At 67.8% G+C, this 882374-nt stretch carries 870 protein-coding genes, 7 tRNA genes, 2 other RNA genes, 11 pseudogenes and 1 riboswitch (2 of these 891 running past the window's edge); of the genes and pseudogenes, 480 read left to right on the top strand and 410 right to left on the bottom strand.

From position 1 onward, the window contains the following. A protein-coding gene (locus tag GXN78_RS05940) for a hypothetical protein (RefSeq protein ID WP_239142620.1) crosses the window boundary here: on the top strand, window positions 1-71 show its end. The gene continues 160 nt to the left of window position 1, outside the view; the window shows 71 of its 231 coding nt (coding positions 161-231); its start codon lies beyond the left edge, outside the window; the stop codon is at window positions 69-71. A gap of 33 nt (window positions 72-104) precedes the next feature. Here the strand turns inward: GXN78_RS05940 and GXN78_RS05935 are convergent, their stop codons facing one another. The 9 genes from GXN78_RS05935 to GXN78_RS05895 all read right to left on the bottom strand — a co-directional run bounded on the left by GXN78_RS05935 (window position 105) and on the right by GXN78_RS05895 (window position 7137). After that, entirely contained in the window at window positions 105-314 is a 210-nt protein-coding gene (locus tag GXN78_RS05935; protein ID WP_106555230.1) for a dodecin, read from the bottom strand. Window positions 315-383: 69 nt separating this feature from the next. Next, window positions 384-866 (bottom strand): hemerythrin domain-containing protein, encoded by a 483-nt coding sequence (locus GXN78_RS05930; RefSeq protein WP_106555231.1) that lies wholly within the window; start codon window positions 864-866, stop codon window positions 384-386. Window positions 867-1017: 151 nt separating this feature from the next. Continuing rightward, a complete protein-coding gene (locus GXN78_RS05925) occupies window positions 1018-1617 on the bottom strand; it encodes a DUF3299 domain-containing protein (RefSeq protein WP_106555232.1) in 600 nt (199 codons plus the stop codon). A gap of 2 nt (window positions 1618-1619) precedes the next feature. Beyond that, on the bottom strand, window positions 1620-2882 hold the full coding sequence (locus GXN78_RS05920) for an FtsX-like permease family protein (protein ID WP_106555233.1): 1263 nt from the start codon (window positions 2880-2882) through the stop codon (window positions 1620-1622). Further along, window positions 2879-3583, bottom strand: coding sequence for an ABC transporter ATP-binding protein (locus GXN78_RS05915; RefSeq protein ID WP_106555313.1), 705 nt, complete (start codon window positions 3581-3583; stop codon window positions 2879-2881). Before GXN78_RS05915 ends, GXN78_RS05920 begins: the two co-directional genes overlap by 4 nt. 7 nt (window positions 3584-3590) lie before the next feature. Beyond that, window positions 3591-4136, bottom strand: coding sequence for a DUF2796 domain-containing protein (locus GXN78_RS05910; protein ID WP_106555234.1), 546 nt, complete (start codon window positions 4134-4136; stop codon window positions 3591-3593). Beyond that, a complete protein-coding gene (locus GXN78_RS05905; RefSeq protein ID WP_106555235.1) occupies window positions 4133-5044 on the bottom strand; it encodes a sulfurtransferase in 912 nt (303 codons plus the stop codon). Before GXN78_RS05905 ends, GXN78_RS05910 begins: the two co-directional genes overlap by 4 nt. A 16-nt stretch (window positions 5045-5060) precedes the next feature. Then, window positions 5061-5993: a DMT family transporter gene (locus tag GXN78_RS05900; RefSeq protein ID WP_181360495.1), complete on the bottom strand. Its 933-nt coding sequence runs from the start codon at window positions 5991-5993 to the stop codon at window positions 5061-5063. Between the two features lie 4 nt (window positions 5994-5997). After that, window positions 5998-7137 (bottom strand): aromatic ring-hydroxylating dioxygenase subunit alpha, encoded by a 1140-nt coding sequence (locus GXN78_RS05895; RefSeq protein WP_106555236.1) that lies wholly within the window; start codon window positions 7135-7137, stop codon window positions 5998-6000. 244 nt (window positions 7138-7381) lie between these two features. On the opposite strand from GXN78_RS05895, the gene xseB reads away from it, so the two are divergent. The 10 genes and pseudogenes from xseB to GXN78_RS05840 all read left to right on the top strand — a co-directional run bounded on the left by xseB (window position 7382) and on the right by GXN78_RS05840 (window position 17000). After that, a complete protein-coding gene (gene xseB / locus GXN78_RS05890; RefSeq protein WP_106555237.1) occupies window positions 7382-7648 on the top strand; it encodes an exodeoxyribonuclease VII small subunit in 267 nt (88 codons plus the stop codon). Beyond that, on the top strand, window positions 7645-8559 hold the full coding sequence (locus GXN78_RS05885; protein ID WP_106555238.1) for a polyprenyl synthetase family protein: 915 nt from the start codon (window positions 7645-7647) through the stop codon (window positions 8557-8559). Before xseB ends, GXN78_RS05885 begins: the two co-directional genes overlap by 4 nt. Window positions 8560-8574: 15 nt before the next feature. After that, on the top strand, window positions 8575-10458 hold the full coding sequence (gene dxs / locus GXN78_RS05880) for a 1-deoxy-D-xylulose-5-phosphate synthase (RefSeq protein WP_106555239.1): 1884 nt from the start codon (window positions 8575-8577) through the stop codon (window positions 10456-10458). Between the two features lie 94 nt (window positions 10459-10552). Continuing rightward, window positions 10553-11632, top strand: coding sequence for a TRAP transporter substrate-binding protein DctP (gene dctP / locus GXN78_RS05875; protein ID WP_106555240.1), 1080 nt, complete (start codon window positions 10553-10555; stop codon window positions 11630-11632). A 117-nt stretch (window positions 11633-11749) separates the two neighbouring features. Then, window positions 11750-12462, top strand: a pseudogene (locus GXN78_RS41060) (IS3 family transposase); the annotation flags it as partial. A gap of 7 nt (window positions 12463-12469) precedes the next feature. Then, window positions 12470-13957 (top strand): RHS repeat-associated core domain-containing protein, encoded by a 1488-nt coding sequence (locus GXN78_RS05865; RefSeq protein WP_239142619.1) that lies wholly within the window; start codon window positions 12470-12472, stop codon window positions 13955-13957. Window position 13958: 1 nt separating this feature from the next. Next, the gene (locus GXN78_RS05860) at window positions 13959-14501 is read left to right on the top strand and encodes a hypothetical protein (protein WP_146162983.1); all 543 of its coding nucleotides are present in this window, start codon (window positions 13959-13961) and stop codon (window positions 14499-14501) included. Window positions 14502-14870: 369 nt separating this feature from the next. After that, on the top strand, window positions 14871-15809 hold the full coding sequence (locus GXN78_RS05850) for a hypothetical protein (protein ID WP_146162984.1): 939 nt from the start codon (window positions 14871-14873) through the stop codon (window positions 15807-15809). A gap of 3 nt (window positions 15810-15812) precedes the next feature. After that, on the top strand, window positions 15813-16271 hold the full coding sequence (locus GXN78_RS05845; protein ID WP_106555245.1) for a type II secretion system protein: 459 nt from the start codon (window positions 15813-15815) through the stop codon (window positions 16269-16271). Window positions 16272-16343: 72 nt separating this feature from the next. Then, window positions 16344-17000 carry a TetR/AcrR family transcriptional regulator gene (locus GXN78_RS05840; RefSeq protein ID WP_106555246.1) on the top strand — a complete coding sequence of 219 codons (657 nt, stop codon included), beginning with the start codon at window positions 16344-16346 and terminating at the stop codon, window positions 16998-17000. Between the two features lie 4 nt (window positions 17001-17004). Here GXN78_RS05840 and GXN78_RS05835 read toward each other — a convergent pair whose 3' ends face one another. Next, on the bottom strand, window positions 17005-17607 hold the full coding sequence (locus tag GXN78_RS05835) for a phenylacetic acid degradation protein PaaY (protein ID WP_106555247.1): 603 nt from the start codon (window positions 17605-17607) through the stop codon (window positions 17005-17007). 178 nt (window positions 17608-17785) lie between these two features. Here GXN78_RS05835 and GXN78_RS05830 point away from each other — a divergent pair, with 178 nt between their 5' ends. From GXN78_RS05830 to GXN78_RS05760, 15 genes are all read left to right on the top strand, one after another. Next, complete coding sequence (locus tag GXN78_RS05830; RefSeq protein ID WP_106555248.1) at window positions 17786-18589, top strand: enoyl-CoA hydratase-related protein; 804 nt, start codon at window positions 17786-17788, stop codon at window positions 18587-18589. A 17-nt stretch (window positions 18590-18606) separates the two neighbouring features. Beyond that, window positions 18607-19044: a hydroxyphenylacetyl-CoA thioesterase PaaI gene (gene paaI, locus GXN78_RS05825; RefSeq protein WP_106555249.1), complete on the top strand. Its 438-nt coding sequence runs from the start codon at window positions 18607-18609 to the stop codon at window positions 19042-19044. 35 nt (window positions 19045-19079) lie between these two features. Continuing rightward, window positions 19080-20399 (top strand): phenylacetate--CoA ligase PaaK, encoded by a 1320-nt coding sequence (gene paaK / locus GXN78_RS05820; protein WP_106555250.1) that lies wholly within the window; start codon window positions 19080-19082, stop codon window positions 20397-20399. Between the two features lie 11 nt (window positions 20400-20410). Then, complete coding sequence (paaA, locus tag GXN78_RS05815; protein WP_106555251.1) at window positions 20411-21421, top strand: 1,2-phenylacetyl-CoA epoxidase subunit PaaA; 1011 nt, start codon at window positions 20411-20413, stop codon at window positions 21419-21421. Between the two features lie 100 nt (window positions 21422-21521). Continuing rightward, window positions 21522-21788 (top strand): 1,2-phenylacetyl-CoA epoxidase subunit PaaB, encoded by a 267-nt coding sequence (gene paaB, locus GXN78_RS05810; protein WP_239142798.1) that lies wholly within the window; start codon window positions 21522-21524, stop codon window positions 21786-21788. A 13-nt stretch (window positions 21789-21801) separates the two neighbouring features. Next, a complete protein-coding gene (paaC, locus tag GXN78_RS05805; RefSeq protein WP_106555253.1) occupies window positions 21802-22575 on the top strand; it encodes a 1,2-phenylacetyl-CoA epoxidase subunit PaaC in 774 nt (257 codons plus the stop codon). After that, complete coding sequence (gene paaD / locus GXN78_RS05800; RefSeq protein WP_106555254.1) at window positions 22575-23108, top strand: 1,2-phenylacetyl-CoA epoxidase subunit PaaD; 534 nt, start codon at window positions 22575-22577, stop codon at window positions 23106-23108. Before paaC ends, paaD begins: the two co-directional genes overlap by 1 nt. 6 nt (window positions 23109-23114) lie before the next feature. Continuing rightward, window positions 23115-24200 carry a 1,2-phenylacetyl-CoA epoxidase subunit PaaE gene (gene paaE, locus GXN78_RS05795; protein ID WP_106555255.1) on the top strand — a complete coding sequence of 362 codons (1086 nt, stop codon included), beginning with the start codon at window positions 23115-23117 and terminating at the stop codon, window positions 24198-24200. Window positions 24201-24234: 34 nt separating this feature from the next. Beyond that, window positions 24235-25386: an ABC transporter substrate-binding protein gene (locus GXN78_RS05790; RefSeq protein ID WP_106555256.1), complete on the top strand. Its 1152-nt coding sequence runs from the start codon at window positions 24235-24237 to the stop codon at window positions 25384-25386. Window positions 25387-25478: 92 nt separating this feature from the next. Next, complete coding sequence (locus tag GXN78_RS05785) at window positions 25479-26507, top strand: branched-chain amino acid ABC transporter permease (RefSeq protein ID WP_106555257.1); 1029 nt, start codon at window positions 25479-25481, stop codon at window positions 26505-26507. Beyond that, complete coding sequence (locus tag GXN78_RS05780; RefSeq protein ID WP_106555258.1) at window positions 26504-28345, top strand: branched-chain amino acid ABC transporter ATP-binding protein/permease; 1842 nt, start codon at window positions 26504-26506, stop codon at window positions 28343-28345. The genes GXN78_RS05785 and GXN78_RS05780 overlap by 4 nt, the downstream gene beginning before the upstream one ends. Beyond that, window positions 28342-29088 carry an ABC transporter ATP-binding protein gene (locus tag GXN78_RS05775; RefSeq protein WP_106555259.1) on the top strand — a complete coding sequence of 249 codons (747 nt, stop codon included), beginning with the start codon at window positions 28342-28344 and terminating at the stop codon, window positions 29086-29088. Before GXN78_RS05780 ends, GXN78_RS05775 begins: the two co-directional genes overlap by 4 nt. A 121-nt stretch (window positions 29089-29209) precedes the next feature. Then, window positions 29210-30127 carry a DUF72 domain-containing protein gene (locus GXN78_RS05770; RefSeq protein WP_106555260.1) on the top strand — a complete coding sequence of 306 codons (918 nt, stop codon included), beginning with the start codon at window positions 29210-29212 and terminating at the stop codon, window positions 30125-30127. Beyond that, complete coding sequence (locus GXN78_RS05765) at window positions 30124-30582, top strand: DUF4259 domain-containing protein (RefSeq protein WP_106555261.1); 459 nt, start codon at window positions 30124-30126, stop codon at window positions 30580-30582. Before GXN78_RS05770 ends, GXN78_RS05765 begins: the two co-directional genes overlap by 4 nt. A gap of 253 nt (window positions 30583-30835) precedes the next feature. Further along, window positions 30836-31339 (top strand): hypothetical protein, encoded by a 504-nt coding sequence (locus GXN78_RS05760; protein WP_106555262.1) that lies wholly within the window; start codon window positions 30836-30838, stop codon window positions 31337-31339. Here GXN78_RS05760 and GXN78_RS05755 read toward each other — a convergent pair. Next, the gene (locus GXN78_RS05755; RefSeq protein WP_106555263.1) at window positions 31336-32433 is read right to left on the bottom strand and encodes a substrate-binding domain-containing protein; all 1098 of its coding nucleotides are present in this window, start codon (window positions 32431-32433) and stop codon (window positions 31336-31338) included. The two genes, GXN78_RS05760 and GXN78_RS05755, sit on opposite strands and share 4 nt — an antisense overlap. Window positions 32434-32567: 134 nt before the next feature. On the opposite strand from GXN78_RS05755, the gene GXN78_RS05750 reads away from it, so the two are divergent. From GXN78_RS05750 to GXN78_RS05735, 4 genes are all read left to right on the top strand, one after another. Further along, window positions 32568-33317, top strand: a complete 750-nt coding sequence (locus tag GXN78_RS05750) for an ABC transporter permease (RefSeq protein ID WP_106555264.1) — start codon at window positions 32568-32570, stop codon at window positions 33315-33317. An 83-nt stretch (window positions 33318-33400) separates the two neighbouring features. Beyond that, window positions 33401-34096, top strand: coding sequence for a phosphate ABC transporter ATP-binding protein (locus GXN78_RS05745; RefSeq protein WP_106555315.1), 696 nt, complete (start codon window positions 33401-33403; stop codon window positions 34094-34096). Next, complete coding sequence (locus tag GXN78_RS05740) at window positions 34093-34923, top strand: extracellular solute-binding protein (protein ID WP_106555265.1); 831 nt, start codon at window positions 34093-34095, stop codon at window positions 34921-34923. The genes GXN78_RS05745 and GXN78_RS05740 overlap by 4 nt, the downstream gene beginning before the upstream one ends. A 13-nt stretch (window positions 34924-34936) precedes the next feature. Further along, window positions 34937-35734: an extracellular solute-binding protein gene (locus tag GXN78_RS05735; protein WP_106555266.1), complete on the top strand. Its 798-nt coding sequence runs from the start codon at window positions 34937-34939 to the stop codon at window positions 35732-35734. A 75-nt stretch (window positions 35735-35809) separates the two neighbouring features. Here GXN78_RS05735 and GXN78_RS05730 read toward each other — a convergent pair whose 3' ends face one another. Continuing rightward, window positions 35810-35962 (bottom strand): hypothetical protein, encoded by a 153-nt coding sequence (locus GXN78_RS05730; protein ID WP_164255376.1) that lies wholly within the window; start codon window positions 35960-35962, stop codon window positions 35810-35812. Between the two features lie 164 nt (window positions 35963-36126). Then, complete coding sequence (locus GXN78_RS05725; RefSeq protein ID WP_106555267.1) at window positions 36127-36594, bottom strand: winged helix-turn-helix transcriptional regulator; 468 nt, start codon at window positions 36592-36594, stop codon at window positions 36127-36129. Window positions 36595-36725: 131 nt separating this feature from the next. On the opposite strand from GXN78_RS05725, the gene GXN78_RS05720 reads away from it, so the two are divergent. Continuing rightward, window positions 36726-38036: a D-amino acid dehydrogenase gene (locus GXN78_RS05720; RefSeq protein WP_106555268.1), complete on the top strand. Its 1311-nt coding sequence runs from the start codon at window positions 36726-36728 to the stop codon at window positions 38034-38036. Here GXN78_RS05720 and GXN78_RS05715 read toward each other — a convergent pair whose 3' ends face one another. Beyond that, window positions 38037-38942, bottom strand: coding sequence for a 2-dehydropantoate 2-reductase (locus GXN78_RS05715; RefSeq protein ID WP_106555269.1), 906 nt, complete (start codon window positions 38940-38942; stop codon window positions 38037-38039). It abuts the gene before it with no gap. Window positions 38943-39100: 158 nt separating this feature from the next. On the opposite strand from GXN78_RS05715, the gene GXN78_RS05710 reads away from it, so the two are divergent. Both GXN78_RS05710 and GXN78_RS05705 read left to right on the top strand, forming a co-directional pair. Then, a complete protein-coding gene (locus GXN78_RS05710) occupies window positions 39101-39991 on the top strand; it encodes a DMT family transporter (protein ID WP_106555270.1) in 891 nt (296 codons plus the stop codon). Window positions 39992-40113: 122 nt separating this feature from the next. Continuing rightward, the gene (locus GXN78_RS05705) at window positions 40114-40491 is read left to right on the top strand and encodes a nuclear transport factor 2 family protein (RefSeq protein WP_106555271.1); all 378 of its coding nucleotides are present in this window, start codon (window positions 40114-40116) and stop codon (window positions 40489-40491) included. A gap of 3 nt (window positions 40492-40494) precedes the next feature. On the opposite strand, the gene modC is transcribed toward GXN78_RS05705, so the two are convergent. Genes modC through modA form a run of 3 tightly spaced genes read right to left on the bottom strand, consistent with a single transcriptional unit; the run spans window position 40495 to window position 43025 of the window. Continuing rightward, window positions 40495-41586, bottom strand: a complete 1092-nt coding sequence (modC, locus tag GXN78_RS05700; protein WP_106555272.1) for a molybdenum ABC transporter ATP-binding protein — start codon at window positions 41584-41586, stop codon at window positions 40495-40497. Then, entirely contained in the window at window positions 41583-42257 is a 675-nt protein-coding gene (gene modB / locus GXN78_RS05695; RefSeq protein ID WP_106555273.1) for a molybdate ABC transporter permease subunit, read from the bottom strand. The genes modC and modB overlap by 4 nt, the downstream gene beginning before the upstream one ends. A 6-nt stretch (window positions 42258-42263) precedes the next feature. Then, window positions 42264-43025: a molybdate ABC transporter substrate-binding protein gene (gene modA, locus GXN78_RS05690; RefSeq protein WP_106555274.1), complete on the bottom strand. Its 762-nt coding sequence runs from the start codon at window positions 43023-43025 to the stop codon at window positions 42264-42266. Window positions 43026-43082: 57 nt separating this feature from the next. On the opposite strand from modA, the gene GXN78_RS05685 reads away from it, so the two are divergent. After that, window positions 43083-43844 (top strand): TOBE-like domain-containing protein, encoded by a 762-nt coding sequence (locus GXN78_RS05685; protein WP_106555316.1) that lies wholly within the window; start codon window positions 43083-43085, stop codon window positions 43842-43844. Between the two features lie 70 nt (window positions 43845-43914). Here GXN78_RS05685 and GXN78_RS05680 read toward each other — a convergent pair. After that, window positions 43915-44442, bottom strand: a pseudogene (locus tag GXN78_RS05680) (nuclear transport factor 2 family protein). Between the two features lie 39 nt (window positions 44443-44481). Here GXN78_RS05680 and GXN78_RS05675 point away from each other — a divergent pair. Next, a complete protein-coding gene (locus GXN78_RS05675) occupies window positions 44482-45063 on the top strand; it encodes a TetR/AcrR family transcriptional regulator (protein ID WP_106555276.1) in 582 nt (193 codons plus the stop codon). A 3-nt stretch (window positions 45064-45066) separates the two neighbouring features. Here the strand turns inward: GXN78_RS05675 and GXN78_RS05670 are convergent, their stop codons facing one another. Together GXN78_RS05670 and GXN78_RS05665 are read right to left on the bottom strand one after the other, a co-directional pair. After that, complete coding sequence (locus GXN78_RS05670) at window positions 45067-46281, bottom strand: DUF418 domain-containing protein (protein WP_106555317.1); 1215 nt, start codon at window positions 46279-46281, stop codon at window positions 45067-45069. Window positions 46282-46343: 62 nt separating this feature from the next. Further along, window positions 46344-46796, bottom strand: coding sequence for a carboxymuconolactone decarboxylase family protein (locus GXN78_RS05665; RefSeq protein ID WP_106555277.1), 453 nt, complete (start codon window positions 46794-46796; stop codon window positions 46344-46346). Between the two features lie 261 nt (window positions 46797-47057). On the opposite strand from GXN78_RS05665, the gene GXN78_RS05660 reads away from it, so the two are divergent. The 8 genes from GXN78_RS05660 to GXN78_RS05625 are packed head-to-tail and all read left to right on the top strand — an operon-like array spanning window position 47058 to window position 55220. Next, window positions 47058-48317: an MFS transporter gene (locus GXN78_RS05660; RefSeq protein WP_239142618.1), complete on the top strand. Its 1260-nt coding sequence runs from the start codon at window positions 47058-47060 to the stop codon at window positions 48315-48317. A 4-nt stretch (window positions 48318-48321) separates the two neighbouring features. Continuing rightward, the gene (locus GXN78_RS05655) at window positions 48322-49170 is read left to right on the top strand and encodes a dihydroorotate dehydrogenase electron transfer subunit (protein ID WP_106555279.1); all 849 of its coding nucleotides are present in this window, start codon (window positions 48322-48324) and stop codon (window positions 49168-49170) included. Continuing rightward, window positions 49163-50113 carry a dihydroorotate dehydrogenase gene (locus GXN78_RS05650; protein ID WP_106555280.1) on the top strand — a complete coding sequence of 317 codons (951 nt, stop codon included), beginning with the start codon at window positions 49163-49165 and terminating at the stop codon, window positions 50111-50113. Before GXN78_RS05655 ends, GXN78_RS05650 begins: the two co-directional genes overlap by 8 nt. A gap of 10 nt (window positions 50114-50123) precedes the next feature. Further along, window positions 50124-51392, top strand: coding sequence for a Zn-dependent hydrolase (locus GXN78_RS05645; protein WP_106555281.1), 1269 nt, complete (start codon window positions 50124-50126; stop codon window positions 51390-51392). Next, entirely contained in the window at window positions 51389-52432 is a 1044-nt protein-coding gene (gene pyrC, locus GXN78_RS05640) for a dihydroorotase (protein ID WP_106555282.1), read from the top strand. The genes GXN78_RS05645 and pyrC overlap by 4 nt, the downstream gene beginning before the upstream one ends. 28 nt (window positions 52433-52460) lie before the next feature. Then, window positions 52461-53882, top strand: coding sequence for an aspartate ammonia-lyase (gene aspA, locus GXN78_RS05635; protein ID WP_106555283.1), 1422 nt, complete (start codon window positions 52461-52463; stop codon window positions 53880-53882). A gap of 44 nt (window positions 53883-53926) precedes the next feature. Next, the gene (locus GXN78_RS05630; protein ID WP_239142617.1) at window positions 53927-54853 is read left to right on the top strand and encodes a helix-turn-helix transcriptional regulator; all 927 of its coding nucleotides are present in this window, start codon (window positions 53927-53929) and stop codon (window positions 54851-54853) included. A gap of 40 nt (window positions 54854-54893) precedes the next feature. Next, the gene (locus GXN78_RS05625) at window positions 54894-55220 is read left to right on the top strand and encodes a hypothetical protein (RefSeq protein WP_106555284.1); all 327 of its coding nucleotides are present in this window, start codon (window positions 54894-54896) and stop codon (window positions 55218-55220) included. A 7-nt stretch (window positions 55221-55227) separates the two neighbouring features. Here GXN78_RS05625 and GXN78_RS05620 read toward each other — a convergent pair whose 3' ends face one another. Both GXN78_RS05620 and GXN78_RS05615 read right to left on the bottom strand, forming a co-directional pair. Continuing rightward, window positions 55228-55554, bottom strand: a complete 327-nt coding sequence (locus GXN78_RS05620; protein WP_106555285.1) for a thioredoxin family protein — start codon at window positions 55552-55554, stop codon at window positions 55228-55230. A 91-nt stretch (window positions 55555-55645) separates the two neighbouring features. Continuing rightward, window positions 55646-56770 carry a helix-turn-helix domain-containing protein gene (locus GXN78_RS05615; protein WP_239142616.1) on the bottom strand — a complete coding sequence of 375 codons (1125 nt, stop codon included), beginning with the start codon at window positions 56768-56770 and terminating at the stop codon, window positions 55646-55648. A 176-nt stretch (window positions 56771-56946) separates the two neighbouring features. On the opposite strand from GXN78_RS05615, the gene GXN78_RS05610 reads away from it, so the two are divergent. From GXN78_RS05610 to GXN78_RS05580, 7 genes are all read left to right on the top strand, one after another. Continuing rightward, entirely contained in the window at window positions 56947-57438 is a 492-nt protein-coding gene (locus GXN78_RS05610; protein WP_106555287.1) for a (2Fe-2S)-binding protein, read from the top strand. Window positions 57439-57449: 11 nt separating this feature from the next. Beyond that, a complete protein-coding gene (locus GXN78_RS05605; protein ID WP_106555288.1) occupies window positions 57450-59894 on the top strand; it encodes a xanthine dehydrogenase family protein molybdopterin-binding subunit in 2445 nt (814 codons plus the stop codon). A gap of 18 nt (window positions 59895-59912) precedes the next feature. Continuing rightward, the gene (locus tag GXN78_RS05600; protein ID WP_106555289.1) at window positions 59913-60704 is read left to right on the top strand and encodes a xanthine dehydrogenase family protein subunit M; all 792 of its coding nucleotides are present in this window, start codon (window positions 59913-59915) and stop codon (window positions 60702-60704) included. 123 nt (window positions 60705-60827) lie between these two features. Next, on the top strand, window positions 60828-61727 hold the full coding sequence (locus tag GXN78_RS05595; RefSeq protein ID WP_106555290.1) for a MoxR family ATPase: 900 nt from the start codon (window positions 60828-60830) through the stop codon (window positions 61725-61727). Between the two features lie 27 nt (window positions 61728-61754). Continuing rightward, window positions 61755-62948, top strand: a complete 1194-nt coding sequence (locus GXN78_RS05590; protein ID WP_106555291.1) for a VWA domain-containing protein — start codon at window positions 61755-61757, stop codon at window positions 62946-62948. Window positions 62949-62964: 16 nt separating this feature from the next. Then, window positions 62965-63570 carry a carbon monoxide dehydrogenase subunit G gene (locus GXN78_RS05585; RefSeq protein ID WP_106555292.1) on the top strand — a complete coding sequence of 202 codons (606 nt, stop codon included), beginning with the start codon at window positions 62965-62967 and terminating at the stop codon, window positions 63568-63570. 21 nt (window positions 63571-63591) lie between these two features. After that, window positions 63592-64599, top strand: a complete 1008-nt coding sequence (locus tag GXN78_RS05580) for an XdhC family protein (protein ID WP_106555293.1) — start codon at window positions 63592-63594, stop codon at window positions 64597-64599. A gap of 22 nt (window positions 64600-64621) precedes the next feature. Here GXN78_RS05580 and GXN78_RS05575 read toward each other — a convergent pair whose 3' ends face one another. From GXN78_RS05575 to GXN78_RS05560, 4 genes are all read right to left on the bottom strand, one after another. Beyond that, a complete protein-coding gene (locus tag GXN78_RS05575; RefSeq protein WP_106555294.1) occupies window positions 64622-64840 on the bottom strand; it encodes a hypothetical protein in 219 nt (72 codons plus the stop codon). A 71-nt stretch (window positions 64841-64911) separates the two neighbouring features. Then, entirely contained in the window at window positions 64912-66570 is a 1659-nt protein-coding gene (locus tag GXN78_RS05570; RefSeq protein WP_106555295.1) for a hypothetical protein, read from the bottom strand. After that, entirely contained in the window at window positions 66570-67160 is a 591-nt protein-coding gene (locus GXN78_RS05565; protein ID WP_106555296.1) for a YceI family protein, read from the bottom strand. The genes GXN78_RS05570 and GXN78_RS05565 overlap by 1 nt, the downstream gene beginning before the upstream one ends. Further along, window positions 67157-67930: a CDP-alcohol phosphatidyltransferase family protein gene (locus GXN78_RS05560; protein ID WP_146162985.1), complete on the bottom strand. Its 774-nt coding sequence runs from the start codon at window positions 67928-67930 to the stop codon at window positions 67157-67159. Before GXN78_RS05560 ends, GXN78_RS05565 begins: the two co-directional genes overlap by 4 nt. A 45-nt stretch (window positions 67931-67975) precedes the next feature. On the opposite strand from GXN78_RS05560, the gene GXN78_RS05555 reads away from it, so the two are divergent. From GXN78_RS05555 to GXN78_RS05530, 6 genes are all read left to right on the top strand, one after another. Beyond that, a complete protein-coding gene (locus tag GXN78_RS05555; protein ID WP_106555298.1) occupies window positions 67976-68974 on the top strand; it encodes a zinc-binding alcohol dehydrogenase in 999 nt (332 codons plus the stop codon). A gap of 31 nt (window positions 68975-69005) precedes the next feature. Next, window positions 69006-69404 (top strand): 6-carboxytetrahydropterin synthase, encoded by a 399-nt coding sequence (locus GXN78_RS05550; protein ID WP_106555299.1) that lies wholly within the window; start codon window positions 69006-69008, stop codon window positions 69402-69404. After that, window positions 69401-70474, top strand: coding sequence for a glycosyltransferase family 4 protein (locus GXN78_RS05545; protein WP_106555300.1), 1074 nt, complete (start codon window positions 69401-69403; stop codon window positions 70472-70474). Before GXN78_RS05550 ends, GXN78_RS05545 begins: the two co-directional genes overlap by 4 nt. Beyond that, window positions 70471-71337 carry a class I SAM-dependent methyltransferase gene (locus GXN78_RS05540; RefSeq protein WP_106555301.1) on the top strand — a complete coding sequence of 289 codons (867 nt, stop codon included), beginning with the start codon at window positions 70471-70473 and terminating at the stop codon, window positions 71335-71337. The genes GXN78_RS05545 and GXN78_RS05540 overlap by 4 nt, the downstream gene beginning before the upstream one ends. A gap of 370 nt (window positions 71338-71707) precedes the next feature. Continuing rightward, a complete protein-coding gene (locus GXN78_RS05535; RefSeq protein ID WP_164255375.1) occupies window positions 71708-73579 on the top strand; it encodes a hypothetical protein in 1872 nt (623 codons plus the stop codon). 169 nt (window positions 73580-73748) lie between these two features. Continuing rightward, on the top strand, window positions 73749-75455 hold the full coding sequence (locus GXN78_RS05530; protein WP_106561501.1) for an IS1634 family transposase: 1707 nt from the start codon (window positions 73749-73751) through the stop codon (window positions 75453-75455). 101 nt (window positions 75456-75556) lie between these two features. Here the strand turns inward: GXN78_RS05530 and GXN78_RS05525 are convergent, their stop codons facing one another. The 6 genes from GXN78_RS05525 to GXN78_RS05500 all read right to left on the bottom strand — a co-directional run bounded on the left by GXN78_RS05525 (window position 75557) and on the right by GXN78_RS05500 (window position 82062). Beyond that, entirely contained in the window at window positions 75557-76450 is an 894-nt protein-coding gene (locus tag GXN78_RS05525) for a RibD family protein (RefSeq protein ID WP_146163018.1), read from the bottom strand. 23 nt (window positions 76451-76473) lie between these two features. Continuing rightward, window positions 76474-77355, bottom strand: a complete 882-nt coding sequence (locus tag GXN78_RS05520) for a hypothetical protein (RefSeq protein WP_106555928.1) — start codon at window positions 77353-77355, stop codon at window positions 76474-76476. A gap of 27 nt (window positions 77356-77382) precedes the next feature. Continuing rightward, a complete protein-coding gene (locus tag GXN78_RS05515) occupies window positions 77383-78054 on the bottom strand; it encodes a glutathione S-transferase (RefSeq protein ID WP_106556046.1) in 672 nt (223 codons plus the stop codon). 28 nt (window positions 78055-78082) lie between these two features. Next, entirely contained in the window at window positions 78083-79069 is a 987-nt protein-coding gene (locus GXN78_RS05510; protein ID WP_106555929.1) for a tripartite tricarboxylate transporter substrate binding protein, read from the bottom strand. Window positions 79070-79095: 26 nt separating this feature from the next. Further along, window positions 79096-81093 (bottom strand): aconitase family protein, encoded by a 1998-nt coding sequence (locus GXN78_RS05505; RefSeq protein WP_106555930.1) that lies wholly within the window; start codon window positions 81091-81093, stop codon window positions 79096-79098. A gap of 81 nt (window positions 81094-81174) precedes the next feature. Beyond that, window positions 81175-82062, bottom strand: coding sequence for a LysR substrate-binding domain-containing protein (locus GXN78_RS05500; protein WP_106555931.1), 888 nt, complete (start codon window positions 82060-82062; stop codon window positions 81175-81177). A 111-nt stretch (window positions 82063-82173) separates the two neighbouring features. Between GXN78_RS05500 and GXN78_RS05495 the strand changes: the two genes are divergently transcribed. Further along, entirely contained in the window at window positions 82174-83403 is a 1230-nt protein-coding gene (locus GXN78_RS05495) for an FAD-dependent oxidoreductase (protein WP_106555932.1), read from the top strand. Here GXN78_RS05495 and GXN78_RS05490 read toward each other — a convergent pair. The 3 genes from GXN78_RS05490 to GXN78_RS05480 all read right to left on the bottom strand — a co-directional run bounded on the left by GXN78_RS05490 (window position 83400) and on the right by GXN78_RS05480 (window position 85701). After that, on the bottom strand, window positions 83400-83639 hold the full coding sequence (locus GXN78_RS05490; protein ID WP_106555933.1) for a hypothetical protein: 240 nt from the start codon (window positions 83637-83639) through the stop codon (window positions 83400-83402). The two genes, GXN78_RS05495 and GXN78_RS05490, sit on opposite strands and share 4 nt — an antisense overlap. Window positions 83640-83708: 69 nt before the next feature. Then, a complete protein-coding gene (locus GXN78_RS05485; protein WP_106555934.1) occupies window positions 83709-85184 on the bottom strand; it encodes a DHA2 family efflux MFS transporter permease subunit in 1476 nt (491 codons plus the stop codon). 199 nt (window positions 85185-85383) lie between these two features. Further along, entirely contained in the window at window positions 85384-85701 is a 318-nt protein-coding gene (locus GXN78_RS05480) for a hypothetical protein (RefSeq protein WP_106555935.1), read from the bottom strand. Between the two features lie 165 nt (window positions 85702-85866). Between GXN78_RS05480 and GXN78_RS05475 the strand changes: the two genes are divergently transcribed. Next, window positions 85867-86055, top strand: a complete 189-nt coding sequence (locus GXN78_RS05475) for a hypothetical protein (protein WP_106555936.1) — start codon at window positions 85867-85869, stop codon at window positions 86053-86055. Between the two features lie 198 nt (window positions 86056-86253). Here GXN78_RS05475 and GXN78_RS41055 read toward each other — a convergent pair whose 3' ends face one another. Further along, entirely contained in the window at window positions 86254-86406 is a 153-nt protein-coding gene (locus tag GXN78_RS41055) for a hypothetical protein (RefSeq protein WP_239142615.1), read from the bottom strand. Window positions 86407-86540: 134 nt separating this feature from the next. Then, window positions 86541-86957, bottom strand: coding sequence for a hypothetical protein (locus GXN78_RS41050; RefSeq protein ID WP_239142835.1), 417 nt, complete (start codon window positions 86955-86957; stop codon window positions 86541-86543). Between GXN78_RS41050 and GXN78_RS41045 the strand changes: the two genes are divergently transcribed. Next, window positions 86927-87964, top strand: a complete 1038-nt coding sequence (locus GXN78_RS41045) for an autotransporter outer membrane beta-barrel domain-containing protein (RefSeq protein ID WP_106556047.1) — start codon at window positions 86927-86929, stop codon at window positions 87962-87964. The two genes, GXN78_RS41050 and GXN78_RS41045, sit on opposite strands and share 31 nt — an antisense overlap. Window positions 87965-88001: 37 nt before the next feature. Here GXN78_RS41045 and mnhG read toward each other — a convergent pair whose 3' ends face one another. From mnhG to gyrA, 21 genes are all read right to left on the bottom strand, one after another. After that, window positions 88002-88352: a monovalent cation/H(+) antiporter subunit G gene (gene mnhG, locus GXN78_RS05465; RefSeq protein WP_106555937.1), complete on the bottom strand. Its 351-nt coding sequence runs from the start codon at window positions 88350-88352 to the stop codon at window positions 88002-88004. Continuing rightward, window positions 88349-88627: a K+/H+ antiporter subunit F gene (locus GXN78_RS05460; protein WP_106555938.1), complete on the bottom strand. Its 279-nt coding sequence runs from the start codon at window positions 88625-88627 to the stop codon at window positions 88349-88351. The genes mnhG and GXN78_RS05460 overlap by 4 nt, the downstream gene beginning before the upstream one ends. Then, the gene (locus tag GXN78_RS05455) at window positions 88624-89115 is read right to left on the bottom strand and encodes a Na+/H+ antiporter subunit E (protein WP_106556048.1); all 492 of its coding nucleotides are present in this window, start codon (window positions 89113-89115) and stop codon (window positions 88624-88626) included. The genes GXN78_RS05460 and GXN78_RS05455 overlap by 4 nt, the downstream gene beginning before the upstream one ends. Further along, the gene (locus GXN78_RS05450; protein WP_106555939.1) at window positions 89115-90821 is read right to left on the bottom strand and encodes a monovalent cation/H+ antiporter subunit D; all 1707 of its coding nucleotides are present in this window, start codon (window positions 90819-90821) and stop codon (window positions 89115-89117) included. Before GXN78_RS05450 ends, GXN78_RS05455 begins: the two co-directional genes overlap by 1 nt. Next, window positions 90818-91171, bottom strand: a complete 354-nt coding sequence (locus GXN78_RS05445) for a Na+/H+ antiporter subunit C (protein ID WP_106555940.1) — start codon at window positions 91169-91171, stop codon at window positions 90818-90820. The genes GXN78_RS05450 and GXN78_RS05445 overlap by 4 nt, the downstream gene beginning before the upstream one ends. Then, complete coding sequence (locus tag GXN78_RS05440; protein ID WP_106555941.1) at window positions 91171-94110, bottom strand: monovalent cation/H+ antiporter subunit A; 2940 nt, start codon at window positions 94108-94110, stop codon at window positions 91171-91173. Before GXN78_RS05440 ends, GXN78_RS05445 begins: the two co-directional genes overlap by 1 nt. A 43-nt stretch (window positions 94111-94153) precedes the next feature. After that, window positions 94154-94528 (bottom strand): fluoride efflux transporter CrcB, encoded by a 375-nt coding sequence (gene crcB / locus GXN78_RS05435; RefSeq protein ID WP_181360517.1) that lies wholly within the window; start codon window positions 94526-94528, stop codon window positions 94154-94156. Between the two features lie 19 nt (window positions 94529-94547). Further along, window positions 94548-95849 carry a TRAP transporter large permease subunit gene (locus GXN78_RS05430; protein ID WP_106555942.1) on the bottom strand — a complete coding sequence of 434 codons (1302 nt, stop codon included), beginning with the start codon at window positions 95847-95849 and terminating at the stop codon, window positions 94548-94550. Next, entirely contained in the window at window positions 95842-96351 is a 510-nt protein-coding gene (locus GXN78_RS05425; RefSeq protein WP_106555943.1) for a TRAP transporter small permease, read from the bottom strand. Before GXN78_RS05425 ends, GXN78_RS05430 begins: the two co-directional genes overlap by 8 nt. 15 nt (window positions 96352-96366) lie before the next feature. After that, window positions 96367-97335, bottom strand: coding sequence for a TRAP transporter substrate-binding protein (locus GXN78_RS05420; RefSeq protein ID WP_106555944.1), 969 nt, complete (start codon window positions 97333-97335; stop codon window positions 96367-96369). Between the two features lie 174 nt (window positions 97336-97509). Then, complete coding sequence (locus tag GXN78_RS05415; protein WP_106555945.1) at window positions 97510-97866, bottom strand: helix-hairpin-helix domain-containing protein; 357 nt, start codon at window positions 97864-97866, stop codon at window positions 97510-97512. Window positions 97867-97996: 130 nt separating this feature from the next. Next, window positions 97997-99181 (bottom strand): lipopolysaccharide assembly protein LapB, encoded by a 1185-nt coding sequence (gene lapB, locus GXN78_RS05410; RefSeq protein WP_106555946.1) that lies wholly within the window; start codon window positions 99179-99181, stop codon window positions 97997-97999. Beyond that, window positions 99171-99485: a LapA family protein gene (locus GXN78_RS05405; RefSeq protein ID WP_106555947.1), complete on the bottom strand. Its 315-nt coding sequence runs from the start codon at window positions 99483-99485 to the stop codon at window positions 99171-99173. Before GXN78_RS05405 ends, lapB begins: the two co-directional genes overlap by 11 nt. Before the next feature lie 32 nt (window positions 99486-99517). Then, window positions 99518-99838 (bottom strand): integration host factor subunit beta, encoded by a 321-nt coding sequence (locus tag GXN78_RS05400; RefSeq protein WP_106555948.1) that lies wholly within the window; start codon window positions 99836-99838, stop codon window positions 99518-99520. Window positions 99839-99887: 49 nt separating this feature from the next. Continuing rightward, on the bottom strand, window positions 99888-101576 hold the full coding sequence (gene rpsA / locus GXN78_RS05395; RefSeq protein ID WP_068685144.1) for a 30S ribosomal protein S1: 1689 nt from the start codon (window positions 101574-101576) through the stop codon (window positions 99888-99890). A gap of 159 nt (window positions 101577-101735) precedes the next feature. Continuing rightward, the gene (locus GXN78_RS05390; protein WP_106555949.1) at window positions 101736-103733 is read right to left on the bottom strand and encodes a bifunctional 3-phosphoshikimate 1-carboxyvinyltransferase/cytidylate kinase; all 1998 of its coding nucleotides are present in this window, start codon (window positions 103731-103733) and stop codon (window positions 101736-101738) included. Window positions 103734-103736: 3 nt separating this feature from the next. Then, window positions 103737-104615, bottom strand: a complete 879-nt coding sequence (locus GXN78_RS05385) for a prephenate dehydrogenase/arogenate dehydrogenase family protein (RefSeq protein ID WP_106555950.1) — start codon at window positions 104613-104615, stop codon at window positions 103737-103739. A gap of 8 nt (window positions 104616-104623) precedes the next feature. Next, window positions 104624-105742, bottom strand: a complete 1119-nt coding sequence (gene pheA, locus GXN78_RS05380; RefSeq protein ID WP_106555951.1) for a prephenate dehydratase — start codon at window positions 105740-105742, stop codon at window positions 104624-104626. 20 nt (window positions 105743-105762) lie between these two features. Continuing rightward, window positions 105763-106830, bottom strand: coding sequence for a 3-phosphoserine/phosphohydroxythreonine transaminase (gene serC, locus GXN78_RS05375; RefSeq protein ID WP_106556050.1), 1068 nt, complete (start codon window positions 106828-106830; stop codon window positions 105763-105765). 50 nt (window positions 106831-106880) lie between these two features. Beyond that, the gene (locus tag GXN78_RS05370) at window positions 106881-107456 is read right to left on the bottom strand and encodes a DUF2059 domain-containing protein (RefSeq protein ID WP_106555952.1); all 576 of its coding nucleotides are present in this window, start codon (window positions 107454-107456) and stop codon (window positions 106881-106883) included. Further along, complete coding sequence (gyrA, locus tag GXN78_RS05365) at window positions 107453-110101, bottom strand: DNA gyrase subunit A (RefSeq protein WP_106555953.1); 2649 nt, start codon at window positions 110099-110101, stop codon at window positions 107453-107455. Before gyrA ends, GXN78_RS05370 begins: the two co-directional genes overlap by 4 nt. A 397-nt stretch (window positions 110102-110498) precedes the next feature. Between gyrA and ompA the strand changes: the two genes are divergently transcribed. The 17 genes from ompA to ntrC all read left to right on the top strand — a co-directional run bounded on the left by ompA (window position 110499) and on the right by ntrC (window position 127624). Next, window positions 110499-110981, top strand: a complete 483-nt coding sequence (gene ompA, locus GXN78_RS05360) for an outer membrane protein OmpA (protein ID WP_343231011.1) — start codon at window positions 110499-110501, stop codon at window positions 110979-110981. Between the two features lie 115 nt (window positions 110982-111096). Beyond that, window positions 111097-111819 carry a bifunctional 2-polyprenyl-6-hydroxyphenol methylase/3-demethylubiquinol 3-O-methyltransferase UbiG gene (gene ubiG / locus GXN78_RS05355; RefSeq protein ID WP_106555955.1) on the top strand — a complete coding sequence of 241 codons (723 nt, stop codon included), beginning with the start codon at window positions 111097-111099 and terminating at the stop codon, window positions 111817-111819. Further along, window positions 111816-112484, top strand: a complete 669-nt coding sequence (locus GXN78_RS05350; RefSeq protein WP_106555956.1) for an HAD-IA family hydrolase — start codon at window positions 111816-111818, stop codon at window positions 112482-112484. Before ubiG ends, GXN78_RS05350 begins: the two co-directional genes overlap by 4 nt. 13 nt (window positions 112485-112497) lie before the next feature. Beyond that, window positions 112498-112883, top strand: a transfer-messenger RNA (tmRNA) gene (ssrA, locus tag GXN78_RS05345). Between the two features lie 168 nt (window positions 112884-113051). Next, the gene (locus tag GXN78_RS05340; protein WP_106555957.1) at window positions 113052-113981 is read left to right on the top strand and encodes a phytanoyl-CoA dioxygenase family protein; all 930 of its coding nucleotides are present in this window, start codon (window positions 113052-113054) and stop codon (window positions 113979-113981) included. Window positions 113982-114141: 160 nt separating this feature from the next. Beyond that, window positions 114142-115737 carry a class I SAM-dependent methyltransferase gene (locus GXN78_RS05335; RefSeq protein ID WP_106555958.1) on the top strand — a complete coding sequence of 532 codons (1596 nt, stop codon included), beginning with the start codon at window positions 114142-114144 and terminating at the stop codon, window positions 115735-115737. A 73-nt stretch (window positions 115738-115810) separates the two neighbouring features. Next, complete coding sequence (gene ggt, locus GXN78_RS05330) at window positions 115811-117502, top strand: gamma-glutamyltransferase (protein ID WP_239142797.1); 1692 nt, start codon at window positions 115811-115813, stop codon at window positions 117500-117502. After that, window positions 117502-118260, top strand: a complete 759-nt coding sequence (locus GXN78_RS05325; protein ID WP_106555960.1) for a 16S rRNA pseudouridine(516) synthase — start codon at window positions 117502-117504, stop codon at window positions 118258-118260. Before ggt ends, GXN78_RS05325 begins: the two co-directional genes overlap by 1 nt. A gap of 72 nt (window positions 118261-118332) precedes the next feature. Next, a complete protein-coding gene (locus GXN78_RS05320; RefSeq protein WP_239142796.1) occupies window positions 118333-119277 on the top strand; it encodes a YncE family protein in 945 nt (314 codons plus the stop codon). Then, window positions 119264-120064: a polysaccharide deacetylase family protein gene (locus GXN78_RS05315; RefSeq protein ID WP_106555961.1), complete on the top strand. Its 801-nt coding sequence runs from the start codon at window positions 119264-119266 to the stop codon at window positions 120062-120064. Before GXN78_RS05320 ends, GXN78_RS05315 begins: the two co-directional genes overlap by 14 nt. Window positions 120065-120083: 19 nt before the next feature. Next, the gene (locus GXN78_RS05310; RefSeq protein WP_106555962.1) at window positions 120084-121055 is read left to right on the top strand and encodes a sterol desaturase family protein; all 972 of its coding nucleotides are present in this window, start codon (window positions 120084-120086) and stop codon (window positions 121053-121055) included. Window positions 121056-121121: 66 nt separating this feature from the next. After that, a complete protein-coding gene (locus GXN78_RS05305; protein ID WP_106555963.1) occupies window positions 121122-121994 on the top strand; it encodes an EI24 domain-containing protein in 873 nt (290 codons plus the stop codon). After that, window positions 121991-122791, top strand: coding sequence for a molybdopterin-binding protein (locus tag GXN78_RS05300; RefSeq protein ID WP_181360518.1), 801 nt, complete (start codon window positions 121991-121993; stop codon window positions 122789-122791). The genes GXN78_RS05305 and GXN78_RS05300 overlap by 4 nt, the downstream gene beginning before the upstream one ends. Window positions 122792-122940: 149 nt before the next feature. Continuing rightward, window positions 122941-124356 carry a type I glutamate--ammonia ligase gene (gene glnA, locus GXN78_RS05295; RefSeq protein WP_106555965.1) on the top strand — a complete coding sequence of 472 codons (1416 nt, stop codon included), beginning with the start codon at window positions 122941-122943 and terminating at the stop codon, window positions 124354-124356. Window positions 124357-124497: 141 nt separating this feature from the next. Next, entirely contained in the window at window positions 124498-125004 is a 507-nt protein-coding gene (locus GXN78_RS05290) for a hypothetical protein (RefSeq protein ID WP_106555966.1), read from the top strand. Continuing rightward, window positions 125004-126080, top strand: a complete 1077-nt coding sequence (gene glnL / locus GXN78_RS05285; protein WP_106555967.1) for a nitrogen regulation protein NR(II) — start codon at window positions 125004-125006, stop codon at window positions 126078-126080. Before GXN78_RS05290 ends, glnL begins: the two co-directional genes overlap by 1 nt. A 20-nt stretch (window positions 126081-126100) precedes the next feature. Further along, the gene (ntrC, locus tag GXN78_RS05280) at window positions 126101-127624 is read left to right on the top strand and encodes a nitrogen regulation protein NR(I) (protein ID WP_106555968.1); all 1524 of its coding nucleotides are present in this window, start codon (window positions 126101-126103) and stop codon (window positions 127622-127624) included. Between the two features lie 37 nt (window positions 127625-127661). On the opposite strand, the gene GXN78_RS05275 is transcribed toward ntrC, so the two are convergent. Together GXN78_RS05275 and xth are read right to left on the bottom strand one after the other, a co-directional pair. Then, on the bottom strand, window positions 127662-128177 hold the full coding sequence (locus GXN78_RS05275) for a hypothetical protein (RefSeq protein WP_106555969.1): 516 nt from the start codon (window positions 128175-128177) through the stop codon (window positions 127662-127664). Beyond that, a complete protein-coding gene (gene xth / locus GXN78_RS05270) occupies window positions 128174-128953 on the bottom strand; it encodes an exodeoxyribonuclease III (protein ID WP_106555970.1) in 780 nt (259 codons plus the stop codon). Before xth ends, GXN78_RS05275 begins: the two co-directional genes overlap by 4 nt. 123 nt (window positions 128954-129076) lie before the next feature. Between xth and GXN78_RS41885 the strand changes: the two genes are divergently transcribed. Further along, window positions 129077-129208 carry a hypothetical protein gene (locus tag GXN78_RS41885; protein ID WP_258186969.1) on the top strand — a complete coding sequence of 44 codons (132 nt, stop codon included), beginning with the start codon at window positions 129077-129079 and terminating at the stop codon, window positions 129206-129208. Window positions 129209-129218: 10 nt separating this feature from the next. Here the strand turns inward: GXN78_RS41885 and GXN78_RS42150 are convergent, their stop codons facing one another. Together GXN78_RS42150 and GXN78_RS42145 are read right to left on the bottom strand one after the other, a co-directional pair. Next, window positions 129219-131801 (bottom strand): ATP-binding protein, encoded by a 2583-nt coding sequence (locus GXN78_RS42150; protein ID WP_308812399.1) that lies wholly within the window; start codon window positions 131799-131801, stop codon window positions 129219-129221. A gap of 121 nt (window positions 131802-131922) precedes the next feature. After that, window positions 131923-133095 (bottom strand): annotated as a pseudogene (locus GXN78_RS42145) (chemotaxis protein CheB); the annotation flags it as partial. Between the two features lie 323 nt (window positions 133096-133418). Between GXN78_RS42145 and GXN78_RS05255 the strand changes: the two are divergent. The 5 genes from GXN78_RS05255 to GXN78_RS05235 all read left to right on the top strand — a co-directional run bounded on the left by GXN78_RS05255 (window position 133419) and on the right by GXN78_RS05235 (window position 137579). Continuing rightward, window positions 133419-133979: an RNA polymerase sigma factor gene (locus GXN78_RS05255; RefSeq protein ID WP_106555971.1), complete on the top strand. Its 561-nt coding sequence runs from the start codon at window positions 133419-133421 to the stop codon at window positions 133977-133979. Beyond that, window positions 133976-134416: a hypothetical protein gene (locus GXN78_RS05250; RefSeq protein ID WP_106555972.1), complete on the top strand. Its 441-nt coding sequence runs from the start codon at window positions 133976-133978 to the stop codon at window positions 134414-134416. Before GXN78_RS05255 ends, GXN78_RS05250 begins: the two co-directional genes overlap by 4 nt. After that, the gene (locus GXN78_RS05245) at window positions 134413-134928 is read left to right on the top strand and encodes a periplasmic heavy metal sensor (protein WP_181360519.1); all 516 of its coding nucleotides are present in this window, start codon (window positions 134413-134415) and stop codon (window positions 134926-134928) included. The genes GXN78_RS05250 and GXN78_RS05245 overlap by 4 nt, the downstream gene beginning before the upstream one ends. A gap of 83 nt (window positions 134929-135011) precedes the next feature. Further along, window positions 135012-136403 carry a DUF1800 domain-containing protein gene (locus tag GXN78_RS05240; RefSeq protein WP_106555974.1) on the top strand — a complete coding sequence of 464 codons (1392 nt, stop codon included), beginning with the start codon at window positions 135012-135014 and terminating at the stop codon, window positions 136401-136403. A gap of 3 nt (window positions 136404-136406) precedes the next feature. Beyond that, entirely contained in the window at window positions 136407-137579 is a 1173-nt protein-coding gene (locus tag GXN78_RS05235) for a DUF1501 domain-containing protein (RefSeq protein WP_106555975.1), read from the top strand. A gap of 4 nt (window positions 137580-137583) precedes the next feature. Here the strand turns inward: GXN78_RS05235 and GXN78_RS05230 are convergent, their stop codons facing one another. The 8 genes and pseudogenes from GXN78_RS05230 to GXN78_RS05195 all read right to left on the bottom strand — a co-directional run bounded on the left by GXN78_RS05230 (window position 137584) and on the right by GXN78_RS05195 (window position 142786). Further along, window positions 137584-138084, bottom strand: a complete 501-nt coding sequence (locus GXN78_RS05230; RefSeq protein WP_106555976.1) for a dihydrofolate reductase — start codon at window positions 138082-138084, stop codon at window positions 137584-137586. A gap of 9 nt (window positions 138085-138093) precedes the next feature. Next, window positions 138094-138927, bottom strand: a complete 834-nt coding sequence (locus GXN78_RS05225; RefSeq protein WP_106556052.1) for a thymidylate synthase — start codon at window positions 138925-138927, stop codon at window positions 138094-138096. 74 nt (window positions 138928-139001) lie between these two features. Continuing rightward, complete coding sequence (locus GXN78_RS05220; RefSeq protein WP_106555977.1) at window positions 139002-139940, bottom strand: ImmA/IrrE family metallo-endopeptidase; 939 nt, start codon at window positions 139938-139940, stop codon at window positions 139002-139004. A gap of 219 nt (window positions 139941-140159) precedes the next feature. Beyond that, window positions 140160-140279 (bottom strand): annotated as a pseudogene (locus tag GXN78_RS05215) (thymidylate synthase); the annotation flags it as partial. Then, window positions 140239-140607 (bottom strand): CcdB family protein, encoded by a 369-nt coding sequence (locus tag GXN78_RS05210; protein WP_164255372.1) that lies wholly within the window; start codon window positions 140605-140607, stop codon window positions 140239-140241. The pseudogene GXN78_RS05215 and the gene GXN78_RS05210, both read right to left, overlap by 41 nt. 4 nt (window positions 140608-140611) lie before the next feature. After that, a complete protein-coding gene (locus tag GXN78_RS05205; RefSeq protein ID WP_239142612.1) occupies window positions 140612-140941 on the bottom strand; it encodes a type II toxin-antitoxin system CcdA family antitoxin in 330 nt (109 codons plus the stop codon). A 16-nt stretch (window positions 140942-140957) separates the two neighbouring features. Further along, entirely contained in the window at window positions 140958-142382 is a 1425-nt protein-coding gene (locus GXN78_RS05200; RefSeq protein WP_106555979.1) for an FAD-binding oxidoreductase, read from the bottom strand. Further along, complete coding sequence (locus GXN78_RS05195; protein ID WP_106556054.1) at window positions 142379-142786, bottom strand: DUF2069 domain-containing protein; 408 nt, start codon at window positions 142784-142786, stop codon at window positions 142379-142381. Before GXN78_RS05195 ends, GXN78_RS05200 begins: the two co-directional genes overlap by 4 nt. A 39-nt stretch (window positions 142787-142825) precedes the next feature. On the opposite strand from GXN78_RS05195, the gene GXN78_RS05190 reads away from it, so the two are divergent. The 3 genes from GXN78_RS05190 to GXN78_RS05180 are packed head-to-tail and all read left to right on the top strand — an operon-like array spanning window position 142826 to window position 145142. Next, on the top strand, window positions 142826-144043 hold the full coding sequence (locus GXN78_RS05190; RefSeq protein WP_106555980.1) for a YihY family inner membrane protein: 1218 nt from the start codon (window positions 142826-142828) through the stop codon (window positions 144041-144043). Between the two features lie 35 nt (window positions 144044-144078). Then, window positions 144079-144462, top strand: a complete 384-nt coding sequence (locus GXN78_RS05185) for a thioredoxin family protein (protein WP_239142611.1) — start codon at window positions 144079-144081, stop codon at window positions 144460-144462. Between the two features lie 17 nt (window positions 144463-144479). Then, window positions 144480-145142 (top strand): NAD-dependent epimerase/dehydratase family protein, encoded by a 663-nt coding sequence (locus GXN78_RS05180; protein ID WP_106555982.1) that lies wholly within the window; start codon window positions 144480-144482, stop codon window positions 145140-145142. Between the two features lie 15 nt (window positions 145143-145157). On the opposite strand, the gene GXN78_RS05175 is transcribed toward GXN78_RS05180, so the two are convergent. Together GXN78_RS05175 and GXN78_RS05170 are read right to left on the bottom strand one after the other, a co-directional pair. Then, window positions 145158-145964 carry an alpha/beta hydrolase gene (locus GXN78_RS05175; RefSeq protein WP_106555983.1) on the bottom strand — a complete coding sequence of 269 codons (807 nt, stop codon included), beginning with the start codon at window positions 145962-145964 and terminating at the stop codon, window positions 145158-145160. Further along, window positions 145964-147274 (bottom strand): O-acetylhomoserine aminocarboxypropyltransferase, encoded by a 1311-nt coding sequence (locus GXN78_RS05170; RefSeq protein WP_106555984.1) that lies wholly within the window; start codon window positions 147272-147274, stop codon window positions 145964-145966. The genes GXN78_RS05175 and GXN78_RS05170 overlap by 1 nt, the downstream gene beginning before the upstream one ends. A gap of 141 nt (window positions 147275-147415) precedes the next feature. Here GXN78_RS05170 and GXN78_RS05165 point away from each other — a divergent pair, with 141 nt between their 5' ends. Beyond that, window positions 147416-147865, top strand: coding sequence for a CBS domain-containing protein (locus tag GXN78_RS05165; protein ID WP_106555985.1), 450 nt, complete (start codon window positions 147416-147418; stop codon window positions 147863-147865). A 51-nt stretch (window positions 147866-147916) separates the two neighbouring features. Here GXN78_RS05165 and GXN78_RS05160 read toward each other — a convergent pair whose 3' ends face one another. Further along, a complete protein-coding gene (locus GXN78_RS05160; RefSeq protein WP_106555986.1) occupies window positions 147917-148897 on the bottom strand; it encodes a tripartite tricarboxylate transporter substrate binding protein in 981 nt (326 codons plus the stop codon). Window positions 148898-148899: 2 nt separating this feature from the next. Further along, window positions 148900-149979 carry an adenosine deaminase gene (add, locus tag GXN78_RS05155; protein WP_239142610.1) on the bottom strand — a complete coding sequence of 360 codons (1080 nt, stop codon included), beginning with the start codon at window positions 149977-149979 and terminating at the stop codon, window positions 148900-148902. An 81-nt stretch (window positions 149980-150060) separates the two neighbouring features. Between add and GXN78_RS05150 the strand changes: the two genes are divergently transcribed. Continuing rightward, window positions 150061-151023 carry a LysR family transcriptional regulator gene (locus tag GXN78_RS05150; protein WP_106555987.1) on the top strand — a complete coding sequence of 321 codons (963 nt, stop codon included), beginning with the start codon at window positions 150061-150063 and terminating at the stop codon, window positions 151021-151023. Here the strand turns inward: GXN78_RS05150 and phaZ (GXN78_RS05145) are convergent. Beyond that, on the bottom strand, window positions 151020-152237 hold the full coding sequence (gene phaZ, locus GXN78_RS05145; protein ID WP_106555988.1) for a polyhydroxyalkanoate depolymerase: 1218 nt from the start codon (window positions 152235-152237) through the stop codon (window positions 151020-151022). The genes GXN78_RS05150 and phaZ (GXN78_RS05145) overlap by 4 nt on opposite strands. A 113-nt stretch (window positions 152238-152350) precedes the next feature. Here phaZ (GXN78_RS05145) and GXN78_RS05140 point away from each other — a divergent pair, with 113 nt between their 5' ends. After that, window positions 152351-153013, top strand: coding sequence for a glutathione S-transferase (locus GXN78_RS05140; protein WP_106555989.1), 663 nt, complete (start codon window positions 152351-152353; stop codon window positions 153011-153013). A gap of 6 nt (window positions 153014-153019) precedes the next feature. Here the strand turns inward: GXN78_RS05140 and GXN78_RS05135 are convergent, their stop codons facing one another. Genes GXN78_RS05135 through GXN78_RS05120 form a run of 4 tightly spaced genes read right to left on the bottom strand, consistent with a single transcriptional unit; the run spans window position 153020 to window position 156549 of the window. Further along, complete coding sequence (locus tag GXN78_RS05135) at window positions 153020-154039, bottom strand: polyketide cyclase (RefSeq protein WP_106555990.1); 1020 nt, start codon at window positions 154037-154039, stop codon at window positions 153020-153022. Further along, window positions 154036-154977 (bottom strand): methyltransferase domain-containing protein, encoded by a 942-nt coding sequence (locus GXN78_RS05130; RefSeq protein ID WP_106555991.1) that lies wholly within the window; start codon window positions 154975-154977, stop codon window positions 154036-154038. Before GXN78_RS05130 ends, GXN78_RS05135 begins: the two co-directional genes overlap by 4 nt. Window positions 154978-155004: 27 nt before the next feature. After that, complete coding sequence (locus GXN78_RS05125) at window positions 155005-155916, bottom strand: NAD-dependent epimerase/dehydratase family protein (protein WP_106555992.1); 912 nt, start codon at window positions 155914-155916, stop codon at window positions 155005-155007. A gap of 51 nt (window positions 155917-155967) precedes the next feature. Then, window positions 155968-156549, bottom strand: coding sequence for a MarR family transcriptional regulator (locus tag GXN78_RS05120; protein ID WP_106555993.1), 582 nt, complete (start codon window positions 156547-156549; stop codon window positions 155968-155970). A gap of 126 nt (window positions 156550-156675) precedes the next feature. Here GXN78_RS05120 and GXN78_RS05115 point away from each other — a divergent pair, with 126 nt between their 5' ends. Next, window positions 156676-157764, top strand: coding sequence for a PA0069 family radical SAM protein (locus GXN78_RS05115; RefSeq protein ID WP_106555994.1), 1089 nt, complete (start codon window positions 156676-156678; stop codon window positions 157762-157764). Here GXN78_RS05115 and GXN78_RS05110 read toward each other — a convergent pair. The 3 genes from GXN78_RS05110 to GXN78_RS05100 are packed head-to-tail and all read right to left on the bottom strand — an operon-like array spanning window position 157715 to window position 163639. Next, on the bottom strand, window positions 157715-159217 hold the full coding sequence (locus GXN78_RS05110) for an efflux transporter outer membrane subunit (RefSeq protein WP_106555995.1): 1503 nt from the start codon (window positions 159215-159217) through the stop codon (window positions 157715-157717). The genes GXN78_RS05115 and GXN78_RS05110 overlap by 50 nt on opposite strands. Further along, window positions 159214-160422, bottom strand: coding sequence for an efflux RND transporter periplasmic adaptor subunit (locus GXN78_RS05105; protein WP_106555996.1), 1209 nt, complete (start codon window positions 160420-160422; stop codon window positions 159214-159216). Before GXN78_RS05105 ends, GXN78_RS05110 begins: the two co-directional genes overlap by 4 nt. A gap of 4 nt (window positions 160423-160426) precedes the next feature. Beyond that, complete coding sequence (locus tag GXN78_RS05100) at window positions 160427-163639, bottom strand: efflux RND transporter permease subunit (RefSeq protein WP_106555997.1); 3213 nt, start codon at window positions 163637-163639, stop codon at window positions 160427-160429. Window positions 163640-163700: 61 nt separating this feature from the next. On the opposite strand from GXN78_RS05100, the gene GXN78_RS05095 reads away from it, so the two are divergent. The 4 genes from GXN78_RS05095 (at window position 163701) to GXN78_RS05080 (ending at window position 169078) form a co-directional block, all read left to right on the top strand. Further along, entirely contained in the window at window positions 163701-164249 is a 549-nt protein-coding gene (locus GXN78_RS05095) for a gluconokinase (protein WP_239142609.1), read from the top strand. A gap of 70 nt (window positions 164250-164319) precedes the next feature. Next, on the top strand, window positions 164320-165489 hold the full coding sequence (locus GXN78_RS05090) for an acyl-CoA dehydrogenase family protein (RefSeq protein WP_106555998.1): 1170 nt from the start codon (window positions 164320-164322) through the stop codon (window positions 165487-165489). 2 nt (window positions 165490-165491) lie between these two features. Next, window positions 165492-167108, top strand: a complete 1617-nt coding sequence (locus GXN78_RS05085; RefSeq protein ID WP_106555999.1) for an acyl-CoA carboxylase subunit beta — start codon at window positions 165492-165494, stop codon at window positions 167106-167108. Continuing rightward, entirely contained in the window at window positions 167105-169078 is a 1974-nt protein-coding gene (locus tag GXN78_RS05080; RefSeq protein ID WP_106556000.1) for an acetyl-CoA carboxylase biotin carboxylase subunit, read from the top strand. Before GXN78_RS05085 ends, GXN78_RS05080 begins: the two co-directional genes overlap by 4 nt. 65 nt (window positions 169079-169143) lie before the next feature. On the opposite strand, the gene GXN78_RS05075 is transcribed toward GXN78_RS05080, so the two are convergent. Genes GXN78_RS05075 through GXN78_RS05050 form a run of 6 tightly spaced genes read right to left on the bottom strand, consistent with a single transcriptional unit; the run spans window position 169144 to window position 174309 of the window. Further along, a complete protein-coding gene (locus GXN78_RS05075) occupies window positions 169144-169521 on the bottom strand; it encodes a TfoX/Sxy family protein (protein WP_106556001.1) in 378 nt (125 codons plus the stop codon). 25 nt (window positions 169522-169546) lie between these two features. Continuing rightward, complete coding sequence (gene fghA, locus GXN78_RS05070) at window positions 169547-170407, bottom strand: S-formylglutathione hydrolase (protein WP_106556002.1); 861 nt, start codon at window positions 170405-170407, stop codon at window positions 169547-169549. Further along, entirely contained in the window at window positions 170404-171306 is a 903-nt protein-coding gene (locus GXN78_RS05065; RefSeq protein ID WP_106556057.1) for an alpha/beta hydrolase, read from the bottom strand. Before GXN78_RS05065 ends, fghA begins: the two co-directional genes overlap by 4 nt. A gap of 22 nt (window positions 171307-171328) precedes the next feature. Next, window positions 171329-172435 (bottom strand): S-(hydroxymethyl)glutathione dehydrogenase/class III alcohol dehydrogenase, encoded by a 1107-nt coding sequence (locus GXN78_RS05060; protein WP_106556003.1) that lies wholly within the window; start codon window positions 172433-172435, stop codon window positions 171329-171331. A gap of 36 nt (window positions 172436-172471) precedes the next feature. Next, window positions 172472-173308 (bottom strand): amidohydrolase family protein, encoded by an 837-nt coding sequence (locus GXN78_RS05055; RefSeq protein ID WP_106556058.1) that lies wholly within the window; start codon window positions 173306-173308, stop codon window positions 172472-172474. A 14-nt stretch (window positions 173309-173322) separates the two neighbouring features. Further along, window positions 173323-174309, bottom strand: a complete 987-nt coding sequence (locus tag GXN78_RS05050) for an aldo/keto reductase (protein WP_106556004.1) — start codon at window positions 174307-174309, stop codon at window positions 173323-173325. A gap of 95 nt (window positions 174310-174404) precedes the next feature. On the opposite strand from GXN78_RS05050, the gene aroQ reads away from it, so the two are divergent. Both aroQ and GXN78_RS05040 read left to right on the top strand, forming a co-directional pair. Further along, window positions 174405-174860: a type II 3-dehydroquinate dehydratase gene (gene aroQ, locus GXN78_RS05045; protein WP_106556005.1), complete on the top strand. Its 456-nt coding sequence runs from the start codon at window positions 174405-174407 to the stop codon at window positions 174858-174860. Continuing rightward, on the top strand, window positions 174857-175495 hold the full coding sequence (locus GXN78_RS05040; RefSeq protein ID WP_275407559.1) for a DNA-3-methyladenine glycosylase I: 639 nt from the start codon (window positions 174857-174859) through the stop codon (window positions 175493-175495). Before aroQ ends, GXN78_RS05040 begins: the two co-directional genes overlap by 4 nt. A 4-nt stretch (window positions 175496-175499) precedes the next feature. Here the strand turns inward: GXN78_RS05040 and GXN78_RS05035 are convergent, their stop codons facing one another. The 17 genes from GXN78_RS05035 to GXN78_RS04955 all read right to left on the bottom strand — a co-directional run bounded on the left by GXN78_RS05035 (window position 175500) and on the right by GXN78_RS04955 (window position 195052). Then, entirely contained in the window at window positions 175500-177017 is a 1518-nt protein-coding gene (locus tag GXN78_RS05035) for a SpoVR family protein (RefSeq protein ID WP_106556006.1), read from the bottom strand. Further along, window positions 177014-178306, bottom strand: coding sequence for a YeaH/YhbH family protein (locus GXN78_RS05030; RefSeq protein WP_106556007.1), 1293 nt, complete (start codon window positions 178304-178306; stop codon window positions 177014-177016). The genes GXN78_RS05035 and GXN78_RS05030 overlap by 4 nt, the downstream gene beginning before the upstream one ends. 23 nt (window positions 178307-178329) lie before the next feature. Then, window positions 178330-180252: a PrkA family serine protein kinase gene (locus GXN78_RS05025; RefSeq protein ID WP_106556008.1), complete on the bottom strand. Its 1923-nt coding sequence runs from the start codon at window positions 180250-180252 to the stop codon at window positions 178330-178332. Window positions 180253-180956: 704 nt separating this feature from the next. Beyond that, window positions 180957-182090: a molecular chaperone DnaJ gene (dnaJ, locus tag GXN78_RS05020; protein ID WP_106556009.1), complete on the bottom strand. Its 1134-nt coding sequence runs from the start codon at window positions 182088-182090 to the stop codon at window positions 180957-180959. An 80-nt stretch (window positions 182091-182170) separates the two neighbouring features. After that, entirely contained in the window at window positions 182171-184120 is a 1950-nt protein-coding gene (gene dnaK / locus GXN78_RS05015) for a molecular chaperone DnaK (protein WP_106556010.1), read from the bottom strand. 106 nt (window positions 184121-184226) lie between these two features. Next, entirely contained in the window at window positions 184227-184793 is a 567-nt protein-coding gene (gene grpE, locus GXN78_RS05010) for a nucleotide exchange factor GrpE (protein WP_106556011.1), read from the bottom strand. A gap of 146 nt (window positions 184794-184939) precedes the next feature. After that, window positions 184940-185290, bottom strand: a complete 351-nt coding sequence (locus GXN78_RS05005; RefSeq protein WP_106556012.1) for an FKBP-type peptidyl-prolyl cis-trans isomerase — start codon at window positions 185288-185290, stop codon at window positions 184940-184942. A gap of 37 nt (window positions 185291-185327) precedes the next feature. Next, the gene (locus tag GXN78_RS05000) at window positions 185328-185696 is read right to left on the bottom strand and encodes a helix-turn-helix domain-containing protein (RefSeq protein WP_106556013.1); all 369 of its coding nucleotides are present in this window, start codon (window positions 185694-185696) and stop codon (window positions 185328-185330) included. A gap of 168 nt (window positions 185697-185864) precedes the next feature. Beyond that, a complete protein-coding gene (asd, locus tag GXN78_RS04995) occupies window positions 185865-186716 on the bottom strand; it encodes an archaetidylserine decarboxylase (protein WP_106556014.1) in 852 nt (283 codons plus the stop codon). 67 nt (window positions 186717-186783) lie between these two features. After that, on the bottom strand, window positions 186784-187776 hold the full coding sequence (locus tag GXN78_RS04990) for a tripartite tricarboxylate transporter substrate binding protein (RefSeq protein WP_106556015.1): 993 nt from the start codon (window positions 187774-187776) through the stop codon (window positions 186784-186786). Window positions 187777-187837: 61 nt separating this feature from the next. Next, window positions 187838-188938, bottom strand: a complete 1101-nt coding sequence (locus tag GXN78_RS04985; RefSeq protein ID WP_106556016.1) for a beta-propeller fold lactonase family protein — start codon at window positions 188936-188938, stop codon at window positions 187838-187840. Window positions 188939-188965: 27 nt separating this feature from the next. Further along, window positions 188966-189730, bottom strand: a complete 765-nt coding sequence (locus GXN78_RS04980; RefSeq protein ID WP_106556017.1) for a glucose 1-dehydrogenase — start codon at window positions 189728-189730, stop codon at window positions 188966-188968. 12 nt (window positions 189731-189742) lie between these two features. Beyond that, on the bottom strand, window positions 189743-191317 hold the full coding sequence (gene garD / locus GXN78_RS04975) for a galactarate dehydratase (RefSeq protein WP_106556018.1): 1575 nt from the start codon (window positions 191315-191317) through the stop codon (window positions 189743-189745). Next, on the bottom strand, window positions 191314-192612 hold the full coding sequence (locus GXN78_RS04970; RefSeq protein ID WP_106556019.1) for a TRAP transporter large permease: 1299 nt from the start codon (window positions 192610-192612) through the stop codon (window positions 191314-191316). The genes garD and GXN78_RS04970 overlap by 4 nt, the downstream gene beginning before the upstream one ends. Then, the gene (locus GXN78_RS04965) at window positions 192603-193091 is read right to left on the bottom strand and encodes a TRAP transporter small permease (RefSeq protein ID WP_204162245.1); all 489 of its coding nucleotides are present in this window, start codon (window positions 193089-193091) and stop codon (window positions 192603-192605) included. Before GXN78_RS04965 ends, GXN78_RS04970 begins: the two co-directional genes overlap by 10 nt. A gap of 47 nt (window positions 193092-193138) precedes the next feature. Beyond that, entirely contained in the window at window positions 193139-194107 is a 969-nt protein-coding gene (locus GXN78_RS04960; RefSeq protein WP_106556020.1) for a TRAP transporter substrate-binding protein, read from the bottom strand. Between the two features lie 120 nt (window positions 194108-194227). Next, a complete protein-coding gene (locus tag GXN78_RS04955) occupies window positions 194228-195052 on the bottom strand; it encodes an NAD(P)-dependent oxidoreductase (protein WP_106556021.1) in 825 nt (274 codons plus the stop codon). Window positions 195053-195121: 69 nt separating this feature from the next. Here GXN78_RS04955 and GXN78_RS04950 point away from each other — a divergent pair, with 69 nt between their 5' ends. From GXN78_RS04950 to GXN78_RS04935, 4 genes are all read left to right on the top strand, one after another. Further along, window positions 195122-195931 carry a FadR/GntR family transcriptional regulator gene (locus tag GXN78_RS04950; protein ID WP_106556022.1) on the top strand — a complete coding sequence of 270 codons (810 nt, stop codon included), beginning with the start codon at window positions 195122-195124 and terminating at the stop codon, window positions 195929-195931. Between the two features lie 130 nt (window positions 195932-196061). Next, a complete protein-coding gene (locus tag GXN78_RS04945; protein WP_106556023.1) occupies window positions 196062-197033 on the top strand; it encodes a tripartite tricarboxylate transporter substrate binding protein in 972 nt (323 codons plus the stop codon). Window positions 197034-197089: 56 nt separating this feature from the next. Further along, window positions 197090-198001 carry a 5-dehydro-4-deoxyglucarate dehydratase gene (gene kdgD, locus GXN78_RS04940; RefSeq protein ID WP_106556024.1) on the top strand — a complete coding sequence of 304 codons (912 nt, stop codon included), beginning with the start codon at window positions 197090-197092 and terminating at the stop codon, window positions 197999-198001. Between the two features lie 24 nt (window positions 198002-198025). Beyond that, window positions 198026-199462 carry an aldehyde dehydrogenase family protein gene (locus GXN78_RS04935; RefSeq protein WP_106556025.1) on the top strand — a complete coding sequence of 479 codons (1437 nt, stop codon included), beginning with the start codon at window positions 198026-198028 and terminating at the stop codon, window positions 199460-199462. 10 nt (window positions 199463-199472) lie between these two features. On the opposite strand, the gene GXN78_RS04930 is transcribed toward GXN78_RS04935, so the two are convergent. Further along, entirely contained in the window at window positions 199473-201005 is a 1533-nt protein-coding gene (locus GXN78_RS04930) for a glycine betaine ABC transporter substrate-binding protein (RefSeq protein WP_164255371.1), read from the bottom strand. A 110-nt stretch (window positions 201006-201115) separates the two neighbouring features. Here GXN78_RS04930 and GXN78_RS04925 point away from each other — a divergent pair, with 110 nt between their 5' ends. Then, complete coding sequence (locus GXN78_RS04925) at window positions 201116-201901, top strand: alpha/beta fold hydrolase (protein WP_106556027.1); 786 nt, start codon at window positions 201116-201118, stop codon at window positions 201899-201901. A gap of 31 nt (window positions 201902-201932) precedes the next feature. Then, window positions 201933-203066 (top strand): ROK family protein, encoded by a 1134-nt coding sequence (locus GXN78_RS04920; protein WP_106556028.1) that lies wholly within the window; start codon window positions 201933-201935, stop codon window positions 203064-203066. Window positions 203067-203074: 8 nt separating this feature from the next. On the opposite strand, the gene GXN78_RS04915 is transcribed toward GXN78_RS04920, so the two are convergent. The 3 genes from GXN78_RS04915 to GXN78_RS04905 are packed head-to-tail and all read right to left on the bottom strand — an operon-like array spanning window position 203075 to window position 206276. Beyond that, window positions 203075-204451 carry a phospholipase D-like domain-containing protein gene (locus GXN78_RS04915; RefSeq protein WP_239142608.1) on the bottom strand — a complete coding sequence of 459 codons (1377 nt, stop codon included), beginning with the start codon at window positions 204449-204451 and terminating at the stop codon, window positions 203075-203077. Then, window positions 204448-205116 (bottom strand): glutathione S-transferase family protein, encoded by a 669-nt coding sequence (locus GXN78_RS04910; RefSeq protein ID WP_106556029.1) that lies wholly within the window; start codon window positions 205114-205116, stop codon window positions 204448-204450. Before GXN78_RS04910 ends, GXN78_RS04915 begins: the two co-directional genes overlap by 4 nt. Window positions 205117-205154: 38 nt before the next feature. Then, complete coding sequence (locus GXN78_RS04905; RefSeq protein WP_106556030.1) at window positions 205155-206276, bottom strand: 5-methyltetrahydropteroyltriglutamate--homocysteine S-methyltransferase; 1122 nt, start codon at window positions 206274-206276, stop codon at window positions 205155-205157. Between the two features lie 146 nt (window positions 206277-206422). Between GXN78_RS04905 and GXN78_RS04900 the strand changes: the two genes are divergently transcribed. The 9 genes from GXN78_RS04900 (at window position 206423) to GXN78_RS04860 (ending at window position 214587) form a co-directional block, all read left to right on the top strand. Next, a complete protein-coding gene (locus GXN78_RS04900) occupies window positions 206423-207535 on the top strand; it encodes an aromatic ring-hydroxylating dioxygenase subunit alpha (protein WP_106556031.1) in 1113 nt (370 codons plus the stop codon). 79 nt (window positions 207536-207614) lie between these two features. After that, on the top strand, window positions 207615-208370 hold the full coding sequence (locus GXN78_RS04895; protein ID WP_106556032.1) for a GntR family transcriptional regulator: 756 nt from the start codon (window positions 207615-207617) through the stop codon (window positions 208368-208370). 38 nt (window positions 208371-208408) lie between these two features. Then, on the top strand, window positions 208409-209398 hold the full coding sequence (locus tag GXN78_RS04890) for a PDR/VanB family oxidoreductase (RefSeq protein WP_239142607.1): 990 nt from the start codon (window positions 208409-208411) through the stop codon (window positions 209396-209398). Window positions 209399-209566: 168 nt separating this feature from the next. Then, on the top strand, window positions 209567-210742 hold the full coding sequence (locus GXN78_RS04885) for an ABC transporter substrate-binding protein (RefSeq protein ID WP_106556034.1): 1176 nt from the start codon (window positions 209567-209569) through the stop codon (window positions 210740-210742). Between the two features lie 16 nt (window positions 210743-210758). Next, window positions 210759-211631 (top strand): branched-chain amino acid ABC transporter permease, encoded by an 873-nt coding sequence (locus tag GXN78_RS04880; protein WP_106556035.1) that lies wholly within the window; start codon window positions 210759-210761, stop codon window positions 211629-211631. A 3-nt stretch (window positions 211632-211634) separates the two neighbouring features. Continuing rightward, window positions 211635-212606 carry a branched-chain amino acid ABC transporter permease gene (locus tag GXN78_RS04875; protein ID WP_106556036.1) on the top strand — a complete coding sequence of 324 codons (972 nt, stop codon included), beginning with the start codon at window positions 211635-211637 and terminating at the stop codon, window positions 212604-212606. Between the two features lie 56 nt (window positions 212607-212662). After that, a complete protein-coding gene (locus GXN78_RS04870; RefSeq protein WP_106556037.1) occupies window positions 212663-213421 on the top strand; it encodes an ABC transporter ATP-binding protein in 759 nt (252 codons plus the stop codon). Further along, window positions 213414-214118 (top strand): ABC transporter ATP-binding protein, encoded by a 705-nt coding sequence (locus GXN78_RS04865; protein WP_106556038.1) that lies wholly within the window; start codon window positions 213414-213416, stop codon window positions 214116-214118. The genes GXN78_RS04870 and GXN78_RS04865 overlap by 8 nt, the downstream gene beginning before the upstream one ends. Before the next feature lie 61 nt (window positions 214119-214179). Further along, a complete protein-coding gene (locus GXN78_RS04860; protein WP_106556039.1) occupies window positions 214180-214587 on the top strand; it encodes an SRPBCC family protein in 408 nt (135 codons plus the stop codon). Window positions 214588-214606: 19 nt separating this feature from the next. On the opposite strand, the gene GXN78_RS04855 is transcribed toward GXN78_RS04860, so the two are convergent. The 3 genes from GXN78_RS04855 to GXN78_RS04845 form a co-directional block, all read right to left on the bottom strand. Continuing rightward, complete coding sequence (locus tag GXN78_RS04855; protein WP_106556040.1) at window positions 214607-215743, bottom strand: branched-chain amino acid ABC transporter substrate-binding protein; 1137 nt, start codon at window positions 215741-215743, stop codon at window positions 214607-214609. A gap of 126 nt (window positions 215744-215869) precedes the next feature. Continuing rightward, a complete protein-coding gene (locus GXN78_RS04850) occupies window positions 215870-216487 on the bottom strand; it encodes an NAD(P)-dependent oxidoreductase (protein ID WP_106556041.1) in 618 nt (205 codons plus the stop codon). Window positions 216488-216529: 42 nt separating this feature from the next. Continuing rightward, on the bottom strand, window positions 216530-217183 hold the full coding sequence (locus tag GXN78_RS04845) for a DsbA family protein (RefSeq protein WP_106556042.1): 654 nt from the start codon (window positions 217181-217183) through the stop codon (window positions 216530-216532). 105 nt (window positions 217184-217288) lie between these two features. Here GXN78_RS04845 and GXN78_RS04840 point away from each other — a divergent pair, with 105 nt between their 5' ends. After that, window positions 217289-218209: a LysR family transcriptional regulator gene (locus GXN78_RS04840; protein ID WP_106556043.1), complete on the top strand. Its 921-nt coding sequence runs from the start codon at window positions 217289-217291 to the stop codon at window positions 218207-218209. A 40-nt stretch (window positions 218210-218249) separates the two neighbouring features. On the opposite strand, the gene GXN78_RS04835 is transcribed toward GXN78_RS04840, so the two are convergent. Next, on the bottom strand, window positions 218250-219401 hold the full coding sequence (locus GXN78_RS04835; RefSeq protein ID WP_106556044.1) for an HPP family protein: 1152 nt from the start codon (window positions 219399-219401) through the stop codon (window positions 218250-218252). A 4-nt stretch (window positions 219402-219405) separates the two neighbouring features. Continuing rightward, on the bottom strand, window positions 219406-220644 hold the full coding sequence (locus tag GXN78_RS04830) for a multidrug effflux MFS transporter (protein WP_106556045.1): 1239 nt from the start codon (window positions 220642-220644) through the stop codon (window positions 219406-219408). A 405-nt stretch (window positions 220645-221049) separates the two neighbouring features. On the opposite strand from GXN78_RS04830, the gene ltrA reads away from it, so the two are divergent. Beyond that, window positions 221050-222558 carry a group II intron reverse transcriptase/maturase gene (ltrA, locus tag GXN78_RS04825; protein ID WP_164255370.1) on the top strand — a complete coding sequence of 503 codons (1509 nt, stop codon included), beginning with the start codon at window positions 221050-221052 and terminating at the stop codon, window positions 222556-222558. A 143-nt stretch (window positions 222559-222701) separates the two neighbouring features. Here ltrA and rpoD read toward each other — a convergent pair whose 3' ends face one another. After that, window positions 222702-225044 (bottom strand): RNA polymerase sigma factor RpoD, encoded by a 2343-nt coding sequence (gene rpoD / locus GXN78_RS04820; protein WP_106560117.1) that lies wholly within the window; start codon window positions 225042-225044, stop codon window positions 222702-222704. Window positions 225045-225423: 379 nt separating this feature from the next. Next, window positions 225424-227257, bottom strand: a pseudogene (gene dnaG, locus GXN78_RS04815) (DNA primase); the annotation flags it as partial. A gap of 89 nt (window positions 227258-227346) precedes the next feature. On the opposite strand from dnaG, the gene GXN78_RS04810 reads away from it, so the two are divergent. Next, complete coding sequence (locus GXN78_RS04810; RefSeq protein WP_106560120.1) at window positions 227347-228300, top strand: YihY/virulence factor BrkB family protein; 954 nt, start codon at window positions 227347-227349, stop codon at window positions 228298-228300. Here the strand turns inward: GXN78_RS04810 and GXN78_RS04805 are convergent. Further along, on the bottom strand, window positions 228248-229006 hold the full coding sequence (locus GXN78_RS04805) for a 3-hydroxyacyl-CoA dehydrogenase (RefSeq protein ID WP_106560115.1): 759 nt from the start codon (window positions 229004-229006) through the stop codon (window positions 228248-228250). The genes GXN78_RS04810 and GXN78_RS04805 overlap by 53 nt on opposite strands. Window positions 229007-229152: 146 nt before the next feature. Continuing rightward, window positions 229153-229713, bottom strand: coding sequence for a phasin family protein (locus GXN78_RS04800; RefSeq protein WP_106560114.1), 561 nt, complete (start codon window positions 229711-229713; stop codon window positions 229153-229155). Window positions 229714-229888: 175 nt separating this feature from the next. Between GXN78_RS04800 and GXN78_RS04795 the strand changes: the two genes are divergently transcribed. Beyond that, window positions 229889-230827: a histone deacetylase gene (locus GXN78_RS04795; protein ID WP_239142606.1), complete on the top strand. Its 939-nt coding sequence runs from the start codon at window positions 229889-229891 to the stop codon at window positions 230825-230827. A 4-nt stretch (window positions 230828-230831) separates the two neighbouring features. Then, window positions 230832-231269 carry a thioesterase family protein gene (locus tag GXN78_RS04790; protein ID WP_106560112.1) on the top strand — a complete coding sequence of 146 codons (438 nt, stop codon included), beginning with the start codon at window positions 230832-230834 and terminating at the stop codon, window positions 231267-231269. A gap of 66 nt (window positions 231270-231335) precedes the next feature. Here GXN78_RS04790 and GXN78_RS04785 read toward each other — a convergent pair whose 3' ends face one another. Beyond that, entirely contained in the window at window positions 231336-231755 is a 420-nt protein-coding gene (locus tag GXN78_RS04785; RefSeq protein ID WP_106560111.1) for a hypothetical protein, read from the bottom strand. 29 nt (window positions 231756-231784) lie between these two features. Next, window positions 231785-232018, bottom strand: coding sequence for a CsbD family protein (locus GXN78_RS04780; protein ID WP_106560110.1), 234 nt, complete (start codon window positions 232016-232018; stop codon window positions 231785-231787). Window positions 232019-232205: 187 nt separating this feature from the next. Between GXN78_RS04780 and pncB the strand changes: the two genes are divergently transcribed. The 5 genes from pncB to GXN78_RS04755 all read left to right on the top strand — a co-directional run bounded on the left by pncB (window position 232206) and on the right by GXN78_RS04755 (window position 238445). Then, entirely contained in the window at window positions 232206-233420 is a 1215-nt protein-coding gene (pncB, locus tag GXN78_RS04775) for a nicotinate phosphoribosyltransferase (RefSeq protein ID WP_106560109.1), read from the top strand. Continuing rightward, complete coding sequence (locus tag GXN78_RS04770) at window positions 233417-234847, top strand: sodium:proton antiporter (RefSeq protein WP_106560108.1); 1431 nt, start codon at window positions 233417-233419, stop codon at window positions 234845-234847. Before pncB ends, GXN78_RS04770 begins: the two co-directional genes overlap by 4 nt. A 2-nt stretch (window positions 234848-234849) precedes the next feature. Next, complete coding sequence (locus tag GXN78_RS04765) at window positions 234850-235836, top strand: D-glycerate dehydrogenase (protein WP_106560107.1); 987 nt, start codon at window positions 234850-234852, stop codon at window positions 235834-235836. Window positions 235837-235849: 13 nt separating this feature from the next. Beyond that, on the top strand, window positions 235850-237193 hold the full coding sequence (gene rmuC, locus GXN78_RS04760) for a DNA recombination protein RmuC (RefSeq protein ID WP_106560119.1): 1344 nt from the start codon (window positions 235850-235852) through the stop codon (window positions 237191-237193). Window positions 237194-237284: 91 nt separating this feature from the next. After that, window positions 237285-238445, top strand: a complete 1161-nt coding sequence (locus tag GXN78_RS04755; protein ID WP_106560106.1) for an MFS transporter — start codon at window positions 237285-237287, stop codon at window positions 238443-238445. A gap of 29 nt (window positions 238446-238474) precedes the next feature. Here the strand turns inward: GXN78_RS04755 and GXN78_RS04750 are convergent, their stop codons facing one another. The 4 genes from GXN78_RS04750 to earP form a co-directional block, all read right to left on the bottom strand. Beyond that, on the bottom strand, window positions 238475-239341 hold the full coding sequence (locus GXN78_RS04750; protein ID WP_106560105.1) for a TIGR00730 family Rossman fold protein: 867 nt from the start codon (window positions 239339-239341) through the stop codon (window positions 238475-238477). 68 nt (window positions 239342-239409) lie between these two features. After that, the gene (locus GXN78_RS04745) at window positions 239410-240186 is read right to left on the bottom strand and encodes a crotonase/enoyl-CoA hydratase family protein (RefSeq protein WP_106560104.1); all 777 of its coding nucleotides are present in this window, start codon (window positions 240184-240186) and stop codon (window positions 239410-239412) included. 61 nt (window positions 240187-240247) lie between these two features. After that, window positions 240248-240802: an elongation factor P gene (gene efp / locus GXN78_RS04740; RefSeq protein ID WP_106560103.1), complete on the bottom strand. Its 555-nt coding sequence runs from the start codon at window positions 240800-240802 to the stop codon at window positions 240248-240250. 138 nt (window positions 240803-240940) lie between these two features. Next, window positions 240941-242011 (bottom strand): elongation factor P maturation arginine rhamnosyltransferase EarP, encoded by a 1071-nt coding sequence (gene earP / locus GXN78_RS04735; RefSeq protein ID WP_106560102.1) that lies wholly within the window; start codon window positions 242009-242011, stop codon window positions 240941-240943. 66 nt (window positions 242012-242077) lie between these two features. Between earP and uvrC the strand changes: the two genes are divergently transcribed. Genes uvrC through GXN78_RS04720 form a run of 3 tightly spaced genes read left to right on the top strand, consistent with a single transcriptional unit; the run spans window position 242078 to window position 245538 of the window. Further along, window positions 242078-244042, top strand: coding sequence for an excinuclease ABC subunit UvrC (gene uvrC, locus GXN78_RS04730; protein ID WP_106560101.1), 1965 nt, complete (start codon window positions 242078-242080; stop codon window positions 244040-244042). A 45-nt stretch (window positions 244043-244087) separates the two neighbouring features. Next, a complete protein-coding gene (gene pgsA / locus GXN78_RS04725; RefSeq protein ID WP_106560100.1) occupies window positions 244088-244654 on the top strand; it encodes a CDP-diacylglycerol--glycerol-3-phosphate 3-phosphatidyltransferase in 567 nt (188 codons plus the stop codon). After that, on the top strand, window positions 244651-245538 hold the full coding sequence (locus GXN78_RS04720) for a DMT family transporter (RefSeq protein ID WP_106560099.1): 888 nt from the start codon (window positions 244651-244653) through the stop codon (window positions 245536-245538). Before pgsA ends, GXN78_RS04720 begins: the two co-directional genes overlap by 4 nt. Before the next feature lie 42 nt (window positions 245539-245580). On the opposite strand, the gene GXN78_RS04715 is transcribed toward GXN78_RS04720, so the two are convergent. From GXN78_RS04715 to GXN78_RS04685, 7 genes are all read right to left on the bottom strand, one after another. Further along, window positions 245581-246096, bottom strand: a complete 516-nt coding sequence (locus tag GXN78_RS04715; protein WP_239142605.1) for a GspH/FimT family pseudopilin — start codon at window positions 246094-246096, stop codon at window positions 245581-245583. 29 nt (window positions 246097-246125) lie between these two features. Further along, on the bottom strand, window positions 246126-249212 hold the full coding sequence (locus GXN78_RS04710) for a PilC/PilY family type IV pilus protein (protein WP_106560098.1): 3087 nt from the start codon (window positions 249210-249212) through the stop codon (window positions 246126-246128). A gap of 40 nt (window positions 249213-249252) precedes the next feature. Beyond that, complete coding sequence (locus GXN78_RS04705; protein WP_106560097.1) at window positions 249253-249798, bottom strand: PilX N-terminal domain-containing pilus assembly protein; 546 nt, start codon at window positions 249796-249798, stop codon at window positions 249253-249255. Window positions 249799-249800: 2 nt separating this feature from the next. Beyond that, window positions 249801-250970, bottom strand: coding sequence for a PilW family protein (locus GXN78_RS04700; protein WP_106560096.1), 1170 nt, complete (start codon window positions 250968-250970; stop codon window positions 249801-249803). Then, complete coding sequence (locus GXN78_RS04695) at window positions 250967-251518, bottom strand: prepilin-type N-terminal cleavage/methylation domain-containing protein (RefSeq protein WP_106560095.1); 552 nt, start codon at window positions 251516-251518, stop codon at window positions 250967-250969. Before GXN78_RS04695 ends, GXN78_RS04700 begins: the two co-directional genes overlap by 4 nt. After that, a complete protein-coding gene (locus GXN78_RS04690; protein ID WP_106560094.1) occupies window positions 251512-251898 on the bottom strand; it encodes a type IV pilin protein in 387 nt (128 codons plus the stop codon). Before GXN78_RS04690 ends, GXN78_RS04695 begins: the two co-directional genes overlap by 7 nt. Window positions 251899-252106: 208 nt before the next feature. Further along, window positions 252107-253054, bottom strand: a complete 948-nt coding sequence (locus tag GXN78_RS04685) for a LysR substrate-binding domain-containing protein (RefSeq protein WP_106560093.1) — start codon at window positions 253052-253054, stop codon at window positions 252107-252109. A gap of 74 nt (window positions 253055-253128) precedes the next feature. On the opposite strand from GXN78_RS04685, the gene GXN78_RS04680 reads away from it, so the two are divergent. The 7 genes from GXN78_RS04680 to GXN78_RS04650 all read left to right on the top strand — a co-directional run bounded on the left by GXN78_RS04680 (window position 253129) and on the right by GXN78_RS04650 (window position 258279). Beyond that, a complete protein-coding gene (locus GXN78_RS04680) occupies window positions 253129-254031 on the top strand; it encodes an alpha/beta hydrolase (protein WP_106560092.1) in 903 nt (300 codons plus the stop codon). Beyond that, window positions 254028-255113 (top strand): tartrate dehydrogenase, encoded by a 1086-nt coding sequence (locus GXN78_RS04675; RefSeq protein ID WP_106560091.1) that lies wholly within the window; start codon window positions 254028-254030, stop codon window positions 255111-255113. Before GXN78_RS04680 ends, GXN78_RS04675 begins: the two co-directional genes overlap by 4 nt. A 243-nt stretch (window positions 255114-255356) precedes the next feature. Further along, on the top strand, window positions 255357-255629 hold the full coding sequence (locus GXN78_RS04670) for an HU family DNA-binding protein (RefSeq protein WP_007830705.1): 273 nt from the start codon (window positions 255357-255359) through the stop codon (window positions 255627-255629). Between the two features lie 16 nt (window positions 255630-255645). Beyond that, window positions 255646-255721: transfer RNA gene (locus GXN78_RS04665), tRNA-Val, on the top strand. A 62-nt stretch (window positions 255722-255783) separates the two neighbouring features. Further along, complete coding sequence (locus GXN78_RS04660; protein WP_106560090.1) at window positions 255784-257712, top strand: peptidylprolyl isomerase; 1929 nt, start codon at window positions 255784-255786, stop codon at window positions 257710-257712. A gap of 31 nt (window positions 257713-257743) precedes the next feature. Further along, window positions 257744-257819 (top strand) — tRNA-His (locus GXN78_RS04655). 10 nt (window positions 257820-257829) lie between these two features. Beyond that, on the top strand, window positions 257830-258279 hold the full coding sequence (locus GXN78_RS04650; protein WP_106560089.1) for an H-NS histone family protein: 450 nt from the start codon (window positions 257830-257832) through the stop codon (window positions 258277-258279). A 64-nt stretch (window positions 258280-258343) separates the two neighbouring features. Here GXN78_RS04650 and GXN78_RS04645 read toward each other — a convergent pair whose 3' ends face one another. Then, the gene (locus tag GXN78_RS04645) at window positions 258344-259330 is read right to left on the bottom strand and encodes an NADPH:quinone oxidoreductase family protein (RefSeq protein ID WP_106560088.1); all 987 of its coding nucleotides are present in this window, start codon (window positions 259328-259330) and stop codon (window positions 258344-258346) included. Between the two features lie 124 nt (window positions 259331-259454). Between GXN78_RS04645 and surE the strand changes: the two genes are divergently transcribed. The 5 genes from surE to rlmD are packed head-to-tail and all read left to right on the top strand — an operon-like array spanning window position 259455 to window position 264463. Next, window positions 259455-260219 carry a 5'/3'-nucleotidase SurE gene (gene surE, locus GXN78_RS04640; RefSeq protein ID WP_106560087.1) on the top strand — a complete coding sequence of 255 codons (765 nt, stop codon included), beginning with the start codon at window positions 259455-259457 and terminating at the stop codon, window positions 260217-260219. A gap of 2 nt (window positions 260220-260221) precedes the next feature. Then, entirely contained in the window at window positions 260222-260995 is a 774-nt protein-coding gene (locus GXN78_RS04635) for a protein-L-isoaspartate(D-aspartate) O-methyltransferase (RefSeq protein WP_106560086.1), read from the top strand. A gap of 11 nt (window positions 260996-261006) precedes the next feature. Then, window positions 261007-261942, top strand: a complete 936-nt coding sequence (locus tag GXN78_RS04630; protein WP_106560085.1) for a peptidoglycan DD-metalloendopeptidase family protein — start codon at window positions 261007-261009, stop codon at window positions 261940-261942. Window positions 261943-261950: 8 nt separating this feature from the next. Next, window positions 261951-262982 (top strand): sigma-70 family RNA polymerase sigma factor, encoded by a 1032-nt coding sequence (locus tag GXN78_RS04625; protein WP_106560084.1) that lies wholly within the window; start codon window positions 261951-261953, stop codon window positions 262980-262982. A gap of 44 nt (window positions 262983-263026) precedes the next feature. Next, a complete protein-coding gene (gene rlmD / locus GXN78_RS04620) occupies window positions 263027-264463 on the top strand; it encodes a 23S rRNA (uracil(1939)-C(5))-methyltransferase RlmD (protein ID WP_106560083.1) in 1437 nt (478 codons plus the stop codon). Window positions 264464-264512: 49 nt separating this feature from the next. Here rlmD and GXN78_RS04615 read toward each other — a convergent pair whose 3' ends face one another. Next, complete coding sequence (locus GXN78_RS04615; protein WP_106560082.1) at window positions 264513-265214, bottom strand: Bax inhibitor-1/YccA family protein; 702 nt, start codon at window positions 265212-265214, stop codon at window positions 264513-264515. 176 nt (window positions 265215-265390) lie between these two features. Here GXN78_RS04615 and GXN78_RS04610 point away from each other — a divergent pair, with 176 nt between their 5' ends. Then, window positions 265391-265798, top strand: coding sequence for a heme-binding protein (locus GXN78_RS04610; protein WP_106560081.1), 408 nt, complete (start codon window positions 265391-265393; stop codon window positions 265796-265798). A gap of 179 nt (window positions 265799-265977) precedes the next feature. Here the strand turns inward: GXN78_RS04610 and GXN78_RS04605 are convergent, their stop codons facing one another. From GXN78_RS04605 to bfr, 13 genes and pseudogenes are all read right to left on the bottom strand, one after another. Beyond that, on the bottom strand, window positions 265978-266190 hold the full coding sequence (locus tag GXN78_RS04605) for a hemin uptake protein HemP (protein ID WP_106560080.1): 213 nt from the start codon (window positions 266188-266190) through the stop codon (window positions 265978-265980). 94 nt (window positions 266191-266284) lie between these two features. Then, window positions 266285-266698, bottom strand: a complete 414-nt coding sequence (locus GXN78_RS04600) for a biopolymer transporter ExbD (RefSeq protein ID WP_106560079.1) — start codon at window positions 266696-266698, stop codon at window positions 266285-266287. A gap of 8 nt (window positions 266699-266706) precedes the next feature. Further along, window positions 266707-267420 (bottom strand): MotA/TolQ/ExbB proton channel family protein, encoded by a 714-nt coding sequence (locus tag GXN78_RS04595; protein WP_164255369.1) that lies wholly within the window; start codon window positions 267418-267420, stop codon window positions 266707-266709. Window positions 267421-267438: 18 nt separating this feature from the next. After that, a pseudogene (locus tag GXN78_RS04590) lies at window positions 267439-268135 on the bottom strand (energy transducer TonB). Window positions 268136-268240: 105 nt separating this feature from the next. Further along, complete coding sequence (locus GXN78_RS04585) at window positions 268241-268513, bottom strand: (2Fe-2S)-binding protein (protein ID WP_106556729.1); 273 nt, start codon at window positions 268511-268513, stop codon at window positions 268241-268243. 115 nt (window positions 268514-268628) lie between these two features. Next, window positions 268629-269309, bottom strand: a complete 681-nt coding sequence (locus GXN78_RS04580; RefSeq protein ID WP_106556730.1) for a Fe2+-dependent dioxygenase — start codon at window positions 269307-269309, stop codon at window positions 268629-268631. 87 nt (window positions 269310-269396) lie between these two features. Next, window positions 269397-271754, bottom strand: coding sequence for a catecholate siderophore receptor Fiu (locus GXN78_RS04575; RefSeq protein WP_106556731.1), 2358 nt, complete (start codon window positions 271752-271754; stop codon window positions 269397-269399). Window positions 271755-271983: 229 nt separating this feature from the next. Further along, window positions 271984-273348 carry a sulfite reductase subunit alpha gene (locus GXN78_RS04570; RefSeq protein WP_106556732.1) on the bottom strand — a complete coding sequence of 455 codons (1365 nt, stop codon included), beginning with the start codon at window positions 273346-273348 and terminating at the stop codon, window positions 271984-271986. Next, the gene (locus GXN78_RS04565) at window positions 273345-274262 is read right to left on the bottom strand and encodes an FAD:protein FMN transferase (protein WP_275407578.1); all 918 of its coding nucleotides are present in this window, start codon (window positions 274260-274262) and stop codon (window positions 273345-273347) included. The genes GXN78_RS04570 and GXN78_RS04565 overlap by 4 nt, the downstream gene beginning before the upstream one ends. Before the next feature lie 110 nt (window positions 274263-274372). Further along, the gene (locus GXN78_RS04560; protein WP_106556733.1) at window positions 274373-275173 is read right to left on the bottom strand and encodes a DUF4198 domain-containing protein; all 801 of its coding nucleotides are present in this window, start codon (window positions 275171-275173) and stop codon (window positions 274373-274375) included. 30 nt (window positions 275174-275203) lie between these two features. After that, the gene (locus GXN78_RS04555; RefSeq protein ID WP_106556734.1) at window positions 275204-275725 is read right to left on the bottom strand and encodes a DUF2271 domain-containing protein; all 522 of its coding nucleotides are present in this window, start codon (window positions 275723-275725) and stop codon (window positions 275204-275206) included. Between the two features lie 18 nt (window positions 275726-275743). Beyond that, on the bottom strand, window positions 275744-276385 hold the full coding sequence (locus GXN78_RS04550; RefSeq protein WP_106556735.1) for a PepSY-associated TM helix domain-containing protein: 642 nt from the start codon (window positions 276383-276385) through the stop codon (window positions 275744-275746). A 109-nt stretch (window positions 276386-276494) separates the two neighbouring features. After that, window positions 276495-276971: a bacterioferritin gene (gene bfr / locus GXN78_RS04545; protein WP_106556736.1), complete on the bottom strand. Its 477-nt coding sequence runs from the start codon at window positions 276969-276971 to the stop codon at window positions 276495-276497. A gap of 243 nt (window positions 276972-277214) precedes the next feature. Here bfr and ahpC point away from each other — a divergent pair, with 243 nt between their 5' ends. Next, window positions 277215-277787, top strand: coding sequence for an alkyl hydroperoxide reductase subunit C (gene ahpC / locus GXN78_RS04540; RefSeq protein WP_106556737.1), 573 nt, complete (start codon window positions 277215-277217; stop codon window positions 277785-277787). An 85-nt stretch (window positions 277788-277872) separates the two neighbouring features. Next, the gene (gene ahpF / locus GXN78_RS04535) at window positions 277873-279462 is read left to right on the top strand and encodes an alkyl hydroperoxide reductase subunit F (protein ID WP_106556738.1); all 1590 of its coding nucleotides are present in this window, start codon (window positions 277873-277875) and stop codon (window positions 279460-279462) included. Between the two features lie 33 nt (window positions 279463-279495). On the opposite strand, the gene GXN78_RS04530 is transcribed toward ahpF, so the two are convergent. Then, window positions 279496-280317, bottom strand: a complete 822-nt coding sequence (locus GXN78_RS04530) for a pyruvate, water dikinase regulatory protein (RefSeq protein WP_086924076.1) — start codon at window positions 280315-280317, stop codon at window positions 279496-279498. Between the two features lie 196 nt (window positions 280318-280513). Between GXN78_RS04530 and ppsA the strand changes: the two genes are divergently transcribed. From ppsA to dnaB, 7 genes are all read left to right on the top strand, one after another. After that, the gene (ppsA, locus tag GXN78_RS04525; protein WP_106556739.1) at window positions 280514-282907 is read left to right on the top strand and encodes a phosphoenolpyruvate synthase; all 2394 of its coding nucleotides are present in this window, start codon (window positions 280514-280516) and stop codon (window positions 282905-282907) included. A gap of 217 nt (window positions 282908-283124) precedes the next feature. Beyond that, on the top strand, window positions 283125-283655 hold the full coding sequence (locus GXN78_RS04520) for a hypothetical protein (protein ID WP_106556740.1): 531 nt from the start codon (window positions 283125-283127) through the stop codon (window positions 283653-283655). 129 nt (window positions 283656-283784) lie between these two features. Beyond that, a complete protein-coding gene (rpsF, locus tag GXN78_RS04515; RefSeq protein WP_068683060.1) occupies window positions 283785-284159 on the top strand; it encodes a 30S ribosomal protein S6 in 375 nt (124 codons plus the stop codon). A 7-nt stretch (window positions 284160-284166) separates the two neighbouring features. After that, the gene (priB, locus tag GXN78_RS04510) at window positions 284167-284469 is read left to right on the top strand and encodes a primosomal replication protein N (protein WP_239142602.1); all 303 of its coding nucleotides are present in this window, start codon (window positions 284167-284169) and stop codon (window positions 284467-284469) included. 18 nt (window positions 284470-284487) lie between these two features. Beyond that, entirely contained in the window at window positions 284488-284769 is a 282-nt protein-coding gene (gene rpsR, locus GXN78_RS04505; RefSeq protein WP_007830781.1) for a 30S ribosomal protein S18, read from the top strand. A gap of 13 nt (window positions 284770-284782) precedes the next feature. Next, entirely contained in the window at window positions 284783-285235 is a 453-nt protein-coding gene (rplI, locus tag GXN78_RS04500) for a 50S ribosomal protein L9 (protein ID WP_106556741.1), read from the top strand. A gap of 190 nt (window positions 285236-285425) precedes the next feature. Continuing rightward, a complete protein-coding gene (gene dnaB, locus GXN78_RS04495) occupies window positions 285426-286829 on the top strand; it encodes a replicative DNA helicase (RefSeq protein WP_106556742.1) in 1404 nt (467 codons plus the stop codon). Window positions 286830-286832: 3 nt separating this feature from the next. Here dnaB and GXN78_RS04490 read toward each other — a convergent pair whose 3' ends face one another. The 6 genes from GXN78_RS04490 to GXN78_RS04465 all read right to left on the bottom strand — a co-directional run bounded on the left by GXN78_RS04490 (window position 286833) and on the right by GXN78_RS04465 (window position 291636). Continuing rightward, complete coding sequence (locus tag GXN78_RS04490) at window positions 286833-287543, bottom strand: YafY family protein (protein WP_106556743.1); 711 nt, start codon at window positions 287541-287543, stop codon at window positions 286833-286835. Between the two features lie 12 nt (window positions 287544-287555). Continuing rightward, window positions 287556-288035 (bottom strand): MGMT family protein, encoded by a 480-nt coding sequence (locus GXN78_RS04485; protein WP_106556744.1) that lies wholly within the window; start codon window positions 288033-288035, stop codon window positions 287556-287558. A gap of 5 nt (window positions 288036-288040) precedes the next feature. Continuing rightward, on the bottom strand, window positions 288041-288496 hold the full coding sequence (locus tag GXN78_RS04480; protein ID WP_106556745.1) for a GyrI-like domain-containing protein: 456 nt from the start codon (window positions 288494-288496) through the stop codon (window positions 288041-288043). A 183-nt stretch (window positions 288497-288679) separates the two neighbouring features. Continuing rightward, window positions 288680-290131: a PhoH family protein gene (locus tag GXN78_RS04475; RefSeq protein ID WP_239142601.1), complete on the bottom strand. Its 1452-nt coding sequence runs from the start codon at window positions 290129-290131 to the stop codon at window positions 288680-288682. Between the two features lie 481 nt (window positions 290132-290612). Continuing rightward, on the bottom strand, window positions 290613-291083 hold the full coding sequence (locus GXN78_RS04470; RefSeq protein ID WP_106556747.1) for a peroxiredoxin: 471 nt from the start codon (window positions 291081-291083) through the stop codon (window positions 290613-290615). A gap of 166 nt (window positions 291084-291249) precedes the next feature. Then, window positions 291250-291636 (bottom strand): Mth938-like domain-containing protein, encoded by a 387-nt coding sequence (locus GXN78_RS04465; protein WP_106556748.1) that lies wholly within the window; start codon window positions 291634-291636, stop codon window positions 291250-291252. Between the two features lie 68 nt (window positions 291637-291704). Between GXN78_RS04465 and GXN78_RS04460 the strand changes: the two genes are divergently transcribed. From GXN78_RS04460 to GXN78_RS04435, 6 genes are read left to right on the top strand one after another with little or no spacing between them, the layout of a single operon-like run. Next, the gene (locus GXN78_RS04460) at window positions 291705-292928 is read left to right on the top strand and encodes a pyridoxal phosphate-dependent aminotransferase (protein WP_106556749.1); all 1224 of its coding nucleotides are present in this window, start codon (window positions 291705-291707) and stop codon (window positions 292926-292928) included. Between the two features lie 43 nt (window positions 292929-292971). Then, window positions 292972-294294 (top strand): homoserine dehydrogenase, encoded by a 1323-nt coding sequence (locus GXN78_RS04455; RefSeq protein WP_106556750.1) that lies wholly within the window; start codon window positions 292972-292974, stop codon window positions 294292-294294. Further along, on the top strand, window positions 294294-295709 hold the full coding sequence (gene thrC, locus GXN78_RS04450; RefSeq protein WP_106556751.1) for a threonine synthase: 1416 nt from the start codon (window positions 294294-294296) through the stop codon (window positions 295707-295709). Before GXN78_RS04455 ends, thrC begins: the two co-directional genes overlap by 1 nt. A gap of 15 nt (window positions 295710-295724) precedes the next feature. Then, window positions 295725-296270, top strand: a complete 546-nt coding sequence (gene mobB, locus GXN78_RS04445) for a molybdopterin-guanine dinucleotide biosynthesis protein B (protein WP_106556752.1) — start codon at window positions 295725-295727, stop codon at window positions 296268-296270. After that, the gene (gene glp, locus GXN78_RS04440) at window positions 296263-297510 is read left to right on the top strand and encodes a gephyrin-like molybdotransferase Glp (protein WP_239142600.1); all 1248 of its coding nucleotides are present in this window, start codon (window positions 296263-296265) and stop codon (window positions 297508-297510) included. Before mobB ends, glp (GXN78_RS04440) begins: the two co-directional genes overlap by 8 nt. Window positions 297511-297512: 2 nt before the next feature. After that, on the top strand, window positions 297513-297764 hold the full coding sequence (locus GXN78_RS04435; RefSeq protein ID WP_106556754.1) for a MoaD/ThiS family protein: 252 nt from the start codon (window positions 297513-297515) through the stop codon (window positions 297762-297764). Here GXN78_RS04435 and dapA read toward each other — a convergent pair. Then, window positions 297751-298641 carry a 4-hydroxy-tetrahydrodipicolinate synthase gene (dapA, locus tag GXN78_RS04430; protein WP_239142599.1) on the bottom strand — a complete coding sequence of 297 codons (891 nt, stop codon included), beginning with the start codon at window positions 298639-298641 and terminating at the stop codon, window positions 297751-297753. The genes GXN78_RS04435 and dapA overlap by 14 nt on opposite strands. A 250-nt stretch (window positions 298642-298891) precedes the next feature. On the opposite strand from dapA, the gene GXN78_RS04425 reads away from it, so the two are divergent. Beyond that, complete coding sequence (locus GXN78_RS04425) at window positions 298892-299368, top strand: molybdenum cofactor biosynthesis protein MoaE (RefSeq protein ID WP_106556756.1); 477 nt, start codon at window positions 298892-298894, stop codon at window positions 299366-299368. A 6-nt stretch (window positions 299369-299374) separates the two neighbouring features. On the opposite strand, the gene GXN78_RS04420 is transcribed toward GXN78_RS04425, so the two are convergent. Next, complete coding sequence (locus GXN78_RS04420) at window positions 299375-300316, bottom strand: Bug family tripartite tricarboxylate transporter substrate binding protein (RefSeq protein ID WP_239142795.1); 942 nt, start codon at window positions 300314-300316, stop codon at window positions 299375-299377. A 241-nt stretch (window positions 300317-300557) separates the two neighbouring features. Between GXN78_RS04420 and clpB the strand changes: the two genes are divergently transcribed. From clpB to GXN78_RS04405, 3 genes are all read left to right on the top strand, one after another. Next, window positions 300558-303179 carry an ATP-dependent chaperone ClpB gene (clpB, locus tag GXN78_RS04415; RefSeq protein WP_106556758.1) on the top strand — a complete coding sequence of 874 codons (2622 nt, stop codon included), beginning with the start codon at window positions 300558-300560 and terminating at the stop codon, window positions 303177-303179. A 5-nt stretch (window positions 303180-303184) separates the two neighbouring features. Further along, window positions 303185-303523 carry a hypothetical protein gene (locus GXN78_RS04410; RefSeq protein WP_308812408.1) on the top strand — a complete coding sequence of 113 codons (339 nt, stop codon included), beginning with the start codon at window positions 303185-303187 and terminating at the stop codon, window positions 303521-303523. A gap of 299 nt (window positions 303524-303822) precedes the next feature. Continuing rightward, window positions 303823-305484, top strand: coding sequence for an alkaline phosphatase D family protein (locus GXN78_RS04405; RefSeq protein WP_239142598.1), 1662 nt, complete (start codon window positions 303823-303825; stop codon window positions 305482-305484). A gap of 3 nt (window positions 305485-305487) precedes the next feature. On the opposite strand, the gene amrS is transcribed toward GXN78_RS04405, so the two are convergent. Beyond that, window positions 305488-306561, bottom strand: coding sequence for an AmmeMemoRadiSam system radical SAM enzyme (amrS, locus tag GXN78_RS04400; protein WP_106556760.1), 1074 nt, complete (start codon window positions 306559-306561; stop codon window positions 305488-305490). Next, the gene (gene amrB, locus GXN78_RS04395; protein WP_106556761.1) at window positions 306558-307364 is read right to left on the bottom strand and encodes an AmmeMemoRadiSam system protein B; all 807 of its coding nucleotides are present in this window, start codon (window positions 307362-307364) and stop codon (window positions 306558-306560) included. The genes amrS and amrB overlap by 4 nt, the downstream gene beginning before the upstream one ends. Window positions 307365-307454: 90 nt before the next feature. Between amrB and arfB the strand changes: the two genes are divergently transcribed. Then, a complete protein-coding gene (gene arfB / locus GXN78_RS04390; RefSeq protein ID WP_106556762.1) occupies window positions 307455-307868 on the top strand; it encodes an alternative ribosome rescue aminoacyl-tRNA hydrolase ArfB in 414 nt (137 codons plus the stop codon). Here the strand turns inward: arfB and GXN78_RS04385 are convergent. The 4 genes from GXN78_RS04385 to GXN78_RS04370 are packed head-to-tail and all read right to left on the bottom strand — an operon-like array spanning window position 307837 to window position 311311. Beyond that, window positions 307837-309564 carry a SulP family inorganic anion transporter gene (locus tag GXN78_RS04385; RefSeq protein ID WP_106556763.1) on the bottom strand — a complete coding sequence of 576 codons (1728 nt, stop codon included), beginning with the start codon at window positions 309562-309564 and terminating at the stop codon, window positions 307837-307839. The genes arfB and GXN78_RS04385 overlap by 32 nt on opposite strands. A gap of 60 nt (window positions 309565-309624) precedes the next feature. Further along, complete coding sequence (locus GXN78_RS04380; RefSeq protein ID WP_106556764.1) at window positions 309625-310140, bottom strand: putative toxin-antitoxin system toxin component, PIN family; 516 nt, start codon at window positions 310138-310140, stop codon at window positions 309625-309627. Then, window positions 310133-310384 carry a type II toxin-antitoxin system Phd/YefM family antitoxin gene (locus tag GXN78_RS04375; protein ID WP_106556765.1) on the bottom strand — a complete coding sequence of 84 codons (252 nt, stop codon included), beginning with the start codon at window positions 310382-310384 and terminating at the stop codon, window positions 310133-310135. The genes GXN78_RS04380 and GXN78_RS04375 overlap by 8 nt, the downstream gene beginning before the upstream one ends. 57 nt (window positions 310385-310441) lie before the next feature. Further along, window positions 310442-311311, bottom strand: coding sequence for a helix-turn-helix transcriptional regulator (locus tag GXN78_RS04370; RefSeq protein WP_106556766.1), 870 nt, complete (start codon window positions 311309-311311; stop codon window positions 310442-310444). Window positions 311312-311400: 89 nt separating this feature from the next. Here GXN78_RS04370 and GXN78_RS04365 point away from each other — a divergent pair, with 89 nt between their 5' ends. Both GXN78_RS04365 and GXN78_RS04360 read left to right on the top strand, forming a co-directional pair. Continuing rightward, entirely contained in the window at window positions 311401-312642 is a 1242-nt protein-coding gene (locus GXN78_RS04365) for an MFS transporter (RefSeq protein ID WP_106556767.1), read from the top strand. A 28-nt stretch (window positions 312643-312670) separates the two neighbouring features. Continuing rightward, window positions 312671-313429, top strand: a complete 759-nt coding sequence (locus GXN78_RS04360) for a sulfite exporter TauE/SafE family protein (protein ID WP_106556768.1) — start codon at window positions 312671-312673, stop codon at window positions 313427-313429. 8 nt (window positions 313430-313437) lie between these two features. On the opposite strand, the gene GXN78_RS04355 is transcribed toward GXN78_RS04360, so the two are convergent. The 3 genes from GXN78_RS04355 to GXN78_RS04345 all read right to left on the bottom strand — a co-directional run bounded on the left by GXN78_RS04355 (window position 313438) and on the right by GXN78_RS04345 (window position 315253). After that, window positions 313438-313896 (bottom strand): hypothetical protein, encoded by a 459-nt coding sequence (locus tag GXN78_RS04355; protein ID WP_146163036.1) that lies wholly within the window; start codon window positions 313894-313896, stop codon window positions 313438-313440. 111 nt (window positions 313897-314007) lie between these two features. Beyond that, entirely contained in the window at window positions 314008-314685 is a 678-nt protein-coding gene (locus GXN78_RS04350) for a glutathione S-transferase family protein (RefSeq protein WP_106556770.1), read from the bottom strand. A 55-nt stretch (window positions 314686-314740) separates the two neighbouring features. Then, window positions 314741-315253 carry a 6,7-dimethyl-8-ribityllumazine synthase gene (locus GXN78_RS04345; protein ID WP_106556771.1) on the bottom strand — a complete coding sequence of 171 codons (513 nt, stop codon included), beginning with the start codon at window positions 315251-315253 and terminating at the stop codon, window positions 314741-314743. A gap of 91 nt (window positions 315254-315344) precedes the next feature. Further along, a riboswitch (FMN riboswitch) is annotated at window positions 315345-315522 on the bottom strand. 175 nt (window positions 315523-315697) lie between these two features. Between GXN78_RS04345 and GXN78_RS04340 the strand changes: the two genes are divergently transcribed. Together GXN78_RS04340 and GXN78_RS04335 are read left to right on the top strand one after the other, a co-directional pair. Beyond that, window positions 315698-316159 carry an SRPBCC family protein gene (locus GXN78_RS04340; RefSeq protein WP_106556772.1) on the top strand — a complete coding sequence of 154 codons (462 nt, stop codon included), beginning with the start codon at window positions 315698-315700 and terminating at the stop codon, window positions 316157-316159. Beyond that, window positions 316143-316493, top strand: coding sequence for a metalloregulator ArsR/SmtB family transcription factor (locus GXN78_RS04335; protein WP_106556773.1), 351 nt, complete (start codon window positions 316143-316145; stop codon window positions 316491-316493). The genes GXN78_RS04340 and GXN78_RS04335 overlap by 17 nt, the downstream gene beginning before the upstream one ends. Before the next feature lie 9 nt (window positions 316494-316502). Here GXN78_RS04335 and GXN78_RS04330 read toward each other — a convergent pair whose 3' ends face one another. From GXN78_RS04330 to GXN78_RS04270, 13 genes are all read right to left on the bottom strand, one after another. Then, entirely contained in the window at window positions 316503-317603 is a 1101-nt protein-coding gene (locus GXN78_RS04330; protein ID WP_106556774.1) for a crosslink repair DNA glycosylase YcaQ family protein, read from the bottom strand. A 46-nt stretch (window positions 317604-317649) separates the two neighbouring features. Then, window positions 317650-318528 (bottom strand): sugar phosphate isomerase/epimerase family protein, encoded by an 879-nt coding sequence (locus tag GXN78_RS04325; RefSeq protein ID WP_106556775.1) that lies wholly within the window; start codon window positions 318526-318528, stop codon window positions 317650-317652. 33 nt (window positions 318529-318561) lie between these two features. Next, window positions 318562-319986: an enolase C-terminal domain-like protein gene (locus tag GXN78_RS04320; RefSeq protein WP_106556776.1), complete on the bottom strand. Its 1425-nt coding sequence runs from the start codon at window positions 319984-319986 to the stop codon at window positions 318562-318564. Next, complete coding sequence (locus GXN78_RS04315; RefSeq protein WP_106556777.1) at window positions 319979-320827, bottom strand: sugar phosphate isomerase/epimerase family protein; 849 nt, start codon at window positions 320825-320827, stop codon at window positions 319979-319981. Before GXN78_RS04315 ends, GXN78_RS04320 begins: the two co-directional genes overlap by 8 nt. A 12-nt stretch (window positions 320828-320839) precedes the next feature. After that, window positions 320840-322366 (bottom strand): tripartite tricarboxylate transporter permease, encoded by a 1527-nt coding sequence (locus GXN78_RS04310; RefSeq protein WP_106556778.1) that lies wholly within the window; start codon window positions 322364-322366, stop codon window positions 320840-320842. A 12-nt stretch (window positions 322367-322378) separates the two neighbouring features. Then, window positions 322379-322945 carry a tripartite tricarboxylate transporter TctB family protein gene (locus tag GXN78_RS04305; RefSeq protein ID WP_106556779.1) on the bottom strand — a complete coding sequence of 189 codons (567 nt, stop codon included), beginning with the start codon at window positions 322943-322945 and terminating at the stop codon, window positions 322379-322381. Beyond that, window positions 322942-323961 (bottom strand): tripartite tricarboxylate transporter substrate binding protein, encoded by a 1020-nt coding sequence (locus GXN78_RS04300; protein ID WP_106556780.1) that lies wholly within the window; start codon window positions 323959-323961, stop codon window positions 322942-322944. The genes GXN78_RS04305 and GXN78_RS04300 overlap by 4 nt, the downstream gene beginning before the upstream one ends. 53 nt (window positions 323962-324014) lie before the next feature. Further along, window positions 324015-325082, bottom strand: coding sequence for a dihydrodipicolinate synthase family protein (locus GXN78_RS04295; RefSeq protein ID WP_106556781.1), 1068 nt, complete (start codon window positions 325080-325082; stop codon window positions 324015-324017). Between the two features lie 3 nt (window positions 325083-325085). Next, window positions 325086-326108: an NAD(P)-dependent oxidoreductase gene (locus GXN78_RS04290; RefSeq protein ID WP_106556782.1), complete on the bottom strand. Its 1023-nt coding sequence runs from the start codon at window positions 326106-326108 to the stop codon at window positions 325086-325088. Window positions 326109-326133: 25 nt separating this feature from the next. Then, window positions 326134-327321 (bottom strand): dihydrodipicolinate synthase family protein, encoded by a 1188-nt coding sequence (locus GXN78_RS04285; RefSeq protein ID WP_106556783.1) that lies wholly within the window; start codon window positions 327319-327321, stop codon window positions 326134-326136. 7 nt (window positions 327322-327328) lie between these two features. Then, on the bottom strand, window positions 327329-328492 hold the full coding sequence (locus GXN78_RS04280; protein WP_106556784.1) for a Gfo/Idh/MocA family oxidoreductase: 1164 nt from the start codon (window positions 328490-328492) through the stop codon (window positions 327329-327331). A gap of 50 nt (window positions 328493-328542) precedes the next feature. Beyond that, entirely contained in the window at window positions 328543-329487 is a 945-nt protein-coding gene (locus GXN78_RS04275) for a tripartite tricarboxylate transporter substrate binding protein (RefSeq protein ID WP_106556858.1), read from the bottom strand. Between the two features lie 149 nt (window positions 329488-329636). Beyond that, window positions 329637-330284, bottom strand: coding sequence for a TetR/AcrR family transcriptional regulator (locus GXN78_RS04270; protein ID WP_106556785.1), 648 nt, complete (start codon window positions 330282-330284; stop codon window positions 329637-329639). A 95-nt stretch (window positions 330285-330379) separates the two neighbouring features. Here GXN78_RS04270 and GXN78_RS04265 point away from each other — a divergent pair, with 95 nt between their 5' ends. Further along, window positions 330380-332104, top strand: a complete 1725-nt coding sequence (locus tag GXN78_RS04265) for a thiamine pyrophosphate-binding protein (protein WP_106556786.1) — start codon at window positions 330380-330382, stop codon at window positions 332102-332104. A 72-nt stretch (window positions 332105-332176) separates the two neighbouring features. Here GXN78_RS04265 and GXN78_RS04260 read toward each other — a convergent pair whose 3' ends face one another. Further along, window positions 332177-332602, bottom strand: a complete 426-nt coding sequence (locus GXN78_RS04260) for an SWIB/MDM2 domain-containing protein (protein ID WP_106556787.1) — start codon at window positions 332600-332602, stop codon at window positions 332177-332179. Between the two features lie 194 nt (window positions 332603-332796). Then, window positions 332797-333663, bottom strand: a complete 867-nt coding sequence (locus GXN78_RS04255; RefSeq protein WP_164255368.1) for a DMT family transporter — start codon at window positions 333661-333663, stop codon at window positions 332797-332799. A 92-nt stretch (window positions 333664-333755) separates the two neighbouring features. Between GXN78_RS04255 and GXN78_RS04250 the strand changes: the two genes are divergently transcribed. Together GXN78_RS04250 and aceA are read left to right on the top strand one after the other, a co-directional pair. Further along, the gene (locus tag GXN78_RS04250; RefSeq protein WP_239142597.1) at window positions 333756-334169 is read left to right on the top strand and encodes a gamma-glutamylcyclotransferase family protein; all 414 of its coding nucleotides are present in this window, start codon (window positions 333756-333758) and stop codon (window positions 334167-334169) included. A gap of 222 nt (window positions 334170-334391) precedes the next feature. Continuing rightward, window positions 334392-335711, top strand: a complete 1320-nt coding sequence (aceA, locus tag GXN78_RS04245) for an isocitrate lyase (RefSeq protein WP_106556789.1) — start codon at window positions 334392-334394, stop codon at window positions 335709-335711. Between the two features lie 59 nt (window positions 335712-335770). Here aceA and GXN78_RS04240 read toward each other — a convergent pair whose 3' ends face one another. Beyond that, window positions 335771-336733, bottom strand: coding sequence for a helix-turn-helix domain-containing protein (locus GXN78_RS04240; RefSeq protein WP_106556790.1), 963 nt, complete (start codon window positions 336731-336733; stop codon window positions 335771-335773). Window positions 336734-336847: 114 nt separating this feature from the next. On the opposite strand from GXN78_RS04240, the gene GXN78_RS04235 reads away from it, so the two are divergent. The 10 genes from GXN78_RS04235 to GXN78_RS04190 all read left to right on the top strand — a co-directional run bounded on the left by GXN78_RS04235 (window position 336848) and on the right by GXN78_RS04190 (window position 345421). Then, a complete protein-coding gene (locus tag GXN78_RS04235; protein ID WP_106556791.1) occupies window positions 336848-337159 on the top strand; it encodes an antibiotic biosynthesis monooxygenase in 312 nt (103 codons plus the stop codon). A 223-nt stretch (window positions 337160-337382) separates the two neighbouring features. Further along, a complete protein-coding gene (gene thrS / locus GXN78_RS04230; RefSeq protein WP_106556792.1) occupies window positions 337383-339290 on the top strand; it encodes a threonine--tRNA ligase in 1908 nt (635 codons plus the stop codon). A gap of 99 nt (window positions 339291-339389) precedes the next feature. Beyond that, window positions 339390-340004: a translation initiation factor IF-3 gene (infC, locus tag GXN78_RS04225; protein ID WP_106556793.1), complete on the top strand. Its 615-nt coding sequence runs from the start codon at window positions 339390-339392 to the stop codon at window positions 340002-340004. A gap of 152 nt (window positions 340005-340156) precedes the next feature. Beyond that, window positions 340157-340360, top strand: a complete 204-nt coding sequence (gene rpmI, locus GXN78_RS04220; RefSeq protein WP_028253491.1) for a 50S ribosomal protein L35 — start codon at window positions 340157-340159, stop codon at window positions 340358-340360. Between the two features lie 24 nt (window positions 340361-340384). Beyond that, window positions 340385-340744 (top strand): 50S ribosomal protein L20, encoded by a 360-nt coding sequence (gene rplT, locus GXN78_RS04215; RefSeq protein ID WP_028253492.1) that lies wholly within the window; start codon window positions 340385-340387, stop codon window positions 340742-340744. 130 nt (window positions 340745-340874) lie between these two features. After that, window positions 340875-341951 (top strand): phenylalanine--tRNA ligase subunit alpha, encoded by a 1077-nt coding sequence (gene pheS / locus GXN78_RS04210; protein ID WP_106556794.1) that lies wholly within the window; start codon window positions 340875-340877, stop codon window positions 341949-341951. A 25-nt stretch (window positions 341952-341976) separates the two neighbouring features. Then, on the top strand, window positions 341977-344418 hold the full coding sequence (gene pheT / locus GXN78_RS04205) for a phenylalanine--tRNA ligase subunit beta (RefSeq protein WP_106556795.1): 2442 nt from the start codon (window positions 341977-341979) through the stop codon (window positions 344416-344418). Beyond that, complete coding sequence (locus GXN78_RS04200; RefSeq protein ID WP_106556796.1) at window positions 344415-344786, top strand: integration host factor subunit alpha; 372 nt, start codon at window positions 344415-344417, stop codon at window positions 344784-344786. The genes pheT and GXN78_RS04200 overlap by 4 nt, the downstream gene beginning before the upstream one ends. A 64-nt stretch (window positions 344787-344850) precedes the next feature. Next, entirely contained in the window at window positions 344851-345318 is a 468-nt protein-coding gene (locus GXN78_RS04195; RefSeq protein WP_106556797.1) for a MerR family transcriptional regulator, read from the top strand. Window positions 345319-345344: 26 nt separating this feature from the next. Further along, window positions 345345-345421, top strand: a tRNA-Pro gene (locus tag GXN78_RS04190). 98 nt (window positions 345422-345519) lie between these two features. Here the strand turns inward: GXN78_RS04190 and GXN78_RS04185 are convergent. The 10 genes from GXN78_RS04185 to GXN78_RS04135 form a co-directional block, all read right to left on the bottom strand. Next, the gene (locus GXN78_RS04185) at window positions 345520-346656 is read right to left on the bottom strand and encodes a tyrosine-type recombinase/integrase (RefSeq protein WP_106556798.1); all 1137 of its coding nucleotides are present in this window, start codon (window positions 346654-346656) and stop codon (window positions 345520-345522) included. Further along, window positions 346634-346822 carry a hypothetical protein gene (locus GXN78_RS04180; protein WP_164255367.1) on the bottom strand — a complete coding sequence of 63 codons (189 nt, stop codon included), beginning with the start codon at window positions 346820-346822 and terminating at the stop codon, window positions 346634-346636. Before GXN78_RS04180 ends, GXN78_RS04185 begins: the two co-directional genes overlap by 23 nt. Window positions 346823-346854: 32 nt before the next feature. After that, window positions 346855-347061, bottom strand: coding sequence for a hypothetical protein (locus GXN78_RS04175; protein WP_106556800.1), 207 nt, complete (start codon window positions 347059-347061; stop codon window positions 346855-346857). Next, window positions 347058-347738 carry a hypothetical protein gene (locus GXN78_RS04170; protein ID WP_106556801.1) on the bottom strand — a complete coding sequence of 227 codons (681 nt, stop codon included), beginning with the start codon at window positions 347736-347738 and terminating at the stop codon, window positions 347058-347060. The genes GXN78_RS04175 and GXN78_RS04170 overlap by 4 nt, the downstream gene beginning before the upstream one ends. Beyond that, window positions 347735-348544 carry a hypothetical protein gene (locus GXN78_RS04165; protein WP_106556802.1) on the bottom strand — a complete coding sequence of 270 codons (810 nt, stop codon included), beginning with the start codon at window positions 348542-348544 and terminating at the stop codon, window positions 347735-347737. The genes GXN78_RS04170 and GXN78_RS04165 overlap by 4 nt, the downstream gene beginning before the upstream one ends. Beyond that, window positions 348541-348858, bottom strand: a complete 318-nt coding sequence (locus tag GXN78_RS04160; RefSeq protein WP_106556803.1) for a hypothetical protein — start codon at window positions 348856-348858, stop codon at window positions 348541-348543. Before GXN78_RS04160 ends, GXN78_RS04165 begins: the two co-directional genes overlap by 4 nt. Next, window positions 348855-349379: a hypothetical protein gene (locus GXN78_RS04155; protein WP_106556804.1), complete on the bottom strand. Its 525-nt coding sequence runs from the start codon at window positions 349377-349379 to the stop codon at window positions 348855-348857. Before GXN78_RS04155 ends, GXN78_RS04160 begins: the two co-directional genes overlap by 4 nt. Beyond that, window positions 349376-349585, bottom strand: coding sequence for a hypothetical protein (locus GXN78_RS04150; protein ID WP_106556805.1), 210 nt, complete (start codon window positions 349583-349585; stop codon window positions 349376-349378). The genes GXN78_RS04155 and GXN78_RS04150 overlap by 4 nt, the downstream gene beginning before the upstream one ends. Before the next feature lie 80 nt (window positions 349586-349665). Next, window positions 349666-350349, bottom strand: a complete 684-nt coding sequence (locus tag GXN78_RS04145; protein WP_106556806.1) for a helix-turn-helix domain-containing protein — start codon at window positions 350347-350349, stop codon at window positions 349666-349668. Between the two features lie 345 nt (window positions 350350-350694). Beyond that, window positions 350695-351102 (bottom strand): hypothetical protein, encoded by a 408-nt coding sequence (locus tag GXN78_RS04135; RefSeq protein WP_106556808.1) that lies wholly within the window; start codon window positions 351100-351102, stop codon window positions 350695-350697. A 339-nt stretch (window positions 351103-351441) separates the two neighbouring features. On the opposite strand from GXN78_RS04135, the gene GXN78_RS04130 reads away from it, so the two are divergent. From GXN78_RS04130 to GXN78_RS04100, 7 genes are all read left to right on the top strand, one after another. After that, complete coding sequence (locus GXN78_RS04130; protein WP_146163037.1) at window positions 351442-351675, top strand: hypothetical protein; 234 nt, start codon at window positions 351442-351444, stop codon at window positions 351673-351675. 121 nt (window positions 351676-351796) lie between these two features. Then, on the top strand, window positions 351797-352240 hold the full coding sequence (locus GXN78_RS04125) for a hypothetical protein (protein ID WP_146163038.1): 444 nt from the start codon (window positions 351797-351799) through the stop codon (window positions 352238-352240). A gap of 15 nt (window positions 352241-352255) precedes the next feature. Continuing rightward, window positions 352256-353158: a hypothetical protein gene (locus GXN78_RS04120; RefSeq protein WP_106556811.1), complete on the top strand. Its 903-nt coding sequence runs from the start codon at window positions 352256-352258 to the stop codon at window positions 353156-353158. A 20-nt stretch (window positions 353159-353178) separates the two neighbouring features. After that, a complete protein-coding gene (locus tag GXN78_RS04115; RefSeq protein ID WP_239142596.1) occupies window positions 353179-354702 on the top strand; it encodes a DEAD/DEAH box helicase family protein in 1524 nt (507 codons plus the stop codon). Further along, window positions 354699-354896 (top strand): hypothetical protein, encoded by a 198-nt coding sequence (locus tag GXN78_RS04110; protein ID WP_146163039.1) that lies wholly within the window; start codon window positions 354699-354701, stop codon window positions 354894-354896. Before GXN78_RS04115 ends, GXN78_RS04110 begins: the two co-directional genes overlap by 4 nt. Continuing rightward, window positions 354893-355783: a toprim domain-containing protein gene (locus tag GXN78_RS04105; RefSeq protein WP_164255366.1), complete on the top strand. Its 891-nt coding sequence runs from the start codon at window positions 354893-354895 to the stop codon at window positions 355781-355783. Before GXN78_RS04110 ends, GXN78_RS04105 begins: the two co-directional genes overlap by 4 nt. Before the next feature lie 337 nt (window positions 355784-356120). After that, window positions 356121-356873 carry a hypothetical protein gene (locus tag GXN78_RS04100; protein ID WP_106556814.1) on the top strand — a complete coding sequence of 251 codons (753 nt, stop codon included), beginning with the start codon at window positions 356121-356123 and terminating at the stop codon, window positions 356871-356873. Between the two features lie 178 nt (window positions 356874-357051). Here the strand turns inward: GXN78_RS04100 and GXN78_RS04095 are convergent, their stop codons facing one another. Next, entirely contained in the window at window positions 357052-357969 is a 918-nt protein-coding gene (locus tag GXN78_RS04095; RefSeq protein WP_164255365.1) for a putative phage abortive infection protein, read from the bottom strand. A gap of 354 nt (window positions 357970-358323) precedes the next feature. On the opposite strand from GXN78_RS04095, the gene GXN78_RS04090 reads away from it, so the two are divergent. Continuing rightward, a complete protein-coding gene (locus tag GXN78_RS04090; RefSeq protein ID WP_106556815.1) occupies window positions 358324-359370 on the top strand; it encodes a RelA/SpoT domain-containing protein in 1047 nt (348 codons plus the stop codon). Window positions 359371-359456: 86 nt separating this feature from the next. Here the strand turns inward: GXN78_RS04090 and GXN78_RS04085 are convergent, their stop codons facing one another. Then, window positions 359457-359660 (bottom strand): hypothetical protein, encoded by a 204-nt coding sequence (locus GXN78_RS04085; protein ID WP_146163040.1) that lies wholly within the window; start codon window positions 359658-359660, stop codon window positions 359457-359459. Window positions 359661-359788: 128 nt separating this feature from the next. Between GXN78_RS04085 and GXN78_RS04080 the strand changes: the two genes are divergently transcribed. Then, window positions 359789-359974, top strand: coding sequence for a hypothetical protein (locus GXN78_RS04080; RefSeq protein ID WP_106556816.1), 186 nt, complete (start codon window positions 359789-359791; stop codon window positions 359972-359974). On the opposite strand, the gene GXN78_RS04075 is transcribed toward GXN78_RS04080, so the two are convergent. Next, entirely contained in the window at window positions 359958-360746 is a 789-nt protein-coding gene (locus GXN78_RS04075; RefSeq protein ID WP_106556817.1) for a hypothetical protein, read from the bottom strand. The two genes, GXN78_RS04080 and GXN78_RS04075, sit on opposite strands and share 17 nt — an antisense overlap. A gap of 107 nt (window positions 360747-360853) precedes the next feature. Here GXN78_RS04075 and GXN78_RS04070 point away from each other — a divergent pair. The 29 genes from GXN78_RS04070 (at window position 360854) to GXN78_RS03930 (ending at window position 389346) form a co-directional block, all read left to right on the top strand. After that, a tRNA-OTHER gene (locus GXN78_RS04070) sits at window positions 360854-360932 on the top strand. A 281-nt stretch (window positions 360933-361213) separates the two neighbouring features. After that, entirely contained in the window at window positions 361214-361402 is a 189-nt protein-coding gene (locus tag GXN78_RS04065) for a hypothetical protein (protein ID WP_106556818.1), read from the top strand. Beyond that, a complete protein-coding gene (locus GXN78_RS04060) occupies window positions 361399-361755 on the top strand; it encodes an HNH endonuclease signature motif containing protein (RefSeq protein WP_106556819.1) in 357 nt (118 codons plus the stop codon). Before GXN78_RS04065 ends, GXN78_RS04060 begins: the two co-directional genes overlap by 4 nt. A gap of 239 nt (window positions 361756-361994) precedes the next feature. After that, the gene (locus tag GXN78_RS41040; protein ID WP_239142595.1) at window positions 361995-362312 is read left to right on the top strand and encodes a terminase small subunit; all 318 of its coding nucleotides are present in this window, start codon (window positions 361995-361997) and stop codon (window positions 362310-362312) included. Between the two features lie 2 nt (window positions 362313-362314). Next, on the top strand, window positions 362315-364051 hold the full coding sequence (locus tag GXN78_RS04050) for a terminase large subunit (protein WP_106556820.1): 1737 nt from the start codon (window positions 362315-362317) through the stop codon (window positions 364049-364051). Beyond that, a complete protein-coding gene (locus GXN78_RS04045) occupies window positions 364051-365268 on the top strand; it encodes a phage portal protein (RefSeq protein WP_106556821.1) in 1218 nt (405 codons plus the stop codon). The genes GXN78_RS04050 and GXN78_RS04045 overlap by 1 nt, the downstream gene beginning before the upstream one ends. A gap of 11 nt (window positions 365269-365279) precedes the next feature. Next, a complete protein-coding gene (locus tag GXN78_RS04040) occupies window positions 365280-365930 on the top strand; it encodes an HK97 family phage prohead protease (RefSeq protein ID WP_106556822.1) in 651 nt (216 codons plus the stop codon). 16 nt (window positions 365931-365946) lie between these two features. Then, window positions 365947-367425: a phage major capsid protein gene (locus GXN78_RS04035; protein WP_181360548.1), complete on the top strand. Its 1479-nt coding sequence runs from the start codon at window positions 365947-365949 to the stop codon at window positions 367423-367425. A gap of 52 nt (window positions 367426-367477) precedes the next feature. Beyond that, entirely contained in the window at window positions 367478-367915 is a 438-nt protein-coding gene (locus GXN78_RS04030; protein ID WP_106556824.1) for a hypothetical protein, read from the top strand. 79 nt (window positions 367916-367994) lie between these two features. Further along, the gene (locus GXN78_RS04025; RefSeq protein ID WP_146163042.1) at window positions 367995-368591 is read left to right on the top strand and encodes an NUMOD3 domain-containing DNA-binding protein; all 597 of its coding nucleotides are present in this window, start codon (window positions 367995-367997) and stop codon (window positions 368589-368591) included. Next, the gene (locus GXN78_RS04020) at window positions 368588-369313 is read left to right on the top strand and encodes a hypothetical protein (RefSeq protein WP_106556826.1); all 726 of its coding nucleotides are present in this window, start codon (window positions 368588-368590) and stop codon (window positions 369311-369313) included. The genes GXN78_RS04025 and GXN78_RS04020 overlap by 4 nt, the downstream gene beginning before the upstream one ends. A gap of 2 nt (window positions 369314-369315) precedes the next feature. After that, on the top strand, window positions 369316-369891 hold the full coding sequence (locus GXN78_RS04015) for a head-tail connector protein (RefSeq protein ID WP_106556827.1): 576 nt from the start codon (window positions 369316-369318) through the stop codon (window positions 369889-369891). Window position 369892: 1 nt separating this feature from the next. Then, the gene (locus GXN78_RS04010) at window positions 369893-370219 is read left to right on the top strand and encodes a phage head closure protein (RefSeq protein ID WP_106556828.1); all 327 of its coding nucleotides are present in this window, start codon (window positions 369893-369895) and stop codon (window positions 370217-370219) included. Between the two features lie 2 nt (window positions 370220-370221). Continuing rightward, complete coding sequence (locus GXN78_RS04005; RefSeq protein WP_106556829.1) at window positions 370222-370677, top strand: HK97-gp10 family putative phage morphogenesis protein; 456 nt, start codon at window positions 370222-370224, stop codon at window positions 370675-370677. Continuing rightward, window positions 370674-371030 (top strand): DUF3168 domain-containing protein, encoded by a 357-nt coding sequence (locus GXN78_RS04000; protein ID WP_106556830.1) that lies wholly within the window; start codon window positions 370674-370676, stop codon window positions 371028-371030. The genes GXN78_RS04005 and GXN78_RS04000 overlap by 4 nt, the downstream gene beginning before the upstream one ends. Before the next feature lie 85 nt (window positions 371031-371115). Further along, window positions 371116-371766, top strand: coding sequence for a phage tail protein (locus tag GXN78_RS03995; RefSeq protein WP_106556831.1), 651 nt, complete (start codon window positions 371116-371118; stop codon window positions 371764-371766). Further along, window positions 371766-372077: a phage tail assembly chaperone gene (locus tag GXN78_RS03990; protein ID WP_106556832.1), complete on the top strand. Its 312-nt coding sequence runs from the start codon at window positions 371766-371768 to the stop codon at window positions 372075-372077. The genes GXN78_RS03995 and GXN78_RS03990 overlap by 1 nt, the downstream gene beginning before the upstream one ends. 77 nt (window positions 372078-372154) lie before the next feature. Next, window positions 372155-372415, top strand: coding sequence for a DUF1799 domain-containing protein (locus GXN78_RS03985; RefSeq protein WP_258186989.1), 261 nt, complete (start codon window positions 372155-372157; stop codon window positions 372413-372415). Then, window positions 372408-375266 (top strand): phage tail tape measure C-terminal domain-containing protein, encoded by a 2859-nt coding sequence (locus GXN78_RS03980; protein ID WP_106556833.1) that lies wholly within the window; start codon window positions 372408-372410, stop codon window positions 375264-375266. The genes GXN78_RS03985 and GXN78_RS03980 overlap by 8 nt, the downstream gene beginning before the upstream one ends. Next, window positions 375263-376198 (top strand): hypothetical protein, encoded by a 936-nt coding sequence (locus tag GXN78_RS03975; RefSeq protein ID WP_106556834.1) that lies wholly within the window; start codon window positions 375263-375265, stop codon window positions 376196-376198. The genes GXN78_RS03980 and GXN78_RS03975 overlap by 4 nt, the downstream gene beginning before the upstream one ends. Window positions 376199-376201: 3 nt before the next feature. Next, the gene (locus GXN78_RS03970; protein ID WP_106556835.1) at window positions 376202-377080 is read left to right on the top strand and encodes a DUF2163 domain-containing protein; all 879 of its coding nucleotides are present in this window, start codon (window positions 376202-376204) and stop codon (window positions 377078-377080) included. Continuing rightward, window positions 377077-377559, top strand: a complete 483-nt coding sequence (locus GXN78_RS03965; RefSeq protein WP_106556836.1) for an NlpC/P60 family protein — start codon at window positions 377077-377079, stop codon at window positions 377557-377559. Before GXN78_RS03970 ends, GXN78_RS03965 begins: the two co-directional genes overlap by 4 nt. A 71-nt stretch (window positions 377560-377630) precedes the next feature. Further along, window positions 377631-380765: a phage tail protein gene (locus GXN78_RS03960; protein ID WP_164255364.1), complete on the top strand. Its 3135-nt coding sequence runs from the start codon at window positions 377631-377633 to the stop codon at window positions 380763-380765. Between the two features lie 62 nt (window positions 380766-380827). After that, complete coding sequence (locus tag GXN78_RS03955) at window positions 380828-383011, top strand: hypothetical protein (RefSeq protein WP_106556838.1); 2184 nt, start codon at window positions 380828-380830, stop codon at window positions 383009-383011. Between the two features lie 72 nt (window positions 383012-383083). Then, window positions 383084-383308, top strand: coding sequence for a hypothetical protein (locus tag GXN78_RS03950; protein ID WP_106556839.1), 225 nt, complete (start codon window positions 383084-383086; stop codon window positions 383306-383308). After that, entirely contained in the window at window positions 383308-383811 is a 504-nt protein-coding gene (locus GXN78_RS03945) for a hypothetical protein (protein WP_106556840.1), read from the top strand. The genes GXN78_RS03950 and GXN78_RS03945 overlap by 1 nt, the downstream gene beginning before the upstream one ends. Then, complete coding sequence (locus GXN78_RS03940; RefSeq protein ID WP_146163043.1) at window positions 383804-384367, top strand: hypothetical protein; 564 nt, start codon at window positions 383804-383806, stop codon at window positions 384365-384367. Before GXN78_RS03945 ends, GXN78_RS03940 begins: the two co-directional genes overlap by 8 nt. 606 nt (window positions 384368-384973) lie before the next feature. Beyond that, entirely contained in the window at window positions 384974-389014 is a 4041-nt protein-coding gene (locus GXN78_RS03935; RefSeq protein ID WP_164255363.1) for an RHS repeat-associated core domain-containing protein, read from the top strand. Continuing rightward, complete coding sequence (locus GXN78_RS03930; RefSeq protein WP_106556843.1) at window positions 389014-389346, top strand: ankyrin repeat domain-containing protein; 333 nt, start codon at window positions 389014-389016, stop codon at window positions 389344-389346. The genes GXN78_RS03935 and GXN78_RS03930 overlap by 1 nt, the downstream gene beginning before the upstream one ends. A gap of 156 nt (window positions 389347-389502) precedes the next feature. Here the strand turns inward: GXN78_RS03930 and GXN78_RS03925 are convergent, their stop codons facing one another. Continuing rightward, the gene (locus GXN78_RS03925) at window positions 389503-389721 is read right to left on the bottom strand and encodes a hypothetical protein (protein ID WP_146163044.1); all 219 of its coding nucleotides are present in this window, start codon (window positions 389719-389721) and stop codon (window positions 389503-389505) included. Window positions 389722-390025: 304 nt separating this feature from the next. On the opposite strand from GXN78_RS03925, the gene GXN78_RS03920 reads away from it, so the two are divergent. The 3 genes from GXN78_RS03920 (at window position 390026) to GXN78_RS03910 (ending at window position 391443) form a co-directional block, all read left to right on the top strand. Further along, complete coding sequence (locus GXN78_RS03920) at window positions 390026-390514, top strand: HNH endonuclease signature motif containing protein (RefSeq protein WP_106556844.1); 489 nt, start codon at window positions 390026-390028, stop codon at window positions 390512-390514. Window positions 390515-390646: 132 nt separating this feature from the next. Continuing rightward, window positions 390647-391255 (top strand): hypothetical protein, encoded by a 609-nt coding sequence (locus tag GXN78_RS03915; RefSeq protein WP_106556845.1) that lies wholly within the window; start codon window positions 390647-390649, stop codon window positions 391253-391255. Next, entirely contained in the window at window positions 391255-391443 is a 189-nt protein-coding gene (locus GXN78_RS03910) for a hypothetical protein (RefSeq protein WP_106556846.1), read from the top strand. The genes GXN78_RS03915 and GXN78_RS03910 overlap by 1 nt, the downstream gene beginning before the upstream one ends. A gap of 179 nt (window positions 391444-391622) precedes the next feature. On the opposite strand, the gene GXN78_RS03905 is transcribed toward GXN78_RS03910, so the two are convergent. Further along, the gene (locus GXN78_RS03905) at window positions 391623-391880 is read right to left on the bottom strand and encodes a hypothetical protein (protein ID WP_106556847.1); all 258 of its coding nucleotides are present in this window, start codon (window positions 391878-391880) and stop codon (window positions 391623-391625) included. Window positions 391881-391928: 48 nt separating this feature from the next. Then, window positions 391929-392411, bottom strand: a complete 483-nt coding sequence (locus GXN78_RS03900) for a hypothetical protein (protein ID WP_106556848.1) — start codon at window positions 392409-392411, stop codon at window positions 391929-391931. Window positions 392412-392627: 216 nt separating this feature from the next. Here GXN78_RS03900 and GXN78_RS03895 point away from each other — a divergent pair, with 216 nt between their 5' ends. Then, window positions 392628-393302: a hypothetical protein gene (locus GXN78_RS03895; RefSeq protein ID WP_106556849.1), complete on the top strand. Its 675-nt coding sequence runs from the start codon at window positions 392628-392630 to the stop codon at window positions 393300-393302. A gap of 296 nt (window positions 393303-393598) precedes the next feature. On the opposite strand, the gene GXN78_RS03890 is transcribed toward GXN78_RS03895, so the two are convergent. Next, window positions 393599-394573 carry a tripartite tricarboxylate transporter substrate-binding protein gene (locus GXN78_RS03890; RefSeq protein WP_106556850.1) on the bottom strand — a complete coding sequence of 325 codons (975 nt, stop codon included), beginning with the start codon at window positions 394571-394573 and terminating at the stop codon, window positions 393599-393601. 18 nt (window positions 394574-394591) lie between these two features. Then, window positions 394592-395764: a pyridoxal-phosphate dependent enzyme gene (locus tag GXN78_RS03885; protein ID WP_106556851.1), complete on the bottom strand. Its 1173-nt coding sequence runs from the start codon at window positions 395762-395764 to the stop codon at window positions 394592-394594. A gap of 105 nt (window positions 395765-395869) precedes the next feature. Here GXN78_RS03885 and GXN78_RS03880 point away from each other — a divergent pair, with 105 nt between their 5' ends. From GXN78_RS03880 to GXN78_RS03870, 3 genes are all read left to right on the top strand, one after another. Continuing rightward, window positions 395870-396790, top strand: coding sequence for a LysR substrate-binding domain-containing protein (locus GXN78_RS03880; protein ID WP_106556852.1), 921 nt, complete (start codon window positions 395870-395872; stop codon window positions 396788-396790). An 82-nt stretch (window positions 396791-396872) separates the two neighbouring features. Next, window positions 396873-397694, top strand: coding sequence for an alpha/beta hydrolase (locus tag GXN78_RS03875; RefSeq protein ID WP_106556853.1), 822 nt, complete (start codon window positions 396873-396875; stop codon window positions 397692-397694). Window positions 397695-397779: 85 nt separating this feature from the next. After that, window positions 397780-398751 carry a LysR family transcriptional regulator gene (locus GXN78_RS03870; protein ID WP_106556854.1) on the top strand — a complete coding sequence of 324 codons (972 nt, stop codon included), beginning with the start codon at window positions 397780-397782 and terminating at the stop codon, window positions 398749-398751. Here the strand turns inward: GXN78_RS03870 and GXN78_RS03865 are convergent. After that, on the bottom strand, window positions 398727-399803 hold the full coding sequence (locus GXN78_RS03865; protein WP_164255362.1) for a maleylacetate reductase: 1077 nt from the start codon (window positions 399801-399803) through the stop codon (window positions 398727-398729). The genes GXN78_RS03870 and GXN78_RS03865 overlap by 25 nt on opposite strands. A 142-nt stretch (window positions 399804-399945) precedes the next feature. Here GXN78_RS03865 and GXN78_RS03860 point away from each other — a divergent pair, with 142 nt between their 5' ends. Further along, window positions 399946-400809 (top strand): intradiol ring-cleavage dioxygenase, encoded by an 864-nt coding sequence (locus GXN78_RS03860; protein WP_106561456.1) that lies wholly within the window; start codon window positions 399946-399948, stop codon window positions 400807-400809. Between the two features lie 16 nt (window positions 400810-400825). Here the strand turns inward: GXN78_RS03860 and GXN78_RS03855 are convergent, their stop codons facing one another. Further along, window positions 400826-401101 (bottom strand): hypothetical protein, encoded by a 276-nt coding sequence (locus GXN78_RS03855; RefSeq protein ID WP_106561455.1) that lies wholly within the window; start codon window positions 401099-401101, stop codon window positions 400826-400828. 122 nt (window positions 401102-401223) lie between these two features. On the opposite strand from GXN78_RS03855, the gene GXN78_RS03850 reads away from it, so the two are divergent. Together GXN78_RS03850 and GXN78_RS03845 are read left to right on the top strand one after the other, a co-directional pair. Continuing rightward, window positions 401224-401661 (top strand): DUF1810 domain-containing protein, encoded by a 438-nt coding sequence (locus GXN78_RS03850; RefSeq protein WP_106561454.1) that lies wholly within the window; start codon window positions 401224-401226, stop codon window positions 401659-401661. Between the two features lie 7 nt (window positions 401662-401668). Next, window positions 401669-403267 carry a phospholipase D family protein gene (locus GXN78_RS03845; RefSeq protein WP_239142793.1) on the top strand — a complete coding sequence of 533 codons (1599 nt, stop codon included), beginning with the start codon at window positions 401669-401671 and terminating at the stop codon, window positions 403265-403267. 9 nt (window positions 403268-403276) lie between these two features. Here the strand turns inward: GXN78_RS03845 and GXN78_RS41035 are convergent, their stop codons facing one another. The 4 genes from GXN78_RS41035 to GXN78_RS03825 form a co-directional block, all read right to left on the bottom strand. Beyond that, window positions 403277-403579, bottom strand: coding sequence for a peptidoglycan DD-metalloendopeptidase family protein (locus GXN78_RS41035; protein ID WP_343231010.1), 303 nt, complete (start codon window positions 403577-403579; stop codon window positions 403277-403279). Window positions 403580-403918: 339 nt separating this feature from the next. Continuing rightward, window positions 403919-404392, bottom strand: a complete 474-nt coding sequence (locus GXN78_RS03835; protein ID WP_106557834.1) for a CreA family protein — start codon at window positions 404390-404392, stop codon at window positions 403919-403921. Then, window positions 404389-404940, bottom strand: coding sequence for an NUDIX hydrolase (locus tag GXN78_RS03830; protein ID WP_106557833.1), 552 nt, complete (start codon window positions 404938-404940; stop codon window positions 404389-404391). The genes GXN78_RS03835 and GXN78_RS03830 overlap by 4 nt, the downstream gene beginning before the upstream one ends. Before the next feature lie 24 nt (window positions 404941-404964). Next, a complete protein-coding gene (locus tag GXN78_RS03825; RefSeq protein ID WP_106557832.1) occupies window positions 404965-405666 on the bottom strand; it encodes a fumarylacetoacetate hydrolase family protein in 702 nt (233 codons plus the stop codon). A 106-nt stretch (window positions 405667-405772) separates the two neighbouring features. Between GXN78_RS03825 and maiA the strand changes: the two genes are divergently transcribed. Beyond that, complete coding sequence (gene maiA / locus GXN78_RS03820) at window positions 405773-406411, top strand: maleylacetoacetate isomerase (protein ID WP_106557839.1); 639 nt, start codon at window positions 405773-405775, stop codon at window positions 406409-406411. Window positions 406412-406533: 122 nt separating this feature from the next. Then, window positions 406534-407289 (top strand): peptidoglycan editing factor PgeF, encoded by a 756-nt coding sequence (pgeF, locus tag GXN78_RS03815; RefSeq protein WP_106557831.1) that lies wholly within the window; start codon window positions 406534-406536, stop codon window positions 407287-407289. Here the strand turns inward: pgeF and GXN78_RS03810 are convergent. Continuing rightward, window positions 407221-407517 (bottom strand): hypothetical protein, encoded by a 297-nt coding sequence (locus tag GXN78_RS03810; RefSeq protein WP_106557830.1) that lies wholly within the window; start codon window positions 407515-407517, stop codon window positions 407221-407223. The genes pgeF and GXN78_RS03810 overlap by 69 nt on opposite strands. Window positions 407518-407621: 104 nt before the next feature. Here GXN78_RS03810 and phaC point away from each other — a divergent pair, with 104 nt between their 5' ends. Together phaC and GXN78_RS03800 are read left to right on the top strand one after the other, a co-directional pair. Next, on the top strand, window positions 407622-409346 hold the full coding sequence (gene phaC, locus GXN78_RS03805) for a class I poly(R)-hydroxyalkanoic acid synthase (RefSeq protein WP_106557829.1): 1725 nt from the start codon (window positions 407622-407624) through the stop codon (window positions 409344-409346). A gap of 44 nt (window positions 409347-409390) precedes the next feature. Then, window positions 409391-410569 carry an acetyl-CoA C-acetyltransferase gene (locus tag GXN78_RS03800; RefSeq protein ID WP_106557828.1) on the top strand — a complete coding sequence of 393 codons (1179 nt, stop codon included), beginning with the start codon at window positions 409391-409393 and terminating at the stop codon, window positions 410567-410569. Between the two features lie 61 nt (window positions 410570-410630). Here the strand turns inward: GXN78_RS03800 and GXN78_RS03795 are convergent, their stop codons facing one another. Then, window positions 410631-411542, bottom strand: coding sequence for a LysR substrate-binding domain-containing protein (locus GXN78_RS03795; RefSeq protein WP_106557827.1), 912 nt, complete (start codon window positions 411540-411542; stop codon window positions 410631-410633). 139 nt (window positions 411543-411681) lie between these two features. Between GXN78_RS03795 and GXN78_RS03790 the strand changes: the two genes are divergently transcribed. The 3 genes from GXN78_RS03790 (at window position 411682) to GXN78_RS03780 (ending at window position 415075) form a co-directional block, all read left to right on the top strand. Further along, complete coding sequence (locus tag GXN78_RS03790) at window positions 411682-412572, top strand: MaoC family dehydratase N-terminal domain-containing protein (RefSeq protein WP_106557826.1); 891 nt, start codon at window positions 411682-411684, stop codon at window positions 412570-412572. A 110-nt stretch (window positions 412573-412682) separates the two neighbouring features. Then, on the top strand, window positions 412683-414056 hold the full coding sequence (locus GXN78_RS03785) for an MmgE/PrpD family protein (protein WP_106557825.1): 1374 nt from the start codon (window positions 412683-412685) through the stop codon (window positions 414054-414056). Window positions 414057-414118: 62 nt separating this feature from the next. Further along, entirely contained in the window at window positions 414119-415075 is a 957-nt protein-coding gene (locus GXN78_RS03780; RefSeq protein WP_239142792.1) for a tripartite tricarboxylate transporter substrate-binding protein, read from the top strand. A 21-nt stretch (window positions 415076-415096) separates the two neighbouring features. Here GXN78_RS03780 and GXN78_RS03775 read toward each other — a convergent pair whose 3' ends face one another. Further along, window positions 415097-415972 (bottom strand): endonuclease/exonuclease/phosphatase family protein, encoded by an 876-nt coding sequence (locus GXN78_RS03775; RefSeq protein WP_106557823.1) that lies wholly within the window; start codon window positions 415970-415972, stop codon window positions 415097-415099. Between the two features lie 159 nt (window positions 415973-416131). On the opposite strand from GXN78_RS03775, the gene phbB reads away from it, so the two are divergent. Together phbB and ybaL are read left to right on the top strand one after the other, a co-directional pair. Then, on the top strand, window positions 416132-416869 hold the full coding sequence (phbB, locus tag GXN78_RS03770; protein WP_106557822.1) for an acetoacetyl-CoA reductase: 738 nt from the start codon (window positions 416132-416134) through the stop codon (window positions 416867-416869). A gap of 125 nt (window positions 416870-416994) precedes the next feature. Continuing rightward, window positions 416995-418689, top strand: a complete 1695-nt coding sequence (gene ybaL / locus GXN78_RS03765) for a YbaL family putative K(+) efflux transporter (protein WP_106557821.1) — start codon at window positions 416995-416997, stop codon at window positions 418687-418689. A gap of 9 nt (window positions 418690-418698) precedes the next feature. On the opposite strand, the gene GXN78_RS03760 is transcribed toward ybaL, so the two are convergent. Next, on the bottom strand, window positions 418699-419106 hold the full coding sequence (locus GXN78_RS03760) for a hypothetical protein (RefSeq protein ID WP_106557820.1): 408 nt from the start codon (window positions 419104-419106) through the stop codon (window positions 418699-418701). Between the two features lie 216 nt (window positions 419107-419322). Between GXN78_RS03760 and GXN78_RS03755 the strand changes: the two genes are divergently transcribed. Further along, window positions 419323-419565, top strand: a complete 243-nt coding sequence (locus GXN78_RS03755) for a hypothetical protein (RefSeq protein ID WP_239142594.1) — start codon at window positions 419323-419325, stop codon at window positions 419563-419565. A gap of 33 nt (window positions 419566-419598) precedes the next feature. Here GXN78_RS03755 and GXN78_RS03750 read toward each other — a convergent pair whose 3' ends face one another. The 3 genes from GXN78_RS03750 to GXN78_RS03740 all read right to left on the bottom strand — a co-directional run bounded on the left by GXN78_RS03750 (window position 419599) and on the right by GXN78_RS03740 (window position 421006). Continuing rightward, a complete protein-coding gene (locus GXN78_RS03750; protein ID WP_106557819.1) occupies window positions 419599-419901 on the bottom strand; it encodes a hypothetical protein in 303 nt (100 codons plus the stop codon). A gap of 99 nt (window positions 419902-420000) precedes the next feature. After that, window positions 420001-420378: a helicase SNF2 gene (locus GXN78_RS03745; protein ID WP_106557818.1), complete on the bottom strand. Its 378-nt coding sequence runs from the start codon at window positions 420376-420378 to the stop codon at window positions 420001-420003. A gap of 295 nt (window positions 420379-420673) precedes the next feature. Further along, window positions 420674-421006, bottom strand: a complete 333-nt coding sequence (locus tag GXN78_RS03740; protein ID WP_164255360.1) for a hypothetical protein — start codon at window positions 421004-421006, stop codon at window positions 420674-420676. Between the two features lie 256 nt (window positions 421007-421262). On the opposite strand from GXN78_RS03740, the gene GXN78_RS03735 reads away from it, so the two are divergent. Together GXN78_RS03735 and GXN78_RS03730 are read left to right on the top strand one after the other, a co-directional pair. After that, complete coding sequence (locus GXN78_RS03735; RefSeq protein WP_146163080.1) at window positions 421263-421442, top strand: hypothetical protein; 180 nt, start codon at window positions 421263-421265, stop codon at window positions 421440-421442. Continuing rightward, window positions 421439-421804 (top strand): hypothetical protein, encoded by a 366-nt coding sequence (locus GXN78_RS03730; protein WP_106557815.1) that lies wholly within the window; start codon window positions 421439-421441, stop codon window positions 421802-421804. Before GXN78_RS03735 ends, GXN78_RS03730 begins: the two co-directional genes overlap by 4 nt. On the opposite strand, the gene GXN78_RS03725 is transcribed toward GXN78_RS03730, so the two are convergent. Further along, window positions 421780-422244 carry a response regulator gene (locus GXN78_RS03725; protein ID WP_106557814.1) on the bottom strand — a complete coding sequence of 155 codons (465 nt, stop codon included), beginning with the start codon at window positions 422242-422244 and terminating at the stop codon, window positions 421780-421782. The two genes, GXN78_RS03730 and GXN78_RS03725, sit on opposite strands and share 25 nt — an antisense overlap. A gap of 132 nt (window positions 422245-422376) precedes the next feature. Further along, entirely contained in the window at window positions 422377-426786 is a 4410-nt protein-coding gene (locus GXN78_RS03720) for a DEAD/DEAH box helicase (RefSeq protein WP_106557813.1), read from the bottom strand. Between the two features lie 553 nt (window positions 426787-427339). On the opposite strand from GXN78_RS03720, the gene GXN78_RS03715 reads away from it, so the two are divergent. The 4 genes from GXN78_RS03715 to dusA all read left to right on the top strand — a co-directional run bounded on the left by GXN78_RS03715 (window position 427340) and on the right by dusA (window position 437622). Beyond that, the gene (locus tag GXN78_RS03715) at window positions 427340-433405 is read left to right on the top strand and encodes a VCBS domain-containing protein (protein ID WP_106557812.1); all 6066 of its coding nucleotides are present in this window, start codon (window positions 427340-427342) and stop codon (window positions 433403-433405) included. A gap of 52 nt (window positions 433406-433457) precedes the next feature. Beyond that, the gene (locus tag GXN78_RS03710) at window positions 433458-435167 is read left to right on the top strand and encodes a type I secretion system permease/ATPase (protein ID WP_106557811.1); all 1710 of its coding nucleotides are present in this window, start codon (window positions 433458-433460) and stop codon (window positions 435165-435167) included. Continuing rightward, window positions 435164-436501, top strand: a complete 1338-nt coding sequence (locus GXN78_RS03705) for an HlyD family type I secretion periplasmic adaptor subunit (RefSeq protein WP_106557810.1) — start codon at window positions 435164-435166, stop codon at window positions 436499-436501. Before GXN78_RS03710 ends, GXN78_RS03705 begins: the two co-directional genes overlap by 4 nt. Before the next feature lie 131 nt (window positions 436502-436632). After that, on the top strand, window positions 436633-437622 hold the full coding sequence (gene dusA / locus GXN78_RS03700; protein WP_106557809.1) for a tRNA dihydrouridine(20/20a) synthase DusA: 990 nt from the start codon (window positions 436633-436635) through the stop codon (window positions 437620-437622). Window positions 437623-437628: 6 nt separating this feature from the next. On the opposite strand, the gene GXN78_RS03695 is transcribed toward dusA, so the two are convergent. Beyond that, window positions 437629-438507, bottom strand: a complete 879-nt coding sequence (locus tag GXN78_RS03695; RefSeq protein ID WP_106557808.1) for a TauD/TfdA family dioxygenase — start codon at window positions 438505-438507, stop codon at window positions 437629-437631. 18 nt (window positions 438508-438525) lie between these two features. Continuing rightward, a complete protein-coding gene (locus GXN78_RS03690) occupies window positions 438526-439515 on the bottom strand; it encodes a tripartite tricarboxylate transporter substrate binding protein (RefSeq protein WP_239142593.1) in 990 nt (329 codons plus the stop codon). Window positions 439516-439615: 100 nt separating this feature from the next. Between GXN78_RS03690 and GXN78_RS03685 the strand changes: the two genes are divergently transcribed. After that, the gene (locus GXN78_RS03685; protein ID WP_106557807.1) at window positions 439616-440401 is read left to right on the top strand and encodes an IclR family transcriptional regulator; all 786 of its coding nucleotides are present in this window, start codon (window positions 439616-439618) and stop codon (window positions 440399-440401) included. Window positions 440402-440407: 6 nt separating this feature from the next. Here the strand turns inward: GXN78_RS03685 and GXN78_RS03680 are convergent, their stop codons facing one another. Next, window positions 440408-441055, bottom strand: a complete 648-nt coding sequence (locus GXN78_RS03680) for a GntR family transcriptional regulator (RefSeq protein WP_106557806.1) — start codon at window positions 441053-441055, stop codon at window positions 440408-440410. A 116-nt stretch (window positions 441056-441171) separates the two neighbouring features. Here GXN78_RS03680 and scpA point away from each other — a divergent pair, with 116 nt between their 5' ends. The 5 genes from scpA to GXN78_RS03655 are packed head-to-tail and all read left to right on the top strand — an operon-like array spanning window position 441172 to window position 448523. After that, entirely contained in the window at window positions 441172-443334 is a 2163-nt protein-coding gene (gene scpA / locus GXN78_RS03675) for a methylmalonyl-CoA mutase (RefSeq protein ID WP_106557805.1), read from the top strand. A 2-nt stretch (window positions 443335-443336) separates the two neighbouring features. Further along, complete coding sequence (gene meaB / locus GXN78_RS03670) at window positions 443337-444380, top strand: methylmalonyl Co-A mutase-associated GTPase MeaB (protein WP_106557804.1); 1044 nt, start codon at window positions 443337-443339, stop codon at window positions 444378-444380. 42 nt (window positions 444381-444422) lie between these two features. Continuing rightward, window positions 444423-445955 carry an acyl-CoA carboxylase subunit beta gene (locus GXN78_RS03665; protein WP_106557803.1) on the top strand — a complete coding sequence of 511 codons (1533 nt, stop codon included), beginning with the start codon at window positions 444423-444425 and terminating at the stop codon, window positions 445953-445955. Between the two features lie 17 nt (window positions 445956-445972). Continuing rightward, the gene (locus GXN78_RS03660) at window positions 445973-448021 is read left to right on the top strand and encodes an acetyl/propionyl/methylcrotonyl-CoA carboxylase subunit alpha (protein WP_106557802.1); all 2049 of its coding nucleotides are present in this window, start codon (window positions 445973-445975) and stop codon (window positions 448019-448021) included. A 13-nt stretch (window positions 448022-448034) separates the two neighbouring features. Beyond that, entirely contained in the window at window positions 448035-448523 is a 489-nt protein-coding gene (locus tag GXN78_RS03655; protein WP_106557801.1) for a VOC family protein, read from the top strand. A 6-nt stretch (window positions 448524-448529) separates the two neighbouring features. Here GXN78_RS03655 and GXN78_RS03650 read toward each other — a convergent pair whose 3' ends face one another. The 4 genes from GXN78_RS03650 to GXN78_RS03635 all read right to left on the bottom strand — a co-directional run bounded on the left by GXN78_RS03650 (window position 448530) and on the right by GXN78_RS03635 (window position 452492). Next, on the bottom strand, window positions 448530-449165 hold the full coding sequence (locus GXN78_RS03650) for a LysE family transporter (RefSeq protein ID WP_106557800.1): 636 nt from the start codon (window positions 449163-449165) through the stop codon (window positions 448530-448532). Beyond that, window positions 449162-449785 (bottom strand): RnfABCDGE type electron transport complex subunit B, encoded by a 624-nt coding sequence (locus GXN78_RS03645; RefSeq protein WP_106557799.1) that lies wholly within the window; start codon window positions 449783-449785, stop codon window positions 449162-449164. The genes GXN78_RS03650 and GXN78_RS03645 overlap by 4 nt, the downstream gene beginning before the upstream one ends. 15 nt (window positions 449786-449800) lie before the next feature. Next, window positions 449801-451189, bottom strand: coding sequence for a polyhydroxyalkanoate depolymerase (phaZ, locus tag GXN78_RS03640; RefSeq protein ID WP_106557798.1), 1389 nt, complete (start codon window positions 451187-451189; stop codon window positions 449801-449803). Between the two features lie 106 nt (window positions 451190-451295). Next, on the bottom strand, window positions 451296-452492 hold the full coding sequence (locus GXN78_RS03635; protein ID WP_106557797.1) for an amino acid aminotransferase: 1197 nt from the start codon (window positions 452490-452492) through the stop codon (window positions 451296-451298). A 129-nt stretch (window positions 452493-452621) separates the two neighbouring features. On the opposite strand from GXN78_RS03635, the gene uvrB reads away from it, so the two are divergent. The 14 genes from uvrB to GXN78_RS03565 all read left to right on the top strand — a co-directional run bounded on the left by uvrB (window position 452622) and on the right by GXN78_RS03565 (window position 463743). Then, window positions 452622-454733: an excinuclease ABC subunit UvrB gene (gene uvrB / locus GXN78_RS03630; protein WP_181360580.1), complete on the top strand. Its 2112-nt coding sequence runs from the start codon at window positions 452622-452624 to the stop codon at window positions 454731-454733. Between the two features lie 241 nt (window positions 454734-454974). Continuing rightward, on the top strand, window positions 454975-455511 hold the full coding sequence (gene iscR / locus GXN78_RS03625) for a Fe-S cluster assembly transcriptional regulator IscR (protein WP_086923478.1): 537 nt from the start codon (window positions 454975-454977) through the stop codon (window positions 455509-455511). A gap of 72 nt (window positions 455512-455583) precedes the next feature. Beyond that, window positions 455584-456804, top strand: a complete 1221-nt coding sequence (locus GXN78_RS03620) for an IscS subfamily cysteine desulfurase (RefSeq protein WP_106557795.1) — start codon at window positions 455584-455586, stop codon at window positions 456802-456804. A 21-nt stretch (window positions 456805-456825) separates the two neighbouring features. Then, on the top strand, window positions 456826-457239 hold the full coding sequence (gene iscU / locus GXN78_RS03615) for a Fe-S cluster assembly scaffold IscU (RefSeq protein WP_106557794.1): 414 nt from the start codon (window positions 456826-456828) through the stop codon (window positions 457237-457239). A gap of 1 nt (window position 457240) precedes the next feature. Further along, complete coding sequence (iscA, locus tag GXN78_RS03610; protein WP_106557793.1) at window positions 457241-457564, top strand: iron-sulfur cluster assembly protein IscA; 324 nt, start codon at window positions 457241-457243, stop codon at window positions 457562-457564. Window positions 457565-457628: 64 nt separating this feature from the next. Then, window positions 457629-458147 carry a Fe-S protein assembly co-chaperone HscB gene (gene hscB, locus GXN78_RS03605; RefSeq protein ID WP_106557792.1) on the top strand — a complete coding sequence of 173 codons (519 nt, stop codon included), beginning with the start codon at window positions 457629-457631 and terminating at the stop codon, window positions 458145-458147. 4 nt (window positions 458148-458151) lie between these two features. Further along, on the top strand, window positions 458152-460008 hold the full coding sequence (gene hscA, locus GXN78_RS03600) for a Fe-S protein assembly chaperone HscA (protein WP_106557791.1): 1857 nt from the start codon (window positions 458152-458154) through the stop codon (window positions 460006-460008). A gap of 8 nt (window positions 460009-460016) precedes the next feature. Next, window positions 460017-460355 carry an ISC system 2Fe-2S type ferredoxin gene (gene fdx, locus GXN78_RS03595; protein ID WP_106557790.1) on the top strand — a complete coding sequence of 113 codons (339 nt, stop codon included), beginning with the start codon at window positions 460017-460019 and terminating at the stop codon, window positions 460353-460355. Then, a complete protein-coding gene (gene dnaQ, locus GXN78_RS03590) occupies window positions 460355-461077 on the top strand; it encodes a DNA polymerase III subunit epsilon (RefSeq protein WP_106557789.1) in 723 nt (240 codons plus the stop codon). Before fdx ends, dnaQ begins: the two co-directional genes overlap by 1 nt. 76 nt (window positions 461078-461153) lie before the next feature. Beyond that, window positions 461154-461228: transfer RNA gene (locus tag GXN78_RS03585), tRNA-Val, on the top strand. A gap of 116 nt (window positions 461229-461344) precedes the next feature. Beyond that, entirely contained in the window at window positions 461345-461488 is a 144-nt protein-coding gene (locus GXN78_RS03580) for a stereocilin (protein ID WP_106557788.1), read from the top strand. A 26-nt stretch (window positions 461489-461514) separates the two neighbouring features. Further along, entirely contained in the window at window positions 461515-462612 is a 1098-nt protein-coding gene (locus GXN78_RS03575; protein WP_106557787.1) for an NAD(P)/FAD-dependent oxidoreductase, read from the top strand. A 93-nt stretch (window positions 462613-462705) separates the two neighbouring features. Beyond that, complete coding sequence (locus GXN78_RS03570; protein ID WP_106557786.1) at window positions 462706-463014, top strand: DUF883 family protein; 309 nt, start codon at window positions 462706-462708, stop codon at window positions 463012-463014. Between the two features lie 36 nt (window positions 463015-463050). After that, the gene (locus GXN78_RS03565; RefSeq protein WP_106557785.1) at window positions 463051-463743 is read left to right on the top strand and encodes a phage holin family protein; all 693 of its coding nucleotides are present in this window, start codon (window positions 463051-463053) and stop codon (window positions 463741-463743) included. A gap of 16 nt (window positions 463744-463759) precedes the next feature. Here GXN78_RS03565 and GXN78_RS03560 read toward each other — a convergent pair whose 3' ends face one another. Beyond that, window positions 463760-464827 (bottom strand): quinone-dependent dihydroorotate dehydrogenase, encoded by a 1068-nt coding sequence (locus GXN78_RS03560; protein WP_106557784.1) that lies wholly within the window; start codon window positions 464825-464827, stop codon window positions 463760-463762. Window positions 464828-464864: 37 nt separating this feature from the next. On the opposite strand from GXN78_RS03560, the gene rpiA reads away from it, so the two are divergent. Continuing rightward, window positions 464865-465566: a ribose-5-phosphate isomerase RpiA gene (rpiA, locus tag GXN78_RS03555; RefSeq protein WP_106557783.1), complete on the top strand. Its 702-nt coding sequence runs from the start codon at window positions 464865-464867 to the stop codon at window positions 465564-465566. A gap of 34 nt (window positions 465567-465600) precedes the next feature. Here the strand turns inward: rpiA and GXN78_RS03550 are convergent, their stop codons facing one another. The 5 genes from GXN78_RS03550 to GXN78_RS03530 form a co-directional block, all read right to left on the bottom strand. After that, window positions 465601-466230: a glutaredoxin family protein gene (locus GXN78_RS03550; RefSeq protein WP_106557782.1), complete on the bottom strand. Its 630-nt coding sequence runs from the start codon at window positions 466228-466230 to the stop codon at window positions 465601-465603. Between the two features lie 116 nt (window positions 466231-466346). Next, window positions 466347-468407, bottom strand: coding sequence for a M3 family metallopeptidase (locus tag GXN78_RS03545; protein ID WP_106557781.1), 2061 nt, complete (start codon window positions 468405-468407; stop codon window positions 466347-466349). 34 nt (window positions 468408-468441) lie between these two features. Then, window positions 468442-469287, bottom strand: coding sequence for a bifunctional methylenetetrahydrofolate dehydrogenase/methenyltetrahydrofolate cyclohydrolase FolD (folD, locus tag GXN78_RS03540; RefSeq protein WP_106557836.1), 846 nt, complete (start codon window positions 469285-469287; stop codon window positions 468442-468444). Window positions 469288-469363: 76 nt separating this feature from the next. Then, window positions 469364-469993 (bottom strand): response regulator transcription factor, encoded by a 630-nt coding sequence (locus tag GXN78_RS03535; protein ID WP_028253580.1) that lies wholly within the window; start codon window positions 469991-469993, stop codon window positions 469364-469366. Further along, complete coding sequence (locus tag GXN78_RS03530) at window positions 469990-472533, bottom strand: PAS domain-containing sensor histidine kinase (protein WP_106557780.1); 2544 nt, start codon at window positions 472531-472533, stop codon at window positions 469990-469992. The genes GXN78_RS03535 and GXN78_RS03530 overlap by 4 nt, the downstream gene beginning before the upstream one ends. A 228-nt stretch (window positions 472534-472761) precedes the next feature. Here GXN78_RS03530 and aceE point away from each other — a divergent pair, with 228 nt between their 5' ends. From aceE to lpdA (GXN78_RS03515), 3 genes are read left to right on the top strand one after another with little or no spacing between them, the layout of a single operon-like run. After that, entirely contained in the window at window positions 472762-475488 is a 2727-nt protein-coding gene (aceE, locus tag GXN78_RS03525) for a pyruvate dehydrogenase (acetyl-transferring), homodimeric type (protein ID WP_106557779.1), read from the top strand. Window positions 475489-475533: 45 nt separating this feature from the next. After that, complete coding sequence (gene aceF / locus GXN78_RS03520; RefSeq protein ID WP_106557778.1) at window positions 475534-477192, top strand: dihydrolipoyllysine-residue acetyltransferase; 1659 nt, start codon at window positions 475534-475536, stop codon at window positions 477190-477192. 10 nt (window positions 477193-477202) lie between these two features. Next, window positions 477203-479029 carry a dihydrolipoyl dehydrogenase gene (gene lpdA / locus GXN78_RS03515; RefSeq protein ID WP_106557777.1) on the top strand — a complete coding sequence of 609 codons (1827 nt, stop codon included), beginning with the start codon at window positions 477203-477205 and terminating at the stop codon, window positions 479027-479029. A 65-nt stretch (window positions 479030-479094) separates the two neighbouring features. On the opposite strand, the gene GXN78_RS03510 is transcribed toward lpdA (GXN78_RS03515), so the two are convergent. Continuing rightward, window positions 479095-479652 (bottom strand): C40 family peptidase, encoded by a 558-nt coding sequence (locus tag GXN78_RS03510; protein WP_106557776.1) that lies wholly within the window; start codon window positions 479650-479652, stop codon window positions 479095-479097. A gap of 225 nt (window positions 479653-479877) precedes the next feature. Between GXN78_RS03510 and GXN78_RS03505 the strand changes: the two genes are divergently transcribed. Further along, complete coding sequence (locus GXN78_RS03505; protein WP_106557775.1) at window positions 479878-480993, top strand: PQQ-dependent sugar dehydrogenase; 1116 nt, start codon at window positions 479878-479880, stop codon at window positions 480991-480993. A gap of 105 nt (window positions 480994-481098) precedes the next feature. Beyond that, complete coding sequence (locus GXN78_RS03500; protein WP_106557774.1) at window positions 481099-481701, top strand: isochorismatase family protein; 603 nt, start codon at window positions 481099-481101, stop codon at window positions 481699-481701. 19 nt (window positions 481702-481720) lie between these two features. Here the strand turns inward: GXN78_RS03500 and GXN78_RS03495 are convergent, their stop codons facing one another. Next, window positions 481721-482836 (bottom strand): 3-deoxy-7-phosphoheptulonate synthase, encoded by a 1116-nt coding sequence (locus GXN78_RS03495; protein WP_106557773.1) that lies wholly within the window; start codon window positions 482834-482836, stop codon window positions 481721-481723. A 107-nt stretch (window positions 482837-482943) separates the two neighbouring features. On the opposite strand from GXN78_RS03495, the gene GXN78_RS03490 reads away from it, so the two are divergent. Next, window positions 482944-483975 carry an isocitrate/isopropylmalate family dehydrogenase gene (locus GXN78_RS03490; protein ID WP_106557772.1) on the top strand — a complete coding sequence of 344 codons (1032 nt, stop codon included), beginning with the start codon at window positions 482944-482946 and terminating at the stop codon, window positions 483973-483975. A gap of 21 nt (window positions 483976-483996) precedes the next feature. Here the strand turns inward: GXN78_RS03490 and GXN78_RS03485 are convergent, their stop codons facing one another. The 5 genes from GXN78_RS03485 to GXN78_RS03465 form a co-directional block, all read right to left on the bottom strand. Next, complete coding sequence (locus GXN78_RS03485; protein WP_106557771.1) at window positions 483997-484608, bottom strand: aspartyl protease family protein; 612 nt, start codon at window positions 484606-484608, stop codon at window positions 483997-483999. A gap of 124 nt (window positions 484609-484732) precedes the next feature. Further along, window positions 484733-485899, bottom strand: a complete 1167-nt coding sequence (locus GXN78_RS03480) for a mandelate racemase/muconate lactonizing enzyme family protein (RefSeq protein ID WP_106557770.1) — start codon at window positions 485897-485899, stop codon at window positions 484733-484735. Between the two features lie 16 nt (window positions 485900-485915). After that, window positions 485916-486611, bottom strand: coding sequence for an SDR family oxidoreductase (locus GXN78_RS03475; RefSeq protein WP_106557769.1), 696 nt, complete (start codon window positions 486609-486611; stop codon window positions 485916-485918). Next, window positions 486601-487569, bottom strand: coding sequence for a tripartite tricarboxylate transporter substrate binding protein (locus GXN78_RS03470; RefSeq protein WP_106557768.1), 969 nt, complete (start codon window positions 487567-487569; stop codon window positions 486601-486603). Before GXN78_RS03470 ends, GXN78_RS03475 begins: the two co-directional genes overlap by 11 nt. 11 nt (window positions 487570-487580) lie before the next feature. Beyond that, window positions 487581-488513 carry a dihydrodipicolinate synthase family protein gene (locus GXN78_RS03465; protein WP_106557767.1) on the bottom strand — a complete coding sequence of 311 codons (933 nt, stop codon included), beginning with the start codon at window positions 488511-488513 and terminating at the stop codon, window positions 487581-487583. Window positions 488514-488642: 129 nt separating this feature from the next. Here GXN78_RS03465 and GXN78_RS03460 point away from each other — a divergent pair, with 129 nt between their 5' ends. The 5 genes from GXN78_RS03460 to GXN78_RS03440 are packed head-to-tail and all read left to right on the top strand — an operon-like array spanning window position 488643 to window position 493717. Next, window positions 488643-489572: a LysR family transcriptional regulator gene (locus GXN78_RS03460; protein ID WP_106557835.1), complete on the top strand. Its 930-nt coding sequence runs from the start codon at window positions 488643-488645 to the stop codon at window positions 489570-489572. Between the two features lie 24 nt (window positions 489573-489596). Beyond that, window positions 489597-490295 carry a DUF3348 domain-containing protein gene (locus GXN78_RS03455; protein ID WP_106557766.1) on the top strand — a complete coding sequence of 233 codons (699 nt, stop codon included), beginning with the start codon at window positions 489597-489599 and terminating at the stop codon, window positions 490293-490295. Next, window positions 490292-492382 (top strand): DUF802 domain-containing protein, encoded by a 2091-nt coding sequence (locus GXN78_RS03450; protein ID WP_106557765.1) that lies wholly within the window; start codon window positions 490292-490294, stop codon window positions 492380-492382. Before GXN78_RS03455 ends, GXN78_RS03450 begins: the two co-directional genes overlap by 4 nt. Next, window positions 492382-493032, top strand: a complete 651-nt coding sequence (locus GXN78_RS03445) for an OmpA family protein (RefSeq protein ID WP_106557764.1) — start codon at window positions 492382-492384, stop codon at window positions 493030-493032. Before GXN78_RS03450 ends, GXN78_RS03445 begins: the two co-directional genes overlap by 1 nt. 43 nt (window positions 493033-493075) lie before the next feature. After that, the gene (locus tag GXN78_RS03440; RefSeq protein WP_106557763.1) at window positions 493076-493717 is read left to right on the top strand and encodes a DUF2894 domain-containing protein; all 642 of its coding nucleotides are present in this window, start codon (window positions 493076-493078) and stop codon (window positions 493715-493717) included. 17 nt (window positions 493718-493734) lie between these two features. On the opposite strand, the gene GXN78_RS03435 is transcribed toward GXN78_RS03440, so the two are convergent. From GXN78_RS03435 to GXN78_RS03400, 8 genes are all read right to left on the bottom strand, one after another. Continuing rightward, window positions 493735-494217 (bottom strand): hypothetical protein, encoded by a 483-nt coding sequence (locus GXN78_RS03435; protein WP_106557762.1) that lies wholly within the window; start codon window positions 494215-494217, stop codon window positions 493735-493737. A gap of 122 nt (window positions 494218-494339) precedes the next feature. Further along, window positions 494340-495254 (bottom strand): amidohydrolase family protein, encoded by a 915-nt coding sequence (locus tag GXN78_RS03430; protein ID WP_106557761.1) that lies wholly within the window; start codon window positions 495252-495254, stop codon window positions 494340-494342. Window positions 495255-495312: 58 nt separating this feature from the next. Then, window positions 495313-496008: a substrate-binding domain-containing protein gene (locus tag GXN78_RS03425; RefSeq protein WP_106557760.1), complete on the bottom strand. Its 696-nt coding sequence runs from the start codon at window positions 496006-496008 to the stop codon at window positions 495313-495315. A 19-nt stretch (window positions 496009-496027) separates the two neighbouring features. After that, window positions 496028-497008 (bottom strand): tripartite tricarboxylate transporter substrate binding protein, encoded by a 981-nt coding sequence (locus GXN78_RS03420; protein ID WP_106557759.1) that lies wholly within the window; start codon window positions 497006-497008, stop codon window positions 496028-496030. Window position 497009: 1 nt separating this feature from the next. Next, window positions 497010-497993: a tripartite tricarboxylate transporter substrate binding protein gene (locus GXN78_RS03415; protein ID WP_106557758.1), complete on the bottom strand. Its 984-nt coding sequence runs from the start codon at window positions 497991-497993 to the stop codon at window positions 497010-497012. After that, a complete protein-coding gene (locus GXN78_RS03410) occupies window positions 497990-499276 on the bottom strand; it encodes a gallate dioxygenase (RefSeq protein ID WP_106557757.1) in 1287 nt (428 codons plus the stop codon). Before GXN78_RS03410 ends, GXN78_RS03415 begins: the two co-directional genes overlap by 4 nt. Window positions 499277-499301: 25 nt before the next feature. Continuing rightward, window positions 499302-499985, bottom strand: a complete 684-nt coding sequence (gene ligK, locus GXN78_RS03405; protein WP_106557756.1) for a 4-carboxy-4-hydroxy-2-oxoadipate aldolase/oxaloacetate decarboxylase — start codon at window positions 499983-499985, stop codon at window positions 499302-499304. Window positions 499986-500010: 25 nt separating this feature from the next. Next, complete coding sequence (locus GXN78_RS03400) at window positions 500011-501039, bottom strand: amidohydrolase family protein (protein ID WP_106557755.1); 1029 nt, start codon at window positions 501037-501039, stop codon at window positions 500011-500013. A 178-nt stretch (window positions 501040-501217) separates the two neighbouring features. Between GXN78_RS03400 and GXN78_RS03395 the strand changes: the two genes are divergently transcribed. From GXN78_RS03395 to GXN78_RS03365, 7 genes are all read left to right on the top strand, one after another. Beyond that, window positions 501218-502498, top strand: a complete 1281-nt coding sequence (locus GXN78_RS03395; RefSeq protein ID WP_106557754.1) for a LysR family transcriptional regulator — start codon at window positions 501218-501220, stop codon at window positions 502496-502498. A gap of 42 nt (window positions 502499-502540) precedes the next feature. Continuing rightward, window positions 502541-503488: a LysR substrate-binding domain-containing protein gene (locus tag GXN78_RS03390; protein ID WP_164255359.1), complete on the top strand. Its 948-nt coding sequence runs from the start codon at window positions 502541-502543 to the stop codon at window positions 503486-503488. Window positions 503489-503601: 113 nt separating this feature from the next. Continuing rightward, window positions 503602-505038, top strand: a complete 1437-nt coding sequence (gene tcuA / locus GXN78_RS03385; RefSeq protein ID WP_106561460.1) for an FAD-dependent tricarballylate dehydrogenase TcuA — start codon at window positions 503602-503604, stop codon at window positions 505036-505038. After that, entirely contained in the window at window positions 505022-506230 is a 1209-nt protein-coding gene (gene tcuB, locus GXN78_RS03380) for a tricarballylate utilization 4Fe-4S protein TcuB (protein WP_164255358.1), read from the top strand. Before tcuA ends, tcuB begins: the two co-directional genes overlap by 17 nt. Window positions 506231-506278: 48 nt before the next feature. Then, complete coding sequence (locus GXN78_RS03375) at window positions 506279-507067, top strand: class II aldolase/adducin family protein (RefSeq protein WP_106559815.1); 789 nt, start codon at window positions 506279-506281, stop codon at window positions 507065-507067. A 33-nt stretch (window positions 507068-507100) separates the two neighbouring features. After that, entirely contained in the window at window positions 507101-508111 is a 1011-nt protein-coding gene (locus GXN78_RS03370) for a tripartite tricarboxylate transporter substrate binding protein (protein ID WP_106559814.1), read from the top strand. Further along, window positions 508069-509106 carry a D-2-hydroxyacid dehydrogenase gene (locus tag GXN78_RS03365; protein ID WP_239142592.1) on the top strand — a complete coding sequence of 346 codons (1038 nt, stop codon included), beginning with the start codon at window positions 508069-508071 and terminating at the stop codon, window positions 509104-509106. The genes GXN78_RS03370 and GXN78_RS03365 overlap by 43 nt, the downstream gene beginning before the upstream one ends. A gap of 37 nt (window positions 509107-509143) precedes the next feature. On the opposite strand, the gene GXN78_RS03360 is transcribed toward GXN78_RS03365, so the two are convergent. The 5 genes from GXN78_RS03360 to GXN78_RS03340 are packed head-to-tail and all read right to left on the bottom strand — an operon-like array spanning window position 509144 to window position 512832. Next, on the bottom strand, window positions 509144-509668 hold the full coding sequence (locus GXN78_RS03360; RefSeq protein WP_106559812.1) for a DUF4286 family protein: 525 nt from the start codon (window positions 509666-509668) through the stop codon (window positions 509144-509146). Between the two features lie 12 nt (window positions 509669-509680). Then, complete coding sequence (locus GXN78_RS03355; RefSeq protein WP_106559811.1) at window positions 509681-510208, bottom strand: carboxymuconolactone decarboxylase family protein; 528 nt, start codon at window positions 510206-510208, stop codon at window positions 509681-509683. Continuing rightward, window positions 510208-511164 carry a tripartite tricarboxylate transporter substrate binding protein gene (locus GXN78_RS03350; protein ID WP_106559810.1) on the bottom strand — a complete coding sequence of 319 codons (957 nt, stop codon included), beginning with the start codon at window positions 511162-511164 and terminating at the stop codon, window positions 510208-510210. Before GXN78_RS03350 ends, GXN78_RS03355 begins: the two co-directional genes overlap by 1 nt. A 31-nt stretch (window positions 511165-511195) precedes the next feature. Beyond that, window positions 511196-511996 carry an SDR family NAD(P)-dependent oxidoreductase gene (locus GXN78_RS03345; RefSeq protein WP_106559809.1) on the bottom strand — a complete coding sequence of 267 codons (801 nt, stop codon included), beginning with the start codon at window positions 511994-511996 and terminating at the stop codon, window positions 511196-511198. After that, window positions 511993-512832: an amidohydrolase family protein gene (locus GXN78_RS03340; RefSeq protein ID WP_106559808.1), complete on the bottom strand. Its 840-nt coding sequence runs from the start codon at window positions 512830-512832 to the stop codon at window positions 511993-511995. Before GXN78_RS03340 ends, GXN78_RS03345 begins: the two co-directional genes overlap by 4 nt. A 70-nt stretch (window positions 512833-512902) precedes the next feature. Here GXN78_RS03340 and GXN78_RS03335 point away from each other — a divergent pair, with 70 nt between their 5' ends. Both GXN78_RS03335 and GXN78_RS03330 read left to right on the top strand, forming a co-directional pair. Next, on the top strand, window positions 512903-513787 hold the full coding sequence (locus GXN78_RS03335) for a LysR substrate-binding domain-containing protein (protein ID WP_106559807.1): 885 nt from the start codon (window positions 512903-512905) through the stop codon (window positions 513785-513787). Between the two features lie 98 nt (window positions 513788-513885). Next, window positions 513886-514071: a DUF3606 domain-containing protein gene (locus GXN78_RS03330; RefSeq protein ID WP_106559806.1), complete on the top strand. Its 186-nt coding sequence runs from the start codon at window positions 513886-513888 to the stop codon at window positions 514069-514071. A 7-nt stretch (window positions 514072-514078) separates the two neighbouring features. Here the strand turns inward: GXN78_RS03330 and GXN78_RS03325 are convergent, their stop codons facing one another. From GXN78_RS03325 to GXN78_RS03310, 4 genes are all read right to left on the bottom strand, one after another. Beyond that, the gene (locus GXN78_RS03325; RefSeq protein WP_106559805.1) at window positions 514079-514846 is read right to left on the bottom strand and encodes an alpha/beta hydrolase; all 768 of its coding nucleotides are present in this window, start codon (window positions 514844-514846) and stop codon (window positions 514079-514081) included. Window positions 514847-514886: 40 nt separating this feature from the next. Then, a complete protein-coding gene (locus GXN78_RS03320) occupies window positions 514887-515642 on the bottom strand; it encodes an SDR family oxidoreductase (RefSeq protein WP_106559804.1) in 756 nt (251 codons plus the stop codon). A 233-nt stretch (window positions 515643-515875) separates the two neighbouring features. Then, window positions 515876-516868, bottom strand: coding sequence for a tripartite tricarboxylate transporter substrate binding protein (locus GXN78_RS03315; protein WP_106559803.1), 993 nt, complete (start codon window positions 516866-516868; stop codon window positions 515876-515878). 38 nt (window positions 516869-516906) lie between these two features. Then, entirely contained in the window at window positions 516907-518124 is a 1218-nt protein-coding gene (locus tag GXN78_RS03310; RefSeq protein WP_106559802.1) for a M20 aminoacylase family protein, read from the bottom strand. A gap of 106 nt (window positions 518125-518230) precedes the next feature. Here GXN78_RS03310 and GXN78_RS03305 point away from each other — a divergent pair, with 106 nt between their 5' ends. Further along, complete coding sequence (locus GXN78_RS03305; RefSeq protein WP_106559801.1) at window positions 518231-519217, top strand: LysR substrate-binding domain-containing protein; 987 nt, start codon at window positions 518231-518233, stop codon at window positions 519215-519217. Here the strand turns inward: GXN78_RS03305 and GXN78_RS03300 are convergent. Beyond that, window positions 519204-520163 (bottom strand): tripartite tricarboxylate transporter substrate binding protein, encoded by a 960-nt coding sequence (locus tag GXN78_RS03300; RefSeq protein ID WP_106559819.1) that lies wholly within the window; start codon window positions 520161-520163, stop codon window positions 519204-519206. The two genes, GXN78_RS03305 and GXN78_RS03300, sit on opposite strands and share 14 nt — an antisense overlap. A 56-nt stretch (window positions 520164-520219) precedes the next feature. Then, window positions 520220-521581 (bottom strand): FAD-dependent oxidoreductase, encoded by a 1362-nt coding sequence (locus GXN78_RS03295; RefSeq protein WP_106559800.1) that lies wholly within the window; start codon window positions 521579-521581, stop codon window positions 520220-520222. 100 nt (window positions 521582-521681) lie between these two features. Here GXN78_RS03295 and GXN78_RS03290 point away from each other — a divergent pair. Continuing rightward, window positions 521682-522566 (top strand): annotated as a pseudogene (locus GXN78_RS03290) (LysR family transcriptional regulator). 51 nt (window positions 522567-522617) lie between these two features. Here GXN78_RS03290 and GXN78_RS03285 read toward each other — a convergent pair. The 9 genes from GXN78_RS03285 to GXN78_RS03250 all read right to left on the bottom strand — a co-directional run bounded on the left by GXN78_RS03285 (window position 522618) and on the right by GXN78_RS03250 (window position 530424). Next, on the bottom strand, window positions 522618-523586 hold the full coding sequence (locus GXN78_RS03285; RefSeq protein ID WP_106559799.1) for a tripartite tricarboxylate transporter substrate binding protein: 969 nt from the start codon (window positions 523584-523586) through the stop codon (window positions 522618-522620). Continuing rightward, a complete protein-coding gene (locus GXN78_RS41030; RefSeq protein WP_239142591.1) occupies window positions 523583-523891 on the bottom strand; it encodes a chorismate mutase in 309 nt (102 codons plus the stop codon). Before GXN78_RS41030 ends, GXN78_RS03285 begins: the two co-directional genes overlap by 4 nt. A gap of 94 nt (window positions 523892-523985) precedes the next feature. Continuing rightward, entirely contained in the window at window positions 523986-525689 is a 1704-nt protein-coding gene (locus tag GXN78_RS03275; protein WP_106559797.1) for an FAD-dependent oxidoreductase, read from the bottom strand. 4 nt (window positions 525690-525693) lie between these two features. After that, window positions 525694-526434: a class II aldolase/adducin family protein gene (locus tag GXN78_RS03270; RefSeq protein ID WP_106559796.1), complete on the bottom strand. Its 741-nt coding sequence runs from the start codon at window positions 526432-526434 to the stop codon at window positions 525694-525696. After that, the gene (locus GXN78_RS40770; RefSeq protein ID WP_181360658.1) at window positions 526431-526607 is read right to left on the bottom strand and encodes a hypothetical protein; all 177 of its coding nucleotides are present in this window, start codon (window positions 526605-526607) and stop codon (window positions 526431-526433) included. The genes GXN78_RS03270 and GXN78_RS40770 overlap by 4 nt, the downstream gene beginning before the upstream one ends. 13 nt (window positions 526608-526620) lie before the next feature. Continuing rightward, window positions 526621-527202: a 3-phenylpropionate/cinnamic acid dioxygenase subunit beta gene (locus tag GXN78_RS03265; RefSeq protein WP_106559795.1), complete on the bottom strand. Its 582-nt coding sequence runs from the start codon at window positions 527200-527202 to the stop codon at window positions 526621-526623. Window positions 527203-527226: 24 nt separating this feature from the next. Continuing rightward, window positions 527227-528024: an SDR family oxidoreductase gene (locus GXN78_RS03260; protein WP_106559794.1), complete on the bottom strand. Its 798-nt coding sequence runs from the start codon at window positions 528022-528024 to the stop codon at window positions 527227-527229. A 7-nt stretch (window positions 528025-528031) separates the two neighbouring features. After that, window positions 528032-529399, bottom strand: coding sequence for an aromatic ring-hydroxylating dioxygenase subunit alpha (locus tag GXN78_RS03255; RefSeq protein ID WP_106559793.1), 1368 nt, complete (start codon window positions 529397-529399; stop codon window positions 528032-528034). 23 nt (window positions 529400-529422) lie between these two features. After that, on the bottom strand, window positions 529423-530424 hold the full coding sequence (locus tag GXN78_RS03250; protein WP_239142590.1) for a 2Fe-2S iron-sulfur cluster binding domain-containing protein: 1002 nt from the start codon (window positions 530422-530424) through the stop codon (window positions 529423-529425). A 153-nt stretch (window positions 530425-530577) separates the two neighbouring features. Here GXN78_RS03250 and GXN78_RS03245 point away from each other — a divergent pair, with 153 nt between their 5' ends. From GXN78_RS03245 to GXN78_RS03230, 4 genes are all read left to right on the top strand, one after another. Continuing rightward, window positions 530578-531342, top strand: coding sequence for an IclR family transcriptional regulator (locus GXN78_RS03245; protein ID WP_106559791.1), 765 nt, complete (start codon window positions 530578-530580; stop codon window positions 531340-531342). Window positions 531343-531655: 313 nt separating this feature from the next. Beyond that, entirely contained in the window at window positions 531656-532651 is a 996-nt protein-coding gene (locus tag GXN78_RS03240; protein WP_106559790.1) for a tripartite tricarboxylate transporter substrate binding protein, read from the top strand. A 19-nt stretch (window positions 532652-532670) separates the two neighbouring features. Further along, entirely contained in the window at window positions 532671-533639 is a 969-nt protein-coding gene (locus GXN78_RS03235; RefSeq protein ID WP_164255357.1) for a tripartite tricarboxylate transporter substrate binding protein, read from the top strand. Further along, window positions 533636-534613, top strand: a complete 978-nt coding sequence (locus GXN78_RS03230; RefSeq protein ID WP_106559788.1) for a tripartite tricarboxylate transporter substrate binding protein — start codon at window positions 533636-533638, stop codon at window positions 534611-534613. The genes GXN78_RS03235 and GXN78_RS03230 overlap by 4 nt, the downstream gene beginning before the upstream one ends. Before the next feature lie 60 nt (window positions 534614-534673). Here the strand turns inward: GXN78_RS03230 and hisC are convergent, their stop codons facing one another. After that, the gene (hisC, locus tag GXN78_RS03225; protein WP_106559787.1) at window positions 534674-535792 is read right to left on the bottom strand and encodes a histidinol-phosphate transaminase; all 1119 of its coding nucleotides are present in this window, start codon (window positions 535790-535792) and stop codon (window positions 534674-534676) included. A gap of 5 nt (window positions 535793-535797) precedes the next feature. Then, entirely contained in the window at window positions 535798-536769 is a 972-nt protein-coding gene (locus tag GXN78_RS03220) for a tripartite tricarboxylate transporter substrate-binding protein (protein ID WP_106559786.1), read from the bottom strand. Window positions 536770-536804: 35 nt separating this feature from the next. Between GXN78_RS03220 and GXN78_RS03215 the strand changes: the two genes are divergently transcribed. After that, complete coding sequence (locus GXN78_RS03215; RefSeq protein ID WP_239142589.1) at window positions 536805-537824, top strand: LysR substrate-binding domain-containing protein; 1020 nt, start codon at window positions 536805-536807, stop codon at window positions 537822-537824. 11 nt (window positions 537825-537835) lie between these two features. Here GXN78_RS03215 and GXN78_RS03210 read toward each other — a convergent pair whose 3' ends face one another. Continuing rightward, on the bottom strand, window positions 537836-538816 hold the full coding sequence (locus GXN78_RS03210) for a tripartite tricarboxylate transporter substrate binding protein (protein WP_106559784.1): 981 nt from the start codon (window positions 538814-538816) through the stop codon (window positions 537836-537838). A gap of 148 nt (window positions 538817-538964) precedes the next feature. Here GXN78_RS03210 and GXN78_RS03205 point away from each other — a divergent pair, with 148 nt between their 5' ends. The 4 genes from GXN78_RS03205 (at window position 538965) to GXN78_RS03190 (ending at window position 542713) form a co-directional block, all read left to right on the top strand. Next, on the top strand, window positions 538965-539525 hold the full coding sequence (locus tag GXN78_RS03205) for a VOC family protein (protein ID WP_106559783.1): 561 nt from the start codon (window positions 538965-538967) through the stop codon (window positions 539523-539525). Next, window positions 539518-541017, top strand: coding sequence for a bifunctional 3-(3-hydroxy-phenyl)propionate/3-hydroxycinnamic acid hydroxylase (locus GXN78_RS03200; RefSeq protein ID WP_204162198.1), 1500 nt, complete (start codon window positions 539518-539520; stop codon window positions 541015-541017). Before GXN78_RS03205 ends, GXN78_RS03200 begins: the two co-directional genes overlap by 8 nt. An 18-nt stretch (window positions 541018-541035) precedes the next feature. Beyond that, window positions 541036-541788, top strand: a complete 753-nt coding sequence (locus GXN78_RS03195; protein ID WP_239142588.1) for an IclR family transcriptional regulator — start codon at window positions 541036-541038, stop codon at window positions 541786-541788. Window positions 541789-541861: 73 nt separating this feature from the next. Further along, window positions 541862-542713, top strand: a complete 852-nt coding sequence (locus tag GXN78_RS03190) for a fumarylacetoacetate hydrolase family protein (RefSeq protein ID WP_106559782.1) — start codon at window positions 541862-541864, stop codon at window positions 542711-542713. A 38-nt stretch (window positions 542714-542751) separates the two neighbouring features. On the opposite strand, the gene GXN78_RS03185 is transcribed toward GXN78_RS03190, so the two are convergent. Continuing rightward, the gene (locus GXN78_RS03185) at window positions 542752-543654 is read right to left on the bottom strand and encodes a LysR family transcriptional regulator (protein ID WP_106559781.1); all 903 of its coding nucleotides are present in this window, start codon (window positions 543652-543654) and stop codon (window positions 542752-542754) included. A 141-nt stretch (window positions 543655-543795) separates the two neighbouring features. Between GXN78_RS03185 and GXN78_RS03180 the strand changes: the two genes are divergently transcribed. From GXN78_RS03180 to GXN78_RS03155, 6 genes are read left to right on the top strand one after another with little or no spacing between them, the layout of a single operon-like run. After that, the gene (locus GXN78_RS03180) at window positions 543796-544932 is read left to right on the top strand and encodes a C45 family peptidase (RefSeq protein ID WP_106559816.1); all 1137 of its coding nucleotides are present in this window, start codon (window positions 543796-543798) and stop codon (window positions 544930-544932) included. A 39-nt stretch (window positions 544933-544971) separates the two neighbouring features. Then, a complete protein-coding gene (locus GXN78_RS03175) occupies window positions 544972-545862 on the top strand; it encodes a hydrolase (RefSeq protein ID WP_106559780.1) in 891 nt (296 codons plus the stop codon). Between the two features lie 34 nt (window positions 545863-545896). Beyond that, window positions 545897-546841: an ABC transporter permease gene (locus tag GXN78_RS03170; RefSeq protein ID WP_106559779.1), complete on the top strand. Its 945-nt coding sequence runs from the start codon at window positions 545897-545899 to the stop codon at window positions 546839-546841. A 5-nt stretch (window positions 546842-546846) separates the two neighbouring features. Beyond that, the gene (locus tag GXN78_RS03165) at window positions 546847-547674 is read left to right on the top strand and encodes an ABC transporter permease (RefSeq protein ID WP_106559778.1); all 828 of its coding nucleotides are present in this window, start codon (window positions 546847-546849) and stop codon (window positions 547672-547674) included. Continuing rightward, window positions 547671-549335, top strand: coding sequence for an ABC transporter ATP-binding protein (locus tag GXN78_RS03160; protein ID WP_106559777.1), 1665 nt, complete (start codon window positions 547671-547673; stop codon window positions 549333-549335). The genes GXN78_RS03165 and GXN78_RS03160 overlap by 4 nt, the downstream gene beginning before the upstream one ends. 43 nt (window positions 549336-549378) lie before the next feature. Then, a complete protein-coding gene (locus GXN78_RS03155) occupies window positions 549379-550959 on the top strand; it encodes an ABC transporter substrate-binding protein (protein ID WP_106559776.1) in 1581 nt (526 codons plus the stop codon). On the opposite strand, the gene GXN78_RS03150 is transcribed toward GXN78_RS03155, so the two are convergent. The 7 genes from GXN78_RS03150 to GXN78_RS03120 form a co-directional block, all read right to left on the bottom strand. Beyond that, entirely contained in the window at window positions 550850-551824 is a 975-nt protein-coding gene (locus GXN78_RS03150) for a DMT family transporter (RefSeq protein ID WP_106559775.1), read from the bottom strand. The genes GXN78_RS03155 and GXN78_RS03150 overlap by 110 nt on opposite strands. Window positions 551825-551827: 3 nt before the next feature. Beyond that, on the bottom strand, window positions 551828-553294 hold the full coding sequence (locus GXN78_RS03145; RefSeq protein ID WP_106559774.1) for an NAD-dependent succinate-semialdehyde dehydrogenase: 1467 nt from the start codon (window positions 553292-553294) through the stop codon (window positions 551828-551830). 13 nt (window positions 553295-553307) lie between these two features. Further along, entirely contained in the window at window positions 553308-554033 is a 726-nt protein-coding gene (locus GXN78_RS03140) for a haloacid dehalogenase type II (RefSeq protein WP_106559773.1), read from the bottom strand. 20 nt (window positions 554034-554053) lie between these two features. Next, on the bottom strand, window positions 554054-555418 hold the full coding sequence (locus GXN78_RS03135; protein ID WP_106559772.1) for an aminotransferase class III-fold pyridoxal phosphate-dependent enzyme: 1365 nt from the start codon (window positions 555416-555418) through the stop codon (window positions 554054-554056). Between the two features lie 99 nt (window positions 555419-555517). Continuing rightward, window positions 555518-556957, bottom strand: coding sequence for an FAD-binding oxidoreductase (locus tag GXN78_RS03130; RefSeq protein ID WP_106559771.1), 1440 nt, complete (start codon window positions 556955-556957; stop codon window positions 555518-555520). Window positions 556958-557413: 456 nt separating this feature from the next. Next, complete coding sequence (locus GXN78_RS03125) at window positions 557414-558739, bottom strand: IS1182 family transposase (RefSeq protein ID WP_164255356.1); 1326 nt, start codon at window positions 558737-558739, stop codon at window positions 557414-557416. A gap of 55 nt (window positions 558740-558794) precedes the next feature. Next, complete coding sequence (locus tag GXN78_RS03120) at window positions 558795-559376, bottom strand: LuxR C-terminal-related transcriptional regulator (protein ID WP_106561405.1); 582 nt, start codon at window positions 559374-559376, stop codon at window positions 558795-558797. 99 nt (window positions 559377-559475) lie between these two features. On the opposite strand from GXN78_RS03120, the gene GXN78_RS03115 reads away from it, so the two are divergent. From GXN78_RS03115 to GXN78_RS03080, 8 genes and pseudogenes are all read left to right on the top strand, one after another. After that, window positions 559476-560741, top strand: a complete 1266-nt coding sequence (locus GXN78_RS03115) for an amidohydrolase family protein (RefSeq protein ID WP_106561406.1) — start codon at window positions 559476-559478, stop codon at window positions 560739-560741. Window position 560742: 1 nt separating this feature from the next. Continuing rightward, window positions 560743-561510, top strand: coding sequence for an ABC transporter ATP-binding protein (locus GXN78_RS03110; protein WP_106561407.1), 768 nt, complete (start codon window positions 560743-560745; stop codon window positions 561508-561510). Continuing rightward, window positions 561507-562226: an ABC transporter ATP-binding protein gene (locus tag GXN78_RS03105; RefSeq protein ID WP_106561408.1), complete on the top strand. Its 720-nt coding sequence runs from the start codon at window positions 561507-561509 to the stop codon at window positions 562224-562226. The genes GXN78_RS03110 and GXN78_RS03105 overlap by 4 nt, the downstream gene beginning before the upstream one ends. A gap of 17 nt (window positions 562227-562243) precedes the next feature. After that, a complete protein-coding gene (locus GXN78_RS03100; protein WP_106561409.1) occupies window positions 562244-563449 on the top strand; it encodes an ABC transporter substrate-binding protein in 1206 nt (401 codons plus the stop codon). 19 nt (window positions 563450-563468) lie between these two features. Continuing rightward, on the top strand, window positions 563469-564356 hold the full coding sequence (locus tag GXN78_RS03095; protein ID WP_106561410.1) for a branched-chain amino acid ABC transporter permease: 888 nt from the start codon (window positions 563469-563471) through the stop codon (window positions 564354-564356). Between the two features lie 17 nt (window positions 564357-564373). Further along, window positions 564374-565324 (top strand): branched-chain amino acid ABC transporter permease, encoded by a 951-nt coding sequence (locus tag GXN78_RS03090; RefSeq protein WP_239142790.1) that lies wholly within the window; start codon window positions 564374-564376, stop codon window positions 565322-565324. Beyond that, window positions 565321-565728 carry a hypothetical protein gene (locus GXN78_RS03085; RefSeq protein WP_106561412.1) on the top strand — a complete coding sequence of 136 codons (408 nt, stop codon included), beginning with the start codon at window positions 565321-565323 and terminating at the stop codon, window positions 565726-565728. Before GXN78_RS03090 ends, GXN78_RS03085 begins: the two co-directional genes overlap by 4 nt. 164 nt (window positions 565729-565892) lie before the next feature. Then, window positions 565893-566045: pseudogene (locus tag GXN78_RS03080) on the top strand (aldo/keto reductase); the annotation flags it as partial. Between the two features lie 14 nt (window positions 566046-566059). On the opposite strand, the pseudogene GXN78_RS03075 reads toward GXN78_RS03080, so the two are convergent. Continuing rightward, window positions 566060-567299 (bottom strand): annotated as a pseudogene (locus GXN78_RS03075) (ISL3 family transposase). A gap of 49 nt (window positions 567300-567348) precedes the next feature. Between GXN78_RS03075 and GXN78_RS03070 the strand changes: the two are divergent. Then, window positions 567349-568206, top strand: a complete 858-nt coding sequence (locus GXN78_RS03070) for an aldo/keto reductase (protein ID WP_239142789.1) — start codon at window positions 567349-567351, stop codon at window positions 568204-568206. 27 nt (window positions 568207-568233) lie between these two features. Here the strand turns inward: GXN78_RS03070 and GXN78_RS03065 are convergent, their stop codons facing one another. From GXN78_RS03065 to GXN78_RS03040, 7 genes are all read right to left on the bottom strand, one after another. Next, window positions 568234-568617 carry a carboxymuconolactone decarboxylase family protein gene (locus GXN78_RS03065; RefSeq protein WP_106561280.1) on the bottom strand — a complete coding sequence of 128 codons (384 nt, stop codon included), beginning with the start codon at window positions 568615-568617 and terminating at the stop codon, window positions 568234-568236. Between the two features lie 42 nt (window positions 568618-568659). After that, on the bottom strand, window positions 568660-569703 hold the full coding sequence (locus GXN78_RS03060; protein ID WP_106561279.1) for a porin: 1044 nt from the start codon (window positions 569701-569703) through the stop codon (window positions 568660-568662). Window positions 569704-570014: 311 nt separating this feature from the next. Continuing rightward, window positions 570015-571088, bottom strand: a complete 1074-nt coding sequence (locus tag GXN78_RS03055) for an SMP-30/gluconolactonase/LRE family protein (protein ID WP_106561278.1) — start codon at window positions 571086-571088, stop codon at window positions 570015-570017. Between the two features lie 112 nt (window positions 571089-571200). After that, window positions 571201-571956 (bottom strand): enoyl-CoA hydratase-related protein, encoded by a 756-nt coding sequence (locus GXN78_RS03050; protein WP_164255354.1) that lies wholly within the window; start codon window positions 571954-571956, stop codon window positions 571201-571203. Between the two features lie 29 nt (window positions 571957-571985). After that, window positions 571986-573251, bottom strand: a complete 1266-nt coding sequence (locus GXN78_RS03045; protein ID WP_106561276.1) for an acetyl-CoA hydrolase/transferase C-terminal domain-containing protein — start codon at window positions 573249-573251, stop codon at window positions 571986-571988. An 83-nt stretch (window positions 573252-573334) separates the two neighbouring features. Next, window positions 573335-573688, bottom strand: a complete 354-nt coding sequence (locus GXN78_RS41880) for a substrate-binding domain-containing protein (RefSeq protein ID WP_258187303.1) — start codon at window positions 573686-573688, stop codon at window positions 573335-573337. Beyond that, on the bottom strand, window positions 573595-574242 hold the full coding sequence (locus GXN78_RS03040; RefSeq protein ID WP_258187302.1) for a LysR family transcriptional regulator: 648 nt from the start codon (window positions 574240-574242) through the stop codon (window positions 573595-573597). The genes GXN78_RS41880 and GXN78_RS03040 overlap by 94 nt, the downstream gene beginning before the upstream one ends. Before the next feature lie 159 nt (window positions 574243-574401). Here GXN78_RS03040 and GXN78_RS03035 point away from each other — a divergent pair, with 159 nt between their 5' ends. The 4 genes from GXN78_RS03035 to GXN78_RS03020 all read left to right on the top strand — a co-directional run bounded on the left by GXN78_RS03035 (window position 574402) and on the right by GXN78_RS03020 (window position 578861). Then, window positions 574402-575562, top strand: a complete 1161-nt coding sequence (locus tag GXN78_RS03035; RefSeq protein WP_106561275.1) for an acyl-CoA dehydrogenase family protein — start codon at window positions 574402-574404, stop codon at window positions 575560-575562. Between the two features lie 83 nt (window positions 575563-575645). Further along, window positions 575646-576767, top strand: coding sequence for an iron-containing alcohol dehydrogenase family protein (locus tag GXN78_RS03030; protein WP_239142586.1), 1122 nt, complete (start codon window positions 575646-575648; stop codon window positions 576765-576767). 23 nt (window positions 576768-576790) lie between these two features. Continuing rightward, complete coding sequence (locus tag GXN78_RS03025; protein ID WP_106561282.1) at window positions 576791-577633, top strand: CoA ester lyase; 843 nt, start codon at window positions 576791-576793, stop codon at window positions 577631-577633. 19 nt (window positions 577634-577652) lie between these two features. Beyond that, window positions 577653-578861 (top strand): CoA transferase, encoded by a 1209-nt coding sequence (locus GXN78_RS03020; RefSeq protein ID WP_106561273.1) that lies wholly within the window; start codon window positions 577653-577655, stop codon window positions 578859-578861. Between the two features lie 48 nt (window positions 578862-578909). Here the strand turns inward: GXN78_RS03020 and GXN78_RS03015 are convergent, their stop codons facing one another. Further along, window positions 578910-579830: an amidohydrolase family protein gene (locus GXN78_RS03015; RefSeq protein WP_164255353.1), complete on the bottom strand. Its 921-nt coding sequence runs from the start codon at window positions 579828-579830 to the stop codon at window positions 578910-578912. A gap of 1025 nt (window positions 579831-580855) precedes the next feature. Here GXN78_RS03015 and GXN78_RS41025 point away from each other — a divergent pair. Further along, the gene (locus tag GXN78_RS41025; RefSeq protein ID WP_239142585.1) at window positions 580856-580996 is read left to right on the top strand and encodes a hypothetical protein; all 141 of its coding nucleotides are present in this window, start codon (window positions 580856-580858) and stop codon (window positions 580994-580996) included. Between the two features lie 112 nt (window positions 580997-581108). Here the strand turns inward: GXN78_RS41025 and GXN78_RS03005 are convergent, their stop codons facing one another. After that, a complete protein-coding gene (locus GXN78_RS03005) occupies window positions 581109-582530 on the bottom strand; it encodes an MmgE/PrpD family protein (protein WP_164255352.1) in 1422 nt (473 codons plus the stop codon). A gap of 239 nt (window positions 582531-582769) precedes the next feature. Between GXN78_RS03005 and GXN78_RS03000 the strand changes: the two genes are divergently transcribed. The 13 genes from GXN78_RS03000 to GXN78_RS02940 all read left to right on the top strand — a co-directional run bounded on the left by GXN78_RS03000 (window position 582770) and on the right by GXN78_RS02940 (window position 596155). Further along, window positions 582770-583939: a MaoC family dehydratase N-terminal domain-containing protein gene (locus GXN78_RS03000; protein ID WP_106558174.1), complete on the top strand. Its 1170-nt coding sequence runs from the start codon at window positions 582770-582772 to the stop codon at window positions 583937-583939. 63 nt (window positions 583940-584002) lie between these two features. Then, window positions 584003-585193, top strand: coding sequence for a CoA transferase (locus GXN78_RS02995; RefSeq protein ID WP_164255351.1), 1191 nt, complete (start codon window positions 584003-584005; stop codon window positions 585191-585193). 20 nt (window positions 585194-585213) lie between these two features. Beyond that, window positions 585214-586800 carry a class I adenylate-forming enzyme family protein gene (locus GXN78_RS02990; RefSeq protein WP_106558176.1) on the top strand — a complete coding sequence of 529 codons (1587 nt, stop codon included), beginning with the start codon at window positions 585214-585216 and terminating at the stop codon, window positions 586798-586800. A 5-nt stretch (window positions 586801-586805) separates the two neighbouring features. Continuing rightward, the gene (locus tag GXN78_RS02985; protein WP_106558177.1) at window positions 586806-587972 is read left to right on the top strand and encodes an iron-containing alcohol dehydrogenase family protein; all 1167 of its coding nucleotides are present in this window, start codon (window positions 586806-586808) and stop codon (window positions 587970-587972) included. A gap of 4 nt (window positions 587973-587976) precedes the next feature. Then, window positions 587977-589392, top strand: a complete 1416-nt coding sequence (locus tag GXN78_RS02980) for an aldehyde dehydrogenase family protein (protein WP_106558178.1) — start codon at window positions 587977-587979, stop codon at window positions 589390-589392. A 29-nt stretch (window positions 589393-589421) separates the two neighbouring features. Further along, a complete protein-coding gene (locus GXN78_RS02975) occupies window positions 589422-590390 on the top strand; it encodes a tripartite tricarboxylate transporter substrate binding protein (protein ID WP_106558179.1) in 969 nt (322 codons plus the stop codon). Next, a complete protein-coding gene (locus GXN78_RS02970) occupies window positions 590390-591430 on the top strand; it encodes an NAD(P)-dependent alcohol dehydrogenase (protein WP_106558180.1) in 1041 nt (346 codons plus the stop codon). The genes GXN78_RS02975 and GXN78_RS02970 overlap by 1 nt, the downstream gene beginning before the upstream one ends. A gap of 10 nt (window positions 591431-591440) precedes the next feature. Further along, window positions 591441-592232 carry a crotonase/enoyl-CoA hydratase family protein gene (locus GXN78_RS02965; RefSeq protein WP_106558181.1) on the top strand — a complete coding sequence of 264 codons (792 nt, stop codon included), beginning with the start codon at window positions 591441-591443 and terminating at the stop codon, window positions 592230-592232. A gap of 4 nt (window positions 592233-592236) precedes the next feature. Beyond that, window positions 592237-592803, top strand: coding sequence for a DUF2889 domain-containing protein (locus tag GXN78_RS02960; RefSeq protein WP_106558182.1), 567 nt, complete (start codon window positions 592237-592239; stop codon window positions 592801-592803). Next, on the top strand, window positions 592803-593777 hold the full coding sequence (locus GXN78_RS02955) for a tripartite tricarboxylate transporter substrate binding protein (RefSeq protein WP_106558183.1): 975 nt from the start codon (window positions 592803-592805) through the stop codon (window positions 593775-593777). Before GXN78_RS02960 ends, GXN78_RS02955 begins: the two co-directional genes overlap by 1 nt. Before the next feature lie 11 nt (window positions 593778-593788). Further along, window positions 593789-594517 (top strand): SDR family NAD(P)-dependent oxidoreductase, encoded by a 729-nt coding sequence (locus GXN78_RS02950; protein WP_239142584.1) that lies wholly within the window; start codon window positions 593789-593791, stop codon window positions 594515-594517. Window positions 594518-594526: 9 nt separating this feature from the next. Next, window positions 594527-595147, top strand: a complete 621-nt coding sequence (locus GXN78_RS02945) for a glutathione S-transferase N-terminal domain-containing protein (protein WP_106558185.1) — start codon at window positions 594527-594529, stop codon at window positions 595145-595147. A gap of 90 nt (window positions 595148-595237) precedes the next feature. Then, complete coding sequence (locus tag GXN78_RS02940; RefSeq protein ID WP_093111425.1) at window positions 595238-596155, top strand: LysR family transcriptional regulator; 918 nt, start codon at window positions 595238-595240, stop codon at window positions 596153-596155. Between the two features lie 14 nt (window positions 596156-596169). On the opposite strand, the gene GXN78_RS02935 is transcribed toward GXN78_RS02940, so the two are convergent. The 4 genes from GXN78_RS02935 to GXN78_RS02920 form a co-directional block, all read right to left on the bottom strand. Continuing rightward, window positions 596170-596598, bottom strand: coding sequence for a VOC family protein (locus GXN78_RS02935; RefSeq protein ID WP_106558186.1), 429 nt, complete (start codon window positions 596596-596598; stop codon window positions 596170-596172). Window positions 596599-596600: 2 nt separating this feature from the next. After that, a complete protein-coding gene (locus GXN78_RS02930) occupies window positions 596601-598382 on the bottom strand; it encodes an acyl-CoA dehydrogenase (protein ID WP_106558187.1) in 1782 nt (593 codons plus the stop codon). Between the two features lie 37 nt (window positions 598383-598419). Beyond that, window positions 598420-599379 (bottom strand): tripartite tricarboxylate transporter substrate binding protein, encoded by a 960-nt coding sequence (locus tag GXN78_RS02925; RefSeq protein WP_106558188.1) that lies wholly within the window; start codon window positions 599377-599379, stop codon window positions 598420-598422. A gap of 88 nt (window positions 599380-599467) precedes the next feature. Then, complete coding sequence (locus GXN78_RS02920) at window positions 599468-600898, bottom strand: MmgE/PrpD family protein (RefSeq protein WP_164255350.1); 1431 nt, start codon at window positions 600896-600898, stop codon at window positions 599468-599470. A 220-nt stretch (window positions 600899-601118) separates the two neighbouring features. On the opposite strand from GXN78_RS02920, the gene GXN78_RS02915 reads away from it, so the two are divergent. The 11 genes from GXN78_RS02915 (at window position 601119) to GXN78_RS02865 (ending at window position 616463) form a co-directional block, all read left to right on the top strand. Then, window positions 601119-602561, top strand: a complete 1443-nt coding sequence (locus GXN78_RS02915; RefSeq protein WP_204162194.1) for an aldehyde dehydrogenase family protein — start codon at window positions 601119-601121, stop codon at window positions 602559-602561. Window positions 602562-602583: 22 nt separating this feature from the next. After that, window positions 602584-603708: a zinc-binding dehydrogenase gene (locus GXN78_RS02910; protein ID WP_239142583.1), complete on the top strand. Its 1125-nt coding sequence runs from the start codon at window positions 602584-602586 to the stop codon at window positions 603706-603708. A 35-nt stretch (window positions 603709-603743) separates the two neighbouring features. Next, entirely contained in the window at window positions 603744-604874 is a 1131-nt protein-coding gene (locus GXN78_RS02905) for a zinc-binding dehydrogenase (RefSeq protein WP_239142582.1), read from the top strand. Then, window positions 604864-605844 carry an SMP-30/gluconolactonase/LRE family protein gene (locus GXN78_RS02900; protein WP_106558192.1) on the top strand — a complete coding sequence of 327 codons (981 nt, stop codon included), beginning with the start codon at window positions 604864-604866 and terminating at the stop codon, window positions 605842-605844. Before GXN78_RS02905 ends, GXN78_RS02900 begins: the two co-directional genes overlap by 11 nt. 23 nt (window positions 605845-605867) lie before the next feature. After that, entirely contained in the window at window positions 605868-606833 is a 966-nt protein-coding gene (locus GXN78_RS02895) for a tripartite tricarboxylate transporter substrate binding protein (RefSeq protein ID WP_164255349.1), read from the top strand. A 110-nt stretch (window positions 606834-606943) separates the two neighbouring features. Beyond that, on the top strand, window positions 606944-608905 hold the full coding sequence (locus tag GXN78_RS02890) for a propionate--CoA ligase (RefSeq protein WP_258187022.1): 1962 nt from the start codon (window positions 606944-606946) through the stop codon (window positions 608903-608905). A 184-nt stretch (window positions 608906-609089) separates the two neighbouring features. After that, the gene (locus GXN78_RS02885) at window positions 609090-611969 is read left to right on the top strand and encodes a 2-oxoglutarate dehydrogenase E1 component (protein ID WP_106558195.1); all 2880 of its coding nucleotides are present in this window, start codon (window positions 609090-609092) and stop codon (window positions 611967-611969) included. A gap of 36 nt (window positions 611970-612005) precedes the next feature. Beyond that, a complete protein-coding gene (gene odhB / locus GXN78_RS02880; protein ID WP_106558196.1) occupies window positions 612006-613280 on the top strand; it encodes a 2-oxoglutarate dehydrogenase complex dihydrolipoyllysine-residue succinyltransferase in 1275 nt (424 codons plus the stop codon). Between the two features lie 9 nt (window positions 613281-613289). Beyond that, on the top strand, window positions 613290-614720 hold the full coding sequence (gene lpdA, locus GXN78_RS02875) for a dihydrolipoyl dehydrogenase (RefSeq protein ID WP_106558197.1): 1431 nt from the start codon (window positions 613290-613292) through the stop codon (window positions 614718-614720). Between the two features lie 4 nt (window positions 614721-614724). Then, window positions 614725-615822 carry a cell division protein ZapE gene (gene zapE, locus GXN78_RS02870; RefSeq protein ID WP_106558198.1) on the top strand — a complete coding sequence of 366 codons (1098 nt, stop codon included), beginning with the start codon at window positions 614725-614727 and terminating at the stop codon, window positions 615820-615822. Then, window positions 615819-616463 (top strand): hypothetical protein, encoded by a 645-nt coding sequence (locus GXN78_RS02865; RefSeq protein ID WP_106558199.1) that lies wholly within the window; start codon window positions 615819-615821, stop codon window positions 616461-616463. The genes zapE and GXN78_RS02865 overlap by 4 nt, the downstream gene beginning before the upstream one ends. 11 nt (window positions 616464-616474) lie before the next feature. Here GXN78_RS02865 and GXN78_RS02860 read toward each other — a convergent pair whose 3' ends face one another. Continuing rightward, on the bottom strand, window positions 616475-617299 hold the full coding sequence (locus GXN78_RS02860) for a protein phosphatase 2C domain-containing protein (RefSeq protein WP_106558200.1): 825 nt from the start codon (window positions 617297-617299) through the stop codon (window positions 616475-616477). 88 nt (window positions 617300-617387) lie between these two features. Between GXN78_RS02860 and GXN78_RS02855 the strand changes: the two genes are divergently transcribed. After that, a complete protein-coding gene (locus tag GXN78_RS02855; RefSeq protein WP_106558201.1) occupies window positions 617388-617594 on the top strand; it encodes a DUF465 domain-containing protein in 207 nt (68 codons plus the stop codon). Continuing rightward, complete coding sequence (locus GXN78_RS02850; protein WP_106558202.1) at window positions 617594-619672, top strand: ATP-dependent DNA helicase; 2079 nt, start codon at window positions 617594-617596, stop codon at window positions 619670-619672. The genes GXN78_RS02855 and GXN78_RS02850 overlap by 1 nt, the downstream gene beginning before the upstream one ends. Window positions 619673-619711: 39 nt before the next feature. On the opposite strand, the gene GXN78_RS02845 is transcribed toward GXN78_RS02850, so the two are convergent. Next, the gene (locus GXN78_RS02845; protein WP_106558203.1) at window positions 619712-620521 is read right to left on the bottom strand and encodes an outer membrane protein assembly factor BamD; all 810 of its coding nucleotides are present in this window, start codon (window positions 620519-620521) and stop codon (window positions 619712-619714) included. A gap of 23 nt (window positions 620522-620544) precedes the next feature. On the opposite strand from GXN78_RS02845, the gene GXN78_RS02840 reads away from it, so the two are divergent. The 20 genes from GXN78_RS02840 to GXN78_RS02745 all read left to right on the top strand — a co-directional run bounded on the left by GXN78_RS02840 (window position 620545) and on the right by GXN78_RS02745 (window position 640973). Beyond that, window positions 620545-621561: an RluA family pseudouridine synthase gene (locus GXN78_RS02840; protein WP_239142788.1), complete on the top strand. Its 1017-nt coding sequence runs from the start codon at window positions 620545-620547 to the stop codon at window positions 621559-621561. A gap of 129 nt (window positions 621562-621690) precedes the next feature. Further along, a complete protein-coding gene (gene scpB, locus GXN78_RS02835) occupies window positions 621691-622590 on the top strand; it encodes an SMC-Scp complex subunit ScpB (RefSeq protein WP_106558204.1) in 900 nt (299 codons plus the stop codon). Then, complete coding sequence (locus GXN78_RS02830; RefSeq protein ID WP_164255348.1) at window positions 622587-624467, top strand: pseudouridine synthase; 1881 nt, start codon at window positions 622587-622589, stop codon at window positions 624465-624467. The genes scpB and GXN78_RS02830 overlap by 4 nt, the downstream gene beginning before the upstream one ends. Window positions 624468-624507: 40 nt before the next feature. Beyond that, window positions 624508-624927, top strand: coding sequence for a nucleoside-diphosphate kinase (gene ndk, locus GXN78_RS02825; protein WP_106558206.1), 420 nt, complete (start codon window positions 624508-624510; stop codon window positions 624925-624927). Window positions 624928-624948: 21 nt separating this feature from the next. Next, entirely contained in the window at window positions 624949-626097 is a 1149-nt protein-coding gene (rlmN, locus tag GXN78_RS02820; RefSeq protein ID WP_106558207.1) for a 23S rRNA (adenine(2503)-C(2))-methyltransferase RlmN, read from the top strand. A gap of 4 nt (window positions 626098-626101) precedes the next feature. Next, a complete protein-coding gene (gene pilW / locus GXN78_RS02815) occupies window positions 626102-626932 on the top strand; it encodes a type IV pilus biogenesis/stability protein PilW (RefSeq protein ID WP_106558208.1) in 831 nt (276 codons plus the stop codon). Continuing rightward, window positions 626925-627848, top strand: coding sequence for a helix-turn-helix domain-containing protein (locus GXN78_RS02810; protein WP_106558209.1), 924 nt, complete (start codon window positions 626925-626927; stop codon window positions 627846-627848). The genes pilW and GXN78_RS02810 overlap by 8 nt, the downstream gene beginning before the upstream one ends. Continuing rightward, on the top strand, window positions 627845-629140 hold the full coding sequence (gene ispG / locus GXN78_RS02805) for a flavodoxin-dependent (E)-4-hydroxy-3-methylbut-2-enyl-diphosphate synthase (RefSeq protein WP_239142581.1): 1296 nt from the start codon (window positions 627845-627847) through the stop codon (window positions 629138-629140). The genes GXN78_RS02810 and ispG overlap by 4 nt, the downstream gene beginning before the upstream one ends. Before the next feature lie 12 nt (window positions 629141-629152). After that, on the top strand, window positions 629153-630463 hold the full coding sequence (gene hisS, locus GXN78_RS02800; protein WP_106558210.1) for a histidine--tRNA ligase: 1311 nt from the start codon (window positions 629153-629155) through the stop codon (window positions 630461-630463). Between the two features lie 6 nt (window positions 630464-630469). After that, window positions 630470-631159 (top strand): tetratricopeptide repeat protein, encoded by a 690-nt coding sequence (locus tag GXN78_RS02795; protein WP_106558211.1) that lies wholly within the window; start codon window positions 630470-630472, stop codon window positions 631157-631159. Next, window positions 631156-632301, top strand: coding sequence for an outer membrane protein assembly factor BamB (gene bamB / locus GXN78_RS02790; protein ID WP_106558212.1), 1146 nt, complete (start codon window positions 631156-631158; stop codon window positions 632299-632301). Before GXN78_RS02795 ends, bamB begins: the two co-directional genes overlap by 4 nt. 18 nt (window positions 632302-632319) lie before the next feature. Further along, window positions 632320-633663: a ribosome biogenesis GTPase Der gene (gene der / locus GXN78_RS02785; RefSeq protein WP_106558213.1), complete on the top strand. Its 1344-nt coding sequence runs from the start codon at window positions 632320-632322 to the stop codon at window positions 633661-633663. A gap of 172 nt (window positions 633664-633835) precedes the next feature. Beyond that, on the top strand, window positions 633836-634099 hold the full coding sequence (hfq, locus tag GXN78_RS02780; RefSeq protein WP_181360597.1) for an RNA chaperone Hfq: 264 nt from the start codon (window positions 633836-633838) through the stop codon (window positions 634097-634099). Window positions 634100-634151: 52 nt separating this feature from the next. Then, a complete protein-coding gene (gene hflX / locus GXN78_RS02775) occupies window positions 634152-635342 on the top strand; it encodes a GTPase HflX (RefSeq protein ID WP_106558214.1) in 1191 nt (396 codons plus the stop codon). Between the two features lie 52 nt (window positions 635343-635394). Next, a complete protein-coding gene (gene hflK, locus GXN78_RS02770; protein ID WP_106558215.1) occupies window positions 635395-636717 on the top strand; it encodes an FtsH protease activity modulator HflK in 1323 nt (440 codons plus the stop codon). 14 nt (window positions 636718-636731) lie between these two features. After that, on the top strand, window positions 636732-637631 hold the full coding sequence (hflC, locus tag GXN78_RS02765) for a protease modulator HflC (protein WP_106558216.1): 900 nt from the start codon (window positions 636732-636734) through the stop codon (window positions 637629-637631). A 15-nt stretch (window positions 637632-637646) separates the two neighbouring features. Continuing rightward, entirely contained in the window at window positions 637647-637835 is a 189-nt protein-coding gene (locus GXN78_RS02760) for a DUF2065 domain-containing protein (RefSeq protein ID WP_106558217.1), read from the top strand. Window positions 637836-637908: 73 nt separating this feature from the next. Then, window positions 637909-639060, top strand: a complete 1152-nt coding sequence (locus GXN78_RS02755) for an ATP phosphoribosyltransferase regulatory subunit (RefSeq protein WP_106558218.1) — start codon at window positions 637909-637911, stop codon at window positions 639058-639060. A 20-nt stretch (window positions 639061-639080) separates the two neighbouring features. Next, window positions 639081-640412 (top strand): adenylosuccinate synthase, encoded by a 1332-nt coding sequence (locus tag GXN78_RS02750; RefSeq protein WP_106558219.1) that lies wholly within the window; start codon window positions 639081-639083, stop codon window positions 640410-640412. Between the two features lie 36 nt (window positions 640413-640448). Next, window positions 640449-640973, top strand: coding sequence for a phosphoribosyltransferase (locus tag GXN78_RS02745; protein ID WP_106558220.1), 525 nt, complete (start codon window positions 640449-640451; stop codon window positions 640971-640973). A gap of 21 nt (window positions 640974-640994) precedes the next feature. On the opposite strand, the gene GXN78_RS02740 is transcribed toward GXN78_RS02745, so the two are convergent. Further along, on the bottom strand, window positions 640995-641438 hold the full coding sequence (locus GXN78_RS02740) for a VOC family protein (protein WP_106558221.1): 444 nt from the start codon (window positions 641436-641438) through the stop codon (window positions 640995-640997). Beyond that, a complete protein-coding gene (locus GXN78_RS02735; RefSeq protein ID WP_106558222.1) occupies window positions 641425-642339 on the bottom strand; it encodes an AraC family transcriptional regulator in 915 nt (304 codons plus the stop codon). Before GXN78_RS02735 ends, GXN78_RS02740 begins: the two co-directional genes overlap by 14 nt. Before the next feature lie 47 nt (window positions 642340-642386). On the opposite strand from GXN78_RS02735, the gene GXN78_RS02730 reads away from it, so the two are divergent. Then, window positions 642387-643580 (top strand): cystathionine beta-lyase, encoded by a 1194-nt coding sequence (locus GXN78_RS02730; RefSeq protein ID WP_106558223.1) that lies wholly within the window; start codon window positions 642387-642389, stop codon window positions 643578-643580. A gap of 69 nt (window positions 643581-643649) precedes the next feature. After that, a complete protein-coding gene (locus tag GXN78_RS02725; RefSeq protein ID WP_106558249.1) occupies window positions 643650-643853 on the top strand; it encodes a hypothetical protein in 204 nt (67 codons plus the stop codon). 138 nt (window positions 643854-643991) lie between these two features. Here GXN78_RS02725 and GXN78_RS02720 read toward each other — a convergent pair whose 3' ends face one another. Continuing rightward, complete coding sequence (locus GXN78_RS02720; RefSeq protein WP_239142580.1) at window positions 643992-644621, bottom strand: arylesterase; 630 nt, start codon at window positions 644619-644621, stop codon at window positions 643992-643994. A gap of 41 nt (window positions 644622-644662) precedes the next feature. Between GXN78_RS02720 and GXN78_RS02715 the strand changes: the two genes are divergently transcribed. Beyond that, window positions 644663-645361: an ATP-binding cassette domain-containing protein gene (locus tag GXN78_RS02715; RefSeq protein ID WP_106558224.1), complete on the top strand. Its 699-nt coding sequence runs from the start codon at window positions 644663-644665 to the stop codon at window positions 645359-645361. 36 nt (window positions 645362-645397) lie between these two features. Continuing rightward, window positions 645398-646150 (top strand): 23S rRNA (guanosine(2251)-2'-O)-methyltransferase RlmB, encoded by a 753-nt coding sequence (gene rlmB, locus GXN78_RS02710; RefSeq protein WP_106558225.1) that lies wholly within the window; start codon window positions 645398-645400, stop codon window positions 646148-646150. Here rlmB and GXN78_RS02705 read toward each other — a convergent pair. From GXN78_RS02705 to GXN78_RS02695, 3 genes are all read right to left on the bottom strand, one after another. Further along, a complete protein-coding gene (locus GXN78_RS02705) occupies window positions 646147-646413 on the bottom strand; it encodes a hypothetical protein (protein ID WP_106558226.1) in 267 nt (88 codons plus the stop codon). The two genes, rlmB and GXN78_RS02705, sit on opposite strands and share 4 nt — an antisense overlap. A gap of 115 nt (window positions 646414-646528) precedes the next feature. Further along, a complete protein-coding gene (locus GXN78_RS02700) occupies window positions 646529-646933 on the bottom strand; it encodes an Hsp20/alpha crystallin family protein (RefSeq protein ID WP_106558227.1) in 405 nt (134 codons plus the stop codon). A gap of 14 nt (window positions 646934-646947) precedes the next feature. Then, entirely contained in the window at window positions 646948-647388 is a 441-nt protein-coding gene (locus GXN78_RS02695) for an Hsp20/alpha crystallin family protein (RefSeq protein WP_106558251.1), read from the bottom strand. Between the two features lie 103 nt (window positions 647389-647491). On the opposite strand from GXN78_RS02695, the gene GXN78_RS02690 reads away from it, so the two are divergent. Continuing rightward, window positions 647492-647689 carry a hypothetical protein gene (locus GXN78_RS02690; protein WP_146163095.1) on the top strand — a complete coding sequence of 66 codons (198 nt, stop codon included), beginning with the start codon at window positions 647492-647494 and terminating at the stop codon, window positions 647687-647689. Between the two features lie 77 nt (window positions 647690-647766). Here GXN78_RS02690 and GXN78_RS02685 read toward each other — a convergent pair whose 3' ends face one another. From GXN78_RS02685 to GXN78_RS02660, 6 genes are all read right to left on the bottom strand, one after another. Further along, the gene (locus GXN78_RS02685) at window positions 647767-649338 is read right to left on the bottom strand and encodes an alginate export family protein (RefSeq protein ID WP_106558228.1); all 1572 of its coding nucleotides are present in this window, start codon (window positions 649336-649338) and stop codon (window positions 647767-647769) included. Window positions 649339-649427: 89 nt separating this feature from the next. Beyond that, a complete protein-coding gene (locus GXN78_RS02680) occupies window positions 649428-650132 on the bottom strand; it encodes a hypothetical protein (protein WP_239142579.1) in 705 nt (234 codons plus the stop codon). 25 nt (window positions 650133-650157) lie between these two features. Then, window positions 650158-653292, bottom strand: coding sequence for an efflux RND transporter permease subunit (locus GXN78_RS02675; protein WP_106558230.1), 3135 nt, complete (start codon window positions 653290-653292; stop codon window positions 650158-650160). Between the two features lie 36 nt (window positions 653293-653328). Continuing rightward, window positions 653329-654282: a hypothetical protein gene (locus GXN78_RS02670; protein WP_106558231.1), complete on the bottom strand. Its 954-nt coding sequence runs from the start codon at window positions 654280-654282 to the stop codon at window positions 653329-653331. A 30-nt stretch (window positions 654283-654312) separates the two neighbouring features. After that, window positions 654313-655068, bottom strand: coding sequence for a hypothetical protein (locus tag GXN78_RS02665; protein WP_106558232.1), 756 nt, complete (start codon window positions 655066-655068; stop codon window positions 654313-654315). 56 nt (window positions 655069-655124) lie between these two features. Next, window positions 655125-658268, bottom strand: coding sequence for an efflux RND transporter permease subunit (locus GXN78_RS02660; protein ID WP_106558233.1), 3144 nt, complete (start codon window positions 658266-658268; stop codon window positions 655125-655127). A 295-nt stretch (window positions 658269-658563) separates the two neighbouring features. On the opposite strand from GXN78_RS02660, the gene GXN78_RS02655 reads away from it, so the two are divergent. Then, window positions 658564-658956: a hypothetical protein gene (locus tag GXN78_RS02655; protein WP_106558234.1), complete on the top strand. Its 393-nt coding sequence runs from the start codon at window positions 658564-658566 to the stop codon at window positions 658954-658956. 295 nt (window positions 658957-659251) lie between these two features. Beyond that, window positions 659252-659644 (top strand): response regulator, encoded by a 393-nt coding sequence (locus tag GXN78_RS02650; protein WP_106558252.1) that lies wholly within the window; start codon window positions 659252-659254, stop codon window positions 659642-659644. A 20-nt stretch (window positions 659645-659664) separates the two neighbouring features. Here the strand turns inward: GXN78_RS02650 and GXN78_RS40760 are convergent, their stop codons facing one another. The 4 genes from GXN78_RS40760 to GXN78_RS02635 form a co-directional block, all read right to left on the bottom strand. Then, window positions 659665-659835, bottom strand: coding sequence for a hypothetical protein (locus tag GXN78_RS40760; RefSeq protein ID WP_181360598.1), 171 nt, complete (start codon window positions 659833-659835; stop codon window positions 659665-659667). Window positions 659836-659928: 93 nt separating this feature from the next. Further along, on the bottom strand, window positions 659929-660897 hold the full coding sequence (locus GXN78_RS02645) for an aldo/keto reductase (protein ID WP_106558235.1): 969 nt from the start codon (window positions 660895-660897) through the stop codon (window positions 659929-659931). 20 nt (window positions 660898-660917) lie between these two features. Beyond that, complete coding sequence (locus GXN78_RS02640; protein ID WP_106558236.1) at window positions 660918-661517, bottom strand: chromate transporter; 600 nt, start codon at window positions 661515-661517, stop codon at window positions 660918-660920. A 79-nt stretch (window positions 661518-661596) separates the two neighbouring features. Further along, on the bottom strand, window positions 661597-662184 hold the full coding sequence (locus GXN78_RS02635) for a chromate transporter (RefSeq protein ID WP_106558237.1): 588 nt from the start codon (window positions 662182-662184) through the stop codon (window positions 661597-661599). Between the two features lie 89 nt (window positions 662185-662273). Here GXN78_RS02635 and GXN78_RS02630 point away from each other — a divergent pair, with 89 nt between their 5' ends. Then, window positions 662274-663161 carry a YihY/virulence factor BrkB family protein gene (locus GXN78_RS02630; protein WP_106558253.1) on the top strand — a complete coding sequence of 296 codons (888 nt, stop codon included), beginning with the start codon at window positions 662274-662276 and terminating at the stop codon, window positions 663159-663161. Between the two features lie 31 nt (window positions 663162-663192). Here GXN78_RS02630 and GXN78_RS02625 read toward each other — a convergent pair whose 3' ends face one another. Next, a complete protein-coding gene (locus GXN78_RS02625) occupies window positions 663193-663744 on the bottom strand; it encodes a DUF924 family protein (protein WP_106558238.1) in 552 nt (183 codons plus the stop codon). Between the two features lie 110 nt (window positions 663745-663854). On the opposite strand from GXN78_RS02625, the gene GXN78_RS02620 reads away from it, so the two are divergent. From GXN78_RS02620 to GXN78_RS02610, 3 genes are all read left to right on the top strand, one after another. Beyond that, complete coding sequence (locus tag GXN78_RS02620) at window positions 663855-664304, top strand: CHRD domain-containing protein (protein ID WP_106558239.1); 450 nt, start codon at window positions 663855-663857, stop codon at window positions 664302-664304. Window positions 664305-664352: 48 nt separating this feature from the next. After that, window positions 664353-665573: a patatin-like phospholipase family protein gene (locus GXN78_RS02615; protein WP_106558240.1), complete on the top strand. Its 1221-nt coding sequence runs from the start codon at window positions 664353-664355 to the stop codon at window positions 665571-665573. 116 nt (window positions 665574-665689) lie between these two features. Further along, complete coding sequence (locus tag GXN78_RS02610) at window positions 665690-666472, top strand: 3-hydroxybutyrate dehydrogenase (protein WP_106558241.1); 783 nt, start codon at window positions 665690-665692, stop codon at window positions 666470-666472. A 9-nt stretch (window positions 666473-666481) separates the two neighbouring features. On the opposite strand, the gene GXN78_RS02605 is transcribed toward GXN78_RS02610, so the two are convergent. Continuing rightward, entirely contained in the window at window positions 666482-667429 is a 948-nt protein-coding gene (locus GXN78_RS02605; protein WP_239142577.1) for a bifunctional helix-turn-helix transcriptional regulator/GNAT family N-acetyltransferase, read from the bottom strand. A gap of 159 nt (window positions 667430-667588) precedes the next feature. Between GXN78_RS02605 and GXN78_RS02600 the strand changes: the two are divergent. Then, window positions 667589-669971: pseudogene (locus GXN78_RS02600) on the top strand (YgiQ family radical SAM protein). A gap of 152 nt (window positions 669972-670123) precedes the next feature. Then, window positions 670124-671035 (top strand): hypothetical protein, encoded by a 912-nt coding sequence (locus GXN78_RS02595; RefSeq protein WP_164255347.1) that lies wholly within the window; start codon window positions 670124-670126, stop codon window positions 671033-671035. Between the two features lie 15 nt (window positions 671036-671050). Here the strand turns inward: GXN78_RS02595 and GXN78_RS02590 are convergent, their stop codons facing one another. Both GXN78_RS02590 and GXN78_RS02585 read right to left on the bottom strand, forming a co-directional pair. Further along, complete coding sequence (locus GXN78_RS02590) at window positions 671051-671497, bottom strand: universal stress protein (RefSeq protein WP_106558245.1); 447 nt, start codon at window positions 671495-671497, stop codon at window positions 671051-671053. A 163-nt stretch (window positions 671498-671660) separates the two neighbouring features. Next, a complete protein-coding gene (locus tag GXN78_RS02585) occupies window positions 671661-673019 on the bottom strand; it encodes an IS701 family transposase (RefSeq protein ID WP_164255346.1) in 1359 nt (452 codons plus the stop codon). A 130-nt stretch (window positions 673020-673149) separates the two neighbouring features. Between GXN78_RS02585 and GXN78_RS02580 the strand changes: the two genes are divergently transcribed. After that, window positions 673150-674475 carry an IS1182 family transposase gene (locus GXN78_RS02580; protein WP_164255345.1) on the top strand — a complete coding sequence of 442 codons (1326 nt, stop codon included), beginning with the start codon at window positions 673150-673152 and terminating at the stop codon, window positions 674473-674475. 165 nt (window positions 674476-674640) lie between these two features. On the opposite strand, the gene GXN78_RS02575 is transcribed toward GXN78_RS02580, so the two are convergent. The 4 genes from GXN78_RS02575 to GXN78_RS02560 are packed head-to-tail and all read right to left on the bottom strand — an operon-like array spanning window position 674641 to window position 677356. After that, window positions 674641-675114 (bottom strand): nucleoside deaminase, encoded by a 474-nt coding sequence (locus GXN78_RS02575; protein WP_106553867.1) that lies wholly within the window; start codon window positions 675112-675114, stop codon window positions 674641-674643. 30 nt (window positions 675115-675144) lie between these two features. After that, complete coding sequence (gene uraH, locus GXN78_RS02570; protein WP_106553868.1) at window positions 675145-675480, bottom strand: hydroxyisourate hydrolase; 336 nt, start codon at window positions 675478-675480, stop codon at window positions 675145-675147. A 34-nt stretch (window positions 675481-675514) separates the two neighbouring features. Further along, window positions 675515-676018, bottom strand: coding sequence for a hydroxyisourate hydrolase (locus tag GXN78_RS02565; protein ID WP_106553869.1), 504 nt, complete (start codon window positions 676016-676018; stop codon window positions 675515-675517). Beyond that, window positions 676019-677356: an MFS transporter gene (locus GXN78_RS02560; protein WP_106553870.1), complete on the bottom strand. Its 1338-nt coding sequence runs from the start codon at window positions 677354-677356 to the stop codon at window positions 676019-676021. 130 nt (window positions 677357-677486) lie between these two features. On the opposite strand from GXN78_RS02560, the gene GXN78_RS02555 reads away from it, so the two are divergent. The 5 genes from GXN78_RS02555 to GXN78_RS02540 all read left to right on the top strand — a co-directional run bounded on the left by GXN78_RS02555 (window position 677487) and on the right by GXN78_RS02540 (window position 682331). After that, window positions 677487-678425, top strand: coding sequence for a LysR family transcriptional regulator (locus tag GXN78_RS02555; protein ID WP_106553871.1), 939 nt, complete (start codon window positions 677487-677489; stop codon window positions 678423-678425). A 79-nt stretch (window positions 678426-678504) separates the two neighbouring features. Then, window positions 678505-679035 (top strand): 2-oxo-4-hydroxy-4-carboxy-5-ureidoimidazoline decarboxylase, encoded by a 531-nt coding sequence (gene uraD, locus GXN78_RS02550; protein WP_106553872.1) that lies wholly within the window; start codon window positions 678505-678507, stop codon window positions 679033-679035. Window positions 679036-679151: 116 nt separating this feature from the next. Then, a complete protein-coding gene (locus GXN78_RS41020) occupies window positions 679152-679502 on the top strand; it encodes a hypothetical protein (protein ID WP_239142576.1) in 351 nt (116 codons plus the stop codon). Then, complete coding sequence (locus GXN78_RS02545; RefSeq protein WP_239142575.1) at window positions 679499-681184, top strand: esterase-like activity of phytase family protein; 1686 nt, start codon at window positions 679499-679501, stop codon at window positions 681182-681184. Before GXN78_RS41020 ends, GXN78_RS02545 begins: the two co-directional genes overlap by 4 nt. Before the next feature lie 169 nt (window positions 681185-681353). Continuing rightward, window positions 681354-682331, top strand: a complete 978-nt coding sequence (locus GXN78_RS02540; RefSeq protein WP_106553874.1) for a tripartite tricarboxylate transporter substrate binding protein — start codon at window positions 681354-681356, stop codon at window positions 682329-682331. 6 nt (window positions 682332-682337) lie between these two features. Here the strand turns inward: GXN78_RS02540 and GXN78_RS02535 are convergent, their stop codons facing one another. Then, a complete protein-coding gene (locus tag GXN78_RS02535) occupies window positions 682338-683213 on the bottom strand; it encodes a CoA transferase (RefSeq protein WP_106553875.1) in 876 nt (291 codons plus the stop codon). Between the two features lie 125 nt (window positions 683214-683338). On the opposite strand from GXN78_RS02535, the gene GXN78_RS02530 reads away from it, so the two are divergent. Beyond that, on the top strand, window positions 683339-684241 hold the full coding sequence (locus GXN78_RS02530) for an SDR family oxidoreductase (RefSeq protein ID WP_106553876.1): 903 nt from the start codon (window positions 683339-683341) through the stop codon (window positions 684239-684241). Between the two features lie 36 nt (window positions 684242-684277). On the opposite strand, the gene GXN78_RS02525 is transcribed toward GXN78_RS02530, so the two are convergent. Then, a complete protein-coding gene (locus GXN78_RS02525) occupies window positions 684278-684667 on the bottom strand; it encodes a DUF488 family protein (RefSeq protein WP_106553877.1) in 390 nt (129 codons plus the stop codon). Between the two features lie 113 nt (window positions 684668-684780). On the opposite strand from GXN78_RS02525, the gene GXN78_RS02520 reads away from it, so the two are divergent. Together GXN78_RS02520 and GXN78_RS02515 are read left to right on the top strand one after the other, a co-directional pair. Continuing rightward, window positions 684781-685605: a crotonase/enoyl-CoA hydratase family protein gene (locus GXN78_RS02520; RefSeq protein ID WP_106553878.1), complete on the top strand. Its 825-nt coding sequence runs from the start codon at window positions 684781-684783 to the stop codon at window positions 685603-685605. 49 nt (window positions 685606-685654) lie between these two features. After that, entirely contained in the window at window positions 685655-685903 is a 249-nt protein-coding gene (locus GXN78_RS02515) for a hypothetical protein (RefSeq protein WP_146162940.1), read from the top strand. On the opposite strand, the gene GXN78_RS02510 is transcribed toward GXN78_RS02515, so the two are convergent. The 4 genes from GXN78_RS02510 to GXN78_RS02495 form a co-directional block, all read right to left on the bottom strand. Next, window positions 685898-687175, bottom strand: a complete 1278-nt coding sequence (locus tag GXN78_RS02510; RefSeq protein ID WP_106553880.1) for an MgtC/SapB family protein — start codon at window positions 687173-687175, stop codon at window positions 685898-685900. The two genes, GXN78_RS02515 and GXN78_RS02510, sit on opposite strands and share 6 nt — an antisense overlap. Further along, a complete protein-coding gene (locus tag GXN78_RS02505; protein ID WP_106553881.1) occupies window positions 687176-687721 on the bottom strand; it encodes a YetF domain-containing protein in 546 nt (181 codons plus the stop codon). 81 nt (window positions 687722-687802) lie between these two features. Beyond that, entirely contained in the window at window positions 687803-688348 is a 546-nt protein-coding gene (locus GXN78_RS02500) for a flavin reductase family protein (protein WP_106553882.1), read from the bottom strand. A gap of 14 nt (window positions 688349-688362) precedes the next feature. Continuing rightward, a complete protein-coding gene (locus GXN78_RS02495) occupies window positions 688363-689628 on the bottom strand; it encodes an acyl-CoA dehydrogenase family protein (protein ID WP_106553883.1) in 1266 nt (421 codons plus the stop codon). Window positions 689629-689752: 124 nt separating this feature from the next. Here GXN78_RS02495 and GXN78_RS02490 point away from each other — a divergent pair, with 124 nt between their 5' ends. Next, on the top strand, window positions 689753-690289 hold the full coding sequence (locus GXN78_RS02490; protein ID WP_106553884.1) for a MarR family transcriptional regulator: 537 nt from the start codon (window positions 689753-689755) through the stop codon (window positions 690287-690289). Window positions 690290-690346: 57 nt separating this feature from the next. Beyond that, on the top strand, window positions 690347-691333 hold the full coding sequence (locus GXN78_RS02485; RefSeq protein WP_106553885.1) for a LysR family transcriptional regulator: 987 nt from the start codon (window positions 690347-690349) through the stop codon (window positions 691331-691333). Here GXN78_RS02485 and GXN78_RS02480 read toward each other — a convergent pair. Then, window positions 691314-692297: an amidohydrolase family protein gene (locus tag GXN78_RS02480; RefSeq protein ID WP_106554137.1), complete on the bottom strand. Its 984-nt coding sequence runs from the start codon at window positions 692295-692297 to the stop codon at window positions 691314-691316. The genes GXN78_RS02485 and GXN78_RS02480 overlap by 20 nt on opposite strands. Before the next feature lie 274 nt (window positions 692298-692571). On the opposite strand from GXN78_RS02480, the gene GXN78_RS02475 reads away from it, so the two are divergent. Beyond that, window positions 692572-693948, top strand: a complete 1377-nt coding sequence (locus tag GXN78_RS02475; protein WP_106553886.1) for an MFS transporter — start codon at window positions 692572-692574, stop codon at window positions 693946-693948. An 85-nt stretch (window positions 693949-694033) separates the two neighbouring features. Beyond that, window positions 694034-694771 (top strand): response regulator, encoded by a 738-nt coding sequence (locus tag GXN78_RS02470; protein ID WP_106553887.1) that lies wholly within the window; start codon window positions 694034-694036, stop codon window positions 694769-694771. A 10-nt stretch (window positions 694772-694781) separates the two neighbouring features. On the opposite strand, the gene GXN78_RS02465 is transcribed toward GXN78_RS02470, so the two are convergent. After that, the gene (locus tag GXN78_RS02465; protein ID WP_164255344.1) at window positions 694782-695111 is read right to left on the bottom strand and encodes a response regulator; all 330 of its coding nucleotides are present in this window, start codon (window positions 695109-695111) and stop codon (window positions 694782-694784) included. A 296-nt stretch (window positions 695112-695407) separates the two neighbouring features. Between GXN78_RS02465 and GXN78_RS02460 the strand changes: the two genes are divergently transcribed. Next, window positions 695408-695617 (top strand): hypothetical protein, encoded by a 210-nt coding sequence (locus GXN78_RS02460; protein ID WP_106553889.1) that lies wholly within the window; start codon window positions 695408-695410, stop codon window positions 695615-695617. 94 nt (window positions 695618-695711) lie between these two features. Then, window positions 695712-696725, top strand: coding sequence for a LysR family transcriptional regulator (locus GXN78_RS02455; RefSeq protein WP_106553890.1), 1014 nt, complete (start codon window positions 695712-695714; stop codon window positions 696723-696725). A 30-nt stretch (window positions 696726-696755) separates the two neighbouring features. Here the strand turns inward: GXN78_RS02455 and GXN78_RS02450 are convergent, their stop codons facing one another. The 9 genes from GXN78_RS02450 to GXN78_RS02410 form a co-directional block, all read right to left on the bottom strand. After that, a complete protein-coding gene (locus GXN78_RS02450; RefSeq protein WP_106553891.1) occupies window positions 696756-697235 on the bottom strand; it encodes a carboxymuconolactone decarboxylase family protein in 480 nt (159 codons plus the stop codon). Between the two features lie 159 nt (window positions 697236-697394). Beyond that, window positions 697395-698285, bottom strand: a complete 891-nt coding sequence (locus GXN78_RS02445; protein ID WP_106553892.1) for a tryptophan 2,3-dioxygenase family protein — start codon at window positions 698283-698285, stop codon at window positions 697395-697397. Window positions 698286-698314: 29 nt separating this feature from the next. Next, complete coding sequence (locus GXN78_RS02440; protein WP_106553893.1) at window positions 698315-699364, bottom strand: glutathione S-transferase family protein; 1050 nt, start codon at window positions 699362-699364, stop codon at window positions 698315-698317. Between the two features lie 234 nt (window positions 699365-699598). Then, on the bottom strand, window positions 699599-700462 hold the full coding sequence (locus GXN78_RS02435; RefSeq protein WP_106553894.1) for a hypothetical protein: 864 nt from the start codon (window positions 700460-700462) through the stop codon (window positions 699599-699601). A gap of 28 nt (window positions 700463-700490) precedes the next feature. Further along, complete coding sequence (locus GXN78_RS02430; protein ID WP_106553895.1) at window positions 700491-701096, bottom strand: peroxiredoxin-like family protein; 606 nt, start codon at window positions 701094-701096, stop codon at window positions 700491-700493. Window positions 701097-701109: 13 nt separating this feature from the next. After that, on the bottom strand, window positions 701110-701544 hold the full coding sequence (locus GXN78_RS02425) for a cupin domain-containing protein (RefSeq protein ID WP_106553896.1): 435 nt from the start codon (window positions 701542-701544) through the stop codon (window positions 701110-701112). A gap of 209 nt (window positions 701545-701753) precedes the next feature. Then, complete coding sequence (locus GXN78_RS02420; RefSeq protein WP_106553897.1) at window positions 701754-703127, bottom strand: amidase; 1374 nt, start codon at window positions 703125-703127, stop codon at window positions 701754-701756. Beyond that, window positions 703121-704233: an iron-containing alcohol dehydrogenase gene (locus GXN78_RS02415; RefSeq protein ID WP_106553898.1), complete on the bottom strand. Its 1113-nt coding sequence runs from the start codon at window positions 704231-704233 to the stop codon at window positions 703121-703123. Before GXN78_RS02415 ends, GXN78_RS02420 begins: the two co-directional genes overlap by 7 nt. Window positions 704234-704344: 111 nt before the next feature. Next, a complete protein-coding gene (locus GXN78_RS02410) occupies window positions 704345-705256 on the bottom strand; it encodes a LysR substrate-binding domain-containing protein (protein WP_106553899.1) in 912 nt (303 codons plus the stop codon). A gap of 192 nt (window positions 705257-705448) precedes the next feature. Between GXN78_RS02410 and GXN78_RS02405 the strand changes: the two genes are divergently transcribed. Further along, entirely contained in the window at window positions 705449-706126 is a 678-nt protein-coding gene (locus GXN78_RS02405; protein ID WP_106553900.1) for a nitroreductase, read from the top strand. Window positions 706127-706171: 45 nt separating this feature from the next. Then, window positions 706172-707122 (top strand): ring-cleaving dioxygenase, encoded by a 951-nt coding sequence (locus GXN78_RS02400; RefSeq protein WP_106553901.1) that lies wholly within the window; start codon window positions 706172-706174, stop codon window positions 707120-707122. 57 nt (window positions 707123-707179) lie between these two features. Here GXN78_RS02400 and GXN78_RS02395 read toward each other — a convergent pair whose 3' ends face one another. From GXN78_RS02395 to GXN78_RS02370, 6 genes are all read right to left on the bottom strand, one after another. Beyond that, window positions 707180-707785 (bottom strand): glutathione S-transferase family protein, encoded by a 606-nt coding sequence (locus tag GXN78_RS02395; RefSeq protein ID WP_106553902.1) that lies wholly within the window; start codon window positions 707783-707785, stop codon window positions 707180-707182. Window positions 707786-707851: 66 nt separating this feature from the next. Further along, entirely contained in the window at window positions 707852-708352 is a 501-nt protein-coding gene (locus GXN78_RS02390) for an Ohr family peroxiredoxin (RefSeq protein WP_106553903.1), read from the bottom strand. A gap of 223 nt (window positions 708353-708575) precedes the next feature. After that, complete coding sequence (locus tag GXN78_RS02385) at window positions 708576-709940, bottom strand: 3-deoxy-7-phosphoheptulonate synthase class II (protein WP_106553904.1); 1365 nt, start codon at window positions 709938-709940, stop codon at window positions 708576-708578. Window positions 709941-710646: 706 nt separating this feature from the next. Beyond that, complete coding sequence (locus GXN78_RS02380) at window positions 710647-711123, bottom strand: RES family NAD+ phosphorylase (protein ID WP_106553905.1); 477 nt, start codon at window positions 711121-711123, stop codon at window positions 710647-710649. Further along, window positions 711120-711641 carry an antitoxin Xre/MbcA/ParS toxin-binding domain-containing protein gene (locus GXN78_RS02375; RefSeq protein WP_106553906.1) on the bottom strand — a complete coding sequence of 174 codons (522 nt, stop codon included), beginning with the start codon at window positions 711639-711641 and terminating at the stop codon, window positions 711120-711122. Before GXN78_RS02375 ends, GXN78_RS02380 begins: the two co-directional genes overlap by 4 nt. A 152-nt stretch (window positions 711642-711793) precedes the next feature. Beyond that, window positions 711794-711870, bottom strand: a tRNA-Arg gene (locus GXN78_RS02370). A gap of 131 nt (window positions 711871-712001) precedes the next feature. On the opposite strand from GXN78_RS02370, the gene GXN78_RS02365 reads away from it, so the two are divergent. Then, a complete protein-coding gene (locus tag GXN78_RS02365; protein WP_146162941.1) occupies window positions 712002-712190 on the top strand; it encodes a hypothetical protein in 189 nt (62 codons plus the stop codon). A 315-nt stretch (window positions 712191-712505) separates the two neighbouring features. Here GXN78_RS02365 and GXN78_RS02360 read toward each other — a convergent pair. The 3 genes from GXN78_RS02360 to GXN78_RS02350 all read right to left on the bottom strand — a co-directional run bounded on the left by GXN78_RS02360 (window position 712506) and on the right by GXN78_RS02350 (window position 715120). After that, window positions 712506-712582, bottom strand: a tRNA-Pro gene (locus GXN78_RS02360). A 39-nt stretch (window positions 712583-712621) separates the two neighbouring features. Further along, the gene (locus tag GXN78_RS02355) at window positions 712622-713326 is read right to left on the bottom strand and encodes a glutathione binding-like protein (protein ID WP_106553909.1); all 705 of its coding nucleotides are present in this window, start codon (window positions 713324-713326) and stop codon (window positions 712622-712624) included. A 99-nt stretch (window positions 713327-713425) separates the two neighbouring features. After that, window positions 713426-715120, bottom strand: a complete 1695-nt coding sequence (locus tag GXN78_RS02350) for an FAD-dependent oxidoreductase (RefSeq protein ID WP_106553910.1) — start codon at window positions 715118-715120, stop codon at window positions 713426-713428. A 150-nt stretch (window positions 715121-715270) separates the two neighbouring features. Between GXN78_RS02350 and GXN78_RS02345 the strand changes: the two genes are divergently transcribed. The 3 genes from GXN78_RS02345 (at window position 715271) to GXN78_RS02335 (ending at window position 718860) form a co-directional block, all read left to right on the top strand. Continuing rightward, a complete protein-coding gene (locus GXN78_RS02345; RefSeq protein ID WP_106553911.1) occupies window positions 715271-716140 on the top strand; it encodes a GNAT family N-acyltransferase in 870 nt (289 codons plus the stop codon). A gap of 61 nt (window positions 716141-716201) precedes the next feature. Then, window positions 716202-718391 carry a polyphosphate kinase 1 gene (gene ppk1, locus GXN78_RS02340; protein WP_106553912.1) on the top strand — a complete coding sequence of 730 codons (2190 nt, stop codon included), beginning with the start codon at window positions 716202-716204 and terminating at the stop codon, window positions 718389-718391. Between the two features lie 7 nt (window positions 718392-718398). After that, window positions 718399-718860, top strand: a complete 462-nt coding sequence (locus tag GXN78_RS02335) for a histidine phosphatase family protein (RefSeq protein WP_106553913.1) — start codon at window positions 718399-718401, stop codon at window positions 718858-718860. Window positions 718861-718894: 34 nt separating this feature from the next. On the opposite strand, the gene GXN78_RS02330 is transcribed toward GXN78_RS02335, so the two are convergent. Further along, window positions 718895-720412 carry a Ppx/GppA phosphatase family protein gene (locus tag GXN78_RS02330; RefSeq protein ID WP_106553914.1) on the bottom strand — a complete coding sequence of 506 codons (1518 nt, stop codon included), beginning with the start codon at window positions 720410-720412 and terminating at the stop codon, window positions 718895-718897. A 249-nt stretch (window positions 720413-720661) separates the two neighbouring features. Here GXN78_RS02330 and pstS point away from each other — a divergent pair, with 249 nt between their 5' ends. Genes pstS through phoR form a run of 7 tightly spaced genes read left to right on the top strand, consistent with a single transcriptional unit; the run spans window position 720662 to window position 727319 of the window. Continuing rightward, window positions 720662-721699: a phosphate ABC transporter substrate-binding protein PstS gene (pstS, locus tag GXN78_RS02325; protein ID WP_106553915.1), complete on the top strand. Its 1038-nt coding sequence runs from the start codon at window positions 720662-720664 to the stop codon at window positions 721697-721699. 16 nt (window positions 721700-721715) lie between these two features. Then, window positions 721716-722789: a phosphate ABC transporter permease subunit PstC gene (pstC, locus tag GXN78_RS02320; protein WP_106553916.1), complete on the top strand. Its 1074-nt coding sequence runs from the start codon at window positions 721716-721718 to the stop codon at window positions 722787-722789. Window positions 722790-722844: 55 nt separating this feature from the next. Then, on the top strand, window positions 722845-723729 hold the full coding sequence (pstA, locus tag GXN78_RS02315) for a phosphate ABC transporter permease PstA (protein ID WP_106553917.1): 885 nt from the start codon (window positions 722845-722847) through the stop codon (window positions 723727-723729). Between the two features lie 5 nt (window positions 723730-723734). Then, entirely contained in the window at window positions 723735-724517 is a 783-nt protein-coding gene (pstB, locus tag GXN78_RS02310; RefSeq protein WP_106553918.1) for a phosphate ABC transporter ATP-binding protein PstB, read from the top strand. 10 nt (window positions 724518-724527) lie between these two features. Beyond that, a complete protein-coding gene (phoU, locus tag GXN78_RS02305) occupies window positions 724528-725229 on the top strand; it encodes a phosphate signaling complex protein PhoU (protein WP_106553919.1) in 702 nt (233 codons plus the stop codon). A 16-nt stretch (window positions 725230-725245) separates the two neighbouring features. Beyond that, entirely contained in the window at window positions 725246-725938 is a 693-nt protein-coding gene (gene phoB / locus GXN78_RS02300) for a phosphate regulon transcriptional regulator PhoB (RefSeq protein ID WP_106553920.1), read from the top strand. A gap of 40 nt (window positions 725939-725978) precedes the next feature. After that, window positions 725979-727319 carry a phosphate regulon sensor histidine kinase PhoR gene (phoR, locus tag GXN78_RS02295; protein WP_106553921.1) on the top strand — a complete coding sequence of 447 codons (1341 nt, stop codon included), beginning with the start codon at window positions 725979-725981 and terminating at the stop codon, window positions 727317-727319. 144 nt (window positions 727320-727463) lie between these two features. Here the strand turns inward: phoR and GXN78_RS02290 are convergent, their stop codons facing one another. The 3 genes from GXN78_RS02290 to GXN78_RS02280 all read right to left on the bottom strand — a co-directional run bounded on the left by GXN78_RS02290 (window position 727464) and on the right by GXN78_RS02280 (window position 730883). After that, entirely contained in the window at window positions 727464-728804 is a 1341-nt protein-coding gene (locus GXN78_RS02290) for an MATE family efflux transporter (protein WP_106553922.1), read from the bottom strand. After that, complete coding sequence (locus GXN78_RS02285) at window positions 728801-730531, bottom strand: hypothetical protein (protein WP_106553923.1); 1731 nt, start codon at window positions 730529-730531, stop codon at window positions 728801-728803. The genes GXN78_RS02290 and GXN78_RS02285 overlap by 4 nt, the downstream gene beginning before the upstream one ends. Before the next feature lie 85 nt (window positions 730532-730616). Beyond that, window positions 730617-730883 carry a type B 50S ribosomal protein L31 gene (locus tag GXN78_RS02280; protein WP_106553924.1) on the bottom strand — a complete coding sequence of 89 codons (267 nt, stop codon included), beginning with the start codon at window positions 730881-730883 and terminating at the stop codon, window positions 730617-730619. A gap of 159 nt (window positions 730884-731042) precedes the next feature. Here GXN78_RS02280 and GXN78_RS02275 point away from each other — a divergent pair, with 159 nt between their 5' ends. Next, complete coding sequence (locus GXN78_RS02275; protein WP_106553925.1) at window positions 731043-732122, top strand: oxidoreductase; 1080 nt, start codon at window positions 731043-731045, stop codon at window positions 732120-732122. Here GXN78_RS02275 and rho read toward each other — a convergent pair. Beyond that, complete coding sequence (gene rho / locus GXN78_RS02270; RefSeq protein WP_106553926.1) at window positions 732119-733387, bottom strand: transcription termination factor Rho; 1269 nt, start codon at window positions 733385-733387, stop codon at window positions 732119-732121. The genes GXN78_RS02275 and rho overlap by 4 nt on opposite strands. 194 nt (window positions 733388-733581) lie before the next feature. Next, window positions 733582-733914, bottom strand: coding sequence for a thioredoxin TrxA (trxA, locus tag GXN78_RS02265; protein ID WP_068686060.1), 333 nt, complete (start codon window positions 733912-733914; stop codon window positions 733582-733584). Between the two features lie 91 nt (window positions 733915-734005). Between trxA and GXN78_RS42140 the strand changes: the two are divergent. The 4 genes and pseudogenes from GXN78_RS42140 to GXN78_RS02245 all read left to right on the top strand — a co-directional run. Further along, a pseudogene (locus GXN78_RS42140) lies at window positions 734006-736552 on the top strand (PD-(D/E)XK nuclease family protein); the annotation flags it as partial. Between the two features lie 96 nt (window positions 736553-736648). Continuing rightward, window positions 736649-739915 carry a UvrD-helicase domain-containing protein gene (locus tag GXN78_RS02255; protein ID WP_106554138.1) on the top strand — a complete coding sequence of 1089 codons (3267 nt, stop codon included), beginning with the start codon at window positions 736649-736651 and terminating at the stop codon, window positions 739913-739915. Between the two features lie 11 nt (window positions 739916-739926). Beyond that, complete coding sequence (locus GXN78_RS02250) at window positions 739927-741162, top strand: TIGR03862 family flavoprotein (protein ID WP_106554139.1); 1236 nt, start codon at window positions 739927-739929, stop codon at window positions 741160-741162. A gap of 77 nt (window positions 741163-741239) precedes the next feature. After that, window positions 741240-741521, top strand: coding sequence for a hypothetical protein (locus GXN78_RS02245; RefSeq protein ID WP_106553927.1), 282 nt, complete (start codon window positions 741240-741242; stop codon window positions 741519-741521). A 64-nt stretch (window positions 741522-741585) separates the two neighbouring features. On the opposite strand, the gene ffs is transcribed toward GXN78_RS02245, so the two are convergent. Continuing rightward, window positions 741586-741682, bottom strand: an RNA gene (gene ffs / locus GXN78_RS02240) — signal recognition particle sRNA small type. A 37-nt stretch (window positions 741683-741719) separates the two neighbouring features. Further along, a complete protein-coding gene (locus tag GXN78_RS02235) occupies window positions 741720-742841 on the bottom strand; it encodes a M12 family metallopeptidase (protein ID WP_164255343.1) in 1122 nt (373 codons plus the stop codon). A 115-nt stretch (window positions 742842-742956) separates the two neighbouring features. Between GXN78_RS02235 and dnaX the strand changes: the two genes are divergently transcribed. From dnaX to GXN78_RS02200, 7 genes are all read left to right on the top strand, one after another. Further along, entirely contained in the window at window positions 742957-744774 is a 1818-nt protein-coding gene (gene dnaX, locus GXN78_RS02230) for a DNA polymerase III subunit gamma/tau (RefSeq protein ID WP_106553929.1), read from the top strand. A 46-nt stretch (window positions 744775-744820) separates the two neighbouring features. After that, on the top strand, window positions 744821-745153 hold the full coding sequence (locus tag GXN78_RS02225; protein WP_012747441.1) for a YbaB/EbfC family nucleoid-associated protein: 333 nt from the start codon (window positions 744821-744823) through the stop codon (window positions 745151-745153). Between the two features lie 8 nt (window positions 745154-745161). Next, window positions 745162-745752 carry a recombination mediator RecR gene (recR, locus tag GXN78_RS02220; RefSeq protein WP_106553930.1) on the top strand — a complete coding sequence of 197 codons (591 nt, stop codon included), beginning with the start codon at window positions 745162-745164 and terminating at the stop codon, window positions 745750-745752. A 2-nt stretch (window positions 745753-745754) separates the two neighbouring features. Further along, the gene (locus tag GXN78_RS02215; RefSeq protein WP_106553931.1) at window positions 745755-746147 is read left to right on the top strand and encodes an MAPEG family protein; all 393 of its coding nucleotides are present in this window, start codon (window positions 745755-745757) and stop codon (window positions 746145-746147) included. A 114-nt stretch (window positions 746148-746261) separates the two neighbouring features. Next, a complete protein-coding gene (locus tag GXN78_RS02210; RefSeq protein ID WP_106553932.1) occupies window positions 746262-747302 on the top strand; it encodes an ABC transporter substrate-binding protein in 1041 nt (346 codons plus the stop codon). 50 nt (window positions 747303-747352) lie between these two features. Further along, window positions 747353-748177, top strand: a complete 825-nt coding sequence (locus tag GXN78_RS02205; protein WP_106553933.1) for an ABC transporter ATP-binding protein — start codon at window positions 747353-747355, stop codon at window positions 748175-748177. Further along, window positions 748177-749010 carry an ABC transporter permease gene (locus tag GXN78_RS02200; RefSeq protein WP_106553934.1) on the top strand — a complete coding sequence of 278 codons (834 nt, stop codon included), beginning with the start codon at window positions 748177-748179 and terminating at the stop codon, window positions 749008-749010. The genes GXN78_RS02205 and GXN78_RS02200 overlap by 1 nt, the downstream gene beginning before the upstream one ends. A gap of 34 nt (window positions 749011-749044) precedes the next feature. Here GXN78_RS02200 and GXN78_RS02195 read toward each other — a convergent pair whose 3' ends face one another. Both GXN78_RS02195 and GXN78_RS02190 read right to left on the bottom strand, forming a co-directional pair. Next, window positions 749045-750643, bottom strand: coding sequence for a transglycosylase SLT domain-containing protein (locus GXN78_RS02195; RefSeq protein ID WP_106553935.1), 1599 nt, complete (start codon window positions 750641-750643; stop codon window positions 749045-749047). Continuing rightward, window positions 750640-750849: an MBL fold metallo-hydrolase gene (locus tag GXN78_RS02190; protein WP_343231009.1), complete on the bottom strand. Its 210-nt coding sequence runs from the start codon at window positions 750847-750849 to the stop codon at window positions 750640-750642. Before GXN78_RS02190 ends, GXN78_RS02195 begins: the two co-directional genes overlap by 4 nt. On the opposite strand from GXN78_RS02190, the gene GXN78_RS02185 reads away from it, so the two are divergent. Further along, window positions 750848-751645: a methyltransferase domain-containing protein gene (locus GXN78_RS02185; RefSeq protein ID WP_239142574.1), complete on the top strand. Its 798-nt coding sequence runs from the start codon at window positions 750848-750850 to the stop codon at window positions 751643-751645. The genes GXN78_RS02190 and GXN78_RS02185 overlap by 2 nt on opposite strands. Beyond that, entirely contained in the window at window positions 751642-752091 is a 450-nt protein-coding gene (gene rnhA, locus GXN78_RS02180; protein ID WP_106553937.1) for a ribonuclease HI, read from the top strand. Before GXN78_RS02185 ends, rnhA begins: the two co-directional genes overlap by 4 nt. Before the next feature lie 3 nt (window positions 752092-752094). Here rnhA and GXN78_RS02175 read toward each other — a convergent pair whose 3' ends face one another. From GXN78_RS02175 to GXN78_RS02155, 5 genes are all read right to left on the bottom strand, one after another. Further along, a complete protein-coding gene (locus GXN78_RS02175; RefSeq protein WP_106553938.1) occupies window positions 752095-752598 on the bottom strand; it encodes a cyclic nucleotide-binding domain-containing protein in 504 nt (167 codons plus the stop codon). Window positions 752599-752631: 33 nt separating this feature from the next. Continuing rightward, on the bottom strand, window positions 752632-753945 hold the full coding sequence (glp, locus tag GXN78_RS02170) for a gephyrin-like molybdotransferase Glp (protein ID WP_106553939.1): 1314 nt from the start codon (window positions 753943-753945) through the stop codon (window positions 752632-752634). 13 nt (window positions 753946-753958) lie between these two features. After that, window positions 753959-754609, bottom strand: a complete 651-nt coding sequence (gene mobA / locus GXN78_RS02165; protein WP_106553940.1) for a molybdenum cofactor guanylyltransferase MobA — start codon at window positions 754607-754609, stop codon at window positions 753959-753961. After that, window positions 754606-755730 (bottom strand): GTP 3',8-cyclase MoaA, encoded by a 1125-nt coding sequence (gene moaA, locus GXN78_RS02160; protein ID WP_106553941.1) that lies wholly within the window; start codon window positions 755728-755730, stop codon window positions 754606-754608. Before moaA ends, mobA begins: the two co-directional genes overlap by 4 nt. Before the next feature lie 115 nt (window positions 755731-755845). Next, window positions 755846-756607, bottom strand: a complete 762-nt coding sequence (locus GXN78_RS02155) for an SDR family oxidoreductase (protein WP_106553942.1) — start codon at window positions 756605-756607, stop codon at window positions 755846-755848. 130 nt (window positions 756608-756737) lie between these two features. On the opposite strand from GXN78_RS02155, the gene GXN78_RS02150 reads away from it, so the two are divergent. Further along, window positions 756738-757643, top strand: a complete 906-nt coding sequence (locus GXN78_RS02150; RefSeq protein WP_106553943.1) for a ZIP family metal transporter — start codon at window positions 756738-756740, stop codon at window positions 757641-757643. Between the two features lie 3 nt (window positions 757644-757646). Here GXN78_RS02150 and GXN78_RS02145 read toward each other — a convergent pair whose 3' ends face one another. Continuing rightward, complete coding sequence (locus GXN78_RS02145; RefSeq protein WP_106553944.1) at window positions 757647-759080, bottom strand: aldehyde dehydrogenase family protein; 1434 nt, start codon at window positions 759078-759080, stop codon at window positions 757647-757649. A gap of 33 nt (window positions 759081-759113) precedes the next feature. Beyond that, the gene (locus GXN78_RS02140) at window positions 759114-759668 is read right to left on the bottom strand and encodes a peroxiredoxin (protein WP_106553945.1); all 555 of its coding nucleotides are present in this window, start codon (window positions 759666-759668) and stop codon (window positions 759114-759116) included. Between the two features lie 119 nt (window positions 759669-759787). On the opposite strand from GXN78_RS02140, the gene GXN78_RS02135 reads away from it, so the two are divergent. From GXN78_RS02135 to GXN78_RS02105, 7 genes are all read left to right on the top strand, one after another. Then, window positions 759788-761362 (top strand): phospholipase D family protein, encoded by a 1575-nt coding sequence (locus GXN78_RS02135; protein ID WP_106553946.1) that lies wholly within the window; start codon window positions 759788-759790, stop codon window positions 761360-761362. A 10-nt stretch (window positions 761363-761372) separates the two neighbouring features. Continuing rightward, window positions 761373-762152 (top strand): sterol desaturase family protein, encoded by a 780-nt coding sequence (locus tag GXN78_RS02130; RefSeq protein WP_106553947.1) that lies wholly within the window; start codon window positions 761373-761375, stop codon window positions 762150-762152. Next, a complete protein-coding gene (locus GXN78_RS02125; RefSeq protein ID WP_106553948.1) occupies window positions 762136-763053 on the top strand; it encodes a fatty acid desaturase in 918 nt (305 codons plus the stop codon). Before GXN78_RS02130 ends, GXN78_RS02125 begins: the two co-directional genes overlap by 17 nt. A 4-nt stretch (window positions 763054-763057) precedes the next feature. Beyond that, complete coding sequence (locus GXN78_RS02120; protein ID WP_106553949.1) at window positions 763058-764986, top strand: StlD/DarB family beta-ketosynthase; 1929 nt, start codon at window positions 763058-763060, stop codon at window positions 764984-764986. Then, window positions 764983-765876: a hypothetical protein gene (locus GXN78_RS02115; RefSeq protein ID WP_106553950.1), complete on the top strand. Its 894-nt coding sequence runs from the start codon at window positions 764983-764985 to the stop codon at window positions 765874-765876. The genes GXN78_RS02120 and GXN78_RS02115 overlap by 4 nt, the downstream gene beginning before the upstream one ends. Before the next feature lie 98 nt (window positions 765877-765974). Then, window positions 765975-766223 carry a hypothetical protein gene (locus tag GXN78_RS02110; RefSeq protein WP_106553951.1) on the top strand — a complete coding sequence of 83 codons (249 nt, stop codon included), beginning with the start codon at window positions 765975-765977 and terminating at the stop codon, window positions 766221-766223. Between the two features lie 253 nt (window positions 766224-766476). After that, complete coding sequence (locus GXN78_RS02105; protein ID WP_106553952.1) at window positions 766477-767046, top strand: hypothetical protein; 570 nt, start codon at window positions 766477-766479, stop codon at window positions 767044-767046. A 34-nt stretch (window positions 767047-767080) separates the two neighbouring features. Here the strand turns inward: GXN78_RS02105 and GXN78_RS02100 are convergent, their stop codons facing one another. Beyond that, complete coding sequence (locus tag GXN78_RS02100; protein WP_106553953.1) at window positions 767081-769582, bottom strand: sodium-translocating pyrophosphatase; 2502 nt, start codon at window positions 769580-769582, stop codon at window positions 767081-767083. Between the two features lie 251 nt (window positions 769583-769833). Here GXN78_RS02100 and ppa point away from each other — a divergent pair, with 251 nt between their 5' ends. Further along, entirely contained in the window at window positions 769834-770364 is a 531-nt protein-coding gene (gene ppa, locus GXN78_RS02095) for an inorganic diphosphatase (protein WP_106553954.1), read from the top strand. A gap of 87 nt (window positions 770365-770451) precedes the next feature. Here ppa and GXN78_RS02090 read toward each other — a convergent pair whose 3' ends face one another. The 4 genes from GXN78_RS02090 to GXN78_RS02075 all read right to left on the bottom strand — a co-directional run bounded on the left by GXN78_RS02090 (window position 770452) and on the right by GXN78_RS02075 (window position 774280). After that, window positions 770452-771486: an L-idonate 5-dehydrogenase gene (locus GXN78_RS02090; RefSeq protein ID WP_181360450.1), complete on the bottom strand. Its 1035-nt coding sequence runs from the start codon at window positions 771484-771486 to the stop codon at window positions 770452-770454. Between the two features lie 23 nt (window positions 771487-771509). Continuing rightward, a complete protein-coding gene (locus GXN78_RS02085; protein WP_106553955.1) occupies window positions 771510-772283 on the bottom strand; it encodes a glucose 1-dehydrogenase in 774 nt (257 codons plus the stop codon). A 76-nt stretch (window positions 772284-772359) separates the two neighbouring features. Then, the gene (locus tag GXN78_RS02080) at window positions 772360-773031 is read right to left on the bottom strand and encodes an RraA family protein (protein ID WP_106553956.1); all 672 of its coding nucleotides are present in this window, start codon (window positions 773029-773031) and stop codon (window positions 772360-772362) included. Between the two features lie 40 nt (window positions 773032-773071). Next, window positions 773072-774280: an aspartate transaminase gene (locus GXN78_RS02075; RefSeq protein ID WP_106553957.1), complete on the bottom strand. Its 1209-nt coding sequence runs from the start codon at window positions 774278-774280 to the stop codon at window positions 773072-773074. A 166-nt stretch (window positions 774281-774446) separates the two neighbouring features. Between GXN78_RS02075 and nac the strand changes: the two genes are divergently transcribed. From nac to GXN78_RS02015, 12 genes are all read left to right on the top strand, one after another. After that, a complete protein-coding gene (nac, locus tag GXN78_RS02070) occupies window positions 774447-775385 on the top strand; it encodes a nitrogen assimilation transcriptional regulator NAC (RefSeq protein WP_106553958.1) in 939 nt (312 codons plus the stop codon). 71 nt (window positions 775386-775456) lie between these two features. Beyond that, on the top strand, window positions 775457-775912 hold the full coding sequence (locus GXN78_RS02065; RefSeq protein WP_106553959.1) for a biotin/lipoyl-containing protein: 456 nt from the start codon (window positions 775457-775459) through the stop codon (window positions 775910-775912). A gap of 9 nt (window positions 775913-775921) precedes the next feature. Beyond that, the gene (gene accC, locus GXN78_RS02060; RefSeq protein WP_106553960.1) at window positions 775922-777274 is read left to right on the top strand and encodes an acetyl-CoA carboxylase biotin carboxylase subunit; all 1353 of its coding nucleotides are present in this window, start codon (window positions 775922-775924) and stop codon (window positions 777272-777274) included. A gap of 59 nt (window positions 777275-777333) precedes the next feature. Further along, the gene (gene pxpB, locus GXN78_RS02055; protein WP_106553961.1) at window positions 777334-778002 is read left to right on the top strand and encodes a 5-oxoprolinase subunit PxpB; all 669 of its coding nucleotides are present in this window, start codon (window positions 777334-777336) and stop codon (window positions 778000-778002) included. Next, a complete protein-coding gene (locus tag GXN78_RS02050) occupies window positions 777999-778985 on the top strand; it encodes a biotin-dependent carboxyltransferase family protein (protein WP_106553962.1) in 987 nt (328 codons plus the stop codon). Before pxpB ends, GXN78_RS02050 begins: the two co-directional genes overlap by 4 nt. 1 nt (window position 778986) lies before the next feature. Continuing rightward, window positions 778987-779397, top strand: coding sequence for a biotin/lipoyl-containing protein (locus GXN78_RS02045; RefSeq protein WP_106553963.1), 411 nt, complete (start codon window positions 778987-778989; stop codon window positions 779395-779397). 13 nt (window positions 779398-779410) lie between these two features. Next, complete coding sequence (locus GXN78_RS02040) at window positions 779411-780178, top strand: 5-oxoprolinase subunit PxpA (protein WP_106553964.1); 768 nt, start codon at window positions 779411-779413, stop codon at window positions 780176-780178. Window positions 780179-780290: 112 nt separating this feature from the next. Further along, window positions 780291-781043: an SDR family oxidoreductase gene (locus tag GXN78_RS02035; protein WP_106553965.1), complete on the top strand. Its 753-nt coding sequence runs from the start codon at window positions 780291-780293 to the stop codon at window positions 781041-781043. A gap of 35 nt (window positions 781044-781078) precedes the next feature. Beyond that, complete coding sequence (locus GXN78_RS02030) at window positions 781079-781780, top strand: amino acid ABC transporter permease (RefSeq protein ID WP_106553966.1); 702 nt, start codon at window positions 781079-781081, stop codon at window positions 781778-781780. A gap of 3 nt (window positions 781781-781783) precedes the next feature. Further along, window positions 781784-782542 carry an amino acid ABC transporter permease gene (locus GXN78_RS02025; RefSeq protein ID WP_106553967.1) on the top strand — a complete coding sequence of 253 codons (759 nt, stop codon included), beginning with the start codon at window positions 781784-781786 and terminating at the stop codon, window positions 782540-782542. An 81-nt stretch (window positions 782543-782623) separates the two neighbouring features. Then, window positions 782624-783358 (top strand): amino acid ABC transporter ATP-binding protein, encoded by a 735-nt coding sequence (locus GXN78_RS02020; protein WP_106554141.1) that lies wholly within the window; start codon window positions 782624-782626, stop codon window positions 783356-783358. A gap of 44 nt (window positions 783359-783402) precedes the next feature. Next, entirely contained in the window at window positions 783403-784245 is an 843-nt protein-coding gene (locus GXN78_RS02015) for an ABC transporter substrate-binding protein (protein ID WP_106553968.1), read from the top strand. A gap of 25 nt (window positions 784246-784270) precedes the next feature. On the opposite strand, the gene GXN78_RS02010 is transcribed toward GXN78_RS02015, so the two are convergent. Both GXN78_RS02010 and GXN78_RS02005 read right to left on the bottom strand, forming a co-directional pair. Beyond that, window positions 784271-785242 (bottom strand): tripartite tricarboxylate transporter substrate binding protein, encoded by a 972-nt coding sequence (locus GXN78_RS02010; protein ID WP_106553969.1) that lies wholly within the window; start codon window positions 785240-785242, stop codon window positions 784271-784273. A 14-nt stretch (window positions 785243-785256) separates the two neighbouring features. Then, the gene (locus GXN78_RS02005) at window positions 785257-786687 is read right to left on the bottom strand and encodes a M20 family metallopeptidase (protein ID WP_106553970.1); all 1431 of its coding nucleotides are present in this window, start codon (window positions 786685-786687) and stop codon (window positions 785257-785259) included. A gap of 116 nt (window positions 786688-786803) precedes the next feature. On the opposite strand from GXN78_RS02005, the gene GXN78_RS02000 reads away from it, so the two are divergent. Then, window positions 786804-787754, top strand: a complete 951-nt coding sequence (locus GXN78_RS02000; protein ID WP_106553971.1) for a LysR family transcriptional regulator — start codon at window positions 786804-786806, stop codon at window positions 787752-787754. Window positions 787755-787769: 15 nt separating this feature from the next. On the opposite strand, the gene GXN78_RS01995 is transcribed toward GXN78_RS02000, so the two are convergent. From GXN78_RS01995 to GXN78_RS01975, 5 genes are all read right to left on the bottom strand, one after another. Next, entirely contained in the window at window positions 787770-790946 is a 3177-nt protein-coding gene (locus GXN78_RS01995; RefSeq protein ID WP_106553972.1) for a CusA/CzcA family heavy metal efflux RND transporter, read from the bottom strand. Between the two features lie 12 nt (window positions 790947-790958). Further along, window positions 790959-792236, bottom strand: coding sequence for an efflux RND transporter periplasmic adaptor subunit (locus GXN78_RS01990; protein WP_106553973.1), 1278 nt, complete (start codon window positions 792234-792236; stop codon window positions 790959-790961). Further along, window positions 792233-793513, bottom strand: coding sequence for a TolC family protein (locus GXN78_RS01985; RefSeq protein WP_106553974.1), 1281 nt, complete (start codon window positions 793511-793513; stop codon window positions 792233-792235). The genes GXN78_RS01990 and GXN78_RS01985 overlap by 4 nt, the downstream gene beginning before the upstream one ends. A 448-nt stretch (window positions 793514-793961) precedes the next feature. Further along, the gene (locus GXN78_RS01980; protein WP_106553976.1) at window positions 793962-795272 is read right to left on the bottom strand and encodes a GNAT family N-acetyltransferase; all 1311 of its coding nucleotides are present in this window, start codon (window positions 795270-795272) and stop codon (window positions 793962-793964) included. Between the two features lie 14 nt (window positions 795273-795286). Next, on the bottom strand, window positions 795287-796225 hold the full coding sequence (locus GXN78_RS01975) for a DMT family transporter (RefSeq protein WP_106553977.1): 939 nt from the start codon (window positions 796223-796225) through the stop codon (window positions 795287-795289). A 221-nt stretch (window positions 796226-796446) separates the two neighbouring features. Here GXN78_RS01975 and GXN78_RS01970 point away from each other — a divergent pair, with 221 nt between their 5' ends. Further along, window positions 796447-796785, top strand: a complete 339-nt coding sequence (locus tag GXN78_RS01970; protein ID WP_106554142.1) for a P-II family nitrogen regulator — start codon at window positions 796447-796449, stop codon at window positions 796783-796785. A 4-nt stretch (window positions 796786-796789) separates the two neighbouring features. Here the strand turns inward: GXN78_RS01970 and GXN78_RS01965 are convergent, their stop codons facing one another. The 6 genes from GXN78_RS01965 to GXN78_RS01940 form a co-directional block, all read right to left on the bottom strand. Further along, window positions 796790-797380 (bottom strand): TIGR00730 family Rossman fold protein, encoded by a 591-nt coding sequence (locus GXN78_RS01965; protein ID WP_106553978.1) that lies wholly within the window; start codon window positions 797378-797380, stop codon window positions 796790-796792. Between the two features lie 64 nt (window positions 797381-797444). Beyond that, window positions 797445-797840 carry a diacylglycerol kinase gene (locus GXN78_RS01960; RefSeq protein WP_106553979.1) on the bottom strand — a complete coding sequence of 132 codons (396 nt, stop codon included), beginning with the start codon at window positions 797838-797840 and terminating at the stop codon, window positions 797445-797447. Beyond that, the gene (locus GXN78_RS01955) at window positions 797837-798325 is read right to left on the bottom strand and encodes an RDD family protein (protein WP_204162242.1); all 489 of its coding nucleotides are present in this window, start codon (window positions 798323-798325) and stop codon (window positions 797837-797839) included. The genes GXN78_RS01960 and GXN78_RS01955 overlap by 4 nt, the downstream gene beginning before the upstream one ends. Window positions 798326-798418: 93 nt before the next feature. Further along, the gene (locus tag GXN78_RS01950) at window positions 798419-799246 is read right to left on the bottom strand and encodes a DUF3106 domain-containing protein (RefSeq protein ID WP_106553981.1); all 828 of its coding nucleotides are present in this window, start codon (window positions 799244-799246) and stop codon (window positions 798419-798421) included. 24 nt (window positions 799247-799270) lie between these two features. Next, entirely contained in the window at window positions 799271-799696 is a 426-nt protein-coding gene (locus GXN78_RS01945) for a DUF3619 family protein (RefSeq protein WP_106553982.1), read from the bottom strand. After that, complete coding sequence (locus GXN78_RS01940) at window positions 799693-800259, bottom strand: RNA polymerase sigma factor (RefSeq protein ID WP_106553983.1); 567 nt, start codon at window positions 800257-800259, stop codon at window positions 799693-799695. The genes GXN78_RS01945 and GXN78_RS01940 overlap by 4 nt, the downstream gene beginning before the upstream one ends. Before the next feature lie 284 nt (window positions 800260-800543). On the opposite strand from GXN78_RS01940, the gene GXN78_RS01935 reads away from it, so the two are divergent. The 7 genes from GXN78_RS01935 (at window position 800544) to GXN78_RS01905 (ending at window position 809645) form a co-directional block, all read left to right on the top strand. Beyond that, a complete protein-coding gene (locus tag GXN78_RS01935) occupies window positions 800544-802319 on the top strand; it encodes an acetolactate synthase 3 catalytic subunit (RefSeq protein WP_106553984.1) in 1776 nt (591 codons plus the stop codon). A gap of 132 nt (window positions 802320-802451) precedes the next feature. Next, on the top strand, window positions 802452-802943 hold the full coding sequence (ilvN, locus tag GXN78_RS01930) for an acetolactate synthase small subunit (RefSeq protein ID WP_068683703.1): 492 nt from the start codon (window positions 802452-802454) through the stop codon (window positions 802941-802943). Continuing rightward, a complete protein-coding gene (ilvC, locus tag GXN78_RS01925; protein WP_258186931.1) occupies window positions 802940-804004 on the top strand; it encodes a ketol-acid reductoisomerase in 1065 nt (354 codons plus the stop codon). The genes ilvN and ilvC overlap by 4 nt, the downstream gene beginning before the upstream one ends. Window positions 804005-804092: 88 nt before the next feature. Continuing rightward, the gene (gene pssA / locus GXN78_RS01920) at window positions 804093-804917 is read left to right on the top strand and encodes a CDP-diacylglycerol--serine O-phosphatidyltransferase (protein WP_106553986.1); all 825 of its coding nucleotides are present in this window, start codon (window positions 804093-804095) and stop codon (window positions 804915-804917) included. A 181-nt stretch (window positions 804918-805098) separates the two neighbouring features. Further along, window positions 805099-806802 carry a 2-isopropylmalate synthase gene (gene leuA, locus GXN78_RS01915; RefSeq protein WP_106553987.1) on the top strand — a complete coding sequence of 568 codons (1704 nt, stop codon included), beginning with the start codon at window positions 805099-805101 and terminating at the stop codon, window positions 806800-806802. Between the two features lie 23 nt (window positions 806803-806825). Then, on the top strand, window positions 806826-808364 hold the full coding sequence (locus GXN78_RS01910) for a 2-isopropylmalate synthase (RefSeq protein ID WP_106553988.1): 1539 nt from the start codon (window positions 806826-806828) through the stop codon (window positions 808362-808364). Window positions 808365-808478: 114 nt separating this feature from the next. Continuing rightward, window positions 808479-809645 carry a serine hydrolase gene (locus tag GXN78_RS01905; RefSeq protein ID WP_106553989.1) on the top strand — a complete coding sequence of 389 codons (1167 nt, stop codon included), beginning with the start codon at window positions 808479-808481 and terminating at the stop codon, window positions 809643-809645. 46 nt (window positions 809646-809691) lie between these two features. Here the strand turns inward: GXN78_RS01905 and GXN78_RS01900 are convergent, their stop codons facing one another. Genes GXN78_RS01900 through aat form a run of 3 tightly spaced genes read right to left on the bottom strand, consistent with a single transcriptional unit; the run spans window position 809692 to window position 812022 of the window. Then, the gene (locus GXN78_RS01900) at window positions 809692-810489 is read right to left on the bottom strand and encodes an IclR family transcriptional regulator (protein WP_106553990.1); all 798 of its coding nucleotides are present in this window, start codon (window positions 810487-810489) and stop codon (window positions 809692-809694) included. Between the two features lie 34 nt (window positions 810490-810523). After that, complete coding sequence (locus GXN78_RS01895; protein ID WP_106553991.1) at window positions 810524-811273, bottom strand: arginyltransferase; 750 nt, start codon at window positions 811271-811273, stop codon at window positions 810524-810526. Then, the gene (gene aat, locus GXN78_RS01890) at window positions 811270-812022 is read right to left on the bottom strand and encodes a leucyl/phenylalanyl-tRNA--protein transferase (RefSeq protein ID WP_106553992.1); all 753 of its coding nucleotides are present in this window, start codon (window positions 812020-812022) and stop codon (window positions 811270-811272) included. Before aat ends, GXN78_RS01895 begins: the two co-directional genes overlap by 4 nt. A gap of 122 nt (window positions 812023-812144) precedes the next feature. On the opposite strand from aat, the gene GXN78_RS01885 reads away from it, so the two are divergent. Beyond that, window positions 812145-814481 carry a xanthine dehydrogenase family protein molybdopterin-binding subunit gene (locus tag GXN78_RS01885; RefSeq protein WP_239142573.1) on the top strand — a complete coding sequence of 779 codons (2337 nt, stop codon included), beginning with the start codon at window positions 812145-812147 and terminating at the stop codon, window positions 814479-814481. 3 nt (window positions 814482-814484) lie between these two features. Here the strand turns inward: GXN78_RS01885 and pobA are convergent, their stop codons facing one another. After that, complete coding sequence (pobA, locus tag GXN78_RS01880; protein WP_106553993.1) at window positions 814485-815666, bottom strand: 4-hydroxybenzoate 3-monooxygenase; 1182 nt, start codon at window positions 815664-815666, stop codon at window positions 814485-814487. Window positions 815667-815797: 131 nt separating this feature from the next. On the opposite strand from pobA, the gene GXN78_RS01875 reads away from it, so the two are divergent. From GXN78_RS01875 to GXN78_RS01855, 5 genes are all read left to right on the top strand, one after another. Beyond that, complete coding sequence (locus GXN78_RS01875; protein ID WP_106553994.1) at window positions 815798-816568, top strand: IclR family transcriptional regulator C-terminal domain-containing protein; 771 nt, start codon at window positions 815798-815800, stop codon at window positions 816566-816568. A gap of 50 nt (window positions 816569-816618) precedes the next feature. Beyond that, window positions 816619-817278, top strand: coding sequence for a response regulator transcription factor (locus tag GXN78_RS01870; protein WP_106554144.1), 660 nt, complete (start codon window positions 816619-816621; stop codon window positions 817276-817278). Then, entirely contained in the window at window positions 817275-818588 is a 1314-nt protein-coding gene (locus tag GXN78_RS01865) for an ATP-binding protein (RefSeq protein WP_106553995.1), read from the top strand. Before GXN78_RS01870 ends, GXN78_RS01865 begins: the two co-directional genes overlap by 4 nt. A gap of 71 nt (window positions 818589-818659) precedes the next feature. After that, window positions 818660-820117: a DegQ family serine endoprotease gene (locus tag GXN78_RS01860; protein ID WP_106553996.1), complete on the top strand. Its 1458-nt coding sequence runs from the start codon at window positions 818660-818662 to the stop codon at window positions 820115-820117. A 141-nt stretch (window positions 820118-820258) separates the two neighbouring features. Then, a complete protein-coding gene (locus tag GXN78_RS01855; RefSeq protein WP_146162942.1) occupies window positions 820259-820603 on the top strand; it encodes a hypothetical protein in 345 nt (114 codons plus the stop codon). Window positions 820604-820625: 22 nt separating this feature from the next. Here GXN78_RS01855 and GXN78_RS01850 read toward each other — a convergent pair whose 3' ends face one another. From GXN78_RS01850 to GXN78_RS01795, 12 genes are all read right to left on the bottom strand, one after another. Next, window positions 820626-821558, bottom strand: coding sequence for a carbohydrate kinase (locus GXN78_RS01850; RefSeq protein WP_106553998.1), 933 nt, complete (start codon window positions 821556-821558; stop codon window positions 820626-820628). Window positions 821559-821563: 5 nt separating this feature from the next. Further along, on the bottom strand, window positions 821564-823027 hold the full coding sequence (xylB, locus tag GXN78_RS01845) for a xylulokinase (protein ID WP_106553999.1): 1464 nt from the start codon (window positions 823025-823027) through the stop codon (window positions 821564-821566). 16 nt (window positions 823028-823043) lie between these two features. Then, window positions 823044-823979 carry an AraC family transcriptional regulator gene (locus GXN78_RS01840; protein ID WP_106554000.1) on the bottom strand — a complete coding sequence of 312 codons (936 nt, stop codon included), beginning with the start codon at window positions 823977-823979 and terminating at the stop codon, window positions 823044-823046. A gap of 23 nt (window positions 823980-824002) precedes the next feature. Further along, window positions 824003-824791 carry an L-iditol 2-dehydrogenase gene (locus tag GXN78_RS01835; RefSeq protein WP_106554001.1) on the bottom strand — a complete coding sequence of 263 codons (789 nt, stop codon included), beginning with the start codon at window positions 824789-824791 and terminating at the stop codon, window positions 824003-824005. Then, window positions 824788-826209 carry a D-arabinitol 4-dehydrogenase gene (gene dalD, locus GXN78_RS01830; protein ID WP_181360451.1) on the bottom strand — a complete coding sequence of 474 codons (1422 nt, stop codon included), beginning with the start codon at window positions 826207-826209 and terminating at the stop codon, window positions 824788-824790. The genes GXN78_RS01835 and dalD overlap by 4 nt, the downstream gene beginning before the upstream one ends. Window positions 826210-826225: 16 nt before the next feature. Next, the gene (ugpC, locus tag GXN78_RS01825) at window positions 826226-827257 is read right to left on the bottom strand and encodes a sn-glycerol-3-phosphate ABC transporter ATP-binding protein UgpC (protein WP_106554002.1); all 1032 of its coding nucleotides are present in this window, start codon (window positions 827255-827257) and stop codon (window positions 826226-826228) included. 11 nt (window positions 827258-827268) lie between these two features. After that, window positions 827269-828093, bottom strand: coding sequence for a carbohydrate ABC transporter permease (locus tag GXN78_RS01820; RefSeq protein ID WP_106554003.1), 825 nt, complete (start codon window positions 828091-828093; stop codon window positions 827269-827271). Window positions 828094-828103: 10 nt separating this feature from the next. Continuing rightward, complete coding sequence (locus tag GXN78_RS01815) at window positions 828104-828934, bottom strand: sugar ABC transporter permease (protein WP_106554146.1); 831 nt, start codon at window positions 828932-828934, stop codon at window positions 828104-828106. A gap of 134 nt (window positions 828935-829068) precedes the next feature. Beyond that, a complete protein-coding gene (locus tag GXN78_RS01810; protein WP_106554004.1) occupies window positions 829069-830379 on the bottom strand; it encodes a sugar ABC transporter substrate-binding protein in 1311 nt (436 codons plus the stop codon). A gap of 127 nt (window positions 830380-830506) precedes the next feature. Continuing rightward, window positions 830507-830785, bottom strand: coding sequence for a hypothetical protein (locus tag GXN78_RS01805; protein WP_106554005.1), 279 nt, complete (start codon window positions 830783-830785; stop codon window positions 830507-830509). 121 nt (window positions 830786-830906) lie between these two features. Beyond that, a complete protein-coding gene (locus tag GXN78_RS01800) occupies window positions 830907-831143 on the bottom strand; it encodes a hypothetical protein (protein WP_106554006.1) in 237 nt (78 codons plus the stop codon). Between the two features lie 32 nt (window positions 831144-831175). After that, window positions 831176-831352 carry a DUF3606 domain-containing protein gene (locus GXN78_RS01795; protein ID WP_106554007.1) on the bottom strand — a complete coding sequence of 59 codons (177 nt, stop codon included), beginning with the start codon at window positions 831350-831352 and terminating at the stop codon, window positions 831176-831178. A 242-nt stretch (window positions 831353-831594) separates the two neighbouring features. Between GXN78_RS01795 and GXN78_RS01790 the strand changes: the two genes are divergently transcribed. Continuing rightward, complete coding sequence (locus GXN78_RS01790; protein ID WP_106554008.1) at window positions 831595-831906, top strand: DUF4148 domain-containing protein; 312 nt, start codon at window positions 831595-831597, stop codon at window positions 831904-831906. A 10-nt stretch (window positions 831907-831916) separates the two neighbouring features. On the opposite strand, the gene GXN78_RS01785 is transcribed toward GXN78_RS01790, so the two are convergent. Then, a complete protein-coding gene (locus tag GXN78_RS01785) occupies window positions 831917-832267 on the bottom strand; it encodes a PRC-barrel domain-containing protein (protein WP_106554009.1) in 351 nt (116 codons plus the stop codon). 281 nt (window positions 832268-832548) lie between these two features. Here GXN78_RS01785 and GXN78_RS01780 point away from each other — a divergent pair, with 281 nt between their 5' ends. From GXN78_RS01780 to fae, 9 genes are all read left to right on the top strand, one after another. After that, the gene (locus GXN78_RS01780) at window positions 832549-832755 is read left to right on the top strand and encodes a hypothetical protein (RefSeq protein ID WP_106554010.1); all 207 of its coding nucleotides are present in this window, start codon (window positions 832549-832551) and stop codon (window positions 832753-832755) included. 49 nt (window positions 832756-832804) lie between these two features. Continuing rightward, window positions 832805-833443: a hypothetical protein gene (locus tag GXN78_RS01775; protein ID WP_164255341.1), complete on the top strand. Its 639-nt coding sequence runs from the start codon at window positions 832805-832807 to the stop codon at window positions 833441-833443. Between the two features lie 165 nt (window positions 833444-833608). Beyond that, window positions 833609-834661 (top strand): beta-ribofuranosylaminobenzene 5'-phosphate synthase family protein, encoded by a 1053-nt coding sequence (locus tag GXN78_RS01770; RefSeq protein ID WP_239142572.1) that lies wholly within the window; start codon window positions 833609-833611, stop codon window positions 834659-834661. A 54-nt stretch (window positions 834662-834715) separates the two neighbouring features. Then, window positions 834716-835633 (top strand): NAD(P)-dependent methylenetetrahydromethanopterin dehydrogenase, encoded by a 918-nt coding sequence (locus GXN78_RS01765; protein WP_106554012.1) that lies wholly within the window; start codon window positions 834716-834718, stop codon window positions 835631-835633. A gap of 14 nt (window positions 835634-835647) precedes the next feature. Continuing rightward, on the top strand, window positions 835648-836796 hold the full coding sequence (locus tag GXN78_RS01760) for an ATP-grasp domain-containing protein (RefSeq protein ID WP_106554013.1): 1149 nt from the start codon (window positions 835648-835650) through the stop codon (window positions 836794-836796). Beyond that, window positions 836793-837833, top strand: a complete 1041-nt coding sequence (mch, locus tag GXN78_RS01755) for a methenyltetrahydromethanopterin cyclohydrolase (RefSeq protein ID WP_106554014.1) — start codon at window positions 836793-836795, stop codon at window positions 837831-837833. The genes GXN78_RS01760 and mch overlap by 4 nt, the downstream gene beginning before the upstream one ends. Next, window positions 837830-838786, top strand: coding sequence for a RimK family alpha-L-glutamate ligase (locus GXN78_RS01750; RefSeq protein WP_106554015.1), 957 nt, complete (start codon window positions 837830-837832; stop codon window positions 838784-838786). Before mch ends, GXN78_RS01750 begins: the two co-directional genes overlap by 4 nt. Further along, window positions 838786-839727, top strand: coding sequence for a triphosphoribosyl-dephospho-CoA synthase (locus GXN78_RS01745; RefSeq protein WP_106554016.1), 942 nt, complete (start codon window positions 838786-838788; stop codon window positions 839725-839727). The genes GXN78_RS01750 and GXN78_RS01745 overlap by 1 nt, the downstream gene beginning before the upstream one ends. A gap of 75 nt (window positions 839728-839802) precedes the next feature. Further along, window positions 839803-840315: a formaldehyde-activating enzyme gene (fae, locus tag GXN78_RS01740; RefSeq protein ID WP_106554017.1), complete on the top strand. Its 513-nt coding sequence runs from the start codon at window positions 839803-839805 to the stop codon at window positions 840313-840315. Window positions 840316-840371: 56 nt separating this feature from the next. On the opposite strand, the gene GXN78_RS01735 is transcribed toward fae, so the two are convergent. Beyond that, the gene (locus GXN78_RS01735; RefSeq protein WP_239142571.1) at window positions 840372-840890 is read right to left on the bottom strand and encodes a dihydroneopterin aldolase; all 519 of its coding nucleotides are present in this window, start codon (window positions 840888-840890) and stop codon (window positions 840372-840374) included. 210 nt (window positions 840891-841100) lie between these two features. Here GXN78_RS01735 and GXN78_RS01730 point away from each other — a divergent pair, with 210 nt between their 5' ends. From GXN78_RS01730 to GXN78_RS01710, 5 genes are read left to right on the top strand one after another with little or no spacing between them, the layout of a single operon-like run. Then, window positions 841101-843131: a sigma-54-dependent Fis family transcriptional regulator gene (locus GXN78_RS01730; RefSeq protein ID WP_106554018.1), complete on the top strand. Its 2031-nt coding sequence runs from the start codon at window positions 841101-841103 to the stop codon at window positions 843129-843131. A 7-nt stretch (window positions 843132-843138) separates the two neighbouring features. Continuing rightward, window positions 843139-843804 (top strand): flavoprotein, encoded by a 666-nt coding sequence (locus GXN78_RS01725; RefSeq protein ID WP_239142570.1) that lies wholly within the window; start codon window positions 843139-843141, stop codon window positions 843802-843804. Continuing rightward, a complete protein-coding gene (locus tag GXN78_RS01720; protein ID WP_106554019.1) occupies window positions 843783-845216 on the top strand; it encodes a DUF6513 domain-containing protein in 1434 nt (477 codons plus the stop codon). The genes GXN78_RS01725 and GXN78_RS01720 overlap by 22 nt, the downstream gene beginning before the upstream one ends. Then, complete coding sequence (locus GXN78_RS01715; protein ID WP_106554020.1) at window positions 845213-845797, top strand: DUF447 domain-containing protein; 585 nt, start codon at window positions 845213-845215, stop codon at window positions 845795-845797. The genes GXN78_RS01720 and GXN78_RS01715 overlap by 4 nt, the downstream gene beginning before the upstream one ends. Then, window positions 845797-846495 carry a (5-formylfuran-3-yl)methyl phosphate synthase gene (locus GXN78_RS01710; RefSeq protein ID WP_239142787.1) on the top strand — a complete coding sequence of 233 codons (699 nt, stop codon included), beginning with the start codon at window positions 845797-845799 and terminating at the stop codon, window positions 846493-846495. The genes GXN78_RS01715 and GXN78_RS01710 overlap by 1 nt, the downstream gene beginning before the upstream one ends. Before the next feature lie 10 nt (window positions 846496-846505). Here GXN78_RS01710 and GXN78_RS01705 read toward each other — a convergent pair whose 3' ends face one another. From GXN78_RS01705 to GXN78_RS01695, 3 genes are read right to left on the bottom strand one after another with little or no spacing between them, the layout of a single operon-like run. Further along, entirely contained in the window at window positions 846506-847105 is a 600-nt protein-coding gene (locus GXN78_RS01705) for an aspartate kinase (RefSeq protein ID WP_106554021.1), read from the bottom strand. Continuing rightward, entirely contained in the window at window positions 847105-848199 is a 1095-nt protein-coding gene (locus tag GXN78_RS01700; RefSeq protein WP_106554022.1) for a hydantoinase/oxoprolinase family protein, read from the bottom strand. The genes GXN78_RS01705 and GXN78_RS01700 overlap by 1 nt, the downstream gene beginning before the upstream one ends. Further along, window positions 848171-849163 (bottom strand): ATP-grasp domain-containing protein, encoded by a 993-nt coding sequence (locus GXN78_RS01695; protein WP_239142569.1) that lies wholly within the window; start codon window positions 849161-849163, stop codon window positions 848171-848173. The genes GXN78_RS01700 and GXN78_RS01695 overlap by 29 nt, the downstream gene beginning before the upstream one ends. A gap of 21 nt (window positions 849164-849184) precedes the next feature. Here GXN78_RS01695 and GXN78_RS01690 point away from each other — a divergent pair, with 21 nt between their 5' ends. From GXN78_RS01690 to GXN78_RS01660, 7 genes are all read left to right on the top strand, one after another. After that, window positions 849185-849931, top strand: coding sequence for a HisA/HisF-related TIM barrel protein (locus tag GXN78_RS01690; protein WP_106554023.1), 747 nt, complete (start codon window positions 849185-849187; stop codon window positions 849929-849931). 229 nt (window positions 849932-850160) lie between these two features. Next, window positions 850161-851396 carry a formylmethanofuran dehydrogenase gene (locus tag GXN78_RS01685; RefSeq protein WP_106554024.1) on the top strand — a complete coding sequence of 412 codons (1236 nt, stop codon included), beginning with the start codon at window positions 850161-850163 and terminating at the stop codon, window positions 851394-851396. Further along, window positions 851393-853072, top strand: a complete 1680-nt coding sequence (locus GXN78_RS01680; RefSeq protein WP_106554025.1) for a formylmethanofuran dehydrogenase subunit A — start codon at window positions 851393-851395, stop codon at window positions 853070-853072. Before GXN78_RS01685 ends, GXN78_RS01680 begins: the two co-directional genes overlap by 4 nt. Further along, complete coding sequence (gene fhcD, locus GXN78_RS01675; RefSeq protein WP_181360452.1) at window positions 853069-854016, top strand: formylmethanofuran--tetrahydromethanopterin N-formyltransferase; 948 nt, start codon at window positions 853069-853071, stop codon at window positions 854014-854016. The genes GXN78_RS01680 and fhcD overlap by 4 nt, the downstream gene beginning before the upstream one ends. Next, window positions 854013-854843, top strand: a complete 831-nt coding sequence (locus tag GXN78_RS01670; protein WP_106554026.1) for a formylmethanofuran dehydrogenase subunit C — start codon at window positions 854013-854015, stop codon at window positions 854841-854843. Before fhcD ends, GXN78_RS01670 begins: the two co-directional genes overlap by 4 nt. Window positions 854844-854948: 105 nt before the next feature. Then, window positions 854949-856841 carry a chorismate-binding protein gene (locus tag GXN78_RS01665; RefSeq protein ID WP_106554027.1) on the top strand — a complete coding sequence of 631 codons (1893 nt, stop codon included), beginning with the start codon at window positions 854949-854951 and terminating at the stop codon, window positions 856839-856841. Window positions 856842-856865: 24 nt separating this feature from the next. Beyond that, window positions 856866-857522 carry an HAD family phosphatase gene (locus tag GXN78_RS01660; protein WP_106554028.1) on the top strand — a complete coding sequence of 219 codons (657 nt, stop codon included), beginning with the start codon at window positions 856866-856868 and terminating at the stop codon, window positions 857520-857522. A 9-nt stretch (window positions 857523-857531) separates the two neighbouring features. On the opposite strand, the gene GXN78_RS01655 is transcribed toward GXN78_RS01660, so the two are convergent. Genes GXN78_RS01655 through GXN78_RS01645 form a run of 3 tightly spaced genes read right to left on the bottom strand, consistent with a single transcriptional unit; the run spans window position 857532 to window position 860582 of the window. Continuing rightward, a complete protein-coding gene (locus GXN78_RS01655; protein WP_106554029.1) occupies window positions 857532-858215 on the bottom strand; it encodes a response regulator transcription factor in 684 nt (227 codons plus the stop codon). After that, window positions 858212-859591: a histidine kinase gene (locus tag GXN78_RS01650; protein ID WP_106554030.1), complete on the bottom strand. Its 1380-nt coding sequence runs from the start codon at window positions 859589-859591 to the stop codon at window positions 858212-858214. The genes GXN78_RS01655 and GXN78_RS01650 overlap by 4 nt, the downstream gene beginning before the upstream one ends. 4 nt (window positions 859592-859595) lie before the next feature. Next, a complete protein-coding gene (locus GXN78_RS01645; protein WP_106554153.1) occupies window positions 859596-860582 on the bottom strand; it encodes an alpha/beta fold hydrolase in 987 nt (328 codons plus the stop codon). 173 nt (window positions 860583-860755) lie between these two features. Here GXN78_RS01645 and pqqA point away from each other — a divergent pair, with 173 nt between their 5' ends. From pqqA to GXN78_RS01615, 6 genes are all read left to right on the top strand, one after another. Next, complete coding sequence (gene pqqA, locus GXN78_RS01640) at window positions 860756-860830, top strand: pyrroloquinoline quinone precursor peptide PqqA (RefSeq protein ID WP_010100094.1); 75 nt, start codon at window positions 860756-860758, stop codon at window positions 860828-860830. A 77-nt stretch (window positions 860831-860907) separates the two neighbouring features. Continuing rightward, window positions 860908-861828, top strand: coding sequence for a pyrroloquinoline quinone biosynthesis protein PqqB (gene pqqB, locus GXN78_RS01635; RefSeq protein WP_106554154.1), 921 nt, complete (start codon window positions 860908-860910; stop codon window positions 861826-861828). 13 nt (window positions 861829-861841) lie between these two features. After that, a complete protein-coding gene (gene pqqC, locus GXN78_RS01630) occupies window positions 861842-862603 on the top strand; it encodes a pyrroloquinoline-quinone synthase PqqC (RefSeq protein WP_106554031.1) in 762 nt (253 codons plus the stop codon). Then, complete coding sequence (gene pqqD / locus GXN78_RS01625; protein ID WP_106554032.1) at window positions 862603-862893, top strand: pyrroloquinoline quinone biosynthesis peptide chaperone PqqD; 291 nt, start codon at window positions 862603-862605, stop codon at window positions 862891-862893. The genes pqqC and pqqD overlap by 1 nt, the downstream gene beginning before the upstream one ends. Further along, window positions 862890-864017 (top strand): pyrroloquinoline quinone biosynthesis protein PqqE, encoded by a 1128-nt coding sequence (gene pqqE / locus GXN78_RS01620; RefSeq protein WP_106554033.1) that lies wholly within the window; start codon window positions 862890-862892, stop codon window positions 864015-864017. Before pqqD ends, pqqE begins: the two co-directional genes overlap by 4 nt. A 57-nt stretch (window positions 864018-864074) precedes the next feature. After that, the gene (locus GXN78_RS01615; protein ID WP_106554034.1) at window positions 864075-865574 is read left to right on the top strand and encodes an alkaline phosphatase PhoX; all 1500 of its coding nucleotides are present in this window, start codon (window positions 864075-864077) and stop codon (window positions 865572-865574) included. Here the strand turns inward: GXN78_RS01615 and GXN78_RS01610 are convergent. The 13 genes from GXN78_RS01610 to GXN78_RS01550 form a co-directional block, all read right to left on the bottom strand. Continuing rightward, window positions 865531-866472, bottom strand: coding sequence for a VWA domain-containing protein (locus GXN78_RS01610; protein ID WP_106554035.1), 942 nt, complete (start codon window positions 866470-866472; stop codon window positions 865531-865533). The genes GXN78_RS01615 and GXN78_RS01610 overlap by 44 nt on opposite strands. Beyond that, a complete protein-coding gene (locus tag GXN78_RS01605; protein ID WP_106554036.1) occupies window positions 866469-867020 on the bottom strand; it encodes an MxaK protein in 552 nt (183 codons plus the stop codon). The genes GXN78_RS01610 and GXN78_RS01605 overlap by 4 nt, the downstream gene beginning before the upstream one ends. Then, window positions 867017-868018, bottom strand: a complete 1002-nt coding sequence (locus GXN78_RS01600; RefSeq protein ID WP_106554037.1) for a vWA domain-containing protein — start codon at window positions 868016-868018, stop codon at window positions 867017-867019. The genes GXN78_RS01605 and GXN78_RS01600 overlap by 4 nt, the downstream gene beginning before the upstream one ends. A gap of 8 nt (window positions 868019-868026) precedes the next feature. Beyond that, window positions 868027-868932: a calcium incorporation protein MxaA gene (locus tag GXN78_RS01595; RefSeq protein WP_106554038.1), complete on the bottom strand. Its 906-nt coding sequence runs from the start codon at window positions 868930-868932 to the stop codon at window positions 868027-868029. Next, on the bottom strand, window positions 868929-869801 hold the full coding sequence (locus tag GXN78_RS01590; protein ID WP_106554039.1) for a DUF58 domain-containing protein: 873 nt from the start codon (window positions 869799-869801) through the stop codon (window positions 868929-868931). Before GXN78_RS01590 ends, GXN78_RS01595 begins: the two co-directional genes overlap by 4 nt. 15 nt (window positions 869802-869816) lie before the next feature. Beyond that, on the bottom strand, window positions 869817-870836 hold the full coding sequence (locus GXN78_RS01585) for a MoxR family ATPase (RefSeq protein ID WP_106554040.1): 1020 nt from the start codon (window positions 870834-870836) through the stop codon (window positions 869817-869819). A gap of 21 nt (window positions 870837-870857) precedes the next feature. Beyond that, entirely contained in the window at window positions 870858-871403 is a 546-nt protein-coding gene (locus GXN78_RS01580; protein ID WP_106554041.1) for an SRPBCC family protein, read from the bottom strand. Window positions 871404-871449: 46 nt separating this feature from the next. Then, window positions 871450-872463 carry a YncE family protein gene (locus GXN78_RS01575; RefSeq protein WP_106554042.1) on the bottom strand — a complete coding sequence of 338 codons (1014 nt, stop codon included), beginning with the start codon at window positions 872461-872463 and terminating at the stop codon, window positions 871450-871452. 22 nt (window positions 872464-872485) lie between these two features. After that, on the bottom strand, window positions 872486-872854 hold the full coding sequence (locus GXN78_RS01570; protein WP_239142568.1) for a hypothetical protein: 369 nt from the start codon (window positions 872852-872854) through the stop codon (window positions 872486-872488). Between the two features lie 10 nt (window positions 872855-872864). Then, on the bottom strand, window positions 872865-873548 hold the full coding sequence (locus tag GXN78_RS01565) for a hypothetical protein (RefSeq protein WP_106554043.1): 684 nt from the start codon (window positions 873546-873548) through the stop codon (window positions 872865-872867). A gap of 10 nt (window positions 873549-873558) precedes the next feature. Beyond that, entirely contained in the window at window positions 873559-874449 is an 891-nt protein-coding gene (locus tag GXN78_RS01560; RefSeq protein WP_106554044.1) for a substrate-binding domain-containing protein, read from the bottom strand. Beyond that, a complete protein-coding gene (locus GXN78_RS01555) occupies window positions 874446-874850 on the bottom strand; it encodes a cytochrome c (RefSeq protein WP_106554045.1) in 405 nt (134 codons plus the stop codon). The genes GXN78_RS01560 and GXN78_RS01555 overlap by 4 nt, the downstream gene beginning before the upstream one ends. Before the next feature lie 87 nt (window positions 874851-874937). Next, window positions 874938-876767 carry a methanol/ethanol family PQQ-dependent dehydrogenase gene (locus GXN78_RS01550; RefSeq protein ID WP_106554046.1) on the bottom strand — a complete coding sequence of 610 codons (1830 nt, stop codon included), beginning with the start codon at window positions 876765-876767 and terminating at the stop codon, window positions 874938-874940. A 506-nt stretch (window positions 876768-877273) separates the two neighbouring features. Between GXN78_RS01550 and GXN78_RS01545 the strand changes: the two genes are divergently transcribed. The 6 genes in view from GXN78_RS01545 to GXN78_RS01520 are tightly spaced (at most 53 nt apart) and all read left to right on the top strand, a layout consistent with a single transcriptional unit that may run on beyond the window. Beyond that, window positions 877274-877987, top strand: coding sequence for an ABC transporter ATP-binding protein (locus GXN78_RS01545; RefSeq protein WP_106554047.1), 714 nt, complete (start codon window positions 877274-877276; stop codon window positions 877985-877987). Window positions 877988-878025: 38 nt separating this feature from the next. Then, on the top strand, window positions 878026-878988 hold the full coding sequence (locus tag GXN78_RS01540) for a PQQ-dependent catabolism-associated beta-propeller protein (RefSeq protein WP_181360453.1): 963 nt from the start codon (window positions 878026-878028) through the stop codon (window positions 878986-878988). Beyond that, a complete protein-coding gene (locus tag GXN78_RS01535; protein WP_239142567.1) occupies window positions 878985-880163 on the top strand; it encodes a branched-chain amino acid ABC transporter substrate-binding protein in 1179 nt (392 codons plus the stop codon). Before GXN78_RS01540 ends, GXN78_RS01535 begins: the two co-directional genes overlap by 4 nt. Window positions 880164-880216: 53 nt before the next feature. After that, window positions 880217-881047, top strand: coding sequence for an ABC transporter permease (locus tag GXN78_RS01530; RefSeq protein WP_106554157.1), 831 nt, complete (start codon window positions 880217-880219; stop codon window positions 881045-881047). Continuing rightward, window positions 881044-882039 carry a tripartite tricarboxylate transporter substrate binding protein gene (locus GXN78_RS01525; protein ID WP_106554049.1) on the top strand — a complete coding sequence of 332 codons (996 nt, stop codon included), beginning with the start codon at window positions 881044-881046 and terminating at the stop codon, window positions 882037-882039. The genes GXN78_RS01530 and GXN78_RS01525 overlap by 4 nt, the downstream gene beginning before the upstream one ends. Window positions 882040-882054: 15 nt before the next feature. Next, window positions 882055-882374 carry the 5' end (the start) of a TonB-dependent receptor gene (locus GXN78_RS01520; protein WP_239142566.1) on the top strand. It continues 1972 nt past the right edge of the window, so only the first 320 of its 2292 coding nucleotides appear in the window; its start codon is at window positions 882055-882057; the stop codon falls past the right edge of the window.

Here is an 882374-nt window from a genome sequence, read left to right as displayed (position 1 = left end):
CCAGCGAACTCGACGCCGACAACGTGCCGGCCGACGAGGAGTTCGACCGCGTCATGCAGGCGCCGGACTGATCGGGCGCGCCGGCTTGCGCCGGACCCTGGGCTTCAGTCCTCGAGCGTGAAGCCCGCCTTGATCGTCACCTGCCAATGGGCGATCTTGCCGTCCTTCACATGGCCGCGGGTCTCGGTCACCTCGAACCACTGGATGTTGCGCACCGACTCATTGGCCTTGGCAATCGCACGCTGCACGGCATCGTCGCTGCTCGTGGGCGAGGAGCCGGTGAGTTCGAGGAGTTTGTAGACGTGATTGGACATGGAGCGCTCCTTGTGGGTGGATGCGGGCACGCTGCCGCGAACGGGGCAGCGGCCCGTGCATCATAGGCCTCAGGCCGCGGTTTCCATCTGCGCCATCAGCTCTTCCTTGCGGGCGGTGAGCTGTTCCTTCAGCGCGGCGAGGTCCACCTTCGACTTGCGCGCCTTCTCGAAGAGCTGCTCGCGCTCTTCCTTCACGTGATGGTCGATGTACTCGCCGAGCACGATCACCTTGGCGTCGAAGCAGGCCTCGTCGGCCCGCATCGATTCGATCTGCGCGATCAGGTCCTTGGCGGTCGCATGCTCCACGGTCGCCTCGTCGAGCAGCAGGTCCTCGTGGACCGCGGCGCGCATCGCCGGGTAGAAGATTTCTTCCTCGATCTGTGCGTGCACGCTCAGCTCACGGCAGATCCGGTCGGCCAGGGCCTGGCGGTCCGGGACTGCGGCCTTGGCTTCGGCCAGCTTGTTGAACTCCTGGAACAGCTTCTTGACGGCGATGTGATCAGCGTCGAGCAGATCGACGGCGTCGTTTTTCTTGGGCGGTGCTTTGCTCATGGTGGGGTCCTTTCGTCCTGTGTCGTGGGGTCGGGATGCTGCCGCCGCAGGCCGGGCGAGGGCTTGCGGCGGGGACCACGGTAGGAATCGCAGGGCCCCAAGAATGTGAGGCCGCGCATCGGCTGCGCGTAGGACGGAAGCAACAGGCGCGCTACTTGGCGCCGCCCGTGTACTTGGTGACGCTCTCCGCCGTCATGTGATACCCGCTCACCCCCATCATCGAGTCGTTGCGCAGGGTCTGCAGCTTGCCGGTGATCCACACCGTGTCCATGGCGCGGAACTTCGCGCCCTGACGCGGGCGCACGTGCACGATCTGGTTGGCCGGCGGCGGCGGCGTGTGGATGCAGGCGCCGAAGTAGGGCACCAGCAGGAACTCCGTGACCTCGCCCTTGTTCTCTTCCAGCGGCACGATGAAGCCCGGCAGCTTGATCTCCACGCCGTTCATTTCCGGATTGGTGGGCGCGTTGTTCGAGACTTCCTGCATCTTCATCAGCAGGTCGTTGGCGCGCGGGTCGCCGTCCTCGAGCTTGCTCAGGTCCATCCCCTTGAATTCCTTCATCGGGTCCCAGTCCTTGGGAACCAGCTCTTCCCAGGCGATCAGCCGCGCCTGGCCCGGCGCGGGCTTGGCGGCGGCGCTCTTGCCGCCCAGCGGGTGGGTGGCGGTGGTCGCCTGCGGCGCCGGATCGGCAGCGTAGGCCGTCACGGCCGCGGCGCACAGCGCGAGGAGCAGGGGGCGCAATGTCTTGATCATCGTCAAATCCTTGGGGAGAGGCCATCGGCCAGCGAGAGGCGATAGGCGCGCACACCGGGCAGCAGGCTGGCCAGCCAGCCCGCCACCAGCAGGCCGGCGAGCAGGGCCCATTCGTTGAGTGTAGGTTCGGACAGCGAGAGCGTCAGCCCGAACTGGGCCTGCAGCCATGGCGAGAGCAGGGCAATGCCCAGCGCCGCGGCGATCAGGCCGAGCGCCACTCCCAGCAGCGTGACGATCGCGCCTTCGAGCGCCAGCAGCGCCAGCACATGCCGCAGGCTGGCGCCCACCGCGCGCAGCACCGCGAGCTCGCGGCGCCGCTCGTTCAGGCCGGCCATCACCACCGAGACCAGTCCCGCGAGGCTGACCAGCGCGACCAGCGCCGACATCAGCAGCAGCGCGTTCTCGCCGACGCCGATCACGCTCCACAGCTCGTCCAGCGCCACGCCGGGCAGGATGGCCATCAGCGCCTCGGGCTGGTAGATCGAGACCCAGCGCTGCACCGCGAACACTGCAGCCCGGTTCTTGAGGCCGACCAGCGCGGCGGTCACGGTCTTGGGCTTCAGATCGAACTTGCGCACCTGCTCGGCCGGGATGTGCACGCCCGGCAGCGGCGCGCCGCCGCGCCATTCCAGGTGAATGGCCTCCATCGCCTCCAGCCCGATGTGCACCGTGCGATCGACCGGCGTGCCCGTGCGCGCGAGCACGCCCACCACGGTGAAGGGCTTGTCGGCGTGCTCGGCCACGTTGAGCTCGCCGCTGCCGTGCGCCAGCGTGATGCGCTGGCCCACGTGGTAGCCCAGCCGGTCCGCCACCTCGGCGCCGACCACCGCATCGAAGAGCTCGGCAAAAGGCTTGCCTTCGCGCAGCCGCAGCGGCTGGCGGTTGCCGTAGCGGAAATGCTGGAAGTAGTCCGGCGAGGTCGCGAGCACCGCGAAGCCGCGGTGCGAATCACCGAGCGACAGCGGCACCACCCAGTCCACTCCGGGGTGGGCGGCCAGCGCCTGCACGCTCTGCCACTGCATGTTGTTGGTGGCGGCACCGATGCGAAACACCGAGTACAGCAGCAGTTGCGAGGAGCCGGTGCGCGCGCCCACGATCAGGTCGGTGCCCGAGACGGATGCGGAGAAGTTGTCGCGCAGCTCGGTGCGGATGCGCTCCACGCCCAGCAGCAGGAAGGTGGACAGCGCGATCGACAGCACCGTGAGCGCCAGCGTGAAGCGCCGGTTCCAGGCGCTCTTCCAGGCGATCGCGAACAGGGCCTTCATGCGGGCTCGCCCATGGCCGCGCGGTTGATCTCGGGCAGGAGCAGGTGCCGGCCGAAGCGCGCCGCGATGCGCTGGTCGTGGCTCACGAACACCAGTGCGCTGCGGTTCGCGCGGCAGGCCTCGACCAGCACGTCGAGAAAGGCCTCGCGCCGGTCTTCGTCGAGGGCCGAGGTGGGTTCGTCGGCGATCACGACCTCGGGGTGCCCGATCAGCGCGCGCGCCGCGGCCACGCGCTGCTGCTGGCCGACCGAGAGCTGCATTGCCTGGCGTTTCCACAAGGCTTGCGGCAAGCCCATCGCTTCGAGCAATTGCGCGGCCTGGGCGCGGGCGCCGCCTTCGCGCCCGGCCTGCTCGCGCCGCCGCGCCGAGAAGCGGCAGGGCAGCAGCACGTTGTCGAGCACGCTCAGGTAGGGCAGCAGGTTGAACTGCTGGAAGATGTAGCCCACATGCGCGACGCGCTGGCGGTCGCGCGCGGCGCCGGAGCGCGCGGCCCAGTCCTGGCCCAGCAGGGTGACGCGGCCCGCATCGGCCACCAGCACGCCGGCCAGCAGCGACAGCAGCGTGCTCTTGCCGCAGCCGCTGGGCCCGTGCAGGAACACCGCCTCGCCGGCCTCGATCTCGAACTGCTCGATGTCGATGCAGGGTGCGGCGGCGCCGGGCCAGGCGAAGCGCAGCGCCTCGGCGCGAAGAACGGCGCTCACCACCGAATTACTTGCTGCCCCACGTCAGCCGCGCGGCGGGCCGCTTGAGCGTGCGCTTGAACTGGCCGTCCGGCGAGGCGATCTGCGCATCGACCTGCCGCAGGCCCTTGAAGGCGCCGAACAGGCCGAGCTCGATGAACTTGGCCTCAGGGGCCTTGGTGCAGTTGAAGGCAAAGGTGCCGTCGAGGTCGGCATGGCCTTCGCCCGCGCTGGGTTCAGCTTTGCCCAGGCCCAGCGCCGCGGAGCGCAGCGTGACCGGGCCGAGCTTGCAATTGGCGGCCGGGTCGATCTTGAACAGCTGGTCGGCCGCGCGCAGCTGCGCAACGACGTCGTCCGCCATCTTCTTCTCGGCCTCGGTCTTGGGCGCATGCTCGTAGCCGACGAAGTTGTCGAGCGGCGATTCCATCTCGATGACGACGGTCGGGCCGTCGATCGCAATGTCGAGCTTGAGCTGGCCATGCACATGCGCGCGCGCCTGCGCCATGGCGGCCAGCGGCGCGGCGGCCATCAGGCCTGCCAGCGTGAGCGCGGGAAGAACGCGTTGAAAATTCATGCATTCGCACCTTGCCGGGTCGGCAGTCCCGGCGTGTTGCTCCATTCGCTCCAGCTGCCGGCATAGAGCGCGGTCGGCCCGAGCCCGGCGATCTGCATCGCGAGCACGTTCGGCACGGCGCTCACGCCGCTGCCGCAGTGGTGGACGACCGTTGCGGGGTCCCGGCCCGCCAGCAGTGCTTCGAACTCGGCGCGCAACTGCGCGGCCGGCTTGAACTTGCCCTCGGGGCCGAGGTTCTCGGTGAAGGGCCGGTTCAGGGCCCCGGGGATGTGACCGGCGATCGGGTCCAGAGGTTCCACCTCGCCGCGATAACGTGCGGCGGCGCGCGCGTCGATCAGCGTCTGGGCAGCTTTCCCGAGCCGGGCGGCGACGGTGCGCGTGTCGACCAGGGCCACCAGCGGTTGGCGGGTCACGAAGTTCGACTGGAAGCGTGCCGGCTCGTCGCCACCGCTCGTCGTGCCGCCCGCGGCCTGCCAGGCCTGCAGGCCGCCATCGAGCACGGCCACGGCGTCGTGGCCCATCCACTTGAGCATCCACCAGAGCCGGCCGCAGTAGTTGGCGCCGTTGCGGTCGTAGACCACGGCCTGCATGTCGTTGGCAAAGCCGATGCTGGACAACCAGGCTGCGAAACGCTCGCGGCTGGGAAGCGGATGCCGGCCACCGGAGGCGGGCGGGCCCTCGTCGGCCTGCGCCACCACCACCTCGCCGCGAGCGCCCGGCACGCCGTGCTTAGCGCTCAAGTCGCTGTCGAGATCGGCGTAGATCGCGCCCGGGATATGGGCTGCGCGGTACTGCTCGATGCCGGCCTCGGGCTTCATCAGGTCGAAGCTGCAGTCGAACACCATCTGCGGTGCGTTGCCGCGCTGCAGGGTCATGAGTTCTTCGACGGAGATCAGGGTCTGGTACATGGCAATCCTTCCTTGCTCAATGCTCTTCCGCGGGCGCCTTGGGCAGCGAGCGCTGGCGCAGCACCGTGGCCGCGATGCCGCTGCCGACGATCAGCGCCATGCCGGCCCAGCCGCTCGCGTCGATGCGGTCGCCGAACAGCACCACACTGTAGATGGCTGCAAAGACAATGCCGGAATATTGCAGGTTGGCCACGACGAGCGTGCCGCCTTGGGTCTTGGCGCTGGCATAGGCGCGCGTCATGCAAAGCTGGCCCAGGGCCGCGAGCACGCCGACCGGCAGCAGCCACATTGCGTGCGCCCAGGTCCATTGCGCCCAGGGCGTTGAACTGCCCAGCACCGTGACGAGGCCGCCCGCCACCGCCGAGCCGAGCGCGAAATAGAAGACCGTGCGCGACTCGGGCTCGCCCACGCGAGAGAGGGCGACCACCTGCATGTAGGCGAAGGCGGCGGTCAGCCCGGACATCAGGCCCACCAGCCCCGCGAAGCCCTGGCTTTCGCCGACGCTGGGCTTGAGCATCAGCACCACGCCGCCGAAGCCCGCCAGCACGGTGAGCACCAGCGCACCCTGCAGCGGCGGTCGCGCCACGCGCCCGTCGCGGCCGGGCACCGGCACCCAGGCCAGCAAGGCGCCGCCGACCAGGAAGGCCGCGATCCAGACGCTGCTCATGTAGTTGAGCGTCATGGCGGTCGCCAGCGGCAGGTGCGCGATCGCGTAGAACCAGGCGCCCATCGAGAACACGCCGATCAGGCTGCGCCAGGCATGCATGCCGGGGTAGGGCGTGGCCAGCGTGATGCCGCGCTGGCGCGCCAGCGCCCACAGGAACAGCATGCCGATCAGGCCGCGGTAGAGCACCAGCTCGGCGCTCGTGAACCAGGCCGAGGCGATCTTCACGCACACGCCCATGGTGGCGAAGATCAGTGCGGCCAGCACCATCCAGAGGGCTTGCATCCCCCTAGGACTTCATCTCGCGGCGGTACCACTCGTGGAACTGCTGCATCCCGTCTTCCATCGGGCTCTGGTACGGGCCGCTCTCGTCCACGCCGCGCAGCATCAGCGCGCGGCGGCCGGCGTCCATGCGCTCGGCGATCTCGTCGTCTTCCACGCAGGTCTCCATGTATGCGGCCTGCTGCGCATCGACGAACTCGCGCTCGAAGGCGACGATCTCCTCGGGGTAGAAGAACTCCACCATGTTGAGCGTCTTCTGCGGGCCCATGGGGTGCAGCGTGGAGACGGTGAGCACGTGCGGGTACCACTCGATCATCACGTGGGGGTAGTAGGTGAGCCAGATCGCGCCGTACTTGGGCGGCTTGCCCTCGCGGTACTTCAGCAGCGCCTCCTGCCACTTCTGGTAGACCGGGCTGCCGGCGCGGCCCAGGCGGTTGGCCACGCCCACCGTCTGCACCGAGTGGTGGTGGCCGAACTCCCAGCGCAGGTCGTCGCAGGTGACGAAGCTGCCGAGGCCGGGGTGGAAGGGGCCGACGTGGTAGTCCTCGAGATAGACCTCGATGAAGGTCTTCCAGTTGTAGTTGCACTCGTGCAGCTCGACGCGGTCCAGTGCATAGCCCTCGAAGTCGAGGTCCATACGCGGCCCGAGCCGGGCCAGGTCGGCCGCGACGTCGCGCCCGAGGCCTTGCGGGTTCTGCTCGAACAGCAGGCCGTTCCATTCGGTCAGCGGGTAGTTGTGCAGGTCCAGGCAGGGGTCCTGCGCGAAATGCGGGGCGCCGATCAGCTTGCCGGTAGTGCGCGCGTCGGCGGCCGCGTAGGTCCAGCGGTGCAGCGGGCACACGATGTTGCCGCCGCCGGCCTGCGGATCGAGCTGGCCGCGGCCCTGCAGGATCAGCGCCTGGCGATGCCGGCACACGTTGGAGATCAGCTCCACGCCCTTGGGCGTATGCACCAGCGCACGGCCCTGCTGCTCCTGCGGCAATGAGTGGTAGTTGCCCGGCTCGGGCACGGCCAGCCGGTGGCCGACGTAGCGCGGACCGCCGGCGAAAAGGGTTTGCAGCTCGCGGGCGTAGAGCGCCTCGTCGAAGTACGCGGAAACTGGAAGTTGGCTCGAAGCCTGCTGCAGTTGAAGACTTAAATCAGACATGGGTGACCTGACCAAGCTCCCCACAGGGAGAAAGAACGGAAAGAGGTGCCGCTGAAGAGGGGGCGGCCCGAAGAAAATCGCCGGCAGGCGCCGGCGCGAGAGCGGGCGATTGTACCCCGGGAAAAATAGGCGTGCCGCTGCTTTACCCGCAGGCAATGGGTCCCGCCAGGCCGGGCCGGCACCGCCTCGGGGCGGGCCGCGGTGCCCCCGCCCTAAAATGCCCTGTTTCATCCCCCATCGCCGAATGCCCAAGGTGCCTCCTTCCTCCCCACCAGCGTCCTCGCCCGCCCTCGACATCGGCGCGCTGCCCGCGAGCTACGAAGCCGGGCTCCAGGAACTCGAACAGCTGGTGGCCGAGCTCGAATCGGGGCAACTGCCGCTCGACCAGCTGCTCGGCAGCTACCAGCGGGGCGCGGCACTGCTGGCCTTCTGCCGCGACAAGCTGCAGGCGGTCGAAGATCAGATCAAGGTGCTCGACGCGAACGGCCTCAAGGCCTGGGCAGGCGAATGAGGGCCGGGGACGCCCTGCACTGGGACGCGCAGCGCCTCGCGGCCTGGAGCGAACCGCTGCTCGCCCGCGTCGAGGCCGCTCTCTCGCAATGGGTCGGCGTCGATGCGCCGGTGCTGCTGGGCGACGCGATGCGCTATGCGGTGCTCGACGGCGGCAAGCGGCTGCGGCCCCTGCTGGTCTTCGCCGCCAGCGAGTCGGCAGGCGGCCACGCCGAGGCTGCGCTGCGTGCCGCCTGCGCGGCCGAGCTGATCCATGCCTATTCGCTGGTGCACGACGACCTGCCGTGCATGGACAACGACGTGCTGCGCCGCGGCAAGCCCACCGTGCATGTGAAGTTCGGCGAGGCCGATGCGCTGCTGGCCGGCGATGCCCTGCAGGCCCTGGCCTTCGAGTTGCTCACGCCCGAGCGCGAAGGCATCGCGCCCGCGGTGCAGGCGCGGCTCTGCCGCCTGCTGGCGCGCGCGGCCGGCAGCCAGGGCATGGCCGGCGGCCAGGCGATCGACCTGGCCAGCGTCGGCCTCGCGCTCGACGAGGCCCAGCTGCGCGAGATGCATCGCCTGAAGACCGGCGCCCTGCTGCAGGGCAGCGTCGAGATGGGCGCGGCCTGCGGCACCCTCGATGCCGAAGCGCTCGATGCGCTGCGCGCCTACGGCGCCGCCATCGGCCTGGCCTTCCAGGTGGTGGACGACATCCTCGACGTCACGGCCGATTCGCAGACCCTCGGCAAGACCGCCGGCAAGGACGCCGCGAGCGACAAGCCCACCTACGTCTCCCTGCTCGGACTCGACGGCGCGCGTGCGCAGGCGCGTGAGCTGCTCGCCCAGGCGCTGGAAGCGCTCGACCGTAGCGCGCTGCCCGAGACCGGCGCCCTGCGCGCGCTGGCCTACATGGTCGTGGACCGCGATCGATAGACAACTACAAAGCCCATGGCCCCGCTGCTCCCCACCCTCCACGATCCGTCCGCCCTGCGCCATTTCGACCGCGCCCAGCTCAAGCAGCTGGCCGACGAGGTGCGCAGCTGCGTGCTCGACAACGTCTCCCGCACCGGCGGGCACCTGAGCTCCAACCTGGGGACCGTCGAGCTCACGGTCGCGCTGCACCACGTTTTCAACACGCCGCACGACCGGCTGGTGTGGGACGTGGGCCACCAGACCTATCCGCACAAGATCCTCACCGGCCGCCGCGAGCGCATGCCCAGCCTGCGCCAGATCGGCGGCATCTCCGGCTTCCCGCAGCGCAGCGAGAGCGAGTACGACACCTTCGGCACCGCGCATTCCTCCACCAGCATCTCGGCCGCGCTCGGCATGGCGCTGGCGGCCAAGCAGAAGGGTGAGGACCGGCACGCGGTCGCGATCATCGGCGACGGCGCGATGACCGCCGGCATGGCCTTCGAGGCGCTCAACAACGCGGGCGTGTACGACTGCAAGCTGCTTGTCATCCTCAACGACAACGACATGTCGATCAGCCCCCCGGTGGGCGCGCTCAACCGCTATCTCGCGCAGCTGATGAGCGGCAACTTCTACGCCGCCGCCAAGAACGTGGGCAAGAGCGTGCTGCGCGCCGCGCCGCCGCTGTTCGAGCTGGCCAAGCGCCTGGAGCAGCATGCCAAGGGCATGGTGGTGCCGGCAACGCTGTTCGAGCAGTTCGGCTTCAACTACGTCGGCCCCATCGACGGCCACGATCTCGACTCGCTCGTGCCCACGCTGGAGAACCTCAAGCACCTGCACGGCCCGCAGTTCCTGCACGTCGTCACCAAGAAAGGGCAGGGCTACAAGCTGGCCGAGGCCGATCCGGTGGCCTACCACGGGCCCACCAAGTTCGATCCGGCCATCGGCCTGGTCAAGCCCGCGACCGCGCCCAAGCAGACCTTCACGCAGGTCTTCGGCCATTGGCTGTGCGACATGGCCGCGCAGGACAGCCGGCTGGTCGGCATCACGCCGGCGATGCGCGAGGGATCGGGGCTGGTGGAGTTCGAGCAGCGCTTTCCCGAGCGCTACTACGACGTCGGCATCGCCGAGCAGCACGCCGTCACCTTCGCCGCCGGCCTGGCCTGCGAGGGCCTCAAGCCGGTGGTCGCGATCTACTCGACTTTCCTGCAACGCGGCTACGACCAGATGATCCACGACGTGGCGATCCAGAAGCTGCCTGTCGTGTTCGCGCTCGACCGCGCAGGCCTGGTGGGCGCCGACGGCGCCACCCATGCCGGCGCCTACGACATCGCCTTCATCCGCTGCATCCCCAACATGAGCCTGGCCTGCCCGGCCGACGAGGCCGAGTGCCGCCAGCTGCTCTCCAGCGCCTTCGCGCAGGACCATCCGGTGGCGGTGCGCTATCCGCGCGGCGCGGGCGCCGGCGTCGCGACGCCGCCCGGACTCGAGCCGCTGCCCTTCGGCAAGGGCGAGCTGCGCCGTTCGGGGCAGCGCATCGCGATCGTGGTCTTCGGCACCTTGCTGCATCCGGCGCTCAAGGCCGCCGAGGCGCTCGATGCCACGGTACTCAACATGCGCTGGGTCAAGCCGCTCGATGTCGAGCTGCTGCTGAAGACCGTGGCCACGCACGAATGCATCGTGACCCTCGAAGAGGGCGCCGTGATGGGCGGCGCAGGCAGCGCCGTCATCGAGGCGCTGCAGGCGGCCGATGTGCAACTGCCGGTGCTGCAGCTCGGCCTGCCCGACCGCTTCATCGAGCATGGCGATCCGGGCAAGCTGCTGGCGAGCATCGGACTCGACGCGGCGGGCATCGAGCAATCGATCCTCGAGCGCTTCGGCGCGGGCGAGCCCGCAGGGAAAACCCGCCCCGGTGTCCTGTAAGCACTTTTTACAATCTCGCTGCCTCGACAGCGATGTCGGCAACGCGGCCACGAGCCGCGTTCTTGTTTTTTCCAAGCACTCGGAGTCAACCTCAATGGATCGTCGTTCCCTCATCAAAAACGCAGGCATCGCCGGCGTCCTCGCTGCCGGCATCGCGCCCGCAGTCCACGCGCAGGCGGCAGTGCGCTGGCGCCTGGCCTCGAGCTTTCCCAAGTCGCTGGACACAATCTATGGAACGGCCGAGGTGTTCGCCAAGCAGGTGAGCGATGCGACGGGCGGCAAGTTCCAGATCTCGGTGCATGCAGGCGGTGAGCTGATGCCGGCCTTCGGCGTGGTGGATGGCGTGCAGAACGCCTCGGTCGAGATGGCGCACACCGCGCCCTACTACTTCTACGGCAAGGACCCGACCTTCTGCCTCGGCTGCGCGGTGCCCTTCGGCATGAACACCCGCCAGATGAACGCCTGGATGTACGAAGGCAACGGCCTGAAGCTGATGCGCGCCTTCTACGCCAAGTACAACATCTTCAACCTGCCGGGCGGCAACACGGGCGCGCAGATGGGCGGCTGGTTCCGCAAGGAGATCAAGTCGGTCGCCGACCTGAAGGGCCTGAAGTTCCGCACCAACCCCTTCGCCGGCAAGGTGCTCGAGCCCTTCGGCGTGATCCCGCAGTCCATCCCCGGCGCCGACCTGTACCCCGCGCTCGAGAAGGGCACGCTGGATGCGCTGGAGTGGGTGGGCCCCTACGACGACCAGAAGCTGGGCTTCAACAAGGTCGCCAAGTTCTACTACTACCCCGGCTGGTGGGAAGGCGGCCCGCAGCTGGACTTCTACATCAACACCAAGGCCTGGGAAGGCCTGCCGGCCGAGTACAAGGCCGTCGTCGAAGCGGCCGCCGCGCACGCCAACATCACGATGACCGCGAAGTACGACGCGCGCAACCCCGTCGCGCTGAAGCAGCTGGTCGGCTCGGGCACCACGCTCAAGCCCTTCACGCAGGACGTGATGAACGCGGCCTTCAAGTCGGCCCAGCAGATCTACGCGGAGCTGAACAACACCAACCCCGAGTGGAAGAAGATCTACGGCGACTGGGCCAAATTCCTGGCCGACCAGAACGCGTGGTTCCGCTTCACCGAAGGCACCTTCGACCGCTTCATGCAGCAGCAGAAGCTGTAAGCGCTGCGCCTCGCTTCCTGATGCAAAAAGCCCCGCCGGTCACGGCGGGGCTTTTTTCTTTGGTGTGACCCGTCCTGACCTGGGTTGACACCTTTTCCTCCAAGAAAAGGCAAGTCAATGGAATCAGGCGTCAAACGCACACAGCGGGACTACACGCTGGCTTTTAAGCTCTCGGTCGTCGAGCAGGTAGAAAAAGGCGAGCTCACCTACAAGCAGGCGCAGCATCGCTATGGCATCCAGGGCCGCTCGACGGTGCTGGTGTGGTTGCGCAAACACGGCCGGCAAAGCTGGGGGCATGCGGCATCATCGCGACTGCCCATGCCAGCTCCGATCAAAAAATCCTCCTTTGCGGCGGCGCCACTGACCCCCGAGCAGAAGATCAAGGCCCTGGAAGTGCAGCTTCAACAGGCCAATGAGAAGGCCCGGCTGTTCGAGGCCGTGCTCGATGTCCTGAAGAAGGGCTACGGGGTGCGTGTCGTAAAAAAGCCTTCGGGCAAGTCCTCTCGCAAAAGCTCGTCCCGGGGCTGAGTGTGTCGAGGGCTTGCCGCCATTGGGGCGTCAGCCGCCAGGCCTACTACCAACAACTGCAGCATCAGCAGCAACGCCGTGCACGTGCCGACACGGTGATTGAACTCGTGCGCGGCGTGCGCTTGCGTCAACCCCGCCTGGGCGCGCGCAAGCTGCACCACCTGCTTGAGCAGCCGCTGCGGCAGGCCAACGCGAGCCTCGGGCGTGATGCACTGCTGGACGTGCTGCGCGAGGCGCATATGCTGGTGGCGCCCAAGCGGGCGTACCACAAGACCACCGACAGCCACCACCGTTTCCGGCGCCAACTACGTGCGCGGCATCGCCAAGCTCAGCGCTGCGCAGCTCGGTGAGTGGTGGGGCGTGAGCACCGCCAATGCCTGCGGCGTCCTGTCCCTGCTCGGCCAGGCCCAGATCCCCGTCTACGAGATCAACGCCACCAGCGCCGGCAGCTGCCCCGGCACCGTGGCCGCCTTGACCGATGTGTCCTTCGAGCACGTCTGGGTCAAGGTCAAGATCAACGGCAGCTGGTATGCCTTCGACCCCAGCTACAAGCCCCACACCTTCAAGAGCGGCATCGACCTCGCCAGCGCCGCCACCACCGGCTACGACGCGGCAAGCTACCTGTCGTCCGCCCAGAGCGGCGCCACCGTCACGGCCGACTACGTCCAGAACATCCACCGGGCCAACATCCGCAGCAAGCTCGCCGGCTACGCCACCACCCTCGCGGGCTACCTGCGTGCCAACAAGCCCGCCGCCACCCTGGACGATGTCCTCGCCTACGACGCAGAAGGGCGCCTGCGACAGACGCTGATCGCGGCCAGCACCACGAACCTGCTGTACGACGCCACGGACCTGATCGCCGAGTACGACGCGGCAGGAACAACGCTGCAAAGACGCTATGTGCACGGCCCCGGGACCGATGAGCCGATCGTCTGGTACGAAGGAGCGGGCACCACCGCGAAGAACTGGCTCTATGCCGATCACCTCGGCAGCATCGTGGCCACGGCCAACGCGACGGGCGCGAGCACGGGCATCTACAGCTACGGGCCCTACGGCGAGCCGAACACCACGACGGGCCCGAGGTTCAGGTACACCGGCCAGCAGCTCATCGGCGAGCTCGGGCTGTACTACTACAAGGCGCGCTTCTACTCGCCGAGCCTGGGCCGGTTCCTGCAGACCGATCCGATCGGCTACAGGGATGACGTCAACCTGTATGCCTATGTGGGCAACAACCCCGGCAACCGGATCGATCCCACCGGCTTGGCTTCGCTTGGGGCGTGGGCGTACCCTACTGCAAGCGGGGTGTCCACCTATCCTGTTGCCCCGCAGTCCAATCTCCAGGGCACCTCTCTTGGAAACTTGATCGACAACTCTCCGATCAACGATCCGCCGCTTGAGCGGTTCTATCCCGAGCAATTCCTGATTGGTGGCGGAGGACTGGGAATACTGAGAGGTGCGGCGCAGGCGGTTGCGAAGGGAACTGGTGCCGCGGCGGCGAGGGAGACGGCAGCCTTCACGGAGATTTCGATTGGTGCAAAGGCAACGAGAAATAGTGCCAATCAATTAAATGTGGGATTGATGCAGTCGCAGACGATCGAGAATCTGGCTGCAAGCGGTTACGCGAAGACAATGTCCAAAGATGGGGCCGTCACCGTCATGACCCAGGGAGACAAGGTCTACAGGTTTTATCCTCAATCGACAGGTGGCGGCGTGTTGGGTGCACCGGCCGGGGTGCCTTCTGCGTCCGTTTCCATACTCGACAAGATCGTAACCAAACTCCGCTTTCTAGGAGAGTAATGTGGTAGCAGAAAATACCAAGCCTGTCTTGTCCGATGTAATAGTCGTCGGCGCAGAGCTTCCGACGAAAGTGCTGGCTCGGCCGTTCGAGAAGTACCTTTTCTTCGATGCAGACATTAGTTCGTCGGGGCCAATGATCTCGGCAGTTCGGGACGTGGTCGTTGCCTGCTTCGGTCTTGATGTTGAAGTAGAGATATTCGCTAGCTCAAATCGAATTTCCCTTGCCCGTCTCGAGAAAGGAATGGATTGGCCAGTGGAGATATTCCGTCTTGGTAGGGCAATTCGTGAATCGGGAGACACCGGAGGATTGACTCTTGTGGATACCAAGAGAAGGTGGGTTGCCTATCAGAGTCGCCCGGTGGACACCGGCATTTTTGCGATTGATTGCCACGCAGAATTGGATGGTATTCAAGCCATGAAGGACAGTTTTTTTGACTGCGCCAACATCTCCATTTGGCTTTCACGACGAACTCTGCGTGATGCCGATTTGGTGCAGAGCTTCGGCACAGAATTCCTTGCCATGTTGATAAGGAACTACTCTTGAGCAGAGCTTCAGGTACACCATGGTGGTGGCGGGGGCGGCAATTGGTCAGGTGGATCGGGAATTGCCGGCGGAGCCCGCCCGCCAAGTTATACGCCACAGGGAGCTGGGCAGTGTGCCCTGAATGAGGCGAAACGTCTAAATGAAATACCGATTAGTCAACAACCAGCCTCGGTAACTTCCAATGTCGATCGTCGAGGTAACCCACAACCGGGGCGGCAATATCACTACGCTATGCCAAAGCCAAACGGCATCGAGCGGCGTGTAACTATCAGGGATGATGCTGGAGGACACAATTTTGGATCAAATGACCCTCAAAATCGAGGTCCACACTTCAATCATCCAAGCAACCGGCATTTTGAATATTGAATCATGATGATGCGTTCCTTTACTGATGCCAAATGGAATCTAAGCATCGTCACCACGCTTCAGGCGTCCGGATGCGAAGGTCTTGAGATTGTTGGGCCTGCTTTGAATTCTGCTTCTGCCATTGCCATAGCTTTATCAGAGATCTCTGTTCAGATAAATAAGCTATTCCCTCAAGCAGAATACTGGTTGATTGCCGGTCATGAAATACCTCAGCCAAAAACCAAGATTGCAAATCATAAAAAATTCTGGAAATCAGTGGGCATAAACCTCGCCGCCACTTCGACGGAGACGGCTGAATGGTGCGTTCCATCCGTCGAGGGCCCCAGATATTTTGGTCTTGCAAAAAAATCTCTCATTAAAGATGATGATGTGATCTTGTTGCTGGATAAATTTGAAACTACCTGGATTGTTGTGCTTGATGGCGCGCGTGCTGCGCAAGAGCTGGTCTCAAGCATTAATTCCGGCTGGGATGGTTTTTGCTGTTCAAAAAACCTGTTGGAGTTCGCGATCAGAAACGAGGCGGTATTGATTCGAAACTTCGGGATCGGTGATGCACAGGAAGGTGGCGTCATCGCAATAGCGAGCAAGTTGATGTGTCGACAATTTCTCGAGTCTGCAGCGCCAAAGCATCCAAAGTCTTCTACCACTGCGGGGCCTGCTTCGGGTCGTCGGATCATGACGTCTACCTCAAAAAGAACGCTTGCTCCGGCCATCGCGGTGAGCGCGCTTTGTCGGAGGGCGTTGATCAACATGGGCGTGTCCTTGATCCGCACGAATGATCTGGCGGGAGCCTCCGAAATCTTCGAGCGGCTGAATACCGAGCAAGCGGACGAGCCTCTTGTCCTCGCCAACTTGGCCGTTGCCCGCATTCGATCGGGTCGACGCGAAGAGGCAGAAAAGTTGCACCAGCGTTTGGCCGCCATCGCCTTCGCGTCCTGGTAGCGCATGCAGCGCGAGCGTCAACGCGGGGTCGGCTATCTGTTCATGCTGCTTGCCGTGGCGGTGCTGTCGCTCGGCACCGGCAAGGCGGTGGAGGTCTACACGACCTCGGCCCAGCGCGAACGGGAAGCGGAACTCGTGCATGTGGGCGCCCTGTACCGCCAGGCGATCAAGGACTACTACCTGAGCACACCCGGCGGACAGCGCCGATACCCGGCGCGGCTCGAAGACCTGTTGAAGGATTCCCGGCATCTGGTGACGCGGCGCTATCTGCGCCAGCTCTACGCCGACCCCATGACCGCGAAGGCGTTCACGCCGCTTCTGGCGCCGCAAGGGGGCATCTGGGGCGTGGCCAGCAGTTCGTCGAAATCGCCGATACGCGCGAAGAGCCCGAACGAAGCGACCGTGCGGCCGGGCTCGGCGCTTGGCTACCAGGATTGGCGGTTCATCTACGACGGCGCTTGATCTGGTGCGCATGTCATCATCTGCATCTTCTGTCGACGCAGATCTCACATCAATCGGAAAGGGCGCTGCCGGATGGCTCGCGTGCGTGACCCGGCTGGCTACGACGGCCAGCGAGAAATGATTCTTTCCAACGCGGCGCAACTGTTCGCGCAGCGCGGCTATGCGGGCACCTCGATGAACGAGGTGGCCGCGGCCTGCGGCGTGTCCAAGGCCACGCTCTACCACTACGTGCGCGACAAGCACGACCTCGCCGTGCGCATCGCCGAGGAGCATGTGCAGCGCCTCGAAGCGGTGGTGGAAGAGGTCATGCGCGAGCACTCCACGCCCGAGGCCCGGCTCGCCGCGCTGATCCGCAGCTTCGTGGCCGAGTACGCCATGGCCCAGAACGCCCAGCGCGTGCTGACCGAGGACGTGCGTTTCCTGCGCGAGGAGGACCAGGCCCGCATCATCGGCGTCGAGCGGCGCGTGGTCGCGGCCTTCGCGCGAACCATCGCCGAGGTGCGCGGCGAGGATGCGCAGAGCAAGCTCGGCAAGCCAATGGCCATGCTGCTCTTCGGCATGATCAACTGGATGTTCACCTGGATGAAGCCCGGGCGCGAGCTCGACCACGAGGCGATCGGCGAGATCGTCGCCGACCTGTTCTTCGGCGGCGTGCGGGCAGTGGCGCTGCCGCCCGCGCTGGCGGCGAAGGCCGATCGCGCGACCGCCGGCGCGCGCAAGCTGCGCTGAGGTCTCAGCCGCGCCGCGTTGCGATCAGCGGGCGCACGTCCGGCGACTGCAGGCGCGGCCGGTTCTCTTCCGCCGCCGCCAGCGGTTGCACCTCGACCAGGCTGGCGAGGCAGCGGCGGGTGAGGTCCTGGTAGGTCTGCGTGCCCTCCTGCTTCCAGGCGATTTCTTCGTCGCCGAGCTGGCGCCGCACCCGGGCCGGCACGCCGGTCACCAGGCTGCGCGCCGGCACCTTCATGCCGGCCGGCACGAAGGCGCAGGCCGCGACGATGGCCGATTCGCCGACCTCGGCCTCGTCCATCACCACCGCGTTCATGCCCACCAGCGCGTCGCGCCGCACCACGCAGCTGTGCAGCACCGCGCCATGGCCGATGTGGCCGTTTTCTTCCACCACCGTGTCCTGGTCCGGGAAGCCGTGGATCACGCAGTTGTCCTGCACGTTGGAGCCGCGCTCCAGGACGATGCGGCCGAAGTCGCCGCGCAGGCTGGCGCCGGGGCCGACGTAGCAGACGGGCCCGACGATGACGTCGCCGATCAGAACGGCGGTGGGGTGGACATAGGCGCCAGGGTCGACCACCGGCACCACGCCTTCGAGCGCATAGCAGGGCATGAGATCCGCTTTCGTAACGATTGGAAAAATGGGCGGCCCGCGCTAGCCTTCAGGGTTAGCACCGAGGACTAAAGCTTGCGAGGGCAAGACCGCGAATCCTATAATCAACCGAACGGTCGGTCAATTATTCGAGACGCCTTCCTTGGGCCGATCGTCAACCCCACATCCCAGCACCACGATGAACGAACCCCTGGTACGTATCACCCATTCGGGCGCCGTGCGCACGCTCCAGCTCAACCGGCCGGAGGCGCTCAACAGTTTCACCTCGCAGCTGCATGCCGAGCTCATGGCCGCGCTGGACGAGGCCGCGGCCGACAGCGCCGTGCGCTGTGTCGTGCTGGGCGGCTCGGGGCGCGCCTTCTGCGCCGGGCAAGACCTGTCCGACCCGATGGTTGCGCCCGACTTCACGCCGGGCGCCGCGCCCAAGGACCTGGGCCAGGTAATCGAATCTCTCTACGCGCCTCTCGTGCTGCGCATCCGCTCGATGCCCGTGCCGGTGATCGCGGAGGTCCACGGCGTCGCGGCCGGCGCGGGCGCCAACCTGGCGCTCGCCTGCGACCTGGTGGTGGCCGGCCGCTCGGCCAGCTTCATCCAGGCCTTTACCAAGATCGGCCTGGTGCCCGACACCGGCGGCACGTGGCTGCTGCCGCGGCTGGTGGGCCAGGCGCGCGCGCTGGGCCTGGCCCTGCTGGGCGACAAGCTGCCGGCGGCCGAGGCGGCGCAGATGGGCCTCATCTGGAAGTGCGTGGAGGACGACGAGCTCAACCTCACCGTCGAAGGCCTGGCGCATCGCCTGGCCGCGATGCCCTTGCGCGCGCTGGTGGCGACGCGGCAGGCGCTGGCCGATGCCCAGTCGCTGGACCTGCCCGCCGCGCTTGCGCGCGAAGCCGCGCTGCAGCGCGAACTCGGCGCCGCTGCCGACTACCGCGAAGGCGTGGAGGCCTTCCGCGCCAAGCGCCTGCCGCAGTTCAACGACCGTTGAGAACGAAAGCCCCATCGATGAGCGACACCAACGCCCAGCAAACCGCCGAACGCGTGCGCGATGCCATGTTCGCCAACGACCGCGCCGTGCGCGGCCTCGGCATGGAGATCGAGGCCATCGCGCCCGGCCGCGCCGACGTCACCATGACCGTGCGCGAGGACATGCTCAACGGCCACGACATCTGCCACGGCGGGTTCATCTCGGCGCTGGCCGATTCGGCCTTTGCCTATGCCTGCAACTCCTACAACGAGGTGACGGTGGCTTCCGGCTTCGGCATCGATTTCGTCGCGCCTGCGCGCCAGGGCGACCGCCTGGTCGCGCGCTGCGTCGAGGTCTCGAAGGCCGGCCGCACGGGCGTCTACGACACGGAGGTGATGAACCAGCGCGGCGAGCGGGTCGCGGTGTTCCGCGGGCGTTCCTACACACTCAAGGGCAAGCCGGTCGCACCGGCCTGAACGTAGCAGCCGCCAAGTCTCAAGGAGAACTTCCCATGCCCGTGAAACGCCCCGCGCCCGGCGAGCTCGAGCCCATCGAAGCTGCCAGCCGCGACGAGATCGCCGCACTCCAGCTGCAGCGCCTGAAGGCCACCCTGCAGCGTGCCTACGACCAGGTGCCGCACTACCGCCAGGCCTTCGAGGCGCGCGGCGTGCATCCCGACGACCTGAAGCAACTGAGCGACATCGCGAAGTTCCCCTTTACCGTCAAGAAGGACCTGCGCGACAACTATCCCTTCGGCATGTTCGCGGTGCCGCGCGAGCAGGTGGCGCGCATCCACGCATCCTCGGGCACCACCGGCAAGCCGACCGTGGTGGGCTACACCCTGCAGGACATCGAGCATTGGGCGAATCTCGTGGCGCGCTCGATCCGCGCCGCGGGCGGGCGGCCCGGCGACATCGTGCACGTGGCCTACGGCTACGGCCTCTTCACCGGCGGCCTGGGCGCGCACTACGGCGCCGAGCGCGCCGGCTGCACCGTGATCCCGATGTCGGGCGGCCAGACCGAGAAGCAGGTGCAGCTGATCCGCGACTTCCGGCCCGACATCATCATGGTCACGCCCAGCTACATGCAGGTGATCATCGAGGAGTTCCAGCGCCAGGGGCTGGATGCGCGCGAGAACTCGCTCAAGGTCGGCATCTTCGGCGCCGAACCCTGGACCGAGGCCATGCGCCGCGAGATCGAGCACAAGGGCGGGATGGACGCGGTCGACATCTACGGCCTGTCGGAAGTGATGGGCCCGGGCGTGGCCAGCGAGTGCATCGAGAGCAAGGACGGTCCGGTGGTCTGGGAAGACCATTTCTATCCCGAGATCATCCACCCCGAGACCGGCGAGGTGTTGCCCGACGGCGAGGAGGGCGAACTGGTCTTCACCTCGCTCACCAAGGAGGCGCTGCCGATCATTCGCTACCGCACGCGCGATCTCACGCGCCTCTTGCCGCCCACCTCGCGCAGCTTCCGCCGCATGGGCAAGATCGTCGGTCGCAGCGACGACATGCTGATCATCCGCGGCGTCAACGTCTTCCCGACGCAGATCGAGGAGATCGTGCTGGCGCACGAGAAGCTCTCGGGCCAGTATCTGATCAAGGTCGGCCGCGAAGGCCACCTGGACCACGTGGAGGTGCGCTGCGAGCTGCAGCAGGGGGCCGCAGGCATTCCCGATGCCGAATGCGACCAGATCGCCCAGTGGGTGCAGCAGCGTGTGAAGACCCTGGTCGGCATCTCGACCACGGTGCTGGTGCAGCCCCCCGCCACGCTTGAGCGCACGCTGACCGGCAAGGCCCGGCGCGTCGTCGACGAGCGTCCCAAGAACTGAAAGGACACGCCATGTACACCCAAGCCATGGACACCATGGGCAAGGACAAGGACGGCCCCAAGGCCGTGCGCTCGGCCGAAGAGTTGCGGCTGGAAGAGCGCTTCGACGAGCGCATCGATGCCGGCGGCTTCATCGAAGCCAAGGACTGGATGCCCGAGCACTACCGCAAGACGCTGGTGCGCCAGATCAGCCAGCATGCGCATTCCGAGATCGTCGGCATGCTGCCCGAGGGCAACTGGATCAGCCGCGCACCCACGTTGAAGCGCAAGGCCATCCTGCTGGCCAAGGTGCAGGACGAGGGCGGCCATGGCCTTTATCTTTACGCCGCCGCCGAGACCCTGGGCACCAGCCGCGACCAGATGCTGAACGCCCTGCACACCGGCAAGGCCAAGTACAGCTCGATCTTCAACTACCCGACGCTGACCTGGGCCGACATGGGCACCATCGGCTGGCTGGTGGACGGTGCGGCGATCATGAACCAGGTGCCGATCTGCCGCTGCTCCTACGCGCCCTATGCGCGCGCCATGATCCGCATCTGCCGCGAAGAGAGCTTCCACCAGCGCCAGGGCTACGAGGCGCTGCTCACCATCATGCAGCACGGCACCGAGGCGCAGAAGGCCATGGTGCAGGACGCGGTGAACCGCTGGTGGTGGCCCTCCATCATGATGTTCGGCCCGCCCGACGACCAGTCGCCCAACAGCGCGCAGTCCATGCGCTGGGGCATCAAGCGCTTTACCAACGACGAGCTGCGGCAGAAGTTCATCGATGCCGCGGTCGAACAGGCCAAGGTGCTGGGCGTGACCCTGCCCGATCCGGAACTCAAGTGGAACGAGGAGCGCCAGGCGCATGACCATGGCGCTATCGATTGGGCCGAGTTCTGGCGCGTGATCGCGGGCGACGGGCCTTGCAACCGCGAGCGGCTCGGCGCGCGCGTCAAGGCCTGGGACGAGGGCGCCTGGGTGCGCGAAGCCGCGCTGGCCCATGCGGCAAAGCACGAACGAGCAGAAAGGTTGGCAGCATGAGCACCGTTCAACGGCGCGCGCCCTTCCCTGAATGGGGGGAGGTCGTGGGTGGAGTTCGAGCAACAAACGCCGCTGCCGGCTGCGAGAAGGACGGAGTGGGCTGTGGGAAGTGTTCGTCCGCAGCAAGGCCGGGCTGGACCACAAGCACTGCGGCAGCCTGCATGCGCCCGATCCGAAGATGGCGCTGCAGATGGCGCGCGACGTCTACACGCGGCGCCAGGAAGGCGTGAGCGTGTGGGTGGTGCGCTCCGACCAGATCGTCGCCAGCGACCCGGGCGACAAGGACATGTTCTTCGACCCGGCGGAAGACAAGGTCTACCGCCACCCGACCTTCTACGCGTTGCCGAAGTCGGTCGACCACATGTGAGGTGAAGCGCCCCATGCAAGCCTCCATCGAACTCGACCGCAGCGCTTCCGTGCAGTACCTGCTGCGCATCGCCGACACCTGCCTCATCCTCTCGCAGCGCTTGGGCGAATGGTGCGGCCATGCGCCGGCGCTCGAAGAAGACATCGCCATGACCAACATGGCGCTGGACCTGGTGGGCCAGGCGCGCGCGCTCCTCACCCGCGCCGGTCAGCTCGAGGGCCGCGCGCACGACGAGGACCAGCTGGCCTTCCTGCGCGACGAGCGCGACTACTTCAACGCCACGCTGGTCGAGCTGCCGCGCGGCGACTTCGCCTTCAGCGTGCTGCGCAACGCGATGGCCGCAACTTTGCTCAAGCTGCTCTGGGAAAAGCTCGAAGCCTCGAGCGATGCCGAGGTGGCCGCCATCGCCGCCAAGGCCATCAAGGAAGCGCGCTACCACCAGCAGCATGCGGCCGACTGGGTGGTGCGCCTGGGCGACGGCACCGAAGAATCGCGCTCGCGCATGGAGGCCGCGCTGGCCCAGCTGTGGCGCTACGTGCCCGAGCTCTTCGCGGCCGATGCCGTCGACGAAGCGGCGCGCGCCGGTGGCCTGGGCCCGGCCTGGTCCGAGCTGCGCGAGGCCTGGTTCGCCGAGATGGCTTCGGTGCTCGAAGAGGCCACGCTGGCCATGCCGGCGGAGTCGGCCTTCATGAGCACCGGAAAGCGCGGCGTGCACAGCGAGCACATGGGCTACATCCTGGCCGAGATGCAGCACCTGCAGCGCGCCTATCCGGGCGGAGTGTGGTGATGAATGCATTGCGCTCTCCTGCCGCCGACGAGGCCCGCGTCGCGCACGCCTGGGACGTGCTGGGCACGGTGCTCGATCCCGAGGTGCCGGCGCTGTCGGTCTGCGACCTGGGCATCGTGCGCGAGGTGCTGCCGCAAGAGGAGGGCCTGGAGATCGTGCTCACGCCGACCTATTCCGGCTGCCCGGCCACCGAGGTGATCGAGCGCAGCGTGCTCGAAGCCCTGGACGCTGCGGGACTCGGCCCGGCCTGCGTGACGCTGCGCCGCGCGCCGGCCTGGACCACCGACTGGATCAGCGCCGAAGGCAAGCGCAAGCTGCGCGAGTACGGCATCGCACCGCCGGGCGCGGCGGCCTTGCCCGGCGGCGCGGTCCCGATCCGCCTGGTGCGGCGCCAGGCCGCCGCGCCGGTGGCTTGCCCGCATTGCGGCAGCGCCCACACCGAGCGTCTTTCGGCCTTCGGCTCCACGGCCTGCAAGTCGCTGTACCGCTGCCTGGATTGCCGCGAGCCCTTCGAGCACTTCAAACCCCTCTGAGGCCCCATGAGCGTCATCTTCCATCCGCTGCGCGTGCGCAGCATCGAGCCGGACACCGCCGAGGCGGTGGTCGTGTCCTTCGACGTGCCCGAGGACTTGCGCGGTGTCTTCGGCTTCACCCAGGGCCAGTACCTCACCCTGCGCAAGGAGATCGACGGCCAGGACCTGCGCCGCTCCTATTCCATCTGCGCCGGCGTCGACGACGGCGAGCTGCGCGTGGGCGTGCGCAAGGTGCAGCAGGGCCTGTTCTCCAACTGGATCAACAGCTCGCTCCAGCCCGGCGACACGCTGCATGTGATGGCGCCGCAAGGCCGCTTCTTCGTGCCCATCGAGCCCAAGGCGCGCCGGCACCACGTGGGCATCGCGGGCGGCAGCGGCATCACGCCCATCCTCTCGATCATGAAGACCGTGCTGGCGCGCGAGCCGCAGTCGCGCTTCACGCTCATCTACGGCAACCGGCAGCTCCGGTCCACGATGTTCAAGGAGGAGATCGAGGACCTGAAGAACCGCTACATGACGCGCCTGTCGCTGCAGCTCGTGTTCTCCGACGAGCACACCGACGTGCCGATCAACGCGGGCCTGATGAACCGCGAAAAGATCGCCGAGTTCCTGCAGGGCCTGGTGCCGCCCGGCAGCATCGACCACGTCTACATCTGCGGCCCCTTCCAGATGAACGACGAGGCCGAGGCGGCGCTGCTGGAAGCCGGCGTGCCCGAGGAGCGCATCCACATCGAGCGCTTCGGCCTGGCCCAGTCGCCCACCGGCACCGTGGGCGCGGTGGTGCACGAGCCGCAGCCGGGCGATGCCGAGACGGCGCGCATCACCATCGTGCGCGACGGGCTGGCCCGCGAGATCCCCTTCACCAAGGGGCAGCCCAGCATTCTCGACGCCGCGTCCTCTGCCGGCCTGGAGGTGCCGTACTCCTGCACCTCGGGCGTGTGCGGCACCTGCCGTGCCAGGCTCCTGGAAGGGGAAGTGCGGATGGAGCGCAACTTCGCGCTCGACAAGAATGAGGTCGCAGGCGGCTTTATCCTCACCTGCCAGGCACATCCCCTGACCGAGCGCGTGCGGCTGTCCTTCGACGAACGCTGAGCGCGGGCGATTTATCAACTACCGGAGACTGTTCATGAATTCTTTCACCCGCCTCGGCGTGGCACTGCTGTGCGCCATGGCCTTCGCCGCGCAGGCCGACGTCAACGTCGGCGTGACGCTGTCGGCGACCGGGCCGGCCGCCTCCCTCGGCATCCCCGAGAAGAACACCATCGGGCTGATGCCCAAGACCATCGGCGGGCAGAAGATCAACTACATCGTGCTCGACGACGCCTCCGACACCACCGCCGCGGTGTCGAACACGCGCAAGCTGATCAGCGAGAACAAGGTCGACATCGTGCTCGGCTCGACCGTCACGCCGAACTCGCTGGCCATGATCGACGTGGTGGCCGAAGAGAAGGTGCCGATGATCTCGATGGCGGCCTCGTCGCGCATCGTCGAGCCCATGGATGCCAAGCGCAAGTGGGTCTTCAAGACGCCGCAGAACGACATCATGATGTCGCTCGCCATCGCCGAACACATGGCCGCCAACGGCGTGAAGACGGTGGGCTTCATCGGCTTCTCCGACGCCTATGGCGAAGGCTGGTTCCAGGAATTCACCAAGGCGGCCGAGCTCAAGAAGCTCAAGGTCGTGGCCAGCGAGCGCTATGCGCGCAGCGACACCTCGGTCACCGGCCAGTCGCTCAAGCTGATCTCCGCCAAGCCCGATGCCGTGCTGATCGCCGGTTCGGGCACGCCGGCCGCGCTGCCGCAGAAAACGCTCAAGGAGCGCGGCTACGCCGGCAAGGTCTACCAGACCCACGGCGTCGCCAACGCCGATTTCCTGCGCGTCGGCGGCAAGGACGTCGAGGGCACGCTGCTGCCTTCCGGCCCGATGCTGGTGGCGTCGCAGCTGCCGGATTCGCATCCGCTCAAGAAGTCCGCGCTGGCCTACGTCAACGCCTACGAGGCGGCCAACGGCAAGGGCAGCGTGTCCACCTTCGGCGGCCATGCCTGGGATGCCGGCCTGATCATGAGCGCCGCGATTCCCGTCGCGCTCAAGAAGGCGCAGCCCGGCACGCCGGCCTTTCGCGCCGCGCTGCGCGATGCACTGGAAGAGGTGAAGAACCTCCCCGGCGCGCATGGCATCTTCACCATGTCGCCCACCGACCACCTGGGCCTCGACCAGCGCGCGCGCGTGATGGTCAAGATCGAGAACGGCGCCTGGAAATACCAACCACAAGACTGAGCCGAGTAGACCTTTAACCGGAGCATGCGTGCGACTGCGCGCGCAGGCCTGGCATCGTGCCGGCCCTGTGCGCGCCGCGCCGGAGTAGCTGCATGGACATGCAAATCGCCTTGATCCTGGGGCAGGACGGTATCGTCAACGGGGCGATCTACGGGCTCATGGCGCTGGCCCTGGTGCTGGTGTTCTCCGTGACCCGCGTCATCTTCATCCCGCAAGGGGAATTCGTGGCCTTCAGCGCGCTGTCGGTGGTGGCGCTGCAGGCCGGCCACGTGCCGGCCACGCTGTGGCTGCTGCTGGTGCTGGCGGCCGCGGCGCTCGTCGTGGAGCTGTGGCGCTGGAAGCGCGGCGCGGCCGTCGACTGGGCCTCGACCCTCGCCTGGTGCGTGGTGCTGCCGCTGGTGGCCTGCGCGCTGGTGCTGCTGCTGCGGCCCGAGTCGCAGTTCACGCAGACGGTCGCCGCGCTCGCCGTGATCGTGCCGCTGGGCCCGCTGCTCTACCGGCTGGCCTACCGGCCGCTCGCCGATGCGACCGTGCTGACGCTGCTGATCGTCTCGGTGGCGCTGCATGGCGTGCTGGTGGGGCTGGGGCTGCTCTTCTTCGGCGCCGAGGGCTCGCGCACGCCGGCCTTCTCGGAGATGCGGCTGGACCTGGGCGGCGTCGCGATCACCGGCCAGGCGCTGGTGGTGGTGGCCGTCACGGCCGCGCTGGTGGTGCTGATGTTCCTGTTCTTCGAACGCTCGATCGTGGGCAAGGCACTGCGCGCCACCGCGATCAACCGCGTGGGCGCGCGGCTGATGGGCATCCCCACCGGGCTCTCGGGCGACCTGAGCTTCGCGCTGGCCGCGGCGATCGGCGCGGTCTCGGGCCTGCTGATCGCGCCCATCACGACCATCTACTACGACACCGGCTTCCTGATCGGCCTGAAGGGCTTCGTGGCCGCCATCGTCGGCGGGCTGGCCAGCTACCCGCTGGCCCTGGTCGGCGCGCTGATCGTGGGCCAGCTCGAGGCCTTCTCTTCGTTCTGGGCCAGCGCCTTCAAGGAGGTGTTCGTCTTCACGCTGATCATTCCCGTGCTGTGGTGGCGCTCGCTCAGCAGCCGGCATGTGGAGGATGAAGAATGACGCGGCGGCATTTGACGCTGGCCTTCATCCTCGCGCTTGCGGCGGTGTGGGGCTTCCTGCCGGACTTCTCGGTCACGGTGCTCAGCTACATCGGCCTCTACGCCCTGGTCGCGGCCGGCCTCGTCATGCTCACCGGCGTGGGCGGCATGACTTCCTTCGGCCAGGCCGCCTTCGTCGGCACCGGCGCCTATGCCACGGCGTGGATCTGCACTTCGCCGATGGTCGCCTCGGCGCTGGGCGGCATCAGCCCGGCGCTGCTGCCGTGGATCGGCCTGCTGTTCGGCATCGCCGTGACCTTCCTCATCGCCTGGGGCCTGGGTGCGATCACGCTGCGGCTGTCGGGCCACTACCTGCCGCTGTGCACCATCGCGTGGGGGCTGAGCTTCTACTTCCTGTTCGGCAACCTCGAGTTCCTCGGCGGCCACACCGGCGTGGCGGGCGTGCCGGCGATCGTGGTCGCCGGCGTTTCTTTCGCCTCGCCACGCTCGCTGGGCCTGGTCATCTGGGGCGTGCTGCTGCTCGCGCTGTGGGCGCTGCACAACCTGCTCGACTCGCGCGAGGGCCGCGCCATCCGCGCACTCAAGGGAGGCCGGGTGATGGCCGAGTCGATGGGCGTGGACACCGGCCGCTACCGCATCAAGGTCTTCGTGCTGGCGGCGCTGCTGGCGGCCCTGTCGGGCTGGCTCTACGCGCATCTGCAGCGCTTCATCAACCCCACGCCCTTCAACCTCAACATCGGCATCGAGTACCTGTTCATGGCCGTGGTCGGCGGCGCGGGCCATCTGTGGGGCGCGGTGCTGGGCGCGGCGCTGATCACCCTGCTGAAGGAGCAGCTGCAGGACATCCTGCCCAGCCTGCTCGGATCGAGCGGCAACTTCGAGGTCATCGTGTTCGGCCTGCTGATGCTGGTGGTGCTGCAGCGCTTCGCCGACGGGCTGTGGCCGACGCTCGCGCGGCTTTGCAACCGCTTCCTGAAGCCCGCGGCAGTGCGTGCGCCGCGCCACGTGCTGGCGCTGCCCGAAACCGCCTTGCCGCCGCGCGGGCAGGTCGTGCTGGAGGCCAAGGCCGTGACCAAGCGCTTCGGCGGCCTGGTGGCCAACGATGCCGTCGGCCTCGACGTCAAGGCCGGCGAGATCCATGCGCTGATCGGGCCCAACGGGGCGGGCAAGAGCACCTTCTTCAACATGATCTCGGGGGTCGACGATCCGACCGAAGGCGAGGTGCGGCTGATGGACCGGCCGATGACCGGCAAGCCTTCGCGGGCCTTCGCGGCGCTGGGCCTGGGCCGCACCTTCCAGCATGTGCGCCTGCTGGGCCAGCGCCGCGTGATCGAGAACGTTGCGCTGGGTGCGCACCGGCGCGGACAGCGCGGCTGGATCGCCTCGATGCTGCGGCTCGACCGTGCCGAGGAGGCCGCGCTGCTCGCGCAGGCGCGCCAGCAGATCGAACGCTGCGGACTCGGCGAATTCGCGGAAGTCCCGGCAGGCTCGCTGGCGCTGGGCCAGCAGCGCGTGGTCGAGATCGCGCGCGCCCTGGCGGGCCAGCCCGCGGTGCTGCTGCTGGACGAGCCCGCGGCCGGCCTGCGCCACCTGGAAAAACGCGCCCTCGCCACCTTGCTCGACCAGCTGCGTGCCGAGGGCCTGGGCATCCTGGTGGTGGAACATGACATGGAGTTCGTGATGAACCTGGCCGACCGCGTCACCGTGCTGGAGTTCGGCGCCGTCATCGCGCGCGGCACGCCGGCCGAGGTGCAGCGCGATCCCAAGGTGCTGGATGCCTATCTGGGCGGGGTGGACGAGCCCGCAAATGAAGGCCGCCTGGTGGAGCAGACGGCATGAGTGCATCGGCTCTGCTCCAACTGGAAGACTTCTGCGTCTCCTACGGCCCGGTCGAGGCGGTGCACCACGTCGACCTGCGTGTCGACACCGGCGAGATCGTCACCGTGATCGGCCCCAACGGCGCAGGCAAGACCACGCTGCTGTGCGCGGCCATGGGCCTGCTGCCCTCGCGCGGCCGGGTGCTGCTGGGCGGCGAGTCCATGACGCGCATCAGCGTGGAAGCGATGGTGGCGCGCGGCGTCGGCCTGGTGCCCGAGAAGCGCGAGCTCTTCGGCGAGATGCCGGTCGAGGACAACCTGCTCCTGGGCGGCTTCTCGCGCTGGTGGCGCGGCGAGCGCGACCAGCGCCAGCGCATGGACGAGGTCTTCGCCATCTTCCCGCGCCTGGCCGAGCGCCGCGCGCAGCTGGCCTCCACGCTCTCGGGCGGCGAGCGGCAGATGCTGGCCATCGGCCGTGCGCTGATGGCGCGCCCGCGCCTGCTGATGCTGGACGAGCCCTCGCTGGGCCTGGCGCCGCTCATCGTGCGCGAGGTGCTGCAGGTGGTGTCTTCGCTGCGCAAGCACGGCGTGTCGGTGCTGCTGGTGGAGCAGAACGCGCGTGCCGCCTTGCAGGTGGCCGACCGCGCCTATGTGCTGGAGATGGGCGCGGTCGCGCTGCAGGGTGCGGCTTCGGAGTTGCTGCACGACCGCCGCATCATCGACACCTACCTGGGGCTGGGGGCGCGCACCGACAAAGTCGAATAGCGAGCGCGGCAGGCGCGGCCTTGTCCTTCACTGCGTGGCCGTGCCGCGGCACAGAATCGCGCGCCGAGGCCCGGCATCCCGCGCGGGCCCGCAGAGGCCTCTTTCCGGAGGCCAGGAAAACATGGCTGGAAGATCCGGCGAGACCTGCGTCGGCATCTCAGGCTGGCGTTATGCGCCCTGGCGCGGCAAGTTCTATCCCAAAGGGCTGCCACAGCGCCAGGAGCTTGCCTTCGCCTCGCGCATGCTGCCCACCATCGAGCTCAACGGCTCCTTCTATTCGCTGCAGCGGCCCGAGTCGTACCTGGCTTGGCACGACGAGACGCCGGAAGGCTTCGTGTTCGCGGTCAAGGGCTCGCGCTACATCACCCACATGCTGCGGCTCAAGGACGTGCGCACTGCATTGGCGAACTTCCTGGCCTCGGGCGTGCTGGCGCTGCGGGCCAAGCTGGGGCCGATCCTGTGGCAGCTGCCGCCTTCGATGGCCTACGAGCCGGATCGTCTCGACGACTTCTTCTCGCTGCTGCCGCGCGACACGAGTGCGGCGCTGGCCCTCGCGCGCACGCACGACGATCGCCTCGAGGGCCGCACCTGGCTCAAGCGCTCCGCGAAACGGCCGCTGCGGCACGCGGTGGAAGTGCGCCATCCGAGCTTCGTCGACGCGGACTTCATTGCCCAGCTGCGCCGCCACCACATCGCTTTGGTGGTCGCCGACACAGCCGGACGCTGGCCGCTGCTCGAGGATCTGACGGCCGACTTCGTCTACCTCCGGCTGCATGGGGACAAGGAGCTGTATGCGAGCGGCTACGACGACGACGCCCTCGACCGCTGGGCCGCGCGCATCGATGCCTGGCGCCATGGCCGCCAGGTGAAGGATGCACGCAAGGCCTCGACCCGCCCCGCGCCGCGACGAGCCCGGCGCGACGTGTACTGCTACTTCGACAATGACATCAAGGTGCATGCGCCCTACGACGCCGCGAACCTGGCGCTGCGGCTGGGCGTGCCGACGGGACTGGGGCCTGGTGGAGAATTCGCTGCATGATTTTCTTCAAGCACGCCTGCATCGCCGCCCTCGCGTCGCTGCTGACTCTGTCGGCCCACGCGGGCGCCTGGGGCGAGGGCGCCTTCGACAACGATGCGGCGCAGGACTTCCTGGCGGAATGCACGCGCTCGGCGGAAGCGGAGCTGGTCTCGCAGGCCATCGAGCTGGCGCTGGTTGCGAGCTTCGTCGATGCCGATGACGGCGCTGCTGCCGTTGCCGCCGGCGAGGCGATTGCCGGCGCCCTCGGCAGCAGTGCAGCGCCGAGAACGAAGGTGGTGCCATGCCTCGCCGCGATGCCGCGCGAGCAGCTGCGTGCGCTGGCGCCGGGTGCGGTACGCGCCGTGGAGCGAGTGGCGGACCCTGCCGTTTCCGAGCTCGCGCAGCAGTGGGCGGACGAGAAACCGAACCGCTGGTCGATCGGCATGCGGCAGCTGGCGGCGCGTCTTCGGCGCTAGTCCCCTGAATCATTGAAATCGGTCGGTGCTGTCCACCCGAGACGGGCGCGCTGCGGCGTTGCAAATGCTCGCGATACCTACGGGTATCGCTGCGCTTTGCGCCTTGCATCGCATCCCGTCTCGGGCGCCCCTCACCGCCCATTTCAATGATTCAGCGGACTGGGCGCTCCCGCCAAACGGGGGGCGCCGGCTGACATCCGCGCATCGCAAACGACGCCACACTGCGCCATTCAAGAAAAATGGAAGTCCCGCGATGAAATGGCTACTGCGCGTGTTCTCCGGCATTCATGCCTTCATGGCGCTTCTCTTTGCCTGCGCTGCGCTGATGCTGATCGCGGTGTCGGCGCGCATCGGCTGGTCGGCGTTCGCGCAGGGCCTCGATCGCGCAGCGGCAGAAGTGATCATCGAGGCGGTCGGCCTGCTGGCAGCCGCGGTGGTCGCACTGCAGGTGGCGCAGACCATCACGGAAGAAGAAGTGGTGCGCGACGCCCACATCGGCGCGCCGACCCGCGTTCGGCGTTTCCTGTCGCGCTTCATGGTCGTCATCGTGGTCGCGCTGGCGGTGGAAGGGCTGGTCGCGACCTTCAGAGCGCATGACGATCCCGCGCAGCTGCTCTATGCGGGCGGCATGGTGTGTTCGGTCGGGCTGCTGCTGGCGGGATGGGGCCTGTTCGTCCACCTCAATCGATCGGCGGAAGAGCTGGAGCCCGAGCAGATGGCGGAGGCCAAGCGCGAGGACCGGAAGCTGGAGCCCTAGCGCTTCGGCCCCTTGAAGCTCCACCACGGCAGCAGCGCACTCAGCGATTGCACCTCGCCGCTGCCGGCGCTCTCGTAGCCCGCGAGCGTGCCGAGCTGATGCTGCCAGGCGGCGCTGCGCAGCAGCACCAGCAGCGCCTGGACGGCCGGTTGGTCCAGCGCCGACTTGAGGCAAGCCAGGTGGTAGCGCTCGTTCACCAGCGGCACGAAGCCCAGACCCGCGCCGCGCGCCGCCGATTCGATGCCCAGGCCCGCATCCGCCCGGCCCGAGGCCACTGCGTGCGCGATGGCCGCGTGTGAGGGCTCGTCGCGTTCGTAGCCGTCGAGCGCATCCGCGTCCAGCCCTTCCTGGGCCAGCAGTTCGTCGAGCAGCACGCGCGTGCCTGTGCCGAGCGCGCGGTTCACGTAGCGCGCGCGCAGCTGCGCGACGTCGGCGAGGCCGCGCAGGCCCAGCGGGTTGCCGGGCGCGACGATCAGGCCCTGGGTGCGGCGCGCGAAGCCGATGATCTTGTGCAGCCCGGGCTTGAGCAGCCGCTTGTAGGTGCGCTGCGCGAGCGAGCCGGCCGGCGGCCGCTCCAGCGTGTGGAAGCCCGCCATCACGCAGCGTCCCTGGTTGAGCGCGCTGATCGCGTCCACGCTGCCGGTGAAGCGGATGTCGAGCTGCAGCCGCGCGCGCTCGGCCGCGTGGGCGCGCAGCAGCACCAGCGCATCGTCGTGGCTCGCGTGCAGGCTGAGCACATGCAGGCTGTCGTCAAAGGCCATCGCGAAGGCGCGCTCCAGGTCGGCATGCAGGGCCTCGATCTGCGGCGCGAGCCGGGCCTGCGCCTGGCGCTCGGCCCACAGCAGCTTGTCGCCGAACTCGGACAACTGCGCCGAGCGGCCCTGCTCGCCGCTCACCAGCGGATGGCCGAGGTTCTGCTCCCAGCGCCTGAGCTCGCCCCAGACATGGCGGTACGACAGGCCCAGCGCCCGCGCCGCGGACGAGATGGAGCCGTGCTCGCGCACCGCATGCAGGAGCTCCATCAGCGGGTTGCGAATCAGCGTACGGCCGCTGCGGCGCGGGGCGATGGCGTAGGACAGTTCGATCTGTTGCACGTTGGGGAAACGAAGGCGGCAATGGCGGGGAACAGCGGAAGGATTATGCAAAGGTCGCCCGTCACCTATGCAAGTGTTTGCATAAGTTGAGCGCCTCAGCTTGCCGATACTGGTGACTTGACTGTCACGCCCTCATGAACACCTTCACAGACAGCGCCATCGCCGCGTGGCACTTGCTGATTTCCGGCGATCCCGTTCTGCTCGGCATCGTCGGCCGTTCGCTGGCCGTCAGCGCCACGGCCTGCGCGCTGGCCTGCGGGCTCGGCCTGCTGCTCGGCGCCTGGCTCGCGGTGGCGCGCTTCGCCGGCCGCGGCCTGCTGCTCACGCTGCTCAACACGCTGCTCGCGCTTCCCTCGGTGGTGGTGGGGCTGGTGATCTACCTGCTGCTGTCGCGCTCGGGGCCGCTCGGCTTCCTGGGCTGGCTGTTCTCCTTCAAGGCGATGGTGCTGGCGCAGGCGCTGCTGGTGCTGCCGGTGGTCACGGCGCTCACGCGCCAGGCCATCGAGGACGCGGACCGCGCCCACGGCGAGCAGTTGCGCTCGCTCGGCGCGCGCTCACTGGCGCGGGCGCTGCTGCTGGTGTGGGACGAGCGCTATGCGCTGATCACCGTGTTGATCGCCGCCTTCGGCCGCGCCGTGTCGGAGGTCGGCGCGGTGATGGTGGTGGGCGGCAACATCGACGGCTTCACGCGCGTCATGACCACCGCCATCGCGCTCGAGACCAGCAAGGGCGACCTGCCGCTGGCGCTGGCATTGGGCCTGGTGCTGCTGGGGGTGGTGCTGCTGCTCAACCTTGCCATCAGCGCACTGCGCGGCTGGCGCGAGCGGGTCGATGGCGGCGCGGCCGATGCGGCGGGGCTGCGGCGGATGGAGGCGGCCGCATGAGCAACATCCGGCCGCACGGCGATGCGCGCGCCCGACTTCGCGTGGTGGCCGCGCGAGGCGGCGACGCGCCCGAAGCTGCGGCGATGGCCGGCTCGGCGCTCTTCGCCCTGCGCGACATCGACGTGCGCTACGGTCGCGTGCCGGCGCTCGCCGGCGTCACGCTGTCCATCCATGCCGGCGAACGCGTCGCCCTGATCGGCGCCAACGGCAGCGGCAAGAGCACGCTGCTGCGCGTGCTGCACGGCCTGTTGCCGCATGCGGGCGGCGCTTTTGTCAACGCGGTGCCGCCGCAGGCGCAGGCGATGCTGTTCCAGCGTCCGCACATGCTGCGTATGAGCGTGCGCAACAACGTCGCGCTGGCGCTCTGGCTGCACGGCGCGCGGTGGCGCGACGCGCAGCGCGAAGCGGTGGCGGCGCTGGGGCGGGTTGGCCTGGACAGCGTGGCCGGGCGCAATGCGCGCACCCTCTCGGGCGGGCAGCAGCAGCGCATGGCGCTGGCGCGTGCCTGGGCGCTCAAGCCGGCGGTGCTGCTGCTCGACGAGCCGACCGCCAGCCTGGACCCGACGGCCAAGCGCGAGGTCGAGGCCCTGATCGCCGACGCGGCGCATGGCCGCACGCTGGTGTTCGCGAGCCACAACCTGGGCCAGGTGAAGCGGCTCGCGAGCCGCGTGGTCTACCTCGAGCATGGCCGGGTGCTGGCGGACCTGCCGGTGCACGATTTCTTCAACGGGCCTCTCCCCGAGGAAGCCCGCCAATTTGTCAAAGGAGAGCAGGTATGAAGGCATTCAAGTTCCTGGCGGCGGCACTCGCCCTGGCGGCGGGCAGCGTCGTGGCGCAGGCCGAGACGATCACCATGGCGTCGACCACCTCGACCGAGCAGTCGGGCCTGTTCGCGCACCTGCTGCCGGCCTTCAAGCAGGCCAGCAGCATCGACGTCAAGGTGGTGGCGGTCGGCACCGGGCAGGCCATCGACATGGCCAAGCGCGGTGACGCCGACGTGCTATTCGTGCACGACACGGCGGCGGAGGAGAAGTTCGTCGCCGAAGGTTTCGCCGCCAAGCGCTTCGCGGTTATGTACAACGATTTCGTGCTGATCGGGCCGAAGAACGATCCGGCGGCGGCAAAGGGCAAGGACAGCGCCGCGGCGCTGAAGAAAGTGGCTGCGGCCAACGCCGCCTTCGTCTCGCGCGGCGACAAGAGCGGCACCGACGCCGCCGAGCGCCGGCTCTGGGCGCAGGCCAGCCTGGCCGAAGCAGGCCAGCCGGTGCCCAACGACAAGAAGGGCACGGGCTACAAGGAGTGCGGCTGCGGCATGGGTCCGGCGCTCAACATCGCGGCCTCCAGCGGCGCCTACGTGCTGGCCGACCGAGGCACCTGGCTCAGCTTCAAGAACCGCGCCGACCTGGCGGTGCTGGTGGAGGGCGACAAGCGGCTCTTCAACCAGTACGGCGTGATGGTGGTGAGCCCCTCGAAGTTTCCGCAGCTCAACAGCGCCGGCGCGCAGAAGTTCGTCGACTGGGTGATCTCGCCGGCGGGGCAGTCGAGCATTGCGAGCTACAAGATCGGCGGCGAGCAGCTGTTCTTCCCCAATGCGAGCAGCCAGTAGGGCGTTGCGCGCCATGGCCGTCGCCTCGGGCGTGATCGCCGGCGCGACCGGCGCGGGCGGCGCACTGGCGCAGACCATCGCGGTCCATGCGGCGGGCAGCCTGCGCGCGCCGCTCACCCAGGCCGCGCAAGCCTTCGAGCAGGCGCATCCGGGCACGCGCATCGCGCTGAGCTTCGGCGCCTCGGGCCTGCTGCGGGACCGCATTGCCGGCGGCGAGCCCGCCGACGTGTTCGCCTCGGCCAACATGGCGCATCCGCAGTCGCTCTCCGCGGGCGGCGCATGGGGCCCGACCCGCGCCTTCGCGCGCAACGCGTTGTGCGCGCTCGTGCGGCCCGGCCTCGGGGTGACGCGCGACACGCTGGTGAAGGCGATGCTCGACCCGGAGATCCGGGTCGGCACCTCGACCCCCAAGGCCGACCCCTCGGGCGACTACGCCTTCGAGCTGTTCGATCGCGTCGAGCGCAGCGGCGCGGCGCCGGCCGGCTCGGCAAGCGCGCTGGCAGCGAAGTCGCTGCAGCTCACCGGCGGGCCGAACTCGCCGGCCCCGCCGGCGGGGCGCAACGTCTACGGCATGCTGGTCGCGAACGGGCAGGCCGACGTGTTCCTGACCTACTGCACCAACGCCGTGATCGCCGTCGCCGAGGAGCCGGGCTTGCAGCGGGTAGACGTGCCGCCGTCCATCAACGTGAGCGCCGAATATGGGGTGGTCGTGCGCAAGGGCGCGCCGGCGGCGGCGCAGGCTTTTGCGGACGAGCTGGTCGGCGGCGCGGGACAGCGTGCTTTGCGGCAGGCTGGGTTTCTGGCGCCCTGACAGGCCGGGCCGGTACTGCGGCGTACCCGTCGACTGCGGACAAAGGCTGTCAGCTTGGCCGGCGTCTTCGCCGACTCAGTCCAGCTGCCGCAGCTCGATGCGCACCAGGTTTCGCACGTGCCGCGGCCCCAGCTGCCGGTCGGCGGCCGAGAGCAGGGCGATGCGGCCCTCGCGCTCGTCCAGCGCCCGGCCGTCGCGCTCGAAGAGCACCAGCACGCCTTCGCCCACCGCGGTGTTGGCGATTCGTCGAGCTTCAGGCTCTGTCGCACCGCGCCCACCAGCTCGATCTGCTGGCTGGGCTGTGCCACTGCGATGCCCCAAAGGGTGCCCAGCAGCAGTAGCGAAGTAAGGAGGCGAAGAGGGCGCATCGGCAGTCTCCTTCAGACGGCAATTCAGCGGTCCAGCGGCAGGTAGAGGCTTTCCTTGACCTCTTCCATCACCACATAGCTGTTCGACTCGGCCGTGACGGGCAGCTTCTTCAGCAAGTCGCCCAGCAGGCGCCGATAGTCGCTCATCGCGCGCAGCCGCGCCTTCACCAGGTAGTCGAAGCCGCCCGACACCAGGTGGCATTCCATCACCTCGGGCACATGCAGGAGCTCGGTGCGCACCTTGTCGAAGACATCGGCCGACTTCGAGGACAGCGTGATCTCGACGAACACCAGCAAGGTCTTGCCGATGGCCTGGGGGTCGATGCGGGCGTGGTAGCCGGTGATCACGCCCTCGCGCTCCATGCGTCGGACGCGTTCGGTGCAGGGCGAGGTCGACAGGCCAATCTGCTGCGCCAGCTCGGTCATGGGGATCCGGCCCTGGCGCTGGAGGATGTCGAGGATCTTGCGGTCGGTACGGTCGAGCTCGGTCATTTCACTCCTGGAAGCGCCTTGAGAGCCGCGACGACAGCAAGAAGCACTGGCAAGGCGCCATATTTGAGTGAAGTTTATGGCAAGAAGATGAATAACCTTGGCTTCTCTCTTTGAGTCGACGGGGTCTTGCAATGAAAGTGATTGTTCTGGGCGGCGGCGTCATCGGTGTCACGACGGCCTATTACCTGGCGCGCGCCGGCGCCGAGGTGACGTTGGTCGATCGCCAGGGCGGCCCGGCTGCGGAGACCAGCTTCGCCAATGCCGGCCAGGTCTCGCCCGGCTATTCCACGCCCTGGGCCGCGCCAGGCATCCCCCTCAAGGCGCTCAAGTGGATGTTCCAGAAGCATGCGCCGCTGGCGATCCGACCCGACGGCAGCCTGTTCCAGCTGCGCTGGATGGCCGCGATGCTGAAGAACTGCTCGCCCGAGCGCTACGCGATCAACAAGGAACGCATGATGCGCGTGGCCGAGTACAGCCGGGACTGCCTGCGCGAGTTGCGCGTGCAGACCGGCGTGCGCTACGAGCACCGCACGCAAGGCACCCTGCAGCTGTTCCGTACGCAGGCGCAGCTCGATGCGGTGCAGCGCGACGTCGCGGTGCTGCAGGAATGCGGCGTGCCCTTCGAGCTGCTCGACCGCCACCAGCTCGCCGCGGTCGAGCCCGCACTGGCACGCAGCGCAGGGCAACTGGCCGGCGGGCTGCGCCTGCCGAACGACGAGACCGGCGACTGCCATCTGTTCACCCGCGGCCTGGCCGATGTGGCGCGCGGGCTGGGCGTGAGCTTCCGCTTCGAAGAGTCCGTCGAGAGCCTGCTGACCGAAGGCGGGCGCATTGCCGGCGTGCGGCTGGCCGGGCCGAAGGCGGAGGTGCTCAAGGCCGACCGCTACGTGCTTGCCTTCGGCAGCTATTCGCGCGAGCTGATCGCGCCGCTGGGGCTGCACATCCCGGTCTACCCGGTCAAGGGCTATTCGCTGACCGTGCCGCTGCTCGACCCCGCGCTGGCGCCGCAATCCACCGTGCTCGACGAGACCTTCAAGATCGCCATCACGCGCTTCGACGACCGCATTCGCGTGGGCGGCATGGCCGAGCTGGCCGGCTTCGACCTGCGCCTGAATCCGCAGCGGCGCGCAACGCTGGAGCGCGTGGTCGGCGAGCTGTTCCCCGGCGGCGACCTGCCGCGCGCCAGCTTCTGGACCGGCCTGCGCCCGATGACGCCCGACAGCACGCCCATCGTCGGTCCCACGCCCTTCTCGAACCTGTACCTCAACACCGGCCACGGCACGCTGGGCTGGACCATGGCCTGCGGCTCCGGCAAGCTGGTGGCCGACCAGGTGATGGGACGGCGGCCCGACATCCGCACCGACGGGCTGGCGATGGACCGCTATGCCGCACCGGAGCGCGGGCGCCTCGTCGGAACCGCGCCGGGCACGGCCTCGGCCTGATCAGGCCGGCTGCTGCGCGGCGCGGTCCTCGAGCAGCTTCACCAGCGTGTGCAGCACGCGGTTGACCGGCGTCGCGATGCCCAGCGCCTCGCCCTGGCGCAGCACGTAGCCGTTGAGGTGATCGATCTCGCTGCGCTTGCCGCGCGCCAGGTCCTGCGCGGTGGAGGAGAACTGCGAGGGCATGCTCTCGGCGATGCGCTGCACGGCGGCCCAGGTGTCGCCCGGCACCGTCACGCCGCCGGCCTCGGCCACGGCCAGGCATTCGCGCACCACGTCGCCCATGACGGCCTGCACGCCTTCGCGCTGCGAGATGCGGCCATAAGGCAGCTGCGTGATCGCCGACAGGGCGTTGTAGGCGCAGTTGAGGATCAGCTTGGCCCACAGTGCGCCGGTCACGTTGTCGGAAATCTGCGTGGGCACGCCGGCGGCGATCAGCAGCTCGGCGACGTCGGCGCTCTGCGTCGAGGGCGCGACGACCAGCTCGCCGCGCCCGTGGTGCTTGACGTGGCCCGGCCCGGCCATCTCGGTGGCCACGTAGACCACCGTCGCCGCGACCTCCTGCGCCAGCGCCGCCTGCAGGCGCGTCGCGTTGTCGACGCCGTTCTGCAGCGTGAGCACCAGCGCATCGGGCGCCAGGTGCGGGCGCATCGCCGCGGCAGCGCTCTCGGTGTCGGTGGACTTCACGCAGAAGAGCACCAGTCGGGCGTCCCGCACGGCATCGACCTCGGTGCTGGCCTCCATCGGCACGCGGGCCTGGAAGGACTGCGTGTCCAGCAGCAAGCCGTCGCGGCGGATCGCCTCCACATGCTGCGGCCGCCCGACCAGCACGACCGAATGCCCTGCGCGCGCCAGCATGCCGCCGTAATAGCAACCCACCGCACCCGCACCCATCACTGCAATTCTCATGACCTGCTCCGTCGACGAACTGCGTGCATGGTAGTGCGCTCTCCGCGGCCTTGCGCGGCGTGGGCAAGGAACGCCCAGGTGGCAGGATGTCTGCCTCGCGATGGGAACTTTCGTGGCACATGGTCAGGGCCGCCATCCCGTGGCACGCTAGACGGTTCATGAAAAGCAATACACGCGGCTCGCTCGAGATGAGCGCGGCCATGGTGATCTCGGGCACGATCGGCTGGGCCGTCGTGCGCTCGGGCCAGCCGATCGTCGATCTCCTCTTCTGGCGCTGCGTCTTCGGTGCGGCCACGCTGCTAGTCGTCTGCGGGGCGATGGGCATGCTGCGTGGCACGCTCAGCCTGCGCCTGATCGGCCTCGCGGCGCTGGGGGGAGTCGCCCTGGTCCTCAATTGGGTGCTGATCTTCGCCGCCTTCTCCCGCGCGTCGATCTCCATCGCCACGGCGGTCTACAACACTCAGCCCTTCATGCTCGTGGCGCTCGGCGCGCTGTTCTTCTCCGAACGGCTGACCGCGACCAAGCTGGTGTGGCTGGGCGTCGCCTTCGCCGGCGTGCTGCTGATCGCGCAGGCCAGGCCCGATGCGGGCTACGGCGGCACGGACTATGCGGCCGGCGTGCTGATGGCGCTCGGCGCCGCCTTCCTCTATGCGCTCGCCGCGATCGTCACCAAGAAGCTCAGCGGCGCGCCGCCGCACCTGATCGCGCTGATCCAGCTGTGCGTCGGGATCTTGGTGTTCGCGCCTTTTGCGAAGCTGTCGGAGCTGCCCTCCGATGCGGGCGCCTGGACCGCTTTGGTCGCGATGGGCGTGGTCTACACCGGCCTGGTGTACGTGCTTCTCTACGGCGCGATCCAGAAGCTGCCGACGCACCTGACGGCGGCGTTGTCCTTCATCTTTCCGATCGTGGCGATCGGCGTCGATTTCCTGATCTTCGGCCATCGGCTGCATCCGATGCAATTCGTCGGCGCGGCCGCCATCCTCATCGCCGCGGCCGGGATGAATCTCGGCTGGTCGCTGCCGCGATCGAAGGCGCCGGTCCCGCAATAGAGACCGGCGAGGGCGGCGCCACCCGCCATGACCTCCCACGTCATCGACCCGCGGCGCGCCTGCGGCGACCATTCGTTCACCCCGCGCCGTTGCGGGCCCTCAAGACGAAAGGAATCGCCACCATGAACACCGCAGCACCCGATGCCGCGCGCATCGCCGAACAGTACATCGCCGTCTGGAACGAGACCGATGCCGAGCGCCGCCTGAAGTTGCTCGAAACCCACTGGAGCGCCGACGCGCGCTACGTCGACCCCGTGATGCAGGGCAGCGGCCACGCGCAGATCAGCGCGCTCGTCGGCGGCGTGCATCAGCGCTATCCGGGCTTCCGCTTCAAGCTCAAGGGCCAGGCCGATGCGCACGGCGAGCACCTGCGCTTCTCGTGGACCCTGGGCCCGAGCGGGGCCGAGGACCTGGTCGAAGGCACGGACTTCGTGCAGCTCGAATCCGGCAAGCTGCGCGCGGTGACCGGCTTCCTGGACAAGGTGCCGGTCGGCGCGTGATCCTCACTCCACGATCGCGACGCCCTTGACCTGCGCATGCACGGCCGCGCCCGCGCGAAGGCGCAGCAGCGCGGCCGACTTGCGCGTGATGCGCGCCAGCAGGCGCGCGCCGCCGACTTCCAGCCCCACCATGACCTGCGCGGGGCCGTCCTCCGCGAGATCGGTCACGGTTGCCGGCAGGATGTTGAGCACGCTGGTGTCCGCCTGGGGCGTGAGCGTGAGGCTCACGTCGCGCGCCTGGATGCGCACGCGCACCGCCTGGCCGATGCGCGTGCCGCCGTGCGGCAGCCACAGCGTGCCGCCTACGAAGGCGAGCTGCGTCAGGCCGAAGGCGGCGTCGAAGCCCGCGACGGTCGCGTCGACGATGGCGCCGGCCGCGTCGCCGTGCGCCAGCGGCAGGTCGAGCCGCGTCATCAGCGCATTCGCGGGGCCGCTGGCCAGCACGCGCCCGGCCTCCATCAGCACCAGGTGATCGGCCAGGCGCGCCACCTCGTCGGCCGCGTGGCTCACGTAGATGACGGGGATGTCGAGCTCGGCGTGGAGCCGCTCGAGGTAGGGCAGGATCTCGCGCTTGCGCGGCAGGTCGAGCGAGGCCAGGGGCTCGTCCATCAGCAGCAGCCGCGGGCTGGTGGCCAGTGCGCGTGCGATGCCCACGCGCTGGCGCTCGCCGCCCGAGAGCGTGTCGGGCCGGCGGGCCAGCAGATGGCCGATGCCCAGCAGTTCCACCGCCTGTTCGAGCGGCACCCGCCGCTGCGCGGCGGCGACCCGCTTCATGCCGTATTCGAGATTGCGGCGCACGTCGAGGTGCGCGAAGAGGCGCGTCTCCTGGAACACGTAGCCCAGCGCGCGCCGGTGCGTCGGCACGAAAGCCGCGTCGTCCTGCCAGCGCTCGCCGTTCACGGCCACGAAGGCGCCCGGTGCGTGCTGCAGCCCCGCGATGGCGCGCAGGCAGGTGGTCTTGCCGCAGCCCGAGGGGCCGAAGAGCGCACTCACGCCGCGGCCCGGCAGGTCCAGCGCGACCTCCAGCGAGAAGCCGGGGTGCTCGACCTTCAGGCGCGCCTGAACGCCCGTGTCTGCCGCTGCATCACCCGTCATCGCCGCCGCCCCGTGGGATTGAGCGCGTAGAGCGCCAGCAGCACCAGGAAGGAGAAGACCACCATGCCGCCGGCCAGCCAGTGCGCCTGCGTGTACTCCAGCGCCTCCACGTGGTCGTAGATCTGCACCGACACCACGCGCGTCTTCTCGGGAATGTTGCCGCCGATCATCAGCACGACGCCGAACTCGCCCACCGTGTGGGCGAAGCCCATCACCACGGCCGTGAGGTAGCCGGGCCGCGCCAGCGGCAGCGCCACGCTGAAGAAGCGGTCGAGCGGCGAGGCCCGCAGCGTCGCCGCCGCTTCGAGCGGCTCGCTGCCGATGGCCTCGAAGGCGTTCTGGATCGGCTGCACCACGAAGGGCATCGAATACACCACCGAGCCGATCACCAAGCCCGCAAAACTGAAGGGCAGCAGGCCGATTCCCAGCCATTGGGTGAACGCGCCGATCGGCCCGTTCGGCCCCATCGTCACCAGGAAATAGAAGCCCAGCACCGTGGGCGGCAGCACCAGCGGCAGGGCCACCAGCGCGCCGACAGGCCCCTTCCACGCCGAGCGGGTGCGTGCCAGCCACCAGGCCAAAGGCGTGCCCAGCAGCAGCAGGATCAGCGTGGTGAGCGCCGCCAGCTTGAGCGTGAGGACGATGGCGCCGAGGTCGGCCGCGGTGGGCATGCGCGGCTAGAGGTCGTAGCCGAAAGAACGGATCACCGCCTTGGCGGCGTCGGACTTGAGAAAGGCGATGAGCGCCACGGCGGCCGCATTGTCCTTGCCGCGGGCCAGCAGCACCGCGTCCTGCCGAATGGGGCTGTGCAGCTCGGCCGGCACGATCCAGGCCGAGCCGCTCTTGAGCTTGCCGTTCTCCCACACCTGCGACAGCGCGACGAAGCCGAGCTCCGCGTTGCCGCTGGAGACGAAGCCGAAGGTCTGGCCGATGCTCTCGCCCTGCACGAACTTCGGCTCCAGCCTGGCGAGCACGCCCAGGCGCGTCATCGTCTCGAGCGCGGCCGCGCCGTAAGGCGCGAGCTTGGGCGCGGCCAGCGCGATGTGCGCGAACTGCCCGCTCGTGAGCACCTCGCCCTTGGCGTCCACCAAGTCGGGCTTGGCCGACCACAAGACCAGCTTGCCGGTCGCATAGGTGAAGCGGGTGCCCGGCACGGTCGCGCCTTCCTTGTCGAGCTTGGCCGGCGTCTCGTTGTCGGCCGCGAGGAAGACGTCGAAGGGGGCGCCGCTCTGGATCTGTGCGTAGAACTTGCCCGTCGCGCCGGAGGCCAGCACGGCCTTGTGGCCCGTTGCCTTCTCGAAGTCGGCAGCCAGCGCCTTCATCGGCCCGGCGAAGTTGGCCGCGACGGCGACCTGGACCTCGGCTGCATGGACGGCGAGCGTCGCGCCGAGCGCGAGGAGAGCGGCGAGCGAACGGGAGAGCAAGAGGCTGGACTTCATTGCGCTATTCATCGATGGAATAGCGCGAGTGTAAGGCCCGGCGGCACAATGCGGCGCATGGCATCTCCCCGCTTCGGCGACGCGCTCGGCCACGGCATGAGCGACAAGCGCATCGACATCCTGCGCGGCATCGGCCGCACGGGCAGCATCTCGCAAGCCGCACGCGAGGCGTCGGTGAGCTACAAGGCGGCGTGGCAGGCGGTGGCCACGCTCACCAATCTGGCCGGCGTGCCGCTGGTGGAGCGGGCGGTCGGCGGCGCGGGCGGCGGGGGAGCCTCGCTCACGGCGCACGGCAGGCAACTGCTCGAGCTCGCGGACGCGCTCGCGCTCGCGCGTCGCGACGTGCAGTCGCGTGGCGGCGCGGCCGGCGCGGCCGGTGCGGGGACGGCGGTCGCACGGCTCGCCATCCGCACCAGCATGCGCAACCAGCTGCCGGCGACGGTGCAGGCGATCGAATCCACCGGGCGCATCGTCCGCGTGCAGCTGTCGCTGGGCGATGCGCAGCCCATCGCCGCGCGGATCACGCAGGAGAGCGCCGAGCTGCTCGGGCTGGCCGAGGGCATGGCCGCGATCGCGCTGTGCAAGGCGACCGCGGTGCGCATCGAGCGTGCCTCCGCACCGCGCCGCGGCCGGGGTAACCAGCTGGCCGGCGTGGTGCAGGGCGTGGCGCGCGGGGAGGACGGCGACGAGATCGCGATGGCGCTGGAAGGCGGCCTGCAGCTCGTCGGCTTCGCGCCCGGCGGCTCGGGCTTGCGTGCGCGGCAGCGTGTGCTGGCCACCGTCGACGAGGCGGCGGTGGTGGTGGCGTTGCCGGGGTAGTACGCGCGGGCGGTGTAACTCCCTCCCCCTCTGGGGTGGGGCAACGGACCTTCGAGGCCCCGTCAGGCCTTCAAAGTCCCAGGTCGCTCAGCCCCGGGTGCTCGTCCGGCCGGCGGCCCAGCGGCCAGAAGAACTTGCGCTCGTTCTCCTTGATCGGCAGATCGTTGATGCTCGCATGGCGGTGCGTCATCAGGCCGGCCTCGTTGAACTCCCAGTTCTCGTTGCCGTAGCTGCGGAACCAGTTGCGGGCATCGTCGTGCCATTCGTAGGCGAAGCGCACGGCGATGCGGGCGCCGGCGAAGGCCCACAGCTCCTTGATCAGGCGGTAGTCCAGCTCGCGCGCCCATTTGCGCTCGAGGAAGGCCTGTGCTGCCGCACGTGACGTAGCAACTCGGCACGGTTGCGCCAGCGCCTGTCTTCGCGTGGTGATCAGGCCAGTGCGACGCGGTGAGGGTCGCGCAGTTTCCACCCGTCTTCGGCGAGGCGGATATTCTGGGTCGCGGTTTCGAGGGGTGAAGGGCGGAAGGGGCGGGCGGGTTTCATATCGGCGATTATTTGGTGAAGGGTGGGGGTGGGAACAGGTCTGTCTACGTGCCAGTAAAACGAAGGTCAGACAGAGCTGTCTACAACGCCTCGCATGCCCACCGCCCATCTCTCGCAGCGCCCGGAGCTCCCTGCCCGCGACCGCATCCTGCTGACCGCGCACGACCTGTTCTACCGCGAGGGTATCCGCGCCACGGGCATCGACCGCGTGATTGCCGAGTCGGGCGTGGCCAAGCTCACCTTCTACCGGCACTTCCCGAGCAAGAACGAGCTGATCCGCGCCTTCCTGGCCTATCGCCACGAACGCTGGATGGCGTGGTTCACCGATGCGCTGCAGCGCCATGGCGCGGGCCGCGGCAAGGGCATCGACGCCCTGGTGCCGGCGCTGCGCGAATGGTTCGCGGACCCGGGCTTTCGCGGCTGCGCCTTCCTCAACAGCGTGGGCGAGCTGGGCGGCGCGCTGCCGGAGGTGCTGGAGATCGCGCGCAGCCACAAGGAAGCCATGACGAAGGAGATCGAGCAACTGCTGCCCCCGTCGCGCCAGCGCGCGAAGGACGCGCAGACGATCGCGCTGGCCGTCGATGGCGCCATCGCGCACGCGCAGTTCGACCCGACGCCGGAGACGGCGCTCAAGACCCTGGAGCGGCTGGTGAAGGTCGTGCGCGGCGAGGCCTGAGCCTCAGCGCATCGGCCACTGCGCCGTCCTGCGCATCGCCGGCCAGCCGCCGACGGTCAGCGCGCGCAGGACCCATTCCACCGGGCCGTAGCTGAAGCGCCGCAGCCACCAGGCGCTGCCCGCCATCTGGCCGGCGAAGAGGCCCAGGGCGATCAGCACGCCGAGCCCCGGCGAGACCCGGCCCATGAGTCCGAGCCCGTAGCCGGTGAAGATCAGCGCGCAGGCCAGCGACTGCAGCAGGTAGTTGGTCAGCGCCATGCGCCCCGCAGGCGCCAGCGCGCGTGCGATGCACGCACCGGCATCGCGCTGGAACAGCATCAGCGCGAGGCCCATGTAGGCGGCACTGAGGAAGGGTGCGGTCAGGAGGCTCACGCCCAGGCCCAGGATCTCCCGGCCCGAACCCAGGCCCCCTGCCGTCGCGTTCGCGTAGAACACGGCGCCGGGCAGGCCCACGGCCAGGCCCCAGGTGACGAAGCGGCGCCGGAGGCCGCGCCACGCGTCGAGGTGCGCGAAGACGCGGCGCTGGCCTGCGGCGAAGCCGACCATGAACATCGCCAGCGCGCACGGGCCCTGGATCAGCACCACGACCCACCAGCTGTTGACCAGCTCGCGCAGGCGCTGCGCAATGACGCTGGCGGGCGGGCCCAGCCAGGCCTGCTGAGCGGCTTCCGCGCGCGCCAGGGCGCCGGCGAAGTCCGTCATCTCGCCCGGGCGCATCTGCGGTGAGCCCAGGATGATCAGGACCACGGCCGGCAGCAGCGTGAGGAGAAAGGCGCGCCGCAGCGCCTGGCGCTCGTGCTGGCGCCGTGCCGCAAGGAGCACGAGGCCCAGCACCGCATAGACGCAGAGGATGTCGCCGTGATAGAGCCAGATCGCATGCGCCGCGCCGAGGAGTCCGAGCCCGAGCAGCCGGCGCAGCATGCGCGGCACGAAGGCCGCGCCGCTGTGCCGGGCCGAGCTCATCTGCAGGGTGAAGCTGTAGCCGAAGAGGAAGGAGAAGAGCAGGTAGAACTTGGTCTCGAACAGGAAGGCCACCAGCCAGCGCACGGCGTGGTCTGCAGGCCTGTCGAAGAGCGGATCGGGGGCACCCGCGACGTAGTAGGCGGAGGAGAAGGAGGCGATGTTGACGACCAGGATGCCCGCCAGCGCGAAGCCACGCAGCGCGTCGAGCTGGAGCAGCCGCGCCGGCTGGTGGGCGTCGGGGGAGAGGGTGGCCATGGGCGGATCGTAGAGCCCATGGCCACTGTGCCGCGCGCAGCGGCGCGGGCGCACTCGGGCCGTCAGGCCTTTTCCGGCACCGGATTGCGGAAGCTCACATTGAGCAGGTTCCACGCATTGATCACCGCGATGGTGAAGCCGAGCTCGGCGATCTCCTCGTCGGAGAACTGCACCTTGAGCTTGGCGAACTCCTCGTCGCTCGGGTCCCGGTTCGGGATGGCCGTGACGATCTCGGCCCAGGCGAGCGCGGCGCGCTCGCGCTCGGTGAAGAAGGGCGCCTCGCGCCAGCCGGCCACCGCGTTGAGGTGGCGCGCGTCGATGTCCTGCTTGATCAGGTCTTGCCAGTGCATGTCCATGCAGAAGGCGCAGCCGTTGATCTGCGACACGCGCAGCAGCACGAGGTCGTACAGGCGATGGCCCAGCAGGTCCTTGCGGACGGCGCCGGAGAGGGTGATCAGGGACTGGAAGGCCTTGGGCGCGAGCTGGTGGAAGGGAATGCGTGCGGTGTGCGTCATGAGGTGAATGTCCTTGGGAAGTTGCTGCGGAGAGCCGCCCCATGCGGCCCTCCATGCACTTAAGACGCACCGCGGTGTGCGTTTGTGACAGGCCCTGGAAGCCGCTCGCGTGCCGACGCTTGATCTCAGGGTTTGTCCCGGTCGCTCATGGACTTGGATAATCTCAAAAAAGATACTAATATCAAAAACACGTACCAACGCGAACGCGTTCGGAAAGCCCATCCCCGGCGCGCACCGCGCCGATCCCAAGGAGACATCAGCGTGGAAACAGGATTGATATCGCCGCCGGCAGGCGCCGCATCCGCGTCGGCCGACGAGCAGAAGATCACGGGTTACGGCTGGAAGGCCCTGGCCGGCTCGGCCATCGGCTATGCCATGGACGGCTTCGACCTGCTGATCCTCGGCTTCATGCTCTCGGCCATCTCGGCCGACCTGCATCTCACGCCGGGACAGGCCGGCTCGCTGGTCACCTGGACGCTGGTGGGCGCCGTCGCCGGCGGCATCATCTTCGGCTCGCTCAGCGACCACTACGGCCGCATCCGCGTGCTGACCTGGACCATCGTGCTGTTCGCGGTCTTCACCGGCCTGTGCGCCTTTGCACAGGGCTACTGGGACCTGCTGGTCTACCGCACCATCGCCGGCATCGGGCTGGGCGGCGAGTTCGGCATCGGCATGGCGCTGGCGGCCGAGGCCTGGCCGGCGAAGCACCGCGCGCGCGTCTCGTCCTATGTGGCGCTGGGCTGGCAGGCCGGCGTGCTGGGGGCGGCACTGCTGACGCCGCTGCTGCTGCCTTCGATCGGCTGGCGCGGCATGTTCCTGGTCGGCGTGATTCCCGCCGTGGTCGCCTGGGTGATCCGCAACAGGCTGCACGAGCCCGAGGTCTTCGTGCGCAGCGCCGCGCGAAGGAAGGTGCCGAAGGGCCGCCCCTTCCGGCTGCTGGTGAAGGACGCGCGCACCACGCGCACCAGCCTGGGCATCGTGGTGCTGTGCGCGGTCCAGAACTTCGGCTACTACGGGATCATGATCTGGATGCCCAGCTTCCTCGCCAACAAGCTGGGCTTCAACCTCACCAAGTCGGCGCTGTGGACCTCGGTCACCATCCTCGGGATGATGGCCGGCATCTTCGTCTTCGGCCAGCTGGCCGACCGCATCGGCCGCAAGCCCAGCTTCCTGCTGTTCCAGGCCGGCGCGGTGGCAATGGTGCTCGCCTATGCGCAGCTCGACGACCCGATCGCGATGCTGTGGGCCGGCGCGCTGATGGGCATGTTCGTCAACGGCATGCTCGGCGGCTACGGCGCGCTGATGTCCGAGGCTTATCCCACGGAGGCGCGCGCCACTGCGCAGAACGTGCTCTTCAACATCGGGCGCGCGGTGGGCGGCTTCGGGCCGGTGGTGGTGGGGGCGCTCGCCACGCAGTACTCCTTCCAGGTTGCGATTGCATTGCTGGCGGCGATCTATGTGTTGGACATGGTGGCCACGCTGTTCCTGATTCCGGAGCTCAAGGGCGCCGAGCTGGAGTGATGTCATGAGCAACAACGACTGCTTCCAGCGCAATGCGCAGAGCGTGGCTTCGCACCGCTGCGAAGTCGCCGAGCACCGCTGGGTCAACGCGCGCTACAAGTACCTGCGCCTCGCCGCCGCGGCCGACCTGGTCGGCGTGACCCGCCCCGGCCAGTTCTACCAGCTCCGGTGCCCGGGCACCGATGCGCTGCAACCCTTCCTGCTGCGGCCGATGAGCGTCTACGGCACCGGCCCCGAGGCTGGCAGCATCGAGTTCCTCTACAACGTGACCGGCGTCGGCACGCGCGCACTGGCGGCGTTGGAGCAGGGCGGACACATGGAGATCGTGGGGCCGCTGGGCAACACCTTCGGCTTCGAGCCCGGCTTCCGCCACGTGATGGTGGTGGCGCGCGGCGTGGGCCTGGCGACCATGGCGCCGCTGGTGCGCCAGGCCGCGGCGGCCGGCGTGCGGATCACGGCGATCCTGTCGGCGCGCCGCCCCGAGGACCTGATGAGCGAGCAATTCCTGCGCGGTGCCGAGGCCGGGCTGCACTGCGTGTACGACAGCGACGGCAGCGCCTCGGTCGAATCGGTCGAGGCGCTGCTGCGCCGCCTGCTCGATGCGGATGCGCCGGACGCGCTCTACACCTGCGGCTCGCACCGCCTGCTGATGCTGCTGCAGCGCCTGCTCGCGGACTACCCGCAGGTGCGTGGCGAGGTCGCGATGGAGCAGCGCATGGCCTGCGGCATGGGGGTGTGCCTGTCCTGCGTGCGGCTCTTCGATCGCGAGGGCGACAAGCAATTCCTCCGCGTGTGCCGCGAGGGCCCGGTGTTCCCGATCCGCGAGGTCGTGGGGGAGGTGGAGTTTGGCTGATCTGTCCGTCCATGTCGGCGCGCTCGCGCTGCGCAATCCGGTGATGCCGGCCTCCGGCTGCTTCGCCATCGAGTACAGCGAGGCGCTGGACTTCGGCCGCCTCGGCGCGCTGGTGATCAAGAGCGTCTCGCCCGCCTGCCGCGCCGGCAATCCGACGCCGCGCGTCGCCGAGACACGGGGAGGCATGCTCAATTCCATCGGCATCCCCAGCAAGGGGCTCGCGCACTACCGCCGCGACGTGCTGCCGGCCTACACGGGCCACGGAACGCCGGTGGTGGTCTCCATCTCCGCAGACACGGTGGACGAGTTCGCGCAGGCCGTCGCGGAGATGTCGCTGCCCGAGGTCGCGGTCATCGAGGCCAACATCTCCTGCCCCAACCTGGAGGCCGACGGCATGGCCTTCGCGATGACGCCCGAGACCACCTACCAGGTGGTGAGCGCCATCCGGCGCCGCACCCGCCACCCCTTCTGGGCCAAGCTCACGCCCAATGCCTCGCAGATCGCGGCGGTGGCCAAGGCGGCCGAGGAGGCCGGCGCCGACGCGCTGGTGATGGGCAACACGGTGCTGGGCATGGCCATCGACGTGCGCACGCGCAAGCCCCGGCTGGGCAACGTGATGGGCGGCCTCTCTGGCCCGGCGATCAAGCCGATCGCGCTGCGCATGGTGCACCAGTGCCATCGCGCCGTTCGCATCCCGATCGTCGGCTGCGGCGGCATCGCGAGCGCCGAGGACGCGATCGAGTTCATGCTGGCCGGCGCGAGCGCGGTGCAGGTGGGCACGGCCTCCTTCCTGGACCCGGGCGCGATGCAGAAGATCATCGACGGGCTGGCCGACTACTGCGCGGACACGTGCGTCGAGCGGCTGCGCGAGCTCACCGGCGCGGTGGAACTGGACCGCCATCTGTCCGACCGCTGGCTGCGCTTCGCACAGCAGTCGGGCTGAGGAACGCGCGATGCAGGCATCTTCACTGCGCCCGCTGGCCGAGCGGCTCTTCGCCGAGCTGCGCGCGCTCGGCTTCGACGGCATCGGCGTCACGCGCGACAGCTATGGCGCGGGCGAATCGGCCGCGCTCGATCGCCTGCGTGCCTTCGCCGAGGGCGAGGGCCTCGCGGTGGAAGCCGATCGCGCTGCCAACCTCGTCTTCCGCCTGCCCGGCACGGCGCCCGATGCGCCCGCGGTCTGGGCCGGCTCGCACATCGACTCGGTGCCGCAGGGCGGCAACTTCGACGGCCTCGCGGGCATCGTCACCGGGCTGCTGTGCCTGGTCGAGCGCCGGCGCGCCGGCCGCACGGACGGGCTGCCGCTGCAGGTGCTCGCCTTCCGCGGCGAGGAGAGCGCCTGGTTCGGCAAGGCCTACATGGGCTCGGGCGCGCTGTTCGGCAAGCTCGGCCCGCAGGAGCTCGAACTGCCGCAGCGCTGCAGCGGCGAGACGCTGGGCGCCTGCATGCGCCGGGCGGGCGCAGACGTCGAGGCGATCCGCGCCGGGCAGCCGCTGGTCGACCCCGCGCGCGTGCGAGCCTACCTGGAGCTGCACATCGAGCAGGGCCCGGTGATGGTCGCGCGCGATCTGCCGCTGGCGGTGGTCTCGGGCATCCGCGGCAACGTGCGGCACAACCGCATCCGCTGCATCGGCGATGCCCAGCACTCCGGCGTGGTGCCGCGCTGGTTGCGCCACGATGCGATGTTCTCGGTGGCCGACCTGATCATGCGGCTCGACGCGCACTGGCGCCTGTTGCTGGAGCAGGGCAGCGACCTGGTCGTGACCACCGGCGTGGTGGGCACCGACCCGGCAGAGCATTCCATCTCGCGCGTGCCGGGCCACGCGATGCTCAGCTTCGAGGCGCGCAGCCAGAGCCGCGAGACGCTGGAGCGCTTCTACGACCTGATGCGCGCCGAATGCGCGGCCGTCGAGCGCGAGCGCGGCGTGCGCTTCGAATTCGACCGCCGGCTCGACAGCCCCCCGGCGCTGATGGACGAGGGCCTGTGCGGCCTGCTGCGCGAAGCCTGTGCGGCGCAGGGTACGCCCTTCGACGTGATCCCCAGCGGCGCGGGCCACGATGCCGCGCTCTTCGCCAACGCCGGCATCCCGAGCGGCATGCTGTTCGTGCGCAACCAGAACGGCTCGCACAACCCGCACGAGGCGATGGACATCGACGACTTCATGCGCGGCGTGCAGGCCATGGGCCATGTCTTCGACCGCCTCTGCAACCGGACCCCATGACCGACACCGTCACCCTGCGCTACCCCGACGACTTCCATCTGCATCTGCGCGACGGCGAGATGCTGAAGGCGGTGCTGGGCCACAGCGCACGCCAGTTCGCGCGCGCCATCGTCATGCCCAACCTCAGGCCGCCTGTCACGCGCGTGGCCGAGGCCAGGGCCTACCGCGAACGCATCCTGGCCGCACTGGCACGGGGGCAGCAGTTCGAGCCGCTGATGACCGCCTATCTCTGCGACGACACGCCGCCCGATGAACTGCGCCGCGGCTTCGAGGAAGGTGTGTTCGCCGCGGCCAAGCTCTATCCGGCCGGAGCCACCACCCATTCCGAGTTCGGCGTGACCTCGATCCCCCGCGTGGGCCGCGTGCTCGAGGCGATGCAGGCGCTGGGCATGCCGCTGCTGCTGCACGGCGAGAGCACCGACCCGGCGGTCGACGTGTTCGACCGCGAGGCGGTGTTCATCGACACCACGCTGCGGCCCCTGCTGCAGGACTTCCCCGCGCTCAAGGTGGTGATGGAGCACATCACCACCGAGGAGGCGGTGGACTTTCTCTCGGCCGACGGCAGCGGCCGGCTCGCCGCCACCGTGACGCCGCAGCACCTGCTGTTCAACCGCAACGCGATCTTCATCGGCGGCATCCGCCCGCATCACTACTGCCTGCCGGTGCTGAAGCGCGAGCGGCACCGGCTGGCCTTGCGCCGCTTCGCGACCTCGGGCTCGCCGAAGATCTTCCTGGGCACCGACTCCGCGCCGCACCTGCGCACGCTGAAGGAGGCGAGCTGCGGCTGCGCCGGGATCTTCAATGCGCCGGTGGCCTTGCAGAGCTATCTCACGGTGTTCGACGAGGAGGGCGCGCTGGAGCGCTTCGAGGCCTTCGCCAGCGTCCACGGCGCCCGCTTCTATGGCCTGCCCCTGAATGGGAGCACACTCACGCTGCGCAGGGCGCGGTGCGATGTGCCGCAGGACATCGCGCTGCCCCGCGGTGGCAGCCTTCATCCCTTCCTGGGCGGCAGCACGCTGCCCTGGGTGCTGGAGGACTGAGTCCGAAACAACACCGAGGAGAGCAACCATGAGCAAGATGCGAATCGAACACGACCTGCTGGGTGATCGCGAAGTGCCGGACGAGGCCTACTACGGCGTCCACACCCTGCGGGCCAAGGAAAACTTCCAGATCTCGGGCACCACCATCTCGGCCTTCCCCGAGCTGGTGATCGCGCTGGCCTCCGTCAAGGAAGCGGCGGCGCAGGCCAATGCCGAGCTGGGCCTGCTGCCCGCCGAGCTGCGCGACGCCATCGTGGCCGCCTGCGAGGAGATCCGCCACGGCGCGCTGCACGAGCAGTTCGTGGTCGACGTGATCCAGGGCGGCGCCGGCACCTCCACCAACATGAACGCCAACGAGGTGGTGTGCAACCGGGCGCTGGAGATCCTCGGCCATAAGCGCGGGGAGTACCAGCACCTGCACCCCAACGAGCACGTCAACATGGCGCAGAGCACCAACGACGTGTACCCGACGGCGATCCGAATCGCCACCTGCTTCGCGATCGAGCGGCTGCTCGCATCCATGGAGCACCTGCGCTCGGCCTTTGCCGAGAAAGCCACCGAGTTCGCGCACCTGCTCAAGATCGGCCGCACCCAGCTGCAGGATGCGGTGCCCATGACGCTGGGCCAGGAGTTCTCGACCTACGCGGTGATGATCGAAGAAGACATCGCGCGCCTGACCGAGGCCTCGGCCCTGATCCGAGAGATCAACCTCGGCGCCACTGCCATCGGCACCGGCATCACCGCGCACCCCGAGTACGCGGGCAAGGCGCTGGCGGCGCTGCGCAAGATCACCGGGCTGGATCTTTCCACTGCGCCCAATCTGATCGAAGCCACGCAGGACTGCGGCGCCTTCGTGCAGCTGTCGGGCGTGTTGAAGCGCATCTCGGTCAAGCTGTCGAAGACCTGCAACGACCTGCGGCTGCTCTCCAGCGGCCCGCGCTCGGGCTTCGGCGAGATCAACCTGCCGCCGATGCAGGCCGGCTCGTCCATCATGCCGGGCAAGGTCAACCCGGTGATTCCGGAAGTGATGAACCAGGTCTGCTTCGAGGTCTTCGGCAACGACCTGACCGTGACCTTCGCGGCCGAGGCCGGGCAGCTGCAGCTCAACGCCTTCGAGCCGATCATTGCGAGCGCCCTGTTCCGCAGCTTCAAGCACCTGACCAACGGATCGAGGACGCTGGCCGACTTGTGCGTCAAGGGCATCACGGCGAATCCCGACAAGCTGCGCGAGAGCATCGAGCGCTCGATCGCGCTGGTCACCGCGCTCAATCCGATCATCGGCTACAAGCAGGCCACCGAGGTCGCGACCGAGGCCTTTGCCAACGGCACCAACGTGCGCGAGGTGGTGCTCAGGCGCAAGCTGATGACCGAGGCCGAGCTGGACGACGCGCTGCGCCACGAGGTGCTGACGCAGCCGCGGGCGTACGAGAAGGCGCAGAAGCCCGCCTGACGCCCGCCGACCCGGCGACCCGGCGATATAGTCGCGCTCTTTCCATGTCCATCCTCCTCCAGCCGATGCCCGACGCCGACACGAGCTTTTCCTCGTCCATCGACTACCAGGCCCTGGGCGACCGGCTGCGGGCCTACCGCATCGGCGCCTCGCTGCTGGCGGAGGACGTGGCCGAGCAGCTGGGCGTGTCGCGCGCGGTGGTCTACCGCATGGAGAAGGGCGAGATCGTCAAGATCGAAACGCTGGAACGCCTGGCCCGGCTGCTGGGCACCTCGATGGCCTCGCTGCTGGGCGTGGAGGTGGAGTACTACGGCACCGTGCTCGGGCTGATGGAGCGCATGCGCCAGCTGGAGCAGAGCTCGGAGCGCATCATTTCGCACTTCGAGCCGATCTCGCTGCTGCTCACCTCCGACAACTACCTGCGCCACCTGCGCGAGATGCTGCTCGAGGCCGCGCCGCGCGGCGGCGCCAAGGGGCCGCGGCCGGCCGACATCGAGCAGATGCTGCGCATCCTGGCCGAGCGCAAGGCCTTCTTCGAATCGCGGCGCCCGCACATCGTGAGCCTGGTCGGCCTGCGCGAGATCGAGCGCTTCGTCCACACCGGCCTGGTGGGCCGGCTGGACCTGCCCGAGGCGGTGCATGCCGAGCGCATCCAGGCCGCGCGCCGCGAGGTGCTGCGCATGGCCGAGCTGATGGAGAGCGAGCCGCTGCACGTGCGCATCGGCGTGGTGGACGACGCGATGCCGGCGGCCACCTTCCAGGTCTTCTCCGGCCCGCGCCATGCGGTGGTGGCGGTGAGCCCCTTCCGCTTCGGCGAGCTGCCCAACGTGCGCAACGGCATCGGCACCGTCACGGCCTCGCCGGAGGCGGTCGCCATGTATGAAGAGATGATCGACCGCCTGTGGAAGGCGGCCTACAAGGGCAGGAGCGGCGCGCAGCAGCTGCGCCGGCTGCTGGAGCGCATGCCATGAGGCTCGCGCGGCCCACCCGATTCAGTTTGACGAGGAACCGATGAATTTCCAAGACACCGCGACACGCTTCGAGCGCGCCGAATCCGGCACCGATTCGTTCAAGATCCTGGCGAAGGACGCCTACCAGGCGATGAAGGACGACCCGGGCAATGCGGGGCTGTACTTTGTGATCGGCGTCGCAGCGCAGTCTTATGTGCGCCGCTACGAGGACCAGGGGGTGGCGCCGGAGTTTGCGGACAAGGCCAAGGCGATTCTGGTGAGCTACAACGCGAAGATCGTTGAGGCGCTTGCGGCTGATGCGGGCACGCGGCTGCGGCTGCTGGGCGAGGTGGCGCTCGACTACGAGTGGCAGGTGCAGGACTTCTGAGGGGCCGCTAGGCAGGCTGGGCGAGCCGCGTGAGCTCGTCCGAAATCTCATCCACACTGGTGGGCCGCACCAGCCGCCCGACCTCCTGCCCGTCGCGCAGGAAGATCAGCGTCGGCCATAGCTTGATGCCGAACGATCGGCCCAGCGGCCGGCCACTGCCGTCTTCGATCTTCAGGTGGCGCAGCGGCTGCGTCCCGGCCAGGGCCTTCGCGATGAGCGGCTGCGCCGCCTTGCAGATGCCGCACCAGGGGGCGCCGAACTCGACCACGGTGGGACCGGACAGACCGTCGACCTCCGCACGGGAGGGCTCGACGCTTGCGTAGTTGGTGTTCATGCCGCGATTCTGGGTGGGCCGGCGAGGCTGCGCTTGCGCGGGGATTTCGGCGGCTCGCGTCGGTCTGCGCCGACGAGCCCGCGCGGCGGGCTCACGCCGCCTTGCCCCGGCTCCCGCCCAGCTTGCGATAGACGGTCGCGCGGCTGATGCCCAGCGCACGCGCCGCCTCGGCCACGTTGCCGCGCGCATCGTCGACCGCGCGGCGGATCAACGCCGCCTCGACGTCGCGCAGGCGCGGGCGCTCGGGGCCGGCCGCGTGCGGCAGCGGCGCGCGATCGGCGAGCTGCGGCCTGGCCTGGACGCGCAGGCCGGACCACAGCGGCACCTCCAACACCGCGTCGCCGCGGCGCGCCGCGTCGAAGAGCATCTGCGTCGACAGCGCGAACAGGTCGTTGCAGTGCGGCGGCGCCTCCGCGCCCGGCGGCTGGTGCAGCATCTGGCGCGCCACCGTGTTGCTGGCCGTGATGCGGCCGTCGGCATCGATGCAGAGAAGGCCTTCGCTGCCCGGCCCGGCGCCGTAGCCTGGCCAGTCCAGGCGCAGCCGCAGCGCGCAGGGATGGCTGTGCACCATCGCGTTCTCGATGCTGCGCGCCGACTGCGCCGCCAGGTGCCGTAGCCCGGGGCGCTCGGCCACTTGCACGCCGGTCAGGTCCAGCATGCCGATGCATTCCCCTTGCAGGCCGAACAGCGGGGCGCCCGCGCAGCTGTAGATGCCGGTGGCATCGAAGAAGTGCTCGCCGCGGTGCAGCCATACGGATTCGTGTTCGGCCAGCGCAGCGCCGATGGCGGTGGTGCCGACCGCGCGCTCCGACAGGTCGACGCCGACCCGCGCGATGTCGCGCGCATGGCGGTCCGCGGGGTCGCTGCCGCCGGGCAGGGCGCCGACCTCGATCACGATGCCCTCGGCGTCGGTCAAGATCGCGAAGTAGCGGGTGTCGGCAATGGCGCGCGAGAGCCGCGCCAACACCGGCCGCGCGGCGGCGACCAGGGCCCGGTTGCGCTCGGCCACCCGGTGGATCGCTGGGCGCGTGACCGGGTCGAAGCTCACCTGATGCTGCGGCCGGTGGCCGGCCTGGAGGCAGCGCTGCCAGGAGCGCAACAGCCAGGGTTCGATGCGGGCGCCGCGTGTGCCGGCGGACTCGCCCTCGATCCATTCGCGCCGCGCCTGGGCGATGGTCAGGGAGCGCTCAGGCAGGGGCGTTGAAGGTGTGCTCATCGTGATGGAGGGCGTCGCCATCGACGCATGCTGGGGGCTGCCCGCGCGGCAGGATGTTTCATTTTGAGAATTTCAAGGACAACCCGCAAGCGCCTAGGGTTTTGCCTAGGGTTGTGGGTTTCGGCGACGTCCAACATTCTGAGTTGCTTAGCCATCACCAAAACGGAGACAGCCACATGCAGGTTTCATTCACGGTCAACGGCCGCGCGGTCACGGTCGATGCGCCCCCAAACACCTTCCTCGTGCAAGCGATCCGCGAGCACCTCCAGCTCACGGGCACGCACGTGGGCTGCGACACCGCGCAGTGCGGCGCCTGCACGATCCACGTCGACGGCCGCGCGGTCAAATCCTGCAACGTGCTGGTCGCCCAGGTGGCCGGGGCGGACATCACCACCATCGAGGGCATCGCGCAGCCCGACGGCACGCTGCATCCGATGCAGGCGGCCTTCAAGGAGTGCCACGGCCTGCAGTGCGGCTTCTGCACCCCGGGCATGGTGATGAGCGCCATCGACCTGTGCAAGCACCACCCCAAGGCCAGCGAGACCGAGATCCGCGAGCTGCTGGACGGCAACCTGTGCCGCTGCACGGGCTACCAGAACATCGTCAAGGCCGTGCAGATGGGCGGCGAGGCCATGGCGGCCGCGCCGGCCACCGCGGCCACGGCATAAGGAGCACCATCATGGGCGCACCCGACTTCGCGAAGCTGCCGCACATCGGCGAGGCACTCAAGCGCAAGGAAGACTACCGCTTCCTGACCGGTGCCGGGCAGTACACCGACGACGTGAACCTGGCCAACCAGAGCCACGCCGTGTTCCTGCGCTCGCCGCATGCGCATGCGGCGATCAAGTCCATCGACACCGCGGCGGCCTCGAAGATGCCCGGCGTGGTGGGCATCTTCACCGGCAAGGACATCGACGGCAAGATGGGCGGGCTGCCTTGCGGCTGGCTCATCAACAACCCCGACGGCACGCCGATGAAGGAGCCGCCGCACCCCATCCTCGCCATCGGCAAGGTGCGCTACGTCGGCGACCACGTGGCGATCGTGGTGGCCGATACGGTGGAGAACGCCAAGAACGCCGCCGAGGCGATCAAGGTCGACTACGACGTGCTGCCCGCGCTGGTGAGCGTTGCGGACGCGGCGAAGAAGGCCGGCGGCGTTGCCCTTCATGACGCGGCCCCCGACAACCAGTGCTACAGGTGGGCGCTGGGCGACAAGGCACAGGTCGATGCGGCCTTCGCCAAGGCGGCGCACGTCACCAAGCTGGACCTGGTCAACAACCGCCTGATACCCAACGCGATGGAGCCCCGGGTCGCCATCGGCAGCTACAACCGCGCCAACGACGAGTACACGCTCTACGTCGCCAACCAGAACCCGCACGTCGAGCGGCTGCTGATGACGGCCTTCGTGCTGGGCCTGCCCGAGCACAAGGTGCGCGTGATCGCGCCCGACGTGGGCGGCGGCTTCGGCTCCAAGATCTTCCTCTACGCCGAGGACGTGGCGCTGACCTGGGCCGCCAAGCAGCTCAACCGTAGCATCAAATGGACCGGCGAGCGCTCCGAGGCCTTCCTGTCCGACGCCCACGGCCGCGACCACGTGAGCCATGCCGAGATGGCGATGGACAAGGACGGCAAGTTCCTCGCGCTGCGCGTGCACACCGACGCCAACCTGGGCGCCTACCTGTCGACCTTCTCGACCGCGGTGCCGACCATCCTCTACGCCACGCTGCTGGCGGGCCAGTACACCACGCCGCAGATCTACGTGGAGGTGGATGCCTGGTTCACCAACACCGCGCCGGTCGATGCGTACCGCGGCGCGGGCCGGCCGGAAGCGACCTACCTGCTGGAGCGCCTGGTCTCGCGCTGCGCCTGGGAAATGAACCTGGGGCAGGACGAGATCCGCAAGCGCAACTTCATCACGACCTTCCCCTACCAGACGCCGGTGGCCTTGCAGTACGACACGGGTGACTTCCACGCCTCCATGGACAAGGCGAAGGACCTGGCCGAGGTGGCGGGCTTCGCCGAGCGCAAGAAGGCGTCCGAGGCCAAGGGCAAGTTGCGCGGCATCGGCTACTCCAGCTACATCGAGGCCTGCGGCATCGCGCCTTCCAATATCGCGGGTGCCCTGGGCGCACGCGCGGGCCTGTTCGAATGCGGCGAGATTCGCGTGCACCCGACCGGCAGCGTGACGGTCTTCACCGGCTCGCACAGCCATGGGCAGGGCCATGAAACCACCTTCGCGCAGGTGGTGGCGGCGCGCCTGGGCATTCCGGTCGAGAACGTCGACGTGGTGCACGGCGATACCGGCCGCGTGCCCTTCGGCATGGGCACCTACGGCTCGCGTTCGATCTCGGTCGGCGGCGCGGCGATCATGAAGGCGCTCGACAAGATCGAGACCAAGGCCAAGAAGATCGCCGCCCACCTGATGGAGGCCAGCGATGCCGACGTGGAGTTCGCCAACGGCGAGTTCACCGTCAAGGGCACCGACAAGAAGATCCCCTTCGGCCAGGTGGCGCTGACGGCCTACGTGCCGCACAACTACCCGCTGGACAAGCTGGAGCCCGGGCTCGACGAGATGGCGTTCTACGACCCGACCAACTTCACCTTCCCGGGCGGCACCTACATTTGCGAGGTGGAGGTGGACAAGGAGACGGGCGAGGTAAAAATCGACCGCTTCACCGCGGTGGACGACTTCGGCACCATCATCAACCCGATGATCGTCGAGGGCCAGGTGCATGGCGGCATCGTGCAGGGCCTGGGCCAGGCGCTGATGGAGAACTGCGTCTACGACAACGAGAGCGGCCAGCTGCTCACCGGCAGCTTCATGGACTACGCGATGCCACGCGCCGACGACTTCCCGATGTTCAAGCTGGACACCACCTGCACGCCCTGCACCCACAACCCGCTGGGCACCAAGGGCTGCGGCGAGGCCGGCGCCATCGGCTCGCCGCCGGCGCTGATCAACGCGGTGCTCGATGCGCTGGCGCCGCTGGGCGTCAAGGACTTCGACATGCCGGCCTCGCCCCACCGCGTGTGGGAAGCCATCCAGAAGGGCAGCGTGAGCCCGACGCAAGAACCGCAACAAGCCGCCTTGACTGCCAGCACCCAAGGGCGCCCGGCGCCCTGACCCCGGAGGAAATCGAACATGTACGCCTTCACCCTCGAACGTCCCGCCAGCGTGGCGGATGCGGCCAAGCTGGCCGCGGCCGGCGGCAAGCTGCTGGCCGGCGGCCAGACCCTGCTGGCCTCGATGAAGCTGCGCCTCGCGGCGCCCGAGCAACTGGTCGACCTCGGCGGCATCAAGGAGCTCGCCGGCATCAAGAAGGAGGGCAACGCCTTCGTGATCGGCGCCATGACGCGCCATCTCGACGTCGGTGCCAATGCCGAGATCAAGGGCGCCTTCCCGGCGCTGGCCTGGCTGGCCGACCACATCGGCGACCGCCAGGTGCGGGCCATGGGCACCATCGGCGGCTCGCTGGCCAACAACGATCCCTCGGCCTGCTACCCCAGCGCGGTGCTGGGCTCGGGCGCGACCGTGATCACCAGCAAGCGCGAGATCGCGGCCGACGACTTCTTCCAGGGGCTGTTCGCCACCGCGCTGGAAGAGGGCGAACTGATCACCGCGGTCCGCTTCCCGATCCCGAAGCGCGCGGTCTACGAGAAGCTGCGGCAGAAGGCCTCCAACTTCCCGCTGGTCGGCATCTTCGTGACCCAGGGCGACGGCGGCGTGCGCGTGGCCGTGACCGGCGCGGGCAACGGCGTGTTCCGCCACCAGGGGCTGGAAGAGGCGCTGGCCAAGAGCTTCACGCCCGAGTCCGCGGCCGGCGTGAAGATCGATGCGAGCGATCTCAACAGCGACCTGCATGCGACGGCCGCTTACCGCGCCAACCTGATCAGCGTTCTGACGCAGCGGGCGGTGCGCAAGGCGCTGGGCTGAGGATGCAGGAACCGAACGCAGAGGGCGCAGAGCTTTCGCAGAAGGCGCAGAAAAAACACTGAAAAGCTTCGGCGGGTATCGTCTGCGACTTCTGCGGAACTTCTGCGTCCTCTGCGTTCAAGAATGATTTTTCCCAGCATCGACTCTGTCATCGCGGGCCTCGAGCAGGCCGGCTACTACGCCGACCGGCGGCTGGCGACGGCGGTTTTTCTCGCGCTCAAGCTGCAGCGTCCGCTGCTGCTGGAGGGCGAGCCCGGCGTGGGCAAGACCGAACTGGCCAAGGCGCTGTCGAGCGCGTTGCAGCGCGAGCTGCTGCGGCTGCAGTGCTACGACGGCCTGGAGCAGCGCGAGGCGCTCTACGAATGGAACTACGCGGCGCAGCTGCTGCACATGCGCGCGGCCGAGGCGCATGGCGCCGCGCGCGACGTGGAGGCCGAGGTGTACCAGCCGCACTACCTGATCCGCCGGCCGCTCCTGCAGGCCCTGCAGGCGCCGGCGCCCGGCGCCGTGCTGCTGATCGACGAGGTCGACCGCGCCGACGAGCCCTTCGAGGCCTTCCTGCTCGAATACCTGGGCGAGTACCAGGTCAGTATTCCCGAGCTGGGCACGGTGCGCGCGCTGGTGCCGCCGGTCACGCTGCTCACCAGCAACCGCACGCGCGAGCTCAACGACGCGGTCAAGCGCCGCTGCCTCTACCACTGGCTGGACTATCCGGAGCGCGAGCGCGAGCTCGCCATCGTGCGCGCGCAGGCGCCGGGGGCCAGCGAGCGGCTGTCGGAGCAGGTGGCGGATTTCGTCGCACGGCTGCGCAGCGCGCCCTTCGCGAACGCCTTCCAGCGCGCGCCCGGCATCGCCGAGAGCGTGGAATGGGCCCGGGCGCTGATCGCGCTCGACACGCTCGCGCTCGACCCCGAGGTCGTGGTCGACACCGCGGGCATCCTCTTCAAGCAGCGCGACGACGTGGCGGCGCTGACGCTGGAGCTGGCCGCGGATCTGTTGAAGCCCGAGGAAGCGGGGACATGAAGACCGCCGGTCTTCACGGGTGGCGACATGCAGCAGCTCGGTGACGCGCGCCGCGGCAAGCTGGCCGACAACATGGCCGGCTTCGGCCGCGCCTTGCGCCGCGCGGGCGTGCGCACCGACTCCGCGCGCATCGCGCTCGCGGCCGAGGCCGCGATGCTGGTGGGCGTGGACAGCCGGCCCGACCTCGCGGCCGCGATGGAGGCGGTGATGATCAGCCGCGAGCAGGACCGCGGGGTCTTCCGCGAGCTCTTCGATGCCTGGTTCCGTGACCCGGAGCTCGCCAACAAGCTGCTCTCGCAGATGCTGCCCAGCGCCGAAGGCAAGGCCGAGCCTTCGAAGCGCCGGCCGCGCGTGCGCGAGGCGCTGGCGGCGCCGCGCGATCCGGTGCAGGCCGCGCAGACCGAGCGCGAGGTGGACTTCGATGCGGCCATGACCGCCAGCGACCGCCAGCGCATGCACCATGCCGACTTCAACGCGCTGGGCGCCGCCGAGTACCGGCTGGTCGAGCGGCTGGCGCGCGATGTCGCATTGCCGGTGCCCTCCGTGGCGGCGCGCCGCCTGCATGCGGCCGGCAACGCGCGTGCGCATTCGCGCATGAACTGGCCCGGCGTCTGGCACGAGGCCGGCCGCACCGGCGGCGAGATGCTGCGCCTGCCGCGGCTCTCCCGGCGTACGCTGCCGCTGCCGCTGCTGGTGCTGATCGATGTCTCGGGTTCGATGGAGCGCTATGCGCGCCTGCTGCTGGCTTTCCTGCATGCGGCGACGCGGCGTGCGGGGCGGCGCGACGTGTTCGCCTTCGGCACGCAGCTGACGGACCTGACGCCGGCCTTCCGCATCGCCGACACCGACGCGATGCTGGGCGCCGCCGGCCAGGCCATCGCCGATTTCGCCGGCGGCACGCGGCTGGGCGCCTCGCTGGCGGAACTGCGCCGGAACCACGCGCGCCGCCTGACCGGCCGCCGCACCCTGGTGCTGGTGATCAGCGACGGCCTGGACACCGGCGAGCCCGAGGTGCTGGAGCACGAGCTGCAGTGGCTCAAGCGCCATTCGCGGCGCGTGCTGTGGCTCAACCCGCTCTTGCGCTACGAGGGCTATGCCCCGCTCGCGCGCGGGGCCGCGGTGCTGCACCGCCATGCGGACGCGATGCTCGCGGTCCACAATCTCAACGCACTGGAACAACTGGCCTCGAGCCTCGCGGCGCTGATGCGCTGCGGCCGCTAACCAAAAGGACACCACCATGGAAATGCTCGGCAACCGCTCGCTCCCGATCACGCAGCAGCAGGCCTGGGAGGCGCTCAACGACCCGGCAACGCTGCAGAAGTGCATCCCCGGCTGCGACAAGTTCGAGCCCTCCGGCGACAACGAATACACCGTGGCGCTGGCGGTCAAGATCGGCCCGGTCTCGGCCAAGTTCAACGGCAAGGTCAGGCTGGCCGACATCACGCCGCCCGACAGCTACAAGCTCTCCTTCGAGGGGCAGGGCGGCGTGGCGGGCTTCGCCAAGGGATCTTCCAGCGTCTCGCTCAAGCCGGTGGCCGATGCGCAGGCGCCGGCCTGCGAGCTCGACTACACGGTGCAGGCGCAGGTGGGCGGCAAGATCGCGCAACTGGGGCAGCGGCTGATCGACGGCGCCGCCAAGTCCACGGCCGACGATTTCTTCAAGCGCTTCGAGGCCGAGATGCAGGCGCGCTACGGCCCGCCGCCCGCGGCCGAGAGCGCGGAAGCGCCGGTCGCCGAACCGGCAGAGAAGACCGGCACGATGGCCGGCCTCATGCGCAAGATGGGCTTCGGCAAGAAGGACGAGGCGCCCGAGGGCGGCACCGGCGAGAAGCCGGGCGAATAGCGCAACGGAGACGAGACGGGAATGGAAAACCTCGACGTGATGGTCCTGCGCACGCTGCGCGACTGGCGGCTCGCGGGCCGCCGCGCGCTGCTCACGACGGTGGTGCGCACCTGGGGCTCCTCGCCGCGGCCGGTCGGCTCGATCATGGCGCTGGCGGAAGACGGCGCGGTGGTCGGCTCGGTCTCAGGCGGCTGCATCGAGGACGACCTGATCGCCCGCTACAGCCGCGCCCATGGCGCGCCTGGCGAGATGCCCTCCGGCCCGCCGGCACTGGTCAAGTACGGCATCACCGCCGACGAGGCGCACCGCTTCGGCCTGCCCTGCGGCGGGACGCTGGAGCTGCTGCTCGAATACGACCCCGACGCCGACTCGCTGGCCACGCTCGTCGAGGCGCTCGAACAGGGGCGGCTGATGCAGCGCACGGTCTTGCTGGCCGACGGCGCCGTGCGGCTGGCCGAGGCGAGCGCGCCGGCCGAGCTCATGGTCAACGACAGGGAGCTGGTCAACACCTTCGGCCCCGAGTACCGCATGCTGCTGATCGGCGCCGGCCAGCTGGCCGAATACCTGTCGACCATGGCCAAGTTCAGCGGCTTCGCGGTCACGCTGTGCGATCCGCGCGCCGAATACCGCACGGCCTGGTCGACGCCCGGCGTCGCCATCAGCACCGAGATGCCCGACGACGCGGTGCTTGCCTTCAAGCCCGACCGCCGCAGCTGCGTGGTCGCGCTCACGCACGACCCGAAGCTCGACGACCTGGCGTTGCTGGAGGCGCTGCAGAGCGAGGCCTTCTATGTCGGCGCGATCGGGTCGCGCCGCAATGCGCAAGCGCGGCGCGAACGGATGATCGAGCACTTCGACCAGACCGAGGCCTCGCTCGCGCGCCTGCGTGGGCCCATCGGCATCTACATCGGCAGCAAGACGCCGCCGGAGATTGCGGTGAGCGTGATGGCGGAGATCCTGGCGGTGAAGAACGGGGTGACGCTGCCGCGCGAGACCGAGGTCGCGGTGGCCAAGTCAGCTTTCGGCTGAGCGCGTTGGCCGAGGGCCCCGTTCAACGCTTGCGCAGGCCGGCGAGGAAGGTGGTGCTGCGGCCGAAGGCGCGCTGCATCTCCTTCGACTCGCGGGCCTCCTTGCCGGCCCGGGAGAAGGCGAAGACCGCGGCGGCGAGCGCGAAGCAGGCGCCGATCGCGATCAGCAGACCGGTGAAGGAACCCAGCCACCATGCAGTGGCGAGGACGGCGATGCTGGCGAGAAGAAGTAGGGCACGCATGGGGTGAAAAGTACCAGAGCACGCGCCGCGCGGCTGTGAACTATTGCTCGGAAGAAGCGGGCAGGCCGGTCTTATTCGGCCGTGCCCGGCACGCGCGTCGGGCTGCCATCGAAAGCGGCGAGCAGCAGCGGCGTGAGTGCCTCCATGCGCGTCTGCGCGGGCCCCTCCTGCGGCAGCAGCCCCGGCCTGAAGCCCGCTGCTTCGAAGCGCCGCAGCAGCGCGGCATCGGCACTGATGATGTGGACCGGCACGTCCCACGAGGCGCCCGCGCCGCTCACGCTGGCCAGCGGCTGGTGGTCGCCGATCACGATGGTGAGCAGCTGCCGCGGCGCGCGGTGCTCGAGGTAGTCGCCCAGCCACTGGAAGGTGTAGCCCAGGGATTCGAGGTAGGCCGGCACCGGCGCCTGCCAGGAGACCGGCGCGGCCAGCGATCGCGCCAGCTCGGCCGGGGTGTAGGCCTCGCTGCCCGCGAGCTTGTCCCAGTCGGTCACGTAGGGCGGCAGCGGCCGGAAGGGCGCATGGCTGGCGAGCGTTGCGAAGACCATGAAGCGCGGTGCGCGCTGGCCGGGCGGGGCCGCCAGTTCCTGCGCGTGCAGCAGCGCCATCGAGGCCTGGTCGGGAATGCGCCAGTAGCCGAAGGCCGGCCCGCGGTAGCCGATGCGTTCGGCGTCGCCATAGCGGTTGTAGCCATAGAAGCTGCCCTCGGGCCAGGGCCGCTGCAGGCCGGGCATCCAGTTGACGGTGCGCCAGCCATGGGCCTGGAAGTGGCGCACCAGCGTCGGCCGCTGCGTGGCCAGCAGCAACTCGTAGGCGCCGGGGTCCTGCATGTCCACGCCGCTCAGCAATTCGGCATGGGCCAGCCACGACGCGCCGCCGTAGGTGGGCGAGCGCACGCGCGCCGACACCACCTGCAGGCCGCCGGCCGCGAGCGCCTGCGCGAAGGCCGCGCGCCGCGGCGCGAGGGCGGCGGCCTGTTGCGGATTGTCCAGCGTGGTGGCGCCGTAGGACTCGGCGAAGAGCAGCAGCACGTCCGCACCGCGCAGCCCGGAGAGGTTGCCGTGCGCGAAGTCCGGGCTGGGCGAGAGCCGTGCGCTCGCCTGTCCGGGCAGCAATTGGCCGGCCAGCACGCCGGCCTGGTGGGCGAGGATCGGCGCCACCGGCATGGAGAAGAACCAGCGCGTGTCGCGCCCGCCGATGCCGTGCGCCGCAAAGCAGGCGCCGAGCAGCAGGCCGGCCAGCCCGATCGCGGGCCGCGGCCGCGGCCAGGCCAGGGCCTGTGCGACCACGCGCCAGCAGCGCAGCGCCAGGCCGTACAGCAGCAGCGGCACGGCCAGCACGGCCAGCACGCCCAGGCCGATCTGCCAGGCCGAGAACTCGCCCATGCGCAGCACCTCCAGCGCGTGGCGGCTGTCCCAGTAGAGGTTGAGCTGCCGGCCGAACACGGCCGACACCGTGACATCGAGGTAGCGCGCGACGATCCAGCAGGCGCTCGCGGCCGACAGCAGGCGCAGCGCGCGCGTTCCGGGTTGACCGCGCCACCCCATCCAGGCCGAGAGCGCCACCAGCGCCACGACCAGCTCGAAGGACAGCCGCAGCGCCGGGCGCGGCCACAGCCCGGGCCCGTGGTTCTCCAGCGTCAGCAGCGCATTGAGCAGCAGCAGCGGCAAAGCGATGCGCGCCAGCCAGCGGCCCCAGCCCGCCGGCGGCATCGAGGACCGCTGTGCGCTCATCACTTGCGCCTGGCTTCGAACTCGATGATCAGCGCCACCTTGTCGCCGACCCAGCCGTTGTCGACGCCGTAGCGCATGCCATAGGCGCTGCGCTTGAAGCTGCCGCGCGCCGAGACGCCCATGATGTAGTTCTTGTCGATGGGCGAGGTGCCGCTCTTGTTCCAGGTCGCACTGAGCGTGAGTGGCTGCGAGCGGCCCAGCAGCTCGAGATGGCCCGCGATCTCGAAAGTGCGCTCGCCGGTGCGCTTGGCGTCGGCCGCGGTGAACACCATGCGCGGGAATTCGGCGCTGTTGAGGAAGTCCGCGCTCTTCAGGTGCTGGTCGCGCTTGGCGTAGTTGCTGAACACGCTCTGCGTGTCGATCTCGATGCGCACCTGGCTGAGTGCGGCGGTGGCTTCGTCGAAGCTGTAGCTGCCGCGCGCGGCGCGGAACATGCCCAGCACCTTGGCGTAGCCGATGTGGTCGACCAGGAAGGCCGCGGTGAGATGCTCGGGGTCGAGCTCGTAGCGGGCCGGCTCGGCGCGCGCGGAGACCGTGGCGAGGGCGAGCAGGAAGGTTGCGCACAGCGTGCGCACGGCGGGAGCTTTCATGTCGCGGTTTCCAGTGAGAGTTGTCGATGGCGCACCAGCCACGCGATGTCGATCGCGAAGGACGCCGCCAGCAGGGCCAGGCTCGCGGCCGCGAGGGCACGGCTCCAGGGTAGCGCGATGAGCGGGCACAGGCACACGATCAGGCTGGCGATCTGCACCACGCACACCGTCTTGCGGCGCTGGCTGGGCGGCAGTGCGCGCGCCAGCCACGGCCAGGGCCGCGCGGCCAGCACGAAGAGATAGCGCATCAGGCCCGCGGCCAGGATCCATGCGCCGGCCCTGCCGAAATGAAGCGCCAGCAGCGACAGCACCAGCACCAGCAGCGCGTCGGTCTCCATGTCGAAGCGCGCGCCGAAATCGCTGGCGAGGCCGCCGCGGCGCGCGAGCGGGCCGTCGAGCGCATCGAGCAGCGCGGCGGCGGTGGCGACCGTGATGCAGCCCCAGGCGTCGGCATCGGCGACGACCTCGCCGACCAGGGCGGCCAGCAGCGCGATCAGCGCCAGGCGCCCCAGCGTCACGCGATTGGCGGCGCCGAAGCGTGCGTTCGGTGCATGCGCGGCGAGGCCTGCGAGCACCAGCGCGAAGGCCGCGGCGAACACGGCCAGCGCCTTGAGCTGGAACCACGGCCCGAACTCGCCGAGGCGCCCCACCAGGGCAGCCAGCGCGGCCAGCAGCAGGAAGCAGGGCAGGGCCTCGCGCCAGGCATCGCGCCGCAGCGCGGCCAGCCGTTCGGCGCCGGCCGTGGGCATATCGGAGGATCGCGTGAGCATGGTCTTAAGATCGGTTGCCGAACACGAATCGACGACCCAAGGAGCATGCCAGCAATTCCACCTCGCGTCGCCCCGGGCGAGCCCCGGGCCTGCTGGGTCGAGGGGCCCGGGCGCGCCGGCCTGCGGCCGTCGCCGCTGGCCGCGCCCGGCTCGGGCGAGGTACGGGTGCGCACGCTGCACAGCGGCATCAGCCGCGGCACCGAGCTGCTGGTCTTTCGCGGCGAGGTGCCCGAGAGCGAGTACGAGCGCATGCGGGCGCCGTTCCAGGAGGGTGATTTTCCGGCGCCGCTCAAGTATGGATATTCGAGCGTGGGCGTGGTCGAGCAGGGGCCGCCGGCACTGCTGGGGCGCACGGTCTTCTGCCTCTATCCGCATCAGACCCACTACGTCGTGCCGGCCGAGGCGGTGCATCCGCTGCCCGAGGGACTGCCACCGGCGCGCGCCGTGCTCGCGGCGAACATGGAGACGGCCGTCAACGCGCTGTGGGATGCGGCGCCGCACATCGGCGATCGCATCGCGGTGGTGGGCGCGGGCGTGGTGGGGCTGCTGGCGGCCTGGCTGGCCGGACGCATGCCGGGCTGCGAGGTCGAGGTCGTCGACACCAATCCCGGGCGTCGGGCGGTGGCCGAGCAGCTGGGGCTGAGCTTCGCGAGCCCGCAGGCCGCGCGCCCCGATGCAGACCTCGTCATCCACGCCAGCGGCAAGGCCGAGGGTCTGGCCACGGCGCTGCGCCTCGCCGCTTTCGAGGTCACGGTGCTCGAGATGAGCTGGTACGGCCGCCAGGCCGTCGCGCTGCCGCTGGGCGAGGCCTTTCATTCACGGCGGCTCACGCTCAGGAGCTCGCAGGTCGGGCATGTCGCGCAGTCGCAGCGCGCGCGCTGGAGCCACGGCCGCCGGCTGGCCTTGGCGCTGGCACTGCTGCGCGATCCGGCGCTCGATGCGCTGCTGACCGACGCGGCGCCCTTCGACGAGCTGCCGGCCGTGCTGGCGCGCCTGGCCGCGGGCGCGCCAGAGACCTTGTGCCATCGCATCGACTACCCCTGAACCCTTCACCGACTCACTCGCAAGGAAGCCCATGTACAGCGTCAATGTCCGCGACCACTTCATGATTGCCCACAGCTTCCGCGGCACGGCCTTCGGTCCGGCGCAGCGCCTGCACGGCGCTACTTATGTGGTCGACCTGGAGCTGCGCCGCGCCGAGCTCGATGCCGACGGCATGGTGGTCGACATCGCGCGCGCCACGGAGGTCCTGCGAAGCGTGCTGGCCGAGTTCAACCTGCGCAACCTCGACGAGGACCCGGCCTTCGAGGGCCGCAACACCACCACTGAGTTCATGGCACGCGTGATCTTCGACCGCGTCGCCGCGCGCATCGCGGCCGGCGAGCTCGGCCCGCATGCCGGCGGGCTCGCGGCCATGCGCGTGCGGCTCAACGAATCGCATGTCGCCTGGGCGGCCTACGAGGCGGCGCTTTGACGGGCGAAGCCCGCTGCAGCTTTCTGGTGCCGGGCGACCTGGACACGCGCACCGGCGGCTACACCTATGACCGGCACATCATCGAGGGCCTGCGTGCGCGGCAGTGGGCGGTCGAGGTGGTGTCGCTGGGTGAAGGCTATCCGGCACCGGATGCGGACGCACTGGCGCGCGCTGCGCGCGTCGTCGAAAGGCTGCCCGATGGGGCGCTCGCCGTCGTCGATGGCCTGGCCTTCGGCGTGCTGCCCGAACTGATGTGGCGGCATGCGCAGCGGCTGAACTGGGTCGCGCTGGTCCACCATCCGCTGGCGCTGGAAACGGGGCTGGATGCGGCCCGGCAGCAGGCGCTCGCCGACAGCGAGCGGCGCGCGCTCGCCCACGCGCGGGGCGTGATCGTCACCAGCCACGCCACGGCACGCGCGCTGGCGGACTTCGATGTCGATGCCTCGCGCATCGTCGTGGTCGAGCCGGGCACCGAGCCGGCGCCGCTGGCCGCGGGTTCCGGCAGCGATGCCTTGTCGCTTCTGTGCGTCGCCACGGTGACGCCGCGCAAGGGCCATGCCTTGCTGGTCGAGGCGCTCGCCGGGTTGAAGGACCGGCGCTGGGTGCTGCATTGCGCCGGCAGCCTGGTGATGGATGCCGCCTGCGCGTCCGCGCTCGTGCAGGCCATCGATGCTCACGGCCTGCGCGAACGCGTGCTGCTGCACGGCGAGCAGGACGAGGCGGGCCTGCGCGCGCTCTATGCCAAGGCCGATGCCTTCGTGCTGCCCTCCTTCCACGAGGGCTACGGCATGGCGCTGGCCGAGGCGCTGGCGCATGGGCTGCCCGTGATCAGCACGCGCGCGGGGGCCATCCCCGACACGGTGCCGGATACAGCGGGCATGCTGGTGACGCCCGGCGATGTCGTCGAACTGCGCGCCGCATTGCAGCGCCTGATGGACGATGCGGCCTGGCGTGCGCAGCTTGGCGCCGGCGCGCGCGCCGCGCGGAGCCGCCTGCCGAGCTGGGCGCAAAGCAGCGCGCGCTTCGCATCTGCGCTCGCGGGCTTCGAGCGCTCGGCGGCCTCGCGATGACTGGATTCAGCGCCGATTGGCTTGCGTTGCGCGAGCCTCACGATCTTGCGGCGCGTGCCGAATCTGCCGCGACGCTGAATTTGCGCGGCATGGCGACCCGGATGCGCCGCGATGGCCAAGCGCTCGACGTGCTGGACCTGGCTTGCGGCACCGGCGCCAATCTGCGCGCGCTCGCGCCGAGGCTGGGCGGCGCGCAGCGCTGGCTGCTGGTCGACCATGATCCGCGGCTGCTGGCTGCGCTGCCTGGGATCTTCGCGGCGTGGTCGAGCGCGCAAGGCCTGGTCTTGCGCGCCGAGGCCGAGTCCCTTCGCGTCGAGGGACCGGATTGGAATGCAGATGTTCGATGGCGCTGTGCTGACCTTGCGAGCGCACTGGAGGCCGTGCCCTTCGCGGACGCGCAGCTCGTCACCGCCGCGGCACTGCTGGACTTGGTGTCCGCGTCTTGGCTCGATGCGCTGTTCGAGCGATTGCAAAAGGCGAAGGCGGCGGCGTTCTTCGCCCTCAGCGTCGATGGACGCGTGAGCTGGGATCCGGTGGTCGAAGAGGACGAAGCCGTACACCGGCTGTTCGCGGCGCACCAGCGGCGCGACAAGGGTTTCGGGCCGGCGCTCGGCGGCGAAGCCCCGGCGATGGCGGCCGCTCGCCTGGCCGCCATGGGCTACGGCGTGAGTCAGTCACGCAGCGACTGGCACATCGAGGACATGGCCATGCTGCAGGCCATGATCGACGGCATGGGCAGCGCTGCGCTGGAACAGGAGCCGAACGCACACGCGCTCATTCAAGCGTGGCGCACGCGGCGGTCGGCGTCGCTGCCGTACGGTCGCTTGCAGGTGGGGCACGTGGATCTCCTGGCACTTCGCTAGGTAGCAAGCGCCGCTGCGTGCCCGGCTCGACGCGACACCTCCATTCTTGACATGCGCTGGTACAGACGCGTCATCTACCGCCGATGAACCGTCCGCAGCGACGGCCAAGGCTTACCCTGAGATTCTCGCTTTTTCTGGCAAGACGAAAACAAGTCGTTCGTTGATCTTGAGAATCGCCGCTGCTCAGCCCTGATCTCAGTGCGAGAGCGCCTGGGGTGGCGCGCAGCAGCAGGCCGAGCGGCCGCAGCCCCCTTTTTCTCAAGATTCAGTCATGCGAACCACGTACTCCTCCATTCCCGCTTTGATGCTCTTCTTGCTGCTGAGCGCCTGTGGCGGCGGCGGTGGGAGCGATGGAAGCGGGTTGGCCACCATGGCCGCCCTCGCCACTGCAGGCACCAGCACCGCCGGCAGCGGCGGCACGGGGACGAGCACCAGCGCCGGCGTCAAGACATTGGTGTCGGTGAACGCGGAGGCGCTTGGCGCGAACTGTGCTAACGGCGGCGTGCGCATCGAAGCCGGTCCGGACAGCGACGGCGACGGTGTGCTTGCGGTCAGCGAGGTTGGCAGCACCCAGTACCTGTGCCATGGTGTTGGAGGTGCACCCGGCACCCTGGGCGCTGACGGCCCTTCCGGAATGGCGGGCAGCAATGGCCTGAACGCGTTGGTGTCTATGCGCTACGAGCCGAGCGGCGCGAACTGTGCGGTTGGAGGCAAGGCGATCGACGCGGGCGTGGACGGCAACACCAATGGACTGCTCGACGCAGCCGAGGTTGGGAGTACCGGTTATGTGTGCAACGGTACCCCCGGCATGAACGGAAGCGATGGCGCCAACGGTGTTGACGGCACGAACGGTTCCGACGGCACGAATGGCACCGACGGATCAAACGGCGTCGACGGCGCGGCTGGATTGAACACGCTGGTGCGTATGCTCAGCGAATCCGCGGGCGTGAACTGCGTTTCTGGGGGAAGCAAGGTTGAAGCGGGGCTGGACAGCAACCGCAACGGTGTGCTCGATGCGAGCGAAGTCGGCGCCACGAACTACATCTGCAACAGTACGCCCGGCGCCGCGTTCGCCTGGGTCGATGTCACCGGCACGTCCGTGCAGGCAGAGTCGAATACCGGCTACATCGCGCGCAACGAAGCGGCGCAGGTGGTCGTGACCTTGCCGTCCAATCCAGCCATCGGCGACGTGGTGCGCGTCAGCGGTGCCGGTCTGGGCGGCTGGCGGATTGCGCAGAACGCCGGGCAGTCGGTGTACACGAAGAACCTGGGCGGCATGGCGGGCGCGACTTGGACGGCGCACGAGTCCAACAGATACTGGCGTGCCGTGGCCTCGTCGGCCGACGGCAGCAAGCTGGTGGCGGTGGCTTACTCCGGACAGATCTACACCTCGGCCGACAGCGGCGTGAACTGGACACCGCGCGAGTCCAATCGAGAATGGGGCTCGGTTGCTTCCTCGGCTGACGGCACCCGATTGGCGGCGGCGGTGTACACCGGCCAGATCTACACGTCGAGCGACAGCGGCGCGACTTGGACGGCGCGCGAGTCCAATCGATCCTGGCGTGCAATAGCCTCGTCGGCCGACGGCAGCAAGCTGGTGGCGGTGGTGGACAGCGGCCAGATCTACACGTCGAGCGACAGCGGCGCGACTTGGACGGCGCGCGAATCCAATCGATCCTGGCGTGCAATAGCCTCGTCGGCCGACGGCAGCAAGCTGGTGGCGGTGGCTTACTCCGGACAGATCTACACCTCGACCGACAGCGGCGTGAGCTGGACACCGCGCGAGTCCAATCGATCCTGGATGTCGGTGGCCTCCTCGGCCGATGGCGGCAAACTGGTGGCGGCGGACACCTTCGGACAGATCTACACCTCCGGCGACGGTGGTGCGAGGTGGACGGCGCACGAATCCGATCGGGAATGGTGGTCGGTGGCCTCCTCGGCCGACGGCGTCAAGCTGGTGGCGCTGGTTTTCCCCGGTCAGATCTACACCTCGGACGACAGCGGTGCGAGCTGGACGGCGCACGAGTCCCCCAGGGATTGGCTTGCCGTGGCCTCCTCGGCCGATGGCAGCAAGCTGGCGGCGTTGGTGACAGAAGGTCAGATCTACACCTCCATCGCCTCGACCATCTTGGGCACCGGCGGTTCGATCAGCGGCGCGTCGTCCGATGCCATCGAACTGCAATACGTCGGCAACGGCATGTTCACCGCGCTCAGCCATCAGGGCCGCCTGACCATTCAATAGCCGTCGGACTCCGGCCTGCGCGCCGGCTGGACCGAAGTTCCTCGGTCACCCTGCGGCCTTTTGGCCGGTAACCCCTTTGAAATCAACGAGTTGAGCGGCCTCATGTGTTCCAAAATGTAGGCATGTTATTTACTTGATATTAGCTTGTATTTGACCTATTAATGTAGGCATGCACATCCATGTCGTGCCGAATCGTGGCTCACCGCCCACCGTGCTGCTGCGCGAGTCCTACCGCGAGGGCTCCAAGGTCGGCAAGCGCACGCTGGCCAATCTGTCGAGCCTGTCGGCCGCGCAGATCGAAGCCATTCGAGCAGCCCTGCGCGGCGAGGCCTTGCAGCCGCTCACGCAGTGCTTGGAGATCACCGCGTCGCGTTCGCATGGCCATATGCAAGCCGTTGGCGAGGCTATGCAGCGGCTGGGCTTCGCCTCGGTGCTTGCCTCCAAGCCCTGCCGCGAGCGCGACCTGGTACTGGCCATGGTGGCCTCGCGCATCGCAGCGCCGCATACCAAGTTGGCCACCACGCGCTGGTGGCACACCACGACGCTGGCCGAGGACTTCGGTGTCGCCGACGCCGACGAGGACGACCTGTACGCGGCGATGGACTGGCTGCTCGCGCGCCAGGCCACGATCCAGAAGAAGCTCACCGCGCGTCACTTGAGGGCCGGCGCCCTGGTGCTGTACGACCTATCGTCGAGCTACTTCGAGGGCAGCAGTTGCCCTCTGGCCAGGCTCGGCTATAGCCGCGACGGCAAGAAGGGCCTGCTGCAGGTCAACTACGGCCTGCTCACCGATGCGCGGGGCTGCCCGCTGGCCGTGTCGGTGTACGAGGGCAATGTGGCCGACAGCCTGACCTTGCTGCCCGAGGTCAAGCGGCTGCGCGAGGAGTTCGGCGTCGAGCAACTGGTGATGGTGGGTGACCGCGGCATGATCTCCAACAAGGCGATCCAGGAGATGCGCGAGTCCGAGGGCGTGGGCTGGATCAGTGCGCTGAAGAGCGTCTCGATTCGCGCGCTGGTCGAGCAGGGCCACCTGCAGCTTGGTTTGTTCGACGAGCGCAACCTGCTTGAACTGAGCTCGCCGGACTACCCGGGCGAGCGCCTGGTGGCGTGCCGCAATCCGGAACTCGCCAAGCTGCGCACGCACAAGCGCGAGGACCTGCTCGCCGCCACCGAGGCCAATCTGCAGAAGATCAAGGCCCGGGTGGATGCACTCAAGCTGGCTGGGCGCGACGAGATCGGCTTGCGCGTGGGCAAGGTCGTCAACCAGTACAAGGTCGCCAAGCACTTCGAGCTGGTGATTGGCGACAACGCCTTCACCTTCGCACGCAAGACAGACGCCATCGCTGCCGAGGCGGCACTGGACGGCATTTACATCATCCGCACCTCGGTGCCAACGACGCAGATGGACGCGTCCCAGTGCGTGCGCAACTACAAGGCGCTCGCCAACGTCGAGCGCGCGTTCCGCTCGCTCAAGACGATCGATCTGAAGGTGCGCCCGATCCACCACCGCACCGCTGATCGGGTGCGCGCGCACATCTTCCTGTGCATGCTGGCCTACTACGTCGAGTGGCACATGCGCGAGGCTTGGGCGCCGCTGATGTTCGCCGACACGGATCAACAGGCCAAGGCCGCGCGTGACCCGGTGGCGCCGGCTACGCGATCCAAGGCGGCGCTGGCCAAGGTGGCCCGCCACATGCTGGATGACGGCACGCCGGTGCATAGCTTCTCGACCCTCATGGCCGAACTCGCCACCATCGTGCGCAACACCTGTCGCACGCCCAACGCCGGGGCCGACGCGCCGACCTTCGAGGTGCTCACTACACCCAACGTGCAGCAGCAGCGAGCGCTCAACCTCATCCAGCAGATCCGGTTGTAGACAGAAGCCGGACTCCCGAACTCACGCCAAGTGCTTGTCGTGCAAAGGCAAACTCGCTCGACGGCTTCAGGAACTTCGGGCTGGAGGGCACAACTCCGCGCTCAAGACGGCGAACTCGCCGCCCGCAAATCCAGATCCCACAGCACATCCGCCCCCATGCGGAACACGCGTGAAACGGGCCGCGGGCAATCGCGCATCGCCGCGCCGCCCGGCAGCGACAGCCCCGGCCGCCCGTTGCCGATCAGCACCGGCGCGACGCTGAGGTGCAGCCGGTCCATGCACCCTTGCGCGATGAAGCGCGAGACTGTGATCCCGCCGCCTTCGACAAAGAGCACCCGCAGGCCACGCTGCTGCAGGGCAGACAGCAGCGCGCGCAGATCGGGCGTGCCATCGGCATTCGACATCAAGCCCGGCACGCCCAGCACCTGCTCGGCGCCCACGCGCCGCGCCGACTCGTCCTCGCGCGCCGCGTCGCAGACCAGCAGCGTCGGGGCCTGCCGGTCCGACAGCACCCGCAGCGTCGGCGCCAACCGCAGCGAAGGGTCGATCAGCACCCGCACCGGATGCTCGCCCGACACCTGCCGCGTGGTGAGCTGCGGGTTGTCGATGGCGGCGGTGCCGGCGCCCACGATCACGGCGTCGCACAGCGCGCGCAGCCGGTGCAGGTGCAGCAGCACCTGCGGCCCGTTCACGAAGTTCGAATCGCCGCCGCGCGTGGCGATGCAGCCGTCGAGGCTCTGGCCCAGCTGGCCGATCACCCAGGCGGGGCTTTCGGGCGGGCGGTCGAGCACGGGCTTGAGCAGTGCGAAGAGCTCGAGGGCTTCTTCGTCCCATGCGTCCTCGTCGAGCATGAGGCCATGCGTCGGGTGACGGGTGAAGGGCTGCAGCGCATCGGCCGCCGGTGGCGGGCCCACGCCCCGGCGATGGCGCACGATGGCGAGGCAAAGGGGCCATAGCGCTTCCACGCCGGGCCGCGCGCGTGGGGTCGGGCTCATGAGGGGGTGCAGGTCGCGGGCATTCACCACCTTGGCTTGTAGTAGGGGTCGTCCGTCGCAGCACCCGGCGCGCCGGTGCCGCCCCACTGCGCGAACGCCAATGCAGCCACCACCCAGGCGGCGGCGACCGCGGCCACGATCAGCGGCTCGACCCAGGTGCGGGCGCTTGCGCTCGGGGGCGGCGCGGCGCGTTGCAGGCGGCGGCGTCCCCAGTGCACGAGCGGGCCCGCGGTGAAGGCGCCGGCGAGCAGCAGCAGCGTCGGGGGCCGGACTTCCGTCAGCAGCGCCGTAGCGAGCGCCAGCGCCAGCCAGGCCAGTGTCGAAATGAGGGCGCCGCTCGCGCCGAAGGCGATGCGCACAAAGGGCCAAAGCCACAGCGCACACCCCGCCACCGCAGCGGCCAGCGCCAGGCTCAGCTCGAAGAGCAGCGCCGAGCCGGATGTCATCGCGACGGCAGCCAGGCCCAGGCTGGCCACGACGAGGATCGCGGCCGCGTTGGCACGGGCCGCGTGCTCCCGCAGCACGGCGCGGATCACGGCCGTGCCCAGCACCCAGAGGCCGATCATGAGCGGCAGGGCTTGCGCGGCCAGGCTCGTCAACGCAAGCGCCCACAGGATGCTGGCCGTCAGCCACTCCGTTCGGCGCCCGGCATGCACGGCCTCCAGGCCCAGGCCGGCCAGCGCCACGATCGCGTAGATCCACGGCAGCCTTTCGGTGAGCGATCCGGGCGGCAGGCGCCAGCCCAGGATCCACGCGGCGGAGCCGACGATGGCCAGCGCGACGCCCGCTGCCGCCCAGCGCCTGCCCTGCACCGGGCCCAGCGCGCCGCGCAGCATGCCGGTCACCATGAACGCGACGACGAGCGGCAGCGCGAGGGCCTGGAACAGCGGGTGGTGGAGATCCATCGTCCGGTTATGAGCTGCCGGACCGTATCAGTCAATGGCGGCGGCCTGGGGCGAGATGCCCTGGGCCAGCGCCGCGTCGTGCTGGGCAGCGAGTGCGCGGCCGAAGCCTTCGCGCTCCTGCAGCCGGCCCCAGTAGGCGTTGACCGCAGCCGGCATCTGCGCCTGCAGCCCCAGCTGCCCGGCGAGCATCAGCGCATAGGCGACCGAGATGTCGGCGGCGGTGAAGCGGCCCGCGCAGAGGAACTCGTTGTCTTGCAGCACGGCGTCGATCCAGCGCAGCCGCGACAGGAACCACTTCGTGTAGTCCGCGGCCGCCTGCGGCAGCTTGCGCTCGTCGGGCTCGAAGTGGCCGTAGCGCAGCACGACGGTCTGCGGAAAGGTCAGCGTGGCCTCGCCCTGGTGCAGGCCGTTGAGCCAGGCGCCGAAGCCGGGCTCGTTCGGGCGCACGGCCAGGCCTTTGACGTTCTGCGGATCGAGGCGCTCGGCCAGGTACTGGCAGATCGCGGCCGACTCGGTCATGCGCGTGTCGCCGTCGATCAGCAGGGGGATGGTGCCCAGCGGATTGACCTCGAGGTAGCTGCGCTGGTGCAGGCGAGGCGGGAAGGGCAGCATGCGCAGCTCGTAGGGCGCACCCAGCTCCTCGAGCATCCAGAGGGGGCGAAAGGAGCGGGCGCTGACGCAGTGGTAGAGGACGACCATGCGCCACTCTACCTGCGCGCCCGGCATCTCAATCGAGGGTCGCGCCCGATTGCTTGACCAGCTTCTGGTGCTTCGCGAGCTCGGACTGGAAGAAGGCCGGTGCGGCATCGGGCCCGGTGTCCAGCACCATCAGGCCCTGCCCGGCGATGGCGTTCTGCGCCTCGGGCGAGGCCAGCGCCGTCTTCATGGCGCCGCTGTAGGCTTCGATGACGTTTTTCGGCAGGCCCGCGGGGCCGATGAGGGCGATCCACGCATCGAAGCTGTATCGGGGCACGCCGGCCTCGGCCAGCGTCGGAACGTCCGGCAAAGCGGCGGAGCGCGTGGGCGTCGACACCGCCAGCGCGCGCAAGGCGCCTGCCTTGACCTGCGCCGCGACCTGCGACACCGACACGAAGCCCAGCTGCACCTGGCCGCCGATCAGGTCGGTGACGAGCGGGCCGGTGCCGCGGTAGGGCACGTGCTTCATCTCGATGCCGGCCTCGCTCACCAGCAGCTCGCCCGCCAGATGCAGCGTGCTGCCATTGCCGGCCGAGCCGTAGTTGAGCGTGCCGGGCTTGGCCTTGGCTAGCGCGATCAGCTCCTTCACGTTCTTTGCGGGCACCGAGGGATGCGCCACGAGCACCAGCGGCACGGTGGCGATCACCGCAATGGGCGTGATGTCCTTGAGCGAGTCGTAGGGCACGGTCTTGTAGATGCCCGGATTGATCACGTGATTGGACGAGATCATGCCCACGGTGAGCCCGTCCTTCGGCGACTTCACGATCTGCGTGGTGCCCGGGATGCCGCCGGCGCCGACGATGTTCTCGACCACGACCGGATGGCCGGTGGCCTTGCCGAAGGACGGTCCGATGGCCCGCGCCACCGCATCGACGGTGGAGCCGGCAGCGAGCGGAACGACCATGCGGATCGGCTTGTCGCCGGCGGCGGGCTGGGCACCGGCGATCCACGGCGCGAGCGCCAGGCTCGCGCCGGCCAGCAGCGCCGCGAGGCAACGACGGAAGGGGGATTTCTTCATGGGCTTGTCTCCTTGGATGTTGTGGGTCATGCGTAGCGCCGCTGCAGTGCCTCGAAGGACAGCAGCTCGCCGGCGATGGCACTGGCGGCGACCGTGGGCGGGCTCGCGAGCCAGACCTGGCCCGGCCCGCCGCGGCCGGGAAAGTTGCGGTTGATCGCGCTCACCGTCACCTGCTCGGCGCGCTCCGAGGTGCCCGGGCCGCAGTTGCCGCAGGCGCCGCAAGAGGGCTGCAGGATGCGCGCGCCGACCCGCTCGAAGGCGTCGAGGTAGCCGCGCGCCACGCAGTGGTCGCGCACCGCCGTTGTGCCGAACTGCAGGAAGAGCGACACGTGCGCCGGAACGCGCAGGCCGCGGTCCGCGGCCCAGCGCAGCACCGCGTGGTAGTGGTCGAAGTCCTCGCGCTTGCCGGCCGTGCAGGAGCCGCCGTAGGCGATGTCGATGCGCACCGGTTCCTTCACCTCGGCCAGCGGCATGCCGTTGCCGGGATCGCCGGGGCGGGCGACCATCGGCGGCACGGCGCTGCAATCGATGCGCAGCGTCTCGGCGTAGTGCGCGCCGGCGTCGCTCTGCATCCAGTCCTCGAGCGCGAACGCGATGCCGCGCCGCTCGCGCAGGAAGCAAACCGTTTCCGCATCGGGTGCGACGATGCCGGTGAAGCCGCCCATCTCGGCCGTCATGTTGGTGAGCGTGGCGCGCTCGTCGGTCGACAGCTGCGCGACGGCCTCGCCGCAGAACTCGAAGACCTTGCCCAGGCCGCTGCCGGCGCGCAGGCTCGGCTCCGCCAGCAGATGCAGCACGATGTCCTTGGCGGTAACGCCGGGGCGCAGCGCGCCCTCGAGCACGATCCGGACCGACTCCGGCACGGTGAGCCGCACCGCGCCGGTCATGAAAGCATTGGCCATGTCGGTGGTGCCGACGCCGAAGGCCACGCAGCCCAGCGCGCCGCTGTGGGGCGTGTGCGAGTCGGTGCCCACCACCAGCTGGCCCGGCAGCGCGTAGTGTTCGGCCATCATCGCGTGCGAAATGCCGGCGGCGTTGCTGCCGTCGTCGGCGCGGGCCGCGTCCTCGGTCAGCGTGCGGTGCGAGCGCAGGCCGTGCTCGGCGGCGAAGTCGCGCTGCGCCTCCACCATGCGATGCACGTTGGGCACCAGGCCCCCGCGCACATGGGCGGGGCTTTCCTCGACGTAGGAAGTGTGGTCTTCGAAGACGACGATCGACGCCGGCTCGTGGAGCTCCAGCGCCCGGCCGAAGTTGGCGTGCAGCATGTGGGCGGCCATGCCGGTGTAGTACTCGTGGATGAAGCGCCAGTCGGCGCGCACGAAGGCACCATCGCCGCGGGCCGGATGCGCGGCGGTGAGTTCGGTGGCGAGGGCGTGGCGTGCGACGATTTTCTCGAACAGGGTGCGGGGCCCTTCGGCGCCGGCGTCCGGGGCGCTTCGCACATCGCGCATGAAGCGCTGGCCGAAGCGAAGCAGGCCGCCGCTCTCCAGGATGGCCGCCGCCAGCGCATCGCGGCCGGCGAGCAATTCGTGCAGCGGGATCGACTCGCCGGCGCGGATGCGCGGGACCAGACCGAAATCGGTGGACGTGAAGAGGCCGATGTTGTCGGCGTTCTGGCGGTAGATGCGCTCGAAGCTCTCGGCGATCACCAGCCGCACGCCGGCCAGTTTCTCCGCCGCCGGGCTGTGCTCGCGGGACGACCCCTTGCCGTAGCGCTTGCCTGCGACCACGACCTCGATGCCGCTCGTGCGGGTCGCATCGGCGCCGATCGGCAGCCTGTCGCCCGCCTTGAATCCGGTGTAGGGATAGCGCCCGAGCTTGTCGTCGTAGTGCGTGAGGATGGGCAGCGGCGTGATCTCGTCGGTGGAGACGTCGTCGCGCAGCGGCAGGGCCTCGGCGAGCGCCGGCGTGTCGCCCGCCAGGCAGCGTTCGGCCACCTGGGGCGCCACGCCGAGGAACAGGATCTGGGGTGCGAAGCGAAGCGCGGAAGGGGCTTCGGCGGCGGCTGGCTGAACGGCTGGCATGCGGCATCTTCGCGGCCAGCCGGTGCGGCGGGAAGCGCCAAGACGGCAGACCGGGTCTCGCGAAATGCGAGAGCCGGTCCCTCAGTCCCGCAGCGCGTCGATCAGCGCGGCCACCGGCCGCGGCCGCGGCGTCTTGCGCAGTGCGTAGAGATGCAGTTCGCGTTGCGCCCAGGCCTCTGCCAGCGGCCGGCGCACGAAGCGCGGGCTCCCTGCGTAGGCCGCGCCAGCGCTCTGCGGAACCACCGCGATGCCCAGGCCCGCTTCGACCATGCGGCACACCGCGTCGAAGCTGCTGACCCACACGGCCGGGGTGAAACTTTGCTGCAGCGCCTGTGCCCGCTCGTGCAGCGCGCGATCGAGGGCGCCGCCGCGATGGATGCCGATCAGCGGATGCGCCAGCAGCTCGGCGAAGGCCAGCGTCTTGCGTCGCGCGAGTGCGTGGCCGACCGGCAGCACCACCTGGAGCGGATCGAGCGCGAAGCGCCAGGCGTCGAGGCCGGCGGGCACCGGCGTCTCGACGCCCACGCCCACGTCGGCGCGGTCGTCGAGGCAGGCGCGGATCACGTCGCGCGTGTCTTCCTCGTGCAGCGACACTTCCACGCGCGGATGCGCTGCCATGAAGGCGCGCAGTCGCTCGGGCAGGAATCCGATCACGGCCGACATGTTGGCGTAGAGCCGGACCGTGCCGCGCATCTCGCCGCCTTCGAGCTGCACCTCGCGCACCAGCGACTGCAGGTCCTCGTCGATGCGCTCGCCGCGCGCCAGCACCAGCCGGCCGGCATCGGTCAGGGCGATGCCGCGTGGCGAGCGCACGAAGAGGGCGGTGCCGAAGGCGTGCTCCAGGTCGGCGATGCGCCGGCTCAGGGCCGAGGGCGCGATGTGCTCGAGTTCGGCGCCGCGCACGATGGAGCCGGCCCGCGCGGTCGAGACGAAGAGGCGCAGGCTGTAGGCATCGATGCGGCGGGTCATGGGGCGCATCCTACGGGCGGACCCTCTGCAGGCTCCGGGCCGCGGTGCAGGGGAAAACACGTAGGCGCCGAAGGGGACAAGAAGGGCGAAACGCTGAAGGACAATCCATCCATGAGTTCAAGCCAAGACATCGTGATCATCGGCGGGGGCCACGCCGCCGCGCAGCTGTGCGCCGGCCTGGCCGAGGCGGGGCAGGGCGCCCGCGTGCACCTGGTCTGCGAGGAGGACAGCATCCCCTACCACCGCCCGCCGCTCTCCAAGACTTTTCTCAAGAGCCCCGAGGAGGCGCCGCAATTGCATCGTGCCGAGACCTGGTATACGGAAGCCGGTATCACGCTGCACCTGGGCGATCCGGCGCTGGCGATCGATCGCGTGGCCCGCACCGTCACCTTGCGCTCCGGTGCGGTGCTGGGTTGGGAGCGGCTGGTGCTGGCCACCGGCACGCGCGCGCGCCGGCTGCCTGCGCTGGTCGGGCTGTCGAACGTGGCGCTGCTGCGAGCGGCCGACGAGGCGGCGCAACTGCGCTCCATGCTTTCCGCGGCGCAGCAGGTCACGGTGCTGGGCGGCGGCTTCATCGGGCTGGAGGTGGCGGCCACGGCACTTGGGTTGGGCAAGCGCGTCACGGTGCTGGAAAGCGCGCCGCGGCTGCTGAGCCGGGCCGTGTCGCCGGCCTTGTCCGAGCATGTGCTCGCCACCCATCGCGCCGGGGGCATGGACATCCGCGTCGGTGCCAAGACCGGCGCCTGGCAGACCGAGGGCCAGCGCCTCGTGGCGATCGAGGTCGACGGCGAGGCGCTGCCCGTCGATCTGCTGATGGTCGGCATCGGCGCCGTGCCCGAGACCGCGCTCGCGCAGGCCGCCGGCCTCGAGTGCGCCGACGGCATCGTGGTCGATGCCTACATGCAGACCAGCGACGAGGCCGTGCTGGCGGTGGGCGATTGCACCCGCTTCCCGGATCGGCGCGCCGGCCAGGCGCTGCGGCTGGAATCGGTGCAGAACGCCAACGACCAGGCGCGCACCGCGGTGGCGACGCTGACCGGTACGGCGCGGCCGCACGATGCGGTGCCGTGGTTCTGGTCAGACCAGGGCAGCCTGCGCCTGCAGATGGCGGGACTGGTGCCGGCCGAGGGCACGCCCGGCGCGAGCATGGTGCGCCGCCCGGGCGCGAATGCAGCGGCCTTCTCGCTGCTGCACTACGTCGACGGCGTGCTGCGCTGCGTCGAATCGGTCAATGCGCCGGTCGACCACATGATGAGCCGCAAGCTGCTGGAAGCGGGCCGCAGCCCGGACCCGGCGGTGGCTGCGGACCCCGCCGTGCCGCTGAAGACACACCTGGCCTAGGTGCTGGCCGCTGCGGTGCGTTTGCTGCTGCGATGTTCGGCCGCGGCGCTCTTGCGCAGCTCGGCGTCCATGGCGCGCGTTCCGGCCGCGAGTGCGGCCTCGTAGGTGTCGGCTTCGTACTCGGCGGCCTTCAGCACCTTCTGCGGTGCGCCGCTGTCGTCGGTTTGCAGCAGCGTCCAGATGAAGGACCCGGGCGCCGCCTCGTCGATGGTGAGCTTGATCGGAGGATGTTTCATGGCCCACTCATGGTGGACGGCGCAGCCCCCGATTTCTGTAGGCGAAGTTCCCTCGTCGCGGCGGTTACATCATGAGTTCATTGCTCGGCCCGCGCGCTCCGCCTCGGCGGGCCGATCGCCGGCATCCACCGGCACCTGCGACCCGCCGCGCAGCAGCAGCGCACCCAGCAAGGCAGCCGCGCCCGCGAAGATGGCACCCACGACGAAGGCCAGCTGATAGCCGCCCACCAGCGCGAGCAGCGGCCCGGCGCCAGCGGCCTGCATGCCCTCGGTGCGCGCAGAGGCCAGGCTCGCCAGCACCGCGAGGCCCAGCGCCCCGCCCATCATGAAGGCGGTGTTGACGATGCCCGAGGCCAGGCCCGATTCGCTGGGCGCCACGTCGCTCATCGCGACCAGCAGCATCGGGTTCAGCGCGATGCCGGCGCCCAGGCCGAGCAACGTCATGCCGGGCATCACGTGCAGCAAGAAGCTGCCTTCCACCGGCGCACCGGCAAAGAGCAGCAGCCCCGCCGCCGCCAGCAGCAGCCCGAAGGCCAGCGGCCCGCGGTTGCCGAAGCGCATCACCAGCTTGGCCGACAGCCCCAGCGAGAAGGCGGCCATGATCAGGTTGGCCGGCAGGAAGGCCAGCCCCACCTGCATCGGCGTGTAGCCGAGCACCAGCTGAAGGTAGAGCGCGGAGATGAAGAACCAGGCGAACATCGCGGCGGCCCAGAGCACGCCCATCACGTTGGCGACGGCGACGTTGCGCAGGCCGAAGAGGCGCAGCGGCATCAGCGGATGGCGCACCCGCGCCTCGATGGCGATGAAGACGGCCAGCAGCAGCGCCGCGACGCCGAGCAGGCCCAGCGTCCGTGCGGAGGTCCAGCCGGCCTCGTTGCCGTTGACGATGGCGTAGACCGCCAGCATCAGCGACAGCGTGACCGTGAGCGCACCACCAGCGTCCAGGCGCTCGCCGGCGGCATGGCCGGGCAGGTGCGGCAGCAGCGCCAGGCACAGCGCATAGACCGCCACGCCGATCGGCAGGTTGACCAGGAAGATCCAGTGCCAGCTCAGCGCATGCGTCAGCAGGCCGCCGAGCAGCACGCCGATGCTGCCGCCGCCGGCGCAGACGAAGCCATAGACGCCCATCGCCTTGGCGCGCTCGGCCGGTTCGGTGAACAGATTCATGATCAGCGACAGCGACACCGCCGAGACCACCGCGCCGCCCAGGCCCTGCACCGCGCGCGCCGCGATCAGCAGCGCCTGCGAGTTCGACAGGCCGCAGGCCAGCGAAGCCAGGGTGAACAGCGTGATGCCGGCGAGGAACAGCCGGCGGTGCCCGAACAAGTCGCCCAGCCGGCCGCCCAGCAGCAGGAAGCCGCCGAAGGTGAGCATGTAGGCGTTGATGACCCAGACCAGCGAGGTCTCGCTGAAGCCGAGGTCGGTGCGGATCGAGGGGAGGGCGACGTTCACGATCGTGGTGTCGAGCACGATCATCAGCACGCCGAGGCACAGGACCATCAGCGCCAGCCAGCGTCGGCGCCCTTCGATGTGTTTCTGGTTCATATTCTCTTTTGCGTCCGCCGGCGCGCGCTCGGCGAATTGGTTTGTGGATGGTGTACACAAACCATAGCAAAGATGCTGGACGCCGTCCACATACCCTACGGGGATTCGTAGCCGCAGCGCGCGGCGAGCCTCTGCGCGTCGAGGCTACCCCTGGTGTTGCACGGCCAGGGCCTGCCTGCGCAGGCCTGCGGTGCCGGGCTCAGTAGCGGTAGGGATTGTTCGGACGGCGGTCGTAGTAGTTGGGCACGCCGTCGCCGTCGCGATCGCGGTCGTAGCGGTTCGGCACGCCGTCGCGGTCGCGGTCGCCCCAGCCGCGTTCGCGGTGGTAGTAACGGCGATCGTCGTGGCCGTAATAGCGCGGCTGCGGAGCGTAGTAGGCGCGCGGCGGCGGGGGCGGCGCCGGAACGACGATCACCCGGTTGTCGTAGCGGCCGTCATGCGCCTGGGCCGGTGCGGTGGCGAGGGCGCCGAGGGAGAGCAGCGCGGCGGCGCCAAGGGCGAAAGCAGTCTTTTTCATGCGAGCTCCTCAGGTGGAACGAAGTGACTCCATCGTGCGCCGCCTCTGTGAAGCAGCGGTAAGCCGGAAGCGAAATCTTGTATAGCCGTGTGACGCTTCGGGGCCTACTGCAAAAGTAAACGCCGCCGTTGCAGTATTTGTTTACATGTAGATAAAATGTATTACATGAATACGGATCGTGACAATTTCCACGACTGGGCGCGGGACAAACCCGACACCAGTTTCGACTCCATCAGCCGGCCCGCGCCCTTCGAGGATTCAGAACACGGGGCGGTCAGCTGGGCACGCCTGGCCATCTTCGCGCTGCTCGGCGTGGTCTTGGTCGCCGGCTTTAAGTGGTTCGCTGGCCTTTGAGGACCGCCCCGGCTACCCGACGGCGTGCGCATCGTCGACTTGGCGCGTTCGCGTGAAAGATCTCCCGCAAGACCTGTAAGACCGGGCCTGTGTGCTATCTGAACCATAGCGTTCAGAACACCAAAGTACACATTCGTAACCAGTTGTGTGATTTCCTTCCTTAGGCGATGAATACCTAAGACCTAAAGTCAAAAGTATTCAATTTCCGCTTTGGCGGCTCGCTTGTAAATCGGAAGGTAACAAAATGAACTGCGTCTTCAGGATCGTCTGGAATTCGGCGAAGGGCTGCTGGGCCGTGGCTTCGGAGCTGGCGACCGGCGTCAGCAAGGCATCGGCGAGCGGCAGTTCCAAGTCCGGTTCCCAGCTCGAAATGCCCAGGTTTCTGCGGGCCAAGGGACTGCAGGCGTGCGTGGCCTTGGCGCTTCTCGCGCTTGCGGGAGTGGCCTCGGCGGCGAACTGCGGGAACGACAAGGACGTCGGCAAAGCTACGTGTACGAGGCCGGACAATGGCCCGGCATCCGCGCCGGCACCGGCACCGGCACCAGCACCAGCACCAGCACCGGCACCAGCACCAGCACCAGCACCAGCACCAGCACCAGCACCAGCACCAGCACCAGCACCAGCACCAGCACCAGCACCAGCACCAGCACCAGCACCAGCACCAGCACCAGCACCAGCACCAGCACCAGCACCAGCACCAGCACCAGCACCAGCACCAGCACCGGCGCCAGCACCAGCACCAGCACCAGCACCAGCACCAGCACCAGCTCCAGCTCCGGCTCCAGCTCCAGCTCCAGCTCCAGCTCCAGCTCCGGCTCCCGCACCCGCACCTGCAGCGGCACCCGCAGCGGCGCCTGCGGCCGAGCCCGCAATCGCTTCGACGACCACCGAGGACACCGCATCCAAGTCTCCGGAAGCCGAGACGACCGCCGAGGCCCCAGCACCCGCAATCGCGCCGCCCCCCGCCCGGCCGGTCTATCGGACCGAAGTCCCGCTCTTCGCGGCGCTCCCAGCCCAGCTTCGGCAAGCCGATCTCGCGATGCTCGGCAACATGCACGGCCGCGCCGGCGACGCCGGTCCGGACCGCAGCGCCTGGGCGCGCGCGATCTACACCGACCTCGACGTGCGCCAGGCCGGCGGCGCTGGCCCGCAAAGCCGGGGCCACGTCGGCGGCGTGCAGGTGGGCGCCGACCTCCTGGCCGGCGGCAATTGGCGCTTCGGCGTCTACGTCGGGAGCCTGGACGGAAGCGTCGACGTGAGCGGCAACGCGAACGGCACCTTCGGCAGGGTCGGCACCACCGATCTGCAGTCGCGCTATCTCGCCGGCTATGCGAACTGGCGCGACGCTGCCAGCGGCTGGTACGTCGAGGCCGTGCTGCAAGCCGGCCACCACCGCTACAACGCGCGGCCGGACGGCAGCCTGCCGGTGTCGGGCAAGGCGCGCAGCGTATCGGCCTCGATCGAGGCCGGCAAGTCCTTCGCGCTGAGCGAAAGCTGGAGCATCGAGCCACAGGTCCAGCTGATCCGCCAAAGAACGCGCGTGGACGACGTGTCGATCAACGGCGCATTGGTCCAGCAGCATGCCGATGGCGGCTGGATCGGCCGCCTGGGGCTGCGGATCAAGGGCGACATGCCCACCGGCGCGGGCCGGCTGCAACCCTACGCGCGGTTCAATGTCTACCGCGCCAGCTCGGGCGCCGATGTGGTGGATTTCGTTGCCCCGGCAGCAGCCACCCGCGTTGCCAGCGGCAGCGGCTACACCGCGACCGAAGTGGCGGGTGGACTCTCGCTGGCGCTGACGCCGGCGACCACGGTTTACGGCGAGGTCGGCCGCACCTTCAGCGCGGGCGGCGACGCCCGGGTGAAGTCATCGGTGCAGGGCACGATCGGCCTGCGCGTGACCTGGTAGGCGTGCAGACTCGAGGCGCGTGGGGTCGGGCGGTGGCTCAGCCGCGCTCGGGCGGCACGTCGCGGCCTTTCTGGCGCTCCCGGAACAGCGCGGCGCGCATCAGGAAGATGGTCGTCACCGGCGCGCTGAGGGCGACGAAGAACGCAATGAGCACCGCATGCAGGAAGAGGTGCGCGCCCTGGACCGAGAAGTAGACGGTGGTGGCCAGCGTGATGCACCAGGCGCCCAGCGTGGAGCCCAGCGTGGGTGCATGGATGCGCATGAAGAAGCTGGGCAGCCGCACCAGCCCGAAGGAGCCGATGGCGGCGAAGGCGGCGCCGGCGACGGCGAAGACCGCGGTCAGGATCTCGGCCCACAGCGGCAGCGGGCCGGCGATGAAGTCGGTCATTCGATCACCTCGCCGCGCAGCAGGAACTTGGCGAGCGCCGTGGAGCCGACGAAGCCGAACAGCGCGATCAGCATCGCGGCCTCGAAGTACACGCTGCTCGCGTAGACGATGCCGAGCACAAGCATCATCAGCATGCCGTTGATGTAGAGGCAGTCCAGCGCCATCACGCGGTCCTGCGCGGTGGGGCCGATGAGCAGGCGCGCCAGCGCGCAGAGCATGGCCACGGCGAGCAGCAGCAGCGCCAGCTTGAGAGCCCAGAGAAGTACCGGCGTCATGATTCGAAGATCTCCATCAGCGCGCGCTCGTAGCGCGTCTTGATCATGTCGATGAAGGCTGCCTCGTCGTCCTCGTGGAAGACGTGGATCAGCAGGGTCGAGCGGTCCAGCGCGATCTCGCCCCAGGCAGTGCCGGGGGTCAGGCAGAGGATCATGGCCAGCGTGGCGAGCGCGTTGGGGTCGCGGATGGCGAGCGGCACGCGCACGAAGTGCGGCGCCAGGCCGCGGCTGCGCCGGGTGAGCAGCAGGCGGGCCACGGTGAACGCCGAAACGACGAGGTCGTAGGCCACCAGGCCGCACAGCCTGAGGGCCAGCAGCGGCTTGCGCATCTTCGCGCGGGCCGGCCGCAGGCTCTGCGTCAGGAGCGGGACCGCGATCGCGAGCAAGGCCGCCAGCAGCAGCGTGGCCGGCTCCAGCGACTGGTTCAGGAGCAGCCAGACGACGAACAGCGCCAGCGAGAGCAGCGGCGACGGCAGCCAGCGTTTGATCATCGCGCCTGCTCTCCGGCGGGGGTGGTGGGACCGGGCCGCTGGCGCGCGCCGAACACGGCCTCGCGGTAGGCGCTGGGGGAGCGCAGCCCCTGCGCGGTGGCGCTGGCATGCTGCATCACGGGCTCGGCCATCAGCGTGAGGGCGAGGCAGGCGGCCAGCAGCGCCGCCACCGGCAGCACCTCGAGCGCGCGCAGCGCAGGCAGCGTCTGGTGTGGCTGGGTCCAGAAATGGCGGATGCCGGTGCGGCTCAGCGCGATCAGCGTGAGAAAGCCGGAGACCAGCAGCAGCGCCGTGAAGGCCCAGTCGGCCGGCGTGAGGCCGCGCGCGCCGCCGAGCAGGCCCGAGAGCATCGCGAACTTGCCGACGAAGCCCGACAGGGGCGGCAGGCCCGCCAGCAGCAACGTGCAGCCCAGGAAGCTGAGGCCGAGGAAGGCAATACCGGCCGGGATGGCGCGGCCGTACAGCGCCTGGGCGTCGTCGTCGAGGTTCACGTCGTCGAGGTGGCGCAGGTCTTCCGCGAGAAAGGGCGCGTCGCCGGCCGCCTCGTGCGGCGCGATGCTCAGGCCGGCGTTGCGCCAGCGCTCGATCATGTCGATCAGCAGGAAGAAGGCGCTCACCGCCAGCGTGGAGCTCAACAGGTAGTAGAGCGCGCCGGCCCACACGGCCGGCTGCCCCAGCCCGATGGCCGCCAGCAGCGTGCCGGCCGACACCAGCACGCTGAAGCCCGCGAGGTTGGACAGCCGCTGCGTGCCGACGATGCCGAGCGCGCCGCAGAACAGCGTGGCCAGCCCGACCGCGACCAGCACGCCCTGGCCGAAGAGGGCCGAGCTGCCAGCGTCGGGTGCGAACAGCAGGCTCCACAGCCGCAGCACCGTGTAGACGCCCAGCTTGGTTAGCAGCGCGAAGACCGCGCCCACCGGCGACACCGCGGCGCTGTACGCTGGCACCAGCCAGAAGTTGAGCGGCCAGGCGCCGGCCTTGGCGAAGAAGGCGGTGGCGAGGATGGCCGCGGCGGCATGCACCAGGCCGCGATCGGCCTCCGGCAGCTGGGCGATGCGCAGGCCCAGATCGGCCATGTTGAGGGTGCCGGTCATGCCGTAGAGCAGGGCCGCGCCGACCAGGAACAGCGAGGAGGCCGCGAGGTTGATCGCCACATAGTGCAGCCCGGCCTGCACCCGCAGCCGGCCGGAGCCGTGCAGCAGCAGGCCGTAGGAGGCAGCCAGCATCACCTCGAAGAAGACGAAGAGGTTGAACAGGTCGCCGGTCAGGAAGGCGCCGTTCAGGCCCATCAGCTGCAGCTGCAGCAGCGGATGGAAGTGCACGCCCGCGCGGTCCCAGCGCGACGTGGAATAGATGGAGGCGCAGAAGGCGACGACGCCGGTGAGCGCGACCATCAGGGTCGAAAGCCGGTCGGCCACCAGCACGATGCCGAAGGGCGCGCGCCAGTTGCCGGGCAGGTAGACGCCGATCGAGCCCGGCCCGCCGCCGGTGCCGGCGGCATTGACCCAGCGCAGCAGCGCGAGCGCGGCGATGAGGCCCAGCAGGCCGGAGACCACGCTCAGGAAGGACTTGGCGCGGCGGCGCTGCTCGCCCATCAGCAGCATCAGCGCGGCCGTCAGCAGCGGCAGCAGGATCGGCACCGCGACCAGGTGCGGCATACCGAAATCGAGCAGGCGGTCGAGGAAGGAGAACAGCCGCATCATTCCGCGAGCTCCTTCTTCTCTTCACCATCCACATGGTCGGTGCCGCTGAGCCCGCGGGAGGTCAGCAGCACGACCAGGAACAGCGCCGTCATCGCGAAGCCGATCACGATGGCCGTGAGCACCAGCGCCTGCGGCATCGGGTCGGCGGTGTTGGCCAAGGTGGCGGCGACGCCGGGGACCAGCACCGGCTCGCTGTCGATCTTGACGCGGCCCATGCTGAAGATGAAGAGGTTGACTGCGTAGGAGATCAGCGTGAGGCCCATGATCACCTGGAAGGTGCGCGGGCGCAGGAGCAGGTAGACGCCCGAGCCGGTGAGGATGCCGATGGCGATGGCGAGCACGGCTTCCATCAGGCGGTGCCCTTCGCTTCGAGCGCGGCGCGCTCGGCTTCCTTCTCTGCCTGTTCGTCGGCCCAGCGATGGCTGCGGATGGACTGGTGCGCCAGCGCCGTGAGGATCAGCATCGTCGCCCCCAGCACCAGCGCGAACACGCCGATGTCGAAGAACAGCGCGCTCGGCACATGCACCTCGCCCAGCACGGGCAGGTGCAGGTGCGCGGTGTGCGTGGTGAGGAAGGGGTAGCCGAAAACCAGCGCACCGGAGCCGGTCGCCAGTGCCAGCAGCAGGCCGGTGGCGATCCAGCGGCGCGGGTAGATGCGCAGATGCTCCTCCACCCATTCGGCGCCCGAGACGATGAACTGCAGCAGAAGCGCCACCGACATCACCAGCCCGGCGACGAAGCCGCCGCCCGGCTGGTTGTGGCCGCGCATGAAGAAGTAGACCGACACCAGCACCGCGAGCGGCAGCAGGAAGCGCACCAGCACGGCCGGCACCATCAGGTAGCCGACGGCCGTGTCCGGGGCGCGGCGCGGGTTCAGCAGGTCGCTGCTGCCGTCGTCGGGCTGCGCCCGCTGCTGTGCGGGCAAGGCCATGGATTCGGGTGCGGGGCGGAAGCGCCGCAGCAGCGCATAGACCGTCAGCGCGACGATGCCGAGCACGGTGATCTCGCCGAAGGTGTCGAAGCCGCGGAAGTCGACCAGCATCACGTTGACCACGTTGGTGCCCCCGCCTTGGGGCAGGGCGTGCTCGAGGAAGAAGGGCGAGATGCTCTGCGGGAAAGGCCGCGTCATCATGGTCCAGGCAAGCGCCGCCATGCCGCCGCCGGCCGCGGCGGCCACCAACAGGTCGCGCCCGCGCCTGCCCCAGGGCTTGAGGCGCGCGCGCATCGGCTGCGGCTTGGCAGTGCGCATCGGAAGCCAGCGCAGGCCGAGCAGGATCAGCACCGTGGTCACGGTCTCGACCACCAGCTGCGTCAGCGCGAGGTCGGGCGCCGAGAACCAGATGTAGGTGGTGCAGCACACCAGGCCCGCGCCCGAAGCCAGCATCAGCGAGGCCAGGCGGTGGAACTTGGCCTGCCAGGCGGCCGCCACCGCGCAGGTGCAGCCGATGACCCACGTCATGGCGAACATCGGCGAGAAGGGCAGCAGCTCCCGTGTGCCGCGCGCCGCCGGCGCCGGCCACAGCGAGGCGCCGGCCCCGGCCAGCGCCACGACGACCAGCAGCAACAACTGGATCTGCATGCGTCGCGTGCCGAGCACCCGCCGGCTGCGCCGGCCGGCCTCGCTCAGTTGGGCCAGCAGGTGCTCGAACAGGCGTTGGCCGTCGAAACGATGCAGGAGCGGCGTGTATTCGAGAGCACCGCTCGCGCGGCGGCGCCGCTGCAGCAGATAGAGCGCGGCGCCGCCGACCAGCGCGATGAAGCTCATGGCCAACGGCAGGTTGAAGCCATGCCACACCGCCAGGCTGTACTCGGGCAGCACGCCGCCGACCACTGGCATTGCTGCGGTGGCGAGGAAGGCGCCCACCGACCAGGCCGGCGCGACGCCGACCACCAGGCAGATCAGCACCAACAGTTCGGCCGGCACGCGCATCCAGCGCGGCGGCTCGTGCGGCTGCTTGGGCACCTCGGGACCGGGGGGCGGGCCGAAGAAGACGTCGAACACGAAGCGGGCCGAGTAGGCGACGCTGAAAATGCCGGCCAGCGTCGCGATCACAGGCAGGCTGCGGTTGACCCACGGCGTCGCCTGGATGAAGACCGTCTCTGCGAAGAACATCTCCTTCGAGAGGAAGCCGTTGAGCAGCGGCACGCCCGCCATCGAGGCGCTGGCGATGATGGCCAGCGTGCCCGTGATGGGCATGAGCTTGAGCAGCCCGCTGAGCTTGCGGATGTCGCGCGTGCCGCTCTCGTGGTCGATGATGCCGGCCGCCATGAACAGCGAGGCCTTGAAGGTCGCATGGTTCATCACGTGGAAGACGGCCGCGACCGCGGCGAGCGGGCTGTTGAGCCCAAGCAGCAGCGTGATGAGCCCGAGGTGCGAGATGGTCGAATAGGCCAAGAGCGCCTTGAGGTCGCGCTGGAACATGGCGACGTAGCCGCCGAGCAGCAGCGTGGCGGCGCCGGCGCCGCCCACCAGCCAGAACCAGGGCTCGGTGCCGGAGAGCACCGGCCACAGCCGCGCCATCAGGAAGACGCCGAGCTTCACCATGGTGGCCGAGTGCAGGTAGGCCGAGACCGGCGTGGGCGCCGCCATCGCGCGCGGCAGCCAGAAGTGGAAAGGGAACTGCGCGCTCTTGGTGAAGGCGCCGAGCAGGACCAGCACCAGCACCAGCGGGTAGAGCCGGTTGGCGCGGATCTGATCGCCAGAGGCCAGCACCGCGTCGAGCTCGTAGCTGCCCACGATGCGGCCCAGCACCAGCACGCCGGCCAGCAGGCACAGCCCGCCCGCGCCGGTGACCGTGAGCGCCATGCGCGCGCCGCGCCGTGCGTCGCGCCGGTGGTGCCAGTAGCCGATCAGCAGGAAGGAGAACAGGCTGGTGAGCTCCCAGAACAGCACCATCTGGATCAGGTTGCCCGAGAGCACCACGCCCACCATCGACCCCATGAAGGCGAGGAAGAAGGAGAAGAAGCGCGGCACCGGGTCGGAGGACGACATGTAGTAGCGCGCATAGAGCACCACCAGCGCGCCGATGCCGAGCACCAGCATGCAGAACAGCCAGGCGAAGCCGTCCATGCGGAACACGAGCTCGAGGCCCAGCGAGGGGATCCAGCGAATCTCTTCGCGGATCACGTCGCCCGCGGCGAGCCGGGGAAAGAACCATGCTGCCTGCACCGCGCAGCCCAGCGCGACCAGGCCTGCCAGCGTCGATTCCCGGTTGCGCGCATTCGACGGCAGCAGGGCCGCGATCACACTGGCAACGAAGGGAAGTGCGACGAGGAGGGCAAGGGGCATCGCGGTCGATTCTATCGACCGCCCCTCCTGCAAGGCCCTTCGCTCAGGCGGTGAACTGATGCACCGTGCGGATGCCGAGCCAGGTGAGCATCAGCGATCCGGCGACGTGCAATGCGGCGGTGCCGAGGGCCAGGCCCAGGCGCTCGTTCATCAGCATCGAGACGACCTCGGCCGAGAAGCTGGAGAAGGTGGTGAGGCCACCGAGGAAGCCGGTGATGAGCAGCAGGCGCCAGACCGGATCGAGTTGCGGCAGCGCCTGGAACGTGGCCACGGCGATGCCGATCAGGTAGCCGCCGATGAGGTTGGACGCGAGCGTGCCGTAGGGGAAGGCGGTGGTCGTGAGCCAGAGGCCCAGGCCCCAGCGGGCCAGCGCGCCGATCGAGGCGCCTGCGCAGATGGCGAGGACGTGCAGCAGCATGCGAGAAGTATCGCCGCCCTCAGGGTGCCATTTGCCGTGGCAGCCAGGTCACCAGGTCGGGGACGAAGTAGACGATCAGCACGGCCGCCACCATCAAAGCGAACATCGGCAGGGTCACGCGCGCGATGTAGAGCAGGTCCTTGCCGGTCATGCCCTGCAGCACGAAGAGGTTGAAGCCCACCGGCGGCGTGATCTGCGCCATCTCGACCACCAGCACGACGAAGATGCCGAACCACAGCGGATCGATGCCCGCGGCCAGAACCGTTGGCATGACCACGCCCATGGTCAGCACGACCATCGAGATGCCATCGAGGAAGCAGCCGAGCACGATGTAGAACACGGCCAGCATCACCACGAGCTGGAACTTCGACAGGCCGAGCGAGCCGATCCATTCGGCCAAATGGCGCGGCAGGCCGATGTAGCCCATGGCGAGCGTGAGGAAGGCGGCGCCGGCGAGGATCAGCGCCATCATGCAGTACAGGCGCGTGGCGCCCAGCAGCGAATCCCTGAAGGTCTGCCAGTTGAGCGAGCCCTGCGCCGCGGAGATCACCAGCGCCCCCACCACGCCGACGGCGGCCGCTTCGGTGGCGGTGGCGATGCCGGCGTAAATCGAGCCCAGCACGGAGAGGATCAGCACCGCGACCGGGATCAGGCTCAGCGATGCGCGCAGCTTCTGCGCAAAACTCATCGGCGGATCGGGCGGCGGCACGCGCTGCGGATTCAGCAGTGCCCACACAGCGATATAGCCCGAGAACAGCACGGCCAGCAGGATGCCCGGCACCACGCCGGCGATGAAGAGCTTGGCGATCGACACATCGGCGCTCACGCCGTACACGATCATGATGATCGAGGGCGGGATCAGCAGGCCCAGCGTGCCGGCGCCGGCGAGCGTGCCGATCACCATGTCGTCCGGATAGCCGCGCCGCTTGAGCTCGGGCAGCGTCATCTTGCCGATGGTCGCGCAGGTCGCGGCGCTCGAGCCGGAGACGGCGGCGAACACGGCGCAGCCCGCCACGTTGGTGTGCAGCAGGCGGCCCGGAAGATGCTGCATCCAGGGGGCGAGGCCCTTGAACATGTCCTGGGACAACCGGGTGCGGAAGAGCACCTCGCCCATCCAGAGGAACAGCGGCAGGGCGGTGAGCGTCCAGCCTGAGGCCGAGCCCCAGATGGTCACGGCCATCGCATCGCCCGCGGGGCGGGCCGAGAACAGCTGCATGCCGATCCAGGCGACGCCCGAGAGCGTGAGTCCGATCCACACGCCGCTGCCGAGGATGAGAAACAGGGTGGCGATCAGCAGCCCGGCGACGGCGATGTCATTCATGGCGAAGGGCCTCGGCGGTTTCGGGTTTTATCGGCCTGCCGCGCCATTCGATCAGGAACTCGTCGAGGGCGGCGATCGCGAAGATGAGCGCGCCGACGGCCATGCTGAGCTGCGGCAGCCACAGCGGCGTCGCGTCGTTGCCGGTCGAGATGTCGTTGTAGGCGTGCGATTGCCACGCGAGGCGCACGCTGTAGACCGCGAAGAGCACGGCCAGCAGGGCGGCCGCGCCCGTCGCCCAGCGCTCGAGCCAGCGGCGCGGGCCGTGGTGCAGCCTCCCGAGCAGGAGCGTCACACGGATGTGCTCGCCACGCTTGAGGGTGTGGGCCAGCGCCAGGAAGCCGGCGCCTGCCATCAGGTAGCCGGCGTAGGCGTCGAGCCCCGGAATGTTGAAGTGCAGCTGCCGGCCGACGATGGACAGCAGCACAGCCACCAGCAGACCGACCATGAAAAGCGCCGCCAGGGCGGCGGCGCTGTCGTAGAGGAAATCGAGCGTCTTGCGCATCCGGGTCACGCGCGCCTACATCTTCTTGTAGGCGTCGACGATGGCCTGGCCTTCGGGGCCGGCCTTGTCCAGCCATTCCTTGATCATGGTGTCGCCGACCTTCTTCATGTCGGTCTTGAGCTGGGCCGAAGGCGGGTGGATCGTCATGCCGTTCTTCTTGAGCAGTTCCAGGTATTCGACGTTCTTCTTCTTCGACACCTCCCACCCGCGCTTCTCGGCCTCGGCGCCGGCTTTCAGCAGACCGTCCTGCGTGGCCTTGTCGAGTGCGTCGAAGGCCTTCTTGTTCACCAGCACCGCGTTCTTGGGCAGCCAGGCCTGCGTGTCGTAGAAGTTCTTGATGTACTCGTAGGTCTTGGTGTCGTAGCCGGTCGAGCCGGAGGACATGTAGGACTCGATCACGCCGGTGGCCATGGCCTGGGACAGCTCGGCCTGCTGCACGGTGACAGGTTGGGCGCCGACCAGCTCGCCGATGCGGGCCGTCGCGGGGCTGTAGGCACGCCACTTCACGCCCTTGAGATCGGCCGCGGAGGCGATCTCTTTCTTGACGAAGATGCCCTGCGGCGGCCAGGCGACCGCGTAGAGCAGCGTCATCCCCTGCTCGGCCAGCTTTTTCTCGAGCACCGGCTTCTGGGCCTGGTAGAGCTTCCAGGCGGCGTCGTAGCTGTCGGCCAGGAAGGGAATGCCGTCGGTGCCGAAAATCTGCCACTCGTTTTGATAGTTCACGAGCAGGATCTCGCCCATCTGCGCCTGCCCGCTCTGGACGGCACGCTTGATCTCCGGCGCCTTGAAGAGAGCGGCATTCGCATGGACGGTGATCTTGAGCTTGCCGCCGGTCGCCTTGTCGACGTCGCTCGCGAACTGGGTGATGTTTTCGGTGTGGAAGTTGGTGGCTGGGTAGGCCGTGGGCAAATCCCACTTGGCTTGCGCGAAGGCCGTTGCGCCGAGGGTGAGGCCGGCGAGGGCGATGCCGAACTTGCGATTCATGGGCTCTCCAAACGTACGGATGTGAAAAGGCGTCGGGGAGCATACGTGCAAATATCGGGCCACCGCGTGAGGCTTTCCCCTGACGGCGTTGCCCGGCGCGTGCTGCAGCCGCTCGCAAAAAAGCCGCCCGGGGGCGGCTTTCGGTTGGCGGTGCGGCGTGGCCGCACGCAGTGCTCAGGGCTTCGCGTCAGCCTTCTTTGCCGAGCCTTCGGCCTTTTCCTTCTTCGACTCGGCCTTGGCGACCTTGGCCGCCGGCGCCGTGCCGCCGAAGCTCTGGCCGTTGACCGTCAGGCCCTCGGTCGACAGCTTGGCGGCCGCCTTTTCCTTCACGCCCTTGACCCGGTTCATGAGGTCGGGCCAGTCCTTGAAGTCTCCACCTTTCTTCCGCTCATCGATGATGCGCTTGGAGAGCGAGGGGCCCACGCCCCGGATCGCATCGAGCTCGGCATCGCTCGCCTTGTTGGCATCGACGGCCGCCCACGAAGCAGCGGCAAACAGCATGGCCATGACGGCCAGAATCTTCTTCAACATTCTTGAAATTTCCCTGTCAACGTTGTGAAAGGGACGCTCCTCGCGTCCCGTCGCATGCGGATTGCATGCGGCGATGGATTTGAACGAGAAGATCGCGAACGGTGTTGCCGTTGCGACAATTTGAGGGATTTCAGAGCTCTTCCACGCGGCGCGGCGGATAGCTGTCCCAGGCCTGGCAGCCCGGGCAATGCCAGAAGTGCTGGTGGGCTTCGAAGCCGCAGGCGGCGCACCGGTAACGCATCAGCGGCCGCGTGGCCTGGTCCAGGGTGCGCTGCACGGGCTGGCGGTACTGCTCGTGCGCGAAGCGCTCGCCGGCCAGCCAGCGTGAGGCGGCCACCAGCGAGGGCTGATGGCTCAGGTGGGCGATGTAGCCGTCGCGCGGCTCGGGCGGGCTCGAGGCTTCGGCCGCGATATCGTCGGGGAGCATCGGGGTGCCGCCGAGCGCCATGATGGCTTCGAGCACGTCGATGGAGGGCGACTCGGCATAGCGTCGCTGCAATGTGAGCAGCGCTTCGCCGCCGCGCTGCGAGGCGACCGCGGCCTGTTGCAGCATGGCGGCATAGAGCGGCAGTGCCAGCGGGGCGGTCTCGCACAGGGCTGCGAGCGTGTCGTAGGCGCTGGCGGAGTCGCCGTTGCGCAACTGCAGTGCGGCGGTGTCGATGGCCGGCCGCGGCGCCTGCGGGGCCAGGATGACGGCTTGCTCCAGCAGCTGGGCCGCGCTCTGGACATCGCCGGCGGCCACTTGTTCCGCGGCCCGCTCGCAGAGATGGTGGGCGCGGCGCACGCTGTAGCTCGCCTGCTCGGCCTCGTCGAGCTTCTGTGCCACCGCCGCGGCTTGGGTCCACTCGCGCGAGCGCTCGTAGATGGCCAGCAGCGCCAGCCGTGACTCGTTCTCGTAGCGGGTGCCTTCGAGCTTCTGCAGCGCGGCCTCGGCGCGGTCGAGCAGGCCTGCACGCAGGAAGTCCTGCGCCAGCGCATGCTGTGCCCGGTCGCGGTCGGCACGGCTGAGGTCGCCGCGGCCCAGCAGGTGCTCGTGCACGCGCACGGCGCGCTGGTATTCGCCGCGGCGGCGGAACAGGTTGCCGAGCGCGAAGTGCAGCTCCTGGGTGTCGGGGTCGTTCTGCACGGCTTCGATGAAGGCATCGATGGCCTGGTCCTGCTGCTCGTTGAGCAGGAAGTTGAGGCCGCGGAAGTAGGCCTTGGGTGCCTGCCGGTTCTCGATGCGCAGCTGCCGAAGGTCGAAGCGCGAGGCCAGCCAGCCCAGGATGAATGCGAGGGGCAGGCCGAGCAGCAGCCAGCTGAAATCAAAGTCCATGTTGGCGCACGGCGGGAAGGTCGGTGGCGGCTGCCGGTGGCGTGGCCGCGGCGCTTGCTGCAGGCGGGACGGGCGAGGCGGGCAGCTGGGCCGCGGCGCTGCGGTGCTTCCACCAGCCCGGCAGCATGCCGAGCGCGCCCACCACCAGTCCACCGGCAAAGGCGGCGAGCACGACAAGCACCAGCGGGGCGCGCCAGGAGGTGCCGAAGAAGAAGTAGACGGTGGCGTCGTGCTGGTTGTTCAGCGCGAAAGCGAAGAGGGTAAAAAAAATGGCTGCCTTGAGCAGCCACAGGAGATATTTCATGCGCGTCCCCGTTGGCGGGGGAATTCTATGCTTCAGCCTTCGCGCTGACGCTGCTCGGCATCCAGCTCCGCGGTGCGCGCATCGACCGCTTCGCGCAGGGCCTTGCCCGGCTTGAAGTGCGGCACGCGCTTCTCGGGGATCTGCACGCTTTCGCCCGAACGCGGATTGCGTCCGATGCGCGGTGGGCGCCGGTTCACCGTGAAGCTGCCGAAGCCGCGGATCTCGATGCGGTGCCCGCGCACCAGCGCGTCGCCCATGGCGTCAAGAATGGTCTTGACGGCATATTCGGCGTCGCGGTGCGTGAGTTGCGCGAAGCGGGCTGCAAGCTCTTCTACAAGGTCTGAACGAGTCATAAACCACAGAAGGACACGGTGAACCAGAGCTCACCGTGTTTTCGTCTGTTTATTTTTCGTTGTTGGAGTCGAGCTTGGCGCGCAGCAGTGCGCCCAGGCTGGTCGTGCCCGCGTTCTCGCGTGCCGACTGCTGGCTCAGGTTGGCCATCGCGCCTTGCTCGTCGGCCAGGTCCTTCTGCTTGATCGACAGCTGGATGTTGCGGGTCTTGCGATCCACGTTGACCACCACGGCCGTGACTTCGTCGCCTTCCTTGAGCACGTTGCGGGCATCTTCCACGCGGTCGCGGGAGATCTCGCTGGCGCGCAGATAGCCGATGATGTCGTCGCCCAGGTCGATCTCGGCGCCGCGCGGGTCGACGGTCTTGACCTTGCCGGTCACGATCTGGCCCTTGTCATTCACCGTGGTGAAGGTGGTGAAGGGGTCGCTGTCGAGCTGCTTGATGCCCAGGCTGATGCGCTCGCGGTCGACGTCGACGGCCAGCACGATCGCCTCGACCTCCTGGCCCTTCTTGTAGTTGCGCACGGCGGTTTCGCCGGGCTCGTTCCACGAAAGGTCGGACAGGTGCACCAGGCCGTCGATGCCGGCAGCCAGGCCCACGAACACGCCGAAATCGGTGATCGACTTGATCGGGCCCTTGACGCGGTCGCCGCGCTTGGTGTTCTGCGCGAATTCCTGCCACGGGTTGGCCTTGCACTGCTTCATGCCCAGGCTGATGCGGCGCTTGTCCTCGTCGATCTCGAGGACCATGACTTCGACTTCGTCGCCCAGCGAGACGATCTTGTTGGGGGCGATGTTCTTGTTGGTCCAGTCCATCTCGGACACGTGCACCAAGCCTTCGATGCCGGGCTCGAGTTCGACGAACGCGCCGTAGTCGGCGATGTTCGTGACCTTGCCGAACAGGCGCGTGCCTTGCGGGTAGCGGCGCGAGACACCCATCCACGGGTCGTCCCCCATCTGCTTGAGGCCCAGCGAGACGCGGTTCTTCTCGGTGTCGAACTTGAGGATCTTGGCCGTGATTTCCTGGCCGGCCTGCACCACCTCGCTCGGGTGGCGGACACGGCGCCAGGCCATGTCGGTGATGTGCAGCAGGCCGTCGATGCCGCCGAGGTCGACGAACGCACCGTACTCGGTGATGTTCTTGACCACGCCGCGCACGACTGCGCCTTCCTTCAGAGTTTCCATCAGCTTGGCGCGCTCTTCGCCCATGCTGGCCTCGACCACGGCGCGGCGCGAGAGCACCACGTTGTTGCGCTTGCGATCGAGCTTGATGACCTTGAATTCGAGGGTCTTGTTCTCGTAGGGGGTCAGGTCCTTGATCGGACGGGTGTCGATCAGCGAGCCCGGCAGGAAGGCGCGGATGCCGTTGACCAGCACGGTGAGACCGCCCTTGACCTTGCCGCTCGTGGTGCCGGTGACGAAGTCGCCGGATTCGAGGGCCTTCTCGAGTGCGAGCCACGAAGCCAGACGCTTGGCGGTGTCGCGCGAGAGGATCGTGTCGCCGTAGCCGTTCTCGACGCTGCCGATGGCCACGGAGACGAAATCGCCGGCCTGGACTTCGAGTTCGCCCTTGTCGTTCTTGAACTCCTCGATCGGCACGTAGGCTTCGGACTTGAGGCCTGCGTTGACCACGACGTGGTTGTGTTCGACGCGCACGACTTCGGCGGTGATGACCTCGCCGCTGCGCATTTCGGAACGCTTCAGGGATTCTTCGAACAGGTCGGCAAAAGATTCAGACATGTGTCATTTCCTTCCGTCACGCAGGGTTTGCAGTCGCACCATTGCGCCTGGCTGGGTCTGGAGACGGCGGTTGGTGGGCTCGGGGCCCGGGTTGAGTTGAACAACCAGCAAGCCGGTGCGCTGTCGCGCGGCGGGGACCTGCTGGACCGAAAACACCCTTCAGGCGGACCCGAAGGGCTGTACTTCCTGCCACCAGGCAATCACTTGCTCGACCGATTGCTCGACCGAGAGAGTGGAGTTGTCCAGGAGGCGGGCATCAGGCGCCGGCTTCAAAGGGGCGACGCTGCGGGAGGAGTCCCGGAGGTCGCGCGCTTCCAGATCGGCGCGAAGACTGTCGAGTGTAGTCGAAATACCCTTTGAAATCAATTGCTTATGCCGCCTTTCGGCGCGCTGGGCGGCGCTGGCGGTCAGGTAGACCTTGAGGTCGGCATCGGGGAAGACCACCGTACCCATGTCGCGACCGTCGGCCACCAGGCCGGGCAGGCGGCGGAAGCTCTTCTGCAGCGCCAGCAGCGCCTCGCGAACGGCAGGCAGCGCGGAGACGCGGGAGGCGTCCATTCCGGCCGCCTCGGTGCGGATGGCGTCGCTGACGTCCTCGCCGGCCAGCAGCACCTTGCCGTCGGCGAAGCGCAGTGGCAGCGTGCGTGCGAGCTCGGCGATCCGGGCCTCGTGGACGGCGTCCGCCTCGAGGCCGTTGCGGCGCATCGTCAGCCCGGCGACGCGGTAGAGCGTGCCCGAGTCGAGATAGTGGTAGCCCAGTTGGTACGCCACGGCCACGGCCAGCGTGCCCTTGCCCGAGGCGGTGGGGCCGTCGATGCAGAGCACCGGCACCTCGGCCGCCTCGGCCACCGAGAACAGGGTCTCGAAGTAGTCGGGGAAGGTCTTGGCCACGCAGTCCGGCTCGAGGATGCGCACGGGCAGCCCGGCCGGGTTGAAGGCGGCCAGCGAGAAGCACATTGCCACCCGGTGATCGTCGTAGGTGCGGATGCTCGCGGCACGCCAGTCGGCCGGCCGTAGCGGATGCACGCGGATGAAGTCGGGGCCGTCCTCGACGCTGGCGCCGAGCTTGCGCAGCTCCTTCGCCATCGCGTCGATGCGATCGGTCTCCTTGACGCGCCAGCTCGCGATGTTGCGCAGGAGGCAGGGGCCGTCGGCGTAGAGCGCCATCACCGCCAACGTCATGGCGGCATCGGGAATATGGTTGGCGTCGAGGTCGATCGCCTTGAGCGGCCAGGCGCCGCGCGAGATCGCCAGCCAGTTGGGGCCGCTGTCGACGTGCGCGCCCATCTGCCGCGCCGCGTCGACGAAGCGGATGTCGCCCTGGATCGAATCGGCGCCGACGCCCTCGATGCGGATGCCATCGCCCTCGGCGATCGCACCCAGCGCGATGAAATAGCTGGCCGAGGAGGCATCGGCCTCGACGTGGATGTCGCCCGGCGAGCGGTAGCGGCTGCCGGCCGGGATGACGAAGCGTTCCCAGCCCTCGCGCCGGACTTCGATGCCGAAGCGCGACAGCAGGTTGAGCGTGATCTCGATGTAGGGCTTGGAAATCAGCTCACCGATCACCTCGATGGTGATGTCGCGCTGCCTTGCCGCCAGTGGCAAGGCGAGCAGCAGGGCGGTCAGGAACTGGCTCGAGACATCGCCGCGCACGCGGATTGGCGCGGCCAGCTGGAGCGTGTCGAGCGGCACCGGGTGAATGGCCAGCGGCGGATAACCGGGATTGCCGAGGTAGTCGATGCGGCAGCCCAGCTGCACCAGCGCATCGACCAAATCGCCGATCGGCCGCTCGTGCATGCGCGGTACGCCGGAGAGCTCGAACTCGCCGCCGAGCAGCGCCAGCGCTGCAGTCAGCGGCCGCATCGCGGTGCCTGCGTTGCCCAGGAAGAGCTTGGCGGCGGAAGTGCGCAGCCGGCCATCCAGACCCTCGATGCGCAGCGTGGCGCCTGCGCGCTCGATGCGGCAGCCGAGCGCTGCCAAGGCGTCGAGCATCACCCGCGTGTCGTCCGAGTCCAGGAGGTCGTGCACGGTGGTCGTGCCGCCAGCAAGCGCCGCCAGCAGCAGCACGCGGTTGGAGATGCTCTTGGAGCCCGGCAGGCGCACGGTGCCGGAGGCGCCCGCGAGCGGCGGAAGGTCAAGAAAAGGCGTGGAGAACATGGCTCAGTCGGGCGATACGCCGGCGCCTGGCTGCCATTGGGCGCGCGCGCGGCTCGCTGCGGCGATCGCGTCCTCGAGGGCCTGCGAATCGCCCGTGCCCATCAGGGCTTCGAACTGCGACAGGGCCGCGCGAAAAGCCCGCGATTGCTGCAGCACCTGCTCGCGGTTGGCCAGCAGCACGTCGCGCCACATGGCGGGGTCGGCGGCCGCGATGCGCGTGAAATCGCGGAAGCCGGGGCCGGCCAGTTCCAGGAAGCGCGATCCCTCGGGCTGGGACGTCAACGCGTTGGTGAAAGCGAAGGCGAGCAGGTGAGGCAGGTGGCTCACGGCCGCGAAGGCCTTGTCGTGGGCCTCCGGCGTCATGGTCACCACCTTGGCGCCGATCGCGGACCAGACCTGCGTCGCGCGCTGCACGTTGGAGCGCAGTGTGGCCTTGACGGGCGTCAGCACGACCTGGCGTCCGGCGTAGAGGCCGGCATCGGCATGCTCGACGCCGGCGACTTCCTTGCCGGCGATCGGATGTGCGGGAACGAAGTTGGCGAAGTGGTCGTGCAAGCCGCGCCGCGCGGCCTCCATCACGTCGCCCTTGGTCGAGCCCACGTCCATCACCAGCATCTGCTCGGTGATGCCATGGCGAATCGCCTTGAAGGTGGCCTCGGAGGCGCCCACCGGCACCGCGATCAGCACTAGGTCGGCGCCCGAGACGGCGAGCAAGGCGGAGGGCGCCGTGACGTCGATCACGCCAAGCTGCCGCGCGCGCTCGGTGGTGGAGGGCGACTTGCTGTAGCCGACCACACGCTTGACCAGCTTGGCGCGCTTGAGAGCCAGTGCGAAGGAGCCGCCCATCAGGCCGCAGCCGATCAAGCCGAGCTGTTCGAACATGCGCTGCCTCAGGCGGTGACGGGGTAGGCGCCGATGACCTTGTAGAACGCGCAGAGCTTGCGCAGTTCGGCGAGGGCGGCGGCCACGTTGGGCTGTGAGGGGTGGCCGTCGAGGTCGATGTAGAAGTAGTACTCCCACTGGCCGGTGCGCGCGGGGCGCGACTCGAAGCGCGTCATCGAGACGTCGTTGATCTTCAGCGGCACCAGCAGGTCGTGCACGGCGCCGGGCCGGTTGGGCACGGAGACCACGAGGCTGGTGCAGTCCTTGCCCGAGGCCGGCGGCATGGCCAGGGTCTGGGGCAGGCAGATGACGGCGAAGCGGGTGCGGTTGTACGAATCGTCCTGGATCGCATGCGAGACGATATGCAGCCCGAAACGCGTGGCGGCGCGCTCGCTGGCCAGGGCGGCCCAGGCCGGGTTGCCGGCGGCGAGCCGGGCGCCTTCGGCGTTGCTGGAGACGGCGCGCCGCTCGGCGTGCGGCAGGTGCTTGGACAGCCAGGTCTGGCACTGCGCGAGGGCCTGAGGGTGGGCCAGCACGGCCTCGATGCCCTCGAGCGAATTGACCGTGCGCAGCAGGTGATGGCGCACCAGCAGGCTGACCTCGCCAACCACGTGGGTCGGGGAGTGCAGGAACAGGTCGAGCGAGCGCGTGACCACCCCTTCGGTGGTGTTCTCGACGCCGACCACGCCGTACTGGGCGCTACCGGCTGCCGTGGCATGGAAGACCTCGTCGAAGCTGGCGCAGTAGATCAGGTCGGCGGCACCGCCGAAGTACTCGACGGCGGCCTGCTCGCAGAAGGTGCCCTCGGGGCCGAGCACGGCAACGCGCTGCGGTGACTCGAGCGCCAGGCAGGCGGACATGATCTCGCGCCAGATGGCGGCCACGTGCAGCGACTTGAGCGGGCCGTTGTTGCTCTGCTGCATCTTCTCGATCACCTGGGCGACGCGATCGGGACGGAAGTAGGGCGTGCCCTCGCGCTTCTTGACTTCGCCCACCAGCTCGGCCACGTGGGCACGGCGGTTGAGGAGGTCGAGCAGCTGCTGGTCGAGCGAATCGATCTGCACGCGCAGGTCGGCGAGGCTGGCGGAAGGGTCGGAGGCGGGGGGCTGAGGGGTTGAAGCGGTCATCGGTCGGATCGAACGCAACTCTACGCGTGCGACCGCTCGAATTCTCGCATGTAGCCCACCAGCGCCTGCACACCCTCGAGCGGCATCGCGTTGTAGATGCTGGCCCGCATGCCGCCGACGGACTTGTGGCCCTTGAGCTGCAGCAGGCCGGCCTCGCGGGCGCCTGCGAGGAAGGCCTCGTTGCGGCTCTCGTCCTTGAGGAAGAAGGGGATGTTCATGCGCGAGCGGCAATCGGGCGCGACCCGGTTCTCGTAGAAAGGCGAAGCGTCGATGAAGTCGTACAGCAGCCGCGCCTTGGCGACGTTGCGCTGTTCCATGGCCGCAACGCCGGTCAGCGCGCCCTCGGCCTGTTGCCGCAGCCACTGGAAGGTGAGTCCGGCGATGTAGATGCCCCAGGTCGGCGGCGTGTTGTACATGGACTTGTTGTCCGCCACGATCCGGTAGTTGAAAGCACTGGGGCAGATCTCGAGCGCATGACCCAGCAAATCGTCGCGCACGATCACAAGCGTGAGGCCGGCTGGGCCGAGGTTCTTCTGGGCGCCGCCGAAGGCGAGGCCGACGCGGGTCCAGTCGACCGGGCGCGAGGCCACGTGCGAAGAGAAGTCGATGACGAGCGGGGCCTTGCTGCCCAGCGCGGCCAGATCGGGCAGCTCCTGGAACTCGACACCGTGGATGGTCTCGTTGGAGCACAGGTGCACGTACGAGGCGTCGTCCGAGAGCTGCCAGGTCGAGGGCGCGGGCATCTGCGTGTGCTGGCTGTCGGCGTTGGAGGCTGCGATATGCGACTTGCAGTAGCGCAGCGCCTCTTTCTGGGACTTGGCGCTCCAGCTGCCCGTGATCACGAAGTCGACCTTGCTGCCGCGCGACAGGTTCATCGGGACGATCGCGTTCTCGCCCAGGCCGCCGCCCTGCATGAAGAGGATGTGGAAGTGCTCGGGCACCGCCAGCAGCGCGCGAAAGTCCGCTTCGGCCTGCGCGCAGATCGCGCCGAACTCCTTGCCGCGATGGCTCATCTCCATCACGCTCATGCCGCTGCCTTGCCAGTCCAGCATCTCGGCGGCGGCGCGCTGCAGCACCGCCTCCGGCATCGCAGCCGGACCGGCGGAGAAGTTGTACGGGCGTGGACCCGCGCCCGTCGTCACTTCTTGGCGGGCGCCTTGGGCGCGGACTTGGCCGGCGCTGCGCCTTCGGTCGGGGCACCCAGGGCCTTGGCGACGTTGGCGTCGAGCGTGCGCATCTTGGGCTCGATGCTGGAGCGGGTCTCGGCCACCAGCTTTTCCGTCAGTGCGGTCTGCATCTTCGGGTTGAGCTCCTGGTACTTCTTGCTCAGGGGCGAGTTGATCCAGGCCAGCAGCTGGCGCAGCTCTTCTTCGCTGAAGTTGTCGCGCAGGATCGGGCCCAGGGCGTCCGGTGCCAGCGCCACGGCCTTGTCGCGCACGAGGGGATAGGCGTCGTCGAAGTACTTCTTGAGCTCGGCATCGGCGGCCTTGGCGGCGGCCTCGCGCTTCTCGGCCGGGACCTGCGTCTGCAGGTACTGCGAGCCGGCCTGCGCGATGGGCGCGCTCGACTGCTCGACCAGTCCGCGCGCCAGCGCCTCGATGCCGGGGCGCTGCAGGTCGAGGAACTGCTTGACCATCGCCGCCTTGTCCTGGGCCATGGCCATCGAGCTGCCGGCGAGCGCGACCGCGACGAGCGCGAACTTGAATTTTTTCACTGAGGGTTCTCCGTTGAAGATGATGAGGAAGTGTCGTCGGCGCCGTTGTCGCTCTCTGCATTCGCATCGTTCTCGACGATGCGCTGCAGACCACTGAGCTTGGCTCCTTCGTCGAGTCCGATCAGCGTGACGCCTTGCGTCGCGCGGCCGAGTTCGCGGATTTCGGAGACGCGGGTGCGCACCAGCACGCCTTTGTCGGTGATGAGCATGATCTCGTCGTCGGCGTGCACCAGGGTGGCAGCCACGACCTTGCCGTTGCGCTCACTCTGTTGAATGGCAATCATGCCTTTGGTTCCGCGCCCGTGACGGGTGTACTCGGTAATGCTTGTGCGTTTTCCGTAACCATTTTCGGTGGCGGTGAGCACGCTCTGCTCTTCGTCCTCGGCGACCAGCATGGCGATCACGCCCTGGCCGTCTTCCAGTGTCATACCGCGCACGCCGCGCGCGTTGCGGCCCATGGGGCGCACGTCGTTCTCGTCGAAGCGCACGGCCTTGCCGCCGTCGGAGAACAGCATGACGTCGTGCGCGCCGTCGGTCAGCGCGGCACCGATGAGGTAGTCGCCCGGATCCAGGTCGACCGCGATGATGCCGGCCTTGCGCGGGTTGCTGAACTCGTCGAGCGCGGTCTTCTTGACCGTGCCCATCGAGGTCGCCATGAAGACGTACTGGTTGGCCGGGAAGGTGCGCTTCTCGCCCGTAAGCGGCAGCACGACATTGATCTTCTCGCCCTCTTGCAGCGGGAACATGTTGACGATCGGCCGCCCGCGGGAGCCGCGCGAGCCGGCAGGCACCTCCCACACCTTGAGCCAGTACAGCCGCCCGCGGTTGGAGAAGCACAGGATGTAGTCGTGCGTGTTGGCGATGAAGAGCTGATCGATCCAGTCGTCTTCCTTGGTCGCCGTTGCCTGCTTGCCGCGCCCGCCGCGCTTCTGTGCACGATATTCGCCCAGCGGCTGGCTCTTGATGTAGCCGCTGTGCGAGAGCGTTACCACCATGTCGGTGGGCGTGATCAGGTCTTCCGTCGACAGGTCGAAGGCGCTGTGCTCGACTTGGCTGCGGCGCGCGCCGAGCTTGCTCTGGCCGAACTCCTGCTTGAGGGTGGCGAGCTCGTCGCTGATGATGGTCGATACGCGCTCGGGCTTGGCCAGGATGTCCAGCAGGTCATCGATCTCTGCCATCACTTCCTTGTACTCGGCGACGATCTTGTCTTGCTCGAGGCCGGTCAGGCGCTGCAGGCGCATCTGCAGGATTTCCTGGGCCTGCGTTTCCGAGAGGCGGTAGAGGCCGTCGGCGCCCATGCCGTAGTCGCGCTCGAGCCCGTCGGGACGGTAATCGTCGGCGTTGATGACGCCGCCATCGGCGCGCGTGCGGGTCAGCATCTCGCGTACCAGCTTGCTGTCCCAGCGGCGGGCCATCAGCTCGGCCTTGGCCACCGGGGGCGTGGGCGCATTGCGGATGATGGCGATGAAGTCGTCGATGTTGGCCAGCGCAACGGCCAGGCCCTCGAGCACATGGCCGCGTTCGCGCGCCTTGCGCAGATTGAACACCGTGCGGCGCGTCACCACTTCGCGGCGGTGCTGCAGGAAGACCTCGATCAGGTCCTTGAGGCTGCACAGCTTCGGCTGGCCATCCACCAGCGCCACCATGTTGATGCCGAAGGTGTCCTGCAGTTGGGTCTGCTTGTAGAGGTTGTTGAGCACCACCTCCGGCACTTCGCCGCGCTTGAGCTCGATCACCAGCCGCATGCCCGACTTGTCGGACTCGTCCTGGATGTGGCTGATGCCTTCGATCTTCTTCTCGTGTACCAACTCGGCCATGCGCTCCTGCAGCGTCTTCTTGTTGACCTGGTAGGGCAGCTCGTCGACGATGATCGCCTGGCGTTGGCCGCGGTCGATGTCCTCGAAGTGGCACTTGGCGCGCATCACCACCTTGCCGCGGCCGGTACGGTAGCCGTCCTTGATGCCGTTGATGCCGTAGATGATCCCGGCCGTGGGGAAATCGGGCGCCGGGATGATTTCCATCAGGTCGTCGATGCTGGCGTCCGGGTGGCGCAGCAGGTGCAGGCAGCCGTCGACGACTTCGTTCAGGTTGTGCGGCGGGATGTTGGTCGCCATGCCGACCGCGATGCCACCCGAGCCGTTGACCAGCAAATTCGGTAGCTTGCTGGGCAATACCAGCGGTTCTTTTTCACTGCCGTCGTAATTGGGACCGAAATCGACGGTCTCCTTGTCGATGTCGGCCAGCATTTCATGCGCAATCTTTGCGAGCCGAATTTCCGTGTAGCGCATCGCGGCTGCGTTGTCACCATCGACCGATCCGAAATTGCCCTGGCCGTCCACCAGCATGTGGCGCATCGAGAAGTCCTGCGCCAGTCGCACGATGGTGTCGTAGACCGACTGGTCCCCGTGCGGGTGGTACTTGCCGATGACGTCGCCGACGATACGGGCCGACTTCTTGTACGGCCGGTTCCAGTCGTTGTTGAGCTCGTGCATCGCATACAACACTCGCCGGTGGACCGGCTTGAGGCCGTCCCGAGCGTCGGGGAGGGCGCGTCCCACGATCACGCTCATGGCGTAATCGAGATAGCTGCGGCGCATTTCCTCTTCGAGGCTGATGGGCAGAGTTTCTTTGGCGAACGAGGTCATGGGCAGCGTGCTGACGGCGGAGAACCCGAAATTTTACGCCGCGGAGGGTGTCGCACCGCCGCAACACAAGGCCGGGATTCCGCCTCCGTCCTACGTTTCCGGGGCGCCTCCCGGGCAGTTTGCCAAAGATCCCATGGCACAATCGCCTCAACGTTTTGGGTGGTGGTCACTTAAAGCGTCCTTGATTCGCAGCGCGGCTGCGGCTTTTTCCCCAAGAGGAGAACCATGAAGAAACTGAATAAAGTGGCGATGATGTTTGCAGTCGCTGCGCTCGCCACTGCCGCCGGCGCGCAGACCCGTGTCACCGCCGCGAACGGTGGGCCCGTGATCGACAACTGGCAAAACGGTACCAGCGAATTGGTGTGGAAGAACGGCACGAACGAACTGTGCTGGCGCGATGCGAACTGGACGCCCGCCACCGCTGCCGCCGGTTGCGATGGCGCCCTGGTTCCGCCGCCTCCCCGCCGCTGTGACCCCGCCTGCTCCCGCGCCCGCTGCTCCGCCCCCGCCGGCCGTTGCAGCCTCGAAGGTCACCTTCGCTGCCGACGCCTTCTTCGACTTCGACAAGTCCGTGCTCAAGCCCGAAGGCCGCGCCAAGCTGGACGACCTGGTCTCGAAGATCCGCGACGTGAACCTCGAAGTGATCATCGCCGTCGGTCACACCGACTCGATCGGCACTGACGGTTACAACCAACGCCTGTCGGTCCGCCGCGCCGAAGCCGTCAAGGCCTATCTGGTCTCGAAGGGCATCGAACGCAACCGCGTCTACACCGAGGGCAAGGGCGAGAAGCAGCCCGTCGCTGACAACCGCACCAAGGAAGGCCGCGCCAAGAACCGCCGCGTGGAAATCGAAGTGGTCGGTACCCGCGCCAACCGTTGATTCGCAAGAATCTTCAAAACAAACCCCGCCTCGGCGGGGTTTTTTAATGGGCGAACGCATTGCGGATTCGGGGCAGGCGGCTTGAAGGCAATTCGCGTCGTTTCATAATCCGCATATGACCGAAACCGTGAATGCTGATCCGGCGGAACTCGCCAAATTCTCCGAGCTGGCCCATCGCTGGTGGGATCTGGAAAGCGAATTCCGACCGCTCCACGAAATTAATCCGCTACGGCTGGAGTGGATCGAAAGTATTGCGCCCATCGCGGGGCGCAAGGTGCTGGATGTGGGTTGCGGCGGGGGGATCCTTGCCGATGCGATGGCGCGACGCGGCGGCGACGTGCTCGGCATCGACCTGGCCGACAAGGCGCTCAAGGTCGCCCAACTCCACGCGCTGGAGGCCGCGACGCGCGGCGTAAAGTACCGGGGGATCAGCGCCGAGGCGCTAGCCGCCGAGCAGCCCGAGAGCTTCGACATCGTCACCTGCATGGAGATGCTCGAGCATGTCCCGCAGCCGGCCTCGGTTGTGCAGGCTTGCGCCCGACTGGCCAAGCCGGGTGGCTGGGTTTTCTTTTCTACCATTCACCGCAATCTGAAGTCCTTCCTGCTCGCGATCGTCGGTGCCGAGTACGTGCTGGGCATGTTGCCGCGCGGCACGCACGAGTACCGGAAACTGATCCGGCCGAGCGAACTGGCAGCCCACTGCCGCGCTGCCGGGCTCGATCTGCGCCAGACCCGTGGCCTGCAGCACAACCCCGTCACGCGGCGCTACTGGCTCAGCGACGACACCAGCGTCAACTACATGTTCGCCACGCGCAAACCGGCGCCAGCCCAGTCATGATCCTTGCCGATTCGACCCGAGCCGTCCTGTTCGACCTGGACGGCACGCTGATCGACAGTGCGCCCGATTTGGGCGCCGCAGCCGATCAGATGCGTATTGACCGTGGCCTGGTGTCGCTGCCGATGGAGCGCTACCGCCCCATGGCCGGCTCCGGCGCGCGCGGGATGCTTGGCGTGGCCTTCGGCATCACGCCCGACGCACCGGAATTTGCGCCGCTGCGCGAGGAGTTCTTCCTCAACTACGAGGCGCGGATGATGCGCACACGGGTGTTCGAGGGCGTGGCCGAGCTCGTGGCCGCGCTCTGTGCGCGTGGCTTGCAGTGGGGCGTGGTCACCAACAAGTCGGCCCGCTTCACTGCACCGCTCACGCGGGCAATGCCGCTGTTCGGCACGGCGCGCGCGATCGTCAGCGGCGACACCACCCCTTACGCCAAGCCGCATCCGGAACCGCTGTTCGAGGCAGCGAGGCAACTGGGCGTGCCGCCCGAGCGCTGCATCTACGTGGGCGACGACGAGCGCGACATGGCGGCCGGCCGGGCCGCCGGCATGCGGACCGTCGCTGCGGCCTATGGCTACATGGGCGCCGAGGCCAATGTGACGCTCTGGGAGGCCGACGCCGCAATCTCATCACCCATGGAGCTCTTGCAACTACTGGAAGCGGCCTAAAATAGCTGTTCCTGGGGCTGCACTGGTTTCGACGTGGGTTCGGAATCGCAGCGGGGCATGTCGAGCTGAATGCGCTCGTAAAACAGATTCAAACAAACTAACTGCAAACGACGAACGTTTCGCACTCGCCGCTTAATTGCCGGTGAGCTTTGCAACAGCAGGCCGATGGGCTGGGCAAGGGGGCATGGAGCAATCCGCGCCTCCCGGCTGCAAAGATAATCTACATCGGCTGGCCTCGATCCGGGTACCTTGGGTCGAGGCGAGAACCAAGGGTACTGGCGGCCGGTGTAGCGTGCGACTGCGCGACACCGGTGGCGAGACTCAAAACAGATCGCTAAACATGTAGATCTGCGCGAAGAAGGCTTGCGGACGGGGGTTCAAATCCCCCCAGCTCCACCATTCAACCTGCAAAGGCTTTGTCTTTGCGTTCACGATGTCGCGGTTTGCTCGCAAGCGAGCCGGCATCGCCCGTTGTCTCCGCCCTCCCTTCAAGTACGATGCCGCGCCGGAGCACGGGGCCATCTGAATCGGCCTGTCGACTCAGCGCGCAATTCTGGGAGCCGCACAATGACAATCACCACGCCTTCGACGCTACCGGTCACCTGGGCTGACCTGTGCAGCGCCGCCTTCTGGCGCTCGCTCGCGCCGCAGCTTTGCATCGGCGGTATGCAGTCGGATGCCGAGGCCGCGCCGCGGCAGAGCTATGAACGGCTCACGCAACGGATGTCGAAGGACGGCTATTTCGGCGACAGCGACGAGGAGATCGGGCAACTGGCGCCGCTTGTCGGCGAGGCCGTGAAGCGCTGCGTCGCTGTCGGGCTGCCTGCCGTGTTCGCGTGGATCTACGACGAGCCTTGGGCTTGCTACGCGCGCCTCCGACCCGTGTTCGCGCATTTCCTGGGTGCCGGGTTCAAGCCCTTGCCGGCGTTCTGGGCATGGCATGTCGATCCGAAGAAGGGCGAGACCGGCTGGAAGCCCCACCGGGACAATCGCTACAACTCGCTTGCCGCGGATGGGTCGCCGCTTTCGCTCACATGCTGGATCCCGCTGTCCGACGCGAACCCGCTCAACAGCTGCATGTACATCGTGCCGAAGCACATGGATCCCGGCTACAGCACGCCCGCTGGCACGCCTGAACCGCCGACGCCCGTGTTCGCCGCGCGTGCCCTGCCGGCGAAGCCTGGCGACTACCTGCTCTGGGACCAATGCGTCATGCATTGGGGCGGCCCGACCAGCGAATTCGCCGGGCATCCGCGCATGAGCATGGCACTCGAGTTTCAGCGCGGCGATGTTCGCCCCATCATGCAGCCATTCCAGCGCGGGGAGCATCTCCCGGCCATGCCAGCAGTGCTGGAGCAGAGGCCCTACCCCAGCTTCGACGTCCGCCTGCAACTCGTCGCGCGGCAGATTCTTCAGTACCAGCACATGTATGGCTTGTCGCAGAACCTCGCCGATCTCGCGGCGTATTTGCTGACGGCGCCCACGCGCGACGCCTAGCAGCGCGGCGTCCAAGCCGCCAATTCTGATTCTTTCTTTCGCATTCCTCGCGCGTTGTCGCACGCGGGCTATAGTCCGCTCGCTCGCGCCTGCAGCCGGACGGGATCGGCCTTCCGGCAGGCAACGGAGACACCCGTGGCCGGCGCGCTGGAGGACACCCATGGAATCATCGACGACGCCCGCGACTTCGAATTACTACGATGTCGTTCCGTACGAATCTCATCCCTTTCCACAATCGACGGCTGAGCATCTCGAGGCCCTGGCCTTCCTCTTCGGCCTCGCCGCGCCGCCGCTCAAGCAGGCGCGTGTGCTCGAACTGGGCTGCGCGGCGGGCGGTAACCTGATCCCCATCGCCGCCCGTCATCCGGACGCATCGATGGTGGGCGTGGACCTGTCCTCGGTCCAGATCCGCCAGGGCCAGGCGGCCATCGACAAGGCTCAACTCAAGAACATCGACCTGCGGGCCCTGGACATCACGGGCGTCGACGCTTCTTTCGGCCAGTTCGACTACATCATCTGCCACGGCGTCTACAGCTGGGTGCCGGCGCCGGTGCAAGACGCCATCTTGCGCATCTGCTCACAGAACCTGGCGCCGGAGGGCGTAGCCTACGTGAGCTACAACGTGTACCCGGGCTGGAAGGCCCGCGAGATCGTGCGCGACGCCATGATTCTGCGCGGCGCCCCGCGCGACGAGCCCGGCGAAAAGCTTTCCTACGCCCGCGGCATGCTCGAGTTCCTGGAGCAGTCGGCGCGGCCGGACAGCGTGCTCAAGAAGACGCTGGAAGAGAACATGCCGATCGTGCGCAACTCCGGGGCGTACTACCTCCTGCACGAATTTCTGGAGCCGCACAACGCCCCTTGCTACTTCAAGGAATTTGCTGCGCGCGCCGGCGCCCACGGCCTCACGTACCTGGCGGACGCCGAGCCCTCGACCATGTTCGTGCAGAACTACGGCGAGAAGGTGCGCGATCCGCTGCTGCGCGAATGCGGAGGCAGCCAGATCATGATGGAGCAGTACCTGGACTTCCTGGTGAACAGGACCTTCCGCCAGACGCTGCTGGTCAAGCAGGAGCGGGCTTCGGGCATCCGTTACCGCCTCGACATGGCGCGCATCCGTGCGCTCGAATACGCAGGCGTGTTCTCGGCCGAGGATGGCGAGGTGCTCACGCTCGATGCGCGCGAGCAGGTCTGCCGTGCGATACGCAACCTCAAGGTCACGTTGCGCCTGCCGGTCCACAAAGCGGTCGCCCAGGTGCTCGACGAGCGCTATCCGGCGAGCATGCCGAGCGATGCGCTGATTGCCGCAGTCTCGGCGCGCACCGGCGAGCCGCGCGCCGCGGTCGAGCCGGCGGTGATGGCGATGCTGGAAGAACTGCTGATCCTCGGCGCGGTGCGCATCCGGCGCACGCCGCCGCAGGCCAGCGTCTCGGTGTCGGCCTTCCCGCGGGCGCCGGCCGTGACGCGCAATGCCCCAGGCCTTGCACTGAGCGCGGGACCGACGGCCGTCGCTTGCAACCAGTGGCACGAACTGGTGGGCCTTTCGCTGCTCGAACGCTGCCTGCTGCCCCTTCTCGACGGCAAGCATTCGCACGAGGCCCTGGCCCAGCACCTCGCCGCCGAGGCTCGCGCCGGACGCCTGCGCTTCATCAAGGACGAGAAGCCGCTGACCGACGAAGCGGCGTTGCGCGAATTCACGCAGCAGCAGGTGGCGCTGGCCCTGCGAGACCTTCGTCGAAAGGCGCTGATAGAGGCATGATGCACTCCTTTGCAAAAAGGAGATCGCAGTGAAACAACTCATGTGGACCACGGCGGCGCGCAGCGCGGTCGTGATGGCGCTTGCGCTGGCCGGCGCAGCTCAATTGCATGCGGCCTCACTGGCGCCCGCGGCGGCAGAAAACGGCATGGTGGTGAGCGCCCAGCACCTGGCGACCAAGATCGGCGTGGATGTGCTCAAGCGCGGCGGCAACGCCATCGACTCGGCGGTGGCGGTGGGCTACGCCCTTGCGGTGGTCTATCCGGCGGCCGGCAATTTGGGGGGCGGCGGCTTCATGACCGTGCAGCTGGCCGACGGCCGCAAGACTTTCCTCGATTTCCGCGAGAAGGCCCCGCTGGCCGCAACCGCCAACATGTACCTCGACAAGGAAGGCAATGTCATCAAGGGCCTGAGCACCCACGGCCACTTGGCCGTCGGCGTGCCGGGCACCGTGTCCGGCCTCGAAATGGCGCGCCAGAAATACGGCACCATGCAGCGCGCTGCACTGATCGCGCCGGCGATCACGCTGGCCGAACGCGGCTTCGCGCTGGAGCAGGGCGATGTCGACATGCTCACCACCGCCACCGCCGACTTCAAGAAGGACCCGGCCAGCGGCGCCATCTTCCTCAACAAGGGCGAGCCGTTCGCGGTCGGCCAGAAGTTGGTGCAAAAGGACCTGGCGAAGACGCTCAAGGCCGTCAGCCAGAAGGGCCCCGATGGCTTCTACAAGGGCCCGGTCGGCACCGCCATCGTGAAGTCGAGCCAGGAGGGCAAGGGCATCATCACCCAGGCCGATCTCGACCAGTACACGACACGCGAGCTGGCGCCGGTCGAATGCGACTACCGCGGCTACCACGTGATCTCGGCGCCGCCGCCGAGCTCGGGCGGGGTGGTGGTCTGCGAGATGCTGAACATCCTCGAGGGCTATCCGCTCAAGGACCTGGGCTTCCGCTCGGCCCAGGCGGTGCACTACCAGATCGAGGCCATGCGGCACGCCTACATGGACCGCAACAGCTACCTGGGCGATCCCGACTTCGTGAAGAACCCGCTGGAGCGCCTGCTCGACAAGGGCTATGCAGAGAAGATCCGCGCCGTGATCGATCCGAAGAAGGCCGGCGTCTCCAAGGACATCAAGCCCGGCGTCCCGCCGCACGAGGGCAGCAACACCACGCACTACTCGATCGTCGACCAGTGGGGCAACGCGGTCTCGGTGACCTACACGCTCAACGACTGGTTCGGTGCCAAGGTCACGGCCGCCGGCACCGGCGTGCTGCTCAACAACGAGATGGACGACTTCACCTCGAAGGTGGGCGTGCCCAACCTCTACGGCCTGGTGCAGGGCGAGGCTAACTCCATCGCCCCCGGCAAGCGGCCGCTGTCCTCGATGAGCCCGACCATCCTGACCAAGGACGGCAAGCCCGTGTTCGTGGTCGGCACGCCGGGCGGCAGCCGCATCATCACGGTCGTGCTGCACAGCATCCTCAACGTGGTGGACTACGGCATGAACGTGCAAGAGGCGGTCGATGCGCCGCGCTTCCACCAGCAGTGGCTGCCCGACGTGACCAATGTCGAGACCTTCGCGCTCAGCCCCGACACGCGCAAGATCCTGACCGACATGGGCCACAACCTCGGCGTGCCCCAGCCGGCCAACCACGTCGCGGCGATCATCGTCGGCGCGCCTTCGCTGGGCGGCAAGCCGGTGGGCAAGAACCGCTTCTACGGCGCCAACGACCCGCGGCGCAATACCGGCCTGGCGCTCGGCTATTGATGCGGATCGAGGAGGTCCTCTACACCCAGGGCTTCGGCACCCGGCGCGTCTGCGCCGGGCTGGTGCAGCAGGGCTTCGTTCGGGTGGGCGAGGCCACCGTCGGCGATCCCGGCGAGGAGTTCGAGGTGCAGGGCCTGCGTTTCACGGTCCAGGGCACCGAGTGGGCCTACCACGAGAAGGCCTACCTGATGCTGCACAAGCCGGCCGGCACGGAGTGCTCGCAGAAGCCCTCGACCTATCCGAGCATCTACACGCTGCTGCCCGCGCCTCTGCGCCAGCGGCCCAACAAGGGCGCCGTGCAGGGCGTGCAGGCGATCGGCCGGCTCGACCAGGACACCACGGGCCTGCTCCTGCTGACCGACGACGGCCAGTTCATCCACCGCATGGGCTCGCCGAAGCACCATGTGCCCAAGGTCTACGAGGTGGGCACGAAGCACCCGGTCGACCGGAGCCAGGTCGACCGGCTCCTGGCCGGCGTGGTGCTCGACGACGACCCCAAGCCCGTGCGGGCGGCGGCCTGCGAGGTGGTCGCTGATCTGCACCTGCGGCTGACGCTGACCGAAGGCAAATACCACCAGGTCAAGCGCATGCTCGCTGCCGTGGGCAACCGGGTCGAGACCTTGCATCGCTCCCGCATCGGCCCTTTGGCGCTGCCGGAGGACCTGGCGCCCGGCCAGTGGCGGTGGCTGGAGGCGGAGCAGGTCGAGGCCCTGCGAAACGCGCGCGCCGGTCAGCCAGCGAACAGGGTGGATCGTTAGAATTCGAAGCCTTCTTCCGGAACGTCCCCCTTGCGCTTCAAGCTCTCCATCCCAGGCCGCCTCGCGGCCTTTTTGTTTGCCTGCGTGGCACTGCCTGCGCTGGCCGCCGAGCCGCCCCCGGTCTTCGTGCTCAATTCGCTCGACGCCACGGTGAGCGTGGTCGATCCGGCCGACTGGAGCGAGAAGCAGCGCATTCCGACCGGCAAGGAACCGCACCACCTCTACCTCTCGCCCGACGAGAGCTCGCTGATCGTCGCCAACTCGGCCGGCGACTCGCTGACCTTCCTGAATCCGCGCACGGCCGAGGTCCAGCGCGTGGTCTACGGCATCATCGATCCGTACCACCTGCGCTTCTCGCCCGACATGAAGTGGTTCGTCACGGCCGGCAACCGGCTCAACCACGTCGACATCTACCGCTGGGACGGCAAGGAGCCCAAGCTGGTCAAGCGCATCCCCTCGGGCAAGACGCCGAGCCACATCTGGATCGACGGCAAGAGCACCACAGCCTACGTGACGATGCAGGACAGCGACGAACTGGTTGCCGTCGACCTGGCCACCCAGACCATCCGCTGGCGCACCCCCACGGGGCCGATGCCGGCCGACATCTTCGGCATCCACGACGGCAAGACCTTGCTGGTCGGCCTGACGGGCAGCGACGGCGTGCAGGTCTTCGATGTTGCGGCCGCACAGCCCAAGCCGGTCGGCAAGATCCTGACTGGCAAGGGCGCCCATGCTTTCCGCTCGGCCGGCGACGGCCGCAGCGTCTTCGTCAGCAACCGCGTGGCCAACAGCATCAGCCGCATCGACCTGCAGACCCTGCAGGTCGTCGACACCTACCCGGTGCCCGGCGGGCCCGACTGCATGGACGTCTCGGCCGACGGCAAGACGCTCTACGTGACCTCGCGCTGGGCCAAGAAGCTCAGCGTGGTCGACCTGGTGGCCCACAAGGTGGTGAGGCAGGTGCCCGTCGGCCGTTCGCCGCACGGTGTCTGGACGCTGGACCATGCCCGGCGCTAAGGCTGCGGCCGCTTCCGTCCTGCTCGTCGCTGCGGGCGCCCTGTCCACGGGCGCGATCGCGCAGGGCAGCTGCGCCAAGCCGCTGTACCTGAGCTTCGACACCGGCCACATGGGCGTGGCCCCGCTGGTGGCGGAGGTGCTCAAGCGCCAGGACGTGCGTGTCACCTTCTTCGCCGCGGCCGAGCGCACCCAGACCGGCGGCGACAGCCTGGACAGCCAGTGGGCGCCCTGGTGGAAGGCGAGGGCGGCCGAAGGCCACGAGTTCGCCTCCCACACCTACGACCACGCCTACTGGCGCGGCGACCTCAAGGGCATCGCGCCGCGCTTCCGCATCCAGCCCTCGGCCGGGGCCTTCGCCGGGCGGCAGTTCACGTGGGACGCCGAGCAGTACTGCGCCGACATCGCCAAGGCCTCGGAGCGCCTGCAGCACATCACCGGCAAGAAGCCGCTGCCGCTGTTCCGGGCCCCCGGTGGCAAGACCTCGCCCAAGCTGCTGGCCGCGGCCAAGGCCTGCGGCTATGAGCACGTGGGCTGGTCGCCGGCCGGCTTCCTCGGCGACGAACTGCCGAGCGAGCAGTTCAGCAACGAGAAGCTGCTGCAGCAAGCCCTCGATCGCATCCAGCCGGGCGACATCCTGGTCGCGCACCTGGGCATCTGGTCGCGCAAGGATCCGTGGGCGCCGGCAGTGCTGGAGCCCTTGATCGTCGGGCTCAAGGCCAAGGGCTTCTGCTTCGAGACACTGCGCCAGCATCCGGCGTATCGTGCCTGGATCGCATCGCATTCCTGAATCGCGTGGTGGTGTGCCGATGGACTGGCTGACCGACATCTTTGCCAACGTGCAGCAGTGGCTGTTCGAAGCCGCGGTGCAGCCGCTGGTCTACGCCGTCGGCCTCGGCGGCTGGGTTGAAGACGCCTTCGACGCCACCGGCTGGCTGCTGGTCGGGCTGGTCCAGATCGCGATCCTGGTCGCCCTCATCGGCCCGCTGCAGCGCTGGCGGCCGGTCGAGCCGGTGGTCGACCGGCCGGCCATCCGCATCGACATCCTCTACACCCTGATCCATCGGCTGGGCCTGTTCCGTCTGGCCATGTTCTTCGCGCTCGATCCGCTGTTCGACGAGGCGCTGGGCGCGGTGCGGGGAGCCGGCTGGGGCTCGCTCCACCTCGACCAGCTCTGGCCCGGCGTGACCGACATCCCCTGGATCGCCTTCGCGATCTACTTGGTAGTGCTGGACTTCGTCGAATACCTCATCCACCGCGGGCAGCACCAGTTCAACTGGTGGTGGGCGCTGCATTCGCTGCACCACTCGCAGCGCCAGATGACCATGTGGAGCGACAACCGCAACCACCTGCTCGACGACGTCATCCACGACACGATCATCGTGGTGGTCGCCCAGCTGATCGGCGTGGCGCCGGGGCAGTTCATCGCCATCGTTGCCTTCACCCAGCTCAGCGAGAGCCTGCAGCATGCCAACCTGCGCTGGAGCTTCGGCGCGATCGGCGAGCGGCTCTGGATCAGCCCACGCTTTCACCGCCTGCACCACAGCATCGGTATCGGGCACGAATCGAAGGGCCCCCGTACGCTCGGTGGCCACAACTTCGGGGTGCTGCTGCCGTGGTGGGACATGCTGTTTCGCACCGGCAACTTCGAGGAGCGCTACGACCCGACGGGCATCCGCGACCAGGTCGAACCCGATGCGCAGGGCCGGCTGCGCGAGTACGGGCGCGGCTTCTGGGCGCAGCAGTGGCTGGGGCTGAAGCGCATCGTCGGGCGGGGCTGAATATGGCCCACACGCCCGGTGCCGACTGAGCCCCCGTTCACGCGCTGGCGTTATCCTCGGCCCCCGATGCGTCTCCTCCTCGATTCCTTCTGGCGTTCGGTCGCCTATTGCATGCACCCGCGGGTGATCGTGCTGTCGCTGCTCCCGCTCGGCCTCATGGTGCTGATGGCGGCGCTGTTCGGCTACTTCTACTGGGACGCCACCGTGGCCTGGACGCGCGACGCGCTCGACGCCTGGCCGCTCCTGGCCAGCTTCTGGGCCTGGATCGGCCGCCTGTTCTCCGGCGACGTCACCGCCGTGGTCGCACCGATGGTGGTGGTCATCGCCGCCACGCCGCTGATCGTGGTGGTGTCGCTGCTGGTGGTCTCCGGCCTGATGGCGCCGCCGCTCACGCGCCTGGTGGCCGAGCGGCGCTTCCCGGCGCTGGAACAGAAGAAGGGCGCCTCCTTCCTCGGCAGCGTGTTCCGCTCGCTGGGCCTCACGGTGCTGGCGCTGCTTGCGCTGGTGGTGTCGATGCCCCTGTGGCTGATCCCGCCGCTGGTGCTGGTCCTGCCGCCGCTGATCTGGGGCTGGCTGACCTACCGAGTGATGAGCTTCGACGCCCTGTCCGAGCATGCGAACGCCGAGGAGCGCTCGGCCCTGCTGCGCGCCCACCGCCTGCCGCTGCTCGGCATCGGCGTGCTGTGCGGCTACCTTGGCGCCGCGCCCAGCATTGTCTGGGCCTCGGGGATGCTCTTCGTCGCCGCCTTCCTAGTGCTGGCGCCGCTCGCGATCTGGATCTACACGCTGGTGTTCGCCTTCTCGGCGCTCTGGTTCTCTCACTACTGCCTGGACGCGCTGGCGCAGTTGCGGGCGCAGCGAGCGGCAGCGGCCCTTTCCACCACGACGGCCGAGACGGCGGATGCCCGCGCGGTCGCAACCCAATGGGGAGCCCCATGACACGTTCCATCGGCCTGCTCGTCGTCGGCGACGAGATCCTGTCGGGCAAGCGTACTGACAAGCACATGCCCAAGCTCATCGAGCTGCTCGCCGCCCGCGGCATGCAGCTGGGCTGGGCCGAATACGTCGGCGACGAGCCGACCCGCATCACCGCCGCCCTGGGGCGCGCCTTCGCCTCAGGCGACATTGTGTTCTCCACCGGCGGCATCGGCGCCACGCCCGACGACCACACGCGCCAGTGCGCGGCCGCGGCCCTGGGCGTGCCGCTGGCCCTGCATCCCGAGGCCGAGGTGCTGATCCGCGAGCGCATGCAGGACACGGCGCGCGAGCAGGGCAAGGTCTACGAGCCCGATCACCCGGACAACGTGCATCGGCTGAACATGGGCGTGTTCCCGCTGGGTGCCAAGATCATCCGCAACCCCTACAACAAGATTCCCGGCTTCAGCGTGGCCGATGTGCATTTCGTCCCCGGCTTCCCGGTCATGGCCTGGCCGATGATCGAGTCGGTGCTGGACGAGCGCTACGGCGACCTGTTCGCCCGCGGCCGATCGGTCGAGAAGTCGGTGATCGTCTATGGTGCGATGGAGGCCACGCTCACGCCGCTGATGGAAGCCGTCGAGCGCACGCATCCGGGCATCAAGGTCTTCAGTCTGCCCAGCGTCGACCATGCCGAGCACGGCCGCCACATCGAGCTCGGCGTCAAGGGCGACGCCGAACGCGTCGACGCGGCCTATGCGCAATTGCTCGAAGGCCTGCACGGCTTTGATGCCCGGCTTGGCCCCGAATTGGTGCGATGATTCGAATGGCACCAATTTGGTTACAACTTGCCTGTTTTTGGGGTCCCGGCGGCGGGCTGGATGCCCCTTCGTGCCCCTGACAATGGCACAGAAACTGCATTCCCGATCCCGCTGTATTTCCCACCCCAACCATCCCAAGGAGAAGCCTGATGGCTAAGACCGTCGCCGATGTACTCAAACTCGTCAAGGAAAACGAGGTCAAGTTCGTCGACTTCCGATTCACCGACACCCGCGGCAAGGAACAGCACGTGACCGTGCCGGTCTCGCACTTCGACGAGGGCAAGTTCAACGACGGTCACGCCTTCGACGGCTCGTCGATCGCCGGTTGGAAGGGCATCGAGGCCTCGGACATGCTGCTCATGCCCGACCCGAACACGGCCAACATCGACCCTTTCTTCGAAGAGACGACCCTCATCCTCACCTGCGACGTGGTCGACCCCACCGACGGCAAGCCCTATGAGCGCGACCCGCGTTCGCTGGCCAAGCGCGCCGAGGCCTACATGAAGGCCTCCGGCCTGGGCGACACCGCCTTCTTCGGACCGGAGCCCGAGTTCTTCGTGTTCGACGGCGTGCGCTGGCAGAACGACATGTCCGGCTGCTTCGTCAAGATCGAGTCCGAAGAGGCCTCGTGGAACACCGGCAAGGAATTCGAGCACGGCAACACGGGCCACCGCCCGGCCGTCAAGGGCGGCTACTTCCCGGTCCCGCCGGTCGACAGCTTCCAGGACATGCGCTCCGAAATGTGCTTGGTGCTCGAATCGCTGGGCATTCCGGTCGAGGTGCATCACCACGAAGTGGCGAACGCCGGCCAGATGGAGCTCGGCACCAGGTTCAGCACGCTGATCCAGCGCGCCGACTGGGTCCAGCTGCAGAAGTACGTGATCCACAACGTGGCCCACGCCTACGGCAAGACCGCGACCTTCATGCCCAAGCCCATCGTCGGTGACAACGGCTCCGGCATGCACGTGCACCAGTCGGTCTGGAAGGACGGCAAGAACCTGTTCGCCGGCGACGGCTATGCAGGCCTGAGCGACTTCGCGCTGCACTACATCGGCGGCATCATCAAGCACGCCCGCGCGCTCAACGCCATCACCAACCCCGGCACCAACAGCTACAAGCGCCTGGTCCCCGGCTTCGAAGCCCCGGTGAAGCTGGCCTACTCGGCCAAGAACCGCTCGGCCTCGATCCGCATCCCCTTCGTGGCCAACCCCAAGGGCCGCCGCGTCGAGGCGCGCTTCCCCGATCCGATGATGAACCCCTACCTCGGCTTCGCCGCCATGCTGATGGCCGGCCTGGACGGCGTGGAGAACAAGATCCATCCGGGCGAGGCCGCCAGCAAGGACCTCTACCACCTGCCGCCGGAAGAAGACGCGCTGATCCCGACCGTGTGCCACAGCCTCGACCAGGCGCTCGACTACCTCGACAAGGACCGCTCGTTCCTGACCAAGGGCGGCGTGTTCACCGATGCGTACATCGACGCCTACATCGACCTCAAGATGCAGGAAGTCACGCGCTTCCGCATGGCCACGCATCCGGTCGAATTCGACATGTACTACAGCCTGTAAGGGCTATCGCCCTCACGGGGCGCCTTTCAGTGAAAAAAAGGACGGCTTGCCGTCCTTTTTTCTTGGGGCGTTGGCCCCTTGTGGCAGCGCCATCGAATTGCATGAAAATGCCATCCGCTTGCCCACTTTCATACGACGATCATGAAGACTTCTTTCGTTTACCTGCTGGCCGCACTGGCAGCGGCCGGCGTGCACATGCAGGCCCAGGCACAGCAGGAGCGCGTCTGGCGCTGCGGCAACGAATACACCAACAACGCCACCATGGCCCAGCAGCGCGGCTGCAAGGTCATGGAGGGCGGCAATGTCACCATCGTCCAGGGCAGCCGCCCGGTCGCCGCGGCGGCCGCCAGCAGCACCTCCGCCGTGCGCGCGCCGGCCGGCAGCCCGCGTGTCGAGGGTGCCGACCAGCGTGCCCGTGACGGCGAAGCCCGTTCGGTGCTGGAGTCCGAGCTCAAGAAGGCCGAGGAGCGCCAGGCCCAGCTGCTCAAGGACTACAACAACGGCGAGCCCGAGAAGCAGGGCGGCGAAGCCCGCAACTACCAGAAGTACCTTGACCGCGTGGCCGAGATGAAGGCCGAGATCTCCCGCAACGAGAGCGACATCGCCGGCATCCGCCGCGAGATCGGTCGCCTGCCGGCCACGCGTTGATGGCCTTTGGCAAATCTGCTGCCGCCGCCAAGCGTTTCCAGGCCTTCGACCTCCTCTCCACCCTGATCGCGGTGGTGCGCACCGACGGCTCGGTGCTGTTCGCCAACGCCGGCCTCGAGGACGCACTGGGCACCTCGCGCCGTACGCTCGAAGGCTCGCAGTTCGGCGCCTGCTTCCACGAACCACAGGTGCTGCGCACCGCCATCGAAGGCGCGCGCAGCAACGACTTCGCGACGCTGCGCTACGAGGCCTTCCTGCGCCGCGTCAATCACGAACTGATGCCGGTGCAGGTGACGCTTGCGCAGGGCGACCGCGTGGGCGAGCTGATCATCGAGATGTCGCCGCTCGAGCAGCAGGTGCGGCAGGACCGCGAGGAGCGCCTGCTGGACCAGGCGCAGGCCAACAAGGAGCTGATCCGCAACCTCGCGCACGAGATCAAGAACCCGCTGGGCGGCATCCGCGGCGCGGCGCAGCTGCTGCAGATGGAAGTGGAAACGCGCGACCAGGTGGAGTACACGCAGGTCATCATCCACGAGGCCGATCGCCTGCAGACGCTGGTCGATCGCCTGCTGGCGCCGCACCGCCGACCGCACGTGGTGGGCGACGTCAACATCCACGAGGTCTGCGAGCGCGTGCGCTCGGTCATCCTCGCCGAGTTCCCGCGCGACCTGCACATCGAGCGCGACTTCGACGTGTCGATCCCGGAGTTCCGCGGCGACCGCGAGCAGCTGATCCAGGCCACGCTCAACATCGTCCACAACGCGGCGCAGGCGCTTGCCGAGCGGCGCGCGGCGGGCGATGCGCGCATCACCTTCAAGACCCGCGTCGCGCGTCAGGTGATATTCAACAAGCAGTGGTATCGACTGGCACTGGAATTGCATGTCATCGACAATGGACCGGGTGTGCCGGACGCGATCAAGGACCGCATCTTCTACCCGCTGGTGTCGGGCAGGGAAGGCGGAACAGGCCTCGGATTGACGCTGGCACAAACTTTCGTGCAACAGCACCACGGCGTGATCGAGTGCGACAGTGTTCCGGGCCGGACTGATTTCAAGATATTGATACCGTTGCCTTAGGACAGGGAAGAAGGAACTGCATGAAGCCGATCTGGATAGTGGATGACGACCAATCGATACGCTTCGTGCTCGAAAAAGCGCTCCTGCGCGAAGACCTGCCCACCCGCAGCTTCACCAACACCCGCGAAGTGCTCGCGGCGCTCGAGGCCGCGGCCGATGACGAGACGCAGGGCCCCCAGGTCCTGGTGAGCGACATCCGCATGCCGGGCGGTTCGGGCCTCGATCTGCTCGACAAGATCAAGGCCAAGCATCCCGGCCTGCCGGTCATCATCATGACCGCCTTCTCCGACCTCGACAGCGCCGTCTCGGCCTTCCAGGGCGGCGCCTTCGAATACCTGCCCAAGCCCTTCGACCTGCCGCGCGCGGTGGAGCTGATTCGACGCGCCGTCGACGAGAGCCAGCGCGAGGAGGTGGCCGAGGAGCGCATGGCCGCCGCCCCCGAGATGCTGGGCCAGGCGCCGGCCATGCAGGACGTGTTCCGCGCCATCGGGCGCCTGTCGCAGAGCAACGTCACGGTGCTGATCACCGGCGAGTCCGGCAGCGGCAAGGAACTGGTTGCGCGTGCGCTGCACAAGCATTCGCCGCGCGCCAACGGGCCCTTCGTGGCGATCAACACCGCCGCCATCCCCAAGGACCTGCTCGAGAGCGAGCTCTTCGGCCACGAGCGCGGGGCCTTCACCGGCGCGCAGACCATGCGGCGCGGGCGCTTCGAGCAGGCCGAGGGCGGCACGCTCTTCCTCGACGAGATCGGCGACATGCCCTTCGACCTGCAGACGCGCCTCCTGCGCGTGCTGAGCGACGGGCATTTCTACCGCGTGGGTGGTCACAACTCGGTCAAGGCCAATGTGCGCGTCATCGCGGCCACGCATCAGGACCTGGAGCAGCGCGTCAAGCTGGGCGGCTTCCGAGAGGACTTGTTCCACCGGCTCAACGTGATCCGGCTGCGCCTGCCGGCCCTGCGCGAGCGCGGCGAAGACGTGCCCGCGCTCACCCGCCATTTCCTGCAGCAGAGCGCCAAGCAACTCGGCGTCGAGCCCAAGCGCATTTCGGATGCGGCGCTGGCGCGGCTGTCGACCTTCTCCTTCCCCGGCAACGTCCGGCAGCTCGAGAACATCTGCCACTGGCTGACCGTGATGGCGCCGGCGCAGCTGATCGAGGCCAAGGACCTGCCGCCCGAGGTGATGGCGGGCGCGGCGGTCGAGGCGCCGCTCGCCGCGGCAAGCACGGCGCCGGTGGCGGCATCGGCCGTCGCCGAGCGTGAGCCGGCGGCTCCCTCGGTCGCCTCCGCTGCCGTGGTGCCGCCCGTCGCGGCGGCCGCGGGCGCCCAGCTCGCTGCCTGGGAAAGCGGGCTCGAGCAGGAGGCCCAGAGCCTGCTGGCGGCCGGCCGCCACGACGTCTGGGACACGCTGTCGCGCCGCTTCGAGTCGCGCCTGATCCTTACGGCCCTGGCCAACACGCGGGGCCGCCGCATCGAGGCGGCGCAGAAGCTCGGCATCGGCCGCAACACCATCACCCGCAAGATCCAGGAACTGGGCCTGGAGTAGGGGCTCTGGGTAGGGCCGCACGCGGCCCGCGTTCAGTTCAGCGGCTGCGCTGGCCCAGCGTCAACGTGTCGAGCTGAAACTGGCCGCTCTTGTCCCACAGCCAGGTGTCGACATAGGTGTGCGCGCCGAGCTTGCCCGGGTTCGGCAGCGGCGAGGCCTCCTTGATCAACTCGGCGATCTTGCCGCTGACCTCCGGCGCATGGCTCGGCGTGCGGCTGAAGTGCACGCCCGTCACACGGCCCGTGGCGTCGACGTCGGTTTCGGTCACCACCACGGCGTACACCAGCGGTGGGATCTTTCCCTTGTAGATGCGCTTGGGATAGGCGTTGTAGATGTGCCGGGCGCCGACCTTCCTGTAGGCGCGCACGGCCGGCGTCTGCATGGTGATGAGGCGCGCGCTCGGCGCTTCGGCCGAGGGTCCGGACACTTCGTCCGCCGGCTTGTCGGTGCCGCGCGAAGCCGTGGGCGCTGCGGCGTCGGGTTTGAAGATCGAGCAGGCGGAAAGGCTGAGTCCCGCCGCGAGCAGCGCGGCCTTGAACAAGGTGGTCTTCATGTTTCGAGCTCCAGGATGACGGGTGCATGGTCACTGGGCTTGTCCCACTTGCGCGGCACGCGGTCGATGACGCAGCCCTTCGCCCGCGGCACCAGGGGCTCGCTCACCAGGATGTGGTCGATGCGCAGCCCGCGGTTCTTCTGGTAGCCCAGCATTCGGTAGTCCCACCACGAGTAGCTCTTCTCCGGCTGCTCGAAGAGGCGGAAGCTGTCGACCAGTCCGAGTTGCAGCAGGGCCTGGAAATGCTCCCGCTCCTCGGTCGTGTGATGAATGGTCTCGGCCAGGCCCACGGGGTCGAAGCTGTCGCGGTCTTCCGGCGTGATGTTGAAGTCGCCCAGCAGCGCGAGCTGCGGATGCGCCGCCATCTCCTCGCGCAGCCAGTCGCGCAACGCGCGCAGCCAGCTCATCTTGTAGGCGAACTTCTCGGTGCCGGGCGCCTGGCCGTTGACGAAGTAGCCGTTGACGATGCGCAGCGGACCCGCGGGCGTGTCGACCGTGGCGCTGATCACGCGCGAATGGTCGTCGGCGAAGCCGCCGATGTTCTTCGCGATGTCGCGCAATGGCGCGAGGCTCAGGATGGCGACGCCGTTGTACGTCTTTTGACCGAACACCGCCGCGTGATAGCCGGCCGACTGCAGCACATCCAGCGGGAACTTGTCGTCGCTCATCTTGAGCTCCTGCAGGCACAACACGTCGATGGGGTTGGCGATCAGCCAGTCCAGCACGTGCTGGAGCCGGGCGGTGAGGGAGTTGACGTTCCAGGTGGCAATTTTCATGAACGGCTTGCGTAACGAAATGGGGCAGTGGGTGCGAAGCGTACCCGAGTCGGGTGGTCCCTTTCGTACGACAGGAGCGCGAGGAACCATCATCCATCCCCGCCCTCAAATCCGCACTGGGACGTGGCCTTCTCGGTCTCCTACATCCGGCTCAAGACCACCGCCACGCTCACGACGACCTCGATCAACGGCTTTCCCGTGGGCACGAGCGAGGCGAGCCTCAAGCTCAATCCGGTCGTGTCCTATCTCCGCTGACCTACACGTTCTAGCGCCGGCCCGGCCGCCCCAGTCGCACCAGCGCCTCGCTCAAGGCTTCGAGAGACACGGGCTTGTTCAGGTGCAGGTCGAAGCCCGCGGCCCTGGACTTCTGCACATCCTCGGGTCGTCCGAAGCCGCTGACGGCGATCGCCGGCCATCGCGCGGCACGCGGCAGCCGGCGCAGCTGCGTGATGAGCTCGAGGCCGTCCATGCCGGGCATGCCGATGTCGGAGACCAGGAGATCGAAATCGCCTCCCTTCGCTTCCTCCAGTGCCGCGTAGGCGCTCGTGGCGGCGGTGACCTCGGCGCCTTCGGAGCCGAGGAGCTCGCTCAGCGTCTCCAGGGTGTGGACGTCATCGTCCACCAGCAATATCCGGCGCCCGGCCAGGGCCTGGCCTGAAACCAGCTGGAAGCCGTGCCCCTCGCTGCCGAGCGCGCCCTCCAGCAATGGGAGCCGCACCCTGAACACGGACCCCTTGTCCGGGCCGTCCGACTCGGCCTCGACGCTGCCGCCATGAAGCTCCGCCAGGCTCTTGACCAGCGCCAGGCCGATGCCCAGGCCGCCCTCGCGTCGCGTGGTGGGCTTGTGGTCCCCCTGCTGGAACATGTCGAACACGCGCCCGAGCAGTTCCGGCTCCATGCCGCGGCCGCTGTCCTGCACCTCCAGCACCGCCCAGTGGCCGTCGCGGGTCAGGCGGACGTGCACCGAGCCACCGGCCGGCGTGAACTTCAGCGCGTTGCTCGCCAGGTTCCAGAAGATCTGCTCGACCCGCACCACGTCCGCGAAGATGGCCAGGTCCTCCGCTTGCACCGTCAGGGACAGCTGCTTCGCCTCCGCGTCCGTGCGCAGCGCCTCCGTGATCCGCTCGATGATGGGCCGCCACTTCACCGCCGAGCGGCTCAGCGTGAGCTTGCCGGTCTGCAGGCGCGAGAGGTCGAGCAGGTCGTCGATGATCTGCGACTGCCCGTGCACCGTCCTTCGAATGGTGTCGATCGCCCGCGACAGCCGCGGCGTGGCCTGCACCTCCGGCGAGCGGCCGATCAGCTCGGCGCTCATCATGATGAGGTTCAGCGGGTTCTTGAGCTCGTGCGACATCACGGCCAGGAACTCATTGCGCAAGGCATGCGCAGCCTCGAGCTGCACGCGCACCTGCTTCTCGGCCTCGAGCAGGTCCTCGCGCTGCCGCTCGAGCAGGCGGCGCTCGGTCAGGTCGCGGGCGATCTTCGCAAAGCCCTCGACGTTGCCTTCGATCAGCGGCGTGGTGATGCCGCTGCAATAGAAGCGGCTGCCGTCCTTGCGAAGATGCCAGCGCTCGTCGAGCGCGCGGCCGTTGTCGCGGGCGGCCTTCAGCTCCTGCTCGGGCATGCCGCCGGCACGGTCTTCCGGCACGAAGAGGCGGCGGAAATGCTCCCCCACGATCTCGTCCACGCTGTAGCCGAACATCAACTCGGCCCCCTTGTTCCAACCCGTGACGCAGCCGGCCGTATCGAGCGTGATGACCGCGAAATCCTTGGTGCTTTCCGCGACCAGGCGCAGCCGCTCGTCGCGCGCGCGCACCTGCTCCTGCGCCGCGCGGCGCTCGGTCACGTCGATGAAGTTGAGCACGGCGCCGTCGATGCGATCCTCGTTGGTGCGATAGGCCGAGACGCGCATGAGGTACCAGCGGCCATCGATGGAAGCGACCTCGCGCTCCACGGGCTGCAGCGTGGTCAGCACGTGGATGACATCGTCCGAGAAGCTGCCGTCGTAGTCGAGGCGATGGGTCAGGTCGCCGAGAGGCCGGCCGATGTCGCTCGACAGGATGCTGAACACCTTCGCGCTCAGCGGCGTGAAGCCCTTGATGAGCATGCGCCGGTCGACGAACACCGTGGCGATGTTCATCGAGGTGATGAGGTTGCTCAGGTCGTCGTTGATCTTGGCAGTTTCCTCGACCTTGTGCTTGAGCTCGAAGTTGACCGTCGTCAGCTCCTCGTTGACCGACTGGAGCTCCTCCTTGCTGGTCTCGAGCTCTTCCGTCGCCGAACGGAGCTCTTCGTTCATCGACTGCAGTTCCTCGTTGGAGGCCCGCAGCGCCTCGCCCGACGTGGCGGAGTCCCCGATGGTGCCCTGCAGCTCGCGTTGCAGGCGCTGTACCTCCTCCTCGAGCACGGCGTAGGCAGGATCCGGCTTGCCCGCGCCTGCGTCGCCGCCGGGCTGGAGCAAGGTGTCGACCTCGTCGAACGCGATCAGCATGTGCCCGCCGCCGCCGCCGTGGTTGCCGCGCACGGCAATTTGCAGCGTGATGCGGCCCTGTTCCCCGTCGATCGTCACCGGCTTGGCGGCCACGCGCCGGCCCGAGCGGCCAGCCAGCAGCAGGGCCGGCCGAAGCGCGGAAGCCAGCTCCGGCAGCACGACTGCCAGCAGGTCCTGGGAAGGAACGCCCGCCACATGGCGAAGGTAGCGCGACGCGCCCGGGCTGGTGTGCAGAATCTTGTGATGCGCATCGATCACGACGGTGGCGCGGTCGCAATCGTCGAGCAGGCGTTGATGCAGCTGCGCCAGCGGCGGTACCGACATCGAGGGCCGTTCGGCGGTGCCGACCGCCTGCATCGCCGCGCCCGGCCGCAGTGGCAGAACATCGCCCCGAGGCAGCCGGATGGGATTGGCCCTGTAGATGGTTGCGGCAGGCGATCAGGTCGAGGCGCGAGAAGGGCGGGTCGCGCAGCACGTTGTGCCGGGCGAAGAGGACCTGCTCGCGCAAGGCCTTCTTGACCCGGTAGGAGCCCGACGCATAGTCGAAGAACTGCCCCAGACGCGCCGTCGACACATCGGCGGCGATGCCCTCCGGATACACCCCGGCTCGCGCCACGGCCAGGGCGCGGTCGTCGATGTCGGAAGCGAAGATCTGGATCGACGTGCGCGGCACCACCTCCGGCGCGCTTTCGTTGAGCAGCATCGACAGGGAGTAGGCCTCCTCCCCGGTCGCGCAGCCGACCACCCACGCGCGCAGCGGGGCACTGGGCGGCAAGCGCAGGAAGAGCCCGGCCGCCACCTCCCGCCCCAGGGCTTCGAAGGACTCGGCATCGCGAAAGAAGCTGGTCACACTGATCAGCATGTCCTGCAGCAACTGAGCGGCTTCCTGCGGATGGCTCTCCAGGTAGTGGCGGTAGGCCATCAGGTTCTGCTGGCGCGTGACCTGCATCCGCCGCTCCAGCCGGCGCAGGACGGTGCCGCGCTTGTAATGGCGGAAGTCGTTGCCGGTGCGGCTCGCCAGGATGGCCATGACCTCGTCCAGCACCGCTTCGGCGCGTCCGGCGGCCGCTTCCGGCGGCTCCCTGACTTGCAGGCCGATGCGCTTCGCATCCGGCAGCTCGATGGCCCGGGCGTTCTGCCACAGCTCGATCAGCTTGGCCGGTATCTCGGCCGCGGGCAGGACGAAATCGACCCGGCCGGTGGTGATGGCGGCGGCCGGCATGCCCGCGTACTCGGCGTCGGTCGGCGCCTGCACCATCGACACGCCTCCTTGCGCCTTCACCTCGCCCAGGCCCAATGCGCCATCGCTGCCCGTGCCGGAGAGGACCACTGCGATCGCGCGTTCCCGGTGGGCCCGCGCCAGCGTCCGGAAGAACAGATCGATGGCCACCGGATGGCCGCGCGGACGGTCCTGCGTCTCGACGACCAGCTTGCCGTCGTCCATGACCAGTTGAAGAGCAGGAGCGATCACGTAGACGTGGTCGACCTGGACCGATACCGTTTCGGTCACTTGCACCACCGGCATGTGCGTGGTTCGTTGCAGGATCGCGGCGGCATGGCTCTCGTGCTCGGGCGACAGGTGGAGCACGACCACGAAGGCCATGCCGGGCGCCTCGGGCACCTGCTCGAACAGCTTCAGGACCGCGGCCATGCCGCCCGCCGAGGCGCCGATGCCGACCACGGGAAATTGCAGGGAGGAGCGCCGTGCCTCGGTCCCGTCGTCCCAATCGATGTCGTCCCTTGCCGCCTGCTGGTTCATGCAGTCTCCTGTACTGTTGAAATTATGCGCGGCGCCCGCGCGGGGCCGTGTAGGCATGGCCCCACTGCGATCGTATGGATGGCGCGCCGGCCATTGCACCCGGCGCGGCCCGCGACGGAATATCTCGGCTTGCGCGTTCAAGCTTCGACGGTTCGCGCGCAGGGCGCGGTGGCCGGCCCTGCCAAGACCTTGTCCACGGATGCCCATGGTGACCCTTGATCGACGATGACCCCGACGCCGAACTGCTCGCACGCGTCGGCCGCGGCGAGCCGCAGGCGCTGCGCGAGATGGTTGCGCGCAAGCTGCCGCGCCTCCTGTCGCTCGGGCAGCGCCTGCTGGGGCAGCGCGGCGAAGCCGAGGAGATGGCGCAGGAGGCCTTCGTGCGCGTGTGGAAGCAGGCGGCGCGCTGGGAGCCGGGGCGAGCCCGCTTCGAGACCTGGCTGCATCGCGTGGCGCTCAACCTCTGCTACGACCGGCTGCGCGGGCGGCGCGACGAGGAGCCTTACGACGACGAGCGCCATGAAAGCGCCGACCCCGCACCCGCGCCCGATCAGGCGCTGCAGGCCGTGCAGCGCAGCGAGCGCGTGGCCGCCGCACTTGCCGCGCTGCCCGCGCGCCAGCGCGAGGCGCTAGTGCTGCAGTACTACCAGGGACTGTCCAACGGCGAGGCCGCGACGCTGATGGACATCAGCGTCGACGCCCTGGAAAGCCTGCTGGCCCGCGCGCGCCGCACCCTGCGCGCCCGGCTGCTGGCCGATGGAAAGGATGAACCATGACCCCCGAACGATTCCTGACCCTGCTGGATGCCTACGGCGCCGACCTGCAGCGCTGGCCCGAGTCCGAGCGTGCCTCGGCGCGCATCTTGATCGAGCAGGGCCTCCCCGAGCTGCGCCGGCGCCTCGCAGAAGCCGCCGCGCTCGATGGCTGGCTGGACGCCCACGAGGTGGCCGCGCCGGAGGACGCGCTGGCGCGGCGCGTGATCGCCGGCGCCGCGGCAACGGGCCTTCCGCCGGCGGCATCGCGCAGGCCGCGCCGGCAGAGGCGCTGGTGGTGGCCGGGCGCCGGCCTGTTGGGGGCCGGGCTTGCAGGCACGCTGGCCGGCGCTTTCGTCGTCTCCCTGGCCCTGCGCAGCGTCGTGCCGCCGGCCGACATGGAGTGGCCAGGCCGCGCCACGGCGTTCAGTGATCCTTCTGCAGACTGGAGCGAAGAGTGAAAGAACAGTCATCCCTCAAACCCTGGCTCGGGGTCTCGCTGGTCCTCAATCTGTTCCTGGCTGGCGCCATTGCCGGCGGGGCCTGGCGCTGGTGGACGGTCGAGGTCGAGCGTGCGGCCGCTGCGCCTGCTGCGCCCGCTGCCGCCGCAACAGCCGCGCAGCCGCGCGGCCTGCGCTTCGCCGCCGACGAGTTGTCCTCCGAGCAGCGCCGCGCCTTCCGACTCGGCCTGCGCGAGGCCCGGCGCGAGGTCGCCTCCTCCATCCAGGCTGCGCGCGAGGGCCGCCAGGAGGTGCTGCGGCTGCTGGCCGCGCCGCAGCTCGATCAAGCCGCCGTGACCGCCGCGCTGGCGCGCACGCGCGACGCCGACATGGTGTCGCGCGCGCGTGTCGAAGCCAGCGTGATCGACTTCGCCACGCGCCTGAGCCCGCCGGAGCGCGAGAAGCTGGCCGAGGGCCTCGCGCGGCGCAGCACGCTGAGCCCGCCGCCGGCCACGGCGCCTCGCAATCCCTGATCTCCGGGCGCGACGGATTTCCGCGTGGAGCGCGTTCAATGGCGGAACCCGCACCGCCAGCCGCGGACCTGAAAGGAAGCGCCATGACCCCTTCGCCCGACAGGAAGTCCGCCGCCGTCGCGCTCAATCGCTTCGGCCTGGGCGTGCGCCCCGACGAGCCCCTGCCCGCCGATCCGCAGGCCTGGCTGCTCTCGCAGTTCGAGCACTACGCGCCGCTGCCCGCGGCCTGGGCGGACCAGCCGCCGGGTGCCGCGCTGGTGGCCGGCTACGTGGAGACCCGGCGCGAATTGCGCCAGGCCGACGCCGCCGGTGAACCGGCGATCCGCCAGAAGCTGCGAGGCCTGACGCAGGAGCGCTACCGCTCGGCGGTCAATGCCCGCGTCGCCAGCGCATTGACCACGCCCGCCCCCTTCGCCGAGCGGCTGGTGCATTTCTGGGCCAATCACTTCGCCGTCTCGATCGACAAGCCGCCCGTCTCGGGCCTGGCGGGCGCCTTCGAGGCCGAGGCCATCCGCCCCCATGTGCTCGGCCGCTTCGAGGACATGCTGATGGCGGCCGAGCGCCATCCGGCGATGCTCTTCTACCTGGACCAGGTTCGCTCCATCGGGCCCGGCAGCGTCGTCGGCTTGCGCGCCGAGCGCGCGGACAACGCGCGGCGGCGCGGGCTCAACGAGAACCTCGCGCGCGAGATCCTGGAGCTGCACACCGTCGGCGTGCGCAGCGGCTACGGCCAGGAGGACGTGACCGAGTTCGCCCGAGCGCTCACCGGCTGGAGCGTCGGCGGACTGCCGGGCCTGCCTGCTGCGCAACAGGCGGGCGAATTCGTCTTTCTGCCCGCGCTGCACGAGCCCGGTGCTCGCAAGGTGCTGGCGCGACACTACGACCAGCCGGGCGAGGCCCAGGCCTCGGCCATCCTGCGCGACCTCGCCGCTGCACCGGCCACGGCGCAGCACCTTGCCGCCAAGCTGGCGCGCCATTTCGCGGGCGACACGCCGCTGCCCGCACTGGTCGGGCGCCTGGCCGACAGCTACCTGCGCAGCCGCGGCGACCTGCCCAGCGTCTACCGGACGCTGCTCGCCTCGCCCGAAGCCTGGGCGCCGATGCCGTCGAAATTCAAGACGCCCTGGGAATGGACGCTCTCTTCGCTGCGCGGCCTGGGCTGGCGCGATCTGCGCGGCCAGCAGCTGGCGCCGATGCTGGCGCAGCTCGGCCAGCCCACCTGGCGGCCCGGCTCGCCGGCGGGCTACGACGACCTCGCCGCCAGCTGGGTGGCGCCCGATGCGCTGATGCGCCGGATCGAGTTGGCCCGGCGCCTGGCCGCCCAGACCGGCAGCCAGCTCGACGCGCGGGTGCTCGGCCCGCAGCTGCTGCCGGACGGCCTCGGCCAAGCCTCCGCCACCGAGATTGCACGCGCCGAGAGTCCGGCCACCGCCCTGGCGCTGCTGCTCGCCTCGCCCGAATTCCTCAGGAGATAGGCCATGTCACTGCATTCGCATTCGCATCCGCGCTCGCGCCGCCGCTTTATGCTGCAACTCGCTGCCGCCGGCGTCGGCGGCCTGCTGCTGCCGCGCCTCGCGCTGGCCCGGGCTGCCACCGAGCGGCGCTTCGTCTTCGTGATCCAGCGAGGCGCGGCCGATGGCCTCGAGACCGTCATCCCCTACGCCGACCCCGCCTATGCGCGCCTGCGCGGCGCGCTCGCGATCGACGCCTCGGCGGCCACCCGGCTCGACGGCACCTTCGCGCTCCATCCCTCGCTGGTCGAGATCGGCAGGCTCTATGCCGCGCAGGAGGCGCTCTTCGTCCACGCGGTGGCTTCGCCCTACCGCGAGCGCTCGCACTTCGACGGCCAGAACGTGCTGGAGTCGGGCGGCGCCACGCCCTATCAGGTGAAGGACGGCTGGCTCAACCGCCTGACGGCACTGCTGCCCCGAAGCAGCGCCGAGGCGATTGCCATCACGCCGACCGTGCCCCTGGCGTTGCGCGGGCCGGCCGAAGTCGGCTCCTACGCGCCCTCGGCGCTGAAGCAGGCGCCCGACGAACTGCTGCAGCGAGTCGAGCAGCTGTATGCCCAGGATGCCCAGCTCCATGCAGCCTGGTCGTCCGCCATGGCGGCGCGCGCGATGGCCGGCCCTGCCGCGCGGCAGAGCCCGGCCGAGCTGGGCCAGTTGGCCGCGCGCTTCCTCGTGCGGCAGGAAGGCCCGCGCATCGCGATGCTCGAAACCGGCGGCTGGGACACCCACAGCGCGCAGACGGTGCGCATGGCCAACCAGCTCAAGGCGCTGGATGCCATGGTCGCCGCGCTGCGCGAGGGCCTGGGCCGGGTCTGGGCGAACACCACTGTGCTGGTGGCGACCGAGTTCGGCCGCACCGCCGCGGCCAACGGCACCGGCGGCACCGACCACGGCGCGGCTTCCGCGGCCATGCTGCTCGGCGGCGCGGTGCAGGGCGGACGCGTGCTCGCGGACTGGCCGGGCCTGGCCGGCGGGGCGCTGTTCGAAGGGCGCGACCTGCAGCCCACCACCGGACTGGATGCGCTCATCGCCTCGGCGGCCGGCGAGTGCTTCGGCCTCGAGCCGCAACGCGTGTCGCGCGCCCTGTTTCCCCAGGTCCCGCGCGCCGGCAAGCCTCTGCAGGGCCTGCTGCGCGCCTGAGCCTTCACTCGGGGCGTTCGAGCGTGATGAAGCTGTAGGGCAGGCCGTTGGCCGAGACATGCGACTCGCGCGCCGTCTCACGCCAGGAGACGTCGAAGCGCGGCGCCCAGGTGTCGCCTTCGAAGTCGCGCCCAATCTCGGTGACCAGCGCGCGGTGCGCGAGCGGCTCCGCCTCGGCATACATCTGTGCGCCGCCGATCACCCATACCTCGGGCTCCTCCGCCTCCTCGCAGCGGGCCAGGGCCTCGTGCAGGCCGGCAGCGCGCTCGGCGCCTTCGGCCTGCCAGTCGGCCTGGCGCGTGATCACGATGTTGCGCCGGCCCGAGAGCGGGCGGAAGCGCGGAGGCAGAGAGTCCCAGGTCCTGCGCCCCATGATCACCGGCGCGCCGGCGGTCTGCTGCTTGAAGTGCGCCAGGTCCTCGGGCAGGTGCCAGGGCATGGAGCCCTCGTGGCCGATCACGCCGTTGGCGGCGCGGGCGAGGATGAGGTTGATGCGGGGGGCCATGCTGCTCTCCTAGACGGCAACCGGCGCCTTGATGGCGTCGTGGTGCCGGTAGTCCACCACTTCGAAGTCCTCGTACGCGTAGTCGAAGATCGAGGCCGGCTTGCGCTTGATGACGAGCGTCGGGTAAGGGTAGGGCGTGCGGCTCAGCTGCAGCGCCACCTGCTCGGCGTGGTTGCTGTAGATGTGGCAGTCGCCGCCGGTCCAGATGAAGTCGCCCACGTCCAGCGCGCACTGCTGCGCGACCATGTGCGTGAGCAGCGCGTAGCTCGCGATGTTGAAGGGCACGCCCAGGAAGATGTCGGCGCTGCGCTGGTAGAGCTGGCAGCTCAGTTTGCCCCGCTCTCCTTCAGCCTGCGGCGGCGCCACGTAGAACTGGAAGAAGGCATGGCAGGGCATCAGCGCCATCTTCGACAGCTCGGCCACGTTCCAGGCGCTGACGATGATGCGGCGCGAGTCGGGGTTGGTCTTCAGCGTGTCGATGACCTGCTGGATCTGGTCGATGTGGCCGCCGTCCGGCGTCGGCCAGCTGCGCCACTGCACGCCGTAGACCGGGCCCAGATCGCCGTCCTCGCGCGCCCACTCGTCCCAGATGCTGACGCCGCGCTCCTTCAGCCAGTTGTTGTTGCTGGAGCCGGTCAGGAACCACAGCAGCTCCTGGATGATGGACTTGAGGTGCACCTTCTTGGTGGTGACCAGCGGAAAGCCTTCGGCCAGGTCGAAGCGCATCTGGTGGCCGAACACGCTCTTCGTGCCGGTGCCGGTGCGGTCGCTCTTGTGCACGCCGTGGGTGTCGACGTGGCGCATGAAGTCTTCGTATTGGGAGCGGGTGGGGCGGTGTTCAATGCGAAACTTTGACGCGCTCTCGGCGTGCCCAGGAAAGGGATAGACGTGATGCATTAATACAAGTGAAATTGGGTTCAAGTCCTAAAAGGAGACAGCAACTGAAGCTCCTCCAGTCGGATAGTCATCGCCCCTGCCGAAACTCGAAACTGCTCATTCAAAGGAAAAAGATTCAACCCATTAAATCTCGATGCTCTGCTGAGCAAGCGCGCTAAGTCGCGAAGATTGCGCGGTTGCCAGTCTGTCTTCGGTAATGAACCTGCCAGGGCAAACCTGGTTTCTTCGTCAAGTACAAAAGGTGCTTGGCCAAAAGACTGTTCGAACTGGGCCCTAATCAGCTTCTCGGGCATCAAGAAGCAGGCAGCAAATATATCTGCTTCTCGCTCTTGCGGGTCCGGGCTAGCCGAAGCGCCACCCAATGGCTTGTCGCGATGCATGCCTGCAAATTCATGCATCAAGGCGTGCCCAAGCTCGTGGGCCAAGGTGAAATTGCGGGTGATTGGAGACAACCCACTCGAAAGCAGCACTTGACGGCTATGTTTGTCTATCAACCCAGCGACATTGGTCGTCCGATATTTGCTACCGGCGAGTTGACCTAACGCTCCAACGGTCTCAACACGATAACCCAACATTTCCAACGCGACTTTTGGGTCGAGCATGTCAATAGGCCGACGACCCTCGTAGTCTACGAACAGGGTGGCACGGTTTCCCCAAATTTTTCGAAGCAGATCTTGCGCGGTCCGCTGAACATCCGCACGACTCAGTCTTACAGCCTTCGGCCTAACTTCCACCGAAAGGTCACTCGATTGAGGCACGATCAGAAGTTGGTCTTCTACATTGATGCCGTCGAACTGAGCTACGGCGACATCTGCCTCGTCTGCAAAGGCATAGGGGTCTTCAAGCTTACGCTTCGTTGCGCGCTTCTGCGCCAATTCCTCAAGTTCCTCCATATAAGCGTATGGATTGTTGAGTCTCAGCCTTGCTTGATGAATCGCTTGCTCCAACGATGTCGTCATCTGGATCACCTCGCATTGATGTAGCGATTATCTGCACAGCACCCGTTCTGGGTTTAGCGTGTTCTGCGGATCAAGCACCCGGTTGATGGCGCGAATCATCTCCAGCGTCACCGGCGGGCGACTAGTGCTTCTCCGGCGGAAGGCATGGTAGGGCATCAACACCATCTTCGACAGCTTTGCCACGTTCCATCGCCGCGCTCCTTCAGCCAGTTGTTGCTGGAGGTCGAAGCGCATCTGGTGGCCGAACACGCTCTTCGTGCCGGTGCCGGTGCGGTCGCTTTTGTGCACGCCGTGGGTGTCAACGTGGCGCATGAAGTCTTCGTATTGGGGGGGGGGCATGGGGATAGAGCTTGTCAGTAAGAGCCGAACAGGGCGTCCAGCGCTTCCTGATTTGATGCTGTTCGCCGCGCAGGCTGGCGACGGGCGAGCGCAGCCAGCTGCGCGGGAAGGTTGCCATGGTGGGCGTGTCGAGGACGACCTCGCGTTCCTGGATGCGGAACGAAGGGTGGACACGCTCGAGGCGCATCCCGTGCGAACGCGCGTCGCGCAATGGAATGACGATGCGTGTTTCCACGGCGTCGAGATGGTCGTTTTGGATGTCCAGCACGAAGGGCGTATGCCGGTGCTCGGACTTCTCGGGATTTTGGTAAACGTCGTAGCGCCCCATGATCTCAGGCAGCCTTCTTCTTCCCGTGGTCCTCGTCAGCGACGCGACTGTCTCCCAGGCTGCGCGCAAAGGTGCGGTACTTCGCGCCCCAGATGCCCTCGCGTCGGATGCGTGCGTTGTAGTCCTCGATGGCGTCCTTGTTCCGCTCTTTCCACTGTTCCCAATAGACGCGTTCCACCTCCTTGGCAAGCAGCGCATCAACCGTCTGCGAAACATTCATGCCCAGCTCGCGCGCCACTTCGAGCACCTTGGTGTTGAGTGAGAGATTGGTGGCTTTCTTGGGAGCGTTGTCGAAGCGAAGCATGCGTATTCCCTGTTCATCGATGATGCGCATAGTTTACGCGCATGCATCATGGCAGTCGAATCACCCGCCCCGGATTCAGCAGGTTCTGCGGATCCAGCCCGCGCTTGATGGCGCGCATCATCTCCATCGCCACCGGCGACTTGTGCTTCTCCAGCGTCTCGACCTTGAGCGAGCCCACGCCGTGCTCGGCGGAGAAGGAGCCTTCGAACTGGCGGACCGCCTCGTAGACCAGCGTGTTGATGCGCGCCTCGTGGTCGCGCAGGAAGTCCCCGTTGTGGGCACCGGCCGGCGCCTGCACGTTGTAGTGCAGGTTGCCGTCGCCCAGGTGCCCGAAGTTCACCAGCCGCACGCCCGGCAGCTCGTATTCCAGCAGCGCATCGGTCTGCTCCACGAAGGCCGGGATGCGCGAGACCGGGATCGAGATGTCGTGCTTGATGTTGAGCCCTTCCTCGGCCTGCGCCAGCGGGATGCTCTCGCGCACATGCCAGAGCTGGTGCGCCTGGGTCAGGCTCTCGGCCACCACCGCGTCGCTGACGCAGCCGGCTTCGAAGGCGGTTTCGAGCAGGGCCTCGAAGCGGGCGCGTGCATGGTCCTCCGATTCGTTGTCGGAGTTCTCCAGCAGCACGCAGTAGGGCACGCCGTCGTCCTCGATGAAGGGCACGCGCAGGGCGGGGAAATGCTTGGCCACCAGGCTGAGCGCAAAGCGGCCCATCACCTCGAAGCCCGTGAGCCCCGCGCCCAGGCGCTTGTGGGCCAGGCCCAGCAGCTCGACCGCCTGCTCCAGCGTGGGCACGGCCGCCCAGGCGGTGAGCTGCGCGGCCGGCAGCGGGTAGAGCTTGAGGGTGGCCGCGGTGATGATGCCCAGCGTGCCCTCGCTGCCGATCATCAGGTCGCGCAGGTCGTAGCCCGTGTTGTCCTTGCGCAGGCCGCTGGTGCCCTGCCAGATGCCGCCCTGCGGCGTCACCACTTCCAGCCCCAGGCACAGGTCGCGCGCGTTGCCGTAGCGCAGCACCTGCGTGCCGCCGGCATTGGTCGCGAGGTTGCCGCCGATGGTGCAGCTGCCCTCGGCCGCGAGGCTCAGCGGGAACAGGAAGCCGGCCTTTTCGGCCGTCTCCTGCAGCGTCTGCAGCACGCAGCCGGCCTCCACCGTCATCGTGAGGTTGGCGGCATCGAAGCCGCGGATGGCATTCATGCGCTGCAGGCTCAGCACGACCTGGGTGCCGCTCTCGTCGGGGATCGAGCCGACCGCGAGGCCGGTGTTGCCGCCCTGCGGCACGATGGCGCGGCCGGCCGCGGCGCAGGCCTTCACCACCTCGGCCACCTGCTGCGTGCTGCCCGGCCGCACCACGGCCAGCGCCTTGCCGCGGGAGCGCTTGCGCCAGTCCTGTTCCCAGGCGCCGAGGTCGCCCTCGGTGAGCACGTTGGCGGCGCCGACCAGGGCGCGCAGCTTGTCGATCAACACTGCGCTCATGGCGCCACTCCTTCCATTTGCTTCGCCCGCGCCAGCCGCAGGCGCACATGCCAGGCGCAGGCCGCGAACAGCGCGAGACACAGCACGACCTCGATGAGCGCCAGCAGCCGGCCCGTGCCGTCGATGTCGCTCCACGCGCGCACCACGCCTTCGGTGAAATAAAGCCAGACCAGCAGGCTGACCCAGCGGTAGGTGTACATCCGGTTCTTCAGCAGCCCGGCCAGCGGGATCGCCAGCGGCAGCACCTTGAGCGCGAGCCACGAGCCGCCCGGGCGCAGCGGCGCCAGCCACAGTTCCCAGGCCAGCCCGAGCACGATCAGCCCGAGCAGGCTGCCGACGGCGAGCCAGCGTGTGGCGGAAACGGAGGAGGGGATGGCGGGAGCGGTCACGGAGAGGGGCTGGATCGGGGTGGCAGGCGCCCGGCTGGCGGGGGACCCGATGGCATGATAGCCGCCATGAATCGCCAGCAACTCTGGAGGGATCTTTCGAATTTTCCCTGGGGCAACACGGCCGCGGTGCTGGGCGAGCGCTTCCGCGAAGACCGCCTGGGCCTCACGGCGAGCAGCCTGACCTTCACCACCACCATCGCGATGGTGCCCTTCTTCACCGTGGCGCTCGCGCTGTTCACGGTGTTCCCCATGTTCGCGACCATGCAGGGGCGCGTGCAGCGCTGGCTGATCGAGAGCCTGATCCCCGACAACATCGCGCGCCAGGTGCTCGGCTACCTCAACACCTTCGCGAGCAAGGCCAGCGGGCTGGGCGTCGCGGGCCTGCTGGTGCTGCTGGTCACGGCCATCGCGCTGATCCTCACCATCGACAAGACGCTCAACAACATCTGGCGCGTGCGCAGGCCGCGGCCCTTCGCGCAGCGGGTGCTGATCTACTGGGCCGCCATCACGCTCGGCCCGCTGGTGCTGGCGCTGAGCCTGAGCACCACGGCCTACGTCTTCTCGATCTCGCGCGAGTGGGTCGGCCGCGGCATGCTCAAGCTGGTGTTCGACACCTTCGAATTCGTGCTGCTGGCCGGCGGCATGGCCTCGCTCTACCACTACGTGCCCAACACGCATGTGAAATGGGGTCATGCCTGGGCCGGCGGCTTCTTCGTGGCCGCCACGATCGAGATTGCGAAGCGGGTGCTGGCCTACTACCTGAGCCTGGTGCCGACCTACTCGGTGCTCTACGGCGCCTTCGCCACGGTGCCGATCCTGCTGATCTGGATCTACGTTGCGTGGGTCATCGTGTTGCTGGGCGCGGTGATCACCGCCTACCTGCCCAGCTTGCTGACCGGCGTGGCACGGCGCGGCGGCGTCGCGGGCTGGCCGCTGCAGCTCGCGGTGGAGGCGCTGCAGCAACTGGCGCAGGCGAAGGCCACGCCCGCCAAGGGACTGGGCGCGGCCGAGCTGGTCGCGCGCATGCGCGTCGATGCGCTGCAGCTGGCGCCGGTGCTGGCGACGCTGGTCGCGCTCGACTGGATCGGACCGTTGGCCGAGGAGCCCGACAACGAGGACCCGCGCTACGTGTTGCTGGCCGATCCGGGCCGCACCTCGCTCGAACCGCTGCTCAAGGAACTGCTGCTGCCCCGGGCCCCGCCGCTCGATAACCTGTGGCAGCGCGGTCCCTTGCGCACGCTGCTGCTGCAAGATGTGCTGGCCTATCGATAATGGCGGCGCTCCGTTCCAACCTCATCCATTCAGTCTTGAACGATTCCGTCACCCCCGCGACCTTGCAAGCTGCCGGCGACACCCTGTGGGTCGTCTGCCTCTGCGCCGAATGGTGCGGCGCTTGCCGCGAATACCGGCCGCTGTTCGAGCAGGTGGCGCGCGCACATCCGCGCTTGCGCTTCGCCTGGGTCGACATCGAGGACCATGCCGAGCTGGCCGACGACTTCGATGTCGAGACCTTCCCCACCCTGCTGGTGGCGGGCGAGTCCGGCACCCGCTTCCTCGGGCCGATGCTGCCGCACGCCGAGACGCTGGCGCGCATGCTCGGCGCCCTGCAGCCGGCGCAGGCCTCGAGCCCCGAGGTCCGGGCGCTGCTCGGCGCCCTGGCCCGCGAGCCCGGCACCTTCCAGGTCACGTAGACGTTCACGCGCCCGTCATGAACGTCCTGCTCTTCGGCGCGACCGGCATGGTGGGCCAGGGCGTGCTGCGTGAATGCCTGCTCGATCCGGAGGTGGAGCAAGTGCTGAGCGTCGGGCGCCGCGCCACGGGCCTTCAGCATCCGAAGCTGCGGGAGCTGGTCGTGCCCGACCTGCTGGACTACCGCGCGGTGCAGAAGCAGCTCGTGGGCTACGACGCCTGCTTCTTCTGCCTCGGCGTCTCCTCGGTCGGCATGCGCGAAGAAGACTACCGGCGCGTCACCTACGACATCACGCTGGCCGCGGCGAAGGTGCTGGTGCGGCTCAACCCGCAGATGAGCTTCGTCTATGTCTCCGGCGCCGGCACCGACAGTACCGAGCGGGGATCGAGCATGTGGGCGCGCGTCAAGGGCGAGACCGAGAACGCGCTGATGCGCCTGCCCTTCAAGGCGGCCTACATGTTCCGCCCCGGCTTCATCCAGCCGCTGCACGGCGTGCGATCCAAGACGGCGGTCTACCGCTGGATCTACGTGTTGGCGAGTCCCTTGTTCAGCCTGCTGCGCCGGCTGGTGCCGAACCATGTGACCACCAGCGAGCAGGTCGGCCGCGCGATGCTGGCGGCCGCCAAGCGCGGCGCGCCGGCGCCGCTGGTGGAGATGCCGGACATCAACGCGCTGCGCTGAGGTCTGCCTCGCGCCTCAGCCAGCGAGGAAGTCCCGCAGCGCGAACAGCACTTGGTCGGGCGCCTCGCTCATCAGCGCATGGCCGGCCGCGACGTGCACCATTCGCGCGCCGCGCGCCTTGGCGAGCAGCGCCTGTGTGGCTCGCGGCGGCGTCATCTGGTCGGACTTGCCGAGCAGGAAGAGCACGGGACACTGCACCGCCGCCATCGCGGCCTCGCCGCCGCCGTAGTCGTTGCAAGCCTTGAAGCCGATGTGGAACACATTGGCCTCGCGGTTGCTCGCCAGCACGCGGCGCATCAGCGCCCGCGACCCGCCGTAGAGCCAGGTGCCCGGGCCCAGCGTGGAGGGCGGCGGTGCCAGCATCGAATGCGAGAAGCTGTTGACCATGTCGATGGCTCGCTGCGGGTCGTTCAGCGCGCCATCGAGCAGCGCCGGCGACACCTTCATCGGGTAGGCGGTGCCGACCAGCGCCAGGTGCGTCACGCGCTGCGGCGCACGCGCCGCGGCCTCCAGCGCGATCAGCGAGCCGAAGCTGTGGCCGGCCAGGGCGGCTTTCTCGATACCGGCGGCGTCGAGCAGCGCGATCACGAACTGCGCAGCCTCCTCCACGCTCGCGGGCGGCGGGCCCTCGCTCCTGCAATGGCCCGGCAGGTCGAGCGCCAGCACGTTCCAGCCGTGGTGCGCGAACCAGCGGCTTTGCAGGATCCACACGCTGTGGTCGTTGAGCACGCCGTGGATGAAGACCACCGTCGGCTTCGCGGCATCGAAGGGCTTGCCGCCGGTGTAGCAGTAGGTCTTGTGGCCGTTGACGACGAGGTCCATCATGCCCCCGCCTTCTCTGCGGCCTTCAACGCGCGTTTGAGATCGTCGATCAGGTCCGCAGGATCCTCCAGCCCGATCGACAGCCGGATGGTGCCCTGCGAGATGCCCGCCGCAGCCAATGCGTCGTCCGTCATGCGGAAGTGCGTCGTGCTCGCGGGATGGATCACCAGGCTGCGGCAGTCGCCGACGTTGGCGAGGTGGCTGAAGAGCTTCAACGCCTCGATGAAGACCTTGCCCTGCTCCCGGTTGCCCTTGAGGTCGAAGCTGAAGACCGCGCCCGCGCCCTTGGCGCCATGGCGCAGCAGCTTGCCGGCCAGCGCATGGCTGGGATGCGACTCCAGCAGCGGATGGCCCACATGCGCGACGAAAGGATGCGAAGCCAGGAACTCCACCACCTTCTGCGTGTTGTCGATGTGGCGCTCCATGCGCAGCGGCAGCGTCTCGATGCCCTGCAGGATCAGCCAGGCCGTGTGCGGGCTCATCGAGGCGCCGAAGTCGCGCAGCCCTTCGCGCCGCGCACGCAGCAGGAAGGCGCCCACCGTGCTCTCCTCGCTGAACACCATGTTGTGGAAGCCCTCGTAGGCCTCGGTCAGCTCCGCGAACCGCCCCGAGCGTTCCCAGTCGAAGTGGCCCGAGTCGACCACCACGCCGCCGATCACCGTGCCATGGCCCGAAAGGAACTTGGTGGCCGAGTGATAGATCAGGTCGGCGCCCCAGTCGAAGGGCTTGATGAGGTAGGGCGAGGTCAGCGTGGAGTCCACCAGCAGCGGGACGCCGGCCGCATGCGCGATCTCGCTGACGGCCGGGATGTCGAGCACGTCGAGGCCCGGATTGCCCACGGTCTCGCCGAAGAGCAACCGCGTCTCGGGCCGGATCGCGGCGCGCCAGCCGTCGAGGTCGCCGGGCTTGACGAAGGTGGTCTGGATGCCGAAGCGCCGCATCGTGTAGTGCAAAAGGTTCTGCGAGCCGCCGTAGAGCGCGGTGCTGGCGACGATGTGCGTGCCCGCGCCCATCAGCGTCGCGATCGACAGGTGCAGCGCGGCCTGCCCGCTGGCGGTGGCGATCGCGCCGATGCCACCTTCGAGCGCCGCCACGCGCTGTTCGAGCACCGCGTTGGTCGGGTTGCTGATGCGCGAGTACACGTGGCCCGCGCGCTCGAGGTTGAAGAGCGCAGCCGCGTGGTCGCTCGATTCGAAGACGAAGGAAGTGCTCAGGTGGATCGGCACGGCGCGCGCGCCGGTGGCCGGGTCGGGCGCGGCGCCGGCGTGCAGTGCCAGCGTGTCGAAGCCGGGGTCGGAATAGCCGGGCATGGAAGCCTTTCGAACTAGAAGCGTTTCTGCAATGCCCCGTTACGCGCAATGCCTGCGCCAACGACGTGGGCCCATGGATGGGCGGCCATTGTGGGCTATATTCAATTTCGGCAGCACGCCGAGCAAGCGAGGAGCAACACGATGAAAGTCAGCGACATCCTGCGCGTGAAGGGCAACACGCTCTACACCATCACGCCCGACGAACCCCTGGCCGACGCCGTCAACACCATGGCGGACAAGGACATCGGCTCGCTGGTGGTCATGGAGCATGGCGACCTCGTGGGCATGCTCACCTTCCGCGAAGTGATCGTCGCCATCGTGGGCAATGGCGGGCAGGTCGGCGGCTCGCTGGTTCGCAAGGCCATGGACGACCATCCCGTCACCTGCACGATGGAAACCGACCTCGACGAGATCCGCCGCATCATGCTCGAACGCCATGCCCGCTACATGCCGGTGATGGACAAGCGCATGCTGATGGGCGTGATCAGCTTCTACGACGTGGCCAAGGCAGTGGTGGACAGCCAGAACTTCGAGAACAAGATGCTCAAGGCCTACATCCGCGACTGGCCGGCCGAGGACGAGTCCTCCTGAGCTTCCCCGGGGGCGCTGGAGCTTCGAGGCGAGCGCCCTGAGGGACGCGCCTCACTCCTTGATGTTCGCCGCCTGCACGATCTTCTGGTTGCGCACGTACTCGGCCTGGACGAACTTGCCGAGCTCCTCGGCCGTGCCGCTGCCCGGCAGCGCACCTTGCTCCTGCAGCTTGGTCCGCACCTCCGGGTCCTTCAGCACCGCATTGAGCTCTTCGTTGAGCCGCTTCACCGTCGCACCCGGCGTCGCTGCCGGCGCGAAGATTCCGGTCCAGCTCACCATCGAATAGCCCTTCAGCCCCGGCATCTCGTCGAAGGCCGGCACGTTGGGCAGCGCATCCAGCCGCTTGCTCCCGGTCACCCCCAGCGCCTTCAGCCGGCCGCCGTTCACATGCGGAATGGCGCTGGTGCTGACCAGCATCGCCAAGTCGACCTGGTTACCGATCACGTCGGTGGCGATCTGCGCACCGCCGCGGTAGGGCACGTGGGTCACGAAGATGCCGCTTCGCTCCTTGAGCAGCTCCATCGCGAGCTGCAGCACCGTGCCCACGCCCGAGGTCGCGTAGTTGTACTTGCCCGGCGCGGCCTTGGCGAGCTTGACGAAATCCGCGTAGCTGCGCACCTCGAGGCCCGGCCGCGCCACCAGCACCATGGGCGCGGTGTTGAGCATGCCCACCGGCGCCAGGTCCTTCAGCGGGTCGAACTTGAAGGCCGCGGGATTGATCAGCTTGCCGATCGCGATCGCACTGTCCGGGCCGGCCACCAGCGTGTAGCCGTCGGGGGCCGCGTTCACAGCCTTGGCCACGCCGATGGCACCGCCGGCGCCCGTCACGTTCTCGATCACCACCGACTGCTTGAGCCGCTCGCCCAGCTTGGTGGCGACCAGGCGCGCGTTGAAGTCCACACTGCCGCCGGCCGAGTAGGGGACGATCAGCGTGATGGGCTTGGCGGCGGGCCAGGCGGCCTGGGCGAAGGCGGCACCGGGGAGCGCGGCGACGAGCAGCGAGGCGAGAAAGAGGGGCTTGAACGAAGGCATGGTCAGATTCCGGAAGTGGGGGTGTCGGGCGCGAACCGCGTGCGCAGCGCGTCGAACTCGGCGCTCCACTGCGCGCGCCAGTCGCGGCGTGTGCTGTCGTCGATCCAGGCGCCGTCGAGGCCGTTGTGCATGAAGCCGCGCAGCTCGTCCAGCCCGAAGCCGAAGTCGCGGACCATCATGGCCCAGGCCTGCGTCGGCGTGACCTTGTGCAGCGTGGGATCGTCGGTGTTGGGATGGATGCGCAGGCCCAGGCCGGGCATGCGTCGGATCGGGTGGTCCAGCGCCCAGCGCTCCGGCGGCAGCGTGCGCAGGTAATAGGAGTTGGTCGGCACCACGGTGAAGAGCACGCCGCGCTCGGCGCACTCGCGCGCGAAGGCGGGGTGGTCCACCACCGTGTAGCCGTGGTCGATGCGGTCCACCTGCAGCAGCTCGAGCGCAGTGCGCACGTTGGTCCAGGGCATGCCGAACTCGCCCGCGTGCGCGGTGGTCTTGAGGCCGGCGCGCCGCGCGTCGCGGTACGCCTGCAGGAACAGCTCGGGCGGCCGGTCGACCTCGCGGTAGTCGATGCCGATGCCGATCACTTCCTCGCAGCGGTTCGACCTGACCCATTCGACCATCTCGACCGCGGCCTCGGGGCTCGCCTCGCGGTCGATGGCCGCGATCAGCCTGCCCGTGATGCCGAAGTCGCGCTGCGCGTCGTGGATGGCGCGCACGATCGCCTCCTGCGCCGCACGGTAGGCGATGCCGGAGGCATGCACGGTGCCGGTCGGGTTCCAGAAGAACTCGCTGTAGCGCACGTTGTGGGCGGCCGCGTCCTGCAGGTATTCGAAGGCCAGGCGGTGCAGGTCGTCGGGCGTGCGCACCAGGTGGGCATCGAGCGCGCGCAGCACGCGCAGCACGCCGACAGGCTTCTCGCCACGCGTGTAGAAGTCCTCCACCTCCTGCTCTGCCAGCGGCGCACCGGCTCGGCGGTTGAGCGCCGCGAAGGTGGCGTGGCGAACGGTGCCGAACAGGTGGCAGTGCAGCTCGGCCTTGGGGATCGCGTGCAGGAAGGCGTCGAGGGGCGTGGGCGCGGGCGTCATCCGGGGCAGTCTAGTGAGTGCATCGCCATAAGCAAAATTTTGAATTTCTATAATTTGATTCATCCAATCGATGGCCACACCATGCGCTCCCTGCCCCTGCGCGCGTTGACGCTGCGCCAGCTCCAGTTCTTCTCCGTGCTGGTGCAGGAGGGCCAGTTCGGCCGCGCGGCGCGGCGGCTCTCGATCACGCAGCCGGCGCTCAGCAATGCCATCAAGCAGATGGAGAAGCTGCTCGGTGCCGAGCTGCTGACCCGCTCCACCCACCGGCTGGAGCTCACGCCGGTGGGTGCCGAGGTGCTGGCGCGCACCGACTTCCTGGTCAACACCGTCGAGGTGGCGCTGCGCGACATCGAGAGCACGGTGCAGCGCGGGCGTGCCTTCGTGCGCATCGGCGTGGTCCCCTCGGCCAGCGGCAGCGTGGCGGCGGCGGTGGCCGATTTCCTGCGCGAGACGGGGCGCGCGCTGGAGTTCGCCTGGCGCGATGCGCCTTCGACCACGCTCCTGGCCGAGGTGCGCAGCGGCCAGCTCGACATGGCCGTCGCGGCCATCACCGAGCCGCCGGGCGGCCTGGCCTGCGTGGATCTGTTCCGCGATCCGCTGGTGCTGGTGGTGCGGCGCGACCATGCGCTGGCGCAGAAGAGCGAGGTGAACTGGGAGGCCATCGGCAGCGATCAGCTGGTGCTGTTCGAGAGCGGCAGCATGCCGGCGCTGGGCAACCCGGCGCGCGCGCAGTTCGCGCAGGGCGCCGAGCCCTACCGGGTCAGCTATTCGGAAACGCTCTATGCCCTGGTGCGCGGCGGCCTCGCCCTCGGGCTGATGCCGCGGCTCTATACCGGCTCGCTGCGCGACCCGGCGCTCGTGGTGCTGCCGCTGGCGAAGCCGCGGGTCGAACGCCGCGTGGTGCTGGTCTACCTGCCGGGGCCGATGCGCAACGTGGTGGCGCAGGAACTGATCGGCTTTCTCGGGCAGCGCCTGCCGCTGCCGGCGGAGGCACCGGTGCGCAGGCGTATCGCGAAAAAGAAGGCGGCTCGCGCCAGCCGCTAATGCAGCTCGGCCGCCATGTGGATCGTCTCGCGCACGCGCGGATAGATCTGCGTGTTCCACTTGCTGCCGCTGAACACGCCGTAGTGCCCCACGCCCGCTTGCAGGTGGTGGATCTTCAGGTACGGCCGCACGCTGGTGCACAGGTCCTGCGCCGCGACCGTCTGGCCGATGGCGCAGATGTCGTCGCGCTCGCCCTCGACGGTGAGCAGCGCGGTGCGGCGGATGGAGGCGGGGTCGACCTTGCGCTCGCCCACCGTGAGCACGCCGCGCGCCAGGTCGTAGGTCTGGAACACGCGCTCCACCGTCTCCAGGTAGAACTCGGCCGGCAGGTCGTTCACCGCCAGGTACTCGTCGTAGAAGTCGCGGATCATGGCGGCCTTGTCGAGCTCGCCTTCGACCAGATGCTCGAAGAGCTTCCGGAACTGCTGCTTGTGGCGTTCCGGGTTCATGCTCATGAACGCGGCGAGCTGGAGGAAGCCGGGGTACACGCGCCGCATGCAGCCCGCGTGCGGCCAGGGCACGCGGCTGATCAGGTTGCGCTCGAACCAGTCGATGGGGCGCTCGTTCGCCAGCTTGTTGACGGCCGTCGGGTTGATGCGGCAGTCGACGGGCCCGGCCATCAGCGTCAGGCTGCGCGGCGCCGAGGGGTTGTCGTCCTCGGCCATCAGCGCGGTCGCCGCCAGCGCGGCCACGCAGGGCTGGCAGACCGCGACCATGTGCACGCCCGGGCCGATGGCCTCCAGGAAGGCGATGATCTGCAGCGTGTAGTCGTCCAGCCCGAAGCCGCCATGCCACAGCGGCACGTCGCGCGCGTTGTGCCAGTCGGTCAGGTAGACGTCGTGGTCGCGCAGCAGGGTGCGCACGGTTTCGCGCAACAGGGTGGCGAAGTGGCCCGAAAGTGGTGCGGCCAGCAGCACCGGCGGATGCACCAAGGCGGTGTTCTTGCGGAAATGCAGCAGGGTGCCGAAGGGCGCGCTCAGGACGACTTCCTCGTGCACCTCGACCTCCTCGTCGCCGAGCGTGATGCTGCGGATGCCGTAGGGCGGCCGCGTGTGCGTGAGCCGCATGCGCGAATAGACCTCCATCACGGCCGAGAGGCGACGCAAGGCGCTGCGGTCCGCGTTCTCCTGCCACAGGGAGCTGCCGAGGTATTGCGCAGCGAGCCGCGATGGCGACATCAGGTCGGCGCTGGTCTGGTAGGCCCTGTACAACATGCACCGGGGAAGGCAATTTGCGGGCCAAGGGCCGGGCCCCGGCGCATCGCGCACTGTTGTGGCACAGGGCTTGCACAGCCTCGAGTCACCCACCCGGCAGACGAGGAGTCAGCATGGCCACCGCCAAACCCGTTCTCACCATCAGCAGCAAGAACTACGGTGCCTGGGCGCTGCGCGGCTGGCTGATGTGCAAGCTGGCGGGCCTGGATTTCGTCGAGAAGGTGATTCCGCCCGACGATCCGGCGATGAAGGCCGAGATGCTGCTGCTCTCCTCGTCGATGCGGGTGCCTTCGCTGCAGCACGGCAACGTGAAGGTCTGGGACACGCTGGCGATCGGCGAATACCTGAACGAAATCAAGCCCAAGGCCGGCCTGCTGCCGGCCGGCATCGAGGCCCGTGCCCATTGCCGCGCGATCTGCGGCGAGATGCACTCGGGTTTCGGCTCGATGCGCGGCGCGCTGCCGATGAACATCAAGGCCCGCTTCCCCGGCTTCAAGATCTGGTCGCGCGCGCAGACCGACATCGACCGCGTCGTCGAGATCTGGCGCGAATGCCTCAAGGGCTACGACGGCCCCTTCCTGTTCGGCGCACAGCCCTGCATGGCCGATGCGATGTATGCGCCGGTGGTCACCCGCTTCATGAGCTACGACGTAGCGCTCGACAAGGCCTGCGCGGCCTACTGCAAGCGCATCATCGAGCTGCCCGCGATGCAGGAGTGGATCGCTGCGGCGAAGCTGGAGCCCGAGGAGATCGACGAGCTCGATGCCGAGTTTTGAGGCCTCTCACGCGGCCGGTGCCTCGCTGCGCGCCTTGTAGAAGCGCAGGATGTGCTCGGAGAAGTCGCCCAGCAGGAACTGCGCGACGCGGTCCGCGTACCAGTTGAAGCGCGTGCTGACGCGCCAGGACACATCGATGCGCAGCTCGGTGCCGCCATCGCGCGGCGTCAGCGTGTAGGCCGAATCGCGAAGATCGAAGTAGTGGCCGCCGATCACCACGTGGTCGTCGAGCGCGCCGGCCGGGAAGGAGTCGGGCGCGAAGCGGTAGTGCCACTGGAGGCGCCGCGACGGCTCCCACTCGGTGATGAGTTCGTCGAAGTGCACGTTCTTTTGCCAGCGCACCTTGCGCACCCGGCCTTCGGCGCTTTCTTCGGTTCGCCCTTCCATGGGCATCGGCACGCCGATGCGATAGGCCCAGGCCTCGCCGAGCTCGGCCGGCCGGATGTCGCGCGCATCGTTGAGCGCTTGCCAGACCCGCTCGGCCGGCGCCGCGATGAAGAGGGTGCGCGTGGTGCTGGAAAACTGGTGCGGCGCCGGCAGCGAAGGCTCGATCGCGCCGAGCACCAGCGGCAGCACTGCAAAGCCGTAGAGCGTGGGCCGCGGCCAGTCCGTGACGCGGCAGACCACGCCCATCAGCAGGCCGCCCAGGCTGCCCATCACGCCGAACAACGGCACGATGACGATGGCGCAGATCAGGCCCTCGATGTAGACCACCAGCGTGCCACCCACGAATAGCGCCACGGCGCACCACGGCGCCCAGAGGTAGTACCAGAAGCTGCCGCGGCGGCGCCGTTCGGCGAGGTAGACGGTGACCGCGCCGCAGAGCACGGGCGTCAGATAGATGAAGCTGCCGAGCATGGCCGAAAAGCGCTGGCCCGGCGAAGCGCTGAAGACCAGGCGCATGACGAGGGCTGCCGCCGCGCCCCCGAGCAGCGGAAGGAACCAGGGGAAAGGCAGCTCGACGGCCGGCGCTGCGGCGACGTGGCGGGGTGCGCGCGGCGCCGGACGAGGCGTGCCGTCGTTCATGCGGGCTCTGCGCGTTGCGCATCGCGCACGGCCGTCACCATGCAGTAATCGAAGTCGCGCCAGAACAGGCCCAGCGCGAGTGAACAGTAGCTCGCGACGATGTGCTTGCGCCGCCACGGCGAGAGACGGCCGCGCGCCTTCCACAGCTCGGCCAGTGTGAAGCGGGTGGCCAGCACCGGAATGTGCAGCGCGCTCGGCGCCACGCGCCAGCGCAGCGACTTCACTTCGACCTGCCCGAAGCCATGGCGCTGCAGCGCAGCCACGAAGTCGCCGCGCACGGCCAGGGTGGGCACGGCCCAACTGTCGGCCCAGAGGCGGTGCAGCCAGCCGGCGATGCGGCCGGGCCGCTCGCGCAGCAAGAAGCCGTCGATCACCACGAGGCGCGCGCCGGGCTTCAGCAGCCGGGCGGCTTCGGCGACGAAGTCGGCCTTGGCACTGCCGTTGGCGTAGCAGGCGCTCTCGACGGCCCAGGCCCCGTCGGCCTCGGCAGTGGGCAAGCCGGTGCGCGTGTAGTCGGCTTGCACGTGGGCGACGCGATCGGCCAGGCCGGCGCCGGCATCGAGCCGGGCGGCGATGGCGTTCTGCACCGGCACGTTGGTCACGGTCACCGCGTAGAGCTTCGGATGCTCCGCCGCCAGCGTGCGCGCGGTGGCGCCGGCGCCGCAGCCCAGGTCGACCACGCAGGCCGGCTGCTGCGGGTGCAGCTGCAGCGCGCGGCCCACGGTGCGGTTCATCTCGACCAGCATGGCTTCGCGGCGGAAGGGGTTGAGGCCGGCGCGCCAGAAGCCGAAGTGCATGTTGTAGCCGGGGCTCCAGGCGCGGTAGTCGTCGGCGACCTCGGTGAAGTAATCCTGCGTGTCGCCGGGTGTAATGGCGGCTTGCGATGGGGCGGTGGTGCGCGGAAGGGAGGAGAGGCCTTGCGGAAGAGTGTCGTTCATGCTTCTTCTTTTTCGAGGGCTTGGGAATCAGAGCTCGGCGGCGAAGTCGCGAAGATCGCGGGGCGCGCGGCCCAGCCATTCGGCCAGCGGTGCGTTGCTGGCGACGTTGTCGAGTTCCAGCATCACGCGGGTGTCGGTGCACCAGGGCAGGCCGGGCAGGAAGTCGCCCGCGCGTGCGCTCAACACGCCCATCCAGGCGGGCAGGCGCACCAGCTGCGCTGCACGTGCCGTGCCGGCGCGACGCGCGCTGCGCAGCGTGGCGATCAGCTCGGCCAGCGTCATCTCGCGAGCGCCGCCGAATTCCACCACGCCGCGGCAGGGCGAGCCCGGATCGGCCAGCACCGCCACGGCGCGCGCCAGGTCCTCGACGTAGATCGGCTGGAGCTTGGCGTCGAGCGCCGGCCCGGGCATCGTCAGCAGGGGAAGTGCGGCCAGCGTGCGGAAAAGCTGGGCCGCGTCGCCGCCGGGGCCCAGCACGACCGAGGGCCGCAGCGCAATCCACGAGGGCCCGCTGGCCGGCAGCGCTTCGAGCGCGGCTTCGGCGGCGCGCTTGGTGTGCGCGTACTGCGTGGGGTTGTCGTCGTCGCTGCGACCGATGCCGAGGGCGGAGATCTGGACGATGCGGCGCACGCCTGCCTGCGCACAGGCCTCGAAGAGCGCGGCCGGCACGGCGGTGTGCACCGCGCGCATGGGCCGGCGCGGGCTGTCGCGCAGCACGCCGACGGCGTTGACGACCGTGTCGAGGCCTTGCAGCCGCGGCAGCCAGGTCGCGGGATCGGTGTCGCGCGCGAAGTCGATGGGAACATGGGGCAGATCCGTGCGCAGCCGCGTCGCGCTGCCGCAGCTCACGCGATGCCCGGCCTGCAGCAGCGCCGCAGCGATGCGGCTGCCGATGAAGCCGTTGGCGCCGCAAACCAGGACGTTGAGCGAGGTGGACATGGCTGCTCCTCTCGATATTTCAGTCAAAACAGAAATAAGCACTCAAAAAAGTCAGAGCATGGGCAGGCCGGCATGGTGGGCATCGGGGTCGTCCCGGCCGTGGCCGGCGGCGTCGCCGCGCACGAACTTCTGCACGCTGGCGCCCAGCGACAGCACCTTGTCCAGCGTGCCGGGCGACAGGCGCAACATCTCGTCGGTCCAGGCGCCGAGCTTGGCCATGAGCTCCATGGTGGCGCGGATGCGGTCTTGCGCGTCGGCCGGCTCGTTGACGAAGTCGGGGCTGGCGATGACCTCGCGCAGCATGCGAACGGTGGGGTCGAACTCGCGCTCCTTGCGCTCCCGCACCACGGTGCGGAACAGCTCCCACACGTCGACGCTGGTCTCGAAATAGTCGCGCCTGTCGCCCAGAACGTGGGTGATGCGCACCAGGTTCCAGGCCTGCAGTTCCTTCAGGCTGTTGCTCACGTTCGAGCGGGCGACGTTGAGCGTTTCCGACAGTTGCTCCGCATGCAGCGGCTTGCCGTGGACGAAGAGCAGGGCGTGAATCTGCGAGACGGTGCGGTTGACGCCCCACATGGAGCCCATTTCGCCCCAGTGGAGCACGAACTTGCGTTGGATGTCGGTCAGTTGCATGGTGTGGCCTCGGCATCCAGTTTACGATTTTCGATATTTCTGTCAACACAGAAACAGAAGTCGCGTGCATGCCGGCCCGATTGGTGGAATACTGGATATTCATCCAGTTATTCGAGGCGAAGAACCATGCCCGACGCTTTCATTCCCCTCCACGCCATCAAGGGCCGCGGCGCCGCGACCCGGCTGCCCCACCGCTTCGAGCGCGACGCGCGCGATGCCTTCGACGACGGCTGGGGCACGCTCGAAGAGGGCACCGCCGAGCCGTTGCCGCCCCTGCAGACCGAGGTGCGCTTCGAGGACGTGAAGTCCGTGCTGAGCGAGAACGACTCGCCCGACATCCACTTCGACCGCTCGATCAACCCCTACCGCGGCTGCGAGCATGGCTGTATCTACTGCTTCGCGCGGCCGACCCACAGCTACCTGAACCTCTCGCCCGGCCTGGACTTCGAGACCAAGCTGATCGCCAAGCGCAACATCGTGGAGGTGCTGCGCGCCGAGCTGGGCCGCCGCAGCTACAGGCCGCAGAACCTGGCGATCGGCACCGCGACCGACTGCTACCAGCCGATCGAGCGCGAGCTGCGTTTGACGCGCGCGGTGATCGAGCTGCTCCAGGAGGTGCGCCATCCCTTCGGCCTGGTCACCAAGTCCAGCGCCGTCGAGCGCGACCTCGACGTGATCGCGCCGATGGCGGCCCAGCACCTGGCAGCCGTCTACGTCACCATCACCACGCTCGACGGCGAGCTCGCGCGCAAGCTGGAGCCGCGCGCCGCCGCGCCGCACCGGCGGCTTCGCACGGTGCGCACGCTGGCCGAGGCGGGCGTGCCGGTGGGGGTGAGCGTGGCGCCGCAGATTCCCTTCGTCACCGAGGACATGGAAAAGGTGCTCGAGGCCGCCTGGGAGGCCGGCGCGCGCAGCGCCTTTTACACCGTGATCCGCCTGCCCTGGGAGGTGGCGCCGCTCTTCAAGCAGTGGCTGGAGTTGCACTACCCGCAGCGCGCCGGCCGCATCATGGCGCGCATCCACGAGATGCGCGGCGGCAAGGACTACGACGCCGACTTCGGCACCCGCATGGTCGGCAGCGGGCTGTGGGCCGAGCTGATCCGTCAGCGCTTCGAGAAGGCGACGCAGCGCCTGGGCTTCAACCGCGAGCGCATCGCGCTCGATCTCAGCGCGTTCCGGCCACCCGGCGCAGCGGGGCAGGGCAGTCTGTTCTAGCGTCGGCGCTCGCGCTCGCGCTCGCACTGCGCGACTCGACGCCGCACCAGTCGCCGCCTAAAGCCTTCACGAGAAAGACCGAGGTCAAGAGACGCTGGCCCTGCAGCTGCGCGGCCTGGCGCTCGGCCACCAGCAGCGACTGCTGGGCGCTGATCACGTCGAGGTAGGTCGACGCACCGCCTTCGTAGCGGCTGGTCGCCATGTCGAGCACCCGGCGCGCCGAATCGACGGCGGCGAGCGACTGGGTCACCGCGCGGTCGAGCGCGGCCAGGCCGTTGATGCCGTCCTCCGCCTCCTGCATCGCCGTCAGCACCACGCGCCGGTAGTTGGCCACCGTGCCTTCGTAGCCGGCCTGCGCGAAGTCCACGTTGGCGCGGATGCGCCCGCCGTCGAAGAGCACCTGCGTCGCCGACACGCCCGCCGACCACAGCAGGCTGGGCGCATCGAACAAGGTCTCGATCATGCGGCTGTCCACGCCCACCACCGGCGCCAGCATCACGCTGGGATAGAAGGCCGCGGTCGCGACGCCGATCTGCGCGTTGGCCGCGGCCATCGCGCGCTCGGCCGAGGCGACGTCGGGCCGTCGCTCCAGCGCTTCCGAGGGCACGCCGAGCGGGATGGCCGGCGGCACGATGGGGCGCAGGTCGGATGCCAGCGCAAAGCTGGGCGCCGGCGTGCCGCTCAGGGTGGCGAGCGCATGCTCGTACTGCGAGCGCTGCTTCTTCAGCACGTCGACTTGGGCGAGCGTGCTGTCGAGCAGGGCCTGCTGCTGCGCCACGTCCAGCCCCGAGACGGCGCCGAGGTCGTGGCGCGCCGTCACCAGCTCCAGTGCGCGGCGCTGCAGCGCGATCGAGCGCGACAGCACGTCGAGCTCGATGTCGGTGGCGCGCAGGTTGAAATAGGCCGAGGCCAGGTCGGTGGTGAGCAGGAGGCGCGTGTTCTCCAGGTCGGCCGCCGACTGCGCCGCGGAAGCGGTTGCGCCCTCGACCGAGCGCTGCACGCGGCCGGCCAGATCGAGCTCGTAGCTGGCGTTGAGGGAGAGCGCGAAGTCGTTCTGCACCGTGGAGAAGTTCTGCGTCGCGTAGTTGGTGAGCGGCCGGTTGGCGGAGATCTTGAGCCGCGAGGCGCGCGCGCCCAGGCCCAGCTGCGGATAGCGCGCGGCGTCGGCCGCCGACAGCGTGGCGCGCGCCTGCGTGAGTCGCGCGCTGGCCAGCGTCAGCGTGGGGCTGTTGCGCAGCGCCTGCTGCTGCAGGCGATCGAGCTCCGCGTCGCCGAAGCGCTGCCACCACGGGCCCTTGTCGAGCGCATCGCCGGGCGCGGCCTGGCGCCAGGGCTCCTCCAGCTGCCAGCTCACCGGCACCTCGACCTGCGGCGCGCGATAGTCCGGGCCGGCGGCACAGGCCGCGAGCAGCAAGGCAGTGGCTGCAATTGCCCCAAGACGCCGCACGCTCACGCCGGTTCCTTGGCCACCGCCACCACATCGCCCTCGGCCAGCGAGTCCGAGGGATTCAGGATCAGCCGGTCGCTGGCCGTGATGCCGTCCAGCACCTCCACCGTCTCGCCGTAGTTGCGCCCGACATTGATGGTGCGCAGGCGCACGCGCCCTTCGGCATCGACCGTGGCGACGCGCGTGCCCTCGGCGCGGAACAGCAGCGCATTGGCCGGGACGCTGAGCGCGCGGCTGGCCGCCAGCGGCAGCGAGACCTGCACGTAGGCGCCCGGCAGCAGCAAGCCCTCTCGATTCGGTAGCGACACCTCGATCTGCATCATGCGCGTGGCCGTGTCGATGGCGCCCGAGGTGCGTGCCACCTCGCCCTTGAAGCTCTGGCCGCGCAGCTCCGCCTGCGTCACCACCACCGGCTGGCCGGCCTTGACCAGCTGCGCATAGGCCTGCGGCACGTTGATGTAGACGCGCAGCGGATCGGTCTGCGCGAGCAGGAACAGCGGCCGGCTGCCGCCTGCGTCGATCAGGTCGCCGACGTCGACGTTGCGCCGCGTGATCACACCCGCGAAAGGCGCGACGATGCGCTTGAAGCCCTCGGTCTGGCGCAGGCGTTGCACGTTGGCATCGGCAGCAGCCACGTTGGCCGTGGCCTGCGCGAGGCCGCTGCGCCGCTCGTCCAGGTCCTGCTGCGAGACCACGTCCTTCTTGCGAAGGTTCTCCCAGCGCGCCACCGTGCTCTTCGCCAGCTCGAGGCCGGAGGCAGCCTGCTGCCGCGCGGCAATGGCCTGCGAGAGCTGCTGATCGATTTCAGGTGTCTCGATCTCGGCGAGCAGATCGCCCTTTTGCACCTGGCTGCCGATGTCCTTGGTCCAGCGCTTGAGGTAGCCGCTCGCACGCGCCGAGATCGGCGACTGCACGAAGCCCTGCAGCGTGCCCGGCAGCGCCAGCGTCTGGCCGGTGGCGGCGGTCTGCGGCAGGGCGGTCTTCACGTACTGCTTCGCGAGCTCGGTGGAGGAGGCCTCGAGCGCCCGCGCGTTGGCGATGCGCACGAACACCGTGCGTGCCGCGCCGATGGCCAGCAGCACCAGCACGATCAGCACCGCGATGCGTGTGCGCCGCACGATCTGGCGGCGCCGCAGCAGCTCCTGATGCTCGCCCTGCTCGTCGGCGGCAATCGGATGGATGGCCAATGCCGCGTGGCGTTGCTCCGTCATGGTCTCAACTCTCCTGGGGTGCAGCGCCCAGCGGCGGCGGCGCGTTGGCTGCGGCTTCGCGCGCCGCCTTGCGATGGGCCAGGCGGCTGTGGATGCCGGCATACACGGCCGGCACGAAGAACAGGGTGGACACGGTCGCGAACAGCAGGCCGCCGATCACGGCGCGGCCCAGCGGGGCGTTCTGCTCGGCGCCTTCGCCCAGGCCCAGCGCCATCGGGATCATGCCGATGATCATCGCCAGGGCCGTCATCAGCACCGGCCGGATGCGCGTGGCGCCGGCTTCCAGCGCAGCAGACAGCGGCGGCACGCCGGCTGTCAGCCGCTCGCGCGCGAAGGCGATCAGCAGGATGCTGTTGGCCGTGGCCACGCCCATCGTCATGATCGCGCCGGTCAGCGCCGGCACGCTCAGCGTGGTGCCGGTGAGGAACAGCATCCAGGCGATGCCGGCCAGCGCCGCGGGCAGCGCGGTGATGATGATCGCGGCATCCAGCCAGGACTGGAAGGTGACGACGATCAGCAGGTACACCAGCACCACCGCCATCGCCAGCCCGATGCCCAGGCCGAGGAAGGAGGACTGCATGGTCTCCACCTGGCCACGGATCGTCACCTGGCTGCCGCGCGAGAGCTTGGGCCGCATCTCGTCGACGAGCTTCTTGACCTCTTTCGCCACGCTGGCGAGGTCGGTGCCCTGCACGCTGACGTACACGTCGACCACCGGCGCGATGTTGTAGCGCGAGATCACGGACGGCATTCGCGCGGCCTGCGCCTCCACCAGGTTGCCCAGCAGCTGCGGCGGCCCGGCGCCGGCGCCCGAGCCGCCCACCGGGATGTTGAGCAGTGCGTCGAGCGAGTCGACCTTGTACTGCGGCGTCTGCACCGCGACGTTGTAGACCACGCCGTTCTGCGGGTTGAGCCAGAAGGCTGGCGCGGTCTGCGAGCTGCCCGACAGCGCGATCAGCACGTTCTGGCCCACGTTCTGTGCCGTCAGCCCGACCTGCTGCAGCCGCGTGCGGTCCATCTGCAGGCTGAGGCTGGGTGCGTCCAGGCGCTGGTGCACATGGGCATCGACCGCGCCGGGAATCTTGCGGATGGCCTTGACCAGCTCCGCGGCGCGCTGCGAATTGCCCGCCAGGTCGTTGCCGCTGAACTGCACGTCGATGGCCGCCGGCAGCCCGAAGTTGAGGATCTGCGTGACGATGTCCGCCGGCTGGAAGAAGAACTCGATGCCGGGGAAGCGCTTCGGCAGCTCCGCGCGCAGCAGCGAGACGAACTCCTCCGTGGGCCGGTGCCCGTCGCGCAGCGAGAGCAGGATCTCGCCGTCCAGCGTGCCGATGGTGCCGGCGTTGCTGTAGGAGAGGTTGATGCCGCTGTTGGGCACGCCCAGGTTGTCGAGGATGGTCTCGAGCTGGTCCTTCGGCACCAGCTCGCGGATCGCCGCCTCCACCTCGTCGGCCAGCCGCGCCGTTTCCTCGATGCGGGTGCCGGTGGGTGCGCGCATGTGCAGGCGGATCTGGCCGGCATCCACGCTGGGGAAGAAGTCGCGGCCCAGCACCGGGTACAGCAGGCAGGACAAGAGGCAGAAGCCGAGGAAGAGCGCGATGAAGGGCCCGCGCCTGGACAGCAGCGCCGACAGCACCAGCGTGTAGGCGCGCCGCACGCGCTCGAAGCGCCGGTCGAAGCTGCGATAGACCCGCTGCAGCAGGCTGGGCTTCGCGTTGGCGGCGGCGCCATGGGCCTGCATGCGGCCCATGAGCAGCATGACCAGCGTCGGCACCAGCGTGCGCGACAGGATGTAGGAGGCCAGCATCGCGAACACCACCGCCTCGGCCAGCGGCACGAACAGGAAGCGCGCCACGCCCGAGAGAAAGAACATCGGCACGAACACGATGCAGATGCACAGCGTGGAGACGAAGGCGGCCGTCCCGATCTCGCCGGCGCCCACCATGATCGCCTCGTTGAGCGGCGTGCCCATGTGCAGGTGGCGCTCGATGTTCTCGATGGTCACGATCGCCTGGTCGACCAGGATGCCGACCGACAGCGCGAGCCCGCCCAGCGTCATCAGGTTGAGCGTCTCGCCCAGCGCGTAGAGCACCAGGATCGAGGCCAGGATCGACAGCGGGATGGTCGCCGCGATGATCAGCGTGCTGCGCCAGTTGCCCAGGAAGATCAGCACCATCGCGGCCGTGAGCAGCGCGGCGATGATGGCCTCGAGCACCACGCCCTGCACGGCCGCCTTGACGAAGAGCGACTGGTCGAACAGCGGCGTGACCTTGATGTCCGCCGGCATGCCCTGCTGCGCCACCGGCAGCATCGCGCGCAGGTTGGAGACGATGTCCAGCGTGGAGGCGGCGCCGTTCTTGATCACCGACAGCAGCACGCCGCGCACACCGTCCTGCCGCACGATGTTGGTCTGCGGCTGGAAGCCGTCGCGCACGTAGGCCACGTCGCGCACGTAGGTGGTGGCGCCGCCCGCGGTGCGCACCGGCAGGTCGTTGAGGCCGGCCAGCACCTCCGGCGAGCCGTTCATCCGCACGCTGTACTCGGTGGCCCCGAACTTGGCGGTGCCGGAGGGCAGGATCAGGTTCTGCGCATTGACCGCGTTCACCACGTCGGCCGGCGAGAGCCCGCGCGCCTGCAGCGCCTGGGTGTCGAGGTCCACCGAGATCACCCGGTTCTTGCCGCCGTAGGGGAAGGGGATGGCCACGCCGGGGATGGTGATGAGCTGTGGCCGCAACTGGTTGATGGCCGAGTCGAAGAGCGCGTTCTCCGGCCGCTCGCTGCTCGACAGCGCCAGCTGGATCACCGGGATGCTGGAGGCCGAGTACTTGATCACCAGCGGCGGCGTAATGCCCGGCGGCAGCTGGCGCACCTGGGTCTGCACCGAGGCGACGGTCTGGGCGATCGCGGTCTCGATGTTGGCCGTGGGCTGGAAGAAGATCTTGATCACGCTCACGCCGGCCAGCGACTGCGATTCGATGTGCTCGATGTCGCTCACCGTGGTGGTGAGGCCGCGCTCGGTCTGCCCGGCGATGCGCTGCCCCATCTCCTGGGCCGGCAGGCCGCCGTAGTTCCAGATGACGCTCAGCACCGGAATGTTGATGTCCGGGAAGATGTCGGTGGCCATGCGCGCCAGCACGAAAGGCGTGGCCAGCACGATCAGCATCGCCATCACGATGAAGGTGTAGGGGCGGCGCAGAGCCAGCGAAACCATGGACACGGCTTGTTACTTCCCGCGAGAAGGGCGCATCATAAGTAGAGAAGGCAAGACAATAGTCCCAATGACCGAGCTTTACTTTTCTTCATCGCAGAACCCTCCCCGCCGGCTTGTGGTGATGGGCGTTTCGGGCTGCGGCAAGTCCAGCCTGGGGGCCGCGCTGGCCCGCGAGCTGGGCCTGCCGCTGATCGAAGGCGACGACTTCCATCCGCCCGAAAACGTGAGCAAGATGCGCGCCGGCATCGCGCTCACCGACGCCGACCGGGCCGGCTGGCTGGACACCCTGGCGTCCACGCTCGCCGCGCATCCGCAGGGAGCGGTGCTGACCTGCTCGGCGCTCAAGCGCGGCTACCGCGAGCGGCTGCGAGCCGCGGTGCCGGAATTGCGCTTCGTCTTCATGGAACTGTCGCGCGAGGAGGCCGAGCGCCGGGTCGCCGGCCGCGGGGGGCACTTCTTCTCGGCCACCCTGGTCGCCGACCAGTTCGCCACCCTCGAGTCGCCGGTCGGAGAGGCAGGGGTGCTGGCGGTGGATGCGACCGCGCCGCCTGCTGAACAGGTGAGCCGGGCCCGGGCCTGGTTGGACCAGGAAGCCGCGGCCGGTCCGGCGCCATAGCCAGTTCCCGCAAGCCCGCGGGCGCGGGGGCGGGCTAAGGTGGTGGCCCGAACGCCGCCCACGCCCACTCATGCTCGATGCCCCACCGCCCGGCCATTACTTCCGCACCGAGCACCAGCAGTTCCGCGCCGCCTTGCGCGAATTCGTCGCGCGCGAGATCACGCCGCACGTCCATGACTGGGACGAGGCCGGCAGCTTCCCGCGCGAGCTCTACCGCCGTGCCGCCGCGCTGGGCGTCCAGGGCCTGGGCGTGCCCGAGGCCTACGGCGGCACGCCGGCCGACGTCTTCTTCAAGATCGTCGTCGCCGAGGAACTGGCCCGCTGCGGCAGCGGTGGCCTGCAGGCCTCGCTGGGCTCGCACATCATCGGCCTGCCGCCGGTGGTCGAGGCGGGCAGCGAAGCGCTGAAGCAGCGGGTGATCCCGCCGGTGCTGGCGGGCGAGGCCATCATCGCCCTCGCCATCACCGAACCCGGCGGCGGCTCGGACGTCGCGAGCCTCGCGACAACGGCGGTGCGCGAGGGCGATCACTATGTGGTCAACGGCGAGAAGACTTTCATCACCTCGGGAATGCGCGCGGACTTCATCACCACGGCCGTGCGCACCGATCCCGCGAACAAGGGCGCCGGCGGGGTTTCGCTGCTGCTGATCGACGGCGATACACCGGGTCTCGCGCGCACCGAGCTCAAGAAGATGGGCTGGTGGGCTTCCGACACCGCGCACCTGCGCTTCGAGAACTGCCGGGTGCCGGCCGACCGGCTGCTGGGCGCCGAAGGGCAGGGCTTCCCGATCATCATGAAGAACTTCAACACCGAGCGCCTCGTGATGTCGGCCCTGGCCTGCAGCTTCGCCGAAGTCTGCTCCGAGGAGGCGCTGGACTGGGCGCGGCAGCGCAGGACCTTCGGCCGGCCGCTGTCGGAGCGCCAGGTGATCCGCCACAAGCTGGTCGACATGGTGGCGCGCATCGATGCGGCCCGCTGCCTGCTCTACGACCTGGCCTGGCGCATCGAGCACCGCGCCGCCGAGCCGGCCCAGCTGGTCGCCCGCATCTGCATGCTGAAGGTGGTGGCCACGCAGGCCATGCAGTTCTGCGCCGACCAGGCGGTGCAGATCCTCGGCGGCATGGGCTTCATGCGCGGCACGAAGAGCGAGCGCATCTACCGGGAGGTCAAGGTGATGATGATCGGCGGCGGGTCGGAGGAAATCATGAAGGACCTGGCCGCGCGCCAGCTGGGGATCTAGGCATGGCAAAGATCGAGTCGACCCTGTCCGCGAACGGCGAAGCCTTCCAGGCCAACCTTGCCGGCATGCTCGCGCTCATCGAGCGCCTCCGTGGCATCGAGGCGCGAACCGTGCAGGCCTCCGCGGCCTCGCGCGAGCGCTTTGAAAAGCGCGGGCAGCTGCTGCCGCGCGAGCGGCTGGCGCTGCTGCTCGACGCGGGCGCGCCCTTTCTCGAGCTGTCCACGCTGGCCGGCTTCGGCATGGACAGGCCCGACCTGGAGAAGAGCGTGCCGGGCGGTGGCGTGATCTCGGGCATCGGCCAGGTATCGGGCATCCGTTGCATGGTCAGCGTTTCCGACTCCGGCATCGACGCAGGCGCGCTGCAGCCCATGGGCCTGGACAAGCAGCTGCGCATCCAGGAGCTGGCGCTGGAGAACCGCCTGCCCTTCGTGCAGCTGGTCGAGAGCGCCGGCGCCAACCTGATGGCCTACCGCGTCGAGGACTTCGTGCGCGGCGGCAACATCTTCCGCAACCTCGCGCGCCTGTCGGCTGCCGGCCTGCCGGTGCTGACGGTGACGCACGGCTCTTCCACCGCGGGCGGCGCCTACCAGACCGGGCTGTCGGATCACATCGTGATGGTGCGCGACCGCACCCGCGCCTTCCTCGCCGGCCCGCCGCTCTTGAAGGCGGCCACCGGCGAGATCGCGAGCGAGGAGGAACTGGGCGGTGCCGCGATGCACACCTCGGTCTCGGGCCTGGGCGACTACCTGGCCGAGGACGACCGCGATGCGCTGCGCATCGCGCGCGAGATCCTGGCCGGCATGGACTGGAATCGCGGCCTGCCACAGGAGGTGCGCAGCTTCGAGCCTCCGCGCCACGACGCCGAGGAACTGCTGGGGATCATGCCGATGGACCCCAAGCGTCCGGTCGACATGCGGCAGGTGATCGCCCGCATCGCCGACGGCTCCGAGTTCCTCGCCTTCGGCCAGGACTACGGTCCGGCCACCGTCTGCGGCACCGCGAAGATCGAGGGCTGGCCCCTGGGCATCGTCACCAACAACGGCCCGATCGACGTGGCCGGCGCGAACAAGGCCACGCACTTCATCCAGGCCTGCTGCCAGGTGCGCACCCCCATCCTCTACCTGCAGAACACGACCGGGTACATGGTGGGGCGCGCCTACGAGGAGGCCGGGATGATCAAGCATGGCTCGAAGATGATCCAGGCCGTGACCAATGCCACCGTACCGCAGTTCACGATCCATTGCGGCGCCTCCTTCGGCGCGGGCAATTACGGCATGTGCGGGCGCGGCTTCCACCCGCGCTTCTGCTTCTCCTGGCCCAATGCGAAGACGGCGGTGATGGGCGGCGAGCAGGCGGCGCGCACCATGGCCATCGTCACCGAGGCCGCGATGCGGCGCAAGGGCGAGGTGGACCACGCCAAGCTCGAGGCGCTGCAGCGGCAGATCATCGAGCGCTTCGAGCGCCAGATGAGCGTGTTCAGCACCAGCGCGCTGCTGCTCGACGATGGTGTGATCGACCCGCGCGACACCCGCGCGCTCCTGGCCCAGCTGATGTCGATCTGCCGCGATGCGGAGGCGAAGGTACCGCAGCCCATGCAGTTTTCGGTGGCGCGGCCATGACGTCTGCCACGCCGTTCCACAAGATCCTTGTCGCCAACCGCGGGGAGATCGCGCTGCGCGTGATGCGCACGGCGCGCGCGCTCGGCTATCGCACGGTAGCGGTGTACTCCACGGCCGATGCCGGCGCGCTGCATGTCGCGCAGGCCGATCAGGCGGTCTGCATCGGCGAGCCGCTGCCGGCGCAGTCGTACCTGTGCATCCCGGCGATCATCGAGGCGGCGCGGCGTACCGGTGCCGACGCCGTGCATCCGGGCTATGGCTTCCTGGCCGAGAACGAGGCGTTCGCGCGTGCCTGCCGCGAGGCCGGGCTGGTGTTCATCGGGCCCTCGCCGGAGGCCATCGCCGCGATGGGCGACAAGGCCGGCGCCAAGCGCCGCATGAGCGAGGCCGGCGTGCCCTGCATCCCGGGCTACCAGGGCGAGGACCAGGGCGAGGAGCGGCTGCGCACCGAGGCCGGGCGCATCGGCTATCCGGTGATGATCAAGGCCAGCGCCGGCGGCGGCGGCCGCGGCATGCGGCTCGCATCGTCCGACGATGAATTCGCCGAGCTGCTCAGGAGCGCGAAGTCCGAGGCGCGCGGCGCCTTCGGCGACGACACCGTGATCCTGGAGCGCGCCATCGCGGCGCCGCGCCACATCGAGATCCAGGTCTTCGCCGACCGGCACGGCAACGCCATCCACCTGGGCGAGCGCGACTGTTCGGTGCAGCGCCGCCACCAGAAGTTGATCGAGGAGGCGCCCTCGCCGGCGGTCACGCCCGAGCTGCGCGAGCGCATGGGCGCCGCGGCGCTGGCAGCCGTGAAGGCCATTGGCTACGAGGGCGCGGGCACGCTGGAGTTCCTGCTCGATGCCGAGGGCCGGTTCTACTTCATGGAGATGAACACGCGGCTGCAGGTCGAGCATCCGGTGACCGAGGCGATCACCGGCCTCGACCTGGTGGAACTGCAGTTGCGCATCGCCGCGGGCGAGGCGCTTGCGCTCACGCAGGCGCAGGTCCGCTTCGACGGCCATGCCATCGAGCTGCGGCTGTGCGCCGAGGATGCGGGGCAGGGCTTCATGCCGCAGAGCGGCACGCTGGCGCTGTGGCAGCCGCCCGAGGGCTTGCGCGTCGAGCATGCGCTGCGCTCCGGCGCGGAGATTCCGCCCTGGTACGACTCGATGATCGGCAAGCTGATCGCCCATGGCCGCACGCGCGAAGAGGCGCGCCGCCGCCTGTTGCATGGGCTGGAGGCGCTGGTGGCGCTCGGCGTGACGACCAACCAGCTCTTCCTGGGCCGTTGCCTGGCGCATCCTGCCTTCGCCGCGGGCGAGGCCACCACCGCTTTCATTGCGCAGCATGCCGATGCCTTGCTCGCGCCGGATGACGCGGCGCACCTGCGAGCGGCGGCCGTGGCGGCCGTGCTGCTGCACGAGACGGCCGGCGAGCGCAGGCGGCAGCCGGGCGACCGCGCACTGACGCACTCGCTGGCGATCCCGCTGCGCTTCGACGTGGACGGCCGGCGCCATGCGGGCCGGCTGCAGCTGCGCGAGCAACAGCGCTTCGACGTCGACATCGACGGGAACGCCATCGAGTTGGCGATGGTCCGGCTCGACGGCGATCGGGCGCGCCTGGTCTGCGACGGCGTGATGGAGACCGCGGTGTTCCACCGCGAAGGCACGCGCTTGCTGCTGCACTATCGCGGCCGGCCTTTCGCGATCGACGACCAGGCGCGCTCCGCGGGCGTGCGCCCGGGCGAGGGCGGCGGCGACGGCAAGCTGCGCGCCTCGATGAACGGGCGCGTGGTCGCGGTGCTGGTCGCGGTCGGCGACCGTGTGCAGGCGGGGCAGCCCATGGTCACGCTGGAGGCGATGAAGATGGAGCACATCCATGCGGCGCCTGCGGCGGGCAGGGTGGGGGCGCTGCATGTTGCCGTCGGCGAGCAAGTGGCGGCGCACCGGGTGGTCGCGGAGATCGAGGCGGGCGCGTCGTAGCCTGGGGTGGGCACCGGGCCCTCGAAGCACGCGCAACGCGCTCACACTCCCAGGCCTGCTCCCTCTTAGCGCGCCTTGCCTCTTCCCGTCTTCTTTGCGGCGGGCCGCCGCGCGCGCTTGGGTGTTCCCGAGCGCAAGGCCGCCTCCCACGCCAGCCGTCCCCAACGACCCGCTTCATCTCGGTCCTCGAAGATCTCTTCGGGCGCCTGGCGGTAAGACATCTCCATTCGCCGCCCCTCGCGCTCGTACCCAAAGGCGGGCAGCCCGCGCTTCTCGAATTCGGCCAGCGTCTGGGCGTCGGCCTTGAGGTAGAGCGTGTCGCTGGCCACCAGCGCGAACATGCGTCCATCGTGGTAGATGCCGTGGCCGCCGAACATGCGGCGCGTCTCGATGCGGCCCATGCGCTCGAACACCTCGTGCAGGCTCTGGACGAACTGGCTCATCGTGTTCAGCGGGCCCAGGCCCGCCTCAGGGCTCGAGGCTCCGGGCGTGATGCACCAGGTGGTCAGCCACGAAGCTCTGCACGAAGTAGTAGCCGTGGTCGTAGCCCTCGTGCCGACGCATCGTGAGCGGCTGGCCCGCGGCGCGGCAGGCCGCCTCGAGCCGGTGCGGATGCAACTGGTCGGCCAGGAATTTGTCGGCCAGGCCCTGGTCGACGAGGATGCCTTCCGGGTAGGGCGCGGCGGTCTGCGACTGCATCAGCGCGCTCGCATCGTGCGCGAGCCACTGCTCGCGATCGGCGCCCAGGTAGCCGCCGAAAGCCTTCTCGCCCCAGGGGCACTCGGTGGGTGCGCAGATCGGCGCGAAGGCCGAGAGCGAAGCGAAGCGGCCCGGGTGGCGCAGCGCCAGCGTCAACGCCCCATGGCCGCCCATCGAGTGGCCGAAGATGCCCAGGCGGTGAATGTCGATGGGGAAATGCCCGCCCACCAGCGGCAGCAGCTCGTGGACGATCCAGCTTTCCATGCGCCAGTGCGTGGCCCAGGGCGCCTGCGTGGCGTCGAGGTAGAAGCCGGCACCGACGCCGAAGTCCCAGTTGTCGCTTTCGCCGGGGACTTGCGCGCCGCGCGGGCTGGTGTCGGGCGCGATCAGCGCCAGGCCCAGCTCGGCCGCCAGGCGCTGGGCGCCGGCCTTGACCATGAAGGTCTCCTCGTTGCAGGTCAGGCCTGCGAGGTACATCAGCGCCGGCACCGGGCCCTGCCGAGCCTGCGGAGGCAGGAAGACCGAGAAGCGCATCGGCAGGCCGATCTCGCGTGCGTCGTGTTCGTGAAAGCCTTGGGTGCCGCCGAAGCAGCGGTGTTCGGAAAGCGTGCGGATGATGCCAGGGCTCATGGTCGGGAAGATGTCGCCAGGTCGAGGACCGCGCGGGCGAAGTCCTGCGGTTTTTCCTGGGGCAGGTTGTGGCCCGCGCCCGGCACCACGCGGTGCTGGTGCGGGCCGGTGAAATGGCGGGCGTGCGCGGCGGTTCCGCCGATCATCATCACGCCGTCGTCGGCGCCGTCGAAGGTGATGGCGGGCACCGTGACCGGCGGCAGCGCGGCCAGCCGGCGCTCGATGTCGTCGTAGGCCGGATCGCCGGTAACCAGGCCGAAGCGGTGGCGGTAGGAGTGGATCACGACCTCGACGAAGTCGGGGTGGTCGAAGGCGGCGGCGCTGCGCTCGAAGGTGGCGTCGTCGAAGGTCCAGGTCGGCGACCAGAGCGACCACAGCAGCCGGCACAGCGCGCGCCGGTCCTGTTCGAGCCCGGCGCGGCCGCGCTCGCCGTGGAAGTAGTACTGATACCAGTAGCGCCGCTCGTTCTCGGGCGCGAGGGGCTTCGCGGCGGCGGCGATGTCCTGGATGTTGAAGCTGTTGAGCGAGACCAGCCCGGCGCAGCGCTCGGGCCACACCGCGGCCACGATGCAGCAGGCGCGGCCGCCCCAGTCGTAGCCCGCGAGCACGGCGCGCGGGATGGCCAGCGCGTCCAGCAGCGCCAGCAGATCGGCGCCGAAGGCGCCCTGCTGGCCGGAGCGCGGCGTCGCCCCGTCGAGGAAGCGCGTGCTGCCGTAGCCGCGCATGTAGGGGACGATGACGCGGCAACCCTTCGCCGCCAAGAGCGGCGCGACTTCGGCGTAGGCGTGGATGTCGTAGGGAAAGCCATGCATCAGCACGACCGGCGGGCCGTCGGCGGGGCCGCTCTCGTGGTAGCCGACATCGAGCACGCCGGCCCGGACCTGGCGAAGCCGTGTCATCGTCGCCATGGCTCGGCCCGCTTCAGTACAGCACCACGCCGCGGATCGACTCGCCGCGCTTCATCAGGTCGAAGCCCTTGTTGATGTCTTCCAGCGGCATGGTGTGGGTGATCAGGTCGTCGATGTTGATCTTGTTCTCCATGTACCAGTCGACGATCTTCGGCACGTCGGTGCGCCCGCGCGCGCCGCCGAAGGCCGAGCCCTCCCACTTGCGGCCGGTCACCAGCTGGAAGGGGCGGGTGCTGATCTCGGCGCCGGCCTCGGCCACGCCGATGATGATGCTGCGGCCCCAGCCCTTGTGCGTGCACTCCAGCGCCTGGCGCATCACCTGCGTGTTGCCGATGCACTCGAAGCTGTAGTCGGCGCCGCCGTCGGTCAGCTGCACGATGGCATCGACGATGTTGGCGTGCTCCTTCGGGTTGAGGAAGTGCGTCATGCCGAACTTGCGCGCCATCGCCTCGCGCGCCGGGTTCAGATCGACGCCGATGATCTTGTCGGCGCCCACCATCTTCGCGCCCTGGATCACGTTCAGGCCGATGCCGCCCAGCCCGAACACCACCACGTTGGCGCCGGCCTCCACCTTGGCGGTGAAGATCACCGCGCCGATGCCGGTGGTCACGCCGCAGCCGATGTAGCAGACCTTGTCGAAGGGCGCGTCCTCGCGGATCTTGGCCATCGAGATCTCGGGCGCCACGGTGTAGTTGCTGAAGGTCGAGGTGCCCATGTAGTGGAAGATGGGCTTGCCCTCCAGGCTGAAGCGGCTGGTGGCGTCGGGCATCAGGCCCTTGCCCTGCGTGCCGCGGATCAGCTGGCAGAGGTTGGTCTTGCGCGAGAGGCAGAACTTGCACTGCCGGCATTCGGGCGTGTACAGCGGGATGACGTGGTCGCCCTTCTTGAGCGAGGTGACGCCGGGGCCGACGTCGACCACGATGCCCGCGCCTTCGTGGCCGAGGATGGCCGGGAAGATGCCTTCCGGGTCAGCGCCCGAGAGGGTGTAGTAGTCGGTGTGGCAGATGCCGGTGGCCTTGATCTCGACCAGCACCTCGCCGAACTTCGGACCTTCGAGATCCACGGTTTCGATGCTGAGCGGTTGGCCTGATTTCCAGGCGACGGCGGCTTTGGTTTTCATGGGAAGGCAGAAAAGTGAAGAGGTGCGGGAGGCGTATCACTTTATGCCATAGAACTCCGCCGCATTCGCACCCCGGACGCGCGCCTGATCGGCCGTGGACAACACAGCGAGCAACTGGTCCGACACCGCGTGCCATTGCAGATAGTCGCCGGCCAGGTTCAGCACCGGCCAGTCGCTGCCCCACATCAGGCGCCCCGGGCCGAAGTGCCGCAGCAGATGGTCGACATAGGGGCGCAGCACGGCCGCGTCCCATCCGGCGCCAGCTTCGGTGGCCAGGCCCGAGAGCTTGCAGTACACCGGTGTCTCCGCGGCGAAGCGGGCCATCTGCGTGGCCCAGGGCTCGAAGGCGCGGTGCGCGATGGCGGGCTTGGCGGCATGGTCGATCACCATGCGCAGCGAGGGATGGGCGCGTGCGAAGGCCATCGCCGCATCGAGCTGGTGCGGCTTGATCAGGAGATCGAGGCACAGGCCCAGATCGGTCATGGTTTGGATGGCGGGCTGGAGGCGCGCGTCCAGGATCCAGGCCGGGTCTGGGATGTCCTGCAGCATCGGCCGCAGGCCCTTGAGCAAGGGTTCTTGCGCGAGCCGGCGAATGCGGGCCGGCGCATCGGGCGCGGCGAGATCGGTCCAGCCCACCACCGCGCGCACCCGGCTGCGGGGCTGCCCGGCCAGGGCCAGCAGGCGCCAGGTCTCGGCTTCGCTGGGTGCCGCCTGGACGAGCACGGTGCCGTCGATGCCGGCTTGGTCGAGCAGCGCAGCCAGGTCCTCGGGGCCGAAGTCGCGGTAGATCGGGTGCAATGCCGGGGTGTCGGCCAGCCAGCCGTAGTCGCGGTTCGCGAGCGACCAGTAGTGCTGGTGCGCATCGATGCGCAGCGTGCCCATCTGCTTCAGCCCTCGCGCGCCAGCGCTTCCCACAGCGCCGCCGGAATGGGCACCTGCGCATGCGCGACGCTTTGCGCGATCTCCTCGGCGCTGCGCGCGCCCACCACCACCGCGGCCGCGGCGGGGCAGGCCATCGCGAACTGCAGCGCTGCGGCCGGAAGCGCGACCCCGAAGGAGGCGCAGGTCGAAGCGAGGCGGGCGACCCGCGAACGCACCGCCTCGGGCGCCGGCTGGTAGTGGAAATGCGCACCTGGCGTGGCGCCGCTCGCGAGGATGCCGGAATTGAAGACACCGGCCAGGATCAGCTTCACGCCCCGGGCCACGCACAGCGGCACCAGCTCGCGGGCGGCCGAGTCGTCGAGCAGGGTGTAGCGGCCGGCCAGCATCATGCAGTCGAAGTCGCCCGCGGCCAGCGCGTCGCGGCACACCTCCCACTCGTTCACCCCGATGCCAACGGCGCCCAGCACGCCTTCGCCGCGCAGCCGATCGAGCGCGCGGTAGGCGCCTTCCATCGCCTCGCGAAAGCGTGCGGGCTGTCCGTCGGCGCCATGCGTGTGGCGGTCGATGTCGTGGATCAGGGCGATGTCGATGCGCGAGAGGCCCAGCCGTTCCAGGCTCTCTTCGATCGAGCGCAGGGCGCCGTCGAAGCTGTAGTCGAAATGCGGCGCCAGCGGCAGCCCGTGCACATAGCCGTCGCGCTCGGGCGGCGCGGCCGGGTCGGGGCGCAGCAGCCGGCCGACCTTGGTCGAGAGCACGAAATCCCCGCGCGGCTGGGTCCGCAGCATGCGGCCCAGGCGCAGCTCGCTGAGGCCATGGCCGTAGAGCGGCGCGGTGTCGAAGTAGCGCAGGCCCAGGCGCCAGGCCTCCTCGAGGGTGCGCTCGGCCTCGGCGTCGGATAGTTGTTCATAGAGGTTGCCGAGCGGCGCGCCGCCCAGGCCGAGTTTCAGCGGGCCGGCGAGCCGCTCCAGCAGCGGCATGCTCTTGCTGTTCATGGGTGCTATTCCTTCGGGCGGACCACGCCCCTGCAGCAGCAGATTGCCACAAAGAGTGCTACCCCGAGGCCGGCAACACCTGCTACAAACGCCCCATGAAAAAGATCCTCGTCCTCAACGGCCCCAATCTCAACCTGCTCGGCACCCGCGAGCCTGCGCAGTACGGCTACGAAACCCTGGCCGACGTCGAGCGCCTGTGCGCGGAGGCAGGCGCGAAGCTTGGGGTGGCCATCGAATGCCGCCAGTCGAACCACGAAGGCCAGCTCATCGACTGGATCCACGAGGCCGGCCGCGAGGTGGCCGCCGGCCGCATGCTGGGCGTGGTGATGAACCCGGGCGCCTACACCCACACCTCGATCGCGCTGCACGATGCGATCAAGGGCGCGAGCGTGCCGCTGGTCGAGCTGCACATCTCGAACGTGCATGCGCGCGAGGAGTTCCGCCACCATTCCTACATCTCGCCGGCGGCGCGCGGCATCATCGTCGGCTTCGGCGTCAAGGGCTATGCGCTGGCGATCGAGGCGCTGGTGCGGGTGAGCGAGAGCGCTTGAGCACGGAGCGGCCCGGGCTGTTCACGGGCGAAGACGGCGCACTGCGCTGCCGCTGGTGCCAGTCCACCACGGCCTACCAGCACTACCACGACAACGAGTGGGGCTTCCCCGTCACCGACGACCGGCGCCTGTTCGAGAAGCTGTGCCTCGAAGGCTTCCAGGCAGGCCTGAGCTGGCTCACCATCCTCAACAAGCGCGAGGCCTTCCGGCGTGCCTTCGCGCACTTCGATGCCGAGCGCGTCGCGCGCTTCGGGCCGAAGGACGTGGAGCGCCTGCTCGGCGACACGGGCATCGTGCGGCACCGCGGCAAGATCGAGTCGGCCATCAACAACGCGCAGCGGGTGCTGGAACTGCGCGAGCAGCTCGGCTCGCTGGCCGCCTATGCCTGGGGCTTCGAGCCCGACCCGGCCTCGCGACCACGCCGCATCACCCACGAGGCGCTCCGGGCCATGACCACCTCGCCGGAGTCGGTGGCGATGTCCAAGGATCTGAAGAAGAGGGGCTGGAGCTTCGTCGGCCCGACCACGGTCTATGCCTTCATGCAGGCCATGGGACTGGTCAACGACCACGTCGAGCAGTGCCACGCGCGCGAACTCGCGTTGGCGGCGCGAGCCGGGCTGAAGCTGCCGGACTAGCGGACTAGTGGGTCTGCGGGCCGGCCACCTTGCGGTGGTTCACCCGGCCCTGGCTGTCGACGCTCTCGAGGTGCACGTCGAAGCCCCAGAGGCGGGCGACATGCTTGAGCACTTCCTGCGCATCGTCGTGCAGCGGGCGGTCGTTGTGCTGCGTGTGCCGCAAGGTCAGGGAGCGGTCGCCGCGCAGGTTGACGCTCCAGACCTGGATGTTCGGCTCGCGGTGATTGAGGTCGTACTGGCGCGACAGCGACTCCCGCAATTGCCTGTAGCCGCTGTCGTCGTGGATGGCCGAGACCTCGAGTTCCGGCTCGTCTTCCTTGTCGCGGATCGCGAAGAAGCGGAAGTCGCGCATCAGCTTCGGGGACAGGAACTGGCCGACGAAGCTCTCGTCCTTGAAGTTGCGCATCGCGTAGTCCAGCGACTGCTGCCAGGGCGAGCCGGCCAGGTCGGGGAACCAGCGCCGGTCTTCCTCGGTGGGGTTCTCGCAGATGCGCCGCAGGTCGGTGTACATCGCGAAGCCCAGCGCATAGGGGTTGATCCCGCTGTAGGCGCGGTGGCCGACCGGCGGCTGGTACACCACGTTGGTGTGCGACTGCAGCCACTCCATCATGAAGCCGTCGGCCAGCAGGCCCTCGTCGTACAGGGTGTTGAGCAGGGTGTAGTGCCAGAAGGTGGCCCAGCCCTCGTTCATGACCTGGGTCTGGCGCTGCGGATAGAAGTACTGCCCGATTTTGCGCACGATACGCACCACTTCGCGCTGCCAGGGTTCCAACAATGGTGCATTCTTCTCGATGAAGTAGAGCAGGTTCTCCTGTGGCTCGGAGGGGAAGCGCTTGGATGCCTCTTCTTCCTCCGCGCTGCGGCCGGCACGCCGGGGCAGGGTGCGCCAGAGGTCGTTGACCTGCTGCTGCAGGTGGTGCTCGCGGTCCTCGCGGCGCGCCTGCTCCTGGCTCAGCGACAGGCGCTGGGGGCGGCGGTAGCGGTCCACGCCGTGGTTCATCAGGGCGTGGCAGGAGTCCAGCAGGTCCTCGACGGCCGGCAGGCCGTGCCGTTCCTCGCACTCGCTGATGTAGTGCCGGGCGTAGACCAGGTAATCGATGATGGACGAGGCATCCGTCCACATCTTGAACAGGTAGTTGCCCTTGAAGAAGCTGTTGTGCCCGTAGGCGGCATGGGCGATCACCAGGGCCTGCATGGCCATGGTGTTCTCTTCCATGAGGTAGGCGATGCAGGGGTCGGAATTGATGACGATCTCGTAGGCCAGCCCCATGTGGCCGCGGCGGTAGTTCTTCTCGGTCGAGATGAACTGCTTGCCGTAGGACCAGTGGCGGTAGATGACCGGCATGCCCACCGAGGCGTAGGCGTCCATCATCTGCTCGGCCGTGATGATCTCGAGCTGGTTGGCGTAGGTGTCCAGCTTGTAGCCGCGCGCCACGCGGGCGATCTCGCTGTGGTAGCGCTCGATCAGCTCGAAAGTCCAGTCCGAAGGGCTGGGCAGCGGTTCTCGTTTCTTGGCGTTCACACCGTCCCCCTCTCCTTTTTGAACAGGTCGCGGAACACCGGGTAGATGTCCGCCGCGTCGGCAACCTTGCGCATTGCGAAATTCTTGTGGGAGTCGACCAGCTGGCTGTACTCCTCCCACATGTTCTGCTCGGCATCCGCCACCTGCACGTAGGCGTAGTAGCGCACCAGCGGCAGCAGGTGGTCGGCCAGCAGCTCGCGGCAGCGGCCGCTGTCCTGGTGCCAGTTGTCGCCGTCGCTGGCCTGGGCGCCGTAGATGTTCCACTCGTTGCTGGGGAAGCGCGCGCGGACGATCTCGTGCATCAGCGTGAGCGCGCTGGAAACCACGGTGCCGCCGGTCTCGGTGGCGTGGAAGAACTCTTCCTCGGTGACCTCGCTGGCCTGGGTGTGGTGGCGGATGAAGACCAGCTCGATCTTGTCGTAGTGCCGCGTCAGGAACAGGTACAGCAGCATGAAGAAGCGCTTGGACATGTCCTTGCGCGCCTCGTCCATCGAGCCCGAGACGTCCATCAGGCAGAACATCACGGCCTTGGCCGAGGGGATCGGCACCTTGACCCGGTTGCGGTAGCGCAGGTCGATCGGGTCCAGATAAGGGATGTGCTTGGCCTTGGCCTTGAGCTCCTCGATCTTGGCCTCGGTGTCGCGGATTTCGCGCTGCACCAGCGCATCGGCGGCGCGCGGGCTGCGCTTCAGGTGCAGCAGGTGGGCCTCGAGCTCGCGGATCTCGCGCCGCGAGTCGCCGCCCAGTGCGATGCGCCGCGCCAGCGCGCCGCGCATGGAACGCACCACGTGCAGGTTGGTGGGCATGCCGTCCTGGGTGAAGCCGGCGCGGTGGCTCTTCCATTCCGGCACTTCGGCCAGCTGGGTGCGGATCAGGTGGGGCAGGGCGAGATCCTCGAAGAAGACCCGCATGAACTCTTCCTTGGTCAGGCGGAAGACGAAGTCGTCCTCGCCGCCCTCGCCGTCGCCGGCCTGCGAGCCGCTTCCCTTGCCGCCACCGCCGCCTTGGGGCCGCTCGATGCGGTCGCCCTTGACGTATTCGCGGTTGCCCGGGTGCACGTACTCGCGGTCGCCGCCGGGGCCGTGCCCGAACACCGGCTCGGACACGTCGCGCTTGGGCAGCGTGATGTCCTCGCCCTGCTCGAGGTCGCGGATGTTGCGGCCGCTGACGGCGCGGCGTACGGCTTCCCCGATCTGCTCGCGGTAGCGCCGCAGGAAACGCTCGCGGTTGCCGATGGACTTGTTCTTCCCCGACAGACGGCGGTCGATGATCTGCTGCAGCATTGCCACGGCCGAACTCCCTTGTCAGCTCATCATGAGCTCTTGCGCACGCGCAGGTACCACTCGCAGAGCAGGCGAACCTGCTTGGCGGTGTAGCCCTTCTGCACCATGCGGTTGACGAAATCCTCGTGCTTCTTCATCTCGTCGGCGCTGCTCTTGGCGTTGAAGCTGATGACGGGCAGCAGCTCCTCGGTGTTCGAGAACATCTTCTTCTCGATCACCGTGCGCAGCTTCTCGTAGCTGGTCCACAGCGGGTTCTTGCCCGCGTTGCCGGCACGCGCGCGCAGCACGAAGTTCACGATCTCGTTGCGGAAGTCCTTGGGGTTGCTGATGCCCGCGGGCTTCTCGATCTTCTCGAGCTCGGCGTTGAGCGAGCCGCGGTCGAACACCTCGCCGGTGTCCTGGTCGCGGTACTCCTGGTCCTGGATCCAGTAGTCGGCGTAGGTCACGTAGCGGTCGAAGATGTTCTGGCCGTACTCGGAGTAGCTCTCGAGGTAGGCGGTCTGGATCTCCTTGCCGATGAACTCCGCATAGCGCGGCGCCATCAGCTCCTTGATGTAGGACAGGTACTTCTGCTCCGTCTCGGGCGCGAACTGCTCGCGCTCGATCTGCTGCTCGAGCACGTACATCAGGTGCACCGGGTTGGCCGCGACCTCGCCGCTGTCGAAGTTGAAGACCTTGGAGATGATCTTGAAGGCGAAGCGCGTGGACACGCCGCTCATGCCCTCGTCGACGCCCGCGTAGTCGCGGTACTCCTGGATCGACTTGGCCTTGGGGTCGGTGTCTTTCAGGTTGTCGCCGTCATAGACCTGCATCTTGCTGAAGATGCTGGAGTTCTCCGGCTCCTTCAGCCGCGTCAGCACCGAGAACTGGGCCATCATGCGCAGCGTGCCGGGCGAGCAGGGTGCCAGCGAGAGCGAGGAGTTGCGCACCAGCTTCTCGTAGATCTTGATCTCTTCGGAGACGCGCAGGCAGTAGGGCACCTTGACGATGTAGATCCGGTCGAGGAACGCCTCGTTGTTCTTGTTGTTGCGGAAGGCCTTCCACTCGCTCTCGTTGCTGTGTGCGAGCACGATGCCGTCGAAGGGGATGGCGCCGAAGCCTTCGGTGCCCTTGAAGTTGCCTTCCTGCGTGGCCGTCAGCAGCGGATGCAGCACCTTGATCGGCGCCTTGAACATCTCGACGAACTCCAGCAGGCCCTGGTTGGCCAGGCACAGGCCGCCGGAGTAGGCGTAGGCGTCCGGGTCGTCCTGGGCATAGGTCTCGAGCTTGCGGATGTCGATCTTGCCGACCAGCGAGGAGATGTCCTGGTTGTTCTCGTCGCCGGGCTCGGTCTTGGCCACCGCGATCTGGCGCAGCACCGAGGGGTAGCGCTTGACGACCTGGAACTGGCGGATGTCGCCGCCGTATTCCTCGAGCCGCTTGACGGCCCAGGGCGACAGGATGCGGTTCAGGTAGCGCAGCGGGATGCCGTATTCCTTCTCGAGGATCTCGCCGTCTTCGGTGGCGTTGAAGAGGCCGAGCGGCGATTCGTTGACCGGCGATCCCTTGATGGAATAGAAGGGCACCTGCTCCATCAGCTGCTTCAGCCGCTCGGCGATCGAGCTCTTGCCGCCGCCGACGGGGCCGAGCAGGTAGAGGATCTGCTTGCGCTCTTCCAGACCCTGCGCCGCGTGCCGGAAGTAGGAGACCACCTGCTCGATGGAGTCCTCCATGCCGTAGAACTCGCGGAAGGCCGGGTAGATCTTGATGACCTTGTTGGCGAAGATGCGTGACAGGCGCGGGTCGTTGCGCGTGTCGACGAGCTCCGGCTCCCCGATGGCCTTGAGCATTCGCTCGGCCGCGGTCGCGTAGGCCGCGGGCTCCCGTTTGCAGATCTCGAGGTACTCCTGCAGGGAGAGGACCTCTTCGCGAGTCCGCTCGTAACGGGCGGCGAAGTTACTGATGACATCCATAAACACCTCCATCGAGTCAGCGGGGCGCTGCCCGGAGTTTCCGTGCTGCACACGTCGCATCGTTCGCAGGAATGGTGCCAGGTGAGTTGAGCACGCTTAGGAAAAACTCCTCGAGCAGTAACTTGGCTCAAAGCATAGAACAAACAACGCGTCGAGCAAATTGGTTTTCAAATAAGAACGAACCGTCTGTCTAAAAGTTCCGACGCGAATGCGGGACCATTCGGCATAAACGCGATGCAAAACCAACCGAGCCTACGACCGAGGAGAGATGCTGCCATCACTTGCACTACCGCTGCGGATGTAGGACATCATCATCGATTCGCGCGCCGGCGTCAGCAGGGTATGTGCAAAGACTGTTCCCGACATGACATGAAAGCGGGATCGGTGCGGCGCGAAACGGGCGGCCCTGGGGCTCCGAGGCCCAATCCGGCGGGCCGATTTGTTTGCGGCAATGCAGCAAGCGGCCGTAAGCAGGACGGCGCTTCGTTCTTCTCGTTCCATATATATGAGGGGATCTTCAGCCCTGGGACGTCTGAAGAAGACGGAGGGCGGCCTGCGCTCCGGCTCGGCTCGCCGCCCGCCCGATAGCCGGCGCGACGGCACGGGGCGACCAATTGATACCAATGGCGCCCGCCCGTCTCACGACGGGCAGGCCGGTCGTACCGTGGTTGTTACGGGCCGGCCCGGCCGCCGGCGTGGCCGGCTTAGCTGAAGAATTCCTTGGCCTTGTCGAACCAGCCCTTGTCCGTGGGGCTGTGCTTGTTGCCGCCCTTCTTGAGCGACTCGTCCAGTTCCTTCATCAGCTTGCGCTGGTGCTCCGTCAGCTTGACCGGCGTCTCCACGCGGATGTGGCAGTACAGGTCGCCCGGGTAGGTCGAGCGCACGCCCTTGATGCCCTTGCCGCGCAGCCGGAACTGCTTGCCGCTCTGGGTGCCGTCCGGGATGTCGATGGCGGCCGGGCCCTTGAGCGTGGGCACGCTGATCTCGCCGCCCAGCGCGGCGATGGTGATGCTGACCGGCACCACGCAGTGCAGGTCGTCGCCGTCGCGCTCGAACAACTCGTGCTTCTTGAGCCGGATCTCGATGTAGAGGTCGCCGGGGGGCCCGCCGTTGGTGCCGGGCTCGCCGTTGCCGGTGCTGCGGATGCGCATGCCGTCGTCGATGCCGGCCGGGATCTTGACCTCCAGGGTCTTGTGGTTCTTGATCTTGCCCTGGCCATGGCAGGTGGCGCAGGGCTCGGGAATGATCTTGCCGGTGCCGTGGCAGGTCGGGCAGGTCTGCTGCACGCTGAAGAAGCCCTGTCGCATCTGCACGACGCCATTGCCATGGCAGGTGGTGCAGGTGATCGGCTTGGTGCCGGGCTTGGCGCCGGTGCCCTTGCAGCTGCCGCAGTCGTCCCAGCTGGGGATGCGGATCTGGGCCTCCTTGCCGTCGGCCGCCTCCTCGAGCGTGACCTCCATCGCGTAGCTCAGGTCGCTGCCGCGAAACACCTGGCGGCCGCCGCCGGCGCGCCCGGTGCGGGCACCGAACACGTCGCCGAAGATGTCGCCGAAGGCCTCCGCGAAGCCGCCGAAGCCCTCGGGCCCGGCGCCGCCGCGCATGTTCGGGTCTACCCCCGCGTGGCCGTACTGGTCGTAGGCGGCCCGCTTCTGCGGGTCCGACAGCATCTCGTAGGCTTCCTTGACCTCCTTGAACTTGGTCTCGGCATCCTTGCTGTCGCCATGGTTGCGGTCGGGGTGGTGCTTCATCGCCAGCTTGCGATAAGCCTTCTTGATTTCTTCCTCGCTCGCGTTCTTGGGAACGCCGAGGGTTTCGTAGTAGTCGCGTTTGGTGGCCATGGTCGGTCGCAGTGGTCGAGAACGGAAAAAGGCCGGACCGCCTTTGTCAGGAGATCCAGCCTCGTATCAGGGTCGGGAGATCAACCCTTCTTGACTTCCTTGACCTCGGCGTCGACCACGTTGTCGTCGGCCGGGCCGCTGCCTGCAGCTTCCGGGCCAGCGCCCGCCGTGCCGCCGGCTGCCGCTCCGGCCGCGCCGGCTGCGGCCTGGGCGTCGGCGTACATCTTCTCGCCGAGCTTCTGGCTGGCGGTCATCAGCGTGTTGGTCTTGTCCTCGATCGCCGCCTTGTCCTCGCCCTTCAGGACCTCTTCCAGCTCCTTGATGGCGGCCTCGATCTTTTCCTTCTCGCCGGCTTCCAGGCTCGCGCCATGCTCGGCCAGCGACTTCTTCACGCTGTGCGCCATCGCCTCGCCCTGGTTGCGGGCCTGGGCCAGCTCGACCTTCTTCTTGTCCTCGGCCGCGTTGAGCTCGGCGTCCTTCACCATCTTCTGGATCTCGTCCTCCGACAGGCCCGAGTTCGCCTTGATGGTGATCTTGTTTTCCTTGCCGGTGCCCTTGTCCTTGGCACCGACGTGCAGGATGCCGTTGGCGTCGATGTCGAAGCTCACCTCGATCTGCGGCGTGCCGCGCGCGGCCGGCGGAATGCCCTCGAGGTTGAACTCGCCGAGCAGCTTGTTGCCCGCGGCGACCTCGCGCTCGCCCTGGAACACCTTGATGGTCACGGCCGGCTGGTTGTCGTCCGCGGTCGAGAACGTCTGGGCGAACTTGGTCGGGATCGTGGTGTTCTTCGTGATCATCTTGGTCATCACGCCGCCCATCGTCTCGATACCGAGAGACAGGGGGGTCACGTCGAGCAGCAGCACGTCCTTGCGGTCGCCCGAGAGCACCTGGCCCTGGATCGCGGCGCCAACGGCGACGGCCTCGTCGGGGTTCACGTCCTTGCGCGGCTCGCGGCCGAAAAACTCCTTCACCTTCTCCTGCACCTTGGGCATGCGGGTCATGCCGCCGACCAGGATCACGTCATGGATGTCGTTGACCGACACGCCGGCGTCCTTGATGGCGGTGCGGCAGGGCGCGATGGTGCGCTCGATCAGCTCGTCGACCAGCGATTCCAGCTTGGCGCGGGTGAGCTTGATGTTCAGGTGCTTGGGGCCCGAGGCGTCGGCCGTGACGTAGGGCAGGTTGATGTCGGTCTGCGCGCTGTTCGACAGCTCGATCTTGGCCTTCTCGGCCGCTTCCTTCAGGCGCTGCAGGGCGAGCACGTCCTTGCTCAGGTCCACGCCCTGGTCCTTCTTGAACTCGCCGATGATGTAGTCGATCACGCGCTGGTCGAAGTCCTCGCCGCCGAGGAAGGTGTCGCCGTTGGTCGACAGCACCTCGAACTGCTTCTCGCCGTCGACGTCCGCGATCTCGATGATCGAGATGTCGAAGGTGCCGCCGCCCAGGTCATACACCGCGATCTTGCGGTCGGCGCGGTCCTGCTTGTCCAGGCCGAAGGCCAGCGCGGCCGCGGTCGGCTCGTTGATGATGCGCTTGACGTCCAGGCCGGCGATGCGGCCGGCGTCCTTGGTGGCCTGGCGCTGGCTGTCGTTGAAGTAGGCCGGCACGGTGATCACCGCCTCGGTCACGGCCTCGCCGAGATAGTCTTCGGCGGTCTTCTTCATCTTGCGCAGGATCTCGGCGCTGACCTGCGGCGGCGCCAGCTTCTTGCCGCGCACCTCGACCCACGCGTCGCCGTTGTCGGCCTTGGTGATGCTGTAGGGCATCAGGTCGATGTCCTTCTGGACTTCCTTTTCCTCGAACTTGCGGCCGATCAGGCGCTTGACCGCGTAGACGGTGTTCCTGGGGTTGGTAACCGCCTGGCGCTTGGCCGAGGCGCCGACGAGCACTTCGCCGTCTTCCTGGTAAGCAACGATCGAGGGCGTGGTGCGGGCGCCTTCCGAGTTCTCGATCACCCGGGTGGTGTTGCCTTCCATGATCGACACGCACGAGTTCGTGGTGCCGAGGTCGATGCCGATGATTTTGCCCATGTTGTTTACTCCTGAACGCGAAAAAGATGTTGTTGTGAACTTGTGGATAACCCGTCTCGATTCAAGGGAAGGAGCGGGGATTTCCTGTGGGTTTCGTGTGGGTGGCTCAGTTGGCCGGCGTGACGGTCACCAGCGCGGGGCGCAGCACGCGCTCGGCGATGGTGTAGCCCTTCTGCAGCACGCCGACGATGGTGTTGGGCTCCTGGCCCTCGACCGGCACCACGGAGATCGCCTGGTGCTGGTGCGGATCGAACTTGCTGCCGGCGGCCGGCGCGATCTCGATCACCTTGTTGCGCTCCAGCGCGCTCTTGAGCTGGCGCAGCGTGGCTTCGGCGCCTTCGCGAATCTGCTCGGGCGTGGCGTCCTTGTGGGCCAGGCCGGCCTCGAGGCTGTCGAGCACCGGCACCAGGCTCTCGGCAAAGGATTCGATGGCGAACTTGCGGCCCTTGGTGATTTCCTCGTCGGCGCGGCGGCGCGCGTTCTGCACGTCGGCCTGGGCCCGCAGGAACTGGTCGGCCAGCTCGGCGTTCCTGGCCTTGAGCTCGGCGATCTCGGCGCCGGTGGCCGCCAGCGCGTCCGCCTCGTTGGCGGCTTGCGCGGCCTCCAGTTCCTCTGGGCTCGCTTCGCCTTGCAGGGTTTCGGGATTCGATTGGTGGTTTTGCGGGTCAGTCATGCTCAAAAAGCCGGCGGCCTCGCCGGGAAATCAAGAAAAAGGAACGATCCGGGGCCAACTGGGGCCAGCGGCGCAGATTTCAAGAAAAAAATGCGCCTCGGGAGGCGCATTTCGGAGGCGGCGCGGGGGTGCGCCGCACGGCTCGCTCAGTGGGCGTCGAGCAGCTCGACGTCGAACTTCAGGGTGGCGTTCGGCGGGATCACGCCGCCGGCGCCGCGCGCGCCGTAGCCCAGGGCGGGCGGAATGATCAAGGTGCGCTTGCCGCCGATCTTCATGCCGGCGACGCCTTCGTCCCAGCCCTTGATCACCTGGCCGGCGCCCAGCGAGAAGGCGAAGGGGTCGTTGCGGTCGCGGCTGGAGTCGAACTTGGCGCCTTGCACGCCGTCGTTGTAGAGCCAGCCGGTGTAGTGCACGTGCACGTGCTGGCCGGCTTTGGCTTCGGCGCCGTCGCCGACAACGCTGTCTTCGTACTGGAGGCCGGAGGGGGTGGTGGGCATGGCGGTCCTTGGAGAAGTGGAAGGAAAGCCCTGCAGTTTAACGAGGCGCCAGGGGTGCCTCCGGCGGCGGCGGTACGACCGGCTTCACCGGCACCGGCGTGTTCTTCCTGACCTGGTTCAGCTGCCATTTCACCGCGAAGGCCTGCAGGTCGGACAGGCGCTTGAGCAGGTCCTGGCCGCTGGGCGTCAGGCAGTAGCCCTCGCTGCCGTGGCTCACGATGCCGGCCTCGCGCAACTCCTTGATGCGGGTGTTGAGCGTGTTGGGCGTGATGTTGCCGACGCTGTCTTGCAGGAGGCGGAAGGTCTGGGCGTGGCCGTCGCGCAGCGCCCAGAGAACGCGCAGCGCATAGCGGGCTTCGAGCAACGCGAGCAGTTGGCTGACGGCTGCGTTTTCCTTTGTGCTCATGAGGGACATCTCCTCGGGGCGACGACGGGCTGCCGCAAGGCGCCGCTGCATGTTCTTGTTGAAACCCCGTCCACCGGACCGGGCCGGGGACTATAGCCCAGATGACGAGGTGCTACAAGTTTCATAGCTGGCCGATCAGGCCAGCCGCGGGCTGCGAAAGCGGGGCCTTCAGGCGGCGGGGTAGCGTGCCATCGCTTCGCCGAGCCGGACCGTACCGCCCGGCGCCCAGGCCGGGTTGAATTCCAGCGGCGGCTTGGGGAACAGCATCACCACCGTGGAGCCCAGCAGGAAACGGCCCATTTCCTCTCCTTGCCGGAGCACGACCTGCTGGTCGGCGTAGTGCCATTCCCGCAGTTCGCCGCTGCGCGGCGGGTTGACCACGCCGTGCCAGACCGTGGCCATGCTGCCGACGATGGTGGCGCCGACCAGCGCCAGCACGAAGGGGCCGCGCGCCGATTCGAAGACGCAGACCACGCGCTCGTTGCGGGCGAACAGGCCGGGCACGCCGCGCGCCGTGACCGGGTTCACCGAGAACAGCTCGCCCGGCACATGGATCATGCGCAGCAGGCGCGCGTCGCAGGGCATGTGGATGCGGTGGTAGTCCTTGGGACTCAGGTACAACGTGGCGAAGCTCCCGTGCTGGAACTGCGCGGCCAGCGTTGCGTCGCCGCCGACCAGCGCGGTGGTGCTGTAGCGGTGCCCCTTGGCCTGGATGATCTGGTCGCCCTCGATGGCGCCGAACTGGCTGATCGCGCCGTCCACCGGGCAGACCAGGTCGGCCTGCGCAATCGGCCGCACGCCGGGCTTCAGCGCACGGGTGAAGAATTCGTTGAAGCTGGGGTAGCTCGCGATGTCGCTGTCCAGCGCCTCGCCCATGTCGACGCCGTACTTGGCGACGAAGCGCCGGATGATCCAGGTGGTGAGCGCGCCGCGCTCCTTGCCCGCGACCCAGCCGGCGAAGTTCGTCAGCGCCTGCTTGGGGAACAGGTACTGCGGCAGGACGGCGAAACGGTCGGACAAGGAGGGGACTCCCGAAAAAGGAAGGCGATTCTATCGACCGCTCTTCCTGTCGCCTGCGGGACGGCACCTACTCCGGCTTGATGTTCGCCGCCTTGATCACCTGCGCCCATTTCTCGACCTCGGCCTTCTGGAAGGCCGCGATCTGCGCCGTCGTCATGTCCGCCGGCTGCATGCCGAAGCCCTTGAGCTTGTCCTGCATCTCGGGCTGGGCCAGGATCTTGCCGATCTCGGTGTGCAGCCGGTCGATGATCGGCGCCGGCGTGCCGGCCGGCACGAAGATCGCCTGCCAGGACAGCACCTCGAAGTCCTTCAGGCCCGGCAACCCCGACTCGGCCACCGTCGGCACGTCGGGCATGGAGGCCAGGCGCTTGGCCGAGCTCACGGCGATCGCGCGCAGCTTGCCGCTCTGGATGTGCGGGCCGGCGACCACGGTGGTGTCGAACATCATGTCGACCTGGCCGCCGATCACGTCCTGGATCGCCGGGCCGCTGCCCTTGTAGGGCACGTGGGTGAACTTCACGCCCGACTTGTAGGCCAGCAGTTCCAGCGTCAGGTGCTGCGAGGTGCCGGTGCCGGCCGAGGCGGAGGAGAGTCCGCCCGCCTTGGCCTTGCTCGCCTCCAGCACGTCCTTCAGCGTCTTGTAGGGGCTGGCCTGGTTCACCACCAGCACCACGGGGTTGGTGCCGATCAGCGTGACCGGGGCGAAGGACTTCTGCGGGTCGTAGCCGATCTTCGGGTAGAGGCTCACGTTGATGGCGTGCGAGCTGATGGTGCCGCCCAGCATCGTGTACCCGTCCGGCGCGGCGCGGGAGGCGATCTCCGAGCCCACGCTGCCGCCGGCGCCGCCCTTGTTGTCGATGATCACGCTGGTGCCCAGCACCGGCCCGAGCTTCTGGCCGATCAGGCGGCCCAGCACGTCGGTGGTGCCACCGGCCGGGAAGGGCACGAGGTAGGTGATGGCCTTGCCGGTCGGCCAGTTGCCCTGCGCGAAGGCGGGCACGGCCGGCAGGGCGGTGGCGAGCGAGGCGAGCGTGGTGCGGATGAGGGTGCGGCGTTGCATGAGGGTGTCTCCTTGAGGTTCAGCTAATTAATAAGAGGCAGCATTCGGGGCGCCTGCGCGCTCACGGCATCTCGACGATCTCGACCCAGTTCGGGTTCTTGCCCAGCGGCAGCCGCTGGGGCGTGCCCAGCGCGCCGGTCGCGGCGTCGATCGGATGCACCGAGGCGCTGTGAGACTCCTGGCCGACGGCAACCAGGAAGCCGCCGCTCGGATCGATGGCGAAGCCGCGCGGCGTTTTCTCGGTCGGCGTCTGGCCCAGCGGCTGCAGCCGGCCGTTCGCGGCGTCCACCTTGAAGCCCGACAGGGTGCTGGACGTGCGCTCCGAGGCATAGAGATAGCGTCCGTCGGGCGTGAGATGAAGATCGGCGGCCCAGGCCTTGCCGGCAAAGCCCGCGGGCAGGACGGTGGTGCTCTGCTGAAGCTGCAGCGTGCCGCGGGCAGCGTCCCAGGCATACACATGCAGGGCCGCGTCGAGCTCGTCCAGCAGGTACACGTTGCGCTGCGCCTTGTCCCAGATGAAGTGGCGCGGTCCCGACTTTGCGGCGCCGGTCGTCAGCGCCGGGTCGTTGGGCGACAAGAGCCCGGTCTGGGCATCGAAGCGCCAGCTCGAGACGTTGTCGCCGCCCAGGCTGGTCGCCAGCACGAAGCGATTGGCGGCATCGGCGTGGATCGCGTGCGCGTTGGGTGCGGTGGGGAGCAATTGCTGGATCGGGCCGACGCTGCCCGTCTTCGGGTCGATGCTGTTGACCGTGATCTTGTGCCCCGGGTAGGAGGCCGCGAACAGCCAGCGGCCGGTGGCATCGGTGTCGATGTTGGCCATGCTGTCGGCCAGCGGCGCCTCGCCCAGCTTCTTCAGCCTGCCGCTCGCGCCGTCGATCGCGAAGCTCGCGACGCGGAAGGGCTGCGAGCGAAGCGCGGCATACAGGAATCGCTTGTCGGGGCTCACCGCCATCGGCATCACCTGGCCTCCGACGTTCACCGATTCCACGGGCTTCAGCGTGCCCTGGCTGCGGTCGAGCTCGAGCACGGAGATCTCCTGGCTGTCCGCGTTGGACACGTACACCCAGGTGGCGGCCGAAGCGCTGCTGCCGATCATGGCGAAGCCCGGGACGATGAAGAGCGCGAGGCGGCGCAGCGCGCGGAAAGCGGAGGTCGGATGCATTTCTTTTCTTTCTTGGGGTCCATGGCTTCAAGGCATGTACTGGCCGCCGTTCACCTCGAGGATCTGGCCCGTCACGTAGCCGGAGAGCTGCTCCGAGGCGAGATAGAGGAAGGCGCCCACGCAGTCGTCGGGCTCGCCGATGCGAGCCATCGGGATCGTGGCCTTGAAGGATTCGAGCATCTGCGGCGTCGAGAACTGGTCGTGGAAGGGCGTCTGGATCACGCCCGGCGCCACTGCGTTGACGCGGATGCGGTCAGCCGCGAGCTCCTTGGCGAGGCCGCGCGTCGCGGTGCTGACGAAGCCTTTCGCGCCGGCATAGAGATAGGCACCGGGGCCGCCGCCGTGGCGCGCCGCGACCGACGAGACGTTGATGATGCTGCCGCCGCGCCCCTGCGCGCGCATGAGCGGAACGACTTCGCGGCAGAAGGCGAGCACCGAGCGCGCATTGATGTGCAGCACATCGTCGAACAGCGCATCGTCGAACTCGGCGATCGGCACGCGCTTGACCAGGCTGCCTGCGTTGTTGACGAGGATGTCGATGGCGCCCCAGCGTGCGACGGTCTCGCGCACCACGCGCCGGATGGCTTCGGCGTCGCGCACATCGCCCTGCAGCGCAAAGGCCTCGCCGCCGGCGGCGGTGATGGCTGCGACCACCTCGTTCGCCGGGCCCGCCGAGCGGTTGTAGTGAACGGCCACGCGCACGCCGCGTGCTGCGTAGGCCCGTGCGACGGCGGCACCGATGCCGGTGCTGGCACCGGTGACGAGGGCGGTCTTGCCTTTGAGGTCTTCCATGCGATCTCCTGTTCAGGTGACGGGTGCGGGGTTGAACAGCACCAGCGCGTTGTGCAGCTTCCAGTGCTCGGCCCAGGTCTTCTTGCGGCCGCTGGCCACGTCGAGCATCAGCCGGAACATCTCCCAGCCGATGTCCTCGATGCTGGCCTCGCCGTCGGCGATGCGCCCGGCGTTGATGTCCATCAGGTCGTGCCAGCGGCGCGCCAGCTCGCTGCGCGTGGCCACCTTGATCACCGGCACCTCGGCCAGGCCGTAGGGCGTGCCGCGGCCGGTGGTGAAGACATGCAGGTTCATGCCGGCAGCCAGCTGCAGCGTGCCGCAGATGAAGTCGGACGCCGGCGTCGCCGCGTAGAGCAGGCCCCGCTGCCGCGCCTTCTCGCCGGGCGGGACCACGCCGGAGATCGGCGCGGAGCCCGACTTCACGATCGAGCCCATCGCCTTCTCGACGATGTTGGACAGCCCGCCCTTCTTGTTGCCCGGCGTGGTGTTGGCGCTGCGGTCGACCCGGCCCTTGTCCAGGTAGGCGTCGTACCAGGCCATCTCGCGGATCATGGCCTCGGCCACCTCGGGCGTGGCGGCGCGGGCGGTGAGCTGGTCGATGCCGTCGCGCACCTCGGTCACCTCGGAGAACATGACGGTGGCACCGGCGCGCACCAGCAGGTCGGTGCAGAAGCCCACGGCCGGGTTGGCGGTGACTCCGGAAAAGGCGTCGCTGCCGCCGCACTGCACGCCGACGACCAGCTCGCTGGCGGGGACCGTCTCGCGCTGGCGGGCGTTCAGGCGCTCCAGGTGCTCCTCGGCCTGGCGCAGGATCGAATCGACCATCGACATGAAGCCCACGTGCGCCTCGTCCTGCAGGCAGACCACGTCGAGCTTGGCCTCGGCGCTGTCGCCGACGTCGGCCACGTTGCGTTCGTCGACCAGCGGGATGGTGCCGGGCGGCATCAGCCGCTCGGGCTGCAGCTTCTCGCAGCCCAGACTGACCACCATCACTTCGCCGCCGAAGTTGGGGTTGAGGCTGATGTTGCGCAGGGTGCGGATGGGGATGACCGCATCGGGCGCGTCGATCGCGACGCCGCAGCCGTAGCCGTGCTCCAGCGCCACCACGTCGTCCACGTTCGGGTATTTGGGCAGCAACTCGGCCTTGATGCGCTGAACGGCGAAATCGGTCACGCCGGCCACGCACTGCACGGTCTGGGTAATGGCCAGGATGTTGCGCGTGCCCACCGAGCCGTCGGCGTTGCGGTAGCCCTCGAAGGTAAAGCCCTCGAGCGGCTGCGGCGCCGCGGGCTTCGCGGTGGCGATCGGCAGTCCGTCGAGCGAGCGCGCGGCGGGCATCTCCAGCAGCCGCTCGTGCACCCAGCTGCCGGCCGCGATGCGCTTCGAGGCCCGGCCGATGACCACGCCGTAGCGCAGCACCTCGCCGCCCTGCGGGATGTCCACCAGCGCGACCTTGTGCGCCTGCGGCACTTTCTCGACCAGGGTCAGGCCGGAGGGGAAGACGGTGCCCGCGGGCTGGCCGCCCTCGTTGGCCACGATCGCGACGTTGTCGCGCTCGTGCATGGTGATGAAGAGGGGTTCGCTCATTTGGGTGCGGAGAAGAGTTCGGGCAGCCACAGCGAGAAGGCCGGCACGTAGGTCACGAGCATCAGGCACACCAGCAGCGCCCCGTAGAAGGGCCAGATCGACCGCATCACCTGCCCGACCGAGACCCCCCCGATCGCGCAGCCGATGAACTGCGTGGTGCCCACCGGCGGCGTGTTCAGGCCCAGCGCGCAATTGATCAGCATCACGATGCCGAACTGCACTGGGCTCATGCCGAACTGCATCGCGATCGGCAGGAAGATCGGCGTGCAGATCAGGATCGTGGCGGCCATGTCCAGGAAGGTGCCCAGCACGAACAGCAGCACGTTGATCATCAGGAAGATGACCCAGGGGCTGCTCGAGAACGAGGTCATCAGCTCGCCGGTCTTCTGCGGTACCTCGTACAGCGCCATGAAGTAGCCGAAGGCCGAGGAGATGCCGATCAGCAGCAGCACCACGCCCGTGGTCTTGCAGGCCTTGGCGCAGGCTTTCAAAAAGTCCTTCCAGCTCAGCGATCGGTACACCAGCACGGTGACGCCCAGCGCCCACAGCACGGCGGTGGCCGCCGACTCGGTGGCGGTGAACACCCCCGACAGGATGCCCACCAGGATGATCGCCACGATCAGCAGCCCCGGCAGCGCGCCGATGAAGGCCGCCAGCACCTCGCCCCAGCCGGGGAAGGCGCCGCGGATCGGGTAGCCGCGCTTGATCGCCACGTAGTAGGCCGCCGCCAGGTTGCACAGCGTCAGGATCAGCGCCGGCACCAGGCCCGCCAGGATCAGGCTCAGCACGCTGACCGAGGCGATGCCGGTGGTGGCCAGCGTGAAGATGATGAGGTTGTGCGAAGTCGGCATCAGCGCACCGACCAGCGCCGCGTGGGTGGTGACGTTGACTGCGTAGTCCGCGTCGTAGCCCTCGCGCTTCATCAGCGGGATCATCACCGAGCCCATGGCCGACACGTCGGCCACCGGCGAGCCCGCCACGCCGCCGAACAGCGTGCAGCCGACCACGTTGCTCATACCGAGGCCACCGCGCACATGGCCGATCAGGCTGTTGGCGAAGCGCACGATGCGCTGGGCGATGCCGCCGTAGAGCATCAGCTCGCCGGCAAAGACGAAGAAGGGGATGGCCAGGAAGGAGAAGATCTGCATGCCGCCGACCATCTTCTGGAACACCACCGCGACCGGCAGGCCGGCATACATCACGGTGGCGACCGAGGCGAGGCCGATCGAGAACGCGACCGGCACGCCGATGACCAGCAATGCGAGAAAACTCAGCGTCAGAACTGTCAGTTCCATGCAGGCACCACTTCCTCGTTGCGCAGCAGTGCCACGATGTGTTCGATCGAAAACAGCAGGATCAATAGGCCCGCGATCACGAGCGCGAGGTAGTCCACGCCCACCGGAATGCCCAGCATGGGCTTCATGTCGCTCCACTTGAGCCGGGTCCACAGCCAGCCGCTGGACACCATGATGCCGCCGAACAGCGCCACCAGCGCGTGGATCAGGATCTCGACCTTGAGGCGCAGCGACTCCGGCAGCAGGGCGACCAGCGAATCCAGCCCGATGTGGCCCGCATCGCGCACGCCCACCGCCACGCCCAGCGCGGTGACGTACAGCACCAGCTGCAGCGCCAGCCCCTCGGCCCAGACCGGCGTGTCGTTGAGCAGGTAGCGCCCGACCACCTGGTACTGCACGCACACGATGATCGCGATCAGCAGCACCACGGCCAGCATCAGGCTGACCTTCGACAGCAGCGCGCACACCCGCGAGTACAGGTGGCGGGAGGGCGGACGCGCCGCCTCCGCTTCGATGACCCCAGCGCTCACTTGTTGTCCTGGATCGCCTTGACCAGCCGCTGCAGGTCCGGCGTGGAGATGAACTTGGCGTACACCGGCGCCATCGCGGCACGGAACGAGGCCTTGTCGACGTCGCTCACGATGGTGGCGCCGCCCTTGGTGACGACCTCGAGCGACTTGGCTTCCTGCTCGTCCCACTTCTTGCGCTGGAAGGTGACCGACTCCTTGGCCGCGGCGCGGAACATGTCCTGGTCGGCCTTGGACATCTTGTCGTAGACGGCCTTGGACATCACCAGCATCTCGGGCGCCATCGAATGCTCGGTACGCGAGTAGAACTTCACCGCTTCGTAGTGCTTGAAGCCGTCATAGGAGGGGATGTTGTTCTCCGCGGCGTCGATCAGCCCGGTCTTCAGGCCGGTGTAGACCTCGCCGATCGGCACCGGCGTGGCGTTGGCGCCCATGGCGTTGATCAGCGACACCCACAGGTCCGACTGCTGCACGCGGATCTTCATGCCCTTGGCGTCGGCCAGGGTCTTCACCGGCTTCTTGGCATAGATCGAGCGCGCGCCGCTGTCGTAGAAGGCCAGGCCGACCAGGCCCTCGGGCTCGCAGCTCTTCAGGATCTCCTCGCCGGCCGGGCCGTCGAGCGACTTGCGCATGTGCGCGATCGAGTCGAACAGGAAGGGCATGGTGGGCACCAGCGTCTTGGCGCACAGCGAGTTCAGCGGGCTGATGTTGACGCGGGTCATCTCCAGCGCGCCGATCTTCACCTGGTCGATGGTCTCCTTCTCGGTGCCCAAAGCGCCCTTGTTGAAGACCTTGATCTTGTACTTGCCGTTGCTGCGCTTGTCGAGCAGCTCGCTCATGTGCTTGACCGCGGCCACGGTGGGGTAGTCGTCGCTGTTGTGCACGTCGGCCGAACGGAACTCGACGGCCTGCGCGGCCAGGCCCAGGGCGCCGGCCGCCAGGGCGATCAGGGTGCGGTTGAACTTCATTTGTCTTCCTCTGTTGGTGGTGGTTTGTCGAAATGAAACTTCTCGGCCGCCGACGGGGCGTTCGCCGGTGCCGCATCGGGCATCGACCACGAGCTCGGCCTGCGTGGACATGACGTCCCCTCAGTCGCCGAAGGGGCCTTGGGCGGTGAAGGCGCCGCCCTGGTAGATCGCATTCGGGTCGTCGGCGGCCACGGGCGGCTGCGCCTCGACCTTGGCGCGGAAGACTTCCGAGCTGTCCTGCGGCTGGTAGCCCAGGTGCGCGGCCGCGCGGTTGTCCCACCAGACATCACGATTGGCCGACATGCCGTAGACCACCGTGTGCTTGACCTCGGGCGTGAAAAGCGACTTCTCGATCAGCGAGGTGAGGTCGCGGTAGCTCAGCCAGGTGCTCATCATCCGGCGGTTGGCCGGCTCGGGGAAGGAGGAGCCGATACGGATGCTCACCGTCTCGATGCCCCATCGGTCGAAATAGAACTGGGCCACGTCCTCGCCGAAGGATTTCGACAAACCGTAGTAGCCGTCGGGCCGGCGCGCGGCGTGGGCGTCGATCGTCTCGCTCTGCTTGTAGAAGCCGATCACATGGTTGGAGCTCGCGAAGACCACGCGCTTCACGCCGTGGCGCCGCGCAGCTTCGTAGAGATGGAAGATGCCCTTGATGTTGGCTTCGAGGATCTCTTCGAACGGGCGCTCCACCGAGACGCCGCCCAGGTGCACGATCGCGTCGCAGCCGGCGACCAGCGCATCGACCGCGGCCTTGTCGGCCAGGTCGCAGGGCATCACCTCCTCGTGCGGGCCCGTGGCGGGCGCAAGCGCGGCAATGTCGGACACGCGCAGCGTCTCGGCAAAGGGGCGAAGCCGCTCGCGCAGCACCTTGCCCAGGCCGCCGGCGGCCCCGGTCAGCAGCAGGCGATTCAGGCGGGGCGGGGTGGAGGAGGGGGCGCTCATCGTCTCTTGTCTCTTTGAAGTCGTAAGTTATCGGTTGTCATACAACACCCGGGTGATTATCATCACCGCATGTCGAGCCTGTCAACGGGGTCAACCTCAGCCGCCGAGCCGGCCGCCTTGGGCGGCAGCCCGCGCCGTCGCGGCCGCGGCCTGGCGCACGGCCTGGTCGACGACCTGGGCGAGAAGATCCGCAGCCAGCAGCTGCGGCCGGGCGACAAGTTGCCCACCGAGTCGGCGATCATGCAGGCCTACGGCGTCAGCCGCACCGTGGTGCGCGAGGCGCTGTCGAAGCTGCAGGCCGGCGGGCTGGTGGAGACGCACCACGGCATCGGCACCTTCGTGCTGCAGCCCCGGGCCGCGGGCATGTTCCGGCTGGAGGGCTCCGACATCGCGACCACGGTCGACGTGCTGGCCGTCCTCGAGCTGCGCATCAGCCTGGAGACCGAGTCCGCCGGCCTTGCCGCTACCCGACGCAACGAAGAGCAGCTGCTCGCGATGCGCGCGGCGCTCGACGATTTCCAGCGCAACGTGCAAGAGGCGGGGGACACGGTGGCGCCCGATTTCCGCTTCCATCTGCAGATCGCGCAGGCCACGGGCAATCCGTACTTCGCGGACATCATGAGCCACCTGGGCACCACCATCATCCCGCGCACGCGCATCAGCGCGATCCGCACCCACGACCGGCGCGGCGAGTACCTGAGTCGCGTCAACCGCGAGCACGAGGAGATCTACGCCGCCATCGCGCGGCAGGATCCGGAATCGGCGCGCGCGGCCATGCGCATCCACCTGACCAACAGCCGCGAGCGCTTGCGCCTGGCGCAGGAAGCGGCCCAGCGCGAGGCGCAGGCCCCCGCGTCCGGCGGCGCCACGCCGGCCTGACCGGCTTTGGTGCGCAATGCTGGACAGGGCGTCGCTCTAGTTGTACGATGACTGATAACTAAGAATCTCAATTTGCCTTTCGAGTGGCCGAACGGCGCACTCGTCCCTTCACCTCCAGGAGACCCACGACATGACCCTGAATCGACGCGATCTCATGCTCGGCGCCGTCGGCGCGAGCCTGCTGGCCGGCCACGCCTCGGCGGCCGACGCCTGGCCTTCGAAGCCCTTGCGCATCGTGGTGCCCTACCCGCCGGGCGGCTCATCCGACATCATTGCGCGCGCCATCAGCCAGCCGCTGTCGGAGGCGCTCAAGCAATCGGTGATCGTGGAGAACCGTGCGGGCGCCAACGGCAACCTCGGCGCAGACCTCGTGGCCAAGGCGCCGGGCGACGGCTACACGCTGCTCTTGTGCGACGTCGGCGCGTTGGCGATCAGCCCGTCCGTCTATACCAAGCTCGCCTTCGATCCGTCGAAGGACCTGCGCGGCGTGACCATGCTGGCCTACTCGCCGCACCTGCTGGTGGTGCACCCGTCAGTGCAGGCGAACAGCCTGAAGGAACTGATCGCGCTGTCGAAGAAGTCCGACCTGAACTTCGCCGTTACCGCCACCGGCAGTGCACCGCACCTGGCCGGCGTGGCGCTGGAGCGCGCCAGCGGCGCGCGCTGGCAGTACGTGCCCTACAAGGGCGGCGTGCAGGCCATCCAGGACACGGTGGGCGGCCAGACCCAGGTGCTGATGAACGGCATGCTCGCCACGCTGCCGCATGTGCAGAGCGGCAAGCTCAAGGTGCTGGGCGTCTCCAAGGCCACCCGCATGCCGTTGATCGGCGACGTGCCCACCATCGCCGAGCAGGGCGTGACGGGCTTCGAGTCCGGCACCTGGCAGGGCATGCTGGCGCCGCGCGGCACGCCCGAGGCGGTGATCCAGCGCCTCAACAAGGAACTGGTCGCCATCATCCGCTCGGCCGACATCCGTTCGCGCCTGGCCGGGCAGGGCGCCGAGGTCGTGACCATGACGCCGGTCGAGCAGGAGCAGTTCTTCAACAAGGAACGCGCGCGCTGGGCCAAGGTGGTCGACGCGGCACAGATCAAGCTGGACTGAATGCGGGCCTGCCGTCCCCTTCCGTCTTTTTCTCTTCTCTCCAGGATCTTTTCTCGATGAATCCCCAGGAACTCAAATCCATCATGGGCTCCGGCCTGCTGTCCTTTCCGCTGACCGACTTCGACGCGGAGGGCAACTTCGACAAGAAGGGCTACATCCGGCGCCTCGAATGGCTGGCGCCGTACGGCGCCAGCGCGCTGTTCGCGGCCGGCGGCACCGGCGAGTTCTTCTCGCTGACCGCTGACGAGTACCCGGAAATCATCGAGACCGCGGTGCAGACCTGCCGCGGCAAGGTGCCGATCATCGCCGGCGCGGGCGGGCCGACGCGCTTCGCGATCCAGTGCGCGCAGGCGGCCGAGAAGGCCGGCGCGCACGGCATCCTGCTGCTGCCGCACTACCTGACCGAAGCCGGCCAGGAAGGCCTGGCCGCGCACGTGGAGGCGGTGTGCAAGAGCGTGAAGTTCGGCGTCATCGTCTACAACCGCGGCCAGAGCCGGCTCTACCCCGATACGCTGGCGAAGCTGGCCGAGCGCTGCCCCAACCTGGTGGGCTTCAAGGACGGCATCGGCGACATCGAACTCATGAGCTCCATCTACCTGCGCATGGGCGACCGCTTCGCCTACCTGGGCGGCCTGCCCACGGCCGAGGTCTACGCGGCGGCCTACAAGGCGCTGGGCACGCCGGTGTATTCCTCGGCCGTCTTCAACTTCATTCCGAAGACCGCCATGGACTTCTACAAGGCGGTGGCGGCCGACGACATGGCCACGCAGCACCGCCTGCTCAAGGACTTCTTCATGCCCTACCTGGAGATCCGCAACAAGGGCCAGGGCTACGCGGTGAGCATCGTGAAGGCCGGCGCGCGCATCGTGGGGCACGACGCGGGCCCGGTGCGTACGCCGCTCACCGAGCTCAAGGCCGACGAGTACGATGCACTGGCGGACCTGATCGAGAAGCTCGGGCCGCAGTAGGCCACCGACTCCAAGGACACTGCCATGCAGAACTTCGACAACCTGATCAACGGCGAATGGCGCGCGGGCGCCAGCTACAGCCCCAACACCAACCCGAGTAACCTGGAAGACGTGCTGGGCCACTACGCCCAGGGTGACGCCGTGCAGGTCGACGAGGCCGTGGCGGCCGCCACCGCGGCCTTCCCGGGCTGGGCCACCGGCAGCGTGCAGGCGCGCAGCGATGCGCTCGACAAGATCGGCAACGAGATCCTCGCGCGCAAGGAAGAGCTCGGCACCCTTCTCGCGCGCGAGGAGGGCAAGACCCGCGCCGAGGGCATCGGCGAGGCCACGCGCGCGGGCCACATCTTCAAGTTCTTCGCCGGCGAATGCCTGCGCCTGTCGGGCGAGGTCGTTCCCTCGGTGCGCCCGGGCATCGGCGTGGAGATCACGCGCGAGCCGGTGGGCGTGGTCGGGCTCATCACGCCGTGGAACTTCCCCATCGCGATCCCCGCCTGGAAGATCGCGCCGGCGCTGGCCTTCGGCAACTGCGTGGTCTTGAAGCCCGCCGACCTGGTGCCCGGCTGCGCCTGGGCGCTGGCCGAGATCATCAGCCGCTCTGGCATCCCGGCCGGCGTCTTCAACCTGGTGATGGGCCGCGGCAGCGTGATCGGCAATGCGCTGGTCGACCATCCCGGCATCCACGCCATCAGCTTCACCGGCTCTGTCGGCGTCGGCCGCGGCATCGCCGTGGCGTGCGCGACCAAGGGCAAGAAGGTGCAGCTGGAGATGGGCGGCAAGAACCCGCAGGTGGTGCTGGACGACGCCGACCTGAACCAGGCGGTGGAGCTCAGTGTGCAGAGCGCCTTCTATTCCACCGGCCAGCGCTGCACCGCCTCCAGCCGGCTGATCGTGACCGATGGCATCTACCCGAAGTTCATCGAGGCGATGAAGGCGCGCATGGCCAAGATCAAGGTCGGCGATGCGCTGGCGCAGGGCACCGACATCGGCCCGGTCTCCAGCGAGAGCCAGCTGCGCCAGGACCTGGACTACATCGAGATCGGCCAGGGCGAAGGCGCCACGCTGGCCGCGGGCGGCGATCGGCTGAAGCTGGCGACCGAGGGCTTCTACATGACGCCGGCGCTGTTCAGCGAGTCGGTGGCGAGCATGCGCATCAACAAGGAAGAGATCTTCGGGCCGGTGGCGAGCGTGATCCGGGTGAAGAACTACGAGGAAGCGCTGGCGACGGCCAACGACACCGAGTTCGGGCTGTCGGCCGGCATCGCGACGACGAGTCTGAAGTACGCGACGCACTTCAAGCGTCACAGCCAGGCGGGGATGGTGATGGTGAACCTGCCGACGGCGGGGGTGGACTATCACGTGCCCTTCGGCGGGCGCAAGGGGTCGAGCTACGGGCCGCGGGAACAGGGGCGGTATGCGCAGGAGTTCTTTACGGTCGTGAAGACGGCGTACACCTTGGCTTGAGGGGAGCGAGTCAGACGGTCCGCCCGCGTCGAAGCCAGTACTCGATCGCCTCCGAACACCCCTCGCTCAGCAAAGCCAGCACCGCCGCCGGCACCGCCCCCGCCACCAGCAACCCGCGGTCGTTGAGCGCCAGTCCCGTCACGATCCGTTCCCCGAACCCGCCCGCGCCGATGAAGGCCGCGATGGTCGCCGTCCCGATCGCGATGGTGGTCGCCGTGCGCACGCCCGCCAGCAGCGTCGGCAGCGCCAGGGGCAACTGCACCAGCCGCAGGCTCTGCCCGCCCGTCATGCCCAGCGCCGTGCCCGCCTGCCGCAGCCCGGCCGGCACCTCGGCAAGCCCGGTCACGGTGTTGCGCATGATCGGCAGCAGCGAGTAGAGCGTGAGCGCGATCAGCGCCGGCAGGGTGCCGATGGCGCCAATCAACGAGATCAGCAGCGCCAGCAACGCCAGCGAGGGCACGGTCTGCAGCAGGCCCGTGAGCCCGAGTACCACGGCCCGCAGCCGCAGATGGGGGAACACGAAGATGCCCAGCGGCACGGCGATGAGGATCGCCAGCCCGACCGAGATCGCCACCAGCAGCAGGTGCTGGCGCGTGAGCCGGCCGAGGTCGGGGCCGAAGAGCTTGGCGACGAAGCCGCGCGCGCCCTCGCTGCCCGCGGCACCGGCCTTCACACCCGTTGCGCCCTGCGCAAGGAAATCGCGTGCGATCGCATCGAAGGCCACGCTTTGCAGCTCGGCGCGCGCGTTCATCGCGATCATCGCGCGCTCGTCGATGCGGCCCTCGAGCTTCTGCAGCGCGGCCCAGGCCGCCGGCCAGCGCTTGGGCACGTCGAGCCGGTACAGCACCACTGCGTCGTAGCGTGGGAAGTAGGCGCGGTCGTCCGTGAGCACGCGCAGGCCGAGGTGATCGATCTTGGCGTCGGTGGTGTAGATGTCGATCACGTCGATCTGCTTCGCCGTGATCGCGTCGTAGGCCAGGCCGTGGTCCAGGCCGGTGGGCTTCTGCGCGAAGCCGTAGCGCGCGGCCAGGCCCTGCCAGCCGTCGGCGCGGCCGATGAATTCGTTCGACAAACCCAGCCGCAGTTCGGGATGGCGCGCAAGGTCGCTCAGGCTCTTCACACCGAGACGCTCGGCGTCGGCCGCACGCATGGCGAGCGCATAGCCGTCGTTGAAGCCCAGCGGGATCGCGATGCCGAGGCCGAGCGGCGCCAGCGCGGCGTTCATGGCCTCGCCCGTCATCGGCTGCGGGTTCTTGAGGATCTCCAGCGCCACCGTGCCGGTGTACTCGGCGTAGAGGTCGATGCTGCCCGCGCGCAGGGCCTCGTAGACGATCGCGGTGTTGCCCAGGCCTTGCCGCAGCTGCGGCGGTGCGGGCAGGTGGGGCGCGGCGGTCTGCGCCATGACCTCGGCCAGGATGTACGACTCGGTGAATCGCTTGGAGCCGATGTGGAGGCCCGCGTCCTGCGCCAGCGAAGGCGCGGCGGCCCAGAGCAGGCCCAGGCAGGACAAGGCGAGAAGCCGCAAGCGGTGCAGGCAATGCATCCGGCGCAGTGTATCGGCGCGCCGCGGATCGCGACAGGCCGCATTCCTACAGGAGATCGTGCGCGAGGCTGATGCGATTTCGCAGCCGCCTGCCTGCACAGTGACGAACCGTGCTCATCAATTACGTCCGGCGTGGTCAAGGCAAGTCGCTGCTGCTCGTCCATGGACTGGGCAGCAGCTGGCGCTCGTGGCAGGGCATCATGGAACCGCTGGCGGCCCGGCGCAGCGTGACCGCGATCGACCTGCCCGGCTTCGGCAAGAGCCCGCCTCTCGATGGCGAGGTCTCGGTGCAGACCCTGGCCGATGCGCTCGCGCAGTTCCTGTGGGAGCACGAGCTCATCGGCACCGATGCGGCCGGCAGCTCGATCGGGGCGCGGCTGCTGCTGGAGCTGGCGAGCCGCGGCGGCGTGCTCGGCTCGGTGATCTCGATGGGGCCGGGCGGCTTCTGGGTCGGCTGGGAGCGCATCCTCTTCGCCGCGTCGGCCTGGCTCTCGCGCCGCCTGGCGCGCAACCTTCAATTCGCCATGCCGAGCCTCATCGCGCACGAGTGGTCGCGCCGCCTGCTGCTGGCGCAGTTCTCGGTGCAGCCGGCCGCGCTGCCGCCTTCGATGGTGCTCGAGGAGATGCGCAGCTACGCATCCGCGCGCTCTTTCGAGGCGGTGCTGCACGCGCTGCTGCGCCAGCCCGCGCAGGGCACGGACGCGGGCCGTCTGCCCAAGCCGCTGGTGATCGGCTGGGGGCGGCTCGACCGCATCTGCCCCCCGCGGCAGGCGACGCGCGCGCTGCAGCTCTTCCCGGGGGCGCAACTGCACTGGTTCGAGCGCTGCGGGCATTTCCCGCACTGGGATGCCCCCGAGGAAACGACGCGCCTTATCCTCGAAGCCACGGCCGATTGACCGCGCAACCCCGAAACCCGCGAAGGACTTCATGGCTTCCGAAGACAAGACGCGATCGAAGAAGAGCAAGAGCAAGAGCAACGCCCGGTATGCGCCGACGGCCCCCGCGGCGGACATCCACGGAGCCCGAGAGTTGCCGGCAGTGCTGGTCGAGGGCTACAGCCTTCAACTGCGCGGCGAGGAAGGCTTCCTGGGCGACCAGGCCAGCCAGACGGCCTTTCGCGAGCTGCTGGAGCGCTGGCGCCGGCGGCATCGCAGGAAGGGCAAGAAGGACCCGCTGGGCGAGCGGCATTCCAAAGAACTCGCCAAGGGCACGCTCGACGCGGCCCTGAAGGAGGGCAAGGCCTCGGAGGCGACCGATGTGGTCCACGCGGCCATCGAAGAATTCGCCGAGGCGCTGGCCGAGGTCATCCAGAGTTTTCTGAGCCAGCCCTCGTGGAAGGGCGTCGAGCGCATCGTGATCGGCGGCGGCTTCCCGGAGAGCGACGTGGGCGAGCGGGCCGTGCTGCAGGCGGCCGCCATCCTGCAGGAGATGAAGGTGCCGGTGGAGCTCGCGCGCATCTGCCACGAGCCCGACGACGGCGGGCTGCTCGGCTGGCTGCACCTGACGCCGCCCGAGCTGCTGGAGCACTACGACGCCATCCTCGCGCTCGACATCGGCGGCACCAACGTGCGCTGCGGCATCGTGAAGACGCGGCGCAAGCGCGCGCGCGATCTGTCGAAGGCCAAGGTGGTCCGGCGTGAGAAGTGGCGCCATGCCGACGACGGCCCGAACCGCCGTGCCCTGGTCGCGCGGCTGGCCGAGATGCTGGAAGAGCAGGTGCGCTACTGCAAGAAGAAGGGCATTCGCCTCGCGCCCTTCGTCGGCATCGGCTGCCCCGGCCTGATCCGCAAGGACGGCTCGATCGCGCGCGGCGCCCAGAACATGCCCGGCGACTGGACCAGCGAGCATTTCCACCTGCCCACTGCGCTCGCGAAGAAGATCCCGACCATCCGCGGCGTGCCGACCATGGTGCTGATGCACAACGATGCGGTGGTGCAGGGCTTGAGCGAGCTGCCCTTCATGCGCGACGTGAAGCGCTGGGCGGTGCTGACCATCGGCACGGGGCTGGGCAATGCGAGCTACAGCAACATCGAGTCCTCGAAGAATTCCAAGGATTCGTAGCGCTCCTCTTAGAGCTGGAACGCGACCGTCAGCAGCAGCCCTTCCGCCACGTCCCGCACCAGCCCCGGCCGCCGCGCGCGGTAGCTTTCGCCGGCCGAGGCGGTGGTCTCGATCCACTGCGCCAGCCAGTCGATCTGCTCGGCGCCGTAGAACACCACCGCCGCCTCGTGGTTCAGCAGCAGGCTGCGCATGTCGAGGTTGATCGAGCCGCACAGCGCCAGCTGATCGTCCACCACCACGGCCTTGGCATGGGCCATGAAGGGCAGCATGCGAAAGCTGACGCCGGCGCGCGCGAGGTCGCGCATGGCGCGGGCGCGCACGAAGTCGGCCAGCCGGTGGTTGGATTGTGCCGGCATCGCGATCGTGACCTGCACGCCGCGCCGCGCCGCCAGGCGCAGCGCATCGCGCAGGCCGTCGCCGGGCACGAAGTAGGGCGTGATCGCAAGCAGCCGGTGCTCGGCGCGGAAGCAGGCGTCGATCAAGAGCGCGTGGGCCGTGTCCTCCGTCTGGTCGGGCCCGCTGGGCAGGAATTGGGCGAGCTCGCCCGCCGGCGGCACGGCGGCAGCGATGGCGCGCGGCTTGCGTCCGCGCACCGAGGCCCAGTCGTGGTCGAACTGGCGCGCCGCCGCCGCGGCCACGCTGCCCCGGAGGTCGAAGGAGAGGTCGTGCCAGGCGTCCGGGTGTTCGTCGTTGCCGAGAAAGTATTCGCCGGCCAGGTTGCGCCCGCCCGACCACAGCCAGCCGTCGTCCGCGATGGTGAGCTTGCGGTGGTTGCGCAGGTTGCGCGGGCCGGTGCGGCGCAGGCTGAAGAGGGGGCGGAACACGGCCACCTCGGCGCCGGCCTCGCGCAGCGTGTCGAAGTGATGGCGCGGCAGCGACAGGGCGCCGAAGCCGTCGAGCAGCACGCGCACCTTGACGCCTTCGCGCGCGCGCCGCGACAGCCGGTTGATCGCCTCGTGGCCCAGCGCGTCGTCGCCGATGATGAAGGTGCAAATGTCGATGCGCTTGCGCGCGCCCTCGATCACCGCCCACAGCGCATCGCGTGCCGCGCCGCCGTCGGCATGGAAGCGCACCGCGCAGGGGCCCGGCGGTGCGAGCCCGAAGCTCTCGATCAGGTCGGCCGCCCAGTGCCCGGCCGGCACCGAGCGCGGCGGCCGCGGCGAGCCCGCGGGCCGCAGCTTGCGCTGGCCGAAGAGCAGGTACATGGGCAGGATGAGGTAAGGCAGCAGCACCAGGCCCATGACCCAGGCGATCGCGGTGGTGGGTGCGCGGTGCTCGCGCCGCCCTCGCGTGGTGAGCACGTAGACCAGCAGCGCGAAGGTCACGACCAGCAAGTGCTGCGACGGCGAGGGCAGCCAGTCCAGCCAGTCGTCGATGCGGTTCACGCGGCGAGGTGCGACTGGAGGGAGGCGGGCACGGGCCGTCCTTCCGAGGCCAGGAAGCGCATCATCGGCCCGACCACCGCGCGCACCGCGGGGCGCGCGCCCACGCGCTCGCGCCAGGCCAGCACGCGCGGCGTGGCATCGGTCATGCCGGCGCCCTTGCGGTCGGCGAAGACCTGCGCCATGTAGAAGGCGATGTCGGCGAAGGAGTAGGGGCCGGCCAGGTACTCGGCATGCGCGAGCCGCTCTTCCATTTGCTCGTAGAAGCGGGCGCAGGCGGCGCAGGCCGTGACGGCCGCCTCGCTTCGCATGTCGTGCTGCAGGCCCATGAGCCTGATGACGTGGGGGAAGAACACCTCGTCAGACAGGTGCTCGAGCTGGCGGGCCCGGGCGCGGCCGGCGACATCACGCGGCCACAGCGGCGGCTCGGGCACCTTGTCTTCGAGGTATTCGAAGATCTGCGTGGAGTCGAAGAGCTCCACCTCGCCGTCGATCAGCACCGGCACCTGCCGCTTGGGGTTGACGCGCAGCACCTCGGGGTGCTTGGGGAGGTAGTTGTCGTCCTTGTCGAAGGGCACCATGACGGCTTCGATCGCAATGCCCTTTTCGAGCGCCGCGATCTGCGCCTTGGCGCCGAACATGCTGAGGGGGCCGGTGAAGAGCTTCATGAAGCGCGATCATGCCGCGACTTCACCGGGCTTGCACCTCAGGTCGAGCCCCAGACCTCCTGGGCGGTCTCGACCACCAGCCGCAGCTTCGCGCGCTGGGCCTCGACGGCGATGTTGTTGCCGTGCACCGTGCTCGAAAAGCCGCACTGCGGCGACAGCGCCAGCTGCTCCAGCGGCGCGTACTTGGCGGCCGCCTCGATGCGCTCCTTGAGCTCGTCCTTGTCCTCCATCTCGCCGAACTTGGTGGTCACCAGTCCCAGCACCACGGTCTTGCCCTTGGGCAGGAAGCGCAGCGGCCGGAAGTCGCCCGAACGTGCGTCGTCGTACTCGAGGAAGTAGGCGTCCAGGTCCATCTCCTTGAGCAGGGCCTCGGCCACCGGCTCGTAGTTGCCGGCCGCCGCGTGCGTGCTCTTGAAGTTGCCGCGGCACAGGTGCATCGCCAGCGTCATGCCCGCGGGCTTCTGTGCCACCACCTTGTTGATGAAGGCGGCATAGCGGTGCGGCAGCTCGTTGGGGTCGTCGCCGCGCTGGCGGGCAGCCTCGCGCATCTTCTCGTCGCAGAGGTAGGCGAGGTTGGTGTCGTCCATCTGCACGTAGGTGCAGCCGGCCGCGGCCAGCGAGCGCAGTTCGTCGCCGTAGGCCCTCGCCACGTCGTCGTAGAACACCGGGTCGAGCTCGGGGTAAGCCTCCTTGCTGATGCCGGCGCGGCCGCCGCGGAAGTGCAGCATGGTGGGCGAGGGGATGGTGACCTTGGGCGTGTTGCCGGCCGACACCTGGCTCTTCAGGTACTCGAAGTCGGCGAGCTGGATGCACTTGGCGTGCGTCACCTTGTCGATCACGCGCATCACCGGCGGCGCGAGTTCCTCGGTGCCGTCGGGCTTCCGGATGGTGACCGGGATGTCGGTCTTCACGCCGCCGAGCTGCTCGAGGAAGTCGATGTGGAAGTAGGTGCGGCGGAACTCGCCGTCGGTGATGCTCTTGAGGCCGATGTCCTCCTGGAACTTCACGATCTCGGTGATGGCCTTGTCTTCGACCCGGCGAAGCTGCTCGGGCGTGATCTCGCCCTTGGCTTTTTGCTCGCGGGCTTCGAGCAGGTACTTGGGACGCAGGAAGCTGCCGACGTGGTCGTAGCGGGCAGGCAGGCGGGCATGTTCGGACATGGTGGGCTCCGTCGAATCTGGAAAAGAACGACCGATCGTAAACGCACGGGGATCGGCCTTAATGGATACATTAATGTCAGTGTTTACCCTTGAATTGGCCTGAAATCATTGGATATTGCCGCCTGTATGTATACATTGCGTATCCCATGAGTCGCCCCACAAGCTCCTTCCCCCTCAACGCCTGGTATGCCGCGGCCTACGACGTCGAGCTCAAGCACAGCCTGCTGGCCCGCACCATCTGCAAGCAGAAGCTGGTGATGTACCGGCGCAGCGACGGCCAGGTCGCCGCGCTGGAAGACGCCTGCTGGCATCGCATGATGCCGCTGTCGCTGGGCCGGTTGGAGGGCGACGAGCTGGTCTGCGGCTACCACGGCCTGGTCTACAACAGCCAGGGCCGCTGCACCCACATGCCGAGCCAGGAAACGCTCAACCCCTCGGCCTGCGTGCGTTCCTACCCGGTGGTGGAGAAGCACCGCTTCGTCTGGGTCTGGCCCGGCGACCCGGCCCTGGCCGACCCGGCGCTGGTGCCCGACATGCACTGGAACGACGACCCGGCCTGGGCCGGCGACGGCAAGATGATCCGCGTGGCCTGCGACTACCGGCTGGTGGTCGACAACCTGATGGACCTCACGCACGAGACCTTCGTGCACGGCTCCTCCATCGGCAACCGCGCCGTGGCCGAGGCGCCTTTCGTCGCCACGCACGGCGACCGCTCTGCCACCGTCACGCGCTGGATGGAGAACATCGACGCGCCGCCCTTCTGGGCCGCGCAGATCCGCCATGCCCACGGCTACGAGGGCAAGGTGGACCGCTGGCAGATCATCCGCTTCGAAGGGCCGTGTACCGTCAACATCGACGTGGGCGTGGCGGCGGCGGGCAGCGGCGCGGTGCCGAGCGAGGGCCAGCCGGGCGACCGCAGCCGCGGCGTGAACGGCTATGTGCTCAACACCATCACGCCCGAGACCGAGACCAGCTGCGTCTACTTCTGGGCCTTCGCGCGCAACTATTGCACCGGTGAGCAGCGCCTCACGCACGAGCTGCGCGAGGGCGTGGCCGGCATCTTCCGCGAGGACGAGTTGGTGCTCGAGGCGCAGCAGCGCGCGATGGACGAGCGGCCCGGGCAGGAGTTCCACAACCTCAACATCGACGCCGGGGCCATGTGGGCGCGGCGGTTGATCGACCAGTTGATCGCGAAGGAGCAGCCGGCTGCGACGACCATCCCAATCCGGGCGGCGGCCGCGGCGGAGGCGGGGCGATGAGCGCCGCCCGGCCGCCCGAAGGCGCGAAGGCCCCCTCGGGGGGCAGCGCAGTACACGAAGTGACAAGCGTGGGGGCCCTATGAGCGCCGGCGGCGAGCCTGCCTCGGAAGCCGGCAGCTCGCAGGCCGTCAAGGCCCAGCTGCGCTTGCGCGAGATGGTGCTGGCCGGCGAGCTGCCGGGCGGCACCCGCATTGCCGAGGTGGCGATTTCCGAATCCCTGGGCGTCTCGCGCACGCCGGTGCGCAGCGCCCTCATGCGGCTCGAGCAGGAGGGCCTGCTCGAGGCCCTGCCCAACGGCGGCTACGCGGTGCGCACTTTCTCCGAGCGCGACGTGGCCGATGCCATCGAGCTGCGCGGCACGCTCGAAGGCCTGGCGGCGCGGCTCGCGGCCGAGCGCGGGGCGGCGCCGGTGGTGCTGCGTGAAGCGCGCGCCTGCCTCAAGCGCATCGACGAGCTCTTGAGGGAGCCCGCGCTCGACGACGCCGCCTTCTCGCGCTATGTCGAATTCAACGGGCAGTTCCACCGGCTGCTGTCGGAAATGGCGGGCAGCCCGCTGATCGCCCAGCAGCTGGAGCGCGCGACCAATCTGCCCTTCGCCTCGCCCTCGGCCTTCGTGGTGGTGCAAGCCAACTCGCCGGCCGCGCGCGACATGCTCGTGATCGCGCAGGACCAGCATGGCCAGGTGCTTGACGCCATCGAGAACCGCGAGGGCTCGCGCGCCGAGGCGCTGATGCGCGAGCACAGCCGGATCGCGCAACGCAACCTGCGCGAGGCGCTGCATGGCGCGCACAACCATCCCCTGCCGGGCGTGCAACTGATCCGCCGCCGGGCCTGACAACCATCTCCATCACGATGACAAGCGAAGTTCACTGGATGCCCGCGCGCATCGCCGCCTGCCGCGACCTCACGCCCACGGTGCGCGAGTTCGAGATCACGCCCGAGACTGGCTTCGCGGCCGCGTACGAGCCCGGCTCCCATCTCCAGGTCCAACTGCTGGTCGGTGCACCCGGCGCCGGCCGGATGCAGACGCGCCACTATTCGCTCGTCGGCGAGCCCGACGGCCGCGCGTGGCGCATCGCCGTCAAGCGCCTGGACGACGGGCGCGGCGGCTCGCTCGCGATGTGGCGCCTGGCGCCCGGCGATCGGCTGCTGGTGACGCAGCCGCAGAACCACTTCGGCCTCGATACGACGGCGCCGGGCTACCTGCTGGTGGCGGGCGGCATCGGCATCACGCCGATGGTCTTCATGGCGCAGCGCCTGGGCGCGCTGGCCGGACGCCGCGGCATCCCCGTGCGCATGCTCTACGGCGCGCGCAGCGCGGAGGAACTGGCCTACCTTCCGTTGTTGCAGGAAGCGGTCGGAGCCTCGGAGGCCGGCAGCGTGCAGGCCCACATCGGCAGCGCCCCCATCGATTTCGCCGCCGAGATCGGGGCCCTGCCGCGCGGCGGCCAGCTCTACACCTGCGGGCCGGTGCCGATGCTGGAAGCCGTCAAGCGCGCCTGGGCGGAAGCCGGGCGGCCGCCGGCCGACCTGCGCTTCGAGACCTTCGGCAGCAGCGGCCGGCTGCCCGCGCAAGCCTTCGAGGTGCGAATTCCGCGCCACGCGCTGAGCATCCAGGTGCCCGCCGACAGCAGCCTGCTCGAAGCGCTCGAAGCCGCCGGGGTGCAGACGCTGTGGGACTGCCGTCGCGGCGAATGCGGCCTATGCACCATGGACGTGCTGGCCGTCGACGGCGAGATCGACCACCGCGACGTGTTCCTGAGCGAGCACGAGAAGCGCGAAGGCCGCCGCATCTGCGCCTGCGTGTCGCGGGCGGTCGGCAGCGTCACGCTCGACTCCGCGTGGCGGCCCGACGCTACGTGAAGATCCGGATGAGGATCCGGCCCTCTGCGCGATCATCGCGCAATCGATCGAAGGATCGCGCAGAAAGAGCGGCTGCGGCCCGGCGCCTTAGGTGTTTGCCGAGGCGCGCATTTCGTTTCAATTGATCACAATACGCCCCGTCCCGCTTCATCCACAAGGAGACTTTCCATGCAACGTCGCCATCTCATGCAGGCCGCGAGCCTCACGGCCCTCGCACTGGCCATGCCGCTGGCGCAGGCCCAGGGCAACACCTTCAAGATCGGCTTGGTGCTGCCGATGACCGGGCAGCAAGCCTCCACCGGCCGCCAGATCGAGGCCGCGGCCCGGCTCTACATGGCGCAGAACGGCGACACCGTGGCGGGCAAGAAGATCGAGCTCATCGTCAAAGACGACACCAGCCTGCCCGACGTGACCAAGCGCCTCGCGCAGGAGCTGGTGGTGAACGACAAGGTCAATGTGCTGGCCGGTTTCGGCATCACGCCCTCGGCCATGGCCACCGCGCCCATCGCCACGCAATCGAAGACGCCGATGGTGGTGATGGCCGCCGCCACCTCCAGCATCACCGAGGCCTCGCCCTACATCGTGCGCACCAGCTTCACGCTGCCGCAAGTCTCGGTGGCGATGGGTGACTGGGCACCGAAGAACGGCATCAAGTCGGCGGTGACGCTGGTCGCCGACTACGGGCCGGGCAACGACGCCGAGAAGTTCTTCACCGAGCGCTTCCAGCTCAACGGCGGCAAGGTGCTCGACAAGCTGCGCGTGCCGCTGCGCAACCCGGACTTCGCGCCCTTCCTGCAGAAGGTGCGCGACGCCAAGCCCGACGCGCTCTTCGTCTTCGTGCCCTCGGGCGCCGGCGCGGCGGTGATGAAGCAATTCGTCGAGCGTGGCATGGACAAGGCCGGCATCAAGCTGATCGCCACCGGCGACGTGACCGACGACGACCAGCTCAACGACATGGGCGACGGCGCGCTGGGCGTGGTCACCACGCACCACTACTCGGCCGCACACCCGTCGGCGCTCAACAAGAAGTACGTCGAGGCCTTCCAGAAGGCCAACAAGAACATGCGCCCCAACTTCATGGCCATGGGCGGCTACGACGGCATGCGCGTAATCTACGAGGCGCTCAAGACCACCAAGGGGCAGGGCGGCGGCGATGCGCTGCTGGCCGCGATGAAGGGGCAGATCTTCGAGAGTCCGCGCGGCCAGGTGCTGATCGACGCCCAGACGCGCGACATCGTGCAGGACGTGTACCTGCGCAAGGTCGAGAAGAAGGACGGACAGCTCTACAACGTCGAGTTCGACGTGATCAAGTCCGTCAAGGACCCGGGCAAGGCGAAGCAATAAGCTCACGCTCAGGCCGATGCTGACCATTCTTTTCGACGGCATCGCCTCCGGCATGCTGCTGTTCGTGCTCGCGGTCGGGCTGGCGGTGACGCTGGGGCTGATGAACTTCATCAACCTCGCGCATGGCGCCTTCGCGATGGCCGGGGGCTATCTCACGGTGTTCGCGATGCAGAAGGCGGGCGTGCCCTTCCTGGCCTGCCTGGTGCTCGCCTTTGTGCTCGTGGGGCTGCTGGGCGCGCTGCTGGAGCGCACGCTGTACCGGCCGATGTACGGCAAGTCGCACCTCGACCAGGTGCTGTTCTCCATCGGCCTGGCTTTCATGGCGGTGGCGGCCATCGACTTCTTCGTCGGCTCCTCGCAGCAGAACATCCACCTGCCCGAGTGGCTGCGCGGCCGCACCGAGATCGGCGACGGCGCGCTGCTGCTGGGCATGGGGCACTACCGCATCTTCATCATCGTGCTGTGCGCGCTGCTCACGGTGGTGCTGCAGCTCATCCTGTCGAAGACGCGCTTCGGCAGCCGGCTGCGCGCGGCGGTGGACGATCCGCGCGTGGCCGCCGGGCTGGGCATCAACGTCAACGTGGTGTTCCTCGCGACCTTCGCGGTGGGTTCGGGCCTGGCCGGCCTGGGCGGCGCGCTCGGCGCCGAGGTCCTGGGGCTGGACCCGACCTTCCCGCTCAAGTACATGATCTATTTCCTGATCGTGGTCTCGGTCGGCGGCACCTCGTCGATCACCGGGCCGCTGCTGGCCGCGCTGCTGCTGGGCATCGCCGACGTGGCGGGCAAGTACTTCATTCCCAAGATGGGGGCCTTCACGGTCTATTTGCTGATGATCCTGATCCTCATGTGGCGGCCCCAGGGATTGTTCACGCGCCGGGGAGGGCGCTAGCCGATGGATTCACGCGACGCGCTGCTCGCCCGGACCCGCTGGCGGCCCTGGGAGTTCGTTTTCTGGGCCGTGGTCTTCGTGCTGCCGGCGCTGCTGCCCTCGAAGGCACTGATGATCAACGAGATCGCGATCATCGCGCTGTTCGCGCTGTCGCTGGACCTGATCCTCGGCTACACCGGCATCGTCTCGCTCGGGCACGCGGCCTTCTTCGGCTTCGGCGCGTACACGTCCGCGCTCTTCGCCAAGCATGTGATGCCGGACCCGACCGTGGGCCTCGTGGTCGCCATCGCCGCCTCGGCCGCGCTCGGCGCCGTGGCCAGCATCACCATCTTGCGCGGCAGCGACCTCACGCGGCTGATGGTCACGCTGGGCACTGCGCTGCTGCTGCTGGAGCTGGCCAACAAGCTGGACTGGCTCACCGGCGGCGCCGACGGGCTGCAGGGCGTGGTGATGGGGCCGGTGCTGGGCCTGTTCGAGTTCGACCTCTATGGGCGCACCGCGGCCTGGTATTCAATGGCCGTGCTGCTGGTGCTGTTCGTCATCATGCGGCGGCTGGTGCAGTCGCCCTTCGGCGCCACGCTCAAGGCGATCCGCGACAACCGGCTGCGCGCGATGGCCATCGGCGTCCCGGTGGTCTCGCGCATCGCGGTGATCTACACCGTGGCCGCGGCGGTGGCCGGCGCGGCGGGCGCGCTCTTGGCGCAGACCACCGGCTTCGCATCGCTGGACGTGCTGGCCTTCGACCGCTCGGCCGACGTGCTGCTGATGCTGGTGATCGGTGGCGTGGGCTGGCTCTACGGCGGCATCGCCGGCGCCATCGTCTTCAAGCTGCTGCAGGACACGCTGTCGACCGTGACGCCGCAATACTGGATGTTCTGGATCGGCCTGATCCTGGTGCTGCTGGTGCTAGTCGGGCGCGACCGGCTGCTCAGGCCCTGGACCTGGTTCGGCAAGAGGGCGGGGGCGGCGCGATGAGCACCGCACGGCCGCCCGAAGGTGCTCGCACCGCAGCCGAAGGCGAAGGTTCTCCTGTGACTGACATCGTGCTCTCCGCCACCGGCCTGGTGATGCGCTTCGGCGGCATCACTGCCACCGACAACGTCACGCTGAATCTGAAGCGCGGCGCGCGCCACGCGCTGATCGGCCCGAACGGCGCCGGCAAGACCACGCTGGTCAACCTGCTGACGGGCGTGCTCACGCCGACGTCCGGGCGCATCGTGCTGGAGGGCGAGGACATCACGCGCCTGGCACCGCATGCCCGCGTGGCGCGCGGCATGGTGCGCACCTTCCAGATCAACCAGCTCTTCGACTCGATGACGCCGCTGGAGACGCTGGCGCTGGTGGTGTCGCAGCGCTCGGGCCTGGGGGCGCAGTGGTGGCGCCCGCTGGGCGCGTCCGGCCGGGTCTCGGAGCGGGCCGCGCAGTTGCTGGAGCAGTTCCACCTCGGCGACGCGGCGCAGCAGCCGACGCGCGAGCTGGCCTACGGCAAGCGCCGCCTGCTGGAGATCGCGATTGCCCTGGCCTGCGAGCCGCGCGTGCTGCTGCTCGACGAACCCGTGGCGGGCGTGCCGGCCGGCGAGCGCGAGGAACTGCTGGAGACCGTGGCGGCGTTGCCGGCCGATGTCTCGGTGCTGCTGATCGAGCACGACATGGACCTGGTGTTCAGCTTTGCCGACCGCATGACGGTGCTGGTCAACGGAGCCTTGCTCACGGAGGGCGACCCCGACACGATCGCCAACGACCCGAAGGTCAAGGAGGTCTACCTGGGCCAGGGAGCTGTGCATGTCTGAACTGCTTCGCATCGAGAAGCTCAGCGCCGGCTACGGCGAAGCCGTAGTGCTGCACGACATCTCGCTCGCCCTCGGCGAAGGCCAGACGCTGGCGCTGCTGGGCCGCAACGGCACCGGCAAGACCACGCTGATCAACACGCTTGCAGGCGCGACGCGCCAGCACGGCGGCAGCATCGCGCTCGGCGGCGCGGCGTTGCACAAGCTGTCGCCGTACCAGCGCGCGGCGGCCGGCATCGGCTGGGTGCCGCAGGAGCGCAACATCTTCAAGTCGCTCACGGTGCATGAAAACCTGACCGCGGTGGAACGGCCTGGTGCCTGGAATCCGCAGCGCGTCTACGAAATGTTCCCGCGCCTGGCCGAGCGCAAGCGCAACCTGGGCACGCAGCTGTCGGGCGGCGAGCAGCAGATGCTGGCGGTGGGGCGCGCGCTGGTGGTGAATCCGCGGCTGCTGCTGCTGGACGAGCCGCTCGAAGGGCTGGCGCCCATCATCGTGGAGGAGCTGCTGCGCGCCATCCGCCGCATCACGCAGGACGAAGGCCTGGCGGCCATCATCGTGGAGCAGCATCCGCAGGCCATCCTCGCGATCTCCGACGAGGCGGTGGTGCTGGACCACGGCACGGTGGTGCATGCCGATCGCGCGGCCAGCTTGCGCGCGCAGCCCGAGGTGCTGGAACGGCTGCTGGGCGTGGCGCGCTGAACTACGTTGGACCTACACTGGTCCGACCCCATCAGCACCAAGGCCCACAGGAGACTTGAACATGGCAAGCATTCGACGTGAAACGCAGGTGGCCGCGAGCGCCGCGCAGGTCTGGGAGGTGGTGCGCGACATCGGCGCCATCCACCGCCGGCTGGTGCCCGGCTTCGTCACCGACTGCAAGTTGGAAGGCGATGCGCGCATCGTCACCTTTGGCAACGGTGTGGTGGCGCGCGAAGTGATCGTCGACCTGGACGATGCGGCGCGCCGGCTGGTCTGGTCGGCGACCGGCGGCCGGCTCACCCATCACAACGCCTCGCTGCAGATCTTCGACGAGGGCGGCGGGCGCAGCCGGCTGCTGTGGATTGCCGACCTGCTGCCGCATGAGATGGCGGCCCCCATCGCCGCGATGATCGACGAGGGCATGCGGGTGATGAAGAAAACCCTGGAGGCGCAGGCGGCCGCTCAGTAGCCTGGGCAGGGCGCCCCGTTCACCAGCGGCCTGAACTCATCAGTGCTTCCCAGCGGCCCGCGCGCGGTCGATAGACACCCACGCTGCCGTAGACCTGCTCGCCGTCGGGACCGAACTTCATCACATTGGTGACAGGGGCCATGAAGTCGAGCTCGCGAAGCTTGGCAGTCAGCACCTTTCCGTCGACCGACTTGGCCCGCTGTACGCCGTTGGACAGCAAGTACATCGCATCGTAGGCGTAGTGCGCGCCATACACCGGCGGGTGGCCGTGTGCAGCGCTGAAGGCATCGACGAACTTCGCGCCGCGGTAGAACTCCCTCGGCTCCAGAACGGGCGACGTGGCGAAGACCTCGAGCGGGAGCTTCTGCGCCAGCAGTTTGTTCGTCTTGAGCGTGTCGCCGCCGACGATCTTGATGTTGGTCAGGCCGGCGTCTGCCAGCTGTTTGACGAGCGCGACGACCTGGAAGTCAGCGAGGGTCGTGACGATGGTCTCGACCGAACGGGTCTTCAACTCCTTGACCAGTGAGCCGAACTCGGTGGTCTTGTCGTCGAACGATCGGCGCAGGGCCACGGTCCGGCCATGGGCGCTGAGCGATTCTTCCGCCAGATCGGCCAACGCCTTGCCATAGGACGAGCTGTCGTCGACGACGGCACAGGCGCCTGCGCTCTCGCTGAGCGTCGTGGCCGCATAGGCGCCCATCGCGCGTCCCTGGATCGTGTCGCTGGCCACCAGCCGCAGCGTCGTGGGGAAGCCGAGCTGCGTGTACTTGGGCTGGGTGGAAATGGCGAGCTGCGGGATGTTCTTCGCAGCGTAGATCGGCGCCGCCTGGATGCTCACACCGGAATTGAGGTGACCGATGACCGCGACCACGCCCTCGTCGACAAGGTGGCGCGCAACCTGCTCGCCGACGCCCGCACTCGATTGATCGTCGACGGCAACGATCTGGAAATGCACGGTCTTTCCGTCGACCGTGACGCCGCTGGCGTTGAGCTCCTTCACCGCCAGCTCGACGCCCTGGAGCATGTCCTTGCCCAGGGCGGCCAGCGGGCCGGACAAAGGCTGAGCGACACCGATCTTCACCGTGTCGGGTACCTTGGAACAGGCGATGAGCCCGACGAGTGCGAGTGCCGAAAAGCCAATGCCGACAAGTCTCATGTAACCCCACTGAAAATGTTGTAGAAAAAAATTCTACGAGGGGCTACTGGCAATCGCGGGCCGCTGAACAGATTTCGCGTCTTTTGCGCCGCGATGAAGGCAGTCGAGGCGTCTGCGGCGGCCCGTTCAGTACCCGACGGTGAAGCGCTGGCGCGGATGCGCGGGCTTCTCGATCTCGTCGGCCATCGCGATCGCATAGTCCTCCATCGAGATCCAGCTCTTGCCGTTGGCGTCGGCCAGCAACTGGTTGCCGCCGGTGCGGTAGCTGCCGGTGCGCTCGCCGGGCTCGAGCAGGGCGGAGGGCGAGAGGAAGGTCCAGTCGAGTTCCTTCTCGGCGCGCAGCGACTCCAGGAAGGTGCGGCCTGCCAGTGCCTCGGGCTTGTAGGCGGCCGGGAATTCGGGCGTGTCGACCAGCGCCTTGCCCGGCGCGATCTCGAGGCTGCCTGCGCCGCCCACTACCAACAGGCGCGGCACGTCCGCCTGTTTTGCAGCGGCGACGGCGGTGGCGGCGTCGGTGCCACCCGCGAAGTGGGTCGAACTGACGACGGCGTCATGGCCGCGAAGCAGCGGCACCAGCGCGTCGAGCCGGGTGGCGTCGGCCTGCTTGAGCGCGAGACCGGGTTGGAGCTGGACCTTGTCGATGTTGCGCGCGATGCCGGTGACCGTGTGGCCGCGTGCAAGCAGCTCGTTGGCGATGCGGGAACCGACGCGGCCGCTGATGCCGAGGATGGCGATATGGCTCATGGAAGAACTCCTGGTTGAAGAAAAGGAAATGGAAGGGGCTTCTCAGGCGGCCTGCCGCGCCGCCTGGGCCAGGTGCTGCTGCCAGGCCTCGGGCCGGCCGAGCCAGGGGCTGGCATCGATTCGTTCGAGGCGGCCGTCGCCACGCGCCAGCGCGAAGCTCGGAAAGCCGCTGCCGCCCATGCGCGCCAATAGCGCACGGCTCGCGGCGAAGTGCTCGCGCGTGGGCTCACCCGCATGCGCTTCGACCGCGGTGGCAAAAGCCGGACCGTCGAGGCCGATGTCGGTGGCCAGTTTGCGCAGCACCGCGGCATCGGCGATGCGCAGTCCCTCGACGTAGTGGGCGCGCTGCAGGCGCTGGAGCAGATCGAGCCCGCGGCCCCCAAGCGCCTCGGCCGCAAGAATGGCCGTGGTCGGCGGCTCGGAGTCCATCACCGCCGTGGTGTCGCGCAGCAGTCCCTCGAAGTAGGCCTCGCCGAAGGGCTGGCCGGTGAGCTGCGCGATCCGCCGGTCATGCGGCATCACGTAGTCGCGCCATTGGGGCGTGATGGTGCGCCGGTTCGATCCGGTCATCATGCCGCCGCCGTGCAGGGCGATCGCGAGGCCCGGCACCGCGCGCGCTGCCTGCACCAGCGGCGCGGCGGCGTAGCACCAGCCGCACAGCGGGTCGAAGACGTAGTGGAGGGTGGCGGAGTTCATCGCGATCGGCGCTTCAGTGGGAATGGCGGCGATCTTATGTTGCTCGATCCGATCAAAAAACCGCTTAGCATGCAAAGGTTTGTTGCTTGAATCGATCGGATCAACATGGACCGCATCACCGCCTCGCAGGTGTTCGTGAACGTTGCCGAGCGCGGCAGCATGACGGCGACGGCCGAGGCGCTGGACATGTCGCGCGCCATGGTCACGCGCTACCTGGCCCAGATGGAGAACTGGGCCGGCGCGCGGCTGCTGCATCGGACCACGCGCCGCCTCAGCCTCACTGCAGCGGGCGAGGAGACACTCGGGCGCTGCCGCCAGATGCTCGAGATCGCGGGGCAGATGCCGGTCGCGGCCGACACGCCGGCCGACGTACCGCAGGGCCTGCTGCGCCTGAGTTGCGCCCAATCGCTGGCGCAGGACGTGATCGCGGCGGCGGTCGCGGCCTATCTGCGCCAGTACCCGCGGACCGCGATCGACCTCAGCATCAGCAGCCGCACCGTCAACCTGGTGGAAGAGCGGATCGATCTCGCGATCCGCATCACGAACGACCTCGATCCGAACCTGATCGCCCGCCCCCTGGGGCACTGCGCTTCGGTGATCTGCGCGACGCCTGCCTACCTGAAGGCGCACGGCACGCCGCGCTCGCCGCAGGAACTCGCGCTGCACAACTGCCTGACCTATTCGTACTTCGGCAAGAGCCTGTGGCAGTTCGAGCACAAGGGCAGCCATGTGGCGGTTCCGGTGGGCGGCAACCTCAGTGCCAACGAGTCGTCGGTGCTGCTGACGGCAGCGCTCGAAGGCGCCGGCATCGCTATGCAGCCGGAGTACTCGACCGCGCCATGGGTGGCGAGCGGTCGGCTGGTCGCACTGCTGCCCGAGTGGCGGCCGCTGGCGATGGGGGTCTACGGCGTCTACAGCTCGCGCCGCCAGATGCCGGCCGCACTGCGCGCGATGCTGGACTTCCTGGCCGCGCGCTTTGCCGACGAGCGCTACTGGCCGCCGGCGCCGCCGATGAAGAAGCGCTGAAGGGACATCCGGAAGTCCCGGTTCCGCAGCGCGGCGCTCGTCAAGAAGCCGGCGCCGCCGGCTCGGTTTCGGGGCCGACCGCCCGGTACAGCGCACGCACGAAGTCGGACTGCGTGATCATCCCGGTGAGTCGGCGCTCGCCGTCGATGATCGGGATGTGGTGGTGGCCGCCCTCGGAGAACAGCGGCACCAGTTCGACCATCGGCCGCTCCTCGCTGGCCACGCGCACCTGGCGCGTCATGATCTGGCCGACCACCTCGGGCTTGCTGGACATCACGGTGCGCGTCGCGCGGATGAAGTCGCGCAGGCGGCCGCCCAGGCCCTCGTGGTGATCCAGGTCGATGTGGCGGAAGAAGTCGGCCTGCGTGACGATGCCGACCACCCGGCGCGTGCGGTCGATCACCGGCAGGGCCTTGATGCGGCGCGCCTGCATCAGGGCCCAGGCCTCCTGCAGCGGCGTGCCGAACTCGGCGACCACCGGGTCGCGCGACATGATGTCGGCGCAGCGCACGGTGCCCAGGCGGCGGCGGTAGGACTCCAGCTCGGTTTCGCGGATCAGCGCTTCGAGGTCGTCGCGGCTGATGTCGAGCACCTGGTTGTAGCGTGCGAGCACCGCGTCGACGTCGGCCGAGCTGAAGCGCGCATCGGCGCTGGGCTTGCGCGGCGCGAGCTGCACATGCGGGTAGCGCCGGCCCGTGAGGCTGTTGTAGAGCACGCCGGCCAGCACGAGCAGCACCGAATTGAGCGCCACCGGATAGAGCGAGAACGGAAAGTGGGTGGTCTGGCTCAGCACCGCGAACAGCGCCACCGCGCCGCCGGGCGGATGCAGGCAGCGCAAGCCGAACATCAGCCCGATGGCGAGCGCGGGGGCGAGGGCGCTGGCCCAGACCGGGTCCGCGATCCATCGGGCACAGGCGACGCCGACCAGTGCCGAGAAGGTGTTTCCGGCGATCACCGACCAGGGCTGGGCGAGCGGGCTGGCGGGCAGCGCGAACACCAGCACGGCGCTGGCGCCCAGCGGCGCGACCAGCCAGCGGCTGTCGATCGAAGAGCCCGTCGATTGGGACAGCAGCGCCGTGACCAGCAGGCCCAGCCCGGCGCCCACGACGGCACGCAGGCGCTCCCTGGCATTGACATTGGTGCGCGCCGGCAGCCAGGCGCGCGCGAAGGTACGCAGTTGCTCGCTCAGCATGTCTTCAGGCGAGTTCGCCGGCGACCCTGCGCCCGATCTCGGGCCAACGCCCGTGCAGCCAGGCCCAGGCCACCAGGCCCACGCTCATCATTCCGATCGAGGTCAGCGCCAGGGCGAAGGTGGAGTGCATCACCAGCGGCGCGACCACGCCGGCCACGATGCCGTTGGCGGTCGAGCCGATCACGGCCTGCAGCGAGGAGGCCATGCCGCGGCGCTCGGGATGAAGGTCGAGCACCAGCAGAGTCACCACCGGCACCATCAGTGCCCAGCCGAAGGCGAAGACCGCAAGCGGCAATATCGCCCAGAAGGGGTGCGGGGTGAAGAGGGCGTTGGCGATCACGTTGACGATGGAGGTCAGCAGCATGATCAGGAAGCCGTCGCGGATCTGCCGCTTGGGCGCCACCTTGCCCGCCATGCGCCCGCTGGCCCAGGCACCGGTCATGATGCCGCCGATGGTCAGCAGGAAGAACCAGAAGAACTGGGTGGGCGCGAGGCCGAGGTGATCGCCGAGGAAGGCGGGCGCGGCCAGCACGTAGAGGAACATGCCGTTGAAGGGCACGCCGCTGGCCAGCGCGAGCAGCAGGAAGCGCGCATCGGAACAGAGATTCCAGTAGCCGCGCATCAGGTGGCGCACTTCGAAGGGCTGGCGCTCGCTCTTGTGCAGGGTCTCCGGCAGAAGCTTCCAGTTGGCGGCGAACAGCACCACGCCCACTGCCACCAGGAACCAGAACACGCTGTGCCAGCCCAGGTGCACGAAGAGGAAGCCGCCGATGATCGGCGCGATCGCGGGGGCGATGCCGAAGTAGATCGTCACCTGGCTCATCACCCGCTGTGCTTCGGCCGGCGGGAACATGTCGCGGATCACGGCGCGCGAGACCACGATGCCGGCGCCGGTGGACAGGCCCTGTAGCGCGCGGAAGAACACCAGCTGCGCGATGGTCTGCGACAGTGCGCAGCCCAGGGAGGCGATGGTGAACACCGCCAGCCCCCACAGCACCACGGGCCGCCGGCCGAAGCTGTCGGACAGCGCGCCATGAAACAGGTTCATGAAGGCGAAGCCGAAGAGGTAGGCCGACAGCGTCTGCTGCATCTGCGCCGGCGTCGCGCCGATGCTCTGGGCGATACCCGCGAAGGCCGGGATGTAGGTGTCGATGGAGAAAGGGCCGAGCATGCCCAGCACCGCCAGCAGCACGGCGAGCGCCCAGCGCGGCGCGTGCCAGAGTTTGTCGGCGTCGGGGTTCATGCGAGAGGTCTCCGGTGCGCCGGTCAAAACCGGCGAGGTGTTGTGAATGAAAGAGTCATACGTTGAAGGCTTAGCCAGCTACGGCGGCCCCGAGTCATGCGTACACATTCGTGAGGGTGTGGGCGAAGCGTTGACAGGGGTACGCGCGGGCCGGGTATCGAGCCGCGTAATACATGCCCCGCGGCGAGAGTTGCGGGTGGTCCGGGGTGCCGAGGTTGTCGGAGAAAGCCGAAGGCCACACCGATGCTGCCGCTTTGGCGAGGCGGCATCGGACCCCGCGCGGTCAGAGACCCCGCGCACGCGCGGAAACACCTCGCACGGGAACCGGGAGATCCCGCGTCCTTCTGCGCAGCGCTGGGAAGCGCTGGCTGCAGAGCGCATCGTGAAGCCCAAGGGCGTACGACGATGAGCCACGGGCGCGGGAAGTCGGACTGCTGCGTAGTACCGAAGAAGCTGCCGAACAAGGCTGCGGGGGGAGCTCCTGCGGCGGCGGAGGCGGTGGAGGGAAGGCGGCAGGCCAAGGGAAATGCCATCGCGGCGCGCATGTCCCGCAGATCGGTGCGGGTCTATGACATGGGAACCGCGCTCGATGGCATACGACAGACGGCAAAGGGCCGTCGTGGTGCGAGGTTCACTGGACTGCTGCATCACATCTACGCGGTCGAGCGCCTGCGGGCGGCCTACCTTGCGCTCAAGCGCGATGCGGCCGCCGGGGTGGACGGCCAGACCTGGCAGACGTACGGGCAGGACCTGGAGGGCAACCTCCTGGAACTGTCCGAGCGGCTGGCCCGAGGGGGCTACCGGCCCCAGCCTGTCAAGAGGGTGTACATCGACAAGGCCGACGGCAGCAAGCGCCCGCTGGGCGTGCCGGCGCTGGAGGACAAGCTCGTCCAGCGCGCCACGGTCGAAGTGTTGAACGCCATCTACGAGCAGGACTTCCTCGGGTTCAGCTACGGCTTCAGGCCCGGCAAGAGCGCGCACAACGCGCTGGATGCCGTGGCGGTAGGTGTGAGCAGCAGACGAGTGAACTGGATACTCGATGCGGACATAGCCAAGTTCTTCGACACGATCGAAAGGGACTGGCTGGTGAAGTTCATCGAACACCGCGTGGCTGACGCGCGCGTGGTGCGGCTGATCAAGAAATGGCTGCACGCGGGCGTGCTGGAAGACGGCAGGCTGACGCAAAGTGAGTTGGGTACGGTTCAGGGTGGGAGCATCAGCCCGCTGCTGGCCAACATCTACCTGCACTATGCGTTCGACCTGTGGGTCAAGCAGTGGAGGGGGCGCCATGCCCGAGGCGACGTGATCGTCGTGCGCTACGCCGACGATTGGGTTGCCGGGTTCCAGTTCCGCGACGATGCCGAGCGCTTCCAGCGCGCGGTGGCCGAGCGGCTGGGCCAGTTCGGGCTGAAGCTGCACCCCGAGAAGACGCGGCTGATCGAGTTCGGGCGCTTCGCCCGCGAGAACCGACGCCGCAAGGGACAAGGCAAGCCGCAGACCTTCGACTTCCTGGGGTTCACGCATTGCTGCGGGACGACGAGGAAGGGCAAGTTCATGGTCCTGCGACTCACCAGTGCCAAACGCCTGCGCGCCAAGCTGCAGGTGATCAAGCTCGAACTCAGAAGGCGCATGCACCAACCCATCCCGGAGCAGGGCCAGTACCTGCGGGCGGTGGTGACTGGGCATGCGCGCTACTTCGGCGTGCCGTGCAACGGCGCGCGGCTGAGGACATTCCGCCATCAGGTCGTCGGGCTGTGGCATCGCACGCTGTGCCGCCGCAGCCAGAGCCGCGACCTGCCCTGGCGACGCATGTATCGCTTGATGGCGCATTGGCTGCCTGTTCCGAACATCTGCCACCCGTACCCGAACCAGCGTCTGATCGTCATGACCCAAGGCAGGAGCCGTATGCGGTAGCTCCGCACGTACGGATCTGCGGAGGGGGTGCTGGGTGACTGGCATTCCTACTCTGACTTCTTGCTTGTTGTGCGCGGCCAAAGAAAACGCCCGCGGCCGTCAAGGCAAAGCGGGCGTTCGGGCTCGAAGGATCCGCCAGGGGATCAGAGCGTATCAATAAAGCTGCGCAGCTTGTCGGAGCGGCTCGGATGCTTGAGCTTGCGCAGGGCCTTCGCCTCGATCTGGCGGATGCGCTCGCGCGTCACGTCGAACTGCTTGCCCACCTCTTCCAGCGTGTGGTCGGTCGACATCTCGATGCCGAAGCGCATGCGCAGCACCTTGGCCTCGCGCGGCGTCAGGCTGTCGAGGATGTCCTTGACCACGTCGCGCAGGCCGGCCTGCATCGCGGCCTCGATCGGGGCCGTGTTGCTGCTGTCCTCGATGAAATCGCCCAGGTGCGAATCGTCGTCGTCGCCGATGGGGGTTTCCATCGAGATCGGCTCCTTGGCGATCTTCATGATCTTGCGGATCTTGTCTTCCGGGATCTCCATCTTCGCGGCCAGGATGCCGGCGTCGGGCTCGAAGCCGAACTCCTGCAGGTGCTGGCGGCTGATGCGGTTCATCTTGTTGATGGTCTCGATCATGTGCACCGGGATGCGGATGGTGCGCGCCTGGTCGGCGATCGAGCGCGTGATCGCCTGGCGGATCCACCACGTCGCATAGGTCGAGAACTTGTAGCCGCGGCGGTATTCGAACTTGTCGACCGCCTTCATCAGCCCGATGTTGCCTTCCTGAATCAGGTCGAGGAACTGCAGGCCGCGGTTGGTGTACTTCTTGGCGATGGAGATCACGAGGCGCAGGTTGGCCTCGATCATTTCCTTCTTGGCGTCGCGCGAGGACGACTCGCCCTCGTTCATGCGCTTGTTGATGTCCTTGAGCTCGGCCAGCGGCACCACCACGCGCGACTGGATGTCGGCCAGCTTCTGCTGCAGTTCCTGCACCGGCGGGATGTTGCGGGCCAGCACGGCGCTCCAGGGCTTGCCGGCGGCAGCCTGCTTCTCGACCCACTTGAGGTTGAGCAGGTTGGAGGCCACGCGGTGGCCGCTCTTGTCGTAGCCGCTGAAGTCGCGGATGAACTCGTCCTGCGGGAAGCCGCACTTGTCCACGATGATGCGGCGCAGCTCGCGCTCCTTCTTGCGCACATCGTCCACCTGCGTGCGCACCAGGTCGCACAGCTTCTCGATGGTGCGGGCCGTGAAGCGAATGGTCATCAGCTCCTCGGACAGCGAGTGCTGCGCCTTCTGATAGGACGGCGTGCCGTAGCCTTCCTTGTCGTAGATCTTGTGGACCTTCTCGAACAGGAGGGCGATGCGGTCGAAGCGGGTGAGGGCCTCGTTCTTGAGCTCTTCCAGCTTCTTGGTCAGGGCCTTGGAGCCGCCCTTGCCGTCGTCGTCGTCTTCCTCGTCGAACTCGTCGAAGTCTTCCTCGGCCACGTAGTCGTCGGCCTCGTTGGGGTTGGAGAAGCCGTCGACGATGGTGGAGATGACCACCTTGCCATCACGGATCTCCTGGCCCAGGCGCAGGATCTCGGCGATGGTGGCGGGCGAGGCCGAGATGGCCTCCATCATGGCCATCAGGCCGCCTTCGATGCGCTTGGCGATCTCGATCTCGCCCTCGCGCGTCAGCAGCTCGACCGTGCCCATCTCGCGCATGTACATGCGCACCGGGTCGGTGGTGCGGCCGAATTCGCTGTCGACGGTCGAGAGCGCGGCTTCGGCCTCTTCTTCGGCTTCCTCGACGGTGGTGGCGGTCGGCGCGGTGTTGTTCAGCAGCAGGGTCTCGGCGTCGGGCGTCTGCTCGTAGACCGCCACGCCCATGTCGTTGAGCATGGTGACCACGACTTCCATGGTCTCGGCGTCGACCAGCTTGTCGGGCAGGTGGTCCGAGATCTCGCCGTGCGTCAGGTAACCGCGGGTCTTGCCCAGGGTGATCAGGGTCTTGAGGCGGGAGCGGCGCTTGGCCAGGTCTTCCTCGGAGAGCACGGTCTCGTCGAGGCCGAATTCCTTCATCAAGGCGCGTTCCTTCGCCTTGCTGATCTTCATGCGAAGAGGCTTGACCTTTTCCTCGGTCGCCGCGGGCTCGTCTCCGACCAGTTCGTCCTCGATGTCGGACAGATCGACATCGCTGGCCGGCGCCTCGCTGGCGGCGGCCTTGGGCTTGCGGCCGCGCTTGGCGCCGCCGGCGGCGGGCGCTGCACCGGCCGCCTTGGGGGGGCGGCCGACCTTGCGGGCGGCGGTGGCGGGTGCGGCGGCGACCGCTGCTGCGGCGGCCTTCTTGGGTTCGGCGGTGGGAGACGTTTTGGTGGGCACGGTTTTCACTTTCGTAGCGGCTGTCGCCTTGGACGCGGCGATACCTGTCTTAGTTGCCGGCAGGGCCGCAGCTTTCAACGGTTTCTCTGCAACCGGCTTGCTGGCGGCGGACATGGCAGGCTTCTTTGAACTGGGCATACGACCTCGTACAACAAGAATGAACCAACGCAATCACGGGCGCCAACAGCCCGGCGCAGGCGGAAGCACAAAAAAACAGAGAGGGGCGAACAAAAGGCCGCGGGCGGCCCCTCGAGCGCTCTTCAAAAGACAAGATGTCGGGCGAACATTTGGTGTGCAGTCCTTGCGGTTTTTGACCCGTATTCCGATGTGGATTCATCGGAAAGTGCGTTGCGCATCGAGTCGGCCCGGAGGTGCTGCTGTCGCTCTTGCCTTATTTCGCATGTTTGCGAAGCCTTAAATTATAGCGCGCTGCGCAATTTTCAAGCAAGTTCCTGGTGTATTAACGCGGCGGATGCAGGCGGGCGCGCAGCTCCAGCCGGCGCGCCTCCAGGGCCTTGTAGCGCTCCAGGGCGCGCGGGTCGCTGCCGACTGCGGCGATGGCGTCGCTCTGCTGGGCCTTGAGCCGGTCGTCCAGCATGAAATCGAGCACGTTGCGCAACTCGCGCGCGGCCTCTGCCGCCTGCTCGCCCTCGGGATCGCCCAGCGGGCCGCCGTCGGGGCCGGTCATGACGCGCAGCGCCAGCGCCTCGAAATCCAGGCCTCGCAGGCCCTCGCGCAGCGCCGCCCAGGGCTGCACCCCGTGTTCGTGCAGCTGGCTGTCCAGCCAGGTGAAGAGCTCCCGGATCATCGGGGGCGACACAGACCTCGCCGTTTGAGAACCTGGTGGCCCGGGCAAGGCCTCCCAGGCATTGTCCGCCCGACGCCAAAAATTTGCCGGGGGCAGGCCGCGCTCGGGGCGCGCCAGATTGCAGGACGCGCTCAATGGCGCTCTCTCATTGGTCTTCCGCTTCGGCGGGCGGCCTATAACGCCGCGCGCGGCGTTGTGCCTGGCCGGACCTCCCGGTGGGCGGCTATCCCCGGCACCAATCGAGCCACAGCTCGCCCAGCTCCTGAGCGCTCAACTGGACCATTTCCGCGATCTCGGTCAAAAGCTGTCGCTTGAGCGCGCCTTCCGGCAGCGCGCTCCACAGCGGCCGGGCGTTGCTGGCCATGTGGGCGCGCCCTTCGGCGCTGCCGAGGTCGCAGCCCTCGCGGGCGGCCTCGAGCATGAAGCGGCTCAGCGGCGTGGCCTCGCCGACGAAGCGGGCGAAGGCGTCGGCGCCGAACTCGCGGATGAAGCTGTCGGGATCGTGCTCGGCCGGCAGGAACAGGAACTTGACGCTGCGCACGTCGGTGGCGTAGGGCAGGGCGCCATCGAGCGCCTTGCGCGCGGCGCGCCGGCCGGCGGCGTCGCCGTCGAAGCTGAAGACCACCGATTCGGTGAAGCGGAAGAGCTTCTGCACATGGTCCGTGGTACAGGCCGTGCCCAAGGTCGCGACCGCGTTCGGGAAGCCCAGCTGCGCCAGCGCCACCACGTCCATGTAGCCCTCTGTCACCAGCGCATAGCCTCGCTCGCGAAAGGCGGCTCGGGCCTCGTAGAGGCCGTAGAGCTCGCGGCCCTTGCTGAAGACCGGCGTCTCGGGCGAGTTGAGGTACTTGGGCTTCTCGTCGCCCAGCACCCGGCCGCCGAAGCCGATGCATTCGCCCTTGACGTTGCGGATCGGGAACATCACTCGGTCGCGGAAGCGGTCGTAGCGCTTGCCTTCGCTGTTTTCGTCGGCCTCCCCGGCGATCACCAAGCCGCTCTCGGCCAGCAGCGGGTCGTCGTAATCGGGAAAGACGCTGGCCAGCGTGCGCCAGCCCGGCGGCGCGTAACCGATGCCGAACTGCCGGGCGACCTCGCCCGAGAGGCCGCGGCCCTTGAGGTAGTCGATGGCGCCAGGGGACTGGCGCAGCTGCTTGCGGTAGGCCTCGCCCGCCTTCTCGAGCACCTCGGACAGGGTCGCCTGCTTCTGGCGTTGCCCGGCAGCGCGGGCGCGCTCCTCGGGCGAGGCGTCGTCCTCGGGCACCTGCAGGCCGTACTGGCCGGCGAGGTCGTGCACCGCTTCGACGAAACCCATGCCGGCATGCTCCATCAGGAAGCCGATGGCATTGCCATGCGCCCCGCAGCCGAAGCAGTGATAGAACTGCTTGGTCGGGCTGACGGAGAAGGAGGGCGACTTCTCGCCATGAAAGGGGCACAGCCCCATGAAATTGGCGCCGGCCTTCTTCAGCTGGACGTAGCGCCCGACGATCTCCACCACGTCGGCGCGCGCGATCAGTTCCTGGATGAAAGAGGCGGGGATGGTCATGTAGGCGGGGAGCGGCAAATCATACGCAAGACCTCATGCCGGCGCGGGCCGGCGGCATACTGGGCGCTTCGAATCCGCGCCGCATTCGCATGATTCGCCATACCGTCCGCCACGCAGTGCCCTTGCTGCGCCACCCCCTCCGGTTCGCCTGGGAGGCGGCCAAGGCGTTCCGGGCTAACCAGGGCCTGCTGCTCGCGGGCGCGGTCGCCTACTACGCGCTGCTGTCGATCGTGCCGATCCTTATTCTGAGCGTGATCGCGATGTCGCACTTCATCGGCCAGGCGGAGCTGCTGAGCTCGGTGGGTCGCTACCTGGAGTGGCTGCTGCCGGGCCAGTCACGGGCCATCGTTGCCGAGCTGTCGAACTTTCTGGACCATCGCGATGTGATGGGGCCGGTGCTGCTGGTGACGATGATCTTCTTCAGCTCGCTCGCCTTCACCGTGCTGGAAAGCGCGATGGCGGTGATCTTTCATCACCGCAAGGCAGACCATTCGCGGCACTTCCTGATTTCCGCGGTGATGCCCTATCTCTACATCCTCTGCCTGTGCGTCGGCTTGCTGCTGGTCACCCTGGTGGCGGGCGCGTTGCAGGTGATCGGGCAGGAAAGCGTCGAGCTGTTCGGCCGTCGTTGGTCGCTGTCGGGCGTGTCGGGGGTCCTGCTGTATCTGCTCGGACTGGGCGGCGAGATCTTCATGCTGACCTCGCTCTACCTGGTGATGCCCGTGGGTCGGCTGCGCCTGCGGCACGCATTGCTGGGCGGCGTGACCGCGGCGCTGCTTTGGGAGGTGACGCGCCGCGTGCTGGTGCTGTACTTCGCCACGCTGTCGCAGGTCAACGTGGTGTACGGCTCGCTGACCACCGCGATCGTGGTGCTTCTGAGCCTGGAGATCGCCGCCACGCTGGTGCTCTTCGGCGCCCAGGTGATCGCGCAATACGAGCGCCTCGAGCGCACCGGAAGCGCGAAGCCGATCCCGGGCGAGATCGCAGCGGTCAGCGCGGCGCCAGCCGGATCGCCCCGTCGAGCCGGATCACCTCGCCGTTGAGCATGTCGTTCTCGATGATGTGCTTGGCCAGCTTCGCGTAGTCCTCGGGTGTGCCCAGGCGCGAGGGGAAGGGGACGCTGGCAGCCAACGCGTCCTGGACTTCCTGGGGCATCCCGAACAGCATCGGCGTGCCGAAGATGCCGGGAGCGATCGTCATGTTGCGTATGCCGTTGCGCGCCAGGTCGCGGGCGATCGGCAGCGTCATGCCGACCACGCCGCCCTTCGAGGCGCTGTAGGCGGCCTGGCCGATCTGGCCGTCGTAGGCCGCGACCGAGGCGGTGGAGATCAGCACGCCGCGCTCGCCTGTGGATTCAGGCTCGTTCTTGCTCATGGCGTCGGCCGCCAGGCGGATCATGTTGAAGCTGCCGATCAGGTTGACGGTGATGGTCTTGCTGAACACGGCCAGCGCGTGCGGGCCGCTCTTGCCGACGGTCTTCTCGGCGGGTGCGATGCCGGCGCAGTTGACCAGGCCGACCAGCTTGCCGAGCTTCTGGGCCGCGACCACGGCGGCCTGACCGTCGGCCTCCTGGCTCACGTCGCACTTGACGAAGACGCCGCCGATGTCCTTGGCGACCGCCTCGCCCTTGTCCGCCTGCATGTCGGCGATCACGACCTTGCCGCCGTTCGCGGCCAGGATGCGCGCCGTGCCTTCGCCGAGGCCCGAAGCGCCGCCGGTGACGATGAAAACCTTACCTTCGATCTGCATGTGCTCAGCTCCTCAAAGAATGCGTTCGTCCGGCGATCATAGAGCGCAAAAAAAGGGGCCCCGTCCGAAGACGGGGCCCTTGAATTGGATCCCGAAGGACCCAAGGAGACAATCGTCACCCGCTCGAGGCGGGCCTTGTCAATTGATTAGGCGCGCTTGCGGGCAGCCGTTTGGGCGGTGCTCTTGGCGGCGTTCACGGCCGTGGTCGAGACGGCCTGGAAGTTGGCTTCGGCGACGTCGGTGGCTTGCTTGACGGCCTTCTGGACCGATTCGAAGGCGTTGTTGGCGGCGGCCACGGCGCTCTTCATCACGGCGACGGCGGTTTCCGAACCGGCGGGGGCGTTCTTGGCAGCGCTGTCGACCAAGCCGACGAAGGCTTGCTGAGCTTCAGCGGTCTTGCTTTCGAAAGCCTTGGTGAATTCGGCGCCGGTGCCTTGGGCGATTTCGTACAGGTGGCGGCTGTAAGCGGCGGTCTTCTCGGCCAGGGGCTGGAACAGGCCGGCTTGCAGGGCCAGCAGCTCTTGCGCGTCCTTGACGCTCAGCAGCGCTTGCGTGGTGCCGGCGGCTTCGGTCAGGGCGGCCTTGGAGGCGGTCACGTTCAGTTCGACCAGCTTCTCAACGCCTTCGAAGGCCTTGGTGGTGAGGCCGAACAGCGTTTCGACGTTGGCCTTGTGGGAGGCGATGATTTGGTCAGCGGTGAGTGCCATTTGTGGAGCTCCAGTTAGATAAAGGGGACGATTCACGGTGAGCTGCACTCTTCTTTTTATGTTGCGGCGCAGCATGGCGGAAGTATAGGCAGCGCCCCGGCGCTCTCCAAGAGGTTTTTGCTGCTTTGCAGCAATTTAGAAGCAGATTTCTAAAACCGTCCCGACAATGTTCCTTATGCGTGCTTTTTATTCGGGCCACTTCGTCTTGCCGCTGCCCCCCGGACACCGGTTTCCGATGGGGCGCTACGCACTGCTGCGCGAGCAGATGGAGCGGCACCTGCCCGAGGTCGAAATGCTGCAGGCGCCACGTGCCAGCGACGGTGAGCTGGCGCTGGCCCACACGCCGCAATGGATCGCCGCCATCAGCGATGGCACTGTCGACCCGCAAGCCATGCGGGAGATCGGCTTCCCCTGGAGCGAAACCATGGTCGAGCGCTCGCGCCGCTCGGCCGGTGCGACCATCGCCGCCTGCCGTGCCGCCCTGGCCGAGGGTGTCTCGGCCAACATGGCCGGCGGGACCCACCATGCGAGCGCCGATCGGGGCGGGGGCTTCTGCGTCTTCAACGACGCCGCGGTCGCGGCACGCCTCATGCAGGCGGAGCACGGAAGGCGCGGCCGCGTGCCGCTGCAGGTGGCGGTGATCGATCTCGACGTGCACCAGGGCAACGGCACTGCGCGCATCTTTCGCGAAGATCCGAGCGTGTTCACGCTGTCGATGCACGGACAGAAGAACTTCCCCTTCCGCAAGGAGGCGAGCGACCTCGACGTCGAGTTGCCTGACGGCTGCGGCGACGCCGACTACCTGGCCGCGCTGGAGCAGGCGCTCGACGAGCTCGACCGGCGCTTCTCCCCCGGCCTGGTGATCTACCTCGCCGGCGCCGACCCCTTCGAGCGCGACCGGCTGGGGCGCCTCAAGTTGAGCTTCGACGGCCTGGAGGCGCGCGACCGGCGCGTTTTCGACTTTGCGTGGCAGCGCCGCATCCCGCTCGCGTTCGCGATGGCCGGCGGCTATGCCAGCGACATTGCCGAGACCGTGCAGGTGCAGCTCGGCACCTTCCGCGTGGCCGTCGACTACTGGGGACGCTGGCAGAATTCCGCGGCCAGAGGGCATTGATGAGATGAGCGCCAGACCCACCCCCCACCACCGCAGCGCCTTCCGCGTCTTCCGCAGCATCCCGACGCGCTGGGCTGACAACGACATGTACGGGCATGTCAACAACGTCGTCTACTACGGCTGGTTCGACACCGCCGTCAATGCACTGCTGATTGAGCGCGGCGCGCTGGACATCCACCACGGCGACACCATCGGCTTCGTGGTCGAGACGCAATGCAACTACTTCGCGCCGCTGGCCTTTCCGCAGACGGTGGAGGCGGGCGTTCGCGTGGCGCATGCGGGCAGCTCCAGCGTGCGCTACGAGATCGCGTTGTTCGCCGAGGGTGCCGAGACCGCGGCGGCGCAGGGCCATTTCGTTCATGTCTACGTCGACCGGACGACGCAGCGGCCGGTGCAGCTGCCGGCGGCGCTGCAGGTTCTGGTCGACGAACTGCGCGGCTGAGGGACCGCGCAAAGAAAAAGCGGCGCCCGGTGTGGACGCCGCTTCGGCTGTTGCCGCCTCGGACGGTTATTGCGTCTTGGCTGTGGGCTTCATCATGGCCCGGATGTCAGCCTTGGCCTTGGTCTCGTCGGCCTTGGCCTGCTTCTCGCAAGCGTTCTTGGCGTCGCCCTTCTGGTCGTCGCACTTTTCCTTCGCGACGTCGTAGGTGGCCTTCACCTTTTCTTCCTCGACCTTGCGTGCGTTGGAGTCGCTGGGCTTGTATTGCTGTTCGAGCTCAGCCTTGGCCACGTTTTCCTTGCCCTTGGCTTCCTTCTCGCAGACGTCCTTCGCGTTGTCCTTCATCGCGTCGCACTTGGCCTTGTCCACCTTGTAGGCGGCCTCGATCTTTTCCTTGGCGACCTTGTGTTCGTCCTGGGTCATTGCACTGGCCTGCGTGACCACGAAGCAAGACGAGGCGATCGCGAGCATGAGCAGATGTTTCTTCATGGAGATACTCCTTCCTGTGAGGTTGCTGATCAGTACTTCTCGAACCAGAGCGCCTCCGGCGTGCGGCCGTCGCGCGATTCCCAGTCCTTGACCTGCTTCTCGGCTTCGTCGCGGCTGATGCCGTGGCGTTCCTGGATGCGTCCGAGCAACTGGTCGCGCTTGCCGGCGATGACGTCGAAGTCGTCGTCGGTCAGCTTGCCCCACTGCTCCTTGGCCTTGCCCTTGAGCTGTTTCCAGTTGCCTTCGATGGTGTCCTTGTTCATCGCCTATCTCCTTCAATTGAGGGGTTTTGTCGCTGACCCATTGCTTGTGGCCGGCGTGAGAAGGACTCTGGCTTGCAGGTGGGAACGGAGTGGTAGGACGCCCGGGGAACGGTCCGTAGGCACATGCCGACGCGCCCCGTGATAATCGGACGCACGCAGAAACCGGACACCAGCGCGCCGCATCATCATGATCATCCACAGCCTGCTCGACACCGACCTCTACAAGTTCACGATGATGCAGGTGGTGTTGCACCACTTCCCCGGCGCGCGCGTGGAGTACCGCTTCAAGTGCCGCAACCCGGGCATCGACCTGGCGCAATTCGCCGCGCAGATCCGCGAGGAGGTCCGCCACCTGTGCTCGCTGCCGTTCCGGGACGCGGAGTTGAGCTACCTGCGCTCGATGCGCTTCATCAAGAGCGACTTCGTCGACTTCCTCGGGCTGTTCCGCCTCAACGAGAAGTACATCAAGATCATCCCGCAGGCCTCGGGCGAGCTCGACATCCGCATCGAGGGCCCATGGCTGCACACCATCCTGTTCGAGATCCCGGTGCTGGCGATCGTCAACGAGGTCTACTTCCGCAATACCCAGCCGCGGCCGGACATCGCCGAGGGCCGGCGGCGCCTCGAGACCAAGATCGCGCAGCTACAGGGCGCGGGGCTGCAGGACCTGAAGATTGCGGACTACGGCACCCGCCGCCGCTTCTCCAAGGATTGGCACGACGAGGTGCTGCGCACCCTGAGCCTCCGGCTGGGCCCGGTGACCTCGCCGCCGCAGCGCAGCGCAGACAAGCCGCCGCAGTTCGCCGGCACCAGCAACGTGCTCTACGCCATGAAGCTCGGCCTGATCCCGCTGGGCACCATGGCGCACGAGTACCTCCAGGCCTGCCAGGCGCTCGGTCCGCGACTGCGCGACAGCCAGGTCTTCGGCTTCGAGTCGTGGGCGCGCGAATACCGTGGCGACCTGGGCATCGCGCTGTCGGACGTCTACGGCATGAGCGCCTTCTTGCGCGACTTCGACATGTACTTCTGCAAGCTGTTCGACGGTGCCCGGCACGACAGCGGCGATCCCTTCCAGTGGGGCGAGCGCATGCTGGCCCACTACGCCGCCAACCGCGTCGATCCGCAAACCAAGACACTGATCTTCAGCGACAGCCTGACGGTTCCTCGCACCATCGAGCTCTACCAGCAGTTCCGCGGCCGCTGCCAGCTGGCCTTCGGCATCGGCACCAACCTCACCAACGACCTGGGCTACGAGCCGCTGCAGATCGTGATCAAGATGGTCCGCTGCAACGACCAGCCCGTGGCCAAGCTGTCCGACACGCCCTCCAAAAACATGTGTGACGACGAGCGCTACCTGGCCTACCTGCGCCAGGTCTTCGAGATTGCCCAGCCGACCGCATGACACTTTCGCACGCGCCCACCAGATTCCTTCGCCCGCTGGCCACCGTCGCACTGTCGACCCTGCTACCCGTCACCGCCTTCGCTGCCGACTTCGACGGCGGCAGCCTGTCGCCCGCGTGGGGCCTGCCCTTCGCGGGCATCCTGCTGTCGATCGCGCTCATGCCGCTCCTGGCGCCGTCCTTCTGGCACCACCACTACGGCAAGGTGTCGGCCGCCTGGGCGCTGGCCTTTCTGCTGCCCTTCGCGGCGATCCACGGCGCCGGGCTGGCGGGTGCGCAGCTCCTGCACGCGCTGTTGGCCGAGTACATCCCCTTCATCCTTTTGCTGACAGCACTGTTCGTGGTGGCGGGCGGCATTCACATCCGCGGCAACCTGCATGGCACGCCGGCGCTCAACACCGGCATCCTGGCGATCGGGGCCTTGCTCGCAAGCCTGATGGGCACGACCGGTGCCTCCATGCTGCTGATCCGCCCCCTGATCCGTGCCAATGACAGCCGCCGGCATCGGGTGCACGTGATCGTGTTCTTCATCTTCATCGTGTCGAACGTGGGGGGCTCGCTCACGCCGCTGGGCGATCCGCCGCTGTTCCTGGGTTTCCTGAAGGGCGTGGAGTTCTTCTGGACGGCACGCAACATCCTGCCGGAGACCCTGTTCATCGTCGGCGTCCTGCTGGCGCTGTTCCATGTGCTCGACCGCTGGTACTACGGCAAGGAAGACGCGCTGCCCTTCGACCCCACGCCCGACACCGGCGGCATTCGCTTCGAGGGCGCCGCCAACTTCTGGCTGCTGGGCGGCATCGTCTTCCTCGTGCTGTTGAGCGGCATCTGGAAGTCACCCGTCAGCGTCGACGTCCATGGCACCGAGCTCGGGCTTCCCGGCCTCGTGCGCGACGCCGGGCTGGTCGCGATCACGCTGCTCTCGCTCAGGATCACGGCGCCGCAGGTGCATGCCGACAACCAGTTCGGTTGGGCGCCGATGGCGGAGGTGGCGAAGCTCTTCGCGGGCATCTTCCTCACCATCATTCCGGTGATCGCGATGCTCAAGGCGGGCGTCCACGGCCCCTTCGGCGCGGTCGTCTCGGCCGTGACGCGGCCCGACGGTCAGCCCGATCCGGCGATGTACTTCTGGGCCACCGGCGTGCTGAGCTCCTTCCTCGACAATGCACCCACCTACCTCGTGTTCTTCAACACGGCGGGGGGCGATGCGCAGGCACTCATGACCACGCATGCACCGACCCTGGTCGCGATCTCGGCGGGCGCGGTGTTCATGGGGGCCAACACCTACATCGGCAATGCGCCCAACCTGATGGTCAAGGCCATCGCGGAAAGCCGCGGCGTGCGCATGCCGAGCTTCTTCGGCTACATGATGTGGTCGGGCGCCATCCTGGTGCCGCTGTTCGTTCTCTCCACCTTCATCTTCTTCCGCTGATCATGAACAAACCCAAGATCCTCGTCGCCCGTTCGGTCTTTCCCGAAACCATCGCCCGGCTGGAAGCCCATTTCGAGGTCGAGTCCAACCAGGACGACCAAAGCTGGAGCAAGGCGCAGCTGATCCAGAAGCTCCAAGGCAAGCAGGGCGCCTTCACCACCGGCAGCGAGCGTATCGACGCCGAGGTGCTGGCAGCCTGCCCCGAGCTGAAGATCTGCGCCAACATGGCGGTGGGCTACAACAACTTCGACGTCGACGCCATGACCGCCCGCGGCGTGCTCGCCACCAACGCGCCCGACGTGCTGACCGAGACCACCGCCGACTTCGGCTTCGCGCTGCTGATGGCCACCGCGCGCCGCATCACCGAGAGCGAGCATTTCCTGCGCGCCGGCAAGTGGCAGAAGTGGAGCTACGACATGTTCGCCGGCTCCGACATCCACGGCGCCACGCTGGGCATCATCGGCATGGGGCGCATCGGGCAGGGCATCGCCAGGCGCGGCGCGCACGGCTTCGGCATGAAGGTGATCTATCACAACCGCTCGCGGCTCGATGCGCAGCTCGAGGCCGAATGCAAGGCCGGCTACGCGACCAAGGAAGAGCTGCTGAAGACCGCCGACCACGTCATGCTCGTGGTGCCGTATTCGGCCGCCTCGCACCACACCATCGGCGCCGCCGAGCTGGCCCTGATGAAGCCGACGGCCACGCTGGTGAACATCGCCCGCGGCGGCATCGTCGACGATGCGGCGCTGGCGGCGGCGCTGCGTGACAAGCGCATCGCGGCGGCGGGGCTGGATGTGTTCGAGGGCGAGCCCAACGTGCATCCCGCGTTGCTCGGAGTGCCGAACGTCGTGCTCACGCCCCATATCGCCAGCGCCACCATCCCGACCCGGCGCGCGATGGCAGAGCTGGCGGCGGACAACTTGGTGGGCTTCCTGGTCGACGGCAAGCCGGTCACGCCGCTCAATCCCGCGGTGCTGGGAGGCAAGTAGACCTGTCATGCCTTTGCCGGAATCCTGGATCCTGATCGGCCTCGCCGCCCTCAACATCGTCCTGCTGCTCTGGCTGCTGCTGCGCAAGCCGCCGCCACCCGACCACGGCACCCTGGTTGCCACGCTGGGCGCGGCCAACGAGCGCATCGAGCGCGAGCTGCGGCACGAGATCGGCGAGTCTTCCCGCGGCGCGAGGCAGGAGACGAGCCAGGCCTTTGCGACTTTCCAGCAAGCGCTGGTGCAGCAGGGGGCCGAGGCCACCCGCACGCAGAACGCGCAGATCGACGCCTTCGCGCAGCAGCTGAGCCTGTTGCAGAAGACGCTGGCCGACACCCTCAACACGCAGTTGCAGGGGCTGTCCGAATCGAATGCGCGGCGACTCGCCGAGGTGCGCGCGACGATGGAGACCCAGCTCGCGCAGCTCCAGCAGAGCAACACCGCCAAGCTCGACGAGATGCGCAAGACCGTCGACGAGAAGCTGCAGAGCACGCTCGAGGCGCGGCTGGGAGAGAGCTTCAAGCAGGTGGCCGACCGGCTTGAGCAAGTGCACAAGGGCCTGGGCGAAATGCAGACGCTGGCGGTCGGCGTCGGCAGCCTGCAGCGCGTGCTGACCAACGTGAAGACGCGCGGCGTGTTCGGCGAGGTGCAGCTCGAGGCCCTGCTCGAGCAGGTGCTCACGCCCGAGCAGTACGCCCGGCAGGTCGAGACCAAGCCGCGCAGCGGCCAGCGCGTGGACTTCGCGATCCGCTTCCCCGGCCGCGGCAGCGACGGCGCGCCGGTCTGGCTGCCGATCGATGCCAAGTTTCCGCGCGACGACTACGAGCGCCTGCTCGATGCCCATGAGCGCATCGACGCCGGCGCCGCCGAGCTCGCGGCCCGTGCGCTGGAGGCGCGCATCCGCAGCGAGGCCCGCTCGATCGCCGAGAACTACCTGGCTGCGCCGCACACCACCGACTTTGCGATCCTGTTCCTGCCGGTGGAGAGCCTGTATGCCGAGGTGTTGCGGCGCCCCGGGCTGATGGACGCGATCCAGCGCCAGCACCGCGTGACCCTGGCCGGGCCGACCACGCTCCTGGCGATGCTCAACAGCCTGCACATGGGCTTTCGCACGCTGGCGCTGGAGCAGCAGGCCTCCGAGGTATGGAAGGTGCTCGGCGCCGTCAAGACCGAGTTCGAGCGCTACGGCGAATGGGTGGCGCGCATCAAGGAGCAGGTGGCCAAGGCCTCCGACACGCTCGACAAGGCCGACACCCGCGCCAAGCAGATGCGCCTGGCGCTGCGCAAGGTCGAGGCGCTGCCGGAGGCGCAGTCGCAGGCGCTGCTGCCGGCTGCCGACGACGGCGATTTGGCGACGTGAGCGGCGCCCGGCCGCCCGAAGCCGCCCGCCCCCTCCTTCAGGAGGTGGTGCGCGAAGTACACGAAGTGACGAGCCTGGGGGAGGTCCGCTCATGACCGGCGAGCTGCTGCGGCTGATTGCGGCGCAGATCCTGCTGCATTCGGCCATGGCCGGCATGCGCTTGGGTGCGCCGCTGCTGGCGCTGCAAAAGGGCTACAGCGCGGCCGCCGTCGGCCTGCTGATCGCGCTGTTCGCGCTCACCCAGGTGTTCCTGGCGCTGCCGGCCGGGCGCTTTGCCGATCGGCACGGGCTGAAGCGGCCGCTGATGCTGGCGGTCATCGCCGCCTCGTCGGGGGCCGCGCTGGCCGCTGTCCTGCCCTCGTTCCCGGTCCTGTGCCTGTCGGCGCTGCTGACCGGCGGCGCTACCGGCGTGGCCGTCATCGCGCTGCAGCGCCATGTTGGGCGCGCGGCAAGCAACCCGGTGCAGCTCAAGCAGGTGTTCAGCTGGCTGGCGATCGCGCCGGCGGTCGCCAACTTCGTCGGCCCGTTCTGCGCCGGCCTGCTGATCGACCATGCAGGCCGCAGCCCGGCCGACCTGCCGGGCTTCCGCATCGCCTTCGCCGTGCTGGCGCTGCTGCCGCTTGCGGGCTGGCTCTTCGCGCGCCGCACGCAGGAGCTGCCCCGCATCTCGCCTATGGAAGGCGGCGCCAGGCCGCGCGCTTGGGACTTGCTGCGGCAATCCATGTTCCGGCGCCTGCTGTTCGTGAACTGGCTGCAGTCCTCCAGCTGGGACGTGCATGCCTTCCTGCTGCCCATCCTGGGCCACGAGCGCGGGCTGAGCGCCTCGGTCATCGGGTCCATCCTCGGCGCCTTCGCCATCGCCGCGGCGGTGATCCGCATCGTGCTGCCCCTGGTGGCCGCGCGCGCGTCGGAGCGCAGCGTGATCGCCACCTCCTCCGTGGTGACCGCCATGGTGTTCGCGGTCTATCCGTTGCTGTCCTCCGCGCCTGCGATGGGTGCGTGCTCGGTGGTGCTCGGCTTCGCGCTGGGCGCGGTGCAGCCGATGGTGATGAGCATGCTGCACCAGATCACGCCGCATGCGCGGCACGGCGAGGCGCTCGGGCTGCGGCTGATGACCATCAACGCCTCCAGCGTCGCCATGCCGATGTTGTTCGGCTCGATCGGCGCGCTGATCGGCATTGGCGGCGTGTTCTGGCTGGCCGGCGGGGTGGTGGCGCTGGGGACGCGGGCGGTCTGGGGCCTGAAGGCCTGAGAGGCCTCAGGCCCGCGCCGGTACGAGGGTCAGAGCTTGTAGAAGCGCTTGATCGCGTCCCACGCGTCCTGCGGCGTGTCTACATACTCGACCAGCCTCACGTCCTCGGGCGAGATCACGCCTTCCTCGGCCAGGAAATCGAAGTTGATCAGCTGCTTCCAGTAGTCCGAGCCGAAGAGCACGATCGGCACCGGCCGGGCCTTGCGGGTCTGCACCAGCGTGATCACCTCGAACAGCTCGTCCAGGGTGCCGAAGCCGCCCGGGAAGGCCACCAGCGCCTTCGCCCGCATCATGAAGTGCATCTTGCGGATGGCGAAGTAGTGGAACTTAAAGCTCAGCGCCGGCGTGACGTAGGGGTTGGCCTCCTCCTCCATCGGCAGCGCGATCGCCAGGCCGACCGAGAGGCCGCCGCCCTCGTAGGCGCCGCGATTGGCGGCCTGCATGATGCCGGGGCCGCCGCCGGTCGCGACGAAGAGCTTGTCCTCCGGGTCCTTGTCGTCGCTGTACTGGGCGACCAGCTTGCCGAAGGCGCGCGCCTTCTCGTAGTAGTGCGAGCTGCGCGCCAGCTTGCGCCAGCGCGCGGCGGCCACCGCGTCGCCGGCGGCGTCGGCCTGGGCGATCAGGGCGCCGGACTCTTCCTCGCTGCGGAAGCGCGCGCTGCCGAACACCACCACCGTGTTCTCGATGCCGTGGGCGCGCATCTCGAGATCGGGTTTCATGAGTTCGAGCTGCATGCGCAGCCCGCGCGTTTCGCGCCGCAACAGGAACTCGGGGTCGGCGAAGGCGAGTCGCGAGGGGTCGGCGTGAAGTGGGAGGCCCTTGTCGGCATGGGCCTGGAGGGTGGCCCAGGCGTCGGCGAGGCGCTTGTTGTGGAGGTCGTGTGTGTTGTTGGGCATGGTCTGTCGTCAGGGCGAGTCTCGGATTGTGCGCGCAGCAGGATCCGGGCCTGAAATTGAGACGAGGCTCAGAAGCGGCCGTGGTGGCCCGCGCCTTTCACGAAGCGGGCCGCGCCCGCGGCACCTTCCGCCGCGACGATGGGGACGCCGCGCCGGCCCTCCTGCCGCAGGGCCTCGGCCAGCGGCAGGTCCCACTGGGCGTAGGCGGAGGCGCGGTCGGCCAGCATGCATTGCTGTGGAAAGGCAGCCAGCTCGCGGGCGAGCGCCTCGGCGGCCTCGCGGGCCGTGCCTTCGGGCACGACGCGGTTGACCAGGCCCATCGCTAGCGCTTCGTCGGTCGTGACGGGGCGGCCGGTGAGGATCAGGTCCAGGGCGCGGCCCAAGCCGACCAAGCGCGGCAGCCGCACGGTGCCGCCGTCGATCAGCGGCACGCCGAAGCGGCGGCAGAACACACCGAGCACGGCGCTGCTTTCCGCCACCCGCAGGTCGGCGAGCAACGCCAGCTCGAGGCCGCCGGCCACCGCGTGGCCGGCGATGGCCGCGATCAGCGGCTTGGCCAGCGCCATGCGCGTGGGGCCCATGGGGCCGGTGCCGCCGCCCTCGGGATCGAGCTCGTTGCGGCGCGCCGGGTCGTTCACCGCGCCGAGGTCGGCGCCGGCGCAGAACGTTCCGTGCTCTCCCCAGAGCACCGCCACGCGCTGGCTGTTGTCGGCTTCGAAGCGCTCGAAGGCCTCGCTCAGCCGCTCGGCCATGTCGCGGTCCACTGCGTTGCGCTGCCGCGGGCGGCTCATGACGATGGTGCTGACCGGGCCATCGATCTCGGTGCGTACGGAAGGGCTGTCCATGGTCGGAGCGTACGCAAAAAAGGCTCCCGAAGGAGCCTTTTGACGCAAGTGCGGGAGCCGCTCAGACGCGTTTGCGGTATTCGCCCGTGCGGGTGTCGATCTCGATGCGGTCGCCCTGGGAGACGAACAGCGGCACGGGAACCTCGAAGCCGGTGGCGATCTTGGCGGGCTTCAGCACCTTGCCCGAGGTGTCGCCCTTGACGGCCGGCTCGGTCCAGGTGATCTCGCGCTCGACGCTGGTGGGCAGTTCGACCGAGATGGCCTTGCCGTCGTAGAACACCACTTCGACCGGCATGCCGTCTTCGAGGTAGTTGAGCGAGTCGCCCATGTTCTCGGCCTCGACCTCGTACTGGTTGAATTCGCTGTCCATGCAGACGTACATCGGGTCGGCGAAGTAGGAATAGGTGCAGTCCTTCTTTTCGAGAACGATCTGCTCCATCTTGTCGTCGGCCTTGAACACGACTTCGGTGTTGAAGTTCGCGATCAGGCTCTTGAGCTTCATGCGCACGGTGGCGGAGTTGCGACCGCCGCGGCTGTATTCGGTCTTGAGGACGACCATCGGGTCCTTGCCGTGCATGATGACGTTGCCGGCGCGGATTTCTTGAGCGATTTTCATAGTCAGGGTCTCTGGATGTTGGCCGCTCGGTGTGTCTGGTGGGCGAGACCCCTCGACACATTCACCGCGGCGGGTTCAGCAGATGAGTGCGGCAGGGGCCGGAAAGGCCCTGGCCGGAAATCCGCAAAGCCCGCAATTCTAACTTTTTTGGGCGACGAACTGCCGCAAACGGCCCAGAAGGCCATCCTGCCGGAGCAGGCGATCGCGTGCTGCAGCGACGGCGGCCTGCCAGCGCGCGAGCGCCGCCGGGCCGAACTCCGGCAGCTCGCCCGCGGCCATGCCGTTCCAGATGTGATGAAGGCGGCGCAGCTCGGGCGGGGCGCCCAGCCAGTCCAGGAAGGCATCGAGCTTGCTGTGGTGGGCGTCGTCGTCCTGGGCGTAGATTTGCCAGACGAAGGGGGCGCCGGCCCAGAGGGCGCGCACCAGCGAATCCTCGCCCCGCACGAAGTTCAGGTCGCAGGCCCACAGCAGGTGGTCGAAATCGTCCTGGGTGAAGTAGGGCAGCCAGGTAATGGACAGCGCACCGCGCTGGGCCGGCCCGGGCGGCAGGGCCTGCGAGGCGCGGCCGGCGGTCACCAGCAGGCGGGTGGGCTCGCCCGCATGCTCGAGGCGGGTCAGCAGCGCGTCGAGCGCCGGCGGTTCGTAGCAGAAGAGGCAGACCAGGCGTTCCCCGTTCCAGGGGATGTTCTGCCGAGCGAGCCAGGCCGCCCGGTCGAAGCGTGCGCGGCGCGACGGCACGTCGGCCTCGCGCAGCAGCCCGCCCGTCGAAGGGGTGAAGCCGGGGTAGAAGAAGTGCTTGGTCAGGCCCGCGCCCGGGCCCTTGAACACGGGCGAGGGCAGCCCGTGGAGCCGTTCGACATAGGGCTCGGCGGAGAGGTATTCGAGATTGAGCCACACGCGGCGCGCCGCGCCCGGAGGCGCCGGCTGCGCGAAGCGCGCAACGAGATCGGGCGCGGGATCGCAGCCGAAGGCCTCGATCAGCACGTCGGGTCGCGGCGCGGCGGCGGCCTCCTGCGCGGCGCCGGCGGCGGTCCAGGCGACCACGCGGACACCGGGATGGCCCTGCGGCGCCATCCACGCCAGCGCTGACGGATCGTCGATCCACAGCCGTACCGTGTCGCCCGCGGCCGCGAGCCCGCACGCCAGGCGCCAGCACACGCCGACGTCGCCATGGTTGTCGATGACCTTGCAGAAAATGTCCCAGCGCATCGCGGGATACTCTACAGCCCGTTCCCCGGCGACCCGCGCAGGATCGCGCCAGCACAATAGCGCCCGATGTCAGACACGCATTCCGATCAACTGCTCAGCGAGGTCGCGGCGCTCCCGCAACTGCCCGGCGTCTACCGCTATTTCGACGCCACGGGCGCGGTGCTGTACGTGGGCAAGGCGCGCAACCTGAAGAAGCGCGTCGCCAACTATTTCCAGAAGAACCACGCCGGCACGCGCATCGGCCACATGATCTCGAAGATCGCCCGCATGGAGACCACCGTGGTGCGCTCCGAGGCCGAGGCGCTGCTGCTCGAGAACAATCTGATCAAGACGCTCAAGCCCCGCTACAACATCCTGTTCCGGGACGACAAGAGCTACCCCTATCTCAAGATCGCGTCGCACAGCTTTCCGCGCCTGGCCTACTACCGCGGTTCGGTAGACCGCAAGCACCGCTACTTCGGCCCCTATCCGAGCGCCTGGGCGGTGAAGGAATCGATCCAACTGCTGCAGAAGGTCTTCAAGCTGCGCACCTGCGAGGACACGGTGTATGCCAACCGCACGCGGCCCTGCCTGCTCTACCAGATCAAGCGGTGCACCGGGCCCTGCGTGGGCTACATCACGCCCGAGGCCTATGCGCAGGACGTAGCCAATGCCGAGGCCTTCCTGAGGGGCGACACGCAGGCGGTGCTGTCCCAGCTCGAGGCCCGCATGACGGCGCATGCCGAGAAGCTGGAATTCGAGCAGGCGGCCGAGCTGCGCAACCAGATGTCGGCGCTGTCGCGCGTGCTGCACCAGCAGTCGGTCGAGATCGCCTCCGACAAGGACGTGGACATCCTTGCCGTGAAGGTGCAGGGCGGCAAGGCCTGCGTCAACCTGGCGATGGTACGCGGCGGCCGTCATCTGGGCGACCGCGCCTACTTCCCGGTTCATGTGGAAGACGCGACGCAGATCCAGTACGGCACCCAGGACGTCGAAGGCGAGGAGGCTCCGGGCGCCTTCGCCGGATCGGTCGAGGTCCAGGTGCTCGAGGCCTTCATCGCCCAGCACTACATTGACGTGCCCGTGCCGCCCACGCTGGTGCTGAGCGAGCTGGTGGGCCGCGAGCTGATCGAGGCCATCTCGCAGCAGGCTGGCACGCGGGTGACGGCCGTGTTCCAGCCGCGCGAGCAGCGCCGGCACTGGTTGGAGATGGCGCAGACCAACGCGGGCCTGCAGCTCGCGCGCCTGCTGGCCGAGGAAGGCTCGCAGCAGGCGCGCACGCGCGCGCTGGTCGACGCGCTGGAGCTCGCGCCGGACGAGCTCGACAACTTCCGCGTCGAGTGCTTCGACATCTCGCACACGGCGGGCGAGGCCACGCAGGCCTCCTGCGTGGTCTTCGAGCATCACGCGATGCAGAACCGCGAGTACCGGCGCTACAACATCGACGGCATCACGCCCGGCGACGACTACGCGGCGATGCGCCAGGTGCTGCATCGCCGCTACGGCAAGCTGGCCGAGGCGATGGCTGCGGAGACCGATGCACCGCCCGCGGGCGACGCTGCCGGCGCCGGCAGCGATGCCCGGCCCGGCACGCGCGGCGCGCGCATGCCGGACCTGGTGCTGGTCGACGGCGGCAAGGGCCAGGTGTCGATGGCGCGCGAGGTGTTCAGTGAGCTGGGCCTGCCGTTGTCGCTGATCATCGGTGTCGAGAAGGGCGAAGGGCGCAAGGTCGGCCTGGAGGAACTGGTCTTTGCCGACGGCCGCGACAAGGTCTACCTCGGCCGCGACTCCGCGGCCCTGATGCTGGTCGCGCAGATCCGCGACGAGGCGCATCGCTTCGCCATCACCGGCATGCGCGCGAAGCGGGCCAAGGTGCGGGTGGGCGGCAGCCAGCTGGAGGACATTCCCGGCATCGGCCCCAAGCGGCGCGCGCGCCTGCTGCAGCGCTTCGGCGGGATCCGCGGCGTGGCGGCTGCAAGCGTCGAAGACATTGCCTCGGTCGACGGCATCGCGTTCGAGTTGGCGGAAGAAATCTACCGGGCACTTCACTAGGATCGCCAAGCGGACAAGCGTGGGGCGGGCCATATACTCGCCTTCATGTTCTGGACGCTTCCGACCATCATGACGTGGACGCGCATCGTCGCGATTCCGCTGATCGTGGGGGTGTTCTACCTGCCGCTGAATGAGCCCATGCGCAACCTCGTGGCCACGGTGATGTTCATCGTGTTCGCGGCCACCGACTGGCTCGACGGCTTTCTCGCCCGGCGGCTCAACCAGACCTCCGCCTTCGGTGCCTTCCTCGATCCGGTGGCCGACAAGTTCCTGGTGTGCGCCTCGCTGCTGGTGCTGGTGCACCTGAACCGCGCCGACGTGTTCGTGGCGCTCATCATCATCGGCCGCGAGATTGCCATCTCCGCCCTACGCGAATGGATGGCGCAGATCGGCGCCGGCAAGAGCGTGGCGGTCCACATGATCGGCAAGGTCAAGACCGTGGTGCAGATGGTGGCGATCCCCTTCCTGCTTTTCGACGGCCTCCTGTTCGGCGTGATCGACACCGGCACCTGGGGCCAGTGGCTGATCTGGATCTCGGCCGTGCTCACGGTCTGGTCGATGATCTACTACCTTCAGAAGGCCATACCGGAGATCCGGGCCCGGGCCAAATGACGGCGGCTGCGGTGCCGGCGTCGTCCGGATGGGTGCGGGCCATGCCCGTGGTCTTCGTGCTGATCTGGAGCACCGGCTTCATCGTGGCGCGTTACGGCATGCCCTATGCGCCGCCGCTCAAGTTCCTCGCCGTGCGCTATGCGCTGTCGGTACTCTGCTTTCTGGTCTGGGTGTGGGCGGCGCGCGTGCGCTGGCCGCGCGAGCGCGCGCAGTGGGGACATCTCGCGGTCACCGGCATCCTGATGCAGGCGGGCTACCTTGGCGGCGTGTGGGCCGCGGTCCGGGCCGGCATGGGCTCGGGGCTGATCGCCTTGCTGGTCGGCGTACAGCCGGTGCTCACGGCCGTCTGGCTGTCGATGCGCGGTGGTTCGATCTCGCGCCGCCAGTGGGCCGGCCTTGCACTGGGCTTCGCCGGGCTGGTGCTGGTGGTGCTGCGCAAGCTGGGGCAGGGCGGGGAGGTGAATGCGCTCACGATGGGGCTGGCGCTGATGGCGCTCATTTGCATCACCTCCGGAACGCTGTATCAGAAGCGCTTCGTCGCGCCTTGCGACGTGCGTATCGCGGGCGCGGTCCAGCTCGCCGCTGCCTTGTTGGCCACGCTGCCCTTCGCGGCCCTGGAGGCCGACAGCATCCAGTGGAACCTGCACTCCGGCGGCGCCATGGCCTGGTCGGTGCTGGCACTGTCGCTGGGTGGCAGCTCGCTGCTCTACATGCTGATCCAGCGCGGGACCGCGACGGCAGTGACCAGCCTCCTGTACCTCGTGCCGCCCTGCACGGCGCTGATGGCTTGGCTCCTGTTCGCCGAGCCGATCACCGTGCCGACGCTGGTGGGCATCGCATTGACGGCCGTGGGCGTGAGCTTGGTGGTGCGCGGCGAGCGCTGAGTCGAGGCGCCGAGGATCGCACGAAAAGTCTCCGGTTCGGACTCAGGTGCATGTGCCGAGCGTCGTTCGAGTGATCGAAGCCCGCCCCGTGGCGCTGATCTTCACCAGGCGCTCCTGACCCCCGACGCTGGGGCTCGCGCGGCAGATGGTGACGCTGGCCTGTGTGGAGCCGATGCCGGTGGAGTCGAAGGTCAACGAGATCGCGCCGCCGGCTTCCGTGAGCTTGTAGCCGGCAGTCGCGGCCGGCTGTCGCTGGATGACCGTGGTTCCGCTGAGCACGATCCACCCGGATTCCCAGCCGCCCGAGGTCGCGCAGCCGGTGCCGTTCGAGGAGACGCACAGCGTGACGGGAGCGTTGCGCTTTATCGCTTCCGTGCGTGCAAGCTGGCTGCTGGCCATCAGATCGGTGGCGTAGGAAGTCAGGCGGCTGGAGAGCCGGACACCGTCGAAGGAGGGCACGGCAACGACCAGCAGAATCGCCAGCACCGTGATGGTGACCATCAGCTCGATCAGGGTGAAGCCGCGCGATCGGCTGGATGTTTGGTGCCGAATGCTCACGCGCGCGCTGCCTGGGGAGAAATCGGCATTCACTTCTGGATGAACCAGTAGACACGGCCCTTGGGCTGGCGGAAGGCCGCCTTGGGGGCGGTGCCCTTGGGGCTCAGGAACGAGTCGGGGTTGGCACCAATGACCACGTCGCGCATCTGGCCGTCCACTTGCACCCGGCCCACCACCGGCGAGGGCGCCAGTCCGCCACCGATCACGACGTCGAAGCGCGACGTTCCCGACGGTGGGGCGGCGTTGGTGTACGACACGTTGTAGACGTTGGCGGTACCGAGGTCGGCGCGGCAGCTTTGCCGCACGGCGGGATCGGTCGGTATGTGCGTGTTGAAGGTGGTCGTGCCATAGGCGGTGACCGAAGAGGTCACGACCTGCTCGCCAGCGGCAAGCGCCAGGTACCAGCCTTTCTTGGCGGCCAGATCGGTACCCGTCGGCGTTCCCGTGGTCGTGATGGCCAGAAGCGAGTTCTGGCACAGGACCTCGACGGAACCGCAGCGAGTGGATTCGCTGGTCAGCCAGCTGCCGTCGGAAGGTTTGTCCACCAGCATGTAAAAGCGGTTTGCGACGGACGTGGCGTTCGCGTAGGAGCGCAGCGGCTTTTCGCGGTCGCCCGAGCCCAGCAGCAGGACGTACACGCCGTTGTCCGAAACCACGTCGGGACCGAACATGAACTTGCGGTTGGGGGTGCAGCTCGTGGCGTCGTCGCAGCCCAGCGAGGCGAGCTTCACCATGCTCCACGCGCCGGGTGCCGCGTCGCCGATAGTGATGCGGTAAACATTGCCCCCGAGGTCGGCGGCGTAGGCATACCGGGCCAGTCCCAAGTTGTCGTTGACGATGGTGACTTCGCCGGCCACCGCGCGATCGGTATTGAAGGTCTTGAGCAGCACACCCGTATCGGCGTCGAGCACGTAGACCTTGTTGCCTTTGGTGCTCGAGCTGCAAGCCTTCAGGGGATCGTTCGTGTCGACGTCCTCGCACTTGTCGTAACCGCCGCCCACGACCAGCATCGGCGAGTTGCCGCTGCCGTAGCCGGCGGATTTCACGACCTTCGGCGCCGACCATGTCTGGCCGATGCCTGCCAACCCCGTGTCGCATCCGGTGTCGTTGTCCTGGTTCGGGCAGCCTTTGCGCCACTTGAGCGTGGGCGCAGCCGGGTTCGCCACATCGAACGCATAGATCAGGCGGCCGCCGCGGCGCATGCTGGCGAACAGCCAGGCGGTGCTGCCCTGTCGATAGGCCGAAACGGCGCCGTCCATGCCGTAAGGCTTGGGCTGCGTGGTACCGACGCTGACCGGAATTCCGGGATAGCTGATGCGCGTGGTGTTGTCGCGCAGCCGCTTCAGGCTTGCATAGAACTCGGGCGGAATGAAAGACCACAACTCGCTGCCGGCCGCGGCCGAACCGATTGCGGCGCTGCGATTGCCGTTGATGGCGCGCAGCGCCCCATCGTTGCCGCCGTAGAACACCACTACCTGCGGTGCCGTGTCGCTGCCGTAGTTGATGGCCACCGGGCGCGAGTGAACCACGTCGCCATGAACAGAGGGCCGCATGGTCGTGAAGGTCAGGGGATTGCCGCTGGAGTCCGTCAAAGGCTTGCCGCTTTCATCCAGTCTTTCGTCGCCCTTGTTGTCTTCCCCGCGGGCCCAGTTGACCAGGCTGTCGCGCTCGCTGGTGGTCGACACGCCGAGACTCGCTGCCGTCACATTGCCGGTGGTCAAACTGATCAGCGCCGTGCAGGCACCAGGTGTGCAGGTCTTGACATTGCGGTCCGCTACCGCGGTGTGCCGCAGCAGATAGCCCTGCGCGCCTTTTTCCACGACGTTGCCGTCGGGACTGTCGGCGGCTTCCTTGCCGAGACAGTCGCCGGACTTTCGAAAACTCCAATAGGTGTCGGTATCGCTGGGCGCGGGTGTCCAGAAGCTGCGTGCGCAGGGTGCGATGAAGCCGGTTTGGTTGTTGATCGCATTGACGTCCACGGCGTCCTGCAGGATCAGCTGCTTGTTGTCGTCCAGTCCCAGCTTGTACTGCTTGAGGTTGCCGTTCCAACGAGGAAGGGCATCCTCATCGGGACGGAACATGCCCACGAACACCTGATTCAGGTAAGTGCCCTGGGTGTTCACGCTCACGGGCAGGCTCACCGAAGAGAACACGCTATTGACCGACTGGATCTTGCTGAAAATGTCGTCGAGCGCTCCGCCCAGCGCCGCGCCGAGGTCGGGACTCTTCGAGATGTCGTAGTACTCGCCCTTGCTTTGGCCCGCCATGCTCTTGAGCAGCGCGGTCCACCCCGGGCCTTGGCCTCCGGTCGCCGTGGCAGCTTCGATCGTGTAGACCTTCACCCCCAGGCTGGACTTCAGGAACTTTGCCCACTCGTCCGCCATGTTGTCCTGCGAGCCGCTGGTACCCAGGGTGATCGTCGTTGCATCGCCACCGGCGGCGCGCAGCGCATCGGCAGAGGTCTTGCTGTCGCTGGTGTTGTCTTGTGCCGCGCCGTTGCTGATATAGATGACATAGGTGCCGGTGCAGTTGGCGGTGCTCGGACCGTTGTAGGTCTGGCTGTTCAGGGCGTTCAACGCGTTGCCGGCCAGTGCATAGACGGCATTGGAAGCGGTGGTGCCCGAGACGTTGCCTGTGTAGTCCGCCTTCAACTTGTTGTTGCCGGCCATCGGCGCACCGCTGGTCAGATAGCGGTGGACCTCCACCATGGTCTTGCCTGCCTTGCCGCCGTTGGATTTGTCGCCGAGCTTGTCCAGGCTGCGTATGAGGGTGCCGTACTTCAGCTTGGTGCCGTCGTCCAGCAGGCGGACCGCTGCGCGCACATAGGCGCCGTCGACGTTCGAGTTGCCCCCACCGGTCTCGGAGAACATCATCAGCCCCACGCGGAATTTGTTGGCCTTCAGGCTTTCGAAGGCGGACGCCAAGGCATTGATCTCGGCCGTGAAGGGCTGGTTCCAGTTGGCGGTGTTGTCCAGCACGAACAGCACGTTGGGCGCGTCGGTGGAGGTCTGGTTGAAGCCCGTGAAGAGGTCGATGTCTTCGGCGTGCGCAGTCGTCGCCAATTGCAGCAGCAACAGCGCGGCGGCCCACAGCGGCTTGAGAAAGTTCTTTTTCATGTATCCAACCTGTTCATGATCGCCAAAGGGCAGCCCCGCCTCAGGGGCACAGAGCATCGAATTGCGCCTGGCTCAAGAGCGCGCGCACGCCTTGCCGCACGGCGATCGAGGCGCCGCTCGCTGCATCGGTCACGGTGGTGCTGATGTCCCAGACCGAGTTGTATTGATCGGGCAGCGCCTCCAGTCCGGAGCCGCTGCTGGAGCCTCCGCCGGTGACGCCGCCAGGGCCGGTGGTCGTGCTGCCGCCGCCGCCCGAGGCCTTGGTGGCCCGCACGCAGGCCGGCGCCGCGATCTGCACGGTGTAGTCCGTCTTCCCGTCATTGTTGATGTCGACCAGGCTGACGGTCGGGGCAGGCGCCACCATCGACGGGCTTCCGTCGGCGTTGGGCGGCAACAGCGAGGCGGCGACTTCCTCGATGGCCCTGTTCGCAGCGGCAACGGCCTCGTTGCGGGTCTGCATGTTGCCGACCGACTTGAGGTTGGAGGTGCTGACGGTGAAGGCGGCAGCCACGGTGAGCGTGATCAGCACCAGCATGATCAGGCCGACGATCAGCGCCGCTCCGCGCTGTCGGGCACTGCGGTTCATTCTCACGGCGTCTCCCTCCGGCCTGTCACGTTGGTCAGGCGCACGGTGGTGGCGAATACGTGCCGCTTGAAGTGATCGTTGAACGGGCCCAGCGTGGCGCTGCCCAGGGTGTAGGTCTTGCTGTCCGTGTGTCCCGGGGACGCTTCGGCACTGCGCGCCAGGATATGCAGCTTCACGGCGACGGCATTGATGAACTGGTCCGCCGTGCATGGCGCGCCGGTGGTGCAGTGCACGAAGGCGCCATCGGGGCTGCCGTCGCCTCGATCGGTCGGTGTCGTCTTGTTGGTCGCATCGGCCCAACTAACGGCTTGGGTGTAGTTTGTGGCGAGGCCGGTCTTGCCGAGGGTATCCAGGCCCAGCTCCACACGGAACCCCTCGATGCCTTCGATGAGCGGCACCGGCTCCTGGTGGGCAAGCGTCGTCCCGACAAGATCGAAGCGCGAGCGCACCAGCGTCGGGATGCCGTCTCCGACGGTCTCGGCGTAGTCGCGGATGTAGTAAATGTCGGAAATGAACTTGCGCTTGAGCGCGGCTGTCGTGCAGTCCTTGCGCCGGATGGTGGTGAAGTCCGTCGTGGGGATCGTGTTGAGCTCGAAGGCTGAAGGCGTCTGCGTCGCGCACAGCGACGACTGGAAGTAGAGCTTGCCGGCGATATCGGCCTCGCAGTTGGTCGAACCGCCAACCACCGCCACGCAGGTATCGGCATGACGCACCACCAGCACATCCGTATTGGCCTTCTTGTTGGTCACGACTGCGCTGCAGCCGGCGGGGACGTCCGCGTAGCTCTGCAGGGGAATGTCAAGCAGGCTGCGCTTGTAGGCGTCGGTCCAGTTGGCGGGTGTGTAGGGCAAGCAGGGGGCGGGCGCCGCGCCGGTCGGCACGTCTGCGGGCGCGGTGGTCAAGGTCAGGTCGTCGAACTGGGGCATGTAGTTTTCCCAGAAGCCGGCGTGCGCGACCTCGTTCTCCAGCACATACACGGCGAGCCGGCCGCTTTCGATCTGCCGGTTGACCTTGACCATCTCGCGATTGGTCTGCGTCACGTTGAGGTACAGCGTGATGAGGGCCGCCACGATGATCAGCGTGATGGCGATCGACACCATCAGTTCGATCAGGGTCACGCCCCGCTGTACGGCGGCGTACGGCCGCTGGGAATGATGAGTGCGCCTGCTCATGTGAGCGACCCGATACGTACCAGCGTGGTCACCGTGCGGCGGCACAGATCGTTTTGGCAGCGGGAATTGCTATCGTCGTTGTAGAGGTCCTTGCCGCAGGCGACGCCCTCAGGCGGGGCGGAGATCGGCACCAAGCCTTGCCAGGCGATCGTGACCAGGTATTCGTTGTTGCCCAGGTCCTCGACGCAGCCGCGGCCACCGACCACGGCCCCCATCTTGCTGGTGCCGGAGGTCTCTGCCGCACCCTGTAATGCGTTGCACCATTCGGCTGCGTCGATCTGCTGGCGGCTGCCGGTGGCGGAGGGACAGTTGCCGGTGCCTGCCGGTGTGCTGGTGACGTAGCTGCTGGCGGCCCGGCGGTTGATGGCGATGCGGTTGGCCATGTCGTTCAACAGGATCAACGCCTGCGAGCGCTGGTACGCCTCCATCTCGGAGACCTGCAGGCGCGACTGCAGCCCCACGAGGCCGAGTAGGCCGAAGGCGATGATGACGAGCGTGACCAGGGCTTCCAGCAGGGTCGCGCCGCGCTGAGGATGGGGCTTCACCATTTGTCGGAGGGCGTCTTGGCGCCTTCGCTGGAGAGGGTGAGCTCGACATCGCTGGCCTGGCTGCCCTTCGGCGTGAACGTCACGGTAAAGCCCGGCACGGCCCCGGTAGCCAAGGTAATGCTGTAGTCGTAGCTGGAACTCACATCGTCCGGCAGCCGATAACCGCCGGTTTCCAGTGCAGCCTTGTCGGCGTAGCCGCGATTGGCCAGCATGAACTGCTGCTGGCGATTGGCGATGTCCATCATCTGCGCCTGTGCCGCCGACCGCTTGGAACGAATGACGTACTGCGTGTAGCTGGGAAGTGCGATGGCCGCGAGCAGGGCGATCACCGCCACCGTGATGATCAATTCAATCAGCGTGAATCCGTGCTGTCTGCGCATAGCCTCTCCAACTGCCTTGCTCGAACCGGGCCGTTCAGCGGACCGGGACCTCGCCCCAGCTGCGGAATGTGACCATATGTTAAATGTGAACTTATCACATTTGCTTGCCAGAAAAAGCGACAAACTGTGGCTTTGTGCCTTCATTGGGGGCAGAGTGGTTAAGAGTCCACAAGAGCGGAAATGATCCCGTCGCGATCCCATAGGACCGTTATATGCGTTGCCTAGCCGTCGGCTTCCACGGTTCGTTGCGAAACTGCTCTACGAGGAAGTCGATCAGGAGGCGCACGCGGCGCGGCGTCTTGGGGCGCCATGGAGCGATCCACTGGATATCGGCGTCAGGCATGGCCAGTTGCGGCAGCACCCGCACGAGTTCGCCCGCGGCCAGCTGTGGGGCGATATCCCAGAGGCTTCGCAGCATGATGCCGTGGCCGGCAAGGCACCAGTCGCGCACCAGCTCACCCGAATTGCTGGTGAGCGGGCCGCGCACGCGCACCCGCGCAATGCTGCCGTCCCTGGCGTTGCGCAGCGACCAGAGCGTGGCATCGCGCTCGCCCGCCTCGCCGCCGTTCTCGCGTGCCACCAGGCAGTCGTGCGTTGCCAGCGCGGCAAGGTCGGCAGGGCGGCCTCGCCGCTCGAGGTAGGCGGGGGCAGCCGCGAGCACGCGCTGGTTGCGTGCGATGCGGCGCGTGACCCAATTGCCCGCGTGGCGGCGCTGCACCGGCCACAGCCAGACGGCGCCGTCGTAGCCTTCCGCGCCGAGCTCGGGCAACTGTTCGGTCAGCTGCACCTGGATCTGCAGCGCCGGATGGCGAGCCTGGAAACTCGCCAGCGCCGGGCCGAGCCAGCGCCTGCCGAAGCCGAAGGTCGCGGCCAGCCGGATCGAGCCGGCCAGTTCGTTCTGCCGCTCGCCGAGCTCGTTCTCCAGGGCCGCGAAGCCCTGCAGCAGGGACTGGGCATGCAGGCACACCGTTTCGCCCTCGGCGGTAGCGCTAAGCCGGCGCGTGGTGCGATCGAACAGGCGCTGCCCGAGCCGCGTCTCGAGCGCGCCCAGGCGCTTGGTGACGACGGAGGGCACGACGTCCAGCGCGGCGGCCGCCCCTGCGAGGCTGCCGCGGTCGCGGATGGCCGTGACGAGTTCGAGGTCTGCGCGATCCATTGCTGCCATTATGGAAAGTATCAATTGGCTCATTGTTGCTTGCTCCTGCGCGGGGCGCAACGCACAATTCCGCTGTGTTCACCTCCTTCTCCAGCTTCGATTTGTCGCGTGACGGCGTCCGCCTGCATGGCCGGATCGGCGGGCGTGGCGCGCCCTTGCTCCTGCTGCACGGCCATCCGCAGACGCATGCCATCTGGCATCGCACGGCACCGGCGCTGGCGGAGCACTTCACGGTCATCGCGATCGATCTGCGCGGCTATGGCGATTCGGGGCGCCCGGCGGCCGATGCGCAGCACCTGCGCTACAGCAAACGCGAGATGGCGCTCGATGCGCTGGCAGCCATGCAGCACCACGGCTTCGACCGCTTCGGCGTGCTCGCGCATGACCGCGGCGCGCGCGTGGCCCACCGGCTGGCGGCGGACCATCCCTCTGCGGTCGAGCGCCTCATGCTGCTGGACATCGCGCCCACGCTCGCGATGTACGAGAACACCACACAAGCCTTCGCGCGCGCCTACTGGCACTGGTTCTTCCTGATCCAGCCGCCCCCCTTGCCCGAGGCATTGATCGATGTCGACCCGGTCCGCTATGTGCGCAGCGTCATGGGCGGCCGCCACGCGGGGCTGGCACCCTTCGCCCCCGAAGCCCTGGCCGAGTACGAACGCTGCATCGCGATCGAAGGCACGGCGCAGGCCGTGTGCGAGGACTACCGCGCATCGGCGAGCATCGATCTCGAGCACGATCGCGCGGAGATCGCCGCCGGCCGCAAGCTCGTTCAGCCGCTGCGCGTGCTGTGGGGCGAGCATGGCGTGGTGGGCCGCTGCTTCGATGTGCTCGCGCTGTGGCGCGAGCGCGCCCTCGAGGTGTCGGGCGGCACGCTGCCCTGCGGCCACTACATTCCCGAAGAGGCGCCGAGCGAGCTGCTGGCCGAGGCGCTGCCTTTCTTTCTCCAGCGCACAGACCAAGGACAGAGACCATGAGCAAGCACCGCATCGCAGTCATCGCCGGCGACGGCATCGGCAAGGAAACCATGCCCGAGGGACTGCAGGTGCTCGATGCCGCGGCCCGCAAGTTCGGCATCGACCTGCATTTCGACCACTTCGATTTCTCCAGCTGGGACTACTGCGAGAAGCACGGCAAGATGCTGCCGGACGACTGGAAGGAGCAGATCGGCGGCCACGACGCGATCTACTTCGGCGCCGTCGGCTGGCCCGAGAAGATTCCGGACCATGTCTCGCTCTGGGGTTCGCTGCTGCTGTTCCGCCGCGAGTTCGACCAGTACATCAACTTGCGGCCGGCGCGCCTGATGCCCGGCATCATCGCGCCGGTGGTGCGGCGCGACGGCACGCTGCGGCAGCCCGGCGAGATCGACATGTACATCGTGCGGGAGAACACAGAGGGCGAGTACTCGAGCATCGGCGGGCGCATGTACGAAGGCACGGCGCGCGAGATCGTCATCCAGGAGACGGTGATGTCGCGCACGGGCGTGGACCGTGTCCTCAAGTTCGCCTTCGAGCTGGCGCAGTCGCGGCCGAAGAAGCACCTGACCAGCGCGACCAAGTCCAACGGCATCTCGATCACGATGCCGTACTGGGACGAGCGCGTGGCCGAGATGGCGAAGAGCTATCCGGGCGTCAAGCTCGACAAGTTCCATATCGACATCCTGACGGCGCACTTCGTGCAGCGTCCCGACTTCTTCGACGTGGTGGTGGCCAGCAACCTGTTCGGCGACATCCTCTCCGACCTGGGCCCGGCCTGCACCGGCACCATCGGCATCGCGCCGAGCGCCAATCTGAACCCGGACCGCACCACGCCCTCGCTATTCGAGCCCGTGCACGGTTCGGCGCCCGACATCGCGGGCAAGGGCATCGCCAATCCGATCGGCCAGATCTGGTGCGGGGCCATGATGCTCGAATTCCTGGGTCACAAGAACGCGCACGATGCGATCCTGGCTGCGATCGAGAAGGTCCTGGCACCGGCGAGCGGGGCGCCGCGCACGCCGGACATCGGCGGCAATGCGAATACGGCCGACCTGGGCCGCGCGATCGCGCAGGCGCTCTGAGCGCCAAGGCCGGAAAGAGGACCGGCGCGAAACCCCACTAGAATCGCGGTCCTCGCTGGATTGCACGGGTGAGTGTCATATTGACACCCTGTGGACCAGTGGTTGTAATCCTTCTCGGCAGTGCGCTGCCGGCGCGTCAGAACTGCCATCCTTTTTTCTTCATCGGACCCCGTGGCATCGTCACGGGGCCGGCACCGCTTCTGACGCTACCCGATCAACTATCTTTTCCTACAAGGGGTCCTTGTGAACAAAACCGAACTGATTGAGCACATCGCAAAAAACGCCGACATCTCCAAAGCCGCCGCCACGCGCGCCCTGGAATCGACGATCGGCGCCATTCGTACGACGCTCAAAAAGGGCGGCTCGGTCTCGCTCGTCGGTTTCGGTACTTTCGCTGTGGGCAAACGCGCTGCGCGCACGGGTCGCAATCCACGCACCGGCGACGCGATTAAAATCAAAGCCGCCAAGATCCCGAAGTTCCGTCCCGGCAAGGCGCTGAAAGACGCGCTGAACTGATGAACGGTTTCAGGTGGGGTGCTTAGCTCAGCTGGTAGAGCGGCGCCCTTACAAGGCGTAGGTCGGGGGTTCGAGCCCCTCAGCACCCACCAACCGATGCAAAGGCGAACAAGCAGTTCGCCTTTTTTGTTTTTCGCTACAGAGACACCCATCCATGTTCGATTTCATCCGACAGCACAACAAAGTCCTTATGGTCGTCTTGTTCCTGTTGATCGTGCCGTCTTTCGTGGTGGTCGGCGTGCTGGATCGTTACAGCGGTTCAGGCGACAAGGGCGAGAAGGTCGCCAGCGTGGCGGGCGAGAGCATTCGCCGTCCGGATTGGGACGCGCAGCATCGCAACGACATCGATCGCATTCGCCAGCAAAGGCCGGACGTGGATGCGGCGATGTTCGATACCGATACGGAACGCTTCGCGACGCTGGAGCGCATGGTGCGCGACCGCGTACTGGCGGCCGCCGCGGCGCAGGACCACTTCGTGGTGACGGAGCAGCGGCAACTGGAGATCTTCCAGAACGACCCGGGGCTGGCCAGCTTCGTGGTCGTCAAGGATGGCAAGCGCCAGTTCGACCGCGAGCTCTTCCTGCGCGCCACGGGCATGACACCCGAGCAGCACCAGGCCGCGCTCGCTGCGCAGATGACGCGCCAGCAGGTGCTGAAGGGCATCGCTGACACCGCCTTCGCGGCGCCGGCGCAGGCCGCCGCGACGCTCAATGCCTTCTATGACCGGCGCGAGATCCAGGTCGCGCGTTTCGCCCCCGGCGAGTTCGCGGCGAAGGTCAATGTGAGCGATGCGGATCTGGAGGCTTACTACAAGCAGCACGTTGCGCAGTTCCAGGTGCCGGAACAGGCGAGCATCGAATACCTCGTGCTGGATCTCGAGGCAGCCAAGAAGAACATCGCCGTCAACGAGGCTGACCTGCGGACCTACTACGAACAGAACAAGGAGCGCTTCGGCACGAAGGAGGAACGGCGTGCCAGCCACATCCTGATCACCGCCCCCTCGGGGGGGCCTGCCGCAGAGCGTGAAAAGGCGCGCGAGAAGGCGCAGCAATTGCTGGCCGAGATCAAGAAGGCGCCGGGCAGTTTTGCCGAGCTCGCGCGCAAGAATTCGCAGGACCCGGGCTCGGCGGAGAAGGGCGGCGACCTCGACTTCGTGACGCGCGGCGCGATGGTGAAGCCTTTCGAGGATGCGATGTTCGCACTCAAGAAGGGCGAGGTCAGCGACGTGGTCGAGAGCGAGTTCGGCTACCACGTCATCCAGCTCAACGACGTCAAGCCGGGCGTGGTGGCGCCCTTCGAGCAGGTGCGCGCGAAGATAGAGGACGAGGTCCGCAGCCAACAGGCCACGCAGGAGTTCGCCAAGGCAGCGGAGAGCTTCACCGATGCCGTCTACCAGCAGCCCGACAGCCTGAAGCCCGCGGCCGACAAGCTGAAGCTTACGGTCCGGACTGCGGACAAGGTGGCGCGCACGCCGGCGCCCGGCGCGACGGGCGTCTTGGCCAGCCGCAATTTCCTGAGCGCCCTGTTTGCCGCCGATTCCCTCGAGCGCAAGCACAACACGGAGGCGATCGAGATCGGCCCCAACCAACTCGCATCCGGACGGGTGACACAGCACACGCCGGCACGCGCGCAGCCTTTCGACGAGGTCAAGGACAAGGTTCGCACACAGCTCGTCGCCGAGCGCGCGGGAGCGCTGGCCAAGACCGAAGGCGAGGCCAAGCTCGCGGCGTGGCAATCGAACGCGGCCGGCGCGAACTTCGGCGCGGCGGTGACGGTTTCCCGGCTCGACGCGCAGTCGCAGCCGACGCCGATCATCGAGAGTGCGCTGCGCGCCGACCCGGCCAAGCTGCCCTCGCTGGTGGGCGTGGATCTGGGCGTGCAAGGCTATGCCGTCGTTCGCGTTAACAAGGCCGTGCCGCGCACGCCGCCTGCGCCTGAGGCGGCACAGCAGGAAACCCAGCAGGTCGCAATGACCACGGCCGCGGCGGAGGCCGCTGCCTACTACGAGCTGTTGAAGAGTCGGTTCAAGGCCGAGATCCTGGTGCCCAAGCCGGTGGATGCGGGCATCGTCGTCGGACGCTAGGTTTTTTCCGGCTACAATTGCGGGCTCTGCGGTGGCTGTAGCTCAGTTGGTAGAGTCCCAGATTGTGATTCTGGTCGTCGTGGGTTCGAGTCCCATCAGCCACCCCAAAATCCTTTGATGAAAAGCGCCGGTCAATCGACCGGCGCTTTTTTTTTGGGCCGGCCGCGCTTGCGGCAATTCGGACTTGAATTAGAATTCGGACTTCCTAATTCGGAGGAACTTTCACCAATGGCCTCAACACTTGCCGACATCAATTCCCAGATCAAGAAGCACGACGAGCAGATTGCGCAATTGCGCAAGCAAGCCGAGGAGCTGCGCAATCAAGAGCGCGCGGGCGTGGTCGAAGAGTTGCGCAAGAAGATCGCCGAATACGGCCTGACGGCGGCCGATTTGAAGCTCGCAGCGCGCAGCGGCCGGCGGGGAGCTCCCGTCGCGGCGGTGAAGTCCGCTGCAAAGTACCGCAGCCCAACCGGCGAAACATGGTCCGGTGGACGTGGACGCAAGCCGCGCTGGATCACCGAAGCGCTTGCCGCCGGCAAATCGCTGACGGACTTCGAGATCCACTAGGCCTTTGTCCTCTCCATTGAAAAAGCCCGCGTTGCGGGCTTTTTCAATGGAGGCAATGGTAGCCTCAGTTGACCATGACAAGCTTGCCCTTGACGCCGCGCGAACCCATGTGCGCGTAGGCGGCCTTGAGCTCTGCCATGGGCATGGTGCGGTCAATCACCGGCTTGATCTTGCCCTGGCCGTACCACTTCGCCAATTCGGCCATCATCTGAGCATTGGCCTTGGGTTCGCGCTTGGCGAAGTCGCCCCAGAACACGCCGACCAGCGATGCGCCTTTGAGCAGCATCAAATTGAGCGGGAGCGAGGGAATCGGCCCTGAGGCGAAACCCACCACCAGATAGCGTCCCCGCCAGCCGATGGAGCGGAATGCGGGTTCCGCGAATTCTCCGCCCACGGGGTCGTAAATCACGTCCGGACCTTTGCCGTCCGTCGCGGCCTTCACGGCATCGCGAAAGCCATTGGGAAGCGCCTGCGTGGTGTAGTTGATCGTGAGGTCCGCGCCGATGGATTTGCACAACTCGCATTTCTCGTCTGTCGACGCTGCGGCAATCACCTTGGCCCCTGCGGCTTTGGCGATTTGGATGGCGGCGGTGCCGACGCCGCCGGCCGCGCCCAGCACCAGCACGGTTTCGCCGGCCTTGAGTTGTGCGCGGTCCATCAGCGCATGCCAGGAGGTCGCGTAGATCATGATGAAGGCTGCCGCGTCGACATGGCCGAAGCCCTCGGGCAGCGGCATGCAGAGCGCCGCGGGCGCCAGGGTGTGGGTTCCGAAGCCACCGGTGCCCGACAGGCAGGCGACGTTCTGGCCGACGCGCAAGTGGGTGACGCCTTCGCCGACGGCCGAGACCACGCCGGCATATTCGGATCCCGGCACGAAAGGCAGCGGTGGCTTGATCTGGTACTTGTTCTGCACGATCAGCAGATCGGGAAAGTTCAGGCTGGCCGCCTTGATCTCGATCAGCACCTGGCCCGGGCCGGGCGTGGGGGTCGGTAGTTCTTTCCAGGTCAGCGCGTCGACGCCGGTCGGGTTTTCGCAGAGCCATGCGTGCATGCTCGGGTCTCCTTGGGTGAATCTGGGGGGCAACGGATCCGGGTCATGATAGGCCGGACCGCAGGCGGGCAATGTCCCTGTCGTGACGCGCCCGCCGCCTACAATCGCGCGCACACCCAACGCCATGAAGATACTGATTTCGAACGACGATGGCTTCCAGGCTCCCGGCATCGTTGCACTGCACGATGCGCTCAAGGAGATGGCGGAAGTCGAAGTGGTGGCGCCCGAGCACAACAACAGCGCCAAGTCGAATGCGCTCACGCTCGCGGCGCCGCTGTACGTGCACAAGGCACACAACGGATTTCGCTATGTGACCGGCACGCCAGCCGATTGCGTGCACATCGCGCTCAAGGGGCTGCTCGACTACCGGCCCGACCTCGTGGTGTCCGGCATCAACAACGGCGCCAACATGGGCGACGACACGATCTATTCGGGCACCGTCGGCGCCGCCATGGAGGCGTACCTTTTCGGCATTCCGGCGATCGCCTTCTCCCAGATCGAGAAGGGCTGGGCGCATGTCGACGCTGCGGCGCGCGCGGCGCGGCGGCTGGTCGAGCAGATCGAGCGTGAGCGCATGCTCGCAGGGCCGGCCTTCCTGCTCAACGTCAACGTGCCGAACCTGCCCTTCGAGGAGCTCAAGCCCATCAAGGTCTGCAGGCTGGGGCGCCGCCATGCCGCCGAGAAGGTCATCACGCAGGACAGCCCGCGCGGCGAGACCATGTACTGGATCGCCGGCGCGGGCGGCGCCAAGGACAGCGGTGAGGGCACTGATTTCCATGCGACGGCCGCCGGCCACATTGCATTGACGCCCTTGCAGATCGACCTGACCGACCACGCGCACCTGGGGCAGTGGCGCGAGACCGTGGCGCGGCTGGGCGAGCTCTCCTGACCATGGCGAGCCAACGGCCCGGGTTCCCCGTGCGGCTCACGCCGACCGCGTCCGCGGCGACGCGTGGGCGGACCTCGGCCGTTCCTGCGAAGCCGCTCGTCCATCACACGCCGTCGATGGCCTCCGACGCAGTGCGTGCGCGCATGGTCCAGCGGCTTGCCGCGCAGGGCATCGCCGACGCGCGCGTGCTGCGCGCCATGAGCACGGTCGAGCGCCATCGCTTCGTCGACAGCGCCTTGATCAACCAGGCCTACGAAGACACCAGCCTGCCGATCGGGCTGGGCCAGACCATCTCGAAGCCCAGCGTGGTGGCGCGCATGATCGAGCTGCTGCTCGGCGCGCCCGCCCTGGCGAGCAAGCCCGGCGATCGGCTCGGGCGCGTGCTCGAGATCGGCACCGGCTGCGGCTACCAGGCCGCAGTGCTGAGCCATGTCGCGGCGGAGGTCTACAGCATCGAGCGCCTGCGCGGCCTGCATGAGCGCGCGCGCGCCAATCTGCGTCACTTCCGCCTGGCCACGGTGCACCTGCTTCTCGGCGACGGCATGGTGGGCTATGCGAAGGGTGCGCCCTATGCCGGCATCATCGCCGCGGCGGGCGGCGATGCAGTGCCGGAGACGTGGCTCGCGCAGCTCGCCGTCGGCGGCCGCATCGTCGCGCCGACACAGACGGCGACGGGTGGACAATCCCTCGTCGTGATCGACAAGACCGCTCGCGGATTCGAGCGCCGCGTTCTTGAGGCGGTTCACTTTGTCCCCCTAAAATCGGGGATTGCTTGAAGGAAGAACACATGCAGGGTATTGGCAATCGGGGCTGGCTTGCTGGCGTGACGCTGCTGGCCGCACTCTTGATTGCGGGGTGTGCCGCGAAGCGCGGGCCCGTTCCGGTCGAGGACCGTGGCACGATGATCAGTGCGCCGGCTGCTGCCGCGCCGGGCGCGCCCGGCACGCCTCTCATCACCACCGATGCATCGGGCAAGCCGCTGCCGGGGATCGAGAATTACGGCAAGCCCGGCTACTACGCCGTGCGTCCTGGTGACACCATTCGCCGCATCGGCACGGAGACCGGCCAGAACTGGCGCGATATCGCGCGCTGGAACAATCTCGAGAATCCGGACTTGATCGAAGTGGGCCAGGTGCTTCGCGTGATCCCGCCTGCGGGCGCGGCCGCGACTGCAGCAGTGCCGCCTGCGTCCGCTGCTGCCGATGCGACGCGGACCGCTGCCGCCACACCGAGTGCGGGGACTCCCTCCGCTGCAGCGCCGGCTCCCGCAGCGGCAGCGAGCGCGGCTGCCAAGCCCACGCCATCCATCGTCACGGCTTCGCCCGCGACACCGGCCGCCACGGCCTCGGGCGATGAAGACGTGGGCTGGATCTGGCCTGCTCAGGGTTCGCTGATCGCGGGCTTCGACGAGGCCAAGAACAAGGGCCTCGACATCGGCGGCAAGGCCGGCGACTCGGTGCTTGCCGCGGCCGATGGGCGCGTCGTCTATGCGGGTGCCGGACTGCGCGGCTACGGCAACCTGATCATCCTCAAGCACAACAACACCTACCTCACCGCCTACGCCCACAACCGGACGCTGCTGGTGAAGGAGGACCAGTCGGTGCAGAAGGGGCAGAAGATCGCCGAGATGGGCAACAGCGATGCGGACCGCGTGAAGCTGCACTTCGAAATCCGCCGGCAGGGCAAGCCTGTCGATCCGGCGCGCTATCTGCCCGCCCGCTAGGACCATGCATGCCCGCTTCTCGCCAGCGTCGCGTTCAGATCGTGCGGCGCGCGGCGGGCAACGGCGGCGCAGTCCCATCCGGTGCCTTCGGTCCTGCCGTTCCTGCGGACGAAGCGGCCGAGCGTGTCGGCGGCGAGGCGGCACAAGACATTTCGCGTGAAGCCGCCCCGCTCGATCTGGGCGGCGAGGGCGGCGATTCGCTGACGCTCTACCTGCGCGAGATCCGGCGCACCGAGCTGTTCACGCCCGACGAGGAATACCGCACGGCCTGTGCCGCGCGTGGCGGAGATTTCTCCGCGCGCCAGTCGATGATCGAGCACAACTTGCGGCTCGTGGTGAACATCGCGAAGGGCTACCTGGGCCGCGGCGTTCCGCTCGCGGACCTGATCGAGGAGGGCAACCTCGGCCTGATGCACGCGATCAACAAGTTCGAGCCCGAACGCGGCTTTCGCTTCTCGACCTACGCAACCTGGTGGATCCGCCAGTCGATCGAGCGCGCGGCGATGATGCAGGCGCGTGCGATTCGCCTGCCGGTGCACGTGGTGCGCGAACTGCAGCAGGTGATGCGCGCGCGGCGCACGCTGGAGGGCGATGCCGACTTCATCGCGCGCCGCCCCGACGGCGTGCGGGTGGAAGACGTGGCGGCGCTGCTGGGTCGCGAGGTGCAGGCCGTGGCCGACCTGATGGCGCTGGCCGAGGCGCCGCGTTCGCTGGATGCCGGCAGCGAGCGCAGCGAAGACAGCTTCAGCCTCGCTGACACGGTGGCCTCCGAGGACGAGCACAGCGACCCGACGGGCACCACCCAGACGCATGAGGTCGAGAAGCTCCTCGATCAGTGGATCCTCGCGCTGAGCGATCGCGAACGCGAGGTGCTGGAAGGGCGCTACGGTCTGCATGATCGCGATCCGGAGACCCTCGAAGTGCTGAGCGTGCGCCTGGGCCTCACGCGCGAGCGCGTGCGGCAGATCCAGAACGAGGCCCTCGCCAAGATGCGGCGCCAGCTCGCGCGCGCGGGCGTGCAGCGCGACGCGCTGTTGTAGGCATCAGTCCGGGGCAGGGCATGGCGCCCTGAGACAATCCGCGCATGACGGAATCGACAGGAAGCAAAGAGGCGCAGCAGCAGCCCGACGATGAGTGGCTGCAGGTCGAGTCGCTCGACCTCGACGCGCAGGGCGTGGCACACAAGGCCAGCGGCATGGTGGTTTTCATCGAGGGCGCACTGCCCTTCGAGGAAGTGCAGCTCAAGGTGCAGCGCAGGAAGAACAACTGGGAGCAGGGCACGGTGACCGCGATCCGTCGCGAATCCTCGCAGCGCGTGCGTCCGGGATGTCCGCATTTCGGGTTGCACCCCGGTGCCTGCGGCGGCTGCAAGATGCAGCACCTCGACGCCGCGGCGCAGGTTGCGGTCAAGCAGCGTGCGCTCGAGGACAACCTGTGGCATTTGGGCAAGGTGCGGCCGGAGAACATGCTGCGGCCGCTCGAAGGCCCGGCCTGGCACTACCGCTATCGCGCCCGGCTGTCGGTGCGCTACGTGGTCAAGAAGGGCACGGTGCTGATCGGTTTTCACGAACGCAAGAGCCGCTATCTCGCCGACATGCAGGTGTGCCCGGTGCTGCCGGCGCGCGTCAGCGCCATGCTCATGCCGCTGCGCGAGCTCATCGGATCGATGGACGCGCGCGACACCTGCCCACAGATCGAACTGGCATGCGGCGACGCGCCCGACGGCAACGGGCTTGGCGTGATCGCGCTGGTGTTGCGGCACCTGGAGCCGCTGTCTGCCGCGGACATCGCGCGTCTCAAGGCCTTCGCGGCTGGGCACGAGGGCGTGCAGTGGTGGCTGCAGTCGAAGGGGCCCGAGACGGTGCGGCTGCTGGAGCCCGGCGGGCCGGCGCTGGCGTACCAGTTGCCGGAATTCGGCGTCACGATGCCTTTCAAGCCGACCGATTTCACCCAGGTCAATGCGCATATCAACCGTGTACTCGTCAGTCGCGCCTTGCGCCTGCTCGACGTGCAGCCAGAGGAGCGCGTCATCGACTGGTTCTGCGGACTGGGCAATTTCACGCTCCCGCTCGCGACCCGCGCGCGGGAAGTGCTGGGCATCGAAGGCAGCGACACGCTGGTGGCCAGGGCCACGGAGAACCTGATGCTTAACCAGGGCCCGGCGCCGGGCCGGGGCACGCTGGCACCAACGAGCTTCGTCGCCCGCAACCTGTTCGAGATGACGCCTGCGATGCTGATGGCCGACGGCGCGGCGGACAAATGGCTGGTGGATCCGCCGCGCGAGGGCGCCTTCGCGCTGGCCAAGGCACTGGCCGATCTGCATCAGCAGGGTGATGTGCCCAGGGATGGCTGGTCGCCGCCGAGGCGGATCGTCTACGTGAGCTGCAATCCCTCGACGCTGGCGCGCGACGCCGGTCTGCTGGTGCACCAGGCGGGCTATCGTTGCACCTTCGCTGGCGTGGTCAACATGTTCCCGCACACGGCGCACGTCGAGTCGATCGCGGTGTTCGAGCGGGCATGAAAAAAGGGCCCGAGGGCCCTTTCTTCAATGCCGAGACGTGCTCTCATTATCAGTCGCGCTCGCCGCCGAAGATGCCCAGCAGGGCCAGCAGGCTCTGGAACACGTTGAACATGTCCAGGTAGAGCGCCAGCGTGGCGCTGATGTAGTTGGTTTCGCCGCCGTCCATGATCTGCTTGAGGTCATAGAGCATGTAGGCCGAGAAGATGCCGATCGCGGCGACCGAGATCGCGAGCATGCCAGCGCTGGAACCCACGAACACGTTGACGACGGCGCCGATCATCAGCACCAGTGCGCCGACGAACAACCACTTGCCCATGCCCGACAGGTCGCGCTTGATCACGGTGGCCAGCGAGGCCATCACGAAGAACACGCCGGCTGTGCCGCCGAAGGCGGTCATGATGAGCTCGGAGCCGTTCTTGAAGCCCAGGACCATCGCGATCAGCCGCGACAGCATGAGGCCCATGAAGAAGGTGAAGCCCAGCAGCACCGGAACGCCGGCCGCCGAGTTCTTGGTCTTCTCGATGGCGAAGATGAAGCCGAAGGCACCGCCCAGGAACACCATGAGGCCGATGCCGCCGCTGAGGGAGCGGGTGATGCCGGTAGCGACGCCCAGCCAGGCGCCCAGCACGGTGGGCAGCAGGCTCAGGGCGAGCAGCCAGTAGGTGTTGCGCAGTACGCGCTGGCGCTCTGCTTGCGGCAGCGCCTGGCCGTAGCCGACAGTGGTGGCAAGGGTGTTGACGCGGTCGTTCATTGCTGAAACTCCTGATGTTGGCTGCGATGCAGCAGTTGGGGTCATTCTAGGGGGGTGCAAGGACCCGACTGGGAAAAGACCCGCCTCGGCATGGCGCTAAAGTGCACCCCGCGTTTCGTAAGCGTTCAGGCAGGCGCGGGCGCTATGCTTGGCATTTGCTCACTATTCGCAAGACCATGAAGACCAAGTCTTTTCTCGAACTCGCCGACGTCAAGGCGATCGCCGCGGCGGCCGAAGCCGAAGCGCTCAAGAACAACTGGGCCGTGACCATCGCTATCGCCGACGACGCCGGCAACCTGCTGTGGCTGCAGCGGCTGGATGGCGCCGCGGCCATCTCGTCGCACATCGCGCCCGCCAAGGCTCACACGACTGCCATGGGGCGGCGCGAGAGCAAGGTCTACGAGGACATGGTCAATGGCGGCCGCACCTCCTTCCTGTCGGCGCCTGGCATCGATGGCTTGCTCGAAGGCGGCGTGCCGATCGTCAAGGACGGTCAGGTGATCGGCGCAGTCGGCGTCAGCGGCGTCAAGTCCAACGAGGATGCCCAGATTGCCAGGGCGGGCATCGCCGCGCTCGGTCTCTGATTGCCAGACCGCCATGCAAAACGCCGACCTCGAGGTCGGCGTTTTTGTTGGGGGTTCATGGCGGGAAAAAAAGCTTGGCTAGTCGGCAAGAAGCCGTTGGCTAGCAAAAAACGACCCTTCGGAGATCAGATCTCCTCGAGTCGCCCCACGATGAAACTTGCGCGAGGGGCGAACTGAACCTACTTGGTGAGGATCAGCTTGCCGAGTTTGGTGGCTTGCAACCGGTACAACGAGCCGTTGTGCATGATGCCGACGATCTTGCCGCCCTTGAGGAGCTCCGCGCTCTCGAACAGGGTGGCAGGCCGGGGGGCCTCGCTGCTTGCACGGCCGCCGCCCGAATGGTCGAGCGAGGGATGGCTCAGGACACTGAACGCGTTGGGCACGGCTTGCATTGGGAATCCCTTTATCTGAACGACAGGTGAATGATAATGATTCTCAATAAAAAGTCAATCACTGCGATCGATTTCTCGAGCTTGCAGTTCGGCGCTACTTGGGCTCGGGTTCCGTGATGAACCCGATCTTGCGAACGCCGGCCTCGCGCGCTGCCGACATGGCCTGCGCCACGCGCTCGTAACGCACTGCCTTGTCGCCGCGGATGTGCAGTTCAGGCTGCGGATCCTTGGCGGCCTCGGTAGCCAGCCGCGTCTTCAGCTCGCCGTCGTCGATCTTCTGCTCGTTCCAGTAGTAGCTGCCGTCGGCCGCCACCGTGAACAGGATGTTCTGGGGTTTGGTCTGCTCCGGTTCGCTGCTGGCGCGGGGAAGGTCGATGTTGACCGCGTGCTTCATCACCGGCACGGTGATGATGAAGATGATCAGGAGCACCAGCATGACGTCGACCAGCGGCGTCATGTTGATCTCGTTCATCACCTCGTCGGGTTCGTCCTGGGTGCCGAAAGCCATGGCGTTCCTCAGCCTTTCTTGAGCGGGACCACGGTGGCCTCGACGCCGCTTTGCACGCGGGCGCCGGTCACGAAGTAGGCATGCAGGTCGTGCGCGAAGCTGTTGAGCTTGGTCAGCACGAACTTGTTGCCGCGCACCAGCGCGTTGTAACCGAGCACGGCAGGAATGGCGACTGCCAGGCCCAGTGCCGTCATGATCAGCGCCTCGCCAATCGGGCCGGCCACCTTGTCGATGGTGGCCTGGCCGGCCGAGCCGATGCTCATCAGGGCGTGATAGATGCCCCACACCGTGCCGAACAGCCCGATGAACGGCGCCGTCGAGCCGACGGAAGCCAGGATCGCAAGGCCGGTCTGCAGGCGCGCGGTGAATTCGTCGATGCCGTTGCGCAGCGCACGGGTGATCCAGTCGCTCACGTCAAGTGCGTCGTGCAAATGCGCCTTGGTATTGCGATGGTGTGCCGCAGCCTCGCGGCCCTCCAGCGCCAGCGCGCGGAAGGGATTGCCGTCGTCCTTGCCGAGCTTGTTCAGCGCGGTGGCGAAGTCTTCGCTGTGCCAGAAGTCCTGCGAGTGCTTGGCGAGGCGCTTGTAGCGGATGACGTCCAACGCCTTGATCAGGATCACGATCCAAGACGCGAGGGACATGCCGATCAGAAGCAGGGCCACGGCGCGGGTGACGAAGTCGCCCTGATTCCAGACATTCATCAGGCCAAAGTGGGAATCCATACGAAGCTACTCCAGAAATTAATTGAGAACCCAGTTGATCGGAACGCTGAAGTCCATTTCTTCAACGACTCCATTTCGTTTGCCCGGTACGTAGCGCCATCGCATGACGGCAGCGACCGCCGCCTCGTCCAAACGGTCAAAGCCACTGGAGGTCCGGACGGTGGCGCGTTTAGGCAGCCCGTCGACGCCGATGGTGACTCGAACGACAGTCCGGCCCTGTTCGCCCAGGCGCCTGCTCATGGCCGGATACGCGGGTTTGGGGTTCTGCAGGTAGTCGGCGTCGCTGGACGGCAACTGGATTGAAGGCGGCGCCGGCGGCGCGTGGCGGCGGCAGCCGGCGGTGCCGGAGGTGCGGGCGGCGCAATAGGGGCTGGCGGTGGGGGCGGTTCGACTGTCCCTGTGGGTGCGTTCGGTGCGGGCGTCGGCCGCGGCTCGCGAATCGCCTGCGGGCGCGGCGGGGGCGGGGCCTTCGTGACCTGGGGCTTCGGCGGCGGCGGAGGAGGCGGTGGCGGCGGCAACTCCTTCGGCGGGCGGCTCGATGAACTCGCTCAGGGATCTCCACCGGAATGACCACCTCGGCGGCCCGCCGCAGCAGGCCGCTTTGCAGTGCCCAGAGCGCTGCGACGTGGAATAGCACCACGCCGCTCGCGATAAGCGCGTTGCGCGACAGGCCTAGAACGGAGGGGGGCGGCGAATAGAAGCGGTCAGACACGATCAAACATTCGAGTGCCGGCACCTTCGAAGGTGCCGGATGCAGCAAACCGCCGGCTGTTACTTACTTACTTGCGAAAAATCCACCAGGCCGAGCCTGTGACAACGATCAGGCTGAGGCCGAGTGCCGAGAAGAGTTCCATGCCCTGCTTTCCGTGATGGCGCTGGCGAGCTGGATCGAACTCGGCTCCGATTCGCGGCTCAGCGCGGCGATCGGGTGGGAGGCACTGCACTGCGCGACCACGTCGCGTGCGCAGCTCTCGCATTGGCCGCACTGGGTGGCGACGCCGAGCTCGAATTGCACTTCGTCGAAAGTCATCCCCGCCCGCACGTGGCGCGCGATCTCGCGGTCTGACACTCGGCGACATACGCAAACGATCATGGCGGTGGGGCGGCAGTCTGGCTGGCTGGTGATAGGAATCGTGATTATAAATACGAATCCCTCGCATTTGCAACAACTATGGCTAATGGGCTTGTGCAGCGGCCGGCTGCCGGGCTCAAACTTCGGCCCAGAGGCGCAGCAGGTTGTGATAGTGACCTGTCAGCGCCACGGTCTCCTCGCATTCGCCGAGCCGTCCGCGCAGCTTGAGGATGTTCTGGTCGAGCTCGAACAGCATGGCCCGCTGCCCGTCGTCGCGCACCATGCTCTGGACCCAGAAGAACGCGCAGGTGCGGGCCCCGTGGGGCACGGGGTGTACGCGGTGCAGGCTGCTCGAGGGATAGAGGATCAGGTCGCCGGCCGGCAGCTTGACCTCGTGCGCGCCGTAGGTGTCGACGACCTCCAACTCGCCGCCTTCATAGTCGTCCGGATCGCACAGGAAGAGGGTGCAGGAGAGATCGGTGCGTAACTGCTCGCCCGTGCCTGGCACGGGGCGCACCGATCCGTCGACGTGAAGCCCGTAGTGCTCTCCGCCTTCGTAGCGGTTGAACAGCGGCGGCACGAAGCGCAGCGGCAGCGCGGCCGAGAAGAAGAGCGGGTGGCGGGCCAACGCCTGCAGGATCGTCTTGCCGAGTTCGCGCCCCACCGCGGAGTGCTCCGGCAACTGCCGGTTGCGCTTGACCTGCGCACCTTGCTCGCCGACGGTTTCGCGGCCATCAACCCAGTCGGTGCCGTCGAGCGCCGCGCGGATGTCGCGCAGCTGTTCCGCGCTGAGGACATTGGGCACATGCAGCATCATCTTGTGGAGCTCTCTCAATGAAAAAAGCCCCGGCGGGGGGCCGGGGCTCGAGTGTCGCATCGCGCGGGCGGCGACGCGACGCTCGCATCAGAACGTGAAGTTGGCCGTGATCCGCCCGGAACGCGGAATGCCGGGCGCGTAGCGATAGCCGCTCTTGTTGATCGCCGCCACGTACTCCTTGTCGAACAGGTTGTAGATGTTCAGCTGGATCTCGACGTTCTTGCTGACGCGATAGGACGCCATCGCGTCGAACACCCAATACGATTCGGTGTAGGCCGGCGTGCCCACGGCGCCGTCGAAGCCCCTGGTCAACTTCCCGTTGTAGCGGGCCCCGCCGCCGATCGTCAGGCCGAAGGGAAACTGGTAGGTCGTCCACGCCGTGAACGCCCGCTTCGGCGTGTAGGGAACCACCGTGATCTGGTCCTGCGAATTGGTGGAGCCGTTGACCTTGGTGTTCATGGTCGTGAAACCTGCGCTCACGCCCCAGTTGTCGGTGATCGCGCCGGCCGCACCCAGTTCGATGCCTTGCACGCGCTTCTTGCCGGTCTGCGTGAAGACGGCGGCGTTGGTCGGATCCTGGACCACCTCGTTGCGCACCTCCGTGCGATACAGCGCCGCGGTCAGCGCCAGACGCTTGTTCAGCACGTCCCACTTGGTGCCCACTTCATAGGTCTTGGCCTTCTGCGGCAGGAAGTCGGTGCGTCCGGCGTTGTTGCCGGTACCGGCCGCGGCCAGCGCGAAGTTGGCGCCGCCCGGAGGTTGCGCGGCCGTCCCGTAGGCGGCGTAGACGCTGCCGTTCTCGGCCGGCTTGTAGACGACACCCAGCTTGCCCGTGAACAGCCCGTCCGACACCGAAAGGCTGGTCGGCGTGATCGCCCGCGACGGCAGCGTCAGCGCGGTCGAGTTGAAGTCGGTGCTGTAGTGGTCGTAGCGCAGGCCGCCCGTGATCTGCCACTGCTCGTTGAGCTTGATGGTGTCGAACGCATACAGGCCGACGGTGTCGGTCCTGCCGTTGGAGCCCGTGCCGTTGCGCAGCCGGTTGTAGCCCACGACGTCCGGGTTGGGGTTGTACAGGTTCGCATCCGGCCAGGAGCCCACGGGTGCGAAGGTCGTGTTGACGCTGGCGAAGCCCGGCGCGAAGAAGTTGAGGTTGTTCTGTTCTTCGCGCAGCAGTTCGAGACCCGCACTGATCGAGTGGCTGATGCCGCCCGTGTCGATCTTGGCGGTCACGTTGGTCTGGTTCACGAAGATCTTGTTTTCCTGGTCCTTGTTGGTCGGCGTGCTGCGCCGGAAGGTCCAGGTGGCGGGCAAGCTCGGGTTCGGCGTGACCAGGAAGCCCGTATTGGCCGCGGGCACGGTCCCGTTCGCTGCAAGGCCGCCCAGCACGAACGAGGTGAGCATGTAGTCCTGCGTGGTCCGGCCGAAGCGCGTGGTGTTGCGCAGCGTGACGTTCGGCGAGATGTCGTGCTCCACGCGGGCGGTGAACATGTCCGACGTCACGTTGTCGAAGTCCGAGCGTGTGCCGTAGAAGTTGCTCGAGTCGACCGGCGACGCGAAGTTCAGGAAGGTGCGGCGGCGCGCGCCGAGCGCGAGCGGGTCGGGGTTGGAGTAGCCGGGCAGGCCGATGGTCGGAACGCCTCCGTCCGGAACGTTGTCCTGCTTGACGTGCACGTAGTCGAGGAAGATGCGCGTCGGCGTGTTCAGGCCGATAGCCAGCGAAGGTGCGATCGCCCAGCGCTTGTTCTTCACGAAGTCGCGGCCGGCGACGCCGCCGTCCTGTGCCACCGCGTTGAGACGGAAGGCCGCGCCGGAGCCGTCGGCGCCGCTGATCATCTTGTTCCAGTCGATGCTGGTGCGCGCATAGTCGGCGCTGCCGAAGCTCACGGAGCCCGCGAAGCTGTCCTCGAGGCGCGGCTTCTTGGTGATGAGGTTGATGTAGCCGGTGGGCGAAGTGCGTCCCACGTCGGTGCTGGCCGGGCCCTTGACCACCTCGACCTGCTCGACGTTGAACACGTCGCGCGAGACCGACCCCAGGTCGCGGATGCCGTCGACGAAGATGCTGCTCGAGGTGTCGAAGCCGCGCATGAAGATCGTGTCGCCGGTGCTGGTGTTGCCGTTCTCGCCGAGGAAGAAGGTGCCCGCGCCCGGGATGTTGCGCAGCGCCTCGGTGAGAGTGGTGGCGCCCTGTTCACGAATGATCTGCTCGCGGACGACCGAGATGGTCTGCGGCGTGTCGACCAGCGGCGCGGTGAACTTGGGATTGGCCGAGGTGTCGGCCTTGTAGTCGGCCGAGGCGCCTTCGACGCGCACCTCCTTGAGGGTGCTGGTGGTCGTCTGCGCCGAGGCGGGCAGCGCGGTCAGCGCCATGAGGGTGGCGGCGGCAGCGCTGCCGAACGGCGGCAAGGCACGTGCGACGGCGTGCTTGCGGCTCTTGATGTAGGCCATGAAGGGTTCTCCGGAAGGTCTGATGTGAGAACTCGACTGGCTGGTCCCGCTGGGCGCCCCGGGGCGGGGCGATGGGGATTGGCTGGGTGAGCTGAGTCGCGAACAAAGGCGAGATCGGCGTGGATGATAATGAATCTCAATACCTTTGTTAACGTTTTACAAGCCCTGATGCCAAAATTTCTCCCAGGTTCGTTGCCAGGCGGCCACTGGCGGTGTGGCCCAACGCGCTTCAATACACGTCGCGCCGATAACGCCCGGTGGCGTTGAGTTCGCGCATGGAGGCCTCGCCGGCGATCTGACGCAGTGCTGCGTCGACGCCCGAGGCCATGCCCTGCAGGCTGCCGCAGACGTACACGGCGGCACCTCGCGCCAGCCAGGCCCGCACCTCCTCGGAGGCCTGCAGCAGGCGATGCTGCACGTACTGGCGCTCGGCTTGGTCGCGCGAGAACACCATGTCGAGACGGCGCAGCACGCCCGAGGCCTGCCATGCCTCGATCTCCTGGCGGTAGAGAAAGTCGTGCCGCGCATTGCGCTCGCCGAACACGAGCCAGTTGTCGTGCTGGCCGGCCGCGGCGCGGGCGCGTAGGTGGCTGCGCAAGCCCGCCAGCCCCGTGCCGTTGCCGACGAGGAGCAGCGGACGTTGGGCATTGGCCTCGAGGCGGAAGTTGCGGTGCGGCCGGAGGCGCAGTGCGATGCGGTCGCCGATCGCCAGCGTCGAACTCAGCAGGCCGGAGGCGGCGCCGAGCGTTCCGTCGGGGTGCCGTTCCTGGCGTACCAGCAGGTGGAGCTGGCCATCGGCCGGGATCGAGGCGATCGAATAGTCGCGCGGGCGGCCGGGATCGCTCGCCAGCGTGATCTGGGCGATGTCCCCGGATTCCCACTGTGCCGATTCCTCGGCGGGCTCGAACGCAAGGTGGTACACGGGCGCGCCGGCGCTTCCGGCGTTCAGCAATTCCCGCGCGTGGAGTCGCCATGGAAGGGGCTCGCTGCCGTCATGGCCGGGTGTCGTCGACAGCGCGCCGGCCCCGCCGCACAGTGTCTGCCACCGGGCCAGGGCGGCAGGGTTGCCGTTGTCGACCTCGATGCGCTCGAAGGCTCGCGTGGCGCCCGTCGAATGAAGCCACTCGTCGAGCGCCCGGCCGAAGCCGCAGAAGTTGGCGTATTGGCGATCGCCCAGCGCGAGCACGGCGTAGCGCAGCGAAGAGAGATCCAGGCCGGCGCGCATCACATCCGCCGCGAACACGCTGGCGCCGTCGGGCGCGTCGCCTTCGCCGTAGGTGCTGGCAACGAATAGGACCGACCCTGCGCCTCGAAGCGTCTGCGCATCGGCTTCGTTGAGCGGGATCACGCGCACCGGCTTTCCGGCGTCGCGCAGCCAGCCTGCGGTTTGCCAGGCGAGGGCCTCGGCCTGGCCGGTCTGGCTTGCGAAGAGCACCAAGGCCGCTTGCGAGCTGCCGTCGCCTGCCAGGGCAGCGGCCGTGCGCGCTGCAACCCGTCGACGATCGCGCTCTCGCCGGTACACGGCGAGGCACATCGCCGCATAGGCGCACACCGTCGCGCCGGCCGCCAGCGCGCGCAAGACCGCCTCGGTCATGAGCTGTGCGCGGGCCAGTGGCTGGTGGCCAGGACCCGCGGCTGCGCGCCTTCGTGGCAGACGAACAGAGCCGGGACGGCGTGGCGCTCGGCGAATGCCAGGCCCTCGTCGGGCCCTAGCACCGTCAGGACGGTCGCCAACGCATCGGCGTGCATGCATTCGCGATGCAGCACCGTCACCGAGGCCAACCCGTGGCGAGGCGGCTCGCCGTTGCGCGGATCGATGGTGTGCGACCAGCGCCGGCCGGCGTGTTCGTGCGTGTGCCAGCGGTCGCCCGAGGTGGCGATCGCCAGGTTGGAAAGCGCGACGACGGCCGGGCGGCCGTTAGCGGCGTCGACCTGGACTCGCCAGGGAGCGCCGCCGGGACGGTGGCCTGCGCCGCGCAGCTCGCCACCGACTTCGACGATGAAGTCCTCGAGGCCGAGCGTACGCAACGCCTCGGCCACGTGATCGACTGCGAAACCCTTGGCCACCCCAGAGAGATCGAGGGCAGTGCCACCTGGCTGCAGGATCGACTGGGTTCCAGGATCGAAGTCGAGCCGCTCCCAGCCGACCCGCGCCCGGGCTTGCGCGAGATCGGCCGGGGAGGAGGGCATTCCCGAGGTGCAGGCTTGTGCTCCGAACCCCCACAACGAGATCAAGGGTCCGACGCTAGGGTCGATCGCGCCGCCGCTTTCCGCGGCCCAGCGCAATGCGCAGCCCAGCACTTCGGCGAATTCCGGCGCCAGCGAGTGACGGCTGCCGGCGATCGCGCCGTTGAAGCGGCTGATGTCCGAGCCCGGCTCCCAGGTGCTCATCTGCGCGATCACGCGGTCGAGCACGGCTTGCACGGCATGCCGGACTGCGCCGAGCTCGATCATCTTCGGGTTGTCGAAGCGCAGCGACCAGGTCGTACCCATCGTGCGCCCGGCGATCGCCTGCAGGCTGGCGGGATCGGCGTGGCGCGGCAGCGCGGCATTGGCGTAGCCGCTCGCCCAACGGGCGGCGAAGGAAGGCCGCGCGGTCGCGACCTTGGCAGGCGTGTTCAGGGCATCACTTCCAAGGTAGCGGCATAGCTCAGGCGCCGCTCCTTGGCCTGCGTGACCGACGTCTTGTTGTCCTTGGTGTTGGCCTCGAGCCAGTACATGCCGGCCTGCGGCCAGGTCACGGAGAACTGGCCCTTGGCGTCGGTCTTGGCCGAGATCTCGTCCATCTTGTCGCGGTAGCGCGTGTTGCCCGGCGTGACCGTCACTTCGAGGTCCTTGGCAGGCTGGCCGTCGATCTGCAAGATGAAGCTGGCCTTTTCGCCCTTCACCAGGTCGGTGGGGTGGGTGGTGGCGACCAGTTCCAGGCCCTTCCCGCTCGGCTGGAGCTTGCTGGGCTTGCCCACGGTGATGAAGGTTTCGATGCGGCCGGCCGACTGCGTGACTTCGACTTCTTGTGCGTCCGCCGGAATCTGGCTCGCGATGTTCTCCGGCGTGCCGCGCGCGCGCTTCTGCTGCCCGGTGGCCTTGTCCTTCCAGCGCGCGAACACGCCGCCGTTGAGCACCGCGACACGGTAGGTACCGGGCTGCGCGAGGTTGAGGTCGAAGACGCTGCGCAGCTTGCCCTTGTGGACGTTCTCGGCCTTGATGGCGCTGCCGTCGGGCGCGGTGACCTCGAGGTTGTCGAGGGCCAGCGGGTTGTGATTGAAGAAGAACAGGTCGTTGGACACGGCCGCGTCGACCGTGATCCAGTCGCCCTTGGAAAGCACTGTGCTCGAGGGCAGCAGCCACACGTTGTGTGCATGGACGGACGCGGCGGCAAGGGCGAGGATCAGGGCGGCGGTGCGGAATGCAAGCTTCATGGTGGAACCCGATGAGGAGGATGGGGGAATTCAGGGCTTGAGTTCGAGCTTCACTTCGCCAAGCTCGCTGTTGCCGGCGACCTGCGGCTGCGCGGCCGACTTCGGTGGCCATTCGAAGGGGATGCTCAGGATCTCACGGCCACCGACCTCGCGCGCCGCCTCGACGTAGAGCTTGTAGGCGCCAGGCGCCAGCTTCGGAAGCGCGGCCGAGCCTTCGGTGAAGCTGATCTGGTGCTTGCCCGCGGGACGGGTGGCGCTGCTGATGCCATCGACCGGCATCTGCAGCTCGCGGCCCGTGCGGCGCCACCACTGGCGCATGTCCTTGAGCCACTTGGTGCCTTCACCCTCTGCGTTGCCCTTGTTCTTGATGTCGTACCAGACCGCCAGCGTGGCCGCGACCGACTGGTCGGCGCGTTCGATCCATGCCGAGACATAGGGCCGGTGGTATTCGGCCACCGTCAGGCGCGGCACCTCGATGTTGACCGTGAGACCGGCCGCGAAGGCGGGAGCACCGAAGAGCGCCGCGAGCGCAAGGGAATAGCGAACTTGCACGAAAACCTCTTTCCAGGATCAATGAATGAACATCAGCGCCAGCAGCACCGGCAGCACCAGCCCCATGCCGACCACGGGCCAGGTGAACGGGCGATTGCCGGCGTGCATCTTGAGAATGAACAGGCCGGTGACCGAAAAAATGAGTGCGGCAGCCGCGAAGAGGTCGATGAACCAGCTCCAGGCGGCGCCCGTGTTGCGCCCTTTGTGCAGGTCGTTGAAGTACGAAAGCCAGCCGCGGTCGGTGCGCTCGTATTCGATCTCACCGTCGGCCAGGCTGAGCCGCAGCCAAGCGTCGCCGCCGGGCCTGGGCAGCGAGAGATAGATCTCGTCGTCCGACCACTCGGCCTCTCGGCCCGCGGTGTCGATGGCCCATTGCTTCTGCACCCAGGCCTGCAGTTCTTGCGGCAGCTCGGCCTTGCCCTTGTTTGCCTTGACGGACGGCAGCTGCCGCATGAGCCGGGCGCGCTGCGCGTCGTCGATGGCGCCGGTCCGGCTGCTCACCTTGGGCTTCGCCTCGATGCTTCCGGCGTGATTGAGCGTGAAGCCGGTGACGCTGAACAGCACCATGCCGATCAGGCAGAGCGCCGCGCTGACCCAATGCCATTCGTGCAAGGTCTTGAGCCAGCAGGCGCGGCGGCGATTGGCGGAAGGGGCGTTCATCGAAGCCCGGGATTCTATCCTTACAAATGAGAATGAATGCTATTTGCATGCTGGGCGAGGCCCAAAAAAAAGCGGGGCTCGAGGCCCCGCTTCAGTGGCGAAGATCGCCTTACTCGACTTCGCCCATCTGCGACTGCAGGTAGTTCTGCAGGCCGACCTTGTCGACCAGGTCGATCTGGGTTTCCAGGAAGTCGATGTGTTCTTCGGTGTCGTCCAGGATCTCCTGCAAGAGGTCCCGCGACACATAGTCGCGAACCGCTTCGCAGTGAGCGATGCCGTCCTTGATGGTGGCCTGCGCGCCCATTTCGGATGCCAGGTCGCACTGCAGGATCTCGGGTACGTCCTCGCCTACACGGAGCTTGGCCAAGTCCTGCAAGTTCGGCAGACCGTCCAGCATGAAGATCCGATCCATGAGCTTGTCGGCGTGCTTCATCTCGCCGATGGATTCTTCGTATTCCTTCTTCGCCAACTTGTCCAAGCCCCAGTGCTTGAGCATGCGGTAGTGCAGGAAGTACTGATTGATCGCCGTGAGCTCGTTCTTGAGCTGGGCTTGCAGATGGTCGATGACTTGAGGGTCGCCCTTCATGATTTTTTCCTTGTCCTTGTTATTGAAAGCATCGATTGTGGGTTCGCCGCTCGAGCGCAGGCAAGAGAACCCACGTTGTGGCGGTCTGCATGCGTTTGATCGTGATAGGCGTTCGCATTCGCTGAACGGCTGGTGCGCTCATAGTGCAGCGCAATATTTTTCATAGTTCATTGCTATCAAATGCTGCTGATTGGTAGTTATACTAAACACTCGCTTTTTCATCAGTCACCTAGGAACCCATACATGTCCCTGATCAACACCGAAATCGTCCCGTTCAAAGCCACCGCGTACCACAACGGCAAGTTCGTCCCGGTCAGCAACGAAAGCTTCAAGGGCAAGTGGTCCGTCGTCGTTTTCTACCCGGCCGACTTCACCTTCGTGTGCCCGACCGAACTGGGCGATCTGGCCGACCACTATGCCGAATTCCAGAAGCTGGGCGTCGAGATCTACGGCGTGTCGACCGACACCCACTTCACCCACAAGGCCTGGCATGACACCTCGGACACCATCGCCAAGGTGAAGTACCCCCTGATCGGCGACCCCAGCCAACAGCTGGCCCGCGCCTTCCAGGTCCTGATCGAGGAAGGCGAAGACGCCGGTCTCGCCTACCGCGGCACCTTCGTGATCGATCCCGAGGGCAAGATCAAGACCGTCGAAGTGCACGACAACGGCATCGGCCGTGACGCCAACGAACTGCTGCGCCGCGTGAAGGCCGCCCAGTACGTCGCCGCCCATCCGGGTGAAGTCTGCCCGGCGAAGTGGACGGAGGGCGCCGAGACGCTCAAGCCATCCTTCGACCTGGTCGGCAAGATCTAAGCCGCCCGTTCGCGCCAGGCCCGGGCGCGTTAGCACCCGGGCCTTTCTGTTTCCGTCTTCCGATTTCCAATGAGGTGAGTCCACCATGCTCGACGCCGGCACCAAAGCACAACTGAAAAGCTATCTCGACCGCATCACGCAGCCAGTCGAAATCGTCGCTTCGCTCGATGACAGCAAGGCGTCGAGCGACCTGCAATCGCTGCTGAAGGATGTGGCGGACTCGTCCCCGCTGGTGAAGGTCACCGAAAGCCGCGACGACAATCATCGCAAGCCTTCGTTTTCGATCAACCGGCCGAGCCAGAGCAACGGCCCGCGCTTCGCCGGCCTGCCGATGGGCCACGAGTTCACTTCGCTGATCCTCGCGCTGCTGCAAGTCGGCGGCTATCCGCCCAAGGTAGAGCAGGCCGTGCTCGAGCAGATTCGTGCGCTGGAGGGCGACTTCGAGTTCGAGATCTACATCTCGCTCACCTGCCACAACTGCCCGGACGTGGTGCAGGCGCTCAACCTGATGGCGGTGCAGAACCCGCGCATTAAGACCACGATGATCGACGGCTCCCTGTTCCAGGACGAGGTGAAGGAGCGCCAGATCATGGCCGTGCCCACCGTCTTCCTGAATGGCACCGAATTCGGCCAGGGCCGCATGAGTCTGGAAGAGATCCTGGCCAAGATCGACACCAGCGGCGTCGAGCGCGAGGCGAAGAAGATCGCCGACAAGGACCCTTTCGACGTCCTGATCGTCGGCGGCGGCCCGGCCGGCGCAGCGGCTGCCGTCTACGCAGCGCGCAAGGGCATCCGCACGGGCGTGGCCTCCGAGCGCTTCGGCGGCCAGGTGCTCGACACCCTCGGCATCGAGAACTTCATCTCCATCAAGGAAACCGAAGGGCCGCGATTCGCGCTCGCGCTCGAAGAGCATGTGCGCCACTACGACGTCGACATCATGAACCTGCAGCGCGCGGCGGCACTGGTACCCGGAGATGACATGATCGAGATCAAGCTCGAGAACGGCGCGTCGCTCAAGAGCCGCTCGGTCGTGATCTCGACCGGCGCGCGCTGGCGCAACATCAACGTGCCCGGCGAGCAGGAGTACAGGAACAAGGGCGTGGCCTATTGCCCGCACTGCGACGGGCCGCTCTTCAAGGGCAAGCGCGTGGCCGTGATCGGCGGCGGCAACTCGGGCGTCGAGGCGGCGATCGACCTGGCAGGCATCGTGGGCCATGTGACGCTGATCGAGTACGACACCCAACTGCGCGCCGACGCAGTGCTGCAGCGCAAGCTCAAGAGCCTCGCCAACGTCGAGATCATCACCAACGCGCAGACCACCGAGATCACCGGCGACCAGCAGAAGGTCAACGGCCTGGTCTACAAGGACCGCGCGACGGGCGAGACCCGCCAGGTGCCGCTGGAAGGCGTGTTCGTGCAGATCGGCCTGGTGCCCAACACCGACTGGCTGAAGGGCACGCTCGAGCTCTCGAAGCACGGCGAGATCGTGGTCGACGCCAAGGGCCAAACCTCGGTGCCCGGCGTGTTCGCGGCGGGCGATGCGACCACGGTGCCCTTCAAGCAGATCATCATCGCGGCCGGAGACGGTGCGAAGGCGGCGCTGAGCGCCTTCGATCATCTGATCCGTACCTCGGCCCCGGCGGAGAAGGCCACGGTCGCCGAGGCGGTGGTTTAGCGAGCGCTTCGAACGCGCGAGGCCCGAGAGCGCTCAATACGTCAGCCGCTCGGGCCGCAGCTCCTGCAGGATGGTGGTCGCGATCTCTTCGATCGACTTCGTGGTGGTCGACAGCCAGCGGATACCGGCGCGCCGCATCATGGCCTCGGCTTCGCTCACTTCATGGCGGCAGTTCTCGATGCTTGCGTAACGCGAATTCGGCCGCCGCTCGTTGCGGATCTCGCTCAGCCGCTCGGGCTGGATCGTGAGCCCGAAGATCTTCTTGCGATGCGGCATCAGTGCCGGCGGCAACTGCCGGCGCTCGAAGTCCTCCGGGATCAGTGGGTAGTTGGCAGCCTTGAGGCCGTGCTGCATGGCCAGGTAGAGCGAGGTGGGCGTCTTGCCGCTTCGGCTGACACCCACCAGGATGACGTCGGCATTATCCAGGTCGCGGTTGCTCTGCCCATCGTCGTGCGCCAGGCTGAAGTCGATGGCCTGGATGCGGGCGTTGTATTCCTTGCTCTTGCTGACGTCGCTGAAGCGGCCGATGCGGTGGTTCGACTTCATCGCCAACTCGATCTCGAGCGGTCGCACGAAGGTGCCGAACATGTCGAGCAGCATCCCCTTGCAGCCGGTCTCGATGACTTCCAGCACGTCCATGTTCGCCAGCGTGGTGAAGACGATCGGCCGCAGGCCCTCCACTTCGGCGGTGTGGTTGATCCGCCGCACCGCCTGGTGCGCCTTGTCGACCGTGTCGGTGAAGGGCAGACGCACATGGCGAGGCTTGATCTCGAACTGGGCCAGAACGGCGTTGCCGAAGGTTTCGGCGGTGATGCCGGTGCCATCGGAAACGAAGAATACGGTGCGTGTGTGCATGCTTGGCGGCCTTGTCCTGCGGCGCGCCGACCCGCTCGGCGCCTACAATCCGGCCCATTATCGGGAATGCGGCCCCGTCCGTTCCCGCCATCCCCATGCTTTTATCCATGCATACCGCCCCTGCGCCCAGAGCAATCAGAACGATCGCGCCGCGCCGTCTGCATGTCGCCCCGGTTTCAACTTCTGGAGCTTTCCCATGTCTGCACTCTTCGAAGCGACCGCCCTGGTCGTACCGTTTGAAAACCTGAGGATGACCGACGTCGAGTCGGTCGGCGGCAAGAACGCCAGTCTCGGCGAGATGATTTCCCAACTGCCGCAAGGGGTGCGCGTGCCCACTGGCTTCGCGACCACCGCCCACGCGTTCCGGCAGTTCCTGGCCCACGATGGCCTGGCCGATCGCATCAGCGCGAAACTCAAGAGCCTGAATACGGAAGACGTCCGCGCCCTGGCTGCGGCAGGGGCCGAGATCCGGGCCATGGTCGAGGCTCAGCCCTTCCCGGCCGATCTCCAGCAGGCGATCAAGGACGCCTTCGCCAAGCTCAGCGCGGGCAATCCCGAAGCCTCGTTCGCCGTACGCTCGTCGGCGACCGCGGAAGACCTGCCGGATGCCTCCTTCGCCGGCCAGCAGGAGACCTTCCTCAACGTGGTGGGCGTCGAGGACGTGCTCCACAAGATGAAGGAGGTGTTCGCCTCCCTCTACAACGATCGCGCCATCAGCTATCGCGTGCACAAGGGCTTTGCCCACGACGTGGTGGCGCTGTCGGCCGGCGTGCAGCGCATGGTGCGCAGCGACCTGGGCGCGGCGGGCGTGATGTTCACCATCGACACCGAGTCCGGCTTCGACCAGGTGGTCTTCATCACCTCCAGCTACGGCTTGGGTGAAACGGTGGTGCAAGGTGCGGTGAACCCGGACGAGTTCTATGTGCACAAGCCCATGCTCAAGGCCGGCAAGCGCGCGGTAATCCGCCGCAACCTCGGCTCAAAGCTCATCCAGATGGAATTCGCCAGCGCCGCCGAGAAGGCCGCCAGCGGCAAGCTGGTGAAGACTACCGACGTCCCGACCGAGCAACGCAATCGCTATTCGCTCACCGATGCCGAGGTGGAGCAACTGTCCAAATACGCGCTGGTGATCGAGGAGCACTACGGCCGGCCGATGGACATCGAGTGGGGCAAGGACGGCACCGATGGCCAGCTTTACATCCTGCAGGCCCGCCCTGAGACCGTGAAGAGCCAGCAGCAGGGCAAGGCCGAGCAGCGCTACAAGCTGCTGGCCAAGGGCGCCGTGCTGGCCGAAGGCCGCGCGATCGGCCAGAAGATCGGCACCGGCCCGGTGCGCCTGGTCCACAGCATCAGCGAGATGGACAAGGTCCAGGCCGGCGACGTGCTGGTGACCGACATGACCGACCCGAACTGGGAGCCCGTGATGAAGCGCGCCGCCGCCATCGTCACCAACCGCGGCGGGCGGACCTGTCACGCGGCCATCATCGCGCGTGAGCTAGGCATCCCGGCGGTCGTTGGCTGCGGCGACGCCACCGACCTGCTCAAGGACGGCACGCTGGTCACGGTGAGCTGCGCCGAGGGCGACACCGGCTTCATCTACGACGGCCTGCTCGAGACCGAGGTGACCGAGGTCCAGCGCGGCGAAATGCCCGAGATCGACATCAAGCTCATGATGAACGTGGGTAACCCGCAGCTGGCTTTCGACTTCGCCCAGCTGCCGAACCACGGCGTCGGTCTGGCGCGACTCGAGTTCATCATCAACAACAACATCGGCGTGCACCCCAAGGCGATCCTCGACTACCCGAATGTCGATGCCGACCTCAAGAAGGCCGTCGAATCGGTCGCCCGCGGCCATGCGTCGCCGCGTGCCTTCTATGTCGACAAGGTGGCCGAGGGCATTGCTACCATCGGTGCCGCCTTCTGGCCCAAGCCGGTGATCGTGCGGCTGTCGGACTTCAAGTCCAACGAATACCGCAAGCTGATCGGCGGCAGCCGCTATGAGCCGGAGGAGGAGAACCCGATGCTGGGCTTCCGCGGCGCGGCGCGCTACCTCAGCGCGGATTTCGGCGAGGCCTTTGCCATGGAGTGCGAGGCGCTCAAGCGGGTGCGCGGCGAGATGGGCTTGACCAACGTGCAGATCATGGTGCCCTTCGTTCGCACCTTGGGCCAGGCAGCTCGCGTCACTGGACTGCTCGGCGAGCACGGCCTCAAGCGCGGCGAGAACGAGCTCAAGCTGATCATGATGTGCGAGGTGCCGAGCAACGCCATCCTGCCGGAGGAGTTCCTGGAGTTCTTCGACGGCTTCTCGATCGGCTCGAACGACCTGACGCAGCTCACGCTGGGGCTGGACCGGGATTCCGGCCTCGAGCTGCTGGCGGCCGACTTCGACGAGCGCGATCCCGCCGTCAAGGCGCTGCTGGCGCGCGTGATCAAGGCCTGCAAGGAGAAAGGCAAGTACGTCGGCATCTGCGGACAGGGGCCCAGCGACCACCCAGATTTCGCGGCGTGGCTGGCCGAACAGGGCATTGAGTCGATCTCGCTCAACCCCGACAGCGTGATCGACACCTGGCAGCAACTGGCGCAGCGCTGAAGCGATTGGGGAGCGCGCGACGGGGCTGGTTTGCCCCGTCGCATTACAACTTTCGTCACAACTTCTGTTTGTAATTCCCCTGTCAGCTTAATCAAGTTACAGACGGATGCATCTTTGATGTCAAACTCGGCGCCCACGGGGAGGGAGCCGCCCGGATCGCTCGGACAAGAGACCGCGTAGAGTCCGAGAGCGCCGGGATTTCGCATTGAGGATGCCCATGATTCTTGTCAAGACAGAAGCCGGCCAGCAGGTGTTCAAGGACCGCTCGGTCCGGCTCACGCCGCGCCAGCGCTCGGCCTTCATCCTGTTCGACGGCAAGCGCTCAGTGAGCGAGGTGCTCGAGGCGGGCATGGGCATTGGGCGCGAGGACATCGATCAGATGGTCGAGCAGGGGTTGCTGGGACAGGTAGGCGGGATGGCCGAAGCGGCCAACGCCGGGACGGTGGCGATGCCGGCCGGGCCTACGCCATCGCCGGCCCGGCAGCCTGAGCGCCCAGTTGCCGCGACGCTCCACGTGGAGGCTTCCGCAACGCACGCGATGGGGTTGCCCTCGGCTCAGCAGCGTTACAAGGACGCGTACCCGATCGCTACACAGCTCACCGGCAGCCTCGGGCTGCGCGGGTTCAGGCTGAACCTGTCGGTCGAAGGTACCTCGACCTACGAAGAGCTACTGGCCCTGGCGCCCAAGATCCGCGCTGCTGTGGGCGATGACAAGGCGGTGGCGCTGGATCGCGCACTGGGCATCTGAGCAGGACCGATCCGGCCGAGCACTCCGGAGCGGCAATCGCCTGCTACAATAGTCGGCTTTGCCTTGCCACACTGCGACTGACGCTGCAGGTGGCTTAATCCCTTCCACGGAAGATCCACAAGGAGTGCCATGCGTCACTATGAAATCATTCTGCTGATCCATCCGGATCAAAGCGAGCAAGTTCCGGCCATGCTGGAGCGCTACAAGGGCATGATCACCGCCGGCGGCGGCAAGGTCCATCGTGTCGAAGACTGGGGCCGTCGCCAGCTGGCCTACCAGATCAACAAGCTCAACAAGGCGCACTACCTGTGCGTGAACATCGAGGCCGAGCAGGCCGTGATGGCCGAGCTGGAGCATGCCTTCAAGTTCAACGACGCCGTCCTGCGCCACCTCACCGTGGTCAAGAAGAAGGCCGAGACCGGCCCTTCGTCGATGATGAAGACGGTGGAGCGCGAAGAGGCCCGCAAGGCCCAGCAGGCCGAGTACGCCGCCAACAACAACTGATGATGGCGTGAGCGCTGCCGCAGTCAATCAGCTGGTGCTGACTGCCTGCGTTGCCGAGCTCGGTGCCTTGCGTTTCACGCCTGCCGGCCTGCCCGCCATCGATCTGCGGCTCGAACACGAGTCGACGATCACCGAAGCGGCTCAGCCCCGGCAGGTCAAGGCGGCCCTCAAGGCCGTCGCGTTCGGCGCAGTGGCCGAGCGGCTCGCGAGGCAGGCATTGGGAAGTCTCTGGCGTTTCCAGGGCTTTCTGGCCACACCGCGTAACGGCAAGCATCCAGTGCTGCACATCCAGGATTTTCAGCAAGATTAATTTTCGAGAGGTCCCACAATGGCCACGTTCAAGAAATTCAACAAGGACAAGCGTCCGAAGCGCAACACCCAGTCGCTGCTGTTCAAGCGCAAGCGCTTTTGCCGCTTCACCGTCGCCGGTGTCGAAGAGATCGACTACAAGGACATCGACACCCTGCGCGATTTCATCAGCGAGAACGGCAAGATCATCCCCGCGCGCCTGACCGGCACGCGCGCGATCTACCAGCGCCAGCTCAACACCGCGATCAAGCGCGCACGCTTCCTCGCGATGGTGCCGTACAGCGACCAGCACCGCGTCTAAGGAGCCGGACACCATGCAAGTCATTCTTCTGGAAAAGGTCCTCAACGTCGGCGTCCTCGGCGATATCGTCAAGGTCAAGGACGGCTACGCCCGCAACTTCCTGATTCCCTCGGGACTCGCCCGCCGCGCCACCGAATCCAACAAGGCCGAGTTCGAAGCCAAGCGAGTCGAGCTCGAAAAGGCCGCCGCCGCCAAGAAGTCCGAGGCGGAAGCCCAGGGCGCAAAGCTCGGCGGTACCGCCGTCAAGCTCACGCAGAAGGCCGGCGTCGACGGCCGCCTGTTCGGCTCGGTCACGAATCACGATATCGCAGACGAGCTCAACAAGCAGGGCTACAAGATCGCGAAGTCCCAGGTGCGCATGCCCAGCGGGCCGATCAAGGCCGTCGGCGACAGCACGGTCAGCGTCGCGCTGCACACCGACGTGGTGGTCGAGATCACCGTTACGGTTTACGGCGAAAGCGCATAACGCCTTCAGCAAGGAGAAAGCAAGCTCGCAGCTGCGACCTTGTCCTTGTGGGGCCGCCTTTGGGCGGCCTTTGTTTTTTTGCAGCCGCAGTTGTCCCGCGTGCTGCACTGATAAGTCACCGCTTATCCACAGCGTTATCAAATGACGTGGCCTCTCGTGCGCCTTAGCATGTGCGGCTGCAAGGAAGTTCATGTCCGCCGTCTTCTCCTACGCCGACAACGACCCGTCGGCCGACCGCCAAATCGCGCAGTTGCGCATCCCGCCCCATTCGATCGAGGCCGAGTCGAGCGTGCTCGGCGGCCTGCTGCTCGATAACGGGGCCTGGGACCGGATGGGCGACCTGTTGGTGGACAGCGATTTCTATCGCCACGAACATAAGCTGATCTACGCTGCGATCGGCGCACTGATCAATGCCAGCAAGCCGGCCGACGTGATCACCGTCTTCGAGCAGTTGCAGAGCTTGGGCAAGGCCGAGGAGGTCGGCGGCCTGAGCTACCTGAACTCGCTGGCGCAGTACGTGCCGAGCGCCAGCAACATCCGTCGCTACGCCGAGATCGTGCGGGAGCGCTCGATCCTGCGAAAGCTGGTCAGTGCGAGCGACGAGATCGCGACCAACGCCTTCAACACACAGGGCAAGTCAGTCGACAAGATCCTCGACGAAGCCGAACAGAAGATCTTCAACATCGGCGAGGAAGGCTCGCGCATGAAGCAGGGCTTCCAGAGCATGGAATCCCTGGTGGTCGAACTGCTCGACCGCGTGAGCGAGATGGCGGAGAACCCCAACGACATCACGGGCGTGCGCACAGGCTTCTACGAGTTCGACAAGATGACCTCGGGTCTCCAGCCGGGCGACATGATCGTGCTGGCGGCGCGCCCCTCCATGGGCAAGACCTCGCTGGCGATCAACATCGCCGAGCATGTGGCGCTCAACGAGGGGCTGCCGGTGGCGGTGTTCTCGATGGAAATGGGTGCGTCCCAGCTGGCGGTGCGTATCGTCGGCTCGATCGGCCGCATCGACCAAGGCCATCTGCGCACCGGCAAGCTCAGCGACGAAGAATGGCCGCGCCTGACCGAGGCCATCGAGAAGCTGCGCAATGTGTCGCTGCACATCGACGAGACGCCGGGCCTGACCACCAGCGAGCTGCGTGCGAACTCGCGCCGTCTTGCGCGCCAGTACGGGCGGCTCGGCCTGATCGTCGTGGACTACCTTCAGCTGATGAGCGTCTCCAGCAGCATGAACGACGAGAACCGCGCAACCGCGGTCGGCGAGATCTCGCGCGGCCTCAAGATGCTGGCCAAGGAGCTCAAGTGCCCGGTGATTGCCTTGTCGCAGCTCAGCCGCGGCGTGGAAAGCCGCACCGACAAGCGCCCGATGATGAGCGACCTGCGCGAGTCCGGCGCCATCGAGCAGGATGCCGACCTCATCATGTTCATCTACCGCGATGACTACTACAACAAGGACAGCAAGGAGCCTGGCGTGGCCGAGGTGATCATCAGCAAGCACCGCAACGGGCCGACCGGCACCGTCAAGCTGGCCTTTCTCAAGCCGCTCACCAAGTTCGAGAACCTCGCCGGCGGCAGCGACGATTTCTGAAGGCTACTGCAACCGGGACGGCCGGGGTTCCGCCGGGTCGTCCTGCAGCCGGCGCAGCATCTCGGCCAGCGTCTTGCCGGGCTCGTCGCGAAAGCGCTCCGGCAGGACCTCGATGCGATCGATGCGATCGATACGGAAGCCGCGAAAGTCCTCCCGCAGCTCACACCACGCCGAGAAGGTCCAGACTCGGCCCCAGTAGAAACAGCCCAGCGGTCGTACCACGCGCTGGCTCGGCGCGCCGCTGACGTCGTGGTAGTCCATGCGCAGCTTGTTGCGCGACTGGACCGCTTCGCGCAGGGTCTGCAGGCGCAGCCGCGTCCCATCGTCGAGCGCCATCGCAGGCGCGAACAGCGCCAGGCTCTCGGCCGACACGCGCGCGGCCGGCGGGAGCACCGACAGGATCTTGCCGAGCGCGGTCTGGATGTCCTTTGCCATGGCCGGATCGACCCAGCTCTGGGCCAGCCGCGCCGACGCTACCAGCGCTGCGGCCTCATCCTGCGTGAACATGAGCGGCGGGAGGTCGAAGCCAGCGCCCAGGCGATAGCCGACGCCGGCTTCGCCCTCGATCGGCACGCCCTGTCGCTGCAGGTCGGCCACGTCGCGGTAGATGGTGCGATCCGACACCTCCAGCCGCTGGGCCAGGAAAGCGGCGGTCGTGAGGCGTCGCCCGCGAATCAATTGGACGATCTGGAACAGGCGGTCGGCACGGCGCATGGGGACAAGCAGTCAAGGTCGAACGAGCTTCTTCTCGAAGTCTTCCACGAAATAGCGCCGTCCGCGCTGCACCACCACATGGCCCTCGGACTCGAGCCGCCGCATCAACTCTTCCAGGCCGCCCGGGTACTTGAGGTTCAGTTCGCCGTTGACCTTGAGCGTGCGCCAGTAGGGCGTGATCTCCGCGCAGCCGGCCTGGCGATCTTCCTCGGCCGCCTGCGCCGCAATGCTCGCGAAGATCGCAGTCGTCACGGTACATCCGATGGTGGTGCCATGGCCGCGTGCCAACCCCTCGCTGATGCCGAGCACGGTCACCAGCCGACCCTCGGGCACCCGCTTCATGGCCTCGTCGACCTCCCGCGGCGAGGGGATCACGATCGTGCCCGTCCCGTGGCGCGGCTGCATGTGCTCGGGGATGGGCTTGACCTCCGGCAGACCCGGATGGCCGGCGAGCCGGTCTCGCCATGGCTTGGCGCTGCGGGAAGAGGGCATCGATCTCAGTCCAGGATCACGCCGATGTGGATGGCGACCTGGTCGGGGCCGCTGTAGGCCTCGAAATCGCTACGGTAGCTGCGGCTGATCTCGGGGTGCTGCTCGAAATACCGCCAGATCGACTCCCACAGGGCGAGCACCATCTGCGGCATCTCGCCCTGGCCCGTGAAGACCAGGTAGTCGCCGGCTTCGACCTTCACGGCGGAAGGGCCGCCGGAGACGGCGACGCCGGTCGTCAGGTCGAAGGCGCCATGCGCGTTGGATTCGTAGGCCGAGTACACCCCATAGAGCCGCATGTCGTCGACGCGGTTCGGCGTCACGGCATAGACGCGCTCGTCGAAGAAGCGCGTCCAGAGCTTGCTCATGCGCGCCGAGTGCGGCTCGTTCTCGGTGCGGTTGCTGGTGCGTACGGTGAGGCCGGCGATGTTGAAGCCTTGGTGGCGTTGAAGCTGAGGTTGCATGGTTCATTCTCCAGGTTCATCTTGTCGCTCGAGGTCGAGCGCCGGACCGCAAACGCTCAGCGCGTCGGGCGAACCGGTTGCGTGAAGTCAAGATGCCATGCTGCGCGCCGGCTACTGACAACGTCCTGTCAGCAGCCCTGGTGCGGCGCGCAAGAAAGAGCCGGCCCGGCAGCCGGGTGCGAGTTAGAGCACGTCGCTCGCGAAATCAGCCAGCCGCGAGCGTTCGCCGCGTGCCAGCGTGATGTGGCCGCTGTGCGGCCAGCCCTTGAACTTGTCGACCGCAAAGGTGAGGCCGGAAGAGCCTTCGGTCAGGTAGGGTGTATCGATCTGCGCCAGGTTGCCCATGCAGATGATCTTGGTGCCGGGGCCCGCGCGTGTGACCAAGGTCTTCATCTGCTTCGGCGTCAGGTTCTGCGCCTCGTCGATGATCACGTACTTGTTGAGGAAGGTGCGGCCGCGCATGAAGTTCATGCTCTTGATCTTGATGCGGCTGCGGATCAACTCGTTGGTGGCCGCGCGTCCCCATTCGCCGGCGCCGCCGCCATCGCCCTTGGCCAGGAACTCGAGGTTGTCGTCGAGTGCGCCCATCCACGGGCCCATCTTCTCTTCCTCGGTGCCCGGCAGGAAGCCGATGTCCTCGCCGACGCTCACGGTCGCGCGGGTCATGATGATCTCGGTGTAGCGGCGGTCGTCCAGCACCTGGGTCAGGCCCGAGGCCAGCGCCATCAGTGTCTTGCCGGTGCCAGCGGTCCCGGTCAGCGTGACGAAGTCCACCTCCGGGTCCATCAACAGGTTCATCGCGAAGTTCTGCTCGCGGTTGCGCGTGTTCACGCCCCAGACGGCGTTCTTGACCGAGCCGTAGTCCTTGAGCGTCTTGAGCACCGCCGTCTTGTCGCGGATCTCGGTGACGCGGGCGTACATGCTGGGCTCGCCGGGCGCCTCGAAGTAGACGAACTGGTTGATGTAGAGATTGGGTACCAGCGGTCCGCTGACGCGGTAGAAGGTGCTGCTGCCGCTCTGCCAGCTTTCGATGGGCTTGCTCTGGCGGGTCCAGAAATCGGCCGGCAGGGCCAGCGCGCCGGAGTAGAGCAGGTCGCCGTCTTCCAGCGTCTTGTCGTTCTGGTAGTCGTCCGCCGCGAGACCCAGTGCGCGCGCCTTGACGCGCATGTTGATGTCCTTCGACACCAGCACCACCTCCTGTCGGGCCCGCCCCGGACCGTCCTTGGCGTAGAGGTCGCGCAGTGCGTGGACGACGCCCAGGATCTGGTTGTCGGCCTTGCCCTGCGGCAGGCTGGTCGGCAGGGAGTAGTCGAGCGGGTCGGTCTGGAAGAACAGCTTGCCGCCGGCTTCTCGGTGCCCAGTGGTATCGAGTTTCAGACCCTTGCCGATGTCGGCACCCTGGGCGCCGGCGAGCGCGTCCAGCGTACGGCTGGTCTGGCGGCCGTTGCGCGCGACTTCGGTCGTGCCCTTCTTGTGACCGTCGAGTTCTTCCAGCACGATCATCGGCAGGAAGATGTCGTGCTCCTCGAAGCGGAACAGGCACATCGGGTCGTGCAGCAGCACGTTAGTGTCCAGCACGAACAGCTTGGCCGGGCCGTTGGGTTTGCTGCGCTTGCCCTTGACCGGGCTGGTCACCGCCTTGGCTGACGTGTCAGGCGGTTATCCTCGCTGCCGCGAGCGGCGGGCGGCGGGGCTTTCAACCGGGGCAGGGGTGGCGCCTCGATGGCGGCGCCGCCTTCCGCGGCGTGCCGATCGAACAACTCGAGTGGCTGAGGCCCGCTGGATCGGGTCTCCTCAGCGCGCCGGTCGGAGGAGTGGCGGCCGCTCTTCCCGTGCAGGAGCGGGCGGGCGCGTCGTGCGCCTCCGGAGAAAGCAATGCGGCGCGTTTCGTGGGGGCGGGGGGCAGGGCATGGGGCAGTTCGCTCGCAGGAAATAAGGGGCCAGAAAGCGAAAAAGCCGCCTGAAGACCCAAGCGGCTTTGTTCGGTGAATGCGGTCGCGGAGCTCAACGGCATAGAACCATTATGCACATCGGTTGTGACAGGTTCCACGATCGTTGCGCATCGCCAACGCACCCAGGTAAAAGCTCACAAATGTTGCCGATCGGCAGATCCGTATTACTTCTTCAGCGCCTTGACGGCCTTGAGGACTTCGTCGACATGGCCTGGCACCTTGAGGCCGCGCCATTCGGCTTTGAGCACGCCGTCGGCGCCGATCAGGAAGGTGCTGCGCTCAATGCCCTTGACCTTCTTGCCGTACATGATCTTGTTCTTGACCACGCCGAACATGTGGCACATCTTTTCCTCGGTGTCGGCAATCAGTTCGAAGGGAAGCTCGAGCTTGGCCTTGAACTCGTCGTGCGACTTCATGTTGTCGCGCGAGACGCCGAACACGGTGGCGCCGGCCTTCTCGAAATCCTTGTAGCGATCGCGGAATTGCATCGCTTCGGTGGTGCAACCGGGCGTGTTGTCCTTGGGGTAGAAGTACATCACCAGCACTTGCCCGAGATGCGAGGTGTTCGAAACCTTGAGGCCGCCGGTGGCGTTGGCGTCGAATTCAGGGATGGGTTTGTTGACAACGATCGCCATGAAACTTATTTTCTCCGTTTGATTCCACGTTCGAGTCAGGCTTTTGGCCCTCGCTTCTGGCTCGCGCCTCGAGCGCTCGATACGATGGAGATTGGGCGCCCCCTTGGTTCAAGACGTGAGGGCGGGCCGCCGGTTTGCAACCCGGTATTTTAGCTCGAAATGCCCCTCATTGGCCACCTCGCGGTCTCTCGATCAGCAGCGCCGCGACCACGTGCCGGCCTTCGCCTGCCAAGATGTTGTAGGTGCGACAGGCGGCTCCCGTGTCCATGGTCTCCACGCCCGTGCGCTTGGCCATTAACGGTTGCAGCCATGCAGCCTGGGGGAAGCGGATGCGCGTGCCGCTGCCGAAGATGATCAGTTCGGCACCCAGCTCGGCCAGCTGCGCGAAATGCTCGGCGCTGAGTTCGTCGAAGCGGCCGCAGTTCCAGGCAAAACGCTCGCCGCGCGAGCCCACGACCACGCTGGTCTCGATCCGTTCGTTGTTGACGGCTACCCAGCCGGGGCCATGTGCAGTCAGGGTCTGGACATCGGATTTGTCGGGCTGGAGCTTCATCGAGGAGGGCGGGGGAACTGTGGTCAAATTATAAGTTTTCCCCCGTGCACCCCGCCCCTGGAGGGACTTTGAAACCGCTCAAGAAATCGGCCAAGCTGGCCAATGTGCTCTACGACATCCGTGGTCCGATCATGGACGCCGCGAAGCAGATGGAGGAAGAGGGCCAGAAGATCATCAAGCTGAACATCGGCAATCTCGCCCCGTTCGGCTTCGACGCGCCCGAAGAGGTCCAGCAGGACATGATCCGCAACCTCCCGGCCTCGTCCGGCTATTCGGACAGCAAGGGCATTTTCGCGGCGCGCAAGGCGGTGATGCACGAAACCCAGAAGCAGGGCATCGCGGGCGTCACGCTGGACGACATTTACCTGGGCAACGGCGCGAGCGAGCTGATCGCGATGGCCGCCAACGCGCTGCTCAACGACGGCGACGAGCTCCTCCTGCCCGCGCCCGACTACCCGCTGTGGACGGCGGTCGCGAGCCTGTCGGGCGGCAAGCCGGTGCACTACCTGTGCGACGAGGAAAACGGCTGGATGCCCAGCCTGGCCGATATCCGCTCCAAGATCACGCCGCGCACCAAGGGCATCGTAGTCATCAACCCCAACAACCCCACTGGCGCGCTGTACTCGGACGATCTGCTCAAGGGCATCGTGGCGATCGCGCGCGAGCACAACCTGGTGATCCTGGCCGACGAGGTCTACGACAAGGTGCTGTACGACGGCGTCAGGCACACCGCCCTCGCGAGTCTCTCGAAGGACGTGCTAACGCTGACCTTCAACTCGCTGTCGAAGAGCTACCGCTCCTGCGGCTACCGCGCCGGCTGGATGATCGTCTCGGGCGACAAGAAAATGGCGCAGGACTACATCGAGGGCCTCAACATGCTCTCGAACATGCGCCTGTGCCCGAACGTGCCGGGACAGTGGGCGATCCAGACCGCACTCGGCGGCTACCAGAGCATCAACGACCTGGTGGGCCCGGGCGGCCGCCTGCGCCACCAGCGCGACCTCGCCTACGAGCTGATCACCGCGATCCCCGGCGTCACCTGCGTCAAGCCCAGCGCGGCGCTCTACATGTTCCCCCGGCTCGACCCCAAGGTCTACCCGATCGAGGACGACCGTCAGTTCTTCCTCGAGGTGCTGAAGGAGACCCGGGTGATGCTGGTGCAGGGCACCGGCTTCAACTGGTCCACGCCCGACCATTTCCGCATCGTGTTCCTGCCCCATGAGGAGGACCTGCGCGAGGCTATCCAGCGCATCGCCGACTTCCTCGAGCGCTACCGCAGCCGCAACGCGTAGCGGCTGCGCCCCGGTTCCCCAGTTCCACAGTCAGACGAATCGAATGAAACCCATCCAAGTAGGCCTGCTCGGCATCGGCACGGTCGGCAGCGGCACTTTCAAGGTGCTCCAGCGCAACCAGGAAGAGATCAAGCGTCGCGCGGGGCGCGGCATCGAGATCACCATGGTCGCCGACCTCGACCTGGCGCGTGCCAGGGCCGCGGTGGGCGAGGCTGTGCAGGTGGTGAACGATGCGCGCGCCGTCATCGCCAACCCCGACATCGACATCGTGATCGAGCTGATCGGCGGCTACGGCATCGCGCGCGAGCTGGTGCTCGAGGCGATCGCGGCCGGCAAGCACGTGGTCACCGCCAACAAGGCGCTGCTGGCGGTGCACGGCACCGAGATCTTCGCGGCGGCCCACGCCAAGGGCGTGATGGTGGCCTTCGAGGCGGCTGTGGCCGGCGGCATCCCGATCATCAAGGCGCTGCGCGAGGGGCTCACGGCCAACAGCATCCAGTGGATCGCCGGCATCATCAACGGCACCACCAACTTCATCCTCTCCGAGATGCGCGACAAGGGCCTGGACTTCGCCACCGTGCTGAAGGAAGCGCAGCGCCTGGGCTATGCCGAGGCCGACCCGACCTTCGACATCGAGGGCGTGGACGCCGCCCACAAGGTCACGCTGATGAGCGCCATCGCCTTCGGCATCCCGGTGCAGTTCGACAAGGCGCACGTCGAGGGCATCACCAAGCTGGCGGCGCAGGACATCAAGTACGCCGAGCAACTGGGCTACCGCATCAAGCTGCTGGGCGTGACCAAGCGCAAGGCCCAGGGCATCGAGCTGCGCGTGCATCCGAGCCTGGTGCCGGCCAAGCGCCTGCTCGCCAACGTCGAAGGCGCGATGAACGCGGTGGTGGTCAACGGCGATGCCGTCGGCACCACGCTGTACTACGGCAAGGGCGCCGGCAGCGAGCCGACCGCCAGCGCTGTGATCGCCGACCTGGTCGACATCACCCGTCTGCACACGGCCGATGCGGCGCACCGCGTGCCGCACCTGGCCTTCCATCCCGACGCGATGAGCGACCTGCAGGTGCTGCCGATGTCCGAGGTGGTGACCAGCTACTACCTGCGCATGCGCGTGGCCGACGAGGCCGGCGTGCTGGCCCAGGTGACGGGCCTGCTGGCCACGGCCGGCATCAGCATCGACGCGGTGCTGCAGCGCGAGGCCGACGAGGTGGGTGGGGAGGGCTCGACCCAGACCGACCTCATCATCCTCACGCACGACACGCGCGAGGGCACGCTGGACGACGCGCTGGCGCGGCTGCAGGCGCTGCCGACCGTGCTGGCGCCGATCGTGCGCATCCGCAAGGAAGAGCTGTCCTGATGCGCTACCTGTCCACGCGCGGCCATCCGGAGCGCCGCCGCTTCTGCGAGATCCTGCTGGAGGGCCTGGCGCCCGACGGCGGCTTGTACCTGCCCGAGCACTACCCGCAGGTGGATGTCGCCACGCTCGCCAAGTGGCGCGACTTGCCCTATGCCGAGCTCGCCTTCGAGGTGCTGTCGCTGTACATCGACGACATCCCCGCTGCCGACCTGAAGGCGATCTGCGCGAAGACCTACACCGCCGAGATCTTCGGCGCGCCCGACATCGTGCCGCTGCGCGAGCTCGAAGACGGCGTGTACCTGGAAGCCTTGTCCAACGGCCCGACGCTGGCCTTCAAGGACATGGCGATGCAGCTCCTGGGCAACCTCTTCGAGTACGAGCTCGCACGCCGCGGCGAGGAACTCAACATCCTCGGCGCCACCAGCGGCGACACCGGCAGCGCGGCCGAGTACGCGATGCGTGGCAAGAAGGGCGTGCGGGTCTTCATGACCTCGCCCGACGGCCGCATGAGCCCTTTCCAGCAGGCCCAGATGTTCAGCCTGCAGGACCCGAACATCCACAACATCGCGGTCGCCGGCGTGTTCGACGATTGCCAGGACATCGTCAAGGCGGTGTCGAACGACCTGGACTTCAAGCGAAAGTACAGGATCGGCACCGTCAACTCGATCAACTGGGCGCGGCTGCTGGCGCAGGTCGTCTACTACTTCGCCGGCTACTTCCAGGCCACGGGCAGCAACGACAAGCAAGTCAGCTTCACCGTCCCCTCGGGCAATTTCGGCAATGTCTGCGCCGGCCACGTGGCGCGCTCGATGGGCCTGCCGATTCGCACGCTGGTGGTGGCGACCAACGAGAACGACGTGCTCGACGAGTTCTTCCGCACCGGCATCTACCGCGTGCGTTCGGCGGCCGACACGCACGAAACCTCCAGTCCGTCGATGGACATCTCCAAGGCCAGCAACTTCGAGCGCTTCGTGTTCGACCTGGTGGGGCGCGACGCGGCGAAGACGCGCAGCCTGTTCGAAGGCGATCTGGGCAAGACGGGTCGCTTCGACCTGAGCGCCGATCCCGCCTTCGCCGAGGCCGCCACGCGCTTCGGCTTCGCGAGCAGCCGCAGCACCCATGCCGATCGCCTGGCGACCATTCGCGACACCGACAAGCGCTTCGCAACCCTGATCGACACCCACACGGCCGATGGCCTCAAGGTCGCGCGCGAGCACCTGGCGCCCGGCGTGCCGATGATCGTGCTCGAGACTGCGCTGCCCATCAAGTTCGCCGAGACCATCGTCGAGGCCCTGGGCCGCGCGCCCGAGCGCCCCGCGCGCTTCGAAGGCATCGAGGCGCTGCCCCGGCGCGTGGCCCAGCTCCCGGCCGACGCCGAGGCGGTCAAGGCCTACATCGCAGGTCACTGTGACTGAGCCCTCGAGCCGCGCATGAAAGTCATCGGCTTCGCCGGTTTCTCGGGCGCCGGCAAGACCACGCTGGTCGAGCGCCTGATCCCCGTGCTCAGGCTGCACGGCCAGCGCGTCTCGGTGGTCAAGCATGCACACCACAAGTTCGACATCGACCATCCGGGCAAGGACACCTACCGGCATCGCGAGGCCGGGGCCTTCGAGGTGGTGGTGGCCTCGGACAAGCGCCTGGCGCTGATCCGTGAATTCGAGCGGCCGACGCAGCTCGGCGTGCACGAGCTGATTGCCGAGCTCGATGCGGGCGTCGACTGGGTGCTGGTCGAAGGCTTCAAGCACAGCGATCTCCGGAAGATCGAGGTTTGGCGCGAGCCCGCGGAGGGCGAGACACCCCGGCCCGCCCGATACGCTCAAGACGAATTCATCGTCGCGATCGCCACCGACACGCCGCAGCACCTGCCCGCTCCCACCGCGCTGCCGGTCTTCGACCTGAACGACGTCGATGGCATTGGTGACTGGCTGCTGCAGAACGCGAGCCGTTTCGAGTACAAGGTGGATCGCCATGGCTGAAGCTTCCAAACGTCCCCCCTTGATGCCGCTCGACGAGGCGCTGGCGCGGCTGCTCGCCGCCGCCACGCCTCAGGTGGCCACCGAGTCGGTGTCCACCTTCGAGGCCGACGGCCGCGTGCTCGCGCGGGACGTGCGTTCGGGCCTCACCGTCCCGCCGCGCGACAACAGCTCGATGGACGGCTATGCCGTGCGCAGCGCCGACTGCGCCGCACCGGGCGCGGTGCTGCGCGTGGCCCAGCGCATCCCGGCCGGCACCGTGGGCACGCCGCTGGGCGCCGGCACGGCCGCGCGCATCTTCACCGGCGCGCAGATCCCAGAAGGCGCCGATGCGGTCGTGATGCAGGAAGACACCAGGGGGCTGCCGGAGGAGGGCAGCCTGGGCAGCGTGCGCATCGAGATCGCGCCGGCGGCTGGCCAGTGGATCCGTCGCGCCGGCGAGGACGTGGCGGCCGGCGACGTGGTGCTCGCGCGCGGCGAGCGCCTCACCCCAGCGGGGCTGGGGCTGGCGGCCAGCGTCGGCCTCGACCGGTTGCAGGTCGCGAAGCGCCCGCGCGTCACGCTGCTGTCCACCGGCGACGAACTGGTGATGCCCGGCGAGGTGGCGCCCGAGGCGATGAAGCCGGGCTCGATCTACAACTCCAACCGCTTCTTCATGCGGGCGCTGCTCGTGCGGCTGGGCTGCGAGGTGCACGACCTGGGCATCGTGCCCGACCGCCGCGACGCGACCATCGAGGCGCTGCGCGGCGCCTCGGAGCGCAGCGACCTGATCATCACCACCGGCGGCGTCTCGGTCGGCGAGGAGGACCACATCAAGGCTGCGGTGCAGGCCCTGGGCCAACTTGACCTCTGGTCGCTGTCGATGAAGCCGGGCAAGCCCTTTGCCTACGGCCGCATCGGCAACGCCCACCTGACCGGGTTGCCGGGCAACCCGGTTTCCAGCTTCCTGACCTTCCTGCTGCTGGTGCGGCCCTTCCTGCTGACGCTGCAAGGTGCCGCCCGCGTGGCGCCGTCACCGGTCGCGATGCGGGCCGACTTCGACTGGCCGCGCGCCGACCGCCGCCGCGAGTTCCTGCGCGCGCGCCGCAACGCCGCAGGCGGCCTGGACCTCTTCGCCAACCAGAGCTCGGGCGTGCTGACCTCCATGGTCTGGGGCGAGGGGGTGATCGACACACCGGCCGGCCAGCCCTTCAAGGCCGGCGACATGGTGCAGTTCATTCCCTTCTCTTCCCTGCTGGGCTGAGCATGAAAGTCACGGTGCGCTATTTCGCCTCGGTGCGCGAGGCGCTGGGGACCGGCAGCGAAACCATCGAGACCGTCGCTGCCGACCTCGGCGCACTGCGCGACGAATTGATCGCGCGCGGCGAGCCGCACGCGAGCGCGCTGGCCCGCGGCAAGGCGGTTCGCATGGCGCTGGACCAGGTCATGAGCGCCGAGGGCGCCGCGCTGCGCGAAGGCCAGGAAGTGGCCTTCTTCCCGCCGGTCACGGGCGGCTGAGCGCGGCCAGCAACTGCGACAGGCGCTCGCGCAGCGCATCGCCGGCACGGGTCATCGGCGCACGCAACGCGTCCTGCATCAGGCCCTGCTGTGCGAGTACGGCCTTCAGCGGTCCCGGATTCGGCTCGGCGAATAAGGCCTCGATCAGCGGCAGCAGCGGCTGCCACCGCGCGCGCGCCTCGGCCAGCCGGCCGTCGCGGAGCAGCCGGATCACCTGCACGAAGCGCGCGGTCTGCAAGTGCGCGCTGGCCGCGATGGCGCCGGCGCCGCCCTCGGCAACCGTCGAGAAGATCTGTGCGTCCTCGCCGGCCAGCACCTGCAGCCGGCCATCGGCGATCAGCGCCCGCGTCTTGGCCATGTCGCCGCCGCAGTCCTTGACGCCGCGGATGCGCGGCTCCGCCGCGAGCGCGAGCAGGGTCTCGCGCGCGATCGTGGCGCCGGTGCGGTAGGGAATGTCGTAGACCAGCATCGGCACCGCGCTGGCCTCGGCGATGGCCTCGAACCAGGCCCGCAGCCCGGCCTGCGAAGGCCGGATGTAGCTGGGTGCCGGCACGAGCAGCCCGGCGAGACCTTGCTCGTTCATCCGGCGAACCCACGCGACGGTCTTGCCCAGGTGGTAGCCCGAGAGGCCCATGATGCGCGGCAAGGCGGGTGCGGCCTGCGCGACGGTGGCCAGCACGGCCAACTGCTCGTCGGCATCGAGTGCCGCGGCCTCGCCGGTCGAGCCGCAGACCACGAAGCCGGCAATGCCCAAGGGCGCGAGCCCTTCGGCGAGGGCAGTCAGCGCGGCATGGTCGACCGCATCGCCGCGAAAGGGCGTGACGAGCGGGATCCAGAGGCCAGAAAAATCAGGGGTGGGGGAAGAAGTGGAAGGCACGCGGGTTTCCTTTGAGACCAGACCGATGGATGAACCACCGTCGGACGCGCGCACGAAAAAACGAGGCTGGAAATCGAACCCTGCAGTTCCGTCGCTCATCCGACGACGGAACCGAAGCTCCGGTCAGACGAGCTCGGGTTTTTTGGCTTTGCCGCCCACGCACACGCGGACCATCGCGGTGGGCGATGGAAGCGGGCGTTGCGCGGGGGAAGGCATGCGCCGCAGTCTAGCGCGGTGCCACAATCTCGCCATGAGCGGCCCGCGTGTTTTCATCCAGACAGCCGATTTCGACCTCGCGAAGGAGGTCGCCGCGTTGCGCGCGGACGACAAGCGTGTGGGCGCGGTCTGCAGCTTCGTCGGCACCGTGCGCGACCGCAACGATGGCGATGCCGTGGCATCGATGGAGCTCGAGCACTATCCGGGCATGACCGAGAAATCCATCGAGGCCATGATCGACGAGGCCCATCGCCGCTTCGACATCCTCGGCGCGCGCGTGATCCATCGCGTCGGGCTCCTGCAGCCGCTCGACCAGATCATGATGGTGGCCGTGATCTCCGCCCACCGCGGCCAGAGCTTCCAGGCCTGCGAGTTCCTGATGGACTACCTGAAGACCCAGGCGCCGTTCTGGAAAAAGGAACAGACGCCCGAGGGCGCGCGCTGGGTCGATGCGCGCGTCGATGACGATGCAGCCCTGGCCCGGTGGGGTATCCAGGCCGGCAACGCCTAGACAGGCCTACTGCGGCGTGAAGCCGCTCGCCTTGATGATGCCTGCCCAAGTCTGCGTGTAGCTGCGCACGCGGCCTGCGAACTGCCCCTGCGGCTCGTACGCCACCGTCAGGCCCATGGTCGTGAGCTTCTGCTTCACGTCGGGCATGGCCAGCACCTTGGCGAGCGCCTCGCCGAAGCGGTCGATCACCGGCTGCGGCGTGCCCACCGGCGCGAACACGCCGTAGTAGGGCAGGTCCTCCAGGTTGGCGAAGCCCAGCTCGGTGAAGGTCGGCACCTGCGGCAGCAGCGCCTGGCGCTTGGCGCCGATGGTGGCCACGATGCGCAGCTTGCCGGCGCGGTGGTTCTCGATGAAGTCGGGCACGGAAGCAATACCGGCGCTGATCTGGTTGCCCAGCATGTCCGCCGTCATCGGTGCGCTGCCGCGATAGGGCGCCGCCTGCACATCGATCTTGTATTTGGTGCCGATCATCTTCACCAGGAACTCGGGGATCGAGGCCGGCGCGGGCACGCCGATGGTGTCCTTGCCGCCGCGCTGGGTGCGCACCCATTTCAGGTACTCGTCGAGGTTCTTCGCCGGCGTGCCGCCGGAGACCGCCAGCACGTTGGCGAAGGTTGCGAAGCCGGCCACGGGCACGAAGTCGCTGGCCGAGTTGTAGCCCGGGTTCTTCACCACCTGCGGAAGGATCGAGATGGAGTGGTCGTGCGACAGGAAAAGCGTATGGCCGTCGGCCGGCGCGGCCTTGAGCGCCTGGGCGGCGATCTGGCCGCCGGCGCCGGCGCGGTTCTCGACCACCACCGGCGCACCCAGCTGGTCCTTGAGCTTCTCGCCCAGCGTGCGCGCGATTGCATCGGTGCCGGCGCCAGCGGGGAAGCCGACCAACAGCCTGATCGGCGCGCCTTGTTGCTGCGCCTGTGCGAGGCCCGAGAAGCCCGCTATCGCGGCCATCAGCCCCAGCGCAAGAACACGGCGCGACGCACGCGGTGCAGCAGCCATCCACCTTGAACAGAACATGAGATCGACTCCAGACATTGATGAAGAAAAATGCAGGTCGAGCAACTCGCGTGCCCAGCCTCCGGGAGGGCTATTCTGAACGAGCGCGACGCGGAAGCAGGGCCGTGCTATCACCCCCGACGGCTTGAATTTGCCGCGCCGGGCCCTAGATGCGCTGGGATCGGAGTTTTCATTCATGCGCCAAGACAAACTCACCACCAAATTCCAGGAAGCCCTCGCCGATGCGCAGTCGCTCGCGCTGGGCAATGACAACGCCTACATCGAACCCATCCACCTGCTGGTCGCCATGCTGCGCCAGGACGATGGCCCGCGCGCGCTGCTCGAGCGCGCCGGCGCCAACGTGCCGGGCCTGCTGAATGCCGCCGAGGCGGCGATAAAGAAGCTGCCGCAGGTGTCGGGCCATGACCAGGTGCAGGTCGGTCCCGACCTGGGCAAGCTGCTGCAGGCGACCGAGAAGGAAGCCATCAAGCGCAACGACCAGTTCATCGCCGGTGAGCTCTTCCTGCTCGCCCTGGCCGATAGCAAGGCCGAGATCGGCAACCTGGCGCGCAGCCATGGCGTGACGCGCAAGTCGGTCGAGGCCGCCATCGATGCCGTGCGCGGCGGGCAGGGCGTGAACAGCGCCGACGCCGAAGGCCAGCGCGAGGCCCTCAAGAAATACACCCTCGACCTCACCGAGCGCGCCCGCCTGGGCAAGCTCGACCCGGTGATCGGCCGCGACGAGGAAATCCGCCGCGCCATCCAGGTGCTGCAGCGCCGCACCAAGAACAACCCCGTGCTCATCGGCGAGCCCGGCGTCGGCAAGACCGCCATCGTCGAAGGCCTCGCGCAGCGCATCGTCGCCGGCGAGGTGCCCGAGTCGCTCAAGGGCAAGCGCGTGCTGTCGCTCGACATGGCGGCGCTGCTGGCCGGCGCCAAGTACCGCGGCGAGTTCGAGGAGCGGCTGAAGACCGTGCTCCACGAACTGGCCAAGGACGAGGGCCAGACCATCGTCTTCATCGACGAGCTGCACACCATGGTGGGCGCCGGCAAGGCCGAGGGCGCGATGGACGCCGGCAACATGCTCAAGCCCGCGCTGGCGCGCGGCGAGCTGCACTGCGTGGGCGCCACCACGCTCGACGAATATCGCAAGTACATCGAGAAGGACGCTGCGCTGGAGCGCCGCTTCCAGAAGATCCTGGTGGGCGAGCCGAGCGTGGAGGCGACCGTCGCCATCCTGCGCGGCCTGAAGGAGAAGTACGAGGTACACCACGGCGTCGACATCACCGACCCGGCCATCGTCGCCGCGGCCGAGCTGTCGGACCGCTACGTCACCGATCGCTTCCTCCCCGACAAGGCCATCGACCTGATCGACGAGGCCGCGGCCCGCATCAAGATCGAGATGGACTCCAAGCCCGAGGTGATGGACCGCCTCGACCGCCGCCTGATCCAGCTGCAGATCGAGCGCGAGGCCGTGCGCCGCGAGAAGGACGAGGCCTCGCAGAAGCGGCTGGGCCTGATCGAGGACGACATCAAGCGCGTGCAGAAGGAGCTGGCCGACCTCGACGAGATCTGGCAGGCCGAGAAGGCGCAGGCCCAGGGCAGCGCGCAGATCCGCGAGGAGATCGACAAGATCAAGTTCCAGATCGCCGAGTTCACCAGCAAGGGCGACTTCAACAAGGTCGCCGAACTGCAGTACGGCAAGCTGCCGGGCCTGGAGAAGCGCCTGAAGGAGGCGCAGGACACCGAGGCCAACAAGGGCAAGTCCAGCGCGCCCACGCTGCTGCGCACCCAGGTCGGCGCCGAGGAGATCGCCGAGGTGGTGGCGCGCGCCACCGGCATCCCGGTTTCGAAGCTGATGCAGGGCGAGCGCGACAAGCTGCTGCAGATGGAAGCGAAGCTGCACGAGCGCGTGGTCGGCCAGGACGAGGCCATCGGCGCGGTCGCCAATGCGATCCGCCGCTCGCGCTCGGGCCTCGCCGACCCGAACCGCCCCACCGGCTCCTTCCTCTTCCTCGGTCCCACGGGCGTGGGCAAGACCGAGCTGTGCAAGGCGCTGGCGGGCTTCCTGTTCGACAGCGAGGATCACCTCATCCGTGTCGACATGAGCGAGTTCATGGAGAAGCATTCGGTCGCGCGCCTGATTGGCGCGCCGCCCGGCTACGTGGGCTACGAGGAGGGCGGCCACCTGACCGAGGCCGTGCGCCGCAAGCCTTACAGCGTGCTGCTGCTCGACGAGGTCGAGAAGGCGCATCCGGATGTGTTCAACGTGCTGCTGCAGGTGCTCGACGATGGCCGCCTGACCGACGGGCAGGGCCGCACCGTGAACTTCAAGAACACGGTGATCGTGATGACCAGCAACATCGGCTCGCCCATCATCCAGGCGATGGTGGGGCGGCCGGCCGAGGAGATCAAGGACGCGGTGTGGGACGAGTTGAAGAACTACTTCCGCCCCGAGTTCCTGAACCGCATCGACGAGACCGTGGTCTTCCATGCGCTCGACGCCAGGAACATCGAGGCGATCGCCGCCATCCAGCTCAGGGTGCTGCAGGAGCGTCTCGCGAAGATGGATCTCGCGCTCGAGGTCTCGCCGGCGGCGCTGGCGGAGATCGCCAAGGTCGGCTTCGACCCGGTGTTCGGCGCGCGGCCGCTCAAGCGGGCGATCCAGCATCGCATCGAGAACCCGCTGTCGAAGCTGCTGCTCGACGGCAGCTTTGGGCCGAAGGACACGATCGTCGTCACCACCGACCCGATCCGCACCCCGGGGCAGTTCGAGTTTCACAAGGCCGGGGAACCTCGGGCCGAGGCGGTGGCCTAATCCCGATGATGATGAACTTCCTCCTGCGCGTTGTTCTGTTCCTGATGGGCTTGGTCCTCGCAGCCAGCCTCGCCGTCGCGGTGACGTTGCTCGCGGCGGTGTGGGGCCTGCGCTATGGCTGGGCCCGCCTCACCGGCCAGCCGGTGCGGCCCTGGGTGATGCGCTTCGACCCGCGCCATGGCTTCGATCGCTTTCGAGCCGCTGCGCAGGCGGCCGAGCCGACAGCGGCCGATGTGGCGGGTGCGCGGGCACGCGGTGAGGCCGCCGACAGCCCGGTGCGCCTGCGCGATCGCGGCGACAACGTGACGGACGTGCAGGCGCGTCCGGTCTCGCGCGTAGAGTAGCGGTCAGCATCGGTTGCGCAGCGCCCGTTTCCGGGCGCAACCGACTGTGACGCGATGTAAGTTGTTGGCCGACCCTCGAGAGTGATTTCGGCTGACGAGCGCTTCGTTTCGACCGGCCTTCAATCTCGCCACCCTCCGACGCGACGAAAAGCCGCACCGTGCGGCTGGCGTGCCGGGCAAGGAGCGAGACATGCGCGAAAGCCACGGCACAGAACCGCCCGCATCCGCGGACCCGGAACACGCTTCCGATCTCGCTCCCGAGACTTCGCGCCGATCCTTCATTCGAGGCGCCATTCTCTATGCCATGTTCGTCGGCACTGGCGTCAGCGTGTCCGGCTGCGGGAGGTGGAGGTGGCGGTGGAGGCGGGTCTGGTGGCGGCATCGGTGGAGGAGGCGGCGCGGGCGGGACGCCCGGCGGCGCGACATCCCTGTTCTCGCACGGCGTCGCGAGTGGCGATCCCGGCGGACCGCGTGATCCTTGGACCCGCGTCACGGTCGCCAGCCCCGGCACTCTGAACCTGAGATGGGAAGTCTCAAGCGACGCGAACTTCGGCGCCATCGTGGCGCAGGGCACGGCCAGCACGGGGCCTGAGCAGGACTACACGGTCAAGGTGGACGCCACCGGGCTGCTGCCGGCCAGCGTCTACTTCTACCGCTTCTACGTCGGCTCCGAGCCCTCGCCCACGGGGCGCACGAAGACCCTGCCGACCGGCAGCGTGTCGCAGCTCCGGCTCGGCGTGGTCTCCTGCTCGAACTTCCCGGCCGGCTATTTCAACGTGTGCGCCGAACTGGCCAAGCGCACGGACATCGATGTGGTGCTGCACCTGGGCGACTACATCTACGAGTTCGGGCGGCTTGGCTTTGCATCGCAGCTGGCGTTCGCGATCGATCGCGAGTCGCAGCCGAGTCACGAGCTCCTGACGCTCGACGACTATCGCCGCCGCCACGCACAGTACCGGACCGATCCAGACCTGAATGCGCTGCACGCGAAGATGCCGGTGATCGCGGTGTGGGACGACCACGACTTCGCCGACAACGCCTGGTCCGGCGGTGCGGTCAATCACGATCCGGCAACCGAAGGCAGCTTCGCGGCGCGGCGTGCGGCCGCCGTGCAGGCCTATCGCGAGTGGCTGCCCGTACGAATGCCCGACCCTGCCAATCCGCTGAAGATCTACCGGTCCTTCGACTTCGGCACGCTGGCGTCGCTGCACATGCTGGACACGCGACTCATCGGGCGCGACCAGCAGGTCGATCTCGACGGCTACCTGCAGGGTGCGGCCGCCGGCGCGGGGCGCCAGCTACTCGGTGCCGAGCAATCGGACTGGCTGTCCGCGCGCATGGCCGCGTCCAGTGCGACCTGGCAGATCCTCGGGAATCAGGTGCTGATGGCGCGCATGGAGATTCCGCTGAGCATCGCGAGCGCGTTCACGCTGGAGACCATCGGTGAATTCCTGGCGGCGCAGTCGACGCCGGAATCCTTGCGCAGCGACAGCCAGCGCGCCTTGCTGGCCCAGCGGCGCGTTCCCTACAACCTCGATGCCTGGGACGGCTATCCTGCCGCCCGCGAGACCGTGCTGGCCGCGGCCCGTTCGCTGGGCAAGAACCTCGTCTCGTTGGCCGGCGATACGCACAACGCATGGGCCAGCAACCTGACCGATGCCGGCGGGCAGCGCGTGGGGGTCGAGTTCGCGACGGCCTCGATCAGTTCGCCGGGGCTGGAAATCCTGCTGCCGCTGATCTCCGGGCCCGTCCTCACGGATGCCTTTCCCAAGATGGTGAGGGACCTGCGCTACGCGGAGACGACCCGGCGCGGCTTCCTGGTGCTGACGCTGACGCCGGCCGAAGCCCGGGCCGATTGGACGGAAGTCGACACCGTGCTGAGCCGCTCGTACACCGCGCGTTTGGCGAAGAGCCTGCATGCGTTGCCGGGGGTCAACAATCTCGATGTCCTGCCCGTGTAGCCCTCAAGCGGACGCACGCACCGCGATCCGCCGGCGGCCGAAGCCGTGTTGGAAGGTCCCGAAGCGGCCGGCGATGGGCGTGCCGCAATGCGGACATTCGCCACGCGCATCCAGCGCGCAATCCATCACGAGATACCAGTCGCGCTGCACCAGCGCTGCGCGGCAGTGGGGGCAGAAGGTCGTGCCGCCCTCCACGTCGTGCACGTTGCCGGTGTAGACGTGGTGCAGCCCGTTGGCCAGCGCGATGGCGCGGGCACGCTTCAGCGTGGCCGGCGGTGTGGGAGGCACGTCCACCATCTTGTAGTCGGGATGGAAGGCCGTGAAGTGCAGCGGCACGTCGGGCCCGAGCGCGTCGAAGATCCAGCGGCTCATCGCCTCGATCTCGGCATCGCCGTCGTTGTGACCGGGGATCAGCAGCGTCGTGATCTCGAACCAGCAGGAGGTTTCGTGGCGCAGGTACTGCAGCGTGTCGAGCACCGGCGCGAGATGGCCTCCGGTCTGCCGGAAGTAGAAGTCCTCGGTGAAGCCCTTGAGGTCGACGTTGGCGGCATCCATCCTTGCGTAGAACTCGCGCCGTGGCGCGGCGTGCATGTAGCCCGCGGTCACGGCGACGCTGAAGATGCCCAGCGCATGGCAGGCGTCGGCCGCGTCCATCGCGTACTCGGCGAAGATCACTGGGTCGTTGTAGGTGAAGGCCACGCTCAGGGCGCCGCGCTGGCGCGCCAGCTCGGCGATGCGCTGCGGCGAGGCTTGATCCATCAGCCGGTCCATCTCGCGGCTCTTGGAGATGTCCCAGTTCTGGCAGAACTTGCAGGCTAGGTTGCAGCCGGCGGTGCCGAAGGACAGCACGCTGGAACCCGGATGGAAATGATTCAGCGGCTTCTTCTCGATCGGGTCGATGCAGAAGCCCGAGCTGCGCCCGTAGGTGGTGAGCACCATCTCGTCGCCGATGCGCTGCCGCACGAAGCACATGCCGCGCTGGCCCTCGTGCAGGCGGCAGTCGCGTGGGCACAGGTCGCACTGGATGCGGCCGTCGTCCAGCGGATGCCACCAGCGTGCCGGCGGGTTCGTGGTCATGGTGCCGTCGCCTCGAAGGCGATTGCGGTGTAGCCGACCACGCGGCGGCGATCGCCCGCGGTGTCGCCGGAGTTGCGCAGGTCCAGCAGACGCGGCAGCAGGCCGTGTGCATGTGCCGCCTGAAGCGCACCGTTGATCGCCGGCGCGCCGCAGGCGTCTTCGGGATCCAGGGTGGCATCGAAGGCGAGGATGCGCTCCACCGTGGCGCGATCGCGCAACCGCGCCTGCGCATCGGGCAGGTAGTGCGAAAGGTCGGAGCTGACGACGATCAGCGTCTCGTCGCCGCCCCACAGGCGCGCCAGCACTTGCGCAACTTCGGCGGGGCCGGCATGACCGACGAGCAGCGGCACCAAGTCGAAGGTGCCGCCCAACAGCGTTTGCAGGAACGGGAGCTGCACCTCCAATGAATGCTCGAAGGCGTGCGGCCGGTCGTCGCGCACGACTTGCGGCAGGTCTTGCAATAGGGCGAGCGCAGGCAGGTCCAGCGCGATGCGGCCGAGCGGCGTGTCGAAGGCCTCCGCCGCCGGAGCAGCCAGGGCAAGCACCGCCGAACGATGCGCCGGTCCGAGCAGCACGACGCGGCTGATCCGCTCCCGCCAGGGGGCGAGCAAGGCATAGGCATGCGCCGCGACGACACCGGAATACACGTAGCCCGCGTGCGGAACGATCAGCAGCTTGGGCGGGCGCTCCGCATCGACGGTGTCGTGGGCGCCGGCCAGGCATTCGCCGATCTGCCGCCGCAACGGCAATGCATCCCCCGGGTAGAAGATCCCCGCGACCGCTGCGGGGCGAACAGCAGGCATGGCCGTCGCACCTCCTGCATCCAATATGGACCGGCCTCGGGCCAGCGTCAATCGGCGGGTGGCGACGCTGCGGCCGAGTCAGAATGGCGCATGCCCGCGCCGCGCCCGCTCGTTCCCATCGACCCCTCGGAGGCCGAGTTCAGTGCCATGCGCGCGCAGGGTGCCGGCGGCCAGAACGTCAACAAGGTGTCGAGCGCCGTGCACCTGCGCTACGACATCCCCGCAAGCTCGCTGCCCGAGGCGGTGAAGGAGCGCCTGCTCGCGCTGCGCGACAGCCGCATCACCCAGGAAGGCGTGCTGGTGCTGAAGGCGCAGCGCCACCGCAGCCAGGAGATGAACCGCGCCGACGCGCTGACGCGGCTGCAGGAACTGGTCGACAGCGTGGCCTTGCCGCCGCGCGTGCGCCGACCCACCAAGCCGAGCTACGGGGCCGGTCAGCGCCGGCTCGAAGGGAAGAGCCAGCGCGCGGAGGTCAAGCGTCAGCGCGGGCCGGTGCAGGACTGAGCGCGGCCTCCACGTCCGCGGCCGTCATCCCGTGCATGGCGCCCAGTGCCGCGAGCGCGTCGGCATCGGTTCGGTAGATGAACAGCATCGGGCCGGCCGTCAGCAGCCCGGCGCGTTCCAGCACCTGCTGCGCCGGTAGTTTGAGGCCGCTCAGGTGCAGGCGCACGCCCTTCGATTCCAGCAGCCGGCGGATCGCGCCGAAGACCTCGGCGCCGGTCACGTCGATGCGGTTGATCGGCTGCGCGAACAGGCAGATGTCGGTCAGATCCGGCCGCATCGCGAGCGTGACGGTGATGGCGCGCTCCAGCGTGCTGGCGGTCGCGAAGTCGAGCTCGGCGTCCATGCGCATCGCGTGCAGCTGGGGCGCCAGCGGCGGCAGGTTCCAGAGATGGCGATCGCGCAGGCTGCCGTCGGGATGCAGGCCCACTTCGATGATGCGCGGGTGCAGGTGCCGGTACATGTAGTGGCTGAGGCTCATCAGCAGGCCGGCGAGCACGCCCCAGTAGATCGAGGGCGAGGTGGCGATGGTGAGAACGAAGGTGACCAACGCCGTGACCGCCTCCACGCGCGAGATGCGCCAGAGCGAGACGAACTGTCCGGGGCGCACCAGCCCCAGCATCGCGATCACCACGATGGAGGCCAGCACCGCCTGCGGCACGTGGTAGAGCAGCGGCATCGCCCACAGCAGCGCGGCGCCGATCAGCAGCACGCAAAACACGGTGGCCCAGCCGGTTTGCGCGCCGGCGTAGAGGTTGATGGCCGAGCGCGAGAAGGAGGAACTGGTGGGGAAGGCGCCCGAGAAGCCGGAGGCGATCTTGGCCAGGCCCTGGCCGATCAGGTCCTGGTTCTCGTTCCAGAGCTTGCCGGCGCGCGCGTTGTCGACCTTGGCGCTCGAGGCGGTCTCGAGGAAGCTCACCAGCGTGATCATGAGCGCCGGCAACAGCAGGGCGCCGAAAGTGCCCAGCGGCTGGGTGCCGGGCCAGTAGAAGGCGGGCAGGCCGGAGGGCAGGGTGCCGACCACGGCACCGCCGCGCAACGCGTAGCCGATGGCTGCGCTGATGGCGGCGCAGGCGCCTACCACCACCATGGCGGCCGGAAAGCGCGGCCAGCGTTCCTTGGCGATCCAGAGCGCCGCCATGCTGCCGAGGCCGAAGGCAATGGCCAGGAAATCGGGCGGCGGCCCGTGCCACAGCTGGCCGATGCTTCGGCCGGTGAAGCCGAAGAGCGCCGGCAGCTGCGACAGGATGATCAGCACCGAAGCGGCCTGGGTGAAGCCCATCAGCACCGGCGAGTTGACCAGCCGCAGCACCCAGCCGAATCCGCCCACCCCGAGCAGCAGCTGGATCGCGCCCGACATGAAGCACAGCCAGACCGCCAGCGCCACCCACTCGGCGCTGCCGGGAATCGCGAGGGGGCCGAGCGAGGCCGCCACCAGCAGGCTGGACAAGGCGGTCGGCCCGACCGAGAGCCGGGTCGATGCGCTGAACAGAACGCCGATGAGCGCCGGCAGCAGCGAGGCGTAGATGCCCGTCACCAGCGGCATGCCGGCGAGCGCCGCGTAGGCGACGCCCTGCGGGATGACCATCAGGGCCACCGTGATGCCCGCCATGGCTTCGCCGGTGAGAAGGGCGCGGCTGGGGCGTGGCCAGCCGAGGAAGGGGAGCCAGCGTATGAGCTGGTCGCGGTTCAGGGCCATGCCTTCACCGCCTGAAATGGTTGGGGATGCACCCGCCGATGATACGAAAGCGCTCGAGGCTCAAGCCTTGGCGGTGCTCGCGGCGGCCTTGCGTGGCCTTGTTCGGTAAGTGGCGGGTGGTTCCTGCAGCAGGCCTGCTGGGCCGGGTGGCGCGAAGCCGGAGAGGAAGCGGTCGGGCGCCAGGATGGGAATGTCGAAAAAGGGGTGCAACACCAGCAGGTCGGCATCGCCGGTGATCAGCGCATCTGCACGGCCGTGGACAGCGACTTCGAGGAACTTGTCGTCCTTGAGGTCGCGGCAGGCCTGGATGCGGCGCTCGACCGCCACGATTTCGAGGAAGGCGGACAAGCTCGCAAGAAATGCCCGGCGATCCTCGACGCTCACGTAGCGGTCGAACTTGGAGCGCGAAAGAACCTCGACCAGTTCGGCCAGGGTGGCTGCCGAGAAGAGCAGCTTGCCGCCGCTACGGACCGCGGCATTGAAGGCCGGCGAAGCACTGCCTTTCGGGCGCAGCAGGCGACTGACGATGACGTTCGTGTCGACGACCCAGCGCGACCCGCCCTGCCACTCAATCATCGCTCGCCAAAATCTCGGCGAGGATCTCGTCGGTCATCCCGTTCTTCTCTGCTTCTGCGCCAATGCGATCACACAGCGCCAAAAGCTCTTCGACGTTGAGGCGATGCAGGCGCCTGTAATCGTCCGGCGAAATCACGACCGCCACATCCCGGTCGTGCCGGCGGATCACCACGGGTCCCCGCGCCGCCGCATCGAGCATGGCGGCGAAGTTCTGTTTGGCTTCGCTGGCGGTGTAGGCAATCACAGGCGGTCCCTTCAAAAGGTTGATTTGTACAAATTGTACAAACTCCCGATGACTCCGCTAAGCCTTTCTTTTGTGCTGAAAGGCCGTCGGCGACTGCCCCGTCGCCGCCTTGAACATCGCGCAGAAGGCGCTGTCGGTCGCGTAGCCGCTGGCCGATGCCACCTGGCTCACGGCCATGCCGCGCGCCAGCAGCGGCAGCGCATGGGCCAGCACCGCCTGCTGCCGCCATTGCTGCCAGCTCATGCCGAGCTGGTCGCGGAACAGGCGCGCGACGGTGCGTTCGCTGGCGCCGATGGTCTGGGCGCGCTCGGCCAGCGTGGCACGGCCGGCGGGATTGCGCAGCAGCGTCTCGCACAGCTGGCGCAGGCGCTTGTCGGCGGGCAATGGAACGTCGATGCGGATCTGCGTCGCGCGCTCCAGCTCGTCGACCAGCAGCGGTGCGATCCAGCGCTCGCGCTGCGCCGCATGCGGATCGGCCGGCGGCAAGCCGTCGGGCGTGGTGTCCAGCGCCAGCATGAGGGCGCGCAGCAGAGGGCTGATCTCGAGCACCTCGCACTTCTCCCAGCCCGGGCCGAGCCAGCTGTGCAGGTAGACCGTGCGCAGCTCCGCGTCTTCGATGAGCGTGATGCTGTGCGCCATATCGGCCGGCACCCAGAGGGCGCGCGAGGGCGGCACGATGTAGCTGCCGTCCTCCGTGCTCAGGCGGATCACGCCGCGGGTCGAGAAGGTGAGCTGCGGCCACGGGTGGGTGTGCAGCTCGACGAAGGTGTCGGCCTGGAGGAAATGCTCCTTGGCTCGCAGCGGCCGGAGCGCATCGGGCGCGTAGAGGTGCGGCGTGAGCGGGCCTACGGACTGGGTCGGCGCAGGGCCTTCCGGCTGCGCGGCGCGCCGTGCGGGCGCCACGGGCGCAAAGACGGTGGACGGCATGATTTCGACAAATGTTGTCTCTGTATCGCCATTCTGCCGCGCACTGCGGGAATACGATCAGTGCCTGCCCCGGTTTCTTGTTGCAATTCATGTCTTCTCTCAACGCTTCTCCCACCTCGAACACCCTGCGTTCCGATGCCAAACTGATCGGACTGGTCGGCCTGGCGCATGCCATCAGCCATTTCGCCCAGCTGGTTCTGCCGCCGCTGTTCCCCTGGCTCAAGGATGCCTTCAACGTCAGCTACACCGAGCTCGGTGCGGTGCTGACCGTGTTCTTCGTCGTCTCGTGCATGGTGCAGGCCGCCTCGGGCTTCCTGGTCGACCGGCTGGGGCCGCGACCGGTGCTCTTCGTGGGACTGGGCCTGCTGGCGCTGGCGGCGATCGGCTACTCCCTGGCGCAGAGCTACTGGATGCTGCTGGCCTGCGCCGTGGTGGCCGGTGTGGGCAACGGCGTGTTCCACCCGGTGGACTACACGCTGTTCAACCGCAAGGTCGCGCCCACGCGCCTGGGCCATGCCTACAGCGTGCACGGGATCACCGGCAGCCTGGGGTGGGCGCTGGCGCCGGCCTTCGTGGTCCCCCTGGCCATCGCCTTCTCGTGGCGCGTGGCCCTGGCCTCGGCCGGGGCGCTGGCCCTGGTCGTGCTCCTGGTGCTGTGGCTCAACCGCGCCGTGCTGGCGCTGGACGTGAAGGCGGTGCACAAGGCCACGGGTGCGGATGTGGCGGCGGGCGGCGAGTTCGCCTTCCTCAAGATCCCGGCGGTGTGGATGTGCTTCGGATTCTTCTTCTTCTATGCCATGGCGCTGAGCGTGGTGCAGACCTTCGCGCCGGCCGCGGCCGGACACTTGCACGCGGTGCCGGTGGCGCTGATCGCGATCTGCCTCACGACCTACATGGTGGCCAGCGCGGGCGGCATGGTGGTGGGCGGCTTCCTGGCCTCCGACCCTGCGCGCTGCGAGCGCGTCGTGGGCCTTTCCTTCGGCGCGGCCGCCGTGCTGGCGCTGGTCCTTGCGATGGTGGACTTCCCGCCGGTGCTGGTGCCGGCCATGTTCGGCGCGATGGGCTTCGCCTCGGGCATCGCCGGGCCCTCGCGCGACCTGCTGGTCAAGCGCTCGACGCCGGCCAATGCCTCGGGCCGCGTCTACGGCGTGGTCTATGCGGGGCTGGACATCGGGCAGGCGGTGGCGCCGCTGATCTTCGGCCGGCTGATGGACCACCAGCAATACATGAGCGTGATCATCGGCCTGGCCGTGGTGCAGGCGGTGTTGATCGCGAGCGCTTTCAACGTGCGGCGCGTGCGGCGCGAGGCCCTGGTTCCGGCATCGGCGTGATGGGCCACGGCGGCGTTCGGTCACCGCGTTGGATTCGTCGCTCTACCTGATCGTCGCGCTCGGCGCGATCGTGGCCGGCTTCGTGCAGGGCCTGTCGGGCTTCGCCTTCGGCCTGGTCGCGATGTCCTTCTGGGCCTGGACCGTGGACCCCAGGCTGGCAGCGGTGCTCGCCACCTTCGGCGCGCTGACCGGCCAGGTGATCGCCGCCGTCACGGTGCGCCGGGGCTTCGACCGGGCGCTGCTGCTGCCCTTCGTGCTCGGCGGCCTGGTGGGCGTGCCGCTGGGCGTCTGGCTGCTGCCGCGGCTGGACATTCCGCTCTTCAAGGCCTGCCTCGGCGGCCTGCTGGTGATCTGGTGCCCGGCCATGCTGATGGCGCGCAACCTGCCGCGCGTGAGCGCGGGCGGCCGCGGGGCCGATGGCGTGGCCGGCCTGATCGGCGGCGTTTGCGGCGGCCTGGGCGGATTCACCGGCGCCATTCCGACGCTCTGGTGCACGCTGCGCGGCCTGGAGAAGGACGTGCAGCGCTCGGTGATCCAGAACTTCAATCTCTCGATGCTGCTGGTCACCTTCTCGGTCTACCTGGGCACCGGCCTCGTCGGTGTGCCCATGCTGCCGCTGCTGGGCATCGTCGCGCTCGCGGTGCTGGTGCCGGTGCTGCTCGGGGCGCGGCTCTACATCGGCATCAGCGAGGCGGGATTCCGCAAGATCGTGCTGGGGTTGCTGACGCTGTCGGGCGTCGCGCTGCTGGCGTCCTCGGTGCCGATCCTGGCGGCACGGGCCGGCTAGGGGCCTGCTCAGTCGAGGTAATCGAGGAAGGTCGGGATCACTCCCCGAAGGAAATCGATCTCTTCCGGCGGAATGCTTCGCGGCTCCAGATCGAAATGAATGAAGGTGCCGTAGGGCGTGCCGCATTCGCGTTTGAGCACCTGGCCGTAGTAGGACTCCACAAAGCCGGCGTAGGGGCGATGGGTGAGGCGCTGGTCTTCCGATGCGTGGCTGGTCACGAACTCGCCATGCTCCATCGCGTACTGGCAGAAGCTCTTGCCGAGCGGCACCACCTTCAGCCAGGTTCGGTATTCGGCGGTGCGGTCGAAGGCGTGCGCCGCATGCATCACCTCGCCGTTCAGCTTGTAGATGGCGGTGAATCGGTAGGGTGTCCGGTCGTTGAGCAAGGCAAGTGCCGGGACGATCCCGCGGTTGGCAAGAACGGTGCGAACCGCGGCAGCAGGCGCTGGCAAGTCTATGTCGAGCATGAAGATTCTGATGAAACGTGGCGCGAATCTTACGTAATTCTTACGGCGCTCGGGAACAGGGTTTGACCTGGAATTTGTCAGCGCAAACCCTTGGGTCGACGCCAGAAGGGCTCAGGGCTCCGAGTCTTCCCAGCCGGGCGCGAAGGGGAAGCGCGAGGCCCAGAACCCGGCCAGGCGCGGCTCGGCGTCGACACGGCGGACCACCTCGGCCATGCGCGGCGCCTCGCGATAGAAGCGCGTGCGGCACGGCGTCCAGCGCGAGACCACCGTCACGTAGAGGTCGAGCATGCCGATGCGTTCGCCCAGCAAATAAGGCGTGCCGCGCGGCATTTGCGCATCCATCAAGCGCCAGCACTCGGCGATACGCTCGGCCGTGCGCGCCATGATCACGGGCTCGGCCTGGACGTCGGCCGCCAGGCGCGAGGGCTCGTCGCGTACCCAGTACATGGAATAGATGGCCGCGGGGATGAAGCTCATCCAGCGCAGGTACTGGGCTCGGCGCCGATCGGCGATGCCCGGCGCCAGCCCTGCCTCGGGGTGGCGGTCGCCCAGCCAGATCAGGATCGCGGCGCTCTCGGTCATGACCTCGCCCGAGGGCAGGACCAGGACCGGCACCTGCCGCATGGCGTTGACCGGGAGCAGCTTCCGCCGCTCGGCTTCGCCTTCCCATGGCGCGATGTCGACCACTTTCACGGGAGCGCCGATCAGCGTCAGCGCGGCGTGGACGGGCGTGGCGCCCGAGCCGGGCGCGCCGTAGAGGGTGTAGGCAGAGGCGTTACGACTGTCCATCGTCGAACGCTACACCCGCGGGCCGTGGCGGTGCACGGACCCGCCTTGACACTTGTCAGGCCGCGATCAGGCCATCGACGCGCTTCAGCGCCTCCAGCGTCTTCACGCAGGCCTCGGCCACTTCGGTGCCCTTGATGGCGAAGTGGCGGTGGAAGTACTTGCGGTGTTCCACATGCTCGTGGAAGTGATGCGGCGTGAGCACAGCCGAGAAGACCGGAACATCGGTCTCCAGCTGCACCTGCATCAGAGAACTCACCACGGTGCTGGCGACGAACTCGTGGCGGTAGATGCCGCCGTCCACCACCAGCGCGCAGCCGACGATGCCCGCATAGCGCCCGGAACGCGCGAGCCGCTTGGCGTGCAGCGGGATCTCGAACGCGCCAGGCACATCGAAGATGTCGATGTCGGCGCGCGGCACGCCCTGGCGCTCCATCTCTTCGAGAAAGGCGTCGCGTGCCTGGTGGACGATGTCGGAATGCCACTGCGCCTGCACGAAGGCGATGCGCTTGCCGCGCGAGACATCGGTCGCGGCGACGGCGGAGAGGGGAAGGTCGTTGATCTGACTCATGGTTTGCCTTTTTGAGGAAGGGTTGCCTGAATCAGGGCGCACGAGCCCGAAGCGAACAAGCGCGTACGAACGCGCCTGCCCGGCCACGGGACCGCGCTCTCTTTCATCCGGACTGTGGGGCTTCGTCAAAAGCCCTGAACCGTCGGCCCCGGGATCTCACCAGGTCTGCTGACCCCGCGGCGCATGGCGCGCCGCGGGCGCTCGCGGGCTCGTGCGAACAGGTCGCCATCACCGCCGGTGGGGAATGTCACCCCGCCCTGAGAACGCTTTGCCGCCGCGCTATCGCGCAACGGCCCGGCGATTCTAGGAGCGCCGCGGCGCGCGCGTTGTCGCGTGGGCGGCAGACCTCGCCGTGCGCGGGGCTTTGGCCATCGGCGGCAATCATGCAATGAAGCGGTTGCGCTTCTCGCCAGCGCGCCCTAATATGCATCCAGGAGGTTGCATATGAACGCATCCACGGACCGCATCGAGAGAAAGATCCTGCTCAAGGCCCCGCGCTCGCGCGTCTGGCGCGCGCTGTCGAATGCCGAGGAATTCGGCAACTGGTTCGGCGTGGCTCTGGAAGGCAAGGCCTTCGTCGCCGGCCAGCGCGTGCAGGGGTACATCACCTATCCGGGCTACGAGCATTTGCTGTTCGACGTTCTGGTCGAGCGCATGGAGCCGGAGCGCCTGCTGAGCATGCGCTGGCATCCGGCGGCCATCGATCCGGCGGTCGACTATTCGAGGGAGCCCACCACGCTGGTGGTCTTCGAGCTGGCGGAGGCCGAGGGCGGCACCCTGCTGACCCTTGTCGAATCCGGCTTCGACCAGATTCCGCCCGAGCGCCGCCTGGAGGCCTTCCGCATGAACAGCGGCGGCTGGGACGAGCAGATGAAGAACATCGAGAAGCATGTCGACACGGCCTAGCGCGCCGCTCAAGAAGGCGGCGCTGCGCAGCTCCGCGTCGATCTTCGCGGCCCTGGGCGACGAGACCCGGCTGCGCCTGGTCGCCGTGCTCTGCGCCGGCGGCACGCTGTCGATTGCGCAGCTCACCGCCGGCACCGACATCACGCGCCAAGCCGTCACCAAGCACCTGCAAGTGCTGGCCGATGCCGGCCTGGTGCGCGATGTGAAGGTCGGGCGCGAACGCCTGTGGGAATTCGAGCCGGCGAGGCTGGAGGAAGGCCGGCGCTCGCTCGACGCGATCGCGCAGCAGTGGGATCACGCGCTCATGAAGCTGAAGCTGGCCGTCGAGGCTTGAGAGCCGCCTTCATCCTCCGGCGGGGCCGCTGAGGAAGCGCGTCATGCGCTCCAGCTCGTCATCCAGCGCCGCGCGAAAGGCCGCGTCGCGCGGCTTCCTGCCAGCATAGCCAAAGACCGGTTGCAGCAGGCCATCGCGCGCCGACACATTGGCCCAGCCGATCACGCGGTCGTGCCACAGCAGGGGCAGGGCGTAGTAGCCGAGCCGGCGCTTCGGCGCGGGCACATAGGCCTCGAAGGTGTAGCGCCAGCCCCAGAGCAGCTCGAAGCGCCGGCGGTCCCACACCACGGGGTCGAAGGGCGCGAGCAGGCGCACCGCATCGTCCGGCGCGTGGCGGCGGGAGGCGGGGTTCTCCTCAGCCGGCCAGTACCAGGTCGTGCCCTCGATGCGGCTGCTGGGGAACTGCTCGCGCGCTTTTTGCAAGGCTGCCTGCATCTGCGGCCCGAGATGCGGTGCCCCGTAGCTCAAAAGGCGCACGAGATAGGTCAGGCTCGAAGCCGGCAGCGGCGCGTACTTGCGCAGCACCAGCTCGACGAGCGCCGCGGCGCGCTGCGCGCGGCCGGCCGGGCTGTCGTCGCAGGGCGCGTGGGCCACCGCCTCGTAGATGCGCGTGCCGCTGTCGCGCCGTGCCACGCGCAGCATGCCGCGGTAGTGCATGTCGTCGAGCAGATGCGTGGTGGCGTTGCTCGAGCCGCCCCAGTAGTTGGTAACCCGTCCATGCGCGAAATGCGCCTCGACCTGGCGCGGATGCACCCGCCCGTGTTCGTGCACGAAGGCCAGCACTTCGGCCGCCTTGCGCTGGGTTTCGGCGTCCCAGGCGCGCTTGGCTTCGCGCGGGTGCATCAAGGCGAGGTGCTCGCGCGGCAGGAATCCGTAGTTGACGAGGCAGTCTTCCTCGATCGCCAGCCTGGCGTAGCGGCGCTCGAGATCCCCTGCGTGGTAGTCCTTCACGCGGTGGCGCAGGGTCAGGTCCTGCGCCCGCGCCGGCGCACGGATGGGATCGGCCTGCACGAAGCCCAGGCGCCGGATCGCGCCCGGCAAGGTCGTGGCCTTGAAGAGGGTGCGTGCGACGGCGTAGCGGCGCAGGTCGTCGAGGGTCGGCTCAGCCATGCGGCGAATTGCAGCACAGCCGGCGGCCGCGTGCGCGCTGGATTCTTCAGACCACGCTGCGATGGCGCTCGATGCAGGTGGCCAGTGTCTCCTCGCCCGGCCGCTGCCACCAGTCCAGCGCCGAGAAGATCTCGACCTCGCTGAAGCCAACGAAGCCCGCGGCCTCGACCCATCCGCGAATCTTGCGCAGCTCGACCACGCCGTCGCCCATCATGCCGCGGTCGTTCAGCAGGTCGCGCGTGGGCGTGAGCCAGTCGCACACGTGGTAGGCCAACAGGCGCTCCCGGCCTGCGCGCTCGATCTGCTGCTCGAGCTTCGGGTCCCACCAGACGTGATAGATGTCGAGCGCGACGCCGAGCATGCCCGAGCGCTCGGGGTCGAGCGCGTCGCACAGGTTCAGCGCCTGCTCCAGCGTGTTGATGCAGGCGCGCTCGGCCGCCTGCATGGGATGCAGGGGCTCGATCGCGAGCGGCATGCCGACTTCGCGCGCGTACTCGAGAGATGCCGCGATGCCGTCGCGCACCTCGCCGCGCGCGCGGGCGATGTCCTTGTAATGCGCCTTGCCCTCGAGCGCGCCGGGCAGGGCGCCCACCACCAGCACCACGCAGGGCGCATCGAGCGCCTTCGCCTCGTCGATGGCGCGGCGGTTGTCCTCCAGCGCGGCCTTCAGGCCGGCGGCATCGGGCGCGGGGAAGAAGCCGCCGCGGCAGTAGCCCGAGAGGCCCATGCCGTGCGCGCGCAGCTGCTTGGCGATTCGCTCGATGCCCACCGCGTGGACCTGGTCGCGCCACGGGCTGATGGCACGGATGCCGAGTGCGGCGCACTGGTCGATGATGCGGTCGAGCGGCACTTCGGCGCCGAGCTGCTTGCGAATGGTGGCGGTGTTGAGGGAGAGCCACTCGTGGTCTTGGGAGAAATCGCGCATGAGAAAAAGGAGAGGAGGGGAAAGAGGAAAAGCTCAACCGGCAAGCGGCGCCATGGCTTCGAAGTCGGGCATCGCCGCACTTGCGAAGCCGGCGCAATCCAGCGAACTCAGGCGGATGCGGCCGTCCCGGATGCGCAGGCGCACCGCGCCGTGAGAGCGCTCGTAGAGGTCGCCATGCGCGTCGAGGAAGCTTCGCTGCTCCGCGGCCGGCAGCGCGGCCATGCCATTCACGTAGTGGTGGCCGTTGCGCTCCACATGGGTGATGCCCAGCAGGTCGACCAAGGCCAGGTCCTGTTGAACCGCGAGGCCGGCCTGCGTGGTCAGGTCTTCACCCGACATGAAGTAGCGCAGCTGCGACTGCTCGGCGTTCCATGCCGCGCAGCGTGCCGCGTTGAGCAGCGACTTGTAGAAGCCCTTGCAGGTCTTCGAGGAAACGCCGGCATAGCCGCGCGCCCTGGCCTGCACGAAGGTGTCGAGCTCGCCATCGGACTCGTCGATGATCACCGGCTTGCCGATGCTGGCGCTGCGCACGTCGCGCAGGTCGCACTCCAGCGCCAGCTTGCGCGAGATCGGCTGCTCGATGAAGAGAATCGAGGCGTACAGGCGCGCGAGCGCGGGCGTCTCGCGCATGCGCGCCATCAACTCGGCGATGCCGGCCGCGTCGGCGTACTGTTCGTTGCCATCGAGCGAGACGAAGTAGGGGCCGCCCATGTCGTCGAGCACCGTCTCGATGGCGCCGAGGCGCGCCAGGTCGGCCGCGATGTCGCCGCCCACCTTGAGCTTGAAGTAGCGGTGGCCGTAGACACGCACCACCTCCTCGAGCGTTTCCGGCAGGCCGTCGGCCACGGGCTCCTTCAGGTCCGCCGCAGTGATCGCATCGAGCATGCCGACGGTGTGGCGTGCCTCGATGCTTCCGGCGGGGGCCAGGCTCGCCAGGAAGGCGTCCATGTCCAACCCGTCGAACTCGGTCCGTGCCGCTCCGATGCCGGCGGCGTTGCCGCGCACGGCCGCGTAGAAGGAGATCTGCAAGGCGCGGCACAACGCATCGAGCACCGCCCGGTCGAGCAGTGCCGGCCCGTAGCTTGCAAGCAGAGGATTGAAGCCCAGCCCTTCGGCGGCTGTGCGATGCGCATCGTGGTGCCGCGCGAAGTGGCTGAAGGCGGTCGCGGGCGTCGCGTCGCCCAGGTAGGCCTCGCGCGCGAGCGCGGTCACACGGCGCAATTGATCGAAGTTGTCCTCGTTGCTGAGCGCGAGATTCTTGTCGAACCACTTCGGCGCCATCAGCTCGGCAGCGGCGCCCCAGGCGCTCGACCCGTCGGCGAACTCGATGCGAGCGCGCGCGAAAGCCTGCGGGCATTCGGTCAGCGTGACCACGCCGAAGCGGAAGGGCAGGCGCAGCACCACCGGGCGCTCGAAGAGGGCGATCTCGCGAATGGCGAAGCGGGGTGCCTCAGTCATGTTCTGCCGCCTCCTCGAGTCCGCGCAGGTAGCCGATGGCGCGTGCCGCCGAGCCCATGCCGTCGGGCACATAGTCGAAGGGCTCCACCGCCACGATGCCCTGGTAGTGCCCCGCAGCCTGCATCTCGCGCAGCGCTGCCAGGATGGGCGCGAAGCGCATCGCGCCCTGGCCCGGGCCGCGGCGGTTCGGATCGTTGACCTGCACATGGGCGATCTGCCCGGTGGGCATCCAGCGGCGCATCATCGCTGGGACGTCCTCGCGCTCCATCTGTCCCGCGGCACTGCAGTCGATCATGGTCCTGAGGGCCGGCGAGCCGATGGCCTGCACCAGATCGACCGCCTCGGCCACCGTGTTGACGAGGTCCGTCTCGGCGGTGGACAGCGGCTCGATGCAGTACGCCACGCCGCATTGCTCCGCGGACCGCGCGGCGGCGGCCAGGCATTCGCGCGCGCGTTCCAGCGCTGCTGCGCGGGTCTCGCCCGGCGGCACCGAGCGCTGCTTCGGCGAGCCGTGAACCAGGTAGCGCCCGCCCATCAGCGCGCAGAGCTCGACAAGGCGCTGCATCACCGCCGTGCTGCGTTGGCGCAGGGCCGCGTCGGCGCTCACGATCGAGAGGCCGGCCGGCGCCACCAGCAGCCAGTGCAGGCCGCTGATCTCGACGCCGTGGTCAAGTGCCATGCGGCCGAAGGCGCGTGCCTGCGCATCGTCGATGGCCATGGGGTCGGCGGCCAGCGTGAAAGGTGCGACCTCCAGCCCGTCATAGCCGAGCGCCGCCGCGACCCGGCATTGCTCGGCGAAGGACTGCTCCTTCAGCACCTCGTTGCAGAGCGCGAACTTCATGGGCTTCAATCCTCAGGCGCTGCGGCGCAACACGAAGCGCTTCGCGCCGCCCCAGGCCCGGCGGATGCGCACGTTCACCGCCGGGATGTACATCAGCATCGTCAGGATGGTGACCGCCGCCAGCGCCGCGCAGATCGGCCTCGTGAAGAAGGGCGCGATGCTGCCGTCGGACAGCACCAGCCCGCGGCGCAGGCTCTTGTCCAGCAGCTCGCCCAGCACCAGCCCCAGCACGAAGGGCGCCATCTCGTAGCCGCGGCGGCGCAGGAAGAAGGCGCCGATGCCGATCGCCAGCATGCAATAGACGTCGAACAGCCGCGAGGCGATGGCGAACGCACCCACCGTGCACAGCACGAAGATCACCGGCATCAGCACCGTGCGCCGCACCCGCAGCACGTGCAGCAGCGGGCGCACCAGGAACAGGCCGAAGATCAGGATGCTGAAGGTGGCCAGCGTGGTCATCGCCACCACGTCGTAGACGAACTGCGGCGTCTTGATCATCAGCATGGGGCCGGGCTGGATGCCATGGATGATCATCGCCGCCATCAGCACCGCGGCCGGCGCCGAACCGGGAATGCCGAGCGCCAGCGCCGGGATGATGCCGCCGGGAATGGCCGACATGTCGCCGGTCTCGGCCGCCATCAGGCCGTCGATCGAGCCCTTGCCGAACTGCTCGCGCTCGGGGCTCACCGACTTCGCGGCGGCATAGGACATCCACGCGCCCGAGTCCTCGCCGATGCCGGGCAGGATGCCGGTCACCACGCCGATCACGCCGGAGCGCAGCACGGTGCGCCAGTACTGGAACACCTCGCGGAAGCGCGGAAGCACCGAGTCCTTCATCTCGACGATCTTGCGCTCGATCGGGTCGGCAAGCGAGGTCAGCACCTCTGCGAAGCCGAAGGCGCCGATCAGCGCCGGGATCAGTGCGATGCCGCCCGAGAGTTCGTCCCAGCCGAAGGTGAAGCGGTCGTAGGCATAGAGGCCTTCCTGGCCGATCTGCGCGACCAGCAGGCCCAGGCAGCCCATGAGCCAGCCCTTGATCGGGTCGTTGCCCACGATGCTGCCCGACATCGCCACGCCGAAGAGCGCGAGCCAGAAGAATTCGAAGGCGCCGAAGGACAGCGCAATCTCGGCCAGCGCCGGCGTGAACATCGCCAGGCACAGCACGCCGAACAGCGTGCCGGTGAAGGCGCCCGAGGTCGCGATGCCGATGGCGCGCCCAGCCTCGCCCTTGCGCGCCAGCGCATAGCCGTCGGCGCAGGAGGCGGCGTTGGCCGCCGTGCCCGGGATGTTGAGCAGGATCGCGCTGCGGCTGCCGCCGTAGAGCGTGCCGACGTAGGCGCAGATCAGGATCAGGATGGCGTCGTTGGGCGCCATCTTGATGGTGAGCGTGGTCAAGAGCGCGATGCACAGCGTGGCGGAAAGCCCCGGCATGCAGCCCACCAGGATGCCCAGCAGCGCGCCGCCCAGCCCGTAGACGATGGACCAGAAGTTCAGGAAGCTGAGGTAGGAGTGCCCCAGCATCTGAAGGCCTTCGAGCATGTCGTCGTCTCCTCAGGGAAGCCGCACCAGGAAGAACTCCTGGAACACGAGCGTGATGACGATGCCGGCGCCCAGGCCCACGGCCAGCGCGAAGGCCAGGCCTCGCAGCCGCTGGTTCTTCGCGCTGCGCTCGGCGAACTGCAGCAGGCCGATGGTGACCGTGACGAAGACCGCCGCCGCGGCCCAGAAGGGCAGGCCGTGGCCCACCAGCCCGCCCGCGAAACCGATGCACAGTGCCAGCACGGTCCACATGCGCCGGGCCTCGGCGCGGTCGGCGGCGGTGTGCGGGTGTGGCACATGGGGCGTCTTGGCGAGCCGGCGCCAGGAGCGAAAGAGCATCAGGGCGCCGAAGAACACGATCGCCGCCCCCAGCAGGCCCGGCAGCAGGCCCGGCACCGTGTAGGGGTTGATGTCCTGCTTCTCCAGCCGGTCCATGCGCAGCGAGCCGAGGGTGGTCGCGATGCCGAGCGCGATCCAGCCCAGCGACTGCCAGAGGTCCGAGCGCGGCGAGGTCTTGCGTGCCTGCGCGGCAGCCTCGGCCTCCGCCGCGGCGCGTTCTGCGTCGGTGGCGCTCGTCACGGCCGCGCGATGCCCAGCGTTTCCGGCGAGACCTTGGCCTTGCCGCTGTCGAACAGCAGCCAGGCGTTGGCCTGGATGGCCGGGGTGACCGCGGTCTGTGCCTCGGCGCCGTGCAGCGGGGCGAACAGGGCGCCGCGGCTGGTGGCGTACTTCTTCAGCACCTCGCTCTTGGCGATGTTGTCGACCCAGATCTTCTCCACCGTCTTCACCACCTCGTCGGGCACGCCCTTGGGAATGAAGATGCCGAAATAGTTGGCCGGGGCCTTGAAACCGTCGAGCGTCTTGGACAGCGGCTCGATGCTGCCGAAGCCTTCCAGCTCCAGCGCCTTGTCGCTCACCGTGGCCAGTGGGCGAATGCGCTTGCCGCGGATCATGTCGGCCTGCTCCACCGCAAGCTGGGTCGTGACCTCGGTCTCGCCCGCCACCGTGGCCACCACGGCCGGGTTGCCGCCGTCGTAGGTCACGTGCCGGTACTTGACGCCGGTGCTCTTGGCGATCAGCTCCATCGCGTTGTGGCCGGCCGAGGTCACGCCCGCGGTGGCGACGCTGATCTGGCCGGGCTTGGCCTTCATCGCATCCAGCAGGTCCTTGGCGCTCTTGTAGGGCGCGGACGCGTTGACGCCGATGACCTGCACGTTGGCGACGTTGAGGAACAGGTGCCAGTCGGCGATCTTGGTCTTGAGCATGCCCAGAGTCTCGTAGGAGCCTAAGTCCTGCGCGGCGCCGGCCGTCCAGGTGTAGCCGTCCTTGGGGGCGTCGAGCGCGCTCTTGCTGCCGATCGAGCCCGAGGCGCCGGGCTGGTTGACGATCACCACCTTCTGGCCCAGCGTCTTCTCGATCTCCGCGGCGGTGACGCGCGTCACCTGGTCCGTGGAGCCGCCGGCGGCCCAGGGCACGATGATGGTCACGGGCCGCGAAGGCTTCCAATCCTGGGCCAGGGCGGGCGCGCCCAGCGCGGCGAGGGCTGCGAGCGCGAAGGCGGGGGCGATGCTTCGGATCAAGTGGCGCTTCTGCATGGTGTCTCCTGTTGATGCGTTGGACTGGGGAAACGGGATGCGTGAAGAGCTGGCTAGCCGAGCCAGCGTTGCAGGTGTGCCGCGACGAAGTCGTCGTCGTGGAGTTCGGGGTAGGCGTCGTGCACGCGCGTCAGTTCGGCGGCCTGGCCGGGGCTCAGGCCTTCCAGCGGGTCCAGGCACCAGACGCCGGCCAGCAGGCCCTGGCGCCGCAGCACCTCGTGGCAGCCGGCGATGCAGCCGTGGAAGTCGTGGGCCACGTCGAACAGGGCGGCATTGCAATCGGTCACCTGGGCGTCGAGCGCGAGCAGCTCCGCGGGCACCTGGTCGGCCGCGACCGCCTCGTGCAATCGCGACAGCAACTGCACCGCGCGCCGCGTGCCCACGCTCCAGTGGCCCAGCAGCCCGCCCTTGATGCGCACCGTGACCGGCAGGCCCTCGCGGGTGAAGACGAAGGGCGCGAGCAGGTCCAGCACGATGTGGTCGTCGTTGCCGGTGTAGAGCGTCACGCGCCCCTCGGCGCCGGCTTCCACCACGCCGCGCACCACGTCCAGCGTGCGGTAGCGGTTGAATGGCGCCATCTTGATGGCGACCACGTTGTCGATGGCGGCGAAGCGGCGCCAGAAGCTGGCCGGCAGATGGATGCCGCCCACGGCGGGCTGCAGGTAGAAGCCGACCAGCGGCATTACCTCCGCGACGGCACGGCAGTGCGCGATCAGCGCATCCTCGCTCGCACCTTTCATCGCCGCCAGGCTCAGCAGGCCGGCGTGGTAGCCCAGCGCCTGCGCGGTCGCGGCTTCGGCGCAGGCCTGCGCGGTCGAGCCGGACAGGCCGGCGATCATGAAGAGCGGGCGCCGGCCATCCAGCGGCTCCCAGTTCAGGGCCTCTTGCATCGCGAGCTCGAGCACGGGTTTGTAGAGGCCCTGCTCGCGGATCGCGAACTGCGTCGAGTGCACGCCCACGGCCAGGCCGCCGGCGCCGGCGTCGAGGTAGTAGCGGCTCAGCGCCCGCTGGCGGCGCTCGTCGAGCCTGCGCTGGGCATCGAGCGCCAGCAGGTGCGCGGGGATCGCCGTGCCGCGCCTGAGGAGTGCGAGCGAGGCGGGCGGGAGCTGCGTGTGGTGCATGGCTCAGTACTTGCCGTCGCGGGCTTCGAAATGCGTGGGCTTGTTCAGGCTCGTCATGCCGCGCCGGACCCAGTCGGCGGACCAGTCCATCATGCGCGGCAGCGTGACCTGCTGCGGGCCGAAGAGCTCGAAGGCGCGAGTGCAGTCGATCAGCCAGGCGGTGTCGGCCTCCCGGCCGGTGAAGACCGCTTCAACGCCGAGCCGCTGTGCCAGTCCCTCCGCAGCCTCGCGGATGGCGATGGCCGGGCCGCTGAGGTTGAGCGGCGAGGTCGGCGTGTCGCAGTGCGCCAGGGAACGCAGCGTCCAGTCGTTGGCCTCGCCCTGCCAGATGATGTTGGCATGGCCCATCGCCAGGTCGACGGGCTGGCGCGCGATCAACTTCTGCGCCAGGTCGTGCAGCACGCCGTAGCGCATGTCGATCGCGTAGGAGAGGCGGATCAGCCGGCCCGGCGTGCCGTGCAGGTGCGAGAAGTGCTCGAACAGGCGCTCGCGCGCGACGCAGGAATTCGCGTACTCGCCGGACGGCGGCGTGGGCGGCACGTCCTCGCGCGCGCCGGGGCCGCGCACGTCGGCAAAGGGGTACACGCAGGCGGTGGAGAAGGCCACGATGCGCGAGCGGCGGAAACGCTCCGCCACCAGCGCCGGCACGTGGGCATTCATGGCCCAGGTCAGCCATTCGCTGCCCGAGGAGCCGAACTTGCGGCCGGCCATGAAGACGACGTTGGGCGCCTCGGGCAGGGCGGCCAGCGCCTCGCGCGAAAGCAGGTCGGCCTCGATGCACCGGATGCCCTGCGCTTGCAGGCGCTCGCGCAGACGCGGCTCGGAAAATCGCGCCACGCCGATGACCTGCCGATCGGGGCTGGCGCGCTTGGCCATGCGCGCCAGCGTCGGGCCCATCTTGCCGCCCACGCCCAGCACCAGGATGTCGCCCTCGACCCGCTCCAATGTCTGCATGAGCGCATCGGAAGGACGGGACAGGAGTTCCTCGAGCTGTTCGAGGTCTTCGATGCGATCGGGCGAAGGCATGGTGCGATTCCCCTGGTGCGGCGGTTCAGGCCTCGATGCCGTGCAGCGCCAGCAGGGTCTTCATGCGCGCGACCGCGAGCTCCGGCTGCTCGAGCAGGTTGGCTGCATCGGCCAGCCGGAACAGCTCCGCCAGATGCTGCAGCGAGCGCGTGCTGTGCTGTCCGCCCACCATCGTGAAGTGCTTTTGGTGTCCGTTGAGCCAGGCCATGAAGACCACCCCCGTCTTGTAGAAGCGCGTGGGCGCCGCGAAGATGTGCCGCGACAACGGGACCGTCGGCCCCAGAATGGCGTGGAAGCTGTCGATGTTGCCCTGCGCCAGCTCGCCCAGCGCGGCGCTGGCCGCCGGCGCGATCGCATCGAAGATGCCCAGCAGCGCATCGCTCTTGCCGTGCGTGGGCTCCTGGCCGTGGCCGTCGCCGGCGATCAGCTCCGCGTAGTTGAAGTCGTCGCCCGTGTACATGCGCACGCTTGGCGGGAGGCGCCGACGCATCGCGATCTCCTTGTCCTTGTCCAGCAGCGAGATCTTGATCCCGTCCACCTTGTGCGGGTGGGCGGCGATGATGCCCAGCGCCGTGTCCATCGCGGCGTCGACATTCTTCGTGCCCCAGTAGCCCGCCAGCGCCGGGTCGAACATGTCCCCCAGCCAGTGCAGCACCACCGGCTGCTTCGCCTGCGAGAGGATCCGGTCGTACACCCGCTCGTAGTCCGCCGGGCTTTGGGCCACGTGCGCCAGCGCGCGGCTGGCCATCACGATCAGCTTGCCGCCCAGCGCCTCGATCGCGGCCATCTGCTCTTCGTAGGCGCGGATCACATCGTCGACGCTTTTCACGTCGATCAGGCTCAGGTGGTCGGTACCGCAGCCCGAGGCGACCAGCGCGCCCGGCACGTCCTTGGCCGCATCCAGCGAGCGGCGGATCAGCTCGAGCGAAGTCGGCCAGTCCAGCCCCATGCCGCGCTGTGCCGTGTCCATCGCCTCAGCCACCCCCAGGCCCAGCGACCACAGGTGGCGGCGGTAGGCGATGGTGGTGTCCCAGTCGATGGCGCATTGCAGCCAGGGGTCGATCGCCGCCAGCGGATCGGCCACCACGTGCGCGGCCGAGTAGGCAATCCTGTTGAACTGGACGCCGGGCGGCGGTTTGACCGGCGTCGTGCCGCGCAGCGTGTAGGCCGCCAGCGTGCCGCCGGCAACGGGAAGAGTCAGCGAGAGAGCCATCGGCGCCTCAGATGTTCAGTTCCGGCACGTCGATCCAGCGACGGTCCTGCCACGATTCAAGTGCGGCTTCGACCAACTGCACCCCCTTGGCCCCTTCGGGCAGCGTCCACTTGTACGGCGCGTTCTCCACCACATGGCGGATGAAATGCTCCCACTGGATCTTGAAGCCGTTGTCGTAGGTCTGCGAGTCCGGGATCTCCTGCCACTGGTCCAAGAAGTTCATCGTCTGCTTCTCGTCCGGGTTCCACACCGGCCGCGGCGTCGCCACGCGCGACTGCGCCCGGCACGACGACAGCCCCGCCACCGCCGAGCCGTCCGTGCCATCCACATGGAAGGTCACCAGGTCGTCGCGCCGCACCCGCGTCGCCCAGCTCATGTTCAGCTGCGCGATCACTGGCTCCCCGCCGTGGCCGCGCAGCTCGCAGGTTGCGTAGGCCGCGTCGTCTGCGGTGGCTTCGTAGGGCTGGCCGTTCTCGTCCCAGCGCTTGGGGATGTGCGTCGCGCCGATGCACGACACCGACTGCACCTCGCCGAACAGGTTGTCCAGCACGTAGCGCCAATGGCACATCATGTCCAGGATCATCCCGCCGCCGTCTTCCTTGCGGTAGTTCCACGAGGGCCGCTGGATCGGCTGCAGGTCGCCCTCGAACACCCAGTAGCCGAACTCCAGGCGCACCGACAGCATGCGCCCGAAGAAGCCCGCGCGGCGCAACATGTCCAGCTTGCGCAGGCCGGGCAGGAAGAGCTTGTCTTGCACCGCGCCGTGCTTGAGGCCCGAGCCTTGCGCCAGGCGGGCGATCTCCACCGCCTCGTTGAGGTTGGTGGCGATCGGCTTCTCGCAGTAGACATGCTTGCCGGCGCGGATCGCCTTGGCCAGCAGGGTGGGGCGCATCTGGGTGGTGCCGGCGTCGAAGAAGAGCGTGTCGTCCTTGTTCTCCAGCGCGCGATCGAGGTCGGTGCCCCAGCGCTCGATGCCGTGGGCCTTGGCCAGGGCCTCGATCTTCTCGGCGTTGCGCCCGATCAGGATCGGGTCGGGCATGACCCGGTCGCCGTTGGAAAGTGTGACGCCGCCTTGCGCGCGGATCGCGCAGATGGAGCGGATGAGGTGCTGGTTCATGCCCATGCGTCCGGTGACGCCGTGCATGATGAGTCCGAGTCGTTGGGTGGCCATGTCAGAAGGTCTGCCGAATGAGGTGGGGGGTCTGGGAAAAGCGTGGAGGGTTACTGGGGCGTCAGGCCGGCGGCCTTCACCAGCTTGGCGTTGCTGGCGATCTCGTCCTTGATGTAGGCGTCGAACTGCTCGGGCTTGAGCGTCCAGGCGTCGGCACCCAGCTTGAGGAAGCGCTCCTTGACCTCGGGGCTGGCGAGCGCCTTCGCTACCTCGTCGTGCAGGCGGTTGACGATCTCGCGCGGGGTCTTGGCGGGCGCCATCATCCCGATCCAGAAGTTGAATTCCGAGCCGGGCACGCCGGCCTCGGCGGTGGTGGGTACATCGGGCAGGGCGGCGGCGCGCTTGGGCGAACCCACGGCCAGCGCCAGCAGTTGGCCGTCCTTGATCTGGCCGATCACCGGCGCGATGGGCGAGAAGTAGTAGTCCACGCGGCCGGCCAGCACTTCGGTCACGGCCTCGGCCGAGCCCTTGAAGGGGATGTTGGTCGCATCGATGCTGGCGGCCATCTTGAACTTCTCGGCGTTCAAGTGCGTCGCGCTGCCCTGGCCCGCGGAGGCGAAGTTGACCGTGCCGGGCTTGGCCTTGGCGGTCGCGACCAGGTCCTTCAGCGTCTTGATGTTCTTCGAGGGCGAAATCACCAGCGCATTGGGCAGCGAGGAGATCGGCGTGACCCCGGCGAAGTCCCCCACCGTGTCGAAGGGCAGCTTGGCGAAGGTCGAAGGGCTGACCGTGTGCGAGGACGAGTGGATCATGATCGTGTAGCCGTCCGGCGCCGCCGTCGCCACGGCCTGCTGGCCGATGGTGCCGCTGGCGCCGCCGCGGTTGTCGATCACCAGCGTCTGGCCCATGCTGGCGCCCATCTTGTCGGCGATGGCGCGCGCAATGATGTCGGTGGTGCTGCCGGCGGCGAAGGGCACGATCACGCGGATCGGCTTGTTCGGGTAGGCGCCCTGGGCGCTTGCGCCGAGGGCGGTGCAAAGGGCCAGCGTGGCGATGAGGGCGTGGCGGCGGGTGCTGAGGGGCACGGAGGTCTCCTGGTTGGATGGGGCGCTGTGGCCCGACTTCAATTCACCAATAAGTGAATTAGAGATTCTAGGAAGCCCTGCGCGAGCCTGCAACGGCCCCGTCCTAGGAGATACCCGTATCAGTGCAGGACGTAGCCCAGTACGAGATCGGTCATGTGCGAAAGGCGCTGCGCCATGGCCTTGGGCGCGCGCAGGTCGCGGCCGAAGATGGCCGAGAGGGTGTCGTTGTTCGACAGGTAGAAGTAGCAGAGCGCGGCGATGGAGATGTAGAGCTGCACCGGGTCGACGCCCGAGCGGAAGAGCTTCTCGCGCCGGCCGCGCTCGAGCACGCCGTCGAGCAGCTGGACCAGCGGCGAGTTCATGTCCTGGATGCGCTCGGAGCGCTTGAGATGTGCGGCGCGATGCAGGTTCTCGCTGTTGAGCAGGGTGATGAACTCGGGATGGTCGAGGTAGTAGTGCCAGGTGAAGGAGACCAGGCGGCGGATCGCCTCCACCGGCTCCACCTCGTCCAGGTGCAGCTGCTGCTCGGCCTCGCGGATGTCGGCGTAAGTGCGCTCGAGTACGGCCAGGAACAGGTCGTCCTTGCTGCCGAAGTAGTAATAGATCAGCCGCTTGTTGAGTCCGGCGCGCGCGGCAATGCTGTCCATGCGCGCGCCGGCCAGGCCGCGGTGCGCGAACTCGTCGCGGGCAGAGTCGAGGATCGCGAGCTGTGAACGGTCGGCGTCTCGCGAGCGAGGCTCGAGCGGCGCTGTGGGCGGCGTCTTCATGGGCGGAATTTAACCAGTTGGAGAATTAAAGCAAGCGTTCGCGGGGAGTGCGGATAATCGCCGCTTCTTCGATATTGCAGCAGAGGCACCCACCCATGAGTTCGTCGCAAACCGCAGGCCACCTGATCGTCGAGTGCCTCATCGAGCAGGGCGTGGAGCTGGCCTTCGGCGTGCCGGGCGAAAGCTTCCTGGCGGTGCTCGACGGCTTTCATGCCTACTCGGAGCGCATCCGCTTCATCGTCAATCGGCAGGAGGGCGGGGCCGCCTTCATGGCCGAGGCGCACGGCAAGCTGACGGGCCGGCCCGGCATCTGCTTCGTGACGCGCGGGCCCGGGGCGACCAACGCCTCGATCGGCGTGCACAACGCCTTCCAGGACTCGACGCCGATGGTGCTCTTCGTCGGCGACGTCGGGAGCGACTTCCGCGACCGCGAGGCCTTCCAGGAGGTCGACTACGGCAGCTTCTTCGGGCCCAGCACCAAGGGCTTTGCCAAGCGCGTGGAGCGCATCGACGATGCGGATCGCATTCCGGAGTACATCGCGCGTGCTTTCGCGACCGCGATGAACGGCCGCCCCGGGCCCGTGGTGCTCGTGCTGCCGGAAGACATGCTGCGCAGCGTGACGGCGGCCCGGCCGCTGGCGCGTGTGGAGGCGGTGCAACCCTGGAGCGATCCGGGCGCGCTGCGCACACTTCGCGAGCTGCTGATGAAGGCGCAGCGCCCGCTGGTGATTGCGGGCGGCGGCGGCTGGACCGTGCAGGCGGCGCAGGCGCTGCAGCGCTTCGCCGAGAACTGGAAGCTGCCGGTCGCGAACGCCTTCCGCTTCCAGGACACCTTCGACAACCACCACCCGCTCTACGCCGGCGACGTGGGCATCGCGCTCAATCCGAAGCTGGCCGAGCATGTGAAGCACAGCGACCTGGTGCTGGCCATCGGGCCTCGGCTGGGCGAGATGACCACCGGTGGCTACACGCTGCTCGAGGCGCCCCGATCCGCGCAGACGCTGGTCCACATCCACGCGAGCGCGGAGGAGCTCAACCGTGTCTACCAGGCCGATCTGGCCATCAACGCCGGCATGAGCGCCGCTGCGCGCAGCCTCGAGGTGCTGAGCCCGCCGGCCGAAGTGCCCTGGGAATCGTGGACCGCGCAACTGCATGCCGATTACCTCGCCAACCTGGAGCCGCAGGCACTCGCCGGGCTGCCGGCTGCATCGCCGCGTGGCGCGGTCGACATGGCGGCGGTGGTTCGCGTGCTGCAGCAGCATCTGCCGGCGGACGCGGCCATCACCAACGGCGCGGGCAACTTCGCGAGCTGGGTGCATCGCTACTTCCGCTATCACGGTCTGGCCAAGGGGCACAAGACGCAGCTTGCGCCGACCAGCGGCGCCATGGGCTACGGCGTGCCGGCCGGCATCGCGGCGAATATCGCAACCGGCCGCATCGCCTTCACCATCGCGGGCGACGGCGACTTCCTGATGAACGGGCAGGAGCTCGCCACGGCTTCGCAACACGGCGGCAAGAGCATCATCGTGCTGCTCAACAACGGGATGTTCGGCACCATCCGCATGCACCAGGAGCGCGAGTACCCGGCCAAGGTGAGCGGCACGGCGCTGGCCAATCCGGACTTCTGCGCGCTGGCCCGCGCCTACGGTTACGCGGCCGAGCGCGTGACCGAGACCGCGCAGTTCGAGGCTGCGCTGCTGCGCGCGCTGGTGGCCGATACGGGCACGCTGATCGAGATTCCGCTCGACCCCGAGGTGATCACCACACGTGGCACGCTGTCGACGATCACGAAGGCGGCGCAGGCACGCGGCGCCCATTGAGCCCCTGTTGGGCCCAAGAAAAAAGCCGGCTTGCGCCGGCTTTTTCAATGAAGCGCCTGAGGCGCTCCGCGCTCACTTGACGTGCTTGCCGATCAGCGAGGCCAGTTCGAACATCGACACTTGCGGCTTGCCGAAGATTTCCTTCAGCTTGGCGTCGGCGTTGATGTTGCGCTTGTTGGCCTTGTCCTGCAGGTTGTTCTTCTTGATGTAGTCCCACAGCTTGCTCACGACGGCGGTGCGCGGCAGAGGCGTCGAACCCACGACGGCGGCGAGCGCCGGGCTGGGGGTCAGGGCCTTCATGAACGCGGCATTGGGCGTGCGCTTCTTGGCGGGTGCCGCCTTCTTCGCAGGAGCCTTCTTCGCGGGAGCAGCCTTCTTGGCGGGTGCAGCCGCCTTCTTCGCCGGAGCAGCCTTCTTCGCCGGTGCGGCGGCCTTCTTCGCAGGAGCAGCCTTCTTTGCAGGCGCTTTCTTGGCCGGAGCCTTCTTTGCAGTTGCCATGGTTGATTTCCTTTTTTGGATTGGTCACTCGTCACCAATGAAAACGCTGTCTCCACTGGCATTGCGGATGCTAAAGGAGAAAAAACTCGTTTCCAAGGGAAAAAGGGACTTTTTCATTGGGAGCTGTTGTTTTTTCAGAGGAGAGAAGGGGGTCCTTCGCACTCTGGAGTGCCCTCGAAGCGCGCTGCGATGCTTCAGGCGCGGCGCGAAGGCCAGGTCGCGAGCATCACGCCGAGCAGCGCGAGCGCGAACGCGCAGACCTGCAGCGGCGCCAGGCTCTCGCCCAGCACCAGCACGCCGACCATGGCCGCGCTCACCGGCAGCATCACCGTGAACACGCCCGCCTGCGAGGCCGGCACGCCCTTCAGGCCCGTCATCCAGAGCCACACCGTCCAGATGCTCGCGGCCAGCGCATAGACCACCAGCAGCGCCCACAGGCCCAGCGGAACGGCACCGAAGTCGAAGCGCAGCGCGAACCACAGGCCCAGCGGCGTCGAGAGCACGAAGCCCCAGAGGTTGATCAGCGAGGAGATGCGCTTGGGCCCGAGCTTGCCGGTGAGCGACTTGCCGATCACCGCGTAGGCCGCCTCGCAGAGCACGGCGCAGAACACCAGCAGGTTGCCGAGCAAGGGCATGGAGGCGCTGGTGCCGTCGCCCGTGTGTGCGGAGGGATGCGCTGGCGCGAGCGCGAGCAGGCCGATGCCGCCGGCCGCGCAGGCGATGGCGAGCGCTGTTCGCAGCGCGATGCTTTCGCGCAGGAAGACCCGGCTGCCGATCGCGACCACGGCGGGGATGGAGGCCATGATGACGCCCGCCGACACGGCGCTGGTCATGCTCACGCCGAAGAGCATGCAGATCGAGAACAGGAAGTTGCCGAGAAAGGACTCGAGAAAGACCAAGCCGCGCGTGCGCGCCGTCATCGCCGGCTCGTCGTGCGGGCGGCGCAGCCAGTGCGGCATCGCCAGCGCGGCGATGCCGAAGCGCAGCCACGCGAGCAGGAACACGGGGAAGGCAAGCACCAGGGGCTTGGAGAGCGCGACGTAGCTGCCGACCAGCGACATGCTGAGGGGCCAGGCAAACCGTAGGCGACGAGACGGCCGGGTGCGGGGAGGGCGGGGTTCAATAGACTGGGCGCGTTGCGAGGATCGAGCCGATGATGATGCCCCATTCCCCCTCCGAGGCCCGCCATGTGTTCGTCTACGGCACGCTGCGTCGTGGCGGGCGCAACGACATCGCGCGCTTCGCGCCGGCGCCGCGATTCGTGGCCGATGCGCGCATCCACGGCACGCTCTACGACCTGGGCAGCTATCCGGGCGCGGTGCTCGGCGGCAGCGGCCTGCTGGTCGGCGAGATCTACGCCATCACGCCGGCGCTCGAGACGCAGCTCGACGAGCTCGAGGAAGTGCGGCCTGACGACAGCGGCGAGTACATCAAGCGCCAGGTGCGGGTCAGGGTCGGCGAAAAGGAAATCGCATGCCTGATCTACGAGATCCACCCGGACCGCGTCGCAGGCCGGACCGTGATCGCATCGGGCAACTGGTTCGAACGCGTGCCGCCTTTTTCATGAGTGAGTGGGCGCGTTGCGCATCATGAAATCAACGTATGTTGCGTCGCAATATTTTTTCTCGATATGAGAAAGTTTATTCCGCATTGAGAAATTGGCCTCTAAGTTGTTGATTTCATGAGGCAAAAAATATGTCTTCTATAAGACATAAGACAGAAAGGCTTGGCGTACAGTTGCTCCCAAGGCCGCAGCGCCCACCCCTCAATCAACCCTTGGAGTGACACCATGCCTCAAACCATCACAGAACAACTGAGCCGCGAACAGCAGATCGCCGCCCTCGAAAAAGAATGGGCGACCAACCCGCGCTGGAAGGGCATCAAGCGCGGCTACAGCGCCGCCGACGTGGTGCGCCTGCGCGGCTCCTTCCCGATCGAGCACACGATCGCACGCCGCGGCGCCGAGAAGCTCTGGGACTTGGTGAACAACGAGCCCTACGTCAACTGCCTCGGCGCGCTCACCGGCGGCCAGGCCATGCAACAGGTCAAGGCCGGCGTCAAGGCGATCTACCTGTCCGGCTGGCAGGTTGCCGCGGACAACAACAGCTACGCCGCCATGTACCCCGACCAGTCGCTCTATCCGGTGGATTCGGTGCCGACGGTGGTCGAGCGCATCAACAACACCTTCCGCCGTGCCGACGAGATCCAGTGGTCCAAGGGCACCAACCCCGGCGACAAGGGCTACGTCGACTACTTCGCGCCCATCGTGGCCGATGCCGAAGCGGGCTTCGGCGGCGTGCTCAACGGCTTCGAGCTGATGAAGGCCATGATCAAGGCCGGCGCCGGCGGCGTGCACTTCGAGGACCAACTCGCCTCGGTCAAGAAGTGCGGCCACATGGGCGGCAAGGTGCTGGTGCCGACCACCGAAGCAGTGCAGAAGCTGATCGCCGCGCGCATGGCGGCCGACGTCTGCGGCACCCCGACGCTGGTGATCGCGCGCACCGACGCCGAAGCGGCCGACTTGCTGACCAGCGACTACGACGAGAACGACAAGCCTTTCCTCACCGGCGAGCGCACCGCCGAGGGCTTCTACAAGACGAAGAAGGGCATTGACCAAGCCATCTCGCGCGCCATCGCCTACGCCCACTACGCCGACCTGGTGTGGTGCGAAACCGGCACGCCCGACCTAGAGTTCGCGCGCAAGTTCGCCGAGGCCGTGCACAAGGTGCATCCGGGCAAGATGCTGGCCTACAACTGCTCGCCTTCCTTCAACTGGAAGAAGAACCTCGACGACGCCACGATCGCCAAGTTCCAGAGGGAACTGGGCGCCATGGGCTACAAGTACCAGTTCATCACGCTGGCCGGCATCCACTCGATGTGGTTCAACATGTTCGACCTGGCGCAGGACTACGTGCAGCGCGGCATGTCGGCCTATGTCGAGAAGGTGCAGGAGCCCGAGTTCGCGGCGCGCGATCGCGGCTATACCTTCGTGTCGCACCAGCAGGAGGTCGGCACCGGCTACTTCGACGACGTGACCACCGTCATCCAGGGCGGCAAGTCGAGCGTCACGGCACTGACCGGCTCCACCGAGGAAGAGCAATTCCACTGATATCCCGCTGTCACTGAGTTTGGTCCCCGCGCGAGCAATCCGCGGGGATTTTTTTCGCCTCAGTCGACCATGCGAAGCTCGCGCACCCCGCGGCCCAGCCGCTGTCGGAGCAGGGCGCGCAGCGTCACGCCCTCGGCATAGCCGACCAGCCCGGCAATCTGCTCCAGGCTCTTGTCGCTGGTCTTCAGCAGGTGCACGGCGCGCTCCACGCGCAGATCCTGGAAGTAAGACAGCGGCGTCTTGCCGAGCACTTGCTGCATGCGGCGCGCGAGGGTGCGCTTGCTGGTGCCGGCCGCCACGGCGGCTTCGTCGAGCGAAAAACCGTCGGCCAGCCGGCCGCGCGCCCAGCGTTCGAAGCGTTGGACAGTGGGGTCGGAGTGGGTGAGGTGGTCGGTGATCACATAGGCAGACTGCGAGGGTCGCGAGTCGACGATCAGGTATTTGGCGACAGTGGCCGCGAGTTCCGGACTGGCCTGGCGCACCAGCAGCAGCGCCATGTCGATGTGGCTCAGCGCCGCACCTGCGGTGACGAAGGGGCCCGAGCTCACCAGCATGCGCGACTCGTCCAGCTTCACGGCCGGGTAGCGCTGGCGGAACAGCGAGGCCAGCCACCAGGTGGTCGTGGCCTGGCGCTGGTCGAGCAGGCCCGATTCGGCGAGCACAAAGGTGCCGACACAGGCAGCCGCGATGCGCACGCCCCGGCTGGCCTGGGAACGCAGGGCGGCTGCGGCCTCGGCGACGTCGCGCCGCTGCAGCGCGACCTGAAGTCCGTCGGGCATCTTCTCGCCGAGGGCCGGCACGACGATCCAGTCGGGGCGGCCGGCGTCGGGCGCCGAGACCACCGGCACGCTCAGGCGCTGGGAGGTGTGGACCCTTTTTCGCATCCCCGTGACCCGGAGCTCGAAGGGCGGGATGTCGACGCCCAGCATGCCCGCGAGCTCGTTGGCCGTACTGAAGACGTCCTGCACCGTGGCCAGGCCTGTATCGAACACGCCGTCGAGCGCGAGCAGGTTGACCTTCATGGCAACAACGATAGCAAAGATGTCAAGAATGCCAATAGGTCGATTCCCGGAGGATGCCTAGAGTCACCGCCATGGACGCGCAATCCCGCGCGGCCTGGTTCACTGGAGACTCTCATGATCAAGTACGCACTGTTCGCCCGCCTCGAAGCCAAGCCGGGCAAGGAAGCCGAGGTGCAGCAGTTCCTGGAAGCGGGCCTGGCGATGGCGCGCGACGAAAAGACGACGCCGATCTGGTTCGCCCTGCGCCTCTCGCCGACCACCTTCGGCATCTTCGATGCCTTCGAGGACGAGGCCGGCCGCCATGCGCATCTGAACGGCCCGATCGCCCAGGCCCTCATGGCCAAGGCGCCCGAGCTGTTTGCCAAGCCGCCGGCCATCGAGCCCATCGAGGTGCTGGGCCTCAAGAATGCCGCGCCCGCGTCCTGAACTCAGCGGCTAGAATCGCAAGCTTCCGTCAGAGCAGCAACGCAACAAGGGCGAGAAAGGCATCCTGGTTATGACACCGCGAACTACCTCGCAGGGAACGAGCGGCCTTTTCCTCGAAGGAGAAGGCCGGTAGGCCGCGCATGCTGGAAGTTTCCAGCGCCCTCACTCAAGCCCAAGCGCGGTCCGATGACCGCGCTTTTTTGTTTTCTCGCCGAGGTTTTTCATGATCCAGATTACGCTTCCCGACAACTCGCGCCGCGAGTTCCCCGGCCCGGTTTCGGTGGCCGACGTTGCCAAGTCCATCGGCCCCGGCCTGGCGAAGATGACGGTGGCCGGCAAGATCGACGGCCGGCTCGTCGATGCGAGCGACCTGATCGAGCAGGACGCCCGCTTGCAGATCATCACGCCCAAGGACGATGAAGGCCTGGAGATCATTCGCCACTCGACGGCCCACCTGGTCGGCCACGCGGTCAAGCAGCTCTATCCGACGGCCAAGATGGTGATCGGGCCCGTGATCGAGGAGGGCTTCTATTACGACATCTCCTACGAGCGGCCCTTCACGCCCGAGGATATGGAGGCGATCGAGGCTCGCATGCGTGAGCTGATCGCCCAGGACTACGATGTGGTCAAGAAGATGACGCCGCGCGACGAGGTGGTCGAGGTCTTCAAGTCCCGCGGCGAGGACTACAAGCTGCGGCTGGTGGAGGACATGCCCGACGAGAAGGCCATGGGCCTGTACTACCACCAGGAGTACGTCGACATGTGCCGCGGTCCGCATGTGCCGAACACGCGTTTCCTCAAGGTCTTCAAGCTCACGAAGCTGGCCGGCGCCTACTGGCGCGGCGACGCCCGCAACGAACAGCTGCAGCGCATCTACGGCACGGCCTGGGCCGACAAGAAGCAGCTCGACGACTACATCCGCCGCATCGAGGAGGCCGAGAAGCGCGACCACCGCCGGCTCGGCAAGGAGCTGGACCTGTTCCACATCGACGAGGTGGCGCCGGGCGTGGTGTTCTGGCATCCCAAGGGCTGGGCAATCTGGCAGCAGGTCGAGCAGTACATGCGAAAGGTGTACCGCGACACGGACTACCAGGAGGTCAAGGGACCGCAGATCCTCGACAAGAGCCTGTGGGAGAAGACGGGCCACTGGCAGAACTACCGCGAGAACATGTTCACGACGGAGTCGGAGAAGCGCGACTACGCGCTCAAGCCGATGAACTGCCCGGGCCATGTGCTGATCTTCAAGAGCGATCTGCGCAGCTATCGCGACCTGCCGATTCGCTATGGCGAGTTCGGCCAGTGCCACCGCAACGAGCCCTCGGGTGGCCTGCACGGCATCATGCGGGTGCGCGGCTTCACGCAGGATGATGGGCACATCTTCTGCACCGAAGACCACATCCTCGAGGAGTGCGTGGCCTACACGGGTCAGTTGCTCAAGGTGTATGCCGATTTCGGCTTCAAAGACATCCTCTACAAGGTCGCGACGCGGCCCGACAACCGCATCGGCTCCGACGAACTCTGGGACAAGGCCGAGAGCGCCCTGATGGAGGCGCTGCGCCGCTCGGGCGTGGAGTTCGTCATCTCGCCGGGCGAAGGCGCCTTCTACGGCCCCAAGATCGAGTACACGCTGCGCGACGCCATCGGCCGCCACTGGCAGTGCGGCACGATGCAGGTGGACTTCAACATGGCCGAGCGCCTCGGCGCCGAGTACGTGACGGAATCGAGCGGTCGGGCGCATCCCGTCATGCTGCACCGGGCGATCGTGGGCAGCCTGGAGCGCTTCATCGGCATGCTGATCGAACACCACGCGGGCGCTCTGCCTGCCTGGCTGGCGCCAGTGCAGGTCGCGGTGCTCAATATCAGCGAAGGGCAGGCCGATTACGCATCTCAGGTTGCGAAATCGCTGCAAAATCAAGGGCTTAGAGTTTTGCTCGACCTGCACAACGAGAAGATTACGTATAAAATACGGAAGCATTCGTTGCAAAAGCTTCCCTACATCCTCGTCGTGGGCGACAAGGAAAAGGAAGCCGGTGCCGTCGCAGTGCGCGCCCGGGGCAATCTTGACCTCGGTGCCATGTCGGTGGAGGCGTTCTCGAAAAGGATCGCCGACGACATCCAACACAAGCTTTGAATTCGAACCGATTCAAAGGCTGATTTCGACCGATCAGGCCGCTTGTGGGCGTGGACTCGAAGGTGTTCGCTACAGTTTTTGTAGCAAATTGATTGAAGGATCCTGACCATCGCTACTGCATTTCGCGACCGCCGCCACCGCGAGGAACGCCAACACCGCCTGAACCGGGAAATCATGGCCCCGGAAGTCCGCCTGATCGGGCCCGAGAACGAGCCATTGGGTGTTGTGAGTCTTGCCGAGGCCTTGCGGCTGGCCGGTGAGCAAGACGTGGATCTGGTGGAAGTGGTCGCGGCGGCCAATCCGCCGGTCTGTCGCCTGATCGAGTACGGCAAGTTCAAGTACCACGAGCAGAAGAAGGCCGCCGAGGCGAAGTCGAAGCAGAAGGTCATCGAGGTCAAGGAAATCAAGTTCCGGCCCGGGACCGACGAAGGCGACTACAACATCAAGATGCGCAACATCCGGCGCTTTCTTGATGAAGGCGACAAGTGCAAGATCACGCTGCGCTTCCGCGGCCGCGAAATCACGCACCAGGAACTCGGGCTGGCGCTGTTGCAGCGCATCCGCGACGACCTCGGCGACACCATCGTGGTCGAGCAGTTCCCGAAGCTCGAGGGCCGGCAGATGATCATGATGATCGCGCCGGGCCGCAAGAAGGGCGGCGGGGGTACAGCCAAGCCGGCCACCGAGCCGACGACGGCGCCTGCAGCGGCCTGAGCCGCAGCGGCAGTAGCAGGGGTTTGAAGAGATTTCGCCGATGCCTGCGCCTTCGGGCGCAGGCAGCGGTGGGATGAAGAAGTGTCTCGGGGCCGACAAGTCCGTGGGAATCTCCCCGGCGCCTCACGAGCACAAACGAAAGGAGCATTCACATGCCCAAAATGAAGACCAAGAGCAGCGCGAAAAAGCGTTTCCGCGTTCGTCCCGGTGGCACCGTCAAGCGCGGTCAAGCCTTCAAGCGTCACATCCTGACGAAGAAGACCACCAAGAACAAGCGTCACCTGCGTGGTGCAACGGCAGTGCATGAGACCAACATGGTCTCGATGGCCGCCATGTTGCCCGGCAGCGGCATCTAATCACGACGAACAAGGAGTACACACATGCCTCGCGTCAAACGTGGTGTAACGGCCCGCGCCCGCCACAAGAAGGTTCTCGCACTCGCCAAGGGTTTCCGCGGTCGCCGCGGCAACGTCTTCCGCATCGCCAAGCAGGCGGTGATGAAGGCGGGCCAATACGCCTACCGTGACCGCCGTACCAAGAAGCGCGTGTTCCGCCAACTGTGGATCGCCCGTATCAATGCCGCTTCGCGTGAACTGGGCCTGACCTACAGCCAGTTCGCCAACGGCATCCGCAAGGCCGGTATCGAGATCGACCGCAAGGTCCTGGCCGATATCGCCGTGCACGACAAGGCCGCTTTTGCCGGCATCGTGGAGCAGGTCAAGGCCAAGCTGGCTGCTTGATCCCGCAAGCAGGTTGCCGCTCCTCGGACGGCGGCCTGCGCCCACGGCACAAGGGCTGGCGCTTGAAAGGGCTCCAGCCCTTTTTTATTCGCACCTCCGGCCACTTTCTCTCTCACGCTCAAGAATTTCCATGAACGAGTTGGACTCCCTGGTCGCCACCGCACGCGCCGCCTTCGCCGAAGCCAAGGCACCGGCCGAGCTCGAAAACGCCAAGGCGCAGTTTCTCGGCAAGGCCGGCCGCATCACCGAGCTGATGAAGGGCATGGCCGCGCTGTCCGTCGACGAGAAGAAGTCGCGCGGCGCGGCGATCAACGTGGCCAAGCAGGCCATCGAGGCGGCGCTGAACGAGCGGCGCCATCAGCTCGCCGACGAGGAGCTCGCCGTCCAGCTGCGCGCCGAGGCACTCGATGTAACGCTCCCCGGCCGCCGGCGCACGGGCGGCGGCCTGCACCCCGTGAGCCGCACGATGGAGCGCATCGAGGCCATCTTCTCGAGCATGGGTTTCGACGTCGCCGACGGCCCCGAGGTCGAGAGCGACTGGCACAGCTTCACCTCGCTCAACAACCCGCCGAATCATCCTGCGCGCTCGATGCAGGACACCTTCTACGTCGATATCAACGGCGAGGACGGCATCCCCTACAACCTGCGTCCGCACACCAGCCCGATGCAGGTGCGCTACGCACAGCAGCACATCACGAAATACGCGGCCGAGTTCGCGGCCGCGGCGGCCGACACCACCGGCACCGTCAAGGCGCCCGAGATCCGCGTGATCGCGCCGGGCCGTACCTACCGCGTCGACAGCGACGCCACGCACTCGCCGATGTTCCACCAGTGCGAAGGCCTGTGGCTGGGTGAGAACGTGAGCTTCAAGGACCTGAAGGTCATCTTCACCGACTTCTGCCGCACCTTCTTCGAGACCGACGACCTGGTGCTGCGCTTCCGCCCCAGCTTCTTCCCCTTCACCGAGCCGAGCGCCGAGATCGACATCCAGTTCCAGACGGGCCCGCTGGCCGGCCGCTGGCTCGAGGTCTCAGGTTCGGGCCAGGTGCATCCGCAGGTTGTGCGCAACATGGGCCTGGACCCCGAGCGCTACATCGGCTTCGCCTTCGGCATGGGCCCGGATCGGCTCACCATGCTGCGCTATGGCGTGAACGACCTGCGGCTGTTCTTCGACGGCGACCTGCGCTTCCTGAGCCAATTCCAGTAACAGACAGACAGAACGAGAACGCGAGATGCAATTCCCCGAGTCCTGGTTGCGCGAGTTCTGCAACCCGCCCATCGACAGCGAAGCGCTGGCCGAGACGCTCACCATGGGCGGCCTCGAGGTCGAGGAGCGCCGGCCTGCCGCTCCGCCCTTCAGCAAAGTGGTGGTGGGCGAGATCAAGGAAGCCGCGCCGCATCCCAATGCCGACCGTCTGCGCGTATGCCAGGTGGACGCGGGCCAGGGCACCCTGCTGAACGTCGTGTGCGGCGCGCCCAACGCGCGCGCCGGCATCAAGGTCCCATTGGCGCTGGTCGGTGCCGAGCTCCCGCCGGGCGAGGACGGCCAGCCCTTCCAGATCAAGCTCGGCAAGCTGCGTGGCGTCGAGAGCCAGGGCATGCTGTGCTCGGCGCGCGAGCTCAAGCTCAGCGAGGACCACGGCGGCCTGTTCGAGCTGCCGGTCGATGCGCCGGTCGGCGCCGACGTGCGCGAGCTGCTCAAGCTCGACGACACCCTCCTCACCCTCAAACTCACGCCGAACCTCGCGCACGGCCTTTCCGTCTACGGCATCGCGCGCGAGCTGGCGGCGTTGACCGGCACGCCGCTCAAGACGCCGCCGATCCCGCCGGTGGCAGCGGCCGTCACGGACAGGCTGCCGGTCAAGGTCGAGGCCCCGGACCTGTGCGGCCGCTTCTCGGGCCGCATCGTCCGCGGCGTCGACACCAAGGCGGCCACGCCCGCCTGGATGGTCGAGCGCCTGGCGCGCTGCGGCCAGCGCAGCGTGACGCCGCTGGTCGACATCTCGAACTACGTGATGTTCGAGTACGGGCAGCCCAGCCACATCTTCGACCTCGACAAGATCCACGGCGGCGCCTTGGTCGTGCGCTGGGGCAGGGCAGGCGAGCAGCTCAAGCTGCTCAACGGCAACACCGTGACGCTGGACGAGAAGGTCGGCGTGATCGCCGACGAGCGCAACCAGGTCGAGTCGCTGGCCGGCATCATGGGCGGCGATGCGACCGCCGTGTCCGACGACACCCGCAACATCTACGTCGAGGCCGCGTTCTGGTGGCCCGAGTCCATCCAGGGCCGCGCGCGCCGCTTCAACTTCTCGACCGACGCGGGCCACCGTTTCGAGCGCGGCGTCGATCCGAGCCGCACGGTGCAGATCATCGATCGCATCACGCAGCTGATCATCGAGATCTGCGGCGGCCAGGCCGGCCCGATCGACGACCAGACCCTGCGCCAGGCCGAAGCCAAGTCCGTCACGCTGCGCGTCGCGCGTGCCGCGCGTGTGATCGGCATGCCGCTGACCCAGGCCCAGTGCCGCGACGCTCTGCGCCGGCTCGGCTTTCCCATCGAGGAGGGCGACGGCGTGCTGGTGGTCACGCCCCCGCCGCACCGCTTCGACCTGTTGATCGAGGAAGACCTGATCGAGGAGGTCGCGCGCCTCGTCGGCTACAACAACCTGCCCACCGTGGCCCCGCTGGCACCGATCACCGCCCGCGTGCCGCCCGAGGCGCAGCGCAGCAACTTCGCCCTGCGCCACCGGCTCGCCGCGCTGGGCTACCAGGAAACCATCAACTTCAGCTTCGTCGAGGCGCACTGGGAGCATGAGCTCGCGGGCAACGCCGACCCGATCAAGCTGCTGAATCCGATCGCCAGCCAGATGAGCGTGATGCGCTCGTCGCTGATCGGCTCGCTGCTGCAGGTGCTGAAGTTCAACCTCGACCGCCGCGCGCCGCGCGTGCGCGTGTTCGAGCTGGGTCGCGTGTTCCTGCGCGACGACACGGTCGCCACCACCGACAGCACCGTCAAGGGCGTACACCAGCCCATGCGCGTCGCGGGCCTGGCCTGGGGCGATGCCGAGGCCGAGCGCTGGGACGGCAAGCCGCAGCGCACCGACTTCTACGACCTCAAGGGCGACGTCGAGGCCCTGCTGGCCCCCCGCGTCGCGAGCTTCGAAGCCACCGAGCATCCGGCATTGCACCCGGGCCGTGCCGCGCGCGTGCTGCTCGACGGCCGGCCGATAGGCGTGATCGGCGAACTCCATCCGCGCTGGCGCCAGCAATGGGAGTTCGCGCAGGCCCCCGTGCTGTTCGAACTCGAGCTCGATGCCGTCAGCGCGCAGCCGGTGCCCGTGGCCCGGCCGGTGCCCAAGCACCAGGCGGTGGAGCGCGACATCGCCGTGGTGGTGGCCGAAGCCGTCACGCACGACGCGCTCATGCGGACCATCCGCGCAGCCGCCGAACCGGCCCTCCTGCGCGACGCCGTGCTGTTCGACATCTACCGCCCGCCGGTGGACCGCGACGCGCCCGTGGGCCCCGGTGGCCTGGCGCGCGGCGAGAAGAGCATGGCGGTGCGCCTGCGCTTCAACAGCGACGGCGCCACCCTGACCGACGAGCAGGTCGAAGCCGCAGTGGCTGCCATCCTCGAACAACTGAGCGCGCGGCTCGGCGCGCACCTGCGGGTATGAAGCTTATGGATTTCACGCTCGAAGCCCTGGAAACGCCGGCACTGACCAAGGCGCACCTGGCCGATCTTCTGTTCGAGCAGATCGGCCTCAACAAGCGCGAGTCCAAGGACATGGTCGAGGCCTTCTTCGACCTGATCGCCCGCAGCCTGATCGAGGGCACGGACGTGAAGATCTCGGGCTTCGGCAACTTCCAGATTCGCGTGAAGGCGCCGCGTCCGGGCCGCAATCCGCGCACCGGCGAGGCCATTCCCATCGGCGAGCGGCGCGTCGCGACCTTTCACGCGAGTGCCAAGTTGAAGGAGCAGATCCAGGGCAGCGCAGGCGACGTAGGCCCGCAGGATGTCGAGTGGAGCCTTGGTACCGAATAGTGCTTGGCCCTTGTGCCCAGCGTGGAGTAATCTCTAAGGTTCCTCTCGCACCACCTTGATTTCAATGGAGAAAACTCTCCTGCCGCCCATCCCCGTCAAACGCTACTTCACGATTGGTGAAGTGGGCGAGCTGTGCGGCGTGAAGCCCCATGTGCTGCGCTATTGGGAGCAGGAGTTCACCCAGCTGCGGCCGATGAAGCGGCGCGGCAACCGCCGCTACTACCAGCACCACGAGGTGCTGATGATCCGCCGCATCCGCGACCTGCTCTACGACCAGGGCTTCACCATCAGCGGCGCACGCAACAAGCTGCAGGAGATGGTGCAGTCCGAGCGCGACCGCCGCAAGGCCGGCGAGGTGCCGCTCGAAGGCATGGAAGCGGTGGAGATCGACCAGGAGGAGTTCGACGCCGCGCTCCAGGAAGACTTCGATGCGCCCGGCAGCGCCGCGGGTCCGAGCCTCGACCTGTCGCAACTGCTGCGCCTGAGGCGCGAGCTGTATGAAATTCGCGAGTTGCTCAGCCCGGGCCACTGAAAACCGCAGGCTATAATCGCGAGCTTCGGTGTGTGGCGCAGCCTGGTAGCGCACTTGCATGGGGTGCAAGGGGTCGAAGGTTCGAATCCTTTCACACCGACCAAAAACGCTAAGTAGATCAACGGGTTAGGGCCAAAAGCTCTGACCCGTTTTTCGTTGCGACTGACAAATTCTCGGGTCGTCTGACAAACCCAGGCTTTTTCAGGCCGCGTCGCGCCCTCCGATCGCCGATGGCAGCGGCTTCGAAGACGGGACCTTGCGGCGGTAGACGCGCTTCGTCACCTTCACGTCCTCATGGTGCAGGAGCTCCTGCGCAGCAACGTCAGAGGATGCGTCCGACGCGGCCTTTGCGCGCATGTCGTGGAAGGTGATCTCCCGGGGCTTGAGCCCCAGCTTCTCGCGCACCGCCCGCCAGAGGGTCTTGAACGATTCCTTGCTGTAGGGCTTCCCGTGCTTGGTGATGAAGAGATAGTCGCTCGGGAGGCTGGCGGCGCCGCCGCGGTTCTTCTTGCGCAGTTCCTTCGCCCTGGTCAGGGCCCTCCACAGGTCCGGCGTCATCTCGTAGGCCTTGGGCTGGTAGCCCTTGTCGTTGGGCTTCTTGGTGACCCGGAGCTCGATCTGCTTCTCGTCGAAATCGCGCAGCCGGATGTCGAAAATCATCCCCTCGCGCGCGCCCGTCTGGGTCGAGATCTCCAGCATGCACTGGAGGATCGGATTGGCGGCCGCGTAGATCTCGCCGTACCGCGTGTCGCTCACGTACTCGTCGCGGGGGCTCTCGGGCAGGTACTCGACCAGTTCACAGGGGTTGTAGGTGCTCAGGCCCCAACGGACGCGCGCCAGGCGGAACATGCGCGACAGCAGCTGGATGTCCTTGTTTGCCGAGGGCGCCCGGGCCTTGTTGTCGTGCAGGTGCTGGGTGATGTTCACGTCCCGCAGGTAGCCGGGGTGCAACGCCTGGGCCTCGGTCTTCGGGTAGCGCTTTTTCCCGAACGCGGGTCGCAGACGCCGGATCCGCCCCTCGTACTCCTTCCGCGTCGCGTCGCGCTTGAAGGTCGGCAGCTCGTCGGCCTCGTACTTACGGATGATCTCCTCGACCGTGCCCTCGACCTCGTCGCTCGGCAGCATCGCGGTCAGCGCCGGTGAGATGTGCTTCTCCCACCAGAGCCGGGCCGCGTTCGGCGTCTTGCCGGCGCCCATCGACATGCCAGTTGCACGCAGCCGCTGCTCGATTTCCTTTGTCGCCGCGTCCGTGCCGCGCCAGTGCCAGCGACCGTCGACCTGCCGCATGCCGCGCGGCAGGTCGGGGATCTTGCGGTTAACCGTGCGCGGGCGCGGCATCTTCCAGCTCCTTTGACAGGATGCCCAGGGACCGGATCGCCTGGACGGCGGATTCCATGCGGGAGAGATTCTGCGCGTCGATCTCGACGGTGGTCCACCGATGCCCGCAGGCGCCGCAGCAGCGCAGGCGCTTGATCTTCGCCTCCTCGGTGCGGGTGGTCAGCACGCGCTGCTCGTCGCTCGTGCAGGCGGGGCACTTCATCGCTTGCCTGCCTCGGCCATGACGGCGCGCACGATGGTGTTTCGGACGCTGACGCGGGCGATCTTCGGGTGGGCCTCCCAAAACGTGGGGTACTCCCGGTCGATCCAGTCCATGATCGTGAAGGCGACCATGTCGGCGTCGATCGTGCCCTCGGGCGCCGGGACCAGGCGCAGCGCGCGCTTGCGAGCGGGTACGGTGTTCACATCCGCTCCCGTTCTCTGAATTCCATCATCGGGCGCGCGGCCTGGGTAGAGCGGCCGGCGACAAGGCGCAGGTGCGTCGGGGCGTCGTCCTCGTCGCTTAAGTAACCTGCTGCGAAGAAGAATTCTTCACCGTTACGGTACTGGACCGTGTAGCCGGGTCTGTAGTCGACGCGATAGCCCTTTGCGGCATCGAAAAACTCGCCGTCGGAGCTGCGCACCCGGCGAAGCTGGTACTCGCCCGTCACGACTGCCGGCTTATCACCGACCCGGACCTTGTCGCCCACCTTGAACAGGGTGCTGGCGTCGTTGAAGGCCTTGAGCGCCGCGTCCATTCCGATGTCCGTCTTGGGCTGGTTGCGATCTTCCTCCTCGATCTCGGCCCTGAGCGCCTCCTCGCGGCGGCGTTTCTCTTCCGCGCTGATGCCCTTGGTCAGCCGAATGTTGTTGCCGTATCGAAGGGCGTGCATCCAGCGCTCATCGTGCGGCACACGCTGGCGCCGGTCCACACGCGCACCGTCGAAGAAGGTTGCGGAGGTAGGAGGCATGCCGGGCCAACCGGGGATGTGCTCGGCCGTCAGCAACCCGGCCGCGATCAGGGCTTCAGGCTTGCCGAGGTAGATGTCGCCGCTGATGCCGGCGGCGTACTCGACACCGGGGAATGCACGGGCGCCCTTCATGACCGCCCCCTTTCGCTTGCCATACATGAGCCGATCACCGCGTCGACGATGGTCTTCGACTGGCTCAATAGGTTCAGAGCGCCCCAGAGCGCTGGATCATCTGAGCGCTGGCAAGCAACATTGAGAACACCGTCAATGACGGACATTGCTGCGCTGACCGGGTTGCATTTCTCTTCTGTCAGCGCATGGTCTTCGGTCAATGCTGCGAGTTGTGCCTGGCAGTGATCCATAAGCAGATCCACCCCGGATACCAATTCATCTTCAGCGTCAGCGGCGCAGCGGCTAACGATCGCGTGCGCTGACTCGAGTATCCCGAATGCCCCGTAGAGCTGATCGCCGTGGCTCTCAGCGACTGCCAGGCCGCCCTGTTCCTCGCCAACCGGCTCTGGCAGGAGCATGCCGATGTTTTGTGAATCGCACTCCGTCTGAGCCCAGTCCAGCAGCGCGTAGGCTTCCTTCAGGGCGGGAGCGAGCTCGGAGCCTGCAGCGAGCGCGCACGCGGCTTCGAGCGTCGCTAGTGGCGTGAACAACGATAGGTAGACCGTTTCGGCGTCGGCACGCGTCGGGTGCTGAGCGTGGATGTTCCGGACCGCTTCGGGCAGGAGGTTGTGCGCGATCAGGTCCAGCACTGTTTCGATCGCGTCGCCCGGAGTGGCTTCTGCATAGGCCATCTCGAGCTTTTCGTCAGCGGTCCTCAGCGCTTCGCGCACCTCCCGCAGGCGGACCTCGGCAGTCTTGAGCGCGGGGAATTGCACCTCGGCGGCTTTCGCGCTCTTGGCGCGGGGCTTGGTGATGACGGCGCTCATTGCAGTGCTCCTTCGCTGCGCAGCCTGGCGCTGAGCAGCCGACTAACCATGTGGCCTGACGGCGACTCCCACTCGTCGCGAAAATCCTTGATGCCGAGTTTGCGGGCGCGCTCTCGGTAGGCTTGAAATTCAACGGTGCGGCACAGGGCCAGATAGGCATCGCGGCGCAGCGAGGTCTCATCGGCCGTGACGTTGCCGTGCGGGTCGGCGGGGATCGCGTCAGCCGCTGCGGTGAAGAGCAAGGCGGCGCGGCGCCATTGCAGGCCATGGAGGGCAGTGCGCGCGGCATCCCGGAGGGCAGTGACCTGGTTCATGCCAACACCTCCGCCGCAGCGCGGGCCGCCGTGCGGGCCTTCCTGGCTGCGACGCCTTTCTTCCAGGCCGCCTGTTTCTTCGCGTAGTCGAGCGTCTCGACAAATTTGGCTTCGTCTTCAGCCACTTCGGTGATCACTTCATCGAGCGTGTCCTGGGTCCAGACAATTGAGCCACCCCAGCCTTCGATCACGTAGCGGATCGGGCCGTCGTCGGGATGCGTGCGGCTCAGGCTGCCGCCCATCGCATTCATGCGAGCGCGGAGGCTGGCCCAGTCGGTGGCGCCCGGCTCAATGTTCAGCGTCCCGACGATCTCTTCGTAGCGAGCGATCTGCGCCGTGCTGGCAGATGCCTGGTCGTCGCGCCGGATCGCGTTGCAAAGCCGATCGAGCTCGCGCTGGTCAGTGGCGGTCAGCGTCGTGATGCAGCGAGTCCATCCGGAAACGTCACCGCCGCGGTCGATGTGCTCGATCTCATCGTCGAGAGCGAAGGCGTCGTACGCCACGTCGAACGCGGCGCTCACAGCAGCCTCCAGCTTTCCGGTGGGGCTGCCTTGAGCGGAACCACTTTTTCGCGGTGCAAGCGCGGGGCACCCATGTGCAGGCCAACGGACGCGCGGACCCAGTCGGCCGCCGTGGCGTCGGTGACTTCAATCCCCTCTATGCCAGTTGGCTCGTCGCGGGCGTCGTTGGCAGCTTTCGCGCCACCCAGCCAGTTGATCTTGTCCATCTTCACTCCATCGCCCGGGATGGGCGTTGGAGTTATTAAACAGCATGTTTAGTCAACGGTCAACGTTTTGTGTAAATTTCTCAGAGCTGTTGGTTGAGCTGGTACTCGAGCACACGCCCGATGATCTGTTGCGTGGGGTCCTTTATTTCGACTGCTGGCAGGTCTGGACGAGCCACCTGAACCTCCAAAGCCGCGCCCTTGCGCACAAGTCTTCCAACAATTGGCGAATGGGTTTCGAGTTCACGAGCTAGTACGTAGTCGCCAGCATCAGAAGGGTGGTCGGGGTCCACGACGATGATGGTTCCGGGCGGGAGGGAAAGCTGCCCAGGTATGGGGTTGATCATGTATTCGAGGTCCATGACGAGTGCGAACGCGCGCTCCCCAGGGAGTGATTGCTTGGGCACAACAAAGTCGTTCACCCATTTGAAAATCTCTTCTCTCGTGGGCGGGTCTTCATTCCAAAGAACCGCCCGAATCCAGGAAACGATAGGGACGGAACGATGCCGACGCGGCGTCTTCACCTCCGACCCGAGCGACAGAGCGCCGATCTGCGGAATGCTTGGACGAACTTGGAGGCCAAGCAGCCATTCCACGGACTCTAGGACCGCCTGCGCCGCTGTGGCGTGCCATTCGGCAGGCATACCCCGCTTCTTCCAGTTGGTTATGTCCTGAGGGCTGACGCCCAAGCGCTCTGCGAGCTTCGTCTGGTTCATGCCCAGCGTGCGAGCCTGGTGCAGCAGGCGGTCGATCGGTCTTTCTTCCATGTGCTGAGGTTAAACGTGGTGGTTGATGAAGCGGTTACACAGACTTGACCAAAACAATAAACGTGATGTGTAATGCGGCATGCAACTTAAACAAGCGATCAAGGACGCTGGCGGCACGTCAGTGGTTGCTGCCCGGTTGGGGGTCACCCCGCAATGCCTGAGCAACTGGGTAGACCGCGGAGTTCCGCCGACCAAGTGCGCCGAAGTTGAGCGGGTCTTGAAGCCCCGTGTCACGAGGGCCGATCTGCGGCCGGAGGACTGGGCGGTCATTTGGCCCGAACTCGCCGAAGCCAAGGCGGCCTGAGATGTACGCCCTTCGCCACTTCGCGCCAAGCAAGCGCCGCATCACTGGACCGGTGAACCTGGTGGCTGCACGAGTCTTACGTTCTTCGCAAACGACGAGATTGCCTGAATCAACACCGAAAGCGGCAGCAGGTAAGTCATCTGCACGGGCCCCGAGTGCACAAGCATTGAAGCTTCCGTTGGCTCCCGGCCAATCCCAAACTGAATATTGCTCGCGGCAAGAGAGTTCTCTGGGGGCGCCAGCGACCGAGCCACCTCCGAAGGGAACTCCGACCAGTGATTCACCAGGCCATGAAGGTCTTGAATCAACTCTGACAGACCCTCGGGGCCAACTATGAAGGCCTCCTTCTTTCCATTCTCGTCGCCGAACTCCAACGCTTTCGCCAGTGGGTCTGTCGTTTCGACAACTTCGAAGGTCACGAGTTGCCTCGTTTCCGGGTTGGTTTCCATGCTCGCCCTTTCCGTTTTGCGTGTTGAGGAACCCGGATTCTGCTTTGGGAGAGGGCGGGCACCTCATCGGGCTTGCCTGCGGTACTGGCGACCGTTTGCCGCCGGTCGTGCCGGCAGATCGTCGGCCCGATGCGCGGTGAAGTGCATCACGAGGTCACCGTCCACCACGCGCATCTCAAGCCGGGTGGTCGCGATGGCGATCCGAGATCGCCCCCCGAGTAGCGAATCCAAGTTCGTCGACATGCGCGTGCGCGCGCTGCTATGCAGGACCACGCCGTCGGCGTGGGGTAGAGGTACGTCTGGATCCGGGCGTGCTGTGTTCATGGTTGGAGGGCAAACATGCCAAGTGACAAAGTAGAAATGCGCGGTCTCGCGCCGGCCGAGCTCGCTCAAGCACTCGATGCCATCGCCCACACCTGGGGCATGGACCGCAACACCTTGAACATCAAGGTGCTGAGCAAATTCGTGCAGGAGACAGCTCACAGGTCGAAGTTATTGCAGAGCATGGCGCGAGGGAATCCGCTGCTCTCGGAGCCCGAAGTGCCCGCGACGGATTGGGGCGATCTGAAGTGACCAGGCCGCGGGCAGGTCGCGGGATGAACCGCGTCCTCTACGTCTACCACTTCATCTATTGGCTGCGCGTGCATCGCTCCTGGTCGAGCGCCAGGTGGTGCATGGCTCACGAAGGAAAAGCATGGAAATGAACGTCTTCGACACTGGCCCCATGGTTGACGGCATCTCCGTCGACCTGGGCCGCATGCGCGCCGAGTCGGGCCGCGAGTTCCTGGTGTTGCTCCAGTACGGCGGCCAGGTTCACCACAGTGGCTCGAGCTCATCGCTGGTCGATGGCAAGTGGGTCCGTGTCCCGGCACCGCCCACCGCGTACCCCGTCATCACGCTCACGCCAGATGGCGGTGGTCCACGGTCGACCTATGCGGCGGCGTCGTTCCTGGAGGCTGCGCGCGCAGGGGAGGGCTTCCTCATCGCGTCGCTCTACAAGAACGTGGATGTCGACTTCGACGCGGCATCGGTATCTGCGCTGGCAGCCGGGATCGAACGCGCGATCCCCGCCTCGACCGGTAGCTTTGCTGTGCGCTGGCTGGCCGTCCAGGCAGAGCCGGACTACGTGCCGTTCTAAGGGGCAGTCGGAAGCATGCACTACGAACAGCATCCCCTGTCGGCCGCGTTCCCGGCCATGAGCGACGCAGAGTATGCGGCGCTCGTCGACAGCATCACCAACATAGGGGTGCAGAACCCGATCACGCTCTACGAGGGCAAGGTTCTCGACGGGTGGAACCGTTATCGAGCTTCATGCGACCTGGTGTGCGCGTGCCCTGAGACACCGCTTGCCGTCGGCGTCGATCCGGTTGACTTCGTTCGGGCGCAGAACAAGCATCGCCGGCACCTCCCGCTCGGCGCCTGGGCGTTGATTGAAGTTTCGCTCAGCGCCTGGAAGCCATCACACCGGCCCGATAAGGGTGAACTCAGTTCACCCTTTCAGCGGTCAAACGAAGAGATGGCCGCGAAGGCTGGCGTGACCGTACGCACCATTCAGCACGCCAAGGTCGTCGAGGCAAACGCAGCACCCGAAGTCAAGGAGGCGGTGAAAACCGGCGTGGTGTCGGTCAAGGCGGCCGCCGAGATCGCCAGGCTGCCGAAGGAAGAGCAGGCCGCCGCGATCAGCGCACCGCCGCCGCCGAAGCCTGCGAAGTTCAAGGGCAAGCCAAAAAAGGGGCCCGCGGCCGATCTCGTGCGCGCCGAACTCAAGGCGGCCCGCGCCAAGGGCGAGGTCGGCGAAGCAACGGCCAGGATCGAAGAGCTTGAGGCTGAGCTCTCGGCACTGCGGGAGCAACTTGCAGAGGCGCGCGACGATCTCGAAGCGGCCGTCAAGGTTCTCGACGCCAGTGATCAGGTCGCCGCTGCCTTGGCGGAAGCAAAGAAGGTTCGCGACTTGAACCGCGGATTGCAATCCCGCATCGACAGCATGCTGACCGAGATCGCGAGGCTGAAGGGCTCGGTCAAGCACTGGGAGCGGAAGGCAGGTCAGCCGGCATGAACTCGCTCTTCGAAAACGAGGTGCCCGCCGGCTTCAAGCCGCCGCGCCCGTTCCAGGCCCAGGCCATGAAGAACATCGCCGAGGGCATCCTTGCCGGCCACAAGAATCAAATGCTCATGGCGCCCACGGGTGGGGGCAAGACGTATTTGGGCCTGCGCATTGCGCACAAGGCGCTCAAGCAGGGCAAGCGCGCGACGTTCCTGTGCGACCGGATCACGCTGATAGACCAGACCAGCGCCCGCGCCGACGAGTATGGGTTGACAGACCACGGTGTCATCCAGGGCGACCACCACCGGCAGGACTGGTCGAAGCCGCTTCAGATTGCCAGCGTGCAGACCATCGAAAGCCGGGGCTGGCCGAAGACCGACGTCCTTATCGTCGACGAGGCGCACACGATGCGCGAGACGTGGGTCAAGAAGGCCGAAGAGGAGGGCGTACGGGTCATCGGCCTTTCCGCCACGCCGTTCTCCCGCGGCCTCGGCAAGATCTTCACGAACTTGGTGGCTCCTGCAACGATGCACGAGCTGACTCTGGAAGGCATTCTGGTGCCGATGCGCGTGCTGTCCTGCCAGAAGCCGGACATGGACGGCGCCAAGGTCGACAACTTCGGCGAGTGGCAGCAAGGCGAAGCCGGTGCGCGCGGCATGGAGATCATCGGCGACGTTGTGTCCGAATGGCTGCGCCATGCCGAGGGCCGGAAGACGATCGTCTTCGGGGCAACGATTGCCCACTGCGAAGAACTCTGCCGGCATTTCAACGAGGCTGGAGTGCTCGCGGCAACGTTCACGCAGGACACCACACCGCCAGTTCGCAAGGGCTTGGTCAAGGAGTTCAGCAAGCCCGACTCGGTCGTGCGCGTGTTGATCTCAGTGGAGGCCTTGGCCAAAGGCTTTGACGTGCAGGACGTCGGCTGCGTGGTGGACTGCCGGCCTCTGCGGAAATCGCTCTCCACCGCAATCCAGATGTGGGGCCGGGGCTTGCGATCGTCGCCGGAGACCGGCAAGACCGACTGCCTACTGCTGGATCACAGCGGCAACATCACCCGCTTCGCCGAGGACTTCACCACGATCTACTTCGACGGTCTGGCTTCGCTCGATAAGGGTGAGGCGCTCGACAAGGCGATTCGACCTGAGGGCAAGGATGAGCGGGAGCGCACCGGCTGTCCGAAGTGCAGCTACAAGCCTTTCCGTCAGCGGTGCATGTCCTGCGGCTTCGAGATCGTCGCCCAGTCGCTCATCGGTCACGAGGCCGGAGCGATGAAGGAGGTCGTGCTCAACAAGAAGAAGCTGGCCGACGACAAGCTGCACCTCTGGCGCCAGCTCTGCACGTTCGCCAGGAACACCGATTGGGTCAAGTCGAAGTCCGGTTACCCGTACATGCAGTTCAAGGAGATCACGGGCAGCCCGCCGCCTTCTTCATGGCACGCTGACTCGGCACCTGTTGTGCCGGTGTCGGCGGAGCTCGCCAAGCGGCTCAAGGGCAAGCGCCAGAGCCTCCACATTGCAGCTGCCGCGGCGCGCAAGAAGCAGGCGGTGGCGGCATGACCAAATGCGAGCGCTGCAAGCTAGCGTATGAAGAGCACCCGCCCGAGCTGGCGAAGTTCTTCGGCATCGATCGTCTGCGGATGCCCGTCACTGGCTTTTTGCTGTGGGATCCAACGCAGGGAAAGGACGTGCCCGAAGTCGATGAATGCCGGCGCGACGATTGCCCGGGCTACAAGCCGGAGGCGTCAGCGTGAGTTTCATCCAGTTCGCTCGCGCGCACGGCATCGAGATCGATCCGGCGAAGCTTGAGCCCTCCAGCAAAATCCGGCGGTGCGGCACGACCGAGAAGCCGAAGAGCAAGAACGGCGCCTATCTGTGGGATGGGCAGCGGGGCTGGGTATATGCGTGGGACGGTGATGCCCGCGTGCACTGGTACGACGACCCCGACGCCAAGCCCTGGACCGAAGAGGAAAAGCGGGCCTGGAGGGCGAAGCGCGACGCCATGCGCGCCGCTGAGCGCGAGGGCCACCGCAAGGCTGCACTGAAGGCCGCGGAGCTGATGCGCACCGCAGTCCCTGGTCAGCACGACTACCTGTTCCGCAAAGGGCTTGGCGACGCTCAGGGGCTGTGCCTGCCTGATGGGGCCCTGTTGGTGCCCATGAGGGACTTCGCGACGAACGAGCTCAGGGGCGCCCAGATCATTCGGTGGACCGACACCGAGGAGGAGCCCGGCAAGTTCCGCTGGCACAAGAAGATGAGCTACGGCATGCAGGCGCGCGGCGCCGTGTTGCGTCTGGGGCCGCGCATGGGCGAGTTCTTCCTCTGTGAAGGCTATGCCACGGGTCTTTCGATCGAAATGGCCGCACGCCAGATGCGCCTCAACGCTGTGGTGCTTGTGACCTTCAGCGACTCAAACCTTGTTCACGTCGCGTCGCTGCTCAAGTCCGGCCGGCGCTACGTCTTCGCCGACAACGACAAGAGCGGGGCAGGGGAGCGCGCGGCGAAGGAGACGGGGTTGCCGTACTGCATGAGCCCGACGCTTGGTGACGATGCCAACGATCTGCACAAGCGGGAAGGTCTGCTGACCGTCTGCTCACTTTTGATGAAGGTGCGCATGCACGAGGCGCAAACCGTGCCGTAGGCCGCACATGCCCGGTCTGCGCGAGCGGCTCAATACGCGGGCGCGCAGGCTGTAAACCGACTACCCGGGTGTGCAAAGTCGGAACGTGGGTGCTGGTCCCTAGAGCGTGCGCAGATCACCGATGCGGTGATGACAGTCTGGGGTTCGTGTGGGGCGCATCGGCCAACCACACGGCGCTGAAGCGGGGCTAACGGTCGCGGCTGAATGCGCAAGGCACGCCTCTCGCAATCCTGCGGGTAGGGGTGCTTTGCGCAGTCCACAGGGTCTTCAATCGAAGCTGAATCCGGATTCCAGGTATTTGGGTTCAACGAGGTGTTTGTTTAGTTAAGGAGTGCTGATGTCAGAAACCGAAGATCGTCCCGCAATCGATGAGCGCCTCAGCCGCGCCATCAACAGCTCCAACCTGGTTCCGACCAAGATGGACGACGACGGCGGCCGCATCGGCACGCTTGAGCTCCTGGCTGCGGCCGGGTGGACTGGCCGGAAGCTCGAATTCGTCCTCGGCAGGGCGTTGATCGCTCTGGAAAGCGAATGGGACACCTCGGAGCAGCCGCGGGTGCCGCGCGAGCATGACATCGTGGCCCTGGCCAGCGTGATGCCGCTACGCGTCGACGTCCTGGACGAGGAGGGCGAGCCGGTGCGGGAACCCAACGGCCAGGTCAAGGCCGTCGAGACCACGCCGAAGCAGCGCCGTCGCATGGCCCAGACTCAGGCGGAGGAGTGGTACGAGAAGGAGCGCGTGCGCCTGATCGGCCGCGTCCGCACATTGCCCATGGCGCAGAAGGCGCTCATCGCCTGGGGAACGAATCACAACATCCGGAGCCCGGAGTCCAAGGCGCTGTCGATGCTGGCGTGGTGGCTCGACCATCGCTGCCCGACCTGCCTGGGCACGAAGCTCGACCCCGTGCCGGTGGGAGGTCGGGGCTCAGTGCGATGCTGCAAGGCCTGCAGCGGCACAGGGGAGCGCCCTCTGCCGTTCGACGACAAGCATTGCCAGGATGGCCGCCAGCTTGAGCGCGCCATGATCGACGCCAAGCACCGGGCGATGCAGCAGATCAAGAGGTTCACTGCGAGTGCACACCGCGGGTAGCCTGTGTTAGACTGCGGCGCGAGACCGCAGAGGCCGACACACTGGCATCTCGCCCTCGACCGCAGCAACACACCGCTGCCTGAACTTCTCCCAGGTGAAAGCCTGATGAGCCGACCGCGATGGCTCCGCTCGCCCTCAAGTCGCCCCGCATCCGCGCCCGGCGGCTTTTCTCAGCAATCTACCCTTCGGGAAGGCCGAGCGCGCGTCGTGCGAGCAGTGAGGCGAAAGCAGTCGGCTTTAGCGCCTTGAGGGATGGAATGGGATCATTGATCTCGCCATCGTGGATTCGGGCAACGATGATCGCCGCTTCATCGATGAGGGGGTCGGCGCCGACTGCGAGGTTGTCCAGGATCGCATACTTGTTGTAGAGCTTCGCGAACTTCTCTCCTCGCGGGCCCAACGCGTTGTAGAAAAGAAAAATGAGTTCGATCCAAGACAACTGTGCCCTTACTAGCGCAACGTAGTGCCACTTTTCGCGTAAGTTCAAGTCCTTGTGTTCGTCGATCCAACTGACGAGGCGAAAGAGAGTACGAAGGGGGGCGTCCAGGCTGGATCGGTTCTCGCTGAAGATGTCCTCGTGTTGTTCAAGAGCTCGTTCGAGGATCACCTCAAAACCTTCGATCCTGGCGGCATCGGTCGCATAGTCTCCGCGGTCCGCCCGAAAGTCCGCCCGAATCCAATTGGAGAACATGGTTCGTAAGGCGGCGCGGCCGGCCGTGTCGTTCCACTCGATCGCGCCGACCAGTGAGTGATAGTTGCCCAGCCATGCGAAGAGCGACTGCTCGAAGCTTTGAACTGCTGCGCTTTGGTTCGAACGCTTCAGCTCCGCCAGTGAGGCTCGTAGTTCCCTGCGCTGGAGCGTGAACGTGATGAAAACCAGAAACACGGTCGCCAGCCCAATGATCGGGTTCATGACGCCGCCGAAGTAGTCGCCGAATTCGCCCCAGCTACCGGTTTGGTCGGAGATTGGCATTCCTCCAAATCGCCACAGATAGGCGACCAGGACCAGCAGCGCGACAACAAGGGCGGTGACCACGATGTAGCCCGCGTGCAGGTGCAGGTCGTCGTCGGAGTACGAGTCTTCTTTCTGGGACATGCCGGCTAGTTTGGCTACGGTCCTGAGGCAGGAAGTCGGGGGCCAAGCAAATTTCGACGCGAACTGTGCATTAGTTCCGGTTCGGCGATCGCCGCATGGTTTCCGCTGCGAAGGGACGTTGAAGGGAGTCCTCAACGCGCCCATGATGAAGCCTCTCTCTGGAGAACCCTTCTCCAAGGTCGAGACCACCGACCTTCTTGCCCCGACTGGAAACAGCCGGGGCTTTTTCGTTGGCCCCATGACGCATGCGAGTCGCGGACCTGTGATAGCAGCCGAAAGGCCACGCCAGGTCGTACCGATCGCAGCCGTGATGGGGTCAAGTACGATGCGGCATCTTTTTTGGATGCTCCGCTTATGGCTCATGCTGTTCCGTTGTTCGATCGTTCTGTTGTCAACGCCGCGGGGCGCACGCTGGTAGTGGGTCCCTCTGTTCATTCGGCAGAAATGATCCGAGCACTTGAGGTGATTAACAACTGGCGCGCATCGCACAGCTATCCGCTGAACCTCTTGCACATGACCTTGAGAAATCGGTCTGCGAAGGTGAGTGGGAACGCATTGACTGCCCAGCGCACGAAGCGACTTGAATCCATCCACGCCAAGCTGAGCAGACAGGAAAACATGCATCTGTCGCAGATGCAGGACATTGGAGGCTGCCGCTGCATTCTCCCGGGCATTGATGCCGTCAGAAAGCTTCATGCCATTTACGCGACTCGTGAGTATTCGCACTCGAATACGGGTTTCAAGAACTACATTGAGAGCCCAAAGAGCGACGGGTACAGAAGCATTCATCTGATCTATAAGTACTTCCCATCTGGGGCGGACAAGGAATGCTACAAGGATCTCAAGATTGAGATCCAGATGCGCAGTGCGCTGCAACATAGCTGGGCGACCGCCGTTGAGGCTGTGGGAACGTTCACTCGTCAAGCGCTCAAGTCGAATCAGGGCGAGCGCGATTGGCTCCGCTTTTTCTCGCTGGTTTCGTCAGATTTCGCACTTCTCGAGAAGAGCGCGCCGGTCCCGGGGGTGCCAAGTGACCACTCGGAGTTGGTGAAGGAAATTCGCTCGCTATCAGTTGATCTTCGAGTTCTCCCGCTCTTGCAAAGCTACAACGCGACGCTCGAGCATGTCGGGAAGCAGAAGGACAAGAAGTACTTCCTTGTGCACCTAAGGCCTGATTCGTCGAGGGTTGAGCTTGTCGGGTTCCGGGCGGACGAATCCAAGATGGCGAATGACAGATACACGAAGCTCGAAGCCACGATCCCTGCGAACTCCCGCGATCAGGTCGTGTTGGTTTCGGTTGAGTCGGTCGCGGCGCTCAAGCGCGCGTATCCAAACTACTTCCTGGACACAACGCTGTTCGTGAAGCAGGTACAGCGAATCATGGGCGTGCGCACTCGATAACGGCCGCATCGCAAACCCCCGCGTCTGCCGTCTCCTCCGTCGATACTTTGCAGTTGCCCGTAGTTGCCCCGGCCCGACGGGCTATCTTATTCAGTCTTCGCGGTTATCGATTTAGCCAAGCTGTTGATCAGCGTGCCAAGGTATGCGGCATCACGTTCCGCTGCCTTCTTGGACACCTCCAAGTCTGTGTTGGCGCTTGGCCCATTCAGTTTGAATGCTCCACCACCGGCTGCTTCTTTGATGATTTCGCACGCATTCGTGTAAGCCTGCATGTTGGTAAGTCCTGCCATCGTCGTTCTCCTAAGTTTGAGGTGCCGCATGGTATCAACCATCAAGATCACATCGCCTGACGGGCGTCGGCCAAGGCACTCAGGTTCTCATTGACGGCGAGCCCGTCAAGAAGCTGACAGGCGTCGACGTGTCGATCGGTGTCGGCCAGCCGAACACCATCCGCCTGCACATGATCGCCCTGGCCCAGGACATCGAGATCGAGGCCGAGGTGAAGATCGGTGGTGCGGTGATCCCGCCTGCCGTGGAACTGGCGCTGCTGGCCTACCTCAACAAGAAGTACGCAGGACGGGCTAAGGTCACTTTTTCTCGGTAGGTGTCTGCTCTCTTTGCAGTTCGGCATGAACTGCACTAGCAACCACCTCGACCGCCTTCGCTCCCAGGGGGGTAAGTTCCCAGGTGAAACTTGGAATAACGGTCGTTGTTGGGACGTGCTTGTGGAACACCCACCGAACTCGATTCTTCGTCTTTGTCTGATATTCATCGGCAGGATGTGATTTGCGGAACTCTGTGAGCGCTTTCGCAGCTTGTTCGAGAGTTACCTCCTTGTCGTCGACAAATCCACCTAGGTCGATCAACTGGTGCCGTTGCAATTCCTCTAGCGCTGTGAAGCCGGCAATATTCGGAAGTTCGATGGAGTAGTAGCCCTCTCCCTTCACGCGCTCATACATGCCAATAAGGCCCCATGAATCTGCCGGAGCGTGCAAGAGCATGTACGTCGCATCAGCTGACAGGCGCGGCACAGTATTGGCTAGGTTGGGCGTGCCGAGCTTCACCGCCTCGTCCTTTATCGTGGACTGGAGTGAAATGGTTCCGACGCTGATATTCCTAGCTTTCCGTACTTTGTCCGGAATCTCATTCAACGCGTCTCGAAGTGGGACGTAGAAAAGTAGGAGAAGAATCAAAGCGAAGGCAGGCCAACCGCCAAACAACACCTTCAGCACTTCAAGGAGTGCCGTGTTGGACTTAGGGGAGTCCGACTGCTTGGAAGCTAAAGACGCCTCAATCCCCGCGAGTCGCCGACCGACGTCATTCATCGCAATCACAATGCCGACCGAGTTGGCCGGTGAATCTTGGTCAGCCGCCATGTCGGCACCCCTCGGAGTTTGTGGCGATTTTCGTGGAGAAGCGGCAGCTTAGGGAGGTTCCTGGCATCCGATATACCCCCCTCCTTTGGGGTGGACTTTTTCGCTTCTGCGGTGTAGCTCAGCGGTCAGAGCCCGGCCGGGCCAATCCCGGCTGTCGTGTCGCTGGTTCGAATCCAGCCATCGCACCAAGTTTCGGTGACAGCCAGAGCCCTCATCTTGCCGCGCGTTGGTCGGAGCCAAGCGCAGGACCGGAGTCGGCCCGATGCAAGCCCTGATCTCTGCCGCCTGCGACAAGCGGGCTTCCGAATTCACCACCCCGACTCAGTCGCGCAACTTGAGCGCGTTCGCCACGGGTAAATGGCGTCAGTCTCCACGCCACTGCGACACGGCCATCAAGGGTATCGCGACCGGCAGCACCCAGCCCGAAAGGGTAGCCCGATGGGATGGCACAACACAAGGAGCGCCCCATGTCCTCCGCTACATCCTTCATCGCAGACATGAACGCCCTGCAGAAGGAGCTAGACAGCCTACCCGGTGAAGCAGCAAGGCTTATCGGTAGCCTGATGGAGTTGGTAGAGGTCCAGAACGGGAGCATCGAGGCCCTGCTGGTTGCGAACAGGAAGCTGCTGGACGTGATCGACGTGCTCAAGGGATGAAGCTCACTACCCTCAAGCCCAGGCTAGGGAGCCTGAGCACCAATCGGGTGGCCACGCTGAAGAGCGCTGACCCTGACTCATGGAGGGCAGGCAAGACCAGCACTCAACGCGGGTATGGGTACAAGTGGCAGCAGGCTCGAGAGGGCTGGCTCAAGGCTCATCCCCTGTGTGTGATGTGCGAGGAGCTCGATGACCGGGTCACGGTGGCCACAGTGGTCGACCACATCGTGCCCTTTCGAGGCGACATGACCCTGTTCTGGGATCGCAACAACTGGCAGAGCCTCTGTGCCCACCACCACAGCGCCCACAAGCAGCGCATCGAGGCGGCAGAGCGGAATGGTCAGGTGAACTGAGGTCGATGCACCACATCGATGCACCGGAAACCTGACGGGGAGGGGGAGGGTCGATCTTTGGACCCTTTTCGCCCTAGACCGCATGTCCTAAGCACGCAGAGAAAAAATCGCGTTGTTTGAATTCGAGGGGGTTCGAATTCAATAGGTTTTATCAAAGGATTCAGAAAATGCCAAGGGGCGGAGCCCGACCAGGAGCGGGCAGGAAGCCCAAGAAACCGGCAGCGGATCGGCCGGCGAAGGTGGACAAGGACGGACTCAAGAAGGACTCGGCGTGGCCGTTCGGGCAGGAGAAGCCTGCTGAACCAGTGGCGCCCACTCCGGCGGCTGACCTGTCGGCACTGACGCCGCTTGACTACCTGCTGGAGGTCATGCGCGACGGCTCGGAAGACAAGGCCCGCCGGATGCAGGCCGCTTCCCTGGCTGCGCCCTACGTCCATGCCAAGAAGGGCGAGAGCGGCAAGAAGGATGAGCGCAACGAGGCCGCGAAGAAGGTGGCCAGCCGGTTCGCGCCGTCCGCGCCGCCGAAACTGGTGGCTGCAGGCGGTAGGAAGGTCTGACCGTGGAATGGACGACAGCCTGCGTTGATTGGGAGCGCCGGCTGATCGAGGGGCGCTCGATTATTCCGGCGCCGATCTTCCCGGACCAGGCTGAGCAGGCGCTTGCGATCTTCAAACAGCTGCGCGTCACGGACCTTCCGGGCAAGCCGACGTTCGGCGAGTGCAGCGAGCAATGGGTCTTTGACTTCGTCGGCGCCATCTTCGGCGCCTATGACGCGGAGGCGGGGAAGCAGCTGATCCGGGAATTCTTCCTGTTGATCAGCAAGAAGAACACGAAATCGACGATCGCGGCCGGGATCATGCTGACGGCGGTCATCCTGTGCTGGCGCGAGGAAGAGGAGCACCTGATCTTGGCGCCGACCAAGGAGGTTGCGGACAACAGTTTCAAGCCGGCCGCCGGCATGGTGCGCGCCGACGAGGAGCTCGCAGCCCTGTTCCACGTCCAGGACCACATCCGGACGATCACGCACCGGGTCTCCAAGGCGTCGCTCAAGGTGGTGGCTGCGGACACCGACACGGTCTCGGGCAAGAAGTCCGGCAAGGTGCTGGTCGACGAGCACTGGATTTTCGGCAGCCGGGCCAATGCAAGCGGCATGTTCATGGAGGCGACGGGCGGCCAAGTGTCTCGCGAGGAGGGATGGGTCATCTACCTGTCCACGCAGAGCGAGGAGCCGCCGGCCGGTGTGTTCAAGGAGAAGCTGGACTACTACCGCGATGTGCGGGACGGCAAGATCGAGGACAAGAAGTCGCTCGGCGTGCTGTATGAGTTCCCGCCAGCGATGCTGGCCTCAAAGGGCTACATGCTGACCGAGAACTTCTACGTGACCAACCCGAACATGGGGCGGTCGGTCAGCAAGGAATGGCTCGAGGACAACCTCAAGAAGCACCAGGCCAAGCAGGACGGGTCGTTCCAGAAGTTCCTCGCGAAGCACCTCAACGTCGAGATCGGCCTAAACCTCCGCAGCGACAGATGGGCCGGCGCGGATTTCTGGGAGGCGTCAGGCGAGTCGGGGTTGACGCTGCAGGCGCTACTGAAGCGCTGCGAGGTTGCTGTTATCGGCATCGACGGCGGCGGGCTGGACGACATGCTGGGTGTCGCGGTCGTCGGCCGCGAATCCGAGGCGACAGAGATTCAAGTGCCGGAGCAGAACGACCCGGATACCGGCGAGCTAGTAGCGGCGCATACGGTCCATCGCAAGCGTTGGCTCCATTGGGGTCATGCTTGGGTGCATGAGATAGCGCTCGAGCGGCGCAAGGAGATCGCGCCTCGGCTACTGGACTTCCAGAAGGAACGGGATTTGACGATCGTGCAGCGGCCCGGGTTAGACGTTTCCCAGGTCGTCGGCATCGTTTGCAAGGTCCGAGAAGCCGGTCTACTCCCGGAAAAACTGGGAATCGGAGTCGATGGCGCCGGCATCACGGACATCGTCGACGCCTTGGTCGCCAGAGACTTCAACGAGGACCACATCGTCGCGATTCAGCAGGGCTGGAAGCTCAACGGCGCGGTGAAAACCACCGAGCGCAAGGTGGCCGGCGGCGAGTTGGTGCATGGGTCCCGGCCGCTGATGGCCTGGTGTGTCGGAAATGCAAGGACTGTCGACAACGGCAACGCGATTTCGATCACGAAGCAGGCGTCTGGCAAGGCCAAGATCGATCCGGTCATGGCGCTTTTTGATGCTGTGTCGCTGATGGCACTCAATCCGGTCGCTTCTGGCCGTTCATTCTGGGAAACCGCCTGATGCGATTCTTCGACCGTCTATTTTCGCGAAAGGCGACGAACTCGCTCGAGCTATTCCGCGAGATCTATGGCGGTCGTGCGTCCAAGGCCGGGCAGACGATCAACCTGGAGACCGCGTTTAAGGTTTCGGTCGCGTTCGCCTGCTTGAAAGTGCTGTCGCAGGGCGGCGCGCAGGTTCCGTTCAAGCTGTTCCGGGAGGCGGACGTCGACGGCCTGACGAAGATCCAGGCGGCGAAAGATCACTCGCTGTACGACCTGGTTGCAACGGCGCCGAACGACTGGACGACGTCCTTCGAGTTCCGTGAGACCCTGATCCTGCATGCGGCGATGGGCAACGCCTTCGCGTTTCTGAACCGCGGCGTCGGCGGCAAGATCCTCGAGATGATCCTGCTGGACCCGGGCAAGGTGGAGAAGGTCCAGAACGAGGACTACAGCATCGAATACAAGGTGACCGGCAAGAGCGGCGCCGTTCGGATCTTCCCGAGCGAATCTATCTGGCACGTCAAGGGGCCCAGTTGGAACGGCCTGCTTGGCATGGAGGTGCTCAACGTCGCGCGTGAGGCGCTTGGCCTGGCCATTGCGACCGAGGAATCACACGCGAAGCTGCATGCAAAGGGAATTCGGACGTCGGGCACGTATTCGGTTGACGGCAACCTGAGCCCCGACCAGTACAAGGCGCTGAAGGCCTGGATTGAGAAGGAAATGGCCGGCGCCGAGAACGCTGGTGCTCCGATGATCCTTGACCGCGGCGCGAAGTGGCTTGCAACCGCGATGTCGGGCCTCGATGCGCAGCACTTGGAGACCCGGAAGTTCCAAATCGAGGAGGTTTGCCGCTTCTTCGGCGTCATGCCGATCATGGTGGGCTACTCGGACAAGGCGGCGACCTACGCGAGCGCGGAGCAGATGTTCCTCTCGCACGTCGTCCACACGCTGTCGCCCTGGTATGCGCGGGTCGAAAACTCGGCCGATCTGCACCTTCTGACGAAGAAAGAGCGCGCGTCCGGCCTGTATTTCAAGTTCATGGCCGGCGGCCTGCTGCGCGGCGCGGCGAAAGATCGCGCGGAGTACTACGCGAAGGCTCTCGGCTCCGGCGGCTCGCCCGCGTGGATGACGCAAGACGAAGTCCGCGGCCTCGAGGAACTCAATCCGTTCGGCGGCGACGCGGCAGTCCTGCCGATCGCGACGAACACGCCTGCACCTGTGCCGGCAGCGGTCTGAAAGGGAAAGAAATGACCACGAAAACTCTCGATTTCAGCTGCGAGCTGAAGGCAAACGGCGATACCGGCACCTTCGAGGGCTACGGGTCGATTTTCAACATCACCGACAAGGGCGGCGACATCGTCGTGCCTGGTGCATTCACCGAAACCCTGGCCACCCAGAAGGCCGCCGGCCGCATGCCTGCGATGCTCTGGCAGCACCGCCAGGCCGAGCCGATCGGTGTCTACACCAGCATGGAGGAGGACGCGGTCGGCCTGAAAGTGAAGGGCCAACTCGCGCTGAAGACCGCGCGCGGCGCCGAGGCATACGAGCTCATGAAGATGGGCGCGCTTTCCGGCATGTCGATCGGTTACCGCTCGCGCGATGACAGTTACGACCGTGTGACCGGCGTTCGCTCTCTCAAAAAGGTTGACCTGGTCGAGTTGAGTCTGGTCACTTTCCCCATGAATGACGCTTCGCGCGTCTCGGCAGTCAAGACCATCGAGGAGCTTGACAGCCTGTCCGAAATCGAACGCCACCTGCGTGATGCTTGTGGCATGTCGAAGAGCGAGGCGACCACTCTGGTCTCCCGCATCAAGAGCGTCAGTGGCCGGAGTGATTCCGGGGAGCTGGGCGAACTCATCGCGCTCTCAAAGCGCAATCAAAACCTCCTGCAACCCTGATTCGAAAGGAATCGCTGTGAAACTCTCCCGTCAACACCTGACCATCGGCCTTCTGGCCCTGGCCGCCATCGCCGCCGTCGCTGCCGTCGCCGGCTTCCCGCTGGTCAACTACCTGCCGCCTGAAGTGCTCGCAGGCCTCGCCGCCGCGGGCGCCGTGCCGTTCGTCGGCTCCGGCGAAGTCACCCTGCTCGAAGTCAAGAACGTCCTGGAAGGCCAGGGCAAAGCGTTCGAAGAATTCAAGAAGGCCAACGATGAACTGATCAAGGCGAAAGCTGAGGGCAAGGCAGTTGCCGACCTCGAGGCCAAGGTTGCGAAACTGAGCGACGAACTCGACAAGTTCGACGAACTCAAGACCGTGATCGACGACCTGCAAAAGAAGGCCGGCCGCCCGCAGAACGACACCGAGGCAAAGGCCGCCGCCGACTTGGCCTCGGAAGTCAAGCAGTTCAACCTGATGCTGCGCGCCGACTTCCAAAGCAAGGGCAAGTCTGCCCCCGCCGAAGTGGATGCCAAGGGCTACACCGAGTACAAAAACGCGTTCTTCCGCGTCATGACCGGTACGCCGATGGACTCGCTGTCCAGCGACGAGCGCAAGGCCATGCAAGCCGGCTCGGATCCGGATGGCGGCTATCTGCTGCCCCCGTCGACCGTGGGCCGCATGGTGTCGAAGATCTACGAGCAGTCCACGATGCGTCAACTGGCCAACGTCCAGTCGATCAGCACCGACAAGCTCGAGGGCATCGTCGACAACAACGAGGCCGATGCTGGCTGGGTTTCGGAACTGGGCACCCGCTCGGACACCAGCACCCCGCAAGTGGGCAAGTACGAGATCCAGGCGCACGAGATGTATGCGATGCCCAAGGCTTCGCAGAAGATCCTCGACGACGCCGCGACGGATGTCGAAGGCTGGCTCGCCGGCAAGGTCGCGGACAAGTTCGCGCGCGTCGAAGGCGCTGGTTTCACGACCGGCACGGGCGTCGGCCAGCCGCGCGGCCTGTTTGCCTACGCCACGGCGGCGACGGCGGACGACACCCGCACCTGGGGCACGTTCGAGCACGTCGTGACCGGCGCCAACGGCGCCTTCCACACGACCAAGGCTGACCCGCTGCAGGACATGATCGGCGCCTTCAAGGACCAGTACCTGCAGAACGCCACTTGGCTCATGCGCCGCGAAGTCCGCACCGCCATCCGCAAGATGAAGGAAGCGACCAGCGACCGCTACCTGTGGGAACCGAGCCTGCAGGCCGGCCAGCCGGATCGCCTCCTGGGCTACCCGGCGCGCGTCGACCAGTACGTGCCGGCCATCGCGACGGGCTCCCTGTCGCTGGCCTTCGGCGACATCCGCGAGGCCTACACGATCGTCGATCGCATGGGCATCCGCACGCTGCGCGACCCCTTCACTGCCAAGCCCTACGTGGTGTTCTACAGCACCAAGCGCACGGGCGGCGGTGCCGTGAACTTCGAAGCGGTCAAGTTCCTCAAGTTCTCGACCTGATGAACACGCCACGGGGCAACCCGGGGCACTGACACCACGAAAGGAAACCATCATGAAATCGAACGATCTTCACAGCAACATTCAGCAGAAGCTGGCCATCATCCCGGCCGCCATCGGCGCCAACGCCACCAAGACCGGCGCGATCATCGATCGCCAAGGCTACGGCGGCGTCGAGTTCGTCGTCGACTACGGCTCGGTGACCACGACCGGCTCCATCGTCACCCTGGTCCTGAAAGAGGGCGACGTGACCGGCACCCTGACCAGCGTCGCCGACGCCGACATGCTGGGCACCGAAGCCCTGGCCTCCCTGCTTGCCGGCGCCCGCGTGGCTGGCACCGGCAAGGAAGTGTCCAAGCGCCTGGGCTACAAGGGCACGAAGCGCTATGTGCAGCTGAGCGCAGTGCAGACCGGCACCACGTCGGTCGGCGCGCTGTCGGCCACGGCGATTCTGTTCAACCCGTCGCTGGTTCCGGTCGCCAACCCGGCCTGATCGAAGTAAGCACCGAAAGGGGCGCCCATCCGGCGCCCCTTTTTCATTTCAAGGTCGCGCGCTCATCCCGCGCGGCGCCGTGCAACTCGGCACCCCGACCTTTTCGGATGAGGAAAAGATGAATTCAGGCATTTACAAGATCGTCAACACGGTCAACGGCAAGGCCTACATCGGCAGCGCCATCAATTTTCAGCGGCGATGGGATCTCCACCTGAGCCTTCTGCGACGCAACATGCACCACAACATCAAACTGCAGCGCTCGTGGAACAAGTACGGCGAGACGGCCTTCGCGTTTTCGGTTATCGACCGCGCTCCTGCCGACTTGAATCTCGTCGCTGTGGAGCAAAAGTGGCTGGACTCGGAGGCGCCTTTCTACAACATCGCTCGCACGGCTGGCAGCCAACTCGGCGTGAAGCTGAGCGATGAGACGAAGCGGAAAATGTCCGCCGTTCGGTTCGGCAAGACCCCATCGGCAGAGACGCGGGCCAAGATGTCCTCATGGCAGATCGGCAAGACCGTTTCCGAGGAGACGCGTCGAAAGATTTCTGAAACCAAGCGCGCGAACGGAGCCGGCAAGGGGCAAGTCGCTTGGAACAAGGGCATTCCTCATACGGACGAAACCAGGGCGAAGATGAGCGCCTGGCACCAGGCGTCGCGCCCGAGGTTGGCGGCATGAGCAAGCCTTTCCACGTCGCCATCCTTGGCATGGGCCCATCGGTGCGCCAATACCTCGAGATCACGAAGCGGATGGGCGGCCGCAAGGCTTTCTGTGACGAGACATGGTGCATCAACGCCCTCGGCAATGTTTTTGATTGCGACAAGGTCTTCCACCTCGACGACGTCCGGATTCAAGAGATCCGCGCCGCGGCCAAGCCCGATTCGAACATCGCGCACATGCTGAAGTGGCTGAAGTCCTACCAGGGCCCGGTCATCACCAGCCGCGCGCACCCTGACTACCCCTGCCTGGTCGAGTTTCCGCTGGCTGACGTGTTGACGGCGAACCCGCTGGGTTACTTCAACAGCACCGCGGCCTATGCCGTGGCCTACGCGCTGCACGTCGGCGCCAAGAAGATCACTTGCTTTGGCATGGACTTCACCTATCCCGACGCGCACGACGCCGAGAAGGGACGGGCCTGCGTCGAGTTCTGGCTTGGCATCGCCGCGGCGCGCGGGGTCGAACTCTCCCTGCCGAAGACCACGAGCCTCATGGACGCCATGAACCCGCAGGCGCAGCGCTTCTACGGGTACGACTGCGTCGACCTGAACATCACTCACGACGGGCAGCGGGTCAACGTGGATTTCGTCGAGCGCGCGACGCTGCCCACGGCAGAAGAGATCGAGGCGGCCTATGACCACAGCCGCCACCCGAACCAACTGGTCGAAGCCGGCGAGGTCTGAGCATGGCGTACAAGGTCACTACCGCGGTCGCGACGGAGCCGGTCACGCTGGCCGAAGCCAAGCTGCATCTGAGGGTGGAGACGGCCGAGACCGCCGACGACACCATCATCACGGCGCTGATCACGGTTGCGCGCGAGTTCGCCGAGCACTACACCGGCCGCGCCTTCGCGACCCAGACGCTCGAGATGGCGCTGCACTGCTTCCCCGATTACGAGGACGATTACATCGACCTGGACCTGCCGCCGGTCGCGACGATCACGAGCGTCAAGTACACCGATACCGCAGGCGTTGAGCAGACGATCACCGGGAGCGCATACGCGCTCAGCCTTTACGGGGAAGCGCGCCGCTTGGCGCCGACCTACGGCAACTACTGGCCGACGACGCAGGACGTTCCCGACGCTGTCCGCATCCGCTATGTGACCGGCTACACCACGCTCCCGAAGGCGGCGCGCGCCGGCCTGCTGCTGCTGATCGGGCACCTGTACGAGAACCGCCAGGCCGTGAGCACGCTCAGCTTGAACGAGATCCCCATGGGCGCCCGCTCTCTGCTCGACACGATCAAGATCTGGAGCAAGTGACGTGGAAATCGGCAAGCTCAACCGCCGGGTGACGATTCAGCAGCCGGGCACGGTGCAGGACGACATCGGGGAGCCGGTGGCCGGGTGGGTGGATGTTGCGACGGTCTGGGCGAACGTCCGCTTTCTGAACGGCGTCGAGACGGTGAAGGGTGACGCGCCCGTGAGCGTGGCGCGCGCCTCCATCCGCGTCCGTCGCCGGACTGACGTGACTGCCGGCATGCGCGCGGTGCTCGGATCGACGATCTTCGACATTCGGTCGGTTCTGGACGATCAGGAAACGCGCGAGCGCATTGACTTGGCCTGCGAAACCGGCGCGAACGCGGGGTAGTCATGGCTGGCAACTTCATCGAGGCCAAGTTCAAGAGCGACATCGACGAAGGCCTGGCGAAGTTCGCCGCCAACATCCAGGACGGCATCGTCATGTCCGGCGCCGCGGCGATGGCGAAGGTGCTCTACGAGGAGGCGCAGACGCGCTGCCCGGTCTCCACAGAGGCTCATTACTTCTACGGGTCGAACTCCAAGAAATCCGGGGTCAAGTATCTGTTCCTGCCTGGCACGCTGAAGAAGTCGATCTACCGCGCGTACTCGCCGGAGAAGTCCAGCCAAACGACCAAGACCTATCGGATCAGCTGGAACCATTCGGATGCGCCCTACGGCTACATGGTCGAGTTCGGCACTTCCAACGCGCCCGCGCATCCGTTCCTGCGGCCCGCGTTTTCTGCGGTCAATGAAGCCATCGCGGCCGGCAAGGCGCGGATGGCCGAGAAATTGGCGGTGACCTCATGAGCCTCGAATCGACCGTGTTCAACACGCTGAAGACGCTGGTCAGCAACCGCGTCTATCCCGACGTGGCGCCGCTCGGCGTGACGAAGCCGTACATGACCTATCAGCAAGTCGGCGGCGACGCGCCGACGTTCCTCGAGGCCACGGTCCCGAGCAAGCGCAACGCCCGCATGCAAGTGAACGTCTGGTCTTTGACGCGCGCCGAGGCGAACTCGCTGGCCATCCAAGTCGAGGCCGCGCTTGTGGCCGCAGCCGGTATCCAAGCCAAGCCTCTCGGCGCCTTCGTGGCCGATCAGGAAGAAGAGACCAAGTTGTTCGGCACCCGCCAGGATTTTTCGATCTGGGCTGACCGCTAAGCCCTCCCGTTTCCCTCCCGCCCTTTCCGGGCACTGCAACCAAGCCGCCATCGAGCGGCTTTTTTTATTTCCCGAAAGGTTCATCATGGCAATCTCGCTCCCCAATGGCGCACTCATCGCCATCGCTTCCGGCTACGGCGCTTCCAAAACGATGTCGGCGCTGACCAATGCCGCCGCCGCCGTGGCAACGCTCGAGGCCTCGCACGGCGTCATCGTCGGCGACATCCTCGAAGTCACCTCGGGCTGGTCGCGCCTGACGGACAAGATCGTCCGCGCCAGCGTGGTCTCGACCAACGATGTGACCCTGGAAGGCGTGGTCAGCACCAGCACCGCCATCTACCCGGCAGGAAGCGGCATTGGCTCTGTGCGCGAGATCACCGGCTGGACGCAACTGTCCCAGATCCTGGGATCGAGCTCGCAGGGCGGCGAACAGCAGTTCCTCGAGTACCAACTGCTCGAAGCCGATGCACAGAAGCGCATCCCGACCGTCAAGTCTGCGGGCGGCCTGACCCTGCAGGTGGCGGACGATCCGTCGCTCGCCGGCTACCAACTCGCATCGACCGCGAACGACGACCGCCTGGCGCGCGCCGTGCGGATCACGCTGCCTTCCGGCGCGCTGATCTTCTACAACGCCTACATCTCGCTCAACAAGACGCCGACCCTGACGGTGAACGAAATCATGGCCGTCGAGGTCACGCTGTCGTTCCTGGCTGAGCCCGTCCGGTACACGTCGTAATGGCCAAGTTCAGCCTCAAGGCAAGCCCGACCTTCGCTGCCAAGGTCGGCTTTCCGACCGCTGGCGGCGAGACGGTCGATGTCCTGGTCACGTTCAAGCACCGCACGAAAAAGGCCCTGGCCGAGTTCATCGAGTGGCGCGCTGGCAAGGGCGATGACGAGATCTTCCTGGAGATGGTCGTCGGCTGGAGCCTGGACGACGAGTTCAACAAGGAAAACGTCGTGCTGCTGCTGGAGAACCACATCGGCGTGGCCCTGGCGGTGTACCGCGCATACCTCGAAGAACTGACGCAGAGCCGGCTAAAAAACTGAGGGCGGTCGCGCGCGCTTTCTACACGCCCGACCCTGAGCCGCCGACAGCCGAGGAGGCCGCGGCGTTCGGGTTGACTGTGGAGGAGGCGTGCGACCGCGCCCCGACCGAGGTTTGGCCGGAGAACTGGCGCCCGCTGATGGTCTTCACGGCCATGTCTACCCAGTGGCGGGGCAGCAATGGCCCGACCGGACTGGATTACGGCGTCCTGCCTGAGATCTGGCGCCGCACGAAAACGCCCATAGACGACCGCGATGAAGTGTTCGATTGCCTTCAGGTGATGGAACTCGCGGCCCTCGATCAGATGCGCTCCAAACCGAAAGCAAAAACACATGGCTGATGTCATCGGGCGTGGCGTCATCGAGGTCTCTGCCGACGCTACCAAGCTGAAGGCGGGGGTCGACGATGCCAAGCGCTCCATCAAGAGCCTCGGCAAGGACATTGGCGACTCGATGGGCACGGCGTCGGCGCGCGCGTCGAAGTCGATCGACAACTACGTCAAGAAGCTCCAGACCGCCGCGGCGACGCAGGGCAAGTCAGCGCGCGAAACCGAGTTGTACTCGCTGGCTCTGCGCGGCGCGTCCAAGGCGCAGCTCGAGGCGGCAGATTCGGCCCTGAAGCTGTCCGAGGGCTACGAGCGCGGCGTGGAGATGGGCAACCGTCTCCGCGTCGGCTTCATCGCGCTTGCCGCTGCTGCCGGCGCCGCCCTTGTCGCGACCGCGGCCGGCGCAAACGCCCTGATCGGCCAGGTCGGCAAGTACCAAGACCTCGCAGAGAAGATCGGCGACACCGCCGTCAACCTCTCCTCGCTGAAGACGGCTTCCGACGTCGCTGGCCTTTCCATCGACACCATCGCCGCGGCTTCGGTGAAACTCACCGCTTCGCTGTCCAAGACCGATGACGAATCGAAACTCGTCGGCGATGCGATCACCGGCCTGGGCCTGGACTTCAAGAAGTTCAAGGATCTCTCGCCCGTCGAGCAGTTGCAGGCCGTCGCGCGCGCAATGGATGGCTTCGCCGATGGCTCGGAGAAGACCGCCTATGCCGTTGCCCTGTTCGGCAAGTCCGGCGCCGAGCTGCTGACCTTCCTCAAGGAATACGCGGTCGAGGGCACGAACGCTGCCTACATCACCGAGCAGCAAGGGAAGGCCGCCGACGACTTCAGCGACGCGCAGGCTCGCCTGCAATCGCAGGTCCAGCAATTCCTTCAGGTCGCCGCGGTCAACGCGATTCCGATCCTGAACGACATCACGGACTTGATGAAGTCCATCGCCAAGGAGGAAGACGGCACCAGCGCGGCGACCGACATCCTGAAGGGCGCGCTGAACGGTGCTGTCGTCGTTTTTCAGGCGATCACCATCGTTGCCTCGGATGTGATCTTCACGTTCAAGGCGGTGGGCCGCGAGATCGGCGCCATTGCTGCGCAACTGGCGGCGCTTGCCTCGCTGGACTTCAACGGCTTCAACGCCATCAGCGACGCCGTCAAGGACGACGCGCAGCGCGCCCGCGCCGAGCTCGACAAGTTCCAAGCCCGTGTTCTCGCGATCGGCAAGGAGCCGTTCGTCGACGACGAGGTCAAGCGCCTGCAGGCCCGTTCGCAGGCGAACACCATCGCCGCCGCCGCGAAGCCGAAGCTCAACACCAGCCGCCTGAACCAGGACAAGACGCCGAAGGGCAAGACGGACAACAGCGCCGTTCAAGAGGCCAAGGCGCAACTCGCCTTCGATCTGGAGGAGATTCGCAAGGCGCAGGAAGCCCTTTCGAACACCATCTCCAACGGCGAGAAGATCCTGCAGGCAGAGCGCTCCGCCAACCTGGTGAGCGAGGCCGAGTACTACGCCAAGAAGCGCGCGTTCATCCAGGAGAACGACCGCGTCGAACAGGCCGCCGTCGAAAAGCAGATCGAGCGCCTGCAGCAGGAGAAGCTGACCGGCAAGGAAAAAATCGACAACGACCGGAAGATTCTGGACGCACAGGCCAAGCTAGCCAAGCTGCGCGAGAACTCCACGGCCAACCTCAAGGTGCTGGCGATCCAGGAGGCCGACGCGCTCGACCAAATTCGGATCAAGTACGAGCAGGCCGCCGCAGCCGCTCAGTCCTACGTCGACACCATCGCCAAGCAGAACCAGCGCGACCTCGCCGGGCTCGGCAAGGGCAACCTGCGACGCGAGCAGGATTCGCGACGCAACCAGCGCGAAGACCAACTGCAGGGGCGCCGCGACTCGCTCGACCAGCAGCGCCGCGCGGGCCAGATCACGTCGGAGGAGTACGACAAGTACCTCCAAATCGAGCAGCAGGCGCACGACCGCGCGCTCGCATCCGATGAGGACTATTGGACCAAGAAGCTCGAGCTTCAGAAGGACTGGACGGTCGGCGCGACCGAAGCCCTGACCAACTACTACGACGAAGCCCAGAACAAGGCCAAGAACTTCGAAGAGGTCGTGACCAATGGCCTCAAGGGGCTCGAGGACCAACTGACCAACCTGCTGACGGGCGGCAAGTTCGATGCCAAGTCATTCCTCAAATCGATTCAGGAAGACCTGACGCGCAACTTCGTCAAGGAGAACATCACGGGACCGCTCGCCGGTTTCCTGAAGGACTCCATCGGCGGGGAGGCTGGCGGCCTATTGAGTGGCTTGCTCGGCGGCGGCAAGGGCAAGGGCGCGAATGGCGTCTCTTCGCTGTCGACCAGCGCTGCGACGGGCTCGGCGGCCCTGGACAAACTCACGCTCGCCGCGACCGAGGCCGCCGCGGCCCTGAGCTCTACCGGCGCTACCGGCGGCGGGGGTGGCGGCGGCGGCCTCCTGAGTTCAATCGCTGGGCTCGCGGCTGGCGCCTTTGGTGGTTTCTCCAACGGCGCGGCCACGACCCTTGCGAACGCTTCGGGCGGCGGGCTGGACGACCTATTCAAGTTCACCAACAACTTCGCCGGCCGTGCGATCGGCGGCCCGGTGACGGCAGGAAGCATGTACCGAATCAACGAGAAGGGCGCCGGGGAGGTCTTCGAGGCCGGCGGCAAACAGTGGTTCATGCCTGGCCAGGATGGCAAGGTCATGCCCGGAGGAGGGGATGGCAGCGGCATGGCCGTGACCATCAATCAGACCTTCGCCGAGGGCACGAACCGCAAGACGACCGACCAGGCCGCGCAGCAAGCATCTCGGGCCATTGAACGCGCACGGAGGAACTCATGACCGGCATCGTCGTACTCGATGACGTGATCATCCCGACGAGCGTCCTCCTGGCTGGCCTGGATGGGGAGTTGGGCCGCGAGAACGACCGCACCCGGAACCAGGGCGGGTATGCGACTGTCAACGTCATCCGCGACGTCACGCTGCGTTCCTGGCAGATCGGCGTCGAACCGATGAGCGTCCTGAGCGTTCAGGATGTTCTCGGCATCTGGGAGGTGTCGGACGCTGGCGCGTACGGCGTGCTGCTGGCCGACCCAATCGACTCCGTTGTCCTGTCCACCCAAGGCGCCCTGCAGGGCTACATGGCCGGCGTGGAGTTCGGGACGGTGGGCTTCGGCAATGGCTGCCCGACCTACGGCCTCCGCAAGCTCTACACCGCGCGCGGCTCGAGCCGCAAGAAGGCGCGCGCACTCACGCGACCGAACGGCACGCCGGCTCTGCTGCGCGGAGGTTCGCCCGTGACGATCGGCGTCGCGGCTGGCAATGCGGGGCTGAGCGCCGCGCCGGTCTATGTGACCTTCGTCGCCGACGCCTCGCAGAACGTGAGCGCCGTCACGGTGGGCGCGACGACGCAGGTCACGCTCGCCGCGGCGCTGTCGGGTCTGGTGGTCGGCGGTCGGCTCTGGCTGCAGGACTTGACCGGCACGCATGCATCGCTGCTCAACGGCATGAGCCACGAGATCACGGCCATCACGGGCGGAAGCCTGAACGTCTACACGCTGGCCACGAACACCGCCGGCAAGACGATCACGGCGGCCGGCACCGGCAAGAAGTACCCGCAGCCGGACGAGGCGCTGACCTGGTCGGGCAACTTCTATGTGCCCGTGCAGTTCCGCGACGACCGTCTGGGCTGGAGCCTTGCCGCCGCCGGCCAGCGCGACGCCCGCAAGGTGTCGGTGCCATCCGCCTACCTCGACGAGATCCGGGAGGCGTAGGGCATGGCAAAGACCATCGGCGTCGCTTTGAAGGCGCACTACGCCCTGAACTCCACCACCATCGCCCGCTGCTGGCGCTTCGAGCGCCGAGATGGCGAGGTGGTGCGCGTCACCGCCTGCGCGCGCGACTTGCTGATCAACAGCGAGGTCTATCGCGCAAAGGAAGGCGTCAACCCGACCGCCATCAGCCAGGAGGCGACTGCCGCCGTCGCGAACTCCGAGGTCAACGGCACGATGGCCGCGGAGAGCGTCGACGAAAACGAACTGTTCGCCGGCCTGTGGGATGGCGCCTTCGTGACTGTGTTCGAGGTGAACTATCGCGACCTGTCGATGGGCATCCTGACCCTGCAGAGCGGGAACATCGGCGACGTCAAGGCTGGTCGATCGGCTTTCACGGCCGAGGTGCGCGGCGTTACCCAGTCGCTGCAGAAGGTGGTCGGCCGCGTCTTCACGAAGGGCTGCCAGTGGGTCTTCGGATCGATCGGCACGACCTATTCCCCGGCCTGCAACAAGGCGCTTGGCCCGCTGACCGTTACCGGCTCGCTGACGAGCGTCACCAGCCTGCGCGCGTTCGCGGACAGCACGCGTGCCGAGGTTTCGGACTACTTCGGCGCGGGCGTGATCACCTTCACGAGCGGCGAGAACGAGAACGTCGCGACGGAAATCTATTCCTTCGCTTCGGGTGCCTTCGTGCTGCATCTGCCCCTGCCATACAACCCCGCGGTGGGCGATACCTACTCGCTGACCCCTGGATGCCGCAAGCGATTCGACGAGGACTGCGTCGCCAAGTGGGCGAACGGAAACAACTTCGGCGGTTTCCCGCTGGTGCCTGGCTCTGACAAGGTGCTCGGCCTGGGCGGCACGGAAGGGACGAACCTGTGACGACCGCCGAACTCCTCAACGGGGCGCCTCAGGGCGCCCTTCCTGTTTCTGGGGCCGACATCGTCGCCGCGGCTCGCGCGCACCTCGGGACTGCCTGGCGCCACCAAGGCCGCAGCCGCGAGGGCATCGACTGCCTCGGGCTGGTGCTGCTGGTCGCGCACGAGCTCGCGCTGACCGACTTCGACACCCGCGACTACGCCCGGCAGGCCGAGGACGAATCGATGCTCGAGCAGTGCCGTGAGCACCTGGTCGAGATCCCGCGCGCCGCCGCCCGGCCCGGCGACGTGCCTGTGATGCGCTTTGGCACGAACCGCCATATCGGCATCTTCGGCGACTATGTGCATGGCGGCCTGTCGCTGATCCATGCGTTTTCGCAAGCGCCGCGCAAGGTGGTCGAGCACCGCTTCTCTGACGACTGGCTGCGGGGGCATGGCGCCTCGCTGCTGGCCGTCTTCCGCTTTCCCGGGATGGCCGCATGAGCATGCAATCAGCGCTTGGCCTGGTCGGCGGCATCGTCGGGTCATTCTTTGGCTATCCGCAGCTCGGCTTCGTGGTCGGCTCGCTGGTCGGCGGACTGCTCACGCCCAAGGAGAAGACCGAAGGCCCGCGGATCGACGATCTCAAGGTGCAGGTCAGCACATACGGCGCCGGCATCCCGCAAATGCACGGGACCGAACGCATCGGCGGAAACGTGGTCTGGTCAACCGACAAGATCGAGACCGAGAGCACGACCGAGGTCGGCAAAGGCGGCGGCGCAGAGCACACCGACTATCGCTACTTCGTGCATATGCGGGTCGTCTTGCAGGAGACTCCGCGCGATGGCTCCATCGTGTCGATCGTGCAGATCTTCCAGGACGGGAAACTCAAGTGGGACGCGCGGTCAGGCCTTCCGGTCGCGACAGCCCTGGCCAGCGAAGAAAACCTGTTCGCGTTCTTCACGCTGTACCAGGGCCACTCTGACCAGTTGCCTGATCCGGTCGAAGAGATCTATCAGGGCGGCCCGGGCACGGTGCCAGCCTACCGTGGTGTTGTCTCGATCTCCATGAAGGCCATCGAGTGCCCTGGCGGCCGGGTGCCTCAGTTCTCGTTCGTGCTGTCGACCAGCTCTGAGACTGTGATCGAGGTCAACGAGCTCGCCGACGCGCCGGCCGGGGTCACCAGTTATCACGGCCAGTACATCAAAGGCGCGGTGTGGCACACCAACTACACCGATGCCAACTCGGACGGCAATGGTGAACTGGAGGTGTACTTCAGCCATTCGGGCGCGGCCATGACTCTGGAGCGGACGATCCCGCTCCTGTTCTGCGAAGTCGGCTCCCTGACGACATTCGTTCCGATCCCATGCCCCGGCACGCCGAGCCCGAGCGTCATCCGAACGCGCACCGACGCGAACGAGATGGACACGTACATCGACATCATCGATCTGAACGAGGGCACGCAAACGCCCATCTTCACCTACACGAAGGGAACGCTGGACTATCCCTTCTTGAGCAGTCCCTATGCAACGGCTGCCTACGACCCGCAGAGCGAAAAGTACGTCATGCTGGGCGGCGGCACAGCTGACCTGCAAACCAAGCCCGCGGTGATCGACGACGGCACGATCATCACTTGCGATGCAGTGACTGGTACGACCGTTGGGCCGGTTGGCATTTACAACGATGTCGTCTACGTCGTCACCGTGGCCGGCGGAAACCTCCAGATGGAGACCCGGCACGCGACCACCGGCGCAGTGCTGGCGGTCCCGGTAGTCGGCCCCGCATTGGGTGTCTCGGCCGTGTTCGCGCAAGCCGCGATCTTCTGCTCGAGCCAGGGTGTGTTCGTGAGCGTGCCGACGACCAATGGTGTTGATTCGCGCTTCTTCCGAGTGACCGATTCGGCGTGGGAGCTGATCTACACCGCCGACATCCTGCAGCAGTTCGCGAGCGCGAGCGCGAACTTCTACACCGATGGGAACATGTCGGTCGTCGGACCCTCGTCGGCTGATCGGAAGTATGAGGTTGTGCGGCCGGCGATCAGCATCTCGGATGTGCGCGTCAAGGACATCATCGCTGACCAGTGCGAGCGTGCTGGCGAGGACCGCTACGACGTGACTGGCGTTCCTGACGGGGACACGATCCACGGCTACAAGATCCAGAACCCGGCGAGCGCTCGGAGCAACATCGACCCGCTGCTCACGGCATTCGCGATCTACATAGTCGACGAAGACGGGCTGATCAAGTTCAAGAAGTACGAGGACATCACCTCGGAAGCGACGATCCGGTACAGCGAGCTCGGGCAGTCGGAAGATGCATCGCAGTCGCCTGACCCTATGCCGCTGAGCCGCACGCAGGAGATCGACCTCCCTCGCAGCGTCTCGGTCAGCTACATCAATCAGGATTTCGACTACCAGACGGCAACCGAGACGGCCATCCGCCAGGTCACCGAATCCAACGAGGACATGCTGATCGAACTGCCGATCGCAACGAACTCAGACCGCGCGGCTCGCGTGGCGCAGATGGTGCTGTTCGCTCGCTGGCGCCAGCAGAACACCCGAAGCGTCAAGCTGTCGCGCAAGTTCGCCTTCATGAGCCCGGGCGATGGCGGCACCTACGAATACCCGCGAGGCACGTTCAGGCTCTGGCGTGTGATGAGCCAGACCGACACCGGCACCATCATTGAGCAGACGCTCGAGCCGGGCGACGCCGAACTGTTCACGCAACTCGCCACGGGCGGGAGCGGCTACGTGCGCCAGGGCGTTGACCCGCTGCCGCCTCCGACCGCGCTGGAGATCCTGGACGGGCCCATCATGCAGGACGCAGACAACAATGCCGGCCTGTATGCGGTCATGGAAAGCCGTGGCGCCGGCTGGACCGGTGCCGAGCTGCTCATGGGCAACTCCGTCAACTTGCTGGAGTCGGTCGGCACGGTCAGCAACGAGTCGGTCATCGGCTCCACGCAGACCGCGCTCGGCAACTTCACTCGCAACGTCGTCGACGAGGTCAACCTGGTGACGGTCAACATCGGGGAGGGCGCGCTCTCCAGCATCACGCGCGATGTCCTGCTCGCCGGCACTTCGAACGTTGCAGCGGTGGGCGCCAATGGCCGCTGGGAGATCATCAAGTTCCAGCGCGCTGACAGCCTGGGCAGCGGCCTGTACATTCTGTCCGGGCTGCTGCGCGGCCTGCGCGGCACCGAATGGGCTACCGGGCTGCATCAGGTCGCGGACAGGTTCATCCTGATCGGCCTGGCCGGCACACTGCGCCCGAACCTTGATCCCGGTTCGATCGGCCAGACCAAGATATATAAGGCTCGGTCCAAGGGCCGGAGCGCTGAGTCGGCCTTCCCCATCTCCTATGCGAACACCGCGGAGGGCCTCAAGCCTTTCAGCCCTGTCGATCTGCGCAAGAGCATCTCAAGCAACAACATCACGTTGACTTGGGGCCGGCGCTCGCGTCTGGTCGACAACGTGCTGGCCACGGGCGTGATCCCACTCGGGGAGTCGGTCGAGCGCTATGACATCGTGATCTACAGCGACGGCACTTTCACCACGATCAAGCGCGTGCTCTCTGTGTTCGCCGCCTCCGGCGTCTATACGAGCGCCGAGCAGATCGCCGACTTCGGTTCGAACCAGACCACGCTGAATGTGCGCGTTTATCAGGTCAGCGACGCCGTCGGCCGCGGACACGAACTGCAGGCCACCGTCTAAGAAACCCACACCTCATCGAAGGCCGCCCCTAACCCTGGCGGCTTTTTTCATGGGCGAAAGCAATGACCATACTCCAGAACCTCACCGCCAATACCAACGTCTTCCAGCAGCTGAACGAGAACTTCGACGCGGTGTCGCCGGCCGGCATGTACGGCAAGCGCGCGCCGGCTACCTCAGGGCTGACCTGGGGCTACTACGGCGGGCGCGGCTTTGGCAACTCCATCGCCGATGGGACTGTGGCGCTCACGAGCAGCACGACGAACTACGTCGTTGCCAACCGATCGACAGGTGCCGTCAGTGTCTCAACCAGCCTCACCAACTGGAACGACGCGACGAACTATTGGCGCCTGTACCTGATCGCCACGGGTGCTTCGACGATCACGAGCGCCACAGACTATCGCGAGTTCGTCGGGGTCACCTCGATCACGACAGACAACGACACCACGCTCGCCGCTGACAGCAGCGTCAACGTACCGACCCAGCATGCCGTCAAGAGCTACGTCGACAACCTGGTACAGGGGCTGAGTTGGAAGAAGGCGGTTCGAGCCGCGACGACGGCGAATGGGACGCTCGCCTCTAGCTTTGAAAACGGCGACGCCATCGACGGCGTGACACTGGCGACCGGTGACCGGATTTTGCTGAAGGACCAAGCAACGACGTATGAGAACGGCATCTACACGGTCAACGCATCAGGCGCTCCGACTCGTGCGACCGATGCCAATACAGGAGCGGAGCTTGTCAACGCCACGGTCTACGTTAGCGAGGGCTCGACTCTTGCCGACACGCAATGGACCTGCACCACGAATGCCCCGATCACGGTCGGAAGCACATCGCTTGCCTTTGCGCAGTTGTCGGCTGGTGGTGGATCGGGCACGGTAACCAGCGTCGATGCATCCGGCGGCGTTGAGACTGCGAGCGGATCGCCGATCACTGCGACCGGAACCATTCGCGCGAGCACGCTGGTGAATGCCCAGACCGGCACCACGTACACCTACGTGACGGGCGATCGCGGGAAACTGGTCACGCACAGCAACGCCTCGGCAATCGCCGGCACCCTGCCTCAGGCTACCTCGACTTTCGGCTCTGGCTGGTTCATGCGCGTGAAGAACAAGGGCGCCGGCACGCTGACGATCACGCCGACCACTTCGACCATCGACGGGGTGGCGACTCTCGTTCTGACGACAGGCCAATGGGCGGTGATCGTCTCGGACGGTACGAACTATCAAGCCTATGTGTATGCGCCGGCCGGCGGCGGCTCGCTGACCAACTGGACTGAGGCCGTGAGCACGGCCGCACCTAACAACGTCGTGCCGGCCGTGTCCTTCACGGCGACGAACGCTGCAACGAACGTGGACGCCGTGATCGCGGCCAAGGGGACTGGCTCCATCCTGGCCAATGTGCCGGACAGCGGGACGCCCGGCGGCAATAAGCGGGGAACCCGGGCCGTTGACTTTCAGACCGAACGATCCGCAGCCGCGCAAGTAGCCTCCGGAACGAATGCCGTGATTGGCGGCGGTCGAAACAACACTTCGCTTCAGAACTATGGAACCGTCTCCGGCGGTGATGGCAACGCAGCCAACGGGGCCGGCAGCCGATCTGTAATCGGGGGCGGTGGCGGGAACACTGCAAGCGGCAGCTATTCGACCATCCCGGGCGGCCTCAACTGCGTCGCGAGCGCCAACTACACGCTTGCCTATGGCAGCACTTGCACGGCCAGCGCCGACTATTCGGAGGCTGGCGGCTTCACCAGCACGGCAGATGGCGTGGGCTCCAGGGCGTTCGGGCAGTTTGCTACTGCGCGCGGCGTGCGCGGGGCTGACGCCTTCGCTCCTGGGCGGCGCACCGCCACCGGTGACGCCCAAAGGCGGTCGGTTGTGCTTTTCCGCACCACCAGCGATGGCACCACAACGGCCCTGACGGCCGATGGCTCGACGCCGAGCACGGCGAACCAGCTGAATCTTCCGAGCGCCCTGTCGTTCAAGGTGCGCGGCCAAGTCATCGGCATGCGCAGCGACGGGTCGGTGTCGGCCTGGGATGTTTCGTTCATCGCAAAGCGCGTCGGCACGACCACATCCATCGTTGGCACTCCGACGGTCACGAACGTCGGCAGTGATGGAGGCGCTACCGGGTACACGCTCGCCATCGCTGCAGACGATACGAACGACGTGGTTCAGATCAATGTGACCGGCACCGCGGGGCACACGGTCTATTGGCTCGCGGAACTCACGTCGCTAGAGGTCGGGTGATGCGCGCGCTCATCCAAACCATCCAACCCGCTACGGCGGGTTTTTCTTTGCCCGCATGAAAGGCGCCAACGGATGAAACAAGAAATCAAGGACATCGCAGCAAACATCGTCTATCAGGCGCCCGCAAGCGTTGTGGCCTGGTGGCAGCAACTTAGCCTGACGACGGCTATCGCGATCACGCTGGGCGTGCTGCAGATCCTCTACCTACTGCGCAAGTGGTGGAGGGAGGAAACCGATTGGGGTCAGAAGCTCAAGCGCCGGGCCCGGGGTTACTTCACCAAGCCGGGGGATCTGTGATGAACCTTGACCAAGTCATCGTCCAGATCCTGAATCCGGGCCTCGCGCAGCTGCCGCTCGCCATGGACACGCCCAAGGCGCGCGTGCTCATGCTCGCGATCGGGCTGCAGGAATCGGAGTTCGAGCACCGCGCGCAGGTGCTCAACGGCGGGGGGAAGGGGCCCGCGCGCGGCCTCTGGCAATTCGAGCGAGGCGGCGGGGTCAAGGGCGTGATGAACCACCACGCCACCACCGGCCACGCGCACCGGCTGTGCGCCGAGCGCGGTGTGGATTGGGACTCAGCGACCATCTGGGCAAAGCTGGAGACAGACGACCTGCTGGCCTGCGGCTTCGCCCGGCTGCTGCTTTTCTCAGACCCGAGGCCGCTGCCGGCGCTCGACGATGTCGATGCGGCCTGGGAACTCTACGCCGAGCGCACATGGAAGCCTGGCAAGCCGCATCCGGAGAAGTGGCCGGGCAACCATGCGGCCGCGTGCCGCGCTCTAGGAGTCCTCCATGGCTGACTTCGACTGGAAGAAACTCGTAGCCGGCATAGCGCCGGTGCTTGGGACCGCTCTCGGCGGCCCGCTAGTGGGCGCTGCCGTGGCGGAACTGGGCGCCGCCCTGTTGGGCAACCGAGACGCCACTGAGGGCGACCTGGCTGCCGCGCTGTTCACCGGCCGGCTGGGCCCGGAGCAAATCGTCGCCATCAAGCAGGCTGCGAACGCGCTGGCCATCCGCATGCGCGAGCTCGACATCGACGTGCTCAAGATCAATCAGGCATCGAAGGACGCCTACCTGCGCGACGTGCAGGATGCGCGAGCGCGACAAGTGCACACCGGCGACTACATGCCGCAGGTGATCTTCTTCCTGGCCTTCATCGCCTACGTGGGCCAGTTCCTGCTATTCATCTACGGCGCGATGCCCGCTGACGAATTCACTCGAGCTCTTGTCACGCGCGCCTTTGGCACGATCGACGGCGTGCTGCTGACTGCCATCGCCTATTTCGTGGGCTCGAGCCGCGGCAGCAAGGTCAGCGGCGATGCGGTGCGCAAGATCGCAGAGCAGTCTGGGCGCTGATCAACGTGTACTGCGTTGAAACAACAAGGCCCCGGAGCTTTGAGCTGTTGGGAGGGGTGGCTGGTTCGCTGAGCTGTGCAGATGGTTGGAACTTTCTCCTCTGTTACAATATGTAATGCGCGGCTATGGTCCGCGCCACCAACAAGTCATCGAGATCGGGAGGAATTCATGACACCGTCAAATGGGCTCGGCTTCTTGCATCGTCATTTCATGGCCGTTGCGCTTGGCCTGTTGATGATTGCTGGTCAGGCGCTTGCGCTCGTGCCCCCTACTTACACGTATGTCGGCGGCGGCAACGGTGAGTATTCCGGCCCGTCGCTTGAGAATGTGTGCGAGCAGATGCGCGCTGCTTTTGGCGGTTCTGCCGTGACACTGACGCCTGACAGCTTCAACCCCGGTTGGTATCTCTGCCAGTTCTCTTACGGGCCGAACAACTCCGCCAACTATTCAAATACCATCAGGTCACCGATTGCAAGCTGTCCTCCCAACAGCACTTCGGTGACCGGTGGCTGCCAATGCAACTTTGGCTCTCAAGAGGACGGCTTCCAAACATCCTGTCTGCTTGCCCCCGCAGATCCTTTGCTCGCTTCGTCATCCAAGGGCAGCATGTGCCAGCGCGGTGCGCCGTCGGGCTATGGCGCCGGACAACCCATCCTTCCATCCACCGGTGAGAAGTACCGCGACGAACTCGACTATGCCGGCAGCGGCCCCGATGCCCTGTCGTTTGCGCGCACTTACCGCAGTACCTGGGCGTCTGATCCGTCGCACGCCACCACGGGCTTGGGACAGGTCTGGACGCACAACCACGGGAGTGTTCTCAAGGCCACGCCGAGCACCACCCCCAATGCCGTCACCATCACCAGCGCCGAAGGCTACGTGCGCACCTTCGTGCTGCCAGCGGGCAGTTCGAACTGGTCCGCCACCAACAGCGCCGATACGCTGCTGCAGATCACAGGTGGAGGCTGGTCCTACCGCCGTGCCGATGACAACAGCACCCTGACTTTCGACGCGTCGGGCAAGCTGCTGTCGGCTTCGGCGCGCAATGGCTGGACCCATACCTATGCCTACAACGCGCTCGGCCAACTCGCCACCATCGGCAATGGCTTCGGTCGCAGTCTGGTCCTTGCGTACAACGGCAGCGGCCAACTGACCACGGTCACCACCTCCGATGCCCGCGTGATCGGCTATGCCTACGACAGCGCGGGTCGCCTCTCTGTCGTCACGTACCCTGATGGCAAGACCCGCAGCTTCGCCTACGAGAACGCATCCTTTCCTCAGGCCCTCACCGGCATCTTCGACGAGAGCGGCGCTCGCTGGGGCACTTTTGTCTACGACGCACAGGGCCGGGCGACCAGCACCGAGTTGGCCGGAGCGGTGAATCGCTACCAGGTGAGCTATCCCGCCGCGGGCACCGCGACCGTCATCGACCCGCTGAGCACCAGCCGCAGCTTCAGCTACAGCGCCACGAAGGGCAAGCTGGCCGTCACGGGCGGCTCTCTGCCTTCCGGCACTGGGGAGTCCGATGCGGCCTCTCGGGTGCAGGACGCCAACGGCCTGATCACCAGCGAGACCGACTTCAAGAGCATCAAGACCGATACGACGTGGGATGTCGCACGTCGCCTGCCGCTGTCGGTGACCCGTGCAGTCGGCACTCCCGAGTCCCAGACTGTCACGACGCAATGGCACGCCACCTTCTCGCTGCCGGTGCTGGTGACCGAGTCCGGCCGCACCACCGCCTACACCTACGACGACAAAGGCAACGTCCTTTCGCGTGCCGTCACCGACACGGCTTCCTCCCCCAACACCACCCGCACCTGGCAGTGGACCTGGAACCCCCAAGGCCTGGCCGCCACCGAGACCGCCCCCAACGGCGCCGTCACCACCTTCGAGTACGACACCCTCGGCAACCTGACCAAAGCAGTGAATGTCCTGGGCCACGAAACCCTCTACAGCTACGACACCGCCAACCGCGTCATCAGCACCACCGCCCCCAACGGCCTGGTCACCACCTACGCCTACGACGCCCGCGACCGCCTGCTCACCCGCACCGTCGGCGGCCAGCACACCACCACCCTGACCTACAAGCCCACCGGCCTGGTCGACACCCTGACGCTCCCCACCGGCCTGGTCCTGAGCTACACCTACGACGCCGCCCACCGCCTCACCGGCTGGAGCAACAACCGCGGCGAATCCGGCACCTACACGCTCGACGCGATGGGCAATCGGGTGGGCGAGCAAATCAAGAACAGCGCCGGCACCATCGCCTGGACCACCGCGCGCACCATCAACAACCTCAACCGCCTCTCCGCCAAGACCGACGGCCCCAACGAGACCAACAGCTTCGCCTACGACGCCAACGGCGAACTCACCACCGAGACCAACGGCCTGAACCAGAGCACCCAGTACGGCCTGGACCCCTTGCGCCGGATCAAGACCATCACCAACGCTGCCAACGCCACGGCCGGCCTGGCCTGGAATGCCCTCGATGCCGTGACCAGCGCCAGCGACTTCAAGGGCGCGGTGACCAGCTACGGCCGCGATGCCCAGGGCAACGCCACCGCCGAGAGCAGCGCCGACGCCGGCCCGCGCAGCACCCAGTACGACGCCCTGGGCTTGCCCAGCCAGATCGTCGACGCCCTGGGCCAGGCCACCCAGATCCAGCGCGATGCCCTCGGCCGCCCGACGCAGCTGAGCTTTGCCGACGGCAAGTCGACTTACCTGCGCTACGACCTCAGCGGCAGCAGCTACAACGCGAGCGGCGCACCCAACGCCAGCAAGGGCTACCTCTCCGAGATGCAGGACCGTTCAGGCATCACCAGCTACAAGCGCGATGCCTTCGGTCGCGTGGTGCAGAAGACCCAGGTCTTCCCCAACGGCGTCAGCGGCAGCATCGGGTACAGCTACAACGCCCAGGGTCTGCGCGAGTCGATGACCAATCCTGGGGGATATCCCACCCAGTACCTCTACGACGGGACTGGCAGGCTGGTGCAGATCAACTTCCGCGGCGTTCCGCAGCTCACCAACATCACCTGGAACCCCATGGGCCAGCCCACGGGCTGGACCTGGGCCTTCGGAACCAGTTTCTTCGGCCAGAGCGCCGCGGATGTGGGTACGAGCCGAAGCTACGACACCGCGGGCCGGCTGACCCGGGTCACCGCCGGCGGTCAGACCCTGTTGGAGTACGCCTATGACGCGGCCGGCCGGGTGTACTCGCTGACCCAGCAGCTTGCCAAGCCGGACAACCCGGCCGATCCCAACACCCCCGTGAGCATCGCGCCCGTCACCTGGAGCGTCGGCTACGACGCCGCAGGGCGAGTCACCAGCTTCAACGCGCCGGACAACAGCGCCGGCTTCGGCTACGACGCCAATGGCAACCGCCTGAGCAGCACGCAGACGATGGGGGCGCAGACCACCAGCCGCAGCTACACCGTGGCCGGCCTGGGCAACCGGCTCACCGGCTTCACCCAAAGCGTGGGCGGCGCCAACACTGCCGTCAGCTACGGCTACAACGCCAACGGCGACCTCACCAGCGATGGCCTGCGCAGCTTCAGCTACGACGCAGAGGGGCGCCTCAGCGCCGTGACCACGGGCGCCACCGATGCCTCCCCGACCACGCGCTATGTGCACAACGCGCTCGGCCAGCGGGTCTTCAAGACCGAGCCGCTGTACCCGCCGGCCGAAGGCGACGAGAGCGACCAGGGCTTCATGGCGTCGTTGATCGCCTTCTTCACCAGCCTGTGGAACCCGGCGGCAGCGCCTGCAGAGAACCTCGGCTTCTTCTACGCCTACGACGAGGACGGCACGCTGCTGGGCGAGAGCGGCACGGGCGGGGCGAACAGCAGCGGCGAGGCGTTCTACCTCTGGATGCCGACATCCACCGGCCCGATCCCGGTCATGACGATCTCGGCCACGTCGCGCTATGCCATCCACGCCGATCACCTGAATACGCCGAGGAGCCTCACGGAGTGGAACGGCGCGCTGGCCTGGCAATGGACCTACTCGGCCTTCGGGGACGCGCAGCCGACGGTGGAGGGCCGGAAGTTCGCGAACGTGGCGCATACATCTGGGGACTTCGAGTTCAACCTGCGGTATCCGGGGCAGACGGCGGATAAGGAAAGTGGGTTGTTCTACAACTACTTCCGCAGCTATAGCCCGAGCACCGGGCGCTACACGCAGCCCGATCCTAGCGGGCTCGATGGTGGGTGGAATCGATCAGGGTATGCACACGGCAATCCACTGGAATTCACTGATTCGAAGGGCCTCGTACCCAATCCGGCCGAAGCAGCTTGTGCATTAGGCCCCAACCCGATTTGCATCGGTGGCGTAGCTGCAGACTTGCTGACCTGGATTGCTCCCGGGGCACTAGCTGGTGCGGGTCTCTACTTGGCTGGCCGAGTGGATGACCCCGCGGCTCAAATAGAGCATGATGCTTACAAGAAGCGTTCACTGGAGACCCCTCCACCGGACCAAAACGAGTGCGAACGGCTGAAATGGCTCTTGAAGCGCGAGCAAGACGTTGTGGCAGGAATGCAGGCCTGGGATGCGAAGTGGCTGCCAGGTCGACATGATGAAGCCATTCGCCAGCGAATGAATGGCATCGATAAACTCAAAGACCGAATCCGTCAGAAGTGCGGAGGATGTGACTAATGGACTCAATTGAAAAGCGTTATCTTGAAGCCGCATTTAGCGACTTGATTAACTATGAGGCCGAGGATCCTCTGCAGTTGATTGATCCACTCGCATATCGGACACCAGAGGGCGACTCTTGTTTGCACATTGCGGCTGGACGTGGTGATCTACAAGCAGTAGCGCTACTTCTCGACGCCGGCATGGACGCAAATCTGCGAGGCGATCTCGGAAACACTCCTCTGCACTATGCGCGTAGAGGTGCACATGAGGCCGTCGCAAGGCTCTTGATCGACCGGGGTGCTTCGGCCAGTCTTACAAATGAGCTTGGCAAGGACGCAAATAGTCCCTGAGCAGATTTCGTCGGCTCATGAGTTCGCGGCTATTGCCTGGTCCTGGGGGACGCACGTAAGAGTCGTCGTATCAGGACATCACAGCAGAAAAGGGATGGGCGTACATGGCGCGCCAACACTGTGGATCGTCGCGCCGATGGCTTCACGCCGACTACGCTACGTTGGGGTTGCGTTGCCGGGGACCTCTTGGGCAATGCCGCCAACAACATCTTCGGACCACAGCATGAATGCGCCTTCATGCTGGCCGCATTCCGGGCAGAAAAGAGTCGCCGCGCTATGGCGTTCTGGCTGCAAGGTGCAAACAATGAAATGCACAGAACACAGCAGGCACTTGGCCTTCAGGCGCGTGTAAGTAGCGCGAGTGTTGTAGAACATGAGTGACTTGTTGGCTCTGCTTCTTCGGCGCCTACCATCAAATGCTAGGCCTCGCTGGCGCTTTGTAGCGGCCGTGCAGGCGCTTGGAAAAAGTGCCGCGCGACGCTCGCCGAACTGCAGAGGCTACCAGACTCGCCATTGACTTCGGTGCGCCGAGCCGATAGATTTGGCGCGGCTCGGGTTTGATCGCCCGACCGTGCAAGCCGCGACGGCTGCACACCGCCGGATAGCGCGTGCGCCGGTGCCCGCTCTGAGCCGTGATGGCCATCGGGGATCCCAGGTTCAACCTTTGGAGGTCCTCGATATGAAGAGCCGACTTCAGAAATACCGTACTTCAGCGATCCAGGCCCAGCGGGGCCGATGCATCTACTGCCGCCAGCCCATGGGCCGCGATGCCACCGCGGAGCACCTGTGTGCGCGCCAGGACGGTGGCACCGATCGGAAGGGCAATATCGTCGCAGCCTGCCGTCGCTGCAACCACCGGCGCCACGCCGACAAAGCCTGTGCGGGGCTTTCGGCGTTTGATTATTCGACCCTCGTTGAACTCGAGCGCGTGGCTGGCATCGCGGAGAGCGCAGCACCATCGCCTAGAAAGCCGTCGTGGAACGCCGACAGCGATCGGCAACTCGAGCGCCAATCGCCGAGCGCACGACCCGGGAACCGATCCCGCGATAGACGGCCTTGCCGGTCTTCGCAGCGAGCCGTCGAGCAAGTCATCCACGCTTCTCAGCGGCCGGTGGCTGATCGGGCCGCGGGCTCCAGCCCCGGCGCAGCAGGGCGATCAGGTCATTGAGCTTCATGAAGACGGCTCCAGCCTGAGGCGCAGGGTTAGTACGGATGGCTGCACTGATGATGGTAAGACAAAGTAACTACAAAACCACTTGCTCGGTATGGTTCTTGCGAGGCTCGCGCCTGGAGTACGTAAATGGCTCAAAGCCCCAAGCTAGATAGGAAGCTCATACCGTACATGTTGTTGGGCGGGCTTGCGATCGCGTTGTTTTTTGGGCTACTAGTACTTGAGGACTGCACGGTAGTACGCCTATCGCTGGATGAAACCACACGAAAAGCGGACGATGATCGGCTTGAGCACTGGCATTTTTGGATACAATTTTTTACGGGTTCGTCATGGGCGACATGGCCTGATCAGACAAAGATTACTTCGCCGCGGGATAGTTGTATTGCATTCACGACGGCGATTTGGGTGCATGTTCTGCTCAACACGGGCGTCGTACTAGGTTTCGTCTGGGGTCTCTATCAGGTCGTCTTGCTTAGGAGCGCATCTATGAAGGTTGCTAATTTCATCAAGCGGCGAGACAGCACGCTCAAAGTGCAAGTGAAAAACGTCCTGATGCAGCATGGTCAGCCGGCAGATGTGCTGCGCCGACAGTCTGCGGAAGTTGATTCCATCTTCGAAAATGCGAACAGGCGGCTGCGCACGGTGCTGACCGCTGAACTGGGTGAGGCTGAGGCTGCACGGGTGATGGATACGCTGCTCGAGGCCGATGTTCAGATGGCACCGGCACGAGCACAGTGATGGACGCCAAACACGAGTTGATCCTTGAGGGGGTCATTCTCGATGCGCAAAGTGAAGATCCACCGCCGAAGAACCGGCAACTCCGAAAGCGGATTCACGAGGAAGCTGATGTTCTCAATTCACCCAAGCCAACCAAGGCTGAGGTGGACCAGTTCATCCAGGATCACGGCCTCGACGTCGACAATTGAACGTGTCCGCTGACCAGGGCATCGGGCTCCGCGCTCCCTGAGTCCCACGAGCGTCGGCTCCAGCGCCGTGCCCTTCGACATTGCCAAGGAGCTACAGGCTCGGCATCAGCCCCAGTGTTCGAACCGCGGTAGCGGCTATCCTTAGGAGTTCGTCCTTCCCGATTCTTCCCCGAGAGGCGTCAAGCCTTACCCGAGATCGCCCGCTCAAGCGAATCCAGCCTGTCCAGGAGGCGCTGATTCTCGTTGCGCCTGTTGTTCTCGCTCACGCAGATTTGGACGCAACGGCTGAACACGTAGGGAATGATCGCGATGGCTACTGCCATGGCGGCGCCCGCCGCCTGTTGCGGTGCTGAGCCAGAAGAAGCAAAGGTAAGGAAAAGGGTGCCGCCGGCAGCAAGAGAGGCGAGCAGGGTGAGGCAATAGAGAAAAATCGTCATGATGTCGTCAGTGGGTTTTTTCGAGGGCGTGGCGCAGTTTGCGTCGGATCACTTCCGTGGCCAGTCGAGCGGCTGAGGTGTGCTGAACTCGAGCACGGGGTTACCGTTCTGGTACGCCGTGAACTGAATCAGGATCTTCTTCGCCTTCTTGGCGCTTGCGATGAATCGGCTGGCGTTGCTCAGGAAGATTGCAGTGCTGCTGTGGTCGGCAGGGGGGCTCCCCCCGAACGCCACGGGCGCGGCGTCGTCGAACTTGACCGTCACCCTGCATTCCATGGTGTTGCAGAGCATCTGCCCCTGGTCGATTCCCACGGTGACGTCGAGTCCGTACTGTGGGTGTTGGCGGACAACCAGGTGCCCCCCATTCGACCCGTTGTACGGAAACCCAAAGTTGAGCCGGTTGTCACTCTGGACCTGCGCCTCGGTGTTCTTTTTGCCACTCATCTTGTCAGTGTCACTTTGATAATCCCACCCGGCGGCCTGTGCGCCGCTCGCCGCTGCAACGATCGCCAGCAGAATCAGTCGTCTCATGCTTCCCTCGCTCTATTGTTAAATGCGGCCCAGATGGTAGGGCGAGCAACGGTTCCGTGGGCAGCAGCGATCGCTCCGAAGAACCGCCGAACGTGACAAACGACCGACCACGGCGGGGCGATCCATCGGCATCACCATCCACCCTTGCTCCAAGGGGTCAGGATTGGCGTGCGACGTTCCCCTGCCTAGACTCGCGGCCCTTTGAGAAGGGTCCTGATGCTTGCACTGAAATTCCACCTCGAGCTCGCCGTCGAGGACGACGAACCCGCGCGCTTCATCAAGTTCATCGACGGCAAGATCTACCTCTACACGGACGGGGAGAGGAAGGTGAAGGCGGGCAACTTCTCCGTCATCATCATCGACGTCGAATCTGCCGTGAACGAACGTGAGTCGGTTTTCGACGTCTTCGACTTCAGCTCCAAGACCATCGACTACTTCAGCCTGTACGCGGCAGACCTTGATTTCAAACCCAGGGTGCTCAAGGCGTTGGGCGGCGAAGACCGCTGGGCACCTGGCATGCTGATCCTGGACCGCCTTGAGGTGCTGCCCAAATTCCGTGGCCAGGCCGTCGGACTGCGCGTGCTTCGATGGCTGCGGATGCAGTTCAGCATGGGATGCGGGATCGTGGTGATGAAGCCCTTCCCGCTGCAGTTCGAGGGCGGTACTCCCGAGGAGAACAAGGGCAAGCCTGCCTTCGTCCGGCTGCGCCTAGACCTGTTCGACACCGAGTTTCATCAGGCCCTGAAGAAGCTTCGCGTCTACTACGGCAGGGCCGGCTTCGCGGTTGTCGCGGGGACGCCGTACATGGTTGCCGACCCTATGCGGGCGGCACCGTCGTTGGAGGAAATGGGCGTCGATCAGTGGGCTTCCATTCGCATTTCCCGGGGCTAGTAGGGCCTGACAAACGCACGTACCTCCCTCGGACAGCCATGCCGATTTCTATCATTTTCGGCGATTCGGTTTGTCAGGCGACCGAAGCAAATGCGCTTATGCGACAAGTACTTAGCCCAATCCTGACCACCTCATGGGGTGCAAGGGGTCGAAGGTTCGAATCCTTTCACACCGACCAAACGACAGAAAGAAAAAACCGGTCAGCAATCGCTGACCGGTTTTTTTATGGGCCACCCCGCACGGCTTCATGGCACTGCCTTCGTGCCGCGGGCGGCGGACGCAGCGACAGCCCACCACTACTGCGGCTGCAACCCAATCTCCTTCGCCACCTTCTGCCAGCGCTCGGCCTCCGCGCGCATGAAACTGCGCAACTCGCCGCTGCTGGAGGACTTCAGGTCCACGGCCAGTGCCGACAGCCGCTCCTTGACCACCGGCTGCGCCAGGGCCGCCGCGGCCTCCTTGCGCAGGTGCTCCACCACCTCGAGCGGCGTGGTGGCCGGCGCCACCATGGCCCACCACTGGTCGATCTCGACGCCCTTGATGCCGGCCTCCGCCAGCGTGGGCACGTCCTTCAACGCCGGCATCGGTACGCGCCGCGGGCTGGCCACGGCCAGGGCGCGGATCTTGCCGGACGCGAGCAGGCTGGCGCCGCTGGCGAGCGTCGCGAAGTGGCCGGCCACCAGGCCGGCCGCCACGTCGTTGAGCGCGGGCGCCGAGCCGCGGTACGGCACCATGTTGAAGCGGATCCCGCTGCGCGTGGCCAGCAGTTCGGCGGCGAGATGGCTGACGGTGCCGGCGCCGCTGTGCGCGATGGCCGGCGGCGAGGCAGCGGCAGCCGCTGCCTTCATGAAGCTCCTGAAGTCCTTCGCATCGGCCCCGGTGCCGCCGAAGAAGACCAGCGGCGAGGTGCCGATCATCGTCACCGGCGTGAAGTCGCGCAGCAGGTCGTAGGGCAGGCGGGTCATCATCGCCGGCGCGATGGCATGCGGGAGCTCCACGATGGCGGTCGTGTAGCCATCCGGCGCGGCGCGGGCGGCTGCCTCCGTGCCGATCTGCCCGGCGGCGCCGGGCCGGTTGTCCACGACGACGGAAACCCCCATCGCGCCGCTCATGCCTTGCGCGATGGCGCGTGCGATGGCATCGGTGCTGCCGCCGGCAGCCCAGGGCACGATCAGCTTGATCGGCCGGTCGGGAAAGGCGGCCCAGGCTCTTGGCGCGGCGGCCATCAGCGCGGCCGCGCTCAGGAAGGTGCGGCGATGCATCGGTGACATGAAGACTCCTTGAAGCTCTTAGACAGGGTCGGGCCAGCTCGGATCGCGCGAGGCATCGGCGGTGAGCATCAGCACCACGTGGTCGCCACCGGCGATCGCGCCGCGCTCCCGCAGGCGTTGCAGTGCGCCCAGGCCGGACGCCGCGCAAAGCTCCGCGCTGACGCCCGCCTGCGTGAGCAGGCGCCGGGCCGCACGGGCCTCGTCGTCGCCCACCACCACCGCGCCGCCGCCGCTGGCCACCACCGCCTGCCATTGGAGGAAGGTCACCGTGGCGCCGGCGGTGGAGAACTGCGCGGTGCGTCCGGGATAGTCGGCCTCCAGCGCGCCGCCCTCTAGCACGCGCGAGAGCCGGGCGAAGGGCTCGACGGCCCAGATGCGCGGCAGCTTCGCGATGCGGCCGGCGGCGAGCAGGTCGCGAAAACCGGCGAAGAGGCCCCAGGCCAGATCGCCGCGCGCCGTCGGCACGATCACATGGTCGGGCAGGCCGCCCTGTTCCAGGCATTCGTGGGCGATGGGCTTGTAGCCCTCGATCGCGAGCGGCGCGCTGCCGAGCGCCGGCAGGCTGTGGTTGGTGAGCGCGAAAAAGCCTGCGCGCTGCGCACGCTCGCGCACGAAGGCCCAGCGGCCGGCGTTGTCGGCGAAGGCGAAGCGCCGGGCGCCCGCGATCTCCAGCGCCTTCGCGTAGGCAGCCGGCATGTCTTCGTAGGTCGCGACCTCGCAGGTCAGGCCGGCGAGCTGCGCGTAGTGCGCCGCCGAGACTGCGGCGTTGCCCGAGGAGGCGAGCACCAGCGTGTGGGCGCCGAAGTCCAGCGCCTGCGAGACGCCCACGGCGGTCATCCGATCCTTGTGCGAGCCGGTCGGATTGCAGGACTCGTCCTTGAGCGCGAGGTGCGCGATGCCGAAGCGGCGCGCCAGCTCGGACAAGGCCAGCAGCGGCGTGTCGCCTTCGCCCAGAGTGAAGCCTTGCATGTACGGCATCAACGGGACCGAGGCGCCGGCCGTGTCGGCCGCGCCGTAGCCGTAGCTCGCGCGCAGGCTCACGTGCACGCCCTCGGCGCGGCAGGCCGGGCAGCCCTCGTGCGCCAGGCGGATCGGGTAGGGGGCGTTGCAGCGCAGGCATTGCAGGCCGCGCAGGAGCGGATTCCTGGTCGGCCGGGTCGGCTGCATGTGGGCGCAAAGCGCGGTGCTCATTGCTTGGGCTTGCTTTCGTGGCTGCGTGAATCGATGTCCTCATCCTAGGCGCGGACAAATAAAATGAAAGCGCCCCATCTACTCATCCGATAACACAACTTATCAATGCGCTTCACCGAGATCGAAACCTTCCGGGCGCTGATGCGCAGCGGCACCACGCGCAAGGCCGCGGCGCAGCTGCAGGTGACCCAGCCCGCCGTCAGCCAGTCGCTCAAGCGGCTGGAGACCCAGTCCGGCATGGTGCTGTTCGAGCGCATCGGCGCGCGGCTGGTCCCCACGCCGGAAGCGCATGCGCTCTGGACCGAGGTGGAGCGCGTGTTCATCGGCATGGACGCCATCGAGCATCGGTTGCGCAGCCTGCGCGACTTCGGCGTCAACCAGCTCCAGCTCAGCTGCTATCCGGCCTTCGGACTCGGCTTCATGCCGCGCGCACTGGCGCGGCTGAAGGCACAGCGCGGCGAAGGCGCATGGCCGCAGGTGTCGCTGCAGGTACTGAGCTCGAAGGACGTGCGCGACCGCGTGGCCATGGGCATCTCGGATTTCGGCCTCATGGCCGACGAGCTGCCGCTGGAGGGCATCGAGCATTCGACCTTCGCGCGGATGCCCGGCGTGATCGTGATGCCGCAGGGCCATGCGCTGGCGCGCTTCAAGACCGTCAAGCCCCAGCAGCTCGCGGAGCTTCCGTTCCTTGCCCTGAATCCCGAAGACCCGGCGCATCGCCGGCTCGAGGCGGCCATGGCATCGCAGGGCATCGCCTTGCGGCTGGCTGCGCAGACGCCCTACGCGGCCAGCGTCTGCGAGATGGCCCTGCAAGGCCTGGGTGTCGGCCTGGTCAATCCGATCACCGCGCTCGACTATGCCGAGCGCGGGCTGGTCGTGCGCAAGCTCTCGATCGACGTGCCCTTCGCCTGCCTGCTGGCCTTGCCCGCCGGCAAGGTGCTGTCGACCATGGCCCGGGGCTTCCTGTCCGTCATGCGCCAGCAGCTCGCGGAGGACGGGCAGCGGCTGCAGCGCTATCTGCGCTGAGCCGTCGAAGGCGTCGATCGTTGCGTGGTTCGCGGCTTTTCACCACACTCCCTGCTCCGACCCACCCCAAGGAAACCTCATCATGCCCACCATCACCACGCAGGACGGCACCACCATCTACTACAAGGACTGGGGCCAGGGCCAGCCCATCGTGTTCTCCCACGGCTGGCCGCTCTCCGGCGACGACTGGGACAACCAGATGCTGTTCTTCCTCGCCCAGGGCTATCGCGTGATCGCGCACGACCGCCGCGGCCACGGCCGCTCGACGCAGACCTGGACCGGCAACGAGATGGACACCTACGCCGACGACCTGGCCGCACTCACCGCGGCGCTCGACCTCGAGGATGCGATCCATGTCGGCCACTCCACCGGCGGCGGCGAGGTGGCCCGCTACCTGGGGCGCCACGGCTCCAGGCGCGTGGCCAAGGCCGTGCTGATCGGCGCCGTGCCGCCGATCATGGTGAAGACCGCCGCCAATCCCGGCGGCCTGGCGATCGACGTGTTCGACGGCATCCGTGCCGGCGTCGCCGGCAACCGCGCCGAGTTCTATCGCGACATCACCTTGCCCTTCTACGGCTACAACCGGCCGGGCGCCAAGATCTCCGAGGGCATTCGCCAGCACTGGTGGCTACAGGGGATGATGGGCGGCATTAAGGCCCACTATGACTGCGTCAAGGCCTTCTCGGAAACCGACTTCACGGAGGACCTCAAGAAGATCGACGTGCCGACCTTGATCATGCACGGCGACGACGACCAGATCGTCCCGATCGGCGCCTCGGCCCTGCTGTCGGCCGAGCTCGTGAAGGGCGCCCAGCTCAAGGTCTACCCGGGGCTGCCGCACGGCATGTGCGCCACGCATCCCGAGGTGATCAACCCCGACCTGCTGGCCTTCATCAAGGGCTGAGCCTCTGGGCGCGGTCCTGACGACGCCGGAGCCCGCCGGACGCGCAGACCCTAAGATGCCGGTCCGGAACGGGCAACGCAGACACATGGATCGCTGGACCGAAATCGAACTGTTCGTGCAGACCGCGGAGCTCGGCAGCCTGTCGCGTGCCGCCGAGGCGGTGGGCCTGTCGAATGCCGCGGCCAGCCGCCACCTGGCCTCGCTCGAGGCGCGGCTGGGCGCGCAGCTGGTGCAGCGCAATACGCGGCGCCTGGCCCTGACCGAGATGGGCGAGAGCTACTACGGCCGGTGCAAGACCATCCTGGCCGACCTGCGCGACGCCGACGCGACCGTCAACGCGACGGCGCTCGACCCGATGGGCACGCTGCGCGTCACCGCGTCGCTGTCCTTCGCGATGCAGCACATCGCGCCGCTGCTGCGCGCCTACACCGAGCGCTATCCCAAGGTCACGGTCCATGTGGAGGCGGCCAACCGCTACCTCGACCTGATCGACAACAACATCGACGTGGCGATCCGCACCCGCGAGTACGAAAGCGACTCCGGCATCACCATCCGCAGCCTGGCCGAGACCCGCCGCGTCCTCGCGGCCTCGCCAGGCTACCTGGACCGGCGCGGCGCGCCGCGCACGGTGGAGGAGTTGGCCGCGCACGACCTGCTGCTCTACACCTACAGCAACAACCCCGACGCGCTCGCCTTCCGGCGCGGCGAGGAGCAGCGCACGATCAAGGTCAAGGGCCTGCTGGAGTCCAACGACGGCCAGGTGCTGCGCGCGGCCGCGCTCGACGGCCTCGGCATCCTGGTGCAGCCCAAGTACATCGTCTACGAGGACATCGTCGCCGGCCGCCTGATACCGGTGCTCGACGACTGGGACTTGCCGCGCCTGCGCATCAATATCGCCTTCCAGAGCCGGCGGCACATGTCGGCGAAGGTGCGCACCTTCATCGACTTCCTGGCCGCGCATTTCGAGCGCATGGACTACGAGCGCAAGTGGACCAGCTTCGATCCGGTGGCGAGCGGGGAGGGGGGCGCTGATCAGCGCGGCGGCGCGCCCTCGTAGGCGCGCTGCAGCAGCGCGCGGATGGCGCCGCGCTCGGCCGGGCCGAAGGGGCGCGGGTTCCAGTAAGGGTTGCTCACCGCGAGATCGGCGGCGCGGTCCAGGTCGGCCTCCTTCATGCCGATGTCCTTCAGCGCAATCGGCGCGCCGTTGTCGCGCGCCAGCGCCTGCAGGCCCTGCGCCGCGTCCGCCGTGCCGAGGGCTCTTGCAATGCGCTGCATCGCGCCCGGCGCCGCCTCGGCATTGAAGGCGATCGCATGCGGCAGCACCACCGTGTGCACCTCCGCATGCGGCAGGTTGAAGCTGCCGCCCAGCGTGTGGCACAGCTTGTGGTGCAGCGCCATGCCGACGTTGCCCAGCACGCTGCCGCACAGCCAGGCGCCGTAGAGCGCATCGGACCTCGCCTCGATGTCCTCGGGGCTGCGCCGAATCGCCGGCAGCGCCCGCGCGATGGCGGCGATGCCTTCTTCGGCCATCAGGTCCATCACCGGGTTGCTGTCCTGCGCATACAGGCCCTCGGCCGCATGGGCGATGGCGTTGATGCCGCTGGTCACGCTCAGGCCCACGGGCAGGGTGCGCGAGAGCTCGGGGTCGTAGATCACGGTGCGCGGCAGTACCCGGAAGTCCTTGCCGGTTTTCTTGAGGCCGGCCTCGGTCAGGCCGTAGATGGGCGTCATCTCGCTGCCGGCGTAGGTGGTGGGAATGGCCAGGATGGGCAGGCCCGAGTCCAGCGCGATGGCCTTGCCCAGGCCGGTGGTGGAGCCGCCGCCGATGGCCACGGCGCAGTCGGCGTCGAGCTTGCGCGCGACTTCACGGGCCTCGCGGGCGGTCTCGATCGGCACATGCATGACGGCCCGGTCGAAGATGCCGGCGGCCTGGGGGCCGAGCAGCTCGGCCACGCGCTCGGCCTGGGCGCGCTGCTCGGGCGTCGAGAGCACCAGGGCGCGCCTTGCGCCCAGCGCCTCGATCTCGCGGCCCAGGTGGGCAAGGCTGCCGGCGCCGAAGACCACGCGCTGCGGCTGGCTGGTGTAAACGAAGGAGGAGGTGGAGCGCATGACGCCGATGGTAGGCCGAAGCCCCCGCGAGCCGCCAGGGCCCGGAGCCTGCCTTTGCGCAAAACAGTTTTCCGCTGGAGCCCCTGTCCGCGCCCGCGCGGCGGTCCCATAGTCCCCGGCTGAGATTCCAAGGAGACCCCACATGCGCAACCTCGACGAAGACACCATCACCCAGGCCGTGCTGGCCCGGCACACCGGCGCCCCCGATGCCCGGCTGCGCGAGATCATGACCAGCCTGGTCCAGCACCTGCACGCCTTCGCGCGCGACGTCGGGCTCACCGAGGCCGAGTGGTTCGAGGGCATCCGCTTCCTGACTGAGGCGGGTCACATCACCGACGACAAGCGCCAGGAGTTCATCCTGCTGTCCGATACGCTGGGCTTGTCGATGCTGGTCACGGCGCTCAACAACCGCAAGCCGCGCGAGTGCACCGAGGCCACCGTGTTCGGGCCCTTCCACGTCGAGGGCTCGCCCGAGTACCCGCTGGGCGCCGACGTGGCCAATGGCGCGCGCGGCGAGCCCTGCTACGTGCGCGGCCGGGTGCTGGCGCCGGACGGCAGCCCGGTGCCCAACGCCGAGCTGCAGGTCTGGCAGGCCGATGCCGACGGCCTCTACGACGTGCAGTACAAGGGGGACCACGAGCACCGCGCCCGCGGCACGCTGCATGCCGATGCGGAGGGGCGCTTCCACTTCAAGTCGATCCGGGCCGAGGCGTATCCGATCCCGCACGACGGGCCGGTGGGCCGCATGCTCGAGGCGCTGGGGCGTCATCCCTGGCGGCCGGCGCATCTGCATTTCATGATCACGGCGCCGCGCTTCCAGCGGCTGATCACGCATGTGTTCCGCAACGGTGACGAGTACCTGGACTCCGACGCCGTGTTCGGCGTGCGCCGCTCGCTGATCGCCGACTGGGTCGAACATCCGCCCGGCCGCACGCCGGACGGCGGCATGAGCGAGGTGTCGTTCTACACGCTGGATTTCGACTTCGTGCTCGCCCCGGCGGCCTGACGAGCGGCTGCGGCCGTCAGTGCAGCAGGGCGCAGGCCCTGAGGTCCGCAGGCCCCAGCAGGATGGGCATGGAAGGCGCTGCCCGGTAGCGTTCCACGGCCCTGGCCTCGATGCAGTCGAAGTAGGCCTCGCAGGTATTGGTCAGGTCGGGGTCCTCATCCGGGCTGTCGCAGAGGCCGCGCAGCGCGGCGTCGGAGACATGGGCCACGATGCGGGGGCCGTCGAGGCCGTCGGGATAAATGGCAAACCGGACGGTTTTCGTCTCGGGGCAATGGATCGCTTCGCAGATCATTGTGTTCTCTTGTCAGAGCCTCTCTTTTTTCGCGTCGCGATTTGACGCTGACGCGCGGGCCACGCGGCGCGGCATACTTCGCGAGCCGAGGAAAGACGGCGCCTACAGAGACACATTCGCCCATGGACGACCCTTTCGAGCTGCAGCGCTTCGTCGATGCGCAAGACCCCGTGATCGACGAGGTCCGCGGCGAGCTGCGCGCAGGCCGCAAGCGTAGCCACTGGATGTGGTTCGTGTTCCCGCAACTGGCGGGTCTGGGCCACAGCGCGATGGCGCAGCGCTACGCCATCGCCTCGCTCGCGGAGGCCCGCGCCTATCTGGCCCATCCGCTCCTCGGGCCGCGGCTGCGCGACTGCAGCGCGCTGATGCTCGCGGTCGAGGGCCGCGGCGTCCACCAGATCTTCGGCGCGCCGGACGATATCAAGTTCTGGTCGTCCATGACCCTGTTCGATAGGGCCGATCCGTCCGATCCGGTCTTTCGCGACTGCCTGAACAAGTACTTCGGCGGCCGGCCCGATCGCGGGACGCTGTCCCGGATCGAAGGCAGCGATGGGGGCTGAACGCGCGATGCGCCTTGGCAGCTGGGACAGGGGAATCGGCTGGCTCGCCGCACTGGCGCTGTTTTTGCTGTTGGCCGGCTGCGCGGGTCTGCCGAGGGAGGTGGAGCGCCCGCCCTCGTACGCGGTCGCCGACACCGCGAACACGGCGCTCGGCCGCCTGGCCGTGGCCGGTGCACCGGATGCGCAGCAAAGCGGCTTCCGGCTGCTGCCCATGCCGGCCTACTCGATGCATGCGCGTCTCGAGCTGGCGCGGCGCGCGCAGCGCAGCATCGACATCCAGTACTACCTGGTGCAAAACGACGAGACCGGCCGCTACCTTCTGCGCACGCTGCGCGACGCGGCCGAGCGCGGCGTGCGCGTGCGCGTGCTGATCGACGACCTCTACACGGCAGGCGCCGACACGCTGCTGGCGAGCCTGGCGGCCCATCCGAACGTGGAGGTGCGCATCTTCAACCCCTTCCCGGCCGGGCGCGACCGGCTGCTCACGCGGCTGGGCGCCTCGCTGCTCGACATCGACCGCATCCACCGCCGCATGCACAACAAGCTCTTCGTCGCCGACAACGCGATGGCGGTGGTGGGCGGGCGCAACATCGCCAACGAATACTTCATGCGCAATGCCGGCTCCAACTTCATCGACATCGACACCCTGGTAACGGGTGCCGTGGTGCCGCGGCTGTCCTCGCTGTTCGACATGTACTGGAACAGCCCCTTCGTTTATCCGATCGAGTCGCTTGCGCACGTGCAGGGCACGCCCGGGCAGCTGCGCCAGCGCTTCGAGGAGATGACATGGGACGCCGCGATCTGGGCGCCGCAGACACCGATCGAGCGCGACCTGCTGGGCTACCAGGCGCTTGCCGAGGACCTGGACGCGGGCGAGCTGTCGCTGATCTGGGCGCGGGCCGAGGCCTATGCCGACACGCCGCACAAGGCGCTGGGCCCGCGCGAGGAGCGGCCGCGCGTGGCGGCCGATTCGCCCGAGGGCGTGCTCTTCAACGTCCGACGCTACGTGCGCGCGGCCGAGCGCGAGGCGCTGGTGACCACGCCCTACCTGATCCCGGGGCGCGGCGGCATGGAGTCCGTGCGCCAGCTGCGCGAGCGCGGCGTGCGCTTCACGCTGGTGACCAACTCGCTGGCCGCCACCGACGAGTCGCTGGTGCACCTGGGCTACCGCCGCTACCGGCCCGAGCTGGTGCGCCTCGGCGTCGAGCTCTACGAGCTGAGCCCCAAGCGCGTCGAGCAGACGCAGCGCTTCGGCATCTTCGGCTCGGCCAGCGGGCGGCTGCACGGCAAGTCGGCGGTGGTCGACGGCAAGGTGGTGTTCATCGGCTCGCTGAACTTCGATCCGCGCTCGGACCTGCACAACACCGAGCTGGGCTTGTTCATCCACAGCCCGCAGATCGCGGCGCAGCTCACCAGCCTGGTCGGCTTCATCACCATGGATGCGGCCTACCGCGTGCGCCTCGGGCCGCACGGGGATGTCGAATGGGTGAGCCCATCGGAAGACGGCGGGCCCGACGTGGTGCAGCACACCGAGCCCGAGACCGACTTCGGCTCGCGCCTGAAGCTGGAGCTGCTCGCTCCGTTGGTACCGGAGAGCCTGCTCTAGCTCAGTGCATCAGCGCAGCTGGCCGTTGAGGTAAGGCTCGGGGTCGACCGCGACGCCCTGCTTGCGCAGCTCGAAGTGCAGCTTGACGCGGTCGGCGCCGCTGCTGCCCATCTCGGCGATCTTCTGGCCCTGGCGCACCACGTCCTTCTCCTTCACGAGGATCTGCTGCGCGTGCGCGTAGGCGCTGAGGAAGGTGTCGTTGTGCTTCACGATCACCATGTTGCCGTAGCCGCGCAGCTCGCCGCCGACATAGACGACGCGGCCATCGGCCGCGGCGAGGATCGCATCGCCCGGGCTGCCCGCGATGTCCAAGCCCTTGTTGTTTTTTAAGCGTCGAAAGCGCGACAGCGTGGGCCCGGCGGCGGGCCGGATGAAGGCGGCCGGCGCGGGCGGTGGCGGCTTGACGGTGGGCGCGGGGCCGGGGGAACGGCCGCTGGGGCGGGAGAGGCGTGGTGCTGCAGGCCACCAGGCCGGCGGCCGCGACGACCATGAGGCCGGCGCGGAGAACGTAGGTCTTGGATTGCATGGCGCTTTTTCGAACCGATTTTGCGGCGGTGGTTCCCGCTCGCGCGTAGGACCGCGGCGGTTTTTCAGGGCTGAAGGCCCTGCGGTGCCTGCGCCGCGCGGCTTGCGCGATGCAGGCGCGCTCATCTATTTCAGCGGGATCGGCATCGCGCGGTCGATGGGCACCGCGGTGATGCTGTTCTTGGGCGAGCCTTCGACCAGGCGATCGGAGTAGGTCAGGTAGACCAGCGTGTTGCGCGAGGCGTCCACCATGCGCACCACGCGCAGGCGCTTGAAGAGGATGGAGAGCCGCTCGCTGTAGACCTCTTCGCGCTTGGGCAGCGGCTGGGTCACGCGCACCGGCCCGACCTGGCGGCAGGCGATGGAGGCCTCGGCCTTGTCCTCGGCCAGGCCGAAGGCGCCGGAGATGCCGCCGGTCCTGGCGCGCGAGACGTAGCAGGTCACGCCGCCGACCTTGGGATCGTCGTAGGCCTCGACCACGATCTTGTGGTCCGGGCCGATCAGCTTGAAGGCGGTGTCGACTTCGCCCACCTGCTCGGCCTGCGCCTGCGCGGCCAGCAGCAGGGCGGCGCAGCAAAGCGTCGCGCGCAGGTGCTTCATACGATGTCGAGCGTATGGACGCGGTCGAAGCTGCCGCGGCGCCGGTCCTCGAAGTAATGGGTGAGCGCCTCCCGCACCGTGCGAAAGGCGATTTCGTCCCAGGGGATTTCTTCCTCGGTGAAGAGGCGGGCCTCGATGGTCTCGTGGCCGGGGTCGAACTTGTCGCTCAGGAGGCGCGCCCGGTAGAACAAGTGCACCTGGCCCACGCGCACCACGCTCATCACCGCGAACAGGCCTTCCATCTCGTACTCGGCGCCGGCCTCTTCATCGGTCTCGCGCGCCGCGCCCTGCTCGGTGGTCTCGTTGAGCTCCATGAAGCCGGCCGGCAGCGTCCACTTGCCCCAGCGCGGCTCGATGTTGCGCTTGCACAGCAGCACCCGGTCGCCCAGCACGGGGATGGTGCCGACCACGTTGAGCGGGTTCTCGTAGTGCACCGTGTGGCAGGCCGGGCAGACGGCACGCTCGCGCGTGTCGCCGTCGTCGGGGATGCGGTAGACCACGGCGGTGCCGCAGTTCTTGCAGTGCTTGATGGGGACGCGCAGGAGCATCGGGCGTGGGCCGGCGGGTTGGTTTCAGGCCACCTTGACGGTGAGCGTGGGCAGGCCGGCGACCTGGCCGACCAGGGTGTCGCCGGCCACCACCGCGGCCACGCCTTCCGGGGTGCCGGTGAAGATCAGGTCGCCGGGCTGCAGCTCCCAGGCGGCCGACAGGTGCTCGATGGTCTCGGCCATGTTCCAGATCAGCTTGCTCACGTTGCTGCGCTGGCGGTCCTGGCCGTTGACCTGCAACGAGATCTCGGCGTGCTCGATGTCGCCGGCCTGGGCCGCCGGCACGATCGGGCCCGTGGGGGCGCTCTGCTCGAAGCTCTTGCCGATGTCCCAGGGGCGGCCCTGCTTCTTCATGTCGCCCTGCAGGTCGCGGCGCGTCATGTCCAGGCCCACGGCGTAGCCGAAGATGTGCTTCATCGCATCGGCGGCCTTGATGTTCTTGCCGCGGGTGCCGATCGCCGCGACCAGCTCGATCTCGTGGTGCAGGTTCTTGGTCAGGGTGGGGTAGGCCATGGTGCCGGTCGTCCCGGCATCGACCACCACCACGGCATCGGCCGGCTTCATGAAGAAGAAGGGCGGCTCGCGGCCGGTAAAGCCCATTTCCTTGGCGTGCTCTTCGTAGTTGCGGCCGACGCAGTAGATGCGGTGCACGGGGAAGCGGGCAGCCTGGCCGACCACCGGCAGGGACACCGGTGCCGGCGGGGTGAAGACGTATTCGGAAGCCATGGCGCAGAAAGTCCTTTTCGAGCGAAAGCGGCAGTTTGCCAGAGGGCGCGGGGCACCGCCGGGCTTTTGGCTCCGCCGGGGCGCCGGCGCTATGCTCGGGGCCATGATGAAGCTCTACAACTACTTCCGTTCCTCCGCTTCGTTCCGGGTCCGCATCGCGCTCAACCTCAAGGGCCTGGACTACGACTACCTCCCGGTGCACATCGCCCGCGGCGAGCACAAGACGGGGTCCTTCTCGGCCATCTCGCCCGACATGCTGGTGCCGTTGCTGGAAGACGAGGGCGAGCGCTTCACGCAGTCGATGGCGATCATCGAGTACCTGGACGAGATCCACCCCGAGCCCGCGCTGCTGCCGCACGATCCCGTGGGCCGTGCGCACGTGCGGGCGCTGGCGCAGTCGGTCGCCTGCGAGATCCACCCGCTCAACAACCTGCGCGTGCTCAAGTACCTGGTGCGCGAACTCAAGCTCGGCGACGATGCCAAGAACACCTGGTACCGCCACTGGGTGCGCGAGGGCATGCTGGCCTTCGAGCGCCAGCTCGCGCTGCGCCCGGCCAGCCTCTATTGCTGGGGCGACACGCCCACGCTGGCCGACTGCTGCCTCGTGCCGCAGGTCTTCAACGGCCAGCGCTTCGACTGCGACTTCAGCGGGCTGCCGCGCACCATGGCCGCCTTCGAGGCCTGCATGCAGCTCGACGCCTTTCAGCGCGCCCAGCCCTCGCGCTGCCCCGACGCGGAGCCATGAGCCGCAGGGCCGCTCCCAAGGCGAATAGCACCGCAGCCGAAGGCGAAGGTACTCCAGTGAGCCGCCGGGCCGCTCCCGAGGCGAATAGCACCGCAACCGAAGGCGAAGGTACCTTACTGAGCATGCTGCCGGCCGAGCGGCTGGTGCCCGACTGGCCGGCGCCGGCTGGGGTGCATGCGCTGTGCACCACGCGCGAGGGTGGGGTCTCCGGTGACGCCTGGCGAAGCCTCAACCTCGGCGATCACGTGGGCGATGTGCCGACCGACGTGGCGGCCAACCGTGCACTGCTGCGCGATGCGATCGGCGCGCGCCCCGTCTTCCTTCAGCAGGTGCACGGCACCCGGCTGCTGGCGCTGCAAGCCGACACGCCCGACGGCGGCACGGCCGATGCCTGCACCACCACTGCGAGCGGCATCGCCTGCACCATCATGGTCGCCGACTGCCTGCCGGTGCTCTTCACCGATGGCCGCGGCCGCCGCGTGGCCGCCGCCCACGCCGGCTGGCGCGGCCTGGCCGCCGGGGTGCTGGAGGAGGCCGTTGGCGCCTTCGCGCCCGAGGCCGGTTCCGGGGAACTCATGGCCTGGCTCGGCCCCTGCATCGGGCCCGAGGCCTTCGAGGTCGGGGACGAGGTCCGGGTGGCCTTCGAAGCGGCCGCGCCGCAAGCTGCCCGGTGCTTCAAGCCCGGCCCGGCGCCCGGCAAATGGCTGGCGGATCTCGCGGGCCTGGCGCGCCAGCGCCTGCAGGCGGCTGGCGTCGTGCAGCTTTACGGCAACGACGGCAGCGCCGCCTGGTGCACCGTGAACAACCCGTTACGTTTTTTCTCGCACCGGCGGGACCGCATCAGCGGCCGTTTCGCTGCCTGCATCTGGCGCGACTGAAGGTGGTGCCGCCGCTCGCATGGCGGCCTCTCGCTCGGCCGCCTCGCGTGCGCGGATGGCCTTGCGGCGCCCCGGTGCGCCCATCAGGTAAACCACCAGTGCCACCGGCGCCAAGCCATAGAGTAGAAAGGTGAAGACCGCACCGAGCACCGTGCCGTTGGTGTTGGTGGCCTCGGCGACCGCCATCATGAGGGCGACATACAGCCAGGCGATGACGACGAGATGCATAGGCGAGGTTTTCAGGAAGGTATAGCGGGCTTTTGCTGGCCGGGCCCTGCCGGATGCAGCATACTCAAAAGCCGATACGACAAGGTGAGGAACCAGGAGACGACATGAGACAAGAACAACAGACCGCGGCCGATGCCACTTTCGCGCCGTTTCAACAGGCGCTGACGCAGGGTTGGGAGAAGGCACTGGAGTCCTTCCAGTCGCTCGGCAAGGCCCCTCAGGCCGACATGCCCTGGGACATGCCCCGCTTCTCCTTCTCCGCCTCCAGGCTCCAGGAACTGCAGCGGCACTACATCGAAGAGGCCACCGAGCTGTGGCGCGAGGACATGGCGGCGCGCGCCCGCGGCGACCGGCGCTTCGCGGCCGAGGCCTGGGGCAGCAATCCGGTGGCAGCCTTCTCGGCGGCGGTCTACCTGCTCAACACGCGCACGCTGCTCGGCATGGCCGAAGCCGTCGAGGGCGACGCCAAGACCCGCGCCCGCCTGCGCTTCGCGGTCGAGCAGTGGGTGGCAGCCTCGTCGCCCAGCAACTACCTGGCCTTCAATGCCGAGGCGCAGAAGAAGGCGCTCGAAAGCCAGGGCGAGAGCATCGCCAAGGGCATCCAGAACCTGCTGAAGGACGTGCAGCAGGGTCACCTCAGCATGACCGACGAGAGCGTCTTCGAGGTCGGCCGCAACGTGGCCACCACCGAGGGCGCCGTGGTGTTCGAGAACGATCTGTTCCAGTTGCTCGAATACAAGCCGCTGACGGCCAAGGTCTACGAGCGGCCGCTGCTGCTGGTGCCGCCCTGCATCAACAAGTTCTACATCCTCGACCTGCAGCCCGAGAACTCGCTGATCCGCTATGCGGTCGAGCAGGGACACCGCACGTTCGTGGTGAGCTGGCGCAATCCCGATGCCTCGATGAGCCAGTACACCTGGGACGACTACATCGAGGACGCCGCGATCAAGGCGATCCAGGTCACTCGCGAGATCACCGGCCAGGACAAGAAGGGCGGCCAGATCGACACACTGGGCTTCTGCGTCGGCGGCACCATCCTGTCGACCGCGCTGGCGGTGCTGGCGGCGCGCGGCGAGCAGCCCGCGTCCTCGGTCACGCTGCTGACCACGCTGCTCGATTTCAGCGACACCGGCATCCTCGACATCTTCATCGACGAGGCCTTCGTGCGCTTCCGCGAGATGCAGATGAACGCGGGAGGCCTGCTGGCCGGCAGCGAGCTGGCCTCCACCTTCAGCTTCCTGCGCCCCAACGACCTCGTGTGGAACTACGTGGTGGGCAACTACCTCAAGGGCGAGACCCCGCCGCCCTTCGACCTGCTGTACTGGAACAGCGACGCCACCAACCTGCCCGGGCCCATGTACTGCTGGTACCTGCGCAACACCTACCACGAGAACAAGCTGGCCGTGCCCGGCGCGCTCACCGTGGCCGGCGAGCAGATCGACCTGGGCCGCATCGAGGCGCCGGTCTACCTCTACGGCTCGCGCGAAGACCACATCGTGCCCATCGACGGCGCCTATGCGTCGACGCAACTGCTCAAGGGCAAGAAGCGCTTCGTCATGGGGGCCTCGGGCCACATCGCCGGCGTGATCAACCCACCGGCCAAGAAGAAGCGCAGCCATTGGATTCGTGCCGACGGCAAGTTGCCGAAGACCCAGGCCGAATGGCTGGCCGGGGCCGCCGAGCATCCCGGCAGCTGGTGGACCGACTGGTCCGCCTGGCTCAAGACCCACGCGGGCAAGCAGATCCCTGCCCCGAAGTCCTACGGCAAGGGCAGCGCCTACAAGGCGATCGAGTCCGCGCCGGGCCGCTACGTCAAGGCGCGAGCCTGACCTTCACCTCACCTTTTTTGTTCAAGCCTCGGAGAGCAAACACCATGGAAGACATCGTCATCGTTTCGGCCGCACGCACGGCCGTGGGCAAGTTCGGCGGATCGCTGGCCAACATCGCGGCCACCGAGCTCGGCTCGATCGTGATCAAGGAAGTGCTCGAGCGCGCCAAGGTCGGCAGCGACCAGATCGGCGAAGTCATCATGGGCCAGGTGCTCACGGCAGGCAGCGGCCAGAACCCGGCGCGCCAGGCGCTGCTGAAGAGCGGCATCGCCAACGCAACGCCCGCGCTCACCATCAACGCCGTCTGCGGCTCGGGCCTCAAGGCCGTGATGCTGGCCGCGCAGGCCGTGGCCACCGGCGACAGCGAGATCGTGGTGGCGGGCGGGCAGGAGAGCATGAGCCTCGCGCCGCACGTGCTGCCCAACTCGCGCAACGGCCAGCGCATGGGCGACTGGAAGCTGGTCGACACGATGATCATCGACGGCCTGTGGGACGTGTACAACCAGTACCACATGGGCATCACGGCCGAGAACGTGGCCAAGAAGTACGACATCAGCCGCAGCGCGCAGGACGAGCTCGCGCTCGCCAGCCAGACCAAGGCCGCCGCCGCGCAGGACGCCGGCAAGTTCAAGGACGAGATCGTCGCCGTCAACATTCCGCAGAAGAAGGGCGACCCGGTCGTCTTCAACCAGGACGAGTTCATCAACCGCAAGACCAGCGCCGAAGGCCTGGCCGGCCTGCGTCCCGCCTTCGACAAGGCCGGCGGCGTGACGGCGGGCAATGCCTCCGGCCTCAACGACGGCGCTGCTGCCGTGCTGGTGATGACCGCCAAGAAGGCGGCCGCGCTGGGCCTGAAGCCGCTGGGCCGCATCGCCAGCTACGCCAGCACCGGCCTCGACCCGGCCTTCATGGGCATGGGCCCGGTGCCCGCCTCGCAGAAGGCGCTGCAGCGCGCCGGCTGGAAGCCGCAGGACCTCGACGTGCTCGAGATCAACGAGGCCTTCGCCGCCCAGGCCTGCGCCGTCAACCGCGAGATGGGCTGGGACATCAACAAGGTCAACGTGAACGGCGGCGCCATCGCCATCGGCCACCCGATCGGCGCCTCGGGTTGCCGCATCCTGGTGACGCTGCTGCACGAGATGCAGCGCCAGAACGCGAAGAAGGGCATCGCCTCGCTGTGCATCGGCGGCGGCATGGGGGTCGCACTCACGATCGAGCGCTGAGACGTCCTGCTGTTTGCGAAAGCGCCGCGTTCATGCGCGGCGCTTTTTTTTGCGCTTAGCCTCACCCCGCACGCGCCGCCCGCTCCGCATAGTGCGCGCACAGCGTGTCGACCAGCGCCTGCGCATAGGTGGGCAGCGCGGCGCGGTCGCGCACCAGCAGGAAGCGCTCGCGCACGCACCACGGGTCGCTGAGCTCGATCAGCGCCAGCTTCATGCTCTCGAGGTTGCGGCGCGCGGCCGACTCCGGCACCACGCCGATGCCGACGCCGCTGCCGATCATGCGGCACATGGCGTCGAAGCTGCCGAGCTGGATGCGCAGCTTCTGGCTCTTGCCCAGGCTCTCGGTGATCTGCGCCAGGAAGGCCTGCAGCGTGCTGCCCGGTTGCATGCCCACCGCGTCCTCGTCCAGCGTCTCGGCGAAGGCGATGCGCCGGCGCCGCGCGAAGCGGTGCTTGCGCGCGGTCACGAGCACCAGCCGGTCGGTGCTGAAGTGGATCGCCTCCAGGCCCAGCGTGTCGATGAGGCCGGCGACGATGCCGATGTCGGCGCGGCCGTCGAGCACGCCGTGCGGGATCTGTGCGTTCGGTTTCTCCTGAAGGTCGATGTTGATGCGCGGATGGCGCGCCAGAAAGCCGGGCAGGATCTCGGGCAGGAAGTCGCTCACCGCAGTGGTGTTGGCGAACACCCGCAGATGGCCGCGCAGGCCGCCGCCGTATTCCTTGAGCTCGGCGCCGAGCTGGCCGGCCTGGTGCAGCACCAGGCGGGCATGGTGGAGGAAGGCCTCGCCCGGCGGCAGCAGGCGCACGCCGCGGGCCTCGCGCGCCAGCAGTGCAAGGCCCGCTTGCGTCTCCAGCGCCTTGATGCGGGCGCTTGCCGCGGCCAGCGACAGGTGCTGGCGCTCGGCCGCGCGCGTGAGGCTGCCCAGCTCGGCGGCGGCGACGAAAAGGCGCAGATCGGTCAGGTCGAATTGCATGGCAGGAGCATCCTAGCAAGGCTTCGGAATTCCTGAAGGCTCGATCTCGAAATCGCAGATTGCGCGCGAGCCAGGCCGCGGCCACCATGCAGGGCAGGGCGCGGCAAGAGCGCCGCTTGCATCGGAGACACCTGGCGACATGACCCCACCCACGAACCCTTCTCCCGGCATCGACGCCGCGGCACTGGCCGGCCTGCAAGCCTGGCAGGGGCGCAGCGAGACGCTGGCCGATCAGATCAGCGCCGCCCCGGTGCGCGCGCTCGCCGCCACGCTGGACCGCAACGACCCTGCGCCGGAGCCGGGCACGCGGGTGCCCGAGCTCTGGCACTGGCTCTATTTCCTGCCCCATCACCGGCAATCCGAGATCGGCCCCGACGGCCACGCGAAGCGCGGCGGCTTCCTGCCGCCGGTGCCGCTGCCGCGCCGCATGTGGGCCGGCGGCCGGCTCAACTGGGAAACGGGCAACCCGCTGGTGGTCGGCGATGCGGTGGAGCGAAGATCGACCATCGCCTCGGTCTCGCACAAGACCGGGCGCAGCGGCGAGCTGGTCTTCGTGCTGGTGCGGCACGAAGTCCGCAACGCGCGCGGCCTGGCGCTGACCGAGGAGCATGACATCGTGTACCGCGCCGCGCCGGCACCCGGGGAGGCCCCTGCAGCCCCCACGCCGACGCTCAAGGACGCGGCCTTCAGCCGCGAACTCACGCCCGACGACGTGCTGCTGTTCCGCTATTCGGCGCTGACCTTCAACGGCCACCGCATCCACTACGACCGCCGCTACGTGACCGAGGTCGAGGGCTATCCGGGCCTGATCGTGCACGGCCCGTTGATTGCCACGCTGCTGGTCGACCTGCTGCGGCGCGAGAAGCCCGGGGCTTCGCTCGCGCGCTTCGAGTTCCGCGCGCTGCGGCCCGTCTTCGACGGCACGCGGCTGCGCGTTCACGGCCGGCCCGAGGCCGACAAGCACTTCAGCCTGTGGGCCGAAGACGCCAATGGCTGGCTGGCGATGCAGGCCAGCGCCGCTCTTGCCTGAAGCGCCCATTAAGGTCGACGCACACACCGGGTCCATCCTTCGTTCGCTGGGATGCAGCGAAAAGGACATCGCCGCATTGCGCGCAACGAAAGCAATCTGAAATGGCTCCCATGACATCACCCACCGAAACTCTCTCGCGCTTCGCCGCGGGCCTTCGCTTCGGCGATATCCCGGCGCCGGTCGTGCGCCGTGCCGAGGACCTGCTGGTCGACTGGTTCGGCTCGGCCATCGCCGGGCATGGCGCTCGGCCGGTCGAGACCATCGCCGCCTTCGCGCGCGAGATGGGACCCGCGGCCGGGCCCAGCGAAGTGCTGGTGGGTCGCACGCGCAGCAGCCCGTACTTCGCGGCCCTGGTCAACGCCGCGGCCTCCCACGTGGCCGAGCAGGACGATGTGCACAATGGCTCGGTTTTCCATCCCGCAACGGTCGTGTTCCCGGTCGCGCTGGCCTTGGCCCAGGCCCTGGGCGCGAGCGGCGAGCGCTTGCTGGCGGCGGCGGTCGCGGGCTACGAGGTCGGCATCCGCGTCGGCGAATTCCTCGGGCGCTCGCACTACAAGGTGTTCCACACCACCGGCACGGCCGGCACGATCGCGGCAGCGGCCACCGCCGGGCATCTGCTGGGGCTGGACGCGGCGCGCATGCAGCACGCCTTCGGCTCGGCCGGCACGCAGGCGGCGGGGCTGTGGGAGTTCCTGCGCACCGCGGCCGATTCCAAGCAACTGCACACGGCGCATGCGGCCGCCGCCGGGCTCATGGCCGCGACGCTGGCGCGCGACAGCTTCACCGGGGCGCAGCAGATCCTCGAGGGACCGCAGGGCCTGGCCGCGGGCATGTCGCAGGACGCCGATCCGCAGCGCCTGGTCGATGGCCTGGGCACGCGCTGGGCGCTGGCGGAAACCTCCTTCAAGTACCACGCCTCCTGCCGCCATACGCACCCGGCTGCGGATGCGCTGCTGCTGGTGATGCGCGAGCACGGGCTGCGCGCGGAGGACCTGGAACAGGTGAGCACGCATGTGCACCAGGGTGCCATCGACGTGCTGGGGCCGGTGGTCGACCCGGCCACGGTGCACCAGTCGAAGTTCTCGATGGGCACGGTGCTCGCGCTGGCGGCGCGCTTCGGCCAGGCCGGCCTCGCCGAGTTCGACGCGCACTTCCGCGATGCCGAGACCCAGGCCCTGCGTGATCGCGTGCAGATGGAGCTCGACGCCGAGGTGGATGCCGCCTATCCGAAACGCTGGATCGGCAAGGTCACGGTGCACACCCGCGACGGCCGCGTGCTGAAGGGCCGCGTCGACGAGCCCAAGGGCGACCCGGGCAACACGCTCAGCCGCGAGGAGATCGATGCCAAGGCCCTGCGCCTCGCCGCCTTCAGCGGCGGTGCGAGCGAGGGGGAGATGCAGGCGGCTCTGGAGCGGCTCTGGCATGTGGCGCGTGCGCCTGCCGTCGGCATGCTGCTGGGGTCGAAGCAAAGCGTCGGCGCGTGAACCAACCCATCAAGGAGACAACAGACATGAAAATGAAGACCAAGGTTCTGATTTGGGCCTCGATGCTTACCGCATCGCTGGCCGTGCAATCGCCCGTGGCGGCCCAGTCGGCCTGGCCCGAGAAGCCCGTCACGCTGGTCGTGCCGTACTCGGCTGGCGGCCCCACCGACGTGGTGGCGCGCATGCTCGCGATTCCCATGGGCAAGTCGCTGGGCCAGACCGTGGTGGTCGAGAACACGGTGGGCGCGGGCGGCACCATCGCGCCCGCGCGCGTCGCCAGGGCGCAGCCCAACGGCTACACCATCCTGATCCACCACATGGGCATGGCCACCGCTCCGGCGCTCTACAAGAAGCTGCCCTACGACCCGCTCAAGGACTTCGAGTACATCGGGCAGGTGATGGACGTGCCGATGACCCTGCTGTCGCGCAAGGACTTTCCGGCCAGCAACTTCCAGGAGCTGCTGCGCTACGTCAAGGCCAACAAGGACAAGGTCTCGCTGGCCAATGCCGGGGTGGGTGCGGTGTCGCAGCTGTGCGGGCTGCTGCTCACGAGCCAGATCGGCGTCGATCTCACGACCGTGCCCTACAAGGGGGCGGGCCCGGCGCTCAACGACCTGATGGGCGGGCAGGTGGACCTGCTGTGCGACCAGACCACGCAGACGGCGCCGGTCATCAAGGAGGGCAGCCGGGTCAAGGTCTTCGGCGTGACCACGCCCAAGCGGCTTTCGAGCATGCCCGACATCCCGACGCTGGACGAGCAGGGGCTCAAGGGCTTCGACGTGCGCGTCTGGCACGGCATCTACGCGCCCAAGGGCACGCCGGCGGCGGTCACGCAGAAGCTCAACGTGGCGCTGCGGGCGGCGCTGCAGGACGAGACGGTCAAGCAGCGCCTGGCCGACCTGAGCTCGGAGATCGTTCCCATGCACAAGGTGACGCCCGAGGCGCTGCGCAGCCACCTCGCGGCCGAGGTCGCCCGATGGGGCAAGGTGATCCGCGCGGCGGGCGTGCAGGCGGAGTAGATCGCGTGGGCGCGAGAGCGCTCAGTCGCCGAACTCGATCAGCACGGGCTGGTGGTCCGAGGCTTGCGTCTGGAGGTCGACCTCCATGCGCCGCACGCGCGGTGCCAGCGCGTTGCTGACGAACACGAAGTCGAAGGCGGCGGGGTCCTTGCCGTAGGTCTTGTCGAACAGCTTGAAGGTGGGGTCTTGGGGCCGTTCGGGATGCGCCAGCGGCCAGGCGTCCTGCAGCCGCTGGTCGGGCGCCCCGCCGGCCGGCAGCGAGGGGGCCGTGAAAGGCTCCTGGATCTCGGCATGGGCCGGCTCGCTGGCCTCCATGTTGAAGTCGCCGCAGAGGATCGCCTGCTGCGTGTGCGGCTTGGGCTGGAAGGGCGAGTCGTCGAACTCCGCGGCCGGCGGCGCGGCCGCTTGCTCGCAGGCCTCGATGTGCAGGGCGCGCAGGGCCTGGGCCTGTGCCCTCCGCTGTACCGACGAGTAGTACTCGAGGTGCGTGGTCATCACGCGCACGGTGCCCAGCTCGGGGCTGGTCAGGGTCACGACCGTGCACATGCGGGGCATGGTGCTCACGGTGGGATCGGGCGGCCAGGGCAGGGGATGGTGCCGGACCAGCGACACGGGCAGACGGGTGGCGATCAGGTTGCCGAAGCGCTGCCGGCGGCCCTCGCGGTCGAATTCCTCGACCGCCGCACCGAAGAAAAGCCGGAAGCCCGGCAGCAGCGCCTGCAGCTCGGCCGGCTGGTCGCCGGGCGCACCGGGCATGCCGTCGTAGCCCGATGCGATTTCCTGAAGGCACAGCACGTCGAAGTCATCCATCGCGCGCGCGCCGTCGACGATACGTTTGGTACTCACATGGCCATCGAGGCCGCGGCACCATTGCGTGTTCCATGTCACGAGTTTCATAGGATGCCTGCCTTCCTTGATCTCGAACTCGGTATATGAGCTAGGCCTGTGACACCCCGTTGCATTGAGGGGTCAGTGTTTTCCTGAGCCGGGAGCCGTGAGAAACTTCGCTACAGTGAATCGCGCCTCTTCAGGCGCGTCAACATCGAGGGAAAAATCATGAGCAAAAGAGTTGCATACGTCACCGGCGGCATGGGAGGCATCGGTACGGCGATCTGCCAGCGCCTGCACAAGGATGGCTTCACGGTGATCGCAGGCTGCGGCCCCACGCGCGATCACGCCAAGTGGCTGGCGGAGCAGAAGGCGCTGGGCTACGAGTTCCACGCTTCGGTCGGCAACGTCGGCGACTGGGAGTCCACGGTGGAGGCGTTCACCAAGTCCAAGGCCGAGCATGGCAGCATCGACGTGCTGGTCAACAACGCCGGCATCACGCGCGACCGCATGTTCCTCAAGATGACGCCCGAGGACTGGAGCGCGGTGATCGAGACCAACCTCAACAGCATGTTCAACGTCACCAAGCAGGTGGTGAGCGACATGGTCGAGAAGGGCTGGGGCCGAATCATCAACATCAGCTCGGTCAACGGCGCCAAGGGCCAGGCCGGCCAGACCAACTACTCGGCCGCCAAGGCCGGCATGCACGGCTTCACGATGGCACTCGCGCAGGAGCTGGCTGCCAAGGGCGTGACGGTGAACACCGTGAGCCCGGGCTACATCGGCACCGACATGGTCCGCGCCATCCGCCAGGAAGTGCTCGACAAGATCGTGGGCACCATCCCCGTCAAGCGGCTGGGCGAGCCCAGCGAGATCGCCTCGATCATCGCCTGGCTCGCGACCGACGAGGGCGGCTATTCGACCGGGGCTGACTTCTCGGTCAACGGCGGCTTGCACATGCACTGAAGCGCGTCCGACGCCCGCCCCAAAAGACCCGCCTGGCGGGTCTTTTTTTCTTGGCGACGCGCGCACCGAGAAGATGGCGGGGCATTGAGGCGGCCCGGGGCCTCGCTCTTGCACAATGCAAGGCGATGCCCCATAGCGTTTCCCTCATCAACACCGTCGCGGCAGGCCTGGGCCTGGCCCTGCTGCTGGGCTTCCTGGCGGCGCGGCTGCGCCTGCCGGCGCTGGTGGGCTACCTGCTCGCGGGCGTGATCATCGGCCCCTTCACGCCGGGCTTCGTGGCTGACGCGAGCATCGCCGCGCAGCTGGCCGAGATCGGCGTGATGCTGCTGATGTTCGGCGTCGGGCTGCATTTCTCGCTCGATGACCTGCTCGCGGTGCGCAAGATCGCGCTGCCCGGCGCGCTGGTGCAGATCGTGGTGGCCACGCTGCTGGGCGCGGCGCTGGCAAGCTGGTGGGGCTGGAGCCCGGGCGGCGCGCTGGTCTTCGGGCTGGCGCTCTCGGTGGCGAGCACGGTGGTGCTGCTGCGCGCGCTCGAAAGCCTGGGGCTGCTCGATTCCTTCACCGGCCGCATCGCCGTGGGCTGGCTGGTCGTGGAAGACCTCGCGATGGTGCTGGTGCTGGTGCTGCTGCCGCCGCTGGCCGAGGCGCTCGGCGGCGGCGCGGCGCGTGCGGATGCGGCGCCGCTCTGGCAGACGCTGGGGCTCACGCTGCTGCAGGTCGGCGGCTTCGTGGTCCTGATGCTGGTGGTGGGACGGCGCGTCTTCCCATGGCTCCTGTGGCAGGTCACGCGCACCGGCTCGCGCGAGCTGTTCACGCTGTGCGTGGTGGCCGCGGCGGTGAGCATCGCCTTCGCCTCGGCGGCGCTCTTCGGCGTGTCCTTCGCGCTCGGCGCGTTCTTCGCCGGCATGGTGATGCGCGAGTCCGAGTTCAGCCATCGGGCGGCGCAGGAATCATTGCCGCTGCGCGACGCCTTCGCGGTGCTGTTCTTCGTGTCCGTCGGCATGCTGTTCAACCCCGCGGTGCTCATCGAGCGGCCGCTGCAGGTGCTGGCCGTGGTGCTGGTGATCGTGGTGGGCAAGTCGGTTGCGGCCTGCGTCCTGGTGCTGCTGCTTCGCTATCCGCTGGGCACGGCTCTGACGGTGAGCGCGAGCCTGGCGCAAATCGGCGAGTTCTCCTTCATCCTGGCGGCGCTGGGGGCTTCGCTGGGCCTGCTGCCGGAGGAGGGCCAGAGCCTGCTGCTGGCGGGCGCGCTGATCTCCATCGCGACCAACCCGCTGTGGTTCAGCCTGATCGGGCCGCTGCAGAAATGGCTGCACGCGCATTCGCGCCTCGCGCGCGGCCTGGCCCAGCGCGAGGATCCGCTGGCCGAGCTGCCGATGAGCACCGAGGAGAAATACCTGTCGCGCCAGGTAGTGTTGGTCGGCTATGGCCGTGTCGGCCGGCGCATCGCGGCGGAACTGGTGGCTCACGACCTCCCGTTCGTGGTGGCGGAGCAGAACCGCGAACTGGTCGAGAAGCTGCGGGGCGAGGGCATGGCGGCGGTGTGGGGCGATGCGGCCGATCCCGCGGTGCTGATCCAGGCGCACATCGCGCGGGCGCGCGTGCTGGTGGTCGCCACCGCCGACGCGATCAACGTGCGGCAGATGATCGAGGCGGCGCGCACCCTCAATCCGGCGATCCAGACGGTCATCCGCAGCCACAACGAGGACGAGGCGCGGCTGCTGACGCAGGAGGTTGCGGCCACCGTCTTCCTGGGCGAGCAGGAACTGGCGCAATCGATGGCGCGCGCAGTGCTCAGCCGTGCTGCCGCGCCCGCCTGAGGGCCGGCGTCAGAGGTCTTCGATGACCAGCCGGCAATAGCGCTCGGCCACCGAGTAGGGCACCGTGCGCACCACTTCCATGAGGCGCTCGGCCGCGGCCCGGTTCTCGGTCTTGACCAGCAGGCCGGTGTGTCCCTCCTGCGCCAGCTTGGTGTAGACCCGCACGGTCGCGCCGTCCGTGCCGGCGGAGGGCAGCGGGGTGTCGGAGTCGTCCCGGACCGTTGGCGAGATCTGGGCCAGCATCGTCTTGGGCGGGATCAGGTAGACCTCGTCGCCGCTGAAGCCCTTGTCGATCAATTGATGTCCGACGAGGTTCGCGTCCTCGGCTTTCGGAAACATCACCATCGAATGACCGGTCGGGTAGAAGGCGCCCCCGAAGGCTGCGCACATGTGGGAGTCGAGGACGAAGTGCTTCATGGTGCCTCCTCAATCACGTTTATTGCTGGAGAAACCAGCTTAGGCTTCGCCGCAACTGCATGCTGTAGGAAAAGCCCGTAGCTGCCGATGGAACACATTTGACTGCTGCGACCTATTTGGGATTCGCCAGGTTACTACTTTTTGTCACATTTGAGACAAAGCGTGAAATTGTGACTGGCTCGGGCGGGGCCCGATGAATAGGATCGAAGCGCTCACTTGGACAACCTCTCTCCCAACCTCATGTCGCAACTGCGAAATATCGCGCTCACCGTGCACGAACTCGAAGAGGGGGAGTTCTATTGGGTCTTGATGGAAGGCACCGACTACGCGATGGATGATGCGCTTCCCTATCTGCCGCTCGACGCGGCGAGCGATCCGCAGGCGAGCTACGCCAACGCGCTGGTGGCCGGCGTCGCGGCCATGCGAAAGCTGTTCGGCAAGGACGGCCCGCGCACTTGAAGCGACAGGCCGGCAGCAGCGTCGGCGCGCCGCTCAGGAGGTGACGCGCTCGTCCGGTGAAAGGGGCCACCAGCGGCGCCACCACGGGCGCTTGGGTTCGGGGGCTGCGGCGGAGGCGTTGGCGATCAGTTCGGCGGCCATCGAGGCGCGTACGCGTTCTCGCAGGGCGGTCTCGTACGCGTGCGCGGGCGCCCGCGCACTGCGGTCGCCGCGCAGGGCCAGGCGCCTCCAGGCATGGGCCTGTTCTGCGAGTTCCGCATCGCTCAGGTCGTCAGGGTGGGGCAATTTCTGCGTCATGCTGAACGAGATTGTGCCGCGCTCGCGGGCGCAGAGCATTCCAATTCTCCAGCCAGGTGCCGCCTCGCGACAGAAAGAAAAAAAGCCGGGGCCATGCATTTCGCATGACCCCGGCCTCGCGCGTCGAGCGCGTGGTGCTTACAGCGCGAGTTGCTGGCCGCGAGCGGCGGCGCGGGCTTCGGCGCGCACCGTGGCGCGGTCGACCGTGCTGGCCAGCACCGGAGCGACGCCTTGGCCGTAGCCCTCGGCGTAGGGATCGGCGCTGTGTGCGGCTGCGACGGCCTCGTTGCGCGCGCCAGCGCGGTCGGTCGAGGCAGTCAGCACAGGCGTGACGCGCGACGAGACGGCTTCGGCATAGGGGTTCTCGCTGCGCGCGGCGACGACGGCCTGGGCACGCACTTCGGAGCGGCTGTTGGCCGACACCGGCGCATGCACGCCTTCGTAGGTTTCGGCTTGGGCGCCGACCGCGGCGAGAAGCGAGAGAGCGGCGGCAGCGATGATCTTCGAGGTATTCATTTCAGTTCCTTGCAGTGACTTGGATTGATTTCGAACCGGTCTTGGGTGGGGTCGTCGCCCCGGAGGGGGCGGCCACCTCGCTCGGTGCCCTGTTCACTCAGAACAGTGAATGGCTGCTCTGTGGGATGAAGTTTGCCTTCAAAACTAAGTAAAAACCCTAGCCATTGGGAATCACGGCGTTTTCGTGACGGAAACAATCGAGCCGGATGGCCCGGGTTCCGAGCGCCGCGCTGCAGCCCGCTTCACAAGGGGCAGGAGGCGGTCGGCGTGCCGAATGAGGAGGATGGGGCTGAGCTCAGGCGCCGTTGCCCTGTCGGGCGGTGTTCAGGTCGCGACTGATCAGGCGGGTGAGCGCATCGAGCTCGCGGGCCAGGCGCAGGGCTTCGGCGCGTGCTTTCTCGTCGCCTTGCTTCATGCGCGCGAGATGTTGCTCGAAGGCGTCCGACAGCTTCGTCCATCGTTCGAACGATGTGTCGATAGGCGTCAGCGAGTCCTGCATGGTTGCCTCCAGTTCGCAATTCTGCGAGGCCTTGGCATCGACGCTCGCGAAGCTGCGAAGCCAAAGACTACACAAGGCGGCAGCGCATGGCGATGGCAGGGGTGGGTAAATGCTGGCTGCTTTCTGCAACTTCTTCCCGGTTTTGACGACTGTCGAAATTCGGGCCGGCAGCGCCGGACGCCAGCCGCACCTCCAGTGGTGTCCCGTGCTTTTTTCGTGAAATGCAACACACAGAATAGTAGCCTGTAAGTACTACATGTAATTACAATTGGCTACATGCATTCACGTCCCGAGACGAAGTCAAACCCGCCGCCCTGCCGGGCCTGCTGCGGAGGCGCTCTTGTCCTATAGGGTGCTCCAGCGCGTGGCCAAGGGACCGCTTCCGATGACCTTCACCTCGATGGAGGACATCGAGGCGCTGCGGATCCTGAAGGATGGCGGCTGGGTCAAGGCCTCGTTCTCGGCGCCGCCAGGCCGCAAGGGAACGGCGACGGTGACGGAACTGACCCCGCTGGGCCGGTTCGCGATGCAGTTCGTGCAACCCGACGACAAGGAGATGCCATGAGAGTCTTTCTCTGCCTGCTGGTCAGTGTCATGGTCTTCGCCGCCTGCCTCGGCGGCTGGTGGTTCTACTGGCCAGTCTGGCAGGTGGAGGCCCGGGTGAAGAGCCGGCTGCCCGAACCGGCGACCGCGAGCTTCTCCGGCGTCGTCTACAACAAGAAGACCGGCACGGCTTGCGGCTACGTCAGCGCGTCGGACCCGCGCGGCGGTCCGGCCGGCAAGACGCACTTCATCCTGATGCCTGATGGCGAGCTGCGCCTCGATCCGAAGGATCCGATTCGCGGCAGCACGCTGCAACAACTCGAGAGCCTCCGCAGGCACGCCGACTATCTGTCGCTGGCCTATGCGCGCTGCCAGGTGGGCTGAGCTTCTTGGGTCAAAGGCGGCACAGGCGCCTGCATTGGCGCCAATGCCGATACGGCCGTGCGTCGCTGGGCGACCTGCCGCAAGGCCTCGGCCAGCTGATCGAGGCCGAAGGGTTTGCACAGCCAGACGGAGCCGGCGATCGGCCTGTCCGGCTCCTGGCTCGCCGTCGCGAAGATGATCGGCAGCGCACAGCGAGCCTGCAGCTTGTCGGCGAGCTCCAGACCGGAGAGGGCCGGCAGCCCGATATCGGCCATCAGCACATCGAAGGCGCCTTCGAGGAAGCGATCGAGCGCGCCTTCGGCGCTGCGCACCCCCGTGGCCCAGTGACCCAGCAACTCGAGTGCTTCGAGAGACGCCTCCAAAACCTCGGGGTCGTCTTCCACCACCAGCACGCGCAAACTGCAGCATGCGCTGGGTGAACATGCGGCGTCGCTGGTCATCTGGGGATCCTCCGAGTCTGCACAGACCCGCGAGCATTGGCGTGGACCGAAGGACGCTGTGTAGGAGCGCGCCGCAATCCGCTGAGCGTGGCCACTGTCGGGGTCACCGGCGCCGATCAGCGGCGCGCGTCTTCAGCCCAGGGCCTGCGTGGCGACGGACATCGAGCGCCAGGCCGGATCCAGTGTCAGCGCCTTGCGCGCTTCCTTCTCCAGCGCCGCGTCGAGCTGCACGAGGAACTGGATCTCGCCGGAGACGCTGGTCGCGATCGGCACGCCGCCTTGGTACAGCACGCGCGAGCCCGGCACGCGCGGCACCCGGTTGCCCGGCAGCACGCTGCCCAGCAGGTTGGCGGGGTCGGCGGCCGAGAGGCAGATCAGGCTGGCATCCGGCGGTTGCCGGCGCACGTTGCGCATCAGGCCGATGGCCTCCGGCAGCGCGAACTGCTCGCCCGACAGGCCGGCGATGAAGCGGCCGCCGCGGATCTCGCCGCGGGCCTCCAGCCGCCGGTAGGTTCGCACCAGCTCGCGCCAGGGCGGCAGCCACGCGGCCTCGCGCTCGATTAGGTGCCAGCACATCACGCCGTAGCGCCGCAGCAGCACGCGCGCGACCTGCTCGATGGCGCTGGAAGCGGCGTTCTCGCTGCCCGCCGAGGGCGGCCGCGCGAGCGACCAGCGCCCGGCGTCCTCGATGCCGAACAGGGCGCCGCGCCGGCGCCGATGGGACGCGTGGGACGGCGAGCGCTTGGAGGCGGGTACCAGCAAGGCCCGCAGGCCCGCATAGCTGTCGCAGCGCACGCGGCCGCGCGCCACCAGCTCGGACAGCGCGTCCTCGAGCTCGGTGCCCAGCAGGCGGGCGCCGTCCGCGATCTCGTCGAAGAAGGAGGCGCCATGCTCGCCCAGCCAGGCCGCCACACGCTGCGCGCGCGAGCCGAGCGTCGTATCGTCGGCGGGCACCGGCGCGAGCTGGGTCCACAGCGCGGCGCTGCGGCGCGGCAGCAGCAGGATCGGGGTGGCGCGCAGCGAGTTGCCGGCGCGGCCGGTCCGGCTCTCGGGCGCGCTCGGGCGCAGGCGCGTCCACATCACGCGCCCGGCGGTGCAGAGATCGTCGAGCCAGGCGCTCGCGTAGTCATTGACGCGAGCCGGCAGCAGCTCGGCCTCCCACAGCGCGGCCGGCGCCTCATAGCCTTCAAGCTGGGCCAGCACGCCGGCCAGCGCGTCGGGGCCGCTGACCCTGGAGGCGGCGCTCACGTGCTGCCATTCGAAGAGGAAGCGCGCGAAGTCGCGCGGCTCGACCGGCTCGATCTCGCGCCGCAGGCGCTTGAGCGTGTAGCGGTGGATGCGGGCCAGCAGATGGCGTTCGCACCATTCGGGCTCCGCGGCGCCGGGCGTGAAGCGGCCCTGCAACAGCAGGCCTTCGCTTTGCAGGCCGAGCAGCGCGGTTTCCAGCTCGGCTTCGGGCAGTTGAAGCTGTTGCGCGAGCACGCGCGTGGACACCGGCCCCAGGCCGCCCAGCCGCGACTGCAGGAGCTCGCGCAGTGCCTCGTCGCGCGTCGACGGGCCCTGCGCGTACTCGGCGGGCGGCTCGATGGCAGGCTGCAGGCCGGCAGAAGGGTAGAGCACGCGTGCAAGCGACAAGCGTTCGGCCGCCACCCACAGGCCCGCGCCCGTGCCGTCGGCCGGCAGGAGGCGGGTCGCGCGGCCGGCGTCGGCCAGCGCTGCGAGCCAGGGCTTCCAGCCCGCATTGCGCGCGACCTCTTCGTCGGTGAGCGCGGCCAGGCCGTTCAGCGCTTCGTGCATCTCGTCCGCGTGGCGCGGGCGAGGCCAGGCTTCCTCCCGCACGCTCTCGATCGCCTCCACGTCGAGGCGGCCCAGGTCGTCCGCGCTTTCCGGATCGGTGTAGCGCCGGCTCTGCACGGCCTGCGTGCGCCGCTCTTCCAGCGGCGCGTCGTCGAGGAATGCATAGGGCCGCGCGTTCAGCACCTCGGCCGCCAGCGGGGAGGGCGCGGGCAGGTCGCGCGCCGTCACCTGCACCTCGCCCGCCTCCATGCGGCGCAGCAGGCGCAGCCAGCCTTCGGCATCCATCGCCTCGTGCAGGCAGTCGTCCAGCGTCTGCGCGACCAGCGGATGGTCGGGAATCTCGCGTTCGCCGGCCAGGTTCTCGGCGCAGGCCACCTGGTCGGGGAACACGCTGGCCAGCAGGTCCTCGGACTTCATGCGCTGCAGCTGTGGCGGCACCTTGCGGCCGCCGACGAAGCGCGGCAGCGCCAGCGCGGTGGTTGCGTTCCAGCGCCAGCGCACGCCGAACAGCGGTGCGTCCAGCAGGGCCTGCACCAGCACGCCCTGCGCGGTGGCCGAATGCAGGTAGCGCGCGACCTCGTCGAGCGCGAAGCTGTGGCTGGTCGACAGCGACAGCACGATCGCGTCCTCGGTCGCCGCGGCCTGGAGCTCGAAGTTGAACTTGCGGCAGAAGCGCTTGCGCAGCGCCAGGCCCCAGGCCCGGTTGAGCCGGCTGCCGAAGGGCGAATGGATGACCAGCTGCATGCCGCCCGACTCGTCGAAGAAGCGCTCGAAGACGATCTGGCGCTGGCTCGGCAGCACGCCCAGCACGGCGAGGGTGCGCGCGAGATGATCGACCAGCTGGCGCGCGGCGTCTTCGGACAGCGCGATGGCCGCCTGCAGCCAGCGCACCGCGTCGTCGGCACCGTGCGCGGCAATGCGTTCGCCGAGCGCCTCGCGCAGCCGCGAAACGCCGAAGGACAGCTCCTCGCTGCGTCCCGGCGCCTCGCCCAGCCAGAAGGGGATGTTGGGCGCGGCGCCCTGCGCGTCTTCCACGCGCACGCGGCCCGGCTCGATGCGCAGGATGCGGTAGCTGGTGTTGCCGAGCTGGAACACGTCGCCGGCCAGGCTCTCGACCGCGAAGTCCTCGTTCACCGTGCCGATCTGGTGGGCCTGGGGCTCGAGCACCACGCTGTAGTCGCCGGTCTCGGGGATGGTGCCGCCGGAGGTCAGGGCCGTGAGGCGGGCGCCGCGGCGCTCGCGCAGCCGGTGGTGCACTGCGTCCTTGTGCACATAGCCGGCGCGCGGCCCGTTGCGGGTGGCGAAGCCCTCGACCAGCATGCGCACGATGGCGTCGTACCGCTCGCGCGCGAGTTGCGCGTAGGGCCAGGCGCGGCGCACGAGGGCGAAGAGCGCATCCTCGTCCCACTCGCGGCCGGCGGTCTCGGCCACGATCTGCTGTGCGAGCACGTCCAGCGGGGCGGCCGGCACGTGCAGGGCATCGAGCTCGCCGCGGCGGATGCAGTCCAGCAGGGCCGCGCACTCGACCAGCTCGTCGCGCGACTGCGGGAAGAGGCGCGCCTTGGGCGTGCCGCCCACCGCATGGCCCGAGCGCCCGGCGCGCTGCAGGAAGGTGGCGATGGAGCGCGGCGAGCCCAGCTGGCACACCAGGTCGACGTCGCCGATGTCCAGGCCCAGCTCCAGCGAGGCGGTCGCGACCAGCACCTGCAGCTCGCCGCGCTTGAGGCGCTGCTCGGCATCGAGGCGCGCCTCCTTGGCGAGGCTGCCGTGGTGCGCGGCCACCGCCTCCTTGCCCAGGCGCTCGCCGAGGTGCCGCGCGGCGCGCTCGGCCATGCGGCGCGTGTTGACGAAGACCAGCGTGGTGCGATGCAGCAGCACCAGCTCGGCCACGCGCGCGTAGACCTGGTCCCATTGCTCGTGGGTCATCACCGCGCCCAGCGGCTGCGGAGGCAGCTCGAGGGCGAGGTCGCGTTCCATGGCGTAGCCGATGTCGACAATCTCGCAGTCGGCCACGCCGTCATGCACGTGCCCCGCGCCCACCAGGAAGCGCGCGACCTCGTCGACCGGCTTTTGCGTGGCCGACAGGCCGATGCGCGTGAGCCGCCGGGCCGCTCCCAAGGCGAAATCCGCAGCCGAAGGCGAAGGTGCTCCAGTGAGCGGCCGGCCGCACAGCGACTGCAGCCGCTCCAGCGAGAGCGCGAGGTGGCTGCCGCGCTTGCCGGCGGCGATGGCGTGGATCTCGTCGACGATCACCGTGCGCACCGTCGACAGCATGCCCCGGCCCGAGGCCGAGCCGAGCAGCACGTAAAGCGACTCGGGCGTGGTCACGAGGATGTGCGGCGGCTGGCGCAGGCTCTGCTGGCGGTCCTTGGAGGGCGTGTCGCCGGTGCGCACGGCGCTGCGGATATGCACGTCCGGCAGGCCCAGCTTGGCCAGCTCGGCACGGATGCCCGCCAGCGGCGCTTCGAGGTTCAGGCGGATGTCGTTGGACAGCGCCTTGAGCGGCGAGACGTACACCACCGTGGTCTCGTCGGGCAGGCCGCCGGGTGCGAGGCCCTGGCGCACCAGTCCGTCGAGTGCGGCGAGGAAAGCGGTCAGCGTCTTGCCCGATCCGGTCGGGGCCGCGACCAGCGTGTGACGCCCGGCGCGGATGGGCGGCCAGGCGGCCTTCTGCGCCTCGGTGGGAGCGGGAAAGCTGCGGCTGAACCAGCCGCTGACGGCAGGGTGGAAATCGGCGAGGGGCACGGGCGGAGAGCGAGTGAGGGCGGCCGTACGGCGGCCGCTGCCGAAGCATGTTACGCGGCTGCGGCGAAGTCTGCGATCCGTGTGAGATCGGGCCTGCGGCGCGGATCTCAACCAGCACTGCGAGCATGGTCTTGCCTGCCGCCGCGCAAAAAACCACGCGATCTGCCATCGCCGTGACAAAGCATCAGCTTCTGGTCAGCGTTCCGTCTATTTCTTCACGCGCTTCCCGGCGGAATCGGCGCAAACTACGTGCATGGTTTCTCTGGGGGATTGCTGCAAAGGCAATCATTGAGCTCGCTTCGGCGAGCTCTTTTTTTTTGTGCGGCCGACGCAATGTGGGCCAGGCCCACGCCGGTCCCGTTCGTCCAGGTGCACAACTTCGGCAGGACAAAAGTACCAAGCTTTTCAGGGTCGTCCCGGTACTTATCGATCGGAAAGGAAAGGGCATTCCTTCCATGTGCTCGCGTCGCTGGTGCGCTCCAATTTGCAAACAAAAGGAATACAGCGTCGAGCTCGGCATGTGCCGGCTTTCCGGCGCTCACCAAGGAAGCACATGACCGCGATCACCGGCTCTAACGGCAACGACCTTCTCACCGGCACGGCCGGCAGCGACACCATCAACAGCGGCAACGGGGACGACAGCGTTAGCGGCGGAGCCGGCAACGATTCAATCAATGGTGGCGCGGGAGACGACAGGCTCGATGGCGGCAGCGGCAGCGACCAGCTCAACGGAGGATCGGGGAACGACACGCTGGTCTACAACGTGAGCGAAAACATCGCGGCGGGCACCAAGGACGTGTACACGGGCGGGGCGGGTGTGGATACGCTCGAGCTCCAGCTCACGCGGGCGCAGTGGCTGGACTCTGCCAACCAGACGCAGATCGCCGCCTATCTGGCTCACCTTGCGGCAGTGACCAATGCCAGGACCGGTGAGGTTTCCAATGGCTCCGCCAGCGATTTCGTTTTCAGGTTCGGGTCGTCCACGCTGACGCTGCAGATGACGGAAGTCCTGAGAGTCCTCGTGGACGGCGTCCAGCTGAACCCGGCCAACGAGGCGGTGAGGGCGCTGGGCGATGCGGGAACGACGACTGAAGATGGCCCTGGGGTGCAGGTCCACGTGCTGCAGAACGACGTGGTCCCTGACCTGGTCAAGAGCTTGACGCTGGCCTCGGCTCCGGCCCACGGGACAGCGACGCTCGTCCAGCCGGCGATGGACGATCCATCGACCTGGTATTTCCAATATCAGCCCCGTTCGGCCGATTTCCAGCACCTGGCGGCGGGCGAGACCGCGACCGATACCTTCACTTATGAGGTAAAGGATGCCGACGGAGGCACAAGTGTGGCCACGGTGACCGTCACCGTCACCGGCACCAACGACGGTCCGGTGATCACGGCGCAGGACCTGGCGGGCGCGGTGAGCGAGCGGCTTGCGCCGGCGGGCCAGCTGAGCGACAGCGGCGTCATCGGCTTCGGCGATGCGGACCTGAGCGATGTTCATCTGGTGAGCGCCACGGGCACGCCGGTCGGCAGCGTGCTGGGCAGCTTGACGGCAGTCATGGACAGCGACAGCACAGGCACCGGTACGGGCGGCCAGCTCACCTGGACCTACACCGTGGACGCGACGGCCGTCGAGTACCTGGCTGCAGGCGAGACACGGGTCGAGAGCTTCACCATCACGCTGGACGACCAGCACGGCGGCCTCATCACCCGACAGATCGACGTGACCATCACCGGCACCAATGACGTGCCGGCGATCAGCGCGGCGGACGCGAGCGGGGCAGTGACCGAGGACGCGGCGACGCCGACCCTGAGCGACAGCGGCACGATCCGCTTCGACGACGTGGACCTGAGCGACGCGCACGGCGTCAGCGTGGCGGTCGATCCGGGCAACACCCTCGGCGGGGTGCTGACTGCCGTCGTTGGCGACGCGGCCACGGGTGCGGGCGACGGCACCGTGAGCTGGAACTACAGCGTCTCCAACGCGGCCACGCAGCACTTGGCTGCGGGCCAGACGGTCACGGAGAACTTCACCGTGCGCATCGGCGACGGTCATGGGGGGGCGGTTGATCAGCAAGTCACGGTGACCATCACTGGAACTAACGATGTGGCGGTGATCGGTGGTGTGGCCAGCGGCACCGCGAGCGAGGACGGCTCAGCTCCGAACCTGAGCACCAGCGGTGCGCTGACGATTGCCGATGTCGATGCGGGCGAGTCCAGCTTCGCGCCCCAAGCAAGCACGACTGGCAGCAATGGTTACGGCAGCTTCACGCTGGCGGCCGACGGCAACTGGACCTACACGGCCGACAACAGCCAGAGCGCGATCCAGCAACTGGGCGCCGGCCAATCGATCAGCGACAGCTTCACTGCGGTGTCGTCCGATGGGACGGCCGATCAAGTGGTGACCGTGACTATCACCGGAACCAACGACGTGCCGGTGATCGGCGGCGCGACCAGCGGCGCGGTGAGCGAGGATGCTTCGACACCGAACTTGAGCACCAGCGGCGCGCTGACGATTGCTGATGTGGATGTGGGGCAGTCGAACTTCACGCCCCAAGCGAGCACTGCCGGCAGCACTGGCTATGGCAGCTTCACGCTGGCGGCTGACGGCACTTGGACTTATGCGGCCGACAACAGCCAAAGCGCAATCCAGCAACTGGGCGCAGGTCAAACGATCAGCGACAGCTTCACCGCAGTTTCCTCCGACGGGACAGCCAGCCAGGTGGTGACGGTGACCATTACCGGAACCAACGACGTGCCGGTGATCGGCGGCGCGACCAGCGCTGGCGTGAGCGAGGATGCTTCGACACCGAACTTGAGCACCAGCGGCGCGCTGACGATTGCCGATGTGGATGCTGGCCAGTCCAGCTTTGCGCCCCAAGCAAGCACGATTGGTAGCAACGGCCACGGCAACTTCGGCTTGCTGGCGGATGGCAACTGGAGCTACACGGCCGACAACAGCCAAAGCGCGATCCAGCAACTGGGCGCCGGCCAGTCGATCAGCGATAGCTTCATCGCTGTGGCCTCTGACGGGTCAGCCAGCCAAATGGTGACGGTGACCATCACCGGAACCAACGATATGCCAGTGATCGGCGGCGTGACCAGCGATGCGGTGAGCGAGGATGCCTCGACCCCGAACCTGAGCGCCAGCGGTGCGCTGACGATCGCCGATATCGACCAAGGTGAGTCGAACTTCGCGCCCCAAGCAAGCACGACTGGAGGCAATGGCTACGGCAGCTTCACGCTGGCGGCCGATGGGAACTGGAGTTACACGGCCGACAACAGCCAAGCGGCAATTCAGCAACTGGGTACGGGGGAGTCGCTCAGCGACAGCTTCACCGCGGTGTCGTCCGACGGCACGGCCAGCCAGGTGGTGACTGTGACCATCACCGGCACCAACGACGTGCCGGTGATCGGCGGCGTGGCCAGTGGCGCCGTGAGCGAGGATGACACGACACCGACCCTGAGCACCAGCGGTGCGCTGACGATTGCCGATGTCGATCAAGGCCAGTCAAACTTCGCGCCTCAGGCGGGCACCGTCGGCAGCAATGGCTACGGCAGCTTCACACTGGCAGCCGACGGCAACTGGACCTACACGGCCGACAACAGTCAGGCGGCGATCCAACAGTTGGGCGCAGGTCAATCGATCAGCGACAGCTTCACCGCCGTGTCCTCCGACGGAACAGCCAGCCAGTTCGTGCCCGTGACGATTGCCGGCACCAATGACGTGCCGGTGATTGGCGGTGTGGCGAGTGGCGCGACGAGCGAGGATGCCTCGACGCCGAATCTGAGCACCAGCGGTGCGCTGACGATTGCCGATGTCGATGCAGGAGAGTCCAGCTTCGCACCCCAGGTCGCTGCCACCGGCAGCAACGGCTACGGCAACTTCACGCTGGCAGCCGACGGAAACTGGACCTACACGGCCGACAACAGCCAAGCGGCGATCCAGCAGCTGGGCGCCGGCCAGTCGATCAGCGACAGCTTTACTGCCGTCTCGTCCGACGGTACAGGCAGCCAGGTGGTGGCCGTCACCATCACCGGCACCAACGACGTGCCGGTGATCGGCGGCGTGACCAGCGGTGCGGTGAGCGGGGATGCCTCGACACCGAACTTGAGCACCAGCGGTGCGCTGACGATTGCGGATGTTGATGTAGGCCAGTCGAACTTTGCGCCCCAGGTCGCCGCCACCGGCAGCAACGACCACGGCAGCTTCAGCTTGCTGGCCGATGGCAACTGGAGCTATACGGCCGACAACAGCCAAGCGGCGATCCAGCAGCTGGGCGCAGGTCAAACGATCAGCGACAGCTTCACGGCGGTGTCCTCTGATGGGACAGCCAGCCAAGTGGTGACGGTGACCATCACTGGTACCAACGACGTTCCGGTGATTGGCGGTGTGGCGAGTGGCACGGTAAGCGAGGATGCCTCGACGCCGAACCTGAGCACCAGCGGTGCGCTGGCGATCGCTGATGTCGACCAAGGCCAGTCCAACTTCACGCCGCAGGCGAGCACCGCCGGCAGCAACGGCTACGGCAGTTTCACGTTGGCGGCCGATGGGAACTGGAGTTACACGGCCAACAACAGCCAAGCGGCGATCCAGCAGCTGGGCGCCGGCCAGTCGATCAGCGACAGCTTTACTGCCGTCTCGTCCGACGGTACAGGCAGCCAGGTGGTGGCCGTCACCATCACCGGCACCAACGATGCGCCGGTCCTGAGCGCTGCCGCGACACCTGTCCTGGCTTCGGTCAACGAAGATGCCGGCGCACCGGTCGGGGCCGTCGGGACGCTGGTATCGAGCCTGGTGAATTTGAACCCTCCGGCCGGTGGCCTCGACAACGTGAGTGATGCGGACAACGGCGCCATCACCGGCATCGCGTTGACGGGCGTGAATGCTGCCAACGGAAGCTGGTGGTATTCCATGAATGGCGGTGCCACCTGGGCGACGGTGGGTGCGGTGACGAACTCGTCCGCACTGCTGTTGGCTGCGGACGCGAACACGCGGGTTTATTTCCAGGGGGATTCGAACTTCAGCGGGACGATAAGCGACGCCATCACCTTCCGCGCCTGGGACCAGTCGAGCGGCACGGCGGGAACGACGGTGAGCACTGTCACGAATGGAGGCAGCACCGCGTACTCGAACGCCATCGACACGGCGAGCCTCACCGTCAACGCGGTGAACGACAACCCGGTCGCTGTGGCGGACAGGATCATCGTGTCGAACAACACAGCCGTCACGGTGTCGGTGGGCTCGCTGCTCGGCAACGACACCGATATCGATGGTCTCGCCTTGACGATCACGAGCGTCGGCGGCGCGGTCGGAATTTCCGGACTGACCCTGGATTCCACGAACGGCACGATCAGCTTCTCCAGCGGCAACACCGCGGGTGCCACGGCCGGCAGCTTCCAGTACACCGTATCGGACGCCGCCGGGGGCACCGCGACGGCGACTGCGACGATCGACATCAGGGCCGTGTCCGGCGGCAACGGAGCCGACACGATCGATCTCGGCACGACCGGCACCTACCAAGCCTCCTTCATCGATGGCCGCGGCGGCGCCGACAACCTGACCGGCGGTGCGGCCGGCGATGTCTTCATCGGAGGGACCGGCAACGGGGCCGACACGCTGCTCGGCTCGTCGGGCAACGACCTCCTGATCGGCGGCGACGGCAACGACACGCTGTCGGGCGGTGCCGGCAACGATGTGCTGCGAGGCGGCCTTGGCAGCAACGACTCGATGGATGGCGGCGCAGGCAGCGAGGATCTGCTCGACTTCTCCGACGGGACCGCTGCGATCAATTTCACGCTGGTCCAGAGTGCGGCATCGACCAGCATCGCCAACGGCACCGCCGGGCTCGGCAACAACGACACGTACCAGAACATTGAAGGGGTGATCGGCACTGCCAACGCCGACACCCTTATCGGCAGCGCCTCGAACGACATCATCCGCGGCGGCGCCGGCAACGACACGCTCGATGGGGCAGGCGGCACCGGCGACCTGCTCGACTTCTCGGACGGTACGGCCGGGCTCACGTTCACGCTGACGCAAAGCAGCAGCGCGACGAACTTCAACACCGGCGCCGCCGGGCTCGGCACGGACAGCTACAGAAACTTCGAAGGCGTCATCGGCACAGCTTTCGCCGACACCCTCACCGGCTCGGCGTCGAACGACCAGTTGCGCGGCGGCGGCGGCAACGACGTGATCAACGGCCTCGCCGGAGACGATCGCATCGTCGGCGGAGCTGGCGCCGACATCCTCACCGGCGGCACCGACAACGACACCTTCGTCTTCGACTCGGCACCGAACGCGGTGGACTCGGTCACCGACTTCAATGCCTCGGGGTCGGCGGCGAGCGGCGACCTGGTCGAGCTGTCGCGCGGCACCTTCACGGCGCTCTCGACCGCGAGCGGAAGCACGCTGTCGGCGACCGAGTTCGCGTCGCTGGACGGCGGTGGCGCCGGAGACTCGGTGGGTGCGGGCGTGCGCGTGATCTACGACAGCGCGACGGGCAACCTGTACTACGACGCGGACGGCTCGAGCGCCGCCAACCGCACGCTGGTGGCGACGCTGACGTTGAGCGATCCGGGCGACACCTTCGACTACAACGACATCAAGGCGGGCCTGTGAGCTTGCGTCTGCTGCCCGCCGATGCGGGTGGCGGCACACCAGAGAGACCGCGATGAAGCCTCTTCTCCAACAGCTCAAGCGACCGCTTCTTTTTGTTGCGGGCTTCTCCTTCTTGGTGAACCTGCTGCTGCTCGCCCCCGCGCTCTTCATGCTGCAGGTCTTCGATCGCGTGCTGACGAGCCAAAGCCAGGAGACACTGCTCGTGCTGCTGCTCGGCGTGGGCGTGGCTCTCGGCCTGATGGTGATGCTGGACTACCTGCGTGGCCGACTGCAGGGCGTCGCCGGCAATCTGATCGCGGAACAGCTGTCCCCGACCGTGGCCAAGCTCATGCTGGCCCACACGGCGCGCCGCGCAGAGCGCGCGCCGTCCGAAGGCCTGCGCGATGTGGCGGCGCTGCGCAACCTGTTTTCCGCGCAGGGGCTGCTGGCGCTGTTCGACATGCCTTGGGCCTTCGTCTACGTGGCCGTCATCTGGCTGGCGCATCCGCTGCTGGGCATGGCGGCCGCCGCCGCATCCGTGCTGATGCTCGCTCTTGCGGTAGTGAACGACCGTGCCACGCGCCGCGACATCGAAGCCTTGCAGAAGGAGGCCGCCAGGGCCACGCGCTACCTCGAAGCCTCGATGCAGAACGCAGAGCTCGCGCAGTCGCTGGGGATGGGTGACGCGCTGATCGCGCGCTGGCGGCAACTCAACGCCGGCGTCACCGCGCTGCAGGGCCCGACCGCCCGCAAGTCGGTGGCGATGGCAGCACTCACGCGAACCACGCGCCAGGCGGTCCAGGTTCTGCTCCAGGCACTCGGCGCCTACCTCGTCATCACCGGCGAAGGCACGCCGGGCATCCTGGTGGCCTGCACCATCCTGCTGGGTCGGGCGCTGGCGCCGGTGGAACAGGTGGTGGGGGGCTGGCGGGTGCTGGCCGAGGGGCGGCTCGCCTTCGCGCGCCTGTCCGAGTTGCTGGGAGCCGCCGAGCGCCAGCCGGAGCGCATGACGCTGCCGGCCCCGAGCGGCCGGCTGCATGCGCAGGGCCTGGTGTTCCGGCCACCGCAGAGCGAGCGGATCATCCTGGCCGGTGTATCGCTGAGCCTGGAGCCCGGCGAGTCGCTGGCCATCACCGGCCCGAGCGGTGCCGGCAAGTCGACGCTGGTGCGCCTGCTGACCGGCCTGTGGAAGCCCAACGCCGGCACCGTGCGGCTGGACCACGTCGACCTCTCGCAGTGGCCGCGCGAAGCGCTCGGCCCCTGGCTCGGCTATGTGCCGCAGGACGTCGAGCTGTTCGCCGGCACCGTCGCCGACAACATCGCACGGCTGGGCGAAGTCGACGCGGACAAGGTCGTGCAGGCGGCGCAGCGCGCCGGCGTGCACGAGCTGATCCTGGGGCTCCCCGAGGGCTATGACACGGTGATCGACACCCTCGGCGTGATGCTGTCGCCGGGCCAACGCCAGCGCATCGCCCTGGCACGGGCGCTCTACGGAGATCCGAAACTGCTGGTGCTGGACGAGCCCAATTCCAACCTGGACGGGGCAGGCGAACTGGCGCTGGCAGAGGCCTTGAAGGCGCTGCGCGGGCAAGTCACCGTGATCGTCGTCACGCACCGCAGCACGCTGGTGCAGCACATGGACAAGCTGCTGGTGCTGGAGGCCGGGCGGGTACAGCAGTACGGACCGGTGGCCGAGGTCATGCAGTCGATCAAGCGAACCGGCCAGAACCCGGGCGGGGCGCAAGTGGTGATGATGCCCCGACCTGTGGAGAAAGTGTCATGAACCCCACAGCCCATCTTGTTGCGGCCAACGACCCTCTTGCGCTCCATGTGCGCGAAGCGCGTCGCCTGACGCGCTGGGGCGTGGCCGTGGTGGTCTGCGGACTGCTGCCGGCCGCTGCGTGGCTGGGCTTCGCGCCGCTGTCGTCCGCCGTGGTGGCGCAGGCCCATGTGAAGGTGGACCTGAATCGGCGCCCGGTGCAGCATGCCGAAGGCGGGATCGTGCGCGAGGTGCTGGTGCGCGACGGCCAGCATGTGCGGCAGGGGGAGCCCTTGCTGGTGCTGGGCGACGTCTCGGTCGATGCCGACCGGAACCGGCTGGACCACCGCGTCAAGACCGAGCGGGCCAGCCTCGCGCGGCTGGACGCGGAGCAGACCATGGCGCGCGCGATCGCCTTCCCGTCCGATGTGGTCGAGACCGCGGCAGCCGACCCGCGTCTGGCCGCGCAGATGGACAAGGAGCGCGCGCTGTTCGAGGCGCGGCGCGATGCGCTGGTGGGGCAGGTGCGCCTGCTGCGCTCGCAGCGCGAGAAGGTGGCCGAGGAAATCGTCGCCCTGCGCGCCCAGGTCATGCAGGCGAGCGAGTCGATGAAGTTCCAGAAGAACGATCTGGAGACCCACCGCAAGCTGCTCAAGGATGGTTTCGTCTCGGCCGCGCGCATCGCGCAGCTCGAAGGCACCGTGGCCGACTACGGCGTGAAGATCGAGGAGCGGCGCGCGGAGCTGGCGCGCGCCGAGCAGCGCACGGTCGATGCCGATCTGCGCATCCGCTCGCTGGAGAGCGACTACCGCCAGCAGGCGAGCGACCAGCTCAAGGTCACCGCGGCGCGGCTGGCCGAGATCGAGCAGGAGCGGCGCAAGTCGGCCGACGCCTCGGCGCGCCAGGTGATCACGGCACCGGCCAGCGGCGAGATCATCGATCTGAAGTATTCGACGCCCGGCGCGGTGATCCCCCCTCGCGAGACCATCGCCGACGTCGTGCCGGACGATACCCGTCTGATGACCGATGCGCGCGTGCGTCCCGAGGACATCGGCCGGATTCACCGCGGCCAGTCGGCCGACATCCGCTTCACGGCATTCAAGTACCGCACCACGCAGCTGGTGCATGGCAAGGTGGTCTATGTGTCGGGCGACCGCCTGATCGACCGTGCGACCAACGCCCCCTACTACGCGGTGCTGGTCGAGGCCGATCCGGCTTCGCTCGCGACGGCGGGGGGCCTGAAGCTGCTGGCCGGCATGCCCGCCGAGATCTACCTGCAGGGGGACGAGCGCACCGCCCTCCAGTACCTTTTGGAGCCCATCACCCAGGTGCTGCGCCGCGCCGCGCGCGAGCGTTGATTTGCCGCATGCCGCTGCGACCCGGCGCGAGTCGAGCCGGCGCAGGCAAAATGCAGGCACCTGCCGTGCGCGCCTTGCGCCTGAAAATGCGACCTGATCGAGGGGCATCGGCCGGCAAGTCATTGATATCGATGGACACAGAACACACCTGGGCCGGCCGCGTTTCCTGCGCGCCGATGATGGACTGGACCGACCGTCATTGCCGGTACTTCCACCGCCTGCTGACGCGCCGTGCCTTGCTCTACACCGAGATGGTGACAACGGGCGCGCTGATGCACGGCGACGTGCCGCGGCATCTGCGCTTCAACGCCGAGGAACACCCGGTGGCATTGCAGCTCGGCGGCAGCGAGGCGGCCGAGCTCGCGCATTGCGCGAAGCTGGGCGAGGAGTGGGGTTACGACGAGATCAACCTCAACTGCGGCTGTCCCAGCGAGCGGGTGCAGCGCGGCGCCTTCGGCGCCTGCCTGATGAACGAGCCGCAGCTGGTGGCCGATTGCGTCAAGGCCATGGTCGACGTGGTGAGCGTGCCGGTCACGGTCAAGCACCGCATCGGCATCGACAAGACCGAGTCCTATGAATTCGTGCGCGACTTCGTTGGCCAGGTGAGCGAAGCGGGCTGCCGCAGCTTCATCGTCCACGCGCGCAACGCCTGGCTGAAGGGCCTCTCGCCCAAGCAGAACCGCGAGATCCCGCCGCTGCGCTACGAGTTGGTGCACCGGCTCAAGCATGATTTTCCGGCGCTGCGCATCTCGATCAATGGGGGTTTCGACGACATCGCCGAGATGCAGGCGCATCTTCGGCTGTTGGACGGCGTGATGATCGGCCGCGAGGCCTATCACAACCCGTGGTCGCTGGCCGAGTGGGACGCGGCGTTCTTCCATGAGCCGCCCTCCACGCTCACGCGCGAGGACGTGGAGCTGAAGATGTGCGACTACATGGCCCGCGAGGCCGTCGAGCACGGCGCGCCGTGGTCGAACATCGCGCGCCACATGCTGGGGCTGCGCAACGGGCTGGCGGGCGCGCGCCGCTGGCGCCAGGTTTGGAGCGACCACAGGCACAAGGCGCTACCACCGCACGAGGTGATGGCGCTCGCGCACGAGCCGGCGGCGCAGGCCACCTGATCGGGCTCAAGCCGCCATCAGCCGCGCCTCGGGCACGTTCTCGATGGTGGTGCGCCGCAGCTCGCGGCGCTCGGCGATGTCGTAGCGGCGGCCGCGGTGCAGGGTGCTGCGGTTGTCCCACATGACCAGGTCGCCCACCTGCCATTCGTGGCGGTAGACGAACTCGCGCTGCGTGGCATGCTCCAGCAAGTCCTGCAGGTACATGCGCGACTCGGCCGTGGGCCAGCCGATGACCTGGCGCGCATGCACGCCGACGAAGAGCAGCTTGCGGCCGGAGCCGGGATGCGTCTGCACCAGCGCCCAGACCGCGGGCGGGATGGTCTTCTTCTGCTCGTCGGTGTAGGCCTCGTCGCCCAGCAGGATGCGCGTGTGCAGCGCGTAGTGCTCGGCGCGCAGCTCCTCGATCTCGGCCTTGGTGCGATCGGGCAGGGCGTCGTAGGCCGCGCGCAGGTCGGCGAACTCGGTGTTGCCGCCCCAGCTCGGCAGCACCAGCGCATGCAGCATCGAGTAGGCGGCGCGCGGGTCCTGGAAGGAGCTGTCGCTGTGCCAGAGCTGGTTGGCGAAGTTCGAGAGGTTCTTGGGCGAGTCGCGGCGGGCCACATTGCCTTCGGCATCGACGTTGGAGATGTCGATCAGGCGCTCGTCCTCCAGCCTTTCCTTGCGCTTGAAGACCTTCTTGAGGCCCAGGTCCAGCGGGCCGAAGGACTTGGCGAAGTCGATCTGCTGCTGGCCCGTCAGGGGCTGGCCGCGCCACACCAGCACGGCGTATTCGTTCATGGCGGCGTTGATCTGGCGGACCTCGGTGTCGGACAACGGGCGGGTGATGTCGATGCCGCTGGCTTCGGCGACGAACAGGGAGTGCAGGGGCTTGAGTCGGAGGGACATGAGAGTCTCGGGAAAGGTTTATTCGGCCTGGATGCCGGCTTCGTTGATCACGCGGGCCCAGCGTTTCATCTCGGCTTGCACGAAGGCCTCGAACTGCTCGGGCCGGGAGGCGACCACCTCCATGCCTTGCTCCTCGATGCGCTTGCGGATCTCGGGCGTGCGCAGCACCTTCTCCGTGTCGGCCTGGATCTTCTGGACGATGGCCTTGGGCGTGCCGTGCGGCGCGACGAATCCCAGCAGCGCGTTGACGCTGAAGCCGGGCAGGGTCTCGGCCAGCGTCGGGTAGTCGTAGCCGGGCACCCGCTTGTCGCCGAGCGTGGCGATCATCTTCATGCGGCCGGCCTTCACGTACGGGAGCACCGACAGGAAGGGGTCGACCACGATGTCGATGCGTCCGCCCATCAACTCGGTGTGCGCCGGCGCGCTGCCCTTGAAGGGCGAATGCAGCATGTCGAAACCGGCCTCCCGCTTCAGCAGCTCGGCGCCCAGGTGCGTGGTGCTGCCGGCGCCCGGCGTGCCGTAGGTGAGCTTGCCCGGGTTCTTCTTGGCGTAGGCGATCAGTTCCGGCACGGTGTTGAAGGGCGCGTCGGGCCGAGCGACCATCGCCAGCTGCAGGTTCGCGATCTGCGTGATGGGGGCGAGGTCCTTCACCGTGTCGTAGGGCAGGCTCTTGCGCAGCGAAGGATTGACGGCAAAAGAGGAGTTCACCATGCCGAAGGTCAGGCCGTCCGGCGGCGCCTTGGCAACGAAGTCCACGCCGATGGCGGTGCCGGCGCCTGGCTTGTAGTCGACGATCACCGGCTGGCCCCAGATCTCCTGGAGCTTCATCGCGATGAGGCGGCCGACCGTGTCGGTCGGCCCGCCGGGGGCGAAGGGAATGATGATCTTGACCGGGCCCTTGGGGAAGTCTTGGGCCGTAGCCTCGAAGCTCACGCCCAGGCCGGCGGCGGTGATCATGGCGCCGGCCAGCAGAACCTGGCGGCGGGTCGCGGAAGGGGTTTGTCTCATCGCGTGTGCTTGTTAATGGAACATCGTTTCGAAATAATATAGATCACAATGAGCAAGTCAACGAAAATATGAAACATCGTTTTTAAAAATTATGAGTTCCATGGCTGAGCAAGGGGCGGGATCCGAAGTCAGCGCGCTGGCGCGCGGCCTCGCGGTGCTGAAGGCGGTGGGCGATGCAGCCGGCCCGTTGAGCAACCGCGAGCTGGCCGACGCCACCGGCATTCCGAAGCCGACCGTCTCGCGCTTGGCCGCGACGCTGGTCGCCAGCGGCTACCTGCGCCAGGCGCCCGACAGCGAGCGCTTCAGCCTCGGGCCGGCGCTGCTGGACATGAGCAACCGCTACCTGCGGCACTTCGACCTGCGTGGCGTCGCCCGGCCGCACCTGCTGGCGCTGGCCGAGTTCGCCGGCGCGAGCGTCCACATGGGCGTGCGCGACGAACTGGACATGCTGATCATCGATTCGATGCGTCCGCGCACGGCCATGATCAGTTCGCGCATCGACGTGGGTTCGCGCATGACCATCGCCACCTCGGCCGCCGGGCGGGCGTACCTCGCGGCGCTGCCGTCAATCGAGCAGGCCGAGTTGCTGGAACAGATCCGCCTGGCCAGCGGCGAGAACTGGGCCACGCTGGAGCCGCGCGTCATGGCCGGCCTCGAGGAGCATGCGCGCCTGGGCTACTGCAGTTCCTTCGGCGAATGGCACCCGCACATCCATGCGCTGGGCTTCTCGCTGCGCGGGCCGCGCGGCGAGCGCTATGCCTGCAGCTGCGGCGGGCCGGCCTACCTGCTGCCGCGCGAGACGATGGTGGCGCGCGTCGCGCCGAAGCTGCTGGAGACCGTGCAGCAGATCAATGCCGACATCGGCATGGCATCGCCCGCCGACTGAGCGGAATCAGTTCGCTGCCTCGAGGCCGCTGCGGAAGTGCTCCTGCATGCGCGCCATGGCACCGGCTCCGTCGCGCGCCTTGATTGCGGCCATGATTGCGCGGTGCTCCGCGAGCGACTCGGCGATGCGGCCGGCCTTGAGCAGCGAGTTGTGCCGGTTGAGCTTCATCACCTTGCGCAGGTCGGCCACCATCTGGTCGCGCCAGCGGTTGTCGGCCATCGCCAGGATGCGCATGTGGAAGCGCTCATTGATGGCGAAGAAATGGGAGCGATCCACCTTGCCCGGCGCAGCGGCGGCTTCGAGCTCGGCGTGCAGGGCTTCGAGCTCGGCCCGCTGCGCGTCGGAGGCCCGTTCGGCCACGACGCCGACCGCGTCGCTCTCAAGCAGGCTCAGCAGGTGGTAGACGTCCGCCAGGTCCTTCTCGGACACCTCGGTCACGTAGGCGCCGCGCCGCACCTTCATCGTGACCAGGCCCTCGGCCGCCAGCACCTTGAGCGCCTCGCGCAGCGGCGTGCGGCTGATGCCGTATTCCTCCGCCAGCTTGAGCTCGTCGATCCAGCTGCCGGGCTCGAGCTCGCGGTTGAAGATGCGCTGGCGCAGCAGCTCCGCCACCTCTTCGTAGAGGGCGCGCGGGGTGAGGGTGAGGGCGGACATGCCCGAAATGTACCTCAACCCAAAGTATTTGAATTAATAATTACGGATGGGTTAGACTCGCATTGAACTGTGACGCGCCTGCGCGGACACTCCCTCCACTCGCAAAAGCCGGCGCCATGAGCAGCAAACCCGAACCGACCTTCCAAACCGCGACCCTCGAAGCCTGGACCAAGGCTGCAGCCAAGTCCGCCCCCGGCGGCGACCTGCAGGCGCTGAACTGGCTCACGCCCGACGGCATCGCGGTCAAGCCGCTCTACACCGCGGCCGATCTCAAGGGCCTGAAGTACGCCGACACGCTGCCCGGATTCGAGCCCTACCTGCGCGGCCCGCAGGCCACGATGTACGCGGTGCGCCCCTGGACCATCCGGCAGTACGCGGGCTTCTCCACCGCCGAGGAATCGAACGCCTTCTACCGCAAGGCGCTGGCCGCCGGCGGGCAGGGCGTGAGCGTGGCCTTCGACCTGGCCACGCACCGGGGCTACGACAGCGACCATCCGCGCGTGACCGGCGACGTCGGCAAGGCCGGCGTGGCCATCGACAGCGTGGAGGACATGAAGATCCTGTTCGACCGGATCCCGCTGGACAAGGTCAGCGTCTCCATGACGATGAACGGCGCGGTGTTGCCCGTGCTGGCCGGCTACATCGTCGCGGCCGAGGAGCAGGGCGTGGCGCAGGACCAACTCTCGGGGACCATCCAGAACGACATCCTCAAGGAGTTCATGGTCCGCAACACCTACATCTTCCCGCCCGAGCCCTCGATGCGGATCATCGGGGACATCATCGCGTACACCGCGGAGAAGATGCCGAAGTTCAACTCGATCTCTATCAGCGGCTACCACATGCAGGAAGCCGGCGCCAACCAGGCGCTCGAGCTGGCCTTCACGCTGGCGGACGGCAAGGAGTACGTGAAGACGGCACTGGCCAAGGGGCTGGACGTCGACGGCTTCGCCGGGCGGTTGAGCTTCTTCTGGGCCATCGGCATGAACTTCTACCTGGAGGTCGCCAAGATGCGCGCGGCGCGCCTGCTGTGGTGCCGGATCATGAAGGAGTTCAACCCCAAGAACCCCAAGAGCCTGATGCTGCGCACCCACTGCCAGACCTCCGGCTGGAGCCTGACCGAGCAGGACCCCTACAACAACGTGGTGCGCACCACCATCGAGGCCATGGCCGCGGTCTTCGGCGGCACGCAGAGCCTGCACACCAATGCGCTGGACGAGGCGATCGCCCTGCCCACCGAGTTCAGCGCGCGCATCGCGCGCAATACGCAGCTCATCATCCAGGAAGAGACCCACATCACGAACGTGATCGATCCCTGGGCCGGCAGCTACATGATGGAGAAGCTCACGCAGGACATGGCGGATGCGGCCTGGACCATCATCGAGGAGGTCGAGGCCATGGGCGGGATGACCAAGGCCGTGGACAGCGGCTGGGCCAAGCTCAAGATCGAGGCGGCCGCGGCCGACAAGCAGGCGCGCATCGACTCGGGGCAGGACGTGATCGTGGGCGTCAACAAGTACAAGCTGCAGAACGAGGACACGCACGACATCCTGCAGATCGACAACGTCAAGGTGCGTGACAGCCAGATCGCGCGGCTCAAGTCGGTGCGCGAGAAGCGCGATGGCGCCAAAGTGCAGGCCGCGCTCGATGGATTGACGGCGGCCGCCGAGAGCGGCGAAGGCAACCTGCTGGCGCTGAGCGTCGAGGCGGTGCGCCTGCGCGCGACGGTGGGCGAGATCAGCGACGCGCTGGAAAAGATCTACGGCCGCCACCGCGCCGACACGCAGAAGGTGACCGGCGTCTACGCCGCTGCCTACGACTCGGCCGAGGGCTGGGAGGCGCTGCAGAAGGAGATCGCCGATTTCGCCGAGGAGCAGGGCCGCCGTCCGCGCGTGATGATTTCCAAGCTGGGGCAGGACGGGCACGACCGCGGCGCGAAAGTCGTCGCCACCGCCTTCGCCGACTTGGGCTTCGACGTCGACATGGGCCCGCTGTTCCAGACCCCCGAGGAATGCGCGCGCCAGGCGATCGAGAACGACGTGCATGCGGTCGGCGTCAGTACGCTGGCGGCAGGGCACAAGACGCTGGTCCCGGCCATCATCGAGGAGCTGAAGAAGCAGGGCGCGGACGACATCATCGTCTTCGTCGGCGGCGTGATCCCGCGGCAGGACTACGAGTTCCTCTATGAAGCCGGGGTCAAGGGCATCTACGGGCCGGGCACGCCGATTCCGGCCAGCGCAAAGGATGTGCTGGAACAGATTCGCGCGGCGGTCGCGGCTTGAACATGCCTGTTGCGGCTCGAAGCGTGGTGACGGCCGAAGCGCTGGCCGAGGCCGAGGGTCCGCGGCAGCGCCGCGCCATCGCCAAGGCCATCACGCTGCTCGAATCCACCAGGGCCGACCACCGCGCACAGGCCGACGAGCTCCTGACGGCACTGCTGCCGCATACCGGCAAATCGTTTCGCCTCGGCATCTCGGGCGTGCCCGGCGTCGGCAAGTCCACCTTCATCGAGACGCTGGGCCTGTACCTGATCGATCGCGGCCATCGCGTGGCGGTGCTCACCATCGACCCTTCGTCGACGGTCTCCGGGGGCTCCATCCTCGGCGACAAGACGCGCATGGAAAAGCTCTCGGTCCACGAGCGTGCCTACATCCGCCCGAGCCCCTCGCGCGGCACGCTGGGCGGCGTGGCCGAGAAGACGCGCGAGGCCATGCTGGTGTGCGAGGCCGCCGGCTACGACATCGTGATTGTCGAGACGGTGGGCGTGGGTCAGAGCGAGACCGCGGTCTCGGGCATGACCGACATGTTCGTGCTGCTGCAGTTGCCCAATGCGGGCGACGACCTGCAGGCGATCAAGAAGGGCGTGATGGAGCTGGCCGATCTGGTGGTCATCAACAAGGCCGACATCGACCCCGACGCGGCGACGCGCGCGCAGGCCCAGATCACCTCGGCGCTGCGGCTCTTTGGCCACCATGGCAATCCGGCGCATGCGCATGCGGTGCACGGCGCAGAAGCGGTGCACCACCAATGGCAGCCCAGGGTGATGCAATCCAGCGCCCTCCAGGGCACTGGCGTCGACGCCTTCTGGGAGGCCGTGAAGCAATTCAAGACCGTGCAGACCGCGAACGGCAAGCTCGGCGCGCGCCGGGAGAAACAGGCGCTCGCGTGGATGTGGGAACGCATCGACGCGGGCCTCAAGCACGCCTTCCGCCACCATCCGAAGGTGCGCGAGTTGCTGCCGCAGGCCCTGGCCCAGGTCGCGGCCGGTACGCTGCCGGCTTCGACGGCGGCGCGCAATCTGCTCTCCGCGCAGGCCGGACAGGCCTAGCGCTCCGAAGAACACACTCACATCACTTCCGGAACAGGACCCATGAAAGAGATCCTCGAACAACTCGAAAAGCGGCGCGCCCAGGCTCGGCTGGGCGGCGGCCAGAAGCGCATCGATGCGCAGCACGCCAAGGGCAAGCTGACGGCGCGCGAGCGCATCGAGTTGCTGCTCGACGACAACACCTTCGAAGAATGGGACATGTTCGTCGAGCACCGATCCAGCGACTTCGGCATGGCCGACACGAAGATCCCGGGCGACGGCGTGGTGACCGGCTACGGCATGATCAACGGCCGCCTGGTGTTCGTCTTCAGCCAGGACTTCACCGTTTTCGGCGGCGCGCTCAGCGAGGCCCATGCCGAGAAGATCTGCAAGGTGATGGACCAGGCGATGAAGGTGGGGGCGCCCGTCATCGGCCTCAATGATTCGGGCGGCGCGCGCATTCAGGAAGGCGTGGCCTCGCTCGGCGGCTATGCCGAGGTGTTCCAGCGCAACGTGATGGCCTCCGGCGTGGTGCCGCAGATCAGCATGATCATGGGGCCCTGCGCCGGCGGCGCCGTCTACTCGCCTGCCATGACCGACTTCATCTTCATGGTGCGCGACAGCTCCTACATGTTCGTCACCGGCCCCGAGGTGGTGAAGACGGTGACGCACGAGGACGTGACGGCCGAGGAACTGGGCGGCGCCACCACGCACACCACCAAGAGCGGCGTGGCCGACATGTCTTTCGAGAACGACGTGGAGGCGCTGATGATGCTGCGCCGCCTCTACAACTACCTGCCGCTCAACAACCGCGAGAAGGCGCCCGTGCGGCCCAGCGGCGACCCGGCCGACCGCGCCGACCTCTCGCTCGACACGCTGGTCCCCGACAACCCGAACAAGCCATATGACATCAAGGAGGCCATCGCGAAGGTGGTCGACGACGGCGAGTTCTTCGAGCTGCAGCCGGACTATGCGAAGAACATCGTGATCGGCTTCACCCGCTTCGATGGGCAGAGCGTGGGCATCGTCGCCAACCAGCCGCTGGTGCTGGCGGGCTGCCTGGACATCAAGTCCTCGATCAAGGCGGCGCGCTTCGTGCGCTTCTGCGACGCCTTCAACATCCCGGTCGTCACCTTCGTCGACGTGCCCGGCTTCATGCCCGGCACCAGCCAGGAGTACGGCGGCATCATCAAGCACGGCGCCAAGCTGCTTTACGCCTATGCCGAGTGCACGGTGCCGAAGATCACGGTGATCACGCGCAAGGCCTATGGCGGCGCCTACGACGTGATGGCCTCCAAGCACCTGCGCGGCGACGTCAACCTGGCCTGGCCGCGCGCCGAGATCGCGGTGATGGGCGCCAAGGGTGCGGTGGAGATCATCTTTCGCGAGGACAAGAACGACCCCGGGAAGCTGGCTGCGCGCGAGGCCGAGTACAAGGCCCGCTTCGCCAATCCTTATGTGGCCGGCACGCGCGGCTACATCGACGACGTGATCCTGCCCAGCGAGACGCGCAAGCGCATCTGCCGCAGCCTGGTGATGCTGAGCGGGAAGAAACTGGACAACCCGTGGCGCAAGCACGGGAACATTCCGCTTTGAGGACGGGAGTCGACAACATGTTCAAGAAAATCCTGATCGCCAACCGTGGAGAGATCGCCTGCCGTGTCATCAAGACCGCGAAGAAGATGGGCATCCGGACGGTCGCCGTGTATTCCGACGCCGACAAGGACGCCCGCCACGTCGAGTTGGCCGACGAGGCCGTCCACATCGGCGCTTCGCCGAGCCGCGAGAGCTATCTGCAGGCCGATCGCATCATCGCGGCTTGCAAGAAGACCGGCGCCGAGGCGGTCCACCCGGGTTACGGCTTCCTGTCCGAGAACGAGGGCTTTGCGAAGAAGGTCGAGGAGGAGGGCATCGTCTTCATCGGCCCCAAGCACTACTCGATCGCGGCCATGGGCGACAAGATCGCCTCGAAGAAGCTGGCCAACGAGGCCAAGGTCAACACCATCCCGGGGTGGAACGATGCCATCGAGACGGCCGAGCGGGCGGTCGAGATCGCGCGCGAGGTGGGCTACCCCGTGATGATCAAGGCCTCGGCCGGCGGCGGCGGCAAGGGCCTGCGGGTGGCCTTCAACGACAAGGATGCCTTCGACGGCTTCACCTCCTGCCGCAACGAGGCCCGCAACAGCTTCGGCGACGACCGCGTGTTCATCGAGAAATTCGTCGAGGAGCCGCGCCACATCGAGATCCAGGTGCTGGGCGACGCACACGGCAACGTGATCTACCTCAACGAGCGCGAATGCTCGATCCAGCGCCGCCATCAGAAGGTGATCGAGGAGGCGCCGTCGCCCTTCATCAGCGAGGCCACGCGCAAGGCCATGGGCGAGCAGGCGGTGGCGCTGGCCAAGGCGGTCAACTACCAGAGCGCGGGCACGGTGGAGTTCGTGGTCGGCAAGGACCAGAGCTTCTACTTCCTGGAGATGAACACGCGCTTGCAGGTGGAGCATCCGGTGACTGAGGCGATCACGGGGCTGGACCTGGTCGAGCTCATGATCCGCGTCGCCGCCGGCGAGAAGCTGCCGCTGGCGCAGCAGGATGTGAAGCGCGATGGCTGGGCCATCGAGTGCCGTATCAACGCGGAAGATCCGTTCCGGAACTTCCTGCCCTCGACGGGGCGGCTGGTGCGCTTTCAGCCGCCGAAGGAGACGATGTTCTCCGCCGACACGGAGCATCTCTTCGGCGTGCGGGTGGATACCGGCGTCTACGACGGCGGCGAGATCCCGATGTTCTATGACTCGATGATCGCCAAGCTGATCGTGCATGGGCGCGACCGCGCGCATGCGATCGCCATGATGCGAGAGGCGCTCAACGGCTTCGTGATTCGCGGCATCAGCAGCAACATCCCCTTCCAGGCCGCGCTGCTGGCGCACCCCAGCTTCGTGCGCGGGGCCTTCAACACCGGCTTCATTGCCGAGCACTACGGCAAGGGCTTCCATGCGGAGGACGTGCCCCACGACGATCCTGACTTCCTGGTCGCGCTGGCGGCCTGCATGCATCGGCGCTACCGCGCGCGCGCCTCGGGCATCAGCGGGCAGCTGGAAGGGCATGGCGTGAAGGTGGGCGAGCAGTTCGTGGTGGTCGTGCTCGACGCGAACGGGCAACACGTGCACCAGCCGGTGACGGTCACCGACTACCAGGGCCCCACGGGTTCGAGCGCCGTGACGGTGGGCGCCAATACCTACAAGATCGAGAGCCAGGCGCCGCTGGGCAGCGCACGGGTCGAGGGCCGCGTCAACGGCCGCGGCTTCATTGCGCAGGTCGAGCGCGGCGTCGGCAAGAACCCCCTGGCGCTGCGCATCGCGCACAACGGCAAGCAGATCGAGGCGATGGTGCTGTCGCCGCGGGGCTCGCGGCTGCTCAAGCTCATGCCGTACAAGGCGCCGCCGGATCTCAGCAAGTACCTGATGTCGCCGATGCCGGGGCTGCTGGTCGAGATCTCGGTGCAGCCTGGCCAGCAGGTGCAGGCCGGCGAGAAGCTCGCGGTGATCGAGGCGATGAAGATGGAGAACGTGCTCTTCGCCACGCAGGACGGCGTGGTGGGCAACATCTCGGCTGCCAAGGGCGAGTCGCTCGCCGTGGACCAGGTCATCATGGAATTTGCCTGAAGGAGACCGCCGCATGAACACGCCGCAACAGCGTCCCTTCAAGGTGCTCGGCATCCAGCAGATCGCGATCGGCGGGCCGGACAAGACCCGGCTTCGCAAGCTGTGGGTCGACATGCTGGGCCTCGAGGTGACCAGCACCTTCAGCAGCGAACGCGAGAACGTCGACGAGGACATCTGCGCGATCGGCAGCGGCCCTTTCAAGGTCGAGGTCGACCTGATGCAGCCGCTGGACCCGGACAAGAAGCCGGCCGTGCATGCCACGCCGCTCAATCACGTGGGGCTGTGGATCGACGACCTGCCCGCCGCGGTCGGCTGGCTCACGGCACAGGGGGTGCGTTTCGCGCCGGGCGGCATCCGCAAGGGCGCGGCCGGCTTCGACATCTGCTTCCTGCATCCCAAGGGCAGCGAGGAGTTCCCGATTGCCGGCGAAGGGGTGCTGATCGAGCTGGTGCAGGCGCCGCCGGAAGTGGTGAAGGCCTTCGCGGCGCTGGCCGCGGGCTGAGGGCTTTCAGGCGCCGGGGCGGCGCCAGACGGCCAGGGTGGCGGCCAGAAGCCACATGCCTGCAGCGCAGCCGCGGTTGACGATGCGCAGGCTGCGCCGCGACAGCCAGCGCACGGCCTGCGTGCCGGCGGCGGCGTAGCCCAGCATGACGCAGGTGTCGATGGTGATGAAGATGGTGCCCAGCACCACGTACTGTTGAATCTGCGGGCTCGCGGTGGTGACGAACTGTGGCAGGAAGGCCGCGAAGAAGAGCAGGGTCTTCGGGTTGGACAGTGCCACCGTCAGGCTGCGCAGGAAAGCGGTGCGGACGCGGCGAACGTCGGCCGGCGACGCGGCGAGTGCCGCGTGGATGTCGACCGGCTGGCTGCGCCACATCTTGACCCCGAGCCAGACCAGGTAGGCGACGCCCGCCACGCGGATGGCGTTGAAGAGCCTTTCCGAGGCCGCGAGCAGGGAGCCCAGCCCCAGCGCCACCACGGCGATCAGGATGGCGGCCCCCAGTGAAGCGCCCGCGATGCCCCAGACTGCGGCGCGCATGCCGCCGGCGATGCCGTTGGACATGGCCAGCAGCATGGTGGGGCCGGGCGTGATCGCCAGGGCGACGGAGGCGATCATGAAGAGCAGCAGGGTGTCGAGGGTCATGGGCGTGCCTTGGGATCGTTGCGCGACGCGGCGGCAGCACGCGCCCGCGCCAGCGCCGCTTCGACGATAGCGCGTTTGCGGTCGGGCGCGGCGGCCTCGGGCGGCTCGGCCGGGGCTGGCTCGTCCTTGTCGTGGCGGCGGCGATGCGCCTCGTAGCGGCTGCGCGCCGCGTCGGCCTGCGCCTGTGACCAGGCCTGCCAGCCGCTCTTTCCCGGCGTGGCCGCTTCGAGCGAGATGCAGTCCACCGGGCAGACCGGGATGCAAAGCTCGCAGCCGGTGCAGTGGGCCTCGATCACGGTGTGCATGCGCTTGTGGATGCCCAGGATCGCATCGGTCGGGCAGGCATCGAGGCACAGCGTGCAGCCGATGCACCAGGCCTCGTCGATCACCGCCATCGCACGCGGGCCCTCGGTGCCGAACTGCGTGTCGATCGCCCGCGCCGCTTGACCGGTGAGTTGCGACAGCCGCGCCACGCCCTCGGCGCCGCCCGGCGGGCATTGGTGGATGCCGGCCTCACCGGCGGCGATGGCCTGCGCGTAGCCCGCGCAATCGGGATAGCCGCAGCGCGTGCACTGCGTTTGCGGCAGTGCGTCGAGGATGCGCCCGGCCAGCGCGTTCACGGGAGAACCCTCGCGCTAGCGCGAGGCGCCGCGCTTGCGGCGCGCCGGCGCTGATTTGCGCGCGACGGCGGTCGTCTTGGTGGCGGCTGCGGCCTTGATCGTGTCCTCCGCCGACACGGTGGGCCGGCCGGCGCGCTTCTGCGGCGTGTCGTGCGCGGCGATGAAGGCCTTCACCTCGGGGTACACCTTGTCGCGCCAGCGGCGGCCGCTGAAGATGCCGTAATGGCCGGCGCCCTTGACCTCGTAGTGACGCTGGTGGGTCGACGGGACGCCGGTGCACAGCTCGTGGGCGGCACGCGTCTGGCCGGCGCCGGAGATGTCGTCCAGCTCGCCCTCGACGGTGAGCAGGCCGGTCGAATGGATGTCCTGCGGGCGCACGAGCTCCAGTGTGCCGTCGGGGCTCTTCACTTCCCAGGTGCCGTTGACGAGATCGAAGTCCTGGAACACGGTGCGGATGGTGTCCAGGTAGTAGTCCGCATCCATGTCGAGCACGGCGTTGTACTCGTCATAGAACTTGCGGTGCGCCTCGGCGCTGGCGTCGTCGCCCTTGATCAGGTCCTTGAAATAGTCGTAGTGGCTGCTCGCATGGCGGTCCGGATTCATCGCGACGAAACCTGTGTGCTGCAGGAAGCCCGGGTAGACGCGCCGGCCAACGCCCGGGAAGCCCTGCGGAACGCGGTAGATCACGTTGTTCTCGAACCACTCGTAGCTCTTGTTCATCGCCAGGTTGTTGACCGCGGTGGGCGATCTGCGGGCATCGATGGGGCCGCCCATCATGGTCAGCGACAGCGGCACCTTCTCGCCGCGGCTGGCCATCAGCGACACCGCCGCCAGCACCGGCACGGTGGGCTGGCAGACGCTGATCACATGGCAGTTGCCGTACTCGGCCTGCAAGTGACGGATGAATTCCTGGATGTAATTGGCGTAGTCGTCGAGGCGGAATTCGCCTTCGGACAGCGGGACGAGGCGGGCGTTGACCCAGTCGGTGATGTAGACCTTGTGGTCCTGCAGCATGGTGCGCACGGTGTCGCGCAGCAGGGTGGCGTAGTGGCCGGACAGGGGCGCCACGATCAGCACCACGGGCTGGGCCTTGAGCGTCTGCAGGGTGTGCGGGTCGTCGGTGAAGCGCTTGAAGCGGCGCAGATGGCAGAAAGGCTTGTCGATCTCGACGACTTCCTGGATGACCACATCGTCGTCGTCGACGCTCACCGTCTTGATGTCGAACTCGGGCTTTTCGTAGTCCTTGCCGAGTCGGTAGAGCAGGTCATAGCCGGCCGCCATGCGCTGCGCCAACGGGGTTTGGCCGAAGACGCCGCCCTGGCCATAGAGCTTGGAAGCAGCTTGCGCGAAATCGGCAAAGGGCTCCATGAGGGAGCGCTGTGCTTCGTAGAGTTGATAAAGCATCGAGTTCCGCGGGTGGTGTTGTTGCGATGCAATATATCAGCAGCGCCGGGCCGAATGTAGGCGAAACGCTCAAATTGAATGAACGTTGCCGCCTGCCAGTCAGCTGTCAGAGCACCTTCGCGATGCTCTGGCAGACGTAGTCGATGTTCTTGCTGTTGAGGGCGGCCACGCACATGCGGCCGGTGTCGGTGCCGTAAACGCCGAACTCCTGGCGCAGGCGCACCATCTGGTCCTTGCTCAGGCCGGAATAGCTGAACATGCCGATCTGGTCGGTGATGAAGTGCATGTCCTGCTTCACGCCGGCGGCCGCCAGGCCGTCGACCAGCTTGTGGCGCATCAGCTTGATGCGGTCGCGCATCTCGCCGAGTTCCTTTTCCCACAGCGTGCGAAGCTCGGGCGTGCCCAGAACGGTCGCGACCACGGCGCCGCCGTGCGTGGGTGGGTTGCTGTAGTTGGTGCGGATCGCGATCTTGAGCTGGCTCAGCACGCGGCCGGCCTCCTCCTTGTCCTCGCACAGCACCGAGAGGGCGCCGACGCGTTCGCCGTACAGGCTGAAGCTCTTGGAGAAGGAGGTCGAAACGAAAAAGCTCAGGCCGGCGGCGACGAACTTGCCGATGGCGGCGCCGTCTTCCTGGATGCCGTAGCCGAAGCCCTGGTAGGCCATGTCGAGGAAGGCGACCAGCTTCTTCTCCTTGACGGCGGCGACCACCTGGTCCCACTGGTCGGCGCGGATGTCGTAGCCGGTGGGGTTGTGGCAGCAGGCGTGCAGCACGACGACGGTGCCGGCGGAGGCGGCGTTCAGCGCGCTCAGCATGCCGTCGAAGTCGATGCCGCGCTTGGCGGCGTCGTAGTAGGGGTACTCCTCGACGACGAAGCCGGCGTTGGTGAACAGGGCGCGGTGGTTTTCCCAGCTCGGGTTGCTGATCAGCACCTTGGCGTTCGGATCGAGCTTCTTGAGGAAGTCCGCGCCGACCTTGAGGCCGCCGGTGCCGCCGATGCCCTGGATGGTGGCGACGCGGCCGGACTTCACGGGCTCGCTGCCGGTGCCGAAGACCAGGCCCTTCACCGCTTCGTCGTAGGCGGCGATGCCGTCGATGGGGAGGTAGCCGCGCGCCTTGGGCGCCTTGATCATGTCCTCCTCGACCGCCTGCACGCAGCGCAGCAGGGGGAGCTTGCCGTTGTCGTCGTAGTAGACGCCGACGCCGAGGTTGACCTTGTTGGGATTGCTGTCGGCGGCGAATTGCTCGTTGAGGCCCAGGATCGGGTCGCGCGGCGCCATCTCGACGGCGGTGAACATTGACATGGAGAAAAGTCCTTTGGGTGATGCGTTTCGCCCCCGGCTGCATCCGGGTTTGCGCCATGGCTCGCGGGTCGGTTAGCCTCACGAGTTCGCTTGAATTTTACCGGCCGAGCCGCACCTCCCCTGGACGCCATGCCTGAAATCACCGAAGTCATTCCGGATCGGCCAGGAGCCGAGCCCGTGGGCCCCGTCAAGCAGGGCGAATTCATCCATTTTCCGGACTCGCCTTTCGAGCTCTACCAGCCCTATCCGCCGGCGGGCGACCAGCCCGGCGCGATCGATGGGCTGGTCGAGGGCCTGCGCGACGGCGAGGTCTACCAGACCCTGCTGGGCGTGACCGGCTCCGGCAAGACCTTCACCATGGCCAACGTGATCGCCCGGCTGGGCCGACCGGCCATCGTGTTCGCCCCCAACAAGACGCTGGCCGCGCAGCTCTACAGCGAGTTCCGCGAGTTCTTCCCGAAGAACGCGGTCGAGTACTTCGTGAGCTACTACGACTACTACCAGCCCGAGGCCTACGTGCCGCAGCGCGACCTGTTCATCGAGAAGGACAGCTCGATCAACGAGCACATCGAGCAGATGCGCCTGTCGGCCACCAAGAGCGTGCTGGAGCGGCGCGACACGGTGATCGTCGCCACCGTGAGCGCGATCTACGGCATCGGAACGCCCGAGGACTACACGCAGATGCGCTTCATCATGCGCACGAGCGACAAGATCGGCCAGCGCGACGTGATCTCGCGCCTGATCCGCATGCAGTACACGCGCAACGAGCAGGATTTCGCGCGCGGCACCTTCCGTGTGCGGGGGGACACCATCGACGTGTTCCCAGCCGAACACAGCGAGCTGGCGATCCGCATCGAGCTGTTCGACGACGAGATCGAGACGCTGCAGCTCTTCGATCCGCTGACAGGGCGCATCCGGCAGAAGATCCCGCGCTTCACGGTTTATCCGTCCAGTCACTATGTCACGCCGCGCGACAAGGTGCTGACCGCCGTCGAGACCATCAAGATCGAGCTCGACCAGCGGCTCAAGGAACTGGTGGGCGATGGCAAGCTGGTCGAGGCTCAGCGCCTCGAGCAGCGCACCCGCTTCGACCTCGAGATGCTGGCCGAGATCGGCCACTGCAAGGGCATCGAGAACTACACGCGGCACCTGTCGGGCGCCGCGCCGGGCGATCCGCCGGCCACGCTGACCGACTATCTGCCGAAGGACGCGATCATGTTCCTCGACGAGAGCCATCAGATGATCGGCCAGCTCGGCGCCATGTACAACGGCGACCGGGCACGCAAGACCACGCTGGTCGAGTACGGTTTTCGCCTGCCGTCGGCGCTGGACAACCGCCCGCTCAAGTTCGACGAGTTCGAGACCCGCATGCGGCAATGCATCTTCGTGTCCGCGACGCCGGCGCAGTACGAGCGGGACCATGCAGGCAACGTGGTCGAGCAGCTGGTGCGGCCGACCGGGCTGATCGATCCCGAAGTCGAGGTCCGCCCCGCCACCCACCAGGTGGACGACGTGCTACAGGAGATCCGTCTGCGCGTCGAGAAGAGCGAGCGCGTGCTGATCACCACGCTGACCAAGCGCATGGCGGAGCAACTGACCGACTACCTGGGCGACAACGGCGTCAAGGTGCGCTACCTGCACAGCGACATCGACACGGTCGAGCGGGTGGAGATCCTGCGTGACCTGCGCCTGGGCACCTTCGACGTGCTGGTCGGCATCAATCTGCTGCGTGAGGGCCTGGACATTCCCGAGGTCTCGCTGGTCGCGATCCTCGACGCCGACAAGGAGGGCTTCCTGCGCGCCGAGCGCTCGCTGATCCAGACCATCGGCCGCGCCGCCCGCAACCTGAACGGCAAGGCCATCCTTTACGCCGACCGCATGACCGAGTCGATGAAGAAGGCCATCGGCGAGACGGAGCGGCGCCGGGCACGGCAGATCGCCTACAACCAGGCCCACGGAATCACGCCGCGCAGCATCGTCAAGCAGGTGCGTGACCTGATCGACGGCGTCTACAGCGAGAAGAGCGGCAAGGAAGCCGCCAAGCGCGAGCTCGAGCGCGCCAAGGTCGAGGACATGTCCGAAAAAGACATGGCCCGCGAGATCAAGCGGCTGGAAAAGCTCATGCTGGAGCACGCACGCAACCTGGAGTTCGAGAAGGCGGCCCGCGTGCGCGACCAGCTGGCGCAGCTGCGCGAGCAGGCCTTCGGCGCCCCGGGCAAGGACAACATCGCACCTCTCTGATCTGGCGAATAGCGCACCGCCAGCGGCCCTCTCAGCTTGCAATCGGGTTTACCCGAGCAGGCCGGAGGGCCTTCTGCTATACTTGACAGAAATAGTCAGGAAAAACGAACTTCGCGATGAAAGACCGGCTCCTACCAATGGGATCACCAACGGAAGCGGGCCGGGAAGGGCGGAGACGGCGTCACCAAAGCCCACAACGCTGAGGTGTCTTTTCAACGGTAAGCACTCAAAGGAGCTTGCGATGCGTCTCACTACCAAAGGCCGTTTTGCGGTCACAGCCATGATCGACTTGGCCCTGCGCCAGAACTCCGGTCCGGTCACGCTGGCCGCAATCAGCCAGCGGCAGCAGATTTCCCTGTCGTACCTCGAGCAGCTGTTCGGCAAGCTTCGCCGTCACGAGCTGGTCGAGTCGACACGCGGCCCTGGCGGCGGGTATTCGCTGGGCCGCAAGGCATCGGAGATCACCGTGGCCGACATCATTGTTTCCGTCGATGAGCCCATCGACGCCACGCAATGCGGCGGCAAGGAAAACTGCCTGGGTGAGGCCGGCCGTTGCATGACGCACGAGCTGTGGGCTTCGCTGAACCAGCGCATGGTCGAGTTCCTGGATTCCGTCACCTTGCAGAAGCTGGTGGACGACCAGATCGCCAAGGGCGTGCAGATCGAGAACAAGCCGGCGGTCAAGCGGGCGATCTCGAGCCAGCCGGTGGTGAAGCCGATCCGGGTCAATGCGCCCAATTCGGTATTCGCCCTCGGCAACGCCTTCGCCAAGTCCTGATCCCGGCGGCGCCCAAGGCGCCGCGTCGAATATTCCCAGAGAACGTCAACCCCACGCCAGCCCGAGCCAGCCATGGATGTCACCCCCCATTTCCCGATCTACCTCGACTACGGTGCCACGACGCCGGCCGACCCGCGCGTGGTCGACGCGATGATCCCCTGGTTGCGCGAGCATTTCGGCAATCCGGCGTCACGCAGCCACGCCTGGGGCTGGGAAGCGGAAGAGGCGGTGGAGAAGGCGCGTGTCGAGGTGGCTGATCTGATCGGTGCCGATCCGCGCGAGATCGTCTGGACCTCGGGCGCCACCGAGTCGAACAACCTGGCGCTCAAGGGCGCGGCCCAGTTCTACAAGGGCAAGGGCAAGCACCTGATCACGGTCAAGACCGAGCACAAGGCGGTGCTAGACACCATGCGCGAGCTCGAGCGCCAGGGTTTCGAGGTGACCTACATGGACGTGCAGGACAACGGCCTGCTCGACCTGGAGGCTTTCAAGGCCGCGATCCGTCCCGACACCATCCTCGCGAGCGTGATGTTCGTGAACAACGAGATCGGCGTGATCCAGGACGTCGTGGCGCTCGGCAACATCTGCCGCGAGAAGGGCGTGGTCTTTCACGTCGACGCAGCGCAGGCCACCGGCAAGGTCGAGATCGACGTCAAGACGCTCCCGATCGACCTCATGAGCCTGGCCTCGCACAAGACCTACGGCCCCAAGGGCATCGGCGCCCTGTACGTGCGTCGCAAGCCGCGCGTGCGGCTGGAAGCCCAGATGCACGGCGGCGGCCACGAGCGCGGCATGCGTTCCGGCACCCTGCCCACGCACCAGATCGTCGGTATGGGCGAAGCCTTCCGCATCGCCAGGCTCGAGATGAAGCAGGACATCGCCAAGGCGCGCGCCCTGCAGCAGCGCCTGCTCGACGGCCTCAAGGACGTCGAACAGGTCTTCATCAACGGCGACCTCGAGAACCGCGTCCCGCACAACCTCAACATGAGCTTCAACTATGTCGAGGGCGAGTCGCTGATCATGGGCATCAAGGGCATCGCTGTGTCCAGCGGCTCGGCCTGCACTTCGGCCAGCCTGGAGCCCAGCTATGTGCTGCGTGCGCTCGGCCGCAGCGACGAGCTCGCACACAGCAGCCTGCGCATGACCATCGGCCGCTTCACGACCGAGGAAGAGATCGACTACGCGGTCGCAACCATCAAGCACAACGTCGCCAAGCTCCGCGAACTGAGCCCACTGTGGGAGATGTTCAAGGACGGCATCGACATCAGCACGATCCAGTGGTCGGCGCATTGAACAAAGACTGAGAGGTACCCCATGGCTTATTCATCCAAGGTCATCGACCACTATGAGAACCCCCGCAACGTCGGCTCCTTCGAGAAGGGTGACGACTCGGTGGGCACCGGCATGGTCGGCGCGCCGGCCTGCGGCGACGTCATGAAGCTGCAGATCAAGGTCAACCCCGAAACGGGCGTGATCGAGGACGCGCGCTTCAAGACCTACGGCTGCGGCTCGGCAATCGCCTCCTCTTCGCTGGTGACCGAGTGGGTCAAGGGCAAGACGCTCGACGAAGCGGCTGCGCTGAAGAATGCGCAGATCGCCGAGGAACTGGCGCTGCCCCCCGTCAAGATCCACTGCTCGATCCTCGCGGAAGACGCGATCAAGGCGGCCGTCAACGACTACAAGGCCAAGCACGGCGCGGCCTCGGCCACGACGGAAGCCGCTCACTGAAATGGCTGTGACGCTGACCGAAGCGGCCGCGCGCCACGTCACCCGCTACCTCGGCAAGCGAGGCAAGGGGCTGGGCGTTCGGCTGGGCGTCAAGACCACCGGCTGCTCGGGCCTGGCCTACAAGCTCGAGTACGTGGACGAGATGACGCCCGAGGACGTCATCTTCGAGGACCACGGCGTGAAAGTGCTGGTCGACCCCAAGAGCCTTGCCTATATCGACGGCACGCAGCTGGACTTCGTGCGTGAGGGGCTGAACGAGGGTTTCAAGTTCAACAACCCGAACGAGCGCGACCGCTGCGGCTGCGGCGAAAGCTTCCGCATCTGACTTTTCACCGGCTTCCCGTCCAAGCCGCCACCACCCGGTCATGGGCTGGCGGCTTTTTGACGCCATGAACCTGAACGACACCGATTTCGAGCTCTTCGCCGTGCAGGCGAGCTTCGCACAGGACCGCGCCGCACTCGACGCGCGCTGGAAGGAACTGCAGCGCGAAGCGCACCCCGACCGCTTCGCCGCCCAGGGCGCCGCGGCGCAGCGGGTGGCCATGCAGTGGTCGGTGCGTATCAACGAGGCCTACCAGCGGCTGAAGGACCCGATCAAGCGCGCGAGCTACCTGTGCGCACTGAACGGCCATCCCATCGACGCGGAGAAGAACACCGCGATGCCTCCCGATTTCCTGATGGAGCAGATGGAATGGCGGGAAGAGCTCGACGAGGCGCGGGACGCCGCCGCCTTCGACAAGCTGCGCGCGGAGGTCGAAGCTGGCCGCGCCCGCGCCTTGTCGTCGCTGGACTGCCTGATCGACGAGAAGGCCGACTACGCCGGCGCCGCCAGGCAGGTGAGAGCCCTCATGTTCATCGAGCGCTTTGCCGAGGACATCGAGGCCAAATCCGAAGCGTTGGGACAATAGCGCCATGGCATTGCTTCAGATTTCAGAACCCGGCCAGGCGCCCGACCCGCACCAGCGCCGCATCGCGGTGGGCATCGACCTCGGCACTACCCATTCGCTGGTGGCGGCCGTGCGCAACGGCGTGGCCGAGTGTCTGCCCGACGCCGAGGGGCGTGTCCTTCTGCCCTCGGTCGTGCGCTACCTCGACAAGGACCGCCGCCAGATCGGCTTCGACGCGCTGGCCGCACGCGCGGCCGATCCGTCCAACGTCATCACCTCCGTCAAGCGACTGATGGGGCGCGGCGTGCAGGACGTCGCCAACCGCGGGGCCATGGCCTATCGCCTGGGCGGCGATGCGGGCATGGTCCAGGTGCAGACGGCGGCCGGTGTCAAGTCGCCGGTCGAGGTGAGCGCCGAGATCCTCGCGACGCTGCGCTACCGCGCCGAAGACACCTTCGACGACGAGCTCTACGGCGCCGTGATCACCGTGCCCGCCTACTTCGACGAGGGCCAGCGCCAGGCGACCAAGGATGCGGCCCAACTCGCCGGGCTCAACGTGCTGCGCTTGATCAGCGAACCGACGGCCGCCGCGATCGCCTACGGGCTGGACAACGCCAGCGAGGGCGTCTATGCGGTCTACGACCTGGGCGGCGGCACTTTCGACATCTCGATCCTGCGCCTGACGCAGGGCGTGTTCGAGGTCATCGCCACCGGCGGCGACTCCGCGCTCGGCGGGGATGACTATGACCACGCGCTGGCCGATTTCGCGTTGGCGCAGGCCGGCTTCGAGGCCCGCGGCGATGCGGATAAGGCCGCACTGCTCGTCGCCGCACGCGCCACCAAGGAAGCCTTGTCCGCCGCGGACACGGCCATCTTCGAAGCGGCCCTGGCCACCGGAGCACTGCAACTGGACATCTCGCGCGCACAGTTCGAAGCCGCCACCCTAGCCCTGACCGCGCGCACCATCGCCGCCGTGCGCAAGGCCCTGCGTGACGCCCGCCTTCAGCCGGCCGAGTTGCAGGGCATCGTGCTGGTCGGCGGTGCGACCCGTATGCCGCAGATCCGGCACGCCGTGGCCGAGTTCTTTGGCCGCGACCCTCTGATCAACCTGAATCCCGATGAAGTCGTCGCGCTGGGCGCCGCGATCCAGGCGAACCAGCTGGCCGGCAACGGCGGCACGGACGACCTGCTGCTGCTCGACGTGATCCCGCTCTCGCTCGGCATCGAGACCATGGGCGGCCTGGTCGAGCGCATCGTGCCGCGCAACCAGACCATCCCGACCGCGATGGCGCAGGACTTCACGACTTACCAGGACGGCCAGACCGCGCTGGCGCTGCACGTGGTGCAGGGCGAGCGCGACCTGGTCGCCGATTGCCGCAGCCTCGCGCGCTTCGAGCTGCGCGGCATCCCGCCGATGGTCGCGGGCGCAGCGCGCATCCGAGTCACTTTCACCGTCGATGCCGATGGGCTGCTCAGCGTTAGTGCCAGGGAGCAGGGCAGCGGCGTGGAGGCCAGCGTGACGGTCAAGCCTTCCTATGGCCTTTCGGACGACCAGATCGCCAGGATGCTGCAGGACAGCTTCTCCACCGCGCAGCAGGACATGCAGGCGCGCGCGCTGGTCGAGGCGCGTGTCGACGCCGACCGCATGCTGCTGGCCACGCGGAGCGCCCTCGATGCCGACGGCGACCTGCTCGACGCCGAGGAACGCGAGGCCATCGAGGCGCTGATGAGCGCGTTGCACGCCGCGCGATCGGCCGACGACGCCGCCGCCATCGAGGCCGCGACCAAGGCCCTGGCCGACGGCACCGAAGCCTTCGCCGCACAGCGCATGAACGCGGGCATTGCACGCGCGCTCGCCGGCCGGCAGATCGAATCCCTCTAGAAGCCTCAATGCCCACGATCAAGATCCTTCCCCACGCCGAGTACTGCCCCGAGGGCGCCGAGATCAGCGCGCCCGCCGGCACCTCGATCTGCGAGGCGATGCTCGAGAACCACATCGACATCGAGCATGCCTGCGAGATGAGTTGCGCCTGCACCACCTGCCATGTGATCGTGCGCAAGGGCATCGAATCGCTCAACGAGGCTGAGGAGGGTGAGGAAGACCTGCTCGACCGCGCCTGGGGCCTGGAGCCGCAATCGCGTCTCAGCTGCCAGGCGATACTCGCCCAAACCGATCTCACGGTCGAAATTCCCAAGTACTCGATCAATCACGCCAAAGAAAACCACTGATGACGCGCCAAGTTGTTCTCGACACCGAAACCACGGGCCTTTCGGCCGAGAACGGCGACCGCATCATCGAACTGGGATGCGTGGAGCTGTTCAGCCGCAAGCTCACCGGCAACGACCTGCACATCTACTTCAATCCGGGGCGCGAGAGCCATGAGGATGCGCTCAAGGTGCACGGGCTGACGAGCGACTTCCTGCGCGACAAGCCGAAGTTCGCGACGCTGGCGAACGACATCGTCGAGTACCTGCGCGACGCCGAGCTGATCATCCACAACGCAGCCTTCGACGTCGGCTTCCTCAACAAGGAGTTCGAGCTCGCCGGCCTGCCGCCGCTGCGCAGTTTCGTGGGCGATGTCACCGACACGCTGGCACTCGCGAAGACGGTGTACCCGGGCAAGCGCAATTCGCTCGATGCGCTGTGCGACCGCTTCGGCGTCGACCGCTCGAACCGCACCTTCCACGGCGCCAAGCTGGACGCGCAACTGCTGGCCGATGTCTACATCAACCTGACGCGCGGCCAAGATGCGCTGCTGATCGACATCGCGGCCAATGAGCCGGTGCAGGGGCGCGCGATGGTGGCGGTCGATCTGCGCAGCTTCGTCCTGCCGGTGCTGACGGCGGCCGACCACGAACTCGCCGCGCACGAAGAGCTGCTGCTGCAGCTCGACAAGGCCAGCAACGGCCGGACGATTTTTCGGCAGGCAGCCGAAAATGCTGTGGCATAATCGCAGGCTTCGCGCCAAGTGGCGCTGAAAGAATCCAACCGATGCGATGCGCAAATCGCCGTCGTCGTGTCGGGAGGGGCGGTTAGCTCAGGGGTAGAGCACAGCATTCACACTGCTGGGGTCGGAGGTTCGAAACCTCCACCGCCCACCAACTTCCTTTTCCCTTCCTGCTGGCGTTGTCGGCCCGTGCCGACGCAAACTGCGGTCTTGCGCCGGTTGTTGCACGTTCCCAATCTTGTAGAACGGCGCTGAAAGGAGAAAACGGTCATGGCCACCAGCCCCGATCTTCCGACGCCCATCACCTCCGACCCGCCCGACGTGCCGGAGCTGCCGGTGGAGCCCGACGAAGGCCCCTCCGCACCGCCCGAGCCTACCGATCCGGAGAAGCCCTTCTCGTCCCAGCCGAAGTGAGCGCGCGGGCCCGCTAAGCTCGCGGCATGGACGAATTCGATTGCGCCGTCATCGGCGCCGGTGTGGTGGGCCTGGCCGTGGGCCGGGCGCTTGCGCTCGCGGGACGCGAGGTCATCGTGCTCGAGGCCGAGGGTGCCATCGGCACGGGCACCAGCTCTCGCAACAGCGAGGTGATCCACGCCGGCATCTATTACCCCGAGGGCTCGCTGAAGGCGCGCCTGTGCGTCGAGGGCAAGCAGTTGCTCTACGAGTACTTGGAGCAGCGCAGCCTTCCACATCGCCGCTGCGGCAAGTTGATCGTGGCCACGACGCCGGCACAGGTGCCGGAGCTCGACGTGATCGCCGCCAAGGCCCGGGCCAACGGCGTGCACGATCTGGTCCTGCTCACGCGCGAGCAGGCACGGGCGATGGAAGCCCAACTGGAATGCGTGGCTGCCCTGCATTCGCCGAGTACCGGCATCGTCGACAGCCACGCGCTGATGCTGAGCCTGCAAGGCGACCTGGAAAGTGCGGGCGGCATGCTGGCGCTGAAATCGCCGGTGGCGCGCGCGCAGTGCACGGACGGTGCCATCGTTCTCATCGCCGAGGACGGCACCGCGCTGCGATGCCGCAGCGTCGTCAACGCCGCGGGCCTGGGCGCACCGGCGCTCGCGCGGCGCTTCGAGGGCTTGCCCGCGAGTGCGGTCCCGACGGCCCATTTCGCCAAGGGCAACTATTTCACCCTGACAGGCCGCGCACCTTTCAGCCGGCTGATCTACCCGGTGCCCGAAGCCGCCGGACTGGGCGTGCATCTGACGCTCGATCTCGGCGGCCAGGCCAAGTTCGGTCCGGACGTCCAATGGGTCGATTCGCCCGGCGATCTGGTGGTCGATCCCCGGCGCGGCGAGGGCTTCTATGCAGAAGTGCGCAAGTACTGGCCGGCACTGCCCGATAACGCACTCGTTCCGGGCTATGCCGGCATCCGGCCGAAGATCTCCGGCCCGCGAGAGCCGGCCCGCGATTTCCTGATCGAAGGTCCCGCAGCGCACGGCGTCGCGGGGCTGGTCAACCTGTTCGGCATCGAGTCGCCCGGGCTCACCAGCAGCCTCGCCATCGCAAGACATGTAGCGGCTTTGCTGCCTTAGCCCCATTCGGCCATGTACCATGGGATGCCACGCCGCAGTCCGGCGTGAAGTCGCCGGCGCGGTGCCGGTGGGAATCCCGGAGGGAAGATTTCAATGACTGCATCCTCAAACCTCGAAGCGGCGGCCAATGCCGTGGCGGAAGATATCGCCAGCGACGTCCGCGGCGTGCTTGCCAGCAAGGAACTCGACACCTTGCCCCACATCAAGGCCTTGCGCCAGCGCATCGACAGCAAGCTGGCGATCGCGCGCGAACTCGCTGCCGAGAAGAGCAAGCTCGCGGCCAAGAAGGCGCGCGAGGCGGCGAGCACGGCCAACGCCTACGCCCACGACGAGCCATGGCAGATCGCCGGCGCCGCCCTGGCGGTGGGCGTGCTGGTGGGTCTGCTGCTTGGCCGCCGCTGAGCGCGAGCGGTCCGGCGCGCGCCGGAGGCGGCGCGCATGAAAAGGCTGCTGTCCCTGCTCGGGCTGGATGCGCGCTTGCGCCGGCTGCGCATCGCGGCCGGGGAGGGCGCCCTGGCGGCCGAGGACCGTGTCCAGCTGCTGAAGCTGGCCTGGGAAGAGGAACGGCAGCGGCTGCGGCTGGTGCTGGCCTTGGTGGTCGCGGTGATCGGGCTCACCACCGTCACCGTGGCGCTGCTGTCCGTCGCAGTCGTCGTGCATTTCTGGGATACGCCCAACCGCGTAGCCGCAGCCTGGTCGGTGGCGGTGGTGTGGATCGCGCTCTGGGTGGTCGCCGTCGTGGCCCTGATGAACACGCTGCGGAGCGCTTCGGACGCCTTCGAGCCGGCTCGCCGCGAGTTCGAGCGCGATTGGGAATGGGTGCAGGCGCGATTCGATCTGGGCGACGAGGACGAAGCGTCTTCGCGCGAGCCCCGGCCACGCAGCCGCGAGGAACTGCTGGCACGCATCGCGCGTCAGCGTGAGCGCATCGCGACCCTCCAGGGCGCGCCATCGAAGGCCGCGGGGCCTGCACCTGCCGACGAGACCGCCAGTGCCGCCGCGCTGCGGATCGCACGCGAGCATCCGGTCGCGACCGGTGCCGTGGCGGCTGCCGCTGTGGCGGTGATCGGTCCGCGCCGTCTGCTGCGCTGGGCGGCGGTGATCGTTCCCGTGCTGTGGCGAATGCGCTGAGCGGCGTGCCTGCTGCTCAGCGTCCGCGCCGGCGCAATGCCTGCGCGGCTTCGCGCACCAGCGCCGGTCCCTTGTAGATGAGCCCGGTGTAGATCTGCACCAGGTCGGCGCCGGCGTCGACCTTGGCCTGCGCGTCGGCCCCGCTCAGCACGCCGCCGACCCCGATGATCGGGAAATCGGCGCCCAGGGCCGCTCGCAGCTGGGCGATCACCCGGTTGCTCGCCTCCCGCACTGGTGTGCCCGAGAGGCCGCCCGTTTCGTTCGCATGGGGCAGGCCCGCAACCGCGTCGCGTGCCAGCGTCGTGTTGGTGGCAATCACGCCGTCCATGCCGTGTCGTCGCAGCGTGGCGGCAATCACCTGGACCTGCGCTTCTTCCAGATCCGGCGCGATCTTCACGAACAGCGGCACCCGCTTGCCGTGGCGCTGCGCCAGGGCCTCGCGCTTGTCCGCCACCGGGCCGAGCAGCGCGTCAAGCGCCTCGTCGCTCTGCAGCGAGCGCAGGTTCGCGGTGTTGGGACTGGAGATGTTGATCGTCACATAGTCGGCATGCGAATACACGCCGTCCAGGCAGACCAGGTAGTCGTCCACGGCCCGCTCGATCGGCGTTGCGGCGTTCTTGCCGATGTTGAGGCCCAGCAGCATCGGCGCCTTGCCGGCGTCGCGCCTGAAGCGTGCGCGCTGCACGTTGGCCAGGAAGGTGTCCAGCCCTTCGTTGTTGAAGCCCAGCCGGTTGATGAGGGCGTTGCGCTGCGGCAGCCGGAACATGCGCGGCTTGGGATTGCCCGGCTGTGCCTTGGGCGTGACCGTGCCGACCTCGACGAAGCCGAAGCCCATGGCGGCGAAAGCGTCGATGCAGCGGGCGTTCTTGTCCAGCCCTGCGGCCAGGCCGATCCGGTTCGGAAAGCGCAGGCCCGCCAGCGTCAGCCGGTCGTCGACCCGGGGAGCGGCGTACGCGCACGCAAACGGCGTGTTCTGTGTGCGCGCCAGCGCGTCGAGCGTCAGCTCGTGGGCGTGCTCGGGGTCGAAACCGAAGAGGAAAGGTCGGGCGAGCGTGTAAAGCGAGGAGGGCAGCAGCAGGGACATTGGATAATTGCGGGCTTCGTCATAAGGATTGTCCCCGATGAATTCCCCCCCTTCCGTTCCGGCGCTGTCCCAGGATGAGCAGAAGGCGCAGGTCGGCCGCGCCGCACTCGCCCATGTCGCGAAGGGAGACATCGTCGGCGTCGGCACCGGCTCGACCGTCAACAAGTTCATCGATGCCCTGGCCACCATCAAGGAAGACATCCGGGGCGCCGTGTCGAGTTCGTTGGCATCGACCGAGCGCCTGCGGGCACTGGGCATCCCGGTGTTCGACAGCAACGAGGTGGAAGAGCTCGCTGTCTACATCGACGGCGCCGACGAGATCGATGGCCGCGGCTACATGATCAAGGGCGGCGGCGCGGCGCTGACGCGCGAGAAGATTGTCGCGGCGCAGTCCCGGCGCTTCATCTGCATCGCCGACGCCTCCAAGCGCGTGAACACCCTCGGTGCCTTCCCGCTGCCGGTGGAGGTGATCCCGATGGCAGCGCAGCGCGTGATCCGGCAGTTCGCCCGCCTCGGCGGCATGGCGCAAGTGCGCGAGAAGGACGGTGCCGCCCTGGTCACCGACAACGGCCAGCACATCATCGACGTGACGGGCCTGCGGATCACCGACCCGCTGGGCTTCGAGTCGGAAGTGAACCAATGGCCCGGCGTGGTGACCGTCGGCGTCTTCGCTCACCAGCGCGCCAATCTTTGCCTGTTGGGCACGCCTTCGGGCGTGCAGACGCTGCGCTTCGACTGAGCGCAGCGGCCGCCCAACTCAGAACTTCAAAACTTCAGAACTTGATGCCCGCCGGGTTGCTCGGCGTCGGCCCGTTGGCGGCAGCCGGCGCAGGCACCGGCGCCGGGGCGGGTGCGGCGACAGGCCTGGCAGGCGCCGCCTGGATCGCGACCAGCGGCTGCGCCGGCGGATTGCGATAGCCCGCCGGCAACTGGGCGCTCTTGGGGTAGCCGGCCGCGTCCAGGTATTGCGACCATTCCGCGTCCGAGAAACCCTTGAGTTGCTGCGAGCCGATGGAGAGCAGCGGCAACGAGGGCTGCCCGCCGCTCAGGCGCTGCAGCGCCTCGATGTCCTCGTTGCTCTTCACGGTGCGCTCCTCGAAAGGAATGCCCCGCGTCACCAGCAGCGAGCGGCCGGCACCGCAAGGGCCGCACTCGTCACCGGTGTAGATCGTGACGGGGTAGCGCTGCGCCACCTGCCGCAATTCGTAGGGGAGCGCGGGGCCGGAACCGCCTGCAGCGCCGCCGCGCGGCGCCGCCGCCTGGGCATCGGCCGCCGGCGGCTGATCGGAGAAGGTCACCTTGCCGTTCTTGTCGACATGGCGATAGACCGGCTGCGCAAAGGCGGCTCCGGCGGCGAGCAGCAACAAGAGGGCGGGGGCCGAGAAACGCGAGTGAATCTTCATCGATGGCTTTCGTGATCCGATGCCGCGGAGTATCTCAGGCCCGACCGGCAGAAGGCCAGATCACTGGAGTACCTTCGCCTTCGGCTGCGGTATCGCCTTGGGAGCGGCCCGGCGGCTCAGGCCGGCTGCGCCTCGGTCATTCCCTGGTGGCGCAACAGCGCGTCGAGCTGCGGTTCGCGGCCGCGGAAGGCTTTGAACGACTCCATCGCCGTGCGGCTGCCGCCGGCCTCGAGGATGGCCTGGCGGTAGCGGCGGCCGGTCTCGATGCTGGGCTCGCCATTGGCGCCGGCGGTTTCCTCGAAGGCCGCGTAGGCATCGGCGCTCAGCACCTCGGCCCACTTGTAGCTGTAGTAGCCGGCCGCGTAGCCGCCCGAGAAGATATGGCTGAAGGTGTTGGGCGTGCGGCTGAAGGGCGGCGAGGGCATCACCGCGACTTCGGCGCGCACCTTTTCGAGCAGGGCCATCACGTCGCCAGGCTTGGCGCTGGCGGCGTCGTGCTCGGTGTGCAGCAGCATGTCGAAGAGCGAGAACTCGATCTGGCGCAGCGTCTGCAGCCCGCTCTGGAAGTTTTTGGCCGCGATCATCTTGTCGAAGAGCGCGCGCGGCAGCGGCTCGCCGCTGTCGACGTGCGCCGTCATGTGCGCGAGCACCTCCCATTCCCAGCAGAAGTTCTCCATAAACTGGCTGGGCAGTTCGACGGCATCCCATTCGACGCCGCTGATGCCGGAGACGTCGCGCTCGTTCACCTGGGTGAGCATGTGGTGCAGGCCGTGGCCGAACTCGTGGAAGAGCGTGGTCACGTCGTCATGCGTGAGCAGCGGCGGCTTGCCGTCCACGCCCTCGGCGAAGTTGCAGACCAGCTGCGCGACCGGCGTTTGCAGCGTGCCGTTGTCGGGGCGCAGCCAGCGGGCCCGCACGTCGTCCATCCAGGCGCCGCCGCGCTTGGCGGCGCGGGCCGACGGGTCGAGGTAGAACTGGCCGACCTTCTGGCGACCTTCCGGGGTTTGGCGCTCGATGCGGTAGAACTCGACGCTCGAATGCCAAACCGGCGCACTGTCGCGGCGGATCGACACCTCGAACAGCGTCTCGACGATCTTGAACAGGCCCGCCATCACCTTCGGCGCGGTGAAGTACTGCTTGACCTCCTGCTCGCTGAAAGCGTAGCGCGCTTCCTTGAGCTTTTCGCCGATGTAGCTCCAGTCCCAGGGCTGCGGATCGCCGATGGACAGTTGCTGCGAGGCGAAGACCCGCAGGTCGGCCAGATCGCGCTCGCCGAAGGGGCGGGCCTTGGTGGCGAGGTCGCGCAGGAAGCGGATGACCTGGTCGGCCGACTCGGCCATCTTGGGCACGATCGAGAGTTCGCCGAAGTTGGGGTAGCCCAGGAGCTTCGCTTCTTCCTGGCGCAGCGCGAGGATCTCGCGGATGAGCTCGGTGTTGTCGAGCGCCGGGTCGCCGAACTCGCTGGCGCGCGTGACGTAGGCGCGGTAGAGCGTCTCGCGCAGCGCGCTGCTCTTCGCGAACTGCATGACCGGCAAGTAGGAAGGCATCTTCAGCGTGAGCTTGTAGCCCTGCTTGCCCTCGGCCTCGGCCGCCGCGCGCGCGGCGCTGATCACGTCCTCGGGCAGGCCTTCGAGCTCGCCGAACTGCGCGAAGTAGGCGAAGGCGTCAGTGGCGTCCAGCGCGTTCTCGCTGAACTTCTGGCTCAGCTCGGCCTGGCGCTCCTGGATCTCGGCGAAGCGCTTCTTGGCCTCGCCCTGCAGCTCGGCGCCGCCGAGCACGAAGTTGCGCACCGCGTTGCGATGCGCCTGGCGCTGCTCCGTGTTCAGCGTTGCCGGATCGATGGCCTTGTACTTGGCGTAAAGCCGCTCGTCGGAGCCCAGGCGCGTCCAGAAGGCGGTGACGCGCGGCATGGCCTCGTTGTAGGCCGCGCGCAGCTCGGGCGTGTCGGCCACGGCGTTGAGGTGGCCAACCGCGCCCCAGGCGCGGCTGAAGCGCTCCGAGGCAACATCCAGCACCTTGGCGATCGCGTTCCAGTCGGCCGGGAACTCGGGCGCCGTGGCCGTCTGCAGGGCCGCGTCGGCATCGGCCAGCAGCACGTCGACCGCGGGGGCGACATGCTCGGGCCTGATCTGGTCGAAGAGCGGGAGATCTTTGAAGTCGAGGAGCGGATTGGTCATGGTCTGAGGCAGTTGGCGGTGGGGCCGAAGGAGTTCAAGAGCGTTCGGCCGCTTCCAGGGTGTTGACGAGCAGCATCGCGCGGGTCATGGGGCCGACGCCGCCGGGGACCGGCGTGATCCAGCCCGCCACCTCGCGCACGCCCTCGAAGTCGACGTCGCCGCAGAGCTTGCCCTCGTCGTTGCGGTTCATGCCCACGTCGATGATCACGGCGCCGGGCTTGACCATGTCGGCCGTGAGCACATTGCGCTTGCCGACCGCGGCGACGACCACGTCGGCCTGGCGCGTAAAGGCGGCGAGATCCTGCGTGGCGCTGTGGCAGATGGTCACGGTGGCGCTCTTGGCCAGCAGCATCATGGCCATCGGCTTGCCGACGATGTTGCTGCGGCCGATCACCACCGCATGCTTGCCGCGCAGCTCGTAGCCGATGGATTCCAGCATCTTCATGCAGCCGTAGGGCGTGCAGGGCCAGAAGCCGGGCTGGCCGGTCATCAGCGCGCCGGCGCTGGCGACGTGGAAGCCGTCCACGTCCTTGGCGGGCGAGATCGACTCGATGACGCGGGCCGCGTCGATGTGCTTGGGCAGCGGCAACTGCACCAGGATGCCGTGGATGGCCGGGTCCTTGTTGAGCGCGTCGATGCGCGCCAGCAACTCGGCCTCGGACAGCGTGGCCGGGTGGCGCTCCAGCACCGAATGCAGGCCGGCCTCTTCGCTGTCCTTGACCTTGTGGCGCACATAGACCTGGCTGGCCGGGTCCTCGCCCACCAGGATCACGGCGAGCCCCGGCGCGATGCCGCGCGCCTTGAGCGCCTGCACCCGGCGCGCCACATCGGCCCGGGTGCGCGCCGCGAGTGCATTACCGTCGATCAGTTGAGCTGTCATCATTTTCGATTCTCCAAGTAAAAACGCCCGCTTGCGCAGGCGTCGGATTTGATTGTGGCTATGGCCGCGATGGCCGTCAGGCTTTGGCGGGGGCTGCTTGCCCGAGTGCGATCTTGAGCAGGTCGGCCACCGTATTGGCGTTGAGCTTTTCCATGATGTTGGCGCGGTGCGCCTCCACCGTCTTGATGCTGATGCCGAGGTCGTCGGCGATCTGCTTGTTGAGCCGGCCGGCGACGATGCGTTCGAGCACCTGGGCCTCGCGGCCGGTCAGCTTGGACAGCAGCGCATCGCGGCTGGCCGACTGCTGGTGCTGGGCGAAGGCGCCGCGTGCATGTTCGAGCATGCGCTCGACAAGGGCCACCAGTGCCTCGTCGTTGAAGGGCTTCTGGATGAAGTCCATCGCGCCCTTCTTCATGCTGTCGACCGCCATGGGCACGTCGCCATGCCCGGTGATGACGACGATGGGGAGCGGCGAGCGGCGCTCGATCAGGCGGTCTTGCAACTCGATGCCCGACATGCCGCCCATGCGGATATCGACGATCAGGCAGGCGACTTCGCGCGGGTCGTAGCGCGAGAGAAAGGACTCGGCCGAATCGAAGCAGCGGACCCGGTAGTCCTTGCCTTCGAGCAGCCATTGCAACGAATCGCGGACTGCTTCGTCGTCGTCGACGACATAGACCGTGCCCTTCTTCGGAATCAAACTCATGCGGGTACTTTCGCCTCGTTGCTTGCTACGGAATCAATAGCGTCCAACACCGGAATCCAGAAGGAAAAACGGCATCCGACCACGTCCGGGCCATTGTAGATGTTCTCTGCCCGCATCCGGCCGCGGTGCGACTCGACAATGGTGCGGCAGAGGTTGAGCCCGATGCCCATGCCTTCGGGCTTGGTGGAGAAGAAGGCTTCGTAGAGCCGGTCCATGACTTCCGGCGCCAAGCCCATGCCGGTGTCCTGCACCGAGAACTCGATGGCGTTCTGGCCGTCGATGACCTTGGGCAGCACGCGCAGCTCGACGCTGCGGCGCGCCAGCGGCCGGTCGGCCAGGTCGATGGACTCGGCCGCGTTCTTCAGCAGGTTGACCATCACCTGCTCGATCAGGATCGGATCGACCCGCACCACCGGCAGCCGCGCCGCCACGTAGTGATTGAGACGCACGTTGCGGCGCCTGAGCTCGATGCCGGCGAGTTCGACCGCCTCGCTCACCATCGTCGAGACCTCGGCCGGCGTGCGGTTGGGCTCGCTGCGCTTCACGAAGGAGCGGATGCGCTGGATGATCTGGCCCGCCCGCTGCGCCTGCTTGGAGGTCTTGTCCAGGGCCGCGAGCAAGGCATCCGAATCGATCTGCTGGCCGCGGATGCGCGACATCATCCCGTTGCAGTAGTTGGTGATTGCGGTCAGCGGCTGGTTCAGCTCGTGCGCCACGCTGGAGGCCATCTCGCCCATCGTGATGAGCCGGCTGGCGGCCTGGGCTCGGTCGGCCTGCGCGGCCGACAGGTCCTCGGCCATGCGGCGCGGCGTGATGTCGGTCGCGATCACCAGCTGCGCCAGGCGCCCGTCGACCCAGGTCAGGTAGCGCGATCGCACCTCCAGCCACTTGCCCAGCTCGGGCACGAAGATCTCGTTGTTGGCCGGCTGCGCGGCGGTCAGCTGGTCGATCGGCAGGCCGGCGAAGGGGTCGACGTCGTCGAGCGCATCGTCGTGCGCATGCGAGGCCGGCACGCCGGCCTGCGCCACCATGCCCAGGTGGCCCACGGTGTCGGAGCCGAACCAGAGGCGGTACAGCTTGTTGGCGAAGAGCAGTTCCTCGCTGCCGAGCGGCGCGACCGACACCGAGGCGTCCAGCGCTTCCAGCACGGTGGTGAAGCGCTCGTAGGAGGCCGAGAGCTGCTCGCGGATGCGGGTCGGCTCGGTGATGTCGGTCATCGAAGTCATCCAGCCGGTCTGGTGGCCACGCGCGTCGATCAGCGGCGAGACGTAGAGGCGGGCGTTGAACACGCTGCCGTTCTTGCGCTTGACGCGCACCTGGAAGCCGCCCGGCAGGGCGCGGCCGTGCAGCTCTTCCTCGAGCCGCTCGTTCATGATCTCGCGGTCGGACTCCAGCCAGTAGGGGAAGGGCGGCGTCTGCCCGACCAGCTCGCTCTCGTCCCAGCCGGTCATCGCGCAGAAGGCCGCGTTGACGTAGGTGATGCGGCCCTCGAGGTCGAGCACGCGCATGCCGGTGAGCATGGAGTTCTCCATCGCGCGCCGGAAGTTGGTCTCGGCCACTAGCGCCTGCTGGGCCTGCAGCCGCCGCCGCGTGTGGCGCCAGGTGCCGATCAGCATCCAGCTCGTGAGCACGCTGAGCGCGCCGACCAGCCAGAACAGCCCGTTGCCGACCACGCCCTGCGAGGTGCGGTAGGCCTGCGCCCGCAGCACCAGCGCATTGCCCACCGGCGACACCGGGACCTCGTATTCGTTGGTCTGCTCGCTCCATGGCAGCAGGCGGGTCTCGGCCTCGCGCGGGCTGGCGACCGTGTTGCCGGCGATCAGCCCGCCCTTGGCGTCGAGCAGCGACACCGCATAGCGCGCCGACACTTCCGAGGGCATGCCGTAGCGCAAGATGCCGTCGATCGAGAACTCGCCCAGCACCTCGCCCGCGAACAGGCCCTGGTCGAAGAAGGGGACGTGCAACTGCAGCATCGCCGTCGGATCGCCGCCCGCCACCGGCTGCGAGAACACCGGCTGGCGTAGTTCGCGCGCCAGCGCGTAGTTGCTTTCGATGTCGCCCGGCCGCAGCACGTCGCCCACCGCATGCTGCTGGGACGGGTGCACGCTGGGTGCGGCGTAGCCGGCCTTGAAGCGGCGCCGGTCGTCGATCCAGCTGATGGCCTGCAGCTCGGGGAACTGGCTCACCAGCGACTCCGCCCGGCTCGAGAACTCGGTCGCGTCGATCTCGCGGTTGGAGGCGTCGCGCGCCAGGCGCATCAGCTGCTCCTGGCGCTCCAGCAGGCGCAGGCGCACGCGCTGCTGGGCGTACTCGACGTCGCGCTTCACCGACTCCTGCTCGCGCTCCACCTCCTCCGCGCGTAGGTACCAGAAGGCGGAGACGATGGCGGCCAGGAACAGCAGCACCGCCGCCAGCGGAGCCAGCATCGCCACCGCGTCCTGCAGCATCGGCGTCTGCCGGCGCCACCAGCGCCGCCACCATGAAAGCGGCGACGCGCTGACGGCGCCGCGCGCCACCGCGATCGGGGAGGAGAAGGGCATCGAGCAAGTGTAGGGGAAGGCCTCTCCACGGGCATGTGGACGGGGGGCAGTGACATGACTCCGAAAGAGGCGATGAGGTTCATTTCTCCATTTATGAACGTCGATGAATTTCACTATAAGAAATCGTCACGCACTATTTGAAATTACGAAATTTCTGTGAGAAACTCCGCGCGCTGCCGGTTCCGGCACTAAATTACCCAGCCACACCCCCTCAAAAAGGAGACAAGCATGTCGGCAATTCCCGAGAACCGGTTCGGTTCCGCTGCGAACGACACGGACGCCCAAGAAACCCGTGAGTGGATGGACGCCCTGTCCGCCGTGATTCAGAGCGAGGGGGCCGATCGCGCTCACTTCCTGCTCGAACAGCTGCTGGAGCACGCGCGCCAGCACAGCATCGACAAACCCTTCTCGGCCAATACCGCCTACGTCAACACGATCGAGGCAGACCAGGAAGAGCGCTGCCCCGGCAACCTCGAGATCGAAGAGCGCCTGCGCGCCTACATGCGCTGGAACGCCATGGCCATGGTGGTGAAGGCCAACCGCCACCATCCGCCCGAGGGGGGTGACCTGGGCGGCCACATCGGCTCGTTCGCCTCGCTGGCCAACATGTTCGGCGCCGGCTTCAACCACTTCTGGCATGCCGAGAGCGAGAACCACGGCGGCGACTGCCTCTACATCCAGGGCCACGTCTCCCCCGGCATCTATGCCCGCGCCTACCTCGAAGGCCGCCTGACAGAAGAACAGCTGCTCAACTTCCGCCAGGAGGTCGACGGCAAGGGCCTGTCGAGCTATCCGCATCCGAAGCTGATGCCCGCGTTCTGGCAGTTCCCCACCGTCTCGATGGGCCTGGGCCCGCTGATGGCCATCTACCAGGCGCGGTTCCTCAAGTACCTGCATGCGCGCGGCATCGCCGACACCGCCAACCGCAAGGTGTGGGTGTTCTGCGGCGACGGCGAGATGGACGAGGTCGAGTCGCTGGGCGCCATCGGCCTGGCGGCGCGCGAGCGTCTGGACAACCTGGTCTTCGTCATCAACTGCAACCTGCAGCGCCTGGACGGTCCGGTGCGCGGCAACGGCAAGATCATCCAGGAGCTGGAAGGCGAGTTCCGCGGCTCGGGCTGGAACGTGATCAAGCTGCTGTGGGGCAACGGCTGGGACCCGCTGCTCGCGCGCGACAAGGACGGCGCGCTGCGCAAGATCATGATGGAGACGAACGACGGCGACTACCAGTCGTTCAAGGCCAACGACGGCGCCTATGTGCGCAAGAATTTCTTCGGCCGCGATCCGCGCACCCTGGAGCTGGTCTCGAAGATGAGCGACGAGGACATCTGGAGCCTGCGCCGCGGCGGCCACGATTCGCAAAAGGTGTATGCGGCCTTCGCCGCGGCCGTCAAGCACACGGGCCAGCCGACGGTGCTCCTGATCAAGACCGTCAAGGGCTTCGGCATGGGCAAGATCGGCGAGGGGAAGAACACGGTCCACCAGACCAAGAAGCTCGGCGAAGAAGACATCAAGGGCTTCCGCGACCGCTTCAACATCCCGATCCCCGACAGCCAGCTCGCCGACCTGCCCTTCTACAAGCCGGCCGACGACACGCCGGAAATGAAGTACCTGCACGAGCGCCGCAAGGCGCTGGGCGGCTACCTGCCGTCGCGCCGCGCCAAGGCCGAGGAGAGCTTCACCGTGCCGGCGCTGGACACCTTCAAGGCGGTGCTGGAGCCTACGGCCGAGGGCCGCGAGATCTCCACCACCCAGGCTTACGTGCGCTTCCTCACGCAGCTGCTGCGCGACAAGGCGTTGGGCCCGCGCGTGGTGCCGATCCTGGTCGACGAGGCGCGCACCTTCGGCATGGAAGGCCTGTTCCGCCAGATCGGCATCTACAACCCCGATGGCCAGCAGTACACCCCGGTCGACAAGGACCAGGTCATGTACTACAAGGAAGACAAGGCCGGCCAGATCCTGCAGGAAGGCATCAACGAGGCGGGCGGCATGGCGAGCTGGATCGCCGCGGCCACCTCGTACAGCACCAACAACCGCATCATGGTGCCGTTCTATGTGTACTACTCGATGTTCGGCTTCCAGCGCATCGGTGATTTGGCTTGGGCGGCCGGCGACATGCAGGCGCGCGGCTTCCTGCTGGGCGGCACCTCCGGGCGCACCACGCTCAACGGCGAGGGCCTGCAGCACGAGGACGGCCACAGCCACATCCTCGCCAACACCATCCCGAACTGCGTGAGCTACGACCCGACCTTCGCGCACGAGGTCGGCGTGATCCTGCACCACGGCCTGAAGCGCATGGTCGAGAAGCAGGACAACGTCTACTACTACCTGACGCTGCTGAACGAGAACTACGCGATGCCCGGCTTGCAGCCCGGCACCGAGGAGCAGATCATCAAGGGCATGTACCTGTGCAAGCAGGCGCCCGCGATCAAGGCCGCCAAGGGCAAGGAAGCGCCGGCCGTGCAACTGCTGGGCAGCGGCACCATCCTGCGCGAGAGCTTCGCCGCGCAGGAACTGCTCGAGCAGGACTGGGGCGTCGCCGCCTCGGTGTGGAGCTGCCCGAGCTTCAACGAGTTGACGCGCGACGGCCAGGACGCCGACCGCTGGAACCTGCTGCACCCGACCGAGGCGCCGCGCGTGTCCTTCGTGGCCGAGCAGCTGTCCAAGACGACCGGCCCGGTGGTCGCGTCGACCGACTACATGAAGGCCTACGCCGAGCAGATCCGTCCCTTCATCCCGAAGGACCGCAGCTACCGCGTGCTGGGCACCGACGGCTTCGGCCGCAGCGACTTCCGCAACAAGCTGCGCGAGCACTTCGAGGTGAATCGCCACTACATCGTGGTCGCTGCCCTGAAGGCGCTGGCCGACGATGGCGCGATGCCGGCCGCGAAGGTGGCGGAAGCGATCAAGAAGTACGGCATCAACGTCGACAAGATCAACCCGCTCTACGCGTAACCAACAACCAACAACCAACTGCGCCTCTAGGGCGGGAGAGACGACATGGCTACAGTGGAAGTGAAGGTGCCGGACATCGGCGATTTCGACGAAGTCGCGGTGATCGAAGTGCTGGTGAAGGTCGGCGACGCGGTGAAGCCCGAGCAGTCGCTGATCACGGTGGAGTCGGACAAGGCCTCGATGGAAATCCCGTCGAGCGCGGCCGGCGTGGTGAAGGAGCTCAAGGTCGGCGTCGGCAGCAAGGTCAAAGAAGGCTCGGTCGTGCTGGTGCTGGAAGGTGAGGGCGCGGCGGCTGCTGCCCCGGCGCCGGCAGCTGCGCCGGCTGCCGCGGCACCGGCGCCTGCCGCTGCTTCACCCGCACCGGCACCTGCTGCCGCCGCGCCCGCGGCGACGGGACCGGTCGAGGTCAAGGTGCCCGATATCGGCGACTTCAAGGACGTCGCCGTCATCGAAGTCCTGGTGAAACCGGGCGACACGATCAAGGAAGAGCAGTCGCTCATCACGGTCGAGTCCGACAAGGCCTCGATGGAGATTCCGTCCTCGGCCGCCGGCGTGCTGAAGGAGCTCAAGGTCAAGGTCGGCGACAAGGTCAACATCGGTGATCTGGTCGCGGTCCTCGAAGGTTCCGCGACCGGGGCTGCGGCTGCAGCGCCTGCACCGGCATCGGCGCCTGCAGCGGCGAGCGCGGCGGCTGCGGCACCTTCCGCGGCGCAGGCCACGGCGCCCGCGCCGGCCGCCGCCCCCGCGCACGATCCGACCGTTGCGCCCAGCGGCAAGCTCCCCCATGCCTCGCCCTCGGTGCGCAAGTTCGCCCGCGAACTCGGCGTGCCGCTCGAGGAGGTCAAGGGCACCGGCCTCAAGGGCCGCATCACCCAGGAGGACGTGCAGAGCTTCACCCGCGCGGTGATGAGCGGCGCGGCCAGCACCAAGGCCGGGGCCGCCAAGGCGCCCGCGGGCGGCGGCGGCGAAGCGCTGGGCCTGCTGCCCTGGCCCAAGGTCGACTTCACCAAGTTCGGCCCCGTCGAGCGCAAGGACCTGTCGCGCATCAAGAAGATCAGCGGCGCCAACCTGCACCGCAACTGGGTCATGATCCCGCACGTCACCAACAACGACGACGCGGACATCACCGAGCTCGAGGCCTTCCGCGTCTCCACCAACAAGGAGAACGAGAAGTCCGGCGTCAAGGTGACCATGCTGGCCTTCGTGATCAAGGCCGTGGTCTCGGCGCTGAAGAAGTTCCCCGAGTTCAACACCAGCATGGACGGCGACCAGCTCGTCTACAAGCAGTACTACCACGTCGGCTTCGCCGCCGACACGCCCAACGGCCTGATGGTGCCGGTGCTGCGAGACGCCGACAAGAAGGGCGTGCTGCAGATCAGCCAGGAGATGGGCGAGCTCGCGAAGAAGGCGCGCGACGGCAAGCTGGGCGCGGCCGACATGACGGGCGGCTGCTTCTCGATCAGCTCGCTGGGCGGCATCGGCGGCACGCATTTCACGCCGATCATCAACGCGCCGGAGGTCGCGATCCTCGGCCTCTCGAAGAGCGCGATGAAGCCGGTGTGGGACGGCAAGCAGTTCGTGCCGCGGTTGACCCTGCCGCTGTCGCTGTCCTACGACCACCGCGTGATCGACGGCGCCGCCGCCGCGCGTTTCAACGCCTACCTCGGTCAGGTCCTCGCGGACTTCCGCCGTGTCCTTCTCTGAGGTGCCGACCATGAGCGAAGTGCAAGTCAAGGTTCCGGACATCGGCGATTTCGCGGAGGTCGCGGTCATCGAGGTGCTCGTCAAGCCGGGTGACACCATCAAGGTCGAGCAGTCGCTGATCACCGTCGAGTCCGACAAGGCCTCGATGGAGATCCCGTCCTCGCACGCCGGCGTCGTGAAGTCGCTGGCGGTGAAGGTCGGCGACAAGGTGAGCGAAGGCGCGGTCGTGCTGACGGTGGATGCGGCCGAAGCCGGCGCCGCTGCGCCGGCACCTGCGCCCGCAGCGCCCGCACCGGCTTCTGCGCCGGCGGCCTCGGCACCCAAGGCCGCGGCGCCCCCGCCGGCCCCGGCGCCTGCCGGCAGCTACACCGGCGCGGTCGACCTCGAATGCGACCTGCTGGTGCTCGGCGCCGGCCCCGGTGGCTATTCCGGCGCCTTCCGTGCGGCCGACCTGGGCCTCAAGGTGGTCCTGGTCGAACGCTATGCCACCCTGGGCGGCGTCTGCCTCAACGTCGGCTGCATTCCTTCCAAGGCGCTGCTGCACGTCGCGGCGGTGATGGACGAGGTCAAGCATTTCGCCGACTTCGGCGTCGCCTACAACGAGCCGGTCATCGACCGCAGCAAGCTGCTGGCGCGCAAGAACAAGGTGGTAGGCAAGCTCACCGGCGGCTTGGCCGCGATGGCGAAGATGCGCAAGGTGACCACCGTGCGCGGCATCGGCGAGTTCGTCGACCCATACCACGTCAAGGTGCAGGAAACCTCCGGCGACGGCAAGGACGCGAGCGGCAGTGCGAAGACCGTCAAGTTCCGCCACTGCATCATCGCGGCCGGCTCGCAGGCGGTGCACCTGCCCTTCATGCCCAAGGATCTGCGCGTCGTCGACTCGACCGGCGCGCTGGAGCTGGGCATCGAGCCCAAGCGCATGCTGATCCTGGGCGGCGGCATCATCGGCCTCGAGATGGGTTCGGTCTACTCGACGCTGGGCGCGCGGCTCGACGTGGTCGAGATGCTGGACGGGCTGATGACCGGCGCCGACCGCGACCTGGTCAAGGTCTGGCAGAAGCTCAACGCGCCGCGCTTCGACAACATCATGCTCAAGACCAAGACGGTCGGCGCCGAGGCCACCAAGGACGGCATCCGCGTGATGTTCGAAGGCGAGCAGGCCCCGAAGGAGCCGCAGCTGTACGACCTGGTGCTGCAGGCCGTGGGCCGCAGCCCCAACGGCAAGAAGATCGGCGCCGAGAAGGCCGGCGTGGCCGTCAGCGACCGCGGATTCGTTCCGGTCGACATCCAGATGCGCACCAACGTGCCGCACATCTTTGCCGTCGGCGACATCGTGGGCCAGCCCATGCTGGAGCACAAGGCGGTGCACGAGGCGCACGTGGCGGCCGAGGTGATCGCCGGCGAGCAGAAGGGCGACAAGGAGCTCGCGAGCGCGGCCTTCAACGCCCGCGTGATCCCCAGCGTGGCCTACACCGACCCCGAAGTGGCCTGGGTCGGCCTCACCGAGGACCAGGCCAAGGCCGAGGGCGTGAAGATCGAGAAGGGCCTGTTTCCGTGGACCGCCTCCGGCCGGGCGATCGCCAACGGCCGCGACGAAGGCTTCACCAAGCTGCTGTTCGACAAGGAGTCGCACCGCATCGTCGGCGGCGGCATCGTCGGCACGCATGCCGGCGACATGATCGGGGAGATCGCCCTGGCGATCGAGATGGGCGCCGACGCCTTCGACATCGGCAAGACCATCCACCCGCACCCGACGCTCGGCGAGAGCATCGGCTTGGCAGCCGAGGCGGCGCACGGCCACTGCACGGACCTGCCGCCGGTCAAGCGCAGTTAGCCCGCGACCGCGCGCACAACAAAAAACCCGCCGAGGCGGGTTTTTTGTTGGAAAGCGCGAAAGGGCTATTCGCCGGAGACGGTCTTGGCCTCGTCCTGCGCCGACAGCACACGGCGGGCGCCGTTGAAGCGGCGCTGCCAGTAGCTGCCGTTCATGTCCTCGACCCGCACCTCGGCGCCGGTTCGCGGCGCGTGGATGAACTTGCCGTCGCCCACATAGATCCCAACGTGGCTGAAGGCGCGGCGCATGGTGTTGAAGAAGACCAGGTCGCCGGGCTTGAGCTCGCTGCGGTCGATCTTCTGGGTGGCGGCGGCTTGCTCCTCGGCGCGGCGCGGGAGCAGGTGGCCCACCGTCTGGTTGTACATCGCGCGCACGAAGCCGCTGCAGTCGAAGCCGGTTTCCACTGTATTGCCGCCGCGCTTGTAGGGCACGCCCAGGAAGCCGATGGCGGTGACGACGAGGTCGGAGGTGCGAGCCACCACCGTCTGGCGAACTTGATGGAGCTGGCTGATCAGGCCCTTGTCGGCGGGCTGGGCGTCCATCTCTTCATGGCGATCCAGCTGCGGCGCGGCGTGAGCGGCGAAGGCGAGCAGGAGGCAGGCGGGGAGAATGAAAAATCGCATGGCGCGTAGGATATGGATGACAAAAAGCGGTGTCAATTTCATGCGAAGTCATGATTATGCATGTAACTCATTGTCACTGTTGAGGTTTTTAAAGACGCGAATTACTTGGATTGTAAAGTTCAAGTTATGGGTAATAAGTTTCTGCGACTCTGTAATCCAAAAGTTTTGAATTGATCCCGGCGGGTTGTACGAATTTTTTCTAGTACCGAGTACGAAAGGATTGCCATGCAGTCACCGTCTTTGCGCACAGCGCTTCTGGCTCTCGGCATTTTGGCTGCGGCCGGGATTGCCGCCGCGGCACCCAGGCCGGAGGTGCTTGCCTCAGGTCTGGAAAATCCCTGGGGCGTGGCCTTTCTCCCCGGCGGCCGCTTCCTCGTGACGGAGAAGGCCGGCCGTATGCGGGTGGTCGGCGCCGACGGCAAGCTGGGCGCGCCGCTGACCGGCGTGCCCCCAGTCGCGGCCGGCGGGCAGGGCGGCTTGCTGGACGTGCTGGCGGATTCCGACTTCGAGAGGAACCGGACCTTCTATTTCTGTTTCTCCGAGCCCGAGGCGGGTGGTTCGGCCAACGGCACGGCGCTGGCGCGCGCGCAGCTCTCGCCCGACGGCAGTCGCCTTGACAACCTGCGCGTCATCTTCAGCCAGCGCCCCAAGGTGGCCAGCCGCCACCACTTCGGCTGCCGCATCGTCGAGGCCAGGGACGGCACCTTGTTCCTCACCCTGGGCGATCGCTTCAGCCGCAAGGAGGATGCCCAGAAGCTCGACAACCACGTGGGCAAGCTGGTGCGCGTCGCCAAGGACGGCACGGCACCGGCGGACAACCCTTTCGTCGGCCGCCCTGGCGTATTGCCCGAGATCTGGAGCTACGGGCACCGCAACGGCCAGGGCGCGACGCTGGCGCCCGACGGCAAGCTGTGGATGCACGAGCACGGCCCGCAGGGTGGCGACGAGATCAACATCCCCGAGCCCGGCCGCAACTATGGCTGGCCGGTGATCACCTACGGCGAGAACTACGGCGGCGGAAAGATCGGCGACGGCCTCACGCGCCAGGAGGGCATGGAGCAGCCGCTGCACTACTGGGTGCCCTCGATCGCGCCCTCGGGCATGGCCTTTCTCACCAGCGACCGCTACGGCGCGGCCTGGAAGGGCAACCTGTTCGTGGGCTCGCTCAAGTTCGGCTACCTCGACCGCATCGAGCTGCGCGACCGCAAGGTGGTGGCGGAGCATCGCTTGCTGGAAGACGGCCGGGCCCGGATCCGCGACGTCAAGCAAGGGCCGGATGGCCTGCTCTATTTACTGACCGATCAATCCGACGGCAAGCTCATCCGCCTGCTGCCGGATTGAATCGGTTTCGGCAGGTGGCGGCAAATGCGTCTGCCGCGGGCCCGCCTGTTCGGTGGTACGGTCTAGGGCTTTCCGATCCCCGCTTCCCCGAAAGACCCGCTCCCCATGCTGCTCGACGCTTCGCAATCCCAACTGGTCCTGGTCGACTACCAGCAGCGCCTCATGCCCGCCATCTTCGAGTCGCAGGCGGTGCTCGCGAATGCGGTGCGGCTGGGCCGCATGGCGGGCCTGCTGGAGGTCCCGGTCTGGGGCACCGAGGAGAACCCCTCGAAGCTGGGCGAAAACGTCGCCGAGCTGCGTGCCCTGTGCCAGCGCACCTTGCCCAAGATGCATTTCAGCGCCGTGGAAGAAGGCCTGGCCGACTGGTTGCGTGCGCCGTCCAAGGCTCCCCAAGGCAATGCGCGCAGCCTGCCGAAGCACCTGCAGAAGGCGCAGAAGCCCGCCGAGGAGCGCAACACGGTCGTGATCGCCGGCTGCGAGGCCCATGTGTGCCTGCTCCAGACCGCCCTGGACCTGCTCGAGGACGAGTTCGAGGTCTGGGTCGTGACCGACGCCTGTGGCTCGCGCACCGAGCGCAATCGGGACGCCGCCTTCGACCGCCTGGCCGGCGCCGGCGCCGAGTTGGTGACCGCCGAGATGGTCGGCTTCGAGTGGGTGCGCAGCGCCGAGCACCCTCGCTTCAAGGATGTGCTGGCGCTGATCCGCTAGCTGCGAATCGAAGGGGCGGCTAGACCCGCCGCCGCGCGCGCACGGCTGCGGCCAGCCCCTGCAGCACCGGCACCGTCTGCGCAAAGCCGATGCACGCGTCGGTGACCGAGATCCCGTGCTTCAGCGGTACGCCGGGCACCAGGTCCTGCCGGCCTTCCTCCAGGTGGCTCTCGATCATCACGCCGGCGATGCGCCGTTCGCCGCCTGCGATCTGCCCGGCCACGTCGTCGGCGACCTCGACCTGCCGCCGATGCTGCTTGCTGCTGTTGCCGTGGGAAACGTCGATCATCACCTGCTCGCGCAGGCCGAGCGCGCGCAGCGCCTCGCAGGTCGCGGCCACGTCCGCCGCCGCGTAGTTGGGCGTCTTGCCGCCCCGCAGGATGACGTGGCAGTCGTCGTTGCCGCGGGTCTCGAAGATGGCGGCCATGCCCATCTTCGTCATGCCCATGAAGGCGTGCGGCGCCCGCGCGGCGAGGATCGCGTCGGCCGCGACCTTGATGCTGCCGTCGGTGCCGTTCTTGAAGCCCACCGGGCAGCTCAGCCCGGAGGCCAGCTGGCGGTGGCTCTGGCTCTCCGTCGTCCGCGCGCCGATGGCGCCCCAGGCGATCAGGTCGGCGATGAACTGCGGGCTCAGCAGGTCGAGGAACTCGGTGCCGGTCGGCAGGCCCATCGTCGTCAGCTCCAGCAGCAGGCGCCGCGCGCGCTCGAGGCCTTCGTTGATCGCGAAGCTGCCGTCCAGGTGCGGGTCGTTGATGTAGCCCTTCCAGCCCACCGTGGTGCGCGGCTTCTCGAAGTAGGTGCGCATCACGATCAGCAGGTCGTCGTGCAGATCGTCGGCCACGGCCTTGAGCTGGTGGCCGTATTCGAGCGCCTGGTCATGGTCATGGATCGAGCAGGGCCCGACCACCACCACGAGCCGGTCGTCGCGGGCGTGCAGCACGTCGGCGATCGCGGCGCGGCTGGCCTCGACCAGCGCGAGCGTGTCGTCGCGCACCGGCACGCGCTCCTGCAGCAGCGCGGGTGTGATCAGGGGGCGGACGGCGCCGATGCGCACGTCGTCGATGCGGGTGGTGTCGAGCGTGCTGTCGCGGGAGCCGATCTCGGCATCGTGGAGAGGGTCGTCAAGTCTGGTCATGGCGTTTTCAGCGGCTCGTTCGAGGGGAGAGGGCCTGGATTGTCCGCCGATAATCGACCGGTCCGCGCCACCGAGTCGAGCGCTTTTTCACCCCCTGGAGCACCCCCATGTCCGCTGTCATTCCCGCAACTCTGATCGCCGGGGACGGCATCGGTCCCGAGATCGTCGACGCCACGCTCGCTGCCCTCGACGCGCTGGGCGCCCCCTTCGAATGGGAGCGCCAGGTCGCCGGCCTCGCCGGCGTGCAGCAGGCGGGCGACCCGCTGCCGGCAGCCACGCTGGAGAGCATCCGCCGCACCCGCCTCGCGCTGAAGGGCCCGCTGGAAACGCCCTCCGGCGGCGGCTACCGCTCCTCGAACGTCCGCCTGCGCGAGGAGTTCCAGCTCTATGCCAACCTGCGCCCCGCGCGCACCATCGTTCCGGGTGGCCGCTTCGACAACATCGACCTGGTGGTGGTCCGCGAGAACCTCGAGGGCCTGTACATCGGCCACGAGCACTATGTGCCCATCGACGGCGATCCGCACGCGGTGGCGATGGCCACCGGCATCAACACGCGCCAGGGCAGCCGGCGCCTGCTCGAGTTCGCTTTCGAGACCGCCGTCGCGACCGGCCGCAAGAAGGTCACGATCGTGCACAAGGCCAACATCATGAAGGCACTGACCGGCATCTTCCTGGAGACCGGCCTCGAGCTCTACGAGCGCAATTACAAGGGCAAGTTCGAGCTCGACACGGTCATCATCGACGCCTGCGCGATGAAGCTGGTGCTCAACCCCTGGCAGTTCGACATGCTGGTCACGACCAACCTCTTCGGCGACATCCTGTCCGACCTGGTCGCCGGGCTGGTCGGCGGCCTGGGCATGGCGCCCGGGGCCAACATCGGTGCCGGTGCCGCCATCTTCGAGGCGGTGCACGGCTCCGCGCCGGACATTACCGGCAAGGGCATCGCGAATCCCACCGCGCTGCTGCTGGCCGCTGCCTTGATGCTCGACCACGTCCAGCTGCCGGCGCTGGCGACGCGCCTGCGCAAGGCCATCGACGACACGCTCAACATCGACAAGGTGCGCACCGGCGACCTGGGCGGCAGCGCCGGGACCGCGGCCTTCACCCAGGCGCTGGTGAGCCGGATCGCCAACGGCTGAGCGGGCGGCGTCTCCTCGCGGCTACTTGCCGACGATCGTCAGCTCGCGGTCGTTGGCAGTCACGTCGAAGAGCGAGAGCAGTTCCGGACCGAGCACGGCATCCGTCGACTTGCCGCCGAGGGGGCCGATCACCACGGTCGCCTGCGGCACCCGGAAAGGCCCGAAGGTCATGGGCACGCGCTCGATGCGGCGCGCATCCGTGCCGGTTCCAGCGGTCTGGATGTAGGCCGGCGTACCGCCGATCAGGTTGGCACGGGCGGCGAAGTCCTCGGTCACGGCGACGCCGGCGTTGACCGTCGCAGCGCGGTCGATCGCGAACTGCACCGGGAAGCCGTTGACCGTGCCGCGAATCCAGAACCGGCCGTCCTGCCCGACTGGCACCGTGATCTGCTTCGATCCATCGACCGAGATGTTCTCGTTCTTGCCTTTGGGCTGGCCGCTGGTCTCGACCAGGACGCAGTCGCGGGAGCGCGTCTTTGCGGGTCCGGCATCGGCCGGCACGTTGGTATAGGCCTTCCCGCACTTGAAGATGGGTTCTGCCGAGGCCGGCTGCACGGCCACGACGCCGAGCGCCATCGCCACCTGCGCGCCGATGCGGCGCAGCGCTCTTCCGGATCCAGGGTGCTCAGGCATGGCATCACCTCGCGCGAGTGAACGAGACTCGACGATGCGCCCGACAGCGCCGGCGTGGTGTCATCCAAATCCGACGCCGGCTGAACGGTCTTTGGCAGCCGATCGATGGCGCCCCGGCGGCGCCTCAGGATGCCAACTGCTTCATCTCCGCATAGAGGTCCGCCTTGCCCTCGAAGCCGATGCCCGGCAGCTCGGGCAGCACGACGTAGCTGTTGTCGACCTTGACCCCATCCGGAAAGCCGCCGTAGGGCTGGAACAGGTCGGGGTAGGACTCGTTGCCCCCCAGCCCCAGCCCGGCCGCGATCGCCAGCGACATCTGGTGGCCGCCGTGCGGCACGCAGCGCGAGGGCGACCAGCCGTTCTCCTTGAGCATCTCCAGCGTGCGCAGGTACTCGACGAGGCCGTAGCTGAGCGCGCAATCGAACTGCAGGTAGTCGCGGTCCGGGCGCATGCCGCCGTAGCGGATGAGATTGCGCGCGTCCTGCATCGAGAACAGGTTCTCGCCGGTGGCCATGGGGCCGCTGTAATGCTGGGCGAGCTCGGCCTGCAGCGCATAGTCCAGCGGATCGCCGGCTTCCTCGTACCAGAACAGGTCGTACGCCGACAGCGCCTTTGCGTACTCGACGGCGGTCTTCAGATCGAAGCGCCCATTGGCATCCACCGCCAGCTTCTGGCCCGGCCCGAGCAGCTTGAGCACCGCCTCGATGCGCTTGCAGTCCTCGGCCAGCGAGGCGCCGCCGATCTTCTTCTTGACCACCGAGTAGCCGCGGTCCAGGTAGCTGCGCATCTCGCGCTCCAGGCCTTCGATCCCCTGGCCCGGCCAGTAGTAGCCGCCGGCCGCATAGACGAAGACCTTGCGGTCCGGCTTGCCGGTGCCGTAGCGCTCGGCCAGCAGCTGGTAGAGCGGCTTCTGCTCGATCTTGGCCACCGCATCCCACACCGCCATGTCGATGGTGCCGACCGCGACCGAGCGCTCGCCGTGCCCGCCGGGCTTCTCGTTGGTCATCATCGTGGCCCAGATCTTGTGCGGATCGAGGTTGTCGCGCTCGTCGTCGACCAGCGAGGCCGGATCCGCCTCCAGGATGCGCGGCCGGAAGCGCTCGCGGATCAGCGAGCCCTGGCCGTAGCGGCCGTTCGAATTGAAGCCGTAGCCCACCACCGGCTTGCCGTCGCGGATCACGTCGGTGACCACGGCCACGAGGCTCAGGGTCATCTTCGAGAAATCGATGTAGGCGTTGCGGATGTTGGATTTGATGGGCTTGGTCTCTTCCTTGATGTCGATGATCTTCATGGTGGCACTCGATGGGTTAGCGCGGCAGCGAGGAGCCGCCGCAGATCTGGATGTCCTGGCCGGTGATGGCGCCGGCCTGCGATGAAAGGAGAAAGGCGACGAGCGCCGCGATCTCGTCCGGCTGGATCAGCCGGCCGATGGGTGGCAGCACGGGCGCTTCCGCGGCGCGCGACGGGTCGGAGGTCATCGCGGTCTGCGTCGCCGCCGGCGACACCACGTTGACGGTGACGCCGCGCGCGGCCACTTCCGCCGCCCAGCTGCGCGCCAGCGCCACCAGTGCGGCCTTCGAGGCGGCGTACTGGCTGCGCCCGGCCTTGCCCTGCGCGACGCGGCTGCCGACGAGCACCACGCGGCCTTGCCCGGCCTGCGCCATCGCCGGAAGCAGCACGTTGGCGATGCGCGTGGCCGCGTCGACATGCAGACGCCACATCAGCTCGCCGTCGGCGAGGTCGAGGCTGCCCACGGCGCCGACGCGCAGCACGCCGGCCGCATGCACGAAGGCCGTGACGCCAGCCGTCTGCCGTGCCGCCTCGTCGGTCGCCACCGCGTTCGAGAGGTCGACCTCGACGGACGCGAAGGCGGCGTGCGCGATAGCCGGCGCCGAGCGGTCGAAGCCCGTGACCTGCCATCCGCCCGCCAGCAAGGCCTGGGCGATGGCGAGGCCGATGCCGGAGCTGCTGCCGGTCACCAGGGCGTGCGGGCTATTCGGCACGGATGCTCGCCTCGGAAATGATCTTGGCCGAGCGCGCCATGTCCTCCTTCTGGAAGGCGGCGAAGTCGGCGATGCTGCCCGGCGTCAGCAGCAGGCCCTGGACGGTGAGCTTGTCCTTGATCTCGGGCGCGTCCAGCGCCTTGTTGACCTCGGCATTCAGGCGCTGCGCGATCTCCTGCGGCATCTTCGCCGGCGCCCACAGGCCGTACCAGCTGTAGAACTCGTAACCCGGCAGCGTCTCCCCGACGGTCGGCGTGTTGGGCATGCTCGCGATGCGCGACTTCGAGGTCACGGCCAGCACCTTCAGCATGCCGCTCTTCGCGTATTGCGCCGAGCCCAGCACCGGATCGACGAAGCCGTCGATCTGCCCGCCGATCAGGTCCTGGTACGCCGGGCCCGAGCCTTTGTACGGCACGATCAGGTAGTCGATGCCACTCGCGCGCTTGAGCAGCTCGGTCGACAGGTGGCCCGCCGAGGCCGAGGAGCCGATGGCGAAAGTGAGCTTGCCCGGGTTGGATTTCGCATGTGCGATCAGCCCCTTGAGGTCGTTCACCGGCAGGTTCTTGTTGACCGCGATCGAGAGCGGCGCCTTCGCCACCAGCGCGACCGGCTGGAAGTCCTTGCTGACGTCGTAGGGCGTGGACTTGACCACCATCGGCGTCGTCGTGAAGGTTGAGGGGCTGAAGAGCAGCGTGTAGCCGTCGGGGGTCGCGCGGGCCACGGCCGCCGAGCCGATGGCGCCGCCGGCGCCCGCGCGGTTGTCGACGACCACGCTCTGGCCCAACTGCTCGCCGAGCTTCTGCGCCAGCATGCGGCCCACGGTGTCGAGCGTGCCGCCGGGCGGGAAGGGGATGATCATCGTGATGGGCTTGGCGGGCCAGGCCTGGGCGCCGGCGGCGCCGGCCAGACCGAGCAGCACGGCGGAGAGCGCGCAGTGCGCGAGAGTCCTGCGTTGCATGGCGGTCGTCCTCAGCGCTGCAGCAGGCCGGCGTTGTCGAGGGCCGCGCGCAGGGCCTGCATCTCGGCCTCGCTCGGCGCTTCGGTCGGCGGGCGCGCCGTCGGGTCCTTGATCACGCCGGCCAGGTACATCCCCGCCTTCATGCGCGCGTGGGCCTCGCCCGTGGGCTCGCCGCCGCCGTACACCGCGTCCTTCAGCGGTGTGATCAGGGCCTGCACCTTCATCGCCTTCTTCAGGTCGCCGGCCTTCACCGCTTCCCACAGGTCGTTGATGAGGCTGGGGATGAAGGTCGCGAAGCCGACCAGCGCACCGTCCACGCCCTGCACCATGGTGGCCAGCAGGTACTCGTCGTGGCAGGTCAGGATGGACTTGGAGGGGTCTGCCTCGCGGATCGCCTTGATGTCGCTGGCGTACTTGTTCATGTCGCGCTGGCCGACCTTGAAGGCCTGCACGTAGGGCAGCTTCGCCAGTTCCGCCAGCGTGGCGGACGAATACGCGGCGCGCGTCCAGGCCGGGTACACGTGAGCCACCAGATCCAGGCCGGCCTCGGAGATGGCTTCGAAATAGTCGGTGACGTGCCCGGCGCGGAAGCCGAAGCGCAGCCAGTGGTGCGGCGGCATCACGTCCAGCGCGCGGGCGCCGGCGTCGCGCGCCATGCTGGCATGCTCCTTGGCTTCCAGGAGGCCCTCGCAGACGATCGAGGAGATCACCGGCAGCCGGCCCTCGAGCTCGCTGGCGACGATGCGGGTGACCTGGGCGCGCTCCTTCGCCGTCAGCGAGAACACCTCGCCCGTGTGGCCGTTGGTCATCACCGCCACCACGCCGGGCTGCTCCGCCAGCCAGGACGCATGGCGCCGAAGCTCCGCCTCGTCGATGCGGAAGTCGCGCGTGAACGGGCAGGCGATGGCGGGAATGATCCCGCGGTAGTTCTGGATGGTCGGCATGATGTCTCCTGGGTTGAAAATTCCTGGATCGCCCGGGCAGGGCGTATCCGAGTGGCTCGATGGTCGTCGCGCCGCGCGCCGAAGGCCAATGCCCGTTTTCTCTTCTTGTATGCCGTCAAAGCACCGCCGATGAACTTCCTGTGGCTCGAAGACTTCCTCGCCCTGGCTGCCACGGGCAATTTCTCCCGCGCCGCCGAAGAGCGGCACATGACCCAGCCCGCCTTCAGCCGGCGCATCCGCGCGCTGGAGGAATGGCTGGGCGTCGTGCTGATCGATCGCACCACCCATCCGGCGACGCTGACCGAGCCCGGCGAATGGTTCCGCTCCATCGCGCAGGAACTGCTGGCACGCGTGGCGCGCATGCCCGACGAGGCGCGCGCCGTCGCCGATGCGAGCTCGGCCACGCTGCGGATCGCCGCGACGCACGCCTTGTCGCTGACCTTCATGCCGGCCTGGCTGCGCGGCCTGGAATCGGGCGCCCCGGTCGGGCCGATGCAGCTGGTGTCCGACGTGATGCAGCAGTGCGAGGCGCTCATGCTGCAGGGCCGCACGCAGTTCCTGCTGTGCCACGGGCACGCGCAGGCGCCCGGGCGCCTGGAGGCCGGCGCCTTTCCCTCGTGCGTGGTCGGCGCCGACGTGCTGATGCCGGTCTGCGCGCCGGGTGAACGGAACCGACCAGCCCATTCGTTGCGCGGCACGGCATCGTCCCGGATTCCCTTGCTCGCCTACAGCACCGAGTCCGGGCTGGGCCGTATCGTGCGCGCCGTGCTCGGCGCCAGGCTGGATGAGCTGGCGACCCAGGTGGTCCTCACCGCGCACCTGGCGACGGTGCTCAAGACCATGGCGCTCGAGGCCCGCGGCATTGCCTGGCTGCCGGCCAGCCTGATCCAGGCCGAACTGGCGGAAGGCACGCTCCTGCCGGTCGGGGAGGGCCGATGGAACGCAGCGCTCGAGATCCGCCTGTTTCGCACGCCGGGCAAGCTCCCCAGGGCGGCGGAACGCTTCTGGGACGCTGTGACGCAGGGCGCGCGGACCGGTCCGGATGGGCGGGCAGTGTAGACTGCCGGGTTTTTCACCCCGCGTATGGTGCAAGTTTCAAGGCGCACAGCTTTCACCGGCTCGGCGCTCACTCGCTTGCTCGCCCGACTGGCCGACATCGACGTTTCCGAGCCCAGGCATGCCTTCGCGGATCGGCTGAGCCAATGGCTCGGCTGGGCCGATGCGATCTCGCTGTCCTCGGTGCTGAGCGGCAGTCCGGCGGCGGTGCCGGCGGGCGTTCGCGCCGGGCGGGGCAGCGAGGAAGGCGAATGCATTCGCCTGCGCGGCGTGCTGGCGAAGGCCATCGCCGAAGATGGCGCGCTGGCCACCGAGAAGGAACGCGCGGAAACGGCCGCCAACTTCTCGCCCTACCGCCGGCACTACCTCGCCCGGCAACAGACGATGGAGGTGGCCATCGGCCCCCTGCGCGAGCGTCTGCGGGCGAGCCTGGCGGCCCGATCGCCGGCGATGGCGCAGCTCGCCGCCGTCGATGCCGTGATGGAGCAGGCCCTGGGTGCGCAGGAGCACAACCTGCTGTCGGCCGTGCCCGGGCTGCTGGAAAAGCATTTCGTGCGCTTGCGGCAGGCCCACCTGGCGCTGCCGGACGAGCCCGAGGGCGGGCCGCCGCCCCTGGCGTGGCAGGACGTGTTCTGCAAGGACATGCAGGCCGTGCTGCTCGCCGAACTGGAACTTCGATTCGAACCTGTCGAAGGGCTGCTCGAAGCCCTTCGCAAGAGCTCATGAACAGATCACTTCATTACTTCGTTTTCTTCGTGGGCCTGGCCGCCGTGTGCTGGGTCGGCGCGGGCTACATCGGCTCGAACCCGCTGGCGCTGGCGATCACGGTGCTCGTCGGTGCTTTCTACCTGATGGGCGCGCTGGAGCTGCACCGCTTCCACCAGGCCACGACCACTCTGGAACGGGCCGTGACGGACCTGCCCGATGCCCCGGCCAGCCTGGGCCAGTGGCTCGACCAGCTGCATCCCTCCCTGCGCAACGCGGTGCGCCTGCGCATCGAGGGCGAGCGCGTCGGCCTGCCCGGCCCAGCGCTGACGCCATACCTCGCGGGCCTCCTGGTGCTGCTGGGCATGCTGGGCACCTTCGTCGGCATGGTGGTGACGCTGAACGGCACCGGCATGGCACTGGAAAACGCGAGCGACCTGCAGGCCATCCGCGCCTCCTTGTCCGCACCGGTCAAGGGCCTGGGCCTGGCCTTCGGCACCTCGGTGGCGGGCGTGGCCGCGTCCGCGATGCTGGGCCTCGCCTCCGCCCTGTGCAGGCGCGAGCGGCTGCAGGCCGGGCAGATGCTCGACACGCGCATCGCCACCACCTTGCGCCCCTGGTCGCGAGCCCACCAGCGCGACGAGTCCTTCAGGCTGCTGCAGCAGCAGGTCGAGGGCATGCCCGCCGTGGTCGACCGGCTGCAGGCCATGATGGCGATGATGGAACGGCAGAGCCAGGCCTTGAACGAGCGCCTGGTCTCCAGCCAGGACCGGTTCCACAGCCAGGCCGAAGCCGCGTACGCGGAGCTGGCTTCTTCCGTCGGCCGGTCGCTGAACGAGAGCCTCACCGAAAGCGCCCGCATCGCCGGCGCGACCTTCCAGCCTGTCGTCGAAGCCGCAATGGCCGGGATCGCGCGCGAGGCGGCGTCCTTGAACGACACGATCGAGCACAGCGTGCAGCGGCAGCTGGACGGGCTGTCGAGCCGCTTCGAGTCCTCCACCGCGACGGTGGCGGAGCTCTGGCAGAGCGCGCTCGCCGGGCACCGGCGCGAGAGCGAGGCGCTGTCGCAGGATCTGCGCAGCGCGCTCGACCAGTTCGCCCAGACCTTCGAGCAGCGTTCCGCCTCCCTGGTAGAGGGTGTTTCCGCCCGCCTGGAAAGCACGGTCGGCAGCGTGTCGGACAGCTGGCGCGGCGCGCTCGCGCAGCATGAACGCGTCAGCGAGAAGCTCTCGGGCGACACGCACCGGGCCTTGAGCTCGGCCGCCGCCACCTTCGAGCAGCACGCGGCTTCACTGCTGCGCACCGTGGACCAGGCGCATGTGGACCTGCAGACGGAGATGGCGTCGCGCGACGAGCAGCGGCTGGCGGCCTGGACCCAGGCGCTGGAATCGATGGCCGGTTCGCTCCGGCAGGAATGGCAGCAGGCCGGCGCGCGCGCCGAGAGCCAGCAGCAGGACATCTGCAACACACTCGCGGAGACCGCCCGCGACATCACTGCCCGCACCGAGGCGCAGGCGAGCAACACCATCGCCGAGATTGCCCAGCTCGTGCAGGCCGCCTCCGAAGCCCCGCGCGCCGCGGCCGAAGTGATCGCCGAGCTGCGCCAGAAGGTCTCCGAAGGCATGGCGCGCGACAACGCGATGCTGGAAGAACGCAGCCGCATCCTGGAAACGCTGGGCACCCTGCTCGACGCCATGAACCATGCCTCCGCCGAGCAGCGCTCGGCGATCGACGCGCTGGTCGCCGCATCGGCCGACCTGTTGGACCGCGTCGGCACGCGCTTCACCGAAAGGGTCGATGCAGAAGCCGGGAAGATGGCCGAGGTCGCCGCCCAGCTCACCGGCAGTGCCGTCGAAGTGGCGAGCCTGGGCGAGGCCTTCGGCTTCGCCGTGCAGCTGTTCAGCCAATCGAACGACAAGATGGCGGCCCACCTGCAACGCATCGAAGGCGCGCTCGGCAAGTCCATCGCGCGCAGCGACGAGCAGCTGGCCTACTACGTCGCGCAGGCGAGGGAGGTCATCGACCTGAGCATCATGTCGCAGAAGCAGATCGTCGAGGATCTGCAGCGGCTCGCCGGCGAGCGGGCTTCCGCGGGCAGCGAGGCGTGATGCGGGAGGACGTCGACGACGCCGGCCTGGAGCCGAGCGTGCCGGTCTGGGCGGTGTTCGGCGACCTGATGTCGGGGCTGCTGGGCGCCTTCGTGCTGATCCTGGTGTTTGCGATCGGCATGCAGCTCGAACTCACGACCCAGCTGCAGGACGAGATCAAGAAGCGCGAGGCGCAGGCGCAGCGGCTGCAGGCCCTCGAGAAGGCCCTGGCGGTCCCTCTGGCCGCGGGCCGGGTGACGCTCAGCAACGGGCGCATCGGCATCAGCGGCAGCGTGCTGTTTGCCTCCAGCTCCGCGGAGTTGCAGCCCGAAGGCCGGCAACTGCTGAAGAGCCTCAGCGTGCCGCTGGGCACCTATCTCCAGGCCCGCGACGAGGTGCTGATGGTGAGCGGCTTCACCGACGACCGGCAGCTGCGGGACGGCAATCGCCGCTTCGCCGACAACTGGGAGCTGTCTGCACAGCGGGCGCTGACGGTGACCCGGGCCTTGATCGAGGAGGGCATTCCATCGTCCTCCGTCTTCGCCGCCGCCTTCGGTTCCGAGCAGGCCGTGGCGTCGAATGCCGATGCCGAGGGGCGGTCGAAGAACCGGCGTGTGGAGATGGCGCCGGCACCGAGGCAGTCCCATGCCGACTCGAAGTCTCGTGAGTAGTGCGCTGAACTCGGGAGGCGGCGCGGCGGCCACGGCCTCGGCTATGGACGCCGGCGCGATGATCGACGCATGCCGCGCGCGGGGCGATCATCGCCGCGACCCCGTGCGCTTCCGTTTCATCGAAGCGCTGGCGAGGCGGGCCGCCACGCACCACGGCGAAACGCGGCACATCCTGGACACCAAGGTGCGGGAACTGCTGGCCGCGTATGCCGAGGATCTCGGCAAGATCCCCGCCGCAGAAGGCACTTCCGGCGCGGCGCAGAAAGGCCAGGCCCCTCGCGGGCCGCTTGCGGAACTCGTAGACGCCATCGCCCGGCCGGCGTCGTCACAGGGGGAGGGTGCAATCACAGGTGCCAGCGTGCCCGGCTTGTCCTCTTCCTCCTCTCAGGAACTGAAGACGCTGAGCTATTTCCGCAGCACCTGGTCCAGGCTCAGTGCCGATCGGCGGCTGACCCAGACCCTGGCGGCCGTGCCGGAGAATGCGGGCCCGCTCAACTCGCACCAGCTCGTGCATCGCGCACTCATGCTGATGCGCGAGCTGTCGCCGGAGTACCTCCACCGCTTCATGTCGCATGTCGATGCCTTGCTGTGGCTCGACCGGGCGAATGCCGGCAGTGCTTCGGCGGGTGCGGAGGCCCCGCGCGCCGAGGGGCAGAGGAAGTCCGGCCGCGGTAAAGCCGGCTGATTGGGTCGACACCCATCTCAGCCCAGATCCGCGTCGAAGGAATGGCTGCACTTGGGGCACGTGATGTGCAATTTTCTACCGAGTGGAGCACGCACCCGCTGCGAACACATCGGGCAAGGCAAGACCATTCGTTCGCCCGCGGGAGCACCCAGCTTGAACTGGTCTTTGGCAAGCCGTCTCAGCTCTATCAAGGGCGCCGGAACTTCGTACAGGAACTGCTCCTCTGCCGTCTCGGCGATGGCGAGGTACTTGGCAACGACCCTTCTGAACCGCCAGGACTCTTCTGTCGGCATGGCCTTGAGCAGTTCGACGACATAGCTCAAGGCAATGTCGTGGTCGGTCGCCGGATAGTGCGGCAACTCTGCCTCGATGGCCTGCACGCGCTGGCTCAACCGCGCGTCGTACGGAACACGGTAGACCAACACAAGCAGCCGGACAGCAGCAGCAGTTGTCCTGCCGCGGCGCCAGCCCTCTGCCATCGAGTTCAACATTCCGGTCATAGCAAGCACCCCCGTTCGTGAGGGTGAGTACACCGGCATCGCGATCTTCGCTCAAGGGACAAATGGACTGAAACTCGGGGGTCGATTTGCCCCAGGACACGGTCTTTGCTGTGCGCACGCGATCAATCGCCTGCCCAGTACAAGCGCCGCGGGTTGTCCACCAGCAGCTTCTGCTGCAGCTCTGCCGTCGGCGCGATGTGGGGGATGAAGTCCACCAACAGCCCGTCGTCCGGCATGTGCTGCTTCAGGTTCGGATGCGGCCAGTCGGTGCCCCACAGCACGCGGTCGGGGAACAGCTCGACGATGCGGCGTGCGAAGGGCGCCACATCGCGGTAGGGCGAGCGCTCGCCGTCCAGCGCGGGCGGGCCGCTGGCCGACAGGCGCTCGGGGCAGCTGACCTTGCACCAGACCTTCTCGTGCTCGCGCATGAAGCGGACGAAGCACTCGAACTCCGGCCCGTCGACCGGCTGCGAGACATCGGGCCGGCCCATGTGGTCGACCACCACCGGGGTCGGCAGGTCGATGAAGAAGTCCTGCAGCTCGGGCAGGTCGACCGCCTCGAAGTAGACCACCACGTGCCAGCCCAGCCCGGCGACGCGGCCGGCGATCTCCATCAGTTCGTCGCGGGGCGTGAAGTCGACCAGGCGCTTGACGAAATTGAAGCGCACGCCGCGCACGCCGGCGGCGTGCAGGGCCTGCAGTTCCTCATTGCTCACGCTGCGCTTCACCGTCGCGATGCCCCTTGCACGGCCGTTCGAGGCCTGCAGCGCGTCGACGAGGGCGCTGTTGTCGGCACCATGGCAGGTGGCCTGGACGATCACGTTCCGCTCGAAGCCCAGGTGGTCGCGCAAGGCGAACAGCTGCTCCTTCGAGGCATCGCAAGGCGTGTACTTGCGCTCGGGCGCGTAGGGGAAGCGATCGCCGGGGCCGAAGACGTGGCAGTGCGCGTCGACGCTGCCCGGCGGCACGCGAAAGCGCGGTGACGATGGGGCGGGATGCCAGTCGAGCCAGCCTGGCGTCTTGGTGAAGTGGGTCATTCGGTAACCTCCGCGCGACGTGCTGCGGTGCGATTCGATTGGGGACAGGCTCGGCGTCTCATGATGCCGCTTCCATGCCGTGGCGGCGCTTGGCCTCGGCGGTGTCCGGCGAGGCCATGAAATCGAGCAGTGCACGCACCGCGTCGCGTCGGGCCGACCCGAGGCACGGCGCAGCGGAGAACACCGTCGTGATCTGGATCGACGACGGCAAGGGCCCCAGCAGATCGATGCCCTCGACATGCAACAGTTCGCTCATCTGCTGGAAGCCCAGGGCCGCGTCGCCGCGCGCCACCAGCGAGCCGACCGGCACGCCCGGCGGTGCCTGCACCAGCCGGCCTTCGAGCTCGCCGGCGATGCCCCAGCGCTGGAACAGCGCGATCAGCGCGACGCCGCTGGGACCCGTCGAGTAGCCGATGCCGGCCGCGCCCTTCACGGCGCGGCGCAGCGCGTCTTCCGTGGCGATGTCCGGCCGCGCGGCACCTGCGGGCACCGCCACGCCGACGCCCGAGCGGACCAGATCGACCTTGCCGGCGGCATCGACCCTGCCGGCCGCGGCCAGCTTGTCGATCGCGTCGGAGGCGAGCGTCACGGCGTCGAAAGGCTCGCCGGCCGACACGCGGCGCGCGGCTTCGACCCCGCCCGCCGATTCGACGGCGACGGCCGCGCCGGTGCGTTGCGCGTAGGCCGCCGAGAGCTCTTCGAGCAGCGCCCGCGTGGCCATGGACGAAATGATCCGGAGAGGAGGGTAGGTCATGGTCCGTGCAACGAGACGTTCATTGGCGCGGGATTTTGGCTCGCGCGATCACATCGCTCCAGCGCTTGATCTCGCTGTCGAGCAGCGCCGCCAGTTGCTCGGGGCTGCTGGCGCGGGCCTGCACGTTCAGGTCGGCGAGCTGCTTCTTCAGCGCCGCCGATTCGAGCACCTGCCGGGCCTCGCTCGCCAGGCGCGCGACGATGTCGGGCGGTGTCTTGGCGGGGGCGGCCAGGGCATTCCACGAGCTCACCTCGAAGCCCTTCAGTCCGGCGCTCTCCGCCGCCGTGGGCACCTGCGGCAGCAGCGGCGAGCGCCCGTCGCCCAGCACCGCCAGGGCGCGGACGCCCTGCGCCTGGATTTGCGGCATGAGCGGCGACAGGATCTCGATCGCCGCATCGATCTGCCCGCCGCGCAGCGCGGTCAGCACGGCCGGCGTCCCGTTGAAGGGCACCACCTGCAGGTCGACCTGCGCGGAAAGCTTCAACAGCTCGGCCGACAGATGCTGCGTGCTCCCGACGTTGACGGTGCCGAGGTTGAGCTTGCCCGGCTGCTGCCTCGCGGCGTCGAGCAGTTCCTGCAGATTCTTGAACTTCGAGCTGCCGGGCACGACGAGCGCCAGGTCGAACCGGCCGAGCAGGGAGATCGGGGCGAAGTCCTTGCGCGCATCGAAAGGCAGGCGTTTGAACAGGCCCTCGCTCACCGCGGTGCCGTTGCTCATCAGCAGCAGCGTGTAGCCGTCCGGCGCGGCCTTGGCCACCGCGTCGCCCGCGACCACGCCGCCGGCGCCCGGGCGGTTGTCCACCACCACGCTCTGGCCGAGCCGCTGCCCCAGGGCCTGGCCGACGGCGCGCGCCGTGAGATCGGCCACGCCGCCGGCGCCGAAGGGCACCACCAGGCGGATCGGCTTGTCGGGGTAGGCAGCGGCGCGGGCGCGCATCGGCGCCGCGCCCAGCGCCGCGAGCGTTGCCCCGGCACCCGCAAGAAATTGTCTGCGTTCCATGTCAGTCCGGCTTGATGCCGGCCTCGCGGATCAACTTGCCGTAGCGGGCCGCTTCGCTCTTGAGCAGCTTGTCGAATCGCTCGGTCGGTCCGGGCAAGGGCACGCCCCCGGCCGCGGCGAGCTGGTCGCGCACTTCGGGCGACTCGATCGCCTTCTGCACTGTCTCGTGCAGTTTTGCGAGCACCGGCTTGGGCAAGCCCGCCGGCGCGACGAAGCCGTACCAGACGCTGGCTTCGAAGCCCGGATAGCCCGACTCGGCGACGGTGGGCACGCCCGGCAGCACGGCCGCGCGCTCGGGGCTCATCAGCGCCAGCACGCGCAGCTTGCCGCCCTTGGCCAGCGGCGCCGCCTCGAGGGCGTTGACCGCGACCACGTCCACGTGGCCGCCCACCGCATCCGTGAGTGCCTGCGCGCCGCCCTTGTACGGCACGTGGCGCATCGAGACGCCGGCGGTGTGCTGGAACAGTTCGATGGCCAGGTGCGGCGTGGAGCCATTGCCCGGGGTGGCGACGCCCAGCGTATCGGGTTTCGCCTTGGCGGCGGCCACCAGCTGCGGCAGGGTCTTGAACTCCGAACCCTCGCGCACCGCGGCCACGACGGGCACGCGCCCGACCAGGGACACCGGCGTCAGGTCGCGTTCCAGGTCGTAGGGGGCGGGCTGGAACAGCGCGGGGTTCACGGCCAGTGCGTTGGCTGCGAGCATCAGGGTGTAGCCATCCGGCGGGCTGGCGATGAGCGCCTTGACCGCGATGTTGGTTCCCGCGCCCGGCTTGTTCTCGACGATGACCGGCTGGCCGAGCAGGGTGCTCATGCGCTGGCCGACCGAGCGTGCAATCAGGTCCACCGCGCCGCCGGCGCTGTAGCCGACGATGATCTTGATCGGTTTGCTCGGATAGGCATCGGCGGCACTGGCGCCGAAGGGCATGCCGATCGCCAGCAGGCCGGTTGCGGCGAGCAGGTGGCGGCGAAAAAACATCTTCTTCATGACTTGTTCCAGGTTTGAGGTGCCGCGTCCTTGCCGGCCACCGAATACAGCGCGCCGGGCGCGTTGCGTGTTTGCTGGAAGGCTTCCAGCGATTGGCCGCGCATGGCGGCATAGATGTGCAGGTTGGACACGCCGACCACTGCGCCGAGCTTCTCCAGCATGAAGAAGATGACGCCGTAGTGGATCAGCCCGCGCCAGTCGCGCCGGCGCACGAGCTCGCGCTCCTGCGCGCTCAGTCCCGCGTCTTCGAACGACGCTTCCTCGTCCGCCAGGAAGCGGGCCCGGTGCTCGGGCCGTGTCATCCCGTGCAGGAACTTGTTGAGCCGCAAGGCGCGCACGCTGGTCTCGAGCGTGAAGGGGTAGGTGCCCTCCAGCGCTTCCACGCCGGCCAATTGCGCGTCGATGTGACGGCGATGGCGGTCTGCCTCTCCAGCGACCGGCGGGCTCGCCAGGTTCTCGTAGATCGCGGTCGCGATGCCGGTCATCGACGGTAGGTAGTAGCTCTGGTGCGTCTTGCGCACGTTCGACGAGAGCGCGCCGCGCATCACCAGCCACATGATGACTTCGGCATCTTCCAGGCCGCCCAGCGTGGCCAGCTCGGCCTGCGTCATCTCGGTGAGCCGCACCGGGTCGTTCTCGATCAGGTCGAGGAACTGTGCGTCCCAGGCCGGGTTGTTGAAGCCCGCGCGCTCGCCGTGCACCTGGTGCGAGAGGCCGCCGGTCGCGACGATGGCCACCTTCAGGTCTTCCGGGTAGCTCTCGATCGCGCGGCGCAGCGCCTGGCCCAGCCGCCAGCAGCGCCGGGCGGAAGGCACGGGCGACTGGAGAACGCCGACCTGCAGCGGCACCACCGGCATCGGCCAGTTGGGCTCGTGGGGGCACAGCAGCGACAGCGGCGAGAACACGCCGTGGTCCAGCGCCCGGTCCTGGAAGAAGGACATGTCGAACTCGTCGGCCACCAGCGAGCGGCCGATGTGCCGCGCCAGCGCCGGGTGCCCGGCCAGCGCGGGCAGGTCGCGCGCGCCGCCGCCTTCGTCCGCCACTTCGTGCCGCTCGCCGACACCGAGCGAGAAGGCCGAGTAGTGGTCGAAGAAGAAGGAGCTGACGTGGTCGTTGTAGATGAAGAACAGCACGTCGGGCCGTTGTTCTTCCAGCCAGCGCTGCACCGGCGCGAAGGCCTCGAAGATGGGGGCCCACACCGGGTCCTGCTGCTTGCTCTTGTCGAAGGCGAAGCCGATGGTGGGCGTGTGGGAGCAGGCGACCGCGCCGATGATGCGAGCCATGATGCTTCTCCTTGTCCGGCGTCAGTCAGTCGATGTAGCGCAGGCCGGCTTTCGCCAGCGGCTCGCGCATCGAATACATGTCGAGGCCCAGCACGCCGGAAGCCAGCTTGGTGCGCTTCTCGCCCTCGTTGGCCTCGCGCTTCCTGGCGGCTTCGAGCGTCTGCGAAGCCAGGGCGCGCGGCACACACACCACGCCGTCGTCGTCCGCCACGATCACGTCGCCGGGGTGCACCAGCATGCCTGCGCACACCACCGGCACGTTGACGGAGCCGAGCGTGGCCTTGACGCAGCCCTTGCTGCTGATGGCGCGGCTCCACACCGGAAAGCTCATTTCGGCCAGCGTGCGCACGTCGCGCACGCCCGCGTCGATCACCAGTGCCCGGGCACCGCGCGCCTGGAAGCTGGTGGCTAGGAGGTCGCCGAAGTAGCCGTCGGTGCAGTCGGTAAAGGTGGCCGCCACCACGACGTCCCCGGGGCGGATCTGCTCGGCCGCCACGTGCAGCATCCAGTTGTCGCCGGGCGGCAGCAGCACCGTCACGGCGGTGCCGGATACCTGCGCGCCAGGATAGATCGGGCGCATGTAGGGCTTGAGCAGGCCCACGCGTCCCATGGCCTCGTGCACGGTCGCAGAGCCCAGCGCAGCCAGTGCGTCGGCCGTGGCGCTCTCTGCGCGTTCGATGTTCCGGTGGACGACTCCGAGTTCGTACATGGTCAGCTCCTTTTGGTCGAGTTCGTCACAGGCCCCTGGCCTTGAGCGCGGCATCCAGGCGCGGGTACACGCGGCGAGCATTGCCTTCGAACACCTTGTGCCGGGCGTCGTCGTCGAGCATCGGCGTGGCGTCGACATAGCGCCGCGTGTCGTCGTAGTTGAAGCCCGTCTCCGGATCGATGCCGCGCACTGCACCGATCATCTCGCTGGCGAACAGGATGTTGTCGACCGGGATCACGCGCGTCAGCAGGTCGATGCCCGGCTGGTGGTAGACGCAGGTGTCGAAGAAGATGTTGTTGAGCAGGTGGTCTTTCAGGAGCGGCTTCTTCAGCTCCTGCGCCAGGCCGCGGAAGCGCCCCCAGTGGTAGGGCACCGCGCCGCCGCCGTGCGGAATGACGAAGCGCAGCGTCGGGAAGTCCTTGAAGAGGTCCGAGGTCAGGCACTGCATGAAGGCAGTGGTGTCGGCGTTCAGGTAGTGCGCGCCGGTGGTGTGGAAGCAGGCGTTGCAGCTCGTGCTCACATGCACCATCGCCGGGATGTCGTGCTCCACCATCTTCTCGTAGAGCGAATACCAGTGGCGGTCGGACAGAGGCGGGCTGGTCCAGTGGCCGCCGGAGGGGTCGGGGTTGAGGTTGATGGCGACGAAGCCGTAGTCCCTCACGCAGCGCTCCAGCTCCGGGATGCACGAGCGCGGGTCCACGCCCGGCGACTGCGGCAGCATGGCTGCGCCGATGAAATGCTCGGGAAAGAGTTGGCTCACACGGAAGCACAGCTCGTTGCAGATGGCGGCCCAGGTGGAGGACACCTCGAAGTCGCCGATGTGATGCGCCATGAAGCTGGCGCGCGGGCTGAAGATCGTGAGGTCGCTGCCGCGCTCCTTCATCAGGCGCAGCTGGTTGCTCTCGATCGATTCGCGCAGCTCGTCGTCGCTGATCTTCAGCTGCGACACCGCGGGCTTCGCCGACGGGTCCTGGATGCCGGCGATCTGCCGGTTGCGCCAGTCTTCCAGCGCCTTGGGGGCGGTCGTGTAGTGGCCGTGGCAGTCGATGATCATCGGGCCTCCAGTCGGCGCGAGGGCCGGGGGAAATGCAGTGAATCGGGCATGCCGAGAGTGTGATTGCGCATGCCGCGGCGTGGGGTGAGTTCGCCTTGCTATGCCCTCAGACTTTCTTATGTGCTAGGGTTTACCCCCGGAGCCCTCAGGGCTGACTGCCCGGGAAGGAACGTAGACGATGGCCCCCGAACGCGAACGACACAAAGTTATAGGCAGGGCGCATGCTGCCGCCCTCGGCATCAACCTGCGGCACCTGCGCGCCTTCTCGGCGGTGGCGGCGGCCGGCAGCATCGCCGGCGCCGCGGAATCGCTGTACCGCGTGGCCTCGGGCGTCACGCGCGCCATCTCCGAACTCGAGGGCGAGCTGGGCCGCCCGCTGTTCGAGCGCCGCGCACGCGGCATGGCGCTGAACTCCTACGGCGAGCTGGTGCTGGTGCGTGCGCGCCGCATCGAGCGCGAGTTCGAGGACGCGCGGGCCCAGCTCGTGGCGCGCGGCGGCATCGGCGCCTCCGCCGACGTCCACTCGCTGTTCGCGTCGATCCTGAACGGCCGGCGTCTCGCGGTGGTCGCGAGCCTGGTGGAGAAGCGCAGCATGCTCACCGTCGCGCGCGAGTTCGGCATCACGCAGCCGGCCATCAGCAGCGCGCTGAAGGACCTGGAGGCCGGACTCGGCGTCGCGCTCTTCGATCGCACCGCGCGCGGGCTGTCGCCGACGCCGGCCGGCGAGATCGCCGCCTTCCACTTCAAGCGGGTGCTGGCCGAGCTGCGCCACATCGGCCCGGACATCGCGGCCAGCGAGGGGACGCTGCAGGGCAGCGTGAACGTCGGTGCGCTGCCGCTCGGGCGCACGCAGATCCTGCCGCTCGCGATCGCCTCGCTGCTCGCGCGCCATCCGGGGCTGCACGTCGCGACGGTCGAGAGCCCGTACGACGCGCTGGCGGCATCGCTGCGCAGCGGCGACATCGACTTCATCCTCGGCGCGCTGCGCAGCGACGAGGAGGCGAAGGACCTGCAGCAGGAAGCGCTGTTCGAGGACCGCATTTCAGTGATCGCGCGCGCCGGACATCCGCTGGCGCGCGCCGCGCGCAGCATCGACTTCGACGCGCTGCGCCAGGCGAGCTGGGTGCTTTCACGGCCGGGCTCGCCGTCGCGCGAGCTGCTGGAGCGCTTCTTCTCGGAAGCGAAGCAGGCCGCGCCGGTGCCTGCGGTCGAGACCGGCGACCTCGCGGTGCTGCGCGGCCTGCTGCTGGAGAGCGACATGCTGACCGCGATCTCGGCGCACCAGCTGCGCTACGAGATTCGCGACGGCAGCCTGGTCGTCTTGAACTTTCCCCTCGACAAGACGCAGCGCCGGATCGGACTCACGCAGCGCCAGGGTGCCTTCCCCTCGCCGGGCGCGCGGGCGCTGATGCAGGAGATCGGCGCGGTGGTGGCCCGGTCGCCCGAGTTTGCCGCGTGAAGGTATGCGAGGATCGCCGCTGCTTCCTTCGATCAGCCCTACATGGAACTGCGCCAGCTCCGCTACTTCGTTCGCACGGTCGAGCTCGGCAGCATCGGCCGCGCGGCGATCGACCTCGACCTCGTGCAATCGGCGCTCAGCCAGCAGATCAGCCGGCTCGAGAGCGAGCTGGCGACGCGCCTGCTGCAACGCACGGCCAAGGGCGCGGTGCCCACGGAAGCGGGCCTGGCCTTCTTCCGCGAAGCGCAGCTGACGCTGCGGCACGCGGACCAGGCCGCCCGCGTCGCGAAGCATGCGCGGCTGACGGGCACTGTCAGCGTCGGACTCGCGCCGACCACCGCGGCGGTGCTGGCCATGCCCTTCATGCGCGCGATGCGCGAGCGCTATCCGGACGTGCGCCTGCACATGGTCGAAAGCCTCTCGGGCCACCTGACGGCGATGCTCAATGCCCGGCAGCTCGACCTGGCCGTCCTCTTCAACACCCAGGCCGCGAGGCGCTGGAGCGTGATGCCGCTGCTGGAGGAGAAGCTGCTGCTGATCCGCGCCCGCCGCCACATGTCGGCCAGCGCAGCGACGAGCACGCGCAGCATCTCCACCGCCCGGCTGGCCAGGCTGCCCTTGATCCTGCCCACCGGCACGCACGGACTGCGCAGCGTGATCGATGCCGCCTTTCTGCGCGAAGGGGTGGTGCCGCATCTGGTGGCCGAGATCGATTCGCTGGCGATGCTCATGGACACCGTCGACGCCGGCTTCGGCGCGACCGTGCAGCCCGGCGCGGCGGTCGGGCGGTGGCCGGATGCGGCGGAGCGCTTCCACATGGCGCCGCTGGCCGATCGCGAGGCCCGGCGCCGCAATGCGGTGTGCAGCCTGTCGGACGATGAGCTCACGCCCGCGGCACTGGCGGTGCGCATCGTGTTGACGGACACCGCGCAGGCGCTGGTGCGTGCCGGGCACTGGCCCGGCGCATCGCTGGCGGACGGCGCGCGTTAGCCTCCAGACCCATCACGATTCGTGAAGGGGCCATGCGATGCGCCCCCTGGGCAGAGGGCGCCACCCTTCCTACAGTTGCTGCTTCCCTCGATGAAGACAAGAGAACGCAGTGCATGGCTCCCCTTGATGTTTTGGTGATCGGCGGCGGCAATGCCGCGCTGTGCGCCGCGCTGATGGCGCGCGAGGCCGGTGCGTCGGTGCTGGTGCTGGAGGCCTCGCCGCGGGCCTGGCGCGGCGGCAACTCGCAGCATGTGCGCAACCTGCGCTGCATGCACGACGCGCCGCAGGATGTGCTGGTCGACGCCTATCCCGAAGAGGAGTACTGGCAGGACCTGTTGAAGGTCACCGGCGGCCGCACCGACGAGAAGCTCGCGCGGCTGGTGATCCGCGCTTCCTCGAACTGTCGCGACTGGATGCGCAGCCACGGCGTGCATTTCCAGCCGCCGCTTTCGGGCGCGCTCCACGTGGCGCGCACCAACGCCTTCTTCATGGGCGGCGGCAAGGCGCTGGTCAACGCCTACTACCGCAGCGCCGAGCGGCTGGGCGTGGCGATCCGCTACGACACGCCCGTGCTTGCCATCGAGCTCGAGGGCGAGCGCTTCGTTGCCGCGCGCACCGCCGCCGGCGAGCGCATCGAGGCGAAGAGCTGCGTGCTGGCCTGCGGCGGCTTCGAATCCAACCGCGAATGGCTGCGCGAGGCCTGGGGCCAGAACGAGCGGGGGGAATGGCCCGCCGACAACTTCCTGATCCGCGGGACGCGCTTCAACACGGGCGTGCTGCTGAAGCACATGATCGATGCCGGCGCCGACACCGTGGGCGACCCCTCGCAGTCGCACTGCGTCGCCATCGATGCGCGCGCGCCGCTCTACGACGGCGGCATCTGCACCCGCATCGACTGCGTGTCGCTCGGCGTGGTGGTCAACCGCGAGGCGAAGCGCTTCTACGACGAAGGCGAGGACTTCTGGCCCAAGCGCTATGCGATCTGGGGTCGCCTGGTCGCGATGCAGCCGGGGCAGATCGCGTGGTCGGTGATCGACCGCAAGGCCGTGGGCCGATTCATGCCGCCGGTGTTCCCGGGCACGCAGGCCGACACGCTGGGCGAGATCGCCAAGAAGATCGGCCTCGACGAGACCACCTTCCTGCAGACCATCGGCAACTACAACGCTGCCTGCCGCGCCGGCAGCTTCGACCATACGACGCTGGACGACTGCCATACCGAAGGCTTGTCGCCGGCCAAGACCCACTGGGCGCGTCCGCTGGACACCGCCCCCTTCTACGCCTACCCGCTGCGGCCCGGCATCACCTTCACCTACCTCGGCCTGAAGGTCGACGAGACCGCGGCGGTGCGCTTTGCGGACAGGCCGAGCCCCAACCTCTTCGTGGCCGGCGAGATGATGGCCGGCAACGTGCTGGGGCAGGGCTACACCGCGGGCGTGGGCATGAGCATCGGCACGGCCTTCGGCCGTTTTGCCGGTACGCAGGCCGCGCGCTGCGCATTGAACGACAAGACAAGAACATCGATGGAGACCGCCGTTGCAGCCGCTCACTGAACTCGTCGCGCGCGCCAGGTTGGATGCGGACGGCGTTGGAACAGCCAACCCGCGCGTCATTCCGATCCGGCCCGCGCTGCCGCCGACGGCGACCGAGGAGGAGGTCTCCCGCATCCTGCAGATCTGCAACGCCTGCCGCTACTGCGAAGGCTTCTGCGCCGTGTTCCCCGCGATGACGCGCCGGCTCGAATTCGGCAAGGCGGACACGCACTACCTCGCCAACCTGTGCCACAACTGCGGCGCCTGCCTGCACGCCTGCCAGTACGCGCCGCCCCACGAGTTTGCGGTCAACGTGCCGCGGGCGATGGCGCAGGTGCGGATGCAGACCTACCACGACTACGCGTGGCCGCCGGCCCTGGGCGCGCTCTATGGCCGCGCCGGCCTCACGGTCGCAATGGCGCTGGCCGGCGGGCTGGCACTGTTCCTGGTGCTGGCCGTGGCGCTGTCCGGCTCGCTGCTGCACGAGCCCCTGGCCGGCAACTTCTACGCCATCTTTCCGCACAACTTCCTGGCGGGCGTGTTCGGCGTGGTGTTCCTCTTTGTCGTCTTCGCGCTGGGCATGGGCTTGCGCCGCTTCTGGCGCGAGGTCTCGCCGGGTCGCGATGGATCGCCGGCCAACGGCGCGGCTGCCGAAGCCACGCGCGACGCGCTGCGCCTCAAGTACCTCGACGGCGGCCACGGCGAGGGCTGCAACAACGAGGACGACCGCTTCACGCTTTGGCGGCGGCGCTTTCATCACTTCACCTTCTACGGCTTCCTGCTGTGCTTCGCGTCCACCTGCGTGGCGACGCTCTACCACTACCTGCTGGGGCTCGAGGCGCCCTATGCGCTCATCAGCCTGCCGGTGCTGCTGGGCACGGCCGGCGGCATCGGGCTGGTGATCGGCCCGCTGGGCCTGCTGTGGATGAACCTGCGGCGCGACCCGGCGCATGGCGACACGGCCCAGCGGCCGATGGACCGCGGCTTCATTGCCTTGCTGCTGCTGACCAGCCTCACCGGACTGGCGCTGCTGGCCTGGCGCGACACGCGCTTCATGGCCCTGCTGCTGGCGGTGCACCTCGGGGTGGTGATGGCGCTGTTCCTCACCTTGCCCTACGGCAAGTTCGCGCACGGCATCTTCCGCTCGGCGGCGTTGCTCAAGTTCGCGATCGAGAAGCGCCGGCCGAGCGGCTTGCAGCTCGGCGACGACTGAGGGCCGGCGCGCTCCACCCGCATTCAAGAAAGAAAGGAAGACCACGACATGTCCCACGATGGAATCCTGCGCATCCCTTCCATGAGAGAGCGCTGCTCCGCGGCCGAGTGGCAGGCGCGCATCGACCTCGCGGCCTGCTACCGGCTCATCGAGCACTACGGCATGGCCGACATGATGGCCAACCACATCACCTCGCGCGTGCCGGACGAGGAAGGCGCCTTCCTCATCAACGCCTACGGGATGATGTACGAGGAGATTACCGCCTCCAGTTTGATCAAGGTCGACCATTCGGGCGCCATCCTGTCGAAGCCCGACTTCGGCGAACTCGGCTACGGCGTCAACAAGGCCGGCTACGTCATCCACAGCGCGGTGCACGAGGCGCGGCCCGAGGTGGCCTGCGTGATCCACACGCACAGCTGGGCCTCGATGGCCGTCTCCTCGCTCGAATGCGGGCTGCTGCCGCTGACGCAGACCGCCATGCGCTTCCTGAAGGTCGGCTACCACGACTACCAGGGCGTGGTGCTCGACACCGCCGAGCAGGCCTCGCTGATCGCCGACCTGGGGCAGGGCGAGGCGCTGGTCCTGCGCAACCACGGCGCGCTGGTGGTCGGGCGCAGCGTGGGCGAGGCCTTCAACTGGATGCACCGGCTCGAACTGGCCTGCCGCGCGCAGATCGGCGCCATGTCGTGCAACAGCCCGCTGCGTTCGGTGCCGCAGCCGGTATTGGAGGAAACCTGGAACAACTACCAGCCCGGCACCCGCCGGCCCTACGGGCTCATGGAGTGGCCGGCGCTGCTGCGCAAGCTGGACCGCATGGATCCGAGCTACCGCGACTGAAGCGATTCGCGACGAACGATAAGGAGACAAGACATGACGACGCGCTTCGATGCAGATGTTTCTTCGGCCCCGCAGCCGGGGCGCCGCCGGCTGGTGTGCGCCGCTGCCCTCCTGGCCTGCGGCGCAGGCGCACCGGCCTTGGCTCAGGCCCCCGCCTGGCCCGCGAAGCCCGTGCGGGTGGTCGTCGCCTTCACCGCCGGCGGCACCACCGACATCCTCGCGCGCGCGGTGACGCAGCAGCTGTCGGAACGGCTCAAGCAGCCTTTCGTGATCGACAACAAGCCCGGCGGCGGCGGCAACATCGGCACCGAGAGCGTGGTCCGCGCGGCGCCGGACGGCTACACGCTGATCGTCAATTCGGTGGGTCCGATGGCCGTCAACCAGACGCTCTACAAGAACCTCTCCTACGATCCGCTGAAGGACCTCGTGCCCATCGTGCAGATCGCGGACGTGCCCAACGTGCTGGTCGTGAACCCCTCGGTGCCGGCGAAGAGCTTCGAGGATTTCATCGCCCACGCCAAGGCCAACCCCGGCAAGCTGAGCTACGGCTCCACCGGCGTCGGCACCTCCTCGCACCTGTCGAGCTACATGCTGAGCCAGCGCATCGGCGCGGACACGCTGCACGTCCCCTACAAGGGCGCCAATGCGCTCACCGACCTGCTGGCCGGGCGGCTGCAGTTCATGTTCGCCACCATTCCGTCGGTGATCTCGCACATCCGTGCCGGCAAGCTGCGGGCGCTGGCAGTGTCCAGCCTCGGGCCGTCGCGCTCGCTGCCGGGCGTGCCGACGGTGGCGGAGAAGGGCTTCCCGGGCTTCTCGGCGGGCTCGTGGTTCGGATTCTTCGCGCCCAAGGGCACGCCCGAGCCGGTGATCGCGCTGCTGAACAAGACGGTGAACGAGATCCTGCCCTCGCTGGAAGAGCAGATGGTGCGCGAGGGCGCCGATCCGGTCGGCGGAACGCCGGCGCAGTTCGGCCAGTTCACGCAGAAGGAGTACGAGAAGTGGAAGGTGATCGTGCGCGAGTCGGGGGCCACGCCGGAGTGAGCGCGCCGCTGCGCATCCTGCTGTCCGGGCCGGCGCGCGAGCAGCTCGCGCCGGCCGTCGCGCAGGTGCTGGGGGGCAGGGCGCATGTCTTCGTGGCGGCGCAGCCGGGCGTCGATGCCGACATCGCCTTCGTCTCGCGCGACGTCACGGGGCTTTCCACCAAGCATGCGGTGCTGCCGGCGACGCAGGTCTTCTACGACGCGCTGCTGGGGGCGCCGAGTCTGCGCTGGGTCCACCTGCATTCGGCCGGCGCCGACCGGCCGGTCTTCGTCGAGCTGCTGCGCCGGGGCGTCGCGCTCACCAACTCCTCGGGTGCCAATGCCGCGATCGTCGCGCAGACGGCGCTGGCCGGCCTGCTCGCGCTGGCCCGGCGCTTCCCGCAACTGATGGCGGCACAGCAGGCGCGCCGATGGGCGCCGCTGATCGGCAGCGGCCTGCCGCGCGACCTCGCGGGGCAGACGGCCGTCATCGTCGGCTGGGGGCCGATCGGCCGGCAGCTCGGGGCCTTGCTGGGCTCGCTGGGGTTGCGGCTCGTGGTGGTGCGCAGCAGCGCGGCAGCGGCGGGGGCGGGTATCGAGACCGTGGCCTTCGAGGACCTGGCGACGGTGCTTCCGCGCGCCGACTGGCTGATCCTGGCCTGCCCGCTGAGCGAGCGCACGCGCCACCTCGTGGATGCCGGTGCCTTGGCCCTGCTGCCCGCGGGTGCGCATCTGGTAAACGTGGCGCGCGGCGAGTGCGTCGACGAGCCCGCACTGATTGCCGCAGTGCAGGCCGGCCGGCTCGCCGGCGCCTTCCTCGACGTGTTCGCGCACGAGCCGCTGGCGGCGGATTCGCCGCTGTGGGAGCTGCCCGGCGTCATCGTCACGCCGCACAGCGCCGGCTTTTCCGACGGTAACGCGGCGCGCGTGGCGCGGCTGTTCCTGGACAACCTGGCGGCCTGGCAGGACGGACGGCCGCTGCAGATGCGGGTGCGGGTGCGGGATCGCGAGGCGTGAGCAGCCTGGGCCCGGACCGGGCCGCGCGCCGCTATCGTCAGACCGCGCGGAACATCGTGCGCCACGTGTTCCGGAAGGCCGGCCGGACCCGCGCGCTCCAGGCCGTGGCGCGGACCGCGAGCCATGCGGGGCTGCCCAGGGCGTCCGGACTCGCGAGGTCGTAGCAGGCGTAGTAGCGCGGCGAGCCCGCGGCGTCGATGTAGCGTGCCGCGCGCACGGTGCCGGGCACGGAGGCCAGGCCAGGCAGATGCTCCTGCGCGTACCAGGCGTTGAGATCGTCCTCGTACTCGGGCAGCACATCGGTCTCGACGACGTAGTGGTACGCGGCGAGCTGGCCCGCGGAGGCGCCGTCGAGCGCCTGGAGACACCTCAGCCGGTGGCAAGACACGCCGTCACCGGACGCATCGATGAACGGGGGGATCTCGCCCGATGCGTAGGCATAGCTCAAGCCGCCTTCCACCGATCTCCAAGCTCGCCAAGCGGCGACCGGGCGAGCGCCGTCGCGCAGCGGATCGCGAGCGGCGATCGACGCGTCGTGCTTGAGCAGCCAAAGGTCCTGCATGTCCGCCTCCCGTCAGTGCCTGACGTCGAGCGCCACCAGCAGCCGCGACACCATGTTGTACGCCGCCACCGTGGCCACCACCTCCACCACGCCCTTGGCATCGAAGTGCTGCTGGACCCGGGCCATGAGCGCGTCCGGGACCACGACCTCGCGGGTCATGGCATCGGTGAGTTCGAGCACCAGGCGCTCCAGCGGCGAGAACACGTCCGGCAGCGCATCGCTGCGGACGGCATCGATCTTCCCGTCACCGACGCCCGCCTTCTGCGCATGCGGGACATGGGCGTCGTACTCGAAGACGGCGCCGTTGAGCACGGCGACGCGAAGGATCATCAGCTCGCGCAGGTCCGCAGGCACGCCCGTCTGGTTGCGCACGGCGGTGAGCATGCGCTCCCAGCCCGATGCGATCGGTGCGCTGTTGAGCAGCACCTGGTAGAGCAGCGACACGCGGCCTCGTTCGGCCATGATGCGGGCCTCGACCTCGGCCAGTTCGGGACGCGTGCCGGGCTGGACGAGGGGCACGCGGACAGGAGTGTTCGTCATCAGTCGGCCTTGATGTTCTTGGCGCGGATCAGATTCGCCCACTTCTCGGTGTCCCGCTTCTGGATCGTGGCGAGTTCCTGGGGCGTGGAGCCGGCAGGCTCGGTGCCGGTCTTCAGCAGCTTGTCGCGCACTGCCGGGTTGGCGAGGGTGTTGCGGACTGCCTTGTTGAGTGCTTCGATGACCGCCGGCGGTGTCTTGGCGGGGGCGAAGAGGGCGTACCAGTTGTTGGTGTCCACGCCCTTGATGCCTTGCTCCTCCAGCGTCTTCACATCCGGCAGCGCAGGGTGCCGCTGGCTCGAGGCCACGCCCAGCGCCTTGAGGCGTCCGCCCTGCAGATGCCCCAGCAAGCCGGGCACATCCCCGAAGAAGCCGCTGATCTGGCCGCCCATCAGGTCCGTGATGGCGGGTGCGGCACCCTTGTAGGGGATGTGGAGCAACCTGGCGCCGCTCGAATCGGCCAGCTGCTCGATGGCCAGGTGCGGAATGCTTCCGGTGCCGGATGAACCCATCGCGGTCGGCTCGGCCTTCTTCTTCGTCGCTACGACGAACTCGGTGGCGTCCTTGACCGGGTTGCCCTGCTGGGTCACCAGCAGCTCGATGTTGTTGACGACCAGCGAGACCGGCGCGAAGTCGCGTTGCATGTCGTAGGGCAGCTTGTCGTAGAGGGAGGCGTTGATCGCCGCCGCGCCGACGCTCGTGAACCAGAGCGTGCTGCCGTCGGGGGCCGACTTCATGACGTCGACGGCGCCGATCGCACCGTTGGCGCCCGGCTTGTTGTCGATGACGACGGTGCGGCCCAGCTCCTTGCCGAGCTGCTCCGACAGGGCACGGGCGACCGCGTCGACCGGGCCGCCGGCGGTGAACGAAACAACGATCCTCGTCGTTTTCGGTTGGGCGCCGGCAGCGCCTGCCAGGCTGGCGGCGAGCGCCGCAGTGAGCAGGAAGTGTCTGATCATGGATGTCTCTCTTGTTGCAGGGCGTGAACGCTCAGTCGCAGCGCGCGGTCATGCCGCCGTCCACGACGAGTTCCGTCCCCGTGATGAAGCGGGCCTCGTCGCTCGCGAGGAAGAGCACCGCACTGGCGGTGTCGCGGCCGTCGCCCATGAAGCCGATCGGAATGCGCTTCTGGCGTTGCGCCAGCAGGGCATCGACGTCGCCGCCCGCGCGCTGCTTCGCCAGGCGCGTCTCCACCATCGGCGTGTGCAGCTGGCCGGGAACCACGCAGTTGACGCGCACGCCCTGCGCGGCATGCTGGACCGCCACCACCCGGGACAGCTGGATGACCCCCGCCTTGGTGGCGGCGTAGGCGACTTGCGCACTGCCCGTCCAGCGCAGGCCCGAGGTGGAGGCGATGTTGACGATCGCGCCGGCGCCCTTGGCGAGCATCGTCGGCAGCACGTGCTTGCAAGCCAGGAAGACACTCTTGAGGTTGGTGTCGACCTGCGAATCCCACACTTCTTCCGCGAGCTCGACCGGCCCGCCGGCGGCCGAGCCGCCGACGTTGTTGACCAGGATGTCGATGCTGCCGTAGGTCTCGATGCAGGCGGCCGCCATGGCGGCGACGCTGCTGCTGCTCGTCACGTCGCAGACCCAGGGAGTGATCGAAGCACGCGCGTCGCCGGCGAGCTCGAGGGTCTCGTCGAGGCGGGCGCGGTCGCGGTCGACCGCCAGGACCCGGGTTCCTTCCTCGGCAAGACGGACCGCGATGGCGCGGCCGTTGCCCCAGCCGGCGCCGACGCATCCGGCGCCGGTGACGATGGCGATCTTGTTGTCGAAGCGAAGGCTCATGTGTTGTTTCCAAATCGATAGAGGCGTTGCGGATTGCGTACCAGCAGCGCATGACGCGCGGCCTCCGTCGGCGCGATCGCTGCGATGAGCTCGACCAGTTGCGCCTCGTCGGGCATCGGGCCGGCGTGATTGGGGTGTGGCCAGTCGTTGCCCCACAGCACGCGATCGCCGAACTCGGCGATCAGCGTCGCGGCAAAGGGTTGGGCGTCGGCGTAGGGCGGCCCAAGCCGGGTGATCCGGTCCATGCCGCTCACCTTGACCCAGAAGCGCTCGTCGGCCATGAGCCCGAGCAGGGCCTGGAAGTCCGGCTGCCCGAGTCCGAGCGCGGCGTCGATGCGGCCGATGTGGTCGATCACCACGGGCACCGGAGACGTTCGCAGCGCCGGCCCGAGCGCGGTCAGCAAGGCGGGATCGCCGTGGATCTGCAGGTGCCAGCCGAGCGGCGCGAAGCGCGCTGCCAGCGACAGCACTTGATCGATCGGCACCTGCCGCCCGAGATGTCCCATGAAGTTGAAGCGCACGCCGCGGAAGCCCGCGGCGTCGAGCCGCTTCAGCTCGGCATCGTCGACGTCCGTCGGCAGCAGCGCGATGCCGCGGTAGCTCGAAGGGCGGGAGGCGATGGCGTCTTCGGCCGCACGGTTGTCGAAGCCGTGGCAGGTCGACTGCACCACCACGCAGCGCTCCAGGCCCAGCCTGTCGTTCAGCGCGTACAGCGTCTCCTTCGGTGCATCCTGTTCCGGAACGAAGGTGGCATCGGCGGCGTAGGGGAAGCGTGCGCCTGGTCCGAAGACGTGACAGTGGGCGTTGCAGGCGCCTGCGGGAAGGTCGAAGGGCATGGCGGAAGTGTCGCGAGGCCAATGGCAGGACGTAAGGGCGCCGCCGCTATAACAGCTATGCTCGATGGCTATGGAGCTGCGGCAACTTCTCTACTTCGTGAACGTGGTCGACGCGGGCAGTTTCAGCCGCGGGGCCGTGACGCTGAACCTGGCGCAGCCCAGCTTGAGCCGGCAGATTGCGTTGCTCGAGGCGGATCTCGGCCAGCGGCTGCTGGTAAGGACGGGGCGCGGCGTTGCGCCGACCGAAGCGGGCCAGGCGCTTCTCGTTCATGCGCGCGCGATGCTCGACATCGCCCGTCGCGCCCGGGACGAACTGTTGGAGATGGATGAAAGCCCGGGCGGGCGCATCGTGGTCGGAATGCCGCCGCGGGTGGCGCTGGGGCTCAGCACGCCGCTCATCCAGCGATTCCGGGAGAAGTTTCCGCGCGCGGTGATCACCGTGCTGGAAGGCCTGAGCGTGTCGCTGCGCGAATCGCTGATCGCCGGGAGGCTGGACCTGGCACTGCTCTTCGATCCTGCGGCCTCGCCGCAGCTGGCGTTCCATCCGCTGATGCGGGAGAAGCTCCTGCTGGCCGCGCCGCCCGGCAGCACGCTGCCCGCCCGTGTGGGCCTGGCACAGCTCGCCAACTTTCCGATGGTGCTGCCGAGCGCGCCGAACGCCATCCGCCACCTGCTCGATTCCGTTCTCGCGCCGCGTGGCGTCGAGCTGCAGGTGCTGGCGGAGGTCGGGGCCGTCCGGACGGTGCTCCAGCTCGTCGCGACGGGCGTGGGATGCACGATTCTTCCGGAGAGCGCGCTCGGCGCAAGCAGCGATGAACCCTTGCCATGCGCGCCCATCGGGCCGCCGAGCATCTGGAACAGGCTGGTTCTTGCAACGCCCATGGCGCGACCCGCAACGCGCCTGACGCGGGGGACGGCGCAGCTGCTGAAAGAGCTCGACTTCCGCCGACCCTAGTGGGCCGTAACAGAACGAAAACCTCGGCTGCGTTGCTGCCTTGCAGATCGGCTCGCCGAAGCCTATAAAGGTCCGCCCGTACCGACCGAGGAGACCGCATGTCCGAAGATTTGTTGAGTCATTTCAAGCCGATCGACCCTGGCCGCATTCACGTCGACGATCCGGTGGAGGCGCAGTATTGGTGCATGCAGCTTCGATGCAACGAGGCGACGCTGCGGGATGCGATCGCCAAGGTCGGCGATCACGTGACCGCGGTGCGCGACGAACTCGCGTCGCGCGAGTGAGGGGCCTTCAAGGCGCGTCGACCAGATATCGCTCGCTCCACGCCGCGATCAGGTTGGCCGCGTAGGCCGCATCCCGCTTGCGCGCGAGGAGGTGGTCTGCATCGTCCAGGGAAATGAAACTGCGCGGATGCCTGGCTGCCATGAAGATGCGCGTGGCATTGGAGATGTCCACGGTCGCGTCCAGCGGCGCGTGCATCACGAGCAAGGGCTTGCCGAGCTGCGCAATCTGCTGAGTCAGCCGGTGCTCGGCGACGTCCGTCAGGAACTCGCGCCTGATCCTGAAGGGACGGCCTGCCAGCTGCACCTCTGCCTCGCCTTCGGCCTCGATGGCGTCCAGGCTCGTTCGAAACAGGCCCGTCACGTGCGCGGGGTCGCTGGGGGCGCACAGCGTGACCACCGCGCGCACTTCCGGCAGGTGTTGCGCGGCAGCAAGCACGGCGGCGCCACCGAGGCTGTGGCCGATCAGGAGCCGCGGCGCTCGATCGGTTTCGCGCATGTAGGCCGCAGCCGCAAGAAGATCGGCGATGTTCGAGGAGAAGTTCGTGTTGGCGAACTCGCCCTCGCTGGCACCCAGGCCCGTGAAGTCGAAGCGCAAGACCCCGATGCCGTGCTCCGTCAGCGTCTGCGCGATACGGCTTGCCGCGAAGATGTCCTTGCCGCAAGTGAAGCAGTGAGCGAACAGTGCGTAGGCCCGCACCTCCGAGTCCGGCGTGTCCAGACGCGCGGCGAGACGATGGCCTTGAGCGCCTGGGAACTCCGTGCGTTCGACTTTCATTTGCGCTTTCTCCTTGGCAGCCACGGACGCCGCGCGGTTCCTATTGCTTCTTGGCCGCGGTCTCGAGCCACTTCGCGAAGCTCATCGTGCCGAGGCGCGGGTTCTTGCCCGGCGTGAGCGACTGGTCGTTGACCGGCGTGCCGAAGTAGGAGGCTTCGGGGTCGGGCACGACCCGGCGAGCGTCGCCGGTGCCGCGCAGGAACTGCTCGACCAGCTTGTCCATGCCCAGCGCCACGGGTCCGGCAACCTCCACCATTCCGTTGACCGGCTCCGCCAGCGCGATGTCCGACAGCGCCTGCGCGACGTCTTCAGCCGCGATGGGCTGGATGAGCGAGGTGGACATCCGGACCGTGTCGCCTTCCACGCCCGACTGCGCGATGCCGGCGACGAATTCGAAGAACTGCGTCGCGCGCACGATGGTGTAGGGGATGGGCGACGCCTCGATCAGCTTCTCCTGCGCCATCTTGGCGCGGAAGTAGCCGCTGGCGAGGAGCCGTTCGGTGCCGACGACCGACAGCGCGACGTGGTGCTTGACGCCCGCCACCTGTTCGGCGGCCGAGAGATTGCGTTCCGAGGTTTCGAAGAAGTTCAGGACCGCGCTGTCCTCCCACGAGGGTGCGTTGGAGACATCCACGACCACCTGCGCGCCCTTCAGGGCCTCGGCCAATCCCTCGCCCGTGAGGGCATTGACGCCCGTCGACGGCGAGGCGGCGACGACCTCGTGTCCTTTTTGGCGAAGCTTGGGCACCAGCTTCGATCCGATGAGCCCGCTGCCGCCGATGACGACGATCTTCATATGAGTTCCTTTCCGTCCAGTTTTTGTCTGGTGATTGCCGGATGGCCGCCCCGTGCGGCTGTCCATGTCTACAAGACGTTCTGACGCGGGCGTTTGTGACACCCGTCGGTCCTCGATCGCTTCCAGCCGGAGCGCAAGAAGCCCCTCCGCCGGGAATATCGTCAATCCATGCGCCGAATAAAAGGGGACTGACCCGCAGAAGGTCGTGCTCTTTCCCGGCACGCAGACGCGTCTTACTCGCGCATGTTCGCGAACTTCACCAGTGACGCGTACTTCGCCGTGTCTTCGCGCATGATGCGCGCCAGGTCTTCCTTGCCCGTTGCGGGAATGGAGCCGCCTTCCTCCAGCCGGCGGCGGATCGCCGGGTCGGCCAAGCCGGCCTGCAGCGCCGCACGCAGGCTCTGGACGATGGGGGCGGGCAGGTCCTTGGGACCGGCGAGCGCGAACCAGCCGCTGAGCTCATAGCCCTTCAACTGCGGATGTTCGCCCAGCGCGGGTACCTGCGGCAGGGTGGGAAAGCGCTTGGCCGACGACACGCCCAGCGGGACGATCCGCCCCCCCTGGATGAAGGGCGCCGCAGCGGTGGGCGACACGAGCGCGAAGTCGAGCGAGCCGCCCACCAGATCGCTCGTGAGCGAGGCGGTGCCGCGATAGGGGATATGCGTCAGGAAGATCCCGGCGCGCTGCTTGACCAGCTCGCCGGCGAAGTGCAACGTGGAGCCCACGCCTGAGCTGCCATAGCTGTACTTGCCGGGATCGCGCCTGGCCAGCGCAATGAACTCGTCGAGGTTCTTGACGCCCGTCTTCGGGCCCGCCACGAGCAGCACGGGCGCGGTGGCGATCACGCCGACCGGCGCCAGGTCCTTCAACGGGTCGTAGCGCTGCGCCGGGTTCACCAGCACCGTGGCCGCCATCTCGTTGCTGGAGCCGGCCAGCAGCGTGTAGCCGTCGGCCGGGCTGCTCACCGCGCGCTGCGCCGCGACCACGCCTGCCGCGCCCGTCACGTTCTCCACCACCACCGTCGCGCCGAGCTTTGTCGACAGGATGTCCGCCGCCACGCGCGCGGCCATGTCCACCGAGCCGCCCGGCGCGTAGCCGACCAGCAGCTTGATCGGCTTGGCCGGGTAGCCGCCCTGCGCAAAGGCGGGCGCAGCGAGGGAGAAAGCCGCGGCGCCCAGGGCGCCCAGCACGGCACGACGCGAAACGGAAGGAAGAAGATGGTCCATGGCGGTGCGAGTGGAGGAAGTGGAAATGGAAAAGGTGCTCAGGCCTGCGGCGCCAGGAAGCGCCGGACCAGTTGCACCCAGTAGCTGGCCGCGATCGGCAGGATCGCGTCGTTGAAGTCGTAGCCGGGGTTGTGGACCATGCAGCCGCCCGTGCGGTGGTGCTCGCCCTCGCCGTTGCCCACGATCAGGTAGCTGCCCGGGCAGCGCTCGAGCATGAAGGAGAAGTCCTCGCTGCCGGTGAGCGGCGCCAGCGGCGGCAGCAGGCCGTCCTCGCCCAGCCAGTCGAGCGCGACCTGCCGCGCGAGGCGCGTGGAGGCGTCGTCGTTGACCAGCGCGGGATAGCGCCAGTGGTAGTCCACCTCCGCCGTGACGCCGAGCGTGACGGCCTGGGCCTGCACCAATTGGGTGATGCGATCGCGCAGCATGGCGCGGATCTCCGGCCGGTAGGCGCGCACCGTCAGCCGCATCTGCACGCTGTCGGCAATCACGTTGGGCGCGTCGCCGCCGTGGATGGCGCCCACGGAGACGACCGCCATCTCGCGCGGGTCGACGTTGCGCGACACGATGGTCTGCAGCGCCACGATGATGTGCGCCGCGGCGACCACCGGGTCGGCCGCCAGGTGCGGCGCGGAGCCGTGCCCGCCGCGGCCGGCCACCGTGACCGTGACGGAATCGGAGGAGGCCATGAACGGGCCTTCCTTGAAGCCGAACTTGCCCGCCGGGAAGCCGGGCATGTTGTGCAACGCGAAGACTGCGTCGCAGGGGAAGCGCTCGAACAGGCCTTCCTCCACCATGCGGCGGCCGCCTCCCAGGCCCTCCTCGGCCGGCTGGAAGATCAGGTGCAGCGTGCCGTCGAAGCCGCGTTCCCGTGCGATGGCGCGGGCGGCCGCGAGCAGGATGCTGGTGTGGCCGTCGTGGCCGCAGGCGTGCATCTTGCCCGGAACCTTGCTGGCGTAGGGCAGGCCGGTCGCCTCCTGGATCGGCAGGGCGTCCATGTCGGCGCGAATGCCCAGGCGCCGCTGGCCCTGGCCCAGGCGCAGCGTGCCCACCACGCCGGTGCCGGCGAGGCCGCGATGCACCTCGTAGCCCCACTCGGACAGGCGCGCGGCCACCAGCTCGCTGGTGAGATGCTCCTCGTAGGCGAGCTCGGGATGGGCATGGATCTGGTGCCGCAGCGTGACCATTTCGGGGGCGAGCTCGCGCACGGCGGGCAGCACCTTGTCGGCGGCGGCAGCGTTTTCGATGGCGAATGACATGGCGGGATTCCTTCGCGGCGAGTCTAGGAATTCCGTGCCCACGGAGGCAGACAGGCGCCGCCATTCAGCGTCGGGCAGCGCCTGTCGCTGCCCATAATCGGCAGCCATGAAGCTGCACCAGCTACGCTATCTCGCCGCCGTCGCCTCGGAGGGCAGTATCCGGGCAGCAGCGCGGGCGCTGGGCGTCACCCAGGCCACCGTCACCCAGGGCCTGCGCGAGCTGGAGGCGCACGCGCAGGTGGCGCTCTTCGCGCGCCACGGAGGCGGCATCGCCTTGACGCCTGCCGGCCAGGAACTGCTGGAACATGCCCAGCGCGTGCTGGCACAACTGAGCCAGGCCGAAAGCGCACTCTCGCGTCACCGGGATGCCGGCGGGAAGGAGCGCCTGGTCCTCGCCATCACGCCCTGGGTCGCACAGACGCTGCTGCCGCGCGTGGTGCCGTCGTTCCGGGCGGAGCTGCCGCACGTGCAACTGGAGATGTTCGATGGGCTGTCCGCGCTCAGCTATCACAGGTTGCGCGAGGGCAGCCTGGACCTGATGATCGGCCGCATCGGCCCCGAGGAGGCCATGCAGGGCCTGCAGGCGCAGCCCCTGTTCCGCTACGACATGACGGTGGTGGCACGCCGCGGCCACCCGCGAGCCGGCGCGCAGTCGATGTCCGAGCTGCTGCAGGACGACTGGATCCTCAACTTCACGCCCGGCGAGAGCGCTGCCTTCCTGGACAACCTCTTCGGCCAGCATGGCCTGCCGGCGCCCGCGCACCGCATCCAGCTTGCGCATTCGGCCTCGCTGATGCTGGGCCTCGTGCGCAAGACCGACATGCTCACCTTCTGCCCCTGGCCTCTGGTCGAAACCGACGGCCTGCGCCACACGCTGGTGACGCTGCAGCTGCGGGAGCGCTTCCGCAGCAACGTGGTCGGCATCGTGCGCCGGGCCCAGGAGGCACCTTCGCACGCCGCGGCGCGATTCGTTGCGCACTTTCTCGGGCAGTTGCCGGCCTGGCAGGCGTCGGACGATCCGGAATTGCGGCGGGTGCTGCATTCGGTGGATCTGATCGGCGAGGCGAATGGAAGCTCACCTATTCCAGCTTGATCCCCCGGGCAGAGATGATGTCGCTCATGATCGCGGCCTCGTCCTCGATGCGGCTCTTCAACCCATCCGGCGAAGAGCCCACCGCTTGCCAGCCCTGGTTCAAGAGCTTCTGGCGCGTGTCGGCGTCGCGGATGATCTTCGGAACTTCGGCGTTCAGACGGTCCTGCGCGGCTTTGGATAGCTTGGCTGGGCCCACCAGGGCCGTCCACACTTCCAGGGTGAAATCGCGCACGCCTGCATCGGCCAACGGGGCCACTTCAGGCGCGACCGCACTGCGACCGCTCGTGAGTCCGATCGCCTTGAGCTTGCCGGCCTTGACGTGCGGCATGGCAATACCCGGCGGTACCAGGGCCATCTGGATCTCCCCGCCGAGCAGGGCGGTGATGACCTCGGGATTCCCCTTGAACGGCACATGCACCGGCGCGAGGCCTTTGACCTTCGTTTTCAGTACCTCCATGCCCAAGTGAGCCACCGAACCATTGCCGACCGATCCATAGGACCACTTGTCGCCATTCTGGGCGGCCGCCGAAAAGAATGCGGCCCCCTCCGGGGATTTGGCCGGCGCCACGAGCACCAGAGGCGCCGTAGCGAGCAGCGAGATGCAGCTGAAGTCCTTGGCGGGGTCGTACGGGAGCTTTGGATAGAGCATCCTGGCGGAGGTCAGGTTGCCGTTGATGACCACGCCCAAGGTGTGATCGTCGTTGGCCTTCGCCACCTGGTCTGCGGCGATGTTGCCCGACGCGCCTGCCTTGTTCTCGACGATGACGGCTTGCCCCAAGACCTTGGACAGCGGTTCGGCGAGGCTGCGCGCCACGATGTCCGGGGTCGAGCCACCGGGGAAGCCGACCAGGATGCGCACCGTCTTCGAAGGCCACGCCGTACCGGCGTTGCCGGCCTGCGCCGAGGCCAAGGGAGCGATAGCGCTCAGGGCGGCCCATGCCACGATGTTCAGGCTGCGTCTTTTCAAGTTTGTCTCCAGGTTGGATCGAAGAGGATGTGCGCTCAGGCCGTCTCGCGCCCCAGGTAAGCACCGGCGGCCTCCAGCCGGGCTTGCAGGTCTTGAACATTCAGATCGCGTGGCCGAACATTCGCCTCGATGGCCAGCGCGGCGGCCACGCCGGCGGCCTGGCCCATGACAAAGCAGCCGCCTGACACGCGCGCCGCCGACTGGCCCATGTGCGTCATGGAGGCGCAGCGGCCGGCAACCAGCAGGTTGTCCACCCGCAGCGGCAGCAGCATGCGATAGGGCAGGTGATTGAAGCCCCGGCAGTGCGGGATGTCCTGCCACTTGAAGGCGATGTTGCCCGCCACGTGCTCTTCGATCATCCAGCCGTTCACACCGATGGTGTCCTCGAAGCTGGCGCATTGCAGGACGTCGTCCTCGGTCAACTGGTACTCACCCACCACGCGGCGCGTTTCGCGCACACCGACCTGTGGCGCGATCTCCAGGATGTACGAGTCCTCGAAGCCCGGCGCCCATTCGCGCAGGAACTGGAAGAAGTCCACGATCTGCCGGCGTCCCTGCACCTCGGCATCGCTCAGCTGCGCGGCATCGGTGCCGTCGACCGGACCGCCATCCGCGTTGGCCAATTGCGTGACGTTGGCGCGCCACTCGGCAGGGTTCTTCTGCGGCCGGATGATGGGCGTCTTGCGCGGGAACTTGCGCCCGGCCTTTTCGGCTTCCTGCATCAGGTGATCGAACTTGTCGAACACATCGCCCGCCAGTGCCGCGTTCACGCCGTTGACCCGGAACATCGTGGACGGGTACATCATGTCGTGGCCGCTCGTGCCCTTCTCGAAGGGCGCTCCCGCAAATGCCGCGAGGTCTCCGTCGCCCGAACAGTCGATGAAGGTCTTGGCAAGCACCGCGTGGCGGCCTGATTTCGTCTCGATCAGGGCCGCGCGAATGACGCCGGGCTCGCGCATGAGCACGCCGACCACGTTGGCGTGAAACAGCAGCTTCGCGCCGCTGGCCAGCACCAGATCATCGGCCGCGACCTTGAAGGCCGCGTTGTCATACGCCTGTGCCGCGATCTTCTTGCCGAAGAGCATGTGGGGCTCGTTCAGGCCCCCCAGCGCGCGCATCCGGTCCAGCAAGTCGCCGGCCACGCCATGGACGACCTGTTCGATGGTGCCGTGCACATTGGCGTGCAAGCCGCAGAAGTTCGTCACGCCGGCCGCAGTCCCCATGCCCCCCAGGAAACCATAGGACTCGATCAGCAGGGTGGATTGACCTGCCTGCGCCGCGGCCGCGGCTGCGGCGATTCCCGCAGGGCCGCCGCCAAGCACGACGACATCGAATTCGCCCCAGATGGGCGTCTCGCGGCTGGGTTCGGTCAGGGTGGCATGGGCGGGGGTTTGCATCGGCAGGTCTCGGTAGGTTTCGGGATTGCGTGGATGCTAGGTTTGGCCCACTATTTCGACAATGCCATGCGATCAATACCAGAAAACGGAAATCTAAATAATGGATCTGAAGCTGCTCGCCGTCTTCGACGAGGTCTACAAGACGCGCAGCGTTTCGCGATCGGGCGAGAACCTGGACATGGCGCAGTCCTCGATCAGCATCGCGCTGGGGAGGCTGCGACGCCACTTCGGCGATCCGCTCTTCGTGCGTACTTCAGAGGGCATGCAACCGACGCCGCACGCCACGACGCTGGTAGCGCCGATCCGGCAGGCGCTGGAGCTGCTGCGTGGCATCACGAGGCAGCAGGCGGGTTTCGAGCCCGCCGAGGCGCATCGAACATTCCGAATCTGCATGACCGACATCAGCCATCTGGTCCTGCTGCCGGCGCTCATCAATCGGCTGCGCGACATCGCGCCCTCCATCAACGTCGAGATCACGCACATCTCCGCTCAGACGCCCAAGATGCTCGAAGCCGGGGAAGCGGACCTGGCCGTCGGCTTCATGCCTCAGCTCGAGGCCGGCTTCTACTAGCAGAAGCTTTTCGACCAGGACTTTGCCTGTGTGGTGCGCCGAGACCATCCGCGGGTTCGTTCGCGCCTGACCCAGAACATGTTCAAGCGCGAGAACCATGTGGTGGTCACTGCGGCCGGCACGGGGCACACCTTGGTGGAGCAGGAACTGGAACGCCTCGGCGTCCGGCGCAACGTCGCGCTGCGCCTGCCGAACTTCCTCGGCCTTGGGGGTCTGGTGGCCAGCACCGACCTGATGGTCACGGTTCCGCAACGGGTCGCAGAAGCGCTGCTGCGGATCGCCGCCGTCAAGACGCTGCCACCACCCTTTGAACTGCCCGGCATTGCGATCAAGCAGCATTGGCACGAGCGATACCAGCAAGACCCCGCCAACCGATGGCTGCGGTCCGTCATCTCCGACTTGTTCCTGGAATAGCGGCTCGCTGCGGGCGCCCCTGCAATTTCTTCCAGCGCTTGCGTGTACGGTTCAGTTGTCGGGTTTCAGGCCGGCGCGTTCGATCACCGGCTTCCAGCGGCGAAGTTCTTCGTTCATGAAGGCCGCGAGTTCCTGCGGCGTGCTCCCAACGGCGTCGAAGTACGCGGTCTGCAGCCGGCGCTTTGTGTCGGGGTCCTTGAGCACGGCGGCGATCTCGCTGCTCATGCGCTGAACCACGTCGTGCGGCGTGGCCTTGGGTGCCATGTAGGCGAACCACGGCACGGCCTGGATGTCGGGCACACCCGATTCGCGCAGGGTCGGCAGTTCGGGCAGCAGTGCCGAGCGTTCGGCCGAGGTCACTGCCAGCGCCATCAGGCGTCCGGCCTTGGCTTGCGGCATCACGGCCACCGGCGGCAGGCAGGCGTAGTGGACGTCTCCCTGGATGATCGCGGTGGTCGCCTGGCCCGACGATGCATAGGGGATGTGAACCGCAAAGGACTTTGTCTTGAGCTTGATCAGCTCGACGCCCAGATGCGAGATCGAGCCGTTGCCCGTGGAGGCGAAGTTGTATTTGCCTGGATTGCGCTGCATGGCCGCCAGCCAGCCCTTGACCGAGTCGACGCCCATCTGGGGCGACACCACGCAGACGTTGGGGGTGGTCGCCGCCAGCGAGACCGGCACGAGGTCACGGAAGGGGTCATAAGGCAGGCTCTTGTAGAGCACCGTGTTGTAGACCAGCGGCGCGTTGACCGACAGCAGGAAGGTGTAGCCGTCGCCTGGGGACTTCGCCACCAGGTCGGTGCCGCTGTTGCCGCCGGCGCCCGGCTTGTTGTCCACGATCAAAGGTTGCCCGATGCGGCCTGCGAGCTTCTCGTTGACGATCCGGGCCAGGATGTCGGGCGAGGAGCCGGCCGCGAAGGGGACGACGATGCGGACCGGACGCTGCGGCCAGTCCTGTGCCGTGGCGTGGACGCCGATCAGCGCGAGCGCGGCGAAGGACCCGATGCGAATCCCGCTCATGGCTGCCCCTCATCGATATCGATCATGTCCTGATGGTGCTGCTGCTCGCGTGCGATGAAGCCCGCGATGAGTGCGCGGTAGCAAGCCTCGACAACCTCGGGATAAGCGCCCGTTTCCTCGGCCAGCCGCTTCACCTTGTCGATCACTTCCTGCTGCCGCTGCGGTGCCGAGACCTGGAAGGCATCGCGCTTGAAGCGCGCCGCGTCCTTCACGTAGCGGCCGCGCTCGGCCAGCAGCACGACGATCTGCGCGTCGAGCGCATCGATGCGCTCACGCACCTGCGCCAGGTTGTCCGCCAGCGGCACATAGGCGGGATCGCGGAAGCGGCGCAGCGGCGGGGCGTGGGGACTGGGCTCTTGTTCTGTGATGTCATGTCTCCTGTCGAAAAGTTGGTGGAACTCAGGCGGCGAGCGCGGCCGGCGCGTCGGACGCGATTCTGCGGCTTCCCACCTTGGCGCCGCGGATGCGCGCCACCAGTTCATCGCAGTCGTCCGGGCACGCATCGCCGCGCCATGCCACGTGCTGGTCGGGCCGCGACAACACGAGCCCGCAGTCGTAGACCTCCGCGCTTTCCCTGGCTTCGAGGTCGATCAGTTGCATGGGGACGCCGCGCGCCGCGGCCGCAGCGAGCAGGGGAGCCGGATCGATCGAGCGATCGCGCCGGATCAGCGTGTAGCCGCTGCCCAGCGCGTCGTACAGCGAGCGGCCGTCCCGCAGCCACAGGTGCGGCGTGCGGCACCCCGGCACCGTGGACGGCGTGAAAGTCGCCATCGTGTAGCCGGGCGCAGATGCGTGGTCATAGGCGATCAGGGGCGACCTGTCGTAGAAGTAGCCGAAGTTGAGGCCGCCGCAGCAATACTGCTGCACGTTGAGCTCATACAAGGCGCGGCCGGCCGCGGCTCGGACGGCGTCGCCTTCCGCGCCTTCCTTCTCGATGTCGGCAGGCACGCCTTCGCGCTGCGCCTGCAGCGCCAATGCATGGTTCATGGCGAACTGCGACACCTGCTCGGTGATCGGAAGGCGCTCGGCTTCATACGCCTCGAGGATGCCTTCGGCACCCCAGCCCTGCAGCCGGGCGGCGAGCGTCCACGACAGGTCCATGGCGTCGGCGATGCCCGCGTTCATGCCGTAGCCCGCCATCGGGATCCACAGGTGCGAGGCGTCGCCGCAGATGAAGACGCGGCGATCGCGGAACCGGTCCGCCACCAGCCGCCGTCCCACCCAGTCCTCCTTGGAGATGATCTCGTAGCGGAAGTCCGAACCGACGCCGAGAATCTGGCGCAGTGCCCAATCGCGATCCACGGACTCGAAGTCCTCGCTCTGCCCGAGGTAGTTGTGCACGAGCCAGGTTTCCTTGCCGTCGATGGCATACACGTTGCCGCAGCGGCGGGTGTTCAGTGCAAAGGTGGCCCATGCGGGCGGGTGCTTCAGCAGGCCGAGCAGGGCCGGCGCGCGGAAGTAGGTGGACTGCACGCGGCCCACGACGTCCGTGCCGCTCAGCGTGGCACCGATCTTCTTGCGCACCATGGAGCGGCCGCCGTCGCAGCCGATCATGTACGCGCAGCGGATGCGTTGCGTCGCACCCGACTCGAGGTCGGTGGCCACGGCGCTGACGCCTGCATCGTCCTGCTCGAAGTCGTCGATCTGCGTGCGGTTCAGGATGCGCACGCCCTTCATGGCCTCGGCGTGCGCGAAGAGCACCGGCTCCAGGAAGATCTGATTGATCCGGTGGGGCGGCTCGGGCGTCGGCCACCCGGTGTCGGGGCCGCCGGTTGCCGTGTAGCGATCCTTCCGCGCGGGGATGGGAATGCGCGACAGCTCGGTGCCCGTCACGCTGGTGCGGTAGGCCACGTCGTTCGGATAGTCGGCCGGCAGACCCGCCTCGCGCAGCGCCTTGGCGACGCCCAGGCGCCTGAAGATCTCCATCGACCGCGCCGAGACATGGTTGCATTTGACGTTGGGCGCCTCTCCGCGGTGGCGGATTTCGGCAACGAGGACCTCGATGCCGCGCTGCGCGAGGTCCATCGCGAGGGTCAGGCCGACCGGGCCGGCGCCCACGACCAGCACTTGCGTTTTCAGTTCCGCATTCTTCGCTTGCAGCATGGTGTCAGGTGCTCCATTGGATGCCTGCCCGTCGAAGCATGGCATCGAAAATCGATAGGTGGGTGGTGGATTGCCCTGCAACCCGCGTTTGCGGCACCTTGCGCAAGATGTCTTCGGCGATGGGGCGGTTCGGGCCGGCACCGGCATCGGAGGCCAGCTGAACTTCGCATGCGCGCTGAAGCACCCACAACCGGTTGAAGGCCGTCGGCAGGGTGGGGCCCAGCGCCAGCAGCCCGTGGTTGCGCAGGATCAGATGGTTGCGTTCCCCGAGCGATCGCACCAGCCGCGGCTGCTCGCCCAGATCGGTCGTGACGCCTTCGTAGTCGTGGTAGGCGAGGTCGCCGTACAGCATGGCGCTGTAGAAGTTGTCGTGCCGAAGGCCGTCTTCCTTGCACGCGACCGCGCAGCCTGCGGTGGTGTGCACGTGGATCACGCAGTGCGCATCGGGGCGTGCCGCGTGCAGGGCGGAATGGATCACGAAGCCGGCCTTGTTCACTTCGTGTGCGCTGCCGTCCAGTACCGTGCCGTCGATGCCGATCTTCACCAGGTTGTCCGGCGTGACTTCGGCGTAGTGCAGGCCGAATGGGTTGATGAGGTACTGGGACGGAACGTCGCCGGTGCCCGGCACCCGCACCGTGATGTGGTTGAAGATCAGCTCCGTCCAGCCGAGCCAGTCGAAGAGCCGGTAGCAGGAGGCGAGCTGGAGGCGGGCCTGCCATTCCTGCGGGTGCATCTCGGGCTTCATGCGTCCTCCGCTGCGCCAACGATCTCCTCGCAGTGGATGAGCTCTTCGTTGCTGTCGCCGACGCGCCGCGCCTGCACCCAGATGCCGTCGCCGATGTTTTCCACCACTTCGGCGATGGTGCCGTCCTTGAGCCGAAGCTTCTGGCCCGGCTCCACGGTCATGAGGTTGATCATTTCAAGCTTTCCTTCAGAAGAAGACGGTGAGGTTCTTGGCCAGCAGCACGTTCTGGTGAATCTGGATCTCGCGCTTGGCCAGCTGCCAGCCGGATGCGGTCCGGCGGATGACGTCGCGGCGGTCGCCCACGAAGAAGTACTGCTCGTGCTCGCAGCGGTTCTGGTAGATCAGGAAGCGGCTCGACACCGAGACCTCTTCCTCGCCGGCCTCGTTCGTCGCGATGCCGGTCAGCTGCACGTTGGTGACCAGGCGGCAGACGCGCGACAGCGGCTCCTCCGCCCAGTGCACGCCGGTGAGGATCTGCTCGGCGCGCTTGGTGAGCGTCCATTTGCCCTCGTTGAACCAGCTCATGTGCTTCTCGCGCGTGGTGTTCTCGCGCGCCACGTGCTCGCCGAACTTGACGTTGAAGGTCATCGGCATGAAGTACTCGAGGTCCTCCGCGAGCGTATCCACCCATTCCTTGAAGCGGCGTTCGTCGAGCAGGTTGGCCTCGTCGAAAAGGAATTCCTCAACTTCGCGCTTGATCTCGTAGTACCGCGCGCCCCGGGCCAGCCGCGCAGGCGTCTGCACGGCAACTTCAGCGATCTCGGACATTGTTCTCTCCAGTGATGTTCGTTGTCAGGTCTTGGACGGAATGGCCGGTATGGGGCCGCCCTGGTTGGCGAAGCAGCCGACGTCCAGCACGGTGCCGGAAATCGTCTCGGCCTCGTCGGACAGCAGGAAGGCGACGGCGTGCGCGAGGTCTCGGCCCGTCGCGGGCCGGCCGGCGGCCGTGCCGGGCACCGGCCGGCTGGTGAAGGTCTTCACGTCGCCGCCGACGCGGCCGACGCTCATTCCCGACACGATGCCGCCGCCGCCCGGGATGGCGACGTTGACGCGGATGCGGTCGTGAAAATGGTCGTAGGCCATCGCGGTACTGAGCGCCAGGATGGCGCCCTTGCTTGCCGCGTAGGCGGCCATGTTCGGTTTGCCGTAGCCGGCGCCGGAGCCGATGTTCACGATGGCGCCGCCACCCTGGCGCTTCATGTGCGGGATGACCGCGCGGCTCATGAGGTAGGTGCCCTTCAGGTTCACGTCGACGATGCGCGTGAACAGTTCCTCGGACGTGTCGAGCACGGTGCCGAGCGGGCCGATCGCGGCGTTGTTCACCAGGCCGTGGATGGCACCGTGGCGCTGCAGCGTGTGTTGCACGATGCGCTCGACGTCGCCGGCCCGGGAGACGTCCGCCTCGAGGATGTCCGCCTCGCATCCGGCCTGGCGGAGTTCGGCCAGGAGGCCGTCGGTGCCCTGGGCCGTGCTGGACACCTGCGCCTGCGACAGGCCGAAGGCGACGACCCGATGGCCGCGGCGGGCCAGCTCCACGGTGATGGACTGGCCGAGCCCGAAGGTGCCGCCCGTGACGATGATGACGCTCATGGGCGGCTCACTCGGCGAAGCTGGCCGGCTGCTGGTCGTGGCGGCCCAGCAGCGTGTTCCAGTCGGCACCGTTCATGTAGTCGCGCCAGCGGCGGTAGAACTGGCGCGGGTTCTCTTCGCTGACCTGCGTGCTGACGTTGCCCGGCATGAGGTGGTCCGCCTGCACCTTGCCCAGCGACTGCTGGTAGTTGTAGGGATAGCGCTTGGCGATCACGCCGCGGCTGCCGGCGGTCGCGTAGTTCCAGTTCTCCATGTCGTCCTGCTCGGTCATCCCGGCAGGGCCGGAGTAGCGCATGTAGTACTTGCGCAGGAAGTCCTTCACCTCCTGCGGCGCATCGGCATCCACGAGGAAGAAGCGCCAGGCCTCCGTCGCCTCCGGCCCATGCGGGTGCCAGACGCACAGGTTGCGCGGCTGCGTGCCATGGAAGGACACGTTCGGAAAGATCGTGCCCACGAAAGGCACCAGGCGGTTGCGCTCGGCGCCCATGCGGCGCTTGCGCTCCTCGTGGCAATGACGGAAGTACTCGGCGATCACGGGGTTGTCGCGGTAGGTGTCGACGAACTCGGTGTTCTCGGGCATCAGCGCGCTGTGCACACCGTGGCCACCGGGGAAGTTCACCCAGACGTGCTGCGCCTTCTCCAGTTCGTTGTCGCGCCGGCCCTTGACGCCGGCTTCCGCGCTCGGCCCGATGCCGATGAGGTCGACCGAGCGGTGGCTGACGTTGTGGTACGTGTCGCCCAGGAAGTTCTCCGCGGCAAACTTCCAGTTGCACGGGATGATCCACTTGTGCACGCCGAACAGCACCTCCGAGCCGCCCTCGCGCCCATCCCGTGCGTCCAGCGCGAGGTCCAGGTGGGTCTTGGCGTCCCCGAGATAGGTCATGAAGTCGGGCGCGTCCTTGTCCCAGCTGGCCCACACCGTGCCCTTGTAGATCTCCATCTTCGGCACTTCGATGAGCGACCAGTCTTCCTTGTCCAGGCAGCCCTCGTACAGGCTCTTGAACTGCGGCACGCCGAACAGCTTGCCTTCGGTGGTGTAGCTCCAGCTGTGGTACGGGCAGGTGAAGAGCTGGGTGTTGCCGTGGTCGTACTGGCACACCTTCATCCCGCGGTGCCGGCAGGAATTGAGGAAGACATGCACCTTCTTCTTCTTGTCGCGCGCCAGGATCACCGACTCCGCGCCCATGCGCGAGGTGAAGTAGTCGCCGGGGTTGGGAATCTGGCTCTCGTGGCCGACGAAGAGCCAGGAGCGGGTGAAGACCTTCTCGAGCTCTTCCTCGAAGACCTCCTTGCTGGAGAAGATCTCGCGGCTGATCAGGCCCTTGCGCAGGTTGATCATCGCGTTGTAGCGGGACTCGGTGGTGATGGGGATCATCGTCTTTCTCTCTTGATCAAGGTTCAGGTGAAGCGCTCGCACAGGACTTCCTTGCGAGGCAGTCCGACGGATTCGGCGGCCGAACGGCCGGCCTCGACCATGGGGGGCGGTCCGCACAGGTACACGCGCGTGTCGGCATCCAGTTGCAGCCGTGGGATGAGGTCGGTCGGGAAGCCGCGGTGGGCCGTGGCGCCATCGCCCTGCTCGACGGCGAGGTGGATGCTCACGCCGGGCAAGCTGGCACGCAGCTGCTCCAGTTCGTCCATTGCGATCAGGTGTCCCGGCGTGCGGGCGCCGATGACGACGGTGGTGCGCGGTTGGTGCGCAGCGGCCTCGGCGGCAACGGCGCGCAGCATGGACAGGAAGGGCGCCAGCCCTGTGCCGCCGGCAACGAACAGGCGCGGCCGGTCTTCGTGCCGCAGGAAGAAGGTGCCGTGGGGCGCGCTGATGTCCACCATGTCACCGGTCTTGGCCTCGGCCAGCCAGGACGAGAACGCGCCGCCGGGCACGATCCGGATGTAGAACTCGAGCCGGTCCGTGCCGGGAACGTTTGCCATCGAATAGGAGCGCGAGACCTCGGTGCCGCGCGGATGGATGCGCACGTACTGGCCGGGCTCGAAGACGATCTGCTCGCCGACGGTCAGTTCGAGGCGGACGATCTCGCTGGCGATCGGCTCGACGGCCGTGACTTGCGCCGGCATCGGCGCCGGCTCCTCGCTCAGGGCTTCGGTGGAGTCGTACGGGAACTCGACCGCGCACGGCGCTGTGACCTTGCATACGCAGGGCAGCACCACGCCCGCATCCCGGTCCTCGTCAGGCAGCACGCTGGGGTCGTACTCCTGCAGGTCCAACTTGCCGGACACCAGCTGCGCGGTGCAAGTGCCGCACTGGCCGTTGGAGCAATCGGTCAGCAGGTTGAGTCCGGCGGCGGCTGCGGACTCCACCAGGTTGTGGCCGCATGGCACCTGGAGGCGGCGTGAGACGCCGTCGGAAAAGAGCAGCGTCACTGGGATGGTCGTGGTCAAGGCGGGACCTCGCTGAGCTGAGAGTGAAAGGGCCGGGTGTTGTTGTCCGTATCGTGGACTGTGAATCCATTGTACGGACTCGAACCAAATCATGTCAACGTGTCCATGTGGTGGACAATCGAGGCTTCGAGTTCGAATCACGGGATCGTCTGAATGAGCGAAACGGAAAAAAGCGAGAACGTCCGCGCCGTGGGGAGAGCGCTGGAGATCCTGCTGGCCTTCACGCCACAGGATTCCGAACTGTCGGCGGCCGAGCTGCTGAAGCGGGTCGACCTGTCGCGCCCGACCTTGTATCGACTGCTCTACACGCTGCAGGAGCACGGCTTCCTCGCCTCCGTCGGCGATCCTCAGCGCTTCCGCCTGGGGCCGGCCGTGGCCAAGCTGGCGCACGTCTGGACGGCGGGCGTCGACCTCTCGAGCATCGCGGAGCCGGTGCTGCGCAGGATCTGGCAGGAGACCAGCGAATCGGTATCGCTGTACGTGCCGCGCGGAGAGCTTCGGACCTGCGTTGCCGAGCTTCCCAGCCCTCAACCGCTGAGCTTCAGGCGCGGCGTCGGCTACACGGAAAAAATCGTTCGCGGGGCGACCGGTCGAGCCATCCTTGCCTTCTGGAACCTGACGTCGACGGAGCTTCGCAAGTACGCCCAGGGCAGCGGGGTGTCGATGAAGGAGCTGGAAGCGGAACTCGCGCAGACCCGCAAGCGCGGCTATGCGACGAGCCGCAGCGAGCTCATCGATGGCGCGGTGGCGGTGGCGGCGCCTTTCTTCGACCGGTCGGGCCAGGTCGCCGGGTCCATCGGGGTCTACGGCCCCGAGGTCCGGCTTAGCGCCGCGCGTCAGCAGCAGATCGCGCGCATCCTGGTGGAAGAGTCGGGCAAGCTCTCCGAGGCCCTTGGCTTCAGCGGCGCCTCGGCCTGACACTCGCTTGCTCATTCGCCTGAACTGCGTCCGCGACGCAGCGCGCTGGGCCGCGTAGTCCGCAGCGCGGCGCGCGCTGCTGCGCCACTCTCTTCTTCAAGTGCTCCGCGCGGCCATGCCTGCCGCGCGGGCTGCTTTCGCCTGCGTGTGCCGAACTCTGCGTTGTGCTCCGTGCTCGCGCTGCCCTCGTGTTGACGGCTGTCGGCGTGTGTCCATATAATGAACTCATAGTCCGACACACGGACAAGCAACAAAGAAGGCGCCAGCGGCCGCACCCGCGCGTCGGATCTCACTGCCTACCGGAGACACCCCCATGATTCATCTTGTTCGATCGTCCCGCCGCCGCCTGCTGGCGATGCTCGCGTCGTCGGCCTTCATGGCCATTCCCTGCACGAACGCCTTTGCCGACGCGGCGTATCCGGACCGCTCCGTGAAGATCGTGGTGGGCTTCGCGCCCGGCGGCACCAACGACATCCTCGCGCGGCTGGTCGCCGCCAAGCTGCAGGACAAGCTGAAGCAGGGGGTGGTCGTGGAGAACAAGCCCGGCGCGAACTCTGCGATCGGCAACGACTTCGTGGCCAAGGCGCAGGCCGATGGGTACACGCTGCTCGTGTCGTCGAGCGGCGGCCTGACGACCAACCCGATCCTGATGAAGAACCTGCCCTACGACCCGCTGAAGGATTTCGAGCCGATTGCGCTGCTGGGCTCCTTCCCGCTGGTCGTGACGGTCCCCCTGTCCTTGCCGGTGAAGAATTTCGCGGAGCTCGTGCAGTTCTCGAAGACCTCGAAGGATGGCCGGCTCGACCACGGGACGCCGACCACATCGTTCGTGCTCGTGGCGGAAACCCTCACGGCCGCCGCGGGCCTGAAGTTCAACCACATCCTCTACAAGGGCTCCGGTCCGGTCGTGACCGGTCTGCTCGGGGGCGAGATCCAGGTCGGCGTGCTGGACAGTCCCGCGGTCGTCACGCAGGTGAAGGCCGGCAAGCTCAAGGCCCTGGCGGTGACGACCGCGAAGCGGTCCGCGGCGCTGCCGGATGTGCCCACCATCGCGGAATCGGGCTACCCCGGCTACGACACCCCGATCTGGACGGCCTTGATGGCGCCGAAGGGCACGCCCGCACCCGTGCTCGTCAGGCTGCGCTCGGCGGTCGGGGAAATCCTCAAGGACAAGGACACCGTCGAGAAGATGCACGCGCTCGGCCTCGACCCGGGCGATGCCGATTCGGCCGCGCTGGGGCGCCGCATCGCAACCGACATCGAGCGATGGAGCAGCGTCGCCAAGACCGCAAACATCAAGGCCGAATAAGGTCAAAAGGAGACTTCGGATGTTCCCTTCGTACTCGCGCGCGCTGGGCGTGCTTGCGCTCGCGGCGTTCGCTGCCGCAGGCGCCTGCGCGCAAGGCTTTCCGAGCAAGCCCGTGACGCTCATCGTCCCGTTCGCGCCGGGCGCATCGGCCGACGGCATCGCACGCATCGTCGCGCGGGAGCTTTCGCAAGCGCTCGGCCAGCCCGTGGTGGTCGACAACAAGCCCGGCGCCGGCGGTGCACTGGGTCTGATCGCGGTCACGAAGGCGCCCGCGGACGGCTACACGATCGGCATGGGCGCGACGGGCGCCATCGCGATCAATCCGCATCTGCCGGATGCGCCCCCGCTCAAGCCCGAGAAGGACCTGGTCGCGGTCGCCAAGGTGGCGGACATCCCGCTGGTGCTGGTCACCCATGCAAGCTCCGGCTTTGCCAACCTGAAGGCCTTCCTGGACCAGTCGCGCGCGACGCCCGGCGGCCTGTCTTACGGCACGCCGGGCCAGTACACCGCGCAGCACCTGTCCGGTGAACTGCTGGCGTCGATGACGAAGGCTCCGATGACCGCCGTGGCATACCGTGGAAGCGCGCCGGCGGTGACCGATCTGCTCGGCGGCCAGGTGCCTGCCGCGGTGGTGGACCTGACCTCGGCCTACCCCCACGTCAAGGCCGGCAAGCTGGTGGCCCTCGGCGTGACCAGTACGAGCCGCAGCAAGATCGCCCCGGAGATCCCCACCATCGCGGAAGAGGGCGTGCCCGGCTATGCCGCACCCGCCTGGATGGGCCTGTTCGCCCCGGCCCGGACGCCGAGCGCGGTGACGACGCGGCTGTCGGATGCGCTGAAGGCCATCATGGCCAGGCCGGAGGTCCAGTCGCAACTGGTTGCCCTGGCCGCGGAGCCTGTTTACCTGGACGGCAAGGGCTTCGGCGAGTTCATCGCCGCCGAGTCGAAGAAGTGGGCAGTCCTTGTCGATGAACGGAGACCCAAGTGAATTCCAGAAGATCTTTCGTGGCCGCGGCAGCGGCCGCGGCCGCCTGTGTGGCACCGGCGGTGTTTGCCGCCGACGAGTGGAGTCCCACCCGGCCGGTTCGCATCATTGTCCCGATTGTCGGCAGCACCAACGACGTCCTGGCGCGCCTGGTGGCGCCCAAGCTCCAGGAAGCCCTCGGGCAGCCGGTCGTGGTGGAGAACAAGCCCGGCGCGGGCGGCAACATCGGCGCCGACTTCGTCGCGAAAGCCGCGCCCGATGGCCACACGCTGCTGGTCGGCTACAACGGCCCGCTCGCCATCAACGTCTCGCTCTTCGAGAAAATGCCCTACGACCCGGTGAAGGATCTCGCGCCGATCACCCTCGCGGTCAAGTCGCCTCAGTACCTGGTGGTGAACCCCGCAGCGGGAGTGTCGTCGGTCGCCGAACTGGTGGCGAAGGCGAAGGCGCAGCCCTCGAAGTTTTCCTATGCGTCCGTGGCCATGGGAAGCGCTTCCCATCTCACGATGGAGATGTTCAAGTCGGCCGCGGGCGTCCAGCTGACCCACGTGCCGTACAAGGGCGCCGGGCCCGCGGTCACGGACCTCCTCGCAGGCAATGTGCATGCGGCCTTCATGGTTCCGGGCAACGTGCAGCAGTTCGTGAAGGAGGGCAAGCTGAAGCTCCTGGCGACCACCGGCGAGAAGCGTTTCGGGGACTCCCCCGAGATCCCCACCTTGATCGAGCTGGGCTACAAGGACATGGAAGCGACCGGGTGGGTGGGCTTTCTCGCCGCCGCGGCCACACCGCGCCCGGTGATCGAGCGCTACCACCGCGAGATCTTGAAGATCCTCAAGACGCGGGAGATGAGCGACAAGCTGCGCGCCATGCAGTTCGACGTGATCGCCAGCACGCCCGAGCAGTTCGGCGCGTGGATCCGCTCGGAGACTGCGCAGTGGGGCAAGGTGGTCAAGGCGACCGGGGCGAAGGTGGAATAGCTGCTGCAACCCATCGCCCATCGCCACCGGCGAAGCGCTGTGGATCAGCGCTTCGCCGTTCTACTTGCTGTCGGTCAGCGCTTGAAGTTCCGTCTCCAGCGCGTCGATGAGCCGGGCGTTCTCCTCGTTTCGTCCCACCGACAGGCGGACCCACTCTGGCAGCCCATAGTTGGCCACCGGCCGCACGATCAGGCCGCGGCGCTGCAACCGCTGCGCCATGTCGGCGCCGTCGCCGACACGCGCCAGCACGAAGTTGGCCGAAGAAGGCAATGCCTCGATGCCCATGCGCTGCAAGGCTGCGCCCAGTTGTGCCAGCCCTTGACGGTTGGCTTCGGCCGTGCGCCGCAGGAACTCGCTGTCGGCCAGTGCCGCGGCGCCGGCCAGCTGCGCGCTCTGCGTCACGGAGAAGGGCGCGCGCAGCCGACGCATCACGTCGGCGAGATGCGGCTGCGCGACGCCGTAGCCGACGCGCAAGCCGGCCAATCCGTAGGCCTTGGAGAAGGTGCGGGTGACGATCAGGTTGGGATGCCGCCTGAGCCAGGCCAGCGAATCGCCGCATCGTTCGGCCGGCATGTACTCGCGGTAGGCCTCGTCCAGCAGGACGACGACCTTCGATGGCACGCGCGCGAGGAATGCCTCCAGCGCCTGCGGCGCCAGCCAGGCGCCTGTGGGATTGCCGGGGTTCGCGATGTAGACGAGCGAGGTGTCGGGCCCGATGGCATTGGCCACGGCTTCCAGGTCGACCGTGAAGCCGGGAGAGGGGACCACTTGCGCGCTGCCCCCCACGCGCTGGACGGCGTTGACGAAGGCCTGGAAGGAGTACTGCGAATACACCGCGCTGCGACCGGGAGCGAGCAGCATGCTTGCCACGATTCCCAATATGCTTTCCGAGCCGGCGGCAGCCACCACCCAGTCGGCCGGCACGTCCAGGTGCGCGGCCAGCGCGTGGGTGAGATCGGTGCAATCGGCGTCGGGGTAGCGCGAGGGGTCGATCGGCTGTTCGGCCAACGCGCGCAAGGCAAGCGGGCTCGCGCCAAGCGGGTTCTCGTTCGATGCGAGTTTCGCGATCTGCGTCACAGGCAGCTTCAGCCGGCGCGCCACCTGCTCGATCGGCAGCCCCGGGACATAGGGCTTCAGGGCGCGGATGTGTTGCGGGAACATCGTTTGATCGTCGGCCATGTTCGTCACTCCGGCTTGAAGCCCGAATCGCGGACCACCGGCGCCCAGGCCTGCAACTCGGCGGCCTGGAGCTTGCGGAAGTCGTTGCTGTGCAGATAGCTGACCTCGATGACCAGCTTGTTCAGCCGGGCCTTGAAGGACGGGTCGGCCAGCACCTTGCCGATCGCATCGTCCAGCCGGGCGACCACCGCCGGCGGCGTGCCGGCCGGCACGAAAGCCCCGAACCATCCTTCGATGTCCAGGCCCTTGATTCCCTGTTCGGCCAAGGTGGGAACTTCGGGCGCCAAGGCATAGCGCTTCTGGCTGAAGATGCCGACGATGCGGATCCTGCCCGCGCGAGCGTGCTCGATGTGATCGATCACCGTGTCCACCCCGGCGCCGACGTGGCCCCCGACCAGGTCGTTGATGAGCGGTGCGCCACCCTTGTACGGGACGTGGTCCCACTGGATGGCAGCAGCCTCGGCGAACATCAAGCCGGCGAAGTGCGACATGCCGCCGGCACCGGAAGATCCATAGCTGGCCTGCGCAGGCTTCGCCCTGGCCCATGCGCTGAGCTCGCTCGCGGTACGGATGCTCGAGGAGCCCGGCACGGACAGCGCGATCGGATAGCTCGCCAGCTTGGCGACCGGCACGAAGTCGTCGAGCACGCTGTAGCCGAGCTTGTCGGCATAGACCAGGCTCTGGACCGTGGTGAGCGCGTTGGGGGCGATCATGATCTCGCTGCCGTCGGTGGGCGCTCTCTTGAACTGCGCTGCTGCGAGCCGCCCACCGGCCCCGGGGCGGTTGTCGACGATGACGGTGGTCTTCAGCGAATCCTGCAGCGCCTGCCCCAGCAGCCGTGCGAGCGTGTCGGAACTGCCGCCGGGCGGATAGCCCACCACCAGCTTGATGGTCGGGGGCACCTGAGACTGCGCAGGCGAAACGCCGAGGAGCGCCAGTGCGGCAAGGATCGGGGCAAGAAGATGAAGGCGGCGCATGAAGGCTCCGTTGAACTATGGGGTGTGGTGCGAATGTGCCGGCCCGCGCCGCGCTTGGCCACAGCTGCCGGACAATCGCGATTCCATTTGGCGATCACCCTGCCATGACGCTCCAGCAACTGCGCGACCTGGTCGCGGTCATTACCCACGGCGGCTATCGCTCCGCAGCGCGCGCGCTGACCCGATCCCAGGCCGGCCTCACGAAGAGCGTGGCCAAGCTCGAGCGGGAGCACGAGATCGTGCTCTTCGACCGCGGCGGATTGGGGGCTTCGCTGACCGGCGACGGCGAGCAGTTCGCCCGCTACGCGCAGGCCGTCCTGCTGGAGGCGGATCGCGCAGAGCAGTGGCTCCAGGCGCCGCGCCGGGGTCGCGCGGCCAGCGTCTCGCTGGGGGTGTCGATCGAGCCTTCGCTCAAGCTCGTGCCGTCGGTCCTCGAAGACTATCGTCGCGTACTGCCCGATGTCACGATCCGCATGACCCACGGTGTTTCATCGGAACTCATTGCGGGCGTGCGCGAGAACCGGCTCGAACTCGCCGTGTCCCGCTTGCCGGCGGACCTGCATGCGATCGACCTGAAGATCGAGGCCCTGTACGAATCGGAGCCCGTGGTTGCCGCGCGCAAAGGGCACCCCCTCGCCCGAGCGGCGTCGTTGTCCGAACTGGGCGGCTGCGATTGGATCGTGGTCGGCGACCCTTCGCAGCCGGGCGCCAACGACGCCAGCATCCGCGAGCTGTTCGACGAGCATTCGCTCGGGCGCCCGCGCATCGCTGCAGTCACGGACTCGCTGTTCGGGGCGGTGGCAACGCTCGTCGCGTCCGACTGCCTGGCCCGCCTGCCGAGGACCGTTCTCGATCATCCGCTGGTGGCGGGCCAGCTGGTTGCGTTGCAATTGAGGGAGGCACCAGGCCAGTACCCTGTGGCGCTGCTGCGCAAGGCGTCGCGTCCTCTGACCCGCGAGGCGCAGACGCTGGCGGCCATGCTCACATCGTATGCACGCGTGGCGCGCGGGCTTTCGCAGCCGTTGGGGCAACAGCGTTCCAGGCTTCGACGTTGACCGAACACGGCTCAATCCAGCTTCACATTGGCCTGGCGGATGACCTTGCCCCACATGGCGCGATCCGCGTCGATGAAGGCCGTGAACTCCGCCGGGCTGTTGCAGCGCAATTCACCCCCGTACTCCCGCCACTTCCGGGCCAGGTCGGGTGACTGGCAGGCCTTCTGCATCGCGGCGCTGAGCTTTTCGAGGATCGGCTTGGGCGTGCCTGCCGGCGCGAGGATGCCTTGCCAGGCAATGGGTGCGTAGTCCGGCAGGCCCGACTCGGCGAAGGTGGGGGTGTCGGGGAAGCTCGGGTGGCGCTCCTTGCCGGTGATGGCCAGCAGCCTGAGCTTGCCCGCGCGAATGTTGCTCGCCGCCGCGGGCAGGCCGTCGAACATCAGCTGCACCTGCCCCGCGATCAGGTCGGTGTAGGGGCTGTTGCTGTTGTAGGGGACGAGATTGGTCTTCACGCCGGCGGCGTTGTTGAACCAGACGGCCGACAGGTGCGAATAGCTGCCGATGCCCGCAGTCGCCACGGTCACCGAGTCGGGCCTGGCCTTGAGCTCGGCGATCAGCGCGCGTGCGTCCTTGGCCGGCACGCCGGGCGTGGCGACCAGGCCGGTGTTGAGCACGCCCAGCAGGCTCACCGGCGCGAAGTCCTTCTCGGCGTTGAAGGGCAGCTTCGAATACAGATGCGGCACCACCGACAGCGAGCTGGTCGTGCCGATGTACAGCGAGTAGCCGTCCGCCGGTGCCTTGGCCGCCACTTCGGTGCCGATGATGTTCGACGCACCCGGGCGGTTCTCGACGAAGAAGGACAGGCCCATGATCTTCGTCAGTTCCGCCGCGATCTCGCGGGCGTTCGCATCCGGGCCGCTGCCTGCGGGGAAGGGGGCAATGATGCGCACCGGCTTGCTCGGATAGTCGGCCTGTGCACTCGCGCTCGCCGCCACGGCGGCCGTCAGGGCGGCCGCCAGCCAGCGGCGGGCCGCCTTCTTCAAATCATTCATCTGTTGTCTCCTGGTGGGAATCCGTGCCACTTGCACGAGCCTTCATGATAATGATTTGACTTGTTTTGTCAAAATACGATAATCAAAGCACAAATTAATCGCGAAACTGCCGAGGAAGCCATGCGGCTTCTCGTTTGGAGACATTGCAATGACCATGGAAAGTTCATCGAAGCTGCAGTTCAGCCACATCGGCCTGTACGTCAGCGACCTGCCCCGGATGGCCGCCTTCTACAAGCAGGCCTTGCGTTTCACGCAGACCGACGCCGGCGACCTGGGGACGGTGCAGCTGGTGTTTCTCAGCCGCGATCCGGCGGAGCACCACCAGCTCGTGCTGGCGACGGGCCGGCCTGCGGAGCCGGGCTTCAACGTGGTCAACCAGATTTCCTTTCGGGTGCCCGACATCGCGACCCTGCGCGAGTTCCACGATCGGCTGCTGGAGCACGGTGCCCAGGACATGCACCCGGTGACGCATGGCAACGCGGTGTCCGTCTACTGCCGCGACCCGGAAGGCAACCGGCTGGAGCTGTTCATGGACACGCCCTGGTACTGCGAGCAGCCGCTGCGCGAGCCCATCGACCTGGGGCAGCCGGACGAAGCCATCCTGGCCCAGGCCGAAGCCATCGCCAAGCGCCATGCCCGGTTCATGAGCCGCGCGCAATGGCAGGCCGAAGTGGCGCGGCGCATGCAGAAAGACCAGCAGCGTGGCTGAGCCGATCTCTCCCTACGACGTCGCGATCGTCGGCCTGGGCCCCACCGGCGCGACGCTTGCGAACCTGCTGGGCGCCGCCGGCCTGTCGGTGCTGGTGATCGAGAAGGAGGCAGGCATCTTCCCGCTGCCGCGCGCCATCCACTTCGACGGCGAGGTGCTGCGCATCCTGCAAGGCGCCGGGCTGCGCGACGAGGTGCTGGCCATCGCGCGCGCCGGCACACAGGGCATGCACTTCGTCAATGCCGCCGGCGACACCATGCTGATCCGCGGCGGCACCTCGGCCCTGGGGCCGCACGGCTGCGCGAACAACTACTACTTCCACCAACCGCAGCTCGAGGCCGTGCTGCGCGCGGGGCTCGCGCGCTTCCCGCGCGTCGAGCTGCGCCTGCAGCACGCGTTGACAGGGCTGGTCACGGACGCGCAGGGCGTGACGCTGTCCGTGCGCGATACGCAGAGCGGGCGCGAGAGCACGGCCCGCGCCCGCTACGTGGTGGGCTGCGATGGCGCCCGCTCGCCCGTGCGCCAGCACATGGGCAGCCCCATGCAGGACCTCGGCCTGCGCCAGCCATGGCTGGTGTTCGACGTGGTCCTGGAGCAGCCGATGGCGCTGCCCGACCACACGGTGCAGTACTGCGACCCGGCCCGGCCCATGACCTACTGCAACGTGGTCGGTCCGCGGCGACGCTGGGAGATCATGGTCATGCCCGGCGACGATCACGAAGCCCTCGTGCATCCCGCCTCGCTGTGGCAGATGGTGGCCCCGTGGGTGAAGCCCGAGCAGGCGCGGCTCGAACGGGCCGCGATCTACACCTTCCATTCGGTCATCGCGCAGGGCTGGCGCCAGGGCCGCTTGCTGCTGGCCGGCGACGCTTGCCACCAGACGCCGCCCTTCCTCGGCCAGGGCATGTGCGCCGGCATCCGCGATGCGGCCAACCTGGCCTGGAAACTGGAAGCCGTGCTGTCGCGGCAGGCGCCGGACGCGCTGCTCGACACCTACGAAACCGAGCGCTCGCCGCATGTGCGCTCGCTGATCGAGCTGGCCGTGCGGCTGGGCAACATCATCCAGACCACCGATCCGGCGCTGGCCGCCGAGCGCGACGCGAAGTTCCGCGCCGGCAGGCCCGAGATCTTCGAGCTGCCGCCGCAGATGCTGGGGGCAGGGGCTTTCGATGCCGCCTGCGGCACGCCCGCGGGCCAGCCCTTCCCGCAGCCGCGCCTGGCCGATGGCCGTCTGCTCGACGAGCTGCTGGGCCGCCGCAGCGCGGTGATCGGCAGCGCCGAGGCCATCGCTTCTGCGTCGCCGGCCACGCTCGAGCATTGGCAGCGCGCGGGCGCGATCGTCATCGATCGGCCCGAGCCGCCGCTGGCGAACTGGCTGGACGCCCACGCGGCGCGCGCGGTGGTGCTGCGGCCCGACCGGTATATCGTCGGCGTCGCGCGCACGGGGCCCGATCTGGATCGCATCTCGCAATACCTCCCCGTCGCGCCATGACACATCGGAGGAATTGGCGTGCCGGAAAAATCCCTGTCCAGCCTGGGGCGCATGCTGGGGGTGCTCGACCTGTTCGACGATACCCGGCTCACGCGCACGGCCGAGGACATCTCGAATGCGCTCGACGTTTCCTTGCCCACGGGCTATCGCTATGTGCGGATGCTCTTGGAGGCCGGCCTGCTGCAGCGGGTGGAGGACTCCCGGTACACGCTGGGGCCGCGCATCATCCTGCTCGACCACTACATCCGCAAGGCGGACCCGGTGCTGCGCGAAGGCATTCCGGTGATGCGCGAACTGGTGGCGGCGACCGGATTCGATTGCGTTCTCACCAGCCTGTTCGGCACGCAGGTGCTGGACACCCATCGAGAGATGGGCGGCGCGCCGGCCGCGCTGGCGTATGGGCGCGGACGGCCGCGCCCGCTGTTCCAGGGCGGCGCACCCAAGGTGCTGCTGGCCAACTTCACGCCGCAGCAACTGCGCAAGGTCTTCGATGCCCGGCACGAGGAGATCGTGCGCAATGGCCTGCCGCCGGACTGGAGCGAGTTCCGCCGGCACTACGCGGCGATCCGCAGGGCCGGCCACTACGTCTCGATCGGCGAGCTGGAGCCGCAACTGGCCGCCGTCGCGGCGCCGATCCTCAAGGCCGAGGGCGGTGCCTGGGCTGCGATCTCGCTGGTGTTCGAGACCTCGCGCCTTGCCATCGTCGACATCGACAAGACCGTGCACCTGGTGACCGAGGCCGCAGAGCGGATCGGCAGGCGGCTCGGTTAGGCGTTCGGAAGAAAGGTTTCGGCCGTCCGGGCGCCCAGCTTCTCTTTACTTCAACCCTCAGCACGGACGGACCATGAAACTCATCAGCTTCCAACACAACAACGGCCAGGACAGCTACGGCGCAGTGCTCGGCGACCGCGTCGTCGATCTGCGCGAAGTATTCGGCGCGCGCGCCCCGGACCTCAAGGCACTCATCGCCGCGGGCCTGCTCGGCGAGGCGGCCGCCGCGTTGGGCTCGGCCCGCGCCACGCTGGCGCTGGCGGAGCTGCGCCTGCTGCCCGTGATCCCCAACCCCGGCAAGATCGTCTGCGTGGGCCTGAACTACGGCGACCACGTGCGGGAGACCGGGCGGGAGATCACCGAGAAGCCGACCCTGTTCCTGCGCGTCGCCGAGTCCCAGCTCGCCCATGGCGAGGACATCGTGCTGCCGCCGGAGTCGTCCCGGCTGGACTACGAAGGCGAGATCGCCATCGTGATCGGCCAGGGCGGCCGCCGCATCGCCGAGGCCGACGCCTGGGAGCACATCGCGGGCTATGCCTGCTACAACGACGGCAGCATCCGCGACTGGCAGACGGCCACGCCGCAGTGGACGGCCGGCAAGAACTTCTGGCGCACCGGCGGCTTCGGGCCGTGGATGGTCACGCGCGACGAGATCCGAGACGACCAGGTCATGACGCTGGTGACGCGCCTGAACGGCGAGGAAATGCAGCGCACCACCACGGACAAGCTGATCCACAGCATCCCGCGCCAGATCGCGCACATCTCGGCTTTCACGCCGCTGTCGCCTGGTGACGTGATCGTCACGGGCACGCCGGGCGGCGTCGGTGCCAAGCGCAATCCGCCGGTGTGGATGAAGGCCGGTGACATCGTGGAGATCGAGGTGGACGCCATCGGTGTGCTGCGCAACGGCATCCGGGCGGAGTAGCGGAGTAGCGGAGTAGAGGCGTACTCGACGCGCGGGTATCACCGCGCACCACCGCTGGGCTTCATGCGGCGCAGATGCGCCAGCATCTCTTCGCGCACCACGCCGGTGATGTGGCTGCGGCGCCCGTTCTCCAGCAGGCCCAACCGCCGTGCGATGGGCCTGCCCGGCAGCTGGAGCACCCGCAGCGCGGGATCGTTCTCCCAGTCGAAGTTCTTCAGCAGAGGCACCACGGCGAACCCCACGTTCTTTCGCACCAGCTCGGCAATGGCGAGCAGCGAGTTGAGTTCGAGGAACTCCTTCGGGATGAGCTGTAGCCGCCGCAGGATGCGATCGATGCGCGCGCCGGTGGGCGTGCGCCGGTCGAAGCGGATGAAGGGTTGGGTGGCGAACAGGCTCGCAATGCCTGTATCGGGCGAGGCGATGCTGGCGTGGGCGATGAGGGTGAGCGTCTCGTCGTAGCAGGGCGTCCAGGACAAGCCGGACACCTCGGGCCATTGCCGCTCGACCACCATCGCGGCATCGAGCGCGCCGCTGACCACGTCCTGCGTCAGCTGCGTCTGATCCCGCACGCGCAGCTCGACCTCGAGGTCCGGATGCAGCGACTTGAGCACCGCCAGCGTGCTCGACAGCAGGCCCATGGCCGAAATCAGCGAACCGAGCTTGACGGTTCCGGCGATCTGCCGCTGGTCCTGCAGGTCACGGCGCATCGCTTCGTACTGCGCCAGCAGCTCCTCGGCGCGCGGCAGCAGCAGATGGCCGGCCGGGCTCAGCGTCATGGTGCGGCCGGTCTTGTCGAACAGCTTCTTCTTCATCTCGGCCTCGAGCGCGCGCATTTGCTGGCCGACGGCCGCCTGGGTGAGCGCCATCTGGTCGGCCGCGGCGGCAAAGGAGCCTCCGCGGGCGGCAGCGACGAAGGTGCGCAGGAAGCGGATGGTGCTCACAGGGAAGAAAACAAAACAATTTGTTTAGCAACTCTAAATGATTTTTAAATTTATTTTTTCCTGTGTTTGCAAAACAATGCGGACCATCGCCACCGCACTACCGCCTTCTCGCGGCAGGCCGATGACAAGCTCCGCACCTTCATGACCACCCCAGAACACTTTCCCCTCGTCGATGTTTCCGGCCCGCCCCATGCGCGCGGCGTCCAGCACGGGCGCGCCGTGCCCGAGCGCGTGGCCGGCGGCATCGCGCTGTACCGCGCCCAGCTCGAGCGCCGCGGGCTCGACGCGGCCACCACCCGGCGCCTGGCCCAGTCCATGCTGCCGGTGATCGAGGCCTACGACGCGCGCTACCTCGAGGAGATGCGCGGCATCGCCGAAGGCGCAGGCGTGGCGCTCGAAGACGTGGTGATGATCAACTGCCGTACCGAAATGCTGTTCGGCTATGCCGAGCTGAAGTCCAGGGACCAGGCGGCTGCCGATGCAGCCTCGTCCGAAGACGGCGACTGCACCGGCCTGCTCGTGCTGCCCGCGCGCGCGGCCACCGGCCGGCTCATGCACGCCCACAACTGGGACTGGCGCCAGGAATGCGTCGACACCGGCATCGTGCTGCGCATTCGCAGCGAAGACGGTGGCCCCGACATGTTGACCTTCACCGAGGCCGGCGCGCTGGCCCGGCACGGCTTCAACGCCAACGGCGTGTCGCTCACCGGCAATTCGCTGACCAGCAACGAGGACTTCCGCCAAGGCCCCGGCGTGCCGCTGGTGCTGCTGCGCCGCCGTGTGCTGGAGTCCGCCAACCTGGCGCAGGCGATGCGGACCATCTGGGCCTCCAAGCGCTACTGCGCCAACAACATGATCCTGGCACAGGCCGGTGCCGAAGACGGCTGGGGCATCAGCCTGGAGACCTCGCCGGGCGAGATCTTCTGGACCCTGCCGGAGGATGACCTGCTGGTGCACGCCAACCACTGGATGTCGCCGGCCGCACTGATGAAGCTGCGCGACCCGGGCCTGCCGCAGCGCCCCGACAGCATCTATCGCCAGCACCGCGTGGAGAACGCGCTCGGCCGCGTCGAGGGTCCCATCGGCTGGACGCATGTGAAGGCCGCGCTGGCCGACGAATTCGGCAAGCCCGACGGCGTGCTGCGCACGCCCAAGCCGGCCGACTTCAGCAGCATCTCGGCCACCGTGGCCACCACGATCATGGACGCGGCGCAGCGGGTGATGTGGGTGGCGCGCAAGCCTTACGAGGGGCGCAGCTTCCAGGAATACACGCTCTAGCGCTTTGCCTTTTCGTATCCTTTCGCGATCCACTCCTTCATGACCAAGACCCTCGAAGCCTCCTCCCTGGCCCCGGCAGCCCTTGCCGACCAGCGCGCCCGCGCCCTCTACGACCTGGGGCCGAGCACCATCTACGCCCTGCGCAGCGATCCGCGCTTCTCGTACTGCACCTACGTGCCGCACCACATCGGCAAGCCCGGCGCGCGCCCCATGCAGCTGGTGGTGGTGATGCACGGCACCGGCCGCGCCTTCGTCAACTACCGCGAGGCTTTCAGCGGCTTCGCGAAGTGGAACGACTGCATCGTGCTGTGCCCGCTCTTCCCCGTCGGCGTGCGAGGCGACGGCAACCGCGACGGGTTCAAGCAGCTGATCGAGGCCGACATCCGCTACGACCAGATCCTGCTCGACATGGTGGCCGAGGTGGGTGAGAAGTTCGACTGCGACTTCAGCCGCTTCGCGCTCTCCGGCTACTCGGGCGGCGGGCAGTTCGCCAACCGCTTCGCCATGCTCCATCCCGAGCGCCTGTGGGCCGTGTCCATCGGCGCGCCGGGCTCGGTCACGCTGATCGATCCGGAGCGCGGCTGGTGGGTCGGCACGCAGGACTTCGCCGAGCGCTTCGGCAAGCCCATGAACCTGGCGGCGCTGCGCCAGGTGCCGGTGCAGATGATCGCGGGCAAGGCCGACATCGAGACCTGGGAGATCACGCACCGCGAAGGCGGCAAGTTCTACATGCCCGGCGCCAACGACGCCGGCCGCACCCGGCCCGAGCGGCTCGACACCCTGCGCCGCTCCTTCGAGGCCGTCGGCGTGAAGGTGACGTTCGACTTGCTCGACAACGTGCCGCACAACGGCCTGGCCTGCGTGGGCCGGGTGCAGGACTTCTTCGCGGGCGCGCTGACCGCGCTGCGCGGCACGCCGGCCTCGGCCTGACCAGGCGCGCGCCACCCGTCCAAGAAGGAAAGCCATGTTCCGTTTTGCAGCGGCACGCATCGCGATGGCGATCCCCACACTGCTCATCGTGGCGGTGGCGGTGTTCGTGCTGATTCGATTGATCCCCGGCGACCCCGCGCAGTTGCTGCTGGGCGATCTCGCCACCCCCGCGAGCCTGGCCGACCTGCGCGCCCGGCTCGGCCTCGACCGCCCGCTGCCGGCGCAGTTCGGCATCTGGTTCGGCCACGTGCTGCAGGGCGACCTCGGCAACTCCATCAACAGCGGCCAGCCGGTGCTGCCGCTGGTGGCCGATCGCTTCCTGATCAGCGGGCGCATCGTGCTGGTGGCCGTTGTGCTCGCCGCGCTGGTGGCGGTGCCCGCCGGCATGATCGCCGCCTGGAAGCAGAACGGTGCGCCCGACCTGCTGCTGGTCGGCTCGGCCACGCTGCTGGTGTCGATCCCGACCTTCTGGCTGGGCCTGCTTCTGTTGCTGCTGTTCGGGCTCAAGCTGGGCTGCCTGCCGGTGGTGGGCTACGTGGGCATCGCCGAAGACTGGAAGGAAGGCCTGCTCTACCTCGTGCTGCCGGTGCTCACGCTGTTCCTGCACGAGATCGGCGTGCTCATGCGCATGGCCCGCGCCAGCACGCTGGAGGTGCTGCGGCTCGACTACATCACCCATGCGCGGGCCAAGGGCCTGTCGGAGCGCGCGGTGCTGATGCGCCACGCCTTCCGCAACGCCTTCGGCCCGACCTGGACGCTGATCGGCCTGGTGCTGGGCAACCTGCTCGGCGGCATCGCGGTGGTCGAGACGGTGTTCACCCTTCCCGGCCTCGGCCGCCTGCTGGTCGACGCGATCTTCGCGCGCGACTATCCGGTGATCCAGGGTTGCCTGCTGTGCGTGGCGGTGATCTACGTGGTGGTCAACCTCGTCATCGACCTTTGTTATCCCTTCTTCGATCCGCGGGTGGCCGTCGAATGAGCACGATGAAGCGCAAGAAGCGCATTCCCCTCAACGCCTCGCTGGGCCTGCTGATCGTCGGCGTGATCGTGCTGGCCGCCATCGCCGGTGCGGTGTGGACGCCGCACGATCCGCTGCGCATCAACTTCGGCTCGCGCCTGAAGCTGCCCGACGGCGCCTACCTGCTGGGCACCGACGAGTTCGGCCGCGACGAGCTGTCGCGCCTCATGGCCGGCGCCTCGACCAGCGTGTGGATCAGCCTCTTGACCGTGAGCTTCTCGATCGTGGCAGGGAGCATCGTCGGCGTGCTCACCGGCTTCCTGCGCGGCTGGACCGATCGCATCGTGATGGCCTTCAACAACGCGCTGCTGGCCTTTCCGGGCCTGCTGCTGGCGCTGGGGTTGCTGGCGGTGGTGGGCGCCAACAAATACGGCATCGTCCTGGCGCTCGGCCTGGCCTACACGCCCTCGGTGGCGCGCATCGTGCGCGGCACGGTGCTGTCGCTGCGCGAGAAGGAGTTCATCGAGTCCTCGCGGGTGCTCGGCAACTCCGAGCTCTACACCATGGTGCGCCACGTGCTGCCCAACTGCACGGCACCGCTGACGGTGCTGGCCACCTCGATGTTCGGCTGGACCATCCTGGCCGAGAGCGCGCTCTCCTTCCTCGGCCTGGGCGTGCCGCCGCCGGCGCCCACCTGGGGCAACATGCTCGCCTCGGCCCGCCCGTTCATGGCGCAGGCCAGCCATCTTTCCATTCTTCCGGGCCTGTGCATTGCGCTGACGCTGCTGGGCATCAACCTGCTGGGCGACGCCGTGCGCGACTGGCTCGATCCGCGCATGAAGGGCGTGCAATGACGACGACCAAGAACCGGCCGCTGGTGAGCGTGGAAGGCCTGACGCTGGCGGTGGGCGAGGGCGGGCGCGAGATCGTGCGCAACGTGTCCTTCGACATCGCGCCGGGCGAGATGGTGGGCATCGTCGGCGAATCGGGCAGCGGCAAGACGCAGGCCGCGCGCGCCATCATGGGCCTGACGCCGCCGCCGCTGGTGCGCACCGCGGGCCGCGTCCTGTTCGAGGGCGAAGACCTCACGCAGGCCAAGCCTGCACGGCTGCGCGAGCTGCGCGGCGCGCGCGTGGGCATGGTGTTCCAGGAGCCGATGACTTCCCTCAATCCGTCGATGACCATCGGCCGCCAGCTCGACGAGGGGCTGGCGCTGCACCGGCGCGCACTATCGGCCGAGGCTCGGCGCTCGCGCATCCTCGACATGCTGGCGCGCGTGGGCATCCGTGACCCGAAGGGCGCGCTGGACGCGTGGCCGCACGAGTTCTCGGGCGGCATGCGCCAGCGCATGATGCTGGCCTCGGTGATGCTGCTCGAGCCCGCGCTGCTCATCGCCGACGAGCCCACCACCGCGCTCGACGCAGTGGTGCAGCGCGACGTGCTGGAGCTGATGCTCGGGTTGACCCGCGAACACATGACGGCCGTGCTGATGATCAGCCATGACCTGCCGATGGTGGCGCGCTTCACGCAGCGCGTGATCGTGATGCGCCACGGCGAGGTGAAGGAGGCCGGCTACACCGAGACGCTGCTCGAGCGCCCGAAGCACGACTACACGCGCGAACTGCTGCACGCCATGCCGCGCCGGCAGCCCGCCCGCGCCGTGGCGGACGAGGCGCCGGTGGTCGAGGTGCGCGGCCTCGTCATCGACTACCCCGGCCGCCGCCGGCTGTTCTCCAGGCCCGTGCCCAAGCGCGCGCTGCACGGCATCGACCTGGTGGTGCGCCCGCGCGAAGTGGTCGCGGTGGTCGGCGGCTCCGGCTCGGGCAAGACCACGCTGGGCCGCGCCATCGCCGGGCTGCTGGAGCCCGGCGGCGGCGAAATCCGGTTCCGCGGCCGCCCGATCGCGCGCTCGGACGCGGGCTGGTTCGACTACCGCATGCAGTGCCAGATGGTGTTCCAGGACCCGTACGCCTCGCTCGACCCGCGGATGACCGTGGACCAGCTGGTCGGCGGAGGACTGCGGCTGGTCAAGGGCATGTCGGCGAACGACAAGGCGCACCGCGTCGCCGAGGTGCTCGACGAGGTCGGCCTCGGGACGGGCTTCGCGCAACGCCATCCGCACGAGCTCTCGGGCGGGCAGCGGCAGCGCGTGGCGATTGCCCGCGCCATCGTGCGCCGGCCCGCCTTCGTGATCGCCGACGAGCCGGTGTCCGCCCTCGACGTGACGGTGCGCGCGCAGGTGCTGGAGCTGTTCGCCGAGCTGCAGCGGCGGCACGGTTTCTCGTGCCTCTTCATCAGCCACGACCTCGGCGTGGTCGAGCAGGTGGCCGACCGCGTGATCGTGATGCACGATGGCCGCATCGTCGAGCAGGGCTCGCGCGATGCCGTCTTCGATGCGCCGCAGCAGGACTACACACGCAAGCTGCTGTCGGCGATCCCGGCGCTGGAGCCGACCCAGGCCGGCGGCGTGCGTCTGCGCTGGCGCTTCGGCGCTGAGCTTCCCCTCGCCGCTTGACCTTTTCCGATCTGTCTTTGCATCTAGCCCGCAGGAGTACTTCATGCCCCGCCATCTCTTCCGACTGACCACGCTCGCCGGCGCCTGCCTCGCCTGTCTCGGCGGCACCGGCGCTCTGGCCCAGACCGCCGTCGTCACGGTCGCGCAACCCGCCGACATCCGCTCGACCAATCCGGGCGTCAACCGCGACAACACCACCGACGGCGTCGTGCTGAACATGGTCGAAGGCCTGGTCGGCTACCGGCAGGATGGCAGCGTGGGGCCGATGCTCGCGCAATCGGTCGAGACCTCGAAGGATGGACTGACCTATACCTTCAAGCTGCGCAAGGGCGTGAAGTTCCACAACGGCGCCGCGCTGAGTGCAGCCGATGTGGCCTGGAGCTGGCAGCGCTACATGGACCCGAAGACCGAATGGCGCTGCATGAGCGAGTTCGATGGCCGCAACGGGCTCAAGGTGGTCGAGACCGCCACCCCTGACGACGCCACCTTCGTGATGAAGATCAACAAGCCCTCGGCCGTGTTCCTGGACACGCTGGCGCGCTCCGACTGCGGCATGACGGCCATCCTGCACAAGAGCTCGGTGAAGGCCGACGGCAGCTGGGACAAGCCGGTGGGCACCGGCCCCTTCAAGCTCGGCGAGTGGAAGCGGGGCGAGTACGTCACGCTCACGGCCTTCAAGGAGTACAGCTCGGCGGCCGGCGCCACCAAGGCCGACGGCTTCGTGGGCCTGAAGGCGCCGCTGGTGGACAGCGTGCGCTTCCTGGTCGTGCCCGACGCGGCCACGGCAGCGGCGGGCCTGAAGTCCGGCGCCATCGACGCCGCCCAGATCACCTCGAGCGACGCGCAGGAGCTCAAGGCCGATCGCAACCTCGTCGTGCAGACGCCCACCGAGGCCACCAAGAACGTGCTGCTGATCCAGACGCGCGACCCGCTGCTGAAGAACCAGAAGCTGCGGCAAGCCATCGCGGCCTCGCTCGATGTGGAGCAGATCGTGGCGGCCGCCTCCGAAGGACTGGGCAAGGTCAACAACTCGGCGATCTACAAGGCTTCGGCCTTCCACGGCGCGGCGCAAAAGAAGGGCTACCACTACGACCCGGCGCAGGCGGCGAAGCTGCTGCGCGAAGCCGGCTACAAGGGCGAGAAGATCACCATCCAGACCAACAAGCGTGCCCATGTGCCGAGCTACACGGTGGCGGTGCTGGCGCAGGCCATGATGCAGTCGGTGGGCATCAACGCGCAGATCGAGGTGCTCGAATGGGCGACCCAGCTCGACCGCTACAACAGCGGCAACTACCAGATCAGCTCGTTCACCTATTCGTCGCGCCTCGACCCCGCGCTGAGCTATGAGCAGTTCTCCGGCCCGAAGGACAAGCAGGCGCGCAAGGTCTGGGAAGACCCGCAGGCGCTGAAGCTGCTCGACGAGAGCTTTGCCGAGTCGGACCCGAAGAAGCGCCAGGCGCTGTTCGACCAGCTCCATGCGCAGATGATCCAGCAGGTGCCCTTGATCATGCTGTTCAACGGCATCGACGCCTGGGCCTCGCGCAAGCGCTTGAGCGGCTTCTCGGTGTGGGAGGGCAAGCCGCGGCTGTGGGGGGTGTCGGTGAGCGCCGCCAAGGCGGGCTGAGCAGCGGCGGCTGATCACGCGAGATAGTGTGCCCCCGGCAAGAGCGCTTGCTTGCGAGGAAGACAGCAATGCTCGATGCGGTAACGAGGAGCGCAGCGCCGACAGTGGTCAGAGACATCGATCGACTTCCCAGGACCACAAGCATGAGTGTCGAGAGGATGGGGGTTGCGTTGGACAGGACGCCGATGATCCGCGCATCGCCGCGCCGCATGGCGACGCTCCAGAGGTAAAAGGCGCCACCCGTCGGGCCGACGCCCAGCGCGATCATCTGCATCCACTGCGAGGCATCGAGAGATGCGGGCGGCTCGAAAGCCGCATGGCCGGCCAGCGCAAGCAAACCCGACACCATGCAAGCCGGGCCGACATCCACAGTAGATGAGGATTTGCTACGTGCTTCTGCGATGGAATAGGTCGCCCACACGAAGGCCGCGGCCAGCGCGAATCCATAGCCCGGGTGCCAGCGCAACGAGAGCTCGACACCATCGCTGGTCGCCAGGACCACGCCCGAGAACGCAGCCGCTGCCGCGAGAATGTGCATCCATCCGAGCTTCAGTCCTTGCCCCGTCAGCGGCGCCATGAGCAGGATGAGGAGCGGCCACGCGTAGTGGACGAGATTGGCATTGACGGGCGGTGCCGAGCGCAGGGCAACGATGTAAAGCACGTGATAGGTGAACTGGCCATAGATGCCAACCGCCAGTGAGCGCCAATCGAGCGACCAGCGCATCGCCCAGGGGAGCGACAGCGCGCCGCCGATGAACAGGCTCATTCCCGTCAAATACAGGGGCGGGACCCCTGCAAGCGACACCGTGAGGGTGGCCAGCGATGACCACATCAGGATGGCAGTCAGCGCGGCAAGCAGGGGCATTGACTACGCTTCCTTGCCCAGATCCAGGTGCAAGGTCTGGATTTCGAGGAATTCCTCGATGCCATGACGCGAACCTTCCCGTCCGAGCCCCGACTCCTTCACGCCACCGAACGGGGCAACCGCTGTAGAGATCGCGCCCGTGTTCATCCCGACCATGCCGCATTCGAGCGACTCGCTGACGCGGAACAGCCTGCTCACGTCATTGGAGAAGACGTAGGCTGCAAGTCCATAGGGGGAATCATTGGCCCTGCGCAGCACCTCGGATTCAGTCGAGAAGCGGAGCAGCGCGGCGACCGGCCCGAAAGTCTCTTCGTGCGCCAGCATCATGGTGTCGTCCGCTTCCGTCAGCACCGTTGGTTCGAAGAACTGCGGTCCACGGCTGGAAGACTTCCCGCCAGACACGATGGATGCGCCTTTGGCCTGCGCATCCTCGACGTGCGCCTCGACTTTTCGAAGGGCAGCCTCGTTGATCAGCGGACCGATCGAAACGCCAGGCTCGGTGCCGACGCCGACGTGGAGTTTTCCAACTTCGGTGGCCAGGCGCTCAGCGAATTGTTCGTAGATGCCCGACTGAACGTAGATGCGATTGGCACACACGCAGGTCTGGCCGCTGTTGCGGAACTTGCTCGCCATCACGCCGGCGATCGCGATCTCGAGGTCGGTGTCGTCAAACACGATCACGGGCGCATTGCCGCCGAGTTCGAGGCTGACGCGCTTGACCGTGTCGGCACACTGGCGCAACAGCTTCTTGCCCACCGCCGTCGATCCGGTGAACGTCAGCTTGCGCACCGTGGGGTTGCTCGTGAGCTCCGCGCCGATGCCTTCGGGGGCGCCAGTCACGATGTTCAGGACGCCTTTTGGAAAACCCGCGCGCTCGCCCAGCTCGGCGAGTGCCAGTGCGGAGTAGGGTGTCAGCTCCGAGGGCTTGACGACGACCGTGCAACCTGCGGCAAGGGCAGGTGCCAGCTTGCGCGTGATCATCGCGTTTGGAAAATTCCAAGGCGTGATCGCCGCGCAGACGCCCACCGGCATCTTGCGCACGAAGATCCGCCGGTTCGATGGCGTCGCCGGAATGGTTTCGCCATAGGCGCGGACGCCCTCTGCGGCGAACCATTGCACGAAGGAAGCGCCGTAGAGGATCTCGGCTCTCGATTCGCTCAAGGGCTTGCCTTGCTCCAGCGTCATCAGCAGCGCGAGATCGTCGGCATGCGCCAGCATCAGGTCGTGCCACTTGAGCAGCAGCGTCGCGCGATCCTGGGCAGTCAGGGACCGCCACGCCGGCAACGCGGCTTGCGCCGCCTCGATGGCATCCCGCGTGTCGACGCCGTCGCACGAGGGGATGGTTCCAAGCACCTGCCGGTTGCCCGGATTCGCCACTTCGAGCGTGCCCTCGGATCGCGCATTTCGCCACTGACCGTCGATGTACGCCTGCCGGCGCCAAAGCGCCATGTCCTGGAGCTGCACATGCATGACGCGGTTTTCCTCAGGCGCCGACTTCAGCCTGATGCGCCTTGGCCAGCGCGATCATGCTTTCGAAGGTGAAATCCAGCTTGGGCGTGCCGGGCGGAGGCATGGTGGCGCCCCAGCCCTTGTTGGCATGACGGCGATCGATCCAGGCAGAAGCGAGCCCAAAGGTGTTCGCCGGCGCATGGTCGTGGAAAAGGCTCTGGGCCGTGTGAAGGATGTCTTTCTTCTGAAACCGGAAGTCGGTCTCCAGGCGCTTGAGCATGTATTCGAAGTTGCGCGGGCTCGGCTTGTAGGAGCCGATATCCTGCGCCGTGTAGATGGCGTCGAACACCACCTGCAGGCGCGCGTTGCTCGAGCGGAACGAAAGCCGATCGACGTTCGAAAGGATCACGAGCTTGTAGTGCTTCTTGAGATACGCCAGCGCCTCGACCGAATCCGCGAACTCGGGCCAGTCCGGCACCGATGCGCCGAATATGTTGGCTTCCTCGTCACTGACGCCGACACCCCATTCCTTGGCCAGGCGCTTGTAGACCAGTGCCAGAAGCTGCGGGTAGAGCATCGCCGGCGCTTCTTCTTCCTGGGCGGACTCGTGCCGTGCGTAGTTCTCGAGAACCTGGTCGCGCGTCTTGTCGTTGCCCGCCTTTGCACGCAGCGGCTCCAGCGCGTTGTAGATCCCGGATTCCCAGTCGATCAGGGTGCCGTAGCAATCGAAGGTGAGTACTTTGAAGTCGGAGAGTTTCATGGTGAGTCCCGGTGGTTGATTCAAGAGAAAACGTGAGCGATGGAAGCGCGCAAGCGCTCGATGAGGACGTCGACGTCCGCTTCCGTGTAGTTCAGGGAGGGTGCGAAGCCCAAGATGTCGTCGCCGAAGGCGCGGAAGACCAGTCCGTTCTGGGATGCATGATCGAGCACGCGTTGGCCCATCTTGAGCGCCGGATCGGGCTTGGCCTTCGTGGTCTTGTCGGCGACCAGCTCGACGGCGCCGAGCAGGCCGCGCACGCGGACCTCGCCGACGCATCGCAGGGCCTCGAGCTCTTTGAGTCGCGACTCGAAGTAGCGTCCAACACGCTGGCCGTTCTCGATCAGACCGCCATCCGTATAGAGGTCGAGCACGGCATTGGCAACTGCCGCACTGACCGGATGGCCGGCGTAGGTCTGGCCGTGGCCGAAGGGCGTGCCGTCGCGGCCGGCCCCGGCGATGCCCCGATACAGTTCTTCCGTGATCAGCGTCGCGCTCATTGGCGCGTACCCCGCCGTCAGGCCCTTCGCCAGCGTGAGGACGTCGGGCGTGACGCCTTCGGCCGCACAGGCGAAGAGCGGACCCGTACGGCCGAAGCCGGTGATGACCTCATCGACGATGAGAAGGATGCCGAGTCGGTCGCAGGTCGCTCGCATGGCGGCGAGGAAGCCTGGAGGCGGAATGATCACGCCGCCCGATCCCTGGATCGGTTCGCAGATGAAGGCGGCCACGTTGTCGGCGCCCAGTTCCGCGACCTTCGCCTCGAGCGTCCGCACGGTGCTCGCGAGAACCGCGGCCGGGTCCGGACCGTCTGCGTGGCGATACGGATACGGCGACGGAATGTGGTGCTGCTGCGGGCCGGGCACGTCGAAGTGCTTGTGGAACAACGGCAGTGCCGTCAAGCCGCTTCCGACCGCGGAGCTGCCGTGGTAGCCGCGCTGCAGGCCGATGAAGTGCTTCTTGGTCGGTCGCCCTGTGGCGTTGAAGAAATAGCGGATGGTACGAATGGCGGTGTCCACGGCGTCGGATCCGCCTTGGCCGAAGAGCACGCGGGTCAAACCCTCGGGCGCCAGTGCCGTGAGCCGCCCCGCGAGCCGAATTGCGGGCTCGCTTGCAAAGTGGAAGTAGCCGGTCGAGTAGGGCAACTTTCGCATCTGCTCCGTGGCCGCACGGACGACGGATTCCTGGCCATAGCCGACGTTGACGCACCACAAGCCGGAAAACGCATCCTGCACACGACGGCCGTCGGCGTCGATGAGGTGAATGCGGTCGGCGGCGGTCCAGATGGTTGCGCCGCGCTCCTCGTGCTGCTGCAACGCGACCACGGGGTGGAGCCAGTGGCGGCGGTCAATCTCGCTCAGTTCGGCGAAGTCGGTGTCGTTTTTCATGGAGGTTCGCTGGTAGGGTGGTCAAAAAAAATTGCGCGCCGAGTGGAACGTCGCGTTCGGGCGCGAGCAGCACGGGAGCGCCCGTCTCGCTGCGTGGAGTCAGCCTTCCGCCGTGTGCAAGAGGGGGAGCACCTTGCCGGGATTCAGCAGGTTCTTCGGGTCGAACGCACGCTTCAAACGCCACGCCATCTCGAGTTCAGTGGCCGACTTCACGGTGAGCAGTTCGTCGCGCTTGCCAACGCCTACGCCGTGCTCGGCCGAGATGGAACCGTCCATCGCAACGGCGATCTCATCAACCGCCTTGTTGATCTGCGCGCCGGCCAAGGCGAGATACTCCTTGGGCGGAACGTCGGCTGGCCGCAGTGGATTGAAGTGCACGTTCCCGTCTCCCATGTGCCCGTAGATCACCATGCGCGTCTGGGGCGCGATGCGCAGCACGCTTTCCGTGGCGCGTTCGATGAATGCCGGAATCTGCGAAAGGGGAACGGAGATGTCGCAACGCACGCTGCCGCCGGTTCGCGTCTGCGTGTCTGAGATCTCTTCGCGCAGGCGCCAGAATTCAGCCGCATGCGAATCTGCCGTTGCGATAGCCGCATCCTCGATCGTTCCATCCTCCAAGCCGGCCTGCAGCGCCTCGTAGAAGGCGTTGTCAAGGTCTTCCTGTGCGCGTCCCGACGCCATCTCCGCAAGGACATACCAGGGAGACTGCACCGACAACGGCGAGCGAGCATCCGGGAGGTGATCAAGCACGAGCTCGAGTGCAGCGGCCGAGATCAGTTCGAAGGCCGTGACATCCTGGCCTAGCCGCTTGCGCAGGGCACCGAAGAACGAAAGTGCGCCTCGCGGGCTCTTGAAGCCGAGAAAGGCCGTCGATTCAGAACGCGGCTTGGGAACGAGCTTCAGCACCACTGCGGTGACGACGCCGAGCGTTCCTTCGGCGCCGATGAACAGCTGCTTCAAGTCGTACCCTGTGTTGTCCTTGCGCAGCGCGCGAAGACCGTTCCAGACCTCGCCCCACGGCAGCACAACTTCGACACCCAGGATCAGGTCCCGCATGTTGCCGTAGCGCAGCACGGCGGTGCCGCCGGCGTTGGTCGAGAGATTCCCACCAATCTGACAGCTGCCTTCGGAACCGATTCGCAAGGGAAACAGCTTCCGCGCCACCTCGGCATGGCTGCGAGCCTCCTGCAGCGTGACACCCGCCTCGACCACCATGGTGTCGTTGACCGCGTCCACGGTGCGCACCCGGTTGAGGCGCGACAGGCTGAGGATGACCGCGTTGCCCGTGTCGTCCGGAACGGCGCCGCCGAGCAGCGACGTGTTGCCGCCTTGCGGCACGACGGGCACGTCGTGGGCATGGCAGTAGCTCATCACGAGACTTACTTGCGCGGTGTCCGCGGGGCGGACCACTGCCAGGGCCTTGCCGATGAAAACGCCGCGGTAGTCCGTGGCGTAGCTGCGCGTGTCGCGTTCTGCGTCAAGGCAATGCGCCGCACCGACGATTGCCGACAGGTTCTTGATGTGCGTGACGTTGTCCATGAGTTCTTCGCTCGTCGGCGATCAATGCTTTGTCAGAGATCAGGCAGGCGTCGTGGCCAGCACCTAATGCACTAAGAGTCTAGGAGACGTAAACGCCTACGGCAATAGGTGCCGCGCACTTAAGTGTTTTTTGTGGGAGGCGACCGCGCGGGTCGATGCGACGGCGCCCCGAGCGGGCGCGTCGTGCTGCCTGAAGGTCCCGCGCGCCCGAACGGAGATCGGGTCGGCGGCTTCAGGAAGAAGTGGTCAAACGGAACTGTCGTGCGTCAGGACGCTGCTTGGCAGCGCTAGGAGTCCGCGCGGCAGAAGTTTTTCTGCGCGGAGGTGAGCCCCGCGTTGAGTTCGTGCACGGCGAGGAAGGGTTGGCGCTGCGCCTTGGCTGTTCCTGAAGCTCCCGGACAGGGTCTATTTGGCCTGCCGGAGGCGAGGGGCACGCGTGTGCCCCCACTGTGGACCTTATCTGACCATCAAGGTGCTCATGCGCCGCAGGTTCAGCGCCAGGCACACGAGCTTGAACTCGGCCTTGACCTTGTTCAATCCCCGCAGGCTGAACTGCCGGAAGCCCAGCACGCTCTTGATCCACCCGTTGGGCGCCTCCACGATCCACTTCCTCTTGCGGTAGGCCGCTTGGCCTGGTGGCGTCTTCAGCCTGGCATCCATCGCTGCAGTGCGCGGGTATTGTTCGGCGTCGATGTCCAGCGCCTGCTTGCCCTCTCGGCCCAATGCCACGATCAGCTCGCTCGGGCTGTCCTTGAGCTGCTCGAACACGGCCTCCGAGCGGAATCCCGCATCCGCCAGCACCTGTCGGGCGTCCTCGCCCAGGTTGGCCTTCACCGCCGCCAACAGCACCGGCAGGCGGTCACTGTCGGCGGCGTTGTTGCTCAGTTCCGCGGCCACCACGAGTTGCGCGGCCTCGTCCACCGCGGTGTGGGCGTTGTAGCCGTAGTCGTAGCCGCCACCTGAGCGTTTCATGATCCGACTGTCCGTGTCGGTGAAGCTCTCCTGGGCGCTGTCCTTGGGAACACCGAAGTCGCGCTTGTAGCGCCCGCCCTTGGGCTTGCCGTCCTTGTCGCGGGGTTTGCGCTCGTCGTCGGCGCTGCGCCCGCGGGCCGCATCGGCCTCGCGCTGGCGTTGCTCCAGGCGCAGCTTGGCCTCGGTGATCGCCTTGAGCCGGTCCTCACGGCGCTTGATCTCCCCGGGGATGTCCAGGTCGGGTTCGTTCTTCTCCAGGTCGTCGGCGGCACACGCTCGGTTGAGCAAGCCATCGATCTGCGCCTTGAGTTCGCCCTCGGCCTTGACCATCCTGTCATAGCTCATGGCCTTGTGGCGGCTCGCGTTGGCCTTGAGCTTGGTGCCGTCCACCGCCACGGTGCCCAGCTTGACCAGGCCGCACTCGCGCGCCAGGCGCACCACCTGCACGAACAACGCCGCCAGTTCCTCCAGGTGCAGTGCCCGGAAGTCCGAGAGCGTGCGGTGCGCCGGGTAGTTCTCTGCAGCCAACACCCGCAGCGCAACGTCTTCGTGCAGCTTGGCCGCGAGCTTGCGCGAACTGAAGGTGCCGGTGGCATAGCCGTAGATCAGCACCTTGACCATCATGGCCGGGTGGAACGGCTGATTGCGCGGCCCACCCTTGGCGTATCGCGCATGGAAGGCGCTCAGATCCAGGCTGTCGACGCTGTCGCTGATGAAGTACGCCAGGTGCCCTTCGGGCAGCCAGTCTTGAAGTGCGTCAGGAAGCAGTCTTTGCTGCTGAGGCTCGTAGGGCAGGTAGCTGATGGGCATGCGCCCAAATCTATCAAGCATCTGCGCGCTCGTCACGCTTCTGCCGCGCAGGCTCCTAGCCGGCAAGCAGACGCTGCACGAGATCGGGTGTGCTGCTCACGCTGTACTTCCGCAGAAGCCGCGTCTTGTAGATGTCCACCGTGCGCGGACTGATTCCCAGCGCCTTCCCGACCTCTTTGCCGGTCTTGCCTTCAATCAGCAGAGCCGCGATGTCGCGCTCCCGCGGCGTCATCGAGCCCCGCAGGGCCGAGTTGACCTTGCGCCCCGTCGAGAGGTCGGTGAATGCCCAGATGGTGTCCCGATGAGGGTCGTCAGGCGTATTCGTGAAGCCGCTGACATGGACCCAGAACAACTCGCCATCCAGCCGCCGCATCACTCGGTCGTCGGAGAAGGTCAGGTCCTTGGCCAGGACCGGGGCGATCCGGCTGCCGGTCTGCTCGAAGTGCGCCTGGGTCGGATAGAGGCGTTCGAAGGTCGTGCCGACGAGATCCTCGACACTGCCGCGAAAGATCATGGCGAATGCGCGATTGCAATCGAGGATGACGCGGTTGCGGCCGAGCGCCTGGCCGACGGGTGCATCCTGGAATGCGCGTTGGTAGTCGATTGCGACGGACGTGCTGCTTGCCTTCTTGCTCATTGAGGACCGCCTTCCAAAAAAACACTTAAGTGCTCGACACCTATTGTCGTAGGAGTATACGGCACCTAGACTCTTAGCACGTTAGGTGTTGGAGGTTTCATGTCGATATTTGTTCTGCGCAATGCAAACCTGCTCGATCTCGAGGAAGGCGCGCTCTTGGATGGAATGGACGTTGTGGTGGTCGATCACAAGATCGCCGACATCGGCCGTGGTTTGGTGGATCCCGTTGGGACCGACGCCGTCTACGACTTGCGGGGCCTCACGCTCATGCCGGGTCTGATTGACTGCCACGTCCACGTGACGGCATCCCACGTCAACCTGGGCCTCGCAGCAAAACTACCGAACGCGCTCGGAGTGATTCGCTCACTGCCGATCCTGAGGGGGATGCTGTTCCGTGGATTCACCAGCGTTCGAGACGCGGGGGGCGGGGACTGGGCCCTTGCACAAGCGGCCCAGGATGGCCTGATCGAAGCGCCGCGCTTGTTTCCCTCGGGAAAGGCGCTGTCGCAGACAGGTGGCCATGGCGATTTTCGCGCACGAAGCGATCAGCTCGAGCCATGCGCCTGTTCCTTCCGCATCGGCAACATCGCACGCGTGGTCGACGGCGTCGATGACGTGCGCCGCGCCGCTCGCGACGAGCTGACCAAGGGCGCGACGCAGATCAAGGTGATGGCAAGCGGCGGGGTGACATCGCCCAACGACCCGATCGGCAATACGGGCTATTCGATGGATGAGCTGAGAGCCATCGTCGACGAGGCTGCCGCCTGGCAAACCTATGTGATGGCGCATGCCTACACGCCAAAGGCCATCAAGCGCGCCGTGGAGGCGGGTGTGCGCACGATCGAACACGGCAATCTCATCGATGAGGCAACTGCTCGACTTGTCAAGGAGGCCGGCGTCTTCGTGGTCCCGACGCTGATCACCTTCGACATGCTCTCCAGCGAAGGCGCAGCGTTGGGCCTCCCGCCGGAATCGATTGCCAAGGTGGACGACGTGCGTCTGGTTGGCCGTGAGGCGATTGCCATGCTTCACAGGCTCGGCGTCCGAATGGGTTTCGGCAGCGATCTGTTGGGAGAGTCGCACAAGCATCAAAGCGAGGAGCTTCGCATCCGCTGCGAGATCGTGGGCAACCTCGAGACGCTGCGAAGCGCGACGACCGTGGCCGCCGACATCCTTCAGCGGGCGGGAACCCTGGGCGTGGTCCGGCCAGGTGCAATCGCCGACCTGTTGGTCGTCAAGGGCAATCCGCTAAATGACATCGGTGTGCTGACCGGGCAGGGGGAGGGCCTCGCCGCAATCATGAAGGATGGTCGTTTCGTCAAGAACGAACTCCAGGCGCGGACCAGCGCGGCACTGGTTGCCTGACATGACGACGCTCCTCGAAATTTCCGACCTGCGTGCGACCTTCGGCGGCTTGCATGCGCTTGCTGGCGCAAGTTTCAACGTAGCGCGCGGGAAGACCACCGGCCTGATCGGGCCGAACGGCGCGGGCAAGACCACCCTTTTCAATGCCGTTACCGGCCTGCTGCCCCAGGCGACCGGACGCATCGTTTTCAACGGCGTGGACATTGCCGGAAAGCGACCCGAGCGCATCTCCCGCGCCGGACTGATCCGCACCTTCCAACTTGCGCGTGGTTGTCCTCGCATGACGGTTTTCGAGCATCTGATGCTCTACGGACCCAGGCAGGCGGGGGAGGGCTTCCTGGCAGGACTCGTGAGTGGTGCAGCGGTCAAGGCGCATGAGGAAGAGTTGCGGGAAAAGGTGTGGGCCATGGCGCACAGGCTTCGCCTGAACGGCGTTCTCGACAACCTCGTGCCGGCATTGTCCGGTGGCCAGAAGAAGCTTCTGGAGATCGGGCGAGCGCTGCTGGCCGAGCCCGAGATGATCCTGCTCGACGAGCCCATGGCCGGCGTCAATCCCACGCTCGTGGGTGAAATCGCGGACCAGCTCGAAGCGGTGAAGGCCGAAGGCATCGCGATCCTTCTGATCGAACACGAGATGGCGCTCATCAAGCGGCTTTGCGAAGAAGTGATCGTGATGGCCGAAGGCAAGTACCTGACGCACGGCAGCTTCGACCAGGTCACGTCGGACCGCCGCGTCCAATCTTCTTACCTTGGGAGGAGCCGCGCATGACGACTCTGAATGTCGGTGATATCCGCGGCGGCTACGGCAGCGCGGATGAGATCGTCAAGGGCATCGATCTCGAAGTGAAGGCAAGCGATCTTGCCGTGATCATCGGCCCCAACGGTGCTGGCAAGTCGACGTTCCTGAAGCTCGTTGCGGGTCTTCTCAAGCCCAAGACAGGCCATGTGGAGATCGATGGCCGTCATCTTGTGCCGGGCAGCGCACAGGACGCCTGCGAACACGGCCTCAGTTTCGTGCCGCAGGAGCGCAACGTCTTCCAGAGCCTTTCAGTCAGAGAGAACCTCGAGATGGGCGGCTACCTGGTGCGCGCAGAACTCAAGTCCCGGGTCGAGGCGCAGCTCGAGCGCTTTCCGCTGTTGAAGCCGCGCCTGAAGCACAAGGCCGGCAATCTGTCTGGAGGCCAGCGACAGGTGCTTGCGATGGCGATCGCCCTGATGACGCAGCCGCACGTGCTGCTCTTGGACGAGCCGACAGCGGGGCTTTCGCCCGCCGCAGCCGACGAAGTCTTCGACCTGATCCGCGAGCTGGCGGGCCAAGGCCTCGCGATTCTGATGGTCGAGCAGAACGCGTTGCTTGCCCTCGAGTACGGCACGCGGGGCCTTGTTCTTGTCGCTGGGCGAAAGCTCAGGGACGCTAGTGCCGCGGAGCTGTTGGCGGATGACGAGGTTCGTCATCTGTTTCTCGGCGGCGCACAGATTCACTGATTCAACTTTCCTGGAGCATGTCCATGACTAGCAGAAGATCTTTCCTATGTACAAGCGCCGCGGCAGCCCTGGGGGCGGCTCACCCGCTCCTTTGGGCTCAGAACAAGGAGCCGATCAGGATCGGCATCCTGATCCCTCTAACCGGTGCCACGAGTCAGTTCGGCGCGACCATGAGCCGGGCGGCCCAGATCGCCGCGGAGGAGATCAACGCAGCCGGTGGCGTCAACGGACGCCGCGTGGAAGTCGTCATCGAGGATGATCAGAGCAACCCGGAGGCGGCCGTGCGCGCTGCACGCAAGCTGATCGACGTCGACCGGGTCGTGGCCATCGGCGGATCCTATGCGTCCTCGGTGACCTCGGCCATCGCGCCCTTGTGCTGGGAGAGCAGGACTGTCCTGGCCACCGCGTCGGGCGCAGACAGCATCACGAAGCTTCCTCATCAGGGCTATGTCTTCCGCACTTCACCGACCGTGACGCTGCAGGGCACGCGGGTGGGCGACCTCGGCGTGGAACTCGGCTGCAAGAAGATGTTCTTCCTTGGGCCCCAAACGCCGTTTGCGCAGTCGTATATCGACATCATCTCGGGCATCTTCTCGCGCGCCGGCGGCGCCGGCGCGGGTCTGATCTACGAAGACAAAAAGTCCAGCTACCGTTCCGAAGTCGACCAGGCGCTGCGCACCAAGCCGGATGTGATCGTGCTCGGCGGCTATGTCCCCGACACGTCGGTCGTGCTGAAGGACCTCTATCGTGCCGGCTACGACGGCAAGCGCATCGGCTTCTCTTTCGGCATCAACCAAAAGCTCGTGGAGGCGGTGCCCGCCGAAGTCGGAGAGGGCGCCTACTCGCTGGTCCCGTCGGCGGCCGTTGCTGCAGGTGCCTACAAGCGGCTGGTCGCGAAGATGAAGATCGACGCGCTCGACAGTTATTCCTGTCAAGTCTACGACCACGTAAATCTCGTCGCGCTCGCGCTCGCCAGCGCACCGTCCGGCGAGGCCAACGGAACCACTGTGCGGGACAACCTGCGCGGCGTCTCCCAGTCGCCTCAGGGCAAGGTTGTCGACAACGCTGCCGACGGGCTGAAGCTTCTGAGCGCAGGAGGCCGCATCAACTTCGATGGGGCCAGCGGGCCGCTCGATTTCGCCGACAACGGTGACGTCAAGGGCGTCTTCTTCCGCTACGAGCAGATCCAGAAGGGCAAGCTCGCAGTGACCAAGGTGGCTTGAGGCTAGCCAAAGGATCGAGATGTTCTCCGATATCGTTCAGCACTTGGCCAATGGGTTGGTGATGGGGGCGGTCGTGGCCCTGCCCGCCCTGGGCCTGACGCTCATCTTCAGCGTGCTTGGTTTCATCAACTTCAGCATCGCCGCTCAGATGACGGTGGGCGCCTACGCAGGGTGGCTGGTCAACAGCCATCTGCACTGGCCCCTCGTTCCCGTCCTGGTGGTGGCATTCGCGATGGCCGGGCTGGTGGGCGTCGTCGGCGATCGCCTGGCACTCGTTCCCATGCGCCGCAAGGTGTCGGCTCATACACCGCTGATGGTGGCCATCGTGTCTATTGCGCTGAACCTCGCGCTGGAAAACGCACTGCGCTTCGGCTTCGGCAGCGACCTGAACAGCTTCGAGATGCCCATCGCACGCGATGTGCAGTTCGGTGGCATTCGGATCGGTCCGCAGCAGATGCACAACCTCGGCATCGCCCTGGCCATTGCCATGGTGCTGGCGGTGTTCTTCACCGTCACGCGCGTCGGGAAGGCGATGCGCGCCGTGGCCGACAACCCCGATCTGGCCCGCCTCAAGGGGATAGATCCGGCAAGGCTGTCAAACCTCGCGACGTTCATCGGCATGGGGCTTGCCGGCACGGGTGGGGCGTTGCTCGCCATAGACACCAGTGTCGACCCGTCCACGGGTTCCCGCCTTCTGTTGATCATCTTTTCGGCGAGCGTGCTCGGTGGGCTGACGAGCCTCACCGGCGCAGTGCTTGGGGCGCTCCTCATCGGCGTGGTCAGCGAGCTTGCGCTGCTGGCCATTTCTCCGGTCTACCAGTCGGCGACGGCGTTCGTGGCGATCCTGCTGGTTCTGTTGGTGCGTCCCAGCGGACTGTTCGCTGGCGCGTCTGGAGTTCGCGAATGACTTCATACCTCGTGTTCATGGCCACCCTGGCCGGCATCTATGCCCTGTTATCCCTCGGATTGGTGACGATCTGGGGGCAGGGCGGCATGGTGAATCTCGGCTTGGTCGGCTTTTATGCCGTCGGTGCGTACACCTCCGCGTTGCTTTCGAGCGCCGGCGTTCCGATCGGCATCTCTCTCGTGTGTGCGGCCCTGATGGCCGGCGCGGTCGGAGTCGTCCTGTCGTACGTGACGCGACCGCTGCGCGGGGACTACCTGGCGATCGTCTCGCTGGGCTTCGCCGAAGTTATCCGGCTCGTGGCGACCAATGAAAAATGGCTTACCGGAGGCAGCGACGGTCTCTCGGGCATCCGTTCGCCGCTCAAGTTCGAACTCGGTGCAGCACACCCCTGGTTCTATCTGCTTCTGGTCTGGGCGATCGTTGGCGCCACCGCGCTCTGCCTCACCCGGCTGTTCAGGTCGCCCTATGGGCGTGCGCTCAGGGCCGTGCGCGACGACGAACAGGTGGCGGCTGTGGCGGGAAAGGCGGTGTTGCAACTCAAGCTCAAGACCTTCTTCGTGGGCGCTGCGCTGTCTGGCATCGCGGGTGGCATCTATGCCCACCTCACCAGCTACATCGCGCCCGATGGCTTCGTGCCGCTCCTGACCATCTACATCTTCCTCGCGGCGACGGCCGGCGGCTACACGCGCGTGATCGGAGCCATCGTCGGTTCGCTGGCCGTCGTCGCCTTGCTGGAGTCGACACGATTCGTTGCGGCCGTTGTTCCCGCCCTGACCGCCGTGCAGGTCGCTTCGCTGCGTGAGTTCGTCATCGCGATCAGCTTGATCGCGATCATGCAGCTCAGGCCGGAAGGTGCATTTCAGAGCGTGAATCAGAAGGCGCGAGCGGACTCTGCCCCGCGACGCGCGAAGGCGAGTGCCGCTGCCGAGTCGGAGCCGTCATCAAACGTTCTGGCGAGCCGCGCATGACTTCCCAGCGGGACTGGTCTGATTTCGCCAGGCGCTTGGCGCTGCGATTGGACTTCGATCTGATGACGGTTCTCGAAGTGGACTGGAGCGAAAACCTGGTCAGGCGCAGCTTTTCCACAGACGAGACGAACTATCCAAGCGCCGGCGTCAAGCGCCTGATGAGCAGTTCGTGGGCCAACCACGTGATCTTTGGCGGCCAAGTGTTCCGTTCGCAGACGAGAGCGGAGTTCCGTTCGGCTTTCGAGGACTACAAGACCTTGGAGGCGCTCGACCTGTTCTTCGCGCTCAATGTGCCTTGCCAGGAGCGGGGCCGGACGGTGCGTACCGTCAACTTGCTTCGTGGCTCAAGCGCGTTTCCCGAACAGGCCATCGAGGCGGTTCGCGTAGGGCTCGACGCTTGGTGAGATCCAATAGAGGCGGAACGCGCTGCGAAGGCCCCCGGAGCGAAGGGTTCTTGGGCGGGCCAAGCTCTCTGGCCTACAAATATGCTCATTGATGAGGGCTCCTCACAAGTCTTTGCCAATTCTGCCATCTAGTCGTAGCGGGGGGCGATCACCAGAATTGAGCCATGCAAAAACGCAAACTTGGAAAAAGCAATCTCGAAGTCTCGGCCCTCGGCCTGGGGTGCATGGGCCTGAGCCATGGCTACGGCCCGGCCACGGACAGCCGGCAGGCGATCGCCTTGATTCGCACTGCAGTCGATCGAGGCGTCACATTCTTCGGCTCTGTTAAAAATCAAGTGGGTTGCCCAGCGTGAGGGTTGATGGCTTGGAAGTCGAGCTTGCCGGCGATCAGGAAGATGACCGTCTTGATAGTGGACAGGCGCACGAAGCCGCGGGCGCGACGCTTGGCAGCCTGGAACAGGCCGTTGATGGCCTCGAGAAAGCCGTTGGTCTGACGCGTCTGCGACCAGGCCACGATGCCGTCCATGTGGCGGCGCACGAGCGCGGCAACTTCTTTCATCGGCTGGACCTTCGAGCGCATGACGCAGGTGCTCCAGTACCGAAGCATGGCGCGCATCACGTTGACCTGCCTGCGCTCCAGGATCTCTCGCAGCTGCTCCTTGTAGAGCCAAGCTCGGGCCGTGCGTTTGAGGCTCGGCTGTGTGATCAATGCGTAGAGATCGGCGGCGGCCTCGGGCGTGAGGCTGTAGCTGCGCTGCCTTGAGCAGCGTCCAGCGCATGCCCTTGAGGGACCTGTCGGTACGCTGTTCGATGCGCCGTGTCTTGTCCACTGCGGTGTTGGCGTGCCAGATGACGTGGAACTTGTCGAACGTGATCTGAGCGTTGGGCAACTCCTCGCTCACGCCCTTGATGAAGGCCGGGGACATGTCGATGCTCACCGAGCTGATCTGCTGCGGCGGACAGCCATGAGCCTCGAGATCGCAGGCCAGTGCCGCTATGGCTTGGGCGTCGCGGCCCTCGGTGACGAAGAGCACTCGGCGGGCGACTGCGTCGGCGGCCAAGGTCACGTAGTCGTGCCCCCGGGCACGCGAGGTCTCGTCGATGGCCAGCGCAGTGACATCGCTGAAGTCGGCCAGCCCCAACGCCATCTCGACGTAGCGATTGCAAACTTCCATGACCCGATAGGCGGACTCGCCCACGATGCGTGCAACCGCCGCAAAAGGCATCTGCTGCGCCAGCATCAGGACAAGTGCCTCGAACAGCAGCGTGAAGCCCGACAGGCGTCCGGCGAAATCGGGCTCGACCAGGCGAACCGAGCCGTTGGGCAGCTTGACGCGTGGCGTGCGCACGTGCAGGTGGCACTCGTGCTGGAAGAAGTTCAGGTGTCGATAGGTCTTTGCCACCGTGTCATGCACGGGGTGCGTACCCTCATACCCGGCAACTGCGAAGTGGGTTCCGGGTTCGAAGTCGACCAACACGGTCAGCAGCTTGGCGCCTTCGTCGAACTCAACCGAATTCACCGACCAGGGCGCAGCAATCCCGAGCGCCGCTTCGAACAGCTTGGCAGTCATCGCACAACCCCTCGCAGAGTTCAGCCAGGCGAAATCTTACCCACTCGAAATTCAAGAGAGGCCATTCTTCGATACGGCCGAGGTGTACGGCCCCTACCTGAACGAGGAAGTCGTCGGCGAGGCGCTCGCCCCGGTGCGCGACCAGGTGGTGATCGCCACCAAGTTCGGCTTCACTTTCGGCGACGACAACCGGCAGCAGATCCTCAACAGCCGGCCGGAACACATCAGGCGGGCGGTGGAAGGCTCGCTAATGCGCCTGAGAACCGGCGTGATCGACTTGCTCTACCAGCATCGCGTCGATCCCGATGTGCCGATCGAGGATGTGGCGGGCACAGTCAAGGACCTGATCGCCGAGGGCAAGGTCAAGCATTTCGGATTGTCCGAAGCGGGTGCACAGACCATCCGGCGCGCGCATGCGGTGCAGTCCGTTACCGCGCTGCAAAGCGAATACTCGTTGTGGTGGCGCGAGCCCGAAGGCGAGATCCTGCCGACTCTGGAGGAGCTCGGCATCGGCTTCGTGCCCTTCAGTCCCTTGGGCAAGGGCTTCCTCACGGGCGCCATCAAAGAGGGCGCAACCTTCGGCAGTGACGACTTCCGCAGCAAGGTGCCGCGCTTCGCGCCGGCGGCGATCAAGGCGAACCAGGCCCTGGTGGACCTGCTCGGCCAGATTGCCAAAGACAAGGGCGTGACGGCCGCACAGATCGCACTCGCCTGGCTGCTGGCTCGCAAGCCGTGGATCGTGCCGATCCCGGGCACCACCAAGCTGAATCGGCTGGAAGAGAACGTGGGCGCCGCTTCGGTGGAGCTATTCGAGGCGGACCTGAGCAGGATTGCGGGCGCACTGCACGAAGTGAAAATCCAGGCCGACCGCTATCTGGCAGCGTTGCAGGCGCGCGTAGGGCGTTGAGCCGGAGGCAGGCATGTCAACGACGTTTCAGTCGATGAGTTGGCGGCTCTTCAAGACCTCTTCAGCCACTTTGAACGCCTCGCCTGCTGCCGGTAGCCCGCAGTACACAGCCGTGTGCAGGAGAATTTCGCGCAACTCGTTCACTGTGACACCGTTGTTGAGGGCACCTTCCAGGTGGTGACGCAGCTGCACGGGTCGATTCAGCGCTGTCAGCATGGCGATGTTGAGAATGCTGCGCAGCTTCCGATCGATGCCTTCGCGTGCCCATATCCTTCCGAAGCACACCTCCTCCGAATACTCGTTGAGCACGGCCGTGAAGGCATTGGCTTTCTTGTCCTTGCCTTCCACGTAGCCCTCTCCCATGAGCTCGTTCATGATCTGCCGGCCGATTTCCCTGCTGCTGCGATGCATGTGCAAAGGTCCTTCGAGGTGGTGTGTACGGCCCGTGGGGCCTCAGAAGTTGTGACGAATTCCCAGGTCGATGCCGGTGGAGGATCGGTTGGGCGCTGTGGTGGCGTTGACGGTGGCGTACCTCGCACCGCCGCTGTTGCGGATCGTCGCAATGGTCGAATAGAGGGCAGTTCGCTTCGAAAGGTTGTAGACCGCTCCGATTGCCAGCTTCCTGCCTTCGGGGTCCTGGCCCGTTTGCTTGGTCCGGATCGTCGAATAGGACGCCTTGAGCAGCGTCACCCCCACCGGCACTGTCAGCCCCACCAGCCAGCCGGATTGCTTGAGCTGGCCTTGCTGGTCGTGGTTCACATTGAAGGAGAGCCTGGCGACCTCGAAGTCATACGCACCAGCGATATTGCGGTAGATGGCATCCCCGGTGGCATACGAAGTCTGCATGAACGTCGCGGCTGCATTGATCGGGCCGCTGTCGTAGGTCAATCGCACCCCGCTGCCCGTGCCGTTGCGTTCGGTGGGTGTTCCGCTGGTGTTCTCGCCGAACCAGTGCTGGACATTGAGGCCGAACCCCCCGAGGACTTTGGGTGTGAGGTAGGAGATGGTGTTCGAAGCCCGAATCTGGTTCGGATTGATGCTGCCCGAGTAATTGATGCCGAGTCCCACTGCCAATGCGAACGGATCGAACTTGCTGACGAATGTCTCGTAGCTGGGCGACCAATCGCGTCCAAGATGCATCTCGCCCCAGGATCCACCGAGCCCGACGATCGACCGGCGGTTGAAGGTCATCAAGCCACTGGCGGTCGCACCCGTCGGTTGATTGTTGATGTTCGTTGGCTGGCCGGTACCATCGTCGGCGTTGAGTCCGGACTCGAGCCAGAACATGGCATACAGACCTCCACCCAGGTCTTCGACGCCCCGGAAAATCAGCTTGCTGGTCGCGTTGCCGCCGCTGATCAATCCTTTGCGACTGGTGAGCGAGCCTTTGGAGTAGGCCAGTCCGACGTCGACGGTTCCTTGCAGCGTCACGGACGACTGGGCATGGGTGGTGGTGACCGCTCCGAGCAGGGCGAGCACCAGCAGCGTTTTTTTCATGGATCTATGTCTCCGGTTTGTTCCAGAATGGAAGGTGGCAGCACTCGCGACGGTGCGTTCGAGATCGCCGGCGTGGCGACCCCCGCGTCTTCTTCAGCTTCCGGCTTTCATTGGCCGGCTTTGCTCTGAGTGGCCTTACGTTCTGGTCGAACCCATTGACCCAGTGCAGTGGTACGAAGCCGATCTCTTCGTACACGAGATGCAGTCTAGAAATTCGCAAACGCGCGGTCCATCGGCATTTCTTGGACACGAGTTGCTGATTTCGTGGACGATCGAAGAGCGGCCTTTCTTCATCGCCAGGGCGCGATGTCTCATTGGTGAGAGTAAAGGGTCGGCCCCTTCGCGAACCCTCTGGCCTTGAAGATCATCGCGCCCGTCTTCTTGAGTTCATCTCGCGCCAGGATGACCATTTCGTTGGTCCCCGGAATGAAGGCCATGCTGGTCACTTTAAGAAACTTGTCGTCCTCACGTCCCGGCACGAGGATCTGCCCGATCGGAACACCGCCGGGGCTGAGCACCAGCAGTCTTCCTTGGTGGTAGGCGGCCACGTACAGGTTGCCGTCCGCGTCCGTCCGCATGGAGTCCGGCGCCCGGCCGATGAGTTGGTACGGGATGGACGTCCCCCATCGCCCGACCACGCCGGGCGATGCCATGTCGGCGCGATGGATGCGTCCGGTCGCGAACTCGGAGGCCCACAGCACTTTGCCATCCGGGCTGACGGCGACGCCGTTTGCAGCGCCGAGCTTGGGAATGACGACGCTGACAGACTGGGAACTCGGAGGCACGTAGTACACGCCGCCATCCGGCTGCGTCGAAGTGCCACGGAAGTCTGTGAAGTAGATGCCCCCCGCGCTGTCGAAGGCCAGATCGTCGGCCAGGTACTTGCTCGCAGGCGGCACGATGACTTGTCGATTGCCGCCATTCGAATCCAGCGCGATGACGGTGCCGGCTTCGAACGTGCCGCTCGCGCCGATCGGCCCCAGGCCTGCGACAAAGATGCGTCCGTCCTTGTGGATCGCGAGGCCGGCCGGATGCAGGTCCTTCTCCGTGTAGATCGTCGTCAGCTGACGGTCCGGCGTCAGCCGCAGCACTCTGCCCGCGTAGATGTCGAGGAAATACAGGTTGCCCTGCCGGTCGAAGGCCGGCCCTTCCAGGGCCATGTTGCCGCCTTCGCCAACTTTGAAGTAAGGCTCGGCCACGGCAGTCGGCAAATCGCGTTCGGGCAGTGGAATCGCCGCCAGACCCTTCAGGCCTGGACGGTAGACGAGGGCATTGCCCAGGGTCCCTTGCGGTCCTGCGCATGCCGTCAGGGTCGTGACGACGGCGGTCACGGCACAGAGCCGGATCGTGCGCCGCCAGGGTCGGGTTTGGGTTGATTGCGTCATGAATGTCTCCTTCGTTTTGCGTGTTGCGAATCGAGTCTAGGAACGGTGCACGCCCAGAGTCCATCGCTGTTTTCGGGATGCGGCGACCTCTTTTTGCGAACGAACGCAACGGCTACGGCAGCACGCTCGTGAACACCGGTGCACGTTTCTCCGCGAACGCGGCGAGCCCTTCCGCATAGTCGGCCGACCCCAGGATCTCGGGGAGTGCGGCGCGTTCCAGCTGCAATGCCGCCTGCAACGGCAGCTCGATGCCCTGGTGCACGAGCCGCTTGATCGCCGCCAGCGCAGTGGCGGAGCGGCCCGCGAGCAGACGAGCCAACGCTTCGGCACGCGCGTCCAGTTCCTCTGCCGCGGCCACCTCATTGACAAGGCCGATCGACAGGGCGTACTCGCTGCTGACGGCCTCTCCCGTCAGCATCAGCTGCAGGGCGCGGCTGACCCCGACGATGCGCGGCAAGCGCTGCGTGCCGCCAGCGCCGGGGAACGCACCGATGCGGCTTTCGGTCAAGCCGAGACTGATGCCTGCGGCGGCAATGCGCAGGTCGCAGGCCAGCGCAAGCTCGGTGCCGCCGCCCAGGGCCAGGCCGTTCAGCACGGCCACCGTCACGCAGCGCGCAGTACCCAGCGCATCGATCGCGGCGCGGATGTGCGCGTTGTGCTCCAGCTTGCCTGCCAGGTCCATGCCTTTGCGCTCTTTGAGATCGGCACCGGCACTGAAGGCTCGTCCCGTGCCTTGCACGAGAAGCACGCGTGCGTGCCGCGCCGCTGCCTCGGCCACGCATGCTTTCAGCGCCACGACGCTGTCCATGCCCAGCGCGTTCAGCCGCTCTGGCCTGTTCAGCCGGATGCGGTAGATGCCGTTGTCCATGTCCTCCAGGGTTACGTCCCGTTGTTCGCTCATGGGAGTGAGTCCTTCTTCTGGTGTGTGATGCGCTTCAGTGCGTCACGGTGCTCAGGGTGTGCGATGGCGATCAAGCGGCGTTCGCGCTCGGCCAGCGAGCAGCCGCGCAGATGTGCGACGCCGTGCTCCGTGACGACGATGTCCACGTCGCTCCGGGCCGCTGTCACGGGCCGTTCGCCCAAGCTCGCGACGATGCGTGAATGCCGGCCGTCGGGGGTGGTCGATGGGAACGCGATGATGGACCGGCCACCGGGCGAGGCCTGGCCGCCGCGGACGAAGTCCACGTAGCCGCCGACAGCGCCCAGGTAGCGGCCGCCGGCCACCTCGGCATTCACTTGCCCGCTCAGGTCGATCTCGATGCCCGAGTTGATGGTGTGGAACTTCGAGAGGCCGGCCATCACGGAAAGCTGGTGCGTGTAGTCGGCGCTTCGCATGTCGAACAGGCCTGACTGTTCGGCGAAGCTGCGCAAGCGCTGCGTGCCGAACAGGCCGCCTGTCACGATGCGGCCAGCGTCGAGCCCCTTGTGCGCGTTCGTGACCACGCCGCGCTCGATCAGGTCGATCACCGCATCGGACACGACGCCGCTGTGCAGCCCCAGGCCATGATGGCCACGCAAAGCCTGTGCCACGGCAGCCGGCAGAGTGCCCACGCCCAATTGCACGGTGGCCTGGTCGGGGATCAGTTCGGCCACACACTGTGCGACGGCGTGCTCTGCCGCCGACGGCTCCGGGTCCGGCAGGTCAAGGATGCGGGCGTCGCCGTCGACCAGCAGATCGATGTCCTGCACCGAGACGATGGCGTCACCCTCCAAGGCGGGCAGGCCGGGGTTCAACAATGCGACGACCAGCCTCGCCTTCTGCAGCATGGCCCGTGTGAAGTCGCAAATGACACCCAGCGTGAAGCGTCCGTCGGCTAGCGGCCTGGCCTGCACCAGGCACACATCCACGCGCAACCCACCGCTGCGAAAGAGTCCGGGCAGTGCGCTGAGGTGCGCCGGAAAGATCTCGGCCAGCGCGGTCACACGGCGGCTGTTGCCGGCGCCGTTGAGCGCATGCAGACCAAAGTCACGCGCCAGGGCGGGCTGAAGCGTGTCGGAGTACGTCAGCCCGAACAGCAGAGTGGGGCGCTGTAGCGTCGGCCCCTGTGCGGCGAGCCTCTCGGTCAGCGCCAGCGGCTCGCCCGGACCTTGCGGCCAGGCGATGACTTCGCCGGGCCGGACCAGGTCGGCGAAATCGAGTTGCTCAAGTTGGCACTGCTGCATACGAGCCAGTCTAAAAACAGGCCCTCTGCCAAGTCCATGCGCGATTGCGGGACCATCGCTACGCGATTGCCGCAGATCGCAGGTCAGGCCAGCGGTTTGGCGAGCCGCAGTTCGGGCCAGACGTCGGTGGTCGCTTCCAGGAATGCACGGATCAGCGGGTCATCGCGCCGGCTCGCCAGGTGCACCAGGTAGCTCGGGTATTGCGCGTGAGCCAGCGGCGACAGCGCCACGCTGCCTTGGCGTTCGGCCTGCAGGGCGTAGTCTTCGCGCACCAGACCGAGGCCCACGCCAGCCTCCAACATCGCTCGGCCCAGCAGCGCGTTGTCGAAGGTCGCTACCGAATTCAGTACCAGCCCGCGCTCGCCGAACATCTGCTGCAGCATGGTGGTGTAGGCCGCACTTCCCTCCGTCGGCGTGACCCAGGGGAGGGCGGCCAGTGCGGCCAGTCGGCCTCTTCGATCCGCTGCTTCCACGCGGCCGGCCCGGCCACGCGGAACGCGAAGGTCTGCAATGCATAGCAGCTGAAGCTGGGGTCGGTCGGCCGGCCCAGCAGCAGCGCGATGTCCAGCTCGCCGGTCTTCAGGCCCTCGCGCGCGCCGGAGGAGGGGCGTGCCCGCAGGTCCGCGCTGACCAGCGGGTGCCGTTCGCGCAGCGCACTGGCCACCTCGCCGATGCGGCTGGCCGAGGGGTCGCTGCTGGACGCCACCACGATGCGTCCCTCGACCTTGCCGCCGAGTTCGCGTGCAAACGACGAGAACAGCGTTGCTTCGTTCAACACCGCCTTCGCCCGGCCCAACAGAAGTTCGCCTGCGCGCGTCAGTTCAAGCCGGCGGCTGGCGCGTACAAACAGCTGCGTGTCCAGCGTGGACTCGACCGCGCGCACATGCGCGCTGGCGGCCGACAGGCTGATGTGCAGGCGCTCGGCGGCACGCGTCAGGTGCCGCTCCTCGGCTACGGCGACGAATGTGCGCAGCTGCACGAGATCGATCATCACGGGCTTGTCTCCATCGGTGGAAGCGGTCGATTGTGATGCTTCACGAATCGAGCATAGACGCTCTCGGCAATCGCCATGGACGCGGCGGCGGCCAGCTTCGACACTGCGGGCATCGTTCAGACACCCCAAGGACCCCTCATGCCAAGCCAAAGATTGATGTTGACCGAAGACCAGCGCGCCCTGATCGGTGCCGTGCGCAACCTGTGCAAGGCCAAGGATTTCAAAGGCCACTCGATCAAGTACCTGGACGGCACCTACCCGGCCGAGAACTTGAAGGCCTTGGCCGCCATCGGCGTGCTGGGCATGTCGATTCCCGAGGAGTACGGCGGCTCCAACCTGCCGGTGTTCGACACCGCACTGGTGCTGGAAGAAATTGCCAAGAACTGCTACCCCACGGCCATGGGCGTCATGAGCAGCCTGGGCGTGCAGACTCGCGTGATCGCGACCTATGCCCCCGAGCCGATGAAGCAGGACATCCTTCCCAAGGTTGCGACCGGCGAGATCGCGCTGGCCGTGTGCATGACCGAACCGCACGCCGGCACCGACGTTCCGAACTACAGGACCAACACCGTCATCAAGGGAGACCGCGCCATCGTCCAGGGCGTCAAGACGCTCATCAGCAAAGCCAACGAGGCGCAGTGGTTCGTGGTGTTCACGCGCATCGACGGCACGCCGGGCCGGGATGGCATCGGCTGCGTGCTCGTGAACCGCGACAGCCCTGGATTCGAGGTCACGGCCCGCTATCACACCATGGGCGGCGAGTACCTGGCCGAGATCCAGTTCAACCAGGTCGAGGTGCCGGTCGAAAACGTGCTGCTGCGCCAAGGCGGCTTCAAGAAGCTGCTGACCGCGTTCAACACCCAGCGCTGCCTGAACCCCAGCATCTCGCTGGGCATGGCCGAAGCTGCCTTCGAGGAGGCGATCAACTATGTGCGCGAGCGCACCATCCGCGGGCAGCACGTGTCCGAGTTCCAGGGCATCCAGTGGAAGCTGGCCGACATGTACCGCGACATCGAAGCTGGCCGCAGCCTGCTGTACCGCGCGGCGCTGACGGCCAACCCTTTCCCCGACCCACACGAGGCCGCCATCGCCAAGATGTTCGTCAACGAGATGGCGATCCGTGTGACGAACGAGGCTCTGCAGGTACATGGCGGCTACGGCTTCACGGACGACTACCCGATCTCGCGCATCTACCGCGGCGTGCGCTACGGCACGTTGGGCGGGGGTGCGACCGAGGCACTCAAGGACCTGGTCGGCAAGAAGCTGGTCGAGAGCTTCGACCCCGTCGACGGCTTTCTGTCGCAGGGCACGTTCTGATGAGCCTGGCCCAACCGCCCGAAGAAGCTCGCACCGCAGGCACAACGGCGAGTCCCTTGCGGCACCTGGTGCCAGAGCTGAGGTTGTTCCACGGAACGAACAGCCTCGATGCGCTGCAGGGCGAGCTGGCACGACTGGGCAGCACGCGCGCGGTTGTCGTCTGCGGTGCATCGCTGGCGCGTGACGGGGCGGCGATGGCGCTGCTGCAAGAGGCCTTGGGCGAGCGTGGTGCCGGCGTGCTGCCCTGTGTGCGCGCGCACAGTCCGCTGGATGCGGTGCAGGCAGCGGCGGCCGACCTGCAGGCCCTGGGCGCCGACGCCGTCGTGGCCGTGGGTGGCGGCTCGGCGGTGGTCACGGCACGCGGCGCCAGCATTCTGTTGGCCGAGCAGGCGGACGCTCGGCAGCTCTGCACGCAGCGCGGCGCCGATGGCGTGTTACGCAGCCCGCGCCTGCTGGCGCCCAAGTTGCCGCAGCTGGTCGTGCCCACCACGCCGACCACGGCAACCCTGAAGGCGGGTAGTGCACTGCTCGATCCCACGGATGGCGGCCGTCTCGCGCTGTTCGACCCGAAGACGCGCGCCAAGGCGGTCTTCGTGCATCCTGCGCTGCTGCAGACGCCGCCTCTCGCACTGGTCGTCAGCGCGACGCTGAACACGCTGGCGATGGCGCTCGAGGGTCTGATGTCCCTGCGTGGCGATCCGTTCTCGGACGGACTTCTGGTGCATGCGACGCGGCTGATCGTGGAGCACCTGCCTCATGCCGAGGTGCCCGCGGGCCGCGAGGCTTTGATGTTTGCATCGCTGCTGTGCGGCCACGGCACGGACTACACCGGCGCCGGCATCGCGATTCCGCTCGGCCATGCGGTCAGCGCGCGTTTCCATGTCGACAACGGGCTGGCCAACGCGATCGTATTGCCGCATGTCGTACGCTTCAACGCCCAGCACGCCGTCGCGGGTCTTGAGCAACTGGCCCTGGCCTTCGGACGGACCGCACGAGGTGCCGCGGCAGCCGATGCCGTCGTGCATGGCATGGAGCAGCTGTTCGCGCAGCTCGAGAGCCCCAAGCGCTTGCGCGACATCGGCGTCACGCGGGCGTCGCTGCCGGAATTGGCTGAGGTCTCCATGGACGACTGGTTCGTGCGCGACAACCCGCGACCTGTGCGGGATGCGGCAGACCTGCTCGGTGTGCTCGACAGCGCCTGGTAGGCGCGCCCAAGAAGGACATGGCGATGCGATCCTTGCTTTTCGTGCCCGCGCAAGACGACCGCAAGTGCGACAAGGCTCTAGTCAGCGGTGCCGATGCGCTGATTCTCGACCTGGAAGATGCCGTGCCGCCGGCCGAGAAGGCGCTGGCACGCCGGCGCTGCGCCGACTTCGTGGCCCGCCACCGCGAGCGCATGCGCCTGTTCGTACGGGTCAACGCGCTGTCGACCGGCGAAGTCCTGGACGACCTGAATGCCGTCGTGCCCGCAGCTCCCTATGGCCTGATGCTGCCCAAATGCGAGAGCGGCCGTGACGTGGCCCGTTTGGCCGCCCTGATTGCCGAACGCGAGGCCGCGCCCGAACCGCTGCGCATCCTGCCGATCGTGACCGAGACTGCAGCCAGCCTGTTCCACCTGGGCAGCTATGCGGCCGACGCCGGCCCGCGCCTATGCGGCCTGTTCTGGGGCGGCGAGGACCTGGCAGCCGACATCGGCGCCAAGGCCAACCGCGACGCACAGCAGCGCTACACCGCGCCTTACGCGATGGCCCGCGCGCTCACGCTGCTGGGCGCCACCGCGGCGCGCGTGCCAGCCTACGACGCTGTCTACACGGACTTCCGCAACCCGGACGGCCTGCGCGCGGAGGCGGACGATGCCGAGCGCGACGGCTTCTCGGGAAAGGTCGCCATTCACCCCGACCAGATCGCGCCCATCCATGCCGCCTTCACGCCGAGCGAGACCGCGCTGGCGCAGGCGCGCCGCATCGTTGCCGCGTTCGACGCAGCACCCACGGCGGGCGCGCTAGCACTGGACGGCCGCATGCTGGACCGACCGCACCACCTCGCCGCGCAGCGCTTGCTCGCGCGTTGATCTTCACCCGGAGACCCTCATGACCGAGCCCACGAAACCCTTGCCGCTTGCCGGCATCACCGTCATCGACCTCTCGCACATCTACAACGGCCCGTACGCCACGTTCCTCATGGCCATGGCCGGCGCGGAAGTCATCAAGGTCGAGCCCTTGAGCGGAGAGAATCTGCGCAGCCGCGGCGACCTGGGCGGCGTGGCGCTGCCGTTCGCGATGCTCAACTCGAACAAGCAGCCCGTCACGCTGAACCTGAAGACCGAGCAGGGCCGCCAGCTGCTGCGTGAGATGGTCGAGCGCGCCGACATCCTGGTCGAAAATTTCGCACCCGGCGTGATGGACCGCCTGGGCCTTGGCGCTGCCGCGCTGCACGAGATCAACCCGCGCCTCATCTATGGCTCCAGTTCCGGCTACGGCAAGGACGGCCCGTACCGAAACTACCCGGCGATGGACCTCGTGATGCAGGCCATGTGCGGCGTGATCAGTTCCACGGGGCACCCCGACCAGCCCGGCGTGAAGTCCGGCGCCGCGCTCTGCGATTTCATGGCCGGCATCCATTTGTACGGAGCCATCATGACCGCGCTGTACGAACGCGAAAGGACAGGTGAGGGCCGAGTCGTCGAGGTCTCCATGCAGGATGCGACCTATGCCTCGCTCGCCTCCAACCTTGGCATGTTGCACGCACGGGGCGAAGAAGCGCCCGCACGAACCGGCAATCGCCATGGCGGCCTGGGCGTGTCGCCTTACAACGTCTACGCCACGGCCGACGGCCACGTGGTGCTGAACGCGCCTGGCGACCACCATTTCCGCGCGATCCTCGACGTGATGGGCCGCGGTGACCTGAAGGACGACCCGCGCTTTGCAACGCGCACAGCGCGCGTGCAGAACGTGGAGGCCGTCGACGCATTGATCGAGGATTGGACCCGCGGGCAAGTACGTGACGACGTGGCGCGCCGCATGCTGGCCGCCAAGGTACCCTGCGCGCCCGTGCGCGAGCTGGCAGAAGTGATGGTCGACGAGAACATGCATGCGCGCGGCCAACTGCAGTGGGTCGAGCATCCTGACCTGGGTCGCGTGGTGCTCATGCATTCGCCGTTGGTGTTCGAGGGCACGGCGCGGCGCCCGATCGCGCCCAGCCTGCCGATGGGTTCCTGCAACGAGGCGGTGTATGGCGGCTGGCTCGGCCGGTCCGCGGAGGAACTGGTGGCATTGCGAGCGGCGGGCGTGATTTCCTGAGCTGATCGGGAAGGCCGCAAGCGGCCTCCCGCACCCTGCGCAGGGCCTTCAGGCCGCGGGCCACGCCGAATCGCATTCGGCCTGCAGCTCCGGCAGGCGATAAGTCTGGCAGGCGGTCCGGTAGAACAGAGCCTTGCGCTCGGCGACCGACAGTTCGGCCGTCGCGCGCTTGAACGCATTCCACAGTTGCCCGTAGCCGCAGGACTGCTTGTCCACCGGAAAATTGCTCTCCAACATGCAGCGCGCCGGACCGAAGGCCTCGATGCAGACCTGCATCAGCGGCTGCCAGGCCTGCACCAATGCCTGCGTCGTGGCCGGCCGATCACCGTGCTCGAAGCCGAAACCAAAGATCGGCATGCCCATGCCGCCGACCTTCACCACCACGTTCGGCCGCTGGGCCAGCGCCCGCAGATCGCGCTCCCAATCGCGGCGCACCTCTGCACGCTGCGACGCGAAGTCCAGCACGCCGACCGGCATGCCGAGGTGGTTGAGCACGATGGTCGTGCGCGGGAAAGCGTCCGCCAGCTCGGCGAGTTGGCGCAGCTGTGTGTGATAGACCAGGGCGTCGAAGCTCAACCGGTGGCGTTCGAGTTGCGCGAACGCCCGGCGAAAGCGCGCATCCGCCATCGCGTGGCGCGGCGCATTCGGAATGAACTTGGCCAGTTGGCCGTCGTGGTAGGTCGTGTAGTGGCGCACGCCGCGCAAACGGCCGGCGCCGGCCGCCACGTGTGCCTCGAGCACCCCGGCCGCTTCTTCGCCCAGCATCATGTCCACATCCGAGACGATGCCCGCCGCCAGCCGGCACGGGCCCTGGGTTGTCGCGAGCGGTTGGGCGCTGAGGCGCACGATGCGCTCGACTTCGCCGATGGAGCGCATGGCCTGTGGCCCGTCGCTGCGCCAGCCTGCACCATAGGCCGCGATGTAGACCGTGCCCAGCACGCGATGTCCGGTCGACAGGTCCTGCTCCATGTCTTCGCGCCGGTAGTACAGCTTGTCCGCTGTGCCGTTGAAGAGGTGGTGGTGGGGGTCGACGATGGGCAGGCCGGGCTCGAGCGCAGGCTCGGCGTCGGCGCGGGCCTGCCAGGCCAGCAGATCCGTGGTGGGCGGTGCTGGTTGCCGCGGTAGGTAGGGATGGGCATCGGTGGAGGCGTTCGCCAGGGCTTGGCATCGAGGCCGGCCCCTGCCCGCAGCCAGGGCGGCGGCGAGGATGGCGCGGCGGGTGGGACGGGCGGCGTGGGTGGGCGGAAGCTGAGGTGTTCATGCGTTGTCCGTTCAATTGAGGGTGATGCCGGAGGCCTTGATCACAGGCCGCCATTTCGATCTCGGCCTGCACCAGCTGCCTGGTGGCGGCCGGCGAGCTGCGCGTTTCCAGGTCCACGCCCATGGCGGTCACCCGGGCGCGAAACTTCTCGTCGGCCAGCACCTCGTTCAGCGCGCGGTCCAGCCGCTGCACCACGGGCGCGGGCGTGCCCTTGGGCGCGGCGAGGAAGATCCAGGTGTAGATCTCGTAGCCCGGCAAGCCGGCCTCGGCACTGGTCGGCACCGTTGGCAGCAGCGCCGGCCGGGCGGGCGAAGGTGCGGCGAGCGCCTTCAGCGAGCCGTCCTGCACGCGCGCGGCGCAGGTCGCCACCGTGCACAGCATGAAGCTGATGTGGCCGCCCAGCAGATCGGTCAGCGCCGCGCCTTCGCCCTTGTAGGGCACGTGGATCGCGTCGGTCTTGGTCAGGTGCTTCAGGTACTCGCCGCCCAGGTGCATGGGCGAGCCGATGCCGGCCGAGCCGAACTGCAGCTGGCCGGGCTGCGCCCGCATGCGGGCGACCAAGTCCTGGAGGTTCCTGACCTCCATCTTGGGCGTCGTGACGAGCAGGAAGCCGAAGCTGCCGATCTTGCCGATGAACTCGAAGTCCTTGACCGGGTCGTAGGGCAGCTGCGGCTGCAGACTCGGGTTCAGGGAATGCGCCAGCGTGCTGATCAACAGCGTGTAGCCATTCGGGTTGGCACGCGCCACCTGGGCGGCTGCCAGCATCGTCGCGGCGCCGGGCTTGTTCTCGGGCACGATGCGCTGGCCCAGGCGCGCGCTCATGGTCTCCGCCAGCACCCGCGCCAGGCTGTCGCTGCCGCCGCCCGGCACGTAGGGGATGACCAGCTGGATCGGCTGGGTCGGGTAAGCCTGGGCTTGGGCGTGCACGGCCGGGTGGGCCATCAGGCCTGCGAGGCTCATCACGGCCAGGCTGCGAACAATGGGTTTCATCGTGTTTCCTTGTTGGCGAGCAGGGTGGTGAGCAAGGGGGCGGGGCCCCAGAAGCCGGGTGCGGCGCCAGCCACGTCGGCGGCCTCTGCGATCTGCCAGCAGTGGCGCGACAGCTGCATGGCGTGGTCCTGCCCCAGTACGTCGCCGGCCTGGCGCAGCAGCTTGGCGTCCAGTTCCTGGTCGGTCATGGGCCGCGCGGCCGAGCCGATGCAGGGCCCCACGGCGGCTTCCAGGCGCCGGCCATCGCGCAGTGTGACGGCGGCCCGCGCGGCGTCCAGGGCCAGCGTCTCGTCCACCGTCGCGACCACACGCGTGCGCAGCGCCACCACCTGCGGCTCATGCACGCAGGCGTCCGAAGCCTCGACCAGGCCGGCGCGCCGGTGGCGCAGCACGGCTGCTGCCCAGTGGTAGATGCTGGCCTGCGCGTCGAAGCTGTGCTGCGGCTGGCGGCGGCCGGTCAGGCCTTCCGCAAGCGGGTGCACCCACAACTGCACGTGCTCGATGTCGTCGGCGGCGAATTCGTGCAGCCGTACCAGCTGCAGGCAGGCGTCGATGACCGCATGCGTCAGACAGCCCGCGGGAAAAGGCTTGAGCGAGACGTTCATGCATTCCCAGTGCTGGCCCAGCCGCTGCGTCAGCGCCTCGGCGTTCGCCGGGCGGCCGAAGAGCTGAAGCAGGCCGTGTGTGGTACCCAGCGCGTCGTCGTGGCAGCTGAAGTCCGCGGCGGCCATGTGCGCGGCCAGCAGACCCTCGCGGCCAGCATGGCCGGGGATCAGCGCACTGCTCATGCTGCCATGCGAGGCGCGCAGGCCGCCGGCTTGCAAGGCGGCCAGGCCCATGGCCCAGGCCAGTTGGCGCTCCGGCAGGCCCATCAGCTTGCCCACGGCAGCCGCCACGCCCACGGCGCCGGTCACACCGGTCATGTACCAGCCGAGCTCGCACTGTGCGGGCCCCACCGCCAGCGCGCAGCTGAGCCGGCATTGCAGTTCGCTGGACAGCGCCAGTGCCAGCAGGAAGTCGGTGCCCGCGACCCGATGCCGTTCGGCATGGGCCAGCAGCGCCGCGACGCCCGGCGCGCCGGGATGCGCCACGGTCGCCAGGTGCGCATCGTCGAACGCGTGCGCGCCAATGCTGAGGCCATTGACCATCGCCGCATTCAAGGGGTCCAGCCGGTGCGGCGTGCCCAGTACCGTGCAGGCGCCGCCGGCCTGCAGGCCTTTGAGCCCTGCGAGTGCGTGGGTCACGGCTGGGCTGGAGGCCCCGCCATGGGCACAGCCGACCGAGTTGACGACAGCGCGTACGGCTTCGTGCTGCACCGTGGCCGGCAGGTCCTGCCAGCGTGCCTGGTGCACGAAACGTGCGAGCTGTGCAGTGAGCGCCAGCGGCCCGTCATGCGTTGAGGAATGCGTGCTGCCCATGAGTCTCCTTGACGATGTGGCCGGGTTCGCGCGGACGGCGCTCCGGTCTGGCGGGCAGTCTAGGAACGGGGAAGCCGCCACGTCCATGCCGAACTTCGCGACCCCGCGTCCTGCTTTGGCGAACGCGCGCAATCTGTGACCGGCTTTTCTGCATGCCGGTTGCAGGAAAGACGCATGGACGCCGCGCCCCTCGCAAACCTACAGTTCGTCATCGCCAACACGAACCTGGAACCGCACACATGACCACCCAAGAGACAACCGACGCCGGCATCACCAAGGAGCTGGCCCTGGGAAAGTTCACCGACAAGATGCTGGCCGACATGCGCGCGCTGATCGGCACCGAGCTGCGCACCGAGTCCTGCCTGAACAACGAGTACGCCACGCGCCTCGCCGTCATGCGGTTCTGCGAAGGCATTGGCGACGACAACCCGCTGTGGACCGACAGCGCCTATGCCAATGAAGGCCCTCACGGCACGCTGGTAGCGCCGCCCAGCTTCATCTTCGCCTGCCTGGGCTCGGTGCAGGTGGGCTGGCCGGGCCTGGGCGGCTTCCACGCCGAGACCAAGATGACCTTCGGCGCGCCGATCCGCGTGGGCGAGAAGATCACCGCCAAGGTCGTCTTCGACGGCTTCGACGGCCCGATTGCCGACAGCAACTTCGGCGGCCGCCGCATCAAGGATTACCTGCGCCAGGAGTACCGCAACGACGAGGGCGACCTGAAGGCCACCTTCATCTGCTCGCGCATGCGCTTCGAACGCGGCGAGATGCAGGCGCGCCGCGAAAGCCGGGCCATCGAAGTGCCCCATCCCTGGAAGGAAGAAGAGATCGCCGCGATCGAGGAACAGATCCTGGCCGAGAAGCCGCGTGGCGCCACGCCTCGCTACTGGGACGATGTACAGGTCGGCGAAGAGATGGACGTCATCACCAAGGGCCCGCTGGGCCTGACGGACTTCATTGCCTTCATCGCCGCCGGCGCCGCGCCCATCCCGCGAGTGGCCGCGCATTCGGTGGCGCTCAAGCGCTACCACAAGCATCCCAAATGGGCCTTCCGGGACCCGCGCACCCATGCCCTGGAGCCGGTCTACTCGGTGCACTACAACGACTACGCGGCCCAGCTGCAAGGCGCGCAGATCGCCTACGACGTGGGCATTCAGCGCACCTGCTGGCAGATCCATTCGCTGACCAACTGGATGGGCGATGCCGGCCAGCTGCTCGCGCTGACCGGTCAGTACCGTTCGCATGTGTATCTGGGCGACGTCGTGCGCCTGGGCGGGCGCGTCGATGCCAAGGAGGTCGACACCGAAGGCCGTCACATCGTTCGCCTGACCACCTGGGCCACTAACCAGCGTGGCCAGCAATGCATGCCCGGCACCGCGGTGGTGGTCCTGCCCAGGCGCCCGGCCGCTTGAGCCACCGGACCTTCGCAGAACGAAGCAGGGACGTAGACGACCATGACCAAATCCATCGACACCTTGTTTGCCGAGCCGCTGCACAAAGATGGCGCCAGTGAAGCAGAGGGCGCGGCGCTCCCGCTCAGCGGCGTGCGCGTCCTCGACCTGACGCGTTATCTCTCCGGCCCCTACGCGACGCTGCTGCTCGCGGAGATGGGCGCGGAGGTGATCAAAGTCGAAGTGCCCGAGGCCGGCGACGACACCCGCCACATCGCACCCCTGCAGGGCGACGTGAGCTTCTACCACTCCACCATCAATCGCAGCAAGGCATCGGTGGAACTCGACCTGAAGTCCGAGGAGGGCAGAGAGCTCATTCTCGCGATGGCTGCCGATTGCGACGTCTTCATCCAGAACTTCCGCACCGGCGTCGCCGAGCGCCTCGGCATCGGCTACGACGTGATCTCCAAGATCAATCCACGGGCTGTCTATTGCTCGATCTCGGGTTTCGGCGGGACCGGACCCGAGAGCCGGCGGGCCGCCTTCGATCTGATCGTGCAGGCCGAATCCGGCGTCATGAGCCTGAACGGAGAAGGCGACAGCCCACCCAGCAAGCTGGGGCTTCCAGTGGCCGACCTGTCCTCCGGCATGTTCGCGGTGCACGGCATTCTTGCGGCACTGCTCAAGCGATCGCGGACCGGCAAAGGCAGCCTGGTCGAAGTCAGCATGATGAGCTCGCTGCTGTCGCTCTCCGTCTACAACGCCACGCGGTATTTCGTGACCGGCGAAACACCCAAGCGGATGGGGTCCCGACATCCGGGCGTGGTGCCATACGGCCAGTACGCAGGTTCGGATGGAAACATCCTGCTGTCCACGTTCAGCGATGGTTCGTGGAAGAAGATCGTCCAGGCCATGGACCGCCCTGAGCTTGCCGACGATCCGCGTTTTGTCACCGCCGCTTCACGCGTCGTCCACCGCGACGCATGCGACGCACTGCTCGGCGAGGTGTTTTCCGGGTTCACCTCCGATGACATCGTGCAGCGGCTGCAGGTGGCAGGCATTCCCTGTGGCGTGGTGCGCAGTCTCGGCGAGGCGCTGGAAGTCGAGGCCGCAAGCGGCTCCGGCGCGATCGCCGAGGTCGAGTATCCGGGCCAGGTCGGCACCATCCGCAGCGTTCGGATCCCGATCAAGTTCGACGGCGAGTGGTGCCCCGCCAAGCCTGCGCCGGCGCTCGGCCAGGACAACGCGATGCTCGATCGCTACCGCAAGCCTTGAGAACCAACATGGAGACATCGATGTCGTCAGCAGCGCAGCCATGGGGCAAGGAGATCTCGATCGAAACGGTCGGCGGGATCCCGTACCGGATGTACACCGAGCGCCCACGCCGGGTCGAGCACGTGCTGGCCTTCGCCGGGCGCTGGGGCGCGCGGCCCCACCTCATCCAGGGCGAGCGGGTTCTCTCGTTCGACGACCTGCACCGTGGCGCCGTCGCCAAGGCCCGCGAGCTCGCCGAACTGGGCATTCGCCGCGGGGACCGCATCTTCATCCTCGGCTGGAACGGTCCGGAGTGGGTGGTCAACTTCTGGGCCTGCTTCCTCGCAGGCGCCGTACCGGTGCTGGCCAACGCCTGGTGGAGCTCGATGGAGGTCGGCAACGGCCTGGCGGCCCTGCAACCCGCCATGACGCTGGCCGACGAGCGCTGCGCCATCCGCGTGCCGGCGAGCGCGCGCCGCGGCCCCTGGGGCATCCCCATGCTGCAGGACGGCCAAGGCAGCCCCGCTGTCCCGGATTCGCAGACCCCAGGCAACGAGGAGGAGACCGCTCTCATCATCTTCACCTCGGGCACTTCGGGCCAACCGAAGGCGGTGGTGCTATCGCACCGTGCGCTGCTGGCGCGCCTGCAGATGACCTTGCACATCACGCGCAAGCTGCCGCACCAGATCGACGAGACGGCGCGCGACGTGACGCTGATCACCGGTCCCCTGTTCCACGTGGGCGGCATGCAGACCTTGATGCGGGCTGTCGTCGTGGGCGATACGCTGGTGCTGTCGGAGGGACGGTACGACCCCGCCGAGGTGCTTGCGTCCATCGAACGCAACCAGGTCAAGCGCTGGAATGCCGTGCCGACGATGGTCATGCGGCTGCTGGACCATCCGGATGTGCCGCGCCGGGACTTGAGCAGCCTGAAGTCCATCAGCATCGGTGGCGCGCCGGTGCATGCGGAACTGATGCAGCGCATTCGCACCCAGTTGCCCAGTGTCAGTCCCAGAATTCCGACGGGCTACGGCCTGACGGAGAACGGCGGGCAGGCCACGGCCGCCGCCGGCTCGGAGGCTCTGGACGAGCTGGGTTCCGCCGGCAAACCGCTGCCCTGCGTCGAGATTCGCTTCCTCCCGCATCCCGGCCTGCCCGACGGAGAGATCCTGTTGCGCTCGCCAACGCAGATGTCCGGCTTCTTCGGGCTCGATGAATCGCCGATCGACGAGGAGGGCTGGCTGCGCACCGGCGATCTGGGCCGGCTCGACGACAAAGGCAACCTGTGGATCACTGGCCGCTGCAAGGACATGATCATCCGCGGCGGCGAGAACATCGCGCCCGCTGCGATCGAGCGCGCATTGCTGAACATTCCGGGCGTGACCGAGAGCGTGGTGTTCGGCGTGCCGCACCGCGACCTGGGCGAGGAAGTCATGGCTGTGGTCGTGACCGAGTCCGACTTCACGCCGCAGCAACTGCAGGACCAGCTGCGCGGCCAGATCGCTTCGTTCGCGGTGCCCAGTCAATGGCGGCTGCAGCGCGAGCCGCTTCCGACCAATCACACCGGCAAGGTGGACAAGGCGGCCATCAGCGCCCAAGTCCGGGCCGAACTGCAGAACGAAAGCTGAGTGCCATGCAGAACTTCCAACACATCACGCCGCCGCTGCGGCTGTACCACGGCCCCGACAGCCTGACGCACCTGGGCCGGGAGCTGGACCGCATCAAGAGCCAGCGGGCCGTCGTCGTCTGCGGCGACTGGCTGGCGAAAGGCCCACTGTTCGAGCGCATCCGCGCAGCCCTGGGCGCGCGCTGCGCCGGCGTCTACGGCGAGGTGCTCGGCCACAGCCCAGTCGCCTCGGTCGAGGACGCCGCCGCGCTGTTGCGCCGCGTCGAGGCCGATGCCGTCATCGCGGTCGGCGGCGGCTCGGCCATCGTCACGGCGCGTGCGGCCAGCATCCTGGTGGCCGAGGGCAAGCCGGTGTCCGAGCTGTGCACCGTGACCGAAGCCGGCGGCCGCCTGCGCAGCCCCAAGCTCGCAGCGCCCAAGCTGCCGCAGTTCATCGTGCCAACCACGCCGACCACGGCCACGGTCAAAGCCGGAAGCGCCGTGTTCGACCCCGCGAGCGGCCAGCGGCTGGCGATGTTCGACCCCAAGACCCGTGCGCAGTCGGTGTTCATCGACCCGGAGATGATCCTCTCGGCACCGCGCGGCCTGGTCGCCAGCGCCAGCATCAACACCTTGTCGATGGCGATCGAGGGGCTGACCTCGCGCTCGCACGACGCCATTGCCCAAGGCGCCCTGATGCAGGCGCTGCGCCTTCTGGCCCAGCACCTGCCGCAGGCCGCGCGCGCCGACGATGCGGCCGTGCGCGGACAGCTCGTGCTGGCGGCGATTCTTTGCGGACAGGGGACGGACCACACGGCCGCCGGCATCACCACGGTGCTGGGCCATGCGATCGGCGCGCGCCACGAGATCGAGAACGGCACCGTGAACGCCATCGTGCTGCCCCACGTGCTGCGCTTCAACGCCGAGGCCGCTGCTGCCGGCATGGCGCAGGTGGCTGCCGCGCTGGACCTGCAGCGCAGCGCCACGCAGACGCCCGAGCAGCGCGTGGTCGAGACCCTCGCGAGCCTGTTCGACGAGTTGGCCGTACCGCGCCGCCTGCGCGACGTGCACGTGCCGCGAGAGTCACTGCCCGAGACGACCGCGCTGGCCATGGGCGACTGGTTCCTCAAAGGCAATCCGCGCCCGGTGCGCGAAGCCGCCGAACTGCAACAGATCCTTGAAGAAGCGTGGTGAGACCATGATCGAACGCAACCAGATCTACATCGACGGCGCCTGGGTGCCGTCCACCGGCAGCGAAGTTCTGACCGTCGTGAACCCAGCCACCGAACAGGTGATCGCTACCGTGCCGCGCGGCACCGCCGACGACGTGGACCGCGCCGTGCAGGCGGCCGTACGCGCCTTCCCCGACTGGTCGCGCAGCAGCACCCTGACCCGTGTGACCTTGTTTCGACGGCTGGCGCGGCTGACCGAGGCGCGCTCAGAGGAGATCGCGCAGACGCTGGTCGGCGAGCTGGGCTACCCCATCACGGCGCTGCGCAAGACGCAAGTACAGGGCGCGGTCGAAGAGCTGGACATCGTCGCCGAATCGCTCGACCAGATCGAATGGGTGCACCAGGTCGGCAGCACCCGGGTGCAACGCGAACCGTCGGGGGTGGTCGGCGCCATCACGGCCTGGAACGCGCCGTTGCGCTCCGTCATCTCCAAGGCCGGCGCGGCCATCGCGGCGGGCTGCACTGTGGTGCTCAAGCCTTCCGAGGTCGCGCCACTGACCGCCTTTGTGTTCGCGGAACTCTGCGCTGAAGCCGGCCTGCCGGCGGGGGTGTTCAACCTGGTCTGCGGCACGGGGCCAGAGGTCGGCGAGCCCATCGCGGCGCATCCGCTGGTCGACATGGTGTCCATCACGGGCTCGGTGCGCTCGGGCCGCCGCGTCATGGAGGTCGCGTCCGAATCGATCAAGCGCGTGCACCTGGAGCTGGGCGGCAAGTCGCCCAACATCATCCTGGGCGATGCCGACTTCGCGCGCGCCGTGGAAGGCGGCATCGAGGACGCGCTGCGCAACACCGGCCAGGTTTGCGGCGGCCTCACGCGCATGCTGGTGCCGCGCGACCGCCTGGGCGAAGCCGAGCATCTGGCCGTGCGCAAGGCGCGCAGCTATGTGCTGGGCGACCCGCTCGACGAGCGCACGACGCTGGGCCCGGTGTCGACTGCGGCCGCGCGTGAGCGCGTGCGCGGCTACATCCGCCAGGCGCGGGAGGAGGGCGTGCGCATGCTGACGGGGGGCGCCGAGGCACCCGAGGGTCTGGCGCGCGGTTGGTACGTGCAGCCGACCATCTTCTCGGGCGACAACCACAGCCGCATCGCGCGCGAGGAAATCTTCGGCCCGGTGGTCGTGCTGATCCCGTTCGACGACGAGGAAGACGCGATCCGCATCGCCAACGACTCGGTCTACGGCCTGGCGGCCGGCGTGTGGTCTGCAGATCCGGATCGCGCCCGTGCCGTCGCCGCGCGGCTGCGCGTGGGCCGCGTCCGCATCAACGGCGCGCCACTGGACAAGCGTGGCACGCACGGCGGCTTCAAGCTGTCCGGCGTGGGTCGCGAGTGGGGCCGCTTCGGCATCGAGGAATTCATGGAATACAAATCCGTGCTGGGCTGAACGCTCAGGACACGGCTGGAGACTGAAAAATGGAAAGACGAGACATCCTGAAAGCGCTGGCGGCCCTGGGCCTGGCGGTGCCCGCCGGGCAGACCTGGGCTCAGGCCAAGGGCCCCGGCGGCGCTGTGCGCGTCATCGTGCCGCTGCCGGCCGGCAGCTCCAACGACTACGCCACGCGCATGCTGCTGCCGCTGGTCGGCGCGATCAACGGCCAGAACTACTTCATCGACAACAAGGCGGGCGGCAACGGCGGTATCGGCACGCTCGAAGTGGTCCGCGCCGCTCCGGACGGCAAGACCTTGCTGTGCGGCTCGAACTCGCCGCTGGCGGCCAACCTGGCCTTCGTGAAGAACATGGGCTACGACCCGCGCAAGGACCTGACACCGATCGCGGGCGTGAGCCTGACGAACCACGTGCTCATGGTCAAGGCCGATTCACCGATCAAGACCTTCGGCGAGTTCATCGCCTACGCGAAGTCGCGGCCCGGCCAGGTCAGCGTGGGCTTCTCGACCACCTCTGTGCAAACGCAGATCGCCACCATGAGCCACATGGCCGGCATCCAGCTGCTGCCCGTCCCCTACAAGGGCAGCCCCGCGACCATCAGCGACGTGATCGGCGGCGTGCTGTTCGCCACGCTGACCGACCCGGGTAACGCGCAGGCCCAGGTCAAATCCGGGCAGTTGCGCGCGCTGGCCGTGTCCTCCCTGAAGCGCAACCCGACCACGCCCGACTGGCCCGCCATTGCCGAGACGCTGCCGGGCTTCGACTTCCCGTCGTGGAACGCACTGGTCGGGCCGGCCGGCCTGCCGCGCGAACTGGTCACCCTCGTGAGCGATGCCGTGCTGAAGGCGCAGAAGATGCCGGACCTGATCCAGAAATACGCCAACCATGGCACGACGCCGCTCGAGATGGGGCCTGACAAACTGAAGGCCATGATCGACTCGGAGACCACGCGCTGGGTTCGCCTCGCGCGCGAGGCCAACATCCGGCCCGAGTGATGTTTCGCGTCAAGGCCCGCTGCACCTGCGGCCCGCGGCAGCCCTTCGTGCCGACGACCATCGAGCGTCGCGCACCGGGGCCGCGCGACGTGCACATCGCCATCGCCTACGCCGGCATCTGCCAGTCCGACGTGGAGCACGCACGCAGCACGCGCGGCAAGACCATCTATCCGCTGGTGCCGGGTCACGAGATGGCCGGGACCGTGCTGGCGGTGGGCAGCGAGGTTACGCGCCACCGCGTCGGCGACCGCGTGGGCGTAGGCAACATGGTCGATGCCTGCCGTCGGTGCGACAACTGCCGTGCCGGCCTGGAGCAGTACTGCAGCGGCGGCCGAACGCTGGCCTATGGTGCGATCGGACGTGACGGCCAGCCCACCTTTGGCGGCTACAGCGAGGAGGTGGTCGTGGACGAGGCCTTTGTCGTGGCCATCCCCGACTCCATCGCGCTGCAGAACGCGGCGCCGCTGATGTGCGCCGGCATCACCATGTATTCACCGCTGCGCCACTGGGGCGCGGGGCCGGGCAAGCGCGTGGCCATCCTTGGATTCGGCGGCCTGGGTCACGTGGGCGTGCAGATAAGCCGCGCGCTGGGTGCGCACACCACGGTGCTGGACCTCACGCCGGCCAAGCGCGAGGATGCGCTGCGCCTGGGGGCCGACGACTACCGGCTCAGCAACGAACCCGACACCTTCACGGCGCTCGACAGCAGCTTCGACATCGTGGTCTCCACCGTGCCCATCCATGCCGACCTGGACCGCTACCTCGGCCTGCTGGCGCTCGATGGCGTGTACGTGAACCTGGCGGTGCCCGCCGTGCCGCTCAGCGTGCCGGCCGCCGCGCTGCTGACCAACCGCCGCTCCATTGCCGGCACGCGCAGCGGCGGCATCGCCGAGACGCAGCAGATGCTGGACTTCTGCGCCGAGCACGGCATCGCCGCCGAGGTGGAGGTGATCGCGGCCGACGACATCGACGCAGCCTACCGGCGGCTGCTGGCCGGCGACGTGCGCTTTCGCTTCGTGATCGACAACCAAACCCTGTGAGACCTCTGACATGCCCGACTTCCTGCTCTACGAACAAGACGGCCCCGTCGTCACGCTGACCATGAACCAGCCCGAGCAGCGCAATCCGCTGACCGGCAACACGGCCATCCCCGAATTCCTGGCCGCCATCGAGCGCATCCACGACGACCGCAGCGTGCGCTGCGCGATCCTGGCGGCCAACGGCCCCTCGTTCTGCGCCGGCGGCAACATCCACGAGATGAAGCGCCAGGCCTCGCCCGAGGTCAGCGAGATGGACATCCGCCAGGACTACCGGCGCGGCATCCAGCGCCTGGCGCTGTCGCTGTTCAACCTGGAGGTCCCGGTGGTGGCCGCCATCAACGGCCATGCCATCGGCGCCGGGCTGGACCTCGCCTGCATGTGCGACATCCGCATCGCGTCCGAGAAGGCCAAGTTCGCCGAGAGCTTCATCAAGCTGGGCATCATTCCTGGCGACGGCGGCGCCTGGCTGCTGCCGCGCATCGTCGGCATGTCGCGCGCGGCCGAGATGGCGCTGACGGGCGACACCATCGATGCGCGTCAGGCGCTGGACTGGAACCTGGTGTCGCGCGTGGTGGCGCCCGAGGAACTGCTGCCCGCAACCCGCGCCATGGCCGACCGCATCGCCGTGAACGCCGCACACGGCATCCGCTTGACCAAGCGTTTGCTGCGCGAGGCCATTCATGCGCGGCTGAGCGAGGTGCTGGAACTGTCCGCCGTGTACCAGGCCGTGTGCCACAAGACGCCGGATCACAGCGAGGCCGTGAACGCTTTCCTCGAAAAGCGCGCACCGATTTTCGGCTGACGTCATGAACTCCGCCGCAACCCGCGAAGAGGAACTGCACTGGCGCCGCATCGACATGCGTGCCTGGCGGCGCAGCGACGACCTGTTCGAGCTCGAAGGCCGCGTGACCGATCGCAAGCCTTACGACTTCGTGCCCGCAAATGGCGACAAGCGCTTTCCGGCCGGTGAAGCGGTCCACGACATGGGTGTTCGCCTGGTGTACGACCGCGATCTCACCATCCACGCCGTGGCGACCTTTACCGAGGCCGCGCCTTACGACGCGTGCCCCGATGGTGGCAATGCGCTGCAGTCGCTGGTCGGCCTGCGCATGGCCAGCGGCTGGAGCAGGGAAGTCCGCAGCCGCCTGGGTGGCGAGCGTGCCTGCACGCACCTGATGGAGCTGCTGATCCCGATGGCGACGACGGCATTCCAGTCGTTGAGCCAGGTGAACCGCGGACGCGCCGAGCGCGTGGACGCGAACGGCCGGCCGCTGAAGATCGACAGCTGCTACGCCTATGGCGCGACGCGCGAACTGGTACGCGTGTTGTGGCCGAAATTCCACGAAAAGACAAAGAAGCAAGGAGACGCGTGATGAACATCGCACGGCGATGGCTGCTGTTGGCGGCAGCCTGCCTTGGCGTGGCCGCAGGCCCTGTTCTGGCACAGACCTTTCCCAACCGGCCGATCAAGCTGATCCTGCCGTTCCCCGCCGGCAGCGCGACGGACGGGACAGCACGCGTCATCGCCGAGGACCTGCGCAAGGGCCTGGGCCAGCCCATCGTGATCGAGAACCAGGCCGGTGCGGACGGCAACATCGCAGCCATGACTGCCAAGCGGGCGGCCCCCGACGGCTACACCTTGTTCATGAGCACGAACTCCGCGCATGCCGTGAACAAGACGCTGTATGCCAACCTGGCCTTCGACCCCGAGAAAGACTTCGAGCCGGTGGCGGGCTTGATCAGCATCCCGTTGACCCTGCTGGTGCGAAAGGACTTTCCGGCGTCCGACGTCGCGAGCTTCATTGCCGTGGCCAAGGCGCGCTCGGCCAGCAGACCACTGAGCTTCGGCAGCGGCAACACGTCCAGCCAGATCGCAGCGGCCCTGCTGCAATCCGTGGCAGGCGTGGATATCACGCACGTGCCGTATCGCGGAACGCCGCAGGCCCTGACGGACCTCGTGGGCGGGCAGATCGACGCGCTGCTGGTCGATCCCTTTTCGTCGATGGGCTTCGTGCAAAACGGTCAGCTCAAGGTGCTGGCCGTGACAGGCAAGGTACGCCACCCGCTGCTGCCCGACGTGCCGACCATGGGCGAAGCCGGTTACAAGGACGTGCAGGTCGTGACCTGGGCGGCACTGTTCGCGCCTGCCGGCACGAATGCGGCCATCGTCGACAGGCTGAACGCTGAAGTCGCCAAGAGCCTGTCTCGCCCCGAGACCAAGGTCGCCATCCAGAAGATGGCCATGGACCCCATGCCGATGACGCCCAGCCAGTTGCGCAGCTTCGTCCATGCCGAGATCCAGCGCTGGGGCCGTCTCGTGGAACTGGCCGGCCTACCCAAGAAATGAAGGAGACACCCGTGCAAGACCCTGTCAAACGCCTGCATGGCCGCCGCATCCTGATCACCGGCGCGGCATCTGGCATCGGCCGTGCGACCGCCACACTGTTCGCTGCGGAAGGCGCGGCACTGACCTTGCTGGACCGAGACGCCAATCTTTTGCGGCAGGCTGCGCAGCAGACCGGCGCGCATGCCTGCGAGGCCGATGTCACGGACGAAGCCTCCGTGGCGCGTGCCGTCGCAGACGGCGCAGCCCGCATGGGCGGCATCGACGGCGTGGTCAATGCCGCCGGCGTCATGCTGCGCGGCTCCGTGCTCGAAGTCAGCGTGGATCAATGGCGCCGCGTGCTGGAGATCAACCTGACGGGCGGCTACATCGTCGTGCGTTGCTGCCTGCCGTGGTTGCAGAAGGCGGCGGACGCCACCATCGTCAATGTCGGATCCGGGCAAGCGCTGCTGCCCAACTCGCCCAACCGCACGGCCTATTCGGCGTCGAAGGGCGGCGCGCTCAATCTCACGCGTGCGCTTGCGGCCGAACTGGCCCCCGCGATCCGCGCCAACACGGTGTGTCCCGGTCTGGTGGACACGCCCATGGCCGACGGCGTGCGCGCGAACGTGAGCAACTACGCGCTGCAGCGCCTGGCGCAGCCCGAGGAGATCGCGCGTGCCATCCTGTACCTGACCAGTTCCGAATCGTCCTATGTGACCGGCGCCGCGCTGGCCGTGGACGGCGGGCGGTCCTTCCACTGAAAGGCGCCGATGACATTGACTGGCGAAACCTTCGTGCTGCGGTCCTCGCCCACGTCGCCGTTCGTGCGCAAGGTGCGCATGGCGATCGATGTGCTGGGGCTGGCGGACCGCGTCACGCTGGCGCCGACCGACGCGGCGGACGAGAGGCTGCGGGAACAGAACCCGCTGGGCAAATACCCCTGCCTGGTCCGCGAGGATGGCACGGCGATCTACGACAGCAGCGTGATCCTCGAGTTCCTGCAATGGGTGGCCGCAACCGACAGGCTGCTGCCGAACGCAGGGCCGCAGCGCATCGCGATGCTGACGCAGACACGGCTGGCGGACGGCATCATCGATGCCGGCGCGCTGATCATCTACGAGGAGCGCTACCACGACACCGAGCGGCGTTCGTCCGAATGGCTGGAGCACCAGCGCGGCAAGATCCGGCGCGCGCTCGCGTTCTTCGAGGCCGCGCCGCCGGACCCGACCAAGACCGATGCGGTGACGATCGGCCTGGCCTGCGCGCTGGGATTTCTCGACCGACGCCAGCCCGTGGCATGGCGCCCGTCCAGTCCCGGCCTGGCGAGCTGGTTGGCCGCCTTTGCCGTCCATGAGCCTGCCTTCGAGCGCACGCGTCCGCCGGCCCCTTGAAGCGCACGCGGGAAACCCCGCTGCGCCAGCGTGCGGTATCGCACGAAAATCGTTGGCCTCGACAACTCTCGTACAAGGGCCCGACGAACCATGATGATCGATCTGGTCCAGCTGCGCACCTTCGTCGCCGTGGCGGAGGAGCAGCATCTCACGCGTGCGGCCGAGCGGCTGCACGTGAGCCAATCGGCCGCCAGCGCCCATGTGCGCGCGATCGAAGAGAACCTGGACCTGCAGCTGTTCGTGCGCACCAACCGCAGCCTGGAACTCACGCGCGCGGGGCAAATGCTGATGCGCCAGGCCAAGGAGCTGCTGAATGGCGCGGCCGAATTCACATCGTTCGCGCGCGACATCCGTGGCAAGGTCGAAGGCAACCTGATCGTCGGCGCCAGCAGCGACCCCACCTCCAGCCGCATCGGCCCCGTGATTGCCGAACTGCGTGCCAAACACCCGCTGATCACCGTCGACCTGCGGGCGCGTGCGTCCGCCGGCACGCGGCAGGCGCTGAAGACAGGCGAGATCGACATCGGCATGCTGCTCGGCCGCGCGGTCGACGCCGGCTTCACCTACTACGAGATGGCGACGGTGAACTTCCGTGTGGTGGGGCCGGTGGCCTGGAAGGAGAAGATCGAATCCGCCGATTGGACCGAACTGGCCGAGCTGCCATGGATCACGCCCAGCGACACCAACCTCTCGTACGCGTTCATGATGGAGAAGCTGTTTGCAGAGAAAGGCCTGGAGTTGAACAGCGTCGTACGCTTCGACAACTCCGCGCTGGCCCGTGCGCTCGTGCAGTCGGGTGTGGGCATGCTGCTGATGCGCGAGGAGTACGCATTGCAGGGCGAGCAGGAAGGCTATCTGGCGCTGTCACCGCTGGCACGCGCGGAGTACCCGCAGTTCATCGCGCATGTGGCAAGCCGTGGGAACGATCCGCTGATCCGCGCGTTCGTGGATGCGGCGGCCGAGGCCTGGCCGGACATGCGGAGGATGGCGCCGTTGGCGCGGCGGTGATCTCTGTCGATCCACTACGCCGGTTGATCAGGCGCCCCAAGCTCACAATCCGCGGGAGGCTGACGCTTGTAGCTGACTGTCAGCAGCTCCCACACATGACCATCGGGTTCGTTCCAGTAGATGCGACGGCCTCCGTACACCGAAGCGACCTTGCTGTCATCCGGACCGTGCGGCAGGCTACGGAACGGAACGCCTGCGGCTCGCATACGCTGCACGATCACGTCGAAGTCTTCCTGCCCGACTCGGAAGCACAGGTGTTGCTTCGGAAAAGCGCCGTCGCTTTGCGCAAAGTCGAGCGTCAGACCGGCATTGACGTACACCGGAGAGTACGCGCCGACGGCCCCTTGTTCTGCCCATGGGACACCGAGCAGCTCTGCGAGCAGCTTGGCAGACGCAACCCGGTTGCTCGAGGGGACGGTGACGTGGTCAAGGCAAACGGGCATGTTCACAGCATTTCCGACCTGACCCGCTCCACCGTTCCCCCTGCACGCAGCAACGCCGCTTCCAGCGCCAACGCCTGCGGCATCACCGCTTCGGCATAGAACCGCGCTGTCGCCATCTTGGCCTCGCAGAATGCCAGGTCTTCTTCGCGCCTCGCGTGCGCTGCAAGCATCGTCCTTGCCATCTGCCAGCCGCACAGCAGCACACCCGCCAGCCGCAGATACGACACCGCCCCCGCGTAGACCTGCACGGGCCGCTCCTTCGCGTTGGCCAGCACGTAATCCACCGCGGACTCGAACGCCATCCTTCCGGCATGCAGCCCCTGACGCATCACGCGGAAATCCTCGCCCTGCGTCTCCGCCAACGCGTGCTCGGTCTCTGCGACCCGCGCACAGACGGCCTTGGCCGCGGCACCGCCGTCACGCACCGTCTTGCGCCCCAGGAAGTCATTCGCCTGAATCGCCGTCGTGCCTTCGTAGATGGGGAGGATGCGCGCGTCGCGGTAGTGCTGCGCGGCGCCGGTTTCCTCGATGAAGCCCATGCCGCCGTGAATCTGAACGCCCAGGCTGGCGAGCTCGACCGCCATCTCCGTGCTGTGCCCCTTCACGACCGGCACCAGGAATTCGTACAGCGCTTGATTCTCGCGTCGCTCGGCTTCGTCCGCCGCATGGTGTGCCACATCGCCGGCCGCCGCGGCCACGTAGGCCAGTGCCCGCGCGCCTTCGATGGATGCCTTCATGGTGAGCAGCTTGCGCCGCACATCAGGGTGTTGGACGATGGGCGGCGCCGCATCGCTGCTGCCGAGCGCGCGGCCCTGCACGCGCTCGCGCGCAAAAGCCAGTGCCTGCTGGTAGGCGCGCTCGGCCACGGCGATGCCCTGCAGGCCCACGGCGAAGCGCGCGGCGTTCATCATCACGAACATGTACTCCAGGCCGCGGTTGGCCTCGCCGACCAGTTCGGCTGTCGCGCCCTGCGCGCCGCCGAACTGCAGCACCGCCGTCGGGCTGGCCTTGATGCCCAGCTTGTGTTCGATGCTGATGCACTGCACGTCGTTGCGCGCGCCCAGGCTGCCGTCTTCGTTGACCAGGAACTTCGGCGCGACGAACAGGCTGATGCCCTTCACGCCCGGCGGCGCATCGGGCAGGCGGGCCAGCACCAGGTGGACGATGTTGTCCGCCATGTCGTGCTCGCCCCAGGTGATGAAGACCTTGGTGCCGAAGATGCGGTAGCTGCCGTCTCGCTGCGGCTCGGCGCGCGTGCGCACGGCTGCAAGGTCAGAGCCGGCTTGCGGCTCGGTGAGGTTCATGGTGCCGGTCCAGTTGCCGGCGATCAGTTGCGGCGCGTACCTGGCGCGCAGGGCCGGGCTCGCGGCCGTCAGCAGCGCCTCGATGGCGCCGTCGGTCAGCATGGGGCACAGACCCAGCGAGACGTTGGCCGCGTGCAGCATCTCGGCGCAGGCCGCGGAGATGAGCTTGGGCGCGCCCTGGCCGCCGTAGGTCTGCGGATGGGCCAGGCCTTGCCAGCCGCCCTCCGCGAACAGCCGGTACGCCTCCTTGAAGCCCGGCGTGGCCGTGACTTCGCCGTCGTGCCAGTGCGAAGGTTGGCGGTCGCCCACCGCGTTCAGCGGCGCGATGACCCCGCGGCACAGGCGGGCGGATTCTTCGAGGACCGCCTCGGCCGTGTCGGGACCAAAGTCCTCGAAGCCGGGCAGGGCGGCCACGCGGTCGAGCTGCGCCAGGTGGCGCATCGCGAACAACATGTCCTTCACGGGGGGCGTATAGCTCATCTCGATTCCTGATTCACTGTCGACAGGAGGCGTCCGCTCATTCGGGCTGGATGCCGGCGTCCTGCGCGACCTTCTTCCAGCGCGCGGTCTCCGCCTCGACGTGCTTGGCGAACTGCTCCGGCGTGGTGGGCCACGGCTGCACAGCGCTCTCGGCCAGCTTGGCGATGGTTGCCTTGTCGCGCAGCGCTGCGTTCAGCCCTGCGTTGAGCTTCTGCACGACGTCGGCCGGCATGTTGGCCGGGCCGATCAGACCCGACCAGGCCGGTACCGACAGGCCAGGCACCGTCTCTGCGGCGGCCGGTAGCCCCGGCGCCAGCTCGCTGCGCTCGGGCAGCGATATGGCCAGCACCTTCAGCTTTCCGCCCTTGGCCATCGTGATCGCGGTGGCCGAGTCGACGATGCTGACGTCCAGCGTGCCGCCCATCACGTCGGTGGCGGTGGTGGTGGTCGACTTGTACGGCACCATCAGCAGGTCGAGCTTGGCCAGACGGCCGAGCGCTGCAAACTGGATCTTGGTCAGTGCCGAGTAGTGGCCCACCGAGACCTTGCCCGGGTTCTTCCTGGCATAGGCGACGAGCTCGGCAAAGCTGTTCACGGGCAGCTGGTTCGAGGCGATGTAGCCCTGGAAGGCGTTGTAGATGCCGCCAATGGGCGTGACATCCTTGCGCGGGTCGTAAGGCAGGTTCTTGACGACCGATACGTTCAGCGCCATCGGCGAGATACCGCCCAGCATCAGCGTGTTGCCATCGGGTTTGGAACGCATCAGCTCCTGCATGGCCAGCACGCCGTTGGCGCCGGGCTTGTTGTCGATCATGATGGGCCGCTTCAAGTTCTCGGCCATGGTGGCGGCCACGATGCGCGTGGCGAAGTCGCTTGGTGTGCCGGGGCTCAGCGGGATGATGATGCGGATGGGATCTCCACCGCCTTGCGCAATGGCAGTGCCGGCCAGCAGGCCCAGGCTCAGTGCGGCCGCTTTCAGAAGCGTTCTCTTGTCCATGCAGTCTCCGTTTATCGTTTGTGAGTGAAGGGGCGGCCGCGACGATCGCGGCACGCGCAAGGCGCCTGGGCCGCGGCCCGCCCTTGGGTCAGGTGATGGTGCGCATCAGTTCGGCGATGTCGGCGACCGATTCAAGCCGACCGACGGTTTCAGTCAGCCGCACGGCCGTGTCGGCCGGAAGCGCCCGTGCGGCAAAGGTCGCGCAGTCGGCTGTCTTGGCGGTGAACTCGGCCGGCAGCATCGGGTTCCTGGGGTGCCCCTTGGGGTAGTCGATGCGTGTCTCCACGGTCTGCCCGTCGCGGAACTCCACGACCACGCGTGCCGGCGTCACGAAGCGGCTCCAGTCGCGTTCGATGTCGGCGTCCACATAGGGCCTTACGCGCGTGGTCAGCGCCAGGATGTCCTCGCGCTGAAGACCTTCGTCGGAGAAGTGGCCGATGCCCATGCGGCCGTCGATCCAGGCGGCCGCCACGGTGTAGGGAATGCTGAACTGCGCCTCGACGATGGTGCGCGGCGCGAGTCGGACTGCTTCAGGTACGCACACCATCTGGTAGCCGGGTGCCGTCACACCGACCCGGATGGCCTCGATGTCGCTCGCGGGTCGGCCTGTTTTTGCGCGCAGTTCCAGCGCCGCGTCGATCGCGGAATGCGTATCGCGGCAACAGGGGTAGGGCTTGTAGCTCAGGTTCAACAGCTCGAAGCGCTGGCCCAGGTCCTTGCGCACGACCTCGCGGTCCACGCGGCCTTGCAGGTACACGCGTATGAAACCGTCGGCGCCATCGAAGACCTCCTGTGCGCCGCGGATGCCGCGCTGCGCCAGCTGCACCGCCAGCACCGCCGCCTGCGCCGCCAAGCCGGGCTGCAGCCGCTTCATCAGGGAGGCGTCGCGCGTGACCTGGTGGTTGCCAGCCACCGAGCTGTAGACGATGCCGAATGCATTGCGCATCTGTTCGTCGTTCAGCCCCAGCGCGCGGCCGGCTGCTGCCGTGGCACCGAAGTACCCCAGCAGCGACGTGTAGATGAAGCCGCTCTCGACGATGTCGACCTTGACGCCCACGCCCAGGCGGCAGGTCACCTCCAGGCCGGCGGCCACGGCCGCGATGAGCTCGCTGCCCGATACGCCGCCGCGCAGCTGCGCGGCCGCTATGGCGGCCGGCACGGCCGTGACGCCGGCGTGCAGGATGGCAGCGTCGTGCGTGTCGTCGTAGTCCCGCGCATGGGACATGCCACCGTTGATCAGGGCCGCGTGATGGGCCGGGAACTTGCCGCCCAACACGAACATGTCCGCTTGGGGCGTGCCGGCCCATTCCTGCACCAGACCGGAGACCTCGGCGATGGCCTTGGCCGAGGAGCCGGCCAGCGCGCACGACAGCGTGTCGAGGATGTTGGTCTTGACGGCTTCGACAACATTGCGGTCCAACCGCGCGGTGTCGATGTTGGCGGCGAAGCTTGCCAGGTCGAGCACCAGGTCGGGTTGGTTGGGCGGTGTCTCCGGGGAGTGGTGAGCGGTTGCCGTCATGGTGCCTGCTGCAAGCGTTGGGGTGTCGATGGCGCAGTTTAGGAAGCGGTACCGCCGCGGGTCCATGCCTGTTTTCGGGATGCGGTGTGCTCGTTTCTCGAACATCACGCGCGCCGCCGCCGGCGCGCCAGCTGTGCGGAAAACCGGGACACGAGCTTTCGCAATTCGCCATGGACTGCGGCGCGGAGCGCTTCCTACACTGCCCCGCAAAGGAGACCTCATGAGCACCGAAGAACACTCGAGCACCCCGCCTGTGCGCATCCGCATGCATATCGACGGCCAATGGCGCGAAGCCGAGCAGACACACGATGTTCGCGACCCCTATCGTGGCGATGTCATTGCGCTGGCCCCCATCTCGTCACTGCAGGACGGCGAGGACGCGTTGGAATCAGCGCGCAGGGCCAAGACCGCGATGGCGGCGCTTCCGGGGCATGAGCGTGCCCGCCTGCTGCACCGCGCTGCCGACCTGGTGGCGGCGCGCACCGAGCAGATCGGCCGCACCATGGCGCGCGAGACCGGCAAGGCGCTGCGCGATTCCATCGTCGAGACGCAGCGTGCAGCCGAGCTGATCCACTTGTGCGCCGAAGAGGCCGTGCGCATCCAGGGCGAGCACATCCCGATGGACGCCAGCACCATCGGTGCCGGCAAGATCGCGATGCTGATGCGCTATCCGGTCGGCGTGGTGACTGCCATCACGCCCTTCAACGGCCCGATCAGCCTGAGCGCGCACAAGCTCGGCCCGGCCCTTGCGGCCGGCAACGCGCTGGTGCTCAAGCCTTCGCCCAAGGCGCCGCTGTGCGTGCATCAGCTGGTCGAGACGGTGCTGGAGGCGGGCTTTCCTGCGGGTGCCATCAACACCGTTTATGGCGACATCGTGGGTCCGAGGATCGTCAGCGATCCACGCGTGGACTTCGTGAGCTTCACGGGCTCGATTCGCGTCGGCAAGTTGATCCGTGATGCCGTGGGCATGAAGCGCGTGGCGCTGGAGCTGGGCGGCGTGGGGCCCACCTTTGTGCACCACGATGCCGACATCGCCGCAGCTGCCAAGGCCTGTGCGCGCAATGGCGTGGCGTTGGCAGGCCAGAGCTGCGTGTCGGTGCAGAACGTCTACGTGCACAAGCGCATGCACGACCGCTTCGTCGACGCGGTGCTGCAGGAGGTGGACGCCATCCGTTTCGGCGATCCGCTGGACATGGCGACCGAGGTCGGCACGCTGATCGACGAAGAGGCCGCGATCCGCGTGGAAGGCATGGTCGCCGAGGCCGTGGAGGCGGGCGCCTGCGCCCTGCGCGCGGCCAAGCGCCGCGGCGCGCAACTCGGCGCCACTGTGCTGAGCCAGGTGAACCCCAACATGCGCGTGGTGTCCGACGAGATCTTCGGCCCGGCGTTCAGCATCCAGCCGTATGAAGACATCGCACCGCTGTTCGCGGCGATCAGCGAGAGCGCCTACGGCCTGCAATGCGGCATCTACACGAATTCGCTGGACCTGGCGCTGTCGGCGATCCGCACCATCCGCACCGGCGGCGTGATCGTGAACGGCACGTCGCGCTGGCGCTCGGACCAGATGCCCTACGGCGGCGTGAAGGACAGCGGAATCGGCCGCGAGGGGCCGAAGTTCTCGATCCGCGACATGACCGAAGAACGATTGTTCGTTCTGAACTGATCGGGAGGGACACGACATGCAGATGACTGCCGCCGTCCTGTACGAGCAGGGCTTGCCGGCGCCCTATGCCGACAGCCAGCCGTTGAAGATCGAGCAAGTGGAGCTGGAAGGGCCGGGCGAGGGAGAGGTGCTGGTCGAAGTGCGCTCGGCCGGGTTGTGCCATTCCGACCTGTCCCAGGTGGCTGGCCTGCGCAAGCGCACGCTGCCCGTGGTGATGGGCCACGAGGGTGCCGGCATCGTGCGCGAGGTCGGTCGCGGCGTCACCGCCTTCAAACCGGGGGACCACGTCGTCATGACCGTGGGCTCGGGCTGTGGCGCGTGCGACTACTGCGTGAACAGCCGCCCCGTGCTGTGCGACCTGGTCGCTGCCTCGCGCGCCAAGGGTGTTCTCATGACCGGCGCGCGGCGTCTGACGCGCGGGGGCTTGGGCCTGTACCACCACAGCGGCGTGTCCTCGTTCGCTCAATACGCGGTAACCGTGCCGGGCACATTGGTCAAGGCCGATCCGGCGATTCCGTTCGATGTGGCGGCCTTGTTCGGCTGCGCCGTCGTGACCGGTGCCGGCTGCGTGTTCAACGCGGCCAAGGTGCGGCCGGGCCAGAGCGTGGCGGTGGTCGGCCTGGGCGGCGTGGGCTTCAACGCCGTGATGGCCGCACGGATCGCCGGCGCCTCGACCATCGTGGGCATCGACATCAATCCTTCCAAGTTCGCGCTCGCACGGGAGCTCGGTTGCACGCACACCGTCTCGGCGCGCGATGAGAACGCGGTGGAGGCCGTGCGCGACCTCACGCGCGGCGGCGTGGACTTCGCCCTGGAGATGTCGGGCAGCAAGGCCGGTATGGCGACGGCCTATGCGATCACGCGCAAGGGCGGCGAGATCATCTGCGTGGGCATGGGTGCATCGGGCGACCAGTACCCGTATCCGCACACCGCCTTGGTCGGCGAGGAGAAGGTCATCCGCGGCTCGCTGATGGGCAGCTGCTTGCCTCAGCGCGACTTGCCGCTGTACATGCGCTACTACCAGGAGGGCCGGCTGCCGGTCGAGCGCCTGATGAGCGGCAGCTTCGGCTTCGACGAACTGAACCTGAACCTTGATCGGCTGGAGCATGGCGAAGTGCTGCGGCAGGTCCTGCGGCCGCACGGCTGAAAAGTGCAGAAGACGATGGGAGACAAGACATGCGAATGACGGCAGCAGTGATGTACGAGCAGGGCCTGCCGGCCCCTTACGCGCAAAGCAGGCCCTTCCGGATCGAGGAAGTGGAGCTCGACGGTCCGGGTGACGGCGAGGTGCTTGTCGAAGTGCGTGGCGCAGGCCTGTGCCATTCCGACCTGTCCGTCATCGAAGGGCTGCGCAAGCGGCCGCTTCCGGTGGTGGGCGGCCACGAGGGCGCTGGCATCGTGCGCGAGGTCGGCAAGGGCGTGCAAGGCCTGAAGCCGGGCGACCACGTGGCCATGGCGGGCGTGGCAGGCTGTGGCCAATGCCGCACTTGCCTGGCGGGGCGGCCAGGCATTTGCCAGGCTGTCAGCGCGGCGCGCTCCGAAGGCCTTCTGGCGACCGGCGCGCGGCGGCTGCATCTGGCGGATGGTGGGCGGCTGAACCACTACAGCGGCATCTCGGTCTACGCACAGTACGCGGTGGTGGCGCCGCAGTCGCTGATCAAGATGGACCCGGCCGTTCCGCTGGATGTCGCAGCGCTGTTCGGCTGCGCCGTTGTCACCGGCGCGGGGGCCGTGTTCAACAGCGCCAAGGTGAAGCCGGGCGCCAGCGTGGCCATCATCGGGCTGGGTGGCGTCGGCCTGACCGCCGTGATGGCCGCGCGCGAAGCCGGCGCGGCGCGCATCGTCGGCATCGATGTGCTGCCGTCCAAGTTCGATCTGGCGCGCGCGGTCGGCGCGACCGACTGCATCGACGCGCGCGACCCCCAGGCCGTGCAGCACGTGCTGGATCTCACGCACGGCGGTGTCGACTACGCGTTCGAGATCTCTGGCCATCCATCGGCGTTGCAGATGGCCCAGTCCATCACGGTGCGCGGCGGCGAAGTCATCGGCGTGGGGGTGGGGCAGTCCAGCGCCACGTTCAGCGTGCCGCATCTGTCCTGGGTCTGCGAGGAGCGCGTGATGCGGGGCTCCTTCATGGGCGGCGGCGTGGCGCAAGAAGACGTACCGCGCTACGTGGACATGTTCCTGCGCGGGCGGCTGCCCGTGGACCGTCTGCGCAGCGAGCACATCGGCTTCGACAAGCTGAACGAAGCGTTCGACCTGCTGCATGGAGGCGGGGTGGTGCGGCAGATCCTGCTGCCGCATGGCAACTGAGCCTGCCAACACGCTTGGCCATACCGGTGCGACCTGCGGGTTGGCGCCGATCCCTGCCAGCGAGCGCGACATCGTGTCCGTGACGGCCGAGCCGTTCTTCCAGGTGGCCGAAGAACCGCTGCCGCTGGAAGGCCCTGCATTCGACCGGCAGGGAAACCTGCTGTTCGTCGACATCTACGGCGGCCGGGTGCTGTGCCTCTCTCTTGAGCAGCGGCGATTGACGACCCTGTATTCGGATCCGGGACAGAACCCATCGGGCCTCGCAGTGCACAAGGACGGACGCATCTTCGTCGCTGCCGTGGGCCCGCGCAACAGCCAGGGCTTGTTCGATGCGGGTGGGGTGTTCGCACTGGATCCCGGCGGAGGCGGCCGGCAGACCGTCGTGCCGCCCAGTGCCGGCCATGCCGTCAATGACCTGGTGTTCGACCGGCAAGGCGGTTTCTACATGACGGACTTTCGGGGATCGTCGACGCGGCCGCTGGGCGGTGTGTACTACATGCCGCCGGACAGCAGCACGCTCAGGCCCGTCTTGCCGGATCTGTGCGGCGCCAATGGCGTGGCGCTCGGGCCCGATGACGGGGTTCTGTGGGCCACCGAGTTCAGCGCTTGCCGGCTGCACCGCGCCGACCTGAGCGCGCCCGCCACGATTTCGCACACGGGCACGTCGATCCCCTACCACTTCATCGGCCCGGGGCCCGATTCGATGCGCACGGACTTGCAGGGCAATGTGTACGTGGCGCTGAACCGGCAAGGTCGCGTCCTCGTCTTCAGTCCGTATGGGATCCCTATCGGCCAGATCCTGCTGCCCGGACGCGAGAAGAACCGCTTTCTGCGCTGCACGAGCCTGGCGCTGATGCCTGGATCGCGCGACCTGTTCATCGTCGCACGCGACGAGGTGGGGGGAGGCGGCGCCATGGTCTTCAAGGCCGGAGGCTTTGCGGACGGACTTGCAATGTTTTCACACCAGTAAATGAAGGAGACAGGTCGATGACCATGACGCGCAGATCCTTGATGGTGGCTTCGGCACCCCTGCTTTGCTGGCGCAGCGCCCTGGCGCAAGGCAGCTATCCCAGTCGACCCATCAAGGTGGTGGCCCCGTTCACGGCCGGGGCAGCGGCCGATACGCTGCTGCGCCGGGTCACCGAGTCCGCGGGCAAGCTGTTGGGCCAGGCCATGGTCGTCGAGAACAAGCCGGGCGCGCAGGCCGCCATTGCGGCCCGCATCGTTGCCAGGGCGTCCCCGGATGGCTACACGTTGATGATGGGCGGCAACTCTTCGCACGCGGCCAACGTCCATACGCTGAAGAACGCCGGCTACGATCCCGTAGCTGATTTCACGCCGATCACGCAGCTGAGCCTGAACCCGTTGATGCTGGTGGTTCCGGCCAGCCTGCCGGTGCGCACGGTGAAGGAGTTCATCCAGTACGCCCGGGACCGGCCGGGCAAGCTGAGTTACGCCACCGGCAACTCGGGCATGCTGGTCGCCGCCAAACTGCTGACAACACAGGCGGGCATCGACGCGCTGGCCGTCAACTATCCCGGCGCCGCCCCGGCCACGACGGATCTGCTTGCCGGGCGCATCGACTTCATCATGAACGATCCCGTAGTGGCCGCGCCTTTCGTGAAGACGGGGCAACTGCGTGTCCTGGGCGTCACCTCGCGCCAGCGCATCCCCTTGTTTCCCGATGTGGCCCCGCTGGCAGAGCAGGGGCTGCCCGACTACGAATACGCATCATGGTCGGCCATGTTCGCGCCCGCAGGCTTGCCGGCGGACATCGCGCGCAAGCTGCATCAGGTCTTCACGCTGGTGATGGCCGATTCCGCCATGCAGACCTTTGCGGCGTCTGCCGGCATCATCCCCGTGACGTCGCCCGCACCCGCACAGCTGCGCGTCTACGTACAAGAGCAGATCAGCCTATGGGGACGCTGGGCGAGAGTTGCAGGGCTTGCGCCGGAATAGAGGCCAGACCTCGCGTGCGAGGTCTCGCGTCGTCGTTGTTGGTTGTTGTTGTGTTGTGTTGTGTTGCTGATGCTGTCAGCTCCCCGCAAGCCACCAACTCATAATTATGAATTCAGTTTCGCCCCAGAGCCGCGCCCCAGCAGGAGACAAAGCCCATGAGCCGCTATGCAGAGTTCTATCGCCGTTCCATCGAAACGCCGGAGGCCTTCTGGGCCGAACAGGCCGAGCTGATCGACTGGAAAACCCCGCCCCGCCAGATCCTCGACACGACGCGGGCTCCTTTCGTGCACTGGTTCGCCGGCGGCACCACGAATCTCTGCCATAACGCGGTCGATCGACATCTCGCCACCCGCGGCGACCAGCCGGCGCTGATCGCGGTCTCCACCGAGACCGGCACCGAGAGGAGCTACAGCTTCAAGGAACTGCATGCCGAGGTGCAGCGCGTCGCCGCCTCCCTCAAGGAGCTCGGGGTGGGGAAGGGCGATCGCGTCCTGATTTACATGCCGATGATTCCCGAAGCCGCCTTCACCATGCTGGCCTGCGCGCGGCTTGGGGCGATCCACTGCGTGGTGTTCGGCGGCTTCGCGAGCGCGTCGCTGGCCTCGCGCATCGAGGATGCGACGCCCAAGGTGGTCGTCAGCGCCGATGCGGGATCGCGCGGCGGCAAGGTGATCGCGTACAAACCGCTGCTGGACGAGGCGATCCGCCTCTCGATGCACAAGCCCGACGCGGTGCTGCTGTTCGACCGCGGCCTGGCGCCCATGGACCTGAGCGAGGGCCGTGACCATCTCGCCGCCCCGCTGGTCGAGAAGCACCGCGACGCGCAGGTGCCCTGCACCTGGCTGGACGCCACCGACATCAGCTACACCATCTACACCAGCGGCACCACCGGCCGGCCCAAGGGCGTGCAGCGCGACACCGGAGGCTACGCGGTGGCGCTGGCCGCGAGCATGAAGCACATCTTCGACGGGCGGGCCGGCGAAACCTACTTCTCGACCAGCGACATCGGCTGGGTGGTGGGGCACAGCTATATCGTCTACGGGCCGCTGATCGCGGGCATGGCGACCCTCATGTACGAAGGCCTCCCCACGCAGGGGCTGGACCGGCAGCCCGACGGCGGCATCTGGTGGCAGCTGGTGGAGAAGTACAAGGTCACCGTGATGTTCAGCGCGCCGACAGCCGTACGCGTATTGAAGAAGCAGGACCCGGCGCTGTTGAAGAAATACGACCTGTCGAGCCTGCGTGCGCTGTTCCTCGCGGGCGAGCCGCTGGACGAGCCCACGGCGCGCTGGATCAGCGAGGGCCTGGGCGTGCCGATCATCGACAACTACTGGCAGACGGAGTCGGGCTGGCCCATCCTCACGGTGGCCAACGGCGTGGAGACCACGCGAAGCAAGTTCGGCAGCCCGGGCGTGCCGATGTACGGCTACAAGGTCAAGATCCTGCACGAGTCCACCGGCGAGGAGTTGACGGCCCCCAATGAAAAGGGCGTGGTCGTGATCGAGGGGCCGACGCCGCCCGGCTTCATGCAGACCGTGTGGCGGGACGACGAGCGCTTCGTCGACACCTACTGGAAGACCGTGCCGGGCAAGCTGGTGTATTCCACCTTCGACTGGGGCATCCGCGACGAGGACGGCTACTACTACATCCTGGGGCGTACCGACGACGTGATCAACGTGGCTGGCCACCGCCTCGGCACGCGCGAGATCGAGGAGAGCATCTCCGGCCACGCCAAGGTCGCCGAGGTGGCGGTGGTCGGCGTGGCCGATGCGCTCAAGGGCCAGGTGGCCATGGCCTTCGTCGTGCCGAGGGACGGGGCGGTGCTCGGCGACGCCCAGGCCGCCCTGGCGCTGGAAGGCGAGGTCATGAAGCAGGTGGCCGACCAGCTCGGTGCGCTGGCCCGGCCGGCGCGCGTGCACTTCGTGGGTGCGCTGCCCAAGACCCGTAGCGGCAAGCTGCTGCGCCGGGCGATCCAGGCCGTGTGCGAGGGTCGCGATCCCGGCGACCTGACCACCATCGAGGACCCGGGCGCGCTCCAGCAGATCAGGCAAACGCTTTCGCCCCAGGGGTAGGCCGTCCCGCTCCGGAAGGGCTTGTGGAGCCGGTTTCCGGCGTCACATAGCTGCCATGGCACAATGCCAAGGTACTCCGGCCCTTCCCCAGCCACAGTCGCATCCGCCAATCGGTTCAGCCGTGTCGCGGAAGGTTTCCTAAACCAGCTAATGCTTCCCCCAGGGAAGCGAAGGTCAGCGCAATATGAGCGATTCGACGTCCTCCGCGTCCATCTATCACGCCTACCAAGGCAACACCTACCTCTTCGGCGGCAATGCCCCCTATGTCGAAGAGATGTACGAGAACTATCTTGCCAACCCGGGCAGCGTGCCCGACAACTGGCGCTCCTACTTCGACGCGCTGCAGAACGTGCCGGCCACCGACGGCAGCACCACGCGCGACGTCCCCCACCAGCCGGTCATCAATGCCTTCGCCGAGCGCGCGAAGCAGGGCACGACCAAGGTGGTGCAGGCCAGCGGTGCCGATTCCGAGCTCGGCCGCCAGCGCACGGCAGTCCAGCAGCTGATCGCCGCCTACCGCAACGTCGGCGCCCGCTGGGCCGACCTCGATCCGCTCAAGCGCGCCGAGCGCCCCCCGATTCCCGAGCTGGAGCCTTCGTTCTACGGCTTCACCGATGCCGACCTCGAGACGGTGTTCAACACGAGCAACACCTTCTTCGGCAAGGACACGATGTCGCTGCGCGACCTGCTCAACGCGCTGCGCGAGACCTACTGCACCACCATCGGCGCCGAGTACATGTACATGACCGACCAGGCGCAAAAGCGCTGGTGGCAGCAAAAGCTCGAGAGCGCCCGGACCAACCCGAAGCTGAGCACTGAGCAGAAGAAGCGCATCCTCGAGCGTCTGACGGCCGCCGAAGGCCTGGAGCGCTTCCTCCACACCAAGTACGTCGGCCAGAAGCGCTTCTCGCTGGAAGGCGGCGAGAGCTTCATCGTCTCGATGGACGAGCTGATCAGCCAGGCCGGCACCAAGGGCGTGCAGGAGATCGTGATCGGCATGGCCCACCGCGGCCGCCTCAACGTGCTGGTCAATTCGCTGGGCAAGATGCCGGCCGACCTGTTCGCCGAGTTCGACCACACGGCGCCCGAGGAACTGCCCAGCGGCGACGTCAAGTACCACCAGGGCTTCAGCTCCGACGTGTCGACGCCTGGCGGCCCGGTGCACCTGAGCCTGGCCTTCAATCCCTCGCACCTGGAGATCGTGAACCCGGTGGTCGAAGGTTCGGTGCGCGCCCGCATGGACCGCCGCGCCGACCCGCTCGGCAAGCAGGTGCTGCCCGTGATCGTGCACGGCGACGCCGCCTTCGCAGGGCAGGGCGTGGTCATGGAGACGCTCGCGCTGGCCGAGACCCGCGGCTACTCCACCGGCGGCACGGTGCACATCGTGATCAACAACCAGATCGGCTTCACCACCAGCGACCCGCGCGACAGCCGCTCCACGCTGTACTGCACCGACATCGTCAAGATGAACGAAGCGCCGGTGCTGCACGTGAACGGCGACGACCCCGAGGCCGTGGTGCTCGCCACCCAGCTGGCCCTCGAGTTCCGCATGGAATTCCAGAAGGACGTGGTGGTCGACATCGTCTGCTTCCGCAAGCTGGGCCACAACGAGCAGGACACCCCCTCGCTGACCCAGCCGCTGATGTACAAGAAGATCGCCGCCCATCCCGGCACGCGCAGGCTCTACGCCGATCGCCTCGCCGCCCAGGGCCTGGGCGAGACGCTGGGCGACGACTTGGTGAAGGCGCAGCGCGCGGCCTTCGACGCCGGCAAGAACACCACCAACCCGGTGCTCACCAACTTCAAGAGCAAGTACGCGGTCGACTGGAGCCCCTTCCTCAACAAGAAGTGGACCGATGCCGGCGACACGGCCATTCCGACCGCCGAATGGAAGCGACTGGCCGAGCGCATCACCAAGGCGCCGGACAACTTCACGGTGCATCCGCTGGTCAAGAAGGTCCTGGACGACCGCGCCGCCATGGGGCGCGGCGAGATCAACGTCGACTGGGGCATGGGCGAGCACATGGCCTTCGCCTCGCTGGTGGCCAGCGGCTACCCGGTGCGCCTCTCCGGCGAGGACAGCGGCCGTGGCACCTTCACGCACCGCCATGCCGTGCTGCACGACCAGAACCGCGAGAAGTTCGACGTAGGCACCTATGTGCCGTTGCAGAACGTGGCCGACAACCAGGCGCCCTTCGTCGTCATCGACTCCATCCTGTCTGAAGAGGCGGTGCTGGCCTTCGAATACGGCTACGCGTCCAACGACCCCAACACGCTGGTGATCTGGGAAGCGCAGTTCGGCGACTTCGCCAACGGCGCGCAGGTCGTGATCGACCAGTTCATCGCCTCGGGCGAGGTGAAGTGGGGCCGCGTCAACGGCATCACGCTGATGCTGCCGCACGGCTACGAAGGGCAGGGCCCCGAGCACAGCTCGGCGCGCCTGGAGCGCTTCATGCAGCTGTCGGCCGACGCCAACATGCAGGTCGTGCAGCCCACCACGGCGAGCCAGATCTTCCATGTGCTGCGCCGCCAGATGGTGCGCAACCTGCGCAAGCCGCTGGTCATCATGACGCCCAAGTCGCTGCTGCGGAACAAGGACGCGACCTCGCCGCTGTCGGAGTTCACCAAGGGCAGCTTCCAGACCGTCATTCCCGACAACAAGGAGCTCAAGGCCGACAAGGTCAAGCGCGTGATCGCCTGCTCGGGCAAGGTCTACTACGACCTGGCGAAAAAGCGCGAGGAGAAGGGCAGCGAGGACGTGGCGATCATCCGTGTCGAGCAGCTCTATCCCTTCCCGCACAAGGCTTTCGCCACCGAGCTCAAGAAGTATCCGAATCTGGTCGACGTGGTGTGGTCGCAGGACGAGCCGCAGAACCAGGGCGCCTGGTTCTTCGTGCAGCACAACATCCACGAGAACCTGCAGGAAGGCCAGAAGCTCGGCTACTCGGGCCGCGCCGCCTCGGCGTCGCCCGCGGTCGGCTACTCGCACCTGCACCAGGAGCAGCAGAAGGCACTGGTCGATGGCGCCTTCGCCAAGCTCAAGGGCTTCGTGCTCACCAAGTAAAACAATCCCACTCAAGAAACACGAAGCGGCTCAAAAATGTCCATCGTTGAAGTCAAAGTCCCCCAGTTGTCCGAGTCCGTGGCCGAGGCCACGATGCTGCAATGGAAGAAGAAGCCCGGCGAAGCAGTCGCCATCGATGAAATCCTGATCGAGATCGAGACCGACAAGGTCGTGCTGGAGGTGCCGGCACCTTCCGCCGGCGTGCTGGCCGAGATCGTCGCCGGCGACGGCGCCACGGTCGTGGCCGACCAGGTGATCGCCAGGATCGACACCGATGCCAAGGCGAGCGCGGCTGCGCCCGCCGCGGCACCGTCAGCACCTGCCGCCGCTGCGCCTGCACCCGCAGCGGCTGCCGCAGCCTCCTCTGCGGGCGGCTCCAAATCCGACGTCGCCATGCCGGCCGCGGCCAAGCTCCTGGCCGACAACAAGCTGACGACGGGCGATGTGAGCGGCACCGGCAAGGACGGCCGCGTCACCAAGGGCGACGTGCTGGCCGCAGTCGCAGGCGGTGCTACCGCCAAGGTCGCCGCGCCGGTGGCCATCCCCACGGGCGCCCCCAAGACGACACTGCCGCAAGTGGCTTCGCCGGCCTCTGCGCCGGACCTCGGCGATCGCCCGGAAGAACGCGTGCCGATGAGCCGCCTGCGCGCCCGCATCGCCGAGCGCCTGCTGCAGTCGCAGTCGACCAATGCCATCCTGACCACCTTCAACGAAGTCAACATGGCGCCCGTCATGGAAATGCGCAAGCGCTTCCAGGAGAAGTTCGAGAAGGAGCACGGCGTCAAGATCGGCTTCATGAGCTTCTTCGTGAAGGCCGCGGTGCATGCGCTCAAGAAGTACCCGGTGATCAATGCCTCGGTGGACGGCAACGACATCGTCTACCACGGCTACTTCGACATCGGCATCGCCGTCGGCTCGCCGCGCGGCCTGGTGGTGCCGATCCTGCGCAATGCCGACCAGATGAGCTTCGCCGACATCGAGAAGAAGATCGCCGAATACGGCGCCAAGGCGCGCGACGGCAAGCTGGGCATCGAGGAGATGACCGGCGGCACCTTCTCCATCTCCAACGGCGGCGTGTTCGGCTCGATGCTGTCGACGCCCATCATCAACCCGCCGCAGTCGGCCATCCTGGGCGTGCATGCGACCAAGGACCGTGCCGTGGTCGAGAACGGCCAGGTCGTGGTGCGGCCGATGAACTACCTCGCGATGTCCTATGACCACCGCATCATCGACGGCCGAGAGGCCGTGCTGGGCCTGGTCGCCATGAAGGAAGCGCTGGAAGATCCCGCTCGCCTGCTGTTCGACATCTAAGGAGACCCGATGTCCAACAAGCAATTCGACGTCATCGTCATCGGTGGCGGCCCCGGCGGCTACGTCGCGGCCATCCGCGCGGCGCAGCTCGGCTTCAACGTCGCCTGCATCGACGAGTGGAAGAACGCCAAGGGCGGCCCCGCGCTGGGCGGTACCTGCACCAACATCGGCTGCATTCCCTCGAAGGCGCTGCTGCAGTCCTCCGAGCATTTCGAGCATGCCGGCAAGCACTTCGCCGACCACGGCATCAAGGTCGAAGGCCTGGGGCTCGACATCGACAAGATGCTGGGCCGTAAGGACGCGGTGGTGAAGCAGAACAACGAAGGCATCACCTATCTGTTCAAGAAGAACAAGATCAGCTTCTTCCATGGCCGCGGCTCCTTCGCGAAGGCCGGCGGTGCGGGCTACGAGATCAAGGTGACGGGCGCGGCCGAGGAAACGATCGAAGCCAAGCACGTCATCGTCGCGACCGGCTCCAACGCGCGCGCGCTGCCGGGTGCCGACTTCGACGAGGAGAACATCCTCTCGAACGACGGTGCGCTGCGCATCCCCGGCGTCCCGAAGAAGCTGGGCCTGATCGGCTCGGGCGTGATCGGCCTCGAGATGGGCTCGGTCTGGCGCCGCCTCGGCTCGGAAGTCACGGTGCTCGAAGCGCTGCCGACCTTCCTGGGCGCGGTGGACGAGCAGATCGCCAAGGAGGCGCAGAAGGCCTTCGTCAAGCAGGGCCTGAAGATCGAGCTCGGCGTCAAGGTCGGCGAGGTCAAGACCGGCAAGAAGGGCGTTTCCGTTGCCTGGACCAACGCCAAGGGCGAGGCGCAGACGCTCGAGGTCGACAAGCTGATCGTGTCGATCGGCCGCGTGCCCAACACCGTCGGCCTCGACCCCGAGGCGGTGGGCCTGAAGCTCGACGAGCGCGGCGCCATCGTGGTCGACGACGAATGCCGCACCAGCCTGCCCAACGTGTGGGCCATCGGCGACGTGGTGCGCGGCCCGATGCTCGCGCACAAGGCCGAGGAAGAGGGCGTGGCGGTGGCCGAGCGCATCGCGGGCCAGCATGGCCACGTGAACTTCAACACCATCCCATGGGTGATCTACACCTCACCCGAGATCGCCTGGGTCGGCCAGACCGAGCAGCAGCTCAAGGCCGAGGGCCGCGCCTACAAGGCCGGCACCTTCCCCTTCCTGGCCAACGGGCGCGCCCGCGCGCTGGGCGACACGACGGGCATGGTCAAGTTCCTGGCCGATGCGGCGACGGACGAGATCCTCGGCGTGCACATCGTCGGGCCGATGGCCAGCGAGCTGATCTCCGAGGCCGTGGTGGCCATGGAGTTCAAGGCCAGCGCCGAGGACATCGCACGCATCTGCCACGCGCATCCTTCGCTCTCGGAAGCGACGAAGGAAGCGGCGCTTGCAGTCGACAAGCGCACGCTCAACTTCTGACCCCTTGAGCGTCAAACAGGCCTACGAAGCGGAGCTGGTTGCGCGGGGGTTCCAGAGCGACCCCGCGCAGCTGCGCGCCGTCGAGGCGCTCGATCGCTGCGCCACCGAATGGGCGGAGTACAAGGCGCAGCGCTCCAACGCCCTCAAGAAGCTGATCAACCGGCCCGAGATTCCGCGCGGCGTCTACATGTACGGCGGGGTGGGGCGCGGCAAGAGCTTCCTGATGGACTGCTTTTTCAACGCCGTGCCGTTGCGGCGCAAGACCCGTCTGCACTTCCACGAGTTCATGCGCGAGGTGCACCGCGAACTGGCCGACCTGCAGGGCACGGTCAACCCGCTGGAGGAGCTCGGACGCCGCATCGCCAAGCGCTACAAGCTGATCTGCTTCGACGAGTTCCACGTCGCCGACATCACCGACGCGATGATCCTGCACCGGCTGCTGACGGCGCTGTTCGACAACGACGTGGGATTCATCACCACCTCGAACTTCAGGCCCGACGACCTCTATCCGGGCGGCCTGCACCGCGACCGTATCCTGCCGGCCATCGAGCTGCTCAAGCAGCGCCTGGAGGTGGTCAATGTCGACAACGGTACCGACTACCGCCGCCGCACGCTGGAACAGGTCAAGCTCTACCTCACGCCCAACGGCGCAGCGGCCGACAAGGAGATGCGCCACGCCTTCGAGCGGCTCGCCGAGAGCGCCGACGAGAACCCGGTGCTGCACATCGAGGCGCGCGAAATCCATGCGCGGCGCAAGGCCGGGGGCGTGGTCTGGTTCGATTTCAAGACCTTGTGCGGCGGCCCGCGCTCGCAGAACGACTACCTCGAGATCGCGAGCCAGTTCCACACGGTGCTGCTGTCCGACGTGCCTTACATGCCGGTGCGCATGGCCTCCGAAGCACGCCGTTTCACATGGCTGGTCGACGTGTTCTACGATCGGCGCGTGAAACTCATCATGTCGGCCGAGGTTGCCCCCGAGGCCTTGTACACCGAAGGGCCCCTGGCCCACGAATTCCCGCGCACCGTGTCCAGACTGAACGAGATGCAGTCGGCCGAGTTCCTCGCCCTGGAGCGTCGCGTCGTCGACACCCGCCTCACATGAAGAAACTGTTTGTCTGCCTGTTGATCGGCCTCGGCGCCGCGCCGCTGTGGGCGCAGAGCACCGCCACCACCGGCACCATGGATTTCGAGGCCGAGCGCGCGCGCCTGGCGCAGGAGCGCAAGGTGATCGAGGAGCGCTTCGCCACCGAGCAGGCCGCCTGCTACCAGAAGTTTGCGGTCGAGGGCTGCCTGGAAGAAAGCCGCCGCCGCCGCCGCGCTGGCACCGAGAACATCAAGCGCCAGGAGGCGGCGATGAACGACATCGAGCGCAAGCGCCGCGGCGCGGCCGAGCTCGACAGGCTCGAGCAGAAGAAGGCGGGTCCGCGCCCGCAGGACACCCCGGCGGAGCAGGAAAAGGCGCAGAAGTCGCAGCAGGAACGCGAGCAGCGCTCCGCCGACCATGCCCAGGATCGCGCCCGCATGGCCTCCGAGGCCGCCGAGAAGCAGCGCCAGTTCGAAGAGAAGCAGCGAGCCCATGCCGAGGAGCAGACCAAGGCCGCGAACCGGCGCGCCGAGGCGCCTGCCAATCGCGAGGCCCACGAGCGCAAGCTGGAGAAGGCGGAAAAGCATCGCGCCGAACGCGAGCGGCGCAACGCCGAGAACACCAAGCCGCGCTCGGCGCCGCTGCCGACCCCGCCCTGAAGAGGCCTGGCTCAGGCCGCGTTCGGCTCTTCCACCTCTTGCGGCTCGGGCAGGGCTTCCAGCTTGAGGATGGCCAGCGAGATGTTGTCGCCGGTCCCGCGCGCCCGCCGGCGCGCCTCCGACACCAGCAGCTCCGCGGCGACGCGCGGCGGCTGCTCAGCCAGCACCCGGCCCATTTCCTCGGGCTTGAAGTAGTGCCACAGCCCGTCGCTGCAGGCCATCAGGAGATCGTCGGGCTCCAGCTTGGGGACGAAATGGATGTCGACGGGCGGCGGGGTGGACTTCATGCCCAGGCAGCCGAGCAGGATGTTGCTCTGCGGGTGGAAGTTGGCCTCCTCCTCGCTGATCTCGCCGCGGTCCACCAGCGCCTGGACGTAGGAATGGTCCTTGGTGCGCTTGACCAGCTGACCGCGCCGGAAGTGGTAGATGCGCGAGTCGCCGGCGTGGATCCAGGCACAGTCGCCATCGGGGTTCATCAAGAAGGCGGCCAGGGTGCTGTGCGGCTCCTGTTCGCTGGACAGCGCGGTGAGCTTGATGACGGTGTTGGCGTCCTCCAGCAGCTGGCGCAGCACATGCACCCCCTCGTCACGTCCCGGCTTGTAGCGCGCGAACAGCTGGCGTGCCGTCATCAGCACCTGGTCGGAGGCCTTGCGTCCGCCGCTGCGCCCACCCATGCCGTCGGCGACCACGCCGAGCACGCAGCCCGCCGCGCGCGGGTGGTTCATTACCAAAACCTGGTCCTGCTGGTAGGGACGGTCCCCTTTGTGAAGGCCGGTGGCGGCTGCGAGTCGAAAGCCTCGGGTCTGGGGCGCGGCTGCGTCGGCGAAGTCCTGCATGGGGTCTGGCGAGTGGAACGAGGACGTACATTATCGAGTCAACCCGAGCGAAGCCGGAGAGCACTCCGTCACGTCTTTGCGTCATCCCTTGGACTCCAATCTCCATTCCTTCTCCCGCCAGCTGATCGAACTGCGCATCGAGCATGCTGACCTGGATGCCACCATCGACCGGCTGGCCGAAGTCATCGAGCCACGCGACGAGCTGCTGCTGCGCCGGCTGAAGAAGAAGCGCCTGGCCCTGCGCGACCGCATCGTGCGGCTGGAGTGCCTGCTCGACCCCCAAGAGCCCGCCTGATGTCCATCGTCGACTGGCCCGAGGACTTCGAGGCGGACGCTGCATCCGTCGAGCCCGGCCGCGCGCCGCGGGAAAGCGGCCACCTGGCGGCCGAAGTCCAGGCCGCCTTCGCCCAGGACGGCGTGCTCTCGCAGGCCGCCGAGCAGTTTCGCGAACGCGAGGGCCAGACCCAGATGGCACTGGCCGTGGCCCGCGCCATCGACCAGGGCGGCGTGCTGGTGGTGGAGGCCGGCACCGGCGTCGGCAAGACCTTCTCCTACCTGGTGCCTGCGCTGCTGAGCGGGGAGCGGGTGCTGCTGTCGACCGCCACCAAGACCCTGCAGGACCAGCTCTTCGGCCGCGACCTGCCGCGGCTTGTCGAGGCGCTGGGCCTGCCGTTGCGCACCGCGCTGCTCAAGGGCCGCGCCAGCTACCTGTGCCTGCACCGGCTCGACCAGGCGCGCCATGACGCCTCCCTGCCCGAGCGCAGCAGCCTGCGCACGCTGGCAAAGATCGAGCAGTGGTCCAAGGCCACGCGCACCGGCGACCTGGCCGAGCTGCCGGGCCTGGATGAGCGCTCGCCGCTGATCCCGCTGGTCACTTCCACCCGCGAGAACTGCCTCGGCGCCCAGTGCCCCCAGTTCAAGCCCTGCCATGTGAACCTGGCCCGCCGAGAGGCCATGGCGGCCGACGTGGTGGTCATCAACCACCACCTGTTCTTCGCCGACCTGGCGGTGCGCGAATCGGGCATGGCGGAGCTGCTGCCGAGCGTGCGCGTGGTGGTCTTCGACGAGGCCCACCAGCTCAACGAGACCGGCGTGCAGTTCCTCGGCGTGCAGCTGGGCAGCGGGCAGGCGCTGGACTTCGCGCGCGACATGCTCGCGGCGGGCCTGCAGCACGCGCGCGGCCTGGTCGACTGGCAGCAACTGGTCGCCGCGACCGAGCGCGGCGCCCGGGAACTGCGGCTGGCTGTGGGCAAGCAATGGCCGGGGGCCAAGCTGCGCTGGGCCGGCACGGCGCCGGAGGGCGTCCCGGCCGATGCATGGCAGGAGGCGCTCGACGCGCTGAAGCACGCCTTCGTCGAGGCGGCCCGCGGGCTGGACACGGTCAGCGAGCTCTCGCCCGATTTCGTGCGGCTGCACGAGCGCGCCGAACAGTTCGCCGAGCGTGCGGCGCGCTTCGCCAAGCCCTGCGCGCCGGAGTCGGTGCGCTGGGTGGACGTGGGCACGCAGATGCGGCTGGTCGAGTCGCCGCTCGACATCGCCGAGGCGGTGCGCACACGGGTGCTCAAGACCGGGCAGGGCGACGCGCAGGAGCAGGGCCGCGCCTGGGTCTTCACCTCGGCCACGCTGGGCGACGACCCGAAGCTGCGCTGGTTCACCGAGCCCTGCGGCCTCGAGGACGCGGAGGTGCTGCGCGTGAACAGTCCCTTCGACTACGCGCGCCAGGCGGCGCTCTACGTCCCGCGCGCCTTTCCCAAGCCCAACGACCCGGCGCACAGCGCGCAGGTCGCCCGGCTCGCCGCGCAGGGTGCGGCCGTGCTGGGCGGGCGAACGCTGGTGCTGACGACCACGCTGCGCGCGCTGCGCACCATCGGCGACGCCATCCGCCAGCACTTCGAGCCCATGGACGCCGCGCGCAGGCCCGAGGTGCTGGTGCAGGGCGAGCTGCCCAAGCGGGTGCTGATGGAGCGCTTCCGCGAGGGGGCAGCCCACGGGCGCGCGGGCTGCGTGCTGGTGGCCTCGGCCTCGTTCTGGGAGGGCTTCGATGCGCCCGGCGACGCCCTGCAGCTGGTGGTGATCGACAAGCTGCCCTTTCCGCCGCCCAACGATCCGCTGGTCGAGGCGCGCTCGCAGCGCCTCGAATCGCAGGGCCGCAGCGCCTTCGGCGACTACTCGCTGCCGGAGGCGGCGGTGTCGCTCAAGCAGGGTGCCGGCCGGCTGATCCGGCGCGAGACCGACCGCGGCGTGCTGGCGATCTGCGACACCCGGCTCGCGACCATGGGCTACGGGCGCCGGCTGCTGGCCGCCTTGCCGCCGATGCGGCGGCTGGAGGACGAGGGCGCCTTCGAGGCCGCGCTGCTCGAACTCACGCGCTGAAATAAAAAAAGGCCCGGATCGGGCCTTTTTTTCGTTGCGTTACCAGAGCTTCCACCAGGGGTCGTCCTTGCCACGGAAGCCGCGCGTCAGGTATTCGCTCTTCGGGTAGTTGGTGGTCAGCACGCGCTTCGCGTCGTCGCGCAGGTCGGTCATGCCGAGCGCATCGTAGGACTGGACCATGATGTAGAGCGCCTCTTCGAGCGCCGGCACCTCGCGGTAGTCCGCCAGCGCGAGCTGCGCGCGGTTGATGGCCGCCAGGTAGGCGCCGCGCGTGTAGTAGTAGCGCGCCACGTGCACCTCGTACTGGGCCAGCGAGTTCACGATGTAGTTCATGCGCTGGCGCGCATCGGGCGTGTAGCGCGACTCCGGGAAGCGATTGACCAGCTCCTTGAAGGACTCGAAGGATTCCTTGGCCGCCTTCTGGTCGCGCTCCGACAGATCCTGGCGCGTCAGCCAGCCGAACATGCCGAGGTCATCGTTGAAGTTGATCACGCCCTTGAGGTAGATCGCGTAGTCCATCGCCGGGCTGGCCGGGTGCAGCTTCATGAAGCGGTCGAGGGTCGAGATGGCGGCCGCCTTCTCGCCGGACTTGTATTGGGCAAAGGCCTTGTCCAGCTGCGCCTGCTGGGCGAGCGGGGTGCCGGCGGCGCGGCCTTCGAGCTTCTCGAACAGGGGCACGGCCTTGTCGTAGGCACCGGAGCTCGCTTCTTCCTTGGCTTCGGAGTAGATGCGATTGGGACTCCAGTTCGCGGTCTTGTCGACCGAGGTCGACGAGCAGCCGGCCATCAGCCATGCGGCCGAGCACAAGGCCAGCCAGGCGGGGACAACCGATAATTTGACGCGACGCATTACATCAGGCTTTCGTGAAAACAGTGCCTTCAATTATATCGGCCACCCCCCTGGGCGAACTTCCGGACGGGGTCGAGCACGACGAGGGCGCCGAGCCCCATGAGCCCAGCGAGACCCGCAGCTTCCTCATTCACGAGGCGCAGCACGGGCAGCGGCTGGACCGCGCGCTGGCCGCGCTGGTGCCCGAATTCTCGCGCAGCTACCTGCAGCAGCTGATCGAGGCCGGCGCGGTCGAGCTCCAGCACCGCGTGCTGACCAAGGCCGCCGCCACAGTCCATGCCGGCGAGATCGGCAGCATCGAGCTGCGACCCACGCCACAGAGCCAGGCCTTCAAGCCCGAGCCTATGCCGATCACGGTGGTGCACGAGGACGAGCACCTGCGCATCATCGACAAGCCGGCGGGCCTGGTGGTCCACCCCGCGCCGGGCCACTGGAGCGGCACGCTGCTCAATGGCCTGCTGGCGCTGGACCCGCGGGCCGCGCTGCTGCCTCGCGCGGGCATCGTGCACCGGCTGGACCGCGACACCAGCGGCCTGATGGTGGTGGCGCGCAGCCGCGCCGCGATGGATGCGCTGGTGGCGCTGATCGCTGCGCGCGACGTCAAGCGCCAGTACCTCGCGCTCGCGCATCGCGGCTGGCAGGGCGCCGCCGCGCGCCACGTCGACGCCGCGATCGGGCGCGACCCCCGCAACCGGCTGCGCATGGCCGCGGTCGACCTCGAGCGGCACCCGGGCAAGCCCGCGCGCACGCTGATCGAGTCGCTGGACAGCAACGAGCAGGGTTGTACGGTGCGCTGCACGCTGGAGACCGGGCGCACCCACCAGATCCGCGTGCACATGGCCTCCATCGGCCATCCGCTGGTGGGTGACGCGCTCTACGGCGGGGCCGCTGCGGCGGGCCTGGAGCGGCAGGCCCTGCATGCCTTCAGGCTCGCCTTCGTGCACCCCGTCACGGGCGCGCCCATGAAGTTCCTGGCCGCCCCGCCGCCCGATCTGGTACAGGCTATGCAGGCCTGGGGGCTGGATTACAATCGCGCCTGACGGCCCCGAGGGCCGCGCCGGCGACCGATGCCGGCTTCGCTGTCCATCGCCCGAGTGCCGGCAGCGCCTTCTTCCATCCTTCTGAAAAACAAGCGTCTGCAAGGCGCCTTTTCCCGGATACCGCGAACCATGAATACGGCGGATGCCAAGCGCATTCTCGAAACCGCCTTGATCTGTTCGACCCAGCCCCTGCCGGTGCGCGAACTGCGCGTGCTGTTCGACGACGAGCTGGGCGCCGACACGATCAAGACGCTTTTGCACGAACTGCAGGAAGACTGGTCGCAGCGCGGCCTGGAACTCGTGAGCGTGGCCAACGGCTGGCGCTTCCAGAGCCGACCCGAGCTGCGCGACCACCTCGATCGCCTGCACCCCGAAAAGCCGCCGCGCTACACGCGCGCCGCGCTCGAGACGCTGGCGATCATCGCTTACCGTCAGCCAGTCACCCGCGGCGACATGGAAGACATCCGTGGCGTCACCATCAACTCCTTGATCCTGAAGCAGCTCGAAGACCGCAACTGGGTCGAGGTGATCGGCCACCGCGAGACCGTGGGCCGTCCGGCGCTCTATGCGACCACCCGCCAGTTCCTCGACGATCTCGGCCTGGAGTCGCTCGACCAGCTGCCGGTGATCGAGACGCCGGCCCAGCAGGCCGGATTGGTCAATGCCCTGGCGGCGGCCGCCGACCGGCAGCCCGGCCTGCCGATCGACGAGCCTGCGCCTGCGGTCGATGAAGCAGGGCCTGAGCCCGAGGCCTCGGCGGAGCCGGTCCCCGAGCCTGCTGACGAGCCTGCACCCCAGGCGGAGGCTGAATCCCCGGCAGAGCCCGAAGCCCAGGCGGAGCCTGAAGCCCAGGATTCCCGCCTCCCCGAAGCGCCTCCCGAACCCGAGCTCGACGACGCCGCGAAAGTCGTGGCCGCCGACCCCGAGCCCGAGCCGGAGCCCGAGCTCCAATCCTCGTTCACCCCCACACCCGACGTCGAGGCCGACGAGGAAGACACCCCCGCTGTTCGTTCCGGAACCCGACCATGAGCCCATCCCATCCTGAAGACGCAGCGATGCTGCCGGCCGCACCCGTGTCCGAAGAAGAGGCGGCGGCCTTGCCCGCGCAGCCGACCGAAGACAGCGCGCAGCCCGCGGGCGAGGCGCCGCGCAAGCGCCGGCCGCGCCGCAGCAAGCCGGCCGACCCGGCACCGGAGGCGGTGACCGAGGAGGCCGCGGCGCCTGAGGTGGCGGTCGAGGATGCCGCGACGCCCGAGGCAGTGGTCGAGACTGCCGAGGTGCCGGCCGCGCCCGTTGCACCGGCACCGATTGAACCGGTCGCACCGGTCGAGCCGACCGAGGCCCAGGCGCCGGTGGTCGCCCAATCAGAGGAAGAAGAGCGCGAAGAGGACGAAGAGGACGAAGAGGACGAAGAGGAAGAGCCGGACGAGGAGGAAGACGACCTCGACCGCGCCCGTCGTGCCGCCGAGCGCGAGCAGCGCAACGCGCCGCCGCCCGAGCCGATCCGTTTCGTCGACGTCGTCTCCGGCCAGTTCGACGCCGACGAGGACAGCCCGGAAGTGCCCCCGCTCAAGCGCGTGCTGCTGCCCGAAGCCGACTCGCCCAAGCTGCACAAGGTGCTGGCGCAGGCCGGGCTGGGCTCGCGGCTGGAGATGGAGCAGCTCATCCTCCAGGGCCGCATCTCGGTCAACAACGAGCCGGCCCACATCGGCCAGCGCATCCAGTTCGGCGACCAGGTCAAGCTCAACGGCAAGCCGATCCGCTACCGCATCGCGCCGCCGCCGGCGCGCGTGATCGCCTATCACAAGCCGGTCGGCGAGGTCGTCACGCACGACGATCCGCAGAACCGTCCCACCGTGTTCCGCAAGCTGCCGCGCCTCCCGCAGGGCAAGTGGCAGTCGGTCGGGCGCCTCGACCTCAACACCGAGGGCCTGCTGCTCTTCACCAGCTCGGGCGAGCTGGCCAACCAGCTGATGCATCCGCGCTTCGGCCTGGAACGCGAGTACGCGGTCCGGGTGCTGGGCGCGCTGAGCAACGACGAGAAGCAGCGCCTGCTCGAAGGCGTGCGCCTCGACGACGGCATGGCGCATTTCGGCACCATCGAGGACGGTGGCGGCGAAGGCTCGAACTGCTGGTACCGCGTCACCATCTCCGAAGGCCGCAACCGCGAGGTGCGCCGCCTCTTCGAATCGGTGGGCCATGCGGTCAGCCGCCTGATCCGCATCCGCTACGGCGCCATGGTGCTGCCGCGCGGGCTCAAGCGCGGCGCCTGGATGGAGCTGGACGAGCGCGACATCCGCGCGCTGTTCCAGGCGGTGGGTGCCGAGCGTCCCGCGCGCGGCCCTGGCCCAAAGAACGTTGGCCAGGAAGGCGGCGGCCGCAACAACCGGAACCGCAAGCGCCGCGGCAACCGCAACGGCGGCGGCGGCGGCGGCGCGCAGGCCGAGGGCCGCGAGCCGCCGATCCCGAATCCGCTGACCAGCGGGCCGGGTGCCCGTGGCCGCGGCGGCAACGGCGGCATGCCGCAAGGGCAACGGGGGCAGGGCCAGGGCCAGGGACGCGGTAACCGCCAGGGCGGCAAGCGCGACGACCGGGCGCCGGGCGGCGGCGGCGGCAACCAGCCCGATCCGATGAAGACCTCGCTGGGTTACATCGGTGCCGACTTCTCGCGCCAGCGCAAGGAGCAGCGCTCCGGCCCGCGGCGCGGTGGCGGGGGGAGGCCTCCGGCGGCAACTTCGGCGGGCAAGGCGGCGGGCAGGGCGGCGGGCAAGGCGGCGGTCGCCGCCGCGGCCGCTGAATCCGCGATCGGCTGCGGCTTGTTCACCCGCCCGTCACGGGCGGTGATGGCCGCGCCGGTTAAAATCAGAGGCTTTGTCAAGGGAGCGCAGCGTGTCGCTGCGGCTTGACGGAACTCATCGAAATCCAAGCACTCAAGAAAGCACTTCAATGGCCATCGAACGCACCCTCTCCATCATCAAGCCCGACGCCGTGGCGAAGAACGTCATCGGCAAGATCGTCTCCCGCTTCGAGGCCGCCGGCCTCAAGATCATCGCCGCCAAGCTGGTGCAACTGTCGCAGGCCGACGCCGAGCAGTTCTACGCCGTGCACAAGGAGCGCCCCTTCTTCAAGGACCTGGTCAGCTTCATGATCTCGGGCCCTGTGTTCGTGCAGGCCCTCGAGGGCGAGGACGCCATCGCCAAGAACCGCGACCTGATGGGCGCAACCGACCCGAAGAAGGCCGCCCCGGGCACCATCCGCGCCGACTTCGCGGACAGCATCGACGCCAACGCCGTCCACGGTTCGGACGCCGTCGAAACCGCGAAGGTTGAAATCGCCTTCTTCTTCCCCGAGCTCAAGGCCCGCTGAGGCGGAGCCTTCCCCCGCGCAATGACCACGGCCAACCTGCTCGACTTCGATCTCGAGGGGCTGGCCGCGTTCTGCGAAAAGCTCGGCGAGAAGCGCTTCCGCGCCACCCAGCTCTTCCGCTGGATCCACCAGCGCGGCGCGAGCGACTTCGCGCAGATGACCGACCTCGCGAAGTCGCTGCGCGAAAAGCTCGCGGGCAGCGCGCGCGTCGAGGCCCTGCCGGTCCTCACGCAGCAGGAATCGGCCGACGGCACCATCAAGTGGCTGTTCGACGTCGGCGACGGCAATGCGGTCGAGGCCGTGTTCATCCCCGAGGACGACCGCGGCACGCTATGCGTGTCCTCGCAGGCCGGCTGTGCCGTGGGCTGCCGCTTCTGCTCCACCGGCCACCAGGGCTTCAGCCGCAACCTGAGCACCGGCGAGATCGTGGCCCAGCTGTGGTTCGCCGAGCACTTCCTGCGCAAGCACCTCAAGCGCGACGAACGCGTGATCTCCAACGTCGTGATGATGGGCATGGGCGAGCCGCTGCAGAACTATGCAGCGCTGGTGCCGGCCCTGCGCACCATGCTCGACGACAACGCCTACGGGCTGTCGCGCCGGCGGGTGACGGTGTCGACCTCCGGCGTGGTGCCCATGATCGACCGGCTCGGCGCCGATTGCCCGGTGGCGCTGGCCGTGTCGCTGCATGCGCCCAACGATGCGCTGCGCGACGACCTGGTGCCGCTCAACCGCAAATACCCCCTGGTCGAGCTGCTGGAGGCCTGTCAGCGCTACCTGGCGCATGCGCCGCGCGACTTCATCACCTTCGAGTACTGCATGCTCGACGGCGTGAACGACCAGCCCGAACATGCACGCCAGCTGGTCGAGCTGGTGCGCTCGCAGGGCATCTCCTGCAAGTTCAACCTCATCCCCTTCAACCCCTTCCCGGCCTCCGGACTGTTGCGCTCGCCGCAGCCGCGCGTGCTCGCCTTCGCCAAGCTCCTGAGCGAAGCCGGCATCGTGACCACGGTGCGCAAGACCCGCGGCGACGACATCGACGCGGCCTGCGGCCAACTGGCCGGCGACGTGAGGGACCGTACCAACGCCGCCCAGCGCATGGCGCAGCGGCGCACCGTGGTGCTGCACCCGGCGCGCAAGAAACCCGCCCCTTCCACCGCCCAGGAGCGATGAATCGATGATCAAGGCCCCTTCGACCGCGCAGCAGCGGATGATGCAAGCGCTCTTCGGCGTTGCGGCGGCAGTCCTGCTCGCCGCCTGCGCCACCAAGGATGCCGGCGTGGCCAGCACGGCCGGCAACGCTGCCGGCATCATGACGGACTCGGACGAAGGCAATGCCCGCAAGCGCGCCCGCCTGCGCATCGAGCTGGCCGTCGGCTACTTCGAGCAGGGGCAGCCCACGGTCGCGCTGGACGAGATCAAGCAGGCGCTGGCCGCCGATCCGACCTTCGCCGACGCCTACAACCTGCGCGGCCTGGTCTACATGCGCCTGGACGATGCCGGCCTGGCCGAGGACAGCTTCCGCCGTGCGATTGCACTGAACCCGCGCGACGCCAACGCGCTGCACAACTACGGCTGGCTTCTGTGCCAGCAGAACCGCTTCGGCGATGCGCAGCAGCAGTTCTCGGCGGCCCTCGCCATTCCCAGCTACGGCGACCGCGCAAAGACCCTGATGACGCAGGGCGTGTGCCAGGTGCGCGCCGGCCAGCGTACCGAGGCCGAGCGCAGCCTGACGCAGGCCTACGAGCTCGACGCCGGCAACCCGGTGATCGGCTACAACCTGGCTTCGCTGCTGGCGCAGCGCGAGGACTGGTCGCGTGCGCAGTTCTATATCCGCCGCATCAACAACGGGCCCTCGGCCAGCGCCGAGACGCTGTGGCTGGGCATCAAGGTCGAGCGCCGTCTCAACAACCGCGATGCGGTCACCCAGCTCGCCGGCCAGCTGCAGCGGCGCTTCCCCCAATCGCGCGAGGCTGGTGCCTATGAGCGCGGCAACTTCAATGATTGAGAAGGCGAGCGAGTTCGGGGCCTCCGCTGCGGTACCCCTGATGTCCGGCGACAGCACCCACATGAGCGCCGGGGACATGCTGCGCCAGGCGCGCGAGGCGCACGGCCTGCACCTCGACATGGTCGCCGCCGCGCTCAAGGTCACGCCGCAGAAGCTGGCCGCGCTGGAGTCCGACGACATCGAGGCCTTGCCCGATCCGGTGTTCGCGCGCGCGCTGGCCGCCAGCGTGTGCCGCGCGCTGCGCATCGATCCGGCGCCGGTGCTGGCCAAGCTGCCCGGCGCGCAGCCCGCGGGCCTGGCGCAGGCAGACCGGACCATGAGCAAGGCCCTGCCTTCGCAGGTGCGCGCCGGCAACGCCTCGAGCGGCCTTCCGTCGCGTGCGCTGCTGACGGTGGTCGTGCTGCTGCTGATCGGCGCGGCGGTGCTGTTCTGGCTGCCGCAATCGATCTTCGACCGCGTCGGCGAGGCGATCTCGCAGATCATGAGCCGTTCCGAGACGAGCGAGGCTTCCGTGCCAGCCTCGCAGGCGCCGGCAGTGCGTGGCCAAGTCGGCAGTGTCGTCGAGGCGGTTCAGCCTGCGGTCCCGCTGGCGGCAGCCCCTTCCCCCGCGACCCCGGCGGTGCCGGCGCCCGCTGCGGCGACACCGGCGGTCCAGGCCCCGGCGAGCGCCGGCGCGGACCTGATCGTCTTCGTCGCGCGCGAGGACTCGTGGATCACGGTGAACGATTCCACCGGCAAATCTCTGCTGCGCCGCACGGTGCAGGCCGGCGAGACCGTCGGCCTGGGCGGCGCCTTGCCCCTGTCGGTGGTCGTCGGCCGTGCTTCGGGCGTTGACGTGCAGGTGCGCGGCAAGGCCTTCGACCTGAAGCCGGTAACGCGCGGCGGCGGTGTGGCCCGTTTCGAGGTGAAGCCATGAACGATGACACGGTGATGGACCAGAACTGCCTCCCCATCGAGTCGGCCGCGCCGCGTGCGCGCCGCTCCCGCCAGGCCAGCGTGGTCTGGGGCCCTCGCACCGTCACCGTCGGCGGCGATGCGCCGGTGCGGGTGCAGTCGATGACCAACACCGACACGGTGGACGCCATCGGCACCGCGATCCAGGTCAAGGAGCTCGCGCAGGCCGGCTCGGAGATGGTGCGCATCACCGTCAACACGCCCGAGGCCGCGGCGCAGGTGCCCTACATCCGCGAGCAGCTCGACCGCATGGGCGTCGACGTGCCGCTGATCGGCGACTTCCACTACAACGGCCACCGCCTGCTGACCGACTTCCCGGCCTGCGCCGAGGCGCTCAGCAAGTACCGCATCAATCCCGGCAACGTGGGCAAGGGCGACAAGCGCGACCGCCAGTTCGGCCAGATGATCGATGCCGCCATGCGCTGGAACAAGCCGGTGCGCATCGGCGTGAACTGGGGCAGCCTCGACCAGGAGCTCCTGGCCAGCCTGATGGATGTGAACAGCCGCCGTGCCGAGCCCTGGGACGCCAAGCAAGTGATGTACGAAGCGCTGGTGAGCTCGGCCATCGGCTCGGCGCAGCTCGCCGAATCGATGGGCATGGCGGGCAGCCAGATCATCCTGAGCTGCAAGGTGAGCGGCGTGCAGGACCTGATCTCGGTCTACCGCGAGCTGGCCAAGCGCTGCGACTACGCGCTGCACCTGGGCCTGACCGAAGCCGGCATGGGCACCAAGGGCACGGTGGCCTCGGCGACCGCGCTGTCGATCCTGCTGCAGGAAGGCATCGGCGACACCATCCGCGTCTCGCTCACGCCGCAGCCCGGCGAATCGCGCACGCAGGAGGTGGTGATTTCCAATGAAATCCTCCAGGCCCTGGGTCTGCGCGTGTTCGTGCCCAGCGTCACCGCCTGCCCCGGCTGCGGGCGCACCACCAGCACCACCTTCCAGGAACTGGCCAAGCAGATCGACGACTACCTGCGCATGCAGATGCCGGTCTGGCGCACCAAGTATCCGGGGGTCGAGACGATGAAGGTGGCCGTCATGGGCTGCATCGTCAACGGCCCCGGCGAGAGCAAGCACGCCGACATCGGCATCAGCCTGCCCGGCACCGGCGAGGCGCCGGCCGCGCCCGTCTTCATCGATGGCGAGAAGGCGCTCACGCTGCGCGGCGAGAACATCGCCGCCGAGTTCCATCAACTGGTCGAAAACTACGTCGAGAAACGCTTCGGCGGCGCGCCTGCTGCGCAACCCGCCTGAGCATTCACACCCATGGCTGACAAACTGAATGCCGTCAAAGGCATGAACGACACCTTGCCGCCGGAATCGGCGCGCTGGGAATGGCTCGAGGGCGTCGTGCGCGAGCTGATGTTGCGCTACGCCTACCGCAATGTCCGCACGCCGATCCTGGAGCACACGGCGCTGTTCGTGCGCGGCATCGGCGAGGTCACGGACATCGTCGAGAAGGAGATGTACTCCTTCCACGACCGCTCCGACAAGTACGGCGACAACGACCACCTGACGCTGCGCCCCGAGAACACCGCCGGCATCGTGCGCGCCGCGATCGAGCACAACATGCTCTACGACGGCGGCAAGCGCCTGTGGGCCATCGGGCCGATGTTCCGGCGCGAGAAGCCGCAGCGCGGGCGCTTCCGCCAGTTTCACCAGATCGACGTCGAGGCGCTGGGCTTCGCCGGGCCGGACGTCGATGCCGAACTGGTCCTGCTGGCGAGCGCGCTGTGGAAGGCCATCGGCCTGACCGACGTGCGCCTGGAGATCAACAGCCTGGGCCAGCCGGCCGAGCGCGCGCAGCACCGGGCCCAGCTGATTGCGCACTTCGAGGCGCACGCCGACCAGCTCGACGAGGACGCGAGGCGCCGCCTGCACAGCAATCCGCTGCGCATCCTCGACACCAAGAATCCGGCGATGAAGGCGATGGTGGACGCGGCGCCGAAGCTGATCGACTTTCTCGGCGCCGAGTCGCTGGCGCACTTCGACGGGCTGAAGGCCATCCTCGATGCCAACGGCATCGCCTACACCGTCAATCCGCGCCTGGTGCGCGGCCTCGACTACTACAACCTCAGCGTCTTCGAGTTCGTGACCGACCGGCTCGGCTCGCAGGGCACGGTGTGCGCCGGCGGGCGCTACGACGGCCTGTTCGAGCAGCTCGGCGGCAAGCCCGCGCCCGCGGTGGGCTGGGCCATCGGCGTGGAGCGCGTGCTCGAGCTGGTGAAGGAGCAGGGCACCGCGATCCCCGTGCCGGCGCCCGACGCCTATGCGGTGGTGCCCGACGCGGCCGCGATGCCGGTCGCGCTGCGCACGCTGCAGCAACTGCGCGAGGCCGGCGTGCGGGTGCAAATGCATGCCGCCACGGCCGACGGCATGGGCAGCTTCAAGTCGCAGTTCAAGAAGGCCGACAGCAGCGGCGCCACCTATGCGCTGATCTTCGGCGCCGACGAACTGGCGCGCGGCGAACTCACGGTGAAGGCGCTGCGCGACGGCACCGGGGCCCAGGTCGCCCGCCCGCTGGCCGATCCGGGCGCCTGGGCCGCCACCCTACAATCCCCGGCTCCCAACAACTGACAGCGCATGGCCACCCATCTCGATCTCGAAGAACAGGAACAGCTCGACCAGCTCAAGCATTTCTGGAACACCTACGGCACGCTGATCACCTGGGTCGTGGTGCTGGCGGCCGGTGCCTTCCTGGCCTGGACCGGCTGGCAGTACTGGCAGCGCGAGCAGTCGGCGCGCGCCTCGGCGCTCTACGACGAGCTCGAGCGCGGCGCGCAGGCCGGCGACACGGCGCGTGTCGAGCGCGCACTCGCCGACATGAAGAGCAAGTTCGCCGGCACCGCCTATGGCCAGCAGGGTGGCCTGCTGGCCGCGCGCGTGCTGCACGAGAAGGGCAATGCCGAGGCCTCGCGCGCGGCGCTCGCCTGGGTCGCGGAGCACGGCGAAGACGCCGGCTACCAAGCCGTCGCCCGGCTGCGCCTCGCCAGCGAGCTGCTGGAGGCCAAGTCCTACGACGAAGCGCTCAAGCAGCTCTCGGGCAGCATGCCCAAGGAATTCGAGGCCCTCGCGGCCGACCGCAAGGGCGACATCTACATGACCCAAGGCAAGCGCGAAGAGGCCAAGGCCGAGTACCGCAAGGCCTGGACCGCCTTCCCGCCGGGCAACGAGTACCGCCGCTTGGTCGAGATCAAGCTCAACGCGGTCGGCGTCGATCCCAAGAGCCTGGCCTCGGCCGGCACCGCATCTCCCGCCAAGACCACACCATGAATTTCAGCCAGCGTTCGATGCTTCCTGCCTCCCTCCTGCGCGCCGGGGCTGCCGCGCTCGCCGCCGCCGCGCTTGCGGCCTGCTCCGGCACGCCCAAGCCCAAGCCCGCCGAGCTGGCGCCCAACCAGGCGGTGCTCGGCGTGCGGCAGGCCTGGAACATTCGCATCCCGAAGGTGGAGTTCCCGCTCACCACCGACGTGAGCGGCGACATGGTGACGGTGGCAGGCAGCGACGGCACGGTGGTCATGATCGACGCCCGCTCGGGCCAGGAGTCCTGGCGCGCCAGCGTGGGCGCACCGCTGTCGGCCGGCGTGGGCAGCGACGGCTCGCTGGTGGCCGTGATCACCAACGGCAACGAACTCGTCGCGCTGCAAGGCGGCAAGGTGCTGTGGCGCCAGCGCCTCCCTGCCCAGTCGTTCACTGCGCCGCTGGTGGCCGGCCGCCGCGTCTTCGTGCAGACCGCGGACCGCACCACCAGCGCCTGGGACGGCCAGACCGGCCGCCGCCTGTGGTCGCAGACGCGCACCGCCGAGAACCTGGTGCTGAAGCGCTCCGGCGTGCTGATCGCCGTCGGCGACACGCTGGTGGCGGGCGTCGGCGGCCGGCTGGTCGGCATCAACCCGGCCAACGGCACGTCGCGCTGGGAATCGCCGATCGCCGCGCCGCGCGGCACCAATGACGTGGAGCGCCTGGTCGACCTGACCGGCAGCGTGAGCCGCGTCGGCGACTCCGTCTGCGCGCGCGCCTACTACGCCAGCGTCGGCTGCGTCGACGCCTCGCGCGGTACGCTGCTGTGGAGCAAGCCGGCCAACGGCGCCGACGGCGTCGCCGGCGACGACCGCTTCATCTACGGCACCGAGGAGAACGGCAACGTGGTGGCCTGGCGCCGCAACGACGGCGAACGCGCCTGGCAGATCGACCGCTTCAAGTACCGCGTGCTGACCTCGCCGCTGGCGGTCGGGCGCTCGCTCGTCATCGGCGACAGCACGGGCCTCGTGCACGTGATCTCGCGCGAGGACGGCGCACCGCTCAACCGCCTGACGCCCGATGGCTCGGCCATCGCCGCGGCGCCCGTGCTCTCGGGCAACACGGTTGTGGTCGTCACGCGCAACGGCGGCGTCTTCGGCTTTCGGCCTGAATAACGCAGCGAGCGCTCGACCATGAAACCCGTCATTGCGCTGGTCGGGCGCCCCAACGTCGGCAAGTCGACGCTGTTCAACCGCCTGACCCAGACGCGCGACGCCATCGTCGCCGACTTTGCCGGCCTCACGCGCGACCGCCATTACGGCAATGGCCGCCAGGGCCCGCACGAGTTCATCGTCATCGACACCGGCGGCTTCGAGCCCGACGCGGGCAGCGGCATCTTCAAGGAGATGGCCAAGCAGACCCGCCAGGCCGTGGCCGAAGCCGATGTCGTGATCTTCGTGGTCGATGCGCGCGAGGGGGTCTCGGCGCAGGACCACGACATTGCCAACGAGCTGCGCCGCCTCGGCAAGCCCTGTGTGCTGGCGGCCAACAAGGCCGAGGGCATGAAGGACAACGCACGGCTTGCCGAGTTCTACGAGCTGGGCTTCGGCGAGGTGCACGGCGTCTCGGCCGCGCATGGACAGGGCATCCGCGGTCTGGTCGAGCTCGCGCTCGAGCCGCTGGCGCTGCCCGAGCCGGACGACGAGGACGAGGAAGACGACGTCAACAAGCCGATCAAGCTGGCCGTCGCAGGCCGGCCCAATGCGGGCAAGTCCACCCTCATCAACACCTGGCTCGGCGAGGAGCGGCTGGTCGCCTTCGATCTGCCCGGCACCACGCGCGACGCGATCTCGGTGCCCTTCGAGCGCAACGGCCAGCGCTTTGAGCTGATCGACACGGCGGGTCTCCGGCGCAAGGGCAAAGTGTTCGAGGCGATCGAGAAGTTCTCGGTGGTCAAGACGCTGCAGGCCATCGAGTCGGCCAACGTGGTGCTGCTGCTCATCGACGCCACCCTGGGCATAACCGATCAGGATGCCCACATCGCCGGCTACATCCTGGAGAGCGGTCGCGCGGTGGTGATCGCGATCAACAAGTGGGACGCGGTCGACAGCTACCAGCGCGAGCAGATCCAGCGCCAGATCGAGACCCGGCTGGCATTCCTGAAGTTCGCCTCGCTGCACTTCATCTCGGCCACCCGGCGCCAGGGCCTGGGCCCGCTGTGGCAGGCCATTGCGCAGGCCCACAAGTCTGCCACCCGCAAGATGTCGACGCCGGTGCTCACGCGTCTGCTGCTGGAGGCCGTGCAGTTCCAGACGCCCAAGAAGTCGGGCATGTTCCGCCCCAAGTTGCGCTATGCGCACCAGGGCGGCATGAACCCGCCGGTGATCATCATCCACGGCAACTCGCTGGAGCATGTCACCGAGGCCTATCGGCGCTTTCTCGAGGGGCGCTTCCGCAAGGAGTTCGACTTGGTCGGCACGCCCTTGCGCATCGAATTCAAGACCTCGCACAATCCGTACGCGGACAAGGAAGGCTGAGAGGCTGTGAGTGGTGCAGCGCGTGCCGCATTCCGGGGCGCGGTCGGGCGGCGCGAGCAGTGCCGGCGCCCGAAGTTCCACCTCTGAAGTGCCGTTATTTTTTGGGGGCTATGAGGGTTTCGTGCTGCAGTGCGGAAGTGCTGTGTTAAGGTGACCGGTCCAACAACTACTCTTGAACACGGAGAATATCGTGAGCAATAAAGGGCAACTTCTACAAGACCCCTTTCTGAACACCTTGCGTCGAGAGCACGTGCCGGTTTCCATTTATTTGGTCAACGGCATCAAGCTGCAAGGGCAGATCGAGTCTTTCGATCAGTACGTCGTGTTGCTTCGCAATACGGTGACCCAGATGGTCTACAAACACGCCATCTCCACCATCGTGCCGGGACGGGCCGTCAACTTCTCGGCGAACGAGAGCGACGAAGCTGCTGCCTGAGTGCACGGAGCGCGGCGGCTCGCCCGCCGCGCTTTCTCCCCATTGATTCCGCTTGTCTGAACTGAATTCCCGGAAAGACGGTGCCGTCGTTCTCGTCGGCGTCGATTTCGGGTTGCCCCATTTCGACGGCGAACTCGAGGAACTCGGCTTGCTCGCGCAGACCGCCGGCCTCTCACCGGTCGCGCGCCTGATCGCCAAGCGGCGGGCGCCCGATGCGGCGCTCTTCGTCGGCAGCGGCAAGGCCCAAGAGATCCGCGAACTGGCCGACCTGCACGGCGCCGGCGAGGTGATCTTCGACCAAGCCCTGAGCCCGGCGCAGCAACGCAACCTCGAGCGCGAGCTCGGGGTCGCGGTGTACGACCGAACCTTCCTGATCCTCGAGATCTTCGCCCAGCGTGCGCGCTCCCACGAGGGCAAGCTGCAGGTCGAGCTGGCGCGGCTGCAATACCTGAGCACGCACCTGGTGCGGCGCTGGTCCCACCTGGAGCGCCAGCGCGGCGGCATCGGCACGCGCGGCGGCCCGGGCGAGACGCAGATCGAACTCGACCGCCGCATGATCGGCGACGCCATCCGGCGCACGCGCGACCGGCTCGCCAAGGTGCAGCGCCAGCGCGGCACCCAGCGGCGCCAGCGCGAGCGACGCGACACCTTCAACATCTCGCTGGTCGGCTACACCAACGCCGGCAAGTCCTCGCTGTTCAATGCGCTGGTAAAGGCGCGCGCCTATGCGGCCGACCAGCTCTTCGCCACGCTGGACACCACCACGCGGCACCTGTACCTGGGCGACGCGGCCCGCAAGGTGTCGATCTCCGACACCGTGGGCTTCATCCGCGACCTGCCGCACGGCCTGATCGACGCCTTCAAGGCCACCCTGCAGGAGGCGGTCGACGCCGACCTGCTTCTGCATGTGGTGGACGCCTCCAATCCGCACCATCCCGAGCAGATGGCCGAGGTGCAATCGGTGCTTCGCGAGATCGGCGCCGACACCGTGCCGCAGCTCCTGGTCTTCAACAAGCTTGACGCGCTCGAGGCTGCGCAGCGGCCGCTCGCGCTCGCCGACGAGATTGAGCTCGACGGCGCGCAGGTGTCGCGCATCTTCCTGAGCGCCCACACGGGCGAGGGCGTGCCGGCGCTGCGGGCCGAGCTCGCGCGGCGCGCACCGTCGGTCTCCGGAGCCATGACCCCAGAGCCGGACACCGAATTGCACGATGCCGCCGGCGGATTGGCACAATCCCCTCACTGACCAGAGAAGAGATCGAATGAATGCAAAGCCAGTGTGGAGACGGTTTCAGGGCATGTTCAACCTGAATGACGGGCGTTGGGGCCGGGGCGACGAGCCGTCCTCGAAAGACGACCGCCCCAATGCCAACCGCCCCGACGACGACTCCGGATCTTCCGGCAACAACAACCGCCCCCGCGGCCAGGGGCCGAACCAGGGGCCGCCGGATCTCGACGAGCTCTGGCGCGACTTCAACCGAAAGCTCGGCGGCCTGTTCGGCGGCGGCCGCGGTGGCAACGGCGGCCGTCCGAACGGCGGCAATGGCGGCAACGGCATGAAACCCGACATGAAGAACGCGGGCGTCGGCCTGGGCCTGGTGGCGGCGGTCGCCGTGCTGATCTGGCTGGGCACCGGCTTCTTCATCGTCAACGAAGGCCACCAGGCCGTGATCACCCAGTTCGGCCGCTACAAGACGACCGTGGGAGCGGGCTTCAACTGGCGCCTGCCGTACCCGATCCAGCGCCACGAGGTCGTGGTCGTGACGCAGATCCGCTCCATCGACGTCGGCCGCGACTCGATCGTGCGATCGACCGGCCTGCGCGAGTCGGCCATGCTCACCGAGGACGAGAACATCGTCGAGATCAAGTTCGCCGTGCAGTACCGCCTGAGCGACGCGCGCGCCTACCTCTACGAGAGCAAGAGCCCGACCGATGCGGTGGTGCAGGTGGCCGAGACGGCGGTGCGCGAGGTGGTCGGCAAGATGAAGATGGATGCGGCGCTGGCCGAGGAGCGCGACCAGATCGCGCCGCGCGTGCGCACCCTGATGCAGACCATCCTGGACCGCTACAAGGTGGGCGTCGAGGTGGTGGGCATCAACCTGCAGCAGGGCGGGCTGCGTCCGCCGGAGCAGGTGCAGGCCGCCTTCGACGACGTGCTCAAGGCCGGCCAGGAGCGCGAGCGCGCCAAGAACGAGGCCCAAGCCTATGCCAACGACGTGGTGCCGCGCGCCACCGGTACCGCCTCGCGCCTGAAGGAAGAGTCCGAGGCCTACAAAGCCCGGATCGTTGCCCAGGCACAGGGCGACGCACAGCGCTTCAGCGCGGTGCTGGCCGAGTACCAGCGCGCGCCCCAGGTCACGCGCGACCGCATGTACACCGACGCCATGCAGCAGATCTACACCAACACCACCAAAGTGCTGGTCGATTCCAAGCAGGGCTCCAACCTGCTGTACCTGCCGCTCGACAAGCTGATTACCCAGAGCGCGGCCGGCGCGCCCGCCGATGGCGCCAGCCCGAACGTGGCCGGCACCGCGCCGCCGCAGTCGTCGGTCATCCCGGTCGTCCCGCCCAACGACGCGCGTGCGCGCGACGGCCGCTCGCGTGACCGCGACGTGCGCTGAGGAGCAACACAACAATGAACAGACTTGGCTTCATCGTTTCGTCGGTCCTGGTGGCGCTCGCGCTGCTGAGCTCCACGCTCTTCGTGGTCGACCAGCGCCAGTTCGGCGTGGTCTACGCCCTTGGCCAGATCAAGGAAGTGATCACCGAGCCGGGCTTGAACTTCAAGCTGCCGCCGCCCTTCCAGAATGTGTCGTACATCGACAAGCGCCTGCTCACGCTGTCCAGCCTCGATCCCGAGCCCATGCTCACGCTCGAGAAGCAGCGCGTGGTGGTCGACTGGTATGTGCGATGGCGCATCACCAACCCTTCGGAATACATCCGCAACGTCGGCCTCGACGAGAACGCGGGCGCCGTGCAGCTCAACCGCGTGGTGCGCAACGCTTTCCAGGAGAACGTCAACAAGCGCACCGTGCGCGACCTGATCTCCACCCGCCGCGAAGCCCTCATGAACGACGTGCAGCGCGAGATGCTGGCCGTGGTGAAGGGCACCAAGCCCTGGGGCATCGACATCATCGACGTGCGGGTCACGCGCGTCGACTACGTGGAAGCGATCACCGAGTCGGTGTACCGCCGGATGGAGGCCGAGCGCAAGCGCGTGGCCAACGAGCTGCGTTCCACCGGCTTCGCCGAGGGCGAGAAGATCCGCGCCGACGCCGACCGCCAGCGCGAGGTGATCGTGGCCAATGCCTACCGCGACGCCCAGAAGATCAAGGGCGAGGGCGATGCGCGCGCCGCGTCGGCCTATGCCGAGGCCTTCGGCCGCGACCCGCAGTTCGCGCAGTTCTACCGCAGCCTCGATGCCTACAAGCAGAGCTTCAACAAGAAGAGCGACGTGATGGTGCTGGACCCTTCGTCGGACTTCTTCCGCGCGATGCAGAGCTCGGGTGGAGCGGCGGCAGCGGGGCGCCGCTAGGCGCAGCGTTCGGGCGTGAGCGCAGAGACCTTCTGGAGCGCGCTGGCGCTGGTACTGGTGATCGAGGGCATCCTGCCCTTCGTCTCGCCCGGCGGCTGGCGGCGCGGCTTCGGCCAGCTCATGCAGTTGCGCGACGGGCAGCTGCGCTTCTTCGGGCTCTGCAGCATCCTGCTGGGCCTCTTTCTGCTCTGGGTCCTCGCCTGAGGCCGGTTTCGACGCGGGAAGGCGGGCCGCGATGGCCCGGTAGAATCCGGGTTTAACCACGCCCCCGATCCCCATGTCCGCCTGGGTCCTCCCGGATCACATTGCCGATGTGCTGCCCTCCGAGGCGCGTCACATCGAAGAACTTCGACGCCAGCTGCTCGACACCGCCCGTGGCTACGGCTGCGAGCTGGTGATGCCGCCGCTGCTGGAGCATCTGGAGTCCCTTCTCTCCGGCACCGGCGAAGCGCTGGACCTGCAGACTTTCAAGCTGGTGGACCAGCTTTCCGGGCGCAGCATGGGCTTGCGCGCGGACACCACGCCTCAGGTTGCGCGCATCGACGCCCACCTTCTCAACCGCCGCGGCGTCGCGCGCCTTTGCTATTGCGGGCCGGTGCTGCACACCCGGCCCGACCGCCCGCACGCGACCCGCGAGCCGCTGCAGTTCGGCGCCGAGATCTACGGCCATGCCGGCCTGGAGGCCGACACCGAAGTGCTGCGCCTCGCGCTCGACTGCCTGCGCGCGGCCGGAGTGCGCCACCCCGTCATCGTCGACCTGGCCGATGCGCGCATCGTGCGTGCGCTGTTCGCCGGCGTGCCGGTCGATGCGGCGAGCATCGCGCGCGTGCACGCGGCCCTGGCCGCCAAGGACCCCAGCGGCCTGCGCGAGATCACGGCGGACTTTCCCGCCGCGGCGCGCGAGGGCCTGCTCGCGCTGCTGCATCTCTATGGCGACGCCGCGGTGCTGGACGAGGCGGCCAAGGCCCTGCCCGATACGGCCGGCATGCGCCAGGCGCTTGCCGATCTGAAGCAGTTGGCCCAGCGCCTAGCCGGCGCTCGCGTCAGCTTCGACTTGGCCGACCTGCGCGGCTATGCCTATTACAGCGGCATGCGCTTCGGCATCTACACGGAAGGCGCCAGCGACGCGCTGGTGCGCGGCGGCCGCTATGACGAGGTGGGCGCGATCTTCGGTCGCAACCGCCCGGCCGTCGGCTTCAGCCTCGACGTGCGCGAGCTGGTGGGCGTGCTGCCGGCGCGGCCCTTGCGCGCCGCGATCCGCGCGCCCTGGAGCGACGCCCAGGGGCTCGCCCAGACCATTGCCGCGCTGCGCAGCCAGGGCGAGACCGTGGTTTGCGCACTGCCCGGCCACGAGAGCGAGATCGACGAATTCCACTGCGACCGCGAGCTGGTCGAGCACGGCGGGCAGTGGAAAGTCCAAGCCATCTGAATCTTCAAAAGCGAAACATCATGAGCGTTACCACCGGACGAAACGTGGTCGTCGTCGGCACCCAATGGGGCGACGAGGGCAAGGGCAAACTGGTCGACTGGCTGACAGAGAGCGCGCAGGGCGTGGTCCGCTTCCAGGGCGGCCACAACGCGGGCCACACGCTGGTCATCAACGGCGTGAAGACGGCGCTGCACCTGATCCCCAGCGGCATCATGCGGCCCGGCGTCAAGTGCTACATCGGCAACGGCGTGGTGCTGTCGGCGGCCAAGCTCTTCGAGGAGATCGAGGGGCTGGAGAAGGCCGGCGTCGAGGTGCGTTCGCGCCTGCGCATCAGCGAGGCGTGCCCGCTGATCCTGCCTTTCCACGCCGCGCTGGACATCGCGCGCGAGGCCTACCGCGAGAAGGGCGGCATCGAGAAGATCGGCACCACCGGCCGCGGCATCGGCCCGGCCTACGAGGACAAGATCGCGCGCCGCGCGCTGCGTGTGCAGGATCTCAAGCACCCGGAACGCTTCGCCGCCAAGCTGCGCGTGCTGCTCGAGCTGCACAACCATGTGCTCACCCAGGTGCTGAGTGCGCCGGCGATCGAGTTCGATGCGGTCTACGACGAGGCGATGCGCCACGCGGAACTGCTCAAGCCCATGATGGCCGACGTCTCGCGCGAGCTGAACGACGCCCATCGTGCAGGCGCCAACCTGTTGTTCGAGGGCGCGCAGGGCACGCTGCTGGACGTCGACCACGGCACCTACCCCTACGTGACCTCCAGCAACTGCGTGGCCGGCAACGCCGCGGCCGGCGCGGGCGTGGGGCCGGGCCTGCTGCACTACATCCTGGGCATCACCAAGGCCTATTGCACGCGCGTCGGCGGCGGACCCTTCCCGACCGAGCTCGAATGGGACAAGCCCGGCACCGTCGGCTGGCACCTGAGCACGGTGGGCGCCGAGAAGGGCGTGACCACTGGCCGCAGCCGCCGCTGCGGCTGGTTCGACGCCGCGCTCCTCAAGCGCTCGGCGCAGGTCAACGGGCTCTCCGGCCTGTGCATCACCAAGCTCGACGTGCTCGATGGCCTGAAGGAGCTGCTGCTGTGCACCGGCTACGAGCTCGACGGCGAGTACACCGACATCCTGCCGCTGGGCGCCGACGAGATCGCGCGCTGCAAGCCGGTCTACGAAACCCTGGAAGGCTGGAGCGAGAGCACCGTGGGCATCACCCAGTACGACAAGCTGCCGGTCAATGCGCGGCTCTACCTGCAGCGCATCGAGCAGGTCACGGGCGTGCCGATCCACATGGTGTCGACCAGCCCGGACCGCGATCACACGATCATGATGCGGCACCCCTACCTGGCCGACTGACTGACGAACGACCACCCCCCGAGGAGAAGGCTTCCCATGCTGACCGAAGACGGCAAACACCTGTACGTGAGCTATGACGAGTACCACAACCTGATCGAAAAGCTCGCGATCAAGGTGCACCAGTCGGGCTGGCAGTTCGACACCATCCTGTGCCTCGCCCGCGGCGGCATGCGGCCGGGCGACGTGCTGTCGCGCATTTTCGACAAGCCGCTGGCCATCATGTCCACCAGCTCCTATCGCGCCGATGCCGGCACGATCCAGGGGCACCTGGACATCGCCCGCTACATCACCACGCCCAAGGGCGAGATCGCGGGCCGGGTGCTGCTGGTCGACGACCTGGCCGACTCCGGCCACACGCTGCACGCGGTGGTGGAGATGCTCAAGAGCAACTACCAGCCGATCACCGAGCTGCGCAGCGCCGTGATCTGGACCAAGGCGATCTCGACCTTCACGCCCGACTACTCGGTCGAGTACCTGGCCACCAACCCCTGGATCCACCAGCCCTTCGAGGGCTACGACTCGATGGGCGCCGACAAGCTGATCGAGAAGTGGTCGGTCTGAAAAGCTGAGGCGTCCGAAGCCTCACTTCGGCTTCATCATCTCGGTGTAGCGGCGCTGCATCTCCTCGGTCGACAGCTGCTCGATGCTGTGGCCGATGTTCCAGCGGTGACCGAAGGGATCGCGAAAAGACCCCGAGCGCTCGCCGTAGAACTGGTCCTGCACCGCGATCTCGAGCGTGGCGCCGGCTTTCTGCGCGCGCTCGACGATCGCATCGGCATCGTCCACGTGCAGGTGGATCGTGACCGAGGTCGCTCCGGTGCTCAAGGGGCCGCGGATGCCGTACTCGGGAAACTCGTCGCACAGCATCAGCGTGGTGCCGCCGAAGTCGAGTTCCGCATGGCCGATGCGCCCGCTGGGCTCGGTCAGCCTGAATTTCTCGGTCGCGCCGAACACCTCGCCGTACCAGGCGATCGCCTTGGCGGTGTCGTTCACGCAAAGGTAGGCAAACAATTCATGGATGGCCATCGAGGACTCCTTTGGGATGGTGGGTCTGGCCGCGATTCTGCGAAGGCCCGGCCCCACCGTCTTGGACGAAATTGAACCCGGCCGGCACATGATTCGGCGAGGCCGGCGCAGCGCGGCGGTAGGCCTGCGGCGTCATGCCCGCGATCTCCAGGAAATCACGGTTGAAATGCGACTGGTCGCTGTAGCCGGCCTCCAGTGCGAATTCCACCCAGGGCAGGGCGCGCGTGCCGGGTCCGGCCGCCATCACACGCTGCAGCCGTTGCACCCGCTGCAGCTGCTTGGGCGCAAGGCCCGCCGCGTCGCGGAACAGCGTGATGAAGCGCCGGTGGCTGTAGCCGCTGGCCTGCACCAGCACGCGGATCGGCACGCCGCCGCCCAGCCCGGCCAGGGCCCGGGCCACCGCCGGATGCATGGCCTGGGGCTGTGGCGCGAGGCGCTCGGCCAGCAGGGTCTCGAAGGCGGCGAGCCGGGCTTCGGGGCTGCCGGCCGCGTGCACCCGCTCCAGCGCCTCCTGCGCGGCGCGGTCGCCCCAGAGTGCTTCCAGCGGCGTGTGGCGTTCGGCCAGCTCGCCGGCCGGCAGGCCGAAGAGCGCCCGTGCCGCGCCGGGCCGTAGTTGCGCGCCCACCGAGCCGGTCGCGACCGAGACGTCGCGCGCATAGAAGGCCGAGCGAGCGCCGCCGACGATCGCCCAACCCACGGTGTAGCCCGCCGTATCCGCCGCCCCGGCGAACAGCCGCAGTGGCGGGCCGGAGAGGCGCAGCACCAGATGCATGTCGCCGGTCGGCAGCACATGTTCGCGCGGCGGCGTGGCGAGGCTGCCGGCGCTGCGGCCAGGCGCCGACACCCACAGGGAGCGGACGTAGGGCCGCAGCCGGGGACCGGGTGAACGCGTCAGCAGCATGCCCCATTGTCGGACGCACGCTCCGGCACGTCGACTAGCATGGCGACATGCCCAAGCCCATCACCGACCTGATCCACCACCCGTACAAGCCCCCCGCCAACTTCGCCGCACCCCAGCCGGGCGTCTACAAGGCGTCCACCGTGTTCTTCGCCGACGTCGCCGCCATGCGCGCGCGCGACTGGAAGACCAAGGCCGGCTACACCTACGGCCTGCACGGCACGCCCACCACCTTCACCCTCGAGGAGCGGCTGGCGACGCTGGAAGGCGGCACCGAATGCCTGCTGGCGCCCAGCGGCCTGGCGGCGATCGCGCTGGTGGCCTTCGCCTTCCTCAAGACCGGCGACGAGGTGCTGCTCCCCGACAACGCCTACGGCCCCAACAAGGCGCTGTGCAACGGCGAGCTGGCCAACTTCGGCATCACGCACCGGCTCTACGACCCCATGAACCCGGCGGATCTTGCGGCCAAGCTCTCGGAGCGCACCCGGCTGGTGTGGCTGGAAGCGGCCGGCTCGGTCACGATGGAGTTCCCGGACCTGCCCGCGCTGGTGGCGGCCTGCCGCGCGCGCGGCGTGCTCACGGCGCTGGACAACACCTGGGGCGCCGGCCTCGCCTTCGCTCCCTTCGACTTCAACGGCAGCGGGCAGGGCGTCGACATCTCGATCCAGGCGCTCACCAAGTATCCGAGCGGCGGCGGCGACGTGCTGATGGGCAGCGTCATCACGCGCGACGAGCGGCTGCACCGCGCCCTCAAGCTCAGCCACATGCGCATCGGATTCGGCAGCGCGGTTGGCGACGTGGAAGCGCTGCTGCGCTCGCTGCCCAGCATCGCGCTGCGCTACGAGGCGCATGACCGCAGCGCCCGCGAGCTGGCCCTCTGGCTGGCCGATCGGGCCGAGATCGCGCAGGTGCTGCATCCCGCGTTGGAAGGCTCGCCGGGGCACGCGAACTGGCTGCGGCTGTGCGGCGCCACCGACCTGGCGGCCGGCCTCTTCTCGGTGGTGTTCGACGCCCGCTACAGCGCGGCGCAGGTCGACCGCTTCTGCGACGGCCTGAAGCTGTTCCGGCTCGGCTACTCCTGGGGCGGGCCGATCAGCCTGGTCGTGCCCTACGACATCGGTCTGATGCGCGACCCGGGCGTCTCGCACTGGCCGCACAAGGGCACGCTGGTGCGCTTCTCGATCGGCCTGGAGGACGCGGAGGACCTGCGCGCCGACCTCGAACAAGCCCTCGCCGCGCTCTGAACCGGCCCGGTTATCGCGTACAGTGAGGCACGCGCAGTCACCGGGACTGCCTTTCAGGAAGGAGTGAACGTGGCAACACCGAACTACGGCTACGAGAAACGTCAGAAGGAGTTGGCCAAGAAGAAAAAGAAGGAAGAGAAGGCACGAGAAAAAGCCGCTCGCAAGCTGAGCCCCAGCAGCGAAGGCCTCGCGCCAGGCGACCCTGAAACCGATGTCGCCTCGCTGGAACGCGATCCGCCCACCGTGCCGGAGCTGCCGACCAAAGACGGCTGAGCCGCTGCCAAACGGCTCGCTACACCGATCAGTGCAAGAAGAAAGCCGCCGCGGGCGAGGCCTGCAGCGGCTTTTTTTGCGCCTTTTCGTTCAGCCGCTCAATCGCTCAATCGCTCAATCGCTCAATCGCTCAATCGCTCATTTGGCCGGAAGCAGCTTCCGCAGCGCCGGCCACACGTTGTCCAGCATGCGTGCCTGGGCGGCGGCGGTCGGGTGGATGCGGTCGGCCTGGAACAGCGCCGCTGCCTCGGGACTGTCTGCCACGCCCTTGAGCAGGAAGGGCACCAGCGCGGCCTTGGTGGCGCCGGCCACCTTGGCGAACAAGGCCTCGAAGCGCCGCGTGTAGTCGCTGCCGTAGTTGGGCGGCACCTGGATGCCGACGATCAGCACCTGCGCGCCGGCCGCCTGGGCGGCCTTGGTCATCTGCGTGAGGTTGTCCTCGGTGCCCGCGAGCGAGAGCCCGCGCAGGGCGTCGTTGCCGCCCAGTTCGAGCACCACGTGCGTCGGCTTGTGCTGCGACAGCAGGCCCGCCAGCCGCGCGCGGCCGCCGGCAGTCGTGTCGCCGCTGATGCTGGCATTGATCACCGTGGCTGCGATCTTCTGCTCGGCCAGGCGCTTCTCCAGCAGCGGCACCCAGCCTTCGCCGCGCTTGAGACCGTACTCGGCGGACAGCGAGTCGCCGACGACCAGGATCACCGGTTTGCCGGCGGCGGCCTGGGCCTGGGCCGCGGTCCAATACCCGGAGGAACCGGCCAGTGCGCCGGCCAAGATAAAGTGACGTCGATTCACCACGCGCAAAACCCTTTTCAATGTCCTCGAAACCACCCGCCGCCATTGTCGCCGTCGAACATGTCTTCAAGTCGGTCACCGACTCCGCCGGCACGCTGGACATTCTGCAGGACATCGACTTCACGCTGGGCGAGCGCGAGACCGCCGCCATCGTCGGCGCCTCCGGCTCGGGCAAGAGCACGCTGCTGTCGATCGTCGCCGGGCTGGACACACCCACCCGCGGGACCGTCAAGCTGGCCGGCGAGGACCTCTTCGCCATCGACGAGGACGAGCGCGCCGCGCTCAGGGCGCGCAAGGTCGGCTTCGTGTTCCAGAGCTTCCAGCTGCTGGGCAACCTGAGCGCCCTCGAGAACGTGATGCTCCCGCTCGAGCTGGCAGACCGCCGCGACGCGCGCAAGGCCGCGACCGAGATGCTGGGCCGCGTCGGCCTCGGCCAGCGCCTGAACCACTATCCCAAGGTGCTGTCGGGCGGCGAGCAGCAGCGGGTGGCGCTGGCCCGCGCCTTCGTGGTCCAGCCCGCGCTGTTGCTGGCCGACGAGCCCACGGGCAGCCTGGACTTCGCCACCGGCGAGCAGGTGATGCGCCTGATGTTCGACCTCAACCGAGAACTCGGCACCACCCTCGTGCTCGTGACGCACGACCGCGGCATCGCCGCCCAGTGCGAGCGCCGCATCACCATCGAGGCCGGGCGCGTGGGCTTCGACGACCAGGGCGTCTGACCCGGGGGGCTGCGAAGCGGGCTCGATAATCCCGCCATGTCTTCCCCCAAAGTGATCTTCGGCTTCCATGCCGTGGGCGTGCGCATCAAGACCGCGCCCCAATCGGTGATCGAGGTGCTCTTCGACGCCAGCCGCCGCGATGCCCGCATGCGCCAGTTCGTCACCCGTGCGCAGGAGGCCGGCGTGCGCCTGATCGAGGCCGACGGCCTGCGCCTTTCCAAGCTCGCCGGCAGCCACGGCCACCAGGGCGTGGCCGCGCGGGTGCAGCCGATTGCGCAGACCCACTCGCTCGACGAGCTGCTCGAAGGCCTCGAGGCCGCCGGCACGGTGCCGCTGCTGCTGGTGCTCGACGGCGTCACCGACCCGCACAACCTCGGTGCCTGCCTGCGGGTGGCCGATGGCGCCGGCGCGCACGCGGTGGTCGCGCCCAAGGACCATGCCGCGGGCATCAATGCGACTGTCGCCAAGGTCGCGAGTGGGGCCGCCGAGACGGTGCCCTACTTCATGGTGACCAACCTCGCGCGCACGCTCAACGAGCTGAAGGAACGCAACATCTGGTGCGTCGGCACCAGCGACGATGCGCCGGGCACGCTCTACCAGAGCGACCTGCGGCGGCCCCTCGCGCTGGTGCTGGGGGCGGAAGGCGAGGGCATGCGCCAGCTCACGCGCAAGACCTGCGACGAACTGGTGCGCATTCCCATGGCCGGTGCAGTCGAGAGCCTCAATGTCTCCGTCGCAAGCGGGGTGTGCCTTTACGAGGCGATGCGGCAGCGCAGCGGCGCAGCCTAGGGCAGGTTGGCGAAGCCGGTCTCGCCCGAGTGATCGCGTGCCTCCCAGTCGTCGACCCAGGCCCTTGCCTTGCGCTCCAGCGCATCGCAGGCGCTCTCGGAATCTTGGAACCGCCCGGTCAGGGCGACGCGGCACCTGTGCTCGCCATCGCGCCACAGGTCCGCATGGCCCGAGGCCTGTCCTTCGGTAGCCACCGTGCCCAGGCAAACGCGGATCTCCCACGCCTCATAGACGAAGCGCTTGACCTCGCCGTCATCGTTCATCACTTCTTCCTCGCTCGGTTCAATTCTTCAGGCCGCTTCGATCCACGCGAAAGCGTACGCTTTCGCGTGGATCACCCTCCGGGCCGACCGCGCCGGCCAAAGGGTCAAGCGGTCTTCAGCTTACCTTGACGTCGATGCGCCGCGGCTGTGCCTGCGCCACCTTCGGGATGCGCAATGTGAGCACGCCCTGTGCCAGCTCGGCCGAGACCTTCTCGGTGTCGAGCTCCTTGCTCAAGGTGAAGACGCGGTGGAAGCGCGCGAGGCCGACCTCCGTGTGGCTCGACTGCAGCCCCTCGGGCACGCTCAGATTCGAGTCGGCATCGATGGTGAGCGTGTCGGACTCCACCTGGAGGTGAAGCTTGTCCTTCGAAACGCCGGGAAGGTCGGCATACAGCGTGATGCCGGTGCCGTCCTCCACCACGTCGACGGGCGGCGTCAGTGCCGCCTCGCCGTAGCCCGCCCTGTCCTTGCGTGCAACGGTGGAGGGAGAAGTCGAGCGGACAGTGTCAACGTCGTTCATGTCGCTGCTCCTTTTCATTGGATCGTGATGCGGCGGGGCTGGGCCGACGCGCGCCGCTGGACCGTGATGTGCAGGACGCCGTCGCGATAGTCGGCCTGGATCGCGTCCGGGTCGGCGTCGTCGGGCAGCGTCAGCATGCGCCGGAAGCTGCCTGCGAAGCGCTCGTTGATGTGGACGGCGGACTTCGAGCCCTCCTGTGACGGCAGCTTCGAGGCTCGCTCGCCGGCCACGGTCAGCAGGCCGCGGTCGAGCTGGATGTCGATCGTGGCTGGGTCTAGGCCGGGGGCGAAGGCGTAGATTTCGACTGTCTGCGGCGTGCCGCCGACGTTCAGGGCGGGAAAACCGCCGCGGCCGAGACCCCGGATGCTTGGAGACAGATCGAAGGCCTGCTGCATTTCGCGTTGCAGGCGATCCATCTCGGCGAACAGGTCGCGCGGGAACAAGGATCGATACATGGCGAAAACCTCCATACGGTTGAACCAGACGGAGCGCCGGAGACGCCTCCGGCGCTTCCGGGGAGGATTTAGGAGCCGATCCTGAGGATTTCAAGAGGCGCGCATGCTCTGCCGCCTGCCCGGCCAGCAGTTGGACGAGTTTGGCCTCGTTGGCATCTCGCTGCCCTGTTCTGATTGCATTCTTGGAGGAAAGGATGGCGTGATCGCCCAAGCATGGGCGGCAATTGGTGCGGAGCGTCGCTGGCGGCTCACCGTGCGCGTCGTTTGCGCACCGAACCAGCCCATTCCGCGCAGGAACTAGGGCGAGCGCCTCTCGCCGTCCGCCGCGAGATCGAGCGCAATGGCCGTCAAGGATGCTGTCGGGCAACCGGGAGCGCCTTAGTACCAGAACTTGGCAACAATGCTGATCCCCTTGTCTGCCTTGCGGAAGGTGCTGATCTCTCTCCTGGTGACGGGATGGTTGAAGAGCACTTCGTTGCGATACGCTCCCTTGGGAAAGAACAATCCCGCTCTCAGGTCCAGTCCGAGCCGCCGCACGCCGAACAGGTTGCGAAAGCCGATCACGACGTCGAGCGCGTCCCCCACTTCCTTGCTCGGCCGCGAACTGTCCTGGTTCATCTCCGCCGTCAGGGCAGCGTTGCGAAGATCGCTCGCTAGCTTGTTCGTCTTGTAGCGGTGATAGACAAGGTCCACCGAGATGTTCGGCGCCGGCCTGAAGCCGAGCCCGACCGTGAGGATCTGCAGATTGCTCAATTCCGGATCGAGGGCCTCGCCGTAGTACTTCAGCTTGGGAATGCCGCCCAGCCTGGCTTCGTTCGACTGCAGGCCCGTCTGCCGGAATTCGTGATTCCTGCGGTCGTTCGGGTTTCCGTCGCCACTCCCGAGCGCGTAGCCCAGCGTGATGTTGGGGGCGTACGGCAGATCCGGGAACCGGTAAGTGCCACCGATATCGACGGCATAGCCCTTGAAGTTCTTCTTGGTCTCATCCTTGCCGCGCAGAAGCGCTAGTTCGGTCCAGTAGTTGAATCGGTCGGACGGGTTGCCGAGGGCCCGCAATCCGAGGAGCAGAGGTTGTCCTTCCCTGCCTGCCTGATCCTCGCTGTAGATCGTGTAGCCGGACAACCTCATGTCTTCGATGCCGCGGTAGCTCAGGTAGGCCATATAGATATCTCTGCGCGTCTTCTGAACAGGAGCGAGCAGGTCGAGGTCCAGCCTATCCTTGCGCGAATAGCTCAGTTCGGCTTGAAAGGCACCTCCCTTGAGCTTGACCAGCGCAGTGTCGAGCGAGGTGTCGTACAGCCAATGCCGGTCGTCTTCGAAATTGCGCCGTCCCAACGTCAAGTCGGCCGGCCCCAGATTCTTGAACGTCACCCAGGCCTGGTCGATGGGCAGCGAGTTGTAGTGGCGCGGCGCAAGTTGCGTCTGCCCGCTCGGAAGGGTGACGATGTCCTGTTCCTTCACAGCGATGTCTCTCTGCAGGATCGCCTCGAGCATCATTTCCACACGATCGTTAGGCCGGTAGATGATGGCCCCGTTGATTTGGGGCGACAGGATCAGCGAGGTGTCCTTCAGGCGCCGGTCGAGATCCGGGTTGCGTCGGTACGTGACGTCCGATTCGCTGCCATACGAGAACTGATACTCCAGGCGAGAGATCAACGGCCTTTCCGGATAGCGCGAGTACACAGGGTCCCCCGGAATGGCCGGTTCGCCTGACTGGGGTGGGGGCAGTTGGAACTGCGCCACCTGAATGCCTGTGTCGACATTCGAGATGGACTCGTCGGGAACCGGCGGCTGCGTATCGGTGCTGCCGGCCGCCTGTTCGATCGGAGTGACTGAAGCCTGCCCGGCCTCAGCCCCCATCGCCTCCTGCGCGGCAGCGAGCAAGAGGGAACACGCCAGGGACCGCGTTGAGCCTCGACATGCTCGATTCAATCCATTGCTGATCTTCATCGTTGTAGCGGACTCCTGCCTCACTGCAACGAATCATTGCGTAGCAACGTCTGCAAGGCAATGCCGCCGTACCGAGGGGAAACGCGCTGTCACTTGTTCTTGACAAAACCGTACCGGATCAGCCGCAAATCCTCATCCCGCACGAGCCCGATGCCCGGCGCGTGGTACTTGTACTCGCTCACGAGCGGTTCGAGGGCCGAGCTTTCCTTCACCTTCATGCAGCCGGAGAAGGTGCCCGCCGGGGTCTTGCACGTCTCGTCGAGGCTCACGATCTCGGCCCGGTCCATCGCCACGCCGGGCGCGATCTCCTGGTAGTACTTCATCTTCGGTTTCGGTGTTCCCGCCATGATCAGGCCGGCCTTGTTGCCGTTGACGCCCGCATGCCAGCTCCCGTCGTGCTTGATCACCTTGCCCTTCTTGTAGAACTCGACGTCCTCGCCGAAATAGAAGACGTCCTTGGTCTGCTCGCACATGGCAAAGTAGTTCCTGGAGACTTCATACAGCTCTCCCTTCTTCCACTCCCTTTCCTCGACGACGCGCGTCGTGGTCCCTGCGACCGACTTGGTCTCGTCGAGGACGGTGATCTGGAGCTTGGTGTCACCGCCTTCGAGGACGAGCTGATAACCCGGTTCCAGCACGAAGTAGGGATTTTTCCCCTGGGACACGAGATTGCAGCTCGCGATGCGGAAATCCTGTTGCCAGCCCGATACCGTGCCCGTGGCTTGCGCACCTGCCGCGCCGCACGCGAACATTGCTGCGGCAGCCAGCAGGCATCGAAAGGTCTTCGTCTTCATGGGAAGTCTCTCTTTCATGTCGAGGTTAGCCATCGGCCAGGCCGAGGTCGGAGTGGCGCTGGGCTCCCGCTCCCAGAAGCAGGTACAACGCCGGCATCGCGAACAGCGTCACGAGGGTCGATGCGACGAGGCCGCCGATGATGACGATGGCCGTGGGCTGCACGATTTCGAATCCGGCGCGCTGCCCGAAGACGATGATCGGCAGCAGCGCGGCGATGATAGCGACGGAGCCCGCCAGGATGGGCAACAGCCGCTCGCGCGCTCCGCGCACCACGAGCTCGAGACCGAAGGGCACCGCTTCTCGTGCCTCCAGGTGCTGGTAGTGATCGAGCAGGGCCACGCCATTGCGCGCCGCGATGCCGAGCACCGCGAGGAACCCGACGATCGAACCCAGCGAGGTCACGCCTCCGGTGACCAGCACCGCCAGCACGCCCCCTGCGATCGCCGCCGGAAGGCCCACAAAAGCCATCGTCGCCAGTCGCCAGCTTCCGAAGCAGGCTTGCAGCAGCAAAAAGATTCCGACCAGCGCCGCCAGCGCAACCCCGAGCATGTGTTGCTGGGCGCTTTCCAGTTCGGCCGATTCGCCCAGGAGCTCGGGGTGGTACTCGAGCGGGAAGCGGATCTTCTCCAGCCGGTCCTCCACTTCTTCTGCCACCGAGCTCGCATCGCGCCCCGACACGTTGGCCACGACGTCCACATAGGGCGCAATGCGCTCGTGGCGCAGGACCGTCGGTGTCGAGACCAGGCTGACCTCGGCGATATCGCCCAGGCGCACCTGCGTGCGATCCGATTTGTCGACCCACAGATCGCGCAGCTTGGTCACGCTGTGCCGAGCCTCGGGCGCACCGTGCACCACCACCTCGTAGATCTTCTGCTCCTTGAACAGGTAGCCAACCACCAGGCCGGCGAACACGGTTGCCGTGGAGCGCCGCACATCACCGGGCTTGACGTTGGCGCGGCCCGCAGCGTCGAGGTCCACCTTGACCTGCAACTGGAGCTCCTCCACCTGCCCTTCGGTTTGCAGGTCGACGATTCCCCGAATGCCGGAGATCGCCTGCCGGACCTCCTCGGCCTTCTGGTTCAGCACCTCGATCTTCTGGCCGTAGATGCGCACGACGATCGCATGGCCCGCGCCGGTGAGCACCTCGCTGACCTTGTCGCGCAGATAGGAACGCACGCTGTGCTCGATGCCTGGATAGCCTTCGATGGTCTCGCGTATCGTTGCGACCGTCTTGGCGTAGTCGGCCTTGGGATCGAGGCCGATCCAGATCTGGCTCGCATTGATGCCCACCACCTGGTCGCCGGTCACCGCGCGACCCACATGGGCGCCGACCGAGCGCACACCGGGCAGGGATCGCAGCTCGCTGCTGACCCGCGAAGTGATGCGATGCGTCTCGGCGTGGGAGGTCCCTGGAGGCGTGGACCAGTTCACCAAGAGGACCTGCTCCTTGAAGGTCGGAAGCAGCGATTGGCCCAGCAGCGGCCAGATGCCGACGCCGGCCAGCACTGCGACGCCGGCCACCAGCAGCGCCTTGCGCGGCGCGGCGATGAGCTTGCGCAAGCCCGAGTCGTATTTCTCGCCGAGCCAGACGGCGAAAGCCGAGTCGCGTTCCCGGCCGGCCGCGCGCCCCAGCAGCATCAGGCTGAGCACGGGGGTCACGGTCAGAGCGACCACCATCGATGCGGCCACCGCCAACAGATACGCGATGGCCAGTGGCTCGAAGAACGAGCCCGCCACGCCGCCCATGAAGAAGATCGGCAGGACGGCGAGCACGACGACCAGGGTCGCGTAGAGTGCGTTGCGTTGGGATGCAAGGGTTGTCGCGAAGACCACCGACGTGACCGTTGTGCCGCTGTCTGGGCCGTGCGCGCGCAATCGTTCGCGCAGCATCTGCGTGTCGACCACCACATCGTCGATGACCACGCTCAGCGCAACGATCAGGCCGGCCAGGATCATGGTGTTGATCGTCGCGCCCGTCAGCTGCAGCGCCGTCAAGGCGGCCAGCAGCGTGAGGGCGATCGACACCGCGCTGATCAGGGCGCTGCGCCAGCTGTTCAGGAACGCGCCGATCACCAGGATCACCAGCACGCCGCCGAGGAGGATCGCCTGCGCCAGATGGGCGATCGAGTCGTCGACATAGGACGCCAGTCTGTAGACCCGTGTATCGATCTGCACGCCCGGCAGGCCGCGACTCAGCTCCGCCAGCGCGCGGTCGACCGCGCGTGTGACCTCCAGCGTGTTGGTGGAGGGGAACTTCTCGATGACCAGCATCAGGCCGTTGCCGTTCTTGGCCACCGCGTCGCCGATCATCGGCGGATGGGAGAAGGTCAGCTCGGTGACATCGCCCAGCGACAGCGACTTGCCCGAGAGCAGCAGATGCGGCGTCGTGACGGCCACTTTCGCCATGTCTTCCGGCGTCTCGATCGGCATCGTATGCTGGACGCCCAGCCTCTGGTTCTTGTTGTCGATCCACCCGCCGGTGCCTGGTGCCGATCCCTTGAGGAAGGTCAGCGGCGACACCCACAGCGCATCGCCGGCGGCGGCGATGATGTCTTCCTGCAGCACCTTGGCGTCGTGCAACCGGCCGGGGTCGATCTGGACGTGCATCTGACGCAGGCGCTGGCCCCAGATCGCCACGTTCGCGACCCCGGGAATCCCCAGCAGCCGCGGCTTGATCGTCCAGCGCGTGAGCAGCGACAGTTCGGTCGTCTCGACCTTGTCCGACGTGATCCCGACCATCATGAAGCGAGAGGTTGCCGAGAGCGGTTGCAGGATCACGGGCGGCTGCGCGATGTTCGGCAGGGTATAGGCCAGTGTCAGGCGCTCCTGGATCATCTGCCGGGCCTTCATGAGGTCGGTCCCTCGCTTGAAGGTGAGCACGATCGAGGAGAGGCCGGTCACCGACTGCGACCGGATCGACTCCAGCCAGGGCACGCCCGAGAGCAGCTCCTCGAGGTTGAGGGTGATGAGGCTCTGCACCTCGTCGGCCGACAGACCGATCGCCTCGGTCTGGACCTCCACCACCGGCGGCGCGAACTCCGGAAACACGTCGACGGGCGCCTTGCGCAGCTGAGCCGTGCCGAAGACCATCAGCGCCGCGGCGATGCCCAGCACCAGGTAGCGAAACTGCAAGCTCGAGCCAATGATCCAGCGAAACATACCCGCCTCCTTTCGCCCAACGCCTACCGATGCGTGCTACTTGCCGAAGATCTCAGTCCCGAAGAGCAGCGACGCACCCACGGTGACCACCGGGGTTCCGATGGCGGGACCGCCGGAAAGGATCGCCACGTCGCCGACGATGCGCTCCACGTTGATGCGCTGCCGCTCGAAGGTCAGCGGCTTGGTGTTGACGTAGACCCAGGCGGCGCCCTTGCCGTCGTAGTACACGGCGCTGTACGGCACGACCTTGCGCTTGTCCTCGGTGCCGGAAATCTGCAGCTCGACGCGCAGGCGACTGTTCAGCGTCAGGCCGTGGTTCGCGCCGGGCACGATGTAGTAGAGCGAAAGCATCGAGCGCTTCGTGTCCTCGAGCGGCGCGACGCCGGACGGCTGCGCGAGCAAGTCGCCACCTAAGGTGTCACGGGTGGCAAGCGGCAGCAGGCGTGCCGGCTTGTCCTTGGCGAGCCGTTCCCACTCCGCGGCAGACAGGCTCACCACCACCCAGGCGTCGCCGAGGATGGGGATGTTGGTCCGCGCCGATGGCGTTGCAGGCGTCGGCGGCTGCGGCGATTCGATGACGACCTTCCCCAGGCCGGGTCCACCTCCGGGTTGCTGCTGCGCGTGCGTGGCAGAAACCACCGTAGCCACTGCAGCAGCGCCTGCAGCGGTGCTGCCGGTTTGCGCGAAACCGCCAAAGATGCCGCCGCCACCGGGCTTCGCGGCGGGCGGCTTGTCGGCCGCCGCGGTGACGAGCCCACTGACCATCTGCTTGTGGACGATCGACTGCTCGCCCACCTTTCCGGTTTCGATCCCCAGGCGTTCTGCCGCCTTCGCGCTCAGGACAACGCGCTTGACGTTGCTCCCCGCGATCGTCTCCAGCGTGACCGCGGCATTCTTCCCCGTCGGCTTCGATGGATCGGGACCCGCCGCGAGTGCTGCTGCTGGCACCAACAGAAGGGTTGCGACCGCGGCCAGGTGCTGGGTTTTCATGGGAGTGCTCCTTGTCTCAGACTTCGCTTGCTACAACGCCGGGACGAGGCCGTCCTTGCCAACGATGACGAAGAGGGCTGCGTATTTGCCGTCCGACCCCTTGAGCGCACCGACGAAGACGGACATGCCCGGTTTGATCAGGCTCTTGTCGGCCAGCGACATCTTGTGGATCGGCACGTCGCGGGGAACCTCCACGTCCGTTTCGTCGTAGTCGGTTGGCCCCCACTTGATCGAGAGCACACGGACCTCGAGGTCGTCCACCCAGCCGTGGGAGATGATGCTGTCGGACGTCAGGTCCCACTTCCTGTGGCCCAGGGCGATGCCGCGCAGCTTGTCGTCGATGATCCGCAGCTCGAAACCCTTGTGCAGCCAAACTGCCGAATCGCGCACGATGGGGCTGTATTCCTCCAGCTTCACTGCGACGGCTCCGACGTAGATGCCGAAGTCCACCTCCGCGAAGCTGCCCTTGCTGAGGCCGATGACCGTGGTGTTGTCGTGCAGTCCGATGCTCAACGTTTTTCCCTCGCGGGTCTTCACGGCGATCAGGGATGCTTCGACCAGGGTGACCTGGCCGCGGATATGGTCCGGCTCCGCCGCGTCCTCCACGGGCTTGGGCGTATGGCCATCCGCCGCCGCGTCCTTGGCCTGCGAACGAGCTGGGACCTGCTGATCCGGTGCGGGATTCGGTGCGGGATTCGGTGCGGGATCCTGCGCGCGTGCCGGTGCGCCCAGCGTCAAGGCGATGGTCGAGACGATGACGCCGAGATATCTGAGCAAGCGAACCATGACTGCCTCTCTTCTTCTCTGGACTTTCGACTCGATGCGGCCGTCGTCACGCGACGCTAGGGCGACGCCGTCCGGAGAGGCGGGGCCGCAAAGGGCTCGCGCACGCTTGCCCCATACCGGAGATACAGGATCGGTATCACGAAGAGGCTCAGCAGGGACGAGGTGATGATGCCGCCCAGGATGGCCACGGCCATCGGGTGCTCGACCTCATGGCCGGGAATGCTGCCGGGCACGATCAGCGGCAGCAGTGCCAGCGCGGTGCACAGGGTGGTCATCAGGATCGGCGACAGGCGTTCGCCGGCGCCGCGCAGGACCAATGGGGTGCCGAAGGGCATGCCTTCCTCTCGCTCGAGGTGTCGGCAGTGCTCGATGAGCATGATGCCGTTGCGCGCCGACAGACCCAGGATCGTGATGATGCCCACCAGGGAGCCGAGCGAAATGACGCGGTCGGCGGCGAAGGTCGCCAACACGGCGCCGACCAGCGCGGCCGGGAGAGCGAGGAAGACCAGGGTGGCGAGCCGCAGATTCCCGAACGTCGCATGCAGGACAAGGAAGATCGCCACGACGACGACGACGGAGGCGACCAGCAGATTGCGCTGTGCCGCCTGGCGCTCCTTGTATTCGCCCAGCAGCTGCGGGTAGTACCCGATGGGGAACTGGAGCTTCTCGAGCCGCTGCTCGACATCGCTGGCCACGGAGCCCAGGTCACGTCCCTTGACGTTGGCGTGGATGTCGATGCGCCGCGAATTGTTCTCGCGCTTGATCTTGTTCGGCGTCGGCAGGATGTTGATGTCGGCGATGTCCGCCACCCGCACACGACCGCCGTAGGGCGTGTCGATCATGAACTCGCGGATGTCGTCCACGTTGCGGCGCGACGAGGGGTCGGTCCAGACGAAGACATCGTAGACCTTGCCACCCTTGTGGATGTCCGTGACCTCGATGCCGGACATCAGGATGTTCACCACCCGCCGCACGTCCCCGGGCTTGATCCCGTAACGGGCAGCGTTGTCCAGATTCACCTTGACCTGCACCTGCGGCACATCGACCTGCTGTTCAAGGTGGAGATCGATGAGTCCGGGGATGCCCTTCAGCGCGTCTTCCACCTCGTGCGCCTTCTCGCGCAGGACCGACAGCTCAGGACCGAAGATGCGTACGACGATGGACTCGCCCGCGCCGGTCAGCACCTCCTTGATCCGCTCCTTCAGGTAGGTTTGCACGTCGCGGTAGAGCCCGGGGTAGCCGGCCACCGCCGCCTCCACGCTCGCGCGGGTCTTGTCGTAGTCCACCTTGGGGTCGACGCTGATCCAGTTCTCGGTGAAGTTCACGCCATAGGGCTCGTCGCCGCCGACGGCGCGCCCGATGTGGGCGCCGAAGTTGCGCACGCCCTCGATGGCGCGCAACTCGCGGCTGGCCGCCTGGGTGATGCGGAAGGTCTCCGGGTGCGAGGTGCCCTCGGGCGGGACCCAGTGCATCAGGAAGTCCCGTTCCTTGAACTCGGGGAGCAGCGACGCTCCCAGGAAAGGCCACACGCCGATGGCTGCGACGACAAGAATGATGGCGGCCGCGAAGGCGGCGCGCGGCGTGTCGATGACCCGCGAAAGCGCTGCCGCATAGTGGCGCTTGAGCCACGGCACCAGCGGAGACTCCCTGCGCTCGACGCGTGTGCGATCCAGCAGCAGCAGGCACAGGGCCGGGGTCACCGTCAGCGCCACCACCATGGAAGCCAGCATCGCCACCAGGTAGGCGAGGACCAGCGGCTCGAAGAACACCCCCGACAGTCCGCCCATGAAGAAGACCGGCGTCACCGCCAGCACGACGATCACCGTCGCGTGAACGATGGCGGAGCGCACCTCGATCGAGGCCTCGAGGATGATGCGCGCCGTCGACTTGCCGCTGCCTGCCTGGCGGTGCTGGCGCAGGCGCCGCACGATGTTCTCGACATCGATGATGGCGTCGTCCACCACATCGCCGAGGGCGACGATGAATCCTGCCAGCACCATCGTATTGATCGTGGCGCCCATCAGGTACAGAACGACTCCGGCTGCCACCAGCGACAGGGGAATGGCGACCACGCTGATCAGCGCCACTCGCCATTCATAAAGGAAGGCGCCGAGCACGAGGACCACCAGGATGCAACCGATGATGAGCGCCTGCGTCAGGTTGCTCATCGACAGCTCGATGAAGGTCGCCGGCCGGAAAATCGTGGAGTCGATCTCGATGCCCGGCAACCCCGGCTTCAACGCAGCCAGGGCATCCTCGATGCCGCGCGTGACTTCCAGCGTATTGGCCCAAGGCAGCTTCTCGACGATCATCATCAGGCCGCGCTCGTCGTTGATGACGGCGTCGCCGACCATGGGCCAGGTGTCCCACACCACCTTGCCGACATCGCCCAGCCGCGGCGGGTCGGCACGCCTGCCTTTGAGGGTCAGCGGCACTGCGGCCAGGTGTTCGGTCGAGAACACCGGCGACTCGTTGTGGATGGCGAAGCGCTGGTTGGGCGTGTCGACCATCCCGTCGATGCGCGCCTTTGCACCGGAGCTGTACGACAGCATGCCGATGTCCAGGGCGTCCGAAGTCGTCTCCATGACTTCGTTGAGCGTGACGTTGTGGGCGCGCATCAGGCTCGGGTCGACCTGAACCTGCAGCGACTTGATCCGGTCGCCCCACATGGGTATGTTGGCCACGCCGGGGACGGACATGAGCCGGAACTTGACCGTCCAATAGGCGATCATCGACAGGTCCATCTGGTCGTAGACCTTCGAGGACAGGCCGATCTTCATGACGCGGCTGGTCGAGGAGAGAGGCTGCAGCATGACCGGCATACCCGAAGACTTCGGCAACTCGGCGATGGCGAGCTTCAAGCGCTCCTGCACGCGCTGCCGCGCATCCATGAGGTCGGTGCCCATCTTGAACAGGAGCACCACCTGCGAGAGTCCCGTCACCGACGAGGAGCGGACGTACTCGACGCCCGGCACGCCGCGCAGCTGGTCCTCCATGGGAATCGTGATGAGTTCCTCGACTTCGGTGGCGGTCATGCCGGGACCCTCGGTCTGGATCTCGACCTTGGGCGGAGCGAACTCCGGGAATACATCCACCGGCATCCGGCGCAGTTGCTGGGTTCCGAACACCAACAGCGTTGCGGCCATGGCGAGCACCAGGAAGCGAAATCGCAGACTTGAGCCAATGATCCAAGTAAACATAGATCATCCTTTGGTACCGCATCCGTACCTGCGTGCTCGTTCCACCTCTCACTGCTGGCGGAGTGTCTCTACCGGCAGTTGTTTCGATGTAATGGTTAAGTTTTAGCGAAAACCATTGGAAGTCGCAAGCAACTCAACGGCCTATGCCGTTTGCCGTTGAAGGCGAGTGGCCGCGGTCACCCAGAGGAGGACCTGCTCCGCCAAGGTCAGCTGCGCCCGGGCGACAGGTAGGCGAAGCCTTGCAGCAGCAGTGCGGTGTTGCATTGCTCGGACGTAGTACTAAACTATTAGTGCCATGACCATGCATAAAGGCTTCGTCCCCTTGCGCCGCATGCCTTCCGGTGTTCTCGCGCAAACGACGCCGCTATCGGATGCCAAGCAATGCGAACGCGCAGTGCTGGCCATCTGGAGAAGTCTGGACGAGCATGTCCTCGCCAACACAGAGGTACGAGACGAGTTGGCTTCGATCCTCGAGCCGCTGACAGCTCTTCCTTTGGGCGGACGCCCGCAACTGTTGATCAAGGCGCTGAGATTGCCGGACCCGCTCGATGCCTCGGATCTTTACTGGCTCACGCGTCGGCTTCTGACCCTTGTCCCCGAGTTGCAGGCCGTGGCGGTTGCACGCGGAGAGCCTGGCGCCAACGAGGCTCACTCGCTCGATTGGACGAGTTTCTTCAGAAAGCCGTAGCAGGTGCCGCTTGCCGACTGCATTTCAATGAACTGAGGGGTTGGCTCGACAGCGAGGCGGGGAGCTCTCAAAGGTCCAGTCGTTCCCGTACCTTGGCTGCGAGTTCGTGGAACGGACGCGATACCTCCACTCGCGTGGGTCTCGGTGGCATGCCCCCTGAGCCCGTCGTCGTGTACGGCATGCGCCAAGAGCACCGCCTCTTAGGAAGCCTTCCTACCCCGCAATGTCATGGGTGCTCACCTGCGTCGGAGCCGGCATCACTACGGTGGTTTGCCAAAGCGAAGAGAACCCCTCTATGGCTGCGCTTTCAGTATTCCTCGTCGAAGACAACCCGAGGATCCGTGCGCATCTGGTGCCAGCCTTGGCGGATCTCGGTTCCGCGAGCGTCATGGCGACAGCCGAGACGGAAGCGCAGGCCATCGACTGGCTTGCCAAGCACAAGGGTGAATGGGACCTGGCGGTGGTGGATCTCTTCCTGAAGGAAGGGCATGGCCTTGGCGTCCTGGAGTGGGCCCTGGGACGGGAACCGCGCCAACGCGTCGTCGTGTTGACGAACTCGGCCACCGAGGCCATGCGGACCGCCTCCAAACAGGCCGGCGCCGACGCGATCTTCGACAAGTCCACAGAACTCGAGGAGTTCTTCGCGTACTGCCTGAATGTGCATCGACCGCCGCAGTCACCGGCGTGAACTCGGGCTTGCGGTGCGCGCTACGAAGGGTCCTTGCTGCGCGTGCGGCCCACGGCGCTGAAGATGCCGATGCCCAGCAGGATCAAAGCGCCGATGCCGATGTAGAGCGTCGGAATGCCGATGACCGAGGCCCCCCAGGCCAGGCCGGCGAGGAAGAGCAGGAAGCCGATCATGTAGAGCGCAAAAGACATGGTTTTCTCTCCGACGTGAGGATCGAACCAGTCTCTTCATGCCATGACGCGCGTTCCATGCGGCGTCGGCCGCCAAGGCGTGTCGGCCGGCACCTACCGTTGCTGTGCGCCCTCGGCGCTTGCTTCGTCGAGCAGGGCGATCCCCTCAGCGTCCAGCGAGAGCTGCGCGGCGGCCACCAACTCGTCGAGTTGGCCGGCCGAGGTGGCGCTGGCGATCGGCGCGGTGATGGCGGGGCGGGCGATCTGCCAGGCGAGGGCGACCTGGCCCGGCGTCGCGCCCCGTGTCTTCGCGACCTCGTCGAGCGCGGCCAGGATGCGCAGGCCGCGCGGGTTGAGGTACTTCTTCGTCGTGCTGGCGCCGCGCGCGCTCTTGGCGGCGTCGGCCTCGCTGCGGTACTTGCCGGTCAGGAAACCGGCGGCCAGCGCATAGAAGTTGATCACGCCCACGCCGCGCTCGAGGCACAGGGGCTCCAGCGCCTCCTCGAACACCGCGCGGTCGCAGAGGTTGTAGAGCGGCTGCAGGCTCTCGTAGCGCGGCAGGCCCTGGCGCTCGGCCACGTCCAGCGCCTCGGCCAGCCGCGGCGCGCTGTAGTTCGAGGCGCCGATGGCGCGCACCTTGCCGGCCTGGATCAGCTCGGCGAAGGCGCCGAGCGTGTCGGCCAGCGGCGTGTCGGCGTCGTCGTCGTGCGACTGGTACAGGTCGATGTGATCGGTCTGCAGGCGCTTGAGCGAGGCGTCCACGGCCTGGCGGATGTAGGCCGGCGACAGGCCCTTCTTGTTGTCGCCCATCGGCTTGCCGACCTTGGTCGCGAGCACCACCTGGTTGCGCTTGCCGCCCTGGCGCAGCCACTTGCCGATGATGGTTTCCGATTCGCCGCCGCTGTGGCCCGGCACCCAGCTGGAGTAGACGTCGGCGGTGTCGACGAAGTTGAAGCCGGCGTCGAGCCAGGCGTCGAGCAGGCGGAACGAGAGCTTCTCGTCCACGGTCCAGCCGAAGACGTTGCCGCCGAAGGCCAGCGGCGACACTTGAAGGCCGGAACGGCCGAGGGGGCGGAGTTGCATGGATGTCTTCCCGGGAAATTTCAGACGAAGCCGAAGGCGCCCAGCAGGGCGCCGGCACCCAGCAGCCACAGCAGGTGGAGGCGAGTGCGCCAGACGATAAGCGCCGCCACGCCGGTCAGCAGCCAGAGGTGCCAGGCAGGCGCGTTGCCGGCATGGTTACCGGCGGCCAGCACCCAGCCGGTGGCGATCAGCAGGCCCACGACCACCGGCGCCATGCCCTGCTTGAAGGCGCGCACCTCGCGGCGCTCGCGGTTGCGGTGGCCCCAGCGCGTCGCGAAATAGGTCAGGGTGGTGCTCGGCAGCATGATGCCGACCATGGTGACCGTCAGCCCGAACAGGCCCAGCGCCCAGGCCTGCGGCCCGGCGCCGATGCCGCCGCCCGCGTTGATGCCGACGTTCCATCCCATCAGCGCGACGAAGAGCACGTTGGGCCCCGGCGCCGCCTGGGCGATCGCGACCGAGGAGCTGAACTGCGCGTCGGTCAGCCAGCCGTTCTGGTCGACCAGGTAGCGATGCATGTCGGGCACCGTGGTGATGGCGCCGCTGATCGACAGCATCGAGAGCATCAGGTACTGGGCGAAGAGCGCCAGCCAGTCATGCCAGTGCATCGCGATGGTCATAAGGCCCCCACGCTCGGCACTGGCGTGTCCTCGCTGCCCCCCGAGGGGGCTTTCGCATCTTGGGGCGGCCCAGCGATGCTCATGCTCGGATCCTCTTCCAGGTCCACACGCAGGCAACGCCGCCGACGACCAGCAGCACCCAGCCCAGCGGAATGCGCGCGAAGGCGATGGCGCTGAAGACGAGCGCCACGATGCCGAGGCAGACGCCGAAGCCCAGCGGATGCCGGCGCAACGCCGGGATCAGCTTGATGCCGGTCGCCGCGATCAGCCCGCCGGCCACCGCGCCCATCCCGCGCAGCGCACCGGCGACCTGCGGGTTGCCGGCGAAGTGGGCGTAGAGCAGCGCCAGCACCAGGATCACGCCCAACGGCACGGTCAGCATGCCGGCCACGGCGGCGATCGCGCCGCGCAGGCCGAAGTGGCGGTCGCCGATCATCAGGGCAAGGTTGATCACGTTCGGCCCCGGCAGCACCTGGGCGACCGCCCAGTCCTCGAGGAACTCGTCGGCCGTCAGCCAGCGCTTTTTCTCGACCATCTCGCGCTGCACGATGGCGAGCACGCCGCCGAAGCCCTGCAGCGCCAGCCAGGTGAAGGAAAAGAACAGGTCGCGGACGGAGCGGGGTTGCGGGCGCTCGGAGGGCGCCGCGATGGAGGAGGCCGGATGCATCGCCCGCGATTATGTTCGCAGCGCGGTCCGGCCGCTGCTCGGGGCTGGCGCCGACGCGCGGCTGCGCCCATGCTGCGACACTCGCGGGCATGCAGCCGCGCGCACTCTTCGATCTCTTCAAGCAGGCCGTCCTGTCCTGGAAGGCCGACTACGCCCCGAGCATGGGCGCCGCACTGGCCTACTACACCGTGTTCTCGGTGGCGCCCCTGCTGCTGATCGTGATCTCCGTCGCGGGCCTGGTCTTCGGCCAGGAGGCCGCGCGCGGCGAGATCATGATCCAGCTCTCGGGGCTGATGGGCGAGCAGGGGGCGCGCGCGGTGCAGGGCATGCTGGAGGCCGTCAACAAGCCGAAGGAGGGCATCGTCGCGACGGTGATCGGCATCGCGCTGCTGGTGGTCGGCGCGACCACCGTGTTCGGCGAACTGCAGGACGCGCTGGACCGCATCTGGCGCGCGCCGGCGCGCGACGAAGGCAAGAGCTGGCTGAAGCTGCTGCGCGTGCGGCTGCTGTCCTTCAGCATGATCATGGGCCTCGGCTTCCTGCTGATGGTGTCGCTGGTGGCGAGTGCCGCGCTGGCGGCGCTGAGCAAGTGGTGGGCGCCGGTCTTCGGCGGCTGGGCCGCGCTGGCGCAGGGCGTCAACTTCCTCTTCAGCTTCGTCATGGTCACCGTGGGCTTCGCGATGATCTACAAGATCATGCCGCGCGTGCGCGTGCAATGGCGCGATGTGTGGGTGGGTGCGGCGGTCACGGCGCTGCTGTTCGCCGTCGGCAAGCACCTGATCGGCCTCTACATCGGCAAGAGCAGCGTGGCCTCGGGCTACGGCGCCGCGGGCTCGCTGGTGGTGGTGCTGGTGTGGGTTTACTACTCGGCGCAGATCTTCCTGCTGGGGGCGGAATTCACGTGGGTGTATGCGCACAAGTACGGGTCGCTGCGGCATGTCGAGCGACCGGGGGCGCCGACTTCGCCGACGCGTTAGCCAAGGCCTGTTCGCGGCGAGTGACCCGGCGCTACCCGGCGAAACCGCCTTGGTCCAGGAAGGCCTGTTCCTCCGCCGTGGTCTCGCGCCCGAGCATCGGGTTGCGATGCGGGAAGCGCCCGAAGCGCGCGACGATGTCGCGATGCAGGACCGCAAAGCGCTGCGTGTTGGCATCGAGCGCGGCATTGAGCTCGACCGAGCGCTCCTGGTCGGCCAGCGACTCCGAGTGCATGAAGGGCAGGTAGAAGAAGGGGCGCAGCGTGCTCTCCACCTGCTGGTCGAGGCCGGCCGCGATGGCGGCGCGCGCGATGGCGCGCGCCTTGCCGTCGGTGGCGAACATGTGGGCGCTGCCGCGCCATGCGTTGCGTGGGAACTGGTCGAGCAGCACCAGCAGGGCCAGCGCGCCGTCGGCCTCGTTGGCCCAGGCATCGAGCATGCCGCTCGCGGCAGCGTGATGCGCAGCCTCGAAGCGCGACTTGAACTCGGCATCAAAGGCTTCGTCCTTCGCGAACCAGCGGGCGGGGCCGGCGTCGCGCCAGAAGGCGGCGACCTCGCGGGAGGAGGGCAGGGGAGCAGTCGTCATGCGCCGGATGATGCCATCGCAACGCCCCCCGAAAAACGGGCTCGTGGCCGACACGCGGGGCGTCCCGTGCTGTCTATGCTGTTCGCTGTTGCAACTATGGAGATCCGCTCATGAACCGACCTGCCACCCTCTTGCGCGCCGCCCTCGTGACCGGCGTGGCGACCGCCGCCCTCGCGGGCTGCGGCATGATGTCGAGGTCCAACACGGCAAGTTTCAGCGGCAGCATGAACGCAGCCAGCCAGGTGCCGCCCAACATGACACGCGGCAGCGGCCTGGCCGAGGCCTGGCTCAACAAGGACACCAATGTCCTCAAGTACAAGATCGTCTACACCGGCCTGAGCGGCCCGGCCACGGCGGCCCACTTCCACGGCCCCGCGGCCGCCGGTGCCAATGCGGGCGTGGTGCTTCCCTTCGCCAGCCCCGAGAGCCCGATCGAGGGCCAGGCCACGCTGACCACGACGCAAGCGGCCGACCTGATGGCCGGGCGCTGGTACGCCAACATCCACACCGCGGCCAATCCGAACGGTGAGATCCGGGGGCAGCTGCTGCCCAAGATGTAAGGCTTCGGCCTGGAACTTCGGGGTGGGGGCATGGTGTCCAATCGATCCATGCGTACCACCACCCCAAGAAAAAAGCTCAACGGTTCCACCTCTCGCTCCTCCATCCCGCGCGTCGACATCACGGCTGCCAGAAAGGCCCTGGTGCTGCAAGGCGGCGGCGCTCTCGGCGCCTACCAGGCGGGCGTCTATGCCGGCGTGTACGAGAAGCACAAGGCGCTCGACTGGGTGGCCGGCGTGTCGATCGGCGCGATCAACGCCGCCCTGATTGCCGGCAACCCGCCCGACATGCGCGTGGCGCGCCTGCGCGAGTTCTGGGACCTCGTGTCCTCGGGCCCTGCGCAGCGGCTGCCGCCCGGCTGGGGCGACCGCGCGCTCTTCAACCAGTGGAGCGCGAACTCGGCCGCAATGTTCGGCGTGCCGGGCTTCTTTAGGCCGCGTCGCGACCCCGCGCTGCTGCTCGGCGGCGCAGCGCCGCTGCTGAGCTACTACGACACCTCGCCGCTGAAGTCCACGCTCGAGCGCCTGGTGGACTTCGACCGCATCAACCACTGCGACATCCGCTTCAGCGTGGGCGCGGTCAACGTGCGCAGCGGCAACTCGGTCTACTTCGACAACACGAAACAGCGCATCGGGCCCGAGCACATCATGGCCAGCGGCGCGCTGCCGCCTGGCTTCGCGCCGGTGCACATCGACGGCGAGGACTACTGGGACGGCGGCATCGTCTCCAACACGCCGCTGCAGTACGTGCTCGACACCCATCCGCGCACCGAGTCGCTGCTGGTGCTGCAGGTGGACCTGTTCAGCGCCCGCGGCAGCATGCCGCGCACGCTCGCCGAGACCCTGGAGCGGCAGAAGGACATCACCTACTCCAGCCGCACCCGCATGAACACCGATGCGCTGGCCTCCAACATGAACCTGCAGCAGGCGGTGGCCGACCTGATCGCCAAGCTGCCGGCCTCGCTGCGCAACGATGCCAGCGTGGCCGCGGTGTGTGCGCAGCTCACGCACCAGCCGGTCGAGATCGTGCACCTGATCTACCGCGACAAGCCCTACGAGCTCGACTCCAAGGACTACGAGTTCTCGCGCACCTCGGTCGACGAGCATTGGGACGCAGGGCTGCGCGACATCCGCAACACGCTGGAGCATCCGGAGCTGCTGCGCGCCGCCGCGCAGGTCAACGGCGTCACCACCTTCGACCTCACCGAGGCCCACAAGCCGCGCGTTCGACACCCGATGCGGGTGCCAGCGGTCCAGGCGGCGCCGCAATGAGAGGCCTCTGAGGCCGGCGGTGGTCAGCCTGGCCCAAGATTCTCGAGCCACGCTCCGTCACCGGCACGCAGCTTGCACGCGCCATCATCTCCCACCCCTCATCCAAAGGACATCCCATGCAACTCAAGGACAAGGTCGCCTTCATCACCGGTTCGGCCAGCGGCATCGGCAAGGAAATCGCAATCCTGTTCGCGCAGGAAGGCGCCAAGATCGTCATCGCCGATCTCAACAAGCAGGCAGCTGACGCCACCGCCGCCGAGCTGAAGGAAGGCGGTGCGCAGGCCATCGGCGTCGGCGTCGACGTCACCAGCGAAGAGCAGGTCGACGCGGCTGTCGAGGAGGTCGCCAAGGCCTTCGGCGGCATCGACATCCTCATCAGCAATGCCGGCATCCAGATCGTGCACCCGGTCGAGGAGTTCAGCTTTGCCGACTGGAAGAAGATGCTGGCCATCCACCTCGACGGCGCCTTCCTCACCACCAAAGCCTGTTTGAAGCACATGTACGCGCAGGGCCGCGGCGGCAGCGTGATCTACATGGGGTCGGTGCACTCCAAGGAAGCCTCGCTGCTGAAGGCACCCTACGTCACGGCCAAGCACGGCCTGATCGGGCTGGCCAAGACGGTCGCGAAGGAGGGCGCGAAGCACGGCGTGCGCGCCAACGTGATCTGCCCAGGCTTCGTGCGCACGCCGCTGGTCGAGAAGCAGATCCCCGAGCAGGCCAAGACCCTGGGCATCACCGAGGAGCAGGTGATCAAGAACGTGATGCTCAAGGAGACGGTGGACGGCGAGTTCACCACCACCGACGACGTGGCGCGCGTGGCGCTGCTGTTCGCGGCCTTCCCGACCAATGCGCTCACCGGGCAGTCGCTGGTGGTGAGCCACGGCTGGTTCATGCAATAGGGCTTATTATTAGAGCTTCAGCTCCCAGGTCTCGCCCACCAGCTGCTGGCCGAAGCCCTCGTAGGGCTCGGACTTCACCAGTTCGAAGCCGCGCGCCGCATAGATGCCGCGCGCGGCCAGCAGGCAGCTGTTGGTCCACAGCACCATCTTCTTGTAGCCCTTGCGGCGGGCGAAGGCGATGCATTCGTCGGTGAGCCGTGCGCCCAGCCCCAGGCCCCGAGCTCGCGGCGCCAGGATCAAGAGGCGCAGCTGCGCCACCGTGGGCGACTTGCGCACCAGGAACACGGCCCCCACGCGCTCGCCGTTGAGCTCGGCCATCCAGCAGTGCTCCCACTCGGGCTGGAACTTGCGCAGGAACTCGCCGGCAATCTCGGCCACCAGGGCCTCGAACTCGCTGCTCCAGCCGTACTCGCGGGCGTAGATCTCGCCGTGCTGCTGCACCACCCAGCCGATGTCGCCCGGCTGCGGGTCGCGCAGGACCGCGGTGCCCGGCCTGGCCGGCGCGTGGGCCTCGGGCTCGATCAGCGCCTGCACCGTGTGCATCGCATCGATCAGCCGGCGCTGTTGCGGCGCCGAGAGCGGGGCGAGCAGGGCGTTCGCCTCGTCGCGCGACTTCTGCTGCAGCGGCGCGAAGGCGGCGTGGCCCGCCTCGGTCAGGCGCAACAGGCTCTGTCGCGCATCGCGCGGGTGCGTCTCACGCACGAGCCAGCCTGCGCCCTCGAAGCGGCGCAGGATGCGGCTGAGGTAACCGCCGTCCAGGCCCAGGTCCTTCGCGATCTCGCTGGCCACCGCCTGCTCGCGGTGCGCCAGTTCGTAAAGCACCCGCACGTCGGTCAGGGACATGTCGCTGCCCAGGTAGGGGTCGAGGGCCCCGATGCGGCGGGTGTAGAAGCGGTTGAACTGGCGCACGGCCTTGACTGCGGCGACGTCGGACACGGTAATCGATTCGGCGGACATGCTTGCCATTGTCAATTGATTGGTTGACTCAGGCAAGCAATTGAAAGTCCCACCGCTCGGGCGGCATGGCCTTTAGAGGCGACGGCCGGCGCCTGAACCCGTAAAATCACGGGTTGCCCGAAACCGGGCCACCGCGGCCTGCCTGCCGCCACCTCCCACATGAACGCCCCCGTCGACGTCTCCTTTTTCGCGCGCGCCGCCAAGCCGCTGACCAGCTACCGCAAGTACTGGGCGGCCCGCTTCGGCACGGCCAAGTTCCTGCCCACCTCGCGCGCGGAGATGGAGGCGCTGGGCTGGGACAGCTGCGACATCGTGATCGTCACCGGCGACGCCTACGTCGATCACCCGAGCTTCGGCATGGCGGTCATCGGCCGCATGCTGGAGGCGCAGGGCTTCCGGGTGGGCATCATCGCGCAGCCGGACTGGCACAGCGCCGATCCCTTCAAGGCGCTGGGCAAGCCGAACCTGTTCTTCGGCGTGACCGCCGGCAACATGGATTCGATGATCAACCGCTACACGGCGGACCGGAAGATTCGCAGCGACGACGCCTACACCCCCGGCGACGTCGGCGGCCGACGGCCCGACCGCGCGGCCATCGTGTATTCGCAGCGCTGCAAGGAAGCCTGGAACGACGTGCCGATCGTGCTCGGCGGTATCGAGGGGTCGTTGCGCCGCATCGCGCACTACGACTACTGGCAGGACAAGGTGCGCCGCTCGATCGTGGTGGACGCCAAGTGCGACCTGCTGCTCTATGGCAACGCCGAGCGCGCCATCGTCGAGATCGCGCATCGCCTGGCCGCGCGCGAGCCGGTGCACCAGATCAGCGACGTGCGCGGCACGGCCTTCGTGCGGCGCGAGACGCCGGAGGGCTGGTTCGAGATCGACTCCACCAGCGTGGACCTGCCGGGACGGGTCGAGGCGCATGTGAATCCGTACCTGATGGTGTCGGAGCAGGCGAAGGCGAATGGGGCGACCTGCACGAAGGAAGAGGAGGCGCATTTTGGCAGCCGAGGCACAAGGCCCTTGTTCTCCCCCCAGGGCGCGGCGAAGCCGCCCCATTTCATCCCTAATCCGAGCCTGCGCAGAGGTGCCGAGCCCCCACCCAACCCTCCCCCAGCGGGGGGGAGCAAAGCCCGAGGTACGCGTCAAGGTTCCGCCACGCGACCGCTCGGTGATCCGCCTGCCTTCCTACGAGCAGGTGCGCGCCGACCCGGTGCTCTACGCCCACGCCAACCGCGTGCTGCACCTCGAGACCAACCCCGGCAACGCCCGCGCCCTGGTGCAGGCCCACGGCGAGGGCGCGACCGCGCGCGACGTCTGGATCAACCCGCCGCCCATCCCGCTGACCACGGCCGAGATGGACCACGTGTTCGATCTGCCCTATGCGCGCAGCCCGCATCCGCGCTACGCGGACGAGCACGGCAGCCACGACGGCGCCACCAAGATCCCCGCCTGGGAGATGATCCGCTTCAGCGTGAACATCATGCGCGGCTGCTTCGGCGGCTGCACCTTCTGCTCCATCACCGAGCACGAAGGGCGCATCATCCAGAGCCGCTCGGAGGACTCGATCATCAAGGAGGTCGAGGCCATCCGCGACAGCGTCAAGGGCTTCACCGGCACCATCTCCGACCTCGGCGGCCCCACCGCCAACATGTACCGCATCGGCTGCAAGAGCCCCGAGATCGAGGCCGCCTGCCGCAAGCCCAGCTGCGTGTACCCGGGCATCTGCCCGAACCTCAACACCAGCCACGATCCGCTGATCAAGATCTACCGCCGTGCGCGCGCGCTCAAGGGCATCAAGAAGATCCTGATCGGCTCCGGCCTGCGCTACGACCTGGCGGTGCAGTCGCCCGAGTACGTGAAGGAACTGGTGCAGCACCACGTGGGCGGCTACCTGAAGATCGCGCCCGAGCACACCGAGCAGGGCCCGCTCACGAAGATGATGAAGCCCGGCATCGGCAGCTACGACCGCTTCAAGCAGATGTTCGAGAAGTTCAGCGCCGAAGCGGGCAAGAAGCAGTACTTGATCCCGTACTTCATCGCCGCCCATCCGGGCACCAGCGACGAGGACATGATGAACCTCGCGCTCTGGCTCAAGCGCAACGGCTTTCGCGCCGACCAGGTGCAGACCTTCTATCCCTCGCCCATGGCCACGGCCACGGCGATGTACCACACCAACAAGAACCCGCTTCGCAAGATCACGCGCGAGAGCGAGACGGTGGACATCGTGCGCGGCGACAAGCGCCGCCGCCTGCACAAGGCCTTCCTGCGCTACCACGACGCCAACAACTGGCCGCTCTTGCGCGAGGCCCTGAAGAAGATGGGCCGCGCCGACCTGATCGGCAACGGCAAGCACCACCTCATCCCGACCTACCAGCCGCTGACCGATGGCAGCTACCAGAGCGCGCGGCGCAAGAACTCGACGCCCGTGGTCTTGAAGCCGGTGCAGCCGGTCCAGGGCCGCATCCTCACGCAGCACACCGGGCTGCCGCCGCGCGAGACCGGAACCGGCCGTGCCAAGCCGGCGCGCAAGAGTCGCTGAGCACGCCGGCGCGCCGGGCGGGTCGCCAAGCCGCTAGGCAGCGCACCACCGGCCGACGCCGCGCTGCTCGGCCCGGCGATGGCGCTGCTGGCGCTGCTGGCGCGACAGGCTCGTTCAGGCGCCGTTGGCCCGGTGGTTGTATGGTGTGGTGGATGAACCGGCACCCAGCCTCTTTCCTGCAACTCGCGTCCCGCATGGGTCTGGGGCTGTTCCTCGTCACCTGCGCACTCGTCGGCGAGGCTGCCCCGCCCGATGCCGGCTCGGCTCCGGCCCTGCGCGAGCAGCACCAGAAGCTGGCCGGCCAGCTCGCCCGCAGTCCGTTGCGCCGGCCGATCCACCTGGAGTCCACCGAGACGGACGGCGGCCTCCAGGGCGACGTCTATGCGGTGGTCGACCATCCGCTGGAGCAGGTGCGCGCCGCGCTCGCCGACGGCACGCAGTGGTGCGAGATGCTGCTGCTGCACATCAACAACCGCCGTTGCCGCGTGAGCCGGCAGCCCGAGGGCGAGACCCTCACGCTCAGCGTGGTGCAGCGCTACGACAAGCCGGTGGACCAGGCCTTCGAGCTGCCCTTCGTCCACCGCACGGCAAGCGACGGCAAGGACTACCTGGCGGTCAAGCTGTCGGCCGACAGCGGGCCGATGGGCACCAGCAACTACCGCGTGACCCTCGAGGCCGTGGCGCTGGGCGAGCGCCAGACCTTCCTGCATTTCGGCTACGCCTACGACCACAACATGATCGCGCGGCTGGCCACCATGGCGTACCTCGCGACCTTCGGCAGCCACAAGGTGGGGTTCACCGTCATCGGCAAGACGCCGAACGGCGAGCCCGACTACATCCGCGGCCTGCGGGGCCTGATGGAGCGCAACGCCATGCGCTACTTCCTCACCCTCGATGCCTACCTGGCCGGGCTCGACATCCCGCCGCCGGAGCGCGCCGACAAGCGCATGCGCCGGTGGTTCGAGGAGGTCGAGCGCTACCCCGTGCAACTCCACGAGATCGATCTCGCGACCTACCTCGAGCACAAGCGCAGCGACCGGCGGCGGGACGCCGTGAAGCCGTAGCCCACCGGACCGGCGTCAGCGCAGCACCAGCACCGGCGTGTGCGAGTGCGTCAGCACATGCAGCGTCTCGCTGCCCATCAGCAGACGCGAGATGCCGCGGCGCCCGTGCGAGGCCATCACGATCAGGTCGCTCTTGTGGACGCGGGCAGCTTCGATGATGGCCTCGGAGACCAGCTCCGACTTCATGACCACGGCGCGCGTGTTCTTGACGCCCCGGCCATCGGCCTTGGCCTTCACGGCGTCGACCACGCGCTGCGCTTCGGCGTCGGCCTGCTCCTGCATGCGCTGGACTTCCATCTGGCTCAGGAGCAGGGAGCCTTCGAAGTAGCCGGTGGGGTAGTGGTGGACCACCTTGACGGCGACCAGCTCCGCGTTCATCAACAGGGCCAGGTCGATCGAAGCGGTCACGGCCAGTTCCGAGAGCTCGGAACCATCGGTGGCGACGAGTATGCGTTCATACATGGCGCTCTCCCGGGACGGGAACGCCCGTCCCCGGTGCCAGATTAGCGCTGTGCCGCAGGCGCAACAAGGCGCGCAGCGCGGTTCTAGGCGACGCGCCCTAGTCTTACTGTGTTAAATATTTAGGGCTCGTTGGTGCCGAAGACAACAGGGACATCGGGGCAGGTTACGAGCCAGCAGTGCGCCGATACGCAATCGCAAGCTCGTGATGGAGGATGGGACGTGGCGCTGCGCCCTCTGGGCTTCCCCGAGGTTTGTAATGCGTGGGTAGGGCAGGCTCTTGGCGTGCGGAGTTTTTTTTACCCCCGACCTCGTCGGGGTGCTGCAGCCGCTGCGCCAGCAGGAAGCCGTAGGCGGCAATGCTGAGACTGGCGTGATGATGAAAGCCGCGCCAGCCCCGGCCTTCGTACTGTCCAAGGCCCAGGTCCTGCTTGAGATCCTGGTAGTCACGCTCGATGCGCCAGCGCATCTTGGCCTCGTAGACCATGCGCTCCAGCGACGTGTCCTCGGGCAGCGTGGACAACCAGTACTTCAGCGGCTCTTCGTGGCCCTCGGGCCACTCGATGAGCAGCCATTGCGGCTCGCGCAGCTCGCTGCGCCGCTGGTCGCGGTGCGCTGCACGGACCCGCACGCGCGTGAAGTGCGAGCGCAGCGCGGCGTTCGTGCCCTCGCGCCAGGTCACTTCTTGCCAGTCGTCGGGCTCGATGTCGAAGGCCACGTCCTTGACCGTGCGGGGCCGGTGCTCGGGGGCGGTGGCGTCGCCGCGGCGCAGCCGCCGTGGCACGCGGCCCCTACCGCTGTAAGGCTTGGGCGGCAGGGGTTCGTGCCCGGGCGGCCATACCGTGACGCTGCCCGTCACCCCCACAACGTAGCGCAATCCAAGCTCGTCCAGGCGTTCGCGAAACGCCGTGTCCACGCCGTAGCCCGCGTCGGCCAGCACGCAGTGCCTCGGCGCCCCCTGAGCCACCAGGTGCTCGATCTGCTGCAGCGCGATTTGAGGCTTGGTGGCGAACTCGATTGCCTCGGGCACGCCGGCCTTCTCGCGTCTGGCCTGGTCGTCGGCCCACTCCTGGGGAAGGTACAGCTGCCACGCCACCGGAATGCTGGCCGCCGCGCAGGCCAGCGACACGCTCACCGCCACCTGGCAGTTGTCCTGCTTGCCCAGCATCCCGCAGTATTGGCGCGCGACGCCCACCGAGTGCCGCCCCTGCTTGGGAAATCCTGTGTCATCGATGATCCACCAACCGCCGTCGCTGAAATCCATCAGAGGCACGACCCACTGGCATATCCCCAGCAGCATGCGCTCATCCGACCAATTCGCGTCGGCCACGAAGTGGTGCAGCGACTGGTGGCGCGAACGCACATTCAGCGGGTCCATATGTGCCGCCATCGGCTCCACGCTCTTGCGCTGCAGCGGCGACATCAGCCCCGTGGTGTACCCGCGCAGCCCGGCGTGCCGATCTGAATGTCCCAGGCCTTCGCTCAGATGGGCCATGTACCGCTCGAATTCCTGCAAGTCTTCCATCAAGGTTCGCCCTTCTCCTGAAGAAGTGCGCATAATGCCTTGATTTCACTCAAATTACTAACACAGTAAGACTAGGAGCCTGCGCGGCAGAAGCGTGACGAGCGCGCAGATGCTTGATAGATTTGGGCGCATGCCCATCAGCTACCTGCCCTACGAGCCTCAGCAGCAAAGACTGCTTCCTGACGCACTTCAAGACTGGCTGCCCGAAGGGCACCTGGCGTACTTCATCAGCGACAGCGTCGACAGCCTGGATCTGAGCGCCTTCCATGCGCGATACGCCAAGGGTGGGCCGCGCAATCAGCCGTTCCACCCGGCCATGATGGTCAAGGTGCTGATCTACGGCTATGCCACCGGCACCTTCAGTTCGCGCAAGCTCGCGGCCAAGCTGCACGAAGACGTTGCGCTGCGGGTGTTGGGTGCAGAGAACTACCCGGCGCACCGCACGCTCTCGGACTTCCGGGCACTGCACCTGGAGGAACTGGCGGCGTTGTTCGTGCAGGTGGTGCGCCTGGCGCGCGAGTGCGGCCTGGTCAAGCTGGGCACCGTGGCGGTGGACGGCACCAAGCTCAAGGCCAACGCGAGCCGCCACAAGGCCATGAGCTATGACAGGATGGTCAAGGCCGAGGGCGAACTCAAGGCGCAGATCGATGGCTTGCTCAACCGAGCGTGTGCCGCCGACGACCTGGAGAAGAACGAACCCGACCTGGACATCCCCGGGGAGATCAAGCGCCGTGAGGACCGGCTCAAGGCGATCACCGAGGCCAAGCTGCGCCTGGAGCAACGCCAGCGCGAGGCCGATGCGGCCCGCGGGCGCAGCGCCGACGACGAGCGCAAACCCCGCGACAAGGACGGCAAGCCCAAGGGCGGGCGCTACAAGCGCGACTTCGGTGTTCCCAAGGACAGCGCCCAGGAGAGCTTCACCGACACGGACAGTCGGATCATGAAACGCTCAGGTGGCGGCTACGACTACGGCTACAACGCCCACACCGCGGTGGACGAGGCCGCGCAACTCGTGGTGGCCGCGGAACTGAGCAACAACGCCGCCGACAGTGACCGCCTGCCGGTGCTGTTGGCGGCGGTGAAGGCCAACCTGGGCGAGGACGCCCGACAGGTGCTGGCGGATGCGGGATTCCGCTCGGAGGCCGTGTTCGAGCAGCTCAAGGACAGCCCGAGCGAGCTGATCGTGGCATTGGGCCGAGAGGGCAAGCAGGCGCTGGACATCGACGCCGAACAATACCCGCGCACTGCAGCGATGGATGCCAGGCTGAAGACGCCACCAGGCCAAGCGGCCTACCGCAAGAGGAAGTGGATCGTGGAGGCGCCCAACGGGTGGATCAAGAGCGTGCTGGGCTTCCGGCAGTTCAGCCTGCGGGGATTGAACAAGGTCAAGGCCGAGTTCAAGCTCGTGTGCCTGGCGCTGAACCTGCGGCGCATGAGCACCTTGATGGTCAGATAAGGTCCACAGTGGGGGCACACGCGTGCCCCTCGCCTCCGGCAGGCCAAATAGACCCTGTCCGGGAGCTTCAGGAACAGCCAAGGCGCAGCGCCAACCCTTCCTCGCCGTGCACGAACTCAACGCGGGGCTCACCTCCGCGCAGAAAAACTTCTGCCGCGCGGACTCCTAGCCTTGCGCCTCGCGCCAGGCTTCGTACAGGTCCTGGCCTTCGGGCCGCACCCGCAGGCCGGCGAGCTTCATCTCGCGCTGTTCGACCGGCCGGGCGATTTCCACGTAGCCGCGCTCGGCGGACAGGTCGTAGGGCGCGCCGTCCTCGTTCGAGTAGGCGTAGTAGACCGACTTCACCCCCGCGAGGTACATGGCGGTGAGGCACATCGGGCAGGGGTAGCCGCTGGCGTAGACGGTGCTGCCGCTCAGGTCGGTGCTGTTCTGCGCGCGGCTGGCGGCGCGCACCGCCTGCATCTCGGCATGGGCCGAGGGGTCGCACAGCGCCTCGACCTCGTTGACGGCGCGCGCCAGCACCTGGCCGTTGCGCACCAGCACCGCGCCGAAGGGCCAGGTCTTGCGCTCGCGCACGTTGTCCATGGCCAGGCGGATCGAATCGAGCAGGTACTTCTCGGTGTCTTGGTCTTGGGTCATTCGCTTCGTTCCTCGTGAGGGTGAGGGCGTTCAGCTGCCGCGGTACGTGGAGAAGAACCACGGCGAGCAGAGCAGGGGGATGTGGTAATGCTGGGCAGCGTCGAACACGCTGAACTGCACCGGCACCTCTTCGGCCAGCGCGTCCGGCGCCTTGAAATGCGCGTTGACGTAAAAGCGCAGCTCGAAGCGGCCCGTGCGGGCGGCCTGTGCGGCCAGCATCGGCACGTCGGTGCGGCCGTCGGGGTTGGTGCGCGTCGCGTGCAGGCGCGTCGGCGGGGTGGTCGCGAGATCGAACAGCTCGACCTGCATGCCGCCGATCGGGCGGCCCGTGCGGACGTCGAGCACATGGGTGGTGATGCCTGCCATGAGAGGGGCTCCTTGTCGTGAATTTGCGTGCGGTTCAGCTGCCGCGGGAATAGGTGTAGGCCCAGGGCCCGAACTGGATCGGCAGGTGGATGCGCTCGCCGGCATTCGCGACCTGGAAGCGCACCGGCAGCTTGGTGAGGAAGGCGGGCGAGGCCAGCGCGGCCTTGCGCGCCGCGAAATACTCGTCGACATGCAGCAGCAACTGGTAGCGGCCGGGGCGGTAGCTGTCTCCGATGAGCAGCGGCTCGTCCGAGCGCCCGTTGGCGTTGAGGGTGACGGAGCGCAGCAGCGCGTAGTCCTCGCCGTCGAAGGCCGAGAAGTCGATGCGCAGGCCGGCGGCCGCCGCGCCGTGGAAGGTGTCCAGGGCGTGGACCGTGAGGCGCGGGCTCACGCCGTGCAGCACGATGGGGCCGCTGGCGCGGGCCGGTGCGGCGGGCGCATCGGCAGCCTGTGCGCCGCGCGCGGCAAGCACCGTAGCCCCGAAGGCCAGGCCGGAGAGCGCGAAGCGCCGGCGAGCGGGTTGCTGGATGGCTTTCATTCAGATCTCCTTGCGTTGAGATTTGCGAGCGATGAACGCGATGACGAGGATCGCCGCCAGCAGTTCGATTGCCGCGACGAGGTAGAGGCCCGGGCCCACCTTGCCGGTCGCGTTCTTGATCAGGCCCATCAGGTAGGGCGCGCCGAAGCCCGCCAGGTTCGAGATCGAGTTGATCAGCGCCACGCCCACCGCCGCCGCGCCGCCGGCCAGGTACATGTTCGGCAGCTGCCAGAACACCGGGATCGCGCTCATGGTGCCCACCAGGGCCAGCCCCATCGCGAGCAGCGGCACCACGGGCGGCAGGCCGGGGATCGCGAGCGTGATGGCCAGCAGGGCCATGCCGGTCGCGCCGCAGAGTGCCGCGCCGCTGAAGTGCCAGCGCACCTCGCCGTGGCGGTCGGAGTGGCGGCCGTTGAGGATCATCCCCGCCGCGCCGAAGATGTAGACCGCGCCGGCGATCCAGCCCACCACCATCGGCGTGGTGAAGCCGGTCTCCTTGATCACGGTCGGGATCCAGAAGGTGAGCGTCGAGTTGGCACACAGCAGGCAGAAGAAGATGCCGATCAGCAGCCACACCTTGGGGTTGGTGAAGAGCGTGCGCCAGTCGCTGCCGCGCTCGCCTTGGGCGCGGTGGTCGCGCTCGAGCTCGTCGCGCACGATGCGTTTCTCGTCGGTGCTGAGCCAGTGCGCTTGCTCGGGCCGGTCGGTCATGTAGAAGAAGGCGACGACGCCCGCGATCACCGACGGGATGCCTTCGAGCACGAACAGCCACTGCCACCCGGCCCAGCCTTGCACGCCGCCCATCGAGCTCATGATCCAGCCCGCCAGCGGCCCGCCCAGCACGCCGGCGATGGCGGAGGCCGACATGAAGGTGCCGAAAGCCTTGGCGCGCCGCTGCGACGGATACCAGTAGGTCAGGTAGAGGATCACGCCGGGATAGAAGCCGGCCTCGAAGGCGCCCAGCAGGAAGCGCAGGATGTAGAACTGCGTCGGCGTCGTGACCCAGGCCTGCAGCATGCAGATCAGGCCCCAGCCGATGGTGATGCGCATCACCGTTTTCTTCGCGCCGATCTTCTGCAGCAGCATGTTCGAGGGCACCTCGAAGAAGAAGTAGCCCAGGAAGAAGATGCCGGCGCCCAGGCCGTAGACCGCCTCGCTGAAGCGCAGGTCGTCCAGCATCTGCAGCTTGGCGAAGCCGATGTTGACGCGGTCCAGCCACGCCAGCACCCAGAGCGCGCCGAGGAAGGGCAGCAGGCGCCAGGAAATCTTGCTGTAGGTGGCGTCGACCCGGTCGGGCTGGGCGATGGCGCCCGGTAGCGCCGCGGAAGGTGTACTCATGTCGGTTCCTTTGTCTCTCGTGTGTGCTTCTCGGACCCGTGCAACGGGGTGGCGCCAATGGTCGCGAGTCGGGGCCCTGTGCGAAACTGGGCAGGCGCAATAGGGCGCATAGCAAAGTCGATATCCAGCCGTGTCCCGCGCCGACGATCCCTTCGAGACCTACCTGCTGCGCGTGCTGTGCGCGCTGATCGCCGAGCAGAGCGTCTCGCGCACCGCGATCCGGATGAACCAGTCGCAGCCCGCCATCAGCGCGGCGCTCAAGCGGCTGCGCGAGATCTTCAACGACCCTCTGCTGGTGCGCGACAAGAACACCATGGTGCCGACGGCGCGCGCGCTCGCCGCGGCCGCGCAGGCGCAGTCCGCGCTGGGGTTGCTCGACGGTCTGCTGAACTCCGGCGAAGGCTTCGATGCGTCGACGACGGAGCGCAGCTTCACCATCGCCATGCCCGACTACCTGGCGCCGCCCTTCCTCGCGCAGGTGGTGCGCAGCTTCCGCGCGCAGGCGCCGAATGCGCGCCTGGTCGCCCAGCCGCTCGGGCCGCAGTACGACTACGAGCTGGCCCTGCAGGACGGCGCGATCGAAATCGTGATCGGCAACTGGCCCGAGCCGCCCGAGCACCTGCACAGCTCCACGCTGTTGGAGGACGACATCGTCTGCCTCATGGCCGAGGACCATCCCTGGGCCGCCGACGGTGAGCTCAGCGCCGAGCGCTACCTGCGCGCCGCGCACGTGGTGCCGATGCCCTATTCGATCGCCCAGCGCGGCGTGGTGGAGTCGAGCCTCGCCACCCTGCGCGTGAGCCGCGACCGCCGGGTGCAGTGCCCGTACTTCGGCCTCGCGCCCAACCTGCTGCCGGGCACCGATCTGATCATGACGACCAGCCGGCATTTCGCGGACTACTACGCCAGGCGCCTGCCGCTGGCGATCCGGCCGTCGCCGATCGAGTTCGCGCGCATGCGCTTCTACCAGCTCTGGCACGCCTCGCAGCACCGGGCGGCGCCGCACGTCTGGCTGCGCGGTCTGCTCACGGCGGCCTCGCAGGTGCTGACTGATCCGGACTCGCAATGAAGGCCGTACGCGGCCTCCTATGCGCCGTATAACAGCGCGTTGCTTCAACCCGCGGCACCGGCTTCCTACACTGCCGGCCATGTCCTCAGAACACGCCACCACCCACGATCTGCGCGCCCTCAATGCGATGGACCGCGCCGCCTTCACCGCCGCCCTGGGCGACACCTTCGAGCACTCGCCCTGGGTCGCCGAGGCGGCCTGGGCGCAGCGCCCCTTCGCCACGGTGCAGGCGCTGCACGACGCGATGATGGCGGCGGTGCACGCCTGCGGTCGCGGCCGCCAGATCGAGTTCCTGCGCGGCCATCCCGAGCTTTCGGCCAGCGCGGTGCGCGCCGGCGGGCTGACGGCCGATTCGATGGACGAGCAGAAGAGCGCCGGCCTGGGCGCCCTGTCCGCCGGCGAGGAAGCCTTGCTGGCGCGCAGGAACAAGGCCTACGCCCAGCGGCACGGCTTCCCCTTCATCGCCTGCGTGCGGCACTACACCCGGGCCGGCATCTTCGCCGAGCTGGCCTCGCGCACCGCGCGCGAGCCGGGGCAGGAGCTGGCCGAGGCGCTGCGGCAGATCGGCTTCATCACGCGCATGCGCCTGGAGCGCCGCGTCGGCGCCTGACCGGCGCGCACCCTGTTCTGGTCGCGCCGTCGTTTCACGGCCTCGTCACAAACTCTCGCACTAATGCCCGGGGCCCGGGCATGGTGCGCGGGCATTGATTCGACAGAGGCACAAGAATGAACGAGCGATCGAGGATGGGGCGGCTGGCGGCGATGGCTGCCGGCGTGAGTGATGGTGGCCGGCGTGCGGCGGCGGAGGAGGGCGGCATCACGCTGCCCACCACGGGAGGGGGTACGCCGCCGCCGGCGGCAAACGTCGCCGGCGTGTTCCTCGATGCCGCCGTCGAAGGCCTGGACTACGAAGCCGGCACCGCCGCCAGGCCAGACCAACGCCAAGGGCGAGTTCGTCTGCAGGAAGGCGACACCGTGCGCTTCAGCCTGGCGCGCTGGCGCTCGGCAGCGCCACCTGCGGCGCCACCATCACCCCGCTCACGCTGGCCAACCTGCAGGCCACGGCTGAGGGCGTGAAGGCGGACAAGGTGCTCAACCGCCTGCTCGCGCTGCAGAGCCTCGACGAGGACGGCGACCCGTCCAACGGCATCAAGCTGACGGCCGCGCTCAAGGCCGCGCTGGTGGCCGGCGCGCTGGACTTCGACGCCCAGGCCGACGCCTTCAACACCCAGCTCGGCACGCTGCTCGCGTCGCTGCCCAGCCCCTACGGCAGCCGCACCGTCGATGCGGGCCGCCGCCAGCTGGCACGCGAGCATTTCGAGAGCACCCTGGCGTCCAGCCTCGGCACCGCGGTGACCGAGTCCGCGACGCAGACCAACGCGCTGGGCAGCATCGTGCTCAGCCTCACGCGCCACCAGCTGCAGGCCGACAAGAAGTTCTACGTGCCTTACGAGGGCAGCAACGAGAAGACCCGCGCCGATTTCCCGGACGGCTTCCTTCCGGCCTACGGCTCGGGCCTGGCCTTCAAGGGCACGGCGGCCGACGGCGCGCTGGAGTTCTACGCCATCACCGACCGCGGCCCCAACGGCGATGGCCCGACGGCCCCCGTGCCGGGCGGCGCCGGCGCCACCAACATCAGCAAGGTGTTCCCGGCGCCTTCCTTCGCGCCCAGCTTCGGCGTCGTCACGGTCGGCAAGAACGGTGCGGTGCTGCAGTCGAGCACCGCGCTGCGGCTCGACGCCTCGAAGAAGCTCACCGGCCTGCCGCCCCAGTCGGGCGTGGGCTCGACCGGCGAGACGCCGCTGACCGAGCAGTACGTCTTCGATGCCGCCAAGGCCGGCTTCGACGCCAACGGCCTCGACCCCGAGACGATGGTGCTCGACAAGGCCCGCAACGTGCTGTGGACCAGCGACGAGTACGGCCCCTTCATCGCCCGCATCGATATCGCCACCGGCGTGGTCGAGAAGAAGTACGGCCCCGGCGCCGGCGCGGCCGACCTGCCCTTGGTGCTGGCGCAGCGGCGGCCCAACCGCGGCATGGAAGGGCTGGCGCTCGACGCGGCCAGCGGCAGGCTGCACGGCTTCCTGCAAAGCCCGATCGATCCGAAGGACGGCGCGGGCAAGTCCATCAAGGCCAAGCCGCCCGGCGGCAGCAACACCGACGTGCGCCACATTGCGAAGTTCGCGCGCTGGCTCGAGTTCGACCCGGCGACCGAGCGCTCGAAGATGTATGCCTACCCGATCGACGGCAGCCAGTACGACAAGGACCGCACCGGCAACGCCAAGCTCGGCGACATGGTGAGCCTGGGCGGCGGCCGCTTCATCGTGATCGAGCAGGGCGCGCGCAAGAGCGATGCGAAGGTGTTCAACAAGCTGATGCTGGTCGAGATCCCCGCCAATGCCACCGACATTGCCGCGCTCGACCACAACCTCGAAATCAGCAACATCACGCAGGCCGTCTCGGGCGCCGCCGACTGGTCGACCGTGGTGCCGATGAAGAAGACCGAGCTGCTCGACCTCAACGCCCTGGGCTGGCTGGCCGAGAAGGCCGAGGGCCTGACGCTGGTGGACGAGAACACGCTGGCGCTGGTCAACGACAACGACTTCGGCCTGGGCACGATGCTGTTCGACGCTGCCGGCCAGCGCGTGGCAGGAGCATGGAGGACTGCACGGTCGATGCCGCGGGCGCCATCGTCAGCGGCTGCCCGGCTGGCGTGGTCGGCGCGCGCATCACGCGCGGCAGCGACGCCGAGCGGCTGACGCGCATCTGGCTGCTGCGCTTCGAGCGCAAGCTGGCCGAGCTGCGGCTGCCGGCGTCCTGAGTCTGCGGCTGCCGTCCGGCACGGTGGGGCGGGCGAGCGGGGCTTGTGATCGCGGTCGCCGCTCGCATGATGCGAGGCAACGGGCATCGCTCTTGCATTGAGACGCCATGACCTTCACCCGCCCCACGCGCCGCGGCGCGCTCCAGCTGCTTGCCGCCGGCGCCGCATCGCTCGCGCTGCCGGCCCTCGCCCAGTGGCCCGACAAGCCGATCAAGATCATCGTCACCTTTCCGGCCGGCGGCGCCAGCGACATCCTGGCCCGCGTGATGGCCGAGCAGCTCGGCAAGAAGCTGGGCCAGCCGGTGGTGGTGGACAACAAGCCCGGCGCGGGCGGCACCATCGGGGGCGCGCAGGTCGCGGCTGCGGCGCCCGATGGCTATACGCTCATGCTCTCGAACACGACACCGATCGCGCTCGGCCCCTTCGCGCTCGAGAAGCAGCCCTACGATCCGATCGCGGCCTTCACGCACATTGCCTACCTGGGCTCGGCGCCGCTGGTGCTGATGGCCAGCAAGGAATCTGGCATCAAGACCTTTGCCGATCTCGAAGCCCGCGCGCGCAAGGAGGGCCGGCTCGACTTCGGCTCCGGCGGGCCGGGTTCGGTCGGCCACATCCACGGCGAGCTGATCCGGAAGATCACCGGCGCCAACATGGTGCATGTGCCCTACCGCGGTGGCGCGCCGATGACCACCGACCTGATCGCCAACGTGATCCCGGTCGGCATCGACGTGCTCACGGCCTTCGTGCCCTTCTTCAAGAGCGGCCAACTGGTGCCGATCGCGGTGACGGGCCAGGCGCGCTCGCCGCTCACGCCGGAGGTGCCGACGGTGGTGGAAGTCGGCCAGCCCAAGCTGGTGCTGGAGAACTTTTTCGGCCTGAGCGGGCCGGCGAAGCTGCCGGCGGCGATCGTCACCCGGCTCAACGGCGCGTGCAACGAGGTGATGGTGATGCCCGAGGTGCAGAAGAAGATGCTCGAACTGGGTATCGTCGGCAAGCCCGAAAGCACGGCGCGCTTCGAGAGCTTCGTGAAGGACCAGGTCGGCGTGCTCGGGCCCACGGTGAGGGGCGCGGGCATCAAGCTCTGAACCTGATCAGCCCGCGAGCGTGAGCAGCGGTACGTCGCGCTCGCGCGCGACGGCTTCGAGCTCGGCGCGCGTGCGGGTTTGCAACCAGGCGGCCAGCGCCTCGCGCGTGGCCGGCGCCATCATGTCCTGGACGCCGAGGCCCGCCGCCTCGCACAGGCGCGCCGCGAAGTGCGGCTCCAGCGCGGCGATGGCCACGCGCCCGTCGGCGCAGGCGTAGACGCGGTAGCCCGCATGGGCGCCGCCCACCGCGCCCGTGGGCTGGGTCAGGCCCCAGCTGCGCGGTAGCGCCAGCCAGTCGGCCGCGGCATTGAGCGCGACCTCGAGGTGGATGCCGCTTCCTGGCTTGGTGCGCGCGTGGAACACGGCCTGGAGCACCGCCTCGCTTGCCAGCAGCGCGCCGCCCATGTCGGCATAGAGCGTGGGCGGCAGCTCGGTGCCGGTCACCAGGCCGCACTCGGCCAGGTAGGTGAGGTCGTGGCCCGGTTCCTCGGCCCGCTCGCCGGGGGCGCCGACGATCGCTACCTGCGAGAGCGCGGGGTGGCGCGCCTGCAGGGCCTCCCAGCCCAGACCCAGCTTGGCCAGCGCGGAAGGGCGGAAGGAGGTCAGCAGCACCTCGGTCTGGTCCAGGGCCTGATGCAGCTGGGCCAGGCCGGCCTCGCTCTTCAGGTCGGCCGTTGCCACACGCACGCCTTCGTGCAGCGCCGCGTAGGCGGCCCGGTTGTAGTGGGCCATCGGATCGCCGCTCGGGGGCTCGAACTTCAGGCAGGTGGCGCCCATGGCGCGGCAGCGCATCAGCGCCGCGGGGCCGGGCAGGTTGAGCGCGAGGCTCAGCACGCGCACGCCGGCAAGGGGCGCGAAGGCGGGGGTGGAAGAAGCTGACATGGGGGAGTCCTTGGGCGCTGCTGTCACCTTTGGAGCTTACCGGCTCGGCCGCCTCGCTCTACGATGTGGCTGCGCAAGCTCATCCACTAGGTGGACCGTAACAGCCAATTTGGAAGGAGACCCACATGTACCAGAGCGATCTCATGGCCGGCCGGCGCATCCTCGTCACCGGCGGCGGCACCGGGCTCGGCAAGGCGATGGCCGAGCGCTTCCTCGGCCTGGGCGCGGACGTCGCGATCTGCGGCCGGCGCCAGTCGGTGGTCGAGGAGACGGCGGCGCAATGGCGCACGCAGTTCCCCGGCCGCAAGGTCGATGCCTTCGGGGTCGACATTCGCAACGCGCAGAGCGTGGAGGAGATGGTGGAGGCGCTCTGGCAGAGCGGCGGGCTGACCGGCCTGGTCAACAACGCCGCCGGCAACTTCGTTGCGCCGACCGAGAGCCTGTCCTCGCGCGCCTTCGATGCCGTCGCCAACATCGTCTTCCACGGCAGCTTCTACGTCACCCAGGCGGTGGGCAAGCGCTGGGTCGGGGAGGCGAGGGCGGGGCAGTGGAAGGCGGGTGATCCGTACCGCAGCGTGATGAGCATCATCGTGACCTGGGTCGACAACGGAGGGCCTTACGTGGTGCCCTCGGCCATGAGCAAGGCGGGCGTGGAGGTAATGACCAAGTCGCTGGCCACCGAATGGGCGCGCTACGGGATTCGCCTCAACGCGGTCGGGCCGGGCGAGATCCCGACCGAGGGCATGAGCAAGCGCCTCAACCCCGGCGAGGAGCCCGGCGCTCGCAGCAAGCTGCGCAACCCGATGGCCCGCACCGGCCAGATGAGCGAGCTGCAGAACCTGGCCGCCTTCCTGATGGCGCCCGGCCAGTGCGACTGGCTCACCGGCCAGAGCATCATGATGGACGGCGGCCACGCGCTGGCCACCGGCGGCAACTTCTACGAGCTGCGCGAGTGGAGCGACGCGCAGTGGCAGGAAGCGCGCGAGCGCATCGAGGCGCAGAACCAGAAGGACAAGGCGCAAAGATAAGGCCCCCAGGCGTTCACCCCACGGAGGCTCGGGCGCCTAGTCCACGATCTTCGCCCCCCGCGCCTTCAGCAGCTCGCGCAGGAAGGACCGGTGGCAATGCGACTCATCCTTGCAGTAGCAGCCGATCGAGAAGGCGCTCTGGTGCGACAGCGCCGCCAGCAGGTCCAGGCTGCGGCTGGCGTCGGGGTCGGCCATCTCGGCCTTGAACTTGCGCCCGAAGGCCGCCCACTGCGCCGGCGTCTCGGCCGCCTGGGCGGTCTTCATGGTCTCGACCGAGGGCGCGAGGTTGGGGTACCAGACGTCGTACCAGTTCTGCGACGCGAATTCGGTCTTGGGCACGCCGCGCGGCGGGCGGCGCACGGTGCCGATGCGCAAGCCTTCGCCGGAGGCGCGCTCGGTGCCGAGACGGACGATGCGAATGGCCATGGCTGTCTCCTCGTGGACGGAATGTACTGTCGATGCACTGTTGTTTGGGCGACAGGCGCGATCATCGCCGAGCCTCGATACTCGCCCGCATCGAAGAAACCGAAAGACATGCCATGAACGACCGCATCGAATCGATCCGCCACGCCGACGGCGTGGTCGAGCTGCAGCTGGCGCGCGCCGACAAGATGAACGCGCTGGACCCGGCGATGTTCGACGCGCTGATCGATGCCGGCGAGCAGCTGCGCGACGACGCTCGCGTGCGCGCGGTGGTGCTCGCAGGCCGCGGCAAGGCCTTCTGCGCGGGGCTGGACATGCAGTCCTTCCAGCGCATGGAGCAGGGTGCCGGCAGCGGGGTCATCGGCCGGCACGCTGCGGCCGACCTGCTCGTGCGCACCCACGGCATCGCCAACGCGGCGCAGCAGGTGGCCATGGTCTGGCGCGAGGTGCCGGTGCCGGTGATCGCCGCGGTGCATGGCGTCGCCTTCGGCGGCGGCCTGCAGGTGGCCCTGGGCGCCGACATCCGGCTGGTCGCAGCCGACACCAAGCTGTCGGTGATGGAGATCAAGTGGGGCCTGGTGCCCGACATGGGCGGCCTGGTGCTGATGCGCGAGCTGGCGCGGACCGACGTCGTGCGCGAGCTCACGTTCACCGGCCGCATCTTCTCGGGCGAGGAGGCCGTGGCGCTGGGCTTCGCGACGCGCGTGTCGGCCGACCCGCTGGCCGATGCCCTGCAAATGGCGCACGAGATCGCACAAAAGAGCCCCGACGCCATCCGCGCTGGCAAGCGGCTGCTGAACGCCGCGATGGCGCACAGCGCGGCCGATCTGCTGCTGGCCGAGTCGGTGGAGCAGAAGGCGCTGATCGGCAGCGCCAACCAGACCGAGGCCGTGCGCGCGAACATCGAGCGGCGCGCGCCGCGCTTCGAGCCGCAGCCCTAGCCGAGTCGGGCTGGGCAGTCGTCCAAACCGGACCCGGCATACTCGCGGGGTGCCCATCTCATTGCTTCACCGCCTGGCAGAGCATGATCTGCCCATCGCCGTCAACGACGGCGCAGACGTCGACGCCTTGCGCGTGCTGAGCCTCGCCGGCCACGTGCGGGCGACGATCCCCAAACCCGTGCGGACCATCGACGGCTATGGCCAGCCGCCGGCCACCGTCATCGCCATCACCTCGCTGGGGCGCAGCATGATGAAGCGATTTCCGAGAGACCTGATGGCTTCTTCGGCCAGGTTATGAGCCGAACCGGCCCGCGCCGAGCAGCAGCGCGACCGTCCACGCCAGCGCCAGGCTGAGGAGCAGCGCCCCGCCCACGCGCAGCGCATAGCCCGGCCCTCCGGCGATGACGGCCACCGTACAGCGGGTCAGCGTGTTGGCGCTGACCGCGATCAAGGCGCCGCGCACGAAATGCTCCGCCGTCAGCTTGCCCGCCGCATGCAGCGAGGCCATGGAAGCGATGGGCGAGTGGGCGTCGGCCAGGGCCGCCAGCGCGACGCTGATCTGCAGCCCGGCATCGCCGAAGCGGCTTTGGGCATTGCTCACCAGCAGCGCCACGATCGCCAGGGCCGAGGCCACCGCCAGCGCCTCGCGCGGGCGCAGTGCGCTGCGCGTGCTGGAAGGCGGATCGATCGGGGTCTTCCCCTTGCGCGACAGCAGCGGCAGCAAGCCGACAGCCGCCGCCCCGACGGCACCGGCCAGCGCTGCCGGCAACAGCGCGACCGCCGCGGCCGGCGAGAGCGCCGCGCTCATCACCAGTGCCTGCACCCAGGTGGCGACGCCCGACAGCGCCGCGCCGCCCGCCAGCACGCCCGCCTGCGCCGGCTGCGCCCTGGCCTTGCTGCCGAAGGAGGCCACCGTCGCCGTGCTGGAGATGAAGCCCGAGACGAAGCCGGAGCCCAGCATGCCGGCGCGTGCGCCCAGCCAGCGCACCGCCATGTGGCCCGCGGCCTGGATGGCGAGGATCAGCACCACCATCGCCGCCAGCGGCCGTGGGTCGATACCGCCGAGCAGCGCGATGGGGCCGGACGGGATCAGCGGCAGCACGATCAGCGCGAGGGCGGCGAGCAGCAGGCCGTCGTGCAGTTCCTGCTCGCTCAGCAGCTGGGTCGCAAGGCGGTGCAGCCGGCGGCGCGCGGCCAGCAGCAGGGCCAGGCCGGCCCCGCAGGCAGCGCCGAGCGCGGGCGCCAGCACCGACAGTACGCCGATCAGGAAGGTGGCAAACAGCGCGAACTCGGTCGTGAGGCCGGGGTCCTCCGAACTGCTCTTCCAGTAGGAGAGCGCGGCCAGCAGCCCGGCGACGCCCGCGCCGAGCGCCACCAGGCCGGGCACGGGCAGCACCTGCGCCAGCGCGCCGGTCACCGCCGCGATGGCGAAGGTGCGCAGGCCGGCGGCGGCCCGATCCTCGCCTTCGCCCTTGCGGCGTTCGCGCTCGATGCCGATCAGCAGGCCGACGCCCAGCGCCACGGCCAGGCCGACGGCGGCGTCCTGGAGGTCGATCGTGCTCGTGCTCATTCAGCGAGTGTCGCCGGGCCGGGAACTCCTGTGTGGCGGCGGCCTGGCAGCGTCACCGTCGCGCCGCGCATACCGAATCACGCTGAGCTGGCCGTCGCTCTCGAGCCGCGCCACGCGGACGTCGGCCATGTGCTCCACGCCCTGTTCGCGCAGCTTGCCGGCCAGCTCGTCGAGCGTGATCATCTCGCGCCGCAGCACCCGATGCACCGGCTTGCCATGCTTCACCACGACTTCGGCCGGCGGCTCCAGCAGCCGCGAGACGAGTTCGAAGCGATAGCTCAGCCAGTCGAGAAGGAAGTTCCAGCCAATGAGGGTCGCCAGCAGCACCAGGCCGTCGCCGATGGTCTTGTACTCGCCCTGCATCGCATTGCTGGCCGCGTCGGCCACCAGCACCACGAAGAGCAGGTCGGCCACGCCCATCGTTCCGACGTCCCGTCGCAGCAGAAAACGGAAGACAACGAGCAGGAACCAGTAGATCACCGTGCCCCGCAGGACCATCTGCCAGGGCGGGTAGTCGAGAGAGAAGAGGGCGGCGAGATCGGCCATGGGCCGATCATCCGCGGCGCTCCGGGTTTGTCGGTCGGAGGCCGGCTCGTCGGCACGCAGGCGCGACGCCTACCCTCGGCCTCACCGGGGCTGCGCCAGCGTTGCCGCGAGCTCCCATAACGAACCCATCTGCCCCGAATGAAAGAGCAAGGGCGGCGTCTCGGTCCTCGAGAAGCGGTCCACGCGCCCGAGGATGATCGTGTGGTCGCCCTCCTGGTGGCGCGAGTAGGTCGAGCATTCGAAGGTCGCGACGCTGTCGACGAGCCGGGGGCATTCGTTGGAGCCGGCCTCGAAGGCTTCGGCATAGCGCTCGAACTTGTCCGCGGCGGGCTTTGCGAAATGCCAGGCCAGCTCGCGCTGCCCGGCGTTCAGCACGCTGAGGTTGAACGAGCGCGACGCCAGGAACGCTTCGGCGCTGCGGGTGTCGTCGCGGATGCTCCACAGGATCAGCGGCGGATCCAGCGACACCGAAGCGAAGGAGTTGATCGTCATGCCTTCGCGCTTGCCATCGGGCGTTGTGGTGGTGACGAGGCACACCCCCGTCGGGAAGGCGCCCAGCGCCTGCCGCAGCTGGCGCGCATCCACCGTGTCGGCGGCATCGCCCGTGATCAGAGCCCAGGAGTACATCGCCGGTGCCTCGATCAGTACTGGCCCTTCGGCTCGAGGCCGAGCAGGTACTGCCCCACCATCGAAGAGACCGCGTCCCAGTTCAGGCTGATGTGGCGCGAAATCGCGTTCGCGTCGCGCCACATGCGCTGGATCGGCTGGTCGAGCGCCAGGCCCGCGCCGCCCACGCTGGCGAACACCGCCTCGACCGCATCGCGCGACAGCCGTGCGGCAAACGCATGGTCGCGGCGATTGCGAATGCGCTGCTCGACGCTGATGATCCGGCCCTCGGCCGCCATCTGCTCCACCTGCGCCGTGTCGCGGTAGAGCAGCAGGCGCGCCGCATCGACGCTCGCCGACGCTTCGGCCAGGCGCGACTGCACCGGGAAGAACTCGCTCAGCCGGTTGCCCCCGCCGGCAACGGCGCCGCGGGTGACCCGCGTGCCCGCCAGCTCGATCAGCTCGTCGACCGCGCCCTGTGCCGTCCCGATGATGGGCGACACCAGGCACACGGGGACCGCGGACAGGAAGGGGATGCGGTAGATCGGATTCGTGTTGACCCGGCTGCCGGGCGGGCAGTTCGAGGAAGCCTCCGCGAAGCTCAGCTTGCGGTGCTGCGGAATGAAGGTCGGCTTGTCGATGACGACGGCCTTGGACCCCGTTCCCGACTGGCCGGCCACATGCCAGTTGTCCTCGATCGCCCAGTCCGAGCGCGGAGCGAGCAGAAAGCCCGCGCTGGGCGGCGCGCCCTTTTCCTCCGCGGGGAACTGAACGCCCAGCAAGGCCCACTGGGAGTTGTCGACGTTGGAGGCAAAGAGCCACTTGCCTTGCACAAGGTAGCCGCCGTCGACCTTCTCGGCCATCGTGGCCGGCGCATAGGAGCCGCAGACGATCGCGCTGGGGTCCTTGCGCCACACGTCGTCCTGCGCCTCCTCGGGGAAGGTCCCGACGAGCCACTGGTGGATGGCGCCCAGCGAGCAGCCCCAAGACGAAGACGTGCAGCCGCGCGCGAGCTCGCTCACGACGTCGATGAAGGCAGTGAACCCGTACTCGTAGCCGCCGTAGCGTGCCGGCTGCATCAGCTTGAAGAAGCCCGCGCCATGGAAGGCGCGCGTCGTCTCTTCGGAGACCCGGCGTTCCTGCTCGGTGCGTTGCGCCCGGGCACGAAGCATCGGCACCAATTCGGTTGCGCATGCAACTATTTTTTCGATCGAAGGGGCGTCCTTCACCGGTGACTTCCGGCCTGCGGCGGGCAGGTCGACGTGCTGAAGGCGGGCAAACAGGTTCGCGGCATCGGTCATGGGGTCTCCAAGGGTTGGTCTGGCTCTGGAGTCCAGATTGAAGCGCAATACATTTGCAAATGCAATTAATAAATGCCTAGGGTTTACGCCATATCGGTGACATTGTTCGCTTGTAAGATCGGTCATGGCCAAGCGAAAAACATCCGCGGTGGTGTCCCTGGAGCAGCGCAGGGCACGCGCCGAGGAGTCCCCTGAATCGCCTGCAGTTGCAGACAAAATTGCAAATCACGACCTTGAGCGGGCCATCCCGTACCTGCTTGCACGCGCAGGCACGCGGATGGGGCAGTCCTTCAGCAGGGAGCTCAAGCAGTTCAGCCTCTCGCTCACCGAGTGGCGGGTCTGCGTCGCGCTGCACCACCAGGCGCATCAGCGGCTCTCCGAGCTGGCGCTGCACACATCGACCGAGGCTTCCACGCTGTCGCGCGTGGTCGACGGTCTTCTGCAGCGCGGCGTGCTGGTGCGCGACCGATCGGACGCGGATGCGCGCGCGCTCGCCCTGAGCCTGACCGAGGCGGGGCGCGATCTGACGCTGCGCATCATTCCCCTGGCGCAGTTGTACGAGCGCGTCTCGCTGTCCGGCCTGAGCCCTGCGCAAGCCGAGTCCTTGCGCGACATGCTCCGGATGGTCTACGACAACCTGGCGGTGCTGGACCGCGAGTGAACTCGCGCACCGCCGATCCGCATCGGGTCGGCGAAAGAGAAGAACGGAGACGGCGCGGTGAACATCAACTCCATCGACCTCAATCTATTCCTGGTGTTCCAGGCGATCTACGCCACGCGCAGCGTCACGCTCGCCGGCGACCGCCTCGGCATGACGCAGTCCGCGGTGAGCAACGCCCTCAAGCGCATGCGCGAACGCTTCAACGATGCGCTGTTCGTGCGCTCGGCGGACGGGATGGTCCCCACGCCCGTGGCCGAGCGCCTGGTCGCGCCCATCGAGGAAGGCATCGCCTGCCTGATGCAGGCCGTCGACCAGGGCCGGAGCTTCGAGCCGGAGACGACCAACCGCATCTTCCGCATCGCCGTCAACGACATCGGGCAGCTGGTCATGATGCCCGAGCTGCTCTCGGTCGCACGCGGCATCGCGCCCGGCGTTCGCTTCGAAACGGTGGATGTCTCCGTGGCCGATGCCCGGCAGCGCATGCTCCACGGCCAGATCGACATTGCGCTGGGCAGCTGGGAGCCGATGGGCCCCGCGTTCTACCAGCAGCGGCTGTTCGACGAGACCTTCGTCGTGCTGATGTCCAAGGCGTCCCGCCTGGGTTCCCGCGAGCGCATCGAGTTGGGCGACTACCTCGCGGCGGAACACATCGCGTACCGGCCTCACGGAACGACCGATACGCAGCTTCAGCAGACCTTGAATCGCGCGGGTGCGCTCGATCAGCGCCGGGTGGTCCTCACGGCCGCCCACTCGCTGGGCCTGTCGGCGATCGTCGCCGCGTCGGGCTTGCTGCTGACCGTGCCGGCGCGGCTCGCCAAGGCGATGGTCGCGTCACGCGTGGACCTGCATGCCGTCGATGCGCCCTTCGAGGTCGCGCCCTTCGAGATTCGCCAGCAGTGGCACGAGCGATTCCATCAGGACAGCGGCAATCGCTGGCTGCGGGAGCTGATCTTCGGCCTGTTCCACGAACGATCGCGGCGCACGCCCGAGGCACAGGGCGCAGAAGGCACGCGCCCGGAACCGCTCAGGACCGATCCAGCTTGAACAACGACAGCGCGTTCGTCCGGCCGATCTTGCGCCGGTCGGCCTCGCTGATGCTCGCGTCGTTGAACCAGTCCGATGCATGGTCGACGTTCTCGAAGGGCCAGTCGGTCGAGAAAAGAATCCGGTCCGATCCCACTTCGAGCATCGCGTCGATCAGCGTCTGGGTGCGGAAGTTGCCGGAGGTGGTGAGGTAGAAGTTCTCGTGGAAGTAGTCGCAGAGCTTGCGCTTGGCCGGATAGCCCTTGGGCGCCTGGACCCAGGCATTGCGGTGATCGACGCGCCACATGTTGTAGGGCAGGCCTTCGCCCAGGTGGCCCAGGATGATCTTGAGACCCGGATGGCAATCGAAGAGGCCGCTCGCCATGAGGCGCAGGGCATGGACGGCGGTCTCCTGCGCAAAGGCCCACGTGGGCCCGAGCAGCCACGGGTGGCCTTCGTAGATCTGCGCCCAGCTCGCCAGGGGATTGCGCGGATGCAGGTAGAAGGGCGCGTCGAGCCGCTCCACCGCAGCCCAGAAGGAGGCGTACTGTGGCGCGTCGTAGTAGACGGCGTTGTCGGGCGTGCCGACCTGCGAGAACCCGTTGACCAGCGCACCGCGAAAGCCGAGCTCGGTCATGCAGCGCTCGAGTTCCCGGGTCGCCTGATCGGGGTCTTGCATGGGCAAGGCGGCGAAGGCCTGGAAGCGATCGGGCCGCCTTGCCACCTGCTCGGCCAGGAAGTCGTTGGCGCGGACGGCGAGCTCGCAGGCTTTCTTTGGATCGGGCACCGCCTGGACGGCGGGCGCGTTCAGCGAGAGGATCATCATCTCCATGCCGTGCGCATCCATCTGGCGCAGGCGGCCTTCATGGATGTCGAGGAGGCGGCTGCTCAGCTCCCTCCAGTAGTCGCCGGGCACGAAGCCGGCCGAATCCTGCAACGTCTCGGGAATCGCGAAGTGCTCCTCGAGGCCGATCTTTCCTTGCATGTCCATTTCCTTCGTCTTCATGGCAGCGCCACATCGGCGCTTGCCTCGTCGGTGAATTTACGAAGGCCTGGAGGCACGGTCCAACGAAGATCGGTGATAGCGCGCATTCGAAAAGCGCATGGAGGAGCGGGCCGTCACGGCAGGCGTGGTGGAAGACCCTCCCCAACATTCACAGGCCTCATAGGCCCTATCCGAAAAATGCGTTGGACCCGGCTGGCCAAGCTTCTCATCATCGAAGGCGTTCTTCCCCCATTCGACCGGAGACAAGAGAGCCATGCGCCAAATCGACCTTCACAAGCTGGCCGACGATGCCCGCTTCAACCGCTTTCACGGGCTCGTGCTCTTCTGGTGCGCACTGATCATCGTGTTCGACGGCTACGACCTGTCGGTGGTGGGCATCGCGCTGCCGTCGATCATGAAGAACATGGGCGTCGATGCGACCCATGCGGGCTTCATGGTGAGCTCGGCGCTGTTCGGCATGATGTTCGGCGCCATCTTCCTGGGCACCATCGCCGACCGGATCGGCCGCCGCTGGGCCATCGTCATCTGCGTGGCGCTGTTCAGCATCTTCACGGCCGCCGCCGGCCTGGCCAAGGATCCCGTGACCTTCGGCGCGATGCGCTTCCTCGCCGGGCTCGGCATCGGCGGCGTGATGCCGAACGTGGTCGCGCACATGACCGAGTACTCGCCCAGGAAGATCCGCGCCACGCTCGTGACGCTGATGTTCAGCGGCTATGCCGTCGGGGGCATCATCGCGGCGATCCTGGGCAAGAGCCTCATCGAGGCCTACGGCTGGCAATCGGTCTTCTTCGCGGCGGGCCTGCCGGTGCTCCTGATTCCGGTCATCCTGAAGTCGCTTCCGGAGTCGATGCCCTTCCTGCTGGCCAAGGGCCGAACCGAAGCGCTGAAGACGATCGCCGCGAAGCTCGACCCGAGCTACAAGCCGCTCGCGAGCGACCGCTTCGCGGTGCCTGCCGAAGACAAGGCCGACAGCGCACCCATCAAGCATCTCTTCAGCGAAGGCCGGGGCTTCAGCACGGTCATGTTCTGGATCGCGTTCTTCATGTGCCTGTTCATGGTGTTCGCGCTGAGTTCCTGGCTGACGAAGCTGATGGCCACCGCCGGCTACAGCCTGGGTTCGGCGCTGACCTTCGTGCTGGTGCTGAACGTGGGCGCCATGGCCGGCGCGATCATCGGCGGCTGGCTCGCCGACAGGTTCCACATCAAGTACGTGCTGGCGGCGATGTATGCCTTGGCCGCCGTCTCGCTGACGCTGCTCGGCTACAAGATGCCGACGCCGGTGCTGTTCGTCCTCGTGGGCCTGGCCGGCGCATCGACGATCGGCACGCAGATCGTGGCCAACGCCTACACCGGGCAGTTCTATCCGATGGCGGTGCGCTCCACCGGTCTCGGATGGGCCCTGGGCGTCGGCCGCAGCGGCGCGATCCTGGCGCCGATCCTGATCGGCACGCTGGTGGGCATGAACCTGCCGCTGCAGCAGAACTTCATTGCGATCGCGATTCCTGCCGTCATCGGCATGGTCGCGGTGCTGTTCGTCAACCATGATCGCTCGGCGTCGGCGCATCCCGCCGAAGCGAGCGCCGAGCGGCCCCAGGCCGCGGCAGGCGTCTCCGTGGCGCAAGGAGGCTGACCAGCGGTATCGTGACAGGCCCGATGCCGGCAATTAAACTGCCGATCCGGCCTCTGGGCCAGCGCCTGACGACGAAGGAAAGCGTATGGAACTGCCCACGCCCGGAGCGGCACCGCATGTGCTCGTGGTCGACGACGATCCGTCGATACGCCAGATGCTGGTCGACTTTCTCGGCGACTACGACTACAAGGTCAGCGCGGTTGCCACCAGCGCTGAAATGACGGAAGTCCTGACCCGCACCGCGATCGACTTGCTGGTCCTCGACGTCCGCCTGCCGGACGAGGACGGCATCCAGATCGCGCGGCGGCTGCGCGAGCAGTCCGACCTGGCCATCATCGTGATCACCGGAAGGCGCGACGAGGCCGACCGCGTGATGGCGCTCGAACTCGGCGCCGACGACTACCTGACCAAACCCTTCTCGCCGCGCGAGCTGCTGGCCCGCGTTCGTGCCTTGCTGCGCCGCACGAAGATGCATGCGGACGGGGCCAGGCGCGAGGCCGGTACCCGCGCCTACCGCTTTGCCGGCTGGGAGCTCAACGTGGGCTTGCGCAGGCTGTCCTCGCCGCAAGGGGACGTGGTGAGCTTGTCCAACGGCGAGTACAACCTGCTCACGGCCTTTCTGGGTGCGCCGCAGCGCGTGCTGACGCGCGCCCAGCTGCTCGAGCTCTCGCGCCTTCACGACGACGAGGTCTATGACCGTTCCATCGACGTGCAGGTCGGCCGGCTGCGCCGCAAGCTGGAGCCGGAGGGCCAGCCTCCCATGATCCGCACCGAACGCGGCGCCGGCTACACCTTCCTGCCGAAGGTCGAGATCCTGCGTTAGGGCGAGCCACTCAGCGGCCGTCCAGGCACTGGCCGACCGCCGCGAGAAGTTCCGCGCAGGTAAAGGGCTTCGGCAGCACCTTGGCGACGCCGAGCCGCCGCGCCGCGCCCTCCGAGGCCGCGGGGGCACGCCTGAAGCGGCCCGAGGTGGCGAGGATGGGGGCGCCGTAGCGGCCATGGAGCTCCCGCAACGCAGCACCGGCCTGCGCCGGGTTCGGGACATCCGCGATCACCAGCGCGACGCCGTTCGTCCGCGAATCGTTCGCCGCGACCGAGTAGCCCGCCTCGGTCAGCCAGCGCACGAGCAACTCGCGGATGAGGTCATCCGTTTCGATGATCAAGAGCAGCCTGCTGCTCGAAGTGCTGTCCGTGGTCATGGCTGGAAGGCCGGCCGCCGCGCTTTCGTCAGATTGAGCCCGAGACCATTGCATCCCGGGCGGCGCACGGCAATGTGTCAGTGCCGCCACGCTGTGTGTCAACGGACACGAATGCGCGCGCCACGGCAGGGCGGCCGGCCGCTGCCCCGGGGGCGCGCGCCATGCAGTCATGACACCTGACAAGCGCGGTCGCCATCCCGACATCGTGTGGCTACATCCGGGGCAGACACTGAAGTCTCATCGAGCTGCAGGAGCAGAACATGGAAGCCATCATGAGTATCCGGGGCGCGCATTACGAGTTGCACTTCCAGTCTCTGCACAGGCAGGGCCGCGGATGGGCTTTCCCTTGCAATGCGCAAGGCGAGGTCGATCTCGACCGCCTCAGCGAACGGGCGCGCAACAACTACTTCTTCGCCCGTGCGCTGATGGGGCGCGAGTACGCGTTTCCGCGCGTCGAGCTCATCGCGTGATCCGCGGCACGCCTACCACGATCGCCCGGCGTGGTGCTGCGTCGCACGGCCACGTTCCGGGCGGGACACCTCTTCCCATCAAGGATCTGCTCCCATGACATCTTCTACCGTCGGCTGCTCTGCTTCCGCTCCCCTCGCGCTGCGCGCGGACGGCTTGGCCTCCAGCTTCGCCACGAGCTATGCGGGGGTCGTCGCCTTCATTGCCGTGGTCACGGAAGGCAGCTTCGCCCGGGCCGCCGAGCGCCTGGGTGTCGGCCGCTCCGCGGTGAGCCGCAGCGTTCAGAAGCTCGAGGACCAGTTGAACGTCCGGCTTTTCCTGCGGACCACCCGCAGCACCACCCTGACCCGCGAAGGCGACCTTTTCTATGCCAACTGCCACACGGGCGTGGACCGGATCGTTCGGGCCCTCGAAGAAATCCGGGACCTCCGCCAGGGGCCGCCCCGCGGGCATCTGCGCATCAGTGCGGGGGTCGGCTTCGGCCGGAGGGTGGTGGCGCCGCTGCTCGGCGAGTTCCGCTCTGAATACCCGGAGGTGTCGATCGACCTGCTGCTCGACGACAAGCCCACCGACTTCATCTCGGACGGCGTGGACATCGCGTTTCGCAACGGACGCATGGAAGACGCCCAGATCATCGCGAAGCAGATCATCCCCATGCAGATGCTGGTCTGCGCCTCGCGCCAATACCAGGAAGCCCATGGACTCCCCCAGACGGTGGAAGAGCTGCTCCATCATCAATGCATCAACTACCGCTCTTCGGCGGGCCGGATCTTCGAGTGGGAGTTCAAGGTGGACGGGCAGCTGCGCAGATTCCTGCCGCAAGCCAAGGTCAGCTACAACGACCCCGACCTGGTGCTGCAGGCCGTGCTCGACGGCCACGGCGTGGCCCAGGTGGCCGGCTACCTGGCCTGCGATTCGCTCCGGTCGGGTGCGATCGTTTCCTGCCTCGCGCAGCATGCACCCGAGGACTGCGGCCACTACATCTGCTACCTGAGCCGGCAGCACCTGCCTTCGCGCATGCGCGTCTTCATCGACTTCATGACGACGAAGATCCGCGCGTCCGACCTTCAGTGCCTGACGGACTTCAACGCCGAAGCGGCCCGCGGCTGAAGCCACCGGCCGCCTGACCTTTCGAAGTGCTCAGGCCAGCTGCGCCTTGTCGAGGCCGAAGGCCTTGTCCGACGATCCGGGCACCATCTGGAAGGCGATGTTCACGCGGTTCCATGCATTGATGCTCATCACGACGAAGGTCAGGTCCGTCAGCTCCTTCTCGGACAGCTGCGTGCGCACGCGGTCGTAGATGTCGTCGGGCACGCCTTGCTCGGGCAGCTTGGTGAGGATCTCGGTCCATGCCAGCGCGGCGCGCTCGCGCGGGCTGAACAGGGTCGACTCGCGCCAGGCGGCGATATGGTGCAGGCGCAGTTCGCGCTCGCCGTTGATCCTGGCCTGCTTGACGTGCATGTCGACGCAGAAGGCGCAGCCGTTGAGCTGCGATGCGCGCAGCGCGATGAGCTCCTGGATCGCGGGCTCGATGGTGCCGTCGTGCACGGCCTGGCTGAACCCGACGAACCTCTTGAAGAGCTCGGGCGACTGCTGCATGTAGTTGAGACGTGGCTTCATGGTGATGACTCCTGGATGGTTCCGGTGACCGGCCTCAGAGCGGCCGAGGGACTCGCTGGCGAAGATCGCGATAGCGGATCCATCGTAGGTTTCGGCCCTCCGCGCCGGTAGCCCTCTGGAAGGCGCCGCCGTGTTGCGCGTCGCGCACCATTCGATGCGTCAGCGCTTGTGCATGTGCGGGCAAACCGCCGGCTGCGAAGGTGACGCCGGATTGCCGATGAAGGTGCGGGCCGACCAGAGTTCGGGAAACGGAATCTCGTCCATCGTGGGCAGCAGCCACGCGACGCCTTCGGTGCCGAAGTACGCCGGCCTGGCGCCGAAGGTCCGGCGCGTGGCCATCAGGTGGCGGTACTTCCAGTGGGCGAATCCTTCCGCGATGTCGGCCAGCGTTTCGCCGAGCTGCTGGAGCTCGATGTTGGCGTCCGGCTCCGCGTAGATGTCGCGCCAGATCTGCTCGATCTCCTTGCTGGGGCTATAGGGCGCGCCGAGGTCGCGCTCGAGCACGGCGCTCGGAACGGCGATGCCGATGCGGCCGAGATAGGCGAGGACGTCGTCATAAAGGCTGGGCTCGGCCAGAGCCTTGCTGAGCTGCGCCCAGCGCTGGGGCTGCGGGACGAAATGCTGCAGATGCTCCGCCTGCTTGATCCCCAGCAGGTAGGCCATGTGCCTGTACGTCCATCCCTGCAGGGCCGTGTCCTTGCCGTGCGTGGCGGCCGCACGCGAAAGAATGGCCAGCAGGTCGTTGGGGGTCATCCATGCGATCGAGCGCCAGATCGCGTCGAGCGGCGCTTGATGGGCAACGACGCGCAGCAAGGTTCGCAAGGCCTGGGGCAGGTCGTTGGCGCGAAGGCAGCGCTGCGCCGTCTGGATCTCCTTGATGATGAGCATCCAGTAGAGCTCCGACACCTGCACGTGAACGATCCAGGCATGCTCGCCGGGATGATCGCTGACCGTGCGTTGCAGCGAGTGCAGCACGTCTGTCTGGATCCACGCGCTGTAGGGGGTCTGCCCGGCTGCCGTGCTCTCGTGGGCCTGAAGGGTTTCGCTCATGTCATGTCTCCTGGTTGTGTGGACGTTCATCACGCGGCAACCCCGGCGGGGCATTCCGAGATGGCATTCATGTAGGTCGAGGGCGGCATCGAGTTCACCGATGCCTGGATCACTTCCTTGCACAGGGAGGGCCGCCTGGCGAGCGCCTCGAAGTAGCGCTGCACATGCGCAAGCGCGCGCCACATCGAGGACAGGCCGAGATAGTTCAGGCGAACGAGGTTGACGCCCCAGAACGCATCGGCGAGCGAGAAGGCGTTCCCGTTCAGGCAGGAGAAGGACTTCGCAGCCAGATCGCGCTCGAGATCTTGCAAGAGCTCGCCCAGCCGATCGCGGGCGGCACGCTGGAACGCCGGGTCATGGCGCAGCTTCCTGCCGGCGCTTTCCTTCACGATTTTGGCGCGATACGCAGCCACCAGCTCGGGCTCGCCGGCGTTGGCGGCGATCAGCTGCTCCAGGGCCATGATCTTGATGTCATAGACCGTCTCCATCGACAGCTTGAGGGGACCGGGCCGAAAGTCGGCATCCGGATGAAAGCCGTACAGCAAGGCGCCGTTCGGTATACGGTCGACGATGTCGACCTGGTGCATCACCTCGCTGCGCGTGTCGGGATCGTCCGGGACCAGCTGGATCGGCTGGAGCGACACGGCGTCGAGATAGCCGCAGATCTGCCGCGAATCCGCGACCACCCGGCCTGTCTCGTAGTCGACCAGCAAGGGCACCACGCAGGGATCGAAGCCTTCGGTCTCGACCGACGTCCGTCCGCTGTAGCCGTTGACGTATTGCCGGCCCGAGTCGCGCGCCGCGATCAGGCGCAGACGAATGTAGGCGGGGCTGTAGTGTTCGGCCGGGATCACGCCGTCGCGCCCCATCGAACCCAGGATGAGCATCTCGCTGGAGCGGTAGGACAGCCTCTTTTCGAACAGCACCGTGCGCACTTTTTGCGAGCACAGCGAGCTCGCTGCGTGGAACAGCTCGAAGCGGGGATTCGCCTGCTCACCCACGAGGGTGATGCGGCTCGGGTCCAGGATGGCAGCGCGGGCGGCGGCGGCCATCTCCATCAGGGGGGCATGATTCGTCATCGGATTCCTCTTCTCGACCTGCCGGGCAGGTCCACATCGATCAGTGAACGGTTGGCGTTCGAATGGGTTGAACGCAGCCCGATGGTGAAACCTTGCCGGTGCTTTGAGAAGACGCCAATGCTTGTACGCACGGTCCGGAAAATCCGAACGATCGCTGCCGCAACAAGGTGTGCGGGCCGCACGCGAAAAAGCCCCGGCGTCATCGACGCCGAGGCAGGGCGGGCAAGCTGGGAATCAGGCGCCGAGCCAGAAGGCCAGGTTGCGGACGTATTGCTTCGTCGAGCGAAGCGCCTCGGGGAACCGGGCAATGCCGTCGCTGGCGGGTTCCGACACGAAAGAGGGAGCGCCGGCAGAAGGGTCCCAGTTGTAGTCGGCGAAGTGATGAAAGGTCGATTGCGCGATCGCCCGTCCGCCCTGCGCGGAGCGTTCGAAGGCGACCGCCAGGTTGAAGCGCCGGCCGGACACCGAGCTCTGCCCCTCCACCACGACCCGCGCGCTCGGATCGTCGAGCGGCGCGCTGACGGCGCCTTCGTGCGGATGCGAGGGCAGGTACTGGATGGCGCCGTCCGCCGCCTCCTGGTCCTGCATCACCGGGTGGACGCTTCCCACGGCCCGGACGCGCTGGTAGTCGCCGTTCGCGCCCGAGTGGTAGTTGGGCCAGGAGATGTTCGCGGCGAACGGGTTGTCGACGCAATGGCGCTCCTCGTCGGGCTCGCAGTTGAGGCTGTGAAAGTGGTGTGCAGCCCCGACCCCGCCCAGGTTGCAGATCGAGCTGCCGAGGTCCATGTGGTCGCGCGTGACCATGAGCGAGCCGCCTCGACGCCGGAAGCGGCCGATGCCCTCGCAATCCTGGGGCGTGAGGCCATCGCCGACGTCGACCGCGAAAAGCCAGAGTTGATCGAACTGCGATTCATGCAGCTTCGACAGTACGGGATCGGGCTCGCCGCGCTTCGTGCGGTTGCGAGCGGTCACCTGGAAAGCGAAGCGGCCATCCCCGTCTCGCAGGCTCAGAAGATAGGCCTTCAGGAGACTGAAGCGCTCGATGTGCCAGTCGTCGTGATCGCCCTCGATCGTGGTTTGCAGCAGCAGGTTCGGCATGGTGCGACAGGGAGGTGGGGTTCGGGAATCACGCTGTTGTGCCGTGCTCGCCGATGTGGGCCTGCTCGAGGACGGCGATGACGCTTTGGGGGTCGATGCGCGCGCGATAGTCCATCTCGACGTGGGCGAAGCGGATGCGTCCCGCTCGGTCGACCACGTAGGTCGCGGGGATCGGCAGCACCCACTGCCCGTTGCCGTTCAGCACCGGGATGTCGGTGCCCGAAGACGCGTACAGGTCGATCAGCTCGGGCGGCAGCGTGAAGGCGATGCCGAAGCCATTGGCGGCATCCAGGCCCGAGTCGCTCAGCACCGTGTAGGCGAGCGCATTGCGTTCGACCGTGTCGAGGGAATGGTCCGGCGTCTGCGGGGATATTGCGACCAGCTCGGCACCCAGCCGCTTCAACGCATCCATGTGCCGTTGCCATTCGTGCAGCTGAAGATTGCAATAGCTGCACCATCCGCCGCGATAGAAGATCACGACGAGCAGTCCGCTGTGCCACAGCGCGGACAGTTTCACCGGCGCGCCGGAGGCGTCGAGCAAAGTGGCATCGGGGGCCATATCGCCTTCGTGCACGGCGCGCTGGCAGACGCCCGTGGCGCGGAGGATGGCGGCGGCTTCGTCGATGGCAGTCATGGGGACGGAACGGTCACTTCACGGGCATGAAGAAATCGACGCCCTTGTTCTTCACCATCACGACGAGGAACTTCGCGGGCTGGGTCTTGCTGGCATTGCGGCCGACCGTGTGAACGTCGTCGGGGCCTTCGTAGAAAGTCTCGCCGGGCTTCAGGGTGACTTCCTTGCCGCCCTTCACGCCCATGACGATCGAGCCCTCGAGCACGTAGACGAAGGCATGCGCATCGTGGCGATGGACGGGGTCGCCGGCGCCCGGCGCGTAGTCCACGGTGATCGCCAGGACTTCCTTGCCGGGAATGTCCGGGGGCAGCTTGGTCATCAGCTGCTTGACGACGATGTCTTGTGCCGCGTTCGGCGTGCCCGCATGTTGCCCGCTCGCGTGTTGCGCGGTCGCGCCCAGCGGGGCGATCAGCAGTGCCGCGACGATGTGTCTTGCAATACTTCTCATGGCTTTCACCTCTTTCGTTTCCGAAAACTCTGGGGATGTGTGCGCCACTCATTTCGCACGACCAGATCCTAGGTTTGCATCGCCCGATGCAGTAGGCATGTGGAAGGGATCACGGCGTTGCCGTTCGCTCACCAATCGAGCGGCGCGGGCCTCCGGCGCTCAGGCTGCCGGCTCAGGTCACCGAGTGGCGGGGACGACGGGATGTCGCGTCAATGCATTCGCCCGATGCGGGGGTGCAGCCGTTGCTCCATCCGGTTGGCCATCCGCAGCAGCGCGGCATCGTCGCCGGGGCGGGCAACGATCTGGAGGCCGGCCGGAAGCGCGCCGGCGCCGCGGGGCAGCGGGATCGAGATGGCCGGGCAGCCCGCGAGGTTGAAGGGCGCCGTGTAGGCCATCAAGGCTTGCCGCACGCTGCCTGTCCAGGCGCCGATCGTCAGCTCCGCCTCGCCGATGGACGGGGCGGCACAGGGCGTGGTGGGCAGCACGATGAAGCGGTGCCTGGCCATGAGGCGGGCCAGGCCCGCGGCGACCTTTCGCCGGGCCTGTTGCGCCAGCGCGTAGTCCTCCATCCGGATCGATTTGGCGCGCGCGAGGCGCTCGACGGTTTCGGCGCCGTAGTGCGCCGCAATCCAGTCCGGGTCGTTCCGCGCGAAATGGACGAACGCGCCTTCGGCCAGCACGATGCGCGCGAAGGCGTCGAAGCTGTCGCTGAAGAGGTCCGCCGTGTCCAGCTCTTCGAGATGGAAGGCCGATGCGAGCGAATCCGCAGCCACCGCAAAGGCGCTTGCGATTTCACACGTGGCGGGCACCGGGCCGATCGCGCAGATGACGCCCACGCGCGCGTCACCGAGATCCTCCGTCGCGCCTGGCCCGGCACCGATGCCCAGCGCATCCGCCAGCACGCGGATGTCGTCGACGCCGGCCCCCAGCAGACCCGGATGGTCGAGGCTGGCAGCCAGCGGAAAGACGCCCTGCGTCGGCAGCGCGCCGTAGCTCGGCTTGAAGCCGGTGACGCCGCAGAGCGCGGCGGGAATGCGTACCGATCCGCCGGTGTCGGTGCCGAGCCCCGCGGCCATCACGCCGTCGGCGATCGCCACGGCCGCGCCGCCGCTCGAGCCGCCGGGGATGCGCTGCGGGTCCTGCGGGTGGAGGGTGTCGCCGAAGGCGGCGCTCGCCGTGGTGACGCCCCAGGCGAACTCGTGCGTGGTCGTCTTGCCGACCACGATCGCGCCCTGTTCCACGAGCGTGCGCACGACGCAGGCATCGGCGGAAGGGATGTGGCCGATGAAGGCGGGCGATCCGTAGCGCGTCTCGATGCGTTGGGTGTCGATGAGGTCCTTGACGCCGATGGGCAGGCCTTCGAGCGGGCGTTGCGTGCCTTCCGCATAGCGGCGATCGCTCGCGGCCGCGGCCGCCATGGCCTGCTCGCGCGCGATGGTGGCGAAGGCATTGAGCCGGCGCTGCGTATCGTCGGCCTTGTCGAGCGTGCGCTGCACGAGCTCGCTCGCCCGGATGCGGCCGCCGGCAAGTTCGGCCAGCGACTGCCGCAGCGACGCGGCGCGCGGTGGCGCGAGGGCTACCACAGGCGCTCCAGCAGCGCATCCAGGCGCGCGGATGCGTCCTCGCCGAGGTCTGAGACTTCTTCCGCGTAGTTGGCCTTGAGCAGCGCGGCGACCTCGGGCAGCTTCGCCCGGTCGAGGTCGAAGGCGCCGATGCGGCTCGGCAGGCCGAGCTTCGCGACCACGGCGGCGATGCGCTCGGCCAGCCGCGCCGCGGCGCCGGGTCCGCCGGGCGACAGGGCTTCGAGCTTGTCGCCGTAGAAGGCGGCGCATGCCTGGATGACCGGCGCGAGCGTGATGCACGAGGTCGCGCTGTGCGGCAGGCCGAAGCTGCCGCCCAGGATGTGGCCGATGCGGTGGCTCAACCCGTAGATGACGGAAGCCGGCGAGAAGTAGCACTGCCAGGCGCCGAGCTGCAGTTGCAACAGGTCGTCGTCGCTGACGAGTCCCGCCTCGATGGCCTGCCGCGTCTCGAGCTTCGCGGGCCATTTCTCGAGCACCCGGAGGAAGCGGTCCACGCCGCTGGCCGCCATGATCGCGTGGGGGTGGCTGGTCCCCACCTTGCGCATGCCCTCGACCGCATGGTCGATGCCCTTGATGGCGGAGGACAGCAGCAGCGCCCGCGGCGTGTCGCGCACCAGCAGCGGGTCGATGAGCACGAGCTTCGGCGTGGTCTCGCGCACGGCGTAGCTGCGCTTGAACTTCTGCGGCCCGTCGGTTTCGGTGATGCCGAAGTAGTGCGAGAACTCCGAGCCCGAAAGCGTCGTCGGCAATGCCACGATGGGCAGGTGCCTGCCGGTGCGGCCGTGGTGCAGGTGAGAGACCGCTTTGGCCGCGTCGAGCACCGAGCCGCCGCCGAGTCCCACGATGGCACGCGCATCCGAGCGCAGGCAGGCCTCGAGCGCCGCATGCACCGCGACGTCGGGCACATGCGCGGGCAGGCCGGTGAAGTAGCCGGCCGCGTCCTTCAGGTGCGGTTCGACATGGGTGCGAGCCAGCGCTTCGAGGGGCTGGACGGTGAAGACGATCGGTCGCTCGATGCCGTAGCTTTCGAGGCGGGGGAGGGCGGTGGCCAGGGTGTTCTCGCCCCAGAACACCGCGTCTTGCGGCAGGCAGTTCAGATGGTTCATGTCAGCGGTCCTGAATCCGGTGGAGTCGGAGGAGCGCGACGATAAGGCCGATCCGGCCTGGCTGGGGCTACCCTTGCAGGGACTCTGCGTCCAGCGTATTGGACGATGTCTTCAGTGCCCGCCGAAGTCCGTGACCTTCGGGATCTCGACAGCCAGGAAGTCCACCAGCGATCTCACCGCGGGCAGCAGTCCGGTGCGATAGGGAATGAGCGCCGACAGGCGGGCATCGGCCGCCATCCACCCCGGCAGGATCTGCCGCAACGAGTTCGCGGCGAGTTCGCTGCGGCAGATGTAGCCCGGCAGCGCCGCGATGCCGAGGCCGGCGCAGGCGGCTTCCTTGAGGGACACCAGGTTGTTGCTCTGGAAGCGCGGCGCCATCGGCACGACGAACTCCTTGCCGCCGGGGCCCTTGAGCTGCCACTGCACCGGCCCGTTTCGCAGGATCGAGATGCTCGCGTGGTGCAGGAGGTCTTCCGGATGCTGGGGCTCCTTCGTCTTCGCCAGGTAGGCCGGGCTGGCGAACAGGAACCATGGCACGCCCGCGATGGCACGCTGGACCAGCGTCGAGTTTTGCAGCGGCGTCGTATGCCCTCGAATGGCCAGGTCGAAACCTTCGCCGACGATGTCCACGAGCCTGTCGGTCGCGATCTCGACGATCTGGACCTTGGGGTATCGGTTGAGGAAGACCGGCAGCAGGTCGCGCAGCGCGAACTGCGCGATCTCGATGGCCGTCGTGATGCGGATGACGCCGCTCGGTTCGGCGAGGCGTTGGCGGATCGCCTCCTCGGCAATGTCGGAGCTGCGCAGCATCGCAATGGCGTACTGGTAGAACTCCTTGCCGATGTCGGTCATGCCGAACTGGCGCGAGGTCCGGTTGAGCAGCCGCACGCCCAGCGAGGCCTCGAGTTCCTGCACGCGGTGGCTCAGCGTGGACTTGGGCAGGCGCAGCGCCTGGCCGGCCGAGGTGAAGCCGCCGCGGTCGACGACCTGCACGAAGTAGTAGACGTCCTTGAGGTCGAGCATCGGTGCGTGTCAGGGGGATCGTGCCGAGCATACGCCGTGGCGTGCCGCTCTCGCCCATCGTCCAGGAATCCGCAACCTTGCGTGCAAGGCGCGCCGGCTTCTCAAGCGCAGTCGCCATTCCTACGATTCCCTCGCCAGGTCAACGCACCCGCCAACGACCGCCACCCCACCACCACGGATGGAGACACTGCAATGAATTCGCTCATCGACGAACTGATCTGCGAGCGCCGCACGAAGCGCGGCTTCCTCGACCGCCCCGTACCGCCCGAGACCGTGAGAGACATCCTCTCGGTCGCGAAGTACGCCCCCAGCTCGAGCAACACGCAGCCCTGGCGCTGCTACGTGGTCACGGGCGAGGCGCGCGAGCGCGTGACCACGGCGGCCGTCGAGGCCTTCCGCGCCGGGCCCGAGAAGCTCGCGCCCGAGTACCCCTTCTTCCCCCAGCCGCTGCACGACCCGTACTCGTCGCGCTTCAACACCTTCCGCGGCCAGCTCGGCGATGCGCAGGGCGTGCACCGAAGCGACAAGGCGGGCCGCATGCGCGACGTGGAGCGGCAGTTTCTCTTCTTCGATGCGCCGGTCGGCATCATCTTCACGATGGACCGCCGCCTGGAATGGGCCAGCTTCATCTGCTATGGCTGCTTCCTGCAGAACATCATGCTGGCGGCCAAGGGGCGGGACCTCGACACCTGTCCGCAGCAGATCTGGTCGCTGCAACACCCCGTGCTTCGCGCCGAGCTTCAGATTCCCGAGGGCGAGATGGTGATCGCCGGCATGTCGCTCGGCTATGCGGACAACAGCATGCCGGAGAACCGCATGGCGCTGCACAAGCTCGAGGTGGAGGAGTTCACCACCTTCATCGACGCCTGAATGGGCATACCGCCAATCAAGACACCCAACCAACAAGGACCCCGAATGTCGATCATCAAAGGCTTTCATCACCTGACCGCCTGCGTCAGCGGTGCGCAGGAGGACGTGGACTTCTACGTCAAGCTGCTCGGCCAGAGCCTGGTCAAGAAGACCGTGCTGCTGGACGGCGAGGACCCGATCTATCACCTCTACTACGGCAACCCGCAGGGCGATGCCGGCACGCTCGTCACCTCCTTTCCCTTCAAGCAGAAGGGCGTGCAGGGGCGGCGCGGCTCGGGCCAGATCCGGGTCATCAACTATTCCGTGCCGAAGGGCTCGCTGGACTTCTGGCGTGCGCGCTTCGCCGCGCACGGCATCGCCTTCGACAAGGAGGTGGTGGAGCGTTTCGGCGAAGAGCGCCAGCGTTTCCATCACCCCTGCGGCATCGAGTTCGACCTGGTCGCCTCGGACCGCGACCCGCGCGTGCCGTGCCTGGCCGACGACATTCCCGAGGCCTTCGCCATCCGTGGCGTGCACAGCATCACGCTGTCGCTGCGGGAGGTGGCCGAGTCGATCACCTTCATGCAGGAAGCGATCGACTTCCGCTACGCGGGCGAATCGGGCCGATACCACCGCTTCGAGACCAGCGACGGCGCACCCGGGACCATCGTCGAGTTCCTCCATGAGCCGGATCGCCTGCAGGGATCGTCCATCTACGGCGAAGGCACCATCCACCACGTCGCATTCGCGGTCGACAGCCAGGAGCAGCAGATGCAGATCAAGGACAAGTTGATGAGCATGGGCTACATCGATGCCTCCGAGTCGGTCAACCGCAACTACTTCCGCTCGATGTACTTCAAGATGCCGGGCGGCGTGATCTTCGAGGCCGCGACCACCGACATCGGCTTTGCCATCGACGAGGAGCCCGGTCACTTCGGCGAGGAGTTCCAGCTGCCCCCGTGGCTGCGGGATCGCAAGGACGAACTGCTGGGCCGCCTGGAGGCGATCTCGGTATGAGCGCGATCTTCGAACCCGCGAGCTCGTCAGGCGACGCCGCGGGCTGAGCCGCGCGGCCTACTCGCCGGGCAGCAGCGGCACCCAGCCGGGCTGCGCGGCGACGCGCCCCAGCCAGGCGCGGATGGCCGGATAGCGCGCCATGTCGTAGCCGCCCTGGCCGGCGAGCGACACATAGCATGAAGCGGCAAGGTCGGCGAGCGTGTAGCCTTCGCCGACCAGCCAGGTGCGCGGGGCGATCCACTGCTCGAGTTTTTCGAGAACGGCGTTGCCCTCCTTGTGGCATCGAGCGATGTCGTGCGTCATGGCGGCGGCCATTCCGCGCAGGTGGTACACGCGCGGTACCGCGATGGGCTTCTGAATGTCTGCCTGCTCGAAGAACATCCAGCCCAGCATTTCCGCGCGCAGGAATGGGTCTTCGGGGATGAAGCGGGTGCCCTCGGCCAGGTAGAGCAGGATGGCCCCGGATTCGACCAGGGTGCGGCCGTCCTCGAGCTCCAGCGCCGGCACGCGTGCGAAGCGGCTCTTCCGGCGGAAGGCCGGCTCGGCGGCTTCACCCTTGGCGAGATCGAGCGTCACGCGCTCGAACGGAAGCTCGAGCTGGCTCAGGAGGATGCGGACTTTCCAGCAGTTGCCCGAGTAGCGGCTGTCGTAGAGGCGCAGCATGCCCCATGATCCCGTATCCGGCCCGATGCTGGCAAGCCCGATGCCGCCGCGGCGGCCACGCGCGGTTCATGGTGCGAGCGCCACCGTGCTCTGGATTCCCTGGCGCGCCAGCTTGGTGTACGGACAGATGCGTTCGACGCTGCGCACGAGTTCCTCGGCCACATGCTTCTCGAGCCCCGGCAAGTGAACCCGGATATCGGCCGTCACCATGAACATGCCGTCGACCGGGTCGCGCCCGAAGGCGACGCTGACGCGAACCACGAAGTCTTGAACGGGGATCTGCAAGCGTTCGGCCAGCAGGCTGAGCGCCCCATGGAAGCAGGCCGCATAGCCCGCTGCGAAGAGCTGCTCCGGGTTGGTGCCGCCGCCGGGGCCACCCAGTTCGGGCGGGAGCCGGAGCGACAGTGCGAGGCTGCCGTCATCGGATCGGACCTCGCCGGAGGCACGCCCATGCCTTGCCTCTCCACCGCTGACGCTCACCGTGGTGGTGTAGAGCGGGAGGAAGTCCGGCCCGCGGAACTTGTCCAGCAGCTCGACCGGCGGCGGTTCCAGCGGCGTCGTGGTCATTTCAGCGCGGCGCCTTGGGCAGGTTGACGGGCTTGCTGCCGATGAGGCCGGTGCCTCCGATGGCGACGATCTTCATGTGGGTCCTTCAGGCGCCTCGAGGGGCATTGAGTTGGGAGTGGGCGCCGGAATGGATCGTAGGGTCGGGCGTGCGCCGCCGGTAGGGTCGCAGTGGGGCGCACGGTGTTTCATGGCGAGCACCAATCGCCGCCCGGCAGCCTTCGCGCTAGGCGCGCGAGCGCTTGAGCACGTCGGCGATGAGGAAAGCCAGCTCCAGGCTTTGCGATCCGTTCAGGCGTGGATCGCACGCGGTGCGATAGCGGCTGGACAGGCCCGCGTCGGTGAGCGCCTGCGCGCCGCCGCGGCACTCCGTCACGTCCTGTCCGGTCATCTCGAAATGGAGCCCGCCCGGATGCGTGCCCTGCTGCGCGTGCGCGGCGAAGAAGCCGCGCACCTCGCCGAGGATGCGATCGAAGTCGCGCGTCTTGTAGCCCGTGGAGGCGCTGACGGTGTTGCCGTGCATCGGGTCGCAGCACCAGACCGGCGTGCGCCCGGCGCGGCTGACCGCGTGCAGCAGCGGTGGGAGTCTTTCGGCGACCTTGTCGCTGCCCATGCGGGTGATGAGCACCACGCGGCCGGGTTCCTGGTCCGGGTCCAGCACGTCGAGCAGGTGCAGCACATCGTCCCCCGTGGCGGAGGGCCCCAGCTTGACGCCGATGGGGTTCTGCACGCCGCGCAGGTACTCCACGTGGGCGCCCGAGAGCTTGCGCGTGCGCTCCCCGAGCCACAGCATGTGGGCCGAGCCGCCATACCAGCGCTGCTGGCGCGCATCGAGGCGGGTCAGGGCTTCCTCGTAGTGGAGGTGCAGCGCCTCGTGCGATGTGTAGAACTCGACCGCGTGCAGCTGCGGCGCCCGCGTGGCGTCGAAACCGCAGGCTTCCATGAAGGCGAGGCACTGCGTGATCCGCTCGGCGAGTTCCTCGAAGCGCTCGCCCTGGGGACTGGAGCGGACGAAGTCCGCGGTCCAGCGATGCACTTCGTGGAGATCGGCGAAGCCGCCCTGGGCCAGCGCACGCAGGAGGTTGAGCGTGGCCGCGGAATGCGAATACGCGGTGAGGAGCCGGGCGGGATCGGGATGCCGGGCTGCCGGGCTGAACTCGCTGGCGTTGATGATGTCCCCGCGGTAGGAGGGCAGGGTCACGCCGTCGATGGTCTCGACGTCGGACGAACGCGGCTTCGCGAACTGCCCCGCGATGCGTCCCACCTTCACCACGGGGCATGCGGCGGCATAGGTCAGCACGACTGCCATCTGCAGGATCACGCGGAAGGTGGACTCCACGGGCTCGTGCCCGAACTCCTCGAAGCTTTCGGCGCAGTCGCCGCCCTGCAGCAGGAAGGCTTCCCCGCGCGCCACGGCAGCGAGGCGCTCGCGCAGCTGCGAGATCTCGCCCGGGAAGATGAGGGCCGGCAGCGACGCCAGGCGTTGCTCGACCTGCGCGAGTGCGCGAGGGTCGCCGTAGGCCGGCATCTGGAGCGCGGGGCGGTCGCGCCAGCTGGTGGGGCGCCAGTTCGCTTGGGCTGCGGCCGTCATGGCATGTTCTCCGCCGCGCCATGGCCGAGGCGGTCGGCGGCATCGGTGTTCACCGTCGTCTGGATTTGCGCGCGCATTCCGGCACTCCTTCTGCGTTGCCGCATGGTAGCCGCCGGTGGCCAGGACACGGAGCAGCGTCTGTTCCGCGACAAACTGCGCACGACGTCCCGGCTTTGAATAATACTTTGCACCTACAATCTGCCGCAGTGCAACATCGCGGAGGAGGCGAGTTGAAACGCAAAGCAGAAGCCTTCCGGGCGCCATCGGGAGCGGCGTCTTCGTGGGCTTCGGCGGTGCCCGTTTCGACCGGCACGCCTTACACCGTTTGGGTCTTGCTGGCAGCAACCGGCTACGAGGACCGCTCGCAACTGATCCAGCGGCACTGCCGGGTCGGCTCGACGGTTGCCCTTCGACGGGAACGGGATCACCCACACGATGGGGAGGCCATCGCAGCATGGTTGCGGTGCCCATCGCTGTTCGGGCTGTTGCCTCGCTGGAGAAGGATCGGTTACGTCAAGGCAAGCCACAAGGACCGCTGGGCCGCAAGACTCGACGAAGGGTCATTGCAGGTCGAGAGGGCCGTCGTTTGCAGTTGCTACGCACCGAGGGACTGCGAGGTGCCGCGGATCTCGCTTCAGATCGAGTTTCGGCATGTCTGACACGTAGATTTCGGTGCATCGCGGGCGGCAACGCGCGATCAGAGGGATCAACGGGGCCGGAAAAGCTTGTTGTACTCGAAGGGACGAACGACCTTGGCCTTGACTTTGACAGCATCCGGATGCGCCGGGTTGATCAAGGTCGCCCGCTCCTCAGGAACGATGACTGACGGCACCATCAGGATCGCGCTGCGCAGGGACTTGAGCCAATCGGAGCCGATTCCCGCGCTTGTGGCGCCCGCGGGGATCGCACTCCATGTGGGCGCAAGCGCATTGGGATCCAGTTCGGTGCGCTTGCGCCAGACCGCCAGCGGGACGTCAAGGCTAACGAGGAACCTGTTGAGAGGCAATCCGCCGTCATCGATGTGAGCGGCCGTCTCGAGGACAGCGATGGCAATGGTCGGGGCGGTGTATAGAACGGCCTGTCCGGATTCATTCCACCGCCCGGGGTTCTTCGCGGCACCGCCACCACTCACATCATCAGCCTTGTATTGCCGCGTCTCCGCGGCAATTCGCCACAAGATCATTGGTATGCGCCGCTTTCGATGGCGCCCAAGAGCTTAAGGACCACATCAAGTCCCGTGGGCGTGTCGAGCAGGGCAGAAGGCCTGCGACCGCCAAGTGCTGCTTGCGGGATTTCAAGCCACTGCCCAAGCCACTTTGCCGCATCGAAGTCCTTCGCCGCCGGCGACGTCGAGTTGGCAACGATTTCCTCGGCCTTTGCGATGAGCTTGGCCACGCCGATGGCGGCTTGTCCACCGCTACCTGAAATGACCTCACCCGCGGCAACCTTCTTTTCCGCGGTGGCCTTGGGCACCCCGATCATCTCGAACACATGAAGTTGGGGAATCTCCATGCGCTTTGACAGATCTCGCAGGAACTTGCCATCTACACCGTGTCGCTCGTACTCAACCAGTTGGTACGGCGTGGCGCCCGCGATCACTCGCACGAAGCTGTCGAGTCCCTTGTAGACGAGGGAGACTGCTGGAGGCCTGACGGCCCCGGACCGCTTGGATGCTTGGCGAAGAGTGTGAGTGGTGTTCATTGGTGAAGCCTGGATCGAGGCTGATTCTAGCCTCGATATAGGTGGCTTCGCGGACAATCGGATCCGACGTTGCAGTGGTGAGGGTGCGGGTCGGACGATTTCAAGCCGTTGGTGCGACCGCGAGGTAGAGGCTTCCCGCGTCGGCGAGGCGGTGGCCTGCCCGGAGGGGATCGAACCCCCGACATTCGGCTTAGAAGGCCGATGCTCTATCCAACTGAGCTACGGGCAGTGAGGAAGGTGCGCGATTTTACGGTGTGGCCGCGCGGCGTCGGCGGCCGCCGACATCGGGTGGGGAGTTTGCCCGAGACAGCCGCGCATCTATGGGCGCCAAGGTGGCGGTTTCAGATGGAGTTTCACCTCATGAGCACCAACACCACCCGAACCCCCAGCGAGGAGCCGGAGATCGGCTTCGAGGAATCGATCCCCCTGGACGGCCCGGATCCCGTCGGCGAGAAGATGATCGAGGAGCTGGGTGGGCGCGAGCCGGCCGAGAAGGAGCCGTCATCGCCGCCGCCGGAGCCGATGCCGGAGCAGTTGCCCGTCAGTTGAGTGGCTGTGGTGGCGGCTCGGCAATTGGAGTACCTTCCGCTCATGAGCACCAAGGCTGCGCGTCGCGAGTACCTTCAGGCGGTTGCCGAGTTCAACCTGGCTTGCCAAGATTTCTCCCGCGGGATGGATCGGGTGCTCCAGGCGGCACCGGCGCCCGTTGCAGCCCGCCTCTTCGGGCCCAGGAAGCCGGCGCGGCGCGCGCCTCGCGCCGCGCGAGTGGTCGAGCGCGCAAGGACGGCTTGAGAACGCAGGGAAGTTCTCTGCAAAGCAAAACGCCGGCACAGACTTGCGTCCATGCCGGCGTTCACTTTTTGATGGTCGGGGCGAAAGGATTCGAACCTTCGACCCTCTGCTCCCAAAGCAGATGCGCTACCAGGCTGCGCTACACCCCGACGAGCCTGCGATTCTAGCCTGCGCGGCGGGGCAGGCCCTCAGCGTCGCTCGTATTGCGTCTTGCCGAACAGCACCTCGCGCTCCTTGTCGCCGGTGATGGGCTGGCGCAGGTCCGCCAGCACCTTGACGCCGCGCTGCACGGCCGGTCGCGCGGCAATGCCCTCGAACCACTTCTTCAGGTGCGGGAAGTCCGTCAGCACGATGCCCTGGCCCTCCCAGTTGCGCAGCCAGGGGAAGATGGCGATGTCGGCGATGGAGTAGCTGTCGCCGGCAATGAAGGCGTGGTTGGCGAGCTGCTTGTCGATCACGCCGTAGAGGCGCCGCGCCTCGTTGCTGTAGCGGTCGATGGCGTAGGCGATCTTCTCCGGCGCGTAGAGCCGGAAGTGATGGGTCTGGCCGAGCATCGGGCCGACGCCGCCCATCTGGAACATCAGCCACTGCAGCACCTCGTAGCGCCCGCGGTCGTCCCTGGGCATGAAGCGGCCGGTCTTGCCGGCCAGGTAGACGAGGATGGCGCCGGACTCGAAGAGCGAGATCGGCTTGCCGTCCGGCCCCTCGGGGTCGGTGATGGCCGGAATCTTGTTGTTGGGGCTGATCTTCAGGAAGCCGGGCTCGAACTGGTCGCCCTTGCCGATATTGACCGGGTGCGCGCGGTAAGGCAGGCCGCACTCCTCCAGCATGATGTGGATCTTGTGGCCGTTGGGGGTGGGCCAGGAATAGACGTCGATGGGCGCTTGGGACATGCGTAGGGTTCCACGGATGAAAGACGGCCGGCCAGCATAGCGGCCGGTGGTCTTTCGTGCAGGGCGCTCCCCGGATGCCGGCAGCCGCCTTGCCGGATTTCAGGCGACCACGGCGCTGGGGGCCAGGTGCTTGTGGATCAGCGCGACCACCTGCGCGCCTTCGCCGATGGCGCCGCCCACGCGCTTGACAGAGCCCGAGCGCACGTCGCCCACCGCATACACGCCCGGCACGCTGGTTTCCAGCGCGGTCGAAGGGCGCGCAGGAAAGCCGCGGCTCGCGGCCTCGCCCGTGAGCACGAAGCCATGCTTGTCGACGGAGACGCCGCAGCCTTCCAGCCAGTCGGTTTCGGGCACCGCACCGATGAACAGGAAGATGTTGCGGGCCGGGCAGGTGAACTCTTCGCCGCTCGTTCTGCAGCGCCAGCTCGCGCCGTTGAGTCCCGAATCAGGCTCGCCATGCAGGTCGATGAGCTCGGTGTGGGGATGCAGCTCGATGTTCGGCGTGGCCTCGATGCGGTCGATCAGGTAGCGCGACATGGTGGCCGCGAGAGAAGGGCCGCGCACCAGCAGGTTGAGCTTGTCCACGTGCTGCGAGAGGAAGACCGCCGCCTGGCCGGCCGAGTTGCCGCCGCCGACGAGGGCGATCTCCTGCTGGGCGCACAGCTTGGCCTCCAGCGCCGAGGCCCAGTACCAGATGCCACGACCTTCGAATTCGCTCAGGCGCGGCACCTCGGGCCGGCGGTAGCGGGCGCCGCTGGCGATCACCACCGTGCGCGCGCGCAGGCGCCGCCCGTCCGAGAGGCGGACGATCAGCTCGCCCTTGCTGTCGGCCTGGCTGCAATCCATGGACGCGGCCTGGGCCGGGATCATCATCTCGACGCCGAACTTCTGGGCCTGCACGAAGGCGCGCCCCGCCAGCGCCCCGCCGGAGATGCCGGTCGGAAAGCCCAGGTAGTTCTCGATGCGCGCACTGGCGCCGGCCTGGCCGCCGAAGGAGCGGCAGTCGAGGACGATCACGCGCAGGCCCTCGGAGGCTGCATAGACGGCGGTCGCGAGGCCGGCCGGGCCGGCGCCCACGACCAGCACGTCGAACAGCTCGTCGTGCTCGACGGAATCGATCATGCCGAGGCAGCGCGCCAGGGCGCTCTCGCTGGGATCGGTCAACACCGAGCCGTTGGGGCAGGTGACCAGCAGTTCCGCGTCGGGATACTGTTCCAACAGGGCGCGGGCATCGCTGTCCTGTGTGGCGTCGACGACCTGGTAGGGATGGCCGTTGCGCGTCAGGAAGTTCTGCAGGCTCAGCAGGGCGGTGGACTGCGGCCGGCCGATCAGCACCGGCCCGCTGCTGCCCGATTCGATCAGCGCCACGCGGCGCAGGATCATCGCGCGCACCAGCCGCTCGCCGAGGTCGGCCTCGGCGATGATCAGGGCCCGCAACTGCTCGGGCGGCACCAGCAGGGTCGTGACCGCCTCTTCCGCGTGGCCGTCGACCAGGGAAGGGCGGCCGGAGAGTTGCGCGATTTCGGCGAGGAACTGGCCGTGGCCCTGGTGCCGGATCGGCACCACGCGTCCCAGCCCGTCGCGTTGCGTGATGGCCACGATGCCCTCGAGCACCACGAACATGCCGGGGCCCGGCTCGCCGGCAGAGAAAAGGCAGTCGCCGCGCGCGTAGTGCTGCACGCTGCCGAAGCGCCGGGCGCGTGCGATGTCGCAGGCGGTCAGCGTGGGGAACATCTGGTCGCGCCGGGTCTCGGCGATGCCGACGGGGGCGTCGGCCGTCATTTCAACGGACATGGGTGGAACTCCATCGCTTGCAAGGTTCAGCCGTTCGGCATTAGACGCCCAAAGTTTGGCCCTTGAGCGACACGTCATGCAACTGCCATCGGAGTGACACGCGTGTTTCATTGCGTGCTCACAGACTTCGTCGGCAGAAAGGGTCCCCGCATGAAAGAACTGCCCACGCCGACGTTTCCGTTCTCGCAACTGGGATTGCGTGCCGCCCTGTGGCCCGCCCCGGTTCGCACGCCGGCGACCGTTCCCGTTCCTGCCGCACCCGTCACGCTGCCCGAGGCGATCGAGCCCGGCCGCGGCGGCATCAGCGTGAGCTGGGCGCGCCACCAGGACGACGTGCGCGCCGCGCAGCGCCTGCGCCATGAAGTGTTCGCCGGCGAGATGGGCGCGCGCCTGAACACCACGCTCGAAGGCCACGACGTCGACCTGTTCGATGATTTCTGCGAGCACCTGCTGGTGCGCGACGAGGCCACGCGTCAGGTCATCGGCACCTACCGCGTGCTGACGCCGGCCCAGGCCCGGCGCGTGGGCAGCACCTACAGCGACACCGAGTTCGACCTGACGCGCCTGCGCGACCTGCGCGAACGCATGGTGGAGCTGGGCCGCAGCTGCGTGCATGCCGACCACCGCCAGGGCGGCGTGATCCTTGCGCTGTGGGGCGCGCTCGCGGCCTTCATGAACCGCAACAAGCTCGACACCATGATCGGCTGTGCCAGCATCCCGATGTGGCACAACGGCGTGACCAGCGGCGATGCCGCTGCCAGCATCTGGCGCCAGCTCTCGGGCACGCACATGGCGCCGATCCAGTACCAGGTCCAGCCGCGGCTGCCGCTGCCGGTGCATCGGCTCAACGGCGACCTGGACATCGAGCCGCCGGCCCTGATCAAGGGCTACCTGCGACTGGGTGCCAAGGTGCTGGGCCCGCCGGCCTGGGACCCGGACTTCAACACCGCCGACCTGCCCATGCTGATGCGCATCGACGACCTGCCGGCGCGCTATCGCAAGCATTTCCTGGGCGATTGACAGCCGGGAAAGAGCGTCACACAGTTGTCATGCAAGTGTCACGAAGGTGTTTGACACTGTCATGTTCTCGCATGCGACCATTCCTGTGCCCGTTGTTCCAGACAATTTCGCTTCTCCTCCCGTCCTCGCCGACAGCCCGCCTGTCGTCGCGGAACCCTCGCTGACGCTGCTCGATCGCGACCACAGCATCCTGGCCTTCAACGAGCGTGTGCTCGACTGGGCCTATAGACCCGAGGTCCCGCTGATCGAGCGGCTGCGCTACCTGTGCATCGTCTCGTCCAACCTCGACGAGTTCTTCGAGGTGCGGATGGCGCCTCACCTGGCCGCCAATACCGCCGGCGACCGCAAGGGCAACTACACGGTCGACTCCTTCGCTCGCCTGGCCGAGGCGGCGCATACCTTGGTGGGCCGGCAGTACGCGCTCTACAACGACGAACTGATGCCGACCTTCGCGAAGGAAGGCGTCCATGTCATCTCGCACGGCGAGCGCAATGCGGCGCAGCGCAAATGGGTGAGCGACTATTACGAGCGCGAGGTCCGGCCGCTGCTGATCCCCGTCGGGCTGGACCCGGCCCATCCCTTCCCGCAGGTCGCCAACAAGTCGCTCAACTTCATCGTGCGCCTGGGCGGCAAGGACGCCTTCGGCCGCGAGAACCCGATCGCCATCGTCAAGGTGCCGCGGGTGCTGCCGCGCATGATCGCGATGCCGGGCCGCGTGTCCGGCGGCAAGAGGCTCTTCGTCGCGCTGTCGAGCATCGTGCGGGCGCATCTGCAGAGCATGTTTCCGGGGCGCGAGGTGGGCGATTTCTCTCAGTTCCGCGTCACGCGCCATTCCGATCTGGCGGTCGACGAGGAAGACGTCAAGAACCTGCGCACCGCGCTGCGCCAGGGGCTGCAGCACCGGCACTTCGGGCAGGCGGTGCGGCTGGAGGTGTCGGCCAGTTGTGCCGAGTCGCTGGCGAGCTTCCTGCTCGCGCAGTTCGATCTGCCGCCGGAGGCGCTCTACCGGGTGCACGGGCCGGTCAACCTGGCGCGGCTGACGCAGCTGATCGACCTGCTGGAGGAGCCGCAGCTTCGCTTCGCCCCTTACCAGGCCTCTTACCCGATTTCGCTGTCGCCGGGGCAGTCCTTCTTCGAGCGGCTGCAGGCCGGCGATGCAATGATCCACCAGCCCTTCGAGAGCTTCGAGGGCGTGCTTGCCTTCCTGCGCGAGGCGGTGCAGGACCCGCAGGTGCTCGCGATCAAGCAGACCATCTACCGCACCGGCGCCGATTCCGAGCTGATGGAGCTGCTGCGCGAGGCGGTGCGCCGCGGCAAGGAAGTCACGGTGATCGTGGAACTCAAGGCGCGCTTCGACGAGGAAGCCAACATCAACTGGGCCGAGATGCTCGAGTCGATCGGCGCCCAGGTGGTCTATGGCGTGGTCGGCCTCAAGACCCACGCCAAGATGCTGCTGGTGACGCGGCGCGAGGGCAAGCAGATGCGGCGCTACGGCCACCTGTCCACCGGCAACTACAACCCGCGCACCGCGAGGCTCTACACCGACATCAGCCACCTGACGGCCGATCCGGCGCTGACGGCCGACATGGAGGCCGTGTTCGTGCACATGGCCAGCCAGAGCCGGCTGCCGAAGCTCAACCGCATGTGGGTGGCGCCCTTCGATCTGCACCGCAACCTGGCCGCGCGCATCGACGCGCTGGGCGCAGCGGCCGCGCGCGGCGTACCCGCGCGCATCGTCGCCAAGATGAATGCACTGACCGACGAGGCCCTGATCGCCTCCCTGGTCGCCGCGGGCCGCAAGGGCGTGAAGATCGACCTGATCGTGCGCGGCGCCTGCACGCTGCCGGCCCTGGTGCCGGGCCTGACCGACAACATCCGCGTGCGCTCGGTGATCGGCCGCTTCCTCGAGCATTCGCGAGTCTTCTATTTCCGCGAGGGCGAGGACGAGGCGCTCTACCTGTCGAGCGCCGACTGGATGAACCGCAACATGATGCGGCGCATCGAGCTGGCCTGGCCGGTGACCGACCCCGTGCTGCGCCAGCGCCTGATCGACGAATGCCTGGTGGCCTATCTGCACGACGGGCGCGATGCCTGGGACCTCGGCGCCGATGGCGCCTACCGCCGCGTGCACCACGACACGCACCAGGGCGAGGAGGGCGCGCCGCGTGCCGTCCAGGCGCACGGTGCGCAGACCGCGCTGATGGTCCGCTACTCGTCGCGTGGCCGCAGCCGCGCCGCCACGCGAGGATGAGGCGCGCATGGACCTGATCTTCTGGCGCCATGCCGAGGCCGAGGACTGGACCGAAGGCTGCGACGACATGCAGCGTTCGCTGACCCAGCGCGGCGAAAAGCAGGCCAAGCGCATGGCGGCCTGGCTGGACCGGCAGCTGCCCGAGGGCACGCGCGTCGTCTGCAGCCCCGCGCGGCGCTGCGAGCAGACGGTGCTGGCGCTGGGTCGCAAGTACAAGCTGCGCAGCGAGCTCGCGCCCGACACCACGCCCGATGCGCTGCTGGGCGCGGCCGGCTGGCCCAACGGCAAGTCGGTGGTGCTGCTGGTCGGGCACCAACCCTCGCTCGGCGAGGCGATCTCGCTCTTGCTCGGGCTGAAGCACGACAGCTGCCCGGTGCGCAAGGGCGCCGTCTGGTGGATCCGCACGCGCGAGCGCGACGGCGACGTCCAGACCGTGGTGGTGACGGTTCAGTCGCCCGAGCTGCTTTAGGCGGGCGGGCGGCGCCCACCGCCCTGGCGGGCGCTCAGCAGCCTTCCAACTGGACCCGCCAGGGGGTCTTCTGCCAGGCCAGCACTTCCTCGCGCAGCAGATGCGCCGATTGCGGATAGCTCTCGGCCCAGCCGCTGCGGCAGCCGAGCACGAAGAAGCGGCTGTCCGCCCGCGCGAGACGCAGGCCGTCCAGGTCAGGGTCGCGCCGGGCATGGCACAGGATCACCGCCAGCCGCAGTGCCAGCAGCTGGGGCACGAAAGTCTCGTCGTCCAGCGAACCTTCGAGCTTGCGCAGCTTGCCCCGGTGGCCCAGCACCAACTGGCTGAGCCAGTGCATCTCGTTGACCGCGAAGCCCGGCGCGTCGCAGTTGTCCAGGATGTAGGCGCCGTGCTTGTGGTATTCGCTGTGGGAGATGTGGGTGCCGATCTCGTGCAGCTGCGCGGCCCAGCCGATCTTGCGCAGCGCCCGGCCCGCGCGGCTGGTGGTGCTGGCGCCGCGCGAGGCCGGCTCCAGCTGCAGGAACAGCGCCGCGGCCGTCTCGCCGACCCGCCGCACCTGGGCGGTGTCGGCGACGAAGCGGCTGGCCAGGCGCGCCACCGTGCTGGCGCGCAGGTCGGCGACGCTCTCGTCGCGCTCCAGCAGCTCGTACAGCACGCCGTGGCGCAGGGCGCCCTGCGCCACCCGCATCTCCTCGATCTCGAGCAGGTCGAAAACGGCCCGCAGCACGCTCACGCCGCCGCCGATCACCGCCTTGCGGTCTTCCCGCATGCCCTCGATGCGCAGGCGATCGGCGCTGCCGGCCTTGAGCAGGCGCTCGACCAGCCAGTCCAGCCCTTCGCGGGTGATCAGGCCCGGCTCGCCGCCGGCGGCGGCCAGCACGTCGCCGACCGCGCCGATGGTGCCCGAGGCGCCGTAGGCCACGTCCCACTGGTCGGGCACGTAGGTGCCGAGCGCGTCGTCCAGCACCGCCTTGGCCGCGACCTCCGCGGCCCGGAAGGCGGCGGTGGCGAACTGACCCTCGGGAAAATGCTTCATCGACCAGGCGACGCTGCCGACCCGGTACGACTCCATCACCTCGGCCTCCAGGCCCTGGCCGATGATCATCTCGGTCGAGCGGCCGCCGATGTCCACCACCAGCCGGCGTTCGCGGCTCGAAGCATCGGTATGGGGCAGCAGGTGCGCCACACCCTGATAGATAAGGCGGGCTTCTTCGCGGCCGGTGATGACGTCGATGCCGAAGCCCAGGATGGTGCGCGCGCGCAGCAGGAACTCGTCGCGGTTGCGGGCTTCGCGCAGGGTCTGGGTGGCCACCACGCGGACCTGCGAGCGCTTGAAGCCCGCCAGCCGTTCGCCGAAGCGCGCCAGGGCGTCCCAGCCGCGCTGCATGGCTTCGGGCGTCAGGTTGCGGGCCGCGTCCAGGCCGTTGCCCTGGCGGACGGTTTCCTTCAGGTATTCGGCGCGTTGGATCTGGCCGTGGTCGACGCGGCCGATTTCGAGCCTGAAGCTGTTCGAACCGAGATCGACCGCGGCGAGGCGGGTTCCGTTTTGCATGTCGAGATGGGAGAGGCCGGGGCCTGATCGTAACGTCGCGGCCGGCCGGCGCCGCGTAGGCAGGCGCCGCGGCACGCTCCCGAGGCTAGGTGTGGACCATGACGGTTGTGTGACATCGTCATAGAATCCGCGGCCCAGCACGGCCGTTTTCCCTCTGGAGAGGGTGTCACATTGATGTCACACAAGCTTCCTAGAGTCGCTGCCAAGTCCCCGGCAAGGGGGTTCTTTGCACATCCAGAAGGAAGCTTCATGAAAACGACGTTCAAGTTTGCAGCCGCCGGCCTCATTGCCGCGGCCCTGGCCCATGTCCCCGCTTTTGCCCAGGAAGCCACGGGCGCAGGCGCAAGCTTCCCGGCTCCGCTGTATTCCAAGTGGGCTTCCGATTTCAACAAGGCCACCGGCGCCAAGATCAACTACCAGTCGGTCGGTTCCGGCGCGGGCATCAAGCAGATCGACGCCAAGACGGTCGATTTCGGCGCTTCCGACATGCCGCTGACCGATGAAGACCTCAAGGCCAAGGGCCTGCTGCAGTTCCCGACCGTCATCGGCGGCGTGGTCCCCGTGGTCAACATCCAGGGCATCAAGGCCGGCGAGCTCAAGCTCAGCGGCCAGGTGCTCGGCGACATCTACCTGGGCAAGATCACCAAGTGGAGCGACCCGGCGATCAAGGCGCTGAACGGCTCCCTCGCGCTGCCCGACGCCGCTATCGCCCCGGTGCGCCGCGCCGACGGTTCCGGCACCACCTTCCTGTTTACCAACTATTTGAGCAAGGCCAACCCCGACTGGAAGGCCAAGGTCGGCGACGGCACCGCCGTCAACTGGCCCACCGGCGCGGGCGGCAAGGGCAACGAAGGCGTCGCCCAGTTCGTCAGCAAGCTGCCCAATTCGATCGGCTACGTCGAGTACGCCTACGTCAAGCAGAACAAGATGACTTATGCGCAGATGCAGAACGCTGCCGGCAAGTTCGTCTCCCCGGACGATGACGCCTTCAAGGCGGCCGCCGCGGGCGCCGACTGGTCCAAGACCTTCTACCAGGTGCTGACCAACCAGGCCGGCGACCAGTCGTGGCCGATCACCGGCGCGACCTTCATCCTGATGCACAAGACCCAGGACAAGCCGGCCCAGGCCACCACCACGCTCAAGTTCTTCGAGTGGGCCTACAAGAACGGCGACAAGACCGCCGGCGACCTGGACTACGTGCCGATGCCCGAGAAGGTGAAGGGCGCCATCGCCACCGCCTGGGGCGAGATCAAGGACGCGTCGGGCAAGCCCGTCGTCGCCAAGTAAAGCGAGCCGGCGCGTCATGAGCAGCACCCCGCTCGAGCACGCGCCGAATTCGGAGCGACCTGTGTCATCCACTTTCCCCGCTGCCGCCAACCCCCTCGACCTCCCGGCCGAGGGTGCGCGCACATCCACCAGTCCGCCCCCTGTCAGGAAGCCGCGCACCGGCGCCATCGCCGACCGCCTGTTCGGCCTGGCGGCCAAGGGCGCCGCGCTGCTGACCCTGGCGATGCTCATCGGCATCCTGCTGTCGCTCCTGGCAGGTGCCTGGCCCGCGATCGCCAAGTTCGGCGTCGGTTTCCTCACCAGCAGCGTGTGGGATCCGGTCCAGAACGAGTACGGCGGCCTGGTGATGATCTACGGCACGCTCGCCACCTCGCTGATCGCGCTGATCATCGCGGTGCCGGTGAGCTTCGGCATCGCGCTGTTCCTGACCGAGATGTCGCCGGCCTGGCTCAAGCGGCCGCTCGGCACCGCCATCGAGCTGCTGGCGGCCGTGCCCTCGATCGTCTACGGCATGTGGGGCCTGCTGGTGTTCGGCCCGATCCTCTCGACCTACGTGCAGCAGCCGCTGCAGAGGCTGTTCGACGGGGTGCCTTACCTGGGCGCGCTGGTGTCCGGCCCGCCGGTGGGCATCGGCATTTTGTCGGCCGGCATCATCCTCGCGATCATGATCATCCCGTTCATCGCCTCGGTGATGCGCGACGTGTTCGAGGTCACGCCGCCGCTGCTCAAGGAGTCGGCCTACGGCCTCGGCTCCACGACCTGGGAAGTGGTGTCCAAGGTGGTGCTGCCCTACACCAAGGCCGGCGTCATCGGCGGCATCATGCTCGGCCTCGGCCGGGCCCTGGGCGAAACCATGGCAGTTACCTTCGTGATCGGCAACACCAACCAGCTGAACTCGCTCTCGATGTTCGAGGCGGCCAACAGCATCACCTCGGTGCTGGCCAACGAGTTCGCCGAAGCCGGCGCTGGCCTGCACCAGGCCTCGCTGATGTACCTGGGCCTGGTGCTGTTCTTCATCACCTTCGTGGTGCTGTCGCTGTCGAAGCTGCTGCTGCAGCAGATGCAGAAGAGCGAGGGCAAAAAATCATGAGCCGCCGGGCCGTTCCCAAGGCGAATACCGCAGCGCGCAGCGCGGAGGTTTTTCTATGAGCACCGCGGAGAAGCTTCTCAGCGCCCAGGCGCTCAACGAGACGCGCGCGGCCAGGTTCGCCAGCCGCAAGCGGGTCAATGTCATCGCGCTGTCGCTGTCGCTCGCCGCGATGGCCTTCGGCGTGTTCTGGCTGGTCTGGATCCTCTGGGAAACGCTGCGCCTCGGCGTCGGCGGCCTGGCGATCGCGACCTTCACCGAGATGACGCCGCCGCCCAACGAGGCCGGCGGCATCGCCAACGCGATCTTCGGCTCGCTGGCGATGGTGGCGATGGCGACCTTCGTCGGCACGCCGATCGGCATCATGGCCGGCATCTACCTGGCGGAGTACAACCCCAAGGGCTGGCTCGCGAGCGTCACGCGCTTCGTCAACGACATCCTGCTGTCGGCGCCGTCGATCGTGATCGGCCTGTTCGTCTACGCGATCGTGGTGGCCTACTTCAAGTCCTTCTCGGGCCTGGCCGGCGCGATGGCGCTGGCGCTGATCGTGATCCCGGTCGTGATCCGCACCACTGAGAACATGCTGCAGCTGGTCCCGCCCGGCCTGCGCGAGGCCGCCTACGCGCTCGGCACGCCGAAGTGGAAGGTGATCATGAGCATCACGCTGCGCGCGGCGCGCGCCGGCGTGGTCACCGGCATCCTGCTGGCGGTGGCGCGCATCGCAGGCGAAACCGCGCCGCTGCTCTTCACGGCGCTCAACAACCAGTTCTGGACCGCCGACATGACGCAGCCGATGGCCAGCCTGCCGGTGACCATCTTCAAGTTCGCGATGAGCCCGTACGAGAACTGGCAGCAGCTGGCCTGGGCCGGCGTGTTCCTGATCACCGTCGCGGTGCTGGCACTCAACATCCTCGCTCGCGTCCTGACGCGCAACAAACTCTGAACATCATGCCTTCCACCATCGCTGCACAGCCGTCCCGCGCGAAGATCTCGGTCAAGGACCTGAACTTCTACTACGGCAAGTTCCACGCGCTCAAGGGCATCAACCTCGAGATCCCCGAGAACAAGGTCACCGCCTTCATCGGCCCTTCGGGCTGCGGCAAGTCGACCCTGCTGCGCACCTTCAACCGCATGTTCGAGCTCTACCCCGAGCAGCGCGCCGAGGGCGTGATCTCGCTGGACGGCGAGAACCTGCTGACCTCCAAGCAGGACGTGGCGCTGATCCGCGCCAAGATCGGCATGGTGTTCCAGAAGCCGACGCCGTTCCCGATGTCGATCTACGACAACATCGCCTTTGGCGTGAAGCTGTTCGAGAACCTGAGCTCTTCCGAGATGGACGACCGCGTCGAGTGGGCGCTCAAGAAGGCCGCGCTCTGGACCGAGGTGCGCGACAAGCTGCAGCAGAGCGGCTCCGGCCTTTCGGGCGGCCAGCAGCAGCGCCTGTGCATCGCCCGCGGCATCGCGATCAAGCCCGAGGTTCTGCTCCTCGACGAGCCCTGCTCGGCGCTGGACCCGATCTCCACGGCCAAGATCGAGGAACTGATCGCCGAACTGAAGAACGAATACACAGTGGTCATCGTGACCCACAACATGCAGCAGGCGGCGCGTTGCAGCGACTACACCGCCTACATGTACCTGGGCGACCTGATCGAGTTCGGCGCCACTGAAGAGCTATTCTTCAAGCCGAAGCGCAAGGAGACCGAGGACTACATCACCGGCCGTTTCGGCTGAAAGGGGCGTCATGACCGAAAAACATCTTTCCAGCCAGTTCGACAGCGAGCTGAACGCGGTCTCCTCGCGGGTGATGGAGCTCGGCGGCATGGTCGAGTCCCAGATCAGCCAGGCCGTGTATGCGCTGGCGCAGTTCGACACGGAGTCGGCCGACCGGGTGATCGAGACCGAGGTTCGCGTCAACGCGATGGAGATCGAGATCGACCGCGAGCTGTCCTCGATCATCGCGCGGCGCCAGCCGACGGCGCGCGACCTGCGCCTCTTGATCGCGATCTCCAAGACCACCGCCAACCTCGAGCGCGTGGGCGACGAGGCCAACAAGATCGCGCGCATGGTCAAGTCGATCATCGAGAGCGGCTCGGCGCGTGCGCTGCCTTCCACCGAGCTGCGCATCGCGGCCGACCTGGCTTCGGGCCTGCTGCGCAAGGCGCTCGACGCCTTCGCGCGCCTGGACACCGCCGCCGCGCTGTCGATCCTCAAGGACGACGACCTGATCGACAAGGAGTTCGACGGTTTCGTGCGCAAGCTGGTCACCTACATGATGGAAGACCCGCGCACCATCTCGGCCAGCCTCGACCTGCTGTTCCTGGCCAAGGCCATCGAGCGCATCGGCGACCATGCGAAGAACATCGCCGAGTTCATCATCTACATCGTCAAGGGTGCCGACGTGCGGCACACTTCGATGCAGGACATCGAGTCGGCCCTTCAATAGGCTTTCATTCCGATCAATGAAGAAACCCCGCGTCCTGATCGTCGAAGACGAATCCTCGATTGCCGAGCTGATCGCCGTCAACCTGCGTCACAACGGCTTCGAGCCGATCTGGGCCGAGGACGGAGCGGCAGCGCAGCGCGAGATCGATGCCTACCTGCCCGACCTCGTGCTGCTCGACTGGATGCTGCCGGGCCAGAGCGGCCTGCAGCTGGCACGCCAGTGGCGCAAGGACCCGCGCACCAAGAGCATGCCGATCCTCATGCTGACGGCGCGCGGCGACGAGCCCGACAAGGTCGCCGGACTGGACGCCGGAGCGGACGACTACATCACCAAGCCCTTCTCCACCCAGGAGATGCTGGCCCGCATCCGCGCCGTGCTGCGGCGCCGCGCGCCGGAAGTGGTGACCGAGCGCGTCGAGATCGGCGAGCTGGCCCTCGACACCGCGACGCACCGCGTGACCTGGCAGGGCATGCCGTTGAAGGTGGGGCCGACCGAGTTCAAGCTGCTGGGCTACCTGATGCAGCACGCCGAGCGCGTGCACAGCCGCGCCCAGCTGCTGGACAAGGTGTGGGGCGATCACGTCTACATCGAGGAGCGCACGGTCGACGTGCACGTCAAGCGCCTGCGCGAATCGCTCGGCCCCGCGGCGCCGATGGTCGAGACCGTGCGCGGCGCTGGCTACAGGCTGACGTCCCAGGTCACGGTGTGAAGGGCTCGCCGGCGGGGGCCCCGCGGCACAATGGGCGGGCATGCCGTTTCGTATAGCAACTTTCCTGGCAGCCTCGTTTCTCGGGGGCGCCGCGGTCGCGGCAGTGGCCGGACTTCATTACCTGTGGCTGGGCGCCTGGCTGGGCGCGGTGCTGTGGCTCGGACTCGATGCCTGGCGCGCCCAGCGGCTGCTGCACGTACTACGCAACGACGCCAACGGCCTGCCGTCGCGCGGTCCCGGCGTCTGGGGCGAGCTGGCCGAGCGCATCCGCAAACTGTTGCGCACGCGTGAACAGCAGGCCCGGCAGGCCGAAGACCGGCTGCAGGAGTTCCTGGCGGCCATCCAGGCCTCGCCCAACGGCGTGGTGCTGCTCGACGAGCAGGGCCGCATCGAGTGGTGCAACCAGACCGCGGCCGGGCAATTCGGCATCGATGCCGAGCGCGACCTGCTGCAGCATCTCTCGAACCTGGTGCGCGATCCCGCCTTCGTGGCCTACCTGGCCTCCTGGAACTACAGCCGCGACGTGGTGATCGATGCACCCTCGCAGATCCACTCCCATCGCGGCCATCCGGTGCGGCTGTCGGTGCAGGTGCATCCGTACGCCGGCAATCGCCGCATGCTGCTGACGCGCGACATCACAGCCCTCGAGCAGGCCGAGGCAATGCGGCGCGACTTCGTCGCCAATGTCTCGCACGAGATCCGCACACCGCTCACGGTGCTCGCCGGCTTCGTCGAGACGCTGCAGAACCTGCCGCTCGATGCCGAGGAGCGGTCCCGCTACCTGGCGCTCATGGGACAGCAGTCGCACCGCATGGAGACGCTGGTCAACGATCTGCTCACCCTGTCGCGCCTGGAGGGCAGCGCCGCGCCGCCCGCCAATCGCTGGACCCGCATGCGGGCGCTGATGGCGCAGTGCGAAGACGAAGGCCGCGGGCTGTCGACCCGTCTGACCTCGCAGGGGCACAGGCTGAGCTTCGAGATGGATGCCGATTCCGAGATCGCCGGCGCGGCCACCGAGCTGCAAAGCGCGATGTCCAACCTGCTGAGCAATGCCATCCGCTATACGCCCGGCGGCGGCGAAGTGGCAGTGAGCTGGCGCCTCCTGCCCGACGGGCGCGGCGAGTACGCGGTGCGCGACAGCGGGCCGGGCATTGCGGCGGAGCACATCCCGCGTCTCACCGAGCGCTTCTATCGCATCGATCGCAGCCGGTCGCGCGAGACCGGCGGCACCGGCCTGGGGCTGGCGATCGTGAAGCACGTGGCGCAGCGCCACGGGGCTGAGCTGCGCATCGAGAGCACTGTGGGGAAGGGTTCGCGCTTTGCATTGATCTTTCCGGTCACGCGGCTGCGGCAGGCCGCCGTGCTCAGCGCCGTCGCATGAGAAGGCGTGAACGAACCCGCCATGCCCGCTCATCCTGCCCAGGCGCACCCACTCTGCGTTGCAAATGCTCGCCGTAGCGGAAGCTACGGCTGCGCTTTGCGCTTGATTGGGCACGCCCGGACAGGCTGCTCGGGCACGCCGGATTCATTCCCGCCTTCTGAGCGTCGACCACAGCACCGCCAGCAGCAGCGCGGCCGCCAACGCGAGGGCCAGCGCGCTCATCAGCCAGAAGGCCAACGGCGACTGCATCGCCGGCCAGGGCCCGATGCCGCGATAGGCCAGCATGTAGCTGCCGCCCAGTCCCACGCCCCAGAGCAGCGTGCAGTACAGCACCAGCGGCATCACCGTCACGCGGTAGCAGCGCAGCACGAAGACGCACAGCGTCTGCACGGCGTCGGCCAGGTGGTAGGCGGCGGTTGCCAGCAGCAGCGTGGCGCCGAGCGCCACCACGGCGGGATTGGCGGAATAGATGGCTGCCAGCCGCCAGCGTAGCAGCGCCATGGCGGCGGCGAACAGCAAGGCGCCGAGCACGGCCAGCTCGAAGCCGCGGGCACAGGCGCGCCGTGCCAGCGTGGCGTCGCCGGCGCCGAGCCAGAAGCTCACGCGCGCGCTGGTGGCGATCGAAAGCGACAGCGGCACCATGTAGGCGACGGCCGTGAGGTTCGATGCGATCTGGTGGGCCGCAGTGGCGGCGGTGCCCAGGCGCGCGATGAACAGCGCCATCAGCGTGAAGGAGGTGACCTCGACCAGCACGGCGAGCCCGGCTGGAACGCCGAGCCGGGCGAACTGGCCGAGTTGATGCCAGTCGGGCGCCTCGATGCGGCGCCAGATGTGGTAGTCGCGGTAGAAGGGCCGGCTGCGCAGCAGCCAGGCCGCGCAGGCGAGCATCGCCCAGTTCACCGCCAGCGTGGCCCAGCCGCAGCCCACCAGGCCCAGCGCCGGCAGGCCGGCGCCGCCGAAGGTGAACCAGATCGACAGCACCAGCTTCGGCGCCAGCGAGGCCACCTGCAGCCAGGTCACCAGCTGCGGCTTGCCCAGGCTCTGGTTGAGCGTGCTGAACAGGCGGAACAGCAGCGCCGGCGGCAGCGCGAAGGCCAGCACCTGCAGATAGGCTTCGACGTCGGCGCGCATGGCCTGCGGCACCTCGGCCCAGCGCAGCAGCGGCGCGGGGAAGAACAGGATCGCCATGCCGAGCGCAATCGCGAAGCCGCACAGGTAGAGCGCCTGGCGCACGGAGCGGCCGACCTCGTCCGTGCGCTGCGCGCCGTGCAGCTCGGCCCAGATGGGCAACAGCGCCTGCAATACCCCCAGCAACGATACGTAGACGCTGACGAAGATGGCCGAGCCTACCGAAAGTGCCGCCAGCGCACCCTCTGCGTAGCGGCCGGCCACGATGGTGTCGGTTACGCCGAAGGCCATCACGGCCAACTGGCCGGCAAGCACCGTCGCCGCGTGGCGCGCAATGACCCGCCGTTCGCTGCTCAAGGCGCGGTTCTTTGGTAGAGCAGCAGGTCGTCGCTCGGACTGGTGGGGCGGCGCAGGGTGCCGATAAGACGCCAGCCCTCGAGGTTGACCAGCGTGTGGAGGCGCCCGATGGCCTCCGGGCTCACCACCAGCCAGGGGCAGCTCGGGCCGCCCAGCAGCGGCTGCAGGTTGATCTGGCCGTGGTGGCGCAGGGCCGCGATATGGGGCCGGCCGAGCGCCAGCTGGGACACGCAGCTCGGCTGGCCGACCCGTTCGGTGATGGCGCGCACCTGCGGCGCGTAGCTGCGTGCGTAGTCCAGCAGCGGCAGCCACAGCGTCATCACCAGCATCCAGCACAGGGCCGCGCCGCCGGCCGGCAGCACCAGGGTCTTCCACAACGCGGCGCGGTGCCGGCCGGTGCGCCAGCGCACCAGCCAGGCCCAGGCCAGCGTGGCGGCGATGGCGAAAACCAGCGCGGTGGCCGAGAAGTGGGGGACGAAGCCGGGGGCCAGCTTCGCCACGTTGGCGGCCGTCTTCGCCGGAAAGCCGGTCTGCATCGCGACCCAGATCACCCAGAAGACGATGGCCCAGACGCTGAAGAAGAGCAGCGTGAACCAGTCGATCAGCGCGGCGACGCTGCGCCTGAAGGTCGGCAGGGCGAAGGCCGCCAGCGTCGCGAAGGCCGGCAGGGCGAGCAGCAGCGAGCGCTCGGAAAAGCTGGTGGTCCAGGTCGCAGCCAGCGGCACCACCGCGAACCACAGGGGCAGCGCGACGTGGCGCGCCGTCAGCTGCCGGCGCCAGCGCCAGAGGGTCCACAGCGCGAGCGGCCAGGCCGGCCAGGTGAACCACAGCAGGAGCCTGGCCTGGCTGCGCAGCTCGCTCCAGACGCGCGTGCCGGGCTGGCTGCCCGGCAGCTCGATCTTCCATTGCAGCAGGCCGAGCCAGGCGGCCAGCAGCCCGGCCAGCAGCGTGGCGCCGAAGATCGTCCCGATCGCCGCTGCGGAGTAGTCGGGTTCCTCGTCGTACGTTTCCTCCCTGGCGCGGCGCCGGCGCTCCACGGCCAGGAAGATCACGCAGCCGATGCCCATCGCCAAGCCGACGGTGGGGCCGCCGCTGAGCGTCATGCCGGCCGCGCCGACCACCAGGGCGATGATCGGGCCGACGCGGTGGTAGGGCAGGGCCACGACGCCGTAGAACAACTGCGAGGTGAAGAAGAGCTGGGCCAGCGCCGGCGTGGTCTCGTGCCCCAACTGGGCCAGGCCCAGGGAGGCGATCAGCGCCAGCAGCGCACCGTCGGCGATGGCGCGGGCGTAGTCGGTGGGGCGCGCCTCGCCGCCGAACGCAAAGGCCACGGGTTGTGCCTGGGTGGTGCGCGCGAGGTAGTACGCCGCGTACCAGGTGGCTGCGAAGGTGCCCCACAGCAGCAGCGCGAAGGCGATGCGGACCGCGAGGTCTGGATGCACCCAGGCGGGCGCGATCTTGATCGCCCAGGCGCCGATCCAGTAAGGGATCAGGGCCGGCGTCTCGGGCCGCAGGCCCAGCAGCATCGGATCGAGCCAGCGCGCCAGGCCCTCGGTGCTGCGCGCGAGTTCGGCCATGTAGCCGAAGGAGACGATGTCCGCGCTCTTCCAGGGGCCGCGCCCCACCAGGCCGGGCATCAGGTAGGCCGCGCACAGCAGTATGAGGGCGATGCGCGGCAGGCGCCGCACGGCACTCTGGGCAACGATCGCTGGCGTCGGCTGGTTCAACGGGAAGAGGGGCTGGGTGGAAGAGGACTAAAAGAAAAAGGGCAGCGCGGTAAACCGGGCTGCCCTCGACTCGGAAGCGCCTGCCTTACTTGGAGGCGGCACCGCCGGTCTTGCCGAAACGGTTGCGGAACTTCTCGACGCGACCGCCCATGTTGTCCACCGACTTCTGCGTGCCGGTGTAGAAGGGGTGCGATTCGCTCGAGGTGTCGAGCTTGAAGAGCGGCAGCTCGCGGCCGTCGTCGGTCTGGCCCTTTTCCTTGGTGTTCACGCAGGAACGGGTGACGAACTTGAAGCCGTTCGACAGGTCGACGAACAGGACCTCGCGGTAGTTCGGGTGAATGCCTTCTTTCATAGTATTTCCTTGGTCGATGCGAGAGCCACGAGCTTGAACGGGGTGATGTCCTGCCTATTCAGTCATCCCCAGCTCATCCGGCACGGCGCCGGGCTGCACTTTTCGCGAAGCCCTCAATTATCGCATACTGGGCGTTTTGGGCGCTAGCGCCATTCAACCATGAATTCAAGCCTCTTGCGCGCCGGCCTGGTCGGCTTCGGCTTCGCCGGCCAGACCTTCCATGCGCCCGTGCTCTCGGCCGTCCCGGGCCTGCAGTTGGGGGCAGTGGCCAGCTCCCAGCCCCACAAGGTTCACGCGGAATGGCCGGGCGTCGACGTGGTGCCCGATGTGGACGCGCTGCTGCGCAGGGGCGACATCGACCTGGTGGTGGTCGCCACGCCCAATGCGCAGCACCATCCGGTGGCCAAGGCCGCGCTGGCCGCGGGGAAGCATGTGGTGGTCGACAAGCCTTTCACGCTCGACGCGGCCCAGGCGCGGGAGCTCGCGGCGCTGGCGCAGCGGCAGGGCCGGCTGCTGTCGGTCTACCAGAACCGCCGCTTCGATTCGGATTTCCTGACGCTGAAGGAACTGCTCGCCGCCGGCGAACTGGGCCGGCCGGTCTACTTCGAGTCGCACTTCGACCGCTTCCGGCCCCAGGTGCGCGAGCGCTGGCGCGAGCAGCCGGTGCCGGGGGCGGGTCTCTGGGTGGACCTGGGCTCGCACCTGCTCGACCAGACCGTGCAGCTCTTCGGGCGGCCCGATACGCTGCAGCTCGACACCGCCGCCCTGCGCGACGGGGCGCTGGTCGAGGACTACTTCCACGCCGTGCTGCGCTATGAGAGCGGCACGCATGCGCCGCTGCGCGTGGTGCTGCACGCCACCACGCTGGCCGCCCATGCCGCACCGCGCTACATCGTGCACGGCACGAGTGGCAGCTACGTCAAGCGCGGTGTCGATCCGCAGGAAGATGCCTTGCGCGCCGGCGGAAAGCCGGGCGGCGAAGGGTGGGGCGCCGACGACCTGGACGGCGAGCTGACCCTGCCGTCCGACGACGGCCAATCCCGGCGGAGGAGTGTGCCGACGTTGGCCGGTAACTACATGGCCTACTACGCCGCGGTGCGCGACGCGATCCTCGGCAAGGGCGAGAACCCTGTTCCGCCCGAGCAGGCGGTCGAACTCATGGAGCTCCTGGACCTCGGCCGCCAAAGCGCGTCCGAGGGCCGCGCTTTGCCGGTTGGGGGAGCCTGGGGGAGAGCTTAGCCCCCCCCGCGACGCATCATGTCGAAGAACTCGACGTTGGTCTTGGTCGCCCTCATGTTCTTCAGCATGAGCTCCATCGCCTCGATTTCGTCCATGTTGTACATGAGCTGGCGCAGGATGCGGGTCTTCTGCAGGATCTCGGGCGGCAGCAGCAGTTCTTCGCGGCGGGTGCCGCTGCGGTTGAGCTGAATCGAGGGGAACACGCGCTTCTCGTAGAGGCGGCGGTCCAGGTGGATTTCGGAGTTGCCGGTGCCCTTGAACTCCTCGAAGATCACTTCGTCCATGCGGCTGCCGGTGTCGATCAGCGCGGTGCCGATGATGGTCAGCGAGCCGCCTTCCTCGACGTTGCGCGCGGCGCCCAGGAAGCGCTTGGGGCGCTGCAGCGCGTTGGAGTCCACGCCGCCGGTCAGCACCTTGCCGGAAGAGGGCACGACGTTGTTGTAGGCGCGGGCCAGGCGGGTGATCGAGTCCAGCAGGATCACCACGTCCTTCTTGAGCTCGACCAGACGCTTCGCGCGCTCGATCACCATCTCGGCCACGTGCACGTGGCGCGCCGCGGGTTCGTCGAAGGTGGAGGCAATGACCTCGCCCTTCACCGTGCGCTGCATCTCGGTCACTTCCTCGGGCCGCTCGTCGACGAGCAGCACCATCATGTGGACCTCGGGGTAGTTGGCGCTGATCGCGTGCGCCATGTGCTGCATCATCACCGTCTTGCCGCTCTTGGGCGGTGCCACCAGCAGGGCGCGCTGGCCTTTGCCGATGGGCGCGATGATGTCGATGATGCGGCCGGTGATGTTCTCTTCGCCCTTGAAGTTGTCGCGCTCCAGGCGCATCAGCTCCTTGGGGAACAGCGGCGTGAGGTTTTCGAACATCACCTTGTGCTTGTTCGCCTCGGGCGCGCCGCCGTTGACCTTGTCCAGCTTGGTCAGTGCGAAGTAGCGCTCGCCGTCCTTGGGGATGCGCACCTCGCCCTCGATCAGGTCGCCGGTGTGCAGGTTGAAGCGCCGCACCTGGCTGGGACTGATGTAGATGTCGTCGGTGCTGGCGGTGAAGCTGGTGTCCGGGCTGCGCAGGAAGCCGAAGCCGTCCGGCAGGATCTCGAGCACGCCATCGGCGAAGACCTGCTCTCCGGCCTTTGCACGCTTCTTGATGATCGCGAACATCAGCTCCTGCTTGCGCATGCGGCCGGTGTTTTCGATCTCCAGTGCTTCAGCCTGCTTGAAGACTTCAGACACGTGGAGTGCCTTGAGTTCGTTTAAGTGCATGGAACAACCCCGTGCGGGGAAATTGTCGGAAAGAACCAGGGGGGAGGTTTGAGAAGAGGCGAGGAGGCCTCACAAACCGGGGAACTCGAACCGGCTGCCAGAAAGAAAGAGCCGGTGAACTGCGAAGATTATGACAGGAAAAACCACAAGGGCTGCCAGCGCGTTGCACGCCGGCAGCCCCGGGAGACGAAGACTCAGGCGAGTTGCTGGTCGATGAAGGCCGTCAGCTGAGCCTTGCTCATCGCGCCGACCTTGGTCGCCGCCAGCTGGCCGTCCTTGAACAGCATCAGCGTGGGGATGCCGCGAATGCCGAACTTGGCGGGGATGTCGCGGTTCTCGTCGACGTTCATCTTGGCGACCTGCAGCTTGCCTTCATAGGTGCTGGAGACTTCGTCCAGGATGGGGGCGATCATCTTGCAGGGACCGCACCACTCGGCCCAGTAGTCCACGAGCACGGGCTTGCCGGACTTGAGCACGTCGGCTTCGAAAGAAGAATCGGAGATGTGTTTGATGAGTTCGCTGGCCATGGGATGGGTCCTTCTGCGCTGGATGATGGTGCAGCTAAAGTGCGGGCCATTGTGACAGAAACCAAGTGATGTCGTGGTCGGCGCCCACGCTATGGCCCCGATAGCCAAAGCCCTACAAGAACCCCTGATGAACTCTTCCGAGCGCCACCCCGCGCATGCCCTTTGGTGCGACCCGGCCGAAGGCCTGGTCGCCCGCATTTCGCGCCTGCTGGCCGAGCGCGAACGGCATCCCGCGCGCACCGTGGTGCTGGTGCCGTACGCGCAGCTGATGCAGACGGCGCGCACCATGTGGGCCGGCTGCGGCGCGCCGGGCTTTGCGCCGCGCTTCGAGACCACGCGCAACTGGGCCCGCAGCGTGGGCGGTTTCGTGCCCGGCGTGGACGACATCGCCTTCGACATGGCGCGCGACCTGCTCACCGCGCAGTCGCTGCTGGCCCGCGCCGGCTTCGGCGCGGGCCGCAATGCGTTGGCGGGCCGGGTGGTCGAGATCGCCTTGCAGCTCGCGCCGCTCGCCGCGGCCGAGCATCCTGACGAGCGCGCCGCCTGGGCCCAGCGGGTCCGCGAGGCCCTGGTGGCCGGCCGTGGTTCGGAATGGTTCGACACCGAAAGTGCGCTCAACGGCATCGCACTGGCCTGGGCCGCCAGCTCCGGCTATGCGACCGACGTGCTGCTCGCCGGCGGCGCGCTGGACCGGGTCGACCAGCTGGTCGTGCTCGAAGGCCTGCAGAGCGATCCGCTGGTCAACAAGCTCGCGGCCCTGTTCGGCGAGCGTGCGCTGCGCCTGCCGCTGGCAACGCAGGCCGCCCCTGCCTGCATCGCGAACCTGCACCCCTGCGACGACCCGGAGGACGAAGCCCAGCGCGCCGCCGCCTGTGTGCTGCGCCACCTGGCCGAGGCCCGCGCGCCGGTGGCCCTCGTGGCCACCGACCGCGCGCTGACGCGCCGCATCAGCGCCCAGCTGATCGCCCACGGCGTGCAGCCGCAGGACGAGACCGGCTGGAAGCTCTCGACCACGCGCGCGGCCGCCACGCTGATGAGCGCCTTGCGCGCCTGCGCCCACGATGTCTCCAGCGACGAGGTGCTGGACTGGCTCAAGAGCGCCGCCGCCCTCGACGGCCGTGCGATCCGCGCGCTGGAGGCGCGCCTGCGCGAGCGTGGCATGCGTGACTGGCGCAGCTGGTGCCTCTTCGCCGCGGCCAGCGAACACCCGCGCGACCAGGACCTGCTGGCCTTCACCAACGACATCGAGACGCTGCGCGCGACGCTGGCCCGCGCCAGGCCGCTGGCCGAGTGGCTCGACGCCACGCGTGCGCTGCTCGAGACCGGCGGCCAGTGGCCTTCGCTTCACCAGGACGTTGTGGGTGCCGAGGTGATCGGCGCACTCTACCTGGACGCCGGAGAGGGCGAAATCCGCGGCACGCGCTGCACCCTCGCGGAGTTCACCGCCTGGGTCCGCGACGTGCTCGAGGCCGCGAGCGTGCGCCTGCCCTCCGACGAGGAACTGCCGCGGGTGGTGGTGCTGCCGCTGCACCAGCTGCTGGGCCGGGCCTTCGGCGCCGTCGTGCTGCCGGGCTGCGACGACCAGCGCCTGCCCGCATCGCCCGAGCCGCCCGGCGACTGGACGCCGGCGCAGCGCCTCGCGCTCGCGCTGCCTGCGCGCGAGGCGCTGGAGCAGGCCCAGCGTGCGGCGTGGGCCATGGCCTTGCGCGCGCCGCACTGCGACCTGCTGTGGCGCCGCTTCGACGCCAGCGGCGAACCCGTGCGTCCCAGCGCCTTGCTGCAGATGCTGCAGCTGGAGCACGCCACGGCCGAGGCCGCGGACCCGCGCATCCCGGTGCAGGTGGCCGCGCGGCCGACGCCCCGGCCGCAGCCGCATGGCGATGCGCTGCTGCCCACGACGCTGTCCTCCACTGCCTACGAAGACCTGCGCCGCTGCCCCTACCGCTTCTTCGCCATGCGCCAGCTCGGCCTGCGCAGCAGCGACGAGCTCGACGCGGAGGTCGACAAGCGCGATTTCGGCAACTGGCTGCACGCGCTGCTCGGGCACTTCCACGAGGCACTGAAGCAGCAGCCCAACGCGGACCTCGATGCGCGGCTCGCCTTGATGGCCACCGCCGAGCAAGAGGCGACGCGCGAGTTCGGCCTGTCGCAAGCCGAGTTCCTCCCCTTCGCCGCGGCCTGGCCCGCGGTGCGCGACGGCTACCTGGCCTGGCTCGCCACCCACGAGCAGGACGAGCACGCCGTGTTCGTCGAGTCCGAGCCCTGGAAGGAGCTGGCGCTGGGCAGCGTGAAGCTGGTCGGCCGGCTGGACCGCGTCGATGCCACGGCCGACGGGCGCGCCTTCGTGATCGATTACAAGACCGAGTCGGTCGACAAGACCCGTGATCGCGTCAAGGATCCGACCGAGGACACCCAGCTCGCGTTCTACGCCGCGCTGTTCCCCGACGACGGCTTGCGCGCGGCCTACGTCAACGTCGGGGAAAAGGCGTCGGGCACGCGCACCGTCGAGCAGACCGATGTGATCGCCGCGCGCGATGCCCTCGTGGCCGGCGTGATGGACGATCTCGCCCGTATCGGGCGCGGCGCGGCGCTGCCCGCGCTGGGCGAAGGCGCGGTGTGCGAGTACTGCTCGGCGCGCGGCCTGTGCCGCAAGGACTTCTGGAGCGACGAGCCCTCGCCGCTTGCTGCGGCTGCTGCGCCCACGGCGGCGCCCGTCGAAGCGCCGGTCCCGCCCATGCCGGCAGCTCTGACTAAGGCCGCGGCTTACGAGCACAACGGCGCCGGCGTCTCGCGCGAACGCTTCTACGCCATCGCCTGTGACCCGCGCCGCTCGGTGGCGGTGGAAGCCTGCGCGGGCGCCGGCAAGACCTGGATGCTGGTCTCGCGCATCCTGCGCGCCCTGCTGGAGGAAGGCGAGAGCGCCTGCGCGCCGCACGAGATCCTCGCCATCACCTTCACCAAGAAAGCCGCCGGCGAGATGCGCGAGCGGCTCGACCAATGGCTGGAGGCCTTCGCGGCGCAGCCCGTGGAGGCGCTGGTGCAGGAACTCGTGATGCGCGGCATGGACCGCGCGTCCGCCGAGGCTCGCGCGCCGCGGCTGCAGGGCCTCTACCGCGAGCTGCTCGCGGGCGGCCGGCCGGTCCAGTTCCGTACCTTCCACGCCTGGTTCGCCGGTCTCCTGCGCAGCGCGCCGGTCGCGGTGCTCGAGCGGCTGCGGCTGCCGGCCAACTACCAACTGCTCGAGGACGATGCCGAGGCGCGCGCGCATGTCTGGCGCCCCTTCTTCGCGGCCGTCGCGGACGACCCCGAGGCCGCGGCCGACTACCGCGCGCTGGTCGCGCACTACGGCCGCTCGCAGACCGCCAAGGCGCTGGACGAGGCGCTGACGCGGCGCGTCGAGTTCGGGCTGGCCGATGCCCACGGCGCGGTCGACGATGCCGTGGTGCCCATGGGCGAGTTCTATCCCGCCTTCGCGGGCGCCGAGACGCCCGAAGACAGGCTGCTGCACGACCCGGCCTGCCGCGCCGCCTTGCTCGCCGCGGCGCGCGCGCTGGGCCGCGCCGGCGCGCCGACCTTCTCGCAGAAGGGCGTGAAGCTGGAGCACGCCGTGGCCAAGGGCCGCATCGCCGGGGTGCTCGACGCGCTGCTCACGCTCAAGGGCGAGCCGCGCAAGTTCAGCGACAAGCTCGCCGGCATCGAGGACGTGCGCGCAGCGCAGCATTACGTGCAGCAGTACTGCGAAGCGCAGGCCCAGCATGCCGCCTGGCTCTATCAGCAGCGCATGGCGCGACTGACCCGCCTGCTGATCCGCTGCTTCGCCGAGGTCAAGGCGGCGCACGGCTGGGTCGACATGAACGACGTCGAGCAGGCCGCACACCTGCTGCTCGGCAACGCCGAACTGTGGGGCTGGGTCCAGGAGCGGCTCGATGCGCGCGTGCGGCACCTGCTCATCGACGAGTTCCAGGACACCAATCCGCTGCAATGGCAAGCGCTGCACGGTTGGCTCGGCAGCTATGCGGGCGCGGGCGGGCGGCGGCCGGGCGTGTTCATCGTGGGCGATCCGAAGCAGAGCATCTACCGCTTCCGGCGCGCCGAGCCGCAGGTGTTCATCGCGGCCAAGCATTTCGTCAAGGAAGGCCTCGACGGGGACCTGCTCAACTGCGACCACACCCACCGCAATGCGCAGGCCGTGGTGGGCCTGGTCAATGCGGCCATGGGCGATGCGCAGCGCGCCGGCGAGTTCAGCGGATTCCGCGATCACACCACCGAATCGCGCGCAGCGGGCCGGGTGCGCAAGCTGCCGCCGATCCCGCGCGATGCGATCGCGCCGAAGGAGCAGGGCGGCGCGACCAACGAGGAGGGCATGCTGCTGTGGCGCGACAGCCTGGTCACGCCGCGCGTGCTGCCCGAGGAAAAGCTGCTGCAAAAGGAATGCGAGCAGGCTGCGCGCTGGATCGCCGGGCGCATCGCGCAGGGCCTGGCGCCCAGCCGCATCATGGTGCTGGCGCGCCGCCGAAGCCGGCTTGCGGCGTTGCAGGACGAGCTGCGCAAGCTGCACATCGCGGTCCAGCAGCCCGAGAAGAACGAGCTGCACGACGCGCCCGAGGTGCAGGACATGGTGGCGCTGCTCGATGCGCTGGTCTCGCCGGACCACGACCTCTCGCTGGCGCGTGCCCTGCGCTCGCCGCTCTTCGGCCTCGATGACGATGCGCTGGTCCGCCTGGCGCTGCGCCGGCGCGAGCACGGCGCGAGCTGGTTCGAGCTGCTGCAGGCGCCGGACCTGGCGCCGCCGCTCGCAGGCATCGGGCCGCGCCTGCGCCAGTGGCAGCGCTGGCTGGCCGACTGGCCGCCGCACGATGCGCTCAGCGCGATCTATCACGACGCCGATGTGCTCGGCCGCTTCGCCGCCGCCGCGCCTGCGGCGCTGCGTGCCAGCGTGCTCGGCAACCTGCGCGGGCTGATGGCCGCGTCGCTCGAGCTCGACGGTGCGCGCTTCGCCACGCCCTACGCCTTCGTGCGCGCGCTGCGCCGCGGCGGCACCCGCGCGCCCACGGTCGCGGCGGCCGATGCAGTGCAACTGCTCACCGTGCATGGCGCCAAGGGCTTGGAGGCCGACCTGGTGCTGATGCTGGACACCGACGCCTCGGCGCAGCGCGCGCAGACCATGGGCGTCCTCGTCAAGTGGCCGGGCCAGGCGGCGGCGCCCGAGCGCTTCGTGTTCGTCGCGAGCGAGAAGACCCCGCCGGCCTGCACCACCGACGACATGGCCGAGGAGCAGGCCGCGCGGCACCGCGAGGAGATCAATGGGCTCTACGTGGCGACCACGCGGGCGCGGGGCGAGCTGGTGCTGTCGGCGGTGCCGGCCGCGCGGCCCGATGGCCGCAGCTGGTGGGCGCGCCTGGAAGTGCTCTGCGAGCCCATCGATGCGGCGTCGGCCGCTGGCGCCTCCGCGGGCGGCTCGTCGCCGGCGCTCGACAGCTTCGGCATGCTCCAGCTGCCGGTGCCGGCCGGCCTTGCGCGCACGGCTGCGCGCGTCGCGGCAAGGAGCGCCGATTCGCGCGCCTCGGCCCTGGGCCAGGCCATGCACCGTCTGCTCGAGTGGGCGCAGCCCGGCGTGCCACCGGCACCGGCCCATGTGCGAGCCGCGGGCCGCGAGTTCGGGCTGGACACCGACACCGCTCGAGTCGCGGCAGCGATGGCCCAGCGCATCCGTGCGGGTGCGGGCGCCTGGGCCTGGGATGCGGGCGCGCTGGCTTGGCACGGCAACGAGGTCACGCTGGTCCACGGCGGCGAGGTGCTGCGCATCGATCGCCTGGTGCGGCACCGGGCGAGCGGCGTCTGGTGGGTGCTCGACTACAAGTCGGCGGCACGTCCCGAGCGCGACGAGGCGCTGATCGCGCAGATGAGGCGCTACCGCGAAGCCGTGCAGGAGGCCTGCCCCGGCGAGACGGTGCGGGCCGCCTTCCTGACGGGGCAGGGCGAACTGGTGGGTGTCGAATGAGCAACGAAAACATGAAGACGATCGCCGTCATCGGCGGCGGGCCGGCCGGCCTGATGGCGGCCGAGGTGCTGAGCGCGAGGGGTCTGGCCGTGCATCTTTACGACGCCATGCCCTCGGTCGGCCGCAAGTTCCTGCTGGCGGGCCGCGGCGGCTTGAACCTCACGCATTCCGAGCCCTTCGAGCACTTCGCCAGCCGCTTCGGCGAGCGCCGCGCGCAGGTCGAGCCGCTGCTGCATGCCTTCGGGCCCGAGGCGCTGCGCGAGTGGGTGCACGGGCTCGGTGTCCAGACTTTCGTCGGCAGCTCGGGCCGCGTGTTTCCCGCCGACATGAAGGCGGCGCCGCTGCTGCGCGCCTGGCTGCATCGGCTGCGCGAGGCCGGCGTGCACCTCCACATGCGCCATCGTTGGCTGGGCTGGTCCGAAGCGGGTGCGCTGCGCTTCGCCACGCCGACAGGCGAGCTGGAAGTAACGCCCGAGGCCACCGTGCTGGCCCTGGGCGGCGCCAGCTGGTCGCGGCTGGGTTCCGACGGCGCCTGGGTACCTTGGCTGGTCGCGCGCGGCGTGGAGGTGGCGCCGCTCGCGCCGGCCAACTGCGGCTTCGACATCGGCTGGACGCCGTACTTCGCCGAGCGCTTCGCGGGCAAGCCCTTCAAGTCGGTGGCGGTCTTCTGCAGCGATGCGCAGGGCCGCCGCTTCGCGCGCAAGGGCGAGTTCGTCGCGACCGCGACCGGCATCGAAGGCAGCTTGGTCTACGCGGCGTCGGGCTTGCTGCGCGACGAGATCGCCTCGCAGGGCAGCGCCACCTTGTGGCTCGACTTGCTGCCCGATCGCACACCCGAGCAGGTGCGTGCGGCCGTGCTGCATCCGCGCGGGGCGCGCTCCGTGGCCAGCCACCTCAAGAGCCGGCTCGGCCTCGAAGGCATCAAGACCGCGGTGCTGCACGAGGTGCTCACGCGCGACGAGATGCATGTGCCCGAGAAGCTGGCCGAGACGATCAAAGCGCTGCCGCTGCGGCTGGTTGCGCCGCGGCCCATCGACGAGGCGATCAGCAGCGCCGGCGGCGTGCGCTTCGAGGCGCTCGATGCGCACCTCATGAGCACGGCGCTGCCCGGCCTGTTCTGCGCCGGCGAGATGCTCGACTGGGAGGCGCCCACCGGCGGCTACCTGCTGACCGCCTCGATGGCGAGCGGCGTGGTGGCGGCGCGTGGCGTGCTGCGGCGGCTGGGCCGGAGTGGTGCCGAATCATGAAATTGCATACTTCTGGCTGAAGTGCATTTGTTTGCGGATCGGCAGACAATCGCCGGCCCTGAGGCCGCCCACCATCCATGCATCCGAACGTCGACATCAAGAAGATCCGGGAGAGGTACTTCAACTACAGCGTCAGCATCGGCACGGCCGACGAGCGCTACCTGCGCCAGGGCCTGCGGTCGATAGCGGAATGCCTGCACGATGCGGCCACGGCGCTCGGCCACCATTTCCCGGTGGCGGCGATCAGCTACGAGGGGCGGGCGCTGGGCTGCTATCGCGTGGCGAGCATGGAGCACAAGACGGTGGCGCTGGCACACACGCTGCTGGCCAAGCTGGAGCGCGTCGAGGCCGCGACCTGAGGCCGGTCTTGCAGGCCGATAAAAAAAGCCGCGTGGGTCCACGCGGCTTTTTTACTGATGTGAGGTTGACGAGCCTTACCCCCGGCACTGGCTACGCAGTTAGGGCTGCTTGGTTCCCCACCTGACCCGTTTGGCCACTTCACCATGCGGGGAGGCCCGTCAGCGGCGATTGTAGGCGACGCCCCGATGCCCCCCGGCTCACCAGGCCATCAGCGAGGTCTCGAGGGCCGCATCGGCGTAGTAGAGGCGCACGCCCACCAGGTAGTGCCGGCCCTTCTGCAGGCGCATGCTCACGCGGGCGTTGAGGTCGGTGCCGCTGTCGTCGTTGCCCGCGATCTGCACGTTGCCGGCGGGCGTGACCTCGAACAGCACCAGCACCGTGTCCGAGGTGCCGAAGGTGCCGAGCTGGTAGGTGCGCGTGCGCGGCGGCACGAACTCGAAATTGCGGGTCTCGCCGGCCTTGAGCTTGAGCAGCTGCGACAGCCCGACCTTGAGCGTGCCCACCGCCGGCGCCCGCACGCCGGGATAGGACTCCACCACCCAGGCCTTGTCGGCGTAGGAAAGCCCGCCCTTGGGCACCAGGCCCTCGCGGTACTGCGCGGGCGCGTCGATCAGGCCGGGCTCGAAGTGGTACTCCATCACCGAGTCCGGGTCCCAGGTCGTGCCCTTGACCTCCGAGGCCGGGATCTTGCGCAGGATGTTCCACTCGATCTGCGGCTCCGGCCAGTGGTTGGGGGGGCCCGAGAAGTAGTCGATGACCGCCTGCCGGTTCCAGGTGATGCCGGCGTTCGGGTTCTGGTGCTCATGCTCCAGGCCCAGCGTGTGGCCGATCTCGTGCAGCGCGGTGTCGTTGCCGTAGTCGGTGTTGAGCGGCCAGCCGAAGTTCATCGTCCGCTGCAGCGGGTCGCGCACGGTCAGCACGTCGCGGCCCACGTAGGACCACGATCCGTCCTGCGGATCGAAGCCGATGCGCACCATCGCATCCTCGGGCGTCTCGACGCGGCGGAAGCTGATGCCGATGCCCAGCTTGGCCCAGGCCTCGAAAGCCTCGTCCACCACGCCCGTGTCGGCGTTGTTGCCCTGCCAGGCGGCTGGCACCCCGTCGCCGCGCTTGTAGCAGTAGTAGCTGAGCTGCGTGCCGTTCACCCATTTCTTGCTCGCGGCCAGGATGGCAGAGGCGCGGCCGGCCGAGACGCTGTTGTCGAACTGGCGCGGCGCCTGCACGGGCTGCATGCAATAGCGGCGCGCGCCGGTCGGCTGCTGGGACTTGGCCTTGGCCGCGGGCGCGCGCGCCGCCGCCCTGGGATGCGCAGTGGGCATGTCTGTCTCCTTGGAAGACCATGCCATGCTAGGAGCGAAACAGTGAAAATCTATAAGTAAAAAGGCCTATGCCCACCCGGAGAGGCCCCCCGGGGTGACCACCTAAAATGCGCCGATGGCCTATCTCGTTCTCGCTCGCAAACACCGCCCCAGGACCTTCAGCGAGATGGTCGGCCAGGAACATGTCGTGCAGGCGCTCGAGAACGCGCTGACCTCCCAGCGGCTGCACCATGCCTACCTTTTCACCGGCACCCGCGGCGTCGGCAAGACCACCGTCTCGCGCATCCTGGCCAAGTCGCTCAACTGCCAGGGGCCCGACGGGCAGGGCGGCATCACCGCGGCGCCTTGCGGCGTGTGCCAGGCCTGCAAGGACATCGACTCGGGCCGCTTCGTCGACTACACCGAACTGGACGCGGCCTCGAACCGCGGCGTCGACGAGGTGCAGGCCCTGCTGGAGCAGGCGGTCTACAAGCCGGTGCAGGGCCGCTTCAAGGTCTTCATGATCGACGAGGTGCACATGCTCACCGGGCATGCCTTCAACGCGATGCTGAAGACGCTGGAGGAGCCGCCGGAATATCTCAAGTTCGTGCTGGCCACCACCGATCCGCAGAAGGTGCCCGTCACGGTGCTGTCGCGCTGCCTGCAGTTCAACCTGCGGCCGATGGCGCCCGAGACGGTGCTGGAGCACCTCACGCGCGTGCTGCAGACCGAAACCGTGCCGGCCGAGCCGCATGCGCTGCGCCTGATCGCGCGCGCCGCCCGCGGCTCGATGCGCGATGCCCTGTCGCTGACCGACCAGGCCATCGCCTTCGGCAACGGCGAGTTGACCGAAGGCGGCGTGCGCCAGATGCTGGGCAGCGTCGACCGCGGCCATGTGTTCCGGCTGATCGAGGCGTTGGCGCAGGGCGACGGCCGGACGGTGGTCGAGACCGCCGAGGGCCTGCGCCGCGACGGCCTGTCGGCCGCTTCCACGCTCGAGGAAATGACGGCCGTGCTGCAAGCCATGGCCGTGCTGCAGGCCGTGCCTTCGCGCGCCGAGGCCGCCGATGCGGGCGACCCCGATGCGGCCGAGACCGCGCGCCTCGCCGCCGCGATGCCGGCCGACGAGACGCAGCTGCTCTACAGCCTGTGCCTGCACGGCCGCGGCGAGCTGGGCCTGGCGCCCGACGAGTACGCCGCGCTCACCATGGTGTTGTTGCGCCTGCTGGCTTTCAAGCCTGCGGCTGCGGCCGGCGCGGAAAAAAAAACTCTGAATGAAGCCCCCGCGGGCGCGCCCGAGCGCCCGCAGACGCCCCGGACCCCGGTTGCCGCCCCTGCACCCGCCGCGGTTGCGGAGACAACGCCCATCGCCGCGCCACCTGGGGCGACGAGCGCCGCGCCCCCCGGCCACCGCCTGCCGGTGCGCGAGGAGGGCCGCTTCGCCGCCGCGCCGCCCGCGCCCGAAGTCGCCCCGGCAGCAGCCCAGGTGCTGGCCATGCAGGTGCGCGTGCAGCCCCCGCCCGGCGCTCGCGACCTCGCGCGCGAAAGCGCGCCGGCGCCCATCGAGCCCAGCGAGGAGGGCGACTTCTGGTATGCCACCGTCACGCAGCTGGTGGCGGCCGAGGCGATCACCGCGCTGGCGCGCGAGCTGGCGCTCCAATCGCAGCTGGTGGCGCGCGACGTCGACCAGTGGCTGCTGCGCGTCGAGCGCGAGTCGCTCAACCAGGCGGGCAGCCGCGACAAGCTGCAGGCGGCCTTGGCGACGCTGGGCCATGGCGTGAAACTCGCCATCGAGATCGGCTCCGTGGCCGACAGCCCGGCGCGCCGCAACAAGCAGGCGGCCGATGCGCGCCAGCGCGAGGCCGAGGAAGCGATCCGCAACGACCCCGAAGTGCAGTCCATGATGCGCGACTGGGACGCCCGGATCGTGCCGGGCACGCTGCGGCCTGCCTGATCCGACTTATCCTTCTTCCATTCATTCAACGACCACAGGACCAACGATGTTCAACAAAGGACAACTGGCCGGCCTCATGAAGCAGGCGCAGGCAATGCAGGACAACCTCAAGAAGGCGCAGGAAGAGCTGGCCACGATCGAGGTCGAGGGCGAGTCGGGCGCCGGCCTCGTGAAGGTCGTGATGACCTGCAAGCACGACGTCAAGCGCATCACCATCGACCCCAGCCTGCTGGCCGACGACAAGGACATGCTGGAAGACCTGGTGGCCGCCGCCTTCAACGCCGCGGTGCGCAAGGCCGAGGAAACCAGCGAGCAGAAGATGGGCAAGCTGACCGCCGGCATGCCCGGCCTGCCGCCCGGCATGAAGCTCCCCTTCTAAGCGTCCGCATGGCGGATTCCAGCGCGCTCGATGGCTTGATCGAGGCCTTGCGCCGCCTGCCCGGCGTCGGCGTCAAGTCGGCCTCGCGCATGGCCTTCCACCTGCTGCAGCACGACCGCGAGGCCATGCAGCGGATGGCGCGCTCCTTGCAGGAAGCCGCGGCGCAGGTGCGGCATTGCGAGCGCTGCAACACCTTCACCGAGGCGCCGGTGTGCAGCGTGTGCCTCGATGCGCGCCGCGACGCCACCAAACTGTGCGTGGTCGAGACCCCGGCCGACCAGGCAGCCCTGGAGCGCACCGGCGCCTTCCGCGGCTACTACTTCGTGCTGATGGGCAAGCTGAGCCCGCTCGACGGCATCGGCCCCAAGGACATCGGCCTTTCGAAGCTGTTCGATCGCGCACTCGACGGCACGGTGAGCGAGGTGATCCTCGCCACCAACTTCACCGCCGAGGGCGAGGCCACCGCGCACGTGATCGGCGAGGCGTTGCGGCAGCGCGGGCTCACCGTGACGCGGCTCGCGCGCGGCGTGCCGGCCGGCAGCGAGCTCGAGTACGTGGACCTCGGCACCATCGCGCACGCGCTGGTCGATCGACGCTGAGCATGCGCCTGCCCGCGTTGACGCTGGCCTACTGGTGCGTGCTGGTCGCGGCGCTCTTGCCCTACCTCGCGGCCTACATCGCGAAGATCGGCAGCTTCAGGCTGCGCGACAACCAGGCGCCACGCGACTGGATGGGGCGCCAGGCCGGCTGGCGCGCGCGAGCGCTCGCCGCACAGAACAACAGCTTCGAGGGCCTTCCCTTCTTCATCGGCGCGGTGGTCATCGCGCACCAGCTCGGCGCCGCGCAGGCGCGACTCGACATGCTGGCCGCGGCTTACGTGCTGCTGCGCATCGTTTACATCGCGCTCTACATCCGCGGCTTCGGCACTGCGCGCAGCACGGTCTGGGCGCTCGCGTTCGCAGCCAACATCGCGATTCTTTTCGCCGGCCGCTAGAGGCCTTCATGTTTACGTGGAAACCCGCACGGGATGTTCCCGATGCAGGCAGATGGTGCGCGCCCCTAAGCTCGATTCGAACAACGATCCCAGAGAGCCCCAGGGCCACAACGCATGCTCCACCGCCGTAGCTTCACCGTCGCCGCGACCTTGGGTGCAGCCGCATCCATCGCCGTGCCGCTGTGGGTGCGTGCGCAGGCCAAGCTCGAGAAGCCGAAGATCTCCATCGCCGTCGGCGGCAAGGCGGCCTTCTACTACCTGCCGCTCACCATCTCCGAGCAGCTGGGCTACTTCAAGGCCGAGGGCCTGGAGGTCGAAATCTCCGACTTCGCCGGCGGTGCGCGCGCGCTGCAGGCGGTGGTGGGCGGCTCGGCCGACGTGTGCTCGGGCGCCTACGAGCACACCATCAACCTGCAGGCCAAGAACCAGGTCTTCCAGGCCTTCGTGCTGCAGGGCCGCGCGCCGCAGATCGCGATCGGGGTGTCGACCAAGAACATGGCGGGCTACGCGGGCATCGCCGATCTCAAGGGCAAGAAGATCGGCGTGTCGGCGCCGGGCTCGTCCACCAACATGGTGGCCAACTTGGTGCTCTCGCGCGGCGGCCTCAAGGCCAGCGATGTGAGCTTCATCGGCGTGGGCGTGGCCGCCGGCGCGCTGACGGCGCTGCGCTCGGGCCAGATCGACGCCATCAGCAACACCGACCCGGTGATGACCATGCTCGAGCAGAAGGGCGACGTGAAGATCATCAGCGACACGCGCACGCTGAAGGGCACGCAGGAGGTGTTCGGCGGCCCGATGCCGGCGGCCTGCCTCTATGCGCCGGCGGAATTCGTCCACAAGCATCCCAACACCTGCCAGGCACTGGCCAACGCGATCGTGCACGGCCTCAAGTGGCTGCAGACCGCCGGCCCGGGCGACATCATCAAGACCGTGCCCGAGACCTACCTGCTCGGCGACCGCGCGCTGTACCTGGCCTCTTTCGACAAGGTGCGCGAGGCGATCGCGACCGACGGCATCGTGCCGGCCGAGGGGCCGAAGACCGCGCTGGCCGCGATCGCGAGCTTCGACCCGACAGTGAAGGCCGACAAGATCGACCTGGCCAAGACCTATACGAACGACTTCGCGCGTCGCGCGAAGGAGCGCTTCAAAGCCTGAGTTGCCCGTTTTCGCGACCCGGCTCCGGCCGGGTTTTTTTTCTTCCGTTCATGTCCGCCGACTCCGACCACGCGCTCGAACTGCTCGACATCAGCTGCACCTTTCGCTCCAAGGACGAGCGCAGCCAGCGCTACACGGCGGTGGCCGGCACCTCGCTGCGGGTGCGCGCGGGCGAGTTCGTCTCGGTGGTCGGTCCCACGGGCTGCGGCAAGTCGACGCTGCTCAACGTCGGTGCCGGCCTGCTGGAGCCTTCCTCGGGCACGGTGAAAGTCTTCGGCCAGCCGCTTTCGGGCATCAACACGCGCGCGGGCTACATGTTCCAGACCGAGGCGCTGATGCCCTGGCGCAGCGCGCTCGCCAACGTGATGCTGGGGCTGCAGTACCGCGGGATGCCGGACGAGGAGGCGAGGGCGCTGGCCGAGCAGTGGCTGGCGCGCGTGGGGCTGGTGGGCTTCGGCGACCGCTATCCGCACGAGCTCTCGGGCGGCATGCGCAAGCGCACGGCGCTGGCCCAGGTGCTGGCGCTGGATCCGGACATCATCCTCATGGACGAGCCTTTCAGCGCGCTCGACGTGCAGACGCGCCAGCTGATGGAGAACGAGGTGCTCGAGCTCTGGGCCGCGAAGAGAAAGGCGGTGCTCTTCATCACGCATGACCTCGACGAGGCCATCGCGATGAGCGACCGCGTGGTGGTGCTCTCGGCCGGCCCGGGCACGCATCCGATCGGGGAGTTCGCCATCGACCTCGCGCGTCCGCGCGACGTGGTCGAGGTGCGCACGCATCCGCGCTTCGTCGAACTGCACGCGCAGATCTGGAGCGTGCTGCGCGACGAGGTGCTGAAGGGCTATGCGCAGCAGCTGAAGAAGGCCGCCTGATGGCGCTGCGGCCGAACGAGGGCAATGCGCGCGGCTGGCAGCTTGCGCTGCTGGTCGTGCTGCTGGTGCTGTGGCACCTGGTGTCGCGCGACACGCAGGTCGCCTTCTTCCTCGGCGAGCCGATCAAGGTGGCGGGCCGCATCTGGAGCTGGTTCCTGCCCATCGCCATCGCGCCGAACGCGCTCTTCCCCGACGGCCTGGCGGGCCGCGCCGACATCTACCTGCACCTCGGCGTCACCCTGCTCGAGACCGTGCTGGCCTTCGGCATCGGCACGCTGCTGGGCCTGGCCTGCGGACTCTGGCTGGCGCTGGCGCCGACGGCCAGCCTGATCCTCGACCCCTACATCAAGGCAGCGAACTCTATGCCACGCGTGATCCTGGCGCCCATCTTCGCGCTGTGGTTCGGCCTGGGCATCTGGAGCAAAGTGGCGCTGGCGGTCACGCTGGTGTTCTTCATCGTGTTCTTCAACGTCTACCAGGGCGTGCGCGAGGTCAGCCCGGAGGTGCTGGCCAATGCGCGCATGCTCGGCGCCAGCCGGCGGCAGCTGCTGCGCACGGTCTATTTGCCGAGCGCGACCAGCTGGGTGTTCTCCAGCCTGCACACCTCGGTGGGGCTGGCCTTCGTCGGCGCGGTGGTGGGCGAGTACCTGGGCTCGGCGCGCGGCGTGGGCTACCTGATCCTGCAGGCCGAAGGCACCTTCGACGTCAACACCGTGTTCGCCGGCATTGCGGTGCTCACCGCCTTCGCGCTGGTGCTCGACGGCTTGGTGGGCCTGATCGAGCGGCGGCTCATGAAATGGCAGCCGAAGAGCGGCGAGACGGAGAAGCTCTGAGCGCCGGTGCTTCGCCCCGCCGCGCCATCGACGGCTAGCGCTTCTTCTTCGAGGGCGCGCCGCCGCGCTTTTCGCGCACGATCTTGCCCGAGGAACCCGACCTGGCGACCGGCGCGGTCTTGGCGGTGCTGGTCTTGACGACGCCGCCGCCGCGCTTGCTGGTCACGACCACCGTGCTGTCATGACGGCCGCGCAGGCCGCGGCCGACGCGCTCGGCGCCTGCGGCCCGCACCGGCAGGTAGACCACCACTTGCCCGCCGCGCTGGAATACATGGCCGGTCTTCACGTCGTTCCATTCGGCGACGCTGGCGGGGCTGAGCTTGTAGCGGCGCGCGATGCTCGCCACGTTGTCGTTGCGACCGGCCTTGACCACGGTGCGGCGGGTGACGATCTCGGGCTGGAAGCTCAGGTGGCCCGTGTCGGCGACGGTGGCCTGCACGTCCTCCTGCACGCGCGCGCCGCGCGGCACGATCAGCGTCGAGCCGGCCTTGATCATCATGCGCGGGGGCACGCTGTTGATGGCGCGAAGGTCGGATTCGCTCATGCCCGAGCGCTGGGCGGCGTCGGCCACGGTCATGGTGTTGGGCACGGTCCAGGCGGTCCAGCTCGCGTATTGGCCCTGGGTGTAGGCCTCGAAGTTGCGCTGGAACACGGCGGCGTTGTCCCAGGGCAGCAGGATCTCGGGCGTGCCCGCGGCCAGCAGCACCGGCTTGTGGGCCGAGGGGTTGAGGGCGCGGAAGTCCTCGATCTTCACGTCGGCCAGCTTGGCAGCCAGGGCGACGTCGAGATCGCGCTTGAGCGTGACGGTCTGGAAGTAGGGGTGGTTGGCGATGACCGGCAGGTCGGCGTTGAAGCGCTCCGGGTTGGCGACGATGTTCTTCACCGCCTGCAGCTTGGGCACGTAGTACCGGGTCTCGGCCGGCATGTTGAGGTCGGTGTAGCCGGTGGGCAGGCCGGCGCGCTGGTTCCTGGCGATGGCGCGGCTCACGCTGCCTTCGCCCCAGTTGTAGGCGGCCAGCGCAAGGTGCCAGTCGCCGAACATGCCGTAGAGCTTCTGCAGGTAGTCGAGCGCGGCGCGGGTGGAGGCAACGACGTCGCGGCGGTCATCGCGGAAGATGTTCTGCTTGAGGTCGAAGTCGGTGCCGGTGGCGGGCATGAACTGCCACATGCCGGCGGCCTTGGCGCTCGAGACGGCCTGCGGATTGAAGGCGCTTTCGATGTAGGGCAGCAGTGCCAGCTCGGTGGGCATGTCGCGGCGCTCGAGCTCCTCGACGATGTGGAAGATGTAGCGGCTCGAGCGCTCGGTCATGCGCTGCATGTAGTCGGGCCGGCTCGCATACCACTGCTCGCGGTCGCGCACCAGCTCGTTGTCGAGGTCGGGCATCTTGAAGCCGCGGCGGATGCGATCCCACATGTCGACCGGCGGGGCGAGCGTGACGACGGAGCGCGAGCGGGTGGTGCCGGAGGTGATGGGGGTCAGCGCTCCGCCGGGATAGACCGGTGCCGCGGCGGTGCTCGATGCGGTGGAAGCGGTGTCGGGGGTGGTCGAGGAAGAGGAGCCCGTGCCGGTGGTGCTCGCGCAGCCCGCGAGCAGCAGCGAGCCGGCAAGGCAGGCAGCAAGGATGAATTTCATCGAAAGTTGTTTTTCCATTGGCGCAGTGCGCCGCTGTGATCGGCATCATGGCGCGTGACTAGAATCGCGGCCAACTGCAGATTGCCGCGAGCGGGTGCATCGAAGACCGGCGCGGCATCTCCCGGGTCGACCACGATCGCGTTGCGTCCATCCTGCAGCATCCAGATGTAGTTGTCGGCGAAGGCGGGCAGTGGGACGAGCTTCATGAGCGGTCAAATTATAGGTTTGCACGAGTGGTTCCAGACCCCTCCCGGCCGCTACCTGCTGGCTTGGGAGCAGTCACGCTTCGACCAGGCGGTGGCCGACGTCTTCGGCTACCACGCGCTGCAGCTGGGCCTGGCCGAGGTCGAGGGCCTGCGCGCCAACCGCATGCCGCATCGCTGGCTGGCGGTAGACGATCCGGCGGTGGCGGCCAGGAGCGCGCTGGTCACCGACTTCACGGCGCTGCCTTTTTCGGCCAACAGCCTCGACCTCGTGGTGCTGCCCCATGCGCTGGAACTCAGCCACGACCCGCACGGCACGCTGCGCGAGGTCGAGCGCGTGCTGGTGCCGGAGGGCCGCGTGGTCATCTGCGGGCTCAACCCGACCAGCCTGTGGGGCATGCGCCAGTGGCGTGCGCACCTGTATCAGCGGCTGGGCTTCGGCGAGCTCTTCCTGCCCGACTCGGGCGACTTCATCGGCTACCGGCGCATGCGCGACTGGCTGCGCCTCCTGAGCTTCGAGGTCGAATCGGGCGACTTCGGCATCTACCGGCCGGCGGTGCGCAGCGAGGCGTGGCTCGAACGCTGCCGCTGGTTCGACACCCTGGGCGAGCGCTGGTGGCCGATCTTCGGCGCGGTGTACTTCCTGGTCGCGGTCAAGCGCGTGCGCGGCATGCGGCTGCTGTCGGCCGACTGGCGCCGGGCAGCGCAGCGCGCGAGCGCGCCGGTGCCGATCGCCGGCAAGGTACACCGCGGCCATCACCATCACCGGACACGACAACGACAAGGAAACGGTTCTTGAACGAAGTACAAATCTACACCGACGGCGCCTGCAAGGGCAACCCGGGCCCCGGCGGCTGGGGTGCCTGGCTTAAGTCGGGCGCCACCGAGAAGGAGCTTTTCGGCGGCGAGCTCAACACCACCAACAACCGCATGGAGCTCCAGGCGGTGATCGAAGGCCTGAGGGCGCTCAAGCGGCCCTGCAAGGTGGTCCTCTACCTGGACAGCCAGTACGTGCGCATGGGCATCACCGAATGGATCCGCGGCTGGAAGGCCAAGGGCTGGCTGACCTCGACCAAGCAGCCGGTGAAGAACGTGGAGCTCTGGAAGGAACTGGACAAGCTGGTGTCCGAGGGCGGCCACCAGATCGAATGGCGCTGGGTCAAGGGCCATTCGGGCGACGTGGGCAACGAGCGCGCCGACATGCTGGCCAACAAGGGCGTGGAGCGGGCGCTGGGGCGGCTCTAGCCTCTAGAGTGCGGCCGGCCGGGTGACGAGGCGCTCCGGCGCCTCCAGCACCTCGCCCATGCGGGCGCGGAACAGCAGTTCGTCGGTGTGGCGCAGGCGGCGGCTGATCTCGCGGCCGATGTTCATCTGGATCAGCGCGAACTGCACGGCGTCGTGCTCGAACAGGCGCAGCAGGTTGTCGGGCGTGATCCGGATGGCGGTGCAGTCTTCGTCCGCGCGTATCGAGGCGCTGCGCGGGAACAGGTCCAGGAGCGCCATCTCGCCGAAGCAGTCGCCCGGCCCGAGCCGGCGCAGCAGCAGGCGCTGGTCTTCCCAGCTCTTCGAGACAGTCACGCAGCCGCGTTCGAGCACGTACATGCCGTCGGCCATGTCGCCTTCGCGGCAGAAATAGTCGCCTGCGGCGACCTCCATCACCGGCGCGGGCTCGAGCAGGAACTCGATGGTCGCGGCATCGATCGCGCCGAAGATCGGCATCTGCTGCATCAACTCGATTCTGGCTGCGAGCATGCGCGCCTCCTGCGCAGGGCTGAGGTCGCGATCCTAGATCACGCCTTCGAACATCATCACGTCGACCAGGTCACCCGCCGCCACGCTGCCCTGCGCATGGTGCAGCACGACCAGGCCATTGGCCTCGACCATCGAGCTGAGCACGCCGGAGCCCTGGTTGCCGGCGATGCGCACATCGGGTAGCGAGCCCGGCACAGGCTCGACGCGGCCGCGCTGGTATTCGGTGCGGCCCGGCTTCTTGCGGATCGCATCGACGCTCCTGGCGCGCAGCAGGGGCGGCGGCGCGCAGCCCTGTTCGTGGCAGCCCATCATGCGCAGCAGGGCCGGCCGCACGAAGGCGAGGAAGGTGACCATCACCGCCACCGGGTTGCCGGGCAGGCCGAAGAGCACGGCCGAGCCGCCGGCTTCGCGCGGCTTGGGGATCAGGCCGACCGCCATCGGCCGGCCGGGGCGCATCGCCACCCGCCAGAAGGCCATGTCGCCCTGCTGCTGCATCACGGCGCGGGTGTGGTCGGCTTCGCCCACGCTGACGCCGCCGCTGGTGATGATGGCGTCGGCCTCGATTGCGGCGCGGCGCAGCGTGTCGGCCAGCGTGGCGGGGTCGTCGCGCACCAGGCCCAGGTCGATCGCCTCGCAGCCGAGGCGGGTGAGCAGGCCCAGCACGGTGTAGCGGTTGCTGTCGTAGACCGCGCCTTCGCGCGGCAGCTCGCCCAGGCTCAGGATCTCGTCGCCGGTGGAGAAATACGCCACGCGCAGCCGGCGCAGCACCGGCACCATCGGCAATCCGAGGCTGGCCACCATGCCCAGCGCGGCGGGCGACAGGCGCTCGCCGCGCAGCAGCGCGGGCTGGCCCTGCTGCAGGTCCTCACCGGCCAGGCGGCGGTTGTCGCCGCGCCGCAGCGCCTTGGCGGGAAAGCGCACCTGCTCGCCCTCGACGAAGCAGAACTCCTGCGGGACCACGGTGTCGAGGCCGGCGGGCATCACGGCGCCGGTCATGATCTTGACCGCATCGCCCGGCGCCAGCGTGCCGCGCCAGGGCGCGCCGGCGAGCGCGGTGCCGGCCACGCGCAGGCTCACCGAGGCGTCGCTGGCGGCGTCGGCGGGCAGCAAGGCGCCGTCGAAGGCGAAGCCGTCCATGGCCGAGTTGTCGTGCGGCGGCACGCTTACGGGCGAGACGATGTCCTCGGCCAGCACGCGGCCCAGCGCGTCGCGCAGCGCGATGCGCTCGGTCTGCGTGACGACGGCGGATTGCGCGAGGCGCGCCAGGAAGTCCTGCACCGCCTCGACGCCGAGGGCCTTGGGGTCGTAGCCGGCCAGTTCGGCGGCGATCTCGGCAATGCGGCTCATGAGGGAAGCACGGTCAGCGTCGCTGGGCTTCGAGCGTGTGCAGCTCGGCCAGCGTGTTGGCATTGAAGAAGGCATCGGGCGCATCGCCCGGGCGGTCGAAGGCCGCCAGCGCGGTGCGGTGCTGGGCGGTCCAGCGGTCGATCTTGCGGCCGCCCTCCTGCGTGAAGCGCACCAGGCTTTCGAGCAGGGTGGCGCGCAGCAGGCAGAACACCGGTTGGGGGCGCAGGGCCGAGGCGCCATCCGCTTCGGCCGCGGCCTCGGGGGCGTTGACCATTGCGATCTCGGCGTCCTGCGCCAGCAGCGCCTCGCCCAGGCGCTGCGCCAGGTCGAAGGGGAACAGCGGCGTGTCGCAGGGAACGGTGAGCAGGTAGGGCGTCTCGCAGCGCTCCAGCCCGGTCAGGAAGCCGGCCAGCGGCCCGGCATAGTCGGCCAGGCCGTCCGGCCAGACCGGCACGCCGAAGGATTCGTAGGCCGCGAGGTTGCGGTTGGCATTGATCATCAGCTCGCCGACCTGCGGCGAAAGCCGCATCAGCGCGTGCAGCGCGAGCGGCGTGCCGTTGAAGTTCTGCAGGCCCTTGTCGACGCCGCCCATGCGCGAGCCGCGCCCGCCGGCCAGGATCAGGCCGCTGATCTCGCCGGCAGCGATGGCGGTGGGCGCGCTCATCCGCCGATGTAGCTCATCTCGACACGGCGCGCGCCGCTGGCCGCCTCCGTGTCGGGGCCGCGCAGCGCGCGCAGCTCGGAGTAGCGGTCGGCCCGGCCCTGCCAGATGTGGCCGATCGCGGAGGCGATCTGCGCATCGTCGGCGTCGCCGCGCAGCAACGGCCGCAGGTCGTGGCCGCTGGTCGCGAACAGGCAGAGGTAGAGCTTGCCTTCGGTCGACAGGCGCGCGCGGGTGCAGTCGTGGCAGAAGGCCTGGGTCACGCTGCTGATCACGCCGACTTCGCCGCCGCCGTCGCGGTAGGCCCAGCGCTGCGCGGTCTCGCCGGGGGCCGTGGCCTCGAGCGGATCGAGCGGGAACGCCTCGGCGATGCGTTGCAGCACTTCGGCGGAGGGCATCACCTCGTCCATGCGCCAGCCGTTGGTGGCGCCGACGTCCATGTACTCGATGAAGCGCAGCACCACGCCGGTGCCGCGGAAGCGCCGCGCCATCGGCAGGATCTCCTGCTCGTTGGTGCCGCGCTTGACCACCATGTTGACCTTGATCGGGCCGAGCCCGGCAGCGTGTGCCGCATCGATGCCGGTGAGCACCTCGGCCACCGGGAAGTCGACGTCGTTCATGCGGCGGAACACGGCATCGTCCAGGCCGTCGAGGCTGACGGTGACGCGCTGCAGGCCCGCGGCCTTGAGCGCGGCGGCCTTGCGCGCGAGCAGCGACCCGTTGGTGGTCAGCGTGAGGTCCAGCGGCTTGCCTTCGGGCGTGCGGATCGTGGCCAGCTGTTCGACGAGGAGCTCGAGGTTCTTGCGCAGCAGCGGCTCGCCGCCGGTGAGCCGGATCTTGTGCACGCCATGCGCGGCGAAGATGCGCGCGAGCCGGGTGATCTCCTCGAAGCTCAGCAGCGCGCTGTGCGGCAGGTACTGGTAGTCCTTGTCGAAGACTTCCTTGGGCATGCAGTAGCTGCAGCGAAAGTTGCAGCGGTCGGTGACGCTGATGCGCAGGTCGGTGAGCGGGCGCGCGAGCCGGTCGAGCAGCACTCCGGTGGCCGGCACCGCGTGCGCCGGCAACGGCGCGGCGCGGCGGGCGCGGCCGATCTGGGAGACGGGGACGATGTGCTTGTTGCTCATGGGGAAGGACCAATTTAACCCATTGCCGGGCCGGGCGCCCCCTCGGAAACTACTTGACCACGGCGGCGTAGAGCATGTTGCGCTGCCGCAATAGTGGACCGACTGTTACGGTCCACTAGACGCAGCGCGCGCCGTCGACCTCGATGCAGACGCCGCTGATGAAAGCGGCCTCGTCGCTCGCCAGGTAGAGCGCCGCGTTGGCCACGTCGAGCGCGGTGGAGAAGCGGCCGAGCGGGATGGTGGCGAGGAACTTGGCCTTGCGCTCCTCGGTGATCGGACCGCCGGCGAACTCGGCCGCGAGGCCGGTGTCGGGGTTGAACACGGGGTTGATGCAGTTGACGCGGATGTTGTCCGGGCCGAATTCGGCCGCCAGCGACTTGCTGGTGGTGATCACCGCACCCTTCGAGCCGTTGTACCAGGTGAGGCCGGGCCGCGGGCGCACGCCGGCGGTGGAGGCGATGTTGATGAACGCGCCGCCGCCATTGGCGCGGAAAGCCGGCACCGCGTGGATCGTGGAGAGATAGATGCTCTTCATGTTGACCGCGTAGCAGCGGTCGAACTCGTCCTCGCTGACTTCGAGGGCCGGGCGGTTGCGGTGGGTCCAGCCGGCGTTGTTGACCATCACGTCCAGCTTGCCGTGGCGCTGCACCGCGGCGGCGACCAGGGCCTGCATCTCGGCCGACTTCGTGACATCGGCCGCGAAGAAGGAGGCCCTGCCGCCGGCGCGCAGGATGGCCTCGACCACCTGTTCGCCGAGCGCGGTGTTGATGTCGTTCACGATGACCTGCGCGCCCTCGGCCGCCAGCCGCTTGGCAATGCCTTCGCCGATGCCGCCGCCGGCGCCGGTCACGATGATGGATTTGTCCTTGACGCGCATGCTTGAGTCTCCAGGGATGAGGGAAGAAACGGGCAAGTGTAGGCAGCTCGTCGCCGTCCTGGGCTGCCTCTATCGGGAGCATTGAAATTCCCGAACCACGATCCAGATGAGAATTACTATCATCTGAATCATGAACCCAAGCTCATCCCTCGCCAGCGCCGCCGGGCGCCCCTCCTGGCCCTTGCGGCAGGCCCTCGGGATCGCCATCGTGCTGGCCGGCGTGCTGGTGCTGGGCGTGCAGTTCTGGCAGTACGTTGCCAGCCGGCCGGTGGTGCTGCAGGCGCTGACCGGCGGCTCGGTCGCGGCGCTCGCGACCGCGCTGGGCACCCTGCCCATCGTGTTCTCGCAGCGGCTGTCGGACCGCACGCAGGACACGCTCTTCGGCTTCGGCGCCGGCGTGATGCTCGCCGCCAGCGCCTTCTCGCTGATCATTCCGGGCATTGCCGCGGCGCGCGCCTCGGGTGCGGATGCCTGGGGTGCCGGCGGCATCGTCGGCAGTGCGATCCTGCTGGGCGGTCTGGCGCTGCTGGTGCTGGACCGGGTGCTGCCGCACGAGCATTTCATCAAGGGCGTGGAAGGGCGGGACACGCGCGCGCTGCGGCGAACCTGGCTCTTCGTGTTCGCGATCGCACTGCACAACCTGCCCGAAGGCCTGGCGATCGGGGTCGGCTTTGCCGGCGGGGACGCGCTGCGCGGCAGCGCGCTGGCAACCGGCATTGCGATCCAGGACGTGCCCGAAGGCCTGGTCGTCGCCGCGGCGCTGCTGGCCGCGGGCTATCGCCGGCCGTTCGCGGTGGCGATCGGCATGGCCTCCGGCCTGGTCGAGCCGTTGGGGGCGGTGTTCGGCGCCGTGATCGTCAGCCACTCGGCGCTGCTGCTGCCCTGGGGCCTGGGCTTCGCGGCCGGCGCGATGCTCTTCGTGATCAGCCACGAGATCATCCCGGAGTCCCACCGCAAGGGCCACGAGGCCTTCGCGACGGGTGGGCTGATGGTGGGCTTTGTGCTGATGATGTTGCTGGATACGGCCCTCGGTTGATGCTCAGCCGTGGCGCACCGCCACGGTCTTGAGCGTGGTGAAGCCGTAGAGCGCCTCGAAGCCCTTCTCGCGGCCATAGCCCGAGGACTTGACGCCGCCGAAGGGCAGCTCGACGCCGCCGCCGGCCCCGTAGTTGTTAACGAAGACCTGGCCGCTCCTCACGCGTTTGGCCATGCGGAACTGGCGCGCGCCGTCCTTCGTCCAGATGCCGGCGACCAGGCCGAACTGGGTGGCGTTGGCCTGTGCCACCGCCTCGTCCTCGTCGCGGAAGGACATGGAGGCGAGCACTGGGCCGAAGACTTCCTCCTGCGCCAGCCGGTGCGTCACCGGCACGTCGCGCAGCAGGGTGGGCGCCTGGTAGAAGCCGGTCTGCGGCGCTTCGTCGACCACCACGCCCTGGGCCACCATCGGGATGCCGGCATGCTGGGCGTCGGACAGGAAGTCCCAGACCCGCTGCTGCTGGGTCTGGCGGATCAGCGGGCCGACGTCCAGGTCCATGGCCGCGGGCCCCACGCGCAGCGCCTCGAAGGCCTGACCCAGGCGTTCCAGCAGCAGCTCGTAGATCTCGCGCTCGACCAGCACCCGCGAGCCGGCCGAGCAGGTCTGGCCGGCGTTCTGCACGATGGCGTTGATCAGCACCGGGATGGCGGCGCCCAGGTCGGCGTCGGCAAAGATGATCTGCGGGCTCTTGCCGCCGAGCTCCAGCGTGACCGGGCAGTGGCGCTCCGCCGCCACCTGCTGGATCAGCGTACCCACCTTGGGGCTGCCGGTGAAGCTGATGTGGTCGATGCCCGGGTGCCGCGCCAGCGCATCGCCCACCTCGTGGCCGTAGCCGGTCACGATGTTGATCGCCCCGGGCGGGAAGCCGACCTCCGCCGCCAGCTGCGCGACGCGGATCAGCGACAGGCAGGCGTCTTCCGAAGGCTTGACCACGCAGACATTGCCCGCGGCCAGCGCCCCGCCGACGCTGCGGCCGAAGATCTGCATCGGGTAGTTCCACGGAATGACGTGGCCGGTGACGCCGTGCGGCTCGCGCCAGGTGAAGACGCTGTAGCCGTCCTGGTAGGGGATGGTCTCGCCGTGCAGCTTGTCGCAGGCGCCGGCATAGAACTCGAAGTAGCGCACCAGCGCCAGCGCATCGGCGCGCGCCTGCTTGACGGGCTTGCCGCAGTCGCGCTGCTCCAGCAGCGCGAGCTCGTCCGTGTGCTCGGCGATCTTCTGCGACAGCTTGTAGAGCAGCCGGCCGCGCTCGGCCGCGCTCTGCTTCTGCCAGCTGCCCTCGAAGCAGTCGCGCGCGGCGCGCACGGCCGCGTCGATGTCGGCGGCATTTCCGCGCTGCAGGTCGTCGAAGGGCTGGCCGTCCGACGGGTCGAGAACGGGGAGGGTTCGGCCGGAGGAGGAGGGGACGCTTTCGTTGGCGATGTAGTGGAGCTGCATGGCGTGAATTGTGGCGCCAGGGCGCCCGTTACGTCACTTCGACGCCGTCGCCTTCGGCAGCGCCTTCAGCGCATTGAGCATGCGCTCCACATGCTTGTCCGGGTTGAGGTTCTGGTAGTAGTAGGCGACCGTGCCGTTGGGCGCGACCACGTAGGACAGCCGGTTGGCGAAATCGGGGCGCGTCTGCATCACCGCGTCGAAGCCCTCGATCACGACCTTCGAGCGGTCGGCCGCCACCGGGAACTTGCTCTGGCACTGCTTGACCGAGAAATCCTTCAGCGTGTCGATATCGTCGGCCGAGACGCCGATCACCGACGCGCCCGCCGCCTCGAACTGGGCCATGGCCTCGGCGAAGGCGTGGGCCTCGATGTTGCAGTCGGTGGTGCCGGCGGCCGGGAAGAAATACACCACCACCGGGCCCTTGGCCAGCGCGTCGGCCAGCGAATAGTTGAAGGTCTTGCCGCCCAGCGCGGCGGTGGCCGTGAACTTGGGCACCGGATCGCCGATGTCCAGGGCCGCGAAGGCCGGGGAAAGAGCGATGCCTGCGACTGCAAAGGCGGCGATACGCGCGAGAATCCGTCGGGTCATGGTGTAACTCCGGGAAGAGGCATCGCGAAATTCTAGAACCCGAATGGATTGTGCGGCAGGGGTGAAACCGGCAAGCGACCGGCGCCGTATCCGTAAAACGATCAGAGAGAGGAAAGATCATGAACGCATGGGTCCATCTGCTGCGCGTCGCGTTGCTGTGTGTCCTCGCCGCCGGGCTCGCGGCCTGCGGCTCGCTGCCGCCGGCGAAGGAGCGGCCCATGGCCTTTGCGGCGCCTCCCGATTCGTCGACCACGCTGGCCAAGGTCGTGGCCGCGTCCACGCCGCCGGGCGAGCATTCCGGCTTCCGCCTGATGCCGCTGGGCGTGTATTCGCTGGACGCCCGCATCCAGCTCGCCAGGCGGGCCGAGCACTCGCTGGTGGTGCAGTACTACCAGCTCGAGAACGACGGCGTCGGCCGGCTGCTGATGCGCACGTTGCGCGAGGCTGCGGCTCGCGGCGTCAAGGTGCGCATCCTGGTGGACGATCTCTACACCGAAAAGAGCCAGTACCTGCTGCTGGCGCTTTCGCAGACGCCCAATGTCGAGGTGAGGCTCTTCAACCCCTTCTGCTGCGGGCGAGACGGCTTCCTGTCGCGCTTCGTCGCCTCGCCGGGCGAGATCTATCGGCTCAACCACCGCATGCACAACAAGCTGTTCATCGCCGACGGCGTGATGGCGGTGGTCGGCGGGCGCAACATTGCCGACGAGTACTTCGTTTTAAGCGAGGCGCAGAACTTCATCGACATGGACGCGGTGGTGGTGGGCAAGGTGCTGCCGCAGCTCGAAGCCATCTTCGACACCTACTGGAACAGCGAGCAGGTCTGGCCCATCGCCGACATCGTGCGCGGCCAGGGCGGGAAGACGCCCGGCACCGCCGAGTTCGATTCCTGGGTGGACATGGCCGCCCCGGCGCCCAAGATCGTGCTGCCGCCCAACGATATCCTGGGCTACGGGCCGATCTCCGAGGAGCTCGACGAGGGGCGCATGGGCCTGCTGTGGGGCGTGGCCCATGCCGTGGCGGACCCGCCCACCAAGCCCACGACCATGACCGCCGACGAGGCCCTGGCCACCAGCGTCACGATGCGGATCTGGAGCAACCTGCTCGACGCCAAGCAGGAGGTGCAGATGACCTCGCCCTACCTGGTGCCGGGCGAGAAGGGCATGGCTGCCTTCGAGTCGCTGGGCAAGCGCAAGGTCAAGCTCGTGCTCCTGACCAACTCGCTGGCGGCCAACGACGAGCCGCTGGTCCACACGGGCTACATGCGTTATCGCGAGCGCCTGCTGAGATCCGGCGCCGACCTCTACGAGCTGAGCCCCGAGCGCACCACCGCGAGCAAGCGCTTCGGCTCCTTCGGCAGCTCGCTGGGGCGGCTGCACGCGAAGACCGCGGCCATCGACCGCTCGCGCATCATGATCGGCTCGGCCAACCTCGATCCGCGCTCGGCCACCCAGAACACCGAGATGGGCATGCTCATCGACAGCCCGCAGCTGGCACGCGAGATGCTGCGGGTGATCAGCGTGAGCCGGGTCCAGAACTCCTACCGCCTGCGGCTGGCCAAGGACACCGGCCGGCTCGAATGGCTGACCACCGACGGCGAGAAGGAGATGGTCCTCACATCCGAGCCGGAGGCGACCTTCTTCCAGCGCTTCTACAACAGGCTGATCGCGCCGATCGTGCCGGAAATGCTGTTGTAGCCGTCCGCGCGTGGCAGCCACCTTCCAATCCCTGTCCGCCCTGCAGGTCATGCTGTGGGGCGTGGCCTTCTTCGGCAGCATCTACCTGACCTTCGGTGCCATCAACTGGCTGCTGACGCACAAGCTCCTGCCGGCACTGGGCATCGGCCGCCGGCTCGACCCGCGGCCGGTGCGGCCCGAGCAGCTGCGCAGGGAAATCGGGCAGTCGGCCGTGTCGGTGGCGGTCTTCGGCCTCGGCATGGTGTTCCCCTGGGGCTTTCTGCAGCTGGGCTGGGCGAGGCTCGACGGGGCCGCGGGCGGGCTGCAGATCGCGCTGGAGATCCTCGCGCTGGCAGTCTGGAACGACGTGCACTTCTGGCTCAACCACCGACTGCTGCACACGCGGCTGCTGCGGCGCTTCCACGGCCCGCACCATCGCTCCACGGTGACCACGCCCTTTGCCACCTACAGCTTTCATCCGCTCGAGGCGCTGTTGCTGGGCAACGTGATCCTGCCGCCGATGCTGGTGCACGACTTCAGCTTCTGGGCGCTGGCTTCGGTGCCGCTGTTCAGCCTCTTCTTCAACAACGTGGGGCATTCCAACTACGACTTCTTCCCGGCGGTCTCGTACAACCACTGGTTCGCCGCCAGCCGCCGGCATCACCTGCACCACGCCTGCCACAGCGGCAACTACGGCTTCCAGTTCACCTTCATGGACCGGCTGTTTCGCACGCGCATCGCCGCCGACGCGGCCGAGCCGCAGTTGCGCGCCTACCGCGAGAAAGAAAAAAGCCATGGCGCCCCGGCCTGACCGCGCGCCGCGCCTGCCGCGGCTGCACCACTGGCGCGACTGGCAAAGCCTCGCCTACCTGGCGCTGCTGCCGGCGCTTGCGGCCTGGCAATGGGTGCACGGCTTCCACTGGCTGCTCTACGGCCTGATGCTCTTTCTCACCCTCGGCGTCAGCGTGATCCATCACAACCATGCGCACCTGCGCCTGTGGCGCAGCCGCCGGGCGAACCGCTTCACCGATTTCTGGCTGACCCTGCTGCAGGGCCATCCTACCTTCGTGTTCTGGCCGGCGCATATGGCCAATCACCACCGCTTCCGGCACGGGCCGCAGGACGCGGCGCGCACCTATCGCTTCGGCGGGGACACCAATCACCTCTGGGGCTACCTGGTGCATCCGCTGCAGGCGGCGACCGTGCTCTACCCGATGTTCGTCGCCTGGCTGGCGACCCTGCGCCGCCACTGGCCCGGCGCATGGCGCTACTGCATGGCGCAGTACGTGCTGTGGCTGGGCAGCTGGGTGGCGCTGCTGGCGCTCGACTGGCGCCGCGCGCTGCTGTTCGTGATCCTGCCGCAGCTGCACGGCCTGCATTGGCTGCTGGCCACCAACTACCTGCAGCATGCGCATGCGGATGGCCGGCCGGGAGCGAAGGGCCGGTCCCTCGACTACGCCCGCAACTTCGAGGGGCTGGTCAATCCGCTGCTCTTCAACATCGGCCTGCACACGGCGCACCACGAGCATTCGCATGCCCACTGGTCGGAGCTCGCGCGGCTGCACCGCGAGCGCTACCGGCACCTGGTGCACCCGGCGCTCAACGAGCGCGGCCTCTTGCCCTACATGGCGCGCGTGTTCCTGCTGGGAGCGCTGGTGCCGCGCTTTCGCAGCCGCTCGCTGATGCCTCCGAGTTCTCTTCCACCGCCCTGATCCCATGCCCGTCCCATTCCAACGCGTCTACCTTGAAAGCGCCGGCTACTTCATGCCCGGCGAACCGGTGTCCAACGAAGGCATGGATGCCTACATCGCGCCGCTCAACCGGATGTCGGAGCGCATCAAGCGGCGCATCCTGGCCGAGAACGGCATCCGCGAGCGCTACTACGCGATCGACGCCGAAGGCCGCACCGTGCACAGCAATGCCCAGCTGGCGGCGGGCGCCGTCCGCCACTGCCTCGAGCAGGGTGCGGCCGAGCTCTCGCGCGTCTCGCTGCTGGCCAGCGGCTCCTCAGGCGGCGATACGCTGATGCCGGGCTTCGCCAACATGATCCAGGGCGAGCTCGCGGCGCCACCCATGGAGACGCTGTCGGTGCATGGCATCTGCGCGGCCGGCGTGTCGGCGATCCAGGCGGCGGCCCAGGGCGTGGAGATGGGGGCGCACCGCTCGGCGCTGGCGGTGGCGAGCGAAATGCCCTCGCGCCTCTTCAAGCGCTCGCGCTTCGCGGCCCGGGGCTACGACTGCGATTTCGACTCGCACTTCCTGCGCTGGATGCTGTCCGATGGCGCCGGCGCCTTGCTGCTGTCGGACGGTGCGCCGGCGCTGGCCGGCACTCCTGGCGCACCTGGCGTTCGGCTGCGCCTGAAGTGGATCCACCAGCGCGCCTTCTCGGGCGACTACCCGGTGTGCATGCAGCTGGGCCTGACCGAGGATCGCGCGCGTGGGCACCTGGACTTCGCCTCCTGGGCCGAGGCCGAGGCCGCGGGCGCGCTGTCGCTGCGGCAGGACATCCGGCTGCTGCCGCACCTGTTCGACATCGGCATCCACGAGTACGCGGGGCTGGTGCGCAAGGGCTGGCTCGACCCGGCGCGGGTCGACCATTTCCTGTGCCACTACTCGTCGGAGAAGTTCATCCCCGTGGTCGACGGCCTGATGCAGAAGGCCGGCCTCGCGATCCCGCGCGAGCGCTGGTACAGCAACCTGGCCTGGCGCGGCAACACCGGCGCGGCCTCGATCATGATCATGCTGGCCGAGTTCCTGCAGACCCGCCGCCTCGAGCCCGGCGAGCAGATCTTCTGCTACGTGCCGGAGTCGGGGCGCTTCATGGCGGCGTACATGCTGTTCGAGGTCGAAGCGGTGGATGCCGCCGTTGCGTCGGTACCGGTGCGCGCGGCAGCGGCAGCGCCGGCCGATGCCGATGCCGAGGCCATCGCCCCGCCGCACGACCCGGCCGGCGCGCCCGGGGCCCTGGGCGGGCTGCTCACCGAGCTGGCCTCGATCTGGCACGACTACCGCTCGCGCGTCTGGCGCACGCCGCTGGTGCGGCAGATCCGCGAGCGGCGCTTCGCGCTGCCGGACTACTTGAACTGGATGGAAAACTGGATTCCCCAGGTGCGCGAAGGCAGCAAGTGGATGCGCGAAGGCGCCGCCTCGCTGGGCCAGCCCTACGAGGCCCTGGCCTCCCTGATCGGCGTGCATGCCCGCGAGGAGCAGGACGACTTCATGATCCTGTTCAAGGACTACCGCAAGGCCGGCGGCAGCGTGGCCGACATCGACGCGCTGCGCCGCAACCCCGGGGGCGAGGCGCTCAACGCCTACCTGCATGGCCTGGCCGCGACGCCGAACCCGATCGGCCTGCTGGGCGCGATCTACATCATCGAGGGCACGGGCCAGCGCATCGTGCCGGCGCTGCTGCCGCTGATCAAGGCGGGCGTGAAGCTGCCGCCCGAGGCCTTGCGCTTCCTCGAGTACCACGGCCACAACGACGAGAACCACCTGAACCGCTGGCTGGCCGCCGTCGAGATGGCGATGGCGCTGGACGAGGAGGGTGGCGCGGCGCGCCGCATCATCGACACCGCGCGCCACACCGCCGCGCTCTACCTGATGCAGTTCGAGCACGTCACGCAGCAGCAGCCGAAGCGCGCATGAAGCCGACGCTCGATTTCCTCGCGCAGGCGCACGACCCGCGCGACCCCAGCCCCTGGCTCGCCCTCTACCTCGACCAGAGCACGCCGCTGCCCGACCCGGTGAAGGCGGCCTGGCTGGCCGACTCGAGCTCGGGCTCGCGGCAGTACCTGTTGCCCTTCCTGCGGCCGCTGGCGCGCATGGCCATCGTGCTGTTCCAGGTGTGCAAGGTCTTCGTGCCGCGCAACTGGTCGCACTCGCGCCTTCTGCATCGCCTGCTGGCCTGGGGCTTGAAGCGCTTCGTCTCGCCCGAGGCGAACTGGCTGATCCTGCGCCATTTCCACCTGGGCTCGCAGGTGCTGGCTTTCATCGGCGCCAACTCGCCGGTGCCGGTGGAGACTTCGCCCCTGGAGCCGGAGGACCTCGACGCGCTGAAGGACGACATGTTCCTGAAGCACGACCTGAACCTTTTCAATTTCGTGATTCGCCTCAACCAGGCGCTACGTGCCAAGGGGCTCGAACTGAAGAAGGCCCAGACCGTCGATTTCTCGATGATCCGCGAGCCCGGAGTGCGGCTGGAGGACATGCCGAAGGGGCCGCTCAACTTCCTGGACCTGCAAAGCGCGATCGAGCTGTTCACGCCCCTCTACCAGCTGATGCTCACCGACAACGACTTCTGGCGCGCCGCCAATTCGCTGCAGCTGGACGAGACCATCGGCATCTACGCCGCCACGCTGCTGGACGCGCCCGAGCACCTCATCCTGGTGAACAACAAGCATCCGCTGGTGCCGCTGTCGACCCTGCGGGCCGGGCACCGGCTGGTGATTCATGGTCTTTCCACCGAGATGCTGCACAGCCTGCTGGTAAAGTTCCGTGCTGCCCGGGAGGCTGGCGCCGCCGGCGGTCACTTGTAATCCCGCGCCACCGCCCTATATGCCCCTCATGAACGCTACCCCATCTCCGGCGCCCAAGATCGGGCGCGCCACGCGCCCTGCCGAGCCGGACGCCGCCCATGGCCAAGGCTGAAACCAAGACCGCCATCGTCGCCGATGGCCTGCGCTACAAGGCCAAGGCCTCGGGCTCCCCCTTCCGCGCCTCGGCCTCCTTCAGCGGGGCGACCATGTCCTGCTTCCTGTGCGGCAAGCATCGTGTGCGCTCCCAGATGCGCACGCGGCAGTTCCTGGGCAAGTCGCAGACGGTCTGCGCACCCTCCTGCAAGGCGCTGGAAGAAGCAGAGGCAGCCGAGGCGGCTTCGGAGTAAATCGCCCGTACGGCCGGCGCTGAGTGCGAAGGCGCGCGGCCGTTTTGTGACATTTTCAAGACCTTGCACGTCGATTTGGCTCTGTAAATCGACTACCAAAAGCGTCGAATTCGATCTACAGTTGGAAACAATTGATGCAAATATTTGCCTCAATACCAAAGTTCTAATTCACGGTCGAATAAATGTATCCGCTTAAAACCATTCACTGCTATTGGTTGAGGCGCGTCCACGACATGGGGAAGGGCGGTTTGCAATGAGCCGCCCAGCCCGTCATGTCGTCATGCAGGTCGTCAAGCGCTCGGGTGGTGCCACGCACCACGTGGAGTTCATCATGGACGACAACTTCGCTGAACGCCTGCGCCAATTGCGCTCGCTGGTGCCGCCGCTCACCGCCCTCAACAAGCAGCGCGATCTCGTGATCGACAAGGTGCGTGTGCGGCTGCCCACCGCCGTGTGGCGCCTCGGCGGCGAAGAGGCTGCGCAGGTGGACGGCTCCTGCATCGTCATTGCTGCCGAGGGCTTCTTCAATTGCGGGGGCAAGGACCGCAAGACCAAGGAGAAGCTGGTCACCTACACCTTCCCGATCGCGCGCCTCATCGAGCTGCACACGGAGCGGCCCGCCGGCGAGACCTTCTACATCCGCGACGGCATCTTCACCAACGACGAGCCTGCCAACTCCGCGGCTGGCCGCTGGGTCGCCTCGCTGCACGAGATAGAAGAGACGCGCCCCCCGGAGTCGCCGTCCGACTTCGACACGCTGCAGGGCGTGCCGCTGCGCACCGAGCAGGGCGCGCTGCCGACCCACGGCGCCAGTCTCAATTGAGCGCGGCGGCGGCCAGGCCGCCGCGCCTGCGCACTTACTGAAGCTTCACCTCGACGCGCCGCGCCTCGGCCGGCGGCCCGTCTGCCTGCGCCTGTGCCGGCTTGGCGAGCTCCACCTTGTCGTCCGGCACGCCCGCCATCCGGAGGGCGGCGCCCACCGCCATGGCGCGCTGCTTGGCGAGCTCGGCGTTCTTCTCGGCGTCGCCGGTGGCATCGTGGTAGCCGCTCACCAGAACGCGCCCGCCGCTCTGCACGGACTTCACGATGTCGGCCAGCGCGGCGCTGGAGCCGGCCGGCACCTCGGCGCTGGCAGAGGCGAAGTAGAACTTGACCACGCCGCCATCGGTCTTGATCGAGGCGCCCGTGTCGCCGGCCGCCGCCGGCGCCGCGGCCGGTGCCGGTGCCGGAGCGGGAGCCGGAGCGACCGCCGGGGCAGGCGAGGCCGCGGGCGCGGTCATCGCGCCGGCATCGCCTGAATGGAACTTGACCACCAGCGGCACGATGAGCAGCGCCACGATGTTGATGATCTTGATCAACGGGTTCACCGCCGGGCCGGCCGTGTCCTTGTACGGGTCGCCCACGGTGTCGCCGGTGACGGCGGCCTTGTGCGCCTCGGAGCCCTTGCCGCCGTGGTGGCCGTCCTCGATGTACTTCTTGGCGTTGTCCCAGGCGCCGCCGCCGGTGCACATCGAGATCGCCACGAAGAGGCCGGTGACGATGGTGCCCATCAGCAGCCCGCCCAGCGCCTTCGGTCCCAGCAGCAGGCCGACCAGGATCGGCACCACCACCGGCAGCAGGCTGGGGATCATCATCTCCTTGATCGCGGCGCCGGTCAGCATGCTCACCGCGCGGCCGTACTCGGGCTTGCCGGTGCCTTCCATGATGCCGGGGATCTCGCGGAACTGGCGGCGCACTTCCTCCACCACCGAGCCGGCCGCGCGGCCCACGGCCTCCATCGCCATGGCGCCGAACAGGTAGGGGATCAGGCCGCCGATGAAGAGGCCCACGATCACCATCGGCTCGCTCAGGTTGAAGCTGATGGCCTGGCCGTAGGTCTCGAGCTTGTGCGTGTAGTCGGCGAACAGCACCAGCGAGGCCAGGCCGGCCGAGCCGATGGCATAGCCCTTGGTCACGGCCTTGGTGGTGTTGCCGACCGCGTCCAGCGGATCGGTGATGTCGCGCACGCTGGCCGGCAGCTCCGACATCTCGGCGATGCCGCCGGCGTTGTCGGTGATCGGGCCATAGGCGTCGAGCGCCACCACGATGCCCGCCATGCTCAGCATGGCCGTGGCCGCCACCGCGATGCCGTAGAGGCCGCCGAGCCAGTAGGAAGCCATGATCGCGATGCAGACGCAGAGCACCGGCCAGGCGGTGGAGCGCATCGACACGCCCAGGCCCGCGATGATGTTGGTGCCATGGCCCGTGGTCGAGGCCTGCGCAATGTGGCGCACCGGCGAATACTGCGTGCCGGTGTAGAACTCGGTGATCCACACCAGCGCCGCCGTCAGCGCCAGGCCGACGAAGCAGGCGCCGAAGAGCTTGAGCTGGCTGCCCGAGGCCGCGATCGCGTTGTCCGGAATGAGCCACTGCGTGACGAACCAGAAGGCGATCAGCGACAGGATGCCCGCCACTGCCAGCCCCTTGTAGAGCGCCGGCATGACGTTGACCATGCCCGGCGAGGCGCGCACGAAGAAGCAGCCGATGATCGAGGCGATGATCGACACGGCTCCCAGCGCCAGCGGATACAGCACCGCATTGACCGGCGCCGCCGTCACCATCAGCGCGCCCAGCACCATGGTCGCGATCAGCGTCACCGCATAGGTCTCGAACAGGTCGGCCGCCATGCCGGCGCAGTCGCCCACGTTGTCGCCCACGTTGTCGGCGATCACGGCCGGGTTGCGCGGATCGTCTTCGGGGATGCCGGCCTCGACCTTGCCCACCAGGTCGGCGCCGACGTCGGCGCCCTTGGTGAAGATGCCGCCGCCCAGCCGCGCGAAGATCGAGATCAGCGAGGAGCCGAAGGCGAAGCCGATCAGCGGATTGAGCAGGGTGGCCAGCTTGGTATTGGGCGTCAGCTGCCCGTTGCCTGCCAGGAACCAGAAGAAGACGGTGACGCCCAGCAGCCCCAGCCCCACCACCAGCATGCCGGTGATGGCGCCGCCGCGGAAGGCGACGTCGAGTGCCGGGCCGATGCCCTGGGTCGCGGCCTGCGCGGTGCGCACATTGGCGCGCACCGAGACGTTCATGCCGATGAAGCCGCAGGCGCCCGAGAGCACCGCGCCGATCACGAAGCCGACCGCGGTGGTGACGTCGAGGAAGACGCCGATCAGGATCGCGAGCACGAGGCCCACGATCGCGATGGTGCGGTACTGCTTGGCCAGGTAGGCCGCCGCGCCGGTCTGGATCGCGGCCGCGATCTCCTGCATTCGGGCGTTGCCCGGGTCCTTCGAAAGAATCCAACTGCGTGCCCAGAAGCCATAACCCACGGCCACGAGGCCGCAGACGATGGCGAGGACGAGTGGGGTGTTGCCGATCATGCCTTGCTTCTCCATTCGTACGTTGTGACTTGTGGAGACGAAAGCACTTGGCCCTGCGCGCAACGCGTACGGGTCTGTGCTTCCGCCGCGTTGCTTCCTCGAAGCCCCGTTCCCTGAAAAGGTGGAGCCGATTGGCCAACGGAGCCAATTTACAGGCAAAAGTCTCGTTTGGTGCGACCGGCCCGTGACACGGAAAGTAAACTTCGGGTTTGTCCGAATCCCTCTAACACTTATCCACTACAGACCACCCTATGTCCCTCGGCAAAGTTTCCCCCGGCAAAGACGCCCCCGAAGCCTTCAACGTCATCATCGAGATCCCGATGAACGCCGACCCGATCAAGTACGAGGTCGACAAGGAGTCCGGCGCGATCTTCGTCGACCGCTTCATGACGACAGCGATGCACTACCCGACCAACTACGGCTACGTGCCGCAGACGCTCTCGGGCGACGGCGATCCGGTCGACGTGCTGGTCATCACCCCCTGGGCGCTGGTGCCGGGCGTGGTCGTGCCCTGCCGGCCGATCGGCATCCTGATGATGGAAGACGAGGCCGGCGTCGACGGCAAGGTGCTGGCCGTGCCCACCGACAAGGTGCTGCCCATCTACAGCCACTGGAAGAAGGTCGAGGACGTAAACCCGATGCGCCTGAAGGCCATCACGCACTTCTTCGAGCACTACAAGGACCTGGAGCAGGGCAAGTGGGTCAAGGTGCTGGGCTGGGAAGGGATCGATGCCGCCAAGAAGGAAATCGTGGACGGCATCGCGAACTACAAGAAGGGCTGACTGGGCACGCTCGACGCGCAGGCGGTATGACTCCCTCTCCCTCTGGGAGAGGGCTGGGGTGAGGGTACCGAGCCTTTGCGCTCGCGCTCAATCGAAGTTCAGTATGACCTTCATCGCCTGCGAGCGATCCGCCGCGAGTGCGAAGGCGCGCGCCGAATCGCGGTAGGACAGCGTGGCCGAGATCAGCGGCTTCACGTCCACCAGCCCCTTGTTGAGCAGCTCCACCGCGACCGCGAACTCCTCGTGGAAGCGGAAGGCGCCGCGCAGGTCGAACTCCTTGGCCACGATGGTGTTGACGGGCAGCGTCATCTCCCCGCCCAGTCCCAGCTGCACGATGACCCCGCGCGGCCGCAGCGCATCGAAGGCGCCGACCAGCGCGCGTTGATTGCCGCTGGCTTCGAACAGCACGTCGAAGCTGCCCTTGTCGGCCGTGAAGCGCGCAAGGCCCTCGGGCTCCTCCGCCACGTTCACGACCTCGTCGGCGCCGACCTTCAGCGCCTTGCCCAGCGTGTGCGAGCCGACATCGGTGGCCACGATGTGCGTGGCCCCCGCGCGCCGCGCCGCGATGATCGCCAGCGCACCGATGGGCCCGCAGCCGGTGACCAGCGCGCGCTTGCCCAGCAGCGGCCCCGCGCGGCGCACCGCATGCAGCGCGACCGACAGCGGCTCCGCCATCGAGCCTTCGCCGTCGCTCACGCTGTCGGCCAGGCGATGCGCCTGCCAGTGCTCCACCACGATCTCCTGGCGGAAGGCGCCCTGCACGTGCGGCGTGCGCATCGCGCTGCCGTAGTAACGCATGTCCAGGCAGTGGTTCTGCAGGCCCTGCTGGCAGTAGCGGCACAGGCCGCAAGGGCGGCTCGGGCTGATGGCGACGCGATCGCCGGCCGCGAAGCTGCCCGCGCCGGCACCCACGGCCTCGATCATGCCGGCCACCTCGTGGCCCAGCACCATCGGTTCCTTGATGCGCACGGTGCCGAAGCCGCCGTGTTGGTAGTAGTGCAGGTCCGAGCCGCAGATGCCGCCGCAGCGCACGCGCACGCGCAGCTGGCCGGGCCCGAGCTCGGGCGTGGGGACTTCTTCGACGCGCAGGTCGCCGGGGGCGTGGATGACGAGTGCTTCCATGATGACGTGCTTCCTTGGCGGGCTCAGAGGGTGGCGGTCACGCCGCCATCGACGTAGAGAATGTGGCCGTTGACGAAGTTGGAGGCCTCGCTCGCGAGGAACACCGCTGCGCCCACCAGGTCTTCCACGTCGCCCCAGCGGCGCGAGGGCGTGCGCCCCACGAGCCAGGCGGTGAACTCGGGGTTCTTCACCAGTGCATCGGTCAGCTCGGTCTTGAAGTAGCCCGGGCCCAGGCCATTGACCTGGATGCCGTGCTGGCCCCAGTCGATCGCCATGCCCTTCGTCAGCATCTTCACCGCGCCCTTGCTGGCGGTGTAGGGCGCGATGCCGGGGCGCCCCAGCTCGCTCTGCACCGAGCAGATGTTGACGATCTTGCCGCGCCCGCGCGGGATCATGTGCTTTGCGACGGCCTTGCCGACCAGGAACACGCTGTCGAGGTTGGTCTTCATCAGCTCGTGCCACTGCGCTTCCTCGAACTGGTCGAGCGGCCCGCGGCGCTGCATGCCGGCGTTGTTGACCAGGATGTCGATGGGGCCGATCTCCGCCTCGATGCGCTCGATGGCCGGGTTCACGGCCTCGCCCGAGGTCACGTCGAAGGCGGCGGTGAAGACGGTGGCGCCTTCCTCGCGCAGCCGCGCGGCGGCCTGCTCGAGCTTGTCGGCGCTGCGTGCGTTGAGCACGACACGCGCGCCGGCGCCGGCGAGTCCGCGCGCCAGCGCAAAGCCGATGCCGGCGCTGGAGCCGGTGATGAGCGCGGTGCGCCCGCTGAGGTCGAAGTTCTTGAGGACGGATTGCAACGAGGTCTCCTGGGATGAGTGAGGTCAGGCGGCGTCAGCGTAGCACCGCCTTGCTGCGCGCCGTGAGCGGAACGGCTCAGTTGGCGCAGCGCGCCTCGAGCGCGTCGATGAAGGCGCGGTCCCAGCGGCCTTCCTTCATCGCCCGAATCGTCTCCGCCTCCGTCGCCAGGTGGGCGCGCGCCTTCTCGATCAGCAGCTCGGCCTCGTTGCGCGCGAAGGCCATCAGGCCGTCCTGGTCGCCGACCACGATGTCGCCGGGATTGACAACCATGCCGCCGACCGAGATCGGCACATTGATTTCGCCCGGGCCGTCCTTGTAGGGACCGCGATGGGTCACGCCGCGTGCATACACCGGGAACTCCCGCGCCCGGATCTCGGCCACGTCGCGGACCGCGCCGTCGATCACCACGCCCACGACGCCGATGTGCGCGGCGTAAAAGGACAGGATGCCGCCGACCACCGCGTTGGCGAGGTCGCCGCCGGCATCGACCACCAGCACGTCGCCGGGGCGGCAGAACTCGAGGGCACGCAGATAAGTGAGGTTGTCGCCGCCGCGCGAGCGTGCCGTGACGGCCGTGCCCGCCATGGTCCCGGCGACGGGGCGGTGGTAGGGCTGCAGGCCCGTCGTGCCGATGTTGCGGTGCATGTTGTCGCTCAGCGCAGCGACCGGGATCTCGCGCAGCGCGGCGAGGATCTTGGCGTCGACCTGGGGAGCCGAGGGGTTCTTGCGGAGGGCTTTGTAGGGCATGTCGTGCGGGTCCTTGGTTGGGGGCGATGAATCGTGGTGCTCAGCGCAGCTCGGCCACGGCGCGGGCGATCCGCGCGCAGCCTTCTTCCAGCGTCTCGATGGCGGTGGCGATGGACAGGCGGAAGTAGGGCGACAGCCCGTAGGCCGTGCCGGCCACCGTCGCGACGCCGGCGCTTTCCAGCAGGTACATCACGACGTCGCCGTCCTCGTTCAAGGTCTTGCCCGCGGGCGTGGTCTTGCCGATCAGGCCGGCGCAACGGATGTAGAGGTAGAAGGCGCCGGGCGGCGTGGCGCAGCTCAGGCCCGGGATCGCATTGACGAGCGCCAGCGTGCGGTCGCGCCGCTTCTTGTAGACGGCCACGCTCTCGGCCACGAAGCCCTGGTCGCCATTGAGCGCGGCGGCCGCGCCTGCCTGGCTGATCGAGCAGCAATTGCCCGCGGACTGCGACAGCAGCGTGTCCATGGCCGCGACCAGGTCCGCCGGCCCCGCGGCCCAGCCGATGCGCCAGCCGGTCATTGCATAGGTCTTGGAGACGCCGTTGATCGCCAGCGTGCGCTCGCGCAGCACCGGCGCGACGGCCAGCAGATGCGGCGTGGGCTGGCCGTCGAAGCGGATGTGCTCGTAGATGTCGTCCGTCATCACCATCACGTGCGGATGCCGCGCGAGCACCTCGGCCAGCGCGCGGTACTCGTCGGCGGTGTAGCTCGCGCCCGTGGGATTGCTCGGCGAGTTGATCAGCAGCCAGCGCGTGCGCGGCGTGATGGCCGCTTCCAGTTGGGCCGGCGTGAGCTTGAAGCCGTTGGCCTCGGGGCAGGCGACGGTAACCGGCGTGCCTTCGCAGGCCAGCACCATGTCGGGATAGGAGACCCAGTAGGGGGCAGGGATGATGACCTCGTCGCCCGGCTCCAGCGTGATGGCCAGGGCGTTGTAGATCGCGCTCTTGGCGCCGTTGGTGACGATGATCTCGTTCAGCGCATAGCGCAGGCCGTTCTCGCGCTCCAGCTTGGCGACGATGGCCTGGCGCAGCTCCACCGTGCCGGCCATCAGCGTGTAGCGCGTCGCGCCCTTGTCCATGGCCTCGGCGGCGGCGCGGCGGATGTGCGCGGGGGTGTCGAAGTCGGGCTCGCCCACCACCAGGTTGACGATCGACTTGCCCTGGCGGCGCAGTTCGTTGGCGCGGTCTGCGGCCGAGGTGCTGGGCGAAGGCTTGATGCGCCGCACACGGGCGGCGATGCGGGAGGTGGTCACGAGTCTCTTCCTTGGATGGCGAGGATGGATGGACGCTACGGTACGCACATCGCTTGCCCGAGGCCAAGACGAGATCGCTCTGGTTCTATAGGCGCAGCTTATGGTGAGCCCGGGTACGCCCCCGCCAAGCGCGGTGCTAGGCTCGGCTTTTGCTAGGAGACAAGGCGTGAACCTCAGGCGCCTCAAATACTTCGTGAAGATCGTGGACATCGGCAGCCTGACGCAGGCGGCCGAGGTTCTTTTCATTGCCCAACCGGCGCTGAGCCAGCAGCTCGCCACGCTCGAAGGCGAAGTGCGCCAGCAGTTGCTCGTGCGCACCAAGCGCGGCGTGACGCCCACCGAGGCCGGCAAGGTGCTCTATCGCCACGCCCAGATCATCCTGCGCCAGTGCGAGCAGGCCCGCGTCGACATGGAAGCGGCCGGTGCCGGCCTCTCGGGCCAGGTATCGGTGGGCCTCGCGCCCGGCACTGCCGCCTCTGCGCTGTCGCTGCCGCTGCTGCGCACCGTCCGCGCCCGCCACCCGGGCATCCTGCTCTACCTCAACGAGAACTACGGCACCACGCTGAGCGAGCTGATCATGAACGGCCGCATGGACCTGGCCGTGCTGTACGGCGACAAGGCCATCCATGGCCTCACGTTCCTGCCCCTGCTCAAGGAGCCCCTGTTCCTGGTGGGGCCGGCCTCGATGCCCGCGCCCGCCCAGCCCTTGAAGCTCGCCGACCTGCGCGAGATCGAGCTCTTTCTTCCGCGGCCCTACAACGTGGTGCGCAAGCTGGTCGATGCCGCCTTCCAGCGTGCCGGCATGGTGCCGCGCGTGGCGGCCGAGATCGAATCGGCCTTCACGCTGACGGCCGCCGTCGCCGACGGGCTGGGCGCGACCGTCCTGCCGGCCTCGATGGCGCGCGAGGTGGTGGCCTCCTGCGGCGCCTGGCAATTCCAGATCGTCGATCCGGTGATCGAGGCGCCGCTGGCGCTGTGCCAGTCGGACCACCTGCCGCTGTCCGAGCCCGCGCAGGCGGTGAAGGACATCCTGCTCGAGCTGGTGACCGACCTGGCCGCCCACGTCGCCGCCACGCCCGAACCCGAGCTCAGCGCCTTGTCATAAGCCGCCCTTATTGCGGCACAGCCAATCCGTCTTGGGCTTTGCGGCCGCGCGCCGCTACTGTTCATGCCAGCATGAATCAGGAACAGATCAAGACGCTCATCGACGCACTGGCTGCGTCGGAGCTCGCCGAACTGGAGTTCAGCGAGAACGGCTCCACGCTGCGGCTGGTGAAGCAGGCGGCGCTGGCGGCGCGGGCGCCGCGGCGCGCCGGCGTTGCGGGGCGGCAGGCGCGCGTGCCGGCGGCGGAGCGGGTCGCGCCGCAACCGGCGCAAGCGCAGGCGCCTGTCTCCACCGAATGCCTGGCGCCGCTTTACGGCGTGGTGCATCTGCAACCGACGCCCGACGAGCCGCCCTTCGTTCAGGCCGGGCAAGCGATCCGGGCCGGCCAGATCCTGTGCGTGATCGAGGCCATGAAGGTCTTCAACGAGGTGCGCGCCGAACGCGACGCCACGGTGCAGGCGGTGCTGGTGCGCTCGGGGCAGGAGGTCGAAGCCGGCCAGCCCCTGTTCCGCTTCGATGCCGAATAGGAGCGCGACATGTTCGACACCGTACTCATCGCCAACCGGGGAGAGATCGCGCTGCGCATCCAGCGCGCCTGCCGCGGGCTCGGGCTCAGGACCGTGGTGGTGTACTCCGAGGCCGATCGCGAGGCGAGCTACGTCGCGCAGGCCGACCAGGCCCTGTGCATCGGCCCGGCCGCGCCGGGGCACAGCTACCTGAACCAGTCCGCGATCCTGTTCGCCGCCGAAGTCAGCGGCGCGCAGGCCATCCATCCGGGCTACGGCTTCCTGTCGGAGAACGCGAGCTTCGCCGAGCGCGTCGAGCGGGCCGGGCTCACCTTCATCGGCCCGAGCGCCGCCTGCATCCGCACCATGGGCGACAAGGTGGCGGCCAAGCGCGCGATGCGGTGCGCCGGCGTGCCCTGCGTGCCCGGCCCCGACGGCAGCCTGCCGGAAGACCCGGCAGAGATCCTCGCCCTGGCGCGCGAGATCGGCTTCCCGGTGATCGTGAAGGCCGCGGGCGGCGGCGGCGGCCGCGGCATGCGCGTGGTGCATGACGAAGCCGCGCTGCCGGAGGCCATGTCGCTCACCCGCGAGGAGGCGCGCCGCGCCTTCGGCAACCCCGAGGTCTACATCGAGAAGTTCCTGCTGCATCCGCGCCACGTCGAGATCCAGGTGCTGGCCGACAGCCATGGCCACGCGATCTGGCTCGGCAGCCGAGACTGCTCGCTGCAGCGCCGCCACCAGAAGGTGATCGAGGAGGCGCCGGCGATCGGCATCGACGAGGCACTGCTGGCCGAGGTCGGCGAGCGCTGCGCCGCGGCCTGCCGGCAGATCGGCTACTGCGGCGTCGGCACCTTCGAGTTCCTGTACGAGCAGGGCGCTTTCTACTTCATCGAGATGAACACCCGCCTGCAGGTGGAGCACCCTGTGACCGAGATGACCACCGGCATCGACATCGTGCAACAGCAGCTGCGCGTGGCGCGCGGCGAGCGCCTGGGGTTGACGCAGGCCGACGTGCGCTGCGAAGGCCATGCGATCGAGTGCCGCATCAACGCAGAGAACCCGGACACCTTCGCGCCCTCGCCGGGGCGCATCAGCGGCTGGCAACTGCCGGGCGGCTTCGGCGTGCGCGTGGACTCGCACGCGAGCGCCGGCTACCGCGTGCCGCCGTACTACGACTCGATGATCGCCAAGCTGATCGTGCAGGGCCGCACGCGCGAGGACGCGCTGGACCGCATGCGCCTGGCGCTCGCCGAGATGCGCGTCGAGGGCATCTCGACCAACGTGCCGCTGCACCGCGAGATCCTGCGCGATGCGGGCTTCGCCGCCGGCGGCGTCGACATCCACCACCTCGAGCGCTGGCTGCAGCAAAGGAGCGCCGCATGAGCCGCCGCCCGGCCGCTCCGAAGGGGGCTCGCACCGCAGCCGCCGGCGGAGGTACTTCCATGGTCGCCCCAACGGCATCCGTCAGCCTGCTGGGCACCACCGCGCTGCTGTTCGAGGCGCCCGGCGAGCTCGCGCTGCCCTCGCAGCAGCGCATCTGGGCCCTCGCGCGCGAGGCGCAGGCCTGGCCGGAGGTGCGCGAGGCGGTGCCGGGCATGAACAACCTCATGCTCACCTTCGAGCGGCTGCCGCGCAGCGCCGCGGCGCTCGATGCGCTGGAGGCCCGTCTCCAGGCGGCCTGGGATGCTGCGGCGCCGCTGCCGCTGGAAGGCCGCGTGGTCGAGCTGCCGGTGGTCTACGGCGGCGAGGGCGGCCCGCACATGGCCGACGTGGTGGCGCACACCGGGCTGAGCGTTGACGAGATCGTCGAGTTGCACAGCACGCCGGTCTATCCGGTGTATGCGCTCGGCAGCCATCCGGGCTACTGCTACCTGGGCGGCATGGACCCGCGCATCGCCACGCCGCGCCGCAAGGTGCCGGTGCTCAGCATTCCGGGCGGCGCAGTGTCGATCGGCGGGGCGCAGACCGGCGTGTCGGCCTCGGCCGGCCCGAGCGGCTGGAACACGATCGGCTGCACCGCCATGTCCTTCTTCGACCCGGCGCAGGACCCGCCGGCGATCCTGCAGCCGGGCGACATGATCCGCTTCCGGGTCCAGGGGGTGATCCGATGATCGAAGTGCTCTCGTCCGCCGCGCTGGCCACCGTGCAGGACATGGGGCGCACCGGCAGCCTGCGCTGGGGCGTGGGCACGGCCGGCGCCATGGACAACCTGGCGCTGGCGGCCGGCAACCTGCTGCTGGGCAACGACGCTAATGCGGCGGCCGTCGAGATCCCGGTGTTTCCCTTCAAGCTGCGCTTCGATGCCGACTGCGCCTTTGCACTGACCGGTGCCGACTGTGCGGCGCGGCTGGACGACGCGCCGCTCCTGCCCTGGTGGGTGCACCAGGCGCGCGCCGGGCAGACGCTCACGCTGGGCCTGCCGCAGGGCGGCATGCACCGCGGCAGCCGCGCCATGCTGTGCCTGGCCGGCGGCGTGGACGTGCCCGAGGTGCTGGGCTCGCGCAGCACCCAGCTGCGCGGCGCCTTCGGTGGCCACGAAGGCCGCGCGCTGCGCCGCGGCGATGCGCTGCGCGCGGTGGGCGAGGGGCAGTCCTGCAGGACCGGCTTCGGCCTGGTGCCGCCGGCCTTGAGCCTGCCGCTGCAGGTGGACGGCCTGCCTGCCGTGCGGGTGCTGCCCGCCGCCGAGTACCTGGGCTTCGAGGAAGCCTCGCGCGCCGCCTTCTGGGCCGGCGAATGGAAGATCACGGCGCAGAGCGACCGCTACGGCTTTCGCCTGGAAGGCGAGGCGCTGCGCCCGATCGCGCCGATGGAGATGCGCTCGCACGGCATCGTGCCCGGCGTGATCCAGGTGCCGCACAGCGGGCAGCCCATCATCCAGATGCGCGATGCCCAGCCTTCGGGCGGCTACCCCAAGTTCGGCACCGTGATCGAGGCCGACCTCTGGCGCCTGGGCCAGGCGCCGATCGGCAGCCGCATCCGCTTCGTCGAGGCCAGCTGGGACGAGGCCGTGGCTGCACAGGACGAGATCGCAGCCTGGCTCGACAGGGTGCGGCGCATGGTGGACCTCCACCGCAGTTCGCCGCGCGTGAATTGACATGAAAAGCCCTGCACAAGTCCAGGAGCTCGCCGCATGGCTGGCTGCCACCGACATCGGCCTGCTGGAGCTGCGCACGCCCGATGGGGTGCTGCGCCTGGGGCGCGGACCCGCAGGCGAGATCGAGAAGCTCGATGCGCAGGACGAGGAGGCGCCGCAGGCACCTGCGGCCCTCGTCGCCGTTGCGCCCAGCGTGGGCGTCTTCCTGCACGCCCATCCGCTGCATGCCGCGCCGCTGGCGCGCCCGGGCGAGCACGTGGTGGCAGGACAGCCTGTGGGCGTGATTCGGATCGGCCCGCTGCTGCTGCCGGTGCACGCACCGCAGGCCGGCGTGCTGATCGCCTTTCTGGTGCCCGACCGCCAAGCCGTCGGCTGGGGCACGCCGCTGGTCGAACTGCAGGCCGACGAATGAGGAGTACATCGCGATGGACATCGATCTGAACGCCGACCTGGGCGAGGGCTTCGGCCCCTGGCGCATGGGCGAGGACGAGGCGCTGCTGGACATCGTGTCCTCCGCCAACGTGGCCTGCGGCTTCCATGCCGGCGACCCGGTCATCATGGACCGCACGGTGCGCATGGCTCGCGAGCGGGGCGTGGACGTGGGGGCGCATGTGGGTTTTCCCGACCTGCTCGGCTTCGGGCGCCGCCCGATGCAGATCGACGTCGCGGAGCTCGCCACCTACGTGACCTACCAGCTCGGCGCGCTGGCGGGCATGGCGCGCGCCGTCGGCCACCGCATGACGCACATGAGCTTCCACGGCGCGCTGGGCAACATGGCGGCCGCCGATGCGGCGCTGGCAGGCCCGCTGGTGCGCGCGGTGGCGGATTTCGACCCCGGCCTGATCATCAGCTCCTCGGCCAGCCGCGCCATCGAGGACGCGGCCGAGCGCTGCGGGCTGCGCGTGGCGCGCACCTTCCTCGCCGACCGCGCCTGCGACGACGAGGGCCTGCTGGTGCCGCGCAAGCTGCCCGGCGCCGTCATCCACGAGCCCGAGGCCGTGCTGGCGCGCGTGCGGCAGCTGCTGGAGGAGGGCACGGTCACCAGCCATGCCGGCCGCAAGATCCCGATGAACGTCCGCTCCATCCTCGTGCACGGCGATACGCCCGGCGCGGTGGAGCTGGCGCGGGCCGTGCGCGGCGTGGTCGAGGCGGCGGGGCGCGTGCTGCCGATCTCGCGGCAGATGGCGCCCTGAAGCCGGGCGGCCGGGCGACATAAGGACGGCTTATCTCTACACAGCCATTCCGTCTTGGCGCCGCGCGGCCCCGCTCTATACAGTGAATTCGTCCCAACGAAAGAAGCCAAAGATGCCTTTCTCCGACTACAAGACCGCGCTGGTGACGGGGGCCTCCTCGGGCATCGGCGCCGCGGTCGTCGAGCGCCTCTGCAAGGAGGGCCTGCAGGTCCATGCGCTCGCACGCAGCGCCGACAAGCTGGCCGAGCTGGCCGTCCGCACGGGCTGCATCCCGCACGCCATCGACGTGAGCGATCTCGAAGGCGTTACCCGCCTCGCGCGGGAGATCCCCTTCGACGTCCTGGTCAACAACGCCGGCGTCGACCGCCCGGGCTCCATCCTGAAGGCCGACGCCGAAGGCATCGACCTGCTGGTCGACGTCAACCTGCGCGCCGTGCTGCACCTGTGCCGCCTGGTCGTGCCGGGCATGGCCGAACGCGACCGCGGCCACGTGATCAACATCAGCTCGATCGCCGGGGCCTACAACTTCGGCGGCAACAGCACTTACCACGCGACCAAGGCCGCGGTGAGCATGCTGTCGCGCCAACTGCGCATCGATGTCTTCGGCAAGCGCGTGCGGGTCACCGAAATCTGCCCGGGGCGGGTGGCCACCGACATCTTCGCGCACGTACACGGCAACGCGGAGGAAATGCACAAGCGCTTCATCGAGGGCTTCGAGCTGCCCCGGGCCGAGGACATCGCCGACGCCATCGCCTTCGCCATCGCCGCGCCGATCGCGGTGAACGTGGGTCACATGGAGATCACGCCGACGCTGCAGGTGCCCGGCGGGCTCTCCACCACCCGCCCGGAAACGCCCCGCGGCTGAGCGGCCCCCACCACGCGACGCGCAAAGGAACTGGCATGAAGGACTTCGACCTGCTGGCCGTTCTGCTGAAGCCGGAGTTCGGCGCCATGCTGCTGCACGGCGTGGAGATGACGCTGAAGATCGCAGCCGGCTCCTGGCTGCTCGCGATGAGCCTGGCCCTCGTGCTGCTGACCGTGCGCCTCACGCCGAACCGCATCGCCGAGCGCGTGGTCGCGGCTTACGTCTCCTACCACCGCAACGTGCCGACGCTGGTGCAGCTGATGCTCTGGTACTTCGGCATCTTCAGCCTGCTGCCCCAGTTCCTGCAGGGCTGGCTGTCCGATCACAACGCGGAGGCCATCCTCTCGATCGTCGCACTGGGGCTGTGCCAGGCGGCTTACTTCAGCGAAGACATGCGATCGGGCCTGCGCTCCATTCCAAGCGGGCAGGCCGAGGCCGCACGTGCCCTCGGCCACAGCTTCATCGGCTCGATGCGCCACGTCATGCTGCCGCAGGCGATCCGCAACGCCATTCCCGCGCTGGTCAACCACAGCGTGTCGCTGTTCAAGAACAGCAGCCTGGCCATGGCGATCGGCGTGGCCGAGCTGACGCACGCCGTCAAGGAGGTGGAGAGCCAGAGCTTCCGCGCCTTCGAGGCCTACAGCGTCGCGACGGTGCTGTACCTGAGTTTCTCGTTGCTCATCATGGCCGCGGGCGGCTGGGTGGCGCGGCACTACCGCATTGCCGGAGCGAGGTGAGCGATGTTCAGCGTCTTCGAGATCCTTCGCGACAACTGGCTGCTGCTGCTCATCGGCCAGTACCCCAACGGCCCCATGGGCGGCATCGTCGCCACGCTGATCCTGTCGGTGCTGGGCATCGTGCTGGCCTTCCCGCTCTCGGTGCTGATGGCACTGGCCCGGCTGTCTCCCTGGAAGGTGCTGCGCTGGCCGGCGACGGTGCTGGTCTACGTGGTGCGCGGCGTGCCGCTGCTGATGGTCATCTTGTGGGTCTACTTCCTGGTGCCGCTCCTGATCGGCCGTGAGATCTCGGGCTTCACGACCATGCTGTGCACGCTGGTGATCTACGAGGGCGCCTACCTGTCGGAGGTGGTGCGCGCCGGCATCCTGGCTTTGCCCAAGGGGCAGAGCGAGGCGGCGCGTGCGCTCGGCCACAGCCACCTCGGGACCATGTGGTACGTGATCCTGCCGCAGGCGCTCTACAACATGCTGCCGAGCATGCTGAGCCAGTTCATCTCGACCATCAAGGAAACGACGCTGGGCTACGTGATCAACGTGAACGAGCTCACCTTCGCGGCCAACCAGATCAACAACCAGCTGCTGACCAAGCCCTTCCAGGTGTTCTTCATCCTGGCGATGACCTACTACGTGGTGTGCTTCAGCCTCACGCAGCTGGCGCAATGGCTGGAGCGGCGCATTGCCTACAAGCGGCTCGGCGTCGCGCCGGCTGCGGCCACCGAAGGCGGCGGATCGCTGCCGCCGCCGGTGGCGGCCAACCCCTGACACGGCCGCATGCGACGGCCGGCGACCACACAAGGAGACAGAACCATGCCCACCCCGACGACGAACGCCGAGGACGTTCCCATGATCCTGTTTTCCAACATCAACAAGTGGTACGGCGACTACCAGGCGCTCACCGACGTCAACGCCGAAGTGCGGAAGGGCGAGGTGGTCGTGGTCTGCGGGCCTTCGGGCTCGGGCAAGTCGACGCTGATCCGCACCGTCAACCGCCTCGAGGAAGTCAAGTCGGGCCAGTTGCTCTTCGACGGCCACGACATCCACGCGCCGATGAGCAGCGTGGCGCTCAACAAGCTGCGCAGCCGCATCGGCTTCGTGTTCCAGAGCTTCAACCTGTTCCCGCACCTGTCGGTGCTGGAGAACATCATGCTCTCGCCGATGCGGGTGCTGGGCGTCAAGCGCGCCGCGGCGAAAACGAAGGCGATGCAGCTGCTGGAGCGCGTGGGCCTGGCGGCCAAGGCCGGCGCCTATCCGGCGCAGCTTTCGGGCGGACAGCAGCAGCGGGTGGCGATCGCGCGCGCCCTTGCCATGGAGCCGCCGGCCATGTTGTTCGACGAGCCGACCAGCGCGCTCGACCCCGAGATGGTGGGCGAGGTGCTGCAGGTGATGCGGGGCCTGGCCAACGACGGCATGACCATGATGTGCGTCACGCACGAGATGAATTTCGCCCGCGAGGTGGCCGACCGCGTGTGGTTCATGGACGCCGGCCGCATCCTCGAGAAGGCCGAACCGGCGGCCTTCTTCAGCAGCCCGCAGCACCCGCGTGCGCAGCGCTTCCTGTCCGATCTGCGCGCGCATTGAAGCCGGGCACCCCTTTTCCAACAGCACCTCACCAGGAGTTCATCATGTCGAAGAAGACCGTGTTCCGTCTCGCCGCCATCGGTGGTTGCATTGCCACCCTGCCCCTGCTGGCCCATGCGGACCAATGGGATGAAATCCAGCAGCGCAAGGAGCTCAAGTGCGGCACCTTCGCCGACGTGCCGCCTTTCGCTGCGCCCGATCCCAAGACGCGCGAGATGGTGGGCTTCGACATCGATCTATGCAACGCGCTCGCCAAGCAGTTGGGCGTCGCGGCAAAGGTCACGCCGCTGTCGGTCGAGGCCCGCGTGCCCGAGGTCAAGCTCGGCCGTGTCGATGTGACGGTGGCCAATCTGGCCTACACCAAGAGCCGCGGCGAGCAGATCCAGTTCAGCGACCCCTACTACGTGGCCAAGGAGATGCTGGCGGTGAAGGCATCCGACCCCGGCACCACCAAGGCCGATTTCAAGGGCAAGCGACTGAGTTCCACCAAGGGCTCGACCTCGGAGCTGTCGATCAAGATGAACGGCTCCGAGCCGGTGACCTTCCAGGACACGGGCTCGGCCTTCATGGCCGTGCAGCAGAACAAGTCGATGGGCATGGTGGCGAACACGATGACCATCACCAAGCTGGTCAACCAGTCGAAGACCTCCGGCGTCGAGCTCAAGATGATCAAGGAGCCGATGGTGCTGCAGCCCATCGGCGTAGGCATGAAGAAGGACGAGCCGGTGCTGCTGGGCAAGGTCAATGCGGCGCTGGTGGCGTTGGACAAGTCCGGCGAGATCGACCGCATCTGGGCCAAGTGGCTGGGGCCGAACACCGAGTACAAGATGACGCGCGACGAGAAGGTGACGCCGTTGTCGGAGCTCAAGTTCGAGCTGCTGCCTTGATGCGGGGCGGCGCACCGCGGACCAGTCACTCGGCAGCGATGCCCGCACGGTGGGCCAGCGCCCGGTAGCGCGAGATCTCCGACCCCATCAGGCTGCGAAACGGCGCCGCGCCGATCATCACGGGCTCCATGCCCTGCGCGCGGAACTGGTCCTGCAGTGCCTTGTCTGCCATTGCAGCACCGACTGCAGCCGTGAGCTTCTGCAGCACGGGCGCCGGCGTGCCCGCAGGCGCGGCCAGGCCGTACCAGGCGTCGAAGGTGGCGTCCGGCAACCTGAGTTCGGTCATCGTCGGCACCTCCGGCAGCATGCTGGAGCGCGTCGTGCCCACGATGGCCAGGGCGCGCAGCTTGCCGGCGCGCACGTGCGGCGCAACCGCGGCCACGGTGTCGATGCCCATCTCGATCTCGCCGCCGATCAGGGCGACCGTGCTTTGGCTGCTGCCCTTGTAGGGCACGTCCTGGAGTTTCACGCCGGCTGCCATCGCGAACAGCTCGCCGGCCAGGTGCGGGCCGGAGCCGCTGCCGAAGGTGGCGTAGCGGATGCCCTGGGGCTTGGCTTTGGCGGCAGCGGCGAGCTCCGCCACGCTGCGCCAGGGCGAGCTGGTGTTGACCACCAGCACCAGCGGCGCCTTGGCAATGATTGCCACCGGCGCCAAGTCCTTCAACGGGTCGTAGGGGAGGCGGGCGCGCAGCGCCGCATTCACGCTGTAGGTGGACGAGCCCGAGACCAGCAGCGTGTAGCCATCCGGCGTTGCCTTGGCCACCGCGTCGGCGCCGATGAGGGTGGCCGCGCCGGGCTTGTTGTCGATCACCACCGTCTGGGCCAGCCGCTCGGCCAGCTTCTGGCCCAGGCCGCGCGCCACGATGTCGGTGCCGCCGCCGGGCGGGAAAGGAACGACGAGCTTGACGGCCTTGGCTGGCCATGCGTCGTTGGCCTGTGCGAGGCAGGCCGCCGAGAGGAGGGCGACGGCGGCAAGGGCGTGGGCGACGGGCTTCATGCGGAGGGTGGCTTTCAGAAACGGGGAGAGGTGGGAGCGGTGGAAGAAGCGGCCTGCCACGGCGTGTGGGCCGCCGCGTCGCCGAGGTCCCAGTAGAGACCGGCCATGATCTGCAGCCCTTCCCGCGCCAGCGGCGCCAGCAGGTGTTCGTTGGGCGCATGCTGCGCGCAGGCCGGGTACGAATGCGGCACCCACAGCGTGGGCAGGCCCAGCAGGTCGACGAAGACGTCGTTGGGCAGCGAGCCGGCCAGGTTCGGCAGCAGGTCGGGGCGCTGGCCGGTACTGGCCTCGATGGAGCGTCGGGCCCAGCTCACCCAGGGGTTGGCCAGGTCCAGGCGCGTCGCCGCGCCTTCGAGCGTGACCTGAACCTCGACTTGCTCGAAACCGTGCGCGTCGAGATGGGCTCGGACGATGGCCGCGAGATCGCGCCACGGCGTGCCCACCACGAAGCGCAGCTGGCAATGCGCCACCGCCTGGCCCGGTATCGCATTCACCGGGCGCTGCGGCGAGCCCGCGCCGAGGGCGAGCACCTCGATCGTGTTCCAGGCCATCAGGCGCTCGGCGGGGCTCAGGCCGGGCTCGCCCCAGTTTGCGTCCAGCGCGGGATCGTCGGCGCCGCCGCCGATTGCGATGTCGGCCAGGGCCTCGCGCACCGGAGCCGGGATGCCCTGCGGCCGAAGCGCTTCCACCAGGATGCGGCCCTTCGCATCCACCAGCGTCGCCACCGCGTGGCTCAGCACCGTGGCCGGGTTCGCGAGCACGCCACCCCAGTTGCCCGAGTGATAGCCGCGCGGCCGCGCGCGCAGCCGCAGGCTGAAGTTGACCGCACCGCGCGAGCCGAGGAAGAGGGTGGGCCGCTGCGCACTCACGCGCGGCCCGTCGCAGGCGATCAGCAGGTCGGCGCGCAGTTTGCCCGCCTGTTGCGCGCAGACTTCGTGCAGGCCGGGCGATGCCGCTTCCTCGCCCATTTCGAGCAGCAGCGTCACGTTGTAGCCGAGCCGGCCGCCGCGGGCGCGGATGACTTCCGCCAGCGCGCCGAGGTTGATGCTGTGCTGACCCTTGTTGTCGGCGGTGCCGCGGCCGTACCAGCGCTCGCCCTCGACTGTGAGCGTCCAGGGCGCGAGGCCCTCGCGCCATTGCGCGTCCTGGCCGCTCACCACGTCGCCGTGGCCGTAGCTCAGCACCGTGGGAAGCCCGGCGCCTTCGACGCGACGCGCAATCAGGAAGGGGCCGCCGCCGGGCACCGGGTTGTCGATCACCTCGCACTCGAAGCCGAGCTGCGTGAGCGCCGGGGTCATTTCCTCGCGCAGGTAGGCGCCGAGCGCGGGCGGTGCGGTGCCGGTGTCGCTCTCGGTCCGGAAGGCGACGCGCCGCTGCAGGTCGGCGAGGAAGCGGCCGTCGTCGAAATAGGCGGCAGCCGCGCAGAGGCAATCGTGGCGTTGCATGGGGTCTCGTGTTCGGGTGATGAGAGGGTTGCAAGTAAAAGGCCAGATCGTCGTTGCGAGAACCATCGATTTCGCAAGCTACCATTGCCTTCAAGGCAACGCTGGCACCGCACCTCATGGCCACCTCCATCCTCAGCATCCCGATGCGCTACTTCATGGAAGTGGCGACCCGCGGTTCGGTCAGCCAGGCGGCGGCGCGGCTCTATGTCGCTCCCTCGGCGGTCAGCCGGCAGATCGCCAAGCTGGAGGACTCGCTCCAGACCCCGCTGTTCGAGCGCAAGGCGCGCGGCATGACATTGACGCAGGCCGGCGAACGCCTGGCCGCGCATCTGCGCACGACGCAGACGGACACCGAGCAGGTGATCGAGCAGGTGCGCGGCATCGGCGGCCGCGAGGCGGGCCGTGTGCGCGTGGCCTGCACCGAGGGCTTTGCGGTGGGCTTCATGCCGGAGGTGATGCGCAACTTTCGCGCGGCGCATGCGCAAAGCCGGATGCAGCTGCACGTCGGCGCGCCGGACGAGGTCAGCGCGCTGCTGGCCCGCGGCGATGCCGACATCGCGCTCAAGTACGCGGTCGCGCCCGAGCCGGGCTGCCGCATCGAGCACTCGGCGCCGGCGCCGGTGTTCGCGCTGATGGCGCCTGATCATCCGCTGGCGCGGCAGCGCGCGGTCAGCGTGGCCGAGGTGGTGCGCTATCCGCTGGCCGTGGGCAGCCGCGGCGTCACCGCGCGCCAGCTCTTCGACCTGAGCTGCAGCGTGCAGGGGCTCGGCTACGAGCCTGCCTTCGTCAGCAATTTCTCCTCCGTGCTGCTGCCGCTGGTGCGCACGCCCGAGATCGTGCTGGCGGGGCTGCTGACGGCCGTGCACCTGATCGAGAACGGCACGCTGGTCGCGCGGCCCTTCGTGGAAGCGCAGATGCAGCAGCGCCGCCTGCAGGTGCTGTCGCTGGAGGGGCGCACGCTGTCGCTGCTGGCGCGTGCGCTGGTGCAGCAGCTGGTCGCCGCCATCGGCAGCGGGGGCAAGCGCAGGCTGGGTCGTGCTCGCGCCTCCGCCGCCTCGCGAGGCTGAGCCTTCCGTGCACCATCAGCTCGCGCCTGTCGTCGTTGCGACGGCGCCTGCGGCGACCGCCGGCTCGTCCTCGTCACGCCGGTGGGCCAGCCGGTACAGCAGCGGCAGCACCAGCAGCGTCAGCGCCGTGGACGAGAGGATGCCGCCGATCACCACCGTGGCCAGCGGCCGCTGCACCTCGGCACCGGTGCCGGTGGCCAGCGCCATCGGCACGAAGCCCAGGGATGCGACCAGCGCCGTCATCAGCACCGGACGCAGCCGGGTCAGCGCGCCTTCGTGGATGGCCTGGTCCAGCGAACGGCCGGCCTCGCGCAGGTTGCGGATGAAGGACAGCATCACCAGCCCGTTGAGCACCGCCACGCCCGACAGCGCGATCAGGCCCACTGCCGCGGAGATGGACAGCGGGATGCCGCGCAGCCACAGCGCAAGGATGCCGCCCGTGAGCGCGAAGGGGATGCCGGTGAAGACCAGCAGCCCGTCCTTGAGGTTGCCGAACATCGCGAACAGCAGCACGAAGACCAGCAGCAGCGCGAGCGGGATCACGAGCTTCAGCCGGGCGGTCGCCGACTCCAGCTGCTCGAAGGTGCCGCCCCAGGTGGTCCAGTAGCCGGCCGGCACCTTCACCCGGGCCTGCAGGGCGGCCTCGGCCTCGGGCACGAAGCTGCCGATGCTGCGGCCCTGCACGTTGGCGCTGACCACGATGCGCCGCTTGCCGTTTTCGCGCGAGACCTGGTTGGGGCCGGGCGCGATGGCCAGCGTCGCGATCTCCGACAAGGGCACGAAGGCGGTCCGGCCCGCCGCGTCCCGCGGCAGCGCGATGGGCAGGCGGCGCAGCGCCTCCAGGTCGCCGCGCACCGCTTCCGGCAGGCGCACGACGATGGCGAAGCGGCGGTCGCCCTGGAAGAAGGTGCCCGCGGCCTTGCCGCCGATCGCGATCGAGATCGCCTCCTGCACCTCGTTCATGTTGAGGCCGTGGCGCGCGGCCCGGGTGCGGTCCACCTGCAGCGTGAGCATCGGCAGGCCGGTGGTCTGCTCGACCTTCACCTCGGTGGCGCCGGGCACGGACTGGAGCACCGAAGCGATGCGGTCGGCGGTGGCCTTCAGCACCTCGTTGTCGTCGCCGAAGACCTTGACCGCGACGTCGGATCGCACGCCCGAGATCAGCTCGTTGAAGCGCAGCTGGATCGGTTGCGAGAACTCGTAGTTGTTGCCCGGGAGCCGGGCCACCTCTTCGCGCACCTCGGCCAGCAGCGCATCGCGCGTGCGGCGCGGCGCAGGCCATTCGGACTCGGGCTTGAGCATGATGTAGCCGTCCGAGATGTTGGGCGGCATCGGGTCGGAGGCGATCTCGGCCGTGCCGGTGCGCGCGAAGACGCGCTCGATCTCCGGAAACTTCTGCATGAGCCGCGTCTCGATCCGCTGCTGCATCTCCACCGACTGCGAGAGGCTGGTGCCCGGGATGCGCAGCGCCTGGATCGAGAAGTCGCCCTCGTTGAGGTTGGGCACGAACTCGCGGCCCAGCCGGCTGGCCGCCAGCAGCGAGAGCAGCACCAGCACGACCACGGCCGTCAGCACCACCGAGGCGTTGGCCAGCGAGCCACGCAGGGCGGGCGCGTACCAGCGGCGCGCCCATTCCATCAGCCGGTTCTCCTTCTCCGCGACGCGCTGGCCGATGAAGAGCGCGACCGCGGCCGGAACGAAGGTGACCGACAGGATCATCGCGCCGAGCAGCGCCAGTACCACCGTGAAGGCCATGGGCTGGAACATCTTCCCCTCGACGCCGCCGAGCGCAAAGATCGGCAGGTAGACGATCATGATGATCAGCTGCCCGTAGATCAGCGGCCGCCGCGCTTCCCGCGAGGCGGCGAACACTTCATGGAAGCGCTCGGCGCGCGTGAGGGGCCGGCCGTGGTGCGCCTGCGCATGGGCGAGGCGCCGCACGCAGTTCTCGACGATCACCACCGCGCCGTCGACGATGATGCCGAAGTCCAGCGCGCCGAGGCTCAGCAGGTTGGCGCTGATGCGCCCGCCCACCATGCCGGTGAAGGTGAAGAGCATCGACAGCGGGATCACCAGCGCGGTGATGATGGCCGCGCGGATGTTGCCGAGGAACAGGAAGAGCACCGCGATCACCAGCGCCGCGCCTTCCAGCAGATTCTTCTTGACCGTGGCGATGGCCTTGTCGACCAGCACCGTGCGGTCGTACACCGTTACCGCTTTCACGCCCGACGGCAGGCTGCGATTGATCTGCGCCATCTGCCGGTCGACCGCCTGCGAGACCGCGCGGCTGTTCTCGCCCAGCAGCATGAAAACCGTGCCAAGCACCACCTCGCGGCCGTTCTCGGTGGCCGCGCCGGTGCGCAGCTCCTGGCCGAGCGAGACCTGCGCCACGTCGCCGATGCGCACCGGCTCGCCCTGCGCGCTGCCGAGCAGGATGGCGCGGATGTCCTCGATGGACTGCACCTGGCCCGGCGCCCGCACCAGGTACTGCTCGCCGCGGCGCTCGATGTAGCCGGCGCCGACGTTGGCGTTGTTGCGCTCCAGCGCGGCTACCACGTCCTGCAGGCCGAGGCCGCGCGCGGCCAGGCGCTCCAGCTCGGGTGCGACCTGGTACTGGCGGTCGAAGCCGCCGATGGAGTTGATCTCCGTCACGCCCGGCACGTTGCGCAGCTGCGGCTTGATGATCCAGTCCTGGATTTCGCGCAGGTCGGTGGGGGTGTAGGGCGTGCCGTCGGGCTTGCGCGCGCCATCCTCGGCCTCGACGGTCCACAGGTAGATCTCGCCCAGGCCGCTGGAGATCGGGCCCATCGCGGGTGTCAGGCCGTCGGGCAGCCGGTCGCGGGCCTCCTGGATGCGCTGGTTGACCAGCTGCCGCGCGAAGTGGATGTCGGTGCCATCCTTGAAAATCACCGTCACCTGCGACAGGCCATAGCGCGAGAGCGAGCGGGTCTGCTCCAGGCCGGGCAGGCCGGCCATCACGGTTTCGAGGGGGTAGCTGACGCGCTGCTCGGTCTCCAGCGGCGAGTAGCCGGGCGCCTGGGTGTTGATCTGCACCTGGACGTTGGTGATGTCGGGGATGGCGTCGATGGGCAGCCGGCCGTAGTTGTAGATGCCCAGGGCGCTCATGCCGAGCACGGCCAGGAGCACCAGCCATCGCTGTTCGATGGCGAAGCGGATGAGTCGTTCGAACATGGATCGCTCGCCTCAGTGGGTGTGGCTCGCGCCGGCCTTGCCCTGCTCGGACTTGAGCACGTAGCTGTTGGCGGCGGCGTAGCGGGCGCCGGGCTGCAGGCCCTCGACGATCTCGACGAAGGGGCCGCCCGCGCGGCCCAGCTTCACGGGCTGGGCGACGAAGCCGCCGGGCACGGCGAGGAAGACCACGCTCCTGTCGCTCAGCGTCTGAATCGCTTCCGCGCGCACGGCCACCGGCACCTCGGCCTCCTCGGCGAGCACGGTGATGGTGACGAACAGGCCCGGGCGCCACGCGAGCTGCGGGTTGGCCAGCGTCACGCGCGCCTTGGCGGTGCGGGTCTGCTCGCCGATCAGCGCGCCGACGTAGGAGATCGTGCCCTCGGCCTTCTCCTGCGAGGCGGTGGAGCTGACGATCACCTTCTCGCCGACGCGCACGCGGCCGATCTCCTGCGCGGGCACGGCCATCTCGGCCCAGACCGTCGACAGGTCGGAGAGGGTGAAAACGTTGGCGTCCTCGCGCACCGCCTCGCCGAGCGAGATGTGCTTCTCGACGAGGGTGCCGTCGAAGGGGGCGCGCAGTTCGAACTGGTTGAGCGCGCCGGCCGATGCGCCCGCGCCGACGGCCCGGAGCTTCTGCTGCGCGTTGCGTACCGCGATCTGCGCCTCCTCCAGTGCGGCGCGGGCCTGCAGGACGTCTTGTTCTGCGGAGATCCTGTCCTTCCAGAGGCTCTCTTCGCGCGCATGGGTGGCGCGCGCCAGCGCGAGCCGGCGCTCGGCGGTGAGCAGCTCGCTGCGCTGCTCCGAGAGCGCGGTGCTGGCGATCACTGCCAGCAGCTGTCCCTTGCGCACCTGCTGGCCCAGGCTGGCCGGCACGCTCTCGACCACGCCGGCGAGGCGCGGCACCACGTGGGCGGTGCGGTCGTCGTTGAAGCGGATCTCGCCGGGCAGCTGGAGCGTGGCTTGCACGCGGGCGCTGCCGGCGCTTTCCTGGGTGATGCCGGCGGCCTGGATCTGGGCTTCGGTCAGCGCGACCTTGGCCTCGTCCTTGTGGGTGGACGCTTTGGCCTTGTCCTTCTTCGCTTCGCCATGGGCGTGGGCCTCTTCGGGCTCCTTGTGGCCGCCGCCCGATTCCTCGCCGTGGTGGTCGTGGTCCGCGTGGGCCTCGGTTTCTTCGTGACCGTGCTCCGCGCTGCCCGGCGAGCGCCCGGTCGTCAGGATGGCGACGGCTGCGAGCAGTCCGAGGATCAGGATGGCAGCGATCGCTGCCTTCTTCTTGTTCGGGGAGGTCATGGTGTTGCTGCCTGTGCGTGATGAGGTTGGCGACCGAGCAGGCGGTCGAGGGTGGCTGCCGCCTGGTAGGCGCCGGCGACGACGCCGAGATAGCGCACGCGCGCCTGCAGCAGGCTGCGCTGCGCGTCCAGGACGTCGAGGAAGCCGAACTTGCCGGCCTCGAAGCCGCGGGTGGCCGCGTCGTGGGCCTGCTGCGCGGCGGGCAGGATGGTGGTTTTCAGCGTCTGTGCCGAAGCGCGGGCGAGCGCCAGTTGGGACGCGGCCTGCCGGGCTTCGTTGGCGAGGCGGATGCGCGTCGCACGGTAGTCGTCCTCCGCCTTGTCTGCGCGGCTGAGCGCGGCCTGCAGCCGGCCCTCGTTGCGGTCGAACAGGGGCAGCGGCACGATCACGCCGATCACGGCCTGCGTGATCCGCGTGTCGTTGGAGCGCTTGGCGCCGACGTTCAGCGTCAGGTCCGGGGTCTGCCTGCTGCGCTCGACCTCGACGGCGGCCTTGCGGCGTTCCCACTCGAGGCGGCTGGCTTCCAGTGTGGGCGCGGTTTCGAGCGCGGCGAGCAGCTGCTGCGCATCGGCGCGCACGGGCAGCGCGTCGAGCTTGCCCTCGACCTGCGCCTGGCCGAGTTCGGGGCTGCCCCAGAACGCAGCCAGGGCCTGGCGCGCGCTCTGCAGCTCGGCCCGGGCATCGGCCAACTCCAGCCCGGCGTTGGCCTGCTCGACCCGGGCCCGCGTCTCGTCGACCGGCGAAATCTTGCCGGCCGCCACGCGGCGCGCGGTCGCGTCCGCGCCGCGCGTCGAGAGCTGGGTCGAGGCGTCCGCGAGCTTCACGCGTTCCTGCGCCACCAACACCCTGAAGAAGGCGGCCAGCAACTGGGCCCGCAGCTCGGCCTGCGCGCCCAGCAGGCCGGCTTGCGCCAGCTCGCTCGCGCGCCGGGCCTCGGCCACGCGCGCGGCGCGCTTGCCTCCGAGCTCGAGCGGGATGTTCAGCTGCGCGGTGGTGGTGCGCGTGGCGCGGCGCTCGTCCTCGAGCAGCACGGCCAGTTCCGGGTTGGGCGGCAGGTCGGCCTGGCGCACCTCGGCCTCGCTGGCCTCGAGCTCGCGACGGGCGGCCGACACGCTCGGGCTGTACGCCTCGGCGAGCGCGGTGGCGGCGGCCAGCGACAGCGGGGCCGCTGCGCTGGCCGAGGTCGTGGTTGCGGAAGTCTCAGGCTGGGCCTGGACGGCGAATGGACTGAACAGGGCGGCCGCCAGTCCGAGCGGCCATAGAGGAAGTCTTCGCATCGAATCTCATAGGGTTGAACCAGGGATTCGGCGAGACGGGAACGAGGGGAAGGTGTTGCGCGTCTCGCCGGTCAAGCGAGACGCGGCCACTGAGGCCGGTCGGGGGCGCGCGGTTGCGCGGAGAGGTGAGTGCTGCGGCGGCGGCGTACGTGCAGGTGCGTGAAGTCCGCTGCGGGAGGAAATGGGCAGGCGACAGCAGCGAGGCACGCAGGAGGCGTGGCAGCTGCTGAATCGGCGTCGAAGGCGAGCCTGGCTCGCGGTGGTGTTCTTCAGCTCCGCCTTGTGGACAGTGCTCATGGTGGCCGATGTGCGTGGCGTGGCCTGGTTGCTCTCGTGCGCGCAGTACGCGCTGGCGACGGACCAGCTCAACTGCAGGGGCAGCAGCAGCGCCAGCAGGAACCAGAAGCGTCGGAATCGGAGCATGGGCAACGAGTATAGGTGCGGCTTTTTACTCGGCGTGACGGAAGGGGCTGCGCTCGCCCAGGTGGTCGAGGTAGTTCGCGATGCCCTCGTCCTCGCGCTCGAGAAAGCGCTCCACTGCGTCGGCGAAGGCAGGGTGGGCCAGCCAGTGCGCGCTGGTGGTCTTCGCCGGCATCAGCGCGCGCGCCATCTTGTGCTCGCCCTGTGCGCCGCCCTCGAAACGCTGCACGCCATGCTCGATGCACCAGGCGAGCGGCTGGTAGTAGCAGGCCTCGAAGTGCAGGCAGTCCACGCGCTCGAGTGCGCCCCAGTAGCGGCCGTAGGCAACGGAGGCATCGGCGGACAGCGCGATCAGGCTGCTGGCGATGGGCTTGCCGCCGCGCTCCGCGATGAACAACAGCCAGGCCTCGGGCAGGTCCTCGGCCATGCGGCCGAAGAACTCGGGCTTCAGGTAGGGCGGATTGCCGTGCTCGCGGTAGGTGCGGGCATAACAGCGGTAGAAGAAGGCCCAGTCGGCTTCGCGGATGTCGGCGCCGCGCGACCAGCGGAAGCGCACGCCGGCGTCATGCACCTTGCGGCGCTCCTGGCGGATCTTCTTGCGCTTGTCGTGGGAGAGGCTGGCCAGGAAAGCCTCGAAATCGGACCAGGAGGTTTCGCCGCCGGGCCGCCCCAAGGCGAAACGCGCCCCCTCGGGGGGCAGCGAGGACACGTCAGTGCCGAGCGTGGGGGCCATTTCGCCGCCGGGCCGCCCCAAGGCGAAACGCGCCCCCTCGGGGGGCAGCGAGGACACGTCAGTGCCGAGCTTGGGGGCCACATTCTTCCAGTGGAATTGCACCGTGTGCCGAAGCATCAGGCCGGCATCGGCGCAGGCCTCGATGTCCTCGTCGGCGCCGAAGAGCAGGTGCAGCGACGACAGCTCTTCTTCCTTGCACCAGGCGACCAGCGCCTGCACCAGCAAGGCGCGGCTGGCGGCGTCGCGCGCCAGCAGGCGAGTCCCGGGCACCGGGGTGAAGGGCACCGCCACCACGGCCTTCGGGTAGTAGGCCAGCCCATGCTGCTGGTAGGCGTTGGCCCAGGCCCAGTCGAACACGTACTCGCCGTAGGAGTGGCCCTTGAGGTACATCGGGCAGGCCGCCATCAGCTCGCGGCCGCGCCAAAGCGTGAGGAAGCGCGGCGCCCAGCCGCTCTGGGGCGAGGCGCTGTCGCTCTGCTCCATGGCGTCCAGGTAGGCATGGCGCATGAAGGGTGAGGGCGCGGCCTGCGCGGCCAGCAGGCTGTCCCAGGCGGCGGCGTCGATCTCGGAGGCGGCGCCGTGGATGCGGACGACGGGGTCGGTCAAGGGCGTGCGTTCCGTCAGCGGCTGCGGGGGCCGGTGGTCTCAGCGATGTAGATGCCGCCCAGCACCAGGGCCAGCGCCACCGCGTGGTAGGCCGACAGCGGCTCGCCGAGCACGAGCACTGCCAGCAGCGGCCCGAAGATCGGCACCAGGTTGAGGAAGACGCCCGCCCGGGCCGGGCCGATCAGGCCGACCGCATGGATGAAGGTGACCTGCGAGATGAAGGAGGGCAGCAGCCCGACGAACAGGATCAGCGCCCAGCCCTTGGGCGTGGGGACGAAGAAGTCGCCAATGGCGATTTCCGCCGCGAGCAGCGGCACCGACACCAGGCAGGCCACCGCCGCGGTCGCCGCGAAGAAGACGATGGCCGGCACGTCCGGCCGGCGTCGCAGGCCCAGCGCATAGGCGGCATAGAGCAAGCTGGCCACGATCATCCAGACGTCGCCGATGTTGAAGCCCAGCGCGGCCAGCTGCGCCGGGTGGCCGCCCGAGGCCACCACCACGATGCCCGCGAGCGTGATCGCCACGCCCAGCAGCTGCAGCCCGCCGATGTGGGTGCGGAAGAAGAGCAGGCTGCCGAGCAGAACCAGCACCGGAATGGTGCCCTGGATGATCGCGATGTTGATGGCCGTCGTGTGATGCGCCGCGGCGTAGAACAGCGCATTGAAGCCGGTGAAGCCCAGCGTGCCCATCAGCGCGATGAAGCGCCACGAAGGCAGCAGGGCGCGCCAGTGCCGGGCGATCTGTTGTCGCGCGCACAGGCCGAGGGCCAGGCAGCAGACGATCCAGCGCGAGAAGGTCAGCATCATCGGCGAGACCTCGCCCACCGCGAGCCGGGCGGCTACCGCGTTGGCGCCCCAGATCAGCGTGGTGAACACCAGCAGCACGTAGGCTTGGTTGTGGAGCCAGGGGAAGAAGGAGGAAAAGAAGCCGGGGGAGGAAGAACCTGGGCGCATGGCCCGCCGAGCGTAGCAGCCCCTGCGATCGGACGTGCGGCGCGCGTCCCAAGCCATCGGCGCGCGGGGGCGAATGACATAATCTTTTCGACCCCCTGGCACGCAACATGCTCGGCGACGAAGGCATCGCGGGCATCCGGGTAGGCCATCGCAGCGTCGGCGCCGATTGGCGCTACCCTATCGCGAGCAAGTTCAACGAAACCGCCGGAAGAAAGAGACCTATGAAGCAAATCACCGCCATCGTCAAACCGTTCAAGCTCGACGACGTGCGCGAGGCGCTGGCCGAAGTCGGCGTCACCGGGCTCACCGTCACCGAGGTCAAGGGCTTCGGCCGGCAGAAGGGGCATACTGAGCTCTATCGCGGCGCCGAGTATGTGGTCGACTTCCTGCCGAAGATGAAGGTCGAGGTCGTGGTCAACGAAGCCGACCTGGACCGCTGCGTCGACGCCATCGTCAGCGCCGCGCGCACCGGCAAGATCGGCGACGGCAAGATCTTCGTGACCAGCGTCGAGCGCGTGGTGCGCATCCGCACCGGCGAGGAAGACGAGCAGGCCGTCTAGGCTTTCAGAGTACTTCGGCGAGCTTGTCGCCGCGGGGGTGGCGGCCGGCTTCCTCGATCAGCGCCTCGAGCAGGGCCGGCGCTTGGTCCCCCGACCGGATCAGCCCCATCTGCCATTCGCCCATGAAGCCCTCGCGCACGCTATGCGCCAGGAAGTCGAGCAAGCCGGCGTAGTAGCCCGCCACATCGAGGATGCCGATCGGCTTGTCGTGGTAGCCGAGCTGGCGCCAGGTCCAGATCTCGAACAGCTCCTCGAAAGTGCCGATGCCGCCGGGCAGGGCGACGAAGGCGTCGGCGCGCTCGCCCATCATGGCCTTGCGCTCGTGCATGGTGTCGACCACGTGCAGCTCGTCGCACAGCGGGTTCGCGAGCTCCTTGTCGACCAGGGCCTTGGGGATGATGCCGACGACGCGGCCGCCGGCTGCGCGCGTGGCTTCTGCGACCGTGCCCATCAGGCCGGTGCGGCCGCCGCCGTAGACCAGCTGGCCGCCGCGTTCGCCGATCCAGCGGCCGACCGCCTGGGCCACCGCCGAGAATTCCTGCCGCTCGCCGGGGCGCGAGCCGCAATAGACGCACATCGAAAAAGTAGGGGTCATGCCCCGATCATGCCGCCATCGAATGACGCGCGGCTTGCACGCCGGCAGGTCTTGGGCGCAGGGCCTATCCCGCGAAGCGGTGCCACAGCGCGGCGAACCACACGCCGCAGCACAGGATGATGGACAGCAGCACCGCGGCGCTGCCCACGTCCTTGGCGCTCTTCGAGAAGGAATGCCATTCCGGGCCCACGCGGTCGATGGCCGCCTCGATGCCGGTGTTGAGCAGCTCGACGATCATCACCAGGACGACCACCGCCGCAAGCAGCGCGGTCTCGACCCAGGTCCGGCCGATCCAGAAGGCGGCCGGCAGCATGACGATGGCGCACAGGACCTCCTGGCGGAAGGCAGCTTCGCCCCAGCCGGCGCGGAAGCCGTCCAGCGAGATCAGGGTGGCGTGCCAGATGCGGTCCAGGCCGCGTCGCGACTTCTGCGGATTGACGGGATTGTTGACGGTGCTCATCGGCGGCTCATGGGTATGGAGGGGATCAGGCGGGTGCCGGCCCAGGCGTCGTGCCAGAACTGGCGTTCGGGATGAAAGCGCGAGAGTAGCGCCCAGACGATCACCCAGCCGAAGATCAGCACGGCGGACTCGCCGCCGCCCAGCTTGAAGGGCGCGATGGCGGCCAGCGGCGGCAGGAACCAGATCCAGGAGAGCAGGTAGCGCAGCAGCGCGCGGCCTTGCGTGACCGGGCGGCCGAGCCGGTCGACCACGCGGATGCCCCAGGTCTTCATGGCCAGTGTCTGGCCCTTGGACCAGAACCAGACGAAATAGACGCCGAACACGACGAACAGGAAGGCCTGCAGCAGGTGCCGGCGCGAGTCCATGGCGTCGCGCATCTGGCCCAGCGTGCTGAACAGCCAGCCGGCGACGAACACCACGGCGAACAGCAGCATGCCCTCGTAGAGCCAGCAGGCCATGCGCCGCCACAGGCCGGGCGCGCTCAGGCCGGCAGGAGCGGCGGGGGCGGAGGGATCAGGAAGGGACGTGGCGCGGGTACCGGCGCTGTCGGGGGACTGGAAGCCATCGGGCAGCTTGTATCACGGCGCTGCGGAGGGCTGATCGCTGGTGCGTGTCTGAGGCGTGGCGGAGACCGAGGTGTCGGCCGGGGCAGCCGTGGCGGAAGGCGGCGGCACCTGCGCTTCGGCGGTGACGGGCGGGCCGGCTGCCGGGAGCATGACCGGGCCCGCCGCCGAACCCGCGGCGGGCAGGCGTGCGAAAGGCGGCTGCGCCATGGGTGCCGGCGGCGCCAGCTGGATTCGCGGTGTGTGTGGTGCGTCGGGCGTCGCGGCGGGCAACTGGACCAGCTTCTGGGCCGGCACCGGCCGGATCGACACCGCAGCGCCAGGGCGGGGCTTGGCGCGCGCGGCCAGCTCGCGTTTTTCTTCCTCGCTGAGGGCTTGATAGGCCTCCCACTTGGCCTTGCGTTCATCGACCGGGACCTGCTTGACCTCGGCGAAGTTGAGGCGAGCCTGCGAGCGTTGCTGGTTGCTCAGCGTGGCCCATTCGGTCATTCGGCTGTGCAGGACCTCCTGCTCCGCCGGCGACAGCTTGGCGTAGTTGCGCGAAAGGGCCAGCCACTTGCGCTTGTGGGGTTCGGTCAGGCTGTCCCATTGCAGCGCGAGCGGCTCCAGGGCGCGCTGCTGTCGGGCGCTCAGGTCGCGCCACAAGGGCTTGGAGATGGCTGCCGGCTTCGCCGTGGTCACGGAGGCGGCCGGGGTTGTACCGTGGGCCTGGACCTGGGCGCCGGCGGGCACCATGGCCGCGCCGGCGAGCGCGAACACCAGCAGCATGCACGCGCTCCCGGCCGCGCCCGGCAACAGCCGGCGCAGCGGAATGGGCGCGTTGGAACGAGGGCGTTGCGGCATGCGAGCGGGCGAAAGGAAGTGGGCTTAACGCTGGGCGGTGGCTTCGGTCTTCAGGAACTGGGCGAAACCGGGGTCTGTATAAGCGGCAGGCGGCAGGTCGTCGGTCAGCAGGGCGGCATCGACTTCGGCCAGCTCGTCGGTCCGGTTGTCCTCCTGCAGGGTGGTGATGACGATGAGGCCGGCCACGAGCGCGATCAGCGGGATGACGGAGCCGATGCGCGTCCACCAGCCACCGCCAAGTGCCGCGGTCCCGCCGTTCGGCACCACGGCAGGGGCCGTTTGCAGCACCCGCACCACCTTGCGGCGTGCCAGGGCCTGCATGCGCGCGGCGCGCAGGCGCTCGCCGATCTCGTGCGGCAGATCCTGGGTGCCGGCCGAGAGCCGTGCGGCCACCCGGCGGCCGAACTGCGCCTCGGTCGCGGCAGAGGTGGTCGAAAGCGTTGTATTCATAGCGAAATTCCCTTGGCCTTGAGTGCCTTGCTCAGGGCGTGAACGGCGCGCGAACAGTGGGTCTTGACGCTACCTTCGGAACAGCCCATCGCAGCGGCCGTCTCGGCGACGTCCATTTCTTCCCAGTAACGCATTAAAAAGGCCTCGCGTTGACGACCCGGCAAGGCGGCGATTTGTTCCTCGATCTGATGAAAAATTTGTGCGCGCCGGGTGCTGTCCTCGGCGCTCTCGCTTTCCCGGGTGTCCGGGCCGGCCGCGAAATGTTCGAGCAGGTCGAATTCGCCGTCCTCGTTCGAGGCCTCGAAGTCGCTCATGTTGGAGAAAAGCGCCCGCCGGGTCTTCTGGCGCCGGAACCAGTCCAGCGTGCAGTTGGAGAGGATGCGCTGGAACAGCAGCGGGATTTCGTTGGGCGGCTTGTCGCCGTAGTGCTCGGCCAGTTTCATCATGCTGTCCTGCACGATGTCGAGTGCGGCTTCCTCGTCCCGCACGTGGTAGATCGTGCGCTTGAAAGCGCGTCGTTCGACGCCTTTCAGGAAATCGGAGAGTTCTTGTTCAGTGGCCAAGCGAGTCCGGCACAGGGCGCGCCGCGTGGGAGGTGTCTCGGGGACGAGATGCTGGTTTTTGTCGCCGCGGATTATGCCTGTGCGCCTGTTACAGCCGTGCCTCGGGCCTCGGCCGGTTTTCCGATGTCATAATCCGCGCTGCAAGTCAAAAGGCAAACGGGTCACGGTCCGGCGGTACGACAAGTCCGCTCATGGCTTTGGCCTCAAGTTTCGACGCGGCTTCACAAGAGCTTGCGAAGAGGCACCCAAGGTTTTTCGTTCCCGAAAAAACGCAAAGGTTGATCATGGAAATGTCAAAGGCGGAACTCGCTTCCGCAGCAGCCGTCACCGGCAGTCAAACGCAAGAACTCATGGGCGCCGAAGTGCTGGTCAAGGCACTGCAGGCCGAAGGCGTCCAGTACGTCTGGGGCTATCCCGGCGGCGCGGTTCTCTATATCTACGACGCGTTCTACAAGCAGGACACCATCCAGCACGTGCTGGTGCGCCACGAACAGGCGGCCGTGCATGCGGCGGACGGTTATGCGCGCGCCACCGGCGAGGTCGGCGTGGCACTCGTCACCTCGGGCCCGGGCCTGACCAATGCCGTCACCGGTATTGCGACTGCTTACATGGACAGCATCCCGATGGTGATCATCTCGGGCCAGGTGCCGACGGCGGCCATCGGCCTGGATGCCTTCCAGGAATGCGACACCGTCGGGATCACCCGCCCGATCGTCAAGCACAACTTCCTCGTCAAGGACCCCAAGGACCTGGCGATGACGATGAAGAAGGCCTTCCACATCGCGCGCAGCGGGCGTCCGGGCCCGGTCGTGGTGGACGTGCCGAAGGACGTCTCCTTCAAGAAGGTCAGCTACAGCGGCTATCCCGACAAGGTCGAGATGCGCTCGTATAACCCGGTGCGCAAAGGCCATGGCGGCCAGATCCGCAAGGCGCTGCAGCTGCTGCTCTCGGCCAAGCGCCCCTATATCTATACCGGCGGTGGTGTGCTGCTCGGCAACGCGACCAACGAGCTGCGCGCCCTGGTCGACATGCTGGGCTACCCGGTCACCAACACGCTGATGGGCCTGGGCGCCTATCCGGCCTCCGACCGCAAGTTCCTCGGCATGCTGGGCATGCACGGCACCATCGAGGCCAACAACGCGATGCAGAACTGCGACGTGCTGCTGGCCGTGGGTGCGCGCTTCGACGACCGCGTGATCGGCAACCCGAAGCACTTCGCGCAGAACGAGCGCAAGATCATCCACATCGACATCGACCCCTCGAGCATCTCGAAGCGGGTGAAGGTCGACATTCCGATCGTCGGCGACGTGAAGGAAGTGCTGACCGAGCTGATCTCGATGATCAAGGAAAGCAGCACCAGGCCTGACGCGACCGCGCTGGCCGGCTGGTGGGACACCATCGAGGGCTGGCGCAGCAAGGACTGCCTCAAGTACGACCGCGGCAACAAGGACGTGATCAAGCCGCAGCACGTGGTCGAAACCCTGTGGAACATGACCAAGGGCACCGACACCTACATCACCTCGGACGTCGGCCAGCACCAGATGTGGGCGGCGCAGTACTACCGCTTCGACGAGCCGCGCCGGTGGATCAACTCCGGCGGCCTGGGCACCATGGGCGTGGGCATCCCCTATGCGATGGGCATCAAGCTGGCGAAGCCGCAGTCGGAGGTGTTCTGCATCACGGGCGAGGGCTCGGTGCAGATGTGCATCCAGGAACTCTCGACCTGCTTGCAGTACAACACGCCGATCAAGATCTGCTCGCTCAACAACCGCTACCTGGGCATGGTGCGCCAGTGGCAGGAGATCGAATACTCCGGCCGCTACAGCCACAGCTACATGGACGCGCTGCCCAACTTCGTGAAGCTGGCGGAGGCCTATGGCCATGTGGGCATGCTGATCGAACGCCCGCAAGACGTCGAGCCCGCGCTGCGCGAGGCGCGCAAGCTCAAGGACCGGACTGTGTTCATGGATTTCCGCACCGACCCCACCGAGAACGTGTTCCCGATGGTGAAGGCGGGGATGGGCATCACCGAGATGCTGCTGGGCTCCGAGGATTTGTAACGGACGACAAGCCGGCCTGCGATGCGGGCCGGCTCCTTGATCAACTTTTTTTGCGGATGAATCTATTGTCCGCCGAGCCCGCGCATTACCGTGCACGGGGGAGGGCGGCGAAAAGAGGAATCCCTTCCTGACATGAAACACATCATTGCCGTGCTGCTCGAGAACGAGCCCGGTGCACTCTCCCGCGTCGTGGGTCTTTTTTCCGCCCGCGGCTACAACATCGAATCGCTCACCGTCGCTCCCACCGAGGACGCGAGCCTGTCGCGCATGACCATCGTGACGGCCGGCTCCGACGACGTGATCGAGCAGATCACCAAGCATCTCAACCGCCTGATCGAGGTCGTCAAGGTCGTCGACCTGACCGAGGGTGCCTACACCGAGCGCGAGCTCATGATGGTGAAGGTGCGCGCGGTCGGCAAGGAGCGCGAGGAGATGATGCGCATGGCGGAGATCTTCCGCGGCCGCATCATCGACGTGACCGACAAGAGCTACACCATCGAGCTCACCGGCGATCACGGCAAGAACGATGCCTTCCTCGAGGCCATCGATCGCGGCGCCATCCTCGAGACCGTCCGTACCGGCGCCAGCGGCATCGGCCGCGGCGAGCGCATCCTGCGCGTTTGAGAAGCCTCACCCCCACATCCACCGAATCTACGAAGGAGCACACCATGAAGGTCTATTACGACAAGGACGCCGATCTGAGCCTGATCAAGGGCAAGACCGTGGCGATCATCGGCTACGGCAGCCAGGGCCATGCGCACGCGCAGAACCTCAACGACAGCGGCGTGAAGGTCGTCGTCGGCCTGCGCAAGGGCGGCGCTTCCTGGCCCAAGGTCGAGAAGGCCGGCCTGAAGGTCGCCGAAGTGGCAGACGCCGTGAAGTCGGCCGACGTGGTCATGATCCTGCTGCCCGACGAGCAGATCGCCAACGTCTACAAGAACGACGTCGCCCCCAACATCAAGGAAGGCGCCTCGCTGGTGTTCGCGCACGGCTTCAACGTGCACTACGGCTTTGTGCAGCCGCGCGCCGACCTCGACGTGTGGATGGTGGCGCCCAAGGCCCCCGGCCACACCGTGCGCAGCACCTACACCCAGGGCGGCGGCGTGCCGCACCTGATCGCGGTGCATGCCGACAAGAGCGGCAAGGCGCGCGACCTGGCTCTTTCGTATGCGACGGCCAACGGCGGCGGCAAGGCCGGCATCATCGAGACCAACTTCCGCGAGGAGACCGAGACCGATCTGTTCGGCGAGCAGGCCGTGCTGTGCGGCGGCACTGTGGAGCTGATCAAGGCCGGCTTCGAGACACTGGTGGAAGCCGGCTACGCGCCCGAGATGGCCTACTTCGAGTGCCTGCACGAGCTGAAGCTGATCGTCGACCTGATCTATGAAGGCGGCATCGCCAACATGAACTACTCGATCTCGAACAATGCCGAGTACGGCGAGTACGTGACGGGTCCGCGCATCGTGACCGAGGAAACCAAGAAGGTCATGAAGCAGGTCCTGCACGACATCCAGACCGGCGAGTACGCGAAGAGCTTCGTGCTGGAGAACGCAGGAGGCGCGCCCACGCTGATGAGCCGCCGCCGCCTGAACGCCGAGCACCAGATCGAGGTGGTGGGCGAGAAGCTGCGCGCCATGATGCCCTGGATCAAGAAGAACAAGCTGGTCGATCAGACTCGCAACTGATCAGGCTTTCCAATGCGACAAGGGCCACCCTCTGGGTGGCCCTTTTCTTTGATGCCGCGCGAGCGGCTGAACTACACTGCGCCGATCCATGCATGACGACACGCTCCCCGAAGATCTAGCGCCGCGCAAGCGCCGCAAGGGCATCTACATCCTGCCCAACCTGTTCACGCTGGCGGCGCTGTTCGGGGGCTTCTACTCGGTCGTGATGGCCATGAACGGGCGCTTCGACCTGGCAGCACTCGGCGTGTTCGCCGCCATGATCCTCGACAGCCTGGACGGCCGCGTGGCGCGCATGACCAACACGCAGAGCGCCTTCGGCGAGCAGATGGATTCGTTGTCCGACATGGTGTCCTTCGGTGCCGCACCGGCGCTGATCGCTTACGAATGGTCGCTCAAGGGCCTGGGGCGGTGGGGCTGGATCGCAGCCTTCGTCTACTGCGCCTGCGCCGCATTGCGGCTGGCGCGCTTCAACGTCAACACCGGGGTGGTCGACAAGCGCTGGTTCCAGGGCCTGCCTTCGCCGGCGGCCGCGGCGCTGGTGGCCGGCTTCATCTGGCTGATGACCGAGTGGGGCAAGCGCGGCGGTGAGGTGCTGTACCTGTCCTGGCAGCAGATCACCTGGATCACTTTCGGCTTCACGCTCTATGCCGGCCTCACGATGGTGACCAACGTGCCCTTCTACAGCTTCAAGGACGTCCAGGTGAAGAAGAGCGTGCCCTTCGCCGTGATCGTGCTGATCGCGCTGGCCATCGCGGTGATCAACATCCATCCGCCGACGGTGCTGTTCGGCGTATTCGTGGCCTACGGCCTGAGTGGCTACGTGGTCTACGGCTGGCGCAAGGCCAAGGGGCAGCACGTGAGCGTCATCAGCACCTCGACCGAGGAGCCCGACGAGCGGGGCCTGCACAAGTAATTCGGCCTGTGCTACATTCGCCACTCCCATGAACAAGATTTCGCTGGCCCTACTACTGATCCCCCACGGGCGGAGAAGGTAGCGCGCGCAAGCGATTCCATCACACGGCCCGTTCGCACCAGCAACGGGCCGTTTCATTTGGGGTTGCTGGTTGTCCATCCAACCACAGCGAGAAATACAGATGTTGAAGCAACCCGACCGCAAGTACCGCGCCTTTGCACCCATCGGCCTCAAGGACCGCACCTGGCCCGATGCCGTGCTGACCCAGGCCCCGATCTGGCTGTCGACCGACCTGCGCGACGGCAACCAGGCGCTGGTGGAGCCGATGGACATCGACCGCAAGATGCGCATGTTCGAGACCCTCGTGGCCATTGGCTTCAAGGAGATCGAGGTTGGCTTCCCCTCGGCGTCGCAGATCGAGTTCGACTTCGTGCGCAAGCTGATCGAAGAAGACCGCATTCCCGACGACGTGACGATCCAGGTTCTGACGCAGGCGCGCGATCACCTGATCGAGCGCACCTTCGAATCACTGCAGGGCGCGCCGCGCGCCATCGTGCACCTGTACAACGCGGTCGCGCCCGTGATGCGCCGCGTGGTGCTGGGCATGGACGAGGACCAGATCGTCGAACTGGCGACCTCCCACGCTCGCATGTTCAACGTGCTCGCGGCCAGGCAGCCGGCCACGACGTGGACCTTCCAGTACTCGCCCGAGATGTTCTCGGGCACCGACCTAGCCTTCTCCAAACGGGTGGTGGACTCAGTCACCGAGGTCTGGGCCCCGACGCCCGAGCGCAAGTGCATCGTCAACCTGCCCTCGACGGTCGAGCACTCCACGCCCAACATCTTCGCGGACATGATCGAGTGGATGCACCGCAACCTGGCGCGACGCGATTCGATCGTGCTGTGCGTGCATCCGCACAACGACCGCGGCACGGGCACGGCCGCCGGCGAGTTCGCCCTAATGGCAGGCGCCGAGCGCATCGAGGGCTGCCTGTTCGGCAATGGCGAGCGCACCGGCAATCTCGACGTGGTGAACGTCGCGCTCAACCTGTACACGCAGGGCGTTTCGCCCGGCCTGGACTTCTCGAACATCGACGAGATCCGCGCCACGGTCGAGCACTGCAACCAGTTGCCGGTGCACCCGCGTCATCCCTATGTGGGCGACCTGGTCTACACCTCCTTCTCGGGCTCGCATCAGGACGCGATCAAGAAGGCCTTCGCGGCCCGCAAGGAAAGTGACATCTGGGAGATGCCCTATCTCCCGATCGACCCCAAGGACGTGGGCCGCAGCTACGAAGCCGTGATCCGCGTCAACAGCCAGTCTGGCAAGGGCGGCATCGCCTACCTGCTCGAAAGCGAGTTCGGGCTCGAGCTGCCGCGCCGCCTGCAGATGGAGTTCAGCCAGGTGGTGCAGCGCGTGATGGACGTCGCAGGCAAGGAGCTCACGGCGGCCGATCTCTGGCAACTGTTCGAGCGCGAGTACCGCATCGGCGACAAGGCAGGCCCCCAGCACCGCGTGCTCGAGGAGCGGGGCGAGGGCGCCGGCGCTTCGGTGATACTGCGCGCCGACCTGCCCTGGGCCGGCGAGATGCGCCGCATCGAGGGCCGCGGCAATGGGCCGATCGACGCCTTCATCCACGCGCTGGCCGAAGCCACCGGGCATTCGATCCGCGTGATCGACTACCACCAGCATGCGATCGGCGCCGGTGCCGATGCGCAGGCCGTGGCCTATCTCGAGCTGCGGGTCGACGAGACCCGGACGCTGTTCGGCGTCGGCAAGGACGCCGACATCGTTTCGGCCTCGCTCAAGGCCATCGTGTCAGGCCTCGAGCGGGCGCGAGCGCAGGGCGCCCGCAGCGCACAATCGGCGGTTGAAGCCGCCTAATTCAAGGACCAAGGAGACCCGCGATGGCCGACAAACTCATCATCTTCGACACCACCCTGCGCGACGGCGAACAGTCGCCGGGCGCCTCGATGACCAAGGACGAGAAGCTGCGCATCGCGCGCCAGTTGGAGCGTCTGCGGGTCGACGTCATCGAGGCCGGCTTTCCGGCCAGTTCGAACGGTGATTTCGACGCCGTCGCGGCGATCGCCGGGGCGATCAGGGAGTCCACGATCTGCGGCCTCTCGCGGGCCAACGACCGCGACATCTCCCGCGCCGCCGAGGCCTTGAAGGGCGCGGCCAGCAGCCGCATCCACACCTTCATCGCAACCTCGGCGCTGCACATGGAGAAGAAGCTGCGCATGACGCCCGACGAGGTGTTCGAGCAGGCCAAGCTTGCCGTGCGCTTTGCGCGCAACCTGGTCGGCGACGTCGAGTTCAGCCCGGAGGACGGCTACCGCAGCGACGTCGACTTCCTGTGCCGGGTGCTCGAGGCCGTGATCAACGAGGGGGCGACCACCATCAACGTGCCCGACACCGTCGGCTATGCGGTCCCGGAGCTCTACGGCAACTTCATCAGGACGCTGCGCGAGCGCATCCCGAACAGCGACAAGGCCGTCTGGTCCGTGCATTGCCACAACGACCTGGGCATGGCGGTCGCCAACTCGCTGGCCGGCGTGAAGATCGGTGGGGCGCGGCAGGTGGAATGCACCATCAACGGCCTGGGCGAGCGCGCCGGCAACTGCTCGCTCGAAGAGATCGTCATGGCGGTGAAGACACGAAAGGATTACTACGGGCTGGAACTCGGCATCGACACCCGTCACATCGTGGCGGCGAGCCGCATGGTCAGCCAGACCACCGGCTTCGTGGTGCAGCCCAACAAGGCGGTGGTGGGCGCCAATGCCTTCGCCCATGCCTCGGGCATTCACCAGGACGGCGTGCTGAAGGCGCGCGACACCTACGAAATCATGCGCGCCGAAGACGTGGGCTGGAGCGCCAACAAGATCGTGCTGGGCAAGCTCAGCGGCCGCAACGCCTTCAAGCAGCGCCTGCAGGAACTGGGCGTGGCGATGGAAAGCGAGGTCGACATCAACGCCGCCTTCGCCCGCTTCAAAGAGCTTGCCGACAGAAAGAGTGAAATATTTGACGAAGACATCCTTGCACTTGTAAGCGACGAGGAGCATTCGCACGTTGCGGAGCAGTTTGGTTTTGTATCCTTGTCACAGCACAGCGAAACCGGCGAGCGCCCCCAGGCGCGCATCGTTTTCACGGTGCATGGCAAGGAAGTTACGAGCGAGTCGGATGGCAATGGCCCGGTCGATGCTTCGCTGAAGGCCATCGAGGCCCGGGTGAAGAGCGGGGCGGAGATGGTGCTCTATTCGGTGAATGCCATCAGCGGGTCGACGGAGAGCCAGGGCGAGGTCACGGTCCGTTTGCAGAACGCGGGCCGGGTCGTCAATGGCGTCGGTGCCGATCCGGACATCGTGGTGGCTTCGGCCAAGGCTTATTTGAGTGCGCTCAACAAGTTACAGAGTCAAGCTGAGAGAGTGGCAGCACAAGGTTAGTTGTTTGGGGGGTCCTTTGTTTCGAATGAAGAAAAGGATGCAAGTAACTGATATTGCGTGTCTTTTTTGATTTCGATACACTGCGGTCCTGCTAATCGCCGCTGGAGTTTTTTGATGCCCGATGCCCCTTCCTGCCGAGTGTCCAGCCAGCGGTTCCTTCCCGCTCTTCGCCTCGTCGCCGTTGCGCTTTGCGCCACGGCGTTTTTGTTGCCCGCAGCCCAGGCCGCCAAGAAGGCGCCGGCCGGCAAGAAGACCGAGGTCGCCAGCGAGAGCAAGAAGCGCGGCACGGCCTCCAAGCGCAGCGTCAAGGGCGAGCAGGCGGACAAGGTGGTGAGCGGCGGGCGCAACGTGGTGGCTTCGATCCGCAAGCGGGGCGGCAAGACAGTGGTGGCGGTGCAGCGGCGTTCTGTGGTGCGCGTGCCCGAGATCGCGGCGCGTCAGTCCTTCGGCCAGCTCGCCGGCCTGCACGGCACGGAAGATGCACTGGACCTGAAGTCCAGCGTGGCCCTGGTGATCGACCAGGACACGCGCGAGGTGCTCTTCAGCAAGAACGACAACGTCGTGCTGCCGATCGCCTCGCTCACCAAGCTCATGACCGGGCTGCTCATCAGCGAAGCCCACCTGCCTACCGACGAGCTGATCACCATCACGCAGGACGACGTCGATACCGAAAAAGGCAGCCGCTCGCGCCTGACCGTCGGCAGCACGCTGCCGCGCGGCGAGTTGCTGCACCTGGCGCTGATGTCCAGCGAGAACCGCGCCGCGCATGCCCTCGGCCGCACCTATCCTGGCGGCTTGGCGACCTTCGTGAGCGTCATGAATGCCAAGGCCAAGATGCTCGGCATGAAGGACACGCGCTACGTCGAACCCACTGGCCTCTCGAGCCGCAACCAGTCGAGCGCGCAGGACCTGGCCCTGCTCGTCAACGCCGCCTATGCCGACGCCACCGTGCGCCAACTCTCGACCTCGCCCGAGTACCAGGTCGAAGTGGGCAACCGCGTGCTGCAGTACAACACCACCAACCGTCTCGTGAAGAGCCCCGACTGGGACATCGGCCTCCAGAAGACCGGCTACATCTCCGAAGCCGGCCAGTGCCTGGTGATGCAGGCCCGGATCGCCGGCCGCAAGCTGATCATGGTGTTCCTCGATTCCGCCGGCAAGCTCGGCCGCATCGCCGATGCCGAGCGCGTGCGGCGCTGGGTCGAAGCCAACCACCACATGATCAACCCGGCCGCGGCGACGCGGCAGCCCTCCCTCGCCGCGGCCCACGTCGCGAGCTGATCTCCCCGATGTCTACAGCCGGCCGTAGCGCCGGCCCGGCGGCGCCTCAGGCGGCCGGCGGTGCACCGGCGGCGTTGTAACCGAGCGCGCTGGAGATCTCGTTGGCGGTGGCCTGCAGCTTCGGCAGCCAGCCGTCGTCGAGCCGGTCGGCCGGGGCCGAGATCGACAAGCCCGCGACCAGCTTCCCCTGATCGTCGTAGATGCCGGCGGCCATGCAGCGCACGCCGAGCTCCAGCTCCTCGTTGTCTCGGGCGATGCCGTACTGCCGCGCCTTGGACAACTCCCGCTCCAGCGCCGGCAGCTGCGTGATGCTGTTGCGCGTGTGGCCAGCGAGGCCGGTGCGGGTGGCGTAGCTGCGCACGCGCTGGGGCTCGTCCACCGCCAGGAACAGCTTGCCGGTGGAGGTCAGGTGCAGCGGGGCGCGCCCGCCGATGGCGCGCACCACCTGCATGCCGGAGCGTTCGCTGTAGGCGCGCTCGATGTAGACGATCTCATCCCCCTGGCGCATGCTGAGATTGACCGGCTGCTGCGTGAGCTTGTGCAGCTCGCGCATCGGCACCATCGCGGCGTCGCGCACGTTCAGCCGGCCCTTCACCAGGTTGCCCAGCTCCAGCAGGCGCATGCCCAGCCGGTAGCTGCCGGCTTCCGGCCGGTCGACGAAGCGGCCGACCGCCAGGTCGTTCAGGATGCGGTGGGCAGTGGAGGGGTGCAGGCCCGTCTTTTCGCTGATCTCCTTCAGCGAGATGGCTTCCTCGCGGGAGGCCAGCACGTCGATCAGCGAGAACATGCGCTCGATCACCTGGATGACAGGCGTAGCCGGAATATCTGATTGGGGTTTTCTCATGGGCAACGCGGTTTGGAGGGAACCGGTTGCGATTTTACTTGGTGAAATCGGCCGGCGCTTGCCAGCGGCCCCCGATCAGTACTTCATGTGGCGTGAAGCGCGCCTTGTAGTTCATCTTGGCGCTGCCCTTGATCCAGTAGCCCAGGTAGACGTGCGCCAGGCCCAGCTTGCGCGCCTGCTCGATCTGCCACAGCACGCTGTAGTTGCCGTAGCCGGCGCCCGGCTCGGGCTCGTAGAAGGTGTAGACGGCCGACAGTCCGTCGTTCAGCACGTCGAGGATGGACACCATCTTCAGCGCGCCGGCGCTGCCGTCCGGGCGGGTCTCGCGGAACTCCACCAGCCTGGAATTGACCCGGCTCTGCAGCAGGAACTGGGTGTACTGGTCGATGCTGTCGTGGTCCATGCCGCCGCCGGCATGGCGGCCGTTCTGGTAGCGCAGGTAGAGCTGGTAGTGCTCGGGCACGAAGCAGAGCTTGAGCACGCGCGCCTGCAGGTCGGCGTGGCGCGCCAGGGCGCGGCGCTGGCTGCGGTTGGGCTTGAACGCGTCGGCCAGCACGCGCAGCGGTACGCAGGCGCTGCAGCCGTCGCAATGGGGCCGGTAGGTGAACATGCCGCTGCGGCGGAAGCCGCTGAGCACCAGGTCCGAGTAGGCGTCGTTGTGGATCAGGTGGCTGGGCGTCGCGACCTGCGAGCGGGCCTGCCGGTCCGGCAGGTAGCTGCACGGATAGGGCGCCGTCGCGTAGAACTGCAGCGTGTGGAGCGGAAGATCCTTGAGGTGCGTCACGTCGAAAGAGAGGTTCGCGCAGGCAGGAGTTCGGACCAGTATACGGGCTCGAAACGCCACTGCGGCCCCGCCAGATGACGTGCCCTTGCCACGTGTGAGAGAAAGCGCGCGCGCGGCATTTCAGAGGCGCCCAGGCTCGCCAGGTGGCTGGTGTTCTGCTGGCAGTCGATCATCGCGATGCCGTGCCGGCGGCAGAAGCTGACCAGCGCGGCCAGCGCGATCTTGGAGGCATCGGGCCGGCGCGCGAACATCGATTCGCCGAACACGGCGCGCCCGATCCCCACGCAGTAAAGGCCGCCGGCGAGTTCGCCGTCGATCCAGGTCTCGACACTGTGGGCGTGTCCGGCCCGGTGCAAGGCCGCATAGGCGCGCACCATCTCGGGCAGGATCCAGGTGCCGGTCTGGCCGACGCGCGGGGCCTGGGAGCAGGCCTGGATCACCGTCTCGAAGCCGTGGTCGATGCGGATCTCGAAGCCCGGGCTGGCGAGGAAGCGCTCCAGCGTCTTGCGCAACGAGCGGTGCAGCTTGAAGCGCGCCACCTCCAGCACCATGCGCGGATCCGGGCTCCACCACAGGATCGGCTGGCCTTCGCTGAACCAGGGGAAGATGCCGTGCGAGTAGGCCTGCAGCAGGCTCGGAACGTCGAGACCGCCGCCCGCGGCCAGCAAGCCGGGAACGGGGTCGGATTCGCCCCACGCCGATGCAGCGTCGGGCAGCGGGTCACCGGGTGCGAGCCAGGGCAGTTGCATGGTCGGAGGTATACACGGCTTCGGTGGGGCGCGATGTCATCGGAAGCCGAATGCGCGGGATGCCCATATAGTGTCCCTCCCTGAGAAGCTGAGTTGCGGCCAACACAAATGGAAAGAGAACCATGGTGACAGCAGAAACAACGAATCCCACGCGCTTCGGCAGCGGCCAGGCCGTGCGGCGGCTCGAGGACGAGAGCCTCCTGGCCGGTGCCGGGCGCTACACCGACGACGTCGCGCTAGCGCGTCAGACCCATCTGTACTTCGTGCGTTCCCCTTATCCGCATGCGCGCGTGGCAGCGATCGATGCCGCTGCCGCGGCGGCGATGCCCGGCGTCCTGCGCGTGCTGACCGGCGCCGATCTGCAGCAGGCCGGCGTCAAGCCCATGCCGGGGGCCGTGGCCTTCAAGCGCGCCGACGGATCCGATTGCGCCTCCCCGCCGCGGCATGTGCTGGCGATCGACACGGTGCGCTTCGTCGGCGAGCCGGTGGCCGCCGTGATTGCCGAAACGGCAGCCCAGGCGCGCGACGCGGGCGAGGCGGTAATGATCGACTACGAGGAACTTCCGATGGTGGTGGACACGCAGGCCGCCGCCGCGGATGGCGCGCCGCTGGTATGGGGCGAAGCCACCGACAACATCGCCGCCGAGATGCGCCACGGCAGCGCCGAGGCGGCCAGCGACGCCTTCGCCCGCGCCGACCACGTGGTCGCGCTGGACGTCGTCAACCAGCGCGTGGTCGCACTTACGATCGAGCCGCGCTCGGTGCTGGCCGATGTCGACCCGGCCTCCGGGCGCCTCACGATCCGGATGAGCACCCAGATGCCCTCGGGCGTGCGCAACTCGGTCTGCGAGGCCACCGGCCTGTCGACCGAGCAGGTGCGGGTGGTGGTGGGCGACGTCGGCGGCGGCTTCGGCATGAAGACCGGCGCCTACCCGGAAGACATCGTGGTGGCCTTCGCGGCGCACACGCTGCAACGCCCGGTGAAATGGGTAGCCGACCGCAGCGAGGAATTCCTCTCCACTTCCCACGGCCGCGACATCGAGGCGCGGGCCGAGCTCGCGCTCGATGCCAAGGGCAAGGTCCTCGCGCTGCGCATCCGCACCCTGGCCAACGTGGGCGCCTACGCCACTGCCACCGGTGTCGTGATCCAGCTGCTCATCGGCCCCTGGGTGCAGACCAGCGTCTACGACATCCAGACCATCGACTTCGATTTCCTGGCAGTGCTCACCAACACCGCGCCGACCGGCGCCTACCGCGGCGCCGGCCGCCCCGAGGCGATCTACACCATCGAGCGGCTGATGGACGAGGCTGCGCGTCAGACCGGCATCGACCGCATCGAGTTGCGCCGGCGCAACTTCATCCAGCCGGCCCAGATGCCCTACACCAACCCGATGCAGCAGACCTACGACACCGGCCGCTTCGAGTCGGTCATGGACCAGGCCCTGGCCCTGGCCGACTGGCAGGGCTTCGACGCGCGGGCCGCCGAATCGAAGCGCCAGGGACGGCTGCGTGGGCTGGGCATCGCCACCTTCCTGGAGTGGACCGGCGGCAACGTGTTCGAGGAGCGCGTGACGGTGGCGGTGCAGGCCGACGGCGTCATCGAGGTGTTCTCGGCCGTCAACGCCATGGGGCAGGGCATCGCGACCACCCTGGCGCAGCTGGTGGTCGATGCCTTCGGCGTCCCGATCGAGAAAGTGCGCATCGTGCTGGGCGACACCGACCGCGGCGATGGCTTCGGCAGCGCCGGCTCGCGCTCCATCTTCACCGGCGGCTCGGCCGTGCGGGTGGGCGCCGAGCGCACCATCGACAAGGCCCGCGCGCTGGCAGCGCAGGAGCTCGAGGTGGCACCGGAGGACGTCCGCTACGAGGCCGGCGCCTTCAAGGTGGCCGGCACCGACCTGTCGCTGGACCTGTTCGCGCTCGCCGGCCGCCAGCCCGAGGGGCAGATCTTCGTCGACTCCACCAGCACCGTCGCCGGCCCGACCTGGCCCAACGGCTGCCACATCTGCGAGGTGGAGATCGATCCGGCGACGGGCGAGATCGGCGTCGCGGCCTATGCGTCGGTCAACGACGTCGGCCGGGTGATCAACCCGATGATCGTGCGCGGCCAGCTCGAGGGCGGCGCCGTGCAGGGCATCGGCCAGGCGCTGTGCGAGCGCGTGGTCTACGACGCCGAAACCGGCCAGCCGCTGACCGGCAGCCTGATGGACTACGCCGCGCCGCGCGCCGACATCATGGCCGCGATGTTCAAGACCGAGATGGACCAGAACACGCCCTGCCTGAACAACCCCCTGGGCGTGAAGGGCGTGGGCGAGCTCGGCACCATCGGCGCCACGCCGGCCGTGGTCAACGCGGTGGCCGATGCCTTCGCGCGCAACGGCATGGCCGGCCTCACGCCGCGCCTGGACATGCCGCTGACGCCCGCACGCATCTGGCAGCTCATGCAGCCCGGCCCCTGAGGCTCAGAAGTCCTCGAGCGGCAGCCCGACGTAGTTCTCGGCCAGCGAGGTCGATGCGGCGCGCGAGTGCACCAGGTAGTCGAGCTCGGCCTCCTGGATCTTCTGCCCGAACTCGCCGGTGTCCGGGAATCGGTGCATCAGCGAGGTGAACCACCACGAGAAGCGCTCGGCCTTCCAGATCCGGCGCAGGCACAGCTCGGAGTAGCGGTCGAGCGCCGACGCGCTGTGCTCGCGGTAGAAGACCTCCAGGGCGCGCGACAGGTAGCCGACATCGGCGGTGGCCAGGTTCAGGCCCTTGGCACCCGTGGGCGGCACGATATGGGCCGCATCGCCGGCCAGGAGCAGACGCCCGAAGCGCATCGGCTCGGCGACGAAGCTGCGCAGCGGCGCGATGCTCTTTTCCAGCGACGGGCCGGTCACCAGGTGCTCGCGGGCCTCGGGGTCCAGGCGCAGGCGCAGCTCGTTCCAGAAGGCCTCGTCGCTCCAGTTCTCCACGCGCTCCTCCACCGGCACCTGCACGTAGTAGCGGCTGCGCGTGGCGCTGCGCATGCTGCACAGCGCGAAGCCGCGCGGCGTGTTGGCGTAGATCAGTTCGTGCGACAGCGGCGGCACGTCGGCCAGCACGCCCAGCCAGCCGAAGGGGTAGACCTTCTCGTAGGTGTGGATGGCGCCGGCCGGCACGCTGGCGCGGCTCACGCCGTGGTAGCCGTCGCAGCCGGCGATGAAGTCGCATTCGATCTCGTGGGTGGCGCCGTCCTTCTCGTAGCGCACCGTCGGGCGCTCGCCGTCGAAGCCGTGCAGGCTGACCGGCGAGGCGCCGTAGATCGTCGTCAGCCCCTCGGCCTCGCGTGCGTTCATCAAGTCGTGCGTGACCTCGGTCTGGCCGTAGACCGTGACCTGCTTGCCGCCGGTCAGCCCATGCAGGTCGATGCGGTGGCGCGCGCCCTTGAACAGCAGCTCGATGCCCTCGTGCGGCAGCCCCTCGGCCTTGGCGCGGGCATCGACGCCCGCCCGCGCCAGCAGGTCCATCGTGACCTGCTCCAGCACGCCGGCGCGGATGCGGCCCAGCACGTAGGCGCCGGTCTGGCGCTCGATGATGATGTTGTCGATGCCGGCCTTGAAGAGCAGCTGGCCGAGCAGCAGGCCGGCGGGGCCTGCGCCGATGATGGCGACCTGGGTGCGCATGGATGTCTCCTGGAATGTTGGGCCAAGCGTAGGGCGAAGCGGCCGTCATGGCATCACCCCGGACGATCCTCTGTGCGATGATGAGGTCGCCTGCGCGATGATCGCGCAACACCTGAAATCCCGCCGCCGTCATGACCATCGCCAAGCCGGACTTCATCGAGGGCATCGCCAAGGGCATGGCCGTGCTCGAGAGCTTCGACACCGAGCGCCAGCGCCTCAATGCCACGCTGGCGGCCGAGCGTGCCGGCCTGACGCGTGCCGCCGCCCGGCGCCACCTGCTCACGCTCGCCCATCTGGGCTACCTCGAGACCGACGGCAGCTACTTCTGGATGTCGCCGAAAGTGCTGCGCTTCTCCGGCAGCTACCTGGCTTCCTCGCGGCTGCCGCGCGCGCTGCAGCCCACGCTGAACCGGCTCGCGGCGCAGACCGGCGAATCCTTCTCGGCCGTGGTGCTCGACGGCGAGGAGGTGGTGATCATCGCGCGCAGCGGCGCCTACGTCACGCCGACCCGCGTGCTCGCCTACGGCCTGCACCTCGGCGCGCGCCTGCCCGCGCACGCGACCTCGACCGGCTGCGTCATGCTGGCGTCGATGAGCGCGGCGCAGCTCGCGCAATGGCTCAAGGGCCGCGTGCTGCCGCGCATCACGCCGCACACCATCACGCAGGCGCGCGTGCTGCGCCAGCGCATCGCCCAGGTCCGCAAGGACGACTTCTGCTTCGCCAGCGAGGAGCACGAGCTGGGCGTGCAGGCACTGGCAGTGCCGCTGCGCGACATGCAGGGCCACACGGTGGCGGCGCTCAACGTGGTGCTGTCCGGCGGCCGTCACCCGGAGGAGGCGCTGCGCCGCGACATGCTGCCGCTGCTGTTCGAGGCGGCGCGCGAGCTGCGCTCGCTGCTCTGAACTTCGTCCGAGCTACGATCTCGAACGATCCTTTGCCGGATGATTCCACCATGCGACTGCTGCTGCTCGAAGACGACGTGATGATCGGCGAGGCCGTGCTGGACCTGCTGCGGGCCGAGAACTACGCGGTCGACTGGGTCAAGGACGGCGAGGCCGCCGACACCGCGCTGCGCACCCAGCAATACGACCTGGTGCTGCTCGACCTCGGCGTGCCGCGCCGCGACGGCCTCGAGGTGCTGCGCGCCCTGCGTGCGCGCAAGCAGCGCATGCCGGTGCTGATCGCCACCGCGCGCGACTCGGTGCAGCAGCGCATCGAGGGCCTGGATGCCGGCGCCGACGACTACGTGCTCAAGCCCTACGACCTCGACGAGCTGCTGGCGCGCATCCGCGCCTTGCTGCGCCGCGCCTCGGGCCGGGCCGAGCCGGTCTACGAGCACATGGGCGTGAGCATCCACCCGACGACCCGCGAGGTCACGGTCAACGGCCAGCCGGTGGTGCTGTCGGCGCGCGAATGGGCGGTGCTCGAGCCGCTGATCGCGCGGCCCGGCATGGTGCTGTCGCGCGCGCAGCTCGAGGAAAAGCTCTACGGCTGGAAGGACGAAATCAGCAGCAACGCGGTCGAGGTCTATGTGCACGGGCTGCGCAAGAAGCTCGGCGCGGACCTGATCCGCAACGTGCGGGGGGTGGGGTACATGGTGCCAAGGGAATGAAGTCTTTACGCGCGCGTCTTCTGTGGTTCCTGCTCGCGGCCATCGTGCTCGCCGCCGGCTCCCAGGCCTTCGTCGCCTACCGCACGGTGCTGAACGAAGCCGACGAGATCTTCGATTACCACATGCAGCAGATGGCGCTCTCGCTGCGCGCCGGCCTGCCGCCCAGCGCGGCCGTCAGCGGGCTCAGCGACGGCGACGAGAACTTCGAGTTCGTCGTGCAGGTCTGGACGATCGACGGGCAGCGCATCTTCGAATCGGCCGCGCAGGCCGCGTTGCCGCAGCGCGCAGTGCTGGGCTTTTCCAACGTCCGGGCGCGCGGTACCACCTATCGCGTGTTCTCGCTGCAGAGCCGCACGCTGGTGATCCAGGTGGCGCAGGACATGGCGGCGCGCCGCCACATGGCCGGCACGCTGGCACTGCGCACCGTCGGGCCGATCGCGCTCGCGGCGCCGCTCTTGATGCTGGTGGTGTGGTGGGTGGTGAGCCGCTCGCTGGCCCCGGTGGCGCGGGTGCGCGGCCAGGTCGCGGCGCGGCAGGCCGACGACCTGTCGCCGGTGAGCGAGAGCGGCCTGCCCGAGGAAGTGCGCCCGCTGGTGCACGAGCTCAACCTGCTGTTCGAGCGCGTGCGCCACGCCTTCGAGGCGCAGAAGCACTTCGTGGCCGACGCCGCGCACGAGCTGCGATCGCCGCTGGCCGCGCTCAAGCTGCAGGTCCAGAGCCTGAAACGCGCGCCCGACGAGGCCACGCGCGAGCTGGCCGTCAACCGCCTGGCCGCGGGCATCGACCGCGCGACGCGGCTGGTCGAGCAGATGCTGGCGCTCGCGCGGCAGGAGGCCAGCGCCAGCGCCGACATGCCGCCGGAAGCGGTGGAACTGCAGGAGGTCGCGCGGCTCGCGCTCTCCGACGCCATCGCGGCCGCCCAGGCGCGGCGCATCGACATCGGCATCGCCAGCGCCGACGCGGCCCGGGTCCGGGGTCGGCCGGAGGCCCTGCGTACGCTGCTGCGCAACCTGCTCGACAACGCCGTCAAGTACACGCCCGAGGGCGGGCGCGTCGACATCCGCATCGCGCAGCAGGCGGACGGCGCCGAACTGGCCGTGGAAGACAGCGGCCCGGGCCTGCCGGCCGAGGAGCGCGAGCGTGTGCTCGACCGCTTCTACCGCTCGGGCGAGTCGCAGGCGCCGGGCAGCGGCCTGGGGCTGGCGATCGTCAAGTCCATCGCCGACCAGCATGGCGCGACGCTGGACATCGGGCATTCGGAGGGCCTCGGGGGCCTGCGAGTGAGGCTGCGTTTTCCCTCGATCGTTTAAGGCGGGCCTAAGCGATGTGACGGACATTCCCTTTCATCGTGTTTCCCGTTGACACCTCGAAAGGAACTTCCATGAATGTCCGTCTGAACTCGCCCCGTGCCCTCGCTGCTGCTCTGGTGGCCGCCGGGGTGATCGGCGCCGTCGGCGCGGGCGCCTACACCAGTGCCATTGCCGTGGGCACGCCGGCCGCGGCGCCCGCCGCGGCGGCGCCGCTGGTCACCATGCCCGACTTCTCGACCATCACCTCGCGCGACGGGCCGGCCGTGGTCAACATCAGCGTCACCGGCACCACCAAGACCGCGATGGAGGGCATGGCCGGCATCGATCCGGACGACCCGATGTTCGAGTTCTTCCGCCGCTTCGGAGGCCAGTTCGGCCAGCGCGGCCCGCAGCGCGACGTGCCCGTGCGCGGCCAGGGCTCGGGTTTCATCGTGAGCCCCGACGGCATCATCATGACCAACGCCCACGTGGTGAAGGATGCCAACGAAGTCACGGTCAAGCTCACCGACCGCCGCGAGTTCCGCGCCAAGGTGCTGGGCTCGGACGCCAAGACCGACATCGCCGTGCTCAAGATCGACGCCAGGAACCTGCCGACGTTGACGCTGGGCAACACCAAGGATCTCAAGGTCGGCGAATGGGTGCTCGCCATCGGCTCGCCCTTCGGCTTCGAGAACACGGTGACGGCCGGCGTCGTGAGCGCCAAGGGCCGCTCGCTGCCCGACGACAGCTACGTGCCCTTCATCCAGACCGACGTGGCGGTGAACCCCGGCAACTCGGGCGGGCCGCTCCTGAATACGCGCGGCGAGGTGGTGGGCATCAACTCGCAGATCTACAGCCGCAGCGGCGGCTACCAGGGCGTGTCCTTCGCGATTCCGATCGACGTCGCCGTCCAGGTGAAGGACCAGATCGTCGCCACCGGCAAGGCCAGCCATGCACGGCTGGGCGTGGCGGTGCAGGAGGTCAACCAGGCCTTCGCCGACTCCTTCAAGCTCGACAAGCCCGAAGGCGCACTGGTGTCGAACGTGGAGAAGGGCGGCCCGGCCGAGCAGGCCGGCTTGCGCTCGGGCGACGTGATCCGCAAGGTCGACGGCGAGCCCATCGTCGCTTCGGGCGACCTGCCGGCCCTGATCGGCCAGAGGAAGCCCGGCAGCCGCATCACGCTGGACGTGTGGCGCCAGGGCGAGCGCCACGAGATCAGCGCCCGGCTCGGCGATGCCGGCGAGAAGATCGCCACCGTGGCCAGGAACGACGCCGGCGCCGGCCACGGCAAGCTCGGCCTCGCGCTGCGGCCCTTGCAGCCGCAGGAGCGGCGCGACGCCCATGTGGAAGCCGGCCTGCTGATCGAGGATGCAGGCGGCCCGGCGGCCCAGGCCGGCGTGCAGGCCGGCGACGTGCTGCTGGCCATCAACGGCACGCCCGCCAGGAGCGTGGAGCAGGTACGCGAGGTGGCGGCGAAGGCCGACAAGTCGGTCGCGCTGCTGATCCAGCGCGACGGCGACCGGATCTTCGTGCCGGTTCGCCTGGGCTGAAAGGCGGGCGCCGTGCCACTGCGGCGCCCTTCACGCTATCTCCACCGGCCTACCCCAGCTTGAGGAGGCATCGTGCAAAAGTGCCTTGGCCGATATTGCACCGGCTGTAACAATTCGCGACATTGAATAAGAGGTTTCCCCATGTCGCTACGTGATCTTGCCCTGACGGTTCTCGAACTCGAACCCAATGAATTCCATTGGGTATTGATGGAAGCAGTGCAGGCGGATTCCGACGATTGCCTGGTTTATCGCCCGGTGGATTCCTCGACCCGGGGCCTGCCCGACTACTCCGAAGCGCTGATCCAGGGCGCATCGGCACTGCGCGTGATTCAGGGCCTGGCCCCCTTCGGCAAGCCCCCGACGCCGGTGGGCATCGGCGATGGGGAGGCGCCGCCGGTCACGCGACACGCTGCCGTGCGCGACACGCAGGAGCCGGGGTCGGACGAGGACTCCTGCCTGTTCACCACCGATCACTCGATCCTGTAGGCGGCCTGCGCCGCAAGCGCTGTCAGCCGGCCGGCAGTTCGTCGCGACGCGGCATGTCGGCGCCGCGACGCGAGCAGGTGATCGCGGCGGCCCGGGCGGCGAAGCGCAGCAGGGCCGAGAGCCGCCGCGCATCGAGCGCCTCGAGTCCCGCAAGATTCAGTGCCTGCTGTTCGTCCAGCCAGGTCAGGAGCGCGGCCTGGAAGGTGTCGCCCGCACCCACCGCGTCCACCACCTCGACCGTGACTGCAGCCTCGGCGGCGTGCGCACCCGGCGCCCACGCCTCGCTGCCGCGGGCGCCGCGCGTGAGCACGACCAGGCGCGCGCCCAGCGACAGCCAGCGCCGCGCCACCTCGGCAGGCGCCGTTTCCGGGTACAGCAAGCCCAGGTCCTCGTCGCTCACCTTCACGATGTGCGAGAGCGCCGCCATGGCCTCGACCGTGGTGCGCCAGCGCGCGAGGTCGGGCTCGACGTTGAGCCGCACGTTCGGGTCGTAGGCCACCAGGCAGCGGCCGCGCTCGCGCGCGGCCAGGGCACGCAGCGCGCTGCCGACCGGCTCCACCACCAGCGCGTAGGAACCGAACTGCAGCACGCGGACCTCCGGCGGCAGCGCGGGCAGGCTGGCTTCGTCGATCTCCCGGTCCGCCGCGCCGTGGCCGTAGAAGGCGTAGTGCGGCACGCCGGCCGCGTCGACGCTCACCACGCTCAGGGTGCTCGGCGCATCGCTGCGCAGCACCAGGCGCGTGTCCACGCCTTCCGTGGCCAGCGCCTGCGTCAGCCGCTCGCCCGCCGCGTCGCGCGACAGGCCGGTGAGCAGCGCCGAGCGGCGCCCCAGCCGCGCCAGGCCCACCGCCACATTGAAGGGCGAGCCGCCGATGCGCGCGTCCAGGTGCAGGCCGGTGGGCGTCGTCCCCAGCACGTAGACATCCATCAGGGCTTCGCCGCAGACCACGAACATGTCATTCATCCTTGAGGGGCAAAGAGCGGGCGCAGCCCGGCGTAGAGCGCCTTGAAGCGTGCATGCCGGGCGCGAAGCGGATCGGCGGAAGAGCCGGCTGGCTCGAAGCGCTGCCGCAGCACGGGGCGGCGGCAGACCTCGGCCAAGGCGCCGCCGTCCGACAACCAGGCGAGCCGCGCCGCGCCCAGCGCTCCGCCGGCCTCGCTGCCTTCGCAGATCACCAGCGGCGTCTCCAGCACATCGGCCAGCAGCTGCGCCCACCAGGTGCTGCGCGCGCCGCCACCGACCAGCACCAGGTCGCCGGCCGGCCGGGCGAGGGTGTCGAGGCCGTCGCGCAGCCCGAAGCTCACGCCCTCCACCACTGCGAAGGCGATGTCGGCCGGGCCGTGCGCATGCGTGAGGCCGAACAGCACGCCCTGGGCGTCGGTATCGTTGTGCGGGGAGCGCTCCCCCGACAGGTAGGGCAGGAACAGCGGCGCGTGCTGCCGCGCCTCGGCGTCGAGCGAGGCGGCTGCGGCCAGCAGCGCCGCCTCGTTGCCGAGGCCGAAGCTGCGCGCGGCCCAGCTCACCGCGCTGGAGGCCGACAGCATCACCGACATCTGATGCCAGCGGCCCGGCAGCGCATGGCAGAACGCATGCACAGAAGCCTCGGGGCGGGGCTCGAAGCGCTCGCCGCCGATGAAGATCACGCCGGAGGTGCCCAGGGAGACGAAACCCTGTCCCGCTTCCACCAGCCCCATGCCCACGGCGCTGGCCGCGTTGTCTCCGCCGCCGCCGGCGATGCTCACGTCGGCGGTCATGCCCCAGCGCTGCGCCAGCTCGGGCTTGAGTTGCCCGGCCACGGCGCTGCCCTCCACCAGCCGCGGCATCTGCGCGCGCGACAGGCCGCAGGCGACCAGCAGTTCGTCGGACCAGTCGCGAGCGCCGACGTCCAGCCACAGCGTGCCCGAGGCGTCCGACATGTCGCTCGCGAACTCGCCGCTCAGCATGAAGCGCAACCAGTCCTTGGGCAGCAGCACGTGGGCGATGCGCGCGAACAGCTCCGGCTCGTGTTCGCGCATCCACAGCAGCTTGGGCGCGGTGAAGCCCGGCATCGCCAGGTTGCCGGCGATTTCGCCCAGCCGCGGCACGCGCGCGGCGAGGGTGCGGCACTGGGCGGCGCTGCGGCCGTCGTTCCAGAGAATGGCGGGGCGCAGCACCCGGTCCTGCGCATCCATGGCGACGGCGCCGTGCATTTGCCCCGACAGGCCGATGGCGCGCACGGCCGCGAGCGCCGATGCCTGCGCGCGCCGCAGCTCGGCCATGACCGCCTCCAGCGCCTCCCACCATTGCGAGGGCGCTTGCTCCGACCACAGCGGCGCCGGGCGCTCGACCGTGAGCGGCGCCCGTGCCAGCGCGACGATGCGGTGGTCCGGCGCGAGCAGCAGGGCCTTCAGCTCCGAGGTGCCGAGATCGAGCCCGAGGTACACAAGTGTTGGCCTTTCTTCAGCCGCCGCCGAAGCGGTGGTCGCTCTGGCGCCGGAACTCGGTCGGCGTCATGCCCTTGATTTCCAGGAAGCGACGGTTGAAGTTGGCGACGTTGTTGAAGCCGACCTGGTAGCAGATGTCCGTCACGTAGTGGTCGGTCTGCATCAGCAGGTGGCAGGCGCTGTTGATGCGCACGCGGTTTACGAAGTCGGTGAAGCTGTTGCCGGTCGAGCGCTTGAAGAAGCGGCTGAAGCGGCTCTCGCTCATGCCCAGCTCGGTGGCGATGTCGGCCATGACGATCGGCTCGGCCAGGTTGGAGGTGATGCGGTCCACGATGACATTGATCTGGTCCACGCCGGCCTCGCCTTCCACGCCCTGCATCTGCACGTTCGAGAGCAGCCGGTAGTCGGTCCACTGCGCGAGGTCGGCCAGGTACTCGCAGAAGAGCGCGAAGCGGCGCAGCCCGCGCGCGCCCTTGACCGCGTCCCAGTGCGCCAGCGCGCGCTCCGCGAGGCCGAAGAACTCGATGCCGTGGCGCGAGCGCTCGAGCAATTGCAGCACCTCCCGCAACTCCGGGATTTCCTCCGCCGCCCGCTCGATCGGCTCGTGCCTGAACTGGATCACGCGGTCGCGCCCGGCCGCGCCGCCCTCGGGCGCATCGAGCGAGATCCAGTTGTGCGGCAGGCGCGGGCCGCACAGCACCAGGTGGCCGGGCTGGAAGGGGCCGATCCAGTCGCCGATGAAGGCCTTGCCCGAGGTCTCGGTGATCAGGTGCAGCTCGTACTCGTCATGAAAATGCCAGCGCACCAGCGGACTGGGGAAGCCGTGCGCCAGGCAGCGCACCAGGCCGGTCTCCTCGGGCGCCTCGTAGCCGAGCGAGGGCGAGCGCGTGATGTCGCGCTCCAACTCGGGCTCGCGGTGGCGGGGCAGGTGGCGTTGGCGCGCCGATGTCATGAACGGATTCCTCGCACCTTGTCTCAGCTCATGACGTTACCACCGTCGACATTGAGCGTCTGCGCCGTGATGTAGCGGGCCTCGTCGCTCGCGAGGAAGACGGCGGCGCCGGCGATCTCGTCCGGCGTGCCCATGCGGCCCAGCGGCACCTCGAGGCCGACCCGGCGCTTCTTCTCGCCGGGTGGAAGGCCCTCGTAGCGGGCGAACAGCGCATCGACATGCGCCCACATCGGCGTGTCGACCACGCCCGGCGCGATGGCATTGACGCGGATGCCCTGCGGCGCCATCGCCAGCGCGGCGCTTTGCGTGTAGCTGATGACGGCGGCCTTGGTCGCGCAGTAGTGCGACACCAGCGCCTCGCCGCGGCGGCCGGCCTGCGAGGCCATGTTGATGACCGAGCAGCCGGCCTCGCCGTGGGCCACCATGTGCTGCAGCACGCGCTGCATGACGAAGAACAGGGCCTTCACGTTGACCGCGAAGAGCCGATCGTAAGAGGCCTCGTCGCTCTCCAGCAGCGGCGCCATGTCGAACACCGCGGCGTTGTTGACGAGGGTATGGATCGGTCCGGCGGCCGCCTGCGCCGCCTCCAGCAGATGCGTGACCGACTGCATGTCGGTGACATCCGCCGGCAGATAGACCACGCGGCCGGGATGGCCGCGCTGCAGCAGCGCCGCGCCGTCCGAGGGCGCGGGTGAGCGGTCGACCAGCGTGCAGCGCGCGCCTTGTTGCAGACAGGCTTCGGCGATGGCGAGGCCGATCCCGCCGCCGGCACCGGTCACGAGCACATGGCGATGTGCGAGACGGCTGCTCATGAACTTCTCTCCTCGATGAAGGCGCGCACGCGCGCAGATGCCGCGCGCACCGCTTCGATCAGGCGCAGATCGCCTGCGATGTCGCCCCAGAGACCGGCGTCGCTGCACAGCGCCTCGACGGGGTCGTGCGCATCGCAGATCGCATGCGCGCCCGCCTCGTCCATGCCCTGGTCCTGGTAGACGTAGGGCAGGGTGCCGGCATGCCAGCGGCGCAGAAAGAAGAGGAAGAGGGCGGGCAGCACCGCCACGCCGGCGATGCCCTCGCCACGCGCCAGGCGCTCGCGCACGGTAGGCGCGATGAAGCCCGGGATCTTCGAGAAGCCGTCCATTGCGACGCGCTGGTTGGTGTCGCGGATCGCCGGGTTGCCGAAGCGCTCCAGCACCACGTCGCGGTAGGCCGGCAGGTCCACCGGGCTCGGATGGCCGGGCGCATTCAGACAGGGAATCACGTCCTCGGTCACGTAGTCGAAGGCCATCTGCCGGATCGCCGGCGTGTGCGTGCCCTCGTGGATGTACTGCAGGCCGACCAGCGTGCCGGCCCAGGCGATGCAGCTGTGGCCGGCGTTGAGGATGCGGATCTTCGCCTCCTCGTAGGGCGCCACCGAATTGACCAGCTCCACGCCCACGCGGGCCCAGTCCGGGCGGCCATGGATGAAGTCGTCCTCGATTACCCACTGGGTGAAGCGCTCGGCCGTGACCGGCGCGGCATCGTCCCAGCCGGTCGCCTCGCGCACGCGTTGGCGCAGCTCCGGCGGCGGGCGCGGCGTGATGCGATCGACCATCGCGTTGGGGCAGGTGGTGTTCTCGCGCACCCAGGCCGCCAGCGCGGGCAGGCCGGCCTGCTCGATGAATTCCAGCAGGCCCCGGCGGAAGCGCTCGCCGTTGTGGCGCAGGTTGTCGCAGTTGAGCAGCGTCACCGCGCCCGCATCCGGGCTCGCGCTGCGGGCGCGCAGGATGGCGCAGACCGCGCCGTAGATGGTCTGGCCGGCCTCGCCGCGCCGGGCGCGCGCGAGGTCCTCGGCCAGCTCGGCGGCGCTCGTGTCGAGGCGGTCCTGCGGGTCGAGGTAGTAGCCGGCCTCGGTCACGGTGAAGGACACGATGCGCGTGCGCGGATCGGCCCCGCGCGCGACCACCGCCGCCAGCGACGGCTCCCAGGGCAGCACCTCGCGAATGGCGTCGATGCGCTGGTAGCGGTAGTCGCCGGCCGGCGAGACCGTCTCGACGGTGTAGCAGCCGTCCTGGGCCCGCAGGGTGTCAAGCAGATCGGCCATGTCGGGCCGCAGGTTGGCGCCCGAGAGCGACCATCGTGCGTCGCCGGCCTCGATCAGCTGCTGCAGGTAGACCGCCTGGTGGGCGCGATGGAAGGAGCCGAGTCCGAGATGCAGGATCACGAACTCCGAGAGAGCAGGAACGGACATGGCGCGAAAAGAAGGCTCAAGCGGCGACAGTGCGGCCTTCGCTGTTGAAGAAATGCAGCACCGAGGGATCAAGCTCGACGCTCACGGGATCGCCCGGGTGCAGCGGCGTGCGCTCGTTCTGGCGCGCCACCAGCGGTACGCCGCCCACGTCCACGTGGATCAACGTGTCGGCGCCGAGCGCCTCGATCAGCTCGACCCGCGCCGGCGCGCCGTGCGCGGTGCCCGGATGCACGCGCAGGCCCTCGGGCCGCACGCCCAGGAAGCCGTCGGTGGGCAGGCGGCCATTGACCTGTGCGGTAAAGCTCGGGATCGCGCGGGCCTGCACCATGTTCATCGAGGGCATGCCGATGAACTGGGCCACGAACTGGTTGGCGGGCCGGTCGTAGAGCTCCATCGGCGTGCCGACCTGCTCGATCAGGCCGTCGCGCAGCACCACCACGCGGTCGGCCAATGTCATGGCCTCGACCTGGTCGTGCGTCACGTAGATGCTGGTCGCGCCGAGCGCGCGGTGCAGCTTGCTGATCTCCACGCGCGTGTTGCCGCGCAGCGCCGCGTCCAGGTTGGACAGCGGCTCGTCGAACAGGAAGACCTTGGGCGCGCGCACGATGGCGCGGCCGATCGCCACGCGCTGGCGCTGGCCGCCCGAGAGCTCCTTCGGCGTGCGGTGCAGGTACTGCGTGAGGTTCAGGGTCTTGGCCGCGTGGTCGACCTTGGTCTTGATCACGTCCTTCGACACCTTCGCCAACTTGAGCGCGAAGGACATGTTGTCGAACACGCTCATGTGCGGGTAGAGCGCATAGCTCTGGAACACCATCGCGAGGTCGCGCTTGCCCGAGGGCGTGCGCGTGATGTCCCTGCCGTCCAGCGAGAGCGTGCCGCTGGTGATGGGCTCGAGCCCGGCGATGAGGCGCAGCAGCGTCGACTTGCCGCAGCCCGAGGGACCGACGAAGACGATGAACTCGCCTTTTTCGATCTGCAGGTCCACGCCCTTGATGACGTGGGTGTCGCCGAAGCTTTTCTTGATGTTGTCGAGTTGAAGGTAGGCCATGGAGAAGTCCTTTACTTGACGGCGCCGAAGGTGAGGCCCTGCACGAGCTGCTTCTGGCTGAACCAGCCGAACACCACGATCGGCGCGATGGCCAGCAGCGAAGCGGCCGAGAGCTTGGCCCAGAACAGGCCTTCGGGGCTGGAGTAAGAAGCGATCAGCACCGCCAGCGTGCCCGCCTTGGCCGAGCTGAGGTTGAGTGCCCAGAAGGCCTCGTTCCAGCTCAGCACCAGGCACAGCAGGCCCGTGGAGGCGAGCCCGCCGACCGACAGCGGCATCACGACGTTGCGAAACTCCGTCCACAGGTTGGCACCGTCCATGCGCGCGGCTTCGAGGATTTCCGCCGGGATGTCCTTGAAGCTGGTGTAGAGCATCCACACCATGATCGGCAGGTTCGACAGCGTGAAGACGATGACGAGCGCGGTGCGCGAGTCCAGCAGGCCGGCGGTCTGCGCGAGCACGTAGATCGGCACCAGCGCGCCGACGGCCGGCATCATCTTGGTGGAGAGCATCCACATCAGGATGTCGCGCGTGCGCTTGGTGCGGAAGAAGGCAAACGAATAGGCGGCCGGCGCCGCGATCAGCAGGCCGAGGATGGTGGAGCCGATGCTGGTGATCAGCGAGTTCTTCGCGAACAGCAGGTAGTCGCTGCGGCGCTGCACCTCGGCGAAGTTGTCCATCGTGGGCTCGAAGACGAAGAGCGGCGGCACGTGGATCGCCTGCAGCTCGGTCTTGAAGGAGGTCAGCACCAGCCAGCCCAGCGGGAAGAAGAGCAGCAGCGAGATGGCCCAGGCACCGGCGGTGCGCAGGACGAGGGGGACAACGCTATCGGTTTGCATGTGCTTCCCCTCAATCCAGGTTCTTGCCGATGATGCGGATCAGGAAGGCCGCCACGATGTTGGCCAGGATCACCGCGAACAGCGCGCCGGCCGACGCCACGCCCACGTCGAAGTTCATCAGCGACTGCTTGAAGATCATGTAGGTGAGGTTGGTGCTCTCGTTGCCCGGCCCGCCGTTGGTCGTGACCGCGATCTCGGCGAAGACCGAGAGCAGAAAGATCATCTCGATCATGATCACCACCGCCATCGGCCTGGCGAGGTGCGGGATGGTGAGGTAGCCGAAGCGCTGCACCGCGCTCGCGCCGTCCATGCGCGCAGCCTCCATCTGCTCGCGGTCCAGCGACTGCAGCGAGGTGATGAAGATCAGGCAGGCGAAGGGCAGCCACTGCCACGCCACCATGATGATCACGGAGAGCAGCGGCACGTCGGTCAGCCAGTCCACCGGCTCGGCACCGAAGAAGCGCCAGAGGTCCGCGAGCACGCCGTAGATGGGGTTCATCATCATGTGCTTCCACAGCAGCGCGTTGACCGTGGGCATCACGAAGAAGGGCGAGATCAGCAGCACGCGCACGATGCCGCGGCCGGGGAAGGGCTCGTTGACCAGCAGCGCCAGCAGCACGCCCAGCACCACCGTCGACACGATCACGCTGCCGATGAGAAGCAGGGTGTTCCATACCGCGGGCCAGAAGTCCGGGTCGGTGATGAAGTACTCGAAGTTCTCGAGGCGAGCGAAGGGGTGGTCGCCCGGCTGCATCAGGTTGTAGTTGACGAAGGAGAAATAGATCGTCATCGCCAACGGCACGATCATCCAGAGGAAGAGCGTGAGCACCGCCGGCGCCATCAGCAGCCGGGGCAGGAATCGGTCGGTTGCGGTCTTCTTGTTCTTCTTCCCGCTCTGGGAGAAGCCGGGGAGCGGGGCGGAAGTTTCCGCGCCCGGGGCCCGGCCCTCCCCGGCGGGGGAGGGCGTGAGGGTGCTCACTTGTAGTACCCGGCTTTCTTCATCTCACGCTCGGCCGCCGTCTGCGAGGTCTTGAGCGCCTGGTCGACCGTGGTTTTGCCCGAGAGGGCCGCGCTCATCTGCTGGCCCACCGCGACGCCGATGGCCTGGAACTCGGGGATGGCGGCGTACTGCACGCCGACGTAGGGCGACTTGGGCAACGTGCTGTCGTTCGGGTTGGCGGTATCGATCGCCTTCTTCTCGGCTTCCGCGAAGCGTGCCGCCTTCATGAACTCGGGCGTGGCATAGGTCGACTTGCGCGTGCCGGTCGGCACTGCGCCCCAGCCATGTTCCTTGGCGACCAGCTTGATGTAGTCCTTGGAGGTCGCCCACTTGATGAAGGTCTGCGCCGCGTCCACCTTCTGCGAGCCGGCGGGGACCGCCAGCGCCCAGGCCCACAGCCAGTTCGCACCCTTGGGCGTGACGGCGGTAGGCGCCTGCGCGAAGGCCACCTTGTCGGCCACCTTCGACTGCTTGGGATCGCTCACGAAGGAGGCCGCGATGGTCGCGTCCACCCACATGGCGCACTTGCCTTCGTTGAAGAGAGCGAGGTTCTCGTTGAAGCTGTTGGCCGAGGCGCCGGGCGGGCCGTAGGCCTTCATCAGGTCGACGTAGAAGCTGATCGCGTCCTTCCAGGGCTTGGTGTCGATCTGCGGCTTCCAGCTCATGTCGAACCACTGGCCGCCGTTGGTGTTGACCATGGTGGTGAGCAGGGCCATGTTGTCGCCCCAGCCCGGCTTGCCGCGCAGGCACATGCCGTAGACCCCGCCCTTCGGGTCGTGCACCTTGCCCGCGAGCTCCTTCACCTGCACCCAGGTCGGCTGGTCCGGCATCTTGAAGCCCACCTTGTCGGCGAGGTCCTTGCGGTACATCAGCATCGAGCTCTCGCCGTAGAAGGGGGCGGCGTAGAGCTTGCCGTCGGCCGACAGGCCGGTGCGCATCGCCGGCAGCAGGTCGTCGATGTCGTAGGCGGCGTCGGTGGCGATGGGGTTGAGCCAGCCCTTCTTGGCCCAGATCGGCGTCTCGTACATGCCGATGGTCATCACGTCGAACTGGCCGCCCTTGGTGGCGATGTCGGTGGTGACGCGCTGGCGCAGCGTGCCTTCCTCGAGCGTGACCCACTTGAGCTTGATGTCGGGGTACGCCTTCTCGAAGAAGGGCGTGAGCTTCTGCATCTCGATCATGTGCCCGTTGTTCACCGTGGCAATGACCAGGTCGGTCGCGGCATGGGCGGCCAGGCCTGCGGCGGTGAGCGCGAGCACCAGTCCCGCCTTCAGAAAACGCTTCATCTCGATGTCTCCTTGTGGTTGGCGACGAGGCAGTCGCTTCAACCGATTTTGGAGACCTTGGCTTGCGGAATTGGTACGTGAAATGCCAATTTCTATACTTCGATGCACTGATTGATCAGTGACTTCCCTAGTTTGAGCAAGCAGGGATGGGCGGCCGGGGTGCGCTCAGGGGGCCGAGGGCGTCCTGCAACTGGCCTTCCAGGGCCTGTTGCCCCTTGGGGGTGATGGCCAGCACCTGGGCCGGCTTGTGGCTTTCGCAGCCGCTGGGGAGCAACTCGGCGGGCGGGATGAAGGCGCTCACCAGTTCCGCGGCGCGCAGCACGCGCAGCTTGTCGATTTCGGCCGGTGCGTAGACCGTGCAGGGCAGCGGCTGCTGCGCGATTTGACGAAGAAGTTCCATCGGCATGGAGGGATCTCCTTTCATGAAGGGCGATTCATTCTGCGCAAGCGACGGGGCGGCGCAGCCGATGGTCGCACCGGCCCGCCCCCGTGCTGCGGTGCAGCGAAAGCCTCGCTGCAGGGCTCGTTCAGACTTCGTGCAACTCGGTCCGGCTGTCCGCCCAATGGATGGCCTGCTGCTCCGCATGCCGAAGCGCCTCAGCCTCGGTTCGGCAGAGGTCGGCATCGTTCATGAGCGGCACCTGCTTCTCGCTGGGAAATCCGAGCTGCCGGACCACGACCGGCCGAAACTGGCCCGGGCGCTCCTTCTCGGCACCGCAGAGGAAGTGATAGCCCCGGTACACGAACACGACGTTCCTGGACATGATCGGCTCCTGCCGCCAATCCTTGCTTGTTGCTACTTCCCGAGGTATTGGCGGACCGCCTCGACCGAAGTGCCTGCGGCGGCCACGGCCGCCCTCAATTGCGCCTCGCTGACGCCCAGCTCCTTCGTCCAGTAGCGAAGCTCGTGCGTCTCGCTGACGTTGATGCGCGACCGATCCTGCGGGCCGCGGTTGCTCAAGTCGTCGGGCATGCTGTGTCTCCTGCGCGTTTCTGTACTTGGAGTGTTGGCGCGGGGCAAAAGTGCTGGCGACAGACGCGGGCGCAAGGCACTGCGGGAAGGCGGCTGACAAGGGGGACGGCCGGAAGATGCTCGCGGCGTCGGCATTGGACCGGCCGCGCCGCGCGCGGGAGCGAATCCGTTGTGCGTGATGCTGCGTATGGGAAGACAGTCGCGGCGCGGTCGCGGCCACTTTCAACCCCAGGAGCATCGTCATGCAAAGTCCTTCCCGTCGCTTCCTTTCCCTCGCCCTTGCGGGCTTCGCGAGCATGGCCGCCTTCGGTGCGCAGGCCTTTCAGGGCGAGCAGAACCCGCTGCCGCCGCAGCCCTTCCAGTCGACTCAATCGCGTGCAGCCATTCAGGCGCAGGCGCTGCGGCCCGTGCAGATCAGCAACGGCGGTACGGGGGTCGCCGCGCCGGCGGGCATGGCCGACCGCGCCATGGTCCGGGCGGGCGCGCGGGCGATCACGTCCAGCGGCGCAGCGGCGTACGGGGAGATCGGGGAGCGGGGCGTGCGCGCGCAGTAGCCGCCTGGCCTCAATAGAGCCCGTAGTACTTGTCCACGGTGGCCCTGTAGGTGTCGTCGTAGTCGGGCACGCGATCCCCCGCGTAGCTCGGCGCGCCTTCCAGCTTCGCCTTGTCCAGCGGCACCACATAACCATCCTGCGAGGTGTCGTACTTCAGCATGTTCCAGGGGATCGGGTAGCGGTCGGTACCCATTCCCAGGAAGCCGCCGAACTCCATGACGGCATAGCGGACCTGGCCCGAGATCTTGTCGATCATGAGGTCGTCGATCGAGCCGAGCTTTTCGCCTGCCGTGTTGTAGACCGTGGTTCCTTCGACGCGATCGGACGAGATGACGTCGTGTGTGGAAGTTGTCGTGGTCATTCCATTTCTCCATAGATCGCCGACACGGCTGGGGATGCCGGCCTCATCTTCGAAAGCCCAGCGATCGAGGTATCTCGCGCGCGAGGTCTTCGACTGATCGGGCGGCTGGCCGTCGTGCTGTAGGCACTCGCTCGCGGGGCCCCTGTACTGGCAGGCAAAGCGGAAGGCGATCGTCACGCAAGTTCTTCTGGCTTTTCGGTACAGGGCTCTGCGCCCCTGTCCGACGAGGCGGCGGCGGGCGCGGTGGGTAGCGTTGATCCGATTGGATGGAAGGATCGACCATGGCTACTCATCGACAAGCACAGGCCAGGAGCGACGACCGCGACGACAAGCGCGTCTTCCGGTGGGGCGCCATCGCGGTGGCCGTCCTGGTGGTTCTCGCCCTCCTGGCTTCCTGCCTGCTCTCGCAATCGAGGGAGCGCTCTCCGGCCCCGCAGGAGCCCACCACCCAGCAGGCGCCGCAGAAGCCGGCCGCGCCGCCCCAGTAGGCGAGGCGGTCGTGCGCATGCCATGGTCCGTCTCGAGGATTTCAAGCCCATGCTGCTGTCGGAGCGCGCGCTGGGCCTCCATGAGCCCGGGTGGGTCTATGAGCTGAAATACCACGGCTATCGCGTGACGGCCGCATTCGGTCGTGGCGCTGTTCAACTGAGGACGCGCAACGGAGCCAACGCGACCCGGTGGTTTCCCGAGATCAGCGACAGCTTGGCCGGTGTGGCCAGCAGTCTGTGCATCACCGACGGGGAGGTGTGCGTGCTGGACGACGAAGGTGGCAGCGATTTCGAGGCGCTTCAGGAGCGGGCTCGCCATCGCTGCTGGTACCCGGGGGCCAAGTCGGTCGACTATTGCGTGTTCGACCTTCTCGTCGATCACGGCGTGGACGTCACGGCCGAGCCGCTGATGCTGCGCAAGGACGCACTCGCGCGCTTGTTCCGAGAGCCTCCGTGGGGCATCCTCGTGGTGCCGTACTCGGAACAAGGGCGCGGGCAGCTGTTCAAGCAGGCGGCCGGTCGTCCGGGCCAGGAGTTCATCGCAAAGCGCCGCTCGAGCATTTACCTGCCCGGTGTGCGGACCAGCGAATGGGTCAAGCTCAAGCGCAAGCCGTCCAAGGAGGAAGGCCGCGCTGATCGTTCGATGGGGCGGCCTTCATCGCTTGCGCGGCTTGTCGAGCTTCCCTGAGCCGACGCATCGACCGGCTGCCGTAGGCGCCTGGATGTGACACATTGTTCCGGTCCTGGGACATCGGCGGCCCGCGCCACGAGTCCAAGTGCGGTGTGGCCCTCTGGGCGCGCCGGCGGAACGGCCCTTGCTTTGACGAGCAGGTCCAGCCTTCACAACGCCGCCATGACCGTACCCGACGCTGCCCTTGCTCCCATGCGCAACCTGCACCTGCAAACCGTGCGCACCGTGCGCGTGAGCGCGCCCGGGCGCCTGCACCTGGGCTTTCTCGATCCGGCCGGCTCGCTGGGTCGCACGTTCGGCAGCGTGGGGCTGGTGATCGACGGCTTCACGACCGAGGTCGAGCTGGCAGCGGCAACCTCGGACTGCGTGACCGCCGAGACGCTGGCCGCCCACGAGGAACGCGGCCGCGCAGTCACCTTGCTGCAGCAGCTGCGCGAGCGCACCGGCCGCCATGCACCCTTGTCCCTGCGGCTGCTGCAAGTGCTGCCGCCTCACGCGGGCTTCGGTTCAGGCACCCAGCTCGCTTGCGCCATCGGTCGCGCCTTCGCCCAGTGGCATGGGCTCGACCTCACGACCGCCACGCTGGCGCAGTGGCTCGGCCGTGGCCTGCGCTCGGGCGTCGGCATCGCGGGCTTCGACGCCGGAGGCCTGCTCGTCGACGGCGGCCCCGGCACCGACGGCCTGCCCGCGCCGCTATTGTCGCGCGTGGCCTTCCCCGAGGCATGGCGCATCGTCGTGGTCCAGGACCCTTCGCATCGGGGCCTGTCGGGCAGCGCCGAGAAGGAGGCGATGGCCACCTTGCCGCCCTTGCCGCAGGCCAGCGCCGCCGACATCTGCCACCAGGTCCTGATGCGCATCCTGCCGGGTGCGGCGCGCGCGGAGTTCGCGCCGTTCGCAGCAGGCGTCCATCGAATGCAGCAGCTGCTCGGCGAGCACTTCGGGCCGGCGCAGGGCGGTGCCTTCACGAGTCCCCCGATCGGCCGGCTGATGCAGTGGATCGCCGACGCGAGCCGCGAGCACGGCGCGGCGATCGGCCAGAGCTCGTGGGGGCCGACCGGTTTCGCGATCCTGCCTTCGCAGGCGCGCGCCGAGATCGTGGTCGAAGCCGCGCGGGCCGCGGGCCAGGTCGACCCCCGGCTGAAGCTGCGCATCGTCTCCGGCCGCAACCACCCGGCCACGGTGCGCGAAGGCACTTCGGAGCCGCTCGGCGACTGAACGCGCCGCCCGCGCAGTCCACCCCACGACAACCCTCTCCACCCGAAGGCATCCATGGAACGTCCCCGCATCCTCCACATGTTCACGCCCGGCCGCCAGATGAGCCCCTTCGACATCAACATGGCGGCGGATGCGGGCTACCAGATCATCGCGCCCTGTTGCGAGGTGGACCTGGACCGCGTCACCGCACTGACGCAGGACACCATCTTCTCGCGCGGGCCGAAGGGCGTCGCCCGCACCGGCATCTTCATCGGCGGGCGCGATGCGCAGCTGGCCGCCGACATGCTCGAGCGCGCGAGGGCCTCGATGGTCAAGCCCTTCATCGTCTCGCTGATGGCCGACCCGAGCGGCGCCTACACCACGGCCGCGGCCATGGTCGCCTGCGTCGAGGCGGCGTTGAAGCGCCGGCAGTCCCAAGGCCTGGAGGGCCAGCGCGTGGTGATCCTGGGTGGTACCGGCCCGGTGGGCCGCGTGGCCGGCGTGATCGCCGCACAGGCCGGCGCCGAGGTCTTTCTGTCCAGCCGCAATGGCATCGATGCCGCCGAGCAGGCCGCGCACGAAACCGGACAGCGCTTCGGCGTCGGCTTGCACGGCCTGTCCGGCGGCGACCCGGCTGCCGTGCGAAGGTCCATCGCCGAGGCGGATGTGCTGCTCGCCTGCGCCGCGGCAGGCGTCCAGGTGGTGTCGAGCGAGGCGCTCGGCGCCGCCACCCGCCTCAAGGTCGCGGCCGACGTGAATGCGGTGCCGCCGGAAGGCATTGCCGGCGTCGGGGTGATGGACAACGCCAAGCCATTGGCCGGCACGCAGGCCGTCGGCATCGGCGCGCTGGCGGTGGGCAACGTCAAGTACCAGACGCAGCATCGCCTGCTGGTGCAGATGTGCGAGGCCGAGAAGGCGCAGGTGCTGAGCTTTCCCGAGGCCTTCGAGGTCGCCCGCGCCTTCCTGGCCGAGCAGGCCGGCAACACGGCGTGAGGCAAACGCGCGCGATGCAGACGCTCGCCGTCGCCGCCGTGTCCGCGCGCGCCATGGCGCAGGCGGCGGCGCACGACGGCTTCGACGTGGTGGCGCTCGATCTGTTCGGCGACGTCGACACGCGCCGCACCGCCTCGCGCTGGCTGCCGATCGGCGCGCCGGGAAGCCTGCACATCGATGCGGCGCAGGTCCTGGCCGCGCTGCGCGAGTTGGCGCGCGAACGTGAAGGCGGGGCGCCGCTCGTGGGATGGGTGGCGGGCAGTGGCTTCGAGGGAGAGCCCGATCTGCTCGCGCAGGGCGCCGCCGTGCTGCCGCTGATCGGCACTGCGGCGGCCGCGGTGCGCCGCTTGCGCGATCCGGCGCTGTTCTTCGGCTTTCTCGCCGGCGAGCGCATTCCGCATCCGCCGGTGAGCTTCGAGCCGCCCGAGGATGCCGAAGGGTGGTTGATGAAGGATGCGCACGGCTGCGGCGGCTGGCATGTTCGCCGCCCGCCCTGGCCGAAGGATGAGCGGCTCCCAGCGCAGCACTACTACCAGCGCGAGATGGCGGGGCTGCCGATGTCGGCCACCTTCATCGCCAATGGCCGCGACGTGCATGTGCTGGGCTTCAATGAACTCGGCGTGCGTCGCTTCGGCACGCGGCCCTTCGTTTTCTGCGGCGCGGTCGGTCCCATCCCCATCGCGGCCGACATGGCACTCCGCGTGACGGCCATCGCGCAGGCGCTCAGCGCGGAGTTCGAGCTGCGCGGCCTGTGCAGCCTGGATTTCATGCGCGACGGCGACGCCATCGGCGTGCTGGAGGTCAACCCGAGGCCACCGGCGAGCATGAGCCTTTACCGTCGGCCATTCGGTTCGGGCCTGATGCAGGCGCACGTGCGTGCCTGCCTGGAAGGCGCGCTGCCGCCGGCAACGCCCGCCCAGGCGCAGGACATCGAAGGCATGGAGATCGTCTTCGCGCGGCGACCGCTGCAGCTCGATGCAGCCGCAGCGCGCCGGCTGGCGGCATGGCCCGGCATCCACGACCTGCCCGATGCCGGCCAGCGCTTCGACATCGACGACCCCGTGTGCACCCTGAGCGCCGGCGGCACCGACGCCGGGCAGGTGCGCATGCGCTTGAACGAAGGCCGCGAACGGCTGCTGCAATCACTGGAGACCTTGGCATGAGCAACACCTCTTCGCCGGCGGCCGTCGCGGGCCTGAGCGTCAACCGCCTGGCGCGGCCCCTGGTCGAGCGCCTGCTGGCCGATGCCGATGCACTGGCCGTGCAGCTGCGCCGCGACGACACCGGCGTCCACATCGTCGATGCCGGCATCGAAGCGCGCGGCAGCGTGGCGGCCGGCCTGCAGGTGGGCGAGATCTGCATGGGCGGACTGGGGCAGGTGAAGCTGCGCAGCGGCGGCAGCGCCGAAGGCTGGCCCACTTGGCTCGACGTGCGCAGCTCCCAGCCGGTCCTGGCCTGCCTGGGCAGCCAGTACGCGGGCTGGAGCCTGTCGGCGAGCAAGGAGGAGACCGGCGACAAGAAGTTCTTCTCGCTCGGCTCCGGTCCGGCGCGCGCGCTGGCGGTCAAGGAAGAACTCTTTGCCGAACTGGGCTACCGCGATCGCGCGGAATTCGGCGTGCTGGTGCTGGAAGTCGACCGCCCGCCGCCGAAGATCGTGATCGACAAGCTGCTGCGCGACTGCGACCTGCCTGCGCACGCGCTGACGCTGATCCTCACGCCCACCACCAGCCTCGCGGGCACGACGCAGGTGGTCTCGCGCGTGCTCGAAGTGGCGCTGCACAAGGCGCATGCGCTGGGCTTTGCGCTGGCGGACATCGTCGATGGTGCGGCCACCGCGCCGCTGCCTTCGCCCAGCAGCGATGGCGTCGAGGCCATGGGGCGCACCAACGACGCCATCCTTTACGGCGGCCGCGTGCACCTGACGGTGCGCGGCGACGACGATGCGGCCCGCGCGCTGGCGCGTGCGCTGCCCTCGCGCAACTCGCGCGACTACGGGCGTTCGTTCGCGGAGATCTTCAAGGAGGCGGCGTTCGACTTCTACAAGATCGATGGCGCGCTGTTCGCCCCGGCCGAGGTGTGGGTCAGCAGTCTGGCCAGCGGCCGCACCTGGCACGGCGGGGCCTCCGACATGGCGCTGCTGCGGCGCCTGTGGCTGCAGGAGGCCTCGGACGATGGATCGCAGGCGCAGGTGAGGCCATGACCCTTCGCGTGGCCATCATGAGCGACGAGACCGGCTGGCACACGCGCCAGCTTCAAGCCGCGCTGCGCGCGCGCGGCGCGCTGGGGCGCTGCGTCGACCTGGCGGCCTGCCAGATCGACACCACGGCGGCCTGGCATGGCCTGGTCCTTCCCGGCTACGGGCGCGAGCTGCCCGACGCGGTGCTCGTGCGCGGCATTGCCGGCGGCAGCTTCGAGCAGGTGACGAAGCGTCTCGGCGTGCTGCATGCGCTGCGCGAGCTGGGCGTGCCGGTCTACAACGACGCCCGCGCGATCGAGCGTTCGGTGGACAAGTCGATGACCAGCCTGCTGCTGCATGCCGCGCGCATTCCCGCTCCCGCCACCTGGGCGACGGAGTCCGCCGCCCAGGCCCGGCGCATCGCGATGCGCGAAACCGCCGCGGGCCATGCGCTCGTGCTCAAGCCCTTGTTCGGCTCGCAGGGCAAGGACCTGCAGCTGGTGGGCGAGGTCGACGGCGTGCACCACCCGATGCCGGACATCGACACGCGCTATGCGGGGCTGGCTTATCTGCAGCGCTTCGTGCCGCCGGTGGCCGCACCGGGCTTCGACTGGCGCGTGCTGGTGGTGGGCGGGCGCGCGCTGACCGCGATGCGGCGCGTGAGCGCGCACTGGGTGCACAACGTGGCGCAGGGCGCGCGCTGCGAGCCGGCCGAACTGGAGCACCCGCTCGCGCAATTGGCCGAACGCGCTGCGCTCGCGCTGGACATGGACTACGCCGGCGTGGACCTCATCGCAGCGGCGAGCGGGCCTCGCATCCAGGTGCTGGAAGTCAATGGCGTCGCCGCCTGGCAAGGTCTGCAGCGCGTGACGCGCTTCAACATCGCCGGCGCCATCGTCGACGACCTGCTGGACCGCAAGATGGCGCAGGCACGCCGCCGCCAGCAGGAGGGCATGCCGCCGGAGCGCCGCGCCTGATGAGCGCGCAGCAGGCGGCGATCGAGCGCGCCCGGGCCGCGTTCCTGCGGGCCTGCTGGCTCGATGTCGCGGTGCGCAAGCCCGGCAACGTCAGCCTGGCCTCGCCGGGGCACGGGATGCAGGCCTCGATGTTCATCGCCAGCGCGCAGGCCGCGGCGGGGCCGCTGTTCGAGCCCGGCCTGGGCGTGGGCGCGCGCATCGAGGGCGCCGTGGCCGCGACCTGGGCGGTCGCCGGATGCAACACCAACCTCGGCATCCTGCTGCTGTGCGCGCCGATCGCGCTGGCCGTGGAGCGACACCCCGGCGCTGCGACCCGCACGGACCTGCATGCGGCCGTCGAGTCCGTGCTGACCGGCCTCGACATCGACGACGCGCGCGCGGCCTATCGCGCGATTGCGCGCGCGCACCCCGGCGGCCTGGGAAGCGCGCCGGCCGAAGACGTGCGCGAGGCGCCGAGCGTGGACCTGCGCGCCGCGATGGCATTGGCCGCCGACCGCGATCTCATCGCGCGGCAGTACCGCGACGGCTTTGCTGATTTGTTCGCGCTGGCCTTCGAGGCGCCGGTCTGCGCAATGGCCTGCGGCGAGGGGCAGCAGGGCGCCACCGATGCGCCGCCCGATGCCGCCGCTGTGGCTTGCGTGCAACGCCTCTACCTGGCCTGTTTGAGCGGCGTGGCCGATTCACACATTGTTCGAATTCACGGCGAGGGGGTGGCACAGACTGTCATGGCGGCGGCGCAGGCCTGGCGCGAGCGCGAGCGCGCAGGCGCGGTGCTGGATGCCGACCCCGGCTTCGCCGCCTGGGACCTGTCGCTGAAGTCGGGGCGCATCAACCCGGGAACCAGCGCCGATTTCACGGTCGCGGCACTGCTGCTGGCCGGCTGGATCGGGCCGTGCGCGGCGCCCGTGCGCGACGCGGCTCATGGATGGCACGGATCGTGATACCCATGACCTTGCGCTGGTCGTTCTGGCCGGTGTCGCAACGACCTTATTCACCCTTTGAGGAGACCCGTGACCATGGCAAAAATCGATCGACTGATGGTGGGCGAATCGCTCGTCGGCGAGGGCAATGAAGTCGCCCACATCGACCTGATCATCGGCCCGCGCGGAAGCGCTGCCGAAACGGCATTCGCGAACGCGTTGACCAACAACAAGGATGGCTTCACCTCGCTGCTCGCCGTCGTGGCCCCCAATCTGCTGGCCAAGCCGCCGACCGTGATGTTCAACAAGGTGACCATCAAGGGCGCCAAGCAGGCGGTGCAGATGTTCGGGCCGGCGCAGCGCGCGGTGGCACTGGCGGTGGCCGACAGCGTCGAGGACGGCACCATCCCCATGGCCGAGGCGGACAACCTGTTCCTGTGCGTCGGCGTGTTCATCCATTGGCAGGCCGACGACGACAAGAAGATCCAGGACTACAACTACCAGGCGACGCGCGAGGCGATCCAGCGCGCCGTGGCGGGCTCGCCCACGGCCGCCGAAGTGGTGGACAAGAAGGGCACGATGGCGCATCCCTTTGCCGCGCATCTATAGGCCTGCAAAAAAAGAAAAGCCGGCCCGTTGGGCCGGCTCCTTCTGGCACGGTGCGTTCAGTGCTTGGCGGGCACCATGCCGCTGGCGAGAAACTTCAGAACCGTCGCGCCGTGGGCCGATTTCGACAGGGGGTGTGCCGGCGCGTGGCGCTCGATCTGGACGCCGACGGACCGCACGTCGTCGAACTTGCGTGGCTTCACGACCTTGACGCGAACCCAGCTCGCGCCGAATTCGTGGATGAGGATGTCGGCGATCGCCTCTGCGAAAGCCTCGAGCAGTTGCAGGCGGTGCTCGACCAGGAGCCGCTGCAGCCGCTCGCGCACGACGCCGTAGTCGATCGTGTCGGCGATGCGGTCGGTGTCGCAGGCGCGAGCGCGGGGCACACCCGCATGCACGTCGATCAGGAGCGGCTGCGCGTGGTGCAGTTCCGATTCGTGGATGCCGATCACCGTCTCGCCGCGGAAGCCTTCGATGAAGATCAGATCCATCGGTGCGGGGACCTCGGCGGCGTCGGCAGCGGAGACTTGGGACACATGGGAAGGTTGGCCGGTGGAAGGACGCAAGCTGTTGTTCAAGTGGTGTCTCCAAGTGAGTCGAATGTGTTTGAAAGTGTGTCCTCTTGCGAGGCGGACTCGCAGGGCGGGATGCATCAACGCAAAATGCAGGCCAGTGAGCGAAGCTGCTGCGGCGGGTGCGGGCTCGGTGTTTCACCGGGTGTGCGCAATGCCGGCAAGCACACCACAATGAGCTGAAGGAGACACGATGGAACGCGCCGGAGAACTCCAATGACATTGATGCCGCGGCAAGGGGATCGGCACGCCGATCGCGTGTTCGACGTCGTCAGGCGAGGCTTTCACGAAGAGGGCAACGACCTGGTCACGCGCTCGTGGAGCCGTTGCGTGAACCAGTACCAGCTCGACCCGGGGCGCGCGCGAGAGCCGGCCGTGATCACGGCAGCAGCGTTGCAGACCCGGCGCGACCGGCAGGCCGACGTCATCGAATGCGCGCGCTACGAGATGACGACGCTCTACCAGCAACTCGCGGACGCCGAGTCCGCGGTGGTGCTGACCGACACCGATGGCGTCATCGTGCACATGGTGTCCTCGCCCGAGTTCGCGGCGGAGGTCGAGCCGATGGGCCTGCATGCCGGCGGCGTCTGGGGCGAAGCCGAGGCCGGCACGAACGGCATGGGCACCTGCCTCGCGGCCGCGCATCCGATCTCCGTGCGGCGCGAGGAGCATTTCTTCAGCCAGTTCACGCAGCTCACCTGCTCGGCGGTGCCGGTGTTCGATCCGACCGGCGAGATCATCGCGGTGCTCGACGTGACCAGCCGCTCCAGCCTGATGCAGCAGCATGTGCTGGTCCTGCTGGGCATGACGTCGCGCATGATCGAGAACCGGCTCATCGATAAGCGCTTCTCGAACGCGCATCCGATGCATTTCCACAGCCGGCCCGAGTTCGTCTACACGCTGCACGAGGGCAAGCTCGCAGTGGGCGATGACGGCCGCATTCTGGCGGCCAACCGCAGCGCCTTGTTCCAGCTCGGCATGCAATCGATGGACGAGATCCGCAGCCAGCGCATCGACGACCTGTTCCAGACCTCGCTCGAGGACATCCTGCAGCGCAGCCTGTCCTCGTCCTTCCATCCGGTCGTGGCTTACCGCGCCAAGGCGGCGCTGCGCTTCTTCGCGGTGGCGCGCCGACCGGCGTCCGACGCTGCCGCGCCCTCGCGGGCGCGCCTGGTGAGCACGGGCACGGCCGTGGGTGCGGGCGCACTGGGCGAGGCGGGGGCCGAAGGCTCGCGCCCGCGCAACGCGCCGAGCATCCGCACCTTCAAGGACGCGCGTCTCGTCGCCCACCTGGACACCGCGCGGCGCGTGGTGGCGCGCAGCACCCCCGTGCTGCTGTGCGGCGAGACCGGTTCCGGCAAGGAGGTCTTCGCGCGCGCGATCCACGAAACCAGCCCGCATGCCGACGGCGCCTTCGTCGCCGTCAACTGCGCGAGCCTGCCCGAGACCCTGATCGAATCCGAGCTCTTCGGCTACAAGGCCGGCGCCTTCACCGGCGCGCAGCGCAGCGGGCGGCGCGGCAAGATCCTGCAGGCCGACGGCGGCACGCTGTTCCTCGACGAAATCGCCGACATGCCGCTGGACCTCCAGGCGCGATTGCTGCGCGTGCTCGACGAGCGGCAGGTCACGCCCCTGGGCACCGAAGAGACTCATCCGGTGGACTTCCAGCTCGTGAGCGCGAGCCACCGCCATTTGCCGAGCCTGGTGCGCGACGGACGCTTCCGCGAGGACCTCTACTACCGCCTGGCCGGCATCGAGCTGGACCTGCCGCCCTTGCGCGACCGCAGCGACAAGCGCGAGCTGATCCAGGCCATCCTGGCGGACGAAGGCGGCAGCGCATGCAGGCTGGGCGACGAGGCCGAGCGCCTGCTGATGGCGCATCCCTGGCCCGGCAACCTGCGGCAGCTGCGCCACGTGCTGCGCAGCGCCGCGGCGCTGGCCGACGGCAAGACCATCACGCGGGAGCACCTGCCCTCGCTCGCGCCGCGGCCGGCGCCCTCGGCGGCGCATGCGCCTGCTGCGCTGCCCGCCGCCGCCGAGGCAGTGGCTGCAGGGGCGAGCGACGCCGATGCGGCGCCCGCGATCAAACTCAACCCGATTCAGGCCAACGAGCGGCAGGTCCTGTTGCAGATGCTGGAGCAACATCGTTGGAACGTGAGCAATGTCGCCAAGGCGCTCGATGTCAGCCGCAACACCTTGTACCGAAAACTCCACAAGCTCCACATCGAAATCTCCCCGGCGGACTGAGTCCGCGGTGCCGTCGGGGCTGGCCGGCGCGGGGCATTCCGATGCCGGCGCCATCGACCCGCGCGGTGCGGGCCCGTCTCTCGAAGACGGCGAGCCGCAGCTGCCCGAAGCGCCGCCGCGCTCGCGCCTCGCTTGGTGCATCACGGGGTCGGGCCATTTCCTGGAGGAGTCGCTGGCGATCGCCGCGCGGCTGCCGGCGGTGGACCTGTTCCTCTCGGCGGCGGCCGAGGAGGTGTTGCCGATCTACAAGCTGCACATCGACGCGTTGAGACCGCGCTTTCGCGTGTTTCGCGACAAGACGGCCAGCGGCGTGCCGGTGGGCATGCTCTACGACGACATCTATCACACCGTCGTGGTGGCACCGGCGACCAGCAACACGGTGGCCAAGTGCGCGTTCGGCATCAGCGACACGCTGCCGACCAACATGTTCGCCCAGGCCGGCAAGCTCGGCATTCCTGGCATCGTGTTTGCATGCGATACCGAGCCGGTGGTGGTCACCAAGTCGCCCCACGACTGGGTGACGCTGCGTCCGCGGCGGATCGAGCTGGACAACGTCGAGCGGCTGCGCGGCATCGACTTCTGCCGGGTGGTCTGCTCGCCGGCCGAACTCGAAGCCTTGCTCGATGCACGCCTGAAGGAACTCTCTCTCGCATGGAACACATCGTCTTCCTGACCGGGCGCCTCGCCCAAGCCAGCCTCACGCGGGTGCTGGCCGGCATCGAGGCGGCTCCGTTCACATGGGAAGTGCGGGAGATCGGGCTGCAGGTGGCCGCGCTCATGACGACCGACCTGATCCGCCGGCGCGTGGCGGCGCCCGTGTTCAGCGACGCCGAACCCGAAGGCGAGCCGCGGCGGGCCGACCGCATCATCGTGCCGGGGCGCTGCCGCGGCGATGTCGACGCCTTGAGCCTGCACTACGGCGTTCCGGTGGAGCGCGGTCCGCAGGAACTGAAGGACCTGCCGCGCCACTTCAACCGCAGCGCGCGGCCTGTCGACCTGAGCGAGTACCGGGTCGCGATCTTTGCCGAGATCGTCGATGCGCCGCGGCTGTCGGTGGCCCAGATCGTCGAGCGCGCGCACCAGCTCGCCGCCGACGGCGCCGATGTCATCGACCTCGGCTGCCTGCCCGAGACGCGCTTCGATCACCTGGCCGAGAGCGTGCAGGCGCTGAAGGCCGCCGGCTTCGAGGTCAGCGTGGATTCGAGCGATGCGCAGGAACTGCTGCGCGGCGGCAAGGCCGGTGCCGACTATCTGCTGAGCCTCACGCTGGACAGCCTGTGGATCGCCGACGAGGTGGCTGCGACACCGGTACTGATCCCGCGCGTTCCGGCCGACGAGGAGTCGCTGTACCAGGCCGTGGCCCAGCTGCAGCGCCGCGGGCGTGCCTTCCTGGCGGATTCGATCCTCGACCCGATCCCCTTCGGGCTGACCGCCTCCATCGTGCGCTACCACCGGCTGCGCGCGCGGTTTCCGGATGCGCCGATCATGCTCGGCATCGGCAACCTCACCGAGCTCACCGAGGCCGACACGAGCGGCATCAACGCGGTGCTGTTCGGCATCGCGGCCGAACTGGATGTCGCGGCCGTCCTCACGACCCAGGTCAGCCAGCATGCCCGCCGCGCCGTGCGCGAGGCCGACTGGGCGCGCCGCATCATGCATGCAGCGGCTCATCACGGCACCTTGCCCAAGGGCATGAGCGACGCGCTGATGACGGTGCATGCGAAGCACCCCTTTCCGGACACGCCCGAAGAAATCGGCGAGATCGCCGCGCAGGTGCGCGACCCGAACTTCCGCGTGCAGATCTCGCCCCTGGGCCTGCACGTGTACAACCGCGACGGCATGCGCCTGGGGCAGGGCGCCTTCGAGCTCTGGCCGCAGCTCAAGCTGGAAGACGATGCGGACCATGCCTTCTACATGGGCGTGGAGCTGGCGCGCGCGGAGATCGCCTGGCAGCTGGGCAAGCGCTACGTGCAGGACCAGCCGCTGGAATGGGGCTGCGCCGCACCGCGGGTCACCGAGGACCTGGCGCGCTGGTGCGCGCCGGGCACCACCATGAAGGCGTCGAGAAACAAGGCGACCCCATGAACGACCAGATCTTCGAAGCCGTGGTGACCACCGTGGCGCCGGGCGGGCCATCGCATGTGGCGCCGATGGGCGTGCGCTACCAGCAAGGCGGCGGCATCGTGCTGATGCCGTTCAAGCCCTCCGTCACGCACGACAACATCGTGGCCACGGGTCGGGCGGTGCTCAACATCGTGTGCGACACCCGCGTGTTCGCCGGCTGCGTGACAGGCCGCAAGCTCTGGCCCACGCTGGCGGCCGAACGCATCGAGGGCGTGCGCCTCGCGTGCGCGTTGCGCCACGTCGAGCTGGAGCTGGTCGAGCGCCGAGACGACGTGCAGCGGCCGGTGTTGCGCCTGGCGGCCGTGCACGAGGCCACGCATGCACCCTTCACCGGCTTCAACCGCGCCCAGGCCGCGGTGATCGAGGGTGCCGTCCTGGTCAGCCGCCTGCACATGCTGCCACCCGAGAAAGTGAACACCGAGATGAGCTACCTGCAGATCGCGATCGACAAGACCGCGGGACCCGAGGAACGCGAAGCGTGGGAGTGGCTGCGCGCCGCGGTGGCGCAGCACCATGCCCGAGCGCAGGAAGGCACATCGTGATGCGCATGCTGGTCAGTGTCCGCAGCGTGCCGGAGGCCCTGCTCGCGGCAGGCGGCGGAGCCGACTTCATCGACCTCAAGGAGCCCGGCGAAGGCGCACTGGGCGGTTTGCCGGTGGCGACGATTGCCGCCATCGTGCGTGCCTTGCGCGCGCATCACATCGCACGCCCCGTGAGCGCGACCATCGGCGACCTGCCGATGCACGCGCTGCAGCGCATCCGTGCGCAGGTCGAGGCCGTCGGCGCCTGCGGGGTGGACTATGTGAAGGTCGGCATCGAGCGGGGGCCGCAGGCCTTCGCCGTGCTCGACGCGCTGGCGGCCTGCGACCGGCCGGTGGTGCCGGTCTTCGTGGCCGACCGCGGTCTCGATGCGGCGCTGGTCGCGCATGCCTGCGGGTTGCCCTTTCCCGCGCTCATGGCCGACACCGCCGACAAGCAGGCCGGCAGCCTGTTCGATGCGGTGCCGATGGCGCAGCTGCGGCACTTCCTGGCGCACGTGCGCGCCGCGGGGCAACTGGTCGGGCTGGCGGGTGCGCTGCGCACGGCGGATGTTCCCTTGCTGCAGGCGCTGGCGCCCGATTTTGCGGGCTTTCGCAGTGCGGTCTGCGTCGGCGACCGCGCGACGGCGCTGTGCCCGCAGCGCCTGGCGGCGCTGGCCGCGCTGCTGCGCGGGCAGGCCGTCGAGCCCCTGGCTGCCTGAACCGGCGCCCTCAGCGCGCAGCGTAGTTGGCTTCGCCCAGCAGCAGCGCCCGCATGGTGTCCACCTGGCTCTTGTGGAGCAAGGTGATCGGGAAGGCGGCGTCGTCGGACAGCTCGGCGAACTGCGGGTCGACCACGCCGGCATCGCCCAGCTCGGCCAGCGTCAGCTGCGGGTCGATGGCGCAGGACTTGATCATCACCAGTTGCTCGGCGTTGAGATGCTTCGCCAGGTCCAGCGCGATGGTGTCGGACGTGGCTTCCCAGCTGGTGCGCCCATCCGGCTTGTCGCGCCGCAGCTCGAGGGGCAGCCACAGCGCAGTCTTTCCCTGGTGCAGCAGATCGGGGATGTCGCTCCTGCGCGCGGCCAGCCGCAGTGCGGGATTCAGCGCGTGCAACTGGTAGGCGGTCTGCGCCATCGCCAGCACCGCCATGTTGTGCGCGGCCAGGTCATCGAACTGCCATTGCGCCTGGACGCGCCGCACCTCGTCGGCGAAGCTGCCGCCCCCGCAAACGATCGTCACGCGGCCGCCGCCGATCTGGGTGAGCAGATCCAGCCAGTGCAGCAGCACCGGGTCGGCGCAGAGGCTGCCGCCGATCTTGACGACCCACATCAGTCGTGCTCCCGTTCGAACAGCGCCGCCACCGCGACGCTCGGAGCGCACACCTGCGCCCAGCCGGCGGTGCCCGCCGCCGCATCGCGGGCCACCTTGGCCACGTCGCTGCCATAGGCGGCGAGCCGCAGGGCCGATCCGGCGGCGGCTGCCAGCTCGGGCGCGAGGAAGGCGCCGCAGCCGGCGCTGACGATCACGGCTTCATGGGACAGCGCATGCGCGGCCAGAACGCGGCGCAACTGCGCGGCCAGGGCCTCGAGCTGGGCGCCGCGCCAGGCCCGGGCCAGGGCCAGCCATTCGTCGGCGGAGGCATCGCGTGCGTCCAGTCCCACCATGCGCGCGAGGCGCTGGCGCGTCGCCGGCAGGCTCTTGGCGGCGTTGTCGGCGCTGGGGTGCAGGTCGTGCGCCGGATCCAGCTCGCCATTGAGCCGGTAGATGTCCGCGGTCGTGGCGAAGAATTCGTTCATCACCTGGCTCTCTTGGCCACGCCAGCGGATGCGCTGGGTCAGCGCGCACAAGGGCGTGCGCACCACGCCATGGTAGGCCAGCTCGCCGCTGACCAGGCGTTCCGCATCGCTGCGGCTCGTGGTCAGCACGCGCCCCTGGCCGAACGCGATCAGGTCGGTGGTCGTGCTGCCGATGTCGAGCAGCACGCCCTGCGGCAAGGTAAGGGCGGCATGGCGCGCGGTCGCCAGCCAGTTGGCCGAGGCCACGCGCTCCCAATGCCCGGCAACCTCCGCGGCGCTGCACCAGCCGGCGTCGCCGGCAAAGAAGTGCAGCGCCTTCGGCGGCACGGGCAGCGAAGCGGCCAGCGTGGCAGCGATGCTTCGAACGCCGTCCTCGCGCTCGGGGAACAGGTCGACCATCTCGCCCGTCATGGTCACGGCATGCTGCGCGGCCTCGAGGCCGGGCCAGCGCTGGCAGGCGGCATGCAAGGCGCGCACCAGATGATCCAGGCCCTGCCAGAGCGGGCAACCCCATTGCGCCACGTCGACCACCTCGCCGCGCTGCAGCAGGCAGGCCTTGACGTGCGCGCCGCCGATGTCCCACCCGATGGTGGTGCGTTCAGGCGTGGGCACGTGCAAGCTCTCCATCTTCGGCGTCGCCGTGCAGGCGGCTTGCGACCAGTTCGGCCGCCAGGTTGCGGCCCAGCGCCGCCGAGAGCCCGACATAGGCGCAGGTGACGCGCGGATTGACCTCGATCGCCACCGGCCCGCGCTGGGGATGCCAGACCAGGTCGATGCCGGCGAAACCGTGCAGGCCCGGGATGGCGCGCACCACTTGCGCGGCCAGGGCCGCCAGGGCGTGCCAGCGCGGATCGTCGCGGCCCAGCGCGTCGACCGTCACGCCTTCGAAGGAGAGCCTGCCTTGCGCATCGAGCGCGATGCGCTGGCGGTTGACGCTCAGCATCTCGGCATTCTGCGCCACGCACAGCAGCGACAGGCTCAGGGCTTCGCCCTCGATCCAGGGCTCGAGCGTGACGGCCGCACCGGCCTGTGCCCGCCGGGTCTGTTCCTCGACAGCCGCCGCGCGGCTGGTGTGGACGTGGGTGGCCACGCCGCCCGCGCCGTCGTCGGGCTTGACCACCCAGCGCTGGACCTCGGGCGCATGCTCGAAGGCCAGCGGCGTGGGCACGCCGTGCGCGGCCAGGTGCGCGAGCGTGGCGTGCTTGCCGGCGGTGAGCTCGATGGCCTCGGCGCTGCAGCCGAGCCAGCGCGCATCGCCGACGGTGCGCTGGAAGCGCGAGAGCAAACCGTCCGTCTCGGGCGCGACCAGCCAGACCAGGTCATGCAGCGCACTCTGCCGCGCCACGAAGGCGAAGGCCGATTCGCCGGCCAGCGGCCGCAGCGGCACGACGCCCGCGGGCAGGGTGTTCACGGGGACGCAGGTGGCCGCCGAGACGGAACAATCGCGCACGCGCAGCAGGTCCGCGACGATGGCATCGCGCATCGACAGGCCCAGCGGCAGCAGCTCGTCGGCCGCCGTATCGTCGCCGTAGTCGCTCCAGCCGCCGCCGCTGAGATACTCGTAAACAAACACGCGTTTCATCATCTTCATCCTCTCTCCGGGCGCTTGGCCATGACCTCCGAACTGAACCTGATTCCCGTCATCGACCTGCTCAAAGGCCAGGTGGTGCGTGCCGTGCGTGGCGATCGGCAGGCATACCGGCCGATCGTGTCGGCGCTGTGCGGCAGCAGCGATCCGGTGACGGTGGCGCGCATCCTGTGCGATCACTGTGCGGCGCGGCAGCTGTACGTGGCCGACCTGGATGCGCTGCAGGGCGGGGCCACGCAGATCGCGGTGCTGGTCGATCTGCTGCAGGCGCTGCCGGAGATCGAGCTCTGGCTGGACGCCGGCCTGGCGGATGCATCGGCCGGCGAGGCGCTGCGCAGCCGGTTGGCTCCCTTCGCCTCGCGCATCGTCTTCGTGTTCGGCAGCGAATCCTTGCGCTCGCGCGCGGCGCTGGAGCGCTGTTTCGCCCCCGCCGCGGCCACGAGCGATGGCGCCGGTGCGGACGAGATCCGGGCCGCGCTCTCGCTGGACCGGCGTGACGGCCAGCGCCTCGACGCCGCCGGCTGCTGGGACGCCGTGGACCTGTGGCCGCAGCGGCTGATCGTGATGACGCTGGAGCGCGTCGGCTCCGGCGCCGGACCGGACCTGGAGACCTTGCAGGAAGTGCGGCGCCTGGCGCCGCGCGCCATGGTGATCGGCGCAGGCGGCATCCGCAGCCAGGACGATCTGGCGCGCGCCGCCGCGGCGGGCGCCGATGCCTGGCTGGTGGCCAGCGCGCTGCACGACAAGCAGCTGCCGCGTATGCGCCGCTGATCCATCGGCGCTCGTGCGAGGAGGGTTCGGGGGCACGCCATGGGCGGTGTGTACTCACGAACCGTGCCATCCCGCAACCGGCTTGCGCCCCCGCCGGCGGCCCGCCGCGGGCGCGCCTGCACCGCCGAAAGCGCAACACTGTGTCTCACACAGGTGTGTCATCCGGGCCCTGTCCAGGCGCGGCCCGCCGGGCGGGTAAGTGGCACGTGCTTTGCGTGGTTGCCCGACCATGAACCCAGTCGACGCAGCCGGGCAGCACGGCCAATCTCCATGGACCTGTCCTTTCTGCTCCTTGCTGTGCGACACCTTCGGCGTGGAGATCGGGCCTCCCGGCACGCCGTTGGCGCTGACCGGCAGCGAGTGCCCGCGTGCGCGCAGTGCGCTGGCCACCTTCGCCGGCGCGGCCGGCGCCGAGCGCCCACGCGTCGACGGACGCGACTGCGATCTCGACGACGCGATTTCCGCCGCCGCATCGCTGCTCGCGGCCAGCCGCCAGCCGCTGTTCGGCGGACTCGGCACCGATGTAGCGGGCGCCCGGGCCCTCTATGCGCTGGCCTGCGAAACGGGGGCCATCTGCGACCCGGCCCGCGGGGCGGCGCTGATGCATGGCCTGCGTGCGCTGCAGGATCGCGGCGGCTTCTCGACCACGCTGGCCGAAGCGAGAACCCGGGCCGACCTGATCGTCTGCATGACGGGGGAGCCGACGCAGCGCTATCCGGAATTCTTCCGCCGCTGCGCGGTGCAAGAGCCGGAGGATGCGCGCATCGCCATGCTGCCCCCGTGCGGCGACCTGTTCGACACCGTGGCCCTGCTTGCGGCCCTGGTGGCCGGCCGTGTCCCGGCGGAAGACGAGCGCGTGCCGGCCGAACTGGCAGCCCTGTCGGCGCGCTTGCACTCGGCCCGCTATGCGGTGCTGGTGTACGAGCCCGGCCGGCTGCCCACGCACGGCGCGTTGATCATCGAGGCCATCCAGCGCATCGTCGCCACGCTCAACCGCAGCACCCGCGCAGCCTCGCTGGCCCTCGGCGGCGACGACGGCGCCGCGACGGTGAACCAGGTGTTCGCCTGGCTGTCCGGACTGCCCCTGCGCTCGCGGGCCGGGCCCGCGGGACTGGAGCACGAGCCCCTGTGCTTCGATGCCGAGCGCTTGTTGGCCGATGGCGCGGTGGATGCGCTGCTGTGGGTGTCGAGTTTCGGCCAGGAGCCTGCGCCGCCGCCGACCAAGCTGCCGTGCATCGTCCTCGGCCATCCGAGGATGCGGGAAGCGAAGGCGCCTGCGCACGGGCGGGTGTTCATTCCGGTGTCGACGCCCGGCATCGGCTCCGGCGGCCATCTTTTCCGCACCGACGGCTCGGTGCTGCTGCCGCTGCGGCCCCTCTACGACGACGGACTGCCGGGCGTGAGCGAGGTCGCGCGGCGCCTGACCCAGGCGGTCCAGGCCCTGCGGCCGGGGGTGGCGGCATGACCGGCATCTGCCTGCGCGGCGGCCGCGTCATCGATCCGGCGAACGGCTGCGACGAGGTACGCGATCTCCATGTGCGCGACGGCCGCATCGTGGCGCCGGATCCGCACGACGCCGCGGCCGAGGTGATCGACGTCAGCGGCTGCGTGGTGATGGCCGGCGGCATCGACATGCACACCCACATCGGCGGCGGCAAGGTCAACCTCGCGCGCCTGCTGATGCCGGAAGACCATCGGCTCGACGCGAACCCGCCGGCGTTGCCCGCCGGCGCGCTCGAGATGGCTTCCTGCGGCACCTGCACGCCCGGCACGCTGGCCACCGGCTACCGCTATGTCGAGATGGGCTACACGGCTGCCTTCGAGCCGGCCATGATGGCCTGCAATGCGCGCCATACGCACATGGAGATGGGCGACACGCCGATCCTCGACCATGGCGCCTACGTGATGCTCGGCAACGACGAGCTGTTCCTGCGCATGCTGGCCGAGCGCTGGGATTTCGAGCGCATCCGCGACTACGCGGGCTGGACGATCAATGCCACCAAGGCGATGGGCGTGAAGGTGGTGAACCCGGGCGGCATCTCCGCCTTCAAGTTCAACCAGCGCAAGCTCGACGTCGACGAGCACCATGCGCACTGGCAGGTCACGCCCAAGCAGGTGGTGCACACGCTGGCGCGCGCGCTGCGCGAACTGGGCGTGCCGCATCCGCTGCACATCCACGGCAGCAACCTCGGCGTGGCCGGCAATGTGCAGTCCACGCTGGACACCATCGCCGCGCTGGAAGGCTTGCCCGGCCACCTGACGCACATCCAGTTCCATGCCTACGGTGCCGAGGGGCCGAAGAAGTTCTCCTCGGCCGCCTTGCAGCTCGCGGAGGCCGTGAACGCGCACAAGAACGTCAGCATCGACATCGGCCAGATCATGTTCGGGCAGACCGTCACCGCCTCCGGCGACACCATGCGCCAGCATGCGCAGTCCGGCCTGGCCCACCCGCGCAAATGGATCGGGGCCGACATCGAATGCGAGGCCGGCTGCGGCGTGGTGCCGTTCCGCTACCGCGAGCAGAGCTACGTGAATGCGCTGCAGTGGGTCATCGGGCTGGAGCTCTTCCTGCTGGTGGACGATCCGTGGCGCGTCGTGCTGACCACCGACCATCCCAACGGAGGGCCGTTCACCAGCTATCCGCACCTGATCCGCCTGCTGATGGACCGTGGCTTTCGCGAGGAGCAACTGGCAAAGCTGCACCCCGAGGTGGCGGAAAATGCGGCGCTGCGCTCCATCCAGCGCGAGTTGTCGCTCAACGAAATCGCGATCATGACGCGGGCCGGTCCCGCGCGGCTGCTGGGCCTGCGCGACCGCGGGCACCTGGGCGCGGGCGCGGCCGCCGACATCGCGGTGTACCGCGAGGAGCACAACCGCGAGGCCATGTTCGCGACGCCCGCATACGTGTTCAAGGACGGCGTGCTGGTGTCGCGCGCCGGCCGCGTGACGGCGGTGCCCGTGGGCGGCACCCACTTCGTCGCGCCGGAGTACGACCGCGGCATCGAGCAACGGCTGCGCAGGCACCTCGCCGAGCAAGGGTCGGTCAACTTCGACCATCTCGCGATCGGCCACGACGAGCTGTGCCAGTGCTGCCACGGCGGGCGCCTGCTGCCGGCGGCCTGCTTCCAGGAGGCGCATTGAATCGCAACGGCGTCCTCATCGACGACACCTTCGCGGAGGCCTTTCCGATGAAGGCCACGCGCATCGTCATCACCGCGCACGACATCGTCTGGGCGCGCCACGCGGCGGTGTCGGCCACCGGCTTCGCGACCTCGGTGATCGCCTGCGGCTGCGAAGCCGGCATCGAGCGCGAGATCCAGGCCGGGGAGACGCCCGACGGCCGTCCGGGCGTGAGCGTGCTGCTCTTCTCGATGTCGGGCAAGGAACTCGCCAAGCAGTTGGAGCGCCGCGTCGGCCAGTGCGTGCTGACCTGTCCGACCACCGCCGTCTTCGCCGGCCTGGCGCCGGGGCCGGCCGGCAGCGATGCGGCCGCGCTCGGCAAGAACCTGCGCTTCTTCGGCGACGGCTGGCAGATCGCCAAGATGATCGACGGCGTTCGCTACTGGCGCGTGCCGGTGATGGACGGCGAGTTCGTGGCGCAGGAAGACACGCCCGTGGTGAAGGCCGTGGGCGGCGGCAACCTGCTGCTGCTGGCGCGCGACACCGACGCGGCACTGGCGGTGGCCGAGGCCGCGGTGGCGGCCATGAAGCGGCTGCCCAACGTGGTCATGCCTTTTCCCGGCGGCGTGGTGCGCTCGGGTTCGAAGGTGGGCAGCCGCTATGCGAACCTCCATGCCTCGACCAACGATGCCTTCTGCCCCAGCCTCGTGGGCCTGGTGGCGCACAGCGAACTCGTGCGCGGCGGCAGCACGCCGGGCGAGGAGATCGGCTGCGTGATGGAGATCGTGATCGACGGGCTGACCGAGGCCGATGTGGGCGAAGCCATGCGCGTGGGCATGGAGGCGGCCGTGGCGATGGGGCGGGCCGGCGGGCTGCTGCGCATTTCGGCCGGCAACTATGGCGGCAAGCTGGGGCCGTATCACTTCCACCTGCGCAAGCTGTTCGGCGCGGGAGAAGCCTCATGAACGGGTGGCGCTTCAGCCTGCGGCAGGCGCCCGCGCTGCGGGTCGATCTGCGCGGTATCACGCCGGCCGCGCTCGCGGGGCTTTCCATCGACCAGGTCGGGCAACTGCCGGTCGGCCATGGCAACGCGACACTGGCACTGGCCGAGTTCTTCGACATCGCGCCGCACGAGGAGGGCGTGCTGCACTTCGAAGGCAATCTCGAACGCTTCGACCGCATCGGCTGGCAGATGGACAGCGGGCGCATTCGCGTCGAAGGCCACGCCGGCCACTATGCGGGCGGCTGCATGCGCGCCGGCACGCTGCACATCGAGGGTCGTGCAGGCTTGCTCGCTGCCTGCGAAATGGCCGGCGGCACGCTCAACGTGGCGGGCGATGTCGGCGACTTCGCCGCCAGCACCTTGCCGGGCAGCATGGACGGCATGCGGGGCGGCACCTTCGTGGTCCGCGGCAGCGCGGGCGAGCGCTTCGGCGACCGCATGCGGCGCGGCACCGCCGTGGTCCATGGCGACGCGGGGGCCTTCCTCGCCTCGCGCATGGTGGCGGGCACGATCGCCGTCGGTGGCCGCGTCGGCGCCCATGTGGGCCATGGCATGCGCCGCGGCAGCGTGGTGTTCGCGGGGCCCGGCGCGGGCGTGCCGGCGGAGCTCGGGACCCTGCCGACCTTCGTGGCGAACCACACCGCGACCCCGGTGTTCTGGGCCTTGCTGGCGCGCGACCTGGCACGCCATGGCGGCGCTTTCGGCGAGTTGCCGGCGCGCCGCATCGAGCGCCATCTGGGCGATCTGTCGGCCGACGGCAAGGGCGAGCTGATCTTCGTGAAGCCCTGACCCAGAGCTCCTCTAACATCCGGGGTCCTTGTGACGCATCCCTATCTCTCCCACGCCGGTGGCCAACCGCCATCGAAGCACGCACGACCTGGACGACCGGACCTGATGCCTGGCTTCGCGCTGCTCGACGACTGCGCCTCGACGCCGCAGCGGCGGACCAGCCGGCTGCACACCGGCTTCGCGCGCGAGCACCGGTGCATCGACCCGGCGGATCTCGACGCCGTCTGGGCGCAGGTCGATGCCGATCTGCGGCAGGGCCTGCACGCGGTGCTGCTGGCCGACTACGAATGGGGCGCCAAGCTGATGCAGGCCGGGCAGGCCCGGCTCGCATCGGACGATGCCTCGGCGCTGCGGGTGCTGATGTTCCGCGAATGCGCAAAGCTCTCGGCCGAGGAGGTCGGCAGCTGGCTCACGAAGCTCGAGCTGGAGGAAGTGGGTGCGGGTGGCGGCGAGTCGCCCCAGGCTGCCGGCGTGATCGACCTCGTCCCCAGCATCGACGCCCCCGCCTTCACCCAGGCCATCGCGCGCATTCACCAGGCCATCGCCGCCGGCGAGACCTACCAGGTCAACTTCACCTACCGCCTGCAGGGCCGTGGCTACGGCTCGCCCGTGAGCCTGTACCGGCGGCTGCGGGCGCGCCAGCCCGTGGCCTACGGCGCGCTGATCGCCTTGCCGCAGCGCGAGGAGGGGGGTGAGGGCGAAGTCACGCACGTGCTCTCGTGCTCGCCCGAGCTCTTCCTGCGCCAGGACGCCGGTGTGCTCACCGCGCGTCCGATGAAGGGCACGGCCGCGCGCGCCGGCGCGCCCGAGGGCGACAGCGAGACGGCGCGCCTGCTCTCTGTGGACATCAAGAACCGCGCCGAGAACGTGATGATCGTCGACCTGCTGCGCAACGACATCGGCCGGGTGGCGCGCATCGGCTCGGTGAAGGTGCCGGCGCTGTTCGCCGTCGAGTCCTACGCCACGGTGTTCCAGATGACCTCGACCGTGCAGGCGACGTTGCGCGCCGAGGTCGGCATGCCCGAGCTGCTGCGCGCGGTCTTTCCCTGCGGTTCCATCACCGGCGCGCCCAAGCACCGGACGATGGAATGGATCGCCGCGCTGGAGAGCACGCCGCGCGGCCTCTATTGCGGCGCCATCGGCTGGATCGATGCGTCGGCGCCCGGTGCGCGCATCGGCGACTTCTGCCTCTCGGTGGCCATCCGCACGCTCACGCTCGGCGCCGAAGCCGGCGGCCTGCGCCCGCTGCGGCTGGGCATCGGCGCCGGCATCGTGCAGGACAGCCGCGCCGCGGACGAGTTCGAGGAATGCCTGCTCAAGGCGCGCTTTCTTACCGGCCTCGATCCAGGTTTCGAACTGTTCGAGACCATGCATGCCACGCGGCTTGGCGGCATCCGCCACCTGGATCGGCACCTGGCGCGGCTGGCGCGCAGCGCCCGAACGCTGGGCTTCGCGTTCGAGCGCGATGCGGCGCTCCAGGCCTTGCACGACGCGTTGCCGGGCCTTGCGCCTGGCCAGCCCTCGCGCCTGCGCCTGGCGCTGGCGCATGACGGGCGGCTTCGCCTCACGCACGCGCCGCTGGCCCCCTTGCCGGCCGGCGCGGTGAAGTTGCTGATTGCCGGCGAGCGATTGCCCGATGCGAACCCCCTGGCCGCGCACAAGACCACCTTGCGCCAGCACTACGACGCCGGCGTGCGCGAGGCCGAACGCGCCGGCGCTTTCGACACCCTGTTCTTCACGGCCGACGGGCGGCTCGCCGAAGGCGGGCGCAGCACGCTGTTCGCGCGCATCGACGGGCGCTGGTGGACACCGCCGGTCGCCGACGGCGCGCTGCCCGGCGTGATGCGCGAGGCGCTGCTCGAAGATCCCGCGTGGCAGGCCGGCGAACGCACGCTGCGCCTGCAGGACCTGCAGTCGGCGCAGGCGCTGGTGGTGTGCAACGCGCTGCGCGGCGCGCTGCTGGCGCAGCTGCAGGCGTACGAGCCCGCGGCCGCGTGAGGCGTGCCGACTTCGGCCTTTGCGATGAAGCTGGCGCTCTTCGACCTCGACCACACCCTGATTCCGTTCGACAGCGGCATGGCCTGGACCCGCTTCCTGATGGCGCGCGGCGTGCTGCCTGCGGATGCGGAGTCGGTCTACCTGGGCTATTGCCGGCAGTACGTGGCCGGCACGCTGGACATCCGCGAGCTGCACCGCGTCAGCGTCGCGCCCCTCGCTGGCCTCGGCCTCGCCGTGCTGCGCCAATGGGCGAGCGAGTTCGAGGCCGCGATGGCGCCGCAGGTGCCGCCGGCAATGCGTGCGCTGGTGCGCGGGCACCAGGACGCGGGCCATCTCTGCGCCATCGTCACCGCCACCACCTGGCTCATCGCCGAGCCCTTCGGCCGCCTGTTCGGCGTCGCCGACGTGATCGCGACGCCTTCGCTGGTGGTCGGCGATGCGCTCGACGGCGCGATCGACGGCGACCCGTGCTTCGGCGCCCACAAGCTGGTGCATGTGAGCCGGTGGCTGGCTGCCCGCGACCTGCGCCTGGAGGCGCTCGAGCAGTCGTGGTTCTATTCCGACTCGATCAACGACCTGCCGCTCCTGGGCGCGGTCTCCGATCCGGTGGCCGTGTGCCCCGACGATCGCTTGCGCGCTCAGGCCCTGCAGGCCGGTTGGCCGATTCTCGAGCGGGCCTGAACGGCCGCGCTACACCTGGATCAGGCCCCAGCGCAGCGCGACCCAGGTCAGCTCCGCCTGGTTGCTGGCCCCCAGCTTTTGCTTCACGCGGTAGAGGTGCGAGCCGACCGTGCTGATCGACAGGTTCAGCGTGGCGGCGATCTGCGCCACGGTCATGCCGCGCGCGAGCTGGATGAAGACCGAGAACTCGCGCTCGCTGAGCAGCTCGGCCGGGCTGGCATCGCCCTCGATCTGCGCGGTCGCCAGCGCCTGTGCGGTATGGGCGTCGACGTAGCGTTCGCCGCGCGCCACCGCCTTCACGGCGGCGATCAGCGCCTCCGGCGCGCTGCGCTTGGCCAGGTAGCCCAGGGCCCCCGCGCGCAGCACGCGGCGCGGGTGCGCGGTGTCCTCGTGCGCCGACAGGGCGAGCACGCGCGCCTTCGGATCGTGGGCGAGCAGGCGCCGCAAGGCTTCCAGGCCGCCCATGCCGGGCATCGACAGGTCCAGCACCACCACGTCGGGCCGTGCCTGCGGGTAGTCCTGGCAGGCCTGTTCGCCGGTGTCGGCCTCGGTCACCACCTCGATCTGCGCGTCCGCGAGCAGCATGCGAAAGCCCATGCGCACCAGCGCATGGTCGTCGACGAGCATCACCCGGATCGGCGGGGCCGATGGCGTCGCCGGAACAGGTGGGTTCGTCGGGGTCGCTGGGGTCATGGGTTCTCCGCGATGGTCGCAGGCAAGGGCAGGCGTACCGTCAATTGGGCACCGCTGGGCAGCGCAGGTTCAAGTCGCAATTCGCCGCCCAGATTGTCGATCCGCTCGGCGAGCCAGCGCAGGCCGTAGTGGCCGGCGCCCATCTGCCCGGCGGCTTCGGCGCCCTGCAGGCCGCGCCCGTCGTCGGTGAGCGAGAGCGTCACGGTTCTTTCGTCGCCCCGCAAGGCGAGCACGATGCGATGGGCCTGTCCGTGCCGCAGGGCATTCGTGATGCCCTCCTGTGCGGCACGGTACAGCACCAGCGCCGCGTCGGTGTCCAGCGGCACGCGGTCGGGCTCGAGCTCGCGCTGCCATTCGACCTGCACGTCGGCGTGGCTGTTCCGGGTGCGCTCGACCAGGTCCTCGAGCGCGGCCACCAGGCCGAACTTGTCGAGCACCAGCGGGGTCAGGCGCGGGATCATGCCGTGCATCGCGGTGTAGAGGCGAGCCGATTCCTCGGCGATCACGCGCGCCGCCTGCTCGGCCTGCGGGTCGAGCGCCTCCATGCGCTTGGCGATCGACAGGGCCATGCTGCGCATCGCGGTGACCGACTGCCCCAGCTCGTCGTGCAGTTCGCGCGCGATCAGGCGCCGTTCCTGCTCGATCTTCTGGTCGACCCAGCGGCCCAGTTCGCGGCTCTCGGACAGGCGGCTCTCCGCCCGCACGGCGCGCCGCTCGGTCTCGATGTGCTGCTGCAGCATGCCGACCATGCGGTTGAAGGCGGCGCCGATGGCCGCCGCCTCGGTGCCGGGCAGGGCGCGCAGCGCGACGTCGAAGCGCCCGCTCTCGAGCTGGTTCAGCGCATGCACGATGTCCGCGAAGGGCCGCGTGGCGCGCCCCACCAGCCAGAACACGAGCGCATTGACGACCAGCAGCAGGCCGAGTGCGCTGAGCGCCAACAGCACGGCGTCGTCCCAGGCATCGAGCACTGCGCGCGACGCGTTGGAACGCACGATCAGCTTGCCGCCGGGGAAGGCGATGGACATCTCGTTGGGTGAGGGCGAGACGAGGCGGTCGAACCAGTCCGGCGCATCGCGGCCGGCCTTGTAGACGGAGGTCGGGGAGCTGTACAGCACCTCTTCCTTGGCATCGAGCAGCGTGATGTCGTTGGAGCGCACGCGGCCGACGCCCTGCAGGAAGGCCAGCATCGCCGCCGTGCCCTGGGCCGCGTAGAGCCAGGCCGTGCGGTTGAGCAACTGCGCTGCCACGCGATTAGCCGCCACCACCTCCTCCTGCACCGACTCGCGCATGGCGCGCAGTTGAAGGCCGAGCATGGCGGCGACGAACAGCAGGGTCAGCAGGCTCACGATCAGGTTGATCTTCAGGCGCAGCGTCATGGCGTCAACAGGCCCTGGCGAAGCGGCCGTGCAGCGCGTAGCTGTCCAGCGCCATGACCATCGCAGAGGCCATCGCGGGGTGTGCCGGATCGTGGCCTGCGCCATCGACCCAGCGCAGCTGGCTGTGCGCGATGCGCTCATGCACCGCCTGCGCGCCCTCCGGCCGGCAGACGCGGTCGTCGCGGGAGTGCAGCAGCAAGGTGAGCACCTGCGGCAGCGTACCGAGGCGATCGAGCAGCGGGGGCGCGTCCAGCCAGCAGCGGTGGACCAGGTAGTGGCTCTGCACGCGGTAGCGGTCCACCAGCGCGTCCAGCGTCTCCCGGTCGGGCTCGATCCCGGCTGCTGGCGCGGCCGCGCCGCCGGCCAGCGTCTGCTCCCAGCGCCACCATGCGAGTGCGAGCCGCCGATGCCGGTCCGGGTCCTCGCTGCTGGGCGTCTGCTGCAGGCTGCGGGCCAGGAAGCCCAGCATGTCGTGGCGCTGGTCGGCCGGCGCCACCGCCGCGAAGCGCGCCCAGGCGGCGGGCGCACGGCCGGCCGTGTCCTGGAAGAAGGCCTCGATCTCTTCGGCGCGAGGCAGGAACACCGAGCGCAGCAGCAGTGCCGCCACGGCCTGCGGCTCGAAGCCCGCGTAGGCGAGCGCCAGCGTGGCGCCCCAGGAACCGCCGGCCACCAGCCAGCGCGGCACGCCGAGCTGCTCGCGCACGATGCGCAGGTCTTCCAGCAGGTCGCTCGTGCAGTTGTGCGCGGTCGCGCCACGCGGCCGGCTGCGGCCGGCTCCGCGCTGGTCGACGCTGATCACGCGAAAGCGCGCCGGATCGAAGAAGCGCCGCAGCAGCGGCGAACTGCCCGAACCGGGCCCGCCGTGCAGCACCAGGGCGCACAGGCCCGCCGGATCGCCGCTTTCTTCCACATGCAGCACATGGCCGTGCGGCACCGGGATGGCATGGGTGCGCCGGGGCGGTGAATCGGAGTACAGGCCGGAAGGGAGCACGAGGGGTATGGTAAGCGGCGCCTCCTGCGCTGCCATTCATGAAAATCATGAAGTGAGATTCATGATTTCATGGCTGGAGCGCAGCGGCCCGGCAGTCCAGTATGCGTCAGGGAGATTCACCAATCCCCGCGGCGGCCGACCGGCGCCGTGCAACGCTTGCAGGAGACATATCGATGAAATGGGAAACCCCGACGGCCACTGATCTGCGCTTCGGCTTCGAGATCACGATGTACGTCAGCGCCCGCTGATTTGCGCGCCTCGTGACAACCTGCCCCGGCACCCCCGGGGCGGGTTGTTTCGACCCTTCACTTTTTCCTTCTTCTCGATGCGCATCACGGTTCTGGGTTCGGCAGCCGGCGGCGGCTTTCCTCAATGGAACTGCAACTGCCGCAATTGCGCAGGCGTGCGCGCGGGCACGCTGCGCGCCAGGCCGCGCACGCAGTCCTCGATCTTCGTGCGGCCCGACGAGGGCGACGACGGCGTCCTCTTCAATGCCTCGCCCGACATCCTGGAGCAGATCCGCAGCAACCCCGCGCTGCAGCCGGCGCGCGCGCTGCGCGACAGCGCCATTGCCGGCGTGGTGCTGATCGACGGACAGGTCGACCATGCCACCGGCCTTTTCATGCTGCGCGAGCGCGGCACACCGCTGCCGCTGTGGTGCACGGACCCGGTGGCGGAAGACCTGAGCCAGGGCAATCCGGTGCTGGGCGTGCTGTCGCACTACTGCGGCGTGGCGCGCCACCCGGTCGCGATCGACGGCAGCGCCTTCGAGGTGCCCGGCGTGCCGGACCTGGTCTTTCGTGCGCTGGCGCTGACCGGCAAGGCAGCGCCGTACTCGCCCCACCGCGAGCACCCGGTGGCGGGCGACAACATCGGCATCACCATCCGCGACCGCAAGAGCGGCCGGAGCGTGTTCTACGCGCCGGGCCTGGGCGCGATCACGCCGCCCGTGTTCGACGCCATGGCCAATGCCGACGCCGTCATGGTGGACGGCACCTTCTGGACCGACGACGAGATGGTCCGCCTGGGCGTGAGCGCCAAGCGGGCACGCGAGATCGGCCATCTCCCGCAATCGGGCGAGGGCGGCATGATCGAATGGCTCGCACGCCTGCCCGCGAGCACGCGGCGGATGCTGATCCACATCAACAACACCAACCCCATCCTCGACGAGGACTCCGATGAGCACGCAGCGCTGCGGCGCGCCGGCATCGAGGCCTGCGAGGACGGGATGACGATCCAGCTCTGAGAGCCCACACGCCATGCACGCCGACAGGATCCAGGACCCGCATCGCCCGGCCAGCGACAGCGAGAAGAACGCGCCGGCATGGAGCCGCGAAGCGTTCGAGCGCCTGCTGCGCGAGCGCGGGCGCAGCTACCACATCCACCACCCCTTCAACGTCATGCTCAACAGCGGCCGGGCCACGCCCGAGCAGGTCCGCGGCTGGGTGGCGAACCGCTTCTACTACCAGATCGCGATCCCGATCAAGGACGCGGCGGTGCTCTCGAACTGCCCCGACCAGCAGGTGCGCCGCGGCTGGGTGCAGCGCATCCTCGACCACGACGGCTTCGAGCTCGGAGGGATCAAGGACGAGGGCGGCATCGAGGCCTGGTTGCGCCTGGCCGAGGCCGTGGGCCTGACACGCGAGGAAGTGCGCGACCTGCGCCACGTGGTGCCCGCCGTGCGCTTTGCAGTCGACGCCTACGTGAACTTCGCGCGTCGCGCGCCGTGGCAGGAGGCGGTGTGCTCGTCGCTCACCGAGCTCTTCGCGCCCGAGATCCACAAGCAGCGCCTGGCCACCTGGCCGGCGCACTATGCGTGGATCGAGCCGGCAGGCCTGGACTACTTCCGCAACCGCGTGAGCCAGGCGCGGCGCGACGTGGAGCAGGGCCTGGCCATCACGCTCGACCACTTCGACACGCGCGCGCTGCAGGAGCGGGCGCTGGAGGTCCTGCAGTTCAAGCTCGACATCCTGTGGGCGATGAACGACGCCATGGCGACGCGCTACGGGGTGACTGCCTGATGAACGCGAGCAAGACCGTGCTGAGCTCCGAGAGCAAGCCCCGCATCGGCCCCGGCTTCCGCCTGCAATGGGAGCCCGCGCAGGAGCGCCACGTGCTGCTCTACCCCGAGGGCATGGTCCAGCTCAACGGCAGCGCGGGCGAGATCATGAAGCGCTGCGACGGCGAGAGCAGCATGGCCGCGATCGTGGCCGATCTGGAACAGGCCTTCGACACCACCGGGCTCGAGCCCGAGGTGCGCGGCTTCGTCGAGATGGCGGGCCAGCAGAACTGGCTGCGCTGGGACGCATGACGCAGGCACCACGGCCCGGCCCCCCGCTCTGGCTGCTGGCCGAGCTGACCTACCGTTGCCCGCTGCATTGCGTGTTCTGCTTCAACCCGGTCGATTTCGCGCAGCAGGACAGCGAGCTGGACACCGAGGACTGGCTGCGGGTGCTGCGCGAGGGCCGGGCGCTCGGCGCGGTGCAATGCGGCCTCTCGGGCGGCGAGCCGCTCTTGCGCGACGACCTGGAGATCATCGTCGCCGAGGCCCGGAGGCTGGGCTACTACACCAACCTGCTGACCTCCGGCGTGGGCCTGAACGCGGAGCGCGCCGCCGCCCTGAAGGCCGCGGGGCTGGACCATGTGCAGCTGTCGTTCCAGGATTCCACGCGGGAGATGAACGACTTCCTCTCGCACACGAAGACCTTCGAGCTGAAGAACCGGGTGGCGAAGATCATCAAGGACCAGGGCTGGCCGATGGTGATGAACGTGGTCATCCACCGGCTGAACATCGATCACATCGACCGCATCATCGCGATGGCGCACGAGATGGGCGCCGAGTACCTCGAACTCGCGAACACGCAGTACTACTCGTGGGCCTTCGTGAACCGCGACCATCTGCTGCCTACGCATGAACAATTGCGCCATGCCGAAGAAGTGACGGATGCCTGGCGTGCCCGGCTGGGCGAGCGCATGCGCATCTTCTTCGTCGCGCCGGACTACCACGAGGGCCGGGCCAAGAAATGCGTCAATGGCTGGGGCAGCATGTTCCTCACCGTGGCGCCGGACGGCACGGCGCTGCCATGCCACACGGCCAAGATGCTGCCGGGCCTGGAATTTCCGAACGTGAAGGCGCACAGCCTGCGCGAGATCTGGTTCGATTCCGAAGGCTTCAACCGCTACCGCGGCACCGGCTGGATGAAGGAGCCCTGCGCGAGCTGCGACCAGCGCGAGCAGGACCTGGGCGGCTGCCGCTGCCAGGCCTACCTGCTGGCGCAGGACGCGGCCGCGGCCGATCCGGTGTGCGCCAAGAGTCCCGACCACCAGCGGGTGGTGGAGGCAGTGCAGCGCGCGGCTGCACGCGAGCCCGGTGACCCAATCGAACATCCCCTGGTGTTTCGCGATCCCGCCAATTCGCGCCGCCTTGCGCTGTAACCGCGCTGACACTGCGACACTCTCCAATGGGGACACCCCACGTCCCCAGGAGCTCTCATGTCCCTAGATTCCCGCCGCGGCTTTCTGCGCGGCTCGACCTCGATCGCCGCCCTCTCGTTCATCGGCACCATGCAGGCGCTGCAGGCTCGAAATGCCAACGCCGCCACTGGCAGCACCGGCCTTGTCGCCAGCCCGTACGGCCCAGTCGCGCCGGCGCTCGACGAAGCCACGGGCCTGCCGCTGCTGCAGCTGCCTGAAGGCTTCGCCTACCGTTCCTACGGCTGGAGCGGTGATCCGATGAACGACGGCCAACCCTGCCCGAGCAACCACGACGGCATGGCGGTGATCGCCTCCTACGGTCGCGGCAACAGCGTCGACGTGGTGCTGGTGCGCAATCACGAGCGGGGCCAATCGACGAAGCGGATCCAGGCGCCGGCCATGTACGACACCGCCTCGAGCAGCGTGAACGGCCAGTTTTCCGGCGGCGGAACCACCAACCTGCGCTTCAAGGGCCGCCAGTGGCTCGGCATGGAGGCGAGCCTGGGCGGCACCCTCACCAACTGCGCCGGCGGCCCCACGCCCTGGGGCACCTGGCTCACCTGCGAAGAGACCGGCAGCAATCTCGAGCCGCAAGGCGGCAAGAAGCACGGCTACGTGTTCGAGGTGCGCGCCAACGCGGCCGAGACGACGGGCAAGCCGATCGTCGCGATGGGCCGGTTCAGCCACGAAGCCGTCGCCGTCGACCCGAAGACGCGCTTCGCCTACCTCACCGAGGACAACCGCAACAAGTCGGGCTTCTATCGTTTCATCCCCAACGATGCGAGCGGCCGCCCGGGCAGCTACGAAGCCGGCGGCAAGCTGCAGATGGCCAAGGTGGTCGGCAAGGCCAACGTCGACCTCAATGTCGCTTCGACCGGCGACACGTACAGCCTCGAATGGGTGGACATCGCCGATCCCGATGCGAACCCGGCGTCGATTGCGCTGCCCGGCTTCGTGGGCGCCACGCCGGTGGCCGGCCCATTCGCGCAGGGCTGGGCACAAGGCGGCTTGCGCATGGCGCGCGGCGAAGGCATCTGGTATCGCGACGGGAAGCTGTTCATCGTCGACACCGCCACGGGAGTGAACGCCGCGGGCGTGGGCGGCAACGGCGAAGGCGCGGTGTGGGAGTACGACCTGGCCACGGGCATGCTCAAAGCGGTCTTCGTGTCGCTCGACGCGGTGGCCGCCAACAACCCCGACAACATCACGATCAGCCCACGCGGCGGCGTGCTGCTCTGCGAGGACGGCGGCGGCGTCGACGACCAAGGCCAGGGTCGCATCGAGCGCCTGGTCGGCTTGACCTCCGACGGCGCGAGCTTCGTGTTCGCGCGCCACAACGTGAAGCTCGGCGCCGAGCAAATCGCTTCGGCCGGCAAGATGGTCGCGCCGGGCGACTACCGCAGCAGCGAGTTCTGCGGTGCCTGCTTCGATCCGGCGGGCAAGGTGCTGTTTGTGAACGTGCAACAGCCCGGCATCACATTCGCGATCTGGGGGCCTTGGGCACGCGGCCCGCTTTGATGTCCGGCGCGAAGCGCCAGGCCAGCAGAAGCAGGGCCAGCACTGCCGGAATCCAGCGCAGTTCCGCATCCGTTGCCTGGCTGCGCGCGAAGCGGCGATCCAGCATGGCCGTCTTCAGCGCGTCCGGCGTGTTCAGGCGGCGGTAGTTCACACCGACGAGCTTGGCGAGAGACTGCAGATGGTCCTGGCGCAGCTGCGAAAGATGCTCGTGGTTGTCCATGCCGCCGATGGCCGATCCCTGCACCACGTCCTCCGGCTGCCAGTAGCCGGCGCTCCGGCCGTCGCTGGCGGTCTTTGGAATGGGCACCGGCACATCGCCGCCGACGCCGATCAGCCAGCCCTGCACCTCGCCGGGCATGATGTCGCTCATCGGCGGTGACTCGTTGGCCCGCAGCGGCGGCGCCTCCTGCCCGTCGCTGATGAAGACGAAGCCGGTGCGCGCGCCGATGCTGCGGGCGCCGCGCACGGCCCAGGTCACGCCCTTGCCGACGTTGCTGGCGTTGGCCCAGCGCATGCGGGCGTCGATGCGTTCGAGCGAGGCGAGCAGCTCTTCGTAGTGGCTGCAGACCTCGATCGGCGCGAGGATCACCAGCGAGCGATAGTCCGCGAAGACGCTCCAGCCCACCTTGGAGCCGCAAGGCAAGGCCGTGAGGACATCGCGCATCGCGGCGCGCGCCAGCGCGAGCCGGCTGGTCGCCGCGCCATCGAGCTCGACGTCCTCGACATTCATGCTCTGCGTGATGTCGAAGCTGACCTGCCAGTCGAACACTGGGCGCTGCAGCTGCACATGCGGCGGCCAGACCGCCAGCGCGAGCAGCAGCAGGGCCAGCGCCAGCCGCCCGTTGCCGCCTGCGCGCAGCCAGGCGGAGCGCCGGGGCCGCGGCGCCGCAGCGCTCACGGCAAGTCCCCGGCGACGAAGCCGGGCACGCGGACCCGGCGCTGCTCGACCGACTGCTGTTGCTCGGCGGAAAACGCTTCCTGCTCTTCCGGCGCCAGGCGCAGGGCGCGCTCCAGGTTGTAGCGCGCATCCCAGTCCTGCGGCGCGGTGCGCAGCAGGTCGCGCAAGCGCTGCTTGCCCAGTTCGAACAGCGGCGCGGCGCCGGCCTGCTGCGCCATGCCTTGGCGCAGGTACATGTTGGCCAGGTTGAACAGTGCCTGCTGCGCGACCGGGTCGCGCTCGCCGCTCTGGAGGAGGGCCGCATAGCCCTTGAGTGCGGCCTCGTGATGGCCCGCTTGCGACAGGGCCAGCGCCTGCGCCAGTTGCAGTTCCCGCGCGGAGCGCGGCGGCAGAGCCGTGGTCTCGTTGCCCACCGGCGCGGCGGCGATGCGGGCGATCTCGGCATTGAGGCCGGTCGTCTGGCGCAGGCGCAAGCCGCGTTCCACGGCCGCGCCCGCGCAGCACAGGCTGAGGACGCCAAAGACCAGGTGAACGGTGCGCCGCTTCATGGACTTGTCCGCCAGCTTTGGAGCTGCAGCGCGCGGCAGGCGAGCAGGCCCACGCAGCACAGCATCGCGGCCAGGTAGAAGGCGCCGCCGTGGTCGCGCCGCGGCACCCGCTCGTGCAGGATCAGCGGGAAGTTCTGCTGGCGGTCGATCTCGGCCATCGCGGCGGCCATCGCGTTGGAGTCGTCCACCTGGTAGAGCCGGTAGGGCGTGCTCAGCGTCTTGAAGAACTGGTGCAGCGCCAGTTCCTCGCCGAGGCCGTAGGCCGTCGCCGTCTCGGTGTTGAGGTTGGGTGAGTTCGGGCCGCTGCGCACGTAGATCCAGTACAGGCCGATCTTCTCGCGCGCCAGTCCGGCGTGGACGCTTCGGCGCGTCGCCTCGTCGAGCTGCGCGCCGCCGTCCGAGACGATCAGGATCACGCGGCTTCCCGAGTAGCTGCGGTGCTCGAATTCCTCGATGGCGGCCAGCAGCGCGACACCCATGCGGGTTTCCGGCAGGCCGCGGCCGATGGCGCTGGCGGCGAGCGCGGCCTGCACCGTGTCGGTCTTCTGCGTGAAGGGCACGACGGCGATCGGAACCGTGCTGAAGGTCATGAAGGCGAAGCGGTTGTCGGGGCGCCTGGCGACGAAGTCGCTCAGCAGGTCGCGCACGACCTTGGCCTTGGGCTCCTGAGACATGCGGCCCGCCATGGGCAGGCCGTTGGTGTGAACCGTGGCATCCATGCTGCTGCTGCGGTCCATCAGGATGAGGATCTCGGCGCCTCGCCCGGTGCGCTGCACCTGCGCGCCCGACTGCCCGGGGCCGGCGAGGCCGAGCACGATCAAGGCCATGGCCGCGACCGCGAAGCCGCGCCAGAGGAAGCCCGCGACGCGGCCGATGCGGTCGGGCGGCAACCAGGCCAGCGACGGAAAGTCCAGCGTATCGCTGCGCCTGCGCAGCAGCGGCAGCAGCGCGAGGGGCAGCAGCAGGAGCATCCAGGGCTGGGCGAAGTCGAGGCGCATGGTTCGCTTCAGCGCCGGTGGCGCTTCTCCGCGTCGCGCAAGGCTCGGCACAGCGCTCCGAGCGGGTAGGCAGGATCGCCCGGTGCTGCCGCGGCGTCGCCGGCGAAGAAGCGCTGCGTGGATTCGCGGTAGAAATCTTCGAGGCGCGCCTGGAGCGGGCGCAGATGGGGCGCCTCGGCCAGCAGCCGCGGCAGGCTGGCGCCGTGGACCACGTGGCCGGCCGTGGTGTTCAGCGCGCGATGCACGACGCGCCAGGCCTGCGCGCTGGCGGGGTCGTCGATGCGCCGGAGTTCGCGCCAGGCCTGCGCGAAGGGAAGGCGCCGCGCTTCCAGCGCGTTGCGCCACGCCCACCAGGCAAGCCAGGCCAGCAGCACGGCCAGCAGGGCGGCGAGCGAGAGCCTCAGTTGCCGCTCGATGGCGCCGGTCGCCAGCGCGGCGACCGGCCGGTCCGGGCGCAGCGCCTGCAGTTCGCCCTGGCCGAATGTGTCCGGCGGCGTCAGCGGCGCGACGCTCACCGGCCATGCGCTCAGTGCGAGCGTCGGGCCCGTGGTCGTGGCGACCGTCATGGCCGGCAGCGCAATGGCGCTCAGCGCACGCGGTGCGTTGATGAACTGGTAGTCGACGGCGAGCCAGCGCCGCCCCTGCGCATCGGTCTCGATCCGCGGCGGCCTGCGCTCCAGCCAGAGATCGACCCGCGCCGCGGCCGGCAGGGCGGCGGGCTGGAGCGGCCGGCCCGCATGCTCGAGCAGCACGCGCTGCGTCAGCACATCGCCCAGCACATGGCCGAAGCTGCGCGGCTGCTCGACGGTGGCGGCAACCGTGGCATCCGCGGGCGTGGCCGGGTTGGCACTCAGAGCGGGGCCGCTGCTGGCGCCCAGCGCCACCGCCAGCAGCGCAGCCCGGACGGCTTTCATGCTGCGCTCTCCAGGAAATAGCGGGTGAGTGCTTCGGCGTCGAAACGGCCGTGCAGGTCGAAGGGCGGCATGCCGTGCGCATCGAACAAGGTCTTGAGCTCGGCGCGCCGTGCCGCGACGGCTGCGCGCCATCGCGTGCGCAGCGATTCGCGCATCCACAGGCTGCGCCGCACCCCCGTCTCGGCATCGCTGAGGGCGACCAGCGCACGCCCTTGCGGCGGCTCGGTTTCAGCCGGGTCCCAGACCACCAGGGGAACCACGCAGGCGGGCACCAGCTGATCGAGCAGTTCGCCGAGGGCATCCACCGGCCAGTGGAAATCGGAGGCGAGAAAGACCAGGCCGCCGCGGCCGACCAGCCGCTCCGCCGTGCGACGCAAGCCCGCAAGCGCGCTGCCTTGCGTGGCCGTGGCGCGGGCCGCACGGCAGTCGCGCAGCGTCCGTGCCATCAGGCTGCCGTTGCCGCGGCTGTGGCGCGCAGGCACGAACAGATCGTCCCTCGCCCCGTGATCGAAAGCCAGCAGGCCCACCGCGTCGCCGGTGCGGAATGCGCTGTAGCCCAAGGCCTCGGCGAGATCGGCCACCACGTCGAGCTTGCGCCTCTCGGCGCCGAAATGCATCGAGGCCGAGACATCCACCACCAGGTGCACGGGGATGGCCACGCGCAGCCGATGCAGGCGCACCAGCCAGTCGCCGCGGCCCTCGCGAACGCTGGCGCGCAGGTCGATGCGGCGTGGATCGGGATGGTCGAAGAGTCGCCGGTGCGCGGCGAATTCCTGTCCGCTGCCCTGGCTCAGGCCGCGCTGCGCGCCCGGGCGCCAGCCGGCGAAGCGGCGCGGCAGCTGGTAGTGGAATTCGTCGATGCGCTCCATCGCTGCCTCGGTGCTTCAGGGGGCGGCGATCTTGTCCATGATCTGCGCCACCAGCGCCTCCGACAGCTCGGCGCGGCGCAGCTCGTAGACCGGCGTGAAGAAGATGCGGTGCCCCAGCACCGAGGGCAGCACGGCCGCCAGGTCGGCGGGTTCCACGTGGGTGCGCCCCTCGAGCCAGGCGACCGTGCGCGCCGCACGCAGCAGCGCACTCATGCCGCGCGGGCTGGCGCCGGCGAGGATCAGGCGGTCCATGTCCACGCCATCGAGCCGGATGCCGAACTTCTGCGGCTTCTCGCTGGCTTCCCAGAGGTCGAGCACGTAGCGCTCGATGGTCTCGCTCGCGCGCACGCTGCGCTGCACCTGCGCGCCGATGGCGTTCAGCCGGTCCCAGGGCAGGAGCTCGGGCGCCACCTTGTCGATCAGGCCTTCGGTGTCGTGGAAGGCGGTGTCGAAGACCAGCGCGCGGCGGATGTCGCGGTCGGCGGGCTTGGGCATGTTCAGCTCGAACATGAAGCGGTCGCGCGCCGCCGAGGCCAGCTCAAAGGTCTCCTCGCGCTCGACCTTGTTGCGATCGGCAAAGACCGTCATGTGCGGAAAGCTGTACTCGCGGTCGAAGGCGGAGACGGTGCGCTCGGCCATGGCGCGCAGCAGCAGCGACTGCACCTGCGGCCGGGCCCGGTTGATCTCGTTGAAGAAGAAGGTGACCAGGCGCTCGCCGTGGCGCAGCAGGGGCCCCGGATCGATGCGCGGCCGCCCCTGGGCGTCGACGTAGGTGTGGTAGACCAGGTCGCCGGGCATCAGGTCCACCGTGCCCTCGACGCGCTCGAAATCGCCGCCGATGGCGCGCGAGAAGGCGCGCAGCACCGTGGTCTTGCCGACGCCGACATCGCCCTCGAGCAGCACGTGGCCGCGCGCGAACAGCGCGACGTTGATGAGGCGGATCGTCTGCGCCTGGCCGATCACCGCTTTCGCGACTTCGGCCTCGACGCGCAGCGCGAGATGGCGCCAGTCTTCGAGTTTTTCCGGGGAGTCCATGGTGGTGGTGCGGGCGGGCCGCTACTTCGATTCCATCATCTTCTTGAGGTTGCCGAGCCCCCCGCGGTAGACCCCGGTGACGGCCTTCAGCGCGGCCTCGTCGTTGCGGTCCGGCGGCGGGTCGTTGTTCGGATAGCCGCGATAGAAGGCGCCGCGCCACTCCACCACGGACTTGCCGCCATCGGCGACGACGGAGAGGGTGGAGGTGTAGTTCGTCACCGGCAGGGCGCCGCCGTCCTTGGCGCGGTAGCTGTACTTCTTGTGCGCGTCGTCGTAGCTCTCGAGCGCCTCGACGAGCGTGCCGCCGTCCTTGAGCTTGAGGGTCCTCACCGAGCCTTCGGCGTTGCCCTTGTCGGCCGGACTGTCCGCCACGGCGGGATGCCAGTCCTTCAGCCCGTTGAAGTTCTTGACCTTGGCCCAGACGGCGTCGGCCGGCGCTTCGATGGTGACCTTCTCGGTCACCTTCTGGCGCGTCGGTCCGTGGGCCAGGCTGGAGGCCGAGGCGGCAAGAAGCAGGGATGCGGCGAGGATCGGGACAGCGCGTCGGCGGGAAGCATGGGTCGGCATGGAGGGGCTGCGATGGGTTGAGGAAGGGGTGGCGTCGAAGAAGTCTTCAGGGCTCGGCCGGCGCGCCGATGAAGGCGCCGAAGCCGCGGCTGTTCTTGCCCGTGGCGATGGTGGCGAGCTTGCGTCCGCTGGCGGCATCCAGCACCTGCACGTTGTCGTCCATCCAGTTCACGACATAGACGCGGTCGCCGTGCGCCGCGATGCCCTCGGGATAGCCGAAGCCGGGGAGGGTGCGGAGCACCCGCAGCGAATCGGCGTCGACCACGCTGACGCTGTCGTCGTGCTGGTTGGTCACGTACAGCAGCGCGCCGCCTTGCGCCAGCGCCGCGCCGTAGGGGGCCTTGCCCACCTTCACGCGTGCGATGACGGTGGGCCTGCGCAGGTCGCGCATGTCGATCACGCAGACGTCGTCGCTCTGCACGTTGAGCGCATAGAGCCGTTGGCGCGGCGCGTCGTAGAGCAGGGCGAAGGGGTGGCTGCCGACGCGCACGCGCGCGCGCACCCGCCGCGCGGCGGTGTCGACCACGGCCACGCTGTCGTCGTCGCGCTCGGCCACGAAGACGGTCGCGCCGTCGGTGTGCGCGACCACTCCGGCTGGCGCGCGGCCCACCGGGATCGCGGCCAGGGGCGGCGTGGCGGCGGTGGCGCGCGCGTCGAACATCAGCAGGCGGGCGCCGAACCAGTCGGCGACGTACAGGTGGCGGCCATCGTCCGAGATGTCCAGGCCCACCGGGCCGTCGCCGGCCGGGAGCGTGTTCACCACCTTCTGCTGCCGCATGTCGATGACCGAGATGGTCTTGCTGTCGGGGTTGGACACGAAGGCGCGGCCGGCCCGGCCGGACGCCACCACACCGGCCGGCGAACGGCCGACCGCGACGGTGGCCACGACCTGCTGCGATGCGAGATCGATCACCGACACGTCGTGGCTGCCCTGGTTGGTGATGTAGGCGAAGGGCGAGGCCCAGGCCGGGGTGCTGCACAGCAGCAGCGCGGCGATCCATCCGTGGCGCGCGGCGCCGGCGGGCCGCGTGTTGCGCACAGGTGTCGCGGTGCCTGTCATCGCTGCGCTTCCAGGGCGCCGTTCAGCGCCCGTCGGCGGGGCCGATGAAGCAGCCCTTGGTCACCTTGGCCTGGAGCGCGCGGTAGCGCTTGACGTCGGCCTGCAGCTTTTCCGAATCGCGGATGTAGCCACCGCGCTCGCCGCCGATCGTGGTCGCCTTGCTGGCGGTGCTGAGGTCCACGTACTGCGCATACGTGACTTCCTTGGCGAGCGCATCGAGTGCGCACGAGCACTTGTTGGTCATCTCGAAGGTGCTGGTGCCGGGATGCGCGGCGATGCATTCCTGCACGTAGAGCACGCGGTCCACGGTGGGAAAGTCGTTCGCGTGCGTGGCGCCTTGCGCGGCCAGCGGCAGGGCGAGAAAGCAGAGAAGGCGCAGGGTGTTCTTCATGGATTTCGTTCTAGCGTGCCGGCGCCTGGGCGCCGTCGATGAGCAGTTCCTCCACCCGCAGAGGCTTGGGCGTCGGGCCTTCGCCCGGGACGTGGGTCCGGATGCCGTAAACACCCCCCGGCACGGCGGCCGAGAGCTGGAAGCGATAGGTCTTGCGCGCGAACTTCTCGTACTTCGGCCGGTTCGGGTCGTCCAGGAAGGGGCTGAACGCGATCTCCTGGCCCTTCACCGCGCGCCCCCGGTAGCGCAGCGTCACGTCGCGCACTTCGGCACCCTGGAAGATCGCCATGCGCAGGCGCTTGCGGAAATGATTCTCGGAGCCTCCCGTGAGACGCTTCATCTCGCGCACCTCGTGCTCCAGGAAGTAGAGGATCACGGGGTTGCCTTCGGCCGCCGGCACATCGGCCACCTGCAGCTTGTGCGCACCGCTCAGGAAAGCGCCCTTGGCATCGCAGCAGCTGCCGTCGGCCTTGGCGCTCAGGGCCACGGTGACGCTGTCGACAAAAGCCTCGTCCAGGCTGCCTGTCCTGCTGAAGGTGTAGCGCAGCAGGGTGGGCGGCTGCAGGCCCTGCAGTTGCGGCGTCATGAACAGCAGGCGCTCCGCCGGCGAGAAGTCGGCCTTGTCGCCCTCGGCCCGGGCGCCCAGGGGCGCGGCGAGCAGGGCGCAGATCGAGGCGGCGATGGCGAGGCGCATGGACTCGTCCCTAGTTATTGGGCACCCCGAACGATGCATCGACCAGCGGTACCCCGTATTCCTTGAGGATCGCCTGGATCTCGGACGCCTTCGATTCGATCAGCCCTTCCACCTGCTGCTTCCATTCGCGTTCGCCGTAGCGCACGCCCATGGCCATCTGGTAGTCGAGCCGGATGCTTTTCTCGGACTTCAGCGGCACCACGACCAGGGCCGGGGTCTTGACCCGCTGGGCAAAGTAGCCCGCGATCGGACCCCAGACGACGACGGCGTCGAGGTTGCCCTGGGCTAGGTCCCGCTCGACGATCTCGCCGGGATACTGCGCCGGGTCGGCGTTCATGATCTTGTAGGGCACGCCCTGTTCGAGCAGGCCGTGCCGGCCGAGCCATTGCGAGGCCGGCGAGCGGTCGTAGATGCCGATGCGCAGCGACTTCAGCTTCGCCGGATCGAGCTTGAGGAAATCCTCGGCCGAGGCGACATGGTCCATGCCCTTGCCCTTGGGGAAGACCAGCGCATAGGTCGAGCGGTAATAAGGCTTGGTGACGGACACCTCGTCGAGCCCGACGGGCACGCCCATCACGATATCGCAGGGGTAGTCCTGCCCCGGCAGCTTGAAGCGCAGCGTGTTGCGGAAGAAGGCCATCCGCTGCGGGAAGGAGTAGTAGGTCACCGGAAGTCCGAGCGCCTTGCCGAACAGCTCGGCGATGCGGTTCTCGATGCCCTCGCCCTTGGTGTTGGAGAAGGGCATGTTGTTCGGGTCCTGGCACACGCGCAGCGCCTTGCGCGCCGGCGCCTCCTCGGCCATGGCGGGCATCAGCGCGCAACAGCAGGCGGCGCCGAGGAGCCCCGCGCGCAGGCGGGCGCCCCAGCGCCGGCGCCTGCCGGCGGGCTGCCCGGCGGTCATTTGGCTTCTTCCACCCGGGCGCGGGTGATCGCGCCGTCGGACCGGCCCTTGAGGTAGGCGTAGAGCTGGTTGATGTTCTCCATCACGGCCGGGTTGTTGCCGAAGCTCTGCATGCCCTTGTCGAGCCGTCCGTCGCGCACGATCTTGATGAACTCATCCTTCTTCAGCGTCTTCAGGCTGGTGATGAGGGAGGGGCCGACCATGCCTTCCTGATTGGGACCGTGGCAGCGATCGCAGGCGGCGGAGCGCCATGTGCGAAATCCCTTCATGGTCTCTGGGTCGACCTTGTAGCCCTCGGTGACCTTGTAGGGCGCCGGATCGGTCGCGGCGGCAGCCAGGGTGCAGGCCACGCCCGCGATCAGCACAAGAGAGGGCAGCAACGCTGACGAACGAAATTTCATGGCTCCTGAGTCTCCGTATCTTTGGGGAAGTAGAGGGGAGAGCCCTCCCGCGAGTGCTCTCCCGGTGCGCATGCCGCAGTGTGCGGCTCACTTGCTCGGCAGCGCGAACACCGTCAGCGATCCGCCGAGCTCGGTGTACTGGCTCAGCTCCTTGTAGCCGCCGACGGCGCCCAGGCCCTCGGTGCTCTTCTCGGGATCGATGCCCGCTGCCATGCCGATGCCGGCCCAGCCGCCGATGCCGGAGAACACGCCGATGTACTGCCTGCCCTTGTGCTCATAGGTGAACACGTTGCCGATGATGCCGGACGGGGTCTTGAACTTGAAGAGCTCTTTCTTGATGTCCTTGGCATCGACGCACTTCAGGTAGCCTTCCAGCGTGCCGTAGCAGGAGATCCCGCCCGCGGTGTTGAGCGAGCCGCTCCACACCGAGAACTTCTCCGCCTTGCTCTGCACGATCTTGCCGGTGCCCGCGTCCCAGGTGATGAAGTTGCCCATGCCGCTGTGGCTGCCCGGCGTGGGATACATCGACAGGGTGGCGCCCACGTAGGGCTGGCCGGCCGTGTACTCGACCTTGAACGGCTCGTAGTCCATGCAGACGTGGTTCGTCGGCACGTAGAAGAGCTTGGTGTTGGGGTCGTAGGAGGCCGGTTGCTGGTCCTTGCTGCCCAGCGCCGCGGGGCAGACGCCCTTGGTGTTGACGTCCGCGCCGTTCTGCGCCGTGGAGTACTTGGCCACCACCTGCGGCCGGCCGGTCTTCATGTCGACGTGCGTGGCCCAGTTCACCTTGGGGTCGAACTTCTCGGCCACCAGCAGCGCGCCGGTCACCCGGTCCAGCGTGTAGGCGAAGCCGTTGCGGTCGAAGTGCACCAGCGCCTTGGTCGGCTTGCCCTTGACGTTGATGTCCGCCAGGATCATTTCATTGATGCCGTCGAAGTCCCATTCGTCGAAGGGCGTCATCTGGTAGACCCAGTTGACCTTGCCGGTGTCCACGTCGCGCGACCAGATGCTCATCGACCACTTGTTGTCGCCGGGGCGCTGCGAGGGGTTCCAGGTCGACGGGTTGCCGGTGCCGTAGTACACGGCGTTGGTCGCCTTGTCGTAGCTGTACCAGCCCCAGGTGGTGCCGCCGCCGATCTTCCACTGATCGCCCTTCCAGGTCTTCAGCGAAGAGTCCTTGCCGACCGGGGCGAGCTTGCCGTCGGTCCAGGTCATGGTCTTGCCGGGGTCCATCAGCATCTCTTCGTCCGGCCCGGTGCTGAAGCCCTTCCAGGCCAGCGAGCCGTCCTTGATGTTGTAGGCCGCCAGGAAGCCGCGCACGCCGAACTCGCCGCCGCTGATGCCAGTGACGACCTTGTCCTTGAAGACATGGGGCGCGTTGGTGTTGGTGGCGCCGACCTTGGGGTCGCCGTTCTTCACCGTCCACACCACCTTGCCGGTCTTGGCGTCGAGCGCGACCAGGTTGGTGTCGGCCTGTTGCAGGAAGACCTTGCCCTCGGCGTACGCGAGGCCGCGGTTGACGGTGTCGCAGCACATGACCGCGATCACCGACTGGTCCTGCTTCGGCTCGTACTTCCAGAGGATCTTCTGGGTCTCGAGGTCGACCGCGAACACCTTGTTCGGGAACGGCGAGTGCAGGTACATCGTGCCGTCGACCACCAGGGGCGAGCCCTCGTGGCCACGCAGCACGCCGGTGGAGAAGGTCCACGCGACCTGCATCTTGCCGACATTGCCCTTGTTGATCTGGTTCAACTTGCTGTAGCGCTGGTTGAACATGTCGCCCGCTTGCATCGCCCAGTTCTTCGGGTTGGCGGTGTTTTTCTCTACATCGGCGTTGGCGAAAGCCAAGGCCGGAAGAGCCAGCATCGCGACACCGACGACCCGTGCGAGACGGCCGACGATCTGCCTGGAAAATTTCATATATGTCTCCTCACATTCGACAGTGGGTAACGAACACTTGGCAGCAGCCTTTCGGATCTTTCGATCGCTTTGGCGAGGGCTGCGGACCGCAACATCCATGCCCACCTGTGTCCATGTGCGCGCCGGCGTGCCGGGGCCGCCTCGACGCGCGGAGGGTGCGCGGCTCCCTCGGTGGATGCCGTTTGAAGCGGTCGCGTGCACAGGACGCGCGCGGGTCGCGTGATGACGATCGGACCTAGGGAAATCCCGAGCGTTTGAGCTGCTCGCCGTGCCGCGCGTCCCGTTCTCGCGCCGGCAGTTCGCAGTGAACGCATCCAAATTTGACGCAAAGTGTCTCGCGTCGGGAAAGACGTCCAACGCCGATGAACTGCACAGGCGCTCGCACGGGTCGTTTGCAGGGATGGATCACCGTGAAAACCCTCGACGGGCAGAGGCACGGAATTTGCGGACTCATAGCGAACGGCAAGCACACTGAGACAAAACGACGCAACCACCCTTCGGCCGCCATGCTGAGAACCATCGACTTAACCAAGCGCTATGGCGCGCGCACGGCGCTGCAGTCCTTGTCCTTGCATCTGCCTGTCGGTCAGTTCGTCGCGCTGCTGGGGCCCAACGGCGCGGGCAAGTCGACGCTGTTCCAGGTCCTGACCGGCATGTTCGCGGCCGACGAGGGCGAGGTCGAAGTGGCCGGCCATTCGCTGCGGCGTTCCGCGACTGCTGCACTGCGGCACATCGGTGTGGTGTTCCAGCAGATGTCGCTCGATCTCGACCTCAGCATCCGGCGCAACCTGTTGTTCCAGGCCGACCTGCATGGCCTGCCGCGGCGCCTGGCGCAGGAGCGCATCGCATCGGCTTGCGAACGCCTGAACATCGACGCCGACCTGGACCGCAAGGTGCGCGAACTCTCCGGCGGCAACCGGCGCAAGGTCGAGCTCGCGCGCGCGGGCCTGCATCGGCCGGCCGTCCTGCTGATGGACGAGGCCACGGTCGGGCTGGATCCCAAGTCGCGCCAGGACCTGCTGGCCGCCTTGCGCGCGGACGTGCGCGAGCGCGGGGTGTGCGTGCTGTGGGCGACGCACCGGGTGGACGAGGCCGAGGCAGCCGACCGCGTGCTGGTGCTCCACAAAGGAACACTGCTCGCGGACGGCACGCCCGCGCAGGTGAGCCGGCTGCTGGGCGGCGCCACGCTGGAGGAGGGCTTTATCGCGCGTACCGCCTGAAACGTGAAACCCCTGAAAACAAAGAGATGGAGACATGCATGCCGAGATTTTTCTTTTTGGCGCTGGCGCTGGCGGCCGCGAGCCCGGCCGTGCTGGCGCAGGGCGCTGCCTACGTGTCCAGCGAGAAGGACAGCGCCCTGACGGTGATCGACTTGGGCACGCTCGCCGTGAAGGGCACGATCCCCACCTGCAAGCGCGCGCGCCATGTCCAGCTGACGCCCGAGCGCCAGCTGATGGTCGCTTGCACCGACTCGAACGAGGCCGACCTGATCGACCCCGCCAGCGGCAAGTCGGTGCGGCGCATTCCGCTGGGCGACGAGCCCGAGGCCTTCGACCTGTCGCCCGACGGCAAGGTCATCTATGTCTCCAACGAGGACGCGGGCGAGGCCAGCTTCATCGATGCGGCCAGCGGCAAGAAGCTGCGCTCGGTAAAGGTGGGCGGGGAGCCGGAAGGCGTCAAGGTGAGCGCCGACGGCAAGACCCTGTACGTCACCTCGGAGGTGGCGAGCCTGGTGCACGTGATCGACACGGCCAGCGGCAAGCTCACCAAGAACATCCGTGTCGGCAAGCGGCCGCGGCGCATGGCGCTCACCCCCGACGGCAAGGAGCTGTGGATCACCAACGAGCTGGGCGCCAGTGTCAGCATCGTCTCGACCGCCACGCACGAGGTCATCGACACCGTGAAGTTCCAGCTCAAGGGCGCGCGCGCCGAGGACATCACGCCGGTGGGCGTCCAGATCACCAAGGACGGCAAGCGGGCCTTCGTCGGGCTGGGTCGCGCCAACCACGTTGCCTTCATCGACGTGGCCAGCCGCAAGGTCGCCTCGCTGGTGCTGGTCGGCAAGCGCGCCTGGAATGTCACGCTGGACAAGGCAGAGGCGCGGCTCTATGTCGTCAACGGGCTGAGCGACGACGTGACCGTGGTCGACGTGGCGGGCGCCAAGGCGATCAAGAGCGTGCCGGTCGGACGGGTGCCCTATGGGCTCGTGATCGTGGAATGAGGAAGCGCACGCCGCTCCTCCGGCTTTCGCTCGCAGGGCTGGCGGCGCTGCTCGCCGCGCCCGTGCCGGCGGCCGCGGCGGTGCTCAAGGCCACGCTGATCACGCCCGCGGACGATGCCCGCATGGAACGTTCGCGCATCGAGCGCGCCTACCTCGGGCATCCCGGAGGCCCGCTCGCCGACGGTGTCGCGCTGGCCATCGACGAAGCCAGGTTCGAGCTGGAGGCCGCGGGCGCGGAGGTGGCGCTGGCCAGCGCGCCGGCCGCTTCCGTCGAGGCAGCGCGCGCGGCGGCCGTGGCGGCCGAGAAGGGCGGCGCCGCGGTCCTGCTGACCGACCTGCCTGCCGACTGGACGCTGGCGGTGGCCGATGCGGTGAAGCTGCCGGTGCTGAACGTGAGCGACGCCTCCGACCGCTTGCGCCAGCAGGATTGCCGCGCCCGCCTGTTCCACCTGGTTCCCAGCGAGCGCATGCGCAGCGATGCCTTGGCCCAGACGCTGGTGGCGCGCAAGTGGAGCAAGCTCCTGCTGCTGGTGGGCGGCAGCCCCCAGGATGCCGCGCGCGCGGCGACCGCGCAGGCGTCGATCAAGCGCTACGGGCTGCAGGTCGTGGGCAGCAAGGCCTTCAAGCTGTCGGCCGATCCGCGCGAACGCGACCTGGCCAACCCGCTGCTGCTGACGGCCGGCAGCAGCTACGACGCGGTCTGGGTGGTGGACAGCGACGGCGAATTCGCCCGCATGCTGCCCTATCGCACCGTGCTGCCGCGCCCGGTCGTGGGCGACGGCGGCCTGGTGGCGCTGGCCTGGCACGCGCAGTTCGAGCGCTACGGCGCGCCGCAGGTGTCGCGGCGTTTCGCCAAGGCCGCCAAGCGGCCGATGACGGCACTCGACTGGGCCGCGTGGATGGGCGGCAAGACGCTGACCGCCGCGGCCATCGCCGCGCCCAAGGGGCCGGCGGCGGCCTGGGCGCAGGCCGTGGCGAAGACCGCGCTGGACGGTTCCAAGGGCACCGGCCTGAGCTTCCGCGCCTGGGATGGTCAGCTGCGCCAGCCCATGCTGCTGAGCGACGGGCAGGGCGTGATCGCGCAGGCACCGGCCGAAGGCGTGCTGCATCCGCGCGATGTGCTGGACACGCTGGGTGCCGATGCACCGGAGAAACTATGTTCGAGCGCACGCTGAAAACCCCGGACAAGGCGCCGGACGACACGCCGGAGCGCACGAGCGCCGAGCCGATGGCGCGGCGCGGGCTGGCTCACGCGCTGCAGGCGATGCGCGCGATCATGCTGCGCGAGCTGTACAAGTTCTCGCAGCAGACCGGGCGGCTGGTGTCGGCGCTGGTGCGCCCGCTGCTGTGGCTGGCCGTGTTCGCCGCGGGCTTTCGCAACGTCTTCGGCGTGGCGATCGCCGAGCCCTACGACACCTACATCCCCTACGACGTGTACATCGTGCCCGGCCTCGTCGGCATGGTGCTGCTGTTCAACGGCATGCAGTCGTCGCTCGCGATGGTCTATGACCGCGAGATGGGCCTGATGCGCCTGCTGCTCACCGCGCCGCTGCCGCGGCCCTGGCTCTTGTTCTCCAAGCTGTGCGCGACCGCACTGCTTTCGGTGCTGCAGGCGCTGGCCTTCGTGGTGGTGGCTGCCCTGATCGGCACCGAGCTGCCGCTGCTGTCGCTCGCCGGCCTGCATGCGCTGGCGGCGCTGGCGGCCGGTGCGCTCATGCTGGGTGCGCTCGGGCTGCTGCTGTCGGTGCACATCAAGCAGCTGGAGAACTTCGCCGGCACGATGAACTTCGTCATCTTCCCGATGTACTTCCTGTCGACGGCGCTGTATCCGCTGTGGAAGCTGCAGGAGTCGGGGGCCGAGTGGGTGTACCAGCTGGCGCGCTTCAATCCCTTCACCTACGCGGTGGAGTGGATTCGCTTCGCGCTCTATGGGAAGGACCCGGGGCTCGCGCCCTACGTTGTGCTCGGCTGCCTGGTGGTCTTCTTCGGGCTGGCCTGCTGGGGCTACGACCCGCAGCGCGGCTTCGGCGGTTTGACCAAGCGCGGGGGCGGGGCATGAGCGCACACGCTCGCCTCGATCGGCGCCGCTGGCTGCAGCAGGCCGCCGCCTTGACACTGGGCGCGCTGCCGTTGGGCGGCGCGATGGCATCCACCGAGCCCTTCCCTTCGCGAGCCGTCACGCTGTGGGTGCCGTGGCCTGCCGGCGGCGCCACCGACGTGTCGCTGCGGCTGCTCGCCGAACTGGCCTCGGTCACGCTCGGTCAGCCGGTGCTCACCGAGAACCGCGGCGGCGCGGGCGGCACGCTGGCGATGCCGGTGCTGCAGCAGGCGCGGCCCGACGGCTACACCATCGCCCAGATGCCGCAGCCGGTGTTTCGCGCGCCGCACACGCAGAAGGTGCTGTGGGATCCGATCCGCGACGCGACGCCGATCATCCAGGTCTCCAGCGTCACCTTCGGCGTGCTGGTGGCGGCCGGCAGCAGCGTGCGTTCGCTGGAGGACCTGTTCGCATTCGCCCGCGCGCATCCGGGCGAGCTGACCATCGCCACCAACGGCATCGGCACCACGCCGCACATGGTGCTCGAGGATCTGTTCACCGCCCGCGGCCTGCGCTACGTGCACGTGCCGTACAAGGGCACGGCCGAGCAGTTGAACGCGATCGCCTCCGGGCAGGTGATGGCGGGCGTCAACTCCACCGGCTTCGGTCCGGCGGTCGATGCGGGCACGCTGCGGCTGCTGGCGAGTTTCGCCGGGGAGCGCTCCAGGCGCTGGCCGCAGGTGCCGGTGCTGCGCGAGCTCGGCTTCGACATCGTGGCCAAGTCGCCCTACGGGCTGGCCGGGCCGCGCGGCCTGCCGAAGGCGGTGGTGACCGTGCTGCACGACGCGTTCAAGAAGGCCATGTTCGACCCGCGCTTCGGGGCCGAGCTGGCCAAGTACGACCAGGAGGTCGACTACCTCGGACCCGATGCCTACGCGCAGGCCTGCCGCGAGATCTTCGCGCAGGAGCGCGCCATGGTGGACAAGCTTGGCCTCGGCCGTACCGGCAGCTGAAAAGGAGCCATGCGAGTGAGACTATCGAAGAAGACAACAACGAAGCACCGCCTGATCGGGCTGGCCGTCGCTGCCGCGGCCTGTCCGGCGCAAGCGCAGGAGCAGGCTGCGCCGGCAGCCACATTGGCGACCGTGGAGGTGGTCGGGGCCATGCCGGTGCCGGGCACCGAGGTGCCCAAGGACCAGATGCCGTCGAACGTGCAGACCGCGGACGACGCGCAGTTTCGCCGCGCGCAGAGCCTGAACCTGCCGGATTTCATGGCCACCCGGTTGCCGAGCGTCAGCGTCAACGAGATCCAGGGCAATCCCTACCAGCTCGACGTGAACTACCGCGG

It is taken from the genome of Variovorax sp. WS11 (genome assembly GCF_010499245.1).
Taxonomy (GTDB): domain Bacteria; phylum Pseudomonadota; class Gammaproteobacteria; order Burkholderiales; family Burkholderiaceae_C; genus Variovorax.
This window is presented reverse-complemented; position numbering and strand designations above follow the sequence as displayed.

What these genes read in the sequence shown, in the direction of transcription:
- GXN78_RS05935 (WP_106555230.1), bottom strand. Translation starts at nt 314, where the DNA reads ATGTCCAATCACGTCTACAAACTCCTCGAACTCACCGGCTCCTCGCCC.
- GXN78_RS05930 (WP_106555231.1), bottom strand. Translation starts at nt 866, where the DNA reads ATGAGCAAAGCACCGCCCAAGAAAAACGACGCCGTCGATCTGCTCGAC.
- GXN78_RS05925 (WP_106555232.1), bottom strand. Translation starts at nt 1,617, where the DNA reads ATGATCAAGACATTGCGCCCCCTGCTCCTCGCGCTGTGCGCCGCGGCC.
- GXN78_RS05920 (WP_106555233.1), bottom strand. Translation starts at nt 2,882, where the DNA reads ATGAAGGCCCTGTTCGCGATCGCCTGGAAGAGCGCCTGGAACCGGCGC.
- GXN78_RS05910 (WP_106555234.1), bottom strand. Translation starts at nt 4,136, where the DNA reads ATGAATTTTCAACGCGTTCTTCCCGCGCTCACGCTGGCAGGCCTGATG.
- GXN78_RS05905 (WP_106555235.1), bottom strand. Translation starts at nt 5,044, where the DNA reads ATGTACCAGACCCTGATCTCCGTCGAAGAACTCATGACCCTGCAGCGC.
- GXN78_RS05900 (WP_181360495.1), bottom strand. Translation starts at nt 5,993, where the DNA reads ATGCAAGCCCTCTGGATGGTGCTGGCCGCACTGATCTTCGCCACCATG.
- GXN78_RS05895 (WP_106555236.1), bottom strand. Translation starts at nt 7,137, where the DNA reads ATGTCTGATTTAAGTCTTCAACTGCAGCAGGCTTCGAGCCAACTTCCA.
- xseB (WP_106555237.1), top strand. Translation starts at nt 7,382, where the DNA reads ATGCCCAAGGTGCCTCCTTCCTCCCCACCAGCGTCCTCGCCCGCCCTC.
- GXN78_RS05885 (WP_106555238.1), top strand. Translation starts at nt 7,645, where the DNA reads ATGAGGGCCGGGGACGCCCTGCACTGGGACGCGCAGCGCCTCGCGGCC.
- dxs (WP_106555239.1), top strand. Translation starts at nt 8,575, where the DNA reads ATGGCCCCGCTGCTCCCCACCCTCCACGATCCGTCCGCCCTGCGCCAT.
- dctP (WP_106555240.1), top strand. Translation starts at nt 10,553, where the DNA reads ATGGATCGTCGTTCCCTCATCAAAAACGCAGGCATCGCCGGCGTCCTC.
- GXN78_RS05850 (WP_146162984.1), top strand. Translation starts at nt 14,871, where the DNA reads ATGATGATGCGTTCCTTTACTGATGCCAAATGGAATCTAAGCATCGTC.
- GXN78_RS05845 (WP_106555245.1), top strand. Translation starts at nt 15,813, where the DNA reads ATGCAGCGCGAGCGTCAACGCGGGGTCGGCTATCTGTTCATGCTGCTT.
- GXN78_RS05840 (WP_106555246.1), top strand. Translation starts at nt 16,344, where the DNA reads ATGGCTCGCGTGCGTGACCCGGCTGGCTACGACGGCCAGCGAGAAATG.
- GXN78_RS05835 (WP_106555247.1), bottom strand. Translation starts at nt 17,607, where the DNA reads ATGCCCTGCTATGCGCTCGAAGGCGTGGTGCCGGTGGTCGACCCTGGC.
- GXN78_RS05830 (WP_106555248.1), top strand. Translation starts at nt 17,786, where the DNA reads ATGAACGAACCCCTGGTACGTATCACCCATTCGGGCGCCGTGCGCACG.
- paaI (WP_106555249.1), top strand. Translation starts at nt 18,607, where the DNA reads ATGAGCGACACCAACGCCCAGCAAACCGCCGAACGCGTGCGCGATGCC.
- paaK (WP_106555250.1), top strand. Translation starts at nt 19,080, where the DNA reads ATGCCCGTGAAACGCCCCGCGCCCGGCGAGCTCGAGCCCATCGAAGCT.
- paaA (WP_106555251.1), top strand. Translation starts at nt 20,411, where the DNA reads ATGTACACCCAAGCCATGGACACCATGGGCAAGGACAAGGACGGCCCC.
- paaC (WP_106555253.1), top strand. Translation starts at nt 21,802, where the DNA reads ATGCAAGCCTCCATCGAACTCGACCGCAGCGCTTCCGTGCAGTACCTG.
- paaD (WP_106555254.1), top strand. Translation starts at nt 22,575, where the DNA reads ATGAATGCATTGCGCTCTCCTGCCGCCGACGAGGCCCGCGTCGCGCAC.
- paaE (WP_106555255.1), top strand. Translation starts at nt 23,115, where the DNA reads ATGAGCGTCATCTTCCATCCGCTGCGCGTGCGCAGCATCGAGCCGGAC.
- GXN78_RS05790 (WP_106555256.1), top strand. Translation starts at nt 24,235, where the DNA reads ATGAATTCTTTCACCCGCCTCGGCGTGGCACTGCTGTGCGCCATGGCC.
- GXN78_RS05785 (WP_106555257.1), top strand. Translation starts at nt 25,479, where the DNA reads ATGGACATGCAAATCGCCTTGATCCTGGGGCAGGACGGTATCGTCAAC.
- GXN78_RS05780 (WP_106555258.1), top strand. Translation starts at nt 26,504, where the DNA reads ATGACGCGGCGGCATTTGACGCTGGCCTTCATCCTCGCGCTTGCGGCG.
- GXN78_RS05775 (WP_106555259.1), top strand. Translation starts at nt 28,342, where the DNA reads ATGAGTGCATCGGCTCTGCTCCAACTGGAAGACTTCTGCGTCTCCTAC.
- GXN78_RS05770 (WP_106555260.1), top strand. Translation starts at nt 29,210, where the DNA reads ATGGCTGGAAGATCCGGCGAGACCTGCGTCGGCATCTCAGGCTGGCGT.
- GXN78_RS05765 (WP_106555261.1), top strand. Translation starts at nt 30,124, where the DNA reads ATGATTTTCTTCAAGCACGCCTGCATCGCCGCCCTCGCGTCGCTGCTG.
- GXN78_RS05760 (WP_106555262.1), top strand. Translation starts at nt 30,836, where the DNA reads ATGAAATGGCTACTGCGCGTGTTCTCCGGCATTCATGCCTTCATGGCG.
- GXN78_RS05750 (WP_106555264.1), top strand. Translation starts at nt 32,568, where the DNA reads ATGAACACCTTCACAGACAGCGCCATCGCCGCGTGGCACTTGCTGATT.
- GXN78_RS05745 (WP_106555315.1), top strand. Translation starts at nt 33,401, where the DNA reads ATGGCCGGCTCGGCGCTCTTCGCCCTGCGCGACATCGACGTGCGCTAC.
- GXN78_RS05740 (WP_106555265.1), top strand. Translation starts at nt 34,093, where the DNA reads ATGAAGGCATTCAAGTTCCTGGCGGCGGCACTCGCCCTGGCGGCGGGC.
- GXN78_RS05735 (WP_106555266.1), top strand. Translation starts at nt 34,937, where the DNA reads ATGGCCGTCGCCTCGGGCGTGATCGCCGGCGCGACCGGCGCGGGCGGC.
- GXN78_RS05725 (WP_106555267.1), bottom strand. Translation starts at nt 36,594, where the DNA reads ATGACCGAGCTCGACCGTACCGACCGCAAGATCCTCGACATCCTCCAG.
- GXN78_RS05720 (WP_106555268.1), top strand. Translation starts at nt 36,726, where the DNA reads ATGAAAGTGATTGTTCTGGGCGGCGGCGTCATCGGTGTCACGACGGCC.
- GXN78_RS05715 (WP_106555269.1), bottom strand. Translation starts at nt 38,942, where the DNA reads ATGAGAATTGCAGTGATGGGTGCGGGTGCGGTGGGTTGCTATTACGGC.
- GXN78_RS05710 (WP_106555270.1), top strand. Translation starts at nt 39,101, where the DNA reads ATGAAAAGCAATACACGCGGCTCGCTCGAGATGAGCGCGGCCATGGTG.
- GXN78_RS05705 (WP_106555271.1), top strand. Translation starts at nt 40,114, where the DNA reads ATGAACACCGCAGCACCCGATGCCGCGCGCATCGCCGAACAGTACATC.
- modC (WP_106555272.1), bottom strand. Translation starts at nt 41,586, where the DNA reads ATGACGGGTGATGCAGCGGCAGACACGGGCGTTCAGGCGCGCCTGAAG.
- modB (WP_106555273.1), bottom strand. Translation starts at nt 42,257, where the DNA reads ATGCCCACCGCGGCCGACCTCGGCGCCATCGTCCTCACGCTCAAGCTG.
- modA (WP_106555274.1), bottom strand. Translation starts at nt 43,025, where the DNA reads ATGAAGTCCAGCCTCTTGCTCTCCCGTTCGCTCGCCGCTCTCCTCGCG.
- GXN78_RS05685 (WP_106555316.1), top strand. Translation starts at nt 43,083, where the DNA reads ATGGCATCTCCCCGCTTCGGCGACGCGCTCGGCCACGGCATGAGCGAC.
- GXN78_RS05675 (WP_106555276.1), top strand. Translation starts at nt 44,482, where the DNA reads ATGCCCACCGCCCATCTCTCGCAGCGCCCGGAGCTCCCTGCCCGCGAC.
- GXN78_RS05670 (WP_106555317.1), bottom strand. Translation starts at nt 46,281, where the DNA reads ATGGCCACCCTCTCCCCCGACGCCCACCAGCCGGCGCGGCTGCTCCAG.
- GXN78_RS05665 (WP_106555277.1), bottom strand. Translation starts at nt 46,796, where the DNA reads ATGACGCACACCGCACGCATTCCCTTCCACCAGCTCGCGCCCAAGGCC.
- GXN78_RS05655 (WP_106555279.1), top strand. Translation starts at nt 48,322, where the DNA reads ATGAGCAACAACGACTGCTTCCAGCGCAATGCGCAGAGCGTGGCTTCG.
- GXN78_RS05645 (WP_106555281.1), top strand. Translation starts at nt 50,124, where the DNA reads ATGCAGGCATCTTCACTGCGCCCGCTGGCCGAGCGGCTCTTCGCCGAG.
- pyrC (WP_106555282.1), top strand. Translation starts at nt 51,389, where the DNA reads ATGACCGACACCGTCACCCTGCGCTACCCCGACGACTTCCATCTGCAT.
- aspA (WP_106555283.1), top strand. Translation starts at nt 52,461, where the DNA reads ATGAGCAAGATGCGAATCGAACACGACCTGCTGGGTGATCGCGAAGTG.
- GXN78_RS05630 (WP_239142617.1), top strand. Translation starts at nt 53,927, where the DNA reads ATGTCCATCCTCCTCCAGCCGATGCCCGACGCCGACACGAGCTTTTCC.
- GXN78_RS05625 (WP_106555284.1), top strand. Translation starts at nt 54,894, where the DNA reads ATGAATTTCCAAGACACCGCGACACGCTTCGAGCGCGCCGAATCCGGC.
- GXN78_RS05620 (WP_106555285.1), bottom strand. Translation starts at nt 55,554, where the DNA reads ATGAACACCAACTACGCAAGCGTCGAGCCCTCCCGTGCGGAGGTCGAC.
- GXN78_RS05615 (WP_239142616.1), bottom strand. Translation starts at nt 56,770, where the DNA reads ATGAGCACACCTTCAACGCCCCTGCCTGAGCGCTCCCTGACCATCGCC.
- GXN78_RS05610 (WP_106555287.1), top strand. Translation starts at nt 56,947, where the DNA reads ATGCAGGTTTCATTCACGGTCAACGGCCGCGCGGTCACGGTCGATGCG.
- GXN78_RS05605 (WP_106555288.1), top strand. Translation starts at nt 57,450, where the DNA reads ATGGGCGCACCCGACTTCGCGAAGCTGCCGCACATCGGCGAGGCACTC.
- GXN78_RS05600 (WP_106555289.1), top strand. Translation starts at nt 59,913, where the DNA reads ATGTACGCCTTCACCCTCGAACGTCCCGCCAGCGTGGCGGATGCGGCC.
- GXN78_RS05595 (WP_106555290.1), top strand. Translation starts at nt 60,828, where the DNA reads ATGATTTTTCCCAGCATCGACTCTGTCATCGCGGGCCTCGAGCAGGCC.
- GXN78_RS05590 (WP_106555291.1), top strand. Translation starts at nt 61,755, where the DNA reads ATGCAGCAGCTCGGTGACGCGCGCCGCGGCAAGCTGGCCGACAACATG.
- GXN78_RS05585 (WP_106555292.1), top strand. Translation starts at nt 62,965, where the DNA reads ATGGAAATGCTCGGCAACCGCTCGCTCCCGATCACGCAGCAGCAGGCC.
- GXN78_RS05580 (WP_106555293.1), top strand. Translation starts at nt 63,592, where the DNA reads ATGGAAAACCTCGACGTGATGGTCCTGCGCACGCTGCGCGACTGGCGG.
- GXN78_RS05575 (WP_106555294.1), bottom strand. Translation starts at nt 64,840, where the DNA reads ATGCGTGCCCTACTTCTTCTCGCCAGCATCGCCGTCCTCGCCACTGCA.
- GXN78_RS05570 (WP_106555295.1), bottom strand. Translation starts at nt 66,570, where the DNA reads ATGAGCGCACAGCGGTCCTCGATGCCGCCGGCGGGCTGGGGCCGCTGG.
- GXN78_RS05565 (WP_106555296.1), bottom strand. Translation starts at nt 67,160, where the DNA reads ATGAAAGCTCCCGCCGTGCGCACGCTGTGCGCAACCTTCCTGCTCGCC.
- GXN78_RS05560 (WP_146162985.1), bottom strand. Translation starts at nt 67,930, where the DNA reads ATGCTCACGCGATCCTCCGATATGCCCACGGCCGGCGCCGAACGGCTG.
- GXN78_RS05555 (WP_106555298.1), top strand. Translation starts at nt 67,976, where the DNA reads ATGCCAGCAATTCCACCTCGCGTCGCCCCGGGCGAGCCCCGGGCCTGC.
- GXN78_RS05550 (WP_106555299.1), top strand. Translation starts at nt 69,006, where the DNA reads ATGTACAGCGTCAATGTCCGCGACCACTTCATGATTGCCCACAGCTTC.
- GXN78_RS05540 (WP_106555301.1), top strand. Translation starts at nt 70,471, where the DNA reads ATGACTGGATTCAGCGCCGATTGGCTTGCGTTGCGCGAGCCTCACGAT.
- GXN78_RS05535 (WP_164255375.1), top strand. Translation starts at nt 71,708, where the DNA reads ATGGCCGCCCTCGCCACTGCAGGCACCAGCACCGCCGGCAGCGGCGGC.
- GXN78_RS05530 (WP_106561501.1), top strand. Translation starts at nt 73,749, where the DNA reads ATGCACATCCATGTCGTGCCGAATCGTGGCTCACCGCCCACCGTGCTG.
- GXN78_RS05525 (WP_146163018.1), bottom strand. Translation starts at nt 76,450, where the DNA reads ATGAGCCCGACCCCACGCGCGCGGCCCGGCGTGGAAGCGCTATGGCCC.
- GXN78_RS05520 (WP_106555928.1), bottom strand. Translation starts at nt 77,355, where the DNA reads ATGGATCTCCACCACCCGCTGTTCCAGGCCCTCGCGCTGCCGCTCGTC.
- GXN78_RS05515 (WP_106556046.1), bottom strand. Translation starts at nt 78,054, where the DNA reads ATGGTCGTCCTCTACCACTGCGTCAGCGCCCGCTCCTTTCGCCCCCTC.
- GXN78_RS05510 (WP_106555929.1), bottom strand. Translation starts at nt 79,069, where the DNA reads ATGAAGAAATCCCCCTTCCGTCGTTGCCTCGCGGCGCTGCTGGCCGGC.
- GXN78_RS05505 (WP_106555930.1), bottom strand. Translation starts at nt 81,093, where the DNA reads ATGCCAGCCGTTCAGCCAGCCGCCGCCGAAGCCCCTTCCGCGCTTCGC.
- GXN78_RS05500 (WP_106555931.1), bottom strand. Translation starts at nt 82,062, where the DNA reads ATGACCCGCCGCATCGATGCCTACAGCCTGCGCCTCTTCGTCTCGACC.
- GXN78_RS05495 (WP_106555932.1), top strand. Translation starts at nt 82,174, where the DNA reads ATGAGTTCAAGCCAAGACATCGTGATCATCGGCGGGGGCCACGCCGCC.
- GXN78_RS05490 (WP_106555933.1), bottom strand. Translation starts at nt 83,639, where the DNA reads ATGAAACATCCTCCGATCAAGCTCACCATCGACGAGGCGGCGCCCGGG.
- GXN78_RS05485 (WP_106555934.1), bottom strand. Translation starts at nt 85,184, where the DNA reads ATGAACCAGAAACACATCGAAGGGCGCCGACGCTGGCTGGCGCTGATG.
- GXN78_RS05480 (WP_106555935.1), bottom strand. Translation starts at nt 85,701, where the DNA reads ATGAAAAAGACTGCTTTCGCCCTTGGCGCCGCCGCGCTGCTCTCCCTC.
- GXN78_RS05475 (WP_106555936.1), top strand. Translation starts at nt 85,867, where the DNA reads ATGAATACGGATCGTGACAATTTCCACGACTGGGCGCGGGACAAACCC.
- GXN78_RS41050 (WP_239142835.1), bottom strand. Translation starts at nt 86,957, where the DNA reads ATGCGGTGTCCTCGGTGGTCGTCGAAGCGATTGCGGGCTCGGCCGCAG.
- mnhG (WP_106555937.1), bottom strand. Translation starts at nt 88,352, where the DNA reads ATGACCGACTTCATCGCCGGCCCGCTGCCGCTGTGGGCCGAGATCCTG.
- GXN78_RS05460 (WP_106555938.1), bottom strand. Translation starts at nt 88,627, where the DNA reads ATGACGCCGGTACTTCTCTGGGCTCTCAAGCTGGCGCTGCTGCTGCTC.
- GXN78_RS05450 (WP_106555939.1), bottom strand. Translation starts at nt 90,821, where the DNA reads ATGATGCGGCTGTTCTCCTTCCTCGACCGCCTGCTCGATTTCGGTATG.
- GXN78_RS05445 (WP_106555940.1), bottom strand. Translation starts at nt 91,171, where the DNA reads ATGGAAGCCGTGCTCGCCATCGCCATCGGCATCCTCACCGGCTCGGGC.
- GXN78_RS05440 (WP_106555941.1), bottom strand. Translation starts at nt 94,110, where the DNA reads ATGCCCCTTGCCCTCCTCGTCGCACTTCCCTTCGTTGCCAGTGTGATC.
- crcB (WP_181360517.1), bottom strand. Translation starts at nt 94,528, where the DNA reads ATGCTGCTGCACGTCCTCGCCATCTGCGCAGGCGCCTCGATCGGCGCG.
- GXN78_RS05430 (WP_106555942.1), bottom strand. Translation starts at nt 95,849, where the DNA reads ATGAATGACATCGCCGTCGCCGGGCTGCTGATCGCCACCCTGTTTCTC.
- GXN78_RS05425 (WP_106555943.1), bottom strand. Translation starts at nt 96,351, where the DNA reads ATGCGCAAGACGCTCGATTTCCTCTACGACAGCGCCGCCGCCCTGGCG.
- GXN78_RS05420 (WP_106555944.1), bottom strand. Translation starts at nt 97,335, where the DNA reads ATGAATCGCAAGTTCGGCATCGCCCTCGCCGGCCTCACCCTCGGCGCA.
- GXN78_RS05415 (WP_106555945.1), bottom strand. Translation starts at nt 97,866, where the DNA reads ATGTTGAAGAAGATTCTGGCCGTCATGGCCATGCTGTTTGCCGCTGCT.
- lapB (WP_106555946.1), bottom strand. Translation starts at nt 99,181, where the DNA reads ATGGACTTTGATTTCAGCTGGCTGCTGCTCGGCCTGCCCCTCGCATTC.
- GXN78_RS05405 (WP_106555947.1), bottom strand. Translation starts at nt 99,485, where the DNA reads ATGAAATATCTCCTGTGGCTGCTCAAGGCAGCCATTTTTTTTACCCTC.
- GXN78_RS05400 (WP_106555948.1), bottom strand. Translation starts at nt 99,838, where the DNA reads ATGACTCGTTCAGACCTTGTAGAAGAGCTTGCAGCCCGCTTCGCGCAA.
- rpsA (WP_068685144.1), bottom strand. Translation starts at nt 101,576, where the DNA reads ATGTCTGAATCTTTTGCCGACCTGTTCGAAGAATCCCTGAAGCGTTCC.
- GXN78_RS05390 (WP_106555949.1), bottom strand. Translation starts at nt 103,733, where the DNA reads ATGTTCTCCACGCCTTTTCTTGACCTTCCGCCGCTCGCGGGCGCCTCC.
- GXN78_RS05385 (WP_106555950.1), bottom strand. Translation starts at nt 104,615, where the DNA reads ATGTTCGAACAGCTCGGCTTGATCGGCTGCGGCCTGATGGGCGGCTCC.
- pheA (WP_106555951.1), bottom strand. Translation starts at nt 105,742, where the DNA reads ATGACCGCTTCAACCCCTCAGCCCCCCGCCTCCGACCCTTCCGCCAGC.
- serC (WP_106556050.1), bottom strand. Translation starts at nt 106,830, where the DNA reads ATGCCGGAGGCGGTGCTGCAGCGCGCCGCCGCCGAGATGCTGGACTGG.
- gyrA (WP_106555953.1), bottom strand. Translation starts at nt 110,101, where the DNA reads ATGACCTCGTTCGCCAAAGAAACTCTGCCCATCAGCCTCGAAGAGGAA.
- ompA (WP_343231011.1), top strand. Translation starts at nt 110,499, where the DNA reads ATGCGAACTGGACGCCCGCCACCGCTGCCGCCGGTTGCGATGGCGCCC.
- ubiG (WP_106555955.1), top strand. Translation starts at nt 111,097, where the DNA reads ATGACCGAAACCGTGAATGCTGATCCGGCGGAACTCGCCAAATTCTCC.
- GXN78_RS05350 (WP_106555956.1), top strand. Translation starts at nt 111,816, where the DNA reads ATGATCCTTGCCGATTCGACCCGAGCCGTCCTGTTCGACCTGGACGGC.
- GXN78_RS05340 (WP_106555957.1), top strand. Translation starts at nt 113,052, where the DNA reads ATGACAATCACCACGCCTTCGACGCTACCGGTCACCTGGGCTGACCTG.
- GXN78_RS05335 (WP_106555958.1), top strand. Translation starts at nt 114,142, where the DNA reads ATGGAATCATCGACGACGCCCGCGACTTCGAATTACTACGATGTCGTT.
- ggt (WP_239142797.1), top strand. Translation starts at nt 115,811, where the DNA reads ATGGCGCTTGCGCTGGCCGGCGCAGCTCAATTGCATGCGGCCTCACTG.
- GXN78_RS05325 (WP_106555960.1), top strand. Translation starts at nt 117,502, where the DNA reads ATGCGGATCGAGGAGGTCCTCTACACCCAGGGCTTCGGCACCCGGCGC.
- GXN78_RS05315 (WP_106555961.1), top strand. Translation starts at nt 119,264, where the DNA reads ATGCCCGGCGCTAAGGCTGCGGCCGCTTCCGTCCTGCTCGTCGCTGCG.
- GXN78_RS05310 (WP_106555962.1), top strand. Translation starts at nt 120,084, where the DNA reads ATGGACTGGCTGACCGACATCTTTGCCAACGTGCAGCAGTGGCTGTTC.
- GXN78_RS05305 (WP_106555963.1), top strand. Translation starts at nt 121,122, where the DNA reads ATGCGTCTCCTCCTCGATTCCTTCTGGCGTTCGGTCGCCTATTGCATG.
- GXN78_RS05300 (WP_181360518.1), top strand. Translation starts at nt 121,991, where the DNA reads ATGACACGTTCCATCGGCCTGCTCGTCGTCGGCGACGAGATCCTGTCG.
- glnA (WP_106555965.1), top strand. Translation starts at nt 122,941, where the DNA reads ATGGCTAAGACCGTCGCCGATGTACTCAAACTCGTCAAGGAAAACGAG.
- GXN78_RS05290 (WP_106555966.1), top strand. Translation starts at nt 124,498, where the DNA reads ATGAAGACTTCTTTCGTTTACCTGCTGGCCGCACTGGCAGCGGCCGGC.
- glnL (WP_106555967.1), top strand. Translation starts at nt 125,004, where the DNA reads ATGGCCTTTGGCAAATCTGCTGCCGCCGCCAAGCGTTTCCAGGCCTTC.
- ntrC (WP_106555968.1), top strand. Translation starts at nt 126,101, where the DNA reads ATGAAGCCGATCTGGATAGTGGATGACGACCAATCGATACGCTTCGTG.
- GXN78_RS05275 (WP_106555969.1), bottom strand. Translation starts at nt 128,177, where the DNA reads ATGAAGACCACCTTGTTCAAGGCCGCGCTGCTCGCGGCGGGACTCAGC.
- xth (WP_106555970.1), bottom strand. Translation starts at nt 128,953, where the DNA reads ATGAAAATTGCCACCTGGAACGTCAACTCCCTCACCGCCCGGCTCCAG.
- GXN78_RS42150 (WP_308812399.1), bottom strand. Translation starts at nt 131,801, where the DNA reads ATGCAGGCGGTCGGCACCGCCGAACGGCCCTCGATGTCGGTACCGCCG.
- GXN78_RS05250 (WP_106555972.1), top strand. Translation starts at nt 133,976, where the DNA reads ATGACCCCCGAACGATTCCTGACCCTGCTGGATGCCTACGGCGCCGAC.
- GXN78_RS05240 (WP_106555974.1), top strand. Translation starts at nt 135,012, where the DNA reads ATGACCCCTTCGCCCGACAGGAAGTCCGCCGCCGTCGCGCTCAATCGC.
- GXN78_RS05235 (WP_106555975.1), top strand. Translation starts at nt 136,407, where the DNA reads ATGTCACTGCATTCGCATTCGCATCCGCGCTCGCGCCGCCGCTTTATG.
- GXN78_RS05230 (WP_106555976.1), bottom strand. Translation starts at nt 138,084, where the DNA reads ATGGCCCCCCGCATCAACCTCATCCTCGCCCGCGCCGCCAACGGCGTG.
- GXN78_RS05220 (WP_106555977.1), bottom strand. Translation starts at nt 139,940, where the DNA reads ATGACGACATCGTTGGAGCAAGCGATTCATCAAGCAAGGCTGAGACTC.
- GXN78_RS05210 (WP_164255372.1), bottom strand. Translation starts at nt 140,607, where the DNA reads ATGGGGCGCTACGACGTTTACCAAAATCCCGAGAAGTCCGAGCACCGG.
- GXN78_RS05205 (WP_239142612.1), bottom strand. Translation starts at nt 140,941, where the DNA reads ATGCGCATCATCGATGAACAGGGAATACGCATGCTTCGCTTCGACAAC.
- GXN78_RS05200 (WP_106555979.1), bottom strand. Translation starts at nt 142,382, where the DNA reads ATGAGCGCAGTGTTGATCGACAAGCTGCGCGCCCTGGTCGGCGCCGCC.
- GXN78_RS05190 (WP_106555980.1), top strand. Translation starts at nt 142,826, where the DNA reads ATGATAGCCGCCATGAATCGCCAGCAACTCTGGAGGGATCTTTCGAAT.
- GXN78_RS05180 (WP_106555982.1), top strand. Translation starts at nt 144,480, where the DNA reads ATGAACGTCCTGCTCTTCGGCGCGACCGGCATGGTGGGCCAGGGCGTG.
- GXN78_RS05175 (WP_106555983.1), bottom strand. Translation starts at nt 145,964, where the DNA reads ATGGACCTCGTCGTCAACGGCCACAAGACCTACTGCTACACCGGCGGC.
- GXN78_RS05170 (WP_106555984.1), bottom strand. Translation starts at nt 147,274, where the DNA reads ATGCCCGGCTATTCCGACCCCGGCTTCGACACGCTGGCACTGCACGCC.
- GXN78_RS05165 (WP_106555985.1), top strand. Translation starts at nt 147,416, where the DNA reads ATGAAAGTCAGCGACATCCTGCGCGTGAAGGGCAACACGCTCTACACC.
- GXN78_RS05160 (WP_106555986.1), bottom strand. Translation starts at nt 148,897, where the DNA reads ATGCCTTCGTTCAAGCCCCTCTTTCTCGCCTCGCTGCTCGTCGCCGCG.
- add (WP_239142610.1), bottom strand. Translation starts at nt 149,979, where the DNA reads ATGACGCCCGCGCCCACGCCCCTCGACGCCTTCCTGCACGCGATCCCC.
- GXN78_RS05150 (WP_106555987.1), top strand. Translation starts at nt 150,061, where the DNA reads ATGCGCTCCCTGCCCCTGCGCGCGTTGACGCTGCGCCAGCTCCAGTTC.
- phaZ (WP_106555988.1), bottom strand. Translation starts at nt 152,237, where the DNA reads ATGTTGTACAGGGCCTACCAGACCAGCGCCGACCTGATGTCGCCATCG.
- GXN78_RS05140 (WP_106555989.1), top strand. Translation starts at nt 152,351, where the DNA reads ATGGCCACCGCCAAACCCGTTCTCACCATCAGCAGCAAGAACTACGGT.
- GXN78_RS05135 (WP_106555990.1), bottom strand. Translation starts at nt 154,039, where the DNA reads ATGAACGACGGCACGCCTCGTCCGGCGCCGCGCGCACCCCGCCACGTC.
- GXN78_RS05130 (WP_106555991.1), bottom strand. Translation starts at nt 154,977, where the DNA reads ATGAACGACACTCTTCCGCAAGGCCTCTCCTCCCTTCCGCGCACCACC.
- GXN78_RS05125 (WP_106555992.1), bottom strand. Translation starts at nt 155,916, where the DNA reads ATGTCCACCTCGCTCAACGTCCTGGTTTGCGGCGCCAACGGCTTCATC.
- GXN78_RS05120 (WP_106555993.1), bottom strand. Translation starts at nt 156,549, where the DNA reads ATGCAACTGACCGACATCCAACGCAAGTTCGTGCTCCACTGGGGCGAA.
- GXN78_RS05115 (WP_106555994.1), top strand. Translation starts at nt 156,676, where the DNA reads ATGCCCGACGCTTTCATTCCCCTCCACGCCATCAAGGGCCGCGGCGCC.
- GXN78_RS05105 (WP_106555996.1), bottom strand. Translation starts at nt 160,422, where the DNA reads ATGACGGAGCAACGCCACGCGGCATTGGCCATCCATCCGATTGCCGCC.
- GXN78_RS05095 (WP_239142609.1), top strand. Translation starts at nt 163,701, where the DNA reads ATGACCGAGCTTTACTTTTCTTCATCGCAGAACCCTCCCCGCCGGCTT.
- GXN78_RS05090 (WP_106555998.1), top strand. Translation starts at nt 164,320, where the DNA reads ATGCTCGATGCCCCACCGCCCGGCCATTACTTCCGCACCGAGCACCAG.
- GXN78_RS05085 (WP_106555999.1), top strand. Translation starts at nt 165,492, where the DNA reads ATGGCAAAGATCGAGTCGACCCTGTCCGCGAACGGCGAAGCCTTCCAG.
- GXN78_RS05080 (WP_106556000.1), top strand. Translation starts at nt 167,105, where the DNA reads ATGACGTCTGCCACGCCGTTCCACAAGATCCTTGTCGCCAACCGCGGG.
- GXN78_RS05075 (WP_106556001.1), bottom strand. Translation starts at nt 169,521, where the DNA reads ATGAGCCAGTTCGTCCAGAGCCTGCACGAGGTGTTCGAGCGCATGGGC.
- fghA (WP_106556002.1), bottom strand. Translation starts at nt 170,407, where the DNA reads ATGAGCCCTGGCATCATCCGCACGCTTTCCGAACACCGCTGCTTCGGC.
- GXN78_RS05065 (WP_106556057.1), bottom strand. Translation starts at nt 171,306, where the DNA reads ATGACACGGCTTCGCCAGGTCCGGGCCGGCGTGCTCGATGTCGGCTAC.
- GXN78_RS05060 (WP_106556003.1), bottom strand. Translation starts at nt 172,435, where the DNA reads ATGAAAACCAAAGCCGCCGTCGCCTGGAAATCAGGCCAACCGCTCAGC.
- GXN78_RS05050 (WP_106556004.1), bottom strand. Translation starts at nt 174,309, where the DNA reads ATGAACAGCAAGAGCATGCCGCTGCTGGAGCGGCTCGCCGGCCCGCTG.
- aroQ (WP_106556005.1), top strand. Translation starts at nt 174,405, where the DNA reads ATGAAAAAGATCCTCGTCCTCAACGGCCCCAATCTCAACCTGCTCGGC.
- GXN78_RS05025 (WP_106556008.1), bottom strand. Translation starts at nt 180,252, where the DNA reads ATGGATGTCATCAGTAACTTCGCCGCCCGTTACGAGCGGACTCGCGAA.
- dnaJ (WP_106556009.1), bottom strand. Translation starts at nt 182,090, where the DNA reads ATGGCCACCAAACGCGACTACTACGAAACCCTCGGCGTTCCCAAGAAC.
- dnaK (WP_106556010.1), bottom strand. Translation starts at nt 184,120, where the DNA reads ATGGGCAAAATCATCGGCATCGACCTCGGCACCACGAACTCGTGCGTG.
- grpE (WP_106556011.1), bottom strand. Translation starts at nt 184,793, where the DNA reads ATGACTGACCCGCAAAACCACCAATCGAATCCCGAAACCCTGCAAGGC.
- GXN78_RS05005 (WP_106556012.1), bottom strand. Translation starts at nt 185,290, where the DNA reads ATGCCCACCACCCCCTCCGGCCTCCAGTACGAAGACAGCGTTGTCGGC.
- GXN78_RS05000 (WP_106556013.1), bottom strand. Translation starts at nt 185,696, where the DNA reads ATGAGCACAAAGGAAAACGCAGCCGTCAGCCAACTGCTCGCGTTGCTC.
- GXN78_RS04990 (WP_106556015.1), bottom strand. Translation starts at nt 187,776, where the DNA reads ATGCAACGCCGCACCCTCATCCGCACCACGCTCGCCTCGCTCGCCACC.
- GXN78_RS04985 (WP_106556016.1), bottom strand. Translation starts at nt 188,938, where the DNA reads ATGCATCCGACCTCCGCTTTCCGCGCGCTGCGCCGCCTCGCGCTCTTC.
- GXN78_RS04980 (WP_106556017.1), bottom strand. Translation starts at nt 189,730, where the DNA reads ATGGAAGACCTCAAAGGCAAGACCGCCCTCGTCACCGGTGCCAGCACC.
- garD (WP_106556018.1), bottom strand. Translation starts at nt 191,317, where the DNA reads ATGAGCGAACCCCTCTTCATCACCATGCACGAGCGCGACAACGTCGCG.
- GXN78_RS04970 (WP_106556019.1), bottom strand. Translation starts at nt 192,612, where the DNA reads ATGGAACTGACAGTTCTGACGCTGAGTTTTCTCGCATTGCTGGTCATC.
- GXN78_RS04960 (WP_106556020.1), bottom strand. Translation starts at nt 194,107, where the DNA reads ATGAAGTTCAACCGCACCCTGATCGCCCTGGCGGCCGGCGCCCTGGGC.
- GXN78_RS04955 (WP_106556021.1), bottom strand. Translation starts at nt 195,052, where the DNA reads ATGAGCGCCCCCTCCTCCACCCCGCCCCGCCTGAATCGCCTGCTGCTG.
- GXN78_RS04950 (WP_106556022.1), top strand. Translation starts at nt 195,122, where the DNA reads ATGTCGAGCCTGTCAACGGGGTCAACCTCAGCCGCCGAGCCGGCCGCC.
- GXN78_RS04945 (WP_106556023.1), top strand. Translation starts at nt 196,062, where the DNA reads ATGACCCTGAATCGACGCGATCTCATGCTCGGCGCCGTCGGCGCGAGC.
- kdgD (WP_106556024.1), top strand. Translation starts at nt 197,090, where the DNA reads ATGAATCCCCAGGAACTCAAATCCATCATGGGCTCCGGCCTGCTGTCC.
- GXN78_RS04935 (WP_106556025.1), top strand. Translation starts at nt 198,026, where the DNA reads ATGCAGAACTTCGACAACCTGATCAACGGCGAATGGCGCGCGGGCGCC.
- GXN78_RS04930 (WP_164255371.1), bottom strand. Translation starts at nt 201,005, where the DNA reads ATGCATTGCCTGCACCGCTTGCGGCTTCTCGCCTTGTCCTGCCTGGGC.
- GXN78_RS04920 (WP_106556028.1), top strand. Translation starts at nt 201,933, where the DNA reads ATGGCTTCCGAAGACAAGACGCGATCGAAGAAGAGCAAGAGCAAGAGC.
- GXN78_RS04910 (WP_106556029.1), bottom strand. Translation starts at nt 205,116, where the DNA reads ATGAAGCTCTTCACCGGCCCCCTCAGCATGTTCGGCGCCAAGGCGCAG.
- GXN78_RS04905 (WP_106556030.1), bottom strand. Translation starts at nt 206,276, where the DNA reads ATGTCCGAACATGCCCGCCTGCCTGCCCGCTACGACCACGTCGGCAGC.
- GXN78_RS04900 (WP_106556031.1), top strand. Translation starts at nt 206,423, where the DNA reads ATGAGTCGCCCCACAAGCTCCTTCCCCCTCAACGCCTGGTATGCCGCG.
- GXN78_RS04895 (WP_106556032.1), top strand. Translation starts at nt 207,615, where the DNA reads ATGAGCGCCGGCGGCGAGCCTGCCTCGGAAGCCGGCAGCTCGCAGGCC.
- GXN78_RS04890 (WP_239142607.1), top strand. Translation starts at nt 208,409, where the DNA reads ATGCCCGCGCGCATCGCCGCCTGCCGCGACCTCACGCCCACGGTGCGC.
- GXN78_RS04885 (WP_106556034.1), top strand. Translation starts at nt 209,567, where the DNA reads ATGCAACGTCGCCATCTCATGCAGGCCGCGAGCCTCACGGCCCTCGCA.
- GXN78_RS04880 (WP_106556035.1), top strand. Translation starts at nt 210,759, where the DNA reads ATGCTGACCATTCTTTTCGACGGCATCGCCTCCGGCATGCTGCTGTTC.
- GXN78_RS04875 (WP_106556036.1), top strand. Translation starts at nt 211,635, where the DNA reads ATGGATTCACGCGACGCGCTGCTCGCCCGGACCCGCTGGCGGCCCTGG.
- GXN78_RS04865 (WP_106556038.1), top strand. Translation starts at nt 213,414, where the DNA reads ATGTCTGAACTGCTTCGCATCGAGAAGCTCAGCGCCGGCTACGGCGAA.
- GXN78_RS04860 (WP_106556039.1), top strand. Translation starts at nt 214,180, where the DNA reads ATGGCAAGCATTCGACGTGAAACGCAGGTGGCCGCGAGCGCCGCGCAG.
- GXN78_RS04855 (WP_106556040.1), bottom strand. Translation starts at nt 215,743, where the DNA reads ATGAGACTTGTCGGCATTGGCTTTTCGGCACTCGCACTCGTCGGGCTC.
- GXN78_RS04850 (WP_106556041.1), bottom strand. Translation starts at nt 216,487, where the DNA reads ATGAGCCATATCGCCATCCTCGGCATCAGCGGCCGCGTCGGTTCCCGC.
- GXN78_RS04845 (WP_106556042.1), bottom strand. Translation starts at nt 217,183, where the DNA reads ATGAACTCCGCCACCCTCCACTACGTCTTCGACCCGCTGTGCGGCTGG.
- GXN78_RS04840 (WP_106556043.1), top strand. Translation starts at nt 217,289, where the DNA reads ATGGACCGCATCACCGCCTCGCAGGTGTTCGTGAACGTTGCCGAGCGC.
- GXN78_RS04835 (WP_106556044.1), bottom strand. Translation starts at nt 219,401, where the DNA reads ATGCTGAGCGAGCAACTGCGTACCTTCGCGCGCGCCTGGCTGCCGGCG.
- GXN78_RS04830 (WP_106556045.1), bottom strand. Translation starts at nt 220,644, where the DNA reads ATGAACCCCGACGCCGACAAACTCTGGCACGCGCCGCGCTGGGCGCTC.
- ltrA (WP_164255370.1), top strand. Translation starts at nt 221,050, where the DNA reads ATGAGCCACGGGCGCGGGAAGTCGGACTGCTGCGTAGTACCGAAGAAG.
- rpoD (WP_106560117.1), bottom strand. Translation starts at nt 225,044, where the DNA reads ATGCCCAGTTCAAAGAAGCCTGCCATGTCCGCCGCCAGCAAGCCGGTT.
- GXN78_RS04810 (WP_106560120.1), top strand. Translation starts at nt 227,347, where the DNA reads ATGATTCGCCATACCGTCCGCCACGCAGTGCCCTTGCTGCGCCACCCC.
- GXN78_RS04805 (WP_106560115.1), bottom strand. Translation starts at nt 229,006, where the DNA reads ATGCAGATCGAAGGTAAGGTTTTCATCGTCACCGGCGGCGCTTCGGGC.
- GXN78_RS04800 (WP_106560114.1), bottom strand. Translation starts at nt 229,713, where the DNA reads ATGGCACTCACCGCTGACCAAATCATCGCCTCCCACAAGGCCAACGTC.
- GXN78_RS04795 (WP_239142606.1), top strand. Translation starts at nt 229,889, where the DNA reads ATGCGTGCTTTTTATTCGGGCCACTTCGTCTTGCCGCTGCCCCCCGGA.
- GXN78_RS04790 (WP_106560112.1), top strand. Translation starts at nt 230,832, where the DNA reads ATGAGCGCCAGACCCACCCCCCACCACCGCAGCGCCTTCCGCGTCTTC.
- GXN78_RS04785 (WP_106560111.1), bottom strand. Translation starts at nt 231,755, where the DNA reads ATGAAGAAACATCTGCTCATGCTCGCGATCGCCTCGTCTTGCTTCGTG.
- GXN78_RS04780 (WP_106560110.1), bottom strand. Translation starts at nt 232,018, where the DNA reads ATGAACAAGGACACCATCGAAGGCAACTGGAAACAGCTCAAGGGCAAG.
- pncB (WP_106560109.1), top strand. Translation starts at nt 232,206, where the DNA reads ATGATCATCCACAGCCTGCTCGACACCGACCTCTACAAGTTCACGATG.
- GXN78_RS04770 (WP_106560108.1), top strand. Translation starts at nt 233,417, where the DNA reads ATGACACTTTCGCACGCGCCCACCAGATTCCTTCGCCCGCTGGCCACC.
- GXN78_RS04765 (WP_106560107.1), top strand. Translation starts at nt 234,850, where the DNA reads ATGAACAAACCCAAGATCCTCGTCGCCCGTTCGGTCTTTCCCGAAACC.
- GXN78_RS04755 (WP_106560106.1), top strand. Translation starts at nt 237,285, where the DNA reads ATGACCGGCGAGCTGCTGCGGCTGATTGCGGCGCAGATCCTGCTGCAT.
- GXN78_RS04750 (WP_106560105.1), bottom strand. Translation starts at nt 239,341, where the DNA reads ATGCCCAACAACACACACGACCTCCACAACAAGCGCCTCGCCGACGCC.
- GXN78_RS04745 (WP_106560104.1), bottom strand. Translation starts at nt 240,186, where the DNA reads ATGGACAGCCCTTCCGTACGCACCGAGATCGATGGCCCGGTCAGCACC.
- efp (WP_106560103.1), bottom strand. Translation starts at nt 240,802, where the DNA reads ATGAAAATCGCTCAAGAAATCCGCGCCGGCAACGTCATCATGCACGGC.
- earP (WP_106560102.1), bottom strand. Translation starts at nt 242,011, where the DNA reads ATGCGCTGGGACATTTTCTGCAAGGTCATCGACAACCATGGCGACGTC.
- uvrC (WP_106560101.1), top strand. Translation starts at nt 242,078, where the DNA reads ATGTCAGACACGCATTCCGATCAACTGCTCAGCGAGGTCGCGGCGCTC.
- pgsA (WP_106560100.1), top strand. Translation starts at nt 244,088, where the DNA reads ATGTTCTGGACGCTTCCGACCATCATGACGTGGACGCGCATCGTCGCG.
- GXN78_RS04720 (WP_106560099.1), top strand. Translation starts at nt 244,651, where the DNA reads ATGACGGCGGCTGCGGTGCCGGCGTCGTCCGGATGGGTGCGGGCCATG.
- GXN78_RS04710 (WP_106560098.1), bottom strand. Translation starts at nt 249,212, where the DNA reads ATGAAAAAGAACTTTCTCAAGCCGCTGTGGGCCGCCGCGCTGTTGCTG.
- GXN78_RS04705 (WP_106560097.1), bottom strand. Translation starts at nt 249,798, where the DNA reads ATGAACCGCAGTGCCCGACAGCGCGGAGCGGCGCTGATCGTCGGCCTG.
- GXN78_RS04700 (WP_106560096.1), bottom strand. Translation starts at nt 250,970, where the DNA reads ATGAGCAGGCGCACTCATCATTCCCAGCGGCCGTACGCCGCCGTACAG.
- GXN78_RS04695 (WP_106560095.1), bottom strand. Translation starts at nt 251,518, where the DNA reads ATGGTGAAGCCCCATCCTCAGCGCGGCGCGACCCTGCTGGAAGCCCTG.
- GXN78_RS04690 (WP_106560094.1), bottom strand. Translation starts at nt 251,898, where the DNA reads ATGCGCAGACAGCACGGATTCACGCTGATTGAATTGATCATCACGGTG.
- GXN78_RS04685 (WP_106560093.1), bottom strand. Translation starts at nt 253,054, where the DNA reads ATGGATCGCGCAGACCTCGAACTCGTCACGGCCATCCGCGACCGCGGC.
- GXN78_RS04675 (WP_106560091.1), top strand. Translation starts at nt 254,028, where the DNA reads ATGAGCAAGCACCGCATCGCAGTCATCGCCGGCGACGGCATCGGCAAG.
- GXN78_RS04660 (WP_106560090.1), top strand. Translation starts at nt 255,784, where the DNA reads ATGTTCGATTTCATCCGACAGCACAACAAAGTCCTTATGGTCGTCTTG.
- GXN78_RS04650 (WP_106560089.1), top strand. Translation starts at nt 257,830, where the DNA reads ATGAAAAGCGCCGGTCAATCGACCGGCGCTTTTTTTTTGGGCCGGCCG.
- GXN78_RS04645 (WP_106560088.1), bottom strand. Translation starts at nt 259,330, where the DNA reads ATGCACGCATGGCTCTGCGAAAACCCGACCGGCGTCGACGCGCTGACC.
- surE (WP_106560087.1), top strand. Translation starts at nt 259,455, where the DNA reads ATGAAGATACTGATTTCGAACGACGATGGCTTCCAGGCTCCCGGCATC.
- GXN78_RS04635 (WP_106560086.1), top strand. Translation starts at nt 260,222, where the DNA reads ATGGCGAGCCAACGGCCCGGGTTCCCCGTGCGGCTCACGCCGACCGCG.
- GXN78_RS04630 (WP_106560085.1), top strand. Translation starts at nt 261,007, where the DNA reads ATGCAGGGTATTGGCAATCGGGGCTGGCTTGCTGGCGTGACGCTGCTG.
- GXN78_RS04625 (WP_106560084.1), top strand. Translation starts at nt 261,951, where the DNA reads ATGCCCGCTTCTCGCCAGCGTCGCGTTCAGATCGTGCGGCGCGCGGCG.
- rlmD (WP_106560083.1), top strand. Translation starts at nt 263,027, where the DNA reads ATGACGGAATCGACAGGAAGCAAAGAGGCGCAGCAGCAGCCCGACGAT.
- GXN78_RS04615 (WP_106560082.1), bottom strand. Translation starts at nt 265,214, where the DNA reads ATGAACGACCGCGTCAACACCCTTGCCACCACTGTCGGCTACGGCCAG.
- GXN78_RS04610 (WP_106560081.1), top strand. Translation starts at nt 265,391, where the DNA reads ATGAAGACCAAGTCTTTTCTCGAACTCGCCGACGTCAAGGCGATCGCC.
- GXN78_RS04605 (WP_106560080.1), bottom strand. Translation starts at nt 266,190, where the DNA reads ATGCAAGCCGTGCCCAACGCGTTCAGTGTCCTGAGCCATCCCTCGCTC.
- GXN78_RS04600 (WP_106560079.1), bottom strand. Translation starts at nt 266,698, where the DNA reads ATGGCTTTCGGCACCCAGGACGAACCCGACGAGGTGATGAACGAGATC.
- GXN78_RS04595 (WP_164255369.1), bottom strand. Translation starts at nt 267,420, where the DNA reads ATGGATTCCCACTTTGGCCTGATGAATGTCTGGAATCAGGGCGACTTC.
- GXN78_RS04585 (WP_106556729.1), bottom strand. Translation starts at nt 268,513, where the DNA reads ATGATCGTTTGCGTATGTCGCCGAGTGTCAGACCGCGAGATCGCGCGC.
- GXN78_RS04580 (WP_106556730.1), bottom strand. Translation starts at nt 269,309, where the DNA reads ATGATGCTGCATGTGCCCAATGTCCTCAGCGCGGAACAGCTGCGCGAC.
- GXN78_RS04575 (WP_106556731.1), bottom strand. Translation starts at nt 271,754, where the DNA reads ATGGCCTACATCAAGAGCCGCAAGCACGCCGTCGCACGTGCCTTGCCG.
- GXN78_RS04570 (WP_106556732.1), bottom strand. Translation starts at nt 273,348, where the DNA reads ATGACCGAGGCGGTCTTGCGCGCGCTGGCGGCCGGCGCGACGGTGTGC.
- GXN78_RS04560 (WP_106556733.1), bottom strand. Translation starts at nt 275,173, where the DNA reads ATGAAGCTTGCATTCCGCACCGCCGCCCTGATCCTCGCCCTTGCCGCC.
- GXN78_RS04550 (WP_106556735.1), bottom strand. Translation starts at nt 276,385, where the DNA reads ATGAACGCCCCTTCCGCCAATCGCCGCCGCGCCTGCTGGCTCAAGACC.
- bfr (WP_106556736.1), bottom strand. Translation starts at nt 276,971, where the DNA reads ATGAAGGGCGACCCTCAAGTCATCGACCATCTGCAAGCCCAGCTCAAG.
- ahpC (WP_106556737.1), top strand. Translation starts at nt 277,215, where the DNA reads ATGTCCCTGATCAACACCGAAATCGTCCCGTTCAAAGCCACCGCGTAC.
- ahpF (WP_106556738.1), top strand. Translation starts at nt 277,873, where the DNA reads ATGCTCGACGCCGGCACCAAAGCACAACTGAAAAGCTATCTCGACCGC.
- GXN78_RS04530 (WP_086924076.1), bottom strand. Translation starts at nt 280,317, where the DNA reads ATGCACACACGCACCGTATTCTTCGTTTCCGATGGCACCGGCATCACC.
- ppsA (WP_106556739.1), top strand. Translation starts at nt 280,514, where the DNA reads ATGTCTGCACTCTTCGAAGCGACCGCCCTGGTCGTACCGTTTGAAAAC.
- GXN78_RS04520 (WP_106556740.1), top strand. Translation starts at nt 283,125, where the DNA reads ATGATTCTTGTCAAGACAGAAGCCGGCCAGCAGGTGTTCAAGGACCGC.
- rpsF (WP_068683060.1), top strand. Translation starts at nt 283,785, where the DNA reads ATGCGTCACTATGAAATCATTCTGCTGATCCATCCGGATCAAAGCGAG.
- rpsR (WP_007830781.1), top strand. Translation starts at nt 284,488, where the DNA reads ATGGCCACGTTCAAGAAATTCAACAAGGACAAGCGTCCGAAGCGCAAC.
- rplI (WP_106556741.1), top strand. Translation starts at nt 284,783, where the DNA reads ATGCAAGTCATTCTTCTGGAAAAGGTCCTCAACGTCGGCGTCCTCGGC.
- dnaB (WP_106556742.1), top strand. Translation starts at nt 285,426, where the DNA reads ATGTCCGCCGTCTTCTCCTACGCCGACAACGACCCGTCGGCCGACCGC.
- GXN78_RS04490 (WP_106556743.1), bottom strand. Translation starts at nt 287,543, where the DNA reads ATGCGCCGTGCCGACCGCCTGTTCCAGATCGTCCAATTGATTCGCGGG.
- GXN78_RS04485 (WP_106556744.1), bottom strand. Translation starts at nt 288,035, where the DNA reads ATGCCCTCTTCCCGCAGCGCCAAGCCATGGCGAGACCGGCTCGCCGGC.
- GXN78_RS04480 (WP_106556745.1), bottom strand. Translation starts at nt 288,496, where the DNA reads ATGCAACCTCAGCTTCAACGCCACCAAGGCTTCAACATCGCCGGCCTC.
- GXN78_RS04470 (WP_106556747.1), bottom strand. Translation starts at nt 291,083, where the DNA reads ATGGCGATCGTTGTCAACAAACCCATCCCTGAATTCGACGCCAACGCC.
- GXN78_RS04465 (WP_106556748.1), bottom strand. Translation starts at nt 291,636, where the DNA reads ATGAAGCTCCAGCCCGACAAATCCGATGTCCAGACCCTGACTGCACAT.
- GXN78_RS04455 (WP_106556750.1), top strand. Translation starts at nt 292,972, where the DNA reads ATGAAACCCATCCAAGTAGGCCTGCTCGGCATCGGCACGGTCGGCAGC.
- thrC (WP_106556751.1), top strand. Translation starts at nt 294,294, where the DNA reads ATGCGCTACCTGTCCACGCGCGGCCATCCGGAGCGCCGCCGCTTCTGC.
- mobB (WP_106556752.1), top strand. Translation starts at nt 295,725, where the DNA reads ATGAAAGTCATCGGCTTCGCCGGTTTCTCGGGCGCCGGCAAGACCACG.
- glp (WP_239142600.1), top strand. Translation starts at nt 296,263, where the DNA reads ATGGCTGAAGCTTCCAAACGTCCCCCCTTGATGCCGCTCGACGAGGCG.
- GXN78_RS04435 (WP_106556754.1), top strand. Translation starts at nt 297,513, where the DNA reads ATGAAAGTCACGGTGCGCTATTTCGCCTCGGTGCGCGAGGCGCTGGGG.
- GXN78_RS04425 (WP_106556756.1), top strand. Translation starts at nt 298,892, where the DNA reads ATGAGCGGCCCGCGTGTTTTCATCCAGACAGCCGATTTCGACCTCGCG.
- GXN78_RS04420 (WP_239142795.1), bottom strand. Translation starts at nt 300,316, where the DNA reads ATGGCCGCGATAGCGGGCTTCTCGGGCCTCGCACAGGCGCAGCAACAA.
- clpB (WP_106556758.1), top strand. Translation starts at nt 300,558, where the DNA reads ATGCGCCAAGACAAACTCACCACCAAATTCCAGGAAGCCCTCGCCGAT.
- GXN78_RS04410 (WP_308812408.1), top strand. Translation starts at nt 303,185, where the DNA reads ATGATGATGAACTTCCTCCTGCGCGTTGTTCTGTTCCTGATGGGCTTG.
- GXN78_RS04405 (WP_239142598.1), top strand. Translation starts at nt 303,823, where the DNA reads ATGCCATGTTCGTCGGCACTGGCGTCAGCGTGTCCGGCTGCGGGAGGT.
- amrS (WP_106556760.1), bottom strand. Translation starts at nt 306,561, where the DNA reads ATGACCACGAACCCGCCGGCACGCTGGTGGCATCCGCTGGACGACGGC.
- amrB (WP_106556761.1), bottom strand. Translation starts at nt 307,364, where the DNA reads ATGCCTGCTGTTCGCCCCGCAGCGGTCGCGGGGATCTTCTACCCGGGG.
- arfB (WP_106556762.1), top strand. Translation starts at nt 307,455, where the DNA reads ATGCCCGCGCCGCGCCCGCTCGTTCCCATCGACCCCTCGGAGGCCGAG.
- GXN78_RS04385 (WP_106556763.1), bottom strand. Translation starts at nt 309,564, where the DNA reads ATGGCCCTGAACCGCGACCAGCTCATACGCTGGCTCCCCTTCCTCGGC.
- GXN78_RS04380 (WP_106556764.1), bottom strand. Translation starts at nt 310,140, where the DNA reads ATGATTGAGTGGCAGGGCGGGTCGCGCTGGGTCGTCGACACGAACGTC.
- GXN78_RS04370 (WP_106556766.1), bottom strand. Translation starts at nt 311,311, where the DNA reads ATGCCGTCCACCGTCTTTGCGCCCGTGGCGCCCGCACGGCGCGCCGCG.
- GXN78_RS04365 (WP_106556767.1), top strand. Translation starts at nt 311,401, where the DNA reads ATGTCTTCTCTCAACGCTTCTCCCACCTCGAACACCCTGCGTTCCGAT.
- GXN78_RS04355 (WP_146163036.1), bottom strand. Translation starts at nt 313,896, where the DNA reads ATGCTCGACATAGACTTGCCAGCGCCTGCTGCCGCGGTTCGCACCGTT.
- GXN78_RS04350 (WP_106556770.1), bottom strand. Translation starts at nt 314,685, where the DNA reads ATGGACAGTCGTAACGCCTCTGCCTACACCCTCTACGGCGCGCCCGGC.
- GXN78_RS04345 (WP_106556771.1), bottom strand. Translation starts at nt 315,253, where the DNA reads ATGAGTCAGATCAACGACCTTCCCCTCTCCGCCGTCGCCGCGACCGAT.
- GXN78_RS04340 (WP_106556772.1), top strand. Translation starts at nt 315,698, where the DNA reads ATGAACGCATCCACGGACCGCATCGAGAGAAAGATCCTGCTCAAGGCC.
- GXN78_RS04335 (WP_106556773.1), top strand. Translation starts at nt 316,143, where the DNA reads ATGTCGACACGGCCTAGCGCGCCGCTCAAGAAGGCGGCGCTGCGCAGC.
- GXN78_RS04330 (WP_106556774.1), bottom strand. Translation starts at nt 317,603, where the DNA reads ATGGCTGAGCCGACCCTCGACGACCTGCGCCGCTACGCCGTCGCACGC.
- GXN78_RS04325 (WP_106556775.1), bottom strand. Translation starts at nt 318,528, where the DNA reads ATGCGCGATTTCTCCCAAGACCACGAGTGGCTCTCCCTCAACACCGCC.
- GXN78_RS04320 (WP_106556776.1), bottom strand. Translation starts at nt 319,986, where the DNA reads ATGACTGAGGCACCCCGCTTCGCCATTCGCGAGATCGCCCTCTTCGAG.
- GXN78_RS04315 (WP_106556777.1), bottom strand. Translation starts at nt 320,827, where the DNA reads ATGAAGTTCGCGCTCTGCAACGAGGTGCTGAAGGAGCAGTCCTTCGCC.
- GXN78_RS04310 (WP_106556778.1), bottom strand. Translation starts at nt 322,366, where the DNA reads ATGCTCGAAGGCCTTCAGATGCTGGGGCACTCCTACCTCAGCTTCCTG.
- GXN78_RS04300 (WP_106556780.1), bottom strand. Translation starts at nt 323,961, where the DNA reads ATGCAGAAGCGCCACTTGATCCGAAGCATCGCCCCCGCCTTCGCGCTC.
- GXN78_RS04295 (WP_106556781.1), bottom strand. Translation starts at nt 325,082, where the DNA reads ATGCACCACACGCAGCTCCCGCCCGCCTCGCTCGCACTCCTCAGGCGC.
- GXN78_RS04290 (WP_106556782.1), bottom strand. Translation starts at nt 326,108, where the DNA reads ATGCCTTCGCCCGATCGCATCGAAGACCTCGAACAGCTCGAGGAACTC.
- GXN78_RS04285 (WP_106556783.1), bottom strand. Translation starts at nt 327,321, where the DNA reads ATGGCTCTCTCGCTGACTCTTCCCGTTGCCGGCGGCACGCTGGCGGCC.
- GXN78_RS04280 (WP_106556784.1), bottom strand. Translation starts at nt 328,492, where the DNA reads ATGGCCACCCAACGACTCGGACTCATCATGCACGGCGTCACCGGACGC.
- GXN78_RS04270 (WP_106556785.1), bottom strand. Translation starts at nt 330,284, where the DNA reads ATGAAGACGCCGCCCACAGCGCCGCTCGAGCCTCGCTCGCGAGACGCC.
- GXN78_RS04265 (WP_106556786.1), top strand. Translation starts at nt 330,380, where the DNA reads ATGAGTTCGTCGCAAACCGCAGGCCACCTGATCGTCGAGTGCCTCATC.
- GXN78_RS04260 (WP_106556787.1), bottom strand. Translation starts at nt 332,602, where the DNA reads ATGGCAACTGCAAAGAAGGCTCCGGCCAAGAAAGCGCCTGCAAAGAAG.
- GXN78_RS04255 (WP_164255368.1), bottom strand. Translation starts at nt 333,663, where the DNA reads ATGTCGCTGGTCGGCAGCTACGTCGCGCTCTCCAAGCCCCTGGTGCTT.
- GXN78_RS04250 (WP_239142597.1), top strand. Translation starts at nt 333,756, where the DNA reads ATGATGATGCCCCATTCCCCCTCCGAGGCCCGCCATGTGTTCGTCTAC.
- aceA (WP_106556789.1), top strand. Translation starts at nt 334,392, where the DNA reads ATGCCTCAAACCATCACAGAACAACTGAGCCGCGAACAGCAGATCGCC.
- GXN78_RS04240 (WP_106556790.1), bottom strand. Translation starts at nt 336,733, where the DNA reads ATGAAGGTCAACCTGCTCGCGCTCGACGGCGTGTTCGATACAGGCCTG.
- GXN78_RS04235 (WP_106556791.1), top strand. Translation starts at nt 336,848, where the DNA reads ATGATCAAGTACGCACTGTTCGCCCGCCTCGAAGCCAAGCCGGGCAAG.
- thrS (WP_106556792.1), top strand. Translation starts at nt 337,383, where the DNA reads ATGATCCAGATTACGCTTCCCGACAACTCGCGCCGCGAGTTCCCCGGC.
- rpmI (WP_028253491.1), top strand. Translation starts at nt 340,157, where the DNA reads ATGCCCAAAATGAAGACCAAGAGCAGCGCGAAAAAGCGTTTCCGCGTT.
- rplT (WP_028253492.1), top strand. Translation starts at nt 340,385, where the DNA reads ATGCCTCGCGTCAAACGTGGTGTAACGGCCCGCGCCCGCCACAAGAAG.
- pheS (WP_106556794.1), top strand. Translation starts at nt 340,875, where the DNA reads ATGAACGAGTTGGACTCCCTGGTCGCCACCGCACGCGCCGCCTTCGCC.
- pheT (WP_106556795.1), top strand. Translation starts at nt 341,977, where the DNA reads ATGCAATTCCCCGAGTCCTGGTTGCGCGAGTTCTGCAACCCGCCCATC.
- GXN78_RS04200 (WP_106556796.1), top strand. Translation starts at nt 344,415, where the DNA reads ATGAAGCTTATGGATTTCACGCTCGAAGCCCTGGAAACGCCGGCACTG.
- GXN78_RS04195 (WP_106556797.1), top strand. Translation starts at nt 344,851, where the DNA reads ATGGAGAAAACTCTCCTGCCGCCCATCCCCGTCAAACGCTACTTCACG.
- GXN78_RS04185 (WP_106556798.1), bottom strand. Translation starts at nt 346,656, where the DNA reads ATGCCGCGCCCGCGCACGGTTAACCGCAAGATCCCCGACCTGCCGCGC.
- GXN78_RS04170 (WP_106556801.1), bottom strand. Translation starts at nt 347,738, where the DNA reads ATGAAGGGCGCCCGTGCATTCCCCGGTGTCGAGTACGCCGCCGGCATC.
- GXN78_RS04165 (WP_106556802.1), bottom strand. Translation starts at nt 348,544, where the DNA reads ATGAGCGCCGTCATCACCAAGCCCCGCGCCAAGAGCGCGAAAGCCGCC.
- GXN78_RS04160 (WP_106556803.1), bottom strand. Translation starts at nt 348,858, where the DNA reads ATGAACCAGGTCACTGCCCTCCGGGATGCCGCGCGCACTGCCCTCCAT.
- GXN78_RS04150 (WP_106556805.1), bottom strand. Translation starts at nt 349,585, where the DNA reads ATGGACAAGATCAACTGGCTGGGTGGCGCGAAAGCTGCCAACGACGCC.
- GXN78_RS04145 (WP_106556806.1), bottom strand. Translation starts at nt 350,349, where the DNA reads ATGGAAGAAAGACCGATCGACCGCCTGCTGCACCAGGCTCGCACGCTG.
- GXN78_RS04135 (WP_106556808.1), bottom strand. Translation starts at nt 351,102, where the DNA reads ATGGAAACCAACCCGGAAACGAGGCAACTCGTGACCTTCGAAGTTGTC.
- GXN78_RS04130 (WP_146163037.1), top strand. Translation starts at nt 351,442, where the DNA reads ATGCCAAGTGACAAAGTAGAAATGCGCGGTCTCGCGCCGGCCGAGCTC.
- GXN78_RS04125 (WP_146163038.1), top strand. Translation starts at nt 351,797, where the DNA reads ATGGAAATGAACGTCTTCGACACTGGCCCCATGGTTGACGGCATCTCC.
- GXN78_RS04120 (WP_106556811.1), top strand. Translation starts at nt 352,256, where the DNA reads ATGCACTACGAACAGCATCCCCTGTCGGCCGCGTTCCCGGCCATGAGC.
- GXN78_RS04110 (WP_146163039.1), top strand. Translation starts at nt 354,699, where the DNA reads ATGACCAAATGCGAGCGCTGCAAGCTAGCGTATGAAGAGCACCCGCCC.
- GXN78_RS04100 (WP_106556814.1), top strand. Translation starts at nt 356,121, where the DNA reads ATGTCAGAAACCGAAGATCGTCCCGCAATCGATGAGCGCCTCAGCCGC.
- GXN78_RS04095 (WP_164255365.1), bottom strand. Translation starts at nt 357,969, where the DNA reads ATGTCCCAGAAAGAAGACTCGTACTCCGACGACGACCTGCACCTGCAC.
- GXN78_RS04090 (WP_106556815.1), top strand. Translation starts at nt 358,324, where the DNA reads ATGGCTCATGCTGTTCCGTTGTTCGATCGTTCTGTTGTCAACGCCGCG.
- GXN78_RS04085 (WP_146163040.1), bottom strand. Translation starts at nt 359,660, where the DNA reads ATGGCAGGACTTACCAACATGCAGGCTTACACGAATGCGTGCGAAATC.
- GXN78_RS04075 (WP_106556817.1), bottom strand. Translation starts at nt 360,746, where the DNA reads ATGGCGGCTGACCAAGATTCACCGGCCAACTCGGTCGGCATTGTGATT.
- GXN78_RS04065 (WP_106556818.1), top strand. Translation starts at nt 361,214, where the DNA reads ATGTCCTCCGCTACATCCTTCATCGCAGACATGAACGCCCTGCAGAAG.
- GXN78_RS04060 (WP_106556819.1), top strand. Translation starts at nt 361,399, where the DNA reads ATGAAGCTCACTACCCTCAAGCCCAGGCTAGGGAGCCTGAGCACCAAT.
- GXN78_RS04045 (WP_106556821.1), top strand. Translation starts at nt 364,051, where the DNA reads ATGCGATTCTTCGACCGTCTATTTTCGCGAAAGGCGACGAACTCGCTC.
- GXN78_RS04040 (WP_106556822.1), top strand. Translation starts at nt 365,280, where the DNA reads ATGACCACGAAAACTCTCGATTTCAGCTGCGAGCTGAAGGCAAACGGC.
- GXN78_RS04030 (WP_106556824.1), top strand. Translation starts at nt 367,478, where the DNA reads ATGAAATCGAACGATCTTCACAGCAACATTCAGCAGAAGCTGGCCATC.
- GXN78_RS04020 (WP_106556826.1), top strand. Translation starts at nt 368,588, where the DNA reads ATGAGCAAGCCTTTCCACGTCGCCATCCTTGGCATGGGCCCATCGGTG.
- GXN78_RS04015 (WP_106556827.1), top strand. Translation starts at nt 369,316, where the DNA reads ATGGCGTACAAGGTCACTACCGCGGTCGCGACGGAGCCGGTCACGCTG.
- GXN78_RS04005 (WP_106556829.1), top strand. Translation starts at nt 370,222, where the DNA reads ATGGCTGGCAACTTCATCGAGGCCAAGTTCAAGAGCGACATCGACGAA.
- GXN78_RS04000 (WP_106556830.1), top strand. Translation starts at nt 370,674, where the DNA reads ATGAGCCTCGAATCGACCGTGTTCAACACGCTGAAGACGCTGGTCAGC.
- GXN78_RS03995 (WP_106556831.1), top strand. Translation starts at nt 371,116, where the DNA reads ATGGCAATCTCGCTCCCCAATGGCGCACTCATCGCCATCGCTTCCGGC.
- GXN78_RS03990 (WP_106556832.1), top strand. Translation starts at nt 371,766, where the DNA reads ATGGCCAAGTTCAGCCTCAAGGCAAGCCCGACCTTCGCTGCCAAGGTC.
- GXN78_RS03980 (WP_106556833.1), top strand. Translation starts at nt 372,408, where the DNA reads ATGGCTGATGTCATCGGGCGTGGCGTCATCGAGGTCTCTGCCGACGCT.
- GXN78_RS03975 (WP_106556834.1), top strand. Translation starts at nt 375,263, where the DNA reads ATGACCGGCATCGTCGTACTCGATGACGTGATCATCCCGACGAGCGTC.
- GXN78_RS03970 (WP_106556835.1), top strand. Translation starts at nt 376,202, where the DNA reads ATGGCAAAGACCATCGGCGTCGCTTTGAAGGCGCACTACGCCCTGAAC.
- GXN78_RS03955 (WP_106556838.1), top strand. Translation starts at nt 380,828, where the DNA reads ATGACCATACTCCAGAACCTCACCGCCAATACCAACGTCTTCCAGCAG.
- GXN78_RS03950 (WP_106556839.1), top strand. Translation starts at nt 383,084, where the DNA reads ATGAAACAAGAAATCAAGGACATCGCAGCAAACATCGTCTATCAGGCG.
- GXN78_RS03945 (WP_106556840.1), top strand. Translation starts at nt 383,308, where the DNA reads ATGAACCTTGACCAAGTCATCGTCCAGATCCTGAATCCGGGCCTCGCG.
- GXN78_RS03940 (WP_146163043.1), top strand. Translation starts at nt 383,804, where the DNA reads ATGGCTGACTTCGACTGGAAGAAACTCGTAGCCGGCATAGCGCCGGTG.
- GXN78_RS03935 (WP_164255363.1), top strand. Translation starts at nt 384,974, where the DNA reads ATGTGCCAGCGCGGTGCGCCGTCGGGCTATGGCGCCGGACAACCCATC.
- GXN78_RS03930 (WP_106556843.1), top strand. Translation starts at nt 389,014, where the DNA reads ATGGACTCAATTGAAAAGCGTTATCTTGAAGCCGCATTTAGCGACTTG.
- GXN78_RS03925 (WP_146163044.1), bottom strand. Translation starts at nt 389,721, where the DNA reads ATGTTCTACAACACTCGCGCTACTTACACGCGCCTGAAGGCCAAGTGC.
- GXN78_RS03920 (WP_106556844.1), top strand. Translation starts at nt 390,026, where the DNA reads ATGAAGAGCCGACTTCAGAAATACCGTACTTCAGCGATCCAGGCCCAG.
- GXN78_RS03915 (WP_106556845.1), top strand. Translation starts at nt 390,647, where the DNA reads ATGGCTCAAAGCCCCAAGCTAGATAGGAAGCTCATACCGTACATGTTG.
- GXN78_RS03910 (WP_106556846.1), top strand. Translation starts at nt 391,255, where the DNA reads ATGGACGCCAAACACGAGTTGATCCTTGAGGGGGTCATTCTCGATGCG.
- GXN78_RS03905 (WP_106556847.1), bottom strand. Translation starts at nt 391,880, where the DNA reads ATGACGATTTTTCTCTATTGCCTCACCCTGCTCGCCTCTCTTGCTGCC.
- GXN78_RS03900 (WP_106556848.1), bottom strand. Translation starts at nt 392,411, where the DNA reads ATGAGACGACTGATTCTGCTGGCGATCGTTGCAGCGGCGAGCGGCGCA.
- GXN78_RS03895 (WP_106556849.1), top strand. Translation starts at nt 392,628, where the DNA reads ATGCTTGCACTGAAATTCCACCTCGAGCTCGCCGTCGAGGACGACGAA.
- GXN78_RS03890 (WP_106556850.1), bottom strand. Translation starts at nt 394,573, where the DNA reads ATGTCACCGATGCATCGCCGCACCTTCCTGAGCGCGGCCGCGCTGATG.
- GXN78_RS03885 (WP_106556851.1), bottom strand. Translation starts at nt 395,764, where the DNA reads ATGAGCACCGCGCTTTGCGCCCACATGCAGCCGACCCGGCCGACCAGG.
- GXN78_RS03880 (WP_106556852.1), top strand. Translation starts at nt 395,870, where the DNA reads ATGCGCTTCACCGAGATCGAAACCTTCCGGGCGCTGATGCGCAGCGGC.
- GXN78_RS03875 (WP_106556853.1), top strand. Translation starts at nt 396,873, where the DNA reads ATGCCCACCATCACCACGCAGGACGGCACCACCATCTACTACAAGGAC.
- GXN78_RS03870 (WP_106556854.1), top strand. Translation starts at nt 397,780, where the DNA reads ATGGATCGCTGGACCGAAATCGAACTGTTCGTGCAGACCGCGGAGCTC.
- GXN78_RS03865 (WP_164255362.1), bottom strand. Translation starts at nt 399,803, where the DNA reads ATGCGCTCCACCTCCTCCTTCGTTTACACCAGCCAGCCGCAGCGCGTG.
- GXN78_RS03860 (WP_106561456.1), top strand. Translation starts at nt 399,946, where the DNA reads ATGCGCAACCTCGACGAAGACACCATCACCCAGGCCGTGCTGGCCCGG.
- GXN78_RS03855 (WP_106561455.1), bottom strand. Translation starts at nt 401,101, where the DNA reads ATGATCTGCGAAGCGATCCATTGCCCCGAGACGAAAACCGTCCGGTTT.
- GXN78_RS03850 (WP_106561454.1), top strand. Translation starts at nt 401,224, where the DNA reads ATGGACGACCCTTTCGAGCTGCAGCGCTTCGTCGATGCGCAAGACCCC.
- GXN78_RS03845 (WP_239142793.1), top strand. Translation starts at nt 401,669, where the DNA reads ATGCGCCTTGGCAGCTGGGACAGGGGAATCGGCTGGCTCGCCGCACTG.
- GXN78_RS03835 (WP_106557834.1), bottom strand. Translation starts at nt 404,392, where the DNA reads ATGAAGCACCTGCGCGCGACGCTTTGCTGCGCCGCCCTGCTGCTGGCC.
- GXN78_RS03830 (WP_106557833.1), bottom strand. Translation starts at nt 404,940, where the DNA reads ATGCTCCTGCGCGTCCCCATCAAGCACTGCAAGAACTGCGGCACCGCC.
- GXN78_RS03825 (WP_106557832.1), bottom strand. Translation starts at nt 405,666, where the DNA reads ATGGCTTCCGAATACGTCTTCACCCCGCCGGCACCGGTGTCCCTGCCG.
- maiA (WP_106557839.1), top strand. Translation starts at nt 405,773, where the DNA reads ATGAAGCTCTACAACTACTTCCGTTCCTCCGCTTCGTTCCGGGTCCGC.
- pgeF (WP_106557831.1), top strand. Translation starts at nt 406,534, where the DNA reads ATGCTGCCGGCCGAGCGGCTGGTGCCCGACTGGCCGGCGCCGGCTGGG.
- GXN78_RS03810 (WP_106557830.1), bottom strand. Translation starts at nt 407,517, where the DNA reads ATGCATCTCGTCGTCATCGCCTGGCTGTATGTCGCCCTCATGATGGCG.
- phaC (WP_106557829.1), top strand. Translation starts at nt 407,622, where the DNA reads ATGAGACAAGAACAACAGACCGCGGCCGATGCCACTTTCGCGCCGTTT.
- GXN78_RS03800 (WP_106557828.1), top strand. Translation starts at nt 409,391, where the DNA reads ATGGAAGACATCGTCATCGTTTCGGCCGCACGCACGGCCGTGGGCAAG.
- GXN78_RS03795 (WP_106557827.1), bottom strand. Translation starts at nt 411,542, where the DNA reads ATGCAATTCGACCTGACCGATCTGCGCCTTTTCGTCGCCGCCGCCGAG.
- GXN78_RS03790 (WP_106557826.1), top strand. Translation starts at nt 411,682, where the DNA reads ATGACCCCACCCACGAACCCTTCTCCCGGCATCGACGCCGCGGCACTG.
- GXN78_RS03785 (WP_106557825.1), top strand. Translation starts at nt 412,683, where the DNA reads ATGACATCACCCACCGAAACTCTCTCGCGCTTCGCCGCGGGCCTTCGC.
- GXN78_RS03780 (WP_239142792.1), top strand. Translation starts at nt 414,119, where the DNA reads ATGCTTACCGCATCGCTGGCCGTGCAATCGCCCGTGGCGGCCCAGTCG.
- GXN78_RS03775 (WP_106557823.1), bottom strand. Translation starts at nt 415,972, where the DNA reads ATGAAACTCGTGACATGGAACACGCAATGGTGCCGCGGCCTCGATGGC.
- phbB (WP_106557822.1), top strand. Translation starts at nt 416,132, where the DNA reads ATGAGCAAAAGAGTTGCATACGTCACCGGCGGCATGGGAGGCATCGGT.
- ybaL (WP_106557821.1), top strand. Translation starts at nt 416,995, where the DNA reads ATGCCCCATAGCGTTTCCCTCATCAACACCGTCGCGGCAGGCCTGGGC.
- GXN78_RS03760 (WP_106557820.1), bottom strand. Translation starts at nt 419,106, where the DNA reads ATGAAGCACTTCGTCCTCGACTCCCACATGTGCGCAGCCTTCGGGGGC.
- GXN78_RS03750 (WP_106557819.1), bottom strand. Translation starts at nt 419,901, where the DNA reads ATGCTCTGCGCCCGCGAGCGCGGCACAATCTCGTTCAGCATGACGCAG.
- GXN78_RS03745 (WP_106557818.1), bottom strand. Translation starts at nt 420,378, where the DNA reads ATGAATACCTCGAAGATCATCGCTGCCGCCGCTCTCTCGCTTCTCGCC.
- GXN78_RS03735 (WP_146163080.1), top strand. Translation starts at nt 421,263, where the DNA reads ATGACCTTCACCTCGATGGAGGACATCGAGGCGCTGCGGATCCTGAAG.
- GXN78_RS03730 (WP_106557815.1), top strand. Translation starts at nt 421,439, where the DNA reads ATGAGAGTCTTTCTCTGCCTGCTGGTCAGTGTCATGGTCTTCGCCGCC.
- GXN78_RS03725 (WP_106557814.1), bottom strand. Translation starts at nt 422,244, where the DNA reads ATGACCAGCGACGCCGCATGTTCACCCAGCGCATGCTGCAGTTTGCGC.
- GXN78_RS03715 (WP_106557812.1), top strand. Translation starts at nt 427,340, where the DNA reads ATGACCGCGATCACCGGCTCTAACGGCAACGACCTTCTCACCGGCACG.
- GXN78_RS03710 (WP_106557811.1), top strand. Translation starts at nt 433,458, where the DNA reads ATGAAGCCTCTTCTCCAACAGCTCAAGCGACCGCTTCTTTTTGTTGCG.
- GXN78_RS03705 (WP_106557810.1), top strand. Translation starts at nt 435,164, where the DNA reads ATGAACCCCACAGCCCATCTTGTTGCGGCCAACGACCCTCTTGCGCTC.
- dusA (WP_106557809.1), top strand. Translation starts at nt 436,633, where the DNA reads ATGGACACAGAACACACCTGGGCCGGCCGCGTTTCCTGCGCGCCGATG.
- GXN78_RS03695 (WP_106557808.1), bottom strand. Translation starts at nt 438,507, where the DNA reads ATGTCCCTCCGACTCAAGCCCCTGCACTCCCTGTTCGTCGCCGAAGCC.
- GXN78_RS03690 (WP_239142593.1), bottom strand. Translation starts at nt 439,515, where the DNA reads ATGAGACAAACCCCTTCCGCGACCCGCCGCCAGGTTCTGCTGGCCGGC.
- GXN78_RS03685 (WP_106557807.1), top strand. Translation starts at nt 439,616, where the DNA reads ATGGCTGAGCAAGGGGCGGGATCCGAAGTCAGCGCGCTGGCGCGCGGC.
- GXN78_RS03680 (WP_106557806.1), bottom strand. Translation starts at nt 441,055, where the DNA reads ATGTCCGCCCTCACCCTCACCCCGCGCGCCCTCTACGAAGAGGTGGCG.
- scpA (WP_106557805.1), top strand. Translation starts at nt 441,172, where the DNA reads ATGAGCAGCAAACCCGAACCGACCTTCCAAACCGCGACCCTCGAAGCC.
- meaB (WP_106557804.1), top strand. Translation starts at nt 443,337, where the DNA reads ATGCCTGTTGCGGCTCGAAGCGTGGTGACGGCCGAAGCGCTGGCCGAG.
- GXN78_RS03665 (WP_106557803.1), top strand. Translation starts at nt 444,423, where the DNA reads ATGAAAGAGATCCTCGAACAACTCGAAAAGCGGCGCGCCCAGGCTCGG.
- GXN78_RS03660 (WP_106557802.1), top strand. Translation starts at nt 445,973, where the DNA reads ATGTTCAAGAAAATCCTGATCGCCAACCGTGGAGAGATCGCCTGCCGT.
- GXN78_RS03655 (WP_106557801.1), top strand. Translation starts at nt 448,035, where the DNA reads ATGAACACGCCGCAACAGCGTCCCTTCAAGGTGCTCGGCATCCAGCAG.
- GXN78_RS03650 (WP_106557800.1), bottom strand. Translation starts at nt 449,165, where the DNA reads ATGACCCTCGACACCCTGCTGCTCTTCATGATCGCCTCCGTCGCCCTG.
- phaZ (WP_106557798.1), bottom strand. Translation starts at nt 451,189, where the DNA reads ATGCTTTATCAACTCTACGAAGCACAGCGCTCCCTCATGGAGCCCTTT.
- GXN78_RS03635 (WP_106557797.1), bottom strand. Translation starts at nt 452,492, where the DNA reads ATGTCAATGTTCACCGCCGTCGAGATGGCGCCGCGCGACCCGATCCTG.
- uvrB (WP_181360580.1), top strand. Translation starts at nt 452,622, where the DNA reads ATGCCTGAAATCACCGAAGTCATTCCGGATCGGCCAGGAGCCGAGCCC.
- iscR (WP_086923478.1), top strand. Translation starts at nt 454,975, where the DNA reads ATGCGTCTCACTACCAAAGGCCGTTTTGCGGTCACAGCCATGATCGAC.
- GXN78_RS03620 (WP_106557795.1), top strand. Translation starts at nt 455,584, where the DNA reads ATGGATGTCACCCCCCATTTCCCGATCTACCTCGACTACGGTGCCACG.
- iscU (WP_106557794.1), top strand. Translation starts at nt 456,826, where the DNA reads ATGGCTTATTCATCCAAGGTCATCGACCACTATGAGAACCCCCGCAAC.
- iscA (WP_106557793.1), top strand. Translation starts at nt 457,241, where the DNA reads ATGGCTGTGACGCTGACCGAAGCGGCCGCGCGCCACGTCACCCGCTAC.
- hscB (WP_106557792.1), top strand. Translation starts at nt 457,629, where the DNA reads ATGAACCTGAACGACACCGATTTCGAGCTCTTCGCCGTGCAGGCGAGC.
- hscA (WP_106557791.1), top strand. Translation starts at nt 458,152, where the DNA reads ATGGCATTGCTTCAGATTTCAGAACCCGGCCAGGCGCCCGACCCGCAC.
- fdx (WP_106557790.1), top strand. Translation starts at nt 460,017, where the DNA reads ATGCCCACGATCAAGATCCTTCCCCACGCCGAGTACTGCCCCGAGGGC.
- dnaQ (WP_106557789.1), top strand. Translation starts at nt 460,355, where the DNA reads ATGACGCGCCAAGTTGTTCTCGACACCGAAACCACGGGCCTTTCGGCC.
- GXN78_RS03580 (WP_106557788.1), top strand. Translation starts at nt 461,345, where the DNA reads ATGGCCACCAGCCCCGATCTTCCGACGCCCATCACCTCCGACCCGCCC.
- GXN78_RS03575 (WP_106557787.1), top strand. Translation starts at nt 461,515, where the DNA reads ATGGACGAATTCGATTGCGCCGTCATCGGCGCCGGTGTGGTGGGCCTG.
- GXN78_RS03570 (WP_106557786.1), top strand. Translation starts at nt 462,706, where the DNA reads ATGACTGCATCCTCAAACCTCGAAGCGGCGGCCAATGCCGTGGCGGAA.
- GXN78_RS03565 (WP_106557785.1), top strand. Translation starts at nt 463,051, where the DNA reads ATGAAAAGGCTGCTGTCCCTGCTCGGGCTGGATGCGCGCTTGCGCCGG.
- GXN78_RS03560 (WP_106557784.1), bottom strand. Translation starts at nt 464,827, where the DNA reads ATGTCCCTGCTGCTGCCCTCCTCGCTTTACACGCTCGCCCGACCTTTC.
- rpiA (WP_106557783.1), top strand. Translation starts at nt 464,865, where the DNA reads ATGAATTCCCCCCCTTCCGTTCCGGCGCTGTCCCAGGATGAGCAGAAG.
- GXN78_RS03550 (WP_106557782.1), bottom strand. Translation starts at nt 466,230, where the DNA reads ATGAAGATTCACTCGCGTTTCTCGGCCCCCGCCCTCTTGTTGCTGCTC.
- GXN78_RS03545 (WP_106557781.1), bottom strand. Translation starts at nt 468,407, where the DNA reads ATGACCAATCCGCTCCTCGACTTCAAAGATCTCCCGCTCTTCGACCAG.
- folD (WP_106557836.1), bottom strand. Translation starts at nt 469,287, where the DNA reads ATGACAGCTCAACTGATCGACGGTAATGCACTCGCGGCGCGCACCCGG.
- GXN78_RS03535 (WP_028253580.1), bottom strand. Translation starts at nt 469,993, where the DNA reads ATGAGTTTGATTCCGAAGAAGGGCACGGTCTATGTCGTCGACGACGAC.
- GXN78_RS03530 (WP_106557780.1), bottom strand. Translation starts at nt 472,533, where the DNA reads ATGCCCTTCTCCTCCCCGATCGCGGTGGCGCGCGGCGCCGTCAGCGCG.
- aceE (WP_106557779.1), top strand. Translation starts at nt 472,762, where the DNA reads ATGTCGGCAATTCCCGAGAACCGGTTCGGTTCCGCTGCGAACGACACG.
- aceF (WP_106557778.1), top strand. Translation starts at nt 475,534, where the DNA reads ATGGCTACAGTGGAAGTGAAGGTGCCGGACATCGGCGATTTCGACGAA.
- lpdA (WP_106557777.1), top strand. Translation starts at nt 477,203, where the DNA reads ATGAGCGAAGTGCAAGTCAAGGTTCCGGACATCGGCGATTTCGCGGAG.
- GXN78_RS03510 (WP_106557776.1), bottom strand. Translation starts at nt 479,652, where the DNA reads ATGCGATTTTTCATTCTCCCCGCCTGCCTCCTGCTCGCCTTCGCCGCT.
- GXN78_RS03505 (WP_106557775.1), top strand. Translation starts at nt 479,878, where the DNA reads ATGCAGTCACCGTCTTTGCGCACAGCGCTTCTGGCTCTCGGCATTTTG.
- GXN78_RS03500 (WP_106557774.1), top strand. Translation starts at nt 481,099, where the DNA reads ATGCTGCTCGACGCTTCGCAATCCCAACTGGTCCTGGTCGACTACCAG.
- GXN78_RS03495 (WP_106557773.1), bottom strand. Translation starts at nt 482,836, where the DNA reads ATGACCAGACTTGACGACCCTCTCCACGATGCCGAGATCGGCTCCCGC.
- GXN78_RS03490 (WP_106557772.1), top strand. Translation starts at nt 482,944, where the DNA reads ATGTCCGCTGTCATTCCCGCAACTCTGATCGCCGGGGACGGCATCGGT.
- GXN78_RS03485 (WP_106557771.1), bottom strand. Translation starts at nt 484,608, where the DNA reads ATGCCTGAGCACCCTGGATCCGGAAGAGCGCTGCGCCGCATCGGCGCG.
- GXN78_RS03480 (WP_106557770.1), bottom strand. Translation starts at nt 485,899, where the DNA reads ATGAAGATCATCGACATCAAGGAAGAGACCAAGCCCATCAAATCCAAC.
- GXN78_RS03470 (WP_106557768.1), bottom strand. Translation starts at nt 487,569, where the DNA reads ATGCAACGCAGGACTCTCGCGCACTGCGCGCTCTCCGCCGTGCTGCTC.
- GXN78_RS03465 (WP_106557767.1), bottom strand. Translation starts at nt 488,513, where the DNA reads ATGCCGACCATCCAGAACTACCGCGGGATCATTCCCGCCATCGCCTGC.
- GXN78_RS03460 (WP_106557835.1), top strand. Translation starts at nt 488,643, where the DNA reads ATGAACTTCCTGTGGCTCGAAGACTTCCTCGCCCTGGCTGCCACGGGC.
- GXN78_RS03455 (WP_106557766.1), top strand. Translation starts at nt 489,597, where the DNA reads ATGGTGCAAGTTTCAAGGCGCACAGCTTTCACCGGCTCGGCGCTCACT.
- GXN78_RS03450 (WP_106557765.1), top strand. Translation starts at nt 490,292, where the DNA reads ATGAACAGATCACTTCATTACTTCGTTTTCTTCGTGGGCCTGGCCGCC.
- GXN78_RS03445 (WP_106557764.1), top strand. Translation starts at nt 492,382, where the DNA reads ATGCGGGAGGACGTCGACGACGCCGGCCTGGAGCCGAGCGTGCCGGTC.
- GXN78_RS03440 (WP_106557763.1), top strand. Translation starts at nt 493,076, where the DNA reads ATGGACGCCGGCGCGATGATCGACGCATGCCGCGCGCGGGGCGATCAT.
- GXN78_RS03435 (WP_106557762.1), bottom strand. Translation starts at nt 494,217, where the DNA reads ATGACCGGAATGTTGAACTCGATGGCAGAGGGCTGGCGCCGCGGCAGG.
- GXN78_RS03430 (WP_106557761.1), bottom strand. Translation starts at nt 495,254, where the DNA reads ATGACCCACTTCACCAAGACGCCAGGCTGGCTCGACTGGCATCCCGCC.
- GXN78_RS03425 (WP_106557760.1), bottom strand. Translation starts at nt 496,008, where the DNA reads ATGACCTACCCTCCTCTCCGGATCATTTCGTCCATGGCCACGCGGGCG.
- GXN78_RS03420 (WP_106557759.1), bottom strand. Translation starts at nt 497,008, where the DNA reads ATGGAACGCAGACAATTTCTTGCGGGTGCCGGGGCAACGCTCGCGGCG.
- GXN78_RS03415 (WP_106557758.1), bottom strand. Translation starts at nt 497,993, where the DNA reads ATGAAGAAGATGTTTTTTCGCCGCCACCTGCTCGCCGCAACCGGCCTG.
- GXN78_RS03410 (WP_106557757.1), bottom strand. Translation starts at nt 499,276, where the DNA reads ATGGCTCGCATCATCGGCGCGGTCGCCTGCTCCCACACGCCCACCATC.
- ligK (WP_106557756.1), bottom strand. Translation starts at nt 499,985, where the DNA reads ATGTACGAACTCGGAGTCGTCCACCGGAACATCGAACGCGCAGAGAGC.
- GXN78_RS03400 (WP_106557755.1), bottom strand. Translation starts at nt 501,039, where the DNA reads ATGATCATCGACTGCCACGGCCACTACACGACCGCCCCCAAGGCGCTG.
- GXN78_RS03395 (WP_106557754.1), top strand. Translation starts at nt 501,218, where the DNA reads ATGGCCCCCGAACGCGAACGACACAAAGTTATAGGCAGGGCGCATGCT.
- GXN78_RS03390 (WP_164255359.1), top strand. Translation starts at nt 502,541, where the DNA reads ATGGAACTGCGCCAGCTCCGCTACTTCGTTCGCACGGTCGAGCTCGGC.
- tcuA (WP_106561460.1), top strand. Translation starts at nt 503,602, where the DNA reads ATGGCTCCCCTTGATGTTTTGGTGATCGGCGGCGGCAATGCCGCGCTG.
- GXN78_RS03375 (WP_106559815.1), top strand. Translation starts at nt 506,279, where the DNA reads ATGTCCCACGATGGAATCCTGCGCATCCCTTCCATGAGAGAGCGCTGC.
- GXN78_RS03370 (WP_106559814.1), top strand. Translation starts at nt 507,101, where the DNA reads ATGACGACGCGCTTCGATGCAGATGTTTCTTCGGCCCCGCAGCCGGGG.
- GXN78_RS03360 (WP_106559812.1), bottom strand. Translation starts at nt 509,668, where the DNA reads ATGCAGGACCTTTGGCTGCTCAAGCACGACGCGTCGATCGCCGCTCGC.
- GXN78_RS03355 (WP_106559811.1), bottom strand. Translation starts at nt 510,208, where the DNA reads ATGACGAACACTCCTGTCCGCGTGCCCCTCGTCCAGCCCGGCACGCGT.
- GXN78_RS03350 (WP_106559810.1), bottom strand. Translation starts at nt 511,164, where the DNA reads ATGATCAGACACTTCCTGCTCACTGCGGCGCTCGCCGCCAGCCTGGCA.
- GXN78_RS03345 (WP_106559809.1), bottom strand. Translation starts at nt 511,996, where the DNA reads ATGAGCCTTCGCTTCGACAACAAGATCGCCATCGTCACCGGCGCCGGA.
- GXN78_RS03340 (WP_106559808.1), bottom strand. Translation starts at nt 512,832, where the DNA reads ATGCCCTTCGACCTTCCCGCAGGCGCCTGCAACGCCCACTGTCACGTC.
- GXN78_RS03335 (WP_106559807.1), top strand. Translation starts at nt 512,903, where the DNA reads ATGGAGCTGCGGCAACTTCTCTACTTCGTGAACGTGGTCGACGCGGGC.
- GXN78_RS03330 (WP_106559806.1), top strand. Translation starts at nt 513,886, where the DNA reads ATGTCCGAAGATTTGTTGAGTCATTTCAAGCCGATCGACCCTGGCCGC.
- GXN78_RS03325 (WP_106559805.1), bottom strand. Translation starts at nt 514,846, where the DNA reads ATGAAAGTCGAACGCACGGAGTTCCCAGGCGCTCAAGGCCATCGTCTC.
- GXN78_RS03320 (WP_106559804.1), bottom strand. Translation starts at nt 515,642, where the DNA reads ATGAAGATCGTCGTCATCGGCGGCAGCGGGCTCATCGGATCGAAGCTG.
- GXN78_RS03315 (WP_106559803.1), bottom strand. Translation starts at nt 516,868, where the DNA reads ATGGACCATCTTCTTCCTTCCGTTTCGCGTCGTGCCGTGCTGGGCGCC.
- GXN78_RS03310 (WP_106559802.1), bottom strand. Translation starts at nt 518,124, where the DNA reads ATGTCATTCGCCATCGAAAACGCTGCCGCCGCCGACAAGGTGCTGCCC.
- GXN78_RS03305 (WP_106559801.1), top strand. Translation starts at nt 518,231, where the DNA reads ATGAAGCTGCACCAGCTACGCTATCTCGCCGCCGTCGCCTCGGAGGGC.
- GXN78_RS03295 (WP_106559800.1), bottom strand. Translation starts at nt 521,581, where the DNA reads ATGCAAACCCCCGCCCATGCCACCCTGACCGAACCCAGCCGCGAGACG.
- GXN78_RS03285 (WP_106559799.1), bottom strand. Translation starts at nt 523,586, where the DNA reads ATGAGCGGGATTCGCATCGGGTCCTTCGCCGCGCTCGCGCTGATCGGC.
- GXN78_RS03275 (WP_106559797.1), bottom strand. Translation starts at nt 525,689, where the DNA reads ATGCTGCAAGCGAAGAATGCGGAACTGAAAACGCAAGTGCTGGTCGTG.
- GXN78_RS03270 (WP_106559796.1), bottom strand. Translation starts at nt 526,434, where the DNA reads ATGAAGCCCGAGATGCACCCGCAGGAATGGCAGGCCCGCCTCCAGCTC.
- GXN78_RS40770 (WP_181360658.1), bottom strand. Translation starts at nt 526,607, where the DNA reads ATGATCAACCTCATGACCGTGGAGCCGGGCCAGAAGCTTCGGCTCAAG.
- GXN78_RS03265 (WP_106559795.1), bottom strand. Translation starts at nt 527,202, where the DNA reads ATGTCCGAGATCGCTGAAGTTGCCGTGCAGACGCCTGCGCGGCTGGCC.
- GXN78_RS03260 (WP_106559794.1), bottom strand. Translation starts at nt 528,024, where the DNA reads ATGAGCGTCATCATCGTCACGGGCGGCACCTTCGGGCTCGGCCAGTCC.
- GXN78_RS03255 (WP_106559793.1), bottom strand. Translation starts at nt 529,399, where the DNA reads ATGATCCCCATCACCACCGAGTCCCGCTACAACGCGATGATCAACCTG.
- GXN78_RS03245 (WP_106559791.1), top strand. Translation starts at nt 530,578, where the DNA reads ATGAGCGAAACGGAAAAAAGCGAGAACGTCCGCGCCGTGGGGAGAGCG.
- GXN78_RS03240 (WP_106559790.1), top strand. Translation starts at nt 531,656, where the DNA reads ATGATTCATCTTGTTCGATCGTCCCGCCGCCGCCTGCTGGCGATGCTC.
- GXN78_RS03235 (WP_164255357.1), top strand. Translation starts at nt 532,671, where the DNA reads ATGTTCCCTTCGTACTCGCGCGCGCTGGGCGTGCTTGCGCTCGCGGCG.
- hisC (WP_106559787.1), bottom strand. Translation starts at nt 535,792, where the DNA reads ATGGCCGACGATCAAACGATGTTCCCGCAACACATCCGCGCCCTGAAG.
- GXN78_RS03220 (WP_106559786.1), bottom strand. Translation starts at nt 536,769, where the DNA reads ATGCGCCGCCTTCATCTTCTTGCCCCGATCCTTGCCGCACTGGCGCTC.
- GXN78_RS03210 (WP_106559784.1), bottom strand. Translation starts at nt 538,816, where the DNA reads ATGAATGATTTGAAGAAGGCGGCCCGCCGCTGGCTGGCGGCCGCCCTG.
- GXN78_RS03205 (WP_106559783.1), top strand. Translation starts at nt 538,965, where the DNA reads ATGACCATGGAAAGTTCATCGAAGCTGCAGTTCAGCCACATCGGCCTG.
- GXN78_RS03190 (WP_106559782.1), top strand. Translation starts at nt 541,862, where the DNA reads ATGAAACTCATCAGCTTCCAACACAACAACGGCCAGGACAGCTACGGC.
- GXN78_RS03180 (WP_106559816.1), top strand. Translation starts at nt 543,796, where the DNA reads ATGACCACCCCAGAACACTTTCCCCTCGTCGATGTTTCCGGCCCGCCC.
- GXN78_RS03175 (WP_106559780.1), top strand. Translation starts at nt 544,972, where the DNA reads ATGACCAAGACCCTCGAAGCCTCCTCCCTGGCCCCGGCAGCCCTTGCC.
- GXN78_RS03170 (WP_106559779.1), top strand. Translation starts at nt 545,897, where the DNA reads ATGTTCCGTTTTGCAGCGGCACGCATCGCGATGGCGATCCCCACACTG.
- GXN78_RS03165 (WP_106559778.1), top strand. Translation starts at nt 546,847, where the DNA reads ATGAAGCGCAAGAAGCGCATTCCCCTCAACGCCTCGCTGGGCCTGCTG.
- GXN78_RS03160 (WP_106559777.1), top strand. Translation starts at nt 547,671, where the DNA reads ATGACGACGACCAAGAACCGGCCGCTGGTGAGCGTGGAAGGCCTGACG.
- GXN78_RS03155 (WP_106559776.1), top strand. Translation starts at nt 549,379, where the DNA reads ATGCCCCGCCATCTCTTCCGACTGACCACGCTCGCCGGCGCCTGCCTC.
- GXN78_RS03150 (WP_106559775.1), bottom strand. Translation starts at nt 551,824, where the DNA reads ATGCCCCTGCTTGCCGCGCTGACTGCCATCCTGATGTGGTCATCGCTG.
- GXN78_RS03145 (WP_106559774.1), bottom strand. Translation starts at nt 553,294, where the DNA reads ATGCATGTGCAGCTCCAGGACATGGCGCTTTGGCGCCGGCAGGCGTAC.
- GXN78_RS03140 (WP_106559773.1), bottom strand. Translation starts at nt 554,033, where the DNA reads ATGAAACTCTCCGACTTCAAAGTACTCACCTTCGATTGCTACGGCACC.
- GXN78_RS03135 (WP_106559772.1), bottom strand. Translation starts at nt 555,418, where the DNA reads ATGAAAAACGACACCGACTTCGCCGAACTGAGCGAGATTGACCGCCGC.
- GXN78_RS03130 (WP_106559771.1), bottom strand. Translation starts at nt 556,957, where the DNA reads ATGGACAACGTCACGCACATCAAGAACCTGTCGGCAATCGTCGGTGCG.
- GXN78_RS03125 (WP_164255356.1), bottom strand. Translation starts at nt 558,739, where the DNA reads ATGCCCATCAGCTACCTGCCCTACGAGCCTCAGCAGCAAAGACTGCTT.
- GXN78_RS03120 (WP_106561405.1), bottom strand. Translation starts at nt 559,376, where the DNA reads ATGAGCAAGAAGGCAAGCAGCACGTCCGTCGCAATCGACTACCAACGC.
- GXN78_RS03115 (WP_106561406.1), top strand. Translation starts at nt 559,476, where the DNA reads ATGTCGATATTTGTTCTGCGCAATGCAAACCTGCTCGATCTCGAGGAA.
- GXN78_RS03110 (WP_106561407.1), top strand. Translation starts at nt 560,743, where the DNA reads ATGACGACGCTCCTCGAAATTTCCGACCTGCGTGCGACCTTCGGCGGC.
- GXN78_RS03105 (WP_106561408.1), top strand. Translation starts at nt 561,507, where the DNA reads ATGACGACTCTGAATGTCGGTGATATCCGCGGCGGCTACGGCAGCGCG.
- GXN78_RS03100 (WP_106561409.1), top strand. Translation starts at nt 562,244, where the DNA reads ATGTCCATGACTAGCAGAAGATCTTTCCTATGTACAAGCGCCGCGGCA.
- GXN78_RS03095 (WP_106561410.1), top strand. Translation starts at nt 563,469, where the DNA reads ATGTTCTCCGATATCGTTCAGCACTTGGCCAATGGGTTGGTGATGGGG.
- GXN78_RS03090 (WP_239142790.1), top strand. Translation starts at nt 564,374, where the DNA reads ATGGCCACCCTGGCCGGCATCTATGCCCTGTTATCCCTCGGATTGGTG.
- GXN78_RS03085 (WP_106561412.1), top strand. Translation starts at nt 565,321, where the DNA reads ATGACTTCCCAGCGGGACTGGTCTGATTTCGCCAGGCGCTTGGCGCTG.
- GXN78_RS03065 (WP_106561280.1), bottom strand. Translation starts at nt 568,617, where the DNA reads ATGCATCGCAGCAGCAGGGAAATCGGCCGGCAGATCATGAACGAGCTC.
- GXN78_RS03060 (WP_106561279.1), bottom strand. Translation starts at nt 569,703, where the DNA reads ATGAAAAAAACGCTGCTGGTGCTCGCCCTGCTCGGAGCGGTCACCACC.
- GXN78_RS03055 (WP_106561278.1), bottom strand. Translation starts at nt 571,088, where the DNA reads ATGACGCAATCAACCCAAACCCGACCCTGGCGGCGCACGATCCGGCTC.
- GXN78_RS03050 (WP_164255354.1), bottom strand. Translation starts at nt 571,956, where the DNA reads ATGGACAACGGCATCTACCGCATCCGGCTGAACAGGCCAGAGCGGCTG.
- GXN78_RS03045 (WP_106561276.1), bottom strand. Translation starts at nt 573,251, where the DNA reads ATGCAGCAGTGCCAACTTGAGCAACTCGATTTCGCCGACCTGGTCCGG.
- GXN78_RS03040 (WP_258187302.1), bottom strand. Translation starts at nt 574,242, where the DNA reads ATGATCGATCTCGTGCAGCTGCGCACATTCGTCGCCGTAGCCGAGGAG.
- GXN78_RS03035 (WP_106561275.1), top strand. Translation starts at nt 574,402, where the DNA reads ATGTTGACCGAAGACCAGCGCGCCCTGATCGGTGCCGTGCGCAACCTG.
- GXN78_RS03025 (WP_106561282.1), top strand. Translation starts at nt 576,791, where the DNA reads ATGCGATCCTTGCTTTTCGTGCCCGCGCAAGACGACCGCAAGTGCGAC.
- GXN78_RS03020 (WP_106561273.1), top strand. Translation starts at nt 577,653, where the DNA reads ATGACCGAGCCCACGAAACCCTTGCCGCTTGCCGGCATCACCGTCATC.
- GXN78_RS03015 (WP_164255353.1), bottom strand. Translation starts at nt 579,830, where the DNA reads ATGGAGCAGGACCTGTCGACCGGACATCGCGTGCTGGGCACGGTCTAC.
- GXN78_RS03005 (WP_164255352.1), bottom strand. Translation starts at nt 582,530, where the DNA reads ATGGGCAGCACGCATTCCTCAACGCATGACGGGCCGCTGGCGCTCACT.
- GXN78_RS03000 (WP_106558174.1), top strand. Translation starts at nt 582,770, where the DNA reads ATGACCACCCAAGAGACAACCGACGCCGGCATCACCAAGGAGCTGGCC.
- GXN78_RS02990 (WP_106558176.1), top strand. Translation starts at nt 585,214, where the DNA reads ATGTCGTCAGCAGCGCAGCCATGGGGCAAGGAGATCTCGATCGAAACG.
- GXN78_RS02985 (WP_106558177.1), top strand. Translation starts at nt 586,806, where the DNA reads ATGCAGAACTTCCAACACATCACGCCGCCGCTGCGGCTGTACCACGGC.
- GXN78_RS02980 (WP_106558178.1), top strand. Translation starts at nt 587,977, where the DNA reads ATGATCGAACGCAACCAGATCTACATCGACGGCGCCTGGGTGCCGTCC.
- GXN78_RS02975 (WP_106558179.1), top strand. Translation starts at nt 589,422, where the DNA reads ATGGAAAGACGAGACATCCTGAAAGCGCTGGCGGCCCTGGGCCTGGCG.
- GXN78_RS02970 (WP_106558180.1), top strand. Translation starts at nt 590,390, where the DNA reads ATGTTTCGCGTCAAGGCCCGCTGCACCTGCGGCCCGCGGCAGCCCTTC.
- GXN78_RS02965 (WP_106558181.1), top strand. Translation starts at nt 591,441, where the DNA reads ATGCCCGACTTCCTGCTCTACGAACAAGACGGCCCCGTCGTCACGCTG.
- GXN78_RS02960 (WP_106558182.1), top strand. Translation starts at nt 592,237, where the DNA reads ATGAACTCCGCCGCAACCCGCGAAGAGGAACTGCACTGGCGCCGCATC.
- GXN78_RS02955 (WP_106558183.1), top strand. Translation starts at nt 592,803, where the DNA reads ATGAACATCGCACGGCGATGGCTGCTGTTGGCGGCAGCCTGCCTTGGC.
- GXN78_RS02945 (WP_106558185.1), top strand. Translation starts at nt 594,527, where the DNA reads ATGACATTGACTGGCGAAACCTTCGTGCTGCGGTCCTCGCCCACGTCG.
- GXN78_RS02940 (WP_093111425.1), top strand. Translation starts at nt 595,238, where the DNA reads ATGATGATCGATCTGGTCCAGCTGCGCACCTTCGTCGCCGTGGCGGAG.
- GXN78_RS02935 (WP_106558186.1), bottom strand. Translation starts at nt 596,598, where the DNA reads ATGCCCGTTTGCCTTGACCACGTCACCGTCCCCTCGAGCAACCGGGTT.
- GXN78_RS02930 (WP_106558187.1), bottom strand. Translation starts at nt 598,382, where the DNA reads ATGAGCTATACGCCCCCCGTGAAGGACATGTTGTTCGCGATGCGCCAC.
- GXN78_RS02925 (WP_106558188.1), bottom strand. Translation starts at nt 599,379, where the DNA reads ATGGACAAGAGAACGCTTCTGAAAGCGGCCGCACTGAGCCTGGGCCTG.
- GXN78_RS02920 (WP_164255350.1), bottom strand. Translation starts at nt 600,898, where the DNA reads ATGACGGCAACCGCTCACCACTCCCCGGAGACACCGCCCAACCAACCC.
- GXN78_RS02915 (WP_204162194.1), top strand. Translation starts at nt 601,119, where the DNA reads ATGAGCACCGAAGAACACTCGAGCACCCCGCCTGTGCGCATCCGCATG.
- GXN78_RS02910 (WP_239142583.1), top strand. Translation starts at nt 602,584, where the DNA reads ATGACTGCCGCCGTCCTGTACGAGCAGGGCTTGCCGGCGCCCTATGCC.
- GXN78_RS02905 (WP_239142582.1), top strand. Translation starts at nt 603,744, where the DNA reads ATGACGGCAGCAGTGATGTACGAGCAGGGCCTGCCGGCCCCTTACGCG.
- GXN78_RS02900 (WP_106558192.1), top strand. Translation starts at nt 604,864, where the DNA reads ATGGCAACTGAGCCTGCCAACACGCTTGGCCATACCGGTGCGACCTGC.
- GXN78_RS02895 (WP_164255349.1), top strand. Translation starts at nt 605,868, where the DNA reads ATGACGCGCAGATCCTTGATGGTGGCTTCGGCACCCCTGCTTTGCTGG.
- GXN78_RS02885 (WP_106558195.1), top strand. Translation starts at nt 609,090, where the DNA reads ATGAGCGATTCGACGTCCTCCGCGTCCATCTATCACGCCTACCAAGGC.
- odhB (WP_106558196.1), top strand. Translation starts at nt 612,006, where the DNA reads ATGTCCATCGTTGAAGTCAAAGTCCCCCAGTTGTCCGAGTCCGTGGCC.
- lpdA (WP_106558197.1), top strand. Translation starts at nt 613,290, where the DNA reads ATGTCCAACAAGCAATTCGACGTCATCGTCATCGGTGGCGGCCCCGGC.
- GXN78_RS02865 (WP_106558199.1), top strand. Translation starts at nt 615,819, where the DNA reads ATGAAGAAACTGTTTGTCTGCCTGTTGATCGGCCTCGGCGCCGCGCCG.
- GXN78_RS02860 (WP_106558200.1), bottom strand. Translation starts at nt 617,299, where the DNA reads ATGCAGGACTTCGCCGACGCAGCCGCGCCCCAGACCCGAGGCTTTCGA.
- GXN78_RS02850 (WP_106558202.1), top strand. Translation starts at nt 617,594, where the DNA reads ATGTCCATCGTCGACTGGCCCGAGGACTTCGAGGCGGACGCTGCATCC.
- GXN78_RS02845 (WP_106558203.1), bottom strand. Translation starts at nt 620,521, where the DNA reads ATGCGTCGCGTCAAATTATCGGTTGTCCCCGCCTGGCTGGCCTTGTGC.
- scpB (WP_106558204.1), top strand. Translation starts at nt 621,691, where the DNA reads ATGAATACGGCGGATGCCAAGCGCATTCTCGAAACCGCCTTGATCTGT.
- GXN78_RS02830 (WP_164255348.1), top strand. Translation starts at nt 622,587, where the DNA reads ATGAGCCCATCCCATCCTGAAGACGCAGCGATGCTGCCGGCCGCACCC.
- ndk (WP_106558206.1), top strand. Translation starts at nt 624,508, where the DNA reads ATGGCCATCGAACGCACCCTCTCCATCATCAAGCCCGACGCCGTGGCG.
- rlmN (WP_106558207.1), top strand. Translation starts at nt 624,949, where the DNA reads ATGACCACGGCCAACCTGCTCGACTTCGATCTCGAGGGGCTGGCCGCG.
- pilW (WP_106558208.1), top strand. Translation starts at nt 626,102, where the DNA reads ATGATCAAGGCCCCTTCGACCGCGCAGCAGCGGATGATGCAAGCGCTC.
- GXN78_RS02810 (WP_106558209.1), top strand. Translation starts at nt 626,925, where the DNA reads ATGATTGAGAAGGCGAGCGAGTTCGGGGCCTCCGCTGCGGTACCCCTG.
- ispG (WP_239142581.1), top strand. Translation starts at nt 627,845, where the DNA reads ATGAACGATGACACGGTGATGGACCAGAACTGCCTCCCCATCGAGTCG.
- hisS (WP_106558210.1), top strand. Translation starts at nt 629,153, where the DNA reads ATGGCTGACAAACTGAATGCCGTCAAAGGCATGAACGACACCTTGCCG.
- GXN78_RS02795 (WP_106558211.1), top strand. Translation starts at nt 630,470, where the DNA reads ATGGCCACCCATCTCGATCTCGAAGAACAGGAACAGCTCGACCAGCTC.
- bamB (WP_106558212.1), top strand. Translation starts at nt 631,156, where the DNA reads ATGAATTTCAGCCAGCGTTCGATGCTTCCTGCCTCCCTCCTGCGCGCC.
- der (WP_106558213.1), top strand. Translation starts at nt 632,320, where the DNA reads ATGAAACCCGTCATTGCGCTGGTCGGGCGCCCCAACGTCGGCAAGTCG.
- hflK (WP_106558215.1), top strand. Translation starts at nt 635,395, where the DNA reads ATGTTCAACCTGAATGACGGGCGTTGGGGCCGGGGCGACGAGCCGTCC.
- hflC (WP_106558216.1), top strand. Translation starts at nt 636,732, where the DNA reads ATGAACAGACTTGGCTTCATCGTTTCGTCGGTCCTGGTGGCGCTCGCG.
- GXN78_RS02755 (WP_106558218.1), top strand. Translation starts at nt 637,909, where the DNA reads ATGTCCGCCTGGGTCCTCCCGGATCACATTGCCGATGTGCTGCCCTCC.
- GXN78_RS02750 (WP_106558219.1), top strand. Translation starts at nt 639,081, where the DNA reads ATGAGCGTTACCACCGGACGAAACGTGGTCGTCGTCGGCACCCAATGG.
- GXN78_RS02745 (WP_106558220.1), top strand. Translation starts at nt 640,449, where the DNA reads ATGCTGACCGAAGACGGCAAACACCTGTACGTGAGCTATGACGAGTAC.
- GXN78_RS02740 (WP_106558221.1), bottom strand. Translation starts at nt 641,438, where the DNA reads ATGGCCATCCATGAATTGTTTGCCTACCTTTGCGTGAACGACACCGCC.
- GXN78_RS02735 (WP_106558222.1), bottom strand. Translation starts at nt 642,339, where the DNA reads ATGCTGCTGACGCGTTCACCCGGTCCCCGGCTGCGGCCCTACGTCCGC.
- GXN78_RS02730 (WP_106558223.1), top strand. Translation starts at nt 642,387, where the DNA reads ATGCCCAAGCCCATCACCGACCTGATCCACCACCCGTACAAGCCCCCC.
- GXN78_RS02715 (WP_106558224.1), top strand. Translation starts at nt 644,663, where the DNA reads ATGTCCTCGAAACCACCCGCCGCCATTGTCGCCGTCGAACATGTCTTC.
- rlmB (WP_106558225.1), top strand. Translation starts at nt 645,398, where the DNA reads ATGTCTTCCCCCAAAGTGATCTTCGGCTTCCATGCCGTGGGCGTGCGC.
- GXN78_RS02705 (WP_106558226.1), bottom strand. Translation starts at nt 646,413, where the DNA reads ATGAACGATGACGGCGAGGTCAAGCGCTTCGTCTATGAGGCGTGGGAG.
- GXN78_RS02700 (WP_106558227.1), bottom strand. Translation starts at nt 646,933, where the DNA reads ATGAACGACGTTGACACTGTCCGCTCGACTTCTCCCTCCACCGTTGCA.
- GXN78_RS02695 (WP_106558251.1), bottom strand. Translation starts at nt 647,388, where the DNA reads ATGTATCGATCCTTGTTCCCGCGCGACCTGTTCGCCGAGATGGATCGC.
- GXN78_RS02690 (WP_146163095.1), top strand. Translation starts at nt 647,492, where the DNA reads ATGCTCTGCCGCCTGCCCGGCCAGCAGTTGGACGAGTTTGGCCTCGTT.
- GXN78_RS02685 (WP_106558228.1), bottom strand. Translation starts at nt 649,338, where the DNA reads ATGAAGATCAGCAATGGATTGAATCGAGCATGTCGAGGCTCAACGCGG.
- GXN78_RS02680 (WP_239142579.1), bottom strand. Translation starts at nt 650,132, where the DNA reads ATGAAGACGAAGACCTTTCGATGCCTGCTGGCTGCCGCAGCAATGTTC.
- GXN78_RS02675 (WP_106558230.1), bottom strand. Translation starts at nt 653,292, where the DNA reads ATGTTTCGCTGGATCATTGGCTCGAGCTTGCAGTTTCGCTACCTGGTG.
- GXN78_RS02670 (WP_106558231.1), bottom strand. Translation starts at nt 654,282, where the DNA reads ATGAAAACCCAGCACCTGGCCGCGGTCGCAACCCTTCTGTTGGTGCCA.
- GXN78_RS02665 (WP_106558232.1), bottom strand. Translation starts at nt 655,068, where the DNA reads ATGGTTCGCTTGCTCAGATATCTCGGCGTCATCGTCTCGACCATCGCC.
- GXN78_RS02660 (WP_106558233.1), bottom strand. Translation starts at nt 658,268, where the DNA reads ATGTTTACTTGGATCATTGGCTCAAGTCTGCGATTTCGCTTCCTGGTG.
- GXN78_RS02655 (WP_106558234.1), top strand. Translation starts at nt 658,564, where the DNA reads ATGACCATGCATAAAGGCTTCGTCCCCTTGCGCCGCATGCCTTCCGGT.
- GXN78_RS02650 (WP_106558252.1), top strand. Translation starts at nt 659,252, where the DNA reads ATGGCTGCGCTTTCAGTATTCCTCGTCGAAGACAACCCGAGGATCCGT.
- GXN78_RS40760 (WP_181360598.1), bottom strand. Translation starts at nt 659,835, where the DNA reads ATGTCTTTTGCGCTCTACATGATCGGCTTCCTGCTCTTCCTCGCCGGC.
- GXN78_RS02645 (WP_106558235.1), bottom strand. Translation starts at nt 660,897, where the DNA reads ATGCAACTCCGCCCCCTCGGCCGTTCCGGCCTTCAAGTGTCGCCGCTG.
- GXN78_RS02640 (WP_106558236.1), bottom strand. Translation starts at nt 661,517, where the DNA reads ATGACCATCGCGATGCACTGGCATGACTGGCTGGCGCTCTTCGCCCAG.
- GXN78_RS02635 (WP_106558237.1), bottom strand. Translation starts at nt 662,184, where the DNA reads ATGCATCCGGCCTCCTCCATCGCGGCGCCCTCCGAGCGCCCGCAACCC.
- GXN78_RS02630 (WP_106558253.1), top strand. Translation starts at nt 662,274, where the DNA reads ATGCAGCCGCGCGCACTCTTCGATCTCTTCAAGCAGGCCGTCCTGTCC.
- GXN78_RS02625 (WP_106558238.1), bottom strand. Translation starts at nt 663,744, where the DNA reads ATGACGACTGCTCCCCTGCCCTCCTCCCGCGAGGTCGCCGCCTTCTGG.
- GXN78_RS02620 (WP_106558239.1), top strand. Translation starts at nt 663,855, where the DNA reads ATGAACCGACCTGCCACCCTCTTGCGCGCCGCCCTCGTGACCGGCGTG.
- GXN78_RS02615 (WP_106558240.1), top strand. Translation starts at nt 664,353, where the DNA reads ATGCGTACCACCACCCCAAGAAAAAAGCTCAACGGTTCCACCTCTCGC.
- GXN78_RS02610 (WP_106558241.1), top strand. Translation starts at nt 665,690, where the DNA reads ATGCAACTCAAGGACAAGGTCGCCTTCATCACCGGTTCGGCCAGCGGC.
- GXN78_RS02605 (WP_239142577.1), bottom strand. Translation starts at nt 667,429, where the DNA reads ATGTCCGCCGAATCGATTACCGTGTCCGACGTCGCCGCAGTCAAGGCC.
- GXN78_RS02595 (WP_164255347.1), top strand. Translation starts at nt 670,124, where the DNA reads ATGAACCGGCACCCAGCCTCTTTCCTGCAACTCGCGTCCCGCATGGGT.
- GXN78_RS02590 (WP_106558245.1), bottom strand. Translation starts at nt 671,497, where the DNA reads ATGTATGAACGCATACTCGTCGCCACCGATGGTTCCGAGCTCTCGGAA.
- GXN78_RS02585 (WP_164255346.1), bottom strand. Translation starts at nt 673,019, where the DNA reads ATGGAAGACTTGCAGGAATTCGAGCGGTACATGGCCCATCTGAGCGAA.
- GXN78_RS02580 (WP_164255345.1), top strand. Translation starts at nt 673,150, where the DNA reads ATGCCCATCAGCTACCTGCCCTACGAGCCTCAGCAGCAAAGACTGCTT.
- GXN78_RS02575 (WP_106553867.1), bottom strand. Translation starts at nt 675,114, where the DNA reads ATGACCCAAGACCAAGACACCGAGAAGTACCTGCTCGATTCGATCCGC.
- uraH (WP_106553868.1), bottom strand. Translation starts at nt 675,480, where the DNA reads ATGGCAGGCATCACCACCCATGTGCTCGACGTCCGCACGGGCCGCCCG.
- GXN78_RS02565 (WP_106553869.1), bottom strand. Translation starts at nt 676,018, where the DNA reads ATGAAAGCCATCCAGCAACCCGCTCGCCGGCGCTTCGCGCTCTCCGGC.
- GXN78_RS02560 (WP_106553870.1), bottom strand. Translation starts at nt 677,356, where the DNA reads ATGAGTACACCTTCCGCGGCGCTACCGGGCGCCATCGCCCAGCCCGAC.
- uraD (WP_106553872.1), top strand. Translation starts at nt 678,505, where the DNA reads ATGTCCTCAGAACACGCCACCACCCACGATCTGCGCGCCCTCAATGCG.
- GXN78_RS41020 (WP_239142576.1), top strand. Translation starts at nt 679,152, where the DNA reads ATGAACGAGCGATCGAGGATGGGGCGGCTGGCGGCGATGGCTGCCGGC.
- GXN78_RS02540 (WP_106553874.1), top strand. Translation starts at nt 681,354, where the DNA reads ATGACCTTCACCCGCCCCACGCGCCGCGGCGCGCTCCAGCTGCTTGCC.
- GXN78_RS02535 (WP_106553875.1), bottom strand. Translation starts at nt 683,213, where the DNA reads ATGTCAGCTTCTTCCACCCCCGCCTTCGCGCCCCTTGCCGGCGTGCGC.
- GXN78_RS02530 (WP_106553876.1), top strand. Translation starts at nt 683,339, where the DNA reads ATGTACCAGAGCGATCTCATGGCCGGCCGGCGCATCCTCGTCACCGGC.
- GXN78_RS02525 (WP_106553877.1), bottom strand. Translation starts at nt 684,667, where the DNA reads ATGGCCATTCGCATCGTCCGTCTCGGCACCGAGCGCGCCTCCGGCGAA.
- GXN78_RS02520 (WP_106553878.1), top strand. Translation starts at nt 684,781, where the DNA reads ATGAACGACCGCATCGAATCGATCCGCCACGCCGACGGCGTGGTCGAG.
- GXN78_RS02510 (WP_106553880.1), bottom strand. Translation starts at nt 687,175, where the DNA reads ATGAGCACGAGCACGATCGACCTCCAGGACGCCGCCGTCGGCCTGGCC.
- GXN78_RS02505 (WP_106553881.1), bottom strand. Translation starts at nt 687,721, where the DNA reads ATGGCCGATCTCGCCGCCCTCTTCTCTCTCGACTACCCGCCCTGGCAG.
- GXN78_RS02500 (WP_106553882.1), bottom strand. Translation starts at nt 688,348, where the DNA reads ATGTACTCCTGGGCTCTGATCACGGGCGATGCCGCCGACACGGTGGAT.
- GXN78_RS02495 (WP_106553883.1), bottom strand. Translation starts at nt 689,628, where the DNA reads ATGACCGATGCCGCGAACCTGTTTGCCCGCCTTCAGCACGTCGACCTG.
- GXN78_RS02490 (WP_106553884.1), top strand. Translation starts at nt 689,753, where the DNA reads ATGGCCAAGCGAAAAACATCCGCGGTGGTGTCCCTGGAGCAGCGCAGG.
- GXN78_RS02480 (WP_106554137.1), bottom strand. Translation starts at nt 692,297, where the DNA reads ATGCAAGGAAAGATCGGCCTCGAGGAGCACTTCGCGATTCCCGAGACG.
- GXN78_RS02475 (WP_106553886.1), top strand. Translation starts at nt 692,572, where the DNA reads ATGCGCCAAATCGACCTTCACAAGCTGGCCGACGATGCCCGCTTCAAC.
- GXN78_RS02470 (WP_106553887.1), top strand. Translation starts at nt 694,034, where the DNA reads ATGGAACTGCCCACGCCCGGAGCGGCACCGCATGTGCTCGTGGTCGAC.
- GXN78_RS02460 (WP_106553889.1), top strand. Translation starts at nt 695,408, where the DNA reads ATGGAAGCCATCATGAGTATCCGGGGCGCGCATTACGAGTTGCACTTC.
- GXN78_RS02455 (WP_106553890.1), top strand. Translation starts at nt 695,712, where the DNA reads ATGACATCTTCTACCGTCGGCTGCTCTGCTTCCGCTCCCCTCGCGCTG.
- GXN78_RS02450 (WP_106553891.1), bottom strand. Translation starts at nt 697,235, where the DNA reads ATGAAGCCACGTCTCAACTACATGCAGCAGTCGCCCGAGCTCTTCAAG.
- GXN78_RS02445 (WP_106553892.1), bottom strand. Translation starts at nt 698,285, where the DNA reads ATGAGCGAAACCCTTCAGGCCCACGAGAGCACGGCAGCCGGGCAGACC.
- GXN78_RS02440 (WP_106553893.1), bottom strand. Translation starts at nt 699,364, where the DNA reads ATGACGAATCATGCCCCCCTGATGGAGATGGCCGCCGCCGCCCGCGCT.
- GXN78_RS02435 (WP_106553894.1), bottom strand. Translation starts at nt 700,462, where the DNA reads ATGCCGAACCTGCTGCTGCAAACCACGATCGAGGGCGATCACGACGAC.
- GXN78_RS02430 (WP_106553895.1), bottom strand. Translation starts at nt 701,096, where the DNA reads ATGACTGCCATCGACGAAGCCGCCGCCATCCTCCGCGCCACGGGCGTC.
- GXN78_RS02425 (WP_106553896.1), bottom strand. Translation starts at nt 701,544, where the DNA reads ATGAGAAGTATTGCAAGACACATCGTCGCGGCACTGCTGATCGCCCCG.
- GXN78_RS02415 (WP_106553898.1), bottom strand. Translation starts at nt 704,233, where the DNA reads ATGAACCATCTGAACTGCCTGCCGCAAGACGCGGTGTTCTGGGGCGAG.
- GXN78_RS02410 (WP_106553899.1), bottom strand. Translation starts at nt 705,256, where the DNA reads ATGCTCGACCTCAAGGACGTCTACTACTTCGTGCAGGTCGTCGACCGC.
- GXN78_RS02405 (WP_106553900.1), top strand. Translation starts at nt 705,449, where the DNA reads ATGAATTCGCTCATCGACGAACTGATCTGCGAGCGCCGCACGAAGCGC.
- GXN78_RS02400 (WP_106553901.1), top strand. Translation starts at nt 706,172, where the DNA reads ATGTCGATCATCAAAGGCTTTCATCACCTGACCGCCTGCGTCAGCGGT.
- GXN78_RS02395 (WP_106553902.1), bottom strand. Translation starts at nt 707,785, where the DNA reads ATGCTGCGCCTCTACGACAGCCGCTACTCGGGCAACTGCTGGAAAGTC.
- GXN78_RS02390 (WP_106553903.1), bottom strand. Translation starts at nt 708,352, where the DNA reads ATGACCACGACGCCGCTGGAACCGCCGCCGGTCGAGCTGCTGGACAAG.
- GXN78_RS02385 (WP_106553904.1), bottom strand. Translation starts at nt 709,940, where the DNA reads ATGACGGCCGCAGCCCAAGCGAACTGGCGCCCCACCAGCTGGCGCGAC.
- GXN78_RS02380 (WP_106553905.1), bottom strand. Translation starts at nt 711,123, where the DNA reads ATGATCTTGTGGCGAATTGCCGCGGAGACGCGGCAATACAAGGCTGAT.
- GXN78_RS02375 (WP_106553906.1), bottom strand. Translation starts at nt 711,641, where the DNA reads ATGAACACCACTCACACTCTTCGCCAAGCATCCAAGCGGTCCGGGGCC.
- GXN78_RS02365 (WP_146162941.1), top strand. Translation starts at nt 712,002, where the DNA reads ATGAGCACCAACACCACCCGAACCCCCAGCGAGGAGCCGGAGATCGGC.
- GXN78_RS02355 (WP_106553909.1), bottom strand. Translation starts at nt 713,326, where the DNA reads ATGTCCCAAGCGCCCATCGACGTCTATTCCTGGCCCACCCCCAACGGC.
- GXN78_RS02350 (WP_106553910.1), bottom strand. Translation starts at nt 715,120, where the DNA reads ATGTCCGTTGAAATGACGGCCGACGCCCCCGTCGGCATCGCCGAGACC.
- GXN78_RS02345 (WP_106553911.1), top strand. Translation starts at nt 715,271, where the DNA reads ATGAAAGAACTGCCCACGCCGACGTTTCCGTTCTCGCAACTGGGATTG.
- ppk1 (WP_106553912.1), top strand. Translation starts at nt 716,202, where the DNA reads ATGTTCTCGCATGCGACCATTCCTGTGCCCGTTGTTCCAGACAATTTC.
- GXN78_RS02335 (WP_106553913.1), top strand. Translation starts at nt 718,399, where the DNA reads ATGGACCTGATCTTCTGGCGCCATGCCGAGGCCGAGGACTGGACCGAA.
- GXN78_RS02330 (WP_106553914.1), bottom strand. Translation starts at nt 720,412, where the DNA reads ATGCAAAACGGAACCCGCCTCGCCGCGGTCGATCTCGGTTCGAACAGC.
- pstS (WP_106553915.1), top strand. Translation starts at nt 720,662, where the DNA reads ATGAAAACGACGTTCAAGTTTGCAGCCGCCGGCCTCATTGCCGCGGCC.
- pstC (WP_106553916.1), top strand. Translation starts at nt 721,716, where the DNA reads ATGAGCAGCACCCCGCTCGAGCACGCGCCGAATTCGGAGCGACCTGTG.
- pstA (WP_106553917.1), top strand. Translation starts at nt 722,845, where the DNA reads ATGAGCACCGCGGAGAAGCTTCTCAGCGCCCAGGCGCTCAACGAGACG.
- pstB (WP_106553918.1), top strand. Translation starts at nt 723,735, where the DNA reads ATGCCTTCCACCATCGCTGCACAGCCGTCCCGCGCGAAGATCTCGGTC.
- phoU (WP_106553919.1), top strand. Translation starts at nt 724,528, where the DNA reads ATGACCGAAAAACATCTTTCCAGCCAGTTCGACAGCGAGCTGAACGCG.
- phoB (WP_106553920.1), top strand. Translation starts at nt 725,246, where the DNA reads ATGAAGAAACCCCGCGTCCTGATCGTCGAAGACGAATCCTCGATTGCC.
- phoR (WP_106553921.1), top strand. Translation starts at nt 725,979, where the DNA reads ATGCCGTTTCGTATAGCAACTTTCCTGGCAGCCTCGTTTCTCGGGGGC.
- GXN78_RS02280 (WP_106553924.1), bottom strand. Translation starts at nt 730,883, where the DNA reads ATGAAAGAAGGCATTCACCCGAACTACCGCGAGGTCCTGTTCGTCGAC.
- GXN78_RS02275 (WP_106553925.1), top strand. Translation starts at nt 731,043, where the DNA reads ATGAATTCAAGCCTCTTGCGCGCCGGCCTGGTCGGCTTCGGCTTCGCC.
- rho (WP_106553926.1), bottom strand. Translation starts at nt 733,387, where the DNA reads ATGCACTTAAACGAACTCAAGGCACTCCACGTGTCTGAAGTCTTCAAG.
- trxA (WP_068686060.1), bottom strand. Translation starts at nt 733,914, where the DNA reads ATGGCCAGCGAACTCATCAAACACATCTCCGATTCTTCTTTCGAAGCC.
- GXN78_RS02255 (WP_106554138.1), top strand. Translation starts at nt 736,649, where the DNA reads ATGCCGGCAGCTCTGACTAAGGCCGCGGCTTACGAGCACAACGGCGCC.
- GXN78_RS02250 (WP_106554139.1), top strand. Translation starts at nt 739,927, where the DNA reads ATGAAGACGATCGCCGTCATCGGCGGCGGGCCGGCCGGCCTGATGGCG.
- GXN78_RS02245 (WP_106553927.1), top strand. Translation starts at nt 741,240, where the DNA reads ATGCATCCGAACGTCGACATCAAGAAGATCCGGGAGAGGTACTTCAAC.
- GXN78_RS02235 (WP_164255343.1), bottom strand. Translation starts at nt 742,841, where the DNA reads ATGCCCACTGCGCATCCCAGGGCGGCGGCGCGCGCGCCCGCGGCCAAG.
- dnaX (WP_106553929.1), top strand. Translation starts at nt 742,957, where the DNA reads ATGGCCTATCTCGTTCTCGCTCGCAAACACCGCCCCAGGACCTTCAGC.
- GXN78_RS02225 (WP_012747441.1), top strand. Translation starts at nt 744,821, where the DNA reads ATGTTCAACAAAGGACAACTGGCCGGCCTCATGAAGCAGGCGCAGGCA.
- recR (WP_106553930.1), top strand. Translation starts at nt 745,162, where the DNA reads ATGGCGGATTCCAGCGCGCTCGATGGCTTGATCGAGGCCTTGCGCCGC.
- GXN78_RS02215 (WP_106553931.1), top strand. Translation starts at nt 745,755, where the DNA reads ATGCGCCTGCCCGCGTTGACGCTGGCCTACTGGTGCGTGCTGGTCGCG.
- GXN78_RS02210 (WP_106553932.1), top strand. Translation starts at nt 746,262, where the DNA reads ATGCTCCACCGCCGTAGCTTCACCGTCGCCGCGACCTTGGGTGCAGCC.
- GXN78_RS02205 (WP_106553933.1), top strand. Translation starts at nt 747,353, where the DNA reads ATGTCCGCCGACTCCGACCACGCGCTCGAACTGCTCGACATCAGCTGC.
- GXN78_RS02200 (WP_106553934.1), top strand. Translation starts at nt 748,177, where the DNA reads ATGGCGCTGCGGCCGAACGAGGGCAATGCGCGCGGCTGGCAGCTTGCG.
- GXN78_RS02195 (WP_106553935.1), bottom strand. Translation starts at nt 750,643, where the DNA reads ATGAAATTCATCCTTGCTGCCTGCCTTGCCGGCTCGCTGCTGCTCGCG.
- GXN78_RS02185 (WP_239142574.1), top strand. Translation starts at nt 750,848, where the DNA reads ATGAGCGGTCAAATTATAGGTTTGCACGAGTGGTTCCAGACCCCTCCC.
- GXN78_RS02190 (WP_343231009.1), bottom strand. Translation starts at nt 750,849, where the DNA reads ATGAAGCTCGTCCCACTGCCCGCCTTCGCCGACAACTACATCTGGATG.
- GXN78_RS02175 (WP_106553938.1), bottom strand. Translation starts at nt 752,598, where the DNA reads ATGCTCGCAGCCAGAATCGAGTTGATGCAGCAGATGCCGATCTTCGGC.
- glp (WP_106553939.1), bottom strand. Translation starts at nt 753,945, where the DNA reads ATGAGCCGCATTGCCGAGATCGCCGCCGAACTGGCCGGCTACGACCCC.
- mobA (WP_106553940.1), bottom strand. Translation starts at nt 754,609, where the DNA reads ATGAGCGCGCCCACCGCCATCGCTGCCGGCGAGATCAGCGGCCTGATC.
- moaA (WP_106553941.1), bottom strand. Translation starts at nt 755,730, where the DNA reads ATGAGCAACAAGCACATCGTCCCCGTCTCCCAGATCGGCCGCGCCCGC.
- GXN78_RS02155 (WP_106553942.1), bottom strand. Translation starts at nt 756,607, where the DNA reads ATGCGCGTCAAGGACAAATCCATCATCGTGACCGGCGCCGGCGGCGGC.
- GXN78_RS02150 (WP_106553943.1), top strand. Translation starts at nt 756,738, where the DNA reads ATGAACCCAAGCTCATCCCTCGCCAGCGCCGCCGGGCGCCCCTCCTGG.
- GXN78_RS02145 (WP_106553944.1), bottom strand. Translation starts at nt 759,080, where the DNA reads ATGCAGCTCCACTACATCGCCAACGAAAGCGTCCCCTCCTCCTCCGGC.
- GXN78_RS02140 (WP_106553945.1), bottom strand. Translation starts at nt 759,668, where the DNA reads ATGACCCGACGGATTCTCGCGCGTATCGCCGCCTTTGCAGTCGCAGGC.
- GXN78_RS02135 (WP_106553946.1), top strand. Translation starts at nt 759,788, where the DNA reads ATGAACGCATGGGTCCATCTGCTGCGCGTCGCGTTGCTGTGTGTCCTC.
- GXN78_RS02125 (WP_106553948.1), top strand. Translation starts at nt 762,136, where the DNA reads ATGGCGCCCCGGCCTGACCGCGCGCCGCGCCTGCCGCGGCTGCACCAC.
- GXN78_RS02120 (WP_106553949.1), top strand. Translation starts at nt 763,058, where the DNA reads ATGCCCGTCCCATTCCAACGCGTCTACCTTGAAAGCGCCGGCTACTTC.
- GXN78_RS02115 (WP_106553950.1), top strand. Translation starts at nt 764,983, where the DNA reads ATGAAGCCGACGCTCGATTTCCTCGCGCAGGCGCACGACCCGCGCGAC.
- GXN78_RS02110 (WP_106553951.1), top strand. Translation starts at nt 765,975, where the DNA reads ATGGCCAAGGCTGAAACCAAGACCGCCATCGTCGCCGATGGCCTGCGC.
- GXN78_RS02105 (WP_106553952.1), top strand. Translation starts at nt 766,477, where the DNA reads ATGAGCCGCCCAGCCCGTCATGTCGTCATGCAGGTCGTCAAGCGCTCG.
- GXN78_RS02100 (WP_106553953.1), bottom strand. Translation starts at nt 769,582, where the DNA reads ATGATCGGCAACACCCCACTCGTCCTCGCCATCGTCTGCGGCCTCGTG.
- ppa (WP_106553954.1), top strand. Translation starts at nt 769,834, where the DNA reads ATGTCCCTCGGCAAAGTTTCCCCCGGCAAAGACGCCCCCGAAGCCTTC.
- GXN78_RS02090 (WP_181360450.1), bottom strand. Translation starts at nt 771,486, where the DNA reads ATGGAAGCACTCGTCATCCACGCCCCCGGCGACCTGCGCGTCGAAGAA.
- GXN78_RS02080 (WP_106553956.1), bottom strand. Translation starts at nt 773,031, where the DNA reads ATGCCCTACAAAGCCCTCCGCAAGAACCCCTCGGCTCCCCAGGTCGAC.
- GXN78_RS02065 (WP_106553959.1), top strand. Translation starts at nt 775,457, where the DNA reads ATGAATCAGGAACAGATCAAGACGCTCATCGACGCACTGGCTGCGTCG.
- accC (WP_106553960.1), top strand. Translation starts at nt 775,922, where the DNA reads ATGTTCGACACCGTACTCATCGCCAACCGGGGAGAGATCGCGCTGCGC.
- pxpB (WP_106553961.1), top strand. Translation starts at nt 777,334, where the DNA reads ATGGTCGCCCCAACGGCATCCGTCAGCCTGCTGGGCACCACCGCGCTG.
- GXN78_RS02050 (WP_106553962.1), top strand. Translation starts at nt 777,999, where the DNA reads ATGATCGAAGTGCTCTCGTCCGCCGCGCTGGCCACCGTGCAGGACATG.
- GXN78_RS02045 (WP_106553963.1), top strand. Translation starts at nt 778,987, where the DNA reads ATGAAAAGCCCTGCACAAGTCCAGGAGCTCGCCGCATGGCTGGCTGCC.
- GXN78_RS02040 (WP_106553964.1), top strand. Translation starts at nt 779,411, where the DNA reads ATGGACATCGATCTGAACGCCGACCTGGGCGAGGGCTTCGGCCCCTGG.
- GXN78_RS02035 (WP_106553965.1), top strand. Translation starts at nt 780,291, where the DNA reads ATGCCTTTCTCCGACTACAAGACCGCGCTGGTGACGGGGGCCTCCTCG.
- GXN78_RS02030 (WP_106553966.1), top strand. Translation starts at nt 781,079, where the DNA reads ATGAAGGACTTCGACCTGCTGGCCGTTCTGCTGAAGCCGGAGTTCGGC.
- GXN78_RS02025 (WP_106553967.1), top strand. Translation starts at nt 781,784, where the DNA reads ATGTTCAGCGTCTTCGAGATCCTTCGCGACAACTGGCTGCTGCTGCTC.
- GXN78_RS02020 (WP_106554141.1), top strand. Translation starts at nt 782,624, where the DNA reads ATGATCCTGTTTTCCAACATCAACAAGTGGTACGGCGACTACCAGGCG.
- GXN78_RS02015 (WP_106553968.1), top strand. Translation starts at nt 783,403, where the DNA reads ATGTCGAAGAAGACCGTGTTCCGTCTCGCCGCCATCGGTGGTTGCATT.
- GXN78_RS02010 (WP_106553969.1), bottom strand. Translation starts at nt 785,242, where the DNA reads ATGAAGCCCGTCGCCCACGCCCTTGCCGCCGTCGCCCTCCTCTCGGCG.
- GXN78_RS02005 (WP_106553970.1), bottom strand. Translation starts at nt 786,687, where the DNA reads ATGCAACGCCACGATTGCCTCTGCGCGGCTGCCGCCTATTTCGACGAC.
- GXN78_RS02000 (WP_106553971.1), top strand. Translation starts at nt 786,804, where the DNA reads ATGGCCACCTCCATCCTCAGCATCCCGATGCGCTACTTCATGGAAGTG.
- GXN78_RS01995 (WP_106553972.1), bottom strand. Translation starts at nt 790,946, where the DNA reads ATGTTCGAACGACTCATCCGCTTCGCCATCGAACAGCGATGGCTGGTG.
- GXN78_RS01990 (WP_106553973.1), bottom strand. Translation starts at nt 792,236, where the DNA reads ATGACCTCCCCGAACAAGAAGAAGGCAGCGATCGCTGCCATCCTGATC.
- GXN78_RS01985 (WP_106553974.1), bottom strand. Translation starts at nt 793,513, where the DNA reads ATGCGAAGACTTCCTCTATGGCCGCTCGGACTGGCGGCCGCCCTGTTC.
- GXN78_RS01975 (WP_106553977.1), bottom strand. Translation starts at nt 796,225, where the DNA reads ATGCGCCCAGGTTCTTCCTCCCCCGGCTTCTTTTCCTCCTTCTTCCCC.
- GXN78_RS01970 (WP_106554142.1), top strand. Translation starts at nt 796,447, where the DNA reads ATGAAGCAAATCACCGCCATCGTCAAACCGTTCAAGCTCGACGACGTG.
- GXN78_RS01965 (WP_106553978.1), bottom strand. Translation starts at nt 797,380, where the DNA reads ATGACCCCTACTTTTTCGATGTGCGTCTATTGCGGCTCGCGCCCCGGC.
- GXN78_RS01960 (WP_106553979.1), bottom strand. Translation starts at nt 797,840, where the DNA reads ATGAGCACCGTCAACAATCCCGTCAATCCGCAGAAGTCGCGACGCGGC.
- GXN78_RS01950 (WP_106553981.1), bottom strand. Translation starts at nt 799,246, where the DNA reads ATGCCGCAACGCCCTCGTTCCAACGCGCCCATTCCGCTGCGCCGGCTG.
- GXN78_RS01945 (WP_106553982.1), bottom strand. Translation starts at nt 799,696, where the DNA reads ATGAATACAACGCTTTCGACCACCTCTGCCGCGACCGAGGCGCAGTTC.
- GXN78_RS01935 (WP_106553984.1), top strand. Translation starts at nt 800,544, where the DNA reads ATGGAAATGTCAAAGGCGGAACTCGCTTCCGCAGCAGCCGTCACCGGC.
- ilvN (WP_068683703.1), top strand. Translation starts at nt 802,452, where the DNA reads ATGAAACACATCATTGCCGTGCTGCTCGAGAACGAGCCCGGTGCACTC.
- pssA (WP_106553986.1), top strand. Translation starts at nt 804,093, where the DNA reads ATGCATGACGACACGCTCCCCGAAGATCTAGCGCCGCGCAAGCGCCGC.
- leuA (WP_106553987.1), top strand. Translation starts at nt 805,099, where the DNA reads ATGTTGAAGCAACCCGACCGCAAGTACCGCGCCTTTGCACCCATCGGC.
- GXN78_RS01910 (WP_106553988.1), top strand. Translation starts at nt 806,826, where the DNA reads ATGGCCGACAAACTCATCATCTTCGACACCACCCTGCGCGACGGCGAA.
- GXN78_RS01905 (WP_106553989.1), top strand. Translation starts at nt 808,479, where the DNA reads ATGCCCGATGCCCCTTCCTGCCGAGTGTCCAGCCAGCGGTTCCTTCCC.
- GXN78_RS01900 (WP_106553990.1), bottom strand. Translation starts at nt 810,489, where the DNA reads ATGAGAAAACCCCAATCAGATATTCCGGCTACGCCTGTCATCCAGGTG.
- aat (WP_106553992.1), bottom strand. Translation starts at nt 812,022, where the DNA reads ATGCAACTGCCCTGGCTCGCACCCGGTGACCCGCTGCCCGACGCTGCA.
- GXN78_RS01885 (WP_239142573.1), top strand. Translation starts at nt 812,145, where the DNA reads ATGGTGACAGCAGAAACAACGAATCCCACGCGCTTCGGCAGCGGCCAG.
- pobA (WP_106553993.1), bottom strand. Translation starts at nt 815,666, where the DNA reads ATGCGCACCCAGGTCGCCATCATCGGCGCAGGCCCCGCCGGCCTGCTG.
- GXN78_RS01875 (WP_106553994.1), top strand. Translation starts at nt 815,798, where the DNA reads ATGACCATCGCCAAGCCGGACTTCATCGAGGGCATCGCCAAGGGCATG.
- GXN78_RS01870 (WP_106554144.1), top strand. Translation starts at nt 816,619, where the DNA reads ATGCGACTGCTGCTGCTCGAAGACGACGTGATGATCGGCGAGGCCGTG.
- GXN78_RS01865 (WP_106553995.1), top strand. Translation starts at nt 817,275, where the DNA reads ATGAAGTCTTTACGCGCGCGTCTTCTGTGGTTCCTGCTCGCGGCCATC.
- GXN78_RS01860 (WP_106553996.1), top strand. Translation starts at nt 818,660, where the DNA reads ATGAATGTCCGTCTGAACTCGCCCCGTGCCCTCGCTGCTGCTCTGGTG.
- GXN78_RS01855 (WP_146162942.1), top strand. Translation starts at nt 820,259, where the DNA reads ATGTCGCTACGTGATCTTGCCCTGACGGTTCTCGAACTCGAACCCAAT.
- GXN78_RS01850 (WP_106553998.1), bottom strand. Translation starts at nt 821,558, where the DNA reads ATGTTCGTGGTCTGCGGCGAAGCCCTGATGGATGTCTACGTGCTGGGG.
- GXN78_RS01840 (WP_106554000.1), bottom strand. Translation starts at nt 823,979, where the DNA reads ATGACATCGGCGCGCCAACGCCACCTGCCCCGCCACCGCGAGCCCGAG.
- GXN78_RS01835 (WP_106554001.1), bottom strand. Translation starts at nt 824,791, where the DNA reads ATGAGCAGCCGTCTCGCACATCGCCATGTGCTCGTGACCGGTGCCGGC.
- dalD (WP_181360451.1), bottom strand. Translation starts at nt 826,209, where the DNA reads ATGTCCGTTCCTGCTCTCTCGGAGTTCGTGATCCTGCATCTCGGACTC.
- ugpC (WP_106554002.1), bottom strand. Translation starts at nt 827,257, where the DNA reads ATGGCCTACCTTCAACTCGACAACATCAAGAAAAGCTTCGGCGACACC.
- GXN78_RS01820 (WP_106554003.1), bottom strand. Translation starts at nt 828,093, where the DNA reads ATGCAAACCGATAGCGTTGTCCCCCTCGTCCTGCGCACCGCCGGTGCC.
- GXN78_RS01815 (WP_106554146.1), bottom strand. Translation starts at nt 828,934, where the DNA reads ATGGCGCCGGCGGTGCTCACGCTCTTCCTCTGGATGATCGTGCCGTTG.
- GXN78_RS01810 (WP_106554004.1), bottom strand. Translation starts at nt 830,379, where the DNA reads ATGAAGCGTTTTCTGAAGGCGGGACTGGTGCTCGCGCTCACCGCCGCA.
- GXN78_RS01805 (WP_106554005.1), bottom strand. Translation starts at nt 830,785, where the DNA reads ATGCCGATGGAACTTCTTCGTCAAATCGCGCAGCAGCCGCTGCCCTGC.
- GXN78_RS01800 (WP_106554006.1), bottom strand. Translation starts at nt 831,143, where the DNA reads ATGTCCAGGAACGTCGTGTTCGTGTACCGGGGCTATCACTTCCTCTGC.
- GXN78_RS01795 (WP_106554007.1), bottom strand. Translation starts at nt 831,352, where the DNA reads ATGCCCGACGACTTGAGCAACCGCGGCCCGCAGGATCGGTCGCGCATC.
- GXN78_RS01790 (WP_106554008.1), top strand. Translation starts at nt 831,595, where the DNA reads ATGCAAAGTCCTTCCCGTCGCTTCCTTTCCCTCGCCCTTGCGGGCTTC.
- GXN78_RS01785 (WP_106554009.1), bottom strand. Translation starts at nt 832,267, where the DNA reads ATGACCACGACAACTTCCACACACGACGTCATCTCGTCCGATCGCGTC.
- GXN78_RS01780 (WP_106554010.1), top strand. Translation starts at nt 832,549, where the DNA reads ATGGCTACTCATCGACAAGCACAGGCCAGGAGCGACGACCGCGACGAC.
- GXN78_RS01775 (WP_164255341.1), top strand. Translation starts at nt 832,805, where the DNA reads ATGCTGCTGTCGGAGCGCGCGCTGGGCCTCCATGAGCCCGGGTGGGTC.
- GXN78_RS01770 (WP_239142572.1), top strand. Translation starts at nt 833,609, where the DNA reads ATGACCGTACCCGACGCTGCCCTTGCTCCCATGCGCAACCTGCACCTG.
- GXN78_RS01765 (WP_106554012.1), top strand. Translation starts at nt 834,716, where the DNA reads ATGGAACGTCCCCGCATCCTCCACATGTTCACGCCCGGCCGCCAGATG.
- GXN78_RS01760 (WP_106554013.1), top strand. Translation starts at nt 835,648, where the DNA reads ATGCAGACGCTCGCCGTCGCCGCCGTGTCCGCGCGCGCCATGGCGCAG.
- mch (WP_106554014.1), top strand. Translation starts at nt 836,793, where the DNA reads ATGAGCAACACCTCTTCGCCGGCGGCCGTCGCGGGCCTGAGCGTCAAC.
- GXN78_RS01750 (WP_106554015.1), top strand. Translation starts at nt 837,830, where the DNA reads ATGACCCTTCGCGTGGCCATCATGAGCGACGAGACCGGCTGGCACACG.
- GXN78_RS01745 (WP_106554016.1), top strand. Translation starts at nt 838,786, where the DNA reads ATGAGCGCGCAGCAGGCGGCGATCGAGCGCGCCCGGGCCGCGTTCCTG.
- fae (WP_106554017.1), top strand. Translation starts at nt 839,803, where the DNA reads ATGGCAAAAATCGATCGACTGATGGTGGGCGAATCGCTCGTCGGCGAG.
- GXN78_RS01730 (WP_106554018.1), top strand. Translation starts at nt 841,101, where the DNA reads ATGACATTGATGCCGCGGCAAGGGGATCGGCACGCCGATCGCGTGTTC.
- GXN78_RS01720 (WP_106554019.1), top strand. Translation starts at nt 843,783, where the DNA reads ATGGAACACATCGTCTTCCTGACCGGGCGCCTCGCCCAAGCCAGCCTC.
- GXN78_RS01715 (WP_106554020.1), top strand. Translation starts at nt 845,213, where the DNA reads ATGAACGACCAGATCTTCGAAGCCGTGGTGACCACCGTGGCGCCGGGC.
- GXN78_RS01710 (WP_239142787.1), top strand. Translation starts at nt 845,797, where the DNA reads ATGCGCATGCTGGTCAGTGTCCGCAGCGTGCCGGAGGCCCTGCTCGCG.
- GXN78_RS01705 (WP_106554021.1), bottom strand. Translation starts at nt 847,105, where the DNA reads ATGTGGGTCGTCAAGATCGGCGGCAGCCTCTGCGCCGACCCGGTGCTG.
- GXN78_RS01700 (WP_106554022.1), bottom strand. Translation starts at nt 848,199, where the DNA reads ATGGAGAGCTTGCACGTGCCCACGCCTGAACGCACCACCATCGGGTGG.
- GXN78_RS01695 (WP_239142569.1), bottom strand. Translation starts at nt 849,163, where the DNA reads ATGAAGATGATGAAACGCGTGTTTGTTTACGAGTATCTCAGCGGCGGC.
- GXN78_RS01690 (WP_106554023.1), top strand. Translation starts at nt 849,185, where the DNA reads ATGACCTCCGAACTGAACCTGATTCCCGTCATCGACCTGCTCAAAGGC.
- GXN78_RS01685 (WP_106554024.1), top strand. Translation starts at nt 850,161, where the DNA reads ATGAACCCAGTCGACGCAGCCGGGCAGCACGGCCAATCTCCATGGACC.
- GXN78_RS01680 (WP_106554025.1), top strand. Translation starts at nt 851,393, where the DNA reads ATGACCGGCATCTGCCTGCGCGGCGGCCGCGTCATCGATCCGGCGAAC.
- GXN78_RS01670 (WP_106554026.1), top strand. Translation starts at nt 854,013, where the DNA reads ATGAACGGGTGGCGCTTCAGCCTGCGGCAGGCGCCCGCGCTGCGGGTC.
- GXN78_RS01665 (WP_106554027.1), top strand. Translation starts at nt 854,949, where the DNA reads ATGCCTGGCTTCGCGCTGCTCGACGACTGCGCCTCGACGCCGCAGCGG.
- GXN78_RS01660 (WP_106554028.1), top strand. Translation starts at nt 856,866, where the DNA reads ATGAAGCTGGCGCTCTTCGACCTCGACCACACCCTGATTCCGTTCGAC.
- GXN78_RS01655 (WP_106554029.1), bottom strand. Translation starts at nt 858,215, where the DNA reads ATGACCCCAGCGACCCCGACGAACCCACCTGTTCCGGCGACGCCATCG.
- GXN78_RS01650 (WP_106554030.1), bottom strand. Translation starts at nt 859,591, where the DNA reads ATGACGCTGCGCCTGAAGATCAACCTGATCGTGAGCCTGCTGACCCTG.
- pqqB (WP_106554154.1), top strand. Translation starts at nt 860,908, where the DNA reads ATGCGCATCACGGTTCTGGGTTCGGCAGCCGGCGGCGGCTTTCCTCAA.
- pqqC (WP_106554031.1), top strand. Translation starts at nt 861,842, where the DNA reads ATGCACGCCGACAGGATCCAGGACCCGCATCGCCCGGCCAGCGACAGC.
- pqqD (WP_106554032.1), top strand. Translation starts at nt 862,603, where the DNA reads ATGAACGCGAGCAAGACCGTGCTGAGCTCCGAGAGCAAGCCCCGCATC.
- pqqE (WP_106554033.1), top strand. Translation starts at nt 862,890, where the DNA reads ATGACGCAGGCACCACGGCCCGGCCCCCCGCTCTGGCTGCTGGCCGAG.
- GXN78_RS01615 (WP_106554034.1), top strand. Translation starts at nt 864,075, where the DNA reads ATGTCCCTAGATTCCCGCCGCGGCTTTCTGCGCGGCTCGACCTCGATC.
- GXN78_RS01605 (WP_106554036.1), bottom strand. Translation starts at nt 867,020, where the DNA reads ATGAAGCGGCGCACCGTTCACCTGGTCTTTGGCGTCCTCAGCCTGTGC.
- GXN78_RS01600 (WP_106554037.1), bottom strand. Translation starts at nt 868,018, where the DNA reads ATGCGCCTCGACTTCGCCCAGCCCTGGATGCTCCTGCTGCTGCCCCTC.
- GXN78_RS01595 (WP_106554038.1), bottom strand. Translation starts at nt 868,932, where the DNA reads ATGAAAGCCGTCCGGGCTGCGCTGCTGGCGGTGGCGCTGGGCGCCAGC.
- GXN78_RS01590 (WP_106554039.1), bottom strand. Translation starts at nt 869,801, where the DNA reads ATGGAGCGCATCGACGAATTCCACTACCAGCTGCCGCGCCGCTTCGCC.
- GXN78_RS01585 (WP_106554040.1), bottom strand. Translation starts at nt 870,836, where the DNA reads ATGGACTCCCCGGAAAAACTCGAAGACTGGCGCCATCTCGCGCTGCGC.
- GXN78_RS01580 (WP_106554041.1), bottom strand. Translation starts at nt 871,403, where the DNA reads ATGCCGACCCATGCTTCCCGCCGACGCGCTGTCCCGATCCTCGCCGCA.
- GXN78_RS01575 (WP_106554042.1), bottom strand. Translation starts at nt 872,463, where the DNA reads ATGACAGGCACCGCGACACCTGTGCGCAACACGCGGCCCGCCGGCGCC.
- GXN78_RS01570 (WP_239142568.1), bottom strand. Translation starts at nt 872,854, where the DNA reads ATGAAGAACACCCTGCGCCTTCTCTGCTTTCTCGCCCTGCCGCTGGCC.
- GXN78_RS01565 (WP_106554043.1), bottom strand. Translation starts at nt 873,548, where the DNA reads ATGCGCCTCGCCATCGCCGCCTCGATCTGCGCCCTGCTCGCCGCGCCC.
- GXN78_RS01560 (WP_106554044.1), bottom strand. Translation starts at nt 874,449, where the DNA reads ATGACCGCCGGGCAGCCCGCCGGCAGGCGCCGGCGCTGGGGCGCCCGC.
- GXN78_RS01555 (WP_106554045.1), bottom strand. Translation starts at nt 874,850, where the DNA reads ATGAAATTTCGTTCGTCAGCGTTGCTGCCCTCTCTTGTGCTGATCGCG.
- GXN78_RS01550 (WP_106554046.1), bottom strand. Translation starts at nt 876,767, where the DNA reads ATGAAATTTTCCAGGCAGATCGTCGGCCGTCTCGCACGGGTCGTCGGT.
- GXN78_RS01545 (WP_106554047.1), top strand. Translation starts at nt 877,274, where the DNA reads ATGCTGAGAACCATCGACTTAACCAAGCGCTATGGCGCGCGCACGGCG.
- GXN78_RS01540 (WP_181360453.1), top strand. Translation starts at nt 878,026, where the DNA reads ATGCCGAGATTTTTCTTTTTGGCGCTGGCGCTGGCGGCCGCGAGCCCG.
- GXN78_RS01535 (WP_239142567.1), top strand. Translation starts at nt 878,985, where the DNA reads ATGAGGAAGCGCACGCCGCTCCTCCGGCTTTCGCTCGCAGGGCTGGCG.
- GXN78_RS01530 (WP_106554157.1), top strand. Translation starts at nt 880,217, where the DNA reads ATGGCGCGGCGCGGGCTGGCTCACGCGCTGCAGGCGATGCGCGCGATC.
- GXN78_RS01525 (WP_106554049.1), top strand. Translation starts at nt 881,044, where the DNA reads ATGAGCGCACACGCTCGCCTCGATCGGCGCCGCTGGCTGCAGCAGGCC.